This is a genomic window from Burkholderia glumae LMG 2196 = ATCC 33617, assembly GCF_000960995.1.
Classification (GTDB): Bacteria; Pseudomonadota; Gammaproteobacteria; order Burkholderiales; family Burkholderiaceae; genus Burkholderia; species Burkholderia glumae.
Genome location: NZ_CP009434.1, coordinates 1,312,536 through 2,235,281 on the forward strand (window position 1 = coordinate 1,312,536; position 922,746 = coordinate 2,235,281).

General features: G+C 69.3%; 671 protein-coding genes, 1 tRNA gene, 26 pseudogenes and 2 riboswitches (3 of these 700 only partly in view). Of the genes and pseudogenes, 352 read left to right on the top strand and 346 right to left on the bottom strand.

Annotated elements, in window-relative coordinates:
* On the bottom strand, positions 1-7 hold the 5' portion of the coding sequence (locus tag KS03_RS06910; protein WP_015877539.1) for an amino acid ABC transporter ATP-binding protein. It extends 716 nt beyond the left edge of the window; the window shows 7 of its 723 coding nt (coding positions 1-7); the start codon lies at positions 5-7; the stop codon falls past the left edge of the window.
* Positions 1-644, bottom strand: partial view of an amino acid ABC transporter permease gene (locus tag KS03_RS06915; RefSeq protein ID WP_015877538.1) — the 5' portion only. It extends 7 nt beyond the left edge of the window; the window shows 644 of its 651 coding nt (coding positions 1-644); it begins with the start codon at positions 642-644; the stop codon falls past the left edge of the window. Before KS03_RS06915 ends, KS03_RS06910 begins: the two co-directional genes overlap by 14 nt.
* Positions 641-1,327 carry an amino acid ABC transporter permease gene (locus KS03_RS06920; RefSeq protein WP_015877537.1) on the bottom strand — a complete coding sequence of 229 codons (687 nt, stop codon included), beginning with the start codon at positions 1,325-1,327 and terminating at the stop codon, positions 641-643. The genes KS03_RS06915 and KS03_RS06920 overlap by 4 nt, the downstream gene beginning before the upstream one ends.
* Before the next feature lie 43 nt (positions 1,328-1,370).
* Positions 1,371-2,180: a transporter substrate-binding domain-containing protein gene (locus KS03_RS06925; RefSeq protein WP_015877536.1), complete on the bottom strand. Its 810-nt coding sequence runs from the start codon at positions 2,178-2,180 to the stop codon at positions 1,371-1,373.
* A 602-nt stretch (positions 2,181-2,782) separates the two neighbouring features.
* On the opposite strand from KS03_RS06925, the gene KS03_RS06930 reads away from it, so the two are divergent.
* Positions 2,783-3,271, top strand: a complete 489-nt coding sequence (locus KS03_RS06930) for a hypothetical protein (RefSeq protein ID WP_035979638.1) — start codon at positions 2,783-2,785, stop codon at positions 3,269-3,271.
* A gap of 208 nt (positions 3,272-3,479) precedes the next feature.
* On the opposite strand, the gene KS03_RS06935 is transcribed toward KS03_RS06930, so the two are convergent.
* Positions 3,480-4,664 (bottom strand): iron-containing alcohol dehydrogenase, encoded by a 1,185-nt coding sequence (locus tag KS03_RS06935; RefSeq protein WP_015877535.1) that lies wholly within the window; start codon positions 4,662-4,664, stop codon positions 3,480-3,482.
* A 254-nt stretch (positions 4,665-4,918) separates the two neighbouring features.
* Here KS03_RS06935 and KS03_RS06940 point away from each other — a divergent pair, with 254 nt between their 5' ends.
* The 3 genes from KS03_RS06940 to KS03_RS06950 all read left to right on the top strand — a co-directional run bounded on the left by KS03_RS06940 (position 4,919) and on the right by KS03_RS06950 (position 6,399).
* Entirely contained in the window at positions 4,919-5,419 is a 501-nt protein-coding gene (locus KS03_RS06940) for an aggregation-promoting factor C-terminal-like domain-containing protein (protein ID WP_230674569.1), read from the top strand.
* A 5-nt stretch (positions 5,420-5,424) separates the two neighbouring features.
* Positions 5,425-5,928: a hypothetical protein gene (locus KS03_RS06945; RefSeq protein ID WP_015877533.1), complete on the top strand. Its 504-nt coding sequence runs from the start codon at positions 5,425-5,427 to the stop codon at positions 5,926-5,928.
* A 126-nt stretch (positions 5,929-6,054) separates the two neighbouring features.
* Complete coding sequence (locus tag KS03_RS06950; RefSeq protein WP_015877532.1) at positions 6,055-6,399, top strand: hypothetical protein; 345 nt, start codon at positions 6,055-6,057, stop codon at positions 6,397-6,399.
* 183 nt (positions 6,400-6,582) lie between these two features.
* Here the strand turns inward: KS03_RS06950 and KS03_RS06955 are convergent, their stop codons facing one another.
* The gene (locus KS03_RS06955; protein WP_015877531.1) at positions 6,583-8,664 is read right to left on the bottom strand and encodes a putative bifunctional diguanylate cyclase/phosphodiesterase; all 2,082 of its coding nucleotides are present in this window, start codon (positions 8,662-8,664) and stop codon (positions 6,583-6,585) included.
* Positions 8,665-9,391: 727 nt separating this feature from the next.
* Between KS03_RS06955 and KS03_RS06960 the strand changes: the two genes are divergently transcribed.
* The 9 genes from KS03_RS06960 to KS03_RS07000 all read left to right on the top strand — a co-directional run bounded on the left by KS03_RS06960 (position 9,392) and on the right by KS03_RS07000 (position 21,333).
* Entirely contained in the window at positions 9,392-11,719 is a 2,328-nt protein-coding gene (locus tag KS03_RS06960; protein WP_373419895.1) for a TonB-dependent receptor, read from the top strand.
* Between the two features lie 10 nt (positions 11,720-11,729).
* Entirely contained in the window at positions 11,730-12,515 is a 786-nt protein-coding gene (locus tag KS03_RS06965; protein WP_015877529.1) for an ABC transporter ATP-binding protein, read from the top strand.
* A 4-nt stretch (positions 12,516-12,519) separates the two neighbouring features.
* Positions 12,520-13,530 (top strand): ABC transporter substrate-binding protein, encoded by a 1,011-nt coding sequence (locus KS03_RS06970; RefSeq protein WP_015877528.1) that lies wholly within the window; start codon positions 12,520-12,522, stop codon positions 13,528-13,530.
* A 114-nt stretch (positions 13,531-13,644) separates the two neighbouring features.
* On the top strand, positions 13,645-14,595 hold the full coding sequence (locus tag KS03_RS06975; protein ID WP_230674478.1) for a FecCD family ABC transporter permease: 951 nt from the start codon (positions 13,645-13,647) through the stop codon (positions 14,593-14,595).
* A 214-nt stretch (positions 14,596-14,809) separates the two neighbouring features.
* Positions 14,810-15,556: an SIR2 family NAD-dependent protein deacylase gene (locus tag KS03_RS06980; protein ID WP_015877526.1), complete on the top strand. Its 747-nt coding sequence runs from the start codon at positions 14,810-14,812 to the stop codon at positions 15,554-15,556.
* Positions 15,557-15,678: 122 nt separating this feature from the next.
* Complete coding sequence (locus KS03_RS06985; RefSeq protein ID WP_015877525.1) at positions 15,679-17,397, top strand: cation:proton antiporter domain-containing protein; 1,719 nt, start codon at positions 15,679-15,681, stop codon at positions 17,395-17,397.
* A gap of 631 nt (positions 17,398-18,028) precedes the next feature.
* Positions 18,029-20,614 (top strand): bifunctional aconitate hydratase 2/2-methylisocitrate dehydratase, encoded by a 2,586-nt coding sequence (gene acnB / locus KS03_RS06990; protein WP_015877524.1) that lies wholly within the window; start codon positions 18,029-18,031, stop codon positions 20,612-20,614.
* Positions 20,615-20,782: 168 nt separating this feature from the next.
* Complete coding sequence (locus KS03_RS06995) at positions 20,783-21,097, top strand: hypothetical protein (RefSeq protein WP_015877523.1); 315 nt, start codon at positions 20,783-20,785, stop codon at positions 21,095-21,097.
* Positions 21,098-21,117: 20 nt separating this feature from the next.
* Positions 21,118-21,333, top strand: coding sequence for a DUF3820 family protein (locus KS03_RS07000; protein WP_015877522.1), 216 nt, complete (start codon positions 21,118-21,120; stop codon positions 21,331-21,333).
* Positions 21,334-21,444: 111 nt separating this feature from the next.
* On the opposite strand, the gene KS03_RS07005 is transcribed toward KS03_RS07000, so the two are convergent.
* The 3 genes from KS03_RS07005 to KS03_RS07010 all read right to left on the bottom strand — a co-directional run bounded on the left by KS03_RS07005 (position 21,445) and on the right by KS03_RS07010 (position 25,207).
* Positions 21,445-23,346 carry a peptidoglycan D,D-transpeptidase FtsI family protein gene (locus KS03_RS07005; protein ID WP_015877521.1) on the bottom strand — a complete coding sequence of 634 codons (1,902 nt, stop codon included), beginning with the start codon at positions 23,344-23,346 and terminating at the stop codon, positions 21,445-21,447.
* Between the two features lie 262 nt (positions 23,347-23,608).
* On the bottom strand, positions 23,609-23,755 hold the full coding sequence (locus KS03_RS32245; RefSeq protein WP_015877520.1) for a hypothetical protein: 147 nt from the start codon (positions 23,753-23,755) through the stop codon (positions 23,609-23,611).
* Between the two features lie 159 nt (positions 23,756-23,914).
* Positions 23,915-25,207 carry an aspartate carbamoyltransferase gene (locus KS03_RS07010; RefSeq protein ID WP_015877519.1) on the bottom strand — a complete coding sequence of 431 codons (1,293 nt, stop codon included), beginning with the start codon at positions 25,205-25,207 and terminating at the stop codon, positions 23,915-23,917.
* A 239-nt stretch (positions 25,208-25,446) separates the two neighbouring features.
* Here KS03_RS07010 and KS03_RS07015 point away from each other — a divergent pair, with 239 nt between their 5' ends.
* Positions 25,447-25,581, top strand: a complete 135-nt coding sequence (locus tag KS03_RS07015) for an entericidin A/B family lipoprotein (protein WP_015877518.1) — start codon at positions 25,447-25,449, stop codon at positions 25,579-25,581.
* Positions 25,582-25,698: 117 nt separating this feature from the next.
* On the opposite strand, the gene KS03_RS07020 is transcribed toward KS03_RS07015, so the two are convergent.
* Positions 25,699-26,667 carry a LysR family transcriptional regulator gene (locus KS03_RS07020; RefSeq protein WP_015877517.1) on the bottom strand — a complete coding sequence of 323 codons (969 nt, stop codon included), beginning with the start codon at positions 26,665-26,667 and terminating at the stop codon, positions 25,699-25,701.
* A 137-nt stretch (positions 26,668-26,804) separates the two neighbouring features.
* Between KS03_RS07020 and KS03_RS07025 the strand changes: the two genes are divergently transcribed.
* Positions 26,805-29,090, top strand: coding sequence for an NADP-dependent malic enzyme (locus KS03_RS07025; RefSeq protein WP_015877516.1), 2,286 nt, complete (start codon positions 26,805-26,807; stop codon positions 29,088-29,090).
* Between the two features lie 204 nt (positions 29,091-29,294).
* On the opposite strand, the pseudogene KS03_RS32685 reads toward KS03_RS07025, so the two are convergent.
* The 3 genes and pseudogenes from KS03_RS32685 to KS03_RS07035 all read right to left on the bottom strand — a co-directional run.
* Positions 29,295-29,721: pseudogene (locus KS03_RS32685) on the bottom strand (carotenoid oxygenase family protein); the annotation flags it as partial.
* Between the two features lie 184 nt (positions 29,722-29,905).
* The gene (locus KS03_RS07030) at positions 29,906-30,967 is read right to left on the bottom strand and encodes an alkene reductase (protein WP_015877515.1); all 1,062 of its coding nucleotides are present in this window, start codon (positions 30,965-30,967) and stop codon (positions 29,906-29,908) included.
* A gap of 76 nt (positions 30,968-31,043) precedes the next feature.
* Positions 31,044-31,349 (bottom strand): ArsR/SmtB family transcription factor, encoded by a 306-nt coding sequence (locus KS03_RS07035; RefSeq protein WP_015877514.1) that lies wholly within the window; start codon positions 31,347-31,349, stop codon positions 31,044-31,046.
* A 1,137-nt stretch (positions 31,350-32,486) separates the two neighbouring features.
* Between KS03_RS07035 and KS03_RS07040 the strand changes: the two genes are divergently transcribed.
* The 3 genes from KS03_RS07040 to KS03_RS07045 all read left to right on the top strand — a co-directional run bounded on the left by KS03_RS07040 (position 32,487) and on the right by KS03_RS07045 (position 34,330).
* Entirely contained in the window at positions 32,487-33,572 is a 1,086-nt protein-coding gene (locus KS03_RS07040; protein WP_015877513.1) for a porin, read from the top strand.
* Between the two features lie 2 nt (positions 33,573-33,574).
* Complete coding sequence (locus tag KS03_RS31995) at positions 33,575-33,751, top strand: hypothetical protein (RefSeq protein ID WP_155296950.1); 177 nt, start codon at positions 33,575-33,577, stop codon at positions 33,749-33,751.
* A 249-nt stretch (positions 33,752-34,000) separates the two neighbouring features.
* Positions 34,001-34,330 (top strand): DUF4148 domain-containing protein, encoded by a 330-nt coding sequence (locus tag KS03_RS07045; protein ID WP_015877512.1) that lies wholly within the window; start codon positions 34,001-34,003, stop codon positions 34,328-34,330.
* Between the two features lie 303 nt (positions 34,331-34,633).
* Here KS03_RS07045 and KS03_RS07050 read toward each other — a convergent pair whose 3' ends face one another.
* Positions 34,634-35,098 (bottom strand): CBS domain-containing protein, encoded by a 465-nt coding sequence (locus KS03_RS07050; protein ID WP_015877511.1) that lies wholly within the window; start codon positions 35,096-35,098, stop codon positions 34,634-34,636.
* 148 nt (positions 35,099-35,246) lie between these two features.
* Between KS03_RS07050 and ribA the strand changes: the two genes are divergently transcribed.
* Together ribA and KS03_RS33170 are read left to right on the top strand one after the other, a co-directional pair.
* On the top strand, positions 35,247-35,906 hold the full coding sequence (gene ribA, locus KS03_RS07055; RefSeq protein WP_015877510.1) for a GTP cyclohydrolase II: 660 nt from the start codon (positions 35,247-35,249) through the stop codon (positions 35,904-35,906).
* Between the two features lie 314 nt (positions 35,907-36,220).
* A complete protein-coding gene (locus KS03_RS33170; RefSeq protein WP_279610234.1) occupies positions 36,221-36,532 on the top strand; it encodes a dihydrofolate reductase in 312 nt (103 codons plus the stop codon).
* A 6-nt stretch (positions 36,533-36,538) separates the two neighbouring features.
* Here KS03_RS33170 and KS03_RS07060 read toward each other — a convergent pair whose 3' ends face one another.
* Positions 36,539-37,015 carry a MarR family winged helix-turn-helix transcriptional regulator gene (locus KS03_RS07060; RefSeq protein ID WP_015877508.1) on the bottom strand — a complete coding sequence of 159 codons (477 nt, stop codon included), beginning with the start codon at positions 37,013-37,015 and terminating at the stop codon, positions 36,539-36,541.
* A 186-nt stretch (positions 37,016-37,201) separates the two neighbouring features.
* Here KS03_RS07060 and KS03_RS07065 point away from each other — a divergent pair, with 186 nt between their 5' ends.
* Together KS03_RS07065 and KS03_RS07070 are read left to right on the top strand one after the other, a co-directional pair.
* The gene (locus KS03_RS07065; protein ID WP_015877507.1) at positions 37,202-38,281 is read left to right on the top strand and encodes an aromatic ring-hydroxylating oxygenase subunit alpha; all 1,080 of its coding nucleotides are present in this window, start codon (positions 37,202-37,204) and stop codon (positions 38,279-38,281) included.
* Positions 38,278-39,243, top strand: a complete 966-nt coding sequence (locus KS03_RS07070; RefSeq protein ID WP_015877506.1) for a PDR/VanB family oxidoreductase — start codon at positions 38,278-38,280, stop codon at positions 39,241-39,243. Before KS03_RS07065 ends, KS03_RS07070 begins: the two co-directional genes overlap by 4 nt.
* An 85-nt stretch (positions 39,244-39,328) precedes the next feature.
* On the opposite strand, the gene KS03_RS07075 is transcribed toward KS03_RS07070, so the two are convergent.
* Entirely contained in the window at positions 39,329-39,796 is a 468-nt protein-coding gene (locus KS03_RS07075; RefSeq protein WP_015877505.1) for an Lrp/AsnC family transcriptional regulator, read from the bottom strand.
* Between the two features lie 140 nt (positions 39,797-39,936).
* Between KS03_RS07075 and KS03_RS07080 the strand changes: the two genes are divergently transcribed.
* Entirely contained in the window at positions 39,937-40,977 is a 1,041-nt protein-coding gene (locus tag KS03_RS07080) for a zinc-dependent alcohol dehydrogenase family protein (protein ID WP_015877504.1), read from the top strand.
* A 207-nt stretch (positions 40,978-41,184) separates the two neighbouring features.
* On the opposite strand, the gene KS03_RS07085 is transcribed toward KS03_RS07080, so the two are convergent.
* Complete coding sequence (locus KS03_RS07085) at positions 41,185-42,069, bottom strand: LysR family transcriptional regulator (protein WP_015877503.1); 885 nt, start codon at positions 42,067-42,069, stop codon at positions 41,185-41,187.
* 131 nt (positions 42,070-42,200) lie between these two features.
* Here KS03_RS07085 and argC point away from each other — a divergent pair, with 131 nt between their 5' ends.
* Entirely contained in the window at positions 42,201-43,130 is a 930-nt protein-coding gene (gene argC / locus KS03_RS07090) for an N-acetyl-gamma-glutamyl-phosphate reductase (RefSeq protein ID WP_015877502.1), read from the top strand.
* Between the two features lie 49 nt (positions 43,131-43,179).
* Here the strand turns inward: argC and KS03_RS07095 are convergent, their stop codons facing one another.
* Complete coding sequence (locus KS03_RS07095; RefSeq protein WP_015877501.1) at positions 43,180-43,791, bottom strand: acyl-homoserine-lactone synthase; 612 nt, start codon at positions 43,789-43,791, stop codon at positions 43,180-43,182.
* A 271-nt stretch (positions 43,792-44,062) separates the two neighbouring features.
* On the bottom strand, positions 44,063-44,515 hold the full coding sequence (locus KS03_RS07100; protein ID WP_015877500.1) for a DUF4902 domain-containing protein: 453 nt from the start codon (positions 44,513-44,515) through the stop codon (positions 44,063-44,065).
* A 75-nt stretch (positions 44,516-44,590) separates the two neighbouring features.
* Between KS03_RS07100 and KS03_RS29675 the strand changes: the two are divergent.
* Positions 44,591-45,314 (top strand): annotated as a pseudogene (locus KS03_RS29675) (autoinducer binding domain-containing protein).
* Positions 45,315-45,402: 88 nt separating this feature from the next.
* Here the strand turns inward: KS03_RS29675 and KS03_RS07105 are convergent.
* From KS03_RS07105 to KS03_RS07115, 3 genes are all read right to left on the bottom strand, one after another.
* Entirely contained in the window at positions 45,403-46,116 is a 714-nt protein-coding gene (locus tag KS03_RS07105; RefSeq protein WP_015877498.1) for an MgtC/SapB family protein, read from the bottom strand.
* 537 nt (positions 46,117-46,653) lie between these two features.
* Complete coding sequence (locus KS03_RS07110; protein ID WP_015877497.1) at positions 46,654-47,820, bottom strand: metallophosphoesterase; 1,167 nt, start codon at positions 47,818-47,820, stop codon at positions 46,654-46,656.
* A 270-nt stretch (positions 47,821-48,090) separates the two neighbouring features.
* On the bottom strand, positions 48,091-48,675 hold the full coding sequence (locus tag KS03_RS07115) for a malonic semialdehyde reductase (RefSeq protein ID WP_015877496.1): 585 nt from the start codon (positions 48,673-48,675) through the stop codon (positions 48,091-48,093).
* Between the two features lie 150 nt (positions 48,676-48,825).
* Between KS03_RS07115 and KS03_RS07120 the strand changes: the two genes are divergently transcribed.
* Both KS03_RS07120 and KS03_RS07125 read left to right on the top strand, forming a co-directional pair.
* Complete coding sequence (locus KS03_RS07120) at positions 48,826-49,422, top strand: alpha-ketoglutarate-dependent dioxygenase AlkB family protein (RefSeq protein ID WP_015877495.1); 597 nt, start codon at positions 48,826-48,828, stop codon at positions 49,420-49,422.
* 262 nt (positions 49,423-49,684) lie between these two features.
* On the top strand, positions 49,685-50,296 hold the full coding sequence (locus tag KS03_RS07125) for a thioredoxin fold domain-containing protein (RefSeq protein ID WP_230674469.1): 612 nt from the start codon (positions 49,685-49,687) through the stop codon (positions 50,294-50,296).
* A gap of 135 nt (positions 50,297-50,431) precedes the next feature.
* On the opposite strand, the gene KS03_RS07130 is transcribed toward KS03_RS07125, so the two are convergent.
* Positions 50,432-50,866: a universal stress protein gene (locus KS03_RS07130; RefSeq protein WP_015877493.1), complete on the bottom strand. Its 435-nt coding sequence runs from the start codon at positions 50,864-50,866 to the stop codon at positions 50,432-50,434.
* 380 nt (positions 50,867-51,246) lie between these two features.
* Between KS03_RS07130 and KS03_RS07135 the strand changes: the two genes are divergently transcribed.
* The 3 genes from KS03_RS07135 to KS03_RS07145 all read left to right on the top strand — a co-directional run bounded on the left by KS03_RS07135 (position 51,247) and on the right by KS03_RS07145 (position 54,789).
* Entirely contained in the window at positions 51,247-52,734 is a 1,488-nt protein-coding gene (locus tag KS03_RS07135; RefSeq protein ID WP_015877492.1) for an amidase, read from the top strand.
* 134 nt (positions 52,735-52,868) lie between these two features.
* Positions 52,869-53,624: a hypothetical protein gene (locus KS03_RS07140; RefSeq protein ID WP_015877491.1), complete on the top strand. Its 756-nt coding sequence runs from the start codon at positions 52,869-52,871 to the stop codon at positions 53,622-53,624.
* 292 nt (positions 53,625-53,916) lie between these two features.
* Positions 53,917-54,789: an arylamine N-acetyltransferase family protein gene (locus tag KS03_RS07145; RefSeq protein ID WP_015877490.1), complete on the top strand. Its 873-nt coding sequence runs from the start codon at positions 53,917-53,919 to the stop codon at positions 54,787-54,789.
* A 43-nt stretch (positions 54,790-54,832) separates the two neighbouring features.
* Here KS03_RS07145 and KS03_RS07150 read toward each other — a convergent pair whose 3' ends face one another.
* The 6 genes from KS03_RS07150 to KS03_RS07180 form a co-directional block, all read right to left on the bottom strand.
* Positions 54,833-55,315, bottom strand: a complete 483-nt coding sequence (locus KS03_RS07150; RefSeq protein ID WP_015877489.1) for an Lrp/AsnC family transcriptional regulator — start codon at positions 55,313-55,315, stop codon at positions 54,833-54,835.
* A 328-nt stretch (positions 55,316-55,643) separates the two neighbouring features.
* Positions 55,644-56,441: a hypothetical protein gene (locus KS03_RS07155; protein WP_015877488.1), complete on the bottom strand. Its 798-nt coding sequence runs from the start codon at positions 56,439-56,441 to the stop codon at positions 55,644-55,646.
* A gap of 179 nt (positions 56,442-56,620) precedes the next feature.
* Positions 56,621-57,565, bottom strand: a complete 945-nt coding sequence (locus tag KS03_RS07165) for an alpha/beta fold hydrolase (protein WP_015877487.1) — start codon at positions 57,563-57,565, stop codon at positions 56,621-56,623.
* Positions 57,566-57,585: 20 nt separating this feature from the next.
* Entirely contained in the window at positions 57,586-58,482 is an 897-nt protein-coding gene (locus KS03_RS07170) for a metal-dependent hydrolase (protein WP_015877486.1), read from the bottom strand.
* Positions 58,479-59,405 (bottom strand): SDR family NAD(P)-dependent oxidoreductase, encoded by a 927-nt coding sequence (locus KS03_RS07175; RefSeq protein WP_015877485.1) that lies wholly within the window; start codon positions 59,403-59,405, stop codon positions 58,479-58,481. The genes KS03_RS07170 and KS03_RS07175 overlap by 4 nt, the downstream gene beginning before the upstream one ends.
* An 18-nt stretch (positions 59,406-59,423) precedes the next feature.
* Entirely contained in the window at positions 59,424-61,016 is a 1,593-nt protein-coding gene (locus KS03_RS07180; RefSeq protein ID WP_015877484.1) for a flavin-containing monooxygenase, read from the bottom strand.
* A 261-nt stretch (positions 61,017-61,277) separates the two neighbouring features.
* Here KS03_RS07180 and KS03_RS07185 point away from each other — a divergent pair, with 261 nt between their 5' ends.
* From KS03_RS07185 to KS03_RS07195, 3 genes are all read left to right on the top strand, one after another.
* The gene (locus tag KS03_RS07185) at positions 61,278-62,240 is read left to right on the top strand and encodes a LysR family transcriptional regulator (protein WP_035979183.1); all 963 of its coding nucleotides are present in this window, start codon (positions 61,278-61,280) and stop codon (positions 62,238-62,240) included.
* 160 nt (positions 62,241-62,400) lie between these two features.
* Positions 62,401-62,595 carry a YqaE/Pmp3 family membrane protein gene (locus tag KS03_RS07190; protein ID WP_015877482.1) on the top strand — a complete coding sequence of 65 codons (195 nt, stop codon included), beginning with the start codon at positions 62,401-62,403 and terminating at the stop codon, positions 62,593-62,595.
* 185 nt (positions 62,596-62,780) lie between these two features.
* The gene (locus tag KS03_RS07195) at positions 62,781-64,118 is read left to right on the top strand and encodes an MFS transporter (protein ID WP_015877481.1); all 1,338 of its coding nucleotides are present in this window, start codon (positions 62,781-62,783) and stop codon (positions 64,116-64,118) included.
* 260 nt (positions 64,119-64,378) lie between these two features.
* On the opposite strand, the gene KS03_RS07200 is transcribed toward KS03_RS07195, so the two are convergent.
* Positions 64,379-65,086, bottom strand: coding sequence for a hypothetical protein (locus KS03_RS07200; RefSeq protein WP_015877480.1), 708 nt, complete (start codon positions 65,084-65,086; stop codon positions 64,379-64,381).
* A gap of 674 nt (positions 65,087-65,760) precedes the next feature.
* Here KS03_RS07200 and KS03_RS07205 point away from each other — a divergent pair.
* A complete protein-coding gene (locus tag KS03_RS07205) occupies positions 65,761-66,324 on the top strand; it encodes a GNAT family N-acetyltransferase (RefSeq protein WP_015877479.1) in 564 nt (187 codons plus the stop codon).
* A gap of 373 nt (positions 66,325-66,697) precedes the next feature.
* Here KS03_RS07205 and KS03_RS07210 read toward each other — a convergent pair whose 3' ends face one another.
* Entirely contained in the window at positions 66,698-67,864 is a 1,167-nt protein-coding gene (locus KS03_RS07210; RefSeq protein WP_015877478.1) for a porin, read from the bottom strand.
* Between the two features lie 21 nt (positions 67,865-67,885).
* On the opposite strand from KS03_RS07210, the gene KS03_RS31085 reads away from it, so the two are divergent.
* The 3 genes from KS03_RS31085 (at position 67,886) to KS03_RS07220 (ending at position 70,947) form a co-directional block, all read left to right on the top strand.
* Entirely contained in the window at positions 67,886-68,074 is a 189-nt protein-coding gene (locus KS03_RS31085) for a hypothetical protein (protein ID WP_127913896.1), read from the top strand.
* 319 nt (positions 68,075-68,393) lie between these two features.
* Positions 68,394-69,008 carry a hypothetical protein gene (locus tag KS03_RS07215; RefSeq protein WP_017433426.1) on the top strand — a complete coding sequence of 205 codons (615 nt, stop codon included), beginning with the start codon at positions 68,394-68,396 and terminating at the stop codon, positions 69,006-69,008.
* A 454-nt stretch (positions 69,009-69,462) separates the two neighbouring features.
* A complete protein-coding gene (locus tag KS03_RS07220) occupies positions 69,463-70,947 on the top strand; it encodes a SulP family inorganic anion transporter (RefSeq protein WP_015877477.1) in 1,485 nt (494 codons plus the stop codon).
* Between the two features lie 25 nt (positions 70,948-70,972).
* On the opposite strand, the gene KS03_RS07225 is transcribed toward KS03_RS07220, so the two are convergent.
* A complete protein-coding gene (locus tag KS03_RS07225; RefSeq protein WP_015877476.1) occupies positions 70,973-72,067 on the bottom strand; it encodes a sulfonate ABC transporter substrate-binding protein in 1,095 nt (364 codons plus the stop codon).
* Positions 72,068-72,218: 151 nt separating this feature from the next.
* Positions 72,219-73,082 (bottom strand): MerR family transcriptional regulator, encoded by an 864-nt coding sequence (locus KS03_RS07230; RefSeq protein WP_015877475.1) that lies wholly within the window; start codon positions 73,080-73,082, stop codon positions 72,219-72,221.
* 216 nt (positions 73,083-73,298) lie between these two features.
* Here KS03_RS07230 and KS03_RS07235 point away from each other — a divergent pair, with 216 nt between their 5' ends.
* Entirely contained in the window at positions 73,299-74,852 is a 1,554-nt protein-coding gene (locus KS03_RS07235; protein ID WP_015877474.1) for a methyl-accepting chemotaxis protein, read from the top strand.
* Positions 74,853-74,994: 142 nt separating this feature from the next.
* Here KS03_RS07235 and KS03_RS07240 read toward each other — a convergent pair whose 3' ends face one another.
* Both KS03_RS07240 and KS03_RS07245 read right to left on the bottom strand, forming a co-directional pair.
* The gene (locus tag KS03_RS07240) at positions 74,995-76,653 is read right to left on the bottom strand and encodes an ATP-binding domain-containing protein (RefSeq protein ID WP_015877473.1); all 1,659 of its coding nucleotides are present in this window, start codon (positions 76,651-76,653) and stop codon (positions 74,995-74,997) included.
* A 155-nt stretch (positions 76,654-76,808) separates the two neighbouring features.
* Positions 76,809-77,663 (bottom strand): helix-turn-helix domain-containing protein, encoded by an 855-nt coding sequence (locus KS03_RS07245; RefSeq protein WP_015877472.1) that lies wholly within the window; start codon positions 77,661-77,663, stop codon positions 76,809-76,811.
* Positions 77,664-78,134: 471 nt separating this feature from the next.
* Here KS03_RS07245 and KS03_RS07250 point away from each other — a divergent pair, with 471 nt between their 5' ends.
* The 7 genes from KS03_RS07250 to KS03_RS07280 all read left to right on the top strand — a co-directional run bounded on the left by KS03_RS07250 (position 78,135) and on the right by KS03_RS07280 (position 85,863).
* Entirely contained in the window at positions 78,135-79,463 is a 1,329-nt protein-coding gene (locus KS03_RS07250; RefSeq protein ID WP_015877471.1) for an NAD(P)/FAD-dependent oxidoreductase, read from the top strand.
* Between the two features lie 286 nt (positions 79,464-79,749).
* Positions 79,750-80,517, top strand: coding sequence for a hypothetical protein (locus KS03_RS07255; protein WP_045678739.1), 768 nt, complete (start codon positions 79,750-79,752; stop codon positions 80,515-80,517).
* 548 nt (positions 80,518-81,065) lie between these two features.
* A complete protein-coding gene (locus tag KS03_RS07260) occupies positions 81,066-81,857 on the top strand; it encodes a DUF4118 domain-containing protein (RefSeq protein WP_015877470.1) in 792 nt (263 codons plus the stop codon).
* Between the two features lies 1 nt (position 81,858).
* A complete protein-coding gene (locus KS03_RS07265; RefSeq protein WP_015877469.1) occupies positions 81,859-82,797 on the top strand; it encodes an alpha/beta hydrolase in 939 nt (312 codons plus the stop codon).
* Position 82,798: 1 nt separating this feature from the next.
* Positions 82,799-83,599: a MipA/OmpV family protein gene (locus tag KS03_RS07270; RefSeq protein WP_015877468.1), complete on the top strand. Its 801-nt coding sequence runs from the start codon at positions 82,799-82,801 to the stop codon at positions 83,597-83,599.
* Positions 83,600-83,737: 138 nt separating this feature from the next.
* Positions 83,738-84,499 (top strand): 2-keto-4-pentenoate hydratase, encoded by a 762-nt coding sequence (locus KS03_RS07275; RefSeq protein ID WP_015877467.1) that lies wholly within the window; start codon positions 83,738-83,740, stop codon positions 84,497-84,499.
* A gap of 338 nt (positions 84,500-84,837) precedes the next feature.
* Entirely contained in the window at positions 84,838-85,863 is a 1,026-nt protein-coding gene (locus KS03_RS07280) for a sulfonate ABC transporter substrate-binding protein (RefSeq protein WP_015877466.1), read from the top strand.
* A 63-nt stretch (positions 85,864-85,926) separates the two neighbouring features.
* On the opposite strand, the gene KS03_RS07285 is transcribed toward KS03_RS07280, so the two are convergent.
* Both KS03_RS07285 and panE read right to left on the bottom strand, forming a co-directional pair.
* The gene (locus KS03_RS07285) at positions 85,927-87,252 is read right to left on the bottom strand and encodes an Nramp family divalent metal transporter (protein ID WP_045678803.1); all 1,326 of its coding nucleotides are present in this window, start codon (positions 87,250-87,252) and stop codon (positions 85,927-85,929) included.
* A gap of 401 nt (positions 87,253-87,653) precedes the next feature.
* Entirely contained in the window at positions 87,654-88,589 is a 936-nt protein-coding gene (panE, locus tag KS03_RS07290; protein WP_015877464.1) for a 2-dehydropantoate 2-reductase, read from the bottom strand.
* Between the two features lie 248 nt (positions 88,590-88,837).
* Between panE and KS03_RS07295 the strand changes: the two genes are divergently transcribed.
* Complete coding sequence (locus tag KS03_RS07295) at positions 88,838-89,602, top strand: metallophosphoesterase family protein (RefSeq protein ID WP_015877463.1); 765 nt, start codon at positions 88,838-88,840, stop codon at positions 89,600-89,602.
* A 152-nt stretch (positions 89,603-89,754) separates the two neighbouring features.
* Here the strand turns inward: KS03_RS07295 and KS03_RS07300 are convergent, their stop codons facing one another.
* From KS03_RS07300 to KS03_RS07310, 3 genes are all read right to left on the bottom strand, one after another.
* Positions 89,755-90,990 (bottom strand): mechanosensitive ion channel family protein, encoded by a 1,236-nt coding sequence (locus tag KS03_RS07300; RefSeq protein WP_015877462.1) that lies wholly within the window; start codon positions 90,988-90,990, stop codon positions 89,755-89,757.
* A gap of 165 nt (positions 90,991-91,155) precedes the next feature.
* Positions 91,156-92,067: an alpha/beta hydrolase gene (locus KS03_RS07305; protein WP_045678804.1), complete on the bottom strand. Its 912-nt coding sequence runs from the start codon at positions 92,065-92,067 to the stop codon at positions 91,156-91,158.
* Positions 92,068-92,336: 269 nt separating this feature from the next.
* Positions 92,337-93,443: an OpgC domain-containing protein gene (locus KS03_RS07310; RefSeq protein ID WP_015877460.1), complete on the bottom strand. Its 1,107-nt coding sequence runs from the start codon at positions 93,441-93,443 to the stop codon at positions 92,337-92,339.
* Between the two features lie 435 nt (positions 93,444-93,878).
* Between KS03_RS07310 and KS03_RS07315 the strand changes: the two genes are divergently transcribed.
* The gene (locus KS03_RS07315; protein WP_015877459.1) at positions 93,879-95,033 is read left to right on the top strand and encodes a porin; all 1,155 of its coding nucleotides are present in this window, start codon (positions 93,879-93,881) and stop codon (positions 95,031-95,033) included.
* Positions 95,034-95,342: 309 nt separating this feature from the next.
* Positions 95,343-96,092, top strand: a complete 750-nt coding sequence (locus tag KS03_RS07320; RefSeq protein ID WP_015877458.1) for a sulfite exporter TauE/SafE family protein — start codon at positions 95,343-95,345, stop codon at positions 96,090-96,092.
* Positions 96,093-96,197: 105 nt separating this feature from the next.
* Here KS03_RS07320 and KS03_RS07325 read toward each other — a convergent pair whose 3' ends face one another.
* Positions 96,198-97,097 carry a LysR substrate-binding domain-containing protein gene (locus tag KS03_RS07325; protein WP_015877457.1) on the bottom strand — a complete coding sequence of 300 codons (900 nt, stop codon included), beginning with the start codon at positions 97,095-97,097 and terminating at the stop codon, positions 96,198-96,200.
* A gap of 388 nt (positions 97,098-97,485) precedes the next feature.
* Positions 97,486-97,749 carry a cupin domain-containing protein gene (locus tag KS03_RS07330; protein WP_015877455.1) on the bottom strand — a complete coding sequence of 88 codons (264 nt, stop codon included), beginning with the start codon at positions 97,747-97,749 and terminating at the stop codon, positions 97,486-97,488.
* Between the two features lie 198 nt (positions 97,750-97,947).
* On the opposite strand from KS03_RS07330, the gene KS03_RS07335 reads away from it, so the two are divergent.
* The 3 genes from KS03_RS07335 to KS03_RS07345 all read left to right on the top strand — a co-directional run bounded on the left by KS03_RS07335 (position 97,948) and on the right by KS03_RS07345 (position 100,749).
* A complete protein-coding gene (locus KS03_RS07335) occupies positions 97,948-98,559 on the top strand; it encodes a murein hydrolase activator EnvC family protein (RefSeq protein WP_015877454.1) in 612 nt (203 codons plus the stop codon).
* 223 nt (positions 98,560-98,782) lie between these two features.
* Positions 98,783-99,673: a class A beta-lactamase gene (gene bla, locus KS03_RS07340; protein WP_015877453.1), complete on the top strand. Its 891-nt coding sequence runs from the start codon at positions 98,783-98,785 to the stop codon at positions 99,671-99,673.
* Positions 99,674-99,876: 203 nt separating this feature from the next.
* The gene (locus KS03_RS07345) at positions 99,877-100,749 is read left to right on the top strand and encodes a LysR substrate-binding domain-containing protein (protein WP_015877452.1); all 873 of its coding nucleotides are present in this window, start codon (positions 99,877-99,879) and stop codon (positions 100,747-100,749) included.
* Between the two features lie 20 nt (positions 100,750-100,769).
* Here KS03_RS07345 and KS03_RS07350 read toward each other — a convergent pair whose 3' ends face one another.
* The 6 genes from KS03_RS07350 to KS03_RS07375 form a co-directional block, all read right to left on the bottom strand.
* Entirely contained in the window at positions 100,770-101,024 is a 255-nt protein-coding gene (locus tag KS03_RS07350) for a GlsB/YeaQ/YmgE family stress response membrane protein (protein ID WP_015877451.1), read from the bottom strand.
* Positions 101,025-101,169: 145 nt separating this feature from the next.
* On the bottom strand, positions 101,170-101,955 hold the full coding sequence (locus tag KS03_RS07355; RefSeq protein WP_039202232.1) for an ABC transporter ATP-binding protein: 786 nt from the start codon (positions 101,953-101,955) through the stop codon (positions 101,170-101,172).
* 38 nt (positions 101,956-101,993) lie between these two features.
* Complete coding sequence (locus KS03_RS07360; RefSeq protein WP_015877449.1) at positions 101,994-102,881, bottom strand: ABC transporter ATP-binding protein; 888 nt, start codon at positions 102,879-102,881, stop codon at positions 101,994-101,996.
* A gap of 1 nt (position 102,882) precedes the next feature.
* Positions 102,883-103,812, bottom strand: a complete 930-nt coding sequence (locus KS03_RS07365) for an ABC transporter permease (protein ID WP_015877448.1) — start codon at positions 103,810-103,812, stop codon at positions 102,883-102,885.
* A gap of 64 nt (positions 103,813-103,876) precedes the next feature.
* Entirely contained in the window at positions 103,877-104,989 is a 1,113-nt protein-coding gene (locus tag KS03_RS07370; RefSeq protein WP_015877447.1) for an ABC transporter permease, read from the bottom strand.
* Between the two features lie 81 nt (positions 104,990-105,070).
* On the bottom strand, positions 105,071-106,690 hold the full coding sequence (locus KS03_RS07375; protein ID WP_035982889.1) for an ABC transporter substrate-binding protein: 1,620 nt from the start codon (positions 106,688-106,690) through the stop codon (positions 105,071-105,073).
* 192 nt (positions 106,691-106,882) lie between these two features.
* On the opposite strand from KS03_RS07375, the gene KS03_RS07380 reads away from it, so the two are divergent.
* Positions 106,883-107,422 (top strand): hypothetical protein, encoded by a 540-nt coding sequence (locus KS03_RS07380; protein ID WP_015877445.1) that lies wholly within the window; start codon positions 106,883-106,885, stop codon positions 107,420-107,422.
* Between the two features lie 70 nt (positions 107,423-107,492).
* Here the strand turns inward: KS03_RS07380 and KS03_RS07385 are convergent, their stop codons facing one another.
* From KS03_RS07385 to KS03_RS07405, 5 genes are all read right to left on the bottom strand, one after another.
* Complete coding sequence (locus tag KS03_RS07385; RefSeq protein WP_015877444.1) at positions 107,493-109,082, bottom strand: ABC transporter substrate-binding protein; 1,590 nt, start codon at positions 109,080-109,082, stop codon at positions 107,493-107,495.
* A gap of 124 nt (positions 109,083-109,206) precedes the next feature.
* A complete protein-coding gene (locus KS03_RS32690) occupies positions 109,207-109,506 on the bottom strand; it encodes a hypothetical protein (protein WP_232252144.1) in 300 nt (99 codons plus the stop codon).
* 630 nt (positions 109,507-110,136) lie between these two features.
* Complete coding sequence (locus KS03_RS07395) at positions 110,137-110,508, bottom strand: hypothetical protein (RefSeq protein ID WP_017924615.1); 372 nt, start codon at positions 110,506-110,508, stop codon at positions 110,137-110,139.
* Positions 110,509-110,687: 179 nt separating this feature from the next.
* On the bottom strand, positions 110,688-111,596 hold the full coding sequence (locus KS03_RS07400; RefSeq protein ID WP_015877443.1) for a bestrophin family protein: 909 nt from the start codon (positions 111,594-111,596) through the stop codon (positions 110,688-110,690).
* 228 nt (positions 111,597-111,824) lie between these two features.
* Positions 111,825-114,155: an FdhF/YdeP family oxidoreductase gene (locus KS03_RS07405; RefSeq protein ID WP_015877442.1), complete on the bottom strand. Its 2,331-nt coding sequence runs from the start codon at positions 114,153-114,155 to the stop codon at positions 111,825-111,827.
* A gap of 166 nt (positions 114,156-114,321) precedes the next feature.
* On the opposite strand from KS03_RS07405, the gene KS03_RS07410 reads away from it, so the two are divergent.
* Complete coding sequence (locus KS03_RS07410; protein WP_015877441.1) at positions 114,322-115,824, top strand: aminotransferase-like domain-containing protein; 1,503 nt, start codon at positions 114,322-114,324, stop codon at positions 115,822-115,824.
* Positions 115,821-116,159 carry a hypothetical protein gene (locus KS03_RS07415; protein WP_015877440.1) on the top strand — a complete coding sequence of 113 codons (339 nt, stop codon included), beginning with the start codon at positions 115,821-115,823 and terminating at the stop codon, positions 116,157-116,159. The genes KS03_RS07410 and KS03_RS07415 overlap by 4 nt, the downstream gene beginning before the upstream one ends.
* Before the next feature lie 192 nt (positions 116,160-116,351).
* Here KS03_RS07415 and KS03_RS07420 read toward each other — a convergent pair whose 3' ends face one another.
* On the bottom strand, positions 116,352-117,281 hold the full coding sequence (locus KS03_RS07420) for a LysR family transcriptional regulator (RefSeq protein ID WP_015877439.1): 930 nt from the start codon (positions 117,279-117,281) through the stop codon (positions 116,352-116,354).
* 181 nt (positions 117,282-117,462) lie between these two features.
* Here KS03_RS07420 and KS03_RS31090 point away from each other — a divergent pair, with 181 nt between their 5' ends.
* The 5 genes from KS03_RS31090 to KS03_RS07440 are packed head-to-tail and all read left to right on the top strand — an operon-like array spanning position 117,463 to position 121,472.
* Positions 117,463-117,657, top strand: a complete 195-nt coding sequence (locus tag KS03_RS31090) for a hypothetical protein (protein ID WP_127913897.1) — start codon at positions 117,463-117,465, stop codon at positions 117,655-117,657.
* Between the two features lie 25 nt (positions 117,658-117,682).
* Positions 117,683-118,807, top strand: coding sequence for a hypothetical protein (locus KS03_RS07425; RefSeq protein WP_015877438.1), 1,125 nt, complete (start codon positions 117,683-117,685; stop codon positions 118,805-118,807).
* A complete protein-coding gene (locus KS03_RS07430; RefSeq protein WP_015877437.1) occupies positions 118,804-120,174 on the top strand; it encodes an MFS transporter in 1,371 nt (456 codons plus the stop codon). The genes KS03_RS07425 and KS03_RS07430 overlap by 4 nt, the downstream gene beginning before the upstream one ends.
* Positions 120,175-120,179: 5 nt before the next feature.
* The gene (locus KS03_RS07435) at positions 120,180-121,193 is read left to right on the top strand and encodes an alpha/beta fold hydrolase (RefSeq protein WP_015877436.1); all 1,014 of its coding nucleotides are present in this window, start codon (positions 120,180-120,182) and stop codon (positions 121,191-121,193) included.
* 54 nt (positions 121,194-121,247) lie between these two features.
* A complete protein-coding gene (locus KS03_RS07440; protein ID WP_015877435.1) occupies positions 121,248-121,472 on the top strand; it encodes an oxidoreductase-like domain-containing protein in 225 nt (74 codons plus the stop codon).
* Positions 121,473-121,562: 90 nt separating this feature from the next.
* On the opposite strand, the gene KS03_RS07445 is transcribed toward KS03_RS07440, so the two are convergent.
* Complete coding sequence (locus KS03_RS07445) at positions 121,563-122,231, bottom strand: cation diffusion facilitator family transporter (RefSeq protein ID WP_015877434.1); 669 nt, start codon at positions 122,229-122,231, stop codon at positions 121,563-121,565.
* 299 nt (positions 122,232-122,530) lie between these two features.
* The gene (locus KS03_RS07450) at positions 122,531-124,264 is read right to left on the bottom strand and encodes a S8 family peptidase (RefSeq protein WP_015877433.1); all 1,734 of its coding nucleotides are present in this window, start codon (positions 124,262-124,264) and stop codon (positions 122,531-122,533) included.
* On the opposite strand from KS03_RS07450, the gene KS03_RS32250 reads away from it, so the two are divergent.
* From KS03_RS32250 to KS03_RS07470, 7 genes are all read left to right on the top strand, one after another.
* Positions 124,263-124,400, top strand: coding sequence for a hypothetical protein (locus KS03_RS32250; protein ID WP_017423395.1), 138 nt, complete (start codon positions 124,263-124,265; stop codon positions 124,398-124,400). The genes KS03_RS07450 and KS03_RS32250 overlap by 2 nt on opposite strands.
* 460 nt (positions 124,401-124,860) lie before the next feature.
* Positions 124,861-125,655 (top strand): 4-hydroxy-2-oxoheptanedioate aldolase, encoded by a 795-nt coding sequence (hpaI, locus tag KS03_RS07455; RefSeq protein WP_015877432.1) that lies wholly within the window; start codon positions 124,861-124,863, stop codon positions 125,653-125,655.
* A gap of 339 nt (positions 125,656-125,994) precedes the next feature.
* Positions 125,995-126,132, top strand: a complete 138-nt coding sequence (locus KS03_RS32255; protein ID WP_017423397.1) for a hypothetical protein — start codon at positions 125,995-125,997, stop codon at positions 126,130-126,132.
* A gap of 928 nt (positions 126,133-127,060) precedes the next feature.
* On the top strand, positions 127,061-127,204 hold the full coding sequence (locus tag KS03_RS32260) for a hypothetical protein (protein WP_017423398.1): 144 nt from the start codon (positions 127,061-127,063) through the stop codon (positions 127,202-127,204).
* 60 nt (positions 127,205-127,264) lie between these two features.
* The gene (locus KS03_RS07460; RefSeq protein WP_015877431.1) at positions 127,265-128,257 is read left to right on the top strand and encodes a TRAP transporter substrate-binding protein; all 993 of its coding nucleotides are present in this window, start codon (positions 127,265-127,267) and stop codon (positions 128,255-128,257) included.
* A gap of 85 nt (positions 128,258-128,342) precedes the next feature.
* Positions 128,343-128,837, top strand: a complete 495-nt coding sequence (locus KS03_RS07465; RefSeq protein WP_015877430.1) for a TRAP transporter small permease — start codon at positions 128,343-128,345, stop codon at positions 128,835-128,837.
* A gap of 6 nt (positions 128,838-128,843) precedes the next feature.
* Complete coding sequence (locus KS03_RS07470) at positions 128,844-130,196, top strand: TRAP transporter large permease (protein WP_015877429.1); 1,353 nt, start codon at positions 128,844-128,846, stop codon at positions 130,194-130,196.
* A gap of 228 nt (positions 130,197-130,424) precedes the next feature.
* On the opposite strand, the gene KS03_RS07475 is transcribed toward KS03_RS07470, so the two are convergent.
* Positions 130,425-130,940: an Lrp/AsnC family transcriptional regulator gene (locus KS03_RS07475; protein WP_015877428.1), complete on the bottom strand. Its 516-nt coding sequence runs from the start codon at positions 130,938-130,940 to the stop codon at positions 130,425-130,427.
* Between the two features lie 193 nt (positions 130,941-131,133).
* Here KS03_RS07475 and KS03_RS07480 point away from each other — a divergent pair, with 193 nt between their 5' ends.
* The 4 genes from KS03_RS07480 to KS03_RS07495 all read left to right on the top strand — a co-directional run bounded on the left by KS03_RS07480 (position 131,134) and on the right by KS03_RS07495 (position 134,756).
* Positions 131,134-132,150, top strand: coding sequence for a 1-aminocyclopropane-1-carboxylate deaminase (locus tag KS03_RS07480; protein ID WP_026051386.1), 1,017 nt, complete (start codon positions 131,134-131,136; stop codon positions 132,148-132,150).
* 156 nt (positions 132,151-132,306) lie between these two features.
* The gene (locus KS03_RS07485; RefSeq protein ID WP_015877426.1) at positions 132,307-133,080 is read left to right on the top strand and encodes an SDR family oxidoreductase; all 774 of its coding nucleotides are present in this window, start codon (positions 132,307-132,309) and stop codon (positions 133,078-133,080) included.
* A gap of 57 nt (positions 133,081-133,137) precedes the next feature.
* Positions 133,138-134,208, top strand: a complete 1,071-nt coding sequence (locus KS03_RS07490; RefSeq protein ID WP_015877425.1) for an L-idonate 5-dehydrogenase — start codon at positions 133,138-133,140, stop codon at positions 134,206-134,208.
* Between the two features lie 176 nt (positions 134,209-134,384).
* Positions 134,385-134,756, top strand: a complete 372-nt coding sequence (locus KS03_RS07495; RefSeq protein ID WP_015877424.1) for an MAPEG family protein — start codon at positions 134,385-134,387, stop codon at positions 134,754-134,756.
* A gap of 34 nt (positions 134,757-134,790) precedes the next feature.
* On the opposite strand, the gene KS03_RS07500 is transcribed toward KS03_RS07495, so the two are convergent.
* The 3 genes from KS03_RS07500 to ahpC form a co-directional block, all read right to left on the bottom strand.
* Positions 134,791-135,696, bottom strand: coding sequence for a LysR family transcriptional regulator (locus tag KS03_RS07500; RefSeq protein ID WP_015877423.1), 906 nt, complete (start codon positions 135,694-135,696; stop codon positions 134,791-134,793).
* A 490-nt stretch (positions 135,697-136,186) separates the two neighbouring features.
* A complete protein-coding gene (gene ahpF / locus KS03_RS07505) occupies positions 136,187-137,779 on the bottom strand; it encodes an alkyl hydroperoxide reductase subunit F (RefSeq protein WP_017432776.1) in 1,593 nt (530 codons plus the stop codon).
* A gap of 118 nt (positions 137,780-137,897) precedes the next feature.
* Positions 137,898-138,461, bottom strand: a complete 564-nt coding sequence (ahpC, locus tag KS03_RS07510; protein WP_015877421.1) for an alkyl hydroperoxide reductase subunit C — start codon at positions 138,459-138,461, stop codon at positions 137,898-137,900.
* A gap of 609 nt (positions 138,462-139,070) precedes the next feature.
* Here ahpC and KS03_RS07515 point away from each other — a divergent pair.
* The gene (locus tag KS03_RS07515) at positions 139,071-139,790 is read left to right on the top strand and encodes a YecA/YgfB family protein (protein ID WP_015877420.1); all 720 of its coding nucleotides are present in this window, start codon (positions 139,071-139,073) and stop codon (positions 139,788-139,790) included.
* Positions 139,791-139,817: 27 nt separating this feature from the next.
* Here KS03_RS07515 and KS03_RS07520 read toward each other — a convergent pair whose 3' ends face one another.
* Complete coding sequence (locus KS03_RS07520) at positions 139,818-140,312, bottom strand: hypothetical protein (protein WP_015877419.1); 495 nt, start codon at positions 140,310-140,312, stop codon at positions 139,818-139,820.
* A gap of 407 nt (positions 140,313-140,719) precedes the next feature.
* Between KS03_RS07520 and KS03_RS31095 the strand changes: the two genes are divergently transcribed.
* The 8 genes from KS03_RS31095 (at position 140,720) to KS03_RS07555 (ending at position 153,392) form a co-directional block, all read left to right on the top strand.
* Positions 140,720-140,977, top strand: coding sequence for a hypothetical protein (locus KS03_RS31095; RefSeq protein WP_124837111.1), 258 nt, complete (start codon positions 140,720-140,722; stop codon positions 140,975-140,977).
* The gene (locus tag KS03_RS07525; protein WP_015877418.1) at positions 140,974-142,389 is read left to right on the top strand and encodes a circularly permuted type 2 ATP-grasp protein; all 1,416 of its coding nucleotides are present in this window, start codon (positions 140,974-140,976) and stop codon (positions 142,387-142,389) included. The genes KS03_RS31095 and KS03_RS07525 overlap by 4 nt, the downstream gene beginning before the upstream one ends.
* Before the next feature lie 94 nt (positions 142,390-142,483).
* A complete protein-coding gene (locus tag KS03_RS07530; RefSeq protein ID WP_015877417.1) occupies positions 142,484-143,425 on the top strand; it encodes an alpha-E domain-containing protein in 942 nt (313 codons plus the stop codon).
* A gap of 10 nt (positions 143,426-143,435) precedes the next feature.
* Entirely contained in the window at positions 143,436-144,380 is a 945-nt protein-coding gene (locus KS03_RS07535) for a transglutaminase family protein (RefSeq protein ID WP_017423406.1), read from the top strand.
* Positions 144,381-144,666: 286 nt separating this feature from the next.
* Positions 144,667-148,134 (top strand): transglutaminase family protein, encoded by a 3,468-nt coding sequence (locus tag KS03_RS07540; protein WP_015877415.1) that lies wholly within the window; start codon positions 144,667-144,669, stop codon positions 148,132-148,134.
* Positions 148,135-148,325: 191 nt separating this feature from the next.
* Positions 148,326-150,941: a circularly permuted type 2 ATP-grasp protein gene (locus KS03_RS07545; protein WP_035984398.1), complete on the top strand. Its 2,616-nt coding sequence runs from the start codon at positions 148,326-148,328 to the stop codon at positions 150,939-150,941.
* Complete coding sequence (locus tag KS03_RS07550) at positions 150,932-152,116, top strand: transglutaminase family protein (RefSeq protein WP_015877413.1); 1,185 nt, start codon at positions 150,932-150,934, stop codon at positions 152,114-152,116. The genes KS03_RS07545 and KS03_RS07550 overlap by 10 nt, the downstream gene beginning before the upstream one ends.
* Before the next feature lie 394 nt (positions 152,117-152,510).
* Positions 152,511-153,392 (top strand): PhzF family phenazine biosynthesis protein, encoded by an 882-nt coding sequence (locus KS03_RS07555; protein WP_015877411.1) that lies wholly within the window; start codon positions 152,511-152,513, stop codon positions 153,390-153,392.
* A gap of 93 nt (positions 153,393-153,485) precedes the next feature.
* Here KS03_RS07555 and KS03_RS07560 read toward each other — a convergent pair whose 3' ends face one another.
* The 3 genes from KS03_RS07560 to KS03_RS07570 form a co-directional block, all read right to left on the bottom strand.
* The gene (locus KS03_RS07560; protein ID WP_035980123.1) at positions 153,486-153,857 is read right to left on the bottom strand and encodes a hypothetical protein; all 372 of its coding nucleotides are present in this window, start codon (positions 153,855-153,857) and stop codon (positions 153,486-153,488) included.
* Positions 153,858-153,900: 43 nt separating this feature from the next.
* A riboswitch (SAM-I-IV-variant riboswitch) is annotated at positions 153,901-154,009 on the bottom strand.
* A 50-nt stretch (positions 154,010-154,059) separates the two neighbouring features.
* Complete coding sequence (locus KS03_RS07565; RefSeq protein WP_015877409.1) at positions 154,060-155,235, bottom strand: DNA topoisomerase IB; 1,176 nt, start codon at positions 155,233-155,235, stop codon at positions 154,060-154,062.
* Positions 155,235-155,825, bottom strand: coding sequence for a type 1 glutamine amidotransferase domain-containing protein (locus KS03_RS07570; protein WP_015877408.1), 591 nt, complete (start codon positions 155,823-155,825; stop codon positions 155,235-155,237). Before KS03_RS07570 ends, KS03_RS07565 begins: the two co-directional genes overlap by 1 nt.
* Before the next feature lie 292 nt (positions 155,826-156,117).
* Here KS03_RS07570 and KS03_RS07575 point away from each other — a divergent pair, with 292 nt between their 5' ends.
* Positions 156,118-156,633: a BON domain-containing protein gene (locus KS03_RS07575; RefSeq protein ID WP_230674385.1), complete on the top strand. Its 516-nt coding sequence runs from the start codon at positions 156,118-156,120 to the stop codon at positions 156,631-156,633.
* 112 nt (positions 156,634-156,745) lie between these two features.
* Here KS03_RS07575 and trhA read toward each other — a convergent pair whose 3' ends face one another.
* Together trhA and pip are read right to left on the bottom strand one after the other, a co-directional pair.
* The gene (gene trhA, locus KS03_RS07580; RefSeq protein ID WP_015877406.1) at positions 156,746-157,366 is read right to left on the bottom strand and encodes a PAQR family membrane homeostasis protein TrhA; all 621 of its coding nucleotides are present in this window, start codon (positions 157,364-157,366) and stop codon (positions 156,746-156,748) included.
* Positions 157,367-157,480: 114 nt separating this feature from the next.
* Complete coding sequence (pip, locus tag KS03_RS07585) at positions 157,481-158,416, bottom strand: prolyl aminopeptidase (RefSeq protein ID WP_015877405.1); 936 nt, start codon at positions 158,414-158,416, stop codon at positions 157,481-157,483.
* A 374-nt stretch (positions 158,417-158,790) separates the two neighbouring features.
* On the opposite strand from pip, the gene KS03_RS07590 reads away from it, so the two are divergent.
* A complete protein-coding gene (locus KS03_RS07590; RefSeq protein ID WP_015877404.1) occupies positions 158,791-159,546 on the top strand; it encodes a hypothetical protein in 756 nt (251 codons plus the stop codon).
* 175 nt (positions 159,547-159,721) lie between these two features.
* Here KS03_RS07590 and KS03_RS07595 read toward each other — a convergent pair whose 3' ends face one another.
* The 8 genes from KS03_RS07595 to KS03_RS07630 form a co-directional block, all read right to left on the bottom strand.
* Positions 159,722-160,792: an FUSC family protein gene (locus KS03_RS07595; RefSeq protein ID WP_015877403.1), complete on the bottom strand. Its 1,071-nt coding sequence runs from the start codon at positions 160,790-160,792 to the stop codon at positions 159,722-159,724.
* A gap of 243 nt (positions 160,793-161,035) precedes the next feature.
* Positions 161,036-162,103, bottom strand: a complete 1,068-nt coding sequence (locus KS03_RS07600; protein WP_015877402.1) for a 2-aminoethylphosphonate aminotransferase — start codon at positions 162,101-162,103, stop codon at positions 161,036-161,038.
* Entirely contained in the window at positions 162,103-163,254 is a 1,152-nt protein-coding gene (gene aepY / locus KS03_RS07605; protein WP_015877401.1) for a phosphonopyruvate decarboxylase, read from the bottom strand. Before aepY ends, KS03_RS07600 begins: the two co-directional genes overlap by 1 nt.
* Positions 163,251-164,936, bottom strand: coding sequence for a phosphoenolpyruvate mutase (aepX, locus tag KS03_RS07610; RefSeq protein ID WP_015877400.1), 1,686 nt, complete (start codon positions 164,934-164,936; stop codon positions 163,251-163,253). The genes aepY and aepX overlap by 4 nt, the downstream gene beginning before the upstream one ends.
* Entirely contained in the window at positions 164,933-165,700 is a 768-nt protein-coding gene (locus KS03_RS07615; protein ID WP_015877399.1) for a phosphocholine cytidylyltransferase family protein, read from the bottom strand. The genes aepX and KS03_RS07615 overlap by 4 nt, the downstream gene beginning before the upstream one ends.
* A 47-nt stretch (positions 165,701-165,747) precedes the next feature.
* Positions 165,748-166,746, bottom strand: coding sequence for an HpnL family protein (locus tag KS03_RS07620; RefSeq protein WP_015877398.1), 999 nt, complete (start codon positions 166,744-166,746; stop codon positions 165,748-165,750).
* A complete protein-coding gene (locus KS03_RS07625; protein ID WP_015877397.1) occupies positions 166,743-167,552 on the bottom strand; it encodes a 2OG-Fe(II) oxygenase in 810 nt (269 codons plus the stop codon). The genes KS03_RS07620 and KS03_RS07625 overlap by 4 nt, the downstream gene beginning before the upstream one ends.
* Positions 167,549-168,229 carry a CDP-alcohol phosphatidyltransferase family protein gene (locus KS03_RS07630; protein ID WP_015877396.1) on the bottom strand — a complete coding sequence of 227 codons (681 nt, stop codon included), beginning with the start codon at positions 168,227-168,229 and terminating at the stop codon, positions 167,549-167,551. The genes KS03_RS07625 and KS03_RS07630 overlap by 4 nt, the downstream gene beginning before the upstream one ends.
* 861 nt (positions 168,230-169,090) lie before the next feature.
* On the opposite strand from KS03_RS07630, the gene KS03_RS07635 reads away from it, so the two are divergent.
* Entirely contained in the window at positions 169,091-170,230 is a 1,140-nt protein-coding gene (locus KS03_RS07635) for a branched-chain amino acid ABC transporter substrate-binding protein (RefSeq protein WP_039205372.1), read from the top strand.
* Positions 170,231-170,247: 17 nt separating this feature from the next.
* Here the strand turns inward: KS03_RS07635 and KS03_RS07640 are convergent, their stop codons facing one another.
* Positions 170,248-170,985 carry a class I SAM-dependent methyltransferase gene (locus KS03_RS07640; protein WP_015877394.1) on the bottom strand — a complete coding sequence of 246 codons (738 nt, stop codon included), beginning with the start codon at positions 170,983-170,985 and terminating at the stop codon, positions 170,248-170,250.
* Positions 170,986-171,249: 264 nt separating this feature from the next.
* Between KS03_RS07640 and KS03_RS07645 the strand changes: the two genes are divergently transcribed.
* Complete coding sequence (locus KS03_RS07645; RefSeq protein WP_017432596.1) at positions 171,250-172,203, top strand: LysR family transcriptional regulator; 954 nt, start codon at positions 171,250-171,252, stop codon at positions 172,201-172,203.
* A 132-nt stretch (positions 172,204-172,335) separates the two neighbouring features.
* Positions 172,336-174,234, top strand: coding sequence for a S9 family peptidase (locus tag KS03_RS07650; protein WP_015877392.1), 1,899 nt, complete (start codon positions 172,336-172,338; stop codon positions 174,232-174,234).
* Between the two features lie 56 nt (positions 174,235-174,290).
* Here KS03_RS07650 and KS03_RS07655 read toward each other — a convergent pair whose 3' ends face one another.
* Positions 174,291-175,337, bottom strand: a complete 1,047-nt coding sequence (locus KS03_RS07655; protein ID WP_015877391.1) for a LysR family transcriptional regulator — start codon at positions 175,335-175,337, stop codon at positions 174,291-174,293.
* 103 nt (positions 175,338-175,440) lie between these two features.
* Between KS03_RS07655 and aptA the strand changes: the two genes are divergently transcribed.
* Entirely contained in the window at positions 175,441-176,793 is a 1,353-nt protein-coding gene (aptA, locus tag KS03_RS07660) for an omega-aminotransferase AptA (protein WP_026051440.1), read from the top strand.
* Between the two features lie 171 nt (positions 176,794-176,964).
* On the opposite strand, the gene KS03_RS33335 is transcribed toward aptA, so the two are convergent.
* Entirely contained in the window at positions 176,965-177,354 is a 390-nt protein-coding gene (locus tag KS03_RS33335; protein ID WP_080569399.1) for a thermostable hemolysin, read from the bottom strand.
* 174 nt (positions 177,355-177,528) lie between these two features.
* On the opposite strand from KS03_RS33335, the gene KS03_RS33050 reads away from it, so the two are divergent.
* The 4 genes from KS03_RS33050 to KS03_RS07675 all read left to right on the top strand — a co-directional run bounded on the left by KS03_RS33050 (position 177,529) and on the right by KS03_RS07675 (position 181,190).
* Positions 177,529-177,657, top strand: coding sequence for a hypothetical protein (locus tag KS03_RS33050; protein WP_260849257.1), 129 nt, complete (start codon positions 177,529-177,531; stop codon positions 177,655-177,657).
* A 276-nt stretch (positions 177,658-177,933) separates the two neighbouring features.
* On the top strand, positions 177,934-178,098 hold the full coding sequence (locus KS03_RS32265; protein ID WP_017432593.1) for a hypothetical protein: 165 nt from the start codon (positions 177,934-177,936) through the stop codon (positions 178,096-178,098).
* A 64-nt stretch (positions 178,099-178,162) separates the two neighbouring features.
* Positions 178,163-179,389 (top strand): cyanate transporter, encoded by a 1,227-nt coding sequence (locus tag KS03_RS07670; RefSeq protein ID WP_015877389.1) that lies wholly within the window; start codon positions 178,163-178,165, stop codon positions 179,387-179,389.
* A gap of 391 nt (positions 179,390-179,780) precedes the next feature.
* Positions 179,781-181,190, top strand: coding sequence for an LLM class flavin-dependent oxidoreductase (locus KS03_RS07675; RefSeq protein WP_015877388.1), 1,410 nt, complete (start codon positions 179,781-179,783; stop codon positions 181,188-181,190).
* An 861-nt stretch (positions 181,191-182,051) separates the two neighbouring features.
* Here KS03_RS07675 and KS03_RS07685 read toward each other — a convergent pair.
* From KS03_RS07685 to KS03_RS29685, 3 genes are all read right to left on the bottom strand, one after another.
* Positions 182,052-182,249 (bottom strand): hypothetical protein, encoded by a 198-nt coding sequence (locus KS03_RS07685; RefSeq protein ID WP_015877387.1) that lies wholly within the window; start codon positions 182,247-182,249, stop codon positions 182,052-182,054.
* A 71-nt stretch (positions 182,250-182,320) separates the two neighbouring features.
* On the bottom strand, positions 182,321-182,617 hold the full coding sequence (locus KS03_RS07690) for a hypothetical protein (protein WP_017423687.1): 297 nt from the start codon (positions 182,615-182,617) through the stop codon (positions 182,321-182,323).
* A gap of 148 nt (positions 182,618-182,765) precedes the next feature.
* A protein-coding gene (locus KS03_RS29685) for an IS5-like element ISBugl2 family transposase (protein ID WP_085962362.1) occupies positions 182,766-183,583 on the bottom strand; the annotation gives its coding sequence in 2 pieces (ribosomal slippage) (positions 182,766-183,235 and positions 183,235-183,583; 819 coding nt in all).
* A gap of 408 nt (positions 183,584-183,991) precedes the next feature.
* Here KS03_RS29685 and KS03_RS07695 point away from each other — a divergent pair.
* The 14 genes and pseudogenes from KS03_RS07695 to KS03_RS31115 all read left to right on the top strand — a co-directional run bounded on the left by KS03_RS07695 (position 183,992) and on the right by KS03_RS31115 (position 200,047).
* Positions 183,992-184,765 carry a hypothetical protein gene (locus tag KS03_RS07695; protein ID WP_039202873.1) on the top strand — a complete coding sequence of 258 codons (774 nt, stop codon included), beginning with the start codon at positions 183,992-183,994 and terminating at the stop codon, positions 184,763-184,765.
* Complete coding sequence (locus KS03_RS07700; protein WP_015877386.1) at positions 184,762-186,006, top strand: hypothetical protein; 1,245 nt, start codon at positions 184,762-184,764, stop codon at positions 186,004-186,006. Before KS03_RS07695 ends, KS03_RS07700 begins: the two co-directional genes overlap by 4 nt.
* Before the next feature lie 17 nt (positions 186,007-186,023).
* Entirely contained in the window at positions 186,024-186,593 is a 570-nt protein-coding gene (locus tag KS03_RS07705) for a hypothetical protein (RefSeq protein ID WP_015877385.1), read from the top strand.
* Between the two features lie 517 nt (positions 186,594-187,110).
* Positions 187,111-188,958, top strand: a complete 1,848-nt coding sequence (locus KS03_RS29690) for a clostripain-related cysteine peptidase (RefSeq protein ID WP_015877384.1) — start codon at positions 187,111-187,113, stop codon at positions 188,956-188,958.
* Between the two features lie 152 nt (positions 188,959-189,110).
* Positions 189,111-189,826: pseudogene (locus KS03_RS29695) on the top strand (IS3 family transposase); the annotation flags it as partial.
* Positions 189,827-189,941: 115 nt separating this feature from the next.
* Positions 189,942-190,988, top strand: a complete 1,047-nt coding sequence (locus KS03_RS07710; RefSeq protein ID WP_015877383.1) for an IS481 family transposase — start codon at positions 189,942-189,944, stop codon at positions 190,986-190,988.
* A gap of 470 nt (positions 190,989-191,458) precedes the next feature.
* Positions 191,459-196,141, top strand: coding sequence for an RHS repeat-associated core domain-containing protein (locus tag KS03_RS07715; protein WP_045678740.1), 4,683 nt, complete (start codon positions 191,459-191,461; stop codon positions 196,139-196,141).
* An 8-nt stretch (positions 196,142-196,149) separates the two neighbouring features.
* Entirely contained in the window at positions 196,150-196,512 is a 363-nt protein-coding gene (locus tag KS03_RS07720; RefSeq protein WP_017432434.1) for a hypothetical protein, read from the top strand.
* Between the two features lie 82 nt (positions 196,513-196,594).
* Positions 196,595-196,972: a hypothetical protein gene (locus KS03_RS31105; protein ID WP_173941242.1), complete on the top strand. Its 378-nt coding sequence runs from the start codon at positions 196,595-196,597 to the stop codon at positions 196,970-196,972.
* Positions 196,969-197,250: a type II toxin-antitoxin system TacA family antitoxin gene (locus KS03_RS07725; RefSeq protein WP_015877381.1), complete on the top strand. Its 282-nt coding sequence runs from the start codon at positions 196,969-196,971 to the stop codon at positions 197,248-197,250. Before KS03_RS31105 ends, KS03_RS07725 begins: the two co-directional genes overlap by 4 nt.
* Complete coding sequence (locus tag KS03_RS07730) at positions 197,247-197,744, top strand: GNAT family N-acetyltransferase (RefSeq protein ID WP_015877380.1); 498 nt, start codon at positions 197,247-197,249, stop codon at positions 197,742-197,744. The genes KS03_RS07725 and KS03_RS07730 overlap by 4 nt, the downstream gene beginning before the upstream one ends.
* An 80-nt stretch (positions 197,745-197,824) precedes the next feature.
* Positions 197,825-198,322 carry a ProQ/FINO family protein gene (locus KS03_RS29700; protein WP_015877379.1) on the top strand — a complete coding sequence of 166 codons (498 nt, stop codon included), beginning with the start codon at positions 197,825-197,827 and terminating at the stop codon, positions 198,320-198,322.
* A gap of 413 nt (positions 198,323-198,735) precedes the next feature.
* Positions 198,736-199,347: pseudogene (locus tag KS03_RS31110) on the top strand (RHS repeat-associated core domain-containing protein); the annotation flags it as partial.
* A gap of 388 nt (positions 199,348-199,735) precedes the next feature.
* Positions 199,736-200,047, top strand: coding sequence for a hypothetical protein (locus KS03_RS31115; RefSeq protein WP_015877377.1), 312 nt, complete (start codon positions 199,736-199,738; stop codon positions 200,045-200,047).
* Here the strand turns inward: KS03_RS31115 and KS03_RS29705 are convergent.
* Positions 200,013-200,818, bottom strand: a pseudogene (locus KS03_RS29705) (IS5 family transposase). The gene KS03_RS31115 and the pseudogene KS03_RS29705 overlap by 35 nt on opposite strands.
* 135 nt (positions 200,819-200,953) lie before the next feature.
* Here KS03_RS29705 and KS03_RS07740 point away from each other — a divergent pair.
* Positions 200,954-201,556, top strand: a pseudogene (locus KS03_RS07740) (IS3 family transposase); the annotation flags it as partial.
* A gap of 71 nt (positions 201,557-201,627) precedes the next feature.
* Positions 201,628-201,723: pseudogene (locus tag KS03_RS32705) on the top strand (IS5/IS1182 family transposase); the annotation flags it as partial.
* A gap of 85 nt (positions 201,724-201,808) precedes the next feature.
* Here the strand turns inward: KS03_RS32705 and KS03_RS07745 are convergent.
* The 6 genes from KS03_RS07745 to KS03_RS07770 form a co-directional block, all read right to left on the bottom strand.
* Positions 201,809-203,158, bottom strand: coding sequence for a purine-cytosine permease family protein (locus KS03_RS07745; RefSeq protein WP_015877376.1), 1,350 nt, complete (start codon positions 203,156-203,158; stop codon positions 201,809-201,811).
* A gap of 221 nt (positions 203,159-203,379) precedes the next feature.
* Positions 203,380-204,375, bottom strand: coding sequence for a 5-oxoprolinase subunit C family protein (locus KS03_RS07750; RefSeq protein WP_015877375.1), 996 nt, complete (start codon positions 204,373-204,375; stop codon positions 203,380-203,382).
* Positions 204,365-205,240, bottom strand: a complete 876-nt coding sequence (locus tag KS03_RS07755) for a 5-oxoprolinase subunit B family protein (protein WP_015877374.1) — start codon at positions 205,238-205,240, stop codon at positions 204,365-204,367. Before KS03_RS07755 ends, KS03_RS07750 begins: the two co-directional genes overlap by 11 nt.
* Entirely contained in the window at positions 205,237-206,694 is a 1,458-nt protein-coding gene (locus KS03_RS07760) for an acetyl-CoA carboxylase biotin carboxylase subunit (protein ID WP_015877373.1), read from the bottom strand. Before KS03_RS07760 ends, KS03_RS07755 begins: the two co-directional genes overlap by 4 nt.
* A 4-nt stretch (positions 206,695-206,698) precedes the next feature.
* Entirely contained in the window at positions 206,699-206,941 is a 243-nt protein-coding gene (locus KS03_RS07765) for an acetyl-CoA carboxylase (protein ID WP_015877372.1), read from the bottom strand.
* 22 nt (positions 206,942-206,963) lie between these two features.
* On the bottom strand, positions 206,964-207,746 hold the full coding sequence (locus KS03_RS07770; RefSeq protein ID WP_015877371.1) for a 5-oxoprolinase subunit PxpA: 783 nt from the start codon (positions 207,744-207,746) through the stop codon (positions 206,964-206,966).
* A 258-nt stretch (positions 207,747-208,004) separates the two neighbouring features.
* Here KS03_RS07770 and KS03_RS07775 point away from each other — a divergent pair, with 258 nt between their 5' ends.
* The 3 genes from KS03_RS07775 (at position 208,005) to KS03_RS07785 (ending at position 210,971) form a co-directional block, all read left to right on the top strand.
* Positions 208,005-208,922, top strand: a complete 918-nt coding sequence (locus KS03_RS07775) for a LysR family transcriptional regulator (protein ID WP_015877370.1) — start codon at positions 208,005-208,007, stop codon at positions 208,920-208,922.
* 60 nt (positions 208,923-208,982) lie between these two features.
* Positions 208,983-209,231: a hypothetical protein gene (locus KS03_RS07780; RefSeq protein WP_230674535.1), complete on the top strand. Its 249-nt coding sequence runs from the start codon at positions 208,983-208,985 to the stop codon at positions 209,229-209,231.
* Between the two features lie 585 nt (positions 209,232-209,816).
* On the top strand, positions 209,817-210,971 hold the full coding sequence (locus KS03_RS07785; RefSeq protein WP_015877368.1) for a flagellin: 1,155 nt from the start codon (positions 209,817-209,819) through the stop codon (positions 210,969-210,971).
* A gap of 9 nt (positions 210,972-210,980) precedes the next feature.
* On the opposite strand, the pseudogene KS03_RS31125 reads toward KS03_RS07785, so the two are convergent.
* Positions 210,981-211,079 (bottom strand): annotated as a pseudogene (locus tag KS03_RS31125) (IS5/IS1182 family transposase); the annotation flags it as partial.
* Between the two features lie 93 nt (positions 211,080-211,172).
* On the opposite strand from KS03_RS31125, the gene KS03_RS29710 reads away from it, so the two are divergent.
* Both KS03_RS29710 and KS03_RS29715 read left to right on the top strand, forming a co-directional pair.
* Positions 211,173-211,978 (top strand): IS5 family transposase gene (locus KS03_RS29710; protein WP_085962370.1). Its coding sequence is split into 2 segments (ribosomal slippage): positions 211,173-211,503 and positions 211,503-211,978, totalling 807 coding nucleotides; the frame shifts between segments, so codons are not numbered across the junction.
* A gap of 231 nt (positions 211,979-212,209) precedes the next feature.
* A protein-coding gene (locus KS03_RS29715) for an IS5-like element ISBugl2 family transposase (RefSeq protein WP_088499487.1) occupies positions 212,210-213,027 on the top strand; the annotation gives its coding sequence in 2 pieces (ribosomal slippage) (positions 212,210-212,558 and positions 212,558-213,027; 819 coding nt in all).
* Positions 213,028-213,172: 145 nt separating this feature from the next.
* On the opposite strand, the gene KS03_RS07790 is transcribed toward KS03_RS29715, so the two are convergent.
* The 13 genes from KS03_RS07790 to KS03_RS07850 form a co-directional block, all read right to left on the bottom strand.
* A complete protein-coding gene (locus KS03_RS07790; protein WP_015877366.1) occupies positions 213,173-215,287 on the bottom strand; it encodes an NAD(+) synthase in 2,115 nt (704 codons plus the stop codon).
* Complete coding sequence (locus KS03_RS07795) at positions 215,284-217,776, bottom strand: penicillin acylase family protein (RefSeq protein WP_015877365.1); 2,493 nt, start codon at positions 217,774-217,776, stop codon at positions 215,284-215,286. The genes KS03_RS07790 and KS03_RS07795 overlap by 4 nt, the downstream gene beginning before the upstream one ends.
* Positions 217,777-217,805: 29 nt before the next feature.
* Positions 217,806-219,104, bottom strand: a complete 1,299-nt coding sequence (locus KS03_RS07800; protein ID WP_017424821.1) for a hypothetical protein — start codon at positions 219,102-219,104, stop codon at positions 217,806-217,808.
* Between the two features lie 73 nt (positions 219,105-219,177).
* Entirely contained in the window at positions 219,178-220,347 is a 1,170-nt protein-coding gene (locus KS03_RS07805; protein ID WP_015877363.1) for a MupA/Atu3671 family FMN-dependent luciferase-like monooxygenase, read from the bottom strand.
* 61 nt (positions 220,348-220,408) lie between these two features.
* The gene (locus KS03_RS07810; protein WP_015877362.1) at positions 220,409-223,567 is read right to left on the bottom strand and encodes a type I polyketide synthase; all 3,159 of its coding nucleotides are present in this window, start codon (positions 223,565-223,567) and stop codon (positions 220,409-220,411) included.
* Positions 223,557-230,372 carry a non-ribosomal peptide synthetase gene (locus KS03_RS07815; RefSeq protein WP_045678741.1) on the bottom strand — a complete coding sequence of 2,272 codons (6,816 nt, stop codon included), beginning with the start codon at positions 230,370-230,372 and terminating at the stop codon, positions 223,557-223,559. The genes KS03_RS07810 and KS03_RS07815 overlap by 11 nt, the downstream gene beginning before the upstream one ends.
* On the bottom strand, positions 230,369-235,681 hold the full coding sequence (locus tag KS03_RS07820) for a non-ribosomal peptide synthetase (protein WP_043308192.1): 5,313 nt from the start codon (positions 235,679-235,681) through the stop codon (positions 230,369-230,371). Before KS03_RS07820 ends, KS03_RS07815 begins: the two co-directional genes overlap by 4 nt.
* Before the next feature lie 143 nt (positions 235,682-235,824).
* Complete coding sequence (locus KS03_RS07825; RefSeq protein WP_015877359.1) at positions 235,825-237,060, bottom strand: MFS transporter; 1,236 nt, start codon at positions 237,058-237,060, stop codon at positions 235,825-235,827.
* A 22-nt stretch (positions 237,061-237,082) separates the two neighbouring features.
* On the bottom strand, positions 237,083-239,143 hold the full coding sequence (locus tag KS03_RS07830) for a hypothetical protein (RefSeq protein ID WP_127913898.1): 2,061 nt from the start codon (positions 239,141-239,143) through the stop codon (positions 237,083-237,085).
* Positions 239,144-239,182: 39 nt separating this feature from the next.
* Positions 239,183-240,946: a carbamoyltransferase family protein gene (locus KS03_RS07835; protein ID WP_015877358.1), complete on the bottom strand. Its 1,764-nt coding sequence runs from the start codon at positions 240,944-240,946 to the stop codon at positions 239,183-239,185.
* Positions 240,947-240,981: 35 nt separating this feature from the next.
* Positions 240,982-241,395, bottom strand: coding sequence for a carboxymuconolactone decarboxylase family protein (locus KS03_RS07840; protein ID WP_015877357.1), 414 nt, complete (start codon positions 241,393-241,395; stop codon positions 240,982-240,984).
* Between the two features lie 44 nt (positions 241,396-241,439).
* Entirely contained in the window at positions 241,440-241,799 is a 360-nt protein-coding gene (locus KS03_RS07845; RefSeq protein ID WP_017423364.1) for a hypothetical protein, read from the bottom strand.
* A gap of 659 nt (positions 241,800-242,458) precedes the next feature.
* Positions 242,459-242,923 (bottom strand): GNAT family N-acetyltransferase, encoded by a 465-nt coding sequence (locus tag KS03_RS07850; RefSeq protein ID WP_015877356.1) that lies wholly within the window; start codon positions 242,921-242,923, stop codon positions 242,459-242,461.
* A gap of 489 nt (positions 242,924-243,412) precedes the next feature.
* Here KS03_RS07850 and KS03_RS29720 point away from each other — a divergent pair.
* Positions 243,413-244,734, top strand: a pseudogene (locus KS03_RS29720) (IS701 family transposase).
* Positions 244,735-244,745: 11 nt separating this feature from the next.
* On the opposite strand, the gene KS03_RS29725 reads toward KS03_RS29720, so the two are convergent.
* Positions 244,746-245,550, bottom strand: a protein-coding gene (locus tag KS03_RS29725; protein ID WP_088499511.1) for an IS5 family transposase whose coding sequence is annotated in 2 segments (ribosomal slippage) — positions 244,746-245,217 and positions 245,216-245,550 — 807 coding nt in all. Because the reading frame shifts where the segments join, the coding sequence is not laid out codon by codon here.
* A gap of 841 nt (positions 245,551-246,391) precedes the next feature.
* On the opposite strand from KS03_RS29725, the gene KS03_RS07860 reads away from it, so the two are divergent.
* Entirely contained in the window at positions 246,392-247,105 is a 714-nt protein-coding gene (locus KS03_RS07860; RefSeq protein WP_127913899.1) for a hypothetical protein, read from the top strand.
* A gap of 435 nt (positions 247,106-247,540) precedes the next feature.
* Positions 247,541-248,566 (top strand): LysR family transcriptional regulator, encoded by a 1,026-nt coding sequence (locus KS03_RS07865; RefSeq protein ID WP_015877355.1) that lies wholly within the window; start codon positions 247,541-247,543, stop codon positions 248,564-248,566.
* A 10-nt stretch (positions 248,567-248,576) separates the two neighbouring features.
* Here the strand turns inward: KS03_RS07865 and KS03_RS07870 are convergent, their stop codons facing one another.
* Entirely contained in the window at positions 248,577-248,876 is a 300-nt protein-coding gene (locus KS03_RS07870; RefSeq protein WP_015877354.1) for a DUF4148 domain-containing protein, read from the bottom strand.
* A gap of 243 nt (positions 248,877-249,119) precedes the next feature.
* On the opposite strand from KS03_RS07870, the gene codA reads away from it, so the two are divergent.
* Entirely contained in the window at positions 249,120-250,397 is a 1,278-nt protein-coding gene (gene codA / locus KS03_RS07875; RefSeq protein ID WP_015877353.1) for a cytosine deaminase, read from the top strand.
* Here the strand turns inward: codA and KS03_RS31140 are convergent.
* Positions 250,389-250,562: pseudogene (locus tag KS03_RS31140) on the bottom strand (IS5/IS1182 family transposase); the annotation flags it as partial. The gene codA and the pseudogene KS03_RS31140 sit on opposite strands and share 9 nt — an antisense overlap.
* A 404-nt stretch (positions 250,563-250,966) precedes the next feature.
* Between KS03_RS31140 and KS03_RS07880 the strand changes: the two are divergent.
* Positions 250,967-252,289, top strand: coding sequence for a chloride channel protein (locus KS03_RS07880; RefSeq protein ID WP_169511665.1), 1,323 nt, complete (start codon positions 250,967-250,969; stop codon positions 252,287-252,289).
* Between the two features lie 37 nt (positions 252,290-252,326).
* On the opposite strand, the gene KS03_RS07885 is transcribed toward KS03_RS07880, so the two are convergent.
* Positions 252,327-253,169 (bottom strand): M48 family metallopeptidase, encoded by an 843-nt coding sequence (locus tag KS03_RS07885; protein WP_015877351.1) that lies wholly within the window; start codon positions 253,167-253,169, stop codon positions 252,327-252,329.
* A gap of 639 nt (positions 253,170-253,808) precedes the next feature.
* Between KS03_RS07885 and KS03_RS07890 the strand changes: the two genes are divergently transcribed.
* The 4 genes from KS03_RS07890 (at position 253,809) to KS03_RS07905 (ending at position 260,661) form a co-directional block, all read left to right on the top strand.
* Positions 253,809-255,206 carry a cytochrome ubiquinol oxidase subunit I gene (locus KS03_RS07890; protein WP_015877350.1) on the top strand — a complete coding sequence of 466 codons (1,398 nt, stop codon included), beginning with the start codon at positions 253,809-253,811 and terminating at the stop codon, positions 255,204-255,206.
* Between the two features lie 4 nt (positions 255,207-255,210).
* Positions 255,211-256,218, top strand: a complete 1,008-nt coding sequence (cydB, locus tag KS03_RS07895; RefSeq protein WP_012734033.1) for a cytochrome d ubiquinol oxidase subunit II — start codon at positions 255,211-255,213, stop codon at positions 256,216-256,218.
* Between the two features lie 627 nt (positions 256,219-256,845).
* Positions 256,846-259,359 (top strand): glucose/quinate/shikimate family membrane-bound PQQ-dependent dehydrogenase, encoded by a 2,514-nt coding sequence (locus KS03_RS07900; protein ID WP_012734032.1) that lies wholly within the window; start codon positions 256,846-256,848, stop codon positions 259,357-259,359.
* Positions 259,360-259,623: 264 nt separating this feature from the next.
* Positions 259,624-260,661, top strand: a complete 1,038-nt coding sequence (locus tag KS03_RS07905; RefSeq protein WP_012734031.1) for a porin — start codon at positions 259,624-259,626, stop codon at positions 260,659-260,661.
* A gap of 93 nt (positions 260,662-260,754) precedes the next feature.
* On the opposite strand, the gene KS03_RS07910 is transcribed toward KS03_RS07905, so the two are convergent.
* From KS03_RS07910 to KS03_RS32710, 11 genes are all read right to left on the bottom strand, one after another.
* Entirely contained in the window at positions 260,755-262,869 is a 2,115-nt protein-coding gene (locus KS03_RS07910; protein WP_012734030.1) for an HlyD family efflux transporter periplasmic adaptor subunit, read from the bottom strand.
* Between the two features lie 16 nt (positions 262,870-262,885).
* Entirely contained in the window at positions 262,886-264,340 is a 1,455-nt protein-coding gene (locus tag KS03_RS07915; RefSeq protein ID WP_012734029.1) for an efflux RND transporter periplasmic adaptor subunit, read from the bottom strand.
* A 4-nt stretch (positions 264,341-264,344) separates the two neighbouring features.
* Positions 264,345-265,178 (bottom strand): efflux RND transporter periplasmic adaptor subunit, encoded by an 834-nt coding sequence (locus tag KS03_RS07920; protein ID WP_012734028.1) that lies wholly within the window; start codon positions 265,176-265,178, stop codon positions 264,345-264,347.
* Complete coding sequence (locus KS03_RS07925) at positions 265,175-266,821, bottom strand: TolC family protein (RefSeq protein ID WP_012734027.1); 1,647 nt, start codon at positions 266,819-266,821, stop codon at positions 265,175-265,177. Before KS03_RS07925 ends, KS03_RS07920 begins: the two co-directional genes overlap by 4 nt.
* Positions 266,818-275,394 carry a DUF4347 domain-containing protein gene (locus KS03_RS07930; protein WP_045678811.1) on the bottom strand — a complete coding sequence of 2,859 codons (8,577 nt, stop codon included), beginning with the start codon at positions 275,392-275,394 and terminating at the stop codon, positions 266,818-266,820. Before KS03_RS07930 ends, KS03_RS07925 begins: the two co-directional genes overlap by 4 nt.
* A gap of 104 nt (positions 275,395-275,498) precedes the next feature.
* Positions 275,499-276,116, bottom strand: coding sequence for a phage tail protein (locus KS03_RS07935; protein ID WP_012734025.1), 618 nt, complete (start codon positions 276,114-276,116; stop codon positions 275,499-275,501).
* Between the two features lie 65 nt (positions 276,117-276,181).
* Positions 276,182-276,541, bottom strand: a complete 360-nt coding sequence (locus KS03_RS07940; protein WP_012734024.1) for a DUF6916 family protein — start codon at positions 276,539-276,541, stop codon at positions 276,182-276,184.
* A gap of 284 nt (positions 276,542-276,825) precedes the next feature.
* A complete protein-coding gene (locus KS03_RS07945; protein WP_012734023.1) occupies positions 276,826-277,431 on the bottom strand; it encodes a GNAT family N-acetyltransferase in 606 nt (201 codons plus the stop codon).
* Positions 277,432-277,760: 329 nt separating this feature from the next.
* On the bottom strand, positions 277,761-279,185 hold the full coding sequence (locus KS03_RS07950) for a cytochrome-c peroxidase (RefSeq protein WP_012734022.1): 1,425 nt from the start codon (positions 279,183-279,185) through the stop codon (positions 277,761-277,763).
* Positions 279,186-279,283: 98 nt separating this feature from the next.
* Positions 279,284-281,011 carry a phospholipase C gene (locus tag KS03_RS07955; protein ID WP_012734021.1) on the bottom strand — a complete coding sequence of 576 codons (1,728 nt, stop codon included), beginning with the start codon at positions 281,009-281,011 and terminating at the stop codon, positions 279,284-279,286.
* A 196-nt stretch (positions 281,012-281,207) separates the two neighbouring features.
* Entirely contained in the window at positions 281,208-281,480 is a 273-nt protein-coding gene (locus KS03_RS32710; protein ID WP_127913900.1) for a hypothetical protein, read from the bottom strand.
* A gap of 369 nt (positions 281,481-281,849) precedes the next feature.
* Between KS03_RS32710 and KS03_RS07960 the strand changes: the two genes are divergently transcribed.
* The 4 genes from KS03_RS07960 (at position 281,850) to KS03_RS07975 (ending at position 285,513) form a co-directional block, all read left to right on the top strand.
* Complete coding sequence (locus KS03_RS07960) at positions 281,850-283,238, top strand: amino acid permease (RefSeq protein ID WP_012734020.1); 1,389 nt, start codon at positions 281,850-281,852, stop codon at positions 283,236-283,238.
* Between the two features lie 39 nt (positions 283,239-283,277).
* Positions 283,278-284,480, top strand: coding sequence for an amino acid aminotransferase (locus KS03_RS07965; protein ID WP_012734019.1), 1,203 nt, complete (start codon positions 283,278-283,280; stop codon positions 284,478-284,480).
* A 107-nt stretch (positions 284,481-284,587) separates the two neighbouring features.
* Complete coding sequence (locus KS03_RS07970) at positions 284,588-284,977, top strand: DUF488 domain-containing protein (RefSeq protein WP_012734018.1); 390 nt, start codon at positions 284,588-284,590, stop codon at positions 284,975-284,977.
* 260 nt (positions 284,978-285,237) lie between these two features.
* Positions 285,238-285,513 (top strand): DUF1488 family protein, encoded by a 276-nt coding sequence (locus KS03_RS07975; RefSeq protein ID WP_012734017.1) that lies wholly within the window; start codon positions 285,238-285,240, stop codon positions 285,511-285,513.
* Between the two features lie 100 nt (positions 285,514-285,613).
* On the opposite strand, the gene KS03_RS07980 is transcribed toward KS03_RS07975, so the two are convergent.
* Positions 285,614-286,258: a response regulator gene (locus tag KS03_RS07980; RefSeq protein ID WP_012734016.1), complete on the bottom strand. Its 645-nt coding sequence runs from the start codon at positions 286,256-286,258 to the stop codon at positions 285,614-285,616.
* Positions 286,255-288,564, bottom strand: a complete 2,310-nt coding sequence (locus KS03_RS07985; RefSeq protein WP_045678742.1) for a PAS domain S-box protein — start codon at positions 288,562-288,564, stop codon at positions 286,255-286,257. Before KS03_RS07985 ends, KS03_RS07980 begins: the two co-directional genes overlap by 4 nt.
* 608 nt (positions 288,565-289,172) lie before the next feature.
* Between KS03_RS07985 and KS03_RS07990 the strand changes: the two genes are divergently transcribed.
* Both KS03_RS07990 and poxB read left to right on the top strand, forming a co-directional pair.
* Positions 289,173-290,195, top strand: a complete 1,023-nt coding sequence (locus KS03_RS07990) for a VTT domain-containing protein (RefSeq protein WP_012734014.1) — start codon at positions 289,173-289,175, stop codon at positions 290,193-290,195.
* Between the two features lie 258 nt (positions 290,196-290,453).
* Entirely contained in the window at positions 290,454-292,175 is a 1,722-nt protein-coding gene (gene poxB / locus KS03_RS07995) for a ubiquinone-dependent pyruvate dehydrogenase (protein WP_012734013.1), read from the top strand.
* 89 nt (positions 292,176-292,264) lie between these two features.
* Here the strand turns inward: poxB and KS03_RS08000 are convergent, their stop codons facing one another.
* Positions 292,265-293,083, bottom strand: a complete 819-nt coding sequence (locus KS03_RS08000) for a ProQ/FinO family protein (protein WP_012734012.1) — start codon at positions 293,081-293,083, stop codon at positions 292,265-292,267.
* A gap of 287 nt (positions 293,084-293,370) precedes the next feature.
* Here KS03_RS08000 and KS03_RS08005 point away from each other — a divergent pair, with 287 nt between their 5' ends.
* The 4 genes from KS03_RS08005 to KS03_RS32000 all read left to right on the top strand — a co-directional run bounded on the left by KS03_RS08005 (position 293,371) and on the right by KS03_RS32000 (position 299,645).
* Complete coding sequence (locus KS03_RS08005; protein WP_012734011.1) at positions 293,371-295,170, top strand: methyl-accepting chemotaxis protein; 1,800 nt, start codon at positions 293,371-293,373, stop codon at positions 295,168-295,170.
* Between the two features lie 541 nt (positions 295,171-295,711).
* Positions 295,712-296,002, top strand: a complete 291-nt coding sequence (locus KS03_RS08010) for an H-NS histone family protein (protein ID WP_012734010.1) — start codon at positions 295,712-295,714, stop codon at positions 296,000-296,002.
* Between the two features lie 1,022 nt (positions 296,003-297,024).
* Positions 297,025-299,196 carry a hypothetical protein gene (locus KS03_RS08015; RefSeq protein WP_012734009.1) on the top strand — a complete coding sequence of 724 codons (2,172 nt, stop codon included), beginning with the start codon at positions 297,025-297,027 and terminating at the stop codon, positions 299,194-299,196.
* A gap of 275 nt (positions 299,197-299,471) precedes the next feature.
* On the top strand, positions 299,472-299,645 hold the full coding sequence (locus KS03_RS32000) for a hypothetical protein (RefSeq protein WP_153478898.1): 174 nt from the start codon (positions 299,472-299,474) through the stop codon (positions 299,643-299,645).
* Positions 299,646-299,830: 185 nt separating this feature from the next.
* Here the strand turns inward: KS03_RS32000 and pbpC are convergent, their stop codons facing one another.
* Both pbpC and KS03_RS08025 read right to left on the bottom strand, forming a co-directional pair.
* Positions 299,831-302,161 (bottom strand): penicillin-binding protein 1C, encoded by a 2,331-nt coding sequence (gene pbpC, locus KS03_RS08020; protein ID WP_080569421.1) that lies wholly within the window; start codon positions 302,159-302,161, stop codon positions 299,831-299,833.
* A 53-nt stretch (positions 302,162-302,214) separates the two neighbouring features.
* Positions 302,215-308,310 carry an alpha-2-macroglobulin family protein gene (locus tag KS03_RS08025; protein ID WP_012734007.1) on the bottom strand — a complete coding sequence of 2,032 codons (6,096 nt, stop codon included), beginning with the start codon at positions 308,308-308,310 and terminating at the stop codon, positions 302,215-302,217.
* Between the two features lie 469 nt (positions 308,311-308,779).
* Here KS03_RS08025 and KS03_RS08030 point away from each other — a divergent pair, with 469 nt between their 5' ends.
* Positions 308,780-309,889 (top strand): porin, encoded by a 1,110-nt coding sequence (locus tag KS03_RS08030; protein ID WP_012734006.1) that lies wholly within the window; start codon positions 308,780-308,782, stop codon positions 309,887-309,889.
* A 111-nt stretch (positions 309,890-310,000) separates the two neighbouring features.
* On the opposite strand, the gene KS03_RS08035 is transcribed toward KS03_RS08030, so the two are convergent.
* The 5 genes from KS03_RS08035 to KS03_RS08055 all read right to left on the bottom strand — a co-directional run bounded on the left by KS03_RS08035 (position 310,001) and on the right by KS03_RS08055 (position 316,128).
* Positions 310,001-311,299 carry a UDP-N-acetylglucosamine 1-carboxyvinyltransferase gene (locus tag KS03_RS08035; RefSeq protein ID WP_012734005.1) on the bottom strand — a complete coding sequence of 433 codons (1,299 nt, stop codon included), beginning with the start codon at positions 311,297-311,299 and terminating at the stop codon, positions 310,001-310,003.
* Positions 311,300-311,726: 427 nt separating this feature from the next.
* Entirely contained in the window at positions 311,727-312,080 is a 354-nt protein-coding gene (locus KS03_RS08040) for a hypothetical protein (RefSeq protein ID WP_012734004.1), read from the bottom strand.
* A gap of 529 nt (positions 312,081-312,609) precedes the next feature.
* The gene (locus KS03_RS08045) at positions 312,610-314,406 is read right to left on the bottom strand and encodes a chloride channel protein (protein WP_012734003.1); all 1,797 of its coding nucleotides are present in this window, start codon (positions 314,404-314,406) and stop codon (positions 312,610-312,612) included.
* A 32-nt stretch (positions 314,407-314,438) separates the two neighbouring features.
* On the bottom strand, positions 314,439-314,852 hold the full coding sequence (locus KS03_RS08050; protein ID WP_026051790.1) for a MarR family winged helix-turn-helix transcriptional regulator: 414 nt from the start codon (positions 314,850-314,852) through the stop codon (positions 314,439-314,441).
* A 103-nt stretch (positions 314,853-314,955) separates the two neighbouring features.
* Positions 314,956-316,128, bottom strand: coding sequence for an HPP family protein (locus KS03_RS08055; protein WP_012734001.1), 1,173 nt, complete (start codon positions 316,126-316,128; stop codon positions 314,956-314,958).
* Between the two features lie 299 nt (positions 316,129-316,427).
* Here KS03_RS08055 and KS03_RS08060 point away from each other — a divergent pair, with 299 nt between their 5' ends.
* Positions 316,428-317,384 (top strand): LysR family transcriptional regulator, encoded by a 957-nt coding sequence (locus KS03_RS08060; RefSeq protein WP_012734000.1) that lies wholly within the window; start codon positions 316,428-316,430, stop codon positions 317,382-317,384.
* A gap of 66 nt (positions 317,385-317,450) precedes the next feature.
* Here KS03_RS08060 and KS03_RS08065 read toward each other — a convergent pair whose 3' ends face one another.
* The gene (locus tag KS03_RS08065) at positions 317,451-318,536 is read right to left on the bottom strand and encodes a calcium:cation antiporter (protein ID WP_012733999.1); all 1,086 of its coding nucleotides are present in this window, start codon (positions 318,534-318,536) and stop codon (positions 317,451-317,453) included.
* A 290-nt stretch (positions 318,537-318,826) separates the two neighbouring features.
* Between KS03_RS08065 and KS03_RS08070 the strand changes: the two genes are divergently transcribed.
* Entirely contained in the window at positions 318,827-319,495 is a 669-nt protein-coding gene (locus tag KS03_RS08070) for a MarC family protein (RefSeq protein ID WP_012733998.1), read from the top strand.
* A 27-nt stretch (positions 319,496-319,522) separates the two neighbouring features.
* Here KS03_RS08070 and KS03_RS08075 read toward each other — a convergent pair whose 3' ends face one another.
* From KS03_RS08075 to KS03_RS08085, 3 genes are all read right to left on the bottom strand, one after another.
* Positions 319,523-320,386 carry a CPBP family intramembrane glutamic endopeptidase gene (locus KS03_RS08075; protein WP_012733997.1) on the bottom strand — a complete coding sequence of 288 codons (864 nt, stop codon included), beginning with the start codon at positions 320,384-320,386 and terminating at the stop codon, positions 319,523-319,525.
* A gap of 185 nt (positions 320,387-320,571) precedes the next feature.
* Positions 320,572-321,285 carry a fumarylacetoacetate hydrolase family protein gene (locus tag KS03_RS08080; RefSeq protein ID WP_012733996.1) on the bottom strand — a complete coding sequence of 238 codons (714 nt, stop codon included), beginning with the start codon at positions 321,283-321,285 and terminating at the stop codon, positions 320,572-320,574.
* A gap of 207 nt (positions 321,286-321,492) precedes the next feature.
* Complete coding sequence (locus KS03_RS08085; protein ID WP_012733995.1) at positions 321,493-322,446, bottom strand: helix-turn-helix transcriptional regulator; 954 nt, start codon at positions 322,444-322,446, stop codon at positions 321,493-321,495.
* Positions 322,447-322,608: 162 nt separating this feature from the next.
* Here KS03_RS08085 and KS03_RS08090 point away from each other — a divergent pair, with 162 nt between their 5' ends.
* The 3 genes from KS03_RS08090 (at position 322,609) to KS03_RS08100 (ending at position 326,773) form a co-directional block, all read left to right on the top strand.
* Positions 322,609-323,118 carry a sigma-70 family RNA polymerase sigma factor gene (locus KS03_RS08090; RefSeq protein WP_012733994.1) on the top strand — a complete coding sequence of 170 codons (510 nt, stop codon included), beginning with the start codon at positions 322,609-322,611 and terminating at the stop codon, positions 323,116-323,118.
* A 4-nt stretch (positions 323,119-323,122) separates the two neighbouring features.
* On the top strand, positions 323,123-324,112 hold the full coding sequence (locus KS03_RS08095) for a FecR domain-containing protein (RefSeq protein ID WP_012733993.1): 990 nt from the start codon (positions 323,123-323,125) through the stop codon (positions 324,110-324,112).
* Between the two features lie 168 nt (positions 324,113-324,280).
* Complete coding sequence (locus KS03_RS08100) at positions 324,281-326,773, top strand: TonB-dependent siderophore receptor (protein ID WP_045678743.1); 2,493 nt, start codon at positions 324,281-324,283, stop codon at positions 326,771-326,773.
* A 110-nt stretch (positions 326,774-326,883) separates the two neighbouring features.
* Here KS03_RS08100 and KS03_RS08105 read toward each other — a convergent pair whose 3' ends face one another.
* The 5 genes from KS03_RS08105 to KS03_RS08125 are packed head-to-tail and all read right to left on the bottom strand — an operon-like array spanning position 326,884 to position 332,315.
* Positions 326,884-328,434 (bottom strand): efflux transporter outer membrane subunit, encoded by a 1,551-nt coding sequence (locus KS03_RS08105; RefSeq protein ID WP_373429763.1) that lies wholly within the window; start codon positions 328,432-328,434, stop codon positions 326,884-326,886.
* Positions 328,431-329,480, bottom strand: a complete 1,050-nt coding sequence (locus KS03_RS08110) for an efflux RND transporter periplasmic adaptor subunit (RefSeq protein ID WP_012733990.1) — start codon at positions 329,478-329,480, stop codon at positions 328,431-328,433. The genes KS03_RS08105 and KS03_RS08110 overlap by 4 nt, the downstream gene beginning before the upstream one ends.
* The gene (locus KS03_RS08115) at positions 329,477-329,695 is read right to left on the bottom strand and encodes a DUF1656 domain-containing protein (RefSeq protein ID WP_012733989.1); all 219 of its coding nucleotides are present in this window, start codon (positions 329,693-329,695) and stop codon (positions 329,477-329,479) included. Before KS03_RS08115 ends, KS03_RS08110 begins: the two co-directional genes overlap by 4 nt.
* A gap of 32 nt (positions 329,696-329,727) precedes the next feature.
* A complete protein-coding gene (locus KS03_RS08120) occupies positions 329,728-331,866 on the bottom strand; it encodes an FUSC family protein (RefSeq protein WP_012733988.1) in 2,139 nt (712 codons plus the stop codon).
* A complete protein-coding gene (locus KS03_RS08125) occupies positions 331,863-332,315 on the bottom strand; it encodes a MarR family winged helix-turn-helix transcriptional regulator (protein WP_012733987.1) in 453 nt (150 codons plus the stop codon). The genes KS03_RS08120 and KS03_RS08125 overlap by 4 nt, the downstream gene beginning before the upstream one ends.
* A gap of 478 nt (positions 332,316-332,793) precedes the next feature.
* On the opposite strand from KS03_RS08125, the gene KS03_RS08130 reads away from it, so the two are divergent.
* Together KS03_RS08130 and KS03_RS08135 are read left to right on the top strand one after the other, a co-directional pair.
* Positions 332,794-334,017 (top strand): DUF2252 family protein, encoded by a 1,224-nt coding sequence (locus KS03_RS08130; RefSeq protein ID WP_012733986.1) that lies wholly within the window; start codon positions 332,794-332,796, stop codon positions 334,015-334,017.
* Positions 334,018-334,080: 63 nt separating this feature from the next.
* A complete protein-coding gene (locus KS03_RS08135; protein WP_012733985.1) occupies positions 334,081-335,193 on the top strand; it encodes a zinc-binding metallopeptidase family protein in 1,113 nt (370 codons plus the stop codon).
* Between the two features lie 48 nt (positions 335,194-335,241).
* Here KS03_RS08135 and KS03_RS08140 read toward each other — a convergent pair whose 3' ends face one another.
* On the bottom strand, positions 335,242-336,858 hold the full coding sequence (locus tag KS03_RS08140) for an NYN domain-containing protein (RefSeq protein WP_045678744.1): 1,617 nt from the start codon (positions 336,856-336,858) through the stop codon (positions 335,242-335,244).
* Between the two features lie 149 nt (positions 336,859-337,007).
* Entirely contained in the window at positions 337,008-337,337 is a 330-nt protein-coding gene (locus KS03_RS08145) for a hypothetical protein (protein WP_012733983.1), read from the bottom strand.
* A 215-nt stretch (positions 337,338-337,552) separates the two neighbouring features.
* Here KS03_RS08145 and KS03_RS08150 point away from each other — a divergent pair, with 215 nt between their 5' ends.
* Positions 337,553-338,719 carry a serine hydrolase domain-containing protein gene (locus tag KS03_RS08150; protein ID WP_012733982.1) on the top strand — a complete coding sequence of 389 codons (1,167 nt, stop codon included), beginning with the start codon at positions 337,553-337,555 and terminating at the stop codon, positions 338,717-338,719.
* 66 nt (positions 338,720-338,785) lie between these two features.
* On the opposite strand, the pseudogene KS03_RS29730 reads toward KS03_RS08150, so the two are convergent.
* Together KS03_RS29730 and KS03_RS33470 are read right to left on the bottom strand one after the other, a co-directional pair.
* Positions 338,786-338,899: pseudogene (locus tag KS03_RS29730) on the bottom strand (IS6 family transposase); the annotation flags it as partial.
* 38 nt (positions 338,900-338,937) lie between these two features.
* Positions 338,938-339,059: pseudogene (locus tag KS03_RS33470) on the bottom strand (IS6 family transposase); the annotation flags it as partial.
* 549 nt (positions 339,060-339,608) lie between these two features.
* Between KS03_RS33470 and KS03_RS32270 the strand changes: the two are divergent.
* From KS03_RS32270 to KS03_RS08160, 4 genes and pseudogenes are all read left to right on the top strand, one after another.
* Positions 339,609-339,864 (top strand): annotated as a pseudogene (locus KS03_RS32270) (IS6 family transposase); the annotation flags it as partial.
* A gap of 334 nt (positions 339,865-340,198) precedes the next feature.
* Positions 340,199-340,576 carry a carboxymuconolactone decarboxylase family protein gene (locus tag KS03_RS29740; RefSeq protein ID WP_012733981.1) on the top strand — a complete coding sequence of 126 codons (378 nt, stop codon included), beginning with the start codon at positions 340,199-340,201 and terminating at the stop codon, positions 340,574-340,576.
* 2 nt (positions 340,577-340,578) lie between these two features.
* Positions 340,579-341,874 carry an MFS transporter gene (locus KS03_RS08155; RefSeq protein ID WP_012733980.1) on the top strand — a complete coding sequence of 432 codons (1,296 nt, stop codon included), beginning with the start codon at positions 340,579-340,581 and terminating at the stop codon, positions 341,872-341,874.
* Between the two features lie 8 nt (positions 341,875-341,882).
* Positions 341,883-342,866 carry an aKG-HExxH-type peptide beta-hydroxylase gene (locus KS03_RS08160; protein WP_012733979.1) on the top strand — a complete coding sequence of 328 codons (984 nt, stop codon included), beginning with the start codon at positions 341,883-341,885 and terminating at the stop codon, positions 342,864-342,866.
* A gap of 204 nt (positions 342,867-343,070) precedes the next feature.
* On the opposite strand, the pseudogene KS03_RS29745 reads toward KS03_RS08160, so the two are convergent.
* The 3 genes and pseudogenes from KS03_RS29745 to pcaH form a co-directional block, all read right to left on the bottom strand.
* Positions 343,071-343,211: pseudogene (locus KS03_RS29745) on the bottom strand (DDE-type integrase/transposase/recombinase); the annotation flags it as partial.
* Between the two features lie 116 nt (positions 343,212-343,327).
* Positions 343,328-343,918, bottom strand: coding sequence for a protocatechuate 3,4-dioxygenase subunit alpha (pcaG, locus tag KS03_RS08170; RefSeq protein ID WP_012733978.1), 591 nt, complete (start codon positions 343,916-343,918; stop codon positions 343,328-343,330).
* A gap of 2 nt (positions 343,919-343,920) precedes the next feature.
* On the bottom strand, positions 343,921-344,625 hold the full coding sequence (pcaH, locus tag KS03_RS08175) for a protocatechuate 3,4-dioxygenase subunit beta (RefSeq protein ID WP_012733977.1): 705 nt from the start codon (positions 344,623-344,625) through the stop codon (positions 343,921-343,923).
* Positions 344,626-344,727: 102 nt separating this feature from the next.
* Between pcaH and pcaQ the strand changes: the two genes are divergently transcribed.
* The 3 genes from pcaQ (at position 344,728) to KS03_RS08190 (ending at position 349,509) form a co-directional block, all read left to right on the top strand.
* Entirely contained in the window at positions 344,728-345,717 is a 990-nt protein-coding gene (gene pcaQ / locus KS03_RS08180) for a pca operon transcription factor PcaQ (RefSeq protein WP_012733976.1), read from the top strand.
* A gap of 109 nt (positions 345,718-345,826) precedes the next feature.
* Complete coding sequence (locus KS03_RS08185; RefSeq protein WP_169511544.1) at positions 345,827-347,296, top strand: GGDEF domain-containing protein; 1,470 nt, start codon at positions 345,827-345,829, stop codon at positions 347,294-347,296.
* Positions 347,297-347,835: 539 nt separating this feature from the next.
* Entirely contained in the window at positions 347,836-349,509 is a 1,674-nt protein-coding gene (locus tag KS03_RS08190) for an acyl-CoA synthetase (RefSeq protein ID WP_012733974.1), read from the top strand.
* A 109-nt stretch (positions 349,510-349,618) separates the two neighbouring features.
* On the opposite strand, the gene KS03_RS08195 is transcribed toward KS03_RS08190, so the two are convergent.
* On the bottom strand, positions 349,619-350,110 hold the full coding sequence (locus KS03_RS08195) for a 2,4'-dihydroxyacetophenone dioxygenase family protein (protein ID WP_012733973.1): 492 nt from the start codon (positions 350,108-350,110) through the stop codon (positions 349,619-349,621).
* A 149-nt stretch (positions 350,111-350,259) separates the two neighbouring features.
* Here KS03_RS08195 and KS03_RS08200 point away from each other — a divergent pair, with 149 nt between their 5' ends.
* The 5 genes from KS03_RS08200 to cobF all read left to right on the top strand — a co-directional run bounded on the left by KS03_RS08200 (position 350,260) and on the right by cobF (position 356,635).
* Complete coding sequence (locus KS03_RS08200; RefSeq protein WP_012733972.1) at positions 350,260-352,158, top strand: DUF3857 domain-containing protein; 1,899 nt, start codon at positions 350,260-350,262, stop codon at positions 352,156-352,158.
* A 266-nt stretch (positions 352,159-352,424) separates the two neighbouring features.
* Positions 352,425-352,979: a hypothetical protein gene (locus KS03_RS08205; RefSeq protein ID WP_050811450.1), complete on the top strand. Its 555-nt coding sequence runs from the start codon at positions 352,425-352,427 to the stop codon at positions 352,977-352,979.
* Between the two features lie 161 nt (positions 352,980-353,140).
* Positions 353,141-354,838 carry a glucose-6-phosphate dehydrogenase gene (gene zwf, locus KS03_RS08210; protein WP_012733970.1) on the top strand — a complete coding sequence of 566 codons (1,698 nt, stop codon included), beginning with the start codon at positions 353,141-353,143 and terminating at the stop codon, positions 354,836-354,838.
* Positions 354,839-354,924: 86 nt separating this feature from the next.
* Positions 354,925-355,725 carry an ROK family protein gene (locus tag KS03_RS08215; protein WP_012733969.1) on the top strand — a complete coding sequence of 267 codons (801 nt, stop codon included), beginning with the start codon at positions 354,925-354,927 and terminating at the stop codon, positions 355,723-355,725.
* A 136-nt stretch (positions 355,726-355,861) separates the two neighbouring features.
* A complete protein-coding gene (gene cobF / locus KS03_RS08220) occupies positions 355,862-356,635 on the top strand; it encodes a precorrin-6A synthase (deacetylating) (RefSeq protein ID WP_012733968.1) in 774 nt (257 codons plus the stop codon).
* A gap of 15 nt (positions 356,636-356,650) precedes the next feature.
* Here the strand turns inward: cobF and KS03_RS08225 are convergent, their stop codons facing one another.
* Positions 356,651-357,631 carry an alpha/beta hydrolase gene (locus KS03_RS08225; protein ID WP_012733967.1) on the bottom strand — a complete coding sequence of 327 codons (981 nt, stop codon included), beginning with the start codon at positions 357,629-357,631 and terminating at the stop codon, positions 356,651-356,653.
* A 234-nt stretch (positions 357,632-357,865) separates the two neighbouring features.
* Here KS03_RS08225 and KS03_RS08230 point away from each other — a divergent pair, with 234 nt between their 5' ends.
* Positions 357,866-359,575 (top strand): VRR-NUC domain-containing protein, encoded by a 1,710-nt coding sequence (locus KS03_RS08230; protein WP_039204324.1) that lies wholly within the window; start codon positions 357,866-357,868, stop codon positions 359,573-359,575.
* Positions 359,572-361,899: an ATP-dependent DNA helicase gene (locus KS03_RS08235; protein WP_012733965.1), complete on the top strand. Its 2,328-nt coding sequence runs from the start codon at positions 359,572-359,574 to the stop codon at positions 361,897-361,899. Before KS03_RS08230 ends, KS03_RS08235 begins: the two co-directional genes overlap by 4 nt.
* 106 nt (positions 361,900-362,005) lie before the next feature.
* On the opposite strand, the gene KS03_RS08240 is transcribed toward KS03_RS08235, so the two are convergent.
* Positions 362,006-363,283 carry an acyl-CoA dehydrogenase family protein gene (locus KS03_RS08240; RefSeq protein ID WP_012733964.1) on the bottom strand — a complete coding sequence of 426 codons (1,278 nt, stop codon included), beginning with the start codon at positions 363,281-363,283 and terminating at the stop codon, positions 362,006-362,008.
* A gap of 357 nt (positions 363,284-363,640) precedes the next feature.
* Here KS03_RS08240 and KS03_RS28925 point away from each other — a divergent pair, with 357 nt between their 5' ends.
* The 10 genes and pseudogenes from KS03_RS28925 to KS03_RS08290 all read left to right on the top strand — a co-directional run bounded on the left by KS03_RS28925 (position 363,641) and on the right by KS03_RS08290 (position 380,645).
* Positions 363,641-367,966 (top strand): ATP-binding protein, encoded by a 4,326-nt coding sequence (locus KS03_RS28925; protein WP_050811449.1) that lies wholly within the window; start codon positions 363,641-363,643, stop codon positions 367,964-367,966.
* A 404-nt stretch (positions 367,967-368,370) separates the two neighbouring features.
* Complete coding sequence (locus tag KS03_RS08250; RefSeq protein ID WP_012733962.1) at positions 368,371-370,092, top strand: methyl-accepting chemotaxis protein; 1,722 nt, start codon at positions 368,371-368,373, stop codon at positions 370,090-370,092.
* A 447-nt stretch (positions 370,093-370,539) separates the two neighbouring features.
* Positions 370,540-371,028 carry a hypothetical protein gene (locus KS03_RS08255; protein WP_026051410.1) on the top strand — a complete coding sequence of 163 codons (489 nt, stop codon included), beginning with the start codon at positions 370,540-370,542 and terminating at the stop codon, positions 371,026-371,028.
* 240 nt (positions 371,029-371,268) lie between these two features.
* Positions 371,269-373,254: a hypothetical protein gene (locus KS03_RS08260; RefSeq protein ID WP_012733961.1), complete on the top strand. Its 1,986-nt coding sequence runs from the start codon at positions 371,269-371,271 to the stop codon at positions 373,252-373,254.
* A 102-nt stretch (positions 373,255-373,356) separates the two neighbouring features.
* Complete coding sequence (locus KS03_RS08265) at positions 373,357-373,563, top strand: hypothetical protein (protein WP_017423524.1); 207 nt, start codon at positions 373,357-373,359, stop codon at positions 373,561-373,563.
* A 764-nt stretch (positions 373,564-374,327) separates the two neighbouring features.
* Positions 374,328-375,887 carry a methyl-accepting chemotaxis protein gene (locus tag KS03_RS08270; protein WP_012733960.1) on the top strand — a complete coding sequence of 520 codons (1,560 nt, stop codon included), beginning with the start codon at positions 374,328-374,330 and terminating at the stop codon, positions 375,885-375,887.
* 589 nt (positions 375,888-376,476) lie between these two features.
* Positions 376,477-378,042, top strand: coding sequence for a methyl-accepting chemotaxis protein (locus KS03_RS08275; protein WP_042967724.1), 1,566 nt, complete (start codon positions 376,477-376,479; stop codon positions 378,040-378,042).
* Positions 378,041-378,456, top strand: a pseudogene (locus KS03_RS08280) (fumarylacetoacetate hydrolase family protein); the annotation flags it as partial. The gene KS03_RS08275 and the pseudogene KS03_RS08280, both read left to right, overlap by 2 nt.
* A gap of 278 nt (positions 378,457-378,734) precedes the next feature.
* Entirely contained in the window at positions 378,735-379,490 is a 756-nt protein-coding gene (locus KS03_RS08285; protein WP_230674479.1) for a VOC family protein, read from the top strand.
* 246 nt (positions 379,491-379,736) lie between these two features.
* Positions 379,737-380,645 (top strand): SphA family protein, encoded by a 909-nt coding sequence (locus KS03_RS08290; protein ID WP_012733957.1) that lies wholly within the window; start codon positions 379,737-379,739, stop codon positions 380,643-380,645.
* Between the two features lie 239 nt (positions 380,646-380,884).
* Here the strand turns inward: KS03_RS08290 and KS03_RS31150 are convergent, their stop codons facing one another.
* Positions 380,885-381,169: a hypothetical protein gene (locus tag KS03_RS31150; RefSeq protein ID WP_124837690.1), complete on the bottom strand. Its 285-nt coding sequence runs from the start codon at positions 381,167-381,169 to the stop codon at positions 380,885-380,887.
* 55 nt (positions 381,170-381,224) lie between these two features.
* Here KS03_RS31150 and KS03_RS08295 point away from each other — a divergent pair, with 55 nt between their 5' ends.
* A complete protein-coding gene (locus KS03_RS08295; protein WP_012733956.1) occupies positions 381,225-382,763 on the top strand; it encodes a methyl-accepting chemotaxis protein in 1,539 nt (512 codons plus the stop codon).
* A gap of 104 nt (positions 382,764-382,867) precedes the next feature.
* Here the strand turns inward: KS03_RS08295 and KS03_RS08300 are convergent, their stop codons facing one another.
* Positions 382,868-383,635 (bottom strand): GH12 family glycosyl hydrolase domain-containing protein, encoded by a 768-nt coding sequence (locus KS03_RS08300; RefSeq protein WP_012733955.1) that lies wholly within the window; start codon positions 383,633-383,635, stop codon positions 382,868-382,870.
* Positions 383,636-384,409: 774 nt separating this feature from the next.
* On the opposite strand from KS03_RS08300, the gene KS03_RS08305 reads away from it, so the two are divergent.
* From KS03_RS08305 to KS03_RS08315, 3 genes are all read left to right on the top strand, one after another.
* Positions 384,410-384,688 (top strand): hypothetical protein, encoded by a 279-nt coding sequence (locus KS03_RS08305; RefSeq protein ID WP_017425513.1) that lies wholly within the window; start codon positions 384,410-384,412, stop codon positions 384,686-384,688.
* 256 nt (positions 384,689-384,944) lie between these two features.
* Positions 384,945-385,514 (top strand): GNAT family N-acetyltransferase, encoded by a 570-nt coding sequence (locus tag KS03_RS08310; RefSeq protein WP_012733954.1) that lies wholly within the window; start codon positions 384,945-384,947, stop codon positions 385,512-385,514.
* A gap of 405 nt (positions 385,515-385,919) precedes the next feature.
* Positions 385,920-387,503 carry a methyl-accepting chemotaxis protein gene (locus tag KS03_RS08315; RefSeq protein WP_012733953.1) on the top strand — a complete coding sequence of 528 codons (1,584 nt, stop codon included), beginning with the start codon at positions 385,920-385,922 and terminating at the stop codon, positions 387,501-387,503.
* Positions 387,504-387,689: 186 nt separating this feature from the next.
* Here KS03_RS08315 and KS03_RS32715 read toward each other — a convergent pair.
* Positions 387,690-388,289: pseudogene (locus KS03_RS32715) on the bottom strand (porin); the annotation flags it as partial.
* On the opposite strand from KS03_RS32715, the gene KS03_RS08320 reads away from it, so the two are divergent.
* The 3 genes from KS03_RS08320 (at position 388,257) to KS03_RS08330 (ending at position 391,378) form a co-directional block, all read left to right on the top strand.
* Entirely contained in the window at positions 388,257-388,934 is a 678-nt protein-coding gene (locus KS03_RS08320; RefSeq protein WP_257819747.1) for an MFS transporter, read from the top strand. The pseudogene KS03_RS32715 and the gene KS03_RS08320 sit on opposite strands and share 33 nt — an antisense overlap.
* Before the next feature lie 34 nt (positions 388,935-388,968).
* Positions 388,969-390,114 (top strand): aminotransferase class V-fold PLP-dependent enzyme, encoded by a 1,146-nt coding sequence (locus KS03_RS08325; RefSeq protein WP_012733952.1) that lies wholly within the window; start codon positions 388,969-388,971, stop codon positions 390,112-390,114.
* A gap of 136 nt (positions 390,115-390,250) precedes the next feature.
* On the top strand, positions 390,251-391,378 hold the full coding sequence (locus KS03_RS08330; protein ID WP_012733951.1) for a cupin domain-containing protein: 1,128 nt from the start codon (positions 390,251-390,253) through the stop codon (positions 391,376-391,378).
* Between the two features lie 110 nt (positions 391,379-391,488).
* Here KS03_RS08330 and KS03_RS08335 read toward each other — a convergent pair whose 3' ends face one another.
* A complete protein-coding gene (locus KS03_RS08335; protein ID WP_012733950.1) occupies positions 391,489-392,490 on the bottom strand; it encodes a hypothetical protein in 1,002 nt (333 codons plus the stop codon).
* 531 nt (positions 392,491-393,021) lie between these two features.
* On the opposite strand from KS03_RS08335, the gene KS03_RS08340 reads away from it, so the two are divergent.
* From KS03_RS08340 to pelG, 11 genes are all read left to right on the top strand, one after another.
* Positions 393,022-393,894 (top strand): response regulator, encoded by an 873-nt coding sequence (locus KS03_RS08340; RefSeq protein WP_012733949.1) that lies wholly within the window; start codon positions 393,022-393,024, stop codon positions 393,892-393,894.
* A gap of 44 nt (positions 393,895-393,938) precedes the next feature.
* Positions 393,939-394,439 carry a putative pterin-binding protein gene (locus KS03_RS08345; protein ID WP_012733948.1) on the top strand — a complete coding sequence of 167 codons (501 nt, stop codon included), beginning with the start codon at positions 393,939-393,941 and terminating at the stop codon, positions 394,437-394,439.
* Position 394,440: 1 nt separating this feature from the next.
* Positions 394,441-396,255: a hybrid sensor histidine kinase/response regulator AtsR gene (atsR, locus tag KS03_RS08350; RefSeq protein WP_012733947.1), complete on the top strand. Its 1,815-nt coding sequence runs from the start codon at positions 394,441-394,443 to the stop codon at positions 396,253-396,255.
* Positions 396,256-396,457: 202 nt separating this feature from the next.
* The gene (locus KS03_RS08355; protein ID WP_012733946.1) at positions 396,458-397,405 is read left to right on the top strand and encodes an aldo/keto reductase; all 948 of its coding nucleotides are present in this window, start codon (positions 396,458-396,460) and stop codon (positions 397,403-397,405) included.
* A gap of 603 nt (positions 397,406-398,008) precedes the next feature.
* A complete protein-coding gene (locus tag KS03_RS08360) occupies positions 398,009-400,969 on the top strand; it encodes a bifunctional glycoside hydrolase/polysaccharide deacetylase family protein (protein ID WP_012733945.1) in 2,961 nt (986 codons plus the stop codon).
* Positions 400,944-405,158, top strand: coding sequence for a tetratricopeptide repeat protein (locus tag KS03_RS08365; protein WP_012733944.1), 4,215 nt, complete (start codon positions 400,944-400,946; stop codon positions 405,156-405,158). The genes KS03_RS08360 and KS03_RS08365 overlap by 26 nt, the downstream gene beginning before the upstream one ends.
* Before the next feature lie 50 nt (positions 405,159-405,208).
* Positions 405,209-405,760 carry a hypothetical protein gene (locus tag KS03_RS08370; protein WP_012733943.1) on the top strand — a complete coding sequence of 184 codons (552 nt, stop codon included), beginning with the start codon at positions 405,209-405,211 and terminating at the stop codon, positions 405,758-405,760.
* Positions 405,761-405,859: 99 nt separating this feature from the next.
* On the top strand, positions 405,860-407,335 hold the full coding sequence (locus tag KS03_RS08375; RefSeq protein WP_012733942.1) for a PelD GGDEF domain-containing protein: 1,476 nt from the start codon (positions 405,860-405,862) through the stop codon (positions 407,333-407,335).
* Complete coding sequence (locus tag KS03_RS08380) at positions 407,322-408,527, top strand: hypothetical protein (RefSeq protein WP_039201027.1); 1,206 nt, start codon at positions 407,322-407,324, stop codon at positions 408,525-408,527. The genes KS03_RS08375 and KS03_RS08380 overlap by 14 nt, the downstream gene beginning before the upstream one ends.
* A gap of 4 nt (positions 408,528-408,531) precedes the next feature.
* Positions 408,532-410,106, top strand: coding sequence for a GT4 family glycosyltransferase PelF (gene pelF, locus KS03_RS08385; RefSeq protein WP_012733940.1), 1,575 nt, complete (start codon positions 408,532-408,534; stop codon positions 410,104-410,106).
* Positions 410,107-410,121: 15 nt separating this feature from the next.
* Positions 410,122-411,492, top strand: a complete 1,371-nt coding sequence (gene pelG, locus KS03_RS08390) for an exopolysaccharide Pel transporter PelG (protein ID WP_012733939.1) — start codon at positions 410,122-410,124, stop codon at positions 411,490-411,492.
* Positions 411,493-411,577: 85 nt separating this feature from the next.
* Here pelG and KS03_RS08395 read toward each other — a convergent pair whose 3' ends face one another.
* Together KS03_RS08395 and shiA are read right to left on the bottom strand one after the other, a co-directional pair.
* The gene (locus KS03_RS08395) at positions 411,578-412,348 is read right to left on the bottom strand and encodes an IclR family transcriptional regulator domain-containing protein (RefSeq protein ID WP_012733938.1); all 771 of its coding nucleotides are present in this window, start codon (positions 412,346-412,348) and stop codon (positions 411,578-411,580) included.
* 42 nt (positions 412,349-412,390) lie between these two features.
* Complete coding sequence (gene shiA, locus KS03_RS08400; protein ID WP_012733937.1) at positions 412,391-413,695, bottom strand: shikimate transporter; 1,305 nt, start codon at positions 413,693-413,695, stop codon at positions 412,391-412,393.
* A gap of 429 nt (positions 413,696-414,124) precedes the next feature.
* Between shiA and KS03_RS08405 the strand changes: the two genes are divergently transcribed.
* Together KS03_RS08405 and KS03_RS08410 are read left to right on the top strand one after the other, a co-directional pair.
* Positions 414,125-415,252 (top strand): 4-hydroxyphenylpyruvate dioxygenase family protein, encoded by a 1,128-nt coding sequence (locus KS03_RS08405; RefSeq protein WP_012733936.1) that lies wholly within the window; start codon positions 414,125-414,127, stop codon positions 415,250-415,252.
* A 210-nt stretch (positions 415,253-415,462) separates the two neighbouring features.
* On the top strand, positions 415,463-416,107 hold the full coding sequence (locus tag KS03_RS08410) for a DUF2239 family protein (RefSeq protein WP_012733935.1): 645 nt from the start codon (positions 415,463-415,465) through the stop codon (positions 416,105-416,107).
* Positions 416,108-416,165: 58 nt separating this feature from the next.
* Here the strand turns inward: KS03_RS08410 and KS03_RS08415 are convergent, their stop codons facing one another.
* A complete protein-coding gene (locus KS03_RS08415; RefSeq protein ID WP_012733934.1) occupies positions 416,166-417,200 on the bottom strand; it encodes a nucleoside hydrolase in 1,035 nt (344 codons plus the stop codon).
* A 632-nt stretch (positions 417,201-417,832) separates the two neighbouring features.
* Positions 417,833-419,254, bottom strand: coding sequence for a MocR-like pyridoxine biosynthesis transcription factor PdxR (gene pdxR / locus KS03_RS08420; protein ID WP_012733933.1), 1,422 nt, complete (start codon positions 419,252-419,254; stop codon positions 417,833-417,835).
* Positions 419,255-420,261: 1,007 nt separating this feature from the next.
* On the opposite strand from pdxR, the gene KS03_RS08425 reads away from it, so the two are divergent.
* From KS03_RS08425 to KS03_RS08520, 20 genes are all read left to right on the top strand, one after another.
* A complete protein-coding gene (locus KS03_RS08425) occupies positions 420,262-420,696 on the top strand; it encodes a carboxymuconolactone decarboxylase family protein (protein ID WP_012733932.1) in 435 nt (144 codons plus the stop codon).
* Between the two features lie 170 nt (positions 420,697-420,866).
* Positions 420,867-422,612, top strand: coding sequence for a class I adenylate-forming enzyme family protein (locus tag KS03_RS08430; protein ID WP_012733931.1), 1,746 nt, complete (start codon positions 420,867-420,869; stop codon positions 422,610-422,612).
* A 9-nt stretch (positions 422,613-422,621) separates the two neighbouring features.
* Positions 422,622-423,578 carry a 1,2-phenylacetyl-CoA epoxidase subunit PaaA gene (paaA, locus tag KS03_RS08435; RefSeq protein WP_012733930.1) on the top strand — a complete coding sequence of 319 codons (957 nt, stop codon included), beginning with the start codon at positions 422,622-422,624 and terminating at the stop codon, positions 423,576-423,578.
* Positions 423,571-423,852, top strand: coding sequence for a 1,2-phenylacetyl-CoA epoxidase subunit PaaB (paaB, locus tag KS03_RS08440; protein WP_012733929.1), 282 nt, complete (start codon positions 423,571-423,573; stop codon positions 423,850-423,852). Before paaA ends, paaB begins: the two co-directional genes overlap by 8 nt.
* Complete coding sequence (gene paaC, locus KS03_RS08445) at positions 423,849-424,619, top strand: 1,2-phenylacetyl-CoA epoxidase subunit PaaC (protein WP_012733928.1); 771 nt, start codon at positions 423,849-423,851, stop codon at positions 424,617-424,619. The genes paaB and paaC overlap by 4 nt, the downstream gene beginning before the upstream one ends.
* The gene (gene paaD / locus KS03_RS08450) at positions 424,613-425,128 is read left to right on the top strand and encodes a 1,2-phenylacetyl-CoA epoxidase subunit PaaD (protein WP_012733927.1); all 516 of its coding nucleotides are present in this window, start codon (positions 424,613-424,615) and stop codon (positions 425,126-425,128) included. Before paaC ends, paaD begins: the two co-directional genes overlap by 7 nt.
* Positions 425,129-425,153: 25 nt before the next feature.
* A complete protein-coding gene (locus KS03_RS08455) occupies positions 425,154-426,215 on the top strand; it encodes a 2Fe-2S iron-sulfur cluster-binding protein (protein ID WP_012733926.1) in 1,062 nt (353 codons plus the stop codon).
* Between the two features lie 90 nt (positions 426,216-426,305).
* On the top strand, positions 426,306-427,481 hold the full coding sequence (locus tag KS03_RS08460) for an MFS transporter (RefSeq protein ID WP_012733925.1): 1,176 nt from the start codon (positions 426,306-426,308) through the stop codon (positions 427,479-427,481).
* A gap of 110 nt (positions 427,482-427,591) precedes the next feature.
* On the top strand, positions 427,592-428,347 hold the full coding sequence (locus KS03_RS08465; RefSeq protein WP_012733924.1) for an iron-containing redox enzyme family protein: 756 nt from the start codon (positions 427,592-427,594) through the stop codon (positions 428,345-428,347).
* 87 nt (positions 428,348-428,434) lie between these two features.
* Positions 428,435-429,739 (top strand): 3-deoxy-7-phosphoheptulonate synthase, encoded by a 1,305-nt coding sequence (locus KS03_RS08470; protein WP_012733923.1) that lies wholly within the window; start codon positions 428,435-428,437, stop codon positions 429,737-429,739.
* Positions 429,736-431,364 (top strand): AMP-binding protein, encoded by a 1,629-nt coding sequence (locus tag KS03_RS08475; RefSeq protein ID WP_012733922.1) that lies wholly within the window; start codon positions 429,736-429,738, stop codon positions 431,362-431,364. Before KS03_RS08470 ends, KS03_RS08475 begins: the two co-directional genes overlap by 4 nt.
* Positions 431,358-432,902 carry an anthranilate synthase component I gene (locus KS03_RS08480; RefSeq protein ID WP_012733921.1) on the top strand — a complete coding sequence of 515 codons (1,545 nt, stop codon included), beginning with the start codon at positions 431,358-431,360 and terminating at the stop codon, positions 432,900-432,902. The genes KS03_RS08475 and KS03_RS08480 overlap by 7 nt, the downstream gene beginning before the upstream one ends.
* Positions 432,893-433,501 carry an anthranilate synthase component II gene (locus tag KS03_RS08485; protein WP_012733920.1) on the top strand — a complete coding sequence of 203 codons (609 nt, stop codon included), beginning with the start codon at positions 432,893-432,895 and terminating at the stop codon, positions 433,499-433,501. The genes KS03_RS08480 and KS03_RS08485 overlap by 10 nt, the downstream gene beginning before the upstream one ends.
* A 24-nt stretch (positions 433,502-433,525) precedes the next feature.
* Positions 433,526-433,960 (top strand): acyl-CoA thioesterase, encoded by a 435-nt coding sequence (locus tag KS03_RS08490; RefSeq protein WP_012733919.1) that lies wholly within the window; start codon positions 433,526-433,528, stop codon positions 433,958-433,960.
* The gene (locus KS03_RS08495; protein ID WP_012733918.1) at positions 433,957-434,349 is read left to right on the top strand and encodes a RidA family protein; all 393 of its coding nucleotides are present in this window, start codon (positions 433,957-433,959) and stop codon (positions 434,347-434,349) included. Before KS03_RS08490 ends, KS03_RS08495 begins: the two co-directional genes overlap by 4 nt.
* A 158-nt stretch (positions 434,350-434,507) precedes the next feature.
* On the top strand, positions 434,508-435,410 hold the full coding sequence (locus KS03_RS08500; RefSeq protein WP_232252208.1) for a TauD/TfdA dioxygenase family protein: 903 nt from the start codon (positions 434,508-434,510) through the stop codon (positions 435,408-435,410).
* 146 nt (positions 435,411-435,556) lie between these two features.
* Positions 435,557-436,612 carry an ABC transporter substrate-binding protein gene (locus KS03_RS08505; RefSeq protein ID WP_012733916.1) on the top strand — a complete coding sequence of 352 codons (1,056 nt, stop codon included), beginning with the start codon at positions 435,557-435,559 and terminating at the stop codon, positions 436,610-436,612.
* Positions 436,613-436,720: 108 nt separating this feature from the next.
* Positions 436,721-437,647: an ABC transporter ATP-binding protein gene (locus KS03_RS08510; protein ID WP_012733915.1), complete on the top strand. Its 927-nt coding sequence runs from the start codon at positions 436,721-436,723 to the stop codon at positions 437,645-437,647.
* On the top strand, positions 437,644-438,519 hold the full coding sequence (locus KS03_RS08515; protein WP_012733914.1) for an ABC transporter permease: 876 nt from the start codon (positions 437,644-437,646) through the stop codon (positions 438,517-438,519). Before KS03_RS08510 ends, KS03_RS08515 begins: the two co-directional genes overlap by 4 nt.
* 97 nt (positions 438,520-438,616) lie before the next feature.
* Positions 438,617-438,774, top strand: a riboswitch (FMN riboswitch).
* A gap of 70 nt (positions 438,775-438,844) precedes the next feature.
* Positions 438,845-439,366, top strand: coding sequence for a 6,7-dimethyl-8-ribityllumazine synthase (locus KS03_RS08520; protein ID WP_012733912.1), 522 nt, complete (start codon positions 438,845-438,847; stop codon positions 439,364-439,366).
* Between the two features lie 66 nt (positions 439,367-439,432).
* Here the strand turns inward: KS03_RS08520 and KS03_RS08525 are convergent, their stop codons facing one another.
* Positions 439,433-440,809, bottom strand: coding sequence for an amino acid permease (locus KS03_RS08525; protein WP_012733911.1), 1,377 nt, complete (start codon positions 440,807-440,809; stop codon positions 439,433-439,435).
* Positions 440,810-441,495: 686 nt separating this feature from the next.
* Here KS03_RS08525 and KS03_RS32430 point away from each other — a divergent pair.
* From KS03_RS32430 to KS03_RS08540, 3 genes are read left to right on the top strand one after another with little or no spacing between them, the layout of a single operon-like run.
* A complete protein-coding gene (locus tag KS03_RS32430) occupies positions 441,496-441,921 on the top strand; it encodes a hypothetical protein (RefSeq protein WP_012733910.1) in 426 nt (141 codons plus the stop codon).
* A gap of 1 nt (position 441,922) precedes the next feature.
* Positions 441,923-442,183: a hypothetical protein gene (locus tag KS03_RS08535; RefSeq protein WP_012733909.1), complete on the top strand. Its 261-nt coding sequence runs from the start codon at positions 441,923-441,925 to the stop codon at positions 442,181-442,183.
* Positions 442,180-442,563, top strand: coding sequence for a hypothetical protein (locus KS03_RS08540; RefSeq protein ID WP_012733908.1), 384 nt, complete (start codon positions 442,180-442,182; stop codon positions 442,561-442,563). The genes KS03_RS08535 and KS03_RS08540 overlap by 4 nt, the downstream gene beginning before the upstream one ends.
* Positions 442,564-442,593: 30 nt before the next feature.
* Here the strand turns inward: KS03_RS08540 and KS03_RS08545 are convergent, their stop codons facing one another.
* Positions 442,594-443,319: a TetR/AcrR family transcriptional regulator gene (locus KS03_RS08545; protein WP_017425154.1), complete on the bottom strand. Its 726-nt coding sequence runs from the start codon at positions 443,317-443,319 to the stop codon at positions 442,594-442,596.
* Positions 443,320-443,550: 231 nt separating this feature from the next.
* On the opposite strand from KS03_RS08545, the gene KS03_RS08550 reads away from it, so the two are divergent.
* The 10 genes from KS03_RS08550 (at position 443,551) to KS03_RS08595 (ending at position 457,095) form a co-directional block, all read left to right on the top strand.
* Positions 443,551-444,729: an isovaleryl-CoA dehydrogenase gene (locus KS03_RS08550; protein ID WP_012733906.1), complete on the top strand. Its 1,179-nt coding sequence runs from the start codon at positions 443,551-443,553 to the stop codon at positions 444,727-444,729.
* Positions 444,730-444,750: 21 nt separating this feature from the next.
* On the top strand, positions 444,751-446,358 hold the full coding sequence (locus KS03_RS08555) for a carboxyl transferase domain-containing protein (protein ID WP_012733905.1): 1,608 nt from the start codon (positions 444,751-444,753) through the stop codon (positions 446,356-446,358).
* 10 nt (positions 446,359-446,368) lie between these two features.
* Entirely contained in the window at positions 446,369-447,166 is a 798-nt protein-coding gene (locus KS03_RS08560; RefSeq protein ID WP_012733904.1) for an enoyl-CoA hydratase/isomerase family protein, read from the top strand.
* Between the two features lie 105 nt (positions 447,167-447,271).
* Positions 447,272-449,299 (top strand): acetyl-CoA carboxylase biotin carboxylase subunit, encoded by a 2,028-nt coding sequence (locus KS03_RS08565; protein ID WP_012733903.1) that lies wholly within the window; start codon positions 447,272-447,274, stop codon positions 449,297-449,299.
* Positions 449,300-449,782: 483 nt separating this feature from the next.
* A complete protein-coding gene (locus KS03_RS08570; RefSeq protein ID WP_012733902.1) occupies positions 449,783-451,081 on the top strand; it encodes an MASE1 domain-containing protein in 1,299 nt (432 codons plus the stop codon).
* Between the two features lie 16 nt (positions 451,082-451,097).
* Entirely contained in the window at positions 451,098-451,949 is an 852-nt protein-coding gene (locus KS03_RS08575) for an alpha/beta hydrolase (RefSeq protein WP_012733901.1), read from the top strand.
* Positions 451,950-452,165: 216 nt separating this feature from the next.
* Positions 452,166-454,433 carry a TonB-dependent siderophore receptor gene (locus KS03_RS08580; protein WP_012733900.1) on the top strand — a complete coding sequence of 756 codons (2,268 nt, stop codon included), beginning with the start codon at positions 452,166-452,168 and terminating at the stop codon, positions 454,431-454,433.
* A gap of 34 nt (positions 454,434-454,467) precedes the next feature.
* Entirely contained in the window at positions 454,468-455,079 is a 612-nt protein-coding gene (pnuC, locus tag KS03_RS08585) for a nicotinamide riboside transporter PnuC (protein ID WP_012733899.1), read from the top strand.
* Positions 455,080-455,105: 26 nt separating this feature from the next.
* Positions 455,106-456,332: a phosphotransferase enzyme family protein gene (locus KS03_RS08590; protein WP_012733898.1), complete on the top strand. Its 1,227-nt coding sequence runs from the start codon at positions 455,106-455,108 to the stop codon at positions 456,330-456,332.
* Positions 456,333-456,636: 304 nt separating this feature from the next.
* Positions 456,637-457,095, top strand: coding sequence for a cache domain-containing protein (locus tag KS03_RS08595; RefSeq protein WP_043308184.1), 459 nt, complete (start codon positions 456,637-456,639; stop codon positions 457,093-457,095).
* Here KS03_RS08595 and KS03_RS29755 read toward each other — a convergent pair.
* Positions 457,092-457,897 (bottom strand): annotated as a pseudogene (locus KS03_RS29755) (IS5 family transposase). The gene KS03_RS08595 and the pseudogene KS03_RS29755 sit on opposite strands and share 4 nt — an antisense overlap.
* Positions 457,898-457,951: 54 nt before the next feature.
* Between KS03_RS29755 and KS03_RS08600 the strand changes: the two are divergent.
* Positions 457,952-459,064 (top strand): annotated as a pseudogene (locus KS03_RS08600) (methyl-accepting chemotaxis protein); the annotation flags it as partial.
* 92 nt (positions 459,065-459,156) lie between these two features.
* On the opposite strand, the gene KS03_RS08605 reads toward KS03_RS08600, so the two are convergent.
* The 4 genes from KS03_RS08605 to KS03_RS31155 form a co-directional block, all read right to left on the bottom strand.
* Positions 459,157-460,044 (bottom strand): HvfC/BufC N-terminal domain-containing protein, encoded by an 888-nt coding sequence (locus KS03_RS08605; RefSeq protein ID WP_017433876.1) that lies wholly within the window; start codon positions 460,042-460,044, stop codon positions 459,157-459,159.
* On the bottom strand, positions 460,037-461,056 hold the full coding sequence (gene bufB / locus KS03_RS08610) for an MNIO family bufferin maturase (protein WP_012733896.1): 1,020 nt from the start codon (positions 461,054-461,056) through the stop codon (positions 460,037-460,039). Before bufB ends, KS03_RS08605 begins: the two co-directional genes overlap by 8 nt.
* 11 nt (positions 461,057-461,067) lie before the next feature.
* The gene (locus KS03_RS08615; protein ID WP_012733895.1) at positions 461,068-463,191 is read right to left on the bottom strand and encodes a ferritin-like domain-containing protein; all 2,124 of its coding nucleotides are present in this window, start codon (positions 463,189-463,191) and stop codon (positions 461,068-461,070) included.
* A gap of 152 nt (positions 463,192-463,343) precedes the next feature.
* Positions 463,344-463,829 carry a hypothetical protein gene (locus tag KS03_RS31155; protein ID WP_127913901.1) on the bottom strand — a complete coding sequence of 162 codons (486 nt, stop codon included), beginning with the start codon at positions 463,827-463,829 and terminating at the stop codon, positions 463,344-463,346.
* A gap of 14 nt (positions 463,830-463,843) precedes the next feature.
* On the opposite strand from KS03_RS31155, the gene KS03_RS08620 reads away from it, so the two are divergent.
* Positions 463,844-465,208: a DUF2252 domain-containing protein gene (locus tag KS03_RS08620; protein ID WP_232252147.1), complete on the top strand. Its 1,365-nt coding sequence runs from the start codon at positions 463,844-463,846 to the stop codon at positions 465,206-465,208.
* Between the two features lie 77 nt (positions 465,209-465,285).
* Here the strand turns inward: KS03_RS08620 and KS03_RS08625 are convergent, their stop codons facing one another.
* From KS03_RS08625 to tssK, 7 genes are all read right to left on the bottom strand, one after another.
* A complete protein-coding gene (locus tag KS03_RS08625; RefSeq protein ID WP_012733893.1) occupies positions 465,286-465,792 on the bottom strand; it encodes a hypothetical protein in 507 nt (168 codons plus the stop codon).
* Positions 465,793-466,035: 243 nt separating this feature from the next.
* Entirely contained in the window at positions 466,036-466,464 is a 429-nt protein-coding gene (gene tssE, locus KS03_RS08630) for a type VI secretion system baseplate subunit TssE (RefSeq protein ID WP_012733892.1), read from the bottom strand.
* A gap of 13 nt (positions 466,465-466,477) precedes the next feature.
* A complete protein-coding gene (tssH, locus tag KS03_RS08635; protein ID WP_012733891.1) occupies positions 466,478-469,186 on the bottom strand; it encodes a type VI secretion system ATPase TssH in 2,709 nt (902 codons plus the stop codon).
* A 137-nt stretch (positions 469,187-469,323) separates the two neighbouring features.
* Positions 469,324-469,809: an Hcp family type VI secretion system effector gene (locus KS03_RS08640; RefSeq protein ID WP_012733890.1), complete on the bottom strand. Its 486-nt coding sequence runs from the start codon at positions 469,807-469,809 to the stop codon at positions 469,324-469,326.
* Between the two features lie 97 nt (positions 469,810-469,906).
* Positions 469,907-471,715: an OmpA family protein gene (locus KS03_RS08645; RefSeq protein WP_012733889.1), complete on the bottom strand. Its 1,809-nt coding sequence runs from the start codon at positions 471,713-471,715 to the stop codon at positions 469,907-469,909.
* On the bottom strand, positions 471,712-472,443 hold the full coding sequence (locus KS03_RS08650) for a DotU family type IV/VI secretion system protein (RefSeq protein WP_012733888.1): 732 nt from the start codon (positions 472,441-472,443) through the stop codon (positions 471,712-471,714). Before KS03_RS08650 ends, KS03_RS08645 begins: the two co-directional genes overlap by 4 nt.
* Positions 472,440-473,792, bottom strand: a complete 1,353-nt coding sequence (tssK, locus tag KS03_RS08655) for a type VI secretion system baseplate subunit TssK (protein ID WP_012733887.1) — start codon at positions 473,790-473,792, stop codon at positions 472,440-472,442. The genes KS03_RS08650 and tssK overlap by 4 nt, the downstream gene beginning before the upstream one ends.
* 495 nt (positions 473,793-474,287) lie before the next feature.
* Between tssK and tssB the strand changes: the two genes are divergently transcribed.
* The 14 genes and pseudogenes from tssB (at position 474,288) to tssJ (ending at position 495,089) form a co-directional block, all read left to right on the top strand.
* Positions 474,288-474,800 carry a type VI secretion system contractile sheath small subunit gene (gene tssB / locus KS03_RS08660; RefSeq protein ID WP_012733886.1) on the top strand — a complete coding sequence of 171 codons (513 nt, stop codon included), beginning with the start codon at positions 474,288-474,290 and terminating at the stop codon, positions 474,798-474,800.
* A gap of 42 nt (positions 474,801-474,842) precedes the next feature.
* Positions 474,843-476,375 carry a type VI secretion system contractile sheath large subunit gene (gene tssC / locus KS03_RS08665; RefSeq protein ID WP_012733082.1) on the top strand — a complete coding sequence of 511 codons (1,533 nt, stop codon included), beginning with the start codon at positions 474,843-474,845 and terminating at the stop codon, positions 476,373-476,375.
* Positions 476,376-476,472: 97 nt separating this feature from the next.
* On the top strand, positions 476,473-478,833 hold the full coding sequence (locus KS03_RS08670; protein WP_045678747.1) for a type VI secretion system Vgr family protein: 2,361 nt from the start codon (positions 476,473-476,475) through the stop codon (positions 478,831-478,833).
* A gap of 7 nt (positions 478,834-478,840) precedes the next feature.
* On the top strand, positions 478,841-479,794 hold the full coding sequence (locus tag KS03_RS08675) for a DUF4123 domain-containing protein (protein WP_017432307.1): 954 nt from the start codon (positions 478,841-478,843) through the stop codon (positions 479,792-479,794).
* 51 nt (positions 479,795-479,845) lie between these two features.
* Positions 479,846-482,695, top strand: a complete 2,850-nt coding sequence (locus KS03_RS08680) for a T6SS effector BTH_I2691 family protein (RefSeq protein ID WP_012733882.1) — start codon at positions 479,846-479,848, stop codon at positions 482,693-482,695.
* Positions 482,692-483,437, top strand: a pseudogene (locus tag KS03_RS29760) (putative type VI secretion system effector). The gene KS03_RS08680 and the pseudogene KS03_RS29760 overlap by 4 nt, the downstream one beginning before the upstream one ends.
* 51 nt (positions 483,438-483,488) lie before the next feature.
* Positions 483,489-483,740: a PAAR domain-containing protein gene (locus KS03_RS29765; protein ID WP_012733880.1), complete on the top strand. Its 252-nt coding sequence runs from the start codon at positions 483,489-483,491 to the stop codon at positions 483,738-483,740.
* A gap of 286 nt (positions 483,741-484,026) precedes the next feature.
* A protein-coding gene (locus tag KS03_RS08690) for an IS3-like element ISBugl1 family transposase (protein ID WP_085962364.1) occupies positions 484,027-485,231 on the top strand; the annotation gives its coding sequence in 2 pieces (ribosomal slippage) (positions 484,027-484,342 and positions 484,342-485,231; 1,206 coding nt in all).
* A gap of 47 nt (positions 485,232-485,278) precedes the next feature.
* Positions 485,279-486,334: a hypothetical protein gene (locus tag KS03_RS08695; protein ID WP_050811447.1), complete on the top strand. Its 1,056-nt coding sequence runs from the start codon at positions 485,279-485,281 to the stop codon at positions 486,332-486,334.
* Positions 486,331-489,855, top strand: coding sequence for an ImcF-related family protein (locus tag KS03_RS08700; protein ID WP_012733879.1), 3,525 nt, complete (start codon positions 486,331-486,333; stop codon positions 489,853-489,855). Before KS03_RS08695 ends, KS03_RS08700 begins: the two co-directional genes overlap by 4 nt.
* On the top strand, positions 489,852-491,438 hold the full coding sequence (tssA, locus tag KS03_RS08705) for a type VI secretion system protein TssA (protein WP_012733878.1): 1,587 nt from the start codon (positions 489,852-489,854) through the stop codon (positions 491,436-491,438). The genes KS03_RS08700 and tssA overlap by 4 nt, the downstream gene beginning before the upstream one ends.
* 12 nt (positions 491,439-491,450) lie before the next feature.
* Complete coding sequence (tssF, locus tag KS03_RS08710; RefSeq protein WP_012733877.1) at positions 491,451-493,265, top strand: type VI secretion system baseplate subunit TssF; 1,815 nt, start codon at positions 491,451-491,453, stop codon at positions 493,263-493,265.
* Entirely contained in the window at positions 493,262-494,383 is a 1,122-nt protein-coding gene (gene tssG / locus KS03_RS08715; RefSeq protein ID WP_012733876.1) for a type VI secretion system baseplate subunit TssG, read from the top strand. The genes tssF and tssG overlap by 4 nt, the downstream gene beginning before the upstream one ends.
* Before the next feature lie 169 nt (positions 494,384-494,552).
* Complete coding sequence (gene tssJ / locus KS03_RS08720) at positions 494,553-495,089, top strand: type VI secretion system lipoprotein TssJ (RefSeq protein ID WP_275990888.1); 537 nt, start codon at positions 494,553-494,555, stop codon at positions 495,087-495,089.
* Between the two features lie 125 nt (positions 495,090-495,214).
* On the opposite strand, the gene KS03_RS33055 is transcribed toward tssJ, so the two are convergent.
* Entirely contained in the window at positions 495,215-495,349 is a 135-nt protein-coding gene (locus KS03_RS33055) for a hypothetical protein (RefSeq protein WP_254984546.1), read from the bottom strand.
* Between the two features lie 130 nt (positions 495,350-495,479).
* Positions 495,480-496,328 (bottom strand): hypothetical protein, encoded by an 849-nt coding sequence (locus KS03_RS08725; RefSeq protein WP_127913902.1) that lies wholly within the window; start codon positions 496,326-496,328, stop codon positions 495,480-495,482.
* A gap of 459 nt (positions 496,329-496,787) precedes the next feature.
* On the opposite strand from KS03_RS08725, the gene KS03_RS08730 reads away from it, so the two are divergent.
* The 3 genes from KS03_RS08730 (at position 496,788) to KS03_RS08740 (ending at position 499,866) form a co-directional block, all read left to right on the top strand.
* Positions 496,788-497,945, top strand: coding sequence for a zinc-binding dehydrogenase (locus KS03_RS08730; protein ID WP_012733874.1), 1,158 nt, complete (start codon positions 496,788-496,790; stop codon positions 497,943-497,945).
* Positions 497,946-498,337: 392 nt separating this feature from the next.
* Positions 498,338-498,973 (top strand): HAD hydrolase-like protein, encoded by a 636-nt coding sequence (locus KS03_RS08735; protein WP_012733873.1) that lies wholly within the window; start codon positions 498,338-498,340, stop codon positions 498,971-498,973.
* A gap of 107 nt (positions 498,974-499,080) precedes the next feature.
* Positions 499,081-499,866, top strand: a complete 786-nt coding sequence (locus tag KS03_RS08740; RefSeq protein ID WP_012733872.1) for an aldolase — start codon at positions 499,081-499,083, stop codon at positions 499,864-499,866.
* Between the two features lie 50 nt (positions 499,867-499,916).
* On the opposite strand, the gene KS03_RS08745 is transcribed toward KS03_RS08740, so the two are convergent.
* The 5 genes from KS03_RS08745 to KS03_RS08765 form a co-directional block, all read right to left on the bottom strand.
* Complete coding sequence (locus tag KS03_RS08745; RefSeq protein ID WP_012733871.1) at positions 499,917-500,255, bottom strand: VF_A0006 family four-cysteine protein; 339 nt, start codon at positions 500,253-500,255, stop codon at positions 499,917-499,919.
* Positions 500,256-500,417: 162 nt separating this feature from the next.
* A complete protein-coding gene (locus KS03_RS08750; RefSeq protein WP_012733870.1) occupies positions 500,418-500,948 on the bottom strand; it encodes a hypothetical protein in 531 nt (176 codons plus the stop codon).
* Positions 500,935-502,746, bottom strand: coding sequence for a TIGR02594 family protein (locus tag KS03_RS08755; RefSeq protein WP_012733869.1), 1,812 nt, complete (start codon positions 502,744-502,746; stop codon positions 500,935-500,937). Before KS03_RS08755 ends, KS03_RS08750 begins: the two co-directional genes overlap by 14 nt.
* A 37-nt stretch (positions 502,747-502,783) precedes the next feature.
* Entirely contained in the window at positions 502,784-503,335 is a 552-nt protein-coding gene (locus tag KS03_RS08760; RefSeq protein ID WP_017424560.1) for a hypothetical protein, read from the bottom strand.
* A gap of 3 nt (positions 503,336-503,338) precedes the next feature.
* The gene (locus KS03_RS08765; protein ID WP_012733868.1) at positions 503,339-506,392 is read right to left on the bottom strand and encodes a type VI secretion system Vgr family protein; all 3,054 of its coding nucleotides are present in this window, start codon (positions 506,390-506,392) and stop codon (positions 503,339-503,341) included.
* Between the two features lie 121 nt (positions 506,393-506,513).
* On the opposite strand from KS03_RS08765, the gene KS03_RS31160 reads away from it, so the two are divergent.
* A complete protein-coding gene (locus tag KS03_RS31160) occupies positions 506,514-507,074 on the top strand; it encodes a hypothetical protein (protein WP_127913903.1) in 561 nt (186 codons plus the stop codon).
* 11 nt (positions 507,075-507,085) lie between these two features.
* Here the strand turns inward: KS03_RS31160 and KS03_RS08770 are convergent, their stop codons facing one another.
* The 4 genes from KS03_RS08770 to KS03_RS08785 form a co-directional block, all read right to left on the bottom strand.
* Entirely contained in the window at positions 507,086-508,111 is a 1,026-nt protein-coding gene (locus KS03_RS08770) for an aldo/keto reductase (RefSeq protein WP_012733867.1), read from the bottom strand.
* A gap of 548 nt (positions 508,112-508,659) precedes the next feature.
* Positions 508,660-510,084, bottom strand: coding sequence for a glycosyl hydrolase family 28-related protein (locus KS03_RS08775; RefSeq protein WP_012733866.1), 1,425 nt, complete (start codon positions 510,082-510,084; stop codon positions 508,660-508,662).
* A gap of 371 nt (positions 510,085-510,455) precedes the next feature.
* A complete protein-coding gene (locus KS03_RS08780; protein ID WP_017432528.1) occupies positions 510,456-511,274 on the bottom strand; it encodes an FkbM family methyltransferase in 819 nt (272 codons plus the stop codon).
* 107 nt (positions 511,275-511,381) lie between these two features.
* Positions 511,382-512,365: an aldo/keto reductase gene (locus tag KS03_RS08785; protein ID WP_012733865.1), complete on the bottom strand. Its 984-nt coding sequence runs from the start codon at positions 512,363-512,365 to the stop codon at positions 511,382-511,384.
* A 275-nt stretch (positions 512,366-512,640) separates the two neighbouring features.
* Between KS03_RS08785 and KS03_RS08790 the strand changes: the two genes are divergently transcribed.
* Positions 512,641-512,994, top strand: coding sequence for a DUF1304 domain-containing protein (locus KS03_RS08790; protein WP_012733864.1), 354 nt, complete (start codon positions 512,641-512,643; stop codon positions 512,992-512,994).
* Positions 512,995-513,180: 186 nt separating this feature from the next.
* On the opposite strand, the gene KS03_RS08795 is transcribed toward KS03_RS08790, so the two are convergent.
* Positions 513,181-514,506 (bottom strand): leucine-rich repeat-containing protein kinase family protein, encoded by a 1,326-nt coding sequence (locus tag KS03_RS08795; RefSeq protein WP_012733863.1) that lies wholly within the window; start codon positions 514,504-514,506, stop codon positions 513,181-513,183.
* A gap of 284 nt (positions 514,507-514,790) precedes the next feature.
* Here KS03_RS08795 and tkt point away from each other — a divergent pair, with 284 nt between their 5' ends.
* The 5 genes from tkt to KS03_RS08820 all read left to right on the top strand — a co-directional run bounded on the left by tkt (position 514,791) and on the right by KS03_RS08820 (position 521,392).
* Positions 514,791-516,827 (top strand): transketolase, encoded by a 2,037-nt coding sequence (gene tkt, locus KS03_RS08800; protein WP_012733862.1) that lies wholly within the window; start codon positions 514,791-514,793, stop codon positions 516,825-516,827.
* Between the two features lie 591 nt (positions 516,828-517,418).
* Positions 517,419-517,808 carry a DUF1924 domain-containing protein gene (locus KS03_RS08805; protein WP_045678819.1) on the top strand — a complete coding sequence of 130 codons (390 nt, stop codon included), beginning with the start codon at positions 517,419-517,421 and terminating at the stop codon, positions 517,806-517,808.
* 46 nt (positions 517,809-517,854) lie between these two features.
* Positions 517,855-518,340: a diheme cytochrome c gene (locus tag KS03_RS08810; protein ID WP_012733860.1), complete on the top strand. Its 486-nt coding sequence runs from the start codon at positions 517,855-517,857 to the stop codon at positions 518,338-518,340.
* The gene (locus tag KS03_RS08815; RefSeq protein WP_035980290.1) at positions 518,312-519,043 is read left to right on the top strand and encodes a cytochrome b/b6 domain-containing protein; all 732 of its coding nucleotides are present in this window, start codon (positions 518,312-518,314) and stop codon (positions 519,041-519,043) included. Before KS03_RS08810 ends, KS03_RS08815 begins: the two co-directional genes overlap by 29 nt.
* A gap of 57 nt (positions 519,044-519,100) precedes the next feature.
* Complete coding sequence (locus tag KS03_RS08820) at positions 519,101-521,392, top strand: heavy metal translocating P-type ATPase (protein WP_042967715.1); 2,292 nt, start codon at positions 519,101-519,103, stop codon at positions 521,390-521,392.
* A 169-nt stretch (positions 521,393-521,561) separates the two neighbouring features.
* On the opposite strand, the gene KS03_RS08825 is transcribed toward KS03_RS08820, so the two are convergent.
* The 15 genes from KS03_RS08825 to KS03_RS08895 form a co-directional block, all read right to left on the bottom strand.
* Positions 521,562-522,674 (bottom strand): glycerophosphodiester phosphodiesterase family protein, encoded by a 1,113-nt coding sequence (locus KS03_RS08825; RefSeq protein WP_157808652.1) that lies wholly within the window; start codon positions 522,672-522,674, stop codon positions 521,562-521,564.
* An 81-nt stretch (positions 522,675-522,755) separates the two neighbouring features.
* The gene (locus KS03_RS08830; protein WP_102952628.1) at positions 522,756-523,586 is read right to left on the bottom strand and encodes a peptidylprolyl isomerase; all 831 of its coding nucleotides are present in this window, start codon (positions 523,584-523,586) and stop codon (positions 522,756-522,758) included.
* 478 nt (positions 523,587-524,064) lie between these two features.
* Entirely contained in the window at positions 524,065-525,087 is a 1,023-nt protein-coding gene (locus KS03_RS08835) for a DUF2891 domain-containing protein (RefSeq protein WP_012733856.1), read from the bottom strand.
* 16 nt (positions 525,088-525,103) lie between these two features.
* Positions 525,104-525,568, bottom strand: coding sequence for a hypothetical protein (locus tag KS03_RS08840; RefSeq protein WP_012733855.1), 465 nt, complete (start codon positions 525,566-525,568; stop codon positions 525,104-525,106).
* 2 nt (positions 525,569-525,570) lie between these two features.
* Positions 525,571-527,055 (bottom strand): metallopeptidase TldD-related protein, encoded by a 1,485-nt coding sequence (locus tag KS03_RS08845; RefSeq protein ID WP_012733854.1) that lies wholly within the window; start codon positions 527,053-527,055, stop codon positions 525,571-525,573.
* Between the two features lie 3 nt (positions 527,056-527,058).
* Positions 527,059-528,402, bottom strand: coding sequence for a metallopeptidase TldD-related protein (locus KS03_RS08850; RefSeq protein WP_230674448.1), 1,344 nt, complete (start codon positions 528,400-528,402; stop codon positions 527,059-527,061).
* Between the two features lie 59 nt (positions 528,403-528,461).
* Entirely contained in the window at positions 528,462-529,745 is a 1,284-nt protein-coding gene (gene trxA, locus KS03_RS08855; protein ID WP_230674449.1) for a thioredoxin, read from the bottom strand.
* 21 nt (positions 529,746-529,766) lie between these two features.
* Entirely contained in the window at positions 529,767-531,539 is a 1,773-nt protein-coding gene (locus tag KS03_RS08860) for an ABC transporter ATP-binding protein/permease (protein WP_012733851.1), read from the bottom strand.
* Positions 531,536-531,958: an ExbD/TolR family protein gene (locus KS03_RS08865; protein ID WP_012733850.1), complete on the bottom strand. Its 423-nt coding sequence runs from the start codon at positions 531,956-531,958 to the stop codon at positions 531,536-531,538. Before KS03_RS08865 ends, KS03_RS08860 begins: the two co-directional genes overlap by 4 nt.
* A gap of 14 nt (positions 531,959-531,972) precedes the next feature.
* Positions 531,973-532,707, bottom strand: a complete 735-nt coding sequence (locus tag KS03_RS08870) for a MotA/TolQ/ExbB proton channel family protein (RefSeq protein ID WP_012733849.1) — start codon at positions 532,705-532,707, stop codon at positions 531,973-531,975.
* 23 nt (positions 532,708-532,730) lie between these two features.
* A complete protein-coding gene (locus KS03_RS08875) occupies positions 532,731-533,519 on the bottom strand; it encodes an energy transducer TonB (RefSeq protein WP_017432389.1) in 789 nt (262 codons plus the stop codon).
* On the bottom strand, positions 533,509-535,899 hold the full coding sequence (locus KS03_RS08880) for a TonB-dependent siderophore receptor (protein WP_045678748.1): 2,391 nt from the start codon (positions 535,897-535,899) through the stop codon (positions 533,509-533,511). Before KS03_RS08880 ends, KS03_RS08875 begins: the two co-directional genes overlap by 11 nt.
* 301 nt (positions 535,900-536,200) lie before the next feature.
* Positions 536,201-536,665, bottom strand: a complete 465-nt coding sequence (locus KS03_RS08885) for an Lrp/AsnC family transcriptional regulator (RefSeq protein ID WP_012733846.1) — start codon at positions 536,663-536,665, stop codon at positions 536,201-536,203.
* Positions 536,666-536,811: 146 nt separating this feature from the next.
* Positions 536,812-537,786: a DUF4880 domain-containing protein gene (locus KS03_RS08890; RefSeq protein WP_012733845.1), complete on the bottom strand. Its 975-nt coding sequence runs from the start codon at positions 537,784-537,786 to the stop codon at positions 536,812-536,814.
* Positions 537,768-538,319, bottom strand: coding sequence for a sigma-70 family RNA polymerase sigma factor (locus KS03_RS08895; protein ID WP_012733844.1), 552 nt, complete (start codon positions 538,317-538,319; stop codon positions 537,768-537,770). The genes KS03_RS08890 and KS03_RS08895 overlap by 19 nt, the downstream gene beginning before the upstream one ends.
* Before the next feature lie 789 nt (positions 538,320-539,108).
* On the opposite strand from KS03_RS08895, the gene mhpT reads away from it, so the two are divergent.
* The 3 genes from mhpT (at position 539,109) to KS03_RS08910 (ending at position 543,335) form a co-directional block, all read left to right on the top strand.
* Positions 539,109-540,356, top strand: a complete 1,248-nt coding sequence (gene mhpT / locus KS03_RS08900) for a 3-(3-hydroxy-phenyl)propionate transporter MhpT (RefSeq protein WP_017432391.1) — start codon at positions 539,109-539,111, stop codon at positions 540,354-540,356.
* Between the two features lie 83 nt (positions 540,357-540,439).
* On the top strand, positions 540,440-541,582 hold the full coding sequence (locus tag KS03_RS08905; RefSeq protein ID WP_012733842.1) for a porin: 1,143 nt from the start codon (positions 540,440-540,442) through the stop codon (positions 541,580-541,582).
* A gap of 19 nt (positions 541,583-541,601) precedes the next feature.
* The gene (locus tag KS03_RS08910; RefSeq protein WP_012733841.1) at positions 541,602-543,335 is read left to right on the top strand and encodes a tannase/feruloyl esterase family alpha/beta hydrolase; all 1,734 of its coding nucleotides are present in this window, start codon (positions 541,602-541,604) and stop codon (positions 543,333-543,335) included.
* Between the two features lie 49 nt (positions 543,336-543,384).
* On the opposite strand, the gene KS03_RS08915 is transcribed toward KS03_RS08910, so the two are convergent.
* Complete coding sequence (locus KS03_RS08915) at positions 543,385-543,912, bottom strand: MarR family winged helix-turn-helix transcriptional regulator (protein WP_012733840.1); 528 nt, start codon at positions 543,910-543,912, stop codon at positions 543,385-543,387.
* Between the two features lie 241 nt (positions 543,913-544,153).
* Between KS03_RS08915 and KS03_RS08920 the strand changes: the two genes are divergently transcribed.
* The 6 genes from KS03_RS08920 to KS03_RS08945 all read left to right on the top strand — a co-directional run bounded on the left by KS03_RS08920 (position 544,154) and on the right by KS03_RS08945 (position 551,867).
* The gene (locus KS03_RS08920; protein WP_012733839.1) at positions 544,154-544,981 is read left to right on the top strand and encodes a p-hydroxycinnamoyl CoA hydratase/lyase; all 828 of its coding nucleotides are present in this window, start codon (positions 544,154-544,156) and stop codon (positions 544,979-544,981) included.
* A gap of 39 nt (positions 544,982-545,020) precedes the next feature.
* Positions 545,021-546,472 carry an aldehyde dehydrogenase gene (locus tag KS03_RS08925; protein ID WP_012733838.1) on the top strand — a complete coding sequence of 484 codons (1,452 nt, stop codon included), beginning with the start codon at positions 545,021-545,023 and terminating at the stop codon, positions 546,470-546,472.
* Between the two features lie 108 nt (positions 546,473-546,580).
* Positions 546,581-548,464 carry a feruloyl-CoA synthase gene (locus KS03_RS08930; RefSeq protein ID WP_012733837.1) on the top strand — a complete coding sequence of 628 codons (1,884 nt, stop codon included), beginning with the start codon at positions 546,581-546,583 and terminating at the stop codon, positions 548,462-548,464.
* 264 nt (positions 548,465-548,728) lie between these two features.
* The gene (locus tag KS03_RS08935; protein ID WP_012733836.1) at positions 548,729-549,859 is read left to right on the top strand and encodes a DSD1 family PLP-dependent enzyme; all 1,131 of its coding nucleotides are present in this window, start codon (positions 548,729-548,731) and stop codon (positions 549,857-549,859) included.
* Positions 549,860-550,006: 147 nt separating this feature from the next.
* Positions 550,007-550,927 (top strand): LysR substrate-binding domain-containing protein, encoded by a 921-nt coding sequence (locus KS03_RS08940; protein ID WP_012733835.1) that lies wholly within the window; start codon positions 550,007-550,009, stop codon positions 550,925-550,927.
* A gap of 262 nt (positions 550,928-551,189) precedes the next feature.
* Positions 551,190-551,867 (top strand): beta/alpha barrel domain-containing protein, encoded by a 678-nt coding sequence (locus tag KS03_RS08945; protein ID WP_012733834.1) that lies wholly within the window; start codon positions 551,190-551,192, stop codon positions 551,865-551,867.
* Positions 551,868-551,943: 76 nt separating this feature from the next.
* Here the strand turns inward: KS03_RS08945 and KS03_RS08950 are convergent, their stop codons facing one another.
* The 12 genes from KS03_RS08950 to KS03_RS09010 all read right to left on the bottom strand — a co-directional run bounded on the left by KS03_RS08950 (position 551,944) and on the right by KS03_RS09010 (position 566,682).
* Positions 551,944-553,131 (bottom strand): M20 aminoacylase family protein, encoded by a 1,188-nt coding sequence (locus KS03_RS08950; protein ID WP_035980719.1) that lies wholly within the window; start codon positions 553,129-553,131, stop codon positions 551,944-551,946.
* A gap of 69 nt (positions 553,132-553,200) precedes the next feature.
* Positions 553,201-554,658 (bottom strand): aldehyde dehydrogenase family protein, encoded by a 1,458-nt coding sequence (locus KS03_RS08955; RefSeq protein ID WP_012733832.1) that lies wholly within the window; start codon positions 554,656-554,658, stop codon positions 553,201-553,203.
* Positions 554,655-555,932 (bottom strand): NAD(P)/FAD-dependent oxidoreductase, encoded by a 1,278-nt coding sequence (locus KS03_RS08960; protein WP_012733831.1) that lies wholly within the window; start codon positions 555,930-555,932, stop codon positions 554,655-554,657. The genes KS03_RS08955 and KS03_RS08960 overlap by 4 nt, the downstream gene beginning before the upstream one ends.
* 112 nt (positions 555,933-556,044) lie before the next feature.
* The gene (locus tag KS03_RS08965) at positions 556,045-557,370 is read right to left on the bottom strand and encodes an NAD(P)/FAD-dependent oxidoreductase (RefSeq protein ID WP_012733830.1); all 1,326 of its coding nucleotides are present in this window, start codon (positions 557,368-557,370) and stop codon (positions 556,045-556,047) included.
* 3 nt (positions 557,371-557,373) lie between these two features.
* Positions 557,374-558,108, bottom strand: coding sequence for a cupin domain-containing protein (locus tag KS03_RS08970; RefSeq protein ID WP_035979406.1), 735 nt, complete (start codon positions 558,106-558,108; stop codon positions 557,374-557,376).
* Positions 558,109-558,227: 119 nt separating this feature from the next.
* Positions 558,228-558,659 carry a helix-turn-helix domain-containing protein gene (locus KS03_RS08975; RefSeq protein ID WP_012733828.1) on the bottom strand — a complete coding sequence of 144 codons (432 nt, stop codon included), beginning with the start codon at positions 558,657-558,659 and terminating at the stop codon, positions 558,228-558,230.
* 24 nt (positions 558,660-558,683) lie between these two features.
* Positions 558,684-559,961 (bottom strand): NAD(P)/FAD-dependent oxidoreductase, encoded by a 1,278-nt coding sequence (locus KS03_RS08980; protein ID WP_035979552.1) that lies wholly within the window; start codon positions 559,959-559,961, stop codon positions 558,684-558,686.
* A 132-nt stretch (positions 559,962-560,093) separates the two neighbouring features.
* Positions 560,094-561,941 (bottom strand): ABC transporter ATP-binding protein, encoded by a 1,848-nt coding sequence (locus tag KS03_RS08985; RefSeq protein WP_012733826.1) that lies wholly within the window; start codon positions 561,939-561,941, stop codon positions 560,094-560,096.
* Positions 561,941-562,894 carry an ABC transporter permease gene (locus tag KS03_RS08990; RefSeq protein WP_012733825.1) on the bottom strand — a complete coding sequence of 318 codons (954 nt, stop codon included), beginning with the start codon at positions 562,892-562,894 and terminating at the stop codon, positions 561,941-561,943. Before KS03_RS08990 ends, KS03_RS08985 begins: the two co-directional genes overlap by 1 nt.
* Positions 562,895-562,924: 30 nt before the next feature.
* Positions 562,925-563,878, bottom strand: a complete 954-nt coding sequence (locus KS03_RS08995; RefSeq protein WP_012733824.1) for an ABC transporter permease — start codon at positions 563,876-563,878, stop codon at positions 562,925-562,927.
* A 49-nt stretch (positions 563,879-563,927) separates the two neighbouring features.
* Complete coding sequence (locus KS03_RS09000; RefSeq protein WP_012733823.1) at positions 563,928-565,514, bottom strand: ABC transporter substrate-binding protein; 1,587 nt, start codon at positions 565,512-565,514, stop codon at positions 563,928-563,930.
* A 499-nt stretch (positions 565,515-566,013) separates the two neighbouring features.
* Entirely contained in the window at positions 566,014-566,682 is a 669-nt protein-coding gene (locus KS03_RS09010; RefSeq protein WP_012733821.1) for a haloacid dehalogenase type II, read from the bottom strand.
* Between the two features lie 332 nt (positions 566,683-567,014).
* On the opposite strand from KS03_RS09010, the gene KS03_RS09015 reads away from it, so the two are divergent.
* From KS03_RS09015 to KS03_RS09050, 9 genes and pseudogenes are all read left to right on the top strand, one after another.
* Positions 567,015-567,875 carry a GNAT family N-acetyltransferase gene (locus KS03_RS09015; RefSeq protein WP_012733819.1) on the top strand — a complete coding sequence of 287 codons (861 nt, stop codon included), beginning with the start codon at positions 567,015-567,017 and terminating at the stop codon, positions 567,873-567,875.
* Positions 567,876-567,886: 11 nt separating this feature from the next.
* Positions 567,887-568,813, top strand: coding sequence for a 2-hydroxyacid dehydrogenase (locus KS03_RS09020; RefSeq protein WP_012733818.1), 927 nt, complete (start codon positions 567,887-567,889; stop codon positions 568,811-568,813).
* A gap of 162 nt (positions 568,814-568,975) precedes the next feature.
* Positions 568,976-570,367, top strand: a complete 1,392-nt coding sequence (locus KS03_RS09025; RefSeq protein ID WP_012733817.1) for an aspartate aminotransferase family protein — start codon at positions 568,976-568,978, stop codon at positions 570,365-570,367.
* A gap of 94 nt (positions 570,368-570,461) precedes the next feature.
* On the top strand, positions 570,462-570,953 hold the full coding sequence (locus KS03_RS09030) for an Lrp/AsnC family transcriptional regulator (RefSeq protein ID WP_012733816.1): 492 nt from the start codon (positions 570,462-570,464) through the stop codon (positions 570,951-570,953).
* 97 nt (positions 570,954-571,050) lie between these two features.
* Positions 571,051-572,523 carry an NAD-dependent succinate-semialdehyde dehydrogenase gene (locus KS03_RS09035; RefSeq protein WP_012733815.1) on the top strand — a complete coding sequence of 491 codons (1,473 nt, stop codon included), beginning with the start codon at positions 571,051-571,053 and terminating at the stop codon, positions 572,521-572,523.
* A 280-nt stretch (positions 572,524-572,803) separates the two neighbouring features.
* The gene (locus tag KS03_RS09040; RefSeq protein WP_012733814.1) at positions 572,804-574,192 is read left to right on the top strand and encodes an LLM class flavin-dependent oxidoreductase; all 1,389 of its coding nucleotides are present in this window, start codon (positions 572,804-572,806) and stop codon (positions 574,190-574,192) included.
* 575 nt (positions 574,193-574,767) lie between these two features.
* Positions 574,768-575,259, top strand: coding sequence for a Tar ligand binding domain-containing protein (locus KS03_RS09045; RefSeq protein WP_012733813.1), 492 nt, complete (start codon positions 574,768-574,770; stop codon positions 575,257-575,259).
* 38 nt (positions 575,260-575,297) lie between these two features.
* A protein-coding gene (locus KS03_RS29780) for an IS5 family transposase (protein ID WP_085962370.1) occupies positions 575,298-576,103 on the top strand; the annotation gives its coding sequence in 2 pieces (ribosomal slippage) (positions 575,298-575,628 and positions 575,628-576,103; 807 coding nt in all).
* 18 nt (positions 576,104-576,121) lie between these two features.
* Positions 576,122-577,189, top strand: a pseudogene (locus tag KS03_RS09050) (methyl-accepting chemotaxis protein); the annotation flags it as partial.
* Between the two features lie 185 nt (positions 577,190-577,374).
* On the opposite strand, the gene KS03_RS09055 reads toward KS03_RS09050, so the two are convergent.
* The 4 genes from KS03_RS09055 to KS03_RS09070 all read right to left on the bottom strand — a co-directional run bounded on the left by KS03_RS09055 (position 577,375) and on the right by KS03_RS09070 (position 585,577).
* Positions 577,375-579,444, bottom strand: a complete 2,070-nt coding sequence (locus tag KS03_RS09055) for a phosphocholine-specific phospholipase C (RefSeq protein ID WP_012733812.1) — start codon at positions 579,442-579,444, stop codon at positions 577,375-577,377.
* A gap of 340 nt (positions 579,445-579,784) precedes the next feature.
* The gene (locus KS03_RS09060) at positions 579,785-581,248 is read right to left on the bottom strand and encodes an efflux transporter outer membrane subunit (RefSeq protein WP_012733811.1); all 1,464 of its coding nucleotides are present in this window, start codon (positions 581,246-581,248) and stop codon (positions 579,785-579,787) included.
* A gap of 4 nt (positions 581,249-581,252) precedes the next feature.
* Positions 581,253-584,396, bottom strand: a complete 3,144-nt coding sequence (locus KS03_RS09065; RefSeq protein WP_017432753.1) for a multidrug efflux RND transporter permease subunit — start codon at positions 584,394-584,396, stop codon at positions 581,253-581,255.
* 20 nt (positions 584,397-584,416) lie between these two features.
* Complete coding sequence (locus tag KS03_RS09070) at positions 584,417-585,577, bottom strand: efflux RND transporter periplasmic adaptor subunit (protein ID WP_012733810.1); 1,161 nt, start codon at positions 585,575-585,577, stop codon at positions 584,417-584,419.
* 124 nt (positions 585,578-585,701) lie between these two features.
* On the opposite strand from KS03_RS09070, the gene KS03_RS09075 reads away from it, so the two are divergent.
* Together KS03_RS09075 and KS03_RS09080 are read left to right on the top strand one after the other, a co-directional pair.
* On the top strand, positions 585,702-586,439 hold the full coding sequence (locus KS03_RS09075) for a response regulator (RefSeq protein ID WP_026051802.1): 738 nt from the start codon (positions 585,702-585,704) through the stop codon (positions 586,437-586,439).
* Complete coding sequence (locus KS03_RS09080) at positions 586,436-587,521, top strand: ATP-binding protein (RefSeq protein WP_012733808.1); 1,086 nt, start codon at positions 586,436-586,438, stop codon at positions 587,519-587,521. The genes KS03_RS09075 and KS03_RS09080 overlap by 4 nt, the downstream gene beginning before the upstream one ends.
* 83 nt (positions 587,522-587,604) lie before the next feature.
* Here the strand turns inward: KS03_RS09080 and leuA are convergent, their stop codons facing one another.
* From leuA to KS03_RS09105, 5 genes are all read right to left on the bottom strand, one after another.
* The gene (gene leuA / locus KS03_RS09085; protein ID WP_193373180.1) at positions 587,605-589,314 is read right to left on the bottom strand and encodes a 2-isopropylmalate synthase; all 1,710 of its coding nucleotides are present in this window, start codon (positions 589,312-589,314) and stop codon (positions 587,605-587,607) included.
* 536 nt (positions 589,315-589,850) lie between these two features.
* Positions 589,851-593,348, bottom strand: coding sequence for an ATP-binding protein (locus tag KS03_RS09090; RefSeq protein WP_012733806.1), 3,498 nt, complete (start codon positions 593,346-593,348; stop codon positions 589,851-589,853).
* Between the two features lie 3 nt (positions 593,349-593,351).
* Entirely contained in the window at positions 593,352-594,620 is a 1,269-nt protein-coding gene (locus KS03_RS09095; protein WP_012733805.1) for a metallophosphoesterase family protein, read from the bottom strand.
* A 187-nt stretch (positions 594,621-594,807) separates the two neighbouring features.
* Entirely contained in the window at positions 594,808-597,576 is a 2,769-nt protein-coding gene (locus tag KS03_RS09100) for a penicillin acylase family protein (RefSeq protein WP_045678749.1), read from the bottom strand.
* Positions 597,577-597,798: 222 nt separating this feature from the next.
* Positions 597,799-598,248, bottom strand: coding sequence for a Fur family transcriptional regulator (locus KS03_RS09105; protein ID WP_017424038.1), 450 nt, complete (start codon positions 598,246-598,248; stop codon positions 597,799-597,801).
* Between the two features lie 275 nt (positions 598,249-598,523).
* Between KS03_RS09105 and KS03_RS09110 the strand changes: the two genes are divergently transcribed.
* Positions 598,524-599,171, top strand: a complete 648-nt coding sequence (locus tag KS03_RS09110) for a nitroreductase family protein (protein ID WP_012733802.1) — start codon at positions 598,524-598,526, stop codon at positions 599,169-599,171.
* 91 nt (positions 599,172-599,262) lie between these two features.
* On the opposite strand, the gene KS03_RS09115 is transcribed toward KS03_RS09110, so the two are convergent.
* Positions 599,263-601,017 (bottom strand): cyclic peptide export ABC transporter, encoded by a 1,755-nt coding sequence (locus tag KS03_RS09115; protein ID WP_012733801.1) that lies wholly within the window; start codon positions 601,015-601,017, stop codon positions 599,263-599,265.
* 334 nt (positions 601,018-601,351) lie between these two features.
* Between KS03_RS09115 and KS03_RS09120 the strand changes: the two genes are divergently transcribed.
* Positions 601,352-601,621 carry a CppA family protein gene (locus tag KS03_RS09120; RefSeq protein ID WP_012733800.1) on the top strand — a complete coding sequence of 90 codons (270 nt, stop codon included), beginning with the start codon at positions 601,352-601,354 and terminating at the stop codon, positions 601,619-601,621.
* A gap of 445 nt (positions 601,622-602,066) precedes the next feature.
* Here KS03_RS09120 and KS03_RS09130 read toward each other — a convergent pair whose 3' ends face one another.
* Positions 602,067-603,161, bottom strand: a complete 1,095-nt coding sequence (locus KS03_RS09130) for a hypothetical protein (protein ID WP_012733799.1) — start codon at positions 603,159-603,161, stop codon at positions 602,067-602,069.
* Positions 603,162-603,663: 502 nt separating this feature from the next.
* On the opposite strand from KS03_RS09130, the gene KS03_RS09140 reads away from it, so the two are divergent.
* From KS03_RS09140 to KS03_RS09150, 3 genes are all read left to right on the top strand, one after another.
* The gene (locus KS03_RS09140) at positions 603,664-604,341 is read left to right on the top strand and encodes a response regulator transcription factor (protein ID WP_236577900.1); all 678 of its coding nucleotides are present in this window, start codon (positions 603,664-603,666) and stop codon (positions 604,339-604,341) included.
* The gene (locus KS03_RS09145; protein WP_012733797.1) at positions 604,338-605,411 is read left to right on the top strand and encodes an extracellular catalytic domain type 2 short-chain-length polyhydroxyalkanoate depolymerase; all 1,074 of its coding nucleotides are present in this window, start codon (positions 604,338-604,340) and stop codon (positions 605,409-605,411) included. Before KS03_RS09140 ends, KS03_RS09145 begins: the two co-directional genes overlap by 4 nt.
* Positions 605,412-605,518: 107 nt before the next feature.
* The gene (locus tag KS03_RS09150) at positions 605,519-606,052 is read left to right on the top strand and encodes a hypothetical protein (protein WP_230674486.1); all 534 of its coding nucleotides are present in this window, start codon (positions 605,519-605,521) and stop codon (positions 606,050-606,052) included.
* A gap of 86 nt (positions 606,053-606,138) precedes the next feature.
* Here KS03_RS09150 and KS03_RS09155 read toward each other — a convergent pair whose 3' ends face one another.
* From KS03_RS09155 to KS03_RS09175, 5 genes are all read right to left on the bottom strand, one after another.
* Positions 606,139-607,653 (bottom strand): acetyl-CoA hydrolase/transferase family protein, encoded by a 1,515-nt coding sequence (locus KS03_RS09155; protein WP_012733795.1) that lies wholly within the window; start codon positions 607,651-607,653, stop codon positions 606,139-606,141.
* Between the two features lie 496 nt (positions 607,654-608,149).
* Complete coding sequence (locus KS03_RS09160; RefSeq protein ID WP_045678750.1) at positions 608,150-612,361, bottom strand: bifunctional nitrate reductase/sulfite reductase flavoprotein subunit alpha; 4,212 nt, start codon at positions 612,359-612,361, stop codon at positions 608,150-608,152.
* Between the two features lie 84 nt (positions 612,362-612,445).
* Positions 612,446-612,811 carry a nitrite reductase small subunit NirD gene (gene nirD, locus KS03_RS32435; protein ID WP_012733793.1) on the bottom strand — a complete coding sequence of 122 codons (366 nt, stop codon included), beginning with the start codon at positions 612,809-612,811 and terminating at the stop codon, positions 612,446-612,448.
* Positions 612,812-612,850: 39 nt separating this feature from the next.
* The gene (gene nirB / locus KS03_RS09170) at positions 612,851-615,385 is read right to left on the bottom strand and encodes a nitrite reductase large subunit NirB (RefSeq protein WP_012733792.1); all 2,535 of its coding nucleotides are present in this window, start codon (positions 615,383-615,385) and stop codon (positions 612,851-612,853) included.
* A gap of 41 nt (positions 615,386-615,426) precedes the next feature.
* Positions 615,427-616,752, bottom strand: a complete 1,326-nt coding sequence (locus KS03_RS09175) for an MFS transporter (protein ID WP_012733791.1) — start codon at positions 616,750-616,752, stop codon at positions 615,427-615,429.
* Between the two features lie 652 nt (positions 616,753-617,404).
* On the opposite strand from KS03_RS09175, the gene cobA reads away from it, so the two are divergent.
* The 3 genes from cobA to KS03_RS09190 all read left to right on the top strand — a co-directional run bounded on the left by cobA (position 617,405) and on the right by KS03_RS09190 (position 620,007).
* Positions 617,405-618,217 carry a uroporphyrinogen-III C-methyltransferase gene (gene cobA, locus KS03_RS09180; RefSeq protein ID WP_012733790.1) on the top strand — a complete coding sequence of 271 codons (813 nt, stop codon included), beginning with the start codon at positions 617,405-617,407 and terminating at the stop codon, positions 618,215-618,217.
* A gap of 135 nt (positions 618,218-618,352) precedes the next feature.
* Positions 618,353-618,961 carry an ANTAR domain-containing response regulator gene (locus KS03_RS09185; RefSeq protein ID WP_012733789.1) on the top strand — a complete coding sequence of 203 codons (609 nt, stop codon included), beginning with the start codon at positions 618,353-618,355 and terminating at the stop codon, positions 618,959-618,961.
* The gene (locus tag KS03_RS09190) at positions 618,958-620,007 is read left to right on the top strand and encodes a CmpA/NrtA family ABC transporter substrate-binding protein (RefSeq protein WP_012733788.1); all 1,050 of its coding nucleotides are present in this window, start codon (positions 618,958-618,960) and stop codon (positions 620,005-620,007) included. Before KS03_RS09185 ends, KS03_RS09190 begins: the two co-directional genes overlap by 4 nt.
* A gap of 547 nt (positions 620,008-620,554) precedes the next feature.
* On the opposite strand, the gene KS03_RS31175 is transcribed toward KS03_RS09190, so the two are convergent.
* A complete protein-coding gene (locus KS03_RS31175; protein ID WP_127913904.1) occupies positions 620,555-620,776 on the bottom strand; it encodes a hypothetical protein in 222 nt (73 codons plus the stop codon).
* 262 nt (positions 620,777-621,038) lie between these two features.
* Between KS03_RS31175 and KS03_RS09195 the strand changes: the two genes are divergently transcribed.
* The 6 genes from KS03_RS09195 (at position 621,039) to KS03_RS09220 (ending at position 631,737) form a co-directional block, all read left to right on the top strand.
* Positions 621,039-621,257 (top strand): MbtH family protein, encoded by a 219-nt coding sequence (locus KS03_RS09195; protein ID WP_012733787.1) that lies wholly within the window; start codon positions 621,039-621,041, stop codon positions 621,255-621,257.
* Positions 621,258-621,395: 138 nt separating this feature from the next.
* Complete coding sequence (locus tag KS03_RS09200; RefSeq protein WP_012733786.1) at positions 621,396-622,877, top strand: MBL fold metallo-hydrolase; 1,482 nt, start codon at positions 621,396-621,398, stop codon at positions 622,875-622,877.
* Positions 622,874-623,764, top strand: a complete 891-nt coding sequence (locus tag KS03_RS09205) for a cupin-like domain-containing protein (protein ID WP_012733785.1) — start codon at positions 622,874-622,876, stop codon at positions 623,762-623,764. The genes KS03_RS09200 and KS03_RS09205 overlap by 4 nt, the downstream gene beginning before the upstream one ends.
* 29 nt (positions 623,765-623,793) lie before the next feature.
* Positions 623,794-625,209, top strand: a complete 1,416-nt coding sequence (locus KS03_RS09210) for a hypothetical protein (RefSeq protein ID WP_012733784.1) — start codon at positions 623,794-623,796, stop codon at positions 625,207-625,209.
* A gap of 61 nt (positions 625,210-625,270) precedes the next feature.
* A complete protein-coding gene (locus tag KS03_RS09215; RefSeq protein ID WP_012733783.1) occupies positions 625,271-628,528 on the top strand; it encodes a non-ribosomal peptide synthetase in 3,258 nt (1,085 codons plus the stop codon).
* Positions 628,528-631,737, top strand: a complete 3,210-nt coding sequence (locus KS03_RS09220) for a non-ribosomal peptide synthetase (protein ID WP_045678751.1) — start codon at positions 628,528-628,530, stop codon at positions 631,735-631,737. The genes KS03_RS09215 and KS03_RS09220 overlap by 1 nt, the downstream gene beginning before the upstream one ends.
* Here the strand turns inward: KS03_RS09220 and KS03_RS31180 are convergent.
* Complete coding sequence (locus KS03_RS31180; RefSeq protein ID WP_127913905.1) at positions 631,681-631,950, bottom strand: hypothetical protein; 270 nt, start codon at positions 631,948-631,950, stop codon at positions 631,681-631,683. The two genes, KS03_RS09220 and KS03_RS31180, sit on opposite strands and share 57 nt — an antisense overlap.
* Here KS03_RS31180 and KS03_RS09225 point away from each other — a divergent pair.
* The 6 genes from KS03_RS09225 to KS03_RS09250 are packed head-to-tail and all read left to right on the top strand — an operon-like array spanning position 631,927 to position 648,256.
* Positions 631,927-642,621 carry a hybrid non-ribosomal peptide synthetase/type I polyketide synthase gene (locus KS03_RS09225; RefSeq protein ID WP_045678752.1) on the top strand — a complete coding sequence of 3,565 codons (10,695 nt, stop codon included), beginning with the start codon at positions 631,927-631,929 and terminating at the stop codon, positions 642,619-642,621. The two genes, KS03_RS31180 and KS03_RS09225, sit on opposite strands and share 24 nt — an antisense overlap.
* The gene (locus KS03_RS09230) at positions 642,614-644,209 is read left to right on the top strand and encodes an MBL fold metallo-hydrolase (RefSeq protein ID WP_012733781.1); all 1,596 of its coding nucleotides are present in this window, start codon (positions 642,614-642,616) and stop codon (positions 644,207-644,209) included. The genes KS03_RS09225 and KS03_RS09230 overlap by 8 nt, the downstream gene beginning before the upstream one ends.
* A gap of 50 nt (positions 644,210-644,259) precedes the next feature.
* Positions 644,260-645,672 (top strand): serine hydrolase domain-containing protein, encoded by a 1,413-nt coding sequence (locus KS03_RS09235; protein WP_012733780.1) that lies wholly within the window; start codon positions 644,260-644,262, stop codon positions 645,670-645,672.
* 6 nt (positions 645,673-645,678) lie between these two features.
* The gene (locus KS03_RS09240) at positions 645,679-646,125 is read left to right on the top strand and encodes a GNAT family N-acetyltransferase (RefSeq protein ID WP_012733779.1); all 447 of its coding nucleotides are present in this window, start codon (positions 645,679-645,681) and stop codon (positions 646,123-646,125) included.
* Positions 646,122-647,432 (top strand): MFS transporter, encoded by a 1,311-nt coding sequence (locus tag KS03_RS09245; RefSeq protein ID WP_012733778.1) that lies wholly within the window; start codon positions 646,122-646,124, stop codon positions 647,430-647,432. Before KS03_RS09240 ends, KS03_RS09245 begins: the two co-directional genes overlap by 4 nt.
* Positions 647,429-648,256 (top strand): aspartyl/asparaginyl beta-hydroxylase domain-containing protein, encoded by an 828-nt coding sequence (locus KS03_RS09250; protein ID WP_012733777.1) that lies wholly within the window; start codon positions 647,429-647,431, stop codon positions 648,254-648,256. The genes KS03_RS09245 and KS03_RS09250 overlap by 4 nt, the downstream gene beginning before the upstream one ends.
* On the opposite strand, the gene KS03_RS31185 is transcribed toward KS03_RS09250, so the two are convergent.
* A complete protein-coding gene (locus tag KS03_RS31185) occupies positions 648,253-648,702 on the bottom strand; it encodes a hypothetical protein (protein ID WP_127913906.1) in 450 nt (149 codons plus the stop codon). The genes KS03_RS09250 and KS03_RS31185 overlap by 4 nt on opposite strands.
* A 508-nt stretch (positions 648,703-649,210) precedes the next feature.
* Here KS03_RS31185 and KS03_RS09255 point away from each other — a divergent pair.
* Positions 649,211-649,630 carry a DUF1842 domain-containing protein gene (locus KS03_RS09255; RefSeq protein ID WP_232252154.1) on the top strand — a complete coding sequence of 140 codons (420 nt, stop codon included), beginning with the start codon at positions 649,211-649,213 and terminating at the stop codon, positions 649,628-649,630.
* A 125-nt stretch (positions 649,631-649,755) separates the two neighbouring features.
* Here the strand turns inward: KS03_RS09255 and KS03_RS09260 are convergent, their stop codons facing one another.
* The 13 genes from KS03_RS09260 to KS03_RS09320 form a co-directional block, all read right to left on the bottom strand.
* A complete protein-coding gene (locus KS03_RS09260) occupies positions 649,756-657,729 on the bottom strand; it encodes a non-ribosomal peptide synthetase (protein ID WP_045678753.1) in 7,974 nt (2,657 codons plus the stop codon).
* 8 nt (positions 657,730-657,737) lie between these two features.
* Entirely contained in the window at positions 657,738-666,221 is an 8,484-nt protein-coding gene (locus tag KS03_RS09265; RefSeq protein WP_045678754.1) for a non-ribosomal peptide synthetase, read from the bottom strand.
* 87 nt (positions 666,222-666,308) lie between these two features.
* Complete coding sequence (locus tag KS03_RS09270; RefSeq protein ID WP_012733773.1) at positions 666,309-667,367, bottom strand: YqcI/YcgG family protein; 1,059 nt, start codon at positions 667,365-667,367, stop codon at positions 666,309-666,311.
* 94 nt (positions 667,368-667,461) lie between these two features.
* Positions 667,462-668,898 carry a cupin domain-containing protein gene (locus KS03_RS09275; RefSeq protein ID WP_012733772.1) on the bottom strand — a complete coding sequence of 479 codons (1,437 nt, stop codon included), beginning with the start codon at positions 668,896-668,898 and terminating at the stop codon, positions 667,462-667,464.
* Positions 668,899-669,469: 571 nt separating this feature from the next.
* Complete coding sequence (locus KS03_RS09280) at positions 669,470-671,644, bottom strand: TonB-dependent siderophore receptor (protein WP_012733771.1); 2,175 nt, start codon at positions 671,642-671,644, stop codon at positions 669,470-669,472.
* Between the two features lie 508 nt (positions 671,645-672,152).
* On the bottom strand, positions 672,153-674,165 hold the full coding sequence (fhuB, locus tag KS03_RS09285) for a Fe(3+)-hydroxamate ABC transporter permease FhuB (protein WP_012733770.1): 2,013 nt from the start codon (positions 674,163-674,165) through the stop codon (positions 672,153-672,155).
* 4 nt (positions 674,166-674,169) lie between these two features.
* Positions 674,170-675,138, bottom strand: coding sequence for an iron-siderophore ABC transporter substrate-binding protein (locus KS03_RS09290; RefSeq protein ID WP_012733769.1), 969 nt, complete (start codon positions 675,136-675,138; stop codon positions 674,170-674,172).
* Between the two features lie 32 nt (positions 675,139-675,170).
* Positions 675,171-675,965 (bottom strand): ABC transporter ATP-binding protein, encoded by a 795-nt coding sequence (locus KS03_RS09295; RefSeq protein WP_012733768.1) that lies wholly within the window; start codon positions 675,963-675,965, stop codon positions 675,171-675,173.
* A gap of 79 nt (positions 675,966-676,044) precedes the next feature.
* Positions 676,045-681,669, bottom strand: coding sequence for a non-ribosomal peptide synthetase (locus KS03_RS09300; protein WP_045678755.1), 5,625 nt, complete (start codon positions 681,667-681,669; stop codon positions 676,045-676,047).
* A 97-nt stretch (positions 681,670-681,766) separates the two neighbouring features.
* Complete coding sequence (locus tag KS03_RS09305) at positions 681,767-692,833, bottom strand: non-ribosomal peptide synthetase (protein WP_045678756.1); 11,067 nt, start codon at positions 692,831-692,833, stop codon at positions 681,767-681,769.
* Positions 692,834-692,953: 120 nt separating this feature from the next.
* Complete coding sequence (locus tag KS03_RS09310) at positions 692,954-693,946, bottom strand: TauD/TfdA family dioxygenase (RefSeq protein ID WP_035978666.1); 993 nt, start codon at positions 693,944-693,946, stop codon at positions 692,954-692,956.
* Positions 693,934-694,740, bottom strand: coding sequence for a thioesterase II family protein (locus KS03_RS09315; protein WP_012733764.1), 807 nt, complete (start codon positions 694,738-694,740; stop codon positions 693,934-693,936). The genes KS03_RS09310 and KS03_RS09315 overlap by 13 nt, the downstream gene beginning before the upstream one ends.
* 3 nt (positions 694,741-694,743) lie before the next feature.
* The gene (locus KS03_RS09320) at positions 694,744-694,971 is read right to left on the bottom strand and encodes an MbtH family protein (RefSeq protein ID WP_012733763.1); all 228 of its coding nucleotides are present in this window, start codon (positions 694,969-694,971) and stop codon (positions 694,744-694,746) included.
* A 580-nt stretch (positions 694,972-695,551) separates the two neighbouring features.
* On the opposite strand from KS03_RS09320, the gene KS03_RS09330 reads away from it, so the two are divergent.
* The 3 genes from KS03_RS09330 to KS03_RS09340 all read left to right on the top strand — a co-directional run bounded on the left by KS03_RS09330 (position 695,552) and on the right by KS03_RS09340 (position 697,977).
* Complete coding sequence (locus KS03_RS09330) at positions 695,552-696,400, top strand: hypothetical protein (protein WP_012733762.1); 849 nt, start codon at positions 695,552-695,554, stop codon at positions 696,398-696,400.
* Between the two features lie 232 nt (positions 696,401-696,632).
* Complete coding sequence (locus tag KS03_RS09335) at positions 696,633-697,382, top strand: hypothetical protein (protein ID WP_012733761.1); 750 nt, start codon at positions 696,633-696,635, stop codon at positions 697,380-697,382.
* A gap of 103 nt (positions 697,383-697,485) precedes the next feature.
* Positions 697,486-697,977 carry a GNAT family N-acetyltransferase gene (locus KS03_RS09340; protein ID WP_012733760.1) on the top strand — a complete coding sequence of 164 codons (492 nt, stop codon included), beginning with the start codon at positions 697,486-697,488 and terminating at the stop codon, positions 697,975-697,977.
* 50 nt (positions 697,978-698,027) lie between these two features.
* Here KS03_RS09340 and cynR read toward each other — a convergent pair whose 3' ends face one another.
* The gene (gene cynR, locus KS03_RS09345; protein WP_012733759.1) at positions 698,028-698,927 is read right to left on the bottom strand and encodes a transcriptional regulator CynR; all 900 of its coding nucleotides are present in this window, start codon (positions 698,925-698,927) and stop codon (positions 698,028-698,030) included.
* A 279-nt stretch (positions 698,928-699,206) separates the two neighbouring features.
* On the opposite strand from cynR, the gene cynS reads away from it, so the two are divergent.
* The 4 genes from cynS to KS03_RS09365 all read left to right on the top strand — a co-directional run bounded on the left by cynS (position 699,207) and on the right by KS03_RS09365 (position 705,874).
* Positions 699,207-699,677, top strand: a complete 471-nt coding sequence (gene cynS, locus KS03_RS09350; RefSeq protein ID WP_012733758.1) for a cyanase — start codon at positions 699,207-699,209, stop codon at positions 699,675-699,677.
* A 398-nt stretch (positions 699,678-700,075) separates the two neighbouring features.
* The gene (locus KS03_RS09355; protein WP_012733757.1) at positions 700,076-700,396 is read left to right on the top strand and encodes a hypothetical protein; all 321 of its coding nucleotides are present in this window, start codon (positions 700,076-700,078) and stop codon (positions 700,394-700,396) included.
* Positions 700,397-701,396: 1,000 nt separating this feature from the next.
* On the top strand, positions 701,397-703,664 hold the full coding sequence (locus KS03_RS09360; RefSeq protein WP_012733756.1) for a phosphocholine-specific phospholipase C: 2,268 nt from the start codon (positions 701,397-701,399) through the stop codon (positions 703,662-703,664).
* Between the two features lie 662 nt (positions 703,665-704,326).
* Positions 704,327-705,874 (top strand): alpha-L-arabinofuranosidase B, encoded by a 1,548-nt coding sequence (locus tag KS03_RS09365; protein ID WP_232252162.1) that lies wholly within the window; start codon positions 704,327-704,329, stop codon positions 705,872-705,874.
* 103 nt (positions 705,875-705,977) lie between these two features.
* Here KS03_RS09365 and KS03_RS09370 read toward each other — a convergent pair whose 3' ends face one another.
* Together KS03_RS09370 and KS03_RS09375 are read right to left on the bottom strand one after the other, a co-directional pair.
* Positions 705,978-706,226, bottom strand: coding sequence for a hypothetical protein (locus KS03_RS09370; RefSeq protein WP_017432648.1), 249 nt, complete (start codon positions 706,224-706,226; stop codon positions 705,978-705,980).
* Positions 706,227-706,386: 160 nt separating this feature from the next.
* Positions 706,387-708,108, bottom strand: coding sequence for a methyl-accepting chemotaxis protein (locus tag KS03_RS09375; RefSeq protein ID WP_012733754.1), 1,722 nt, complete (start codon positions 708,106-708,108; stop codon positions 706,387-706,389).
* Between the two features lie 159 nt (positions 708,109-708,267).
* Here KS03_RS09375 and KS03_RS09380 point away from each other — a divergent pair, with 159 nt between their 5' ends.
* The 3 genes from KS03_RS09380 to KS03_RS09390 are packed head-to-tail and all read left to right on the top strand — an operon-like array spanning position 708,268 to position 709,458.
* Positions 708,268-708,603, top strand: a complete 336-nt coding sequence (locus KS03_RS09380; protein ID WP_012733753.1) for an ArsR/SmtB family transcription factor — start codon at positions 708,268-708,270, stop codon at positions 708,601-708,603.
* Positions 708,600-709,031, top strand: coding sequence for a YeeE/YedE family protein (locus KS03_RS09385; RefSeq protein ID WP_012733752.1), 432 nt, complete (start codon positions 708,600-708,602; stop codon positions 709,029-709,031). The genes KS03_RS09380 and KS03_RS09385 overlap by 4 nt, the downstream gene beginning before the upstream one ends.
* A 1-nt stretch (position 709,032) precedes the next feature.
* Positions 709,033-709,458 carry a YeeE/YedE family protein gene (locus KS03_RS09390; protein ID WP_012733751.1) on the top strand — a complete coding sequence of 142 codons (426 nt, stop codon included), beginning with the start codon at positions 709,033-709,035 and terminating at the stop codon, positions 709,456-709,458.
* 180 nt (positions 709,459-709,638) lie between these two features.
* Here the strand turns inward: KS03_RS09390 and KS03_RS09395 are convergent, their stop codons facing one another.
* The 6 genes from KS03_RS09395 to KS03_RS09420 all read right to left on the bottom strand — a co-directional run bounded on the left by KS03_RS09395 (position 709,639) and on the right by KS03_RS09420 (position 714,676).
* Positions 709,639-710,562, bottom strand: a complete 924-nt coding sequence (locus KS03_RS09395) for a cation diffusion facilitator family transporter (protein ID WP_459208523.1) — start codon at positions 710,560-710,562, stop codon at positions 709,639-709,641.
* A 259-nt stretch (positions 710,563-710,821) separates the two neighbouring features.
* Positions 710,822-711,655 carry a shikimate dehydrogenase gene (gene aroE, locus KS03_RS09400; protein ID WP_012733749.1) on the bottom strand — a complete coding sequence of 278 codons (834 nt, stop codon included), beginning with the start codon at positions 711,653-711,655 and terminating at the stop codon, positions 710,822-710,824.
* A gap of 7 nt (positions 711,656-711,662) precedes the next feature.
* Positions 711,663-712,877, bottom strand: a complete 1,215-nt coding sequence (locus tag KS03_RS09405; RefSeq protein ID WP_012733748.1) for a CaiB/BaiF CoA transferase family protein — start codon at positions 712,875-712,877, stop codon at positions 711,663-711,665.
* A complete protein-coding gene (locus KS03_RS09410; RefSeq protein ID WP_012733747.1) occupies positions 712,874-713,335 on the bottom strand; it encodes a MaoC family dehydratase in 462 nt (153 codons plus the stop codon). The genes KS03_RS09405 and KS03_RS09410 overlap by 4 nt, the downstream gene beginning before the upstream one ends.
* Position 713,336: 1 nt before the next feature.
* Entirely contained in the window at positions 713,337-713,729 is a 393-nt protein-coding gene (locus KS03_RS09415) for a VOC family protein (protein WP_012733746.1), read from the bottom strand.
* A complete protein-coding gene (locus KS03_RS09420; protein ID WP_012733745.1) occupies positions 713,726-714,676 on the bottom strand; it encodes a ketopantoate reductase family protein in 951 nt (316 codons plus the stop codon). The genes KS03_RS09415 and KS03_RS09420 overlap by 4 nt, the downstream gene beginning before the upstream one ends.
* Before the next feature lie 105 nt (positions 714,677-714,781).
* On the opposite strand from KS03_RS09420, the gene KS03_RS09425 reads away from it, so the two are divergent.
* Positions 714,782-715,702: a LysR family transcriptional regulator gene (locus tag KS03_RS09425; protein WP_012733744.1), complete on the top strand. Its 921-nt coding sequence runs from the start codon at positions 714,782-714,784 to the stop codon at positions 715,700-715,702.
* A 135-nt stretch (positions 715,703-715,837) separates the two neighbouring features.
* Here KS03_RS09425 and cysQ read toward each other — a convergent pair whose 3' ends face one another.
* A complete protein-coding gene (cysQ, locus tag KS03_RS09430; RefSeq protein ID WP_012733743.1) occupies positions 715,838-716,644 on the bottom strand; it encodes a 3'(2'),5'-bisphosphate nucleotidase CysQ in 807 nt (268 codons plus the stop codon).
* 102 nt (positions 716,645-716,746) lie between these two features.
* A complete protein-coding gene (locus KS03_RS31190; RefSeq protein ID WP_127913907.1) occupies positions 716,747-717,082 on the bottom strand; it encodes a hypothetical protein in 336 nt (111 codons plus the stop codon).
* On the opposite strand from KS03_RS31190, the gene KS03_RS09435 reads away from it, so the two are divergent.
* Entirely contained in the window at positions 717,072-717,536 is a 465-nt protein-coding gene (locus tag KS03_RS09435; RefSeq protein ID WP_012733742.1) for a GNAT family N-acetyltransferase, read from the top strand. The two genes, KS03_RS31190 and KS03_RS09435, sit on opposite strands and share 11 nt — an antisense overlap.
* Before the next feature lie 107 nt (positions 717,537-717,643).
* Here KS03_RS09435 and KS03_RS33340 read toward each other — a convergent pair.
* The 7 genes and pseudogenes from KS03_RS33340 to KS03_RS09465 form a co-directional block, all read right to left on the bottom strand.
* Positions 717,644-717,826 (bottom strand): annotated as a pseudogene (locus tag KS03_RS33340) (IS5/IS1182 family transposase); the annotation flags it as partial.
* Between the two features lie 31 nt (positions 717,827-717,857).
* On the bottom strand, positions 717,858-719,186 hold the full coding sequence (locus tag KS03_RS09440) for an NAD(P)/FAD-dependent oxidoreductase (protein WP_012733741.1): 1,329 nt from the start codon (positions 719,184-719,186) through the stop codon (positions 717,858-717,860).
* Between the two features lie 36 nt (positions 719,187-719,222).
* Positions 719,223-719,999, bottom strand: a complete 777-nt coding sequence (locus KS03_RS09445; RefSeq protein ID WP_012733740.1) for an amino acid ABC transporter ATP-binding protein — start codon at positions 719,997-719,999, stop codon at positions 719,223-719,225.
* A gap of 8 nt (positions 720,000-720,007) precedes the next feature.
* Positions 720,008-720,664: an amino acid ABC transporter permease gene (locus KS03_RS09450; protein ID WP_012733739.1), complete on the bottom strand. Its 657-nt coding sequence runs from the start codon at positions 720,662-720,664 to the stop codon at positions 720,008-720,010.
* A 231-nt stretch (positions 720,665-720,895) separates the two neighbouring features.
* Positions 720,896-721,702: an ABC transporter substrate-binding protein gene (locus tag KS03_RS09455; protein WP_012733738.1), complete on the bottom strand. Its 807-nt coding sequence runs from the start codon at positions 721,700-721,702 to the stop codon at positions 720,896-720,898.
* Positions 721,703-721,821: 119 nt separating this feature from the next.
* Positions 721,822-723,315, bottom strand: a complete 1,494-nt coding sequence (locus tag KS03_RS09460; protein WP_012733737.1) for an aldehyde dehydrogenase family protein — start codon at positions 723,313-723,315, stop codon at positions 721,822-721,824.
* 344 nt (positions 723,316-723,659) lie between these two features.
* The gene (locus KS03_RS09465; protein WP_012733736.1) at positions 723,660-724,274 is read right to left on the bottom strand and encodes a cupin domain-containing protein; all 615 of its coding nucleotides are present in this window, start codon (positions 724,272-724,274) and stop codon (positions 723,660-723,662) included.
* 263 nt (positions 724,275-724,537) lie between these two features.
* Here KS03_RS09465 and KS03_RS09470 point away from each other — a divergent pair, with 263 nt between their 5' ends.
* The 3 genes from KS03_RS09470 (at position 724,538) to KS03_RS09480 (ending at position 728,123) form a co-directional block, all read left to right on the top strand.
* A complete protein-coding gene (locus tag KS03_RS09470; protein WP_012733735.1) occupies positions 724,538-725,422 on the top strand; it encodes a GNAT family N-acetyltransferase in 885 nt (294 codons plus the stop codon).
* Between the two features lie 227 nt (positions 725,423-725,649).
* On the top strand, positions 725,650-727,128 hold the full coding sequence (locus KS03_RS09475; RefSeq protein ID WP_012733734.1) for an NAD-dependent succinate-semialdehyde dehydrogenase: 1,479 nt from the start codon (positions 725,650-725,652) through the stop codon (positions 727,126-727,128).
* Entirely contained in the window at positions 727,125-728,123 is a 999-nt protein-coding gene (locus KS03_RS09480) for a M14 family metallopeptidase (protein WP_012733733.1), read from the top strand. The genes KS03_RS09475 and KS03_RS09480 overlap by 4 nt, the downstream gene beginning before the upstream one ends.
* Here the strand turns inward: KS03_RS09480 and KS03_RS32725 are convergent.
* Complete coding sequence (locus KS03_RS32725) at positions 728,090-728,422, bottom strand: hypothetical protein (protein ID WP_017432239.1); 333 nt, start codon at positions 728,420-728,422, stop codon at positions 728,090-728,092. The two genes, KS03_RS09480 and KS03_RS32725, sit on opposite strands and share 34 nt — an antisense overlap.
* Positions 728,423-728,522: 100 nt before the next feature.
* Here KS03_RS32725 and KS03_RS32730 point away from each other — a divergent pair, with 100 nt between their 5' ends.
* On the top strand, positions 728,523-728,912 hold the full coding sequence (locus KS03_RS32730) for a cupin domain-containing protein (protein WP_017432238.1): 390 nt from the start codon (positions 728,523-728,525) through the stop codon (positions 728,910-728,912).
* A 135-nt stretch (positions 728,913-729,047) separates the two neighbouring features.
* Positions 729,048-730,841, top strand: coding sequence for a methyl-accepting chemotaxis protein (locus KS03_RS09490; RefSeq protein WP_012733732.1), 1,794 nt, complete (start codon positions 729,048-729,050; stop codon positions 730,839-730,841).
* A 184-nt stretch (positions 730,842-731,025) separates the two neighbouring features.
* Here KS03_RS09490 and KS03_RS09495 read toward each other — a convergent pair whose 3' ends face one another.
* A complete protein-coding gene (locus KS03_RS09495) occupies positions 731,026-731,922 on the bottom strand; it encodes a hypothetical protein (protein WP_045678757.1) in 897 nt (298 codons plus the stop codon).
* Between the two features lie 442 nt (positions 731,923-732,364).
* Here KS03_RS09495 and KS03_RS09500 point away from each other — a divergent pair.
* Both KS03_RS09500 and KS03_RS09505 read left to right on the top strand, forming a co-directional pair.
* A pseudogene (locus KS03_RS09500) lies at positions 732,365-732,766 on the top strand (MFS transporter); the annotation flags it as partial.
* Positions 732,767-733,020: 254 nt separating this feature from the next.
* The gene (locus KS03_RS09505) at positions 733,021-733,521 is read left to right on the top strand and encodes an alkaline phosphatase D family protein (RefSeq protein WP_230674371.1); all 501 of its coding nucleotides are present in this window, start codon (positions 733,021-733,023) and stop codon (positions 733,519-733,521) included.
* Between the two features lie 133 nt (positions 733,522-733,654).
* On the opposite strand, the gene KS03_RS09510 is transcribed toward KS03_RS09505, so the two are convergent.
* Complete coding sequence (locus KS03_RS09510) at positions 733,655-733,888, bottom strand: hypothetical protein (protein WP_012733730.1); 234 nt, start codon at positions 733,886-733,888, stop codon at positions 733,655-733,657.
* Positions 733,889-734,486: 598 nt separating this feature from the next.
* On the opposite strand from KS03_RS09510, the pseudogene KS03_RS29785 reads away from it, so the two are divergent.
* Together KS03_RS29785 and KS03_RS09515 are read left to right on the top strand one after the other, a co-directional pair.
* Positions 734,487-734,981 (top strand): annotated as a pseudogene (locus tag KS03_RS29785) (IS5 family transposase); the annotation flags it as partial.
* 23 nt (positions 734,982-735,004) lie between these two features.
* Complete coding sequence (locus KS03_RS09515) at positions 735,005-735,742, top strand: IS6 family transposase (RefSeq protein WP_012733728.1); 738 nt, start codon at positions 735,005-735,007, stop codon at positions 735,740-735,742.
* Positions 735,743-735,854: 112 nt separating this feature from the next.
* On the opposite strand, the gene KS03_RS09520 is transcribed toward KS03_RS09515, so the two are convergent.
* The 9 genes from KS03_RS09520 to KS03_RS09560 all read right to left on the bottom strand — a co-directional run bounded on the left by KS03_RS09520 (position 735,855) and on the right by KS03_RS09560 (position 745,546).
* On the bottom strand, positions 735,855-737,264 hold the full coding sequence (locus tag KS03_RS09520) for a class II 3-deoxy-7-phosphoheptulonate synthase (protein WP_012733727.1): 1,410 nt from the start codon (positions 737,262-737,264) through the stop codon (positions 735,855-735,857).
* 81 nt (positions 737,265-737,345) lie between these two features.
* Entirely contained in the window at positions 737,346-738,389 is a 1,044-nt protein-coding gene (locus KS03_RS09525; protein ID WP_012733726.1) for an MDR family NADP-dependent oxidoreductase, read from the bottom strand.
* Positions 738,386-739,279, bottom strand: a complete 894-nt coding sequence (locus KS03_RS09530) for a class I SAM-dependent methyltransferase (protein ID WP_232252163.1) — start codon at positions 739,277-739,279, stop codon at positions 738,386-738,388. Before KS03_RS09530 ends, KS03_RS09525 begins: the two co-directional genes overlap by 4 nt.
* Positions 739,252-739,962: a phenazine biosynthesis FMN-dependent oxidase PhzG gene (gene phzG / locus KS03_RS09535; protein ID WP_230674373.1), complete on the bottom strand. Its 711-nt coding sequence runs from the start codon at positions 739,960-739,962 to the stop codon at positions 739,252-739,254. The genes KS03_RS09530 and phzG overlap by 28 nt, the downstream gene beginning before the upstream one ends.
* Positions 739,928-741,136, bottom strand: a complete 1,209-nt coding sequence (locus KS03_RS09540; RefSeq protein WP_012733723.1) for a PhzF family phenazine biosynthesis protein — start codon at positions 741,134-741,136, stop codon at positions 739,928-739,930. The genes phzG and KS03_RS09540 overlap by 35 nt, the downstream gene beginning before the upstream one ends.
* A gap of 43 nt (positions 741,137-741,179) precedes the next feature.
* Positions 741,180-743,111 (bottom strand): phenazine-specific anthranilate synthase component I, encoded by a 1,932-nt coding sequence (locus KS03_RS09545; protein WP_012733722.1) that lies wholly within the window; start codon positions 743,109-743,111, stop codon positions 741,180-741,182.
* Positions 743,108-743,731 (bottom strand): isochorismatase family protein, encoded by a 624-nt coding sequence (locus tag KS03_RS09550; protein WP_012733721.1) that lies wholly within the window; start codon positions 743,729-743,731, stop codon positions 743,108-743,110. The genes KS03_RS09545 and KS03_RS09550 overlap by 4 nt, the downstream gene beginning before the upstream one ends.
* Positions 743,732-743,754: 23 nt before the next feature.
* On the bottom strand, positions 743,755-744,252 hold the full coding sequence (locus KS03_RS09555; protein ID WP_012733720.1) for a PhzA/PhzB family protein: 498 nt from the start codon (positions 744,250-744,252) through the stop codon (positions 743,755-743,757).
* A 49-nt stretch (positions 744,253-744,301) separates the two neighbouring features.
* On the bottom strand, positions 744,302-745,546 hold the full coding sequence (locus KS03_RS09560) for an acyl-CoA dehydrogenase family protein (protein WP_230674374.1): 1,245 nt from the start codon (positions 745,544-745,546) through the stop codon (positions 744,302-744,304).
* 496 nt (positions 745,547-746,042) lie between these two features.
* On the opposite strand from KS03_RS09560, the gene KS03_RS29790 reads away from it, so the two are divergent.
* From KS03_RS29790 to KS03_RS09580, 5 genes are all read left to right on the top strand, one after another.
* Positions 746,043-746,848, top strand: a protein-coding gene (locus tag KS03_RS29790; RefSeq protein WP_085962370.1) for an IS5 family transposase whose coding sequence is annotated in 2 segments (ribosomal slippage) — positions 746,043-746,373 and positions 746,373-746,848 — 807 coding nt in all. Because the reading frame shifts where the segments join, the coding sequence is not laid out codon by codon here.
* A 446-nt stretch (positions 746,849-747,294) separates the two neighbouring features.
* A protein-coding gene (locus KS03_RS29795; RefSeq protein ID WP_085962425.1) for an IS5 family transposase occupies positions 747,295-748,109 on the top strand; the annotation gives its coding sequence in 2 pieces (ribosomal slippage) (positions 747,295-747,628 and positions 747,628-748,109; 816 coding nt in all).
* Positions 748,110-748,285: 176 nt separating this feature from the next.
* Entirely contained in the window at positions 748,286-748,498 is a 213-nt protein-coding gene (locus KS03_RS09570; RefSeq protein WP_012733717.1) for a DUF3311 domain-containing protein, read from the top strand.
* A complete protein-coding gene (gene mctP, locus KS03_RS09575) occupies positions 748,495-749,988 on the top strand; it encodes a monocarboxylate uptake permease MctP (protein ID WP_012733716.1) in 1,494 nt (497 codons plus the stop codon). The genes KS03_RS09570 and mctP overlap by 4 nt, the downstream gene beginning before the upstream one ends.
* Before the next feature lie 359 nt (positions 749,989-750,347).
* Positions 750,348-751,289, top strand: coding sequence for an alpha/beta hydrolase (locus KS03_RS09580; RefSeq protein WP_012733715.1), 942 nt, complete (start codon positions 750,348-750,350; stop codon positions 751,287-751,289).
* A gap of 21 nt (positions 751,290-751,310) precedes the next feature.
* Here the strand turns inward: KS03_RS09580 and KS03_RS09585 are convergent, their stop codons facing one another.
* Positions 751,311-752,279 (bottom strand): MerR family transcriptional regulator, encoded by a 969-nt coding sequence (locus KS03_RS09585; protein ID WP_012733714.1) that lies wholly within the window; start codon positions 752,277-752,279, stop codon positions 751,311-751,313.
* A 211-nt stretch (positions 752,280-752,490) separates the two neighbouring features.
* On the opposite strand from KS03_RS09585, the gene KS03_RS09590 reads away from it, so the two are divergent.
* Complete coding sequence (locus KS03_RS09590) at positions 752,491-754,020, top strand: cryptochrome/photolyase family protein (RefSeq protein ID WP_012733713.1); 1,530 nt, start codon at positions 752,491-752,493, stop codon at positions 754,018-754,020.
* Between the two features lie 54 nt (positions 754,021-754,074).
* Here KS03_RS09590 and folE read toward each other — a convergent pair whose 3' ends face one another.
* The 8 genes from folE to KS03_RS09630 all read right to left on the bottom strand — a co-directional run bounded on the left by folE (position 754,075) and on the right by KS03_RS09630 (position 761,532).
* Positions 754,075-754,809: a GTP cyclohydrolase I gene (gene folE, locus KS03_RS09595; RefSeq protein WP_012733712.1), complete on the bottom strand. Its 735-nt coding sequence runs from the start codon at positions 754,807-754,809 to the stop codon at positions 754,075-754,077.
* 453 nt (positions 754,810-755,262) lie between these two features.
* On the bottom strand, positions 755,263-755,829 hold the full coding sequence (locus tag KS03_RS09600) for a DUF2878 domain-containing protein (protein ID WP_012733711.1): 567 nt from the start codon (positions 755,827-755,829) through the stop codon (positions 755,263-755,265).
* A gap of 1 nt (position 755,830) precedes the next feature.
* A complete protein-coding gene (locus tag KS03_RS09605) occupies positions 755,831-756,373 on the bottom strand; it encodes a chalcone isomerase family protein (protein WP_012733710.1) in 543 nt (180 codons plus the stop codon).
* A gap of 1 nt (position 756,374) precedes the next feature.
* A complete protein-coding gene (locus KS03_RS09610; RefSeq protein WP_012733709.1) occupies positions 756,375-757,589 on the bottom strand; it encodes an SAM-dependent methyltransferase in 1,215 nt (404 codons plus the stop codon).
* Positions 757,586-758,431 (bottom strand): DUF1365 domain-containing protein, encoded by an 846-nt coding sequence (locus KS03_RS09615; RefSeq protein WP_012733708.1) that lies wholly within the window; start codon positions 758,429-758,431, stop codon positions 757,586-757,588. Before KS03_RS09615 ends, KS03_RS09610 begins: the two co-directional genes overlap by 4 nt.
* A complete protein-coding gene (locus KS03_RS09620) occupies positions 758,428-759,735 on the bottom strand; it encodes an NAD(P)/FAD-dependent oxidoreductase (protein WP_012733707.1) in 1,308 nt (435 codons plus the stop codon). The genes KS03_RS09615 and KS03_RS09620 overlap by 4 nt, the downstream gene beginning before the upstream one ends.
* Positions 759,736-759,828: 93 nt before the next feature.
* Positions 759,829-760,440 carry a lipocalin family protein gene (locus KS03_RS09625; protein ID WP_012733706.1) on the bottom strand — a complete coding sequence of 204 codons (612 nt, stop codon included), beginning with the start codon at positions 760,438-760,440 and terminating at the stop codon, positions 759,829-759,831.
* Positions 760,441-761,055: 615 nt separating this feature from the next.
* Positions 761,056-761,532 carry a MarR family winged helix-turn-helix transcriptional regulator gene (locus KS03_RS09630; protein ID WP_012733705.1) on the bottom strand — a complete coding sequence of 159 codons (477 nt, stop codon included), beginning with the start codon at positions 761,530-761,532 and terminating at the stop codon, positions 761,056-761,058.
* 469 nt (positions 761,533-762,001) lie between these two features.
* On the opposite strand from KS03_RS09630, the gene KS03_RS09635 reads away from it, so the two are divergent.
* From KS03_RS09635 to KS03_RS09655, 5 genes and pseudogenes are all read left to right on the top strand, one after another.
* Entirely contained in the window at positions 762,002-762,898 is an 897-nt protein-coding gene (locus tag KS03_RS09635) for a DUF3348 family protein (protein WP_045678758.1), read from the top strand.
* Between the two features lie 10 nt (positions 762,899-762,908).
* On the top strand, positions 762,909-765,290 hold the full coding sequence (locus KS03_RS09640) for a DUF802 domain-containing protein (RefSeq protein WP_039202095.1): 2,382 nt from the start codon (positions 762,909-762,911) through the stop codon (positions 765,288-765,290).
* The gene (locus tag KS03_RS09645) at positions 765,287-765,997 is read left to right on the top strand and encodes an OmpA family protein (RefSeq protein ID WP_012733702.1); all 711 of its coding nucleotides are present in this window, start codon (positions 765,287-765,289) and stop codon (positions 765,995-765,997) included. The genes KS03_RS09640 and KS03_RS09645 overlap by 4 nt, the downstream gene beginning before the upstream one ends.
* Positions 765,990-766,661 carry a DUF2894 domain-containing protein gene (locus KS03_RS09650; protein WP_080763613.1) on the top strand — a complete coding sequence of 224 codons (672 nt, stop codon included), beginning with the start codon at positions 765,990-765,992 and terminating at the stop codon, positions 766,659-766,661. Before KS03_RS09645 ends, KS03_RS09650 begins: the two co-directional genes overlap by 8 nt.
* A gap of 353 nt (positions 766,662-767,014) precedes the next feature.
* A pseudogene (locus KS03_RS09655) lies at positions 767,015-768,747 on the top strand (methyl-accepting chemotaxis protein); the annotation flags it as partial.
* Here the strand turns inward: KS03_RS09655 and KS03_RS09660 are convergent.
* Entirely contained in the window at positions 768,692-770,008 is a 1,317-nt protein-coding gene (locus KS03_RS09660; protein ID WP_012733699.1) for a tetratricopeptide repeat protein, read from the bottom strand. The pseudogene KS03_RS09655 and the gene KS03_RS09660 sit on opposite strands and share 56 nt — an antisense overlap.
* Before the next feature lie 272 nt (positions 770,009-770,280).
* Positions 770,281-793,701 (bottom strand): non-ribosomal peptide synthase/polyketide synthase, encoded by a 23,421-nt coding sequence (locus KS03_RS09665; protein WP_045678759.1) that lies wholly within the window; start codon positions 793,699-793,701, stop codon positions 770,281-770,283.
* A gap of 1,552 nt (positions 793,702-795,253) precedes the next feature.
* On the opposite strand from KS03_RS09665, the gene KS03_RS09670 reads away from it, so the two are divergent.
* Together KS03_RS09670 and KS03_RS09675 are read left to right on the top strand one after the other, a co-directional pair.
* Positions 795,254-796,444 carry a porin gene (locus KS03_RS09670; protein ID WP_012733697.1) on the top strand — a complete coding sequence of 397 codons (1,191 nt, stop codon included), beginning with the start codon at positions 795,254-795,256 and terminating at the stop codon, positions 796,442-796,444.
* 299 nt (positions 796,445-796,743) lie between these two features.
* Entirely contained in the window at positions 796,744-798,636 is a 1,893-nt protein-coding gene (locus KS03_RS09675) for a methyl-accepting chemotaxis protein (protein ID WP_012733696.1), read from the top strand.
* Between the two features lie 94 nt (positions 798,637-798,730).
* Here KS03_RS09675 and KS03_RS09680 read toward each other — a convergent pair whose 3' ends face one another.
* Positions 798,731-799,885 carry a hypothetical protein gene (locus tag KS03_RS09680; protein WP_012733695.1) on the bottom strand — a complete coding sequence of 385 codons (1,155 nt, stop codon included), beginning with the start codon at positions 799,883-799,885 and terminating at the stop codon, positions 798,731-798,733.
* Between the two features lie 962 nt (positions 799,886-800,847).
* On the opposite strand from KS03_RS09680, the gene KS03_RS09685 reads away from it, so the two are divergent.
* Positions 800,848-802,239, top strand: coding sequence for an MFS transporter (locus KS03_RS09685; RefSeq protein ID WP_012733694.1), 1,392 nt, complete (start codon positions 800,848-800,850; stop codon positions 802,237-802,239).
* Positions 802,240-802,669: 430 nt separating this feature from the next.
* Here KS03_RS09685 and KS03_RS31195 read toward each other — a convergent pair whose 3' ends face one another.
* Complete coding sequence (locus KS03_RS31195; RefSeq protein WP_127913908.1) at positions 802,670-802,867, bottom strand: hypothetical protein; 198 nt, start codon at positions 802,865-802,867, stop codon at positions 802,670-802,672.
* Between KS03_RS31195 and KS03_RS09690 the strand changes: the two genes are divergently transcribed.
* Together KS03_RS09690 and KS03_RS09695 are read left to right on the top strand one after the other, a co-directional pair.
* The gene (locus KS03_RS09690) at positions 802,853-803,713 is read left to right on the top strand and encodes a phytanoyl-CoA dioxygenase family protein (protein ID WP_012733693.1); all 861 of its coding nucleotides are present in this window, start codon (positions 802,853-802,855) and stop codon (positions 803,711-803,713) included. The genes KS03_RS31195 and KS03_RS09690 overlap by 15 nt on opposite strands.
* Before the next feature lie 47 nt (positions 803,714-803,760).
* Positions 803,761-805,116 carry a 3-phosphoshikimate 1-carboxyvinyltransferase gene (locus KS03_RS09695; RefSeq protein ID WP_012733692.1) on the top strand — a complete coding sequence of 452 codons (1,356 nt, stop codon included), beginning with the start codon at positions 803,761-803,763 and terminating at the stop codon, positions 805,114-805,116.
* A 64-nt stretch (positions 805,117-805,180) separates the two neighbouring features.
* Here the strand turns inward: KS03_RS09695 and KS03_RS09700 are convergent, their stop codons facing one another.
* The 3 genes from KS03_RS09700 to KS03_RS32005 all read right to left on the bottom strand — a co-directional run bounded on the left by KS03_RS09700 (position 805,181) and on the right by KS03_RS32005 (position 808,593).
* Positions 805,181-806,086 (bottom strand): LysR family transcriptional regulator, encoded by a 906-nt coding sequence (locus tag KS03_RS09700; protein WP_012733691.1) that lies wholly within the window; start codon positions 806,084-806,086, stop codon positions 805,181-805,183.
* A 751-nt stretch (positions 806,087-806,837) separates the two neighbouring features.
* Positions 806,838-807,992, bottom strand: coding sequence for a flagellin (locus tag KS03_RS09705; RefSeq protein ID WP_012733690.1), 1,155 nt, complete (start codon positions 807,990-807,992; stop codon positions 806,838-806,840).
* A gap of 457 nt (positions 807,993-808,449) precedes the next feature.
* Positions 808,450-808,593: a hypothetical protein gene (locus KS03_RS32005; protein WP_153478734.1), complete on the bottom strand. Its 144-nt coding sequence runs from the start codon at positions 808,591-808,593 to the stop codon at positions 808,450-808,452.
* Positions 808,594-808,860: 267 nt separating this feature from the next.
* On the opposite strand from KS03_RS32005, the gene KS03_RS09710 reads away from it, so the two are divergent.
* From KS03_RS09710 to istB, 10 genes are all read left to right on the top strand, one after another.
* Positions 808,861-809,424: a hypothetical protein gene (locus tag KS03_RS09710; protein WP_017432960.1), complete on the top strand. Its 564-nt coding sequence runs from the start codon at positions 808,861-808,863 to the stop codon at positions 809,422-809,424.
* 44 nt (positions 809,425-809,468) lie between these two features.
* Positions 809,469-810,287 (top strand): hypothetical protein, encoded by an 819-nt coding sequence (locus KS03_RS09715; RefSeq protein WP_012733689.1) that lies wholly within the window; start codon positions 809,469-809,471, stop codon positions 810,285-810,287.
* A gap of 221 nt (positions 810,288-810,508) precedes the next feature.
* The gene (gene rbsK, locus KS03_RS09720; RefSeq protein ID WP_012733688.1) at positions 810,509-811,438 is read left to right on the top strand and encodes a ribokinase; all 930 of its coding nucleotides are present in this window, start codon (positions 810,509-810,511) and stop codon (positions 811,436-811,438) included.
* A gap of 59 nt (positions 811,439-811,497) precedes the next feature.
* Positions 811,498-812,817: an MFS transporter gene (locus KS03_RS09725; protein ID WP_026051453.1), complete on the top strand. Its 1,320-nt coding sequence runs from the start codon at positions 811,498-811,500 to the stop codon at positions 812,815-812,817.
* A 39-nt stretch (positions 812,818-812,856) separates the two neighbouring features.
* Positions 812,857-813,816 (top strand): dihydrodipicolinate synthase family protein, encoded by a 960-nt coding sequence (locus KS03_RS09730; protein WP_012733686.1) that lies wholly within the window; start codon positions 812,857-812,859, stop codon positions 813,814-813,816.
* 63 nt (positions 813,817-813,879) lie between these two features.
* Positions 813,880-814,992, top strand: a complete 1,113-nt coding sequence (locus tag KS03_RS09735) for a LacI family DNA-binding transcriptional regulator (RefSeq protein ID WP_230674454.1) — start codon at positions 813,880-813,882, stop codon at positions 814,990-814,992.
* A 485-nt stretch (positions 814,993-815,477) separates the two neighbouring features.
* Positions 815,478-816,728 carry an MFS transporter gene (locus KS03_RS09745; RefSeq protein WP_012733684.1) on the top strand — a complete coding sequence of 417 codons (1,251 nt, stop codon included), beginning with the start codon at positions 815,478-815,480 and terminating at the stop codon, positions 816,726-816,728.
* Positions 816,725-817,387, top strand: a complete 663-nt coding sequence (locus KS03_RS09750) for an HAD family hydrolase (RefSeq protein WP_012733683.1) — start codon at positions 816,725-816,727, stop codon at positions 817,385-817,387. The genes KS03_RS09745 and KS03_RS09750 overlap by 4 nt, the downstream gene beginning before the upstream one ends.
* 502 nt (positions 817,388-817,889) lie before the next feature.
* Positions 817,890-819,305 (top strand): IS21 family transposase, encoded by a 1,416-nt coding sequence (gene istA / locus KS03_RS09755; RefSeq protein WP_390886158.1) that lies wholly within the window; start codon positions 817,890-817,892, stop codon positions 819,303-819,305.
* Positions 819,298-820,095 carry an IS21-like element helper ATPase IstB gene (istB, locus tag KS03_RS09760; protein WP_012732720.1) on the top strand — a complete coding sequence of 266 codons (798 nt, stop codon included), beginning with the start codon at positions 819,298-819,300 and terminating at the stop codon, positions 820,093-820,095. The genes istA and istB overlap by 8 nt, the downstream gene beginning before the upstream one ends.
* A gap of 66 nt (positions 820,096-820,161) precedes the next feature.
* Here the strand turns inward: istB and KS03_RS31200 are convergent, their stop codons facing one another.
* From KS03_RS31200 to KS03_RS09765, 3 genes are read right to left on the bottom strand one after another with little or no spacing between them, the layout of a single operon-like run.
* Positions 820,162-820,560, bottom strand: a complete 399-nt coding sequence (locus KS03_RS31200) for a hypothetical protein (protein ID WP_127913909.1) — start codon at positions 820,558-820,560, stop codon at positions 820,162-820,164.
* A 49-nt stretch (positions 820,561-820,609) separates the two neighbouring features.
* A complete protein-coding gene (locus KS03_RS29800; RefSeq protein ID WP_080942747.1) occupies positions 820,610-820,879 on the bottom strand; it encodes a hypothetical protein in 270 nt (89 codons plus the stop codon).
* A 3-nt stretch (positions 820,880-820,882) separates the two neighbouring features.
* Positions 820,883-821,107 (bottom strand): hypothetical protein, encoded by a 225-nt coding sequence (locus KS03_RS09765; RefSeq protein ID WP_017432955.1) that lies wholly within the window; start codon positions 821,105-821,107, stop codon positions 820,883-820,885.
* Between the two features lie 48 nt (positions 821,108-821,155).
* Here KS03_RS09765 and KS03_RS09770 point away from each other — a divergent pair, with 48 nt between their 5' ends.
* The gene (locus tag KS03_RS09770) at positions 821,156-821,410 is read left to right on the top strand and encodes a hypothetical protein (protein WP_017432954.1); all 255 of its coding nucleotides are present in this window, start codon (positions 821,156-821,158) and stop codon (positions 821,408-821,410) included.
* Between the two features lie 38 nt (positions 821,411-821,448).
* On the opposite strand, the gene KS03_RS09775 is transcribed toward KS03_RS09770, so the two are convergent.
* Positions 821,449-821,628 (bottom strand): hypothetical protein, encoded by a 180-nt coding sequence (locus KS03_RS09775; protein WP_017432953.1) that lies wholly within the window; start codon positions 821,626-821,628, stop codon positions 821,449-821,451.
* The gene (locus tag KS03_RS09780) at positions 821,625-821,885 is read right to left on the bottom strand and encodes a transcriptional regulator (RefSeq protein ID WP_230674559.1); all 261 of its coding nucleotides are present in this window, start codon (positions 821,883-821,885) and stop codon (positions 821,625-821,627) included. Before KS03_RS09780 ends, KS03_RS09775 begins: the two co-directional genes overlap by 4 nt.
* A gap of 46 nt (positions 821,886-821,931) precedes the next feature.
* On the opposite strand from KS03_RS09780, the gene KS03_RS31205 reads away from it, so the two are divergent.
* From KS03_RS31205 to KS03_RS09795, 4 genes and pseudogenes are all read left to right on the top strand, one after another.
* Positions 821,932-822,402, top strand: a complete 471-nt coding sequence (locus KS03_RS31205) for a hypothetical protein (RefSeq protein WP_017432951.1) — start codon at positions 821,932-821,934, stop codon at positions 822,400-822,402.
* Between the two features lie 446 nt (positions 822,403-822,848).
* Positions 822,849-823,268: pseudogene (locus tag KS03_RS29805) on the top strand (IS5-like element ISBugl2 family transposase); the annotation flags it as partial.
* A gap of 134 nt (positions 823,269-823,402) precedes the next feature.
* A complete protein-coding gene (locus KS03_RS09790; RefSeq protein WP_012733678.1) occupies positions 823,403-824,449 on the top strand; it encodes an IS481 family transposase in 1,047 nt (348 codons plus the stop codon).
* A gap of 119 nt (positions 824,450-824,568) precedes the next feature.
* Entirely contained in the window at positions 824,569-824,925 is a 357-nt protein-coding gene (locus KS03_RS09795) for a hypothetical protein (RefSeq protein ID WP_012733677.1), read from the top strand.
* A 48-nt stretch (positions 824,926-824,973) separates the two neighbouring features.
* On the opposite strand, the gene KS03_RS09800 is transcribed toward KS03_RS09795, so the two are convergent.
* Positions 824,974-826,020 (bottom strand): IS481 family transposase, encoded by a 1,047-nt coding sequence (locus tag KS03_RS09800; protein ID WP_012733676.1) that lies wholly within the window; start codon positions 826,018-826,020, stop codon positions 824,974-824,976.
* Positions 826,021-826,144: 124 nt separating this feature from the next.
* Here KS03_RS09800 and KS03_RS09805 point away from each other — a divergent pair, with 124 nt between their 5' ends.
* Positions 826,145-826,597 (top strand): tyrosine-type recombinase/integrase, encoded by a 453-nt coding sequence (locus KS03_RS09805; RefSeq protein ID WP_012733675.1) that lies wholly within the window; start codon positions 826,145-826,147, stop codon positions 826,595-826,597.
* Between the two features lie 79 nt (positions 826,598-826,676).
* On the opposite strand, the gene KS03_RS09810 is transcribed toward KS03_RS09805, so the two are convergent.
* The 8 genes from KS03_RS09810 to KS03_RS09850 form a co-directional block, all read right to left on the bottom strand.
* Positions 826,677-826,772 (bottom strand) — tRNA-Sec (locus tag KS03_RS09810).
* Positions 826,773-826,800: 28 nt separating this feature from the next.
* Positions 826,801-828,711: a selenocysteine-specific translation elongation factor gene (gene selB / locus KS03_RS09815; RefSeq protein WP_012733674.1), complete on the bottom strand. Its 1,911-nt coding sequence runs from the start codon at positions 828,709-828,711 to the stop codon at positions 826,801-826,803.
* Entirely contained in the window at positions 828,708-830,171 is a 1,464-nt protein-coding gene (selA, locus tag KS03_RS09820; RefSeq protein WP_012733673.1) for an L-seryl-tRNA(Sec) selenium transferase, read from the bottom strand. Before selA ends, selB begins: the two co-directional genes overlap by 4 nt.
* Before the next feature lie 13 nt (positions 830,172-830,184).
* Positions 830,185-831,120, bottom strand: a complete 936-nt coding sequence (fdhE, locus tag KS03_RS09825) for a formate dehydrogenase accessory protein FdhE (RefSeq protein WP_012733672.1) — start codon at positions 831,118-831,120, stop codon at positions 830,185-830,187.
* Between the two features lie 365 nt (positions 831,121-831,485).
* Positions 831,486-832,130: a formate dehydrogenase subunit gamma gene (locus KS03_RS09830; protein ID WP_017433007.1), complete on the bottom strand. Its 645-nt coding sequence runs from the start codon at positions 832,128-832,130 to the stop codon at positions 831,486-831,488.
* A complete protein-coding gene (fdxH, locus tag KS03_RS09835; protein ID WP_012733670.1) occupies positions 832,127-833,041 on the bottom strand; it encodes a formate dehydrogenase subunit beta in 915 nt (304 codons plus the stop codon). Before fdxH ends, KS03_RS09830 begins: the two co-directional genes overlap by 4 nt.
* A gap of 12 nt (positions 833,042-833,053) precedes the next feature.
* Positions 833,054-836,122 (bottom strand): formate dehydrogenase-N subunit alpha, encoded by a 3,069-nt coding sequence (fdnG, locus tag KS03_RS09840; RefSeq protein ID WP_080942748.1) that lies wholly within the window; start codon positions 836,120-836,122, stop codon positions 833,054-833,056.
* 274 nt (positions 836,123-836,396) lie between these two features.
* Complete coding sequence (locus tag KS03_RS09850; protein WP_012733667.1) at positions 836,397-837,422, bottom strand: succinylglutamate desuccinylase/aspartoacylase family protein; 1,026 nt, start codon at positions 837,420-837,422, stop codon at positions 836,397-836,399.
* 362 nt (positions 837,423-837,784) lie between these two features.
* On the opposite strand from KS03_RS09850, the gene KS03_RS09855 reads away from it, so the two are divergent.
* Both KS03_RS09855 and KS03_RS09860 read left to right on the top strand, forming a co-directional pair.
* Complete coding sequence (locus KS03_RS09855) at positions 837,785-838,690, top strand: YihY/virulence factor BrkB family protein (protein WP_012733666.1); 906 nt, start codon at positions 837,785-837,787, stop codon at positions 838,688-838,690.
* A gap of 370 nt (positions 838,691-839,060) precedes the next feature.
* On the top strand, positions 839,061-840,221 hold the full coding sequence (locus KS03_RS09860; protein WP_012733665.1) for a porin: 1,161 nt from the start codon (positions 839,061-839,063) through the stop codon (positions 840,219-840,221).
* A gap of 230 nt (positions 840,222-840,451) precedes the next feature.
* On the opposite strand, the gene KS03_RS09865 is transcribed toward KS03_RS09860, so the two are convergent.
* The 3 genes from KS03_RS09865 to KS03_RS31215 form a co-directional block, all read right to left on the bottom strand.
* Entirely contained in the window at positions 840,452-840,895 is a 444-nt protein-coding gene (locus KS03_RS09865; RefSeq protein ID WP_012733664.1) for an HU family DNA-binding protein, read from the bottom strand.
* A gap of 479 nt (positions 840,896-841,374) precedes the next feature.
* On the bottom strand, positions 841,375-842,262 hold the full coding sequence (galU, locus tag KS03_RS09875) for a UTP--glucose-1-phosphate uridylyltransferase GalU (protein ID WP_012733663.1): 888 nt from the start codon (positions 842,260-842,262) through the stop codon (positions 841,375-841,377).
* 85 nt (positions 842,263-842,347) lie between these two features.
* A complete protein-coding gene (locus tag KS03_RS31215) occupies positions 842,348-842,659 on the bottom strand; it encodes a hypothetical protein (RefSeq protein WP_124837426.1) in 312 nt (103 codons plus the stop codon).
* A 76-nt stretch (positions 842,660-842,735) separates the two neighbouring features.
* Here KS03_RS31215 and KS03_RS09880 point away from each other — a divergent pair, with 76 nt between their 5' ends.
* A complete protein-coding gene (locus KS03_RS09880; RefSeq protein ID WP_012733661.1) occupies positions 842,736-843,902 on the top strand; it encodes an acyltransferase family protein in 1,167 nt (388 codons plus the stop codon).
* 365 nt (positions 843,903-844,267) lie between these two features.
* Here KS03_RS09880 and KS03_RS09885 read toward each other — a convergent pair whose 3' ends face one another.
* From KS03_RS09885 to KS03_RS09895, 3 genes are read right to left on the bottom strand one after another with little or no spacing between them, the layout of a single operon-like run.
* Positions 844,268-846,688, bottom strand: coding sequence for a glycosyltransferase family 4 protein (locus tag KS03_RS09885; protein WP_162486898.1), 2,421 nt, complete (start codon positions 846,686-846,688; stop codon positions 844,268-844,270).
* Positions 846,685-848,151, bottom strand: a complete 1,467-nt coding sequence (locus tag KS03_RS09890) for an oligosaccharide flippase family protein (protein ID WP_012733659.1) — start codon at positions 848,149-848,151, stop codon at positions 846,685-846,687. Before KS03_RS09890 ends, KS03_RS09885 begins: the two co-directional genes overlap by 4 nt.
* Positions 848,152-848,199: 48 nt before the next feature.
* Positions 848,200-850,413, bottom strand: a complete 2,214-nt coding sequence (locus KS03_RS09895; protein ID WP_012733658.1) for an NHL repeat-containing protein — start codon at positions 850,411-850,413, stop codon at positions 848,200-848,202.
* Positions 850,414-850,943: 530 nt separating this feature from the next.
* Here KS03_RS09895 and KS03_RS09900 point away from each other — a divergent pair.
* Both KS03_RS09900 and gmd read left to right on the top strand, forming a co-directional pair.
* Positions 850,944-852,026, top strand: a complete 1,083-nt coding sequence (locus KS03_RS09900; protein ID WP_017424390.1) for an acyltransferase family protein — start codon at positions 850,944-850,946, stop codon at positions 852,024-852,026.
* Positions 852,023-853,066 carry a GDP-mannose 4,6-dehydratase gene (gmd, locus tag KS03_RS09905; protein WP_012733656.1) on the top strand — a complete coding sequence of 348 codons (1,044 nt, stop codon included), beginning with the start codon at positions 852,023-852,025 and terminating at the stop codon, positions 853,064-853,066. Before KS03_RS09900 ends, gmd begins: the two co-directional genes overlap by 4 nt.
* Positions 853,067-853,362: 296 nt before the next feature.
* On the opposite strand, the gene KS03_RS09910 is transcribed toward gmd, so the two are convergent.
* The 12 genes from KS03_RS09910 to KS03_RS32735 all read right to left on the bottom strand — a co-directional run bounded on the left by KS03_RS09910 (position 853,363) and on the right by KS03_RS32735 (position 865,757).
* Positions 853,363-854,553 (bottom strand): O-succinylhomoserine sulfhydrylase, encoded by a 1,191-nt coding sequence (locus tag KS03_RS09910; RefSeq protein ID WP_012733655.1) that lies wholly within the window; start codon positions 854,551-854,553, stop codon positions 853,363-853,365.
* Positions 854,554-854,799: 246 nt separating this feature from the next.
* The gene (gene purF / locus KS03_RS09915) at positions 854,800-856,332 is read right to left on the bottom strand and encodes an amidophosphoribosyltransferase (protein ID WP_017425014.1); all 1,533 of its coding nucleotides are present in this window, start codon (positions 856,330-856,332) and stop codon (positions 854,800-854,802) included.
* A gap of 46 nt (positions 856,333-856,378) precedes the next feature.
* Complete coding sequence (locus KS03_RS09920) at positions 856,379-856,873, bottom strand: CvpA family protein (RefSeq protein ID WP_012733653.1); 495 nt, start codon at positions 856,871-856,873, stop codon at positions 856,379-856,381.
* A gap of 6 nt (positions 856,874-856,879) precedes the next feature.
* Entirely contained in the window at positions 856,880-857,728 is an 849-nt protein-coding gene (locus KS03_RS09925; RefSeq protein WP_012733652.1) for an SPOR domain-containing protein, read from the bottom strand.
* Between the two features lie 23 nt (positions 857,729-857,751).
* A complete protein-coding gene (gene folC, locus KS03_RS09930) occupies positions 857,752-859,062 on the bottom strand; it encodes a bifunctional tetrahydrofolate synthase/dihydrofolate synthase (RefSeq protein WP_017433356.1) in 1,311 nt (436 codons plus the stop codon).
* Between the two features lie 113 nt (positions 859,063-859,175).
* Positions 859,176-860,048, bottom strand: a complete 873-nt coding sequence (gene accD / locus KS03_RS09935; protein WP_012733650.1) for an acetyl-CoA carboxylase, carboxyltransferase subunit beta — start codon at positions 860,046-860,048, stop codon at positions 859,176-859,178.
* A 95-nt stretch (positions 860,049-860,143) separates the two neighbouring features.
* The gene (gene trpA, locus KS03_RS09940) at positions 860,144-860,956 is read right to left on the bottom strand and encodes a tryptophan synthase subunit alpha (RefSeq protein ID WP_012733649.1); all 813 of its coding nucleotides are present in this window, start codon (positions 860,954-860,956) and stop codon (positions 860,144-860,146) included.
* A 60-nt stretch (positions 860,957-861,016) separates the two neighbouring features.
* Complete coding sequence (locus KS03_RS09945; protein ID WP_012733648.1) at positions 861,017-861,865, bottom strand: DNA-methyltransferase; 849 nt, start codon at positions 861,863-861,865, stop codon at positions 861,017-861,019.
* A gap of 7 nt (positions 861,866-861,872) precedes the next feature.
* The gene (trpB, locus tag KS03_RS09950) at positions 861,873-863,066 is read right to left on the bottom strand and encodes a tryptophan synthase subunit beta (protein ID WP_012733647.1); all 1,194 of its coding nucleotides are present in this window, start codon (positions 863,064-863,066) and stop codon (positions 861,873-861,875) included.
* A 56-nt stretch (positions 863,067-863,122) separates the two neighbouring features.
* On the bottom strand, positions 863,123-863,812 hold the full coding sequence (locus KS03_RS09955; RefSeq protein ID WP_012733646.1) for a phosphoribosylanthranilate isomerase: 690 nt from the start codon (positions 863,810-863,812) through the stop codon (positions 863,123-863,125).
* Positions 863,813-863,856: 44 nt separating this feature from the next.
* Positions 863,857-864,687 (bottom strand): tRNA pseudouridine(38-40) synthase TruA, encoded by an 831-nt coding sequence (gene truA / locus KS03_RS09960; protein WP_012733645.1) that lies wholly within the window; start codon positions 864,685-864,687, stop codon positions 863,857-863,859.
* Positions 864,687-865,757 (bottom strand): FimV C-terminal domain-containing protein, encoded by a 1,071-nt coding sequence (locus KS03_RS32735; RefSeq protein ID WP_232252165.1) that lies wholly within the window; start codon positions 865,755-865,757, stop codon positions 864,687-864,689. Before KS03_RS32735 ends, truA begins: the two co-directional genes overlap by 1 nt.
* Positions 865,758-866,007: 250 nt before the next feature.
* On the opposite strand from KS03_RS32735, the gene KS03_RS32740 reads away from it, so the two are divergent.
* A complete protein-coding gene (locus KS03_RS32740) occupies positions 866,008-867,099 on the top strand; it encodes a hypothetical protein (RefSeq protein WP_232252168.1) in 1,092 nt (363 codons plus the stop codon).
* 447 nt (positions 867,100-867,546) lie between these two features.
* Here KS03_RS32740 and asd read toward each other — a convergent pair whose 3' ends face one another.
* From asd to KS03_RS09995, 7 genes are all read right to left on the bottom strand, one after another.
* The gene (gene asd, locus KS03_RS09970; RefSeq protein WP_012733643.1) at positions 867,547-868,668 is read right to left on the bottom strand and encodes an aspartate-semialdehyde dehydrogenase; all 1,122 of its coding nucleotides are present in this window, start codon (positions 868,666-868,668) and stop codon (positions 867,547-867,549) included.
* A gap of 88 nt (positions 868,669-868,756) precedes the next feature.
* On the bottom strand, positions 868,757-868,873 hold the full coding sequence (locus KS03_RS33345; protein ID WP_017425075.1) for a hypothetical protein: 117 nt from the start codon (positions 868,871-868,873) through the stop codon (positions 868,757-868,759).
* Positions 868,874-868,982: 109 nt separating this feature from the next.
* Positions 868,983-870,050, bottom strand: a complete 1,068-nt coding sequence (gene leuB, locus KS03_RS09975) for a 3-isopropylmalate dehydrogenase (RefSeq protein WP_012733642.1) — start codon at positions 870,048-870,050, stop codon at positions 868,983-868,985.
* An 86-nt stretch (positions 870,051-870,136) separates the two neighbouring features.
* Positions 870,137-870,787, bottom strand: coding sequence for a 3-isopropylmalate dehydratase small subunit (leuD, locus tag KS03_RS09980; protein ID WP_012733641.1), 651 nt, complete (start codon positions 870,785-870,787; stop codon positions 870,137-870,139).
* A gap of 73 nt (positions 870,788-870,860) precedes the next feature.
* Complete coding sequence (locus KS03_RS09985; protein ID WP_012733640.1) at positions 870,861-871,004, bottom strand: entericidin A/B family lipoprotein; 144 nt, start codon at positions 871,002-871,004, stop codon at positions 870,861-870,863.
* A 5-nt stretch (positions 871,005-871,009) separates the two neighbouring features.
* Positions 871,010-872,419, bottom strand: a complete 1,410-nt coding sequence (gene leuC / locus KS03_RS09990) for a 3-isopropylmalate dehydratase large subunit (protein WP_012733639.1) — start codon at positions 872,417-872,419, stop codon at positions 871,010-871,012.
* Between the two features lie 241 nt (positions 872,420-872,660).
* On the bottom strand, positions 872,661-873,290 hold the full coding sequence (locus tag KS03_RS09995) for an alanyl-tRNA editing protein (RefSeq protein ID WP_012733638.1): 630 nt from the start codon (positions 873,288-873,290) through the stop codon (positions 872,661-872,663).
* A 162-nt stretch (positions 873,291-873,452) separates the two neighbouring features.
* Between KS03_RS09995 and KS03_RS10000 the strand changes: the two genes are divergently transcribed.
* Positions 873,453-874,550 (top strand): threonine aldolase family protein, encoded by a 1,098-nt coding sequence (locus KS03_RS10000; RefSeq protein WP_012733637.1) that lies wholly within the window; start codon positions 873,453-873,455, stop codon positions 874,548-874,550.
* Positions 874,551-874,625: 75 nt separating this feature from the next.
* Here KS03_RS10000 and KS03_RS10005 read toward each other — a convergent pair whose 3' ends face one another.
* The 10 genes from KS03_RS10005 to KS03_RS10050 form a co-directional block, all read right to left on the bottom strand.
* Positions 874,626-875,435: a helix-turn-helix transcriptional regulator gene (locus tag KS03_RS10005; protein WP_012733636.1), complete on the bottom strand. Its 810-nt coding sequence runs from the start codon at positions 875,433-875,435 to the stop codon at positions 874,626-874,628.
* 192 nt (positions 875,436-875,627) lie between these two features.
* On the bottom strand, positions 875,628-876,008 hold the full coding sequence (locus KS03_RS10010) for a hypothetical protein (RefSeq protein ID WP_017432813.1): 381 nt from the start codon (positions 876,006-876,008) through the stop codon (positions 875,628-875,630).
* 109 nt (positions 876,009-876,117) lie between these two features.
* Positions 876,118-876,507 carry a VOC family protein gene (locus tag KS03_RS10015; protein WP_012733635.1) on the bottom strand — a complete coding sequence of 130 codons (390 nt, stop codon included), beginning with the start codon at positions 876,505-876,507 and terminating at the stop codon, positions 876,118-876,120.
* A gap of 155 nt (positions 876,508-876,662) precedes the next feature.
* Complete coding sequence (gene gltA / locus KS03_RS10020) at positions 876,663-877,967, bottom strand: citrate synthase (RefSeq protein ID WP_012733634.1); 1,305 nt, start codon at positions 877,965-877,967, stop codon at positions 876,663-876,665.
* 53 nt (positions 877,968-878,020) lie between these two features.
* Positions 878,021-878,293, bottom strand: coding sequence for an FAD assembly factor SdhE (locus KS03_RS10025; RefSeq protein WP_012733633.1), 273 nt, complete (start codon positions 878,291-878,293; stop codon positions 878,021-878,023).
* A gap of 11 nt (positions 878,294-878,304) precedes the next feature.
* Positions 878,305-879,006, bottom strand: a complete 702-nt coding sequence (locus KS03_RS10030; RefSeq protein WP_012733632.1) for a succinate dehydrogenase iron-sulfur subunit — start codon at positions 879,004-879,006, stop codon at positions 878,305-878,307.
* A 21-nt stretch (positions 879,007-879,027) separates the two neighbouring features.
* A complete protein-coding gene (gene sdhA / locus KS03_RS10035; protein ID WP_012733631.1) occupies positions 879,028-880,803 on the bottom strand; it encodes a succinate dehydrogenase flavoprotein subunit in 1,776 nt (591 codons plus the stop codon).
* Positions 880,804-880,807: 4 nt separating this feature from the next.
* Positions 880,808-881,176, bottom strand: coding sequence for a succinate dehydrogenase, hydrophobic membrane anchor protein (gene sdhD, locus KS03_RS10040; RefSeq protein ID WP_012733630.1), 369 nt, complete (start codon positions 881,174-881,176; stop codon positions 880,808-880,810).
* 4 nt (positions 881,177-881,180) lie between these two features.
* Positions 881,181-881,597: a succinate dehydrogenase, cytochrome b556 subunit gene (sdhC, locus tag KS03_RS10045; protein WP_012733629.1), complete on the bottom strand. Its 417-nt coding sequence runs from the start codon at positions 881,595-881,597 to the stop codon at positions 881,181-881,183.
* 190 nt (positions 881,598-881,787) lie between these two features.
* Positions 881,788-882,618: a GntR family transcriptional regulator gene (locus KS03_RS10050; RefSeq protein ID WP_012733628.1), complete on the bottom strand. Its 831-nt coding sequence runs from the start codon at positions 882,616-882,618 to the stop codon at positions 881,788-881,790.
* 286 nt (positions 882,619-882,904) lie between these two features.
* Here KS03_RS10050 and KS03_RS10055 point away from each other — a divergent pair, with 286 nt between their 5' ends.
* The 6 genes and pseudogenes from KS03_RS10055 to KS03_RS10080 all read left to right on the top strand — a co-directional run.
* Complete coding sequence (locus tag KS03_RS10055) at positions 882,905-883,888, top strand: malate dehydrogenase (RefSeq protein WP_012733627.1); 984 nt, start codon at positions 882,905-882,907, stop codon at positions 883,886-883,888.
* Between the two features lie 173 nt (positions 883,889-884,061).
* Entirely contained in the window at positions 884,062-885,084 is a 1,023-nt protein-coding gene (locus tag KS03_RS10060) for an HpcH/HpaI aldolase/citrate lyase family protein (RefSeq protein WP_045678762.1), read from the top strand.
* Positions 885,085-885,331: 247 nt separating this feature from the next.
* Positions 885,332-885,853: a hypothetical protein gene (locus KS03_RS10065; protein WP_012733625.1), complete on the top strand. Its 522-nt coding sequence runs from the start codon at positions 885,332-885,334 to the stop codon at positions 885,851-885,853.
* Positions 885,854-885,923: 70 nt separating this feature from the next.
* Positions 885,924-887,375 (top strand): bifunctional 2-methylcitrate dehydratase/aconitate hydratase, encoded by a 1,452-nt coding sequence (locus KS03_RS10070; RefSeq protein ID WP_012733624.1) that lies wholly within the window; start codon positions 885,924-885,926, stop codon positions 887,373-887,375.
* A 48-nt stretch (positions 887,376-887,423) separates the two neighbouring features.
* Positions 887,424-890,141 (top strand): aconitate hydratase AcnA, encoded by a 2,718-nt coding sequence (gene acnA / locus KS03_RS10075; RefSeq protein WP_012733623.1) that lies wholly within the window; start codon positions 887,424-887,426, stop codon positions 890,139-890,141.
* Positions 890,142-890,336: 195 nt separating this feature from the next.
* Positions 890,337-890,678: pseudogene (locus KS03_RS10080) on the top strand (transposase); the annotation flags it as partial.
* A gap of 698 nt (positions 890,679-891,376) precedes the next feature.
* Here KS03_RS10080 and KS03_RS10085 read toward each other — a convergent pair.
* A complete protein-coding gene (locus KS03_RS10085; RefSeq protein WP_232252170.1) occupies positions 891,377-892,852 on the bottom strand; it encodes a DUF637 domain-containing protein in 1,476 nt (491 codons plus the stop codon).
* Positions 892,853-893,009: 157 nt separating this feature from the next.
* Here KS03_RS10085 and tnpA point away from each other — a divergent pair, with 157 nt between their 5' ends.
* The 4 genes from tnpA (at position 893,010) to tnpC (ending at position 896,726) form a co-directional block, all read left to right on the top strand.
* Positions 893,010-893,465 carry an IS66-like element accessory protein TnpA gene (tnpA, locus tag KS03_RS10090; protein WP_012732735.1) on the top strand — a complete coding sequence of 152 codons (456 nt, stop codon included), beginning with the start codon at positions 893,010-893,012 and terminating at the stop codon, positions 893,463-893,465.
* A gap of 117 nt (positions 893,466-893,582) precedes the next feature.
* Positions 893,583-894,629 (top strand): IS481 family transposase, encoded by a 1,047-nt coding sequence (locus tag KS03_RS10095; protein ID WP_015877383.1) that lies wholly within the window; start codon positions 893,583-893,585, stop codon positions 894,627-894,629.
* Between the two features lie 57 nt (positions 894,630-894,686).
* Positions 894,687-895,040 carry an IS66 family insertion sequence element accessory protein TnpB gene (gene tnpB, locus KS03_RS10100; RefSeq protein WP_012732734.1) on the top strand — a complete coding sequence of 118 codons (354 nt, stop codon included), beginning with the start codon at positions 894,687-894,689 and terminating at the stop codon, positions 895,038-895,040.
* A gap of 99 nt (positions 895,041-895,139) precedes the next feature.
* Positions 895,140-896,726, top strand: a complete 1,587-nt coding sequence (tnpC, locus tag KS03_RS10105; RefSeq protein WP_012732733.1) for an IS66 family transposase — start codon at positions 895,140-895,142, stop codon at positions 896,724-896,726.
* Here the strand turns inward: tnpC and KS03_RS10110 are convergent.
* The 11 genes from KS03_RS10110 to KS03_RS10160 all read right to left on the bottom strand — a co-directional run.
* Positions 896,707-909,705, bottom strand: coding sequence for a two-partner secretion domain-containing protein (locus KS03_RS10110; protein WP_052690856.1), 12,999 nt, complete (start codon positions 909,703-909,705; stop codon positions 896,707-896,709). The two genes, tnpC and KS03_RS10110, sit on opposite strands and share 20 nt — an antisense overlap.
* A gap of 135 nt (positions 909,706-909,840) precedes the next feature.
* Positions 909,841-910,800 (bottom strand): peptidylprolyl isomerase, encoded by a 960-nt coding sequence (locus KS03_RS10115; protein ID WP_012733614.1) that lies wholly within the window; start codon positions 910,798-910,800, stop codon positions 909,841-909,843.
* Positions 910,801-910,816: 16 nt separating this feature from the next.
* Entirely contained in the window at positions 910,817-912,583 is a 1,767-nt protein-coding gene (locus tag KS03_RS10120) for a ShlB/FhaC/HecB family hemolysin secretion/activation protein (protein ID WP_012733613.1), read from the bottom strand.
* The gene (locus tag KS03_RS10125) at positions 912,580-914,739 is read right to left on the bottom strand and encodes a filamentous hemagglutinin N-terminal domain-containing protein (RefSeq protein WP_012733612.1); all 2,160 of its coding nucleotides are present in this window, start codon (positions 914,737-914,739) and stop codon (positions 912,580-912,582) included. Before KS03_RS10125 ends, KS03_RS10120 begins: the two co-directional genes overlap by 4 nt.
* Before the next feature lie 846 nt (positions 914,740-915,585).
* A complete protein-coding gene (locus tag KS03_RS10130) occupies positions 915,586-916,191 on the bottom strand; it encodes a GNAT family N-acetyltransferase (protein WP_012733610.1) in 606 nt (201 codons plus the stop codon).
* Positions 916,192-916,200: 9 nt separating this feature from the next.
* Positions 916,201-917,070, bottom strand: a complete 870-nt coding sequence (locus KS03_RS10135) for a class I SAM-dependent methyltransferase (protein ID WP_017432265.1) — start codon at positions 917,068-917,070, stop codon at positions 916,201-916,203.
* A 49-nt stretch (positions 917,071-917,119) separates the two neighbouring features.
* Positions 917,120-918,295 carry a citrate/2-methylcitrate synthase gene (locus KS03_RS10140; protein WP_012733609.1) on the bottom strand — a complete coding sequence of 392 codons (1,176 nt, stop codon included), beginning with the start codon at positions 918,293-918,295 and terminating at the stop codon, positions 917,120-917,122.
* A gap of 14 nt (positions 918,296-918,309) precedes the next feature.
* Positions 918,310-918,981, bottom strand: a complete 672-nt coding sequence (locus KS03_RS10145; RefSeq protein WP_012733608.1) for a class I SAM-dependent methyltransferase — start codon at positions 918,979-918,981, stop codon at positions 918,310-918,312.
* A gap of 44 nt (positions 918,982-919,025) precedes the next feature.
* Positions 919,026-920,453 carry an MATE family efflux transporter gene (locus KS03_RS10150; protein ID WP_012733607.1) on the bottom strand — a complete coding sequence of 476 codons (1,428 nt, stop codon included), beginning with the start codon at positions 920,451-920,453 and terminating at the stop codon, positions 919,026-919,028.
* Positions 920,446-921,681 (bottom strand): phenylacetate--CoA ligase family protein, encoded by a 1,236-nt coding sequence (locus KS03_RS10155; protein ID WP_012733606.1) that lies wholly within the window; start codon positions 921,679-921,681, stop codon positions 920,446-920,448. The genes KS03_RS10150 and KS03_RS10155 overlap by 8 nt, the downstream gene beginning before the upstream one ends.
* Positions 921,682-921,706: 25 nt before the next feature.
* Positions 921,707-922,746, bottom strand: partial view of a class I adenylate-forming enzyme family protein gene (locus KS03_RS10160; protein WP_012733605.1) — the 3' portion only. Its footprint extends 427 nt past the window's final position; 1,040 of the gene's 1,467 nt are visible here — the last part of the coding sequence; the start codon falls outside the window, past its right edge; it ends in the stop codon at positions 921,707-921,709.

Here is a 922,746-nt window from a genome sequence, read left to right on the forward strand (position 1 = left end):
GCGGCATGCCATTTCCTTTGCAGCGAGCGCGCCCAGCGGGTCAGCGGGTAGCAGAGCGCGAAATAGATGAGGGCGACCAGGCCGTAGACCAGGAATGGCCGGAACGTGGCATTCGAGATCATGGTGCCGGCCTTCGTCAACTCGGTGAAGCCGATGATCGAGACCAGCGCGGTGTCCTTGATCGCCTGCACGCCGAAGCCGACCGTCGGCCCGACGGCGATGCGCGCGGCCTGCGGCAGGATCACGTGGCGCAGCTGCTCGAGATAGCTCATCGCGAGGCTGGCCGACGCTTCCCACTGGCCGCGCGGCACCGCCTCGACGCAGCCGCGCCAGATCTCCGCCAGGTAGGCGCTGGTGAAGAACGTGAGGCCGAGCGTGGCGGCCAGCCACGGCGGCACGTCGAGGCCGACGAGCGGCAGCCCGAAGAACACCACGAACAGCTGCATCAGCAGCGGCGTGCCCTGGAACACCTCGATGTAGCACTTCACGAGGCCGCGCAGCGCGACGTGCCTCGATACCCGCAGCGCCAGCAGCAGCAGCGCGAGCGTGCCGCCGAGCGCGAACGAGACGAGCGAGAGCTGCACCGTCCAGCGCGCCGCGAGCAGCAGGTTGGCGAGGATCTGCCCGAACGTGAACTCGATCATCGCGCGCCTCCCGCGCCGCGCGCGAACAGCCGGCGGCCCGCCGTGTTGAGCGCCGCGCGCAGCAGCAGCGCCATCGCGAGATAGGCGAGCGTGATCACGAAGTACGTCTCGAACGCGCGGAAGTTGCGCGACTGGATATAGCCGGCCGCGTAGGTCAGGTCGGCCACCGAAATTTGCGAGACCACCGCCGAGCCGAGCAGCGTGATCACGATCTGGCTGACGAGCGCCGGGAACACCTTGGCGAGCGCCTGCGGCAGCACCACGTGGCACCACGCCTGGGCGCGCGACAGCGCGAGCGCGGCGGCCGCCTCGTGGTGGCCGCGCGGCACCGCGGCCACGCCGGCGCGCACGATCTCGACCGAATAGGCGCCCAGGTTCAGCGTCATCGCCAGAATCGCGGCCGTCACCTCGCCGATGTGGATGCCGAGCGCGGGCAGGCCGAAGAACACGAAGAACAGCTGCACCAGGAACGGGGTGTTGCGGACCGCCTCGACGTAGGCCCCGATCAGGCCGCGCAGCGGCGCGAGGCGCGGCGCGCGCGTGTCCTGCGCGGCCGCGCCGAGCACGCCGATGCCGATGCCGAGCACGGTGGACACGGCCGTCAGCGCGAGCGTGGTGGCCGCGCCGCTCGCGAACAGGCCGGCATAGTCGGCGAGTTCGCCGAACTGGAGCTGGTAGGTCATCTCGGAAGCCGGTGGAAGGACTGTTTCGGGGACGAGCGCGGCATCACAGGCCGGCCGGCAGCGGCTGGCCCAGCCACTTCTTCGAGATCGCGTCGAGCGTGCCGTTCTGCTTGGCCTGTGCGATCGCCGCGTTGACCTTCGCGAGCAGGCGGGGCTCGTTCTTGTTCAGGCCCACGAAGCAGGGCGAGTTCTTGATCACGAACTTCGTCTCGGGGCGGCGCGGCGGGTTCTTGGCGAGGATCGCGGCCGCCACGATGTTGCCGGCCGCGATCAGTTGCACCTGGCCGGACAGGAACGCCTGGATCGTCGCGTTGTTGTCCTCGAAGCGCTTGATGGTGGCGTTCGGCGCCATCTGCGAGAGCGCGATTTCCTCCAGCGCGCCGCGCGTGGCGCCCACGGTCTTGCCGGTCAGGTCGGCCGGGCCGCTCACCTTGAGATCGGCGGGGCCGAACACGCCCTGGAAGTAGGGGCCGTAGGCGGCCGAGAAATCGATCACCTTCTCGCGCTCGGGCGTCTTGCCGAGCGACGAGATCACCAGGTCGACCTTGTTGGTGGTCAGGTAGGGAATCCGGTTCGCGCTGTTGACCGGCACCAGTTGCAGCTTCGCGCCGAGTGCCTTGGCGAGCAGGCCGGCCGTGTCGATGTCGTAGCCCTGGGGCTGCATGTCGGCGCCCACCGAGCCGAACGGCGGATAGTCCTCGGGCACCGCGACGCGCAGCACGCCGCTTTTGGTGATGCTGTCGAGCGCGTCGGCATGCGCGGCGGAGACGCCGGCCAGCAGCAGGGCCGGGGCGGCGAGCAGCGCGGCGAGCCAGGCGCGGCGGGAGGAGGTGCGGTTCGGTCGGAAATCCATCGCGGGGGTTCTCTGGTGATCGGTCTGGTATGGGCGGGCGCGCGTCGGGCGCCCCCGGTTACTTAGCAAAAGCCGGGCCATGCGCCGACTGGCCGGTCTGGCCACCGCATCGGCCGCCGGGCCGGCGCGAGGCGCCGGGATGCACCGTTTTCGCGCGTGGCGGCTGCGTCGTCCGGGTGCATCGGCGCGCGGATGCTTCCGCAGCGGGCGTGAAGCGGCCGGTTAGGGGGCGTGGGAAGCGGCGGCCCGGTGGCGGGGGGCTGCGTCGAATGGCGGGGTCTTTTGTTCATACTGGTCAGACCGGCAAGCTCGGGCGGCCCGGCCGGGCCGCCTGCCCTCGGGAGCGGAGTGCGTGCGGGAGCGGTCGTGGCGGCCTGGGGCGCGGGCATCGGCGCGGCGCGCGCGGCCCGACCAGGGCGCGGCCGGCCTCGTGCGAGCTTGCCGGGCGCCGCCGGGGCGCATGCGCACGAGGCCGCTGTCCATGCGAAGATCGATGCCGGGCCGCCCCGGCCATGCGTCGCGCTGCGGCGCGGCTGGCCGGAGCGGCATCACTCGCGGTGCCATGCCGGCCCGTTTCCGCGCCGGCCACGACAGGAATCGACATGATGCGAATCTTCGAAGCACGAAGCCGGGCGGCGGCGCGGCTGGCCGGCCTGGTACTGGCGGCGGGCGCGGCGCTGGCCGCGGTTCCGGCCGCCCATGCGGCGGCGGGCGCCGGCGCGATCACGCTGCGCGCGGGCGGCACGTCGGCCACCACCACGCTCACGCTGCGCGACGCGGGGCTCGATCCGGGCGGCCGGCGCCGCTTCGCCTACACCTTGCGCGTCGCTCGCGGCGCGTGCCACGCGAGCCTGGCCGGCGTCGCGCATCTCGCGGCGCAGGCCGATGCGGCCGGCGGCGATGCGGCGTCGCTGCGCAACGGCGCCGGCGTGAACACGCGCCGGTTTCACGACGCCGCCGAAGGCCGCGACGTCACGCTGACGATCGACGTCGGCTCGGCGCGGCCGCAATACGCCGGCGTGCAGATCGGACGGGCGCCGGCCGGCTGCGTCGACTGGCAGCGCCTCGACGGTGATTTCTATGCGCGCTAGGCAGCGCGAGCCGCGCGCCGGGACGGGCGACGCCTCTGCCGCCCGGCGCGGGGCCGGTTAGATCCGGCCCCGCCGGTCGGCCTGGCGCCGCACTCGGCATCTCCAGCCTCCGGCCTGCGGGCGAGCGCATGAGGCCGCATCTCGTTTCGGCGCCGCGCGACGCCCAGGCCCGGACGCCCGCGGCCGTGCCGCCGCCGTCCTGCCGGCCTTACGCGAGCTCGTCGTAGGTATGCTCGAAGGCCTGCCGGTAGATCTCGAGCGCGCTCGGCTCGTCGATCTCGCAGGGATTGTTGATCAGCAGCCGCTCCTGCTTCATCGCGTCGGCCGCGAGGCCGCCCAGATCGGCCACGCCGATGCCCACGGCCTGCAGGTTCGACGGCAGCCCGGCGTCGCGCGCGAGCCGCACCAGATGGGCGATGAAGGCCTCGGCCTGCTCGTCGAACGAGCCTGCCGGCTGGAGCCCGATGAGCTGGCCCAGTTCGGCATAGGCCTGCGCGGCGGCGGGCACGCGCGCATTGAAGCGCAGCACGTGCGGCAGCACCAGCGCGTTCGACAGCCCGTGCGGCACATGGAACACCCCGCCGATCGGATAGGCGAGCGCGTGGACGCCGGCCACCGGCGCGTTCGCGAACGCCTGCCCGGCCAGCATCGCGCCGAGCAGCATGGCCGAGCGCGCCGCGAGATCGCCGCCGTCGCGGCAGGCCGGCAGCAGGTTCGCGCTCAGCAGCTGGAGCGCCTTGCCGGCGAGATGATCGGACAGCGGATTCTTCAGCCGCTTGCTGGTGTAGGCCTCGATCGCGTGGACCATCGCGTCGATGCCGGTGGCGGCCGTCGCGGCGGGCGGCAGCCCGACGGTCAGCTCGGGATCGAGGTAGGCGGCGTCGGCATAGAGCTGCGGCGCCACCACGCCGCTCTTGGTGGTCTTGCCGGTGGTCACGATCGCGATCGGCGTGACCTCGGAGCCGGTGCCGGCCGTGGTGGGAATCTGCACCAGCGGCAGGCGGGTGCCCTGCACGCGGTTCACGCCGTACATCTGCTCGAGCGGCTGCGCGCTCGCGCCGAGCACGGCCACCAGCTTCGCGACGTCCATCGACGAGCCGCCGCCCAGCCCGATCACGAGTTCGGCGCCGAACTCGCGCGCGCGGCGGGCGGCGTCGCGCACCACCTCGTCGGGCGGATCGGCCACCACCTCGTCGATCACCAGCACTTCCCAGCCCGCCGCGCCGAGGCTCGCGAGCGCCGGCGCCAGCGTGCCGCCGCGATGGAGGAATGCGTCGGTGACGACGCAGGCGCGGCGGCCCGCATGGCGCTCGCGCAGCGCCTGGCCGAGACGTTTGGCGATGCCGGCCTCGAGCACGATGTGCGCGACGGTCTGAAACGAAAACGCTTGCATGATGTCTGCCCCCGGCAGGTTTCGTTAGGCGGCGCGGGCCTGGCCCCCGCCGGCGCCAGGCCATGATACCGGCGGCCCGGCGATTGCGCAGTTCCGGCGCGCGAACCGGCCGCGAACCGCGTCGTGAGTCGCGGCCGCGGTGCTGGCGAGGGCCGCCGCGAAAATTACCGATCGCCGATATCGTAATTAATTTGGCGGAAATTTTTCCCCGATATATTACCCGGCTAATCCATCGAGAAAATCGATTGCGCACCGTGCATTTACGCGCGCGGGCGCAGCGTTTTATAGTCGCCGTCGGCTCACCCGGCGGCGCCGGCAAGGCAATGCCGGCCGGCCATTATCTGTCAGGGAAAATCACGATGACCGAATCCCGCAATCCCCGATCCGCACAACATTATCCGCGTCCGGCGCCCCTGCAGGGCTGGGTCGCGATCGACCCTGCGGTGGTGCCGCCCGCGTCGCAGAAGGCGCTGCGCGATGCGATCGCGCTCGAGAAGCAGCCGGCCACCGATTACAACGACCTGCTGTGGATCATGGCCCAGCAGTCGAGCGGGGTGGTGAACGCACAGCGTCCGGATTCGACCGCGCGCGGCCTGTTTCAACTGCTGCGTGCGCAATACGGATTGAATCCGAACGGCGAGAAATCATTCGGCATTGCGGTGGAGGAGGCGCAAGGCGGCTTGCGCTATATTTACGGCCGCTATCATTCGGCTTACCAGGCCAGGAAGTTCTGGGAAAGAAACCGCTGGTATTGAACGCGATGATTTCCATTCGCTCCACGGTCGTGGCGGGCGTGGTATCGATCGTGCTGGCAGCCGGGTTCGGCGACGCGGCGCGCGCCGCGAAGCCGGTGCCGGAATTCGGCAACTTTCCGGTGGCGCGGGCCTGGCACGGCAAGGTGGCGCCCACCGTGCTGCAGTCGGAGCAGGATCACCGGTTCGCGACGCGCCTGCGCGAACTGAGCGGCAAGCGGCCGAACTTCGCCGGGCACTACGCGTTCAGTTCGTGGGGCTGCGGCGCCGCCTGCACCATGGCGGTGGCGGTCGACGTGGAGACCGGCGACACGGTCTGGCTGCCGTTTACTGTCTGCTGCTGGAACGCGGAGGTGCGCGAGCCGGTCGAATACCGGCCCGACAGCAAGCTCGTGATCGTGCGCGGCAGCCGCAACGAAACCGGCAACGGCACCTACTATTACCTGTTCGACCAGCACCGCTTCACGCTGCTGCGCGGCGAGGAGCAGGCGCTGCAGAAGCCGGGCCGCTGAACCCGGCGCGGCGGAGCAGGGCCGGGCTGGCCGGGCCGGTGGGGTGCCCACCTGTTGCGGGTTGTTTTTCCGGCGTTCGTTCATACTTACTGTCGACGTTTCGTACCACTCCGAAGGCGACCCGCAATGACGAAACCCGAATTCAGCGATACCGCCAGCGCACGGCCGGACCTGCTGTGCTATCTGGTTGCGATTGCCGCCGCCTCGTATGCGCTGACCGAGGAGTGGCGGGTCGACCATGTGGTCGAATGCTGCCGCCGCTGGCTCGACAAGCAGCGCGTGACGATGGAGTGGCTCGATCGCGTGCGCATCGGCCAGCTTGCATTGAGGATCGCGCGGCGCGACCTGCTGGGCGCCGGCATCGCCGTGCGACTGTCGAGCGTGGCCGCGCTGTTTACGAGCGAGATGGAACTGAACGAGGCGTCGACGATGGTGCAGCGGATGATGGCGCTGTGTCAGGAAGCGCTCTGAGCGCCGCCGGTCGCGCTTGCCCCTCTCGCGCCAGCCTCCCGTCGCCTCGTCGAGCGAGGCTTGGGCGTGCTCGAAGCGCGAGGCGCCGCGCGGCGGCGCGCCCTTGTCACCGCCAGCGGCGGCTGCGTTCGCGGCCGGCAGGAGCGGGGCTTGCCGAGCCTGCGGCTGGTGCGCGCCGCCGGCTCAGGCCAGCGCCTCGTTCGAGCCCGAAAGATCGCGCACGAGCTGCGCGAACGCGTCGGCAGCGAGCGGCCGGCCGAGCAGGAAGCCCTGCATCTCGTCGCAGCGCAGCGTCTCCAGCTTGTCGCGCTGCGTGACGGTCTCCACGCCCTCGGCCACCACATCCATGCCGAGCGAATGCGCGAGCGCGATGATCGCCGAGACGATCGCCGCGCCTTCCTTGCCGTGGCGGTCGAGCCCGCTCGTGAAGAAGCGGTCGATCTTCAGCTGCTTGACGCGAAAGCGCTGCAGGTAGGCGAGGCTCGAATAGCCGGTGCCGAAATCGTCGATCGCGATCTCGAAGCCGCCCTGCTGGAAATCGCGGATCGCGACGATGGTGCGCTCGGCGTCCTGCATCGCCATCGTCTCGGTGATCTCGAAGATGATCTGCTGCGGCGCGACCTGCTCCTGCCGGACGATCTGGAGCATCGCTGCGGCCAGCTCCGGCTGCGCGAGCTGGCGCGTGGAGAGATTGACGGCCACCTTCATCGGCGGCAGCCCGGCCTGCCTCCATTCGCGGATGTGCCGGCAGGTCTCGCGCACCACCCAGTAGCCGATCGCCACGATCTGCCCCGAGCGCTCGGCGATCGGGATGAAGTCGAGCGGCGCGAGCGTGCCGAGCTTCGGATGGCGCAGCCGGATCAGCGCCTCGGCGCCCGTCAGCGCGCGCGTATCGCTGCGGAATTTCGGCTGGAAGTGCAGCGAGAAATAGCCGCTGGCGAGCGCCTCGTGCACCGCCTTCTGGATCTGCAGCGTGCGCAGCGCGGCGTCGTTCATGCCCACCTCGAAGAAGCGGTAGGCGCCGCGCCCGCCGCGCTTGGCCTCGTACATCGCCGCGTCGGCATGCTTGAGCAACGCGTCGACGGTCTCGCCGTCGCGCGGGTAGAGCGCGATGCCGATGCTCGGGGTGACCTGCAGCGGCTCGTCCAGGCTCCAGGCGCCGTCGCGCGTGCGCTCCAGCACGGTCTCGGCGATCACGCGCGCCTCCGACGCCGAGCCGATCCGCTCGGCCAGCACCACGAACTCGTCGCCGCCGAGCCGTGCCACCGTATCGAACGAGCGCACGCAGCCGCGCAGCCGCTGCGAGAACGTCACGAGCACCCGGTCGCCGATCGAATGGCCGAGCGAGTCGTTGATCGCCTTGAAGCCGTCGAGATCCATGAACAGCACCGCGAAACCGCTGTGGCGGCGCCGTGCGGTGTCGATCGCCTCGGCGATGCGGTGGGTGAGCGTGCTGCGGTTGGGCAGCCCGGTCAGCGTGTCGAGCGTGGCGAGCCGCACGATCTCGCCGTTCAGGTTGGTCACCGTGCTGGCGAGCCGGCTGTTGCGTGCATCGATGCGCGAGAGCAGCAGCGTGGCGATCAGGATCACGAACGTGAACAGCGAGACGGTGGTGGCGAGCCACGCCGAATTGATGCCGGCCGCCGCGCCGCAGATGCTGCCCGGCAGGAACGTCGCCGCGGCCATGCCCGCATAGTGCATGCCGCTGATGCCCGCGGCCATCACCAGCGCCGCGCCCGCGCGTGCGCGTACGACCGCGCGCCGCCTCACGCTGCGCAGCCGCCGGGCGATCGCGAGCGCCGCCATCGAGGCCACGATCGCGATCAGGACCGATGCCGCGAACCAGCCCGGCTGGTAGTCGATGTCGGGCCTCATGCGCATTGCCGCCATGCCGGTGTAGTGCATGCCGGCCACGCCGAGCCCCATCAGCGTGCCGCTCGCCGCCAGATGCACGAAGCTGGCGCGCCGGCGCGTGGTGACGAACAGCGCGAGGTACGACGCCACGATCGCGAGCGCGAGCGAATAGCCGGTCTCGACGAGATCGTAGCCGAGCGGGATCGGCAGCGTGAACGCGAGCATCGCGATGAAGTGCATCGACCAGATGCCGGTGCCCATCGCGACGGCGCCGCCGACGAGCCAGGCGTGGCGCAGCGGCGAACGGCCGAGCAGCGCGATGCGGCCCGTCAGGTCGAGCGCGGTATACGACGCGAGCGTCGCCACCATGAACGACACCGCCACCAGGAGGAAATTGTACGAGCCGTGCATGTCGAGACGTCGAAAACAGGGATGTGCGCAAGCTGGCGGCACGCGGCCGCCTCATCCGCAACGAAGCACGGCGGGCGATGCGAAATAGACCGGGTGGAAACGACAGCCGAGGCGTGTTGCCCCAGGGGTTCCGCATCATAGCGCCGACCGGCGCCGATGCGGTTGCCAATCGGGCCGCGATCGGGCCGCGATCGGCCGCCGTGGCGCGCCGATGCGACAGTGTCGGCGCGCCACGGCCGACGGCAATGGTTGCGGGACTTGACGATTTTCGCGATAGAATTGCGGCCGCCAAGCTCGGAAGCGGGTGAAAATCCCGCGCGGTCGCGCCACTGTGACCGGTTTCGCCGTCGTCCGACGGCGGTGCCGGAAGTCAGACCTGGGCTCGGTGCCTGCATTCGCCAAACGGGGCGCGAAACCCCAGGAGATCCCGCGTGACTGATTCCGTCCGATTCCGTGACGCCGGCCGCCCGCGCGCGCGCCGTGCCGTCGCCTGTTCCGCATTGATCGCCGGGCGCGCTTGCCGCGCCGTCGTGGAGCGCATCGACCGCCTGGCGGGTTCGACCGCGCCGCCGGCGCATCCTGCCTGCTCCGGCCCAGCCGCCTGAGCCGAGCGCGCCGGCGCGCTCGGACCGCTGCCGATGGCATGGCGGGACGGCCCGCATCCGAGCGTCGGGCGCGGGCCGTCCGACCGATTGCCGACCGATTGTCGACCGATTTCCGGCGGCATATGCCGGCCCGATGTGCGTCCGGGCCCTTGCCGGCACGGAGCGGCCCGACAGGCCGTGCGCGCCGCCGCGCGCGAGATCGCCCGCCGCTCTTGGCCGCCCACCCTGGCAACCCGCATTCGACCCACGACATGACATACCGCCCGACAGCCTTCCGCCCGCCTTCCGCGCGCCGCCGCGCCTGCGCGGGCATGGTCGCCGTCGCCTCGCTGCTCGGCGCGCCGCGCGTCGTGCCGGCTGCCGCCGCGCCGGAGCCGGGCGAGGGCGGCACGGCCACGGCGCTGCCGGCCATCGCGGTCGGCGCCAGGCGCCCGGGCGGCGCGGCCGGCGCTGCCGACCTGAGCACGCCGGTCGCCGCCGGCAGCCGGCTCGGGCTGGCGAGCCTCGACACGCCGGCCAGCGTCGAGACGCTCGACGGCGCGCGCCTGCGCGAGCGCGGCGACACCACCGTCACGCAGGCCGTCACGCGCGCGGCCGGCTTCGCGGCCGAGGCGGCCCCCGGCAACGGCGGCACGGCCGTCTCGGTGCGCGGCTTCGGCGGCCCCGAGTCGGTCACCACGCTCTACGACGGCACGCGCATGCTGGTGGGCGCGGGCACCGTGACGTTTCCGGCCGACACCTGGTCGGTCGAGCGCATCGAGGTGCTGCGCGGGCCGGCCTCGGTGCTGTACGGCGAGGGTGGACTGGGCGGCGTGATCAACGTGGTGCCGAAAGTGCCGCGGCGCGAGCGCTCGACCACGCTGCTGGCCGGCGCCGGCGCCTATGGGGAGCGGCGCGTGGCGCTCGACGCCACCGGCGCGCTCGCTCCGATGCTGTCGTACCGCTTCTACGTGAACGATGACCGCCAGCACGGCTGGCTGCCGCGCGGCGGGTCGCACATGACCTCGGTGGGCGGCGCGCTCAAGCTCGACCCGAGCCCGTCGCTGTCGTTCACGCTCGACTACGACTTCGCGCGCCACAAGCCGATGGCCAACTTCGGCGTGCCGGTCGCGCATGGCGTGCTCGACACCGCGCTCGCGCGGCAGAACTACAACGTCGGCAACGCGTCGATCGCCTATTACGACCGCTGGGCGCGCCTGAACACGACCTGGCGCGCGAGGCCGGGCATCACGCTGCGCAACCGGCTCTACGCGATGCTGACCGACCGTCACTGGCGCGACTCGGAAAGCTACGCGCTGCAGGCCGACGGCAGCGTGCTGCGCAGCGACTACATCGAGATCCTGCACCACCAGCGGCAGTTGGGCGACCGGCTCGACGCGAGCTTCGACGGCCGCCTGCTGGGCCGCCAGAACCGGCTCGTGGTGGGCGCCGAGTTCAACGACGTGAGCTTCGCGGACAGCAGCAACTCGCCGTTCGGCGGCCAGTCGGTGGTGCCCGCGCTCGGCTTCGACCCGGGCCTGTTCTCGAGCCCCGATCCCACCGTGCCGGCGTTTCGCACGCATACGCACCAGGCCGGCGTGTTCGCCGAGGACCGCCTCGAGCTGACCCGGCGGCTCGCGTGGATCGCGGGCCTGCGCTACGACCATATCGACTATCGGCGCGACAGCTTCGCGACGCGGGCCGCCGGCGCCGCCTCGTTCGACAAGACCTTCGCGCACACCAGCTGGCGCACCGGCCTCGTGTTCTCGCTCACGCCCGAGCTCGCGCTGTATGGCCAGTACACCACCGGCACCGACGGGGTGGGCTCGCTGATCACGCTGTCGAAGTCGAGCAGCGCGTTCACGCTGTCGACCGGCGACCAATGGGAGGCCGGCATGAAACAGGCGTTCGCCGGCGGACGCGGTTCGTGGACGCTCGCGTTCTACCAGATCGTCAAGCGCAACCTGCTCACCGCCGATCCGCAGCACCCGGACCAGACCATCCAGGTCGGCCGGCAATCGTCGCGCGGCGTGGAGTGGACGGGCGCGCTGCGGCTCGGCGGCGGCTGGTCGATCGATGCCAACGCCGCGTTCCTGCGCGCGCGCTACGATGCGTTCGACGAGTCGGTGGGCGGCGCGAGCGTCTCGCGCAGCGGCAAGGTGCCGATCAACATTCCCCGGCAGACCGCCAACCTCTGGGTGGACTGGGCCTTCGCGCCGGGCTGGCGCGCGGGCGCGGGGCTGCGCTACGTGGGCTCGAGCTACGGCGACACCGCCAACACGGTGCGGATTGCGTCGTATACGCTGCTCGACGCGTCCGCCTCGTGGCGCGCCTGGAGGAACCTGACCTTGTCGCTCTACCTGCACAACCTGAGCAACCGCATCTACACGGAAACCAGCCAGAACGACGGCGGCGAGTGGCTGCTCGGCGCGCCGCGCTCGGGCGGCGTGACCGCCACCGTCACGTTCTGAGCCGCCCGCGATGAGCCGCCTGCAGATCACCGAACTCGACTGGACCCCTGCCGCGCGCCGTGCCCGCGCGCTGTTGCGGCGCGTGACGCTCGACGCGCGGCCGGGCGAACTGGTCGGCCTGATCGGGCCGAACGGCAGCGGTAAGACCAGCGTGCTGCGCTGCGCGTTTCGCTACGAGCGCCCGCATGGCGGCACGGTCGGTATCGGCGGCGACGACCTCTGGCGGCTCTCGCCGCGCCTTGCCGCGCGGCGCGTGGCGGTGGTGCTGCAGGACCCGCCCGACGCGTTCGGGCTGACGGTCGCGCAGGTGGTGGCGATGGGACATACGCCGCACAAGCGCATGCTCGACGGCGACACCGCCGACGACCTCGCGCGGGTGGCGCGCTCGCTCGCCGAGGTCGGACTGGCCGCGCTCGGCGAGCGGCCGTTCGCGACCCTGTCCGGCGGCGAGCGGCAGCGCGCGCTGCTGGCGCGCGCGCTGGTGCAGCGGCCCGAAGTATTGATGCTCGACGAGCCCACCAACCATCTCGACCCGCGCCATCAGCTCGCGCTGCTCGCGCTGGTCCGGCGCCTGCGCATCACCACGCTCGCGACGCTGCACGACCTGAACCTCGCCGCCGCGTTCTGCGCGCGGCTGTTCGTGCTGGCCGACGGCGAGATCGTGGCGAGCGGCACGCCCCACGAGGTGCTGACCGCGCCGCTCCTGAAATCCGTCTACGGCGTGGAGGCGATCGTCGACCGGCATCCGGCCGGCGGCTATCCGCGCGTGACGCTGCTCGTCGACGAGGACACTTGAACGCATGAAGCCACGCATTGCGCCGCGACTCCGGCTGGGCCTGCCGGCAGCCTGGTTCGGCCTTGCCATCAGCATGGCCGTGCCGGCCTGCGCGGCCGGCCACTACCCGGTCACCGTCCACAGCTGCAACCGCGCCGTGCGGTTCGACCGCGCGCCGGCGCACGCGGTCAGCAACGACGTGAACCTGACCGAGATGATGCTCGCGCTCGGCCTGCGCGAGCGGATGGCCGGCTACACCGGCGTCGGCGGCTGGAAGACCGCCACGCCCGCGTTGCGCGCGCAACTGGCCGGGCTGCCCGAGCTGGCGCGCCAGTATCCCGCGCTCGAGACGCTGGTGGCGGCGGGTGCCGATTTTTACCTGGCCGGCTGGAACTACGGCATGCGCGTGGGCGGCCCCGTCACGCCCGAGTCGCTGGCGCGCTTCGGCATCGCGTCCTACGAGCTGACGGAATCGTGTTCGCAGGTGATGCCGCGCCCGGCCGCGTCGTTCGACGTTGTCTACGCCGATCTGCGCAACCTCGGCGCGATCTTCGACGTGGCGCCGCGTGCCGAACGTCAGATCGCGTTGATGCGCGCGCGCCTCGACGCGGTGGCGCGCGCGCTCGGGCCGCGCGTCGCGCCGATGCGGACCTTCGTCTACGACAGCGGCGGCGACAAGCCTTTCACCGCCGGCCGGCTCGCGATGCCGACCGCGCTGATCCGCGCGGCGGGCGGCGTCAACGTGATGGACGACCTGGCGCAGAGCTGGGCCGCGGTGAGCTGGGAGAGCGTGGTGGCGCGCAATCCGCAGGTGATCGTGATCGTCGATTACGGCGCCGAGACGGCCGAGCAGAAGATCCGCTACCTGACCGGCAACCCGGCGCTGGCCACCATCGACGCGATCCGCGCGCGGCGCTTCGTGGTGATTCCCTACGACGAGGCCACGCCCGGCGTGCGCAACGCCGAGGCGGTCGAGGCCCTCGCGCGCGCGCTGCATCCGGCCGCGTTCGCGGCGCGGCCGGACCGGGCGCGCTAGATGCGGCGCGCGCGACGTGCCGAAGGCGGCGGGTGGCAGCACCGGCCGGCCGCGCCGTGGGCGGCGCGGCCGTGGCGTGCCGCGACGATCGGCCTGCTGCTGCTGGCCGGCTCGATGCTGGTCGCCACCGGCCTCGGCCCGGTGGCGATCGCGCCCGCCACCGTGGCGCGCGTGCTGGCCGCGCATCTGGGCGGCCACGCGGCGGCCGGCGTCGCACCCGGGCTCGATACGATCGTCTGGCTGATCCGCCTGCCGCGCGTGCTGCTCGGCGCGCTGGTGGGCGCGGCGCTGGCGATGGTCGGCGTCGCGCTGCAGGCGGCCACCGGCAACCGGATGGTCGATCCGCACCTGCTCGGCGTCAGCTCGGGCGCCTCGCTCGGCGCGGTGGCGGCCACCGTCTGGTGCGGTGCCGCGTTCGGCTGGCTCACGCTGTCGGCGTTCGCGTTCGGCGGCGCGCTCGGCGCCACCGCGCTCGTGATCGCGCTGGGGGCGCGCGCCGGGCGGCTCGATTCGTCGCGGCTGCTGCTCTCGGGCGTGGCCGTGTCGTTCGCGCTGATGGCACTCGCGAACCTGCTGATCTATCTCGGCGATCCGCGCGCCGCGCAGTCGGTGCTGTTCTGGATGCTGGGCGGCCTCGGGCTCGCGCGCTGGAGCCTGCTCGGCGCGCCGGCGGCCTGCCTCGTCGCGGGCGGCCTGCTGCTGTTCGGCCGGCGCCGCGAGCTGAACGCGCTGACGGGCGGCGACGTGGCCGCGGCGGCGCTCGGCGTGGACGTCTCGGCGCGGCGCCGCGAGCTGTTCGTGGTCGGCTCGCTGCTGACGGCCGCCTGCGTCGCCGTGAGCGGCGCGATCGGCTTCGTCGGCCTGGTCGTGCCGCATGTGTGCCGGCGCCTGTTCGGCGCCGAGCACGGCCGGCTGATGCCGTTCGCGGCGCTCGGCGGCGCGCTCGCGCTGGTCTGGGCCGACGTGCTCGCGCGCACGCTGATCGCGCCCGACGATCTGCCGATCGGCGTGATCACCGCGCTGATCGGCGGCGCGCTGCTGGTGTGGCTGGTGCGCCGCGGGTAGGGGCAGGGCGGGGCGCGCGATCGCGGCGTTACGGCCGGGCGCCGCGCTTGGCTGGCCGCCATGGTGCCGGGCGATTTTGGCCGGCCTGCGGCCCGGCGCCGACGGTGCGAATCGCGCGCGCCGCAACGTCGGCGTTCGCACCCATCCTACAATGTCGGCGCCGGGACGCGCGCCGCTGCCCGGCGCCCGACCGCTTTTTTTCACCGGAGAATGGATGATGTCGTCCGTATCGCATGGCCGGCCGCCGCGGCTCTACGTGTTCTCGGGGGCGGGGCTGTCCGCCGAGAGCGGGATTCCCACCTTCCGCACCGGCGACGGGATCTGGTCCAGCGCCAATCTCGACAAGGTCTGCAACTTCCTCACCTGGCGCCGCAACCGCGAGGCCGTGTTCGCGTTCTACAACGCGCGGATCGCCGAAAAGCGCGAGGCCCGCCCGAACGACGCGCACCGCATGCTGGCCGCCTGGCAGGAGGCCTGGGGCACCGAACGGGTGCGGCTCGTCACGCAGAATATCGACGATCTGCTGGAGCGGGCGGGCGCGCGGCAGGTCGTGCATCTGCACGGCGACGTGCATTCGCTGCTCTGCACCGCCTGCGATTGCCGCTTCCCGAAGGACGGCGAGCATTACCGGCTCGACACCGCCTGCCCGGCATGCGGCGATGTCGAGTCGGTCAAGCCGGGCGTGGTGTTCTTCAACGAGGCCGCGCCCGAATACGTGACGCTGCACCGGATGCAGCTCGAGATGACCGAGCGCGACCTGTTCGTGGCGATCGGCACCGCGTTCCAGGTGGTCGGGCCGGAGAGCCTGCTGCCGCGTGAGCGGCGCCTTCGCCACGCGCGCAACTTCCTGGTCGATCCGCAGCCGAGCCGCCCGGAATGCTTCGGCCACGTCGAGGCGGTCTCGGCCAGCGTCGGGCTGCGGAATTTGCAGGCGCGCATCGAGGCCTTGATGGCCGAGTGATCCGGGGCGGCGCCGCGCCGGCCCGCGCGGCCTGGCATTTTTTCCTTTTCCCGCGCGCCGCTTCCGGCGAGTTTCCCTTATCCTGAAACCTTTCCGATGGTTTACAAGAAAGTGGGGGGCGGATGCCGCATGACGTCAGTCTGATTGCATTGCTCGCGGCCGGCTTCGGGCTCGCGATGATCTTCGGTTACCTCGCTTCGCTGCTGAAGATGCCGCCGCTCGTCGGCTACCTGCTGGCCGGCATCGTGATCGGCCCGGGCACGCCCGGCTTCGTTGGCGATCTCGCGCTCGCGCAGCAACTGGCCGAGATCGGCGTGATGCTGCTGATGTTCGGCGTGGGCCTGCATTTCTCGCTCGGCGATCTGCTCGCGGTGCGCAAGATCGCGCTGCCCGGCGCGATCGTGCAGATCGCCGTGGCCACCGTGCTTGGCGGTGCGCTGGCGCTGGCCTGGGGCTGGAGCCTCGGCGCGGCGCTGGTGTTCGGGCTCGCGCTGTCGGTGGCCAGCACGGTGGTGCTGCTGCGCGCGCTGGAGGGGCGCGGGCTGGTGGAATCGGTGAACGGGCGCATCGCGGTGGGCTGGCTCGTCGTCGAGGATCTCGTGATGGTGCTGGTGCTGGTGTTGCTGCCGCCGCTTGCCGGGCTGCTCGGCGGCGCGCCGGAGGGCCTGGCGGGCGGCGCGCACACGGCGGCGCCGGGCGGCGCCCTGTGGGGCACGCTCGGGCTCACGTTCCTGAAGGTGGCCGCGTTCATCGCGCTGATGCTGGTGGTGGGCAAACGCGTGTTTCCGCGCATTCTCTGGCTGGTGGCGCGCACCGGCTCGCGCGAGCTGTTCACGCTCTGCATGATCGCGGCGGCGGTGGGCGTCGCGTTCGGCGCCGCGAAGCTGTTCGACGTGTCGTTCGCGCTCGGCGCGTTCTTCGCCGGGATGATGATGCGCGAGTCCGAGTTCAGCCGGCGCGCCGCCGACGAGACGCTGCCGCTGCGCGATGCGTTCTCGGTGCTGTTCTTCATCTCGGTCGGCATGCTGTTCGATCCGGCGATCCTCGTCGAGCAGCCGCTGCACGTGCTGGAGGTGGCGCTGGTGGTGGTGGTCGGCAAGACGCTCGCGGCCGTGGCGCTGGTGCTGGCGTTCCGCTATCCGCTCAACACCGCGCTGACGGTGGGCGCCGGGCTCGCGCAGATCGGCGAGTTCTCGTTCATCCTGGCCGGGCTCGGGCGCTCGCTCGGGCTGCTCTCGGCCGAGGGGCAGAGCCTGATCCTGGCCGTCGCGCTGATCTCGATCTCCACCAACACGCTGCTGTTCGCGGCGATCGAGCCGGCGCTGGGGTGGATTCGCCGCCATTCCGCATTCGCGCGACGGCTCGAGGCGCGCGACGATCCGCTTGCCGCGCTGCCGATGTCCACGCCGCAGACGCACCTGACCGGGCAGGTGGTGATCGTCGGCTACGGCCGCGTGGGCGCGCGCATCGTGCAGGCGCTGGACGAACGCGGCATCGCCTGCGTGGTGGTCGAGCAGAACCGCGAGACGGTGGAGAAACTGCGCGCGGAGGGAGCGGCCGCCGTGTCCGGCGACGCGATCGAGCCGGTGGTGCTGGTGCAGGCGCACATCGCGCGCGCCGGGATGCTGGTGGTGACGCTGCCCGACACCTTCGACGTGCGGCAGATCGTCGAAATCGCGCGGACCCTGAATCCGACGATCGAGATCGCGCTCTGCACCAACAGCGGCGACGAGGCCGCACTGCTGACGAGCGAGGGCGTGGGCACGGTGTTCATCAGCGAGACGGAACTGGCGCGCGGCATGACGGAGCACGTGCTGGCGCGGATGGGAAGTCCACGTTAGGCATGCTGGGCCGATCCCAAACGGGCCGGCAAGTCTCCCTCTGGGTCTGAAGGCGGCCTGCCGAAGCGGCAGCGCGTTTCGATCGAACTGCCGACGGGCGGCTTGCGGCCGGCGCGGATCGACGATGTCACTTGCGCGGGGCGAATGCCAGGCGCTCGCGGGTTGCGCAACCGAAATCCTCGTGCGGTGGCGTACCTGCGGATTCCATTGCGGATACGGCCGCGCCACGCGCTGGCGCTTCAAGAGCATGCCCGACTCCGGCAATTTCAGATCAGTCAGCCACTGTCGTAGCAACGGGGCTACCGCGCCAAGGCGACGATCTGCCCCCGCCAGCTTTCGTGGCTTTCAACGCCGGCGCACGCGCTTTCCGTAATAACGAGGCAGCGAGTGCGGCCGGCGCGACGAATGTCCGGCAGCGCCCCGCGCGAGGCGGGAGTGCCGCAGACCCGGAGCCCTGCGCGCCTGCCAAAACCATGCGGCAGGTAGCATCTCGTCTCTCAACTCTTATATAAGATATAAGATGTTTGATGTTTTGATCCAATCCGATTAGAATCGTGGCCGAAGCAGCGCCCGTACGCATTCCGGAGCGTCTGACGCGCCATCCCCTGAACGCCATACCAGCAGGTTCCCCATGCTTGAAAACTTTCGTGCTCACGTGGCCGCCCGCGCCGCGCTTGGTATCCCGCCCCTGCCGTTGACGGCCCAACAGACCGCCGAGTTGGTGGAGCTGCTGGTGAATCCGCCCGCCGGCGAAGAGCAGACGCTGCTCGACCTGATCACCCACCGCGTGCCCGCCGGCGTCGACGAAGCCGCGCGCGTGAAGGCCGGCTTCCTGGCCGCCGTGGCCAAGGGCGAGACCGCCTGCGCGCTGATCTCGCGCGAGCGCGCGACCGAGCTGCTCGGCACCATGCTGGGCGGCTACAACATCCAGCCGCTGATCGAACTGCTGTCCGACGAGGCGGTGGCCGCCGTGGCCGCCGACGCGCTCAAGAAGACGCTGCTGATGTTCGACCAGTTCCACGACGTCAAGGAACTGGCCGAGCAGGGCAACGCGCACGCCAAGGCCGTGCTGCAGAGCTGGGCCGACGCCGAGTGGTTCACGAGCCGCCCGGAAGTGCCGCAGAGCCTGACCGTCACCGTCTTCAAGGTGCCGGGCGAAACCAATACCGACGATCTCTCGCCGGCCCCGGACGCCACCACGCGCCCCGACATCCCGCTGCACGCGCTGGCGATGCTGAAGAACGCGCGCCCCGGCATCACCCCGGAAGAGGACGGCAAGCGCGGCCCGGTGAAGTTCATCGAGTCGCTGAAGGAGAAGGGCCATCTGGTCGCCTACGTGGGCGACGTGGTCGGCACCGGCTCCTCGCGCAAGTCGGCCACCAATTCGGTGCTTTGGTTCACGGGCGAGGACATCCCGTTCGTGCCGAACAAGCGCTTCGGCGGCGTGTGCCTGGGCGGCAAGATCGCGCCGATCTTCTACAACACGATGGAAGATGCCGGCGCGCTGCCGATCGAACTCGACGTCTCGCAGATGGAAATGGGCGACGTGATCGAACTGCGTCCCTATGAAGGCAAGGCACTCAAGAACGGCGAGGTGATCGCCGAGTTCCAGGTGAAGTCCGACGTGCTGTTCGACGAAGTGCGCGCCGGCGGCCGGATCCCGCTCATCATCGGCCGCGGCTTGACCGCCAAGGCGCGCGAGGCGCTGGGGCTGGCCCCGTCGACGCTGTTCCGTCTGCCGCATCAGCCGGCCGACAGCGGCCGCGGCTTCTCGCTCGCGCAGAAGATGGTCGGCCGCGCCTGCGGCCTGCCGGAAGGCCAGGGCGTGCGCCCGGGCACCTACTGCGAGCCGAAGATGACCTCGGTGGGTTCGCAGGACACCACCGGCCCGATGACGCGCGACGAGCTGAAGGATCTGGCCTGCCTCGGCTTTTCTGCCGACCTCGTGATGCAGTCGTTCTGCCACACGGCGGCCTATCCGAAGCCGGTGGACGTGAAAACGCACCAGACGCTGCCGAACTTCATCAGCACGCGCGGCGGCATCGCGCTGCGCCCCGGCGACGGCGTGATCCACTCCTGGCTGAACCGCATGCTGCTGCCCGACACGGTCGGCACCGGCGGCGATTCGCACACGCGTTTCCCGATCGGCATCAGCTTCCCGGCCGGCTCGGGCCTGGTCGCGTTCGCCGCCGCCACCGGCACGATGCCGCTCGACATGCCGGAATCGGTGCTGGTCCGCTTCAAGGGCAAGATGCAGCCGGGCGTCACGCTGCGCGACCTCGTCAACGCGATTCCGCTCTATGCGATCAAGCAGGGCATGCTGACGGTGGCCAAGCAGGGCAAGAAAAACATCTTCTCGGGCCGCATCCTCGAGATCGAGGGCCTGCCGGACCTGAAGGTCGAGCAGGCGTTCGAGCTGTCGGACGCGTCGGCCGAGCGTTCGGCCGCCGGCTGCACGGTGCGGCTGAACAAGGAGCCGATCATCGAGTACCTCAACAGCAACGTCACGCTGCTGAAGTGGATGATCGCCGAGGGCTACCAGGACCCGCGCAGCCTGCAGCGCCGCATCGCGGCGATGGAGCAGTGGCTGGCCGACCCGCAGTTGCTGGAGCCGGATGCCGACGCCGACTACGCCGCCGTGATCGAGATCGATCTGGCCGACATCCACGAGCCGATCGTGGCCTGCCCGAACGATCCGGACGACGTGAAGACGCTGTCGGACGTGGCCGGCGCCAAGATCGACGAAGTGTTCATCGGCTCGTGCATGACCAACATCGGCCACTTCCGCGCCGCCTCGAAGCTGCTGGAAGGCAAGCGCGACATTCCCGTCAAGCTGTGGGTCGCGCCGCCGACCAAGATGGACCAGAAGCAGCTGACCGAGGAAGGCCATTACGGCGTGTTCGGCACGGCCGGCGCGCGCACCGAAATGCCGGGCTGCTCGCTGTGCATGGGCAACCAGGCACAGGTGCGCGAAGGCGCGACGGTGATGTCGACCTCCACGCGCAACTTCCCGAACCGTCTCGGCAAGAACACCAACGTGTATCTCGGCTCGGCGGAACTGGCGGCGATCTGCTCGCGTCTGGGCAAGATCCCGACCAGGGAAGAGTACATGGCCGACATGGGCGTGCTGACCGCCAATGGCGACAAGATCTACCAGTACATGAACTTCGACCAGATCGCGGATTTCAAGGAAGTGGCGGATACGGTCAAGGCGTAAGCAGCCTGAGGATCGGGCCACGCGCGAGGGATGCGGCGTGGCCTCCGAGAAGCGCCGCGGGGGAATACCCGCGGCGCTTTTTTTGTCGGTGCGGGCGCGGCGCCGGCGCCGCGTTTCGGCGGGTGCCCGCGCGGCGTTAGAATGACCACCTTTTTCAGGGAGAAGCCGATGTCCTGGTTCATCTACGAAGTACCCGAATACCACGAGGACGGGGCGCGCATCGAACCCTTCAGCGATCTGCGCGATCGCGTGCTCAAGCTCAGCGGCCAGTCGATGGTCGACGAGCTGGAAAGTATCCGCGAGAACGCCGTGACGACGGCGGCTACCCCCGCGCACGCGCTGCTCGGCGTGGAGAACCCGCAGGTGTTTCCGATTCCCTACGCCGATTCGATGATCCTGGTCGGGTTCATCTTCGAGATGAAGCGCGACGGGCGGCAGCTGGTGGTGTCGCCGGTGGAGATGCCCTGGCTGAAGGACGCCTGAACGGCGGGAGCGCGGACCTCATGCAGACGCCCGATCTCGAACGCCTGGTCACGCTGGAGATGCCGTTCGGCAAATACAAGGGGCGGCTCATCGCCGACCTGCCCGGCCCTTATCTGAACTGGATGGCGCGCGAGGGATTCCCGCGCGGCGAGATCGGGCGGCTGCTCGCGCTGATGCACGAGCTGGACCATAACGGCCTGAGGGCGTTGCTGGAGCCCTTGCGCAAGCGCCGGTGAGGCAATCGCACGGCGCGGTCTGCCGGCGGCGTACCCGCGGGACGCGCCGACGCGGCAGGCCGGACGGCGCCCGCCGGAGGCGCTCGCTCGCGCCGGTATCACGTCACGTCGTCAGGAGCGCGCCGCGCTCGGGCTGCCCGCGTCGGCCGGTGCATTGGGCTTTGCATTGGCCTGCATCTGGACCATCGCGCGCGGCCGTGCCGGCCTGGTTGCCGGTGCAGTCGGGGCGGCGCGCGCGGCCGTTTGCGCCGGCACCCCGGCGGCCGCGGCCGACGCCGGCTTCACTGCATCGGGCTTGACCGGCGCATCGGGCGGCACCGCCAGCAACTGCAGCGTGCCGCCCATCACCGACGAAAACACCGGGCCAGCCACCGTGCCGCCGTAGTAGCCGCGCCCGCCCGGCTCGTCGATCATCACGGCGACGATCACGCGCGGGTCGCTCATCGGCGCCATGCCGGCGAACAGGGCGCGGTACTTGCCCTTGGCGTAGCCGCCGCCTTCCTGCTTGCGCGCGGTGCCGGTCTTGCCGCCGATCCGGTAGCCGTCCACGCGCGCCGCGCGCCCGGTGCCGCCCTCGCTGACGGCCATCTCCAGCATCGAGCGGATCGCGGCGGCGGTCTCGGGCCGTGTCACGCGATGGCCCTGGCGGCCGGCATCGCTGCCGTCGCGCAGCAGCGAGACCGGGTGGAGCGTGCCGTCGCCGGCATAGGCGGTGTACATCTGCGCGATCTGCAGCAGCGACATCGACAGCCCATAGCCGTAAGCCATGGTGGCCTGCTCGATCGGCCGCCAGCGCTGGTAGGGGCGCAGCCGGCCCGAGGCGACGCCGGGAAACGTCAGATCCGGCGCGTGGCCGATGCCGTATTCCTGATACTTGTCCCAGATCGTCTGCGCGGGCAGGTTCAGCGCCAGCTTCGCGAGCGCGACGTTGCTCGACTTCTGCAGCGCCTGCGCGACCGTCATCACGCCGTGGTTCGAGGTGTCGTGGATCACCGCCGGCCCGATCTTCCAGGTGCCGGGCGAGGTGTTGACGAGCGTCTGCGGCCCGACCTTGCCCTCGTCGATCGACAGCGCCACGACGAGCGGCTTGACGGTCGAGCCGGGCTCGAACGTGTCGATCACGGCGCGGTTGCGCAATTGCGCGCCGGTCAGGCGGCTGCGGTCGTTCGGGTCGAAGGTCGGGTAATTGGCGAGCGCGAGGATCTCGCCCGAGCGCGCCTCGAGCACCACCACGCTGCCCGCCTTCGCATGGTTGGCCAGCACGGCGGCCTTCAGTTGCGCGTAGGCGAGCTGCTGCACGCGGCGGTCGATCGTCAGCTCGACGGTGGCGCCGTGCTGCGCGGGCACCAGCGGGCGCGTGTCGGAGATGATGCGGCCGAGCCGGTCGCGGATCACCTCGCGCTGCCCGGCGGTGCCGAGCAGCCGGCCGTCGGCGGCCAGCTCGACGCCTTCCTGGCCGCGGTCCTCGATGTTGGTGAAGCCCACCACGTGCGCGGCCGATTCGCCTTCGGGATAGAAGCGCTTCGAATCGGCGATCTGCGTGATGCCTTCGAGGTCGAGCTTGCCGATCTTCGCGGCAGTGTCGGGATCGATCTGCCGCTTCAGCAGCACGAAGCTCTTGTCTGCCGTCAGGCGCCGCGCGAGTTCGGCGTGCGGCATGTCGAGCAGCTTCGCGAGCGGGCCGTAGGCGGCCGGATCGACCTGCTTCGGATTGGCCCAGATTTCGTAGGTGGCGAGGCTCACGGCCAGCATCGCGCCGTTGCGATCGACGATGCGCCCGCGCGTCGCGTCCAGTTCGATGGTGCGCTGATAGCGTTTCTCGCCCTGTCCGAGATAGAAATCCTGATTGGCGACCTGCACCCAGAACGCGCGCCCGATCAGCGCGGCGAACGCGAGAAACATGACGATCACGACGAATTTCGAACGCCACATCGGCAGGCTCGACCCGAGCATCGGGCTGCGCGCGACGGCGACGTAAGGATCGGCGGATTTCGGCTTGTTTCGGTGCGGCATGAGGGCGGCGGGAAGGCGCTGGTTTATTTGAAAGAAATATTAAGGCGATTTGCAATGATTGTCGATGCGAATCTGGCCCGCGCCGGTGCCGGCGCAGGGCGGCCGGCGAGGCGGCGGGGGGGCGTGCGCGGCGGCCAGCCGGCGGGCTGCCAGCCAGTCCGTTCGCCCGGACGGTTCGCCCGCATCCTCAGGGATGCGAACGACCGCCGGCGCGGGCCGGCCGTGCGCCACTGCGGCCCAGCCTGCAGTGGTGTGCAGCCGGTCAGACGGGGTCCTTGTCGGGCGGCGCGTCGTGTGGCTGCTGCGGGCTGTCGCGATGCCCGGGCGGCGCGGGCTCGCCGGTGTCGGGCGCCGGATCGCGGGTCGGATCGGCAGGCAGGTCGGGAATCGGCGTGGTGTGATCGGTCATGGCGTGAGCGTGGTGCGAGAGGGCGAGGGGCCGCGCGCGGCGGCGGAGCAAGTCGGCGACAGCCGCGCGCTTCCGTTATAGACGATCGCAGCGCGGCCGGTGTGCGTCTTGCCGCCAGCGCACGCGCGGCGGCGTCCCCGGCCGTGCCGCGCCCTTCAGTCAGTCGATCCCGTGGAATACCGCGTCCTCGGGGCCAAGGTGCACGGGCGACCGCCAGGTCGCGTCGCGCATCGAGTGCTGCACCAGATGATCGACGCCGAGCAGCACGGCGAACACCGCCATGCGCACCGGAATGCCGTTGTCGGTCTGGCGGAAGATCGCCAGCCGCGGGTCGCGGTTCAGGTCGGTGGCGAGATCGTTGGCGCCGGGCCGGCTGTCGCGCGGCAGCGGGTGCATGATCAGCGTGTCGCGCTGGCACACGGCGTCGACGAGCGCCTGGTTGATCTGGAAGTCGGGCGTGTAGCCCTCGAACGATTCGTCGGTGAAGCGCTCCTTCTGGATCCGCGTGGCGTAGACCACGTCCGCGCCGGCCAGCCCGCGTGACAGATCGGTGGTTTCCTCGATCACGTGGCCGTTCTTCGAGATCTGCTCGACGATGTAGCGCGGCATCTCCAGCGAGGCCGGCGCGACCAGCGTGAAGCGGATGCCGCGATAGAGCGCCAGCAGCTTGGCCAGCGAGTGGACGGTGCGGCCGTATTTCAGGTCGCCGACGAACGCGATGTGCGAGCCGTCGACGATCTTGCCGAGCCGCGAGAACTCGCGCTGGATCGTGTAGAGATCGAGCAGCGCCTGGCTCGGGTGCTCGCCGGGGCCGTCGCCGCCGTTGATCACCGGCAGGTTGGTCGCGCGCGCGAACTCGGCCACCGAGCCCTGTTCGGGATGGCGGATCACGAGCGCATCGACATAGCCGGCCATCACGCGGCCGGTGTCGTGGATCGATTCGCCCTTGGCCATCGACGAGAACGTGAAGCCGGTGGTGTCGCAGACCGAGCCGCCGAGCCGGCAGAACGCGGCGCCGAACGACACGCGGGTGCGCGTGCTGGCCTCGAAGAACAGGTTGCCGAGCACGGCGCCCTCCAGCACGCGCGAGATCTTGCGGCGGCGCGCGATCGGCTGCATCACGTCGGCCACGCGGAACAGCGCTTCGACCGAGTCGCGCGAGAACTGATCGACGGACAGCAGCTGCGGGCGCCCCTCGAACTGGATCTGACTCGCAAGCGATGAGATATCTACGCTTTGCGTATATTTTGCTTCTTCCGAAGTGCGCGCGACGATTTCCGTCACATAGCGTTCGACGATCTCGGGCATCGAGCGCGATTCCTGGGAGTCGTCGGGCAGCAGCCAGGTATCGAGTGCCCTGCGGCTCACGCCGATGCGGTTCGCGAACGCTTCGCGGGTCAGGTTGAGGCGACGCATCGCATCGCGCAGGAAGGCTTGCTGGGGCGTGGTCATGGCAGGTTCGGTATCAAAATATACGCAAGGCGTATATTAAGCGGCGCCGGGCCGAAGTCAAGCCGCGGCGCTCGCCAGCCTTGGATGTACCTTCGCCGCCACGCACTACAATCAGTTACTGGCGGCGGCGAGCCGCATTTGTATAATCGGGACCGGTCCCCGCGCTGGCGGGGGCGCAGGCCGTTCGACAAGGCACGATGCGCTCGCTTCGCGCGGGCAAATTTCCAAGGAGAATCACGATGACTCGTTCGATTGCCGCTGTTCTGCTGGTTTTGACCGCCGCGCTCGCAGGCTGCAACACCATCGCCGGCGCCGGCCAGGATATTTCGAACGGCGGCAACGCCATCTCGAATACGGCCGAAAAGGCCAAGTAAGCGTGTCGCGCCGGCTCGCCCGGCGCGAACCGCGACCTTCGACGGGCCGCCTCGGGCGGCCCGTTTTCATTGGTGGAGGGGCGGCGGACAACGGGGCGGGCGGCCCGCGCCGGCCGCCTAGGCCGGGCGCCGCGCCTCGGCTTCCTGGTACTGCGCCCGCAGCGCGCGCGCGAGCAGCGTGTCCACTTCGCGCGGCGGCCCGCCGCGCGTGAGGATCGCCACCGGCGGCAGCGTCCAGTCGAGCGAATACGGCACGATCGCCACGCCGGCGACATGCACGAGCTCCTCGGCGATGTCGGCCGGCACGATCGACACGGCGTTCTCGTTCGAGGCGAGGATCTCGCCGATCAGGCGCGACGAATAGCTCTCGACGATCGGCACCGGCGGCGAGGCGCCGGCGCGCAGGAACAGGTCGGAGATCTGCTCGCGGATCGGCGTGTGCGGCGCGCCGAGAATCCAGTCGAGTTCGACGAGCTTCTGCCAGTCGAGCGCGTTGCGCGCGAGCCGTGCGGCGAGGCGCCGGCTCGCGATCAGCCGCGGCCGCTGCTGGTAGACCACCTCGAAGCGCAGGTCGGCCAGATCGACGGTGGAGGTGGCGCGCGCGATCACCACGTCGAGCTGGTGCTCGCGCAACTGCGCGATCAGCGTCTCGCTGGTGCCTTCGTGGATCGTCATGGTGAGCCGCTGCGGCACGTCGGCCTGGGTCCGGCGGATCGCGGCGGCGAGCGTCTTGCCCGAGATGAACGGGATCACGCCGATGTGGATGCGCGTGGCGTGGCCCGCCACCACCGCCTCGATGTCGCGCGTGAGGTGCTCGAGGTCGTGCAGCATGGCCTGCGCGCGCGCCAGCACCACCTTGCCGAGCGCGGTGGGCGTCATGCCGCGTGGCGTGCGGTCGAACAGCGGGCCGCCGAACATGGCTTCGAGTTCGGCCAGCGCGTTCGTGACGGCCGGCTGGCTGCTTGCCATCTGCTCGGCCACGCGCGTGAGCGAGCCGAACTGGCGGATCTGCAGCAGCAGGATCAGGTGGCGAATCTTCAGACGAGTGCTGAGGCGCCGGATCACTTCGTCCGTATCGAAAGCCACTGTGGCGAAACCCTGGTCATCATGAAAAGGTGATGCGCCCATACTAATTCAAAATGGCGCACCCTTAGCGGCTGCCTAGAATCGCTTCCTCAGATCGCCGCCGGGACGGGCCCGGCGCGGCCAACCCGAGTGAGACGATGAACAAGACCGACCGCCAGGCCGCCCTGGAATACCACCAGTACCCCACGCCGGGGAAGATTTCCGTGACCGCCAGCAAGCCGCTCGTCACGCAGCGCGACCTCGCGCTCGCCTATACGCCGGGCGTGGCGGTGGCCTGCGAGGAAATCGTCGAGAACCCGGCCAACGCGTTCAACTACACGAGCCGCGGCAACCTGGTGGGCGTGATCACCAACGGCAGCGCGGTGCTCGGCCTCGGCAATATCGGCGCGCTGGCCTCCAAGCCGGTGATGGAGGGCAAGGCGGTGCTGTTCAAGAAGTTCGCCGGCATCGACGTGTTCGACATCGAGATCACCGAGTCCGACCCGGACAAGCTGGTCGACATCATCGCGAGCCTGGAGGCTACCTTCGGCGGCATCAACCTCGAGGACATCAAGGCGCCCGAGTGCTTCACGGTCGAGCGCAAGCTGCGCGAGCGCATGAAGATCCCGGTCTTCCACGACGACCAGCACGGCACCGCGATCACCGTCAGTGCCGCCTTCATCAACGGCCTGAAGGTGGTCGGCAAGGACATCAAGCAGGTGAAGGTGGTGACCTCCGGCGCGGGCGCGGCCGCGCTCGCCTGCCTCGACCTGATGGTCGATCTCGGCCTGCCGATCGAGAACATCTGGGCCACCGACATCGACGGCGTGGTCTACCGGGGCCGTACCACGCTGATGGACCCGGACAAGGCGCGCTTCGCGCAGGACACCGCGGCGCGCACGCTTGACGAGGTGATCGAGGGGGCCGACGTGTTCCTCGGCCTGTCGGCGGGCGGCGTGCTGAAGGCGCCGATGCTCGCGAAGATGGCGAAGAACCCGCTGATCCTCGCGCTCGCGAATCCGACGCCGGAAATCTTCCCCGAACTCGCGCATGCCACGCGCGACGACGTGGTGATCGCCACCGGCCGCTCGGACTTCCCGAACCAGGTCAACAACGTGCTGTGCTTCCCGTACATCTTCCGCGGCGCGCTCGACGTGGGCGCCACCACCATCACGCGGCGCATGGAGATCGCGGCGGTCCACGCGATCGCGGGGCTGGCCGAGGAGGAGCCGAACGACTCGGTGGCCGCCGCCTACGGCGCCTACGATCTGTCGTTCGGGCCGAAGTACCTGATCCCGAAGCCGTTCGACTCGCGGCTGCTGCTGCGCATCGCGCCGGCGGTGGCCAAGGCCGCCATCGAGGAAGGCGTGGCCACGCGTCCGATCGACGATTTCGCCGCCTATGCCGACCAGCTGCAGCAGTTCGTCTACCACTCGGGCGCGTTCATGAAGCCGTTGTTCTCGGCGGCCAAGCAGTTCGTGCGCGACGGCGCGAAGACGCGCATCGTGTTCGCCGAGGGCGAGGAGGAGCGCGTGCTGCGCGCGGTGCAGGTGATCGTCGACGAGAAGCTGGCGCGGCCGATCCTGATCGGCCGCCCCGAGGTGCTGCTCGCGCGGATCGAGAAGTTCGGGCTGCGCCTGAAGCTCGGCGAGGACGTGGAGGTGACCAACCCCGAGTACGACGAGCGCTTCCATCAGTACTGGACGACCTACTGGGAGCTGCGCTGCCGTGACGGCATCACCAAGGAGATGGCGCGCGTGGAAATGCGCCGGCGCCTGACGCTGATCGGCGCGATGATGGTGAGGCTCGGCGATGCGGACGGCATGATCTGCGGCACGGTGGGCGCCTATCACGACCATCTGCGCTTCGTCGACGAGGTTATCGGCAAGGCGCGCGGCGCGCGCACCTACGGCGCGATGAACATCCTGCTGCTGGACAAGCGCACCGTCGCGCTGGTGGACACGCACATCAACGACAATCCGAACGCGGACCAGATCGCCGAGTTCACGATTGCGGCGGCCTCGCAGATGGCGTGGCTGAACCTCTCGCCGAAGGTCGCGCTGCTGTCGCGCTCGAACTTCGGCTCGGGCAGCTCGGCCTCGGGCGCGAAGATGCGCGAGGTGCTGGAGCTCGTGAAGGAGCGCGCGCCGGACCTCGAGATCGAGGGCGAAATGCACGGCGACTGCGCGCTCGACGAGACGCTGCGCCAGCGCTTCCTGCCGCATTCGCGGCTCAAGGGCGCGGCCAACCTGCTGGTCTGCCCGAACGTCGATGCTGGCAACATCGCCTACAACCTGCTGAAGACGAGCGCGGGCAGCAACGTCGCGGTGGGCCCGTTCCTGCTCGGCGTGAACGCGCCCGTCAACATCATGACGGCCAGCTCGACGGTGCGCCGCATCGTCAACATGACTGCGCTGACCGTGCTGCAGGCCAATCGCGACTGAGCGGCATCGATTCGCAGGCCCTTGCCCCCGGCGCTTGCATGGCCGCAGATCGAGCGCGGCGCCGCCGCGCTGCCGGATCTGCCGGGCATCGGTTTCGAGGGCAGGCCGGGCCTGCATCGGACGCGGCGCGAACTGTCGTCGAACCGCGGGGCGCGGCGCCGACGCCGCCAGCTTCGAGGCCCGGCCGATGGCCCGGGCCGTCGCTCATTCCGCGTGCGGCAGCCAAGCGCCGTGAAAGCCGGCCGGAATCCGCACCGGCAGATGGACCGTGGCCAGCGGCGCGGCATCGATCGCGGCGGACATCGACACGGACGATGCCGCGCATTTCGTCGATACGCGGCAGCTCCAGCGAGGCTTCCAGCAGCGGCGCCTCTTGCACGGTGCCGCGCACCAGATCGAACGTATAACGCCACGGCTGGCCGGGCGGATTCGCGTCGAACGCGTCGCCGCCCGGCGCGAGCCGCAGGAACCACGGATAGCGGATCGCATCGAGCACGATCCGCGACGGCGCTGCGCCCGTGCCGTCGTCCACGTTGCGGGCGTTGATCACGTGCTGGATGAAGCACGGCGCCACCTCGAACCAGTGCACCGCGCCGCCGTGGTGCGGCGGCACGCTTCGGCGTAGCCGTCGCGGCTTGGCGCCGGGGCGAGGTAGGGCGGGTATCGAGGGAAAACCGGCGCGGCACGATGGATAGGCTGGCCGCGCCGACGGATGCCGCACGAGATTCAACAGGGCAAGCGCGGCCATGCCGGCAACGGTACGGCCATGCGCCCGGGGGGCCTGAGGCATCGGGCGCGGTGGGAGCGGTATGGCGTCAGGCGATGTTTTCGAGTGACGGGTAGTCGGTGTAGCCAGTCGCGCCCTCGGCGTAGAACGTCGCCGGCACCGGCGTGTTCAGCGTCGTGTCGAGTTCGAAACGGCGGGGCAGGTCCGGGTTCGCGATGAACAGCCTGCCCCAGGCCACCGCGTCGGCCTCGCCGGCGGCGACGACGGCGAGGCCGGTGTCGAGCGTGAAGCCGTCGTTGGCGATCACCGGGCCGCCGAACTCGGCCTTCAGGCGCGGCGCGAGTCGGTCGTCGCCCAGCGACTCGCGCACGAACAGGAACGCGACCCCGCGGCGGCCCAGTTCGCGCGCGACATAACCGAAGGTCGCGACCGGGTCCGAATCGCTGATCGTATGCGCGGTGCCGAGCGGCGACAGGTGGACGCCCACCCGCTTGGCACCCCATACCTCGATCGCGGCGTCGGTGGCCTCGAGCAGGAAGCGCGCGCGGTTCTCGATCGAGCCGCCGTAGGCGTCGGTGCGATGGTTGGTGCCGTCCTGCAGGAACTGGTCGGGCAGGTAGCCGTTCGCGCCGTGGATTTCCACGCCGTCGAAGCCGGCCAGCTTGGCGTTCTCGGCGCCCTTGCGATAGGCGGCGATGATGCCGGGGATTTCGTCGAGTTCGAGCGCACGCGGCGTGACGAACGGACGTTCCGGGCGCAGCAGGCTCACGTGGCCGCCCGCGGCGATCGCGCTCGGCGCCACCGGCAGGTCGCCGTCCAGGAACACCGGGTCCGAGATCCGGCCGACATGCCACAGCTGCATGAAGATCTTGCCGCCCGCGTCGTGGACCGCCTTCGTCACGAGCTTCCAGCCCTCGACCTGCTCGTCCGACCAGATGCCGGGCGTGTTCGCATAGCCGACGCCCTGCGGCGTGACGGCCGTGGCCTCGGTGAGGATCAGGCCCGCGGAGGCGCGCTCCGCATAGTAATGCGCCATCAGCGCGTTCGGCACGCGGGCCTGGTTGGCGCGGGCGCGCGTGAGCGGGGCCATCACGACGCGGTTGCGCAGCGTCAGGTCGCCGATGACTAGCGGATCAAAGAGGGTAGGCATGAAGGATTCCTTATCTATCGAAATCGAAGACGCCGAACGAGCCGTTGTGCGGACACCGGTCGGCTTGGCAACGCCGTCAAAGTTTGGTGTGCAACTGATCGAGAAACGCCCGGATCACCGTCTCGTTGCGCCGGAAAAACACCCACTGGCCCAACCGCGATGACTGCACCAACCCCGCGCGCTGCAGCGTCGCGAGGTGGGCCGACACGGTCGATTGAGACAGGCCGCAGCGCGCGTCGATCTGGCCCGCGCAGACGCCTTCCTGCAGCGGCAGGTGGGCCTGCTCCGGAAAATGCCGGTGGGGCTCCTTGAGCCAGAGCAGGATGTCGCGGCGGACCGGATTCGCGAGCGCCTTGTGGATCGCGTCGATGTCGAGCGTCATGGATGAAAGGCGAGGGCGCAATGCGCTCCGCTTGTATCGTCGTGGAACGAAGTATATATCGTGATATCGCGATATATAAAAATAACCCTGGTGCATGGCGGGGATTGGCGTAGCGCGGCCCCGCATCGGCTGCCCGTCCGGCACGCGAGGTTGGTCCGTGAAGCCCGCCGTTGTTCAGCGGCATCGAGGCGGCGCGGAGTCCGAGGCGGGTACCGATCTCACGGCTGCGGCTCGCCGATTGCAGGAAATGCCCGGTAATCCGTAAGTAAGCTGCAGCCTGGATGAACGGCAACCGCCACGGTTGCCCCGCCCCGCGCCGGAAAGCTTTGGAACCCAGGGGAGGGCGCGCTTCGACAGCCCAACTCAGCATCGGTTCCAACACACTATATATATAGTGTGTTGCACGGCCAGCATCGATTCTTGAACGAGCCGGCATTCGATACTCACGCGCATTGGCTGCCACGCCGGTTCTCGCCGGTGTGGGCCGGAGCGATGCCCGCGTTGCGGCGGCTGGCGATGGGTGCAAACTCCAGCCGGCGAGAAAGGCGGCCGGGGGGGCACACTGCGCGTGCGTGGCGAGCGGCAGACCACTGGCGCAGATGTCCCGTGCCACGGCATTGGCTAGAGCGAGATCGCGGCGATACGTCGACAGACTGCGAAAGGGGGCTCCAGGTAAGGAGCCGCCCCCGATACGGGTGGCCGGGGCGCGTACGGAAGCCTTATCTCGACGGCTCGGGGCCCGGATTGCACCAAACTGGGGATAAAAACGTACTTTTTACTGAATTCGTATTTTTTGCCGATGACCTTTTGTTGTTTCTTTGCAACCGTCAAGCCGGTGACACAAAGGAATGCCTGCCGCGAGCGTGCCAAAAAAACGCCGTCAAGTATCCAAAAAAACAAGTCAAAACAAAGGCTTATCGAAGACTACCCGTTTCATTGTTTCTGGTTTAGGAAAAAGTTATTTCTTTATTTGCGCGTGGCGACCCTAGGGTCCACCCCTAAACTCACGATTCCCAGAACGGCCAACCATCCGGGCGCGCCACGAAAGCAGTGACATGGCGCTCCCGGGCGGTTGCAGACCGTTTATGAAACAAGGTCGCAAGGCCTGCCTCTTTTTAGATGAAGGGAGCTCCACGAATGAAAAAGACTCTGATCGTTGCCGCCGCTGCAGCATCGTTCGCAACCGTCGCCCACGCGCAAAGCAGCGTCACGCTGTACGGCGTGCTCGACGCAGGCATCACGTACCAAAGCAACGTTGCCGGCAAGTCGCGCTGGTCGGAAGGCACGGGCATCGACCAAAGCCTGTTCGGCCTGCGTGGTTCGGAAGATCTCGGTGGTGGCCTGAAGGCAATCTTCACGTTGGAAAGCGGCTTCAACCTCGGTAACGGCCGCTTCCAGAACAACGGCGGCATGTTCAACCGTCAAGCGTTCGTCGGCCTGTCGAGCCAGTACGGCACCGTCACGCTGGGTCGCCAGTACGACGCAGTCCAGGACTACCTGGCTCCGCTGACGGCAACCGGCTCGTGGGGCGGCACGTACTTCGCCCACGTCGGTAACCTCGACAACCTGAGCACGAACGGCGGCTACGCTACCAACAACACGATCAAGTTCACGAGCGCGAACTACTCCGGCCTGCAATTCGGCGGCACGTATGCGTTCTCGAACAACACGAACTTCGGCAACAACCGTGCATACAGCGGCGGCGTGTCGTACCAGTTCCAAGGCCTGAAGCTGGCGGGTGCCTACTCGCAGCTGAACAACCCGGCAGCGGCCAACAACGCGGCAGGCGCGGTTGACACCAACGTGTTCGGCAACCAAGGCCGTGTCCGCACGTACGGCGCAGCAGCAGGCTATGCGTTCGGCCCGGCACAAGTTGGCGCCGCATGGACGCAAGCGCGTCTGGACAACACCCTCTCGGGTGCCAACGTTCGCATCGACAACTACGAAGTCAACGGCAAGTACAACCTGACGCCGGCTCTGGGTCTGGGCGTTGCCTACACGTACTCGAACGGCCGTCTGGGTTCGAACGACGTGCATTGGAACCAAGTTGGCCTGCAAGCCGACTACTCGCTGTCGAAGCGCACCGACGTCTACGCTCAAGCCGTGTACCAGCGCGCAAGCGGCACGACGGCGTCGATCTACAATGGCGACGTGTTCGCGACGAACGGTTCGTCGGGCATCAACCAGACGGCCGCCACGGTCGGCCTGCGTCACCGCTTCTAAGCATGATGGCTGCCCTCGCGGCAGTCAGCAAAAAGGCGCCTTCGGGCGCTTTTTTCGTTTACGCCACGTTATCGGGTATCGGCATCCCGGGTATCGGCCGCCGGAGAATTCGTGGCCCGGGCGCCGGCGGCGCGATCCTCGCTGGCGCGCCCGAGCGGCGTGAGGTGGGCATGGCCTGATCGCCGGGAAGCGGGGGGCCTCCGTTGCGATCGTGGGCCGGTCAGCCATTTGCCGGTATTGTTGCCTGTATGAAGAGACTGAAGCGTGATTTCCCCGGACCGAGCCGAAGCCGTTGCTTTCCATGCAACGGTGTATGTCTAAACCAAGGGTTTTCCCTGCGACAAACCGAGCCTAGACTTTAGCCATTCGCTTCAGACGGACATTGATGCCTGAGGTGGACGAAACCAACACATCTCGGAGGTAACGTCATGAAATCGCTCGTTTACGCCGCAGTTGCCGCTTCGATCCTCGCGGCTCCGGTTGCCTCGTTCGCCCAATCGAACTCGCAGCCGCTGACTCGCGCGGATGTGCGTGCCGATCTGATCCAACTGGAACAGCACGGCTACAACCCGGTGGCCAGCGACGCGCGATACCCGCACGATATCCAGGCTGCGCAAGCGCGCGTGCAGCAATCGCAGCAGACGCTGACTCACGCCGACACCAGCGGTTACGGAGTGCAGCCGGTGGCCGGCTCGCAAGCTGGCCGCCGCGCCGTGACGGCGCCTAACCCGATCGACAGCGTTTATTTCGGTCACTGAGCCGACGGCTGGGCGACAGGGCTCGTTCGCTGACTGCGGGGCTGCCCTGGCGCCATCGAGACAATGCGACGACACGGACGGCGCGATCAGGTCCTGCCTCGTCGCGTATTCGCAGATTGGATGTGAAGTCCGCCGGGTGATAACGCTCGGGCGGGCCTTGCCCTCACCACATCTCCGCCGCCGCGCCACGGCGGCTTTGCCCGGACGCGTCGCGGCCGGGCGTTTTTGCGGCTGCTTCAGGACCTGCAAGAAGGACGGGGCCGTGATGTCACCGTCCTGGCCGGCCTGCGCGGGATAGGCGGCCTATTCGGCGCCCGAGTCGATCGGCGTGCCGTGGATGTAGTGTTCGAGCTGGCTGATCATGTATTGCTGATCGGCGATCACGCTCTTCACCAAGTCCCCGATCGAGATCACGCCCACCAGCTTGCCGCCGTCGAGCACTGGCAGATGGCGTACGCGGTGCTCGGTCATCAGCGCCATGCACTGGTCGCTGGTCTGCGAGGGTTCCACGTAGCGCACCTTCATGGTCATGATTTCCTCGATGCGCGTTGCCTTCGACGAGCGCTCGAGCAGCACGACCTTGCGCGCATAGTCGCGCTCCGTGACGATGCCGACGATGTCGTTGCCTTCCGTCACGACGAGCGCGCCGACGCTCTTGATAGCCATCAGTTTCAGCGCGTCGTAGACGGATTCGTCCTTGCCGATCGTGTACACCGTTCGGCCGGCCTCGGGCTTTGATTTGAGAATATTCGCGACGGTTGTGCTCATACGATCTCCGGAAACCGGGCGTCAGACAGGCCCGAAGGAACCAGTATAGAGACGTTCGCGCCCCATGGACGGGGTGCAGAACGCATAACGTAGATTAGCGGTAAACTCCGCCTGCGCGCTACTCCAAACATCCCTTAACTCCGAATTCCTGATGTTTTCCATGCCTTCGCATCCCGTATTGCCCCCGGCCAACGAGCATCCGGCCGACGAGCCCGTGACGCTCGTCGCGTCGGCATCTTTGCCGACGCGCTATGGCGTATTCACGTCTCATGCATTTCGCGTCGACGGTAGCCAGGCCGAACATCTGGCACTCGTGGTGGGCGACGTCGCCGGGCGGCAACCGGTGCTGACGCGGCTGCATTCGGAGTGCCTGACGGGCGACGTGTTCGGCTCGTATCGCTGCGATTGCGGCGAGCAACTCGATCTTGCACTGCGCAATATCGTCGCCGAAGGTCGCGGCGTCCTGCTGTACCTGCGCGGCCACGAAGGTCGCGGCATTGGCCTGAGCAACAAGATTCGCGCATACGCGCTGCAGGAGCAGGGGCGCGATACGGTCGAGGCGAATCGCGACCTCGGGCTGCCCGACGACGCGCGCGAGTACGACTCGGCCGCGGCGATCCTGCGGATTCTCGGCGTCACCTCGGTGCGGCTGATGAGCAACAACCCTAAGAAGTTCGACACGCTGGTGGCGCACGGCATTCCCGTTTGCGAACGCGTGGCGCTGCCGGTGCCGATGCGCGACGAGAACGAGCGGTATATCCGGACCAAACAGGCCAAGTTCGGGCATTACTTCGACGAGAACGAATAACCGTTTCCGGGCCCCCAGCGGGGCCCTTGTCGTATCTGGGCAGAGGCGCCGGCGTGCCTGACTGGCAAGGCATCGATGTATCGTCCGATGAAGACCTGCTCAGCCCGTAACGGATGAAATGACGATGAGCGCGAAGTGGACGAAGTCATCAAGCGACGTTCACGACGATATCTGAACGAGAACTGATGCACGTGGCCTGTCATCTAACACGCATAGCTAACCCTATGCCTCAGGCCGCGATGCAATCCGGTGACGGCAGCTCGTGTTGGCCGCGCTGATTTCCTGGGGAGCCTAGGCTGGCGGGTCAGCGAGCCGTGCTTGTCGCGGCGATGGCAGCAAATCGCGTCGCCGGACTTGGAAGCGATATTCCATGGAGGATTCCCCGCGAACAGAAGCGCTTTCGAGAGCTGACAATGAACCAACTCGTCATGCCCTGCGAGGTTGAACGGCAGAACATCGGTGATGGCCGTGTCCGATGCCCCCGGCCGAGCGTCAGCGTTTCGCCGATCGTCGGCAGTGCGACTCGCTCATCACTCGTGCCCCGGTCGAGCACACGGGCCGCTGCCCGAACGCCGCGGAAAGGTACGTCGTTGCCTCGCACGGCCCTCCGCCATATCACGGCATGAAGCACCTCACGGTTTGAGCGGGGCTCGGCTTTGTTCGTTGTTCAAATGAACGAACTTGCTCAGCAGACGCATCAGATCGCGCGCGTCCTCTTCCTCCATCTCTTCGAAGAGCGTGTTCTTCAGGTCGCGCACCAACGGCATGAGCGTGGCAATCAAGGCCTTGCCCTCAGGGGTGAGCAGAAGGCGACGCTGCCGCCTCGGCAGCAGCTCACGCACGATCCACCCCTTGCTCTCCAGGCGTGCGGCGATGTCGGCGGTGGTCGAGGTGTCGAGCGCCACCTTTTGCGCGAGCGTGACCTGATCCAGGCCGGGGCACTCGTCGAGCATGCGCAGGACGGCGTACTGCACCGGTGTAACGTCGCGCCCCAGCTTTTCGTAGAACATGGCAACCGCGATCTGATGGGCGCGGCGGATCAAATGACCAGGCTCCTCGTAGAGATCCGGTGGCAGCGGCGACTCATTCGGAGCGTTCCGTTTTTTCATGGCAAGGACGAGTAGTGCCTGTTTGGCCGGGTTGCTTGCAATAGGCTCTGCGTTGAGGGAAAACCAGTATACCGCGCTCCTTGTTGATCCCTCTGGCGATGAGTACACTGAATCATATTCAGTGTACTGAATTTAATGATCGCATGGCAGGCGTGCAGGACCGACTAGCACGGACAGGAGACGGAGATGTTTTTGAAGAATGCGTGGTACGTGGCGTGCACGCCCGATGAGATTGAAACCGGGCCGCTCGGTCGCAAGATCTGCGGCGAATCGATCGTGTTTTTCCGAGGCGAGCGCGGCGAGGTGGTTGCGCTCGAGGATTTCTGTCCCCACCGTGGCGCGCCGCTTTCACTCGGCTTTGTCCGTGACGGACGGCTCGTGTGCGGCTATCACGGGCTCGAGATGGGTTGCGACGGGAAGGTGGCAGGGATGCCCGGTCAGCGGGTGGGAGGCTTTCCGGCAGCCCGGCGTTATGCTGCGGTCGAACGCAGCGGATTCATCTGGGTATGGCCCGGCGACGCATCGCATGCGGACCCCGCCCGGCTCCATCACTTGCCATGGGCCGAAGATCCGGCGTGGGCATACGGTGGCGGGCTGTACCACATTCACTGCGACTACCGGCTGATGATCGACAATCTGATGGACCTGACGCACGAAACGTATGTCCATGCGAGCAGTATCGGCCAGAAAGAGATCGACGAGGCGCCGCCCAAAACCGTCAGCCGGGGCGACGAGGTCATCACCAGCCGTTTCATGCACAACATCGGCGCACCACCTTTCTGGAAGATGGCGCTGCGCGGCAATGGCCTTGCGGACGACGTGCCCGTCGATCGCTGGCAAATCTGCCGCTTCACGCCGCCGAGCCACGTCATGATCGAGGTCGGCGTCGCGCACGCCGGCAATGGCGGCTACGATGCGCCGGCCGAACTCAAGGCGTCGTCAATCGTCGTCGATTTCATTACACCCGAGACGGAAACCTCGATCTGGTATTTCTGGGGCATGGCGCGTAATTTCCGGCCGGACGACGCCGAACTGACCGCGCAGATCCGGGAGGGCCAGGGCAAGATCTTCGCCGAGGATCTCGAGATGCTGGAGCGCCAGCAGCAGAACCTGCTGGCCTGGCCGGATCGTCAATTGCTGAAGCTCAATATCGATGCGGGCGGCGTTCTCTCCCGCAAGGTCATCGACCGCCTGCTGGCAGAGGAGCGTGCATTGCCCGCCGGACGTCCGGTGGTGCCGATCGTGCCGACCAGGGAGGCATCGTGAGCGAGGCGACGTTGATCGTCGAGGTCGTGCGCAAATGGGACGAGGCACGCGGCATCTGCGGTTTCGAACTGAGGCGCCCGGACCGTGCGCCGCTGCCCGGCTTCAGCGCAGGTGCGCATATCGACGTCCATCTGCCCGGCGGAATCGTGCGTCAATATTCGCTATGCAGCAGCCCGGCACGCAACGACCGCTATGAAATTGCGGTGCTGCGTGACGAGCGCGGTCGCGGAGGATCGATGGCGATCCACGACCACGTGCACGAAGGCGACCAGATCCGAATCGGTGCTCCCCGCAACCATTTTCCGCTCGAACTTCGCGCGGCCCGGCATCTGCTGCTGGCCGGGGGGATCGGCGTCACGCCGCTCCTGTCGATGGCCGAGCATCTGCACGCGCTCGGGGCGTCGTTCGAGATGCACTACTGTACGCGCTCACGTGATCGGACCGCGTTCGCGCAACGGCTGGCCGGATCGGCGTATCACGATCATGTGCAGATCCATTTCGATGACGCGGGCGAGCATCAGGCGTTCGAACTCGACCAGGTGCTCGCGGCAGCGGCAGCCGATACCCATCTCTATGTTTGCGGTCCGCGCGGCTTCATGGAGGCGGCGCTCGCCGCGGCGCGTGCGCATGGCTGGCCAGACGAGCGGCTGCATTACGAGTTTTTTTCCGGTGCGGTGGCGGATTCGGCCGAGGATGGAGCGTTCCAGGTCCGGGTGGCGAGCAGCGGGGCCGTGATCGACGTGCCGGCGGGATGCTCGATCGTCGATGCGCTCGCAAAGCACGGCGTCGAAGTGCTGACCTCGTGCGAGCAGGGCGTTTGCGGCACGTGCATGACGCGTGTGCTCGAAGGGCAGCCCGATCATCGGGACAGCTATCTGACCGATGAGGAGAAGGCGGCGGGCGAGTACCTCATGCCGTGCTGCTCACGAGCGAAATCCGCCCTGCTGGTGCTCGATCTGTAGATTCTTGCCGTCCCGGGCTGCAACGGCGCCCACCGCGCCGTGCCGACGCCCGGGAGCGCGCCGGGTTGTGTCGCGTCGTGAGGAATTAGCTCGAGACCGGCAGCAGATTCGAGGATTTCAGCTCTCGCAGCGACAGGTTCGAACGGATGCTGGCGACGCCGGGCAGGTGTCTCAGGACTTTTTCGACGAAGCGGCTGTAGTCGTCGAGGTCGCGGGCAACGACCATCAGCAGGAAGTCGGCTTCGCCGGTCGTGTTGTGGCAGGACAGGACGTTCGGGCTGCTTTGCACGGCCAGTTGGAACGCCTGCGTGACCTTCTCGTCGTGCTGCGTGCAGACCAGCTGAACGAAGGCCATGACCCCTAGCCCGAGTTTTCGGCGATTCAACACGGCCTGATAGCCTTCGATGATCCCGCAGTCCTCCAGGCGCTTGAGGCGGCGCCAGCACGGCGTTTCGCTCATCGAAAGCTGGGCGGCGAGCTTGGCATTGGACAAGCGCCCATCCTTTTGCAGCCGATTCAGGATCTCGGCGTCTACACTATCAATTTCCGGCATGGAGAGGGTCTCTTTCTAAATATCGACGATATCTGAAAGACAATATCAAAAATTGGCCTGATGCGAGAGGATTCGGCAAGACAATTTTTTTCTGCCGGTCGATAATGAGCGGACCCAAGCCCGCCACGTCAGGAGCACCCATGAAAGCCGTCATGTTCGAATCCTTCGGTGAACGCCCCAAGCTCGTCAGCCTGCGTGATCCTTCACCGGAAACGCATGGGGTCGTCATCAAGGTGCAGGCGACCGGCGTTTGCCGCAGCGACTGGCATGGCTGGGTCGGCCACGATACCGACATCGAGCTGCCCCACGTTCCCGGCCATGAACTGGCCGGCACCATTGAAGCCGTCGGCAAGGATGTCAGCCAATGGCAGGTCGGCGACCGCGTGACCGTTCCTTTCGTCGGCGGCTGCGGTTCATGTCCCGAGTGCCATGCCGGCCATCAGCAGGTCTGCCACTCCCAGTTTCAGCCAGGCTTCACGCATTGGGGCTCCTTCGCGGAATACGTGTCGATCCACCGGGCGGACCTCAATCTCGTGGCGCTGCCCGAGTCCATCACCTTCGCCACGGCGGCCTCGCTCGGCTGCCGGTTCGTGACGTCCTTCCGCGCCGTCGTCGATCAGGGCAAGGTGACTGCTGGCCAATGGGTGGCCGTGCACGGCTGCGGCGGGGTGGGCCTCTCGGCGATCATGATCGCGAATGCGCTGGGCGCCAACGTCGTGGCGGTAGACATTGCCGAAGACAAGCTCGCGCTGGCCAAGCGCCTGGGCGCCGCAGCCACCATCGATGCCAAATCCGTGGCCGATGTGCCCGAGGCCGTGATGGAGGTCACGGGAGGCGGCGCGCACGTCTCGCTCGATGCGCTCGGCTCACCCGTGACCTGTTTCAATTCGATTCAGAACCTGCGTCGCCGCGGCAAGCACGTACAGGTGGGCTTGATGCTGGGTGAGCACAGCACGCCCTCGGTGCCGATGAGCAAGATCGTGGGGTGGGAGCTGGAGGTGCTCGGCAGCCACGGCATGCAGGCTCATCGTTACGATGCGATGATGCCGATGATCCTCGCGGGCAAGCTGAAGCCGGAGCTGTTGGTCGGCAAGGAGATCAGCCTTGAGGAGTCGATCGATGCGCTGATGTCCATGGACAAGTTCCAAGGCACCGGCACTACCGTTGTCACCCGGTTTTAGCCCCCGCATCCGCAGGAGCCAAGGTCTGCGGCCGATTGCCGACGCGCACTGGCAGCGCGCCATGCACGTACCCGGCGATCACGCGCTCGATGTGCGCACGGGCTGCCAGCGTCGCGATGAAGCGCTCGATGTCGCGTAACCCGTGGACGTGGAGACAGGACGCGCCCGTGTCGCGAACGGCGGAACGCCGGTCCGGCCTCGCCGCGTTCAGTCCACCCGCAGCGCCCACAGCGCGTCGAGCACGTGCCGTGTCGCCAGCTCCGCCGCGCCGGCGCGATGGGCGATGCCGAGTTCGCGCCACAGCGCGGGGCGCAGCGGGCGCATCGCGATGCGCGCGTCCGGTGGCGGCGAGCCGGCCTCGTGCGGCAGCAGCGTGGCCCCGTAGCCGGCTGCCACCAGGCTCTTGATCGCGTCGTTGTAGTTCAGCTCGATGCGCGGCGCCGGCTGATGGCCGCCGGCGGCGAACCATTCGGCAGTCTGCCGCGACAGGCGCGTGGTGGCGTCGTTGAGGATCAGCGGCTGCGCGGCGAGCCAGGCCGGCGTCACACTGGGCGGCAGGCCCCAGTCGGCGGGCAGGAATGCCACCACCGGGTCGCGACGCCACGGCGCGATCGTCAGCCCCGCCACGGCGGCCTGCGGTAGCGCCACCAGCCCGATGTCCAGCGCGCCGTGCGTGAGCCGTTCGAGCGTGTCGCGCGAGGTCAGCACGGCGATCTGCACGTCGATGTCGGGATGGTCGCGCCGCAGTCGCGCGAGCACCTGCGGCAGCAGGTGCGCGAACGCGCCGGTGGATGCGCCTAGCCGCACCCGTCCGGCCAGTCCCTGCACTTGCCGCTCCACGTCGTCGAGCGTCGCCTCGACATCGGCGAGCAGCCGCCGCGCGCGCTCGATCAGCACCTCGCCGATCGCCGACGGCCGCACGTTGCCGCGCGTGCGGGACAGCAGCGGCGCGCCGATCCTGGCCTCGAGCTCCGAAACGTGCAGGCTGATGGTGGGCGGCGCCAGGTGCAGCGATTGTGCGGCCGCCGCGAACGATCCGAGGTCCGCGATCGCGATTAGCGTGCGCAGGCGATCAAGACTGATTTCGCGCATCGAAAAATTTTTTCGTTCAGAAAAAATGAAGCTCATGTTGATGAAATTCAACTTTTACAAGTCTAGCGTGCAGGCGATGATCGCGCTTCCCGTCGATCGGACGGCGGGCGACACCTCGGAGCGAGACGAACATGAGCGAACCCATCGTATTCATCGACGGCGACCAGGGCACGACCGGCTTGCAGATCCACGAGCGGCTGCGGGGCCGGGCCGATCTGCGGCTCGCGACACTGGCGGCCGACGCACGCAAGGACCCCGCGCGGCGTGCAGAGGCGATCAACGCCTGTGACGTCGCGATCCTCTGTCTGCCCGATGCGGCCGCGCGCGAGGCGGTCGGCTTCATCCGCAATCCCGCGGTGCGCGTCATCGACGCCAGCTCGGCACATCGTACCGATCCGGCCTGGGTCTACGGCTTTCCGGAAATGACGCCGGGGCAGGCGGCGCGGATCGCCGGGGCGCGGCGCGTGACCAATCCGGGCTGCTACCCGACCGGCGCGATCGGCCTGTTGCGCCCGTTGATCGAACACCGGTTGCTGCCGGCCGACTATCCGGTTGCGATCCATGCGGTGTCCGGGTATTCGGGGGGCGGCCGCGCGGCGGTGGAGGCGCACCAGGCGCCCGGCGGCGCGGCGCCGGCCTTTTGCCTTTACGGGCTCGGCCTGGCGCACAAGCATCCGCCCGAGATCCGCGAGCATGCCGGGCTCGCGCACCGGCCGCTGTTCGTGCCGGCCTATGCCGCCTATCGGCAGGGCATCGTGCTGAGCGTGCCGCTCGAGAGGCGCCTGCTGCCGGCCGGCGTGGACGGCGCGCGGCTGCAGGGCTGCCTTGCGCGGCACTACGCAGGGGCGCCTCATGTGCGCGTGCTGCCGCTCGCGGCGAGCCGCGAGATCGCGCAGCTGGACCCGCAGGCGCTGAACGGCACCGACGACATCGAGTTCGGCGTGTTCGTCAACGACGACTACGGCCACCTGCTGCTGACCGCGGTGTTCGACAACCTCGGCAAGGGCGCGGCCGGCGCGGCCGTGCAGAATCTCGAGCTGATGCTGCCGGCGCTGCGCTGACTGGCCCCACGCGCGCGGCGGGCGGCAACGCCGTGCGGCTCGGGCAGCTTCAGGCCGCTTCGGGTTGCGACGCGCAAAGCGCCGGGTCGAGGTCGAGCGCGGCCAGCGTCTGCGCGTCGATGTCGATCCAGCATGCCACCACCATGCGCCCGTCGATCGACACCGGTGCGCCGGCCCGGTGGGCATGCACGCCGATCCGGCGGAACAGCCGCTCGATGCTGCAGAACGTGACCCCGATCAACTGGCGCGCGCCGCGCCGTGCCGCGCACTCCACGGCGGCGGCGAGCATCGGCCGCACCGACCAGGCCAGGCTGCCGGCATCGGCCCCTTCCTCGGGGGTCGCCGCGAAGCGCGACAGCTCCCAGACGTGGGCGGAGCGCGGCGCCGGATGCTCGTCGGCCAGCAGGTGCGGGAACACTTCCTGCAACAGGTAGGGGCGGGTGGTCGGCAGCAGCCGCGCGCAACCGCATATCTCCCCATTCGCATCGCGTCCCAATACGTAGACGGTATCGTCGCGATCGTACTGATCGCGCTCGAATTTTTCGTCTTCGGACGGCAGCTGCCAGCCGAGCTGCTCGACGAACACGCGATAACGGTACGAACCCAGCTCGGCGGCGATATGGGCGGGAAGGCGGCCTGCCTCGTGAACGAAAGTTTGCATGGTGTCCTCGTGGTAATTCCGTTTGGAATGGGCGCATTACAGCGTGCGCCCCGAGGACAGGTAACTGTTATTCCTGACAGGGATTCGGTGCCGATTCCTGGCATCCTTGACAGGGAAAAAATGGCACGCGAGGGTCGGCGCGATATCTCGGATTTAATTACGAGATTGCAATTTCATGCCAGTTGAACCGACAATGCCGAAGTCATGGGCTGCTTAAACGCAGAAGCTATTTAATGAATAGGGGTCGGATTAAAGTCGAGGCGTCGCGAAGTCAGTGCGACCAGCGTTTGTCGGCCACGATCGGCTGCGACGGTAGGCCGCCGGCCAGCGCCCGGCTTACGGCGATCGCCCAGTCGAGCGTGGCGAGCCGGCAGGCGAGCGCGCTGGCCGTGGCATGCATGCCGATGTCGGTGCCGAAGCGGTCGACGCCCATCAGATTGCTGCGCACGTCGTCCCAGGCGATCCGTAGGCGGCCGGAGTCGGGTTCGAGGTACCAGTCCCAGCCGACCGTCAGGTGTGCATAGCCGGGCGAGGCGGGGCGCTGCCATTCGGTGAAACCGGCGAGGTCGGGGACGAGGCCTTCGTCGCGCAGTTCGTGGGCAAGTCCGGGGTCGAGCCCCGAGGCGATATGCACGAGTTCGAGCCCTGCGAACGCGTGCAGCGGCAGGCGCACGTAACCGTCCGCGGACGGCGAGCAGTAGGGATGAAGCAGGGGCGGAGTCATGCGCGGGAATGTATCAAGCCCGTGTGCTTGATGTAACCTAGCAAGAATGACAGCGTGGAAGCTGTTGGAGAGATGATGGAACTACGCTGGCAGGATGCCTACCACCAGTTCAATACGGCGGAAAACGAGCAGCAGCTCTTTCACCAGGTTTCCGCATACTCGAAGCGTCTCGGCTTCGAGTACTGCTGCTATGGAATCCGCGTGCCGCAGCCGGGATCGCAGCCCTTGGTCGAGATCTTCGACACCTATCCGCCGGGCTGGATGGCGCACTATCAGGCGCGCAACTACATCGAGATCGATCCGACCGTGCGCGACGGGGCGGCGAGCCCGAACATGATCATCTGGCCCGACGCCGATGCGGCGGAGCAACCGTCGCTCTGGCGCGACGCGCGCGACTTCGGCATGTCGGTCGGCGTCGCGCAGTCGAGCTGGGCCGCGCGCGGCGTGTTCGGACTGTTGACCATCGCGCGGCGCTCGGACCGCCTCACGCCGGCCGAGATCAACAGCCTGACGCTGCAGGCCAACTGGCTCGCCAATCTCTCGCATTCGCTGATGGGCCGGTTCCTCGTGCCGAAGCTGTCGCCGGCCGCGAGCATCTCGCTCACCAAGCGCGAACGCGAGGTGCTGAGCTGGACCAGCGAAGGCCGCACCGCCAGCGAGATCGGCGAACAGCTCAACATCTCCGAGCGCACCGTCACGTTCCACATCAACAACATCCTCGCCAAGCTCGGCGCGGCCAACAAGGTGCAGGCGGTCGGTCGTCAAGGCGATCGGCATGGGGCTGATCCAGGCGCCGTAGGCGGCCCGGTACGGTCGGGTTCGACCAAGCGGCGGCGACGCGCCGGCGCGGGCTTCACGGCCCGGCCGGCGCGTTTCTCATGGGCGCGTCATTCCATCAGCGGTTCTGCTTCCCTGGCGGTCCAACTGACGCTGGAAATGCTCTTTTCCATGCTCATGCGGCTCGCGATCTGCTCGAGCTTTTGCTGGTCCTTCGGATGCAGCTTCAGCGTGGCCGTCACCTTGATGCGCTCGGGCGGCGCGTCGCTCTCGACGTCCTCGCTCGTCAGGCTCTGGAACGACAGTGGTTTCGCATACATCGAATTCGACAGCAGCGTGCGCACGTGAACTTCCTCCGAGGCCAGGCAGATCACGGTGATCTGGTATTCGCGCACCAGGTCCGCGTTCGACACCGGCGTGGCGTTGATCGCGTGGCTCAGCGAGCGCAGCAGCGTGTTGACGAGCAGCACGACCACGGTGCCGGCCAGCGCCGGCAAGTAGTGGCCGCTGCCCGACAGGACGCCCACGGCGGCCGAGCACCAGAGCGTGGCCGCCGTGTTGATGCCCTGGATCGCGCCTTTCTCGCGCATGATCACGCCGCCGCCGAGGAAGCCCACGCCCGACACCACGTAGGCGGCGATCTGCGTGACGCCGGTCACGCCGTTGCCGGTCAGCACGCCGAGCGTGACGAACAGGCACGCGCCGCAGGTGACGAGCGTGATGGTGCGCAGGCCGGCGGTGCGCTGGCGCATCTGGCGCTCGATGCCGATCGCGACGCCGCAGCAGAGCGCGGCCAGGAGGCGGAGGAGGAATTCGACGGTCATGGATGGCGTGCTGGCAAGGGGGCGCCGCGTGGCGCGCGATCGAGGCCGCATAGCCGGTGCGCGTGCGGCGCGCGATCCGCTACGATAGCGCGTGCCCGGCGACCGGAAGATGAAAACCGGGACGGCGCACGTCGCCTGAACGAGCGCGGCGGCGGGCGTGGCGCGCGCACGGCGCGGACCGGCCTCGGCAGGCTGCGAACGTTCAGGCGCTGCGGTATGCGAGCCTGTCGCGACAAGGTCCCGCGGAGCAGCCTTGCGGGAAATGGGTCGCCGCGATTCTAGCAGGCCAGGCGGCGTTGCGGCACGCGCGGGCGGGCCACCGCCGCCGCGCGGGCCGCCCTGGGGTGCGGCGTTGCCCGATGGCGAACCGCGGGGCCGTACCGCGCGGGCGCGCGGCGGTTACGGCGGTTAACGCCGCAAGTCCCTGTCGCGCATCGCCGACGAAGGCCCCGCATGGCTTGCGCGGGGCGGCTGCTTCGCCCGGCGCACCACGCTGCGTGTGGAGCGTTCGCCCGTCGCGCCGGGCCGAGCCGCTCGTCAGGCGCCGGGCAGTCCCGCCACGAGCCGCACGCGGGTGATTTCCGACGGCGCGCCGAAGCGCTTCGGCGGCCCCCAGTAGCCGGTGCCGCGGCTCGTGTAGATCCACAGCCCGCGCAGGCGCGCGAGCCCGGCCACGAACGGCTGCTGCAGCGGCACGAAGAAATTCCACGGGAAGAACTGGCCGCCGTGCGTATGGCCCGACAACTGCAGCGTGAAGCCGGCCTCCGCGGCGGCGTTCGCGCTGCGCGGCTGGTGGGCCAGCAGCAGGCGCAGCGGCACGTCGGCCGGCGCGCCGGCCAGCGCCGCGTGCGGGTCGCTGCGGTGGGCGGGATCGAAGCCGCCGGCCGAGTAGTCGGTCACGCCGGCCAGCACCAGGCGGGCACCGTCATGCACGAGCGTGCGGTGCTCGTTCATCAGCACGGTCAGGCCGAGGCGGCGGAATTCGGCGACCCAGGCGTCGGCGCCCGAGTAGTACTCGTGGTTGCCGGTCACCATGAACGCGCCGTGCCGCGCGCGCAGGCGGCCCAGCGGCGCGGCGTGGCCCGCGAGCCGCGCCACGCTGCCGTCCACCACGTCGCCCGTCACGGCGACCAGGTCCGCATCGAGCCGGTTCACCGCGTCGACGATCGCCGCCACATAGTCGCGCTTGATGGTCGGGCCGACATGCACGTCGCTGATCTGCACGATCGTGAAGCCCTCGAGCGCGGCGGGCAGCCCGTCGATCGGCACGCTCACGTCCACCACGCGCGCGAGCCGCCGCGCGTTGACGAAGCCGATCGCGCTGGCCGCGAACGCGAGCAGCGGCACCGCCACGGCGCTGGCCGTGCGCCAGCCGGCGATCGGCACGGCGTGCGGCGCGAGCGCGTCGAGGATCAGCAGCGCCACCAGCAGTACGTCGCGGGCGAGCGTGAGCACCAGCAGCGACGAGAAGAAGCCCATTTCCAGCAGGCCGATCCAGGCCAGGCGGTCGCCGAGCGGCTGCCGCTCGATGCTGCGCGAGAGCATGCCGAGCGGAATCACGAGGCACGACGCGACGAGCCACAGCACGGCGGCGGCGCGCACGGCGGGCGAGGTGAATTCGGGAATCAGGCGCAGGCCGACGTAGACATGGAACAGCACGCCGAACGTGATCAGCCGCAGCAGGAAGGCGGAAATGCGTCGCATGGTTGGGGCAGCGAAAGCGAAAGCAAAACGGGGAAGGGCGCGGCGCCGGCGCGCCAGACATGGCGGCGCCGCGAGGACGGCGGCGGCATGGAGCGGGCACCGCGCCTTTGAGCCGGAGCCCGGGCGCCGCCAGCACGGCGTGGCGCGGGCCGTGCCCGGTGCGCGTCGGCAGCCGGGACGGCCAGCCTGGCCGGCGGCGCTTGCCTGGCCGGTGCCATCCGGCCGCGCTTCGCGCGCCTTCGCACCGTGCCGCGCACGCCTTCGCGCCGCTTACTCGATGCGCGCGGCTTCGTCGAACGCAAAACGCGGGCTGCGCGGGAACAGGCCGGACTCGTCGCCGTAGCCGAGGTTGACGAGGAAGTTCGCCTTGATCCGCGTCCCGGCGAAGAACTCGGCCTCCACCTTGGCCTCGTCGAAGCCCGACATCGGGCCCGCGTCGAGGCCGAGCGCGCGCGCGGCAAGGATCAGATAGGCGCCCTGCAGCGAGCTGTTGCGGAACGCCGTCGCCTCGATCAGCGCGTCGTTGCCGGCGAACCAGCTGCGCGCGTCGGCATGCGGGAACAGCTTCGGCAGGTGGTCGTGGAACGCCAGGTCCATGCCGATGATCACGGTCACGGGCGCGCTCATGGTCTTTTCGAGATTACCTTCGGGGAGTGCCGGCTTGAGCCGCGCCTTCGCCTCCGGCGATTTGACGAACACGAAGCGCGCGGGGCTCGCGTTCGCCGAGGTCGGCCCCCAGAGGGTCAGCTCGACGAGCTGGCGCAGCAGCGCGTCGTCCACCGGCTTGGGCTGCCAGGCGTTGTGCGTGCGTGCGGTGCGGAACAGTTGGTCGAGGGCGGAATCGGAAAGCGTCATTGGCATATCGGGTCTCGGATGTCGCGGGGCGCGCGGGCTGGCGCCCCGGGTTGCGGGAAAACAGGATCGGGTGCGCTGCGCCGGCGCGGCGGCCTTGCGGCTAGGGCACCATCCCGCGATGATAGCCGGATGTGACGATTTCTTCCGATCATGGACGATTTGTTCGATTCCCGGCCCGAGCCCGATCTCGACTGGTATCCCGACTGGCTGCCGCCCGCCGACGCCGATGCGCTGCTCGCGCGCCTGATCGCGGAAGTCGCCTGGCGGCAGGACGCGATCCGCACGCCGCGCGGCATGATCCCGCTGCCGCGCCTGACGGCCTGGCAGGGCGAGCCCGATGCCGTCTACGTCTATTCGGGCATCCGCAACGAACCGGCGCCGTGGTCCCCCGCCGTGGCCGAGTTGCGCGCGCGCGCCCAGGCCGCCTGCCGCGCGCGCTTCAACAGCGTGCTGCTGAACCGCTATCGCACGGGCACCGACGGCATGGGCTGGCACGCCGACGACGAGCCCGAACTCGGCGCGGCGCCCGTGATCGCCTCGGTCAGCCTCGGCGCGACGCGCGTGTTCCATCTGCGGCACGAGGCAACGCGCGTCGTGCGGGCCTACCGGCTCACGCACGGCAGCCTGCTCGTGATGCGCGGCGCGACGCAGCGCGACTGGGTCCACCGCCTGGCCAAGGCGCCGGCCGTGCAGGGCGAGCGCGTCAACCTGACGTTCCGCCTCGTGATGCCGCGCCGCAAGCCATGACCGGCCCCCGCACCGTCGCCGCGCGCCGCGGCGCCGCCCGCCTGCCCGGGCCGGGCCATCTGACAGTTTCGACGAATCTGGCGCCGCCGTCGCCGAATCGTCAGCCGGCCGATCCGTGCGGGCCGGTATCGTCGCCCGAACGGGCCGGGCCGCCGCCCCGCGCGCGCCGGCTCCGCCCGCATGCGCGAGAATGCACCCGCGCCGCCGCGCGCGGCCCATGTCGGACCTGCGCGGCTTTCCATTGCACCACGACGAGGATTTCATGAAGACACGGATCCGCATCGCCCTGGCCGCCGCGGCCTTGACGGTCGGACTGACGAGCCGGGCGGCCGAGCCGCCGCCCGCCCTGACCGACGCGCAAATGCTGCGCGTGCAGGCGGCGCCGGCCATCGTCGAAGGCGCGAGCGGGGCACGGGTCAAGTCCACGCTCTACGTGTTCATGGACCCGAACTGCATCTACTGCCACCTGATGTGGAAGGCGCTGCGGCCCTACGAGGCGGCCGGCCTGCAGGTCCACTGGATTCCGCTCGCGTTCCTCAAGCCCGATTCGGCCGGCAAGGCTGCCGCGCTGCTGAAGGCGCCCGACGGCGGTGCGGCGCTGCTCGACACGCTCGAGACGAAGTATTCGGAGAAGGACGAGTCGGGCGGCATTGCGCCGTTGACGGTGGTGCCGGCCGACGCGAAGGCGAAGCTCGACGCGAACGCGGCGATGTTCAAGGCGCTCGGCTTCGACGGCACGCCCACCGTGCTGTTCCGCAGCCACGACGGCAAATGGCTCGGGCTCGACGGCCTGCCGCGCCTGAGCATGCTGCCCGGCATGCTGAACATGGTCGAGCAGCCCATCACCGACCCGGAGCTGCAGCGCTACCGTTGAGCGCGGCGAACGCCGGCGCGTGAGTCGCGACATCGTTTCCAGCGCGCCGCGATCGGTATCGATCCCGCGCGCGGCTTCACGCGCCGCGCCGCGCGTTCGCGCGGCCTGTCGGCGCGGTGTGCGGCCCGGCCGCGCTTAGCGAACCATCGTCACCGGCAGCCTGGTCAGGCGCATCAGCCGGTCGTTCAGCCCGAGGCCGAGCAGGCGTGCGAGCCCGTGCAGCGGATCGCGGCGCGGCGCCGTGACGACGATCTCGTCGCAGCCGTGTTCGAGCGCGCAGGCTGCGATCACGTCGGCGGTCGCGCCGAACTTCATCGTGATCGAATGCGTCACGCCCGCGTCGCGCAGAATCCTGATCGCCGCCGCGAGATCGTGCTCGGCGGCGGCATGGCCGATCTCGTCGAGTTCGCCGTGGGTATGGAACGCATCGACGCGCGAGCCGCCAAGCGGCGGCTGCACGTTGACCAGCACGACTTCGGAGGCGCAGCGCTCGCGATAGAGGAAGGCGGCGTGGCGCACGGCTTCCAGCGCGCGAGGTGAATGGCCGACGGGGACGAGCAGTTTCAGCATGGCGGCTTGGACTGAGGACGCGATGCCCGTAGCGTAGGCGGAGCGCGATCTCGGCCCCGTAAAGACTGCGGCACCCGGCATCAAAATCGCGTCAAAATCGACGGTGGCTCGTCTTGCATAACGCGTAAAAGAAATTAAAAAAATATACGTTTATGCGCATAAACGGTGCAATCCCGGAGCGCGAGGCCGCTGCAGCGCCCGGCAGGCGCGGCGAGGGGGTGATTCAGCGAGAATCGCAATGAATCACGCGAAATTACTGATGAAATGGCGGCGATTCAACGCATTTTTGCAGGAAACCCGTTTCTATAATCGCCCATGCGACGTCGGGGATGGCCTTGGCCCGACGCCCGTCTCCTCTCTATCCATTTCCGGAATTTCGCATGAACGTCAACGATTCCTCGTGTTCGTCTTCGTCCCAGGCCGCCGCGCGCCTCGATCCGATTGTCGCGATGCCGGCCCACGCGCTGTCGGCCGCGATTCGCAGCAGGGCCGTGTCGTGCGTCGAGACGATGCGCGCCTATCTCGACCGGATCGAACAGGTGAATGGCCGCGTGAACGCGATCGTCGCGCTGCGCGAGCGCGCCGTGCTGCTCGCCGAGGCCGCGCGGAAGGACGCGGCGCTCGCGCGCGGCGAATGGCAGGGCTGGCTGCACGGCATGCCGCAGGCGCCCAAGGATCTCGCGATGACGAAGGACATCGTCACCACCCTGGGCTCGCCGATCTTCCGTGATTTCCGTCCCGCCGAGGACACGCTCGGCGTCGCGCGGATGCGCGCGGCCGGCGCGATCTTCGTCGGCAAGACCAATACGCCCGAGTTCGGGCTCGGCTCGCACACGTTCAACGCGGTGTACGGCGCGACGCGCAATCCCTACGACCTGGCGAAGAGCGCCGGCGGCAGCAGCGGCGGCGCGGCCGCTGCGCTGGCCGCGCGCATGCTGCCGGTGGCCGACGGCAGCGACTTCGGCGGCTCGCTGCGCAATCCCGCCGCGTTCTGCAACGTGTTCGGCTTGCGCCCGTCGGCCGGGCGCGTGCCGCGCTGGCCGGTGCCGGACGTGTTCTACCAGCAGTTCGGCGTGGAGGGGCCGATGGGGCGCACGGTCGCCGATGTCGCGCAGTTGCTCGCGATCCAGGCCGGCCACGATCCGCGCGATCCGCTCTCGTTCGACGACGATCCGGCCCGCTTCACGCAGCCGCTCGACGCGGACCCGCGCGGCAAGCGCATCGCATGGGTCGGCGACTGGCGCGGCCATCTGGCCATCGAGCCCGGCGTGCTCGCGCTCGGCGAGCGGGCGCTCGACACGCTGCGCACGCTTGGTTGCGAGGTCGATGCGGCCTTGCCCGACTTCGAGCCGGCGCGGATCTGGCAAATCTGGCTCGCGCATCGCCACCTGATGTCGGGCGGCAGCCTGCTCGCGCTCTATCGCGACCCGGCGCGGCGCGCGCTGCTCAAGCCGGAGGCCGTGTTCGAGGTCGAGGGGCTGCTGGCGATGACGGCCGATCAGGTATACGAAGCGAGCGTCGCGCGTAGCGCGTGGTATCAGGCCGCGCTGGCGATGTTCGAGCGCTACGATTTCCTCGCCGCGCCCACGGCGCAGGTGTTTCCGTTCGATGTCGAGGCGCGTTGGCCGGCCTCGATCGCGGGCCGCGCGATGGACAGCTACCACCGCTGGATGGAAACCGTCACGCCGTGGACGCTGGCCGGCTTGCCGGTGATCAACGTCCCGGCCGGCTTCAACGAGGCGGGACTGCCGACCGGCATCCAGCTGATCGGCCGGCCGCGCGACGATTTCGGCCTGCTGCAGCTCGCGCATGCGTACCAGCAGGCGAGCGACTGGGTGGCCGGGCGGCCGCCCGTGATCGGGGGCTGAGCGCACGGCGGGCGGGAGCGCGGTGTTGCCGCGATGCCTGGCTCTGCCACCTTGCAAAACCTGGCCGGCCGCCGATACGTTTCGAGATGTATCGACAGTTGCTTCCGGCGCGTCGGCGCGGAAAATTTCGCATCATGTGCACCCAAACGAAACGCCACAAGATCGCGCGGGTCGCGAAAGCCCATGCACGCGCGGCCTTCATGGCTGCCGCCGGGCTCGTCGCGAGCGCGGCCGCGCACGCCCAGCACGCGGCGGCGCGGCAGGCTCCTGCCTCGCAGCAGGCGCCGCTGCAGACCGTGCGGCCCGGCACGCCCGCTACGCCCGCTGAGTTGGCCGCCGCGCCGGCATCGGACTCGCCGCCCGTCACGCGCAGGTCCTCGTCACCGGTACCTGCCGGGCCACCGGATTGGCACGCCTACCTCGAAGCGAACCGCCGCGTGCTGGCGGGCCAGGCCGATTTGGCGGCCGCGATGGGACTCACCGGCGCGGCCGGGCAGGCCGCCGATGCGGCCGGCACGCTTGGCGGCGATGGCGCGGCCGCCTCGCCCGTCTCGGACACCACGCTCTCGCAGATCGGCGGCGCGCAGCAGTCGATCGCGCTCGCGCTGTCGCAGGCGTTCGCGTCCGCGCCGGGTGCGCCGCTCGATCGCGAGGCGTTCCGTACCGGCCTCGCCGCGCTAGGCGAGGGCCTTCAGCGCTTCGAGGGACTGCAGCAGGGCGAGCCCGCTTCCGCTTCGCTCGACGCCGCCTCGTCGAGCATCGCCGGACATGCGCCGGACCAGATCGACGCCGCCGCCTCGACGCTCAGCGACGCCGTGCGTTATGCGTCGCTGCACGGCATCGACGTGCCGCCGGTGGCAGCCTCCGCGCTGCGCCGCATCGCGCGCTGACGCGGCCGGCGCGAAGCGGCGCCTGTTCGCGGTGGATTCGAGCCGTGCCTTTCGAGGTGGCTGCGGAATCGATCGTGGCACGACCGGGCCGCGCGGGGCGCCGTAAGCGGCCGCCACCCGGCGGGCGAGCGGCTGGCGGCGCGAAACGACGGCGTCGTTGCGCCATGCCCGCGAAACAATACCCCCGATGGCGCGCCCAATGCCGCCGTCGCACTTCTGCGCCGGTCGCCGCGTGGTGCTAAGGTAGGGGCGGCCGTCGGGCCGGCTCCTTCTTCCACAGGCACGCACACGCATGTACGACGATCTGGATCTTCCGCACTACCTCGAACGCATCGGCTATCGCGGCAAGCCGGAGCCGACGCTCGAGGTGCTGCGGCAACTGCATCGCCTGCATCCGCAGGCAATCGCCTTCGAGAATCTCGATTCGCTGAGCGGCTCGCCGGTGAAGCTCGACCTGCTGTCGATCACCGCCAAGATGGTCGCGCGGCGGCGCGGCGGCTACTGCTTCGAGCACAATCGGCTGTTCCATGCCGCGCTCACCCGGATCGGTTTTGAGGTCACGCCGCTGCTCGCGCGCGTGCGCTGGCAGCAGGCGCCCGATGCCGTCACGCCGCAGACGCACAAGCTGTTGTGCGTCGAGATCGGCGGCGAGAGCTGGTACGTGGACGTCGGGTTCGGCGCGGTCACGCAGACGGCGCCGCTCGCGGCCACGCCCGGCCTCGCGCAGGCCACCACGCACGGCGAGTACCGGATCGTCGCCGCGCCGGCGCCCGCGGCTGGCGAATTCGACCTCGAATGCCGGACGGCGAAGGGCTGGCAGGCCGTCTATCGGTTCGGCACCAGGCGCGCCGAGCGCGTCGATTACGACGTGGCGAACTGGTACGCCTCCACGCACCCCGATTCGAAGTTCGTCAACGACTTGATCGTGAGCCGCGTGCTACCGGATGGGCGCGCCTCGCTGCTCAACGACGCACTGACGCTGCGCGACGCGAATGGCGCGGCCACTCACCACGAACGGTTCGCCGGTGCCACCGCGTGGGCCGCCTGCCTGACCGAGCGTTTCGGTCTCGAGCTGGGCGGCTTCGATATCGGCGGCCTGTTCGCGCGCGTGCAGGCGCGCAGCGCGGCGCTCGACGCGCTGGCGCAGGCGCAATCGCCGCGCTGACGGCGCGGGCCGGCGTGGTTCGCCAGCAGGGGCCGGCGCCGGGTCACACCTGCATCGACGGCACGTCCTTCATGCAGCGCAGCGCGAACATCGAGCGGCTGTGGCGGATGCTCGAGATTCGGTAGAGCTTCTCGCGCAGGAAGCGTTCGTAGCCGGCGGTGCCGTCCACGGCCACCTTGATCCAGTAGTCGTATTCGCCCGACACGAGGTAGGCCTCGAGCACCTCGGGCAGCGCGGCCAGTTCGGCGCCGAAGCGCGCGAGCGCGTCGTCCTCGTGGCGGTCGAGCGTGACCTCGAGGATCACGATATCGGCGAAACCGAGCATGCGCTGGTTGACGAGCGCGACATAGCCGTCGATGTAGCCGTCGGCCTCCAGCTGGCGCGTGCGGTTCCAGCAGGCGGTGGCCGACATGCCGACCTGTTCGGCCAGTTCGGCGTTCGACAGGCGGGCATTGCCCTGCAGCGCGCGCAGGATCTTGCGGTCCTGGCTGTCGAGCTGGCGGGGAGCGCGTTCGCGGCTTGACATGGTGATCGGAATCTTATTCAGGGAATGGCGATTTTATCCGAAGAAGCTTCCGGTTTTCCGCGGAATTTACCGGAGAATGCAAAGCCTTTTCCGCCCTGCGGCGAGTATATTTTTTCCATGCCTCGAAGCCCGGCACGAACGATGCGAGCACCCTTCGCATCGCGTCGCCACCGCGATCACGAGTCGCGGCGCCGGGCGGCACGGGCATCCGTCCCATTCCTGCCCGAACGGAACGCCGGCACCGCGCCGGCCGTCGCCTTTTTCGGTTCGTCCTTCCTCGCCATGTCGTTCCAGCGCTAGCTGTCGTCCGTTGCCGGCGCGCGCCGGATCAATCCCGCTCGATGGCGTCCGACATCAGCCCGATCAGCAGATAGGCATCGCGCGGCCCGAGCTTGTCGCGGAACAGGCGGTCGAGTTCGGCGTCGCCGGTGGACGGCAGTTCGCCGTACAGCTCGTCGACCATCGTATAGGCGTTGCGCAGGACCAGGCTGTCCGGTTCGAGCAGCTCCGCCTGTCCGAGCCAGGCCGCGAGCCGCCGGCCGCATTCGAGGAACGCGGCCGGCGCACTGGCGCCGACCTGCGGGTGCAACTGGCTGCCGCCCAGCACCTTCCTGAGCAGCTTGTAGAAGATCGGGCTCTCGCTGCGTGCGGCGGCGAACAACTGCGTCGTGCCGGCCTTCAGCTCGGCATGGGCGAGGCGCAGCCGCGCGCGCAGCAACTGACGCATCACGCCGCCCGACTGGCGCGACGGCACCATGCCGGTCGAGTCGATGTAGAGCGTGACGCACGTATCCGCGCGAATCACCGAGTAGCCGGTCCATCCCACCATCTGTCCGGCCGCATCCTCGATGACGGTAAACTCCCGCAGCCGGGAGAAATAGCCCTGTTCCTGGCGCAAGCGCCAGTAGGGCGTCATGTCCGCGCCGAAGGCGCGCGTGGTCACGGGCACCAGCGCACCGTAGATCGCGGCACGGGTGGCCGCGGAAAAGCGCTCGCCGGGATCGCGGCAGGTATGCGCCACCAGTGCGCCGGGCAGCGAAAGCGTTTCCGCGCTACGGATCGCCTCGCCGAAGATCTCGCTCACGAGGGGATAGGCGAACGCATCGGCCGGATGGTTCACAGGCATGTCGGTTTTCTCCGCGCAGGGGGAGGTGGCTGGGGCGGGCTGGAGCGCAGACGCGGGCGGCGCCGTCCGCTTGCGTGAGGCCAGCCACACGAGCGCTCACGCGTTCGCATGCGGGGGCGAAACGCACCCGCCGAGCATACCGTCAATCCGGCGCCCCGTGGCGCTCAGGCCCGCTGCACTCAGGCGCGCGCGCGCGGCGTGAGCGGCGGCCCGCCGGCATCGTTGGCGGCCGCCGACCGGCTCGCGAACGAGGGCTCGTGCCGCGAGGCGAAGCGGTCGATGCGCCCGGCGATCAGCGCCGCCTCGCGCAGCACGGTCCAGTGCGACGCTTCGAACAGCTCGCGCTCGTGCACGCCGAGCCAGCGCTCGAGGTTCTCGCTCAGCGCGGGCGTGACGTAGCGATCGCGCAGCGGCACCAGGATTTGCACCGGTGCCTGCGCGTAGCGTTCGCGTGGCTGTCGCGCACGCGCGATGAAATTGGCGCGGTAGAGCCGGATGCCGTTGACGCCGTTGCGCACTTGCTGCGGGTCGGCTGCGGCGCGAATCCGCTCGGTGCGGCGCAGCCACCAGGGCCACAGCGCGGCGCCGCCAAGGCGCCAGAACAGCGCCGGCAGCAGCGGCAGATGGAAGAACGCGATGTACCACGACTTCAGCGATTGGCCGAGGCTCATCGGCGCGCGGAACACGTGGTCGAGGCAGGGGCCGGAGATCGACGTGTACGACAGGATGCGCCCGCGCATCGCCGGGTCGGTCACGGCCTCCCAACTCTGGATCGAGCCCCAGTCGTGGCCGACCAGATGGAACGGCCGCCGCCCGCAGGTCGCCCGGGCCACGGCATCGAGGTCGCGTTCGAGCTGCGCGAGGCGATAGGCCGAGGTCGATGCCGGCGCGTCGGACGCGCCGGCGCCGCGCACATCGTAGGCGATCACGCGGTAGCGCGTCTCGAGCGTCTCGCGCACGCGCTTCCAGACCCGCGCGGAGTCGGGGTAGCCGTGCACGAGGATCACGGGCGGCGCCTCGCGCGGCCCGCTCAGGTACACGGCGAGCCGCACGCCGTCCGAGTTCACCGTGATCGTCTCCAGCCCGGCCGCAGCCGGCGCGACCGCCGTCGCGGCTGACGTCACGGCTGACGTCACGGCTGACGTCACGGCTGCGCGACGGGGGTCGCGTGCAGCGGCACGCGCCGCGGTGCTGCCTGGGCCGCGTAGCGCGCGTTGGTTTCGTCGATCCGGGCCAGCAGGCTGTCGAGTTCGCCGAGGTAGCGGCGGTTGTCGTAGTCCCACGGATGGAAGCCCGGGCGGAAGAAGCCGAACCATTCGCGCGCGATGCCGGGGAACACGCCGCCGCGCGGCGAGTACAGATACTTGACGAGCGCCCACATGCCCGAGAAGCGGCCGTGGCGGCGACGGTGCGCGAGCATCAGGCGCACGTGATAATCGAACACGATGGTCCAGAAGATCACCGTGGTCAGCAGCATCGTGCTGGTGCGCAGCAGGTAGCGGCCGAGGCCGGGGCGGATCACGCGCAGCCATACGTCGTAGGACACCGACTTGTGCTCGGTCTCCTCCATCGCGTGCCACATCCACATCTGCGTGTAGCCGTCCACCGAGCCGTCGATGCGGGTCTCGTGCCCTTCGAGCAGCAGGTTGGCGAGCATCGCCGTGTAGTGCTCGAGCGCGATCGTGATGGCGAGCTGCATCGCGGGCGGCAGGATCTTGCGGAACAGGCCGAGGATCTTCCACAGGCGCTTGTCGAGCTTGTGTGCGGGCAGGCCCGCGGCCTGCAGCAGATCGTTGTACTCGATGTGCTCGCGCGTGTGCATCGCCTCCTGGCCGATGAAGCCGGCCACCTGCTTTTTCAGTTCGGGGTCGTCGATCTGGTCCCGATAGTGGCGTACCGAGTCCATGAAGAAGCGCTCACCGGCCGGGAACAGCAGCGACAGCGCGTTCATGAAGTGGGTGACGGGCACCCCCTTCACGTGCCAGTCGCACGCGCGGTCGGGGGGCATGGCGAAACGGATGTCGCGACGGACGGGCATCATGACGGTTCTCCCTGCTTGCCTGCGTTGTGATAGGTCGACGGGGCGGGCGCGCGTTCACCGCGCGCGGCGCGGCGGCGCGCCTTGGCCCGCTCGCGCCGGGTGGCGAGCACCACCAGCGCCTGATAGGCGGCCGGCAGCGTGCGCGCGAGCCAGTCGGCGCCGCGCGCGTCGCGCCCGATCAGCACGCGGCGCCGGTTCTTGCGCACGCCGTGCAGGATCACGCGCGCTGCCTCGTCCGCGCTGGTGATGAAAAACTTCTCGAAATCGTCCTTGCCCTGCTGCTCGCTGTCCACCATGAAGCCGAGCATGCTCTGCGAGATGCGGCTCGACTGCGCGATGTTGGTCTTGATGCCGCCCGGGTGGACGCAGGTGGCCGACACGCCGCATTTCATCATGTCGAGCTCCTGACGCAGCGACTCGGTGAAGCCGCGCACCGCGTACTTGGTTGCATTGTAGGCGCTCATGCCCGGCTGCGCGAAGATCCCGAAGATGCTCGAGGTGTTGATCACATGGCCGTCGCCGGAGGCCTTCAGATGCGGCAGGAACGCCTTGGTGCCGTGCACCACGCCCCAGAAGTTGATGTTCATGATCCATTCGAGGTCGGCGTATTCCATGCCCTCGATGGTGCTCGACAGCGCGACGCCGGCATTGTTGAACACCAGGTTCACGCGGCCGAACGCGCGTGCGGTCTCGTCGGCCCAGCGATGCATGGCCGCGCGGTCGCCCACGTCGAGCACGCAGGTGCTCACGCGTACCGCCGGCGCGAGCGCGCGCACGATCCGCTCGGTCTCCGCGAGGCCCACGCCGTTGCGGTCGGCCAGCGCGAGGTGGCAGCCCTCCTGCGCGAGTTGCAGCGCGAGCGAGCGGCCCATGCCCGAACCGGCGCCGGTGATGGCCGCGACCTTGTCTCGAAACGATTTCATGGGATGTTCTCCTGGTGGTCAGACGGCCGTCGCGCGTCGCTCGGGCGTGTCGGTGGCGGGGCCGGCCGGCGACGCCGCGCTCACGGCGGCAGCCGGCTTGGCGTCGTGGCGGGTGGCCACGTAGGCCTGGTAGTCGGCGATCGAGAAATGCGCGGTGGCCTGCCGGAAGCGCCAGGTGAAGCCGGGCCACAGCGTGGTGTTCTTGCCGGTGCGCGGGTCGAGATACCAGCTCTTGCAGCCGCCGGTGGACCAGATCGCGCGTCCGAGCCGCTGCTGCAGCCACCGGTTGTAGTCGGCTTCGACGAGCGGGCGCACCTCGACCGCCTCGGCACGCTCGCGCTCCATTGCGTTGAGCGCGCCGAGAATGTATTCGATCTGCGACTCGATCATGAACACCATCGAGTTGTGGCCGAGCCCGGTGTTCGGGCCGACGATCATGAAGAAGTTCGGGTAGCCGGGCAGCGTCGTGCCGAGATAGGCATGCGCGCCGTCGCGCCAGGTATCGACGATATCGACGCCGCCGCGCCCGCGGATCACGCCGCGCGGGAACGGGTCGGCCACCTGGAAGCCGGTGCCGTAGATCAGGCAGTCCACGGCGTGGCGGCGGCCGTCGGCGGTCACCACGGCATCGGGCTCGATGCGCGCGATCGGGTTCGTGACCACCTCGACGTTCGCGCGCGTGAGTGCCGGGTAATAGTCGTTCGAGATCAGCACGCGCTTGCAGCCGAGCGTGTAGTTCGGCGTGACGGTCGCGCGCAGGGCCGGATCGGCGATCTGCCGGCGGATGTGACGCTCGGCCAGCCGCTGCACGTTCTTCATCAGCGCCGGATGGATCGCGAAGCCGAGCACGCGTGATTCGAGCAGCCAGTAGCGGCTCGCGCGCGCGAGCTTCTGCGTAAACGGCAGCGTGCGGAACAGCCACTGCTCGAAGCGGCTCAGCGGCCGGTCGGGCTTGGGCATGATCCACGGCGGGGTGCGCTGGAACAGCGTCAGGTTCGCGACGCGCGGCGCGATCTGCGGCACGAACTGGATCGCGCTCGCGCCGGTGCCGATCACGGCCACGCGCTTGCCGTCGAGGTCGTAATCGTGGTCCCAGTGCTGCGAGTGGAACGCGTGGCCGGCGAACGATTCGATGCCGTCTATCTGCGGCAGCGCGGCCCGCGACAGGCCGCCCATGCCCGACACCAGCACGCGCGCCGAGACGCGCCGGCCGTTGGCGAAGCGCAACTGCCAGCGGTGGGCGAATTCGTCGTATTCGGCGCTGATGAGTTCGTGGCCGAAGCGCAGGTAGCGCGCGATGCCGAAACGCTCGACGCAGTGTTCCAGGTAAGCGCGGATTTCCGGCTGCGGCGCGAACATGCGCGTCCAGTGCGGGTTCGGCGCGAACGAGAACGAATAGACGTGGGACTGCACATCGCAGGCGCATCCTGGATAGTGATTGTCGCGCCAGGTTCCGCCGACCGTGGCGGCCTTTTCGAATACCGCGAAATCCGCGCGGCCGGTCTGCTGCAGCCGGATCGCCATGCCGAGGCCGGCGAAGCCGGTGCCGATGATGGCGACGTCGACGGCTTCGATGTGCCCGTCGGCATCGGGCGGGGTGCGCGCTGTCATACCTTGTCTCCGTTCTGGTCCATTTTTTAATGTGACATTGATTGATGTAACAATAGTCGGTGACGGGAGAAATCGCAACTGCCTAGACGATCGCCTCTAACTGCCCCGGCGGCGCGAGCCGCGAGGCCCGGTACGTGCCGGCCCGCGCCGTACCGCGATTGATCGCGCGGCGCGAATAATCGCGGCCGCCCTTGAGCCGCGACGCCGTGCGGCTCTATCCTGCTCCGTTGCTCGTTCGAAAGCAGAAACAGGGGGTAAGTCATGGACCGTTTACAGGCAATGCAGGTGTTTACGCGCGTGGTCGATGCCAACAGCTTCACGCGGGCCGCGGAGACGCTGTCGATGCCGCGCGCGTCGGTCACCACCATCATTCAGAACCTCGAGGCCCTGCTCGGCGTGCGGCTGTTGCACCGCACCACGCGCCGCCTCTCGCTGACACCCGAGGGCGCGGGGTATTACGAGCATTGCATTCGGATCATGACGGAGATCTCGGAGGCCGATGCGAGTTTCCAGGCCGGCAATCGCAAGCCGCACGGCACGCTGCGCGTGCATCTGCCGTCGCTGCTCGGCCGGCGCGTGCTGTTGCCGGCGCTGGCGCTGTTCCATCAGCGCTATCCGGACATCGAACTGCACTTCGGGCTCTCGGACCGGCCCGTCGATCTGGTGCGCGACGGCTTCGACTGCGAGATCCGGGTCGGGCCGCTCGCGGACTCGTCGATGGTGGCGCGGCGGGTGGGCGTGATCAAGCGCATCAGCTGCGCCTCGCCCGACTACCTCGAGCGCTACGGCCGGCCGGCATCGATCGAGGCGCTGGAGCAGCACCGCGCCGTGAATTTCGCCTATACGAGCGGCGGCCGGCCGATGCCTTGGACCTTCCTGATCGACGGCAAGCTGCACGAGGTGCGGATGAACTCGGTGGTCACCGTCAATGATTCGGATGCCTACGTGACCTGCGCGCTGGAAGGCTTCGGCATGATCCAGCCAATGCTGTTCTCGGTGATTCCACATCTGCTCGACGGCTCGCTGGTGGAGGTGCTGCCGGGCGTCTACCCGAAGCCCAAGCCGATCTCGATCGTCTATCCGCACAGCCGCCATCTGTCGATGACGGTGCGCGTGTTCGCGGACTGGGTGGCCGAATTGTTCGCGTCGGTGCCGGCGCTCGAGAGCATGCCCGGCAAGGGCGCGTCGGCGGCCAGCAAGGAGCGCGGCGCGGTGGCGGCCTGAGGCCGTCGCCGGAAAAGGCTGCGGCGGGCGGCCCTGCTGCTTCCTCCTCGCCGCGCCGCCTGCTTGCGGGGATCGCGCTGCACTACAATCTGGCGCGACGGCCCGTGCGCTGGCCGGCCCGAGCGCTATCATGCCATTTCCACCCGCGAGGCTTCCGACCATGCGTCTCATTCTTGCCATCATCCTGCCCTGGCTCCAGTTCTTCACCATCGGCCGTCCGTTCGCGGGCATTATCTGCCTGCTGCTGCAGGTCACGTTGATCGGCTGGATTCCGGCCGCGATCTGGTCTGTCTACGCGCTGAGCCAGTACAAGACCGACCAGAAGATCGCCCGCGCGATGGGCGGGCGCGGCTGACGGCAGTCGCGCCGCGCATGCCGGCCGCTTCGGCGGCCGGCGGCGCGCTGCCGGGCAGCACGCGTGCTGCGGCCCGACGTGCCGGGCCCTGACACGCGAGCGCTGCCGGTTGCTTTGCGGTTCGCAAGGTTACGCCCGGCCCAGCGGGCGGCCATCAGCTGAACGAGACTGCCAGGAGACACCCGATGAAGCCTTCCGCTCGTGCCGCGCTACCGGCCGATGCCGCGCTCGAGCCCGCCGGCGATGCCGCCTCGCCGCGCATCCGGCGCATCCAGCGCACGGCGCTCACGTTGCTGCTGATGAGCGGCGTGGTCAACTACCTCGATCGCGCCACCCTGTCGATCGCCACGCCGCTGATCCGCCACGACCTCGGTTTCTCGGTGCCGCAGATGGGGCTGCTGCTGTCGGCGTTCCTGTGGGCCTACGCGTTCGCGCAGCTGCCGGCCGGCATCCTGATCGACCGGCTCGGCGCGCGCCTGACGCTGGCCGCGAGCCTCGGGCTCTGGTCGATCGCACAGACCTTCGGCGGCCTCGTCAACGGCTTCTCGACGTTTTTCGCCGCGCGCATGGTGCTCGGCGTCGGCGAGGCACCGCAGTTCCCCACCAGCGCGCGGATCGTGCGCGACTGGTTCGCCGGACATGAGCGCGGCACGGCCACCGGCATCTGGAACAGTTCCTCGACGCTGGGCACGGCGATCTCCGCGCCGCTCCTGACGCTGCTGATGCTCAACGTGGGCTGGCGCTGGATGTTCGTGGTGATGGGGGCGGCCGGGCTGCTGCTGGCGGTGGCGTTCTATCTGCTGCACCGCGATCCGCGCCACGTCACGCTGACCCACCGCGAGCGCGCCTATCTCGACGACGCCGGCGGCCTCACCGGCACGCGTCCGAGCTGGGCCGACTGGCGCCATCTGCTGCGCTATCGCAGCACCTGGGGCATGCTGCTCGGCTTCTTCGGCACGATCTACGTGCTCTGGCTCTACAACGCCTGGTTGCCCACCTATCTGCAGATGGAGCACCACCTGACGATCGCACGCACCGGCTGGGTGGCGGCCGTGCCCTACGTGTTCGGCGTGATCGGCAGCCTGTCGGGCGGGCGGATCTGCGACGTGCTCGCGCGTCACGGCGTATCGACCATGAACAGCCGCAAGTATCCGATGGTCGCCTCGCTGCTCGGCATCGCGGTGTTCACGACGCTGACCGCGCTGACCGACAGCACCACGCTCGCGGTGGTGTTCATCTCGGTGTCGATGCTGCTGATGTACATTTCGTCGAGCGCGGCCTGGGCGATGGCCTCGGTGGCCGCGCCGGCCAACTCCACGGCCTCGATCGGCGCGATGCAGAATTTCGGCGGCTATTTCGGCGGCGCGCTGGCGCCGGTCGTGACGGGCTTCATCGTGGCCGCCACCCACTCGTTCAAGCCGGCACTCTACGTCGGGGCCGCGGTGGTGGTGGTCGCGATGGTCGGCTACTGGACGTTGGTGGGCGAGCCGGTGCCGCCGCGCGAGACGCAGGCGCCGCGCTGACGGCGATCCAGGCGGCGTGGCACGCCGCGCCGTGACTGCGCGCTTGCGCGCGCGCCTTCGGTCGCCCTGCATCCGCACCTGGCCGAAGCCGTCGCGCGGCGGGCTGCGGTGGCACGCCTCGGCGATCCGGCCGGTCTGACGCTCGGCGCGGCCGGGGCCGGCCGCCGGGCACCATCAGGAGGCCGCCGCCGGCGGCGTGCGCTCGAGCCGGCGGCAGGGCCGGCGGCGTCGCGTGCGGGGCGCCGCCATGCCGGCCCCGCTCAGGATGCGTTCGCGCTGCAGCTCGGGTACGGCGCCTTTTCGCCGGCCACGATCGGGCAGACCTTCAGCGGCATCAGGTTGCGGATGCGCTGCAGCCACATCTGGGCGTCGATGGCCGCGGGCTTGCTGGACTGCGGGCCGCGCTGCGCCCATTGCAGCGTGTACAGGTCCTTGGCACCCTTCACGACGGTGATCGCCGTGGTCTCGCTGTGGCCCGCGCTGGCGGCCGCGTTGCCGCAACTGACGACCATCGAGAACGCATCGCTGCCGTTGAGCTTGCCCTCGAAGATGCCCTTGGCCGCGAAGCTTTGCGGGCAGGCGCGCTGGAAGCCGGCCGCGATGCTGGTCGCATAGCTCTTCGCATCCGCTTCCGGGTGCTTGGCGACGACGTTCTGCGCACCCGTGAGCGTGATCATCTGGGTCCAGTTCGAAATGGTTTCGCCGGGCAGCACCCATTCGTGCGCATAGTCGTCGGCATGCGTGCCCTCGTAGATCGACACGAAGCGCGTGGGCAGACGGAAATAGACGAGCTGGCTGAAGATCGGCGCGATCGTGGCGATCACGGGCAACGCGGGCTGCGTTGCCTGCGCGCCGGCCGGCGCTGCGGGTGCGCTGCCTTGCGCGTGGGCGCCGATGGCGAGCGTCAGGGTCAGCAGCGAGCCGGCGGCGAGTGCCGCGGGGCGCGCATGGAGTCGGATAACACGCATGATTTCCTCGCGATGGTGGGCCTTGGTTTTCGGTGGCGATGTGCCTCAGCTTGCGAATGTAGCGCAAACGCGCCGCGCCGGTCGATGGTTTTACGCTCTGCAACATCTGGCGAGTGCTCCGCCGCAGCGCGGCACGACACGGTGCGGACACAATCTTTCAAGCGGCCGCGAGCCTCTGCGCCAACGGCAGCCGTTCGGGCGGGCGATGCGCCCGGCGCCGCCGCAGCCGCCGCCAAATGGTTGTGCGCGCATCGATCTCGCCGGATCGGTTCGATTCGCATGGCTGAACGATCGTCATGATCGTTGCCAGGCATGGTCAATCACATCGCTCGCCCGGAGGGAATCCGGATAAAGCAGGAGGTAGGGCGCTTGCCCGCGAAATTTGCCTGGCTGACGACAGCCGAAACAAGCCAGAGCTAGTCTGATGAATCGGCGACGCGCCCCGCGCGTGCCGGCCGCGGCGATTTCCCTGGCCGCGAGGCCGGCCATGGCCCCGGCCCGCCTCGCCGCGCCCGGCGGGGCGGCGCGTGCGGCCGGCGCCGTAGGCCGACGCGCAGGCGCGACGGTCGTCGAGGTTCGGCGCGATCGGGGCTGGCGCTGCCTGCGGCGGCCGTGCGACGATCTCGGCTCCAGCCGATCCCTCCTGCACGCCGTTCGCGGCACCCCGACCCACGATGACTTCGCTCGAATCCTTTCCCTGCCTGCAGACCCGGCGGCTCGTATTGCGCGAGCTGGCGCCGGCCGATGCGGCGGCGCTCTATGCGATCCACGGCGACGCGGACGCGATGCGCTGGTATGGCGCGGAGTCGATGACGGCGCCGGCGCAGGCCGCGCGGCTGATCGACACCTTCATGGCCTGGCGCATCGCCGGCACCGGCGTGCGCTGGGGGATCGAGCGCCGCGCCGACGGCGCGCTGATCGGCACCTGCGGGCTGTTTCGCTGGAGCCGCGCCTGGCATAGCTGCACGATCGGCTATGAACTCGCGCGCGGCGCGCGCGGGCAGGGCGTCATGCACGAGGCGCTGGGCGCCGTGCTCGATCACGGCTTCGGCGCGATGGACCTGAACCGCGTCGAGGCGCGCGTGCATCCCGAGAACGAGGCCTCGCTGCGTGTGCTGGCCGCGCTCGGGTTCGTGCGCGAGGGCTACCAGCGCCAAGCCGGCTACTGGAACGGCGCGTTTCGCGATCTGGTCCAGTATGCCCTGCTGCGCGACGAATACCGCGCGCCGGCCGGCTGATTCATCGCGCCTGCGTCGGGCATCTGCATTGGGCGGCGGGCCTGGTCCGCACCGCGCGGCTCGACGCGCAGCGCGCGCATCGAAGCGCGCCGTTGCGCGAGGCCGCGAGCGAAATGTGCCTGTCACCGGTGCTCTGTTTGCGCTGCGAGGCAGACCCGATGCGAACCCGGATGCGCATGGCCTGGCCCGTCACGCCGGCGCCGGCCGTCGACGACGCGATCGTCTTCCCGCTGCCCGGCGCGGCCGGCTGGGCCGCCGCCTGCGCGCTTCGAGGCGGCCGGCTTCGCGCGCGGCGGCGTTCAACCCGCACCGGACGCGCAGGGATGCACCTGCGTCGATCCCGAAGGCTCTTGCACCGTGCCGCCGCGCCGGCTTAGAACGCGTGGCGCAGGCCCACCGTGACGGCCAGTTGCGAGTCGGTGGATGACGGCGAGAGCGTGTTGATCATCGCGTGCGAGAGCACCGAGCCGGCCGGTGCGCCGTGCACGTTCTGATAGACACCTTCCAGATAGACGTCGGTGCGCTTGCTGAGCGCGTAATCGGTCTGCAGCATCGCGGTGTTCCAGCCCGGCGAGGCGCCGTCGTAGGCGCCGCGCGTGTAGGTGTAGGCGCCCGACAGGCTGAGCGCGCTGGTCAGCGCGTACTTCGCGTTGAGCTCGTAGTTGTCGAGCCGCAGCGTGCCGTTCAGGCCGCCCGCCGAGCTGTCGGCGGCGCCGAGATAGGTGCCCGTGCCGAACGAGAACACGCCGGTGGCGTCGTCGATCTGCGTGTGGCTCCAGACCAGCCCGACGGTGGCCGCGCCGAACGTGTAGTTGCCGCCGAGCGACCAGATCCGCTGGCGCCGCGCGATGAAATTCGCGCTGGTGTCGCCGGTGGTGATCGCGCCCGCACCGCTGCCGGCGCCATTGAACTGCAGGTAGCCGGCCGCGAGGTTGGCGGGGCCTTGCGCATACGACAGCGCGAAGCCGTAGGCGCGGTTGTCGGCGAAGCTGCCGGCCTGGTTGCTGAAGCCGTACATGGTTTCGAAGCTCAGGCCGCGCCAGGTCGGGCTCGCGTACTTGACGGTGTTGTTCACCACCACCGAGTTCGCGGCCAGGTTGTCGTTCTCGAACGGATGCGCGGCGATGCTGCCGCCCCAGGTGTTCAGCTCGGCCGTGAGCGGGCCGACCAGATCGTTCAGCACGTCGAACTGGCGGCCGAACGTGAGCGTGCCGGCCGCCTCGCTCTGCAGCCCGAGCCAGGCCTGCGAGCCGAAGCCGTCGCCCGAGAACGCCTGCGCGCCGTTGTTGAGCAGGAAACCCTGTTCCAGCTTGAACACCGCGTGCAGCCCGCCGCCCAGGTCCTCGCCGCCCTTCAGGCCGAACGCGGTGTTCTGCATGGCGCTGCTGCTCGCCTGCCAGTTGCTGTGGCCGAGCTGGTTGTTGGTGTAGGCGAGGCCGGTATCGATCAGCCCGTAGAGCGTGACGCTGCTTTGCGCATGCGCGGATGTCGAGGCGGCGAGCGCGCCGACGAGCGCGGCGCGGATCAGGGCGGGTTTCATCGAAAGGGCTCCAGGTGGACGATGACGATGCTCGAATCGAGCCGGCCGCCGCGCCATGCCGATTGCGCGAGCAAAGGCCCCGGCATTCGGAAAATGGGCGAAGGTGCAACGCGTCGGCAATCCGTCGGCCAATCGGCAAAGTGTTTTGCCAATTGCCGCGAGCAGGCGCGCCCAGGCTGGCTGGCGGGGCGATCCGGCGTGATCCGGTGAATTGGCAACGGGTCGCATCTTAGAACGCCGAAAATAAAAATGGCATGCGAGGGAGCCGATCGTGGTATCAAAAAAACAGAGCGATTCTTTATATTTTTTATTCGCTGCCGCCTGATTTTGGCGGGCCTGTCTCGTGCCGGAACGAGGGCGGCCGGGGTGGCCGCATGGCACGGCTTTCATGAGGGTTGGGATTCGATTGCGCGAGGCTTTCGTGATTGCCGGCGCGGCACGCCGATGCGATGATGACTGACACCGCGTGCGGCGTGAGCCGCGACGCCGCCATCGTTTCCGTTTTCGATCGTCCCGAAGGAGCGCACGCTTGCATTCCGTTCCGCCTTCCGCCCCGCGCCGGCTTTCGGGCCGCCTGCTGCTGCCGGCGCTGGCCGCCGCCGTGCTGCTGTCGGCCTGTGCCGGCGGCGCGCCGCGCGAGCTGCCGCCGCCGCCTTCGCCGCCGATCCCGGCCGGCATGACGGGCGCGCAGCTGCTGCCGCGCGGCTACGTCTGCCAGGATTGCGCGATCGATTTCCTGCTCGGCGCGATCACGCCGCCGGCCCACGGGCTGATGCTGGTGCGCGGCGGATTCATGACGCCGCAGGCGATCTGGATCGTGGTCGATTACGACGCGCGGCGCGTCTCGCGCATCGTCACGGCCGCGTCGCAGGACGCGCAGGGCCGCTTCGCGCTGCGCGCGCTCGCCCGCAACGACGCGCCGCTGAGCGCGGGCGATGTCTCCGAGATCCGCTCGGACGCCGATGCGATCTGGATCTCGACGCACACGCTGCGTTCCAAATCGGCCACCGATACGACCTGGAGCCTCTATCTGATCGACGGCGGGGCGGTGCGCCACGAGTTCGGCATCGGCCAGCCGGGCGAGGGCGCGGCGCGGCTCGCCGACGATCTCGACCGCATCGTGCGGCACGGCATCGGCGGCTGAGGCCGCCCGGCCGCTCACCGCGGCCCGCTTCGACGCCGACCGCGCCGCCCGGGTTTGCCGGCGCCCGGACGATGCGGTTAGAATGCCGCAGCGCAGCAGCCATTGCGGCCGCGCGCATGCCGGCGCGCCGTGGCGCGTGCCGTGCCGTCCGTCCGAATCGACCCCGCTACCCATGTAATCGCTCGCGAACGCCCCTCCGTCGTCTGTCCATTCGCCCGACCGAGCGGGGGTTCGCGGACCGATGCCGCCCGTGCCGTGCGCCTCGCGCGGCAGGCCCGGGCGCCGTCCCGTCTATCCGTGTCCTCACACCAACGCCTGCCGGCGTCGCCGGCACCCGCGAGCCGGGTGCCGCGTGCCGGCGGCACCGGATGCCGTCCGCACCCGCAGGCCGGGCCGGCCGCGCGACCCCGCTGCCGCGCGGCACCGTCCCCAACGCTCCAACCAGGAACCCGTCATGCATGCCCGTACCCTACGCGACGCGTGGTTTGGCAACCTTCGCGGCGATCTGCTCGCCGGCATCGTCGTCGCCCTCGCGCTGATTCCCGAGGCGCTCGCCTTCTCGATCATCGCCGGCGTCGACCCGAAGGTCGGCCTCTACGCCGCCTCCGTGATCGCCATCGTCAGCGCGATCGCGGGCGGCCGGCCCGGCATGATCTCGGCCGCCACCGGCGCGGTCGCGCTCCTGCTCACCTCGCTGGTGCGCGACCACGGCGTGCAGTACGTGCTCGCCGCCGGCATGCTGGCCGGCGTGCTGCAGATCGGCGCCGGGCTGCTGCGGCTCGGCGAGCTGATGCGCTTCGTATCGCGCTCGGTGATGACGGGCTTCGTCAACGCGCTCGCGATCCTGATCTTCCTGGCCCAGCTGCCGCAGCTGCGCGGCGTGCCGGCATCCGTCTACGGCCTGCTCGCGCTCGGCCTCGCGATCATTTACCTGCTGCCGCGCGTGACGCGCGCGGTGCCGTCGCCGCTCGTGTGCATCGTCGTGCTGACCGCGCTGGCGCTGGCCTGCCACCTGCCGCTGCGCACCGTCGGCGAGATGGGCGCGTTCCCCGACGCGCTGCCCGCGTTCGCGCTACCGCACGTGCCGCTCACGTTCGACACGCTGCGCATCGTGCTGCCGTATTCGATCGGCATCGCGGCAGTGGGGCTGCTCGAATCGCTGATGACGGCCGCCATCGTCGACGACTACACCGACACGCCGAGCGACAAGAACCGCGAATGCCGCGGCCAGGGCTGCGCCAACATCGCGGCGGGGCTGCTGGGCGGCATGCCGGGCTGCGCGATGATCGGCCAGACGGTGATCAACATGAAGTCGGGCGGGCGCGGGCGCCTGTCGACCTTGACGGCCGGCGTGGGCCTGCTGGTGCTGGTGGTGTTTCTGGGGCCGTGGGTGCGGCAGATCCCGATGGTGGCGCTGGTGGCCGTGATGGTGATGGTGTCGATCAGCACCTTCAGCTGGAAGTCGATCTTGAACCTGCGCACCCATCCGGCCAGTTCGTCGGTGGTGATGCTGGCCACCGTGGCGATCGTGGTCGCCACCGGCAACCTGGCGATCGGCGTGTTCGCCGGCGTGCTGCTCTCGGCGCTGTTTTTCGCCTCGAAGGTGCGGCGCGTGCTGGCGGTCGACAGCACGCTCGACGCGGCCACCGGCGAGCGGCGCTACACGGTGCGCGGGCAGGTGTTCTTCGCCTCGTCGGAGGCGTTCGTCGCGCAGTTCGATTTCCACGAGCCGGTCGCGCGCGTGCGGCTCGACGTGTCGCACGCGCACTTCTGGGACATTACCGCGATCGACGCGCTCGACCGCATCGTCAACAAGTTCCGCCGCCATGGCGTGGCCGTCGAGCTGAGCGGGCTCAATCGCGCGAGCGCGACCATGATCGACCGGTACGCGACCCACGACAAGGCCGCTGCGGCCGGCGAGGCCGGGCTGTCGCATTGACGCGCGCCGCCACCGGCGGCGGGCCTCACTTCGACGCGAGCGCGGCCTGCACGGCCGGATCGCGCCAGACCGCGGCGGCCACGTCGATCCTGGCCGGAATCAGCTTCACGCCGTAGAACGCATCGGCCACCGCCTGCTGCGAGGCGACGATGCGGTCGTCCACCGGCACCGCGCCGAACGGCACGCGTTTGAACCACGCTTCGACCAGGGCCGTGTCGAGGCCCACCTTCGGCGCGATGATCGCGGCCGTGTCGGCCGGGTGCGCGTTGACCCAGCGGCCCGTCTCGCGGAGCTGGCGCAGCACGGCGGCGACGATGTCGGCATGCGCGCCGGCGAACTCGCGCGTTGCCTCATAGAAGTTGTAAGGCGCCGTGAGCCCGGTGTAGTCGGACAGCGTGCGCACCTTGAGCGCGCTCTGCGCGGCCGCGTAATACGGGTCCCACACCACCCAGGCGTCCACGTCGCCGTTCTCGAACGCGGCGCGCGCGTCGGCGGGGGCCAGGTAGACGGGCCGGATGTCGCCGTAGCGTAGCCCGGCCCGGTTCAGCGCGGCCAGCAGCAGGTAGTTCGAGCTGGAGCCCTTCTGCAGCGCCACCTTCCTGCCGCGCAGGTCGGCCAGGTCGCGAACCGGCGAGCCCGGCTTCACGAAGATCGCCTCGGCGTGCGGCGCGGGCGGCTCGGCGCCCACGTAGACGAAGCGCACGCCGCCCGCCTGCGCGAACACGGGCGGCGGCGCGCCGGTGTAGCCGAAGTCGATGCTGTCGGCGTTCAGCGCCTCGAGCAGCTGCGGGCCGGCCGGGAATTCGAACCATTTCACCGTGTAGCCGAGCGCCGCGAGCCGCGCCTCGAGCGTGCCTTGCGCCTTCACCACCGCGAGCAGGCCGGCCTTCTGGTAGCCGATCCGCAGCACGTGGCCGCTGCCCGCCTGCGCGGCCGCGCTGCCGGCCGACAGCGCGGCGACGAGAAGCGCGCCAAGCCGGACGGCAAGCCCGGGCGCATGGCGGCGGGCCGTGCGCGCGGCGCCGGCGCGACGCCGGCAAGGCAGGCGGCGCGCGAGCGCGCCCAAGCGCAGGGCGGGGATGAGGCGCAGGGCGGGGATGAAGCGGGCAAGGCGAAACATCGGGCGGGTCTCCGGAGCGGTCGCCGGCATGCGGCGAGATTCGACGGGGACGGCGGCATGCCGAACCATGCCGCCGCAGTCGAAAAATCGTCGCATGGGCGTCCGCCCGGCCCAACCAAGCATTGCCGAAATCAATATGACGGCGGCCTGACTATGGTTTCTCGCGCGCGCCGCCGGGCGCCTCGCCGCCGGCCTTGCCGGCCTTGCCGGCTTCGTCGCGGGCGGCGCCGCTCAGCTGCTTGTCGAGGATGGTCGCCACGCGTCCGCCGAGGTAGTCGCCCGAGGCCGCCTCGAGCGCGCGGTTCATCTCGCCCTCGACGAAGGTGGCCGACAGCGGCCGCACCCGCCAGATCGCCTCGACCAGCGCCGGCACCTCGGTGACGGGCGGCAGCGAGCCTTCGTCGTAGCGGTCGAGGCGGCGCACCACGAGGTCCACCAGCACCCGCGCGATCGCGTCGAAGTGCGGCCGCGCGATCATGATCGCGTCCACCAGCTCGCGCACCGGAATGCCCTCGCGCACCAGCGCGGCGGCCGCTTCGATCAGCCCCGGCGTCTTCGCCACGAACGACAGCCCGCGCCGCTCCAGCAGCCCGAGTTCGGTCACGCGCGCGAGCGAGGCCGGCGTCTGCGGGCCGAACATGCCCACCAGGTCGGCCAGCGAATAGGTCTTCGGACGCTCGTGCGACCAGCGCCCGCCGATCGCGTTCTCGAGGCCGAGGATCGAGCGCAGGTCGTGGCCCTCGTCGATCGCCTTGATCAGATCCTGAATGTTGGCGAGCGTGTAGCCGCGTGCCAGCAGGTGGTTGATCACCTTGAGCCGGGCCACGTGCGTGTCGTCGTAGATGCCCACGCGGCCGCGCTTGCGCGGCGGCGCGAGCAAGCCGCGGTCCTGGTAGGCGCGGACGTTGCGCACGGTCGTGTCGGTCACGCGCGCGAGCTCGTCGACGGTGTACTCGTTGGGGGCTGCGCCGTCGGGCGACGCATCGGCGGATGAGGGCGGAGTCGGTGTCGGCATGTGCGGATTTTAGCGTGTGTGCGCGGGATCGTCGCGCGCGACAGCCGGCTGTCGATTTCGGCCATGAGTCTGCGCAAGATCAAGTATTTTGGCGATACGGCCCGAATCGGACGATTCCCCGATCGCGGCGACTCAAGTTTTTCAGCCCCGGACCGTAAATGTCGTCAGCAAATGATTTGCGCGCAAGTGCCATTCAATCCTGTCGACCGGTCTGCCATGAACGCCCTGTTTTCCCGCTTTTCGATCCGTACCCGCCTCTATTCGACGCTGGCCCTGGCCGCCGCGCTGCTCTGCGTGACCGGCCTGATCGGTCTGTTCGGCATGCAGGGCTCGAACGACGCGCTGAAGAACGCCTATCTCTACGAACTCGCCGGCAAGACGGCCCTGGGCTCGGCGAACCTGAACCTGACGATCGCGCGCACCACCATCGACCGCGCCATCCTGCATCCGGACAACCCGGACCTGCAGTCGGTGCTCGACAAGGCCGAATCGTATCTGGCGACTTCCGACAAGGCCTGGAACGACTACATCTCGCTGCCGCACCAGGACGGCGAGCAGCCGCTTGCGGACGCGGTCGGCAGCGCGCGCGGCGCATTCATCTCGCAGGCGATCCGGCCGATGCTGGACGCGGTACGCGGCGGCCGTGCCGACGAGGCCGACCGCCTGGTGATGAAGGTCGCGCCGCCGCTGGCGGTGGCGCTTTCCAAGGCCACCGCCGATCTCGACGCGTTCGACATGCAGCGCGGGCGCCAGGAGTACGAGGGCGCGCAGCAGCGCTTCTCGACGCTGCGCCTGATTGCGCTGGCAACCATCGTGATCGGGCTCGGCGCCTGCCTGGGCTGCGCGATCGGGCTCCACTACGCGATCACGCGCCCGCTCGCGCACCTGCTCGATCATTTCCGCCGGCTCTCCGACGGCGATCTGACGCGCGAGCTGCAATGGAGCTCGCGCGACGAGATGGCCGAACTCGTGAGCGGCGTCACGCGCATGCAGCGCAACCTGGCGGAGACGGTCCGGCGCGTGATGCACGGCTCGGAGTCGATCGCCACCGCCACGCGCCAGATCTCGGCCGGCAACACCGATCTCTCGCAGCGCACCGAGGAGCAGGCCGCCACGCTCGAACAGACCGCGGCCAGCATGGCGCAGCTGACCACCACCGTGCGCCAGAACGCCGACCATGCGCGCGACGCCCGCGAATCGGCCGACGACGCCACCCGCATCGCCTCGCAGGGCGCCTCGGTGGTGAGCGAGGTGGTCGGCACCATGAACGACATCGATCGCAGCTCGCAGCGCGTGGCCGACATCATCGGCACGATCGAGGGCATCGCGTTCCAGACCAACATCCTGGCGCTGAACGCGGCGGTGGAGGCGGCGCGGGCCGGCGAGCAGGGCCGCGGCTTCGCGGTGGTGGCGGGCGAGGTGCGCACGCTCGCGCAGCGTTCGGCCAGCGCCGCCAAGGAGATCCGCGCGCTGATCGGCGAATCGGTGGAGCGCGTCGCGGCCGGCTCGCGGCTGGTCGGCACGGCCGGCAACACCATGAACGAGATCCGCGACGCCATCACGCGCGTCAACGACAGCATGGCCGCGATCGCGGCCGCCTCCGACGAGCAGCGCGACGGCATCGAGCAGGTCAGCCGCGCGGTCTCGCAGATGGACGAGGTCTCGCAGCAGAACGCGGCGCTCGTCGAGCAGGCTGCGGCCGCGGCCTCCGCGCTCGAGGAGCAGGCCAACGGACTGCGCGAGGCGGTGCGCGCGTTCCGCGTGGCCTGAGCCGGCGCGCCGCGGCCGGGGCGACGCAAGGGGCGCGATCCGCCGCGTCCCGCGTCCCGCGTCGCCGGCGTGACCGGCGCGCCGGAAGGGATGCCCGGCGCGCCCGGTGCCGCCGGGCGCCGCCCCGGCGGTCGCCGCCGCGTCAGTTCGCGGGTGCGAGGCGCGCGGCGGCGCGCTGCGAGGCCACCACGATCAGCTTCATGGTCGCGCGCGTGGCGCCGACGAACAGCTTGCGCGCCGCGCGCGCGTCGAACGTCTCGAAATCGACCTCGGTCAGGATCACGCAGGGCGCGGCCTGGCCCTTGAAGCGATAGATCGAATCGAGCAGCACCTCGCCTTCCTGATACTCCGGTGTGCCGAACAGATCGTACTTGCCGGTGAAGCGGCGCACGCGATGCGGGCCGAGCTGGTCGAGCGGCGTGAACACCGAACTTTCACGGCCGCGATAGGACAGCACCGCGATGTCCTGCTTGCGAAAGCCCAGCGACAGCGCCTGCGTGATCGCGCGCTTGGTGGCGTCGATGCAGGCCTCGCCCGTGGCGTCGCCGTCGTCGTAGACGTTGAAGCTCAGCTCCGAGCCGTCGAGCGGGCTGCCCGATTTCAGTTCGGCCGCGAGTGGCTCCAGCTCGCCCACCACGTGGCGCAGGTAGTGCAGCACGTCGCGAGGGCTGCGGTAGTTGGTCAGTTCGCGCAGCGTGACCCAGCCGTCGAACGGCACGTCGTCGCGCGCGTAGAGCGCCTGCAGCGGGTCTTCCAGCCACCACCAGGCGCCGTGCGGCGCCAGCAGGCGTTCGAGCGCGGCGGCCCAGTCGGGCTGGAAATCCTGTCCCTCGTCGACGATCAGCACGTCGAAGTGCCAGCGTTCGGGCACCGGCGTGGCCGCGAAACGCGCCGCGAGCCGCGTGAACGCGTCCGGTTCGGCAAAGTCGGGCGTGTGGCCGGTATCGCGCAGCACGGTGTCGCAGAACTGGTGGTAGTTGGCGATGGTCGCGCCTTCCGGGGCCAGCCGCTTGATCGAGTCGGCCAGCGGGCGGTTGAAGCAGACGTAGAGCACGCGGCGGCCGGCGGCCACGGCGTCGCGCATCACGCGCACCGCGAGCTGGGTCTTGCCCGAGCCGGCGGTGGCGATCACCCGCAGCCGGAACGGCGTGAACTCGAGCCGGCGCGCCCAGGTGGCGAGGCCGGCCGACAGCCGCGTGACGAGCGTGTCGGCCTGGCCGACCAGCGCGCTCGTGTCCGGCGCGAGCGAGAGCTCGTCGGCGAGGAAGTGGTGGATCTTCGCGGCGCTCGCGAACGGCGGCTCGTCGGCCGGCAGCGCGGCCTCGATCACGGCGGCCAGCTGGCCGCGGCGCGTCGCGTCGACGATGCGCTCGGGCGGCAGCCCCGCGATCGCCGGATTCGTGACCGTGTGGTCGGGGCAGTAGAGCAGCGCGTCCACGCCGTACTCGCCGGCGCCGAACGCGGCCGTCAGGCGCCGGTGCAGCGTCTCCTGCATCTGCGCGAGCTGGATCGCGACGTTGCGCTCGGTCTTCATGTAGACCTTGGCGAGCCCCTTCGGCGTCTCGCGCAGGAAGCCCGCCTTCTGCTCCACCAGCAGCACGCGCCCCGAGGGGCTCACCACCACGAAATCGGCCTCGCCGAACACCGAGAAATGATGGTCGGGACGCGTCCAGTGCACGCCGTGGTAGATCGTGTAGGCGTCGGGCAGCGCGCCTTCGAGCATCGTCAGCGTGTCGCGCTCGCGCTGCGCCGCGCCGGTGGCGGCGACGCTCTTCCAGTCGTCGGGGATGATGCGGGCCATGAAGGGACTCGGGGGTGGGGGCGTCGGCTATTGTACGCACGCCACCGCGGCCGCGGCACGCAATGCCGCGGGCACGCGCGGGCCGCGCCGCAACCGGCCTCGCGCGCCATGGCGGCGCCCGCGCCGACGGGGCGCCGCGCCCGCCCGCGGCCGGCTCAGTGCCGCGCGAGCCGCTTGGCCAGATCGGCGCAGAGCAAGGCCAGACGCGCCGGTTTCTCGTAGCAGGCCACGTCGAAGGTGCGCATCACGTCGCTGATCTCGGCCTCGCTGACCTGGCCCGCGAGCAGCGCGCCCGTCAGCACGAAGATCGGCGCGCCGGGGTTGTCGGAGGCCCGCACGGCGCGGATCACCGGCGTGGCCGGCTGGCCGTCGAACAGCCATTCGGTCAGCACCGCGTCGAACGCCTGGTTTTGCAGCGCGTCGATGAACGGCGTCAGCGTATCGAAATGCACCGTCGCGAAGCCCTGCTCGTCGAGGTAGCGGCAGACCTGCCCGGCGGTGGCCAGGTCGCTGTCGATCACCGCCACCTGCAGCCGGTCGTTCTCGACTCGGCGCGGATAGATCTCGATCTTGTGGACGTCGTAGGCGTTCTGGTAGAGCACGCCGTTCTGGCGCAGCACGCGCCAGCGGCCCTGGTTCTCGTAGGCGACGAATTCCGGGCGCGCGCCCGGTTCGAGCTGCGCGCCGACCCAGACCGTGCAGGGGATCTCGGCGACGCCGGCGAACAGGATCGCGTCGTGCGCGCTCGCGCCCACCATGCCGGGGTCGAGCGACTGCGCGCCGAACAGCTGCGCGGCCGGCTCGCCGTAGGCTTCGGCGACCTTGCGGATCTGCGAGAGGGTCCAGGGGCTGCTGCCGCGCAGCTTGCGGTGGCCCTGGGAAAAGCTCAGATCGAGAATCCGGCACAGTTCGGTGGTCTGTTGCCGTTTCCCGATGCCATTGCGGCTCATCAGCTCGCGCACGCGTTCGGCGACGGCTAGGGAGTCCGTGGTCACTGCTTCGTTGGTCATGCTTGGCGGATGCGATCGGATCGAGAGGGTGTCGCTTTACAACGGCGGATTCATGGCGGACAAAGCCGCTGGGGAGTACGGCGAGCCGACCGGCCACGCATGCAGCCGTTAACTCTACCGCAATTCAGAAACCGCTCTGTCGACATTTACACCGGCTGATGGGAAAGCTGTTACGAAACATTGCGAAATGTTCGTCCCCGTCAAGGCCCGGGCCGCGGCACGCGCTCGTCGAGCCGCGCGCGTGCCGGCCAAGCCGCGCTGCCGTGGGCCCGGGGCGCCGTCTCCGTAACATAGGCGAGCGGTGGTATCGGCGCCAGTCGGGCCGGCAGCCCCCGCATGCGACTGGTTGGTGTTTTTTTGTGTTCGCGCCGGCCGCCGGCCGCTCGCGGCCGGCCGGTAGAATGGCACGACCGCCGAGGCGGCATCCCGCCGCCCCGCCATCATCGCCTTGCCGACCGCCCGACGCCCCGCATGACCACCACCTATCCGCTGTACCGCGCGTTTTCCCGCGCGGACGAACCGTTTCCGACGCAAGCCGAGGTCGTGATCGCCGGCGCCGGCATCATGGGCTGCGCGGCGGCCTACTATCTCGCCCGGCGCGGCATCCGGGCGGTGGTGTTCGACAAGTCGCGCGTGGCGGGCCAGCAGTCCACGCGCGCCTGGGGCTTCGTGCGCCAGCAGGGGCGCGAGGCCGCCGAGGTGCCGCTGATGATGGCCGGCATGCGGATCTGGGAGGGGCTCGAGGCCGAACTCGGCGCCGATCTCGAATGGCGCCAGGGCGGCTGCCTCTATCTGGCCGACCAGGACGAGGACTGGGCCGCGTTCCAGGACTGGCTCGGCGTGGCGCGCGAGCATGGGCTCGATACCCGTGCACTCGCGCCCGCCGAGGTCGGGCGCCATGTGACGGGGCTCGCCGCGCCGGTACTCGGCGGCCTGTACACCGCCTCCGACGGGCAGGCCGAGCCGCGCCGCGTGGCGCCCGCGTTCGCCGCGCGCGCCATCGAGCGCGGCGCGCGCTTCTTCGACGGCTGCGGCGTGAGCGCGATCGAGACGGCGGGCGGCGCGGTGACGGGCGTGGTGACCGAGCGCGGCCTCGTGAAGACCTCGCGCGTGATCTGCGCGGCCGGCGCGGCCAGCTTCCGGCTGCTCGACGGGGTGGGCATCCGCCTGCCGCAGCAGACCGTGCGCGGCACCTGCATCCGCACCAACGCGCTGCCGGCCGTGTCGGCGGCGACCCTCTGGGGCCACGGGCTCGGCATACGCCAGCGCGCCGACGGCGCCATCAACCTGGCCGACGACATGAGCGTCGACGTCGACCTGACGCTCGGCCATCTGCGCGGGCTGTCGCTGTTCATGCCTGAACTCTGGAAGCATCGCCGGAAATTCCGGCTTCATCTGAACGGCGCGCTGCTCGGCGACCTCGCGCGGCGCATCGGCGGCGGCCCCGGCGCGATCGAGCCGCGCGAGCCGCAGCCGCGCCCCAATCCCGCGCAGGGGCCGCGCGCGCTGGCGCGGCTCAGGCGGATCTTCCCGGCGCTCGCGGCGGCGCAGGCCGTCGAGAGCTGGGCCGGGCTGATCGACGTGCTGCCCGACGGGATTCCGGTGATCGACGCGCCCGACGCGGTGCGCGGGCTCGCCATCGCGACCGGCTTCTGCGGGCACGGCTTCGCGATGGGGCCGATCGTCGGGCGGCTGCTCGCGGAGCTGATCGATGGCGGCGCGCCGTCGCTCGAACTGGGCGCGTTTCGGGCGCGCCGCTTCGTCGACGGCACCATGCAGCGGCCGCGCAGCATGCTGTGAAGGACGACGGGCGGGCGGCCGGGGCCGGGCGCCCGCGACCGTCCGATGCGCCGCCGCGGGCGGGCGTGCCGGGCACGCGCTGCCCGAGACGCGTCGGCGGGGCGGCCGCGGCGGGAGCCCGGGCGCGCTGCCCGGCGCGCGGCCGGAAGCACGCCGGGCCGAGTTCTGCGATGCTTGGCAAGCCCCACGCTTGTCGGCATGATTCAAGGCCACGCATTTGCGCCGCTCCCGTCGACGGGCGGTGCCCACCGAAGGAGCGCAGCGCCATGCTGCAAGGATGAAGTCCATGCGCTGTTGGTTCCCTTTTCACGCCGCCCGGCGGGCCGCCTGGCCGGCGCCGGCCCGGGCGCGCCGTGCCGCGTGGGTGCCGGCGCTCGCCGCCGCGGTGGCGCTGGCCGCTGCCGGCGGCCCGGCGGCAGGCGCCGGTGCCAACGGCGCGGAGCTGGCCGCGGCGCGCTTCCAGGCGCTGCTGAGCTGCGCGCCCGGCGCGCAGGTGCCGGGGCCGGCCGAGCGCGCGGCGTGGCGCGCGGCGGGCCTGTCGTTTACCGGCTATGCGCACGACGGCGCCGTGCTGCTCGACGACCAGCACGACGCGCCGTCCGATGCGTGGGAGGAACTGCGCGTGCGGTTTCCGCGCCCCGTGACGATCGAGGGCAGCCCGGTGACGCTGATCCATCTGGCCAGGCAGCAGAGCGGGGACACGGCTGCCGATACCGACCTCACCGTCTACGCCGAGACGAGCGGCGAGATCGGCACCTTCGCGGCCGCGCGCCGGCTCGCGCCGCTGCCCTCGGCGGTGCCGGCGGGGCTCGACATCGAGGGCAATGCCGAGGACGGGCACGCGGCCCTGTTCCATGCCGGCTATCTGCGCTGGGCGACGCCGCTGTCCAAGCTTCAGGCCGATGCGCTGAGCGAGCCGGGCAGCCTGTATCTGCCGGGCGCGCACCGGCTGCCGTCGGCCCGCTTCGCCGGCGCGCTGGCGGGCGAGCCGGGCCGCTTCGCGTTCGGCTGCGTGGTGTTCGGGCCGGACGTGACGCCGGTGGACGGCATGTGAGCGCCGGGCGCCGCGGGGGCGGCCGCCGGCCTGTCACGGCCCGGCGAGCCCGCCGCGCGGCGTGGCCGCGTGCGGCCCGCGCCGCTGGCCGCCGGCGGAAAGCGGCCGGCCGCGTCCCGGCGGGCTGCGGGGCGCGCTCCGCAGCCCGATGCCACGGCGAGCCGGATGGCGCCCGTCCGTATCGGCGCGGTCGGCGACGGTTCCCGTCGCGATGCCGGGTGCTTCATCGAGGTTTGGGATGCCGCGTGTGCCGGCCCGCCTCGCCCCTCTAGTCCCGCCCCAATTCTCTCCGGCGCCGTGCCGGGCCGCCGGCGCGGCACGTTCCGTGCTGGCGCGATGCGCCGAGGCGGGCCCGGCGGCGGCCGCCGCGAGCCGTTGCTGCCCCGGCGCCCCGGACCGCGCTACCGGCGCCCGCCCTGGCCGGCCGGCGCGGCCAGGGCCGCCCGCGGCCTGCGCCGGCCCCCCAGGTTGAAAAACATCATGTCGCGCTTGCCACGCCGCGTTCGAAACTCGGTACTATTCAGCGTTTTTTGAAATATCCGGTAAACATGAAAGTTCGAAATGCGAGCCTTTGGGCGCCGGCGGGCATGCGGCGCTGGGTCTATGCCGCCGGGGCGCTGGTGCTCGCGATCGCCGTGCGGCTCGCGTTGCATCCGCTGCTCGGTCCGGTCATGCCCGGCACCGCCTTCGCGATCATGGCGGTGCTGGTCGAATACTATCTGGGGCTCGCGCCGGCCCTGGTGGTCATGTTCTCCGCGCTGCCGATCGCCGACTTTCTGTTCGTGCCGCCTTATGCCTCGCTCGACGAGTTCCTGACGTTCGACCGCGGCGACATCGTGCTGCTGGTCTCCTATCCGCTCGTCACGCTGCTCGTCATCTCGCTGGTGGAGCGGCTGCGCCGTGCCCAGTTTCGCGCGCGGCTGATCACCTCGGTCGCGCAGTCGCGCTACGAGATGCTGCTGCGCCAGGACAACGATCGCCTGCTCGCGCGCCGCGCCGTGGACGAAACGCACCGCCTGCTGCGCCATCTCGCCCAGCACCAGTCGCAGCTGATTCTGATCAAGGCGCTCGAACGCAACGCCGCGCAGCGCGCGCAGGTCGGCCAGAGCGTCGACGCGCCGCTGCCGTTCGGCGGCGAGGTCGCCCCCGGCCCGCGCTACGCGCAGGTCCATCCCGACGACATCCAGCGCATCACGCACACGCTGTCGGCGGGCAGCCAGCGGGTGCGCGCGCGCTCGGACGACAGCGGCGGCGAGTTCCGCCTCACGCAGTGCCAATGCGAACGATTCACGACGCACGCGGGCGATTTCCTCGTGCTGCGCGTGGAGGAGCAAGGCTGAGATGGCGAGCCTCGAGACGACCCGCGCCGACACCGCGAGCCGCCCGGCCCGCGCCTCGGCCGCCGCGCCGATCTTCGGCGAAGGCGATGGCCATGCCGTGCTGCTGCTGCACGGCCTGTCCAGTTCGCCGCTCGAATTGCGCTACCTGGCGCGCTACCTGCACGAGGAAGGCTTCACGGTTTGCGCGCCGGTGCTCGACGGCTACAGCGCGGGCTCGTCCGAGCAGCCGATGGAGCGCTGGATCGAGGGCGCGGTGCGCGAGTTCGATGCGCTCGCGGCGCGCTACGAGCGCGTCTCGGTGTGCGGGCTGTCGATCGGCGGGGCGCTCGCGCTGCGGCTGATCCAGGAGCGCCCGCAGGCGCAGGCGCTGGCGCTGCTGTCGCTGACGCTGGCCTACAACGGCTGGGCGATCCCGTGGTATCGCTTCATCCTCGACCTGGCCTACTACACGCCGCTGCGGCACCGCTACCGCTACCGCGAGGCCGAGCCGTTCGGCCTGCGCAACGAGGCGCTGCGCGCCAAGATCGCGCGAGCGATGGAGCGCGACGCGTTCAGCGAGGTCGGCCCGGCGGAAATCTCGCTGCCGGCGCTGCACCAGGCCAACCGGCTTGCGCGCCTGGCGCGCCAGGGGCTCGAGCGGATCGAGAACGACACGCTGGTGATCCACGCGATCGACGACGAGACCTCGAGCCCGCGCAATCCGAACTACGTCATCGAGCGGATCGGTGCAAGCTTTCTGCGCACCATCTGGCTCGACGATTCCTATCACATGATCACCTCGGACAACGAACGGGAAATCGTTGCGCGCGAGACCGCGCTGTTCCTCCGCGAGAGCGAGATCACGCACGGCGCCGGCAGCGGAGCGAATCCGCCGGTGGTGTCGAAGGCGCTCGCGCGGCGGCTGCGCCAGCTCGCGGCGGTGGCCCGCAAGAGCAAATGAAATGAAGACCCTGTTCCTCTGGAAGACGGCGGCGCCGCTCGCCGCGATGCTGCTCGCCTCGGCCGCGCACGCCGGCCCCGACGGCGCGGCCGACGGCAGCGCCGGCGCCACGGCGTCGCCGTGGAAGATCACGGTCGGCCCGGGCGTCTACGTCGCCCCGCAGTATCCGGGCTCGCGGCATCTGAAGGCCTATCCGTTCCCGGCGCTCGACATCTCCTACCGCGACACGTTCTTCTCGCAAGGCCCGGACGTGCTCGGCTGGAACGTGCTGCACAGCGACACCTACCACCTCGGCGCGGCGATCAGCTTCGATTTCCAGTCGCGCGACGCGAACGACGACGGCCGGCTGCGCGGCCTGCCCGACGTCCACGACGGCCCGAAGCTGAAGCTGTTCGCCGACTACACGGTGTGGGCGTTCACCGGGGCGCTGGCCGTCTATCGCGACGTGGTCGGCTACGGGCAGGGCACCACGGCCAGCGCCGATCTCTACGCCTCGCTGCCGCTCAAGGGCTGGCTGTTCTCGGTCGGCCCGGGCCTGACCTGGGCCAACGGCGCCTACACGCGCACGCTGTTCGGCATCTCGCCGTCGGAAAGCGCCGCGTCCGGGCTGCCGCAATACGGCACCGGCGCCGGCATCCGCGACATCCACCTGAACTTCTACATGACGCACGACTTCTCGCGCCACTGGGTCGGCACCGTCAATTCGACGCTCGGGCGGCTGCAGCGCTTCGCGGCGAACAGCCCGATCACGCAGCGCCGCACCGAATGGACCACGTTCGCCTCGCTCGGCTACCGGTTCTGACCGGCGCGCGCGCCGCCCGCGAACCGGCGCGCGGGGCGATTCGCCGGTAGCATGTGGTTCGGGCGGCGGCGGGCGGGGCGCACGCGCCGCTCGCCGCTGCGGCCCGTTGCGCCCTCGATTGCCGATCCACCGAACGCGATGAACCCATCCCTCTCCCTTGGCCGTCTGCTCGCGCAGGCCTTCACGAGCCACACCCAGATCGACACGCCGCCCGAGGCGGTCCTGCCGCGCGAGGCGCGCGCCGCCTACGACGCGCAGCACGAGTTGGTGGCGGCGCTCGGCGACACGATCGGCGGCTGGAAGGTCGGCGCGAAGACGCCCGACGGCCCGCGCCAGGGCGCGCCGCTGCCCAGGCACGGCGTCTGGCTCGACGACACGGGCGTCTACACGGCCGACGCGCGCCGGCCGTGCGGGCTCGAACTCGAGTTCGCGTTCCGCTTCGGCCGCCGCTTCGAGCCGGCCGAGCGCCCCTATCCGGACGCCGAGGTCGAGGCGGCGATCGCCGAGGTCGGTGCCACCATCGAGGTGGTGGCGAGCCGCTTCGCCGCGTTTCCGGCCGTCGATCGCCTGCTGCAGCTTGCCGACCTGCAGAACCACGGCGCGCTCGCGGCCGGCGAGTTCGTGCCGTATCGTGCCGATCTGCCGTTCGTCTCGCCCGCGCTGTCGTTCACGTTCAACGGCCAGCCGCTGTTCCAGGGTGTCCCGGCGAACCCGGCCGGCGACCCGCGCCGCCTGCTGAGCTGGCTCGTCAATCACGCGACGGTCGAGCGCGGCGTCGCGATCACGCCCGACCAGCTCGTCACCTGCGGCAGCTACGTCGGCCTCGTGAACGTGGCGGGCAGCGGCGTGGCCGTCGGGCAGATCGGCGGCTTGCCGCCGGTCACGCTCACGGTGGCCTGAAGGCAGGCCGCGCGCCGGGGCACGCGCGCCGGCGGCGGGCGCCGCACCACGCTTGGTCTTGATCGGCTGCCTCGTCCCCAGCGCTGGCCGGGCGCGGCCGCGCTGCTCGGGCCGCGGCGCGCGCCACGGCCGCTGTCGCATCGAAGCGCGCCGCGCCGATAAGCATTGCAGCAATCGCGATTTGGCCGGCGCGCGGGTTTGATTACCATCGGCGCTCCGGGCGGGCGATCGTGATCGCCCGCCGGCGTCCGTGACCGGCGCAGGGCACGGCACGGACCTTCCGACCAACCGAACACGGACACCAGGCAACGATGCGACGCGGGCTCCCGATCTCCCCCATGATTTCCACCACCGGCCAGCCGGGCGCCACGGCCGGCGGCACCACCCGGCGCGACTGGCTGAGGGCGGCGGGCACCGCCGCGGCGCTCGCGCTGGCGCGGCCGGCAGGGCTCGCCGGGCTCGGTGCGCTCGCGAGCGGCACCGCGTGCGCGGCGGGCGACGCGGCCACGCTGCGGATCGGCTATCAGAAATACGGCAACTTCGTCGTGCTGAAGGCGCGCGGCACGCTGGAAAAGCGGCTCGCGCCGCTCGGCGTGGGCGTGCGCTGGATCGAATTCCCGGGCGGCCCGCAACTGCTCGAGGGGCTCGCGGCCGGCGCCCTGGACATCGGCACCGTCGGCGAGACCCCGCCGATCTTCGCGCAGGCCGGCAAGGTCGATTTCGTCTATATCGGCGCCGAGCCGCCCGCGCCGAAGGGCGAGGCGATCGTGGTGCCGCGCGACTCGCCGATTCGCGGCGTGGCGGGCCTGCGCGGCAAGAAGGTCGCGCTCAATCGCGGCTCCAACGTCCACTACCTGCTGGTGAAGGCGCTGCAGGCGGCGAAGCTCGACTATCGCGACATCGAGCCCGTCTATCTGGCGCCGGCCGACGGGCGCGCCGCGTTCGAGCAGCGTGGGGTCGACGCCTGGGTGATCTGGGACCCGTACCTGGCGGCGGTCGAGCGCCAGACCGGCGCGCGCACGCTGGCCAACGGCGAGGGGCTGGTCCGCAACACGCAGTATTACCTCGCGAGCCGGCCGTTCGCGACGGCGCGGCCCGAGATCGTGCGCGCCGTGCTGGCCGAGATCGATGCCACCGATGCCTGGGCGCGCGATCACGTGCCCGAGGTCGCCGCACAACTCGCGCCGCTGGTCGGGCTCGACGCGCCGACGCTGGAGCTGGCGCTCGGCCGCGCCGCCTACCGGGTGGAGCCGATCAGCGACGCGACGCTCGCCTATCAGCAGCAGGTCGCCGATGCGTTCACCGCGCTGAAGCTGATCCCGGGCAGGCTCGACGTGACGCAGGCGCGCTGGACGGCGCGCTGAGACGCGCGCCCCCGGCGGCGTCGCGCAGCCAGGCGGCGCCGGCGAGCGCGGCACCTGCCGGGCTCAGTCGGCCCAGAGCTGCCAGAGCAGCGCGAGGTTGAGCACCAGAATCAAGGCGGTGGCCGCCCAGGCCGCCGCGTGCACCCAGCCGCGGATGCGCCAGCGGCCCATCAGCGCCGGGTCGGCGGCGAAGCGCACCAGCGGGATCACGGCCAGCGGCAGTTGCAGGCTCAGCACGACCTGGCTCGCCACCAGCAGTTGCGCGGAACCGTGATTGCCGAACGCGGCCACGGCCACCAGCGCCGGCCCGATCGCGAGCGCGCGCGTGAGGATCGCGCGCCGCGTGGGCGAGATGCGCAGCTTCAGGAAACCCTCCATCACGATCTGCCCGGCGAGCGTGCCGGTCACGGTGGCGTTGAGCCCGCAGGCGAGCAGCGCGGCGGCGAACAGCAGGCTCGCCCAGTGGCTGCCGACCAGCGGCGCGAGCAGCCGGTGGGCGTCGGCGAGGTCGTCCACGCCGGTGTGGCCGCTCGCGTGGAACACCGCCGCGGCCACGATCAGCAGCGCCGCGTTGACGACGAACGCGAAGCCGAGCGAGAAGAAGGTGTCGAAGCCCACGCCGCGCATCGTGCCGGCGATCTCGGCGTCGCGCTCGCGGCGCGCCGCGGCGCCGTGGTGCCCGCGCCGGCCGCCGCGGGCGCTGCCGGCGGGCGGCGCGTGGCGCTTGACGAGCGCCGAGTGCAGATAGAGGTTGTGCGGCATCACCGTGGCGCCGACGATGCCGGCCGCGAGCCAGACCATGCCGGCGTTGCGGACCAGCTCGGCGGACGGCGCGAAGCCGCCGAGCGCCGCGGCCCAGTCGGGCTGCGCGAGCGCGACCTCGGCCACGAAGCAGAGCGCGACGAACAGGATCAGCGCGGCCACGCAGGCCTCGAGCGTGCGATGGCCGCGCCGCTGCAGCGCGAGCATCGCGAAGGTGCCGACCGCCGAGATCAGCACGCCGGCCAGCAGCGGCACGTGCAGCAGCATCTGCAACGCCACCGCGCAGCCCACCACCTCGGCCACGTCGCAGGCGATGATGGCGGCCTCGGTGGCGAGCCAGAGGGCCAGCGCGGCGCGCGGCGAGAGCCGTGCCCTGCACAGCTCGGCCAGATCGCGCCCGGTCACCACGCCCAGCCGCGCCGCCACCCATTGCAGCAGCACGGCGATCAGGCTTGCCAGCGCCACCACGCCGAGCAGGCGGTAGCCGAACTGCGCGCCGCCCGCCAGCGCGGTGGCCCAGTTGCCCGGGTCCATGTAGCCGACCGCCACCAGCGCGCCGGCGCCGGCGTAGCGGGTCCACGCAGTGGGCGGGCGCAGGCGGCGCACGGGCGAGGGCAGGGTGGGCATCGTCGGGTTGGGCATCGGTCGTGATCCGGCGGTGATCTGAAGAATAGCGAGACGCCATGGCATCTTTTATAAATGATAATTATTCTCGTTTGCATTTGACAATGAAAAAAACCGAATCGCTCGATAGTGGCGCAGGCGGCGCAACAGGGGCGCGGCCGCCGAGGCCGGCGGCCGGCCGGCGACGATCGCGCGGGCGCCGCGGCGCACGGCGCAAGGCCCGCGCCTGCCAGGGGCCCCTGGTTGGTCAGGAAAGCGGCAGGAAAGCGCGCGGCGGACGGCGGCGAATCAGGCGTGACCGCGCTGCGCAGGAGGCGGCGCGCAGCCGGTCGGGCGGGTCGGGCGCGAGGGGCGCCGGGCGCATGCCGGGGGGCCGGATCTGCCCGCCCGGCCGGGCGGGCGCGTCAGGCTTGCGCGCGCCGCGCCTCGTAGGCGCCGAGGTTCGCGTAGGCCACGCGCAGCAGCGACAGGGTGGTGGCGTCGTGCTGTTCGAGCCCGCCGCGCGAGATCAGGTCGCCCACCACATGCGCGGCCTCGATCGGCGCGCCGTTGAGCATGTCGCGCAGCATCGAGGCCGTCATCGGCGAGCCGGGCGCGTAGAGCATCGCGGTGGCGCGCTCGATGGTGGCCGCGTCGGCCGCGAAGCCGTTGTGGCGCGCGATCGCCAGGCATTCGTCGAAGATCGAGCCGATCAGCCGCTTGCCGTCCGGCGCCGCGAGGATCTCGCCCAGCGAGGCGCGGCACAGCGTGGTGCTGCAGGCGAGCGTGGCCAGGAACACCCACTTGTCCCACATCCGCTGGCGGATCGCCTCGTCGGCCCGCACCTCGAAGCCGGCGCCCGACAGCTCGCCGAGGATTGCCGTCACGCGCGCGTCGGGACCGCCCGCGAGCGCGCCGAAGGTGATCGCGTGCAGCTCGTTCAGGTGCGCGATCTCGTGACCTTCGTTCAGCGTCGCCGCGATCACGCACTGGCCGCCCAGCACGCGTGTCTCGCCGAACTGGCGGGTCAGCACGTCGATGTGGCGCATGCCGTTGAGGAGCGGCAGGATGCGCGTGGCCGGGCCCACCGCCGGCGCGAACGAGGCGATCGCGCCGTCGAGGCTGTAGGCCTTGCAGCTCAGCACGATCAGGTCGTAGTGGCCGTCGATCGCGGCCGCGTCCACGGTCTTCACCTCGGCCAGCGTCAGGTCGCCGTGCGGGCTGCGGATCACCAGCCCGTCGGCGTGCAACTGCGCGGCGCGGGCCGGGCGTACCAGAAACGAGACGTCGCGGCCCGCGTTCGCGAGCCGTCCGCCGAAATACCCGCCGACGGCGCCGGCGCCTACTATCAGAATTCGCATCGTCACTCCTGGGGAATCGGTGGCGCCGGGCAGGGCCGGCACCGTCGCGGATTGTCTCAGACCCGGGCGGCGCGTGCCGCGCGCGCACGCGTTCGGCGGCGCCGTGATACCGTCTCGGCGGACGCGGCGCCAAGGCCGGCCGGCAAGCCGCTCACGGCAGGCGGCCGCCGCGATCGTGGGCGAATCGTGAGCGCATGCGCACGGCCGCATGGCGGCGGGCGTGCGGAGCAGCGGAGGATGGTGGCTTGATGCGGATCTTTGCCTTATCGGACATCCACGTCGATTTCGACGACAACGCGGCGTGGGTCGCGTCGCTGTCGAGCGACGACTATCGTGACGACGTGCTGATCCTGGCCGGCGACGTGTCCGACTCGGTCGAGCGGCTCGAGCAATGCCTCGGCGCGTTCGCGAGCCGGTTCCGCCGGGTATTCTTCGTGCCGGGCAACCACGACCTCTGGGTGATCCGCGACGCGCCGGCCATCGATTCGCTCGACAAGTTCGAGCAGGTCGCGCGCATCGTCGAGGGCTGCGGCGCGACGATGCGTGCCGGGGTGGTGGGCGGCGTCTCGATCGTGCCGCTGCTCGGCTGGTACGACGGGTCGTTCGGCCTGCCCGGCCCCGAGCTGAGCGAGGCCTGGATGGATTTCCACGCCTGCCGCTGGCCGGCCGGCTGGACCGCCTCGCGCATCACCGAGCACTTCATCGGCAGCAACGCGCCGGCCGCGCCGCCCGCCGGCGCGCTCACCATCACGTTCTCGCACTTCCTGCCGCGCATCGACCTGATGCCCGACTACATCCCGCCGGCGCGCCGCATGCTCTATCCGGTGCTCGGCAGCAGCCAGATCGAGACGCTGATCCGCCGCGTCGGCCCCGACATCCACGTGTACGGCCACAGCCACGTCAATCGCGACGTCTCGATCGACGGCATCCGCTACGTCAACAACGCGTTCGGCTATCCGCACGAGACCCGGATCACGCAGAAGGCCTTGAAGTGCATTCACGAGGCCGGTTGAGGGCCTGCGCCGACAGGCCCGGGGCGCGGCCGCCGCGCCGCCGCCCGCAGCGCGCGGCCACGGGCGCCCGCTGAACGCGGGCCGATGCGCCGGAGACGGCGGCCAGCGGCGCGGACGGGTGCCCAACCGGTTGCGGGGACAACCGTCGACGCTCAGGCCGGCAGGGCGGGCTCGGCGCCGCGCGCGGCGCCGGCCTCGACCATGCCGCGCAGGTCGAACCCGGACGGATGCTGGTAGACGCGCAGCCCGAACTCCGGCAGCACGGCCAGCAGGTGGTCGAAGATGTCGCCCTGAATCGTCTCGTAGTCGAGCCAGGTGGTGGTGTCGGTGAAGCAGTAGAGTTCCAGCGGGATGCCCTCGGCGGTGGGCGGCAGCTGGCGCGCCATGCAGGTCATGCCGCGGTGGATGCGCGGGTGCTGCTGCAGGTAGTTGTCGCAATAGGCGCGGAACGTGCCGAGGTTGGTGAGCTGCCGGCGGTTGCCCATCCATTCGCCGTCGGCGCCGAGCGAGCCGTTCCATTCGGCCAGCGTGTCGAGCTTGCTCGCCAGGTACGCCTTCAGCAGCCGGAAGCGCTCGAGCCGCTCGATCTCGTCGTGGGCGAGGAAGCGCACGCTGGTGGCGTCGATGAACAGCGAGCGCTTGATGCGCCGCCCGCCCGACTCGGTCATGCCGCGCCAGTTCTGGTAGCTCTCGGTGATCAGCTTCCAGGTGGGAATCGTGATGATGGTGCGGTCGAAGTTCGACACCTTCACGGTGTTGAGCGTGATGTCGATCACGTCGCCGTCGGCGCCCGCGCTCGGCATCGTGATCCAGTCGCCGATCCGCAGCATGTCGTTCGAGGAGAGCTGCACGCCGGCCACCAGGCCGAGGATGGTGTCCTTGAAGATCAGCATCAGCACCGCCGACATCGCGCCGATGCCCGACAGCAGCAGCCCGATCTGCTTGCCGGTGACGGTGCCGATCACCACCAGCGTGGCGGTGATGAACATCGCGAGCTTGACGAGCTGCACGGCGCCCTTGAGCGAGAGCGCCGGCCGTGTGCGGGTGGTGCGGTGCAGATGCTCGACGGCCGACAGCACCGCGCTGACCAGCAGCGTGACGAGCAGCACCACGATCGCGAACAGCACCTTGTCGACCAGCTGCGCGGCCGGTTCGGGGATGTTCGGCACGGCGCGGAAACCGAGCTGGAACACCACGAACGGCACCAGCCGCGACAGCCACTTGAACGCGCCGAACTGGAACAGCACGTCGTCCAAGCGCGTCGGCGAGCGCTGCGCGAACTTCGCGACCACGCGGAACAGCAGGTAGCGCACGGCCGCGCCGATCGCGCACGACACGGCCAGCAGGATCAGACAGCCGACGAGCGGCGAAAACCAGGATGCATTCATTGGCTTGCTATCGAAACGAAGGAAACGGAGGGGACCGACGCGGCGAACCGGGCCGGGGCGCGCGGCGCGGCAACGAAGGCCATCCGTAATCGACTGCGCGGGCGCCGGCAAGGTTCCTGAGCGCGCGCGGCGCGGCGGCCGGCCGCTTGCCGCGTCGCGCGCGCCTTACTTCACGCAGTCCAGCGCGTAGCCGAGCGCCGGCGCCAGCAACTGGCGCCAGACGTCCCAGGTGTGGCCGCCGTCGACGATGCGCAGCTCGGCCGGACTGCGCGCACGCCGCAGGCTGGTGTAGAGCACGCTCGCTTCGGCCTGGATCGACAGATCGTCGTCGCCGGCCGCGATGAACACCGGCACGCGCCAGGGCTGCGCGAGGTAGTCGCGCAGCAGCGGCGGGTAGTTCAGCGCGTGCCAGACCTGCGGATCGAACCGGCGCTCGCCGAACACGCCCACGTAGCGCGCGGCCGAGCCCGGCGGCGGCTGGTCGGCGTAGATCGCCGGGCTCAGCAGCAGCGCGCCGCAGAACCGGTCCGGCGCCATCAGCGCGAAGCGCAGCGCGCCGTAGCCGCCCATCGAGACGCCGCCGATCGCGCGGCCGGCGCGCTGGCTCGATACCGCGTAATGCGCCTCGACGTCGGAAAGCAGATCCTCGAGGAACGCCGTCTGCATCGGCTCCTTGCGATCGACGTACCAGTCGGTGCCGGCCTGCGGCATGACGATCACCACCGGCGGGATTGCGTGCCGCGCGATCAGTTCGTCGGCCGTCAGCTGCAGGCGGCCCTGCGTGATCCAGTCGTTCGCGTTGGCCGCGTTGCCGTGCAGCAGGTACAGCACCGGATGGCGCATCCCGTCGTCGCGATAGCCGGGCGGCAGATAGACCGTGTACGACCAGTCGCGCTGCAGCGTGGCCGAGCGGAACGTGCGCACGACCACGCGGCTGGCGGCGGGCGCGCGCCCGCCTGGGGGGCGCGTGGCCGCGCGCGGCGCCGGTTGGGCGGCGGCGCCGGCGGCGGTGTCGACGGTGTTGACGACCTTGGCGTGGGCGGGCGCGGCGCGCAGGGCGGCGAGCGCGGTCAGCACGACGAGCGCGCATGCGGCGGCAGCCGGCGCGGCCCGGCCGCCGAGCCACGCGCCGGCTCGCGCGCGCCGAACCGCGCGGCGCGCGGCAGGCGCGATCGGCGCGCCCCGCGCCCGGGCGGCACGGCGCGCGACGGCGGGCCCGCCGGCCTGCGGCGAGCCGCCTCCGGCCGCGGGCAGTGCCTGCGGCGCACGCGCGGGCTCGGGCGGGCGGGGTGCCGTGCCGTGACGGGGCGCGGGCATGCGCACGATGGCCATCGCCGCCGCCCCGCTCAGCGCCGCGAGCGGCGCAACGGCAGCCGCGCGGCGAGCGGACCATACAGCTTCGCGACCAGATAGAGCAGGCCGATCGCGACGGCATCGGCGCTCAGGCCGAGCGGCACGTCGAGATAGCCGTCGGTTTCCCAGTAGAGCACCGAGTCCACCGACAGCGAGATCGCCGTGCCTGCCACGAAGCAGAGCAGCCCCTGGCGGCCGATCGTGCCGATCCACGGCAGCATGCGCGCCACCTTGTGCATCCAGCCGAGGTGGACCAGCTTGGCTGCGAGCCAGGCGATCGCGAGAAAATTGGCGAGCCGCAGCGGGCCGAGGTTCTGCTTGATCGCCGGATCGGTCGGGAACGGCTCGATGCGCAGCCGGTAATAGGCGCCCGCCGCCACCACGGCCACCGCCAGCGCCGTCACCGCCACCCCGCGCGGCTGCCGCGACAGCGACGCATAGACCGGCTGGCAGCGCGACAGCGCGCCGAGCACGAACAGGAACTGCCAGGCGAACGGATTGAAATCCCATGGCACGCCGTCCGCCGTCGGCAGGTAGCCGGCGATGCGCCGCGCCGACAGCCAGATCAGCAGGCTGACGGCGAGCAGCAGCCAGGGCTTGTCGCGAGCGAGCGGCAGGGCCAGCGGCACCAGCGCCGCGAAGAACGCGTACATCGGCAGCACCGAGGCCAGATAGGGCTGGCGTCGCAACAGCAGGATGTCGCGCAGCGCCGCGAACGGGCGGTGCATGAGCCCGTCGAGATCGTTGGTCGGCATGTTCGGGCCGTCGATCGCGAGCGCGCCGAGCACCGCCGTGATCAGCAGCATCAGTCCGGCCGTGATCAGGAACGCCCGGTAGATTTCGAACGCGCGGCGGATGAAGCGCTGCCGCGCGACCGCCTCGGTCTGCCGTTCGGCCAGCGAGTTGTAGGCGATCGCGGTGGCGAAGCCGCCGAGGAAGACGAACACCTCGGCCGCGTCGCAGAGCGCGTAGGCGTGCAGCGTCACGCGCGACAGCACGCTGCCGCCGATATGGTCGACCACGATCACGAGCAGCACCAGCCCGCGAAAGAAGTCGAGCTCGGCGAACCGGCCGGACCGGCTGGCCGGCGGCGGGCTCATGCGAGGCGGCGCCGGGCGGCGCGCGATGGACGAGCGAAGCGAAGCGCAGCGGCGGCGCGGCGCGGCGAAAGAATCGACATGAAGCGGGCGGCGGGGAGCGGAAACGGACGTGATTGTGCCATCGTCGGGCGCAGCTCTGCAGATATCGGGCGGCGCCGGCCGCGACGGGCCGCCGGCTCGACGCGGCCTGGTTGGCGGCATCACGAGTTGGCAATACGCAACGACGCCCACCGGCCGTTCGAACGACATGGACGGCGCCCCCGCAGCGTGACACACTTTGCCATCATCGATGGCGCCGCCCTGTCGCCGATCGCCTTTGGCCGATCGCGCCGTGGCCGGCTGCCCGATTTCCCGATTTTCGAGGTCCGACGGACGGAGCCCGCGCCGCGCGGCCCGCCGCGCGGTGCCGGTTTTCCGGTTCGGAGACTGTCGACGATGAACAAGCCCCTGCTGCTCGCCGCCGTCACCGTGGCGCTGGCGGCGCCCGCCTTCGCACAGACCAGCGTCGCGCTGTACGGCGTGATCGACGAGGGCCTCGACTACACCAACCATGCCGGCGTCGACGGCGTCAACCACGGCGTCTACGCGCTCGCGAGCGGCTATGCGCAGCGCAGCAGCTGGGGCCTGCGCGGCGCCGAGGACCTGGGCGGCGGCCTGAAGGCGATCTTCACGCTGGAAAGCGGCTTCGACCTCAACCGCGGCGGCCTCTCCAACGGCGGCCGGCTGTTCGGGCGCCAGGCGTTCGTCGGGCTCACGCACGCCCAGTACGGCGCGCTGACGCTGGGCCGGCAATACGATTCGGTGGTGGACTACCTCGCGCCGCTGACGGCTGCCGGCAGCTGGGGCGGCATGCTGATGTCGCATCCGTTCGACAACGACAATGCCGACAACACGGCGCGTGCGAACAACAGCGTCAAGTACGCGAGCCCCGGCTTCGGCGGCCTCACGTTCGGCGGCGCTTACAGCTTCGGCAACGGCACCGGCTTCGCGACCAACCGCGAATACAGCGCCGGCGCGCACTACGGGTTCGGCGGCCTGCAGGTGGGCGCGGCCTACCTGCAGGCCGACAAGCCGGGGCGCACCGCCGATGGCGCGGCCGCCGCCGGCGACACCAATTTCGTCGCCGACCGGGTGCGGATCTTCGGCGGCGGCGTGAATTACACGTTCGGCGAGGCGACCGTCGGCCTCGTCTATACGAAGACGGACCTGCAGCATCCGGTGGCCACCGTCTATCTGCCGGCGGGCACGCTGTCGGGGCTCGGGCTGACGGCCACCCGGTTCGACAACTTCGAGGTCAACGGCAAGTACCAGCTCACGCCGGCGTTCTTCCTGGGCGCCCAATACGCCTACACGAGCGGGATCTTCGACACCGCCGACGGCGCGGCGAAGCCCCATTACCACACGCTCGGGCTGATGGCCGACTACAGCCTGTCCAAGCAGACCGACGTCTACCTGCAGGGCGCCTGGCAGCGCGTGGGCGGCGACCGCACCGGCACCGCGGCCGACGGCGGCTACCTGATCGGCACCGACGGGCCGTCCGCCTCGTCGAGCCAGTTCTCGGTGCGCGCCGCGATCCGGCACAAGTTCTGACTCCAGACGGCGGCAGCCACCCGGCCCGCGCGGCCGGGGCGCGCAGGCCGGCCGCGTGCTCCCGTATTGGTTTCGCCCGAAGGCGCATGCGCCAGCGGCCAAATCGTGATTTTCCTCGTGACACGCAACTAACGGTCTGCCCGCCAGGCGCCCGCCAGCACCGCTTCGCGTTGAGAACCAGCTCGGCAGGCGCGAGGCCCGGCCCGCTCGCGCCGAGGCGGACTCAGGCAAAGCCAGAGGGTGCCGGGCTGCGCGGGCTGGCATCCTCGTCGCGGTTGCCGTTTCCATTTCTTTCATCGGAATCTCGCCATGGATTCATCGGGTTCGACGGCGGCCATGGTGGTCGCCGCATTCGCGCTGGCCGGCCTCGTGAAGGGCATGATCGGGCTCGGTCTGCCCACCGTCGCGATGGCGCTGCTCACGCTGGCGATGCCGCCGGCCGCCGCGGCGAGCCTGCTGGTGGTGCCCTCGCTCGTCACCAACGTCTGGCAGCTCGCGCACGGCCCCGCGTTCGGCGCGCTGGCGCGGCGCCTGTGGCCGCTGCTGGCCGGGATCGTCGCCGGCACGTTCGCGGGCGGCCTGCCGCCGCTGGCCCACGCGGCCCCGTGGACGCGCGTCGCGCTGGGAGCCGTGGTCGCGCTGTACGGCGCGTGGGGGCTGGCCGCGCCGCGCCTGCCGGCGCCGGGGCACCGCGAGCGCTGGCTGGCGCCGCTGGCCGGCTACCTGACGGGCGCCATCACGGCCGCCACCGGCGTGTTCGTGATGCCGGCCGTACCGTATCTGCAGGCGCTGCGCCTCGACAAGGCGCAACTCGTGCAGGCGCTCGGTCTGTCGTTTACGGTCTCGACGCTCGCGCTTGCCGTGCAACTCGCCTTCACCTCGGGATGGCAGCCGGTCGATCTCGGCATGTCGGCGCTCGCGCTCGTGCCGGCGCTCGCCGGCATGGCGGGCGGGACGATCCTTCGCAACAGGGTGGGCGAAGCCACCTTCCGGCATGCCTGGTTCGCCGGATTCGTCGCGCTCGGGCTGTACATGGCGGTGGGGCCGGCGCGCGGCTGAGCGCCGGCTTGCGTGGGTGCCGGCCTGGCCCGGCGGCCGTGGGTCCGCTTGCCGGGCGACGCGGGTTCGTTGCGCGCCCAACGGCGATTTGTCGACCCGGCCAGATCAGGCGTTGCGCGGCGCGCCCTCGGTCAGGAAGGCGACGAAGTCGCGCGTGTAGTTCGGCAGCGCGGAAAAATCGCGCGCGCACAGCACGAGCCGGCGGTGCGCCCAGGCGTCGGTCAGCTCCACGGTGGCGAGCTGCAGGGTGGCCAGCGCGCGATGCGCCGCGTGCCGCGACACCACGCCGATGCCCACGCCGCTCTCGATCACGCGGCAGATCGCATCGAAGCTGCGCAGCTGCGCGCGATAGGCGAGGCGCTTGCCCAGCGCCTTCGCCTGCTCGGCCAGATGCGCGTGCAGCGCGCTGCCGTCGGTCAGGCCCACGAAGGCGGCGTCCACGATCTCGCTGAACGATACCGAGGCGCGCGCGGCCAGCGGATCGGCCGCCGCGGCGACCACCAGCAGCCAGTCCTCGCGGAACGGCAGCTGTTCGAGGCCGTCGAGCCCGACCGAATCGGCGACGATGCCCACCTCGGCGCTGCGGGCGCGGAGCGCGTGGACGATCTCCTCGCTCGAGCGTTCCTCGACGCTGATCGAGATGCCCGGATGCCGCGGCAGGTAGCCGGCCAGCGCGTCGGGCAGGTATTCGCTGAGCGAGGCGGTGTTGCAGAGCAGGCGGATGCGCGCGCGCAGCCCGTCGCCGAACTGCTGCAGCTCGCCGTGCATCTGCTCGATCTGCTGCAGCACGACCCGCGCGTGATGTTCGAGCGAACGGCCCGCGTCGGTGGGCTGCGTGCCGCGCTGCGTGCGGTGCAGCAGCGGCACGCCGAGCGTGTCCTCCATGCCGCGGATTCGCTCGCTCGCCGACTGCAGCGTGAGGCAGGTGCGTTCGGCGCCGCCCGTGATGCTGCCGGCATGGCAGACGTTCAGGAAGAGACGCAGGTCGGTCAGGTCGAATCGCATGGTCGCCTCCGTGGCGGCATGAAGAGGGCGTGGGCGGTGACGCGGGCGCGAGCCCACGCCGGGGGCGGGCGCGGTCCTGCCGGCCAAGCGCGGCCGGCGATACGATAGCAGGCGCCGCGCGCGGCGCGCCTCAGGCATTGGCTGAGGCAGGATGCGCCGGTTCCGCATGGTGGCCGCGCGCGCGGCCGTGCAAGATGGCGGGCAGGGCCGATGGCTCGCCAGGCAGGCGCGGCGCACGGCATTCATCCCGCACCCAGGAGGCGGCAATGCGCGACGATCCCGGCTGGTCCCTGTCGTTCAGGCTCGCGCTGCACATCGTGTTTCTCGGCATCGGCCTCGCGCTGGCCTGGACGGCGCTGCTCGAACGGCTCGGCTGAACGCGCCGCGCCTATTTGCGGCCGGCCAGATAGTCGACGCCCGCCGGCCCGTAGAACTCGGCGTGCGGCGTCTGCGCCGGCAGGTGGAACACGTCGCCGGGGCGGTAGACGGTGTCGACGCCGGCGATGCGCAGCGTGATCTCGCCGGCGACGATCAGCGCCTTCGCCTCGAACGGGTGCGCGTGCTCGGCCATCGAGCCGGGCTCGCGCCTGACGGCGACGGGCGCGGCGAAGCCTTCGCGGGCGAGCGCGGCGACGAACGTGTCGTGGTCCATGGTGGCTCCTGGATGGCCGATGAGGGAGACCGGCCCGCCGTCACGATACCGCTTGCCGGCTGCGGCGTCATGCGCGCTGCGGGCACGTTACGCCGCGCGCCGATGCGGATTTTTTGTCATCGTTGCTTGCATCCGGTTACAGGTGCGCGCGGCCAATTTTGAGAAGCTTGGCGGCCCCTGCGCACCCCCGAATTGGACATGAACGACCATCACACCATCGCATCACGAGGATCGCGCGGCGCCGCCTGGTGCGCCGCGCTGGCGGCTGCCTGCCTGGCGGCTGGCTGCGCCGCCGGCGGCCCGCCGCTGCCGGGCGACACCCTGGCGGGCGCCCCGGCCGCCGTGCCGCCCGGCGGCCCGCTGGCGCAGCCGAAGGCAGGGCCGGACGCCGGCGACGCGCGGCGCATCGTGCGCGCCACGCGCCGCCATGCGCAGCGCGTGGCGCTCGCGTGGCCCGCCGACGGCCCGGTGGTCGCCGGGTTCCAGCCCGGCCGCAACCGCGGCATCGAGATCGCGGTGCGCTCGGGCGAGCCGGTGCGTGCGGCCGCCGACGGCCGCGTGATGTATGCCGGCACCGGCCTCAACGATTACGGTTCGCTCGTGATCGTCCAGCACAGCGCCGATATCCTCACCGCCTATGCACGCAGCGGCCGCCTGCTCGTGAAGACCGGCGACATCGTCCGGCAGGGCGAACCGATCGCCCAGGCGGGCGCGCCGGACCGGGCGCGCGACGCGGCCGTCTGCTTCGAGGTGCGCCGCGACGGCAAGCCTGTCGATCCGGTCGCTTACCTGCCGCCGCGGCAGGGCTGAGGCGCGCACCTGGGCGCGGGCCGGCGGGCGGGCTCGCGCGTGAGCTGGCCGCTTGGCGGGCCGGCGTCATGGCGGCTCGCCGCGCCGGTTCGTCGGCTCGGTGCCGAATTCGGGCGCGGTTCGAGCGGCAGCCGCGGCTTGCCCACCTCGCGGCTTGACACGGGCCGCCCGGCGCCGCGATGCTGTCTGCCGATGCCGCGACCTTCCTTCCTGCCGACCCGCCATGACCCATTCCCCGCTGCGCCGCTCCCTGTTGCTTGCCGCCGCGTCGGCCCCCGTGCTGGCTGCCTGCGCGTCGCCGCGCGGCGGCCCGCCCGCCGTCGAGGCGGCGCGGCGGCAGCTCGCGGCGCTCGACGCGTCGTTTTCCGGCGGACGGATCGGCGTGGCCGCGCTCGATAGCGGCAGCGGCGCACGCCTGCTGCATCGCGCCGACGAGCGCTTCGCGTTCTGCAGCACCTTCAAGACGGTCCTCGTTGCCGCCGTGCTGACGCGTGCGGCCGGCGATCCGCGCCTGCTGTCGAGCGTGATCCGCTACCGCCGGCAGGACCTGGTGCGCTATTCGCCGGTCAGCGAAAGGCATGTGGAGACCGGCATGAGCGTGGCGGGGCTCTGTGCGGCCGCGCTGCAATACAGCGACAATTCAGCCGCGAACCTGCTGATCCGGATGCTGGGCGGGCCGGCCGCGGTGACCGCCTACGCGCGCTCGATCGGCGACCGCTGGTTCCGGCTCGACCGCCTCGAAACCGACCTGAACGACGCGGTGCCCGGCGACGAGCGCGACACCACCACGCCCGCCGCGATGCTCGAAACCCTGCGGCGCGTCACGCTCGGCGACGCGCTCGACGCAGCGGGCCGGGCTCGGCTGGTCGGCTGGATGCTCGGCAATACCACCGGCGACGCACGAATTCGCGCGGGCGTGCCGGCCGGCTGGCGGGTGGCCGACAAGACCGGCAGCGGCGACTACGGCAGCGCGAACGACGTCGCCGTGATCTATCCGCCGCGGCGCGCGCCGATCGTGCTGGCGGTGTACACCACGCGCGATCGCAAGGACGCCGGATACGACAACGCCGCGATCGCCTCGGCCGCGCGGATCGTGACGGCAGCGTTCGGCTGAGGCCGCGGGGCCGCCGGCGCCGGCGGGGCTGCCCCGGCAAGGCGCGCGCGCGCACGGCGCGCGCCCGGAGCCGGCCGCGGCTCGCCTGATGTTTTCGAATCGCTTATCGTGATGCCTGACGCGCCGGCATTCGCATCCGCCATCGCCGGCGCGGCCGCTTGCCGTTCGTCAACCCGCTCGCCCGCGCGTCGCGCGCCTTCGCCATGCAACGTCCGCCGCCTCTCAATGCCCTGCACGTGTTCGTCACGGCCGCGCGCCACCTGAGCTTCACGCGCGCGGCCGCCGCGCTGTGCCTGACGCAGGGCGCGGTCAGCCGGCAAATCCAGTCGCTCGAGGCGCACTACGGCTTTTTGCTGTTCGTGCGGCGCGCGAAGGGGCTCGCGCTGACGCCGGAGGGCGAGCAACTGCTGCCCGTGGTGGCCGACAGCCTCGCGCGCATCGACGAGGTGTCGCGGCGCCTCACGCGCGAGCGCAGCGATCTCGCGCTGAAGGTGCCCACCTGCGTGATGCGCTGGATCCTGCCGAAAGTCATGCAGTTCCAGGCCGAGCACCCCGACCTGCACGTGCAGTTGACCACCGCCTGGCGGCACGACGTCGATTTCGCGACCGAGCCGTTCGACGCGGCGATCGTCTACGGCGACGCGGGCGGCCCGGGCATCCACGCGGTGCCCTTGTTCGACGAGCGGCTCACGCCCGTGTGCGCGCCAGAGCTGCTGGCGGCCCGGCCGCTCGCCGCGGGCGCCGATCTGGCGCGCCACACGCTGCTGCACCCCACGCGCGACCATCGCGACTGGCGGCAGTGGCTCGCCCACGCCGGCATCGACGGCATCGATGCGGCGCGCGGGCCGAGCTTCGACACGCTCGACCTGGCGACCAACGCGGCCATGCAGGGCTTCGGCGTGGCCATCGGCGACCTCACGCTGGTGGCCGAGGACGTGGCAGCACGGCGCCTGGCACGGCCGTTCGACGCGGTGCTGGCCACCGGCGCGCGCTATGCGTTGGTCTGCCCGGCGCGCAACGCCGCGCAGCCCAAGCTCGGCCTGTTCGGCGCCTGGCTCGCCGCGCATCGCGATTGAGCGGCCCGGCCGGCCCGGGCTCAGGTGCTGCGCTTGCGCACCGCGCCGACGACCACCAGCAGCACGATCGCGCCGATGATCGAGGCGATCCAGCCCGCCCCCTCGCCCGGCCGGTACCAGCCCGCCATGCGGCCCACGTAGCCGGCCACCACCGAGCCGGCGATGCCCAGCACGATCGTCATCACGATGCCCATGCCGTCGTCGCCGGGCTTGAGCGCGCGCGCGAGCAGGCCGACCACGAGGCCGACCACCAGGGTTTCCAGCAGGTGAATCATGAGGGCTCCTTGCGGGTTGATCGAAACGGATGAAGCGCATTCGCATGGACCGGCCGCCGCGCGCAGAGTTCGGCAGCAGCGTTCGTGCCCGCCGCGGCCGCGCGGCCGGACCTGCGGCCGGCGGCCGGCCCGTGCCTGGCCGCGCTCAGCCCGCGGCCGGGCCGCCGCCGTCGCCGGCCGGCCCGCGGCGGCGGTAGCCGTCGGTGGCGGCCAGCAGCGTGCGCGTATAGTCGCTTGCCACGCGCGCGGCGCGCAGGTCCTCAATGGCGAGCTGCTCGACGATCGCACCGTGCCGCATCACGGCGAGCCGCTCGCAGAGGAAGCCGACCACGGCCAGATTATGGCTGACCAGCAGCATCGTCAGCCCGCGCTCGCGGTGCAGGCGCCGCAGCAGGTTCAGGATGCCGGCCTGCACCGAGACGTCGAGTGCCGAGCTCGGCTCGTCGAGCAGCAGCACGCGCGGCTCCACGATCAGCGCGCGCGCGATCGCCACGCGCTGCCGCTGGCCGCCCGAGAGCTGGTGCGGGTAGCGGAACCGGAACGCGGCGTCGAGCCCGACCTCGGCCAGCGCGCGCGGGATGCGCGTGTCGGCGCCGGCGATGCCGTGGATCGCGAGCGGCTCGCGCAGCGTCTCGTCCACGGTGAAGCGCGGGTGCAGCGACGCGTAGGGGTCCTGGAACACCATCTGCACGTCGCGGCGGAACCCGCGCCCGAGCTTGCCCTGCACGGGCCGGCCGTCGATCGCGAGGGTGCCGGCCGCGGCCGGCACCAGGCCGGTGAGCGCGCGCAGCAGCGTCGATTTGCCGGAACCCGATTCGCCGACGAGCCCGAACGCGGCGCCGCGCGCCACCGCGAAGCTGGCCTCGCGCACCGCATCCACGTGGCCCGCGCGCGTCGCGAAGCGCACCGACACGGCACGCACGTCGATCATCGGCCGGGCGGCCTCGCGGGCCGCATCGGGGCGGGCCGTCATGGCGCCTCCTCCAGCCAGGCCGGATCGAAAGCGGCCACCGGCAGTTCCTCGGGCGGCGCCGTCAGCGACGGGCTCGCGCCGAGCAGCGCGCGCGTATAGGGGTGCCGCGCGTGCGCCAGCTCGCGCGCGGCGCAGGTTTCCACCACGCGGCCCGCCACCATCACGGCCACGCGGTCGCAGAACGACATCACGAGCGGCAGGTCGTGGCTGATCAGGATCAGCCCGGTGCCGTGACGCGCGATCATCGCGTCGAGCACGGCCAGCACCTGCAGCGACACCGCCACGTCGAGCGCCGAGGTGGGTTCGTCGGCGATCAGCAGGCGCGGCCCGGTGGACACCATCATCGCGATCATCACGCGCTGGCCCATGCCGCCCGACAGCTCGTGCGGATAGGCGTCGGCCACGCGCGCGGGCGCGTCGATGCCGACCGCCGCGAGCGCCGCGACGATCCGCTCGCGCAGCGCGCGGCCGCGCAGGCCCGGCTCGCGCAGCCGGAACGCCTCGGCCATCTGGCGCGCCACCGTCATCACCGGGTTCAGCGAATACTTCGGGTCCTGCAGGATCATCGCGATCTCGGCGCCGCACAGGCGCCGCCGCTCGCCGGCGCGCATCGTCAGCAGGTCGCGGCCGGCGAAGCGCAAGCCGCGCGCGCTCCATTGCGCGGCCGGCGGCAGCAGCCCCAGCAGCGCGCGGCCGGTCAGCGACTTGCCCGAGCCCGATTCGCCGACGATGCCGAGCCGCTCGCCCGGCGCGAGCGTGAGCGAGAGGTCGCGCACGGCGTCGGTGAGCGTGCCGTCGTGGCCGCGAAAGCCGATCCGCAGGCCGTCGATCTCGACCAGCGGGGCCGGCTCGCCCGGCGGGGTGTTGGGTGGCGGCACGTTCATCTCAGGCTCCGTGGCGCGGGTCGAGCACGTCGCGCAGCCCGTCGCCGAGCAGGTTGAAGGCGAGGCTCACGAGCAGGATCGCGATGCCGGGCAGCGTCGCCACCCACCAGGCGTCGAGCAGCACGCCGCGGCCCGAGGCCACCATGAAGCCCCACTCGGGGCTCGGCGGCTGGGCGCCGAGGCCCAGGAAGCCGAGCCCGGCCACGGTCAGGATGATGCCGGCCATGTCGAGCGTGGCGCGCACGATCACCGACGACAGGCAGAGCGGCACGATGTAGCGGCGCAGGATGCGCCAGCCCGAGGCGCCCTGCAGCCGCGCGGCGTGGATGAAATCGGCCTGCGCGATGCGGATCGTCTCGGCCCGCGCCAGGCGCGCGTAGGCCGGCCACGCGGTGATCGAGATCGCCACCACGGCATTCACCACCCCTGGGCCGAGCGCGGCCGCGAAGGCCAGTGCCAGCACGATCTTCGGGAACGCCAGCGCGATGTCGGTCAGCCGCATCAGCACGCTGTCGACGAAGCCGCCCGCGAAGCCGGCGGTGGTGCCGATCAGCACGCCGAGCGGCACCACGATCGCCACCACCAGGATCGCGATGCCGAGCGTGATGCGCGCGCCGCCGATCAGGCGCGAGCCGATGTCGCGGCCGAGCTGGTCGGTGCCGAGCCAGTGCGAGGGCGTGCCGGGCGGCAGCAGGCGCTCGGCGAGCACCTGCGCGAGCGGGTCGTGCGGCATCAGCAGCGGCGCGGCCAGCGCCACCAGGATCAGCACGGCGAGGATCGCGAGGCCGAGCAGGTTCAGCGGATTGCGCGCGAAGCGGCGCCAGCGGCGGTAGGCCAGGCCGAGCGAGGCCTGCAGGCGCGAGGCGGGCGTGTCGGTCAGCAGCCACGCGCGCCGCGTGGTGGCGCCGGGGGAAGCGGGAGGCTGGGTCATCGGCGGTTCGGGCAGGGCATGGGCGGCATGAGCGGCATGAGCGGCGGTACGGCGCGCGGGCCGTTCATCGCGCGCGCGGATCGAACACGCGATAGAGCGCGTCGGTCAGCAGGTTGAGCGTGATGAACATCGCGCCGATCACCAGCGTGGCGCCGAGCACCGCGTTCATGTCGGCGTTGAGCAGCCCGCCCGTCAGGTACGAGCCGATGCCGGGCCACGCGAACACGATCTCGGTCAGCACCGAGCCCTCGAGCAGGTTGCTGTAGGTGAGCGCGATCACCGTCGAGAGCGGCACGGCGATGTTGCCGAACGCGTGGCGCCAGATCACGCGGCGCTCCGGCACGCCCTTGGCGCGCGCGGTCACGATGTATTCCTGGCTCAGCTGGTCGAGCATGAACGAGCGCGTCATGCGGCTCAGGTAGGCCACCGAGTAGTAGCCGAGGATCGCGGCCGGCAGCGCGATGTGCGAGAGCGCGTTGCGGAACACCTCCCATTCGCCCGCCAGCGCCGCGTCGATCAGCAGGCTGCCGGTGCGCGCCTCCACCATGCCGTCGTAGGCCGCGTCGATGCGGCCCGGGCCGCCCACCCAGTGCAGCTTCGCGTAGAACAGCAGCAGCCCCATCAGGCCGAGCCAGAATACCGGCACCGAGCTGCCGATCAGGCCGACGAAGCGGGCGAGGTGGTCGACCGGCCGGTTGTGGCGCACCGCGGCGGCCACGCCGAGCGGCACGCCCACGCCGATGCCGATCAGGGTGGCGAGCGTGGCCAGCTCGAGCGTGGCGGGGAACACGCGCAGGATGTCGTCGCGCACCGGATTGGCGGTCAGCAGCGAGATGCCGAGGTCGCCGTGCAGCACGGCGCGCAGGTAGATCAGGAATTGCTCGGCGAGCGGCCGGTCGAGGCCCAGCGCCGTGCGTTCGGCTGCGTAGGCGGCGGCCGAGGCGCGGTCGCCGAGCACCGCCAGCACCGGGTCGATCGGCACCTTGCGGCCGATCACGAAGGTCAGCGCGAGCAGCCCGGCGAACGTGACGGCGAGCGTCAGCAGCCAGCGCGCGAGGCGCAGCAGCCGGCGCACGAGCGGCCGGCGCGCCGGCAGCGTGCGCAGCGCCGCGAGCCTCGAAACGGGCGCGGGCCGGGAATCTGGCCGTGCGTCGGGCGATGAAGCGGGGGACGGCATCGGGGCGTCGGTCTCCTGGTCGGGACGGGGTCGAACGGGCGCGGCGGCGCTCGGGCCGGTGGCGGCCGGCTCGCCGCAGGCTCACTTCCGCAGCTTGCGGTACGACACGAGATCGTTGATCGGGCCGATTGCGAGGCCGCTCACGCCGGGCGCGGTCGCCACCTGCGCGACCTTCTCGAACAGGATCACGAACGGCGAATTCGCCAGCAGCGCCTTCTGCATCGCCTGGTAGCGCTTCGCGCGCTCGGCCGTGGACGGCTCCACCAGGGCCGCGTCGGTCTGCTGCGTGAGCGCCGGGATGTTCCAGGCATTGCGCCACGCGAGCATCCGGTAGCTGGAGCCGTCCGAGTTGTCCGGGTTCCAGGCGAAGCCCTGCGCGTTGCTGTGCGGATCGATGTAGTCCGCCGACCATTCGCCGATGTAGATGTCGTGCTGCCGCGCGCGGTACTTCGCGAGCGTCTGCTTGTTGTCGCCGGGGATCAGCGTGAGCTTCACGCCGGCCAGCGCGAAATTCGCCTGGATCGCCTGCGCGATGTCGGTGTACGGATAATCGTTGCGCACGTCCATCGTCACGGCGAAGCCGTTCGGCACGCCGGCCTTCGCGAGCAGCGCCTTCGCCCGGGCCACGTCGAGATGGTACGGGTTCGCGTTCAGCGTGCCAAGGAATCCTTCGGGCAGGAAGGTCTGATGGACGGCGTAGGTGGTCTTCACCACGTGCTGCTGGATGCCCGCGTAATCGACCAGCCACTTCAGCGCTTCCTGCACCTCGGGCCTGGCGAGCGTCGGGTTCTTCGTATTCAGGCCGAGATAGAGCAGCGTGGCCTGCGGCGAGGCCGTGACCTTCGCCTTGCCGCTCTTGGCCACGGCGGCCAGGTCGTCGGGGCTCAGGTCGCGTGCGGCGTCGATGTCGCCGTTCTCCAGCATCAGCCGCTGGGTGGCGGCCTCGGGGACGTGGCGCAGCACGATCCGCCGCATCGCGAGCGGCAGCCGGTAGCCGTCGTCGCGCTGCAGCACGAGGCTCTCGCCGGCGGTCCACTTGACGAGCCGGTAGCCGCCCGAGCCCGCCTCGTGGGTCTTGAGCCAGCCGTTGCCGTAGTCGTCGCCCTGCTGGTGCGCAAGCAGCAGCTTGCGGTCGACGATCGAGGCGGGCCAGGCGCCGAGCACGTTCAGCACGAAGGTGCTGGCATAGCGGCGGTCGGTGCGGATCGTGACCTCGTGCTCGCCGGCCTTCATCACGTTCTGCGCGACGTTGGCCCTGGTCAGGCCGATGCCGGCCAGCACCGCGGCCGGCCCCTTGTCGAGCAGCACCGCGCGCCGGATCGACCAGACCACGTCGTCGGCCGTGAGCGGGTTGCCGGAGTGGAAGGTCAGGCCGTCGCGCAGGCGGAACGTGAAGCTCGTGCCGTCGGCGCTGACGCGCCACGACTGCGCCACGTCGCCGTCGAATTGCGACGGATCGGCGAGGTTTACGCGCACCAGCCGGTCGTAGACGTTGGCCACGTATTCCTCGGGCACCAGCTCGTAGACCTCGGCCGGGTCGAGCGTCGCGAACTCGTCGAGCAGCGTGGCCATCACGAAGACGTCCTTCGGCGTCGCCGCCAGCGCGCGGCCGGCGGGCAGCGCGGCCAGCGCGGCCAGCGTGAGGCAGGCGGTGGCCGCGAGGCGCGCGAGGGCGGCGAGCGGGGGGCTCCAGGGCTTCATGCGCACTCCATCGGTTGCGAGTCGGCGGGGCGGGCGAGCGTCCTTGCCCGGCGACGCCCGTCACGGGCGTGCCGTATTAAAGCAGACAATCTGCCGGCTATCTAAGCCCGTCAAAATTCGGCATGCTTACGCGGCCCGGCATCGCGAGGCACAGCCGGGCGCACCGACATCAACGAGCGAGGAGCGGATACGATGGACAGAAAGCAAGCAAAGGCGAAGGTGCACGAGATGCTGGCGGCCGGAACGAGCAAGAGCGAGGTGTTTCGCGCGCTGTCGGGGCAGGGCGTCAAGGATCGCACGCTGGCGTTCCTGATCGCCTCGCATCTCGATGCGCGCCGCTACGCGGACAACCGGGTCCACGTCAGGATCGTGATCGCGATCGCCTGCCTGCAACTGATCCTGGGCCTGCTGATCGGCGCCTACCTGGGCCTGACTCAGTCGGCGGTGGCGGGGCTCATCGTCGGCGGCGTGGTGGCAGTGGTGGCCGGCCTGTTCCTGTGGGGTTTCGCGACCCACAACGCGGGCGTCTACAACGCGTTCCTGATCCTCACGATCGTGCAGTGGACGCGCCAGCTGCGCGATTTCGCCGGCGACCCGGGCGGCACGGCCGTGGCGCTCGGCATCTCGATCGCGATCTTCGCCTACGTCTGGTTCGTGCGCGGCCGGCTGTTTCCCGATTTCGCCTTCATCAGCCCGCGCAAGGCGGGCGGCCAGTACGTGTTCACCGAGTGAGCGCCGGGCGCGCGTCGCGCGGCCGGCGAGCGCGAGGCCGGCCCGCGGTGGCGCGCCCGCGCCGCCGATCTCACTTCTTCAGGCTGCGATACGAGGTCAGGTCGTTGATCGGGCCGATTTCCGGCCCCGTCACGCCGGGCCGCGTGGCGACCTGCGCGACCTTCTCGAACATGATCACGAACGGCGAGTGGTCGAGCACCGCCTGCTGCAGCGCCTGGTACAGCTTCGCGCGCCTGGCCGGCGACGGCTCGACGAGCGCCGCGTCGGTCTGCTTCGTCAGATCGGGAATGTTCCAGGCGTTGCGCCAGGCCAGCATCCTGGTGGGCGAGGCGTCGGAGTTGTCGGGGTTCCAGGCGAAGCCGCGCGCATTGCTGTTCGGGTCCATGTAGTCGGGCGACCACTCGCCGATGAAGATGTCGTGCTGCCGCGCGCGATACTTGCCGATCGCCTGCTTCGCGTCGCCGGGCAGCAGCTTCACGCGGATGCCGGCCTGCGCGAAGTTCGCCTGCAGCGCCTGCGCGATCTCCCCATACGGGTAATCGTTCGGCATGTCCATCGTCACCTCGAAGCCGTTCGCGAGGCCGGCCTTGGCGAGCAGCGCGCGGGCCTTCGCGACGTCGCGGTGATAGGGATTGCGGTCGAGCGCGCCGAGGAAGCGGTCGGGCAGGAAGGTCTGATGCACCTTGTAGGTGGCCGAGACGATGTTGCGCTGGATGCCGTCGTAGTCCACCAGCCACTTCAGCGCCTGCTGCACCTCGGGCCGGGCGAGATTCGGGTTCTTGGTGTTGAGGCTCAGGTACATCAGCGCCGCCACCGGCGTGGTGCTGACCTGGATCTTGCCGGCCTTGGCCAGCGCGGCGAGGCTGTCGGGGCTCAGGTTGCGCGCCGCGTCGGCGTCGCCGTTCTCCAGCAGCAGCCGCTGCGCGGACGCCTCGGGCACGTGGCGCAGCACCACGCGCTTCATCGGATAGGGCGTGGGGTAGCCGTCGAAGCGCTGCAGCACGAGGCTTTCGTTCGGCGTCCACTTGACGAGCTGGTACGGGCCGCTGCCGGCGTCGTGGGTCTTCAGCCAGGCATTGCCGAAGTCGCCGTCGCGCGCGTGGCCGTCGAGCAGCTTGCGATCGGCGATCGAGGCGGGGCCGGTGCTCAGCACGTTCAGCACGAAGCTCGGCGCGGTCTTGCGGTCGGTCTGCAGCGTCACGGTGTCGGCATTCACGGCGCGCACCTTCTGCCGGACGTTGTCCCTGGTGAGGCCGAGATCGGCCAGCACGCCGGCCGGCCCCTTGCCGAGCAGCACCGTGCGCTGCAGCGACCAGGCCACGTCGTCGGCGGTGACCGGGTTGCCGGAGTGGAACGTGAGGCCGGGCTTGAGCTTGAACGTGTAGGTGAGGCCGTCGGCGGCAACGCTCCACGACTGCGCGATCCGGCCTTCGAACCGGGTCGGGTCGTGCAGGTCGACGCGCACCAGCCGCTCGTAGGTGTTCCCGACGTACTCGGACGGCACCTGCTCGTAGATCTCGGCCGGGTCGAGCGTCGAGAATTCGCCGATCTGCGTGGCGATCACGAAGATGCCGGCCGGCGTCGCGGCGGCGGCGGGAGCGGCGGGCGCCAGCGCCGCGAGCGCGGCGCTGATGGCGAGCGTGGACAGCAGGCGCTTCATGCGAACTCCGTCGAATCGGTGAAGTCGCGATTCTCTCATCCCGGCGCGCGCGGCGCGGAAAAACGACGGGCGCGGTCGCGCTGAGCGGGCCCGCCGGCGGCCCCGGGGCGTGCTACCGGTAGCGCTACCAGTAGAGCACGAACGCGCCGTCCTCGCGCCGCACGCCGTGGCCCTGCAGCGTGATGCGCGCGATCGCGCCGCGGCAGGCCAGCACGGCCTGGTGCGTGACGAGCCCGTCATGCACCACCAGCGCGCCGTCGCGATAGGCCAGGAACTCGGGGCGTCCGGCGTCGCCGCTCCACTGGTTGAGCCCGCTGCCGGGCGGCGTGGACAGCGACAGCGTGAAGCTCACGAGGTCGCCCGGCCCGGGGTCGAGCCCGGGATAGACGTCGCGGAACTGCAGGTCGCGGTGGACCTGCGCCACCGGTGCGCCGAACGCCGGATGCGGCAGGTAGGAACGCCGGATGCGGCAGGTAGATGTGAAAGCCGGGCAGCGCGGCATCCTCGGCCAGCACGGCCGGGGCGCCGAGGCAGCCGGCGAGCGCGGCGGCGACGGTGTCGAGCAGCGGCCGGAACGTGCCGGCCAGCAGCGCGTTGCTGGCATGGCGCGCGCCGGCGTCGCGATAGAGCCCGGTGCCGCCCGCGCTGCAGTCGAGATAGGCGGCCAGCCCCAGCGTGTAGAACGGCACGAGCGGGTGGCGCTGCCGCCAGTGCGCGCGCATCCGCATCACCTGGCCGATCCAGCCGGCACGGGCGGCGGCGTCGAGCACGTGGTCCAGATGGATCGGCGCGTGCAGCGGGCGGACGGGCGCGGGGCAGGGCATGCCGTTCATGGCCGGGGCTCCTTCGGATTCGGTCCGGCGCGCGGGCGCGAGCCGGCCGTGAGCGACGATTATCGGCGCGGTGCCGCGGCGGGGCCGCCGACGCGATCCGGCGTAGTGCGAATGCGAAGCGGGCCAGATCGAAGCCGAAGGCACGAGGCGGCCCGCCCGGCGCGCCGCGGCGCGAACCGCCATGCCCGCGTCCGGCGCGCGCGAGGCCCGCTCGGGGCGGCTCAGGCCGGATCGTCCCGCGGCCCCGCCGCGGACTGCCGGCGGCGCTCGTCGAGCAGTTCCTTCAGCACCGCGATCGCGCCTTCGATGCGCGTCATCGTGTTGACGATCTCCTGCCGGCTCGTTGCGAGCCTGCGCAGCTGTTCCTCGTCGCGCGGCAGATCTTGCTCGAAGACGCGGATCCGCTCGGCCACCGCCGTCAGGTCGGCCTCGCCCTCCTTGAGCCCCCTCAGCACCTCGAGCGCGCCCTGGATGCGCAGCAGCCTGCGCTTCAGTTCGTCCTGCTTCTGCTGGTTCTCGTGCAGCGCGCGTTCGCCCTGGCTCAGGTTGTCTTCGAACTGCCGGAGGCGTTCGAGGATCATGGCTTCGTTCATGTCGATTCGGACCGTGGAAAGTGAAAACCCGGCCGCGACGGCGCGCGATTGCCTGCGCCGTGGCGGCCGGGTGCAGCGAGGCCGCCAGACGATAGCCGGTATCGAGGCGGCGGGCAATGCGTTGTTGACCCGGGGCGCCGCTGGCACGGGGCCGGCAGGCGATGCGTGGCGGGCTGGTGTCAGGAGGCGTGATAGCGCGCGTCGGCCGCGATTTCCCCGGGCAGCGGCTCGCCCGCCAGCTCGCAGAGCGAGCGCTCGATCTGGCGCGTGAGCGTGTCGAGCGCGAGGTGGTGCGGGCCGTTGCCGAACGGCTCGGCGATGTAGCCGGCGATGGCGTCGAGTGCGATCAGCGTATAGGACACGAACACCGACACGAACGGCGTGGCGAAGCCGATCGAATCGACGAGGCCGAACGGCAGCATCACGCAGTAGCAGTAGATGGTCCGGTGCAGCAGCACGTGGTACGGGAACGGGATCGGCGTGGCGGCGATCCGCTCGCAGCCGGCCAGCTTGGCACCGAGTTCGTTCAGCTGCGCGTCGAGCATCCAGAGCTGCGTGTCGCCGAGCGCGCCGTCGCGGTGGCGCGCGGCGAGGCGCTCGCGCAGCAGGTGCAGGATCGCCACCGGCGTGAAACGCGCGGCGGCGCAGCGTGCCAGGGACGCCGCGTCGAGCTGGCGGGCGAGATCCTGGCCCGGATCGCTGCCGCGCAACTGGTGCTTCATCGCATAGACGAAGCCGATGGCCAGGCGCGCGCAGTCGCGGCCGGCCGGCGTGCCGTCGTAGGCGCGCGCCTGCGAGACCAGCGCGCGCGCGGCGGTCAGCACGCCGCCCCAGAGCTTGCGCGCCTCCCAGTAGCGGTCGTAGCTGGCGTTGTTGCGAAACGCCGCGAAGATCGCGAGCGCGAGGCCGGCCAGCGTAAACGGCGTGGGATTCAGCGGCACCTTGGTGCCGAGGATGCGCCCGTCGGTCAGCAGGGCCAGCAGGCTGATCGCCGTCATCACCGCGAGCTGCGGCAGGATCGATTGCAGCACCGAGCCGTTCCAGACGAACAGCATCCGGAACCAGTGTTCGCGCGGACGGACGATCATGACGGCAGCTCCAAGACGACGGGGGGAGTAGGGCAGCGCCCTGGCGGCGCCCGAAACCGGCGGCCACGGCAGGCGCGCCGGCACCGGGGCGAGGCCGCGCCGCGCCGGGCGGCGCGGTGCGAAGGATCGGGCCGTTTGCATCGGCCCGTTTGCATCGGGCCGTTCGCGGCCATGCTGGCGGCGCGGCCGCGATGCCCGGCGGCGCTTCCGGGCGCCGCCGCCTCGGGTTCAGGCCGCCGCGCGCGCGGCACCGGCCGCCGAGCGGTGCAGCAGCACCGGGATCGACTTCGAGGTGGGCGTGTTGGCGATGTCGGCCGTGCTGTCGAGCGGCACCAGCGGATTCGTTTCCGGGTAATAGGCGCCGAGGCAGCCGCGCGGGATGTCGTACTCGACCAGCAGGAAGCCCTCGGCGCGGCGCTCGATGCCGTCGTGCCAGACCGTCTCCAGGTCCACCCGTTCGCCGGCCCGCAGGCCGAGCATCGCCAGGTCGTCGCGGTTCGCGAACACCACGCGGCGCTGGCCGAACACGCCGCGGTAGCGGTCGTCGAGCGCGTAGATGGTGGTGTTGTACTGGTCGTGCGAGCGCGTCGTCATCAGCGTCAGCAGCTTCTCGCCGTGGCGCGCGCGGGCGCGGTGGATCGGCGAGTCGGTCGGCAGCGCGTGGGCGATGAAGTTGGCCTTGCCGTTCGGCGTGAGCCATTCGCGCTCGCGCGAGGCGACCCGCAGGTGGAAGCCACCCGGCTGCGCGATCCGCGCGTTGTAGTTCTCGAAGCCGGGCAGGGTGGCCTCGATCGCGTCGCGCACGCGCGCATAGTCGTTCAGGTAGCCGCGCCAGTCCACCGTATCGTCGGGGCCGAACAGCGCCATCGCCATGCGCGCGACGATCGCGGTCTCCGACAGCAGGTTCGGCGAGGCCGGCTGGTTCATCCCGTACGAGACGTGGACCATGCTCATCGAATCCTCCACCGTCACGCCCTGCGCGACGCCGTTCTGCAGGTCGATCTCGGTGCGCCCGAGGGTGGGCAGGATCAGCGCGTCGCTGCCGTGGATCAGGTGGCTGCGGTTCAGCTTGGTGGTGATGTGCACCGTCAGCGCGCAGCGGCGCAGGCCCTCCCAGGTGCGCGGCGTGTCGGGCGTGGCCATCGCGAAGTTGCCGCCCAGGCCGATGAACACGTTGACGCGGCCGTCCAGCAGCGCCTCGATGGTTTCCACCACGTCGTAGCCGTGGCGGCGCGGCGGCGCGAAGCCGTAGACCTGGCCGAGCCGGTCGAGGAACGCCGCGCCCGGCTTTTCCTCGATGCCCACCGTGCGGTTGCCCTGCACGTTCGAGTGGCCGCGCACGGGGCAGAGGCCGGCGCCCCGGCGGCCGATGTTGCCGCGCATCAGCATCAGGTTCGACAGCATGTGGATGGTCTGCACCGAATGCTTGTGCTGCGTGATGCCCATGCCCCAGGTGGCGATCACGCGCTCGCTCGAGGCGTAGAGCCGCGCGAGCGAATCGATCTGCTGGTAGGACACGCCGCTCTCGGCGCTCAGCGCGGCCCAGCTTTCGGCACGCAGATCGGCGGCGAACGCGTCGAAGCCGGCGCCGTGCGCGTCGATGAAGGCCACGTCGAGCACGCGCGGCTCGCCGGCCAGCACGGCCGCGTCGTCGAGCTCGAGCACGCGCTTGGCAATGCCCTTGATCAGCGCGAAGTCGCCGCCGATGGTGGGCTGCACGAAGCTGGTGGCGATCCTGGTGCTGCCCATGGTCAGCATCTCGAGCGGGCTCTGCGGGTCGGAAAAGCGCTCGAGGCCGCGCTCCCTGAGCGGGTTGATCGAGACGATCTTCGCGCCGCGCTTGGCGCACTCGCGCAGCTCGCCGAGCATGCGCGGGTGGTTGGTGGCCGGATTCTGGCCGAAGATCAGCAGCAGGTCGGCGTGCTCGAAATCGTCGAGCGTCACCGTGCCCTTGCCGACCCCGACGCTGGCCGGCAGCCCGCGGCTGGTGGCCTCGTGGCACATGTTCGAGCAGTCGGGGAAGTTGTTGGTGCCGAAGCGGCGCACCATCAGCTGGTAGAGGAACGCGGCCTCGTTGCTGGCGCGGCCCGAGGTGTAGAAGGCGGCGCGGTTCGGATCGTCGAGCGCCTTCAGGTGGCGCGCGATCAGCGTGAACGCGTCGTCCCAGGCGATCGGCACGTAGCGGTCGCTGGCCGCGTCGTAGACCATCGGGTCGGTCAGCCGGCCGTGCTGCTCCAGCTCGTAGTCGGACTGGTCGAGCAGCGCGGTGACGGTGTGCGCGGCGAAGAACGCCGGCGTCGCGCGCTTCGAGGTGGCCTCGGCGGCCACCGCCTTCACGCCGTTCTCGCAGAACTCGAAGGTGGAGGCGTGCTGGCGGTCCGGCCAGGCGCAGCCCGGGCAGTCGAAGCCGTCCGGCTGGTTCTGCTTGAACAGCGTGCGGTAGTTGCCGCCCGCCACGCGTTCCTTGATCAGGTTGATGGCCACCTGCTTGACCGCGCCCCAACCGGCGGCGGCGTGATGATAGGGTTCGATGCGCGGAATCGGAGCTTTCTTCTTCATGGCTCAAGCCGTTACATGGGCCGCCTCTGGCGGCGATGGTCAGAGCGTACTTGCGGCGTCATGTCTCATGGGTACACACCTGATCCATCGCAAAAAGAGTACAGTTTCGTTTTCAGAACGCTTGATGGCTGTCAACTGTGCTCCCTATCTTGCTGAAAGGCGCTGTATGACGCGCTATGAGAAGCTGGCCGACGAGATCGACGGGATGATCCGGCGCGGCGTGTACCGGCCCGGCGATCGCGTGCCCTCGGTGCGGCAGGCGGCGCGCCAGCACGACCTCAGCATCACCACCGTGGTGCGCGCCTACCTCGTGCTGGAGAGCCGCGGCGCGATCGAGAGCCGGCCGCAGTCGGGCTACTTCGTGCGCGCGCGCGGGGCCGCCGGCGAGCCGATGCTCGACGCGAGCACGCCGATCGCGGTGTCGTCCACGGTGGACGTGAGCCGGCTGGTGCTGTCCACGCTGCGCAGCATCGCGCGCGACGACGCGGTGCCGCTGGGCTCGCCGTATCCCGATTCGGCGCTGTTCCCCTCGCAGCGGATCGCGCGCCACATGCACGCGATCGCGCGCGGGCGCACGCGCTGGGGCGTGGTGGACGACCTGCCGCCCGGCAACCCCGAGCTGATCCGGCAGATCGCGCGGCGCTACGGCGAGCGCGGCGTCGCCGTCGATCCGAACGAGATCGTCGTGACGATCGGCGCGACCGAGGCGATCAACCTGTGCCTGCAGGCAGTGGCGCGGCCCGGCGACACGATCGCGGTCGAATCGCCGACCTTCTACGCGATGCTGCACGCCATCGAGCGGCTCGGCATGCGTGCGATCGAGGTGGCCACGCATCCGGTGGACGGCATCGACCTCGATGCGCTGGCGCGGATCCTCGAACGCGAGCCGATCGCCGCCTGCATGGTGATGCCGAACTTCCAGAACCCGCTCGGCTTTTGCATGAGCGACGCGCGCAAGGCCGCGCTCGTCGCGCTGCTCGAACGCCACGACGTGCCGGCCATCGAGAACGACGTCTACCACGAACTGCACCACGGCGAGGTGCGCCCGAGCGCGCTGAAGTCGTTCGACCGGCGCGGGCTGGTGCTGCACTGCGCGTCGTTCTCGAAAAGCCTGTCGCCGGCCTTCCGGATCGGCTGGGCGATGCCGGGCCGCTACCGCGATCAGGTCGAGAAGCTCAAGTTCCTGAACACGCTCGGCACGCCCGCGCTCGACCAGCTCGCGATCGCGGAATACCTCGGCCACGACGGCTACGACCATCACCTGCGGCGCATCCGCAAGACCTTCGCGCAGCAGGCCAGCCTGATGGCCGCGATGGTGCGGCGCTTCTTTCCCGAGGGCACGCGCCTGTCGCAGCCCGCGGGCGGCTACGTGCTGTGGGTGGAACTGCCGCCCGCCTGCGATGCGATCGCGCTGTACCGGCTCGCGCTGGCCGAGCGGATCACCATCGGGCCGGGGCACATGTTCTCGACCACCGGCAACTACCAGCACTGCATCCGGCTCAACTACAGTTATCCGTGGTCGCCGCAGATCGAGGACGCGCTGCGCCGGCTCGGACGGCTGGTGGCCCGCGTCGCGCACGGCGGCGGGCATGACGGGCATGGCAAGGACGAGGGCAAGGGCGGCACCAAGCCGCGCAAGCGAGTGACGAACCGGCAGGAGACGCGATGACGAACCGACCGCATGACGCGAGGCCCGATGCGCCGCGCGACCACGACGCCGACGACGCCGACGACGCCGACGACGAGGGCGGGCTCGATCCGACCGTCGCCGCGGTGCTGCAACAGTTGCGCGAGGCGCTGGCCGAGACGCCGGGGCGCGCCTGGTCGCTCGCGAAGCTCGGCAAGCGCTCGCAGGTGCCGATGAGCACGCTGCGGCGCACGCTCACGCAGCTCGACGCGGCCGGCCTCACGGCCACCGAACTCGGCGAGGACGGCAGCGGGCACGCGGTGCTGACGCAGGAGGGCGTGGCGCTCTGCGAGGTGCTGTTCGGCGCCAACGACTGAGGGCGCCAGCGCGGCACCGCGCGGGCGCGATGCCGGCGCCGGAGGCTGCCTCGCAGGTCGCCTCGCGCATCGCCCGCGCGGCCTCCGGCGCGCCCGGGCAGGGTGTGCCGCGAGCGCGCCGCGGCTGACCGGTGCCTGCCGCCGCAAGCCCCGAGGCCGGCCGTCGGCCCAAAGGCTCGGCCCGCGCTCGCCTCAGGCGGGTGCCGGCCTGTCCGGCGCGTCGCGCTGGGCAAGCACGAACGCCACGAAACGGGCCGCCGCCGGATCGCGCAGCTCGGCCGGATAAGCGAGATGCAGCGGCGCCGAGAGGCCGGCGTCGGCCGTGAGCGGGCAGAACACCGTGCTGCGGTTGTCGTAGCGCCGCATTGAGGCCGGCACGAGCGTGACGCCGAGGCCGGCCGCCACCATGTGGATGCCGGTCAGCATGCGCGGCACCTCATGCGCGACCTGCGGTACGAAGCCGTGGCGCCGGCACGCGGCGAGCAGGTCGGCATACATGCCGGGGGCGCCGGGCCGGCGCACCAGGATGAATGCCTCGGGTTCGAGCGCCTTCAGCGGGATCGCCGGCGGCGCATCGCCGATTGCCGCCAGCAGCCGGTGCCCGACCGGCAGCACCGCCACCATCGGCTCGTCGAGCATCTGCTCGAACGCCACGCCCGACGGCGCATCCACCGGCTTTCTCAAGAACGCCACCTGCAGCTGGCCGTGCGACAGGCCCTCGATCAGCTCGGCCGCGTTGCGCTCCGACAGCGCGATCTCGATGCCGGGGTTGGCCGCCCTAAACGCGCGGATCGCGTCGGTCGTCAGCGGATGGAAGCCGGCCGAGCTGGTGAGCCCGACCGCGATCGCGCCGAGTTCGCCGCGCGCGATCCGCCGCGCGTGGGCGACGCCCTGCTGCAGCGTGTCGAGCACGAGCCCGGCGTTTTGCGCGAAGGCACGGCCGGCCGGCGTCAGCGCCACGCCGCGCGGCAGGCGCACGAACAGGTCGAAGCCGATTTCCTCCTCCAGCAGCCGGATCTGCTGCGACAGCGGCGGCTGCTGCATCGCCAGCCGCTCGGCGGCGCGCGTGAACTGGCCTTCCTCGGCGACGGCGAGGAAGTACCGCAGATGTCGCAATTCCATGCTGGCAGGCTCCGGCAGGGGGCGAAATTTTTTGCCATATTTTTTACATATGGCACTAGCAGAGAATGAATATTTTACATCTGGCTCGCCGTTCCCTAGGATGGCATCTGACCCACGGGTGGCAAGCGTTCCCAGGCAGGCGCACGCGGCGCCGCGGGGCCACCCTGTCAGGAGATGCGCAGTGAAGAAGCTCCATGCCGCGGCCGCCGTGCCGCCTGCCCGCTGCGCGTGCGCTCACGCGCAGCAGCATGTCGTGGCCGAAGCGCCGCCACTGGGAACGGCCAGCGCAGGGGGCGGCAACGCGCTGAACGGCGCGGCGGTGGCCGGCACGTTCCAGCCTTGCCGAGCGCTTCGTCCGTTTGCCTTGCCCGTTTGACGCCGGCCCACCAGGAGCAGTCCGCATGCCTTTCGACACGTCCTTGCCGCGCAGGCTGCGCGGCGTCGGCCCCGCCTGCGCGCTGGGGCTCGCGCTGGCGGGCGGCCCTGCGGCCGCCGCCCAGGCCGCCGGCCCCGCCAGCGCACCGCACGCCTACCAGCCGCATCTGCGGCCGGTGGCGCGGATCGCCGCCACGCGCATGCGGATCGACACGCCGGCCGGCAGCGCGCAGTTTCCGCTCTACCTGTCGCGCGACTGGAGCCAGCCGTTGCCCGGCGTGACGCGCGCGGTGATCGTGATTCACGGCAAGTTGCGCAATGCGGACCGCTATTTCAGGCTTGCGGAGGCTGCCCGCGCCGCGGCGCGCGAGCAGGGCGCCGCGGCGGCCGACCAGGCCGGCACGCTGCTGGTCGCGCCGCAGTTTCTCGCCACGCTCGATCTGGCCGGCCGTGACGCGCCGGCCGCGCTGCTGCGCTGGGATGCCAACGGCTGGATGGCGGGCGACGACGCGGTCAGCCCCGTGCCCCTCAGCTCCTATGCGGTGCTCGATGCGATCGTGGCGCGGCTGGCCGATCGCCGGCGCTTTCCGAACCTGAAGACGGTGGTGCTCGCCGGCCATTCGGGCGGCGGCCAGGTGGTGCAGCGCTACGCGGTGGCCGCGCGCGAGACGGGGGCGCTGTCCCGCGAGGGCATCGCGCTGCGCTACGTGGTGTCGAGCCCGTCGTCGTATGCGTATTTCGACGCCGAGCGCCCCGGCGCGCACGGCAAGCCGGCCGCGTTCGACGCCGCCGCCTGCCCCGGCTTCGACGACTGGAAATACGGCATGGCCAAACGCCCGCCGTATCTGGCCGACCGCTCGGCCGCGCAGCTCGAGGCCGCCTACGCGGCGCGCCGCGTGACCTATCTGGTCGGCGGCAATGACGACGACCCGCGGCAGCGGGCGCTCGACCGCAGCTGCCCGGCCGAGGCCCAGGGCCCGCAGCGGCTCGCGCGCGCCGAGGCCTATTTCGGCTACCTGCGCGCCCGCCACCCCGAGGGGCTGAATCAGCGCCTGCAGGTGGTGCCCGGCGTCGGCCACGACGGCGCGAAGATGCTGGGATCGGCCTGCGCGCTCGCGGCGATCTACGATACCGCGGCGTGCGGATCATGAGCCGCGCCACGCCCGCCCCGGCACACCAGGCAGCGCGGCCGGACGCGGCCGCGGCGCGTCTGTCGCCGGCGATGGTGCGCCGCGCGATCTTCGCCTCGGTGCTCGGCAACGGCCTGGAATGGTTCGATTTCCTGATCTACGGCTATTTCTCGAAGATCATCGCGCAGGTGTTCTTCCCGGCCGGCAACGCGCTCGTCTCGCTGCTGCTGACGCTCGCGACCTTCGCGATCGGCTTCGTGGTGCGGCCTATCGGCGGCATCCTGCTCGGCGTCTACGCCGACCGCGCGGGACGCAGCCGCGCGCTGTCGCTGCTGATCATCTCGATGGCGGCCAGCACGCTGCTGATGGGCCTCACGCCCGGCTACGCGCAGATCGGCTACGCGGCGCCCGCGCTGGTGATCCTCGCGCGCGTGCTGCAGGGGCTCTCGGTGGGCGGCCAGTTCGCGACCGCATCGGCGATGCTGGTCGAGTACGCGCCGCCCGGCCGCAGGATGTTCTACGGCAGCTTCAACATGACGGCGCAGTCGTTCGCGCTGCTGCTCTCGTCGGGCGCCGGCTACCTGCTCACCACGCGGCTCTCGCACGACTCGCTGGCGGCATGGGGCTGGCGCGTGCCGTTCCTGTGCGGCGCGCTGGCCGGCCCGCTCGGCTTCTACATCCGCCACCGGGTGGCCGAGTCGCCCGAGTTCCAGCAATTGCGCCGCGCGCAGCCGGACCCGCGCGCGACGGTGCCGCTTGCCGCGTTCTTCCGCGACAACGGCCGCGCCGCGCTCTGCGCGATGGGCGTGATCGCGGTGGGGGCGGCCACCAACTACGTCTGGCACTCGTACCTCGCCGTCTACGTCGAGCGCCAGCTGCACCTGCCGCTGCAGGTCGCGCTGCGCGGCGCGTTCCTCTCGGGCCTGCTGAACCTGTTCCTGTTCCCGCTGGCGGGGCGCCTGGCGGACCGCTTCGGCGCGTACCGGCTGTTCTACGCGGTCACCATCGCCTGGATGATCTGCGCGTATCCGCTCTACCTGTTCGTGGTCGCGGAGCCGTCGGCCTCGCGCCTGCTCGTCGCGCAACTCGTCGCGACGGTGTTTCTCGCGGCGATGTCGGGCGCGCACCCCGGCATGCTCGCGACGCTGTTCCCGGTGCGGAGCCGCTCGGCCGGCGTCGCGCTCTCGTACAACCTCTCGGTCACGCTGTTCGGCGGCCTGGCGCCGTTTACCGTCACCTGGCTGATCTCGCTGACGGGCAGCAGCCTGACACCCGCCTTCTATCTGATCTTTGCCGGTTTCGTCTCGCTGGCGCTGGTCGGGTCGTGCCGTCGCGGGCACCCCGGGCTCGGCGTCGAGGCACCCGTCACGCCGAGGACGCCCGCTTGAGCACCATGCCCCCCGACCTCGAGGGCAGCCACGACGAACGCGCGCCGAACGAACGGCCCGTCGACGTGATCGCCCCGCAGCATCTGAGCGTCGCCACGCCGGCCGGCGCCGGCACCGTGCCGCTGTACACCAGCGGCGAGTGGAACGCACCGCAACCGGGCGTGCGCAGTGCCGTGATCCTGCTGCACGGCCGGCTGCGCAACGCCGACGCGTATTTTCGGCTCGCCCGGCGCGCACGCGCCGCGGCCGGCCGCCATGCCGAGCACGCGGTGCTGCTGGTGCCGCAGTTCCTCGCGCGGGCCGACGCCGAGGCGCATCGTCTGCCGGCCTCGACGCTGGTCTGGGACTGGACCGGCTGGATGGGCGGCGGCGAGGCGCTCGCGCCCGCGCCGGTCAGCTCGTTCGAGGTGATCGACGCGCTGCTGGCCGCGCTGGCCGACGCGCGCGGGTTTCCCGCGCTGCGCGAGGTGGTGGTGGCCGGCCACTCGGGCGGCGGCCAGGTCGCGCAGCGCTACGCCGTGCTGGCACGCGGCGAGGCGGCGCTGACCGAACGCGGCGTGGCGCTGCGCTACGTGATCGCGAATCCATCCTCCTACGTGTATTTCGACGCGCTGCGCCCCGATGCCGGCGCTGGCTTCTCGGCCTACGACGCGGCGCGCTGCGCCGGCTTCAACGCCTGGAAGTACGGGCTCGAGGCGCTGCCGCCCTATGCCAGCGGGCAGGCCGCCGCGGCCGAGCCGGGTGCCTTCGAGCGCGCCTACCTGAAGCGCGACGTGACGATGCTGCTCGGCGAGCGCGACTGCGACCCGCAGCATCCGGCGCTCGACCGCTCGTGCGCGGCGATGGCGCAGGGCGCGCACCGGCTCGAGCGCGGGCTCGCCTACGCGCGCTACATCGCGGCGCGCGCGCCGGCCGGCTGCACGCATGCGACGCACCGGATTCCCGGCGCGGGCCATGACGCCGACGCGGTGTTCGGCTCGCCGGCCGGCATCGCGGCATTGTTCGGCGAGCCGGCGTAACGGTGCGCGCGCCGTATACTGGCGGCCCTCAAGCGACGTCCCTCGAACCCAGCCGTGCCCCATACACCCGACACGCCATCCGCCGCCGGCCCCGTCCCGGCTTCGTCGTCCGGCCGCGACGACCCGCGCCCGCTGCCGCCCGTGCCGCCCGAACTCGAGGACTGCTGCCAATCCGGCTGCGCGCCCTGTGTGTTCGATCTCTACGACGATGCGCTGCAACGCTACCGGGCCGAACTCGCCGCGTGGCGCGAACGCTATCCGGATGCCGGGCCTTCCTAGGCCGGTGGCCCATGCCGCAGTGTTCCTGCGCGAGGCGCCGCGGCGACTGCCGGGCGTGCCGGCCTGGCGACCAGGCCCGCTCGCGCGCGCTCAGCGCGGGGGCGTCGCGCGGTTGGCCCAGCCGCCGTGGTCGGCGCGCAGCTGATGGCCGCGCTTCGCGAACGTGTAGCCGGTGCGCAGGATCATCACGCCGATCAGCGTGGCCGCGAGCGGGTCGAGGCGCGGCAGGCCGAGGCGCGCGCCGGCCAGCGCCAGCGTGGCCAGCAGCAGCGTCAGCGCGTCGACGCGGATATGCCAGGCGCTCGCCTCGATCAGCGCGGCGCCGCCGATCGCACGCGCGCGGCCCAGCATCCAGCGCGACAGCGATTCCTTGCCGGCCAGCGTCATGCCCAGCACCGCCAACGAGATCGCGTCGGGCGAGATGTCGGGCGGTGCCGACAGGCCGGTGGCGGCCTGCCAGATCATCTGCGCGCCGGCGGCGAGCAGCAGCATGCCCAGGCCGGTCAGCGCGAGCGGCTCGTAGGTCGGCCGCTGTTCGGGCGGCAGCTTCGCGTCGAGCCGGCAGGCGAGCAGCAGCAGCGCGTCGGCGATCAGGTCGATCGCCGCGTGGATGGTATCGGCGAACAGCCCCGACGAATGGGTGGCGCAGGCGGCACCGGCCTGCGCGGTCATCAGCAGCAGGTTGACGACCAGGCTGGTCGTCAGCACCCGGCTGGTGATCGCATGGACGGATTGCGACGCGCGCGCTGAGCTCGGCATGGGGCGTGGGGGTGGTCTGTTCTGCAGGTCGAAGCCGGACTGTATCGGCGGCAAATGGCAGACCGATGACAAGCCGGGTACGGGGCCGGCGCGCAGCCAACGGGCGCGGCCGGCGCGGCGACGTCAGGGGCCGTCGTCAACGGGGCGGCCGGATCGGCATGCACGCTGCGGCCTGCGCAGGGGCGCGCGGCGCGCGGCAGGCGCAAGCGTGGGGCGGAATGCAGGACGGCTCGCCCGCCGCAACCGCAGCGACGGGCGAGCCGTGGTGAGGCCCGAGGGGAGCGGGCCGGGGGGAAAGCTCAGCGTGTCGCGGAGGCGACCGCCGCGCCGGCATCCATCAGGCCGGCGCCCGGCGCCATCGCCGTGCACGACGAGGGGTTGGACGCCGTGATCTGCGACGGGCGTGCCGTGGCGGCCAGCTTCTGCGCGATCTGCGCGGGCGTCAGGTTGGGGTTCAGCGACAGCATCAGCGCGGCCACGCCGGCCACCTGCGGCGCGGCGAGGCTGGTGCCGCTGTTGTATGCGTAGGTGTCGCTGCCCGGCGTGGTGGTGCCGGTGTTGCTCGTCGAGAGGATGCTCGAACCCGGCGCGCTCAGCGTGATCTCGCTGCTGAAGTTGCTGTACCAGGCACGCTTGCCGGTGGAGTCGGTGGCGCCCACCGCGATCACGCCGGTGCAGTTCGCCGGGCGGTCCTGCGCGTTGGCGAGGCCGTCGTTGCCGGCCGCCACCACCACCGTCACGCCGCGTGCGATCACGTCGTTGATTGCCGACTGGAACGTGCTGCCGCACGGGCCGCTGCCGCCGAGGCTCAGGTTGATGATCTTGGCCGGCGTGGTGTTGTTGGGCACGCCCGCCACCGGGATGCCGGCCGCCCAGCGCATCGCGTCGGCGATGTCGCTGGTGGTGCCGCCGCACTTGCCGAGCGCGCGCACCGGCAGGATCTTGCCGAACCAGCTCACGCCGGCGATGCCGATGCCGTTGTTGGCGGACGCGCCGATCAGGCCGGCCACTTCCGTGCCGTGCCAGGTGCTGTTGCTGGGCGCGCTCGCGCAGTGGTAGAACGGGCCCGACGAATCATTGAGCTCGGCCTGCGTGACCCAGTCGCCCGGGTCGGTGGCGTCCGAGCTGCGGCCGTGGCCGTTGTTGCCGGTGTTCACGTCGGAGATGAAGTCGTAGCCGGGCAGCAGATTGCCGGAGATGTCGGCGTGCGGGCGGTAGCCGGTGTCGATCACCGCGGTGACCACGCTCGACGAGCCGGTGCTGAGGTTCCAGGCAGCGGGCATGTTCACGCCCGCGGTCGGATCGAAGTCGTTCCACTGCTGCGAGTAATTCGGGTCGGTCGGCACGGTGCTGACGAACAGGCGCCGGTCCGGCTCGGCGTAGGCCACCTCGCTGTCGGCCGCGAAGGCCTGCGCGAGCGTGACCGCGTCGGCCGGGGTCACGCGCTTGCCGAGCGACACTACCGCCGCGCCGTCCGACATGGTGCGTTCCAGCTGCACGTTGTCGAAGCTCGGCAGCGCCGGGGCGGCGGCCGTCGAGGCCAGCACGCGGGCCTGCAGGCGCTGCGCGTTCCATTGCGTGAGCACGCGGCTGATCACGTCGCCCACGCGCGCGGCGTCGGAGCTGGCGGCCAGGGCGCGGGCGCCGTTCGCGAGGCTGGTGGATGAGGCGGAGGTGAGCTTCACGATCAGGTGATCGACGGGCGCATCGGGCGTGCCGACCGTGGCCGGGCTCGGCGTGCCGTTGGTATTGCCGCTCGAGGACGCGGTGGAGGTGCTGCTGGCGTTGCCCTGCGCGGTGGCGAGGGCGGTGGTGCAGAGCTGGCTGGAACTGGTGGAGGTGCCCGAGGTGCCGGAGGCCGTGCCCGAGGTCGAGGTGCCGGTGCCGGCTGCGGTGCTCGCCGGGGAGCCCGAGTCGCCGCCGCCGCCGCAACCGGCTATGACGGAGGCGACCAGCGTCATCGAAACGACGGAGGCCAGGGTACGAAGCTGGCCCGCACGCAGGTTGGCGGGGTGGAAACGCTCGATTTTCATGTTCTCGATCCTGACGATGCGACCGCAAGCCCGCGGTCTGGGCGGCCGGTTTCCGACGAGGCGGCGCGACACCCCGGTCGCGTGCGCCGCCATCGTCCTGATGGAAATCGGTCCGTTCTTGTTCGTGTCGCGTTGATGCGCGCGACAGTGGCTGCTATTCCGGGTAACGGCGTCCCTTAATATTTCTTAAACGTTAAATATCGAGTTTCTCGAGGGGTTTTCTCCGGACATTCGAGGGGCCGGAACGCGGATGCCGGCCGGTACTGGAGAGGCTTTTCGAATCGTTTGAATAGAGCCGGAAAAGCATGGCTGATCGAGGGATTCGGTGCGACGCCGAACCCCGCCCGGCGGCCTTCGCGGCGGCCGGAATCGGCCGAGATTCGGCAGACGAATAAAACGTTTCGGGAATTGGCATTGTTAATACCAAGGGCAAAAAACCCCCGGCGGAACGGGCGCGGCGCGGTGCATGCGAACGCCGCCGGTGGGTCGCACCCGCGGCCGGCCGCCGCGTCCGGCGCGCGGATGCGATCATGGCGGCGTGCGCCGAGCGCCCCGGCGCCGGCACTTCAGACCGACTCCACGACGAGGACCGACCGATGACTGCAAGCTCTCCCCATGGACTGAACCGCTTCAAGGCCGCGCTCACGGCGCGCCGGCGCCAGATCGGCTTCTGGGTGTCGATGGCCGAGCCCTACCTGGCCGAGGTGACCGCCACGGGCGGCTTCGACTGGCTGCTGATCGACGGCGAGCACGCGCCAAACGACGTGCGCAGCATCGTCGCGCAACTGCAGGCGGTGGCGCCGTACCGCGCCGAGGCCGTGGTGCGCCCGGTCGAGGGCGACACCGCGCTGATCAAGCAGCTGCTCGACGCCGGCGCGCGCACGCTGCTGGTGCCGATGGTCGAGACGGCCGAGCAGGCGCGCGGGCTCGTCTCGGCGGTCCGTTATCCGCCGCGCGGCGTGCGCGGCGTGGGCAGCGCGGTGGCGCGCGCCTCGCGCTGGAACCTGCGCGCCGATTACCTCGACATCGCGGACGAGGAGGTCTGCCTGCTGGTGCAGGCCGAAAGCGCGGCCGCGCTCGGCAATCTCGAGGCGATCTGCGCGGTGGACGGCGTGGACGGCGTGTTCATCGGGCCGGCGGACCTGGCCGCCTCGATGGGGCATCGCGGCGACCCCGGCCATGCGGACGTGCAGTTCGCGATCGAGGACGCGATCGCGCGCGTCGTGCGCTCGGGCAAGGCGGCCGGCACGCTGACGGGCGACGCGGCGCTCGCGCGCCATTACCTCGCGCTCGGCTGCACCTTCGTGGCCGTCGGCGTGGACGTGCTGCTCTATGCGAACGCCGTGCGTGCGGCGGCGGAGGCGTTCGGGGTGGGGCCGGCCACCGCCTGAGCGCGCGCGGCCGGTTGCCGGCGGCGGCGAGCGCCGCCCGCCTGTTACCGCCGTAACGGCGCGGATGCGGTGCCCGGCAAGGCTCGCGCCGCGCCGGCGGCGGCGCCGGAAAGATCCGGTAAGACACCGAAATTGCATCCGCTCGCGCAAATTCATACAGTGGTGCGCACTCTTTCCCCAAGGAGTGTTATCGAAACGCGGTTTGCCTCGGCTCCGGACCCCTCCGGGCCGAGGCATTTTTTTTCGCTGCCGCCCGGGCGGAGCGCGCGATTCGGGCCCGCCCGCCGCGCCGTGCGAAGATGGCGATCCGGCCCGCCGCGGGCGCATGACGGAGAACCGATGAACGGATGGTGGACGGACACGATGTCCGGGGCCTGGCGGGCCGGCCTGTGGGATCTGCTCGAACGCCTGTGGGAACTGCTCGTGACGGTGTTCCATTTCCTGCTGTGGCTGCTGCGCTTGCTCGGCGGCGGCTGAGGCGGCCGGCAGGGCGGCGCGCAGGGCGGCCAGGCATGCGTGCCTGGTCAGCGGCACCGCGCGGCGCACCGGCTCGCGGCGGGGGCTTCGTCGATAAAAAAAATGCCGGTGGATCGAGGGGCGATCCACCGGCAAACACCTGGAGGTGTGAGGCACGAGGTTCAAAGCGGTCCCCCGTGATACGTATCCTAACGACATGGCCGCCGACAATGTGACGCGATCGTCAGCAATGTGACGGAAGTGTGTGGCCGGCCATCCGGCCGCGGACGCGCACGGGGCAGCCCTCGTCGGCGCCGGCCGGCCGTCGCCCCCGTCGTCTCCGTTTGCCTTCCTTCGCCTTCCTTCACTCGCATTCCAGCCTGGCCGCCTTGTCCTGCCGCGGCGCCGCCCGCGCGGGCGCCGTCCCGCGGCTTTCCGGTCGGCCGCCGCGCGCGGCTTGCCCTGTCCGGTGGCGGCGCGTGCATGGTTGCGTCGATATCAATGAAGGCTGATGGAAATGCATTCGACGGCTGTCGGAAAGCTGGAAATCGGACGTCATCCGCCGTGCGGCGGCCACGGCACGCCCCAGGGCCGGCCGTCCGGACAGCGAACGCCGCTCGGGACCGAAAAAACGAACGAGGTTAACCCTCAAAGATCAGTCGTCTTATAACATTCTCGTTCAACACGCAAACGACAAAAGAATTTGTCGCCAAGCGCCCGTCTGGCCCCTTTCGCCGAATCTCGAAAACGTGAATAACCAATTGAATTTAAACGAAATTGTGACTTTTTTAAGAAATGCTGCCGAACCCCGTCTGCGGGTATGCACCAAGTGTACAAGCGTGGTTCCGCCCCGATAGACTCGCTCCCTAGTTGTACGACGTGAGACAGCGGGTGTGCTGTCTGATGGTGATCTGACGACAACGACGACGGATGGCCCAACGAAAGGGGGATGGCAGTGATCGGATATGACGACACGCGGCGCAAGCCGGGCGACAGCCTGCCGGCGGGGGCCACCGCATCCGTGCCGGCCGTCGCGAAGTCCGCCGGGGCGACCGCCGCCACGCTCGACACTGCGCGTCCGGCCTCGCGCTGACGCCGTACCGGGGGCGGCGTGCGCCACCCAACACTCGATATTCCCAGAGGAGACTTGACCATGAAAACGATCTTCACTCGCACCCGTGTCGCGGTTGCGATCGTGGCCGCGCTGGCCGCGGCCACCACGATGTCGGCGCAGGCCCGCACGTTCCGCTCGGCCGACGTCCATAGCGACAGCTTCCCGACCAACATGGCCGTCAAGTTCATGAGCGACGAGATCAGCAAGGCCACGGGCGGCAAGGATTCGATCAAGGTGTACGGCAACAGCGCGCTCGGCTCGGAAAACGAGACGATCGACCAGGTGCGGATCGGCGCGATCGACATGGTTCGCGCCAACGGCGCCGCGTTCAACGAGATCGTGCCGGAATCGCTGATCCCGTCGTTCCCGTTCCTGTTCCGTGACATCGAGCACTTCCGCAACGTGATGTACGGCCCGGAAGGCCAGAAGATCCTCGACGCGTTCCAGGCCAAGGGCCTGGTCGCGCTGACCTTCTACGAAAGCGGCGCGCGTTCGATCTACGCGAAGCGTCCGGTCAAGTCGCCGGCCGACATGAAGGGCCTCAAGGTGCGCGTGCAGCCCTCGGACCTGATGGTCGACGAGATCAAGGCGATGGGCGGCGTGCCCACCCCGATGCCGTTCTCGGAAGTCTATACCGGCCTGAAGACGGGCCTGGTGGACGCGGCCGAGAACAACCTGCCGTCGTATGACGAAACCAAGCACTACGAAGTGGCGAACGTGTACTCGGAAACGCAGCACGCCATGACCCCGGAAGTGCTGGTGTTCTCGAAGAAGATCTGGGACACGCTCTCCCCGCAGGAGCAGACCATCATCAAGAAGGCGGCGGCCGATTCGGTGCCGTACTACGTGAAGCTCTGGACGGCGCGTGAAAGCGATGCGCGCAAGGCGGTGCTGAAGGGCGGCGCCACCATCGTGCCGGCCGCGCAGATCGATCGTGCCGCGTTCGTGAAGGCGATGCAGCCGCTCTGGGCCAAGTACGAGAAGACGCCGAAGATGAAGCAGATCGTCGACGAAATCCAGGCGATCAAGTAAGGCCCGGCATGCGGCCCGGCGATGCCGGCCCGCATGCGCGAACCGGCGGCCGCGCGCGACTGCGCCCGGCCGCCTTTCCTGTCCGATGAGGATTGAAGCAATGAGGTTCATCAAGCACACGAACGACGTGTTGTTCATGGCGCTGGCGGCGATCGCGTCCGCGAGTCTCGTCGCGCTGACGGCACTCGTGTTCTATGCCGTCGTGAAGCGCTACGTGTTCAACGACGCGCCCGATTTCGTCGAGCCGATCGCGCTGCTGCTGGTGGTCGTGATCGCCATGTTCGGCGCCGCGATGAAGGTGCGCGACGGCGGCCACATCGGCCTCGATTCGTTCGTGCGCCGGCTTTCGCCGAAGGGCCAGGCGGTGGTTCACGGGTTCCAGCATCTGTGCCTGATGGCGTTCGCGGTCGCGATCATCGCCGGCTGCGTCGAGATGGCCCAGACCACCGCCGACGACCGGATTCCGATCATCGGCCTGCCCGAGGCGGTCCGCTACCTGATCCCGATGCCGGCGGGTCTCGCCATCATCCTGTTCTCGCTCGAGCATCTGCTTGCGCTGCGCAAACGCAACCGAACCTGATCCACCATGGAACTCGCAATCCTTTCCATCAGCTTTCTGCTGCTGCTGTTTCTCGGGGTGCCCGTGTCGTTCGCGCTCGGGCTGTCGTGCGTCGCGACCTATCTCGCCGAGGGGCTGCCGGTGGCCACCGCGATGCAGTCCGTGATTTCGGGGATGAACGCGTTCTCGTTCCTCGCCGTGCCGTTCTTCATCTTCTCCGGCGAACTGATGCTGCACGGCGGCATTGCCGACCGGATCCTGAAATTCGCGCAGTCGGCCGTCGGGCACTTCCGCGGCGGGCTCGGCATGGCCAACGTGGTGGCCTGCACGCTGTTCGGCGGCGTGTCCGGTTCGCCGACCGCCGACACCTCGGCGATGGGCGGCGTGGTGATCCCGCTGATGAAGCGCGAAGGCTACAGTGCCGCCTACGCGGTGAACGTGACCACCCACGCCTCGCTGGCCGGCGCGCTGATGCCGACCTCGACCAACATGATCATCTACGCGTTCGCCGCGCAGGGGATCACCGGCATGCTGAACGGGCACATGGTGAGCGGCGTGTCGATCGGCGACCTGCTGTTCTCGGGCCTGCTGCCGGTGCTGTGGGTGATGGGCTTCGTGCTGATCGCCGCCTACTGGCAGGCACGCCGCTACGGCTACCCGCGCCGCCCCGACGGCTCCACCGCGCTGCTGAAGTTCCCCGGCTGGTACGCGGTGGCGCGTTCGTTCGTGGGCGCGCTGCCGGGCCTGGGCGTGATCGCCATCATCCTGGTGTGCGTGGCCAAGGGGATCGCCACGGCGACCGAGGCCGCCGCGATCGCCGTGGTGTACTCGCTGGTGCTCACGCTGTTCGTCTATCGCACGCTGACGATGAAGAAGCTGTGGCGCGCGCTGTCGCACGCGGCGCGCACCACCGGCGTGGTGCTGCTGCTGATCGCCGTGTCGAACATGCTGCGCTTCCAGATGTCGTATCTGGAGATTCCGGATGCGATCGAGCATCTGCTGCAGCAGTCGAATGCCGCGCCGTGGCTGATGCTGCTGTACATCAACATCCTGCAGGTGTTCCTCGGCACGTTCGTGGACATGGCCGCGCACATCCTGATCACCACGCCGCTGTTCCTGCCGCTGGCCATGGCCTGCGGCGTGGGCCCGGTGCAGTTCGGGATCATGCTGCTGCTGAACTGCTCGCTCGGCCTGGTGCATCCGCCGATCGGCTCGGTGCAGTTCGTGGGCTGCGCGATCGGCGAGGTGTCGATCGGCGAGACCACCAAGACCGCCTGGCCGTACTACCTGGCGATCTTCAGCGCGATCAACATCGTGACGTACATGCCGTTCTTTTCGACCTGGCTGCCCAGCATCATCAGCGGGCATCCGGTGTTCTGACGCGGTGAAGGTTTGACGTAGCGCGGACGGGTGTTTGGCCAGTCGGTCGCGTGAGCTTCGACGGCGGCGTGGGATGCCACGGCCGCCGTTTTTTTATTGGCTTGGTTGGCGCGCCCCGCCGGGGCCGGGAGCATCCGGAAACGGCCGCTGCCGGTGCGGCGCACGGCCTTGCTTCGCGGCCCGCATCGCCTGGGCCGCCATCCTCGCCACGCCCGGCGGCTGCGCCGTTCAAACCGGAAATTGCGTCGTCGAGAGGATTTCCTTCAACACCACGAAGGTGCGGATCTGCCGAACCCCCGGCAGGTAGAGCAGCTGTTCCGCGTGCAGCCGGTTGAAGGTCTCGCTGTCGCGTGTGCGCACCAGCATGAAGGCGTCGAATTCGCCTGTCACCACGTGGCATTCCATGCAGCCGGACACCTTCTGTGCGGCCTTCTCGAACGCGGCGAACGACTCGGGCGTCGAGCGGTCCAGCACCACGCCGATCATCACCAGCATGCCCGCGTTCAACGCCTTCGGCTCGAGCAGCGCGACGATGCCGCGTATCAGTCCGGCCTCCCTGAGCTTCTCCACGCGGCGCAGGCAGGCGGGCGGGCTCAGGTTCACGCGCGCGGCCAGCGCCACGTTGGAGATCGACGCGTCGCGCTGCAGCGCGCGCAGGATCGCGCGATCGACGCGGTCGAGCTCCGCCCCGGCGGCTGCGGCTGCGGCGGTGGCCCGGCTGGTGGTTTTTTTTATTGCGCACATCGGCCAAGAATCCTTTCGAAATTAATCCATCCGTGAACCGAGCCTTCGAATCACCGAAAAACAGCCATCGATTTGCAACCCTGATTCGTACAGTCGTTTCTAACATAGTCGCATCGTTTCGGCGATGGGCGCGGGCAGCGGCGCCACCGGCGTCGTGCGGAACGTATCCATCCATCCGTTCAAGGAGCGAGACATGAATCTCCAGAAGTTCCCGCGTTATCCGCTGACGTTCGGGCCGACGCCGATCCAGCCGCTGCGGCGGCTCAGCGCCCATCTGGGCGGCAAGGTGGAGCTGTATGCGAAGCGCGAGGATTGCAACAGCGGGCTCGCGTTCGGCGGCAACAAGACCCGCAAGCTCGAATACCTGATCCCGGACGCGATCGCGCAGGGCGCCGACACGCTGGTGTCGATCGGCGGCGTGCAGTCGAACCAGACGCGCCAAGTGGCGGCGGTGGCGGCGCATCTCGGCATGAAGTGCGTGCTGGTGCAGGAGAACTGGGTCAACTATTCGGACGCGGTCTACGACCGGGTCGGCAACATCCAGATGTCGCGCATGATGGGCGCCGACGTGCGGCTGGTGCCGGACGGCTTCGACATCGGCATCCGCAAGAGCTGGGAGGACGCGCTGGCCGAAGTACGCGCGGCCGGCGGCAAGCCGTATCCGATTCCGGCCGGCTGCTCGGAGCATCCGCTCGGCGGCCTGGGCTTCGTCGCCTTCGCCGAGGAAGTGCGCGCGCAGGAGGTGGAACTCGGAATTCGCTTCGACTACATCGTGGTGTGCTCGGTCACGGGCAGCACGCAGGCCGGCATGGTGGTGGGTTTCGCGGCGGACGGGCGCGCCGACCGGGTGATCGGCATCGACGCCTCGGCCAAGCCGGCGCAAACGCGCGAGCAGATCCTGCGCATCGCGCGCGGCACGGCCGATCGCGTCGAGCTGGGCCGCGACATCGGCGAGGCGGACGTGGTGCTCGACGAGCGCTTCGGCGGCCCCGAATACGGCCTGCCCAGCGACGGCACGCTCGAGGCGATCCGCCTGAGCGCCAGGCTCGAAGGCATGCTGACCGACCCGGTCTACGAAGGCAAGTCGATGCACGGCATGATCGAGAAGGTGCGGCTCGGCGAGTTCCCGGCCGGCGCCAAGGTGCTCTACGCGCATCTGGGCGGCGTGCCGGCGCTGAGCGCCTACAGCTATCTGTTCCGCGACGGCTGAGGCCGGTGCCGGCCGAGGCCGCCGGCGTGTGATCAGGCTTCGTGATCACCCGATCAGCAATCACCATTGGCAAGGCCCGGCCGCCTGCGGTCTACTGGGCGTCCGTCGCAGCGCGCCGATTTCCGGCGCGCGCGGCTCGGGGATTCGGAGGCAGGCATGGCAGACGTGAGCACCCTGTTCCGGCTGGACGGGCGCCGTGCGCTGGTGACCCGCTCGGGACGCGGCATCGGCCTCGCACTGGCGCGCGGACTCGCGCAAGCCGGCGCGAGCGTCGTGATCAACGATCGCAATCCCGGGAAGGCCGCCGCGCTCGCGGCCGGCTTGCGCGACGCGGGCTTCGACGCCTCGCACGCGGTGTTCGACGTGACCGACTCGGCGCAGGCCACCGCCGCGATCGACGCGTTCGAGGCCGAGGCCGGCGCCATCGAGATTCTCGTCAACAACGCGGGCATCCAGCGCCGCGCGCCGCTCGACCAGTTCGAGGACGCCGACTGGCACGCGCTGATGCGCGTCAACCTGGACGGCGCATTCATCGTCTCGCGCGCGCTGGCGCGCCACATGATCCCGCGCGGGCGCGGCAAGATCATCAACATCTGCTCGGTGCAGAGCGAAATCGCGCGGCCCTCGATCGCGCCGTATGCGGCCTCGAAGGGCGCGCTGCGGATGCTGACCAAGGGCATGTGCGCGGACTGGGCGCGCCACGGCATCCAGGCCAACGGCCTCGCGCCGGGCTACTTCGAGACCGAGCTGAACCAGGCGCTGGTCGCCGATCCGGCGTTCAACGACTGGATCTGCAAGCGCACGCCGGCCGGCCGCTGGGGCCGCGTCGAGGAGCTGTGCGGCGCGGCCGTGTTCCTCGCCTCGCCGGCGGCCGATTTCATCAACGGCCAGACGCTGTTCGTCGACGGCGGCCTGACGAGCGTGGTCTGAGCGCCGCGCGTTCCGGCATGGCTGCGTTCCCGCATTGAGAATCAGGAGGAAACATCCATGAGACTGCGCTGCATGTGTCTCGTCATTCACGCGCCGAACGATCTGCGCTACGAGCCGGCCGAGGTCGAGGCGCCCGGCCCGGGGCAGGTGCGCGTGCAGGTCGCGATGGGCGGCATCTGCGGCTCGGACCTGCATTACTTCCGCCACGGCGGGTTCGGCGCGATCCGCTTGCAGCAGCCGATGATTCTCGGCCACGAGGTGGCGGGCACGGTGGTCGAGACCGGCGAGGGCGTGAGCGGCGTGCGGGTGGGCGAGCGCGTGGCGGTCAACCCGAGCCGGCCCTGCGGCGCGTGCCGATACTGCCTCGAAGGGCTGCCGAACCAGTGTCTCGACATGCGCTTCTACGGTAGCGCGATGCGCATGCCGCACATCCAGGGCGCGTTTCGCGGCGTGCTGGTCTGCGATGCGGCGCAGTGCGCGAAGCTGGCCGACCAGGTGCCGTTCTCGATCGCCGCGCTGGCCGAGCCGTTCGCGGTCGGCCTGCACGCCGTGTCGCGCGCCGGCGCGCTGCTCGGGCGGCGCGTGCTGGTGTCCGGCTGCGGGCCGATCGGCGCGCTGGTGGCGGCGGCGGCCCGTGTCCACGGCGCGCGCGAGGTGGTGGCCACCGACGTGGTGGACGAGCCGCTCGCGGTGGCCAAGGCGCTCGGCGCGGATCGCGCGATCAACGTCGCGGCCGATCCCGACTGGACGAAGTCGTTCGCGGCCGACAAGGGCAGCTTCGACGTGGTGATCGAGTGCTCGGGCAGCGAGCGCGCGCTGCGCGACGGGCTCGAGGTGCTGCGTCCGCGCGGCGTGGTGGTGCAGCTCGGCCTCGGCGGCGACGTGGCGATCCCGCAGAACGTGGTGGTGGCCAAGGAGCTGACGATCTGCGGCTCGTTCCGCTTCCATGCCGAGTTCGCGCTGGCCGTGCAACTGATCAACGAGGGGCGCGTGGATCTGGCGCCGGCCATCACGCGCGTGTTCCCGGCGCGCGAGGCGGGCGACGCGTTCGCGCTGGCGGGCGACCGGCGCCGCGCGATGAAGGTGCTGATCGATTTCCAGGACGCGCCGGCCGATGCCGGCGCCTGATGCCTGCAGCGTGCGGCGGCCCGGCCCCTGACAGCGACGGCGGGGCCGCGGCGGGCGCCTCGGTCGTGCGCTGCGGCAGAGGAAGCCGTCTAGTTTTCCTGCATGGCGCCGGTGCCGGCCGATGCTAAGCTGCGAACCACCTTGTCATCGTTCAATGTCAACAATGGAGACTGGAAATGATTCGTTCGCAACTCTGCCTGGTCATCGTCGCGCTGCTGCCGTTCGTCTGGACCGCCTGCGCGAAGGCCCGCGCGGGCTACGACAATCGCGCGCCGCGTGACTACCTGGCCAAGCTCGAAGGCTGGCGACGCCGCGCGGCGGCCGCCCATCAGAACGCCTGGGAGGCGCTCGCGCTGTTCACCGCGGCGCTGGTGGTGGCCTGGCACGACGGCGCGAACGCGGCGCGCGTCGATCAGCTGGCCACCGCGTTCGTTGCGCTGCGCGTGCTGCATGGGGTCGTCTACATCGCGAACTGGGCGGCGCTGCGCACGCTGGTCTGGTGTGCCGGGATGGTCTGCGTCGTCTGGCTGTTCTTCGTCGCGCCCTGAAGGCGGCCGTCGCGGACGGCGCGCGGCGGCGCGCTCAACGCACGCCGCCGGCCACCCAGTCGCGCACCGCCTGCGTGAACAGGCGTAGCGGCGCGGGCGGATGGCGGTTGGCCGGGTAATAGAGCGCGAGCCCCGGCAGCGGCACGCTCCAGGCGTCGAGCAGCGCGATCAGCCGCCCGCTCGCCAGGTGTTCCTCGATCTGGCTCTCGGGCACCCAGGCCACGCCGATGCCGGCCAGGGCGGCCTCGATCATCGCGTTCGGGTTGCCGAGCGTCAGCGGCCCGTTCACGTCGAGGCTGCAGGTCTTGCCGTCGAGCTGGAAATCCCAGCGCAACAGCGCGCCGCTTTCGAAGCGGTGGCGGATGCAGCGGTGCTGCATCAGGTCGGCGGGCCGCTCGGGGGCCGGATGGCGCGCCAGATAGGCGGGCGAGGCCACGGCGATGAAGCGCATGTCCGGGCCGAAGCGCACCGCGATCATGTCGCGCGGCACGTCGTCGAGCGCGCGGATGCCGGCATCGAAACCTTCCGCGACGATGTCGATGAGCCGCGTATCGGTGACGAACTCGACATGGATGTCCGGATAGCGCAGCAGGAAGTCGGGCAGCACGTGGCGGATCAGGAGGCGCGCGGAAGTCTCCGGCGCGTTGATCCTGACCGAGCCGCTCGGCCGGTTCTGCGCGGTGGAGACTTCGTCCACGGCGCTCTCGAGGTCGCTCAGCGCCGGGCCCACGCGGTGCAGCAGGCGCTCGCCCGCCTCGGTCAGCGCGACCGAGCGCGTGGTGCGGTTGAACAGGCGCACGCCGAGGCGCGCCTCCAGGCTGCGCATCGCGTGGCTCAGCGCCGACGGCGAGACCGCCAGCGCGCGCGCCGCCGCGCGAAAGCTGCGCTGCTCGGCGATCGCGACGAACGCCGTCAGTTCGGACAGGCCGGCTCGTAACATGGATGAAGATTTCTCGATTGTGCCCGTCAAGTCGACCGGATTGTCGCGTGCAGCGTAGCACCGCGGCCGCCTGCTGTCTTGCACGACGGCGGCATCGCGCGGCCGCGCGCCGCGCTGAGCGCCGCATCATTTGGTCGGCCGGGCGGACGCCTGCGCCGTCCGTGAAGCATCGCTTGCGCGGCCCGCTGCCGTGTGCCGCGAGCCCTTGCCCTGGCACCGCGTCGCTCCGGCCGAAGCCGCCGGGCAGCGGCTGGGCAGTGGCCGGGCGCGCTTCGCGCGTTACGAGCCCCTGAAAACGGCAAGGCCCCGTTCGTTGCCGACGGGGCCTTGCCGCTTCCGGCGCGCGCGGCGCCGCGCGATGCGCGGGGCCGAAACGCCTGCGCCCGCCTGGTGCGGGTCGGGAAAAAGCACCCTCGCCGCCACGGGGGCATGACAGGCGAGGGTCAAGGGTAGAGCGTTACGATTGCAATGCTTGGCTGGCCGCCTCGCCTCAGGCGGCGACGGCTTCGCCGGCCTGCGCGGCGGCGGGCGCCTCGACGTCCTGGCGGATCAGGTGGTCGAAGGCCGACAGCGAGGCCTTCGCGCCTTCGCCGACCGCGATCACGATCTGCTTGTACGGCACCGTGGTCACGTCGCCGGCGGCGAACACGCCCGGCAGCGAGGTGGCGCCGCGCGCATCCACCACGATCTCGCCATGCTTCGACAGCTCGATCGTGCCCTTCAGCCACTCCGTGTTCGGCACCAGGCCGATCTGCACGAACACGCCTTCGAGTTCGATGCGCTTCGTTTCGCCGGTCGTGCGCTCCAGGTAGACGAGGCCGTTCAGCTTCTGGCCGTCGCCGAGCAGTTCCTTGGTCTGCGCGCTGGTGATGATCGTCACGTTCTTGAGGCTGCGCAGCTTGCGTTGCAGCACTTCGTCGGCGCGCAGCGCCTCGCCGAATTCGATCAGCGTCACTTCACGGACGATGCCGGCCAGGTCGATCGCGGCTTCCACGCCCGAGTTGCCGCCGCCCACCACGGCCACCCGCTTGCCCTTGAACAGCGGGCCGTCGCAGTGCGGGCAGTAGGCCACGCCCTTGTTGCGGTACTCGCGCTCGCCCGGCACGTTCAGCTCGCGCCAGCGGGCACCCGTCGAGAGGATCACCGACTTGGCCTTCAGCGTCGCGCCGTTTTCGAGGCGGATCTCGTTGATCGCGCCCGGCACGAGCGCGGTGGCGCGCTGCACGTCCATGATGTCGACGTCATATTGCTTCACGTGCTGCTCCAGCGCGACCGCGAACTTCGGCCCTTCGGTTTCCTGCACGGAGATGAAGTTCTCGATCGCCATCGTGTCGAGCACCTGGCCGCCGAAGCGCTCGGCCACCACGCCGGTGCGGATGCCCTTGCGCGCCGCGTAGATCGCCGCCGCCGCGCCGGCCGGGCCGCCGCCGACGATCAGCACGTCGAACACGTCCTTCTTGTCCAGTTCCTTCGCGGCCCGGGCGCTGGCGCCGGTATCGAGCTTCGCGAGGATTTCCTTGACGCTGCTGCGGCCCTGGCCGAAGTGCTGGCCGTTCACGAACATGGTCGGCACGGCCATGATCTGGCGTTCGTCCACTTCGTTCTGGAACAGCGCGCCGTCGATCGCCACGTGGCGGATGCGCGGGTTCAGCAGCGCCATCACGTTCAGCGCCTGCACCACTTCCGGGCAGTTCTGGCAGCTCAGCGAGAAATACGTCTCGAAGGAGAAATCGCCTTCGAGGTTGCGGATCTGCTCGATCGTCGCGTCGTCGAGCTTGAGCGGATGGCCGCCCACCTGCAGCAGCGCGAGCACGAGCGAGGTGAATTCATGCCCCATCGGGATACCCGCGAAGCGGATGCCGGTGGGCTTGCCGGGCTCGCCGATCGAGAACGACGGCTTGCGTTCGGCGTCGTCGCGGCGCTCCACGACGCTCACGCGCGGCGACAGCGAGCCGATCTCGTTGAGCAGCTCGATCAGCTCCTTCGACTTGGCGCCGTCGTCGAGCGAGGCGACGAGTTCGATCGGGCGGGTGATCTTGTCGAGGTACGACTTCAACTGGTTCTTGAGATTGGCGTCGAGCATGATGATTCGGATTCCGTAATGTTTTTGGCACCTCGCCGGCGGGCGAGGGGGCGTGCGGCGCGAGGGCCGCACGGCGGAGCGCCTCGCGGCGCCCCGGTCCGTCTGATGCGAACGACGCTTAGATCTTGCCGACCAGGTCGAGCGACGGGGTCAGCGTTTCGGCGCCCGGCGTCCACTTCGCGGGGCAGACTTCACCCGGGTGCGAGGCGACGTATTGAGCGGCCTGCACCTTGCGCAGCAGTTCGCCTGCGTCGCGGCCGATGCCGTTGTCGTGGATTTCAGCGATCTTGATCTCGCCTTCCGGGTTGATCACGAACGTGCCGCGCAGCGCCAGGCCTTCTTCCTCGATCAGCACGTCGAACGCGCGTGCCAGCGTGGCCGTCGGGTCGCCGACCAGCGGGTACTTGATCTTCGCGATCGTGTCCGAGGTGTCGTGCCATGCCTTGTGCGTGAAGTGCGTATCGGTCGACACGCCGTAGATCTCGACGCCCAGCTTCTGGAATTCTTCGTAACGATCGGCCAGGTCGCCCAGCTCCGTCGGGCACACGAACGTGAAGTCCGCCGGATAGAACACGACGACCGACCACTTGCCCTTCAGCGATTCGTCGCTGACGGGAACGAAGTCGCCGTTGTGATATGCGGTTGCCTTGAACGGTTTGATCTGGCTGTTGATGATCGGCATTTGGGTCTTCCTTTGGTCAGTGAGTGATCAGGAGCGGCCAGTATGACGATTGGGGGAGCGAATGTGAAATTGCTTGTTTCAATGACGGGGATCGAGATTTTCTATCTATCTCGAATTTTGGATAGCGTGAGGCTCGGGCCGGGTCGGGAGACCGGGCGCCGGCGCACGCGAAGCGGCGGGGGCAGGGCGCAGCGCCTTGCCGCGTCAGCTTCGGATGCCTCGCCGGGGGCGCGGGGCGGATGGCGCCGAGAGGTTCGGCGCGAGATGCGATGCCGCGTCGAAGTAACGCGAACACCGGATTTTCGCCGATTCGCGGATGGCCGTCCAGTGCCAATCGGAGGCGCCGCGATCGCGCTTCGAGGGATGTGACGCGGGCGTGACGAAGCTCGAAGCGCCGTCGTTGTGCTGCCGCCCGTTTCCGGGGTGGGGGGCGGCCAGGCAAGCCGCGGCGACGGCGAACCGGACGACAACGAAACGACGCGGCGCCGACGGGCAGGCGGCGCGCGCCGGGGGCCGGGGCGGGCGGCGGTAGAAGGTAGAATGCCGGTTTTCCCAAATTCCTCCGCGCCGCCGCGAGCCGGCTCGCGCGCGGAGCGACTTTCAAGCGCGATGACCCACACAGACGATAAAACACTCGACGAGCTCGACCGGTTCCTGATGTCCGACATCATGTCGGAGAACACCATGACGATCGAAATGCTCGACGGCTACCTGACCGCGATCGCGATCGGCCCGACCACCATCCAGCCGACCGCATGGCTTGCCGACGTCTGGGGGCCGACCGAGGACGATGCGCCCGATTTCGAGTCCTACGAGCAGGCCGAGTACGTGTTCGGCCTGATGATGCGCCACTACAACGCGATCCTGCAGACCTTCGAGGCCGATCCGGCGTCGATCGCGCCGCTGTTCAGCGTCAACGAGGTGGACCACGAAGACGAGCCGCACGAGTACATCGACGCCGAAGCCTGGGCGAACGGTTTCTTCCAGGGCATGGGGCTGTGCTGGGACGACTGGAAGCCGCTGCTGGATCACCCCGATGCCGAGTCGTGGCTCAGGCCGCTGCGCCTGCTCGGCAGCGACGATCTCGACGACGCCGAGCGCGAGCTCGTCAGCCAGCCCGCCGAGCGCGAGGCGCTGTCGGAGCAGGTGCCGCTCGCGGTCGCGCGAATCTACGAATTCTGGCTGCCGCATCGCGGCTCGACGCAGGAGCGGCTGCTCGCGCAGACGATCCAGCGCGACGCGCCGAAGGTCGGCCGCAACGATTCCTGCCCGTGCGGCAGCGGCAAGAAGTTCAAGAAGTGCCACGGCACGGACGACGCGCAGGCCTGAGGGGGCGTGCGGTCCCCCGCCTGCGGCTCAGTGCAGGTAGGTGACGCGGCGCTCGCGCGTGCGGATCTCGAGCCCGGCGTCGAGCAGCGAGATCGCGAACCAGCGCGTGAGCTTGAGCACGCCGCTCACCGAGAACGCGGGCAGCCAGTCGTTCAGCACGCGCATCGCCGCCTCGCCGCGCGTGGCCTGCAGATGCGCGATGGCCTGCAGCAGCGAGGCTTCGTCGTGGGCGAGCTCGCGCGCGCAGCGGCAGCGCATGTCGAGCGGGCGTGCCGCCGAACCGGCGAGCGCGCACATCATCATGTCGAAGTGGTCCAGGCCGTCGGCATGGACGCCGGCCTCGGCCAGCACGTCGCGCCAGGTAGGGGGCCGCCGCGCGCTCGCGGGGTTGGCGCAGGCGGCATCGGGATGCAGCCAGATCCGCACGGCGGTCAGGATGATGCGTTCGGCGGTATCGGGATCGCCCGCGAGCGGGTCGTCGATCGGCGAAGCATGGTGTGCGGCGAGTCGCGTGTCGTCCATGGCACCTCCAGGAATTCGATGATGGGTAGGGGCGGGGCCGGCGCGTGCCGCTCCGCGGAAAGGATGCGGGCCGCGCGCCAGCACGACGGCTGACGACGGGTGGCGGCCCGCTCGGCGCAAGCCGGCTCGCGAGCCGGGCCGCCGCTCAGGCCGCCATTCGCGTCCCCGGGCGCCGGCCGCCAGCCGTTGCCCGCTTTGCTGCGCCCTGCGATGCGGCACGACGGCCGCGCCGCCTGCGATCAGCTCGGATCGGCACGGGCGATGGGCCAATGATCGGCCAGTTTGCCCTTAAATGCAAATGATTCTCATTTATTGAATGAACAAGGCGGCACTGGCCGGTGCGCTGGCCGGCGCTTTCCCGCCCTGCTTCGGGCCCGCGCCAGTGGGCAAGCGGCGCCAACTGGCGCATGATCGACGCAGGCGGCGTGCCGGGCGCTGCACCGGCTGCCGCGCGCCGCCGCCTTGCCGCCTGCTTCGTCGCGGCGCATGCCGAGGCGCGCGGCGCGGCGGCACGCACCGTCACGGTGCGCGAAGTCGGCAAACGGTGCCATATCGGTGAAAGTCTCAGTCTGGCGCAAGGCACGGACCTTGCTGGATACTGTTTCACGCCGGTCCGGCATGGTGGATGCCGAACAGAAGAAGAGAGAGGGAGAGACCCTGAATGAAGCCATTCGATGAAATGCTGCAATCCGGCGACTCGGTACGCGCCCCTTACGAGCGCCTCAAGCAATGGCTCGATACGCAGGACCCTGCGAGCCTGGCACAAAAGGCCCACGACGCCGAAGGCGTGTTCCGGCGCACCGGCATCACGTTCGCCGTCTACGGCGACGCGGAGGCCGCCGAGCGGCTGATCCCGTTCGACATCGTGCCGCGCATCATTTCCGGGCAGGAATGGACCCGCCTGTCCCAGGGCATCGAACAGCGCGTGATGGCGCTCAATGCGTTCCTCGACGACATCTACCACCGCCAGGAAATCGTGCGCGCCGGCATCGTGCCGAAGCACCTGATCGCGCACAACGAGGCGTTCCTGCCCGAGATGATCGGCTTCCGGCCGCCCGGCAACGTCTATACGCACATCATCGGCGTGGACATCGTGCGTACCGCCGAGCACCAGTTCTACGTGCTGGAGGACAACGCGCGCACGCCGTCGGGCGTGTCGTACATGCTGGAAAACCGCGAAACCATGATGCAACTGTTTCCCGAGCTGTTCCAGCGCGTCAAGGTGCGGCCCGTCGAGACCTACCCGCAGCTGCTGCGCCAGTCGCTGGCGGCGGTCTGTCCGCCGGGCGGCAACGCCGACAACCCGACGGTGGCCGTGCTCACGCCCGGCATCCACAACTCCGCCTACTACGAGCACGCGTTCCTGGCCGACCAGATGGGCGTGCATCTGGTGGAGGGCAGCGACCTGCAGGTGATCGACGGGCGCGTGGCGATGCGCACCACCGAGGGCTTCCGGCCGATCGACGTGCTGTACCGGCGCCTCGACGACGCATTCCTCGATCCGCTCACGTTCCGTCCCGATTCGGTGCTCGGCGTGGCCGGCATCATGGACGTCTATCGCGCCGGCAACATCACGATCGCCAACGCGCCCGGCACCGGCATCGCCGACGACAAGGCGATCTATTCCTACATGCCCGAGATCGTCGAGTTCTACACCGGCCGCAAGGCGCTGCTCGAGAACGTGCCGACCTGGCGCTGCGGCGAGGCCGACAGCCTCAAGTACGTGCTCGACCACCTGGAGGAGCTGGTGGTGAAGGAGGTGCACGGCTCGGGCGGCTACGGCATGCTGGTCGGCCCGGCCTCCACGCGCGCGGAGCGCGAGACCTTCTCGGCCAAGCTGCGCGCGCGGCCGGCCAACTACATCGCGCAGCCCACGCTCGCGCTATCCACCACGCCGATCCTGACCGAGAAGGGACTCGCGCCGCGCCACGTCGACCTGCGCCCGTTCGTGCTGGTCTCGGACCGGATCCGCATCACGCCGGGCGGGCTCACGCGCGTGGCGCTCAAGGAGGGCTCGCTCGTCGTCAATTCGAGCCAGGGCGGCGGAACCAAGGACACCTGGGTGCTGGCCGACTGAGCCGTCCGGCTCACGCGGCGCACCTCACCCGGCGTGCGCGGCGGCCCTGCGGGGCGCCGCGCGCGAAAGCAACAACGATCGGAGTCAACGGGAAATGCTTCTTGGACGCACTGCAAGCGGTCTCTACTGGATGTACCGCTACATCGAGCGCGCGGAGAACACCGCGCGCATCGTCGACGCGGGCCTGCGCATGGCGCTGACGCGCACCGCCGACGCGCCGGCCGAATGGTCCTCGGTGCTGGTCAGCTCGGGCGCCGACGACGGCTTCCGGCAGAAATACGACGAATATACGGTGGACAACGTCGCCGACTATCTGCTGCGCGACCGCGATAACCCGTCGAGCGTGCTGTCGTGCATCGAATACGCGCGGATGAACGCGCGCATGGTGCGCATCGCGCTCACGCGCGAGCTGTGGGAGACCGTCAACGACGCCTGGCAGTCGGTCAAGCGCCTGCTCTCGCGGCCGTTCACGTCGAGCCAGCTGCCGGCGATCCTCGACCACATCAAGCGCGAGACCGCGCTGATGCTCGGCAGCTTCTACAGCACCATGCTGCGCAACGAGATCTTCGATTTCGCCGAGATCGGCGCGTTCATCGAGCGCGCCGACAACACCGCGCGGATTCTCGACGTGAAATATCACCTGCTGCTGCCGTCGGTGTCGCACGTCGGCACCATGATCGACAACTACCAGTGGGAGTCGATCCTGCGCTCGGTGGCCGCGCACCGCTCGTACCGCTGGGTCTACGACGTGCAGTACAAGCCGATCAACATCGCCGACTACCTGATCCTGAACGGCCGCATGCCGCGCTCGCTGCGCTACTGCGCGGGGCGCGTGATGTCGAGCCTGAACCGCCTCGGGAAAGATTACGGCGTGACGCACGAATGTCACGACACCGCCGCGAAAATCCTGCAGACGCTGTCCGACAATTCGGTCGAACGGATCTTCAAGAGCGGGCTGCACGAGTTCCTGACCGACTTCATCGGCCGGAACAACAGCCTCGGCATCGAAATCGCCCAAGCCTACAACTTCGACTGAGAGAGCTGCCATGCGACTTGCGATTCGTCATATCTCACGCTTTCGGTTCGACGACAACGCCACCCACGCCCTGCAGCGCCTGCGCCTGCGCCCGCCGGGCGGCCCCGGCCAGACGGTGCGGGCCTGGCAGGTGACGATCGACGGCGTGGAGCCCACCGTCGGCTACGCGGACGGCCTGGGCAACCGCATCGACCTGGTGCGCCACGATCGCGGCGAGCGGCCCGAGGTGGTGGTGATCGCCGCCGGCGTGGTCGAGACGCAGGACCGCGCCGGCATCGTCGGCAGCGCCGACGACTACGCCGTGCCGTGGATCTTCGAGCGCACCACCGGCTTCACCCAGGCCGGCGAGCGCGTGCTCTCGATCGCCGCCGCGCTGCCGCTCGAACACCGCAGCCTCGACGCGCTGCACTGGCTGATGTCGGAGGTCCACGCGCGGATTCGCTACGCGCCCGAGCTGGCCGACGCCGACACCGATGCCGAGCACGCGCTCGAAGCCGGCGAGGGCACCAGCCGCGACCACGCGCATGCGTTCATCGCGGTGGCGCGCGCGCTGAAGATTCCGGCGCGCTACGTGGCCGGCTATCTGCTGACGGACGGCCCGCTGCAGCGGATCGCCGAGACCATGCAGCAGGCAGGCGGCGCGCAGCAGTCGCAGCGCATGCCGCTCGAGGCCGACGGCATCCGCCACCTCGCCGCGGACGCGCCCGAGGCGGTGGCCCGCCAGCAGCAGACGAGCGTCACGACCTACCCGCCGTCGGGCCACGCCTGGGCCGAGGCCTATGTCGAGGGGCTCGGCTGGGTGGGCTTCGATCCGTTCATGAACCGTTGCCCCGACGAGCGCTACGTGCGCGTGGCCGCCGGGCTCGACCATACCGACGCGCGGCCCGTGACGGGAATCGGCGCCTCGCCGGTGGCCGTCGAGATCAGCGTGATCCAGTCGCCCGAACTCGTCTGAGCCGGTGCGGCGGGCATGGCGTCGGCGGCGGGCGGCCCACGGTGCGCCGCGCTGCGCGCACCGGACCCGGCGGCTCGCGCATGCCGCCGCATGCCGGCGGTCGTGCAACGCGGCGAGCGCAAACCGGAACCCCGGCCCGCTCCATATTGCCCGCCGCCGCCTGCGGAACCGCCGAACCGTTTGCCCGGAGCCGCCTGAGGCCGAACCCGACTGCCCGAACCGAGCCACCCCGAACCGAATCCGCCGCATCGCCGCCCCGGCCTGAACCGAACCCATCGATCCCGACATGTCCATCCACGTCGCGCTTCACCACACCACCCGCTACCGCTATGACCGGCTGGTCGGCCTCGGGCCGCAGATCGTGCGGCTGCGTCCGGCACCGCATTGCCGCACGCCGATCCTGTCCTACTCGATGAAGGTCGAGCCGGCGCAGCACTTCGTGAACTGGCAGCAGGACCCGTTCGCCAACTACCTGGCGCGGCTCGTGTTTCCCGAGCGCACGCGCGAGTTCGAGATCACCATCGATCTGGTGGCCGAGATGGCGGTCTACAATCCGTTCGACTTCTTCCTGGAGGAATCGGCCGGCCAGTTCCCGTTCGACTACGACGCGGCGCTGCGCGAGGAGCTGGCGCCGTATCTGGCCTGCGACGCGGCCACCAGCGCCTCGCCGGTATTGCGCGACTACCTCGCGAGCATCGATCGCGCGCCGGCGGCCACCATCGACTTCCTGGTCGCGCTGAATCAGCGGCTGCAGAAGGACATCCGCTACCTGGTGCGGATGGAGCCCGGGGTGCAGACGCCCGACCAGACGCTGCGCCGCGCCTCGGGCTCGTGCCGCGACAGCGGCTGGCTGCTGGTGCAGCTGTGCCGGCACCTGGGACTCGCCGCGCGCTTCGTGTCGGGCTACCTGATCCAGCTCGCGCCCGACGTGAAGGCGCTCGACGGCCCGAGCGGCACCGAGGTCGATTTCACCGACCTGCACGCGTGGTGCGAGGTCTACCTGCCCGGCGCCGGCTGGATCGGCTTCGACCCGACCTCGGGCCTGCTGGCGGGCGAGGGGCACATTCCGCTCGCCTGCACGCCGCAGCCCACCAGTGCCGCGCCCGTCGAGGGGCTGATCGACGACTGCGAGGTGGCGTTCGAGCACCACATGGCGGTCACGCGCATCTACGAATCGCCGCGCGTGACCAAGCCCTATACCGACCACCAGTGGGCGGCCGTGCTGGAGCTGGGCACGGCGGTGGACGCGCGGCTCGCGGCCGGCGACGTGCGGCTCACGCAGGGCGGCGAGCCGACCTTCGTGTCGATCGACGACCGCGACGGCGCCGAATGGAACACCGACGCGCTCGGGCCGACCAAGCGCGGCTATGCCACCTCGCTGGTGCAGAAGCTGCGCGCCGAATACGGCACGGGCGGCTTCCTGCATTTCGGCCAGGGCAAGTGGTATCCCGGCGAGCAGCTGCCGCGCTGGGCGCTGTCGGTGTGCTGGCGCAAGGACGGCGAGCCGGTCTGGCAGGACCCGTCGCGGTTCGCCGACGAGCGCGAGCCGTCGGCCTATACCAGCGCCGACGCCGAGCGCTTCATCCGCGCGCTGGCCGAGCGGCTCGGCCTGTCGGGCGAGCACATCCGGCCTGGCTTCGAGGATGTCTGGTACTACCTGTGGCGCGAACGCCGCCTGCCGGTCAACGTCGATCCCTTCGATTCGCGCCTCGACGACGAACTCGAACGCGCGCGCCTGCGCAAGGTGTTCGACCAGAAGCTCGACACCGTGATCGGCTACGTGCTGCCGCTCAAGGCGCTGCCGGCGTCGCCGGAGCTGGCCGGCCCGCGCTGGCAGACCGGCCCGTGGTTCTTCCGCGACGAGCGCATGTACCTGATTCCCGGCGATTCGCCGATGGGCTACCGGCTGCCGCTCGATTCGCTGCCGTGGGTGAGCGCGACGGACTATCCCTATCTGGTCGATCGCGATCCGTTCGCACCGCACGAGCCGCTGCCGGGCGCCGAGGCGCTGCGCGCGCGCTATCTGGCCGCCGCCGACGCGCCGCGCTATCTGGCCGGGCAGCCCGATCCCTGGCTGGCCGGCACGCCGCGCACCACGCTGCAGTCGCGGCTCGATGCGCAGGGGCACGCGTTCGGCGGCCCCGACCTCGATCGCGCGCCGCCTGGGTTCGACGCGCCGCCGGCGGGTGAGGACGCCGGCTCGCGCGAGCCCGGGCGCTTCGAATCGGCGGCCTGGATCACGCGCACCGCGATGTGCTCGCAGGTGCGCGACGGCGTGCTCTATCTGTTCATGCCGCCGCTGGCCGCGCTCGAGGACTATTTGGACCTGCTCGGCGCGATCGAGCTGACCGCGTGCGCGCTCGACATGAAGCTGGTGCTGGAGGGCTACCCGCCGCCGCGCGACGCGCGCCTGGCGATGCTGCAGGTCACGCCCGATCCCGGCGTGATCGAGGTGAACATTCATCCCGCGCACGACTTCCCGCAACTGGTGCAGCAGACCGAATTCCTCTACGACGCGGCCTGGCGCACGCGGCTGTCGTCGGAGAAATTCATGATCGACGGCCGCCACGTGGGCACCGGCGGCGGCAACCACTTCGTGCTGGGCGGCGCGACGCCGGCCGACAGCCCGTTCCTGCGCCGCCCGGACCTGCTCGCGAGCCTGATCGCGTACTGGCACAATCATCCGTCGCTGTCGTACCTGTTCTCGGGCCTGTTCATCGGGCCGACCAGCCAGGCGCCGCGCGTGGACGAGGCGCGCAACGACCAGCTCTACGAGCTCGACATCGCGTTCGGCGAGATCGCGCGCAACAAGCTGCTGTACGGCCAGGACATGCCGCCCTGGCTGGTCGATCGCGTGCTGCGCAACCTGCTGGTGGACGTGACCGGCAACACGCACCGCAGCGAGTTCTGCATCGACAAGCTCTATTCGCCCGATTCGTCCACCGGCCGGCTCGGGCTGCTGGAGCTGCGCGCCTTCGAGATGCCGCCGCACGCGCGCATGAGCCTGGTGCAGCAGCTGCTGCTGCGCGCGCTGGTGGCGCGCTTCTGGGAGACCCCGTACACCACGCCGCTCACGCGCTGGGGCACCGCGCTGCACGATCGCTTCATGCTGCCCGCGTTCGTGAAGATGGATTTCGACGACGTGCTGACCGAGATGGGCGAAGCCGGCTTCGGCTTCGACGCGGCCTGGTTCGCTCCGCATTTCGAGTTCCGCTTCCCGCTGTTCGGGCAGATCGCCGTGCGCGGCATCGAGCTGAGCCTGCGCGGCGCGCTGGAGCCGTGGCACGTGATGGGCGAGGAGGGCGCGGCGGGCGGCACGGTGCGCTACGTCGATTCCTCGCTGGAGCGGCTCGAGGTGCGCGTGAGCGGGCTCAACGACAACCGCCACGTGGTGACCGTCAACGGCCGCGCGCTGCCGCTGCAGCCCACCGGCACGGCCGGCGAGTACGTGGCCGGGGTGCGCTACAAGGCCTGGGCGCCGCCCTCGGCGCTGCATCCGACGATCGGCGTCCACGCGCCGCTCACCTTCGACATCGTCGATACCTGGATGCGGCGCTCGCTGGGCGGCTGCTGCTATCACGTCGCGCATCCGGGCGGGCGCAACTACGCGACCTTCCCGGTCAACGCCTACGAGGCGGAAAGCCGGCGGCTCGCGCGCTTCGTCTCGATCGGCCACACGCCGGGGCGCATGGACGTGGCGCCGGCCGCGCCGAGCCGCGAGTTTCCGTTCACGCTCGACCTGCGGCGCGAATGAGGCGCGGCGCGCGCGGCCAGGCCGGCATCCTGCGAGGCGGCGGGAACGTCGCGGCGGGAATGATAGGATGCGGGCTCGACGGGCGGCGCGCGTCGCGGCCCCGGAGGCCGCGGCCGCGCCGGCATGCCGCCCGAGACTGACGAAACGACATCGTGCATCCCCACATTACCGACGATCTGGCCGCCGCCGCCATGCATACGCTGTTCGACACCGGATCGATACAGGACGCAGCCGAGCTCGGCGCAGCGCTCGCCGCCCCGGCGGTGACGGGCCGCTACGACGAGCTGCGCGGCGGCGCTGCCGCGTTGCAGACGGCCGCGCTCGCGCCTGTCTGGCGCGAATTCTTCACGCAGCTCGGCAGCGTCGGCTTCGCCGACCTGGACCGCCGCGCCGAGGCGCTCGAGCGGCGCATGCGCGAGAACGGCCTGGCCTACCAGCTGCACGATCAGCACACGGCCGGCGCCGCCGCGCGGCCCTGGTCGCTCGACCTGCTGCCGATGATCGTCGCGCCGGCCGACTGGGCCGTCATCGAGCGCGGCGTGCTGCAGCGCGTCAGGCTCGCCAACGCGATCCTTGCCGACATCTACGGCGCGCAGACCATCCTGAAGGCGGGGCTGCTGCCGCCCGCGCTCGTCACCGGCCATCCCGGCTATCTGCGGCCGATGTGCGGCGCGGCGATTCCCGGCGGCACCTGGCTGCATCTGGCCGCCTTCGACCTGATGCGCACGCCCGACGGCCAGTGGCGGCTCGCCGCGCAGCACACGCAGGGGCCGACCGGGCTCGGCTACCTGCTGGAGAACCGGCTGATCGTCTCGCGGCTGTTCCCGCGCGCGTTCCGCGGGCTGCGCGTGCAGCGGCTCGCGGCCAGCTATCGCGCGCTGCTGCGCAGCATGCAGGACCTGAGCCCGGCCGGAAAGAACTCGCGGATCGTGCTGCTGACCCCGGGCCGCCACGCGCCCACCTATTTCGAGCACGCCTACCTGGCCCGCTATCTCGGGCTCACGCTGGTCGAGGGCGGCGACCTGACCGCGCGTGACAACCATGTCTATCTGAAAACGCTGAGCGGGCTGGAGCCGGTGCACGGCATCCTGCGCCGCGTCGACGACGAGTGGCTCGATCCGCTCGAGCTGCGCCCCGAATCGATGCTCGGCGTGCCGGGCCTGCTGCAGGCGGTGCGTGCCGGCAACGTGCTGATCGCCAACGCGCCGGGCTCGGCGTTCCTCGAATCGCCGGGCGTGCTCGGCTTCATGCCGAAGCTGGCCGAGCGCATCCTCGGCGAGACCCTGGCGCTGCCGGCGCTGCCGACCTGGTGGTGCGGCGAGGCGGCGGCCTGCGCCGAGGCGCTGCCGCAGCTCGCGCGCGCCATCATCAAGCCGGCCTACCCGCCGGGCGCGCAGGCGGGCGGGCGTTTCGATCCGGTGATCGGCGCGCGGCTCACCGCGCAGCAGCTCGCCGACTGGCGCGCGCGGATCGCCGCGCATCCGGCGCACTACGTGATCCAGTCGGACCTGCCCCCGTCGCAGGCGCCGACCTGGCCGAGCGCGAGCGGCGCGCGGTCCTACCAGGGCGGCGCGCGGATCGTGCCGAAGCCGCTGCTGCTGCGCGTGTTCGCGCTGGCCGACGGCGCGGGCTCGTGGCGCGTGCTGCCGGGCGGCCTGTCGCGCGTGGGCACGCGCGACGAGCTGCTCAACGCGCCGATGCCGCGCGGCGGCAGCAGCGTCGACACCTGGGTGATCACCGAGGGCGCGATCGATCCGACCACGCTGCTGCAGACGCATCTCGGCCCCGACGACCTGATCGCGCGGCCGCGCACCATTTCGAGCCGTGCCGCCGAGAACCTGTTCTGGCTCGGCCGCTACACCGAGCGTGCGGCGAATCTCACGCGCCTCGCGCGCGCCGCGTTCGAGCGGCTGCGCGGCGAGGACGATCTCGACAGCCCCGCGCATCTCGAACTGCTCGACGCGCTGTGCCGCGAGCACGGCCTGATTCCGTCCGGGACGCGCTCGGCCGCCACCTCGCCGCGCGAGTTCCAGCAGACGCTGGCGCGTGCGCTGTCGCGGCGCGCCGACCCGGGCTCCGGCATCGCCGCCTGCGTGTTCGGCATGCGCGGGGCCGCCGCCGCGATCCGCGAGCGCCTTTCGCGCGACCAGTGGCGGCTGATCGACGACGCGACGCAATTGTTCGGCGAAGGCGCCGGCCCCGAGGAGGAGCCCGAGGAGCAGCTCGGCAACGCCGCGCTGCAGTTGCTCGACCGCCTGAACCTGCTGCTCTCGGCGATCACCGGTGCGCAGACCGACAACATGACGCGCGACGACGGCTGGCGCCTGCTGTCGATCGGGCGCCAGATCGACCGGATCGATTTTTTGTCGGGCGTGCTGCGCTTTGCCTTCGAGGACGGCGCGGTGACCAAGCAGGACGGCTTCGAGCTCGTGCTGGAGCTGTTCGACAGCACCATCACGTTCCGCTCGCAGTTCCAGCGCTGCTTCGATGTCGCGCCGCTCATCTCGCTGGTGGTGCTCGACGGCGACAACCCGCGCTCGCTCGCCTGGGTCGTGCAGAAGATGCAGGGCCGGCTGACCAAGGTCGAGCACGGCGAGGGATACGCGCTGTCGGAACTGTCGCAGACGCTGCCGGTGCTCGGCCAATGGTCGCTGCACGCGCTTTGCGAAACCGACGGCGACGGCCGCCACGCGGCGCTGCTCGAGCATCTGCAGACGCTTGGCCGGGCCGCCTGGGATCTGTCGAATCGGATCGGCGAACGTTATTTCAGTCATGTGCGGGAAGCGGGCAGGTCGTTATGGGGATGAGCGCGAACGGCGCGGACGGGGCCCGGCAGGGCCAGCGCGAGGGTCCGGACGGCGCGGAGCAGCGGGAGCGCGGGGCGGGGGCGTCGCCGGCCGCCGCGCGCCGGCCCGATGCGGTCGCGGGCGGCCCGGGGCGGCCGGCGGCCGGCGCCGCGGCAGCTTCGGCGGCAGCTTCGGCGGCAAGTTCGGCGGCGGGCGCGCCATCGGCCGCCTCGGCGGCGGAGCCGCGCACGCTGCGCGTCACTCACGACACGCACTATCGCTACGCGGCGCGCGTCGAATCGGCCCAGCATCAGGCGCGGCTCAGGCCGCTCGACCTGCCGCGCCAGCAGCTGCTCGATTTCGCGATCGAGATCGAGCCGCGTCCGGAGGGCGTGAGCGCCGAGATCGACGCGTTCGGCAACCAGCGCACCTCGTTCGCGCTGAACCAGCCGCACGAGGAGCTGTTCGTGCGCAGCCGCAGCCTGGTGCGCGTGAGCCCGCCGGCGCTGACGGCCGGCAAGCGCGGCGAGCCGCCGCCCGCCATCGCGAGCCCGGCACCCGGCACCGCGAGCGCCTGGGAGACGGTGCGCGAGACGCTGACGTTTCGCGCCGGACAAGCCTACGAAGCCGCCAGCGAGTTCGTGTTTCCGTCCACCCAGGTGGCCTGCCACGCCGATCTGGCCGCCTACGCGGCGCGCAGCTTCACGCCGGGGCGGCCGCTCGCGCAGGCCGCTTGGGACCTGATGCGGCGCATCCACGCCGAGTTCGCCTACCTGCCGAACAGCACCGACGTCGACACCACGGCGCTCGACGCGCTCGCGCTGCGGCGCGGCGTCTGCCAGGACTTCGCGCACGTGATGATCGGCGCGATGCGCTCGCTCGGGCTCGCCGCGCGCTACGTCAGCGGCTATCTGCTGACCCAGCCGCCGCCGGGCCAGCCACGCCTGATCGGCGCCGACGCCTCGCATGCCTGGGTCGAGGTGTACGACCCGGCGTGGCCCGAGGACGGCGGCTGGCTGCAGCTCGATCCGACCAACGATCGCGCGCCCGGCAACGACTACGTGATGCTGTCGGTCGGCCGCGATTACGCCGACGTCACGCCCTTGCGCGGCGTGATCCGCGGCGGCGGCGCCGATCAGGTGCTGGCGGTGGGCGTCACGGTCGAGCCGCTCGACGAATCGCCCGCGGCCGGCTGAGCGCCGGCGTGGCCGTCTCTCGTTGGCACCGGCATGGCGAAGGCGCGACGCGTCGCGCGCGAGCCCACGGCGAAGGCACGGCTCGCCGTTCCGGCGCGCGGCTGCCGCGGCCCGAGCGCGCGTTTTGCCGAGCGTGCCGCGTGGTGCGATACTGGCGCCTGCCGGAGCCCGCGGTCGGTTTGGAAGGCGCGCCCGGCGTGCGATCCGATCGAGGAAAGCCTGCCGTGCCGCCTCGCTCGCGCAGTGCTGCCACCCGCTGCGCCGCCGTGCGGGCCGGCTCGCGCCCGCGCGGCAGATCCGGACGTATCACGAGCGCGCCGCGTCATGGCGCGCGCTCCCGGTCGCGTCGTCGCTGCTGGCCGGGCAGCATCACAGGCACAGGAGTCATAGGCGCATGAACAGGCATGGGGCGGGAGTCCAGGCATTCACGGTGAACGGCGAGCGCGGCAATGCCGCCTTCGTGTTCGCCACGCAGGCACACGAGCGCGTCGACATCGATGCCTGCATCGCACTATCGGCGCAGTTGCAAAGCGAGGTGGCGTGGCTGCGGCGCGATGCGGGCGTGCCCGGCCTCGGCCTGCGCTTCTTCACGCCGGGCGGCGAGATCGCGTTCTGCGGCCATGGCGTGCTGGCGTCGGCCGCCTGGCTCGATGCATTCGACGGCGAGCAGGCGAGCCACGTGTTCGAGGTCAGCGGTGCGTTGGTGTCGGTCGAGCGCGATAGCGCGGGGCGCTGGTTCTATCTGCAGGAGGAAGGCGGCTCGGAGCCGGTCGATCTGTGGCTGCTCGACGACGCGTTGCGTGCGCTCGGCCTGACTCACACCGACGCGTTGCGCACCGGCGGCGCGAAGCTCGCGCGTACCGTGGGCGCGCCGCGCGAGAAGCTGCTGCTCGAATTGCCCGACCCGCTGCTGCTGGGCCGGATCGAGCTCGATCCGGCGCGTCGCGACGCGCTGTGCGAGCGGCTCGGGACGACCGGCATCTATGCGTTCGCCGTGAAAGACCGTGAGCAGCCGCGCCTGGCCGCGCGGCATTTCGCGATCCGGGTCGGCACCCAGGAGGACATGGCCACCGGCAGCGTCGCGCCGACCGTGGTGCGCCATGCGGGGCTGTCGGGCGAGAGCGGCGACGTCGTCATCGACCAGGGCGGCCCCGGGTGCAACAACGCGCGGCTGTTCGTGTCCGCCGCGATGTTCGGCACCGCGCGGCGCGTGGCCGGGGAATGCGTGATCGGACCGCAGGCGCCGCTGGTCGGCATCGTCAGCACGGCGCCCTGAGGCGGCGCGCGGCACGCCGCGCCGCCCCCCCGGTGGCGGCGCGAAGGCGGTGCGCGCCGGAGCGTGCGCGCAATCCGCGAATCCCGTTGGCCGTTATTCGACCGTGCAGCGTGCCGGCGCCGCCGGCGCCGGCAGCTCGTCGGCGGCGGCGCGCACGAAATGATGTTCGAGGCGAATCCGCAGCACGCCGTCGAGCTCCAGCAACTGTTCGCGCAGCGCCCGGGCGCGCCGTTCGCCGATGCCTTCCAGCACGATCCGATGGGCGTCGACGTGCCGGCAGCGCACCACCACGATGTCGCCGACCTGCGCATCCTGATCGCGCAGATGGCCCCGCACGCGCGCGGTGACCTGCCGGTCGGCCAGGCAGACGAGATGGAGAACGTGGGTGAGCCTGACACCCGGCAGATAGAACGACGAATCCGCGATGAGCTCCGCGACGGGTTGCGAGCAGGGCGTCTGATGCATGAGGGCTCCGGGGGTAAGAGGTGTTCGAACCGGTGCCAGCCATGCCGTCCCGTTTCGTTGCCGACTATCGGCCGCATCGCCTGATGGCTTCCACCTTGCCCGGGGAGGCAGGTTGGCGTCGGAAAACGGACTCCCGACTCTTGATGCATGCGACATGATAGGAAAAAACCGCGCGCCTGCCAACTGGGCCAGGCGGCGGCTTTCAGCCTTGCAAGGCGGCCGGCACGGCGCGCGAGGCAGGCGCCGTGGCCCGGGCGCCGCGCGGCGCCCGGCGCGCCGTGGCGCCCGCCTTCGCGCGGCGCGCCGTCTGCAGCAGCAGCGCGGCGAACCGCGCTTCGTCGCTGCGCAGGCCGCGCGGCACCGGGCACGGGCCGAGCAGGCAGAGTTCGCCGGCCTCGAAGCTGTCGAGCACCACCGGATGGATATAGCAGCGCCGGCAGACGGCCGGCGTGTTGCGCAGCAGCGTCGCCACCGCGCGCACCGTCTCGACGATCTGCTTGCGCGCGCTGCTGGCGTCGCGCCACGCCAGGCGCCGCAGCGCCGTCAGCGCGAGCACGCTGCCGGCCCAGGTCCGGTAGTCCTTGGCGGTGAAATCGGCGCCGCTCGCCTCGCGCAGGTAATCGTTGATGTCGGCCGAGCCGACCGCGTGGCGCGTGCCGTCGTCGTCGACGTACTGGAACAGGTCGTGGCCGGGCAGCTCGGCGCAGCGCAGCAGGATGCGCTTCACGCGCGGGTCTTCGATGTTGACGTCGTGCTCGATGCCGCTCTTGCCGGTGAAGCAGAGCCGCATGCTGGAGGCGCGCACTTTCAGATGGCGCTTGCGCAGCGTGGTGAGGCCATACGAGTCGTTGTCGCGCGCGTATTCGGGGCTGCCGATCCGCACCAGCGTGGTGTCGAGCAGGCGCACCACGGTGGCCGTGACCTTGTCGCGCGACATGCCCGGCTTCGCGAGATCGCGCGTGACGCGTGCGCGGATTTTCGATAGCGCGCGGCCGAACGCGGCCATCCGGGCGTACTTGTTCGCGTCGCGGATCTCGCGCCACTGCGGGTGATAGCGATACTGCTTGCGACCGCGCGCGTCGCGCCCGGTGGCCTGCAGGTGGCCGCGCGGGTCGGGGCAGATCCAGACGTCGGTATAGGCGGGCGGGATCGCCAGCGCGTTGATGCGCGCGATCTCGGCGGCATCGCGGATCCGCGCGCCGTCGCGGTCGTAGTAGGCGAAGCCGGCGCGGGTGCGCCGCCGTGTGTAGCCGGGGCGCCGGTCGTCGACGTGCCGCAGCGCGGCACCGGCCGCCACCGCGGGCGTCGGCGCAGCCCGCGGCGCGCGCGGTCCGCGCGGCGCGCGCGCGCCCGGCTTCTTGCGCCGCCGCGTGGCCATCAGGCGTGCTTGTCCGCGCTGCCGCGCTCGCCGTCCTTGCCGGCCGCGGGCCGTGCGGCGAGGCTCTCGATCAGCGTCGAGACGAATGCATCGAGATCGTCCGGCTTGCGGCTCGTGATCAGGTTGCCGTCCTTCACCACGCGCTCGTCCACCCACTGGCCGCCTGCATTGCGGATGTCGTCCTGCAGGCTGGGCCAGCTCGTCATGCGGCGGCCCTCGACGATGCCGGCCGATACCGGCAGCCAGCCGCCGTGGCAGATCACGGCGATCGGCTTGTCGGCCTGATGTGCCGCGACCACGAATTCGCGCGCGGCCGGGATCATCCGGATCGCGTCGCCGTTCACCACGCCGCCGGGCAGCACGACGGCATCGTAGTCGCCGGCCTTCGCCTGCTCGAAGGTCAAATCCACCCTGGTACGGTCGCCCTTGTCCACGTGCTTGAATCCCTGGATCTCGCCGGGCTTCTGCGAGATCACCTCGACCTTCGCGCCCTCGGCCTGCAGTGCGCGCTGCGGCTCGGTCAGCTCGACCTGCTCGAAGCCGTCTACGGCCAGAATCGCGATCCTGCAATCGTTCAGCTTGCCACTCATGGAAACCTCCTTCGTCGATGGGGCGGCATCGGTCGTGCCGGGATGACGAGAACACCAGCAAGCGCCGTGCCGCGCGGGCCGGCCGCCGCCGCGCGCCCGAGCGCCGTGGCCGCGAGGCCGCCTGGCGCGGTAGTTTTTTCAAGCGGCTGTCATTTGTGGCGCAAACGGCGCGGCCACGCGCGCTGACGGGCGGTGCCGCGCGGCGCGGCACGCGCGATGCTGCTGCCGCGGAGGGTCCGGATGGTCCGGACCGCCGCTTACGGTGCTGACCGACATGGAGCCGACCAACCTCATGAAACCCTTGCTGAATATCGCGGCGGCGGCCGCCTGCGGCGCGGCCGCGATGTACTTTCTCGATCCGAAGGCGGGCCGCCGGCGCCGCGCCTACGTGCGCGACAAGGCGGTGGAGGCCCGCCACGGCGTGAGCGAATACGCGAGCGCGGGGGCCAGGCGGGTGGCCGAGCAGGCCCGCGGCGTGGCCGCCGACCTGCGGGCCGAATGGCGCAACGCGGGCCGCGGGCCGGGCCATGAAGGCGGTGACGCGAACGCGCTCGACGACGCACGAATCGTCGAGCGGATCCGTGCCGCGCTCGCACTGATGGCCAGCCATCCGCGCGACATCGAGGTGGGCGTCGAGCATGGCCGGGCGTGGCTGGCCGGCCGCATCGCCGACGACGAGCGCCGCCTCGTGCTCGATGGCGTCGCCGACGTCAACGGCGTGCGCTCGGTGGAGGATCGTTTCGAGCGGCGCGAGCCGGCTGCCGGCGACGACTTGCTGCCGGGCGGCGGCATCGGCTCGGCGCCGTGACCGGCAGGGCCGGCCGGCGCCGTCGCGTATCGGCCGGCGCGGCGGCCGGGGCCGGGCGCCGCCCTCACCACGGATGCGCCGCCGCTGCCCTGGCGGCGCATCCTGCCGTGATTCAGATGACGTAGCAGGCGATGCCGACGAACTGGCACAGGCTGCCGCCGAGCACGAACAGATGCCAGATGCCGTGCCCGTGGCGGATCCGTTCGTCGTTGACGAAGAAGTAGATGCCGGCGCTGTAGATGATGCCGCCCGCCACGACCCATGCCGTGCCGCCGAGCGGCAGCGCCGCCAGCAGCGGCCGGGCCGCGACGAGGGCGAGCCAGCCCATCAGCACGTACAGCACCATCGAGACGGTCCGCGTGCGGCGCCCGAGCGTGAGCTCCTGAACGATGCCGAACACCGCCAGCCCCCAGATCACGCCGAACAGCGACCAGCCCCACGGGCCGCGCAGCGTGATCAGCGTAAACGGCGTGTAGCTGCCGGCGATCAGCAGGTAGATCGCCGAATGATCGCACTTCTGCAGGATCGCCTTCAGGCGCGGCCGATGCACGCTGTGATAGAGCGTGGAGACCGCGTAGAGCACCAGCAGCGCGGCGCCGTAGATGGCGGCGCTGACCACCTTGTAGGCATCGCCCGCGAGCGCGCCCAGCGTGACGAGCGTTGCGAGCCCCGCCACCGACATCAGCGCGCCGACCAGATGCGTGATGCTATTGAAACGTTCACCGACCACCACGACTCGAACCTCTTTGTTGCCTGACAGTTGTTGAAAAATCGCCGGCGGCCCGGCGCCAGGCCGGGGCCGGCGCAGCTGCCGCGGCGCTTGGCGGGCGCGCCGCGCCGGGCTCGCTCACGTCGCCGCGAAGCGGTCCGTGGCCGCCAGCAACGCGCGCAGGATGCCGGGCTCGTCGAACGCGTGGCCGGCATCGGCGACGATTTCGAGGCTCGCGCCCGGCCAGGCCTTGGCGAGATCCCATGCGCTCCTGGCCGGCGTCGCGACGTCATAGCGGCCCTGCACGATCACGCCGGGGATCGACGCGAGCCGGTGGGCATCGCGCAGCAGCTGTCCTTCCTCGATGAAACCACGATTGACGAAATAGTGGTTTTCGATCCGCGCGAACGCCAGCGCGTAGTGGGCCTCGCCGTACTGGGCGGCCAGCTGCGGGTTCGGCAGCAGGGTGATGGTGCGGCTTTCCCAAACGCTCCAGGCGATCGCGGCCTCGAGTTTCGCCGCCTCGTCGTCGCCCGTCAGGCGGCGGTGGTAGGCGCTGATCAGGTCGCCGCGCTCGGCTTGCGGGATCGGCGCGAGAAACGACTCCCACAGGTCCGGAAACAGCCACGAGGCGCCTTCCTGGTAATACCAGAGCAGCTCGGCATGCCGTAGCGTGAAGATACCGCGCACGACCAGCTCGCTGACGCGCGCCGGATGCGTTTCGGCATAGGCGAGCGCGAGGGCGCTGCCCCACGATCCGCCGAACACGAGCCAGCGCTCGGCTCCCACCATGTTGCGCAGCCGCTCGATATCATCGACCAGATGCCAGGTGGTATTGTTCCGCAGGCTCGCGTGCGGCGTTGATCTACCGCAGCCGCGCTGGTCGAACAGCAGGACGTCGTAGCGCGCCGGGTCGAACAACTGCCGATGGCGCGGCGCGCAACCCGCCCCGGGGCCGCCGTGCAGGAACACCGCCGGCTTCGCGCCGGGCGTGCCGCAGCGCTCCCAGTAGAGGCGGTGGCCGTCGCCGGTATCGAGATGGCCGTGGGCGTAGGGTTCGAGAGGTGGATACATGCTGCGAACTCCGCAGGGAGGGCCGGTTACGAGGACGAGGGCGACGCGGCTGCCGTGCCGGCAGGCCGCCCGGGTGCCGCGGCGGAATCATCGCTGCGCGCACCACGCCGGCTCGCCGTGATGGCGTGCCGGGCGTCCCCACATTATGCCGAAGCGCGCGCGGTGGTGGCCGGCCCGTTGCAACGGACCTTACAGATGCTTACCCGAAGCCATGCACGGGCACGGGCGAGCGTTGCTTATACTGGTGTGATCGCCATGCGGTTTGGCGCTGGCCCGGCGGTCGCTGTTGGTGGTCTTGCCGTGTTTCCGCTGCCTCTCGGCCTGGCCGCTCAGCCTTGCTTACCGCGCCCATTCCTCCGCTTCCCGCCACGACGATGCCCACGCCCATCCCCGCCCGTTTCCTGTTTCGCCTGGTGCTTGCCCGGGCCGTCCGGTTGGTTCCGCTGGCCGCCGGCGTCGCGCTGCCGATCACGGCCTGCCTGGCGGCCGGCCCGTATGGACAGGCGGGAGACGGCATGGCGCCGTGGTATGCGCAACCGGGCGCGCAGCCGGCCTATCCGTCGATGTCGGGCCCGCCGGCGAACGCGGTGCCTGGCTACGGCGGCGGCGGAGCGTGGCCGGCTGGCGGCCAGATCGGCTACGGGCCGCAGCAGCCCGACGACGAGGCGGCGCCGCCCGAGGCGGGCGGGCAGCCGGCATATCAAGGGCAGCCGGTATATCAAGGGCGGCGGGGATATCCAGGTCTGCCGGGCTATCGACACCAACCCGGCTCGCCGGGCCGGCCCATCTATCTCAACCCGTCCGAGGACAACGACAGCCCATATCCGCCGCCAGGCAACGGCCAGCCGCAGCCCGGCTATGGCCAGCCCGCGCCCTATGCGCCCCAGTTCGGCATGGTTCTCGGCGTTCGTCCGATCGGCGGCCCGACGAGGCCGGCGGGCGTGCTGGGAACGATGCTCGGCGAGCCCGACGACCCGGCCGGTCAGCCATTGAGCGCGCTCGCCCGTTATCGCCTCGACCTGAGGCTCGACGATGGCGCGCTGCGCTCGTTCGACTTGCTGGATGCCGACGACTGGCGGCCGGGAGACCGCGTGCGGATCGACGCGGGCAACCGCCTCTCGCACGACTGATGCCGAGTGCGGCCGACGCGGCCGGCCGCGCGTCGCGCCGCGTTCAAGCCCATCGGCCGGCGGCCGCCAGACTTCGAACCGAAGCGCGGGCCGCGTTCGCCGCCGCGCCGCGCGCTCGGGCCAGCGGCCCGGGTTTGGCCGCTGCCTGTCGCGCGGGGCAAGCCACGCGTCGCCGCTAGATGTTCCATTGCGGCGACACGTCCTGCAGCCGCTGCCGCATCAGATCGCATTCGCGCTCGATCTTCTCGTTGATCGACACGTAGCCGGACAGTTGTGCCGGCACCTCGGCATGATGCGGCCCGCTCACCGCCGGCAGCGGCTGCAGCCGCGCGAGCGTGCCGAACTTCAGCGCGCGGCTCGGCCCGATCAGCAGCCCGTGGATGCGGCGGTTCAGGCCGCGCAGCGCGGTCTGCACATAGCGCCGGCCCGTCACGTCGCCGTCGGCCGGCTGCACGCTCGCGAGCATTTCGAGCGAACTGATCACGAGCCGCAGCGAGCGCTGGATCGCGTCGAGCTGCGCCATCGTGATGTCGGTTTCCTTCGACACCCACGGCATCAGCGAGCGCATCTGCACCAGCAGCGCGTTCAGCGCGGCCATCTCCTTCAGGTGCGCGGTGTCGCTGACGGTCTGGTCGCTGACGATGCGTGCGTGGACCATGGCGCAGGCGCGCAGCGCGTCGGCGAGCTTGTAGCGCCACGAATAGGTGGCGTAGAGCGGCAGCGCGAACGAGAACGCCAGCGCGATGCCGATGCCGACTAGCACGTTGACCGCGCGCCAGAGCCCGTCGACGATCTCGTTGTCGCCGTGGCCGGCCACGATCAGGATCGTGATTGCCGAGAGCAGCGCGATGTAGCCGGCCTTGCCGATCGCGTGATAGGCGCAGATCCCGCACAGCACGCTCATCAGCAGATAGGTGACGATCGATACGTGCAGCGTGGATTGCAGCACGATCAGCGCGAGCCCGGCGAGCGCGCCGATGGTGGTGCCGAGCGCGCGTTCGGCGGCCTTCTTGCGGATGTTGCCGTGATGCTGGAGCCCGCCGATCACGATCAGCACCGTGATCGACGACCATTCGCCGTGCGGGATGTCGAGCCCGGTCGACAGTGCGATCGACGCCAGCACGCTGAGCGCGACGCGCGCGGCATGGATCAGCTTCGCATGCCGGTAGCGGCGATAGGGGTCGAGCAGCGGGCGAAACAGCGCGCGCAGCGCGGCGGGCAGGCGGGGCGACGGGGCAGCGGTCATGGCGGGCAGTGGCAGAACGGAGCGCTCGCGCGGCGGCGCTTCGGCGCGGGCCGGCCGCCCAAGCGGCGCGGCCGATACGTTCCGCGATTCTAATGGATCGCCCGTGTGCCGAGAGCCCGGACAAACGCGAGCGCGGCGCACCGCCACGGCGCGAGCCGCGCCGGCCGGCACGAAAAACGGCCGGCGGGCGCTTGCCCGTCGACCGTTTTCGATGGCGGCGCGGTGCGCCGCCGGTGCGCCCGGTCAGCGCGCGAGCGCGCTGAAGCCGTCGAGCAGCCGCTCGATGTCGGCCGGCGTGATGGCGCCCATCGTCGAGACGCGGAACAGCGAGGCCGACAGGCCGCCCTGGCCGGCGTAGATCACGAAGCCGCGCGCCTTCAGGCCGTCGTGCAGCGTCTGGTAGCCGACGCCGGCCGGTAGCGTGTAGGCGCGCAGTACCACCGACGATGCGCCGTCGGGCAGCACCGGCGACATGCCGCGCGCGGCGAGCCCGTCGCGCACCTGGCCGGCGAGCGCGCGATAGCGCGCGTGGCGAGCCTGCCAGCCGCCTTCGTCCTCGAACTCGCGCAGCGCCTCGACGAGCGCGTAATAGGCATGCACCGACGGCGTGAACGGCGTGTTGCGCTGCGCCTGCAGCTTGGCCAGACGCGCCAGATCGAGGTAGTAGGCGCGGCTCGCGGCTCGCGCCAGCGCCGCGCCGCGCACGATCACGAATGCCGCGCCCGGCACGCCGTGCAGGCACTTGTTGGCGGTGGCGGCCACCGCGTCGAGCACCTCGTCGCCGAACTCGATGGCCTCGGCGCCGAAGCTGCTCACGCCGTCCACCAGCAGCCGCGCGCCGTGCTCGCGGCACAGCGCGGCGATCGGGCCGAGCGCGTTCAGGCGCCCGGTGGTGGTCTCGTGATGGATCACGGCGACGTGCGTGATGGCGCGGTCGCCGGCCAGCGCGGCCTCGACGCGGGCCAGATCCGGCGCCTCCATCCATTCGTGCTTCAGCACCTCGTGCGCGATCCGGTACTGCTTCGCGATCTGCGCGATGCGATCGCCGTAGACGCCGTTCTCGATCACCAGCAGCTTGCCGTCCTCGGGCACCAGCGCGGCGATCATGCTTTCGACGGCGGCAGTGCCCGAGCCCGTCATCAGCACCGCCTGCCATTCGGCCGGATCGAGCGCGTAGGCGGCCACCAGCCGCGCGCGCGCCTCGTCCTGGAGGTCGAAGAACTCGCTTTCGCGGTGGCAGAGGTCGGTTTGCAGCAGGCTTTGGCGGACGCGCTCGGTCAGCGTGACCGGGCCGGGATTCAGCAGCAGCATCATTGGGCTCCCGCGCCGATGTGGCGCATCAGACGAGTCTTCACCTCGACCGGGGTGACGCTCGGGCGCGGCAGGCCTTCGGGCACGCCGGTGCGGATCGCCACGCCGGCGAAGCGCACGCCGTCGGCGGGCTCGGCGAACACGGCGTCGAGCACGCCGAGATCGCCGCCCTCGCGCGCGAACGCGTAGCCGCAGGCTGCCGCCACGCCCGCGAACGACACGCACGGCGAGACGGTGGACTGGCCCCCCGTCGATTCGTGCGCACCGTTGTCGAGCAGCACGTGGACCAGATTCTTCGGCCCGTAGGCGCCGAGCGTCGCAAACGCGCCCATGCGCATCAGCGCGGCGCCGTCGCCGTCCACGGCCACCACGGTCAGGTCGGGGCGTGCCAGCGCGAGACCGAGCGCGAGCGGCGTCACGCAGCCCATCGAGCCGACCATGTAGAGCTGGTTGGCGCGATCGTCGAGCGCGTACAGCTCACGTCCGCAAAAACCGGTGGAGGCCAGCACCACGGTCGAATCGAGCGGGGTGCGCGCGATCACGGCGGCCAGCGCGGCGTGGCGCGTCGGCAGCTCGGCCGCGGCGGCGCGCGTCGAGAGCGGCGCTGCCTGCGGGCGCGGCGCGGGCATCGGCGCGTCCTTCAGCGGATATGGCGCGACGCTGCCTTTCTGCATCACCAGCGCGTAGGGGCGGCCGGTCTCGTCCATGTGGCGGATCGCGCGGTCCAGCGCCGGGGCGATCTGCTCGGCCTCGGTCGGGAACTGCTCCCACGGGATCTCCATGGTGTCGAGCATCTGCGGCGTGATCGGCCCCATCAGCGCGTGCTGCGGCTCGTCGTGCTCACCGGGCTTGCCGCGCCAGGTGACGATCAGCAACTGCGGCAGCCGGAACGTCCAGGTCAGCGAGGTGAGCGGGCTGACCGCGTTGCCGAGCCCGGAGTTCTGCATCATCGCGATGCCGCGCTTGCCGCCGAGCGTCGCGCCCGCCACGATGGCGACCGCGTCGCCCTCGTTGGCGGCCGACACGTAGTGCAGCGCCGGGTCCTGCAGCACGTAGTTGATGAACGGCGTCAGGTACGAGCAGGGCACGCCCGCATACCAGTCGAAGCCGCGCTCGCGCGCGGCCTCGACGAACTGTGCCGCCTCGATCATTGCGCGTCCCCGTCGGCCGTGCCGCTCGCGAGCGGCGTCTGGCCGTGCGCGAAGTCGCCTGCGCGGCGGAATTCGTCGAGGTCGTTCACGCCGCGCCAGTGGCCGTGCACGTATTGCACCGCGATCTGCTCGCCGGCCTCCACCAGCGCGTTGAGCAGCGCCGGAATGTCGAGCTGGTCGAAGTCGGGGCGTGACTGCAGCGTCGCGATCGTCGCCTTCAGGCGCTCCACGCCCGCGCCGCGCACGTTCAGGAGGCCGATCCAGCGGCCGTGCGGCGCGCCGTTGCCGGCGTCGCTCGCCACGCGCTGCAGCGTGATCTTCTGGCCGAACAGGCCGCGGTCGTCGGCGGCCGAGCACAGCGCGAAGTCGCGCACGCTCTGGTTCGGCGAATCGGTCAGCGACGAATCCACCACCACCGTGAACTCGGCGTCGCTCTCGGCCAGGTCGCGCAGGATGTAGCTGCGGAACAGCAGGTCGCCGTAGGAAATCACGGTGTCGCCGTTGATCCGGTCGACCGCGCAGGCCAGCGAGGCGAGCTCGCCCGTTTCGGCATGGCGCTCGTTGACCACCAGCTTCACGCCCGACTTGTCGATCGCGTCGGCGCGGTAGCCGCCCACCACCGTGATGTCGTTTACGCCTTCCTTCTTGAAGCCGTCCACCAGCCAGCGCAGCAGCGGCTTGCCGGCGATCGGCAGCATCACCTTCGGCTTGTCCTCGGTGACGGCCTCGAGGCCCGAGCCGCGGCTCGCCGCGAGCACCAGCGCCGAGTTCGACGCGCGCGACGACGACGACAGGTAGAGGCGCTCGGCGGCCGAGTATTCGTCGGCGTCCTGCAGGCGGAAGATCTCGTTGACGGTGGCCACGCGATCCTCGACGTTGACGAGCGTCTCGCTCTCGAAGATCTCGCGCGCGGTGGCCTGCATCGCGGCGGCCGACGAGCGCACCAGGTGGTTGGCCCAGATCACGGTGCTGATGCCGGCCTGGCGGAACACGTCGGTGGGCGTGCTGTAGTACTTGGTCGGCACGATCACGAGCGGCGCGCGGTTGCCCCACTCGCGCGCGAACTGGAGGATCTCGTCCGGGCGCGACAGCTTGCTGTGGATCAGGATCGCGTCGGCGCCGGCGTCGGCGTAGGCATGCGCGCGGCGCAGCGCCTCGTCCATGCCCCAGCCCGCGATCAGCGCCTCGACGCGCGCCACGATCGAGAAGTCCGGATCGTGCTGCGAATCCTTGCCGGCCTTGATCTTGCCCGCGAACTCGTCGATCTCGGCGAGCGGCTGGCGTTCGCCGTCGATGAAGCTGTTGGTCTTCGGGAACTGCTTGTCCTCGATGCAGACGCCGGCGATGCCGCGCTGCTCGAGCTTGCGCACCAGGCGGCGCATGTTGTTGAAGTTGCCGTAGCCGGTGTCGCCGTCGAGCAGGATCGGCAGATCGCTCGCGTCGGCCATGAATTCGAGCACGTCCACCACCTGGGTCCAGCTCGCCTCGTTGTTGTCGCGCACGCCGAGCGCGGCGGAGATCGACAGGCCCGAGCCCCAGATCGCCTTGAAGCCGGCCTCGCGCACGATCTTCGCGGACAGGCCGTTGTGCGCTTCCATCAGGAATTCGAGCTCGTGGCTCGTCAGCATGCGCCGCAGCCGCGCGGCGCGGGATTCGGTGAAATTGGGTTCGCGTGCATTCATCGTGCGGCTCCTACGGTATTGCGCTGAATCAGCGGCAGAACTTCGTCGCGGGCACGCGCGACGTCGTTGGGGAAATCGATTTCGATCCACGGGGCGCCGGTCACGTCGGCGATCTCGAAGGCGCGGCCGCCTTCGAGCAGCAGGTCGCGCACGGCTTCCTCGTGGGGCAGGTTGGCGCGGCCGGAGTCGACGTAGCCGGCGACGATCTCGGCGAGGCGCTTCGCGGTGGCTTCGCTGAAGCGGAAGAAGCCCACCGATTCGCCGATGGTGTCGTACTGCAGGTCCACCGCGAGCTGCTTGCGCAGCTCCACGGGCACGCCGTCCTTCACGCACAGCTTGACGGGCTCGTCGCCGGCCTCGAAGTCGCGGTCGATCAGCAGGCGGTCCACCGCTTGGTCCGGGTTCGCGACCAGCGCCTGCATGATGCTGTCGTCATAGAGCACGTCGGCGTCCATCAGCAGCACGTCGCCGCCGCGCGTGAGCGCGTCGGCCGCGGTATGCACCGTCAGCACGCTGCCGAGGTCGAAACGCGGGTTCAGGACGATCTCGGCACGGCGGCCGAGGCGCGCGAGTTCGGCCTCGACCTTGGCGGACTGGAAGCCGAGCGCGAGCACGATCTCGGTCACGCCGAGCGACTCGAGCAGGCGCAGGTGCCGTTCCAGCAGGCTGACCTCGTCGAAGCGCAGCAGGCACTTCGGGTATTGCGCCTCGGGAGGCAGTTGCAGACGCAGGCCGAGGCCCGCGGCGAGGATGATGGCTCGCATTGAATACTCCACGCAAGGTTGGTTGCGACGTGGCCCGGAGCGGGCCTTTAGTCCGCGAGCTGCGGCGCACGGCGCCGCTGCCAGTTTCGTTCAATGAAATGCAGGTACAGGATGCCGGGCAGGCCGAACGCGAGCTCGCGCGCGCGCTTGGCGAGCGACAGCGCGAGCGCCGCGTCCGGCGGCAGCCCGACGAGCGGGGCGAGCAGCAGATAGCCGCCTTCCTGCGCGCCGAGCGAGCCGGGAATCATGAAGGCGGCGCCGCGAATCGCCTGGCCGACGCTCTCCAGCAGCAGCGCGTCGACGAGCCCGACCGGGTGGCCGAGGAAGTGCAGCGCGAGCCACACCTCGCCGGTGCCGAGCACCCAGCCGGCGAAGCTGAACCAGAAGGTGCGCACGACGCGGTCGCGCTTGCCGTACAGCTCGCCGACTGCCGAGTCGATCGCGTCGGCACGGGTGGCGAGCGAGGGCCAGTCGCGCGGGCCGAGCGCCTTCGAGACCATGCGCAGCCCGCGGCCGAACAGGCCGCGCCGCTGCGCGAGATAGAAGCCCGCCGCGCAGATGCCGAGCAGCGCCGTGGCGATCAGCGCCGGGGTGCGCAGGTGCGCGGCCGCCTCGCTGTGGGTGCCGACGCTGAAGGTGGCGATCCCGGCCAGCGCGAACAGGATCTGCGCGAGCGCCTGCATGGTGGTGCTGACCGTGACGGCCGCGGCCGCGCGCGGCATCGGCACGCCCTTTTGCGAGAGATAGCGCGCCATCAGCACCGGGCCGCCGATCTGGCCGGCCGGCAGCAGGCTGTTGACCGACTCGAGCACCCAGCGCGCGCGCAGCGAATCGCGCAGCGACGCGCCCGGCGTGCCGCGCGGAAACATCACGGCGATCGCGCGCGCGTCGAACACGAGCGGCACCAGATGGAACAGGGCGACGAGGGCGAGGCCCCAGCCGGCCGTGGCGAGCGTCGACACCACGGCGCCGAAGCCCTGCCACGACAGCAACGCGATGAACAATACCGTCCCGACGGACAGCAGGATCAGGCCGGCGCGCGTCATGAGCGGGTCGGGCGGCGCGTCGCGAGCTGCTTGAACACCTGCCGGAAGCCGAAGTAGGCGATCGCGTCCTTCATGTTCGAGATGAAGCGCTTCCACGGCCGCATGCCCGGGTCGGTCACGTACTCGAAGGTCAGCGAGACGCGGATCTCGTTCTCGCGCGCGGGCGTCACGCGGTGGCGCAGCTTGTCGCCGTCGAACAGCACGATGCCGCCGTCGGCGATCCGCACCGCGCCCGGCTCATCGGGCCGGGCCGGGTTGCGCGTGTGCAGTTCGTACTCGAGCTGGCACGAGGATTCGTCGATCACGCCGATCAGGAGCGTGTAGCGGCGGCCGTCGTAGTACGAGGTGTCGTAGTGCCAGCCGATGTGGTCGCCCGGCTTCGTGTAGTAGTAGAGCGCGTAGGCATGCGGATCGTCGGCGGGCGAGACCTGCAGCGTGTCGCCGGTGAGCGTCTCGAGCAGGCCGAGCAGCGCCTTCGAGCGGTACAGCTCGGCGATGTAGGGCGCCTTCTCGTCGATCGTGTGGCGGCTCACGCTGCCGCCCTGCTTGTGGCCCGGCAGATAGTTCCGGTTCAGCTCGGGCAGCAGCGCGCGCGCAAGCCCGGCCAGCTGCGCGGCGGCCTCCTTCGGCAGGAACCGCTCGAGGTAGAGGAACGCGCCCTGGCGGTCGAAGTCCTGCCGCAGGCGGTCGGTGTCGAGCGTCGCCACGGCGGCGGCGACGATCCGGTCGGCGCTCACGGGCGCACTCGCGCCGGCAGCCGCGCCGGCGGCGCGCGGCTCGATTCCGGCTTCGATGGGGGTGCTCATTTCGTCGGCTGGATTTCGGTGGGATTGCTGGCGGCGGCACGGGCGGTGCCGCGGCGCACGATGCGCCAGTAGTCGATCACGACCCAGGCCGCGAACAGCGGGGCGCCGATCGCGGCCGCGAACACGAAGCGCTCGACGCCGTCGAACAGCGTCACCAGCGGCAGCAGATAGAGCACGTCCTCGGTCTCGAAGCCGCCGATCGACGCCTGCCTGGTGCCGGCCTTGCCGGCGAACGATTCGATCCGCATGCGCAGGAAGAAGATCAGCGCCACGGCCGCGCCGGCCACGGTGCCGAGCAGCACCGGCGGCGCGAACATCCGGCCGCCCTGGGCGACGATGCCCGCCCCCATGCAGACGAACAGCGCCACGGTGATCACCGCGTCGCTCGCGAGGTCGTAGAAATGCCCGATCTTGCTGGTCTTGCCGCTGATGCGCGCCAGTTCGCCGTCGGTATGGTCGACGAAATTGGACAGCACGATCAGGAAAGCCCCCGCGTTGCTCCAGCCGAAACCGCCCTGCGCGAGGCAGACCGCGCCGGCCAGGCCGATCAGCAGCCGCAGCGTGGTCAGGTGGTTCGGGGTGACGGGCGTATCGACGAGCGGCGTGACGAGCCGGCGCGCGAGCCGCGCGTCCCAGGTGCGAGGGGGCGGCGGCGCGATGAATTTTCTTTGGTCCATCGGCGGAATATATACGGATTTGTAACGATTTGCTTTTTGGCAGGGCTCGATTTTGACATGACGATGTCTCGCCGGGGTTTGAGCAAAAAGGGATCGATGTCCGCCGTGGTGGATGCGCAGACGGATTTTGGGGCGTTTAGCCGCGATTCGTGGCGCCGGCGCGCCCGGCGGCGTGCCGCGGCCGGGCGCTGCGAGCTTGCCGGACGGGCGAGAGCGCCGATGGGGGGCGGCGCGAGGACCGAGGCCGGGCCGTTGGCGAGCGGCGAAATGGGCTGGGCGGTGTTGCGTGCCGCGCCGTGGCGGGCGCCGCTGCGCGAGCCGGCTTCGGCGTGCCGGCCGGCATGTCGCGCGGCACCGGCGGGGCGGGCCGCCCGTGCCTCGATGATGCCTCGATGCCTCGATGCCTCGTGCCGGAAAATTGAAACAATCGGCCGTCACCGCACCGATCACGCAACGCGCTCGCGCCGCGCACCGTCTTGCGGCTCGGATGCGCGCCCTCCGGTTCCAAGCGCGGCGCGCGGCGCATTTCACATGCCCTCTATTGCCCGCCGGCCTGAGAGCGCGACCAACGGTGCGGATCTGCCCGCGGCGGCGAGCGTCCCCGCGTTCGCGGCGCCGCCCGGCTGCGGCGCCGATGCCACCGCCCGTACCGCCGGCAGTGCCGCGCGATCCACGCCGTCGCCGCCCGGGCCGGCGTGTCGCCGAGTCATAAAAAAATGCGGCGGCCATGGGGTTTTCCTTTCGATTTCAGTACACTGTCCGACCTCGCGGTCCGACCCCGCCGCGGTCCGACCCCGCCTTTGCCACCCCGCCTTTCCCACCATGCAACCGGAGGAACCCTTTCGCATGAAGCAGACATCCATGGCCGGCGCGCGCGCCGCCATCTGGCTCGGCGTCGCCGCGCTGTTTTCGCTGACGGCCGCGAGCGGCGCGCTGGCGGACCAGGTCGTGAAGATCGGCAGCGTCGAACCGCTGACGGGCGGTGCCTCGCATCTGGGCAAGGACAACGAGAACGGCGCGCGCCTCGCCGTCGAGGAGATCAACGCGCAGGGCCTGACGATCGGCGGCCGCAAGATCACGCTGCAGCTCGACGGCCAGGACGACGCGGGCGACCCGCGCACGGCCACGCAGGTCGCGCAGAAGCTCGTCGACGAGAAGGTCGCGGCGGTGGTCGGCCACCTGAATTCGGGCACCTCGATCCCGGCCTCGAAGATCTACAGCGATGCCGGCATCGTGCAGATCTCGCCGTCCGCGACCAACCCGGTCTACACCCGGCAGGGTTTCAAGACCACCTACCGGATGGTCGCGACCGACGCGCAGCAGGGCCCGGCACTCGCGAGCTACGCGCATGCCAAGTCGATCAGGACCGTCGCCGTGATCGACGACTCCACCGCCTACGGCCAGGGGCTCGCCAACGAGTTCGAGAAGAAGGCCAAGGCGCTCGGCATCAAGGTGCTCTCGCACGACGCGACCAACGACAAGGCGGTCGATTTCCGCGCGATCCTCACCCGGATCAAGGGCGAGAACCCGGACGCGATCATGTACGGCGGCATGGATGCCACGGGCGGCCCGCTCGCCAAGCAGGCGCGCCAGCTCGGCCTGCGCGCGAAGCTGTTCTCCGGCGACGGCGTCTGCACCGAGCAGCTGTCGGAGCTCGCCGGCCCGGCCGCCGACAACGTGATCTGCTCGCAGCCGGGCGCCGCGCTCGAGACGATGCCGGGCGGCGCGGCGTTCCAGGCCAAGTACCAGAAGCGCTTCGGCCAGATCATCAAGTTCGACGCGCCGTTTTCGTACGACGCGGTGTACATCATCGTCGACGCGATGAAGCGCGCGAACTCGACCGATCCGGCGAAGATCCTCGCGGCGATGCCGGCCACCGACCACCAGGGCGTGATCGGCCAGACCGTGTTCGACGCGAAGGGCGACCTGAAGCACGGCGTGATCTCGCTGTACGGCTACAAGGCCGGCAAGAAGACCTTCGTCGACCAGGTGAAGATGTAATCGGCCCGCGGCCGTCTTCAGCGGGCGCGCCGGCGCGCGGCCACCAGCATCATCATCGGCCGCTCGCGTTCCTTCTCCAGTTCGGGCTGCGCCGCCACCTGCGCCGGCGTCGGCCCCCATTCGGTCAGATGTTCGAACACGAACCCCGACTCCACCAGCAGATTCAGCAGCGTGCCGAGCGTGCGATGCTGCTTGATCACGCCCTCGGTCAGCCAGTTCACCTCGCGCCGCCCCTCGCGCTGATAGCCCTCCAGCGGCCAGAAGCGGCCGCCGTCGGCGTCGCTGCGAAAGCCGGGATGCGCCGGCGCGGTCAGCACCGGATGCTCCATCGAGAACACCAGCCGGCCGTCGGGCACCAGCGCGTGGTGGATCGCCTGCATCAGCCCGGGCAGGTTCTCGATGTAGTGGAACACCAGCGAGCTGTAGACGAGATCGAATGCGGCGGCCGGCAGGTCGAGCCGTTCGAGATCGGTGCGGCGGTAGGCGACGCGCGTGTCGCTGGTGGAGGCGGCGGCGCGTTCGAGCATGCGCTCCGAGACGTCGATGCCGAGCACGCTGGCCGCGCCGTGCTCGGCCGCCCAGCGGCAGAACCAGCCGTAGCCGCAGCCGAGATCAACGATGCGCAGCTCGCGCGGGTCGGGCAGCAGCGCGCGCAGCGCCGGCCATTCCGGGGCGCCGTCGAGCCCGTGAATCGAGCGGTTCAGCTGGGCGTAGCTGGCGAAGAAAGCCGGATCGTCGTAGATGTTCTGTGTCACCGCTGGGGCTCCCGAGATCGATTCGCAGCCGTCCGCGCCCGGCTGTCCGGCGGGCACGCCCGGCGAGCCGCGCGGCGGCGAGGTGATGAATGCTCGGGGATCGTAGCGCGTAACGCAAGCACTGGCGAGCCGGGGCTTGAGGCAGGTCTTTTTGTGCGCGATGGGGCGCGCTCGGCGCTGCGGCCGGCCGGCTCGCGGCCGGTGCCGGGCGGCCGCGCCCGGCTGCTACACTGAATCGCTCCGACTCTCCACCCGCTCCCGATCATGACCACCGCGTCGTCCGGCTTCGTCGCCGGCAACACGCTGCTGAACCCGCAGTGGCTGCGCACTTTCGAAACCCTCGTCGATACCGGCAATTTCACGCGCGCGGCGGAGCGGCTCGGCCTCACGCAGGCCGCCGTCAGCCAGCATCTGCGCCACCTGGAACAGCAGCTCGGGCTGCTCGTGATCCGGCGTCCGCGCGGTATCGACGTGACGCCCACCGGCCGCGTGGTGCTCGACTACTGCGCCGAGCTCGCGCGCGCCGACCGGCGCCTGCGCAGCCGGCTCGCCGAGGCCGACGCCGAGTGCGGCGAGATCAGCCTCATCACGCCCGGCAGCATCGGCCTGGCGATGGCGCCCTGGCTGCTCGACATGCAGCTCGAAACGCCGGGCCTGGTGGTGCGGCACCGCTTCGCGCCCGATCGCGAGGTGCTCGAAGCGGTGCTGTCGAACCGCTACGAAGTCGGGATCGTCACGCTGAAGCCGGACGACGAGCGGCTCGCCGCCCGCCGCTTCGCCGAGGAGCCGCTCGAACTCGTGGTGCCGGCGGGCGAGCGCGCGCACGACTGGGGCGACCTCCAACGGCTCGGCTTCATCGACTATCCGGACGGCATCGCGATGGCCAGCCGCCTGCTGAGCCGGCGCTTCCCCGACCACCCCGGGGTGTGCGGCCTGCCGCGCCGTGCCTTCACGAACCAGGTCGGCCTGATCCTCGAGCCGGTCGCGCGCGGGCTGGGCTTCACGGTGATTCCGCGCTACGCGCGGCAGGCGTTCGCGCGCCAGGACGCGATCGAGGTGGTGGAGTGCGGCGCCGCGGTGATGGACACGCTCTGGTTGATCCATCGCGCCGAATGGGGGCTGTCGAGCCGCATGGCGCGCGCCGTCGAGACGCTGCGCGAGCGGCTCGGCGCGGCCGTGCCCTGCGCGCGCGATGCCGCGCCGGGTTCCGTGCGCTAAGGCGCGGTGGCCGGCGCCGGACAACGCTTTCGACCGCGCGGCGGCGCTAGAATGGCGGGTCCGCCCGAGCCTTCAGCCGGGCGAGCCGGCTCTGGCCGGCGCGCCCTGGACACCAACCGAACAGGTGAGCCCATGGAACCCATCCCGCAGCGCGCCGCCGGTGCGGCGCCCGTCAAACGCCACGATGTCCGCGACTTCTTTCGCCGCCCCGCACGCACCGGCTTCCAGCTTTCGCCGGACGGCCGCCACCTGTCGTTCCTCGCGCGCCATGCCGGCCGCCTCAATCTGTTCGTGCAGGCCATCGACGGCCAGGGCCGCGTCCATGGCGAGCCGCGCGTGCTCAGCCACGAATCGGCGCGCGACGTGTCCGGCTACGTCTGGAAGGGCAATGACCGCGTGCTGTACGTGAAGGACTTCGGCGGCGACGAGAACTACCACGTGCTGTCGGTGCCGATCGACGGCGGCCCGGCCGTGGACCTGACGCCTTACGACGGCGTGCGCGCCTCGATCGTCGACCGGCTGATCGACGACGACCGCCACGTCCTGCTGTCGCACAACCGCCGCGACGCCACCGTGTTCGACGTGCTGCGGGTGGACGTGATCACCGGCGAGGCGAGCCTGGTCGCCGAGAACCCCGGCAACGTCCTCGGCTGGATGACCGACCACGCGGGGCGGCTGCGCGTGGCCGTCTCGTCGGACGGCGTGAACCGGACGCTGCTCTATCGCGACGAGGAGAGCGAGCCGTTTCGCGCGCTCGTCACCACCAACTTCCGCGAGGCGCTCGCGCCGCTCTTCTTCACGTTCGACGACCGCCGGCTCTACGTGCTGTCCAACCGCGGGCGCGACCGCGTCGCGATCTTCGAGTTCGATCCGCAGACCGGGCTGGAAGGCACGCTGCTGTTCGAGCACGCCGAGGTGGACGTGAAGGGCATGAGCTTCTCGCGCGAGCGGCGCGTGCTGACCACCGCCTGGTACGAGGACGACCGGGTCCGCGCGCATCATTTCGACGCGCGGGTGGCCGACATCTACGCCGATCTCGACGCGCGCCTGCCGGGCGGCGAATCGAGCATCGCGAGTCTCACGCGCGACGAATCGCGGATGCTGGTGCGCAACGCGCGCGACCTGTCGCCGGGCGCGGTCTGGTTCTACCACGCCGGCTCGCGCCAACTCACGCAGATCGAGGATCTCGCGCCGTGGCTCGATCCGGCCGACATGGCGCCGATGCGGCCGATCGCATACACCTCGCGCGACGGGCTGCGCATTCACGGCTACCTGACGCTGCCGGCCGGCGTCGAGCCCGACGCGCCCGGCGCCGCGAAGCTGCCGCTGGTGGTGAACCCGCATGGCGGGCCGTGGGCGCGCGACCACTGGGGCTTCGATCCCGAGGTGCAGCTGCTCGCCAATCGCGGCTATGCGGTGCTGCAGATGAACTTCCGCGGCTCGGTGGGCTATGGCCGCGCGTTCTGGGAGGCGAGCTTCGGCCAGTGGGGCCGGGCGATGCAGAACGACATCGACGACGGCGTCGACTGGCTGGTGGGGCAGGGGCTCGTCGATCCGGCGCGCGTCGCGATCTACGGCGCGAGCTACGGCGGCTACGCGGCGCTGGCCGGCGTCGCGTTCACGCCCGAGCGCTATGCGGCCGCCGTCGACTACGTCGGCGTCTCCAACCTGTTCACGCTGCTCGAATCGATGCCGCCTTACTGGAAGCCGCTGCGCGAGATGATGTACGAGCAGATCGGCAACCCGAACACCGAGGCCGGGCGGCAGGCGCTGCACGACGCCTCGCCGCTGTTCTTCGCCGATCGCATCGTCACGCCGCTGTTCGTCGCGCAGGGGGCCAACGATCCGCGCGTCAAGCAGGCCGAGAGCGACCAGATCGTGGCCGCGCTGCGCGAGCGCGGGGTGGACGTCAAGTACATGCTGAAGGCCGACGAGGGGCACGGCTTCGCCAACGAGGAGAACCAGTACGAGTTCTACGAGGCGATGATCGCGTTTCTCGACACGCATCTCGGCACCGCGCGCGAGGGCTGAGGGCGGCGCTGCCTGCCGGCGGGCGGCGCGCCGGCCCTGCGCGAAAGGCGCGCCGCTCAGGCCGTGCCGGTCTTGCGTGCGGCGCGGCGTGCCGCCGGTGCGCCGTTCGCCCGCGGTGCCGCATTCCCGTCCTTCTCTCTCGTGCCCGCCGCCGGCTGCCCGGGCGCACCGCCCGCATGCGCGGCGCCCAGGCATTCCTGGAACAGCAGCGCGGCCCGCGACGGCTGCGGCGAGCGCCGGTGCAGGCTGACGAACCGGCAGCGGTACTGGAAGCGGTGCGGCGCGACCGCCTGCATGCGGCCGGCGCGCTCGAAACTCTCGGCGTAGTGGTCGGGCAGGAAGCCGAGGAAGCAGCCCGAGAGGATCAGCGTGGCGATCGACTCCTGGTCCGAGGCCGTGGCGCTGCGCGTGAGCCTGGCGCGATGGGTGAGCTGCAGGTTCGGCGAATGGAAGCCGAGTCCGGCGAAGGCATGCTCGCGAATCCGCTCCCAGCCCAGCCGCCGGTGCGCGGCGCCGAACAGCGGGTGGCCGGCGCCGCAATAGAGCAGCATCCGCTCGTCGAACAGCGCGGTGTAGACGAGGCTGCCCGAGCTGCGGTGCTCGGGGATGATGCCGATCTGGTAGCTGCCGTCGATCACGCCGCGCTCGATCTCCTGGATCGAACCCACATGCAGGTTCAACCCCACGTCGGGGGCGGCCTGCGTGAAGCGGCGGATCGCGTCGGCGACGCGCGCGGCCGGATTGGTGGCGGTCTTGTCGAACATGGCGATCTGCAGCTCGCCGCCCATCCGGTCGTGAATGCCGTCCACGCGGCTGCGGAACGCCTCCAGCGACGCGAGCAGCCGCAGGGTTTCCTCGTAGACGGTCTGCCCCTCCGGCGTCAGCGTGAAGCCGGCGCGCCCGCGCCGGCACAGCACCAGGCCCAGCCGCGTTTCGAGGTCCTTCACGTGGCGGCTGATGGTCGAGATCCCGATATTGAGTTCCAGTTCGGCCGCGGCCATCCCGCCGCACTGCACGACCACCTTGAACACGCGCAGCAGGCGCAGGTCCATGTCGCTGAGCTGGCCGAGCAGCGCGCGATGCTTGGAAGTTCTTACTTGCATGAATGCTCAAGTAAACATTGATATTGCGATATTCAAAAGACTATCCGGCGCCCCAACAATGCGCAACACACCGAACCACGAGGAGCGCGCCGCGCCTGCCGACATGACCGAACTGACCGCCCCCCCGCAAGCGGACGCGATCCGCACCGACGCCGCCTGGCTCGACGCCCACTGGATGCCGTTTACCGGCAATCGCCAGTTCAAGCAGGACCCGCGCATCATCGTGGAGGGCAAGGGCGCCTATTACACCGATGCGGCCGGCCGCAAGATCTTCGACGGCCTGTCGGGCCTCTGGTGCTGCGGCCTCGGCCACGGCCGCAGCGAGATCACCGAGGCGGTCAGCCGCCAGATCGCGAAGCTCGACTACGCGCCGGGCTTCCAGTTCGGCCATCCGCAGTCGTTCGAGCTGGCGAACCGGATCAAGGCGCTGACGCCGGCCGGCCTCGACCACGTGTTCTTCACGAGTTCGGGCTCGGAGGCCGCCGATACCTCGCTGAAGATGGCCCGCGCCTATTGGCGCGCCAAGGGCAAGGGCACCAAGACGCGCCTGATCGGCCGCGAGAAGGGCTACCACGGCGTGAACTTCGGCGGCATCTCGGTGGGCGGGATCGGCGCGAACCGCAAGCTGTTCGGCCAGGGCGTGGACGCCGATTTCCTGCCGCACACGCAGCTCGCGCAGAACCGCTTCTCGCGCGGCCTGCCCGAGCACGGCGTCGAGCTGGCCGACCGGCTGCTCGACCTGATCGCGCTGCACGACGCGTCGAACATCGCCGCGGTGATCGTCGAGCCGTTCTCGGGCTCGGCCGGCGTGGTGGTGCCGCCCAAGGGCTACCTGAAGCGGCTGCGCGAGATCTGCACCGCGCACGACATCCTGCTGATCTTCGACGAGGTGATCACGGGCTTCGGCCGTGCCGGCGCGCTGACGGGCGCCGACGCGTTCGGCGTGATGCCGGACCTGCTCAACTTCGCCAAGCAGGTCACCAACGGCACGCAGCCGCTCGGCGGCGTGGTGGCGACGCGGGAGATCCACGACACGTTCATGGCCGCGGGCGGCCCGGAATATCTGGTCGAGTTCCCGCACGGCTATACCTACTCGGCGCATCCGGTGGCCTGCGCGGCCGGCAACGCGGCGCTGGAACTGCTGCGCCGCGAGGACGGGGTGGGCCGCGTGCGTGCGCTCGCGCCGCATTTCGAGAACGCCGTCCACGGCCTGAAAGGCTTGCGCCACGTGGCCGACATCCGCAACTTCGGCCTCGCCGCCGGCATCTCGATCGATCCGCTGCCGGGCGAGCCGGCGCGGCGTCCGTTCGAGATCGCGATGCGCTGCTGGGAGAAGGGCTTCTATGTGCGCTACGGCGGCGACACGATCCAGCTCGCGCCGCCGTTCATCGCCGAGCCGCGCGAGATCGACAGCCTGGTGGGCGCGCTGGCCGAGGCGCTGAACGCCACGGCCTGAGCGAGCGCCGACGCTGATTGCCTGGCCCGGCGCTCCGCTCGAGCCGGGGCGCGATGGGCGGCGAGAACGCCGGCTTGCCGATCCGCTCGCACAAGCAGCCGCCGGCGGCCGTCGCCGCCGAGGATGCGCCGCTTCCCCAGCACCTTGCCAGCCTCGGCTCGAGGCTGGCGTTCAGGCGTTGATCGCGCTCGGCGATGCGCGCCAGCGGGCGCTCGGCGCGCGTGCGGCTTCGGGTTCGGCCCGCGTGCCGATGCACCGGGCCAGCCGCGGCACCAGCTTGATGACGCTGGCCGCGGCGCCGATGTCGTTCGAGAGCGGATTGCCGGTTTCCGCAATTTCGCTCGGAAAATATTCGATGCGCCGGACGTCGTGAATGCCCGACTCAATCGGCTGCTCCAGATAGTATTCGGAAAATAATGCATTCGCCCCGGCAAAGATGATGCCGGGGCACGCGAGAATACGCTGCGCAGCGTCGATCCATGCGACGAAATATTCAGCATCGGCTGCAATCCGCGCTGCGTAGGCGGTACGGGATTTCCTCTTTGCCGCGTCAGCCGCAATCGTCCAAAACGCCTTGCCTTTTTGTCACTCGGATCTTGATCGCCTCTCCCGGGCGGTTGCTGAAAATCGGCGGGCATGATGAGCCGGTGGCTGAATTCCGGCGGCTCGCCGATTCGATTGAATATTCGAGCTTGATGAGCTTTGTGTGCTTCTGCGCAATTCGCTGCCGAATAAATGAATAGGATTGTCCGGGTGGATAAATCCAACAATAGCGAGGTGATCGAATCGCCGGATATCGAGGCGAAGGCGCCGATTGGCTCGCGGGGCGGCGGCAGGGCCGGCCGGATCGGCGGTTCCTGGTGAATCGCGTCTGTCGATCCGGTCGGTTCCGGTGGCTCGGGGAATGCGAAACATTCGATATCGGCGAGCATCCCGATTCACGGGCTCCGCGCTTTCCGGCGCATCTCGATCGAATCATTTTTCACACGTGGTTTCAATCGTGTCAATGATTTGAGGGATTGATGCGAATGCCGCTGCCGTCACGAAACAGCGAAGCTTGATAAAATCGGCCCGCGATCCGGGCATGCCGCCTCGGCAGGGCCGCTGCGGATCGGGCTGCCCGCATGAGCGGGGCAAGCGATGCAATGGCGCGATAATGGCTCGAGCCAAGGCATCGAATCGATAAATCGCTTCAATTCGGCGGGTCAGGTGCCGATCAGCGTGCCGCGCCAGGCGAAAGGCGCACCGGTGCCGATTCCGCATTTCGACAATTTTAAAAATTCGATGACGCATATGAAATTTTAAATTGCCTTTCAGAGTCCGGGCACGATCTAATGCGCAATCACTACTCCTTGTAAAGAGCGAAAGCATGACGCAATTATCCCGCACGCCCAGCCGCGTGCCCCTGATCCTGACACTGGTGCTGGTCGGTCTGAACCTGCGGCCCTCGATGGCCGCCATCGGCCCGCTGCTGACCCCGATCCGCCACTCCATCCCGCTCAGCTACACCGTGGTATCGCTGCTGACCATGCTGCCGGTGCTGGCGATGGGCATCGCGATGTTCCGTGGCGCGCGGCTGGCCGCGCGCTGGGGCGAGCATCGCGTCATCTCGATCGCGCTGCTCGTGATCGGCCTGGCGAGCCTGGCGCGGCTGCATGCGTCCACGGCGCTCGACCTGATCCTGACCGCCGTGGTGGCAGGCATGGGCATCGCCGTGATCCAATCGGTGATGCCGGGCATCATCAAGAGCCGCTTCCCGAACGCGGTCGCGCTGCTGATGGGCGTATACGTCACCGCGATCATGGGCGGCGCGGCGCTGGCCGCCTCCACCTCGCCGTTCATCGGTGTCTGGCTGGGCGGCTGGCAGCGCGCGCTGGCGGCCTGGGCGGCACTGGCCGCCGTGGCGCTGGCGGCGTGGTACGCCATCCGCGGCGACATCGTTGCGTTCGCCGCGGCCGAAACCGGCACGGCGGGCGCGGCGGTTCAGGACGAGCCGCTGGTGGCGCGACCGCGGGCCTGGCTGCTCGGCATCTTCTTCGGGCTCGGCACGGCGTCCTATACCTGCGTGCTGGCCTGGCTGCCGCCGTTCTACGTCGAGCAGGGCTGGCCCGACACGCATGCCGGGCTGCTGCTCGCCTACCTGACCGGCATGGAAGTGGTGTCCGGGCTGGTGATGCCGGCGCTGGCGAGCCGTCACACCGACCGCCGTCCGGTGCTGCTGCTGGTGCTGGCCTCGGTGATCGCCGGTTTCGTCGGCCTGATCCTCGCGCCCGTCGCCTATCCCGTGGTCTGGGCCGGGTTGCTCGGCATCGGCATCGGCGGCCTGTTCCCGCTCAGCCTGATTGTGGCGATGGACCACATGGATGCGCCGCGCCGCGCGGGCCAGCTGGCCGCGTTCGTGCAGGGCGTGGGATACCTGATCGCGGCGATGTCGCCGCTGATCGCCGGCTTCATCAAGGATGTCTCGTCGAGCTTCACCGAGGCCTGGCTGCTGCTGGCCGTCGTGACGGTCGCCATGATGCTGATGGTGCAGCGCTTCCGGCCGGCCGACTATCCACGGCATTTCGCGGTCCGACCGGCCGCGGCCGAGCGCTAGACGCAGGCGCGGACCAGCTGCTGGCGCAGCCAGGCGTTGACGGGGTTGGCCCGCCCGCGCCGCGCGCCAGACCAGCTCAGGCGTGAAAGCGGGCATGCCTTCGGGCACGGGCGGCGCGCCTGATGCGGCACGGCATGCGGCGGCATCCACGCGCGGCCCCGCCGCGGTTGGCGACACCCGACCGGCCAAGCCTGGGCAGGGCGTCGCGCGAGGGTATCCGCGTTTGCCGATAAGCATTCGCGCGACGCAGTCATGACCTTTGCGGGAATCGTTATTGGAGACGTGGCGGCCGGTTCGATAGATTCGGCGGATGGTCCGGCTTACGGCGGGCAGCGGCCCCCATGAGCCGGTTGCGCATCGCGCGGCCCTTTTTCGACCGGAGATATCGAGCATGAGCCACCCCATCCGCTTCAATGCGTTCGAGATGAATTGCGTCGGACATCAGTCGCCGGGGCTCTGGTCGCATCCGCGCGATCGCTCGTGGCAGTACAAGGACCTCGAATACTGGACCGATCTCGCGAAGACGCTCGAGAAGGGAATCTTCGACGGCATCTTCATCGCCGACGTGATCGGCTACTACGACGTCTATCACGGCAGCAGCCACCATGCCCTGCATCAGGGCGTGCAGATTCCCGTCAACGATCCGCTGCAGCTCGCCGCGCCGATCGCGCTCGCCACCGAGCACCTCGGCATCGGCATCACCGCCTCCACCTCCTTCGAGCATCCGTACACGTTCGCGCGCCGGCTTTCCACCGCCGATCACCACACGAAGGGCCGGGTCGGCTGGAACATCGTCACGTCGTATCTGGAGAGCGGCGCGCGCAATGTCGGCCAGGCCGGGCTCGCGGATCACACCAACCGCTATGAGATCGCCGCCGAGTATCTGGAGGTGCTGTACAAGCTGTTCGAGGGGAGCTGGGAGGACGGCGCCGTGCTGCGCGACCGCGAGCGCAGGATCTTCGCCGATCCTGCGAAAATCCACGAGATCCGCCACCACGGCAGGCACTTCGAGGTGCCCGGCTACCACCTCTGCGAGCCGTCGCCGCAGCGCACGCCGGTGCTGTATCAGGCCGGTGCCTCCGGGGCCGGCAAGGCGTTCGCGGCGCAGCACGCGGAGTGCGTGTTCGTCGCCGCGCCCACGCGCGCCACGCTGCGCGACTACGTGGCCGACATCCGCCGGCGCGCGGCAGAGGCCGGGCGCGACGCGCACAAGCTGCTGATCTACACGCTGGTGACGATCGTGGTCGATGAAACCGACCAGAAAGCGCAGGCCAAGTTCGACGACTACCTGCGGCACGTGTCCTACGATGGCTCGCTGGTGCTGATGTCGGGCTGGACCGGCATCGACTTCGGCCAGTACGCACCGACCGATCTGGTGCGCCATGTCGAGACCAACGCGATCGTGTCGGCCGTCGAGCACCTGGCCGGCGGCGACCGGCGCTGGACCATCGACGAGCTGGCGCGTTTCGGCGGCGTGGGCGGCCTGGGTCCGGTGTTCGTCGGCTCGCCCGCGACGGTCGCGGACATTCTGCAGGAATGGCGCGAACACACCGGCGTGGACGGCTTCAATCTCGCCTACGCGCTCGCGCACGAGACCTTCGAGGACGTCGTCGAATATCTGGTGCCCGAATTGCAGCGGCGCGGCGCCTATCCGACCGCCTACCGGCCCGGCACGCTGCGCGAAAAGCTGTTCGGCGAGGGACCGCGCCTGGGCGGGACCCATCCCGGCGCCGCGTATCGCGACTTGTCGCGCTTCACGCGCGGCGCGCCGACCCCGGCGGCGGAAGCCACGCCCGCCTGACCCGCATCGGGCCGCTGCCCGCGCCGCGCGGGTAACTGCACGGCGATGAAAAACCCGGCCCACGACGACATGCCATGGGCCGGGCGGGATGGTGCCGGCAGGGCTTCAGCTACGGCGATCGCGGCGCGCGGCGGCTTGCACCGGGCCGCGTGCGTAGCTCGTCGCCGCCTTCAGTTGCAGCTGCGACTGGAGTTCGAACAGGGCCCACACGTTGCGCATGACGGCGCCGATTTTCGACAGTAACGAGGGCGAGGATTGACGCGAGGCGGCTTGGGTTTGGCGAAGGTTCGACATGGTCGTGTACGGAAGTGAACTAGGGTTGTTTCCTAAGTGTTAACCCTAATCTAGACCTCGACCTGCCGAATGTCAAAAGATTTCTCCTGAAGCCGCGAGGCGGCCGCCGAACCGTTGCGAAAACGCCGCGCCCGATGTCCGTGCCCCATGCCTGCTCCCGATACCCGCGCCGTTCGGTGTTCCGTGCCGGCCCCGGCGGGCGCGTATTCGGTCCGCTCCGTTCCGGCCGTTGCGCAACCCGTCCCATCGCAGGCTGGCGGCCACCGGCGAGACGCGGCTGCCGCGCCGCAGATTCGTAGCCCAGCCGCAAAGGCGTGCGGCCGGCTCGGGCACCCACGCGCCGCCCGGGTTCGGCAGCGACGCGAGCGTCATGATCTTCCAGTCGTGCGTGAAGCGCCGCTTGGCCGCCGAGTGGACCCTGTCTTGCGCGAGCCCATCGAGCCGCGTGAAACAGGTGTCGAGCCGGATCGTCGCCGTGCCATAGGATGAGCGGATTCGCCTCGCGCGGGCCGGGGCCGTTGCGATAGAAGTCTGGTGGTCCCGCCTCGGCGGCCGGCGCGGCGACGCTCAGCTGCCGAAATAGATGTTGCAAAAGCTGGCCGGGCCGACGCAGGCGTCGGGATTCCGGGCCGCCGCCGGACGCGGCGATTGCGAGGCGTGGGCCTTCGGTGCCGGCTGGTCGGCGCCGCCGGTGGCGGCCTGGGCCTGGGCGAGGCCGGCGGTGGAAACGAGCAGGGCGGCCAGCGCGAGTTGCAGCGATTTCATGTCGAATTTCCTCAGTGAGTGCCGTTGTCGTTGCAGCGGTGTCGTCACTCTAGGAGCGCGGCCTCGATCGATTAAGCCGTTGCGATGGTTAGCATCTTTCCATTTTCGCGAGGGATCGGCGTGGCGCCCTTGCGGTCAGCCAGGGCGGCGCCGTGCGCGAACGAACGGGCGTCGTGCTCGAGCAACGCGCTGCGCACGAAATGCAGGCCGGCCAGCACGCGCCGCATCGGCAGGCGCTGTTCGGGCGCCGCTTCCCAGGCGGTCCTCGTGCGCTGGATCGCACGGGTCGCCAATTCGACAGACCGTTGCGCGCGCAACAGCCTGGCCAGCGCGGGTGCCTCGAACAGCCCGGCCAGCAGGCGCAGCATGGCGCGCAGCGGAACCCGCCAGCGCGCCTCGCCCGCCGCCGGCGAGCGGCTGGAGTTCGCCGCGCAGGTCGGTCACGGCGTGGCCGATCCGGCAACTCGGCCGGCTCGGCTTTCGGCCTGCCAGGCATATGTTCTCTTAGAGGCCAGTTCAAAAACCCTGCTCAGCTCGTCTGAAGATGTTCCAACAGATGATCGAGCAGCCAAGTTTGAGGAATGCTTCGTGAATGTAGGCACTTCGCTCGAAGCGAGTGCGTAGGCGCCGGAAATTGTGGAGCCAGGAATGCGTACGTTCGACCACCCAACGATACTTGCCCAGACCACTGCCATGCTCGGTCCGGCGCTTGGCGATCACGGGCTTGATACCGCGTTCGCGCAACGCGCGACGATGTCGGGTGGAATCGTAGCCGCGATCGGCGTAGACGACGCCGGGCTTCTGAAGCGGTCGGCCACGAACGCCGCGAATGGGTGGAATCGCATCAACGAGCGGCAGCAACTGCGTGACGTCGTTGGTGTTCGCGCCAGTCAGGATCGCAACGAGAGGAACGCCGTTGGCGTCTACGAGGACGTGGTGCTTGGAACCGGGTCGCGCGCGATCGGTGGGGTTCGGGCCAGTTTTTCGCCCGCCCCAACGGCGCGCACGGACGACGAATCGACCGCAGCGTATGACAGATCGATTTGGCCGGCCGCACGCAACTTGTCGAGTAGCAACTCGTGCAGTTGGTCCCATACACCAGCCTTTTGCCAGTCGCTCAATCGCCGCCAGCATGTGGCGCCCGAGCCAAAGCCCAGACGAGTCGGCAAGTGGTTCCAACGAATTCCCGTTTTGAACACGAACAGGATGCCGTTGAGAGCCGCACGGTCGGACACGCGCGGGCGACCAGGATCGCTCTTCGCTCGAAGCTTCGCAGGTGGCAGCAATGGTTCGATCAGTATCCACAGTTCGTCGTCAATGATTGGCGCTTCCATCCTTGGACTTCCGTTGTTCTGATGCCCAAGGTTAACAGCTTGCCGAGGAAGTAAACAGCCCCTCTCGGGAGTTTTTGAACTGGCCTCTTAGGAACCAGCATCTGCCTCGACCACGAAATTGCGGACGAGCCCTCGGTTTCATCACCTTGTCTACTCGGTCATACCCGCCAACGTGACAGCGCCCCGTCGGGTTCTCTTCCTCATCTTCCGGGTTCCTTTGCCGGCATTGTCACTGGCCCAGGCCCCGGTTGCGCCGCTTATCCGACTGTCCGAATTCGCGCAACCACCTCTGAGGTCGCCACTGAAAAAAACTTTTCGATGACTTAAGTTTTTGCTCGACCGTCCGTTAGTAAAGACGTAACGCCGACGCCTTGTGTCAGCTCAATCGGAAAAAGATTCAGGATTATCATGAAAAAGGCAGTATTCGCCGACGCTGTCGGCGGCGTCGTACTTACCGTGTTCGTCACGGCTGTGCTGACCATGCTGCACGCGCAGGTGGGCGGTAACCACGGAATCGTGAACTTTCTGGGCAGCGCAGAGTTGCCCATCGTCGCGTCCGTGCTGATGCTTGACTCGTTGCGCGAAGCGATTGGCTCCATCTACGAAGGCGAGCATCGGCAAAACATCTTTGTAGCCGGCATCATTCTGTTCGTCGTGGCGCTGCTTCTTGCGTCCAAGGGCGTTGATATCGAAGTCGCGCGTCATCATGCGCTCGAAAGCGCGGTGTCCTCCGCGAGCAGCTTGCAGGGCGCGACCGTCTCCCCCAACTGGTTGCACGGCGCGGTAGCGGCGTTGCCGCTACCCGCCTGGCTCGTGCCCGCCAATGTGCTCGTGTGGGTCGCGGCGATCGTGGTGTCGGTCTGGAACCGCGCGCTTGCGATCGGTGAGAAGGCGCGCTCGATATCCACTGAAAACGTTCATGCCTTCATCCGTCTGCTCGACGAAAGCCGTAGCGGCGATGCGGTCGTCGCATCGCTGTTGGAAGACGAGCGCTGCATCCGCGCGCAACTGGAAAGCGCGGCCGCCGCGAACGATCCAAAGTACCTGCGCGCCGCGCGCCTCCGCCATGTCCGCGCCATCGAGGCGCTAAAGATGTGTCTGCGTCGCACGATGCTCGATGATACGTCCGACGAGCAGGGCGTTCCGCCTCATGCTTTAGCCGATAGCGTTACAAGAAAATGATCCAGCTTCTCCTCCATTTGCTCGGCGCGCGCTATCTTGGCCGTCATGTTACGAAACTGCTGATTCTCGGCGCGATCTGGCTTGGCGTCGGAGCATTCGTGGTAGTCGATGCGCTGGACGGCGCACTGTGGTTTCCGCTGCAAACCTTCGGCGTGCTGCTGGCAACGGAAGGCGCCGCTGCGATCGTGCTGGCGAAGAGCGGCTTGTCTATACAGACCCGCTTTCGCGTTATAAAAGGTCTGATCGGCGTGCTGATTGGCATACTCATCATCATCCGCCACCGCTATTCCGACTTTCTCCTCGCCATGACTTTCGGTGCGGGCTTCGCGCTAGAGGGGGCTCTCCTTATCGCGGCGGCATGGGTGGTGCGGTACCGCCATTGGCGCTCCACCATGGCGCTCGGCGCGATGAGCCTGGCGCTGGCGATCTTTTTCTTCCAACCGTACCCGACGCACTATCGCGGCACGGTGCCGTACTGCATCGGCCTGTGGATGGCCGTCAGCGGCTGCCGCATGATCTGGCTGTATCTCCGTGTGCGCAAGGGGGTGCTGGCGGAAGTCGCGGACACGCCATTGAACGTGACTTCCAATGCGGTGCCGATGATCGTGCACGTATGGACACCTGTAGGTTCGGCAAAGAGTAAGGCGCTCAACCGCCCGGTGATGGATCGCTATATCGCCGCAGTCGACGCCGACGGTGTGATTTCCACCGGTCATGCGGCGCTGGAGGCTGGCGATCTTTACTTGAGCCTCTACCCCGCAGTGGAGATCGACCGTTCTCCTGAAGAGTTCGCACGTTTGCTGCGGGCCGATGCCTTCAACAACGTGGCTGGACGTTATCTGCCGAGCTATCCGGAAGAAGCGGCCAACTGGTGCGAATCGACCGCGCGCATTACTTTCCGCCGTTTCGATTTTGCCCGTCTTCGCGACTTCGTGCGTGGCTATCAATCAACCGCGATCTACAACCTTACCAATCGAAACTGTTCGAGCACCGTCGCGGAAGGCCTCGAAGCCGCGCTCGCGGGCACGGCGTATCGCGACGGTGGCTGGGCGGATGCGCTGCGCCCGATCGCGACGCCCGAATTGTGGATCGCCGCGCAGTTGCGCCATCGCGCCCGCACCATGGCATGGACGCCGGGACTGGTGCTCGATTACGCACGCGCGCTACGCGTGGTGACCGATCCACCAGCGCTCGGTTGGCTTGCACTGGCGACGCGGGTTTTCAGACATGCGCGCCGCTAGCCGCGCCGGATCGCCTCATGGAAAAGTTCACGCACGTGCGCATTGTCATGGGCATGATCGTCAGCCTTGGGCTGACACATATGCTCAAGGGACTGAGTTTGACGGTCCAGCATCCGTCGCACAAGAATATCTATCCGATCCATATGGCGTGGGTCGCGTCGTTGATTCTGAATATCCTGCAGTTCTGGTGGTGGGAATTCTCGCTGAAAGAGATCCCGGTGTGGACCTTCGGTATTTACCTGTACCTGATCTTCTATGCGTTCATCATCTATCTGATGAGCGCGATGCTTTTTCCCGACTCGTTGCGTGACTACAAGGACTATCGCGACTATTTCATGTCGCGGCGCGTGTGGTTTTTCGGCCTCGCACTTGCAGAAAACATCGTCGATATCGGCGATTCATTGATCAAGGGCGAGTTGCACGTAGCGGAACTCGGAGATTTTTACTGGATAAAGGCCGCCGCGTTTAGCGTCTGCTGCATTGTGGCCATGCGCACGCGCAATCAGGTCTACCATGCGAGCTTCGTCGCGCTGAATCTCATTGCGCAGGTCATGCTCGTCGCGAATATGTCATGGAACCATGTGTGAAGTTCGATGCGCCGTTGGTTGAGGAATAGTGACGTGCTGCTCCGGCCCTATACGATCCGCTACTCAACGCCCGTGTTCCACGTGAATGCGGTAAATGGCGACGATTCCCTTGGCCCGGCTCCGAGTGGACGAAACAATGCGATTCGCTTGAAAGCCGGAGAATCCATATGGCTGGCTATTGCCGCGGGCAACTATGAGACTCCGATTCGTTTGGCGTGGTATGACTCGTCTGCCTGGTTGGATTATCGCATCAATAGAAAAGAGGGATTAATAACAGAAGCGGGAGATTTGTCCCGCCTGGGCGGTTCAGCGCCGTACCGGGTACGCTCGGCTACGTCACGATTAAGACGAGCCCTCGCGCTGCAGCGGGCTCGATGCGAAACCAAGATGTTGTGGCACCAGTTCACGTGATTCAATAAGTCATCCGGCTTTTAAGATTGGATGCAGAGTGTTGATGAGAATTGGAAATTTTTCTGACAGTGGTTGTCTATTCTTTTGAATGAAGTGGGGTTGGTTCATGAAAAATAAATTTTCCCGATCAGTGATGTTTTCGGCTGTGGTGTTTTTGTCGGCATGCGGTGGTGGTGATGATGCACCTTTGCCTCCCAATCCCCAGCCGCAAGCATCGACAACCGTGATGGTTTATATGGTTGGGTCTAATTTGGAAAGCATCCATAAAAGTGCGGATGAGAATATAATCGAAATGCTTAAGGCGTCGCTCCCTCCCAATACCAATGTTGTAATTGAAACCGGAGGGGCCGACGTCAGTAACGATGCGTCTCGGCAGATTCCGGATTGGATTGGTGTGAGGCGGCACGTACTATCGAGCGGAAAAATCCAGCAGGTCTCTGAGCTCGGGCGGCTAGACATGGGTGCGCCCAAGACATTGTCTGATTTTATCTATTGGGCGCAAAAACAGTATCCGGCAGGCAGTTATAAACTGCTGATGTGGGATCACGGTGGAGGTTGGACGGGTTTTGGTGGGGATGAAAATACTAAGGCTGCAGATGGCTCCAATTCGATGCTGTCTCTGAATGCCTTGGCTCAAGGCATTCGCGACGGGGTCCAGGCATCGAATATTCATTTCGATGTTATTGGGTTCGATGCCTGCTTGATGGCTACAGTTGAGGTGTCGACTGCACTGAGCCCATATGCCAACTATCTTTTGGCTTCCGAAGAAATTGAGCCGGGATCGGGCTGGAATTGGACGTCGGTTATTTCGTCGGCGGCTCAAGAGGCACGAACCTTTGGAAAGGTCGTTGCGGATTCTTATATCTTGAAACAAGAATCTGAGAAAAAAGACGGGACACTGTCTCTCATCGATCTACAAAAAATTGGTGCGGTCCAAAGTGCTCTCGAATCATGGTCGGATTCGGTTATGGCCAAGGCGAGTGCGAATGATAGTAGCTGGTCCAACATAGTTTGGAAGCGCGCCACTTCGCTCGGTTTCGGCGGAACCGGCGACGGCACTAACGGAGATGGATACCTTGATTTGGTGGATTTAAAGCTTTTCTCGAGAAGCATCTCGGACATCGTGCAAGGCTCGGAGAAACTATCTGATTCGATCAGTCAGGCGGTGGTTTATAATAACACCACTTATAACTATGGCAATGCTTCCGGGCTGACGGCATATTTTCCTTCTCGTTCATTGAGTAGTGCTGCCGGCTCTTTGCGTTATCAAGCTATCAATTTTTCTCAAAAATATCAGGATTTTTCAAAAAACTATCTTTCCGTGATTTCGGCAAAGCCGCGTATTCATGAAATTGATGCTGCAGTCAAAAATGGAGCGATTGCGGCTGATATCAGGGGTGATGCTGGCGTTCTTGATGTTGATAGTTTGTTGTTCTCTTCAGTGAATTCTGATGGTACGGCAACGTTGGTGGGCAGCATGCCGATCTATTCTGGCGCGCAAAACTTCAGGGCAACGGTATCGGTGACGGCTCCGCTCTACGGTGCTTGGCTGACCTTGAATGGTTATCCGCTGATTTTGGGTTATCTGAATCAACAGGGTGACGACCAGCTCTGGGGGGCGCCAATTGAATTGAATGGTGAATTTACCTATTTGTTGTACACCAAGGAAAATGATGGAAGTTGGGTTGCAGTGGGGACTGCTTCTTCCATAAAAGACCCTGTCTATCGGGTGATGCCTTTGCCTTCTGCTGATGACAAGATTCAAATCTTGGGTGCGAAATTTGATGTGGGGGCTGCAAAAGCAGTAACCTTGATGCCTGTTACTCCGGAATTTAGCACCGGCAACTTCAATCTACAATTTACGTCAGTTCCGGCCGGTATGAGTCAAGCCGTTTTGGATACGGACGCCACGTTTGACGCCAAGCTTTCCGACATTTATCCCCGCTCAAACTAGGGACCGGCCTTGCGATTTTCGGGCCAGTTGAAGCTCGAGGGAATGGCTTCCCACGGAGAAAGGAAGTCATGAAGAAGAGCCGGTTTACGGAATAGCACATGGTCACGATCCTGCGCGAGGCGGCCAGGGCGCTGGTCGAGCAGGTCGCCTAGGCGAAGGCGCGTGGCCTGTCGGAACGGCGAGCGTGCGCGCTGATGTCGGTGGCGAGGTCGACGCTGCGTTAGGAGTCGAGGCTCGCCAAGCGCGATACGCCGGTGCTGGCAGCAATGTGTATGCTGTCGGCGCAATACCCGCGCTACGGTTACCGTCGGATCCAGATTTTTCTGGATCGGCAAGGCCATCCGATGAGCGCCGACCGGGCTTGGCGCCGGTGGTGGCTCGCGGGCTTGCCGGTGGCTCGCAAACGCCCACGCCGGCGAGTATTGGTGCATCGCCCTTGGCCTCAACCAGCCAAGGCGGCCCGGCACGTCTGGGCCTATGACTTCGTGTTCGATGCCTGCGCCAACGCTCAGCAGCTGAAGTGCCTGACGGTGATCGACGAATACACGCGCGAATGCCTGGCCGTCGATATGGCAGGGGCGATTCGCTCGGGGCGGGTGATCGAAGGGCTGTCACGGCTGGTCAGCCTGCACGGTGCGCCACGTTACCTGGGTTCGGACAATGGCCCGGAGTTCGTGTCACGCGCCATTCGAAATGGGCGGCTCGGAACGGCATGGAGATGGCGTCGAGCGATCCCGGCAAGCCATGGCGGAACGGTACGGATGAAAGCTTCAACGGCAAGTTCAGGGACGAATGTCTGAGCCTGGAGTGGTTTCGGACACGGCTCGAGGCCAAGGTCGTCATTGAGCAATGGCGGCGTCGCTACAATTGTAGAAGTTCAGACTTGATCTGACAGTAAGGCCTTGCCAAGAGGCGGGGTTACCCGTTTTGATAGAGGTGCGAATCTTCATCAAAACAGCGCGCAAGCGCCAAGGAGTAACCCCGTGAGTAGTCTCAACCAAAATGTCATCCGCCACAAGATCGGTCTGCTGAATCTGGCCGCCGAGCTGGGCAACGTGTCGAAAGCCTGCAAGGTGATGGGGCTGTCGCGCGATACGTTCTACCGCTATCAGAACGCCGTGGCCGAGGGCGGCGTCGATGCCCTGTTCGACAGCAATCGGCGCAAGCCGAATCCCAAGAATCGAGTCGATGAAGCGACGGAAATCGCCGTGCTGGCCTATGCCATCGAGCAGCCCGCCCACGGGCAGGTTCGGGTCAGCAACGAATTACGCCGGCGCGGCATTTTCGTGTCTGCATCCGGCGTTCGTTCGATCTGGCTGCGTCACGCGTTGTCGTCCTTCAAGCTGAGGCTCGTGGCGCTGGAGAAGCAGGTCGCTGAAAAAGGCATCGTGCTGAGCGAGGACCAGGTGGCCGCGCTGGAAAGAAAGCAGGACGACGATGTGGCTCATGGCGAAATCGAAACCGCTCATCCCGGCTATCTGGGCTCGCAGGACACGTTCTACGTGGGCACGATCAAGGGCGTAGGCCGGATTTACCAGCAGACCTTCGTCGACACCTACAGCAAAGTGGCGATGGCCAAGCTGTACACGACCAAGACGCCGATCACGGCGGCCGATCTGCTCAATGACCGGGTGTTGCCGTTCTTCGAGGAGCACGGCATGGGTGTGATCCGCATGCTGACCGATCGAGGCACGGAGTATTGCGGCAAGCCGGAATCGCACGATTATCAGCTGTACCTGGCGCTGAACGACATCGAGCACACCAAAACCAAGGCGCGACATCCGCAGACCAATGGCATCTGCGAGCGGTTCCATAAAACCATCCTGCAGGAGTTTTATCAGGTCGCGTTCCGCCACAAGCTCTATCTGACGCTGGCGGAACTGCAGGTCGATCTCGATACTTGGCTGATGTACTACAACGGCGAGCGAACGCATCAAGGTAAGATGTGTTGTGGTCGCACGCCTTTGCAGACGCTCATCGCGGGCAAGGAGGTGTGGAAGGAGAAAGTGAGCCACCTGAATCTGATCTGACAGTCACGCACCGTCGGAACGGGTAACTGTCAGATCGGGTCGCGACTTCTACACTACAATGGCATTCGGCCGTATTCGAGTCTGGCCTACCCGACACCCAACCAGTTCAAGCAGCGATACTGTTCAACTGAAGCAATCGAGGCCGTTCCCCGAGATCGAATCGGTCCGAAGAAGTCAGGCAGGTCATACGTCACAGCGAGACCCCGGCAGTCAGGGTTGGCTGTCCACGCAACATAGCTTGGTGCCCCGAGTTATGTAAAAATAGCCTCCTTTAAAGCATATCTCTTCGCATTTTGAAACGGGCCGCCGAGGATGTGCATCGGTATGGTTCGACCTGGTGGTGATTGTCTTAGCGGCTCCTAGGCAAACGCTGCACCTGCTGGCCTTGGCTTTATTTTCGGCAAGCCACGGCAGCGGAACGCTGCGTTTGATTCGGGTGCCGATTAACCGAGAGCAAAAGTCATCTCACCATGACCGCATCGACTCAGATTCAACCGAAGCCTACCGACGTCTTCGTCTCGCCCCTCGACGATCTTCATCCCGCTGACATCGATGCCAATCTCAAGGCGCTCGATCGCTGGCTCGTGGATGTCAGCGGGGGCGTGCTGACCTTGGATCGTGTCGAAACCATCGCGCGCAATGCGCCCGTGCTTGCGAATATCTTCGCGGCCGTCGACCTGATCGCAGACATCCGCGCGATGATCGACCACGGCGACCGGCCGATCGACCTGTTCGATTGGGTGAATCTCGGCCTGGACCTGATCGGCGTGATCCCCATTCCGATGGGAACCGCCCAGATTCGCATGGGGGCGCGGCCCATGCTCAAGCTGCTTCGCGAGGAAATCGCGAAGAACGGCAAGGCGATGGGCGAGGCCGCGATGCAGATGGTGCGTGACGGCATCATCACCGCGATCGTCGCCAGCCTGCAGGCGCGCTACGCCGGCGAAATCGAGACCTTCCTCACCGCGCTGCGTGCCGAGTTGGCTGCCGTGCTGAGTGCCGCTGCCGACTATGTCGGCAAGGTGATGAACGGCTTGGCCGACCTGTTCGCACACGCGGCGGGCGAACCCCTGGACTACGGCAAGGATCTCGACCAGGCCGGCCAGCACCTGAGCGCGGCCACGCGCAACATCCTCTACGAGCCGGGCGAAGCGTTCGACAACATCGGCGCGCTGTTTTACGACGCGGTCAGGGTGGTCGGGAAGGAAACGATCAACACCGCGACGTCCGTCGCGAAGTACATCGACTCGGATGCCAGCGCGAAGCTCATGAGCGTGGCCAATTCGCTACGGCGGAAGGTGCCGGCCGTGCAACAGGCGGTGCGGGGACTCGATGGCAACGAGGTGGGCAAGATCGGCTGGCTGATCCTCGTGTGCGAGGAAGGCGTGATGCGCTGGCGCAAGACGCATCCCAAGCCGCAGGCGGTGGGCATCCCGTCGAAGGGCGCCTCGAAGGCCGAGGAGCGGCGCGGGCAGGGGCCGACCGAGACGCTCGGCGCCACGGCGCCGGCGAAGCACCCCGGGCCGAATTGCTGCAACTCGACCGGGCCGGTGCCCACGCCGGCCGCCAGTTCGCCCGGCTCGATCGGCTATGCCCTGGGCGACGAGTGGATCGACCATGACGATTTCGTGATCGACGGCCCGCTGCCGATTGCCTGGACGCGAACCTATCGATCGTTTTTCGACGGCAACGACGAGCAGGGCGAGCTCGGGCCGCGGTGGATCACGCCGTACACCGTGCGCTTCGACGTGCAGGCGACGAAACTCGTCTATCACGATGCGGAAGGCCGCAGTCTCGATTACCCCCTGCTGGAAGTGGGCGGCGCCCACGACGACCGCGCCGAAAACCTGACACTGCTGCGGGTCGACGAGCGGTGGATCGCACTGACGCGTGGCCACGACATGCTCGAGGCATACGAACGCCACGGCGATCGGTATCGCCTGGCGTTCGTCAAGGACCGCGCCGGCAATCAGCTGACGGCCGACTATGACGAGGCGGGGCGCCTCTATCGCCTGCTCGTGCCGCATCGGCAAGTCGCGTTCAAGCACGACGCGCGCGGGCGAATCGTCGAAGTCTTCGAGCACGACGCGGACGGCGAGCGCGTGGGGCGCCTCGCTGCCTACGAGTATGACGCGCAAGGCGATCTGGTTGCGGCCAGCGACCGATACGGCAACCGACGTGAGTATCGATATCGTCACCACCTGCTGACGCGCTACACCGACCGCACCGGGCGCGGCATGAACCTGGAATGGGACGGGACAGATCCGAAAGCGCGCTGCGTGCGCGAGTACCGGGACGACGGCAGCGACGAGGTTCGGCTCGCGTGGCATCCGAGTTTCCGGATGGTCGCGATCACCGACGCACTCGGGCAGGTCACCCGGCACTACTACACCATCAAGGGCTATTCGTTCCGGGTCATTCACCCGGACGGCAGCGAGGAATGGCTCTACCGCGACCGCAACGACAAGCTGGTGCAGTACATCCACCGCGACGGCGGCACCGAGTTCTTCGACTACGACGCTCGCGGCAACCTGACCCGTCATCAGCGCGTGGACGGCTCGGTGATCGAGATGGTCTACGATCAACAGGACCAGCTGGTCAAGACTATCGATCCGCACGGCCACGCCTGGATTCAGGAGTACGACGCCGCCGGCAACGTCGTCCTGGCGAGAGACCCGCTTGGGCACGAGACGAAGTACCAGTACAACGCCCAGGGGCTACCGACGGCGGTGGTCGACGCGAAGGGTGGGAAGAAGTCGCTCGAGTACGACGAGAGCGGCCGCCTCCTGTCGTTCAGGGACTGCTCGGGGAAGACGACGCACTGGACGTACGATGCGGCCGGCCGGCTCGTGGAGATGCGAGACCCGGCCGGCACCCCGACAAGCTACCGGTACGGCGCAAACGGGCAGTTGGAGGAGATCGTGTCGCCGGCCGGCACCGAGCACATCCAGCACGACGCGGAGGGCCGGCTTCTCGCCGCGACCGACCCCTTGCAGCGCACGACCTGCTACACCTACGACGCGGGCGGGCGTGTCATTACGCGCATCGACGCGCTCGGCCAGCGCCTCGCCTACGGCTACGACCGCCTGGGCCGGCTGGTGCGGCTGACCGATGCGAACGATGCCGCCTACACGTTCCGGTACGATCCGGCCGGCCAGCTGGCCGAGGAGACGGAATTCGACGGGAAGACCCGGCGATATCGGTATGACGAGGCGAGCGGCCGCCTGGCGTCGATCGAGGAAGCGGGACGGACCACGGAACTCGGTCAGGACCGCGCCGGGCGGATCTCGCGACGCAGCTGCGGCGATGAAGCCGAACAGTACGGCTACGACGCGAGCGGCCGCTTGGTCGAGGCCAGCAACCGGTACAGCCGAATCCAGCGCTTCTTCGACCCGGTCGGCAACCTCGTTCGCGAGCATCACGCCTACGACGTGTTCGGCGTCAAGCGCAGCTTCGTGTGGCACCACGGCTACGACGAGCTGGGCAACCGGATCAGAACGGTTCGGCCCGATGGCCACGTGGTGGACTGGCTCCGCTACGGTTCCGGCCACGTCCACGGGCTGCTCGTCGACGGCGAGGAACAACTGCAGCTCGAGCGCGATGAGTTGCACCGGGAGGTGAAGCGCACGCTGTCGAGCCGAATCCAGCAGCTCACGGCCTACGATCCGGCCGGCCGCTTGGCGCGTCAGACGGTTCAGCGTCACCAAGCGCCCGGGGCGCTGAGCGCGCGCCGGTACCATTACGACGCTGCAGGCCAGCTCACGCAGATCGAGGACAATCGGCGGGGCGCGTTGGACTACCGCTACGACCCGGTGGGGCGGCTGATCGAGGCGATTGGCCCCGGCCGGCGGGAGCGCTTCGCGTTCGACCCGGCGAGCAACATCGTCGATCCCGGCCGGCCCGAGACTGCGCGCACGCCGGGCGGCAGCGCCGGCCGCCGCGAGACCACGCTGCCGGATTCGGTGCCCCGGGTGCTGGGCAACCTGCTGCGGGAGTATGCCGGGACGCATTTCGAGTACGACGTGCAGGGCAACCTGATCGAGAAGCGCTCGCCGGCGGGCGTGCAGCGGTTCGAATGGGACGGGTTCGACCGGATGCGAGCCGCCCACGTGGCTGAACAGTCGCGGCAGGCGGCGGCGACGTATTTCTATGACGCCTTCGGCCGACGCATCGCGAAGGAAGTGAACGGCGCGCGAACCGTCTACGGATGGGATGGGGATACGCTGGCCTACGAGTCGGCCGACGAGCACAGCACGCATTACCTGTACGAGCCCGAGACGTTTGTGCCGATGGCGCAGTACGCTGGCGCGCCGGTGAACGGCATCGAGACGCCGGCGGCCTCGAGCGCTGACCGCTACACGCCGGAGGACGATCCGCTGCAGCGCGTGCCGGCGGCGGCTGCGGCTGCGCACCTGGTGTTCTATCACTGCGATCAGATCGGCACGCCGCTGATGATGACGGATGAGGCGGGCGAACTGGTGTGGGAGGCGAGCTACCGTGCGTGGGGCGAGGCGCAGGAGGTGATAGAGCGGGCGTCGGCCGCGGCCGGCATCGATGTCGTGCGGAATCCGCTGCGGTTTCAGGGGCAGCACGTTGATGACGAGACCGGCCTTCACTACAACCGGTATCGGTACTACGATCCGCAGGTCGGTCGTTTCATTAACAAAGATCCGATCGGCCTGGCCGGAGGGCCGAACAATTATCAATATGCCCCCAATCCGCTGGGATGGATTGATCCTCTTGGCTTGGCGCGTTGTCGGTGCAACTGTGAGCAGGTGCTCGCAGACATGCGAGCAAATGGCCGAGCGTATGGCCCAAAGTCAGAGACACCTGCGGACGGACATCACATCATCCAGCATGCTTCGGTGCCGGAGGGGACGGTCGGGTACTCGTATGGTGGGGCTCCAGCAGTTCAACTGGAAGGGCCCTCTACTCGCGTCGGATCGGAGCATTACGCAGCTACAACGGTACAACGACAGGCAGGCGGCGGAACTTACGCCGCTGAGCGCAGAATCGGTTACAAGGCGATTCGGCGAGCTGGCCTCTCCTCTCAGGAGGCGAGATGTCTAATCACCAAGCATGTTGACCCATATTTCGAAAAACTTGGGTTCACCGGGGATTCACCGATGCGAACCGTAAAGAATCGGCGATAGGAGGAAGTATGGAACGCAAGTTGATGGATTATCCGATTTATGTGCCGCTGGTAAAGCATATCTGCGGCGAGATGAGCCAAGGCCATTTTGATGAACTAGTACGTCAAGGTCTCGCTGGGCCGAGCACCGCGTCAGAGTATAGAGTTGCGCTGGACGCCTGTTTGGGTAATGAGGCGATGGCGCCGATTCCGGATCAAGCCCTGTTGGAGGGGTATGTATTTGAGATCGGTGGGAATGCACCAGACCAGTTATCTATCGAGGTGCCGCTCTTTACGAATAACGGACGATCGGATGCTTTTGCGGTTTTCCGGGTGAAGAGAGACGAGTCTGCGCAGTCAACACTGTACCTATACGACATATTGATGCCGTGAGAAGTCGCGCTGACCTGCCGTTGGGAAAACTCGAGTCGGCGAGGAGCAACTGCAGCTCGAGCGCGATGAGTTGCACCGGGAGGTGAAGCGCACGCTGTCGAGCCGAATCCAGCAACTCACGGCCTACGATCCGGCTGGCCGCATGGAGCGTCAGATGGTTCAGCGCCATCACGCCCCCGAGGCCTTGAGTGCGCGCCGTTACCACCACGACACCGCTGGCCAGTTCACCCAAATCGAGGACAATCGGCCGGGCGCGGTGGACTACCGCTACGACCCGATTAGCCGGTTGATCGAGGCGATTGGCCCCGGCCGGCCCGAACGCCGGGCGGCAGCGTCGGCCGCCGCGAGACCACGTGCCCAGGGTGCTGCTCCAGCGTCGGGGCGGATTACACGCTGTTTTGTACTGACATTGTCAGTACAATTACCCTATACTGGTGTCTTCACCGGGAGCAGCCCATGACCTCGACCACCCCACGCGACACTCTGAACCTACGCATTCGTCCTGACGATCGCAGCTTGATTGACCGCGCCGCAGCGGCCGCCCACAAAACGCGTACCGACTTCGTTCTGGACGCAGCGCGGGCCGCCGCCGAACAGACCTTGCTCGACCAGGTTGTTCTGAGCGCCGAGCCGCAGGCCTACGCGGCCTTCCTGGCGCGTTTGGACGAGCCCGTCCAACCGAACGAGGCATTGCGCCAGACCATGCAGACACGCGCGCCCTGGGACCCCGCTGCGTGACGGGCTGGCGCGCGCCCGAACCGCTCAGCGACGCGCACGGGCTCGACGATTTCGATTCCGGCGTCGCGAGCCTCGACACGTGGCTCAAACGCCGTGCACTGGCCAATCAGCGTAGCGGTGCGTCGCGGACCTTTGTGGCGACGCGAGACGGTCGAGTGGGGGCGTACTACGCACTCGCGTCCGGCGCGGTTACGCTCGAGGTCGCACCGGGCCGCTTCCGGCGCAACATGCCCGATCCGATACCGGTGGTTGTGCTCGGGCGTCTCGCCGTCGATCGCGCCCATCAGGGCATTGGGGTTGGGCGTGCGCTGGTACGCGATGCCGGCTTGCGTGTGTTGCACGCCGCAGCGGCCATCGGGATTCGCGGCCTGATCGTGCATGCACTCTCGGACTCGGCCAAGGCGTTCTATGAGCGGGTCGGCTTTGAGGCGTCGCCGCTCGATCCGATGCTGCTCCTGATCACGCTGGCCGACCTCGAGCACGCCTTGTCATGACATCGGGCCTATGAGGCAACTGGCGAGAACCGGGCCAAACTGCTGTTGGCTGGCCCCGCACGCCATTTGAACCCCTGAAGATGGCACCGACGAAACCCGAACCACCGCATTCGCCACGCAGCCTACTCACGCTCAAACGCTCGCGTCCTGCGCCGGCGCCAGCGGGTGCCGCCGAGCGGCCTGAACCCGGGCCGCGAAAAGGGCCGCCCCCGAAACGGGTTCCCTATTTCGCCAATCGCCCGCCGCTCCCGGTCGAGGCTACCCTGGCTAAGCTCCAGAGGCACTTCGCAGTGGCGTTTCCGCCAGAGCCGGCCGCCCCCTTGCCTTTGTGCGTGCGTGTTCAGCGCAAGTTTTGGCGTTACCTGGCGCAATATGACATTGGCGAGGACGAACTGGACGCGGCGCTGGCTGTTTGGTGCTCGGCACCGCGGTACCTGCGAACCATTGTCGAGGGCGCAACGCGTGTCGACCCCGAGGGCCGACCGGCAGGACGGGTGCCGGCCGCCAATGCGGCCGATGCGAGCGATTGCGCCACGCCTTGTCGGGCCAATCGAAGTGACTTGGTCACGATCGCTTGACATGACCATCGCGTCGCACGTGCCGCACTCGTGACGACCGGTTCGAGCAGTCGGCGCTGCCCGAGCCGCGCACCTATAGCCGCACTGAATTCACGGCGCTGCGCCCGCGTCTCAAAGCCCCGCCAACGGCGACGCGCTCCATATGGCAGGGCGCAGCCCTGCACCCGCAAGAATTGTCACGCCGGGACGCCCGGCTAACAGCCGCCCGCGGGCAACCCGGGCTCAATCTAGATCGAACTGAGTCTGCTGTTGCACCTGCTGTTGCCGCCGAGGCTGCGGCGCTGCGTTGGCCGGCTGCGGTTGCAGCGAGAAGTTAGCCAACTGAGCCTCCTTGTGCTCGCGAAGCGTCTGCGGAGCGCTTGGCTGACGGCCCAGCAGGCCGTCGCGGCGCCTGTCGTGTAAACCGCAAGGTATATGACGCGTTCGGCCGACGCATCGCGAAGGAGGTGAACGGCGCGCGAACCGTCTACGGATGGGATGGGGATACGCTGGCCTACGAGTCAGCCGACGAGCACAGCACGCATTACCTGTACGAGCTCGAGACGTTTGTGCCGATGGCGCAATACGCTGGCGCACCGGTGAACGGCATCGAGACGCCGGCGGCCGCGAGCACCGACCGCTACACGCCGGAGGACGATCCGCTGCAGCGGGTGCCGGCTGCGGCTGCGGCGGCGCACCTGGTGTTCTATCACTGCGATCAGATCGGCACGCCGCTGATGATGACGGATGAGGCGGGCGAACTGGTGTGGGAGGCGAGCTACCGTGCGTGGGGCGAGGCGCAGGAGGTGATCGAGCGGGCGTCGGCCGCGGCCGGCATCGACGTCGTGCGGAATCCGCTGCGGTTTCAGGGGCAGCAGTTCGATGACGAGACGGGGCAGCACTACAATCGGTATCGGTATTACGATCCGGGCAGCAGTCGGTTCGTTAATAAGGACCCGATTGGGCTGACAGGCGGCATCAACATCTATCAATACGCGCCGAATCCGATAAGCTGGATTGACCCGCTAGGGTTGCAGCGCACGCTTACTGGTACGACGAAGGGCGGGATGTCTCGGTGTAGCAGTGGCTGGCGTGACCGCTATGGTCCGGCCTCCATGCGCGAGCATCATTTGATCCCTCAGGCCATGATGAACAACGATAACTTCATGGCCCAAATGAAAAACGCAGGTGTCAGTGATCCTGAGGACTATATCCATCGGCAAATCGCTCAAATATCGAACGCGCAACATATCGATGTGCACGAAGGTGGTTGGAACAAGGACTGGCAAAGCTGGTACCAAAACAACCCGAACTTTACGCGTAAGGATTTGGAGGCACAGACCAAGAGCATGATGAAGGACTACAACATCCCGCGTTCATCAAGGAACTTTGCAGAGCGATATGGTTCAGGCTGCTAACCCAAAGGAGGCCAAAATGGCAGCTCGTCAACAATTTCAGAAGGCTTTGATGCTTCTCGACCGAGGAGCTATAGAGCGCGGCGAAGCCGTGTTGCACCAAGTGATCGAAGATGCCGGACGTGAAAACGATCAAATTGCCTTGGTCCAAGGGTTGGTGTGCCTTGGTGACTTATTGCACGAAACAAACCGGCCTTCGGAGGCTCGTCCGTATTTAGAACGCGCGGTGAAAGAGACTCGCGATGACGATCTGTTGGCGCAGGAGTTTGCGAGAGCGTGGGAGCTTCTTAGAGTCGCTAACACAAGTCATCCACGAATCTGGAGCAGATGACGGCGGCAGCCAGGACAAGCAGAGCGGTATGAATATCGAGGCGTCGTTCGAAGCGAATTCGAAGCTTGCCGAATCCGGCGAACCAGGCATGCGTACGCTCGACGACCCAACGATGCCTGCCCAGCCGTTCGCTGCTTTCGATACCGCGGCGTGCAATACGAGCCTTGATGCCGCGCTGTCTCAGATAACGTCGACAACGCCCGAAGTCATACCCTTTGTCAGCGTGCAGTTTGCTCGGGCGCTTGCGTGGCGGACCGTTCAGCCCGGGTACCGCAGGAATGGCATCGAGCGTGGACTCGAATGCCATCGAATCGTGGCGGTTGGCTCCCGTGATCGTGACGGCCAGAGGAATGCCGCGTGCATCTACGACGATGTGTCGCTTCGATCCGAGCTTGCCGCGGTCGGTCGGGTTGGGGCCGGTTTCCTGGCCCCCCGGGGGCTGGAGACGCTGGCTCCATCGAGGCTGGCGCGTTCCCAATCGATCTGGTCGTGCTCACGCAGCCGACGCAGCATCGCCAGATGCAGCCGGCGCCATACACCGGCCGCTTGCCAGTCTCGCAGACGTCGCCAACACGTCATGCCACTGCCGAAGCCCAGTTCTTGCGGGAGGTCTTCCCACGGGATACCGGTTTGCAGCACATATAGGATGCCGTTGAGCGCAGCTCGGTCATCGACCGTGCGCCGCCGTCCGCCCTTGGGCGATGGGGTGAATTCCGGAATCAGCGGTTCCAGCTCCACCCACAACTCGTTGCTGATTTTGCGTCTTGCCATATCGCAGACGATACGACTTCTGCTACGTCATGTCTAGGTTATGTTAGCGGCTCTTAGCCAGCCTGACTAGTGCAGAAGCCAGAGTAAACGACAAGGGCCGCGTAAGCGGCCCTTGTCGTTTCTGGGCTAGGTGTTCGAACGTGGTCCGACGATCGGGCTCTCTTCAAAATCGAGCAACGCGCGGTTACGGCGATTGGCCGCTTCAAGGTCAGCCGCTTGATGGAAGAGCTGGGGTTGATTTGCAAACAGCGCGGCAGTCACGCGTACAAACAGGCGACGGTTGAACGGATCGATATTCCGAACCATCTCAACCGCCAGTTTGAGGTTGGTGCGCCGAATCAGGTCTGGTGCGGCGACATCACGTATGTCTGGGCACAAGGCCGTTGGCATTATCTGGCGGTCGTGCTCGACCTGTTCAGGCGGCGAGTTGTCGGTTGGGCTTTCTCGACACGCCCGGACGCCGATTGGGTCGTGCGGGCGTTGGAAATGGCCTACGAGCAACGAGGCCGACCGCAAGGGTTGTTGTTTCACTCGGACCAGGGCGGCCAATACGCAAGCCGGAAGTTCCATCAGCGTCTGTGGCGCTACCGGGTAAAGCAGAGCATGAGCCGTCGTGGAAATTGCTGGGACAATTCCCCGATGGAGCGGCTGCTCCGCAGCTTCAAGACGGAATGGCTGCCGTCAGTGGGTTACATGTCGACGCAGGAAGCACACCGGAATATCAGTCATTACCTGATGTGTAGAAGTCGAGCCCGGATCTGACAGTTACCCATTCCGACGGCGCGTAACTGTCAGATCAAGTCTGAACTTCTACAGATTACGAGCGTCTGCCTGAAACGCTGGCCGGCTTGCACTTCGTCGTCTTTGTCTCCTTGATGCTCGCGCGCGCGGCTCAGTACATTTGAAAGTGCATAACACGCTCTCAGGTTTGATCGCCGTGGCCCTCGAATCGGCATTCCAGTTTCGTGTCCCCTCAGACAACGGATCTATTTATATGCCCCGAGCAAACATCTTCACACGAGCTAGCAAGCCAATGTAAATCATGCAGGATAGGACGAACGTCATCGGTGCTGACAGCGACGCGGCAAATCCAGTTGCCTGATTCAGCGCGAGTCCCGCGAAAGCGCCCGCGAACCACGCGATCAAACCATTTGGATTGAACACCGGCACATGCGCGTCGAGGCATTCGACGTCGTCGCCGACGGGCTGCCCGTAGCGCGCCGACAGGATGTGCGCGAGCGCGACGCCGACCCAGGCTACGACGAAGATGCCCTGGTACGCGAGCGCTTGCAGGATCCGCGAGAAGATGTCGGCCATCATCAGTGCATAGACCACCGCGCCGACCACGACGGCCCACACGAACTTCGGTGCGCGCAGCCCGGTGACCCTCTGGAAGAACGCCTGCATGTTGACGGTTGCGAGGTAGTAGTTCGCGGTATTGATGCGCGACTGCGTGACCCACACGAACAGCAGCCCCCATACGCCCATCAGCTTCAGCAGCGCGAGCACGACTGATACTTCCGACAGCGTGCCGAGCCCGGGAATCGTGCTGACGAGATAGATGCCGGCCGCGCCGTTGACGAGGAATGTGATGAGGTAGAACGGCATCCCGAAGTTGAAGCTGCCGTGATAGCGGGCGTCGGCCTTGCGGCCGAAGCGCGCGTAGTCGAACGTAAACATCATCAGGACCCACACGCCCATGTAGTAGACGAAGCATTGCCACCAGCCGCCGGCCGGGGCGCCGCCAGCCGGCCCGAAGTCGAGCCACGCGGCGTGATAGCCGTACTCGGCCGTCGCCAGCCCGACCGACGCGAGCAACCCGAACAGGTAGAACGGCAGCAGTACGCCGTTGAACTTGTCGAGCCAGTGCTGCACGCTGCCGAACACGAGTGGCACGCTGTAGCAGACGACGATCAGCGCGGCCCACTTGTAGTCGAGCGCCGGAAACTGGTGATGCGCGGCGACCGCGATCACGGAGCCCTCGAACACCGCGTAGTAGATCGCGGTCGCGAAGAAGATCAGCGTCGCGAGCGCCGCGCCCGCGCTGCCGAACAGCACGCGCGAGAACAGCGCGACCGACAGACCGGTACGGATCGCGTAGCGGCTGATGATCGAATTGACGATGCCGTACGAGACAACCGACAGCGCCATCCCGATCAGCGCGTTGCGCGCGCCGTAGGTGAGCGCCAGCGTAGCGCCGACGACGATGTAGAACACCGCGCTGCAGACGGCCCACCACGCCATCGTCAGCGCGAAGGGCGGCATGCGTGCGTGATCGGGAATGGCGAGTGTCGACAGGTCGAGATCCTCGTCGGTGCGGGCCTGAGCCAGGTTGGCCATGAGCGTGCTCCTCGATGAGCAGAACAGCGGACGACGTCTCGGCCGCGGCCCATGCGGGCCGCGGGGTTGCCCCGACGTCGGGGCGGGCAACCGGTTCGGCGAAAACGGTGTGCAGGCGTTCCCGCCGCGCCGCGCGCGGCCGTCCGGACGGAAAACGGAAGCGAAGGATGAAAGCGGAGGGCGACGAACGGCGCCCGGCGCAACGACCGCGCGCGTGACGCTCAGTCCTTCAGTACGGCGCGCAGCAGCGCGAGGCGTCGCTGGTACTCGCGCCGCGCGGCGATCGCGTCGGCCATCGTCACGCGCACGAAGCGCGCGCGATGGTTCGGCTGCATCTGGCCGATCAGGTCCATGTCGGCGCTGATGACCGTGCCGATCGTCGCGTAGCCGCCGCCCGACACCGCATCGCGGTGCAGGATAATCGGCTCGACGCCGGCTGGCACCTGGATCGAGCCGATCGGATAGCACGCGTCGACGATGTTCGACGGATCGGCCCCGGCGCCGAACGGCTGCTCGCGCGGCCGGAACTGCAGCTGCCGGCCGTTCTTGAAGCGATAGCCAATGCGGTCCGCTTCCGGTGCGACCGTCCATTCGTCATCGAAGAACGTGTGCGCCGACGCGTCGGTGAGCCGGTAGTGGTATAGCCCCGGCAGCACGCGCAGTTCAACCTGGCCGTCGAGTGGCCGGCTGACCGACGCCGGCAGTTCGCGTCCTTCGCGAAGCGTGCCGTGCGCCGTGCCGATCGGCAGACAGTCGCCCTTCTGCAGGCGCCGGCCCGCGTGGCCGCCGATCGAACCGAGCGTATAGGTCGAGCGGCTGCCGAGCACGACCGGCACGTCAATGCCGCCCGCCACGGCTAGGTACGCACGGGCACCGCCCTTCACGTAGGCGAACGACAGCACGCTGCCCGCGCGGATCCACAGCGCGACGTTGCAGCACTGCCCAACGCCGTCGATCTTCGGGGTCATCTCGGCACCCGTGACGGCGACGAGCGCATCCGCATGGAACAGCAGCTCCGGGCCGAGCAGCGTGCATTCGAGCACGGCCGCCTGTTCCGGATTGCCAACCAGCAGGTTCGCCGCGCGCGACGCGTACTGGTCAAGCGAGCCCGACGGCGGGATGCCGACGTGGTAGTAGCCTTGCCGACCCGTATCCTGGACCGACGTCGCGAGGCCGGGTTTCACGACCTCCATTAGGTTGTGCGCGTCAGCTTGCATGCAGCACCTCGACGAGAGAACGGTTGTACGCATCGGGATCACGCAGGAACGCGTCGAGCGAGAATTTCACGGGGCGCACGCGCAGCGAGAACGTGCCCGCTTCGACCGCCGCTACGGCCGCGTCGTAGGCATCGCGATCGATCGGCTGGAACTTCACGATGTCGCCGGGCCGGAAGAACACCATGAAGTCGCGCAGGTAGTCGAGCCGTTGTGCGGGATCGAAGATCGGTGCCGGCGTCACGCCGAACATCTGGTAGCCGCCCGCGCCGCGCACCGAATAGATACAGCCGAAGCAGCCGCCGTGGCCGACCGTCAGCTTCGGCGTATCGGTACGCGGTCGCAAGTATTTCGGCACTTCGAGCTGGCGAGCGCGCTCGACCATCTGATACATGAACGGCAGGCCGGCGACGAAGCCGACCATCGACACGAACCACGGCGAGCCCGAGTGTGCGGCGATGAAATCGTCGACGTCGCGCTTGTCGTTGACCCGCGCCGCATATTCGAGATCGGTCGACGACGGGTCCTGGTGACGCTCGCGAAACCGCATCAACGTCTCGTGCGTCCACGGGTCGTTGTACAGCACCGGCACCTCGACGATGCGCGTGTCGAGTTCGAGCGGCGCGTCGCCGACCTCGGCCTCGATCGCTTTGAGCAGCGCGATGAGCGTGTCGGGCTCGATCACGTCCGGGTCGTAGCGCACCTGGTAGGACGCGTTCGCCGGGCAGATCTCGGTGATGCCCGGCACTGAACGCCGCTGCAATTCGCGCGTGATCGCCGCGCCCTCGAAGAAGGCATCGAGCGACATCGCCTCGCTGATCTCGGCGAACACGAACTCGTCGCCGCCGAACGTATAACGGATCGTCACAGTGCCTCCCCGACGCGCGCGGCGTCCGCGGTTTCATGCTGCCGGGCGGCGGCCGTTGCGGCCTCGCGCCATCGCAGCATCCAAGCTTCGAGAAAATTCGTGTGATAACGGCCCGCGCGGACGTCGTCGTCCGCGAGCAGCGCGACGTGCAGCGGCGCGGTGGTCTTCAGGCCGCCGACGTGCAACTCGCCGAGCGCGCGAGCGAGACGCCGCAGCGCGGCCCCGCGGCTCTCGTCGTGCACGATTAGCTTCGCGAGCAGCGAATCGTAGAACGGCGGCACGACGTAGCCCGGGTAGAGCAGCGAATCGATGCGTACGCCGGGGCCGGTCGGCCATACGAGTGCGTCGATCCGGCCTGGATTCGGGCGGAAATCCTGCAGCGGATCTTCCGCATTGATCCGGCATTCGAGCGCCGCGCCCCGTATCGCGATGTCCGTTTGCTCGAACCGCAGCGGCTCGCCGTCGGCGATGCGCAGCGTCTCGCGCACGAGGTCGATGCCGGTGATCGCCTCGGTTACTGGATGCTCAACCTGGATGCGCGTGTTCATCTCGATGAAGTAGAATTCGCCGCGCGCGTCGTCGAACAGGTATTCGAGCGTGCCCGCACTGCGATAGCCGACTTCGCGCGCGAGGCGCGTGGCCGACGTGCACAGAGCGTCGCGCTGCTCCGGCGTGAGCGACGGCGACGGCGCTTCCTCGAGAATCTTCTGGCGGCGTCGCTGCAGCGAGCATTCGCGCTCGAACAGATGGACGACGTCGTGGCCGTCGCCGAGCACCTGCACCTCGATGTGCCGGGCGCACGCGATGAAGCGTTCGAGATAGACGCCGCCGTCGCCGAACGCGGCCTGCGCCTCGCGCTGCGCGAGCGGCAGCTCGGCGTCGAGCTGTGCGGCGTCGTGCGCAACGCGAATGCCGCGCCCGCCGCCGCCCGCGGCCGCCTTGATCATAATTGGATAACCGATTCGCCCGGCGACTGCGCGGGCCTCGTCGAGCGACTGCACGACGCCGTCGCTGCCGGGCACCGTTGGCACGTTCGCGCGCCGCGCGGTGTCACGGGCGCGCGCCTTGTCGCCCATCGTCGCAATGACCTGCGAATCCGGCCCGACGAAGATCAGCCCTGCCGCCTCGACCTGCGCGGCGAACGCGGCATTTTCGGACAGGAAGCCGTAGCCGGGATGGATCGCGTCCGCACCGCATTGCCGCGCAGCGTCGAGGATCACGGCGGGATTTAGATAGCTTTTCGCGGCATGCGATGCGCCGATGCGGATCGCCTCGTCGGCCATGCGCGCGGCGAGGCTGTCGCGGTCGGCGTCGCTGACCACGGCGACCGCGCGCATGCCGAGTTCGCGCGCCGCGCGGATCACGCGCACCGCGATCTCGCCGCGATTCGCGACCAGCACGGTCGTGATCCGCGACGGACGATAGAACGCGTCGGGGGAGGTTGCCGGCTTCATCGCGTCACCCCTCGATCCGCATCAGTACCTGGCCCGCGTCGACCGGTTCGCCGTCGTCGACGAGCAGCTCGACGACGCGGCCGGCCGCGTCCGCTTCGATCTCGGTGAACTGCTTCATCACTTCGACGAGGCCGACCACGGAGCCCGCCGCGACCGTCGCATCGAGCGCGACGTAGTAGGCTGCATCGGGCGACGGGCGCCGGTAGAACGTGCCTGGCAACGGGCTGACGATATCGTGCAATGCCATCGGGCGTCTCCTTGAATGGGGTTCAGTGATGAGCGGCTAGCGGTCGCGGGCCGGCGGTCCGGATGCCTTCGCGGACCAGCGCGTCACGCGTTTCGCGCACGAGGTCGAGCGCACCGGGCGTGTCGCTGTGAATGCAGACCGAATCGAAATCGATGTCGATGTCGTCGCCGTCGATCGTGCGCACCTTGCCGTCGATGCACGCGCGCAGCACCTTGTCGGCCACCCGCTGCGGGTCGATGCGCCCAACGCGGCGCGTGAACACGATTGAGCCGCTGCGGTCGTAGTCGCGATCGGCGTAGAACTCGCGGATCACTGGCTGCGCGTATTCCATCGCCACGCGATAGGTGACCGACGCTTCCATGCAGTACAGCCACAAGCCGGGATCGATGCGCTGCAGCGTCTCGATCAACAGCCGCGAAAACGCCTCGTTGGCCGCCGCATGCATGTAGAGCGCGCCGTGCGGCTTGATGTGCTGCAGGCTCACGCCGTTGAGCCGCGCGAACTCGCGCAGCGCGCCGATCTGATACAGGATGTCGTGGACGAGCGCCTGCGGCGTTTCGGTGATCGTGCGGCGACCGAAGCCCACCAGATCGCGAAAGCCCGGATGAGCGCCGATCCCCACGCCGGCATCTCGCGCGAGCTGCACCGTGCGCGCCATGATGTTCGGGTCGCCGGCATGAAAACCGGTCGCGATGTTCGCCGAGCTGATGAGTGGCATGATCTGCTCGTCGACGCCGTCGCCGATCGTCCACAGGCCGAAACCTTCGCCCAGGTCCGAATTCAGGTCGACACTGTGTTTCCTCATACGGTTCGTTCCTCCAGGTTCTCCGGTTTCGCGTGCGCAGCAGCGCGTGTCGACACCGTGTTGAACGCAGGTTAGCCGTGTGGGGGGCGTCAAAATAGTTCTATTTTTATATGCGATCGTATCGATTTTTTAGATATCGTGGAAATCGGTCGCCCGGCGTTGCGACTGGCGGATGTGCGCGGGTCGGGCGGCCCCGGATCGCCGCGAAACGGGCGGTTGATATGATGTTTACCGTTCCCCATCAGTTTTCCACCGCCCATGGCCCTGACGCTCAGACAGCTCAAGTACTTCGTCGCGACCGCCGAGCTCGGACAGATCTCGCAGGCCGCGATCCAGCTCACTATCTCGCAGTCGGCCGTGACGAGCGCGATCAAGGAGCTGGAGGACAGGCTTGGCACGCAACTGTTCGTGCGCACGTCGGCGGGCGTGACGCTGACCGATACCGGGCGGCGTTTTCTCAATCACGCGTACACAATTCTGTCGTCGGTCGACGAGGCGATGCGGATCCCGAATCTCGAGAGCACGCTGACCGGCACGCTCGCGATCGCCGCAAGCTACACGGTGCTCGGCTACTTCCTGCCGCATCACGTGCTGCGGCTCAATACGCTCTATCCACGCCTGACGATTAACCTGCACGAACTGAACCGCGAGTCGATCGAGGAAGGGCTGATCGCGGGCCGCTACGACATGGCCGTGCTGCTCACGTCGAACGTGTCGAATCCGGAGCTCGTGCTGGAGCCGGTGATTCATTCGGTGCGCAGGCTGTGGGTCGGTGCGCATCATCCGCTGCTGCGGCGCGAGAGCGTCACGTTCGCGGAGGTCGCGCACGAGCCGTTCGTGATGCTGACGGTGGACGAGGCAGGGCAGACCGCGCTGCGTTACTGGAACGAGACGCCGTATCGGCCGAACGTGATCCTACGCACCTCGTCGGTCGAGGCGGTGCGCAGCATGGTCGCGAACGGCAGCGGTGTCGCCATCCTGTCCGACATGGTGTATCGCCCGTGGTCGCTCGAAGGGCGGCGCATCGAGACGATCGTGTTGCGCGACCCGGTGCCGCCGATGAGCGTCGGCCTCGCGTGGCGCAAGAACATCGAGTTGGGTCCCGCGATGCACGCGGTGCGCGACTATTTTCGGCACACTTTCATGGAGCCCCGGGCGCTGGGTGGCGGCCCCTGAGAGCCATTTTTGCGGACGACTTGGCTTTGTAGTTGGCGGTTGAAGCCGAGCCGCATCGTGATGGCGCTGTCCGCGGTGTCGATCGCACGGTTTCGGCAGGCCAAAACAGCGTTGGGCGCGTGCTTTGAGGAGCTCGGCGATGGCGGCGGTGTCATGATGGACGCCAACGACCGTAAGGCGATCGAGCAGATCCTGGCCCTACACGACCAACAACTGCTCGCTGTTCCGAGCCATCGATATTTGGACCCGCAGGAGCGCGCGAAACAACTCGCGCAGGCTGGACGATCAGCGATCCCGGATCAAGTGTGACGCGGCGGCCGGACCCGCTCGCGACAGAAGTTTCGAATGCGAGTGGCAACCAGAAAAATGTCGGCCTGGTAAAAGCCTCTTCGTGGATGCTTGTTCGTTCTCAGGGTAGCGTTTATAGTGCTTTACGAGCATGAGTTTTTTTAGCCAACTTCCCATTGTGCTGCAGGGCCACCAACGGTGGCCCTTTTTTTTGGCTTTCAAGGTCTGACATGTCACTCCTGCAGTAGTGGAATGCAGACTCTTGCGTGAACGTGTGTGAAGTATGGCCGTGAGATGTTGCGGTGTTGGCATCTAGTCGAAGCACCGGCCACGCTGCCTTGATAGGGCCTCTCAAGTTTTGGCGAACCGTGCCGAAAAAATGCTTGCTGGCTCTGCATTAGAGACGTGCCTTTCAGAATCGACTAACAGTTTCTTTACAAATTCTATTCGGACTTTGTAAAGAAACTGCGAGATTGGCTTCGTTGGCGCGATTGCTGTTGTGCAGTGTAGCCACATGAAGTGGAAGATTTCTATTGTCACGGGAGGCTTAAGATAACTGTCACCCAACAAATAGATTAATTATTTTTTACATATTAGGAGAGCAACATGCTCGGTATTAATACTAATGTCAACTCACTGGTTGCTCAGCAGAACCTGAACGGCTCGCAGAGTGCCCTGTCGCAAGCCATCACGCGCCTGTCTTCGGGCAACCGCATCAACAGCGCCGCTGACGATGCAGCCGGTCTGGCGATCGCCACGCGTATGCAAACGCAGATCAACGGCCTGAACCAGGGCGTGCAGAACACCAACGACGCCGTCTCGCTGATCCAGACGACGTCGAGCCAACTGTCGTCGCTGACGAGCAGCCTGCAGCGTATCAGCACGCTGGCGACCGAAGCGGCCACCGGCACGCTGTCGTCGAGCGACCAGGCCGCTGCCGAGCAGGAAGTGGCTCAGCAGATCCAGGAAGTGAACCGGATTGCTTCGCAAACGAACTTCAACGGCAAGAACCTGCTCGACGGTTCGGCCGGGATCGTCACCTTCCAGATCGGCGCGAACGTCGGCCAGACGGTCAGCCTGGACCTGAGCCAAAGCCTGTCGGCGGCGAAGATCGGCGGCGGCCTGGTGCAATCGGGCACCAACGTCGGCACGATTCAAAATCTGAGCCTTGATGCGAACGGCGCGGCCACCACGGCGGCACAACCGGCCATCACCTCGGTCAACGTGCTGTCGGACGGCAAGGGCGGCTTCACGTTCACGGACCAGAACGGCCAGGCGCTGAGCGCGTCGGCAGTCGGCGCGATCTTCACGACGGGCACGGCAGCCGGCACGGGTACGGCGGTCACGAACCTGACGCTGTCGACCGGCGCCACCAGCGGCATGACGACGGCCCAGGCCAGCGCGGCGGCCAACATGATCTCGCAGATCAACTCGGTGAACGCACCGCCGACCGTGTCGAACGTGAACATCAGCAACACGACGAGCGCCAACCAGGCCATCGTGTCGATCGCCAACGCGCTGTCCACCATCAACAACCTGCAGGCCACGCTCGGCGCGACCCAGAACCGTCTGCAAGGCATCGCGCAGACGCAGCAGGCCAACTCGACGAACCTGTCGTCGGCGCAATCGCAGATCCAGAGCGCGGACTTCGCGCAGGAAACGGCGGCGCTGAGCAAGGCGCAGGTGCTGCAACAGGCCGGCATCTCGGTGCTGGCGCAAGCCAACTCGCTGCCGCAGCAGGTTCTGAAGCTGCTGCAGTAAGAGGCCAGTTCAAAAACCCTGCTCAGCTCGTCTGAAGATGTTCCAACAGATGAGCGAGCAGCCAAGTTTGAGGAATGCTTCGTGAATGTAGGCACGTCGCTCGAAGCGAGTGAACCGCACCGGGAATCGAGGAGGCTGGTTGGTTTAAGAGCCGCTAACATAACCTAGACATGACGTAGCAGAAGTCGTATCGTCTGCGATATGGCAAGACGCAAAATCAGCAACGAGTTGTGGGTGGAGCTGGAACCGCTGATTCCGGAATTCACCCCATCGCCCAAGGGCGGACGGCGGCGCACGGTCGATGACCGAGCTGCGCTCAACGGCATCCTATATGTGCTGCAAACCGGTATCCCGTGGGAAGACCTCCCGCAAGAACTGGGCTTCGGCAGTGGCATGACGTGTTGGCGACGTCTGCGAGACTGGCAAGCGGCCGGTGTATGGCGCCGGCTGCATCTGGCGATGCTGCGTCGGCTGCGTGAGCACGACCAGATCGATTGGGAACGCGCCAGCCTCGATGGAGCCAGCGTCTCCAGCCCCCGGGGGGCCAGGAAACCGGCCCCAACCCGACCGACCGCGGCAAGCTCGGATCGAAGCGACACATCGTCGTAGATGCACGCGGCATTCCTCTGGCCGTCACGATCACGGGAGCCAACCGCCACGATTCGATGGCATTCGAGTCCACGCTCGATGCCATTCCTGCGGTACCCGGGCTGAACGGTCCGCCACGCAAGCGCCCGAGCAAACTGCACGCTGACAAAGGGTATGACTTCGGGCGTTGTCGACGTTATCTGAGACAGCGCGGCATCAAGGCTCGTATTGCACGCCGCGGTATCGAAAGCAGCGAACGGCTGGGCAGGCATCGTTGGGTCGTCGAGCGTACGCATGCCTGGTTCGCCGGATTCGGCAAGCTTCGAATTCGCTTCGAACGACGCCTCGATATTCATACCGCTCTGCTTGTCCTGGCTGCCGCCGTCATCTGCTCCAGATTCGTGGATGACTTGTGTTAGCGACTCTAAGAGCCGCTAACACAAGTCATCCACAAATTTCGGAAAGCTCTGGATTCGCTTCGAGTGTCGCCTCGATATTCATGCCGCCTTGCTCATTCTGGCAGCCGCCATCATCTGCTCAAGATTCGTGGATGACTTGTGTTAGAGGCCAGTTCAAAAACTCCCGAGAGGGGCTGTTTACTTCCTCGGCAAGCTGTTAACCTTGGGCATCAGAACAACGGAAGTCCAAGGATGGAAGCGCCAATCATTGACGACGAACTGTGGATACTGATCGAACCATTGCTGCCACCTGCGAAGCTTCGAGCGAAGAGCGATCCTGGTCGCCCGCGCGTGTCCGACCGTGCGGCTCTCAACGGCATCCTGTTCGTGTTCAAAACGGGAATTCGTTGGAACCACTTGCCGACTCGTCTGGGCTTTGGCTCGGGCGCCACATGCTGGCGGCGATTGAGCGACTGGCAAAAGGCTGGTGTATGGGACCAACTGCACGAGTTGCTACTCGACAAGTTGCGTGCGGCCGGCCAAATCGATCTGTCATACGCTGCGGTCGATTCGTCGTCCGTGCGCGCCGTTGGGGCGGGCGAAAAACTGGCCCGAACCCCACCGATCGCGCGCGACCCGGTTCCAAGCACCACGTCCTCGTAGACGCCAACGGCGTTCCTCTCGTTGCGATCCTGACTGGCGCGAACACCAACGACGTCACGCAGTTGCTGCCGCTCGTTGATGCGATTCCACCCATTCGCGGCGTTCGTGGCCGACCGCTTCAGAAGCCCGGCGTCGTCTACGCCGATCGCGGCTACGATTCCACCCGACATCGTCGCGCGTTGCGCGAACGCGGTATCAAGCCCGTGATCGCCAAGCGCCGGACCGAGCATGGCCGTGGTCTGGGCAAGTATCGTTGGGTAGTCGAACGTACGCATTCCTGGCTCCACAATTTCCGGCGCCTACGCACTCGCTTCGAGCGAAGTGCCTACATTCACGAAGCATTCCTCAAACTTGGCTGCTCGATCATCTGTTGGAACATCTTCAGACGAGCTGAGCAGGGTTTTTGAACTGGCCTCTTAGCGGTTCTTAGATGGTCGAGAACGACCAACTGAGATCGAACGGGTTCGAGCCGCAGCGTTCCTTCACGCTGACGGTATATCGCGTCGCGGCCTTCAGCGGCGCTATCGGCGTGCCGATCGCCGAAGACTACAATCATCGCGCGTTTCCGTCGGCAGGCTCGCCGTCGAGCGGTCGGCCAGCAAGCAGAGCACGTTCGCGCCGGTCTTCATCGCCGGCAGGCTGATCGGACACCGCGCGCGTCAGTTCGTCGAGCCACGCCTGCGCTACCGAGTCGCTCGGCGCGCGCCAGTCGCCACGCGGCGACAGCGAGCTGCCGGCGGCCACCTTCGGGCCGTTGGGCAGCGCGGAGCGCTTGAACTGACTACCCTCAAAGAAACGCTTCACGAACACGACGAGCCAGCGTTTGATGGCGGCCAGATCGTAGGCAGGACGCGAGTCCATCAGCGGTGGCCAGTCGCCGGCCTCGGCGTCGTGCCACGCATGCCATGCGAGGAATGCGATCTTCGCCGGGCCGAAGCCATAGCGCGTCACGTGGTAGAGGTTGAAATCCTGCAACGCGTAGGGGCCGATCGCCTGCTCGGTCGACTGGCTCGCGTTGCCTGGCACCAGCTCAGGCGAGATCTCGGTCTCGACGATACGCCGCAGGATACCCGCAGCATCGGCGCCAAAGCGCTGCCGGTCCGCCAGCCAGCGAACCATCTGCTGGATCAGCGTTTTCGGCACCGAGCCGTTCACGTTGTAATGCGACATCTGATCGCCGACGCCATAGGTACACCAGCCGAGCGCCAGCTCGGACAGGTCGCCGGTGCCTATCACGATGGCGCGATTCGCGTTCGCGAGCCGAAACAGGTAGGCGCTGCGTGCGCCGGCCTGGACGTTCTCGTAGGTCACGTCATAGCGTGCCTCACCCTGTGCGGCCGGATGGCCGATGTCTGCCAACGTGCGGTCCGATACCGGCTTGATGTCGATCTCGCGCGCGCTCACGCCTAGCACATGCATCAGCGCCCAGGCATTGTCGAGCGTGTGCCGGCTGGTGGCGTAGCCGGGCAGCGTGTAGGCGAGGATGTTGCGGCGGTCCAGGCCGAGCCGGTCCATGGTCAGCGCGCAGACCAGCAGCGCATAGGTGGAGTCGAGCCCGCCCGACACGCCGATCACGACCTGCTCGAGCCCGGTCGCGCGCAGCCGCTTGGCGAGCCCGTGACTCTGGATCATGAAGGTTTCCTCGCAGTTCGCATCGAGCATCGCCACGTCCGCCGGCACGAACGGAAAGCGGTCGAGGCGGCGTTGCAGCGGCCCGCTCGGGCCGCGCGGCGGAGCGAGCGCGAAGCCGACGTTGCGGAACGCGCTGCCGCCGAGCGCGCGCGCGCAATCGTCGAAGGTCTGCACGCGCAGGCGCTCCTGCATGATGCGCTGCAGGTCGAGATCGGCCACCAGCAGTTGGGCGGTGTCGGCAAAGCGCTCGGTTTCGGCCAGTATCTCGCCGCTTTCGCAGACGAGTGCGTGGCCGTCCCAGGCCAGGTCGGTGGTGGATTCGCCGCAACCGGCCGCCGAATAGAGATAGGCGGCCTGGCAGCGCGCGCTGTGGGAGCGCACGTGAAGCCGGCGATACTCGGACTTGCCGACGGTGATGTTGCTGGCCGACAGGTTCGCGATCACGGTCGCGCCCGCATGTGCCGCATAGGTGGACGGCGGCACCGGCGCCCAGAGGTCCTCGCAGATCTCCACGCCGAGCACGAGCTCCGGATAGTCGTCGGCGCGAAACAGCAGGTCGGTGCCGAACGGCACCTCGGCGCCGTCCAGGCGCAGCGTGCCGCCCGTCACGCCGAGCCCGGAAGCGAAGTAGCGCTTCTCATAAAACTCCCCATAGTTCGGCAGGTAGCTTTTCGGTACCACGCCCAGGATCCGGCCGCGGTGCAGCACCACCGCGGCGTTGTAGAGGCGGCCACTCCATTCGAGCGGCGCGCCCGCCACGATCAGTCCGGGCAGCTCGGCCGAGGCGGCGCGCAGCTTGCCGATCGCCCGCTTCACGCCGTCGAGCAGCGCGCGCTGGAAGAACAGCTCGTCGTTGGTGTAGGCCGACAGGCCGAGTTCGGGCAGGATCGTCACGAGGGCGCCGCGCCCGGCTGCGTCGCGCGCGAGGCGCAGCGTCGCCTGGAGGTTGGCGGCCGGATCGGCGACCACCACGGGGGGAATGGCGACGGCCACCCGCAGGAAGCCGTGGCGGTACATCGAGAAGAAATCGTTCATGGGCGAGGGCGGACGGGGTGGGCGAGCGGGGTATGACGGGAGGCGTCGGCCGCGCTGGCGGCGAAGGTAACCGATGCGGCACTTGCGCGTAATTCGCATCGCGTGACCGTGGCGGCCTGCACCTGCGCAGCCTCGAACGCGAAGTGGCTGGCCGGCGTGCCGAGCGGCGGCGGCGGCCGGCCGTCGCTCCACGCGGTGCCGGGCCGGCTGCGCTGCGCCTGCGGCAGCACGCTATGCACGAGCGGGCGGCCACCGTCGAACACGATGCTGGCGAGCCAGGTGGTGCCGAAGTTCACGGCATAGCCGTGCGGCGCGAGGCCGGTGGGCAGCGGCACGCGCCCGCGCACGAGCTGGGCGAGCCGCTCGGGCGGTGTGAGTGCGCCGACCTGGCTGACGTTGAGCGCGCCGGTCAGGTTCGGGCCGCCGTCCAACGGTGCGCGCGTGCCGTCGGCGCGCAGCCGGAACTGGAGGTCGCGCAGCGTGGCGCTGGGCGGAAAGCCAGCCGCCGCGAGCTGCTCGACGGCCGTGGCTAGCGCGACGAGCGCCGGCGCCGGGCCGCTGCCCTGCCAGTGCGGCAGGCCGCGCGGCGTGTCGAGTGGCGCGGCGGGATCGAAGGCGTGCGCGTAGCCATGCGCGCCCGCGAGCCACGCCTGCGCGAATTCGCGAAACAGCGGCGCGCCCGGCGCGTCGAGCGCGTCCTCGCGACGCCACGCGCGCAGGATCGCGAGCGCGGGCGCGAGATCGACCCGTGTGCCGTCGCGCGCGGCCACCGGCTCGCGACAGGCCGCACCGAGCGCGAGCAGGTCGTCGAGCAGCAGGTCGCTCATCGGCACGTGGTTGTCGAGCGTCAGGCGCGCGAGCGCGGTGGCCCCGATCGGCCGCGCGAGTTCGCGCGTGAGCCGCAGGCCGTGCCGCGCGCGCGGCGTGAGCGGCGCGTCGAACGCGCCGAACAGCGGATGGTGCGCGGGCAGCGCGGCGTCGAGATCGACGTGCTGGTACGGGTTGTTGAAGTTGGCGAGCACGCCGCGCGTGCGGCGCGCCGGGCGCTGCGCGACGGCACGCGGGCGGCGCGGCGCGAGCGCGTGGCGTGGGTCGTCGCCGGGCAGCACGACGAGGCCGCGGCGTCTGCGTTCGAGCGCGAGCGGATGGTCGGTGTCCGCCAGTGCCGCGAGCGTCGCCGCGCCAAGTTCGGGCACGTTGCTGCCGTCGACGTAGCAGGCCTGCCCGGCGGCGTCGATCGCGAGCAGATTCACCCAGCTCGTTCCCGCCCAGCGCGCGAAGCTCTGCTCCAACTCGTCGAGCGAGCGCGCGGCGCCGATCGCGAGCCAGTGGTCGAGCACGTCGGCGTTGCCGGCGTTCGCGTTGCCGAGGCAGAACACCCATTCGGGATTCCATTCGGCGAGGCCCGGCACGCTGAGCGGCGGGCCGTGGCGCGTCTGCCAGAGGTCGCGCTCGTGGGGCCGTGCCTCGCCGCGGATCTCGATCGCGACGCGGCGCCGTTGCATCGGCTCGGGCCGGCCGTCCCAGAAGTAGGCGGTCGGGTCGTTCGGCACGAGCTGCAGCCGCTGCAGCACGAATCGCTCGGCCGACGACACCGTGTGGGTCCAGGCCAGCGACGCGTTGAAGCCGAGATTGACGGTCGGGCAGCCGAGGATCGACACGCCGGCCACGTCGAACGCGCCGGGGATCGTCAGATGCACTTGGTAGAGGCGCAAGCCGTCGTTGAAGCTGAAGTGCGGATTGGCGATCAGCACGCTCGCACCGCCGGCCGCCGCCTCGCCGCCGATTGCCCAGGCGTTGCTGCCGAGCGGCAGATCGGCGTGGGCCGACCATGGCGGGTCGGCGCGGCGGGCGTCGTCGGCGCGAGCCGCGTGGTCGGCGCCCGCCGCGACCTCGCCATGCGCGTCGGGCGCCGCGGTCGGCACCGGTGGCCGCGCCAGCGCAAGGGCCTGCACGAAGCGCCGGCCGCTCGCCTCGTCGGCCAGCGCGAGCAGCAGCGCGGCGACGTCGTTGCGCTGCAGCACGCGCGGCGTGCCGCCAGGCATCGACGCGAACGGCTCGCCGGCCTCGACGAGCTCGCTCACGCGACGGTTGAAGCCGGCCGCGAAGCCGTCGATCAGCGCGTTGGCGTGGCGTGACATCCTCGCCAGCGCGCCGGCGGCCTGGCCGCCGTAGTCGAGCGCGCGGTAGCCGAGGTCGCTGTCGAGGTTGGCGTCGTCGCCGGGCGCTTCGTCGCGGCCATAGTGGCGGCTGCGCTCGCCCAGCAGCGTGACGAGGTGCGCGAGCAGCACGGCCGCGTGATCGTCGGCCACCACGTAGCCGTGGCCGTAGCCGAGTGACTCGAAGTCGTGCGCGCGGATATGCGGCGTGCCGTCGGCGCTACGCGCGATCTCCACCACGATTTCCACCGGCGCGTAGGCCGGCACGGCGGCAAACGACGGATGCTCGGGCAGGTGTGCTGGCGGCGGCGCGGCGTGCGAGGGCGGCATGGACGGGATCGACGGCATGGGCGGCGGCGTCAGGCTAGCTTCAGCGCGTGCGCGCTGTGGTTGGCGACGAACGCGTCCACGCGTTCCTGCGCGATCGCGTAGTGGCCGCAATGCAGCGGCGCGGCGTCGAAGCCTTCGTCGCAGAGTCCGCGGTAGTGTGCGAGCGCGTCTGCCAGTTTCACGTCGCCGCGCGTGGACGGATAATGGCGCGCCGCCGACAGCAGGCTCGACAGCACGCAGCCGGTGATGCGCCGCTCGGTGCCCGGCGTGGTATCGACCGGCAGTTGCTGCGCGAACTCGGTCGGGATGTAGGCGAGGTGCTCGAACGGTGCCGGCGCGGCCAGCGCGCCGCCTTCCGAGAACAGGATGTCGCCATGCGCCTCGAGCCGCGCGATCGCCTGCTCGGGGTTGAAGCAGTGCGGGTCCGAATCGTCGACGATCAGCGTGCCGGGCCGCAGCCGGCTCACCTCGACGACGTCGGGCGCGTTGGTCGCGCCGACGATCAGCGTGGCCTCGTAGGCCTGCGGCGCCACGCCCCGGCTTTCGTGGTGGAACGACAGCTCGCCGCGAAAGCCCAGCTCGTCGCGCACTTCCTGCATCAGCCGCTCGACGTATTCGCGCTTCTGGTAGATGTCGCAGAGGATCAGCCGGCGCGGATGCGGCAGCACGCTCAGCAGCAGGCGCAGCGTCGACGAGCCGATCGAGCCCAGGCCGATGAAGGCCAGCGTCTCGTCCTCGAGGCGGCGGCCGGCAGTGGCCAGCAGCCGCCGCACCGATAGCACCACGGCCGAGGTGGTGGTGGCATGGCCGGTGGTGACGGGCGGCAGCGCGTCGTCCTCGGGCACCGCGCGGCCGTAGTCGGTGGCCGACGGTATCAGCCCGGTCAGCGATACCATGCGCGCGCCGAGCACCTTCGCGAGCGACTGGCACTGGCGAACCAGCCGGACGATGTCGGACTGGTCGAGATAGATCTGCGAATAGAAGCGCGGCAGGATCACCGAGGCGATGCGCCCGGCCGCGAGCGTGCGCACGTTCGCGAAGATCGGCAGGTCGTGGCAGAGCGCGTGCGTGAAGTGGCGCGTGTCGAGCTGCGGATTCTGCCGCAGTAGACGGTCCGACAGGCAGCCGACGGCCACCGCGTCCACCGGTTCGAGTTCGCCCGCCGCGTAGAGCGACAGCAGTGGGCGGCGGTCGACCGACAGGTGGGGCGTGACGGCCTCGCGCAGCGCGGCCGGGGTGGCGGCCGTCTCGCGTTTCATGGCGGTCAGGCGTTGCAGCAGCAGGGCTTTCTTCTCGGCGGATAAATCGGCGAATCGGTCAGTGTTCATGTTCGGGGGCGAGTACGGGTTGACGGGGGCGCGCTGGGCGGCTGCGGCTTCGATGGCGCGGCTCGGGGCGCGCTCAGGCGACCGGCGCGGCGGCCGGCGATGCCTGCGCCTGCGCGTCGGCGAATTCGCGGCGCAGCGCGGCAAGCTTGCGCAAGCCGGCCATCACGGTGTCGGCGGGCAGGCCGAAGTCGACCAGACAGGCCACCTCGTCCACGCCGGCCTCGGTGAGCTGGTTCAGCATCTCGATGCACTTGGTGCGGTCGCCGAGCAGCGAGCTGAAATTGAAGTAGCGCTCGAACGCGAAATCGAGGATCGACTCCTTTGCGCCCTCCAGCCGCGCGACTTCCTCGGCAGGCATCAGGCTGCGGAACTGGCGCACATAGTCTTCGAGATAGTCGGTCAGCGGCGCGCGCACCTGCCGCTTGACCGCGGCCAGGTCGTCGTCGATGAAGGTGTGCAGCGTGACGGTGATCTTGCCTCCGGCCGGGTCGAGCCCGGCCGCGAGCCGTTCCTCGCGGTACAGCGCGATCTTCTCGCGCAGGTCGGCCAGCGATGGCCCCATCAGGCACAGCACGTTGGCGTCGAGCCGCGCGGCGCGGCTCCAGGTCTCGCGCGAGGCGCCCGTGAGCCAGAACGAGAAGGCCGGCTGGACCGGGCGCGGGAAGGTGCGGATTTCGGTGGGCTTGCCGCCCACGCCGGCCAGCGTGACGGGCTCGCCGGCCCACAGCCGGCGGATGGTGTCGATCGCGGGCTCCAGCGTCTCGCGCCGCGTCTCGAACGCGTAGGGGCGGAAGGCGAAATCGTCGCGGTGCCAGCCGCTCGCGAACGACAGCGCCACGCGCCCGCCCGACAGGTTGTCGACGATCGCCCATTCCTCGGCCACGCGTACCGGATCGTGCAGCGGCACCACCACGCTGCCGGCGCGCAACTGGATGCGGCGCGTGACCATGGCGAGCGCGGCGGCCAGCACGGCCGGGTTGGGATAGAGCCCGCCGAAGGTCTGGAAATGGCGCTCGGGCGTCCAGATCGCGCTGAAGCCCTCGGCGTCGGCGAGCCGCGCCGCGTCCATCAGCAGGTCGTATTTGCCGGCAGTCTGGCCGGAGCCGTCGGACGAAAAGAACAGCAGGCCGAAGTCGAGCGGCCGGCCGGCCGGCCGGATCGTCCGCTTCTGTTCGAGCCGCGCCTGCAGCGCGGCTTTCTGCGCATCGCTCAACTGATTGATGCGTTCGTGCAGGTTGGTCATGGCAGGGTTCCTCGCTCGGGCCTCGGGTCGCGCGGCCTTCGGTTCGCGGTCATGGGGCCGGTCAGGTCTGCTTCAGCAGTTCGCGCACGTCGTCGTCCGACAGTTGCGACATCTCGTTGAGCAGCGCGTCCAGATCGGCGTCGTCGGTCTTGCCGAGCAGCTTGCCGGTGATCACGTCGGACAACTCCGCGACGGTGGGGCGCTTGAGCATGTCGGACGGGTTGATCGCCACGCCGAACGCCTGATTGATGCGGCCGACGACCTGCAGCGCCAGCAGCGAGTTGCCGCCGAGGTCGAAGAAGCTGTCGTCGGGGCCGATCGGGCGATCGCCGAGCGCGTCGCGCCAGATCGCGGTCAGCTGTTCGTGCAGCGTGGCGGTGCCGTCTTCTTCGGGAGAGGCCATGGGCAGTCCTTCATCGGTGGGTTGAACGGAAGTGGAAACGGCAAGGGGCTCGGCCGCGTCGGCCGGGGCCGTCGCCGCGGCGGCGGCCGGGGTGAGCGGGCCGGACGGCGCGAGCGGTGCCGCCGGCACGAAGCGCTCGATCCAGGCGCGCCGGCGCGTGAACGGCATGGTCGGCAGCGCCGCGAGCGGGGCGTCGGCGGCGGCGTCGAGCACGCGCCAGTCGAGCCGGACGTCGAGGCACCAGAGTTGCCCGAACGCCTGCAGCAGGGCGCGCGCCTCGTCGTCGGGCACGCCGCCGAGGCTCGGCAGCACCGCATGGCGCGCCTCGACGAAGCCGCGCGCGGCGCTCGTCAGGGTGCGGCCGGGGCCGAGTTCGAGCACCACGGCGGCCGCGCCGGCCAGATCCGCGAGCGCGGCCTGCAGCGCCTGCTGGTAGCGCACCGGCGCGCGCAGCTGGCCGACCCAGTAGGCCGGGTCGATCGCCTCGGCGTCGGTCAGCCGGCGGCCGGTGACGGTCGAGTGGATCGGCAGCGTCGGCGCGCGCAGCGCGATGCCGTCGAACGCGGCGCGAAAGTCTTCGAGCACCGGTTCCATCAGCGGCGAATGGAACGCGTGCGAGGTGTCGAGCCGCTTGTGGACGATGCGTTGCGCGCTCAGCTGCGCCTCGAGCGCGGCAATGCCGGCGAGGCTGCCCGACACCGCGCAGGCGGCCGGGCCGTTGACGGCGGAGATCACGCAGGTCCCCGCCTCGGCGGGGCTGGCGGCCAGCAGCGCGGCGAGCGCGGCCTCGCCGCGCGGCACGGCCAGCATCGCGCCGGCCGGCGCCTGCTGCATCGCGGCCCCGCGCGCCACCACGAGCCGCAGCGCGTCGCGCAGGCTCATCACGTCGGCGAGCGTGGCGGCCACCAGCTCGCCGAGGCTGTGGCCCACCAGCGCGGCCGGCACGATGCCGGCGTCGAGCCAGAAGCGGCCGAGCGCCCATTCGAGAGCGAATAGCGCGGGCTGGGCGCCGGCGGTGGCGTCCAGGCTCAGGCCCGATCGCGGGTCGTGGCCGTCGGCGACGAGCGCCGCCAGCTCGATGCCGTGGTCCTCGTGCAGCCAGCGCGCGGCCTCGTTGAGCCGGGCCGCGAGGTGCGGCTGCCGGCTTGCCGCCAGCGTGCCCATGCCGCGTTTCTGCGCGCCCTGGCCGGTGAATTGCAGCACCACCGGCGGCGTGCCGGACGCGGGCCGGTGGGCGCCCTCGGCCGGCACCGCCGGCGCGGCGCGGGCGGCCAGCCGCTCGAACTCGCGCACCGCCTCGGCGGCGTCGGCGGCCACCACGAAGCCGCGATGGCGCCGCGCGCGGCGCTGGTGCTGCAGCGTGCGCGCGGCGGCGTCGAGCGAGGGCGGCGCCGCCGCGCGCCAGACCTCGGCCAGGCGCCGCGCATAGTCGGCGAGGCCCGCCTCCGAGGTCGCGCTGAACGGCAGCAGGCGGGCGCGCGGCGTGCCGGCGTCGGCCTGCGGTGCCGCGGCGGCGTCGGGTGCCTGTTCGAGGATCAGGTGCGCGTTGGTGCCACCGATGCCGAACGAGCTGACGCTGGCGCGGCGCGGCAGCCGGTCCGCGGGCCACGGGCGCGCGTCGCGGATCACGTAGAACGGGCTGTCGGCGAGCCGCAGCTCCGGGTTGGGTGCCTCGAAGTTCAGGCTCGGCGGCAGCACGCCGTGGCGCACCGCCTGCACGGCCTTGATGAGCCCGGCGATGCCGGCGGCTGCGCCGAGATGGCCGATGTTGCTCTTCAGCGAGGAGATGCCGCAGAAGCCGATGCGATCGGTGTCGAGCCGGAACGCCCGGGTCAGCGCGGCGATCTCGATCGGGTCGCCGAGCGGCGTGGCGGTGCCGTGCGTCTCGACGTAGCCGATCGTCTCGGCGCCGACGCCGGCGGTGGCCATCGCCTCGGCAATCACGCGCGCTTGGCCGTCCACGCTCGGCGCCGTGTAGCCGATCTTGATCGCGCCGTCGTTGTTCACCGAGGTGCCGCGGATCACGGCCAGTACCGGCACGCCGCGCTCGACGGCATCCTCGAGCCGCATCAGCGCGACTACGCCTACCCCGGCGCCGTCGAGCGTGCCCTTCGCGGCCTGGTCGAACGGCCGGCAGTGGCCGTCCGGCGAGAGGATGCCGCCCGGCGTGTGCAGGTAGCCCTCCGGATCGAACGCGGGTATCGCCGCCGAGCCGGCCAGCACCATGTCGCATTCGTGATTCAGCAGCGCGCCGCAGCCGAGATGCACGGCCACCAGCCCGGTCGAGCAGGCCGTGTTGAGACTGATGCTCGGGCCGGTCAGGTCGAGCCGGTACGACAGCAGCGTGGCGGCCGAATCCTTGCGGTTGATCATCTGCAGCGACTCGATGCCCACCGAGCGGACCACGTCGGGGTTCGGCAGCAGGTGCTCCTCCAGGTAGCGGCTCAGCCGCACGCCGGCGTAGACGCCCACCGTGAGGTCGTCGCCGGGCACGTGGCCGGCCTGTTCGAGCGCCTCGTGCGCGCACTCCATCAGCAGGCGCAGCTGCGGGTCGGTGATCTCGGCCTCGCGCGTCGTCATCCCGAAGCACTCGGCGTCGAAGCCCTTTACGTCGTCGATCAGCGGCCGTGCCTTCACGTAGCGCGGCGCGTCGATCGACTCGCGCGGCACGCCGGCCGCCGCGAGTTCCTCGTCGGAGAAGCGCCGGATCGATTCGCGCCCCGCCACCACGTTGTGCCAGAGCGCGTCCGCGTCGGCCGCGCCGGGAAAGCGCCCGGCGATGCCGACCACCGCGATGCCCTCGAGTTCATGATTCATGTTCGTTTCTCCCCTGTCGGCGCGCGGTGGCACCGGTGTTGCGGTGTTTGCGCTGTTCGATTCGGCGGCGCGCGGCGGCCGACAGCAACGGCTCGCGTGCGTCGTGATCGGCGCCGCCTGGCTGGCCACCGGGCGGGGCGATGCCGCCGCCCGCGTCGAGGAAGGCTGCCAGCAGCTCGACGGTCGGATGGCGGAACAGGTCGACGATCGGCAGCTCGCGGCCGAAGCGTGCGAGCAGTGCCGCTTGCACCGAGATCAACTGCATCGAGTTGCCGCCCAGATCGAAGAAGCTGGTCCGGGTATCGACGTCGTGATGGCCGAGCGCATGTGCCCAGATCTGCGCGATAGCCGCCTCGGTGGCGCTGGCCGGCAGGTGCCGGACCTCGCGGGAGCCGGTCCGCACCACGGGCTCGGGCAGCCGGCGGCGGTCGATCTTGCCGGTGATGGTGGTTGGCATCGCGTCGATCACCTGCAGCGAGACCGGCACCATGTAGGACGGCAGCTCGCGTTCGAGATGGCGGCGCAGTGCGCGCTCCGGGTCGTCCGGCGCCGTGCCCAGCACCACGTAGGCGGCCAGTTGCGACTGGCCGTCGGCGTCCTCGAACACCTTGACGGCCGCGTGCTCGACGCCGCTCATGCGCCCCAGCGCGGCCTCGACCTCGCCGGGCTCGACGCGGTTGCCGCGGATCTTCACCTGCGCGTCGGTGCGGCCCATCAGGTCGATGCTGCCGTCGTCGAGCCGGCGGCCGATGTCGCCGGTGCGGTAGAGGATCGGGCCGTGAGCATCGGCGCGCGCCGCGAACGGGTTCGGGATGAACGCCTCGGCGGTGCGCCCGGTGTCGTTCGCATAGCCGCGCGTGATGCCGATGCCGTCGATATGGACCTCGCCGAACGTGCCGACTGGCACCTCGCGCCGGTGCGCGTCGAGAACCCGCACCTGCGTGTTGGGGTTCGGCAGCCCGACCGGCAGGCGCGGCAGCCGCAGGTCGTCGCGGGTCACGAGGTGGTTGGCCGAGGTCATGGTGGCCTCGGTCGGCCCGTACTGATTGACGATGCGCAGGCTGTCGCCGAACACGGCCCAGGCGCGCATGCAGTCTTCGGCGCTCAGCCGCTCGCCGCACGGCATCAGGGTGTCGAGCCGCAGCTCGCCGGGCGCGCCGCGCGTCTCGGCGACCGTCAGGATCGAGCGCAGCAGGGTGGGCGTGATGCTGAACACCTTGCTGATGCGCTCGCGCGCGAGCCGCGTCAGCAACGCGGCCGGATCGCGCGCGACCTCGGGCGGCAGCAGCACGGCGGCGGCGCCGGCGCTCCAGGCGCCGAACAGGTCGCGCACCGACGGATCGAAGTTGAAGTTCGTGATTTGCAGCACGCGATCCTCGGGCCGCACCTCGCGCGACTCGACCAGGAACACGAGGTCGTGGGCGACGCCGCGGTGCGGCACCATCACGCTCTTGGGCGTGCCGGTCGAGCCCGAGGTGGTAATCACGTAGGCCAGATCGGCGGGAGCCGGATCGCGGCGCGCGCCCACTGCACCCACCGCAGGCCGCGAGGCCGCGCACGGGTCGATCACGGTGCCGGCGAAGCCGAGCGCCGCCGCGCGCTGGCCGGCCTCGGTCAGCAGCACCGCGATGCCGACCGAGTGCAGGATCTGTCGAATCCGCTCGTCGGGCCATTCGGGATCGAGCGGCACGTAGGCGCAGCCGGCCACGAGCGTGCCGAGCAGCGCCACTGCGCGCGTCGTCGAGCGTCCCATCAGCACGCCGACCGGCGCCTCGCGCGGGACGCGCTCGGCCAGCAGCGCGCCGGCCACGCGTTCGGCCGCCTCGAGCAGGCCGGCGTAGGATAGCGAGGCGTCGCCGTCGATCACGGCGGCGCGGTCCGGCCAGCGCGCCGCGCTGGCCCGCACCAGCTCGACGATGGTGGCTTCGCGCGGCGCGCGCGAGACGCGCGCCGGCAGGGCGGCGAGTTCGTCGGCGAGCGCCGGCGAGAGCAGCGAAAGCTCGTGCAGCGGGCGCTGCGGGGCGGCCGTGACCTGCTCCAGCACGAAGCGGTACATCTCGATCAGGCGCCGGATGGTCGCCGGCGCGAACAGCGCCGTGTCGTATTCGACATAGCCGGACAACCGGCCGTCGCGCTCCAGCAGATGCATGTTCAGGTCGTACTTGGCCGAGCCGGGCAGCGCGTCGATTCGCTCGACGGCGAGCTCGGGCATCTCGAGCCCGTCGAGCGCGCCGGTGTCCATCACGAACAGGATCTGGAACAGCGGTGCGTAGGCCAGGTGGCGAGCCGGCTTCAGCTGCTCGACGAGCCGCTCGAACGGCATGTCCTGGTGTGCGTAGGCGTCGAGCAGCGTGCGCCGTGTGGCATCGAGCAACACGTTGAACGGCTGCGTCTCGTCGACCTGCTGCCGAATCACCAGCGTGTTGACGAACAGCCCCACCAGCCCCTCGAGTTCGGGGCGAAGCCGGTTCGCCACCGGCGTGCCCACCACCACCTCGGCGCGATGCGTGAGCCGCGCGACGAGCGCCTGGAACGCGGCCAGCGCGAGCATGAAGCGCGACGCGCCGTGCTCGCGCGCGACCTCGGCGAGCCTGGCCGAGAGCGCGTCGGGCAGCACGAACGGCTCGGTGCGCCCGGCGTGCAGCGCGACCTCGGGGCGCCGGTAGTCGGTGGGCAGCGTCGAGAGTTCGGGCAGCCCGGCGAGCTGGCCGGTCCAGTAGGCATCGAGCCGCGCGAGACGCTCGGTGGACAGCCAGTCGCGGTGCCATTGCGCGTAGTCGAAGTAGCTGACGGGCAGCGCCGGCAGCGCGGCGTCCGTGCCGGCGCGTGCCGCCGCGTAGAGCGGGCCCAGCTCGTCGCGCACGATTCCGGCCGACCAGCCGTCGCAGACGATGTGATGCATCGACAGCACCAGCACGTGCTGGTCCGCGCCCGTGGCGAGCAGATGGGCGCGCAGCGTGGTGTCGCGCGCCAGGTCGAACGGCCGGTTCGCCAGTTCGCGAACCGCGTCGGCGAGCGCGTCCGGCGCCACCGGCACCGCGGCCAGCGCGGCGAACCCGGGTGCGCACGGTGTCTGGACGGTGCTCTCGCCGTCCGCCGAGAACGCGACCGACAGCACCGGGTGGCGCGTGACCAGCGCGTCGAGCGCGCGCCCGAGCGCGGCCACGTCGAGCGGCCCCACGAGCTTCAGCGCGATCGACATGTTGTAGGTCGAGGCGCTGCCCTCGACGCGCGCGAGGAACGCCATGCGCTGCTGCGCGGGCGAGAGCGGATACGGGGCCACCGCGTCGCGGCGCGCGATCGGCGCGCCATCGAATCGGCCGGTGGCTTCCGCGGCCACCTCGCGGCCGGCATCCGGCACCGCGACGCCGCGCGCCGCGAGCCGTTCGGCCAGCTCGCGCACGGTCGGTGCCTCGAATACGTCGCCGATGTCGAGCGTGAGGCCGTGATGGTTCACGAGCCGGGTCACGGCCCGCGTGGCGAGCAGCGAGTGGCCGCCGAGCGCGAAGAAGCTGTCGTGACGGCCCACGCGCGCGAGGCCGAGCAGCTCGCACCAGACCTCGGCGATGCAGGTCTCCAGCGCGCCCTGCGGCGCCTCGTGGGGCGGCGCGTCGGCCGTGGGCATGGCGCCGGCGTCGAGCGCGGCCAGCGCGCGCCGGTCGAGCTTGCCGCTCGGAGTGAGCGGCAGCGCCGCGAGCGGCACGATCGCCTGCGGCACTGCGAAGGCCGGCAGCCGGCCGCGCACGGCGCCGAGCAGGCGCGCGGCGTCCAGGCCGGCCGCGGCGCCCGCCTCAGCGACGACGAACGCGAGCAGCCGCTCGTCGCCGGCCTCGCCGCGCCTCACGCTGGCGGCGGCGCGTGCCACGCCCGGCTGTGCCTCGAGCACGGCCTCGATCTCGCCCAGCTCGATGCGAAAGCCGCGCAGCTTGGTCTGCAGGTCGCGGCGGCCGAGGAACACGAAATCGCCGTCGGGGCGTCGCCGCACCCGGTCGCCGGTGCGATAGAAGCGCTCGCCGGGCGCGGCGAACGCGGGCACGAAGAAGCGCTCGGCGTTCAGCTCGGGGCGGCCCACGTAGCCGTCGCCGACGCCGATCCCGCCCACCAGCAGCTCGCCCGCCATGCCGTCGGGCACCGGCCGGTCGTGCTCGTCGACGGCCACCAGCTTGAAGCCGGGCAGGGCCGCGCCGATCGGCACCACGGCCGGCCAGTGGTCGAGCGACGTGGGCAGGCGCTTGTAGGCGCAGACGTCCGAGCATTCCGTCGGCCCGTAGGTGTTGACGATCTCGGTGCGCTGCGGCGCCTCGCGCAGCCAGTCGGCGAGCGGCCCGAGCGAGATCGGCTCGCCGCCGAGGAACGCGTGGCGCAGGGTCTCGATGCCGCGCCAGCCGTTGGCCGCGTCCGCCTCGACGATCGCGTAGAACATGCTCGGCGTGCAGTTGACCACGCTCACGCGCTGCCGCGCGATGTCCGCCACCACGCTCGGCGCATCGAAATCGGCGCGGCTCTTGATGACGAGCGTGCCGCCGTGCAGCAGCGGCGCGAACAGGTTCTTCTGGGTCAGGTCGAAGCTGAGCGCGCTCAGCAGCAGCACGCGGGTGTATGCGTGGAATCCGAAGGTATCGGCGTACCAATGCAGCAGATTGACGAAGTTGCGCTGCGTGACGACGGCGCCCTTGGGGCGGCCGGTCGAGCCCGAGGTGAAGATCACGTAGAGCGGCAGCGTCATTGGATCGGCACCGGGCGCGAGCGCGAGGTCGGGGGCATACGCTGGCTGCGCGGCCGCGTCCGCGTGCAGTTGCTCGAGCGCGAGCGTGGTGGTGCCGCCGATCACCGGTGCGGGCGGCTCGACGATCGTGAGCGTCGGCCGCGCATCGTCGACCATCGCCTGCAGGCGCTCGGCCGGGTAGGCTGGGTCCATCGGGATGTAGGCGGCGCCTGCCATGCCGATCGCTAGCACCACGGCGACGAGGCGTGCCGAGGGCGGCAGGCAGACGCCCACACGGTCGCCCGGCGCCACGCCGGCGGCGATCAGCGCATGCGCGTAGCGGTTCGCGAGCGCGTCGAGTTCGCCGTAGCACAGGTTGCCGCCGGGCGCGACGATCGCCAGCGCCTGCGGCGTGCGCGCGGCGGCGGCCGCGACGAGCGCGTGGACCGGCACGGGCGGCCGCTCGACCGCGTTGTCGCTCCATTCGCGCGAGAGGCGCGCGAAGTCGGCAGCCTCGATCAGATCGAGCTGGCCGAGCGGCTGTTCGGGCGATGCCGAGGCGTTGGCCACGAGCCGTTCTAGCAGCAGCAGGTAGCGGCGCGCGAGGTCGGCGATCCAGCCGCGGTCGAAGCGGTCGGCACGGTATTCGAAGGCCAGCTCGGCGTCGTCGCCGTTTTCCTCCACCAGCAGCGTCAGGTCGAACTTGGTCTGCGACGGCGCGAGCGGCAGCGCGGTGACCGACAGCGCGTCGAGCGAGAACGAAGCGGCCGAGGCCGGCTGCATCGCGAACATTGCCTGGAACAGCGGCGCGCCGGCCGGCCGGTCGATCGCGCGCAGCACCTGTTCGAACGGCAGATCGGCGTGGACCAGCGCGTCACGCACGGTGCTCGACGCCGCCTCCAGGAACTGCCCGATTGACCGGTCGGCCGCGCAGTCGAAGCGCAGCGCCACGGTGTTGGCGACGAAGCCGACCAGGGCCTGCCATTCGGCGTGGGTGCGGTTCGCGACCGGCGTGCCGATCACCACGTCCTCCTCGCCGGCATAGCGGCCGAGCAATGCGGCGAAGCCCGCCACCAGCAGTGTGAAGCGCGTGAGCCGGTGTTGCCGCGCATGCGCGTCGAGCGTCTCGCGCAGCGCGGCCGGCAGCGCCAGGCGTAGCGTGGCGGCCGGCTGTTCGGCCGAGCCGGGCCGGTCGGCCGGCAACGCGAGCGCGGGCGCGGGCCGCGCGAAGCGCTCGCGCCAGTAGTCGCGCGCGGCGCGCTGCTCGCGCGAGCCGAGGCGCCGCTGCTGCCAGCGCACGAAATCGGCGAAGCGGCGGGCCGGCGCCGAGCCCCGGCCCGTGCCGTCGCCGTGGTCACCGGTTCGAGCGGACAGGCCGGAGGCCTCGGACGTCACGGACTTCGCGCGGGCCGCCGCGTAACCGGCGGCGATCTCCTGCATCAGCAGGCCCACCGAGACGCCGTCGCAGCAGACGTGATGCAGCACGATCACCAGCAGATGGCGCGCGTGGCCGGTGCGCAGCAGGCGCACCCGGCACGGCCATTCGGCGGCCAGATCGAAGCGGCGGTCGGCCTCGCCGCGCGCGAGGGCGAGCGCGGCCGGCTCGCTCATGCGCGTCACAGGCAGCGAGAACGCGTCCGCCGCGTCGACGCGCGCCAGCCATAGCCCATCCACCTCGACGAAGCGCGTGCGCAGCGTCTCGTGGCGCCGCAGCACGGCCGCGAAGGCGTGCGCGAGCGCCTCCGTGTCGAGCGCGCCGTTGATCGCGAACAGGGCCGGCAGGTGGTAGGCCGCGTGGTGGGCGAGCCGGCTGGCCAGCACCATCTGCTGCTGGCCGTCCGACAGCTGGCCATCGCCGGCGGCGTCGCCGCCATTACCAGCATCGGCCGCCGCCTCTGGCGGGGCAGCGTCGCGCGCGCGGGCCGCCTGCGCCTCGAGCGAGTCGAGCAGGTCGAGGATCTCGGCCTTGCGGTCGCGGATCTGCTCGATCAGGCCCGCCGTCAGCATGCCGGGCGCGGCGTCGGCCGCCAGCTGGCCGGCCTTCGCGTAGAGGCGGATGCCGCGCCGCTGCAGATCGGCCATGAAGCTCACGGTACTCACAACAGCACCTCCTCCCGGGCGCCGCCGGGCTCGTCGGCGGCGCCGGAGCGCGCCGCCAGTAACGTGATGTAGGCGGCCAGGTCGGCCACCGTGGTGCGCTCCAGCACCTCGCGCACGGGAATCTCGACGCCGAAGTGCTCGCGGCAGCGCGTGAGGATCCGGATCACTTGCAGCGAATGGCCACCGAGCTCGAACAGGTCGGCATGAATGCTGAAGCCGTGTAAGCCGAGCACCTCCTCCCAGATCGCCAGCACCGCGCGCTGCGCGTCGCTGGCCGGCGCGGCGGCGGCGTCATGCGCGAACGGGTCGAAGCGCGGTAGCGCGGCGCGGTCCACCTTGCCGCTCCCGTTGCGCGGCAGCGCCTCGAGCAGCACATAGCCGGCGGGACGCATGTAGCTCGGCAACGAGGCGGCCGCGAACTCGCGCACCGCGTCGATGCCGCCGGCCTCGCCCGGCACGTCGCCGCTGGCCAGGTAGGCGACCAGCAGCGCGTCCTGGCCGTCGCCGCCGTCACCGGCCGGCGCGGTGTGACGCGTCTGCACCACCACGGCATCGCGCACCGCCGGGTGCCGCAGCAGCACGGCCTCGATCTCGCCGAGTTCGACGCGGTGGCCGCGGATCTTCACCTGGTGGTCACGCCGGCCCGACAGCACGATGCGGCCGTCTGCCAACTGGCGGCCGATGTCGCCGGTGCGGTAGAGCCGTGGCTCGAGGTCGACCAGCGCCGGCACCGAGACGAACGCATGCTCGGTCAGGTCGGGCCGGTGGCGGTAGCCGCGCGCCTGGCCGTCGCCGGCCAGGTATAGCTCGCCCGCCACGCCCACCGGCACCGGCTCGCCCTGCGCGTCGAGCAGGTAGACGCGCTTGCCCGGCAGCGGCGTGCCGATGGTGTCGAAGCCGCCTGGCTCGCGCAGCACCGCGGTCGAGTAGACGGTGTCCTCGGTCGGCCCGTAGAGGTCGTAGACCTTGCCGATCGTGCCGCGCGCATACAGCGCGTCCACCAGCGACTGGCGCAGCGGTTCGCCGGCAAGGTTGACGGTCACCACGCCGGCCGGCAGCCTGCCCGTCTCCAGCAGTGCCGCCGCCGCCGACGGCACGGTGTTGATCAGCGACACCGGGGTGGCGGGCGGTGTGGCCGGGTTCTCGCCGATCACCACGCAGCCGCCGTGCGCGAGCGGGCCGAACAGCTCGAACACCGAGATGTCGAACGCGATCGAGGTGCCCGCGAACACGGCGGCCAGCTCGTCGGCCGTGTAGCAGGCGCCGATCCACGCGAGCAGCGACAGCACGTTGCGATGCTCGATTTCCACGCCCTTCGGGCGCCCGGTCGAGCCGGACGTGAACAGCACGTAGGCAAGGCTTTCGCGGCCGGCGCGAGCGTCGGGCGCGACCGGCGAGGCGGCCGCCGGCGCATCCGCCGCGAGCGCCTCGGGCGTGACCCAGGTGCGGCCGTCGTCGCCGAGCGCGCTCTGCAGCGCGGCGGGCGCGACGATCAGCGTGGCCTGCGCGTCGTCCAGCATCTGGCGCACGCGTTCGGCCGGCACGCCGAGGTCGATCGGCAGATAGGCGGCACCGGCCTTCCAGATCGCCAGCAGCATCACCGGCAGGCGCACGTCGCGCGGCAGGCCCACACCCACCACGTCGCCGTGGCGCACGCCGCGCGCGTGCAGCGCGGCTGCCAGCGCGTCGGAGTCGTGCCGCAGCCGCGCATAGTCCAGGTGCTCGGTGTCGGTGCGCACGGCGATGCGCTCGGGCACGCGGCACGCCATCGCGTCGATCATCGCGTGGACCGTGGCGTGCTCCGCCGCCACGTTCGCGCCGGCCGGCACGGCCGGCAGTGGCCGGTGGTTCCATGTCACGAGCTGCCGCTCGCGCTCCGCCGCCTCCAGCAGCGCGGCCCGCGCGACCGGTTGGTCGGGTCGGGCGATCAGCGCGCCGAGCAGCGTGCGGAAATGCGCGGCCATGCGCTCGACCGCGGCGCGCGAGGCGAGCGTGGCGTCGTACTCGAAACGCAGCACGAGCCGCTCGCCGGCCTGGATCGCGACCAGCGCGAGGTCGGTTTGCGCGGCCGGGGTGGGCACCGGGAAGCTTTCGAGCGCGAGCGTGCCGACCGTGAGCGGCTGGCCCGCCGCGCCCGCCAGCAGGTCGGCGGCCTGCGGCAGGCGGTTCAGGTTGTGATAGGCGAACAGGATGCGTGAGAACGGATGGCGCACGTCGGCGTCACGCCGCGCGAAGCGCCGCGCCAGGTCGATGAACGGCGTCGTGCGGTGGGCGAGCGCGCCGGCCACGGTCTGCTTCATCGCGGCGAGCAGCGCGGTGAACGGCAGCTCGCCGTCCACCGCCTCGCGGATCACCAGCAGGTTCACGCCGTAGCCGACCCAATCGTCGAACTCGCCGCCGGGCCGCACGGCCGCCGGCGTGACCACCGCCAAGTCGCGCTGTGCCGTGTAGCGATGCAGGAACGCGAAGAACGCCGCCAGCAGCGCCATGTTGCGCGTCACGCGCTGGCCGGCGCAGAGCGTGTCGAGCGCGCCCGTCAGCGCGGCGTCGAGGTCGATGTCCACGCTCATACCCGCGCCGGCCACGCGGCCCGCCGGGGCCTCGCCGGGCAGTGCCAGTGGCAGCGCCAGCGGTTCGATCGGGGTGGCGAGGCGCGCGGCCCAGTATTGCCGGTCGGCCTCGGCCTGCGGTTCGTGCAGCAGCGCGGCGAGCCGGGCGCGATAGTCGGGCGCGGTGGCCCGCGCCGGCAGCGGACGGCCCTCGGCGAGGCACGCGTGGAATTCGGCGAAGTCGGCCAGCACCGTCTGCAGCGAGCCGAGATCGGCAACCAGGTGATGGGCGATCAGCACCAGTACGTGATCGTCGGGCGCGCGGCTCAGCAGTTCGGCGCGGAACACGGGGCCGGCGGACAGGTCGAGCGGCACGCCGGTGGCGGCGACGATGCGCGCGCGCAGCGCGTCGTCGGACTGCCCCGCGCAGTTGATCACGTCGAGCAGCCCGGCCGACGCCGTTGCCGGCTGCTGCCGCAGCTGGCCGTCGCCGTCCTGGACGAAGCGGCTCGCGAGGTTAGGATGGGCGACTGTCAGCGCCGCGAGCGCCTCCCGCACCTGCGTGGCCGAGAGCGGCGCCCGGATTCGCAGCGGCAGCACCAGGTTGAAGCAGGGCGAGGACGGGTCCCACAGCTGCGCCGTCCAGATCGCCTCCTGGTAGGGCGTCAGGGCGGTGGGGTCGACGGCGGGCGGCGGGGGCGCGGTCGCCTCGCCGCCGGTTGCGCCATCGATCGCGCCGCCGTCGAGCGCACGTGCGGCCAGCTCATGCGCGAGCTCCGCCACGGGCCGGTCGTCCATCAGTTCGTCGAGCGCCACCCCGATGCCGAACTCGCGCGCAAGGCGCGTCTGCAGATCGACGAGCGCGAGGGAATCGAGGCCGAGCGCGAGCGTGGAGGTGGCCCGCGCCTCGGGGCGCGCCGCGCCTGTCGCGCCGAGCATCGCGGCGATCACGCGCTCGCGCAGTGCGTCGACGCCGTCGCCCGGCGCGGCCGGCAACGCCGGCGCGGCGGCCTCGGCGCCCGCTCCCGGCCGCACGCGCGCGAGCACCGGCAGCTCGCCGTTCAGGTAATGCTGGCGCACCAGCGTGCGCTGGTTCTTGCCGCTTGACGTTTTCGGCACCACGCCGGCCTGCACCAGTACCAGCTCGTGAAGCGGGATGCCGTGCGCGGCGGCCACTGCGGCGGCGGCGCGCCGCCCGGCCTCCTCGGCGTCGAGCGATTTGCGCACGGCGCGCTGGATCTCCTGCACGACCACCAGGCGCTCGCCGTCCTCGCCGTCGATCGCGAAGGCCGCGCCGCAACCGGCGCGGAAGTCGGCGCTGCTCTGCTCGACGGTCTGCTCGATGTCGGTCGGGTAGTGGTTGCGCCCGCGGATGATGATCAGCTCCTTGAGCCGGCCCGTCACGTAGAGTTCGCCGCCGTCGAGCAGGCCGAGATCTCCGGTGCGCAGGAACGGCGGCGAGTCCTCCCCGGCGATGCGGGCGTCGAACTGGGCGCGCGTGTCGTCCTCGCGGTTCCAGTAGCCGTCGGCGACGCTGCCGCCGCGCACCCAGATCTCGCCGATCTCGCCGGGGCCCCTCGCGCGCAGGCTGTGCGGATCGACGATGCGCACCTGCTGGTCGCCGCCCACGCGCCCCGAACTCACCAGCTCGGCGGCAGGCTGCCCGTCGGCCGCGTCGACGCAGCGCCCGGCCTGCAGCGCGAGCGCGTCGACGCGGCGCGTGAGCGCGCCGGCACCGGGCACGGCGCCCGACACGAACAGCGTGGTCTCGGCCATCCCGTAGCACGGGAACATCGCGCCCGCGTCGAAGCCGTAGTCGGCGAACGCCGCCGCGAACTTGTCGAGCGTCGAGGCGCGGATCGGTTCGGCGCCGTTGAACGCGACGCGCCACGAGGACAGATCGAGCCCGGCCTTGTCGGCCTCGGCGATGCGCGTCGCGCAGAGTTCGTAGGCGAAGTTCGGGCCGCCGCTGGTGGTGGCGCCGTAGGTCGAGATCGCGCGCAGCCACTTGAGCGGCTGCTGCAGGAACTCGAACGGCGACATCAGCACCGACGGGATGCCGAGATAGACGGGCTGCAGCACGTTGCCGATCAGGCCCATGTCGTGATAAAGCGGGCACCAGCCGACGAACACCGTGTCCGGACCGTGGCCGAAGCCCTCGCGGATCGCCCGCTCGTTGGCGAGCAGGTTGCGGTGCGTGACGCGCACGCCCTTGGGGCGGCCGGTGGAGCCCGAGGTGTATTGCAGGAACGCCAGATGGCTGGCGGGCAGCGCGGCCCCGTCCGCGTCGGACGCCTCGCCCGGCGCGGCCAGCAGCGCGTCGGTGCCGATCACGCCCGCGCGCGACGGCACGTCGGCCTGCGCGATCTCCTCGCGGATCGCCTCGACCAGCTCGTCGCTGGTCAGGATCGCGCCGGCGCCGCAGTCGGCGATGATCGCGGCGAGCCGATTGCGACGCGTGGCGCGGCCCGACGGCGGATAAGCCGGCACCGCCGCGCAGCCCGCGTAGAGGCAGCCGAAAAACGCGGCGATGAAGTCGAGCCCGGGCCGATAGAGCAGCAACACGGGCTCGCCGCGCGGGCATTCGCGCGCGAGGCGGGCGGCGATCGCGGTGGCGCGTCGGTCGAGTTCGGCGAAGCTCAGTCGCGGCGCCTCGACGACACCGTCGGTCAGGAACCGGAACGCGGTGTCGTGCGGTTTGACCGCTGCCCAGTGACGCAGGCATTGGCCAAAATTGTGCAGATGATCGAACCGACTCATTGTGGCTTCAAAGGCATTCATCGTCGCGCTCCGGTACGGCATCGAGGTAATACGCTTGAGAAGGGAAGGGCGTTCGCGGGCCGCTTGCGCGGACCCGATGTCAGGGCGTGTCGGACGGGAGTCAGGATCGGCGCGCGCTCTCCTCAGACGGCGCGATCGGACTGCCGCGAGAAGGCAGGATGCCGGCGCCGCGCGGCCCAGCCGAGCACCACGCAGGCGGCCAGCGAGAGTGCCGCGTAGCCGCCCCAGTAGAGCGACTTGCTCGCGAGCCGCGCGTAGTATTCGCCGCCGAGCGTGCCACCCAGCAGCGAGCCGAGCAGCGCGGTCAGACCGAGCATGCCAAACACGGTGCCGGCGTAGGCGCGCGGGATCGAGCGGTTGGCCGCCGCGTCGATGGTCGGATCGATGATCATCTCGCCGATCGTGTAGACGGCGATCATCAGGCCGAACCACAGCGGCCCGGGCAGGCCCGCGAAGCCGGCGAAGCTCGCGGCCACGATCGCGAAGCCCGCCGCCAGCATGGCGTGCTCGGACAAGCGCCGCGCGAGCCACTGGGTGAGCGGCAACTGCAGCGCGATGATGACCACCGCGTTGATCGTGAAGATCAGCCCCGAGGCGGCCGTCCCGTACTGCTGGTTCGCGTGCAGCGGCAGCGTCAGCTCCAGTTGCATGTAGATCGCGTAGAACACTACGTTGACCAGCGACATCGCGAGAAAGGCGCGGCTGCGCAGGATCTCGCGCAGCGCCGCGCCGAACGAATACGCCGGCGCGGCCGGCCGCGGTCGGGCCGCTTCCGGCCGCGAACGCGTCGCGCCGCGCGCCGCGACGACGAAGAACGCCAGCACCATCGCCTGGATCGCCGCCGCCGCGAGGAAGATCATCGTCGGCGAGAGGCGCATCAGCACGCCACCAAGAATCCCGCCGGCGGCCACGCCGAGATTGTTGAAGACGTTGCGCGTAGCGTAGGCGAAGTGGAGCTGGTCGTCGCTCACGACCTTGGCCAGCACCGATTTCGAGGCCGGGATGAAGAGCGCGGCGCTGCCGCCCAGCAGCGCCGCGCTGACCAGTAGCCCGGCGTCTTGCGTGAACATCGCGAGCCCGAGATAGGACGCGATCCGCAGCAGGTTGCCAAGCACGATCGCGACGAATTCGCCGTGGCGGTCGGCCAGATAGCCGCCGTAGAGGATCAGCCCGCGCTGGCAGGCCGATTTCACGGTCAGCACGATGCCGGCGAACGCGACGCTCAGGCCGATGTCCTTGACGACGTAGACGGCCAGGTACGGGATCACCATGAAGCTGCCGGCATTGATCAGCAGCTGGAATACCAGGATCAGCCGGGCGACGGGCGGCAGCGCGAGGATGCGAGACAGCGTGGACATGAAGGACTCCGGGACTTGCGGGCTAGGCGGTCGGGCTCGCGCCCGTCAGCGTCAGGCGGTGGATCTGCCCGCGCACGTGAAACACCTCCGGGCCGCGCTGCATCGACAGGCTGCGTGCCGCGCGCTCGACCAGCGTGTCGTCGACGCGCTCGGGCGCGGGCCAGTGCAGCACCAGGCGATTCACGCCGGGCACCAGCGCATCGGCAGGAATCGCCGTTTCGGCGCGGCTCCAGCTGGCGCCGACGGCGAGCGTGCCGAGCGTGCGCCCGTTGACGCTGACCGTGCAGCGGGCCGGCCCGGACAGGCCGCGCGGCACCCGGATCACGGAGCGCAGCACGGCGCCGGCACGGCCGTCCGAGATCACGGCAAAGTCCGATTCGCCGCCGATGGCCTGGTAGTAGCCCGGGTTCTCGTGAAACGGGCGCAGCGCCGCGTGGTGGCGCGCCGCGTGCTGCGGCTGCAACAGGTCCTGCGGGGTGCCGGGCCGCAGATAGGCGTCGAACAACTGCGCGTGCCAGGCCTCGCGCACGCCGGTCTCGCCATGGCGCGCCAGCGCCCGAACCATCGCCGTCTTCAGCTCGTGGTCGGCCAGGTGCGGGTTGAGCTTGAAGCCCATGTATCGCTCCACCTGCGCGATGTCGAGATCGTCGAACGCCTGGTGCGTCCAGCGCGGCTGCAGGCAGGTCTCGAAGGCGAGGAACGAGCGGTACCAGAGCCTGACGTCGTCGGGCGCCGTGTCGATCGCCGAGTCGACCCAGTGTGCGATGATCTCGCCAGATTGCCCCCAGTTTGCGTTGTGGATCGCCGCGAGAAACATGGCGCTGGCCCGGGCCCGCGCCGACAGTGCATACGCCGGCTTGTCGTCGGCCTTGCCGGGGTCGGGCCTGCCGCAGCCGAGCGCGGTCACCACGGCCGCCGCCACATGCCGTGCGAGCGTATCGATGCCGAGTTCGCTCAGGTGACAGTAATCGAGGAAGTGCTCGCGGCCCGGCAGCGACCCTGCCTCGGCGAAGCGCTGCGGCAGGTCCACGACGGCGATACCGGCCGCGGCGGCGTGCCGGCGCAGCGCGTCGATCGAGCGCGTATGCATGCCGGGCGCCTGCGGCACCGGCAGAATCGCCGCCATGTCGCGGGCCTTTTCGAGCCAGGGCCGCGCGGCCGGCGCGCCCTGTGCGTGCAGCAGCGCCTGGGCCTTCAGCCACAGGCTGTGCGAGGCGTAGCCGCCGTCGAGCGCGAGCATCGCGTCGGCCGCGCGTTCGAGGCGCGTAGCGTCGCCGGCCCCGCGGGCCGCCTCGGCCTCGGCGCGCAGTGCCTCCCATTGGGCGAGTGCCGGCCCCGACAGTAGGGGCGGCGCCTGCGTGAAGCCGGGCTTCCAGTCGCGCAGGTTGAATTCGGGGATCGCCAGCACCAGCTTCGCGCCGGTGCTCGCGCCGATCCGCGAGAGCGTGTCGACGAGCCGGGCGGCGAAGCCTTCCAGCGCCTGCTCGAGCGTCGCGACGAGGCCCGCGATCCCGTCGGCGCGCAGCGCCGACGACAGGCCCACCAGATCAACGTAGCCGAAGATGTCGCCGGCCGACAGCCAGTTGTTGCCGGCGAACAGCACCAGCGCGTCGGGCTGCAGCAGCTCGGCGGCGCGCGTCGAGATCTCGACGCTTTCGGTGAAGCTCATGTTGGTGCGCGCCAGGTCGAGCACCTGCACCGGCGATGCCGAGAGCCGCTCCAGGTGCTTGTGCAGCACGCCGGCGGGCGTCAGGTAGGGGTCGTAGAGGAAGCCGCGTCCGGCCGATTCGCCGACGAACACCACGCGCCGCGCCGTGCCGTCCAACTCGAAATGATCCAGGTCCGCCCAGGTGCGCCAGTTGCCCTGCGCGTCCTGGACGCGCTCGAAACGCTGCGGATGATCGGCGCCGCGCCGCCAGCAGCCGATCGTGTCGCCGGCCCCGGCCGGCTTCGATGCGGCAGGCCCGGCGGGCGGGCGCGTCGCGGTGGCGGCCTGAATGGCGGCGGCTTCACCGAGCACCAGTGACTTGACGAGATCTATGATCTCGGGTGCGTCTCGATTCTCACCAATTAGTTGTGCCAAGCGAATTAGAGTGGGAGATGTCATCGCGGTATTCGCTTCCTAGATGAAACTGTAGACGTTGTGGGCAATGCCCGACGAGACCAGCGGGGCGGTGTCGCCGAACCGCTTCAACCAGGTTTCGGGCACGTCGTCGCGATCGATCAGCGCATCTTCTACTACCAGGCAGTCGATCGCCGAGCGCAGGAAGCAGATCAGCGCGTCCTCGAAGGTGCGCACGATCGGCTCGTCCTTCAGGTTGAACGAGGTGTTGAGCAGCAACGGGCAGCCCGTGCGATGGTGGAACGCCTCGATCAGCCGCGCGTAGCGCGGGCTGACCGCCTCGTCCACGGTCTGCACGCGTGCCGAGCCGTCCACGTGCGTGATCGAGGGCAGCTCGAGCGGCGAACGCGTCTGGCAGGTCTCCAACATGAACGGCGACGGATAGGCCAGATCGAAGTGGCTCGACGCGTGCGCCTTCAGCACCGACGGCGCGAACGGGCGGAAGCCCTCGCGCTTCTTGACGGCACGGTTGATTCGCTCGCGCATGTCGGGCACGCGCGGATCGGCGAGGATCGAGCGCGCACCGAGCGCGCGCGGGCCGAACTCCATTGCGCCCTGCACCCACCCGATTACCTTGCCCGCGGAGAGCCGTTCGGCGACGGCATCGACCAGCGCGGCCTCGTCACCCGCGAACGACTGCCAGCTTGCCGGCGAGTTTTCCAGCAGACGGCTCACCTCAGTGCCCGCGTTGGCGCTGCCGAGATAGACGTGGCGCAGCTCTCCCAGGCCCGGCGCCTCGCCCGTCAGCAGAACGTGCCCGAGCGCGGCCGCGCCGAATGCGCAGCCAGAATCGTTGGAGGCCGGCTGCACGAACAGGTTGCGGAACGGCCCCTCGCGGTGGATTCGCCCGTTGGCGACGCAGTTGAGCGCCACGCCGCCCGCCATGCAGAGGTTCTCGGACGGCACCAGCATGTGCAGGTAGCGGACCTTCTCGAGCAGCAGTTCCTCCAGCACCAACTGCAGGCTGCGCGCCACGTCGTAGTGGAACCCGTCGAGCGCCGCCCCGCGCTGGCGCGCCGGGTGGTCGAACAGCGCCTCCAGCGCGGGGCTGTACATCACGTCCTCGCCAATGAAGGCGAAATATTGCAGGTCGAGCTCGAAGCTACCGCCCTCGCTGCGCTTGACCAACTGCCGCATCGGTTCGACCAGCGTCGGCTTGCCGTAGGGAGCGAGCCCCATCACCTTGTATTCGCCCTCGTTGACCTCGAAGCCGAGATAGGCGGTGATGGTACTGTAGAGCAGGCCGATCGAATGCGGAAAATCGACGTGTCCCAGCAGGTCGAGGCGGCTGCCTCGACCGTGCGCGAACGACATCGTGTTCCACTCGCCGACGCCGTCGACGGTCAGCACCGCCGCGTCGTCGAAGCCGGCGTAGTAATAACTGCTGGCCGCGTGCGAGCGGTGGTGCTCGAAGCACTCGACGCGGCCCTCGTAGCCGAGCACGTCGCGAATGTCGCGCATCACGATGGCAGGATCGACCTGACGGCGAAACGACAGGTTCGGCCGCGCGTGCAGATGCGGCAGGCTCATTGCCAGCTGCCGTTCGAGCTTGCGGTGCGGGTTCTCGTAATAGGCGATGCAATCGATGTCGACGATGTCGAGGCCGGCGGCATTGAGGCAGTGGCGCAGCGCGTGCCGCGGGATCGACGGATCGTGCTTGAGTCGCGTGAAGCGCTCTTCCTCGGCTGCGGCGACGAGCTTGCCGTTGACGAGCAGACAGCAGGCCGCGTCGTGATAGTGAGCCGATATGCCGACAATGTTCATCTAGCGTTCCTGGTGAAGGCGGGTGGGGGCGCGGCTCATTCCGCGCGCGGCTCGGTGGCGAGCACGCCGAGCTGGATGAACAGCTCACGTACCGTGTAGATGGAACTGATCGCGTAGGGGTAGCCGGCGAACAGTGAATTCTGTTCGAGCGCTGCGAAGATCTCGTCGGGCGTCCAACCCACCTCGAGCGCGGCCTTCGCGTGGAACTGGATCAGCCCCGGATACGCGTTGATCGCCGCCAGCGTGGTCAACGTGATCAGCGTGCGCAGCTTGATCGACAGCCGCTCGTCGCCGAAGTAGTCGCCGTAGGACTCGACGTTGATGTCGTGATAACGCGGCGACACCTCGCGCAGCTTGTTCAGCACGAGATCGCCATTGTCGGGCTCCAGGGTCTTGATGGCAGCCAACCCCAACTTGTACCGCTCACTCCACGCTGATCTGTCGATCATGGACCACTCCCATTGGTTGTCGGTTGAAACTCGATTTCACGGTGTCACGAATAGCCGGATTCGATGTTCGGCACCTGCGTTCCGAAGGCCGTCAGGGTTCTCGCCACTTCCTTGCGCAGCACGTTGAGCAAGGTCAGCTTCGAGATCTGGACGGCGAGCCAGAGCACGATCACGCCGAGCAGATAGCTGAGCGGAATCGACACGAACGGGTTCGGGAAGCGTTCGCGCACGCTGAGCGCGACAATCGCGATCAGCGGCGTGGCCAGCAGCACGATCAGCAGCAGCTGGTAGAACAGGATCTTGCCGTGCATCGCCTTCTTCATCGAGTAATGCCAGACCCGATGCTTCTCGTCGGCGGTGCACGCGCATAATTCAGGTATCGAACGGTAGTTGAAGTAAATCATGCTCGCACCTCGAATTTCGTCGAAAAATAAATAGAGGGGATTGAATCAAATTTTTCCCCAGTTGGGGATAATAATTGCATTTCTTAAATGCCGAGGTGACGATGAAAGCAATCGATTGCTTACGAATCAATTAAATCGGCTCAGTATCGCAAAATGCGAACTGGCCGCGATCATGGCACAGCGTGGACCAGTAGCGGCTTCGTAAGCGACGCTACCCGCGAGTCCCGCTGGTGGCGGACTGCAGCTGTCCAGACGCCGAATTCCCGGAGACCCTCCGGCGATCTCGGCAGACATGCGACGCGAAGACGGCTGATCTCCCGCGCTGTCGTCGGTAATCAGCACCAACTGCACTGGAATGGTGCGTCGGATACTTAATCAGGTAGTACTGAACTGCATATTTGCTTTCATTCGCTTTTCAAAAATATATTCACCAAAGTTGTGCATTAATTGAATGAAATTAGTTTAGCAGCAAATTTAGATGGGCGTAAATAAAAAATTAAACGTTTGGTCCAAACTTATGGAATTAAGCCGGTGCTGGTAAATATCAAAATGAAACGCCACACCGGCACGCAAGAACCAGCGTAGCGCCGAAGCGAAGGGAGCGGGAGGTTCGGCGGAGGGGCACACGCCGCGAGACTGCAGCGTGCGCATGAAGACGTTCAGTTCGCGGCCAGATCGAGATGGAAAAAACGGTTGAAGCCCGTGGAGGTGTAGTCGCCGAAGCGTTCGCCTTTGATGAAGCCGTGGCGCTGGTACAACGTCACGGCGGCCTCGAACGCATCGCCTGAACCGGTTTCCAGGCTCACACGCGTATAGCCGCGCTCGCGTGCAAGGTCGAGTAGATGGGTGAGCAGTCGGGAGGCCACACCGCGGCGCAGGTGCGCCGGATGGGTGCGCATAGACTTGATTTCACCGCGGGTGGGCGAGAGTTCGCGCAGCGCGCCGCAGCCGAGCAAGGTGTCGTCCTCCCAGGCGGTGAAGAACGCGATCTCCGGCCGCTTGAGGCCGGATAGGTCGAGCGCAAATACGCTGTCCGGCGGAGAGTTCGCATGCATGCCCTGCAGGTGCAGACGCAGAAGGTCCTTGACCTGCGGATGTTGGAAGTCGCCTGGTTTGATGATCATGGGAAGAGTCCTGTCGTCTTTCGGCGGTGGAGGGGCGCCGCGCAGAGGGTGCCGCGCGGCGGGCAGATGTACGGTGCGTATCGGAGGTCGGGCGCGACGGGCGGAGCGTCGCCACGCGTCGCGCGGCGTGAGTATCGCATTCGCCACAATGGCTGAGCAGCCATGTTCATTCTGTTTTCGCGCCGGCCATTGCGCGTCGGTTCGATTCATTTTCCTCGATAAGGACGCCTGCGGCGCTGTCACGTTAGCGGAGTGTGTTCACAAGGGGCGTGAGCGCGACCTGCATGTTTCATGCAGCAGATTGATTCTGGGGAACCTCGGTCAATTCACGCCACGTCGAGAAGCTATACGCCATGCGCTTGCCGCACCGCGCGCCTACGCCGCCCGACCACCCGCGGGCCCAGCAGCGCTTCACCCACCAGCATGCCTAATACTACAGCCGTGGTTTTTACTATAAAAAAATAATTAGGATAACGGTGAAAATGGTCGATACCTTCAAATGAAAAAGCGTGGGAGCATGAACTGGAGTCTTTGCATCGCCGGCTCGGCGACCTGTTCAAGCGTCCGGAGCCACGGCAACGGTCACTCGCGTACCTGAAAGGCTTGATGAGCACGGTCGAACGTAAAAACGGCTGACAACTCGCCGAATGGATCGGCGAGTCGACACCCGATGGCGTGCAGCACCTGTTAGAGCGGGCGCAGTGGGATGTCCATGCCGCGCGCGATTTATTGCGGGAGTATGTGGTTGAGCAGGTGGGTGAACGTGACGCGGTGCTGGTCGTAGATGAGACAGGTTTTGTCAAGAAGGGGCAGCACTCGGCCAGTGTGCAACGCCAGTACAGTGGCACCGCTGGTCGTATCGAGAACAGCCAGATTGGCGTGTTCCTCTGCTATGCCGGCCGTGGGGGTAGCGCGTTTATTGACCGCGAGCTGTATGTGCCCAAGGCGTGGACCGATGACCGTATGCGCTGCAAGGCAGCGGGCATTGCCGAGTCGGTGGAGTTTGCAACGAGCCCGCAACTCGCGCGCAGCATGCTTGAACGGGCGCTGGATGCTGGCGTGCCGTGTGGCTGGGTTACGGGTGATGAAGTTTACGGCGGTGACCGTCATCTAAGGTTGTGGCTCGAATCACGAGGCCAGTCTTTCGTGCTGGCCGTCGCGAAGAACGAACCTCTGTGGTGGCAGGGTCCCGACTACGTAAGTGCCGAGCAGAACGCCAAATGCCTGCCGGCACGGGCGTGGCTACGCCTGTCATCGGGTGCGGGTGCCAAGGGGGAGCGGCTGTATGACTGGGCACTGACACCGCTGTGGCGTTTGCAGATCACCGCCGGAGAGCGTCGCTTTGGACATTATCTGTTGGTGCGCGCAGCCTTGATGAGAAACGCGAACACGCGTATTACGTCGTGTTCGCGCCGCGCAGCAAGGCGACACGGCAAACCTTGGTCAACGTCGCGGGTCGGCGCTGGGAAATCGAAACGGGCTTCGAGGCAACCAAAGGCGAATGTGGGCTTGATCACTACGAGGTGCGCCGGTGGCATGGCTGGTATCGCCACATCACGCTATCCCTACTGGCGCATGCCGTGCTCGTAGCCCTGAGGGCACGTGGCAAAAAAACACCTGAAGGTTCGGTGCCGCTTAGCGTACAAGAGATACGTAGGCTGCTGTGCCGGCTGCTATGGCGAGGCACATACTCCGTCGAGTACGTGCTGGCATGGTCCACATGGCGCCGAAGACACCAGTATCGCGCACAGCAATGCCACTACCGGCGACGGGGTTGCGTACCTCGTTCTTCGTTCTATCTACGGCTGTAGTATTAGAGTCGCTAACACAAGTCATCCACGAATCTGGAGCAGATGACGGCGGCAGCCAGGACAAGCAGAGCGGTATGAATATCGAGGCGTCGTTCGAAGCGAATTCGAAGCTTGCCGAATCCGGCAAACCAGGCATGCGTACGCTCGACGACCCAACGATGCCTGCCCAGCCGTTCGCTGCTTTCGATACCGCGGCGTGCAATACGAGCCTTGATGCCGCGCTGTCTCGGATAACGTCGGCAACGCCCGAAGTCATACCCTTTGTCAGCGTGCAGTTTGCTCGGGCGCTTGCGTGGCGGACCGTTCAGCCCGGGTACCGCAGGAATGGCATCGAGCGTCGACTCGAATGCCATCGAATCGTGGCGGTTGGCTCCCATGATCGTGACGGCCAGAGGAATGCCGCGTGCATCTACGACGATGTGTCGCTTCGATCCGAGCTTGCCGCGGTCGGTCGGGTTGGGGCCGGTTTCCTGGCCCTCCGGGGCTGGAGACGCTGGCTCCACCGAGGCTGGCGCGTTCCCAATCGATCTGGTCGTGCTCACGCAGCCGACGCAGCATCGCCAGATGCTGCCGATGCCATACACCGGCCGCTTGCCAGTCTCGCAGACGTCGCCAACACGTCATGCCACTGCCGAAGCCCAGTTCTTGCGGGAGGTCTTCCCACGGGATGCCGGTTTGCAGCACATACAGGATGCCGTTGAGCGCAGCTCGGTCATCGACCGTGCGCCGCCGTCCGCCCTTGGGCGATGGGGTGAATTCCGGAATCAGAGGTTCCAGTGCCACCCAAAATTCATTGCTGATTTTGCGTCTTGCCATATCGCAGACGATACGATTTCTGCTACGTCATGTCTAGGTTATGTTAGCGGCTCTAAAGCCTCGCGCTACTCAAGAGCGGGGGCGGGGGGAACGTCGGCGTCACTCTACTGGACGCCGAGAAACGCAATATGGCATGACCGTGCTCGTCATGGTTCGAACTGCAAAGCATACGGAGACGTGGCTCATACGCTACTTTCAACGACAGACCGGTCGGTCCACCGTCTCGGTAAAGCTGCGAGCCACGCTTCGCCGGGGTGGCGCCTCCTTCGCGCGCGATGAACCGGGAAAATCCCAAAACGAAGAACATTGCAGGCTCCATCAACCGCATCGACACATCAATATGGATCCTCGCTTCAACGCTGCTCTTTACGACCCTGCTGCATACGCGGATTTGCAACGCAGGATGAACGAAATGCAGGTTGGACAAAGTCCTCAGCATCACAACCAATCGCCGCAGCCGGGCAGCGAACCGCCACGCGCCCGGCAGTCGCTTCCGCGGCCCGATGGAATGCCGGAAGCGCGGCGCGCGCGTCGAAGCGCCAATGCCGATGGGCGAACCAGGTACCGAGCGGATTTGCCTGCGAGTTCTCAGTCGGGCGCGGCAAGGGGGCGGCCAAGGGGCCCAGGTGAGGCTTCGTCGTCTGCACAATTCGCACCGCCATCTCCCGTGTTGACCAACAGGACTCACCGACCCCTACTCCCAACGTCGGATTTCAGAGGTTTTGAAGGCTTTTCGAATATCGTCGGCGCAATGTATGAGAAGCCCTCCGCAGCTTATGGCCTCCCTCGGGACGTAAAGTATGGTCAGCTCGCCGAACCGATGGTCCGCTGCAGCGATGGCATGGTTCGTCGCTACCCGCGCTCCGACGATGTTAGCCACAACTACATATCGCAGGTCGAGAGTGGCCTCATTTACGACGTTCCGGCCGATCGAGTGACCAATCGCATCGGCGGATTCAGCCTATCGGGAGATGGATCGCAGGTAGCGTTCGAGGTCGATGGATATCCAGTGAGTCCGATCAAGGTCGGATCGCAATTCCAGGCATACCCGCTGCCCAATGGAAAGGTGCTCGTCCCTCAGCCCGGTTTCCGCGATTGTACGAACGCTTGCGAACTCATGATGATGTTCGATCATGGGCATGTGGGGTTCCACAACGCTGACCGCTACCAGGCCGAGAATCTAGGTAGCCGGCGCGAGCTTTCCCACATCATGGCCTCGTTGCAGCGCAAGACGGGATGTACCCCTGTGCTGGTGGAACACGACATTAGCTACAAGAAAGGCACATTCGGTGCCTCCCACCCGAGCCGCAAGCAAGCGTGGCGGGATCTGGCAAAGAAGATCAACGAGATGGGACCATGCATCTTGTCAAAAGGCGGCCACGTGGTGATGCTGGACGGTATTCGGGAGGCGGGCGGCAAGTTTCATCTGACCATTCGGGAGCCTTTCCACGCAACATGTTTGGAATTCCGCGACACTGAAAAATTCTTCACTGATCAGTTCCGCACGCCTGAGCGAGTCCACCTCGAAGCTATCTTTTTAAAGCGCCCAGCGTGATCATTTGATCGTCGTTCTTCCGGAGGCCGGGCGAGTCCCCGCTCGGCCTCTTTGCTTCAGCCCATGGTGCGTCGCGCTGCTCATGGTTGGCGAGGCGATGGCGCCGGCCGGAATGATGGATCTGCTGCGCGCGCAGTTACGCGCGCGCAGCAGCCGCTCGTGATTGAGGCGGCCTCGCCCGACACGCCGAGCTACCCCGGCGCCGCGGCGGATCTACAGCGCGCGAGCACGCACCGGCCGCACCGGACCCGATCGAGTCGAGCGGCATCGCTACCGACGAGAACCTCGCGCCCGATGCGGCGCCGATTGTAGGGGCGCGGCGCGCATTCATTAACGGCCACGCGGGTAAGCCAGAATTGCCGGACAGGTAACAATCGTGCGGTTGATGCGACGGACAATGGCGTCCTTCTTTCGTACCGAAGTCGTTCCCGATCCATGGACACGTTGCAGAACATGCGGGTATTCGCCCGTGTGGTGGAAGCCGGCAGCTTCACGGCCGCCGCGCTGTCGCTGAACTCGACCACCGGCGCCACCTCGCGCGCCGTCACCGAACTCGAAGCGCGGTTGCGCACCCGGCTGCTGAACCGCTCGACGCGCCGGCTGTCGCTGACGCCTGCCGGCGAGCGCTACCTGCTGCGCTGTCGGCAGATCCTCGCCGACGTCGGCGCCGCGGAGGAAGAGGCGAGCCGCGCGCACGAGCGCCCGTCCGGCGTGTTGCGGCTGCACAGCTTCGCGAGCATCGGCCAGCATTACGTGATGCCGGCGCTGACCCGCTACCGCGAGCGGCACCACGGCGTGTCGGTCGAGCTGACGCTGTCGCAGCGCATGCCCGACCTGTTCGACGGCAGCAGCGACATGGCGGTGGTCACCGCCTCGTCGCTGCCCGACTCGGAACTCGTCTCGCATTGCCTCGGCGAAACCTTCAGCATCCTCTGCGCGTCGCCGTCCTACCTGCGCGAGCGCGGCGCGCCGTCCAGCCCGTCCGAGCTCGTCGATCACGACTGCCTGATGCTGCAGACGCCGGCCTTTGCGACCCACGACTGGCTGCTGGAGAGCCGCACCGGCCAGGTCGAGCAAATCCGCGTGCGCGGCCCGGTCCAGACCAACACCGCCGAGTCGCTGGCCATCGCGATCCGCGACGGGATCGGCATCGGCATGCTGCCGCTGTACGCCGCGATCGGACTGCTGCGCGACGGCTCGCTGATGCGCGTGCTGCCCGCCCATACGCTGCAGCGCATGCGCATCTACGCGCTGTATCCGTCGCGCCGCTTCGTCGATGCGAAAGTGCGCACCTGGGTGGCGTTCCTGCGCGCCGACCTGCCCGACCGGATCGCGCGCGACGAGGCGATGCTGGCCTCGCTCGACGCGCGGATGCGGGCCGCGCTGGCTTCGACGCGGCGCCCTGGTGTGGCCGATGCGGCCGACGAGGTTGACGAGTCCGGGGCCGCCGCCGCGCACTGATCGCCGGGGTTCACGGCGCGCGCTTGCCGGCTGCGGCACCGGCCGCGGCGTTCTGGCCGTAGGCGTTGCGCCCCGCCTCGTCGGCGGCCCGCTTCCTGGCCGCCAGCCGTTGCTCGGCCGCGAGGATGTCGTTCGGATAGGACGCGTCGTTGCCGTGCGAAGGCTGGTAGCCCACCGATTCGAGATCGACCAGATCCTGCACGACCTGCGCGCGGGTCAGGCCGTGCTTGGCAGCCTGGGCACGGGACAGGGCCGGCACGGCGATCAGCAGCGCGACGGTGGTCGAAACGACGAGCGATTTGGCATTCATGGCGTGACTCCGGGTAGTGATCGGGATCGGTGCGTGGGCAACGATCGAAGCGATGAGGGCAGTGTAGGGAGCCGACGGTGCGCAAAACATCGGCCCGGCCGGCAGGCAGCTCTGCGGATCACGCAATAGTCGGCGCGGCATGCCTGGCCTCGGGCACCGGCAATGTCGGCGGGCCCGGGGTTTGATTAGAATGAAGGTCGGCCGGCGCGTCCGGCTCCGATTGCCGTCACGACAGGAACCATCATGAAGATCGTCAACGCGACGCTGCGCCGGCGCAGCGGACTGCATACCCTCGAGATCGACGGCGCGCTCATCGCCCGCATCGATGCGCAGGCCGGGCGCGTCGCGCCGGCCTCGCCCGACGACATCGATGCCGGCGGACGGCTCGTGATCGCGCCGCTGGTCGAGCCGCACATCCATCTCGACGCCGTGCTGACCGCCGGCGACCCGGAATGGAACCGCAGCGGCACGCTGTTCGAGGGCATCGAGCGCTGGGGCCAGCGCAAGGCCACCATCACGCATGCCGACACCAAGGCGCGCGCCCACGCGGCCATCGCGATGCTGCGCGACCACGGCATCCAGCATGTGCGCACGCATGTGGACGTGACCGACCCGACGCTGGCCGCGCTGGCCGCGATGCTGGAGGTGAAGGACGAGGCGCGCGCGCTGATCGACCTGCAGATCGTGGCGTTTCCCCAGGAGGGGATCGAATCGTTCGACGGCGGCCGCGCGCTGATGGCCCGCGCCATCGAAATGGGCGCCGACGTGGTGGGCGGGATTCCGCATTTCGAGAACACGCGCGAGCAGGGCGTGAGTTCGGTGAAATTCCTGATGGATCTGGCCGAGCGGCACGGCTGCCTGGTCGACGTCCATTGCGACGAGACCGACGATCCGCATTCGCGCTTCCTGGAGGTGCTGGCCGAGGAGGCGCGCGTGCGCGGCATCGGCTCGCGCGTGACGGCCAGCCATACCACCGCGATGGGGTCCTATGACAACGCCTATTGCTCGAAGCTGTTCCGGCTGCTCAAGCGCTCGGGCATCCACTTCGTCTCGTGTCCGACCGAGAGCATCCACCTGCAGGGCCGCTTCGACACCTTTCCGAAGCGGCGCGGCGTGACGCGGGTGGGCGAACTCGATCGCGCCGGCATCAATGTCTGCTTCGGACAGGATTCGATTCAGGACCCCTGGTATCCGCTCGGCAACGGCAACCTCCTGCGCGTGCTCGATGCGGGTCTGCACATCTGCCACATGATGGGCTACGACGACCTGCAGCGCTGCCTCGACTTCGTTACCGACCACAGCGCCGCCGCGCTCTCGCTCGGCGAGCGTTACGGGCTCGCGGCGGGGCGGCCCGCGAACCTGGTGGTGCTCGACGCGAGCGGCGACTACGACGCGCTGCGCCGGCAGGTGAAACCGCTCCTGTCGGTGCGCGCCGGGCGCGTGATCCTGCGTCGCGAGCCCGAGCGAATCAGCTATCCGACGCTCGACGCCGGGCATGGATCGGCCCCGCAGTCTGCCTGAGAGGCGAGTGCGCTGACGACGGAAATCGTGAAGCCGGCAGGGCGTGCGTTCGACCACCCAACGATAGTTGCCGAGTCCGCTGCCGGGTTCGGTCCGGCGCTTGGCGATCGCTGGCCGGAGGCCGCGATCGCGCAGGGCTCGCCGACGCCGTTCGTCAGCGCCTCGCGCGGTTGCCGATGGGCCTGGTCGGCCAGCCTGTCGGCTGCGATGACCGGCGGGCCGGTTGCCTGGAGGCCCGGACATCAAGGCGTGGGGCGCCAGGAAAACGCGAGCGCGCCGCGTGCGGCCCGCCGGGCGGTGCAGGGGCGGCGTGGCGCGGAACGCGAGATCGCGTTCGGTTCATGCGAAAAATAAATGAATCAAGAAGAAAAATCCATTTGTTTCATGAGTTGGTGCTGGCTACGATGTCGTAATTGCGGCGGCTCGACCCACGCGAGACGCCTCGTGCCCGTGCCTGGGGCATCATGCGCGCCTGCCCGGCCGCCGCTCCGATTCACCGCCATGCCGCGCTCACCATGTCCTCGTCAGCCACTTCGACTGCTTCCACCGCCCCGGCATCCGCGCCGGGCCTGACCGCGCCGTTCGCGGCATCGGCGCCAGCGGCTGCCGTGCGCGACGGGGGCGCTGCCGCGGACACCGGCGCCGCCGCGATTCGTCCGCTCGTGCGTTTCGTGATCGTGACGCTGCTGACGGGCGTGGGCGCCGGGCTCGGCGGCATGCTGCTGGCGCAGTTGCTGCACGCGATCCAGCACCTCGCCTATGGCTACAGCCTGGCGCACGTGATCAGCGGCGAAACCTTTCTCGACGGCGTCTCGCATGCGGCGCCGCCGCGCCGCGTGGCGGTGCTGGCGGCCTGCGGCCTGGTGGCCGGATTCGGCTGGTGGGCCGTGTATCGCTACGGCAAGCCGCTCGTCAGCATCAAGCGTGCCGTGCAGGCCGCCGACCCGCGCATGCCGGTGGCGAGCACGCTGGCGCATGCGCTGCTGCAGATCGTGACGGTGGCGCTGGGCTCGCCGCTCGGCCGCGAGGTGGCGCCGCGCGAGATCGGCGCGCTGTGGGCCGGCTGGATCGCGCATCGCGTCGGGCTGCCGGCCGCGGACCAGCGGCTGATGGTGGCCTGCGGGGCCGGCGCGGGGCTCGCCGCGGTCTACAACGTACCGCTCGGCGGTGCCGTGTTCGTGCTCGAGGTGCTGCTCGGCACGTTCGGCTGGCGCGCCGCGGCGCCGGCGCTGGTGACGTCGTCGATCGCCGCCGTGGTGGCCTGGATCGGGCTCGGCAACGAGCACCAGTACACGCTCGCGCCGCTTGCGATCGATGCCTCGCTGGTGGTGTGGGCCGCCGTCTGCGGGCCGCTGTTCGGTCTCGCGGCCTACGGCTTCACACGCCTTACCAGCGCCGCGCGCGTGCGCGCGCCGAGGGACTGGCGGCTGCCGGTGCTGGCGGTGCTGAACTTCACCATCATCGGCGGCCTGTCGATCGCGCTGCCGGCGCTGCTCGGCAACGGCAAGGGAACGGCCTCGCTCGGCTTCGACGGCGCGCTCACGGTGGGCATGGCCGCCGTGCTGCTGGTGTTGAAGGTGGCCATCGAGTGGGGCAGCCTGCGGGCCGGCGCCGAGGGCGGACTGCTGACGCCGGGCCTGGCCAACGGCGCGCTGCTGGCGATCGTGCTCGGCGGCGCGTGGCAGTTGGTCTGGCCGGGGGCGGCGCCCGGCGCGTTCGCCGTCGTCGGCGCGGCGGCGTTCCTCGCCGCGTCGATGCAGATGCCGCTGACGGCGATCGTGCTGATCGCCGAGTTCACGCGCATCGGCCACGACTTCCTGATCCCGATGCTGCTCGCGGTGGGCGGATCGATCGCCGCATACCGGCTGGTATCGCGGCGCGCGAGCCGCTGAGCGCCCGGGCGCCGGGCGCCGGGCGCGGCGGCAGCCGTCAGGCCAGGCTGCCGGTCGGCAGTTGCGGCTCGCGCGCCTCGGCCGCGCCGGCGTGCGTCGTGCCGCGGTGGATCGCGGCGACGCGGCGCGTCAGGCGCGGGTGGGAGCGGTTGATCTCGGTGAGGAAGCCGAAGATCGGCGGCACCTGCTGCTCCTGGGCCACGAAGGCCTCGCAGTTCATCGAGCCGTTCAGGCGGCGGCATCCGCAGCCCAGCATCTGCAGCGCGCCGCGCGAGGCGGCCGCGTCCTTCGCCAGGTAGGCGCCGATGCTGTCGCACGTGTATTCGCGCGAGCGGGAATAGGCCTTGCCGAGGAAGGGGACGAGATGGGCGGGCAGCCGGAGCGCGTTGAGCCACGGATTCAGGTGGCCCGCCGCGTGATGGCCGAGCTCGTGGCCGATCACGAAGCGCACCTGCGCGTCGTTGTTGGCTTCCACCAGCGCGGCGGTCAGGAACACGTAGCGGCCGCCGAACAGCCGCCGCGCGAACGCGTTGAACACGCCGTTCGCGTTGTGGATGAAGGTTCGCGGCGGCTCGCTCAGACCGATTTCCCGCGACGCCTCCACCACCATCGCATGCAGCGCCGGAAACTGGCTCGGGCCGACCAGCACCATATTGCCGAACGCCGTCGCCCGATAGGCGCCGCCCGCCAGCCAGCGCCCGACCGCTAGCACCATCGCGTAGCCTGCGTAGAGCCGGATCACGTGCCCGAACTTCGGCTGATACCAGTGCGAGCGGAGCCATTGAGCGATCGCGATCCACAACAGGACGCCGATCACGATCATCGCCCATTGATACGGTTTTTCGCGCTTGTTGCGAAACGGATGGATGGAAGCCGACATGGAATTTCCCCGATGGATAAATGCTTGTTGGATGATGGGTGCTGCGTGGCGCGCTCGAAGCCGGCCCTGCCGCTTGCGCCGATGCGCGGCAGGGCCTGGAAGGTGGAAGGATCAGGTGGGCGTGCCGAACGAGGCCGGGACCGGTATGTGCGTCAGCGCGGCGGCATGCCTCGGCATGGGCGATGCGGGCGGCGTCTGGTCCGTGGCAAGAAGGCCGGGCGCGCGGCCTTGGCGGGCGGCGGCGGGCGCTGGGTTCGACGCGGCGCTTCGCGGCAAGGGGTGGGGGTTCGTCGAACTATGGCTCATTGCTTTGCGATGGCGACGGCCATGCGCCCCGGTCGTATCGAATCTAGCATTACAGCGTAACCGAGGTAGGCGGGCAAGCGTTCCGGCAGAGTGCAAGCGGCCTGAAAGCGGCGCGTGACGCGCGCATGACATCAGCGTAGCGTCACTGCGCTGCCGGCAGCCGATGCGATGCGCGGCGCGACCTCGAACCGGGCCAGCGCCGCGCGCTTTGCCTGTCAGCAGAAAGAAGGATTGTCCAGGCGTGCCGGCGTGATCGCCGCGGCAGCCGCTGGCGGGCCGGATCGATGCGTGGGCAACGATCGCCGCCGCGCGCGAATCCCCGATGGAGGCGGTATGGAAATCTTCGACGCATTGCATCTGGCGCGCCTGCAGTTCGCGTTCACGGTGTCGTTTCACATCGTGTTCCCCGCGATCAGCATCGGCATGGCCAGTTTTCTGGCGGTGCTCGAGGGCATGTGGCTGAGGACGGGCGATGCGTCGTACAAGGACATGTTCCTGTTCTGGTCGAAGATCTTCGCGGTCGGCTTCGGCATGGGGGTGATCTCGGGCGTGGTGATGGCCTACGAGATCGGCACCAACTGGGGCGGCTTCTCGCGCATCGCGGGCAGCGTCACCGGCCCGCTGCTGACCTACGAAGTGCTGACGGCCTTCTTTCTGGAGGCCGGCTTTCTCGGCGTGATGCTGTTCGGCTGGCAGCGCGTGAGCGCGCGCGCGCATTATTTCGCCACGCTGATGGTGGCGCTCGGCACGCTGATCTCGACCTTCTGGATCCTCGCCTCGAACAGCTTCATGCAGACGCCGCAGGGCTTCGGCATCGAGGACGGCCGGATCGTGCCGGTGGACTGGTGGAAGATCGTTTTCAACCCGTCGTTTCCGTATCGGCTGCTGCACATGACCACGGCCGCGTTCATCGTCGCGGGCTTCCTCGTGGCGGCCTGCGGCGCATGGCACCTGCTGAAGGGGCGGCGCGATGCGGCCGTCAAGCGCAGCTTCTCGATGGCGCTGTGGCTGCTGCTGCCGCTGGTGCCGATCCAGATCGCGATCGGCGACGCGCACGGCCTGAACACGCGCGAATACCAGCCGGCCAAGATCGCGGCGATCGAGGGCGTGTGGGAAACCGAGCCGGGCGGCACCGCGCTGAACCTGGTCGGGCTGCCCGACATGCAGGCCGAGCTCACGCGCTACGCGATCCGCGTGCCGCATCTGGGCAGCCTGATCCTCACCCACAGCTGGAACGGCGAGATCCGCGGCCTGAAGACCTTCCCGCCCGAGGACAGGCCCTACTCGCCGATCCTGTTCTGGACCTTCCGCGTGATGGCGGGGCTCGGCTTCCTGATGCTGTTCGCGGTGCTGCTCGGCTGGTGGCTGCGGCGCGGCGGCCGGCTCTACGAGTCGCGCGTGTTCCAGCGCTTCATGCTGTGGATGGGGCCGTCGGGCATCGTGGCGCTGCTGGCCGGCTGGATCACCACCGAGGTGGGGCGCCAGCCGTGGACCGTCTACGGCGTGCTGCGCACCGAGCAGTCGGTATCGCCGCTCACCGGCCAGCAGGTCGGCGTCACGCTGCTGCTGTTCGTGATCGTCTACTTTCTCGTCTTCGGCACCGGCGTCTACTACATGCTGAAGCTGATGAAAAAAGGCCCCTCGGCCGGCCACGACGCGTCGCAGGCCGCCCATCCCGCGCTGCATGCCCGGGCGCTGTCGCGCCCGCTCGATTCGATCGACGGAGAGTGACACGATGGTTCTCGACCTTGCCGTGCTGTGGGCGCTGATCGTCGGGCTCGGCGTATTCCTCTACGTGATGCTCGACGGCTTCGATCTCGGCATCGGCCTGCTGTTTCCGTTCTTCGACGCCGAGCGCGAGCGCCAGGTGATGCTCAACACGGTCGCGCCGGTGTGGGACGGCAACGAGACGTTCCTGGTGCTGGGCGGCGCGGTGCTGTACGGCGCGTTCCCGGTGGCCTACGCCACGCTGCTGCCGGCCAACTACCTGCCGCTGATCCTGATGGTGATCGGGCTGATTTTCCGCGGCGCCGCGTTCGAGCTGCGTGCCAAGGCGGTGCGCACGCAGAACCTGTGGGATCTCGCGTTCATCGGCGGCTCGACGCTCGCCACCTTCTGCCAGGGCGTCGTGCTCGGCTCGCTGCTGCAGGGCACGAGGATCGTCGACGGCAGCTTCGCCGGCGATCCGTTCGGCTGGCTCTCGCCGTTCAGCGTGTTCTGCGGCTTCTGCCTGCTGATCACCTACGCCACGCTCGGCTGCGGCTGGATCATCTGGAAGACCGACGGCGCGCTGCAGGCGAAGGCCTATTTCCTGATGAAGCCGCTCTGTTTGCTGCTGCTCGGCGCGATCTTCCTGGTCAGCGCCTGGACCGTGATCGGGCTGCCGGCCGTGGCCGACCGCTGGTTCGGCGGCGGCCGCCTGCTGATGTTCTCGCCGGTGCCGATCCTGGTGCTCGCCTGTGCGGCGGGCATCGTGCGCGCGGTGCACCGGCGCCGCGACACGCATCCGTTCGTGCTCACGCTGGCGATCCTGTTCCTCGGCTACACGGGCCTCGTGATCAGCATCTGGCCGAATCTCGTGCCGCCTTCGCTGAGCATCTGGCAGGCGTCCTCGCCGGCCAAGAGCCAGTGGTTCATCCTGGTCGGCACGGTGATCGTGCTGCCGGTCATCCTCGTCTACAACTTCATGCAGTACCGCGTGTTCCGCGGCAAGGTGCGCGAGGGCGACGCCGGCTATCACTGAGCGGCGGCGCGCCCGTGCGCTCACGCAAGCGGCCCGCCGCCGCGGCGAGGCTGCCTGCCGGCGCCGGATTTGCCGCCGCGCGAACGTGCAGGCTCGTGCAAAAGGCGATATATTTGCGACCCTGTTGAAAGGAGCCGAAAGTTTCAGCGTCCGTCACGCCGAGACGGCCGGCATGCCGCGGCGCCGCAGCCGACCTGCATGCCCAGCGTTCAGACGGTGAGACGGGCGTGACAGGCAGGCAAGCCGGGTGGGCGTTCCGGATGTTTGCTCGGGGGGCGCGTGTCATGGCGCCTGTCGTGCCGCCTCGCCGCGCGCGGGAGGCGAGGGCCGCTGTCGGGCACGCGCGGCCGCGCATCGCCTTGCCGCGCTCGGCGCCGGCGAAGTCGCCCGGCGCCTCGCAGGCCGCGCGGCCCGGTCCCCGTTCCCCCCTTGCGTTCGCGCCCGCGCGGGCGCGTGCCGCCGCCGGCATTGCGCGTAGCGGCCGCGGCGGCCGCCATGGGCGCGCGTCATGCACCGGCCATTGCGTGGCTCGCGGCTTCGTGGCCGATATAAAAAAATGATGGAGGATGACCTGCGCGCCTCGGTTGCGCAGTTTTGTGGATTAACCATCTTAAAAAGGTTGGGATCATGTCAAGACAATCCTCGTCGCTCGGTGTCGTCCGCGGGCTGACGCTGCTGTTCGCCGTGCTTGCCGGGCTGTACCTGCTGGTCGGCGGCGTCTGGCTCGCCGCGATCGGCGGCTCGGCATACTACGTGGTAGCCGGCCTCGTGCTGCTGGTATTCGCCTGGCTGATCCGAGGCCGCCGCGCCATCGCGCTCTCGGTCTATGCGCTGCTGCTGGTGGGCACGGCGATCTGGGCGGTGGGCGAATCCGGCTTCGACTTCTGGGCGCTCGCGCCGCGCTCGGGCGTGCTGGTGGTGTTCGGCGTCTGGCTGCTGCTGCTCGTCACGCGCAAGCTCGACGGCGCGCGCGCCGCGAACGGCTGGGCCCTGGCCGCCTCGCTGGTGGTCTGGGCGGGCGTGCTGGGGTACGCGAACTTCAACGATCCGCAGGAGCTGAACGGCACGCTCGCGGCCGCCGCGCCCGCGAAAACCTCGCCCGTGCCCGGCATCGCCGACGCCGACTGGCCCGCCTACGGCCGCACCCAGGACGGCACCCGCTATTCGCCGCTCAAGCAGATCACGCCCGATAACGTGAAGAACCTGCAGGTGGCGTGGACCTTCCGCACCGGCGACATGAAAGGCCCCAACGACCCGGGCGAGATCACGGCCGAGGTCACGCCGATCAAGGTCGGCAATCTGCTCTACCTCTGCTCGCCGCACCAGATCCTGTTCGCGCTCGACGCGACTACCGGCAAGCTCGCCTGGAAGTTCGACCCGCGCCTGAAGAACGACCCGTCGTTCCAGCACGTGACCTGCCGCGGCGTGTCGTATCACGACCTGTCGGCGGGGGGGCAGGCGGCTGCCGCGCCGCCGGCCGCCCCGGCCATGACGGCCGCCGCCGCGCCCGCTTCGGGCACGGCGGTTGCTGGCGACGCCAGCGCGGCCGATGCCGCGGCCAGCGCGCCGGCCGCTCCGGCCCCGGCCGCGACCACCGCGCAAGCCTCGCCGGCCGCCTGCACGCGCCGCATCTATCTGCCCGTCAACGACGGCCACCTCTATGCGCTCGACGCGCTGACGGGCCAGCGCTGCGCCGATTTCGGCAACAACGGCGATCTCGACCTGCAGCACGCCCAGCCGGTGACCACGCCGGGCATGTACGAGCCGACCTCGCCGCCCGTCGTCACGAACAGCGTGATCGTGGTCGCCGGCGCGGTCGAGGACAATTTCTCGACGCGCGAACCGTCCGGCGTGATCCGCGGCTTCGACGTGCGCACCGGCAAGCTGGTCTGGGCGTTCGATCCGGGCGCGAAGGATCCCAACCACATTCCCGGCCCGGGCCAGCACTACACCTGGAACTCGCCGAACTCGTGGGCACCGTCGGCCTACGATGCCAAGCTCGACATCGTCTATCTGCCGATGGGCGTGACCACCCCCGACATCTGGGGCGGCAACCGCACGCCGGAGCAGGAGCGCTACGCGAGCGGCGTGCTCGCGCTGCATGCGTCCACCGGCAAGCTGGCCTGGTTCTACCAGACCTCGCATCACGATCTCTGGGACATGGACCAGCCGGCGCAGCCCACGCTCGCCGACATCACCGACAAGAACGGCAAGACGGTGCCCGTGGTGTACGCGCCGGCCAAGACCGGCAACATCTTCGTGCTGGACCGCCGTACCGGCACGCCGGTGGTGCCGGCCCCCGAGCTGCCGGTGCCGCAGGGCCCCGCCAAGGGTGACCGGCTCTCGCCGACCCAGCCGTTCTCCGATCTCACCTTCCGTCCGAAGCAGAAGCTCACCGACGCGGACATGTGGGGCGCGACGATGTTCGACCAGCTCGTGTGCCGCGTGATGTTCCATCAGCTGCGCTACGAAGGCACCTTCACGCCGCCGTCGGAGCAGGGCACGCTGGTGTTTCCGGGCAACCTCGGGATGTTCGAGTGGGGCGGCATCGCCGTCGACACCGACCGCCAGATCGCGATCGCCAACCCGATCGCGCTGCCGTTCGTCTCGCGCCTGATCCCGCGCGGCCCGGGCAACCCGATGGAGCCGGAGCCGGGCGCCAAGGGCAGCGGCACCGAATCGGGCATCCAGCCGCAATACGGCGTGCCCTACGGCGTGACGCTGAACCCGTTCCTCTCGCCGCTCGGCCTGCCTTGCAAGCAGCCGGCCTGGGGCTATGTGTCGGCGATCGACCTGAAGACCAACCAGATCGTCTGGAAGCGCCGCATCGGCACGGTGCGCGACAGCTCGCCGGTGCCGCTGCCGTTCCGGATGGGCATGCCGATGCTGGGCGGCCCGGCCACCACCGCGGGCGGCGTGTTCTTCATCGGCGCGACCGCGGACAACTACATCCGCGCCTACGACACCGACAACGGCAAGCTGCTGTGGCAGCAGCGCCTGCCGGCCGGCGGCCAGGCCACGCCGATGACTTACGAGGCCAACGGCCGCCAGTACGTGGTGATCTCCGCGGGCGGCCACGGCTCGTTCGGCACCAAGCTCGGCGACTACATCATCGCCTACGCGCTGCCCGACACGAAGTAAGCCGGCCGCGAGGCCGCGATCGGCCATGGCGGGGTACGGTGCGGCGGATGCGCGCCGTGCCTGGCCGGTGCCGCCCATGCCGGTGCGAACGGCCTGCCGTCGCACCGGCTTTTTACTGTGAGTTTGTCTTTGCCGTTCGTTTCGGCCCGACAGGCGCGCGCGATGCCGGTGCCCGCATGGGCGCGCGGTGCGCCGGCCGCCGCGGGCCGCCGGAGCCGTTCATCGATGCTTGCCGATTTCGTTGCAAACACAACTTCCCCGCCGATGGCCGCGTCGCGCACCGGCCGGCGCGCGGCCGCCGCATCGGCGTGGCTCGCGCTCGGGCTGCATGCGGGCGCCTGCGCCGCGCAGGGCTCGGTCACGCTGTACGGCCTGCTCGACACCAGTGTGGAGGTGACCAACCCGGGCTCGGGCTGGGTGCCGCGGCTCGACTCGGGCGCCTATCGCGGCTCGCGCATCGGCGTGCGCGGCAGCGAGCCGATCGGCGGCGGGCTGCGCGTGCTGTTCGCGCTTGAGAGCGGCTTCGGCTCCAACGACGGCATGCTTTCCACGGCCGGCACGCTGTTCAACCGGCAGGCCTGGGTCGGGCTGGGCGCGCCGTGGGGCGAGCTGCGCGTGGGCCGCCAGTATTCGCCGATCTACATCCCGTTCAAAGGCCAGATCGACGCGTTCGGCGCGGGCACGATCGCCTCGGGCCTCGACAATCTGTCGAAGATCACGCCTTACGATAGCAATGCGGTCAGCTACCTGTCGCCCGATTTCCACGGCTTCACCACCACGCTGATGGTGTCGCTGCGCGATCCGTCGGGCGGCGGCGCGAACGGACTGGGCGGCAGCATCGCCACCGTCGCGTACCGGCACGGGCCGCTGCGAATCGCGTTCGCCCATCAGCAGACCAACGGCGCCGGGGCGCTGCGTGCGAATCTCGGCGGCGTGTCCTGGGCGCTCGGGCGGCTCACGGCGTTCGTCTCGATGTTCAACGGCGACGGCGGCACGCCGCGCTATCACGACGACGGCATGGCCGTGTCGATGCGCTACGCGATGAGCTCGCGGCTCGGTGCCTCGCTCGGCTATACCTTCCTGCGCGACTGCTCGGGCGGCGGCAACGACGCGGACCAGTTCAGCGCCGCGGCCGAATACGATCTCTCGCCGCGCGTGCTGCTCTATGCGAGCGCCGGCTGGCTGCGCAATCGCGGCGCTGCCAGCTTCACGCTGCGCGGCGTGAACGTGACGGGGCTCACGCCCGCGTATCCGGGCGCGACCGTGAAGGGCGTGCAACTGGGGATGATCGAGCGGTTCTGAGCGTGGCCCGGCCCGCGCCCGGCGGCGCGGCCGCCCGCGGCCCCGGAGCTCGCGGCCGCGCCGGCGGCAAGGCCAGCGGGCGCCGCCGCGCCCTCAAAACCCCGCTTCGCGCTGCAGCACCGCCGCCACGAACCGAATGCCCTGGCCGAGGTAGCTCTCGCGCCCCGCGCCGAGCTGCACCGTACCCGGCACCTCGCGCCCCAGTCCGTCGCCGCCGCTGCATTCACCGAAACGCACCTGCCAGGTGGCGGCGAGCGGCACCAGCTGATGCGTCCTCGCGTCCTGCTCGGCCGGGATCGGGCCGCCGTAGGTGCTGGCCACCGACGGCGCGTCGAGCGTGGCCAGGTTGACCTTGTCGATCGCGTCGATCCGGCAGCGGCGCGCCGCGAGTTCGGGCAGGCTCGCCACGAAGCTGGCCGACTGCCCGGCCTTCAGGCGTGCCACGTCGTTCTCGCCCACGTAGGCGTCGCCCTTCACGGCGCCGGGCGCGATCAGGTCGTAGATCCGTTCGCCGCGCGGCAGCCAGGTGCCGGGCGCCTGCGCGTCGTCGTTGGCCTGCACGGTGCCGTCGAATGGCGCGCGGATCGTCAGCTGCGCGATCTGCGCCTGCAGCCCGGCCACGGTCTGGCGCGCCGAGGCCCAGCGATGCGAGAGCGCGGTGCCCTGCTTTTGCAGCCGCTCGTCGAACGGCTGCTGGTCCACTTCCCAATGCAGCATCGCCTCGTCGGCGCTGGCGGCGGCCAGCTTCGCGTCGAGTTCGGGCGACACCAGCACGGCGAGCGTGTCGCCGGCGCGCACCCGCTGGCCGTCGCGCGCCGGCGTCGGGGTGGCGGCGAGATAGCCGGGCGCGACGGTGTAGAGGCCCTGCGCGCGTTGCGGCGCGAGCACGGCCGGTGCGCTCACGCCGGCATGCCACGGCAGCACCAGCAAGCCCAGCAGCGCGGCGCCGAGCAGCGCGCTGCGGCGTGTCTCGCGGCACCAGCGCAGCGCATCGCGGCGCCGCCAGGTGAGCGTCGCCTCGCGCCAGACCGGGCGCACGATGAACCAGCCGAACTCGACGCAGAACAGCAGCATGCCGAGCAGCTTGAAGAACGCGTGATAGACCACCAGCGCGATCGACATGAACACCACCAGCCGGTAGAGCCAGGTGGCGAACGAGAACGCGATCAGGAAGCGCCGCCGCGAGGCGCGGCACGGCTCGGGCTGCGGGTCGCCGAAGCCGAACAGCCACTCGCGCAGCCACCAGCGGCCGAGCGCGAACGCGCGGTCGTGCAGGTTCGGCATGTCGAGCCAGTCCGACAGCAGGAAATAGCCGTCGAAGCGCATGAACGGGCTGGCGTTGATGGCGAGCGTGGCCACCCAGGTGGTGGTGGCGAGCATGAACGCGCCGCCGCGCAGCGGCCCGTCGGGCAGCAGGCTCCAGGCCAGCGTCGCGAACGCGGCCAGCGCGATCTCGCTCAACATGCCGGCCGCGCCGATCCAGAGCCGGTCGCGCCGCGCCGGCACCTTCCAGGCCTCGGTGGTGTCGGTGTAGAGCACCGGCAGCATCACCAGCAGCGCCACCCCCATGGTGGGCACGCGGCAGCCGTGGCGCTGCGCCGTGTAGGCGTGCGCGAACTCGTGCAGGATCTTCGCGAAGCCGAGCGCGATGCCCACGCCGACCAGGCCGCGCCAGTCGGCGTAGCCGTGGAAGGTGTGAACGAACTCGTCCCAGTGGCGCGAGGCGAGGATCAGCCCGATCAGCGCGACGGCGGCCACCACGATCCACGACACCGGCCGGAACGCGAAGCGCACGTAGCGTTCGGTGGCGCGCAGCAGCGGCATCGGATGCCAGAGCGGAATCCGGATCATCAGGTAATGCTTGAGCAGCCACATCGCGTGCGAGGTGCGCTGCGCGGCGTCGTGCTGTTCGAGCCGCGCGGTGTCGGCGGCGCTCGCGGATACCAGCAGGTTCTGCTGGCGCAGCATGCGCGCGAGCGCCTCGAGCTCGTCGAGCGTCACGTGCAGCGTGGTTTCGCGATTGACGGCCTCGACGATCGCCTGCGCGTCGTCGAGCGGCCAGCGCGAGAGCATCTCGAAGGCCGGCCAGCCGATCTGGAAGAAACGGTTGGCGGCGGGGTCGTGCAGCATCCAGGTCGGTGCGCCGTCGGGCGTGGCCGCGCCGGGCGAGAGCGTCAGCTCCTGGCGAAGTTGCGGAAGTCTTGGCATGGCGGCAAGCGTGGCGTCACCAGCCGAGCCATTGACGCGCGAGCGTCAGCGGGCGGCGCAGCACGTAATAGATCGCCGGCACCCACGGGCCGCGGATGCGCGCGGTGCCCATCGCGCCGAGCGGCGCCTGCCGGGCTCCCGGGTCGCCGGCGTCGAAGCTGGCGCGCACCCGGTAGGCGAGCACGCCCTCGGGGGTGGGCTCGGCACGCCAGGCGATCGAATCGATGCGCGCGTCGTAGCTGGTGAGCGGCGAGCTCTTCGGATAGAGCGTGAGCGCCGTGCCGGGCTGCACGTCGATGTTGTCGGCCACCGGCAGCCAGGCGGTCACCTCGACGTGGGCCGGGTCGGCCAGCACCAGGATCTTCTCGCCGACGGCCACCGCCTTGCCGGTCCATTCGTTCGGATCGCTGAACACGGCCACCCCCGAGCGCGCGGCATTCACGCTCACGCGCGCGAGCTGGCGCGCCGTGTAGTCGAGCTCGACGCGGCTCTGGTCGAGCTTGCCGCGCCGCTCGGCCATGTCCAGGCGCGTGCGGTCGTCGGTGACGGCGAGCTGCTCGGTCTGGCGGAATTCCTCCTGCGCGGTGTCGTAGTCCTTGCGGGCCACCGCGTAGCGCGACTGCAGCGTGGTGGCGTCGAGGCCGAGCAGCGGCGTGCCGGCCTGCACCACCTGGTTCGGCTTCACGTAGAGCCGGTCGATCACGCCGTCGAGCGGCGAGCGCACCACGAACGGGTCTTTCGGCGTGACCTCGGCCGGCGCGAGCACGGTCAGCCGTATCGGGATCACGCAGGCCACGGCCACCCCGATCAGCACGCGGCGCTGCTGGCGGCCGGGCCTCAGCACGGCGCGCGCGCGTTCGAGCCAGCTCGCGCGCGGCGAGAACGCCTCGAACGCATGCGCCCAGACCTGGCCGAGCTCGGTCAAGAGCGCGGTGTCGGTGGCGCTCCAGGCGGTGTCGCGCGCGAACACGACGCCGCCCACCGGGCGGCCGGCGCGGTCGGTCAAGGGTAGCCACGCGCCGTGCGCGGGCCACCAGGCCTCCCATTCGGCGGCCACGTGGGGCGCTTCGGCCTCGAGGTCGGCGGCGGTGAAGGTCTGCACCTTCGGCCGCGCCGGCAGCACCGGTGCGCCGTGGCCTTCCACGTGGGCCGCCGCGTCCTTCGGCGGCGTGCCGCGCAGGCCTTGCGCGAGCGCCTTGCAGAGCGCGGCGAGCCACTGCACGTAGGGGGCGTTGGGGTCGCTCTGCGGCAGGCCGGAGACGGCCGCGACGTGGCCCGGCGTGTCGCCGCGCCACCAGGCAGCCTGCCGGTAGGGCACCAGCGCGAGCGTCTCGTTGACGATCGTGAAGCCGAGCGTGGCCTCGCTCGCGGCGGCCCGCGCACGCGTCGAGAGCTGCCAGAGCACCGCGAGCTGCTGGCCGTCGATGCGGACCTGCTGCGCCGCGTCGTCGGCCCGTTGCGTTTGCGTCATCGCATCACCGCGCGAAGGTCGCCCAGCCGCTCATGCCCGGCAGCAGCTCCGGGGCACCGCCGTTCAGTGCTGCCGTCACGTCCACGGTCTGCGTGACCGGATCGACGCGCGCGCCGATCCGCGCGACCTTGGCCGGATAGGTCTTGCCGACCTCGTCCACCTGCACGCTGAGCGGATGGCCGGGCTTGAGCCAGGCGAGCCACTTCGACGGCACGATCATCTTCAGTTCGAGATGACTGGTGTCGATGATGGTCAAAAGCGGCTTGCCGGGCTCCGCGAACTGCTGGGGCGAGGCGCTGCGCTTGGAGACGCGGCCGTCGAACGGTGCGGTGATCGCGCACTTGCGCACGGTGGCCTGCATGTAGGCGACGTCGGCGGCGCTGGCCTTCTGCTTGGCCTGGGCCTGCTGCACTTCCAGCTCGCCGATCGAATGCAGCGCCTGCAGCTTGCGGTTCGTGTCGAGCAGCTCGCGCGCGCCTTCCGCGTCGGCCTGGGCCTTGCGCAGCTGGGCGCTGAACAGCGAGCAGTCGAGCGTGACGAGGGTCTGTCCGGCGCGGAACGTGTCGCCGTCGCGAAACGGCAGCGACGCGATCTTCGCCGCGATCTCGCTCGACACGTCCACCTGGTCGCGCGAGACGAGCTGGATGCGAATCCGCGAATCGTTGCCGTCCGGGCCCGCCGGCGCGGCGGCCGGCGCCGCGGGGGCGGCCACCGGCGCCGGGGCGGGCGCCGGCCGCGCGGCAGGCGTGGCGGGCGCCGCCGTGGCGGCCCGCGCGAACTGTGCTGCGACGAGCAGCGCGACTGCGGCCGCTGCCCGGTAGGTCATGTACTGCGTCATTTCTGCGAGACTCCCGCCGGCAATGCCGCTGCCGCGGCGATCGTCGGACCCGGTTGCGCGAGGGCGGCGGCCTGGACGCCGTGCCGGGCAATGTCGTCCCAGCGCTTCTGCTCCTCGCCGATCGATTGCGTCAGTGAAGCGATGTCGTTGCCGTTGAGCTTGGCGGGCACCGGATCGAGGCCGAGCGTGGCCAGCATCTGGCCGTAGGCGCTTTCGAGCTCGCCGTAGCTCTGGTACAGGCGCAGCTCGGACATCATCGCGGCGGTGGCCACGCGGATTTCCTCGAGCCGGCCCTGGGCGTTGGCCACGGTGGCGTTGTGGGTGTGCTCGAGGATCTGCTGATCGATGTCGTTCAACTGCTTGAGCAGGTCGAACTGGCGCGTCTTGGCGCCGAGTTCGCTGCGCGCGACGTGGACCTGCGTGAGCACGGCCATGCTGAGCGCCATGCGCTGCATCTTCGCCACCTCGAGCTGGGCCTGCGCGGTGCCGCGGATGTTGCGCGCGTTGAGCAGGTTCAGCAGGTTCCAGCTCACGCTGATGCCGGCCGAGCGCCACGTGTTGTAGACCAGGAAGCTGTTGCTGTCGTAGTGCGCGCCGAGGCTGAACTCGATGCCGGGCAGCAGCTTGGCGATCGCCTTGTGCGTTTCATTGACGCTGATGCGCTCGTTGTAGCTGGCCTCGACGAGTTCCGGACGGCGCTGCAGCGCCATGTCCTCCATCTGCGGCATCGCCATGTCGAAATTCGGCACGCGGAAGTCGTCGCTCGCGGCGAGCGTGAAGTCCTTGCCCGGTTCGAGGTTCATCAGCGAGGCCAGGCGCGGCTTGGCTTGCTCGAGCTGGTCGCGCACGGCTTCGAGCTGGCGCATCAGGTCGAGCAGCGAGCGCTGGTAGTTGAGCGTTTCCACCGGGGAGCGCAGGCCCTGCTGCTGGGCCGCGCGCGAATCGTCGAGCGCGCCCTTCGCCTGTTCGAGCAGCGGCCCGATGCGGTCGTGCAGACGCTGCGCGCCCACCGCCTGCCAGTACGCCTCGCGCACCTGCTGCATCATCAGCTGCACGACCTTGCGGCGGCGCTGCTCGAGCACCAGCACGTGGTCGGCCTGTTCCTTGGCCTCGAAGTAGCTCACGCCGAAGTCGAGGATGTTCCATGACAGGTTCAGGTCGGCGGTGCGGCTGTTCTTGTCGGTCGAGTACGAGGGAATCAGCGATTCCTCGCGCGTAAAGAGGCCTTCGGAGGACGACGCCAGTTCGTGATTGCGGTTCGTGTAGCCGGCCGCGGCGGTCAGCTTCGGCAGCAGGTCGAAGTTCGACAGGTCGAGCTGACGCTGCGCGAGCGCCTCTTCCATCATCTTCAGGCGATGATCGAGGTTGTAGCGAATCGCGCGCGCCATCGCCTCGTCGAGCGTGATCGGCCCGCTCACCGGCTGCTGATTCGTGAACATCGTCATGCGATCGGTGCGGGCCGTCTCGGCGCGCTCGGCATCGGAGAACGGGGCGGGCTTGACGGCGCAGCCGGACAGCCACACGACGGCGAGCGCTACCGCGAGCAGGGCGGGACGCGGTGCGCGTCCCCGGAGCGACAGGGTTTTCACTTCGGCGGATCTCTGGTTGGATTGGGCGAGTTGGGTAAGGAAACCGGGATTCATGAGCGGCGCTCCGTGGTGGCCTGCCGGGGTTCGGACGGCACCGCGTCGGAGCGGGCCACATGCAAGACGGCATGCGCGCTGGCGAACTGCGCGGCCAGCGATGCCTTCGAGGCGGGCAGCGCGGCGTGCGGCTGGTCCGTCACGGCGGGGCGGTTGGCCGGGCGCGAGGACGGCTGCGCCGCGTCACGGGCGTGGCCGCTCGCGCGCTGGGCGGCCGGCGCGTCGAAGCGCACCACCACGTCGCGGCGCGTCGCGTTGCCGGCCGCGTCGCGCACCAGCAGCGTCACGTGGACCGACCGGACGCCGGCGGGCGGCGTGCCGCTCAGCACCCCGCGTGCCGCGTCGTAGTGCAGCCAGGTGGGCAGCGGCGCGCCGCCGGCCAGCGTCACGGCCACCTCGTTGGCTGCGCCCGGCACGCTTTCCCGGCCGGCCGGTGCGCCCACCAGCGGCGCGACCGGCAGTGCGAAGCGGCTGCCGGCCTGCTGCAGCGGATGCACGTCGGCGGTGGGCAGCGTGCGCGTGGCGGCCGGCGGCGCTTCCGTGCTGGCCGGCACGATCGAGTCGAGCGCGCTCACGTGCGTGTCGCCGAGCGAGGCGTCGCGATGGCCGTGCGCCGCGAACGTGAAGGTGGTGCGCGGCGTGATCGCGCCGAAGCCGTTCGGTGCCTGGAGTTCGGTGAGCACGATCACCGGGTTCGAGACGCCGTCGCTATGGCCGTTGATGTCGGTGACGAGCAGCGGATTGCCGCGGCTCGACGACGGCGGCGCCGCGCCCACCGGCGGCTCCAGGCCGATGGCCGGCGTGCCCGGCAGGATCGGCGTGCCGACCGGGTCCTGGCTGGCCTGGATCTGCAGCGTGCGCGTGAGCGGCTGGCTGGTGCTGGTGCCGTCGCTGAGCGTGAAGATCAGCGTGCGCGAGCCGGCCTTGTTCTCGAGCTGCGTGTCGCGATAGGTGACGGCCGTGATGGCCGCCTGCCACTGCGCGAGCGTGGCGGTGCCGCTGGCCGAGGTCAGCTTGAGCGTGCCGGTGCCGGCGTCGTAGCTGGCCGCGATGTCGCCCGTCGCGGCGCTGGCGTTGAAGGCCAGCAGGTCGTGCTTCGGGTCGAAGCCGGCGCCGATCGCCACCGTGGCCGAGACGGGCGGCGTGCCGTTGCGGTCGGTCAGCGTGATGCCGACGCCCACCCGTGCCACCGTGGCGGCCTTGCCGTCGGCGGTGTAGGTAAGGGGCGTGTCGCTCGCGCTGACCACGAGCGTCTGGTGCGTGGCCGTGACCGCCACGTTGCGCGAGAGCGTGGTGCTGCTCTTCACGCCGTCGTTGATGGTAAAGCCGATGCTGCGGGTGGCCGTGTCGGGCGTGACCGCCGTGTCGGTATAGGTGACCGAGCGCAGTGCGGCCTGCCATTGCGCGAGGGTGGCGCTGGCGCCGGCCGAGCTCAGCGTCATCGTGCCGGTGGCGGCGTTGTAGGTGGCCGTGATGTTGCCCATCGTGGCGCCGTCGTTGACGAAGCCGAGCACGTCCTCGCCGGCGTGGAAACCCGCGCCGATCCGCACCGTGGCCGAGGCCAGCGTGGGATTGTCGGCATCGGCCAGCGTGATGCCGGCGTCGACCGCCACCGGCGTGGACGGCGCGTTGTCGCCGGACACGAACGCGACGCTGCCGCTGCTGCCGGTCGAGATCAGCGGCGTCTGGTCGGTGGCCGTGACCGTCACGTTGCGCGAGTACACGGCGCTCGTCTTCGCATTGTCGTTGACTGTGAAGTCGATGCTGCGGGTGGCCGTATTAGGCGTGACCGCCGTGTCGGTGTAGGTGACGGCGCGCAGCGCGGCCTGCCATTGCGCGAGGGTGGCGCTGGCGCCGGCCGAGCTCAGCGTCATCGTGCCGGTGGCGGCGTTGTAGGTGGCCGTGATGTTGCCCATCGTGGCGCCGTCGTTGGTGAAGCCGAGCACGTCCTCGCCGGCATGGAAGCCCGTGCCGATCCGCACCGTGGCCGAGGCCAGCGTGGCGTTGTCGAGGTCGGCCAGCGTGATGCCGGCGTCGATCGCGACCGGCGTCGAGGCGGCGTTGTCGGCCGACACGAAGGCGGCCGTGCCGCTGCTGGTGGACGTGACGATCGGCGTCTGGTCGGTAGCGGCCACGCTGACGGCGCGCGTGAGCGGCATGCTGGTCTTGACGCCGTCGCTGACGGTAAAGCTGATGGTGCGTGATGCCGTGTCGGGCGTGACCGCCGTGTCGGTATAGGTGACCGAGCGCAGCGCGGCCTGCCATTGCGCGAGGGTGGCGCTGGCGCCGGCCGAGCTCAGCGTCATCGTGCCGGTGGCGGCATTGTAGGCGGCCGTGATGTTGCCCATCGTGGCGCCGTCGTTGACGAAGCCGAGCACGTCCTCGCCGGCATGGAAGCCCGCGCCGATCTGCACCGTGGCCGAGGCCAGCGTGGGATTGTCGAGATCGACGAGCGCAATGTTGCTGTCGATCGCGATCGGCGTGGACGGCGCGTTGTCGCCGGCCACGAACGCGGCCGGGCCGGTGCTGGTGGTGCTGGCGATCGGCGTCTGGTCGGTATCGGCCACCGTCACGTTGCGTGAGAGCGTGGTGCTGCTCTTCACGCCGTCGTTGACGGTGAAGCCGATGCTGCGGGTGGCCGTATTGGGCGTGACCGCCGTGTCGGTGTAAGTGACGGCGCGCAGTGCGGCCTGCCATTGCGCGAGGGTGGCGCTGGCGCCGGCCGAGCTCAGCGTCATCGTGCCGGTGGCGGCATTGTAGGTGGCCGTGATGTTGCCCATCGTGGCGCCGTCGTTGACGAAGCCGAGCACGTCCTCGCCGGCGTGGAAGCCCGCGCCGATCCGCACCGTGGCCGAGGCCAGCGTGGCGTTGTCGAGGTCGGCCAGCGTGATGCCGTTGTCGATCGTCACCGGCGTCGAGGGCGCGTTGTCGGCCGCCACGAACGCGACGCTGCCGCTGCTGCCGGTCGAGATCAGCGGCGTCTGGTCGGTGGCCGTGACCGTCACGTTGCGCGAGTACACGGCGCTCGTCTTCGCATTGTCGTTGACTGTGAAGTCGATGCTGCGGGTGGCCGTATTGGGCGAGGCGGCCGTGTCGGTGTAGGTGACGGCGCGCAGCGCGGCCTGCCATTGCGCGAGGGTGGCGCTGGCGCCGGCCGAGCTCAGCGTCATCGTGCCGGTGGCGGCATTGTAGGTGGCCGTGATGTTGCCCATCGTGGCGCCGTCGTTGACGAAGCCGAGTACGTCCTCGCCGGCATGGAAGCCCGTGCCGATCCGCACCGTGGCCGAGGCCAGCGTGGCGTTGTCGAGGTCGGAGACGACGATGCCGCTATCGATCGCCACCGGCGCGGACGCCGCGTTGTCGCCGGCCAGGAACGACGCAGGGCCGCTGCTGCCGGTCGAGAGGACCGGGGTCTGGTCGGTGTCGGTGAGGGTGACGTTGCGCGAATATGCGGCGCTGGTCTTGGTGCCGTCGTTGACGGTGAAGCCGATGCTGCGGGTGGCCGTACTGGGCGTGACCGCCGTGTCGGTGTAGGTGACCGAGCGCAGTGCGGCCTGCCATTGCGCGAGGGTGGCGCTGGCGCCGGCCGAGCTCAGCGTGAGCGTGCCGGTGGCGGCGTTGTAGGTGGCCGTGATGTTGCCCATCGTGGCGCCGTCGTTGACGAAGCCGAGCACGTCCTCGCCGGCGTGGAAGCCCGCGCCGATCTGCACCGTGGCCGAGGCCAGCGTGGCGTTGTCGAGGTCGGCCAGGTTGATGCCGTTGTCGATCGCCACCGGCGTCGAGGGCGCGTTGTCGGCCGCCACGAACGCGACGCTGCCGCTGCTGCCGGTCGAGATCAACGGCGTCTGGTCGGTACGCGCAACGGTGACCGTGCGCTGCAGCACGTTGCTGTCCTGCGTGCCGGTGCCGATCGAGATGTCGATGAGGCGAGTGGCGGTGTTCGGCGTGATGCCCACGTCGGTGTAGGTGACCGAGCGCAGCGCGGCCTGCCATTGCGCGAGGGTGGCGCTGGCGCCGGCCGAGCTCAGCGTCATCGTGCCGGTGGCGGCATTGTAGATGGCCGTGATGTTGCCCATCGTGACGCCGTCGTTGACGAAGCCGAGTACGTCTTCGCCGGAATGCAGGTTGCCGACGATCGCGACGGTCGCGGAGGTCACCACGTCGCCGAGCGGGTCCGAGACCGTCAGGTTCGGATCGATCGCCACCGGCGTCGAGGCGACGTTGTCGCCTGCCACGAAGCCGACGCTGCCGGTGCTGGTGGTGGCCAGCGCCGGCGCCGAGCTGATCACGTCGAGCGTGTAGGTGCGCGGCTGGCTGGTGCGCACGCTGTCGCTGACCGTCACGGTGATGCTGCGCGCGCCCAGCGGGGCGTTGCTGCCGGTCACGAACTCGACGTTGTCGAGCAACTGCTGCCACTGCGCGAGCGTGCCGCCGCTGCCGCTGCTGTTGATCGTCAGCGTGCCGGTGCTGTTGTCGTAGCTGAGGTTGTAGACGGGCGGCGAACTCATGTTGCCGACCGTGAGATGGTCGCCGGGCTGGAAGCCCGAGCCGATCTGCACCGTGATGCTGAGCGCGATCTGCGCCGCCGGGTTGGACACGTTGCGGTCGGTCAGCGTCATGCCGCTGTCGAGCGGTATGGCGGCCTGGCCGGGCAGGTAGCTCACGCTGCTGGCGGTGCCGCCCAGCAGCGGCGTCTGGGGCGTGGCCGTCACCGTGACGAGCTTGGACGAGGCGTTGCTCGGCTTGGTGCCGTCGTTGACGCTGAACGTGATGGTGCGGCTGTTCGTTTGCGGCACGGCGGCCGTGTCGGTGTAGGTGACCGAGCGCAGCGCGGCCTGCCACTGCGCGATCGTCGAGGCGCCGGCCGAGGTCAGCGTCAGCGTGCCGGTGGACGAATTGAAGGTCGCCGTGATGTCGCCGAACGAGCCGCTGCCGAGCGCCAGTACGTCCTCGCCCGCATGATAGTTGCCGGTGATCGACACGGTGGCCGAGGCCATCGTCGCGCTGTCGAGGTCGGACAGGGTCAGGGCGCTGTCCACCGCCACCGGCGTGGAGGTGGTGTTGTCGGCCGAGGTGAAGCTGGTGGCGCCGCCGCTGTCGGTGAGGATCGGCGACTGGTCGGTCCGCACCACGTTGACGACGCGCTGCCAGGCGGTGCTGGTCTTGGTGCCGTCGCTGATGGTGAAGCTGATGGTGCGCGCCGCGCCGCTCGGCGTCAGCGCGAAATCGTCGAACTGGATCGAGCGCAGCGCCGACTGCCATTGCGCGAGCGTGGCCGAGCCGCCGGCCGAGCTCAGCGTCAGCGTGCCGGCCAGGTACTGGGCGGTGATGTTGCCCATCGTCGCGCCGTCGTTCGAGAACAGCAGCACGTCGCCGTTGGCATCGAAATTGCCTATCGTGACGGTGGCGCTGGTGAACGAGCCGTTGTCGCGATCGGACAGCGTGATGCCGGCGTCCACCGCCACCGCCGTGGATACCGCGTTGTCGCCCTGCGTGAACGTCACCGCGCCGGCCGTGCCGGTGATGACCGGCGTCTGGTCGGTGTCGGCCACCGTGACCGTCGAGCTGGCCGCCGCGCTCGACTTGATGCCGTCGCTGACGACGAAGCTGATGGTGCGCGCGCCGGTGCCCGGCGTGACGGCCGTTGACGTGTAGCTGACGGCTTGCAGCGCGGCCTGCCACTGCGCGAGCGTGGCCTGGCTGCCGCTCGAGGTCAGCGTCAGCACGCCGTTCGTGTAGGTGCCGGCGATGTTGCCGTAGAGCGCCGAGCTGGTGTTGTGGAACGCCAGCAGGTCGGTCGACTCGTAGTTGCCGGTGATGGTCACGGTGGCCGACTGCAGCGGGCCGCCGTCGGCATCGGTCACGGTGATCGCGGGGTTGATCGCCACCGGCGTCGAGCTGGTGTTGTCGCCGGCCACGAACGCGGCGGCGTTGCCGCCGTGGCCGAGGAGCGGGGTCTGGTCGGTGGCGGTCACCGTGACCGTGCGCGAGGCGAGCGGGCTGCTCAGCGCGCCGTCGTTGACCTGGTAGCTGATGGTGCGGGTGGCGCTGGACGGTACGACCAGGTCGCTCGTAAACCGGATCGAGCTCAGCGCGGCCTGCCATTGCGCGAGGGACGCGCTGCTGGCCGAGCTCAGCGTCAGCAGGCCCGAACTGGCGTCGTACACGCCGGCGATGTCGCCCATCGTGGCCGGGTTCGAGGTGAACAGCAACTGGTCGTGGGCGGCCTGGAAGTTGCCGGTGATCGCCACGGTGGCGCTGACGAGCGTTGCACGGTTGCCGTCCGTGACGGTCAGGCCGGGATCGATCGCCACCGGCGTCGAGGTGGTGTTGTCGCCGGTCACGAACGCCGCCGAGCCCGAATCGGTGATCACGTTCGGGCCGGCCGTCACGACCACGCTGTGGTGCAGCAGCGCGCTGGTCTTGGTGCCGTCGCTGACCGAGAACGTGATGTCGCGCGTGCCGCCCGTGGTCGATATCGAGCTGGCGAACGTGACGGCGTCGAACGCGTGCTGCCATTGCAGCGCGGTGGCCGTGCCGCTCGCCGAGACCAGCGTCAGCTGGTGGGTCGACGAGTTGTAGCTGCCGGTGATGTCGCCGTAGAGCGTCGAATTGGTGTTGCTGAAGGCCAGTGTGTCGTCGGAGCCGAAGCCGCTGCTGATCGCCACGGTGCCCGACGCCAGGCCGGGGCTGTCCGCATCGCTGACCTGCAGGCCGCTGTCGATCGCCGTGGCGGCGTTGCCGGCCAGATAGCCGGTGCTGGTCGAGCCGCCCTCGGTGAGCACCGGCGTCTGGTCGGTGGCGACGATGTGCACGCTGTGGGTTGCCGCCGTACTCGAATAGGTACCGTCGGTAAACGAGAACGAGACCGTGCGCATGGTGGTCACGAGATTGGGCGAGGTCAGCGAGCTCGAGTACGTCACCGATTCGAGCGCGGCCTGCCATTGCGCGAGCAGCGGCGTGCCGGTGGCCGTCAGCGTCAGCGTGCCGGTGGAGGCGTTGTAGCTGCTGGTGATGCCGTTTTGCGGCGTGAAGGACAGCAGGTCGCCGGACTGGAAATTGACGATCTTCACGGTTGCCGACGTGGCCGTGGACGAGACGCCGTCACTGAGCGTCAGGCCCGGGTCGACGGCCACCGCGGTGCCGCCCGTGCCGGCGCCGTGGTCGGCCGAGGACCAGGTGGTGGTGCTGCCGCTGGTGGTGACGGTGGGTCCGTTGTCGATATAGCTCAGGTTGTCGAGCGAGGTCAGGAAGCTGCCGCTGTCGTTTCGGTCGATCAGCGAGAACGAGATGACGTTCGTGAAGGCGCTGCCCAGCTGGCTCGACACCGTGCCGAGGAAGCCGCCCACGGAGGCCGTCGCGAGCTGGATCAGCGCGCTGCTGGTGCCGTTGGCGTAGTTGGCCTGGATGTAGAGGTCGCCGTTGAACGAACTCAGATCGAAGCTCTGCAGCGAGAACGTATGACCGTTGGCGAGCGAGATGGTCAGGTTGCGCATCGAGGAGGCGCCGTCGGCGTTGATCTCGAGCACGCCGTCGGTCGGGCCGTTGGTCAGGTCGCTCGGCGGATTGACCGGCGCGTTGGCATCGTTGTAGGCGTAGTTGTTCGCGGCCTGGTCCATCGTATAGACGACGCCGTCCAGCGTGAACTGCGACTGGCCGATGGACTGGAAGTTGTTGTTGGCCGCGGCATCGTAGGTTTCGGTCGTCACGCCCAGCAGTTCGTTGAACTGCGCCACCGCGCTGGCCGATTCGTTCAGCGCGGTATGGACGTTGCCAACCTGGTATTCGAGCGTCCAGTTGCCGCCGAGCGCGGCGGCGCCGGTCGCGTCGATCGAGGCCGCGACGTTCAGGTGGGTGATGCTGGCGATCTGCTGCACCAGTGCCTGGCCGTCGGCGTGCTGGGCCACGTCGCAGCCGTAGATCAGGAAATCGCCGCCGGCATTCATCGCCGCGCCGATCCGTGCGAGCTCGGTGCTGTAGGCGGACAGGTCGGAACTCGTCAACCAGGTCGAGCCGACCTGGATCATGCCGTCGCTGCCGTGCGAGATCAGGCTGATCGATTCGACGCCGTGGTGGGCCTGCAGATAGTGCGCCATCTGCGCGAGGCCGTCGGTGTTCGCGTCGAGCACGACGTACTGGGTGCCGGCCGGCAGTCCGGCGATCAGCGTCTGGTAGTTCGCCACGCTCGCGTCGATGAACACCACCTGGGTCTGCGCGGCCGGCATCGCGACGCTGATGTCGTTCCCGGCATTGGCATGCTGCTGGTTCTGTGCGGCTGCGGCGCCGGAGGTCGGGTCGCTCGCCGCGCGCGAGGCGCTGCGTACCGGCTTGTCGACGGCCGGCGGGTTCGCGGAGGCCGCCGGCGCGGCGGTATCGGTATGCGTTTCGACGGGACGGTGGGCCACCTCGTGCGCGTGCTCGCCTGCATGCGGCTGAGCCGCGACGGCGGCCACCGACGCGTCGTAGACGACGCGCGGTTCGAGAGCGAGCAGCAATGGAGAGGCCGCGACGCGCGGCCCGGGCCGGTCCGCGTTCTGTTGGCGGCTTGCGAACCAGTGCTTGATGAACTTCATGATGGTGCTCTCCATACGGCTTTGGCCCGATGCCGCGCCCGCGTTGCCGGAGGCATGCCGCGCACCCTCCGGGACGATGATTGATACCGACTACCCCGCGGCGCTCACGGGCGCGTCGGGTACACGCCTTCCATGGCGATGATGAAATTCACGCCCAGATACGGGTTGCGGATCGGAAACGGCGTCCCCATGCCGGTCTGCGAGTTCGTGACGGTGGGGGGGGCGGTCGTCACGCTGGCGTTGAACGGCAGCAGGTTCGTGTTGGCGGCGGCCGTGCTGTAGATCGTCGCGGAGTGGCCCGATGAAGAGGCCGGGCCGAGCACCATGTTGTTCGCCGGCGCGGATTGCGGTGCCGAGGTGTTGGTGGTGGCCGGGATCGAAATCGAGATGGTGCTGGTGCCGCCTCCGCCCGCCACGGTCGCGACGTGGGTGTGGGTCGGCAGCTGGTTGGTCGTCAGCGTGACCGTTTCGGTGCCGCCCTGCTGGCCGCGCGTGACCGGCGTCAGGCCGGGGGCGCCGGTGCCGACGCCGACCGGCGAACGGCTGCGAAAGTCAGGCAGGTTGAAGGTCGTCACGCCGGTGCCGCCGTAGGCGGTGCCGAGCAAGGCGAACAGCGCGTTGTTCTGTGCAATCGTGACGCTCTGGCCCAGACAGAGCGCCCAGCCCGCGGGCGCGAAGTCGAACGCGACCATGCGGATTTCACCAAGGTATTGATCGGACATCTTGACTCCTGAAGGAGATCGGTGGGGAAAGGGGCAGGGTTGGCGCCGACGGCGCACCACTGCCGTTATGCGTCCGACGACGAGGCACCGGCGGTGGCGGCCCGCGGATCGTCGGCCAGGCGCCGGTGAATGACGATGCCGAGGGTGCCAGCCCCGGTTTCGAGCGGGCGCATCGGCGAGGCGAACAGCAGCCAGGCGCGGCCGTCCGGCGCACAGAAGCGGTAGGTGTCCTGCGGCAGCCTCACGTTGACGGGCAGCTCGAAATTCGCCTTGTAGCAGGTATGGTCTTCATCCATCGCCAGGCCCGGCGGCGCGCTCAGCAGGCGGGCCTGGGTCAGCGGCTCGGCCGCGTCGTCGGCCGTCGCGATGATCAGGACCTGGCCGAGCAGTTGCTCGAGCTCGTCATGGGTGGGTAGTGCTGACACGTTTCATTTCCTTGGCGTTTGGTCCATACGCCCGCCCGTCACGCGCCCCGTGGCGGCGCGAAAGGGCGATCCTTTCGTTATACTTTCGCTCGGTTACGGTGATGCTGCCTGGCACCGTTTCCGATCGCTGCCACGCGCCGCCCGACACGCAATCCGGTCGGTGCTACTCATGGCTTTAAAATGCCCGGGTTTTTACCAATCATCCCGTTTGTCGGGTTTACGACGCTGCCGCGTTTTTCTGAAGTGGCGGGACGTGCATTCGCTCGGCTATATCAAGAATTTACTTAAACGGCCATGGCAGGGTTGGTCGTTGCTTGGCGCAGCCGCGATAGCGCAGTGGCCGGTAAATCGAACGGCACCGCTTCGCGGCGCATCGTGTCGTACACGCCGCCGCTGGCCACCTTGACGAAACCGAGTCGCCTATACAAGCGCTGCACCGGATTATCGGCCTCCACGTTGAGGCTGACCGGCAGCCCCTGTTGCACCGCCTCGGCAATCACCGCATGCATCAGCCGCGTGCCGATGCCCCGTCCGCGCCATGCCGGCAGCAAGGCGATGTCGATCACCCGCACCTCGTCGCCCAGTTGCCGGGGACGCCAGGCATGATAGAGGCGGCCGACCGCCGTGCCGCGGAACGAGACGACGTCGAAGCAGCCTTGCCGGTAATGATCGTGGTAATACTGGTGCTGAAGCTGGAACTGCTCGCGCAGGAACGCCTCGACGCGCTCGGGCTCCCAGCCAGTGCGCATGAATTCCTCGCGGCGGGTGCTCGTGAACACTTCGCAAAGCCATGACAGATCGGCCTGCGTGGCGGCCCGCAGGGTCAATTCGGCATCGGCGCGCAGGGCTGCGGCAGGCGGCTGCGGAACGGGGACCGATTCGAATGTCATGGAACCAAATATTTGAAATGACTGGCGAAAAAAATGCCAGTCGAGATGCTAACCAAATGTCAGGTGAGCGGCAACCGGATTTTATTCAGGGGAATACGGTAATTGCCCGGATACGTTTGCGCGCGCATTCTTCTAATTCTTTTGCCCGTTTTTTTCTGGTGAATTAGGTAGTGCCGGAATTGTGAAAATCTGTGTCTGCTTAGAAGGCAAAGTGAAAGAATTGAAAAGCTCGGCGGCGCCCGGCCGCGCGCCCAGGAAAAACGCCCCTGCGGGCAGGGGCGTCGGGCGTGCCGGGCTCGGCGCGGCGCCGGGCGGCGCCGTCGGTGTGCTTATCTCGGCTTGGGATCGTCGTCGAGCGTGTGCAGGAAGGCGATGATGTCCTGGATGTCCGCCTGCGTCATGGCGGGCGTGTCGCCGAACTTGCGGTCGAACGGGGCGTCGGTCACGTCGACGTTGGCCCGGTATCGGGCCGGAATGTCGTCGTACTTCTCGATCTTGCCGTCCGGGCCGCGCGGGTAGAACTTGCCGGGGTCGGTGTTGCGCGCGTTGTAGAAGTCCATCACGTGCTGCAGGTCGTGGTAGATCCCGTTGTGGAAGAACACGTGGCGCGTGGCGGCGTTGCGCAGCGTCGGCGTGAGGAACATCGAGCAGTACTGCGACTGGTCCTTCAGGTCGGTGCGGAACGGGCCGCACACGCCGATATCGTAGAACGACGGGTCCTTGTTTTGCGGAAGCGCGCGGTTGCGCGGCACGCCGAGCGCCTCGTACTGGTAGTCGGTAAACATCGGCGGCAGGCCTTCCGGGCTCGGCTGGGAGAGGTGGCAGCCCGCGCAGTTCGCCTTGTTCGGGTCGTTGAACAGCCGCAGCCCGTTCAGCTCCGCATGGCTCAGGCGCGCCTTGCCTTCCAGCCAGCGGTCGTACTTGCTGTTGTACGGATGGAACGAGGGGTCCTCGTACTGGTAGCGCGCGATCGCGAAGACGATCTCGGAGGCCGCCAGCCGCTTGTCCTTGAAGATGTTGTCGCCGAACATCTGCTTGAGCGGTGCCGCGTATTTGCTGTTGGCCACGCGCGCGACCACGTCCTCGACATTCGGATTGGCCATCTCGACCGAATTGAGCAGCGGCCCCAATGCCTGCTGCTGCAGCGTGTCGGCGCGGCCGTCCCAGAACAGGCCGCCCTGCGGCACCATCTGCACCGCGGCCGGGCCGCCGGCCGTCTTCTGCGCCTTCACCACGCCGGCGTTCTGCGTGGCCAGCTGCTGCACGCTGGGCGCGGCGTCGTTCTCGCCCGCGTCCGGGCCGATGCTGAAGTTCGGCTGGCGGTTCAGGTACATCAGCGAGGGCGGCGGGCGGTAGCCCGGCAGGTCCAGGTTCTTGCCGCCGAGCTGCACGTCGAGGTCGTTCGGCGGGCCGTAGGCGTGCGCCGGGCTGTGGCACGACGCGCACGACATCTTGCCCGAGGCCGACAGCATCGGGTCGAAGAACAGCGCCTTGCCGAGCAGCGCGACGGCGGAAAGCGGCTGGTCGACCGGGCGTTTCAGCACGACCGGATGCGGATTCGCGCCCGTCAGGTTCTCGACGATCTCGCCCACCGCGTCGGGCACGTCGGCCGGGAACGCGATTGCGTAGCCGGCATAGCCCACCGCGGCCAGCGCGGCGGCGCCGACGAGCGTCAGCACGATGGTGCGCAACGGATGGCGGCGGGGCGCCGGGGAGGAGGGAGGGACGGCGGGCGTGGCGGAAAGCTCGTTCATGCTGGTGTGGTCGAGTCGGGGTGGCCGCCCGAGACGGCGGCCGCACAGGCAAAAGGCCGGCGCTCGCGCGCCGGCCGGTTTCGTTACATCGTGGCGGATCAGTTGGCCGGTGCCGCGCTCAGCGGCGTACCCACCGACGGATCGAGGAACAGCGCCGTCGTGTTGGCCGAGCCGGTCAGGTTCAGCAGGTCGCTCATGTCGCCGGCCGTCGCATCGAACGAACCGCCGCCCAGGCGCGTGCCGCCGAGCCAGTTGTCTTCGATGAAGCGCGCCACCGACGCCTGCGTGATCGGCACGTGGCTGACGTAGTTCGTCTTGGCCCACGGCGAGATCAGCAGGAACGGAATGCGCGTGCCCGGACCGCAGCGGCCGTTCACCGGCTTGCCCGTGACGCCGAGCGGCACCGAGGCCGAGCCCGTGCCGCAGACGCCGTCGCCGTTCAGCTGATCGACCGCGTCGAACGAAGCGTGCGTCGGCGTGACGTACTTGTGGTCGTACCAGCCGTCCGAGTCGTCATAGGTGACGACCACGGCGGTGTTCTTCCAGTCCGGCTGCTGCATCAGGAAGTTCACGACCTTCGTGACGAACAGCTGCTCGTCGAGCGGGTCCGAGTAGCCGGCGTGCGCGTCCTGGGCGGCCGGGGCCTTCAGGAACGATACCGACGGGAAGTTGCCGGCCTGGACCGCCGCGAAGAAGTCGTCCGAATCGTACTGGTGGTTGGCCGGCTCGGCCGTCTTGCCGTCGGTTTCCAGGCTCGAGCCGATCGCCGCGATCGAGCTCGGACGCGTGTGGTTCGGGTTCGCCGTCGAAGCGAAGTACTGGAACCAGTTGTGGTGGGGGATGTAGTCGTTGGTCGCGGCGCCGACGGCCGTGGCCATCGTCTTGCGCGCGCAGCCCGTCGAGCCGTCGGCATTCTTGGTCGACAGGTTGAAGCCGCCCATGAAGCCGCCCCAGGTGATCTTCTGCGCGTTCAGCAGGTCGCCGATGTTCTTGCCCTGCATCATCGCCTGGTCCGTCGTGCTCGAGCAGACGTCATAGCCCGGGTCCACGTCGTTGATCATCGTGTAGCCGCTCTGGCCGTCGTTGACGTAGTACGAGGTGGCCAGCTTGGTCGAGGAGGCCTTCGAGGTCTTCACGATCTGCATGCCGTTGGTGTTGCCCGACACCAGCTCGAGCGCGCCCGGCGTCGACGGGCCATAGGTGTCGGAGAACGCGTTGTCGCTCATCGCGTAATGCGATGCGTAGTTCCACAGGGCCGTGACGGTGTTGCCGTCGTAATAGCCCATCACCTGGCCCTTCGTGCCGAAGCCGCCCACGCCGCCCGGCGTGGCCCTGCCGGTGTAGAGCGGGAACAGGTCGGCCGCGCCGTTGTCGTAGGCCTGCTGTTCGGCAGTGTAGGCGTGGTTCTGATCGGCCGATGCGGCCTGCGTGCGGTCCAGGCGGAACGGGCCCGAGGCGTCCGAGCCGTTGGCCGGGTTCGTCTGGTTGCCGTTCGCGGTGCGCAGCGCGCTGGTGGCCGGGCCGAGGTTGTCGATGTCGGTCTGCGTGTTCGCGGCCGGCGTGAAGGCCGGTTCGCCGGCCAGATTGGCGGCGTTGGGATACGTACCGAAATAGTGGTCGAACGAGACGTTCTCGCCGTAGATCACGACCAGATGCTTGATCGGCGTCTTGGTCTGCAGAGCGTCCTGAGCCGAGACCGTCGAGCTCGGCGAGGACGAAGGCGTGGTCGAGTTGGACGCGGAACTATCATCATTGCCGCCGCAGGCGTACAGCGTGATCGCAGACGCGACGCAGGCAGTGGCAATCAAGGTTCGACGAAGCAGCATTGTGTGAGACTCCATTGGAAGGCCGTCTGTTGTTTCATTCCCCGTGCGGGACGGCGCGGACCATTTTTGGTAGCGGGCGGGGCCTTCGAAGCGGGATACCCCCCCCAGGCCTCGAAGTGCGAGCATTGGAACAGGTCGGTATGAAGCTGGCGGGAAGAGTGACTTTCGTGGTGATTACGCATATCTATCCAGGTCATTACCCGAAAATCACCGAAGCAAGCATCATGAAGGCACGGCAAGGGCGGCCGTGGCGAGCCGGCTCGCGGGGGCCGCGCAGCGGCTTGCCGCACCGGAGCGCGAGGCCGGCGAGCAGATGACGTGCCGGTGAAGAAACGCTTTCGATTTCATTTTTTCGCGCGGCGCGAATCATGCCGGTGACGGCGGCCGGCCTGCGAAGGCGGCGGCGGCGCCCGGCGCGCGTTCCTGGCGGTTCACCAGCCGGGCGGCGAACGGCGGGCGACGCGATCACGCACCGCCTGTCGGTAACAAAATGAAGGCGAGGCACAAGCCCGGAGAAAGCCGCGGCCAGACGCAAGCCGTGGTGCGCGACGACTCACGATCCGGGCCCAACCCGGGCCGGCGCGAACCCGCGCGGCCGCTTTCGTCGTGCCGACGCCACGGCGCCGCGCCGGATGCGTCGGCAGTTTCCTGCGCGTGTCGGTGCAAACCGCGAAGCCGCCGTGCCGCAAACCGTTACAATCGCGGATTGCCGACGCGCCGGCGCTGCGCCAGCCCCGAGGGGCGGGGGTGGCCGCCAACCGGCGGCGTCGATGAGGCAGAGACAGGTGCGGCCGATCCCGCCAGCCACGCAAGCGGGGCCGCATGCTACGGAGACGACATGGTTGAACCAACAGAGAACGACAACGGCGGCCTGAAACGCGGGCTCAAGAATCGCCACATCCAACTGATCGCGCTGGGCGGCGCGATCGGCACGGGACTTTTCCTCGGCATCGCGCAGACCATCCAGACGGCCGGGCCGGCCGTGCTGCTCGGCTACGCGCTGGGCGGCATCATCGCGTTCTTCATCATGCGGCAACTGGGCGAGATGGTGGTCGACGAGCCCGTCGCCGGCTCGTTCAGCTACTTCGCCGACAAATACTGCGGACACTTCACGGGCTTCCTGTCCGGCTGGAACTACTGGGTGCTGTACATCCTGGTCAGCATGGCCGAGCTGTCGGCGGTCGGCATCTACGTGCAGTACTGGTGGCCGGGCGTGCCCACCTGGGTGTCGGCGCTGGTGTTCTTCGCGCTGATCAACCTGCTCAACGTGGTCAGCGTGAAGTCCTACGGCGAGACCGAGTTCTGGTTCGCGATCGTCAAGGTGGCCGCCGTGGTCGGCATGATCGGCTTCGGCGCGTGGCTGCTGCTGTCGGGCGGCGCGGGGCCGCAGGCGGGCGTGGCCAACCTCTGGCGCAACGGCGGCTTCTTCCCGAACGGCGTGGGCGGCCTCGTCAGCTCGATGGCGGTCATCATGTTCTCGTTCGGCGGGCTCGAACTGGTGGGCATCACGGCCGCCGAGGCCGACGATCCCACCCGCAGCATTCCGCGCGCGACCAACCAGGTGATCTACCGCATCCTGATTTTCTACATCGGCGCGCTGGGCGTGCTGCTCTCGCTGTTTCCGTGGCAGAAGGTGGTCACGGGCGGCAGCCCGTTCGTGCTGATCTTCCGTGCGCTCGGCAGCGACCTGGTGGCGGACGTGCTGAACGTGGTGGTGCTGACGGCCGCGCTGTCGGTCTACAACAGCGGCGTGTACTGCAACAGCCGCATGCTGTTCGGCCTCGCGCAGCAGGGCAACGCGCCGCGTGCGCTGCTGTCGGTGAGCCGGCGCGGCATCCCGCTCGCGGCGCTGGGCGTGTCGGCGGTGGCCACCGGGATCTGCGTGCTGATCAACTACCTGATGCCGGGCAAGGCGTTCGGCTTCCTGATGGGGCTGGTGGTCTCGGCGCTGATCATCAACTGGGGGATGATCAGCTACATCCACCTGCGCTTTCGCCAGGCCAAGCGCGCGGCCGGCCAGACCACGCTGTTCCGCAGCCTCGGCTATCCGTTCACGAACTGGCTCTGCCTCGCGTTCCTGGCGGCGATCCTGGTGGTGATGTACCTGGACCCGGATCTGCGTCTGTCGGTTTACCTGATTCCGGCCTGGCTGGCCGTGCTCGGAATCGGGTATCGTCTGCGGGGGCGGCGTGCGAACGACGCTGCATCCGGCGCTTCCGTGCAATAGCTCAGTTTCCCCGCTTCCTCCGCTTGATCAGGACTCACCATGTTCGAACACATCGATGCCTTTCCGGGCGACCCGATTCTTTCGCTGAACGAGAATTTCCAACACGATCCGCGCGAGCGGAAAGTCAACCTGAGCATCGGCATCTATTTCGACGAGGCCGGCAAGATTCCCGTGATGGGCGCCGTGCGCGAGGCCGAGCGGCAACTCGCGGCCGCGGTCGGCCCGAAGCCGTACCTGCCGATGGCCGGCATCGCCGGCTATCGCGATGCGGTGCAGACGCTCGTGTTCGGCAAGGACTGCGCGGCGCGCGATGCGGGCCGCATCGCCACGGTGCAGACGGTGGGGGGCTCGGGCGCGCTGAAGGTCGGCGCCGATTTCATCAAGCGTTATTTTCCCGACACGCCGATCTGGGTCAGCGACCCGAGCTGGGAAAACCACCGCTTCGTATTCGAGCGCGCGGGCCTGACGGTCGACACCTATCCGTATTACGACGATGCCACGGGCGGCCTTCGCTTCGAGGCGATGCTCGCCGCGCTCGACGCGCTGCCGGCGCGCAGCGCGGTGCTGCTGCATGCCTGCTGCCACAACCCGACGGGCGTGGACCTCGACGACGCGCAGTGGCTCAAGGTGATCGACGTGCTGCAGGCGCGCGAGCTGCTGCCGTTCATCGACATGGCCTACCAGGGCTTCGGCGCGGGCCTCGACGCCGACGCGTTCGCGGTGCGCGAGCTGGCGCGGCGCGGGATTCCGGCGCTCGTCGCCACCTCGTTCTCGAAGAACTTCTCGATCTACGGCGAGCGCTGCGGCAGCCTGTCGGTGATCTGCGAGGACGCGGCCACCGCCCAGCGCGTGCTGGGCCAGCTGGCCAGCAACGTGCGCGCGATCTACAGCAATCCGCCCACGCAGGGCGCGAAGATCGTCACGACCGTGCTGGACTCGCCGGAACTGCGCGCGCAGTGGGAGGAGGAACTGGCCTCGATGTGCCGGCGCATCGCCCGGATGCGCACCGCGATCCACGACGGCCTGCGCGAGCACGTGCCGGCCGAGGCGCTGTCGCGCTACGTCAAGCAGCGCGGCATGTTCACCTACAGCGGCCTGACCGGCACCCAGGTGGACGTGCTGCGCGAGAAGCACGGCGTCTACATCCTGCGCTCGGGCCGCATGTGCGTGGCCGGGCTCAACGAGTCGAACGTCGCGATCGTGGCCGAGGCGATCGGCGAGGTGATCGCAAGCGGCGTGTAAGCGAGCGGGGCGCGACGGCCTCTTTTCACGGGGCTGCTCGTGCTTGCTTTCACGCCGTTTTCCATGCCGGCGCCGCCGCGCGCCCGGCAGTCCGTCTGGAGGTCAGGATGAGCATCCGTGTGGTTCGGCTCGGCGCGCCGCGCGCGCCCGACGAGGGCGTGCGCATCGGCACGGTGCGGCGGCCGCCGCGCGGCGTGCCGAAGGCCGAATTCGCGACGCGCGACTACTACGACGTCTGGCTGCCGGTGCTCGCGCCGAGCGAGGCGCTGGTCAAGGCCATCCACGCCGTCAGCACCGACGCCCAATGGCGCGCCTGCGAGCGCAGCTTTCGCGCCGAGATGGCCAAGGGCGACGCCGGCAAGGTGCTCGACCTGCTCGCCGCGCTGTCGCACACGAACGACTTCTCGGTCGGCTGCTATTGCGAGAACGAGGCCCGCTGCCATCGCAGCGTGCTGCGGCGGCTGCTCGAATCGCGCGGCGCGGCGGTGCTGCCCTGAGCCGGGCCGCACCGCCTGGTCGAAACCCGGGGCGGTACGGAGTTTGCGAGCCGCGCGGTGAGAGGGCCATAAGACGGCCACAAGACGGCAGCAAGAGGGCCTCGAGTGGGCGCGATGAGCGGGCCTGGGGTGGGCCTTGGGTGGGCGGTGCGAGGCCGTGGTCTCGGGCGAGGTGCCTTGATCACGCGCAAGCGGCGGCGCAGCGCGCCGGCTATTCTGAGACAACGATGCGTGTCGCATCGCCAGATCAGGAGGCTGCCATGCATATCTCGTTTCCCCAGGATGCCCCGCAATACATCCCGGCCGATCCGGCCATCGCGTTCCCGGTGCTGATCGATACCACGCGCCTGCGTTGCGAAATCAGCGCCGAGGCGCTCGAAAGCCATTTCGGCGCGGCGTCGGCCGGCGAGGGCGACCTGCGCCATGCGTTCGACGCGCACCGTGATGAAATCGAGGAAGCCGCGCGGCGCATGATCGAGGCGGCGGGCGGCAAGCCCGTGAAGCTGACGAGCGGCTATTTCCGCTTCTGCGGCTGAGCTTCGCCGCCTTCGCCGCGCCGGCCGCGCCGGCGGCCCCGCGCCGTTTCCGCCCGCTCGCCGTTTCGTGCTGCCGGCCCCGGCTGCACGAAACGACGCGTCAATCGTCCGGATCGTCGATCAGCCGGTGCCGCAGCGCGTAGCGCACCAGCGCCGCTTCGTGCGGCATCTGCATCTTTTCCAGGATCCGCGTCTTGTAGGTGCTGACCGTCTTCGCGCTCACGCACAGCGCGTTGGCGATCTCGGTCAGCGTCTGGCCCGCCGCGATGCGCCGAAACACGTCGAATTCGCGGTCCGACAGCCGCTGGTGCGGCAGCGTGTCGGCCGGCTCGTTGAGGCTCTGGGCGAAGCGCTCGGCCATCGACAGGCTCACGTAGACGCCGCCCGAGGCCACCTTCGCGACCGCGCCCACCAGTTCGGCGCTCGCGCTTTCCTTGGTCAGGTAGCCGGACGCGCCGGCGCGAAACGCGCGTAGCGCATATTGCTGTTCGGCATGCATGGTCAGCACGAGGATTCGCAGCGTCGGTTTCTCGTCCTTGATCTGGCGGATCAGCTCGACGCCGTTGCGGCCCGGCATCGATAGATCGAGCACCAGCACCTGGGCCGGCGTGGCGCGGATCAGGGCGATCGTGGAGGCGCTGTCGTAGGCTTCGCCGGCGACTTCGAAGCCGGTGGCGTCCCGCAGGATGTGGCGCAGCCCGTCGCGCACGAGCGCGTGATCGTCGGCAATCAGCACATGGATCATGGCAGGTTCGGGTCCGGTGTCGAAGGCAGGGGGATCGTGATCGTGAGCGCGTAGCCCTGGTTGCGCGCCGTCTCCATGCGCACGGTGCCGCCCAGCATGTGCGCGCGCTCGCGGATGCCGAGCAGGCCGAAGGACTTGTCGTCGGGCGCGCGGCGGCCGTCCGCTTGATCGGCGCCCACGCCGTCGTCGACGATGCGCAGCACGCACTGGCGGTCCTCGATGCCGAGCGTGAGCGCCACGTGCGAGGCTTCCGCGTGGCGCGCCACGTTGGTCAGCGCCTCCTGCACGATGCGGAACAGGGCGGTCGCGGTGGCGTTCGGGAACCGCACGTCGCCGGGATCGATGCGGCGCTCGACCTCGATGCCGTAGCGGTTCGTGAAATCGTTCGCGAGCCATTCGATGGCCGGCACGAGGCCGAGATCGTCGAGCATCACGGGCCGCAGGTCGGCCGCGATGCGGCGCACCGAGGCCACCGTCGCGTCGATCAGGCGCCGCATCTCGCGCAGCGGCTCCACCACGCTCGCATGGGCCTCGCCGGTGCCGTCGCGCAGCAGCCGGTGCTCGACGGCCGAGAGGTCCATCTTCAGTGCCGTCAGCTGCTGGCCGAGGTCGTCGTGCAGCTCGCGCGCGATGCGGGTCTTTTCCTCCTCGCGCACCCGCTGCAGGTTCGCGGACAGCTCGCGCAATTCCTCGCGCGAGGCCTTCAAGGCGTTTTCGGCCTGCACGCGCTCGGTCACGTCGCGCATCATCACCGTATAGAGCTTGCCGTCGCCGTCGTGGATCTGCGAGATCGACGCCTCGATCGGGAATTCGTCGCCGTTCGCGCGCAGCCCGTACAGCAGCCGCTGGCTGCCCAGATGCCGCTCGGACTGGCCGGTCACGCCGAAGCGCGCGATGTGGCTGGCATGCGCGTGACGAAAGCGCTGCGGGATGAAGCGCGTGAGCGGCGCGCCGATCGCGTCCATCGCCGACACGCCGAACACCTTTTCGGCCATCGGATTGAAGATGACGATCTTCTGCTCCTCGTCGACCGTGATGATCGCCTCCATCGACGAGCGGATGATGCCCATCATGCGCGCCTCGTTGAGCCGGCTGCCGCTCGGCGCGGTGCGGGCCGCCGCGCGGGCGCGAGACCAGCCGGCCAGCGCGGCGGCCAGCGACAGCGAGGCGACCAGGCCCGCCGCCAGCACGACCGAGGCGAGCGTGCGGGCGCCGGAGGTGGCGTCCACCGCGGTGTAGGCGAGCGTCAGCGTAGCGCCGCCGAACGCGAGCGTGTCGGTGCGCACGAAGTTCGCGCGCGCGAGCGGCGAATCGTCGGCGGGCGGTGTCTCGGTGGCATAGAGCGGCGCGCTGCCGGGCTCGGCGAAGGCCTGCAGGCCGAGGTTGCGATCGTCGGCGCCGGCGAGCTCGAACAGCCGCGTGAGGTCGAGCGGCGCGAACAGGTAGCCGGCCGGCGCGCGCCGCGGCGCGCCGTTGGCGGCCGGGGACGACGCCAAGGGCGCGGCGTCGAAGGCCTCCACCGGCAGGTAGAGCGTGAGCGCGGCGGGGGCGCCGCCTTGCGCGGGGCGCACGGCGAGCACGAGCCGGCCTGTCTCGGCCGCGCGTCGCAGGGCGCTTGCGTCGGCAGCCGGCGGCGTCGGCTGGGTGCCGCGCACGATCGGCGCGAACAGCGTGATCGAGGCGAGCGAAGGGGACCTGGCTGACGCGGGCGGCGCGAGCGCGCCCGGCGAAGCGAGCGCGCCGGACGCCGCCGCCGATGCCGCCGATGCCGCCGATGCCGCCGATGCCGAGCCGGCGGCTGCCTGCGCGTCGCTCGCCGGTAGCACGGAGCGTACCCGGGCGGTGCGCTCGCCATTGGCCGGTGCCGCGTCCGGCCCGGTCTTCGGGCCGCCACGGCGCTCACTGGCAGAGCCCGACGCCTCGGCGCCCGCCGTGGCATAGCCGAGCGCGGCGAGCGGCGCGCGCATGCCGTCCGGGTCGAGCGTGGCCACGTAGTCGCGCCACGCCGCCGGGGTGAGGCCCGGCGCCAGCCGCAGCACGCCGCGCGCGCCGCTCAGCATGGCGCCGCCCGCCTGAAGCTCGCGCCGCAGGTTGGCCGTGACGCGGCTCGCGCGGCGCTCGAAGCGTGCCGTCATCGAGTCCTGCCAGGCCTGGCCGACGAACCACGCGACACCGACGGACAGCACCGCGCCCACCGCGAACGCGGCGAAGCCGGCGCTTGCCGGGCGGGCCAGCGCGGCGGCCAGCCGGGAGCGGGGCGCGCGCGGCTGGCCGGAAGGGAAGCGGGAAGAGCCGCTAGCATTCATGGCGAGTTGTCGGTGGTGCCGCGTGCCGGGTCGTATCCGCGTGCGGGAAACGCGCACACGTGCATCGGACGGTCCGTGGCGGGGATGAATGTTCGTTCTTATCGAGATGGAATTCTGATGGGTTTCCCTACTTTTTGCTAATGGGAGCAGGCAATCGCGCGCAGCGTATTATGGCGGCAAGTTTATCTGGATGCAGTGGACGCCGCGCGGGCCGCGCATCGGGGCAAGCGCGCCCGGCGTGACGTGCGGCGCTGCGGCAGCGATCCCGGCAAGGTGCCGGGGCTCGATCGAGTGCGGCCGCAACGAGGACGGAATGGGGCCGCCGGCCCGGCAGCCCGGCGGGGAGGCGGGGCCTGGACGAACGCCGGCGCCGCACCGGGCCCGAGCGCCGGATCGTGCGGCCTTCGGCCGAGCCGGGGAGGCCGCAGGCATGCCGAGCGCACGCGATCCGCTTGGAATCGGCAATGCTCCTTTGCTCACGTTCTGTAACCGAAACCGTCTAAAATGCGGCCATCCCGGTCGTGCGGTCGGGCGTCGCAGCCGGCACGCCGCCGCCGGGCGGCTTAGACCTGCGCAGCCCGGCTCGGTCGTGATCCAGGAGCGGCGCCGTGTGGCACTTTCCCGTTGCAATCCCTTCGTCGCTCGGCCCGTGGGCCGTCTTTCTCAGCGTGCTGGTCACGCAGCTCGGCCTGCCCGTGCCCGCCGCGCCGATGCTGATCCTGGGCGGCACGATGGCGGCGATGGGGCAGGCCTCGTACACCAGCATGTTCGTCGCGGCGATCAGCGCGACGCTGCTCGCCGATTCGCTCTGGTTCAGCGCCGGGCGCCTGCGCGGGCGCCGGCTGCTCAACGGGCTGGTGCGCTATTCGCTGTCGCTCGACACCACGCTGCGCATCGCGCGCAACGTGTTCGAGCGCTACGGCGCGCCGATCCTGATCGTTGCGAAGTTCGTGCCGGGCCTCGGCCTGATGTCGGCGCCGCTGCTCGGCACCACCTCGATCGCGGTTCCCGTGTTCCTGCTCTGGGATGTCGCCGGCGCGTCGCTGTGGGCCAGCGCCTGGCTGCTCGGCGGCGCCGCGCTCGACCATGAGATCGTGCGCATCGTGCTGTGGGTGCGCAGCAGCGGCGGCACGATCTTCGACGCGTTCGCGGCGATCTTCGTCACCTTCCTGCTCTATCGCTGGCTACGGCGCATCCAGTTCCGCCGCTGGCTCGCCAAGGTGCGCATCGAGCCGGCCCAGCTCGACGCGATGATGAAATCGGCCGAACCGCCGCTGATCTTCGATGCGCGGCCGCGCGCGATCCGCCAGCAGGACGCGTACCGGATCGCCGGCGCCTATCCGCTCGATCTCGACTCGTCCGAGCAACTCGATCCGGCGCTGCTGAACCGGCCGCTCGTGGTGTACTGCGTGTGCCCGAACGAGGCGACGGCCAAGCGGATCATCCAGCAGTTGCAGCGCAAGAACATCCACCACGTGCGGGCGCTGAAGGGCGGGCTCGATGCCTGGGAGAAGCACGGCTATCCGGTCGAGCCGCTGCCGGCCGATTTCGACGCGTCGCGGTACACGGTGAAGCCGGAGCGCGAGATGGACGGGGAATACACGGTGCGGGCGCGCTTGTCCGATACGTGACGACGGGTTGCGGCGGGCTCCGGCCCGGCCGTGCCAGCCGGTGTCCGCGGCGGGCCGGCGCGGGCCGCCGTCGCGCCGGTCTGCGCCCCGGCGTCGTCCCCGCCCGAGCACAGGTTTTTTCACAACCGGGCACAATCCTCCACGCTGTCCCATCCGAACGCGCGACCGCGCGGCTGCGCGCCGTCGCGTACCCCGACGTTCGCGCGGGCGCCTCACGAGGGCGGCGCGCGAACTGCCTTCACTTCGAACGGAGCGCCCATGGCAAGCAAAACGATCGCAGATTATCTGGCCCACACCCTGGCGGAAGCCGGAGTCGAACGCATCTGGGGGGTGACGGGCGACAGCCTGAACGGCCTGTCGGACAGCCTGCGGCGGCTCGGCAAGATCGAATGGGCGCATACGCGTCACGAGGAGACCGCGGCGTTCGCGGCCGGCGCGGAAGCGGCCGTCACGGGGCGCCTGGCCGTGTGCGCGGGCAGCTGCGGCCCCGGCAACCTGCACCTGATCAACGGCCTGTTCGATTGCCATCGCAACCACGTGCCGGTGGTGGCGATCGCCGCGCACATCCCGTCCTCGGAGATCGGGCTCGGCTATTTCCAGGAGACGCATCCGCAGGAGCTGTTCCGCGAGTGTAGCCATTACGTCGAGCTGGTGTCGAACCCGAAGCAGTTCCCGCGCGTGCTCGACCGCGCGATTCGCGCCGCGGTCGAGGAGCGCGGCGTGGCCGTGATCGTGCTGCCCGGCGACGTCGCGCTCGAGGCGGTGCCCGATGCGGTGCCCGGCCATGTCAGCTACGAGGCCGGCGCGGTGGTGCCGCCCGAGCCGCAGCTCGACCGGCTCGCGAAGCTGCTCGACGCGTCGCGCAAGGTCGCGCTGCTGTGCGGCAGCGGCTGCGCGGGCGCGCATGACGAGATCGTGGCGCTGGCCGACACGCTCGGTGCTCCGATCGTCCACGCGCTGCGCGGCAAGGAGCACGTGGAATGGGACAACCCGTTCGACGTCGGCATGACCGGGCTGATCGGCTTCAGCTCCGGCTATCACGCGCTGAAATCATGCGACACGCTGCTGATGCTCGGCACCGATTTCCCCTACCGCAACTTCTATCCGACCGACGCGAAGGTGATCCAGATCGACCGGCGCGGCGCGGCGATCGGCAAGCGCGTGGCCGTGGACCTGGGGCTCGTCGGCGACGTGAAGGCGACGCTCGCCGCGCTGCACGGGCGCCTCGCGCGCAAGACCGAGCGCCATTTCCTCGATGCCGCGCTGCGCCACTACGCCGAGGCGCGCGAGGGGCTCGACAGCCTGGCGCGGCCGTCGCCGGTCGGCAAGCCGATCCATCCGCAATACCTGACGAAGCTGGTCAGCGAGCTGGCTGCCGACGACGCGATCTTCAGCGTGGACGTGGGCACGCCCACGCTGTGGGCCGCGCGCTACCTGAAGATGAACGGCAAGCGGCGCCTGCTCGGCTCGTTCAACCATGGCTCGATGGCCAACGCGTTGCCGCAGGCGCTCGGCGCGCAGGCCGCGCAGCCGGACCGCCAGGTGGTGGCGCTGTGCGGCGACGGCGGGCTGTCGATGCTGATGGGCGAGCTGCTCACGGCGCGCCAGCAGCAGCTGCCGCTCACCCTGGTGGTGTTCAACAACAGCTCGCTCGGCTTCGTGTCGATGGAGATGAAGGCGGGCGGCTATCTCGACGACGACACGCGGCTGGCCGATACCGATTACGCCGCGATCGCGCGCGGCGCGGGGATCGAGGCGATACGCGTCGAACGGTCGGAGGAACTGGAGGCCGCGTTGCGAAAGGCGTTCGCGCTGCGCAAGCCGGTGCTGGTCGACGTGGTGACGGCGCGGCAGGAGATTGCGCTGCCGCCGAAGATCGAATGGGCGCAGGCCAAGGGTTTCAGCCTCTACATGCTGAAGGCCGTGCTCAATGCGAAGGGCAACGAGGTGGTGGAACTGGCGACGACGATGTTCCGTTGAGGCGCGTTCGGCTGGAGAGGGCGGCCGGCGGCGCAGGCCGCCGGCGCGGGACACGGCCGCGCACGCGAGGCGCGGCGGCCGGTTGCGGCTTACTTCGGGTCGACGTCGTGCCGGGCCTGATCCGCGTCGTGCCCGGGGGCGGCCGCCTCGGCGGCTTGGGCGGCTTCGGCATCGGCTGCCTCCGCCGCCGGCGCGGCCGGGGTGGCGGCGGGCATCACCGCCGGCGCTTCGGCGGCGTCGGTCGCCGCCAGCTCGGTTGCCGGCGCTTCGGGCTGCGCCGCGGCCGCTGCGTCCTGCGGACCGCTCGCGGCGTTCGCAGGCGAGGCGCCCTTGGCGCCGTCGCCGCGCTTCGCGTCGCCGCTCTTGCCCTTGCCGGCCGAGCGCGACCGGCGGGCCGCGTCGAGGCGGACCGCGCCGGCCGCCTGCTGGGCCGTCACGGTGCCGGCTTCGGCGCCCGTCAGGTCGACGCGCGCCGCGCCATCGACGAGGCAGGCCCAGTAGCGGCTGCCGCGGCACCATTCCTTGATGGCGTCGCGCAGCTGCGCTTCGTCCAGGCCGAGTTCGGCCGCGTGGCCGACCAGATCCTTGAAGATGCCGATCTTGAGCGGCACCTTCGGTGCAGGGCTCTTCGGGAACGCCGCCGGGAAGCGGCGCTGCAGCTTGCCGATCGTCAGCACGGTCGGATTGACCGGCTTCGCGTCGGCGGCCGGGGCCGGGCGGCGCGCAGGCTGCTGCGGCTTGCCTGCGGGTTGCTGATGCGCCGGCTTCGACGATTTCGCCGGCGAATGGCCGCCGGACGGTTTCGCGGCAGGCTGGCCGGACGGCTTGCCCTGCCGGCCCTGCGGCTTGGCATCGGCTCGCTGCTTCGCGAGTTGCTTCTTCAATTCTGCGAGTTGTTCGAAACCCATGTGCACGATCATTCAGGTTGGACTGCGATTGTAACAGCCTGGCATCGGGTTTCGCCGGTCGCCGTGGAAAGAACTTCACGGCAGGCGAGATCGCTGCGCGAAAACACCGTGACGGCGCGTCATGGTCCCGCCATACAGACGGATGCCCGCGCGGCGCTGCCGGCCCGACCGCGGCCGTCTCGAACCACCCTCAAGTTTTCCGCGGGCATGCCGTTAACCGCTCCGGTCCCTGATCCAGGGCTGAAAAACCGCGGGCCACAAGCCCCCCGTTCGAGCGAGCTTTCACCATGCTTTCGTCCCTTCGCGCCCGCATCGTCGTCGCCAGCGTCGCCATCGTGGCGTTCGCGCTCTGCGCCAGCACGATCATCGGCTACGTCGTCACGCGTGCCTCGAATCTGGCCAATCTCAACGTCAACCTGTCGGCGGCCGCCGCCGACAACGGCAGCGGCGTGCGCGACTGGGTCGCCTCGAAGCGGCGCATGATCGAATCGCTGAGCGAGGTGGCGCTCTCGCCGGACCCGGTGCCGATGTTCCGGCAGATCGCGGCGGCGGGCGGCTTCCTGAACGTCTACGCGGGCTACCCGGACAAGAGCTCGAAGTTCTCGGACCCCGCCGGCGTCCCCGCCGACTACGATCCCACCAGCCGCCCCTGGTACCGGCAGGCGGCCGAGGCCGGGCACACCGTGGTCACCACGCCCTACGTGGATGCGCGCACCGCCAAGGTGGTGGTGACGGTGGCCGTGCCGGTGCTGCGCGACGGCCAGCTGAAGGCGGTGGTCGGCGGCGACGTGACGATGGACGACGTGGTGGCGAACGTGAAATCGATCCATCCCACGCCCGGCAGCTTCGCGATGCTGGTGGACGGCACCGGCCACCTCGTCGCGCACCCCGACGCGTCGCTGGCGGGCAAGCCGCTCGCGGATCTCTCGCCCGATCTCGCGAACCTGCCGCTCGCCGCGCTCGACGACGCGAGCCGGCCGTTCGTGGCCCGCATCGGCGGGCGCGACGAATGGTTGCGTGCGCAACCGATCGCCGGCACCGACTGGCGGCTCGTGGTGGCCTTCGACGAGGAGGAGGCGACTGCCGCCACGCGCGCGCTGCTCGCCACCTTCGCGATCGTGTTCGTGGTGATCGTGCTGCTCGCCTCGGCGATCGTGGTGGCGATCACGCGCACGGCGTTCCGGCGGCTCTCGCAGGTGCGCGACGCGATGGCGGCGATCGGCTCCGGCTCGGGCGATCTCACGCAGCGGCTGCCCGCCGACGGCCGCGACGAGGTGGCCGACATCGCGCGCTCGTTCAATGCGTTCGTGGGCAAGCTGCACGAGGTGATGCGCGAGGTGCGCGACGCGGCCGAATCGGTGCGCACGGCAGCCGACGAGATCGCGGCCGGCAACGTCGACCTGTCGTCGCGGACCGAATCGGCCGCCGCGAGCCTGGAGCAGACCGCCGCCTCGATGGAGCAGATCACGGCCACCGTCGGCCAGTCGGCGAGCGCCGCGCAGCAGGCCGACGAGCGCGCCGGCGCCGCGCAGCAGATCGCCTCGCACGGCGGCGAGGTGGTCTCGAAGGTGGTCTCGACCATGGAGAAGATCGAGGGTGCCTCGAGCCGGATCGGCGACATCATCGGCGTGATCGACGGCATCGCGTTCCAGACCAACATCCTGGCGCTGAATGCCGCCGTGGAAGCGGCGCGCGCCGGCGAGCAGGGGCGCGGCTTCGCGGTGGTCGCGCAGGAAGTGCGCAGCCTCGCGCAGCGCAGCGCGCAGGCCGCGCGCGAAGTGAAGACGCTGGTGGAGACGACCGTCGAGCGGGTCGGCGAGGGGGCCTCGCAGGTCCGCACCGCCGGCGCGACGATGGACGAGATCGTGGGCAACGTCGCCGGCGTGACGGCCATTATCTCCGAGATCCGCCACGCGTCGGGCGAGCAGACGCGCGGCATCCAGGAGGTCAACCGCGCCGTCGCGCAGCTCGACGAGATGGTCCAGCAGAACGCGGCGCTGGTCGAGCAGTCCACCGCCGCGACGGCCGCGCTGCAAACGCAGGCGAAGCTGCTGACGGCCGCCGTCGGGCGCTTCCGGGTTGCCTGAGGGCATGGCGGCCGGCCGACGCGCACCGGAGGGGGCTGGCCCGGCGGGGTGTGCGATGGCCGCCCGATAGGAGCGGCCCGATGACCGGCCGGGCGATAGGATTGGGCTGCCGATTGGGCCGCCGGTTGGGCTGCCGATTGGGCGCCGATTGGGCGCCGGTTGGCCGGCCCGGGCGACAGGGGCCTGGCCCGCAGGCGCCGTTTCATCCCGCAATTTCGAAAATGATTGAAGCGGCACGCTTCAGGCCGCGCCGGGTCTGCCGTTTACCTAGAGAGTTCGGTACGCTTGCAGGCGCGCTTGCACGTCTGCTGCGATCGCAGTTCGTGCGACGCAGCGCGCCGCGCCCGCGCCGCCGGTCAGGCGAAGGTCGGGAACGGGAGTATGTAAAAAAGCGCGTCACTATCTCAAAATAGTGGGTTGAGTGAGACCTGTTTGAGCGTTATAAACCGTTGCCACGCGTGGATCGAGCGTTGCGCCCTCAAACGGCGCGACGTCGCCGATCGATCGCGCGGAGACTCCGGTGTCCTACGAGGAAGCTGTCATGTCGAATTACCACGAGTTGCTCGCTCAATTGAACGAGTTGACCCGCCAGGCCAGCGAGGCCCGCGAAACGGAACTCAAGGCCGTGATTGCCGACATTCGTCGTGCGATCGCCGAGTACGGTCTGACCGAGCGCGACCTGTTTCCGCCGCGGCTCGGCCGTCCGCGCAAGCAGGACCAGAAGCCGAAGCCGCGCTACCGCGACCCGGAGACGGGCGCCACGTGGACGGGCCGCGGCCGGGTGCCGGGCTGGATCGCCGGACAGGATCGCGAGCGTTTCCTGATCTCGTGAGCGAGATCGCCGACGGGGCGGATCCAGCGCGCCGTGCCGGCCCGAGCCGATATGCCGGGCCTGGCCGCGCGCGTTGAACCGGATGCGACCGGCGCCGTGCCAGACGGCGGTCACGATACCGGCGCCACGGGCGGTGCCCGGGCTGCCGCGGCAGCCTGAAAAAATGTGATCGACCGATCACGGGAATGATGTTTTTGGCGTGAATTCGCCTATGCCGCCGTTTGAAGCGCAGTCAAACGTTTGCGCACTCCACTTTGCCCGAATAACGAAAAAAGCGCGGCCCGCGCCGGCGACGCCGCTCGCCGGCCTGCGCGACTCCCAACTCGCCCGCCCGTCGGCCGGCAGCTTACCCACGCCGCCGTGTCCCGCTCGGCCGTGATGCGCACGCCGTCCCGGCGCACTGCCTGAGCGCGGCGCCGGCCCTGCCTCCACTTTCGCCTGCCGGGCCCTCAGCGCTTGGCCTCGTCATAACGCCCAGGCCCGCCAACGGCGGGAGCGGCGCGCTGCGCGTCGTTCCGCTGGCGCCGGCCCCTGCCGCCTCGCCGGGTCCCGCCGTACCGCGTTCACTCGCGGTCGCCGGCCCGGTCCCGCTTGCGCCGGATTGGCGCCCACGCCGGGCAGCGGTGTCGGCGCGACCATGCGGAACAAAGATTGCTACGCCGGTGCTTCGCTGCAATGCCGCAGACGGCACCGCCGCGCCGGCGCTCATGATTGCCGGCGTCCCGCCGGCCGGCTTCGACGGCGCCGCGCCGCGCCATGTGCGGTGCCGCATGCCAGGCGGCCGCGAAGCTTACGGCCGCCGTTCTTTCCCTTTACACCGCCTTGCCCGAGGGCCGCCCGTCGCCGCCGTTTGCTCTACGCTCCTGACGCGATCCGATTCGGGTCATATCGCGGACCGCCCGGCACGCCAGCTCGCCGGGGCCGCGCATTTCCAGCCAGCGGGACGCCCGCTTGCGCGCGGCATGGCCGTCGCCGCCGCGCGTGCGGCGTTGCGCTCGATCACACCAAGTACAGGAGGGGGCATGGCAGCACGCCGTTTCGTGAAATCGCTGATCGCGTCTTGCATCTGCGCCGGCCTGCTGGCCGCCTGCCACGACGACGGCACGCCGTCGGGCGGCACGCCGGCAAGCGGTTCGGCGCTCGCGTTCCGGATGGACGCGGGCGGGCAGGTGAACGCGTTCCTGCGGCAGGACAAGGTGGCCGCGCATCTGCTGATGCGTTCGTCAACCAAGCCGCGCCTGCTGGTGGTGTTTCCCGCCGGCAACAGCGGCACCGGCCTCTGGTTCGACGACACCGCGCGCGCCGTGAACTGGAGCATCGACACGCCGCCCGCGCCGATCGCGCAGCAGGACCATCTGGGGCGGCCGCTCTACGGCATCGCGTCCGACGTGTCGGTGGACACCGGCACGCTGACGATCCGCCAGGGGCTGGCCAGCAGCGTGCGCTTCCTGCGCGACTACAACGGCGGCGCGACGGTGCCGCAGCAGATCCTGACGACACCCGTGGTGAGCGACGCCGGCGCGCAATGGCAGCGCGACCGCGTGGACGGCGCGCCCGGCTACGCGCTGCGGATCTCGCTGCGCCAGGACGGCACCGTCACCGCCACGCCCGACGGCAAGATCGTGCTGCAGGCGGCGTCCGGGGCCGGCACGCTGAAGCTGCACGTCGAGGCGCTGACCGGCGAGACCCCGCTCTCGCCGATCGCGCACGACGCGCTGTTCGACGCGCAGGTGGGCGCCGATCCGGTGAGCCAGAACGTGGTCGAATTCCTCAGCTTCGACGACAAGCTGCTGGCCGGCTCGTGGCAGTACGACACCTACTTCGGGCGCGACACGCTGATCTCCGTGCAGATGCTGATGCCGGTGCTGCAGCCGCCCGCGATCGAGGCCGGCCTGCGTTCGGTGCTGGGCCGCCTGTCGCCGGACGGCAAGGTCGCGCACGAGGAGGGCATCGGCGAGTTCGCGCTGATCGACAACGCGAAGAAGGGCCGCCCCAACGATCCCACGCCGACCTACGACTACAAGATGATCGATGGCGACTATCTGCTCGCGCCCGTGATGGCCGCCTGGCTGCTCGACGACGCGCGCGGCCAGGCGCGCGCCGCCGCCTTCCTGGCGCAGGCCGCCGGCGGCGGCGCGACCAACGGCAGCCTGTTCGTGACCAACCTGCTGCACGTGGTGAACACCGCCCAGCCGTTCGTGCAGCAGCCGTCCGCCGCGAACCTGATCCATCTGCGGCCGGGCGAGATCGTCGGCAACTGGCGCGACAGCACCGATGGACTCGCGGGCGGGGTGGTGCCCTACGACGTCAATGCCGTGCTGGTGCCGGCCGCGCTGCGCGCCGCGGGCAACTTCCTCGCGCGCGGGCTGCTCGATCCGTACCTGAGCGCGGACCAGCGCGCCGTGTTGCAGAACGCGGCCGCCGAGGCCGCGGCCTGGGAGCAGCAGGCGCCGCCGCTGTTCCGGGTGAGCGTGCCGGCCGCGCAGGCCGCCGCCGCCGCGTCCGCCTACGCCGCATCCGCAGGCGTGCCGGCCGGCAGCGCGCCCGGCGCGCCGCTCGATTTCTATGCGCTGTCGCTCGACGCGAACGGTGCGCCGATCCCGGTGATGAATTCCGACGGCGGGTTTGCGCTGCTGTTCGACACGCCGTCCGAGGACGTGCTGCAGCGGATCGTGACCGACGCGACGCGCCCGTTTCCGAACGGGCTGATCACCGACGTGGGCATGCTGATCGCGAACCCCGCCTATGCCGATTCGTCGCTGTGGCCCAAGTTCACGAGTTCGGCCTATCACGGCACCGTGGTGTGGTCGTGGCAGCAGGCGATGTGGGTGGCCGGGCTGGACCGGCAGCTCGCGCGGCAGGATCTGTCGGACGCCACCCGCACGCTGCTCGCGCAGGCGCGGCAGCAGATCTGGCAGGTGATCTCGAACGCGCGCGAGATGCGCACGCAGGAGATGTGGACCTGGTCCTGGCTGAACGGCCGCTATCAGGCCGACGCGTTCGGCACGCGCAGCGCCGACGCGACCGAGGCGAATGCCGCGCAGCTCTGGAGCACGACCTATCTGGCGATCCGGGACCCGGGGCTGCGGGCCGGGAAGTTCTGGTGGCAGGCGTCGGGCGGCGCGGGCGGCGAGGCGAGGGCGCGCGCGGGGGCGTCGCGCGGCGTCGCGCTGGCCGCGGCGCGCGGGTCGTGACGGGCGGCGGCGCTGCCGGTGCGCCGCGTGGGCGGTGCGACGCCAGCGGGGCCGCGATCGGTCCGGCGACACGGGCCTTGGCGCGCGTTGACGGGCGGCCGACGCGCCACGGCTTGGCCGCGATGCGCGGCAAGCGGCGGTGCGCGGGCGGCGCGAATGGTCGTGACGCGACAGCCGCTTGGCGAGGCGCGACCGACGCGGTGTTTTCCCGGTAGGCACGGCGCGCCACGAGCCGTTATAACGTCGGGAGCGTGGTTCGGACGGGGAGGCCCGCGATGAAGTGGCTGGTGATCTTGCTGATCGGCTTGATCGGCACGGCGGCGGTGGCCGCGCACGGTGCGGGAGACGATGTGAGCGTCGTGCTCGCGGCCGGTTATGCGGCGACGGTGGTGGCCGGGGTGATCGCGGGCCGGATGCTGTGGCTGCGCGCGGGGCGGGGCCGGCGCTAGGCAGGCGGTGCCGTGCGGTGCCGTTCGATACGGGCGCCGCTCTCGCGAGCCGCGAGAGCCGGTGGCGCGGCGGCCGAATGCGTCGATCAGTCGATCAGTCGATCCGTCGATGCAGCCGGCGACGAGGCTTGCCCGCCGCATCGAGGGGCGTCTGCGGCGCGCCGGCGTGCCCGCCCGCGGCCCGCTCAGCGAGCCCGCGCCGCCGCCCCCGCCGCAGCGCCGGGCTTGGCCACGGCGCCACGCACCTCGAATGCCACATGGTCGGCCACCTTGCCGTCGGCATCGAGCAGTTCCAGCGTGTGACGTCCCGGCCACGGCAGCCATGCCACGCGTTCGCCGTGTCCGATCACGCGGCCGTCCAGCCGCCAGCTGCCGCGCCCGCTGTTGCCGGCCACGCGCTCGAACCAGACGCGCTGGTTGCGCGGCGGGATGTCCGGATCGACGGCGAAGATCGTGCCGTCGGTGGGGGCGGCGATCGCCAGCGGCGCGCGCGGCGCCAGGCCGGCCGTGCCGGCGGACACGGTGCGCACGTGTCCGGCCGGCCTCGCGCGGCTCGCGGCCGGCGCAGCCGGCTCGCCGCCCGCGCCGGCCGCGAGCCGCACCTCGGTGGTCTCGGTGCCGCGCAGGAACCACTCGTCGCGGGTGGGCTCGATCGCGCGCTCGAAGCTCACGCGCTCGCGCACCACGCCGGGCGGCGCGGTGGGCGCGACGCTGCCGCCGTCGCGATGCAGCCGCGCGACGATCGCGGCCCATACCGGTGCGGCGCCCGTCACGCCCGATACGTTGCGCATCGGCGCGCCGTCGGCGTTGCCCACCCACACGCCCACCGTATAGCGCGACGTGAAGCCGACCGCCCAGTTGTCGCGCATGTCCTTGCTGGTGCCGGTCTTGACGGCCGAGAACGCGTGCGTGGCGAGCGGGCTGTCGAAGCCGAAGGTGCGCGTGCGCGCGTTGTTGTCGGCGAGCATGTCGGTGACGATGAAGCTCGCGTCGGCGCTGAACACGCGCCGGCCCGCCGGCGCCGGCCTTGGCGCGGCGCCCGGCGCGGTGCTGCGCGGCAGGTCGAAGGTGGGCCGCGCGACGCCGCCGTTGGCGAGCGCGCGGTAGGCGTTGGCGAGCGTGAGCAGCGAGACGTCGGCGCTGCCGAGCGCGAGGCTGTAGCCGTAGTAGTCGCCCTGTTCGGTCAGCGGCAGGCCGAGCGCGGTCAGCGTCTTCGAGAAGCGGTGCGGCGTGACCAGCACCAGCGTGCGCACGGCCGGCACGTTCAGCGAGGAGCCGAGCGCGCTGCGCACGCTGACCCAGCCCTTGAAATCGTGATCGTAGTTCTGCGGCACGTAGAGGCCGCCGCCGGCGGCGAGATCGACGGGCGAATCGTCGAGCAGCGTGGCACCCGTCACGCGCCGTTCGTCGATCGCCTGCGCGTAGAGGAACGGCTTGAGCGTGGAGCCGGCCTGGCGCAGCGCCAGCACGGCGTCCACCTCGCGCGCGGCCGACAGCGCGCCCGACGAGCCGACCCAGGCGAGGATCTCGCCGCTGCGGTTGTCGATCACCACCGCCGCGCCGTCCTGCACGTCGCGCGACTGCGGCGGGGCGTTCAGCTCGATCAGCGTGCGCGTGAGGGTGTCGCGCGTGAAGCGCTGCAGGCCGGCATCGAGCGTCGAGCGCACGCGCGCGCCGGCCTGCGGCCGCACCTGCGCCGCCACGCGCCGCGCGAAATGCGGCGCGAGCGCCTCGCCATCGAGGAACGCCGACGACGGCGTGGCCGGCCGCGCGAACGCGAGCTGCACGAAGCCGTCGAGGCCGGCGCAGCGCGGCGCGGCCTGCATGTCGCGCAGGATCCGGCAGGCGCGCTCGGCCACTTTGGGGTACGGTGCGTTCGGCGCGCGGATCAGCGCGGCGGCCACCGCCGATTCGCGCTCGTCGAGGCCGGACGGCGCCTTGCCGAACAGCGTGTACGACAGCGCCGACAGGCCCACGGCCTCGCCGCGGAACGGCACCAGGTTCAGGTAGGCCTCGAGGATCTGATCCTTGCGCCAGGTGCGTTCCAGCCACAGCGCGTCGAGCGCCTGGCCGGCCTTCTGCGGCAGCGAGCGCTGGCCCGAGCGGCGCGCGTCGTCGCCGAGCAGGCCGGCCAGTTGCATGGTGACGGTGGAGGCGCCGCGGGTGCGCGCGTTCCAGAGGTTCGCCCAGGCGGCGCCGGCGATGCCGCGCCAGTCCACGCCGCTGTGCGCGTAGAAGCGCTTGTCCTCGGATACCACGATGGCCTCGCGCAGCGCGGGCGAGACGTCGGCCAGCGCGACCCAGTCGCCGCGCCGCTCGCCGTTGTCGATCCGCGTGCGCTGCAACGGCGTGCCGTCGCGCGCGAGCAGGATCCAGTCGGAGCTGCGCCAGTCGCGGCGCACCGCGTCGTAGCTCGGCACGGCGCAGGCGAGCGTGGCCGTGCCGAGGCACAGCGCGCCCGCCAGCACGCGCAGCAGGCGCAGGCGGGGCGCCCCGCCAAGCGGCCGCCCGGGCAGGCCGCCGGGCGGCTTCGCGGCGCGCCGCCCCCAGGCGCGCGAACGCGCCCCGCTCACGGCCGGGCGTCCGCGGCCGGCCGCACCACCACCGGCGCGTTCGGCGTCAGGCCGTATGCCGACGGCGCGTAGAGCGCCTCCACGCGCGTCGGCGGCAGGCCGAAGGTGCCGACCGCGTTGAGCCGTATCGTGTACTCGAGCGTCGTGTGGCCCTTGGGCAGGTAGTCGTAGTAGGCGCGATAGCCGTCGAAATCGCGCTCGACGAACACCGGCCAGCTGCCCTTCGGCGCGTTCTCGTCCTGCGTGGCCGCGGCCGAGTCGCGGCCGAGGCCCGAGCCGAGGATGGTGGCGCCGGCCGGTATCGGATCGTTGACGGCCACCCAGGTCATGTCGGCCTGCGCGTCGATCTCGAGCTTCACGCGCAGTACGTCGCCGCGCGTGAGCACGCCCTTGACGGCCGGATCGACCGGCGTGACCGTCTTGGCCACGCGGTAGCCGGCCGCGAACGGCGCCTTCAGCGCGACCGCCGCGAGGCTCTGGATCGTCGCCCAGGGCTTGCCGGTGCCTTCCTGCGTCAGCGCCAGCGTGACCGGGGCCTGCTGCGCGGCGGGCCAGGGCAGCAGCGCCTGGCGCGCGCCGGCCGCGCGCGTGGCGGCGGCCGAGGAGGCCGCGTTCGACGGCGCGGCGGCGGCCTGGGCCGCGCCGGCCGAGGCCGGCGTGCCGGCCGCCGCGCTGCCGCCCCAGCCGATGCGGCGCTGCGTGGAGCCGAACTGCAGCAGCGTCTGGCCCGTCACCGGCGTGCTTTCGTAGGTCTTCGAGAAGCGTTCGACGGCGAGCTGGCCGAGCGCGTTCGAGGTGGTGGTCTGCCAGGCGCCGTTGCGCTGCAGCGCGAGCAGGCCGGCCAGGATTCTCGGCATCTCGTCCTTCCAGGCCGGGTCGCCGTTGAACTCGAGCGCGAGCCGCGCGGCGTTGGTCTCGGTGCCGCTCATCAGCCACCAGAGGTCGTCGTCGCGCGCGGTCGAGAACACCAGCTGGGTGCCCTGGTAGGTGATGCGCGCGCGCAGCAGCTGCTCGACCTGCGCGCGCTTCTCGTCGCGCTGCGGGATGTCGGCCACGCGCGAGAGGATCGCGTGATAGTCGAGCAGCGCCGAGGTCGGCCAGCGTTCCGGCGCGATCGTCAGCGAGCCGAGCATGCGGGCCTGCGCCGCGCCGTGGCGCGACAGCGCCTCAATCGCGGCCAGCTTGCGCAGTTCCAGATCCTGGCGCGGCGCCCAGCTCTCGCGCGTGATGCGGCCGTCGACGAAGCTCGCGAGCCCGGCCTCGAGCTGCGAGCGCAGCGCGTCGGGAAGCGCGAAGCGCGGGTCGAGCTTGGCCGCCTCGTCGGTGACCGACAGCAGATAGGCGGTCAGCGCGGTGCTGCCGGTCGGGCCGCTGTCGGCGTCGGCCGGGAAGTAGTTCGCCAGGCCGTCGCGGTCGAGGTAGGCGGGCATCTGCGCCACCACGGCCTGCCACATCGCCGGATCGTGCAGCCCGATCGCACGCGAGGTCTGCTGTTCGATGCAGCGGTACGGGTAGCGCTCGAACCAGCGCGTGACGCCGGGCAGGCCGTCGGCGAGCCGGGACTGCAAGGCCACCGAGATGCCGCCGCGCGGCACGCCGTTGCGATCGGCGGCGGCGCCGGCCGGCGGCGCGACCGGCAGCGAGAAGCTGCCGTCCACCTGCGTGAGGGTGGCCTGCTGCACGGTGACGGGCAGCGCCGGCACGATCCGCTGCGTGATCTTCAGCGCATCGGCCGCGTGCGCGCCGCCCTGTTCGGCGGCCGCGACGCTCCATGGCAGCGCGCCGCCCGCGTCGGCGACGCCGTCCGGGATCGCCACGCGCCACGACACCTCGCGCGAGGCGCCGGCCGCGAGCTCGACCGTCTGCGCTGCGAGCGCGAGCCCCGGCACGTTCGGCGTGACCACCACCTTCATCGCGCGCGAGGTGGTGTTGCGCAGCGTGAACGGCGCGACCAGCGCGTCGCCCTCGCGCGCGAGGGGCGGCAGCCCCGAGATCAGCTGCAGGTCCTGCGTGCTGCGCACGCTGGCGCGGCCGGTGCCGAAGCGGTCGGCGCCCACCGCGGCGATCGCGACGATCGAGAAGCGCGTGAGCGCGTCGTTGAGCTTGACGTCGAGCGTGGCCTCGCCGCGCGCGTCGAGCGTCACGCGCGGGTTCCACAGCAGCAGCGTGTCGAACAGCTCGCGGGTGGGCGCGGTACCGCCGCCGCCGCCGGCCGGCACGGCCTTGCGGCCGAAGTGGCGGCGCCCGACGATCTCCATCTGCGCGGTGGCGGTTTCCACGCCGTAGCCGCGCCGCTGCAGCATGGCGCCGAGCAGGTCCCAGCTGTCGTTCGGCATCAGTTCGAGCAGGGCCTCGTCGACCGCGGCCACGGCCACCTGGGTGCCGGCCGGCGCGGGCCTGCCGTCGGGCAGCTTGACGGCCACCTTGACGTGTGCGGTGCCGCGTACCGGATAGCTGGCCGCGTCGGGCGTGACCGTCACGCCGAGCCGGTGCGGGGCGACGCCCACCTTGATCTCGGCCACGCCGTAGCGGAATGCGGGCTTCGACAGATCGACGAGCGGGGTGGGCGGCACGTAGTGGCGGCCTTCGTTCCAGAACGCATGCACCCATTCGACCGGCGTCTTCCAGCCCCAGGTGAAGAACGAGTACCAGGGCACCTCGCGCAGCCGCCCGCGCAGCGCGAGCACCGACACGTAGACGTTCGGCCCCCAGTCGGGTTCCACCTTCAGCTCGACGCTCGGATCGCGCCCGTTCAACTGCACCACGTGCGTTTCCATCACGCCCGAGCGCTCCACGGCCACCAGCGCGGTGGCGAAGCGGAACGGCATGCGCACCTGGAAGCGCGCGGTTTCGCCGGGCTCGTAGGCGGGCTTCTCGGGGATCAGGTCGATGCGATCGGTGTTGTTGCCGCCGAACCAGAGCTCGTCCTCGCGCACCACCCACACCGAGGTGCTGCCGGTGGCGGTGCGTCCGGCGCCGTCCTTGACCACGGCCACCAGCGAGATCTCGCCGGCGGTCTTGAGCTTCGCGTCGCAGGCGAGGCGCCCGTGGTCGTCGGTCTTGCCGCTGCAGAGCGTGCCGAGGTCGCTCGTCTCGCTGCGATCGTCGTAGGCGTAGAAGCCGCCCACCATGCGCTTGCGCGACGAGGTGGTGACGCGCGCGTAGCCGTGGATCTCCATCTCGGCGCCGGGGTGCGGCTTGCCGTCGAGGTCGATCGCGAGCGCGGTGACGGGCACCGTGTCGCCCACCGCCACCCAGTGGCCGGCCTTGATGCCGGCGGCGAGCGCGGCGGGCCACAGCGTGGTGTCGCCGCGGATCGTCTGGATCTCGCCGTTCGGATCGGCGAAGCTGGCCTCGAGCGAGAGCTGCCGCGGGGTGTCCACCTTCGGCAGCGATTTCAGCGCGAGGTTGCCGGCGCCGTTGCGGTCGAGCGTGACAGGCAGCTTGTCGGCCACCAGCTTCGGTGCGTCGGGGTCCGGCGCGGACGCGGTGTCGGCGCTGTCGGCGTCGCCATCGTCGTCGCTCGCGCCGGCGTCGGAGCCCGGCTGCTGCGCGCGGTACGGGTTGAACGAGAAGTCGGGATAGCGTTCCAGGAAGGCCGGCGTGGCGGGGCGCACCAGCGCCGACACGCGCACCGGCAGGTTCGATGCCGGGCCGCCCGAGACGTAGTCGAGCTGCACCGTGACGGGCGCCTCGCTCGCGCCGACGAGCGGGCTCGTCTTCGCGTCGCGCACGCCCACGGTGCCCTTGAACACGGGCAGGCGGAACGCCTCGACGCGGAACGAGCCGCTGTCGTAGCTGGCGCGCGAGGCGTCGTCGTCGCTGCCGCCGTCGCCGTCCTTGTCGTCGGCATCGGCGCTGCCGCTGTCGAGCGTGACCGCGTATTCGCCGAGCTTCGCGCCGGGCGGCAGCGTGAACGCCGAATCGGCGGTGTGGTCGGCGGCCCAGACGAGCGGTTGGTGATAGGTGTCGCCGCTGCCGAGGTGGCGGATCGTGACGCGGTTCGGATACTGCTTCGGGAAGCCGAGCGAGGCGAGCTGCTCGACGCGCAGGTAGTGCTTCATCGATACCGTCTCGCCGGCGCGCACCAGCGTGCGGTCGAACACGGTATGGGCGATCGCGCGCGGGCCGCTGCCGTACTCGGTCGGCACGTCGAAGCGCCAGCGTTCGATGCCGCGGTTCCAGTCGTCGAGCACGAAGGCCATGTCCGGGCCGGTGACCGGATCGTTGACGCGGGCCGACACGAAGGTGTTGCGATAGCCGTGTTCGTAATCGCACGAGCGCCGCGCGGCGAGCGTGCCGCCGATGGCGAGCAGCCCCTGCGCGTCGGTGCGGCCCGAGGCGATCGTCTCGCCGTTGCAGTCGGACACCCGGATCTCCGCGTTCGGCACCGGCTTGCCCTTGTCGAGCGTGGTCACCCACACCAGGCTGTTGTCGCGGCCCTGCTTGAAATGCACGCCGAGATTGGTGACCAGCACGGTGGTGCGCACGTACATCGGCGCGGGCTTGGCCATCAGCGAGCGGCCGAGCGCGGGCGAGGCCAGTTCGAGCACGTAGAAGCCGGGCTTGGCGATCGGCACGCCCACCACCTCGAACGGCCGCAGCGTGGCCGGATCGGCCTTCGGCAGCACCAGCCGCTGCAGGTTCGGCTGGCCGGCCAGCACCGACAGCGAGCGCAGGTCGACCAGGCGGCGCGCGCCGGTGAGCGGCTTCTCGCCCGCGGCGGGCGGCACGAATACCGGGTGCGCGGTGCGCTGCAGCAGGCCGGGGCTCACCGCGTCCAGCTCGTGCACCGACATCGCGATGCCGTCGAGCCGCTCGACGGTGCGCATCCAGTCGCGGATCGCGCTGTCGTCCTCGACGCGGATGTTCGCGAACTCGGCGCGGCCGGCCTCGAGCCCGGCGATCTTCAGGTCGGCCTCGACGTTGCGCAGCGTGACGGGCACCAGCGCCGGCGAGTCGGGTTCCGCGTAGCGCTCGATGATGCCGAACGTCGACGACGAGAACTTCGCGAGCGGCGGCATCGCGGCGGTGCGGGTCTTGAGCGGGAACAGGTCGGCGTTGCCGAGCGGCCGGCCGCTGTCGTCGGTCAGGCCGGCGGGCAGCGTGACGGTCAGCTCGGCGCTGGCGGGCAGCGGCGCGGCGAACTCCACGGTGCGCGTCTGGGCGGACTTGTCGTCGGGCTTGAAGGTGGGCGCGATCGCGCCGCCGGGGCCCTGCAGGCGCAGCTTTTCCGCGTCGGCGCGCGCGATCGGCGCGTTGAACTCGACGCGCATCGGCCGCAGCGGCGTGCAGGGCGCCTTCGCGTTCTCGCGCTCGCAGCTGAACGACGCGGCGAACGGCTCGCGCACCTCGTAGTCGTAACGCGCCTCGTTGTCGTTGGCGATGCCGCTCGGGCTCGCCACGCCCTTGCCGAACACCAGCTGCATCTTCACGCCGGGCGGCAGCGCCTGCGCGCAGCCGAGCACCAGCACGCGGGCCGCGTCGGCCTTCCAATTGAAATGATCGAGCAGCTTGCCGCGCGTGTCGGCATCGGCGAGCGTGACCGGAATGCGGTTGCCGATTCCGGTGGCCTCGCACCAGACGTGGTCGCGTACCGAGGCCTCGGTGGCCGGGCCGGTCAGCTTCAGCACGAACAGCTGGCGCTCCTCGATGCGCCCGCCGCCGGGGCGCACCGCGGCCGGATAGGGGCCGCCGGTCTGGAACGTGAAGCGGCGCGGGCCGCTGACGGCGTGGCCGGCCACCGAGCGCAGCCCCTCGTTCAGTTCGAGGGTGCAGGACACGCCGGGCGGCAGATCATGGCGGAAATTGACGAGCCAGGTGCGCGCGTCGCTCCAGCTCGCGTCGTATTTCGCAGCGGCCGCGTCGTTGCAGCTCAGGTGCGCCGGGTCGGGCTGCGCGGCCGAGCCGAACGCCACCATCGGCTCGTCGAACTTCACCACCGCCTGGCTGACCAGGGGCGAGGTGCCCTGCGGCGAGACGCTGACCGTCCTGGCGGCATCGGCACGCCAGCCGAAGCCGGCGCCGAGGCCCGCCGCGAGTGCCGCGAGGGCGCCCCAACGCACGATTTTTCTTGATGTGGTTTGCTTCATCGCTGGCCGTTCCTGGAAAGGGACGCATTTCGGGATGCCTGCGATTCTAACCGAGCCCTTTCAAGATCTGACGGGAATTTGCGGTGCGGCAAGACAGCCGGGCGGCGCCGGGGGGGGGGCCGCCGCACCGATTCCACGTGCCGCGTTCGGCGCGGGATTATCACGGATCGGCGAATGGCTTGTGCACGATAAAGAGATTGTTCATCGGGCCGCGAACGCGTACATTGCCGGTCCGCGCAAACGGTCGACCGTCCGAACGGGTCCGGCCATCCCACCGCATCACGCCCGGGCGAGACCCGCGCGCGCGGCACCCCGGCGATGCGCGCGCCGAGCAGACGAGAACACCGTGTCCGCGGGCGGCGTCGCCGCGCCGGCGGCACGGGCCCGAGACGCTTCACGGCCGCCTCCAGCAGCGCGGCGGCGCGCCGGAAGTGCCAGTCAATCTGAGAGAGAGATACAGGCAGGGGATATGAAACTTCGCATCGGAACCATCGCGGCGCTGAGCCTCGCCATGCCGGCGGCCGCGTTCGCGCAGTCGAGCGTCACGCTGTACGGCCGGATCGACGGCGGCGTGCAGTACATCAACCACGTCGCCAACGCGACGCGTACCGGCGCCCGCAGCCTCTGGAGCGCGGAGGGCGGCGACTGGGGCACCAGCATGTTCGGCCTGAAGGGCGTGGAGGATCTGGGCGGCGGGACGTCGACGATCTTCGACCTCGAAACCGCGTTCCAGGTGATGAACGGCAGCACGGGCGGCGGCCGCATGTTCTCGCGGCGCGCTTACGTGGGCCTGAAGAACGACGCCTGGGGCACGCTGCAGGCCGGGCGCAACCTGTTCATCGACAGCGACGGCGTCTGGGAATTCGATCCGTTCGTGCAGCAGGCGTTCTCGTCGGCCTCGCTGGTGCGCGGCCGCAACTGGCAGCAGACCAACAACAATATCGAATACCACAGCCCGGTGTGGAATGGCTTCGACGTGCAGGGGCAGTTCGCGTTCGGCAACCAGGCCCGCTTCAACACCGGTCCCGCCAACGATTTCGGCCGCTCCGACGGCATCATGCTGTCGTACCATTCGCCGCTGTTCGACGTGCGCGGCATCTATGACGAGCTGCGCAACGGCAACGGCAGGATGGACAACGTGTTTACGGCCTCGCGCGAGTATTTCGTCGGCACCAACGTCTATCTGCAGAAGTTCAAGATCCAGGCCGCCTACACGCACTACTCGGCGCCCGACACGCCCGCCGGCCTCGCCGATCGCGCCGATCACGTCTGGCTCGGCGCGACCTACACGGCCACCCCGGCCTGGGCCGTCACGGCCGGCGGCTTCTACGTGCGGGTGGGCAGCGGCGGCGGCGATGCCACGCACGATCCGGCGGGCCACGCGATCATGTACGTGCTCGGCACCACCTACAACCTGTCGAAGCGCACGTTCCTGTACGGTACGGTCGCCTACATGCGCAATGGCGGCAACTCGGATTTCTCGCTGATCGCCGCGTCGCGCGACTCGACCACCGGCACCAACCCGATGACGGGCGAATCGCAGACGGGCGCCTACGTCGGCATCATGCACAACTTCTGATGCGCACGCCGGCGGTGCGCCGCCGGCAGCCGGGCAGCGAACCCGGGCAGCAAACCCGGGCCGGCAGCGGCGCGCGCCGTGGCGCGCGGTGCCGGGTTCAGCGCCGGCGCATCAGTCGCCGGCCGTCCACTCGACGTTCGCGCCGACCGAGCGCAGGTTCTCGACGAAGTGCGGATGGGCGCGGCGGATCGGCTGCGCGTTGAGAATCTCGGAGCGGCCCTCGATGCTGGCGGCCACCATCAGCAGCGCGATCGCCACGCGGATGATGTAGGGGCTCTCGACGCGCGCCGGCGAGAGCGGCAGCCCGCCGAACGTGATCAGCCGGTGCGGATCGGACTGGAACACGTGCGCGCCGAACTTCGACAGCTCGCCCGTCCAGCCCATCGCACCGTCGTACACCTTGTTCCAGAACATCACGCTGCCCTCGGCCTTGACGCCCAGCGCGATGAAGATCGGCAGCAGATCGACGGGCAGGTAGGGCCACGGCGCGGCCTCGATCTTGGTCAGGATGTTCTGCGTGAACGGCTTCTTCACCTTCATCGCGCCGTCGCGCGTGGCGTGCGACCAGCCGTTGGCGTGCGTGACCTGCACGCCGAGCTTGGCAAACGTGCGGTCGATCAGCGGAAACTGCTCGGGGCCGCTGTTGCGCACCGCGATGTCGCCGCCCGTGATCGCGCCGAGCGCGAGGAACGTGGCGATCTCGTGGAAATCCTCGGCGAAGCGGTGCTCGCCGCCCGCCAGCTTCACGCCGCCCTGCACGCGCAGGTGCGAGGTGCCGATGCCTTCGATCGGCACGCCGAGCATCGCGAGGAAGCGGCAGAACTCCTGCACGTGCGGCTCCGAGGCCGCATTCACCAGCGTCGACACGCCGCCCGCGGCGGCCGCGCAGAGCACGAAGTTCTCGGTGGTGGTGACCGACGCGTAGTCGAGCCAGTGGTCGTTCGGGGTGAGCTTGGTGGCACGCACGATCAGCGAATCGCTGGTGCGCTCGATGCTCGCGCCGAAGCGCTCGAACACTTCCACGTGCGGATCGATCTCGCGCACGCCGAGCGTGCAGCCCTTCACGTCGTTCTCGAGCCGCGCCACGCCGAAGCGGGCCAGGAGCGGCGGCACCAGCATGATCGACGAGCGCATTTCCTCGGGCAGCCGGTGCACGGCCGAATCGAACTGCGTCGCGTGGTGATGGAGATCGAGCACGCCGGTGGCGAAATCGATCGAGACCTCGCTGCCGAGCGTGCGGAAGATGTCGAGGATCTTGCGCACGTCGGTGATGTCCGGCACGCCGACCAGCCTGAGCGGCTGGTCGGACAGCAGGGTGGCGCAGAGAATCGGGAGGACGGCGTTCTTGTTGGCGGACGGCGTGATTTCCCCGCGTAGCGGGTTGCCGCCGTAGACGATCAGGTTCGACATGGTTCGGCGCGATAGCGATGAAGGTGGCGCAAGGCCGTATCATGCCATCGTTTGCGGCAGAGGCGCGAGTCGGGCCGTCCGTCAGCGGCGCCTGCCATGCTGCCCAGCGCGTCTCGCCGGGCAGCGCGCGGGCGATGCCGCATGCGGATGCGCCCGGCGCCGCCTGGCTGACGAGCACCGGAGAGCCCTGGCCGTGCCCGGCCACCGGCCCTGCGCGAGCTTTGCGTCGAGGTGGCGGTGCGCGAGACGATGCCCGAACTCGCCGCGCAGATCGTGCCGCGCCGCAACAGCCCGCCCACGCGGGCCGTCGATAAGAAAACACCCCGCCGGGGCGGGGTGCGTGGGAGGCCGATGCAAGGGGCCGATACGGGCCGATACGGGCCGAAGCCTGCCGCGGCGGCGGGGCGCCGGGCAGCGGCCGCTCGGCTTACAGGCAGCTGCTGAGGTCCGCGGCGGCCGGGTTGGCGGCGTCGCCGACCGAGCGGAAGCCCACCCAGGTGGCAGCGCCTGCCGAGCGCGCCGGGCGCACCATCGCGGCCGCGCCGTTGGGCGGCTGCTGGCCCGGCACGTAGACGTCCATCGCCATGTCGTTGGCGAGCACGGCCTGCGAGATCACCTGTTGCTGGGACTTGTCGGCCCAGCTCTTGGCGATGCAGGCGGCCACCTGCGGAGCGGGCTTCTGGCTTTGACCGATGTTCTGGATCGTCCACTGCGGTTGTTGCTGTTGCGCGAAAGCGGAAGCAGCGACGGTCAGTGCGATAAGCGGCAGCAGTTTCTTCACGTTTATCTCCTTTTCGGTCTTCAGTAAAAACACATGCCGGGCAACTGGGATGCCGATGCCGGCGAGAGCAGCGCACATCTACGAACGTGTCGGACGACGGGTTTCACGCCGGGTTCCGGCGCTGGCGCAGCCGCGTGTCCGGCTGCCTTGCGAAACCTGTCTAGACGATTCCCGGTGGGCTGGGCGGCGTCCGGCGAAACGGTTGCCCTGATCGCTGGTCTTGCGACGTGGCATGGACAGCCGGTTCGCGACGAGGTCGCGGCGCGGCGGGTGACGGGATCGGCGCCGGCTGGCCGGCACGATCGGACTGCTGAAGCGAAGCGGCCGCCAGCCTACGCCGCGGTTCTATGACCGCTGGCGTAGCGTGCATGCTGAGCGGTGGCCCCATCGCATTGGCGTTCATGATGACGCAAAACGCGGCCGAAGTCTGTTAAGCAGATTTAAATTCGTGACGGTTTGTGACAACGGCGGCGCGCGATCCGTGCCGCTCGGCTAGCGCGGCCGCGGCCCTCGCGAGGCCGTGGCGCCGTCAGCCGGTGCGCGCGATGCGCCGCCGCGCGCGCGCGGCGCGCGGCAGCCGCATGCCGTGGAAGCGCTCGCGCTTGTGCTCCTCGTCGAAGTGGCGCAGTGCGGGCTTGACCAGATCGCTGCGCGCGACCACGCCCACCAGCTGCGGCGAGGCATCGCCGGCGATCACCGGCAGCCGTTCGAGCCCATGCACGGCGAGCCGCGTCGCGACCAGCCGGCAGGTTTCGTGCGGCAGCGCCCAGGCGCCGCGCGAGGCACCGTGCAGCGCATCGGCGAGGCGCGCGTGCGGGCCGTGCGCGGCCTCGAGCCCTTCGAGCGCGGCGCGGTCGAGCATCGTCACGAGCGCGCCGTCGCGCACCACCGGGTACGCGCGATGCTTCTGGTCCGCGCCGAAGTAGGCACGCCGTACCTCGGCAAGCGGCGTGGCCGCGTCGATCGTGATCGCCTCGCGCGTCATCACCTCGGCCACCTCGTGCCGTTCGAGCGGATCGACACCGTACTCGCGATAGATGTGATAGCCGCGCCGCGCGATCTTCTCGGTCATGATCGAGCGCCGCATCACCACCGACGAGAAGCCGTGCGCGACCAGCGTGGCCGCGAGCAGCGGCAGCAGGGCGGTGGCGTCGTGGGTCAGGCCGAACGCGAACACCACCGCCGTGAGCGGCGCGCCGAGCGTGGCGCCGAGCGTGGCGGCCATGCAGACGAGCGGCCACAGCGCGGGATCGCTGCCCGGCAGCGCGGCGCCCAGCAGCGTGCCGAGTCCGGCGCCCAGCATCAGCAGCGGTGCCAGCACGCCGCCCGAGGTGCCGGAGCCGAGCGCCACCACCCAGATCACCGCCTTGACCGCGAGCAGCGCGAGCACGGCGTGCAGCGCGAGCTGCCCATGCAGCAGATCGCCGATCACGTCGTAGCCGACCCCGAACGCGCGCGGTTCGAGCCAGCCGCCGATGCCCACCACGACGCCGCCGAGCGCCGGCCACCACATCCAGTGCAGCGGCAGCCTGCCGAACGCATCCTCGGTGCGGTAGAGCGCGGCCGACAGGCCGCTGGCGAGCGCGCCCGAGAGCAGCCCGGCCAGCAGGCAGACCCACAGCGCGGACGTGGAGGGCGCGGCCGTCGTCAACGGAAACAGCGGCGCGCTGCCGAAGCAGAGCGCGCGCGCGAAGCCGGCCACCGCGCAGGCCAGCGCCACCGGCAGGAAGCTGCGTGGGCGCCATTCGAACAGCAGCAGCTCGACGGCCAGCAGCACCGCGGCGACCGGCGTGCCGAACACGGCGGTCATGCCGGCCGTGGCGCCCGCCACCAGCAGCGTCTTGCGCTCGGCGGCCGTGACCTTGAAGCATTGCGCGAGCAGCGAGCCGAGCGCCCCGCCCGTCATGATGATCGGCCCCTCGGCGCCGAACGGTCCGCCGCTGCCGATCACGATGCCCGACGAGAGCGGCTTGAGCACCGCCACCTTCGGCGACATGCGGCTCTTGCCGAACAGGATCGCCTCGATCGCCTCGGGAATGCCGTGGCCGCGAATCTTCTCCGAGCCGAAGCGCGCGATCAGCCCCACGATCAGGCCACCGATCACCGGCACCGCGATCACCCAGGCGCCGAGCGCGTGGCCGGCCGGGGAGCGGCCGACCAGCGACCAGCGCCCGAAGAAGAACAGGTTCGTGAACAGGTGGATCAGGTTCAGCAGCGCGACTGCCGCGAGCGTGCTGGTCACGCCGATCGCGGCGGCGAGCATGGCGATGCGGGGCAGGCGGAGGTTCGGCGCGAAATCGCGCTGGTGCGGCGCAGTGGCATGCATGATGGTGGGGAACGGGGAGCGGGAAAATGGGGCTAGTAGTCGATTTGCGGCACCTGGAACGCGCCGCGCAGCGATTTGAGTTCGGCGCGATGCAGCGCGGCGAGCCGCACCAGCACCGCCTCGCCTGCCTTCAGCAGATGGACTTCCACCTGGCGCCGGTCGCTCGCGCTGGGCCGGCGCTTGACGAGCCCGGCCGCCTCGCAGCGCGAGACCAGCGCGACCACGCCGTGATGCTGCGCCTGCAGCCGCTCGGCCAGCTCGCCGATGGTGGCCCATTCGCGCGCCGGGTAGCCCTTGATGTGCAGCAGCATCAGGTATTGCAGCGGCGTCACGCCCTCGTTGTGCGCCGCGCGCTCGGAGAAGCGCTCGAAGCGCCGCATCTGGTAGCGGAACTCGGACAGCTGTTCGAAATCGGCTTTCTGCAGAAGGTGAGTGGATTCGGTCATCATGATTCCAGGTCGGGCGGAATCGATGAATATATCATATCGTGATATATATGGCCGTCTGACAGCGGGATTGTTGAGGTTGCTCATTGTTTTCGGGGGTCGCTCAGGCCGCCTCGCGCTCCCGCGTGCCCCGGTACAGTCCGGTGATCAGGTCGGACTGCGTGACGAGTCCGACCACCTGCTCGGCTGCGTCGACCACGGCGATCACCGGCTCGCCCGCCTCGGCGAACAGCGGCACGAGATCGATGATCGGTTCGGTGGACAGGATACGCGGTACGTCCGCCACGAGCGCTCCGGCGATTGGCGGATCGTGTCGCGCATCAACGATCGTCGCGGTATGCCGGGCGCCGTGGGCTTGCGCCGCGTTGGCCGGGGCCAGCGGCGCGAGTCGCGCGCGCGTGACGACGCCGAGCATATGCCGCGCCGTGTCCACCACCGGCAGCGCGTCGGTGCCCAGCCGGTCGAGCAGCGCGAGCGCGGCCGAGACGCGCGTGCCGGCCTCCAGCGTCACGCGCGGATGCGCGACCAGATCGGCGCAGCTCAGCGCGCCGAACGAGCGCGCATAGGCGTGCAGTTCGGTTTCCCGCAGCAGCGCGTCGAGATCGTCGGTCGAGACGTCGAGCCATTCGGTCCGGCGTCCCAGCACCGCTTCCAGATCCTCGCGCGAGAAGCCGCGTGCGGGCGGCCGGTCGGCCTCGCGCCGCGCCGTGCCGCGGTGCGGATAACGGTGGCCGGTCAGCGCGTGATAGCCGAGCGCGGTGGCCAGCAGCGCCGCCGATTGCAGCGCGATCGGCTCGAACACGAAGCCGAAGCCGAGCGCATGGACGGACGGCCCGCCCACCACGGCGGTCAGCGCCACCGCGCCCGACGGCGGGTGGACGCAGCGCAGCGCCAGCATCGCGCCGATCGAGCCGGCGATCGCGAGCGAGGCGGCCGCCACCGGCGACGGTATCCACCGCGCGCAGGCCACCCCCAGCACCGCCGACACCAAGTTGCCGCCGATCAGCGACCAGGGCTGCGCGAGCGGGCTGGCCGGCACCGCGAACAGCAGCACCGCCGACGCACCCATCGGCGCGACCAGCATCGGCACTGCGGCGGGGATGCCCGGCAGCACGCTGGTCGCGAGGCCCACGCAGGCGATGCCGAGCAGCGCGCCGAGGCACGAGCGCAGCCGCTCGCGCGAACTGAGCACGACCGGCACCGGCGCGAAGCCGAGCAGCCAGGCGCGCAGGCGGATAGTGAACGACGGGGGCGGATGTGACGGCAAAGGCGACATGGGCGGATCTGGAGTGCGGCGATCGGACGGCCGCGAATTATATCGCAACATGATATTTATCATGGTGAGCGCTTGTCTGGCCTCGCCAAGTGTGTGATCGCGAACAAGCGTTCGTCCTATCATGGGCGTACAATTCGCCGCAGCCCCAATTGCTTCAAATCAAACTCGAATCCAACAAAATGCCGCGTGCGATGCCGTTTCCCAGCCCCTTGTCCGGCCGAGCCCGCGCGCGTGCCGCCGGGGCCGCCGGGCCCCGAGGGGCGGCGGCTTCGCCGGCTCCCCCGTTTCCCTGATTCCCCATGGACATGCTCGAAAACATGCGGCTGTTCGTGCGCGTCGTCGAGGCCGGCAGCTTCACCGCCGTTGCCAAGGAAATCGCCGCCACGACCGCGCAGGTGTCGCGTGCCGTCTCGAATCTCGAGGCCCACGTGCAGACGCGCCTGCTGCACCGCACCACCCGCCACCTCGGCCTGACGGAAAGCGGGCAGCGCTATTTCGAACGATCGAAGTCGATCCTGGCCGAGATCGACCACGCCAACGCCGAGGCGCGCAACGCCCTGCTCAAGCCGAGCGGCCGGATGCGCATCCACGCCATGACGGGGCTCGGGCAGAGCCATGTGGTGCCGGCCGTGGCGCGCTATCAGGAGGACAACCCCGAGGTGTCGATCGAGCTGACGCTGGCGCAGCGCATGCCGAACCTGGTGGAGGAGGGCTACGACGTGTCGATCGTCACGGCCTCGCAGCTGCCCGATTCGGGCTACGTCGCGCAGACCTGCGGCGAGAGCTGCAGCGTGCTGGTGGCCTCGCGCGAGTATCTGGCGCGCCACGGCGTGCCGAAGACGCCCGACGATCTGCCCAGGCACGTCTGCCTGCGGCTGGACACGCCGTCGTCGCCGGGCGGCGAATGGCGCCTCGAGAGCGACGAAGGCGACGAGTGGCGCTTCGAGCTGCCGTCCTCGCCGTTCCAGGTCAACGTGCCCGACGCGCTCGCAGTGGCGCTGCGCCTGGGCCGCGGCATCGGCTCGATCGCGCTCTATACGGCGCTCGACGACCTGCGCTCCGGGCGGCTCGTGCGGGTGCTGCCGAACTACCGGCTGCACACGATCCACGTCTATGCCGTGTATGCCACGCGCCGCTATCTCGACGCGAAGACGCGCACCTTCCTCGATCATCTGCGCACCACGCTCACCCCGGCGCTCGCCAACGACCTGGTCGAGCTCGAGCGGCTGGCCGGCACCGTGCCGGCCGGCGCCTGAGCGCCGCGCAGGCCGCGGGGCGGCCGGCGCATCGCCTGCCGGCCCGAGGCGCGGCCGGCACCGGCGTCAGTGCGTGACCGACAGGAACAGGTAGGCGGCGAACAGCGAGAGGTGGACCACGCCCTGCAGCACCGTGGTGCGGCCCGCGCTCAGCGTCAGCGTGCTGACCAGCAGCGTGAGCGCGAGCAGCACCGTTTCCATCGGGCCGATGCCGAGCGTGAGCGGCTGGCCGGTCCAGATGAACACGGCGGCCACGGTGGGAATGGTCAGCCCGATGCTGGCCAGCGCCGAGCCGAGCGCGAGGTTCAGGCTCGTCTGCAGGCGGTTCGCGCGCGCCGCGCCGACCGCCGCAAGCCCTTCGGGCAGCAGCACCAGCGCCGCGATCACGATGCCGACCGCCGCCTCCGGCGCGCCCAGGCGCAGCACGCCGCGCTCGACGGCCGGCGACAGCAGCTTCGCGAGCAGCACCACCGCCACCAGCGCGATCAGCAGGAACACCACGCTGGTCAGCGCGACGCGCGCCGTGGGCGGTGCCGCGTGGATCGACTCGTCGGCGCTTTCGGCGACCAGGAAATAATCGCGGTGGCGCACCGTCTGCACGAACACGAACACGCCGTAGAGCACCAGCGAGGAGACCCCCGCGAAGGCCAGCTGCGAGGTGGAGAACTGCGGACCCGGCGCCGCGTTCAGGTAGTTCGGCATCACCAGCGAGAGCACCGACAGCGAGGCCAGCACCGCGAGCGACTTGCTCGCGCCGCGTCCCTGGAAGTCCTGCTCGCCGTGCTGCCAGCCGCCCACCAGCAGGCAGAGCCCGACGATGCCGTTGCAGACGATCATCACCGCCGCGAACACCGTGTCGCGCGCGAGGCCCGATTTCTCGGGGCCGGCCGACAGCATCACCGAGACGATCAGCGCCACCTCGATGACCGTCACCGCGATCGCCAGCACCAGCGTGCCGAACGGCTCCCCGACGCGATGCGCGACCACCTCGGCGTGATGGACCGCGGCGAACACCGAGCCGGCCAGCGCCGCCGCGATCAGCGTGATCGCCAGCCAGGCGAACGGAATGAAGCCCGCCAGCGCGAGTACCAGCCAGGCCGCGATCGGGGCGGCGAGCGTCCAGCGGGGCAAGGCGTGCGAAGAGTTCGGCATCGGCGGTCCTGGGTGGCTTGGTTGATCGGGGGCGGCCTCGGCGTCCCTGGGCGGGTTCACCCGTGCCCGATTCTAGCAGGCGGCCGCGGCGTTCCGGCCCTTTCGAGGCTTGGGGCGCGGCCCGGCGGCGGCCCTGCCGCGGCACCCGAGCCGGCGCGGCGGCGCACGGCATACCTGCCTCGTCATCAAATCGTTCGCGCCGCCGCCGCATGCCCGAAGCGCTGCACTACAATGGCGCCGGCCTGATTCCGTCCGCCTGGCCGGACGCCGTCGTCTTTCCTTCTCGACCGATGATTTTCCACCGCCTGATTTCCGAAACCCTGTTCGGCTTCACCGGCCTGATGGGCATCCTCAATCCGTTCGGGATCGCCTTCCTGTTTCTCGAGCGCACCGATTCGCTCAACGAGCACCAGCGCGCCGCGCTCGCGCGCAAGGTGGCGATCAACGCGTTCATCGTGCTGATGGTGGCGTTTTTCCTCGGCACGCCGGTGCTGCACTTCTTCGGCATTTCGATGGAGGCGCTGCGCATCGGCGGCGGCTTCGCGGTGGCCGTGTCCGGCTGGCAGATGCTGAACGCGCCGGACGTGCCCGGCGGCGAGGCCGAGGTCAAGCCGCTCAACCCGCACAACGTGATGGCGCGCGCCTTCTTCCCGCTGACCATTCCGCTGACGGTCGGGCCGGGCTCGGTCGCCACCGCGATCGCGCTGAACGCGAACCGCACCCACAAGCTCTCCGAGTTCCTGATGTCGAGCATCGTCTCGGTGGCCGTGTCGGCGCTGGCCGCGCTCGTGATCTGGCAGACCTACAGCCGCGCCGAGGTGCTCGCGCGCTACCTCGGCGCCGAGGGCACCAAGGTCGCGCAGCGCGTGTCGGCATTCCTGCTGTTGTGCGTGGGGGTGCAGATCATGCTGACCGGGTTCTCGGCGTTCCTGCAGCCGCTGGCCGATCAGGCCAAGTGAGGCGGCGGCGCGGCCCTCGCCGGGCGCTCAGGCGCCCGTCGCCGCGCGCAGCGGGTAGGTGAACAGCGCGAAGTGCACGACGTTGAGGCCGGCGTGGGCGAGCCAGGCCGCGCGCAGGCCGCCGAAGCGGTAGGCGAGGCCATAGCCGAGCCCCGACAGCGTGGCCAGCGCGACGAACGCGACGCCGCCCGAGGCATGGGCCGCACCGAACACGAGCGAGGCCGCGAGCAGGGCCAGCCACTGGCCGCCCGGGGCGCGCGCGAGGCCGAGCTCGAGGCCGCGCTGGAGCCAGCCGCGAAACAGCGCCTCCTCGGCGAGCGCGACGATCAGCAGGTTGTTGGCAAGCCAGAGCCAGCCGGCCGCCGGCCATTTCGGCGCCCAACCCACCGCGCCGAGCGCGGCCGCCAGGGCCAGGCAGACCAGCGCCGTGCCGAGCGCGGCGGCCGCGCCGAGCGGCAGCGACTTGCTCCAGCGCACCGGCCGCACGGCCGACGGCAGCACCCACAGCAGCCAGAAGCCGACCAGCGCCTTGTCGGCATTCAGGTACATCGTGAACGGCACCGCGTCCGGCGTGAAGCGGACCGCGGTGATCACGCGCGGGTTGTGGAAGCCGGGCAGCAGATGCAGCGAGAGCGCCGCCGCCAGGATCGTGAACAGCATGCCGCCCGCGAGGCGCAGCGGCCAGGCGCGGCCCGCGCGGATCGCCCAGGCCGCCAGCGCGAGGCCCGCGAGCGGCGCGAGTGCGAGCGCGGTGAGCTGGCCGGCCGCGAACGCGGCGGCGTAGCCGACGGCCGCCAGCACGAGGCTGGCGGCGCGCAGGCGCGGGCACCAGGCGAGCAGCGCGGCGGCGAAGATGGCTGCCCAGGGCAGCAGGGGGGAGAGGTGGGACATATAGGGGACCGATGAGACTGACGGGCGCACATCATAGCCCAGGCACTGCGGCGTTTTGCTGATGTAGCTCCGGTGAAAGGCCGGTCCAGGCCTGGCGCCGGGCGCACCGGCGCCCTCGGGCCGATGGCGCGCGGGCGGCGGGTGCGGAACGGCGCACGCGGCCGCCTGCCGCCGCGATGCCTGCCTTACTGCGGCTTGGCTCCGACCGTGAACGCGAACGACGCGATGCCGTCCACGCCGCCTTCCACGCGATCGCCCGGCTGCAGCGCCGCCACGCCGGCCGGCGTGCCCGTGAAGATCAGGTCGCCCGGCCGCAGTTCGATCGAGCGCGACACATAGGCGATGATGTCCGGCACCGGCCAGATCATGTCGGCCAGGTCGCCTTGCTGGCGCGTCGTGCCGTTCACCGACAGCCAGATCCGGCCGCTCCGCGGGTGCCCGACCTCGGCGGCCGGGCGCAGCGGCGTGACCGGTCCGGACGCGTCGAAGCCCTTGGCCCAGTCCCACGGGCGGCCGAGCTTCTTCGCCTCGGCCTGCAGGTCGCGGCGCGTGAGGTCGACGCCCACCGCATAGCCCCAGACGTGCTCGAGCGCGCGAGCCGGGTCGATACGGGTGCCGCCGGTGCCCACCGCGATCACGAGTTCGATCTCGTGGTGCAGGTCCGAGGTCAGCGGCGGATAGGGGACGATGCCTTCGGCCGGCACCACGGCGTCGGCCGGCTTCGAGAAGAAGAAGGGCGGCTCGCGGCTCGGATCGGCGCCCATTTCGCGCGCATGCTCGGCGTAGTTGCGGCCGACGCAGAACACGCGGCGCAGCGCAAAGCGCGCCGGCGAACCGGCGATCGCCACGCTGGCGACGGCGGGCGGCTGGATGGCATAGGAAGCGGAATGATCGGTCATGTCGAAACTCGCATCGAAGACGGAAAAGGCGCAAGCAGGCGGCCGTGCCGGCACGGCCCGACGACACGATAACAAGCGCGGCCGCGCCGCGATGCGACACGGCTGTCGACATTCTGGACAAATCTACGCTAGCTGGCTATCGGCGGCGGCCTGCCCGCCCGCTTGGCGGCGAAGCTCCGTCGCGTTCCACTGTTGCGCGCCGCCGTCCTACGGCTGGCCGCCGGCCGCGCTCGCGGCTTCGCCGCGCAGCACGCCGGCCGCGCCGTTCGCCTCGCGATAATCCTTCGGCGAGATCCCCACGCAGGCCCGGAAGCGCCGCGAGAAATAGCCTTCGTCGCGAAACCCGACCTCGTGTGCGATGTCGGCGATGCGCCGCGTGGTGTGCGCGAGCAGCGATTGCGCGAGCGCGATGCGGCGCGCGGTGACGAGTTCGGTGAAGGTGCTGCCGGTCTCCTTGCGGACCAGGTGCGCGAGATAGTTCGGCGACAGGAACGCCGCCTGGGCGGTGCCGGCCAGCGTGAGTTCGCCGCTCGTCAGGTTCGCGCGGACGTGGCGCATCACGCGCGCGAGCGCATCGCGCCGTCCGGCCTGCTGCGCGCCGTGGCTCTTCGCGAGCCGGCCGAGCGCGCCCGCGTATTGCGTGCTGACCAGGCCGATCAGTTGCAGCAGGTAGCCGCGCAGCAGCGTGGCCGAGCCGAAGCCGCGCTCGCGGTCGGCGTCGAGCATGCGCTGGGCGAGGCGGCGCGCGTCGTCGAACGCGTCGCCCGTCAGGATGTAGTCGAGCCGCTCCTGGAAGCGGAACGGCGCGAGTTCCGGCGCGCGCTGCACGGGCACCTCGTCCAGGTCGAGCGGATCGACGTCGAGATCGGCGCGCAGGAACGCCTGCGAGAAGTTGATGACGATGAAGTGCGCGCCGGGCGGATGCGGGATCAGGTGCTCGCGAAACGGCAGGATGAACGCCAGCGCGCCGCGCGGGAACGGCCGCGTCACGCCGCCGATGCGCTGCTCGGTGTCGCCGCCCAGGTTGAACTGGATCTGGAAATACGCGTGCCGGTGCGGCTCGGTGATCGGCTGCCGGCTGGTCTGGTCGCGAATGTAGAAGTCGAGGCGGTCGCTGCGCTCGGGCATCGCGTAGGTGCGCGGCTGCGGATTGGCTGGCATGGCGGTGAAGCGGGGTGGTGCGGGTCGAGCGGGGATGGTACAGCGGTTGGGGCAGGGGTGGCGCGGATCACACAGGATGGCATGAAATGTTTTTGTTATTGTATATAATAATCATTCTCATTTAAGTCAAAAAAACCGTCGCGACGGTCGGGGAAGGGTTCGATGTCGGCCAACACACTGCTTCAACATCGCGAAATCGATGCACTCTACAGCGGCCACCATGCCTGGCTGCAGCGCTGGCTCTGCCGCCGGCTCGGCTGCGCGCATCGCGCGGCCGATCTGGCCCACGACACGTTCATGCGCCTGCTGGCCCGCGAGGAGCCGATCGGCGCCGACGCGCCGCGCGCGTTCCTGACCACCGTCGCGCAGCGCGTGCTCTACAACCACTGGCGGCGCGAGCGCGTCGAACAGGCCTATCTCGACGCGCTGGCCGCGCAGCCCGAGCGCCAGGCGCCGTCGCCCGAGGCTCGCGCGCTGCTGCTCGAGGCGCTGATCGAGATCGACCGGCTGCTCGACGGCCTGCCGGCGGCAGCCAGGCGCGCCTTCCTGCTCGCCCAGCTCGACGGGCTCTCGCAGGCCGAGATCGCCGCCGAGCTGGGCGTGTCGCTGTCCACGGTCAAGCGCCATCTGGCGCGCGCCGCCGCCCAATGCTTCTTCGCGATGGCGTTCTGAGCCGATGGCGGCCGAACCGAAACCGGCGATTCCGCCGGCAGTCGCGCAGCGCGCCGTGCAATGGTGGGTCGAAACGCAGGGCGCCGATGCCGACGCCGCGGCGCGTGCGGGCCTGGCCCGCTGGCGCGCCGAGCATCCGCTGCACGACGCCGCGTGGCGTCACATCGAGGCCGTGCAGGGGCGCTTCACGCAGCTTGCCGCCGGGCTGGACGCCGAGGTCGCGCGTGCCGCGCTGCTGCCGGCGCGCGCGCCGGGGCGCCGTGCCGCGATCAAGGCGCTGGCGCTGCTGGTGTTCGCGCTCGGCGGCGTGCGCGCGCTCGATCCGGCGCGGCAGTGGGCCGTCTGGACCGCGGACGCACGCACCGCGGTGGGCGCGCGGCGCCGCATGACGCTGGCCGACGGCACGCAGGTGGTGCTCGACACCGACAGCGCGATCGACGTGCGCTTCGACGCCGCCACGCGCCGGATCGTGCTGCTGCGCGGCGGGATCATGGTGACGAGCGGCCACGAGCGGCGCCGGCCGGTGCGCCCGCTGGTGGTGGCCGCCGCGCCGGGCGAGCTGGCGCCGCTCGGCACGCGCTTCGCCGCGCGGCTCGACGGCGCCCTGCTGCGGGTGGGCGTGTTCGAGGGCGCCGTGCGCGCGCGGCCCGGCGAACCCGGCGCGGCGCCGCGCGTGATCGCGGCCGGCCAGCGCGCGGCCGTCACGCCCACGGCGGTGAGCGAGCCGCAGCCGCTCGGGCCCGGCGCCGGCGCCTGGGCCGACGGCATGCTGGTGGCCTCGAAGCTGCGCCTGGGCGAGCTGGCCGCCGAGCTGGCCCGCTACCGGCACGGCTACGTGCAGTGCGATCCGGCCGTGGCCGGATTGCGCGTGTCGGGCAGCTATCCGCTCGACGACACCGTCCGCGTGTTCGAGACGCTGCGCGCGACGCTGCCGATCGAGATCGAATACTTCACGCGCTACTGGGTGCGGATCGTGCCGTCGCGCAGCGGCTGAGCGGCCCGCCGCTTGGGCCGCTTGGGCCGCTTGGGCCGGCCCCGAGCGGTCAGGCCGTCCGCCGCCTTTCACAAACTATTTTCAGAAAATCTGAGCTGTTTTGCCTGGTTCGCGTGACAGGGAACAGGAAAGCCACTCTTTTTGCCCTCGTTTCCCGATTCTCCGATCATGCAACCGACCCGTACCAGCCGTTCCTCCGTCTTCTGCGCGTGCCGCGCGACCGATTCCGCCGCGCTCGTGCCGCGGCGCCTGGCCGGCCGGCTCGCGGCCGCCGCGCTGCTGACGGCGCTGGTGCCGCCCGCCGCGCTGGCCGCCGAGGCCGGCGAGGCGGCCGCGGTGGCGGCGCGCCGCTACGCGATCCCGGCCGGCCCGCTGGAGGGCGCGCTGAACCGCTTCGGCCACGAGGCCGGCATCCTGCTCGCGTTTCCGGCCGAGCAGGTGGCCGGCCTGCGCAGCCCGGGGCTGCATGGCCGGTTCGACGTGCCGCAGGCGCTCGACCAGCTGCTGTCGGGCAGCGGCCTGAGCGCGCTGCGCCAGCCGAGCGGCGGCTACACGCTGGTGCATGCCGCGGCGGCGGCCGGCACGGCGCCGCTGCCGGCCACCGCGCTCGCCACCATCGTGGTCGAGCGGCGCGCGGCGAAGGCCGACAGCTACCGCCCGCCGCGCGAGGCAAACGTCACGCGCTCGAACGCGCCGGTGCTCGACACGGCGCAGGCGGTCAACATCGTGCCGGCGCAGGTGCTGCGCGACCAGAAACCGCGCAACCTCGACGACGCGCTCGCCAACGTCAGCGGCATCACCCAGGGCAACACGCTGGCCGGCACGCAGGACGCGATCATGAAGCGCGGCTTCGGCGACAACCGCGACGGCTCGATCATGCGCAACGGCATGCCGGTGGTGCAGGGCCGGGCGCTGGACGCCACCGCCGACAGCGTCGAGGTGCTGAAGGGGCCGGCCTCGCTGCTGTACGGGATCATGGACCCGGGCGGCGTGGTCAACGTGCTCAGCAAGGTGCCGCAACTGGTGCGCTCGAACACCGTGGCGGTGACGGGCGAGACCTACGGGCACGGCAAGAACGGCGGCGACGTGATGCTCGACCTGACAGGCCCGATCGGCGACACGAAGCTGGCCTACCGGCTGGTGGCCGATCACGCCGACACGCCCTACTGGCGCAACTTCGGCACCAGCCGCGAGACGCTGGTGGCGCCGTCGCTGGCCTGGTATGGCCGCGACACGCAGGTGGTGCTGTCCTACGAGCATCGCGATTTTCTCTATCCGTTCGATCGCGGCACGGCGCTCGACCCGCGCACCGGCAGGCCGCTCGCGATCCCCGCGCGCGAGCGGCTGGACGAGCCCTGGAACAACCTGGTCGGCGCCTCCAACCTGTTCCAGCTGTCGGCCGACCAGCAGTTCAGCCCGGACTGGAGCGCCCACCTGGGCTACAGCTACGACCGCGAGACCTATGACGCGAACCAAGTGCGCATCACCGGCCTGAACCCCGCCAGGGGCACGCTCACGCGCAGCAACGATGCCACCCACGGCGCGCTCAGCACCGACAGTTACGGCGTGGCCTACGTGAACGGCAAGCTGCGGCTGGCCGGCATGCAGCACGACCTGCAGTTCGGCGTGGACAGCGAATACCGCCGCATCTACCGGGCCGACCTGCTGCGTCAGGCGGTGTCGGTGCCGTTCAACTACCTGAACCCGGTCTATGGCCTGATCGCGCCGTCCTCCACGGTGTCGCCGCCCGACAGCGACCAGACCGACAAGCTGCACAGCCTCGGCCTGTTCGCGCAGGATGCCGTGCATCTGACCGACAAGTGGATCGTGAGCGGCGGCGTGCGCTTCATGCGCTTCAGCGAGCTGGCCGGCAAGGGCCGCCCGTTCGTCGCCAACACCAACCTGGACGGTACGCGGTGGCTGCCGCGCGCCGGCATCGTCTACCAGGCCAGCCGGACGTTCTCGCTGTACGGCAGCTATTCGAAATCGCTGAAGCCGAGCTCGTCGATCGCCACGCTCGCCTCGGGCTACATCATCGACGGCGCCACGCCGCCCGAGCAGTCCACCGCCTACGAGGTGGGCGCGAAGCTCGACATGCCGGGCGGCATGACGGGCACGCTCGCGCTGTTCGACATCGACAAGAAGAACGTGCTGGTCTCGCAGTTCAACGACGTGACCAAGCTGACCGACTGGCGCACCTCGGGCCGCGCGCGCTCGCGCGGCGTGGAGCTCGACGTGTCGGGCCGGATCGGCGCGCACCTGGACCTGATCGCGAGCTACGCCTACCTCGACGCGAAGACCACCGAGGACCCGCTCTACACCGGCAACCGGCTCTGGAACGTGGCGCGCAATACGGCATCGCTGTCGGCCGTCTACGACCTCGGCACGCTGTTCGGCGGTGACGACCTGCGCATCGGCGGCGCGACGCACTACGTGGGCTCGCGGCCCGGCGATTCGGCCAACAGCTTCACGCTGCCGTCCTACCTGCTGTTCGACACGTTCGCCACCTACGACACGCGCATCGGCAGGCAGCGCCTGTCGTTCCAGCTGAACGTGAAGAACCTGTTCAACCGCACCTATTACCCGTCGAGCGCGAACCGCTATTTCGTATCGATCGGCGACGCACGGCAGGTGCTGCTGACCACCACGCTGCAATTCTGAGCCGGCCGGGCGAGGCGGGCGTGCGAGCCCGCGGCGCGGGTTGGCGGCATCGCGCGGCGCGGCCCGGCGCGGCCCGGCGCGGCGGCACGGTTCGACGCCGTGCCGCCGGTTCAGCGCGCGCCGGTCCCGGCCGGTGCAGGCCCCGCCGCCGGCGGCATCGCGCCGGCCGGCTCCGCCGCGGCGGCGGCCGGCTCCTCCCAGCCCCCGCCCAGCGCAAGGAACAGGCGCACCTGATCGGCCGCGACCTGGGCTTGCACGGCGGCGACCCGCGCCTGCACGCTCGTCAGCGTGCGCGTCGCATCGAGATCCGAGATGAACGATTCGCGGCCCGCCGCGTAGAGCCGGTGCGTTTCCTCGGCCGCATCGCGCGCCGACTGGTAGGCGGTGCGCAGCGCGTCGGCGCGCTGCGTGTCGGCCGCGTAGGTCGCCAGGCTCGTCTGCGTCTCGCGCAGCGCGTTCAGCACCACGCCGTCGAAGTGCGCGAGCGCGCCGCCCGTCGCGGCCTCGGCCTCGCGCACGCGGGCCCGCTGGCCGTTGGCCGGGAAGGTCCAGCTGATCAGCGGGCCGAGCGCCCAGCGGTTGGTCCGCGACGAGAGCAGATCGCCGAAGATGCCGGTGGTGCCCGCCGAGGCGCCGAGACTCACGGTCGGATACATCGCGCCGATCGCCACGCCGATCCGCGCGGTGGCCGCCGCCAGCTGGCGCTCGGCCTCGCGCACGTCGGGGCGCCGCCGCAGCAGCGCGGCGCCGTCGCCCACCGGGATCGCCTGCTTCAGGCTCGGCAACTGCCTGCAGCCGTGCGCGGCGGCCGGCAGCTCGGCCGGCGAGCGCGCCAGCAGCGCGGCCAGCTGGTATTGCGCGACGCGGCGACGGCCCTCGAAGCGCGGGATGTCGGCGGCCAGCGTCTGCACCTGCGCCACGCCGCGCGTGACCTCGGGCTGGCTGCCCCGGCCGGCGTCGCGCAGCCGCCGCGAGAGCGCCACGCGCTGGCGCTGCAGGTCCAGCGACCGCTTCGCGATCGCGAGTTCCTCGCCCGCCGAGCAGGCCTCCACGTAGGCGCGCACGACCTCGGCCACCACCGTGATGCGCGCGAGATCGCCGGCCGCCTTCACGGCTTCGCGGTCGGCGCGCGCGGCCTCGACGCCGCGCCGCAGCTTGCCGAACAGGTCGAACTCGTAGGACACGTTGAAGTTGAACGCGCCTTCGTTGACCACCGGCAGCTTGTCCGTCAGCAGGTATTGCTCGGCCGACTCCTGGGCGCGCTGCGCACCGCCCTCGAGATTGCCGGTCAAGCCGCCCTGCGCGCTCTCGACCTCGAGCGCGGCGCGCGCGCGCGCCAGGTTCGCCGCGGCCACGCGCAGATCGGTGTTGGAGTCGAGCGCCTGCTGCACCAGCGCGTCGAGCACGGGATCGTCGTAGAGCCGCCACCAGCGGGCCGGGACCGCCTCGTGCGAGACGAGCGCGCGGCCGTCGTCGGCGCCGTCTAGCGGGGCGCCGGCGAGCGGCGCGTTGACGAGTGCCTGCTTCGGCAGCCGGTAGTCGGGGCCGACGGTGGTGCAGGCCGCGAGCACCAGCGCCGCCGCGAGTGCCGCCATGGCGGCGGCGCGGCGCGATGGCGATGCCGGCGGGCGGCCGGCCGCGGGCGCGAAGCGGCGCGTCATGGCGCGGCGCCGGCCGTGGCCGCCTGCGATGCCGGTGGCGAGGCGCCGGTCGGCCGGGCGGCGCTGGCCGTGCCTGCGACGCGCGCCGGGCCGGAGGCGCCCGTCGCATGCGCCGGGCTCGGCAGCCCCGACGCCGTGCCGGCCGCCGCGGCGCCGAGCCGGCGCGGCGCGGCGGGCGAGCCGGGCGCGCGCATCGCCACGGTCGCGGTGCGTCCCGCGATCAGGCGGAAATCGTCGGGCACCTCGTCGAGCGAGACGCGCACCGGAATCCGCTGCGCGAGCCGCACCCAGCTGAAAGCCGGATTCACGTTCGGCAGCAGGTTCGCGCCCTGCGAGCGATCGCGGTCCTCGATCGCCGCGACGATGCTCTGCACGTGGCCGCGCAGCACGCGCGGCTCGCCCATCACGGTGATGTCCACCGGCTGGCCGATATGGATGCCGCTCAGCTTGGTTTCCTCGAAGTAGCCGTCCACCCGGAACGAATGCTGGTCGACCACCGACAGCACCGCGCGGCCGGCCGGCACGTATTCGCCCACGCGCGGCGCGCGATCGTTCAGGTAGCCGTCCACCGGGCTCACGACGGTGGTGCGCCGCAGGTTGAGCCGCGCGGTATCGACGTTGACCTGGGCGTCGGCCAGCGCCGCCTCGCCTTGTTCGACGCGCGTGCGGCTTTCCTCCAACTGCTCGCTGGCCACCAGGTTGCCGAGCTTCAGGTTGCGCGCGTATTCGCGGCGCGCCTGCGCGAGCGTGGCGCGGCGCTGCGCGAGCGCGGCCTCGGCCAGCCGCAGCGCGAGCGTGTAGCGGGCCTGGTCGATCACGAACAGCACCTGGCCCTGCCGCACCGCCTGGTTGTCCACCACGGGCACCGCGGTGACGAGGCCCGACACGTCGGGCGCCACCTGGATCACGTCGGCGCGCACGTGGCCGTCGCGGGTCCAGGGCGAGAACATGTAGTAGTTGACGATGCGCCACAGCACGAGGGCCGCGACGACGGCGACGATCAGGGTCAGCAGGATCTGTCCTGCCGAGAACCAGGTTCTTTTCACGTTGGGGTAGCCACGAAATGGTGGGAGATGAGCACGACGCCGGCCAGCAGGAACACGTAGATGCCGAGGTCGAAGATCGACCGGTGCCAGACGAAACGGTAGAGGCCGACGCGCGTGAAGATCGCGCGCACGACGATGTTGAGCAGATAGGCGATCAGCATCAGCACCAGCGGTGCGGGTACGTAGACGCCGAAGATGTCGAGTTCGCCGATCATGGTTGCCTGGGGTTGGACGGGGAGGCGCCGGCTCAGGCCCGCGCGGCGTCGGCTGCGGGCGGCTTGGGCTGCATCAGCAGGGGATTGAGCGACAGCCGCAGGCCCACCAGCGCATGCAGCGCGTCGCGCAGCCCGCGCTGCAGCGCGGCGGCCGGGCGCGCCTCGCGCGGCGCGGTGCCGGATTCGGTGCCGGCCGAGGCGCCGTCCTGGCCCGGCTGGCGCAGCGCCAGGCGCTCGAGCGCCGCCTCGATCGAGGCCAGCAGCGCGGGCGGCACCGGCTGGCGCGCGTTCGCGTCGGCGCAGGCGGTGAAATGCGCGTTGACGCCGTCGAGCACGCGGTCGATCGCGGCCGGCAGCTCGCCGCCGAGCCGGCGCCGCGTGCGCTGCAGATCGAGCGCGTTGAGCGCCACGCGCAGGTCGCGGAACGATTCGATCGACGGATGGCGGTGATCGTCGGAGGCGGCCAGCCGCGGCAGCAGCTGGGTGACGCGGTCGAGCATCCGCGAGGCGTGGTTGCGCTGGTCGCGCACCGGCTGCGCCGAGGCCGATTTCGCCACGTCCTGCCAGCTCGAGCGCAGCAGCCGCCGCACCGCGAGTTCGGCGCCGAACGGGCGCGTCGCGCGGGTCCAGACGAACGCGAACAGCAACCCCGCCACGCCGGCGATGTTGCTGTTCAGGAAGATCAGGAAGTCGGCCTGGTAGGCGTCCTGGATGCTGATGAAGGTGGCGGTGTTGACGGCCACCAGCATCGTCACGAGATTGAACTGCGGGCGCGGGATCAGCGTGCCGATCAGGATGAACGGCCCGGCGAACATCACCACCAGCATCGCGAAGTCGTGCACGTGCGGCAGCACCAGGAACAGGTAGAGGCCGGCCAGCACCACGCTCGCGCAGGTGGCGGTGAAGAAGCGGAACACCATCGGCGCCGGTTCGTCGAGCGCGGCGAAGAAGCAGCAGGCCACCGCCGCCAGCGTGACCGCGCCCGCGCCGTCGGCCCAGCCCGACGAGATCCACAGCCAGCACGCGAACACGATGGCGCCGCCCGCGCTCAGCGTGGAGAACAGCATCATGCCGCGATCGAAATAGCGCTCGGTGCCGCCGATCCGCCAGTGCCGGTAGCGCGGCTGCCAGACCCCCGATTCGTTGGCGATCAGCGCGCGCAGCGCGCGGCAGTCCTGCCACACGTCGATCACCTGGCGCAGCCGCCACAGCGCGTTCGACAGCAGCGCGCCGTCCCAGCGCGTGAGCGCCGCGCCGCGCGGCTGCAGCGCCGCGATCCGCGCGCGCAGCCGGTCGGCCTCCGGTTCGTGGACGCCGCCGCTGGCCTCCGAGGCGCTCGGCAGCGGCGCGTCGAACCAGCGGGCCGCGTCGGCCAGCAGTGCCTCGAGCTCGGCCGGCAACTGCTCGAGCTCCCGCATCAGCGCGACGAGCGGATCGGCCAGCGCCGACATCAGCGGCAGGAACAGCTGCATGCGCCCGCGCAGCGCCTCGGCGCGCGCGAGCACGCGCGGCGACGAATGATCGTAGCCGAGCTGGCTCAGCAGGAATTCCAGCGCGGAGACGGTGGAGGCGAGCCGCTGCCGGCAGGCGGACAGCGCCTTGCCGGCCAGATGGCCCGACAGCGTTTCGCGGCCGTAGAACGCCGCGTCGCGAAACCAGGCGTCGGTGCGCTCGATCAGCGTCGGCGCGAGCCGGTTCGGCAGGATCGCGCTGCCCACCACGCTCGCGCAGACGATGCCGAGCGTGATCTCCTCGGTGCGCGCGATCGCGACGTCGAACACCGTGGCGGGATCGGTCACGGTGGGCAGCGCGATCAGCGGCATCGTATAGCCGGCCAGCATGAACACGTAGCTGCGCGCGGTGCGATCGGAGATCGCCAGATAGAGGAGGGTGCCGGTCCAGAGCGCGACGATCACGCTGAACAGGAACGGCGTCTCGACGAAGGGCGGCACCAGCAGGATCGCCGCGGCCGCGCCGAGCGCGGTGCCCAGCACGCGGTACAGCGCCTTCGAGCGCGTGGCGCCGACGAACGGGTTCGAGACGATATAGACGCTGGCCATCGCCCAGTAGGGGCGCGGCAGCTGGAAATAGAGGCCGAGATAGAGCGCGAGCATCGACGCCGCGAAGGTCTTGGTCGAGAACAGCCAGTCGCGGATCGACGGATAGCTCATGAGGCGGCGTGATCGCGGTTTCCCGCCTCGTTGAAGGCGGCCAGCACGCGCAGCGTGGCTTCCAGGTCGGCGCGGCTGACCGATTTCAGCACCCTGGCGCGCAGCGCGCGCAGGTCCGCCTCCATCCGCTCCGTGACCGCGCGGCCGGCGTCGGTCAGCGTGATGGTCTTCGCGCGGCGATCGTCGGGATCCTCGTCGCGGCGCACGAGGCCCGCCGCGCAGAGCTGGTCGAGCAGCCGCACCAGCGACGGCCCCTCGATGCCGACGTATTCGGCCAGCGTGACCTGGCGCACCGCCTCGCCGAGCCGGCCCACGATCAACAGCGGCGTGGCGCAGGCCTCGGACACGTGGTAGGCGGTCAGCACCGAGTCGCTGGTGCGCCGCCACTTGCGCGCGGCAATGGTCAGCGTGCTGCTCACGGCGAGGCGCAGATCATGCAGATTCATCATGGCCGGCATGATAGCGGAAATCCATTCGATAGCAAGCTAACTGATTCGCGGGCGCACGGCGCGGCGCGCGGGCCGGCGGCCTCCTGCCGGCAGGAGGCTGGAGCGGGGGCCGGACGATGTGGTTTTCATGCCACGCCCGAGCAACGGCCCGGCCGGGCCGAGGCCCGCGCGCGTGGGCCGGGCCGGCCTGCCGCGCCGCGTCATGCGGGCCGGGCCGCGTCGCGCCTGGCGGTGCGGGCACGATCGCTGCTCGGCGCTGCTGCAGCGCATCGGGCACGCGCTGCATCACCGGGGCGGCGGCCTCGGCGCCGCCGCGCGCCGCGCCGGGGCGCATGGGGGCCGGCGGGCCGCGCCGCCCGGCGCCGGTGCGGCGGCGGGCTGTCGAATCGGGTCGGATGTGCTTATATTGCCGGATGTCCCGCGCCGCTGGCGCGCGGGCGCCGGTCCTCCCCATCAAGTCCTGCATCGAGGCAACGCAATGAAGAAGAAATCGCTTGCGATGTTCGTTCGCCCGCGGCGCCGTGCCGGTGAACTGGCCGCCCGGCGCAACCGAAAGATGGCGCGTTCGGTGCACGCCTACGTGCGCGGCAACACGGCCCGCTATTACGAGTGGCTCGAGAACGCCAAGGTGGGCACGCTGCCGGAGGGGCCGGCCATCTGGATCTGCGGCGACTGCCACACCGGCAATCTCGGCCCGGTGGCGAACGACGCCGGCGAGATCGAGATCCAGATCCGCGATCTCGACCAGACCGTGATCGGCAACCCGGTCCACGACCTGATCCGGCTCAGCCTGTCGCTGGCCACCGCCGCGCGCAGCTCGGATCTGCCCGGCATCGTCACCGCCCGCATCATCGAGGAAGTGCACGAGGGCTACACGCGTGCGCTGGCGGGCGGCAAGCGCCGCGCCGCGGCGATCCCGAAGCCCGACGTGGTGCGGATCGTGATGCGCGACGCGCTCGAGCGCACCTGGAAGCACCTCGCGCGCGAGCGGCTGATGGGCGTGAAGCCCGAGCTGCCGCTCGGCAAGCGGTTCTGGCCGCTGTCGGCGGCCGAGGCGCGCGGGATCGCGGCGCTGGCCGCCTCGCCCGAGATCGCCGAACTCGCGACCGGGCTGCGCGGCCACCGTCCCGGCGAGCAGGTCGAACTGCTCGACGCGGCCTACTGGGTGAAAGGCTGCAGTTCGCTCGGGCGGCTGCGCTACGCCGTGCTGCTCGACGTGGACGGCGCGGCCTCCGACGGCGACGATCTCTGCCTCATCGACATCAAGGAAGGCACCACCGCGCTCGCGCCGCGCTATCGCGACAGCGAGATGCCGCGCGACAACGGCCGGCGCGTGGTGGAGGGCGCGCGCCACCTGTCGCCGCATCTGGGCAACCGCATGTGCGCGGCCACGCTCGCCGACCGCTCGGTGATCGTGCGCGAGCTGCTGCCGGCCGATCTGAAGCTCGAGATCGGCAGCGTCGACGAGGTCGAGGCGCGCCGCATCGCGCGTTATCTGGCCTACGTGGTGGGCGTCGCGCACGCCCGGCAGATGGATGCGGCCACGCGCAAGCGCTGGCTCGCCGAACTGAAGCGGGTACGCTCGAAGACGATCGACGCGCCGTTCTGGCTCTGGCGCAGCGTGATCGAGCTGATGGGCAGCCACGAGGTGGGCTACCTCGAACACTGCCGGCGCGTGGCCGCGCAGCACGGCCAGGCGTGAGGCGGGCGCGGCGCCGGGAAGGCCGGCACGCGACCACGGGAACCGGGCGGGAGCGATCGGACCATGAAGACCTTTCATTGCGGTAACTGCACGCAGCTGGTGTTCTTCGAGAACGTCCGCTGCGAGCGCTGCGAGGCGCCGCTCGGCTACCTGCCCGAGATCGGCGAGGTCGGCGCCTTCGAGCCCGACGCGTCGGGCAACTGGCGCAGCCTGCATCCCGCCGCGCACGGGCGGCGCTACCGGCCGTGCCACAACTACGCGGTGGAGAACGTCTGCAACTGGATGATTCCGGCCGAGTCCGACGCCACCTATTGCGAAGCCTGCGCGCTGACCGAGACGATTCCCGATCTGTCGAATCCCGACAACCGCCCGCTCTGGTATCGCACCGAGGTGGCCAAGCGGCGGCTGCTCTACACGCTCGCCATGCTGGGGCTGCCGATCGAGCCGCGCAGCGTGTTTCCCGAGCGCGGCATGAGCTTCGCGTTCAAGGCCGCCACCGAGACCGAGCCGGTGCTGACGGGCCACGCCAACGGGCTCGTCACGCTGAACCTCGCCGAGGCCGACGACGCCGAGCGCGAGCGCGTGCGGGCCGCGATGCGCGAGCCGTACCGCACGCTGCTCGGGCATTTCCGGCACGAGATCGGCCATTACTATTTCGATCGCCTGATCGCGGGCACGCCGTGGCTCGAGCCGTTTCGCGAGCGCTTCGGCGACGAGCGCGCCGACTATCAGGCCGCGCTCGACGCGCACTATCAGCATGGCGCTCCGGCGGGCTGGCATGACGCCTACGTCAGCGAGTACGCCACCATGCACCCGTGGGAGGACTGGGCCGAGACCTGGGCGCATTACCTGCACATCGTCGATACGCTCGACACCGCCAATGCCTGCGGCCTCGTGCTCGATCCCGACGACGAGAGCCTGCCGCGCCTGGACGACCAGACCTCCGTGGACGAGGCCTCGTTCGGCAACCTGATGCGGCGCTGGTTTCCGCTCACCTACGCGTTGAACAGCCTGAACCGCAGCATGGGCGTGGCCGACGCCTATCCGTTCGCGCTCTCGCCGGCGGTGGTGGCGAAGCTGCGGTTCGTGCATCGCGTGGTGACGGCCACGCGCGAGGCGGCGCCCGCCGACGGCGCCGGCGCGCGGGCCGTGGGCAGCGAGGGCGAGGCGGGTTGAGCGCCTGAGCGCTGGGTGGGCGCGCCGCCGCAGCGGCGCGCCGCGACCTCAGGATTCGTCGGCGCTGCCGGCGGTGCCGCGCGGGCGGCGCGCACGCGCCGCACCGCTGCGGGGCGAGCGCGCGCGTTTCGCGGCGGCGGGCGCCGGCGCGTCGTCGGCCGGCAGCAGGCCGGCGGGCGCATCGCCGGCGGGAGCCGATGCCGGCGCGGCCTCGTGGGCCGCATCGTCGGCCGCCGCGGCGCCTGCCTTCCTGGCCGCCGCCTTGCGGGTGCGGGCCGGCGTCTTCCGCGCCTTGGCCGACTTCGCCGCCGGCCGCGCGGCGGACTCCGCCTCGGCGTCCACCACTTCCCATTGCGCGGCCTCGGGCGCCGCGATCGGTGCGGACTCTTCCGGCTCGGCCGCGCGGGCCGGTGCGGCGGTATCGGCCGCGGCCGGCGTGTCGTCGATCAGCGGCATCTGCTCGGGCTTGCGCGAGCCGCGCCCCTTGCCGTGCCTCGCGTCGTCGCGCTTGGCGTGGCGGCGCTCGTCGGCGTGGCGCGGCTGGCGGCCGTCGCGATGCGGCTTCGCGGTGGCCGGCGCCTCGGCCTGCGCGGGCGCGGCGGCTTCGATCGCATCGACGGCATCGATGGCATCGGCAGGCTCGGCCGCTTCCTCGGGCTTGCCGGCCTGGTCGGCCGGGCGCGCGTCGTCGCCGCCGCGCGCTGCGTCGCGATCGCGGCGCCGCGTGCCGCCGTGCCGCCCTTCGCCATGGCGCGAGGCGCGCGCCGGTTCGGCCGGCGCGTCGGCCGTGACGCCTTCCTCGGCGGCCTTGGCCAGCTCGGCCGTCAGGACCGGCTCGACGGCCACGCCGCCGCGCGATACGTAGGTGCCCGACTTCTCGTCGCGGCCGATCTCGAGCAGGCCGCGTGCCTGCGCTTCTTCGAGCAGGTTGCCGAACGCACGGAAGCCGTAATAGCTCTCGTTGAAGCCCGGCTTGCGCCGCTTGATGGCGCTCTTCAGCACCGAGGCCCAGATCTTGCCGCTGTCGCTGCGCTCCGAGGCGAGCGCGTCGAACGTTTCCACCGCGATCGTGATTGCCTCGAGCTTGCGTGCGTCGCCGTCCTGCTTGCGCTGGCGCTCGTCGTCGGCGCGCTTGCCCGAGGCCGCGGCGGCGGTGCGCGCATCGCGCTTGGCGAGCGCGCGCTGCTGCTCGCGGGCGAGATCGTCGTAGAAAATAAACTCGTCGCAGTTCGCCACGAGCAGGTCCGAGGTCGAGTTCTTCACGCCCACGCCGATCACGCGCTTCGCGTTCTCGCGCAGCTTCGACACCAGCGGGGAGAAATCGGAATCGCCGCTGATGATCACGAAGGTGTCCACGTGCGATTTCGTATAGCAGAGGTCGAGCGCGTCCACCACCAGGCGGATGTCGGCCGAGTTCTTGCCCGACTGGCGCACGTGCGGAATCTCGATCAGCTCGAAGCTCGCTTCATGCATGGCGCCCTTGAACGTCTTGTAGCGATCCCAGTCGCAATACGCCTTCTTCACCACGATGCTGCCCTTGAGCAGCAGTTTCTCGAGCACCGGCTTGATGTCGAATTTTTCGAATTTCGTATCGCGCACGCCGAGCGCGATGTTTTCGAAGTCGCAAAAAAGCGCCATGTTGACGCTGTCCTGAGGCAAGGCCATGAGTTCTCCAACCGAAGGCTCGCCAAGGCGGCGAGCGCTGAAATTGCGGACATGATAGCGGTTGTGCGGCGCGCCAACCGAAAAAGCGGCGCGGGCGGCCAAGGGTTGGCGCAACCGGAGGCGTGCGTGGCAACCGGCTGGGGCGGCGCTCAGCGACGCGGGTCGCGCAGCTTGCCGAGCGCCTGCCGCGCGCAGCCGGCGGCGGTGGCGGCGAGGCCGGCGAGCGCCACCAGCAGGCCGAGCGCGAACCCGCCGGGCATCGCGCCGCTGTCGGGCGTGGCGGGGCGCGCGATCGCCATCGCCAGTGCGCCGGCCACGAGCAGCGCCACGCAGATCACCCAGTGGAGCCGGCCGCGCCTCGCGCGCAGCGACTGCCAGCCGGCCCAGCCTAGGGCGCAGACGTAGAGCAGCGCGAGCACGCCGAGCGCGATCAGATCGGTGACGGGGCAGGCCTGGGCGAGGACGGCGGAAGCGGGCATGGCGGCAAGGCTTGGCTGGAACGGGCGCCGGCCGGCGACGCGCCGGCGGGACAGCCATGACTGTATCGGTGGCGATGCCGGGAAGGCAAGCCGGGGCGCGGGCGCACCGGCGGCAGGCAGGCGCGCGGGCGCGAGCGATCCATCAAAATCGGACCGTGGCGGGCATGGGGCTGATCTGTTTAGAATCGAGACTTTCCCGTTGCGAGACCCTTGCCATGACGCAGACTTCGCCCGCCTCGATCGATCCCGTTGCCCTGTCGGCCCGCCTCGACGCCGTAGTCGAGCGCGCGCTGCGCGAGCGCCGCGTGGTGGGCGCGGTGGGCATCGTCGCGCAGCACGGCAAGCTGCTGTACCGGCGCGCGCACGGCCTGGCCGACCGCGAGGCGCACCGGCCGATGCGCGAGGACACGCTGTTCCGCCTGGCCTCGGTGACCAAGCCGATCGTCGCGCTCGCGGCGCTGCGGCTCGTGGCGAGCAAGGCGCTGGCGCTCGACGCGCCCGTCACGCGCTGGCTGCCCGGGTTCCGGCCGAAGCTCGAGAACGGCGAGGCGCCCGAGATGACGATCCACCATCTGCTCACGCATACGGCCGGCCTCGGCTACTGGCTGCTCGACGGGCCGGGCTCGCTATACGACCGGCTCGGTATTTCCGACGGGCTCGATCTTTGCGACTTCGGCCTCGACGAGAATCTGCGGCGGCTGGCCGAGGCGCCGCTGGCGTTCGCGCCGGGCACCGGCTGGCAGTATTCGCTCGCGCTCGACGTGCTCGGCGCGGTGATCGAGCGTGCTACCGGAACGACGCTGGCGCAGGCGGTGGCGACGCTGGTGGGCGAGCCGCTCGGGCTGCGTGACAGCGGGTTCGTGTCGAACCAGCCCGAGCGGTTCGCGACGCCGTACTACGGCGGCAGCCCGGAGCCGGTGCGGATGGCCGACGGCGTGGACGTGCCGATGCCCGAAGGGCAGGGCGCGGCGGTGCGCTTCGCGCCGTCGCGCGTGTTCGAGCCGGGCGCGTATCCGTCCGGCGGCGCGGGGATGTACGGCTGCGCCGACGACGTGCTGCGGGTGCTGGAGGCGATTCGCGACGGCGGGCGCTTTCTGCCCGACGCGCTTGCCGAGGCGGCGCGGCGCGATCAGGTGGGCGCCGCGGCCGAGACGCGCGGGCCGGGCTGGGGCTTTGGCTATCTCGGGGCGGTGCTGAGCGATCCCGCGCTGGCGCAGACGCGGATGGCGGCCGGCACGCTGGCCTGGGGCGGGGTGTACGGCCACTCGTGGTTCGTCGATCCGGCGTGGGGGCTGAGCGTGCTGCTGCTGACCAATACCGCCTATGAGGGGATGTCGGGGGCATTGAAGATCGAGTTCGGCGAGGCCGTTTATGCGGGGTGAGCGGGGCAGGGCGCTGTCGCGTTGGCGGAGTATGTCCGCAAGCGGTGCGAGCGCAACCTGCATGTTTCATGCCGCAGACGGATTCTGGGTGGCCTCGGGCAATTCACGCCACCTCGAGAAGCGTACCGCGAGGTGTTTGCGATAAAGCGAAGCACGTGGCAGATGCCGCGTCAGGGCGAAATCCCCACATGCATCGCTCGCGTTCGCGGGGCGGCTGATCGCTCGAAAAGCAGCACCTCAATGTCGCGTAGGCTCAGCTGGGAGCGGAAATGCCAGCGCACCGTTTGGCTGAGTATCGCTGCGGGAATCGATGGCCGTGGTCGAGCGCTGTGGGTTTCATCGACCCATCTTACGCGACCACACTCGCCAACGTGACAGCGCCCGAGAATCTGCTCAGCTCGCTTCCTGAGGCTGTCGTCAACGTGACTGACCAGCAAATCGCCATGGACTGAAAGCAGCCGTTGTTCCAGACGTATTTATTCCAGTACTCGTGTCGTTCGAGGCGGAGGTTCGGGCCGGCAATCTTTCTATCGTCACCGACCATATCGAATCGCTCATCGCACGCCTTCCGAAACGACTCGCCGCCTATCTGAACGGGGCCAAGTCCAGCTACTCAGTCCGAACATCTTTCTGCGTCATGTAGAAAGAAGCCTGGGCGGTCAGATCATCGGTCTCAGCAAGCGAGACGATAAACGGACTGTTGTGCCTCGAAAGCCGCCGCAGAGGTCGAGCCGGCCCGTCGGACCGCAGCGGGGGCGCCCAGAGTCGTTCGCGGCGCGCCAGAACCGCCATTCGCTACCCCAGGCACGTGCTATCGCCGGAAACTGCTCGCGACGGCGAGATACTCATGACATGTTGCTGGCCAACATCGGGCCACGGCGGCCGACGCCGGCCGCGCCAAGCCGCCAAGGCTGGCACCCCGGAGCTTGCCGACTTCAAGCACGTGTTCGTGAAGGCCGCTGCCCGCGTAAACAACCGCGCCGAGAACAGCCGTCGGCTGACCCGAGAGCGCGAGCGATGCATGTGGGGATTTCGCCCTGAAGCGGCATCTGCCGCGTGCTTCGCTTTATCGCAAACACCTCGCGGTACGCTTCTCGAGGTGGCGTGAACTGCCCGAGGCCACCCAGAATCCGCCTGCGGCATGAAACATGCGGGTTGCGCTCGCACCGCTTGCGAACGTACTCCGTTAACGTGCCAGCGCCTTCTTAACGATCGATCAAAAATTTTTGCTTTACCAAAATTTTTTTTCCTGAAAATATCGACCTGCAGTTCGCGCGAGATGCAAAAGCTCAAAACTTTCTTTCAAGTTTGTTTAATTTTCAATACAGGAAATCAAGATGAAGATCGAGAACAAAATGATCATGAAAGGTGCGCAAAGCAAAATCGTTCACGCGATCACCGCCGCCATGAAGTGATGGTGGTCTAGTCGACCTGGATAGCGGATCTCGCGATCCGCTATCTAATAAAAATACTCAAAAAATGAACCCCATCGAAAAAAACGCCGATCTGCTTGGGTTGTTTAATCCAGACGGGGTGCGGCTAGCCAACGAAACGGTTCGTCCGATATTTCCCGACCTCGTGGATAAACTGGCTTCGGACATCTATGGGTACGCGTATCGTCGCCAGGGAATTGATCTAAAGACGCGGCATCTCATCACACTTGGGATAATCAGTGCCATGGGAGGGTGCGAGAATCAGTTGCGTTTTCAGCTCGGCGCCGCCCTGAATCTTGGTATCTCGATTGAAGAGGTTCGTGAAGTATTCATCCAAGTACAAGTTTTTGCCGGGAACGCAAGGGCGTTCAATGCAGCAGCTATTTTCAAGTCTGTCACTGACGAGTTGCCCGATAGCGAATAGCGATGAAATCATTGACCCCGTGGCGACTGATCGTGATGTACGTTTGCGCTGACGCGGCCGTCACCGTTTCGTCACGAATCTTACAATTCTACGCCACTTGGCTTTTGCTAAAGGGAATCGCGAATCCATCGGCTTTGGCGCTCACGCTGACTGCAACGTGGGTGACGACGTTGCTAACCCTTCCGTTCGCCGGCATCATTTCCGAGCGTATCCCCAAGAGTTCGGTGTTGCTGGGGGCCTCGCTGATTGTTCTTGGGTCGGTGATACCCGTCGCCGTGGTCGCATTTGCACATTATCGCACCACCACGGATTGGCTTATCGTAGTCATCGTCTTGGCAAGTGTGACTTCCAGCGTCGCCATGGCGGCCCTTATGCCGCTGAGCACGCCGCTCATACCGGAGATCTCACCTGACGCGGACGAGATTCGCAAAGGTCTGCGTTTGAAGGCGTCGGGTTTCATCCTGAATATCCTGTTCGGCCCGACCTTGGCGGGTTTCATGATCGGCGCGTTCGGCGGTGAGTCGGCGCTATGGGCCAGTGTCGTCAGCAGCTGTCTCGGCGTCATAGCGTCACTTGCCTTTCACGCGTCGTTCGGCAGGCGGCAAGCGGTGCATGCAGGTGCCGATGACGCTCCACCTTTTTTCCAAGAGCTCCGCCGCGGGATGCTGCGGGTGCTTGGTATTCGAGCCGAGCGCGCGATCGCGGCTGCGTCGCTGCTTGCGAACATGCTGTTCGTTCCATTCGTTTTCTTTTTATTGCCGGCCAAGGTGCTCGCAGAAGGGGGCACTATGCTGAACGTCGCCGCCATCGAGCTTTCATTGGGCGCAGGGGTATTGGTGGCCGCCATGCTGCTAATCCAGCAAGCGAGGCGCATCGCTTCTGATCACGCGATTTCGGTATTCGGTATCTTTTTGATCGGTGGTTCTATATTTGTATTTGGTTGCATCCATAATTTACCTGTTTGCTGTATGCTCGGGTTCACATTGGGCATTGGATTGACGATGTTCAATGTCACCGTTAATTCGAAGCGGGCAATGGCAATCCCGGCAGGGCATCGCGCCTGTATGGAGTCGAGTCTGATGTTTTTATGTACCGCTGCCGCTCCGCTGGGTATCTGGATGTCAGGCGTGGCGCTAAAGACGTTATCGCCAAATTCAGTCATCGTTTACGGAAGCGAGCTTTTCTTGCTCGCGCTCTTCTGCATAGCGTTCTCGCGGCCGTTGAGGTTGATGCTCAATTCCGAAGATGGTGGCTCGCCCCATTATCTCAGGACCAACCGAGAATTGTTCGATCGCTAATAGTCCTCATGAGCTATCCATTTCTTCCAGTACTGAGCGTTGCTTCGTCGCTCTCAAAAGGGTTCAAGTCCCAGCTGAAGTCTGCATATGACGATTTGCTTGAGCAACTCGTGGGGTATGCGCCAGATCTGTTCTCAGGTGGTATTCAAGGATATTTTTCTGCCTTGGACCCCATCCAGTTCAATGGATTTCACAGCTTTGCCTATCATTATGTGATTCGGCTGGCGGAGCAGAACAAGCTGACGGAAGCGTCGCGCCTGCTGACTGTCATCGCGCGAGATCGATACGAAACGCTGCCTCGATTTGCGCCGGCATCCCGTATCGATCGTGATCTTCTGCGCGAAGTGTTAGCCGAAATCTCGGGCGGTACGTCTTACTCTGAGATTGTCTTGCAGCCACTGTCTAGGGAAAGGGAGCAACTGGCTGAAAGGGCGATGCGCCACGGCATGAAAATTCTGGAGTCCGCATACGCAGATCTCGCCGCGGAAATCGAAATCCTCGTCGGCTCGATAGTCTTTTTCGAATCTGCCGGCGCCACGAGTGAGCGGGCATTGTCGCTAACGGGCGACAAGCTTCAATCGATGGTTCTGGTGAACGGGGAGATAGATGTGAGCTGGATCTTCCTGCTCGACAAGCTAGTTCATGAAGCAGCACATACGTACTTATACGGTATCAACCTGAGAGAGGAACTCGTTCACAACGGCCCAGACCTGAAGTATGCATCTCCGCTGCGTCGTGACGATCGCGATATGCTTGCGATCTATCACGCGACGTTTGTCATACAGCGCCTAATAGTCGCGTTTTCTCAGATTCTTGACCGCGCGGAGCTGTCGAATGAGGACCGATCCACGATCAGGGAACTACTCGCGCTGTACGGCAGCCGTTTGGACGCGGGCTTCTTGACGATCGAGCGCCATGGCGCTTTGTCCGACGTAGCCTGGGACTTGATTCGCGAAGGGCAGGAGCATGCGAAATCGTTGGCATCCTGCTGACTTTCTGCTCCTTCGATAGACTCGGGACCCGAGGTTCGCTTGACGGTACGTTCCTCGGATGCCTTTGTGCATAAGCCGCTGCCGTGGCTCGCCAAGCGGGGCGCTGTCACGTTGGCGAAGTATGTTTACAAGAGGTGTGAGCGCGACCTGCACGTCTCACGCGGCAGGCGGATTCTGGATGGCCTCGGTCAATTCACGCCATGGCGGGATGCCAGCCTTGGCAGCCGGGTAGCTGCGTAACGGGTCGGTGACGATCTTGCGCGGCGCCGCAAAGGAACGCGGCACACGCTGGAAAAAGCGCTTCGCTGCGGTCTTGTCGCGCTGCTTCTGCAGAAGCACCGTGAGGGGGCGGCGCAAGCCCGCCGCCTGCGATCGCGCGAGGCCCATCAAAAACGGCCGGAGAGCCTTCCGGCCGTTTTCGTCGGCGGCACGCGCACCGGCGGGGCGCGCCCGGCGCTCGCTCACAGATCGAAGAACACCGTCTCCCGATCGCCCTGCATGCGGATGTCGAAGCGATACACCACCACGCCGTTCTCGCCCGCCTCGCGCCGCGCCATCAAGGTCCCGCGCCGCGCCGCCGGCACGCTTGCCAGCACCGCATCGGCCGCGTTCGCCTCGGTCTCGTCCTCGAAGTAGAGCCGCGTGAACGCATGGGTGAGCACGCCGCGCATCATCACCGTCACGTCCACGTGCGGCGCGCCCGCGTCGGTGGCGGCCGGCTTCACCGTGCGCACGATGAAGCGGTGCTGCGGGTCCGTGCCGGTCCCGACGCGGGCGAAGCCCGTGAAGCCGCTTTCGGCGATCTGCGCGCGCGAGGCGGGAAACCGCCCGGCCGCGTCCACCTGCGTGAACTCGAGCACCGCGTCGAGGATCGGCTGCCCGTCGCCGTCGAACACCTGGCCGATCAGCAGGATCGGCTGGCCCGGCGTGTGCGGCGCAGCGATCTCCGGCGAGAACAGGCTCTTCATGTCGAAGTTGTACTGCTGCGGACACAGCCCGTAGGCGAAGTACGGGCCGACGGTCTGCGAAGGGGTCTGTTTCAGGGTCGTCATGATCAGCGCTCCATCGGGGTGGCGTCGCGGCCGCGCAGCACGATATCGAATTCGTAGCCGAGCGCGTAGCTCTCCTCGGTCACCTCGAGCGAAAAGCGCGACACCAGCCGCTCGCGCGCCGCCTCGGGCGTGCCCTGGAAGATCGGATCGTATTGCAGCAGCGGGTCGCCGGGGAAATACATCTGCGTGACCAGGCGCGAGCCGAAATAATCGCCGAACAGCGAGAAATGAATATGGTTCGGGCGCCACGCGTTGGTATGGTTGCCCCACGGATAGGCGCCCGGCTTGATGGTCAGGAAGCGGTAGCGGCCCTGGTCGTCGGTCAGGCAGCGCCCGGCACCGAGGAAGTTCGGGTCGAGCGGCGCGTCGTGGCGGTCGGCCTTGTGGACGTAGCGCCCCGCGGCATTCGCCTGCCACACCTCCACCAGCGTGTTGCGCACCGGCTTGCCGCCTTCGTCGAGCACGCGGCCGGTCACGATGATGCGCTCGCCGAGCGGCTCGCCGTTCTTCATCGCGTTGCGGGTCAGGTCGTGGTCGAGCGCGCCCAGGTCGTCGCTGCCGTACACCGGCACGCGCTGGTCGCGCAGCCGCTCCCTGAGCGGCACGAGCGGCTGGGTGGGGCCGCGCTTGACCGACGAGCGGTAGTCGGGATGAACATAGGCCGGATGCGAGGGCCAGTCGCGCGGGCTGAGGATGGAATCGTCCATCGCGGTGTCTCCTGTTTCGTATTGGAGGAAATGGCAAGACTTTAGCCAAACCGGAAAGTTATGCAAAATGACGTTTCTTCCCATCTCGTATAACCGTTCGTTATGTCCAACCGAATCGCCGACGGCCGCGTCAAGTTCCGGCACCTGCAGTGTTTCCTCGCGGTGGCGCAGCTGGGCGGCGTGCAGAAGGCGGCCGAGAGCCTGTCGATCACGCAGCCGGCGGTGTCGAAGACGATCGCGGAACTCGAATCGATCCTCGGCGTGAAGCTGTTCGAGCGCGGCCGGCAGGGCGCGCAGCCCACCCGCGAGGCGCGCCTGTTCCTGCCGCATGCCAGCGCGAGCGTGCTGGCGCTGCGGCAGGGCGTGGGGCTGCTGGCGGGCGAGAGCAGCGGCGCGGCGGCCACGCTGGAACTCGGCATGCTGCCCACGGTGGCGGCCTCGCTCGCGCCGGCGGTGCTCCGGGCGCTCACGGCGCGGCTGCCGCGCGTGATCGTGCGGATCGCGACCGACGCGAACGCGCGGCTGCTGGAACGGCTCAAGTCGGGCGAGATCGAATGCGCGATCGGCCGGCTCTCGGAGCCGGAGCGCATGGTGGGGCTGTCGTTCGAGCAGCTCTACAACGAGCCGCTGGTCGCGCTGGTGCGCGCGGGCCATCCGCTCGCGGCGCTCGCCGCGCCGGCGGGCGAGCTGGGCCGCTTTCCGGTGGTGCTGCCGCCCTACGGCACGCTGATCCGCCAGTCGGCCGAGCAACTGCTGGCGGCCTGCGGGGCGCCGCCGCTCGATTCGTTCGTGGAGGTGCTGTCGGTATCGGTCGGCCGCGCGCTGGCACTGGAGAACGACGCGGTGTGGTTCGTGCCGCGCTACGCGGCCGAGTACGATCTGGCCGCGCGCACGCTGGTGCGGCTCGCGCTGCCGGTGGAGGGCGCCGACGAACTGGTGGGGCTGCTGCTGCGCACCGACACGCGGCCGTCGCCGGCCGCGCAGGCCCTGATCGACGCGGTGCGCAACGTCGCGCGCGATCGTTTCGCGAGTTTCGCGGCACGCCGCCCGGCGGCGCGTAAACGGCGTGGTTCCGCCGCGCCGCATCGGTGATAATGGCCGCTCGGCACACTTCACGGAACCGGCTCGCAGCACGGTCCGCATGACAACGATGAACGAGAGCACTGCCGGACGGCGCGGGTGGAGAGACCCGCCGCCCCGGATGCCGCTGGGTTACCTCGTGATCGCCGCCGGCGTGGCGATCGCGCTGGTGATGATGACGATCTGCGCGGCGATCCTGCGGGACAGCCGCGTGGATGCGTTCGAGCGCGCGCAGGACAGCGCGCGCAACACGCTGCTGATGATCGAGCGCGACGTGGCGCGCAGCCTGCACATCGACGATCTCGCGCTGCAGGGCGTGATCGCGGGCCTGCGTGATCCATCGCTGGATGGCTTGCCGGCGGCGCTGCGGCGCCGCTTGCTGTTCGACCGCGCGGCGGTGGCCAACGACATCGGCGGGATCTACGTGCTCGACGCCGAGGGCCGCCTGGTCCTGTCCTCCACCGACCTCGACACCGGCGACGAGCGCTTCGACGACCGCGATTTCTTCGCGGCGCAGCGCGACGATCCCGACACCGGCCTGTTCGTCAGCAGCCCGTACACGTCGGTGCTGACCGGCGACGATCCGAGCATCGCGCTGTCGCGGCGGCTCAACGGCCCGGACGGGCGGTTCGCCGGGGTGGTGGTGCTGGCGGTGCGGCTCCACTATTTCCGCCGGCTGTTCGCGGGGCTCACGCTCGGCCCGCACGGCTCGATCGCGCTGATCCACGCCAACGGGCGGCTGATCATGCGCGCGCCGAGCGACGCGACGCTGATCGGGCGCGACCTGCGCGGCACCGGCCCCTACACGCGCATGCTGGCGGGCGGCAGCGGCTCGTTCGTCGACGTCGCCTCGATCGACGGCGTGCGCCGCAGCTACCTGTTCCAGCGCCTGCCGCGGCTGCCCGTGATCGTCCAGGTCGCGGTGGCCGAGCAGGACGTCTACGCCGAGTGGCGCCGGCGCGCATGGCGCTTCGGGATTCTCACCGGCGCGTTCGGCATCGCGTTCGTGGTGCTGAGCGCCTGCCTCGCGCATTCGCTGTGGCGCCAGTCGGAGGCCGAGGCCGCGCTTGCGCGGCTGGCCGGCACCGACAGCCTGACCGGCCTGCCGAACCGCCGCTCGCTGGACGCCTCGCTCGAACGCGAATGGCGCCGCGCGGTGCGGTCGCGGCGGCCGCTCGCGATCCTGTTCGTCGATATCGACCACTTCAAGCGCTACAACGACGAATACGGCCACACGGTGGGCGACGAGGTGCTGGCCTGCGTGTCGGCCAGCATCGCGCGGCAGGCGCTGCGCTCGCACGACGTGGTGGCGCGCTACGGCGGCGAGGAATTCGTGGTGGTGCTGCCCGATACCGACAGCGCCGGCGCGCGCGCCATCGGCGAGCGGATTCGCGACGCGGTGCGCGAGCTGGCGATCGCCCATGCCGGCTCGGAGTCGGGCTACGTGACGGTCAGCGTGGGGGTCGCGACCTGGCGGCCCGAGGCCGGCTTCGCCGCGGACGTGGCGGTGGTGGTGGACGCGGCCGACCAGGCGCTCTATCGCGCGAAGGAGGGCGGGCGCGACCGCGTGTTCGAGGCCGAACTGGCCTGAGCGCGGCGCACCGGTTCGCGGCCGGAAGGCCCGCCGCCGCGCAGCCCAACGTGCTTTAGCCCTCGTCGCCGGCCACCAACAGCGAGCCGTCCTGCCCAGGTTCCGCCCGCCGCGCAGCGTGACGAACTGCGGGCGCGGGAAGGTCGGCGCGATGCCGGCCGGCGAGCCGCCCGAGCTGCATCCTGTAGCTCCTGATCGCGCTTGATCGCCGCCACGTCGAGCGAGGGCGGCGCGCCGGCGGGCGTCCTGGCCAGCGCGGGCGGGATCGTGAGGGCCATCACGATGAACGTATGGGGCGGCGCAGCGCGAGATCGACGATCCGGACGGAGGCGGGCGGCGCGGGAGGCGGGGCCAGGCGGCGCTGCACGGGGCAGGGTTTGCGAGCAGGAGCAGGGGTCTGTCGTTTCGATGACGAACGCCTCACAATGCCGGCGGGAGCCTGTCGCAATTCGGGCGGCCTCGCCATCGCGAACAACGAGCGGGCGCGGCCTGCGCGAGCGGCCCGCGCCCGACGCCAACGAGCAACACGGAGACACGACATGACGCAGCTGTTCGAGACCGGGCTGGGCCGGCGCGAGGCGAACCACGTAGCGCTCACGCCGATCGACTTCATCGCGCGCGCGGCCGAGGTGTACGGCAGCCGGCTCGCGGTGGTGCATGGCGCGCAGCGCTACACCTGGAGCGAGGCCTACGAGCGCGCGCGGCGGCTGGCCGGGGCGCTCGCGCAGGCCGGCATCGGCCGCGGCGACACGGTGGCGGTCGTGCTGCCCAACATCCCGCCGATGATCGACGCGCACTTCGGCGTGCCGATGGCAGGCGCCGTGCTCAACGCCATCAACACGCGGCTCGATGCGGCCTCGATCCTGTTCATGCTGCGCCATGGCGAGGCCAAGCTGCTGATCGTCGATACCGAGTACGCCGAACTCGCGCGCCGCGTGGCGCAGGCGCTGCCCGGGCTGCGCATCGTCTGCGTGGCCGACGCGCTGCCGGCCGACCCCGCCAGCTTCGGCGGCGCGACCGACTACGAGGCGTTCCTCGCCAGCGGCGACCCCGCCTACGCCTGGGCGCCGCCCGCCGACGAGTGGGACGCGATCGCGCTCAACTACACCTCGGGCACCACCGGCGAGCCGAAGGGCGTGGTCTACCACCATCGCGGCGCCTATCTCGCGGCGCTCTCCAACCTGCTCGAATGGGACATGCCCAAGCATGCCGTCTACCTCTGGACGCTGCCGATGTTCCATTGCAACGGCTGGTGCTTCCCGTGGGCGGTGGCGGCGCGCGCGGGCGTGAACGTCTGCCTGCGCAAATTCGATCCGCGCAGCGTGTTCGAGCTGATCCGCCGCGAGCGCGTCACCCACTACAGCGGCGCGCCGATCGTGCACGGCGCGCTGGCCGACGCGCCGGCCGAGTGGCGCGCCGGCATCGACCACCTGGTGCATGCCCAGGTGGCGGGCGCCGCGCCCGCGCCGGCCGTGATCGCGAAAATGAAGGCGATCGGCTTCGAGCTGCTGCACGTGTACGGCCTGACCGAGATCTACGGGCCGGCCACCGTCTGCGCCGAGCAGCAGCACTGGGCCGCGCTGCCCGACGACGAGGCGGCGGGCTTGAAGGCGCGCCAGGGCGTGCGCTACCACCTGCAGGCGGGCGCCACCGTGCTCGATCCCGACACCATGCGGAGCGTGCCGGCCGATGGCGAGACGCTCGGCGAGATCATGTTCCGCGGCAACCTCTGCATGAAGGGCTACCTGAAGAATCCGGCCGCCACCGACGAGGCGTTCGCGGGCGGCTGGTTCCATACCGGCGATCTCGGCGTGCTGACGCCGGACGGCTACATCCGCATCAAGGACCGTCGCAAGGACATCATCATCTCGGGCGGCGAGAACATCTCGAGCATCGAGCTGGAGGACGCGCTGTACCGGCATCCGGCCGTGGCGGTGGCGGCGGTGGTGGCGCTGCCGGACCCGAAGTGGGGCGAGGTGCCGTGCGCGTTCGTCGAGTTGCGCGAGGGCATGGCGGCCAGCGAGGCCGAGATCCTCGCCCATTGCCGCACGCTGCTGGCCGGCTACAAGATGCCCAAGGCGGTCCGCTTCGGCGAGCTGCCGAAGACGTCCACCGGCAAGATCCAGAAATTCCAGCTGCGCAGCCGGGTACGCGCCGAGCGTGAGGCCGGCGCGGGCGCGCAGGCGGGGGCGGCCGCGGACCGGACGGGGTGAGGCGCGCCAGCGCCGGGCGCCATTCAGCCCGGGTTCCGGTGCGGACGAGGCCGAGTGCCGCCCGGGTTCAGGCGGCCGGCCGGGCGGTGGCGAGCCGGCCGCCGCCCGGTCAACGCGTGACGAACGGCGTGCCGGCCCCCGGCGCGCCGCGCGCGAACCGGCGCTGCCGCAGCAGCGCCACGCGGCAGTTCTCGCGCGCCACGTCGCGGCCGTCGTCGTCGAGCAGCACGAGGTCGCCGCGCATCACGTTGAGGGTGACCACCCGGCCGCTCGGCGAGGCCAGCGTCTCGGGCGTGTGGACCGAGCCGGCCGGCTCCAGCACGGTGCTGCCGGCGCGCGCGACCCAGTCGTATTCGCGATAGCGCCACTCGCCTTCCAGCGTATAGACGAACACCGCGCCTTCGTGCCGATGGCGCGGCAGCGCCATGCCCACCGGCATGCTCAGCAGCACGGTCAATTCGTCGCGGGCGGCGTCGATGTGCAGATACCGGATCGCGAGCCCCGGCAGCGCGTCCGCCATCGGCAGCCAGGGCAGATCGTCGGGTTGCAGGCAGTGGATCGGCGGCAGCGCGGCAGCAGCTGAAATCATGACGGGGATCATCGGGCGATGGCTCGAAGCGGCCACGGGGCGGCTATTATGGCAGACCGTCGTGCGCCGCCGGCTGTGCCCGGCCGGTCCGATCCATCGGCCCGACGCCTCGTCGTGCCGATTGACGGGCGCCGGACCCGCTGCCGTCAACCAGGATCACCATGAACCGAATCCTCCGCTGCCCGAGGGCAGCCGCCGTGCCGCGTGCGTCGTTCCTCGCGTTGGTCCTGGCGCCGTGGTGCGTGGCCGCGCATGCGGCCGCCTACCAGCCGGACATCACCATGCTGACGCAGGACATCGCCTACGACGTCCATGCCGACGGCACCTATACGAAGGACCTGGCCGAAAGCTGGCGGATCGACACCGAGAAGGGCGTGCGCGAGGACGGCGAGGGGCGGCTTTCCTACAGCACCGCGCTGCAGGCGCTCGAGGTGACCGAGGCCTACACGCTCACGAAGGACGGCCGGCGCATCGCCGTCGAGGCCGGACAGATCCGCGAGCAGCAGAGCCCGGAGAGCGCGCGGGCGCCGATGTTCGACGATCACAAGGTGAAGGTCGTGGTGTTTCCGGCCGTCGAGGTGGGCGCGACGCTGGTGCTGCATTCGCGGCTCACGCAGAAGCTGCCGATCTTCCCGGGCCAGTTCTCGGCGATGCACGATTTCACCGACGACGTGCGCCGCGAATCGATGCACCTGACGGTGCGCGCGCCGGCCGCGATGCCGCTGCAGGCCGACGCCGTCGATCTGCCGGGCGGTCGCGCCGGCTCCGACGCGCCCGACACGCAGCTGTGGCGCTGGTCGCTGTCCGGGCGGCCGGCGCGCATGCCGGAGCTGTCGGCGACGGCCAAGCTCGATCACAGCCCGCGCGTGGCGATCACGAGCTTCGCCGACTACGCGCAGATCGGCGCCGCCTACCAGCAGCGCGCGCTCGCCCGGGCGGCGGTGACGCCGCGCGTGCGCGCGCTTGCCGAGCAGCTCACGCGGGGCGTGAGCGATCGCCGCAGGCAGGCCGAGATCCTCTACGACTGGGTCAGCACGCAGATCCGCTACGTGGCGATCCATCTCGGCTTCGGCGGCGTGGTGCCGCATGATGCCGACGCGATCCTGGCCGCCGGCTACGGCGACTGCAAGGACCACGTCACGCTGCTGGAGGCGCTGCTCGCCGCCAGGTCGATCCGCGGCGAGCCGGTGCTGATCCACCTCGGCAGCGCCTACTGGGTGCCGAAGGTGGCGCTGCCGCTCGGCGTGTTCGACCACGTCATCAGCTGGCTGCCCGAGTTCGGCCTGTACCTCGATTCCACCGCCGGCTTCGCGCGCTTCGGCGTGCTGCCGCCGGGCGAGCTCGGCAAGACGGCGCTCGTGGCGGGCGGCGAGGGCAGCCCGGGCGGGCTGCGCACGCTGCCGCTCGCGAATCCCGAGGCGGCGCGCGTGAGCGTGACCACGCGCCTGAGCGTGGACCGCGAGGGCACCGTCACCGGCCATGCCCGCATCGAGAACGGCGGCTATTTCGATCTGGCCGCGCGGCAGCTGATGGCGTCCGTGCCGCCGGGCATGGAGGAGCAGCTCGCCGAGCGCGTGCTGTTCGTCACCGGGCAGGACGGCTCGGGCACCTATCACCACGGCGACGTGCGCGACCTGACGGTGCCGTTCGACTACGGCACCGAGTTCCGGCTGCCCGACTATGCGCTGTTGCCCGGGCCGGGCGCGTTCAAGGTGCCGCCGGGACTCGGCAGCCTCGAGGGCATCAGCGGCACCTTCATGGCGGCCGGGCCCAGCACGCGGCAGTTTCCGATCGTCGTGCCGGCGCGCCACCTGACCGAGATCTCGATCATCACGCTGCCCGCCTCGATCCGCGTGCCGCGCCTGCCGCAGCCGGTGTCGGTGTCGTCGCCGCTCGGCACCTACACGGCCAGCTACCGCGCGAAGGGCGCGACCGTGACCGTCAGGCGCGAGCTGTGGCTGGCGCCGCCCGGGCCGGTGATCACGCCGGCCGACTATCCGGCGTTCCGCAAACTGGCGCTGGCCGTGAAGCGGGACCTGCGCACCCAGCTCGTCTATTGAACGGATGGCCGCGCCGGACGGCCCGAGGCGCGCGCCCGCCGACTGCCGGCGGGGTTGCCCGCCGGGGCGGCGGACCGCGCCGGCCCGCCCGACGGCGCCATGCCCTTGCGCCGCCGGGCCGACGGCCCCGCTTCGCCCCACGCGCCCGGCGTTCGGGTGTGCCGCGCCAGGCCGCCGGGTTCGGGCGTATACCAACGCGCAACGGCAGGGCGCGCGCGGCATCGCCGCGACGAGCGCGCCTGCCGGCCCACTGCGACCCGACGCGTATGACCCGAATCCCGCCCTCGAACCTGCCGCTCGCCCAGGCGCCGCCGGCCGCCGACGCTTCCGCGCCGGGCCCGGCACCGGACGCGCCCGGCCCGGCGAGCGCGCCGGGCGGCTCGCTCGCCGGGCTGCGGAGCATCACGGCGGACGGAACACGCGCGCGCGGCGCGCTGGCCGCCCTGCGCAGCGAGGCCACCCGCGAGCGGCTCGGCCGCCTGCGCCGCGAACTCGCGCGCATCAGCCCGCCGCCCGCCACCGCCGAGGCGGCGCACGCGGCGGTGCTTGCCGCCCTGGCGCGCGCGAATCTGGCCGGCTGGACCATGCCGGCGCTCGACGAGGCCGAGGTGCTGGCCTATCCGGACGGCTCGCGCCGCATCATGCTGATCGCGCACGCGATCATCTTCAATCCGTCGGGCGCGTTCCGGATCGTCGATCTGCGCGCGAACGCGCCGGTCTATTTCGAGGCGGCGGGCGAGGGCGCGTGCCGCTTCGTGATGCCGCGCGATCGGCGCGGCGCGGGCGTGGCGAACGGCCGGCGGCGCAGCGGGGCGCGCTAGCGCGGCGGCGCGGCCCGCGTCGTTTCGCCGGCCTCGCACGGTCCGGTCCCGGGCCGGGACCGGGCCGGAACCAGGCGCGTGGCTCGGCCGCCGCGATGGCGCGCCCCGCGCGGGCATCGCGCTTGCTGCCTCGTTGTGTTTCAGCCGATACGGACGAGATCATGCCGCTCAACGATGCCACCCGCGCCCCCTCCGACCAAGCGCGCCAGCCGGCCGGCGCGAAGGTGCCCGCGCCGTCGCGCGGCGCGCCCGCGGCGCCGGCCGGCCGGCACCCCGCGCCGCCCTGCACGCTGGTGATCTTCGGCGCCGGCGGTGACCTGACGAGCCGGCTGCTGATGCCCGCGCTCTACAACCTCGCGGCGGACGGCCTGCTCGACGAGGGCACGAAGATCATCGGCGTCAATCACGGCGAGCGCGAGACCGAGGCCTGGCGCGACGATTTACACAGCGCATTGCAAAAGCTCGCCGCCGACAAGGCCAGCACCTTTCACGCCGGCAAGCTCGACGAGCACGCCTGGCGCTGGGTCGCGCAGCGCCTGCAATACCTGGCCGGCGACTTCGAGGACGAGGGCACCTACCGGCGTCTCGCGCAGCAGCTCGGCGCAGGCGGGCCCGGCGCCGCGCACGGCAGCGTGGCGTTCTACCTCGCGGTGAGCGGGCGCTTCTTCAAGCCGATCGTCGAGCGCCTGGGCAAGGCCGGCCTGCTCGAGCAAGCCGGCGACGGCGGGCCGTTCCGCCGCGTGGTGATCGAAAAGCCGTTCGGCACCGATCTGGCCTCGGCACGCGACCTGAACCGGCACCTGCTCGGCTTCATGAAGGAATCGCAGATCTACCGGATCGACCACTTCCTCGGCAAGGAGACGGTGCAGAGCATCCTGGCCGTGCGCTTCGCCAACGCGCTGTTCGAGCCGATCTGGCGGCGCGAGTACATCGACAGCGTGCAGATCGCGGCTTCCGAGGTGATCGGCGTCGAGCGCCGCGGCAGCTTCTACGAGCAGACCGGCGCGTTCCGCGACATGGTGCCGAACCATCTGTTCCAACTGCTCGGCATGGTCGCGATGGAGCCGCCGAACTCGTTCGACGCGCGGGCCGTGCGCGACAAGAAGGCCGAGGTCTTCGACGCGCTGAAGCCGCTCGCGCCGCGCGACGTGGTGTTCGGCCAGTACGCGGCGGGGCCGGGCGGTGCGGCCTATCGCGACGAGCCCGACGTGGCGCCCGACAGCACGACCGAGACCTACGCGGCGGCGCGCGTGCAGATCGACAACTGGCGCTGGGCCGGCGTGCCGTTCTACCTGCGCACCGGCAAGCGGCTGGCCGAGCGGCGCACCGAAATCGCCGTGCAGCTGAAACCGGTGCCGTTCCGGCTGTTCCGCGACACGCCCACCGACGCCCTGACGCCGAACGTGCTGACGCTGCGCATCGACCCCTCGCACGGCACCAGCTTCGATTTCAACGTGAAGACGCCGGGGCCGGTCATGCGGGTCGGCGCGGTGCGCTCGTCGTTCGATTACGATGCGTTTTTCCCCGAGCGCGCCAACGTCGGCTACGAGACGCTGCTCTACGATTGCCTGCTCGGCGACGAGACGCTGTTCCAGCGCGCCGACAGCATCGAATCGACTTGGCAGGCCGCCGAGGGCGTGCTGCACCCGCGTGACGGCGCCGCGATCCCGGTGCAGGCTTACCCGGCCGGCAGCGAGGGGCCGGCCGAGGCCGCCGCGCTGATCGAGCGCGACGGGCGCGCGTGGCGGCCGCTCGCGGCGCGGCAGGCAGGGGCCGAAGCGCAGGCGAAGGCGGCGTCGCATTCCGCTTCGAAGCCGAAGCCGAAGCCGAAGCCGCAGGCGGACGCCGGCAAGCCGTGACGCCCGGCCGATCACGCCGATCACGAGTGGCCGGCGGCGTGTCGCGAGGCCGGCACAACCAGAACCCGCACCACGAGACGAACTTCATGAAACCGAGCCAGAAACCGAGCACGAAACCCCATGACACGCACCACGCGGCCGATGCGGCGGGCAGCGCCGAGCGCATCCTCTCGATCGACATCGGCGGCAGCGGGCTGAAGGCGGCCGTGGTCGACACCGGCGCCAACATGCTCGGCGAGCGCGTGCGCGTGCCGACGCCGCACCCGTGTCCGCCGGCGCTACTGGTCGAGACGCTGCATACGCTGGTCGCGCCGCTGATCGCGAGCCAGGCGCCGTCGCGCGTGTCGATCGGCTTTCCCGGCTTCGTGCGCGACAACCGCGTGCTGACGGCGCCGCATATCGGCCCGGACGGCTGGCGCGACGTGCCGCTCGCGGCGCTGCTGGGCGAGCGGCTCGGCATCGCCGCGGTGCGCATGATCAACGACGCCGAGATGCAGGGTCTGGCCGCGATCGAGGGGCGCGGCCTGGAGTTCGTGCTGACGCTCGGCACCGGCGCCGGCACGGCGCTGTACCGCGACGGCGAACTGATGCCCCATCTCGAACTCGCGCATCATCCGGTCAGCCGGAAGCACGCCTATGACGAATACATCGGCGACGCGGCGCGCCGCAAGGCCGGCAACCGGCGCTGGAGCCGGCGCGTGGCGAAGGTGATCGGCATCCTCGAATCGCTCGTGCATTACGACCGGCTCTGGATCGGCGGCGGCAATGCCGCCCGGTTGAAGCTGGAACTGCCGCCGAACGTGGCGACGGTGCCCAATGATCGCGGCATCGAGGGCGGGGCGCTGCTGTGGCATCCGCGCTCGGTGCGCGAGACGCGGCAGGGCTGACGGCGAGGGGCGCGCGCCGGGGCGGGCGGCGGGCGGCACGGCGGGGCGGGCGGCACGGGCCGCGGCGGGTCCGTGCGGGCGGCCGGCGAAAGCGGGTAGACTCCGCAGCTTCGTCGTCCGCGATAGGGAGCAACTCGTGAAACGCATTCTCGTGATCGGCATCGGTGCCGGCAATCCCGACTACCTGACCGTGCAGGCCATCAAGGCGCTGAATCGCGCCGACGTGTTCTTCGTGATGGACAAGGGCGCGGCCAAGAGCAAGCTGATCGCGCTGCGCCGCGAGATCGTCGAGCGCTACGCCACCGAGCGCCCCTACCGCATGGTCGAGGCCACCAGCCCCGAGCGCGGCCCCGACGGCGCCAGCTACGTGGGCGCGGTCGAGACGCTCAACCGCGACAAGCAGGCCGTGTTCGAGCGGCTGATCGCCGAGGAACTGCGCGACGGCGAATGCGGCGCGTTCCTGGTGTGGGGCGATCCCGCGCTCTACGACAGCACGCTGCGCATCCTCGACGCGATCCTCGCCGACGGCCGGCTTCGCTTCGACTACGAGGTGATCCCGGGCATCAGCAGCGTGCAGGCGCTCGCCGCGCGGCATCGCGTGCCGCTCAACGCGATCGGCCGCGCGTTCGAGGTCACCAACGGCCGCGGGCTCGCCGAGGCCGGTTTCCCGCCGCGGGCGGACAGCGTGGTGGTGATGCTCGACGCGCAGAACGCGTTCACGCGCCTGGACGGCGAGGCCCTCGAGATCTTCTGGGGCGCCTACGTCGGCACGCCCGACGAGATCCTCGTGTCCGGCCCGCTGGGCGAGGTGCGCGACGAGATCGTGCGGGTCCGCGCCGAGGCGCGCGAGCGGCACGGCTGGATCATGGATACCTATCTGCTCAGGAAGCGCGCGCGCAGCGGCGAGTGAGCCGCCGCCCGGCCCTCAAGCGAACCAGCGGTTGGTGCGCGCCCAGCGCGCGAACAGCTTCGGCCACGAGGCCGGCTCGCTGTCCGGCACGCCGAGCGACCAGCCGTGCCCGCCCGACTGGTAGACGTGCAGCGCGGCCGGCACGCGCGCGCTGCGCAGCGCGGCGTGCGCGAGCAGCACGTTGTCCACCGGCACGATCGGATCGTCGAGCGCCTGCGCGAGGAACGTGCGCGGCGCGTTGGCGTCGATCCGCAGCACCGGCGAGAGCGCCTCGGCGGCGCCCGCCGGCGGCGCCTCGCCGAGCAGGTGGCGGTGCGAGCGGGTGTGCTCGAACGGCGGCAACAGCGTGAGCACCGGATAGATCAGCGCGGCCAGGTTCGGGCGCGCCGAGAGCCGGTCGGCGCCGTCGGTCTCGGGATAGCGCCGCGCGTTCGGATCGAACGCGGTCATGCCGGCCAGGTGGCCGCCCGCCGAGAAGCCCATGATCGCGATGCGCGCCGGATCGATGCCGTCGCGCTGCGCGCGCGCGCGGATCACGCGCATCGCGCGCTGGCCGTCCTGCAGCGGCGCGCCGCGCTGCCAGCCCTGCTCGGGCAGGCGGTAGACGAGCTCGTAGGCGGTCACGCCGAGCGAGGCCAGCCAGCGGCAGACCGGGCCGCTTTCATGGGCCAGCTCCACGCATTCGTAGCCGCCGCCCGCGATCACCAACGCGGCCGCGCCGTTCGGCGCGACCGGCCGGTACACGTGCAGGCGCGGCGCGACCACGCCGGTCACGGCGCCGCGCCGGATCACGCGCTCGCCGTCGAGGTTCATGTCGGGCAGCGGATCGGGCGGCAGCTCGCGCCACAGCCGGATCGCCTCGTCGGGCAGCAGGCGCGGCGGCGCGGCCGTGGCCGGCTCCTTCGGCGGCTGCTGGGCGCGCGCGGCGGCCGGCAGCAGCGCGCCCAGCGTGCCGCCCACGGCGGCGCCGATCAGGTTGCGGCGGGTGTCATCCATATCTGGGAGGGGGCATGAAGCCATCACGTCAGGCTTGCATTTAACCGCATCGAGGCACTTCGGGTTGTGACGTAATGTATAAATCCGGGGCCGGAACCATGGCGCCGAGCCGCCCGCCGGCCTGACGGCCCTGCGCCACGCCGGCAGCGGCAGCGGCGGGTTTCGCTTGCGGTCCCCCGCGCTCCATGCGCTATCATTCACCCCTGTACAAACGTACAGGCTTCGACAATTCCCGTGCCGCCCGCCGTTCCCGCCCCCCACGCCTTCTATTACCTCGACAACTTCGAGCGCGCGCTCGCCTGGATCGCCGAGCGTTACGACGATCTGCTCGACACGGCCGAGCAGGCCTTCCTGCGCGGGTTCGCCGGCCTGCCGCGCGCCTCGCGCGCGCTGCTGGTGCGCATGCTGATGCGCAGCGGGCCGTGGTTCCGGCGCAGCAAGCTCGTCTACCACGAGATCGGCGACGCCGCCGCGGCCGCCGCGCCGCTGGTGGCGCTCGGCTGGGTCGACGCGGCGCCGGCGCTGGCGCTCGACGCCGTATTCGCGCTGGCCACCCGCCCGGAGCTGGCGCGGCGCTTCGCGGCGCCGAAGGGCGCGCGCAAGGCCGACTGGCTCGACGCGCTGCGCGCCGAGGCCGGGCCTGCGCTCGAACAGCCGTTCGAGGCCTGGCTGCCGGCCACCGGCGACAGCGTGTTCGAGGTCCGCATCGGCGCGCTGTGCGACCGGCTGCGGCTGATGTTCTTCGGCAACCTGCATCAGGACTGGTCGGAGTTCGTGCTGGCCGAGCTGGGCGTGCTCCAGTACGAGCGCGTGGCCTTCGAGCCGTCCTCGCGCGCGTTCCAGCAGCGTGCCGACCTGGACGCGTACCTGGCGCTGTTCGCCTGCCGCGAGGCGCTGGCCGCCTGGCCCGGGGACGCGCCGCTCGACGCGCTGACGGCCGAGGTGGCCGCCGTGGCCTGCGCGCAGGGCTGGCTGGAGACGCGCCGCGCCAAGCTGCTGCACGGCATCGGCACGGCCTGCGAGCGGCGCGCCGACTGGCCCGGCGCGCTCGCCGCCTATGCGGCGAGCGGCTGGCCCGGCAGCCGGCACCGCCGCATCCGCGTGCTGGAGCGCGCCGGGCGCGACGCCGAGGCGCTCGCGCTGGCCGAGGCGGCCGCCGCGCAGCCGGAGAGCGAGGCGGAGCGTCAGCGCGTCGCGCGCCTGCTGCCGCGCCTGCTCAGGCGCGCCGGCCGGCCCGTCAGGCGGGCCGCGGGCGCCGCGCCGGTGGCGCGCGAGACGCTGGTGCTGGCGGCGCCGCGCGTGCCGGATTCGGTCGAGACGGCGGTGGCCCTGCACCTGTCGGGCGACGGCGCGATCGTCTACTACGTCGAGAACACGCTGATCAATTCGCTGTTCGGCCTGCTGTGCTGGGACGCCGTGTTCGCGGCCGTGCCCGGCGCGTTCTTCCATCCGTTCCAGCGCGGCCCGGCCGACCTGCATGCGCCCGACTTCCGGGCGCGCCGCGCGGCGCGTTTCGAGGCCTGCCTCGCGCAGCTCGATTCGGGGGCCTGGCGCGACACGGTGCTGCGCCGCTACGCGCAGAAGGCGGGCATCCAGTCGCCGTTCGTGTTCTGGGGCGCGCTCGACGATGCGCTGCTCGCGCTGGCGCTCGACTGCATCGATCCCGCGCACCTGCGGCGCTGCTTCGAGCGCCTGCTCGACGATCCGCGCGACAACCGCTCGGGGCTGCCGGACCTGATCCGCTTCTGGCCGGCCGAGCGCCGCTACGAGCTGATCGAGGTGAAAGGGCCGGGCGACCGCCTGCAGGACAACCAGATCCGCTGGCTCGACTACTGCGTCGGGCACGGCATGCCGGTGCGCGTGATCGACGTGGCGTGGGCGCCGCCGGCCGCGCAGGCCGGCACGCCGCGCGAGGCGGCCGCGATGGCGGAGCCGGGCGCATGAACTACACCGTGGCGGTGCGCGCCATGTGCGAGTTCACCGCGAAGCGCGGCGACCTCGACCTGCGCTTCACGCCCGCGCCGTCGGCGCAGGAGGGCATCGTCGGCCACGGCATCGTCACCTCGCGGCGCGACGACGGCTACGAGCGCGAGATCGCGCTGGCCGGCGAGCACGGCAATGTGACGGTGCGGGGCCGCGCCGACGGCTACGATCCGGCGCTCAACCGCATCGAGGAAATCAAGACCTACCGCGGCGACCTGAACCGCATGCCCGCCAACCATCGCGCGCTGCACTGGGCGCAGGCGCGCGTGTACGGGCACCTGCTCTGCAAGCTGCGCGACCTCGCCAGCCTGACGGTGGCGATCGTCTATTTCGACGTCGATTCGCAGCAGGAATCGGTGCTGACCGAGACGCACAGCGCCGCATCGCTGCGCGACTGGTTCGAATCGCAATGCGAGCGCTTCGCCGCGTTCGCGGCCAGCGAGACCGCGCACCGCGCGGCGCGCGACGCGGCGCTGCGCGTGCTGCCGTTTCCGCACGGCACGTTCCGCAGCGGGCAGCGCAGGCTGGCCGCCGACGTCTATCGCGCCGCGCGCGACGGCCGCGCGCTGCTCGCGCAGGCGCCGACCGGGATCGGCAAGACCGTCGGCACGCTGTTTCCGATGCTGCGCGCCTGCGGCGACGGCCATCTCGACCGCGTGCTGTTCCTGACCGCGAAGACGCCGGGCCGTGCGCTCGCGCTCGAGGCGCTCGACCTGCTGCGCCGCGCGCACCAGGCCGCGGCGCCGGCGGCCGGCGCCGAGCCCGCCGCCGGCGCCGCCGTGCTGCCCCTGCGCACGCTCGAACTGGTCGCGCGCGACAAGGCCTGCGAGCATCCGGACCGCGCCTGTCACGGCGAATCGTGCCCGCTCGCGCGCGGCTTCTACGACCGGCTCGACGCCGCGCGCGGTGCCGCGCTGGCGCGCCTGACGCTCGACCGGGCCACGGTGCGCGAGACCGCGCTCGCGCACCAGGTCTGCCCGTACTATCTCGCGCAGGAGCTGGCGCGCTGGGCCGACGTGATCGTCGGCGACTACAACTACTATTACGACGGCAGCGCGCTGCTGCATTCGCTCGCGGTGCAGAACCAGTGGCGGATCGGCGTGCTCGTCGACGAGGCGCACAACCTGCTCGACCGCGCGCGCGGCATGTACAGCGCGACGCTCGACCAGTTCGTGCTGGCCGACGCGAAGCGGCGCGCCTCGCCCGCGCTCGCCGCGCCGCTGGAGCGGCTCAACCGCGAATGGAACGCGCTGAACCGCGCGCTGGAGCAGGACTACGTGGTGCAGGCCACGGTGCCGCCGGCGCTGCTGCTGGCCGCGCAGCGCTTCATCGGCCGCGTCAGCGAGCTGCTGGCCGAGCTGCCGCTGTCGATCGAGCCGCAGGTGCTGCAGTTCGCGTTCGACGCGATGCATTTCGTGAACCTGGCCGAGCAGTTCGACACGCACTCGATCTTCGACATCACGCGCGTGGCGGGCGAGGCGGCGCGCGTGCGCGGCTCGCGCGGCGGGCGCGCGAAATCGGTGCTGTGCGTGCGCAACGTGATTCCGGCCGATTTCCTCGCGCCGCGCCATGCGTGCGCGCGCGCCACCGTGCTGTTCTCCGGCACGCTGAGCCCGTTCCAGTTCTATCGCGACACGCTCGGCCTGCCGGACGGCACGCCCGCGCTCGAGGTGGACGGGCCGTTTCGCGCCTCGCAGCTGGAGGTACGGGTGGCCGGCCACGTCTCGACGCGCTGGCGCGACCGCGAGGGCTCGCTGGCGCCCATCGTCGAGCTGATCGCGGCGCAGTACGCGCGGCGGCCCGGCAACTATCTCGGCTTCCTGAGCAGCTTCGACTACCTGCGGCGCATCGTGGCGCTGATGCGCGAGCGGCATCCCGAGGTGCCCGTCTGGGCGCAGGAGCGCGGCATGGACGAGGCCGCGCGCGACGCGTTCCTCGCGCGCTTTCGCGACGGCGGCCGGGGCGTGGGCTTCGCGGTGCTCGGCGGCGCGTTCGCCGAGGGCATCGATCTGGCCGGCGAGCGGCTGATCGGCGCGTTCATCGCCACGCTCGGGCTGCCGCAGATCAACGACGTCAACGAGCAGATGCGCCGCGCGCTCGACGCGCGCTTCGGCAGCGGCTACGACTACATGTACCTGTTTCCGGGCATGCAGAAGGTGGTGCAGGCCGCCGGGCGCGTGATCCGCACCGAGCACGACGAGGGCGTCGTGCATCTGATCGACGACCGCTACCGGCGCCGCGAGGTGCAGCGGCTGCTGCCGAAGTGGTGGCGGATCGACGGCTAGCGGCTGCCGCGCGGCGCATCGAAGCGGCCGGCCGGAACGGTTCCGGTGAGCGGCCGTGCCGAGCGCGCCGCGGCGCGGACGAGCCGGCCGCTTCGCGCCGCCGGGCTCAGGCCGCGGCGCGCTTGGCCGGGGTGCCGGCGCCGGCCTGCGCCGCGCCCTCGGGCGCCACGCCGACCTTCCAGACGGTCGGCGGCTCGGTGCCGTCGACCGAGTGGGCGCCGACGATCCGCGCCTTGTACACCACCGGATTGTGCGAGGCCACGGTGCGCGCGTTGCGCCAGTGGCGGTCGAGCGCCGCCGCGCCGCGCGTGGCCGACGCGCCGAGCGCGTCGAACAGATGGGTGGCCGCGCGCAGCACGAGGTCGGTCACCACCACCTGCGCCTGTGCCGATTCGAGTTCGGCGGCCACGTTGGCCGCGTGCTCGGCCGGCGTGCCGGCGCCGTCGTGCAGTTCGTAGGCGCGCTGCGCGGGCTCGGCCGCGCGCAGCGTGATCGCCTCGGCCGCGTAGGCCCAGGACGCCACTTCGCCCACCACCTGCAGGATCTGCGGATCGTCGCCGGCGCGCGCGGCGTTGCCGTGGCTGTAGATCCGCTTGCGCTCGCGCACCAGGCGGCCGGCGTCGCGTTCGGCCGCGCGCGCGATGCCGGCCAGCGTCGCCAGATGGAACAGCTGATAGAACGCGGTCTGGTAGCGAAAGCGCCGCGAGAAGTCGATCAAGCCGTGCGGATCGACGCGGGCCTCGGTGAAGCGCGTCGTGCCGCTGCCGGTGGTGCGCTGGCCGAAGCCGTCCCAGTCGTCGACCAGCGTGACGCCGGGCTGGGCCGTGGCGACGGCCGCGATCACCGGCGCGCCGTCGGCCTCGCGCTGCGCGTACACGTCGATCCAGTCCGCGAACAGGCTGCCGGTGGTGTAGAACTTCTCGCCGTTGACGACCCAGCCTTGGTCACGGCGCGAGACGCGGGTGCGCGCCTCGCCGAGCGCCGCCTCGCCGGTTTCGCTCCAGGCGTTGCCGACCAGCTGCCCGGCCGCGAAGCGGGCGAGCCAGGTGTCGCGCGCGGCGCCGGGCGGCGCGTTGAGCCAGTCCTCGACGAATGCGAAATGGCCGCGCAGCGCCTGCGGCAGGTTCGAATCGGCGGCGGCGAGCTCGATCAGCAGGCGCAACAGCTGCGGGATCGAGGCGCCGAGGCCGCCCGAGGCCGTCGGCACGCGCAGCGCGCCGAAGCCGGCCTGCCTGAGCCAGCCGATCGCCTCGACGGGCAGCGTGCGGTGGCGGTCGCGCTCCACGGCGCCGCTGGCGATGCGCGCGAAGACGGGCCGGAAACGCGCGGCGAGCGCGTCGTAGTCGGCGCCGGCCGAGCGCAGGGGGACGGAGGGGGACGACATGGCGGTAGCTCCTGACGGATCGGACAAGCCCGATTTATACGGAGCGGCGCGCGCAACTGACAACCAAGCAGTTCGGGGAACCATATTCCGATCGGCGCAAAGCCGCGGAAAACGCGCCGCCAGGGCGGCTGCGGTTTCGGGCGGCGGGCACGGCTGGCGCGGGCGCAGCGTCGGGCCCGCCCCGCTCGAGCTGCTGCGCGTGCGCGGCGCGGCGGCCCGTCGAGCGCCGCCAGGTTCCCACCGGATGAGACGTCCAGGCCGCCGCGCCGCGCGCATCCGCGAGGGGGGTTCAAAAACCGCAAAAAAGAACCTTACCAAGCAGATAGAATCAGCCTTTTGCGCCGGAACGGAGCCTTCGTGAGCAAGCAGAACACGCATGACCCTGACGTCGAGGAAGCCGGCGCACCCGACTTTCTCCGTGGCGGCGGCGCATTGGGGCGGCTGATGCGCGCGCACGATTGGGCGGCGACCTCACTCGGCGTTCCGGATACCTGGCCGCAGAGCCTGCGCTCCGCGGTCGGCATCTGCCTGGGCGCCAACTTTCCGATCGCCATCTACTGGGGCCCGGACCTGGTCCTGCTTTACAACGACGCCTGGAGCCCGATCCTCGGCGCCAAGCACCCTTGGGCGCTGGGGCGCCCCGGCATGGAAGTCTGGCCCGAGATATGGGCCGAGATCGGACCGTTGTTCGGGCAGGTCCTGGACACCGGCATCGGCGTCTGGCAACACGACCAGCTGCTGCCGATGCGCCGGCATGGCTACACGGAAGAGTGCTACTTCAATTTCACCTTCAGCCCGATCCGCGGTGACACGGGCGCGGTGGAGGGCATTTTCAACGCGGTCCTGGAAACCACCTCGGCGGTCATCTCGAAGCGGCGCGAACGCATCTTGCGCGAACTCGCCGAGACGCTGGCCGATGCCCGCAACGAGCAGGAGGTGTTTTCCGCGGCGGTCGACCTGCTGGCCGGGCAACGTGCCGACCTGCCGTTCTGCCTGCTCTACCAGTCGGACGATACGCGGCCGGTGGCGCAGCTGCGCGCGGCCGCCGGCGTCGAGCCTGGCGGCCCGGCCGCTGCCGAGGCCATCGCGCTGGACGCCGACGACGGCGCGCCCTGGCCGCTCGCCGCCGTGTTTCAGACCGGGCGGGCCACCCCCGTCAACGGTCTCGAGCGGCGCCTGGCCTCGGCCCTGAAGGCCGGCCCGTGGCCGGAGCCGTGTACCCAGGCGCTGATCCTGCCGGTGATGACGGCGGCCCATCCCATGACGGTCGACGCGTTTCTGGTGGCCGGCGCGAGCCCGCGCCGCGCGCTCGACGACGACTACCACAGCTTCCTGCAGCGCATCGCGGCGCACCTCGCCGCCGCGCTCGCCAGCGCCCGCGCATACGAGCAGGAGCGGCGCCGGGCCGACGCCCTGGCGGAAATCGACCGCGCCAAGACGGCATTCTTCACCAACGTGAGCCATGAATTCCGCACGCCGCTCACGCTCATGCTCGGACCGATCGAGGAACTGCTGGCGGCGCCGGACCCCGTCCGGCCGGAAGCGAGCCAGGCGCTGCAGGTGGCGCATCGAAACGGTTTGCGGCTGCTCAGGCTGGTCAACTCGCTGCTCGATTTCTCGCGGCTCGAGGCGGGCCGGCTGCAGGCCAGGTTCGTGCAGACCGATCTGGCGAAGCTGACGACCGACCTGGCCAGCAACTTCCGCTCGCTGATGGAGCGCGCCAACCTGAGCTTCACGGTCGATTGCGAGCCGATCTCCGCACCGGTCGCGATCGACCGCGAGATGTGGGAAAAGATCGTGCTCAACCTGCTCTCGAACGCGTTCAAGTTCACGATGGAAGGCGGCGTCTCGGTTGCGCTTCGCCAGCGCGATCGTGTCGAGCTGGTGGTCAGCGACACCGGAATCGGCATCGCCGCGCAAGAGCTGCCGCGCGTCTTCGAACGCTTTCATCGGATCGAGGGCGCGCGCGGCCGCTCGTTCGAGGGAAGCGGCATCGGCCTCGCGCTGGTCGACGAACTGGTGCGCATGCACGGCGGCAAGGTCGAAGTGGCCAGCGAGCTGGGCAAGGGCACCACCTTCACGGTGGCGATACCGTTTGGCCGCCCGAACCTTCCGAGCCTGCCCGGCGCCGCGCCCGATGCCGAGTCCGGCGCGCCCGCCCGCGATGCCGCACAGGCTTTCCTGGAGGAGGCCGCGCGCTGGCTGCCCGACGAGCCGCAGGCGACCCTCGACGGGGTGGCCGCCCGGCCCGGCCCGGACGCGCTGCTGCCGGATCGCGAGAGCGCGGAGAGCAAGCGGGAGAGCACGCGGATTCTGGTCGCTGACGACAACGCGGACATGCGCGCCTACGTGCAGCGCCTGCTCGGCGAGCAGTACGAGGTGAGCTGCGCGGTGGACGGGTACGACGCCTTGCGGGCCGCCAAACGCAGCCGGCCCGATCTGATCCTCTCGGACATCATGATGCCGGGGCTCGACGGCATCGGCCTGCTGCAGACCGTGCGCGGCGACGAGGAGCTGCGCGACGTGCCGGTCATCCTGCTGTCCGCGCGCGCCGGCGAGGAGGCGCGCGTCCACGGCCTGCGGGCCGGCGCGGACGACTATCTGGTCAAGCCGTTCTCGGCACGCGAACTCGTGGTGCGGGTGGGCGCGCTGCTGAAGATCACGGCGCAGCGGCGCAAAAGCGAGGGGCGGTTTCGCGCGCTGGTGAGCGCCTCCTCGAGCGCCGTCTATTCGATGAATGCCGACTGGACCGAGATGCGCTTCCTGGAGGGCCGTGACTTCATCGCCGACACGCCGGCCCCCAGCTCGACCTGGCTCGAACGCTATCTCGATCCCGAGGACCGGCCGACGTTTCTGGCCCACCTCAACGAGGCGATCCGCACGAAAAGCAAGTTCGAGCTCGAGCATCGCGTCCGGCGCGCCGACGGCTCGCTGGGCTGGACGCTGTCCCGCGCGATTCCGGTGCTGGACAAGGCGGGCGAGCTGGTCGAATGGTTCGGCATGGCGATCGACACCTCCGAGCGCAAGCGCGTGGAAATCGTGCTGCGCGACAACGCGGCCTGGCTGGAGGCCCAGAAGGAGGCGTTCCAGGCCGCGGTGGACAACGCGCCGCTGCCGGTGTCGCTCGACATCCTGGCGCGCGCCGCCGTCGCGCAGATGGGCGGCCAGGCGCGCTGCGCGTTCTATCTGGCCAACGCCGAGCAGACCGAGCTGACGCGCGTGGCGGGCATGTCCGAGGACTTCGCGGACAACCTCGACCGCTTTCCCATTTCAGGCGACTCCTTCGCATGCGGGCTGGCCGGCTACACGCGGCAGCCCGTCATCACGCCCGACGTCGAGCGCGAGCCTCGCTGGAAGGACTGGCTGTGGCTCGCGCGGCGGCACGCGTATCGGGCCTGCTGGGTGTTCCCGGTCGAGACCTCGTCGGGCAAGGTGGTCGGCACCTTCGCCATGTACCATCCGGCGCCGCGCAATCCCACGGAGCGCGACCACGAACTGGCGCTGCGGCTGACCTTCTGCGCGGCCATCATCATTTCACGGCATCAGGAAGCCGAGGAGCGGGCGCGCGGCGTCGAGGCGCTGCGCGTCGCGGACCGCCAGAAGGACGAGTTCCTGGCGATGCTCGCCCACGAGCTGCGCAACCCGCTGGCGCCCATCGCCAACGCGAGCGAGGTGCTCCTGCGCATACCGCTCAGCGACCCGAAGCTCAGCTTCGCCACCGACATCATCCGGCGCCAGATCACGCAGCTCAGCCGGCTGGTGGACGACCTGCTCGACGTGTCGCGAATCACGCAGGGCCGCATCGTCCTGCAGCGCCAGCCGGTCGAGCTGGCGAGCGTGATTTCACAGGCGGTCGAAACCATCGCGCCGCGGCTGCACGAGCGGCGGCATCGGCTGTCGATCGACACCGCCGGCGAGCCGCGGCATCTGTGGGTGCAGGGCGACATGGCCCGGCTCGTGCAATGCGTCGGCAACATCCTGGCGAACGCCGTGAAATACACCGACCCGGAGGGCGCCATCCGGGTCTGGACGCGTTCGGAGGGGGAGCTTGCCGTGATCGGGGTGTCCGACAACGGCACCGGCATCAGCGCCGAACTGCTGCCGCACGTCTTCGACCTGTTCGTGCAGAGCGAGAGAACGCTCGATCGCGCGCTGGGCGGGCTCGGCGTCGGGCTGGCGATCGTGAAGCGCCTGGTCGCCATGCATGGCGGCACGATCAGTGCGCAGAGCGGCGGACTGGGATGCGGCTCCACGTTCGAAATCCGGCTGCCGCGTATTTCGCAACCGGCGCCGCCGCAGGCGCAGCACGCGCCGCTGCCGACGAACGCGTGGCGCGTGCTGATCGTGGACGACAACGTCGACGCGGCGGATTCCTTATCGGCCTTGCTCAGGCTGCAGGGCCATACGGTGGAGGTGGCCTACAGCGCCGAGGATGCGATTCGTTGCGCCGAAGCGTTTTGTCCCCAAGTGGCGCTGCTCGACATCGGATTGCCCGGCATGAGCGGCTACGAACTGGCCCGCACGCTTCGGGCCAAGCCGCGGCTCGCCGGCATGCGCCTCGTGGCCGTAACCGGCTACGGGCAGACCAACGACGTGCACACGGCTCATGAGGCCGGCTTCGACGAACACCTCGTGAAGCCGGTCGAGCCGTCGGCGCTGGTACGAAGCCTGTCGCCGTCGTGACGGGCGCTGCCGAGCGGCGCGCGGCGCAAGCGCGGCGCCGCGCGCCGGTCGCGGCCGATCGCGCCGGCCGCGATCCGGCACCGTGTGCAGCTTGACGATCCCCAGGCGCCGGCCCGGCCATGCCGTCCGCCGTCCTCAGGTATGCGCGCCAGACTGGCAGGCCGCAACCGGACGCCTTCGTATGCGACGCTGGCCGTCCTGATCCGCATCCCCCATCTCCGGCATCCCGTAGCGGCCAGGCCCCGGCCGCGCCTCTCGTCACGCCGCCCGAAATTCGGGACGGGTGCGGAGCGCCGTGGACGCTCATCGAGGACTTAATTACAGGGTCTTCCCAGCCCTAAGTCTTTTCGCAGGACAGTCGTAAACAAGGTGGAAGAATAACTTGAGACGGTCTGGGAGCCGCAATGAAAAACATGACTGTATCCACCCGCCTGATCGCCGGCTTCGGGTTGTTGACCGCCTTGTTGCTGGCAGTGGCGGCGATCGGTTTTTATGGCCTGTCGCAATTGAATGGGAGGCTGGACGATATCGCGCGCGTGAACAATACCGAGGCGCAGCTGGCTAACCAGTTGCGCGCCTCGATACAGGATCGGGCAGTCGCGGTGCGGAACCTGGCCTTGCTCAGCGACGCGCAGGATATGGCCAAGGAGGCCGAGCGCATCAGCAAGCAGGAGCAGATCTATGCCGACGCGTACCAGAAGCTGTCGCAGATGTTTGCGAACGGACCCGGCACCACCGAGCGGGAGAAGACACTGATCGCGCAGCTCAAGCAGGACGAGGCGATGACGCTGCCTGCATTGCGCCAGGCGATCCAACTGGGCTTGTCCAACGACATGGCCGGCGCGACCCGGGAACTGCTGCGCAGTGTCAGGCCGCTGCAACAGACGTGGCTGGCACGCTCGGTCGAGCTGGCTGACTTCGAGGACCAGCTCAATGGCCAGGCGCAACGGGGCGCCGCGAGCCTGTACTCGAGCGTGCGGGAGCTGATCGGGGCCATCGTCACGGCCTCGCTGCTGGTGGCGGCCGTGACCGCGATCCTCATTACGCGCAGCATCCTGAGGCAGCTTGGCGGCGAACCCGTTTTCGCGCAGTCGGTGGCGGCGGAGATCGCCAATGGCAACCTGATGGTGGACCTGCATCTGAAGCCCGGCGATTCGACCAGCCTGATGGCCTCGCTGGAATCGATGCGCGCCAGGCTGACCTCGATCGTGCACGGCATCAAGACCTCGGCCGAATCGATCTCGGTTGCCGCCAACGAGGTTGCCCAGGGCAATGTGGATCTCTCCCAGCGCACCGAGGAACAGGCGGCATCGCTCGAAGAGACGGCGGCCAGCATGGAGGAACTGACCTCGACGGTGAAGCACAACACCGACAATGCCCGGCAGGGCAGCACGCTCGCGGTCACGGCTTCGCGGACCGCTACGTCGGGCGGTGACGTGGTTCAGCAGGTGATGGGCACCATGGATGACATCACGTCGAGCTCGCGCAAGGTTGCCGAGATCATTTCCGTGATCGAGGGCATTGCCTTCCAGACCAATATCCTGGCGCTCAACGCGGCGGTCGAGTCGGCGCGCGCGGGCGAACAGGGGCGCGGCTTCGCGGTGGTCGCCGGGGAGGTGCGCACGCTGGCACAGCGCAGCGCGGTGGCGGCCAAGGAAATCAAGGAACTGATCGAGACGTCGGTATCGCATGTGGCAGCCGGCTCGCAATTGGTGGCCGGTGCCGGCACGACCATGGACGAGATCGTGCGCTCGGTGAAGCGGGTCAGCGACATCATGGGCGAGATCGCGTCGGCGTCGGCGGAGCAGAGCACGGGAATCGAGCAGGTCAACGTGGCGGTGGCGCAGATGGACGAGGTCACCCAGCAGAACGCGGCGCTGGTGGAGCAGGCCACGGCCGCGGCGCAGTCGATGGCGGATCAGGCGGAAAATCTGCGGGCCACGGTGTCGATCTTCCGGGTCGATGCGAGGGTGCAGACGGAGCCCGCCGCCGCCGTGAAGCGGCAGGTGAGCGTCGCGCCGAAGCAGGCCAAGCGCCGTCCCGAGCCGGCACGGCTGCCGGCGCGGGCGCTCGCGCCGACGGCCGCCGCGGCCGGGGTGGGAAACGGCGAGTGGGCCACGTTCTGACGCGCAGGCAGGAGCGCGGTCGGCATGGGCGACCCGGCTGGCCAGCGTAACGCGCCGCGGCCGTTCGCTTCCGGCTTGGGCCGGGAGCAGGGAAGTGCCATGCCTGTTACCCGGCGTTGCCGGTGAAGCGGGCTTGCTTAGGGATGCAGACCTTGTGCGCTTCGTTGCATCGCGGCTTCGTGGCACCCCGCTTGGAATCGGATGCCACGCCGTGTGCGTACCAAACGCGAGGATCGGCTCACCCCGTCGCGAGCATGAAGGCGTGACGACGGCCAGGCCCGAGCGGTGTGCCGCGATGTCACGCTTGGCGAGTCACGGTATCGCTGGCTCAGGTCCCGAGCGGGCGCAGACCAGCCAGATGCGCGTCGACCTCGTGAAGGTATGAGCTTTTCGCGCAACGGCATCGAAGGTGATAAAGCGATGACCAGGAGTTCTTGAGGCACAAAAATGACCGATGCCAATTTTCCACACCACCACGGCGCAGAATGGAAATCCGTGCAGATCGCTCACATCGGTAATTTGTCGAGACTGCATGCCATAGCGATGGCTGCTGTCGACAGGAAGCGTGACGAGATCGCCGCCTTGCGGCGGGCGGTATTCGAGTCGATACGCGTATCGGGGCGAAAGCTGCCGCAGATGACGGATGTCATCACCTACCTGGAAGCCATTTTTTCGTTGACGGCTCCGTGTCACCTCGATGCCGCCAGGCAGGCGGCAGCGCTGATGCAATCCGCCTTGGAGCAGGCCAGCTCGAGCCTGCGCGATTTCCCCGATCGAGACATCGAGAACGAAGTGTCGATCCGTACCTTGGACGAAGCGATGGCACATCTATTCCAGAGCTGCGAACAAAATGCCCGCAGGATGACGGTGTTGCTCGCAAACGCCGAGCGGGAAATTTTCTCCCTACAGGAGATGCTCGTGAAATTTGCGCCGTGACGGGCGATGCGCTTGCTACCGCTCATCAGGCGCAGCGGAGCGTGCTCGCGCAGTGCCGCAGAAAACCGGCTCCCTTCATTTCCTGACCATCGCCTTGTTGTTTGAAACCAGCCTAAATTCGCTCTGCGCAAGCTCATGACGAAACCAGCCCAACTGACCGCCGCCACCAGCGCGGCGCTTGCCCTTTTCCTGTCCGCCTGCGGCGGAAGCAGCCTGCCATCGACGTCAGGCGCGGTATACATGGGGCCGGTCGCCGACGCGTCGGTGAGCGCCTACGCAATCGCACCGGACGGCACCGTGGCCGACACGGCGCTCGCAACGGGGAGCACGCGCGCCGACGGCACGTTTTCCCTGCCTGGCAGCCTGCGCTACCCCGTGCTGATTCGGGCGACGGGGGGCGTCTATGAAGAGGAAGCGACGGGGCAAAAGGCAGCCATGCAGGGCGAGATCGACGCCGTCTATCTTAGCGCGCCGTCGCAGATGGTCGTGTCGGTCTATTCGAATGCGGTGGTCGCGGGCGCGCGAGCCGCGGGCGGCCTCACTTCCAGCAACGTCGCCGCTGCGATATCGCGCGTGAACGCCTTCGCTGGCGACATCGATGTTCAGCAAACGGCGCCGGCCTTCGTCACGGCGAATACCGCCAATGCGGCGAGCGGATCGACTGCCGTGTCGAACGGCGCGAAGATGGCGCTCGCGCTCGGCGCCGAATCGCAGAGCCGGACCTCGATGGGGGGTTCCATTGCCGACAGCACGCAAGCGATCGTTAGCCAGTCCGCGAACGGCGACACGCTTGCCGAATGCAACACGGGCGCGGGCAATCCGTCGGACGACGGCACGCTCGCGGCACCGGCCGGCTCCACCTGTGCGATCAGCACCGGCGCGGCGGGATTCGTCGGCAATCCCCGCAATCGCTCGGGCATCACGTCGCTCGCAGCGCTCGCGCCGATCATTCCGGGCAAGCCGGCCAATATCACGCTCAGCAGCGAGGCGTGCCGCGACCGCATCGCGCTGTACAGAGAGCAATATTCGCTGTTCACGAGCCGCCGTGACGATGTCCAGGCACGACTGGGCGGCAAGCTGACGGCCGCCAACTGGGCGAGCTTCCCTGACGCGGGCTCGTGGGGGCCGCGCGCCGCGCAGTACGGCGCCATCGCCGCCGCTTCATGCGCGGCCGACGGCGCCACCTTCCAGCGTGAGCTGTTGATGGCCGTCGAGAACTACTGGATCGACCAGAACCTGAACTATTGCCACCATCACATCCCTGCCTGGTTGCCACCCGCCACCCGGCCCTCGTACTTCAACTCGACCCTCGGCTCGTCGAAGCTGACCTGCGCGCCGAATCGCCAGCGCAACGGTGCCCAGACGTCCACGCCACTCGCCGATGCCGATATCAAATGGCAGGGCGTCGACTGCTCGGACTTCACCTCGTGGGCCTACAACTTCGCGGGCGTTACGCACGCGAGCGGCAATCTGCAGACGGGCATCGGCACGCAGGCATGTTCGATCGGCGCCGATCCGCTGGTGTCCGTCACCGATCAGGCGGGCGTCTTGCTCGACATCAACCAGGACAACATCGCACAACTGGTCGATCGCTTGCGGCCCGGCGACCTGTTGTACATCACGGAATCCGCGCAGCCGCAATCTTCGCCGGCGAACGTGGCCTCCGGCTTCGTGGTTTCGCACGTGGTGACATGGACGGGGATGCGCTTCAGCGATCTGCGCAACGGGCCGGAAGGCCAGTACTACGATCCCGCGACGGCCGGCCAGCTGGGCTCGCGGCTCGGCGGCGATTTCGCGAAGTTCTTCACGCGGGCCGACGGTTCGAAGACGAAGGTCGATCTATCGCAACTGGGTACCGCGGACATGGATCCCTGGATGATCATCGACAGCCACTTCGCCGGGCCTGCGTATCGCCCGTTTATCCTGAAGACGTCGAAGCTGGGTGCGGACTGGTATGTAAAGAGCCTGTCGAACGTACGCCGTATCATCGACGCCGACTCGGCCCGCAGCGATCCAGACCTCGCGCCGCTCATCATCACGAAAGAAGCAACGTCGCAAGGGCAATTCGGCACCATGGTCACCTTGAGCTCGCAGCAGTCGCGTAACTCGTCAGCGGGCCACAAGCTCGTCTATCAGATCTCCGGCGCAAGCGGTACGCCGACATGCTATCGCGTCGCGGCGAAGGCCTTCGACGCCTCGAACGTTTCGACAGGGTTGGCCAAGTAAGGCGCTGCCGCCGCGCCCTGCGGTGCCGCCTCGCAGCGGCCCGGCGTGGCGGGCGGCAGAGGGACGGCATCGCTAATTCAACGGCATTTCCATGATTCACCTATGACTTATTTCCTTTCGCGCCAAAGCGCGGTCACCAAGATTCTCAATCGCCTGCGCTCGCTTACCCTGGACAGCGAGAACATTCCCTCGGGAACACGCATCCATATTGCCGAACTGGAGCAGTTGCTGCGCGACGTGCGCCTGGGCCGACAGGAGGATTTCGTCCTGTCGGGTGACCCGCCGATGCGGATCGTCGTCGTCAATTGAGGAACGCGTCACGACAGTTTCTTGCGTCTGCGGCGGGGACGCAATTTCGCCTCGGCGCGGCCGGCGACAGCGACATCCTGCGAAATCGCGTAGCGTGACGCTCTGTCGGGCGATGAGCGCGATTGCCATAGGCACGGCGGGATATGCCGATCATTGGGCTTATCGCCGCGACCCGCCGCGACCCGCCGCGACTCGCCGCGACTGGCCGAGTCATTCGGCGGCCGGTCGACCGCCGCCAAAACAGCACGCCGGTTTCGCTGCGCCAATTCCCGGCGCTCCGTTCGGCGGTTCCGCTCGTTTCACTCCTTGCTCCACCGGCGCGCCGTGTAATTGCGCACGACCCGCTGGGCCGGGATCGGGACAAATACGTAGAAGGCTTAAGCGGGCTGCGCCAGCGTCGTAATCATCCTTACCGAAGTCTCGAGCCTTCATGTGGAGCAGGCGATCTCCGTTCTCGCCGCCTTGCGGACCGGCGGCCGGCTCCCAATCAGGCTGGCCGTTTCAGTCGGGCTCGTCAGTGACCGGTGCGATGGAGGCAGGGTGGGACGGCAAGCGGTATCAAAAAGCAGATGCAATCACTGGTGCGATTCTGTCAACGATCGAGGCGCCGTTGGTCCCGATGGCGCTCGAATGGCGGTTTTCTTCCCGGCGGCGAGCGAAACAGTGCGGGAAGACATCGCGACGATTTTGTCGAATCGCGAATGCGTGGCAACGAGAGAGCATGGCTGATCTGACCGGCGGCTCGAATAACGAATGAGGACAGGATGCGAAACAATCTCCCGGTGACAGGTGTCGAATTCGATTATCCCGAAACCAGCATGCTGGTTTCGGCTACCGATCTCTCCAGTCGAATCGAATACTGCAATCCGGCTTTCGTCGAGGTTTCGGGGTTTTCCCGCGAGGAACTCATCGGCCAGCCACACAATCTCATCCGCCACCCCAGCATGCCGCCCCAGGCGTTTGAAGACATGTGGGCAACCATCAAGGCCGGGCGCTCATGGACGGCGCTGGTGAAGAATCGCCGCAAAAACGGCGACCACTATTGGGTCCGCGCCAATGTCACGCCGATCATGCGGCGCGGAAAGACAGTGGGCTATCTGAGCGTTCGCACCAAACCGCGCCGCGACGAGATCCGCGAAGCGGAGGCGCTCTACGCTCGGCTGAACAGCGGAGCTCATCACGGCGTGCGCCTGCGCCGCGGGCAGGTCGTGCGCCCAGGCCTGTTGCATGTGTTCGACCTCTGGCGCGGGGCCGGGCTGCCCGCGCATATCGCGGCAGCCGGTGCGGCCGGTATGGCGGCCATTGCGTCGCTTCTCGCGGTCGCGGACCGGCTCTCGGGTTCGGCATTGTTATCGCTGGCGCTCGCGGCGTCCGCCGTCGGCACGGGGCTGCCGGCATTGCTGGTGGCCAGGCGCGCCCAGCAGCGGATTGCCGAATTGGAGCAGATCGGCGGCCGGATCGCCGCCGGCGATCTGACCGTCGACGTGCCGGTTGCGGCGGGGGCCTGCACGAGCGGGACCTTGCGGGCCTTGGCGCAGTTGCGCGTGAGCCTCGTCGCGATCGTGTCCGACGTGCGGATGCAGATCGATCAGATGAAGTCGGTCTCACAGGAAGTGGCCAGAGGCAATATCGACCTGTCACGGCGGACCGAAGTGCAGGCCGCATCGCTGCAGGAAACGGCGGCGTCGCTCGAGCAATTGACCGCCACGGTGAAGAGCAACTCGCAGGCGGCCACGCAGGCCAACACCATGGTCGGAGGCGCGCAAGCCGCGACGCGCGGTGGCTGCGAGGCCATCCAACGCACCGAGTCGACGATGCGCGGTATTTCCGATTCGTCGGACCAGATTCGGGCCATCGTGACGACCATCGACAGCATCGCGTTCCAGACCAACATACTCGCGCTGAACGCCGCCGTGGAAGCCGCCCGCGCGGGCGAAGCGGGCAAGGGCTTCGCCGTGGTGGCGAGCGAGGTGCGGAATCTGGCGCAGCGCTGTGCCACGGCCGCGCGGGAAATCAAGGGAATCGCCGATACCAACGCCACGGCGGCGATTGCCGCGTGCGATAGCGTTTCCGGCACCGCGGGCCGTATGGTGGAAATCGAATCGAACATGCAGCAGGTGTTTTCGATCGTGCAATCGATCGTTACCGCCAGCGTCGAGCAGTCTCAAGGCATCGATAGCATCAACAACTCGGTGACGCAGCTTGATAGCGCGACGCAGCAGAACGCCGCGCTCGTTGAAGAAGGCGCGACGACGGCGGGAAGCCTTGCGAGCCAGGCCAACGTGCTCGATGAAGCGGTGCGCCTGTTCACGCTACCGGATTGAGCACGCCGGCGCTGTCCATCCGATTGGGGCCTGTCGCGTCGGGCCGCCATATTCAGGTGGCGGCATCAGCGCCGGGCTTGCGCCACTTCACGACGCCGCGCGCCATCCGGGCTCGATGAAAGAGGACGCGCCGCGCCGGCAATAGGACCTGCATGCGCCGCACAACGCGCCGCGTTGGCCGGCCCGAGCCGCGCGCCGTGGCGGCGGCCGCCCATCCACGTGCCGCCGTGTAAGACGGTGTATCGGCAAATACCGCGCGGGTTTCGCACCGCCTGCCTTGGCGCGGTGAACGAGAGCGCCTGGCTTCGATCAGCGCGCGCGCCAGCAGGGTGGGGCCGCCGGCCAAGCTTCGTGCAGCCGATCGCATCGGCCAGTCGCACGTGCTCAGCGTTTCTGTTCGCTATCCTGAGTTTCTGATTGCCGGGGAAACCCCAGCCCGACAGAGACCGATCCGGCCGTGATGTCTCTTCAGTTGGCACAGCGAGTGACCGTAATACAAAGAAGCGTTTGGCTCGGTCGCTTGCATGCGGCGCAAGCCAGCGCAAGTGGCGGTCCGGCCGTTCATGATGCACACTCTCGCGAAAACATGATGCGCACACTCAGCTTCAAGCAGAAACTCTGGCTGCCCCTCATGGCAAGTCTCGCGGCACTGCTCGTCATTTCCACGTCCGCTGCCTACCTGTCGTACGAGACGCGCCTGAAAGAGCGCAAAATCGACCTCGTCAACAGCGCGCAGATCGGCTTGAGCATCGTGAAGGAATATGCTGAGCTCGCACGTAACGGCAAGCTCAGCGAAGACGACGCTCGCAAACAGGCGCTCGAGCGGCTGCGCGGCGTGCGCTACGGCAGCGACGGCTACTTCCTGGTACTCGACGGGAACGCGCGGATGGTCATGCATCCCATGAAGCCGAAAACCGAAGGCACCGATCTGTCCGCCGTGGCGGACGTAGACGGCCGGCACCACTACGCCACGTTCGTGCAGGTCGCAACGGGGCCGCAGGGCGCAGGCTTCGTCGACTACGTGTTTCCGCGCCCCGGCGTGACGCCTGCCAAGGCCGTGCCGAAGCTCGGGTACGTGCTGCGCTACGCGCCGTGGAACTGGATTCTTTCCACGGGCGCGTACCTGGACGACATCAAGGACGCCTTCTATCTCTCGCTCTACGTGACGGTCGGGCTGTTCGTCTCCGTCGCCGCGATGCTCGGACTGCTGGTGGCGCTCATCAATCGCAGCATCGAACGCACCATAGGCGGCGATCCGGTTCATGCCATGCACGTGACGCACGAGATCGCCGCCGGCAACCTGGCGGTGACAGTCGTCACGCGTAGCGGCGACAAGGCGAGCCTCATGCAAGGCATTCACGTCATGCGCGAGGCGCTGGACGGCATGGTGAAGCACATTCGGCGCACAGCGGGCGCGATCACCACGGCTACCAGCGAAATTGCGAGCGGCAACCTGGACCTTTCCGCGCGCACGGAGGAACAGGCGGCATCGCTCCAGGAGACGGCGGCGAGTCTCACGCAACTGACGCAGACCGTGAAGCAAAACGCCGACAACGCACGCGAGGCGAACCAGCTGGCGGCGCGCGCCACGCACATCACTGGCGAGGGCAACTCCGCGGTGCACCACATGGTCGACACGATCGAGCGGATCAACAGCAGTTCGGCGAAGATCTCCGAGATCACTAACGTGATCGAGGGAATCCCGTTTCAGACCAACATACTGGCGCTCAATGCGGCGGTGGAAGCCGCGCGCGCGGGCGAGGACGGGCGCGGCTTCGCGGTGGTGGCAGGGGAGGTGCGCAGCCTCGCCCAGCGATCGGCCTCGGCCGCCAAGGAGATCAAGGAACTGATCGGTTCGTCGGTGGCGATGATTCGCGACGGCGCGACCCAGGCCACCGAAGTGGGCGCGACCATGGACGAGATCAAGTCTTCCATCAAGCGGGTTTCGGATATCGTCGGAGAAATCGCCGCGGCATCCGAAGAACAAAGCCGCGGCATCGAGCAGGTGAGTCTTGCCGTTACGCAGATGGACGAGGTCACGCAGCGCAATGCTGCCCTCGTCGAACAGGCCGCGGCCGCGGCGCAGTCGCTCGAAGAGCAGGCCACGTCGCTGAAGGACGCAGTCGCGGTGTTCCATGTGGAAGACAGGGGCTGAGGGCGTGGCGACGCATGTGGCGGGCTATTGCCTGGCTAACGACGTGTCGGAGCGCGGCTGGCAGACGAAGCGCAACGGCCAGTGGGGAAGGGGAAGAGCTTCGACGGCTTCGGCCCGCTGGGCCCCTGGCTCGTCACCGCCGACGAGCTGCCCGACCCGCAGGCGATTCCGCTCGAACTGAGAGTCAACGACGAGTTGCGCCAGGCAAGCAGCACGGCCGACATGATTTTCCCGGTGGCGCAAATCGTCTCGTACCTGAGCCAATTCATGACGCTGCTGCCGGGCGATGTGGTGATCACCGGCACGCCGCAGGGGGTGGGCCTCGGCATGAAGCCGCCCGCCTTTCTCCGGCGCGGCGACGTGATGAGCCTGTCAGCCGGCCCGCTGGGGACGCAGCGGCAACGCGTTCGCTAGGCGCCGCTGGCCGTGCCACGAAACTGCATAGAGAAGCTGCGCCATGCAGCTTCGGATCGCAAGCATATGTCGAGGTCGTCACGCATTCTGACGAAGCAGTCCCCGCCCGCTCACTGGCCGTCCATTCGGTCGACGAGTTTGTCTTCAGCGTTCCCGATCTGCGGTCAGCCCGCGGCTTCTACGAGTGCTTCGGCCTCGATGTGATCGAAGAGGGCGGCGCCTTGGGCCTGTACACCCGAGGCAATCCCCATCGCTGGGGGCGTGTCGTCGAGGGGCCGGTGAAGCGTCTGCTCTGGGTCGTCTACGGCATCCACGCCGACGATGCCGCGGCCTTTGAACGGCACCTGCCGGGGCGCGCGGAGCGCATCGCGGCACCGCCGGGCGCGCCGGCCGACGGCTTGTGGTTGCGCGCGCCGGACGGCTTGCCTATCCAGCTCAAGGTTGCAGGCAAGTCGTCGCCCAACCATCCGGCTCCTCGGCAAGCCCCGCTCGCCTGCACGAATTCGGGACGGTCTCCCGCGAGCAGCAAGGTGGGCCAAGTGCGGCCGCTGTATCTGTCTCACATCCTCCTGTTCACGGCGGACGTCTCGCGCAGCCTCCAATTCTACGAAGACGTGCTGGGACTTCGTTTGTCCGACCGGTCCGGAGAGGTGATCGCTTTCATGCATACGCCGCATGGCAGCGACCATCACCTGATCGCGCTGGCGAAGTCGGATGGCTGCGGCCTGCACCACAGCAGTTGGTGCGTTGGCAGCCTGGACGAGGTCGGCATGGGCATGAGGCAGATGGAACGTGCCGGCTACCGAGGCGGGTGGGGCGTCGGGCGCCATGTTCTCGGTTCCAACTATTTTGCGTATATCCGTGACCCGTGGAACAGCTACGCCGAGTATTCCTACGACATCGACTATGTCGAGCCGGGCGCCAGCTGGCCGGCAGCGGATCATCCGATCGAAGACTCGCTCTATGTTTGGGGGCCCGACGTCCCCGAGGACTTCGTCTTCAATTACGAGGCCCAGCCCGCCTCGCCTCGATGATCCGCCCAAGGCGGCGTCAAGCCTTGTCCTGAGGGAAGCGGCAAAACCTCGGCGGCATATCGTGCTAGAGAAACAGACCGCAGGTGGCGAGCTGTCCCGGCAGGTGACGTGAGTCGGGGCACCAACCGATCGATCCAATCGCTGTCGTGATGGGTCGTTCGGCCAGGTTCCACGACGGTAACCGATGCCATGGCCGACCATGCCGGTAGATAACAATGAATGAGTCAGTATTCCTAAGGAGACGAAATGAAAGAAAGAATCAGCCTGGCGGCGGTCTTGGCGTCGCTCGCGACGGTCGGCATCGGTTCCGCCCAGGCGACGGAGAATGGGCTTGTCAACTATCCGATTGGCGTGAACACCGTCCTCGACGGTGTGCTTCCCGCGCCGGGCGACACTCGTTTCTACAATTACACGCAGTACTATGTCGCGAACAAGTTCGCCGGCGGGAAGGGCGATAGCGCCGTTCCCGGGTTCCGCAGCAGCGCCTTTGTCGACGCGCCTCGGGTCGTTCACACCTGGAACACGACGCTAGGTCCGTTCACCCTGTCCAGTGGGCTGATTGCCACCATATTCCACCTCAAACTCGATACCCCGGGCGGAAATGGAACGCGTAGCGCATTCGGCGACACGATCGTGCAGCCCCTGATGCTCGGCTACGTGAACCGGTCGCATTCGTTCTTCGCCTTTCTTACCAACGATGTCGCTCTACCCACCGGCGCGTACCAGGCCGATCGCGTCGCGAACACCGGGCTGAATACCTATGCCTGGATGCCTAGCCTGAACGTGACATGGTTTCCGGCCCCTGCTTGGGAACTGTCGGGCATGGCCCTGGTAGAACTCAACTCGCCGAACCACGCTACGAACTATCACTCGGGCGCTGTCGCCGCGTTCGACTGGCTCGTGGGATACGCCGTGACAAAACAGGTGCAACTCGGCGTGCAAGGCTTCTATCTCAAACAATTCACGGACGACACGGTCAACGGGCAGTCCGTCAACGAGAACGGCTTCAGAGGACAAGCCGTCGGCATCGGGCCGCAGGTTCGCTGGGAGTGGCGCCCCGGCTCGTCTGTCGTGCTGAAATACCAGCACGAGCTGGCCGTGCGCAATCGCCCGCAGGGCGAGCGAATCTGGCTCGAAGTCAGCGTACCTCTCTAGCGCCTGCTATGCGCGCTGCGCCATAGCGCTCGACGAACACCTTGTCGCGCCGCGCGCCTTGGCCGTGCCGTCCGTCGACGGCCGAATGCCTCGGCCCTGAGCCGGGTTCGCGATCCCCGGCACCGCGTAGCGCGGCAAACGCGGGTTCCAACGCCTCCTCGGCGTGTATCGCGTCGAACCTGACGGCCACGCGGCGGCGGCCAGGCCCGTCCCGCCTCGGTGAGCGCGCCGCCTCAAAATCATTCCCCCGGAGCAAGCGGGCCGATCCTGGCAGGCAGCCCGATGCCCACCGGCGGCTCGCGCGAAGCGGTGCCCGCCGTGCCGAACATGTCGGCCGCACGCTGCTGCAAGCGGCGCTTCATCCGTGTCGAGGATTCGGTTCCCTCGCCGGCATGATCGCTGGCTCGGCCCCGGCCGTTCCACTGGTCGCGCTGTCCGAATCGGCGGCACTCCCGCACCTCGGCGTGCCGCCTTGTGCGATCAGCGCACGAATCGAGGGTAATCACCGACGTCGAGCGGTTCAAGGCGGGGGCGCGTCACGCCGATATTGTGCCAACCGGTTAATGTCTGGAGCGACACATGAAGCTGTCCGCGAAGTTGATGATGATGGTTGCCGCCGCGCTGCTGGGGGTCGTCCTGCTTGCGGCAGTGTCGCTGCAAACCTTGCGCAACGCGCTGATCGACAGCCGCCGCGACGAGGTCGTCATCCTGTTGACCAAAGCCGAGCATCTCGTGGCTTCGTATCGCGCGATGCAGGCGAGCGGCGCCCTCACGCAGGAGCAGGCGCAGCAGCAGGCCAAGGCCGCGCTGTCGGCGCTCAATGCAAATTCCAAAAGCTACTACTGGGTGACCACGGCCGACGGCATCAATCTCGTGCATCCCAATGCCAAGTTCATCGGCACCCGCGCCAAGGGCAACCGCACGACCAGCGGCCTGACCGACAGCGAGGCATACCGGGCCGGGATGGCGCGCGATCACTTCGCGCTGGTGGACGTGCTGGTCAAGCGCAGCCCCGACGCCCAGCCGGAGCCGAAGCTCCAGGGCGTGGTCGCCATTCCCGGCTGGGACTGGTGGATCGGCACCGGATTCTTCTATGACGACATCGACGCGGCGTTCAGCAAGTTCGCGTTTCAGCTCGGTGCCATCACGCTGGTCATTGCCGCCGCGCTGGCCGCGATCGCCTTCGGCGTGCTGCGCAGCGTCAAGCGCACGCTGGGGGGCGAGCCCGCCCATGCCACGCACGTCGCCGCGCGCATTGCCGCCGGCGAGCTCGACGTGCAGTTCGATACGGCCAAAGCCGCGCCGGGCAGCCTGCTCGTCGCGCTCGGCGAGATGAAGGCGCGCTTGGCCGAGACCATCGCCGACATACAGACCGCGGCGCATTCGATCGCGCTCGGCACCCGCGAGATCTCGCAGGGCAATCAGAACCTGTCCGAACGAACGGAGCAGCAGGCGGCATCGCTGCAGGAAACCGCCGCCAGCATGGAGCAGATCACCTCCACGGTCAAACAGAATGCGGACAATGCGCGCCAGGCGAACACGCTGGTCGGCCATGCGAAGGAGGCGACCGAACTGGGCGGCGCGGCCGTGCGGGAAGTCGTTGAAACGATGCGTTTGATTTCGGAAGGGTCGGCGCGGATTTCCGATATCACCGTCGTCATCGAAAGCATCGCGTTCCAGACCAATATCCTCGCGCTCAACGCCGCCGTCGAAGCGGCTCGGGCAGGCGAGGAGGGGCGAGGGTTCGCCGTGGTGGCCTCGGAAGTCCGCTCGCTGGCGCAACGCAGCGCCGCGGCCGCGAAAGACATCAAGGGCTTGATCGCGACCTCGGCCGAGCGGGTGGACCAGGGCAGCCGGCTCGTCGAGACGGCGGGAGCACGCATGACGGAGATCGTGCGGTCGATCGACCATGTCGCCCACATCATGGGCGAGATATCGGTGGCCTCGGCCGAACAGAGCACCGGGGTCGAGCAGGTGGGCCTGGCGGTGGCGCAAATGGACGAAGTCACTCAGCAGAATGCCGCGCTGGTCGAGCAGTCGGCCGCGGCCGCGGCCTCGCTCGACGAGCAGGCGGCACGCTTGAGGACCGCCGTCTCGGCCTTCAGGCTGAGCGCCTGAGGGCAGGCGCGGCGGCCGAGGCCGCACCGGCACGGGCGGGCCGCCGGCCTTCGGGCCGAACCGATGACGCCTCGCGCACGGCGCCGGCCGCGCCGTCGCCTCGACTAGCGTGCCGAGGCACTGAAGCTGCTGACGTTGACCGAGCCGTTCGCGCCGTTGCTCTGAATCACCTCCACGCCGAACTGGGTGTTCAGCGTGTACCAGCTCGGATTCAGCCAGCCCTTGGTGTAGGCCAGGTAATAGACGAAGGGCTGGAGGTTGCCGCTGAAGCTGGTGGTCTGCGCAGTGCGCACGAAGCTCCATACCGGCCAGCCGTTGCTGCCCTGGTAGACGTCCCAGCTGCCGTCTATGCCGCCCAGCTTCACGCCCGACGCCACCCGGTTGCCGGCCGGCTGGGTGCCCGAGTAAGCAAGCCAGACCATCATCTCGCCCGAGGGCGAGCCGGGGTTGTTCGAGGGCGAGAAGAACAGGTCGTAGGCGGCGTCGTACTGGTTGTTGCCGCTCATGCTGTAGCTGACATGGGTGGGCAGCGGCGCCTGGGCCGACACCTGCACCGGGAAGCCGCCCGGGTCGGGCGACCAGGCCCCCATCTGCCAGCCGCGGTAGATGCTCGGGTAGGACTTGATCCCGCCGCTGCCGGTGGCCCACCACCAGGTGGACGACCAACTGTTGTTCGCGGCGCTGCCGGTGCAGACCTGCTGCCAGCCGCCGGGGTTATTGGCCAGGCCCCATTCGTCGTTCTGGATCGTGTAGCTGCCTTGCGCGAGTGAACCGTATTGCGTCGAGATGCAGCTTTGCGCCGAGGCGGTGCCGCCGAACAGGATCGACAGGGGCAGCAGCCAGCGGGCGCGGTGCAACGGATTCGATAGCATGGACGATCTCCACAAGGAAGGATTGCGGCGGATTCGATCGGCTGGCCGGCAGGCGGACGTCTCTGGAAATATATTCGATGGCCCCGGCCGCATTCGAGACAATGCGTGAGCGAGCATACATTATCTTCCTGCCTCGGTTCAAAATCAGCCTGCTATTGTTTTCGATATAAAGATTTTGCTTTGCATTGCAGCATCGCTGGAAATGAAATCCATGAGCAATCGTTGAATTTCCGGCACGCGTCGAATTTGTCATGGAGGCGGTTTCGCACATTGCGGCGGCGGGATGATTCGAGACGCTGCGGCAGCGAGGCCGGATAGCGCGTCGCGGCGCCGAAAGCAGCCCGCGGCGCAGGCGGCATCGGCCTGGCCCGGATTCGACAGGCGTATCCGTTTCGAGCGCCGCCGCGATATTCGCGCCGCTTGCTCGTAACGGCGGCCCGGTTATTGGCCCTGCTCGAGCAGGCTTTCGCCGGCCCGGACGGCATGCCGGGCCGGGATAGCGCTGCATGCATCGCGGCCCGGCATCAGCGTTGTCCAGATTGCCCGGCGTCCCATCCTGATTGATCGAAACGGTCGGCATATCGGCGTCATGCTCGATCATTTTTTCTGGTTATTGAATTAACGAATTGACTGGCGACGAAATGTTCGCATTGCTTTCCTGATACCGTTAATGCCGATCATCGGCATTGCGTGCAGGGCGCGGACATGCTTATAGTAGCGGTCACACCTTGCCCAGCATGCTGCGCCTCACCCCTCGCATCACCGGAACCGACCATGACCGACCAGCCCCGCCTCAGCTACGCGACCCTGCTGCGCAACGCCGAAGGGCTCTTGCAGGACATGACGGCCGGCCGCGCCGGCCTCGAGCTGGACGCCGAGACCCGGGCAATGGGCCGCGGCGTCATCGCGCTGTTCGAGGCGATGGGCGACGAGGTCAGCATGGCGCTCGACCCGGTCGCGAGCGCGACCTTCCGCGAGAATCTCGCCCGCCTGCGTGAACTGGTTCGCGATCCGGCCGACGAGGGGGCCGATGGAGACGGGCCGCGCGCTTGACGCGTCGCGGGCCGCTCTCTTGCAGCCCGCCGCGCGGCGCCGAGGCGATCTCCGCCTCGCCGGCGCGGCGCCGCACCCACGCCAGCGGCGGCGGCGCCGTCGGCGAGCAACCCTGCCTCGGCTGCGCCGCGCTCCGGCGCCATGCTGAAGGGCGCCGACAGGCACGAAGCCATCCAGATCCGTCCTCATGAACGTCGCCGCGGCGTAACCGTCCGTTCCGCGCATCGATCCAGGAAGCGCCTTGCCGAGACTCCGTATGCCCCACATCGACGTGCAGCCCATCGCCGCGCCCTACGACGCAGCCCTCGCCGACACGATCGCCGCGATCCAGACCCTGAGCTGGCAGCACGCCTACGCCGGCCTGTTGCCGGCCGACTACCTGATGCATCGGGCCTTGGCCGAGCGCGGCGCCACCTGGCGCGCCCGCTTGCTCGAAGGCGCCGAGGCTCCGCTGGAAATCTCGCTGGCGCGCGGCGACGGCGTGCCGGTGGGCTTCAGTTGCCTCATGCCGGAGCGGGAGCCGGAATACGGCGTCTACCTCGATAACCTGCACGTGCTCCCCGCCTTTCAGGGCTACGGCCTCGGCAAGCGACTGCTGGCAAGCTGCGCGGCCAGGCTTGCCGAAGTCTGGCCAGGGCGTCCGCTGTTCCTTTACGTGCTCGATGGCAATACGATGGCGCGCGAGTTCTACCAGCGCATCGGCGGCAAGGAGTCGGCCCCGTTCAACCACACCTTGACTGGCGCGAACGTCGTCTTGCCGGTGCGGCGCGTGACGTGGACCGAGGTGCCGGCGCTCATGGCACGACTGGCGCCGCGCCGGACATAGCCGGCGCCGGTGGCCGCCGGACCCGGCCGCTTTTCGGAGGCTGGCCGCCTTAAGCGGCAAGTCCGCCTGCTCGGCAAGGGCCGCGTCGAGGAGCGGCGCGCCGCGCGGCGCGTCAGGCGGGCATGTGAGTTTCAAGCGGTCCGCAAAGCGCCGGGCAGGCCAGCCTGGGGAGCCTGCCGCGCACGGCCCGCCTTCGTCCGGCATCAAGCATCGAAGCGGCTGCCCGGCTGCGGGCCGGCCGCGATTTTCGGATAAATTGAAACTTGAGAGAATGGCTACTCGGCGGGAAACCGCGCGAAGCAGGGCGGGAAGACGCCTATCCCCTGAAGAATGGATGGCAGCGAGGCCGGGCGGCGCGGATGGGACGTTGTAACGGTATTGCAACACCGACAGGGTGGTAACGGCATGGACTGGAAAAATTGGAAGATTGGAGTGCGCCTGGGCACCGGCTTTTTTATGGTGCTGGCACTCATGGTCACGCTGATTGCCGTGGTGGAAATACGCTTGGCGGGGATCGAGCAGATAAACGATGGAATCATCAAGCGGGATTGGATTAAGGCAAAGGCGGCGCATAACATCAATGCGCTGACGCGCGCCAATGCGGCGCTGACGATGCAGCTGTTCATTACCACCGACCCGGCCAGGCTCACCGGGATTCGCCAGGGCATCAACGCCAACAAGGCCGCCATCACCGCCTTTCTCGATACGCTCGACCGGCAGTCCGACAATACCGACAGCCAGGGCTTGCTCGCGAGAGTGAGAGCGACGCGCGAGGCCTACGTGCGCTCGTTCAGTCAGGTGTCGAATCTGCTGGCAGCCGGCCGGCATGACGAGGCAGTGGCCCTGATGAACGGCGAAACCCTAGGAGCCCTGAATGAACTGCAGCAGTCGGTGGCCGCGCTGACTGAGCTACAGGACGCCCGGGTCGCTCAGGCGGGCGCCCGATCCCGGGAGAATATCTCCGAGGTGCACGTCCTGATGCTCACGCTCGGCGCGGTCGCGCTGTTGATCGGGATCGGCTTCGCATACATGATCCTGCGCTCGATCACCCGCCCGCTGCACGAGGCGCTACGGATCGCCCAGACGATCGCGGCCGGAGATCTGACCGCTCATATTGATCCGCGATACCGTGACGAGACGGGCGAGCTGCTGCTTGCGTTGCGCGACATGAACCACAACCTGAAGAACGTGGTCGGAGAAGTGCGGGCCAGCGCGGACACCATTGCCATCGCGTCGAGCCAGATTGCGTCGGGCAACGAGGATTTGTCCGCGCGCACCGAGGAGCAGGCCGCTTCGCTCGAGGAAACTGCCGCGAGCATGGAGGAGCTGACCTCCATCGTCAAGCAGAACGCGGAGCATGCGAGGCAGGCAAGCGAGTTGGCGGTGCGTGCGTCCGAGATCGCGCATCGCGGCAATGAGGTGGTGGGGCAGGTGGTGGGGGCCATGACCGAGATCAGCGAGAGGTCGTCGAAGATCGCCGACATCATCAGCATCATCGAAGGCATTGCCTTCCAGACCAATATCCTTGCGCTAAACGCCGCCGTGGAGGCGGCCCGCGCCGGCGAGCAGGGGCGCAGCTTCGCGGTGGTTGCCGGCGAGGTGCGCTCTCTTGCGCAGCGCTCGTCCGATGCTGCGCGGGAAATCAAGGCGCTCATCTCGACCTCCGTGCAGAAAATCGAAGACGGCTCGGAACGAGCCGGCGACGCGGGCCGCACGATGGCCGAAGTGACGCAGGCGGTGAGGCGCGTGACCGACATCATGGGCGAGATCGCGGCCGCCTCTGGCGAGCAGAGCCGCGGTATCGAGCAGGTCAACCGGGCGGTCGAGCAGATGGACGAGGTGACCCAGCAAAACGCGGCGCTGGTCGAACAGGCGGCCGCTGCCTCGAAGTCGCTCGAGAACGAGGGCCGCTTGCTCACGGCGGCAATGACCTTCTTCCGTCTCGACGAGGCGCCGCACCGAGGATTGCCGGCGCTGCGCGAAAGCTGAGCGGCGCGCTTGATGGTGCCGGGCCGTCCTGGACCCGCCGCCAGGCAGTGCACGGCTCAGCGGCGCCTTGCAAGCCGGCAAGCCGGCAAGCCGGCGACCGCGTCGCAGACTGCACTCAGCATAGGCCTTCATATAGTCGTAAGCGATGCCAAGCGTCAGCGCCGGCGTGAGCAGATACCGGAAGTTCGCTTCGACGTTGTGGAACGCGGCCGTGCCCGGATAATGCAGCGAGTCGAGCGACGAGAACGAGCCCAGGCCGCGGAACTGCGTATTGGTGTATATCGCGCCGACCGTCGCCTTGCCGATCCGGTACGCGCCCCCGGCCGCGATGATCTGCTGCGTGCTCGCCGACGCGTAGTCCGCATAGACCGTGCTGGCCGTCAGGTTCGACGCGGTGGGGCTGGACGTGCGGTGGTTGCCGAAGAACGAGAAGTTCGGACGGCGCACGTTGAGGTAGCCGGCGCCCAGCGACAGCGGCCCTTGCTCGTACCCCGCGCCGAGCGACCAGATCTGGTTCGTGCCGAGGCCGCCGGCCGTGCCGCCCAGGCTGCACGCGGCGCCGAACCGGAAGCCCGCGCGGTCGACGCGCTTGAACTTGAGCGCGTCGTTCATACGGTTCGTGTTCTGCAGGTTATCGAGGTCGCCGGGGTGCGCGCCGTAGCCGGTCGCCCATTGCGCGGCGGATTCGAAGCGCGCGGCGAAATCCAGATCGAGTCGTGGGGCTGGCGCGTGCCGTTCGTGTTCGGCCTGCTGGTGGCGCCGGTCGGCCTCTATATCCGCCGGCATATCGGCGACACGCTGCCGCCATCGCAGGCGCAGCACGCCGCGCCGGTGCGCGATCTGCTCGCGCGCCACCTCGGACGCGTCGCGCTCGCGGCCGGCATCATGGCCGTGTCGACCGCGGCGAGCTATCTGATGATCCTCTACATGCCGACCTACGCGGTCAGGCAGTTGCATCTGCCCGCGTCGACCGGATTCGCCGCGACCGTGCTGACCGGCGCGATCCTGATGGTATTCACGCCGCTGATGGGCCATCTCGCGGACCGCCATGGCCGCAGCCGGTTGATGACGCTTTCCGCGCTCGTCACGCTGCTGACGATCTACCCATGCTTCCGCTGGTTGATCGGCGCCCCGTCGTTCGGGGTGCTGATGGCGATCATGGTGCTGGCGGGCCTGTTGAAGGCGATCTACTTCGGCCCGCTCGCCGCCGTGCTGTCGTCGCTGTTTCCCACCAACGTGCGCAGCACCGGCTTGGGCTTCAGCTACAACATCGGCGTGATGGCATTCGGCGGCTTCACGCCGTGGCTCGTGACGGCCATGATCGGCTGGACTCATGACCCGGTCTCTCCGGCCTTCTACCTGATGGGCTGCGCCGCGCTCAGCCTCGCATGCATTGGCGTCTACCAGCGCTGCGTCGACAAGCATCTGTGAGGTCCGAACCTCACGCTCCCACGGGACCACGGTCATGGCCGACTCTTCTCTCTCGAACGGCGACGATGTCAGCGGCTGGCTGATGTATCACTCGGTCGGCGTCTATCCGGGCCAGCGGGCAGCCGTGGCCGAGGCGCTCGCGCGCTTCACCGCCGACTGGTACGCGCCCGACGATCGCCGCTGGCGCATCGGGCTCGCCGCGCGCGACGCGCTGCTGTCGAACTGGGCGACGCTGATCGGCGCGGACCCCGCGCAGGTGTTCGGCGCGCAGAACGTGACCGACGTGTTCGCGCGCTTCCTCGACGGCCTGGACGTCGCCGCGCTCGCCGGACGCACCGTGCTGGTCGCCGCGGACTGCTTTCCGAGCCTGCATTTCCTGCTACGCGGCGTGGCCGCGCGCTACGGCTTCGCGCTGAAGACCGTGCCCGTGCGGGCGGGCGACGCCTACGTGCGCGACGAAGACTTCATCGCCGCCTGGAGTCCCGACGTCGGCCTCGCACTGATCACCTGGGTGTCGTCGCTGACTTCGAAGCGTGCGGACCTTGCCGCGCTGACGGCCCATGCGCGCAGCCGCGACAGCCTGGTGGCCGTCGACATCACGCAAGGCGCCGGCATCCTGCCGTTCGATCTGGGGCAGACGCCGGTCGACTTCGTCTGCGGCTCCACCCTCAAGTGGCTGTGCGGCGCACCCGGCACCGGGCTCGGCTATCTCGCGCCGCACCGGCTCGCCGCCGGGATGCAGCCGCCGGTGCGCGGTTGGTTCAGCCAGCCCGATCCGTTCAACTGGGACCTCGATGCCTTCGCCTATGCGCCGGACGCGCGTCGCTTCGACACCGGCACGCCGTCGTTGCTGCCGTTCGTCGCCTCGAAACCCGGTTTCGACTGGCTGCTCGCACAGCCGCCCGGCACGCTGCGCGCGCACAATCTCGCGCTGGGCCGCCAGTTGATCGAGATCCCCGAGGGGCGCGGTTACCGGCTGCTGTCGCCGCGCGACGACGCTGCGCGCGGCGGCAGCATCATGGTGCAGACGCCCGCGCATCTCGATCCGCAACAGGTGGTCGGCATACTGGCCGCCCAGCGCGTCCTGATCGATTCGCGCGGCCGCACGCTGCGCCTGTCTCCGGGCGCCGGCACCACCATCGCCGGTATCGAGCGCGTCGCCGCGCATCTGCCGCGATGAGGGCGCGCGGCGCCAGGCGTTCGCGCCTTGCCGGCAAGGCATGCCGTGTGGGGCGAGCGGGCCGCCTCGGGCCGCCTGGTGAACCCCACGCCTCCTGCCTGTTCCATCACGATCGCAACCCCGGGATACCTTGTCCATGACGACCTCGCTTTCCTTCCAGCCGCTCACCGGCGTGCGCGGTTTTCTCGTGCCGATGTCGTGCTCCGATCTTTCCGCGACGACGCAGTTCTTCATCGAGCGGCTCGGTTTTCGCATCGATGCGATTTTCCCCGCCGACAGCCCTCGCACCGCGATCCTGTTCGGCTGCAACCTGGCGCTGCGCATCACGCTCGGCGCGCCCGACGGGGTGACCAAGCTCGACGTGCTGTGCGACGACGAACGGCAACTCGGCGAAACGCAGCGCACGCTGATCGCGCCGAACGGTGTCGAGATCAGGCTCGTCGCGGCCGAGCCGCGTATGAAGGAACCCGTCAACCGCCAGGAACTCGTGCTGTCGCGCGCGCAGGAGGGCGCCGAATGGAGCGTCGGACGCGCGGGGCTGCGCTACCGCGATCTGCTGCCGAAGCGCCAGGGCGGCGCGTTCATCGCGTCGCACATCCGCATTCTGGAAGGCGGCCCGGTGCCCGACTACGTGCACTTCCACAAGATTCGCTTCCAGATGATCTTCTGCCGCAAGGGCTGGGTGCGCGTCGTCTACGAAGGCCAGGGCGAGCCGTTCGTGCTCGATGCCGGCGATTGCGTGCTGCAGCCGCCGTGCATCCGGCACCGCGTCCTCGAGAGTTCGGCGGGCGCGGAGGTGGTCGAGATCGGCACGCCGGCCGAGCACATCACGATTGCCGATCACGACATGACGCTGCCGACGCCGACGCTGCAAGCGGGCCGAGAATTTGACGGACAGCGCTTCGTGCGCTATGAAAAGCGGGGCGCGGACTGGGCGCCGTGGCGGATGCCCGGCTTCATCGCCTCCGATACCGGCATCGGCCAGGCAACCGGCGGCCTGGCCGGCGTGCGCCTCGTGCGCCCTGCGCAAGGCGAGAGGGCGGCGCCGCTCGCGCAGCAGCGGCACGCGTCGGAATTCTGCTTCTTCTTCGTGCTGTCGGGACGGTTGACGGTGTGGCAAGGCGCGCGCGCCTATCCGCTGGCGGCGGACGACAGCATGGCGATTCCCGGCGAAACGCCGTATGGCTTCGCGCAATGCAGCGCCGATCTCGAACTGCTCGAAGTGACGCTGCCGGCCGATCTGACGGTTTCGACCAGCCAATGAGCGGGGCGAGACGGCGGACGCCGGGCCTGGCTTGCCGCTGCGACCGGCAGCAAAAAGGCGCGACCCGCGCCGCGCCTTTTCGTGTGGTTCCCGACGGCAGGCCGGTATCCTCAGTTCTGCAGCAGCGGGTTCAGTGTGGTGCAGATGAAGCCGGTGCAGTTTTTCGCGCTCAGATAAACCGACGCGGTAGTGGGCGTGCCGGCGCTGAACCCGAGATCGCCAAAATAGGCATTGCCCTGTGCGCCGAGCGTGTTCGCCTGCGTGAGGAAGGCTGCGCTGGTGGTCTGCGTCGTGGCGGACTGGAACGTGAAGGTGGGCGACTGCGTCTGATCCTTGAAGTAGATCTCCACGTCGTCCGAGCCGATCATGGCTTCGCCCTTCGCGCGATAGCCGCGTGCGCCCTCGGCATTGGCCTGGGTGATGAAATCGCTCGCCGTGTTGGCCGCGGCCGGTGCCTCATAGGCATAGGTCGCGTTCGATGCGGCATTTTTCATGTACATGTTCTGCGTCGCGCCGCCGAACGCAAACGGTCCCACATACCAGTAACCCGACTGCCCCTGCGCATTGGCCTGTGTCAGGAAGGCGGAGGCGCTCGTGGTGCCCGGCAGGAACTGATAGCTGTAGGTGGCCGACGAGCCGTCGTTGCGATACAGCGTGCCGTAGTTGAGGCCGCCGTCGAAGCGGAAGCCGCGCGCGCCTTGCGCGTTGAGTTGCGTGAGTCTGTCGCTCTGCGTACTCGGCGGGGCCAACAGTTCGTAGGTATAGGTGCTGGCCGATCCGTCGTTGACGAACACCGAGCGGATGGCGTTGTCGCTCGAATAGAATTGGTCGCCCAGGTAGCGGAAGCCCTTCGCGCCTTCTGCGTTGACCAGCGTGAGGAAGCTCGCCGCGTCGGCCGCCGGCGCGAGCGCCTCGAAGCGCGAGGTCAGCGTGCTGCCGCTGTTGGTGGAGCCGCTGCCCGATCCGTTACCGGTGCTGCCGGTGCTGCCGGACGTGGAAGTCGAGCCCGACGGCGTGGACGACGATGCGGTGGGCGAGCTGCCGCCGTCGTCCCCTCCGCATGCGGACAGGACGAAACAGGCGAACACGGCCAATGCGGCTGTTTTTTTCATGGCGACCTCTAGTAGTGAATTGTGATGGCGCGCAAGAACGATGCAAGACTCACCGCTTGCGCGTCGTGACCGCTGGGCGGCGGGTGAGTGTTCGGCGGCGGCAAGCCCGCCGTGCGTCGGGACCAGGCTGCGGCGGCTGGCGAGGCGGCGAGTCCGCGGCCTCGAGCGCGTTGGCTCGGCCCAGCCTGCCGCGCAGGTTCTGCGCTCGGTAGCCGCGCGGCGCTGCGGGGGCGCACCGGATCGCGTGCGGCCGGGGTGGATAGGATTGCGTCCACCCGAGCCGACACGCATCTCGAGGTGCTCTCAGGCTCTGCTTTTGTCTCGCTCAAGGCTGCTTGCCCGCCAGCCGTTTCTCGCTGCCCGAGCGCGGCCGGCATCGATATCCAAACATGACGCGATAGGCAATGATGACGCGATTAGCAATGATAATGGAGAAAAATGGCCTGTCAAGGCCATTTTGATCTTAAAACTTGCGCAATGCGTCAGTTTTGGTATGCTTTTCCCTTCCCGCCTTTCTGAGACCCCATCGAGATGCCCACTCCCGAGCAGGCCAACGTCGATCTCGTGACCGCCAACAAGGTGCGCGATCTGCTGAGCCGGCATGGCATTCCGCCACGAAGCCAAAACACGACGATCGCGAACGTGCTGGGCCTGAGCTTTTCGGTCGTCACGCGCAAGATGAAAGGCCTGATCCCGTGGAATCTGTCGCAGTTGCAGGATATTGCGACGCACTTCGGCGTGCCGCCTGCGATCCTGCTCGACGACAAGGGCACCCAGCCGGCCGCGGCCGACATGATCGACGCGACCTTCGTGGTGGAATCGCGGCGCTTTCGCTGCCGCGCCGCGATCTCGACGAAGGCCAGCAGCCAGGTCGAAACGGATTTCGTCGCGTCGCAGTGGCAGGGCGCCTGGATCGTCACCGAGCGGGCCCACGCGCACCAGGGCCGCACCTATCCGGTCGAACTGATCGAACTGCGCTCGGCCCAGCCGACCGCCTATGCCGCGCGGATCGCCGTGGTCGACGATGCGCCGGATGTCGCCGAGACGGTGTGCGAGTATTTCATCGAGAAAGGGGTGAACGCGATTCCGTATTTCGACGGCGCGAGCTTCCGCAAGGCGCTGGCGAGCGAGGATTTCGACGCCTACATCCTCGACTGGATGCTCGGCGACCAGACGGCCGCCGAACTCGTGCGGGGCATCCGCTCGAGCGAGAACAGCGGCGCGCCGATCTTCCTGCTGACGGGCAAGATCTCGACCGGCGAGGCGAGCGAGGAGGAGATCGCGCACATCGTGTCGCACTACAATGCGCGCTGCGAAGAAAAACCGGTGCGCCTGCCGATCCTGTTTGCCGAAGTCGCACGCGAACTGAAGATCACGTCGCCGGCCGCGGCCGGCTCGAGCTGAGCCCGCCGCGACGCGCCATCGCATCAAGCACACGGGAGAAAGTCATGCGCAAGTCAAGCATCTGGACCAGAAGCCTTCTGGCGGCCTGCCTGCTCGGAATGGCAGCGGCCACCTGGGCGGCGGCGTTTACCTTCACCGTCGATGGCAAGATCGGCAAGAGCAATCAGCCCGGCAAGACCAGCTACGTCTTTTCCGAGCGCGCGTTGATGGCCTTGCCGCAGCATACGATCGTCACCTCGACGAGCTGGACCCCGAAAGCCACCTTCACCGGCCCGCGCCTGTCCGACGTGCTGAAGATGGTCGGCGCGCATGGCACGCAGATCGAATTGCACTGCATCGACGAATACACGTTTACGATTCCCGCCTCCGATGCCGACCGGTACGGCGTGATCCTCGCGCGGACGATGAACGGCAAGGTGCTCGGCAACGACAACTACGGCCCGCTGTGGCTCATGTATCCGCGCGACGAGTATCCCGATGAGCTGATGACGCCGCTTGGCGAGGCCAAGTTCGCGTGGCAGGTCGTCGGTCTGACCGTGAAGTGAGATGACGCGGCAGCAGTGGAGAAACAAGAAGATCATCCTGATCCTGGGCTGGCTCTGGATCATGGGCTTCGCGGCATGGGCGTTCCTGCTCTGGGATCTGCTCGCCACCTCGGTCAACGAAGGCGTGCGCGAAGGGCCGCGCGAGGGGGTGTTCTGGACCGCCGCGCAATATCGCAACGTCTATGCGCGCTTCGACCGGCAGCTGATTCTCTACGCGACGCATCGCGACGACGACTTCGATCACGTGCAGATGCAGCTCGACAGCCTGTCGGTGTCGTTCGGCTTCCTGCAGCGGCCCTCCGAAGTGTCGACGTACTGGCTGCGCATCCCGCGCGCGCGCAAGGAGATCGACGCGCTCGGCGAATTCATGGCGCACCTGAAGCGCGAGGTGCCGCGCCTGCGCGATGCGCCGCAGAACGCGCAGCAGATGGTCGACGAAGTCGGCGCGCGCTGGCCCGAGGTCAACGGCCTCGCCAACTACTTCCGCGCGATCGAAATCGAGCAGCGTGACTTCATGTTTCATCAGCTGAAGAACCGGCAGCGCGCGATCCTGATCCTCGGCATCGTGCTCGGCGTGATCTTGTGCGCGCTGTTCCTGCTGCTGTTCTATACGATGCGCACGCGCGACGACCTGCTCGAACGGCAAAACGCGGCGCTCGACGCGGAGCGCCAGGCCTCGGACCGTGCATTCGAGATGATCGAGGCGAAGAACGCATTCCTCGGGATGGTCAGCCACGAACTGCGCACGCCGCTGCAGGCGATCAGCGGATCGATCGAGATCCTGCTCGCCCGGGCGCAGTCCGAAGCGAACCTGAAGACCATCCGGCGGCTGCAGAACTCCGCGTTGTCGCTGGAGGCGCTCGTCAAGGAGCTCACCGACTACATCAAGCTGCGTTCGACCAAGCGCATCGTCAAGCTGGATACCGTCGGCATCGCGCCGCTGCTCGCCGAAGTGCTCGAACCGCTGCGCGGCAAGGTTGCGGCCAAGCGGATCACGATCACGCGACGCATCGAGCCGGCGGGTCTTGCGATCCGCTCCGATCGCACGCTGCTGCGGCAGGTGCTGTCGAACCTGATCGAGAACGCGGTCAAGTACACGCTCGGCGGCTCGATCGAGGTGGCGGTCACCCTCGAGGACGCGCGCGGCCAGCAGGCGAGGATCGCCGTGCGCGATACCGGGGCCGGCATCGCGAAGCAGCATCTGCCGAAGATATTCGAGCCGTTCTATCGTGCGAACGACCCGGGCGGGCCGAGCGTGGACGGGATCGGCATGGGGCTCGCGGTGGTGCGCGAAATCGTGACCACGCTGCGCGGCCGGGTGGAGGTTCGCAGCGTGGTGGGCGAAGGCAGCGAGTTCGTCGTGACGCTGCCGGTCGAGGTGCCGGGCGCCGATCCGGCCGGCAACGCGGCGGCCGAGGTGCCGGCGCCGCCGCTCGCGCTCGCTCGCCGCGGCTGGCGCGCGCTGGTGATCGACGACAACGACAACGCGCGTGAAACGCTCGGCGCGATGCTGTCGGCGCTCGGCATCGACGTCGATCTGTGCGACACCGGGCAGGACGGCATCGCGCGCGCCGGCACGCGCCGCTACCACCTCGTGATGCTCGATCTCGAACTGCCGGACCTGAGCGGATTCGAGGTGGCGCGGCGCATTCGCGCGCTGGCGGAGCCAGACGGCGGCGCGCGGCCGGCGCTCCTCGGGGTGAGCGCCTACGAGTCGGCCGCGCTGGACGAGCAGCGGCACGTGTTCGACGCGTTCCTGCCGAAGCCCGTCCATCTCAGCGAGCTGCGCTCCGTGGTCGAGCGCCTGCTCGCCTGAGGCCCCGGCAGCAGGCGCCTCGGGCCAGCGCGGGCCAGCACGGAGCAGCACGGAGCAGCACGGAGCAGCACGGGCGGGGCCGGCTCGGCTCACGCGCAAGCGGGCGCCTCGCTGCCGCGATCGGCGTTCTGCGGTAGATTCTCCGGGCTGGCCGCGCGCATCCGCGCCGCGGCCGTCCCGCATCGTCATGGAGGATTCGCAGATGGCAGATCGTTCGTTGGGCAATTCGGATATCCGGGTCTCGCCGCTCGTGTTCGGCGGCAACGTGTTCGGCTGGACGGCCGACGAGGCCACCTCGTTTTCGCTGCTCGACGCGCTGGAGGACACCGGCATCAATTTCATCGACACGGCCGACGTCTATTCGGCCTGGGTGCCGGGCAACCGGGGCGGCGAATCGGAGACCATTCTCGGCAAGTGGCTCAAGCGCTCGGGCAAGCGCGAGCGCGTGGTGATCGCCACCAAGGTGGGCATGCTCGAGACGCGCCCGGGCCTGTCGCGCGAGAACATCCTGAAGGCGGTGGACGATTCGCTGCGCCGCCTGCAAACCGATTACATCGATCTCTACTTCTCGCACCGCGACTTTGCCGATTCGGCGCCGCTCGAAGAGACGCTGGCCGCGTACCACACGCTGATCGAGGCGGGCAAGGTGCGCCTCATCGGCGCGTCGAACTATAGCGGCGCACGGCTGCGCGAGGCGGCCGAGCTCAGCCGGCGCAACGCGCTGCCCGCCTATCAGGTGATTCAGCCGGAGTACAACCTGTACGACCGCGCCGACTACGAGCAGGATCTGGAGCCGGTGGTGCGCGACCTGAAGCTCGGCGTGGTCACCTATTTCGCGCTCGCGAGCGGCTTCCTGAGCGGCAAGTACCGTTCGCGCGACGACCTCGCCAAGAGCCGGCGCGGCTCGCATGTGGAAAAGTATCTGAACGCGCGGGGCTGGCGCATCCTCGACGCGCTCGACAAGGTGGCGGACAAGCACGCGGCCACCCCGGCCTCGGTCGCGCTGGCCTGGCAGATCGCCCGGCCGAGCGTGACCGCGCCGATCGCGAGCGCCACCTCGCTGGAACAGCTGAAGACGCTCGGCACCGCGCTGCAACTGAAGCTCGACGCCGAGGACGTGCGCGCGCTGGACAGCGCCAGCGCGGCCTGATTCGGCCTGGCGCCTGCCAGCCGCGCTCGCGGCGGCCGGCGCGTGGGCGGCGCGGCAGGTTCGCGGCGCGCCGCGCATCGGCCCGGCGCGGGCGGGGCGGTTGCGCCATCGCCGGCGGTCGCGCCGGGCCGGAATAACGGCGCCGGCTTTCCCGCCGGGCCGGCATGGATGCGCCCGCAACGGCCGCCCGGGCATGAAACCTGCTGCATGGATTCCGGCCGGCCGCGCGGCCGCTCGACGCTGCTGCGCCGCCGCACTATCGGCCGATATAGCTTCAGCATGCGTTTCGCCAGGCTTTTGATAATTTGTTAAATCGATTCGATACGGTGCATTGAAACGACAAAGCAAATTTCAGTGCGCAAATGCAATGCCGGCGGCCTTGCGCAGACCCGGGTCGTCGCGCCGTGGTCCGCGCCCGGCGTGCCTTTGCACGTTTTTTCACGGTTGGCAACCGCCGCGCGCGATTGTGTCCCGACTGTAACGTTTGCCGGACGGTGGATATCCGCGCCGGAGTTCTTTGGCTAGAATCGCCGTATCCAAAAAAGACAGTCGGATCGCGTGATCCATGACTTCGTCGTTTTCCCATCGCTGCCATGAAAATCGATGACAACACGCCGACGCCTTGCCGATTCCCGCGACCCGTTACGCACCGCCGCGGCACTTGATGCCGCCTCGCGGGCAGCGGCCGCGATCGGGCGCCGCCTCGGCGCCGCGGCGAGGGCGATCGGCACGCTGATGGCGGCGGCGGCCTTGGGGCTCGCGGCGGCGCCGGCCGCGCTGGCCGCCGACGCGGCCGATGCCGCGGCGGTGCCGGCACCGCAGGCCGCGGCGCCGGCCGGCAATGCCGCTCAGCCTTCGTTCGCCCTCTACTACGGCGCGCATCCTCCCGTCGAACTGCTGTCCGCCTACGACGCGGCCGTGGTCGAGCCCGACAGCGGCTTCGATCCGCTCGCGCATCCGCTGCCGCACACCACCTGGTTCGCCTATGCCAGCGTGGGCGAGGTGCTGCCCTCGCGTGCCTACTACCCGGCGATCCCGAAGTCCTGGTTCGCCGGCAGCAACGCGACGTGGGCCTCCCGCGTGATCGACCAGAGCCAGCCGCAGTGGCCGGCCTTCTTCGTCGATCAGGTGATCCGCCCGCTGTGGGAGAAGGGCTACCGCGGCTTCTTTCTCGACACGCTCGATTCCTACCAGCTGGCCGCCACCACCGACGAGGCGCGCGCGCGCCAGCAGGCCGGGCTGGTGGCCGTGATCCGCGCGATCCGCGCGCGCTACCCGCAGGCCAAGCTGATCCTGAACCGCGGCTTCGAGATCATGCCGCAGGTGCACGACCAGATCTACGCGGTCGCGTTCGAGTCGCTCTACCACGGCTGGAACCAGGCGCAGCGGCGCTACGTGGCGGTGCCGCAGGCCGATCGCGACTGGCTGCTGGGGCAGGCGCGCACGATCCGCGCGCAATACGGGCTGCCGGTGATCTCGATCGACTATTGCGCACCGGGCGACAGCGCCTGCTCGCGCGATGCGATCGAGCGGATTCGCGCCGACGGGCTGGTGCCGTTCGTGACCGACGGCGCACTCGCGACGATGGGCGTGGGCGCCGTCGAGCCGATGCGCCGCCGCATCCTGGTGCTGCAGGACCCGCCGCCGCGCACCGACCTGAACGTCTCGCCGGGCGTGCGTTATCTGGCGATGCCGCTCAACTATCTCGGCTATCGGATCGACTACGTGGACGCGCGCGGCCCGCTGCCCGACGGCCCGCTCGCCGACCGTTACGCGGGCATCGTGCTGTGGCTCAACAACGACGTGCCGCGCGGCGCGGCCTATCGGGCCTGGTTCGAGGCGCAGGTGGACGCGCACATCCCGATCGCGGTGTTCGCCTCGTTCGGCACGCCGCTCGACGTGCAACTCGCGCGCAAGCTGGATCTGACCATGGTGGACGGCGCGCCCGCCGACGGCCGGCTCGACGTGGCGTCCTACGATCGCGCGATGATGGGCTTCGAGATGAAGCCGGTGGCCGACCCGCGCGACTACACGGCGGTGCGCGCCGGCGCCCATAGCCGCTCGCTGCTGCGGCTGCGCTCGGGCGCCTTCGAGATCGACGGCGCGGCGCTCACGCCGTGGGGCGGCTATGTGATGCGGCCGTTCGGCGTCTATTCGCTGGGCGCCGTCAACCAGGCGCGCTGGGTCACGCAGCCGCTCGAATTCCTGCGCGCGGCGCTGCGCCTGCCCACCGACATGCCGGTGCCCGACACCACCACCGGCAACGGCCGCCGCCTGCTGATGTCGCACATCGACGGCGACGGCTTCGCGTCGCGCGCCGAATATTCCACGCCGTCGCTGAAGAACGACGCGAACTCGCCGCTCTATTCGGGCGACACGCTGTACCGGCTGCTGCGCGACTCGGGCATGCCGACCACGGTGTCGCTGATCGAGGGCGAGGTCAGCGACCAGGGGCCGTTTCGCGCGTTCGCCGCGCACCTGCGCGCGATCGGCCACAAGCTCTTCGAGCTGCCCAACGTGGAGGTCGCCACCCACACCTATACGCACCCGCTGCAATGGATGCGCGTGACGGGGCTGGGCGTGTCCAGCAACGACGCGCCGGCCGAGGGCGACGGCGGCAACAGCACCAGCGGCCTGTCGATCAACATCCCCGGCTATACGTTCAGCATCGACCGCGAGGTGGGCGGCTCGATCGCCTATCTCGACCGCAACGTCGCGCCGGCCGCCAAGCCGGTGAAGATGGTGCTCTGGAGCGGCGACTGCCAGGTGCCGGCGCCGGTGCTGAAGGCCGCCTATCAGGCCGGCGTGCTGAACATGAACGGCGGCGACACGGTGATCACCAAAAGCTACCCGAGCTGGACCGCCATCGCGCCGCTCGGCGTGATGAAGGACGGCTACTACCAGGTGTTTGCGCCGAACCAGAACGAGGAGCTCTACACCGATCTCTGGCACGGCCCGTTCTTCGGCTTCACGCGCGTGCTCGAAACCTTCGCGATGACCGACGCGCCGATCCGCTTCAAGCCGATGGACATCTACTACCACATGTTCTCGGGCACCAAGCTCGCATCGATGAAGGCGCTCGAGACGGTCTTCAAGACCGTGCTGGCGCAGCCGGTCACGCCGGTGTTCTCGTCGGACTACGCGCGCAAGGTGCTCGACTGGCTCGACGTGAGCGTGGCGCGCGACGGCGCCGCCTGGGTGGTGCGCGACGCCGGACGGCTGCGCACCGTGCGGCTGCCGCCGGGCAGGGTGCCCGACCTGCGCACCGCCACCGGCGTGGCCGGCTACGCGCCCGGCCCGGGCGGCACCTACGTGCATCTGGCCGGCAGCGAGGCACGCTTCGTCGTGATCGACGCCGCGCGCGCGCCGCGCGTGCCGTATCTGGCCGATGCCAACGGCGAGCTCGACGGTTTCGAGCGCGACGCGCGCGGTTTCTCGTTCGACCTGCATTCGCTGGTCGCGCCGCAGTTCCGCCTCGCGAACGCCGGTGCGTGCCGCGTGACCCGCCATCCCGTGGCTTCCCACCCTTCGAGCCTGCATGTCGACGTCGCCTGCGACCTCTGAGCGCCAGCGCTTCTTTCCGCTGCCCGCCGTTCTCGTCCTCGGCTCGCTGGTCGGCGCCTTGCTGGTGCTGGCGTATCCGCGCGGCAAGCTCGAGGCGCGCATGCTGGCCGGCACCGACAGCCTGACGATCGCCTATCTCGAGGCATGGCTGCGCGTCGAGCCCGACGACGCACACGTACAGGCCGAGCTGACCCGCGCCTATTTGACGGGCGGCCGCAGCGCCGACGTCACGCGCATGCTGGCGCGGCTCGACGCCTCGCGCGATCCGGCGGCGCGGCAGAACGCGCTGGCGATCCGCATCTCGCTCGCGCAGCGCGCGCTGTACGGCCTGAAGCCGGGCGACCCGGCGCGCGCCGCGCGCATCCGCGAGCTCGACGCGCTGCTGCACGACGCCGTGGACCGGCCATGGGACGTCGAGGCGCTGACGGCGCTGGCGCGCCAGGCGCGCGGGCTCGGCGACAACGCGCTGGCGGGCCGCTACTACGCGCTGCTGGCGCAGCGCGACACGGCCCATGCCGATGCGTGGCTGGCCGAGCTGGCGGCCACGCGGCTGGGCGGCCACGACTATCGGCAGGCGGCCGATGCCTGGTTCGCGGTGCAGGCCCGTGCCACCACGCGCGCGGCGCGCCGCGACGCGTTCATCGCCGGCGTGAAGGCGCTGCAGTCGGGCAACGACATGGCGGGTGCGATGGCGGCCGCGCAGGCCCACCTCGGCGAGCTCGGCGACGATCCCGACACGCTGCGCTTCCTGTCGAGCGTCGCGCTCGCGGCGGGGCGGCCCGATCTGGCCGCGCAATACGTGAAGCGGCTGCTGCAGGTGCTCGGCGACGCGGGGCGCAGCGGCGCCGCGCCCCGCCTCGGGCTCGCGGCCTGGCACGGCGCCGCCGGCGAGGGGCTCGACCCACGCGCGGCGCCGGCCGGGGCGGCACGGCTCGGCGCCGGCCGGCCCGTCGTGCAGCGCGATGCGCGGGGCGTCTGGCTGCGCGCCGCCTGGCTGCCGGCCGCGGCGCGGCGCGGGCCGGCGCTGCCCGGCGCGGCGCTGCGCGATGCGGCCGTGCGGGCCAGCGACGCGGCGCGGCTGGTGCGGGTGGTGCGGATCGCCGCGAGCGGCGACGCCGTGGTCGCGCCGCCATCGCCGATCTCGCCGGCCGCGGCGATCTCGTCGGCGCCGCGCGCCGGCACGCCCGCCGCCGCGCGCGACGCGGCGCGGCTGATCCGTGTGCCGGTGCCGTCCAGCACCACGATCGCGATGGGCGCGATCTCGGGCAGCGACGCCGCAGCGGCGGCGCCCGGCGCGCCCGGCGCGCCCGGTGCCGCCGCGTCGGCGGCCCGTGCCCCGGCCGCCGACGCGCCGGCGCAGAAGGCCGGCGCCGCCGATTTCGAGCTGGCCTACCGCGTGTTCCTCGCGGCCGGCGACGTGGCGAGCGCCGAGCGCGTCGCACAGCAGGCGCTCGCGCGCGACCCGGGCTCGGATGCCTGGCGCGAGCGGCTCGCGCAGGTGGCCGAGTGGAACCATCATCCCGACGTCGCGCTCGCCAACTACCTCGCGCTCGCGCGCTCGCGCGGCGACGCGCGCGCGTGGCAGCAGGTGGCGCGGCTCGCGCCGGGCCTGAACGACCAGCGCGCGCTGCTGGCGCTGACGCTGCACCAGGCCGACGCGAACCCCGGCGACCTCAAGCGCCTGGACGCGGCCGTCGCCGCCTACGAATCGAATGCCGATCCGGACGGCGCGCTGCGCTTCCTGCAGACGCGCTTTTCCGGCCCGCTCGGCCGGCAGGCGCGCGAGCGCTATGCGACCGAGGCCGAGCGCAAGGGCGACGACGAGCTCGCGCTTGCCACCTGGCGCGGCCTCGAACGCGACTACGGCCCGAACCCGGCCTACGCGCTGAAGATCGCGACGATGCTCTACACGCGCACGCAGTTCGCCGCCGCGCTGGCCGCGATGAACGACGCCAAGCGCGGCGCGACGCCGGCCGACGAGGACTTCTGGCGCTTCTACGCGCTGCTTGGCGCGACCACCCAGCAGCAGCGCGACACCGGCGCCGGCTATCGCGAGCTGCTGGCGAGCGGCAAGGCCACGCGCGACGATCTCGAATCGATGATCGGCTTCTACGACGCCTCGCCGCTGGACGCGGCGCGGCTGGCCGAATACGGCTACCGCCAGTCCGGCAACGTGCGCCTGCTCACGCAGGCGATCTACTACTACGAGCGCGCCCATGCGCGCGGCCGGATCGCGCCGCTGCTGGCCTCGCTCACGCCCGAGCAGACCGCGGCGGCCGAGCAGTCCGCGCCGTTCCTGCTGGCGCGCGCGCAGTTCGAGCGCGACGCCGGCCGCCAGGACGAGGTCGCGCGCGACGTGCAGCGCGCGCTCGCGCTCGCGCCGGACAACACCGAGGCGCAGGTCACCTGGCTCTGGTATCTGAACGATCGCGGCACCGAGGCCCAATTGCGCGAGACGATGCGCCGCGACGCGGCCCGCGCCGAAACCGATGCGCCGCTCTGGCCGCCGATGATCGCCGCCGCGCTGCGGCTCGGCGACGGCCGCCAGGCCCTGCACTACCTGCGCAAGCAGGCCGACGCGAACCGTCAGGACCCGCTCTGGCGCCTGACCTTCGCCGACGCGCTCGAACTCGACGGCCGCGCCGCCGCTGCGTGGCAGCTGCGCAGGTCGGTCTGGACCGAACTCGCGCGGCGCCGCCGCGATCCGAACGCGGCGCCGCTGCCCAAGGCCGAGCGCGAGGATCTGGCCGGCCGCTACGTCTCGCTCGTCACGCTGTTCGGCACCGGGGACCAGTCGCGCGCGGTGCTGATCCAGCTGCTGCGCGCCGACGCGACCGGCGCGCAGCAGGGCGCCGCCGCCTATCCGTCGCAGCTCGGCGACTTCGCGATGCTGCCGCCCGTCAAGCAGGAGGCGATCCGGCGCGAGCAGCGCGTGGTCTCGGCGATCGCGCGCGAGGCGGCGGTATCGTGGGCGCAGGCCCAGCAGGAGCCCGATCTCGAACACGCTTGGCTCACCAAGCTGTTCATCGACCGCAGCAGCCGCCCGGTGTACGCCGAGGCGCAGCTGGCGATCGACGAGGGCGACCTCAACACGCTGAACCGGCTGCTCGACACGCTGCCGGACCTGATTCCGCGCCAGAACCGCGTGGACGCGCAGGTGCTGACGGGCCGCCTGACCGATGCGCAGTCGAGCGCCTACCAGTCGCTGATCGCCACGCCGCGCGACGACGTGATGCAGCAGCAGCTGCGCGACGCGGCGCTGAAGAACGCGCAGTCGGTGAACGTCGGCACGCGCTACAGCAACCAGGGCGCGCTGCGCTACAACGAGCAGAGCGCCTCGGTGGGCGCGCGCATCACGCCGTCGCAGAGCGTGCGGCTCGGCTACCGCCAGCGCGAGCAGTCGGGCGACGCCGCCACGCTGCCGCACATCCCGACGCAGGATCGCGTGCTGGAAGCGATGTACAAGCATCAGGGCCAGTACGACGAGGAAACCGTGACGGTGGGCCGCCGCGAGGCGCTGCGCGACATCACCACGGCGCGCGTGGAAGGCAAGGCGCGCGTGAATTCGCGGCTGACGCTGAGCTACGCGGCCGGCTACAACCAGACCGCCACCGAGACCACGCAGCTGAGCGTGGGCGGGGTGAAGGATCTGGCCTCGGTGGGGCTGTCCTACCAGTTCGATCCGCACTGGTTCGGCAGCGGGCGCTACGAGTACTCGCGCTTCCTCGGCCAGGACCGCGTCTATCTCGGCGACGGCCACCTGATCGAGGTGAGCGCCGGCTACAAGATCAAGGCCGACTACCCCGACTACACGATCCGCGCCGTGTTCACCCACGGCCAGTACGCCAGCGGCAACGGCACGCCGGGCGCGCGGCTCGCGGCGCTGCTGCCGGCGGGCACGCCGCTCACGGCCGCCTCGTTCATGCCGCAGACGTTCACGCAGGGCGCGCTGCTGTTCTCGTTCGGCGACGACCTGCCCGACACCTACAGCAAGGGCTGGCGCCCGATGTTCTCGGCCGGCCCGGTGCGCGATTCGCGTGCGGGCTGGACCGGCCAGGTGGAGATGGGGCTGGCCGGCAGCGTGTTCGGCGGCGACCAGGCACTGCTCTACGGGCTGTACCAGGGGGCCTCGTCGAACAGCTCCACGTCCGTGAAGGAAGTCGGCGCGCGGTATCGCTGGCTGTACTGACGCGCCATGACAGGCTCATTCGGCATCACACGCAATCTGAGGAGAAACGCATGAATACGAACCACGCATCGCGGCGCTCCCGGGCGGCCGCGCTGGTCTGCGCGGCGACGCTCGCCGCGATGGCGCTCGGCGGCTGCGCGGTGGTCGACCGCAGCGCGGCGGTGCCCGTCTCGAAGGGCGAGGCCTGGACCGTCCTGCCGATCGCGAACCACACCGAGACGCCGCAGGCCGGCCAGCGCGCCAGCTCGATCGCGCAGAGCCTGCTGCGCACCTACGGCTACCAGAACGTGGTGCCCTATCCGGGCGGCGGCGACGACGAGACGCTGTTCGATCCGGCCAAGCCCGACGCCCAGCAGAACGCGCTGAACTGGGCGCGCCAGCAGAACATCCGCTACGCGTTGAGCGGCGCCGTCAACGAGTGGCGCTACAAGGTGGGCGTGGACGGCGAGCCGGCCGTGGGCCTCACCTTCGAGGTGATCGACGTGCAGACCGGCAAGATCGTCTGGACCGGCACCGGCAGCCGCACCGGCTGGAGCCGCGACGCGGTGTCGGGGGTGGCCCAGAAGCTCGAGCGCGAGCTGCTCGCGCCGCTGAACCGTTGAGCGGTGCCGGCCAGGCGGGGCGCGCGATGAAGCGGACTTCGACATCGATCAGGCGGTGCGCATGATGAAGCGGACTTCGACATCGATCAGGCGGTGCGCATGAATACGCAGGCAACGGGGCCGGGCGAGCCCGGCAAGCGCGGGGCGCCGGCGCGCACCGTGCGCGCCACCGGCGCGGCCGCATGGTGGAGCGCGCTGATCGCGCCGCCCGACCGCTCGCCGCGGCGGCGCGCGATCGCGCTGGCCGAGACGCTGGTCTTCACGCTGGTGGTGATCGCGCTGTGCCGCGTGTTCGCGGCCGACGATCCGCTGCTGATCCACGCCGGCTTCGGCTGGATCTGGCTCGCGCCGGTGCTGATCGCGCTGCGCGCCGGCTCGGCCGCGGGCCTCGTGTCGGGCTTCATGGTGCTGGCCGCCTGGTATCTGCTGTATCCGGCCGTGCCGGTGCCGGCCGCCGCGGCTGGCTTCGCGGGCGAGACCACCCTGGTGCGGCCGTTCCCGACCGGATTCTTCTTCGGCGGCTTCCTGCTCACGCTGCTGACCGGCCAGTTCGGCGACATCTGGATCGCGCGGCTGCGCCAGAACCGCATCGCCAACGATTACCTGTCCGAGCGCCTGTCGATCCTGACGCGCAACCAGTTCATGCTGCGGCTCTCGCACGAGCGGCTCGAGCAGGACCTGCTGAGCCGCCCGGCCACGCTGCGCGATTCGCTCGCGCGGCTGCGCGCGGTGGTGTTCGACGCCACGCCGTCGGCGGCCGAGCAGGGCGAGGTCGCGCTGCGCGGCGCGCAGGCGTTCCTCGACGCGGCCGCGCAGGCGGTACAGCTCGAAGTGGCGAGCGTGCACGCCTGGCGGCACGGCGCACCGGCCGCCGAGGCGGCCGCCGCGATCGGCGGCGCCGCGCCGCTCGACGCCGGCGATCCGCTGGTGCGCGAGGCGCTCGACACGCGCAAGCTGGTCCACGTCGAGGCGCGCGGCGACGCGGCCGCCTCGATCGGCAGCCGCTATCTGGCCTGCGTGCCGCTGCTGGACGTGAAGGGCGCGCCGGTGGGGGTGATGGCGATCGAGCGCATGCCGTTCCTCGCGCTCACGCGCGACAACCTGCAGTTCCTGCTGGTGCTCTGCAACTTCTACGCGGACGGCGTGCGCCATGCCGAGGTCACGCGCGAGATGCTGGCGGCGTTCCCCGACTGTCCGCACCGCTTCGCGCTCGACTACGCGCGGCTCGTCCACCTGCGTCGCGACTCCGGCGTGCTGTCGGCCGTCGTCACGCTGGTGTTCGACAGCGACGAACGCGGCGCCGCGCTCTGCGAGCACGTGGTGCGCACGCGCCGCGCGCTCGACTCGCAATGGGAGATCGTCGGCGCGCGCCGCCGTGCCGTGCTGACGCTGATGCCGCTGTCCGGCACGAGCGGCGTGGACGGCTACCTGATGCGCATCGAGGACAGCCTGCGCGCGCAGTTCGGCATCGATTTCGAGGGCGCGCACGTGGCCGTCTATTCGATGCACGTGCCGGCCGAGGAGCCGATGCGTCCGCTCGTCAAGCTGATGGAGCACTGCGGTGTCGCCGGCTGATCCGCACCGCGCCGAGGCAGCCGGCGAGCGGGGCGGCGCCGCCGCGCCCGCGCGCGGCCGCGGCGCGGCGGGCGCCATGCTGGCCGCGCTGCTGGTTGCGCTCGGTCTCGTGCTGCAGGGGTATGTGTGGCTGCTGAGCGCGCGCAGCCTGCCGGACCCCTCGGTGCAGTGGCTCTCGGGCCTGCCGGTGGCGGCCGAGGCCTCGGCCGCGGCGGCCGCCGTCAACACGCGGCTGGTGGCGGTCTGCCTGGCGCTGCTGGCGCTGGCCGCGCTGCTGGCCACGGCCGGCAGCGCGCGGCTGCTGCCGCGCGCGCTGCGGCCCGCCACCGCGCGCGGCCTGGTGCTGCTCGGCTTCCTGAATTTCGCGGTGCCGTTCGGCGGCGTGATCTGCACGCTCGGCGCGTTCGCGCTCTCGCGCGTGCTGCCGGCCAACCGCGCGCGCCTCGCGGTGAGCACGGTGGAGGAGCCCGAGTTCGCCGAATACCTGATCGGCGCGGTCTCGTATGGCCGCGGCGCGCGCCTGAAGGCCGAGCTGCGCAACGCCGAGGCCAGCGTCGATTTCCGCATGACGGCGCTGCTCGCCATGCAGTCGCTGCCGGTGCGCACCGTCTCGCCGATCCTGCAGGAGATGCTGGCCGATCCGCTCGACGACATCCGCCTGCTCGCCTACGGCAGCCTGGAAAGCAAGGAGAAGGCGCTGACCCAGCGCATCACCGCCGAGCGCGCGGCGCTGGAGGCGCTGCAGGCGCCCGGCGCCGGCGCGCGGCCGGCGGAAGAGCGCGCCCGCGCCAACAAGGTGCTCGCCGAGCTGTATGGCGAGCTGATCTACCAGCAGCTGGTGACGGGTGACGTCTACGACAACGCGATCGCCCAGGCCGACCGCTTCGCCGAGGCCGCGCTCGCGCTGATGCCCGACGATGCCGCGCTGTGGCGCCTGCGCGGCCGGCTCGCGCTGCTGCGGCGCGATCTGGACGCGGCCGATGCGCTGCTGCAGCGCGCGATCGACAGCGGCTTCCCGCGCGACCGGCTGCTGCCGTACCTGGCCGAGTCCGCCTACTGGCGGCGCGATTTCGCGCGCGTCGCCAGCCTGCTCGGCGCGATGGAGGCGAGCGGCGTGCCGCCCGCGCTGCGCGCCGCGCTCGAATTCTGGCAGCCGGCCGCGGCCGCGCCGGCGCCGCATGCCGATGAGTGAGCCGATGTCCACACCCCCCTCCTGCGCGCTGCCGCGCGCCGCCTCCGCCGACGTGCTGCTGCTGCTCGAGGGCACGTTTCCATACGTGAGCGGCGGCGTGTCGAGCTGGGTCAACCAGATGATCCGCGCGTTTCCCGAGCAGAGCTTCGCGCTGTGCTTCCTCGGCAGCCGGCCGCAGGACTACACGAAGCAGCACTATGCGCTGCCCGACAACGTGGTGCATCTGGAGACCCACTATCTCTACGATTTCGCGCCGCCGCCGCTGGTCAAGAAGATGGGCGGCGACGCCGACGCCTTCGCGCGCTCGGCGCAGCTGCACGAGACGATGCGCAACCCGGCGCTGCGCACGGTGGGCGCGCAGCTGCTCAAGCAGATGCTGGCCGACCTGAAGCCGGGCGGCGCGCTCGCCGAGGACGCCTTCCTCTACTCGAAGCAAGCCTGGGATTACCTGACCGAGCAATACCGGGCGCGCTGCACCGATCCCTCGTTCGTCGACTACTTCTGGACCGTGCGCATCATGCACAAGCCGCTCTGGCAGCTCGCGCGCGTGGCCGAGGGGCTGCCGGCGGGCCGCGTGCTGCACACCGTCTCCACCGGTTACGCGGGCTTCCTGGGGGCGCTCGCGCATTACCGCACCGGGCGCCCGCTGCTGGTGTCCGAGCACGGCATCTACACGAAGGAACGCAAGATCGACCTGTTCCAGAGCGAGTGGATTCGCGACAATCGCAGCATCTTCGAGCGCGACGTCTCGCAGGTCGGCTACTTCCGCGACCTGTGGGTGCGCTTCTTCCAGGCGCTCGGGCGTGCCTGCTACGACGCGGCCGACGACATCATCGCGCTCTACGAGGGCAACCGGCAGCGCCAGATTCTCGACGGCGCGCCGGCGCCGCGCACCGGCACGATTCCGAACGGCGTGAATCTGGCGCGCCTCGCGCCGCTGCGCGAGCGGCGCGCGGCCGAGGTGCCCAAGACGCTGTGCCTGATCGGCCGCGTGGTGCCGATCAAGGACATCAAGACCTTCATCCGCGCGATGCTGACCGTGCTGCGCCGGATGCCCGAGGCCGAGGCCTGGATCGCCGGCCCCGAGGACGAGGATCTGGCCTACGCGCAGGAGTGCCGCGCGCTGGTGGACAGCCTCGGCCTGAAGGACAAGGTGAAGTTCCTCGGCTTCCAGAAGATCGACGAGCTGCTGCCCAAGTGCGGGCTGCTGGTGCTCAGCTCGATCTCCGAGGCGCTGCCGCTGGTGGTGCTGGAAGGGTTCGCGGCCGGCGTGCCGTCGGTGACCACCGACGTCGGCTCGTGCCGCCAGCTGATCGAGGGGCTGCCCGGCGAGGACGCCGCGCTCGGCGCGGCCGGGCGCGTGGTGCAGATCGCCGATCCGCGCGCGCTCGCCGAGGCCGCCATCGACCTGTTCGACGACGCCAACTGGCATGCGGCGCAGGCCGCCGGCGTGGCGCGCGTCGAGCGCTACTACACGCAGGACCAGATGGTCGATTCGTACCGCACGCTGTACCGGCGCCTGATGGACGCGCCGACGCGGCCGGCCGGGGACGGCGCGGCCCTTGCCACGTCGGGTTGAGGGGAGCGGGCAATCATGGCCGGAATCGGTTTCGAACTGCGCAAGATGCTCCGTCGCAACACGCTGACGGGGCTGATGCAGGCCTATACCTACGCGGGGCTGATCGGCGCCGGGCCGTGGGTGCTGTCGATCGTCGGGATTTTGCTGATCGGCGTGCTGAGCGTGCCGTTCGCGCAGCCCAACGGCGCCGTCACCCAGTTCCAGGTGTCGGTCACCTACCTGATCGCGGTGTCGCTGGTGCTGACCGGGCCGCTGCAGCTCTGGTACACGCGTTTCACCTCGGACCGCCTGTTCGAGAAGCGCCGCGACCTGGTGCTGCCGAACTTCCATGCCGTGATGGCGGTGGTGACGGTGGTGTCGGCCGTGGCGGGTGCGCTGCTGGTGCTGTTCGCGTTCGGCGGACAGACCGCCGCCTACCGGCTGCTGATGCTGGCCGGCTTCGTGGTGATGGGCAACATCTGGATCGCCACCATCTTCCTGTCGGGCATGAAGCGCTACGTGGCGATCATCGTGGTGTTCTTCGTCGGCTACGCGGTTACCACGGCGGCCGCGCTGGCGCTCGCCGGCTTCGGCCTGGCGGGCCTGCTGGCCGGCTTCGTGGCGGGCCAGACGCTGCTGCTGTGCGGCCTGCTCGGGCTGATCTACCGCGACTTCGAGAGCGACCGCTTCATCTCGTTCGAGATCTTCGAGAAGCGCTACCGCTATCCGTCGCTGATGCTGATCGGCTTCCTCTACAACCTCGGCATCTGGATCGACAAGTTCATGTTCTGGTACACCACCGGCACCGGGCAGCCGGTGATCGGGCCGCTGCGCGCGTCGATCATCTACGACATCCCGGTGTTCCTCGCCTATCTCGCCATCATCCCGGGCATGGCGGTGTTCCTGCTGCGCATCGAGACCGATTTCGTCGAATACTACGACGCGTTCTACGACGCGGTGCGCGGCGGCGCCTCGCTGCAGCACATCGAGCGCATGCAGGGCGCGATGGTGGAGGCGCTGCGCGACGGCGTGTGGGAGATCCTCAAGATCCAGGCGATGGCCGCGCTGCTGCTGTTCGCGGCCGCGCCCACGCTGCTGCAATGGCTGCACATTCCCACCCTGTACCTGCCGCTGCTCTACATCGACGTGATCGCCGCGAGCATGCAGGTGGTGTTCATGGGCGTGATCAACGTGTTCTTCTATCTCGACAAGCGGCGCATCGTGCTGTGGCTGGTGGGCGGCTTCGTGCTGCTGAACGTGGCGCTGACGGCGCTGACGCTGGCCTCGAGCCCGGCCGCCTACGGCTACGGCTTCGCCGGCGCGCTGTTCGTGGTGATGCTGGCGAGCCTCTACTGGCTCGACCGCAAGCTCGAGACGCTCGAATACGAGACCTTCATGCTGCAGTGAGCGCGGCGGCGCGCGCGGCCCGACGCGATGCGCGCCGCCGCCTGCCTGCCGGCAAGGCAAGCCGGGCGGCACGCGCCGGCGCCTGCTACAGCACGTTCAGCATCGCCAGCGCCGTTTCCTGCAGCGGCGGCAGCACGCGCGCCAGCGCGGCGGCCGGCGCTTCGCCGCCGATCGGCATGTTGGTGCTGAGCGCGGCCACCACCTCGCCCTGGCGGTTCTTCAGCGGCACCGCGATGCCGCGCACGCCCACCTGCAGCTGCTGCTCGATCAGCGCGTAGCCGTTCTCGCGCGCCTGCGCGATGGTCTGCTGCAGCCGCGTCTTGTTGGTCAGCGTGTGCGGCGTGTAGGGCGGCAGCTCGGTGGTGTCGAGCCAGGCGGCCACTTCGGCGGCGGCGTGGCGGTGCGCCAGCAGCACCACGCCGGCCGAGGCGAGCGGCGCCGGCACGCGCGCGCCGAGCACGAAGCCGGTGGTCATCACGCGCGACACGCCGTTGCGTGCGATCACCACCAGCTCCCAGTCGTCGAGCACGCTGACGTAGGCCGATGCGTTCAGCGTGGCGCTGAGCTGCTGCAGGTAGGGCTGCACCATGCGCGGCAGCCGCGCCGAGTCGAAGTAGGACCAGCCCACCCGCAGCACGCGCGGCGTGAGGCCGTAGAGCTTGCCGTCGGTGTGCACGTAGCCGAGCGACTCGAGCGTGAGCAGGTAGCGGCGCGCGGCGGTGCGCGTGAGGCCGGTGCGCGCGGCCGCCTGGGTCGGCGTCATGCGCGCGTGTTCGCTGTCGAACGCCTCGAGGATCATCAGGCCTTTTTCCAGGCCGGCGATCCAGTCGCGCTTGTCGAGAGGGGCTTTTTTCATCGGAACCAGCGGCCGGCCGCCGTCGTTCGCTGCCGGCCGCGCTCAGGCCGCGCGCATGCGCGCGGCGACCAGCACCGAGATCAGGCAGCCGAGCGCGAGATAGGCGGCCACCAGGTGCCACGAGCCGCCGCCGACGCTGACCAGCGCCACCGCGATGAACGGCGTGAAGCCGCCGCCGACCACGCTCGCGAACTGGTAGCCGACGCCCGCGCCGCTGTAGCGATACTCGGCGCCGAACAGCTCGGTGAAGAGCGGCTGCTGCACGCTCACCACCATGTCGTGCGCGACGTTGGCCAGCATCACCGCGAAGATCACGATCCAGACCGTGGAGCGCGCTTCCAGCGCGACGAAGAACGGCACCGCCGAGGCGAGCCCGATCAGCGCGCCGGTGATGTAGACGCGGCGCAGGCCGAAGCGGTCGGCGAGCCAGGCGAAGCAGGGGATCGTCACGCAGCTGATCGCGCCCACCAGCAGGCCGATGTTCAGGAACAGCTCGCGCGGCATGCCGAGATTGGCGGTGGAGTAGCTGAGCGCGAACGCGGTGACGATGTACATCGAGAACAGCTCGGCGAGCCGCAGCGCGACGATGTAGAGGAACGCGCGCGGATGGCGCGAGAGCGCCTCGAGCACCGGCATCCGCAGCTTGCGGCGGGCGTGCTCGACCTTTTCCACGAACTCCTGCGATTCGTCCATGCTCGAACGCACCCACAGGCCGATCAGCACCAGCACCGCGCTGGCGAGGAACGGGATGCGCCAGGCCCAGGCGCGAAACGCGTCGTCGCCGAGCGTGCTGCTCAGCAGCGAGACGATGCCGGTGGCCAGCACGAGGCCCACGCCGTAGCCCACCTGCACGCCGCTGCTGTAGAACGCCTTGCGCTTGGCCGGGGCGCTTTCCACCGCCATCAGCGCCGCGCCGCCCCATTCGCCGCCCACCGCGAAGCCCTGCAGCGCGCGCAGCAGCACCAGCAGCACCGGCGCCCACCAGCCGATGCTGGCGAAGCTCGGCAGCAGGCCGATCGCCACCGTCGACACGCCCATCATCATCACCGTCAGCACCAGCATGCGCTTGCGGCCGAGCCGGTCGCCGTAGTGGCCGAACACCACGCCGCCGAGCGGGCGGAACAGGAAGCCGACGCCGAACGTGGCGAACGCGGCGAGCGTGCCCATGGTGGGGCTGACCTTCGGGAAGAACGCGGCGTTGAATACCAGCGCGGCGACGATCCCGTACAGCAGGAAGTCGTACCAGTCGACCACGGCGCCGACGAAACTGCCGAGCGCCGCCTTGCGGGCCTGGCTGCGCGCGCGTTGCGCGCCGGCCTGATCGAGTGAATCGTAAGCGGGGGTCATGGGTGTCTCCTGGTATCCCGGGCCGGCACGAGGCGCCGCCGGCCGATGCGTGCCGCCGCGCCTGGCTGTCGTCGCGACGGAAATTGCACGCAGCATAGGGGCGCCGCCGCATTGTCACAATGCGCGGTTGCACGCCGGAGCGCGATTATCGTTCAATTCCGTGCGATCATCGATCGTTTTCGGGGTTAGCACTAGGCGCGCGGCCCGGCGAGCGGCCCGATTCAATGCCGGATGCAATGCCCGATGGATGCCCGACTGCCGGGCCGGCCGGAATCGATCCGGGCCGGCCGCGGCGCCGGGCGTGCGCCCCGCGTGCCGCGGGGCTTGGGCCATCGTGAACGATCTGGTTAAAATCGCGGCTGAGGCGGCACCGGCGGCGCCCGGCCGGCCGCTTCGCCACGAAACTTCGTCTGCTTCTGGAGACTACGGATGTCCAGCCACTTTTCCGCGTCGTCGGCGACGACGTACCCGATCTCGCCGGACGCGAACCCGCTCGGCATCGCGGGGCTCGAATTCGTCGAATTCGCGGCACCCGCGCCCGACGAACTGGCGCGCCGCTTCGTCCAGCTCGGCTTCAAGGCGATCGCGCGGCACGTCAGCAAGGCAGTCACGCTGTACCGGCAAGGCCAGATGCATTTCCTGCTCAACGCCGAGCCCGATTCGTTCGCCTCGCGCTACGCGGAGGAATACGGCATGGGCGTGTGCGCGATCGGGATTCGCGTGGACAGCGCGCCGCGCGCGTTCGACCTCGCGCTCGAACTGGGCGCCTGGGCGTTCGAGGGCGAGCGGATCGGCCAGGGCGAGCTGGCGATCCCGGCGATCCAGGGCATCGGCGATTCGCACCTCTATTTCGTCGACCGCTGGCGCGGGCGCGGCGGGCTGTCGGGCGGCACCGGCGACATCTCGATCTTCGACATCGATTTCCGGCCGATCGACCCGGCCACCGCCCAGGCCGACCTGCAGCACGTCGGCACCGGGCTGCGGCGCGTCGATCACATGACGCAGACGGTGGGCGCCGGGCGCATGCCGGAATGGCTCGAGTTCTATCGCGACCTGCTGCACTTCCGCGAGATCCACGAGCTGAACGCGAACTGGCACCTGTCGGACGAATCGCGCGTGATGGTGTCGCCGTGCGGCGAGATCCGCATTCCGCTCTACGAGGAAGGCACCTCGCGCACGCAGCTGATGCACGACTACCTGCCCGATCATCCGGGCGAGGGCGTGCAGCACGTCGCGCTCGCCACCGACGACATCGTCGCCTGCGTGGACGCGCTCGCCGCGAACGGCGTCGAATTCGTCGAACCGCCGGCCGCCTATTACGATTCGATCGACGCGCGGCTGCCGGAGCACCGGCTCGACGTCGAGGCGCTGCGCCGGCGCGGCATCCTGGTGGACGGCGAGATTGTCGACGGCGTGCCGAAGCTGTTCTTCCAGACCTTCGTCAAGCGCCGGCCCGGCGAAATCTTCTTCGAGATCGTCCAGCGCAGCGGCCATCACGGCTTCGGCGAGGGCAACCTGGGCGTGCTGGCACGGGCGCGCGAGCAGGCGCCGCGCTGAGCGCCGGCCTTGCTGCGGGGCCGCCGGCGACGGCGCGAAACGCGGCGCTCTCCGACGAACTGCTGCGCGAGACGCTCGCCTTGATCGACGAGCACCTGCCGCGCCGCGCGGCGGCCGTGTGGTGAGCGCCGGCCGCGGCCCGGCCGGCCGGTGCGGCTCCCGGATGCCGGCCTGGCCTTCTTTCCTCATCGTTTGAGCGACGCCGCAACCATGTCCGATACCGTTTCCCTGCCGCGCTACAGCGGCTTCGAGGGCGTCACGCACCTGGCGTCCGGCGATCTCGCGACGGTTGCGCTCGCGATTCGCCAGGCGGCGCGGGCGGCCGACGCGCGCACGGTGCTGCTGTTCGACAATGCGACGGGCCGTGCCATCGACGTCGACCTGCGCGGCAGCGACGACGAGATCCTTGCCCGCCTGGCCGCCGCGGCCGGCACCGGGGCCGCCGCCCCCGACCCCGACGCCGGCGGCGAGGCGGCCGCCGAGGGGCCGCCTGCCGGCGGGGCGCCGCGTGGCCGGGGCCGGCCCAGGCTCGGCGTGGTCGCGCGCGAGGTCACGCTGCTGCCGCGCCACTGGGACTGGCTGGCCAGCCAGCCGGGCGGCGCCTCGGTGGCGCTGCGCAAGCTGGTGGACGAGGCGCGCCGCGTGTCCGGCGAGCGCGACCGGCGGCGCGCCGCGCACGCGCGCGCCTGTCACTTCATGTCGGCGCTGGCGGGCGACCTGCCGGGCTTCGAGGAAGCCGCGCGCGCGCTGCTCGCCGACGACGCGGCCGGCCTCCGGCAGCGCATCGCCGGCTGGCCCGCCGACGTCCAGGCCCATCTGCTGCGGCTCGCGCAGCCCGGGCCGGCCGAAGCCTGAGCGGCCGAGCTTCGGGCGTCCGGGCGTGTGGAGCGCCACGCGCGGGCCGCGTCCCCCATCACGGCAGGCTGGCGATGCGCCGGTGGAGCGCCGCGTAGAAGCCGTCCGCGTCGACCTCGGTGATCCAGGTCGCATTCGGCTTGCGCCCGGTGCGCCCGGTCCAGTCGATCACCGTTTCGCCGAGCGTCAGCGCGCTGCCGGTCTCGACCTCGACGTTGACGGCGCGGCCCTTGAACAGCGACGGCTCGATCAGGTAGCCGGTCGCGCTCGGGTCGTACATCGGCGCCCAGTCGACGCCGGCCGTGGCCCGCTGGTACGCGACCTCGGCCGTCATGATGTCGGCGACGATCTTTCCGCAGCGGTTGCCGAGCGCGCGGAACGGCGCGATGCGCGCCGGCGTGATCGCGGCCTTCACGGCCACGTCGCGCGGTACCACGGTGATCGGCACGCCGCTTGCCAGCACCGCCCGCGTCGCCTCGGGATCGACGTAGACGTTGAACTCGGCCACCGGCGTGATGTTGCCGCGCTCGAAGAAGGCGCCGCCCATCATCACGATCTCGCGCAGCGCCTCGCCGATCTCCGGCGCCTCGGCCAGCGCGGCGGCGAGGTTGGTCTGCGGGCCGAGCGTGCAGAGCGTGATGCTCCGCTTGGGCGCCGCGCGCAGCGTCTCGATCAGGTATTGCACGGCGTGCTGCGGGGCGAGCGGGGCGAGCGGCTCGGGCAGCTCGACGCCCTCGATGCCGGTTTTGCCGTGCACGTTGGCCGCCGTCACGAGTTCGCGCGCGAGCGGGCGCGCACAGCCGGCGTAGACGGGCAGCGTCTGCGTGCGGCCGGCCCAGTCGCGGATGATGCGCGCGTTGCGCGAGGTCAGTTCGAGCGGCACGTTGCCGGCCACCGCCGTCAGCGCGCGCACGTCGAGCCGGTCGCGCGCGGCCAGTGCGAACAGGATCGCGATGGTGTCGTCCTGGCCCGGATCGGTGTCGATGATCACATCGCGCCGCTCGCCGGCCGCGAAACTGGTGAGCGGGAACAGCGTGCCCGCCGCGAGTGCGGTGGTCGTCATGAGAAAGCTCCGCCTGGTTGTCTTGGACATGGTTGTTCGGAAGACGTGACGCATGCCGAGGGTGCCGCCGTCCGTCGCTCGCCGGCCGCCCGTTGCCCGCGCGTCGTCGAGGCGAGGGCGATCGGCTTCGGCGCTCAACCATCGGCCTGCAGGTTCACCTGGTGCCGCTTCGGCCGACGCTCGATCACGTCGCCGCCGCCGCGCGCCTCCAGGCACGATGCCGGCGGCGTCGTGGCGACGACGGCGGCGCCCCTATTCTGCAGAGGTGGGCGGGAATTATCCAGACTATTGTCGCGCCCGTCCTTGATGCGCCCCCTGGACCGCGCGTGGCCGATCCCGAAGCCCGCAGCGGGCTGGCCGGCACAGCCGCCGGATCGTCGCCTCGATGCGCGCGACGGCCGCGATCACGCCGGGCACGCGAATCGCGCCGCGCCGCGCCGACTGGGCACGAGCGATGAAACCGCACAGCGATGGTTCTACCCCACCGTTGGACGCTGACCGGCGCGGTCAAGCCCGCGCCCGACGACGGTTTCAACGCGCCGTGCATCAAGGGGCTGGAGGTCCGCGTGGTGTCGCGCAAAGCGCCGCGAGGCCCGGCAAGCCTCGAGCTTCGGCAACAAGCCGTAGCGCCGGCCGTATCGGTGCCGTCCCGCCGGCCCGGCTCACTGCGCCTCGATCGCCGCCTTCAGCTCGCGCGCGAGCGCGAGCGCCTTCTCCTGCGACTTCACGTTCGCGAAGCCGAGCAGCAGTCCCTTCTTCGGCGGCGCCTCGATATACCGGCCCGATAGCGGCTCCACCGCGAGGTTGCGGCTCTTGGCGCGCTGGGCGAGCAGGCGGTCGTCCTCGGCGTCGTCGAGGCTCGCGAGCAGGTTCAGGCCGCAGGGCAGGTCCTCGTACTGCATGCGGCCGCCGAACGTGGCGCGCATGCTTTCGATCACCATCTCGCGACGCTGCGAGTAGGCGGCCCGCATCTTCTTCAGGTGCCGCGCGAAATAGCCTTCGTTGATGAAGTCGGCGGTCACGCCCTGGATCAGCATCGGGCAGCCGTCGTGCAGGCGCGCGCAGGCCTCGTTGAAGCGCGCCACGAGCGGCTTGGGAACGACCAGGTAGGCGAGCCGCAGCGCCGGGCTCAGCGCCTTGCTGAAGGTGCCCACGTAGAGCACGTTGCCGGTTGTCACGAGGCTGGCGAGCGCGGGCAGCGAGCGGCCATCGTAGCGGAACTCGCTGTCGTAGTCGTCCTCGATGATGAACGCGTTGTTCTGCTGCGCCCAGGCGATCAGCTCGAGCCGCCGCGCGAGCGACAGCGGCACGCCGAGCGGGCTCTGGTGCGCGGGCGTGACGAGCGCGAAGCGCGCATGCGGAGCGAGCTCCCTGCCCTTGGCGACGCTGATCCCGTCCTTGTCCACCGGCACCGGCACGATCCGCGCGCCCATTTCCGCAAACAGGTAGCGGCTCGGGGGGAAGCACGGGTCCTCCAGCCAGAGCTCGTCGAGCGGGCGCAGCAGCGTGTGCGAGAGCAGGCCGATCACGCCGCGGTAGCCGGGCAGCACGAACACCTGCTCGGGCGAGCAGTCGAGCCCGCGCGAGATGTGCAGATAGGCCGAGATCGCCTCGCGCAGCGGCTGGTAGCCGGCCGGGTTCGGATAGGCGAACAGCCGGCTCTGCACGCGCGCCTGACGCGTGACGAGCGTGGCCCAGAGCTTGTGCGGGAACAGGTCGAGCGCCGGCAGTCCGAGTTGGAACGGCGGCGGACTCGATTCCATCGCGGCATCGTACGGGCGTGCCACGGGGCGTGCGGTGTCGGCGCGCTGCAGCGAATCGCGCACCTGCTGCGGCGCGAGCGACGGCGACACGATGGTGCCGGCCTGGCCGCGCGCCACCAGGTAGCCCTCGCCGATCAGCAGATCGTAGGCGAGTTCGACGGTGCCGCGCGAGATCTGCAGTTCGCTCGCCAAGTTGCGCACCGACGGCACGCGCGCGCCGGGCGCATAGGTGCCGTTCGCGATCGCGCGGCGAAAGCGTTCATAGATCTGCCGATACAAGGGGTCTTCGCTGCCGTATTGCAAATGCTCATGTCCCGCCAATTTAATGCTCCAGAACTCCTGACACGCGCGAGTCGAATGGGGACTGCCAAGGCTCGCCGCCACCACGCGATCCCTGAGTCCGATCGGACCCGCCGTGCGAGGTCAAACAGATAGGAAACAATCACCAGTCAGTATTTTAATCTCGGTGTCAGTGTCAAACCTATCACAAAATGCCGATCTCCCGATTTTCGGCATGCGCGTGCGGTGCATTGACGAAACGGAAATGGATATTTGCATTGCCTGAGATGAATGGGGCTCGCCCGCATGCACCGCGCTTGATCTGCTGCGCGTATGGCCCCGATATTTTCATGATCGCCGGTGCCGGCCAATTCCTGAATGCGGCAAATAAAACGAATTGCCTATTTGAGTAAGGCGCAGGCGTGTGTCCCGCGTCGGCGCCGCGGCGCACCATCGGGCCGAACCTTGCGCGAGCAGCGAGTCGCGGTCTCGGCCGGCATCGCGGCTCGCCTCGCCGGGACTGGTCGTCCGCCGGAAAGTCTCGACCCGCAAAGGTTTCCGGGAAAGACGCAGGCGGCTGCCGCGAGGCCGGCGCGGCCCATCTGACCGGCAGGCCTCGTCGCGGCGAGGCGCAAACCGCGGTCGACATCGTCGTTTCACACGGCCGTGATTGCGGTGTCCGCGTGCCGACACAACGTAGTTTTTATCAGAGGCTTAAGCACGACATGGTAAAAAATACGCGATACCCAATGCCGATCTTGTCATGCTCGATAAGTGCCATCTTGTCCGTGAAACGATCTCGATCGGTAATGTATATTGCCCCCGGTCGTGAAATGAAACGATGAAACGCAATCAGGCAGCATGATGTTACGGATCGTTTAATCTTTCAAACTGAAAGATATTGGCCGTGAGTGGGCTGATGAAAAACGGGAAAGCTATTCACGAAACCCGTATTGCGTAATTGGTTCTCGTCTTTAGCATCGCCGCGCTTGGCGCGGCGATGCTCGGACCGATTCGAACGGATTTGAACGGATTTGAACGGACAGGATATGAACGGTTTGCGCCTCGAATACTGGAATTTGTCGCCGCGGCTGCTGCAGGGTCTGCGCGACGTCAAGGACGGCCTCGAACACAGCACGCTGGGGCTGCCGCTGATCGAGCTCGTCTACCTGCGCATCGCGCAGATCAATGGCTGCTCGTTCTGCCTCAACAAGCACACCAAGAGCCTGCGCGAGCGCAACGAGACCGACCGCCGCCTGGCCGAGCTGGCCGGCTGGCGCGTCAGCTCGCAGTTCACGGCGCGGGAGAAGGCCGCGCTCGAATGGACGGAGTCGCTCACGCACGTGGCCGTGACGCATGCCGACGACGCGTCGTACCGGCCGCTCGAAGGCCATTTCAGCGCGGTGGAGATCTCGGACCTGACGTTCGCGATCGCGCTGATGAACGCCATGACGCGGCTCGCGGTGGGCATGCGTCGCGACTGAGGGCGCGGCGGGCAGGCCAACGGCCGCCGCCCGCCGGCCGATTATCCGCTGGCAATCGACAGGAGGGCATGGTGCGCATCGCGCGCCGTGCGGGCTTCGTTCGTCCGGACGAATGCCGATCGCAGTATCAGTTCGCTGATTCGTACATCTCAAGAACCACGAGGGAAAAAATGGAAGTTCAGGCGAAAAAGGAAGTATGGGCCAAGCTGTTCGACGACAAGGCGCTCGGCGCCGGCAATTTCCTCACCAAGGCGCACGAGGCCTATCCGAAGCGGGACGAGATATTCCTGTTTCTGGAAAAGCCCTACGTCTCGCCGTCCGGCCAAGCGCATTCGTCCTTTTCGCTCGACACGCTGTATGCGGTGGTGGCCGAGCTGGCCGCCTGGTACACGCATCACGACGTGCAGCAGGGCGCCCATGTCTGCCTCTACCTCGGCGACGGCATCGCCTCGTTCCTGCACTTCCTCGCGCTCAACAGCCTCGGCGCCGTGCCGGTGCTGGTGAACGGCAACCTGCGCGTCGACATCGCCGTCGCCTATGCGCAGATCAACCGCTTCACGGTGTTCGCCTACGACCGCGAGACGGCCGCGCGCTGGCGGCTGCCGGCGCCGCTGGACGGCTTGCGCGCGCTCGACGCCGGCTTCGTCGAGGGCAGCACCGCCCCGCAGGCGGCGCTGCCGGCCGGCGGCTGGCCGGTGGCGCGCCGCGGCGAGGACACCATCATGATCTGCCATAGCTCGGGCACCACGGGCATCCCGAAGGCGGTGCTGTTCGGCCACGACCAGTTCTTCGCCGGCAAGCGCGAGCGCCTGCAGGGCTTCGTCGAGCGCGACGACGACCGCCTCGCCACCGCGATGCCGACCACCCATGCCGCGGGCATCAGCTATTTGATGACGGGCACGCTGCTGCAACTGCCCACGCTCTCGCTGAACACTCAGCTGGGCGCCCCGGTGGCGGAAGCGATCGTCGCGTTTCGCGCGACCATCGTCACGGCGTTCTCGCAGACCTACGCCTCGCTCGCCGAGCAGAACCTGCCGGACAACTTCCTCGGCACCGTGCAGCGCTTCTACAACACCGGCGACACGGCGCACGAATCGCACATCCGCGAGCTGCTGCGGATTGCCCCGGACGCGCGCTTCACCGACATGTTCGGCGCCTCCGAACTCGGCATGTCGCAGTTCTACAAGGTTTCGCGCGCCAACGACGTGACCACCATTCGCACCGTCGGCTCGCCCGCGCCGTATGCGCATTGCGTGATCCTCTCGCCGGACGGCCGCGAACTCGACGACGGCGAGCCCGGCTACTTCGGCGTGCGCTCGCCCACCGTCACGCCCGGCTACCACGGCCAGCCGCACCTGACCGCGCTCACGCGCCTGAACGGCTACTGGCTCACGGGCGATGTGGGCCTGCGCAAGCCCAACGGCGAGTTCGTCCACCTCGACCGCATCGTCGACGTGGTCGACACCACGCTCGGCACGCCCGGCTACACGCTGCTGCTGGAGGAACACCTGCTGCGGCTCGACTCGGTGTTCGACGTGTCGGTGACGGGCGTCGCGCGCGGTCCGGTGCGCGAGGAGGCGGTGCTGGTGCTGGTGCGGCTCGCGGCCGGCGCGACGCTCGAGGCCGATCAGCTGCTGCACCACGCGCTGGCCTGCCATCCGTTCCAGGGCAAGCCGAGCCTGCCCGACTACACGCTCTGCGTGGGCGTGATCGCGCCGCAGTTCACGCTGCCGTTGGGCTCCACCGGCAAGGTGCTCAAGCGCGTCGTGCGCGACAGCTTCTGGTCGTGGCAGCGCGACTTCGACGGCGGCGACCGCAGCCGCTTCGTCGAGCTGCGCTGGAACCACCAGGCCGATCTGTCCGCGCTGCCGCGCGAAGCCGAGCGCAGCCTGCTCGAACACGTGTTCGCGGCTTGAGGAGGCGAGATGGACATCCTGGACACTGAACAGGTCGACGAAGCCGCATTCCAGCAGCGCATCGACGACGGCCGCAAGATCGAGCCGCAGGACCCCATGCCGGCCGCCTACCGCCGCACGCTGATGCGCCAGATGGCCCAGCACGCGCACTCGGAATACGTCGGCATGCTGCCCGAGGGCGGCTGGATCGCACGCGCCCCCACGCTGCACCGCAAGTGCATCCTGCTCGCCAAGGTGCAGGACGAGGCCGGCCACGCCCAGTACCTCTACAGCGCGATGGAGACGCTCGGCATCTCGCGCGCGCAGGCTTACCAGCAGCTGCTCGAGGGCCGGGCGAAGTACCTGAACATCTTCAACTATCCGGCGCTGAGCTGGGCCGACGTGGGCATGATCGGCTGGCTGACCGACGGTGCGGCGATCGTCAACCAGGTGCCGCTGTCGCGCTGCTCCTACGGGCCGTATGCGCGCGCCATGGTGCGGATCTGCCAGGAGGAGAGCTTTCACCACCGGCAGGGCTTCGACCTGGTGATGAAGCTCGCGCAGGGCACGCCGGCGCAGCGCCAGATGGCGCAGGACGCGCTGAACCGCTGGTGGTGGCCGACGCTGATGGTGTTCGGCCCGCCCGATGCCGATTCGCCGCACTCGGCGCGCTCGATGAAGTGGGGCATCAAGCTCTATTCCAACGACGCGCTGCGCCAGAAATTCATCGATCAGACCGTGCCGCAGGTGCATTACCTCGGCCTGGAAGTGCCGGACGATCAGTTGCGCTTCAACGAGGAGACCGGCCACTACGAGACCGGGCCGATCGACTGGGACGAGTTCGAGCGCGTGATCAACGGCGGCGGGCTTTGCAACCGTGCCCGCATCGAGGCGCGCAACAAGGCCTGGGACGACGGCGCCTGGGTGCGCGAGGCGGCTGCCGCCTATGCCGCCCGTCAGGAAATTGCGGAGGCCGCGCATGGCTGACTGGAAACTCTGGGAAGTGTTCGCGCGCAGCCAGAACGGCCTGGCGCACCGCCATGTGGGCAGCGTGCAGGCTGCCGACGCGCAGATGGCGCTGCAACACGCGCGCGACGTCTACACGCGCCGCGGCGAGGGCGTGAGCCTGTGGCTGGTGGCCTCGGAGCATCTCGTGACGAGCGATCCGGACGACAAGGCCGCCTGGTTCGCCTCGTCCCAGGACAAGGCGTACCGCCACGCCACGTTCTTTCAGGTACCGGAAGGAGTGCAGAACCTGTGAAGACCCACAACGGATTCGACATGGGGCTGGCCGACTACGTGCTGCGCCTCGGCGACAACTGCCTGATCCTGTCGCAGCGACTGTGCGCCTGGTGCGGCCACGGCCCGACGCTCGAGGAGGACCTCGCGCTGTCCAACGTCGCGCTCGACTATCTGGGCCAGGCGCGGCTCTGGCTCGGCTATGCCGGCAGCCTGCACCCGGTGGCGTGCGGCGAGGACGAGCTGGCCTTCCTGCGCGAGGCGCACGAGTTCCGCAACGTGCTGCTGGTGGAGCAGCCGAACCAGGACTTCGCCGACCTGCAGATGCGGCTGTTCCTGTTCGACAGCTGGTACGCGCTGGTGCTGGCCGCACTCGCGCATTCGCAGGACGCGCAGATCGCGGCTATCGCGGCGAAGTCGGCCAAGGAGAACGCCTATCACCTGCGGCGCAGCAGCCACTGGATCGTGCGGCTGGCGGGCGGCACCGAGCTGAGCCGCGCCAAGCTGCTGCGCGCGCTCGACGGGTGCTGGGAATTCACCGGCGAGCTGTTCGAGATGGACGAACTCGACCGGGCGATGCTCGAGTGCGGCATCGGCTGCAATCTTACGGATCTGCAAATCAAGTGGCAGTCCTACGTGAAGGAGGTGTTCGGCGAGGCCGGCATCTCGCTGCCCGCGGGTGCGTTGCGCAAGCAGTCGGGCAAGCGCGGCGAGCACTCCGAGCACCTGGTCTGGCTGCTGATGGAGATGCAGTACCTGCAACGCGCGCATCCGGGGGCGCAATGGTGAGCGTGCTCGACGCAGGCCAAGTCCGTCCCGACGTCGAACGGATCTGGGAATGGATCGCACGCGTGCCGGACCCGGAGATGCCGTTCATCTCGGTGGTCGATCTCGGCATCGTGCGCGAGGTGGGCTGGGTGGCCGACGTGCTGCGCGTGGTGGTGACGCCCACCTACAGCGGCTGCCCGGCGAAGCTGCCGATCGAGGAGGCGATCCGTTGCGCGCTCAACGATCAAGGCATCGATCGCGTGACGATCGAGAACCGCCTCGCGCCGCCCTGGACCACCGAGTGGATCACGCCCGCCGGCAAGGCCAAGCTCGCCGCCGCCGGCATCGCGCCGCCGCTGCCGGTGGGCGAGGGCTGGCAGCCGCTGCGCTTCGTGCCGCCCGCGCCGCCGTGTCCGCACTGCGGCTCGTGCGCGACGCGCATGACGAGCGAGTTCGGCGGCACGCTCTGCAAGTCGATGTATGTCTGTGACGATTGTTTGAATCCGTTCGAGCACTTCAAGTGCATCTGACGCGCAAGGCAAAAAGGAGCCATTCATGTCGCAGTTCTTTCCGCTGACGATCTCGGCCGTGTATCCCGAGACGCGCGATGCCACCGTGCTGGAGTTCGCCGTGCCGGAAACCCTGGCCTCGCGCTTCTCGCACCGCCAGGGCCAGCACCTGACGCTGCGCGCGACGATCGGCGGCCAGGACGTGCGCCGCGCCTATTCGCTCTGCAATGCGGTGGGCGCGCCGCTGCGGGTGGCCATCAAGAAGGTGGAGGGCGGGGTGTTCTCGGGCTGGGCCCAGGCCAACCTGCGTGCCGGCCAGCAGATCGAGGTGATGCCGCCGTCGGGCAATTTCTACGTGCCGCTCGCGGCCGACCGTGCGTGCCATTACGCGGGCTTCGCAAGCGGCAGCGGCATCACGCCGATGCTGTCGATCCTCAAGACCACGCTGCAGGAGGAGCCGGCGAGCCGCTTCACGCTCGTCTACGGCAACCGCAACGTCGGCTCGACGATGTTCCGCGAGGAACTGGCGGACCTGAAGGACCGCCACGCGTCGCGGCTGTCGCTGATCTACGTGTTCAGCGGCGAGGCGCAGGAAGTCGAGCTGTGCAACGGGCGCCTCACCCACGAGCGCGTGCAGGGGCTGCTGCGCAGCTGGCTGCCGGCGGCCTCGATCGATTACGCGTTCGTCTGCGGCCCGGCCCAGATGATGGACGAGGTCTGCTGCGCGCTGGAGGACAGCGGCGTGCCGACGCCGCGCATCAAGCGCGAATACTTCCAGCCGGCCGGCGCGCCGGCCGCGGTCGTGCAGCGGCCGGCCGGCGCGGCCGAGGCCGGCAAGCGCATGACGCTGATCGTGGACGGCGCCACGCGCCAGGTGGAATGGACCGGCTCGGCCGCCACGATCCTCGACGAGGCGCTCGCCGCCGGCATCGACCTGCGCTACTCGTGCAAGGGCGGGGTGTGCGCGACCTGCCGTTGTCGCGTGGTCGAGGGCGCGGTGGAGATGGACGCGCAATACGCGCTCGACGCCGACGAACTGGCCCAGGGCTACGTGCTCGGCTGCCGCGCGCGCCCGAGCACGCCGAACCTCGTGCTCGAGTTCGACTGAGCTGGAACGAGCGGGCTGCGCCGTCTGCCCGCATTGCCGCGCGCCGCGTTGGCGCGCCTCCCGGACCCGAATCCCACTACACGGACAAGCATGCAAGCCAGCAAAACCCTGTCGCGAACCGAGCAGTGGCTGTTCTGCCTCGCCACCGGCTTCTCAGTAGCCGCGGTGGTCTACCAGCAATCGATGACGGAGGCGATCGCCGCCGGCTTCCAGGTGCCGGCCGGCCTGTTGTCACGGCTGTCGGTGGCCACCCAGCTCGGCTACGGCCTCGGCCTCGTGCTCGGCCTGCCGCTCGGCGACCTGGTCGCCCCGCGGCGGCTCGTGCCCGGCGTGGTCGGCGCGCTCGGCCTGGTGGTGGCGGCCGAAGCGGCGGCGCCCTCGCTCGAGGTGCTGACCGTGCTGTGCCTGCTCGCCGGCATGCTGTCGATCGGCGGCCAGTTGCTGATCGCCTACTGCGCGAAGGCGTTCGCGCCCGAGCAGCGCAACCGCGTGGTGGGCGGCATGATGTCCGCGCTGTTCGGCGGCCTGCTCTGCGCGCGCGTGCTGTCCGGCTGGGGCGCGGAGCACATCGGCTGGCGCCACGTGTATCTGCTCGCGGGCGGCCTCACGCTGTCGTGGGCGGCGGGCCTCGCGCGCGTGCTCGGCCCGGTGCCGATGGGCACGCCGCCGCGCTACGGCCAGATGCTGCGCCGCCAGCTCGGGCTGTGGCGCGGCTACCCCGAGCTGCGCCGGCTCGCGCTGGTGGCCGCCTGCTTCTTCGCCGCTTCCAACGGCATCTGGGCCAACGTGGTCTCGCTCGCGCACGCCACGCTCAACTGGAGTGCGGGCCAGACCGGGCTGCTGGCCTGCACCTCGATCGTCGCGCTGCGCGCGCCGCAGCTCGCGCGCCGGCTGCAGCGCCACCTGCACTGGACCGGCGTGATCGCGCTGTTCGGTGTGGTGCTAGCCGCCGTCTCGCTGGCCGGCTTCGCGATCGGCACGCACGTGGCGATGATCGTCGTCTTCTTCATCGGCTGCGACCTTTGCATCCGTTCGGTCCACGTGATCTCGCAGGGCCGTGTGCTGAGCCTCGATCCCGGCGCGGCTTCGCGCCTGAGCAGCCTGTTCATGACCGTCTTCTTCACCGGCGCCGCGCTCGGCTCGTGGCTCGGCGGCATCGTCGCGCGCCACTACGGCTGGCCGGGAATGTTCCTGTTCCCGCTGCTGTGCGCCGGCACCGGCGTCGCGCTGCTGCGCAGCGGCGAGGTGAGGTTCAGTCCGGCCTGAGGCGGCAGCCGGATTTTCATTGGGGCGCGGCCTCGTGCGGATTCGCGCGGCGTCTCGCCGGCAACGATGCAGTGTTTATTTCTTCAACAGAGGCAGATATGGAAATTTTGATGGAAGTCGATCGCAGCAAATCCGCGCAGCAAAAGCCCCACGGTCTCGTCAGCGAGATCTGGGCAGGCTGGCTGCAGGAGCAGGATTTGCAGCGACTGGTGGAGCACCCGCTGCTGATCGCGCTCGCGAGCGGCGAGGCGAGTCCCGAGACGCTGAAAACGTTCCTGGCCCAGCACAGCCACTACTCGCGCCATTTCACGCGCTACCTCTGCGCGCTGATCGGCCAGCTCGGCGACAGCGAGAGCATCCGCGCGCTGCTCGAGAACCTGCAGGAGGAAATGGGCGTGGACGGCGATGGCCAGATGACGCATGCCGAGATGTTCCAGCGCACGCTGCGCGTGGTGGGCGTGGTGCCGGCCGACCACGAGCCGCTGCCGGCCACGCTGCAGCTCAGGAACACCATGATGGCCCACTGCAAGTCGAGCGATCCGCTGGCGGGCCTCGCCGCGATGTGCCTCGGCGCCGAGGCGATCGTGCCGGTGATCTATCAGCCCGTGCTGCTCGCGCTGCAAAAGTCCGGCCACACCGAGGAGGCCACCGAATTCTTCCGCTTGCACATCGAGGAAGACGAGGACCACGCGCTGACCATGCTGGCCCTCATGCGCCAGCTGACCAACCACGAGCCGGAGCGTTTCGAGTTCGCGGTGCGCGTGGGGCGCGAGCTGATCGCACGCCGCGTCGAGATGTTCGACGCGGTCTGGCAGGCCTGCCAGCAATACGAGGCGGCCACGCAAGAGGACGGCGCTGCGGCCTGAGCCGGGCAGCGCATGAGTCAGCGGCCGGCCGTTCCCCGCGAAGGCCCGCCCAGTGATCAGCGGAACAGGTTTAAGAACGGGACTGAGATGTCAACTTTACGCGAACCCTGGCATCCGACGACTTGGCAGTCGATGCCGCAACAGCAGTTGCCTCACTACGTGAACGGCGCCGCGCTCGGGGCCACGCTCTCGCGCATCAGCAGCTACCCGCCGCTCGTCGCGATCGGCGAGATCCGCCGGCTGCGCTCCTGGCTGGCCAACGTCGCGCACGGCCGCGGCTTCGTGCTGCAGGGCGGCGACTGCGCAGAAACGTTTGCCGATTTCCGGCAAGACGTGATCCGGCGCCACTACCGCCTGCTCGAACGCATGGCGCAGACCATCGGCGAAGCGTCGAGGCTGCCCGTCGTGCGCATCGGCCGGATCGCCGGCCAGTACGCGAAGCCGCGCAGCAAGCCGGAAGAAGAACGCGGCGGCCGGTCGCTGCCGAGCTATCGCGGCGACATCATCAACGACGCCGCGTTCGACGCCGGGGCACGCGAGCACGACCCGGACCGCATGGAAGCCGCGTATTTCCGCGCCGCCGGCAGCCTCAATTATCTGCGCGGTCTCGACGACACCGGCATGTTCGGCACCGGCGGCAGCTACTTTTCCAGCCACGAGGCGCTGCTGCTGCCCTACGAGCAGAGCATGGTGGAGTGCGACGAGCTCGGCAACTGGTATTGCTGCTCGGGCCACTTCCTCTGGATCGGCGAGCGCACGCGCCAGATCGACGGCGCGCACGTGGAATTCCTGCGCGGCGTGCGCAACCCGATCGGCCTGAAGCTCGGCGCCGGCATCGGCCACGACGATCTGCTGCGGCTGATCGACGTGCTGAACCCGCTCAACGAGGCCGGGCGCCTGACGCTGATTCCGCGCATGGGCGCGGGCAAGATCGACCGGCTCGCCGCGCTGCTCGAGACGGTGCGCCGCGAGGGCCGCGAGGTGGGCTGGATGTCCGATCCGATGCACGGCAACGGCACCCAGACCCGCACCGGCATCAAGACGCGCCACTATGCCGACATCGTCGCCGAGCTCGACGGCTTCTTCGCGGCGCATCGCGCGGCCGGCACGCATCCGTCCGGCGTGCATCTGGAGCTGACGGGGCTGGACGTGACCGAGTGCATCGGCGGGGCCAGCGTGCCGGGCGAGTCCGACCTCGAACGCGCCTATCTCAGCAGCTGCGATCCGCGCCTGAACGCGGACCAGGCGCTGTCGCTGGCCGGGCATCTGGCCGGCCTGCTGGCCGCGCATCGCCTGTCGCGCAGCCACGGCGAGCGCGCCGAAGCCGGTGCCGGCGCGGCCGAGGCGGCCGACGAGGAAGCCGACCGCTACGACCTGGAGCGCAGCGTATGAGCGACGTCAATCTCGCTGCCGCGCTGCTGTTCAACAAGCGCCACCTCGACAAGCCGGCCTACATCGGCCCCGACTTCGCGCTCAGCTATGCCGAACTCGATCGCGCGGTACGGCGCCAGGCCGCCTGGATGACGATGCAGGAAGTCGCGCCCGGCGAGCGCATCGTGATCGCGCTCGACGACGGCCCGGACCTCGCGGTGATCTTCTTCGCCTCGCTCGCGGTGGGCGCGCTGCCCGTGGTGGTGAGTTCGAAGCTCGACACGGCGCCGCTGCGTCACATCCTCGGCGATGCCGAGCCGCTGATGGTGTATGGCAAGGCGGTGCAGGCCGACACGATTCGCGCCGCGATCGACGGCCTGGCCACGCGCCCGCAGGCGTTTCTGCTGGAGGCCGGCTGGTATCGCACGCTGCTCGCACGGCGCGTCGGGGCGCCGCGTGCGCCGGCCGCGGCCCTCGCCGGCGACGCGTTCGACGAGTCGTCCGACGAGGCATTGGAGGAGGCCGCGGAGCAGGAATGGGACGCCGCGGTCCTGCGTGATCGCCACGCGCCGGCGCTGATCCAGTACACCTCGGGCACCACCGGGCTCGCGAAGGGCGTGACGCACAGTGCCGCGTCGGTGCTGGCCTGCTGCGCCGCCGTGACGGGCCAGCTGGGCCTGAGCGCCGACGACGTGCTCTATTCGGTGCCGAAGTCGTTCTTCGGCTTCGGCATGGGCAACAGCCTGTTCTTCCCGCTCCATCTCGGCGCGAGCGCCGTGCTCGACGCGGCCTGGCCGAACGCCGCGCAGGTGGAGGCGAACCTGCGACGCTTCCGGCCCACGGTGCTGTTCGCCGTGCCGACCCTGTACCGGATGCTGCTCGACAACGGCTTCGGCCCCGACGATTCCCCGCTGCGGCTGGCGTTCTCGGCCGGCGCGCCGCTTGCCGGCAACACCGGCGCGCGCTGGCGCGAGCGCTTCGGTTTCGATCTGCACGACGGCATCGGTGCGACCGAACTCTGCCACGTGTTCGCGACCAGCTACCCGGATTCGCTGCGCCGGGGCAGCCTCGGCCGGCTGCTGGCGGGCTGCGAGGCGCGCATCGTCGACGAGGCCGGGCACGAGGTCCGGCCCGGCGAGACCGGCGTGCTGGTGGTGAAGTCGCCGGCCGTCTCGCCCGGCTACTGGCGACGCCCGCAGGACGACGCGGCGCGCTTTCACGGCGGCTGGTACCGCACCGGCGACCTGTTCAGCCGCGACGCGGACGGCTTCCTCTATTTCCACGGCCGCGAGGACGATCGCTTCAAGGTGTTCGGGCGCTGGGTGGTGCCGGCCGAGATCGAGGCGCTGCTGGTGGCGCATGCGCCGCAACTCGGCGACTGCTTCGTGGTGCCGGGCCGCGAGCCGAATGGCGAGGACCGCCCGGTGCTGTGCCTGCATGGTCAACACGGCGGGCACGCGGCACGGCAGGTGCTGGCCGTGCTGCACCGGCTCGACGGCTACAAGCGGCCGGTCAGGCTGCTGCCGGTCGACGAACTGCCGCTCACGCCGAACGGCAAGCCCAACCGCCGCGCGCTCGCCCAGCTGGCGAGCCGCGCGCTGCAAGACGGGACGGGCATCAATCTAGTGGAGGAATCAACATGTTGAGCCAGGATGAGTTTACGCGGTACGGCGAGGCGGGGTTCAACCTCGTGCCGCTCTGGAAGGTGCTGCCGCTGCCCGAGCGGCTCGATCCGCTGGACGTCTATCGCGCGCTCGCGAACCGGCGCGACGACTACCTGTTCGAGACCGGCGAGTGGGAGAACGCGGCGTTTACGCGCCACTACTCGACCATCGGCCTGCCCTGCGGCGAGCGCATCGAGCTGGACGAGGATGCGATCCGCCATCTGCGCCACGGCCGCGTGCAGAGCGAGCAGCGCACCGACGATCCGCTCGCCGCGCTGCGCCGCCTGCAGGAAGGCTTTCGCGTGCCGCACTTCGACAGCCTGCCGCCGTTCTCGGGCGGCCTGTTCGGCTACTTCGGCTTCGAGACCACGCGTCTGATCGAGCCGCGCCTGCGCCGCACGGCGCGCAAGCCCTCGGGCCTGCAGGTCCCCGACGTGGTGCAGCTGGTGAGCCGCGAGCTGGTGGTGATCGACCATCGCCGCCGCCAGCTGTTCTGCATCGTTCACGAGGATCCGTCCGAGGCCGGCAGCCACGCGCGCGGCCTGGCACGGCTGGAGGCGATGGCCGCGCAGTTGGGCGCGATCGCCCCGGCGCGCGCGCGCGAGCCCGGCACCACCCGGGGCCTCGCCGTCGACGCGAGCCGGCTGTCGTTCGGCTTCGCGCGCGAAGCCTACGAAGGCGCCGTCGACCGCATCAAGGACTACATCGCCGCCGGCGAAGTGATGCAGGTGGTGCTCGCGCAGCGCATGAGCCGCCCGCTCGCCTGCGATGCCATCGCGCTCTACCGCGCGCTCGGCGATCTCGCGCAGACGCCGTACCGCTACCTGGTCAACCTCGGCGAATGCGCGATCGTGGGCGCCTCGCCCGAGATGCTGGTGCAGCAGCGCGGCGACATCGTCACGAGCCGTCCGATGGCCGGCACGCGCCGCCGCACCCAGGACGATGCCGAGGACGCGCGCCTGAAGCAGGAACTGCTGGCCGATCCGAAGGAGATCGCCGAGCACATGATGCTGGTCGATCTCGCGCGCAACGACGTGGGCCGTCTGGCCGTGCCCGGCGGCGTGCAGGTGGACGAGCTGCTGACGGTCGAATATTTCTCGCACGTCATGCACATCGTCTCGACCGTCACCGGCAAGCTGCCCGGGCAGGTCCACGGGATCGACGTGCTGCGCAGCACGTTCCCGGCCGGCACGCTGAGCGGCGCCTCGAAGGTGCGTGCGCTGGAAGTGATCGCCGAGCTCGAGCCGCACTCGCGCGGCATCTACGGCGGCGCGGTCGGCTATCTCGACTGGCGCGGCCAGGCCGAGCTGGCCATCACGATTCGCACCGGCGTGCTGCAGGGCGGGCTGCTGCACGTGCAGTCGGGCGCCGGCGTGGTGAAGGACTCGGTGGCCGAGCGCGAGTGGCAGGAAACCATGGACAAGAGCCGCATGATGCTGCTGGCGGCCGAGCTGGCGGAACGCCAGAGCGAAACGGCGCGCTCCGGCGCGGCGCAACAGGAGGCAACGGCATGCATCTGATGATCGACAACTACGACTCGTTCACCTACAACGTGGTCCAGTATCTCTGCACGCTCGGCGCGCAGGTCGAGGTGAGGCGCAACGACCAGATCACGGTGGAGGAGATCGAGGCACTCGCGCCGCAATCGGTGATCGTCTCCCCCGGGCCGTGCTCGCCCGCCGAGGCCGGCGTCTCGATCGCCGCGCTGCGCCATTTCGCCGGCCGCCTGCCGCTGCTCGGCATCTGCCTGGGCCACCAGTGCATCGCCGCCGCGTTCGGCGGCAAGGTGCGCCGTGCCGAGGTGTTCCACGGCAAGGCCTCGCCGATGCGCCACGACGGCTCCGAGCTGTTCGCGGGCCTGCCGGAGACGTTCAAGGTCGGCCGCTACCACTCGCTGGTGGTGGACGATCTCCCGCCCGAACTGGTGGTGACCGCGCGCATCGCGCACGAGGACGGCACGGCCGGCGAGATCATGGCGATGCAGCACCGCGAGCTGCCGATCTACGGCCTGCAGTTCCACCCCGAATCGGTGCTGACCGAACATGGCTTCAGCATGCTGGCCAACTACCTGCGCGTCGTCGAGCAGCATGCCGCGAGTGCGGCTGCCGCCGTCGCCTGACCCGTACCACGCAAGGACTTCGCAATGAGCGCGGCAAGCTTCGAAAAAGACTATCTGATTCGTTTTTCCCACTGCGATCCGGCCGGCATCGTCTATTTCCCGCAGTACCTGGTGCTGACCAACTGGGCGCTCGAGGACTTCTTCAACGAAGGGCTGAAGGTGGACTTCGCGGGCCTGATCGAGCGGCGCCTGGGCATTCCGATCGTGAAGCTGCAGACCGAGTTCGTCCGGGCCTCGCGGCAGGGCGAGGTGCTGACGCTGCGCATCGAGGTGACGCGGCTCGGCGAGCGCTCGCTCACGGCCACCTTCACGGGCCGCGTCGGCGACGAGGTGCGCCTGCGCAGCGAGCAGGTGTTCGTGATGATCTCGCTCGACAAGGTGGCCTCGATGCCGTTTCCGGACGACATCCGCGCGGCGCTGCGGCGCTACCTGCCGGCGGCCGAGGAGGTGACGGCATGATCCAGCTCTTGCAACCGCCGCAGTGGGTGCGCCCGCGCGGCTACGCGAACGGCGTGGCCGCGAAGGGGCGCCTGGTGTTCACCTCGGGCCAGCTCGGCTGGGACGCGCAGGAGAAGCTGGCCGGCGAGCGTTACGCCGACCAGGCGATCCAGGCGCTGAAGAACATCGTGGCGGTGCTGGCCGAGGCCGGCGCGAAGCCCGAGCATCTGGTGCGTCTGACCTGGTACGTAGCGGACCGCGAGGCCTATTTCGCCGAAGCGAAGGAGGTGGGCCGCGCGTACCGCGAGCTGATCGGGCATTTCCCGCCGATGAGCGCGTTCCAGGTGGCCGCGCTGATGGTGGAGGGCGCCAAGGTGCAGATCGAGGCCACCGCGGTGATTCCCGACTGACGCGGCGCGCGCGGCCGAGATCGCGGCCGGCGCGGCCTTGCCCGCGTTATGACCACGGCTGATATCCGTATCGCTTTTGCTTCGTTGTCATGCGCCGGGCGCGGCCGTAAATTGGCGTTTTCGTTTCGCCGGAATCGTAGAACGTGAGCGTGTCGGCCCTGCTAGCCTGTTCTCCTTGCGTGCCGCCCGCGGCCGCCCAGCCGCCCGAGCGCGGGTTCGACATCGTGCCGTTCGACGGCCCGCTCGGCGCCGAAGTGGTCGGGCTCGATCTCTCGCAGCCGCTCGGCGAGGCGGCGTTCGCGCGCATCCATCGCGCCCATCTCGATCACCACTTGCTGGTGTTTCGCGAGCAGCGCATCACGCCCGAGCAGCAGGTGGCCTTCAGCCGCCGCTTCGGCCCGCTGCAGACCCACGTGCTGCACCAGTTCGCGCTGCCCGGGCATCCCGAGGTGCTGATCGTGTCGAACATCGTCGAGAACGGCAAGCCGATCGGCCTCGGCGACGCGGGCCACTTCTGGCATTCGGACCTGTCCTACAAGGAGAAGCCGAGCCTCGGCTCGCTGCTGCACGCGCAGGAACTGCCCACCGAGGGCGGCGACACGCTGTTCGCCAACATGCACCTGGCCTGGGAGACGCTGCCCGAGGCGCTCAAGCAAGCCGTGCGCGGGCGCCGCGCCGAGCACACCTATCTGGCGCGCTATGCCGAGCTGCAGGCACGCAGCCCGTGGCGGCCGAACCTGAGTGCGGAGCAGCTCGCGCAGGTGAAGGCGGTGCAGCAGCCGATCGTGCGCACCCATCCGGAAACGGGCCGCCGCGCCCTGTTCGTCAGCGAGCATTTCACGACGCGCATCGTCGGCCTGCCCGAGGACGAGAGCCGCGCGCTGCTCGACGAGCTGTTCGCGCACAGCGTGCGCGACGAGTTCGTCTATCGCCACCGGTGGCGCGAGCACGACCTGGTGTTCTGGGACAACCGCTCGCTGATGCATCTGGCGGCCGGCACGCCCGACCATCTGCGCCGCAAGCTGTATCGCACCACGATCGAGGGCGACGTGCCCGTCTGAGGCGGCCGCCGGCGGCGCCGCTCGCCGCCGGCGGTTCGCGCTCGGCAGCCGGCGCGCCGCTGCCGCACGCGCGGCTGCCGCCGTTGCCGTCCCGCCGTTTTCCGCGCGCTCCGTTTGCGCTTCCTTCAGCCGTCGAGAGGTTGCCGATGCCGTTTCCGTTCCGCGCCTTGCTCGCGCGCACCACGCTTCACGCGCGCCGCGCCGGCGCCGCGCTCGTCGCCGCTACGGCGGCCGCCGGCGGCCTCGGCGCTGCGGCGCCCGCCCATGCCGAGGGCAGGATCCGGATCGCCGAGCAGTTCGGCGTCGTCTACCTGATGCTGAACGTGGCGCGCGACCAGCACCTGATCGAGCAGGAAGGCAAGAAGGCAGGCATCGGCATCCAGGTGGACTGGGTCAAGCTGTCGGGCGGCGCGGCCGTCAACGATGCGCTGCTGTCGGGCGCGATCGACGTCGCCGGTGCCGGCACCGGCCCGCTGCTGACGGTCTGGGACCGCACGCGCGGACACCAGGACGTGAAGGGCGTGGCCTCGCTCGGCAACCTGCCGTACCAGCTCGTGAGCAACGATCCGGCCGTGAAGACGATCGCCGATTTCAGCGCGAGGGACCGCATCGCGGTGCCGGCGGTGGGCGTGTCGGTGCAGTCGCGCCTGCTGCAGTACGCCGCCGCGAAGCAGTGGGGCGACAAGTCGTTCGACCGGCTCGACAAGCTCACGCAGGCGATTCCGCACCCCGACGCGGCCGCCGCGATCCTCGCCAACAGCAGCGTGATCACCGCCCACTTCGGCAATCCGCCGTTCCAGCAGCAGGAGCTGGCCGGCAACCCGAAGGCGCACGTCGTGCTGAATTCCTACGACGTGCTCGGCGGCCCGAGTTCGGCCACGGTGCTGTACGCGACCTCGAAGTTCCGCGACGCGAACCCGAAGACCTATCGCGCCTTCGTGGCGGCGCTGGCCGACGCGGCGAAACTGATCGCGGCCGATCCCGAGCGCGCGGCCGACATCTACCTTCGCGTGAACCAGTCGAAGATCGATCGCGCGCTGCTGCTGAAGATCCTGCGCGACCCGCAGGTGCAGTTCAAGACGGCGCCGCAGAACACGCTCGGCCTCGCGCAGTTCATGTATCGCGTGGGCGCGATTCGCCACCAGCCGAAATCGGTCCACGACTATTTCTTCGACGATCCGGCCACGCAGGGCGGCAGCTGAGCGCCGCGCTTATCGGCGCGCCGCATTTGGATAGCGGCAATGATTGGTTGGGATCGCCCCTGCGCGCCGGTATGTTGATGTTTTGTCCGTCGCATCGTCGAGGTGAGCATGAATCTGTCGAATGCCTGGCCGGCGCCGCGCGCCGCGCGTACCGCCAACGGCGCCGAACCGGCGGCAGCTGCGCTCGGCCGCCCTCGCGCCGGTGCGCAGCCGGCGGCGGCGTGCGTGCCGGCGGTGCCGCTTTTGGCCGTCGATCGCGTCACGCTCGAATACCGCAGCGGCGAGCGTATCGTGCGCGCCACGCAGCGCGTGAGCTTCGAGGTCGATCAAGGCGACCGCTTCGTGCTGCTCGGGCCGTCCGGTTGCGGGAAATCGACCTTGCTGAAGGCGGTGGCCGGCTTCGTCGAACCGGCAGCGGGCGAGATCGCGCTGGACGGCCGGCGCATCGCCGGGCCGGGCCCGGACCGCGTGGCCGTGTTCCAGGAGTTCGACCAGCTGCCGCCGTGGAAGACGGTGCTCGAGAACGTCGCGTTTCCGCTGCGTGTGGCGCGCCGGCTGCCGCGGGCCGAAGCCGGCGAGCGCGCGCGGCACTACCTCGACAAGGTCGGGCTCGCGGCCTTCGCAAGCGCCTATCCGCATACGCTGTCGGGCGGCATGAAGCAGCGCGTCGCGCTCGCGCGCGCGCTCGCCATGCAGCCGCGCGTGCTGCTGATGGACGAGCCGTTCGCCGCGCTCGACGCGCTCACGCGCCGCAAGATGCAGGAGGAGCTGCTGCGGCTCTGGGACGACGCGCGCTTCACGCTGCTGTTCGTCACGCATTCGATCGAGGAGGCGCTGGTGGTCGGCAATCGCATCCTGCTGCTGTCGCCGCATCCGGGCCGCGTGCGGGCCGAACTGGACAGCGCGCGTTTCGCGCTCGACAGCATCGGCAGCGACGATTTCCAGCACAGCGTCGCGCGCATCCACCGCCTGTTGTTCGACCCGCCCGAGGCGGCCGGCGCCGTCACCGCATCTGCCCCGGGGGGCCGCGCATGAGCACGCTTCACCCGCCGGCCGTGGCCGCGCCGCGCGCCGAATACGAACGCGCGCTCGAACCGGCCGAGGCCGGCCGCGAGGCCGCGCGCGCCTCGCTGGCCTCGCGCGTGGCCGGCTCGGGCGCGGTTCGCCGTGCGCTGATCGCGCTGCTGCTGATCGCGGCCTGGGAGGGCGTCGCACGGCTGGTCGACAATGACCTGCTGGTGCCGACCTTCGTCGCCACGCTGCGCGCGTTCGCGGGCGGCATCGCCAGCGGCGAGCTGCTGGTCAAGACCGGCATCTCGCTGTCGGTGCTGCTGCGCGGCTACGCGATCGGCGCCGTGCTCGCGTTCGCGCTGACCTCGGTGGCCGTCTCGACGCGCGTCGGCCGCGACCTGCTGGCGATGCTGACCGCGATGTTCAACCCGCTGCCCTCGATCGCGCTGCTGCCGATCGCGCTGCTCTGGTTCGGGCTCGGCACCGGCAGCCTGCTGTTCGTGCTGGTTCATTCGGTGCTGTGGCCGCTCGCGCTGAACATGTACACCGGCTTCCTGGGCGTGCCGGCCACGCTGCGCATGGCCGGCCGCAACTATGGCCTGCGCGGGTTGCGCTTGGTCTGGCTGATCCTGGTGCCGGCCGCGCTGCCGTCGATCCTGTCGGGGCTGCGGGTGGGCTGGGCCTTCGCCTGGCGCACGCTGATCGCGGCCGAACTCGTGTTCGGCGCGAGCGCGGGGCAGGGCGGCCTCGGCTGGTACATCTTCCAGAACCGCAACGAGCTCTACACCGACCGCGTGTTCGCGGGCCTCGCCGCGGTGATCGTGATCGGGCTGCTGGTGGAGCACCTGGTATTCGACACGCTCGAACGCCTGACGGTGCGCCGCTGGCACGCCTAGGCCGCCGGCGCGCGGCCGGCCCCGCCGGATCGGGACGGGCATGCGCGGTCGCGCCGGCTGTGATAGATTTTCGCCGCGACGCGCCTCGGCGCGTCGCGAACGTTCTCAGGGCGGGGCGAAATTCCCCACCGGCGGTAATCATGCTCCGCGCATGTAGCCCGCGAACAGCTCGCCTCGGGTGCGCCCGACGCGATGCCTGCCGACCCGGTGCGATTCCGGGGCCGACGGTCATAGTCCGGATGAGAGAGAGCGGGGTTTTTCCGCACGCGCAAGGCGTGCGGCGCGGCCCTGTGCGCCCATTCAACTCGTACACAGGACCTTGTCGATGACTCAGATTTCCCCAGCCTCCCCGGCATTCCCGCGCCGTATCGCGTTCGTCCAGTCGTGCTGGCACAAGGACATCGTGGATCAGTGCAAGACCGCGTTCATGGCCGCGCTTGCCGAGGCCGGCATCGCCGGCACCGAGATCGACTGCTTCGAGGTGGCGGGCGCGTTCGAGATTCCGCTGCATGCGAAGCTGCTGGCCAAGACCGGCCGGTACGCCGCGGTGGCCTGCGCGGGGCTGGTGGTGGACGGCGGCATCTACCGGCACGAGTTCGTCGCGCAGGCGGTGATCTCGGGGCTGATGCAGGTGCAGCTCGAAACCGGCACCGTGGTGCTGAGCGCCGTGCTCACGCCGCATCATTTCCATCACGGCTCGCACGAGCACGCCAGATTCTTCCACGAGCATTTCGTCGTGAAGGGCGCCGAACTCGCGCATGCCTGCGCCGACACGATCGCGAAGGTGGCGAAGCTGCATGCCAGCGCAGGCGGCGCGACCGGCGCCGGGGTGCTGCAGGCGGCCTGAGGTTCGAGCGGCGCCGCCCGTGCCGCCCGCATCGCGTTCCGGGCGCGGGCGGCGGGGTGCCCGCGCTCAGCGCTCCGGGCGGCTCGGTTGCAGCGGCGCCGAGCGCTGGCGCAGCAGCCAGGCCACGCCGAGCGCGGCGAGCCAGGCCAGGCCCACGTACAGCGCGACGCGGGTCTCGGCGAACCAGCCGATCACCGTCACCACGAACAGCATGAACGCGATCGCGAGCGCCGGCCCCACCGGCCAGAGCGGGACGCGAAACCTCAGCGCCGCGACCTCGTCGCGCGTGAGGCGCCGGCGCATGGCCATCTGCGAGAGCAGGATCATCAGCCAGACCCAGACCGTCGCGAAGGTGGCGATCGCGGCCACGGTCTGGAACACGTCCTTCGGCATCAGGTAGTTCAGCAGCACGCCCACCAGCAGCGCGGCCGTCATCACGAGCACCGTCACGTAGGGCACGCCGTGCCGCGAGGTGGCCGCGAAGCTGGGCGAGGCCTGGCCCTGGCGCGCCATGCCGTACATCATGCGGCCCGCGCCGAAGATGTCGCTGTTGATCGCCGAGATCGCGGCGCTGATCACCACCAGGTTCAGGATCGTGGCGGCCGAGCGCACGCCGAGCGCCGAGAAGATCGTCACGAACGGGCTGCCGCTCGTGCCGATGCCGGTCCACGGGAAGATCGACATCAGCACCACCATGGTCAGCACGTAGAACAGCAGGATGCGCATCGGCACGGTGTTGATCGCGCGCGGCAGCACGCGCTCGGGATGCTTGGCCTCGCCCGCGCTCATGCCGATCACCTCGATGCCGCCGTAGGCGAAGATCACCACCGCCAGCGATTCGATCAGGCCGCTCACCCCGTGGGGCAGGAAGCCGCCGTGCGACCAGAGGTTCGACAGCGCCGGCGCGTCATGCTGCGCGCTCAGCCGCATGCCGGCCAGCAGGATCACGACGCCGCCCGCGATCATCGCGCCGATCGCCACGACCTTGACGATCGAGAGCCAGAATTCGAGCTCGCCGAACACCTTCACGTGGCAGAGGTTGAGCCCGCAGAGGATCGTGACGATCGCGAGCACCCAGATCCACTGCGGCACGCCGGGAAACCAGAAGCCCATGTAGATGCCGAACGCCGTGACGTCGGCGATCGCGACGATCACCATCTCCAGCGTGTAGGTCCAGCCGGTGATGAAGCCCGCGAACGGGCCGAGATTGTCGGTGGCGTACTGGCCGAACGAACCGGACACGGGATCGCGCACGGCCATTTCGCCGAGCGCGCGCATGACCATGTAGACGGCCGCGCCGCCGATCATGTAAGCGAGGATCACGGCGGGGCCGGCGAGCTGTATCGCCGAGGCCGAGCCGTAGAAGAGGCCGGTGCCGATTGCCGAGCCGAGGGCGAGAAAACGGATGTGACGCGCGCCGAGGTGGCGCTGCAGATGCTTCATCAAGACTCCGGAGTGGGTGTCGCGGGGAGGCCTCGGGGCGAGCGCGCCCGAGCTTGTCTAGACAGGTTCGGACGGCCACCCATCTTACCAACGCAGGCGGTGCCGTGTGCGCTCAAAATGACGCGTCACGGAGAGGGCGAGCCCCGTTCCGCGATCGCGCACGGCCCGGCGAAACGACCCTGCGCTGCGCTGGATCAACGAGCCGGTCGCGGATTTGCGCGCATCGGGACGCGCACGCGTGAGCCGCCTGTCCGAACAGCCTGCGATACGGCCCATCGTCGAACCATTCCGGCACCAACCGGGCGGGCCGTCCACGGCTGCGCGCAAAGGCACGGCGTGTCCGGGTCGCGCCTGCGGCGCCGGCCATCGCGGTTTTTCGGCGTTCCCGCCACGCGCGGCCGGCTTGCCCCGCCGGTTCGCCCGATTTTCCGGGTCATTGCGGTTGAGAATCGTTCGCAATCACGTATCATCGCGACTTCGTCGTGCGCGAGTGCGCGATGCGGTGCCGGTGCCGGCCCGCTCGGCCGCGCGCGGCCGGTAGCCCGATTGAGAGGGAGAAAGCAGTGAAAGCCCGTTTCACCCCGTTCGCCGCGCGCGCGGCGCTTGCGGCATGAGCGCCCTGTCGGACCGCTGGCGGCGCCTCGGGCCGCTGCTGTCACAGATCGTCTGCGCGATCCTGGGCGGCTATGCGCTATGCGCTAGGCGCGCTGGCCAGCGTCGGCGCGATCGCGCTGCCGATCGAGCGCTCGCAGGCGGTGCTCACCGGCATGCTGGTCAGCTTCCTGTTCTACGCGGGCGCGGTGATCTGGGTGTTCCTCGCGCGCACCGCGCGGCGCGCCTGGATCGAGCTGCTGTGGATCGCGGCGGGCTTGCTGGCGCTGCTGCCGGTGCTCAACGCGCTGACCACCGACCGGCCGCTCTGGCGCAGCGTGGCCGACGGCGACTGGGTGTACGCGGGCTTCGATCTGATGATGTGGGCGTTCGCGGCGCTGCACGCGCTGCTGGCGATCGGCACCGGCCGCCATCGGGCGCGGCCGCGTCGGGCCGGCCGGGCCGGCGGCGCGGCGCACGTGCCGCCGGCGCTGCCTGGCCGGGGCGAGGGGCGGCGCTGAGATGGGCCTGCTGAGCTTGACGGTATGCGTGGCCGCGTTCGCCTGCCTCGCGCTGGCGATGGAGCGGCATCAGCGGGCCGTGGCCGCGCGTGGCTGGGCGCTCGGGCTGGTGGCCTACGGCGGCATGACGAGCCTCGCGGCCGGCATCGTGATGGCCGCGCTGATCGTGCGCGAGCGCTGCGCTGAATCGCGGCGAGGCGCGGCACCGGCCCGGCGCCAACCATGCGATGATGTGCGCCGATTCCCCCGAGACAGGCCATGACGACTGCATTCGACGAGACAACGAGGGCGGCGATCGCCGCGTTCGCCCAGCTGGACTATCCTACCGCCGCCCAGGCGATGCGCGCCGAGGCCGACTACGACAGCGAACGGGACCGGTGGATCTCGCGCTACATCGACGAGCACGGCGGCGGCGCGGACGATGCCGAATACGACGCCTTGCACGCGGAAGCGCAGACCACGCCGGAATACGCGCAGTTCCTCGATGGCGTGCGCCGGGAAATCCTCGACTACTTCGGCGTGACCGACGACCAGCTGGACTGGGTGATGGTGCTGCGCGAAGACGACAGCGAGGCGCTCTGGGCCGAGGTCAACCGGCAGCGCAGCGCGCTCGGCACCGGCGAGGTGCGCGGCGACCTGTGAGCGTGGCCCGCGCCCGGCGGGCAGCGCCGTTCAGCGCGCCCCGGCCGCGCCGGCCACCCGCCCCAGCGCTTCCCTGACGTCGCGCTCGAACTGAGCCAGCGCCGCCACGTCCGGCGCCGGCGGCTGCAACGCCGCCCACAGCACGCCGATCAGCTGCTCGGCCGTGCGCTCCGCATCGAGCTCGCGCCGGCCCAGGATCGCGTCCCACAGCACGTGCTCGATCGGCCCGAACACCAGCGAGCGCAGCAGGCTCAGGGGCAGGTCGGCCCGCACCTGCCCCTGAGCCTGCCCGCGCGCGAGCACCTTCATCAGCGGCGCGGTATAGCGCCGCTGCAGCGCGCTCAGCTCGTCGCCGAGCATCTCCTGCCTGGCGCGCCCCTCCGACAGCACCAGCGCGCACAGCCCGGTGCCGTTTACCAGCATCAGCCGCAAATGGGTGCGCACGATGAAGGCGAACTGCTCCCGCACCGGGGCGAGCGCCGGCAAGCCTGCCTCGAAGGTCGCGATGTTCTCGTCGTACCAGTCCGCGATCACGCGCGCGCACAGCTCGCGCTTGCCGCGAAAGTAGCTGAACACGGTGGCCTCGGACACCCCCACGCGCTGCGCGATCTCGGCTGCGGTGGCGTGCTCGTAGCCTTTCTCCGCGAACACCTCGCGCCCGGCGCGCAGGATCTCCTGCACGCGCTGCTGCGACTTGCGTCCGGCGGGCGCGCGGCTGCCGTCGGCGCGCTCGGACTTGACGGGGCTGCTCGTCATGATGGATTTCCGTTCCGCTCGATCGATGGGGCCGATGATAGCCGAGTCCGGCCAATATTTTGAGTGTCACTCAAAAAAAACAATTGACGCATGATTGGGCTAGGCGCGACACTAGCCGCCATCAAATGGCATCGTTCATTCGACCGGCGCCCGGGCAATTCTGAGCAAAACTCAGATCGATGTGCCGCACCGGCTCGGCCGACCGCACTTTCTGGAATCGGAGGAGGAGACATGAGCAACCTGCCCGGCGTGCAATTCATGCTCGGTGAGGACATCGAGATGCTGCGCGACGCGATCGCCACGTTCGCCGCGAAGGAGATCGCGCCGCGCGCGGCCGAGATCGATCGCACCGACCAGTTCCCGATGGACCTGTGGCGCAAGTTCGGCGAACTCGGCGTGCTCGGCATGACGGTGGGCGAGGAGTACGGCGGCGCGAACCTCGGCTACACGGCGCACATGGTGGCGATGGAGGAAATCTCGCGCGCCTCGGCATCGGTCGGCCTGTCCTACGGCGCCCATTCGAATCTCTGCGTCAACCAGATCCATCGCAACGGCAGCGAGGCGCAGAAGCGCCGCTACCTGCCGAAGCTGATCTCGGGCGAGCACGTGGGGGCGCTGGCGATGAGCGAGCCGAACGCGGGCTCGGACGTGGTCAGCATGAAGCTGCGCGCCGACCGGCGCGGCAGCCACTACGTGCTGAACGGCACCAAGATGTGGATCACCAACGGCCCGGACTGCGACACGCTGGTGGTCTACGCGAAGACCGATCCGGAGGCGGGTGCGCGCGGCATGACGGCGTTCATCGTCGAGAAGGGCATGAAGGGCTTCTCGGTGGCGCAGAAGCTCGACAAGCTCGGCATGCGCGGCTCGCACACGGGCGAGCTGGTGTTCCAGGACGTGGAGGTGCCCGAGGAGAACGTGCTGGGCGAGGTGGGCAGCGGCGTGAAGGTGCTGATGAGCGGGCTCGACTACGAGCGCGCGGTGCTGGCGGGCGGCCCGACCGGCATCATGGCGGCCTGCCTCGACGCGGTGGTGCCGTACATCCACGACCGCAAGCAGTTCGGCCAGTCGATCGGCGAGTTCCAGCTGATCCAGGGCAAGGTGGCCGACATGTACACGAACTTCCAGGCCTGCCGCGCCTACCTCTACGCGGTGGGCCGCCATCTGGACGCGGCCGGCAGCCACGTGCGCCAGGCGCGCAAGGACTGCGCCGGCGTGATCCTCTACACGGCCGAGCGCGCCACCTGGATGGCGGGCGAGGCGATCCAGATCCTCGGCGGCAACGGCTACATCAACGAATATCCGGTGGGCCGGCTCTGGCGCGATGCCAAGCTCTACGAGATCGGCGCGGGCACGAGCGAAATCCGCCGCATGCTGATCGGCCGCGAACTGTTCGCCGAGACGGCGTAAGCGCCGCGCGGAGCCGACACGATGCCGATCCTCGAATCGAAACTGAACCCCCGCTCCGACGAATTCCGCGCCAACGCGGCCGCGCTCGACGCGCTGGTGGCCGACCTGCGCGAGAAGATCGAGCGGCTCGCGCAGGGCGGCGGGCAGGCCGCGCGCGACAAGCACGTGGCGCGCGGCAAGCTGCTGCCGCGCGAGCGCATCGCGCTGCTGCTGGACCCGGGCTCGCCGTTCCTCGAACTCTCGCAGCTCGCCGCGTTCGGCATGTACAACGACGACGCTCCTGGCGCCGGCATCATCACCGGCATCGGCCGGATCGCCGGGCGCGAGTGCATGATCGTCTGCAACGACGCCACCGTGAAGGGCGGCACCTATTACCCCGTCACCGTCAAGAAGCACGTGCGCGCGCAGGAGATCGCGGCCGAGAACCGGCTGCCCTGCGTCTACCTGGTCGATTCGGGCGGCGCGAACCTGCCGAACCAGGACGAGGTGTTCCCCGACCGCGACCACTTCGGCCGCATCTTCTACAACCAGGCCAACCTGTCGGCCGCCGGCATCGCGCAGATCGCGGTGGTGATGGGCTCGTGCACGGCCGGCGGCGCCTACGTGCCGGCGATGAGCGACGAATCGATCATCGTCAGGGAGCAGGGCACGATCTTCCTGGGCGGCCCGCCGCTGGTGAAGGCGGCCATCGGCGAGGAGGTCAGCGCCGAGGACCTGGGCGGCGGCGATGTCCACACCCGGCTGTCGGGCGTGGCCGACCATCTCGCCCGGAACGACGCGCACGCGCTCGCGATCGCGCGCTCGATCGTCGCCCACCTCGGCGCGAAGGCCGCGCCGCCGCTGCCGCTCAGCGAGCCGCTGCCGCCGCGCTACGATCCGGCCGAGCTGGCCGGCGTGATCCCGGCCGATACGCGCAAGCCGTTCGACGTGCGCGAGGTGATCGCGCGCATCGTCGACGATTCGGCCTTCGACGAATTCAAGGCGCGCTTCGGCACCACGCTCGTCACCGGCTTCGCGCGGATCTGGGGTCATCCGGTCGGGATCGTCGCCAACAACGGCATCCTGTTCTCCGAATCGGCCGTGAAGGGCGCGCATTTCATCGAGCTGTGCTGCCAGCGCAAGATCCCGCTGGTGTTCCTGCAGAACATCACGGGCTTCATGGTGGGCCGCAAATACGAGAACGAGGGCATCGCGCGGCACGGCGCGAAGATGGTCACCGCGGTGGCCACGGCGAAGGTGCCGAAGTTCACGGTGATCATCGGCGGCTCGTTCGGCGCCGGCAACTACGGCATGTGCGGCCGGGCCTACTCGCCGCGCTTCCTCTGGATGTGGCCGAACGCGCGCATCTCGGTGATGGGCGGCGACCAGGCCGCCTCGGTGCTGGCCACGGTGCGCCGCGACGGCATCGAGGCCAAGGGCGGCAGCTGGTCGGCCGACGAGGAGGCCGCGTTCAAGGCGCCGATCCGCGAGCAGTACGAGCGGCAGGGCCATCCGTACTACGCGAGCGCGCGGCTGTGGGACGACGGCGTGATCGAGCCGGCGCGCACGCGCGACGTGCTCGGGCTGGGCCTGGCCGCCGCCATGAACGCGCCGATCGAGCAGACGCGCTTCGGCGTGTTCCGGATGTAAGGAGGCAGGCATGCGGTACGAGACCAGATACGAGACGATCCGCGTCACCGAGGAGCAGCGCATCGCCACGGTCACGCTCGCGCGGCCCGAGGTGCGCAACGCGTTCAACGAGACCATGATCGCGGAGCTGACGGCCGCGTTCGGCGAGCTCGACGCGCACGACGGCATCCGCGCGGTGGTGCTGGCCGCCGAGGGGCCGGCGTTCTGCGCCGGCGCGGACCTGAGCTGGATGCGCCGCATGGCCGGCTATAGCGACGACGAGAACCGCGCCGACGCGCGCCGGCTCGCGCGCATGCTGGAGGCGGTGTACCGCTGCGGCAAGCCGGTGATCGCGCGCGTGCACGGCGACGCCTACGCGGGCGGGGTCGGCCTGGTGGCGGCCTGCGACGTCGCGATCGGCGCCGAGCCGGCGCGCTTCTGCCTCTCGGAGGCGCGGCTCGGGCTGATTCCGGCCACCATCGCGCCCTACGTGGTGCGTGCGCTCGGCGAGCGCGCCGCGCGCCGCTACTTCACCACCGCCGAGGTGTTCGGCAGCGCGCGCGCCGCCCAGCTCGGGCTGATCCACGAGGCGGTGCCGGCCGAGGTGCTCGACGCGGCCGTCGCGCAGCTGGGCGACGCGCTGCGCGCCAACGGGCCGGGCGCCGTGCGGGCCGCCAAGCGGCTGGTGGCCGAGGTGGCCGGCCGCGCGCTCGACGACGCGCTGATCGAGCAGACCGCCGACTGGATCGCGGCGACGCGCGCGGGCGCCGAGGCGCGCGAGGGCATCGCCGCGTTCCTCGACAAGCGCACGCCGTCATGGCGCGAATGAGGCCGCTGCGCTGGCGGCCCGCCGGCGCGGGGCGCTAGCCCGCATCGCGTCCCTGATTCGCCGTCCCGGCCTTTCCGAACCCCGCTTACCGAATCCCGACCGACCATGTTCGACAAGATCCTGATCGCCAATCGCGGCGAAATCGCCTGCCGGGTGGCGGCCACCTGCCGCCGTCTCGGCATCGCGAGCGTCGCCGTCTACTCGGACGCCGACGCGAACGCGAAACACCTTGCCGCCTGCGACGAGGCGGTGCCGATCGGCGGCGCGGCCGCCGCGGACAGCTATCTGCGCGGCGACCGCGTGATCGCCGCCGCGCTGGCCACGGGCGCGCAGGCGGTCCACCCCGGCTACGGCTTCCTGTCCGAGAACGAGACCTTCGCCGAGGCCTGCGCGGCCGCCGGCCTGGTCTTCATCGGGCCGCCGGTGCAGGCGATCGCGGCGATGGGCTCGAAGGCCGCCGCCAAGGCGCTGATGCAGCAGGCCGGCGTGCCGCTCGTGCCCGGCTACCACGGCGCCGACCAGGACCCCGCGCTGCTGCATCGCGAGGCCGACGCGATCGGCTACCCGGTGCTGCTCAAGGCGAGCGCGGGCGGCGGCGGCAAGGGCATGCGCGTGGTCGAACGCTCGGCCGATTTCCCGGCCGCGCTCGCCTCGTGCCAGCGCGAGGCGGCCAGCAGCTTCGGCAACGATCGCGTGCTGATCGAGAAATACCTGCTGCGCCCGCGCCACGTGGAGGTGCAGGTGTTCGGCGACACGCTCGGCAACACCGTCTACCTGTTCGACCGCGACTGCTCGGTGCAGCGGCGCCACCAGAAGGTGCTGGAGGAGGCGCCCGCGCCGGGCCTGTCCGACGCGCAGCGCCGCGCGATGGGCGACGCCGCGGTGGCGGCCGCGCGCGCGGTCGGCTACGTGGGCGCCGGCACCGTCGAATTCATCGTGACGGGCGAGCAGTTCTACTTCATGGAGATGAACACGCGCCTGCAGGTCGAGCATCCCGTCACCGAGATGGTGAGCGGGCTCGACCTCGTGGAGTGGCAGTTGCGCGCCGCCTCCGGCGAGCCGCTGCCGCTGCGCCAGGAGGCGCTGCGCGTGACCGGCCACGCGATCGAGGCGCGGCTCTATGCCGAGAGCCCGGCGCGCGGCTTCCTGCCTTCCACCGGCACGCTCACGCACCTGCGGCTGCCCGAGGGCGTGGAGTTCGCGACCGGCGCGCCGGTGCGGGTGGACAGCGGCGTGCGCGAGGGCGACGCGATCACGCCGTTCTACGATCCGATGATCGCCAAGCTGATCGTGCACGGCGCCGATCGCGCCGAGGCGCTCAAGCGCATGGCGCGCGCGCTGCGCGAGTGCGAGGCGGTGGGGCTCGCCACCAACGCCGCGTTCCTGCAGCGGATCGTCGAGAGCGCGCCGTTCGCGAGCGGCGACCTCGACACCGGGCTGATCGAGCGCCATCACGACACGCTGTTCGCGCCGCGCGCGCTGGCCCCGGCGGCGGTCGCGCTGGCCTGCGCCGCGCTGCTCGCGCGCGAGCGCGACGCGGCCCAAAGCGGCGGGGCCGGCGCCGCGATCGCGCCCGGTGCCTCGCCGTGGCAGGCGCTGCCGGACTGGCGGCTCAACGGCGCTTACACGCGCACGCTGGCCTGGCGGCCGGCCGATCAGGAGGCGGCGGTGACGGTCCGCTACGAGCGCGGCGCGCACGGCGAGCGGCTTGCGATCGGCGATGCGGCGGCGGCGCCGTTCAGCTGGCAGCGCGGCGCCAGCGCGCGCGAGTTCGTGGTGACGCTGGGCGGCGAGCGCGGCGCCGGCCGCGTGGTGGCCGAGGGCGACACGTTCCACGTGTTCGTGCAGGGCGCGGCCGACACCCTCGAATGGCTGAGCCCGCTCGCGCATGCCGGCGACGCCGAGCACGGCGGCGGCCGGCTCACCGCGCCGATGCCGGGCAAGGTGATCGCGGTGCTGGTCGAGCCGGGGCAGGCGGTGGAGGCGGGCGCGCCGCTGATCGTGATGGAGGCGATGAAGATGGAGCACACGATCGGCGCGCCGAGCGCGGGCGTGGTGGCCGAGGTGCTGTACGCGGTCGGCGATCAGGTGGCGGACGGCGCGCAGCTGATCACGCTGGAAACGGCGGCTTGACCGGGCGCGGCATGAAGGTGCCGCCGCGGGCGGCCGCTTGCCCGCGCCGCGCCAGCCGATCCGGACGCGGCCCGAGCCCGCTGCCGCGCCGATCGCCGGGCCGGCCCGAGCGGGTCCGTGCCCGCAGAACCGGTATCCGGCCTGCCGGCTGCCTTGCTGCGACGACGCGTGCGACGGGTTGGAGGCGGTGTCGTAGCGCAGCGAGACGTGCAGGCGCCCGGGCCATACTGGAGCGCCGCGGTGCCGGCCGCACCGCGCTGCCGCTCAGCTTCAGCTGCGACGCCAGGGCCGGGGCTGACCTCGATCGCCAGCGCGGCGCCGCCGGCCTGCGTTGGCCCCGGAGCGCTTGCCGCGCCGCGCGCGGATCGGCCCGATTCGAGGCGAAATTCGCGAAACATGCCGCCCGTGGCTGATAAATTGCGCTCCTGGCCCCGGAAACGCGCGAGAATTCGCCTCTCGTGTCTAGCAGGTGCGGAGGAATCCATGGAAATGTCTCGCCCGAGGCCGGGCGCCGTCGCCGTCGTGCTCTGGGCGGTGCTGTATCTGGTGAGCGGTCAGCTGTCGCGTCAACTGAACGGGCCGGTCGGTCTGCCCGGCTATATCTGGCTGCCGGCCGGCGTCACGGTGGGCGCCTTCATGCTGCGCCCGCCCGGTGAATGGCCGGTGCTGGCCGCCGCGTTTCTGGTCGCCCAGCTCGCGCTGGCCGCGGTCGAGCACGGCAGCTACCCCGACACGCTGGTCTACGCGCTGATCGCGATCGGCTCGGCCGCGCTCGCGGTCTGGCTGGTGCGGCGCGTGCGGCTCTCGCTGGAGGGCCTGTATTTCCTGCGCTCGATGATCTCGGCCGCGCTGCTCACCAGCCTGTTCGGCGCGCTGGCGAGCGGGGCCTGGCGCGCGTTCATGCAGGGCTCGGCGTTGCCCGACGTCGCGTTCGTCTGGGCGGCCTCGGACTTCGTCGGCATCCTGCTGGTCGCGCCCGTGCTGGCGTCGTGGTCACGCTTTCGCGCGCACCGCTCGGGTGACCACGAGCGCTTCGACATCGGGCTCGGCATCGTATCGTTCGCGCTGCTGGCGGCCAGCGCCTGGGCGATCTTCGACAGCGCCGGCGCCGGCACGCCCGCCGGCGCGATCGGCTTCGCCGCAACCTACATTCCGCTGTTCCTGACGGTGGCGGTGACGGTGCTGCTGGGCGGCCGAGCCGGCTCGCTGTCGGTGCTGGTGCTCGCCGTGATCGTGATCCTGCAGACCGCGGACGGGGACGGGCCGTTCTCGCTGCTGGAAACCTCGCGCGGGCGCTCGCTGCTGGAGGCGCAGCTCTATCTGGCGGTGGCCTCGCTGCTGGTGCTGACGGTCAGCACGCTGAAAACCGGCAACGAACGCGCCAGCGCGCGCGCCGACACGCTCGCCAGCAACATCGCGCTGGCGCTCGCGAGCGCGGACCAGGTGGCCTACGTGCTCGATCCGGCCACCGATACGCTCGAATGGAGCGGCGACCTGCAGCGCGCGTTCGGGCCGGGCGCCGAGGCCGCGCAACTCGCCAGCGTGGCGCGCGTGCTCGAACGGCTGGCGCCGCCCGATCGCGACACGCTGCGCCGCCACTGGCGCGCCGGCGCGGCCGGCCAGCCGGGCGAGCCGGTGAGCTTCGGCATCGTGCAGCCGGACGGCGCGATCCTGCGCGTGACCGACCGCGGCGCGCCGCTCAGCTACGCGAACCTGGACGTGACGGTGGTGGCGGGCGTCTGGCAGATCGCGCGCGGGCCGGCCGGCGCGGCCGGCGCCTGAGCGGACGGTCCGCATCATGTCCGGTCGCACCGGCGTCCTGCTGATCCACGGGCTGGGCGGCACCGAGTACGATCTCGGCTCGCTGCACAAGGCAATCCGTCGGGCCGGCGGCGACGCGCACATCATCACGCTGCCGGGCCACGGCACGCGGCCCGAGGATCTGGTCGGGGTCCGTGCCGAGGCCTGGCTCGACGCCGTCACCGCGCAGTATCGCGTGCTCGAGGCCGAGTACGACACGCTGCACGTGGCGGGCATGTGCATGGGCGCGCTGGTCGCGCTGCTGCTGTGCCACCGCGTGCGTCACGCGAAGGGGCGCCTCGCGCTGCTGGCCGCGCCGGTCTACATCGACGGCTGGTCCACGCCCTGGTATCGCACGCTGCGCCACCTGCTGTATCGCGTGCCGGGCCTGACCGAGCGCATGCGCGTGGAGGAGGGCGAGCCGTTCGGCATCAAGAACCCGGTGATCCGCGCGCTCGTGAAGAAGAAGTTCGCACGCCAGGACCGCTTCCATTACCCGTGGGTGCCGCTCGCGACGATCCGCCAGGTCGACCGGATGCGCGCCTGGGTGCGCGCGGCGGCGCCCGACACGCCGTGCCCCACGCTGATCCTGCACGCGCGCGAGGACGAACTGACGAGCCTGCGCTCGGCGCGCTTCCTGGAGGCGGCGATGCCCGATGCGCGCTGCATCGTGCTCGAGAACAGCTATCACATGATTTGCGCCGATAACGACCGCGACGCCGTCGCGCGGCATGTGCTCGCGTTCTTCGGCTTCGATCCGGCCCACGCGCAGAGCCCGGCGATGGCGCGCCGGCTGGCGCGCGGGGGCGGCTCGGACGAGGCGGCGCATGCGCTGGGCGACGCGCCATGAGCGCGGGCGCCGCCACGCACCGCTTGCGCCGCTTGCGCCGCTTGCGCCGCGACGGCGCCAGGCAGGCGATGCGCACTCCGCCCGCGCCAGCCGTGCTCGGCGTTGTCCGCGCGCATCGCCGCGCGCCGCGCGCTGGCGGCCGTGCCGCGCCGCTGCGCTATGATCACGCCTTTTGAGCGCGCCGCCCGCCGGCGCGAGCGCATTTCCGACTTCCCGATGACACGACGATTGCCCGCGGCCGCGCTGCGACAACTCCCGCGCACGACCGCGCTGCCCCGCCGGCTGCGCCTCGGCCTGACCGTGATGGCCGCGCACGCGGCGGCGGTGGCGGCCGCGCCGGCCGACCTTGCCGCGCCGGCCGCGGCGGCATCCCCGGCCCCGGCCGGCACGGCGCCCGCCGCCCAGACGCTGCCCGTCATCGACGTGTCGGCCGCCGCCGGCTCGGCATGGCGCGCGCGCACCGCCTCGGTGACCGGCCGCGACGACGCGCCGATCCTCGACACGCCGGCCTCGATCACGGTGGTGAGCGCCGAGCGCATCGCCGACCGGCAGGCCAGGACGCTCGCCGAGCTACTGCGCGAGGACGCCTCGGTCAACGCCGACTACACGCCGGTCGGCTATTACGGCAACTTCACGATCCGCGGCTTCCCGCTCGATCCGGCCAGCGCGCTGCGCGAGGACGGCCTGACGCTGTCGGGCGAGCAGAACGTGCCGCTCGAGAACAAGGCGCGCGTCGAGATCCTGAAGGGGCTCGCCGCGCTCGACAGCGGCGTGCTCTCGCCGGGCGGCGTGGTGAACTTCGTCAGCAAGCGGCCCGAGAACGTATCGAGCGTGACGGCCGGCACGGACAGCCGCGGCTCCAGCTCGGCCTCGGTCGATCTCGGCCGCCGCTTCGGCCCGGACAACCAGTTCGGCTTGCGCGTCGAGGCCGCGCGCGAAAACATCCATTCCTATGTGGACGGCGCGAACGGCCACCGCACGTTCGGCTCGCTCGCGGCCGACTGGAACGTCACGCCGCGTGCCAGCCTGCAGGTGAATGCCGAGTTCCAGAACTGGATCCAGCGCTCGGTGTCGGGCTATCAGCTGCTGGGCGGCACGGTGGTGCCGCCGGCCGCCTCGGCCTCGAAGCTGCTCGGCCTGCAGCCCTGGGCGAAGCCGGTGACCACCGACGCGCTGAACCTGAACGCGCGCTTCGACTATGCGCTCGACGACGCCTGGCGCCTCTACGTCACGGCCGGCCGCAGCCGCACCATGATCGACGACGACGTGGCGTTCGCCTACGGCTGCGCCCATGTGCCGAGCTGCGGCGCGGGCGGCAGCTCGCCGTTCTTCTTCGCCTCGAACGGCGATTTCGACGTCTACGACTACCGCAGCCCCGGTGAATACCGGCGCAACGACGAGCTGCGCGCGGCGGTGGACGGCAAGTTCCGCACCGGCGCGCTGCGTCACGACCTGCTGTTCGGCGTGGGCGCGCTGCACCGCGTGGTACGGCTGTCGAATTCGGTCTACGACTACGTGGGCAGCGAGAACATCGACGGGCCCGATCTCGGTTTCGATCCGTCGCCGAACCAGCCGAGCGTGTCGTTCCCGCAGCTCGACGCGTGGCAGGTGTCGCTGTTCGGCACCGACCGCATCAGCTTCGGCGAGCACTGGCAACTGCTGGCGGGCGGCCGCCAGGTGCTGCTGCGCCAGCGCGCCTGGACCAGCCAGGACGGCCCGGCCGGCCGCACCGACCGCAGCAAGTTCCTGCCGCAGCTCGCGCTGGTCTACAAGCCGGTCGCGCCGCTGACGTTCTACGGCTCGTACAGCCGGGATCTCTCGCTCGGCGACCAGGCGCCGGTGCGCGCGAGCAACGCCTACGCGTTCCTGCCGCCGCTCGAATCGAGCGCCTATGAGCTCGGCGCGAAATACGACTGGGCCAATCGCGTGACGCTGACGGCCGCCGCGTTCTCGATCAGCCGCCCGTTCCAGTTCGCGCAGCCCGACGATTCCGCCGCCGGCTATACGTTCGTGCAGCGCGGCCGGGAGCGCCACGACGGCATCGAGCTGGGCGCCGCGGGCCGCCTGACCGAGCGGCTGGCGCTGAACGCGAGCCTCGCGGCGATCCGCGCGCGCGCCTACGACTCGGGCTCGCCCGCCTACGAAGGCCACCAGGTGATCAACCTGCCGGCGCTGCGCGCGACGCTGAACGCCGACTACGCGGTGCCGGGGCTGCCCGGCTTGCACCTGCTCGGCGGGATCGAATACAGCGCGAGCCGCAACGCGAACGAAGAGGGCACCACGCGCGTGCCGGGCTGGCTCGTGTTCAACGCCGGCGCGCGCTATACGACGAAGCTTGGCGGCCACCGCGTCACGGCCCGGCTGTGGGTCGACAACCTGTTCAACCGCTATTACTGGCGCGATGCCGGCGAGCAGCAGGGCGACGCCTACCTGTTCCTCGGCGCGCCGCGCACGGCCCGGCTCTCGGTCACCTGCGACTTCTGATCCGGCCCGCCACGTTCTCCGGAGACGTCAACCCATGTCCCCCCTCGAAATCACCGGCGTGATCGTGAGCGCGCTGGCGATCTGGCTGGCCGCGCGGCGCAGCATGCTGTGCTGGCCGGTCGGGCTCGCCTCGGTCGCGCTCTACGCGTGGATCTTCTTCGATGCGCGGCTCTACTCGGACATGCTGCTGCAGGGCGCGTTCGCGCTGCTGCAGCTGTACGGCTGGTACGGCTGGCTGATGCAGCGGCGCGAGCGCGCCGGCGAGCCGGTGGCGCCGCAGCGCGGGGTGGGGCTGCGCCGGCTCGCGCCGGGGCTGGCCGCGGCCGTGGTGCTGAGCGCGCTGCTGGGCGGCGCGATGGCGCGCTGGACCGACGCCTCGCTGCCCTACGTCGACGCCACGCTGACCGCGTTCAGCCTGGTCGCGCAGTACTGGACCGCGCGGCGCTATATTGCGTCATGGCAGCTCTGGTGCGTGGTCGATACGGTCTATGTCGGCATGTTCGTGTTCAAGGCGCTCTACCTGACGGCCGGGCTCTACGCGCTGTTCGTGGTGCTCGCCGGGATCGGCTGGCGCGACTGGGCGCGCGCGCTGGCCCGCGCCGATGCCGCGGGCGCAGCCGCGCTGCGGCCCGACGGCAGGCCATGAGCGCCCCGTTTTCCGGAGACCCGCTGGTGACGTCCGATTCCCGCTCCGATGCCGATTGCGCGGCCGATCGCCGTGGCTCGCCCGCGCCGCGCGCCGCGCGCCGCGACGACGCGGCGCTCGTGCCGCCGCAGTTCACCGTGGACGGCGAGACGAACGAACGCGACTGGCCGCTGATCACGCGCGCCGAGCTGGACCGTGTGCTGGCCGCCTATCCGCGGGTGGGCGCGCTGGCCTCGCTGTCGTGGCACAGCCCGCGGCCGTTCTCGGCGGCCGTGCTGGCCACCACCGAGTCCGGCGCGGGCGTGTTCGTGAAGCGCCACCACCGCAGCCTGCGCGACGTGGCCGGGCTCGAGGAGGAGCACCGCTTCATGGCCCACCTGCGCGACCACGGCGTGCCGGTGGCCGAGGTGCTGGCCGACCGGCACGGCCGCACCGCCAGCACGCATGGCGACTGGACCTACGAGGTGCATGCCGCTTCGCCCGGGGTGGACGCCTATCGCGGCGTGATGTCCTGGAAGCCGTTCTTCCATGCCTCGCACGCGGCCGCGGCCGGGCGCATGCTCGCCACGCTGCATCGCGCGGCGGCCGGCTTCGACGCGCCGGCGCGCGCGCTGCGGCCGCTCCTGACCAGCTTCCGGGTGCTGTCCTCGCCCGATCTGGGCGGCGCGCTCGAGGCCTGGGTGGCCGCCCAGCCGCGCCTGGCGCGCGCGCTCGAGGCACGCGCCTGGCGCGACGACGTGGAGCGCGTGATCGGGCCGTTCCACCGCGCGCTGGTGCCGTGGCTCGACACGCTGGCGCCGCTGTGGACGCATGGCGACTGGCATGCCTCGAACCTCTTGTGGACGAGCGGCGAGGCGGGCGCGCAGGTGGCGACCGTGCTCGACTTCGGGCTGGCCGACCGCAGCTGCGCGGTGCTCGACATTGCCACCGCCATCGAGCGCAACATGGTGGACTGGCTCGCGCCGGCCGGCGCGCGGCGCATCGAATTCGAGCACCTGAGCGCGCTGCTGGACGGCTATGAATCGATCCTGCCGCTGTCCGGCGACGCGTATCGGGCACTCGCGGCGCTGCTGCCGATCGCGCATACCGAATTCGCGCTGTCCGAAGTCGAGTATTTCAACGGCATCCTGTCGTCGCCGGCCGGCACCGAGGCCGCCTACGACACCTATCTGGTCGGCCACGCGCAGTGGTTCGCCGGCGCGGACGGGCAGCGGCTGCTCGACGCGATCCGGGCGCGTCGGCCGGGGCGGTGAGCGCGCGGCCTGCCGGCGAGCGAGGCCGCTTTTTGAGCGGGCCGTGCCGTGCGGCACGGGCCCGCCCGACACGCGCAGAGGCGAACGGCGAGGCGAACGGCAAGGGGCGGCCGGACTCGGCGTGCCGCCGCCCGCACTCAATATCCGGACCGCCCGGAGCATGCCGCCGCGCCGCCGCGGCCCCGATTCGCACCCGGCACCGAAAAACCAGGGATAACCCTGCTACGGCGCGGGGCCGATGCTGCCGTTATTACAGACGCCGGCTCAACCCAGTCTCGTAACCCGTCGATAGACGATTGCTCCCATGCCCAACATGACCCTGAACCGGAAACTGACGTCGATGATCGCGATCCTCTGGATCGGCCTGCTGCTGATCGCCGGGTTCGGCGCGTGGCACGCCCGCTCGTCGATGATCGACCAGCGCCGCGCGGCGCTATCGGCGCTCGTCAGCGAGGCCTACGGCGTCGCCGATCATTACTATCAGCTCGCCCAGCAGCACACGCTGTCCGAGGACGAGGCGAAGAAGCGCGCGCTGGAGGCGATCTCGGCGATGCGCTACGGCAGCGACGGCTACGTGTACGTCAACGATTCGCAGCCGGTGATGATCATGCATCCGATCAAGCCCCAGCTGAACGGCACCAATCTCGCGAATCTGACCGACCCGAACGGCATCCACGTGTTCCTCGAGACCGTCAAGGCCGGCAACCAGGCGGGGCCGGGCGAGGTCGGCTACGTCTCCTACCAGTGGCCTAAGAGTCGCTAACACAAGTCATCCACGAATCTGGAGCAGATGACGGCGGCAGCCAGGACAAGCAGAGCGGTATGAATATCGAGGCGTCGTTCGAAGCGAATTCGAAGCTTGCCGAATCCGGCGAACCAGGCATGCGTACGCTCGACGACCCAACGATGCCTGCCCAGCCGTTCGCTGCTTTCGATACCGCGGCGTGCAATACGAGCCTTGATGCCGCGCTGTCTCAGATAACGTCGACAACGCCCGAAGTCATACCCTTTGTCAGCGTGCAGTTTGCTCGGGCGCTTGCGTGGCGGACCGTTCAGCCCGGGTACCGCAGGAATGGCATCGAGCGTGGACTCGAATGCCATCGAATCGTGGCGGTTGGCTCCCGTGATCGTGACGGCCAGAGGAATGCCGCGTGCATCTACGACGATGTGTCGCTTCGATCCGAGCTTGCCGCGGTCGGTCGGGTTGGGGCCGGTTTCCTGGCCCCCCGGGGGCTGGAGACGCTGGCTCCATCGAGGCTGGCGCGTTCCCAATCGATCTGGTCGTGCTCACGCAGCCGACGCAGCATCGCCAGATGCAGCCGGCGCCATACACCGGCCGCTTGCCAGTCTCGCAGACGTCGCCAACACGTCATGCCACTGCCGAAGCCCAGTTCTTGCGGGAGGTCTTCCCACGGGATACCGGTTTGCAGCACATATAGGATGCCGTTGAGCGCAGCTCGGTCATCGACCGTGCGCCGCCGTCCGCCCTTGGGCGATGGGGTGAATTCCGGAATCAGCGGTTCCAGCTCCACCCACAACTCGTTGCTGATTTTGCGTCTTGCCATATCGCAGACGATACGACTTCTGCTACGTCATGTCTAGGTTATGTTAGCGGCTCTAAGCCGGGCGCCGACGCGCCGGTGGACAAGTCCAGCGCGGTGCGCCGCTTCGCGCCGTGGGATTGGTACATCGCCACCGGTATGTACATGGACGACGTGCGCGCCGCGCTCTACGCGGACATCCTGGTCTGGCTCGGCGTGTCGGGCGCGCTCGGCGCGGTCTCGACCGTCCTGATGCTGATGGTGCTGCGCAGCGTGCGGCACAGCCTCGGGGGCGACCTGGAGGAGGCCGTCGATACCGCGCGCCGCATCGCGCGCGGCGACCTGACCGCGCGCGTCGCGCTGCGCGGCGGGGACCACGGCAGCCTGCTGCATGCGCTGCATGCGATGCAGACCGGGCTCATCGAGATGGTCTCGCGGGTGCGACTCGGCACCGACAACATCAACGTCGGCGCCAACGAGATCGCGGCCGGCAACACCGACCTGTCGCAACGGACCGAGCAGCAGGCCGCGGCGCTCGTGCAGACCGCCTCGAGCATGGACGAAATGACCACGCACGTGCGGCAGAGCGCCGACAGCGCCTCGCAGGCCGCGCAGCTGGCCGGGCAGGCCGCCGGCGTCGCCACGCGCGGCAGCGACGTGGTGGACGACGTGGTGCGCACCATGGACGCGATCACCGACAGCTCGCGCAAGATTGGCGACATCATCGGCGTGATCGACGGCATCGCGTTCCAGACCAACATCCTCGCGCTGAACGCGGCGGTGGAGGCGGCGCGCGCGGGCGAGCAGGGGCGCGGCTTCGCGGTGGTGGCCAGCGAGGTGCGCTCGCTCGCGCAGCGCTCGGCGAGCGCGGCCAAGGAGATCAAGTCGCTGATCGAGACCTCGACGGCCACCGTCGAGCAGGGCGCCTCGCTCGTCACGCACGCCGGCTCGACGATGCAGGAGATCGTGCAGTCGGTGAAGCGCGTCAACGAGATTCTCGGCGAAATCAGTCAGGCGGCCGGCGAGCAGCGCACCGGCATTGAGCAGGTGAACCGCGCGGTGGGCGAGATGGATCAGGTGACCCAGCAGAACGCCGCGCTCGTCGAGCAGGCCGCTGCGGCCGCCCATTCGCTGAAGGATCAGGCAGAGAACCTGCGTGAGGCGGTGACGCGCTTCGCGCTGCCGGCGTGAGGACGAGATGAGGACGATCAGAACGGTGAGGACGGTGGGGCGCGCGCCGCGCGCGATGGCCGGGCCGCGCCAGCCGCGCCCGCGCGGCGCGCTCAGCTCGGTGTCAGCACGACGAGGCCGGCGAGCTGCGCCGTGGGCAGCCAGAGCGCCAGCTCGGCCCGGAGCTCGTCCACGGGGCGTCGCGTGCGGCGCGCCGTGGCACGCGTGCAATCGCTGAGCGTGGCCGCGCCCCGCGCGGCGTGGCGCAGCGCGAAGAACTGCCAGTCGGCGAGCCGCTCCATCGACACGCGAAACTGCAGGCGGCGGATCGCGACGTAATCGCGCCGCGACTCGGCCGGCTGGTGCGATTCCTGGCCGCGCAGCCAGGGCCGGAAGCTGTCGGCCGGATGGCGCAGCGCGAGCAGCCGCGTGGTGTCGGGCAGGCTCACCGAATAGGCGTCGCCGGCCAGCATCGCCAGGCCCCATAGCGCGTCGGGCGGCGCCGCGGCGGGCGCGCGGCCTTCCTGTCCGGCCGCGCGGCCGGATTCGGCGATGGCGCGCTCCAGCCGCGCCAGATCGAGCGCGAAGGTCTGCGTCGGCGGCCGGCGCGCACCGTGCGCCGCGCGTCGCTGCGAATCCAGCAGAAACGCCGGAAACCGCGCGCCGAGCGTGTGCAGCGACGGCGAGCACGACGGATGCCGGCTCAGGTAAGCACGCGCGAAGAAGCCGAACAACTGTGGGCCGAGCATGCGCCGCAGCGCCGCAAACTCGGTTTCTAGGCACGAGATCAGCCGCAGCCAGTAGCCGTCGGCGTAGATCGCCAGGCGCCGGTGTGCATCGACGCCGGCCGGCGTCTCGACCACGGCCGCAATGTCGAGACCATGGCGCGCGCCGGCCAGCGCGAGCCCGGGGCCGAGCCCGGCCGGGTGCGTGGTGGCGGCCTGCATCCAACCCTGCACGGCCGCCAGCGAGCCTTCACCGCGGTGCATGGCGTCATCCATCGATGCTCTCCGGCAGGGGCAAATGCAGCGGCGTGGAGGCAGCCATCGCCACGGCGGCGCCGGCCGCGCTGCCGCCCTCGGCCGCCGGCAGCGCTTCGCCGCGCGTCACGCGGCGCGCCTTGTCGAGTTCGGCGAGCAGCCCGTCGTAGCCGGGCAGGTTCGCATCCCATTCGAGCAGCGTGGCCACGCCGCCCGTGAGCTGCTGCGCGAGCGCGTAGAGCGCCCACACGCCGGGCGGCACCGGCTGGTCGTGAGTGTCGATCAGCGTGTCGCCCCATGCCGTGTGGCCGGCCAGATGGATCTGCACCACCTGGTCGTGCGGCAGCGCGCGCAGGTAGGCCTGCGCGTCGAAGCGATGGTTGAATGCGCTGACGTAGACGTTGTTGACGTCGAGCAGCAGGCCGCAGCCGGTGCGCTCGGCGAGCCGCGCGAGGAATTCGCATTCGCTCATGGTCGAGCTGCGGAACTGGATGTAGCTCGACGGATTCTCGAGCACCAGCGGCCGGCCGAGAAACTGCTGAACCGCGTCCACGCGCGCGGCGACGTGCTCGAGCGAGGCCGCGTGGAACGGCAGCGGCAGCAGGTCGTGCGAATGGTGCGACCCGAGCCCGGTCCAGCACAGGTGATCGGATACCCAGACGGCGCCTACCTCGTCCATCAACTGCCGCAGCTTGCGCAGATAGTCGAGATCGAGCGGCGAGTCGGAGCCGATCGACAGCGATACGCCGTGCATCACGATCGGCACGTCGGCGGCCAGCTTATCGAGCATCGCGCGCTGGTAGCCGGCGTCCTCGAAGTAGTTTTCCGAAACGATTTCGAACCAGTCGACGCGCGCGCCGCCGGCGAGGATGGCCGGCAGGTGCTGCGGGCGCAGCCCCACGCCGAAGCCGAGATTCGGCAGGCCCAGGCGCGGCGCGCGCGCCGGCCCCGGCCCCGGCCCGGCGTGGACCGGGCCGGGGCCGGCGGGCGGGGCCGCCGGGCCGGGCGCGTCAGGCTTGACGGTAACGGACATGCGGGCCTGGATCAGGTCGACGGCGGCAGGGCGATGCGCAGATCCGTGGCAGGCGGCGGCGTGTCCTGCGGCTTGTAGCTCGGGTCCTGATGAGCCCGCACCGTTTCCACGGCCTTCCATGCCGTCTCGTAGACCGAGTCGCCGTAATGGACCTGCTGGACCACCAACTGGCCGTCGGCATCCGTGAGTTCGGTCGGATGGCCGTCGGCGTCGAACTTGTAGAGCTGCATGGCCAGCGTCTCGCGCTTGGGATACAGCTGCGAGGCCGAGATCGGCACCGCGCAGCCGCCGAAGCCGCCGCACTTGTTGTCGGCCGGCGCGCTGTAAAACGTCGGTGCGCCGCAACCGCCGCCGACTTCGGCACCGGTGAGCTGCACGTTCGACGACGAGCAGTTGCCGCCGCCCTGGGTCGACTGGACGAAGCCGCAGCCGCCTTGCGTCGCGCAGAGATTGGAGCCCTTGCAGCTGTGATAGGTGGCCTGCGCCGCGCAGTCGGCGCCGCCCGAGCCGTCCAGCGACAGCGACTGGCAGGCGTGGTTCAGGACGCGCGCCGCGCCGTCCTGCCCGCCCGCGGAGGCTTCGGTCGCCGCGCGCAGGGTGGGCGTCTCGCCGTAGACCGCCCAGAACAGCGCGATGCGATCGCCCGAGCCGACCATCGACGGGAACGGGAATTCGACCGAGGGATCGGACCAGGACTTCGACAGCACCGTGGTGATGCCGGCGAGCGCGCCCTGGGCGACGTTGTCCAGCACGGTGGCCGGGGTGTTGCGCTTCAGCGCGTTCAGCGCGTCGGCCACCTGCTGCGGCTTCGGAATGTTGGCGGGCGCCTTGGACGCGTCGTAGTCGGCGGTCGTCAGCATCTCGGCCGTCCATTGCTTGCCCGCGGCATGCCATTGCCGCCAGGTCGTCAGGTTGCCGATCCATTGCTCGGCAATCCGGGCGAAGCGGTCGTAGTGCGGAATCTTGCCGTTGTCCACGCGGGCGATCGCGTCGTCGCTGTCGGGCAGCTTCGCGCCCACATCGTCATAGGACGGATAGTCCGTGGCGAGTGCGGTCGCATCGGGCTGGAACTGATCGAGCACCACGTTGGCCGCGAGCAGCGCAAGCGGGCGGGCCAGCGCCACGCCGCGCTGGCGCGCGGTCTCGTGGACCATGGCGAGATACGCCTTGATCGTGACCTCGCTGATGCCGCCTTCGCCCTGGTCGCAGATCGCCAGGACCATCTCGATGGCCTGCAGCTGAGCCTGCAGCGCGGAGGCCGCGCCGATCTGCGACGGCATCTTCGGATACTCGGCCATCGGGTGCGTACCCGCCTTGCTGTTGAAGAGGTCGCGCTGGCCGGCGAACATCTTTTCCCAGAGCGTCGAGCCGTCGGTGTACTGGATGGTCGTGTACTGGAGCAGGCAGTAGTACATCCAGCTGATCGTGCCGAACATCGGCAGGTCGGTTTCGGTATTGCCCGCCTTCCAGCCGTCGAACGGCGCCTCGGGGAAGTACGGGTACTTGCGCGTGCCCGCCGGCTTGAGCTGAGCCCGCGCGAGCTCGTCGTTCTGCTCGATGATCATGAACAGCTGGAGCTGGCTCGGCGTCAGGTCCGCGAGCGTGATGCCCGTCTCCGGCAGCGGCATATCCAGGTCCGTCAGGTCGATGATGTGCGGAATGACGGTCTGGCCCGGGCCGTAGCAGGTCCAGTTGTAGAGCTTGTCCTGCAGCGCCGGGCTGTTGAAGTCGGGTGCCAGGCCGAGCGTGGCGCACAGGTTCGACGCCATCTGCAGATGCAGCATTTCGTCGATGAACACCGAGAAGACCGTGTTGTAGGCCGACTGGTTGGCGATCGCGACGTCGTTGTCCTTGTCGCTCTGCTTCGGGTCCCGGTCCGGCACGCGCGCGATCGAGCGGCCCGGCCAGACGCGTCCCTTGTAGTAGTCGACATCCTGCGCGTTGATGGCGTGCGTGCCCTGGATCGACTTCATCGCGCTCATGTAGAGCGGAATGGTGAACAGTTCGACGTTCACCGCCGCCTGCAACAAGGCGCGTACCGCGGAGGCATCGGACAGGAAGTACTTGGGATCGCGAGCAGGGATCCGGGACGGATTCTCGGGAATCTTGCCGAGCATCGCTGAAGACGTGGTCATAAATACCTCGGTAGGGATTTTCCACCTCTACCCGGGCGGGCATGGTGGTTTGATTTTTTTGCATTCCCAAGGCGCGTGAGCCAGAGCGCCATGGCGGATATCGGCAATTCGTGCGGCCCCGCGAATTGAAACACCCGGACATTACTGGTGTGTTACTGCGATTGGCGGCCGCGGATTGCGATCATGCCAATGGCGGCCATCAGCCTACCGCAGAAAATATCCCGCGTGAATAAATTTTCTCGCAAGCGTTTGCGAAAGCGATTGGGTAATAATTGACCCGGCCCGTTATTTTTTATTTGATGCACTGCCGCGTGATTTGCAGTCTGCTTCCAGGCCGCCAGCCGCCGCGGCCCGGTTTCGGGATTTTCCCGATACCCGTTGCGAAAAACGAATGGCAGGTCGCGCTGCTTGATTCCGCTGCTTGATTCCATTGACCAGGCATTGCGCCCGAAATAAGCGCACGCATGCCATTCGACCCGCCAATATGCATGTCGGAGATAAATGCCGTCGATGAAACGGCAGCCGCTCGCAATCGGATCGTATTGCCGCTCGGCGCGATTCACGAGATTGTCATCCGGCACTGCTTGAATGAGCGCGCATCGACGAGGAGCGACCGAGGTCGCTCCTTTTTTCTTCATTCCGAGGAACGCCCATGAAAACACCCTGGATGGCCGTGGCCGCCGCCTGCCTGATCGCCGTCGCCCCGGTGCGGGCGCAAAGCTCGCGCACCAGCTGGGTGGTGAGCCAGATCTACGACTACAACCATCCGTTCGCGGCCACCGACAGCACCGATCTGGCGACCAAGATGTCGGCCATGGCGGCCGATTCGTTCGCGTTTTTCCGCGGCACCGCGCATCTGTTCTATCAGGACATGCGCACGCTGCCGGCCTCGAACTACACCACCTCGCAGACCGGCCACACCTGGATCGGCGGCGACGCTCACCTCGGCAACTTCGGCGCCTGGCAAGACAGCAGCGGCAACACGGTGTTCGGCGTCGACGACTTCGACGAGGGCTACCTCGGCCAGTACGTCTGGGATCTGCGGCGCCTGGCGACCAGCATGGTGCTGGCCGGCCGCGCCAACGGCATCGCCGACAGCGACATCGCCGCCGCCATCAAGACCATGGTCGGCGCCTATGTCGGTGAGATGGGGGACTTCAAGGGCAGCAGCGGCGAACTGAGCTTCCAGCTCAAGAGCGGCAATACCTCGGGCGTGGTGCAGTCGACGATCGGCGACGCCAAGGGCGACAGCCGCTCGAGCCTGCTTGCCAAGTACACGCAGGTGAGCGGCGGCGCGCGCAGCTTCCGGACCATCGCCGGTAGCCTGGTGCCGGTGGACGGCACGACCTACGCCAATCTCTCGGCGGCGATGAGCAGCTACCTCAGCAGCATCGGCTCGTCGAAGCAGTATCCGGCCAGCTACTACAAGGTGAAGGACATCCGCCAGAAGCTCGGCTCGGGCGTGGGCAGCCTCGGCAGGCTGCGCTACTACCTGCTGATCGAGGGGCCGTCCTCGTCCAGCTCCGACGACGTGATCCTCGAGGCGAAGCAGGAGACGGCGAGCGCGGTGGCCGTGGCCAGCGGCAACGGGCAGGCGCTCGTCTCCGCCGACGCCGGCAACGATGCCGCGCGCGCGGCGCTGACCAACAAGGCGCAGACGCTGAACGCCGACGTGCTGGCGGGCTATGCCACGGTCAACGGCGTGAATTACTACCTCCACGAGAAGTCCCCGTACCAGGAGGACTTCGACTACACGAAGCTGACCAGCGCGGGCAAGCTCAACACGGCGGCCGCCTATCTCGGGCAGGCGCTGGCCTCGGCGCACGCGATCTCCGATCAGGACTACGACAGCGCGATCGTGAGCTACAGCATCGACAAGCAGGTGAGCGAGGCCGTCACGAGCACGAGCGGGTTGCAGACCGAGATCTCGAACTTCGCGTTCCGCTATGCGGCGCAGGTGAACCTGGACTGGCAATCGTTCGTCGGCGCCTATCGGGCCGGCACGCCGCTGTATTGAAGCCGCGCTTGAAGCGGCAGCGGCGGGCTCGGGCGACTTGCACGCGGGGGGCGGCGCGGGCCGCTATCGCGCCATCGTCACGATGGGGTCGGCACCGTGGCAAGGGGCGTCGAATAGGTCACGATGGTCGGCGCGGGCAGCATCCAGACCGGCACGTACGACGTCACCGGCTCGAGTGCGACCGGCATGGCGGGGGCATAGCCGTCACCCGCCAGCGAGGCCGGCGCAAGACTGCCCAGCTGCAGCATCTGGCGCTGCACCGACGCCATCTGGGCCTGCCAATTCTGCAGGTCGGCGTCCGCTGCCGAGATTTGCTTGAGTGCGGCGGAGGGCGTTTCATGCCATCCGCTCGTCTGAATCTCGAAACTGGCACCATCTTTCGGGTCGTTCCAGGCCCAGGTGCGGACCTTCACCGGTCCGGCCGCCGTATAGTCAACCGTGGTGGTGGCTTTGACCGGCACCGTCCGTCCGTCAAAGCTCACGCGAAGGGGTTGCATGTCGGGCTTTGCCGTTTGCTCGCCGGCAAGTGCAAGCATCGGAACAAGTGCGAGCGCACCGGCCGCCACGTATGTCATCGCTTTCATGATCGATCTCCGACAAAAATGGCTGCTGGGAACCGTTCCAGCAGACGGGCTCGTGAGGAGCCGGTCCCAATATCGACGAGCTTGCTTAACCGTGTCTTAAAGCGCCGCGGCCGGCATCATGCGCGGACCAGCGCGCGGTCATCGTCATGGACAATCAACGTGCCGCGCCGGCCGCGTCTCGGGCGAGCGGCGTGACAGGCGGGCAAACGCGCCGGTCCGGCCGCGGGCGCCCGGACCGCTTGCTCAGCCGCCGGATTTCGTCTGTTGCCGTTTCACGCGCATGCGCCCGGGCGGCTCGAAGTACGTGCCGAACCGGACCAATCCGGCCTTCTTCAGGTGACAGCTCATCTCGAAGCTCACGAGCACGCCGGGATCGTCGTTGTCGAGGATCTCGACGTCGATTGACCGGATGCGTGGCTCGTACCTGAGCAGCGTGGCCTCCATCTGCTCCTTGAGCAGGTGGGCGGAGGCGGGCAAGGCCTTGTAGATGTTCGTCAGGTCCGGCAGCCCGTAGTCGGGCAGGTGCTTCAACGTGCCGGCGCGCGTGTTCAGGATGCGCTGGACGTTCTGCTGCACGCTCATGCATTCGAGCGTCCGGTCGTCATACGCGGCCAGCGGTTCCCCCCCGATCTGGCCGAGCAGCATGTCGTAGAGAGAGGGGCCCGCCGGCATGGCTTCGCTCCTGTCAGGCGCCGGACGGCTCGCTGGCTGCGGCGTCCACCGGTTCGCCGCGATCGACGAAGTCGATCGTGAGGTTGCCCTCGGCCGAACTCGACAGCGCGATCTTCGCCGGCGCGAGGCCGCTGGCCATGCGAGTCAGCAACTCGCGCGACACCGTAGGCAGGATGCGCTGGTCGAGGAAGGCGTCGACGCTGCGTGCGCCGGATTCGCGAGCGAGACACAGCTCGGCCATCGCGCCGATCAGCGACTCGTCGCACCTCAGTTCGACATCGTGCTGACGGCGCAGGCGGCCTGCAAGCTTGGCGAGCTTCAGGCGCATGATGGAGGCGAGCGCGGATGCGTCCAGCGGCCGGTACACGAGCGTCTGGAAGCGGGCGAGCAGGGCGGGCTGGAAGTGCGCGACGAGTTGCGGATGAATGGCATCGAGCAGCGCGGCCTGCGCAATCCCGGGATTGTCGGTGATCGCCTCGTCGATCTGCGCGCTGCCGAGATTGGACGTCATCAGGATCACGCAGTTGCGGAAGTCGATCTCGCGCCCCTCGCCGTCGCGCATCGTGCCGCGATCGAACACCTGGTAAAAGATGTCCAGCACGTCGCGGTGGGCCTTCTCGACCTCGTCGAGCAGCACGACGCTATATGGGCGCTGGCGCACCGCCTCGGTCAGAATCCCGCCACGGCCATATCCGACGTAGCCCGGCGGCGAGCCTTTCAACTGTGACACCGTATGCGATTCCTGGTACTCCGACATATTGATCGTCGTGAGCGCGGCCTCGCCCCCGAACAGGAGGTCGGCCAGGGCCAGGGCGGTTTCGGTCTTGCCCACGCCAGAGGGGCCGGCAAGCAGGAACACGCCGAGCGGCGCATGCTCGTTCCTGAGCCCCGCCTTCGCGGTGCGCAGGCTCTCGGCGAGCGCGGCGAGGGCATCGTCCTGGGCGACCACACGCCTTGCGAGCTGTGCCTCGAGCGCAAGCAGGCCTTGCAGCTCGTCCTCGACGAGGTTGCCGACGGGCACGCCCGTCCACTCGGCGACGACGCGCGCGATCGCCTGCGCATCCACATCGGCGAAGATCAGCGGCGTTTTTCCCTGGGCGCCGGCGAGCGCCTGTCGCGCCTGTGCGAACGAGGCGCCGTCGCGGGCGCACGGCTCGACCTCACGCTGCTCGTGCAATGCCTGAACGAGCCGGAGCTCCGTGTCATAACGCTGCTGCAGATCGGCCAGGGCAGACTTTGCGCTCGCGAGCGCTGCCTCGAGCGAGGCGCGGCGCGCCTGCGCGTTATCGATGCCTGCGCGTGCATCGTCTTCCAGCGTCGCATACTCCAGCTCGAGCGCCGACACGGCGGCCCGCGCCCGCTGCAGTTCCGCTGGCGGCGACTCCAGACCCATGCGTACGCGCGCGGCCGCCGTGTCGATCAGGTCGACTGCCTTGTCGGGTAGCTGCCGTGCGGGAATATAGCGACGCGACAGCCTCACCGCGGCGACGAGCGCCTCGTCGCGGATGTGGACGCGGTGATGTTGCGCGTAGCGGCTCCTGAGGCCTCGCAGCATCAGGCATGCCGCTTCATCGTCGGGCTCGTCGACCTTGATGATCTGGAAACGGCGCTCGAGCGCGGCGTCACGCTCGAAGAATTCCTTGTATTCGGACCACGTGGTGGCCGCGATCGTGCGCAGCTCGCCGCGCGCAAGCGCCGGCTTGAGCAGGTTCGCGGCATCCGCGCCGCCGGCGGCATTGCCCGCGCCGATCAGCGTGTGCGCTTCGTCGATGAAGAGCATGATCGGCACGGGCGAGGCCTGCACTTCGTCAATGACGTTCTTCAGGCGCTGCTCGAACTCCCCCTTCACGCCGGCGCCGGCCTGCAGCAGGCCCAGGTCGAGCGTCAGGATACGCACCTCGCGGATCACGTTCGGGACGTTGGCTTGCGCCACGCGCAACGCGAGACCTTCGACGAGCGCGGTTTTGCCCACGCCCGGTTCGCCGACGAGAATCGGATTGTTCTTGCGCCGGCGCGCGAGCACGTCGACCATCTGCTGGATCTCGCGATCGCGGCCGAAGACGGGATCGATGTCGCCGCGGCGCGCCTTGTCGGTCAGATCGATCGCGAAGCGCGCAAGCGCGTCGCCCTCGACGGTCCGCCGAGGCGCGGGCGTTCGAGCGCCGTCGCTCGCGGCGGCTGCCGGCCGGACTTCACCAGCCGCGGCGAGCGCCTCGGCATCCGCTCCAGCTTCCACGCGCTCCGGCTGGCTTTCGCACGACCGATGACCGAGACGCGGTAGCAGCCGCTGGATCTGCGTGCTGCTGATCGACAGCAGCGGCCAGGCATGCTGCGCGCGCAGCACGTGCGGCGCGTCGGCGATGGCCTGCAGCAAGTGGCCAGACCGGATGGCCTGCTCGTCGATCTCCGACGTGGCGTGAAGCCACGCGTCGTGAAGCACGGCCGCCAGCTGCGGCGAGAGCGCCGGCTTGCCCCGCAGGAGGCGGGGCTGGCGTTCGATCGCGGCAATCAACGCGTCCCAGACGGCATCGATGCCGATCCGGTAATGCAGCAGGATCGCCGGAATATCGCCGTCGCCGGCCTCGATCAGTTTCAACAGCCAGTGCTCAACCGTAATTTCGTCCGAGAGCCTCCCCTGGCAAAGACTGGCGGCCGCCTCGAGCGCCTTCGCGCAGTGCGGGTTGAGTCGGCGCAGCAGATGGGTCGTATCGCGCAGGGTCATGACGGAAGCCGGGTCGCAAAAGAGAGCGGGCGACAGTCTGGGCGCCCGCTTCGAGGTGGAAAAAGACTAGCCCGGACCACGGGCTGGTAAAGGGACCGGCCGCCGCAGCGCGCCGGTCCCACCACACGGTGCCGCTATCAGGAACGCTCGTTCCAGGTGTCCTTGTGGATGATGTTGCCGTCCTTGTACGACCAGGTGATCGTCTCGTAGCGCAGTTCGACGTTTTCGAGGTGGTTGTGTTTCTCGTAGTCCGGGTTCTTGATGTCGTACATCACCGGGTTGACGGCCACGATCTTGACGTTGTCGAGCTTCGTGTTGAAGTACTCCTTCTCCTTGCCCGCGTCGTCGATCTTGTACCACTTGATTTCGACCGACTTCAACGTCTGGCCGCTCGTCACGGCCTTGTACAGGTATGGCGTCGACGCGTCCGTTTCCTTCGTGAGCGTAATCGGCTTGTGTACACGCGTACCGGTGAGCTTGCCCGTGTTGCCGTCGGTCGGGATGTGCACGCCGTGATTGAACGCGACGAGCTCGACGCTGCCTTCTCGGCCCTGAACCGTCACCGAACCCTTGATGTCGGCACCGCCATCGTCCTTGAGCCACATATAGGCCGGAATTGCCATTGCTTCACTCCTTTTCATGTACTGCGACAACCGCCCGGAGCCAGCCCCCGAGCTTCGGAATCCCGAAGCGCGCGCTTCGGGGCTAAAGCCTGTTCCTTCATTTCCCGGCGCCGTCCTTCGGAATCTCCGGGACCAGCGTGATTTCCACGCGCCGGTTCCTGGCGCGTCCTTCCGGCGTGTCGTTGCTCGCGATCGGTCGCGTGTCGCCGTAGCCCTGGATGGCAAACTGCGTGGTCGGGATGCCCGAGGCCTCGATCAGCCAGTCGCGCACCGCCCGCGCGCGTGCCGTCGACAGCTTCAGGTTGCGGTTCGGATTGCCCGAGTTGTCGGTGTATCCGGCCACGAGAATCCGTTTATCCGGATGCGCCTTGATCATTTCGAGCGCACCGACCATCGCTCGTGTCGAACCCGGTTTCAGTTGCGAGCGGCCGCTGTCGAACAGCGACATGCTGTCGAGCGTGACGACCGCGGGCGGCGGAGGCGGGGGCACGTAGGAGGCGATCGCATCGTTGAGCGCCGGCATCAGCCGGGCGCCCCGGTACATGCCGAACGACAGGCGAAGCGGTACGCCGGTGCGTGCATATCGGTCGAGTTGATCCCGATCCGCGATCAGCGCCTCCAACGCGTCGCGCTTCGCGGCGTCGTGCGCGGGCGGGACCGTTGAATAGCGTCCGAGGTCGGCGCCGATACGGTTTAGTAACGCCTCGTTGTTTTTCGCCGACGCCCAGAACGCCACGGCGGCCGCACACGCGGCAAGCGCGAGCGCATGGGCGAAGGCCGTCATGCGCGGCGACACCCACAGCCGGCGTGGCATCGCCGCGAGCAAGGGCTGCGGGAATGGCCATGGCAGCGCCGAAGCCTCGGCATCGGCGGGCTCGACCCGGGTCTGCATCTCGACGTCGCGTTGCCATGGATTCCCCGTGCCCCGATCGACCGACATGCCCACGGCGTTCGCGGGTCCGCAGTCAATCCAGCCGGCACCGAACAGTGCCCAGGGCGCGGCCGGCTGCTGCCGGTCCGTCAGCGCACCGATCACGACGCGCTGCGTCCATCCAACGATTGACGCCAGGGCGGCTGCGCGGGTAGCGGCTAGCCGGTCGCCCGACGCGTGCTGGACCGCCTCTTCGGCGGCACGGATCACCGGCTCGAAGCGCTCGGCGTCGACCAGGCGCGTCGCCGAGGAAACGCCATACCATTGCGATGCCGCGCGATTCGCGCTGGCCGCGGCCGCCAAACCGGGGATCGCATGCGGAACGTCGGAACCTTCTCCAGCCGTCAGCCGCTGATAGACAGCGACGTAGCCGGGCAGACGCGCGCCCAGCGTTCGCGCCGCGTCGGCGACCGCCTGACGGACCAATCGCAGTTTCTGCGTCAGGACGTCCGGCCCCGCGTGCAGAGCCGGCGCCACACAAAGCACGACGCCATCGGGCACGCGACCGTCGCGCCACTGCCGGACCGCGACGGCGAGGCGCGGCAGATCCTGAGGACGATCGACGCGCAGCCAGATCGCCCCATCGCCGACATGCGCGAAGCGTTCCGCTTCGGTGAGGTTGAACAAGGCAGGCAAGCCATCGCCGGTGATCAGGACAAGCGGCATGCGTATGCGCAGCCTGACGGGAATATCCGCAGTCGCTGCGCCGAGCGCGGCAAGCACGTGCGCGCTCTGCTCGCGTGCGCGCGACAGCCGGCGGGTGAACCACCCCGTCAGCGCGAGCACGACGATGCCGATGACCGCGGTGAGCGCCCAGATCGCGCCACGGCCGAGCGGCAGCACGAGCCAGACCACCGCGAGCGCGAGCGCAGCGGCGAACACGATCATCATCCGAAACGGATAACCGAGCCCTTCGTGTCCGTCATCAGGATCGCGCGCCGGCGTGGCGGGCAGAACCGGCAGGTCGGGCTTCACGGCTGGCCACCCTTTACCGGCAGCAGATGCGCGATCTGCACATCGAGCGCCGCTGCCCAGACCATCCAGACGATTAGCGCGACGACGCAGGCCAGACCTGCTATTGCCCACGGCGAAAGCCAGTAGAACCAGTCGGAGAGCCGTCTTCCCGCGCGGTCGGTCATGAAGGGCCGCGCCGACGAAGGCCGAAGCGTCTCCAACTGGGTGTTCAGTGATGTGACCAGCGCCGTGCGCTTCGCTTCGCCTTCGCGGGCATAGCGTCCCACGAATCCCATGCCGAGGATCGCCGAGTAACACTCGAGCAGGTCGAGGTTGGGTGAGGCTTCGCGCATACGCGCTTCCAGACGTTCGATTACGCGTTCGCCTGCATCATGCAGGTTGAACTGTTCGACCTGTAAAGGCTTCAATTGCCAGGCCGCGCGGCTTTCGGCCGGCAAATAGCGCAGTGCGGTCTCGTCTAGCAGGCCACACTGTGCGATAAGTGCATCCTGTCGGACGTCGTCCGGATAGCCGCGTCGCGCCAACGCGTCCGAAAAATTCGTGATGAGCTGCCGGCAACGTTCCCGGAGCCCGGCAGCGTCCTGAACCCGGCCTCCAGGCGCAAGTGTCGTCACGAGAAGGCCCGTATCGCGCAGCAAGTCACGCATACCTGCGCCAGACACACGGCTGGAGCCAGGCAGATCGTCCATCGGGGTGACGTCGTTATGATCTGGCGTCAGGGTGTTCATGAGCGCAGCACCGCGTAAAGTTCAAGCGAGGCGTCGGGTACGGACGCGGGAAGATAGATCTGGCAGGCCCGCGCGGCGAGCATCTCCGCGTGCGCAGCGCTGGTCGAATCCAGTGCGAAATACTGGTTGTCAAGGCGCACGGGAATCGCGGCCGGCACGCGCTGCACCGCCTTCAGCGGAATTCCCAGCAGCGCCGAGTTGATGATGCGCTCGACGTCGTCTGGCGCGCCGATCTTGCACAGCCGCGGGAACTGCTCGACCAGCTCGAACACAGGCATCGGTGCGTTGACGGACAGATACCAGTCGGCTGCATCGCCGACGATGCGTTCGTCGAGGAACTGGCCGCTCCACGTCGTAGGGCTCTTGCGGGTCAGGCCGATCGACACCACTCGTGAAGGGATGATCGCGTCGAGCAGATCACGAATCATCGATTCGAGCTGTGCGAACACCTCGTCGGCACGTGCGTGGTCGTACGCGGGAATGTCGGTCAGCTGGGCACCCGTCGAGAATGTCATCAACGCACTGGCGAGCTGTGCCAGCGTGACATACAGATGCTCCGGCGGCCGGTTCGGATGAGTGGCAAATAGCCTCAGTTGCGGCCATGCTGCATGAATGCAATGCAGCAGCCAAAAGAGCTGGACGTCAGCCACGCCATATTCGGCCACCTGTTCGATGCGCTCGCTGCGGCGCGCGCCGAGCGCAAGACTTTTCGCCTGCAGGATGTCGGCGAGGCGATTGACGCGCTCCAGGTGAAGCCGATGGCTGCCGAGCGTCAGGCATGGCGGCACGAACCGATGATCGACCTGGAACAGGCCGCTCGTGCTGCGGGTAAGCCGTGCGACCGCGCAGACAGTATCGTCGGCATGGGACTCGAAGTCGAACAGGAGCCGCACGGCGTGCCGCTCGGCGGCGATCTCCGACTCACCCGTCCCGTTCAGGTCCGTCACCTTGACGAACTCGCGGTACGAGCGACGCGGACGCGCAAGCGTGGTTTCATCGAAGCGGCAGTTGTTGCCGTTCGCATCCGGTAGCGCGAGCGCGGCGAGCACCACGACGCTTTGACAATCGGCAGGCATGCCTTGTGTCAGTTCGCGTGCTGGCGGAACCTCATCGGCCATCGTCGTGTCGACCGGCGTCCCGTCCGGGAAGCGCAGCTTGAGCCGCGTGAGCTTGAGGCGCCCCGTTGCCAGGGCCTCCTCGTCGACCTCGACGCCTAGGGTGCCCCATGGTTCGGCGAGCGCAGCGGCCGCGACCTGCTGCATCGCGAATCCCGCCCATCGGTCCTGCTGCTGAAAGTGCTGCTGCGTGAGGACCAAGCCCTCATGCCAGAGCGGTTTGTCGATCCGCATAGCTGTGGTGTGCGACTTCTCGTTGACTATCTAGGCCCGGCGATCCTATATGAAGGAATCGCCATTTGGATAATTTTCTTGCTTTCTCATGCGAATTATCATGAATTTAAATATAAGAATTCAATAGCCAAATATCGAGATTCATAGGGTGATGCAAGGCATTGATCTGCATGGTGTTTGGTGTGAATGGGATGGCCTATTACATCACCTAATGATCGCCGTGCAATAGAAAAATTACTAAATTTATCTATTTGATGATTCTTGAAGCTGTGCCGTCTATTTTTCGCTCGAAGGGCCTTTGACGTTGCGTCAGTAAACCTGTTTAATACGCCGTGTCATAAAAAACGCACGAATAGAGGCCGCGCTATGGGGTGCTGTCAGTGTTCCTTGGTGAATCGCGTGTACGCGTTCACGCGCATGCGCACGACGGAGCTCACCGCATCGCAACGGGCAAGTTCTGCGGGTGTCGTGAACCTGAAATAGATGAGGAATCCTATGGACAGCTTCCAGCGAGAAATTCCGAAAAGCCGCGTCTCGATTACGTTGGATCTGCATACGGGCGGAGCCCGGAAGAAGGTCGAGCTGCCGCTCAAGCTGCTCGTCGCCGGCGACTTCAGCGCGGGTCGGGAACAGGCGCCGCTGGCCGAACGCAAGAAGATCAATATCGACAAGAATAATTTCGATGCCGTGCTTGCCGACTATGCCCCCGACCTGAAGATCTCCGCCGAGAACACGCTCGCGGGCGATGGTTCGGCGTTGCCGGTGAACCTCTCGTTCCGGTCGATGAAAGACTTCGAGCCGGAGCAGGTGGCCCGGCAGATTCCGGAACTGCAGGCGATGCTGGCAATGCGCAATCTGCTGCGGGATCTGAAAAGCAACCTGCTCGACAACGGCACCTTCAGGCGCGAGTTCGAGAAGATCCTGAAGGATAAGCATCTGTCTGACAAGCTGCGCAGCGAGCTCGCGCAGGTCGCCACCGCAGCCACCCAACCGGAAGGTCAGGCCTGAACGTGGTCCCAGGTATCCATACGAACGCAGACAGGACAAGCAATGAAGCAGAATGAATCCCGTCAGGGTGTGAACGAAACCGTCGTGCTGGAAAACGACAGCGTGTATGCCTCGCTCTGCAGCAAGATCAACCTCACGCCGGTCGCCGAGGCGCGTCCGCTCGAGGCCTTCCGCGACAACGACATGCTCTCCGAAGCGTCAGCCGACGAGCGTATCGCGCGCGGCATGAGCGCCTTCCTGGATCTGATCGCGCAGTCGAGCCAGCCGGTCGAGCGCCTCGACAAATCGCTGCTGGACTTCCATATCGGCCAGCTCGACCGCCAGATCAGCCGCCAGCTCGACGCCGTGATGCACACGCCGGCGTTCCAGGCGCTCGAGGGGCGCTGGCGCGGTCTCAAGTTGCTCGTCGCGCGCACGGACTTTCGCAAGAACGCGAAGATCGAGGTGCTCGACGTGTCGAAGGAGGCGCTGCAGCGCGACTTCGAGGACACGCCGGAACTGATCCAGAGCGGCCTGTATCGCCTCACCTACATCGAGGAGTACGACACGCCGGGCGGCCAGCCGATCAGCGCGATGATCAGCGACTTCGAGTTCACGAACTCGCCGATGGACGTGGCGCTGCTGCGTAACATCTCGAAGGTGGCGGCGGCGGCCCACATGCCGTTCATCGGCTCGGTGGGCGCAGCATTCTTCGGCAAGCAGTCGATGGAAGAGGTGGCGGCCATTCAGGACATCGGCAACTACTTCGACCGCGCCGAGTACATCAAATGGAAGAGCTTCCGTGAAACCGATGACGCCCGTTATGTCGGCCTGACGATGCCGCGCGTGCTCGGCCGCCTGCCGTATGGCAAGGACACCACGCCGGTGCGTGCCTTCAATTACGAGGAGGCGGTGAAGGGCCCGGACCACGACCGGTACCTGTGGGTCAACGCGTCGTTCGCGTTCGCGGCCAATATGGTGCGCAGCTTCGTGAACAACGGCTGGTGCGTGCAGATTCGCGGCCCGCAGGCGGGCGGCAAGGTGGAGGACCTGCCGGTGCATCTGTATGACCTGGGCACCGGCGTGCAGCCGAAGATCCCGACCGAGGTGCTGATTCCCGAGACACGCGAGTTCGAGTTCGCGAATCTCGGCTTCATCCCGCTGTCGTTCTACAAGAACCACGACTTCGCGTGCTTCTTCTCGGCCAGCTCGACGCAGAAGCCCGCGCTGTACGAGACCAAGGAGGCGACGGCCAACAGCCGCATCAACGCGCGCCTGCCTTACATCTTCCTGCTGTCGCGCATCGCGCATTACCTGAAGCTGATCCAGCGCGAGAACATCGGCACGACCAAGGACCGGCGTCTGCTCGAGCTCGAGCTGAACAACTGGATCAAGGGGCTCGTGACCGAGATGAAGGATCCGGACGACGAACTGCAGGCCTCGCATCCGCTGCGCGACGCGAAGGTCACGGTCGAGGACATCGATGACAACCCGGGCTTCTTCCGCATCAAGCTCTTCATCATTCCGCACTTCCAGGTGGAGGGGATGGACATCGGCCTGTCGCTGGTTTCGCAGATGCCCAAGGCCAAGAGTTAAGCCGCGCTGATCCGCCCAGTTCAGTGCATCAGCCGCCGGGGCCATGAAGGCTCCGGCGGTGCGGTTCGTATTTGTGCCTGCTCAACGGAGTTTCCGCATGTCGTCGATCCTGCCTACCCAGGCCTACGAGTTGAAGCTCGCACCGCATCCGGCGCCGTTCTCGGTGCTCGAGTTCAGCGGCCGGGACGCCGTGAGCGAGCTGTATCACTACGACATCGAGTTCACCAGCCCGGCAGCGGGCATCCCGATGGAGCAGGTGGTCGGCCGGCCCGCGAGATTCACCATCGCTCCGATTGACCCGAACATGGGCTACCTGCGCAAGATGTTCGGTGAGAACGCGGAGCAGTTCAGCAAGATGCCGCCCGCGCACACCATCCACGGCATCATCACGGAATTCGATGAATTCGCCACGACGGCCGACCAGACGCACTACCGGGTGCGGCTCGAGCCGGTGCTCGCCGACCTGCACCGGGGCGTGACGAGCCGGCTGTTCCAGAAGCAGTCGGTCGAGGAAATCGTGACCGACACGCTGCGCCATTACGGCTACCGCGCCGGCGTCGACTTCGTGTTCCAACTGCGCCACCAGTACAAGCGGCACGAATACGTGACGCAGTACCACGAGACCACGTTTGCCTTCATCCAGCGCCTCTGTGCGCAGGAGGGCATCTGGTTCCGCTGGGAGCAGAAGAAGGATCACGCCGTGATCGTGTTCGGCGACGATCTCGATGCCTATGCACGCAAACAGCGCACGGTGCCTTACCTGCGAGACGCCGGACTCGAGAGCTCCGGCGCGGACACGATCAAGACGCTAGAAAAGCGGACCCGGCGCGTACCCGAAGCCGTGCGGTTGCACGACTACAACCATCGCGAGGCGGGCGTATCGCTGCTCGTCGAGGAAAACGCCGCGCGTGCCGACAAGTCGACGAACGGTGTCGACTACCGCTGGGGCGAGCATTACGAAACGCCGGAGGAGGGCAGGCAGATCGCCCGCCGGCGCCATGAGGCGTATCTGGCGAACCAGATCACCTTCAAGGGCACCGGCAATCCGTTCTGGCTGGAGGCGGGCGAAGTCATGCGTGTCGAGCCGGTCCAGGCCGACGCGAAGCACGGGATCTTCATCACCGCGGTGGAATCGAGCGGCGGCCGTAGCCAATCGTACTGGGTGAGCTTCGAGGGGATTCCGTCCGATCGCGCGTATCGAACGCCGATCGCCTCGATCAAGCGACCGGCCATTGACGGCATCCTGCCGGCGCGCATTACATCGCCGGGCAACTACAAATACGCGTACCTGACCGAGCAGGGCTGGTACGTGATCAAGCTGCCGTTCGACCTCGACGAGTGGAGTCCGGGCGGTACGAGCCGGCCGGTGCGGTTTGCCAAGCCGTACAGCGGGGACAGCTACGGGCACCACTTCCCGCTGATCGACGGTGCGGAAGTCGCCATCGTCTTTACCGATGGCAATCCGGACCGGCCCGTGATCATCGGGGCCATGCACGACAGCCTGCATCCGGATCTTGTCAATAACCTCAATCACACCCGCAACATCGTTCGCACCGCGGCGCAGAACGAGCTGCGGATGGAGGATAAGGAAAACGTCGAGCACATCCACCTGACGACGCCGTTCCAGACCAGTGAGCTCAATCTCGGGCACATGGTCGATGGGGACCGCAAGGAACGCGGACAAGGCGCGGAATTGCGGACTGACGAGCGTGTGGCGGTGCGTGGCGCGAAGGGTGTTTTTATTTCGGTGGATGCCCAGTACGCCGCGCGCGGCAAGCAGCTCGACATGGAGCCGGCCCAAGGACTCCTCGAACAGGCGCTACAGCAGATGCAATCGCTGGCCGGCGCGGCGAAAGCTTCTCAGGCGATCGCTGCCGATTACGAGAAGCAGAAGGCATTATTCGACAAGACCCTGAACGAACTCAGGAAGGCAGGCATCCTCGTCAGCGCACCGGCGGGTGTTGGTCTCGTATCGGGGGACCACATGCAGTTCAGTGCCGACCAGAATCTCATTGCCACGGCGGGAGGCAACGCTGATTTTGGGATCATCAAGCGCTTTACCGTCGCTGCCGGGGAAGCGGTTTCCGTGTTCGCCCAGAAGCTCGGCCTGAAATTCGTTGCGGCGAAGGGGAAGGTCGAAATTCACGCCCAGACGGACGAAATCGACATGGCTGCCATGAAGGACATCACGATTTCGAGCGCCGAGGGGCGGCTCGTAATTTCGGCAGCCAAGGAGGTCTGGATCGGGGCGGGTGGCTCGTACATCAAGATCAACGCAAATCGCATCGAGAACGGTACGCCAGGCGATATTCTCGAAAAGTGCGCATCGTGGGACAAGCCGGGCGCATCTTCAATGCGTTTGCCTGCACCGGACCTGCAGTCCGGAGATATCAAGGGGTGTTCATGGCGATCGGCAGCCGCGGCGGCCGATAGTGCAGCAACCGTGGTGCTGGAGTAAGGTGGCCATGAACTCGGCACACGAAACGGTCACACCGGTAGCCGGTACCCAGAGCGGTGACCAGCTGATCGAGACCCTGCGCAACGCAGTCAAGACGCACGGAGACAAGTGTTACCTGGTCGTCGATCCGTCGTTGCGCTCGCTTGAGGACATTCCGGCCGGAGGAGTCCTCTTCAGCCAGGCGAAGCGCGCTTCGGTCCCAATTGGACACAACGCCTTTGCGCCGGAACATTGGCCTTGCCTGATCGAATTGGATCTCTCGACGGCGACCGGTCCAGCGCTTCTCGCGGAAAGCGTGCGAGCAGCCCTTGCGGACCGTCTGCCGGAATCCATTGCTCGCGGACAAGGGCAGCGGGTTGGAGGCTGGCTTGTCGGCGCAGATTCATTGCAAGAGGCGGTCGATCATTGGTCGACCAGTCTCCTACACTTTGACAACCTGGGACGTCAGTGCCTGCTGCGTTTCTACGACACACGCGTGCTGGCGCTGATGTGGCCAGCTCTCTCATCCACGCAGCGTCGGCGTCTGCTCGGTCCGGTCCAGACTTGGTATGCCCTCGACGCATGCGCCGAACTCGTAGCCTACACCGCGCCAGACGGCTCGCAGTTCGATCTGGAGATTGACGACGCACAATGGATCGAATTTCATCGGCACGGAATCATCAACCGAGCACTGGCATTGTTCATGAATGATGCGGGGCGCCAGCCGATGCGACAGGAAGTTCAGGCAGCAGTGGATAGTGCTGGCCGCGCCGAACAACACGGTCTGAGAGACCACGAGGACAAGATCGCGTTCGTGGGCCATGCCCTGGCCTGGCACCCCTGCTTCGACGCGCATCCCGCGATGGTGCCCATCTTAGAAAAGGTTTCCCGGGGAGCCACTTACGGCGCAGCAGTGAGTGAACTGGATTCCCGTGCGGTGGATGAGATCCGGCGCGGGACTTGGTTCAAGTCGCATCAATAACCGGGCATCGTGCAACACAGCCCACTCCGACACACCTGTACGCATACAGATATGGCAACGAACTCTAACCCTCCCTGCAAGAACTGCGAAAAGGGTGGTCTGCCGATCCTGCCGGTTCGCTACACGGTCCTGCCGAAGACTGTTTCCGCGAAATTTCCTGCCGGCATCACGGGGGAGGGTATCACTGGCGTTACGCTGACCCAGCACAACTATGGCTTGCGTACCCTACGCGAAGGCTGGCTGTATCTCTTCTATTCCCAGGGGCCGCGTGGGAAAAACTACTGGGAGGCCTATCGGATTACCGCGGACGGCCGCCTCTGGAAGCAATCGATCCCGCTGCCTGTCGTTCCGGTTAAGCATCCGGCCTGTGCGAAGTCTGGTCACGCTGTACCAATGGATATCATTGCCATCGAGCAACCGGAGCTGTGCACGGAAGTCTATATCGCGTTCTCCGAACATAGCTGGCACACGAAGATCTTTGATCTTTACGCTCAGAACGCAACACTGCGCAAGGAGCGGATGCAGTGTATCGAACCAGCGAAATGGATTGCTGGTGGTACCAACAAACATGCGGCGATCGCAACCGAGCAGAGCGTCGATGCCATCGTCGAGTATATGCCTGGCTTCAACCCCGCGTTGCTGAAGCCTTCGATGACGCAGACGCTCAGTGACGAAACAGGGCGCTACAACCCGCAGCTCGTTAAACGTGAGGCCACTCGCTATGCGCTTCACATCCGTCAGGCGACACCTGATTCGGCAAGTAAAGCGCTGGTCGATATGATGCACGACGTCGGCAAGATCTCCGCGGCCCGGCACTATCCCCCGATGGTGCTCGCGTTGTGGGATGCGATTGGAAACGTGCATGAACTGAATGGATTCCGAAACGATGCCGGCAGTATGCTCGGCATTTACGTGCGCGAGCGCGCAGTGCAGATCGATGCCATGCAGTCGATCGACGCGGCCGAAGTCGCGGTACGCAACGGGGCGGTAGCTTTCAAGAGCAAACTGCGCTCCGCCATGCAGGCGGGCATTGAAGGTCTGATGCAGTCGGGCGGTGGGGATCTTCCAGTGTTGCAGACGCCGGAACAGATGGAAGCGTCCCAGCGTCGTATTGAGCAGGCCGGTGTCGTCAGCCCCTCGGAAGCCAAGGCGATCGGCGAAGCGGAGTGGCCGAAGTACCTGAAGAAGCTGAATCCATCCAAACTCGCATCGTTCCGGCCGTGGTTCGCATCTGTGCAAACGGCCGTCGCCGCGATACAGGCGAACCGTAGCGCGGACGTGGGCGCATGGTTGAAGGCCCCGTTGCTGTTGACGACACTGCACGATTACTACGAGGAGGACGTTCGGGACGGTAAGGCGTTCGAGACCGTCGTGAGCGAGGCGATCTCGGGCTTGCCGTCGGAAGCAAAGGGCGAAAAGCTGGTGTCCGATCTCGTCGACAACATGGATCCCACTCATCCTGCGAGCCTGGTGTGGCGCGCGTTCGCTGGCAATCAGAAGCAGCCCAAGATCGAAATCAAGCAACTGTTGGCCGACGTGTCGAAGTATAAGGCCACGCCCATGGAGGTGACCGCCGAATGGGCCGAAAAAATCGCAAAGTCACTTGAGAAGGTCAAGACGTTCTGGGAATTCTGGGAAAAGATGAAGGAGGTGAAGGAGCATGAGAATCCGATTTCCAAGACTGAAGCCGGACTCAAGGCCCTTCACATCGACAAGCTGATGACCGCCATCGCCCCGTCGCTGTTCAAGTGGACCGGATTCGGGCTGGTGGGCAATTGTGCAGGTACCTACCTGCTTCGCGGGGCGATGTTGATGCGCGTCGGCATTAGTCACGCCGACGCAATCGAGCTCGTGAAAGCGGCGGTCAGGACCGAGTTGCCGATGTTCAACAAGCTGAAGGCGGATTTTCTCGCGCTGCGTCTGCGTGGTATTCCTGCCGCTAACGCGTATGCTCAGGCGCTGGATAATCTGGCCTCCGATGAACGTGGCCAGTTGCTTCGTGCGAAGTGGAATGCCGTTAGGGTAACGTCGGAAGGAGCAGAAGCAGCCGGTGCGGTTCGGCTTGCGGGCACACTCGCATTCATTGAGGTGGTGTCCTTCGCTGCTGCACTCTCAAAGACTGACAAGTCCGACGAGGACTACGCATCGCTGGTTGCGAGCGGATTTTCTGCGACATCGGCATGTCTCGATGTTTCTACGAGAGCGGTGACGGCGCTTGCAGAGGACGCAGCGCGAACGCTGGCCAATCTCAAGGCAGTAACGGGATATCTCAGCGGTGCATCTTCGTTGATCGGTGCGGTGTTGGATGTGCGATCAGGCAACAAAGAGGCGGATAATGGGCGCATGGCATTAGAATCCATGTATTATATAAAGAGCTTATTGGGATTCGTGGCATTTGGTACGAATTTATTGACCGCCATGACTTCGTCGGCACCTTTAATTGCGCGAATCACTGGTGGACGCGGGATCGTCTGGGTTGGCAAGGCCGGAGCAGGAATTTCAGGAGCCACTGCATATACGAACGAAGTCGCCAAACCAATCATTGAAAGTGTTACGGCAAGAGAAAGAGACGCGGCAGTTAAGAAGGCGGCGAATATTGCATTTGATTCCGCACTGAAAAATGTAGCAACAGATGTTGCAGTAGCCACGGGTGAAAGAGCTTTCTTGATAAGCGCTGGTCGTGTCGTGCTTTTCCTGGCAGGTTGGGAAGTTGCTGCCGCCGCTACGCTGATTCAGTTTTTAATCTGGTACCTCTCGGACAACGGCCTGCAAACGTGGATGGAGAAGTGCTGGTTTGGGCGATCACCGAACTCCCCAGTGTGGTCGGCAGGAAAACAACACGAGGAGTTTCAGAAGGCGTTGAGCTCGAGTGAGCTTCAAGTAAATGAGGGTTTGGAATGAACGCGATCACGACCGATATATCCACGACGCATCTATTGCACGGGCGTATCCAAAATCTGAGGAAAACACGCCTGAATCATGATTTCTTTTTCGATGCTGCTGATCGAGCCAAGATGGGTGCGACTGCAATCGCTGCTGGGCTCGCTGGCCTCGGTGGAATTGCAACTGGCCTTAGTGGTATGGCTATGTACACGACTGAGGAAGCGGACTTGTTGGAATTTGATCTCGATGGGAAATCCGTTCGGGCATGGGTATGGCAGTCTGTCTTTGACGAAGGGGACGATGTCGAAGTGGTTGCAGAGCGAATCGGCGATATTTGGCAAGGATATGGCGTGCGCCGCACAAGTGACAACATTGTGGCTCTACACCCGCACTGTAGTCGAGGAAGGCGAGCGCACTACAAGGCTGCAGTGTCTTGGGGGCTGAAAATTGGACTAGGTTTAATAATAATCGTGAATTTAATAAGCGCGATTATGGCCGTATTTCAATCCATAAACAATTGGCACGCAATTTTTCTTATGTGGATTTTGGGGGGGCGGGGGGGTTGCTAATTGCGGTTCTTATTTCTTTACGCATTGCTGCGAGGATGATGGGGTTTGTGAGATTGGCGGAGGCCATCTTCGATGGCTTCGGATGGACGGATATTAAGAATATTGACCTTCCGGCCATCACAAAAAAGAATAAGAGGCCAGGTGATCCAGCAGCGTTAGGCGTATTGTATTTCCGCTATTTGTCCGACTAGGTTTATCAAGCAGGGCGTGGCCATGCCACATCGGAATTATGAGGTAGGTCTATGATTGATCTTATTCGACTAGGCGATTCCACCGACCACGATGGCAAAGTCATCAGCGCATCCAAGACCATGCGCTTTGACGGCCGCTGGGTTGCCCGTAAGGGCGACGAGGTGTCCTGTCCGAAGCATCCCGACATCAAACCCAATCTCATCATCGATGGTGATGAGTCAATGGCGGACGATGGCGTGCCGATTGCACGGCACGGCTATCGGGCAATGTGCGGTTGCCGTGTGATTTCGAGTCTCATCTGACGGAACCGCATGCCAGTCGTTCTTCCGCCTGAGCCCGGGGCTGATTCAGACCCGCCACGTCCACCAGGTGCGATTGCCTGGATTGCACTCTTTGCAGTGTTCATGGTGGGAGGAGTTGTCATTGCGCTCTTGACATGGCCCAAGTCCGAGCCCACCAACACTCCCTGGTTCTGGGTTCGGCTGCTCGTTTTGTGGAGCAGCCCCCTGAAACACCGGACACAGTCACCCACTTACAATAACGGGTAGGTATAAGACCGTGTTTTTGACTCACACCAGGCAGGAAGTGATGGACGTGTTGACGGGCCCGGAGCGTCGGCGGCGCTGGACGGCAGAGCAAAAGCTGGCGATGGTTCGCGAGAGTTTCGAGCCGGGGAAATCGGTTTCGATGGTAGCGCGCCAGCACGGCGTGAATCCGAACCAGCTCTTTCACTGGCGCAAGCTGTACCAGGATGGAAGCCTGTCGGCGGTCAAGGCTGGCGAGGAAGTGGTTCCGGCCTCGGAGTTGGCCGACGCGCTCAAACAGATTCGCGAGCTGCAGCGCATGCTCGGCAAGAAGACGATGGAGAACGAGATTCTTCGCGAGGCTGTCGAATACGGCCGGGCAAAAAAATGGATAGCGCACTCGCCATCGTTGCCGGAGGACAGCCAGTGAAACTGGTCTGCGAAGTCCTCGGCGTGTCGCGCTCGAACGTATCGGCACGCAGGTCGCGCGAGGCGACTTGGCGCGACGGGCGGCAGCCCAGATCGACCCACGATGCACCGGTGGTCGAGGCTATTGAGCGGGTTATCAGCGACTTGCCCAGCTACGGATATCGACGCGTATGGGGGACGTTGCGCCGCGAGCGTATCGCGGCGGGACAGGCACCGCTGAACGCCAAGCGCATTTACCGCGTAATGCGCACGCATGGCCTGCTGATGCAACGCAGAGCGGCACCGGTTCGGCCGCAGCGCCGTCACGATGGCAAGGTTGCGGTGGAGCGCAGCAATCAGCGCTGGTGTTCCGACGGCTTCGAGTTTCGCTGCGACAACGGCGAGCCGTTGCGCGTGACGTTCGCGCTCGACTGCTGCGACCGCGAAGCGATGAGCTGGGCGGCCACGACGGCCGGCCATAGCGGCGACATCGTGCGCGACGTGATGCTGGCTGCGGTGGAAAGCCGATTTGGGGATGTGCTGCATACCGAGTCCGAAATCGAGTGGCTGAGCGACAACGGCTCGGGCTATACGGCCGAGGAGACGCGTCAGTTTGCGGCGCTGCTCGGCCTGAAGCCGTTGACCACGCCGGTGTGCAGCCCGCAGAGCAACGGCATGGCGGAAAGCTTCGTGAAGACCATGAAGCGCGATTACGTCGCTATCATGCCGAAGCCGGACGCAGCGACCGCGGCCAGGAATCTGGCCATCGCATTCGAGCACTACAACGAAAAGCATCCCCATAGCGCGTTGAAGTACCGCTCGCCTCGCGAGTTTCGACGTTCGACGGATTCAGCAACCTAAGTGGGTGCCGTGTCCTGAGTTACGGGGGCAACTCCATTTTGCCCTCAGTGTCATTCGCCCTGACGTTCGGGTTGCGGCTGCTCTATTACGAACAGGAGTTGGAGCGGTTGCAGGCCGAGGACGAAGCACGCTTGAGGGACAGGGAGAAAGCCATTCGGTTTGCAAGCGAACCGCTGGCCGTGCTGGGATACGCGTACCTGAGTGGCGTGGGCAATGCCAATCTGGCGGGCAAGATTGTGCAGGGCGACACCGCGCTCGAAGCGCAGACGGCAGCAAGCGGAGCCGAAGGTGTGCGCCATACCGCGCTCGAATCGATCCACGGTGAAACGCTGGTGAAGCGCTATCGAGCCTGCTTTGACGAGTTGGTCGCCATGATAAGACCGACGATCGAAGCGTTGCCCCATGATGTCCGTCTGGACGTACGACTACACATGCCGGAGGGACCCGAGCATGAAGCACAACTCGAAGCGTGGCGTGAAGCCTGGCGGCAAGCGGCGCTCCGACGTGCCGAATTAACGTCATTGCCGGCGGAGCAAGGCCTCATGGCGGTCGACGAATGGCTCGATGTCAAAGGGGGGCATTCGCTCGAAAAATTCACTTTGTTCGTTTCGGCGCAACTCCACGACATGCCTATAGCAGGTACCGGGGAAACTGCGGTTGCGATCCTGCTGGGCTGGGCTCCTCTCGCGGCACGACGTGGGCTGAACATGATCGCGATGCTGCACAGGCCGGTTGAAGCGGTGATCGACGGCCTGCCCGAGGCGATATCGAAAGCCGTGTTGTGGGGCAATGCCGCTCCGCAGAATGTGAAGGATCTGTGGAAGGCAGGACTGGACAGCGAGGACGGATCCACTTTGCTCGACGCAGCATCCGAAGCGAAACTGGGTGTGACTGGGAGTACTGGATTCGATGGGCTGCACGATATTGACGCCGCCGTAGGACATCCTGGTGTGTGCGCGGGGTGGCTCGCGGTTGTCGCCGCAATCGAGCACGGCGCGCAGGCGGGCAGCCCGCAAGGCATTGCCTGGCGCGAAGGCACTCTGCGGCTCGCAGTCATCCAGAACACCGCACGAGCAAAAAAAAATGTGGAAACAAACACATGAAGGTAAGCAAAATCTCCGGCTACTGGGTTGTCGTGATCGCTGCGACGATCGGCGCGGCGGTCATTGCCTGGTTCAAAGGCTCGGCTTTTGATCCGTCTCCGGTTCATCGGATCGTCGCAGTAGTGTTCATCGGCGTGCTCGCGCTGGCGCTACGCGGACAGTTGGCAGGTGGGTGGCAGGCCGTAGCCCGACACTCGCCCGGAAGATTGGGCACCCGGTACGACCGCGATCCGATCGTCCGAGTTGGCGTCACGCAAAAGGAGGAAGGGGAAAACCTCAATGCGTACCGCGGCGCGAATCTCTGCGACGCGCTGCGCGACCGCCACGGCTGGCGCTGGCGCTATCGCGAACGGTGGGTACTCGTCGCCGGTGACCTGCCGCTGGTGAAACGCCTGGCGCCGGGACTCGTCGAGGCCGGGTATCTGATTACCGGCGACGCGGTCTTGCTGTACGCGCAGCAAACCCGCGACACACTCGAAACGGACTGGCTCGATCAAATCCGCCGCCTGCGCCGCCGTCGTCCGGTCGACGCGATCGTGGTCGTGACGTGCAATCGCAGTTCAGCCAATGCTCCGTTCGACACCGACGCGCTTGCCCAACAGCTCGCGCGCCATGCCCGCGCGCTGCGCTGGGCCGCGCCCGCGTATCTGCTCAACGTCACCGATTTCGGCAGCGAAACGTCGAGTCCCGACGAGGCGATCGGGTTCACGTGGGCGAACGCGCGCATCAGCGCGGATCAGATCGACGCATCGTTGCAAGACCTCGCTTACAACCTGGCCGATGCCGGCGTCGTGCGGCTGGCGAAGGATGCCGCCGACCGCTATCCCGCCGAGCTCTCGCAGCATATTTCGACGCTGCACGGCCCACTGTCCGGGTTGGTGCTGCAGACTGCCCAATCCCGCATCTGGCGGCAGGCGATTCACGGGCTGCTTTTCGCACCGCTCGTCGAGGAACGGGAGCGGGCACCGTTGTTGCCCACCGACGCAAACGACGACGAGCCGGCGGGTGAACCTCGACATCGCACGATCTGGCAGACCGTCGCCGAACACAGCCGCAGAATCCACGGCCGCCGCGTCGGCTTCTCGCCGTCGACGACAGCGGCCTGGATCACGACCGGCCTGGTCGGCTGCTGGATCGCCGGCACGATGCTGTCGGGATTCGTCAACCGTGCAACGATCCGGAACGTGGCCGATACCATTGCGCGGCTGTCGACCGTTCAGGATCGCACGCAGGCCTTGCAAGCGCTCAACGGCCTCGACCGGCAGATCGATACGCTCGAAGTCCATCAGCGCGACGGCGCGCCGTGGAGCACGCGCTTCGGCCTGAACCGCGACGGCGCGCTGCTCGATGCGCTATGGCCGGGCTATGCCAATGCGGCGAGCCGCATCCTCGTGGCGCCGATCCGCCAGAAGCTCGAGGCGCGCCTGCGCAAGCTTGCCTCCCTGTCGGATGCCCAGATCGCCAGCGGCGGCAATGCGCAGGTGCAGGCCGTCTACGACACGCTGAAGGCTTACCTGATGCTCGCCAGGCCAGAACGGGCGGTCGCCGCATTCCTGACTCCGCAACTCGTCGCGACGGCCGCGCCCGTGCGCCCCGCGAACTCGCCGCTGTCGTCGGGGGCGTGGGAAGACCTGCGCCAGCACACGATCGCGTTCCTGGCGAATCATCTGGGCCGCGGAAGGTGGCAGGCGATGGCGCCGGATCTGGGGCTGGTGGCCTCGACGCGCCAGACGGTGATCGGCGTGCGCGGCATCCAGAACTCGACCGATGCGGTCTATCAGCAGATCCTCGACGACGCGAAGGCCAAGTATCCGCCTGTCTCGCTCGCGACGCTGCTGGGCGACACGACCAGCCGGGGCCTATTCGATACGACGGCGGCCGTGCCGGGTGTGTTCACACGCGCCGCCTGGGACGAGCGGATTTCGAAAGCGATCGACAAAGCGAGCGAGCAGCAAAACGTGGCGGGCGACTGGGTGCTCTCCGACGTCAAGGCGACGCAGTCCGCACCGTCAAGGCTGAAGGCCCAGCTGCGCCAGCGCTACTTCGACGATTATGGACGGGCCTGGGCGCTGTTCCTCAACAGCCTGCGCTGGCAAGCGGCGCCGACGCTGTCCGCCACGGCCGACCAGCTCACGCTGCTGGGCGACCCGCAACGCTCGCCGCTCGTCGCGCTGATGAACGCGATCGTCTACCAGGCGGGTGCCGGCGCGAATGCGCAGTCGCTCGCCGACAATCTGATCAGCAAGGCGCAGCAGCTCGTCGGCGGCGCCGAGAAGGATCCGTCGAAGCAGACCCAGCCGCCGCTCGCGCCGCTTGCCAAGGCGTTCGGGCCGATCCTGCGCCTGACCGGCAGCGATCTGGTGCTAGGCGCAGCTGCGAGCGGCAAGGCCGCCGCACCGCTTGCCGCGACCGGCGACTTGAGCCTCGCACGATACCTGGAGCGCGTTACCGCCATGCGCCTGAAGGCCTCGCAGATCGTCTCCGGTGCCGATCCGGACGCGATGGCGCGTCAGGCGGCGCAGGCGGTCCTGCAAGGCAGGACGTCCGACATCGCCGAGAGCCGCGACTACGCCAGCCGCCTCGCCGCGAGCCTGGGCGAGCAGTGGTCCGGGTTTGGCGAGCTGTTCCGCGCGCCGTTCGACCAGGCCTGGCAAGTTGTCGTGCAGCCGGCGGCGTCGAGCCTGAACGACATGTGGCGCACCGCAATCGTGGCGGACTGGACCAGGACCTTCGGCGGCCGCTATCCGTTCGCCGACTCCGACAATGACGCGTCGCTGCCCGAAATGGCGCGCTTCATGCGGCCCGATAACGGCGTGATCGCGCAGTTCGTCACCACTCAGCTTGCCGGCGTGGTCGAGCGGCAGGGTGACCGATGGGTGGCGGTGCAGGGGGCCGACCACGGTGCGCTGACGATCGATCCCGGCTTCCTCGCCAGCCTGAACCAGCTCACCCGTGTCTCGACCATGCTGTTCCCGTCCGGGGACGCGCACCTGCGATACGAGTTGCGGCCGGAGCCGACGCCGGGCATCACGGACATGAAGTTCGTGCTGTCCGGGCGCGAGCTGCGCTACTTCAACCAGAAGCAGGAGTGGACGCCGTTCGAGTGGCCCGGGCAGTCGCTGGAGAACCTGTCGCACATCGAATGGCAGACCGAGCAGGGCGGGCTGCGCACGGCGCTCGATTCGCAGGGCCGGTTCGGCCTGATCCGGCTGCTGGAACGTGCGAAAGTCTCGCAGCAGGACAGCGCGCGCTATCTGCTGACCTGGACGCCGGACACGAGCCTCGGGCTGCCGCTGCGCGTGCAACTGCGCAGCGAGGTCGGCTCGGGGCCGCTGGAGGTGCTGGAACTGCGGCACTACACGCTGCCCGCCCGGATCTTCGTCACGGGCGCGACGAAGGCGGAGCCGACGCCGTCGGCCATCGGTCCGCCACCATTGCCGCCGGCCGCGATCTCGGCGGCCAAACATGCCGCGGTGCCGCTGCCTGATGGCGCATCGGGTCCATTGCCGGAGGTCGAATGATGCTGGGCGGACTGTTCAAACGCCTTTTTCCGACCCGCGACGACGCCGAGCAGCTCGCGCGGACGCGGCTCGACGCGTGGCATGCGTGGCTGCTGCCGCTCGCGGGTGACACGGGCGTGGGGCGCGACCCGGGCTACGAGGATACGTTCTTCGCGCTTCGGGAGGAGACGCAAAAGCTCTCCGGCATCGACGACGGCCTCATCGTGAGTGGCTGTGAGCAGTTGCTCAAGGAGACCGGCAAGGATCTGCGTCTGGCCGGTTACTACGCGTTCGCGCGGCTGCGGCAGGACGGACCTTCCGGCTTTGCCGACGGGCTCGAGCTGGCCGCGGCGCTCGTCGACCGCTACGGCGAGACCGTGTTGCCCGCACGCGCCGAGGCAAAAAGGGGCGCGCTCGAGATGCTGGCGACCACGCGCATGATCGAGATGCTGGAAAGCCGTGGCGCGTTCGCACCGGCTGACCTCGAGCGCGCACTGGCCGCGCTCGACGTGCTGGTGGCCTGCACGCAGACCTGGTCCGACGCCGCGCGCCCGAACCTGCAAGCGCTCATCTCTCGCTTCGAGCGAAACAATGAGCCCGCTCTCACGGCCGAGCAGGGCGCCGCCGTGCCTTCACCGCTTTCCGCGGCGACGGCTGCCTTCGGCACGATCACGTCGGCGCGGGACCTGCTCGATCAGGCGCGCACGATGGCGGTGTGGCTGCGCGATCAGGAAAACGGCTATCTGCCGTCGGTGCGGCTCGTGCGCAGTGTGCGCTGGGATACGCTGCACGAAGTGCCGCCGGCCGATGCCGCCTCGCATACGCGCCTCGTCGCGCCTCGCGGCGAACTTCGCCAGCAGATGAAACGGCTCGTGCTGCAGAAGCAGTGGCACGAACTGCTCGAACGCGTCGAAGGCGCGTTCATGGAGGGCGTCAACCATCTGTGGTTCGACCTGCAGTATTTCCAGCACGTCGCGCTCGACCATATCGGTGCGCCGTATAGCGGATGGCGCGCACAGCTGCGCGCAGACTTTGCGCTCTTCCTCGAACGACTGCCCGGCATCGAACGGCTGGCGTTCGCCGACGGCACGCCGTTCGCCGACGATGCAACGCTCGAGTGGATCGCGCGGCACGCGGTAGTGCGCGATCTGGAAGCGGGCGAGTCTGTCGCTCCGCTGCCGGTCTCGGCCGAGAGCGTCGGCGATGCCGCCGGCGACTGGCCGGAAATCGAGGCGCAGGCGCGGGAACTGGCCGGGCGCGAGGGTGTGGAAGCCGCCTTCGCTTGGCTTGAGGCACTGCCAGGCATGAAGACGGACCGCCATCGCTATCTGCAGCGGCTGGTGATGGCGCGCCTGGCCGATCAGGCCAGCCGCCCGGATACGGCACTGGCGCTGCTGGCCGAGCTCGACGCCTCGTCCCGGACACTGCCGCTCACGCGCTGGGAGCCGGCGCTGGTGTTCGAGGTCAAGCAGCAGCTGGTCCGCGCATTGAAGGCGATGAGCAACCGCAAGGATGCCGACAAGCCGGCGCTGGCCCGCCGCATCGGTGAACTGCAGGCGGAACTGACCGTGCTCGATCCGGCGCGTGCCCTGACTCTCTCATAAGAACGAAGATCAATGGAAAACGACGACCCGATTCTGCGCTACTACGAGGCGGAAATGCGCTATTTGCGCGAGTCCGGCAGGGAGTTCGCGAAAGCGCATCCCGATCGCGCGCGCCTGCTCAACCTCGATCGCGTGGGCGACCGCGATCCGTATGTCGAGCGGCTGTTCGAGGGCTTTGCATTCCTGACCGGCCGGCTTCGACAGAAACTCGACGATGAACTGCCGGAGCTCACCGAGGGACTCGTGAGCCTCCTATGGCCGCACTATCTGCGGATGATCCCGTCGCTGTCGGTGGTCCAGCTGATCCCGCTCGCGGACAAGCTGCAAAAAACCGAGATCGTGCCGGCAGGCGTGCCGGTTCGCTCCGCGCCGATTGCGATACCGCCGCCGGCCGGCGCCGATGGCTCGGTGCCGAAGACGGTTCAGTGTCTATACCGAACCACGCAGGCCGTGACGCTGCAGCCGCTTTCGATCACGCATGCCGGCCCGAGTGTGCGCCATGACGGCCGTTCGGTGATCCGGATCGGGTTCGCGCTCGACGGGTCGGCGCGCCGCAACGAAACGGACCTGACGCGACTGCGCGTGCATCTGAATGCGGATCTGCCGACTGCGTTCGCAATGCATCTCGCGCTTACGCGCCAGGTCGATGCAATCACCTGGCGCATTCCGGAAATCCGCGACGGCGAAGCGGTGCCGCTCTCCGGCGTCACGATCGAGCCGGCCGGTTTTTCGACCGAAGAACGGCTGTGGCCGAAGGCCGAGGCGGCTTTCTCGGGCTACCAGCTGCTGCTCGAGTATTTTACGTTCCGCGAGAAATTCCTGTTCGTCGACCTACGCGGAGTCGACATCACGAAGCTGCCCGCGAGCGCGACCCGCTTCGAGCTGGAAATCGTATTGAAGCAGGCCTATCCGTCGGACCAGCGCTTCAGCGCCGAGAACCTGCGCCTCTTCTGCAGCCCGGTGATCAATCTGTTCGAACTGGATGCCGAACCGATCGTGATCGATCATCACGAAACCGAATATCGCGTGGTGCCGGCAGGTCATCAGGGCGGGCATGTCGAAACCTACTCGGTCGACGCCATTGCGACATTCGACCATGACACGGCCGAGCGATACGAATACGTGCCGTTCGCTACCTTCCGGCACCGCGGCGGCATGTTGCGGCACGAGGCGCCGGAGCGCTATTTCCATACGCGCGTGCGACCGGGTGTGTCCGGGCTGCACGAAACCTGGGTGATTCTCGGCGGTCATGCCTGGGAGACCATGGACACGCTGCCCGAGGAAAGCCTGTCGCTGCGTGTGACGGGCACGAACGGACTGTTGCCGCGCAAGGGGCTGCGTGAAGCCAGCCTCGACGAGCTGGCGGCCAGCCCCCCGAACGTCGCGGGCGTACGCAACCTCGTGTCGCCGACCTTGCCGCTGTATCCGCCGACCGAAGACCGTTTCCAGTGGCGCGTGTTATCGCATCTGGCGCCGAACTTCCTGTCGATGATGAATGCGGAAGTGCTGCGCGGTGCACTCGCACTGTACGACTGGACCGACGACGAGCTGAATCGCCGCCGGCTGGCCGGCATCCGGTGGGTCTCGCAGGAGCTCATCGAGGAGGTGACGGGCGGCTCGGTCGAGCGTGGCGTGCTGATCGAGGTGACGCTCGATTCGCATGCGTTTTCGGGCGAGGGCGACGTGATGCTGTTCGGCGAGCTGCTGCACCGGTTCTTCGCGCAGTACGCGGAAATCAACCTGTTCACCAAGCTGTCGATCGTGAGCCTGCCGTCGCAGACCCGCACGATCTGGCCGCGCAGCAAAGCGCAGCGGGCTCCGCTATGAGCGCGCGCGAACCGAAGGAAGTCTCCTTGGGGGACGAACTGCCGAATCTCGAGCCACTCGTCGCGTCGCTGCTCGCTCGCGCGCCCCGCATGAATTTCATGCAGCTGTGTCGGCTGCTCGAGGCGCAGGTGCCGGATGCCCCCGGTTTCGGCACGCGCGACTCGCTCGAGCATGAGCGGGTGCGTTTTCGGCCGCGGCCCCGCCTGGGCTTTCCGGCCGGAGAAATGGCGTCGGTCGAGCTTGACGACGCACGGCCTGACGCGCCGCCCACCATACGGACGACGTTCATGGGTCTGTACGGCGTCGACGCGGCGGTGCCGGCGCACATGATCGACGAGATCGTGCGGCGGGAGGAGGGGCATGAGGCGGTTGAAGCGTTTCTCGACCAGTTCAACCACCGGTACGTCACGCTGCTATACCGCGCTTGGAAGAAGTACCGCTATCCGGAAAGCTTCCGCGCAGGCGGCGCCGACGCGCATTCCCGCAATCTGCTGTGCCTGGCCGGGTTCGGCTGGGGCGACAAGCCGCGGCGCGCCGGTCTGCCGGATTCGCGGATGCTCGCGCTACTGGGGCTGCTGATCCAGCATACGCGCACGCCCGAGGGCCTCGCCGGCGTGATCGCGCTGGCCGTGCCCGGCGTCGGCGTACGCGTCGACGAATTCTTTCCGGCGCTCACGCGTGCCGGACAGCCGCGGCCGCTGACATCCACGGGCGAAGCCGCTGCGGCGGAAGACGGGGCGCGCCGGGGGCTGGGGGGCAGCTACGTGCTCGGCCGGCGCATCGCCTACCGCAGCCGCGCGGTGCGAGTCACGCTGCGCCCGGCTGATGCCCGGCAGGCCCACGACCTCCTGCCTGGCGCGTGGCTGCATCGCGAGCTGATGGCGTTCGTGCAACTGTACGTGGGGGTGAAAGCCGACGTGCACCTGCGCATGGAGATTTCCTCCCGGCTTGCGCCCGAGCCTGCCATCGGCCCGGCCTCAACCGGTCCGGCGCCGCGCCTTGGCTGGACGACCGTGCTGCGCGCCGCCGAGGCACGCCTCGTCAACATCGCACTCGGCGTCTACGAGGCATTTCCCACGCCCGCGCCCAATCCATATTTGGCTGCACGACATGGCTGACCGGGACAAGCTCATGAAACGTTCGGGCGCCCGCCCAGACCGAACTTCAGCGTGGCGAACCAGGCCGCCATGTCGAAGGCGCCCGTCGTCGATTTCTCTTCATGCGGTCCGGGCCAGTCATGCCGGGGCTGCCGAATCTCAACGCATCATGCCGGATCGAGGAGTTCCGATGCCTATTCGTGTCACTCTTTCAATTCTTGCGTCCACCTTGCTGCTGTCGGCCTGCGGCGCATGGCAGGCTGTCTCGGACGCCTCGTCGAGCACGTATCACGCCGTGTTCTTCAAGCAGACGAAGGTGCTCAACGTCGATCTTTCCGCCCGCGAAGCCTTGAATCCGGACGACGCCGGCCGCCCGACGTCGGTTGCCGTGCGCATATACCAGCTCAAGGACCGGAAGATATTCGACCAGGCATCTTACGAGGACCTACTGAGGAACGACCGGACCGTGCTTTCTCAGGATCTGCTAACGAGCATGGCATCCGTGATCAACCCGGGCGCGTCCGCAAGCTTTACACAGCGGATGCAGGCCGATACGAAGTACGTGGCCATCGTTGCGTTCTATCGAAATCCGGGCAACGGCGACGGCTGGAAATACGTGATCGAGAAAAAGAAGCTCGACGCTGACAAGCCGCTTAAACTGGAACTGGTTGACCAGTTGCTCATTGACGCTCGCGGAACCCAAAGCCCGGCGTCATACATCCCGTGACCAGGCCGGGCTTGTGCATGGCAGGCTCCACCGTGTTGCGCCTCGACAGCATGCGCCCGTAGTGGCTCCGAACCAGACATTACTAAATAGCCGTAACATTCAAAAAGTCGATAATTTACCTTATGTCAAATTGCATGATGGCTATCAACCAGCTGACCTCCGCCTGTTACGCCCGTCACCAGCATGGTGTGCAGCGCAGCCAAACGGCGTAGATTCCGATTCAGAAACGCCAGCGCCTTCAGGTCATTGATGGCGCGCATTTCCTCGATTGGATCCGCGATCGGCTGCGCTGCCTACGTCGGCTAAGCCTTCCTCAGATCCTCGGCGGCCTGCTCGATCATCTCGCGCATCTTCTCGAGTTCGGCCTGCCTGCCGGAATGCGGCGTGCCGTCAGGCCCGGCCGGCCACCTCTGCCTGCCGAACGACTCGCCGATAAACGGTGGCATGCCCATCGGCGCGAAATCGTCCAATGAGACCGTCTCTTCGCTGGCACCCGGTGTGCGGCGACGGCGGCGCCGAGAACGCGCTCATCGACGTGGCCGACGATGCCGCCGGCGACCGGCTCGAAGGCGACGCCGCAGAGCTGCCCGACGCACTCGCCGACGACAGCCGCCGCACGGGGGCCTCCAGCGGCGGCAGGCGCTGGCGCCCGGCACCGGCCGTCGCCGCCGGCAACGGCCGGGCCGGTGATCGCGAGGCCGCCGGCGCTGGCCCATAGGCACGCTCTAGCGCCTGCTGGCTGACCTTCACGCCCGCATCGAGCGCGCTGTCCACGCGCGCCCGGAACGCGGCCTGCTCGCTCGCGCCGCCGGACCCGGCGGGCCGGAGGCTTTCGGCGATCGCCGCCTGCAGTTCGGGATCGTAGGCGCGCTCGAGCGCCTGCTGGCTGACCCTAGCGCCCGCGTCGAGCGCGCTGTCCACGCGTGACTGGAGGCTGGCCTGAGGTTCGGCCGGCTGGCCGCGGCCGTCTTCGGGCATCGCGGCCAGGCTCGCCGCGATACCGGCCGCGAGTGCCTCGTCGTCGGCTTGTTGCAGCCCTTGCTGGCTGACGCGGCGGCCGGCCTGCAGGGCGCTCGCGAAGCGGGCCTGCTGCGGCGTCAGCATGGCGGCATGGCGCACGCCGGGCTCGCCGCCGCGCGCCATGCCCGCGAGTCCGGACAGCCTTGAATCGGGCCGGCCCTGGCGCGAGGGCTGCGGTGGCGCTTTCGACTCGGCCGGCTGCCGGTCGGTGGGCGACAACGGGCGGCTGAGGTCGGTACTCGATAGGCGTGTCGGTTTCATTGCAGTTTCGGCTAGGTTCCGCGGTAGGCCGCGATGGCGGCGGCGGTGCCGGCGCATTTGCGATGCGCGCCCCGCCCGCTGCGACACCGCCAGATATAACAGCCGCCGCGGCCCGACGCGGCGAGCGCCCGAAGCCGCGAGCCGCACGGCGAACTTCCGGTGCGACGCGCGGCCTGCTTCGCCCCGGCAGCTGCGAGCCGCGCCGCCGTCCGCGCAACCGCCGGCGCCGGCCTTGCTGCGCCGCGCCTGGGGCCGCGCGCGACCGCGGCGTTCATTTTGTCGGTTGTGATTCGCGCGCGGCGGGCCGACACTGCGAGGTATGCCGGCCGGGTGTCCTGCCCGCCTACCGCTTGCCACGCATCGGGCGCCGCCGCCCGCCGCCTTCGCTCGTCGATCTCCACGGAGCCGCTCACCGACATGTCCACCGATCTCTCCCGCGTTCCCTCCCACGGCCTAGAACTGCGTTCGCTGATCACCGCACGAGGCGAATTGCGGCTCTGGCTCGAACGCGTGCCCGTCCCGCCTCCTTCCGCCGGCGAGATCGTCGTGCGCATCGAGGCCGCGCCCGTCAATCCGTCCGACATCCTGGCGATGCTCGCGCCTGCCGACCTTGCGACGCTGGCCCGCGAGGCCAGCGCCGACGGCGCCACGCCGGTCACCACGGCCGCCGTTCCCGCGGATCGGCTGCCCACGGTGAGCGCGCGCCTCGGCATGCCGCTCGCGATCGGCAACGAGGGCGCCGGCACCGTGGTCGCGGCTGGCGAGCAGGCGCGCCATCTGCTCGGGCGCCGCGTCGCGCTGCGCAGCGCCCAAGGCACCTACGCGCAGTACCGGCTGGCCGCGGCGGCCGAGGTGATGGTCCTGCCCGACGGCACCGCGGCCGAAGCCGGTGCGTCCGCATTCATCAATCCGCTGACGGCGCTGGCGATGCTCGAGACGATGCGCACCGAGGGCCACACGGCGATCGTCCACACGGCGGCGGCCTCCAATCTCGGGCAGATGCTGGTGAGGCTCTGCGCGGCCGACGGCGTGCCGCTCGTCAACGTGGTGCGCAGCCCCGCGCAGGCGGCACTGCTGAGCGGGCTCGGCGCGCAATGGGTGCTGGACAGTTCGGCGCCCGATTTCGACGAAGCCCTGGTGGCGGCGCTCGACGCCACCGGCGCCACGCTCGCGTTCGACGCGATCGGCGGTGGCCAGACGGCGCAACGGCTGCTGGTCGCGATGAGCGAGGTGGCCACGCGCCGCATGACGCGCTACGACCGCTATGGCTCGCCGACGCACCGGCAGGTCTACCTGTACGGCACGCTGGACCCGAGCCCGACCGTGCTCGACCGGCGTTTCGGGATGGCCTGGGGCGTCGGCGGCTGGCTCGTGACGTGGCGCCTGCAGCAGTTCGGCCCGGCGGTGGTGCAGCGCATGCGCAGGCGCATCGCGTCCGAACTCGGCAGCACGTTCGCGAGCCGCTACCACGAGCGGATCACGCTCGAGCAATTGATCGATCCCGATACGATCCGCCGCTTCGCGAAGCGTGCCACGGGCGAGAAATACCTGGTCGTGCCGGCGTCCGGCGCCTGAGCCCCACCGCGAATCGCCGCGGCGGCCCGGCCTGGCGAGCGGAATTCGCGAGCGGCCGGGTCGGCGCTGGCAAACCAGCCCCGAGCGGCGCGTGTCCGGCCCGCTGCCGCGCCGCCCTCGCCGCACGCTCGGCGCGGCTGACCGAGGCACGCCAGCCGGCCCGCCGATGGCACGGCTTGGCGCTGGTCCGGCGCGGGCTGGCGCTTGACGCCAGGCCGGCGGCCCGGGAAGATGGGGGCTCCCTGAGCGGGCATGCCGCATGCGGCGGCCCGGCCGCTGGACCTGGCCCTTCGTTGGCGGCAGTGGTTCGCCGACGGCTGCGGCCGCCCCGCCCCACCGTGCTCGTGCTTCCACCCTTGCCTTCCCGGCAGCGCCCCGCGCCGCCTTCGCCGATGACCCTACGCCTCGCCCTGTTCGATTTCGACGGCACCCTCGCCGACTCCTACCCCGTGTTCGCCGACGCGCTGAACGGCCTCGCGGCCCGCCACGGCTTTCGCCAGACCGCCGGCGAGGACCGGCGCAGGCTGCGCGGCCTGAGCGCGAGCGAGGTGCTGCGCGAGCTGGCGCTGCCGATCTGGAAAGTGCCGGCCGTGCTGTCCGACGCGCGTCGCGTCATGAGCCAACGAATTCACGAGGTACGGCCGTTCCCGGGCATCGTGGCCGCACTGCAGGCACTGATCGACCGGCGGATCGCGGTGGCCGTGGCCACCTCGAACTCGCGGGACAACGTGCGAGCCGTGCTCGGCGACGCGCTCGTCGAACGCTTCGCGGCCGTCGAATGCAGCGCGTCGCTGTTCGGCAAGTCGCACCGGCTGCGCACGATCCTGAAGACCACCGGCACCGACGCCGCGCACGCGATCTATGTCGGGGACGAAATTCGCGACGCCGAGGCGGCCGACGGCGTCGGCCTGCGCTACGGCGCGGTCGGCTGGGGCTATACCGACCTCGACGCGCTGCTCGCCAGGCGGCCGCATCAGGTGTTTCGCGAGCCGGCGGACCTGCTCGCGCTGGGCGCGGGCGTGGCCTGAGACGGCCCGGCCCGCACCGACGAGGGCACGATCACGCCCGCACGATTTGCGTCGCCGGGTTGGTAAGCTTATGCCTTTGCGTTTCCAGTTCCGCGGAGGACAGGCAGATGGCCCATCAGCTCACTAGCGGCGCCGCGCCGGACGGCCGGCGCACCGGGCTCGACTCGGACGCGGTGCGGACCGCGCGCATCGAACTCGCGGCCTGCTTTCGGCTCGCCGCGCAACACGGCTTCGAGGAAGGCATCTGCAACCATTTCTCGGCGGTGGTGCCGGGCCATGACGACCTGTTTCTCGTGAATCCTTACGGCTACGCGTTTTCGGAGATCACCGCGTCGCGACTGCTGATCTGCGATTACGACGGCAACGTGATCGAGGGCGAGGGCCAGCCCGAGGCCACGGCCTTATCGATCCATGCGCGGCTGCATCGCGCGCTGCCGCGCGTGAAGGCGGCCTTCCACACCCACATGCCGAACGCGACGGCGCTGTGCCTGCTCGAAGGGCCGCCGCTGCTGTGGCTCGGGCAAAGCGCGCTGAAATTCCATGGGCGCACCGCCGTGGACGAGCAGTACAACGGGCTCGCGCTCGACGCCGCGGAGGGCGACCGGATCGCGGCCGCGCTCGGCGAGGCCGACGTGCTGTTCCTGAAGAACCACGGCGTGATCGTCGCGGGCGCGAGCATCGCCGAGGCCTGGGACGATCTCTATTACCTCGAGCGGGCGGCCGAGGTGCAGCTCAAGGCGATGCAGACCGGCCGCCCGCTGCAGACGGTGCCGCGCCATATCGCGCAGCGCGCCCATGAACAGATACGGCTTGGCGATCCGGCCAGCGCGCGGGCCCACCTGGACAGCGCGCTGCGCCGGCTGCGCGCGGCCGGCAGCGATTTCGAGCAGTGAGCGATGGATGGGGGCCGGCTGCCGGGCCGGCTGGCGGCGGCAGGCTCGGTTCAGTCGAAATGGTCAGAATCGGTGCTCTGCCGGCGGCACGCCTGCACCACCGGGCCGATCGCGGCGTTGCTCTGCACGCCAGGCAGATGCGCGAGCAGGCAGCGATGAAACGAAACGTCGGTGGGCGTGAGCATGGCCCAGCGCCGATAGAGGCGATCGCACGAGGCGCGGATCATCTCCACCACGTTGCGGTTCCAGGTGTTCGACACCGTATTGAGAATGCATTCGTTGTAGTTGGCCTCCTCGTTGAATGCGAAGGCCGCGCTGGGCGCAGCGGCCAGTGCGGCCAGCAGCACGATGCGGGTCGCTGCCCGAGGGACCGGATGGATCGATTTCATGAGCGCTCCGCCGGAGCAAGCGTGATGTCGGACGGCGATGATAGCGTTGCGTCAGCGCTTTGACAGCTTGCAGCGCAGCAAGCCGCGGCGAGCCGTGCCCGGGTCCGGCCGCGCGCGTTCATGCCCTCGTGCCGGGCGGGCTCGGCGGACCACCCCGGCGCGTCACGGCTGGCACGCCTCCATGCCCACTTCGATGCCCTGCAACTGCACGCGCCCGTTCTCCTTCACGAACGAGAAGCTCATCGCGCGCGTGCGCGCGCCGGCGATGCAGGTATGGCGCTCGTCGTCGAAGCTGAACATCGACACGCAGCGGTTCGCGGGAAACACGCTGGCTTGCTTGACGGCATCCGGATGGCGATCGCGCCCCGGGTAATAGAGGTAGTGCGAGCTGTGCTCGGTGCGGAACGGCGCGAAGTATTCCGGATGCTGGCTCGCGTACACGGCGAAGCTGCGCGCGCGCGTGGGGCCGTCGGCCTTCGCCAGCTCGGGGCGCATCAGGTCGACGATGTTGGTGTCGAGCCGCATGTCGGGTGCCGCATAGGCGGCGAACCCGTCGGGCGACGGGAATTTGGCCCAGAAATCGGTATCGAGCTTCGTCACCTCGGCCTGGGTCAGGCAATCGGCGCCGGCCGCGTGCGCAAGCGGCACGGCGCCGCCGAGCAGCGCCGCACACAGCAGCTCAGCGATCCGCATTGGCCTTCTTCTTGGAGAATGCAATGTGAAATTCCTCGTTCAGTTTTTCGGGCGTCGACACTTCGAGTTTGGCGCCTTTCGCGAGTTCCTCCTTCGCGAACTTCAGGTAGGTGGCGGGCACGTAGAAGCCCTTCAGCTCAGCGGCCTTCTGCTTGCCGAAGTTGATCGCATCGCTCTGGTTGCCGCCCAGCAGGATCGGCGAGCCGGCGCTGGTCTGCGCATAGACGAACGCTGCATGGCCACCCTTCCTGTGCTTGTAGACCGCGATGGCGCCGAACACCGGCTTGTCGATCTTGACGAAGTTCTTGCTGTAGCGAAACGACTGCGAATCCATCGGCGCGGCCGTCTTCGGATACTTCGCGCTCTGCAGGCACCAGTTGACGAACGACGCGCACCACGGGTTGCTGTCGCCGACCAGCGACTTCAGCGAACCGCCCACTTCCTTGTGGTAGTTGATCGTCTTGGTGATCACGTTCTCCTTCTGGCCGTGCCAGAACTTGGCCTGCTGCAGCGCGAACTCCATCCACGGCGCCTGCGGCGAGCTGGCCGGCACGAACGCCACCGGATGCCCCTGGCCGAGCTTGCTGCGGTCGAGCACCACCGAGCTGTCGGCCGTCGGGGCGGATGCCGCCGGATGGGCGGACGCCGCGGCGGCCGGCGCGGCCTTGGCTGCGGCCGGGGCCGGGGTGGCGCCGCCGGCGGGCTTCGCGAAGTCGTCGATGCTGACGGCGTGGCCCTGCGTGCCCGCCGACGAGGACGCCGGCGCCGGGCTGCTCGCGGTGGACGCGGCGCTCGCGGACGCGGCGTGATGCTTGGCAGCCGACTTCACCGCGCTCGGGTTCGGCGGCGCGGCCGGGGCATCGTGCGGCTTCTTCGCGTTGATCATCAGATAGTCGCCGGCGAAGATCCGCGTCGACTTCAGATGGTTGTCGGCCTGCAACTGCGCGACGCTGACCTTGAACTTGTGCGCGATCTTGCCGAGCGTGTCGCCCGACACGATCCGGTAGCGAAAGCCGGGAATCGCCTCGTGCCGGACCGTGTCCTTCGCGTAGTGCGTGCTGGTGGGCGCGGTGGTCTGGAACAGGTCGTGGAAGAACACGTAGGCGGACGAAACGTTCTGCGTCGTGATCTGCCCGATCTGCTTCATGCCCTCCTTCGCGTGATCGACGAGAAACTGGATCTGCTGCCCGGCCGACTCGATCGGCAGCAGCGGCAGCTGGCCGAACGCGTTGGTGGTCAGCTCGGTCTTCTTCGCGCCGGCCTGCACCGTCACCTTCTGGTTCGCGATCGGCTTGGCGCCGTCGGACAGCGTGACCGACGCGGTGCGAATCCAGCGTTCGTGGCGCGTCTTGATCCGCGCGTTGTAGCCCTCGTGCTTCTCCATCACGGTCATCATCGACTCGAGATCGGCGTCGCTCATGGTATTGAGCACGCGCGTGCGGGCAAAGCCGGTGCCGCTGCAGATCGCCTGGATGTACGCCTCGGTGTTGTTCTCGCTGGGCGGCGCGTACACCTGCAGCGCCTCCGAGATCGACATGTCGTTGTACTTGCGGCGCAGCAGCGCCTTCTTCTCCGCGCGGCCGGTTTCGTAGTCGGGGAAGATGAAGAAATTGCCGCTCGCGGTACTGCCCACGCCGATCGAGGTCTTCACGTATTTCGACTTCGGCCGCAGGTTGCCGGGATTGTTGAAGCGCCAGGCGATGGTGCCGCCGCTGCGCAGCAGGATGTCGCCGTTGTCGGCGACGTACTGCACGGTCAGCGTGGCCTTGTCGTGGGTCGCGGAGATGAACTTGGTCATGTTCGTCGGGAAGCGGATGGACGCAACGCGTTCGGGATCAGTGCAGCGCCTTCGCGGTCTCGGCCAGCGCGCGCTCGACGGTGTAGTTCTGCTGCTCGCTATAGGCGCCCTGCGCGATCGGCGCGAAGTACCAGCGCCATTGCGCCTCGTCGCCCTCGGTCAGCCGGTAGGTCCGGGTGGTCACCGCGGCGGGCCGGTTGTAGCCGTGCACGGCGTCCTTGTGAGCGGTCACGAGATAGGTGTTGGCGCCCTTCACCGCCACCACCGCGTCGGTCAGGATCTCGCCGCCGCCGTTGAAGGTGCTGAAGTTGAGGCGATAGTCGTTCAGCTTCTTCGGATCGTCCACGATCGGCGCGAGGTACAGCGTGTTGTCGCCGGCCTGCACGTAGAACGCATAGTTCAGGTAATGCAGGCGCGAATTGTCGTCGAGCACGCCGGCCACCATCATCAGCTTGCCGCCCTTGATGTCCCAGCGCGTCGCGCCGCTCTGATACTGCTCGGCGTGGGCCGCGCCCTGCCCCAGCATGCCCAGCGCGGCGGCCGCGAGCACCACGGCCGTCAGGCGCGAGCCGGACTTCGTCTTCGTCATGGCTTACTGCTCTCCTTCACTAACCTTCTCCAGCACGGTCTGCGTCAGCAGGGCCGCCAGATGCTGGGTATCGATGAACTGGCCTTCCTGCTCCTCTGCCGGAAGGAAATACGGATCGTCCTGCGGGCTCAGCGTGGCGTCGCTGTTGATGCGCACGGCGTCGTCGGCATCATCGGCGTGCTCGCTGCTGCCCGGCAGCGACTCGCCCGCGCCGCCAAGCGTGCTGCCGGCCGCCATGCCCGGCGGCGGAACCACGGCCCCCGCTGCCGACGGCGCCGCGGCGATACCGGCGGGGTCTGCGCTCGGGCCGTCGGCCGGCTCCGAACCGGGCGTCTCGGCCACCACTTCGTGGGTCTCCCATTTGCCGGTGCCCACCTTCAGCACCAGCGTCTGCGCGGCGTCGACGAGCGTGCGCGGCAGCCGGCCGTCGGCCGCGATCTGCCCGGCCGCCAGCACCTCGCTCGCGGTGTTGACGATCTGGAACGGCTTGTTGGTCCAGCCGATGTCGTCGGCAAGCTGGTCGGCGCCGAAGGTCGCGAAGCGCAGGCTGTGCTTGCCGATCAGTTCGCCCTGCGGCAGCGGCGGCAGCGGGTAGTGGGTTCCCTGCGGACCGGCGAACAGGTGCTCGGCGCCCTTCACGTCGACCTTGCCCGGCGCATGGATCTCGATGTTGCCGTCCTTGATGCGAATGTAGGCGTTGCCCGAGGTCAGCAGAATTCCGTCCTTCGCGGCCACCTCGACGCCCGCGCCGGAGGACAGCACCTTCACGGTCTGCTGCGCGGTCACCTCGACGTTGTCGGAATGGGCCTGGATCTCGACCTTGCCCTTGCCGGCGAACAGCTTCATCCCGGCGCTCTGCACGAACAGGCTCAGCTTCTGCGCGACGCTCGCGATCAGCGACTTGCCGGCCGCGAGATGCAGGCTCTCGCCGCTGACCAGGTTGATCTGCTGGTCCGCATGGATCTGCGCGGCCTGCTGCGTGGACAGGCCGATCCCGGCCGGACTGCCGAACATCATCACCGGCTCGGCGAAGGCATTCGCCTTGCCGGTGCCGCCGCCGGCGGTGCGCCCGCCCAGCACAGCGCCCGCGGCATCGAGCCGGGTCGCGTCGAGCAGCGACTTCAGCGCCGCGCGCCCGCTGTCGAGCCCCTCGGCGTGATGCTCGACGCCGGCCTGCGAGAGCGTATCCATCAGGCTGCCGGCGCTCTCGAGCTGCCGCTGCGTCTCGCCCGCGTCGAGCGGCTGGCTCGCCGCGCCCTTCGCGTGGGTGGTCACGTACAGGCCGCGGTTGGCGCGCACCGCGCCGTAATGATCGGTGCGCAGGTCGAAGCCGCTGCCGAGATAGTTGCCGCGCAGGTTGCCCTGCTGGTCGATCAGGTAGCCCAGGTGCAGCGCCGTGCTGCCGACGCTGCTCGCGAGCTTGGCGCGGTTCTGGCCGGTGGCGTCGTCCATCACCAGCTCGTTGAAGCCGCTGCCCGCGTATTCCTTGGTGCGAAAGCCCGACAGAATGCCGTTGCTGTGCCACTGCGGCCGGGTCTTGCCGTTGAACACGCGAAACAGCACGATCGGCCGGTCGCAGTCGCCGCCGAAATAGCCGACCCCCACCTCCTCGCCCACCCGCGGCAGGTGCACGCCGCCGTAGCCGCTGCCGGAATCGGACTGCGCCACGCGCAGCCAGCACGAGGCGCGCTCGTCGCCGTCGTTCTGGCGGTCCCAGTGGAACCGCACCTTGACCCGGTTCAGCTCGTCGGTATACACCTCCTCGCCGCTCGGGCCGACCACGGTGGCGGTCTCCAGATGCATCTCGGGCTTCTCGTGCTCGAGCGGGCTGCGATACGGAACGGTCGTGCGCTGCGCCTCGATGTCCACGTGATAGAAGCCGGTCGAGCCGTCGGCGTGCATGACCGTCTGCGCCTGGCCGCCGCTTGCCGCGCGCGCGAACTCGGGCGCTTCGGCGAGACTGTGCGGAAAACGGAAATCGGGGATCGCCACGTTGTTCTGGATCGTCCACTGCACGTCGATCGCCACGAACTCGCGCTGCTGGGCGCGGTCGCGATCGTGCTCGGGGTGGCCGTGCAGCACGAAGCGGCGGCCCGCATCGATCGCGCGCACGCCGCCGCTGCCGTGGAAGCGCTTGGCGCGCGATTCCCATTCCTCGACCTGGATCTGCGACAGCGATTCCCCGCGCTCGTGCTCGGCGTAGGCATAGGCGCCGGTGTATTCGTACACCTCGAGCTGTTGCGGCAGCTCGCCCTGATCGGCGCGCGTGGGCAGCGTGGTGCCCTTCGGGTTGTACGGCGTGGAAGGATTCTTGTAGTCGAACGTGCGCGTGGTGTGGTGGGCGCTCTGCAGCACGCGCGAGCTGGCCCAGTGGCCCAGCGCGTCGGCCTCGACATGGGTGCCCTGGCGCTGGAACCAGACGTCGAACGGCGCCGGCGTCGCGTACAGCGCGTCGACGATCACCATCGTCTGCGAGCTGCCGTCCGACGCATATTCCCAGTAGCAATAGAGCCCTTCGGACTCCATCAGCCGGTGCACGAAGTTCCAGTCGGTCTCGTGCTGGCGGCAATACGAGCGCGTCGGCAGCTTGCGCGACAGATCGAAGCGAAAGCGGCCCTGCAGCTGCGGATGCCGGTTCAGCACGTCGGCGATGATCGCGTCGGCGGCCTGGTCCTGCCAGTAGCGCTCGTCGCGCCGGTAGCGCAGGAAGTGCAGGGCCGAGGTAAAGCGCAACTGGTAGAGCGTCATCGCGCCGTCCGAGCCGAGCCGGCGCACCACCAGCACGTAGCCGTGCACCGGCCGATAGCCGCCGTCGCCCTGCTGGATCCACAGCGTGACTGGCTGCGCGATCAGCGCCTTCAGCTCGAGGTTGCTGACCGTCGAGACGACGTCGAGCGTCCACTCGACGTCGCGGCCGAGCCGGGCATGGCCGACGGCACGCGAAACGATCAACGTGTCGGCCGGCAATGGCGTATCGAGTTTGAGCAACCGGTCCTGTTGAAGCAGACCGCCGCGTAGCGCGGACATTATCGATTGAATATCCACCTGCAATCCCATTCTTATTCGCGTTGTGGCGTGCCCCCCCGGGCCACGCGATTCTACGCACCCCGGAAACAAAATGCCAGACTGTTGCAAGCAGATTTGAATAATTCCTTTAAATCCGACCGCTCGGCATGGCGTGCTGCCGGAGATTCGACCGGATCGCCGTCGCGGCACTCTAAAAACGGGAATAAATTGCCGACTCTCGAGCGCGATTAAGTATTTATTTCCTATCTGTATTGCGGCCGCGATGCAGCCGCAATCGGGCGCCAGCGCGCCGTCAGCGGTGATTCGTCAGATTTTTGGAAAATCGTCGGCCATGCCGGCGCGATTGCCGGGCAGCCCATCAGGATCGATGCATTTCCCGTTTCGTTTTCGGAATCATCGAATTCGAAATGAATCGGCATTCATTGAATCGATGGTGAATCGATCATTTTCGATTTATTTGCCAATTTATTTCGTTTCAAACCGGGAAAATGGCGAATTCGCCCAAGCCGAGCCGACGGGAAAGGCGCGCCGCCGCATGCGGCCAGGGCGGCGGCGCTGCCTTCCATTAGGGTTAATCCGAGCGAATTGGATCGGGCCGGCGGCCATCGCGGCCGCCGTGATCAAGCCGGCGAGCAGAACAGGCATATGCGCCGCGCCAAACCGGCAGCCGAAAAACGCCCGACAAATGCCTGAAATGCCGCCCGAAACATGATGCCGGCCGCCTCACACCGGTGCAGGATTGCGCTCCGCGAACCCGGCCTGATGCCAGTACGGGTAGGCGGGCTCGACCCGGCTCGCCGCGTCGAGCCTCGCGACCTGCTCCGGCGTCAGGTTCCAGCCGATCGCGCCAAGGTTCTGCCGCAGCTGTTCCTCGTTGCGCGCGCCGATCAGCACGGTGGCCACCGTGGGCCGCTGCAGCAGCCAGTTCAGTGCGATCTGCGGAATCGTCTTGCCGGTCTCGGCGGCCACTTCGTCGAGCGCGTCGATCACGCGGTACAGGTAATCCTCCGGCACCTGAGGCCCCTTGTCGGCGGTCTTGTGCAGCCGGCTGGTGGCCGGCAGCGGCTGGCCGCGGCGGATCTTGCCGGTCAGGCGGCCCCAGCCGAGCGGGCTCCACACCACGGCGCCCACGCCCTGGTCGAGGCCGAGCGGCATCAGTTCCCATTCGTAGTCGCGCCCCACCAGCGAGTAGTAGGTCTGGTTCGCGACGTAGCGCGGATAGCCGTAGCGATCGGCCAGGTCGAGCGACTTCATCAGGTGCCAGCCCGAGAAGTTGGATACGCCGACGTAGCGGATCTTGCCGGCACGCACCAGGTCGTCGAGCGTCGAGAGCACTTCCTGCACCGGCGTCTTCGCATCGAAGCCGTGCAGTTGGAACAGGTCGATGTAGTCGGTCTGCAGGCGCTTGAGCGCCGCATCGACCGAGTTGATCAGGTGAAAGCGCGACGAGCCGACGTTGTTCGGGCCGTCGTCGAAGCGGAAGGTCGCCTTGGTCGAGATCAGCGCCTTGTCGCGGCGGCCCTTCAGCGCCTCGCCCAGCACCTGCTCGGAGGCGCCGCCCGAATAGATGTCGGCGCTGTCGAACATGGTCAGGCCCGCATCGAGGCAGATGTCGACGAGGCGGCGCGCCTCGTCCACGCCGGTCTCGCCCCACGCCTGGAAGAATTCGCCCTTGCCGCCGAACGTGCCGGTGCCGAAGCTCAGTACCGGAACCTTGAAGCCTGATGCGCCGAGATGTCGATATTCCATGTCCGCTCCCGAAAGTAGGTTGTCGCGCGCGCGGCGGCCGGGCCCGCCTCGACTGGCGGGCGCCGCGCAGCGCCGGAGTGTTAACCTACTGCAACTTCGCGATGCGTGCAGTCCCGCGCGACTGCCCCGGCGCACGATGCCGGTCGCGATATCGGCCTCGCGCGGCAAACGCGCCGCCCACGGCGCGAAAGCGGCGGCCACCCGGGCCAGCGGCAACAGCTTGGTGCCCGACCATTCGCGCGACAGCGGCGCCGGCCGCCGAGCGTGAACCGCAGCCCGGTGCCACCGGTGCCGCGGCTGCGCCAGGCGTCGATCCGCATGAACGGCTCGAACACGGGCTCGAACACGCTGTCGAGCGAGGCCTCGGGAATCCTCGGGCCGCGGTCGAGCACGGCGACCAAGGCCTCGCCGCGCGGCGACAGGGTGAGGATCTCATCGCGTAGCGGCGCCAATCGCACGGCTCGGAGCAAGCCCCGGTCGAAACAACCAATCGTCCTAGATGCAAGGGCGATGGCATGCCGTGCTTGGCGTTTCCGAGCGATACGGAATCAGTCGATGTCCCAGGCGCCGACGAAGCCGAGATTCACGACATTCGTCATGGCCTTGAGTACCTGCACCGTGCCGTCCAGATTGACACGTCCCGGCGCGATCCCGTCGCCATCGCTGCCGCCCGAATAAACCACCACGATCGGCGTCGACAATGCCGGCACGTAACCTTGCGAGATCGTCGCGACCACGGCGCCGTAGGCAACGGCACCGGCTGGCTGGCTGATCGAGCCGTTGATGATACAGCGCTTCGCTTTCTTGCTCAGAACGGCGTTGGACGTCCACCCGCTCGACACCAGCAATTGAACGGGCGCGCGATAAGTCAATGGAGACCAGTCCCCGGCCCTATTCGCGCTCAAATACGGATTGCCGTGAATTTCCGTATTCAGTGCCACCGTTGCATGGATGCCGTAACCGCCGTTGTTGCGGATGATGGTGTTGTCGGCCACCGTCAGCAGCACGGTCGGATCGTCCACCCGGATCGCGTCGCCTTGGCAATTGAAAATCTCCGGACTGCCAATCGAGACGACGCCCGCGTTCCATCTCTTGATATAAATCGCATTCTCGACGGCGGAGCCCATGAAGCAGTCGATGAGAATTTGTCCATTTCCGGCATTCTCGCAATCCACGATGATGTCATACGTCGTATGGTCTCCTAGACCATCGAAGGTTGCACCATCGGAAATAATGATTTCCCGATTTTGCTGATTGTTGAGCGTGTTGTCGATCGCCAGCCCTGCATAACTATTGCCGAGAATTTCCACGTTGCTGCCGATGAACAGGCCGCCGAACCCACCGCCACACCGGATACCGGCCGCACCGCAGTAATTCAGATAACCATTCGACAAATACAGATCCGCGTTGGAGGAGCGGTCGTTTCCTGTTACGGATAACCCGTTGTATTGGCACTCAACGCCGAAATCGTTGAGCCAAACCTCGTGGCAGCCGTCAAAAAAATAGCCGTTCCATAGCGTGCGGCCTCCGTCCATGCCGTCGGCAATCACCTGGTCGACGAACGAATCCGAAAAACGCTGCATGCGCAGCGCGTAGCCCTGTGTCATGGTCGTGCCGGACGTTACGCGAAACCCTGAGAGCAGCCAGTTGTTCTGGTTGTTGGTGCCGTCTCCCAACACGATCAGGTCGTCGGCGGTAGCGGCGCCGACGTATTTCAGGACTGACGCATAGGCATCGCCGCGGATAGTGATACCGCTGCCCGACTTCTGCAATTGCTGATCGAACAGATAAGTGCCGGCCGGGATGTAGCCCGATTTCGTGTCGGACAACGCGTCGAGCCAGGCCACGAGCGCGGCCGTGTCGATCGTGACGCCATCGCCCTTTGCTCCGAAATCCTGAGGCGTGACGGGTAGATCGCCCGTCTGAGCGCTGCCGGCGGCCGCGGCCCGCTGCTTGATTGCTTCGATATCCATTTGACTCCTCGCTGTATTTCGTTAACTCAACATGCCTGGCACATATCGAAATGTCCGACACCAGCGACAATATCGTTCGACCGGGAATGGCCCTCTTGATGACTCGAAATCAGACTGCAAATAAAACCCAATCCGGCATTGATCGTAAAAAATGAAATTCCCGCGTGAGCCAAGAGTCATGCGATCACACTCGACGATCGATGCCCTTGATTTTATTTTTTTACGCAAAGATTGACATTTTCACCCATCCTCAGATGGTGCCCGGCGCCGCAAAGCACCGCGGGAATTGCATCGTCCGGCCCGCCCTTGAGCCAGTCGCGAACGGGCGTGCCGTCGGCCCGCATCGGTGCCGGCGCACGACGCGGGCCGCCTCACACGGCCGGCTCGCGGCAGAACACGAACATCGGGCTGGTGTGATGATGCGTGTCGCCCGGCTCGGTATCGATATCCACCAGTTCCAGCGCGTAATCGGACTTGCGCAGGAACACGCGATAGCCGTAAGGGTGGGTCGCCTGCACGCCGGCCTGGAACGGGTGCCGCAGATCGCCGTACAGCTCGGCGATGATCGCCCGCGGCGGCGCCTCGGCCAGCGTGAGGCGCGCGCCGGCGAGCGCGTCCACCTCGGCGCCCTCGATATCGAGCTTCCAGACGTCGAACCCGCCGTGGGCCGCGCGCAGCGCGTCGATCGTGGTGGTGCCCACCTCGATGCGCTGATGCTGGTCGCCGAAGATGGACGGGAACAGCGCCAGCACCTCGTCCTTCAGGCTCGATCCCTGGTTGTGCGCGAGCGAAACCGTCATCGCGGCGCGGCCGGTCTCGCCCGAAATCGCCTGGTCGACGGCCACCACGCGCCCGGCCGGCAGCGTCGCGAGCCGCGCGAACAGCGCCGGAATCGGCTCGGCGGCGATCACGCGGCGCGCGCCGGTTTCGAGCAGTTCGAGCGCCGTCACGCCGATGTTGGCGCCGCCATCGAGCACCTGGTCGCCGGGCTGGACGAAGCGGCGGAACAGCGCGCGATCCACGTCGCCCTGCGGATAGCGCAGCTCGAGCAGCAGCGACGCCGCGTAATAGCGCTCGTGTCGGTTCGACAGGTCGAGCGTGATGGGAATCGCGCCGATTTCGAAGCTCACCTTGCCGCTGTCGCGGATGTTGGCCTCGATGTCCGTGTACAGAATCTCCCGCTTCGACATGGCGCGCCCTTCGGTTGGATGAAGGCGCACATTATGCCGTACCTGCCGCGTTGCTCGGCGCGCCAGCGCATCCGCCCGGTGCCGATCCGCCGCCGCTGCCTCCCGCTTCAGGCGGTGAAGCCGGCCACCGCATGCGGCACGTACGGGGCCTCGAGCGCCTCGATCTCGTCGTCGTCGAGCTTGAGCGCCAGCGCGGCGAGCGCATCGCTCAGATGATGCGGCTTCGAGATGCCGACGATCGGCGCCGTCACCGCGCTCTTCTGCGCGACCCAGGCCAGCGCGACCTGCGCGCGCGGCACCTTGCGCGCGGCGGCGACCGACGCCACCGCCTCCACCACGGCCTTGTCCGCCTCGACGGTGGCTGCGTAGAGGCGCGTGCCGACGTTGTCGGTTTGCTGGCGCTCCGAGGTCTCGTCCCAGTTGCGGGTCAGGCGGCCGCGCGCGAGCGGGCTCCACGGAATCACGGCCACGCCCTGCTCGGCGCAAAGCGGCAGCATCTCGCGCTCTTCCTCGCGATACAGCAGGTTCAGGTGGTTCTGCATGCTGACGAACTCGGTCCAGCCGTTCAGGCGCGAGGTGTAGAGCGCTTTCGAGAACTGCCATGCGGCCATCGACGAGGCGCCGATGTAGCGTGCCTTGCCGGCCTTCACCACGTCGTGCAGCGCCTCGAGCGTTTCCTCGATCGGCGTGGTCGGATCCCAGCGATGGATCTGGTACAGATCGACGTAGTCGGTGCCGAGCCGCTTCAGGCTGTGGTCGATCTCGGTGAAGATCGCCTTGCGCGACAGGCCCGCGCCGTTCGGGCCGGGCCGCATGCGGTTGAACACCTTGGTGGCGATCACCACGTCGTCGCGCTTCGCGTATTCGCGCAGCGCGCGCCCGACGATCTCCTCTGAGGTGCCGTCCGAATAGGTGTTCGCGGTATCGAAGAAGTTGATGCCGGCCTCGATCGCGGCGCGGATGATCAGGCGGCTCGGCGCCTCGGGCATCGTCCACGCATGGTTGCCGCGCGCCGGATCGCCGAACGTCATGCAGCCGAGCACGAGCTTCGACACTTCCAGGCCCGTCGCTCCGAATTTCACGTATTCCATGTCCCACTCATCCACCAGGTTGACCCGCCGGCCGGCATGCACCCGCGGGGCGCTCGGCACCGGGCCGGCGAGGCAGGATTGTCGCCCATCTCGGCGCAGGCTGCCGCGAGGCCGCAGCGCGGTGGCGACGTGCCTGCACGAAGCGCCGCGCTACCCCGGCGGGCCCGCCGCCGACCGGCACGGCCCGGCGGCCCGGCGTGTTACGCTGCATGGCGCGCCGCGCGAGCGGCCGCGTCGATCCCGATACCCATCAGAACAACACGAAACCGTCAACCATGATCGCCAACTTCCTGACCGGCCTCGTCGCCGCCATCCATGTCTATATCGTCGTACTCGAAATGTTCCTCTGGACCACGCCGGCCGGCCGCCGCGCGTTCGGCCTGACGGCGGACTTCGCGCAGCAGACGCGCGTGCTGGCCGCCAACCAGGGCCTCTACAACGGCTTCCTCGCGGCGGGGCTGATCGCCGGGCTGGTGTCGGCCGAGCACGGCCATGCGTTCAAGCTGTTCTTTTTGATCTGCGTGGTGGTGGCCGGCGTGTTCGGCGCGGCCACCGCGAGCCGGCGCATTCTGTTCGTGCAGGCGCTGCCGGCCGCGCTCGCGCTGGCCGCGCTGTTCGCGAAGGTCTGAAGCCCGGCAGGCAGGCGCGGCGCGCCATGCGCCACGCCCGGCGGCAGGCGCCGTGGCGCGCGCCGCCGGCCGTCCCCCTGCCCCCTCCACGGCCGCGGCGTTGCGACGAGCCGCCCGCCTGAGCGGCCAGGCCGCCCCCAGGCCGCACACCGCCGCCGTCAGCGCTGCGGTCCGAGCCGCGCGCCGCTATCGCGTCAGATGCGTGCGCAAGCGCTCGACGATCGCCTCGAAGCCGGGGCGGCTGCCCACCTCGGGGCTCAGGCACGCCGCCGTCAACGAGGCCAGTTCGTCGAGCGCGGCCGAGCGGCGCGCCTCGGTGCGCTCGAGCAACTCTTCCAACAGGCAGCCGAAGGCACGCACCTCGATGCGCTGCAGCGCGAAGCGCCGCGCCGCGTCGTGCGGGTCGTACAGCGAGGCGGCGCCGAAATCGCCGAGCAGGGCATGGCCGGCGCCGTCGTGCAGGATGTTGTGCGCGTAGAGATCGCCATGCACGATGCCGCGCCGATGCAGGTGCGCGGCCGCCGAGGCGATGCCGTGCGCGATGCGCAGTGTCGCGCCCAGGTCGAAGCGCCGGTCGTCCGGATAGACGTCGCGCGTGCAGCTGTCGAAGCTCGGCGGCGCCGCGAGCACCTCGAAGTCGTGTTCGATCAGCGGCATCACCAGCCCCTGCTCGCCGATCGGATGGTCCCTCAGCTTGCCGAGCGCGCCGATCAGGTTCGGATGCGTGCCGGCATGCAGGCAGGCCGCCATCTCGCGATCGGGCAGGCCGTCGCTGGTTACCGCGCCCTTGAACAGCTTCACGGCCACCGCCTGCTGCGGATGATGGTCGGCCGACAGCCGGATCGCGCGATGGATCACGCCGGAAGCCCCCTCGCCGAGCTTCTGGCCGAGCGCGAGCGTGGCCCAGCCGATCTCGCCGACCGCGCTGTCGGCCGCGGCTTCGGCCTCGGCCGCGCACGGATTGCCCGCGTAGGCCAGCCAGGCCAGGCGCGGCAGCCGCAACAGCCACTCGGGCAGCGCCGCGAACCGGTTCGCGGCCAGCCGCACCAGTTCGAGCCGCGTGCAGGCCGCCATCTCGTCGGGCAGCGCGCTCAGGCGGTTGCCCGCCAGCATCAGCTTTTGCAGCTCGGCGCAGCGGCCCAGCTCGGGCGGCAGCGCCGCGATCTGGTTGTCGGTCAGGATCAGCCAGCGCAGCCGCGGCGGCAGCGCGGCGCCCGGCACCTGACGAATCCGGTTCGCCTTGAAGCCCACCATGCTCAGCTGCGCGCATTCGCCGAGCACCGCCGGCAATTCGGTAAACGGATTGTTCGAGGCGAACAGCACGCGCAGCCTCGCGAGCCTCGGCAGGTCGTCCGGCAGCGCGCGCAGCGCGTTGCCGGACAGGTCGAGCACTTCCAGCGTGTCGGCCAGCTCGAAGATCTCGCGCGGAAATTCGGTCAGGCCGCAGGCGAGCTTCAGGTGCCGGGCGCCCGCCAGCTCGCCGGATTGCAGTTGTTCAAGTGTGGTCGTCACGAGCGGAACCGGCGGCGGCCGGCATGGAGGGAGGACGTTCCGATTCTACCGGGATCGCCCGCGCGGCGAGCGCGAAAAGACCCGGATGCGGCTCGCGCGCCAGGCATGACGCTTGCGCCTCGCCCGCTGCGGCGCTCGGCGCTGCGCCGCGTGCGCCGAGCGGCGCACGCCACCCATCGTGCCGCGACCGGATCGACCGCAAACCGCCACCGCACCGCGCGTGGTAGCGTGCATCGACCTCAGGCCGCCGCGCCCACCGCCACCCATCCCATGAGGGCCATCGCATGAGCATGACTTCCCCCCCGAAAAGCGTCCCCGCCCCGCGCGATCCGCAGCTGCGCGAGATGGCGAACTGCATCCGTTTCCTGTCGATGGACGCGGTCCAGCAAGCCAACAGCGGCCATCCCGGCGCGCCGATGGGCATGGCCGACATCGCCACCGTGCTGCTCCGCGACTTCATGCGCTTCGACGCAGCCGATCCGCACTGGCTCGACCGCGACCGCTTCGTGCTGTCGAACGGCCATGCCTCGATGCTGCTCTACAGCCTGCTCTACCTGACCGGCTATGCCGACATGCCGCTCGAGCAGCTCGAGCGGTTCCGCCAGGTGGGCAGCAGGACGCCGGGCCATCCCGAGTACCGCCACGCGGACGGCATCGAGCTGACCACCGGGCCGCTCGGCCAGGGCATCGCCGAATCGGTCGGCATGGCGCTGGCCGAACGGGTCCTGAACGCGCGCTTCGGCGACGAGCTGGTCGATCACTACACCTACGTGTTCCTCGGCGACGGCTGCCTGATGGAAGGCGTCAGCCAGGAGGCAATCTCGCTGGCCGGCCACCTGAAGCTCGACAGGCTGATCGCGTTCTGGGACAACAATTCGATCTCGATCGACGGCCCGACCACGCTGGCCGTCTCCGACAACGAGGTCGAGCGCTTTCGTGCCTCGGGCTGGCGCGTGCTCGAGATCGACGGCCACGACACCGACGCGATCCACGGCGCGATCGCCACCGCGCGCGAGCCGAGCGGCCAGCCGACGCTGATCGCCTGCCGCACCATCATCGGCTTCGGCTTCCCGACCCGCGCCGGCACTCAGAAGGCGCACAGCGACGCGCCCGGCGCCGAGGAGATCGCCGGCGCGCGCCAGCTGCTGGGCTGGCATTCGCCGCCGTTCGAGATCCCCGCGCCGCTGCTGAAGGCATGGCGCGAGATCGGCGCGAAGGGGCGCGAGGCAAGGCTCGCCTGGGCCGACCGCGTGAAGCAGGCGCCCGATGCACTGCGCGAGGAATTCGAGCGGCGCAACGAAGGCCGGCTGCCGCCCGACTGGAAGGCCGCGATCGCCGCCGCGCGCGACGCCTTCACGGCGAGCGGCGACGAGATGGCCACCCGCAAGGCCAGCGGCACGGTGCTCGACCACCTGTTCGACGCGATTCCCGAACTGCTCGGCGGCTCGGCCGACCTGACGCCGTCGAACAACACCAGGGCGAAGCACCAGACCGAGATCGGCCCGGGCCGCTATGACGGCGCCTACGTCCACTACGGCGTGCGCGAGCACGGCATGGCCGCCGCCATGAACGGCATTGCGCTGCACGGCGGCCTGATCCCGTATGGCGGCACCTTCCTCTGCTTTTCCGACTATTGCCGCCCGGCCATCCGGCTCGCCGCGATGATGCAGGTGCGCACCATCTTCGTCATGACGCACGACTCGATCGGGCTCGGCGAGGACGGCCCGACGCACCAGCCGGTCGAGCATCTGGCCGCGCTGCGCGCGATCCCGCACCTGGGCGTCTATCGCCCCGCCGACCCGGTGGAGACGGCCGAGTGCTGGGAGCTGATCCTCGATCAGCCGCGCCGCGCCGCGCTGATCGCGCTGTCGCGCCAGCCGGTGCCGCTGCTGCGCAAGGAAGGCGGCACGGAGAACCGCTCTGCGCGCGGCGCCTACGTGCTGCACGAGGCCGAGGGCGGCCCGCGCCGGCTCACGCTGCTGGCCACCGGCTCGGAGCTGCAGCTGGCCGTGCAGGCGCGCGAGCGCCTGCAGCGCGAAGGCGTGCCGACCGCCGTGGTGTCGATGCCGTGCCGGCTGCTGTTCGAGGAACAGGACGCGTCCTACCGGCGCGCGGTGCTCGGCGACACGCCGGCGCGCGTGGCCGTGGAGGCCGCCGTCGAACTGGGCTGGGAACGCTATCTCGGGCCGCAGGGGCGCTTCGTCGGCATGCACGGCTTCGGCGAGTCGGGCAAGATGCAGGACCTGTACGAGAAGTTCGGCATCACCGTGGAGGCGGTCGTGAAGGCCGCGCGCGAGGTGATCCGCGACGTCGAGGGCTGAGGCGCGGGCGACCGGCGGCGCGAGGCGCCGCCACGCCGGCCACGCGCCACCCACCGCCCTTGCGCGACCTGCGCGAGGACCCGTTCGAACCATTCGAATCGCTCGACATCGGGCGTCGCGAAGCAGCGCCCACGGCGCCCGCCGGCAAGACACCACGCGACGACCTCACAATCGCTTGCAAGGCTTGTGCCCCGGAAATAGCCTGCGCTTGATCTTGGTCAATCGCGGCGATCGATCCGCGTTCAGTCTGCGTCGTAGGCCTCCCCCTCGACCGAGACAGCGATGACGATCCATGCAATCGATTCCGGCGCGCCAGCGCCTCTTTCGTGTAGCCGTTTCGCGTCGTCGCAATCGCCGCCCGGGCGCGCCCCTTCCCCCTGTCCGCCCCCGCGCGGCCAAGCCGTCGAGTCCGCGCCCGTTCGACCGGCCAGTGCCCGCCCCCGATCGATCGATTGCGGCCCGCCAAGCAGCAGCGCCGCCGCCGGGAATGGACTTGCTACCGGCGTCGAGAAGCCGCTCAGGCAGCCGCCTGAACATGAAACACATCTGGTGGAAGGATTCGCGCTGCTCGGGGCCGGGCGCCGCGGCGCACTGGGTTCGCTCTACCTCTGCGGCTTGGTCGCCGCCGCCGGTGTCTCAGCCGCTTACGGAGCATCTCCCGCGCAAATCCTGAACGGCTACGCCGCCCAGTCGGGGAGCGAGCCCATTGCGTCGCGAGGCCAACAGTTCTTCACCGCCCGGCATGGCCGTGAATGGGCTTGTGCGACTTGCCATGGCGCGATGCCGACCGGCAAGGGACAACACGCAGCCACCGGCAAAACGATTGCGCCGCTTGCGCCGGCGTTCAATCCGGAGCGCTTCACGGACGCGGCAAAGACGGAAAAGTGGTTCCGCCGCAATTGCGGGGATGTGGTCGGGCGCGAGTGCACGGCGTCGGAGAAGGCCGACATCCTGAGCTGGCTGATGACGCTCAGGCCATAGCGGCGCCTGCGCGATCCACATCGACGACTTCGCTGGTGACAGCACCATGAGAATCCGACTCGCCACGGTGATTACCGCATCCACGACACTGGCCGCGGCCATGCTTTCGGCCCCCGGTTTCGCGGACGAGCAACGGCTGCAGGCAAGAGCCGTCGCGCCACTGCCGACATACCAGCAGGAGTGCGCCGCCTGCCACCTCGCGTATCCGCCGGCCATGCTGCCCGCGGATTCGTGGCGACGCATCCTGGGCAAGCTCGATCACCACTTCGGCACCAACGCGTCGCTGGACCCCGCTTCCGTGAAGCAGCTCGACAGCTGGCTGACGACTCATGCCGCCCAAGCGGAGCGGACGACGAACGCGCCGCCCGAGGATCGCATCACCCGCTCCAGATGGTTCATGGCCGCGCACGACGAAATTCCCGCGTCGACGTGGCGGCGTCCGGCGATCAAAAGCGCATCGAACTGCGCCGCCTGTCATACGCGGGCCGATCAAGGAAATTTCGATGAACGATACCTTCGCATCCCGCGCTGACGACGGCACGCGCGCATCCGGCCCAACGCGGATTCTGGTATGGGACGCGCCCGTGCGCGTGTTCCACTGGCTGATGGTGGCCTCGTTCGTCGGCGCCTGGCTGACCGCGGAGAGCGAGCGCTGGCGCCTGCTGCACGCCACGCTGGGCTATACGATGGTCGGCCTGGTGGCATTTCGCATCGTCTGGGGGCTGACGGGAACGCGATACGCCCGCTTCTCCGCCTTCGTGCGCTCGCCGGCGGCGGTCATCCGCTACCTGGCGGGCCTCCTCAACGGACGTCCGGAACGGCACGTTGGCCACAATCCGGCGGGCGCCATCGCGATCATGGCAATACTGCTGATGACAGGGGCCGTCGGCCTGACCGGCTGGGCCGTCTATGACGGCGCCGGCGGCGAATGGCTCGGCGAGCTGCACGAGGGCATCGCCAGCGCCATGCTCGCGCTGATCGTCGTGCACGTCGTCGCGGTGCTGGTGAGCAGCCTGCTGCATCGCGAAAACCTGATCGGCGCGATGCTGACCGGATATAAAACGGGACGCGCCGACGAGAGCATTCGAACCGCGCGCTGGGGCTTGGCCGGGTTGCTGCTGGCGGCCGTCATCGCCTGGTGGTGGACCCAATGGCAGGCAGCACCGCCAACCCCGGCGGCGAACCAGGCCACCGGGGCCGCTGCGCATCTGCGGGCGGCCGACCAGGGCGACTGAGCCCGATCGAACGATCGGCATGGGATGCCTGCCTCGCTCGAACTCGATGCTTTCGCCATGCGACGCCTGTTGCGCTCCATCGACTTCGTCCTGCTGCTCGTCACGGCCCTGAGCCTGATGGCCGGGCTCGGCTTGGCCGCATTCGGCCGCAGCGCGCTGGCTCACGCCTCATGGGCCGCCGGCGCAGTGCCGGTCCTCGCGGCCCTGTCGGTTTCGATTGCCCAGGCGCTGCGGCGGCACCAGGCCGGCGTCGATGTTCTCGCCCTGCTCGCCACGGGTTTCGCGCTGGCCCTCGGCGAATATCTCACCGCCGCGGTGATCTCGCTGATGCTGGCGAGCGGGCGCGCACTGGAAACCTATGCGCAGGAACGCGCACGACGCGAAATGACGGCGCTCCTGGCTCACGCGCCGCGCTACGCCAATCGCTTCGAGGCAGGCCAGTGGTGCCGCGTGGAGCTGGACGCGGTCGGTGCGGGCGATCGCCTGCTGGTGCGCAGCGGCGAGTGGGTGCCGGTCGATGGCACGCTCGCCGGCCACGCCCAGTTGGACGAGTCGGCACTCACCGGCGAATCCGTGCTCCGGTCGCGCCGGCCCGGCGAGGCGGTGCTCAGCGGCGTCGTCAATGCGGGGGCCGCGTTCGAGATCGTGGCCGCGGCGGCCGCGCGCGACAGCACGTTTGCCGGAATCGTCCGCATGGTGCAGTCCGCGCAGCAGGAGCGCGGCCCCGCTGCGCGTCTCGCGGACCGCTATGCACTGCTTTTCATCCCCGCCGCCATGCTCCTTGCCGGCGGCAGCTGGCTGATAACCGGCGACGCCGTGCGGGCCCTGGCAGTGCTCGTCACTGCCACGCCATGCCCATTGATCCTGGCGGTGCCGGTGGCGATCGTCTCGGGGATGTCGCGTTGCGCGAAACGTGGCGTGCTCGTCAAAGGCGGCGGCGCGCTGGAACGGCTCGCGCGGGCAAGCATCATGTTCTTCGACAAAACCGGCACGCTTACCGGCGGCCGTGCCCGGCTGGTCGCTGTCGAAAGCGATCCCGGCACGACGCCGGAGCGCGTGTTGCGGTTCGCCGCCTCGCTTGCGCAAGCTTCGGGCCATGTGATTTCCGAGGCGCTGACCACGGCGGCACGCGAACGCCATCTCGCGCTTGCCGTGCCCGCCCGCGTTGTCGAGCGGCCGGGGGCGGGACTGACCGGCGAGGTTGAGGGGCGGGCCGTCGCGATCGGCTCGTTTGCCTATGTCGCGACGGTCGCGGCGCCCGCGCAATGGAGCAAGGCATTCCTGCGGCGGGTGGCCAGCGAAGGCGCCACGGCCGTGTTCGTGAGCGTCGACGGTGTGATGGCGGGCGCCATCCTGATGGCCGATCGGATTCGCCTGGAGACGCCACGGGCGCTAAGGCTGCTGCGGCGCGAAGGAATCCGGCGCCTCGTCATGCTCACCGGCGACAGGCGCGACGTGGCCGAGACCATCGGTGCGGCGCTCGGAGTCAGCGAAGTGCGCGCGGAACAAACGCCGGCAGACAAGCTCGCCGCGATCCGGGCCGCCCGAGCGGAAGGCACCGTCATCATGGTGGGCGATGGCATCAACGACGCCCCTGCGCTCGCCGCCGCCGACGTCGGCATCGCGATGGGCGCGCGGGGCGCGGCGGCCTCGTCGCAGGCGGCAGACATCGTCCTGCTCGTGGACCGCTTGGACCGCCTCGTGGAGGCCTTACGAGTGGCTCGCCGCACCCGACGGATCGCGCTCCAGAGCGTGGTGGCCGGCATGGCGCTTTCGTTCGCGGCCATGGCGGTCGCGGCCTTCGGCTACCTGCCCCCCTTGGTGGGTGCGATGCTTCAGGAACTCATCGACGTGGCCGTCATCATGAATGCACTGCGCGCGCTGCGGGTCCCCCCCACCATGACGGCCGGCGGTCTCTCGCGCGCCGAAGCGGACCGGCTGAAAGCCGGCCACGTGCAGCTCGGCCCGATGATCGAGCAGATCCGGGCCCTGGCCGACGCGTTGCCGCGATTACCTCGAACCGCAATCGCAGGCGCGCTCGCCAGCGTGAACGAGTCGCTGGCCCGGGAACTGATCCCGCACGAGCAACGCGACGATACGGAGGTCTATCCGGACCTCGCGCGCCTGCTCGGCGGCGAGGACCCCATGGCGGCAATGAGCGGCATGCACCATGAGATATTTCAGATCACCCGCCGGCTCAGGCAGATGACAGCGGAGGTGCCGAGCGAGGGGCCCGACGCGGACAGCGTTCGGGAATTCCAGAGGCTCCTATATGGGCTCGATGCGATCGTGCGCTTGCACTGCGCGCAGGAGGACGAACTGGTCCACGCGCTGGGCGACGAGGTCTGAAAGCGAAGCAAGCCGCCGCGCCTGGTGGAGCATGGCGCCGGCAGAGCAAACACGCACCTCTGCTCTGCCGGCACGCCGTGCCTGGCCTGACTGCTGCCATCATTCGAGCATCGGCGAACGGGCAATCACCAGGCGCCCGCTCGACAGCACGCCGAATGAGGCCGCCGGATCAGGAATGCAGGCCCTTCGACCTGAGATAAACCGTAAGCCGGTAGCTATCGTCACTGGTGATGGTCTTGAAGCCCTGATCGATCAGATAGTTCCAATCGCCACGGAGATCCTGGGTATCCTTCAAGGTCGGGCTGACCACCAGCAGCGAATCAAGCGTATAGCAGCACTGCCCCGTATTCTTGAAGAACTCGCCCTTCGACGGGTTCGCATCGGGAAGCGCATTGAATACGCCGACGTTGTAGTAATCGCGCCTGACCTGATTCATATAGTTTTGAAGCAGTCCGCCGCGATTCTTCACGTCGATTTCAAAGACCTGGCCCGAATACCAGTTCTTAATGACGCTGCCCACATCGATCTTGGTGAGCATGTTGGGCGTAAACACCGGAATCGCGGTGCTCAGGCCAGGGCCGCCGACGGCGTTCAGGAAGCTCTGATACGACGGGAAGGTGGTGGCGTTCACCTTCATCGCAAAGTAATCGGATTTCTGATAGATACTGCCCTTGCCCGGATCCGTAACATTGCCCTCGGCCTTGATAATCTTGCCGATGGCCGTAACCGCGGAGGCGGTTTTCGTATCGAAAACGAGAATCGAGCGATACTTGAACTTGATCCACCCGTCGATGACCTTTTGAATCGTGGGAATGCTCTCACGGGTGATTTTCGATCGGTCCGGCGACAAGAGCCTCGCGTAGCTCAAGGTGAAGGAGCTGATCGAATCGACGCTCGGATTGTATCCGGTGTTTTTATAGGGATCGTACTTTTGCTGCCTGGCTCCCTGCCAGATGCTGGTGGTGCGGCCAAGGTTGAAATCATGCATGGCGACCGGCACGCCATCGCGCGTCATCTTGACGTCGATTTCGATGCCGTCCATGCATCGCGAATCGGCTTGCGCAAAAGCCGTGTACGAATTCTCGGGAGCGTTGTTCCCGGCCAGATAGCCGCCCCACAGCCCTCGATGCGCCAGCACGGTTACGTTGGAGCCGTCATACAGATCGGCCATGGTCTTCGACGGCGATTGCACGCAGTCCGTATCTGCGTTCGCGTATAAGGGAAACAAAAAAATTGAACCAACCATAAGCGCGGTGCAAGCGCCAAGTTTTCTGATGTTCATAGTCGTCGCGGCCTGTACTGGATTAATTTGATTGACTTGCCAAACACTACCCATCTGATTCAAATTTTTAAAGCAATCCTTTTATTTTGATGAAGTTAATGAAATTTGCTTTTCTGCCAGTTTGCCCTCCCTTATGTCGTTGATGACATCTGCGCGATTTCGAGCCATATCGCTCGGCACCACCCCTTCGACCATGATGATGTGATACCCGAAAGAGCTCTTGAGAGGAGGCGTGATGTCGCCCTGCTTGGCCGCCAGGATTTCGGGTTTGAAGGCAGGCGCCAGGAATCTGGCCATCGTTTCCGGAACGCGTCCGCCGTCGATTCGGCTGTTGGCATCGTCGGACAGCTGGGCGGCCAGTTCGTGGAAATCCGCTCCCGCCTTGAGGCGCGCCTCGATCGCCTGAGCCTTGTTGAAGGCTTGGGCCTCGATTTTTTTGGCTTGTTCGGCAGGCAAATTCGACGGATCCTTTTCGAATTTCACCAGAATGTGGGATAGTGAATAGAGGTTGTAGTCGCTTTTATGCTTGTTGTAATAAGCGCTTATTTCGGCCTCGCTCGGCGTTATCTGCCGCATGAAATAATCTTTGTAGGCGTCCGCCAGAATTTTATCCGTGAACATCGCGATCGCCTGCTTGACTCGCGGGTCCTTGTCAAGCCCCTTGGCACGCGCCAGGGCGGCAAACTTTCCGGTCAGCTTGACTTCGTCCTGCGCAGACACACTTTCATCGGAGTTGTTATTCTCGTCTGCCGGCTGCTGGGCTGCGTGAGACACACTGACTGCCGGCGCGGCAGCCGCGGCAGCAGCCGGGCCCTGGCCAGGATTTTGCTGCCCGGCAGTTGCCGTGGCGGCGCAGAACAACGCCGCTGCGAGCGCCGCGAAATTCGCCGACGCTTTCGGATATCTAATCATTATCATTACGCCCCAATGTAAGTTGGCGCTCGCGCCACGCCAGCGCCATCTTTAAGTTATCGATTTCTTTGAGTCAGCACTCTTTTGCCGTATTGATTCTAATAAATTTAAATTAAATTTAAATGACAGGGGCCGCTCTATTTCGTTGATTTTTACTAAATGCCGACGAAAATATTTATATTGTTAGTTGTCTTGACGGGACCTGCACGACGCTCCCCTCCCACCGGACGTCGGGCGTTCCGAACTGGCCCCGTTGCCAAGGTCGTGAGCGTGAGCAGCGGCCTGGGCGTTGCGCCCAGGAATCGTCCGGGTCGGCTGGGACGCATCCGCGTGAGCTGCGGGGCGTCGGAATCAGCGTGCCGTCCACGCTGAAATGCTCGTTCGGCAGGCGCGCACGCGAGCTGCCCGATTCCCTTGCGCCGTTCCCGTCTGCGGGGCAGGCGGCGGCCGGCACGCGCCGGTGGCGCGCATGCTGCCGTCAGGCGCCGGCTGCCCCATCGACGGTAAGCATCAGCACCGCGTAGGTGGCGAGCCAATGCTCCGCCATGTAGTTGCCGCCGATATGCGGCAAGGCGGCGACCCCATGCCGGTGCGCCGCCTCGCGCATCAGCCGCGCGCGCGCGTCGTCCTGCGGCAGCGAGCTCGCGAGCGAGCGAAAGCACCAGGCCCGGCTCAGGTTCAGCCCATTGAGATGGGTGATGCGGCCATCGGCGTGATCGCTCACGAGAGCCGGAGTGAACAGGCGCGACGGCTGACTCGCGGTCAGCCGCGGCAGGAAGCGCGCGAACCAGGCGGCGAATTCGTCGGCCTCCAAGGCGCGCCGCATGCACTCGGCCTCCATCAGGCAGGCAGAGAGAAAATCGTCGAGGCTCGGCTCCCCCCAGGCCGGACAGTCTGCATCGTCGCCATACCAGCGCTTGGCCGCCGCGGCCAGTTGTGCCCTGAACGCGGCATCGCCGACGGCGTCCGCGTAATCGAGCGCGAGGCGAACGGCGAATGCCGTGTTGTGGTGCGTGCCGTCCCGATTCGGATAGGTCGCCTTGGCCAGGAACCCCTCGAAGCGCTCCCGGATCAGCCGCGCCAACGGCGCCAGCGCCTGCGCCCAGCCGGCGTCGCGGTGAGCGCCGAGCTCCGCGCCCAGCTTGAGCAGCCACGCCCAGCCATAAGGCCTTTCGAAGTTCTGCCTCAGCGGATCGCCGAAGTACTCGCATTCCTGCGCGACCTTCGGGGCTGTCAGCGAGGCGTCGAACAGCGCGCGAATCCGCGGCCCGGCATCGAGGCCGGGAAACTCGCGCAGCAGCCGGGCGAGCAGCCAATAGCCGTGCACGCACGAGTGCCAGTCGAAGCTGCCGAAGAACACCGGGTGAAGCTGCCGCGGCGTACCGCCGTCGTCCGGCCCCGACCAGACGTGGCCCGGGCTGTAAGGGTACTCGCGCGTGACATGGCCAAGCGTCAGGCGGCAGAAGCGATCGGCGAGCTCAAGTGTCAAACTGGAAGACATGGTAGTTCCGATCGGATCAGGCGGATCTGCAGTACTGCTCCAGACGCTTCGCGACTTCGTCGACCACCCTGACGGGGGCGACTTCCAGCTGCAAGTCGTGGGTCGTCAGCACCTTCGAGAACAGGCGGACCGCATCGTGATTGAAATGAAAACGCCCAGGGTCGCCCGAGGAAAACGCCTGGTTCGCGATCGCCTCCAGGTCCTTGTACGAGGCGTCCTCGATATCGCCGTACCCGAACTCGCACAGGATGCCCGTGGCGATCACCACGCGCATCAGGATCTGGAGCGCGACCAGCGACCCGACGCCGGCATGCAGCGCCTCGAGCTGGAGGTGGTACTCCAACGACAAGGCGTCGCGTATCGGCCTCGGCAAGGGCAGCAGTTCCGTCTTCGCCTCCCGCTGCCGGCGGCTGGACTGGTGCAGACGATAGGCCCACGGGTTCGCCTGCGCGCCCGCCGCCGTCGCACGCCTCGAGACCATGACTACGCGGTCCCGCCGACGATCATCTCGTCGACCCTCACGGTCGGCTGGCCGACGCCCACCGGAATCCATTGTCCCGCCTTGCTGCAGGACGCCCTGCCGGGATCGCAGGCGAGATCGTTGCCGACCATGCTGATCTGCCGGATGGTGTCCGGGCCGCGTCCGGTGATGGTCGCGCCTTTGAGCGGCGCGGCGATCCTGCCGTTCTCGATCAGATAGGCTTCCGATGCCTCGAAGACGAACTGGCCGCTGGTAATGTCGACCTGGCCGCCCTCCAGGCCCGAGACGTAGATGCCGTGGCGCACCGACTCGACGATCTCGCCCGGATCGTGATCGCCATTGAGCATGAACGTGTTCGTCATGCGCGGCATGGGCGAGGCCGCATAGCCCTCGCGGCGGCCGTTCCCGGTGGGCGCGGCGCGCATCAGCCGCGCGCTGAGCCCGTCGTGCATGTACCCGCACAACACGCCGTTCTCGATCAGGGTCGTGCGCCGCGTCTCGCACCCTTCGTCGTCGATATGCAAGGAGCCGCGCCCGCCTTGCAGCGTGCCGTCGTCGACGATGGTCACGTGCGGCGAGGCGACCTGCTCTCCCAGGCGTCCCGCGAAGGCCGAGGTCCCGCGCCGCACGCCGTCGGCCTCCAGCCCGTGGCCGACCGCTTCGTGCAGCAGCACGCCGTTCCAGCCCGGGCCGACCACCACCGTCATTTTTCCGGCCGGCGCCGGCTGCGACCGCAGTTTGGTGAGCGCGGCCGACACCCGCTCGCGCACGAACGCGCGCAGTTCGTCGTCGGACCAGGTCCTGACGCCGTAGCGCCCGCCCATGCCGCCGCTCGCACTCTCCTCGCGCGCGCCGGACCTGACGCGAACGTTGATCCAGAGCGACAGCAGCGGGCGCACGTCGCCCGTGCTCAGGCCGTCGCAACGCGCCACCCAGACCGCCTCGTGCACGGCGCTCAGCACGGCATGCACCTCGATCACGCGCGAGTCGGCGGCCCGCGCGGCCTCGTCGAGCCGCTTCAGCAGCGCGATCTTGTCCGCCGCGCCCATCGCCTCCAGCGGATGGCTGGCCTCGTAGAGCGGCCGCGCCAAGGGCAGCTGCGCGCGGGGCGCGGCCGTCGCGCCGTGCCGCGGGGCGCCGTCGGCGGTGCCGCGCAGCCGGGCCGCGACATGCCGAAGTGCCGCCGCGTCGATCCGTTGCGAGCTCGCCAGCGTGGCCTCCTCGCCCTTCAAGACGCGCAGGCCGAAGCCGGCGTCGCGTCGATACGAGCTGCCGCGCACGGCGCCGCCCTCCAGCGACCACGATTCCGCGGTCGTCTCCTTCAGGAAGAGGTCGGCGAAATCGCCTCGCTGGCCGAGGGCCGATCCCATTGCGGAAAACAGCGCGGTCTCGTCGATGCCATGCTGTTCCAGCAGGATGCCGTGCGCCAGCGCACTCACCCCGTCGCGCGCGGCAAGCCGCGCGCCCGATTGCTTTGCCTCACTCATGCCTCAAGCCCCCCCGACCATCATTGCATCGATCAGCCACGATCCCGACGTCGCCCATCCCCGGGTGATCGCGTCGCTGCCGATCGCCTGCAGCCCGCCGAACATCCGCCCGAGATTGGAGGCTATCGTGATGCCGCTCACCGAAAACTGGATCTCGCCGTTCTCCACCCAGAACCCCTTGGCGCCCCGCGAGACATCCCCCGTCGACGGGTTCACTCCGCCGCCGACCATCTCCGTGACCAGCAGCCCGCGATGCAGCCTGCCCAGCATCGCGGCGAAGTCGTCGGCCGCCTGGGTGTGCGTGCTGCGCATCTCGAGGTTGTGCGGCCCGTAGCCGTTGCCGGTGGGCGCCAGGTTCAGGCGGCGCGCCGCGTAGAGCCCGAGGAAAAAGCCGCGCAGGCAGCCCTCCTCCACCACGCTGCGCGACTGCCCCGCGATGCCGTCGCAGTCGAAGCAGCGGCTGGCCATGCCGCGCTTCAGGAACGGCTCCTCGCGCAGCTGCACGTGCGAGGGAAACAGGGGGGCGTCGATGCCATTCCTCAGGAACGAGCCGCTGCGGTAGAGCGCATCGCCCGAGGCCGCCGACACCAAATCGCCCAACAGCCCGAGGGCCGCCGAGGGCTCGAACAGCACCGGGCACTGCTGCGTGGCAACCTGCCTGGCGCCGAGCGCGCCCACCGCGCGCCGGGCGGCCGCCGCCCCGACCGCCTCCGGCGGCGCGAGATCGTCGAACGCACGCCTGGCATCGCCCCAGAAGCCGATCTGCCGTTCGCCGGCGCGCAACGCGACCGGGGCGCAGGCGATCGAATGGACGGACCAGGGCGCGGTCGCGAGAAATCCCGCGGAGGTCGCCAGCAGCGAAGTGCCCGACGCCGTGCGCACCGTCACGCCCTTGGAGGTGCTGATCGACGGATCGTGCGCGCGTGCCGCGTCCTCGGCACGTTGCGCATGGGCGCCGAGCTCGTCGAGCGACCAATCCAGCGGGTGGTACAGATCCAGGTCCGGAAACTCGCGGGCCAGGAGCCCGGGATCGGCCAGGCCGGCCGCGGGGTCCGCCTCGGTGGCGGCGGTGCCCTCGATGGCCGCGAGGACCGCTTGCTTGAGCCCCTCGTCCGACAGGTCCGACGATTTGGCGAGCGCGCGTTTGCCGTCACGCAGTACCGTGACCGTCATCTCGCGCGTGCCGCAAAAGCTGCGCTCCGTGCTCACCCCGTTCGTCACGGTCACGGCGCTCGACTCGGCGGCCTCGATCTCGACCCGGGCGCCCTGCGCGCCGGCCCGCCGCGCGAGCTCGATCACGCGCTCGGCCGAAGTCTCCAGCTCCGCGGCAAGCTCCTGCCACTGCATACGGCTCGATTGCATCAGCCTGCTCCTCCTTCGCCATCCGGCATCGTGCATCGCATGTCTCAGGCACACCGGCGGGTCAGCGAAATCAGCATGTCGCCGATCGCGCCGCCCCGTTCGCGCGAGGCACGGTCGCCTTCTTCGTACTGGAACAGGAATCGCTCGGCCAGCCGGGGATCGATCTCCGCGACATGTTTCATCATTGCGGGGCCTCTCGGCGGCTCGGCGCCGGTGTCGAGCGCATGCTTGAAGATGCCGTCCATCAATTTGAACAGACGCGATTCATCCTCGGCGCCCCAGTGGCACTTGGCCTTCAGGCATTCCTGGACGAATCGGCAAAGCACGCTGACGAAGTCCTTCAGCATGTCCGGGTTGCGGGCCAGCGACGACGACGCGGCGACCAGCACCGCGGCGGCCCTCGTCCGGTTTCCTTCGGCGGGCGCGGCGACCACCTCGCGGGCCGCTTGCGCGACGGCCGCCCACTTCTCCTCCGGCAGCTGGGCACCGCCCGCCTCCGCGGCATGCAGCGCGGCAAGTTCGTCGCGAATCGCGAGCAACGCCGCGTCGCCGTCCAAGGTGTCCGAGACGAGCGGACTCGCCAGAATCTCGTTGAGCAGCCGGCCCGGCAACGCCGAGAGGTCGGCGCCCACCGGGACGCTCTCCAGCCAGTCGGCGACGAACCGCGCGCCGTTCAAATGCGTGCTCCGGTAGGTCGAGAGCGACGCCACGGTATCGAGCACGTCGGTCGGCATGCCCAGCGCGACCGCGCACTCGTCCGGATCGGAGGTGCCGGCCACGTAGGCGAGCGCGCCGGTGACCTTTTCCGGCCACATGGGCGTATTCGGATCGGCCTGCTTGAGTTCGAGATAGTCGCGCAATCGAGCGATCCGCTCGGCTTTCAGCTGCGCATCGCCGCCGAACGCGGACAGCGTGACGGCGGGCTTGGCCAGTTGCGTGGCGGTTCCCAGGTGCGCATCCAGGTAGCTCGCGAGCTGCGTGGCGGTGCGGTTGCCCACGATGCGGCCCGCCTCGTCGGCGCCGTTCATCAGCACCAGCGCGGGAATGCCGCGCACGCCAAAGCGCTCGCGCAGGCCAGGATGCTCATCGACGTTGACCTTGACGATGTCGACCTTGCCTTCGAAGTTCCGCGCCACTTTCTCGAGCGTCGGCGCCAGCGCCTTGCACGGCCCGCACCATTCCGCCCAGAAGTCGATCAGCACCGGACGGCTGTTCAGCGTCACATCGGCCTCGAAGCTCGCTTCGGTCACACTTTTCAAGCTGCTCATTTCAGATTCCTGTTTACAAGTTCTATCTCGTCGGGCCTTGCCCGACCGACCCACCGGCATCGTCGCGACGCCATCGCGGGGTCATGCCGGATACGCGGACGGCGCCGGGCCGGCCGGCCCTCCCCATGCCGCCGCTTGCGGCTTGGGCGAGAAATCGATGGTCTGCTGATGAAAGGCCAGCAGTTCCTTGCGATGCGCGACGCTGAGGACGGTGGCATGAGGCAGCCGGTCGATCAGCAGCTGGTAGAGATGGTGCTCGCTCTGCGGATCGAGGGCCGACGTGCATTCGTCGAGGAAGATCGTCGACGGGCGGGCCAGCAGCACGCGCGCGAACGCCACGCGCTGCTGCTCGCCGCCGGAAAGCCGGTCGCTCCAGCGGTCGGCATCGAGCAACGATCCGGCATAGGCGCCCAGGCCGCAGGCGCGCAGCACTTCCGCGCATTCGCTGTCGCTGTAGACCGAGGCCTCGCGCGGGTAGGCGATCGCTGCCTTCAAGGTGCCGGCGGGGATGTAGCTGCGCTGCGGCACGAACACGGCGCGCTCGGCGCAGCGGGCGACTGCGCCCTCGCCATACGGCCAGAGGCCGGCCAGGGCCCTGAGCAGCGTGCTCTTTCCGCTGCCGGACGGCCCCCGCACCAGGCAGCGCGAACCCGGCGCGAGCGAGAAATCGGGCACGCGGGTAATCTCCACGCCGCTCGCATCGCGCAGCACCAGGCCGGTGGCCGCCACGGCGCCTTCCTGCGCGGCGCTCAACGCGACGCCGGCCTGCGGCTCGTGCGCGTAGACGTAGAGAAATTCGCGAAGCCGGTTTGCCTCGGCGCGCCAGGCGGTGAACCCCAGATAGGCTTGAGGGAAAAACGCCAGCGAACTCGACACGGAACCGAACGCCGCGTTGGAACGCATCAGCCCGCCCAGCGTCATCCCGCCCGTCATCAACTGCGGCAAGACCAGCAAGGTCGGCACCACCGAGCCGACTTGCCCGACGAGATTGGTGAACAACGAGACCCGCGTATTGACCCAGAGCAGCGCATAGAGATTCGAGACCACCTGGCGGAACGCCCCGTTCAGCCGGGTGCTTTCCGCGCCGTTCCCATCGAAGAAGGCGATCTGCTCGGCGAACTCGCGCACCCGCACCATCAGCACGCGAAAATCGCCTTCCACGCGGTTCTGCTTGGCGTTGAGCGTGATCAGGCGCCGGCCCAGCAGATGGGTGGCTAGGAAAAACAGGCCCTGGTAGATGAACACTGCGTAGACCAGGTAGCCATGGATGCTGTATTGATGGCCGCCGACATGCAGATCCAGGGAATGGCCGATCGACCACAGCACCACGCTGAAGCTCACGATGCTCACGGGCACCTGGAGCACGCCCATCGACAACAGCAAGGTGTCCTTGACGAACAGCTTCGCATCCTCCGCGATACGCTGATCGATGTTCTCGAGCGCACGGTCGCGCTCGATGCGATAGTAGGTATGGCGCGACAGCCATTGCTCGGCCAGCCAGGTCGTCAGCCAGCGGCGCCAGCGAATCTCGACGATCGACTGCAGCACCACCGTGGACACCGTCAACGCGGCGGCCGCCATCGACACCAGCAGGAATTGCAGCAGCAGCACCGGCAGCACCTGAAACCTGCGGCCCCCCACGGCATCGTAGAACGTGCCGGTCCAGTGATTGAGCCAGAGGCCGATATAGGTGTGGCCCCAGCCCGCGCCGATCACGCAGGCGAGCATCAGCGCCGACAACACGCCCTCCCTGGTGACCCAATACGGCCGGATCAGCTTCCAGACGGTGGGAAAGTGGCGCCTGGCTTCCCGATCCTCCGCGCGGTCGGCCGGGAATGCCCGATTCATGGTCATTGCGAGTCCTTCGCCGGTTGCATGACAAAGTTGATCTTGTTCAGACCGCCGCCCTGCAGCGCCGCGAGGACCGCGGCCACCTTGCCGTACTCCACGTGCTGATCCGCATTGATGTTGACGGCGGGCGGCTCGCCCTGCCTCGCGGCCGCCTCGACACGCAGCTTCAGTGCCGCGTCGTCGACCACCGTCTTGTTCCACAGCACGGTCTTGTCGGCCGTGATCGAGAGATCGATATCCTGGCTTTTCGACTCGGCCGGCTGCGCTGCCGCCTTCGGCAGATCGACCTTCACCGCCTTGTTGATGACCGGCAGTGTCACGATGAAAATGATCAGCAATACCAACATGACGTCGATCAGCGGCGTCATGTTGATGTCGTTCATCACGCCTTCGTCGTTGTTGCCATCCATGAGAATCGACACGATGAACTCCCCGCTCAGGCAGTGGCGCTGACGCGCTTGCTCGCCACCGGTGCCGCAGGTGCCTGGCGAACGTCGCAGTGGGCCTTGGCGCCCGTCACGAAATACACGTGCAGTTCATGCACGAACCGGTTCAGGCGATGGCTGACCCGCTTGTTGCCGCGATTGACGTAGTTGAAGCCGAGCACGGCGGGAATCGCCACGAACAAGCCGATCGCCGTCATGATCAGCGACTCGCCCACCGGGCCGGCGACGTGGTCGAGGCTGGCCTGGCCCGATGCGCCGATCGCCATCAGCGCGTGATAGATGCCCCACACCGTGCCGAACAGGCCGACAAACGGCGCGGTGCTGCCGATCGAGCCGAGCACGGCCAGGCCGTTCTGCAGGCGGGCGACCTCGTCGTCGAAGGCATTGCGCAGGCCGCGGGCCACCCATTCGCTGGCACTCAGGCTGCCTTGCAGCGAGGCGCCGCCTCCCGCCTGCTGCTCGTTGGCCTCGCGGCCCGCCAGCGCCATGGCGCGATAGGGATTGTCGGCGCCGTCGCCGAGCGCCTTGATGCCTTCGTCGAACGACGGGGTGGACCAGAAGCGCGTCTGCGCGCGCTTGCCCATGGTCTCGAGGCGTCGATTCGCCAGTCCCTTGGTCACGATGACGAACCAGGACACGACCGACATGCCGAGAAGAAAGACGAAGATGAAGCGGGTGATGAAATCACCCTGCTGCCAGACATTGGCGATGCCGTACTGTTCCATTGTTTGCTCCGTTGAATTCCAGGTCAGTCATTCAGATTGAAGGCGATCCGCTGCTCGGCCTCGACGGCGCGGGCAATGCCGGCGGTCGTATAGGGATGGCAACGGCCGGCCTGGGTCGCCGCCAGCGCCGCCGCATCCAGCAGCGGATAGCCGCTGCTTTGCGCGACTCGCGCCTTTGCTACCGCGCCGTCCACGCCGATCGACAGCTTCACCACCACCGTGCCTTCCTGCTCGAGCCGCCGCGCCTTCGGGGGATAGTCCGGGCTCGGGATCTGGCAGCCGAGTTGCTTGAGTTCCGCGCTGCTGATCTGCTTCGGGGTGTCGAGCAGATTGGGGCCGGGTGCGGGTGCAGGCGGCGTCGGAGCAGGCGGCGCGGCGACGCTGGGGGCGGCCACGGGCGGCGCCGGGGCCGGCTGGACCGGCTTGACGGGCTCGCTCTTGGCGGGCGCGACGGTCCGGGCAGCCGGGGCCTGCGACGAAAGCACGGGCGCCGTCTTGCGCACCACCGGCTTTTCGACCGGCCTGGGTTTCGGCTCAGGCGGCCGCTCGGGCTTGGGCTCGGGCTTCACCACGGGCTGCGGCGTCGGCGCGGCAACCAGCCTGACCTGAACCGAAGTACCGGAGGCCCGGTCGGCCTCCAGCCGGATCAGGTGCACGCTGTGATGAACGATCAGGTACAGGCCCAGCCCATGCGCCAGCAGCACGGCAAGCCCCACCACCGTGCGCCTGAAGCGCGATCGCAGCTTCGCCAGGCGCTCGGGTTCGGACACGCGGCCGCTCCAGCGCCGGGCCTCGATGGAATCAGAAATCATAGGTGCCGGTGAGCATGACGGTTCGCTCCGGTCCCATCGGAATGAAGGAGGACGTCGTGCTGCTGTAGTAGAGCTTGCGATTGAATACGTTCTTGACCGAAAGATTCAGGCCATAGCCCTTCTTCCGGTAGAACACCCCGAGATCCGTCTCCACCTGGCTGGGAATGCGATACGCCGATCCCGTGTCGACGTACTGCCCGCTGGCGAAGAACAGCCCCGCGCCGACCCCGAAACCCTGCAGCTTTTCCGAACGGAAGTTGTAGGTGGCCCACAGACTGGCGCTGTTCTTGGGCAGATTCACCGCGATCTTGGTGCCCGCGGGCTGCACGAAGTCGTTGTACGTGTAGCTGCCGATCAGGTTGACGCCGGGCAGCGGCTGGCCGCTGATCTCCGCCTCGAATCCGCGGCTGACGGCGCCGCCGGCGGGAAGATAGAAGCCGCGATGGAGCGGATCGGCGACGTTGTAGTTGCTGAACGAGGTGCGGTAGGCCGAGGTCGTGATCGCCAGCTTGTCGTCCAGCAGGTTGAACTTCATGCCCACTTCGACTTGCTGGCTGATCTGCGGGGCCAGGATTCCGCCGCCGAACTTCGGTGCCGTTCCCGGTTGGAAGCCGCGGTTGTAGCTGGCATAGGCCGAGACCTCGGTGGTCAGTTCGTAGAGCAGGCCGAGGCTCGGACTATAGGCGTTCTGATGCGTTCCCCGCCCTGCCACGCCGCTGCCAGAGACCGAGCTCGTCAGATAGGTATCGCGGCGCACCGAGGCGAGTGCATGAAAATTCCGGTAGGAAAACTGATCTTGCAGATACACGCCAGTCTGCGTGTAGCTGCTCGCGAACGTCGGCGCCAGGTTGCCGGCATCGGCAGGAGGCAGCGAGAACGGCCCGAAGATGTTCGGGACGGAAATGAGTCTGAAGAGTGTCGTATCGGCCTGATACTGGTTGTAGTGCAGCAGATCCCAGCCCGCGATCACGGTATTCTTCACCGCGCCGATATCGAACTTGGCTCGCAGGTAGTTCTGGAAGCTCCAATTGTAGTAATCCGCGATCGAATCGAAGGCGTAGAACGAGGCGCCATTGGTCGCCGAGAGCGGCGTGGCCACGGCCCAGGCCTGCTGGGTCTGCTGGGTCCGCGAGTAGGACGCCTTGCTCACGAAGGTGAGCGACTTCGAGAGCTTCTGCTCGAGATGGAGGAAGGCAGTGTCGGTTTGCGCGCCGAAATGGTCGGACGGCTGGCCGAGCGGCCGGTCCATATAATTCCGGTAAATATCGCCCGCGACATAGCCGACCGTGAACTGCGGAACCGGCTCGCGATTGACCGTGCGCTCATAGCCGACCGTCAAATCCGTGGTCGAATCCTTCCATTGCAGGGTCGGGGCAAAGTAGAAATTTCTCTCGCCGTCATATCCCATCGGGGTCTGGCCCACGCGCTCGCCCGAGATGATGAAGCGATACCGGAGCTTCTTGTCCTTGGTGATCGCGCCCGTGCTGTCCAGCGCGATCTGGTCGTCGCCGTAGGAGCCGTAGCCCACCTGGATTTCGTGGAACGGATCGGCCTGCGGCGTCTTCTTGACGAGGTTGATGACGCCCCCCGGCGGGCTGCTGCCGTTCATGATCGCCGACGGTCCCTTGACCACTTCCACGCGCGAGATGGCGATCGTCGGCGTGACGTTGGGTGCGGTCCCGACCGTCGCGAGCCCGTCCGAGGTCAGGTTGGTGGCCGTAAACCCGCGAATCGTGTACTGCGGCACGCCAAGCGGCCCCGGGCGCGTGACCACACCGGAAGCATTCCTCAGCACATCGGAGAGCGACTGGTCGGCCTGGCTCTGGATCACCGCCGCGTTGATGACGCTGACCGATTTCGGCGTCTCGCTGAGCGGCACGTCCGAGCGCGCATAGCTGGACGACGATTCCGCGACGAAGCCGGTGCCGCTGGAATCGCGGCTGGCCGCCACGCTGATGAGCGGCAGGGTGGTGTCGACCTGGCTGCCTGCCGGGCCGGCCGCGGCCGGCGGCGCCGCCCGCTTCGCATCGGCCTTGGCACGCGTGAGCGTGTAGCCGCCGTTGGCCGTGGGAACCATGTCGAGGCCGGTGCCCCGCAAGGCCGCGCGGATCGCGTCCATGGCCGAGTATTGGCCGTCCACCGGCGCCGACTGCAGCGAGCGCACCAGCGCCGCGTCATAGTTCAACGGCAGCTGCGCGGTCTTCGCGATCTCCACCAAGGTCCGGTCCAGCGGGCCGCTCGGTATGTGGTAGGTGTGTTGCGCCGCCTGCTGCGCACTGGCGGCGGACGCCGCGAACGTCTGTGCCACGGCGATTGCCACTGCCGCGAGATTGCGGGCCATCCCCTTGTTGTCGAACTTGATCCCCACGATACACCCCATCCACATATCGGTTGTTTTCGGCAAAACGCCTGACTACACCCAGCTGAGCGAGCCGGTCCGGCCTCGCCTCCCATCGACGCGGCCGTGACGGAAGCCCTCCCGGTTTTCCGCGGCCGGCACGCTCGACGTCACTGATTCGAGACATTCACCTGCGTCTCCTCCACACAAAAAGTCTAGCTGTCCTGTCCGGAATGCTTTTTTGAAAGAATTCCTATTTGCGGCCATTTCTGGAATTTCATTCCCGGCGAACGGGACGTCGCTGAAAATTCCGTTCGACACGCCAAGTCCTCAGACCACCGGGTCACGAAATGTAGGCGAGCGGCAGGCTCGTGGTGGACTTGATGGTCTCCATCGAAAAGCTGGAACTGACGTCGAAGATTTCCAGCTCGCTGATCAAGCGCTTGTAGACACCGTCATAGGCGGCGATGTGCGGTACCACGACCTTGAGGAGATAGTCGACGTGGCCGCTCATGCGGTACACCTCGACGACTTCCGGAATATCGGCCACCGCCTCGCAAAAGCGCTTGAGCCACGCGGCCGTGTGCTGGGCGGTTCGGATCTCGACGAAGACGGTGACGCCCACATTGAGCTTCTCGGCGTCCAGCAGGGCCACGCGGCGGGCGATGACGCCGTCCTGCTCGAGCTTCTGTATGCGGCGCCAGCAAGGCGTGGTCGACAGATGCACGCGATCGGCAAGCTCCGCCACGGGAAGCGTGCAGTCGTCTTGCAGAACGGTCAGGATGGCTTTGTCGATATGGTCGATCACGGTTCTCCCCTCGGGACAAGGTAGGCGTCGTGAACATGGGACGCCTTCACTCACCTTGTGCAACGAGGGGGGAAAAGTGACACCGGGAAACGAAAATATTTTTGAAGCGGAGCGTGAAACGGTCCGGGGCCGGGTCCGGCGCCGGGTCAGGCCTCGGAGGCGACCGCCAGGACCTTTCCGTAGGTGACGAGGGACAGCCCCAGGCCGCTGGCGAGCTGGCGCAGCGCCGCCTCGGCGTCATTGAGCGCGAACACGCCGCTGACCCGGCGCGAGAGCGCTTCCTGCGGAAACCGGATGTAGCCGCTGTAGTAGCGGCCCAGCGTCTCGATGATGTCGGGCACGGGGCGGTCGAGCACCACCAGCATGCCGCGCTTCCATGCGAAGATATCCTCGGCGGTCTCGGGCATGCGGGCGATGCGCCGTGCGGTGATCGACCAGGCCGAACCGCCGTCGACACGCAGGCTGCCGCCGTCCGGCGTGGCCAGGGTGGCCTCGCCGCCCTGCACCGCCACCACGGTGTGATAGCGCAGCGCGTCGACGCTGAGCCGTGCGCTGGCCGTCGCCGCGCTGCCGTCGCGGGTGCGCACCACCAGCGGGATGCGGCTCGTCGTGACCGGATTGGTGAGGATCTGGCCGGACGCGAGGTAGACGTCATGGCCCGCGGCGGCGTCCGTCGCATAGACGCGAGCCGAGGCCCCGAGCGTCATCGGCGCGCCGTCGTTCAGCGCGACCACCTGGGGCGCCAGGCCCGCGTTGTGGTAATCGGCGTCCAGGGCGTAGCGGCCCACCAGCTCGCGCGTGCCGACCGCGGCCAAGGCCAGCGCGCTGAGCGCGCCCCCCGCCTTGAGCAGGCGGCGTCTCGCATGGGAGGGTTCGCTCAACGCGCTGCGCACCGCGGCGCCGGAGGCTGCCTGCAGCGGGGAAAACCGCGCCAGCCCTTGCTGAAGCCGCGTCCACGCCTGGTCGTGAGCGGGATCGGCACGGCGCCACGCCTCGAATCGATCGCGTTCCTCGCGCGTGACATCCCCGGCCCGCAGCCGGACCTCCCATTGCACGGCCTCGCGCATGGCGGAATCGGGCGCGCGGGCGCCGCGTGAGGCGTTCAAGGGTTCAGAAAGCATTGGGTGAGCGCTTGGGTGATGTATTTGCGGACCATGCTGCTCGACACGCCGAGCCGCTCCGCGATCTCGGCATACGTGAGGCCGTCGATCTGGCTGTAGATAAAAGCACTTTTCGCCTTCGGCGGCAAGCCATCGAGCGCCTGATCGATCAGGAACAGGGCCTGGGAAATCTCGACGATCGATTCGGCGGACGGCGCGAGCGGCGCCTCGGCGTTGAGGAGCGCGTTCTGATAGGCGCGCTCCAGATCCCGGCGGCGCCACATCTCGAAGGTCAGGCGCTGGGCGATCACGGTCAGCCATGCCCGCGGTTCGCGAATGCCCGGCGGATCGTCCACGCCGGCCAGCGCCTCGAACGACGACGCGGCGAGATCCTCGGCATCGGCCGGCGAGCCGACACGCCGCTGCAGCTTCGCCTTCAGCCATCCGTAGCTGACCCGGAACTCGTTGGCAAGCCAGGCCGAGCGGGAGCGGGCCGAGTCCTCGTCGCGCCTTTCCATGGTCTCGATCGGCTGTACTGTCGGGCCAGTGCTCATATGACATATCCCAAAGCGATGACACGATAGGCATGCGCTGCAAGCTGCCAACCTCTGCCTAAATGCAACGTCATGCCCCGCTAGGTCGATGCCGTAGTATGCCATTTCAAAACTGCCGCGTGAGGGCGCGATACCAATCCAAAACCCGCAGCCATCGGCCGTTTTGCCCGATTTCTCGGGCGCCGGCCCATGCCAGCCTCGAGCCGCCCGGACAAGCACGTGATCGGCACGCCGAACGAAAACTTGAGCCCGACCGCGGCGGCGGCCGTGAAGATGTTCGCAGGCATTGCGGTTCGCCGGCCCCCGCTTGCGCGGCGCAGGCGACTCCCCGCATCGGCCGCCCGGGACGCGCGGCTGGTCCGGATGCCGGTGCTGGCGGAGGCTGCGCCGGTTCCACCCGCTGGCCGGGCCGATCCCTCCACCGATCCCTCCACCGATCCCCATGGCGGGCCGCGGCACCGCCCGCGCCCCGGCGCGCGCCTGGCCAGTCGCGCCAAGGCGGCCCGGCGTGCCGCGCCGATCATGTCGCGCGAGGCAATGATCGGCGGCTTGTTTTCCGGCGCGAGTAGGTGTTTTCACCGAACCGCATTTGCTTGTGTTATCAGCCTGCCTGATATTAAATCGAGCCACTGCGAACGCCGGCATGCGCGTCCGGCCACCGTGTGTTCGCAGCGCCTCGCGGCCTCCGCGCTGCATGCCTGCGCCGCAAGAACACCTCGCATTGACAGACGAGGCGAGCTCATTTGGGCCCGGCTGCTTCAATCGTCACAAAATAATCAGGATTACTACGTGAAAAGAGCTGAATCATCCACTTCGTTCGGCAGCGGGAACGATAGCGCGACGACCGTTCGCGCAAGTGCCGCCGTCACCCTGGGCCTGTGTTTCGCGGTCGCGTTGCTCGAGGGACTCGATCTGCAGTCGGTCGGCGTCGCGGCACCGCGCATGGCGCGCGAGTTCGGCCTGTCGGTCGCACAGATGGGCGTGGTGTTCAGCGCCGGCACCTTCGGCCTGCTGCCCGGCGCGATGCTCGGCGGCCGGCTGGCCGATCTGCTTGGCCGCAAGCGCGTGCTGGTGATTTCCGTCTGCCTGTTCGGCCTGCTGTCGATCATGACCGCGCTGGTCCGCGATCTTCAGATGCTGGCGCTGGTGCGGATCCTCACCGGGATCGGGCTGGGCGGCGCACTGCCGAACCTGATCGCCCTGTCCTCGGAGGCGGTCGAGCCGCGCTCGCGCGGCACGGCCGTCAGCGTGATGTATTGCGGCATCCCGTTCGGCGGACTGATCGCGTCGGTGATCGGCATGCTGAGCGCCGGCGACACCGAATGGCGGCATATCTTCTACGTCGGCGGCGCGGGCCCGCTGCTGCTGGTGCCGCTGCTGCTCGCCTTGCTGGGGAATTCGCGGGCCTTCGCGCAGGCGTCCGACTACGGCCGCGCGAAGCCGGCGCCGGTCGGCCGGATTCTGTTCGACGAGGCGCGCGGGCCGTCCACCGTGCAGATCTGGGTCAGCTTCTTCTGCACGCTGATCGTCCTCTACTTCCTGCTCAACTGGCTGCCCTCGCTGATGGCGGCCAGCGGCCTGTCGCGCGTGCAGGTGGGCTACGTGCAGATCCTCTTCAACATCGGCGGCGGGCTCGGCGCGCTGTTCATCGGCACGTTGATGGATCGCGTGCGCCCCAGCCTGGTGGTGTCGGGCATGTATGCCGGCATCATCGCATCGCTCGCGGCGCTGGCAACGGCGCCCGGGTTCGGCACCTTCGCCGCGGCGGCCTTTTTCGCCGGCATGTTCGTGGTCGGCGGCCAATCGGTGCTCTATGCGCTGTCGGCGCAGTTCTACCCGACGGCGATGCGCGGCACCGGGGTCGGCGCGGCGGTGGCGGTCGGGCGCCTCGGCTCGGTGGTCGGGCCGCTCGCGGCCGGCCAATTGCTGGCGATGGGCCGCAGCTCGTCGACGGTGATCGGCGCGTCCATCCCCGTCACGCTGATCGCCGCCGCCGCCGCGCTGCTGCTGGTGCGTCGCCCGCGAGCCGCCGACTGAACGCGCGCCCCCGCACCAGACACCCATAACCACCAACGACATTGCGAATCCGGCAGTTCCTCAACGGTTTGGAGACACCACTCATGCAAGCATCCGCCAATCTGGCACTTTGCGGCGCCCTGTGCGCGATCAGCGGCGCGGCCGCGGCGCAATCGAGCGTCACGATGTACGGCATCATCGATACCGGGATCGAATACGTCTCGCACGCCAACGCGGCGGGCAAGAGCCTGTTGCGCATGCCCGGCGTCACGGGAGAGCTGCCGTCGCGCTGGGGCCTGCGCGGCAGCGAGGATCTGGGCGGAGGCTACAGCGCGGTGTTCACGCTGGAAAGCGGCTTCAACGTCCGTGCCGGCGATTCGGGCCAGGGCGGCCGGCTGTTCGGACGGCAGGCGTTCGTCGGCATCAAGAGCCCGTATGGCACGCTGAGCTTCGGCCGCCAGTACACGATGACCTATCTCGCCCTGATGGGCGCGGACCTGATCGGCCCGGACATCTACGGGCTCGGCTCGTTCGATGCCTATGTGCCGAACGCGCGCGCCGACAACTCGGTGACCTACCTGGGCAATTACGCCGGGGTCACGCTGGGCGCGAACTACTCGTTCGGCCGCGATTCGACCGGCACCGGCAATTCGCCCGGGCAAGGCACCTGCACGGGATCGGTGGCGGGACGCCCGACCGAGTGCCGCGAATGGTCGCTGATGCTGAAGTACGACACGCCGCTGTTCGGCGTCGCGGCCTCCTACGAGGAACAGCGCGGCGGCAGCAACGCGGCGGCGAATTTCTTCGACGGCGTGGCGCCGACGCCGCTGGCCGATGCCGCCGACAAGGACATCCGCACCCACGTGAGCGCATACGCGAACCTCGGCAGCAAGGCGAAACTCGGCCTCGGCTGGCTGAACCGGCGCGTGCAGCCGCTCGCGGCGTCGCTCGCCGGCGTGCGCACCAACCTGTTCTTCGTCGGCGCGTCCTACTTCGTCACGCCCGCCTTCATCGTCGACGGCGAGGTCTATCACATCGACAACCCGCAGCACGACACGCGCGCGACGATGGGCACGCTGCGCGGCACCTATCTGCTGTCGAAGCGCACGGCCGTCTATGCCCAGGCCTCCTATCTCGGCAACAGCGCGAAGGCCCGCTATTCGGTCAGCGGCGGCGGCGGCGGCACGACGCCCGCGGCCGGTGTGGGCCAGACCGGCGTGATGCTCGGCATGCGCCACTCGTTCTAGACCTTCCGGAGTTCCTGCCATGCACCCTACCTCGATCGTCACCGCCGTGGCGGCCTTGCTCACGCTCTCGCTCGCCGCTTGCGGCGGCAGCGGCAGCGCCCCGAATGCTTCCGGCGGCAGCAGCACGCTGCCGCAACTGAGCGCCGCCACGCCCGGCACGCTCGCCGGCACGTGCGCGGCGCTGGGCGCGAGGCTCGCGTTCGCCAACACGGTATTCAGTTCCGTGACCGACGTGGCCGCCGGCACGCTGACGGTGGCGGGCAAGCCGATCGCCGAGCACTGCCTGATCCAGGGCAGCATGAATCAGCGCGTCAGCACCGTGGACGGCCAGACCTACGCGATCGGCTTCGAGATGCGCCTGCCGCTCGCCTGGAACGGGCGCTTCTTCTACCAGGCCAACGGCGGGCTCGACGGCATCGTGGTCACCGCCACCGGCGAAATCGGCGGCGGCGGCCCGAGCAACGACGCGCTGAACATGGGCTTCGCCGTGATCAGCTCGGACTCGGGGCATAGCGCGTCGCAAAATCCGCTGTTCGGGCTCGACCCGCAGGCGCGCCGCGACTACGGCTACGCGGCCGTCGACACGCTGACCCCGATGGCCAAGCAAGTGATCAAGCTCGCCTACGGCAAGGCGCCGGACCGCAGCTATTTCGGCGGCTGCTCGAACGGCGGCCGCCATGCCATGGTCACGGCCGCGCGTTCGTCGGGCGAGTACGACGGCATCATCGCCGGCGATCCGGGCTTTCACCTGCCGAAGGCGGCGATCGGCGAGATGTGGGGCGCGCAGCAGTTGGCGAAAGTGGCGACCGCGACCGGCGCGAACGGCTTGCCCGACATCACCACCGGTTTCACCGCGGCCGAACGCCAGATGGTGGCGTCGAGAATCCTCGCAAAATGCGACGCGCTCGACGGCGTCGCCGACGGCCTGATCCAGGACATCAAGGCATGCCAGGCGAACTTCAGTCTCGCCGACGACGTGCCCACCTGCGCGGGGAACCTGCGCGACGGCAGTTGCCTGACCAGCGCGCAGAAGGATGCGATCGGCAAGCTGTTTGCCGGCGCCCGCGACAGCGCGGGCAACGCGCTTTATGCGAGCTTTCCCTACGACGCCGGGCTCGGCGCCGGCTGGTCGGCCTGGAAGCAGGGCAATTCGATCACGCTCGATCCGGCCGCCGCGGCCTTCGTGTTCTCGTCGCCGCCGCACAGCGCGTCGCTGCTGAGCCAGCTCTCGTCGTATGCGCTGAACTTCAGCATGGACCGCGACGCGCCGGCGATCTTCGCGACCAGCGGCGTCTACGCCGAATCGGCGTGGTCGTTCATGACGCCGCCGGACGAAACCAACCTGAGCGCCTTCAAGCAGCGCGGCGCGAAGCTGATGGTCTATCACGGCACGAGCGACCCGGTGTTTTCGTCCAACGACACGACCGACTGGTATCAGCGGCTCGCCAGCGCGAACGGCGGCGACGCGTCGAATTTCGCGCGGCTCTACACGATTGCCGGCATGGATCATTGCAGCGGCGGACCGAGCACCGACCAGTTCGACATGCTGACGCCCCTGGTCGCCTGGGTCGAGCAGGGCAAGGCCCCGGACCGCGTGACGGCCACCGCGCGCGACGCCAGCAGTGCCACGCCGAATCCGGACGTGCCGGCCAACTGGGGCCGCGGGCGCACCCGGCCGTTGTGCGCCTACCCGAAGGTAGCGCGCTATACGGGCGGCGATGTGAACAGCGCGAGCAGCTTCGTCTGCAGTTGAGCGGCCTTGCGGTGCGCCGCGCCGGCGGCGGCGCGGCGCACCGCTGCGCTCAGCGCTCCCTGAGATTCTTCACGCAGCCGTGCAGCAGCGCGCGCAGCACCGGCTCGTCGGCGCTCATCTCGCCGAGCATCGACCGTTCGATCTGATCGACGCTTTCATTGCAGCGCTTCAAGAGCGCCTTGCCCGCGGGCGTCAGAAGCAGCAGCACGATCCGGCGATTGGCCGGGTCCGGCTCACGCGTGACCCACCCGTTCGATTCCATGGTCTTGACGACTTCGTTGGCCGACTGCGGCGTGATGAACGAGCGCTCGGCCAGCTGCGCATTCGAGGATCGCCCGCGGCCGTTCAACACCGACAAGGCGGTGAACTGCGGCAGCGTGAGGCCGTGGGCGGCGAGCACCTCGGTCAGACGGCGCGATACGATCCGGTCGAGCTGCCCGATCAGGTAGGTGAGCCGCATCGGCGCATGAGCGGCGGGCGCGGCGCCGCCCGGCGCGACGACATCGGCTGCGGCGGCAACAGCGGGCGCGGCGGCGGGGCTGGTCTTTTTCGTGGATGCCCGGGGCTTCGTGGTCATCGGTTAGCGTGGGTTCGAGGGCTTGGACAGCAGCCATCATAATCCACGCCGAAGCCGGCGCCGCGTGCCGCGAGCCGGCGCTCCCCTGCCCCGCGGCAGCCGTTGCGGCGCCGCCCGTACCGCGCTGCCGGCGCGCTTCGGGGTTTTTACCAGCACGGCGATATTCCGCTTTACTTATCAGGCAGCCTGATATTAAATTGTCGTCAGGCCGCAGTCGCGGCACCATTCACGGAGAAATTCAATGAGCTACGAAGGTCGCTGGACAACGGTCAAGGTCACGGTCGAGGCGGGCATCGGCTGGGTGGTGCTGAATCGCCCCGAGAAGCGCAACGCGATGAGCCCGACGCTGAACAAGGAAATGATCGACGTGCTCGAAACGCTCGAGCTCGACGACGAGGCGCAGGTGCTGGTACTGACCGGCGAAGGCGATGCGTGGACCGCCGGCATGGACCTGAAGGAATATTTCCGCGAGGTGGACGCGGCCTCGGACGTGGTGCAGGAGCGCATTCGCCGCGACGCGAGCCGCTGGCAATGGCAACTGCTGCGCATGTATTCGAAGCCGACCATCGCGATGGTCAACGGCTGGTGTTTCGGCGGCGGGTTTTCGCCGCTCGTCGCCTGCGATCTCGCCATCGCCGCCGACGAGGCCACCTTCGGCCTGTCCGAAATCAACTGGGGCATTCCCCCCGGCAACCTGGTGAGCAAGGCCATGGCGGACACCGTCGGCCATCGCCAGGCGCTCTACTACATCATGACCGGCGACACCTTCACCGGCAAGCAGGCCGCGCAGATGGGCCTGGTCAACCAGAGCGTGCCGCGCGCGGCCTTGCGCGAGGCGACCGTCGCGCTCGCGGCCAAGCTGCTCGACAAGAACCCGGTGGTGCTGCGCAACGCGAAGCACGGCTTCAAGCGCAGCCGCGAACTGACCTGGGAGCAGAACGAGGACTACCTGTACGCCAAGCTCGACCAGGCCAATTATCGCGACAAGGAAGGCGGCCGCGAAAAGGGCCTCAAGCAGTTTCTCGACGACAAGAGCATCAAGCCGGGCCTGCAAGCCTACAAGCGCTGATACGGCCGGCTCGAGCGGGCACACGGAGGAGACAACACCATGAACGAGATCGGTCTGTTGATCGACGGTCAGGCACGGCCGGCGTCGAACGGCGGCACCTTCGAGCGTATCAACCCGGCCACCGGCGCGGTGGCCACGCGCGCGGCGGCGGCCACGCCGGAGGATGCCGACGCGGCCGTGGCGGCGGCGGCCCGCGCGTTTCCCGGCTGGGCCGCGCTGTCGCCGACCGAGCGCCGCAAGCGGCTGCTCGCGGCGGCCGACCGGATGGACGAGCGCACCCCGGAGTTCATCGCGACGGGTGCCGCCGAGACCGGCGCGATGGCGAACTGGTACGGCTTCAACGTCATGCTCGCCGCCAACATGCTGCGCGAGGCGGCGGCCATGACCACCCAGATCGACGGCGCGGTGATCCCGTCCGACGTGCCCGGCAGCCTGTCGATGGCGGTGCGGCAGCCATGCGGCGTGGTGCTCGGCATGGCGCCCTGGAACGCGCCGGTGATACTCGCCACGCGCGCACTCGCGATGCCGCTCGCCTGCGGCAATACCGTGGTGCTGAAGGCCTCGGAGGGCTGCCCGGGCGTGCATCGGCTGATCGGCCAGGTGCTGCACGAGGCGGGGCTCGGCGACGGCGTCGTCAACGTGCTCTCGCACGCGCCGCATGATGCGCCCGCGATCGTCGAGCGGCTGATCGCGAATCCGCTCGTCAGGCGCGTGAACTTCACGGGCTCGACGCGCGTCGGGCGCATCGTCGCGGAGCTGTCCGCACGGCACCTGAAGCCCGCGCTGCTGGAACTGGGCGGCAAGGCTCCGGTGCTGGTGCTCGACGATGCCGATCTCGACGCGGCGGTGGACGGCATCGCGTTCGGCGCGTTCTTCAACCAGGGGCAAATCTGCATGTCCACCGAGCGCGTGATCGTCGATCGCAAGCTTGGCGATGCGCTGGTCGACAAGCTGGTGGCCAAGGCGCGCACGCTGAAGGCCGGCGACCCGTCGCAGCCGGGCTCGATTCTCGGCACGCTCGAGAGCGAGGCGTCGGCGCGGCGCATCCAGGCGCTCGTCGAAGACGCGCGCGAGAAAGGCGCGCGGCTGCCGCTCGGCTGCGAGGTGCGCGGCGCGATCATGCAGCCGGTGATCGTCGAGAACGTCACGCGCGAGATGAAGCTGTATGCGGACGAATCGTTCGGCCCGGTGGTGACCGTGCAGCGCGTGGACGGCGACGAGGAGGCGCTGCGGGTGGCCAACGACAGCGAGTACGGGCTCTCGGCCGCCCTGTTCAGCCGCGATCTCGGGCGGGCGATGAACCTCGCCAGGCGCATCGAATCCGGCATCTGCCACATCAACGGCCCGACCGTGCACGACGAGGCGCAGATCCCGTTCGGCGGCGTGAAGGCGAGCGGTTACGGACGCTTCGGCAGCAAGGCGTCGATCGCGGAATTCACCGAACTGCGCTGGATCACGGTGCAGACCACGCCGCGCCACTATCCGATCTGAAGCCGGCTGCGGCGCCCGCGCCGCGAGCGAGCATGCCATGCCGCGCGCCCCGCCGCGATCGCAGCGACGCGACGGGGCAAACGCCGCGGCCCAACCAGGAGACAGGCCTTGGAAACGGACCACCGCCTTGGATTGGCGAACCCAGCCGGATACCGGCATGTCGCCATCCAGGCCAGCGCACCGCATGTCGAGCGTCGCGGCGAGTGCTGGTACCTGCGCGCGAGCGCGCCGCTCGGCGCTTATCCGTCGCGCTTCACGGACCGGCTCGTCAGTGGCGCGCAAGCGCACCCCGACCGGCTGCTGGTGGCGCAGCGCGACGCGCAAGGCGCCTGGCGCGGCGTGAGCTACGCGCAGATGCTCGAGAATGCACGCGCGATCGGCGAGGCCCTGCTCGGCCGCGGCCTGAGCGCCGAGCGGCCGCTCGCGATCCTGTCCGGCAACAGCATCGAGCACCTGCAAATGGCACTGGGCGCGATGTGGGCGGGCATCCCCTATGCGCCGGTCTCGCCCGCCTATTCGCTGATCTCGGGCGATTTCGGCAAGCTGCGCCACGTGTTCGAGCTGCTCACGCCGGGCCTGGTGTTCGCCGACGACCTCGCGGCCTATGCGGCCGGCCTCGACGCGGCCTTGCCGCGCGACGTCGAGCGGGTCGGCGTGGCGCCCGGCGCGGGCGGCGCCACGCCGTTTGCGGCGCTGCTCGACACGCTCCCGCGCGACGTCGATGCGGCGCACGCACGGGTGGATGGCGACACGATCGCGAAATTTCTGTTCACCTCCGGCTCGACGCGTCTGCCGAAAGCGGTGCCGACCACGCACCGGATGCTGTGCGCCAATCAGCAGATGCTGCTCGAAACCTTTCCGCAGTTCGGTATCGAGCCGCCGGTGCTGGTCGACTGGCTGCCGTGGAACCACACGTTCGGCGGCAGCCATAACGTCGGCATCGTGCTGTACAACGGCGGCACGCTGTATATCGACGGCGGCAAGCCGGTGGCGGGCAAGTTCGACGAGACGGTGCGCAATCTGCACGAGATCGCGCCCACCGTGTTCTTCAACGTGCCCAAGGGCTGGGAGGAACTGACGGCCGCGCTGGAAGCCGATGCGGCGCTGCGCGAGCGCTTTTTCTCGCGCGTGAAGCTGTACTTCTTTGCCGGCGCGGGCTTGTCCCAGGCCGCCTGGGACCGGCTCGAGCGCGTGACGCTGGCGCATTGCGGCGAGCGCATCCGCATCATGGCGGGGCTCGGCATGACGGAGACCGCCCCCTCGTGCCTGTTCACCACCGGCCCGGTATCGGGCGCGGGGTACATCGGCCTGCCCGCGCCGGGCTGCGAGGCGAAGATCGCGCCGGTCGACGGCAAGTTCGAGGTGCGTTTCCGCGGGCCGAACGTGATGCGCGGCTACTGGCGCATGCCCACCGCCAACGCGGAGATCTTCGACGACGAAGGCTACTACCGCAGCGGCGACGCCGTGCGTTTCGTCGACAGCGAGCGGCCGGAACTGGGGCTCGCCTTCGACGGGCGCATCGCCGAGGACTTCAAGCTCGGCTCGGGCACCTTCGTGAGCGTCGGGCCGATGCGCGCGCGCATCATCTCGGAGGGCGCGCCCTATGTGCAGGACGCGGTCATCACCGGCATGAATCGCGACGAAGTGGGCGCCATGGTGTTTCCCCGTGTCGACGCCTGCCGCTCGCTCGCGGGCCTGGGCCGGGACGCGGGCGTGGCGGACGTGCTCAACGCGCCGGCGGTGCGGGCGTTCTTCGCGGCGCTGCTCGACAAGCTCAACCAGCACGCCACCGGCAGCGCGACGTTGATTGCCAGGCTGCGGCTGCTGGCGGTGCCGCCCTCGCTCGATCTCGGCGAGGTGACCGACAAAGGCTCGATCAACCAGCGCGCGGTGCTCCAGCATCGCGCCGCGCTGGTCGACGCCATGCATGACGGCGGCGATCCGGAGGTCATCGAGGCGCGCGAGCGCCGCGGCCAGGCGGCACGACCATGACGGCTTCGGCGCGGCGCGGTTCGGCGCCGGCGCCTTGCCGGCCGCGGCCTGCTCGCGCCCGGCGGTAGCGCGGGGCGCTGGCGCCCCGCCCCGGCCGGCAGCCGGGCCGACATGCGCCGCGCGCCGCCGGCCGAGCCTTCAGCCGGGCTTAACGAGCGCTTTATCGGCCGTTAAGCACAAAGCCTCGATCCGCTCGTATAGTGGCCGATCCGAACGCGCGAGGCCGGTGCCGCGCCGCGTGTGCCGCATGATCCGGAGCGAGAGATGAATCTGGAGTCGTTGAATACCCCCGCCGCGCTGATCGACGTCGCGCGCATGAACCGCAACATCGAACGGATGCAGCAGCGCATGAACGCGCTCGGCGTGAATTTCCGGCCGCACATCAAGACGAGCAAGTGCGCGCCGGTCGTCACGGCGCAGCTCGAGGCCGGCGCGCGAGGCATCACGGTGTCCACGCTCAAGGAGGCCGAACAGTTCTTCGCGCTCGGCGTTCGCGACATCGTCTACGCGGTCGGCATCGCGCCGGCGAAGCTCGCGCAGGCGCTGGCCCTGCGCCGGCGCGGCTGCGACCTGAAGATCGTCGCCGACAGCGTCGCCTGCGCCCAAGCCATCGTCGCGTTCGGCCGCCAGCACGGGGAAAGCTTCGAGGTCTGGATCGAGGTCGATGTCGACGGCCACCGCTCGGGCCTCGATCCCGAGGACGAGGCGCTGCTCGCGGTCGCGGCGACGCTGGTGGGCGGCGGCATGCACCTGGGCGGCGTGATGGCGCACGCCGGCTCCAGCTACGAGCACGATACCCACGACGCCCTGGTTCGCCTGGCTGAGCAGGAGCGTTCGCGCAGCGTGCGGGCCGCCGAACGCATCCGCTCGGCCGGCCTGTCGTGCCAGGCCGTCAGCATCGGCTCGACGCCGACCGCGCTGGCCGCCGAGCGGCTGGACGGCGTGACCGAGGTGCGCGCGGGCGTCTACGTGCTGTTCGATCTCGTCATGCACAACGTGGGCGTGAGCCGGCTGTCCGAGCTGGCGCTGAGCGTCCTGACCACGGTGATCGGCCACCAGCGCGAAAAAGGCTGGGCCATCGTCGACGCCGGCTGGATGGCGATGAGCCGGGACCGCGGCACCCAGCGCCAGAAGCGCGACTTCGGCTACGGACTGGTTTGCCTCGAGAACGGCGAGGTGCTGGACGGCTACCTGATGAGCGGCGCGAACCAGGAGCACGGCATCGTGTCGCGCTCCGGCGCGCCGGACCACGCAATCGAGCAGCGCTTGCCGATCGGCACGCGCTTGCGCATCCTCCCCAACCACGCTTGCGCCACCGGCGCGCAGCATCCCGCCTACCAGGCCGTCAAGCCGGACGGAAGCATCGAGACCTGGCCGCGATTCTATGGCTGGTGACTCGCGGCGCCGTTCGGCGCCCGGCGGCAAACCGCGCCCGCCTCGCGGCCGAACGGCCAGCGCCGGCGCGGCCGGCCCGGCGCCAATCCAGGAAAAGATATTTTGGCCTGTCTACTATGGGATGAGCGAATCATCGATGGGGGGTGAATGCTTCAACTCGAAGACATGCAACTGCTGCGCGCGCTGGGCGCCTCGCCGTCGCTCGCGGCCGCGGCACGGCTGCTGGACCTGACGCCGCCCGCCGTCACGGTACGGCTCCGGCGCATCGAGCAACGGGTGGGCGTGAGCCTCGCGACGCGGGCGGCGAGGGGCATTTCCTTGACCGACGAGGGACAGCGCCTGATCCAGGAGGCCATCGACATCCTCGAGCGGATCGAGTCGCTTCCGTCCCGCCTCTCGGACCAAGCCAACGGCGTGAGCGGCCACCTGCGCGTGGTGGCGCCGTTCGGGTTCGGGCGCGCCTACGTGGCGCCGCTGATCCGCAGCCTGCACCGCTCGCATCCCCGGCTCGCGGTCTCGCTGATCCTGGTGGAAAGTCCGCTGGCCGCGGCATCGGGTGCCGATGTGGTGATCTCCATCGGCCCCATCAAGGGCTCCTCGTGGGTCGGACATTGGCTGGCGCCGAACGAGCGCCTGCTGTGCGCCGGCCCCGCCCTGGCGCGCAGCCTGTCCGAACTCGGGCATCCGTCCGAACTCGGCCGTTACCCGTACCTCGCGCTGCGCGAGAACGACGAGGAAGTCACCCGGCTGCGCTTCACACAGCACGACGCCGCGGGCAGGCGCGCGGGCAAGGCCGTGACGGTCAGGCTGACGAGCGTCCTGTCGTCGAACGACGGCACCGTGGTGAGGGACTGGGCGGCGGACGGGCTCGGCGTCGTCGCCCGCTCCGAATGGGACTGCGTGCGGCTGCTCGCCGAAGGCAGGCTGGTGCGCGTCCTGCCGGCATGGCGGCTCGATCCGGCGCCCGTGATCGCGCTCACGCCCACCCGCCAGGGGCTGACGATTCGTCAGCGGGTATTCCTCGATGCGGCGAAGCGCGCCTTCGACCCCGTGCCGTGGCGGGCTTGACCCGGCCGGCCGCCGAGGCCCGCCTCGCGAAGCCGCGAACCTCGCGGCACCCGGCGCCGCTCGCGCGGTGCGCCGCGCCGTAGGCGACGCGCATGCCGATCCGGCTCCCCCCGCCGTGAGCCGGCCCTCGGCCCGCCTCTGCACCGGCCACGGCACCTGGCTGGGCTGGCTCGGCGTCGGGCGCGGCCCGCCCGTCGGATAATGATGCGGCATCTCGTGGATCAGCAGCCACGCGGCCCTTCACCCGTCACCGGAGCCTGACGTGTCCCACTTCATTTTGATGTTGACCGAGAACGACGCAACCGTCGGCGACGCCCTGGCCGTCTACGACAGCCTGCGCGACAGCCCGCTGCGATTCGTCGGCTTCAAGGACGTTGGCCTGCCGGTGGCGATGCTCGTGCAACTGGCGCGGCGCATCCGTGCCGACGGCCGCGAAGTCGTGCTGGAAGTGGTCGCCACCAGCCGCGAGGCGGAGCTGGCATCGATCGGCGCGGCGCTCGAGATCGGCGTGGACTACCTGCTCGGCGGCCGCCATGTCGAAGACGCGCTGCCGCTGCTGCGCGGCGCGCCGATCCGGTATTTTCCGTTCGCGGGGCGCACCGTCGGCCATCCGACCGTGCTGGAGGGGAGCATCGACGAGATCGTCGACGACGCGCGCCGGCTCGCCTCGCTGCCCGGCGTCCACGGTCTCGACCTGCTGGCCTATCGGCTGGCCGGCAGCGGCGCGCCCGCGGAGCTGGCGCGGCGCGTCGTCGAAGCGGTCGAGCTGCCGGTGATCGCGGCCGGCAGCATCGACCGGCCGGCGCGCGTGAGGGCGATGCGCGATGCGGCGGCATGGGGCTTCACGGTCGGCAGCGCGCTGTTCCGGCATGCCTTCGGCGCTCGGCCGCTGGCCGCGCAGATCGATGCGATCCTCGGCATCGAGGGCGTGACGGCCTGAGGCGGCCGCCAAGGCACCGCCGCCGCCGGCCGTCACCCCATGCGGCCTGGCCGGCCGGTCGCGGCGCCCCGGCGCCTCAGGCCGCGCGGCCGAAGTAACGCTGCGCCAGGGCCACCCAGTACCGGACGCCGGCCGGAATGATGGCGTCGTTGAAATCGTATTTCGGGTGATGCAGCGCCGCCGCGGCCGCGCCGTCCGGCGCATTGCCGATCAGCACGTAGGCGCCCGGCCGCGCCTCCAGCATGAAGCCGAAGTCCTCGGACGTCATGTTCGGCGGCACCTCGCGGTGCAGGCGTGCCTCGCCGAACGTGTCGCGGATCACCGCTTCGCACAGCGCCGTCTCGGCCGGCGTGTTGACCGTCGCCGGATAGTATTGAAAGAACTCCACCTCGACCTGCGCGCCCTGCGCCGCGGCCAGCCCCTCGCAGGCCTGCCGGACGTCGCGCTGCAGCCTCTGCTGCAGCTCGGACGACAGGGTGCGAATCGTGCCGCGCAGCTCGGCCGTGTCTGGAATGACGTTGTCGGTCGTGCCCGCCTGGAACATGCAGACGGAAATCACGGCGGGTTGGACGGGGTCCTTGTGCCGTGCGGCGATGGTCTGGCACTGCAGCACCATCAGGCAGGCGAGCGGCACCGGATCGATGCCCAGATGCGGCTGCGCCGCGTGCGCGCCCTTGCCCCGCACCGTGATCCGGAAGCGCGAGCCCGCGGCCATGATGGGCCCGGTGCGCAGCCCGAACTGCCCGGCCGGCAAGCCGGGCCAGTTGTGCATGCCGAACACCGCTTCGGTGGGATATTGCTCGAACAGCCCGTCGTCGATCATCTTGCGCGCGCCCGCGCCGCCCTCCTCGCCCGGCTGAAACACGAAATGCACGCTGCCCGGCAGCGGCGGCAGCGACTTCAGCATGCGCGCGGCGCCCAGCAGCATGACCGTATGGCCGTCATGGCCGCAGGCATGCATGATCCCGTGCGCGCACGAGGCATGCGCGAAATCGTTGGCCTCGTGGATCGGCAGCGCGTCCAGATCGGCGCGCAGCACGATGCCGCGTGCCGGGTCGGTGCCGGCCAGGCTGGCCACCACACCGGTGCCGCCCAGCCCGCGCGCCACCGAATAGCCGAGCGACTCCAGTTCGCGGGCGACGACGTCGGCGGTGCGGTGCTCCTCGAACCGCAGCTCGGGATGCGCGTGCAGATCGCGGCGCAATCCGGCCCAGTGTGCCTGATGCGTGCTCAGCGACGTGTCGGAAATGACGGCGTGTTCCAATTTCGGCACCTTCGAAAAATAAACGGCTTGCCTGCTGCCCTGCCGGCGCATCGGCGCGCCGCGGCCGCGTCAGTCGTAGTAGCCCAGCACCGACTTGAGCTCCAGGTACTCCTCCATCCCTTCGATCCCGTACTCGCGGCCGTTGCCCGACTGCTTGTAGCCGCCGAACGGCGCCTGCGGGTCCCATGCCGGATAGTTCAGGTGCACCTGCCCGGCCCGGATGCGCGCGGCCACCGCGCGCACGCGCGCCATGTCGGTGCCCTGCACGTGCGCGCCGAGCCCGTAGACGGTGTCGTTGGCGATCGCGACCGCTTCGTCCACGGTATCGTAAGGCAGGATCGCGAGCACCGGGCCGAAGATCTCCTGCTGCGCGATCGTCATGTCCGTGCGCACCTCGGAGAAAATCGTCGGCCGCACGTAGAACCCCTTGTCGAGGCCGGCGGGGCGCCCCGGCCCGCCGGCGATCAGCTTGGCGCGCTCCGCGCAGCCGGCCTCGATCATCTGCGCGACCCGCCCGAACTGCGCGCGGTTGGCGAGCGGCCCGTGCGTGGTCGCCTCGGCGAACGGATCGCCGACGACCAGCGCCTGCGCCGCCGCGACGGCACGCGCCTCGATGGCGCCGAGCAGGTGGCGCGGCACGATCATGCGGGTCGGCGCGCTGCACGACTGCCCGAGGTTGCGGAACGCGGCGGCCACGCCCGGCGCGATGGCCCGCTCCAGGTCCGCATCCGGCAGCACGAGGTTCGGCGACTTGCCGCCGAGCTCCTGCGCCACGCGCTTGACGGTCGGCGCGGCCGCCTGCGCCACCAGCACGCCCGCGCGCGTCGATCCGGTGATCGACACCATGTCGACCTGCGGGTGCGCCGACAGCGCGGCGCCCACCTGCGCACCGCTGCCGCTGACCAGGTTGAACACGCCGGGGGGCACGCCCGCGTCGTCGATCACCTCGGCGAACAGCAGCGCGCTGAGCGGCGACAGCTCGCTCGGCTTGAGCACCACCGTGCAGCCGGCGGCCAGCGCCGGGCCGACCTTCGCGGTGATCTGATAGATCGGCCAGTTCCACGGCGTGATCAGCGCGCACACGCCGATCGGCTCGCGCATGAGGGCGGTGGTGCCGCGCCGCGTGACGAACGGATAGCTCGCGAGATTGTCGCGCGCGACCCGGATATGCTCGGCGGCGAGCGGCACGTGCGCGGCACGCGCATAGCCGATCGGCGCGCCCATTTCCATCGCCAGCGCGGTGGCGAAGCGCTCCGCGCGCTCGAGGATCAGGGCATGGATGCGGTCGAGCACCGCGGCGCGCGCTTGCGGCGGGGTGGCCGCCCAGGGCTCGAAGGCGCGCCGCGCGGCGCGCACCGCGCGCTCGACGTCGGGCGCGCCGCCGAGCGGGATCTCGCAGAGCGTGGCTTCGGTGGATGGGCACACCACGGCGAACCGGTCGCCGCCCTCGGGCAGCACCCAGCTGCCGTCGATGAAGAAACGATCCAGCCTGCCGGCTTGCCGCAGGAGGTCAACGGGGGAGTTCATTGCAGGGTGTCCTTGAGTCGATACCAGGCGCCGACGAGCGGCAGGAACCAGGGCTTGCCGAAATGCCCGGGAATCGCCGGCCAGTCGAAATCCTTCCAGGGGTTGAGATCGGCACGCCCGTCCATGATCTCGGCCATCAGCGTGCCCATCAGCGTGGCCATCTGCGTGCCGTGGCCGCTATAGCCCATCGAGTAATACACGCCGTCGCGCTCGCCGGCGCGCGGCAGCCGGTTGGCCGTCATGTCCACCATGCCGCCCCAGCAATAGTCGATGCGCACGTCGGCCAGATCCGGAAACACGGCGGCCATCTGCCGCCGCAGGATCAGCCCGCTCTTCTGGTCCGAGCGCGGGTTCGAGGTGGCGAAGCGCGCCCGCCCGCCGAACAGCATGCGCTGGTCCGGCGTGACGCGGAAGAAGTTGACGAACTGCTTGGTGTCGGTGACCATCCGGCGCGTCGGCAGCAAGCGGTCGAGCCGTTCGCTCGACAACGGCTCGGAGACGATGATGAACGCGCCGACCGGCACCACCCGGCGGCGAATCCAGCCGAACGGGCCGAGCTGCGAAATACCGCTGGCAAGCAGCACCTGGGACGCCCGGATCTCGCCGAGCGGCGTCAGCGCCAGGTAGCCGCCGTCCGCCCGGCGCTCGAGGCCGAGCACCGGCGCGTGCTCGAGAATCTGCGCACCGCGGGCCTGCGCGGCGCTCGCCAGGCCGCGCACGTAGCGGCCGACATGCATCCCCGCGCTCTTGCCGAACAGCAGGCCGCCATGATACCGGTCCGAGCCGATCTCGTCGCGCAGCGCCGCCTTGCTCAGCATGCGGGTGTCGGGGTCCACGCTCGCCGCGAGCAGCGCCTGGCTGCGCACGAGCTTGTCGTAGTGCTCGGGCTTCGCGGCGAGCTTGAGCTTGCCGCTGCGCACGAAGTCGCAATCGATCGACTCCTCCCTGACCAGCCGCTCGACCAGGTCGACGCCCGCATCGAACGCGAGATAGAGCCGGTTGGCCAGTTCCGGGCCGATGCGCTGCGCCAGCGACGCGTAATCCTGCGCGAAGCCGTTGTTGCACATGCCGCCGTTGCGCCCCGAGGCCGCCTGCCCGACGGTGCCCGCCTCGCAGACGGTCACGCGCGCGCCTTTCTTGGCCAGCGCCAGGGCCGCCGCCGAGCCGGTGATACCGCCGCCCACCACCAACACGTCGCAGTGCCGCTCACGCAATTCGGCCGAGCCGCTCGCGAACGGCTTCGACGTATCGAGCCAGTAGGAACTGAAATGCATCAGGCACTCCCAATCTGTCAGAACCGGCTGCCGCGCCGGCGCGAGGCGGATCGATCCGCCCCGCGCCAGGGGCCGCCGCCCGCCTGCGCGCGATCGCCTCGCGCCGGGCCGGCTAGAAATCGGCGACCTTGCCCCAGGCGGCATCGTTGAACCGGCCGGGCCGATACGGCAGCGGGTCGACCAGCAGCGGCGCCCCCGTGGCGAGATCGGCGATCAGGTGGCCGGCGCCTGGCCCGATCCCGAAGCCGTGGCCGGAAAAGCCGGCCGCCAGGATTAGCCCCGGCACGCCCGCCACCTCGCCGATGCCGGGCACGCCGTCCGGCGTGCTGTCCACGAAGCCGGCCCAGGCATGCGTGATCTTCGCGTCGCCCAATTCGGGCAGCAGCTCGGCGGCGCGGCGGTAGGTTTCCCTGACCGTCGGCATGTCGGGCTTCGGGTCCAGGATGCGGACCGCCTCCATCGGCGTGGGCGCGTCGAGCCGCCAGCGCTTGAGCGTTTCGTGGCCGCCGCGCACCCCTTCCAGGCCGCCCGGCAGCAGATTGCGCCAGCGCTTGGCGAACATCGGCACGAATTGCGGCGCGAAGCGCAGGAACTGCGGCGTCGGGTCCACCCGCGCGCGGCCGCTGATCGCCAGTGCGTAGCGTCCGTCGCTGCGGCGCGTCGCCGACACGCCGGAGGTGTACATCGCCTCCGGCAGCGGCCGCGCGACCGGCGCCACGCTCAGGATCGACTGACGGATCGACGCCTGCGGAAAGCGGATGCCGAGCTGGCGGCAGAACGAGGACGCCCAGGCGCCGCCGGCCATCACGACGGTCCGGGTCCTGATCACGCCGGCTTCGGTCACGACGCTGGCCACCCGCCCGCCCTCGAGTTCGATGCCGCGCGCCGCGCAGGACTGGTGGACGCTGCCGCCCAGCTTCATCAGCGCGGCGGCCACCGCCGGCGCGGCCTTGCCCGGGTCGGCCGTGCCGTCGCTCGGCGAGAACACGCCGCCCTTCCAGGGCCGCCCGGTGGCGTGCCCGCGCTCGGTGGCCTGCTTGCCGTCGAGCATGTAGGTGGTCACGCCGGCGGTTTTCGCGAACTCGCCCCAGCTGGCCCAGCGCGACAGCTCGGCCTCGTCGTTGCTCAGATACAGCAGCCCGCAGCGGCGAAAGCCGGTGTCCTCGCCCGTTTCGGCGGCGAAGCGCTCCCATAGGTCGATGCTCTTGCTCGCCATCGGCAATTCGCGCTCGTCGCGGTTCTGCTGGCGGCACCAGCCCCAGTTGCGGCTCGACTGCTCCGCGCCGATCCGGCCTTTCTCGACGAGCGCGACCGATACGCCGCGCCGCGCGAGGTAGTAGGCGGTGAACACGCCGACGATGCCGCCGCCGATCACGACGACATCCGCCGAGGCCGGCAGCGTTGCGAGGGTTTCGATATGGCGAAGCGGAGGGGACATGGTTCAGTCTCGGGCGGTAGAGGCGGCGACGTTCTGCACGACATAAAACTTGGACACGCGTTCGCTGCTTTCCCAGCCGACCGGGGTGCCGCGCGGCAGGAACAGCGCGTCGCCGGCCGTGAGCGACAGCACGCTGCCGTCGGGCGCGGCGAGCCGCACGCCGCCCGCCAGCAGGAACATGAACTCGTTGACGCGATGGGGGCGCACGATCCGGTGATAGGGCGTGGAATCCCAGATGCCGGCGCAGTACGCGGCCGCGTCGTCGTCGAACACGTTGTCGCTGCGGCACTGCGGGGCCGGGCCGAGCAGCACTTCCGGCGGCAGCGTCGCCGAGGGCTTGAAGTCGGCCTCCGCGCGCAGCGCAAGCACGCCGCGCCGGGTCGGCGCCGCGCAGGCGGCCGCGCAGAACACCAGCCGCACCGGGGCGCGCGCGGCGAGGCGCAGCGCGCTGCCGGCGCCGATCACGGCGCCCTCTCGCGGGCCCAGCACGCGAGGCGCGGCGCCGTGCGCCGTGAGCGTCAGCTCGCCGTCGACGACCACGATCGTCTCGATGTGCGGAAAGCCCGCCAGCTCGAACTCGCCGACCAGGCTCAGGCGTCCGGCGGCCATCGCGTCGGGCCCTTGCCACGCGATCTCGCGATGTGACGCGAACGGATCGTGCGCGCCGAACGCCTGCCTGCGGAACTCGGTCGAAGGGGCCGTGCCGTCGGCACGATGCAATACGAACGCTGCGGTCATTTCTGCTCCTGTGCGGTGCGCGGCGGCTTGGCTGAGCGCCGCCGCGCGATATCGTCGATCGTCGTTCACCGGCTCGCCGGCCGGCGACGCCGGGGCGGCCGTGCCCCCCATGCCGCGCCTCATGCCGCGTGGCAGGCCGCGGCGCGGCGCCCGGCAGGCGGGCGCGCCAGCGGCCTGCGCGCCGCCGCGCCGCCCGCCCGGGCGGCCATGTAGTCGCGCGGCGTGATGCCGAGCACGCGCCGGAAATGCCGGCACAAGTGGCTCTGGTCGAAGAAGCCGACGTCGGTCGCGACCACCGACGGCGCGAGCCCCGCGCGCAGCAGGTCCTGCGCGCGCCGGACCCGCACGAGGCACAGGTAGCGGTGCGGCGACAGCCCGGTTTCGCTGCGAAAGCGCGCGGTGAAGCGCGACACGCTCAGGCCCGCCACCGCGGCGAGCGTGTCGAGGTTCAGCGGCTGCGCGAACGAGGCTTCGATGGTGCGCAGCACGTCGCCGATCGCCGGCGACATGGGCTGCGCGACGCGAGGCGGCCCGCCGGATTGCACTGTCATGTCGAATTCTCCCCGGCGCCCGCCTCAGTGCAGGAAATCCTGCACCCGGTAGTAGGCGCCGACCAAGGGCAGGAACCACGCGCGCCCGAAATGACCCGGGATCGCCGGCCAGTCGAGCTCGCGCCACGGATTCGACGCGGTCGCGCCGTACAGCACGTCGGCCATCACGCGGCCCATGTGCACCGACATCTGCACGCCGTGGCCGCTATAGCCCATCGAGTAGTGCAGCCCGTCGTGCTGGCCCGCGCGCGGCAGGCGGTCGGCGGTGATGTCCACCAGCCCGCCCCAGCAGTAGTCGAGCTTCAGGTCGGCCAGCTCGGGAAAATAGCCCAGCATCCCGGCGCGCAGGACCTCCCCGCTTTTCGCGTCCGAGCGCGGGCTCGACATCGCGAAGCGCGCGCGCCCGCCGAACAGCAGCCGGTTGTCGGGCGTCACGCGGAAATAGTTGCCGATCTGGCGCGAGGTCACGTAGGCGCGGCGCTGCGGCAGCAGCCGGTCCAGCCGGGCCTGGGCCAGCGGCTCGGTGACCACGATGAAGCTGCCCACCGGCGCGATGCGGCGCCGGAACCATGCGAGCGGCCCCTGTTGCGATGCGCCGGTGGCCACCAGCACCCGGTCGGCGCGGATCGTGCCGCGCGTGCTGGTGACCGCGTGGCGCTCGCCGCCGAGCCGCTCCAGCTTCGTGACGGCCGCGTGCTCGTAGAGCCGCGCGCCGGCCCGCGCCGCGGCATGGGCGAGCCCGACGCCGAACTTGCCCATGTGCATCTGCACGCCGTTTCGCTGCAGCAGCCCGCCGTGAAAGCCGTCGGAGGCCACTTCGTCGCGAATCCGCGCCGGCTCGATCAGCTCGATATCGGGATCGACGCCGTGCCGCAGCACCTCGAAGCTGCGGGCAAGCCCGGCGAAATGCTGCGGCTTCGCGGCCAGCTTCAGCTTGCCCGCGCGCCGCAGATCGCAGTCGATCGCCTGCTCGGCGACGAGCGTCTCGACGCTCTTGACCGCGCTTTCGTAGGCGAGATAGAAGCGCTTGGCGGGCTCGATGCCGATGCGCGCGGCGAGCGAGGCGAAATCCTGCGCGACGCCGGTGTTGCACTGGCCGCCGTTGCGGCCCGACGCCTCGCCCGCGACCTGCGCGGCCTCCAGCACGGTCACCGCCACCCCGCGCTGCGCGAGCGCGAGCGCCGCCGACAGCCCGGTGAAGCCGCCGCCGATCACCACCACGTCCGCGTGCCCTTCGACGGGGCCCTCGCTGCCGGCGCGAAACGCGGGACGGGTATCCAGCCAGTACGATTCCAGTTTCATCGAATCCTTCGTTTGCATGCCGGTGACGGCGATTCGTCGAGAATCATTTAATCACCGATAAAAAGCGCGGTTGCTGCGTATTCGCAGGCGGCACACGCCCGATGCGCTGTTTTGCGCGGCCGCGGCAGCAGACTATGCCTGACCGGCCGGCTCGGCCTGGAACCGCATCAGGTCCGCCTGGCTGCGATGGCAGAGCACCTGCGCGCCGTTATCGAGGGTGCGCAGCGCCGGCGCGGTGCGGTTGCACACGCCGTCCACCCGCATCGCGCAGCGCGCCAGGAACGCGCACAGCTCGGCATCGTCGGCGCGCTCGCCGATCGGCACCAGCGGGCGATGGCAGCGCTCGGACGCCGCGTCGAGCCAGCCCGCGCGCAGCTCCGGCGCGGACGACACCAGCAGGTGCGAATACGGGTGATAAGGCGGCGCGCACAGCGCATCGCGGCTGCCCGTCTCCACGCGGCGTCCCGCATACAGCACGACGATGTCGTCGCTGATCGCGCGCACCTTGGCGATGTCGTGCGTGATGAACACGTAAGACACGCCGAGCTTCGCCTGCAGGTCGCGCAGCAGATCCATGATCGCCGCGCCGACCACCGTGTCGAGCGCCGAGGTGACCTCGTCGCAGAGGATCAGGTCGGGCTCGGCGGCCAGCGCGCGCGCCAGGTTCACGCGCTGCTTCTGCCCGCCCGAGAGCTCGCCGGTGCGCCGCGCGGCCAGCGCCTGCGGCAGCCGCACGAGTTCCAGCAGCTGCGCCACCCGCTGCCGCGCGTGCGCGCCCCGGATGCCGTGATAGAACGCGAGCGGCCGGGCCAGCGTGCGCTCGACCGTGTGCACCGGATTGAGCGCGGTGTCGGCGTTCTGGAACACGATCTGCACGCGCCGGTGCTGCTCCTTGCTGCGCTTGCCGACATCGAGCGCGAGCGGTTCGCCGTCGAGCAGGATCTGGCCGCCCGTGCCCGGCACCAGCCCGGCGATCATCTTCGCGAGCGTCGTCTTGCCGGACCCGGATTCGCCGATCACGCCCACCGTCTGGCCGCGCCCGATGCGCAGGTCCACCTCGTGCAGGATCGTCTTCGCGGGCCGCCCTTGCCGGTCGCGGCCGCCGTAGCCGGCCACCGCGCCGCGCACCTCGAGCAGCGGCGCGGGCGCCGCGGGCGCCGGTCGCGACGCGCGCGGCCCGCCGCCGGGCGTGACCGCCGCGATCAGGCTTTGCGTATAGGGATGCGCCGGCGCGTGCAGGATCTGCGCGGTCTCGCCCACCTCGCGAATCGCGCCCTCGCTCAGCACGACGATGCGGTCGGCCATCTGCGCGACCACCGCCAGGTCGTGCGAGACATAGACGGCGCTGGTGCCGCTGCGCTGCAGCACGCGCTTGAACGCCTGCAGCACGTCGATCTGCGTGGTCACGTCGAGCGCGGTGGTCGGCTCGTCGAGGATCACCAGGTCGGGATCGGTGATCAGCGCCATCGCCGCCATCAGCCGCTGCAGCTGGCCGCCCGACACCTGGTGCGGATAGCGCCTGCCGATCGTCTCCGGCTCGGGCAGCGCGAGCGCGCGGAACAGCTCGACGGCCTTCGCCTGCGCTGCGCGCCGGCTCGCGGTCCGGTGGATCAGCGCGCTCTCGATCACCTGGTCCAGAATCGTGCGCGACGGGTTGAACGCGGCCGCCGCGCTCTGCGCGATGTAGGCGATCCGGCGGCCGCGCAGCGCGGCAAGCGCGGGCGCGGCGAGCGTGCGGACGTCCGTGCCGGCGAACTTCACCGAGCCGCCGGCGATCCGGCAGCCGGCGCGCGCATGGCCCATCAGCGACAGCGCGACGGTGGTCTTGCCGGAGCCGGATTCGCCGATCAGCGCGAGCACTTCCCCGCGTCCGATCTCGAAGTCCAGGTCGTGGACGATGGTGGTTTCGGCGCCGCCGGGGCGGCCGCCGACCACGCGCAGGCCGCGCACCTCGACGAGCGGAGTCGATTGATCGCGCATCAGTGTTCTCCCGTGACCGCGCCGCGGCGGCGGCCGCGATGCGGCAAGCCGTCGATCAGCAGGTTGACGCCCACCGTCAGGATCGCGATCGCGACCGCGGGCACGATCGCGACGGCCGAGCCGTCGCCCAGGCTCGCGATGTTCTCGCGCACCAGCGAGCCGAGGTCCGCATACGGCGGCTGCACGCCGAGCCCGAGGAAGCTCAGGCCGCTCAGCAGCAGCACGACGAAGGTGAAGCGCAGCCCCGTGTCGGCCAGCATGGGGTGGATCATGTTCGGCAGCATCTCGACGCAGGCGATGTACAGCGCGCTCTCGCCGCGCGCCCGCGCGACCTGCACGAACTCGAGCGTGCTGAGGTTCACCGCCAGCGCGCGGGCGATCCGGTAGGAGCCCGGCATGTAGCTGACCGCGGCGGTCAGCACCAGCAGCGGCAGCGACGAGCCGAACGCCGCGACGAACATCAGCGCGAACATCTTCGACGGGATCGAGGTGAGCGCGTCGAGCAGCCGGCTCATGGTTTCGTCGAGCGCGCGGCCCGACACGGTGGCGAGCAGCCCGAGCGTGGTGCCGGTCAGCGCGGCGAGCAGCACCGCGGCCAGCGCCAGCAGCACCGTCAGCCGCGTGCCGTACAGGATGCGGCTCAGCATGTCGCGGCCGAGGTAGTCGGAGCCGAACGGCAGCTTCGCGCTGAACGGCGCGAACACGTCGCTCGTGACGAGCGTGCCGATGTCGTGCGGCGCGAGCAGCGGCCCGAACACCGCCACGGCCAGCATCAGGCCCACCATCGCCAGGCCGACGCGGCCGCCCGCCGTCAGGCCGAGGCGCATCACGCGGCGCCTGCGCGGCTGGTCGGGGGAACTCGCGGCGGGCGGCGTCGCGCCGCGCCACGGCGGGCGCCGGTCGCCGGAAGGCGGCAGCGCCTTGTCGCGTCGAGTGGGTTCGAACGGTTGCATAGGAGGCGTCTCGGAGGAAAAACGAAGCACTCAGGTGCGCAGTCGCGGGTTCGACACGATCGAGCAGAGATCGGCGAACAGCACGAGCATCAGGTAGGCCACGCAGAAGATCAGCGTGCAGGCCTGGATCAGCGGAAAGTCGCGATTGCCGACGGCATCGACCATCAGGCTCGCGAGGCCCGGATAGTTGAAGATCGTCTCCACGACGACCACGCCGCCGAGCAGGTACGACAGGCTCAACGCGATCGCGTTGGCGATCGGCCCGATCGCGTTCGGCAGCGCATGGCGCAGCACCACGCGGCTGGGGCTCGCTCCCTTGAGCACGGCCATCTCGACGTAGGACGCGCTCAACTGCTCGATCACCGCGGCCCGCGTCATGCGCGCCATCTGCGCGATCACCACCGCGCACAGCGTCATGACCGGCATCGCATAGGCACGCAGGAAGTCGTGCAGGCCGTCGATCGGGCCGCTGTACGACAGCGCGGACAGCCAGTGCAGCTTGACCGCCAGCAGCAGCACGGCGATCGTCGCGATCAGGAACTCCGGCGTGGCGACGAGCGACAGCGTGCCCAGGCTGATCACGCGATCGACCAGCGACTCGCGCTTGACCGCGGCGGCGATGCCGAGCAGCAGCGCGGCCGGCACCGACACGGCGGTGGTGATCGCCGCGAGCGTGAGCGACTTCGAGAGCCGCCCGCCGATCATCTCCGACACCGGCAGGTCGCCCGACAGCGAACGGCCGAAATCGCCGTGCAGCAGCCCCGCGAGCCAGTGCAGGTAACGCACGTGCGCCGGCAGGTCGAGGCCGAACTGCAGGCGCAGCGCGGCGACCGTCTCCGGCGTGGCCGACTGGCCGAGCGCGGCCTGCGCGGCATCACCCGGCAGCAGGTTGGTGATCGTGAAGATGATCACGGAGACGATCAGCAGGGTCAGCGCGGTCACCGCGATGCGCCGGCCGATCAGGCCGATGAGGGTCCGGTTCATGAAGCAAGACTCCCGAGAAGGTCGAGCGTGGCGGCGGCGGGCGACGGCCTCAGGCATTCCACCAGACGTATTCGGCGAACATGCTGCCCATCATCGGGCCGGTGGGGATCGAGCCCAGGCCGCCGATGCGCTTGTCGTACCCGTCGAGGAAGCTGATGAAGGCGGGAATCCCGACCCGGCCCTGCTGCGACACGATCACCTGCATCTCGCCGTACATCTGCTTGCGTTTGGCGTCGTCGGTTTCGGAGCGGGCGGCCAGCAGCAACTGGTCGAAGCGCGCGTTCTTCCAGCCCGACTCGTTCCACGGCGCGTCCGACTTGAAGAACTGCGTAAACAGCACGTCGGCGCTCGAGCGCGGGTTGACGTTGCCGAAGCCGAGCGGATGCTTCATCCAGTGGTTCGACCAGTAGCCGTCCGACGAGACGCGATTGACCTGCAGGTTCAGCCCGATCTTCTGCCCGGCCTGCTGCAGCAGCACCGCCATCTCGATCGACCCGTTCGCATCCGAGGTCGCATAGATCGGCGGCAGCGTGGTGCCGAGCGCGCCGGCCTTCTGGAACAGGAACTTCGCCTTGTCCGGGTCGTATGGGCGCTGCGGCAGCGACGCGTTGAAATAGCGGTGCTCCGGCGGAATCGGCTGGTCGTTGCCGACCACCGCGTAGCCGCGGAACACCGCCGAGCGGATCTGATTGCGATCGAACAGGTACTTCATCCCTTCGACGAACTCGGGCTTCGCGGTGATCGGGTTTTCGCTGCGCATGATCAGGTCGGTGTAGAGGCCCGACTTGGTTTCCTTCAGCGCATAGCCGGGCGTGGCATCCACCCGCTGGGTCGAGCGCGGATCGACCGCGTTGATCAGATGCACGTCGCCCGACAGCAGCGCGTTCAGGCGCGCCGCGCTGTCGCTGATGCCGATCAGCTCGATCTCGTCGAGGTAGGGCATCCCCGCCTTGAAATAGCTGTCGTTGCGCACCCCGACGGTCGACACGCCGGGCTGGAACGACTTCAGCTTGTACGGGCCGCAGCCGATGCCGGCGCTGAAATCCGTCGTGCCGTCCTTGACGATCACCAGCTGCGGCGTGGCGAGGATCACCGGCAGGTCGGCGTTGGCGCTCGCGAGCGTCAGCGTGACCTCGCCGGGGCCACTCGCCTTCGCCTCGGCGAACTGGTCGGCGAGCGTCTTGACCTTCGAGGCGGTGGCCGCGTTCTTGTGGCGCATCAGGGAATACAGCACGTCGGCCGGCCCGACCGGCTTGCCGTCGTGGAACGTGACGCCCTTGCGCAGCTTGATGACCCAGGTCTTCGCGTCGGTCGTGTGCAGCGACTCGGCGAGATTCATCTGCGGCGTCAGGCTCTGATCGAGCTGCGTGAGGCCGCTGTAGAACATGAAGAAGCGGATGTAGTCCGCGCTGTTCGACCCCTTGGCCGGGTCCAGCGTATCGGCCGTCGAACTGGATTCGTTGGCAACCCGTATCTTCCCGCCGCGCTTCGGCGCGCTCGCGGCGTGGGCCGCCCGGGGCGCCACCAGCAGTCCGCCGGCGCCGGCGGACATCACGCAGCCCGCCGCCATGATCCGCATCATGTCGCGGCGCGTGAAGCCGGCCTTGCCGCCGCCATTGTCGATATCGTCGCTCATCCGTACTGCTCCTGACTGTGGTAAGTGGGTCCTGGGGTCCAGCGTGGCGCTTCGCTGCCGGCGCGCCCGGCTGCTGGTGGCGGGCGCAACGTCATGCCGACGCGAAATCATTTAAGCATCGCAAAAATGCGGTTTGTCGCGATTCGGGCCGCCCGCACCATCCGAATCGACCGTTTTGAGCCGCCCGCGCAGCATGATTTGCTGCGTGCCCGCGGCGCGCCGCCGGCCGGCCGCGAGCCGCGAGCCGCGAGCCGCGGCGCCCGGTGCCTGCCGGCGCGGCGCGAGAGACATTGGCAAGGCGCGAGGTGGGCGCGACGCCGAGCGCCGGCGCGAGGCCGGCGCGAGGCCGGCCGCGATCGCGAGGCGCCGGCGGCCGCTTCGGCAGGCACGGCATGGCGCCGGCCGGCGGCTTCGGCCGGCAGGTGCACCAGACCGGTCTGTCCCATTTCCGCGCGACCCGCCGGCGCGGGCGCCGCCTGTAGGCGGCCTGTAGGCCGACCTACAGGCCGAGCTGCGTGGCGAGTTGGCCGATGTCGGACACTTCGTAATAGTTGTAGAACGGCGTGCCCGGCTCGTGGCCGCGATTGACGAACGCCTTGTGGCGGATGCCGAGATCGTCGGCCGTCATCAGGTCGTAGCGCAGGCTCGACGATACGTGCAGCACGTCCTCCGGCTTGCAGCCGAGCTGGTCGAACATGTATTCGAAGCCGGGCATGCGCGGCTTGTAGGACTGCGCCTGCTGGGCGGTGAAGACCGCATGGAACGGCGCGCCGAGCTTGTCGACGTTGCTCATGATCTGGTCGTCCGAGGCATTCGACAGGATCACCAGCTTGTACTTGGTCGCGAGCCGCGACAGGCCCGCCGGCACGTCCGGGTGCGGGCCCCAGGTCGGCACCGCCAGATAGAAGCGCTCGGCTTCGGCCTCGTCGAACTTCACGCCGATCCGCTGGCAGGTGCGCCGAATTGCATTGACGACGACCTCGCGAAACGGCTTCCAGGCGCCGAGCACCTCGTCGAGCCGGTAGGCGGCGAACGCGCGCACGAACTGCTCGAGCGCGACCGGCGAGAGCCGGTCGGCATAGACCTCGCGCGCCATCTCGGCCATTCGGAAGTGAATCAGCGTGCCGTAGCAGTCGAACGTGATGTACTTCGGCTCAAATTGAATCATGGTGACGTCCTGTCGGTATGAAGCCCCGGCAGGGCCGGGGACGGGCTGGGTTCAACGAGATTGGAACAGGGCAAAAAGCCGTTCGCACATCGTTTGCCGCCGCGCGAAACGCAGATTCGCCGCGAGTTGCCGAGCGCGGACAGCACGATCTGCGGCGCGGCCCGGCCGCGCGCCGGCGCAGCCGGCCAGCGGCCGTCGCGAGCGCGCCGCGGCCTGCCCGTGAACGCCGCGGCGGTGCCGGCACGGCGCCGGCAAAACAGGCGAATCGTCCTATCCGGGCCGCAGCGGGGCTGGCAGAGTGACAGGTCATTCCTACCGTCCTGGAGTTCCGCGTGGCCGACCTCGATCCTTCCCACACGCTTACCTATCGCCCGTTCGCCGAAACCGATCTGGCCGCCGCGCATCAGCTGTCGACGGCAGTCAAGTGGCCGCACCGGCTCGACGACTGGCGCTTCGTGCATCGGCTCGGCAGCGGCTTCGTCGCCGAGGACGAAACCGGCGTGATCGGCACCGCGCTCGGCTGGCCGTTCGGCCAGGCGCACGCCTCGCTCGGCATGGTGATCGTGTCGCCCGAGCACCAGGGCCGCGGCATCGGCCGCGAGCTGTTCTCGCGCGTGGTCGACAGCCTCGGCACGCGCACCGTGTTCCTGCATGCCACGCCGGCCGGCGAGCCGCTCTATGCGAAGTTCGGTTTCCGCGCGATCGGCGCGGTCGATCAGCACCAGGGCGCGGCGTTCCGGCCGCCGCTCGTCTCGCTGCCGCCGGGCGAGCGCCTGCGCCCGCTCGGCATCAACGATGGCCCGCGCCTGGCCGCGCTCGCGTCACGCGCGGCCGGCTACGAGCGCGGCGCGGTGATCGAGGCGCTGCTCGAGCACGCCAACGGCATCGCGCTCGATCGCGACGGCGAGCTGCTCGGCTTCGCGCTGTTCCGCCGCTTCGGCCGCGGCCATGTGATCGGCCCGGTGATCGCGCCGGACACGCTGCGCGCGCAGGCGCTCATCAGCCACTGGCTCGCGCTGCACGAGGAGAAGTTCCTGCGCCTGGACGTGCCCGCCGACAGCGGCCTGTCGGCCTGGCTGCAGGGGCTCGGCCTGCCGCGCGTCGATACGGTGGTGGCGATGGCGCGCGGCGAGGTGCCCGCGCGCGACGCGCGGATGCGCGTGTTCGGCGTCGTCAACCAGGCACTCGGCTGAAGCCGCGCGCGATGAGCTTCCTTTACAAGGCGGACCCGGTCCGCGGCGCGCAATGGGCACAGCGCTTCGCGCAGCGAGCGCCCGACCTCGCGTTCCGGATCTGGCCCGACATCGGCGACCCCGAGGCGGTCCGCTATCTCGCGGCCTGGCAGCCGCCGGACGATCCGGTCGCGCTGCTGCCGAACCTCGAGGTGGTGTTCTCGGTGGGCGCCGGCATCGACCAGTTCGACCTGTCGCGCGTGCCGGCGCATCTGCCCGTGGTGCGGATGATCGAGCCCGGCATCGTCGAGGGCATGGTCGAGTACGTGACGCAGGCGGTGCTGACCGTGCACCGCGACCTGTTCGACTACGCGGCGCAGCAGCGCGCGCAGGCCTGGCAGCCCAAGGCCGTGCGCGCGGCCGCGTCGCGCCGGGTCGGCGTGCTCGGGCTCGGCACGCTCGGGCAGGCCGTGCTCGACATGCTGCGCCGCTTCGGCTTCCCCTGCGCCGGCTGGAGCCGCACGCCGCGCACGCTCGACGGCGTCGCTTGCCATGCGGGCGAGGCGGCACTCGACGCGTTCCTCGCCCGCACCGACATCCTGGTCTGCCTGCTGCCGCTCACCGACAGCACGCGCGGGCTGCTCGGCGCGCGCGTGTTCGACGCGCTGCCGGCGGGCGCCTCGCTCGTGCAGGTCGGCCGCGGCCCGCAGCTCGACGCGGCAGCGCTGCTCGCGGCACTCGACAGCGGCCGGCTCGACAGTGCCATCCTGGATGTGACCGATCCGGAGCCGCTGCCGGCGGGCCATCCGTTCTGGCACCATCCGCGCATCCGGATCACGCCGCACATCGCCAGCGCGACGCGGCCCGACACGGCGGTGGACGCCGTGCTCGCGAACCTGGCGCGCCACCGCGCGGGACAGCCGATGCTCGGCGTGGTCGACCGCGCGCGCGGCTACTGACGCCGGCGCCCGGCCGGGCGGCGCGCGCAGCAGAAAATGCCGCGCCGCGCCGTGCAAACGCCGCGTCCATACGTTCCGCACGGCAAATTGAAGACGCAGGCGGAATTCTCGCCCGTTAGCATGTCCTCACCGCTGACCACCGACGAGCCCCTCGCCCCCGCCATGAACCCAGCCGCGCTGATCGAAGCCGATCGTCAACACCTGATCCACCCCGTCATCAACTACCACGCGCACGAGGCGCGCGGCGTCACCGTGCTCGATTCCGCACAAGGCGTATTCCTGCGCGACGCCCACGGCCATACGCTGCTCGACGCGTTCTCGGGCCTGTGGTGCGTCAACGTCGGCTACGGCCGCGACAGCATCGTGAAGGCCGCCGCCGAGCAGATGGCGAAGCTGCCCTACGCCACCGGCTATTTCCATTTCGGCTCGCAGCCGGCCATCGAGCTGGCCGAGCGGCTCGCGTCGCTCGCGCCGCCGTCGCTGAACCGCGTCTACTTCACGCTCGGCGGCTCGGATGCGGTCGACTCCGCGGTGCGTTTCATCACGCACTATTTCAACGCGACCGGCCGCCCGTCGAAAAAGCAGATGATCGCGCTCGAACGCGGGTATCACGGTTCGTCGTCGGTCGGCGCCGGCCTCACCGCGCTGCCGGCCTTTCACCGCCATTTCGACCTGCCGCGCCCGGAGCAGCACCATATTGCCTCGCCCTACCCCTACCGCCATCCGCTCGGCGACGATCCGCAGGCGCTGATCGCCGCGTCGGTCGCCGCGCTGGAGGACAAGGTCGCCGAGCTCGGCGCGGATACGGTGGCGGCGTTCTTCTGCGAGCCCGTGCAGGGCTCGGGCGGCGTGATCGTGCCGCCGGCCGGCTGGCTGCGCGCCATGCGCGACGCGTGCCGGCGCCTGGGCATCCTGTTCGTCGCCGACGAGGTGATCACCGGCTTCGGCCGCACCGGCCCGCTGTTCGCGTGCGAGGCCGAACAGGTCGAGCCGGACCTGATGACGGTCGCGAAGGGGCTGACCGCCGGCTACGCGCCGATGGGCGCGGTGCTGATGTCCGACGAAATCTACCAAGGCATCGCCGGCAGCCGGTCGGAGACGGCCGTGGTCGGGCACGGCTACACGTATTCGGCCCATCCGGTCAGCGCCGCGATCGGCCTGGAGGTGCTGAGGCTCTATCACGAGGGCGGCCTGCTCGCGAACGGCCAGGCGATGGCGCCGCGCTTCGCCGCCGGGCTCGACGCGCTGCGCGCGCACCCGCTGGTCGGCGACGCGCGCTCGATCGGCCTGCTCGGCGCGCTCGAACTGGTGGCCGACAAGGCGCGCAAGACCCGGTTCGACCCGGCGCTGGGCCTGCCCGAGCGGATCGCCCAGGCCGCCTACGCGAACGGCGTGACGTTCCGCGCGTTCGGCGACGGCGTGCTCGGTTTCGCGCCGGCGCTGAGCTTCACCGCGGGCGAATTCGACCTGCTGTTCGAACGCGTGCGCAAGACCCTCGACGACGTGCTGGCCGAGCCGGCCGTGCTGCGCGCGCTGGACCTCGCGCACGCTTGAGCCCGGCGGCCCGGCAAGGGAAAGCCGGGCTTGTGGCGCTCATCGATCGACTCTAAAGTAACCGGACATTCCATTTACGCCTTCTCACGTGAACATGACGGACAGCAAGCTGGATCGCATCGACCTGCGCATCCTCTCCCAGTTGCAAAAGCGCGGCCGCATGACCAATGTCGAGCTTGCCGAGGCGGTCGGACTCTCGCCGAGCCCCTGCCTGATTCGCGTGAAGCGGCTCGAGAAGGCCGGCTACATCGGCGGCTACGGCGCGCACATCCAGCTCGAGAAGCTCGGCGACGTGCAGGTGGTGTTCACCGAGGTCACGCTCGCCGACCACCGGCGCGAGGATTTCGACCGCTTCGTCGCGGCGATCCGCCTGGTCGACGAGATCGTCGAGTGCCACCTCGCGAGCGGCGGCTACGACTATCTGCTCAAGTTCATCACGCGCAGCGTGAGCCATTACCAGACGATCGTCGAAGGGCTGCTCGAGCAGAACATCGGCATCGAGAAGTATTTCAGCTACGTGATCATCAAGTCGCCGTTCGTCAAACGGCATTACCCGCTCGAATCGCTGTTCGGCGACCGTCACTGACGACGCTCGGCCGGCACCTCGAACGCGGCGCCGCGCTGCCCGCGTGGGGTTGCCGCGCCGCGCGCTGCCGCCGCAGCGCCTCATCCAAGGATTTGCCATGCCGCTCACGCTGCACCGAACCGAACTGCTGCGCTGCGCCAACCTGATCGACGGCAGGTGGCAAGACGCGCTCGACGGCGCGTGCTTCGAGGTCGTCGATCCGGCGACGCTCGAGACCGTCGCCCAGGCCCCCGACAGCGGCGCGGCCGACGCGCGCGCCGCGACCGACGCCGCCGCGCGCGCGCTGCCCGCGTGGCGCGCGAGGCCCGCTCGCGAGCGCGCCGCGATCCTGCGCGCCTGGCACGCGGCGCTCGTCGCGCACACCGACGATCTGGCCAGGCTGATGTCGCGCGAGCAGGGCAAGCCGCTCGCCGAGGCGCGCGGCGAAGTCGCCTACGGCGCATCGTATGTGCTGTGGTTCGCGGAGGAAGCCACGCGCAGCTACGGCGACCTGATTCCGCAGCAGCAGCACGGCAAGCGGCTCAGCGCGGTCAAGGAGCCGATCGGCATCGTCGCGGCGATCACGCCGTGGAATTTCCCGCTGGCGATGATCGCGCGCAAGATCGCTCCTGCGCTCGCCGCCGGCTGCACGGTGGTGGCGAAGCCGGCGGAGGATACGCCGCTCACCGCGCTGGCGCTCGCGCTGCTCGCGCAGGAGGCCGGCGTCCCGCCCGGCGTGCTGAACATGATCGCCGCCTCGCGCGAGCGCGGCGTGGCCGCCGTGGCGGACTGGCTCGCGGACGGCCGTGTGCGCAAGATCACGTTCACCGGCTCGACGCCGGTCGGCAAGCTGCTCGCCCGCGAGTCGGCCGCCACCCTCAAGAAGCTGTCGCTGGAACTCGGCGGCAACGCGCCCTTCATCGTGTTCGACGACGCCGAGCTGGACGCGGCCGTCGACGGGCTGATGGCCGCCAAGTTCCGCAACGGCGGCCAGACCTGCGTGTCGCCGAACCGCGTCTACGTGCAGGCCGGCCTCTACGAAGCCTTCGCCGCGAAGCTGACCGAGCGCGTGGCCGCGCTGAAGGTGGCGCCGGCCACCGACCCGGCCGCGCAAATCGGCCCGATGATCAACGCGCGCGCGGTCGACAAGATCGCGCGCCATGTGGGCGACGCCATCGAGCACGGCGCCCGCGTGCTGACGGGCGGCAAGCGCCTGCCCGAGCTGGGGCCGAACTTCTACGCGCCGACCGTGCTCGCCGACGCCACCACCGCGATGCAGCTGAACTGCGAGGAAACCTTCGGCCCGATCGCCGCGCTGTTTCGGTTCGATACCGAGGACGAGGCGATCGCCGCCGCCAACGACACGCCGTTCGGGCTCGCCGCCTATTGCTACACGCAGGACGTGCGGCGCATCGCGCGCGTGTCGGCACGGCTCGAAACCGGCATCGTCGGGATCAACGAAGGCGCGCTCGCGAGCGAGGCCGCGCCGTTCGGCGGCGTGAAGGAATCGGGCTACGGCCGCGAAGGCTCGCGCTACGGCCTCGACGACTATCTGTCGATCAAATACCTGTGTCAGGGCGGGCTGGACTGAGCCGCGCGACGCCCCGGGCGCCCCGCGTCCGCGCACGGCCGGCCCGGGCGGCGGCACGCGCCGCCGCGCCGCGTCACGAACCGCAGGCGCCGCCGGGCCGGCGCGGCAGGCGCGGGTGGCCGGCGCCGCCTTCGGCCCTCGCGCCGCCATGCCGGCGCCTGCCGCCGGACGCCTTCGTGGCGGCACGGCAAAGCTAATCACCAATCCTTGGTTGCCGCGCCCCCGCCCGCATGCCATGCTCGCCGGTTTCGATCACCCGCTCCGGCGCGCCGCCCCGACGATGACGACCCGCAAGCCGATCCGCCTGAACGCATTCGACATGAACTGCGTGGGCCACATCAACCACGGCCTCTGGACGCACCCGCGCGACCGCTCGGCCGAATACCATACGCTCGCCTACTGGACCGACCTGGCGCGCCTGCTCGAACGCGGGCTGTTCGACGGCCTGTTCATCGCCGACATCGTCGGCGTCTACGACGTGTACGGCGGCTCGCTCGACCTCACGCTGCGCGAATCGATCCAGCTGCCCGTCAACGATCCGATGCTGCTGGTCTCGGCGATGGCCGCCGCCACGCGCCATCTCGGCTTCGGCATCACCGTCAACCTGAGCTGCGAGGCGCCCTACCTGCTCGCGCGCCGCTTCTCGACGCTCGACCACCTGAGCGGCGGGCGCATCGGCTGGAATATCGTGACCGGCTACCTCGACAGCGCCGCGCGCGCGACGGGCCTGACCGGCCAGATCGCGCACGACGAGCGCTATGCGCGCGCCGATGAATATCTCGAGGTGCTCTACCAGCTCTGGGAAGGCAGCTGGGAAGACGGCGCGGTGCGGCGCGACCGGGCCGCGCGCGTGTTCGCCGACCCGGCGAAGGTGCATCGCATCACGCATCGCGGCCGCTTCTACGAGGTGGACGGCTACCATCTCGCCGAGCCTTCGCCGCAGCGCACGCCGGTGCTGTTCCAGGCCGGCTCGTCGCGGCGCGGCCAGGCGTTCGCGGCGCGCCACGCCGAATGCGTGTTCATTTCGAGCGGCAGCCGCGAAGGCACGCGCCAGCTGGTGGCCGCGCTGCGGCGGCAGGCGGCCGAGGCGGGACGCGACCCGGGCGCCCTGAAGATCTTCATGGGCGTGACGGTGGTCGTGGGCCGCAGCGAGGCCGAGGCACGCGACAAGTACGCCGACTACGCGCGCCACGCGAGCCCCGAGGCCGGCCTCGCGCATTTCGCGGCCGGCACCGGGGTGGACTACGCGGCCTTCGCGCTCGACGACGAGATCACGCCGGCCGACGGCAGCAAGCCGCGCGGCATCGAATCGTCGCTGCAGCGCGCGACCGACGGCCGGCGCGGCACGACCGTGCGCGACCTGCTCGGCCAGATGACGCTCGGCGGCCGCTACGCGACCATCGTCGGCGACCCGGTGCAGGTGGCCGACGCCCTGACCGGCTGGATCGACGACACCGACATCGACGGCTTCAACCTCACCCGCACCGTCACGCCGGAAAGCTACGAGGACTTCATCGACCTGGTGGTCCCCGAGCTGCAAGCGCGCGGCCGCTACAAGCGTGCCTACGCCGACGGCACGCTGCGCGAGAAGCTGTTCGGCGCCGGCCCGACGCTGCCCGCCACGCACGCGGGCGCCGGCTACCGGCGGGCCCCCTCCGATCCGGCGTAGCGCGGCGCCGGGCGGCCCGCTCGCGCAATCCAGCCTGTCACGCCCGAGCCGGCCAGCAGACCGCTCGCCTCGGGTGCCGCCTTCGCCCCCGGCCGAGCGCGGCCCGGCCGGCTCGCTTGGCAAGCGCCGGCCTGACGCCCGACGCACGACTGGGCCCGCGCCGCCGCAGAAACGCCGGGGCGCACCGGCATCGACAACGGCTGGGGCATGAAAGAATCCGCTCGCCCCCAGATTTATCATTTCGGGATTTTGCCGGATCAGCCGCGAAAATAAAATTTTATCCTACTAAAAAAAGAAACAATAGAATTTAAATTCTCTTATTATTTTAATTTAGAATATAAAATCCTTCTTTTTAGCCAGAAAAGCTTTCAATCAGTAATTTGAATTGATAAATTTGATAGCCCTGGTGACAGATTCCCGATGGGTTGCCGTTATCCCGACAGCGCTATCAAGGAAGGCGCCAAACGCCCGGCGACGTTTACCGCACCTCACGCCAATGCCCCGGCGCAACGCAACGAGGCGGGCAGCGTCGCCTGGCTGGTCTGCCACAGAACGTCAACGAGAAAGGAAGGGATATGAATAATTTTATGCAATCCATAAAATTCAAGATCCTGGCATCAATGGTTTTTTGTTTTTTCCTCATGCTGGTCATCAGTATTTTCGGAATCTCCGCCATCTTTGAAATGAGGAAAAACGTCAGGGAATCCTATACTGAAGTGACCGTCCCGATCCAGGATCTGGCGGAAATTCGGGCAACGCAACTCGATATCCGGCTTCAATTCAGAAGAATACAGGCATTCCGCGAGCCGCAGAAAACACAAACGGCCGTGGATGCCGTCAAGCTGGATCTGGCGACCATGAAAAAAGCCTGGGCGGACTACTATCCGCTGCACGTCAGCAGCCCGCAGGAAAAATCGGTGGCGGACGCGATCGACGCCGGCCTGCCCGATTTTCAGAAGCTCACGGAACACATCACGGATCTTTTCGCCAGCGGCAACTATGATGGCGCGGCGGAAATGGTCGATCAGCACGCGAACGCCTCCACCGAATTAGAGCCGCTAACATAACCTAGACATGACGTAGCAGAAGTCGTATCGTCTGCGATATGGCAAGACGCAAAATCAGCAACGAGTTGTGGGTGGAGCTGGAACCGCTGATTCCGGAATTCACCCCATCGCCCAAGGGCGGACGGCGGCGCACGGTCGATGACCGAGCTGCGCTCAACGGCATCCTATATGTGCTGCAAACCGGTATCCCGTGGGAAGACCTCCCGCAAGAACTGGGCTTCGGCAGTGGCATGACGTGTTGGCGACGTCTGCGAGACTGGCAAGCGGCCGGTGTATGGCGCCGGCTGCATCTGGCGATGCTGCGTCGGCTGCGTGAGCACGACCAGATCGATTGGGAACGCGCCAGCCTCGATGGAGCCAGCGTCTCCAGCCCCCGGGGGGCCAGGAAACCGGCCCCAACCCGACCGACCGCGGCAAGCTCGGATCGAAGCGACACATCGTCGTAGATGCACGCGGCATTCCTCTGGCCGTCACGATCACGGGAGCCAACCGCCACGATTCGATGGCATTCGAGTCCACGCTCGATGCCATTCCTGCGGTACCCGGGCTGAACGGTCCGCCACGCAAGCGCCCGAGCAAACTGCACGCTGACAAAGGGTATGACTTCGGGCGTTGTCGACGTTATCTGAGACAGCGCGGCATCAAGGCTCGTATTGCACGCCGCGGTATCGAAAGCAGCGAACGGCTGGGCAGGCATCGTTGGGTCGTCGAGCGTACGCATGCCTGGTTCGCCGGATTCGGCAAGCTTCGAATTCGCTTCGAACGACGCCTCGATATTCATACCGCTCTGCTTGTCCTGGCTGCCGCCGTCATCTGCTCCAGATTCGTGGATGACTTGTGTTAGCGACTCTTACTCAAAATCATCGCCCAGGACATCCTGATCAATGACGATCAGGCAAAGGACTATGCCCGGACCAGCGACGAAGAGGCGAATTTCGTGGCCCGGGTGGCGATCGCGCTGCTGGCGGCAGGGGTACTCGTCATCATCGCCGCCTGCGTCTATCTTTTTCGCGCCATCGGCCGGCCGCTGGACGAGGCCATCCATTTGGCGAACCATATTGCAGGGGGGCAGCTCGAGAATACGATTCGCGCCGACGCCAGTGGGGAATTTGGCGATTTATTGCGTGCCCTGTCGGCGATGGATGCCAATCTGACGAAGATGGTGCGCGGAATACAAAGCTCCGCGAACTCGGTCACGCTCGCCGCGAGCGAAATCGCGAGCGGCAACATCGACCTGTCGGCAAGAACCGAGCAGCAGGCGGCCTCGCTGGAGGAAACCGCGGCCAGCATGACGCAGATTACGCAAACCGTGAAGCAGAATGCGGAAAACGCGAAGCAGGCGAACGCCTTGGCGGCCAGCGCGACCGGGCTGGCCGATAGCGGCGATGCCTCCGTGCATGCGATGATCGGCGAGATATCGCGCATCAGCGATAGCTCGGCCAAGATCTCGGAAATCACCGGCATGATCGAGTCGATCGCCTTCCAGACCAACATCCTGGCGCTGAACGCGGCCGTGGAAGCTGCCCGCGCCGGCGAGGAAGGCCGCGGCTTCGCCGTGGTCGCGAGCGAGGTGCGAAACCTCGCGCAGCGTTCGGCTGCGGCGGCCAAGGAGATCAAGGCCCTGATCTCGTCTTCCGTGGAGATGATCCATCAAGGTTCGAAACAAGCCGGGGAAGTCGGCACGACGATGGCGGAGGTCCGAATCGCGATCAAACGAGTGTCGGACATCGTCAACGAGATGGCAGCGGCCTCCGAAGAGCAAAGCCGCGGCATCGAACAAGTCAATCAAGCGGTCTCCCAGATGGACGCCGTCACCCAACAAAACGCCGCGTTGGTCGAAGAGGCCGCCGCATCCGCCCAGTCTTTGGATCAGCAGGCGGCCAGCCTCAGGCAAGCCGCCTCGGAATTTCATTTGGCCTCGTCCCGATAGAAACGCGGCAGGTTGGCGAATCGCGGCCGTCTCGGCGGCTCGCTCGGGCTGCCGCGGCGGCCCGGCGGGATCTGCGGATGCGCCTGCCGGCCGCGTCGGCCGTGGGACACGCCAGCGAGCACGGCATGCAGCCGCGCCGCCGCGAGGCGCTACCGGCACGGCCGCGCGGCGAGGCGCATTGGAAACTAGGCCATCGAAGGATCGGTGACCCCCGGCGCACCGATTTCGACGTGTCCCGCGAACTGGCGCAGGAAGCGCGCGTCGGCATCGCAAGTGATGCCGAGGTCGTACCACCTCTTGCTGGCAGCCAGCGACCATGGCACCTGGACCGTTTGGCCGGCCGCCACGCTCACCGATTGCGCAGCGACACCGTAGCGATTGTCCGTGATCCGGAACGTCACGCCGGCTTTGCCGGTGTTGACCAGGTTGACGGCAAGGTCGCCGGCGGTGACTTCATAACAGACGGTCGCTTCTTGGCTGCTCGCGCTCGTGCCCGACGAAACAAAGCGGCGGACGAAGCCGTTCGGCGCGATCACCGTCAAGTCATAGGCCGAGGCCACCGCTGCCCCGCCGGCAAAGCGCCAACTGTCGGACAACTTGCTGTTTGCGTCCACCGTATAGCGTTTGACCGATGTCGGCGTGCCTGCCGAATACACGGCAAAGCCGGCCGCGACACTGCCCGTGTTGATGAAGCTCAGCGTGATGGTCGACGCGCTCAGGTCTTGAGCCGCATCGACAAACAGCTCATAGGGAAGCGCACGCGCGTTCCGGCTGCCCCGCTCCTGTTGCGACGGCACCTGGGTGACGGGCACGGTGGGTGGCGCAAGCGTGCTCTGGGCTGCCGCGGCGGCACTCAATCCCGCCACGGAAGGCACCGACACGGCGCTCGCATCAGGGCTCGTGAAGTCGAAGGCGGACGTCAGATCGCCACAAATCGCGCGGCGCCAGGCGCTGATGTTGGGCTCCACGACGCCGAAGCGCTTCTCGATGAATTTGATGATGGAGGTGTGATCGAATACCTCGGAGCAGGTCCAGGCTCCCTTGGACCACGGGGAGACGACGAACATCGGCACCCGCGCGCCCAGCCCGACCGGGCCGGATGGATTGGTGCTGCTGCCCGCATAGAACTCGTTGGCGGTGGCAACATTCGACAAGCCCTCACGGCTCGACATCGGCGGCGACGGCGGAACGACGTGGTCGAAGAAACCGTCGTTTTCATCGTAGGTAATGAACAGCGCGGTTTTGCTCCAGGTATCCGGATTCGACGTCAAGGCATCCAGCACGGCGGCGATGTATGTCGCACCGTCCGCCGGCGAGCGGGCCGGATGCTCCGAACAGAGGTAGGGAGGCAAGAGCCAGGAGACCTGGGGGAGCGTGCCGGCTTTGACGTCGTTCGTCAGCTCGGCCAGGGTTCGCTTCGTCGTGGCATTCGCGACGAGCGCCGGATCGGCATCGGCGGCGGTATAGGCTTGGAAGAAATTCAGTACGTTGTACGGATTCGGGTAGTCGAGGTTCGTCGAACCCGCGGGGTTGGGCGTCAGCGAGGTCCTGAACGGCTCGCTACCGTCCGAGCCTTGGTACACGCGCCAGCTGACTCCGGCCTTTTGCAGCCGCTCCGGGTACGTCGTCCACGTGAAGACATGGGCCGGCGTGTTGTCGATCAGTGGTCCGCCGCCGGTGCCGGCGACGTCGATCATGCCGGTCATCAGATGAAGACGATTGGTGTTGGTCGGCCCCAGGCAGGATGCAAAATACGCGTCGCATACCGTAAACGCGTCGGCCAACGCGTAGTGAAAGGGAATGTCGTTGCGCGCGAAATGCCCCATGGTGAGCCCCCCTTTAGCGGGCACCCAATTATCCCAGCGGCCGTCGTTCCAGGCCGCATGGCCGTCCGACCAGCCGTGCGGCAGCGAGCTGATGGTTTGCGCGCGCGTGGCATTACTATCGAGATGGAAAGTCGTTACGTAGCCACCCTGTCCGTCGGGCTGATTGAAGATCGAGGCTTGGGCATCGACGGGAAGCGTCGATCTGTCGTTGAATCCGCGAAATCCCGCGTGATGCCCAAGATAGTGATCGAACGAGCGATTTTCCTGCATGAGCACGACCACGTGCTCGACATCATTGATCGTGCCTGTCTTCGACGAGGCAGGGATGGCGAGGGCGCGCCGGATGCTGGCCGGCAAGAGAGATATCGCGCCCGCTGCCCCAAGCACCTTTGCCGATTTTTTTATAAAGTCCCGGCGATTCGATTTCATGGCTTTATCTTGTCGGCTCGTCAATTGCCGCAGTGATACACTTTCTTCACGGCCGGCGCTGGATTGCCGGCGCTATCGTCACTGCCGCCGCACCCCGCAAGACTCGCACCAATCAAGAGCAACAAGAAACACCCGGCGACGCGAGTTCTCTTCATCCTCATCCGGCAACGGCCTCGTTTCATTTAAACCGAGGCATGCTCCGTCATTTCCATGGCCTCAGTATGACTGGCCGCTTTCTATGCCATTTCACCAATCCGTGGGAGGCCAAGCGGAAAGCGCGCAGCGAGGGCCTGCCGTCACGCATGTCCGGCGCGATCGCCGGTGGCGCGCCCCTGCCGCGTCATCCCCGCGCGTCGACGGTCGCGTCGACGGGCCCTTGCAGCGCCGTGCCGTCGGCCGGGCTCGCGTCCCGGTCCGTCAATCCGCCGCCGAGCGCCTTGTAGAGCGAGACGGCGTTGCCGAGCGCGCTGCGGCGAAGTTCCAGCAGTGCCTGCCGTGCCGCGTAGAGCTGCCGCTGCGAATCGAGCAGCTCCAGCCGCCCCTCCACGCCTGCGAGGTAGCGCAGCTTGGACAGTTCCATGCGGCGCTCGGCGCTCGATACCACGCGCGCCTGCGCCTCGATCTGCCGTCCATAGGTTTCTTGACCGGCGAGGCCATCGGCCACTTCGCGGAACGCGGCCTGGATGGCCTTTTCGTACTCGGCAACGGCACTGGACTTACGCAGTTGCGCCAGCCGCAGTTCGGCACGCAGCCTTCCTGCCTGGAAGATCGGCACGGTGATCTGCGGCGCAAAGCTCCAGGCCCGGCTGCCGCCGTCGAACAGCCCGTGCATGGCCGGACTCGCATAACCGAGCGCGGCGGTCAGCGACAGGCGCGGGAAGAACGCGGCGCGCGCGGCGCCGATCTCGGCATTGGCGGCAACCAGGCTTTGCTCGGCTTGCAGAATGTCGGGACGGCGAAGCAACAGATCGGACGGCAGCCCCGCCGGCAACCGGGTCACCACCGGTTGCGCGTCCAAGGGAATCGATGCCGGCAGATTCGCCGGAAGGTCGGTGCCGATCAGCAGCCGCAGCGCGTTGCGCGACTGTGCCACGGCGCGCCCGCGCGCTTCCAGGTCGGCTTGGGCGCTGGCGACCTGAGCTTCGGCCTGGGCCACATCCAGGCCGCTGCTCTGGTTGGCCGCTTTCAATTTGCGCGCCAGGTCCAGCGATTGGCGCCAGTCCGCCAGCGTGCGCTCGGCCAGGCGGTGCTGCGCTTGCGCCAGACGCTCGGCGAAATAGGCATCGGCGATCGCGCCGACCAAGGCGATCTGCGTCGCTCGGCGCCCTTGCTCGCTGGCAAGGTAGCGGGCGAAGGCGGCCTCGGACAAGGAGCGCACGCGGCCGAACAGATCGACCTCGAAGGCATTGAGGCCGAGACTGAGGACGTACTGCTCCTGGACTGCCGCGGGCACGGCCGGGCCGAGCTCGCTGCCGGCCACCGTGCGCTGGCGAGTGGCGCTGGCGGTCGCCTCGATCGACGGCAGCCGGGCCGCGCGCTGAATGCCGTATTGGGCACGGACGGCCTCGACGTTCAGAACCGCCAGGCGCAGGTCGCGGTTGTGGCCCAGCCCCAGTTCGATCAGGCGTTGCAGGCGCGGGTCGCGGAACATCGTGCGCCAGCCGAGATCGGCGGCATGCGCCTGGGTGGCGCGGCCGGCCTCGGTCGGGAAGGTGGCGGGCACCGGCGGCTCGGGTTTGACCAGCGCGGGGTCCAGCGAGCATGCCGACACCGTCAGCAACAGTAGAACCATGAGTGCGCGCATGACATCAATCCTGTTGCTGGTGGTGGGACGGGCGGGCCGCCCGGCGGTTTGCCCGCCAGGTCACGAAGCGTTCCTGGAACCCCATCACGAACACGAAGAACACCGGTACGAAGAAGATCGCCAGCACGGTCGCCGAGACGATGCCGCCCAGCACGCCGGTGCCGATCGCCTGCTGCGTCTCGGCGCTGGCGCCGCTGGCGATCACCAGCGGCACCACGCCCAGGCCGAAGGCCAGCGAGGTCATCACGATCGGACGCAGGCGCAGCCGCGCCGCCTCCACCGCCGCCTCGATCAAGCCCTTGCCCTGCTCGCGCAGTTGCTTGGCGAACTCGACGATCAGGATCGCGTTCTTGGCCGACAAGCCGATCACGGTAATCAAGCCGACCTTGAAGAACACGTCGTTGGGCATGCCGCGCAGCAGCACCGCCCCCACCGCGCCGAGCAGGCCCAACGGCACCACCAGCAGCACCGACAACGGAATCGACCAGCTCTCGTAGAGCGCGGCCAGCACCAGGAACACCACCAGCATCGACAGCGCCATCAGCAACGGCGCCTGCGAGGCGGACTGGCGCTCCTGCAACGACTGCCCGGTCCAGGCCACCGCGAATCCCGGCGGCAGTTGCGCGGCCAGACGCTCCATCTCGGCCATTGCCGCGCCGCTGGAGACGCCGGGTGCGGCGCTGCCGGAAATGCGCGCCGCCGGAAATCCCTGGAAGCGCACCATTTGCAGCGGCGTCTCGCTCCACTCCGGCCTGACCACTTCGGCCAGCGGCACCATGCCGCCGCTGGCGTTGCGCAGGTACAGCTTGAGCACATCGTCGATCTGCATGCGCGCGGGCGCATCGGCCTGGATGATGACCTGCTGCATGCGGCCGGCATGCGGGAAGTCGTTGACATAGGTCGATCCGATCGCGGCGGAGAGCGCGTCGCTGATGCTGGTGAAGGAAAGGCCCAGCGCCTCGGCCTTCTGCCGGTCGATATGCAGGCGAATACTCGTGCCGGCGGGCAGGCCGTCGGGATAGACGCCGCTGACCACCTTGCTGCGCGCGGCCAGCGCCAGCAACTTGGCCTCGGCCGCCTTGAGGGCGGCATAGCCTTGATTGGCGCGATCCTGCAGGCGCATCGTGAAGCCGGAGCTGGTGCCCAGTTCGTCGATCGCCGGCGGCAGCAAGCTCATCACCGTGCCTTCGGTGCTGCCGGACATGGCTTGCTGGGCCAGCGCCGCCTCGCCTTGCGAGGTGGCGCCGCCGCGCTGCTTCCAGTCCTTGAGCACCGTGAAGGCCATGGCGGCGTTCGGGCCGGAGCCCGAGAAGCCGAAGCCGAGGATCGACAGATTGGACTGGATGGCGGGACGCGAAGCGATGTGCTTCTCGAAAAGCTTCACCACGTCGAGCGTGCGTTCGGCGGTCGCGTCGGCCGGCAACTGAATGCTGGTCATGAAGTAGCCCTGATCCTCGTCCGGCAGAAACGACGAAGGCAGCTGCCGGAAGGCCAGCACCAGTACCGCGGCGATCGCGAGGAAGGCCAGCATGACCCGTCCGGCGCGGGTGACGAGCTTGCCCACGCGGGTTTCATAGCCCGCGCTCAGGCGATCGACACGGCGGTTGAACCAGCCGAAAAAGCCCGGCCTATAATGGCGGCCGGGATCGACCGGCTCGAGCAGCGTGGCGCACAGGGCGGGGGTCAGCGTCAGCGCGAGGAAAGCCGAGAACAGGATCGACACCGCCATCGACAGCGTGAACTGCCGGTAGATCACGCCCACCGAGCCGCCGGCCAGTGCCATCGGGATGAGAACGGCGGTCAGCACGAGGGTGATGCCGACCACCGCGCCGGTGATCTCCTTCATCGCCTTGAGCGTGGCATCCTTCGGCTCCAGCCCCTCCTCGGCCATGATGCGCTCGACGTTTTCCACCACCACGATGGCGTCGTCGACGATGATGCCGATCGCCAGGACCAGGCCAAACATGGTCAGAACGTTGATCGAGAAGCCGCAGGCCAGCATCACCGCGAAGGTGCCCAGCACGGCGATCGGCGCGACGATGGCGGGGATCAGCGTATAGCGGATGTTTTGCAGGAACAGGAACATCACCAGGAACACCAGCACCATCGCCTCGAGCAGCGTCTGGATCACCTTCTCGATCGAAATCTTGACGAACGGCGCGGTGTTGAACGGGATCGAGTAATGCATGCCGGCCGGCATCGTACGGCTCAGCTCCGCCATGCGCGCCTGCACGCCTTGGGCGGTGCGCACCGCATTGGCGCCGGGCGCGAGCTGGATGGCTGCGGCGGTGGCGATCTTGCCGTTCTCGCGGTTGGAGAAGCCATACGATTGCGCGCCCAGCTCGACACGGGCAACGTCGCCGAGAACGACCTTCGAGCCGTCGGCATTGGCACGCAGCACCACCGCGGCGAACTCCTCCGGCGTGCTCAATTGCCCCTGCACATTCAGCGGCACGGTCACCCGCTGCCCCGGCACGGCCGGCGAGGCGCCGACGCTGCCGGGTGCGATCTGGGCGTTCTGCTGTGCAATGGCCGCGGTCAGATCGCTCATCGTCAGGCCGTATGAAATCAGCTTGGCCGGATCGACCCAGATCCGCATGGCCTGCTCGGTACCGAACAACTGCACCTTGCCCACGCCTTCGATACGGCGCAGTTCCTCGACCAGGTTGCGCGCCATGTAGTCGCTGAGCGCGGTCTCGTCGAAACGGCCGTCTTCGGATGTCAGGCCGACGAGCATCAGGAAGCCGGACGCCGCGGACTCCACGGTCAGCCCGTTCTGACGGACCACCTGCGGCAAGCGTGCCTCGATCGACTTGAGCCGGTTCTGCACGTCGACCTGCGCCAGCTCCGGGTCGGTGCCGGGCTTGAAGGTGGCGGTAATCTCCGCGGAGCCCGACGTATCGGCCGAGGACTCGAAATACAGCAGGTTCTTCACGCCCGACAGCTCGCGCTCGATCAGGCTGAGCACGGCGTCGTTCATGGTCTGCGGCGTGGCGCCCGGATAGCTGGCGATGATGCTGACCGACGGCGGCGCGACGGACGGGTAGCGGGCGATGGGCAGCTTCGGAATGGCGATGACGCCCGCCAGAACGATGAACAGGGCGACCACCCAGGCGAAGACCGGGCGCTGGATGAAGAATTTGGACATGGCGATTCGTGTTTCGTTGCTCAGCTAGCGGAGGCCGCAGGGGTGGAATCGGGCGACTTCCACTCATGCGAACTCACCTTGGTGCCGTCGGAGAGCCGCTCCATGCCCTCGACCACGATCCGCTGCCCGGCGTGCAACCCGGCGCGGACGCGATAGCGCCTGCCCGCCCGCTCGCCCAACGCCACGGCGACGAGCTTGGCGCGGTGGCTCGCATCGAGAACCCAGACCCGCGGCTGCCCGCTCACCCGCACCACGGCCTGCTGCGGCACCGTCAGCGCGGCGTCGTAGCTGGCGCCGGGCACGCGCGCGCGCACGAACATGCCCGGCAGCAGCTGCCGCTGCGGGTTGTCCACCAGCACGCGCAGCAGGACCTCGCCGGTGCCGGCATCGACATTGATGCCCGAGAACAGGATGCGTGCCTTGAGGCCATAGGATTTCCCATCGCTTCGCAGCAAGGTCACCGGCAAGCCGTGCCCGGCGCTCGCGCCGGGTGCGGCCAGGGCTTCGCGCAGTGCGTCGAGCGAGGAAGCGGGACGACGCACGTCCACATACACCTGATCGATCTGCTGAATGCGCGCCATCGGATTGCTGTCGCCGCTGCTCACCAGCGCCCCTTCGCTGACCAATGCCTGGTCGACGCGGCCCGAAATCGGCGCCTCCACGGTGGCGAACTTCAGGTCCAGCTGGCGGCGTGCCAGGATGGCCCGCGCCTGCGCCACGTCCGCCGCGGCCTGCTCACGCTGGGACACCGCGTCGTCATAGGCTTGGCGGCTGATCGCGTCGGCCTCGACGAGAGGCTGCAGCCGGGCCGCCTGCAGGCGGGCACGCGCCAGCACGGCGGCGGCCCGCTGCAGGGCGGCGGCGGCGGTGTCCGCGTCGGCCCGGAACGGCGCGGGATTGATCTGGAATAAGGGCTGGCCGGCGCGCACTTCGCTACCTTGCTCGAACAGCCGGCGCTGCACGATGCCGCTGACTTGCGGCCGAATCTCGGCGACGCGCAAGGCGGCGACGCGCCCGGGCAGCTCGTCGCTCAGTTCCAGCCGAGCAGGCACCAAGGTCGTCGCCGAGACCTGGGGCGCGGGCGGAGCGCTTTCCTGCGGCTCGGATTGCCCGCAAGCCGTCAGCATGACCGTCAACAGCACAGAGAGGCCTGCGCGGCGGCACGGTGATTCGATCTTCATGGAACTCCTTCGGAAACAGGCCGTCGATGGCCGGCGAGACGGTCGGGAGTCTGAATCTGGACGATGGTGTTTCGTCCGAGCTATGATGGAGATTCGATGGAGAACGAAAAAATACCCGGCCGCCATGCTTGATTCGACGCTGCCAGCCAATGCTGAGCCAAGCACTCAGGCCTTGATCCTGATTGCCGAGGACGAGCCCGAAATCGCCGACATCGTGGCGGCCTACCTGACGCGTTCGGGCCTGCGCAGCGTGCAGGCGACTGATGGCCGGCAGGCGCTCGAGCTTCACGAGCGCCTGAAGCCCGACCTGGTCCTGCTGGACGTGCAGATGCCCTGCCTGGACGGCTGGCAGGTGCTCACCGAAATCCGCCGCCGCGGCGACACGCCCGTCATCATGCTGACGGCGATGGACCAGGACATCGACAAGCTGATGGGGCTGCGCATCGGAGCCGACGACTACGTCGTCAAGCCTTTCAACCCGGCGGAGGTGGTGGCGCGCACGCAGGCGGTGCTGCGCCGTTCGATGGCGCGGGGCGAGCGCGAAGAGCAGCGCGTGCTGCGCGCGGCGCCGTTCGAAATCGACCTGGACCACCATGAGGCGACCGTCGAGGTCGGCAAGCAGCGCCACGCGCTGAGCTTGACGCTGACCGAGTTCAAGCTGCTGGTGCAACTGGCGCGTGCGCCCAAGCGCGTGTTCAGCCGCGCGGAACTGCTGGCGACCTGCCTGCCGGAAGGCGATACCCTGGAGCGCACGGTGGACAGCCACATCAGCAAGCTGCGCAAGAAGCTGGAGGACCGGGGGGTCACCGGCATCCCGGTCGGCATTCGCGGGGTGGGCTACCGGCTCTGGAGCACCGAATGAAACTGGTTGGATTGAGCCGCCAGATCGCGCTGACGATGATGGCGATGGCGTTTGGCGTCACCCTGCTGTTCCTGCTGACCTCCTATGCCTTCTATTTCTTCCTGAAAACCTATTGGCCGGAGGCGTCTTCGAGCGAAAGCTTGATGCCGACGGGGCCGGAGTGGGGGTGGATGATCGGCACCACCCTGGCTGCGTTGGCGCTGTCCGCCGTCGTGGCGATCAATTTGTCGCGCCGCATCCTGGTTCCGTTGAACTCGGTCACCGACAGCATTCGCCGCGTCGCCCAGGGCGAGCTGGGTGTCAGGGCCGATGCCAGTGACCGCTCGCTGGGCGAAGCGGCGCTGTTGGCCGATGACTTCAATGCCCTGGCGGACAAGCTGCAGCGCATGACCGAGGAGCAAACCTTCTGGAATGCCGCGATTTCCCACGAATTGCGCACGCCGGTGACCATCCTGCGCGGACGACTGCAAGGCCTGGTCGATGGCGTGTTCACGCCGGACGCCTCCCAGTTCCGCAACCTGCTCGGCCAGGTCGAGGGGCTGTCCCGCCTGATCGAGGACTTGCGCGTCGTCAGCCTGGTGGAAAGCGGCCACCTGGATCTCCAGTGGCAGGCAACGGACCTCGTCGCGGAAATCACGTCGGTGGTGGAATTCTGCTCCGATGCGCTGCGCTCGGCCGGCCAGCATCCGGTCCTGAACCTGGACGGCAGCCGCCGCATGCTTTGCGACCCGGGACGGATTCAGCAAGCCCTGCTGGCCCTGCTCGACAATGCCCGGCAGCATGCCGTTCCAGGGGAAATCCGCATTCGCACGTGGCTGGAAAATGGACAGTGCAGCTTGAGCGTGGAGGATGACGGCCCGGGCATTCCGGCGGACGTCGTCCCCTATGTTTTCCAGGCGTTCCGCCGCGCCGATGCCACCCGCGCCAAGACGGGCGGCAGCGGCCTGGGGCTCGCCATCGTCGCGGCCATCGCTCAGGCGCACGGCGGACAAACCAGTTGCCGCGCAACGGCCAAAGGCGGCACGCAATTCATAGTGAGCTGGCCCAATAAGGCCCCCCTGCCGGATACCGCGCGAAATTAGCCTCGCCGTGACCTGCCGTTCGACGGCGGCCGGCGAGGCGGCGGCCGTCATCGCGCGCCGCATCGGGCACGCCGGCGGCGCGCTCAGGCCACCTCGCTCGCGGCCGGCTGCACGGCGAAGAAGCCGGCCTGCGCGGCCTGGCCGGCACGCGCGTAGGCGCGGTTGATGCCGCTGATCACGGCGCGGATCGACGCGGTGGTCAGGTTCGCGTCGATGCCGACACCGAACGCGCTGCCCGGCACGCCCTCGCCTGCCAGCTCGGCGATCGCCACCGCCTTCGCGTCGGCGCCCTGCGACAGCGCCCGCTCCTCGTAGTGCTGGATGCGCAGCGGCGTGCGCAGCGCGTTCATCAGCGCGTCGAGCGGGCCGTTGCCCTCGCCGCGCAATTCGCGCCGCTCGCCGTGGATCTCGGCGCTCAGCACGATCGTCTCGCGGCCGCCGCGCTCGCTCAGCTCGTGGCCGAGGTAGCGCAGCGGCGCATGGTTGGCGACGTACTCGGATTCGAACAGCGCCCAGATCTGCGCGGCCGAGACCTCCTGCCCGCTCTGGTCGGTCAGGCGCTGCACGGCCGCGCTGAAATCCACCTGCAGGCGGCGCGGCAGCGCCACGCCATAGCCCTGTTCGAGCAGATAGGCGATGCCGCCCTTGCCCGACTGGCTGTTGACGCGAATGATCGAATCGTAGGTGCGGCCCAGATCGCTCGGGTCGATCGGCAGGTACGGCACCTCCCAGCGCGCGTCGGCGCGCTGCGCCGCGAGGCCCTTCTTGATCGCGTCCTGGTGCGAGCCGGAGAACGCCGTGAACACCAGATCGCCGACGTAGGGATGACGCGGATGCACGGGCAGCTGCGTGCATTCCTCGGCGGTGCGCGCGACGCTGTTGATCTGCGAGAAATCGAGGCCCGGATCGACGCCCTGCGTGTAGAGGTTCAGCGCGAGCGTGACCAGATCGACGTTGCCGGTGCGCTCGCCGTTGCCGAACAGGCAGCCCTCGATGCGATCGGCGCCGGCCATCACCGCCAGCTCGGCCGCCGCCACCGCGGTGCCGCGGTCGTTGTGCGGATGCACCGAGAGGATCAGCGAATCGCGCCGCGCGAGATTGCGGTGCATCCACTCGATCTGGTCGGCGTAGTAGTTCGGCGTACCCACCTCGACGGTGGCCGGCAGGTTCACGATCGACTTGCGCTCGGGCGTCGGCTGCCAGACGTCGAACACGGCATCGCAGACTTCCTTGGCGAAGTCGAGCTCGGTGGCGGTGAAGGTTTCCGGGCTGTATTGCAGCGTGAACTGCGTGTCGGCGGCCGCGTCGGCCAGCCGCTTGATGGTGCGCGCCGCGCTGACCGCCAGCTGCTTCACGCCCTCGCGCTCGAGGCCGAACACGATGCGGCGGAATTCGGGCGCGGTCGCGTTGTAGAGGTGGACGATCGCGCGCTTGGCGCCGCGCAGCGACGCGAAGGTGCGCTCGATCAGGTCGTCGCGCGCCTGCGTCAGCACTTCGATCGTCACGTCGTCGGGAATGTGGCCGCCCTCGATCAGCTCGCGCACGAAATTGAAGTCGGTCTCGGAGGCCGACGGAAACGCCACCTCGATTTCCTTGAAACCGATCGCCACCAGCATCTTGAACATGCGCATCTTGCGCGCCGCGTCCATCGGCTCGAACAGCGCCTGGTTGCCGTCGCGCAGGTCGGTGCTCATCCAGATCGGCGCGCGCGTGATGGTGCGCGACGGCCACTGGCGATCGGTCAGGTTGACGGGCGTGAACGGGCGGTACTTGGCGGCGGGGTTCTTGAGCATCATGATCGGTTCTCGGTCAGGTTTTCATAAGCGGCAGCGCGGATCGGCAATCCGGATCGGCATCGCGATCACGCGCGCAGCGGTGAGACGGCACAACGGCAAAGCGGCGAATACAGGCTGGCCTTGGGGGGTCGTGCGACGGGAACCTGGAGGGAGAATCAACGCGGGCGCCGGTCGACAACCGGGGCCAGGAGTGATGCGGGGAAACGCTGGCGCTTCAGGAACGAAGCAGGGGGAACGCGCGCAGCCGCAGACCTAGCCCGGATAGCGGGGCTAGTAGTCGTAGCGAGAAGAAGGACTGGGCGGCTTGCATGGCGGCAATCAAACCACGCGCAGCCCCCCGCTGTCAACCGGATTCTTGGCCGGCGCGCGGCACCCTCGCCGGCCGCGGCGGCGAGGGCCACGCCAAGGCGGGCGCGGCAGCCGGCCGTGCCGGCGCATTCGGGCCGGCCCGCCGCCGTGCCGCCGTGCCGCCGTGCCGCCTGCCGCCGCGCGCCGGACCCGCGGCCGGCCGCCGACGCGGGCGCGGCGCCGGCTCAGGCCGAGGTCTCGCGCTGCAGCTCGACCACGTTCACCTGCGCGCCGAACACCTCCTCCACCAGCGGCAGCAGATGCGCGTGGTGCGTGAGGAACAGCACCTGCGTGCGGGTGGACAGTTCGCGCAGCGCGGCCAGGCCGGCCTTCGAGCGCGCGTCGTCGAAGTTGATGAAGAGGTCGTCGGCCACGAACGGCAGCGCGGCCTTGTTGCCGAGCTGCAATTCCAGCGCGGCGATGCGCAGCGCGAGGAACAGCTGGTCGCGCGTGCCTTCGCTGAGGCCGCCCACCGCCACCGGCCTGCCGTTCGCGCGCCGCGCGGACAGCTCGGGCGGCTGGCGCTCGGTATCGACCACGAGCCGCGAGAAATCGCCGAGCGTGAGCCCCGCGAAGATCTCGCTCGCGCGGCTCAGCATCGGCCCCTGCCGCTGCTCGCGATAGCGCTCGATGGCCCAGCGCAGCAGGCGGCTCGCGGTGGCCGCCTCCAGGTACTGCTCAGCCGTGTCGCCCATCGCGGCGAGCGCCTCCTGGCGTTTCGCCTCGGCAATCGCGGCGCTCGACTGGCCGGCGATCGCGTCGAGCGCCTGCTGCGCCACCACCTCCTCCTGCGCGAGCCGGCTCAGCGCCGCGCCGCACGCCTCGCCGTCGTGCCGCGCCGCTTCGAGCAGGGCCGGCACCTCGGCGAGATCCTGGGCGGCGATCTCGGCCGCGATCGCCTCGGGCGTGAGCCCGTCGCCGTCGCGGATCAGCGTGGCACGCGCCGCCGCGATCTCCTCGCGAAGCCGGCGCGCCGTGTCCGAACGCGCCGCCAGCGGCAGCGCCGCGTCGATCGAGTCGACCCGCGCGCTCGCCAGCAGCGGCGCGACGCGCGCCTGCTCGGCGGCGAGGCCCGCGTTCGCCTCGTCGAGCTGGCGCCGCGCCTGATCGAGCGCCTCGTCGGCGCGCGCGATCGCGGCCGCGCTCTCGCGCGCCGCCGCCAGCCGCGCGGCCAGCGCGCGCGCGATCGCGGCGCCGTCGTGGGTGGCCGGCAGGCGCGGATCGAGCGCCTCGGCCAGCGCGGCGGCCTGCCGTGCGAGCGCGGCCAGGTCGGCCCGCATCGCCTCGAGCCGGCGTGCCGGCGCGTCGGCCGCCGCCAGATGCGCGGCCACTTCGTTGGCCAGATCGACGGCGCCCTGCGCGGCCGCCGCCGAATTCGCGCGCTCGGCGAGCCGCGCCTCGGCCAGCGCAGCGCGCCACTGCTCGTCCCATTTGTCGTGCTCGCGCTGCGCGCGCTCGACGCGGGCCGCCGCCGTGGCGCGCGCCTGTTCGGCTTCGCTCACGCGCGCGTCGAGGTTGCCGCGCTGCGCGACGGCACGCTCGGCCGCCTGCACGAAGGCCTCGGCCGCGCCGAGCCACTGGCTCAGCCGCCCGGTGTCGAGGTCGGCATCGACGCCGGGCGCCACCGCGAGCAGCGCGGCGGCCAGCGCCTGTTGCGCGCCTGCGCGCTCGGCGCGCAGGCGGTCCAGCTCGCGCGTCTGCTGGTCGACCGTGCGCTGCGCGGCGAGCGCCGTCTCGCGTCGCGCGAGCCAGTCGCCGATGTCGGCCAGCGCCATGCCGGGCAGGCCGGCGGCCTCGGCCGCCTCGCTCCAGGCGCGCCGCGTGGCCGCGAGCGCCTGCTCGGCCTCGGCGAATTCGGCTTCCCTGCGCGCCAGCCGGGCGCGCTCGAGCTCGAGCTGCTGGCGCAGCGACTGCAGCTCGGCGGCGGCCTGCACCGTGCCGAGCTGCGCGTCCACCAGCTGGTCGGCACGCAGGATCGCGTCGTCCAGCGCCGGCGCGCCGGCCTCGAGCGCGACGGCGCCGCATTTCAGGTCGCGCCAGAGGCCGTCGCGGCGCACGCGCTGCGCGTGCACCTCGGCCTGCGTCACGATCTGCCGGCCCTGCGCCGCGTGCTGCTCCTGCAGCGCGAGCTTCTCGAACGCGGCGCGTGCCTCGGCCAGCGCGCCGCGTGCGGCGCTCACGGCGCTCATGCCGTCGCTGTCGGCCTTCTGGTGCGCGGCGAGCCGCGCGGCCGAAGGCAGGTCCATCGTCTTCAGCGCGGCCACCGGCGCGCGCCAGCGGCCGAGCTGATCGAGCGCGTCGGCCAGCGCGTGGCCGCTCTCGGCCAGCGCCTGCGCCAGTGCGCGCTCCTTCGCCTCGCTCTGCCGGAAGCCCTGCGCGTCGGCCAGCGCGGCGCGCAGGGCTTCCGGCACCTCGTCGGCGACGATCGCCGCGCGCTGCGCGCTCAGTTGCGCCAGCTCCCGCTCGCGTTCGGCGAGCGCGTCGCGCGCGCCGTCCAGCGCCTGCTCCAGCGCGCCGCGCCGGTGCAGCAGGTTGGTCACCGTCTTCAAGGCGAGCTCGGACGGCAGCGCCGCGCGCAGGGCCGCCTCGTCGCGCGGCCAGCCGAGCTGCGCGGCCGCCGCGAACGCGGCCTCGAGTTCGCGCGCGATGTCCGCCTCCACCAGCGGACGTGCCTGCTCGTGACGCGCGCATTCGACGCGCAGCGCGTCGAGCGCCTCGATGTCGGCGGCGAACGCGATCGCCTCGGGATCGGCGCGAAGCGCGTCACGCTCGGCCTGCCGCCTCGCGAGTTCCTCCCGATAGGTGTCGAGCTTCGCGCGCACCGCCGAGAGCGTGGCGCGCGCCTCGAGCAGATCGGCCGTCGCGCTCGGCGGCAGCTCCAGCACCGGGCCGAGCGCCGCGAGTTCGGCCGCCTTCGCGGCTTCGGCGTTCAGATAGGGAGCGAGGCGCCGCACGCGCTCGAGCTTGGAGCGCATGGCGTCGAGCCGCCGCTGCGCGGCGCGGGCCTGCTCGATCTCGCCGCGAACCTTGTCGAGCGCCGCCTGGCGCTCGACCCAGTCGCGCGTGCGAACCTGGAGCGCACGCAGCTCGGCGGTGGCCTCGGCGAAGGCGGCCTCGGCGGCGGCGAAGGCGGTCTTGCCGCTGCGCGGCGCCCATAGCGCCGCGCGCAACGCTTCCAGCTCCTCGCGCACCGGCCCGAGGCTGCCGATGCCGGCCGCCGATTCGAACAGCACCTGCCCGAGCTTGTCGGACGCGTCGAGCAGGCTGCGCCCGCCCGCCACCAGCCGCTCGTGGTCGAGGCAGAACATCTGCTCGAAGAACTCGCGGGTCGCGCCGTCGAGCGCCGCCTCGAGGAAATCGTCGGGCAGCTTGCCGTCGTCCTCGGGCTTGCGCAGCGATTTGGCGCCGCGCGCGCGGTGGAACGCCAGCGTGGCGCCGCCCGCGCCGCCGCGCCCGACGTCGAGCAGGCCGCCCAGGCGCAGGTCCGAGACGTCGTGGACGAAGTTGAGCGGCGTCTTCAGCTTCATGCCGAACAGCAGCTCCGACACGGCGGTGCGCACCGTCGACTTGCCGGCCTCGTTGGGCCCGACGATCACATGAAAGTCATGGGCCGCCGGCGGGAACCGCAGCGTGGCGTCGGTGAACTTGCCGTACCTGAACAGCTCGAGCTGGCGAATCCGCATCGCTCACTCCCCCCGCGCCAGGCGCGCGACGAGCGCCGTGCCCACCTGCTCGACCAGCGCCGGCAGCTCGCCGGCGCGCGCGGCGCCGAGCAGCGGCACGTCCTCGCCGCGCACCTCGCTGCGGACCTTGCCGACGAACGGCTTCAGCTCCCGGTCGAGGCTCGCGAGAAACTCGCGATCGTGGATCGCCTCGGCCAGGATGCGCCGCAGGTCGTCGAGCGCCTCGAGCGGCTCGCCGTGCGCGGCCGGCTCGGCAGGCGGCGCGGTGCGCAGCTTGACCTTCTCGAGCCAGAGCCGCTGGTTGCCGAGCATGCCGATCTGGTTCAGCACCTCGGCGCGCAGCTCGGCCGCGCGGCCGAACAGCTGGCCATGCAGCGGCGTCGCGCCGGTGACGGTCACGCGCACCGCGCGCGGCACCTCGCCGTCGCTGGCGAGCAGCGCCTCCAGCGCCGCGCCGATCTTGTGCGACAGCGCCTCGATCGTCTCGCAGTCGCCCGCCCCGACCTCGAGCGCCTCCCAGCGCAGCACGTCGATGAACAGCCGCTCGACCTCGGTGCGCCCGCCCTCCACCGTCACCAGCACCGCGCCGCGCCGGCCCGTCTCGCGAATGTGGCGCCCCTGCAGGTTGCCGGGAAACACGATCGTCGAGGCCTCGTTCCATTGCTGGAACTCGTGGACATGGCCGAGCGCCCAGTAGTCGTAGCCCTTGGCGTGCAGCTCGGCGCGCGAGCACGGCGCGTAGTTCGCGTGCAGCGTGCCGCCTTCCAGCGCCGTGTGCAGCACGCCGATGTTGTAGGCGCCCGGCACCGGGTCGGGATAGCCGATGGCGAGGTTGTCGACCACCGCCTTGTCCTTGAAGCTCTGCCCGTGCAGCGCGACGCGCGTGCCGTCGGCGTCGCCGGAATCGAGCCGGAAGGTGGCCGGCTTGCGCGACGGGAACACCGTGACATTGGGCGGCAGCGCGAGCTTCCTGCTCATCTCGCTCTCGGCGTCGTGATTGCCCCACAGCACGAACACGGGGATCTGCGCGTCGCGCAGGCGGGCCATCTGCCGGCCGAAGAAGATGCCGGTGTTGTGATCCTTCCAGTCGCCGTCGTACAGATCGCCGGCGATCACGACGAACGCCACGGCTTCGTCGATCGCGCGATCGACCAGCAGTTGCAGCGCGTCGCGCGAGGCCTGGCGCAATTGCGCGGCGGGCGCGTCGGGATAGGCGCTGAGCCCGTGCAGGGGGCTGTCCAGATGGATGTCGGCCGCGTGGATGAACTTCACGACGAGTCCTCTCGTTCGAATCGGGAAAGGGCCGCCGGGCGCACGCGAGGCGCGCGCCCGGCGGCTCGGTCCGCAGATTGTAGAGGGCAATCGCCCGCGCTGCGGAAAGATCGGCGCGCGGGCTTGTCGGCCGCCCAGGCTCACGCTTGGCGCTTCGGCACGCCGCTGCCCCGCGGCCGGCCGGCGCCTAGGGCCGTGCCGCGCCAGCCGTGCTAGCCGCGTCGGCCGCGTCGGGCGGGTGCGGGCCTTCGGCGAGCGCCGCCGGCAGCGTCAGGCGCGTGACGTCGAGCCCCGGGTCGGCCGCGATGGCCCGCGCCTCGAACGGCGTGCGCAGCCAGCGCCGCGCCGCGTAGCGACGCGTGCCGTCGGCGTAATGCGGCGAGGCCGGATCGTCGGATTCCGAATGCGCGAGCAGCGTATGGGCCTCGGGGCCGCGTGCATCGAAGGTGACCACCTGCAGGTAGCTGTTGCCCGCCAGCGTGTCGGCCGTGATCGGCTGGCGCGCGCGGGGCTTGCCGTAGTCGCAGACGGCGGTGAAGTAGCCGAGATTGGCGCAGCCGCCGTAGAGCGGGATCGACTCGCCGTTGCGCGTCAGGTAGAGCGTCTCGCCGCGCCTGGCATCGAGCGCGAAGCCGGCGTCGGTCACGGCCAGGATCGCCGCGCCGAACGCCTCGGCGATCGCGGGATCGTCGGCGCGCAAGCCCGCCGGCGTATGCAGCGGATCGGCCGCGTCGAACGGCTGCGTGTAGAGCCGCGCCGGCGCGAGCTTCGCGACGCGCGCCCAGAACTGGTCCCACAGCAGGACGCCGCGCGCCTCGGGATCGGCCGCGCCGTGCCAGGCACGCAGCGTCGCGCAGGCCGCCGCGGTCGGCGCGCGGCGCGCGGGCCGGTAAGCGGCACCGCTCAGCAGGTCGTGCCCGACCATGATGACCGGGTTCGTGCAGACGCGATCGAGCAGCGCCGGCCGGTAGCGTGTCGCCGACAGCGTCTCGCCCGCCAGCGAGAAGCGCTCGACCTCGGCCGTCGTCACCGCCGCCGGGTTCGCCGGGTTCCCAGCATGCGGCGCAGCGGCCGCTGCGGCCGCCCGCATCGCGAACCGCAGGCCGAGCTGCGCGCGCAGGTCGAGCGGCGCGGCACCGACGCCCGTCACGCGCGCGAAGCCCGTCAGCGGCGCGGCCGGATTCGCGAGCCAGTAGCTGTTGTTCATGTTGGCGACGAAATCGCGCCGCAGCAGGCCCGGCATCGCGCTCGCGGGCAAGGAGCTGGGCCGCGCGGCGCTGCTGTCGCGGCGCCAGTCGCAGGCGGCGCGCGCGCCGTCGAGGAACGGCACGCCGGGCACCCTGGCGTCGAACGCGCGGCCGAGCGGCGGCGTGCAGCGGTCGGCCAGCGCATCGGGCACGTCCGGCACGTTGCCGATGTCGGCGTACCAGACGCGCGGGTCGCCGCGCCCGATCGCCAGCGTGTTGACCCACGGCATCGCGGTCGCGGCCCGCTGCGCCGCGATGAACGCGTCGAGCGAACGCGCGCGGCCGAAGGCGAGGAAGGTGGCGAAGATCGCGTCGTTGTCGGCGTTCACGTCGCGCAGGGCGAACGCCTGCCTGCGGGTCCAGGCCAGCGCGGGCGACCACGACGACAGGTCGACGAGCGGGCCGTAACGGCTGCGGTACAGCGTGCGCGTGACGCTGGCGAGCGTGCCGTCGGGCCGCCGCACCGGCACCGTCAGCACCACCGGCGTCATCGCGATGCGCCGGCCGTCCACCCGATAGACGGTGGGGTCGTCCGCGGCCAGCGTCAGCTGGAACAGGCCGAAGCGGCGCGCGCCGGACACCGTGTGGGTCCACGCCACCGCGTCGTTGTAGCCGATCATGATGACCGGCACGCCGAGAAACGATGCGCCGCTCACGTTCAGCCGGCCGGGAATCGTCAGTTGCGCCTGGTAGAAACGGTCGGGGCCGCTCCAGAACCAGTGCGGATTGCCGAGCAGGATCGGCTCGCCGTGCGTGGCGTCGCGGCCGAACGCGATGCCGTTGCTGCCGATGCCGTAGTGGCCGCCGACCTGCATCGCCTCGGCGTCGAGCCCGGCCAGCCCGCCGGCCGCCGTCAGGCCCGAGGCCGCGGCCGCCGCGGCCCCGCGCGCCGCGAGGCCGGCGTGCCGGGCCGCCTCGGCGGGCGGCCGCGCGTTCGCGAGCGCCGCGACGAACCGCGCCGCGCCGCCGGCCAGGTTCGCCGCGTACAGGCGCCGAACCACGTCGTCGGCGGTGATGGCCGCAAGCCACGGCGCCGCGCGGCAGGCGGCATGCCGGCCCGGCGCGCCGCCCGCGCGCAGTTCGGCGAGATAGCGGTCGTAGCCGGCCGCGAAGCCGCTGATCAGTTGCCGTAGCTCGGGCGGCTGGCTGCGGCGGTAGCGAGCGAGCGTGGCCGGCGGCGCGACGAGCCGGAAAAAGAAATCGGAATCGAGATTGGTCGGCGTGCCGAACGTCGAGCGCGCGGCCGGCTTGCCGCCGGCACCGAAAAAGCGCGCGCGCTCGCCGCGATAGGTGACGAACGCCTCGGCCATCGTGCAGAGGTTGTCGCTCGCCTGCGCGTAGCCGTAGCCGTAGCCGAGCGCCTGCCAGTTCGCGGCCTCGATGTGCGGGATGCCGTCGGTGGTGCGGCGGATCACGACCGTGGCAGCCAGGCCCGAAGCGGCGGCCGCGATGTCGGCCGCGCCGGCCGGCGCAGCAACGCCCGCTGCGACCTCCGAAGCGGCAGCCGGCTTGGCCGGCCCGCCGGCCGCCGGCCTGGCTGCCGCCTGGGTTGCCGCATCGGCGCCCGTCTCGCGCGGGGCGCTGCAACCGGCGCTGCCGGCCGCGCCCGCGACGCTCGCGACGAGCGCGAGCCTGCCTGCCCATGCCGAGCATCGCCGGCCGATCCGGCCGGCCGTGCCATACCCCTTCCTCCATGCTGCGAAAACCATGTGCCTCCCATGCGTGACTGACGGATGGCCGAAGCCGGTTCCGACCGGTCGCGCCGGCGCGCAATGCGCGGCCGGTGCCGGTCGGTCATGGCCTCTCTCGATCCCGTGACGCGCGCGGGCGGATCGTTATTGGAATGGGATGGCGGCGCTGCCGAAGGCCCCGCGTTCGGCAGCGCGCCGCGCCCGGGGCGAGCCGGGCGGATTCGGACGGACTCGGAAGAATCAGGCGCCGTCGGGGTCGGCCCCGCGCGGCTTCGGCCGGCATTCGGCGCAGTAGCCATGCAGCACCAGATGGTGGCCCGTCAGCAGATAGCCGAGCGCATCGGCGGCCGCCTTCTCACGGCCGTCGATCAGCGGATCGGAGAACTCGTCCACCTTGCCGCAAGCCAGGCAGATGATGTGATCGTGCCGCTTGCCGTCGTTGAGCTCGTAGACGTGGCGGTTCGAATCGAGCGTGCCGCTCGTCAGGATTCCCGCCTCGACGAACTGCGAGAGCACCCGGTAGACCGTGGCGAGACCGATGTCGATCTTCTCGGCCAGCAGATGGCGAAACACGTCCTCGGCACTGACGTGCCGCGGACGCGCCGCCGCGAAGAACTCCAGCACCTTCACGCGCGGCAACGTCGCGCGCAATCCCGCACCCTGCAACTGCTCATGGACTGGCATCAGCATAGACGAGTCGACAATGGACGGGCCGGCCCGGGCGGCCCGCCGCGACCGATCTCGCCGCCCCGCCGCCGCGCGCCTCGGCCCGAGTACCCGGCCGATCGACAGCGACCGTCGGGACAGGTAATCGCGGCCGGCGCGGCGCACCCGATGCCCCGGCGCCACGCCGCGCCGGCCGCGCGCGTAAGCGCTACCATACCTCATAACAATACGAATGAGAATCATTTGCACAAATGAAAAGGCATGCGCATCATGACGGGAATCAGTCGAACGGAGCCACCATGACGCAAGCCAAGCTCACCACCCCGGCCCCCGCCGCCCATCCACCGGCCGGCCGCGTCGCGCCAGAGGCGGGCCGCGCGCTCGTCGAGGTCCTGCTGTCGCGCCAGTCGCACCGGCAGTTGACCGAGCCGGCGCCGCGCGACCACGAACTCGGCCTGATCCTCGACGCCGCGCTGCGCGCGCCCGATCACGGGCGACTGCGGCCGTGGCGCTTCGCGCTGATTCGCGACGAGGCGCGCGCGGAGCTGGCCGAGCTGCTGACGGAACTGGCCGTCGCGCGCGAGCCGGGCCTGTCGCCCGACCAACGCGAGGCGCGCGGCCGGGCCGCCTGGGCAGCGCCGCTGATCATCGCGGTGGCCGCCGCGATCCGCCACCTGCACGGGGTTCCCGAGATCGAGCAGATGCTCTCGACGGGTGCCGCGGCGATGAACATGCTCAACGCGATCCACGCGCTCGGCTACGGCGGCTTCTGGATCACCGGTGCCGACAGCTACGATCCGAACCTGGCCGCCGCGCTCGATTTCGAGCCGCAGGACCGGCTGCTCGGCTTCCTGATGGTCGGCACGCCGGTATCGGCGGCCGCGCCGCCGGCCCGGCCGCCGCGCGCGCATCACGTGCGCGAATGGCTCGGCCGCACCGCGATCTGAGCGACGATCGAGCCCGCCAGCCCGTCAGCCGCGCTCGGGCCCAAACCGCGCCGGTGCCCGGGCCGGCAGCCGGCACCGGCCGGCCGCCGCCTCAATGCAGCTTCGCGCCGTTCGCGGCGGCGAGTCCGGCAATCTGCGCGGTGCCGCGATCCTCGTAGGTGAATTCCGCGCCCTTCGCGGTCTGGATGATCTGGCCGCGCTCGATCCGGATCACGCGATCGGCGACGTGGAAATAGCGGTCGTCGTGCGAGACGACGATGAGCGTCTTGCCCTGGCGCTTCAGCTCCGGCAGGAACACCGTGTAGAACACGCGGCGGAAGGTCGGGTCCTGGTCGGCCGCCCATTCGTCGAACATCATCACGGGCCGCTGCTCCAGCATCGCGTGGATCAGCGCGAGCCGCTTGCGCTGCCCCGTCGAGAGATCGATCGTCGAGAACACGCCGTCCTCGATCTTCACCTTGTGCGCGATCTCGAGCTGCTCCAGATAGGCCTGCGCGCGCGCGATCAGCGCCGGGTCGCGCACCACCAGATCGTCGAACAGGTGATAGTCGGCGAACACGGCCGAATAGAGCTGCCGGTACGCATCCATCTGCCCGGCCTCGACCGGCTCGCCGTTCAGCAGCAGTTCGCCGTGGCCCGCCTCGTAGAGCCCGAGCAGCAGCTTGATCAGGGTGGTCTTGCCGCTGCCGTTCTCGCCGATCACGAACAGCATTTCGCCGCGCTCGATCTTCAGGTCGATCGGGCCGAGCTTGAACGGCGGCTGGTCGCCGACGGGCGGAAAGGCCCACGAGGCCCGGCGCAATTCGATCTCGCGCAGTTCCACGGCATCGGCCGCGGGCGCGCCGTCGAGCAGCCGCGCCTCGCGGTTGGCGAACTGCGCGGTCAGCTCGGCGATGCGCTGAAACGAGATGCGTGCCTGGATCAGCGCCGGCAGGCCGCTGGCGAGCGTCTCCACCGGCCCGCGCACGTAGAGCAGCACGATCACGAAGCCGCTGACCACTTCCGGCGAGACGCCGAGCCGCTGCTGCAGCAGCAGGATCGCGCCGATCACGACGAAGAACAGCGTCGTGCCCGACGCGCTCGCGCCGTAGTAGAGGCGCATCGCCTTGATCTTGAGGTTCGAGATGTCGTCGGCCGCCCCCGACAGGCGTAGGCCGAACACGCGCTGGCGGCGCTCGCGGTTGATCCGCAGCTCCTTCGCTCCCTCGGTGATCGCGCGGTACTGCTTCTGCAGTTCGTCCTGCGCGCCGCGCACGCCCTTGTAGTAATGGCTCCACTTGAGGCTCGCGTACTGGTTGATCGCCACGCCCACCACGATCGCGACCAGCGCGATCAGGAACAGCGACGGCGACAGCACCAGCATGTAGGCCACGCAGCCGAGCGTGATGGCGGCCGCGACCGCGAAGTTCGGGAAGCTGAAGGTGAACGCGCTGACCGTTTCCACGTCGCTGTTCAGCGTCGAGAGCAGCCGGTGCGTCTTGTAGCGTTCGAGCGCCGCGACCGGCGCGCAGACGATGCGCGCCGAAATGTCCTTGCGCAGCGCCGCGATGATGCGCTGGCCGGTGACGCTGTTGCCGATCCCGGCGATGCCGTTGCAAAGCAGCGTGACGATGCACAGCGCGATGAAGGTCATGGCCGTGTTCATGCCGATGCCGCCCGGCGCGTGCAGGCTGGCGTTGATCACCGACAGCAGCCAGGCGGTGCAAAGGCCGCCGGCGATGCCGAGCAGCGTCGCGGCCAGCGTGATCGGAAGGAATGGCCTCAGCAGTTGCAGCAAGGTGCCGCCGTAGTTCGCGCGGTTCATGGCGCCCTCATCGCGAGTCATCCGATAGTTCCTCGAGTTCATGGGTGTGTTCGTCGATCGCGCCGGGCCGGCAGCGGCCCTCGCGCCATTCGCGAGCGACGGCCTGCAGAGCCGCTTTCCCTGACCGCTCGCGCCGCCGCCCGATACGGCCCGTCCCGGGGCACGTCACTCGATAATGATTCTTATTTTCAACTCGCGAATGATATTAGCTGGCCATGGAAATGGCAACCGCACCCCCGGCATCGGTGCGACGCGGCCCGCTCCCTCCCCTGGCCGATTGGCCGGTTCGATTTGCCCCCGATTGTTGTCGATTGTCTTCCTCCAAAATACTGGATATATTCACAGCACTGTATTCATAAACAGTACGAGGTGAGCAATGGAACACCGGGTTCGACTTGTCAACGACACCGACCGCCAGATCCTCGCCTGGCTGCGCAGCCAGGTCGGCGACGAGCGCGTCGCGCGCGCCATTCACCAGCTCGGGCGGATACGCAAGCCCTACGTCTCGGCGATCTGCCGTTATCTCGGGATGCGGCCGCCGTTCTCGATCCAGCGGCCGGTGCGGCGTGCCGCGACCGATCACTCGGTCGGCGATCATTATCTATCGCTGATCCGCCAGCATCTGGCCGGCCATGCGGCGCGCTGAGGTCCGCCGCGGCGCGCGGCGGCCGGGGCCGCGCCCCGGAAGCGCCCAGGCTTGCCGGTCGGGTCCGGCGGCGGCATCGGCGGCGGCGCTGCCTTTTCCGTTTTCACGCGCCTGGCTGCTCACGGTCCTGCACCCTGCCTGCCCGAGGCCGAACCTCACGGCAAGGCGCGTCACGACGCTGTCGTCCGCGCCGGCACGGCGGCGGACACGCGGCGCGCGCTCGTCCGGCTGAGCCCTTGGCTGACGGGGCTGCTGGGCCTGTTCGGGCCGCGCGCGAGGCGCGGTGTGCGCCCGGCGGCGTCCGCGAAAGCGACGGGGCATGACGGCCGCGCCGGCACGCGCTTGCCTGCCGTCGGGACGAGGGCGAGCGCCGGCGGCGCTCACGGCCCCGTCATCGCGCCCGGCCGGTGGTAGCGGAACCGCACGGGGCGGTGTTCCCGCCGGCTTATCGAGGCGTGGCGGCAGAGGCCGATATCGCGTCGGACGAGGCCGGCGCCGCCGCGCTATCGGCCGGCGCCGCGCCCTCGTCGAGATAGGCGCCGCCGTCGCCGCTCAAGGCCGTCCGGGTCAGCATCGCGAGCTGCTGGCGCACGGTATCGATCGATGCGCCGGCATCGAGCGTGCGTTGCAAGGTCAGCAGCCGTTGCGTGTGCTCGTTCTGCACCTGCATGCGCTCCGAGCTTGCGTAGGCGCGCTGGCTTTCGAGCGCGGCGTGGACCTGCGCCGAGGGGTCGCCGCGCACGACGGTTTCGAGCGAATCGACCACGCGCTGCAGCAGGCGATGCACGGCGCTCGCCGAGAAGCCGCCCAGCATCGCCATCGCCGGCTTGCCGAAGCCGCTTGCACTGCTGCCCGCGAACAGATGCGCGGGCAGGATTTCGACGAGGATCAGCCCGGCGATGAGCCCGAGGATCAGCCGCGCGCCATACGAGGCGTCGAACTTCGGGTCGTAGGTCGAATTGGCGATGTAGCGATGCGCCTGGAACAGCGTCGCGAACGAGGCACCGAGCCCGGCGCAGCACATCAGGAACAGCATGTTGACGAGCAGCGCCGTGCCCGAGGACGCCAGCATGCCGCGTTCGAGATTCTCCTCGCTGACCTCCGCGGACAGTCCGCTCAGGATCACGGCGCAGAGAAAGCCGATCGCCGCCAGCGTCAGCGCGCGAATCAGCGGTACCGGGCCGAGCAGCCCGATCACGTGCGGCGTGTGACGATGCCGGTCGAGCAGCGCGATGCCCTGCGGCGTCGCCGGCGCGACCACTTGCGACAGCCTGGCGTGGATCATCGCGAAATCGCGCATGCGCGCGGCCACGCTGGCGCCGTCGGTGCCGGCCCGCTCGTCGCTGGACAGCAGCGCCACCAGGCGCGCGACCGTGTCCGGCGCAACGTGCAGCCCGTGCTGCAGCGCGTGGCGCGCCATCGCCTCGCACTCGTGGCGCAGTTGCGCGGCGAGCGTGGGCGCGCCGGGGGCCGCCACCTCGGGCGCCGTATCGGGACGCACGGCCTTGGCAAGCGCGAGCAGCGCCGGATTCGCTTTCATGGATGGCATCTCGTGCGCCGGTGCGGCCCGCAGGTGAGCCTGCAAGGCTCGCGCCGCCGCAGCGCCGCCGGCAAGGCGGGCCGCGGCGGCTTCTTCGCGAGCGGAATCGGAAGCATCGACAGGTTGGCCATGGCGCTGAATTCAGGAAAGCGAAGCGATGAACGTGCACGACGCCAGCCCGTGCCGCCCGCGCCCTAACCGGCCGCGTCGACACCATCCGGACGGCAGGCCCATTCTCGGCGCCGGGCCGATTCCCCTCCATACGGCAAATGCGGTATGCACCGCGCTCTGCCTCGAAGCACCGGATCATTCGAATCACCTGCCATCCCGTCGATTCGATATTGCACGGCCCTCCGAATCGTCAAATCCCCACCAACACCATCGAGCCGGCATGGTTTTCCGTTTCCTTTGCCATGGCCGCCCGGTTTGCCGATTCATAAGATGAGCCGATCGGGTTGCACGCCGACCTCGGCGTGATACCCGCGGCCCCGCCAGGCAGTGGATGCCCACTGCTTTCGTCAATCAGCAAGGCCGCCCGTGCCGGGTTTCGATGCATCGCGCGCCATTCGCACCAACCCGCATCGCATCGCTCGCGACCAGCCGGTTGGGCGGCGCGCGCACGCCTTGCGTTTTCGACATGGAAACCGGAATGTCCCTCACCTTGCGGGAAAGCGCCGTGCTCGAGCTGATCGCGCTCGGCAACACCGATCGCGAAATCGCCGCGCGGCTCGGCATCGCCACCTCGACCGCGAGAAAACATCGCGAAAATCTGTTGCTCAAATTTCAAGCCAAGAAATCAGCGGAGCTGGTGATGATCTGGTTCAGATTGGCGGCCGATGCGCCGAAGGGCGGGCTCGCGGCGGCCATGGCGCCGCTCACGCCACGCCAGATCGAGATTCTCTCGCTGCTTGCGCACGGCTTCGGCGACAAGCAAATCGCGCGGCGCCTGAAAATCAGCGACCAGACCGCGCGCACGCATCGCCCTCAGATGCTGCGGCGCGCCCAGGCCAGAAACGTCTGCGAATTGATTTTCAAGGCACTCGATTCCGGCTGGATCGCCGTTTCCGATCGATCGGCCGCGCCTACCGCATTTGACGAATGGTCCGAAGCGACGAATCGTCAAAGAATAGGCTTAGCCGCTGCGGATTTTCCGCCGGCATCGACCAGGAGAAAACAATGAAGGGATGGCGATTGACATGGCGGCGCACGGCCGCGCGCCTCGCGCTCACGGCGCTGATCGGCACCGGCATGGGGGCCGCGGGCCCGCTGCATGCAGCACCGTTGCAGGGCTATGGCGCCGATCCGGCACAGACGTCGGTATCGGGACTCTCGTCGGGGGCGTTCATGGCGGCGCAATTCGACGTCGCGTGGTCCACCCATCTGATCGGCGCCGGCATCGTCGCGGGCGGTCCGTTCTATTGCGCGGGCCTGTTTCCGCTGGTGAGCCCGGCCACCGCCGCGCAGACCCATTGCATGAACCCGCTCGGCGATACCGGCCCGCGTGCGCAGGACGCGCTGCGCGCCGCCCAGCGGTTCGCCGACGAGAAACGCATCGACGACTTGCGCGGCCTCGCGGCGCAACGGGTGTACGTGTTCAGCGGCAGCAGCGACCGCACGGTCACGACGCGCGTGGTCGCGCAGGTGCCGCGCTTCTACCAGCTCGCCGGCACCCCGGACAGCCAGATCCGCTATGTCGACAACGTCGCCGCCGGCCATGCGCTGATCACCGACAACAAGGCCGATACCGCCTGCGGACTCTCGCAGCCGCCGTTCATCAACAACTGCGGCTTCGAGCAGTCGCGCGACATCCTGCGCTGGATCTACGGGGACCTGAAGGCGCCCGCGGCCACCGCGCCGCCCGACCATCTGCTCAGCTTCGACCAGCGCGCCTTCGACCCCGACGGCAGCGCCTCGCTCGGGTCGACCGGCTTCGTCTACGTGCCGGCCGCCTGCACCCAGGCCGGCGCCGCCTGCCGCATCCACGTGGCGTTTCACGGCTGCCTGCAAAGCGCCGAGAAAATCGGCGAACGGTATGCCAGCAGCACCGGCTACAACGAACTGGCCGAAACCAACCGGATCATCGTGCTCTATCCGCAGGCCGGCGCCTCCGCGAAGAATCCGCTCGGCTGCTGGGATTTCTGGGGCTACACGAGCAAGGACCCGATGAAGCCGGACTTCTACAGCCGCCAGGCCCCGCAGATCGCCGCCGTGATGCGGATGGTCAAGCGTCTTTCCGACCCGCGCCAGTGAGCTCCCGGGGCCGCGCCGTTCGCGGTCCCGTTTCCGTCACCCGGCGGGCGCGCTCGACGACAGGCGCGCCGCCACCCTCGAGATAACCGAACATGAACACCGCCCCGATGCAAACCCCTCTGATCCTGATGCGCGCCGCCGCCCAGATCGGCGCCGGCATGGCCGCTTACGGAACCCAGGCCTTCGCCGCCGCCGTCTCGCCGGACACCGGCGCCAGCTGGCCGGCTGCGCTCGCGCGCACGCTCGACTTCGCGAACCAGTGCTCGAAGACGGGCACCGCGGCCTTCAACGCCGTCTGGCAGGCCCAGCGCGACACGCTCGGCCTCGACGCGGCGGCGCGTGCGCTGCGCGCGCTCAACAGCGTGCAGACCGACACCGCGTCCACCTGGAACGAGCTGAGCACGCGCGCCACCGCCGACGGCGCCACCGGCCTCAGGGAATGGCTGCTGGCGGCCTCGAAGGCGCGCGACGCCGACGATCTGACGCTCGGCACCTTCCTGTTCCTGCAGCAATGGCAGGACATGATGAAAACGGCCGGCACGGGCGTCGCGGGACTCGCGTCGCGCGCGGCCGGCGCCAGCCTGGAGGCGCTGCGCGGCAGCCTGCAGGATTCGGCGCCGGACGCGGCCAGCGCTTCCTGAAGTGGCCGGCGGCCGCCGTGGTCTCGTGCATATCGGGCTACGGGGCTACGGGGCAGCCGGGCAGCGCAGGCGCCCCGGCCGCCGCGTCACGGCTTCATCGTGCCGGTGCGCACGTAGCGGTCGTGCCACGACAGCGCCTCGCCGAGCAGATGCGGCGTCTGCTTGCCGAAGCTCTCGTGGCTGGCGCGCTCGAAGTAGTCGGCCAGCATCGGCCGGTAGTCCGGGTGCGCGCAGGTGTCGATGATCTTGCGCGCGCGCTGGCGCGGCGACAGCCCGCGCAGGTCCGCGAGGCCCTGCTCGGTCACCACCACGCCCACGTCGTGCTCGGTGTGATCGACATGGCTCGCCATCGGCACGATCCGCGAGATCGTGCCGCCCTTCGCGGTGCTCGCCGACATGAAGCACGACAGGTAGCCGTTGCGCGCGAAGTCGCCCGAGCCGCCGATGCCGTTCTGGATCTTCGTGCCCATCACGTGCGTGGAATTCACGTTGCCGTAGATGTCGGCCTCGATCATGCCGTTCATCGCGATGCAGCCGAGCCGGCGCACCAGCTCCGGATGATTGCTGATCTCCTGCGGGCGCAGCAGGATCTTCTTGCGGAACAGCGCGATGTCGTCGGCGAAGCGCTTGACGGCGTCGGGGCTCAGCGACAGCGCGGTGGCCGAGGCGAAGCTCAGCGTGCCGTTCACGAGCAGGTCGAGCATGCCGTCCTGGATCACCTCGGTATAGGCGGTCAGGTTCGTGAAGCCGCCCTCGCCGAGCCCGGCCAGCACCGCGTTGGTGATGTTGCCGACGCCCGATTGCAGCGGCAGCAGGTTGGCGGGCAGCCGGCCGCGGCCGATCTCGTGGCGCAGGAACTCGATCAGGTGCCCGGCGATCTGCTTCGAGGTGGCGTCGGGAGCCGAGAACGCGTTGCTGCGATCGGGCGCGTCGGTCTCGACGATCGCGATGATCTTGTCGGCCGGGCAGCGCAGGTACGGCTCGCCGATGCGGTCGTCGGCAGACACCAGCGGAATCGGCTTGCGATGCGGCGGCAGCGCCGTGCCGTAATAGATGTCGTGCATGCCGTCGAGGCCGAGCGGCTGCCGCGAGTTGACCTCGAGGATCACCTTCTTCGCCAGGTCCAGCCAGGTCTTGTTGTTGCCGACCGAGGCCGACGGAATCAGCAGCCCGTCCTCGCGAATGCCGGCCACTTCCACCACGGCCACGTCGAGTTCGCCGAACAGGCCGAACCAGGCGTATTGCGCGACGTGGCTCAGGTGGATGTCCTGGTAGTCGAGCTTGCCCGCATTGATCTTGTCGCGCAGGACCGGATCGGACTGGTACGGCAGGCGCATCGAGATGCCGTCGGCCTTGGCGAGCGCGCCGTCGAGCTCGGGCGCCGTGGAGGCGCCCGTCAGCACGTTGATCCGGAAGTCCTCGCCGCGCGCGTGGGCGGCCGAGATACGCGCGGCCAGCGCGGCCGGCACCGCCTTCGGATAGCCGGAGCCGGTAAAGCCGCTCATGGCGACGGTCATGCTCGGCACGATCAGGGCCGCCGCTTCTTCGGCGGTACGGACGAGGGAACGCAGGGATTCGGCGAGGATTCGGGAAGTGGGCATGGCGAGAGCTCGAACGGGTCGTGATAGGTCGTCGTGGGCGCCGCGGCAGGTGTCTCGGAAGCGGCGCGTGACCCGACGGTTCGCAACCGCGGACCGGGTCGGGGACAGCGCGCGCAGTATCGCAGAGGCTGCCGTTGGCATAGATCGGCAACGCTGCAAAACTTTTTTTCCGAAATTGTTCGATATTCGGACAAAATGAGAGCGATTCGGCCTGCCGGAGCCGGGGTCCGGCGGGTTGTTCCGCTTTCGCCGCGCTCACCGCCGTCCTCACCGCCTTCCACCACCGCTTTCGTCGCGTTTGCCAGCCTCATCGATCGGCCGGCGCTATCGGCGGGCGCCCAGTCTGGCGAGCATAGCGCGCTTGCCTTCGTTCACCCCGGGCCGTCTTCACGGCCCGGGGAGCCAGATCAAACTTCCGATCCATAGCGCGGCCGCGGCCGGCCTCCAAGCCGCGCTGCCCGGCCCGCGGCGAGGCGTTCGCAGCCGGCACGGCGGCTCAATAGACGTCGCGCAGGTAGCGCCGCTGCCTGGCCATGCGCGCGACGTACTCGGCGGCGCTTGCCTCGTCCATCCCGCCGTGCTCGGCCACCACCGCCTTCAGCGCCGCGTCGACGTCGCGCGCCATGCGCGCGGCATCCCCGCACACGTAGAAATGCGCGCCGTCCTCGAGCCACGACCAGAGCTGCGCGCCGCGCTCGCGCATGCGGTCCTGCACATAGACCTTGGCGTCCTGGTCGCGCGAGAAGGCGAGATCGAGATGCGTGAGGAAACCGTCGTCGTGCATCGCGCTCAGTTCGTCGCGATAGTAGAAATCGGTGGCCGCGTGCTGCTCGCCGAAGAACAGCCAGTTGCGCCCGCGCGCGCCGCGCGCGCGCCGCTCGTGCAGGAAGCCGCGGAACGGCGCGATCCCGGTGCCCGGCCCGACCATCACGATCGGCGTGTCGCCGCTCGCGGGCGGGCGGAAATGCGCCGACTTCTGCACGAACACGGGCACCGGCACGCCGCCCTCGCCCATCTGCGCGCGATCGGCGAGGAAGGTCGAGGCGACGCCCTTGCGCTCGCGCCGGCCGTTGCTGTAGCGCACCGCCGAGACGGTCAGATGCACCTCGCCGCGATGCGCGGCCGGGCTCGACGCGATCGAGTAGAGGCGCGGCTGGAGGCGCTTGAGCATCGCGACGAGTTCCGCCGCCGACAGCTCGACCGGAAACTCGTGCAGCACGTCGGCCAGCTGCTGCCCCCAGAGCCAGTTCTTCAGATCGGCCCTGCGATCCGAGGCGAGCAGCGCCTTCAGCGCGCCGTTGCGGCTGCGCCCGGCGATCAGCGCCAGCGCGTCCGGATGCGGCCGCGTGATGTCGAGATGACGGCCGAGCGCCTCGCCGAGCCGCAGCTCGCCCACGCCGGGCACGCTCACCGGCGTATCGGCCGACAGCCGGGTGAGCGTCAGCAGCTCGTCGACCACGGCCGGGCAATTGGTCGGCCAGATGCCGAGCGCGTCGCCGGCCTCGTATTCGAGCGCGGTGCCTTCGGTGGACAGCGCCAGGTAGCGCGTGTCCTTCGCGGCGCCGGGCCGGTTCAGCCTCAGGTTCGCGACCAGCCGCGAGGCGGCCGGCCGTGCCTTGCTGGGCAGCAGCGACGGGATCGCGCCGCCGTCGGGCACCGCGTGCAGCGCGGCGTCCACGGCCTTGATGCGCGCGATGGCGCGCTCGAGCCAGCTGTCGGCGGCCGGCTGGAACTCGACGTCGCAATCGACGCGCTCGGTCAGCCGCTCGGCGCCGAGCTCGGCGAGCCGGGCGTCGAGCCGGCGGCCATGGCCGCAGAACGCGTCGTAGTTGCGGTCGCCGAACGCGAGCACGGCGTAGCGCAGGCCGTCCAGGCGCGGCGCCGCGGCACCGGCCAGCGCCGCCGAGAACGCGGCGCCGTTGTCGGGTGCGTCGCCGTCGCCGAAGGTGCTCGTCATCAGCAGCGCGTATTGCGCGTTCGCGAACACGGCCGGCGTCGCGTCGGCCATGCAGGCCACGCGGATCTCGAAGCCGGCATTCATCAGCATGGTCGCGTAGAGCTCGGTCAGCGATTCGATGTTGCCGGTCTGCGATGCCCACAGCAGCAGCACCTTCGGCCGCGCATGCACGATCCGCACGCCGGCCGCGGCCGGCAGCGCCTCGCCCGGGCCGGCGCCCGGCGCCGCGCCGGCCGGCCCGGGCAGCGCCGGCGCCTCGCCCAGCGGCGCGCGGCTGTAGAGCCCGGCCAGCATGCCGTCGAGCCAGAGCCGCGTGGCCGGCGCGCACGGCGCGCTGGCCGGCAGCACCGGCACGCCGCCCGCGGGCGCGCCGCGCAGGCCGCTGAGGAAGCCGGCGAGATAGGCGCGCTCGGCATCGGAAAGGGGCGGCGCGGCGAGATCCTGCAGGCCGAGCGCGGCCGCGAACGTATCGAGAGCAGCGGACATGGGGGATTCCTGAGGCGGGGCCGCGCCGGCTTCGGCGGGCGCGGCCGGCGGGTTCGACGGCTGGCGCGCGCCGCCGGCGCCAGCGGCGCTGACGGGGTCGGCGGCGGCGCGCGCCACGCGCGTCAGCGCGACGGCGCAGAATTTGAGTTCGGGCTGCAGCGAGACCGGATCGACGGCGTCGTGGGTCAGCGCGTTGATGCAGAGCTCGTCGCCGTATACGTCGTTCCAGTGCATCGGCGCGAACGCGGCGCCGGGCTGCACGCGATCGCTGATGGCGGCCGGCAGCACCGCGCGGCCGCGCCGCGAGCGCAGCTCGACGCTGTCCTGCGGGCCGATGCCGAGCGCCGCGGCGTCCTGCGGATGCAGCTCGACGAACGGCTTCGGGTTCAGCTTGTTCAGCATCGCCACCTTGCCGGTCTTGGTCATGGTGTGCCACTGGTGCTGCAGGCGGCCGGTGTTCAGCACGATCGGATATTCGGCGCACGGCAGCTCGGCCGCCTCGGCGTGCGGCCGCGCGAAGAAGCGCGCGCGCCCGCTGGGAGTCGGGAACGCGAGCGCCGGCACGCTGCCGTCGCCGGCGATGCGGCGGGTCTGGCTCACGCCGTCGTTGAGGTAGCGCAGCGGGTGCCGGTCCTGCCCGTCGCCGGGAGGACAGGGCCATTGCAGCGGCGTCGCGCGCAGCGCGCGGTGGCTCGCGCCGCGCAGGTCGTAGCCGGTGGCCGGGTTCGAGAACCGCACGATCTCGGCGAACACCTCGTCCGCGCTCGCGTAGTCGAACGCCTCGCCGTAGCCCATCTCGCGCGCCACGGCCGCGACGATCGCCCAGTCGGCGCGCGCCTCGCCGGGCGGCTCGATGGCCTGCTGCATCAGCGTCAGGTTGCGCTCCGAGTTGATCATCACGCCCTCGGCCTCGGCCCATAGCGCGCCGGGCAGCAGGATATCGGCATAGCGGTTGGTCTCGGTGTCGAGGAACGCGTCCTGCGCGATCACGAGTTCGGCGGCCTGCAGGCCGGCGATCGCGTTGGCGCGGTTCGCGACGGTGGCCGCCGGATTCGTGCAGATGATCCAGCAGGCCTTGATCTCGCCCGATGCCATCCGCTCGAACATGTCGATCGTGCCGGCGCCGCCGCCGTCGGCGCGCAGCGTGCCGGGCGGCAGCTGCCAGACCGCCTCGACGAAGGCGCGGTCGGCGGCGTCGAGCAGGCTGCGCTGGCCCGGCAGCCCCGGCCCCATGTAGCCCATCTCGCGTCCGCCCATCGCGTTCGGCTGGCCGGTCAGCGAGAACGGCCCGCTGCCGGGCCGGCAGATCGCGCCGGTGGCCAGATGCAGGTTGCAGATCGCGTTGGTGTGCCAGGTGCCGCGCGTGCTCTGGTTCAGGCCCATGGTCCAGCAGCTCGTCCAGTCGCGCGCCTCGCCGATCATCTGCGCGGCGCGGCGGATCTGGTCCTCGGCCAGCCCCGTGAGCTCGGCCACCCGGGCCGGCGGGTAGTCGGCGAGGAAGGCCGGCATCGCCTCCCAGCCCTCGGTGTAGGCCTCGATGAACGCCGCGTCGGTGTGGCCGTTCTCGTGCAGCAGGTGCAGCAGCCCGTTGAGCAGCGCGAGATCGGTGCCGGGCCGGATCTGCAGGAACAGCGAGGCCTTGTCGGCGGTGGTGGTGCGGCGCGGATCGACCACGATCAGCTGCGCGCCGGCCTTCACGCGGTCCATCATGCGCAGGAACAGGATCGGATGACAGTCGGCCATGTTCGAGCCGATCACGAGGAACAGGTTCGCGTGGTCGAAGTCCTGGTACGAGCCGGGCGGCCCGTCGGCGCCGAGCGAGAGCTTGTAGCCGCTGCCCGCGCTCGCCATGCAGAGGCGCGAGTTCGATTCGACGTGGGCGGTGCGCAGGTAGCCCTTGGCGAGCTTGTTGACGAGATACTGCGCCTCGATCGACATCTGGCCCGACACGTAGAACGCCACGGCGTCGGGGCCGTGCGCGTCGCGAATCGCGGCCAGCCGCCGCGCCGTCTCGCGGATCGCGTCGTCCACCGGCAGCGGCACCGCATCGCGGTCGCGCGCCTCGCGCAGGTAGGCGCTTTCGAGCCGCCCGGCGTGGCGCAGCGCGACGTGCGCGGACGAGCCCTTGGTGCAGAGCCGGCCGAAGTTGGCCGGATGCTCGGGGTCGCCCGAGACCTTGACCACCTCGCCGTCATCGACGTGCAGCACCATCCCGCAGCCGACGCCGCAATACGGGCACACCGTTTTCACGCTCGCGTTCGTCATTGCCGCTCCGTTGCGATCAATCGGCGAGCCGCCGCGGCATCGCGCGCGGCCCGGCCCCACCTGTCCCGCCCGTGATGGCGGGCGTCATGCCGCCTCGACCCAGACCAAGCCGCCCTCGACGCGCGAGGCGTAGACCCCGACCGATTTCTCCGGCGCCTCGACGCACTCGCCGGTGCGCAGGTCGAAGTGCTGCTTGAAGAGCGGCGAGGCCACCACCACGCGCTCGCCGAGGCTGCCCACCAGCCCGCGCGAGAGCACCGCCGCGCGCGACAGCGGATCGATGTTGTCGATCGCGTAGATATTGGTGCGGCCGTCGCCGGCCTCGACGCGGAACACGGCCACCTGGCCGCCGTTGACGAGCGCGCACACGCCCGTGTTCGGCACGATGTCGTTGAGCTGGCAGACGGGCGTCCAGCGCGCGGCGGCAGCCAGTTTCGGTTCGCGATGCATGAGCTTCTCCTCGATCGGATGGTTGAACGCCGGCCGCCCTCAGGCGGTCACCGGCTCTGAGGCGTCGGCCGGCTCGGCCGCCTCGCCGGGCAGCGCGGGACGGATCTGGCCGCGCGCCTCGACGAACGCGATGGTGGCATCGGGCGCGTCGCTGTTGACGAAATGGCGGAACCGGCGGCGCGTGGCGGGGTCGTTTACGGCCTTCTTCCACTCGCACTCGTAGGTGTCGACAACGTGCGCCATCTGCGCTTCGAGGTCCGCGCCGATGCCGAGCCTGTCATGCACCACCACGTCGATCAGGTAGTCGAGCCCGCCCTCCAGGTTGTCGCGCCAGGTGCTGGTGCGCTGCAGCCGGTCGGCGGTGCGGATGTAGAACATCAGTACGCGGTCGATGTAGCGGATCAGCGTCTCGCGGTCGAGGTCGGCCGCCAGCAGCTCGGCGTGGCGCGGCTTCATGCCGCCGTTGCCGCATACGTAGAGGTTCCAGCCCTTCTCGGTGGCGATCACGCCGATGTCCTTGCCCTGCGCCTCCGCGCATTCGCGGGTGCAGCCGGACACCCCGAACTTGATCTTGTGCGGCGCGCGCAGGCCCTTGTAGCGGTTCTCCAGGTCGATCGCGAGGCCCACCGAATCGCCCACGCCGTAGCGGCACCAGGTCGAGCCGACGCACGACTTCACGGTGCGCAGCGACTTGCCGTAGGCATGGCCCGACTCGAAGCCGGCCGCGATCAGCTCCTCCCAGATCAGCGGCAGCTGCTCGACGCGCGCGCCGAACAGGTCGACGCGCTGGCCGCCGGTGAGCTTGGTGTAGAGGCCGTACTTCTTCGCCACCTGGCCGACCGCGATCAGCCCCTCGGGCGTGACCTCGCCGCCCGGCATGCGCGGCACCACCGAATAGGTGCCGTCGCGCTGGATGTTGGCGAGGTAATAGTCGTTCGAATCCTGCAGGCCCGCGTGTTCGCGCTTGAGCACGAACTCGTTCCAGCACGAGGCGAGGATCGAGGCCACGGTGGGCTTGCAGACATCGCAGCCGAGCCCCTTGCCGTGCTTGCGCAGCAGCTCGTCGAAGGTGCGGATGCCCTCGACGCGGATCAGGTGGTACAGCTCCTGGCGCGAATGCGCGAAGTGCTCGCAGAGGTGGTTGTTGACGGCCAGGCCCTGCTTCTTCATCTCGGCCTTCATGATCTGCGTGACGAGCGGCACGCAGCCGCCGCACGAGGTGCCTGCGCCGGTGCAGGTCTTCAGCGCGCCGATCGAGGTCGCGCCGCCCGCCACCGCCTCGCAGATCTGCGCCTTCGAGACGTTGTTGCAGGAGCAGATCTGCGCCGCGGCCGGCAGCGCCTCGACGCCGATGCCCGGCTTCGCGGCGCCGTCGGCCTGCGGCAGGATCAGCATCTCCGGCTCGGGCGGCAGCTCGATGCCGTTCAGCCGCATCTGCAGCAGCGTGCCGTATTCGGCCGCGTCGCCCACCAGCACCGCGCCGAGCAGGCGCTTGCCGCATTCGGACACCACCAGCTTCTTGTAGACCTCGCGGCGCTGGTCGACGTACTGCACCACGCGGCAGCCCGGCGTCGTGCCGTGCGCGTCGCCGATGCTCGCCACGTCCACGCCCATCAGCTTGAGCTTGGTGCTCAGGTCCGCGCCGCCGAACGCGGCCTCGCCGCCCGCCAGCTGCTGCGCGACCACGCGCGCCATCTCGTAGCCGGGCGCCACGAGCCCGAAGGTCTGGCCGCGCCAGGCCGCGCATTCGCCGATCGCGTAGACGGCCGCGTCGCCGGTGCGGCAGCGATCGTCGATCACGATGCCGCCGCGCGGCCCGATCTCGAGCCCGCAGTCGCGCGCGAGCTGGTCGCGCGGGCGGATGCCGGCCGAGAACACGATCATGTCGGCCTCGAGGTGCGTGCCGTCGGCGAAGTGCATGCGATGCGTGGCGGTCTCGCCGTCGCCGATCTCGAGCGTGTTCTTGCCGGTATGCACCTGCACGCCGAGCGCCTCGATGCGGCCGCGCAGCATGCTGCCGCCGCCGTCGTCGACCTGCACGGCCATCAGGCGCGGCGCGAATTCGACCACGTGCGTGTCGAGCCCCAGATCGCGCAGCGCCTTCGCGCACTCGAGGCCGAGCAGCCCGCCGCCCACCACCACGCCCGAGCGCGAGCGCGCGCCGCAGGCCCGCATCGCGACCAGGTCCTCGATGGTGCGGTAGACGAAGCAGTCGGCCCGGTCGCGCCCCGGCACCGGCGGCACGAACGGCGCCGAGCCGGTCGCGAACACCAGCCGGTCGTAGCCGAGCGTCTCGCCGTTGGCCAGCGTGACGGTGCGCGCGGCGCGATCGACCGAGGCGGCGGCCGTGCCGAGGCGCAGCCGGAAGTTCGGATGCGCCTCGAAGAAGCCGGGCGCGACGAGCGAGAGATCCTCGGCCGTCTTGCCGCTGAAGAACTCCGACAGGTGAACGCGATCGTAGGCCGCGCGCGGCTCCTCGCAGAGCACGGTGACCTGGGGCGCGCACGGGTGGCCGGCGAGGCTCTCGAGCAGCTTGTGGCCGACCATTCCGTGACCGATGACGACGATGTTCATGTTGCCTTCCTCTCTGTGTTTGCCCGATATCTGGCCGCGGCTCAGTGAGCGACGGGCAGGTTGGCCAGCGCGCTGGCACGCAACGCGGCCTCGCGGGCCATGTGCTCGGCGCTGAAGCGCACCGCGATCGCGCAGAGCGAGGTGACCAGCACGAAGCCGCCCAGCAGCGTCAGCGTGGCTTGCACGTCGCCCACGCCCTTCATCAGGAAGCCGGCCGCGACGGCGCCCACGTTGCCGCCCGCGCCGACGATGCCGGCCACGCCGCCCAGCGCCTTGCGGTCGATGAACGGCACCAGCGCGTAGGTCGCGCCGCAAGCCATGTGCGTGAACATCCCGAACGCGACCATCGCCACGATCGCCATGCCCACCTGCCCGGCATGAGCGAACGCCAGCAGGCCGAGCCCCTCGCCGGCGATCAGCACGGCCAGCAGCATCGAGCGCACGGCGAGCCCGCGGCGCGCGGCGAGGCGGTCCGACAGCCAGCCGCCGAGCGCGCGCGCGAACAGCGCCAGCAGGCCGAAGATGCCGGCCGCGAGGCCCGCGTCCTTCAGCGACAGCTGGAAGTGGTTCACGTAGTAAAGCGAGGCGATGTTATGGATGAACACCTCCACGCCGAAGCAGGCGCCGTAGGTGATGGCCAGCATCCAGACCCGGTAGTTGCGGCATGCGAGGAAGAAGCTTGCCCAGCCGCCCTTCTTGCCGCTTTCCACCGTCTCGCCGCGGGCGCGCAGCGTGATGAAGTCGCCTTGCGGGCAGTCCTGCGTGTAGCGCCAGTAGAGCACCGCCATCACCAGCATCGCCACGCCGGGCACCACCAGCGCGACGCGCCAGGCCGACGCGTCGCCCACGCCGAGCATCAGCACCGCGGCCAGGATCAGCGGCACCAGCGCCTGCGCCGCGCCGGCGCCCGCGTTGCCCCAGCCCGCCGTGGTGGCGTTCGCGGTGCCCACCACGTTCGGCGCGAACATCACCGAGGTGTGGTACTGCGTGATCACGAAGCTCGCGCCCACCGCGCCGATGCCGAGCCGGCACAGCAGGAAGCTCGAGTAATCGTGGCTGAAGGCCACCGCGATCACCGGCAGCGCGCCCGCGGCCAGCAGCCCGGCGTAGACGCGGCGCGGGCCGAAGCGGTCGCACAGCGGGCCGACCACCAGCCGCACCAGGATGGTGGCCGCGACGGCCGCGATGTTGATGTCGGCCACCTGGCCGGCGCTGAGATGGAACTGCTTGGCGATCAGCGGCATCAGCGGCGCGCAGGCGAACCACGCGAAGAAGCAGACGAAGAACGCCATCCAGGTGAGATGAAATGCGCGCATCGGCACGGTGCGCAGGCTGAACAGATCGATACGGGTGGCTTTGTTCGACATGAGGATCTACCAAAACAAAACGGCGTCCTGAGAACCCGGTAGAAACACCGGATGCACAGGACGCCGTTGCCCAGAAAGCCCGTTGCCGGGCCGCTCAGTATTCGGTATTGCAAACGAATCGCCGTTGACTCGTTCGCCTAACGCTTTGCAAGCGCCGTGCCAGACGTTGCGAAACGCCGTGCGGCGCGGGTTTGCGGCACGGCCCCGCGATCCCGCGCGGCGCGCGGCACCGAGGCGCGGCATAGGACGGCGCATCGCCGCCCAATTGTGGTGCGGCGCAGCACTAAGCGCGTGCGGCGGCCGGCGCCCCCGAACGCGGCCGTGCCGGACGCAGGCGCGCGCGGGCGCGGCGCGCCCCGGCGCCAGCGCGGCGCGACCGGCAATCGCCGGCGGGACGGCCCGGCGGCCGGCCGGGCACCGCGCCTGCGGATCGCTTGGCGAAGCTGGCGCGCTTATTGCGTGACGGGCCTGGCGCCGGCAACGAAGTCGGCGCAGGCAATCCGATGCAGCAGATCCCGACGATTCGGGCCGCGCCAGGCGCGGCCCGCCCGGACAACGGCGTCCCCAACGCCCGGCCTCGCGGCCGGCGCGCGGCGCCGTGCGGTTCCGGCGGCGCGCGCCGCGTCGCGCGCCACACTGGAACTGAACGAGAATGACGACCCCTACCGAAACGACCGGCAAGGTCACCCTGCTCGGCGCCGGCCCGGGCGCCGCCGACCTGCTGACGCTGCGCGCCGCGAAAGTGCTGGCGAGCGCCGACGTCGTGCTGCTCGACGATCTGGTCGACCCGGCGATCGCCGCGCTCGCGCCGCGCGCGCGCATCGTCCGCGTCGGCAAGCGCGGCGGCTGCCGCTCCACCCCGCAGGCCTTCATCGAGAAGCTGATGTGCCGCTACGCCGCGCGCGGCCAGCACGTGGTGCGCGTGAAGGGCGGCGACGCGCTGCTGTTCGGCCGCGCCGGCGAGGAGCTGGCCGCGCTGCACGCGGCCGGCGTGCCGGTGACGATCGTGAGCGGGATCTCGTCGGGCTTCGCGGCCGCGGCCGAGCTGGGCGTCTCGCTCACCCACCGCCGCCACTGCCAGGGCGTCACGTTCGTCACCGCGCACCTGCAGGATCATGGCGAGCCCGACTGGGCCGCGCTCGGCGCGACCGGCACCACGCTCGTCGTCTACATGGGCATGAACCGCATCGAGCGCGTGGCCGCCGGCCTGCTCGCGACGCTCGACGCGGCCACCCCGGCCGCCGTGGTGCAATGGGCCGGCACGCCGCGCGCGCGGCGCTGGACCGGCACGCTCGCCGCGCTGGCTGCCGAGCCCGCCGCGGCCGGCCTCGGCAGCCCGGCCGTGATCCTGGTCGGCACGGCGATCGGCGAGGCGCTCGCGATGCTGCCGCCCGCGGCCTCCGCTGCCGCCGGGATCGAGGCCGGCGCCGCGCCGGATCGGGAGCCGCTGTCCGATGCCGCGTAAGCCTCACGCCGCCCCGCGCGCGCCGTTGCTCGCCCCGCGCGCGCCGTTCCTCGCCCTGGCCCGGGCCGGCGGCCGCGCCGCGCCGCGCGCCCGGCCCGCGCGCGCCTCGTCATCGCCTTGCGCCCCGCTCGCCCCATGGGACTGACCGAACCCGCCCGCCCGCTGCGCGTGCTGCTCGTCACCGATACGGACAAGCCGATCGGCGAGCTGCGCGACACGCTCGCGCGGCTGCACTATGAAATGCTCGACGAAGTGGCCACGCCGGCGCGCCTGCCGGCCGTGGTCGAGAAGGAGCGCCCCGACGTGGTGATCATCGATACCGAATCGCCGTCGCGCGACACGCTCGAACAGCTCGCGGTGATGCATGCGCGCGCGCCGCGCCCGGTGCTGATGTTCAGCCCCGATGCCGACCAGCAGCTGATCCGCGCCGCGGTGGGCGCCGGGGTCAGCGCCTATCTCGTCGAGGGCCTGTCGGCCGAGCGGCTCGCGCCGATCCTCGAAGTCGCGCTGGCGCGCTTCTCGCACGACGCGGCGCTGCGCCGGCGGCTCGCCGAGGTGGAGAGCGAGCTGGCCGACCGCAAGCTGATCGACCGCGCGAAACGGCTGCTGATGGACGCGCGCCGGCTATCGGAGCAGGATGCCTACGCGGCCCTGCGCCGCCGCGCCATGAACCAGGGCATCCGGATCGTCGAAGCCGCGCGCCAGATCCTCGCCGCGTCCCGAATTCCCGATGGTGAAGCATGAACACTCCGATCCTCCCGCCACCAGAACGCCGCGAACTGCGGCTCGGCTTCGTCGCGCTCAGCGACGCCGCGCCGCTCGTGGTCGCCGAGCGCCTGCAGCTGGGCGCGCGGCACGGCCTCGCGCTCACGCTCGAACGGCAGCCGTCGTGGGCCAGCATCCGCGACAAGCTGCTGACGGGCGAGATCGACGCCGCGCACGCGCTGTACGGGCTCGTCTACGGCGTGCAGCTCGGCATCGGCGGGCCGCGCGCCGATCTGGCCGTGCTCTCGGTGCTGAACCGCAACGGCCAGGCGATCACCTTCTCGAACCGGCTCGCCGACGCGTGGCAGGCGGGCGGCGAGCTGCGCGCCGCGCTCGCCACGCTCGGGCGCAAGCCGGTATTCGCGCAGACCTTTCCGACCGGCACCCACGCGATGTGGCTCTACGCGTGGCTGGCCGCGCACGGCGTCGATCCGCTGCGCGACGTGCGCAGCATCGTGATCCCGCCGCCGGGCATGGCCGACGCGCTCGCCTGCGGCGAGCTGGACGGCTTCTGCGTCGGCGAGCCGTGGAACGCGGTGGCCGAGGCGCAGGGCGCGGGCCGCACCGTGGCCGCCACCAGCGAGGTCTGGTACGACCATCCGGAAAAGGCGCTGGCCTGCCGGCGCGAATTCGCGGCGCTCTATCCGAATACCGCGCGCGCGCTGATCCGCACCCTGCTGGACGCCTGCGCGTGGCTCGACCGGCCCGCCAACCGCGCGCGCGCGGCCGGCTGGCTCGCCGCGCCCGAAGCGCTCGACGTGCCGGCCGAGCGGATCCTGCCGCGGCTCGCGGGCGACTACGGCCGCGGCCCGTTCGCGCGGCCGCCGGCGCCGGTGCGCTTCCACGGCGGCGGCGAGGTGAACCGACCGCGCGCCGCCGACGGCCGCTGGTTCATCGAGCAGTACCGGCGCTGGGGCATGCTCACGGGCGAGCACGACGACGCGGCGATCGCGGCGGCCGTCACGCAGGCCGCGCTGTACGACGAGGCGGTGGCCGGTTACGAGGCGGCGAGCGGCGTGGCTTGAGCCCGGCGGCGCCTGCGCGGCGCCCGGCCTGACCACCGGCGTCGCCGCGGCACTTGCGATGCCGCGCTACCTCCATGCCGGACGGCATGTTTGCGTTTATCCCGCCGTGCATCGACAGCACGAGCGGCCATCTCGCCGGGCTGATCGCCGCTGGCTCCCGCGAGCTGGCGCTCCTGCGGGGCCGGGACGCGCTGGCTCGGCGCGCCCGCCGACTCGGGCGACGTCACCCGAGCCGTTCGCAGCCTTCGGCGCCGCGAAGCGCCATACGGGCCTTGATGCCAGGCCATGCCGACTCGCAACCGAGATCCTGGCTGCCGGAGCAACCCGGCGTCCCGCTACGAGGATGTGTCGTCGCGATCCGGTGGCGCTCGCGCAACCGCCGCCTCACCAGATGCGGCCGCTGCCATACGCCAGCGCGTCGATCTCGCAGCGTCACCAGCACGTCACGCCGCTACCGAAGCCCAACGCCGCGGGACGGGCCGGCTGACGCACGGCGCGAAAATGAATTATTTAAATACTTGAAATTAAAAATCCAATTGAAACCCCGTCATTTTGATATTGGAATTCTCACAAAAAAAACACCTTTCCAGTTGCTTTCCGTGATAAAGTTTATTGGAAATTCATACCGCCAAGCATGGCGCAGATGACGACTCATCGATGCAGTGCATTGCTTTTCAAATAAATCTCCACGTTTGATCACGAGGACATTGAGAGTTGTCCCGGCGCGCAGCGTCTGGTGCTTGGTTTTGGCGCATCGATCGAGCGTCATCTGTTTGGCAAGCTTCGAGCACCATCCCACGCCTTCCTCACGGTTAGGCCCTCTCGGATATGCCGGCCGCATATCGGGGAATCCTGCAGCTAAGGTCTAGCGGCTCGCAGACACACCGCCGCCGAATCAATAATAACCATTGATTCGCCGGCACCGAGCCAGATAATGAAACGCAATCACGCCACTGGAAATATTAATTAAATATTCTCCATTCCATTCTTATCTTATTTTCAGGAATTACAGCAAGGAACACTTCGTTTTCATGAAAATAGAAACTCACCCCAACGCAAAGCTCGAGCAATTCTTCCAGGTCGTCGTGAATGCCGAGCAGCAATACGCTCTCTGGCCCGACAGTCTGCCCAGGCCGGCAGGCTGGCAATTCACCGGCCAGGCCGGGCCTCGCGAAGCCTGCCTGGAATGGGTGCGCACGGCGTGGACCGACATGCGGCCGTTGAGCGTGAGGCAGGTCTCGAACGGCTAGCCGCCCGACCCGACGCAACACGACGAACACCACCGACGGACGACGCGACTACACGGTAGTCGCGTCGACGGATCGCAGGCGAGGCAGCGATGCCCGGCCTGCGCGCGCCGTTGCGCGAATTTCATCCGAGGGCAAAACATGACAGTCGACGATCGCCTGGGGGTATTCCTCAATACGGGCATTCTGGCTTCGCACGCGCAGGACCTGGGTGCGATGGTCGCCCTGCAGGACGGCATCCTGCAGGATTTCATCGCGGCGGGCTTCGATCCCACCGCCTGCGCCGCGGTATTGCGCCAAGCCATTGCGCGCCATCCATTCATCGCTGAGCTGTTCGATCCCGAATCGGTCGCCGCAGGCGGCTGTATAGCGAGCGACGCACTGCTCTACCAACTCCATCGCCAGCGCGATCGCTGGCGCTTCGAGATCACGCCGCCGCGTGGCGAACCGATCGTACTGCAAACCAGTGCGGATCGCCTGCCGGCCCTGGGCAACGCGCTGCGCGACGCGCTGCAGCGCCAGCACTGGGAGCCGCTGGCCGCGCTGTTCGACGAACCGCGCCTGCTGGCGTCGCACGCCCCGGCGGCTGCCGCGCCACCGCTCGCGTGGCCGGGATTCCACGGGCCGGGCATCCAGCGCCTAGAACACGCCTCGCTGCTGATCGCCTCTGAAACGACGCGCCTGCTGACCGACCCGATCAGCCTGGCGGTCGGCGGCAACGTCGGCCTGCCCGACCTGGAGCGGGCGCCGTCGAACCTTGCCGGCTCGATCGACGGCATGCTGGTGACTCACGGCCACCTCGATCACTGGCACCTGCCCACCCTGTTGCGTCATGGCGGCGACGGCTCGGTGCCGGTGATAGTGCCTGATATTCCGGTGCCCTCGCTGCTGTCCCAGGACGACATGCGTCGCTCGCTGCAGGAGCTCGGCCAGAACGCGATCGCGCCGAAATGGGGCGACACGGTGCAAATCGGCGACATCGAGATCGACATCCTGCCGTTCTACGGCGAACAGCCGACCATCGGAGCAGCCACGCCGCCCGAGCACGTGCGCAACTGGGGCAACTGCTACAGGGTCACGACGCCGCAATTCTCGGTGATCCTGCTGGTCGACAGCGGCGAGGACGCGATGGGGTCGGTGATGCAAGTGATCGAGAGCTCGGTGGCGCGGCGCGGGCCGCCGGACCTGATCCTGAGCTGTTGCCGCGAGATGCGCAAGGCGCCGTTCTGGCAGGGATTGTTCACGTTCTGGATGGTGCTGCCGATGCACGAGCTCAAGCGCCTGACGCGCGCTGAGCAGGCCGGCGAGGGACCGTCGATCACGCTCGGCCCGGAGCGCCTGGCCGAGGCCTGCGTGCGGGCCGGCGTCGATGCCTTTGCCCCCTATGCGAACGGCTTTGGCGGCATCGGCGAGCCGATCCGCGATATCGGCTGGATCAACGACGAACCCAGCGAGGCCGACATGCTCGAGCGCATCGAGGCGCGTCTCGCCACACTCGACGGCACCACCCGCGTGATCCGCTGGCTGCCCGGCGACGTCTTGCGGCCGGGGCGGTGTGCGGCGCTCGCGATGCCGGCCGATGCCGGCCATGCCACCCACGCCGTCCCGGAGAACGCATCATGAGCGACCGCACCATTGTTCCGATCGCGCGCATCCGCCATGACGGCAAGCGATCGCTGCGTGAAGTGATGAAGGGCCTCGACCGGCCCGCGGTACTGCAAGGCTTCATCGACGACTGGCCGGCACTGGCGCGCTGGACGCCGGAATTCTTCGTCGCGCAGCACGGCGGCCACGACATCACGGTCGAGACCTCGAGCCTCTGCCCGACGCCGACCCGTCCTGACCTTTACCTGGCCTCGCGACGCTACGAGAAAGCGCCGCTAGGCAAGACCATCCGCGAGATGCAGAGCCAGGGGGCAGCACGCACGGCCTACATCACCTACGCCGAGATCTACGAGGCGATTCCGTCGCTGCGCGAAGACATCACGTTGCTGCACGAGCGATACGGCTTCCCGCGCTGGCTGCCGGACGGCCTGCGGCGCAGACTGATACTGCGGCCCGGTTTCTGGCTCGGCCCCGAGGGCATTTCCTCGCCGCTGCATTTCGACCGTCACGAGAACCTCAACGTGCAGGTATACGGCCGCAAGCGCTGGGTGCTGTTCGGGCCGGGGCAATCGCACCAGGTCTATTACCGCCAGCGCCGTGACCTACCGGTGATTTTCAGCCCGGTCGACATGACGCGGCCCGACCTCGACGCCTTCCCCAGGCTAGGCGACGCGCAGCGTCACGACTTCGTGCTCGAGGCCGGCGAGGTGCTCTACCTGCCGCCCGGCTGGTGGCACTTCGTGACCTCGCTGAGCGACTCGATCAACGTCAACTACTGGTGGTGGTCGCCGCGCGCCCTGCGAACCTGGGCGCGCGTCGAACTGGCGAGCCTCGCCCAAGCGCTGGCGCGCCGCTTCGACCGCGGCACCGACGCAACGGGCAAACCCACTTCGATGCCGCGCTGAGGCGCCGCCCCCCCACATTCGAGCCCCCCATGCAAAACGAATTCGATTTCACCGTCATCGATGCGCTCTACGCATCCGGCTATCACGGGCCGCGCGCGCTGGACCAACCGGAGTTCTACTGGCGCTCGATGCTGGGCGCGCTGGTCGCCTATCGCGACGACTTCTTCCGGCCACTCGGAGAGGAGATCGCACCGGCCGAATCGCGCGAGGGTGTCGAGATCGAGGCGATGCGCTGCGAATACGAAGGCAGCCGCTTCCATCACGAACTGCCGATGAATATCTCCTCGCTGCGCCAGTTCGGCAAGCACTGGCACCTGGTGCTGCCCACCATCGCCACCCTGCGCGAAGAATATTGCCGCCGTCGCGGCCAGAGCGGCGCAGCCCGCGCGGTCTCGATGACCGACCTCTGGATCATCAGCAAGCTCTGCCAATTGCTGCCCGCCTACCTGATCAGGCGGCGCGAGAAGCGGATCGATCCCGACGAAATTCCGGTGGTGCCGTCGATCATCTACCGGATTTCGCTCGGCATGCACCGCATCGTGCACATCTCGCTGATCAAGTGCATGGCCGCCGGCAGCGACCCGGATGCGCCCTGCCTGCCGGCCGAGGCCTATTACAAGATCGCCGAAGGTGCCGGGCTGCTGGTCGGCCGCAATTCGGTATGTGCCGGGCCGGAAATCATGGTCGGCCAAGCCTACCGCGCGATGATCGAGCCGCAACCGACAGCGGGCGCCGACGCCAACGCCGCCGAATCCGGTTTCTATGGCTACGCGGCGGTCTTCCTCAAACTCGAGGTCGAGAAATATCTGTTCGCGGTGCAGGCCGCCTGCCAGCTGCGTAACCTGATCGCGGCGCTGAGCGGCCGCACCGATCCCGCCGCGCGCGCGCTGCACGAGGCACTGGCGCGCTTCGAAAACTGGTCCAACGAGCACACCAGCCCGCTCGCGCACGAAATCGCGCGCGAGGACCTGCCGATGTTGCTGCAGGGCGACCAGGACGAGATAGAGCGAGCGCGCCAACTGCCGGGCGGCACCGTGCTCGCAAGAATGCAGCGCGGGCTCGACGCGCTGGTGCGTGCCGTCGACGCGCTGTGCCGCTCGTCGCTCGGCCAGTCGAGCGAGGGCTTGCTGGCCAGGATCGACGCGCTGCGCGGCGCCGACGATGGCGAACCGGCTCCGTCGGCCGACGAGTTCATCGACCAGGGCATCGATGCGGAAACGGCCGCGGTGGTCGCGGCGGCGCTCGGCGACTATCTGCGCGGCGAGCGCGCCGCGACGCAAATATTCACGCTGCTGCAGCGCGAGATTGATCGCACGCTCGGGCTCGACGAGGCGTCGCCAGGGTTCTCCGAGCAGGATATCGCCGCCGTGTTCGGCCCGCGTCTGCGGCATGCACTGGCCGATCACTTCGCCACGGCGAAGCCATCGGCCGCCTCCATGCAATGACGCCAGCGGCACCGCGGCCCGATCCGCCGCCCGCCATTCCCGAATCCCGATTGCGCCAATCATGTCCACGACTCCGCTCTCCGCATATCAGTACCGCTTCTGGCTCGAATGGCGACTCGCACCGCATTCGGCCGCCTACACCACCGCGCTCGTCTACCGCCTGATCGGGCCGCTCCGTCGCGACGCCCTGCAGCAGGCGCTCGAGGCCTTCGTTCACGAGCACGACGAAGGCTGCCGCAGCGTGTTCCGCGACGACGGCGGCGATCCCGTGCGGATCGTCCATCCGCGTATCGAGGTCGATCTCGAGTATCGCGACGCGCGTGGTGACGGTCCCGCCCAGCCGGCGCTCGACGCGGCCGCACGCGACGCATGGATTGCCGAGCGCGCCGCCACCGTGTTCGCGCTCGACCGCGCGCCGCTGTTCCGTTTCTCGCTGCTGCGCGAGGACGACGCCACGCATCGTCTGGTGCTGGCCTTCCCTCACATCATTTCCGACGCGTTCTCGGCGCGCTACATCAATGCGCGCCTGAGCGCGCTGTACAACCACGCGCTCGGCGCGGGCCCGGCGCCGGATCGCACGCATCGGGATCTCGACGGCTTTCTCGCGCTCGAGGCCGAGTATCGCGCCTCGGGCGCCCGGCAGGCCGATCTCGACTACTGGCTCGCGCTGCTGGGCGAGGCGCCGCTCGGCGTCGATCTGCCTGCCCCGGAAACGGCCGAGGCTGGCGCCCGCGATTGCATTCATCGGATGCATTTCGATGCCACCGTCGCGCAGGCCCTGAAGGCGTGTGCCAAGGCCAACCGCTCGACGCCGTTCCTGCTGCTCTCGAGCCTGTTCGCGATCGCGCTGGCGCGCTGGCTGGACCTGCCGGAGCTGGTGCTGTCCTACCCCGTCAACCTGCGCTCGCCGGGCTTCGAGCAAACCAGCGGCTGCTTCGTCAACAACCTGCCGATGCCTATCGCGCTGCGGGACGACGACAGCTTCCGCGACGTGTTCGCGCGCACAACCGCCCAGCGCGCCGCGAGCCGGCGCCGCCAACGCCTTGCGCTGACCGACCTGGTCGCGGCGCTGCGCCGCCGCCGCACGCTCGCCGACGAGCCGATATTCAACGTCGGCATCACCGAGGCGTTCTTCACCCAGTCCTCACCGCTCGATTTCCGGCAAGTAGCCTCCGAATTGCTGCCGGCGGCGGCAACCGAGCGACCGCTCGATCTGAACTTCGCTTATCAGCTCACGCCCGACGGACTCCACGTCAACCTCGAGCACGACACGCGCCATCTGTCGCCGGCACGCATCGCGGCCTTTGCGGCCCGCTTCGAACGCCTGTTGGCAGCCTGCCTCGCCGATGACACGCAGGCCGTGCATGCCGTGGCGCTGCTCGGTGCGGAGGAACGCGAGCGGCTCTCGCGTTTCTGGCACGGCCCGGCGCGCGCGCTCGACGACAGCCATTGGTACGCCCGCTTCGCCGCGCAATGCGCCGCCAGCCCCGACGCGATCGCCGTCGAGGCCGGCGAGACCCGGCTGAGCTACCGCGAGCTGGACGCGTCGAGCGCACGGCTGGCCGGCGCGCTGGCCGCGCGCGGCGTCGTGGCGGGCAGCCGCGTGGGCCTCTGCTGCGAGCGCTCGCCGGAGATGGTGCTCGCCATCGTCGCCGTGCTGCGCTGCGGCGCCGCCTACATCCCGCTCGATCCGGAAGCGCCGCCCGAGCGCGTATCGCGCATCGTCGCCGACGCCAGCCCCGTGCTGCTACTGACGCAGCGCCGGCTCGCCCCACGCTTGCCTGCGGCCACCGTACCGCAGCTGTTGCTCGACGACGCGGCCTGGCGCGAGGCCGCACCGCTGCCGCCGCAAGCGATCCCGCCCGAGGCGATCGCCTACGTGATCTATACCTCCGGCTCGACCGGCATGCCCAAGGGCGTCGCCAACACGCATCGCGCACTGCTCAACCGGCTCGACTGGCAGAACACGCTGCTGCGCGGCGGCATCACCGCGCGCACGTTGCAGAAGACCCCCTATACGTTCGACGTGTCGGTCTGGGAACTGCTCTGGCCCCTGCTAAACGGCGCCGCGCTGGTGGTCGCGCCGCCGGGCCTGCACCGCGATCCGACCGGGCTCGCCAGCCTGATGCGCGAGGCCGGGGTGGCAGTCGCGCACTTCGTGCCCTCGATGCTGAACGCCTTTCTCGACGTCATGCCGGGCCGGCAGTTGCCCGATCTCGCGCTGGTCATCTGCAGCGGCGAGGCCCTGCTCGCAGAGCAGGCCGAGCGCTTCCGGCGCCTGCTGCCCGGCACGCGGCTGGTCAACCTGTACGGACCGACCGAGGCCGCCATTGACGTCAGTGCCTGGCCCTGCGAGAGCGCCACGCCGGCAGGACGCGCCGGCATACCGATCGGCCGGCCGATCGACAACGTCTCGCTGTACGTGCTGGACTCGCGGCTCTCGCCCTGCCCGCCCGGCCAGCGCGGCGAACTGTACATCGGCGGCGCGGCGCTGGCGGCGGGCTATCTGGGCCGTCCCGACCTAACCGCCGCCAGTTTCGTGCCGGACCCGCTCAGCGACCGCCCCGGCGCCCGCATGTACCGCACCGGCGACATCGCCATGTTCGGAGAGCACGGCGAACTGCACTATCTCGGCCGCCGCGACGAGCAGGTCAAACTCAACGGCAACCGCATCGAGCTGCGCGAGATCGAGGCTTGCCTGCTCGCGCTGCCAGGCGTCGCGCAGTGTGCCGTGGTGCCGGTTGCCGTCAACGGCCGCATCAGGCATCTGCACGGCTTCGTCGAACCGGCCGCCGGCGGGCAGCGCTGGGCCGAGGGCGAACTCGAGGACTGGCTCGCGAGCCGCCTGCCCGAGGTCATGCGGCCCGCGCGCATCGAGGTGGTGGAGCGCATCGCGCTGCTAACGGCCGGCAAGATCGACCGCAAGCGGCTGCGCCAGCAAGCCCAGGCCGCACTCGAGCGCACCGCGTCGACCTCGCTCGCACGCCCCAAGACTGCATTCCAGCGCGATATCGCCACCGAGTGGTCGGCCGTGCTGGAAACCGGCGAGATCGGCGCGGACGAAAACTTCTTCATGCTGGGCGGCAGCTCGGTGCAGGCGATCCAACTGATTGGCCGGCTCAACCGCCGCTTCGGCCTGCTTCTGACGCCGGCCATGCTGTTCAACGCGCCGCAGCTCGACCGATTCAGTGCTCAGGTGCTGGCCGAACTGGGGCGGCATGCACAGCGCGAGGGAACGCTCGCCGCACTGCTCGACGGCCTCGGCCCCGAGGACATGGACGAATTACTCAAATTGTTTGAAGCGAGGGAGCTGGCTTGATGTCTAACAAGGAATCCATCGAAAACAAGCGCCGCAAGCTGCTCGAGGCGTTCAGCAAGCAAGACGGCGGCGCGGCGCGCGAAGCGATCACGCGCCGGCCCCGGCCGGCCGACGTGCCGGCCTCGGCGGAACAGCAGCGGCTGTGGGTGCAGATGGCCATCAACGGCGGCAGCGGCCAGTTCCACGTGCCGCACGTGCTCGAGATCGTCGGGCAGCTCGACCAAGACCTGCTGGCCGCTGCGCTCGGCGACGTGATCGAACGCCACGAGGCGCTGCGCACGCGCTTCGAGGATCGCGACGGCCGCCTGTTCCAGGTGGTGCTTGCGCCGCAGACGCCGTCGATCCCGGTGCGGCTGCATCTGGCCGACATCGACGACGAGTCGCTGTCCAAGGCGATCGCGGCCGAGATTGCCGAGCCGTTCGATACGCTGCGCGGGCCGCTGCTGCGCGTCACGCTGCATCGTTGCGGCGATGCGCGGCAGATCCTGGTACTGACAGCGCATCACCTGATCATCGACGGCTGGTCGCTCGACATCGTGATGGCGGATTGGTGGGCGGCCTATGCCGCACGACGCGCGGGCCATGCGCCCGCCGCCGCGGGCGACTCGCAGGCGCCGCAATACGCGGACTACGCACGGTGGCAGCAGGCGCGGGCCGAGGCCGGTCACGACGACGACCGGGCCGCGCTGGACCATTGGAAGACGGCCCTGACGGGCGCCGCCACGCTCGACCTACCGTTCGCGCTGCCGCGCCCCGCGCGGCGCGGCTACCAGGGCGAGCTGAACTTCGTCGCGATCCCGGCCGAGGTACGCAGCGCCGCCGAGGGACTGGCGCGCCGTGCCGGAACCACGCTGTTTACGGTGATGCTGGCCGCCTGGCGGCGCCTGCTGGCCGACTGCGCGGATCAAGACGATTTTTGCATCGGCACCACGGCCGCGAACCGTGTGCAACCCGGCAGCGAGCGCATCGTCGGCTTCTTCGCCAACCTGCTCGCGCTGCGCACGCCCTGCCACGGTGCCTCGAGCTTCGCGGCGCTGGTGGCCAGGGAGCACGAGACGGTCGCCTGCGCGCTGCGCCATCAGGCGGTCTCGTTCGATCGCGTGGCCGAGCATGTCGGCGCCCCACGCGACGCCGCGCGCAGCCCCCTGTTCCAAATCAATTTCGTTTTGCAGAACGGCCCGGACGCAGACGCGCCGCCCGGGCCTTGCGGGCTCTCGACGACACTGCGGGAGGATCTCTATCCTTATGCCCAGTTCGATCTGACGCTGTTCGCCAGGTGCGAGGGCAATGCCGTGAACTGCTGCCTGGTATCGCGCGCCGATCTGTTCGAGGCCGCCGATGCCGCCAGGCTCGCCGACGCCTATGTGCGCTATCTCACGGTGCTGTGCGCGCAGCCCGACGACGCGATGGGCGAGCTGCCGCGTCATGACCCGCTGCTCGAACGCTGGCAGCATCACCCGCTGGCAGCGGCGCTGCCGGCCTCGATCGGCGCGCAGATCGACGCGCTGGCGCGCCAGGACCCGCAGCGCGTCGCGCTGCGCCAGGGCGGCCAGCAGCTCGACTACGCCACGCTCAACGCGCGCGCCAACCGCCTGGCCGCCCATCTGCGTGAGCTCGGCATAGCGCCGGGATCGAACCTCGGCCTCTGCCTCGAACCCGGCATCGAGATGATCGTCGCCATGCTGGCAACGCTCAACGCCGGCTGCGCTTACGTGCCCCTCGACAGCCGCTATCCGGCCGAGCGCCTGCAATTGCTGATCGAGGACTGCCAGGCAAGCGTCATCCTCACGCGCGAGGCCGTGCTCGATCGCACCGACGTGCTGCGCGACGGCTACCTGAACCTGGTCGTGCTCGACGAGCACGAGGACGACATCGCCGCCTGCGATGCGGGCTTCGTGCCCGTCGACGTGGCTGCGCAGCGCCCCGCCTACCTGATGTACACGTCGGGCACCACCGACCGCCCCAAAGGCGTGATCGTGCCGCAGCAGGCGATTCTGCGACTCGCCTTTCAGCCCGCCTATCTCGAGGTTCGGCCGGACGACGTGTTTCTGCAGTTCGCCCCCACCGCCTTCGATGCCTCCACCTTCGAGATCTGGACCGCCCTGCTCAACGGCGCCTGCCTGGTGGTGCCCGCCACGCGCGACGGCTCGCTGGACCAGCTCGGGCCGCTTTTGCTAGAAGCCGGCGTGACGATCCTGTGGCTGACCAGCGGCCTGTTCTCGGCGATGGTCGACCATGCGCCCGACGCGCTGCGCGGGCTGCGCTACCTGGTCTGCGGCGGCGACGTGCTGTCGCTGCCGCACGTGGAGCGCGCGCGCGCCCTGCTAGCGAACGGCCGGGTCGTCAACGGCTATGGCCCGACCGAAACCACCACCTTCGCGACCACCTGGACCATTCCGGATGCTCCGGCGCGGGGCCGCCCCGTGCCGATCGGCCGGCCGATCCAGGGCACCTCGGTCTACGTGCTCGGCCGCTCCCTCGAGCAGCTGCCGGTCGGCGCGGCCGGCAACCTCTACATCGCCGGCCCGGGGCTCGCGCACGGATACGCGAACCGCCCGGACCTGACGGCCGCCGCCTTCATACCGGACCCCTACGGACCGCCCGGCTCGCGCATGTATGACAGCGGCGACATCGCCCGCTGGGGCCACGACGGCGCGCTGCACTACCTGGGGCGCCGCGACCGCCAGATCAAGCTGCGCGGCTACCGCATCGAGCCGGCCGAAATCGAGGCCGCGCTCGCGGCCTGCAGCGGCGTCCAGGCCGCCGTGGTCACGGCCGAGACCAGCGAGCAGGGCGACCGGCAGCTGGTAGGCTGGTGGACCGCCGAGCCGAGCGGCGCGGCGCCGGACGAGGCGAGCCTGCGCCGCCAGTTGAAGACCGTCCTGCCCGACCACATGGTGCCGGCGCGCCTGCACTGCGTGCCGCACATTCCGCTGACCGCGAACGGCAAGGTCGACCGCGTCGCGCTCGCCGCCCTGCAGCCGATCGAGCCGGCGTCGGCCGCGGCAGCCGGGCCGACCCGCCTCGGGATGAACGAGGTCGAGCGCAAGCTGCACGCGCTGTGGCGCGACATCCTCGGCCGCGACGATCTCGGCCTCGACGACAGCTTCTTCGACCTGGGCGGCGACTCCCTGCTGGCAATCCGGCTGAAGTCATTGGCCCAGCGCGCAGGGCTGGAATTCGACGTGCAGGATCTGTTCGCGCACTAAACGCTGCGCGCCCTCGCCGAACACATCGGCGCCGCGGCCGGCAAGGCGGGCAAACAATCCACCGGGGACGCCCCGGCCGCGATCGGTGCCGCGGCACCGTCCGGCCGGCCGCTGCTCGGCGAGGCCGATCGCGCCAGACTGCCGGAAGGCGTCGACTATGCCTATCCGCTGAGCCGGCTGCAGCTCGGCATGCTCTATCAAAGCGCTCGCCACGCCCGCTCCAGCGTCTACCACGACGTGATCGGCTACGAGATCGCCTATCCCTGCCATACCGGCCATCTCGAACGGGTACTCGAATCCCTGGCGCTGCGCCACCCGTCTCTGCGCACCGTGTTGCGCTTGGACGGCTTCAGCGTGCCGCTGCAACTGGTGATGCGAGATGCGCGGATCCCCTTGTCGGTCACCGACCTCGGCACGCTGGACGGCGAACGACAGGCGCGGCAGATCGCGGCCTTCATGGACGAGGAGCGCTTCGCGGCCTTCGATCCGGCGGACGCGCCGCTGTTCCGCTGCTTCGTGTTCCGGCTCTCGGACACGCGGTTCAAGCTGGTCTGGAGCTTCCATCACGCCATCATCGACGGCTGGAGCGAGGCCGCGCTGACCACCGAGTTCCTGAGCCTCTACGTTTGCCTGCTGGCCGGCGGCACGCTCGTCGAGGCCCCGATGGAAACCGGCCATCGCGAATTCGTCGCGCTCGAGCGCGACGCGCTCGACGACCCGGCCCAGCGCGAGTTCTGGCGCAGCTCGCTGGCAGGCGCGCGCACCCTGTCGCTGCGGCGCGCCCCGCTTGACACCGAGCAGTCCGCCGGTGCCGGGGAGCAGGTGAGCTACGAGGCGGTGCCGGTATCGGCAGAACTGGAAGCGGCGCTGCGCGCGCTGGCGCACGACGCCAACGTGCCGCTCAAGAGCGTGCTGCTCGCCGCGCATCTGCGCGCGTTGCAGGCGCTGACCGGGCGGCGCGACGTGCTCAGCGCGATGGTCACCCACGTGCGCCCCGAAAACGGTTGCGCCGAGCAGGCGGTCGGGCTGTTCCTGAATTCGGTCCCGGTGCGCGCCGCGCTCGACGCCGATGCGCCGGCGGCGGCGCAGGCGCGCGAGGTGTTCGCGATCGAGTCGGAGATCTTCCGGCATCGCTTCTACCCCTCGCAGCAGATCGGTCAGGACAACGACTGGCTCAGCTTCGGCGAAGTCCTGTTCAACTTCACCAGTTTCCACGTCTTGCGTGAACTCGGCGAGGCCGACGTGGCGATGCTGATGAACCGCGACGGCCATGCCGTCAACAGCTTCCCGGTGCAGATCGACTTTTCCATTTCACCGAGCGACCAGCGGCTGCGCTGCATCGTCGGCTATCGCGCCGACCTGCTACGCCAGCAAGACGCGCTCGACATCGCCCATGCCCACGGCGTGGCGCTGGCGCGCCTGGCAGGCTTGCCCGCCGGCGGCTGGCTGCTGCCATCGACCGAGGCCCTGCTGGACGAGTGGGCGCGGCCGAAGCCGGGCCTGGCGGTACGCGGCAGCGTCGGCGAGCGGCTGCTCGCGCGCGCCCAGGCAAGGCCCGAGGCGATCGCCCTGATCGACGATGCCGGCGTCACGCTCACCTATGCCGCGCTGCGGGAGCGCTGCGAGACGCGCGCGGCCGCGCTCGCCTCGCTTGGCGTCAGCCACGGCGCGGTGGTCGCCGTCTGCGCGGAGCGCTCGGCCGCCATGCTCGAGACCGTGCTCGCGGTGTTGCGGCTCGGCGCCGTGTACTTGCCGCTCGACCCCGCGCTGCCCGAGGCCCGCCACCGCTTCATGATCGACGATGCGCGACCGGTGGCGATCCTCGGCGATGCGGCCGCGCCGGCTTGGCTGCAGGCCGGCGGCACACGCTTCGCGGCACTCTCCGGGTTGGCGTCGGCACCGACTGGCATCGCCCTGCCGGACCCGGCCACGGTACGCCCCGAGGATGCCGGCTACATCCTCTATACCTCCGGCTCGACCGGCACGCCCAAGGGCGTGCTGTGCCGGCAGGAGGGCGTCCTGGCGCTGTTCGAGGACCTCGCGCGCAGTTGGCCGCTCGGCCCGGGCGATCGCGTGCTGTGGAAGACCGCTCAGTCCTTCGACGTGTCGCTGACCGAAATGCTGTGGCCGCTGATGGCCGGCGCGGCGATCGTGATCGCGCGGCCCGGCGGCCAATACGACCCGCGTTACCTGCAGGACCTGATCGTGCGGGAACGCGTGACGGTGGTGAATTTCGTGCCCTCGATGCTGCATCTGTTCCTGCAGACCCTCGACGGCAGCCGGCCGACCCCGCTGCGCGCCATCTACGCGGCCGGCGAACCGCTGCTGCCGGCCAGCGTCGAGCTGGCCGCGCGCGTGCTGCCCGACACCCTGCTCTTCAATGCCTACGGCCCGACCGAAGCCAGCATTTATGCAACGATCTGGCCATGCGCGCCCGGCACGGTGCGCATCGGCCGTGCCGTCGGCGAGATCGGCACGCATATCCTCGGCGAGGGCCTGGCGCGCCTGCCGATCGGTGCGACCGGCGAACTCTGCCTGGCGGGTCGCGCGCTCGCCACCGGCTACCTGAATCGCCCCGAGCTGAACGCGGAACGCTTCGTGCCCAACCCTTACGCGAGCGGCGAGACCGACCGCCTGCTCTACCGTACCGGCGACCTGGCGCGCTTCGACCGGCACGGCGACATCGAATTCGTCGGCCGCGACGATACGCAGTTGAAGGTTCGCGGCTTTCGCATCGAGACCGGCGAGGTGGAATCGGTGCTCGGCAGCCATCCTGCCGTGGCCCGCGTGGCGGTGCTGGCCCGCAGCACCGCTAGCGGCACGATCCTGTGCGCGTTCGTCGAAACCACGCGCGAGCTGGCCGAGCGCGAACTGAAGGCGCACGCGCAGGCCACCCTGGCGCCGTACATGGTTCCCGACCGGATACTGATGCTGGACACCATGCCGATGATGGCCAGCGGCAAAATCGACCGGCGCAGCCTGGAAGCCATGCCGCTCGACGACGCGCGGGCGGCGACTCGTGCGGACGACAGCGCGGCGCCGCCGCCGCGCCGGCTCGACAGCGTACAGGCCGGCATCGCCGCGATCTGGCGCGACGTACTCGGCCTCGAGCAGATCGATCCCGATGCCAACTTCTTCGAGATCGGCGGCCATTCGCTTGCGCTGATCCAGTGCCAGGCGCGGCTGCGCAGCGAATTCGGGCGCGAGGTCGAGATCGGCCAGCTATTCCGCCACACCACGGTGCGCTCACTGGCGGCCTGGCTGCATGGCCCTGCCGCCCCCGCCGCCGATGCCGCCGATGCCGCCGATGCCGCGGCCGAGGCGGCAGCGGCCGATCGCGAACCTGCCGCGCCGCGACGGGATGGACACGATGTTGCGATCATCGGCATGAGCGCAACCGTCTCGGGGGCCGAGGATATCGAGGCGTTCTGGCGCATGCTGATGGCCGGCGAAGACGGCATCACGCGGCTCGACGACGCGCGGCTGCGCGCGCTCGGCGCACCTGCCGACCTGCTGGAGAACCCACGCTTCGTCGCCGCGCGTGGCCTGATCGCCGACCATGAGGGCTTCGACGCCGCCTTCTTCGGCTATACGCCGCGCGAGGCCGAAGTGCTCGATCCGCAGCAGCGCAAGCTGATGGAGGAAAGCCATCGCGCCCTCGAGGACGCCGGCTACGGCGATGCCTCGCGGCCGCGCGAGGTGGGAGTCTACGTCGGCCGCGGCGCAAGCCAGTATCTGGCCAACCACGTGCTCGGCAATCGCGCCGCGCTGGCCGCGCTCGGCCTCTACCAGATCAACGCCCTGAACCAGCCGGCCACGCAGATCGCCTACCGGCTCAACCTGACGGGTCCGGCGATCACGCTCGACACCGCCTGCTCGACCTCGCTGGTGGCCTTGCACATGGCCGCGCGCGCGGTCGCCTCGGGCGAGTGCGAGATGGCGCTCGCGGGCGCCGCGTCGTTCAGCGTCGACGGGCTGCCCGGCTATCTGCACAGTAGCGGCGGCATCTTCTCGGCGGACGGTCATTGCCGCGCCTTCGACGCCGCCGCCAGCGGCACCGTCGAGGGAAGCGGCGCCGGCGCCGTGGTGCTGAAGCGTCTCGACCACGCCTTGCGCGACGGCGATCACGTCCATGCCGTGCTCAAGGGCTCGGCGCTCAACAACGACGGGCGCGACAAGGCCGGCTATACCGCGCCGAGCCCGGCAGGCCAGGCCAGAGTGATCCGCGCCGCGCTCGCCGACGCCCAGGTCGCGCCGGCCACGGTCGCCTACATCGAGACGCACGGCACCGGCACCGTGCTCGGCGACCCCATCGAGATGGCCGCGCTGCGCGAGACCTACGGTGCCCATCCCGCCCCGGCTCCGCGCGTACTGGGCGCGGTCAAGACCAGCATCGGCCATCTCGACAGCGCGGCCGGTCTGGCCGGCGTCGTCAAGGCCGCGCTGGCACTGCAGCACGGCACGATCCCTGGCACCCTCCATTTCGAGACGCCGAATCCGCTGCTCGAACTCGACGAGTCGGCCTTCCGCCTGCAGGCCGAGCCGCTCGACTGGCCGGCCGGCGCGGGCGGTCCGCGGCGCGCGGCGGTCAGCGCGTTCGGCATCGGCGGCACCAACGCGCACGTGATTCTCGAGGCGCCGCCGCCGGCGCGGGCGGCCAGCGCGTCGGCCCTGCCCGCCCATTGCCTGCGCTTGTCGGCCGCCACGCCCGAGGCGCTGCGGGCCGCCGCCGGACGGCTTTCGCGAGCGCTGCGCCGCCATCCCGAGTGGCCCCTGGCCGATGTGGCATACACGCTGCAAATCGGGCGTCAGGATCATGCGCACCGTGCTTTCGTGGCGGCCGCTTCGCACGACGAGGCCTGCGCGGCGCTCGACGATCCGTCGATGCGCATCCTGGCGAGCGGCGCGCGCGACCGCCCGGTGGTGTTCCTGTTCAGCGGACAGGGCGCGCAGTTCCAGGGCATGGCGCGCCAGCTCCATCGCGAACTGCCCGTGTTCCGCGCCGCGCTCGACGACGTGTGCGCGGGCTTCGCGCGGCATGCCGGTCTCGCGCTCGCGCCCGCCCTGCTGGGCGAGGACGGCGGCGAGATACGCGATACCGCGCTGGTGCAGCCGCTGATGTTCGCGTTCGAGTACGCGCTGTTCCGCGCCTGGGAGGCCCTGGGCGTGACGCCCGACTATCTGCTTGGCCATAGTCTCGGCGAGCTGGTCGCGGCCTGCGTGGCCGGCGTGTTCTCGGTCGACGATGCCATCCGGCTGGTCGCCGGACGCGCTGCCGCGATGCAGGCGCAGGCGCCGGGCGCGATGCTTGCCGTCTCGCTGACGGAATCCGAGCTTCTGGCGCGCCTGCCGGCCACGCTCGCGTTGGCCGCCGTGAATGGGCCGATGCAAGCCGTGGTGTCGGGTCCGCTCGAGGACATCGAGGCGTTCTCGGCGCGCTTGCGGGCCGACGGCGTGGCCAACGCGCGGCTCGCCGCCTCGCACGCCTTCCACTCGCCGATGATGGCACCGGCCGCCGAGACGGTACGCGAGCTGGCGGCTTCGATGACGCTCGCCGCGCCAGCCGTGCCGCTGGTCTCGAACCTCAGCGGCGAGCTGCTGGACGCAGCGCGGGCCACGGACCCGGGCTACTGGGCCGCGCAAGTGCTCGGCACGGTGCGCTTCTCGGCCGGGGTACGCACGCTCGCCGCGCTGGGCGACGCAGTCTGGGTCGAGATCGGCCCACGCGACGTGCTGGCCGCCCTGGTGCGCGCGCATCGCTGCGCCGGCGCCGATGCGGTGCTGGCCGGCAGCAGCGGCCGCCGCCCCCTCACGGCCGCGGCGCTCGCCGAGCTGCACGGCCGGCTGTGGATGGCGGGCGCGCGGCTCGCGCGGCGCGACGCCTATGCAGGCGAGCGGCGCCAGCGCCTGCCGCTGCCCGGCTACGCGTTCGCCCGCACGCGCCACTGGCTGCCGGCGCAATCCGCGGCGGGCGACGCGGGCGAGACCGCGCCGCCGGCGCGCACGGACCGCGTCGAAACCGTCGCCGCGACGCCGGCAGCATCAGGCACGGCCTTGCTGGCCGAAGCGCCGGGCGCCGCGAGCGACTCCCTGGGCGACACCGTCACGCGCATCTGGACCGAGTGCTTCGGCTACCAACAGATCGCGCCGAACGCCAATTTCTTCGAGCTCGGCGGTGATTCGCTGCTGGCCACCCGCGTGCTGTCGCGGGTCCACGAACGCACCGGGCGCGAGGTGTCGATCGCCGCCTTCTTCAACGCGCCGACCATCGCGGGGCTGGTGGCCGCACTGGAAACGCCGACGCCGCCGGTTGGCGACGAGCCGGCGCCGGAGCGTGCAGCGGCCGACGCCGCCGCGCCGGTTGCCGATGCGCCTGCCGCGCTGCCGCGCCGCGCGACCATGTCGTTCCAGCAACGCAGGCTGTGGACCCTGGAGCAGCTGGGCTTCGGCGGCGTGGTGTTCCATCTGCCGCAATGCCTGCATCTGCGCGGCCCGCTCGACCGGGCGGCGCTGCAACGCGCGCTCGAGGCGCTGGTGGCAAGGCACCCGGCGCTGCGCACGTCCTTCCATGCCGCAGACGACGGCGTGCAGCAGGTTCATCCGAAGGTCGAATTCACGCTGCAGCGGCTGGCATTCAGCGGCGGCCCGGCTAAGGAAGCACGCGCCTTCGTGTCCCGCCAGCTCGCCGACCTGCTCGACGAGCCGTTCGACCTGGCGCGGCCGCCGTTGATGCGCGCTCGCCTGCTCGAACTCGCGCCGAACCATGCCTGCCTGCTGCTGGTGTTCCATCACATCGTGGTCGACGGCTGGTCGTTCCGGCTGATCGCCGAGGATCTCGCGATGCTGTATCGCGAGCTGAGCGAAGGTCGCGAGCCGGCGCTGGCTGCGCCCGCCCGGGACTACGCGGACTACAGCATCGAGCAGGCCGCTCGCCATGCCGCCGGCAAGATGGCAGGGCACGAGGCCTATTGGGCGCACTTGGCAGGCGCGCCCGTCCTCGAGCTCGGCGACATGCCGCGCCTGCCCGGCACGAGCGGCGAGTGCGAGATGCGCGCGGTAGCGGTGGACGCCAGGCGTTCGCAGGACGTGGAGGCGCTGGCGCGGCGACTCAACACCACCTCCTACGTGGTGCTGCTGTCCGCGTTCCTGCTCACGCTGGCGCGCCGCACCGGGCAGCACGACCTGGTGGTCGGCACGCCGGTGGCGAACCGCGGCGACAGCCGCACCGAGCGGCTGGTCGGCTTCTTCGTCAACATGCTAGCGCTGCGCGTGGAGGTTGCCGAGCCGCTGAGCGCGCTGGCCTGGATCGGCCGGGTGCGCGACTGCGTGATGAATGCGCAGGCCCACCAGGATTATCCGTTCGAGAAACTGGTCGAACGTCACGCGGGCGCCCGCGATGCGTCTCTCACGCCGCTATTCCAGGTGGTGTTCTCGATGCAGGAGCCGCCGACGCGCGCGATCCGCATCGGCGAGCTGGAGGTGGCGCATGAAAGCACCCCCGAAACGCATACCGAGTACGACCTGACGATGAATCTCCATCGCGACGGCGACGCCTATGCCGGCATGCTGCTGGCACGCGAGGGCGTATTCGCGGCGGGCGCGCTCGACGATCTGCGCGAGCGCTTCGAGGAGGCGCTCGATGCGCTGCTCGGCGGCACCCACGATACGCCACTGGCCCGTCACGACGTGCTGTCGCCGGCTCGCACCGAAGCCTGGCTCGCCGCCGCCGGCGATGCCGCCGAACCGGCCGGCGCGGCCGTCGACCTGCGCAGCATGCTGCAGAGCACGCTGCACGCGGCGCACGAGGCCCCGGCCGTGATCTGCGCGGCGGGCACGCTCAGTTATGCGCAGTTGCATGCCCGCGTCGAACGGATCGCCGCCGCCCTCCACGCGCGCGGCATCGGCCAAGGCCGGCGCGTGGCCTTGCGCCTGCCGTCCGGACTGAGCGCGCTGCTCGCCCTGCTGGGCGTGATACGCGCCGGAGCCGCCAGCCTGCCGCTCGATCCGGCCGCGCCGGCCGCGCGCCAGCAGGCGATCCTCGCGCAGGCGCGACCAGGGCTGCTGATCCACGATGGCTCGGGGCCGTCCGACTGGGACGGCTGCCCTGCGCTCGGTCTCGACGCATTGCTCGACGAGGGCGCCGCGCTCGAGGCCGCGCCGCGCGAGCCGATCGCCCCCGGGCAGCTCGCCTATACGCTGTTTACTTCGGGATCGACCGGCCAGCCGAAAGGCGTCGACGTCGGCCATCGGGCGATCGCGCTCCGGATCCAGGCCCTGCGTCAAGCCTATGGCCTGCACGCGGGCGACCGCGTCCTGCAGTTCGCCTCGCCCGTCTTCGACGTGTCGCTCGAGGAAATGCTCACGACCCTGCATGCCGGCGCCTGCCTGCTGCTGATCGACCGCAAGGCCTGGCCGACCTTCGCGGCCTTCGGCACGCTGCTGGAAGCGCAGCGCGCGACCGTGCTGAATCTACCCGCCTCCTTCTGGCGCGAGTGGGTGCGCGCGCTGCGCGACGGCGAAGCGCGCCTGCCCGCGCACTTGCGGCTGGTCGTGACCGGCAGCGAGTCGGTGCCGCTGGAGGCCGTGCGCGACTGGCGCGCGCTCGTGCACGGCCGCGTGGCCCTGCTGAACGCCTACGGCCTGACCGAGAGCGTTATCACGTCGGTGGTCTACGCGATCCCCGCCGCAGCCACGGACGGCGAGCGCGAGGTGCCGATCGGCAAGCCGCTGCCCGGCGCGCGCGCCTATGTCCTCGACGAGGCGCTGCGGCCGGTTCCGCCGTTCGGCCGCGGCCAGCTCTGGCTCGGCGGCGACTCGCTGGCCGACGGATACCCGGGCCGCCCCGATCTGACCGCCGAGGCGTTCTTGCCCGACCCGTTCTCGGCCCGGCCGGGTGCACGCATGTACCGCACCGGCGACCTGGTACGCCGCGACGCCCAGGGCTCGCTCGTCTACCTGGGCCGCGCCGATCGGCAGATCAAGCTGCGCGGCATACGCATCGACCTGACCGAGATCGAGGCACTCCTGAATGCGCAGGCCGGTATCCGCGAAGCGGCGGTACGCGTCGCGACGGCTGGCGATCCGGTACGCATCGAGGCCTTCGTCGTGGTCGACGCGGCGGCCGGCGCCGAGCCCAGTCCCCAGGCAATCCAGCGCCGGCTGCGCGCGAGCATGCCGGCCCATCTGGTGCCGCAGGCGATCGCGGTGGTGCCGGCCCTGCCGAAGACTGCCGGCGACAAGCTCGACCGGCAGCGGCTGGCGAGCATGCCGAGCCCGGCGGACGGGGGCGCGCCCGGCTGCGCCGCCGTCGACGCGGGAGCGGCGCACGCGCTGCTCGCGGCGCTGCGCGAGGTGCTCGACACCGGCCCGATCGGCCTCGACGACAATTACTTCTCGTTGGGCGGCGATTCGATCCTGGTGCTGCGGGTGGTCGCGCGCCTGAATCGGGCTGGCTGGCAAGTCGATCCGCAGGCCTTCTTCTCCTGCCCCACGCTCGCCGAACTGGCCGCCTGCTTGGTGCCGCTCGCCGCCGGCAGCCGCGACGAGGCGCCCGCCTCCTTTCCGCTGACGCCTTATCAGCGACGTGTGCTGCAACGCGAGACGCCCCAGCACTGGAACCGCGCCCTGCTGGTGCAAACACCGCAGGCACTCGATCCGGAAGCGCTGCGCGACGCCTTGCGCGCGCTGCTCGAGCTCCATCCCGGCCTGCGCTGCCGCATCGACCCCGACACGCGCAGCGCCCACGTGACAGCCCTGGAGGACTGCGACCTGGCGCGCTGCTTCGGCAGCCATGACCTGCAGCAGCTGGACGCCAGCGCCGCGGCAAGCTTCATCGCCGAGCACAGCACCGCGCTGCAGGCCGGGTTCCGCTTCGAACAAGGCCCCTTGCTGCGCATCGCCCACTACCGGCTCGCCGAGCGCGGCGACCGGCTGCTGCTGCTGGCGCACGGGCTGATCGCCGACAGCCACGCCTGGAGCGTGCTGCTCGACGACTACACACGGGCCTATGGGCAGCGCGCGGCCGGCAGCCGGATCACGCTGGCCGCCACGCCGTGCACGGCGCTCGCAGCGAGCCTGCGCGAACTCGACGCAAAGCTGGAAGCGGCGCGGCGCGACGGCGCGGTGGACGCCTATTTCGCCACGCTCTCCTCCAACCTCCCGCTGCCGCGCGAGCGCCACGGCCTCAATCTCGAGTCGAGCCAGCGGGTGGTGCGCGAGCGCCTGAGCGGCGCTGCCGCGCGCCTGCTGCTTCGGGCCGTACCGCGGCAGCTGGGGGTGAAGGCCGCTACCGTGGTGCTGGCCAGCGCGGCCCGGGCGCTGACCGGCTGGGCCGGCGGCGCGGTATGCGCCGACGTGGGCCACCACGGCCGCGACTGGTTCGGGGCCGACCTGCCGCTGGAGCGTTGCATCGGCTGCTTCGTCTGCGACCTGCCGGTGCGGCTGCCGCACCAGTCCGGCACGCTCGACGAGGCGGCCCTGCGGGTCTGGCAAACGCGTTTCGACGCGATTCCGCTGGCCGCGCTAGGCGGCGACGGGCTGACCATGCCGGCGCACGCGAAGGCCGATGCCTGGCAACGCACCATTCGGCCCGAGGTCAGCCTCGACTTCGTCTCCGCCACCGCTGGCCGAGCCACCTCGCAATTCTCGGCCGCGCCGGAGGCGATCGGTCCCGAACGCTGCGCCACGGACACGCGCTCACACCTGCTGAACCTGGTCTGCGTCGTCGGCGAGGCAGAGATCACCTTCGAGTGCCGCTACAGCAATGCGATCCATACCCCCGAGACCGCCGCGCGGCTGCTGCGCGCCTGGCACGACCAGGTCGGCGAGGTGCTGGCACGCGTGGCCAACGACTCCCCCAGCCTTATCGAACACGATCATGACTGACACCAGCCCGATCTATCTGAAACCGAACGTCGTCTTCGAACCGCTGATCAACCAGTGGTACGCCTGGACCTTCTTGCTGCAGCCGGCCACCTGCGCGCTGGTCACGAAGCAGGTCCATCTGCGCATCATGGAGTCCTTTGTGCGCGCCCCCGAGGTGCACCGCCGCTCCGCGAAGAAAATGGCAGGCGGCCGCTTCCTCGACGCCGGCAAGGAGCAGGTGCCGGCCGTCGAAGCCCTGATCCGCGCCACGCGCGACGGCGCGGCACCTCTGCTGGCGCTCGCCGACGCCCTGCAGGAACTGGACGAACTCGTCGCCGCCGACGCAGCGGGCGACACGCTCACGCCGCTTTACGAGCGCGTGCCGGCTGCGCTCAAGGGCATGGTCGAGCTCGGCTACGACCTGCGCGGACGCGCCTCCTACCGCCTGTTCGAGCGCCTGCTCTACGACAGCGTCGACTATCTGGAGCCCTTGCAGAGCATGAACGGCTTTCTCGCCACCAGCGGCGAGCGCAGCTTCATGCTCAGCACACCGCGCCTGCCCGGTGAGGGCATGGTGCAGATCCGCCTGCCGTTCCGCGATCCGCTCTACGACGAGCTGTTCGCCGCGCGCCGCCATGGCGCCGACCCGCACCTCATCGATCGGCTGCTCGCCCACACCGATGGCGGCGAGCCGTGCCGGGCGACGCTGGCCTCCTGGTTCACCGACACGGCGCCGGCCAGCCGTGCACCGTCGGCCCCGAACGCGCTGCGCGTGCGCTACTTCAACCACGCCACGGTGCTGGTGGAGACCGGCGAATTCACGTTGATGACCGATCCGATCGTCGGCTATCCGCTCGGCGAGAGCGCCGATCCCTTCACCTTCGCGGACCTGCCCGAGCACATCGACTACGTGCTGCTGACGCACAATCACCAGGATCACATCGTGCTCGAGAGCCTGCTGCAGCTGCGCCACAAGATCGGCACGCTGATCGTGCCGCGCAGCCACGGCGGATTCCTGCAGGATCCCTCGATCAAGCTCGCGCTCGAGTCCTGCGGCTTCGAGCGCGTGATCGAAGTGGGCGAGATGGACAGCGTGGCGGTGCCGGGCGGCGAAATCGTGGCGCTGCCCTTCCTCGGCGAGCACGGCGACCTGCATATCGCCGCGAAGGCCGCGTTCGCCTTGAAGCTCGGCGAGCGCAGCATGTTGTTCGCAGCCGATTCGAACAATCTGCAGCCGGAGATGTACCAGCGCATCGCACGCCGCATCGGCCGCATCGACACGCTGTTCATCGGCATGGAGTGCGCCGGCGCGCCGATGTCCTGGCTCTACGGTGCGCTGCTGAACCAGCCGCTGGCCTATCGCTTCGACCAGAACCGGCGGCTCAACGGCTCGGACTGCGAGCGCGCCTGGCCGCTGGTCGAGCACTTCGCGCCGCGCCAGGTGTTCGTCTACGCCATGGGCGCCGAGCCCTGGCTGAAGTTCATCTCGAGTATCGAGTACGACGCCGATGCGCTGCCGATCGTCGAATCGGACAAGCTGATCGCGCGCTGTCGCGAGCGCGACATCGAGTCGGAACGCCTTTATCTGAAAAAAGACATCATCCTCTGAGCCCGCATCGCCACCCGGCGAATCCGTATTTGCGACACAGGAAACCTCCCTTGAGATCAGATCACCCTCCTCCTCGCGCCGCCCGTTCCGGGCGCTACCTGCTTGCCGCACTGGCGCTGCTCCTGCTCGCGGCGGGCGGCGTGCTGTATTGGCTGCTGCCCGCCGCAACCGGCTACGCCTCGCACTACCTCTGCGTGCGCGTGCTCGCCGGCGGCGAGGCCGACCCGCAGACGGTGTTCGAACGCGAAGTCAAGCCGATCAACCCGCTGTTCCGCTTGGTCACCTACCGCATCGACCGCGACACCGCGACGGCCAGCGCGGCCGGCCTCGGCCTGCTGCGCAAGACCGTGGCCCTCTACCGCCCCGGCCTGGGCTGCACCGTGAGCCCCGCCACCGATCTCGACGCCTTGCGCGCGCAAGGCCAGGGCCTCGGCCTGCCCGCTGCAAGCGATCCCGAAACGCCTGGCGCGGCCGAACCGCCTGCCCTGGCAAAGGTGCTGGACCGGGCGCTCGCCGAACCGGGGCCGAAGTCCTTACGCAACACCTTGGCCGTGGTGGTGCGCCAGCACGGGGCGATCGTCGGAGAGCGCTACGCGCCGGGCGTCGGCACCGAAACCCCGCTGCTCGGCTGGTCCATGACGAAGACCGTGACCGGCCTGCTGGCCGGCACGCTGGTGGCGGACGGCAAGCTCTCGCTGGACCAAACGGACCTGATGCCGGAATGGTCGGCCCCCGACGATCCGCGCCGCTCGATCCAGCTACGCAACCTGCTGCAATGGAACAGCGGCCTGGATTATCACGAGGGTTATCTGCCCGGCTCGGACACCACGACGATGCTCTACCAGAGCGCCGACATGGCGCACTTCGTGGCCAGCCGCCCGCTCGCGCAACCGCCGGGGCACCAAGTCGACTACCAAAGTGGCGGCAGCGTGCTGGTGGCGAACATCGCCGCGCGCGCCCTATCATCGCGGCCGCTAGCCATCGTGCCGTTCGCGCGCGCGCGCTTGTTCGCGCCGCTCGGGATTCATACCGCGATGCTCGAGCCCGATGCGGCCGGCACCCTGGTCGGCGGCAGCTACATGCTCGCGTCGGCCCGCGACTGGTCGAAGATCGGCCAGCTGATTCTTCAGCATGGCGAATGGCGGGGCCGGCGCATCGTCGACGCGGACTGGATCCGCTTTATGTCCACGCCACAGACCGCGCTCGGCGACAGCCAGCACGGCGCGCATCTGTGGCTCAATGCGGGCCTCGCCGGAGAACGTCGCTTCCCTTCGCTGCCCGAGGACCTGACGATGCTCGACGGCTTCAATTATCAACTGGTGGTGATCGTGCCGTCATGCCAAGCGGTGATCACCAGGCTCGGCGCGACGGTCGATCGAAGCTGGAATACCGAGACCTTCGTCCACGACGTGATGGCGAGCCTGCCCGGGTGCACGCCGCCGCTCAAAACGGCCATGAGGTAAGTAGCGATGCGATCCTTGCAAATACGTGCCGCCAACCCGGCCGACCTGCCCGCCCTGCGCGAGCTGTTCCTGCACACTCGCCGCGAGACCTTCGTCTGGCAAGCCGCCGAGGCCTTCGCGCTGGACGACTTCGACGCCCAGACCCGCGACGAACTTCTGCTGCTGGCCGAGGACGAAACCGGCAGGCTGCTGGGCTTCGTCTCGGTCTGGGAGCCCACCGACTTCATCCACCACCTGTTCGTCGCCGCCGGCCACCTGCGTAACGGCGTCGGCCGTGCCCTGCTCAATGCGCTGCCAGGCTGGCCGGGCAGGCGCTATCAGCTCAAGTGCCTGAGCCGCAACCACGCCGCGCTGGCCTTTTATCGCGCCTGCGGATTCAGCGAGGCGGGCTCGGGCAGCGGCCCGGAGGGCGATTACTTGCTGCTCGAATCCGGCGGCAAGGTAACGCCATGAACGTGCACCTGCGCTACTGCCTCCAGCAGGCCATGCTGTGGGGCGCCTTTGGCCTGGTGTTGCCGGTCGTCACGCTGTTCCTGCTGCGCAGCCGGTTCAGCCTGTTCGAAATCGGGCTGTACGCCGCGCTGTTCAGCCTCTCGACCATCGCTTGCGAGCTGCCGTTCGGCGCGCTTGCCGACCGCGTGGGGCGGATCCGCACCTACCGCGCCTCGCTGATGATGAACTGCGTGGGCTGCCTGCTGATGCTGGCCTTCAGCCAAAAGCCGATGCTGTATCTGGCCGCCGCGAGCTTCGGCGTTGCTCGCGCGATGAGCTCGGGCACCATCGACGCGTGGTATGTCGAACTGCTGCGCAACAGCGGCGACACGCGCGGCGTGCCCTACCGCCTCGGCTTCGCCGAACTGGCGGGCGCGCTGGGCCTGGCCGGCATGTCCCTGATCGGCGGCATGCTGCCGGACTGGATCGGCGTGCTGCTGTTCGACAACCCGTATCGCGTGGGCCTGGCCTTCGCGGGCACGCTGTTCCTGGCGCTGGTCGCCGTCACGCCCCGCTTCTTTCCCGAGCCGGAGCATCGACCGCTCTCGGTCGAGCCGCCTTCGGCCCGGCCGCGACGGCTGCTCGCCGATCTGCGCGAGCTGGTCGTGTTCGCCGCGAAGCGGGGCGCGGTGCGGCCGCTGATCCTGCTCTGCATGCTGTTGGGCGGGGTCGTTTCGGTGCTGGAGAGCTACTGGCCGGTGGTGCTGAAAACACTGGTGCCCGAGCACGGCACGACCTGGGCCTTCGGCCTGTTCCTGACCTTGATGCTGGTGATCAAGGGCGCGGGAGGCTGGGCCGCCTATCGCGTGATGCAGTGGTGCGAGCGAAGGCCTGGGCTGGCTATCACCCTGCCGTTCGCGGGGCTGGCGGCCAGCCTCGTGCTGACGCGCTGGATCGGCCATGTCGCCACGCTCGGCCTCCTGCTCGCGGCGGCCTCTCTGTGCCTGGGCATCGCGGGCGTGGTGGTCAATGCGGTGATGCACCATCGCACCCCCGACAGCCTGCGCTCGCGCGCGCTGTCCTTCTTCTCGCTGGTGTTTCAACTGGGCAGCATGATCGCCTCGATCCTGCTCGGCTATCTGATCGGGCAGTGGGGCGTCCTGCCGGTCTGGAGCGCCGTGGGCCTGGTCATTGCACTGGCCACCGCCTACAGCCTTTCGATCGGCAACTGGTCGACCGAGCCCGCCAGCGATATCGCCGCGCAAAGGCTATTGACCGCCGCGCCGTCCCCATCCTTTCACCAGTCACATCCAGGAGAACCGGAGTGAATCAGGAAATCGAAATTCCCATTCGCGATACGCTCGACGCACTCGAGGCCGAATACGGCAAGCCGGCGCTGGCGCGCGTGTTCGAATTCGTGGGAATCAACACCGGACAGCTTGCGCTGCCCGAACTGCCGCCCTACCAGCGGCCCCAACTGTTCTATTTCCCCGGCCTCGACGGTAAGCCCTGGTACGAGGCGAGCGATTACGAAGAACTGCGGGCCTTCACCTCGATCCTCGAGGCCGAGATCGACATGCTGCGCGACGAGTATCTCGCCCAGGTGAGGCCCTCGATGCTGCTTCCATACGAGGAGCAGGTTGCCGGCCGATTCGATCATATCGGCCGGGCCGATTGGGGGACCTTCGATTTCCGGCGCAAGAGCCAACGCGAGGTCGAGGAAAACTGCCGGCGCTGCCCAGGCACCGCCGCCCTCATGCATCGGGTGGAGACCTACCTCAATCCGGGTGGTGCGTTCATCTTCTCGGTGATCCAGGGCGGCACGAAAATCCCGCCGCATTCCGATTCAACCAACATCAAGCTGACCTGCCAGCTTCCGCTGCTGGTACCGCCTGGCTCGCGGCTCCGAGTCGGTGCCGAGACCCGCGGCTGGCCCGAAGGGCGCGCGATCCTGTTCGACGATACCTTCGAGCACGAGAGCTGGAACGACAGCGATCAGCCGCGCGTCTGCCTGCTCGTCGATATCTGGCACCCCGGGCTGACGCAGGCCGAGCGGGCCGCCATCACACGCCTGCATGCGGTAATCGCGCAACACGCCGGCCCGGCGTTCACGCCGCCCTGGGCAACGGGCGTCGCACCCGCGCGAAGCTAGTCGGCGCGAGCGGGAACGCCTGCCGCGCGAGCGCCGCGGCAGGCGGCGCGCTGGCCGCCCGCCACTTCGGCGTGGGCGATTTCTCGGCCTCGAACGGCGCGCACAAGGTCGGATCGGCTGCCCGCATCGGGCCAGGCGCCGATGCTGGAGCCCCCTCCGGTACTGACGCGCGCATCGGTCTGGCAGGCCGCCGCGACGGGCAGGCACGGCGCGGGCAGCCGGCTCGCGGCCGTGTCGCCGGGCCGCAAGCGCATCGATTCCGGCAAGCTCTGGGCACGGTCGAGCGGAAACCGATGCCGGCGGCCACGTGAAATACTCAGTCGGAGCATGGGCCGCGATTGCGCGAGTGCCGCTGCGGCGGCATGAAAACCGCGGCGCTCGCCAATCGAGCAATCAAGCCGGCGCCCCACCAGAAACCATTCCGTCATTTCGTTACCGAATTCCAAATCCGCGAATCACGCCGCTTCACCGGAACCGCTTTCCATTGCCTTGCAACCGTGATGCGTTGCATCAAAAACCACCGCCACCGGCCATCGTCCTGCCCATGCGGTCCCGCCGCGATCGGTCGTCCCAGCCGCTAAATCGCCGCGCTCCCGTCGCTGCGGCCAACCCTTTCCCGGCGCCGCCTTGCCAGGCAAGGCCGGCGCCGCCGCGTGCCGTGGCCGCCGTCCGACGCGGCGCCTGGCTGTCGAACGTCATTTCATTTACTTAATATCAAAACATCGCATTGAGGCAGCATGAGATGCATAGCCTGATATGCATCGAAACATATTCGGCCAGCACCAATCCAAAGCATTATTTCCGATATCCTTTGTTTTAATAAAAAATATCGAACCCTTAAATTATCGATGGATTTTATAAAATCCCCATGCTATTTTTTTCACCATCCTCAATAACAAGAGGATGCCGAAACAAAATGATAGCCATTTCTAACCACTTAATATGGGGCACATCATGTCGGAATTCCACCCGTTCAATCACGCCGGCACCTTCTCGATCGGCACGCCGAATCTGGCCGGCGGCCGGCGGCTGCAAGTGTTTCTCTCGGTGCCGCAAGGGACCAACAGCGTGTCCGGCTACGGCACGCTGACGCAGGCGACCAATCCGCCGCTGCACATCGAATCCGCATTCCATGGCTCCGTATATTCGCTGGGCCTGGCCAGCGGCCAGCAGGTCTACGCATTGCAGGGCACGGCCGTGCCGGCGATCCCGGGCGCGCCGCACGTGACGGAACTGGTGATCACGCTCGACAGCACCTGGAGCAAGACCGGCAAGGCTGCCTACAAGTACGTGGTCGGCAGCCAGTTCGAGGAAGCCACGGACCAGCCCGTCACGGTCCAGTGGCTGCTGCAGAACGGCGAGCGCGCGGCCTGAGGCAGCGTCGTCACGCCGGCGTGACGGCCGGCTGATTGGGCCGTCGCGGCATGAGGAAACACTCGCCCGATCCCTCGGATCGGGCGAGTGTCGTCGATTGCCGGCGCCGGCCGGGCGCCGACAGGTTACAGGTCCGCGAGGAGGTCGTTCAGCTCGGTGGCCAGCGACGCGTCGCCGGCGGCCGGCACGCGCAGCGCCTCGACCGCCTCCGCCAGCGCCTCCAGCGACGGATTGCGCATCAGCTCGACGAGCGCGACGTCCACGCCGAGGCTGGCGCGAATCGACGATTGGACCTGCATCGCGGCGAGCGAATGGCCGCCGAGTTCGAAGAAGCGATCGCTGCGCCGCACCGGCCCGACGCCGAGCACGCGCGACCAGATACCGGCCAGCGCGATCTCGGTGTCGCCGCGCGGCGGCGCCCCCGCCGCGCCGCCGGCCTCGTCGCTCGCCTGCCCCGCCGGCTCCGGCAGCGCGGCGCGATCGATCTTGCCGTTCGGGTTCAGCGGCAGCGCGTCGAGCACCACCACCGCGGCCGGCACCATGTAGTCGGGCAGCCGCGCGGCCAGCGCGGCACGCAGCGCCGCGCCCTCCACCTGCACGCCCGCGGCCCGCGCCACATAGGCCAGCACGCGCAGCCCGCTCGGGCCGTGGCGCGTGATCACGGCCGCCTCGCGCACCCGCGCGTCCTCCAGCAGCACCGCCTCGATCTCGCCGAGTTCGATCCGGAAGCCGCGGATCTTCACCTGGTGATCGGCGCGGCCCAGGTAGGCGAGCGTGCCGTCCTCATGCCAGCGGACCATGTCGCCGGTGCGATAGAGCCGCGCGCCGGGCAGCGCCGAGAACGGATCGGCCACGAAGCGCTCGGCCGTCAGCGCGGGGCGATCGTGGTAGCCGCGCGCGAGCAGCGGCCCGCCGATGCCGAGCTCGCCGGCCGCGCCGAGCGGCGCGAGATTGCCCTGGGCGTCGAGCACCACGAGCGTGCGGCCCGGCAGCGGCCCGCCGAGCGGAATCTGCGCCGGCACGTCCGCGTCCGAGGCCGTCAGCGCGCCGCAATCGAACAGCGTGGCCGTGACGGTCGCCTCGCTCGGCCCGTAGGTATTGGCCAGCGCCACGCCGTCCAGCCCCGCCGCGCGCCAGGCGCGCACCCCGTCGGCCGGCATCGCCTCGCCGCCCGCGTGGACGCGGCGCAGCGTGGCCAGCGCGGCGCGCGTCTCGGGCCGCGCCGCGAAATCCTGCGCCAGCGCGTTCCAGTAGGCCGTGGTCAGGTCGGCCACGGTGATCCGTTCGCGTTGCACCTCGGCCGCGAAGCGCTCGGTGCTCCACAGCTCGGGGCCGCGCACGATCAGCGTGGCGCCGGCGGCGAGCGTCGGGAAGACCTGCTCGACGAAACCGTCGAAGTTGAAGGTCGAGAACTGCAGCACGCGGTCCGTCTCGCCCAGGCCGAACATCGCGATCGACACCTCGGTGTGGCGCGCCAGCGCGTCGTGCGTGATGCCGACGCCCTTCGGCCGCCCGGTGGAGCCCGAGGTGTAGATCAGGTAGGCGAGATGGCCCGCCTCCACCGCGTCGGGCGGTGCCGTGTCGGCATAGCCCCCGGCTTCGGCAAGCAGCTCGGCGATGTCGAGGGTGGCCACCGGCATCCGCTCGCGGTCGGCGGCGCGCGCCGCTTCGGTCAGCGCGAGCACGATGCCGCTGTCCTCGATCATCATCGTCAGGCGCTCGGCCGGATACGACGGATCGAGCGGCACGTAGGCGCCGCCCGCCTTCAGCACGCCGAGGATCGCGACGATCATGCCGAGCGAACGCTCGATCGCGATGCCCACGCGCAGGTCGGGCCCCACGCCGGCCGCGCGCAGCGCCTGGGCGACGCGGTTGGCGCGCGCCTCGAGCGTGCCGTAGTCGAGCCAGACGCCGTCGTGGACGAGCGCGACCGCCTCGGGCCGGCGCGCGGCCTGCGCGGCGATCCGGCGATGCACGGGCGGCAGCGCGCCGGCCTCGGCGCCGCGCCCCCATTGCGCGAGTTGCGCGCGCTCGGCGGCCGGCAGCGGATCGAGCGCGCCGAGCCGTGCCTGCGGATCGGCCGCGAACGCGTCGAGCAGCGCGCCCAGCTGTGCGGCCAGCCGCTCGACCTGCGCCTGCGCGAACCGCTCGCTCGCGAAGGCGAACTCGATGTCGAGCAGGTCGGCCTGGCCGGCGGCGGCCGCGCGTGACGGCCGGCCCTGCGTGACCGACAGCGTCAGCGCATAGCTGGTGCGGTCCTCGTTGCGCAGCCCCGAGAAGCGCAGGCCGTGCGGCGCGGCGTCGGCGAGGATCGCGTCGACCGGGTAGTTCTCGAACACCACCAGCGTGTCGAACAGCGGCTGGCCGCCGTCGATGCCGGCGTGCCGCTGGATTTCCACGAGCGGCAGGTGCGCGTGCTCGCGTGCGGCCACGCCGTCGCGCTGCACGGCGGCGAGCCAGTCGCTCACGCGCATCGACGGCGAGGGGGCGCCGATCACCGGAATCGTGTTGATGAACAGGCCCAGCATCTGCTCGGCGCCCGGCAGCGCCTCGGGACGGCCCGCCACGGTCGCGCCGCAGCTCACGCTGCGCTGGCCGGTGTAGCGCTGCAGCAGCAGCAGCCAGGCGGCCTGCACCAGCGTGCTGGGCGTGACGCGCTGCGCCTTCGCGAATGCAGCGAGCCGCGCGCTGCGCGCGGCGTCGCAAACCAGCCGCACGATGCCGTGGGACGCCGCCGCGCTGCCGGCGGCCGGCACCGGCAGCGCGGCGGCCAGCAGCGTGGGGCCGTCGAGGCGCGCGGCCTGCTCGCGCCACCAGGCCTCGCTCGGCTCGCGCGGCTGCGCGGCGAGCCAGCCGATGAAGCGGCGATAGCGCGGCGGCGTGCCGGCGGGCGGCGTGCCGCCGTAGGTCGCCAGCACCTCGGCCAGCAGTTGCGCGGCGCTCCAGCCGTCGAGCAGCGCGTGATGGAAGGTCCAGACCACGTGATGGCGGGCCGGTCCGGTACGCAGCAGCGCCACGCGCCAGAGCGGCGGGCACGCCAGGTCGAAGCCGCGCGCCAGATCCTCGGCCGCGAAGCGGTCGAGGCGCGCGTCCAGGCCGTCGGGCCCGCCGTCGCGCCAGTCGGCCAGCAGCAACGGCGTGGCGACGCCGCGCTTCACCCACTGGCGCGGCATGTCGTCGAACGACAGGAAGCCGGTGCGCAGGATCTCGTGGCGGGCCGCGGCGGCCGCCCAGGCGGCTTCGAAACGCGCCGCGTCGAGCCCGTCCACGTCCACGCGCAGCTGGTTGACGTAGGCGCCCGGCTGCGCGCCGAGCAGGCTGTGGAAGACGATGCCGGCCTGCATCGGCGCGAGCGGATAGAGATCGACCAGTTCGGCCGGCGCCACCGGCAGCGCGTCGAGGCGGCCCTGATCGATCGCCGCGAGCGGCACATCGGACGGCGTGAGGCCGGCCGCGCCGCTGGTGCAGTGCTCGAGCAGCGCGGCCAGCTCGGCGCGCAGGCCGGCCGCCAGCGCCTCGAGCGTGGCCGCGTCGTAGCGGTCGCCGCGCGGATGGCGGAACGTGACCAGCAGTTCGCCGTCGCGAATCTGCGCGGCGATGTCGAGTGCATGGGTGGGCGCGTTGACCGCGGCCACCGGCCGCCCGCCCGGCTCGGCCGCGAGCCGCCAGGCGCCGCCGCGCGCGTGGCCGTCGCCGGCCGCGCCGAGCGAGGCGTCGAGCTGGCCGAGATAGTTGAACAGCACGTCCGCGTCGCCGATCGACGCGAGCGCCGCGCGCTGCGCCGCGTCGCCCGCATGGCGCAGCATGCCGAAGCTGGTGCCGCCGTGCGGCGCCTGGCGGCGCGCTTCCTTCACGCGCTTGATCGCCGCGCCGAGTTCGCCGGTGGGCGCGAGCGCCATCGGATAGAGGCTGGTGAACCAGCCCACCGTGCGGCTCAGGTCGGCCTCGCCGATGGGCGCGTCGCGGCCGTGGCCCTCGACGTCGATGCGCAGCGTCTCGCGGCCCGCGAACCGGCACAGCACGCGGCCCGTGGCCACCAGCAGCAGGTCCGCGAGCGTGGTGCGGTACGCCGCGCAGGCCGGCTGCAGCAGACGGCGGGTGGTCTCGGCATCGAGCCTGACCGACGCCGGGCCGGCGCCTGCCCGCGCGGGCGCCGCCGGGTTCGCGGCGGGCGCCGGCAGCCGGCCGTCGATCTCGGCGAGCGCGCGCCAGTAGCCGAGGCTCGCGACGATCTCGGGGCGTCGTGCCGCTTCGTGCAGGCGGCGCGCGAACAGCGGATACGACAGCGTGGGCGCCGGCAGCGCCACCGCCTCGCCCGCCTCCAGCTGGCGGTAGGCGCGCTGCAGGTCGTCGAGCAGGATGCGCCACGACACGGTATCGACGGCCAGATGGTGGATCGCGATCGCGAGGCGCCAGCTGCCGTCCGCCACGCCGATCAGGAGCGCGCGCAGCAGCGGTCCCGCGCCGATGTCGAGCGCGCCCTGAATCGTGTCGCAGGCCGCATCGATGCCGGCGGCCGGCACCTCCGTCACGGTCGCGACCAGGGCCGCCTGCCCCCGCTGCGGCGCGGCGAGGAACTGGCGCCAGCCGGTGGCTGCGTCGTGCGCGAAGCGCAGGCGCAGCGCCGGATGCGCGGCCACCACGGCGCGCAGCGCCTGCTCCAGGCGCCCGGCCTCGGGTGCCGCGTCGAGATGCAGCAGCACCGACTGGTTCCAGTGATTGCGGTTCGCGAGCGGCTTGGACAGGAACCACGCCTGCACCGGCACGAGCGGCACCGCGGCGCCGTCGGCGAGCGCGGCGGCTTCCGCAGCGGCCGTGTCGGCGGCGCCGGCGTCGGCAGAGGCGAGCGGCTCGGCCGCCGCCGCGAGCTCGGCGATCGTCGCATGCTCGAAGACCTGCCGTGCCTGCAGCCGATAACCGGCCTGCCGCGCCCGCGCGACGATCTGCAAGGCCAGGATCGAATCGCCGCCGAGGTCGAAGAAATCGTCATGGCGGCTCACGCGCGGCACGCGCAGCAGCGTGGCCCAGATCGCGGCGAGGTCGGCTTCGACGCCCTCGCGCGGGGCCTCGTGCTGCGCGTCCTCGGCGGCTGCCGGCTCCGGCGCCGGCAGCGCACGCCGGTCCACCTTGCCGTTCGGACTCAGCGGCAGCGCGGCCAGCACCACGATGCGCCACGGCACCATGTAGTCCGGCAGGCGTGCCGCCAGCGCCGCGCGCAGCCGCCCCGGGTCCAGCCCCTCGCCCGCCTCGCCCGTCACATAGCCGACCAGCCGCCCGTCCCGCGCCACCACCACCGCCTCGCGCACCGCCGCCAGCGCCGTCAGCGCCGACTCGATCTCGCCCAACTCGATGCGCAGCCCGCGGATCTTCACCTGGTGATCGACGCGCCCCAGATAGTCGAGCACGCCGTCCGCACGCCAGCGTGCGAGGTCGCCCGTGCGGTAGAGCCGCGCGCCCGGCGCCGTCGCGAACGGGTCCGGCACGAAGCGCTCGGCCGTCAGGTCCGCACGCCCCAGATAACCGCGCGCCAGGCCCGCCCCGCCCAGGTACAGCTCGCCCGGCACGCCCGGCGGCACCGGATTGAGCCGCGCATCGAGCACCCAGGTCTGCGTCGCCGCGATCGGCCGGCCGATCGGCACCGCCCGTCCCGCCTCGTCCACGCAGCGCCACGCGCTCACGTCGATCGCCGCCTCGGTCGGTCCGTACAGGTTGAACAGGTCCACGCCCGGCAGCACGTTCGCCACCCGTTCGCGCAGGTCCGCCGGCAGCGCCTCGCCGCTGCACACGATCCGCTTCAGCGTCGCGCCGCACGCGCCCGCCTGCGCCTCGCTCGCCACGAACGCCTGCAGCATCGACGGCACGAAGTGCAGCGTCGTCACCCGATGCGCCACGATCGTCTGCGCCAGCTCCGCCGGATCGCGATGCGCGCCCGGCGCCGCGATCGCCAGCCGCGCGCCCACCATCAGCGGCCAGAAAAACTCCCACACCGATACGTCGAAGCTGAACGGCGTCTTCTGCAGCACCGTCTCGCCGCGCCGCAGGCCGTATTCGCGCTGCATCCAGACGAGCCGGTTCGACAGGCCGTCGTGGCGGTTGCCGACGCCCTTCGGGCGCCCCGTCGAGCCCGAGGTGAAGATCACGTAGGCCAGATTCGCGCCGTCGAGCGCCACGCCGGGATTGTCCGCCGGCAGCGCCGAGCCGTCCGACAGATCGAGCGTGTCGAGATCGACCCGCTCGACGCCCTCGCGCGCCGGCAGGCCGATATCGCGCTGCGCCAGCAGCAGCCCGAGGCCGCTGTCGTCGATCATCGCCGCCAGGCGCTCGGCCGGGTACGACGGATCGAGCGGCACGTAGGCCGCCCCCGCCTTCATGATCGCGTACAGCGCGATCACGAGTTCCAGCGAGCGCTCGGCCGACACGCCGACGCGCGACTCCACGCCGATGCCGCGGGCGCGCAGCCAATGCGCGAGGCGATTCGCCCGCGCGTTCAGTTCGCCATAGCGCAAGGCCGCATCGCCGAACACCAGCGCTTCGTCGCCGGGATGCGCCGCCGCATGACGCTCGAATGCCCGGAACACCGGCTCGAGCTCGCCGTAGCAGGTGGGATTGCGGCTCCAGGCGTCCAGCGTCGCGCGCTCGGCCTCGTCGGCCAGCGCGAGATCGGCGATGCGCGCATGCGCATCGCCCTGCGCGATCGCCTCGACGCAGCGCTGGTAGTGTGCGGCCAGACGCGCGATGGTCGCCGGCGCGAACAGTTCGCGCGCGTAGCTGAATTCGAGCGTCAGCGTGCCGTCCGCCTCCTCCTGCGTGTTCAGCATCAGCTCGAACTGCGCCATCGTGGCCGGCAGCCGATGCGGTTCGATCGTCAGCCCGGGCAGGCCGTCGAGCACGCGCCAGTCGCGCCGCTGGTGGTTGAACATCACCTGGAACAGCGGTGCGTGGCTGAGGCTGCGCTCGGGGCGCAGCGCCTCGACCAGCAGGTCGAAGGGCAGATCCTGATGCGCCTGCGCGCCGAGCGTCGCCTCGCGCAGCCGTTCGAGCAGCGTGTGCGGCGTGTCGCTGCCGTCGAAGCAGGCGCGCATCACCTGCGTATTGACGAAGAAGCCGATCAGCCGCTCGGTCTCCACGCGATGGCGGTTCGCCACCGGCACGCCGACGCGGATGTCGTCCTGCCCCGTATAGCGATGCAGCAGCGCCTGGAACGCCGCGAGCAGCACCATGAACGGCGTGGCCGAGCGGCGCTGCGCGCAGGCCCTGACCGCCTGCGCCAGCGAGGCCGGCAAGGCCAGCCGATGACGTGCCGCCGTGTATTCGCCATGGGCATGGCGCGTACCGTCCATCGGCAGCGCCAGCACCGGATGCGCCTCGCCGAGCGCGGCCTTCCAGTAGCCGAGCTGGCGCTCGCGCTCGCCGGCCTCGAGCCAGTCGCGCTGCCAAGCCGCGTAATCGGCGTATTGAATCGGCAGCTCGGCCAGCGCCGCCGCTTCGCCGAGCACGCGCGCGCGGTAGAACGCGACCAGTTCCTCCAGCAGCACCTGCACCGACCAGCCGTCCGAGACGATGTGATGCATCGAGACGGCCAGCAGCTGGCGGCCCGTGTCCGCCGCCTCGCGATACAGCGCGGCGCGCAGCAGCGGCCCGGTGCCGAGATCGAAGGGCTCGTCGGCCAGCGCGCGCGCCGCCGCCTCCAGGCCGCCGTGCGCCACCGTCTCGTCGCGCCAGTCGATCGACGCCGCGGCATCGACCCAGGCCTCGACCTCGCCGGCCTCGTTGGCCGCGAAGCGCGTGCGCAGCGCGTCGTGGCGCGCGACGATCGCCGCGAACGCGTCGCGCAGCGCCGCCGCGTCGACCTCGCCCGTCAGCCACAGGCCGCCCGAGACGTGATAGGCGCGATTGCCCGGCGACAGTTGCGCCAGCACCCATTGGCGGCGCTGCGCGTACGAAACCGTCACCGGCCCCGCCTGACGCGCGCGCGGCAGGATCGGGAACTGTGCGGGGCTCACGCCGTCCGCCTGCATCTTTTCCCAGAACAGGCGCCGCTTGTCGGGCGTCAGCTCGATGAAGCGCGCGGCAATGCGGGTGGCCGTGGTCTTGTCCATGAGTGCGTTCAAAGCGAATCCATAAAGAGATCGAGGTCGCGCAGCGTGTCGCCGCCGGGCTGCGCGGCGCGCACGCGCTCGATGGCCTCGGCCTGCGCGGCCAGCGTGCGTGCGTCGAACAGCGTGGCAAGCGGCAGGCTGGCGTTCAGGTCCAGGCCGATCCGTGCGTTCAGGCGCACGGCGAGCAGCGAATGGCCGCCCAGGTCGAAGAAGCTGTCGTGGCGGCCGATGCGCGTCGTGCCGAGCAGTTCGGCCCAGATCGCGGCAAGGTCGGCTTCGACGCCCTCGCGCGGGGCCTCGTGCTGCGCGTCCTCGGCGGCTGCCGGCTCCGGCGCCGGCAGCGCACGCCGGTCCACCTTGCCGTTCGGACTCAGCGGCAGCGCGGCCAGCACCACGATGCGCCACGGCACCATGTAGTCCGGCAGGCGTGCCGCCAGCGCCGCGCGCAGCCGCCCCGGGTCCAGCCCCTCGCCCGCCTCGCCCGTCACATAGCCGACCAGCCGCCCGTCCCGCGCCACCACCACCGCCTCGCGCACCGCCGCCAGCGCCGTCAGCGCCGACTCGATCTCGCCCAACTCGATGCGCAGCCCGCGGATCTTCACCTGGTGATCGACGCGCCCCAGATAGTCGAGCACGCCGTCCGCACGCCAGCGTGCGAGGTCGCCCGTGCGGTAGAGCCGCGCGCCCGGCGCCGTCGCGAACGGGTCCGGCACGAAGCGCTCGGCCGTCAGGTCCGCACGCCCCAGATAACCGCGCGCCAGGCCCGCCCCGCCCAGGTACAGCTCGCCCGGCACGCCCGGCGGCACCGGATTGAGCCGCGCATCGAGCACCCAGGTCTGCGTCGCCGCGATCGGCCGGCCGATCGGCACCGCCCGTCCCGCCTCGTCCACGCAGCGCCACGCGCTCACGTCGATCGCCGCCTCGGTCGGTCCGTACAGGTTGAACAGGTCCACGCCCGGCAGCACGTTCGCCACCCGTTCGCGCAGGTCCGCCGGCAGCGCCTCGCCGCTGCACACGATCCGCTTCAGCGTCGCGCCGCACGCGCCCGCCTGCGCCTCGCTCGCCACGAACGCCTGCAGCATCGACGGCACGAAGTGCAGCGTCGTCACCCGATGCGCCACGATCGTCTGCGCCAGCTCCGCCGGATCGCGATGCGCGCCCGGCGCCGCGATCGCCAGCCGCGCGCCCACCATCAGCGGCCAGAAAAACTCCCACACCGATACGTCGAAGCTGAACGGCGTCTTCTGCAGCACCGTCTCGCCGCGCCGCAGGCCGTATTCGCGCTGCATCCAGACGAGCCGGTTCGACAGGCCGTCGTGGCGGTTGCCGACGCCCTTCGGGCGCCCCGTCGAGCCCGAGGTGAAGATCACGTAGGCCAGATTCGCGCCGTCGAGCGCCACGCCGGGATTGTCCGCCGGCAGCGCCGAGCCGTCCGACAGATCGAGCGTGTCGAGATCGACCCGCTCGACGCCCTCGCGCGCCGGCAGGCCGATATCGCGCTGCGCCAGCAGCAGCCCGAGGCCGCTGTCGTCGATCATCGCCGCCAGGCGCTCGGCCGGGTACGACGGATCGAGCGGCACGTAGGCCGCCCCCGCCTTCATGATCGCGTACAGCGCGATCACGAGTTCCAGCGAGCGCTCGGCCGACACGCCGACGCGCGACTCCACGCCGATGCCGCGGGCGCGCAGCCAATGCGCGAGGCGATTCGCCCGCGCGTTCAGTTCGCCATAGCGCAAGGCCGCATCGCCGAACACCAGCGCTTCGTCGCCGGGATGCGCCGCCGCATGACGCTCGAATGCCCGGAACACCGGCTCGAGCTCGCCGTAGCAGGTGGGATTGCGGCTCCAGGCGTCCAGCGTCGCGCGCTCGGCCTCGTCGGCCAGCGCGAGATCGGCGATGCGCGCATGCGCATCGCCCTGCGCGATCGCCGCGACGCAGCGCTGGTAGTGCGCGGCCAGTCGCACGATGCTCGCCGGCGCGAACAGTTCGCGCGCATAGCTGAATTCGAGCGTCAGCGTGCCGTCCGCCTCCTCCTGCGTGTTCAGCATCAGCTCGAACTGCGCCATCGTGGCCGGCAGCCGATGCGGTTCGATCGTCAGCCCGGGCAGGCCGTCGAGCACGCGCCAGTCGCGCCGCTGGTGGTTGAACATCACCTGGAACAGCGGTGCGTGGCTGAGGCTGCGCTCGGGGCGCAGCGCCTCGACCAGCAGGTCGAAGGGCAGATCCTGATGCGCCTGCGCGCCGAGCGTCGCCTCGCGCAGCCGTTCGAGCAGCGTGTGCGGCGTGTCGCTGCCGTCGAAGCAGGCGCGCATCACCTGCGTATTGACGAAGAAGCCGATCAGCCGCTCGGTCTCCACGCGATGGCGGTTCGCCACCGGCACGCCGACGCGGATGTCGTCCTGCCCCGTATAGCGATGCAGCAGCGCCTGGAACGCCGCGAGCAGCACCATGAACGGCGTGGCCGAGCGGCGCTGCGCGCAGGCCCTGACCGCCTGCGCCAGCGAGGCCGGCAAGGCCAGCCGATGACGTGCCGCCGTGTATTCGCCATGGGCATGGCGCGTACCGTCCATCGGCAGCGCCAGCACCGGATGCGCCTCGCCGAGCGCGGCCTTCCAGTAGCCGAGCTGGCGCTCGCGCTCGCCGGCCTCGAGCCAGTCGCGCTGCCAGGCCGCGTAATCGGCGTATTGAATCGGCAGCTCGGCCAGCGCCGCCGCTTCGCCGAGCACGCGCGCGCGGTAGAACGCGACCAGTTCCTCCAGCAGCACCTGCACCGACCAGCCGTCCGAGACGATGTGGTGCATCGAGACGGCCAGCAGCTGGCGGCCCGTGTCCGCCGCCTCGCGATACAGCGCGGCGCGCAGCAGCGGCCCGGTGCCGAGATCGAAGGGCTCGTCGGCCAGCGCGCGCGCCGCCGCCTCCAGGCCGCCGTGCGCCACCGTCTCGTCGCGCCAGTCGATCGACGCCGCGGCATCGACCCAGGCCTCGACCTCGCCGGCCTCGTTGGCCGCGAAGCGCGTGCGCAGCGCGTCGTGACGCGCGACGATCGCCGCGAACGCATCGCGCAGCGCCGCCGCGTCGACCTCGCCCGTCAGCCACAGGCCGCCCGAGACGTGATAGGCGCGGCTCGCGGGCGCCAGCTGCCACAGGAACCAGAGCCGCTGCTGCGCGTAGGACGCCGGCCCCCGCAGGCGAGCGGCGGCCGGCAAGCGCGGAATCGCCGAGCCTTCGGACGCGCCGGCCGGCGCCGCGCCGCTCGAAGCCGCCGCGCCGTTGTTCACGCCGCCGCTCACCGCGCTGCTCACGTTACCGGCCGCCTTCGCCGCGCCCGCCGCCGTCGCCTTCTCGGCCAGCTGCGCCAGCGTGAGCCGCTCGAACAGCTGCTTCGGCGTGATCGTGATGCCGGCCTTGCGCGCGCGCGCCACGACTTTCAGCCCGAGCAGCGAATCGCCGCCCACTTCGAAGAAATTCCTGCCGCGGCCGATGCGGCCCGCCTCGATCTCGATCACGTCGGCCCAGATCGCCGCGATGGTCCGTTCGATCTCGCCCTGCGGCGCGTCGGGCGCCGGGGCCGACGCGTCCGCCAGGGCCGCGCCGGCCTGCGCCGCCTGCGCGAGATGCGCCTCCAGCCGCGCGCGCAACGCCGCGCGATCGAGCTTGCCGTTCGCATTCAGCGGCAGCGCCTCGAGCGCGATCGCCTCGGCCGGCACCATGTAATCGGGCAGCACGCGCGCGGCCGCCGCCCGCAGCGCCTCGCCGCGCGGGCCGCCCACCACGAACGCGGCGAGCCGCGTGCCGCCCGGCGCCGCGTGCGCGATCACGGCCGCGCCGCTCACGCCGTCGATACCGGCCAGCGCGCGCTCGACCTCGGCCGGCTCGACGCGATAACCGCGCACCTTGACCTGGTCGTCGGCGCGGCCGCGATATTCGAGCAGGCCGTCGGCGCCGATCCGGCCGAGGTCGCCGGTGCGGTAGAGCCGCTCGCCCGCGACGAACGGGTCGGGCACGAAGCGCTCGGCGGTCAGCCCGGCGCGCCCGTGATAGCCGCGCGCCACGCCCGGGCCGCCGATGTACAGCTCGCCGTCCTCGCCGTCGGCAACCGGCGCCAGCTTCGCGTCGAGCAGATGAATCCGCATGCCGGGCAGCGCGCGGCCGAGCGGCAGGTCGCGCACCGGGGCGGCCTCGGCCGGCCACGCGTGCATCGCGACGCCGACCGTGGTCTCGGTCGGACCGTAGTGGTTGAACACGCGGCAGGCCGGCGCGAGCGCGCCGATCCGCGCGAGCAGCGCGGCCGGCGTGCGCTCGCCGCCGAGGATCAGCGCCTCGGCCGGCAGCACCCGTGCCGGCTGCGCGGCCGACAGCAGCGCCGCCAGATGGCTCGGCACGATCTTCAGCACGCCGACCCGATGCTCGGCCATGTAGCGCGCGAACGCATCGGGCTGGAACACCAGGTCGGGCGCGAGCAGATGCAGCGTGCGGCCCGACACGAGCGCGCCGAACAGCGTCGTGTGGCCGAGATCGGCGGCCGGCGTCGAAACCATCGCGAACGAGGCGTCGGCCGGCGCGTCGAGCGTGGCGAGCATGCCGCGCAGATAGTTCACGAGCGCGCGATGCGTGACCACCACGCCCTTCGGCTCGCCGGTCGAGCCCGAGGTGTAGATCAGGTAGGCGGCGCGCTCGGCGTGGCGCAGCGCCGGCGCCACGCGCGGCGCGCGCGCGGCGGGCGGCGCCTGGTGGCGCAACGCGAGCGGCACGGCGGCGGCCGTCGCCAGCCCCTGCGGCAGCGGCACCGCGTGCAGCAGCACGGCCGCGCCGCTGTCGGCGAGCTGCGCCGACAGGCGCGCGGCGGGCGCGCGCGGATCGAGCGGCAGCCAGGTCGCGCCGGCCTTCAGCGCGGCCAGCATCGCCAGCACATGCTCGATCGAGCGTTCGGCCAGCACGGCCACGCGCGCCTCGGTGCCGGCGCCGAGCGCGACGAGCCGCGCGGCCAGCGCGTCGGCAGCCGCGTCGAGCTCGGCATAGGACAGGCCGCGGCCGCCGTCGCGCAGCGCGAGCCGGGCGCCGGCGCGCGCCACGCTGGCATCCCACAGGCTCAGCAGGTCGTCGGCCTCGCTCGCGCCCGCGGCAGCCGCGCGGCCGGCGTCGGCCGCCGCCGCGGCGTCGGTCACCGCGCGGCCGAGCGGCAGCGCCGGCGCCTCGACGAGGCGCGCCGCGAAGGTCGTGAAACGTGCCACGAAGCGCGCCGCGAACGCGGCGTCGAACACCGCATCGTCGTAGGCGAGCAGGCAGTCGATCGACGTGCCGCGGTCGGTGAAATCGAGCGCGAGATCGAAATGCGGCGTCTCGTTGAGCAGCACGCGCAGCTGCGCGTCGAGCGGTGCGAAGCCGCGCGTCTCGAACGGCCGCTGCTCGGTCAGCTTGACCTGGAACAGCGTCTCGTCGCCGTTCGCGCGGTTGGGCAGCAAGGCGCTCACCAGCCGGTCGAACGGCACGTCCTGATGCTCGTGCGCGGCCAGCACGGTGTCGCGCACCGCCTCGAGCAGCGTGGCGAAGCCGCGCTGCGGGTCCAGGCGCGTGCGCAGCACCTGCACGTTGATGAAATAGCCGATCAGCGCCTGGGCCTCGGGCCGCTTGCGCAGCGAGACCGGCGCGCCCACGCGGATCTCGTCGCGCCCGCTCAGCTCGTGCAGCACCGCGTTCAGCACGGCCAGCATCGCCATGAACGGCGTGGCGCGCCGCTCGGCCGCGAAGCGCCGCAGCTTCGCGGCCGCCTCGCGCGGCAGCGAGAATTCGACGCCGCGCTGCCTGCCGCCCGCGCCGTTCGCGGGCCGCGCGAACAGGCGCGCGGCGGCGGCCGGATCGCCGTCGCCGGCGAGCTGGGTGCGCCAGTAATCGAGCTGCCGCCGCAGCGCGGCCTCGCCGAGCGAGGCACGCTCCCAGGCCACGTAGTCGGTGTATTGCCATGCCGGCGCGCTGGCCGGCGCCGCGCCGCCCGTGCGGGCCGCATAGGCGCGGCCCAGCGCGTCGAGCAGCAGGTTCACGGACCAGCCGTCGGCCACGATGTGATGCAGCGCGATCAGCAGCCGGTGCGAGTCCGGCGCGGTGCGCACCAGCTGCGCGCGCAGCAGCGGCCCGGTCTCGAGGTCGAACGGCGCCTGCGCGACCGCGCGCGTGACGCGCTCGAGCTCGGCGGCCGTCTCGCAGACGGTCAGCGGCAGCGCGATCGCCAGCTCGGGCTCGACGATCTGCAGCGCCTCGCCCTCGTCGCCGAGTTCGAAGCGCGCGCGCAGCACGTCGTGGGCACGCACCACGTCGTCGAGCGCGAGCCGCAGCGCCTCGGCGTCGAGCGCGCCGTCGAGCCGCAGCTCGCCGCTCATGTTGTAGGCCGCGCTGGACGGCTCGCGCAGCCAGGTCAGCCACAGGCTGCGCTGCGCGTCGGCGGCGACCGCGACGCGCCGCGCCTCGGCGTCGAGCGGCGCGAACGCGACGGCCGGCGCCGCCGCGCCGCGCGCGAGGCGCTCGCCGATCCGCGCGGCCGCCTCGCGCAAGCCCGGCGCGGCGAACACGTCGCGCGCCGTGTAGTCGATCGCCCAGCGCGCCTGCACCGCCGCGGCCACCTGCACGGCGGCCAGCGAGCTGCCGCCGAGCGCGAAGAAGCTGGCCGAGGCGGACGGCCGGGGCGGGACGGCCGGCAGCAGCTCGCGCCAGATCGCGGCCAGCGCGAGTTCGATATCGGTGGCGGCGGCGGCCTCGCCCGCGCCGTCGCCGGCCGGGGCCGCCGCCGCGTCGCGGCGCGCGCCCTGCACCAGCGTCGCCCAGGCATCGAGCGAGCCATCGCGCCAGCCGCGCCCGCAGGCGGCCCGCTGCACCTTGCCGCTCGAGGTCTTCGGCAGGCCGCCCGGGTTCAGCAGCACGACCACGGCGACCGGCTCGCCGCAGGCGAGCGCGACGGCCTCGGTCAGCGCGGCGCCGATCGCCTCCGGCGTGGCGAGCTTCTGCACGTTGCGCGACACCTCGGCCGCGATGCCGATGCCCTCCTGGCCCTGCAGCTCGACGGCGAACGCGGCCACGCGGCCGCGCCGCACCAGATCGACCTCGCGCTCGATGGCCAGCTCGAGGTCCTGCGGATAGAGGTTGCGGCCGCGCACGATCAGCAGATCCTTGATGCGGCCGGCCACGAACAGCTCGCCCTGGTGGACGAAGCCGAGGTCGCCGGTGCGCAGCCAGACCGCGCCGTCGCGCTCGACGAAGCTGGCGGCCGTCGCGTCGGCGCGCCGCCAGTAGCCGGCCGCGACGCTCGGGCCGCGCACCAGGATCTCGCCGATCGCGCCGTCGGCCAGCGCCGCGCCGCTCTCGCGCTCGACGATCGCAAGCTGGTGGCCGCTCGGCGGCCGGCCGCACGACACCAGCTCGGTGCCGGCCGCGTCGGCCAGCGCGCGCCCCCGCTCCAGCGCCGCCGGATCGAAGCCGGGCGCGCGCGCGCCGCGCCCTCGCCCGGCCCCGGACACGTAGAGCGTGGCCTCGGCGAGCCCGTAGCACGGAAACAGCGCGGCCGGATCGAAGCGCTGCGGGGCGAAGCGCGCCACGAACGCATCGAGCGTCGCCTTGCGCACCGGCTCGGAACCGGAGAACGCGAGCCGCCAGCTCGACAGGTCGAGCGCGGCGCACGCCTCGTCGCCGATGCGCTCGGCGCAGAGCCGGTAGGCGAAATCGGGGCCGCCGGAAATCGTGCCGCGGTGGCGCGCGATCGCCTCGAGCCAGCGCACCGGCCGCTCGAGGAAGAACTGCGGCGACATCAGCACCAGCGCGATCCCGCTGAACACCGGCTGCGAGAGCGTGCCGATCAGGCCCATGTCGTGATAGAGCGGCAGCCAGCTGACGAACACGTCGTCGGCCGTCACGCCGAGCCCCTCGCGGATCGCGATCTCGTTGGCCCACAGGCTGCCGTGCGTGACCATCACGCCCTTGGGCGTCGAGGTCGAGCCCGAGGTGTACTGCAGGAACGCGATGTCGGCGGGCGCGGCCGCATAGGGGACGAATGCGCGCGCCTCGACGCCGGCATGATCGAGCCCGTCCATCTCGATGCAGGCCGCGCCCGGCGCGATCCGTTCGAACGCCTCGCCGAGCTTGGCGGCCAGCGCGCGCGTGGTCACCACCACCGCGGCGTCGGCATCGGCCGCGATCGCGGCGAGCCGCGCGAGGTGCTGGCCGCGCAGCGATTCGGGCGGATAGACCGGCACCGCGATCGCGCCCGCGTAGAGGCAGCCGAAAAACGCCGCGACATAGTCGATGCCGCTGTCCATCGCGAGCAGCACGCGCGCCGCCTGGCCGCCGGCGCCGCGCTCGCGCAGCCGCGCGGCCAGCGCGATCGCGCGGCGTTCGAGCGCCGCATAGTCGTAGCGGGTATCGCCGTGCGCATCCACGGTCACCAGCGCGGTATCGGTGCCGCGCCGCTCGGCCAGCGAGCGCAAGCGCTCGATCATGTTGTCTGCCATTTCGTCCCTCGTCCTGCCTCTCGCCCTGCTTCTTTACCGCGCCGCGTCAGGCGCGGCGATCCGGGCCCGACGCGCGCCCGGCCCTCGTCATTCCTCGCCGAACTCGTGGCGCTCGCGCGCCTGCGGTCCGTGGCGATGGTCCTGGCCGCGCCAGGCCGGCGCCGCGCCGTATGGGTCCTGCTGCGCCACGATGCGGTGCTGCTGCCAGTGCCGCGCGCCGGCCTGGTCGGCCGCGGCGGGCCGTGCCCGCACCACGCCCGGGTGCGGGGGCGCGAAGTCGGCGGCGATCACCACCTCCGCGGCGCCGGCCTGGCCGAACGCGGCGCGGGCCGCCTCCACGTTCTGCCTCTGGCGCTTGAGGAACGGGCAGCGGTCGTCGGCCGGCTGGTTCGCGTCGTCGAGGAAATACTGCTTCCATTCGAGGTTGCCCGGATCGCCGTAGAAGCCCAGGTCCGGGTGGGCCGCCACCTCGTCCCAGGTTTCCAGGCGCTTGCGCACCTGGTTGCGCGCCTCGCGGCCGATCACCTTGTTGGTGATGGTGTCGACGAACACGCTGCGCGGCTGGAACAGCAGCACCATGCCCGGCCCGAGGTTGCGGCTGTGGCGCGCGCGGAACGACGGGCAGGCGCAGACCACGAAGGTCTCCACGCCCGCGAACGAGAACTCCCAGTCGCCGTCGGACGGATCGGGCTGCGCGTCGGCCTGCGGATCGGGATCGACGTCGTGCAGGTATTGCAGGATCTGCCAGAAGTGCTGCTGATAGGCCTCGTGCGAGAGCGGCTCCGGGTCCGGCTCGAAGAACACCGCGATGTTGTTCTTGCGGTACTCGGGCCGCAGCGCCAGTTCCGCGAAGGTCTGCATGGTGGCGGGCAGCTGCGAGATGTCCTTGCCGTTCACGTAGGCGTAGAACATCTCGCCGCGCTTCTCGGCCATGGTGCCGAAGAAGCACGGATAGTCGGGATGCATCACCTGCTTGCGCAGCGTCTGGTACGACGCGTCGAGCCAGGCCGGCGGGTTGGCGGCGGCGCCGAGCGCGCGTCCGGCGATGATGCGGCTCTTCCAGTCGCCCGGATCGAAGCCTTCGCCGCCGGGTGTCGCCATGTCGGATTGCGGCATCACGTTGACCTTGTCCTCGGTTGATCGCATTTCATATCCTCGTTCGTCGCCTGCGCGGGCGAGCGTGCCGGGCCGCGCGGAATGCACGGCCCACCATTCAAAGCGGATGCTTGCCGGAGGCGGCTCAGGCGGGCGCGTTCGAGCCGGCCTCGAGTTCGGCGACGAGCGCCTTGACCCAGTCGTCCGGGATGATCGGCTGGTGGTAGGTGCATTCGCCGGAGAGCACCGTGGAGCCGTGCAGGCGGCCGTCGGGGATCAGCACCTTGTCGCCGACGTCCATCTTCAGCTGCATGCCGACGTTGCCCCAGAACAGCATCTGGCCTTGCTCGATCGTCACGAGGCGGTGATCGTTGTGGACGTGGGTGGTCGAGCACATCTCGAAGGGCTCGACGAAGGTCTCGCGGTCGATGCCGGGACACTCGGCCTCGATGCGGTCGCTGATGCGATGCGCGAAGCGCACGTAATGGCGGATCGACGACAGCCACAGCAGCTGCTCGCCCAGATCCCAGCGGCCGCGCTCGCAGAGGCGCTCGTGCGCGGCCGCGCCCTGCACGGCCTGCGCGTAGGCGGGCTGGCCGAAGCGCTCGGCGATCGTCCGCAGGGCCTGCTCGAAGCGCTCGGCCAGCGCGGCGACGCGGCGCTCAACCTCGCCGGGCCGGCGGCCGGCCGGCGCGAGATGGGCGCAGGCACGCTCGAGCGCGGCGCCGAACGCGAGCCATTCGGCTTCGGCCGCGAACGCGGCGCCGGCGAACGCGAAGGCGCGATCGGGACGGCGGCCGAGCGCGTAGAGCAGGTTGCACTTCGCGGTGCTGGTGGGCAGATAGAACTGCCAGTAGGCGTGCTGCCGGCCCGTCACGCCGACCGAGGCGGCGACCTTCTCGAGCAGCGCGTCGTCGGGCAGGTCGCCGTGCAGCGCCGGACGCAGCGCCTCGGGCAGCATGTCGAGCAAGCCGCTGGCCGTGGCGCGCGCGAGCGCGCGGCGCTTGGAGGGTGCCTGCGCCCAGCGCTGCACCATGATGAAACGCAGCCCTTCCTGCAGGTAGTCGTTGCGCATCAGGCGCGCGAAGGTCTCGCTCCAGAACGCCGTCTCGTCGTCGACGATGCGCCTCAGGCGCGCCGCCGCGGCGCGCGGCTCGGCCTCGAGGGTCTGCTCGCGCGCCAGGTACTCGAACGCATAGGCTTCGAGGAACGGCACGATCTGCGCGCCCAACACCTGCACGTCGTCGCCGTAGAAGCCGCTGAAGTGCTGCCATTCGTCGGCGCTCGCGCTGCGCGGCAGGCGCGCGATGGCCAGCTCGTAGATCGACAGCAGCGTGCGGCCCGAGGCCAGCGCCGGCAGGCGGCTCACGTTGTGCATGCGCACCGGCTTCCGGAACTTCAGGAACTCGAAATCCTCGGGGCGCAGCGGCCGGCGGTGGAAATCGTCGTCGAGCAGCAGTTCGCTGACCTGGGCGCTGCGAAACGCGTGCGCGGCGGAAAACTGCTTGATCAGCTCGACATGGCGTTCGCTTTGTCCGACGAACGGCGAGAAGTCAAATAGCAAAGGCATGGCTTGCGTCATGGCGAAGGTTCCTCGGGAGAAATCAGGAGAGCGCGCGCAGCGGCCGCGGAGCCGGCGAGCGCGGGAAAAGGCGGCCGCAGCGGCCCCGGCGGCCGGACGCGCCGGCTACCGGGGCCGCGCGCGGGCATGCACGGCATCGGGCGCGGCGCAGCGAGCGGCGGGCCGGCCGGCCCGCCCCGGAGGGCCGGCGCGGCATGGCAGGCCGAACCGCTCGGGCGGCGTTCGACCTCGTCAGGCACAGGTCAGCGAGATTCATCGTTCCCTCCATCGCCCGTCGGTGGCATGCCCAGGCAGCCGGGCATCGCCATGCGGGTCAGTGGCACGACCCGGCTTCGGCCCGAAGCGTGTCGTGTCCGGTTCGTTATGGACTAGCAATGCAAATTGGAATGATTCGCATTCTATATTTAAGTTTCACGACCACCAGGTGACCGCCGCTGTCACATGCGCCCCTGCTGCCGGCACATGCTCCCGGCCAAGCCGGGCCAAGCGGCCCGGACCCGCGGAAGGTCCGGGCCTGCGAGGCGGCGGGACCGGCCCGCCGCCCCTGCCTCGATGCATCGATCGCGCCGGATCAGAAGTCGGACCGCACCGTCAGCATCACGTTGCGGCGGTCGCCGAACACGCTGTAGAAGCTGCCGGGCGGACGCAGGTAGTAGCCGCGGTTGAAGATGTTGTTCAGCGAGACGCCGGCCTCGACGTGCCGGTTGAAGCGGTACGAGACCTCGGCGTTGAAGATCGCGTAGCCGCCCTGCACCACGCCGCGCGTGATCTGCGTCTGGGCCAGCATGCCGCCGCCGATCGACAGGCCGCGCAGTTGGCCGCGCGAGAACGCGTACTTGGTCCACAGCTTGAACAGGTGCTTCGGATCGCTGCCGTCGGTCAGGTTCACCGTGGTGTTGTCATACGCGGCGTTCAGGTAGGTGTAGCCGGCGTAGACGTTCCAGTCCTCGGTCGGCTGCCCGGTCACCTCGAACTCGAAGCCCTGGTCGCGCACCTTGCCGGCCGGGACCGAGAAGCCCGGATTGTTCGGGTCCGCCACCGCGCGGTCGTTGTCGTTGATGCGGAACAGCGCCGCGGTGGTGTTCAGGCGTCCGCCGAGGAAGCTGTTCTTCACGCCGATCTCATACTGCTCGCCGGTACGCGGCGGCACCACCCCGCCGCCCGCCTGGTTCGCCACCTGCGCGGCGAGGAACCGCGAATAGCTGGCATAGGCCGTGGTCGACTTCGTGATGTCCCAGACCAGCCCGACCGACGGCAGGAAGCGGTGGTTCAGGTTCACGTTGGTCTTCCAGTCGGCCAGCGCCGGCAGCGTCGCCTGGGTGCGCTGCTCGTAGAAGGCCTCGCGCCCGCCCAGCACCAGCGTGAGCGGATCGAGCAGCTTGACACGCGCCTGCGCGTAGAAGCCGTACTGCACGAGCCGCGTGTTGGTGCCGAACTTGAACGGCACGTTGACCTTGCCGATCAGGTTCGGATCGTAGAGGCTGAACGAGCCGAGCGGGCCGGGGCCGACCAGCGCCTGGCTGCCGCTCAGCGCCGTTTCCGACATCAGCGAGTAGTTCGCGCCGACCGTCAGCGTATGGGTACGGCCGAACGCCTCGATCGGGCCGGTCACGTTGGTGTCGGCGCCGAACCAGTCGTAGGTGTTCTGCTGGCGGCGCTGCGTGTACCTGGCGACCCCCGGGGCGAGCGCGCCCGGGCCCGGATCGGCCTCGTCCGAGCTGACGTACTCGTGGCGGTAGAACAGCGTCGTCTGCGACTTCCAGCCGTTCGAGAAACGGTGCACCAGGTTGCCGTTCACTTCCTGCAGCGAGTTGTAGCCGTAGTTCCAGTCCGGCGAGAAATTCTGCGAGTACGAACTGTTCACGCGCGCGTAAGGCGCCGCCGCCGTCGGCCTCGCGAACAGGCCGGGCGCGCCGTAGTCGTAGCCCTGGTTGGTGTTGACCTGATAGCCGGCCGACAGCGACAGCGTGGTGCGCGGCGTGATATCCCAATCGATCGCGCCATAGGCCGTCACTTCCTTCTTGCGCGCGCGGTCGATCGACTGGTGCTGGTCGCTGCCGATCAGCACGGCGCGGCCGCGCACCGTGCCGTCCTTGTTCAGCGCGCCCGTCACGTCCACCATCTGGCGCACGCCGCCGAACGAGCTGACCTGGGTTTCGGTGCCGAGATGAAATTCCTTCTGCGCACGCTTGCGCACCAGGTTCACGGTGCCGCCCGGCTCGCCGTTGCCGTCGAACACCGCGTTCGGGCCGCGCACCAGCTCGACGCGGTCGTAGATGCCGAGGTCGAACTGCTGCAGGTATTCGAGGCCGCTCACGATCGACACGCCGTCGAACTCGATGCCCAGCTGGGTGCCGCGCGAGTGGAAGTACGCGGTGCCGTCGCCGTATTCGATCGCGCTCACGCCGGTCATGAAGCGCAGCGCGTCCTGGATCGTCGTCATGTTCTGGTCGTCCATGCGCTCGCGCGTGAGCACCGACACCGAAGCGGGAATCTCCTTGACGGCCATCGGCGTGCGTCCGCCGATGGTGGCGTGGCGCGTGGTGTACGAGCCGCTGTCCTCGGTGGTCGCGTCCGCCTCGGACGTGACGTTGACGGTCGGCAGCGCGGTGACCGCCTGCTGCGCGTGGGCCGCGCCCGCCCAGGCCGCGCACAGTGCCAGCGCGATCGGCGTGAGCCGCACCGCGCCCGCCGGTCGATACGAAACGCGCTTACCGCGTCGCCACAAGTCCATCGAGATACCCATTTTCTTCGTTGCGCTCCGTGTGTGGTCTTTCGCCGTGTGGTCTTTCGGCCGCCGCAGCCGGATCGACAGCTTCCGGCGGTCGCTTGTAAGAGTGAGAATCACCGCCGGGGCTCGGCGCGTGCTCGAGACCGGCACGGCGAGCGATCGGCGATCGCATTTGGCCGGCCTTGATGCACCCCCTGGCCAAACTGCGAGTGGGAATATTACCGATAACGATTCTCATTTGCAATTTATTTACGAGACGAAATGCGCCGCGAAATGCGCCGGCTTCATGGCCCTGTCCGCGGCCCTGTCCGCGGCTCTGTCCGCGGCCCTGTCGAACGCGCGCGCCGGGCGCGCCCGCGGCGATCGCGAGCGCCGGCGCCGCGGGCGCGTGCATGCCGTTTGCTCAAGTATCCTAACTAGATGACGCGCGGCGGGCCGCGCCGGAAGCGGCCGCGCCGACCGGCGGCGCCGCGCGCCCCGCCCCGCCGCGCGCGGACGCGGCGGCGGCGCGGCGGCGGGCCGCTCAGGTGGAGGTGAGCGTCTTGCGCAGCATCAGCGCGATCAGATACGGGCCGCCGATCAGCGTGGCGACGAGCCCCGAGGCGACCTCCTCCGGGAACACCAGCTGGCGGCCGAGCCACTCGGCGAAGGTCATCAGCAAGGCGCCGATCACGGCCGCGACGAGGATCTGCGAAGCCGGCCGGCGCGCGCCGGAGAAGCGCGCGATATGCGGCGCGATCAGGCCGACGAACGACAGCGGGCCGACCAGCATGGTCGAGGCGGCCGTCAGCACCGAGGCGAGCAGCAGGATCGTCACGCGGGCGCGGGCGACCGGCACGCCGAGGCCGCCCGCCACGCCGGCACCGAGCCCGAGCGCCTCGACCCAGCGGCTCAGCAGCGGCGCGCCAGCCAGGCCGAGCAGCGCGATCACGGTGGCGCCATAGGCGATCGGCGCCTGCACGTAGTAGGTCGAGCCGACGATGAAGTTCAGCACCATTCCGACGCGCGAGTCGCCGCTCGACATCATCGCGCTGACGATCGCCTGCAGCAGCGCGCTGATCGCCACGCCGATCAGCAGCAGCCGCTCCGGCGCGAACGCGGCCCGCGAGCCGAGCCACATCAGCAGCGCGAGCGTGACGATCACGCCGCCCAGGCAGCTCGCGAACAGCACGCCCGGGCTCGGCAGCACGCCGGCGAACAGCACCGCCACGATGCCGAGCATGCCGCCCGAGCTGACGCCGAGCAGGTCCGGGCTCGCCATCGGGTTGGCGGTGATGCGCTGGATCAGCGTGCCGCCGATCGCCAGCAGCACGCCGGCCGCGGCCGCCGCGATGGTGTGCGGCGCGCGCCAGAACAGGATCGCGCGCATCTGCTCGAGATCGCCGATGCGCCAGCCGTCGAGCGTGCGCGTGACGCCGAAGCTCAGCCCCATCACCAGCACCAGCGCGACGAGCGCGACCGGCAGCCGGCGCGCGAGCCGCGCGGGCGGGCCGGCGGCGATGCCGGCCGCGTGCAGGTCCGGCTGCGCGCGCAGCTTGGGCAGCAGCAGCAGCAACAGCGGCACGCCCACCAGCGAGGTGACGGTGCCGGTGGGAATCAGGTGCGCCGAGAACAGTTCGGCCGACGAGGCCACGCGCACCAGCTCGTCGGTCAGCCACAGCAGCGCGGCGCCGAGGCACGGCGCCCAGATCAGGCGCTGGCCGATGCGGCGCGCGCCGGCGAGCCGCGCGAGCGTGGGCGCGGCCAGCCCGACGAAGCCGATCACGCCGACCGTGGAGACCACCGCCGCGGTCAGCACCACCGAGACCAGCAGCGCCGCGACGCGCGTGCGATGCAGGCCCACGCCGAGGCTGCGCACCGTCGCGTCGCCGGCGTCGAACACGCCGAGCGGACGCCGCAGCAGCGCGGTGACGAGCGCGCAGCCGAGCACCGCCAGCGCGAGCATCCGGCTCTCGTGCCAGCCGGTCTGGTCGAGCGCGCCGCCGCCCCAGATCATCAGGCCGCGCAGCAGCTCGAAGTGCGCCATCGACAGCGCGAGGCAGATCGCCCCGCAGTAGAGGTTGACGATCATGCCCGACAGCACCACCGCGAGCGGCGCCATCTTCTGCCGCGCGGACAGCGCGAACACGATCAGCATCGCGACGGTGCCGCCCGCCAGCGCGACCGCGGGGCGGCCCAGCGCGAGCCACGACGGCGCCCACAGATCGGCGAGCACCAGCGCGAGATAGGCGCCGGGAAACACGCCGAGCGTCATCGGCTCGGCGAGCGGATTGCGCAGCACCTGCTGCGCGAGCGTGCCGGCCAGCGCGAGCGCGCCGCCGCAGAGCAGCGTCATCGCGATGCGCGGCAGCATGCTGTCGCGCACCAGGATCTGGTGCAGGTCGCGCGGATCGGGCGCCAACAGCGCCTGCCAGAACGGCGCGCCGTCGAGCTCGGCGCGGATGCCGAGCGCCGCGAGCAGCAGCGAGACGGCCAGCAGCGCGCCCACCAGCCACCAGCGGAACTCGCGCGGCGCGGCGTGACGGGGCAAGGCCATGGGATTACGCAACACCGCCCCCTCCCGCGTCGATCGCCGTCAGCGCCGCCTCGATCGCCCCGGCGAAGCGTTGCATCGATACCAGTCCTCCGTAAGGCGCGATCACCGGCAGCGTCGCGACGCGCCGCTCGCGCACCGCCGGCAGCGCCTGCCAGATCGCGTTGTCGTCGAGCCCGCGGCGCGCGTCGGGCCTGACCGGGCCGACCAGCAGCAGGCTCGCCGCGGGCACCTCGGCGAGCCGCTGCAGCGGCACCAGCGCATAGCCCGCCTGGGTGGGCCATGCCGCGCCGCCGTCGCGCGGATGCGCGGCATTGGCCGCGCCGAGCCTGGCGAGCATCTCGTCGAACAGGCTGCCGCGGCCGTAGACGCGCAGATGGCGATCGTCCACCAGCTCGGCCACGATCAGCGGATGGCGCAGCAGCGCCGGCCGGGCCGCGAGCCGCGCGCGCACCGCCTCGGTGGTGCGCGCCGCCTCGGCCACCAGCTGCTGCGCGCGCGCGGTGCGCCCGAGCCGCGCGCCGAGCGTGACCGTCTCGCCGCAGAGATCGCGGTACGGCTGCGCGCTCGTCATGTACTGGCTCAGGGTGATGGTGGGCGCCACGCGCTGCAGCGTGCGCAGGGCCGGCAGGTGGCCCGGCGTGATCACCAGCAGGTCCGGCCGCAGCGCCAGCAGCACCTCGAAGTTGGGCTGGTACAGCAGGCCGATGTCGGCCACCCCCGGCGGCAGCGGCGGCTCGACGATCGAGCTGCGATACCAGTCGGGCAGCGAAACGCCGACCGGCACCACGCCGAGCGCGAGCAGCGTCTCGGTCAGCTCCCAGTTCATCGAGACGACGCGCGTGGGGAACCTGGCGGGCGCGGCGGCGGCCGGCGCCGCCGCGCGCAGCGGCGCGCACCAGGCCAGCGCGCCGAGCAGGCCGAACGCGCCGCCGCGCGCGAGCCAGCGGCGGCGCTGCGGATCGGGGCGCGGCATGGCGCGCGCGCGCCGAACGGAACGCGGCCGGCTCATCGCGGATAACCGATGCGGTGGCCGCCGACCGGGTCGGTCATCACGCCCATCGGCACGCCGTAGATCGCCTCGAGGCTGTCCTCGCGCATGATCTCCTCGGGGCCGGCCTGCATCAGCACGCGCCCGCCGCGCAGCGAGACCAGCTGCGTGCAGAAGCGCGTCGCCATGTTCACGTCGTGCAGCACCACCACCGCCGTCATGCCGCGCGCGTCGCACAGCGTGCGGATCAGCTGCAGCACCTCGAGCTGGTGGCCGATGTCGAGTGCCGAGGTGGGCTCGTCGAGCAGCACGCAGCGGCTGTTCTGCGCGATCAGCATGGCCAGCCAGACACGCTGCCGCTCGCCGCCCGACAGGCTGTCCACCGGCCGCTCGGCATAGTGCGCCACGTCGGTGGAGGCCATCGCGTCCTCGACGTGGGCATGGTCCTCGCGCGTGAAGCGGCCGAGCGCGCCGTGCCACGGGTAGCGGCCGAGCGCCACCAGCTCGCGCACCAGCAGCCCGTCGGTCTGCGGCGTGTATTGCGGCAGGTGCGCGACCTGCTGCGCGAAGCGGCGATGCGGCCAGCTTTCGAGCGGCGCGCCGTCGAACGCGATGGTGCCGCGCGTGGGCGCGTGCAGGCGCGCCAGCAGGCGCATCAGCGAGGTCTTGCCGGAGCCGTTGTGGCCGATCAGGCCGACCACCTGCCCGGCCGGCACGTCGAGCGAAATGTCCTGCAGCAGGGTCTTGTCGCCGATCGAGAAATCGACGCCAGACAGGCGGTAGAGCGGCGTAGCGCCGGCGGATGTGGTCACGGCTTCGGTTCCATCCTCATCAGCATCGTCTTGCGGGAGCGGCGGGCGCGGCCCGCCGGGGTTGGCATTATCCGACAGTTCAGCCCTGCCGCGCGTCGTCGCGAACGATTTGCGCCGCGGCGGCCGCCTCCCGGTGCGATCGCGCGGCGCTCGCGGCACGGTCCGCCGGCGCCGCGAGCGCGCGCAGGCGGCGCGCCAGCTCGTCGTGCACGGCCGGATGCAGCACGATTCCGCTGTGCGTCGCGTCGGCCTCCAACAGCGTCACGCCCGCGCTCGTGTAGGGCCGCCAGTCGCGGTCGCGGCCGGCCACGGCGTCGCGCGAGGCCTGCCAGAAGGTGACCGGCACGTCGAGGCGCGGCAGCGCGTGGTCGAGCCGCAGCCGGTAATGCAGCGCGTCGATCTCGGCGGCGCGGGCGAACAGGGGCCGCAGCAGCGCGCCGTCGGGCTGGGCGTCGAGCCAGCCCGGCAGCGCGTCGCGCGCGCCGGCCGGGCCGGCGTCGGCAGCGGGCCCGGCCTCGTGCGCGTCGGCGGTGCGCACCGCGGTGTCGAGCAGGCCGACGAAGTCGACCTCGTGACCGAGCGCGCGCAGCCGGGCCGCCACCGTGAACGCGAGCCGGCCGCCGAACGACCAGCCGAGCAGCCGGTAGGGGCCGCGCGGCTGCGCGTCGAGCACGCTGCGCGTAGCGGCATCGGCGAGCGCGTCGAACGAGGCGGGCCAGTCGGCCGGCGTCGAGTCGGGCAGCGCGAAGCCGGGCGCGCGCAGCGCGACCACCGAGGCGACGCCCTGCAGCGCGGCCGCGAGGAAGCGGTATTCGCCGGTCAGGCCGAAGCCGGGATAGCAGCAGAACAGCGTGACGGCCGCATGCGCCGCGTTGAGCGGCTGGCGCAGCGGATCGGGCGACGGCGCGAGCCGCGCCTCGGTGTAGAAGCGCTCGCGCCAGACCGCGAACGCGGCCTCGGCCGCCGGGTTCGCGCCCGCCACGGCGGCCGGCATGGCGCCGGCGGGCAGCCCGCCGAAGCCGCGCGGCGCGGCCGGCGCCGCCTCCCCGCCCGGCGCGCTGCGCGCGGCCGCGTCGGCCAGCGCGCGCACCTGCGCGTCGAACGCGGCGATCAGGCGCGCGAGCCGGGCCTCGTCCACCGCACGCTCGGCCGCGCTCCAGTCCACCTTGAGGCGGCCGTCGGCGATCAGGCCGTTCAGGTCGAGCCAGTGGCGCGGCCCGCGCGCGGCGCGGCCGAGCGTGCCGTCGCCGCTGTCCTCGGCGGCGAAGCCGAAGCGGCCCGCGCCGAGCCGCTCGTCGAAGCGGCCCAGGTAGTTGAAGCCGACCGTGGTGGCCGGCAGCGCGGCCAGCGCCGCGCGCGACGAGGCCAGGCCCGCGTAGCGCAGCAGGTTGTAGTGCAGCCCGTCGGCCGGCAGCTCGGCGCGGGCCGCGGCGATCGCGCGCCGCGTCGCGCCGGCGGTCTCGCGCGCCTCGATGCGCAGCGGGTACTGCGTCGTGAACCAGCCCACCGTGCGGCTCAGGTCGACGCCGGGCACCCGCTCGCCGCGGCCATGGCCCTCCAGCTCGACGATCACCGGCAGCTCGGGCAGCACCTGCGCGCAGGCATGCGCGAGCGCCGCGAGCAGCACGTCGTCGATGCGCCAGCCGGCATCGGTCAGGCACGCGGTGGCGGCGGCGTCGAGCGCCCAGGCGCGATGCCGCTGGCCGCCCTCGGCGCGCGGCGCGGCCGCGGGCGCGGTGCCCAGGCGCGCCTGCCACCAGGCCAGCTCGCTCAGCAGCTCCGGCTGCCTCGCGTAGGCCGCGAGCCGCCGCGACCAGTCGGCCCAGCCCGTGGCCGGGCGCGGCAGCGCGGGCGGCGCCCCGGCCGGCGCGGCGCGCGCGGCATCGTAGGCGCTCAGCAGATCGTCGAGCAGGATCCGCCACGACACGCCGTCCATCACCAGGTGATGGGCCACGATCAGCAGTCGCGCGCCGTCGGGCGTCGCCATGGCCGCCGCGCGGATCAGCGGCCCGGCGGCCAGATCGAGGCTGCCGTGCAGGCGCTCGGCCTGGCGCGCGAGCGCGGCGCGCCACGCGCCGGCATCGCTGCCGGCTGCGCGCAGGTCGATCGATTCGAACGCGGCCTCGGCCAGCGCGGCCGAGGCCGAGGGGGGAGCGATCGTCTGGGTCCAGGCCGCGCCGGCCGGATCGCGGACGAAGCGCACGCGCAGCGCGTCGTGGGTGGCGAGCAGCGCCGCGAACGCGCCGCGCAGCGCGGCCGCCTCGAGCGGCTCGGCGCTCGTCAGCAGCACCGACTGGTTCCAGCGCGAGGGCGCGTCGGGAAATTGCTCGAAGAACCACTGCTGCATCGGCACGAGCGGCGCGTCCTGCGGGCCGTCCTGCGGGTCATCGGGCGGGCCGTCCTGCGGGCCGGCCGCGGCGCCCTCGCCCGGCGCCGCATCGGCGCGCTGCGCGACGCGTGCGAGCGCGCGCACGCTCGGATGCTCGAACACCTGCCGCGCACTGACGATCCAGCCGGCCGCGCGAGCCTGCGCGATCACCCGCAGGCTCGAGATCGAATCGCCGCCGAGCGCGAAGAACGCATCGGTCACGCCGAAATCGCGGCGCCCCAGCACGGTCTGCCAGATCGCCAGCAAGGTGGTTTCGAGCGGGCCGTCGGGCGGCACCGCACGGCCGGCGACGGTGTCGTCGGGCTCGGGCAGCGCGCGGCGGTCGAGCTTGCCGTTGGGCAGCGTGGGCAGCGCGGCCAGCGCGACGCAGAGCGACGGCACGTGCGAGGCCGGCAGGGTGGCCGCGAGCGCCTCGCGCACCGCCTCGGGCGCGGCCGTGCCGGTGAAGTAGGCCACCAGCCGCTTGCGCTCGCCGGCGCCGCGCAGATCCACCACGCCCTCGCGCACGCCGGCCGCGCGCCGCAGCGCCGTCTCGATCTCGCCGAGCTCGATGCGGTGGCCGCGCAGCTTGATCTGCTGGTCGAGCCGGCCGAGAAAGTCGATGGTGCCGTCCGGACGCGCGCGGCACAGGTCGCCGCTGCGATAGACGCGCGAGCCGGGCGCGCCGGTCGGATCGGGCACGAAACGCTCGGCGGTCAGCTCGGGGCGGCCCAGGTAGCCGTGCGCGAGCGTCGCGCCGCCGATGCAGAGCTCGCCGAGCGCGCCGTCGGGCGCGCGGTTGCCGTCCAGATCGGCCACGTAGGCGTGCCGCGACGGGTAGCAGCGGCCGATCGCGACGATCGCGCTGGCCGCGTCGGCCGGCCCCACCGGGTGATGCAGCGCGGCCACGGTGGTCTCGGTCGGCCCGTAGAGATTGTCGATCGCGACCCGCGCGAGCGGGCCGTCGAGCCATTTCGCGAGTGCGTCGCCGGGCAGCCCCTCGCCGCCCACCGTGATCTGCCGCAGCGCCAGCGCCTCGGGCGCCGGCAGCGCGATGCGCCACTGCTGCCACAGAGCGGTGGGAATCCGCGCGAACGTCACGCGCTCGTCGATCAGCGTGCGGTTCAGCGTGTCGAGCTCCCAGGCCAGCGGGCCGCGCATCACCACGCGGGCGCCCGCGATCAGCGCGGGCAGCAGCTCGTGCAGCGCCACGTCGAAATTGATGGTGGACGATTGCAGCACCACGTCGGTCTCGGTGATGCGGTGGTCGTGCAGGAAATCGTCGAGATGCAGCGCGAGCGCGCCGTGCGAGATCGCCACGCCCTTCGGCGTGCCGGTCGAGCCGGAGGTGTAGATCACGTAGGCCAGCGCCTCGGGATGGAGCGGCGCGGCCGGGCCGCCGGAGGCGCCGGGCCAGTGCGCGGCGGGCTCGGCGCGCGGCTGCCACGCATCGATCGCGCGCAGCGGCGCGAGCAGGTCGGGCCAGCGCGCGCGCGTGCCGTCGTCGACGATCACGCGCCTCACGCCCGCGTCGGCGATCATCGCACGCAGCCGTGCCGGCGGATACTCGGGATCGAGCGGCACGAACGCGCCGCCCGCGTGCCAGACGCCGAGCAGCGCGGCCGGCAGCGCGAGCGAGCGGTTCAGCAGCAGGCCGACGCGCTCGCCGGGCGCCAGGCCGTCGCCGCGCAGCGCCGCGCCGATCCGGGCGGCCCAGCCGTCGAGCTCGCCGTAGCCGAGTTCGGCGCCCTCGCAGCGCAGCGCGACGCGGGCCGGGCAGCGCGCCGCGCGCTCGGCGATGCGCCGGTGCGCGGGCTGGAACGGCGCGCGCGCGATCTCGCGGCGGGCCGCCTCGCGCGCGCGCGGCGCGGCCAGATCGGCCACGCGCCGCGCCGGGTCGGCCGCGATCTGCGCGAGCAAGGCCGTGTAGTCGTCGAGCAAGCGCGCCACGCTGGCCTCGACGAAGCGGTCGCGCGCATAGGTCAGCGCCAGCTCGACGCCGCCGCCCGCGCCGCGGTCGCGCCCGTTCAGGGCGAGGTCGAAGCGCGCGGTCACGGCGGCGTCGCCGAGCGGCTCGGCCAGCAGCCCGTCGGGCAGCGCCAGCGGCCCGCGCGCCTGATCGACGGCCAGATCGAACATCACCTGGAACAGCGGCGAGCTGTCGAGGTCGCGCTCCACCGCGAGCGCCTCGACGAGCCGCGCGAACGGCACCTCGCGGTGCGCCTGCGCGTCGAGCACGCGCGCATGCAGCGCGCGCAGCAGCGCGTCGAAGCGCTGCGCGCCGTCCAGGTCGGCGCGCACGATCAGCGTGTTGACGAAGAAGCCGACCAGCGCCTCGGTCTCGCGGCGCTCGCGCCCGGCCGACGGCACGCCGATCAGCACCGTGCGCTGCGCGGCGTAGCGGCCGAGCAGCACGCCATAGGCGGCCAGCAGCAGCGTAAACGGCGTGGTGCCCTGCTCGCGCGCGATCGCGCGCAGCCGCCCGGCGAGCGGCGCGTCCAGCGTGCGGCGCACCGTGCCGCCGTCATGCGAGCGCTGCGGGCGCGGCGGCAGATCGCGCGGCAGCGTGATCGCCCCCGGCGCGCCGTCGAGCACCGCGCGCCAGTGCGCCAGCTGGGCGTCGAGTTCGTCGGCGGCCAGCCACTCGCGGCGCCACATCGCGACGTCGGCGAACTGCAGCGGCAGCGGCGCCGGCGTCTGGCCGCGATAGAACGCGAGCAGATCGCGCAGCAGCAGCTCCATCGACCACGCGTCGGCGACGATGTGATGGACCACGATCTGCAGCACGCGCTGGTCCGGCGCCACCTCGAACACGCCGACGCGGATCGGCAGGCCGCCGCTCAGATCGAACGGCGCGCAGGCGAAGCCGTGCAGCGCCGCCGCGAGCGCGGCGGGATCGCGGCCGACCTGGCGCAGCGTGAAGGCGCCGCCGGCCGCGCCGTCGGCTTCGGCCGGGACCGGCCCGGGAACCTGCATCGGCACGCCGTCGCCGGCCTCGAAGCGCAGCCGCAGCGCTTCGTGGCGCGCCAGCAGCGCGCCGAACGCGCGCCGCAGCGCCGCCGCGTCGAACCGGCCGCTCAGGCGCAGGGTCTGCGTCAGGTGATAGCCGGCATGGTTCGGATCGAGGCACCACAGGAACCATAGCCGCTCCTGCGCCGGCAGCAGCGGAAAGCGCGCCGGGCGCGGCGCGAGCGGCACGGCCGGCAGCGCCGAGGTGTCGATGCCCTGGCTGCGCGCGCGGGCGCGAAACAGCGCGCGCTTGTCTTCGGGCAGCGCCGCGTATTGGGTCGCGAGCCGCAGCGCGTCGGGGCGCGCGGTAGGTGTGTTGTCGGTCACGTGGTTCGTTTCCAGTCTGTCGTTGCGTGGCCCCCGCGCGCGCGGCGCGGGCCGGGCGCCGGCGGGCCTGCCGCGCGGCGCCCGGCGCGGGCGCGGATTACAGCGAGTCCAGCAGGCCCTGCATCGCGTCGAGCGAGCCGCCGCCCTCGCCGGCCCCGGCGGCCTCGCCGTCGAGCCGCGCGGCGAGATCGGCCGCGCGCGGGTGCGAGAACAGCAGCGCCAGCTCGACCCTGCGGCCGAGCCGCTCGCCGAGCCGCGCGGCCACGCGCACCGCGGCCAGCGAATGGCCGCCGAGCACGAAGAAGTCGTCGTCGAGGCCGGCCCGCGCGATGCCGAGCACCTCGGCCCAGGTCTCGCAGACGTGGCGCTCGGTCGGCGTTTGCGGCGCGACGTAGCGTTCGTCGTCCTGCACGGCGACCTCGGGCAGCGCGTTGCGGTTCAGCTTGCCGTTCGAGGTCAGCGGCAGCGCCTCGAGCCGCACCACCTGCGCGGGCACCTGCTGCATCGGCAGTTGCTCGGCGAGCCGCGCGCGCAGGCCGGCCGGATCGGCCTCGCCCGTCACGTAGGCCACCAGCCGCCGCGCGCTGCCCTCGCCGACGATCCGGCAGGCCGCGTGGCGGACCCCGTCGAGCGCGCGCAGCGCCGCCTCGGTCGCGCCCAGCTCGATGCGGAAGCCGCGCAGCTTGACCTGCTGGTCGGCACGGCCCAGGTAGTCGAGCCGGCCGTCGCGCCGCACGCGGCACAGGTCACCGGTGCGATAGAGCCGCGCGCCGGGCGCGCCGTGCGGGTCGGGCACGAAGCGCTCGGCGGTCTGCCCGGCGCGGCCCAGATAGCCGCGCGCGAGGTTCGCGCCGCCGATGCAGAGCTCGCCGACGCCGTTGTCGGGCACCGGCTGGCCGCTTTCGTCGAGCACCTGCAGGGTGGTGTGCTCGAGCGGCGCGCCGAGCGTGATGGGCGCGCCCGGCTCGAGCCGCGCCGCGCTCGACCAGATGGTGGTCTCGGTCGGGCCGTAGAGATTCCAGAGCGCCACGCCGCGCGCCAGCAGCGCGTCGGCCAGGTCGGGCGGCAGCGCCTCGCCGCCGCACAGCGCCGTGAAGCGCCCGCGCCGGCCCTGCCAGCCGCCGTCGAGCAGCAGCCGCCAGCCCATCGGGGTGGCCTGCATCAGCGTCGCGCCGGACGCCTCGGCCAGCGCGGCCAGCTTCGTGCCGTCCACCACCGTCTCGCGCGTGGCCAGCTCGATCGTCGCGCCGGCCGCGAGCGGCAGGTACAGCTCCAGCGCGGCGATGTCGAACGACAGCGTGGTGACGGCGAGCCAGACGTCGTCGGGGGTCGGCGCGAGCCGCGCGCGCAGGCTGTCGAGGAAGCGCGCGAGCGCGCCATGGGTGACGCCGACGCCCTTCGGCCGCCCGGTCGAGCCCGAGGTATAGATCACGTAGGCGAGCTGGGCCGGATCGACGGCGGGCAGCTCGGCCTCGCCCGCCTCGCCTGCCTCGCACGCCGCCGCGGCGGCGTGCGGCGCGCCGGCCTCGTCCAGATCGACCAGGCGGTGCGCGCCTGCGGGGGCGCCGAGCGCGCCGAGGCGCGCGCGCCCGGCCACGTCCGCCAGCGTGCAGGCCAGCCCGGCGTCCTCGATCATGCCGGCCAGATGCGCGTCCGGATAGGCCGGATCGAGCGGCACGTAGGCGGCGCCCGCCTTCAGCGCGGCCAGCACGGCCACCAGCATCGCCCCGGAGCGCGCGGTGCAGACGCCCACCCGTGCCTCGGCGCCGATCCCGCTGGCCAGCAGCTGCCGCGCCAGGCGCGCGGCGCGCGCGTCGAGTTCGCGATAGCTGTGCACCACGCCGTCGCAACGTACCGCGACCGCGTCGGGGCTGCGGCGCGCCTGCGCCGCGATGCGCTCGTGCACGGCGACGAACGGCTGGCTGCCGAACCCGCCGCGCCCGGCCACGGCACGCGCCGCGAGCCGCAACTCGCGCAGCCGCGGCGCCGGCCCGGCGTCGGCCGCGCCGCCGGCGATCTGCGCGAGCAGCCCGCGATAGTCGTCGAGCAGGCGCTCCACGGTGTCGCGCTCGAACAGGTCGGTCGCATAGCCGAACGACAGCCCGATCCGCTCGCCCACCGTCACGCCCAGCGTCAGGTCGAACTGCGCGGCCGTGCGCGCGGCGCCGAACGGGCGCAGCCGCAGCGCCTCGCCGATGCGCCGCTCGCTCGCGCCCTGCCGCACGTCGTAGTTGAACATCGCCTGGAACAGCGGCGTGTGGCTCGCCGCGCGCACCGGCTGCAGGGCATCGACCAGGCGCGCGAACGGCACGTCCTGGTTGGCCTGCGCGTCGAGCACGCGCTGCCGGACCTGGGCGAGCAGCGCCTCGAACGGCAGCGCGCCGGACAGCTCCGCGCGGATCACGGCGGTGTTGACGAAGAAGCCGATCAGCGGCTCGATCTCGATGCGCTCGCGCCCGCCGAGCGCAATCCCGATCCGCACGTCGCGCTGGCCGCCGTAGCGGTGCAGCAGCGCGTGGAAGGCGGCCAGCAGCGTCATGAACAGCGTCGCGTCGTGGCGGCGCGCATAGGTCTGCAGCGCATCGGCCAGCGCGCGGTCCAGCTCCAGGCCGACCTGCGCGCCGCGGCCGTCGCGCACCGCCGGCCGCGGCCGGTCGGCGGGCAGCTCCAGCACCGGCTGCTCGTCGCCGAGCGTGGCGCGCCAGTAGTCGAGCTGCGCGTCGAGCGCGGCCGCGTCGAGCGAGGCGTGCTGCCAGAGCGCGTAATCGACGTACTGCACCGGCAGCGCCGGCGCATAGGCCGACGCGTCGCCGGCCAGCGCCGCCTCGTAGGCGGCGGCCAGCTCGTCGATCAGCAGGCTCATCGACCAGCCGTCGGTGGCGATGTGATGCAGCGTGAGCTGGAACAGATGGGCTTGCGGGCCGACCTGCGCGAGCCGCGCGCGCAGCAGCGGGCCGCGCAGCAGGTCGAACGGCTGCGCGCCGCCCTCGCGCAGCCATGCCAGGCAGGCCGCGTCGTCGGCCGACGCGAACCCGGCCGCGTCCCAGCCGGCGCGCAGGCTGTCGTCGACCACCAGCCAGGGCGCGCCGTCGCGCTCGTCGAAGCGCGAATGCAGCATCTGGTGGCGCGCCACCACGGCGTCCAGCGCCGCGCGCAGCCGCGCCGCGTCGAGCGGGCCGTCGATGCGCACCGCCAGCGACAGGTGATAGGCCGGATTGTCGGGCGCGAGGCGCCAGAGGAACCAGAGGCGGGTCTGGCCGTGCGTGGGCGGCGCCTCGCGGCGGCCGCTGGCGCGCACCGGCGGCAGCACGCGTGCGCCGGGCGCGGCACCGGCTTCGAGCCAGGCGGCCAGCGCGGCCAGCTGCGGATGATCGAACAGCGCGCGCAGCGGCACCTCGCGGCCGAGCGCGCGCTGCAGGCGCGCGGCCACTTGCAGCGCCAGCAGCGAATGGCCGCCGAGCGCGAAGAAGTCGTCGCGCGCGCCGATCCGCTCGACGCCGAGCACCGCCTGCCAGATCTCCGCGACGGTGGTCTCGAGCGGCGTGGCGGGCGCCACGTAGCCGGCCGCGGGGTCGGCCTCGAGCCTGGGCAGCGCGCGGCGGTCGAGCTTGCCGTTGGGCAGCGTGGGCAGCGCGTCGAGCACGCCGATCGCGGCCGGCACCAGGTAGGCCGGCAGCCGTTCGGCCAGCGCGGCGCGCAGCACCGCGGCGTCGGGCGCGGCGCCGGCCGCGGCGACCACATGGGCCACCACGCGGCGCGCATCGCCGTCGCCCTGCACCACCGCCACCGCCTCGGCCACCTCGGGCCGCGCCAGCAGCGCGGCCTCGATCTCGCCGGGCTCGATCCGGAAGCCGCGCACCTTGACCTGCTCGTCGAGGCGCCCGAGGAAGGCCACGCCGCCGTCCGGCAGCCAGCGGCACCGGTCGCCGGTGCGGTAGAGCCGCGCGCCCGGCGCGCCGCACGGATCGGGCACGAAGCGCTCGGCGCTCAGCGCCGGCTGGCCGGCGTAACCGTGCGCGAGCGTGGTGCCGCCGATGCAGAGCTCGCCCACGCCGTGGGCCGGCACCGGCTGCCCGTCGCGATCGAGAATCCGGTACACGCGCGAGACCGAGGGCCGCCCGATCGGCGCGGCGAGGCAGCCCGCCTGCGCGGGCTCGACGCGCTGCACCGAGGAGGTGACGGCGATCTCGGTCGGCCCGTAGGTGTTGAACAGCGGCACCTCGCGCAGCGGCGAGTCGAACCATTGGGCGACCGCCGTGCCCGGCAGCGCCTCGCCGCCGATCAGCATGCGCCGCAGCGCGAGGCCGGGGCGCGCACGGGCCTGGCGCACCCATTGCCTCCAGTAGCCGGTGGGCAGATAGGCGAAGGTGACGGCGCGCTCGGCCAGCACGCGGTCGAGCTCGTCGGCGCTCCAGAGCGCGGGGCCGCGCATCTCGAGCGACGCGCCGAGCGCGAGCGGCGCGAAGATCTGCTCGACCGAGGCGTCGAAGTTGACGGTCGAGAACTGCAGCACGTGATCGTCGGCACGCAGGCCGTGGTCGGCGATGAAGTCGTCGAGATGGCGGCTCAGCGCGCCGTGCGAGATCGCGACGCCCTTCGGCCGGCCGGTCGAGCCGGAGGTGTAGATCAGATAGGCGGGCTGCTCGGGATGCGGCTCGGCGCAGGCGGGGCGGGCGGCCACGGCGCCGGCAGCGCCCGCCTCGATCGCCTCGGCGGCGTCGAGCGCGCTGCGGCCGGCCGCGGCGATCCAGTCGGCATGGCCGGCCGCCGTCGCGGCATCGGTCAGCACGATCGCGATGCCGGCGTCGTCGCACATGTCGCGCAGGCGCTCGCGCGGATAGGCCGGATCGAGCGGCACGTAGGCCCCGCCCGCCTGCAGCACGCCGAACAGCGCGGCGATCAGGGCCGGCGAGCGTTCGAGGCAGACGCCCACCGGCGCGCCGGGGCGCACGCCGGCGTCGGCCAGCCGCCGCGCGATGCGGTTCGCGGCGCGATCGAGCGCGGCGTAGCCGAGCCGGGCATCGCCGCAGCGCAGCGCGAGCGCGTCGCCGCGCATGCGCACGGCGGCCTCGAAGCGCGCCGTCACCGGACGATACGGATGCGGCACGGCCACGGCGGCGCCGGCCAGGCCCGCCGGGCCGTCGGCCGGCACCGCGGCCCGCAGCGCGGCCAGCGTGGTGAGCTCGGGCCGCGCGAGCTGCGCGAGCATCGCCTCGTAGGCGGCGGCGAGCGCGTCGAGCGCGGCCGCGTCCAGACGCGACGCGTCCCAGCTCCATTCCAGGCCGATCCGCTCGCCGGGCAGCACGCCGAGCGTGAGCGGATAGTGGGTGCGCTCGAACGACACCGAGGCCTCGACGGTCAGGCCGAGCGAGCCGTCCTTCAGCGCCGGGTCGATCGGGTAGTTCTCGAACACCAGCAGCGAATCGAACAGCGTGCCGGCCTGCGCGCCGGCCCATTGCTGGATCGAGGTGAGCGGCGTGTGCTCCACCTGCCGCAGCTCGACGTTGCGGTGCTGCAAGGCCAGCAGCCAGTCCTGCAGCGGCGCGTCGGCGGGCACGTCGACCCACAGCGGCAGGCTGTTGATGAACACGCCCTGGATCTGGGCGGCGCCGGCCAGCTCGGCCGGACGGCCCGCCACCGTCACGCCGAACGCGGCCTGGCGGCGGTCGCCGTGGCGCGCGAGCACCAGCGCCCAGGCGGCCTGGATCAGCGTGTTGAGGGTCACGCCGCGGCGCCGGGCGCTGTCGGCCAGCGCGGCCGACAGCGCGGCGCCGAGCGACGCGGCGCGGTGGCGGTAGGTGTCGCCGCCGCGGCCGGCGGGCCGCGCCGCGGCCGGGGCGGCCGGCGCCGCCACCGCGTCGAGCAGCAGCGCCGGCTGATCGACGCGCGCGAGCTGCGCGCGCCACCAGTCGCCAGTATCGGGCTGCGCGGCCAGCCAGTCGGTGTAGCGCGAGAACGGCACGACCGCATCGAGCGCGGCCTCGCGGCCCGCGCGCGCCGCCAGGTAGGCGCGCGTCAGCTCGCCGAGCAGCTGCGACTGGCTCCAGCCGTCGGACAGCGCGTGATGGTTGATCCAGGCCAGGTCGTGCGCGCCGTCGGGGCGGCGGAACAGCGAGACGTGCATCAGCGGCGCGGCGTCGAGATCGATGCGCTTGGGCGCCTCCGCCTCGAACCAGCTCGCGAACGCCGCCTCGTAATCGGCGCGATCGCGCCAGTCGTGAAGCTCGAACGGCAGCGGCACGGCGGCCTGCACGGCCTGCAGCATGGTGCCGCCATGCGCGCGCACGAAGCGCGTGCGCAGCACCGGATGACGCGCGATCACGGTCTGCCAGGCCCGGCGCATCGCGTCGACATCCACCTCGCCGCGCAGCGTCAGCCGCTTGCGGTTCAGATAGGCGCCGGGTTCGAGCAGGCTGTGGAACAGCAGCCCCTGCTGCAGCGGAGTGGCCGGGTAGAGATCCTCGAGCGCGACCCCGGCGAGGCCGAGCGCGTCGAAGCCGGCCTCGTCGAGCGCGGCGCGCGGGAAATCGGCGGCGGTCGCACGCGGCACGGCCTGCTCGCAATGCGCGACGAAGCGCGCGAGCTCGCGGCCGAACCCGGCGACCAGCGCGTGCTGGCGCTCGGGCGAGACGCGCGCCGGATCGAAGCGCCACGACAACGACAGCCGGCCGTCGACGATCATGCCGTTGACGTCCACCGCATAGACGAGCGCCTCGTCGGCCGGCTGCTGGGCGCCCGAGGCCTCGGTCGCGAAGCCGAACGGGCCGTCGTCGGCGAGGCTGCCGTCGAACTGGCCGAGATAGTTGAAGCTGATGCGCGGCGCGGGCAGCGCGGCCAGCGCCGCCTGCGCGGCCGGGTCGCCGTAGGCTTGCAGCCAGCCCCACGAGGCGCCGCCGTCGGGCAGCGCGCGCAGCCGCGCCTTGGCCTCGATCAGCGCGGCCGCGTCGTCGGCCGGCGCCGGCAGCCAGGCCGGATAGCGCGTGGTGAACCAGCCGACCGTGCGGCTCGGGTCGAGCTCGTGGCGCTCGTGAATGTCCCGGCCGTGGCCTTCCAGCGCGACCAGCGCGCCGTCGCCGCCGAAGGTCGCGGCCGCCGCGCGCGCGAGCGCGGCCAGCAGCAGTTCGTCGACGCCGAGCCGGTAGGCGCGCGGCGCGGCGCGGCGCAGCGCGTCAGTCGCCTCGGGTTCGAGCTTCCAGTCCACGACGTCGCTGGTCGCGACGCTGCCGGCCGGCGCCTCGAGCGGCACCGCCGCGCCGGCCAGCGCGGCCCGCCACGCGGGCAAGGCCGCCGCGAGCCGGGCCGGCGTGGCGGCCTCGCGCTGCGCGGCGGCCCACACGCTCCACGGCAGCGCCGCCTCGAGCGCGATCGCGCGGCCCGCGCTGGCCGCCGCATAGGCGCTGGCCAGATCGGCGAGCAGGATTCGCCACGACACGCCGTCCACGGCGAGGTGATGGATCACCAGCAGCAGCCGGCCGTCGGGGGAGCCGTCGGCCAGATCGGGGGTGCGCCACGCCACGGCATGCACCAGCCGGCCCGCGGCCGGGTCGAGCGCGCACTGGGCGCGCTCGGCGCCGTCCGCGAGGGCGGCCGGCCAGCGCGCGCCGGCCTCGCGCAGATCGACCGACACCAGGCGCAGCGGGGGCGCCTCGGCCAGCACGCGTTGCCGCCATGCGCCGTCGGCCGGGTCGCGCTCGAAGCAGAGCCGCAAGGCGTCGTGGCGCGCGATCACGGCGCCGAGCGCGCGCTCGAACGCGGCAGCGTCGAGCCGGCCGCGCACGCGCAGCAGCACCGACTGGTTCCAGTGCGGCTGGCCGTCCGGATAGCGCGCATGGAACCACGCCTGGATCGGCGTGAGCGGCAGCGGGCCGTGCAGCTCGGCGGCCGTCTCGGCCGTCTCCAGCGGCCGCATCACGGCCGCGAGCCGCGCCACGGTGGGCTGCTCGAACACCTGGCGCGGCGTGATCAGCCAGCCCTGCGCGCGCGCCTTCGCGATCAGTTGCAGGCTCAGGATCGAATCGCCGCCCGCCGCGAAGAAATCGTCGTCGATGCCCAGATCGTCGCGGTTCAGCACCGCGCCCCACCAGGCCAGCAGCGCGCGCTCGGCCTCGTTGCGCGGCGCGGCGCGCGGGCCGTCGGCCGGCGCGGCCTCGACGGCCGGCAGCGCCGCGCGGTCGACCTTGCCGTTGTGCATCAGCGGCATGCGGTCGAGCACCGCGAGCGCGGCCGGCACCATGTGGGCCGGCAACTGCTGCGCGAGCACGCGCTGCAGCTGCGCGCCGTCGAGCGTGGTGCCGGCCGCGCCCACCACGTAGCCGACCAGCCGCGCCGCGCCGCGCTCGGTGGCGAGCACCACCACCGCCTCGGCCACGCCGGGCTGGCGCCGCAGCGCGGCCTCGATCTCGCCCGGCTCGATGCGAAAGCCGCGCAGCTTGATCTGCTGGTCGAGGCGGCCGAGGAAGTCGATCGCGCCGTCGGCGCGGCGCCGGCACAGATCGCCCGTGCGATAGAGGCGCGCGCCCGGTGCGCCGAACGGATCGGGCACGAAGCGCTCGGCGGTCTGCGCGGGGCGGTCCAGATAGCCGCGCGCGAGCGTGTGGCCGCCGATGCAGAGCTCGCCGAGCGCGCCGACGGGCGCCTCGTTGCCGTCGCGGTCGAGCACCCGCGCGGTACGCGACGCATAGGGCACGCCGATCGAGACGATCGGCTGCGCGGCGTCCTCGGGCGTGGTCGCGCGATACAGGCAGGCCACCGTGGTCTCGGTCGGCCCGTACAGGTTCGCGAGGCCGATCCGGCCGAGCGGGCCGCGCTGCCATTGCGCGAGCGCGTCGCCGGGCAGCCCCTCGCCGCCCACCGTGATCTGCCGCAGCGCGGCCAGCGCCTGCGGCGGCGGCGGCGTGCGCAGCCACTGCTGCCAGTAGGCGGTCGGCAGCCGCGAGAACGTCACGCGCGCCTCGATCAGGTGGCGGCTGGTGGTGTCGATGTCCCACGGCTCGGCGCCGCGCATCTCGATGCTGCCGCCCTGCAGCAGCGCGGGCAGCAGCTCGTGCAGCGCCACGTCGAAATTGATGGTCGACGATTGCAGCTGCGTATCGTCGGCGCCGATGCCGTGCGCGGTGATGAAATCGTCGAGATGCGCGGCGAGCGCGCCGTGCGAGATCGCCACGCCCTTCGGGCGGCCCGTGGAGCCCGACGTGTAGATCACGTAGGCGAGCTGGTCCGGATGCGGTTCGTGCCGGCCGGCGCCGGCGGCCGGGCGCGCGTCGGCCCCGCCGTGCTCCAGCGCGTCCACGTCGATCGCGCTGCGTCCGGCGAACAGCGCGCCGCACTGCCGCCGCGCCGCCGCGTCGGTCAGCACGACCTCGACGCCGGCGTCGTCCATCATCATCGCGAGCCGTTCGGCCGGATAGGCCGGATCGAGCGGCACGAAGGCGCCGGGCGAGCGCAGCGTGCCGAGCAGCGCGGCCACCATGCCGAGCGAGCGCGTCATGCAGATGCCCACGCGTGCGTCGGGGCGCACGCCCGCCGCGGCGAGCGCCTGCGCCACCCGTTCGGCATGGCGATCGAGCTGCGCATAGGTGGCGCGCTGCCCTTCGCAATGCACGGCGAGCGAGGCCGCGTGGCGCGCGGCGCTGGCCGCGAAGCGCGCCGGCACCGAGCGATACGGCTTGACGCTCGCCGGCGCCGGCGCGGGGGCGGCGCCGGCGAGCGCGGCCAGCGGGCGCTGCGGCGCGTCCAGCGCCGCGTCGAGCAGGGCCACGAAGTAGTCGAGCATCGCGCCGAGGGTGGCCGCGTCGAACAGGTCCTCGGCGTAGGTGAACGCCAGCTCGAAGCCGTTCGCGCGCTCGCGCGCGTCGAGCACGAGATCGAAGCGCGCCGTCTGGACGGGGATCTCGTAATGCGTGGCGTCGAGCCCCGGCAGCCGGATCGTGTCGTCGTCGCGGCCGAGATAGTTGAACATCGCCTGGAACAGCGGGGTGTTGCCGAAGCTGCGCTGCGGCTGCAGGGCTTCCACCAGCTTCGTGAACGGCAGGTCCGCATGCGCCTGCGCCTCGAGCACGCGCTCGCGGACCTGGGCGAGCAGCGCGGCGAAGGTGGGCGCGGCGTCCAGTTCGCTGCGGATCACCAGCGTGTTGACGAAGAAGCCGATGGTGCGCGCGACCTCCGGCCGGTCGCGGCCGGCCGCCGGCACGCCGACGCGGATGTCGCGCTGGCCGCTGTAGCGCGCGAGCAGCAGCACGTAGGCGGCGAGCAGCGTCATGAACGGCGTGGCGTCGGCGGCGTTCGACACGCGCAGCAGCGCGGCATGCAGCGCCGGCGGCAGCACGCGCGCCACGCGGCCGCCCGCGCCGCTGCGCAGGCCGGCGCGGGTGCGGGTCCTGGGCAGCTCGAGCACCGGATGATCGGTGCCGAGCCGGCCGCGCCAGTAGTCGAGCTGGCGCGCCAGCGCGCCGTCGTCGAGCCATTCACGCTGCCATTGCGCGTAGTCGCCGTACTGCACGCCGGCCGGCGCGGCGCGCCCGCCGCCGGCCGGCACCTCGGCCGCGGCGCCGGTACAGGCCGCATAGGCGGCGCCGAGGTCGTTGACGAGCACACCGATCGACAGGCCGTCCGACACGATGTGATGCAGCGCGACGTGCAGCACGTGATGGTCGGGCGCGAGCGCGATCAGCGCGACGCGCAGCAGCGGCCCGCGCTCCAGGTCGAACGGCGCGGCCGAGCGCTCGGCCAGCAGCGCGTCGAGCGCGCCCGCGGCGGCGTCGGCCTGCGCCAGCGTCAGCGTCTGCCAGCCGTAATCGAGCGGTCCGGCGCTCTGGTATGGCACGCCGTCGACTTCCTCGAAACGCTGCCGCAGGCTTTCGTGCGCCTGCACCACGCGATCGAGCGCGGCGCGCAGCGCCGCCACGTCGAGCGGGCCGCGCAGGCGCACCGCGCCCGTCACGTTGTAGGCGGCGCTGGCGGGATCGAGCCGCCACAGGAACCACAGCCGCTCCTGCGCATGCGAGAGCGGGAAACGCCGCTCGGCGCCGGGAAACGGCACGATCGGCAGGCGCGCGGCGTCGATGCCGCGCTCGCGCAGACGGCCGCGGAACACGGCGCGCTTCTCGGGCGGCAGGGCGACATAGGCCGTCGAAATCGACAGCAGATCGTTCGACACTTCGCTCACAGGTTCACTCTTCGAGGTTCGGTTTCGGAACGGCAAGCGGCCGCCCGGCGCACGGGCCGGCGGCCGCGCCGGCATGCGCCGCGCCCGGGCGGGGCGCGGCGCCGGCTGGCGGCACGCACGTCAGCGCGTCATCGCCACCAGCACGCGGCGCTGGCCCGCGAACGGCGCGCGGCCGTGCGACATCAGCAGGTTGTCGAGCAGCAGGAGGTCGGCTGCCCGCCATGGGAACGACAGCATCGTGTCGCGATAGACGGCGCGGATCTCGTCGAGCATCGCGGCGTCGATCGGCGTGCCGTCGCCGAAATAGGTGTTGCGCGGCAGGCGCTCCGGCTCGACGACTTCGAGCATCGCCTCGCGCACGCCTTCCGGCAGGTTGGTGACGTGGAACAGATGGGCCTGGTTGAACCAGACCGTCTCGCCGGTCTGCGGATGGCGCAGCTCCGACTGGCAGACCTGGCGCGTGCGCAGCGCCTGGCCGTCGTCGAGCCATTCCCAGGCGATCCGGTTCGCCGCGCAGTAACGCTCGACCTCGGCGCGCTGCTCGGTGCCGAACACCTGCTCCCAGGACAGGTCGAGACCGTTGCCGTAGTTGCGCACGTACATCACGCCGTGCTCGGCGAAACGCCGCCGCAGCGCCGGATCGAGGCGTGCGTATACCAGCCGGCTGTCGGCCACCGGCGTGGCGCCGCCCGCCTCGGCCGCGATCTCGCAGTAAAAGCCGATCGAGCCCGGCCACTTCAGCGTGTACGACTGCTCGTTGTGCTGGTCGATCCACTGGTTCGCCGGATACTCGGTGGACGAGAACACGCCGTTGTCCACGCGGCTGCGCGGCGTCGAGCCGAATTCGTACTCGCGGATCGGCTCGCCGAAGCGCGCCGCGCAGCGCTCGAAGCCGGCCGGACCGACCGGCGCGAAGCCGCGCAGCAGCACGCCGCCGTGGCGCGTCTTCTCGCGCGCGACGAACGCGGCGAGCTCGCCGCCCAGCGCGGCCTCGAGCGGCGGCGCGGCGGCCTCGCCCGCTGCCGGGCTCACCACCACCAAGCGCGTGCCGTTCTGTTCGAGCTCGCCGAACTCGAGCGCCACGGCCGCGTGTGCCGTCGTCAATGCGTCCATCCTGCCTCCGTCGGCAACGCGGCCGGCGCCGGCCCGGCGAGCGCGCGCGCCAGCGACGAGGCCACGCGCGCGAGTACCGGTTCGGGTTCGGTGTCGAGATAGAAGTGGCCGCCGGCGAATGCGTGGAACGCGCATTCGCCGCGGGTGGTGTCGCGCCAGGCCGCGACCTGCTCGGCGCGCGCGGTGGCCGGATCGTCGCGGCCGGTAAACACGCTCAGCGGGCAATCGAGCGGCTCGCGCGGCGCTTCGGCCGGAAATACCGACGGGTAGATGCCGCACAGATGGAAGTCCGCGCGCAAGGTGGGCATCAGCAGCTCGATGAAGTCGCGGTCGCCGAGCAGCGCCTCGGGCGTGCCGCCCAGCGCGCGCAGCTTGTCGACCATTTCCGCGCGCGTGCAGCCGAGCCAGTGCGTCTCGCTGGCGCGCCGCGACGGCGCGGCCGATGCCGACGCGCCGAACCAGACCGGCGCCGCCTCGCCGCGCGCGCGCAGCGCATGGAGCAGCTCATGGGCGACCAGCGAGCCCATGCTGTGGCCGAACACCGCGAACGGCAGCGACGGGTCGCGCCGCGCGCGCCAGTCGGCGCAAACCGCCCCGATCAGCGACGGCCAGTCGGTATGCGGCGGCAGCGCGCGGCGCAGGCCGTGGCCGGGCAGGTCGAGCGCGACCACGGCGACGCCGCGCGGCAGCGCCTGCTGCCAGCGCCGGTACAGCGAGGCGGCGCCGCCCGCGTGCGCGAAACAGAACAGTTGCACGGGCGGCAGCGCCGCCGGTGCGCGATCGCTCGCCGACATCGCTCAGTGCGCCGAACGCTTGGCTTCCTGCTCCGCCATGGCCTTGCGCAGGCTGAGCGGACGCATGTCGGTCCAGACCTCCTTGATCCACTCGAGACAGGCCTCCTTGGTGCCCGACTTGCCGGCGGCGGTCCAGCCCGGCGGCAGTTCCTTGAAGTCCGGCCAGATCGAATACTGTTCCTCGTGATTGACCACCACCAGATACGTCGTGTTTTCGTCGCCCCAGCTCATCGCTTGCTCCGTTCGACCGGCTTGCCGGCCAGTGAAAGTTGAATAAACGAAACTCATTTACACATCGCGGCCTGATGCGGCCCGGTGCGTCGTGCGGTTCGGGTCCGGCCATCGCCTCGATGCCGATGCCGCCCGGCATGCCTCGCGTCGCTCCGCAAATGAGAATCATTGGCATTTGGTGCGTACTCTGACGGGCGCGCTTTGTGTTGTCAAGTCACTTCACCACGCGACCGGCGGTTTGCGGCCGGCCGGCAGCCAGCGGCGGCCGGCGCAGGTGCTGCTTTCGCCCGACTTTCGCCCGACTTTCGCCCGACTTTTGCCAGCCGTGCCTGCCGTGCCTGCGCGACGCGGCAAGCGCGCCGGGATGCGCGGCGCCGCGCGTGGCCCGCCGGTTCGCCGGCATTCTCACCATGCGAATGAGAACCATTTGCATTGGTTATCGAATTGTCGGATTATGGCGGCACTTCCAATCAGATGAGAGAGCCCGATCGACCATGCATGCCGAGAGCCGAACGCATGCCGCCGTGCAATCGTCCATCCCCGGCATGGCGCCCGGCCGTCGCCTGCCGGCGCCCCGCGCATGAGGGCGGCCGGCCACGGCGCCCTGCCCGGCGGCCCGCGCGAAGCGGCGGCACCGCTGCCCGAGACGCTGCCCGAGCGGTCGGTGCGCCTCGCGCCCGACGTGACGTTCAGCACCCACGCGCTCGCCGAGCGGCCGCCCTATTGCGCACGGCCGCTGCGCGACGGCGAGCTGCGGCTGTGGCTGCTGCGGCCCGAGTGGCAGCTGCTGTCGAAGGAGGACGCGCTCGCGCGGCTCTCGCGCTACGAGCGCAAGCGCGCGAAATGCTTTCCGCAGCCCGCCATCGGCAAGCGCTTCGCGGTCGGCCGCGCCGTGCTGCGCGGCATTCTCGGCGGCATCGTGGGCGCCCGGCCCGATGCGCTCGAGCTCGTCGATCACGAAAGCGGCCGCATCACGCTCGCCGGGCCGCACGCGGCAGGCGCGCTCGACGTCGCGGTGGCCTACGCCGGCATCTGGATCCTGATCGGCGTGAGCGCGCAGCCGATCGGGCTCGCCACCGCGTTCTCGGTGGGCGACGTGGTGGACCATGACGAGCAGCAGCGCGTGCGGCTCGCGAGCGTGGCCGGCGCCGCGCGCGGCGCGGTGCATGCCGAGGCCGGCCCGGCCCCGGACAGTCGCGTGCACGCGCACCGGGTTCACACGCACGATGCCGGCATCTGGCGCGTGATCGACCTGCCGATGCCGGGACGCCAGTGCGTGGCCGCGGTGGCCGCACGCGAGATTCGCGAGGTGCGGGCGAGCGGCTGGAGCAGCGCGGTCAAGCTGCCGCTGCCGGCCGAGGACGCGTCGCGCGAACGGCGCGCGGCGAGCCCGGCGGCCGGCATCCGGCGCACCGCGCCGCGCGGCTGACGCCCGCGGCGGCCGGCGGCGCGCGGCGTGCCTCGCGAGCCCGCGCGGCCGGCTCTACCGGCCGGCGGCGCGCGGCGCGCCGCCTGGCCCGGCGCCGCTTCGCGGCATCGTTGCCACCTCCCGGCGGCATCGATATATTACGGACCGCCGGGCGCGCCGCACGCCGTGTCTGGCGTAAGATGCGGCGGGCCGGCCGCATCGCGGCCCTCCAATCCGACACCACGGTGGACCGATGACATCACGCAAGATTCGCTTACTGGTGTATCTGCTCGCGGCGCTGCTCGGCGTGATCGCGGTGCGCGTGGTGCAGCACATCCGCGGCGAGCCGGACGGCTCGACCGCCGTCACCGCCACGGCCGGCGAGGACGAGCAGGAGGACGACAATCCGTTCCCCGAGCAGGTGCCCGCGCATGGCGCGTTCGAAGCCTTCATGGAAAAGCTCGACGCCGATCCGAGGTTCACGGCGCTCGCCGACGGCACGCCGGCCGACAGCGCCTACGACAAGGGCGTCGGGCTCGCCCAGGCCGGCTTGCCGAGACTGCCCGACGCGCGGCTCGCGCAACGCCTGGTGCTGATGTCGAAGCTGGTGGCGTCGATGCCCGACGCGGACTGCCGGACCACCTCGCGGCCCGCGGCCGACGCTGCCGACAGGCAGCGCATCCTGAACGACGCGATCGGCCGGCTGAACCGGCAGGACGCGGCCCAGTGGTTCGATATCTCGTTGGCGGCCGCGCGCGCCATGCTCGACAAGTCTCCGGTGATTCCGGCCGATCACGGCGCCGCCACGGCCGCGCTGGAGCGGATCGCGCAGCAGTTGCCGCCGCAGGACCGGCCGCGCTTCCTGACCGCGATCCGCACGCCGGCCGCGGCCGCGCCCGCCGATACCTGCTGGGCCACGCGCGCGCTCTACCAGCAGGCGCTGAAGCTCGACGCCCCGTACCGGGCGGCGCTGGCGCGCGAGCTCGCGGCAACGGCCCGCTGAGGATGGCCGGCGGCCGAGGCGGCCCAGGCGGAAGACGGCGCTGCAGCTATCGCGAAACGCCTTTATGCTATCGCCCTTTGCCTGCCCTCGCCCGCTTTCGCCGATGCCCATGCCCACGTTTCGCCAAGCCGTTGCCGCCGACGTCGATCGTTGCTTCGCGATCGAAACCGCCGCCTATGAAGGCGACGAAGCCGCCACGCGCGAGAAGATCGCGACGCGCATCGCGCGGTATCCCGCAGGATTTCTGGTGATGGAGCTGGACGGGCAGATCATCGGCTTCATCAACGGCGGCTGCGCCCATCAGGTGGTGATGGCCGACGAGGCGTTCAAGGAACTGGTCGGACATGACGACGACGCGCCGAACGTGGTGATCATGTCGGTGGCGATCGATCCGGCGCATCAGGGCAAGGGCTACGCGTCCGCCATGATGGCGCGCTTCGTGTCGGGCATGAGGGCGCTCGGCAAGTCCAGCATCCATCTGATGTGCAAGGAGCGGCATGTCGCGCTCTACGAGCGCCTCGGCTATCGCTACGTGAAGCCGTCCAGTTCCGCGCATGGCGGCATGGCGTGGCACGAGATGCAGATGGCACTCTGAGGCCCCCCGAGGCGCCGCGCAAACGCCCCGCGGGCGCGGCCGCACGGCGCTCAGGCCGGCGCCTGCGCGCACCGCGCGCCTTGCTCCTGCGCCATCGTCACGAATGCCGCCAACGCCGCGCTGCGATACGCATCGCGGCGCATCAGCAGCGCCACGGTGCGGCGCGGCAGCGCGGGCTTCAGGCCCACCAGGCGCAGCCCGGCCTGCTCGCGCGCGATCGCGGCCGGCAGCAGCGTGGCCAGCGCCCCGCGCCGCACCACCTCGACGGCCGCGCTGATCGAATTGACCTCCATCGCGATGCGCGGCGCCACGCCGTGCCGCCGGCAATAGCGGTCCAGGTGATGACGCGTGGCGAACTCGCCGTTCAGCAGCACCAGCGCCGCGCCGGCGAACTCGCGCAGCGTCAGCGCCGTGCGCCTGCCCGCATACGGATGCGACTTGCCCACCACCACCGCCAGCGCCTCGACGAACAGCGCCTGCACCTCGAGATCGGGCGAACCGGTCTCGCTGAAGGCGATCCCGACGTCGAGCGCATCCTGGGCCAGCAACGGCTCCATGCGCTCCTGCGGCATCTCCAGCACGCTCAGCGCGATGCTCGGATAGCGGCGGTGATAGCGGTCCAGCAGCGGTCCGATCAGGTAGGGGGCGAAGGTCGGCGTGATGCCGATCCGCAGCGAGCCGCGGCTCAGTTCGCCGACGTCGTGGATCGCGCGCCGGCCCGCCTCCAGATCCTGCAGCGCGCGCCGCGCGTAGCAGGCATACGCCGCGCCGGCGTCGGTCAGCCGGATCGAGCGGCCCGAGCGGTCGAAGAGCGGCACGCCGAGCGTGCCCTCCAGCTGCCGGACCTGCTGCGACAGCGTCGGCTGCGAGACGTGCAGCGCCTCGGCCGCGCGCGTGAAGTTGCCGTGGTCGGCGACCGCCAGGAAATAACGAATGTGCCGGAGCAGCACCGCGCCTCCCGAATACTATTGGCCATGCCTATGGCCGCGATAATAAACCGGTCTTTGACGCTATCGGCATGCCGGCGCATTCTCTGTCCAGCGCGGCTCGGCCCATTGAGCAGGCGCACGCCAGGCAAGACCTGCTCGACGGCGTGCCGAGGTGTCGGGTACGACGCGCTCGCGCGGCGCGCCGTGCCGTGCGAGCGCGCGGCCGCCCGCCGCCGCGCGGGCGGTTCCTTGCATGCCGGGACCGCCGGCTGGTCCCCGCCCTTTCCCGAGGAGTTCCCCATGACGCAATCGCAGCACAGCCAGACCGCCCGCCAAGCCCTGACCGACGCGATCATCGACGCGAAGCTCCGCCACGACCTGACCTTCGAGCAGCTCAGCGAAGGCACCGGCCTGAGCGTGGCCTTCGTCACCGCCGCGCTGCTGGGCCAGCACCCGCTGCCGGCCGAGGCTGCCCGGCTGGTGGCCGGCAGGCTCGACCTCGGCGAGGATGCCGTGCGCCTGCTGCAGACGATCCCCGTGCGCGGCAGCATCCCCGGCGGCGTGCCGACCGATCCCACCATCTACCGCTTCTACGAGATCGTGCAGGTATACGGCTCGACGCTGAAGGCGCTGATCCACGAGCAGTTCGGCGACGGCATCATCAGCGCGATCGACTTCAGGCTCGATGTGAAGAAGGTGGATGATCCCGAGGGCGGCTCGCGCGCGGTGATCACGCTGGACGGCAAGTACCTGCCCGCCAGGCCGTTCTGAGCGGCCGGCGAGCGCCGTGCCGCGCGCCGCCGCGGGCGCGAAAGATGCGAGGGCCGCGCCCCGGCCGACTGCGGCGGCACCGCGAACGGCGGCCGTGCATGGCCATGCGCGGCCGGGAAGCGAACCACACCCGAACGGGACTGCGCAACGGGCAGCCCGGCCGCGATCGCGGCACGCGGGCCGCCGCCGAGCCAACGGCATCGCGTCCGCCTGGCGTCACGCCGCGCGCCTGCCCGGCCGCGCGGCCCGCTCGCGGATCGCTAGCGGATCGCACGAGGTGGACGCGGCACCATCGTCATCGACCTGCTACATTGCCCGAAGCCGTCGGCCGAGATGCCCGCGGCTGCGCACGATCGTCGTGCGCTCCACCCCATGGCAACTTTCAGGAGAAACTCGATATGCGTCCTCTTCGCAAGCTGTCTCTCGCCGCTCTCACGCTGTCCCTGACGCTCGGCCTGTCCGGCGTGGCACTGGCCCAGACCCCCGCCTCCGATCCGGCGGCCGCCGCCCCGGCCAGCGCCCCGAGCAAGGCCGAGAAGCGCAAGCAGGCCCGCGCGCAGCACAGGGCCGAACGCAAGGCTGCCCGCGCGAAGAACAGCGCCGAGCTGAAGAAGCTGGAAGACAACGGCTACAAGCCGGCGGCGAACGATCCGAACTATCCGCAGGATCTGCAGAACGCCGAGAAGCGTGCCGCCGGCGCGGCGTCGTCCGGGCAGTAAGCGGCGCGGCAGCGCGGGCCCGACCTGAAACCGGCGGCGGCTCGGGCCGCCGGTTTTGCGTCCAGGCACGGCGGCCCGGCTCTTGCGCCGCTTTCGGTGTGCGTCGCCGCCGGCGGAAAATGGCCGGCGCCGCGCATGAATGTCGGCACTTCCCCCGTGCAGAATTGATTCAACGAAATCGATCACCGGATAACGAGCCGACGTGCCGTCAATCAGAATCACCCATTGATGCAGTTCACAAGCCGATATCGCCTATGGCATATCGGCTCGCCATGCCTTCTCGGCACGGCCTCGCCGGCAATATCGGCCAAGCGGTCCGATATCGGATACCGGTCGACGCGGCTGGTTTGACTCTCCTGCCCGCCGCTTGGCGGATCGACTGATTCGCCCGGCAAAGCGGGGCGACGATCCATTCACTACGCGATGCCGCCACGTTCGGCGGCCGGCAACCGCGCGGCACGCCTGCCGCTTTCGGCAAGGCCCGGCTCGGGATCGGCTCGTGTTCAATCGTGTTCCATCGCAGGTCGACCGACACGCCGGAAGCACTGCCCCCGGTGCAACGGGCTGCCGCCCGAGCGGCCAGACGCCGTTGCGCTGGCCAGGCCCGCGCGATGCGCGCCGAGCGACGCATGACTGTATCGCTTCGCCCGGCCGGCATTCCGAACCATTCACATTCCTGCAAACAAGACAGTGCATGCTGCCCGGGATCGGTAGCCAAGCTTGCCACAACGGGGCTGGCGGGGGCTGGCGACCTTGTTTCACTGATCTCCTCTTTCTCCGCACTCCTACATGACCACACTAGCGCGTCGCCTTTTCATTCCGGATATTTCATGGCGCAGCACGGCGCTTCTTTGCGCGAGCCTGCTGCTTGCCGCCTGCGGCGGCGGCGATGACCCGCCCCAAGCGACGTCGGCGACCACCCCGGCCCCGGCCGCCTGCTCGACGCGCCACTGCGCCCCGGCTCCCTGAGCCGCGCCTTCTTTATCCGGACGCTTCTCCAATGACATTCAGCTCTTCCAAACGCCGGTTCCTGAAGACCTCGCTCGGCGGCGCGGCGGCCGCCGCCACGCTGTCGGCGTTTCCGCCGGCGATCCGGCGCGCGCTCGCGATCGACGCCAACAACGCCACCGGCACCATCCAGGACGTGCAGCACGTGGTGCTGCTGATGCTCGAGAACCGCTCGTTCGACAGCTACTTCGGCACCTTCCGCGGCGTGCGCGGCTACGGCGACCGCTTCGCGATTCCGTCGCCGGGCGCCGCCAACATCTTCCACCAGAGCTATACGAAGGCCGGCGTGACCAGCACGCTCACGCCGTATCACCTCGACGAGACGCAGGGCAACGCGCTGCGCGCCGGGGGCACGCCGCACACCTGGAACGATGCGCAGGCGGCCTGGGACAACGGCCGCATGTCGGCCTGGCCCACCGCCAAGACCCCGCTCTCGCTCGGCTACTACGAGAACGCCGAGGTGCCGTTCCATCGCGCGCTGGCCGACGCGTTCACGCTGTGCGACGCCTACCACTGCGGCATGCACACCGGCACGATCGCCAACCGCCTGTTCTACTGGAGCGGCACCAACGGCCCGAGCGGGATCAGCCCGGCCGACGGCAGCGCGGTGCGCGTGGCGGCGCTCAACAACGAGTTCAACGGCGGCAACGACATCGGCCCCTCCACCTCGGGCTGGACCTGGACCACCTATGCGGACCGCTTGCAGGCGGCAGGCGTGGGCTGGAAGGTGTACCAGAGCCTGGTCGACAACTTCGGCTGCAACGAGATGATGGGCTTCCGCCACTGGCGGGCGGCGATCGAGCAGATGCCGGCCGCGCGGCGGCCGGTGTACGTCTCGACCGTGGACATCAACCAGGCCGTGACCGCGGCCGGCCCGTTCTACGATCCCGCCATCGACGACGCGCTGAGCCCGCTCGCCAAGGGCTTCGGCAATACCATGCCGCAGGGCTTCCTCGAAACCTTCCGCGACGACATCCAGAACGGCACGCTGCCTTCCGTGTCGTGGATCATTCCGCCCTCGTACTACAGCGAGCATCCGGGGCCGTCGAGCCCCACGCAGGGCGGCTGGTACATTCAGGAGGTGCTCGACGCGCTGACCGCGAATCCGGACGTGTGGAGCAAGACCGTGCTGATCGTGAACTACGACGAGAACGACGGCTTCTTCGACCACTTGCCGCCGCCGAGCGCCCCCTCGCACAACCCCGACGGCACGCTGGCGGGCGGCAGCACGCTGGCCGATGCCGAGATGGCGCCGGAGTACCACAACTACACGCCGGCCACCGCCAACCAGCCCGCCATCGACGGCCGCCCTTACGGCCCCGGCCCGCGCGTGCCGATGTGGGTGATCTCGCCGTGGAGCCGCGGCGGCTTCGTCAATTCACAGGTATTCGACCACACCTCCACGCTGCGCTTCCTCGAGCAGCGTTTCGGCGTGGCCGAGCCGCAGATCAGCCGCTACCGCCGCACCGTCTGCGGCGATCTCACCTCGTGCTTCAACTTCGTGTCGCCCAACGACGGCGCGCTGCCGACGCTGTCGGGCCGCACCACCAAGGTCGGCGCCGATTCGCTGGCCGCCTCGCAGGCCGCCGCGCACGCGATTCCCGTGCCGAGCGCCTCCGCCACTTCGGCGCTGCCCGCGCAGGCCACCGGCACGCGGCCGTCGCGCGCGCTGCCTTACGAATTGCATACCACCGCGCATCCGTCGAGCGCCGTCATCACGCTCGAATTCATGAACGCGAGCCTCGCGCAGACGGGGGCGGTGTTCCACGTCTACGATCGCCTTCACCTGGACCGGATTCCGCGCCGCTACGTGGTGGAGGCGGGCAAATCGCTGAGCGGCAGCTGGACGCCGGCTGCCGCCGACCAAGGCAGCTACGATCTGTGGGTGCTCGGGCCGAACGGCTATCACCGCGAATACGTCGGCAACCTGGGGGATATCGCGGCCGGCGCGGACCCCGAAGTGCAGATCTGCTACCAGCCTTGCGATGCCTCGGCGCTGAGCGTGAAGCTGTTCAATCGCGGCAGCACGCCGACCACCTTCACGGTGACGGCGAACGCCTATCGCAGCGACGGCCCCTGGACGCTCGCGGTCGCCGCCAACGGCTCGGGCGAGTTGAGCTGGAGCGTCGCCGAACATGGCAACTGGTATGACTTCACGGTCAGCAGCAGCAATGCGCCGAGCTTCAAGCGGCGCTTCGCGGGACGCATCGAGACCGGTCGGGACTCGGTATCCGACCCGGCGATGGGCCTGAGCAGCTGAGTCGGCGGCGGGTCGAGCGCTCGTTCGCGCCACGCGCGTCGGGCCGGCCCGCCAGGTCTTCCGGTTTCGGCGCCAGCCGGCGCGCCGCGTGCCGGCCTGCCTCGCCGCCGAACCCATGTCCCGTCGAGCCGCCCCACGGCGGCTCGAATGAGCGACGCGCGCAGCGAGTGGCCGGACCGATCCGGCATGCCGGACGTTGATTGCTGCGCCCATTGCCCCCGCTGCACAAGCGCATCGCGCGGCCGCAACCACACCGCTGCCGCGAGCGCCGCTGCCCGCTGCCCGCTGCCTGGCGGCGCCCTGCTCCCTCATGCCGCCGCGCCGGCGCCACCCGTTGCGGCCGGCGTCTCATCGCGCGTTGTCGCTACGCCGCGACTAGTGTTTGTACCAATGATAAGACGTGTATCGGAACGGTCCGATACTTCATTGGTTGTTCACCGCCCTCGCCAATACACTACGTGCACACTGCGGGCCACAAAAAAGACGGCAGGCCGGGACACGATCCGGAACTGCCGCGCAGAGAACAGTTTGGCACCGGCATAAAAGCGTCTCAGTCGAGAGATGTCTGGAGTAAGGCTTCGATATCGCACTCCAAATCCCTTACAGATCGATGTAGTGAACAATTCATCACGAGAGGGCATTCCACTATGTTGCGCATATCTTTGACTCGCACCCTTCGGGGAGCGCTGTTTTTCTGGTTGGCTTTTCTTTTGATCGGCCCGGGCCTGTCGATGGCCGCGAGTCTCGATAGTCCGAATCTGTTGCCATGCGACATCTATGCAAATGCTGGAACCGCTTGCGTGGCGGCCCACAGCACGACGCGGGCACTCTTCAAGTCGTTCAACGGTTCGCTTTATCAGGTCAAGCGGGCGTCCGACGGTCAAACCATGGATATTCCCTTGCTAGCCAAAGGCGGCTACGCCAACGCGGCGGCGCAGGACAAGTTCTGCGCCGGGACGACTTGCATGATTACCATCATCTACGACCAGACCTCCTACCACAACGATCTGACGATCGAAGGCAGAGGCGGCAATGGCGGACCCGATACCGGGGTGCCTGCCGATGCGCTTCCCACTACTGCCGGCGGGGTCAAGGTGTATGGAGCCTCGTTTTCCGGCGGCATGGGTTACCGCAACGAGTCGGCCTCCGGCGTGGCTCGAGGCGGCAACCCCGAAGGGCTCTACATGGTGACGTCCGGCACGCACTACAACAGTGGTTGCTGCTTCGACTACGGCAACGCCGAGACCTCGAACAACGACACCGGCAACGGCCACATGGATTCAATCAACTTCGGCAACGAATGTTGGTTCGCGCCCTGCAGCGGCAGCGGGCCCTGGGTGCAGGCGGATCTCGAGAATGGCTTGTTCCAATCCGGCGCCGGCCCCAGCCAGAATCCGGCCAATACCGGTGATACCGAGCCCTTCGTGACCGCGATGTTGAAAAACAATGGTCGAACCACGTTCACGCTGAAACATGGCAACGCGCAGAGCGGGGCGCTCGCGACCAGTTATTCGGGCAGCCTGCCGACCAATGGCTATCAGCCGATGTCTCTGGAAGGCTCCATCGTGCTTGGCACGGGTGGCGACAACAGCAATGGCTCGATCGGCTCGTTCTTCGAAGGCGTGATGACCCAGGGCGTGCCTAGCGACGCGACCGACGACGCCGTCCAAAACAACATCATTGCCGTGGGTTATGGCGGCCCGACGGCCAAATCGGGCGAGCTGACGGCGGACTCGACTATTTCGCTGAATGCCACCACGCCTTGCTGCACGACTCGCTACATCAGCCTTCAGGCAGGCGGCAACGCGCAAAGCAAGGTGGTGGACACCGAAGCGGTGGCGGCAAACAGCGGAGCGGCCGCGAAACAGGACGGCTCCTGGATCGTGCGGGCCGGCCTTGCCGATCCGAGCTGCTATTCGTTCGAATCGCGTGACAATCCGGGTGCGTTCATGCGCCACTACAATTATCACGTGTATCTTCAGCCGATGGACGGTACGCAACAGTACCGTGAGGACGCGACGTTCTGCGCCGAGCCCGCCAAGAACGGCAAGGGAACGTCGTTCCACTCCTACAACTACCCTACGCGATACCTGCGCCATTTCGCCAACGTGCTCTACGTGAGCAGTGACGGCGGCCCCAACGATTTCGACAACGCGAATTCGTGGGCCGATGACGTTAGCTGGGTCATCGCCGCCCCGTGGGCGCCTTGAGGCCGGGGCAAGCGCGAAGCGCTGCGCGCCTGGATAGGCGGGCAGCCGCAACACCGCGCATCGGCTCGCACTGCGTCGATGCATCCAGATCGGCGGCGGCCGCCTAGTCGGCCGGATCTCGAACCAGCTCGCGCAAGCGGGCGAGATTGTCGCGAAAGGCCGCGCACGCGGCCGCATCGAGAGCCATGCCGACTTCGTCGCTCATCGCCTCGAACAGCGCGATGACGCCGCGCCCCATCGCCCGGGTCTCGGCGTCCAGTTCGAGAGCGGAGCGGCCGCACGTCATGTCCTGCAGGAGCCCTTCGGCATTGCGCAGGACGGTGGCGTAGCTGAGGCGGGGTTGGTCGGTCATGGTCGGCTCCGGCGGAAAAAGGTGCCCGGCGCGGCCCGCCGGGCATGAGGTAATGAGCACCAGAAGCCGATCGGCGGCAGGCGCCGCCACGGCATCACCTCGTGCCTGCGCATGCGCAAGCGCCGCTGCCGGTCAGGCCGAACGGCCGCCTGCCTGCGCGTCAGAACGTGGCCCACTCGCCGCTTCCCGCCCCGGCCGCAGCGGCCGCCGGCGCGGCCACCCGTGCCGGCAGCCGTGCCGGTTCGGGACGGCGCTTGGCCTGCTTCGGCGCGACGCTCACCTGCCGCTTCACGGCGGCGGCGGGCTCCGTCTGCACCCTCGCATCGACCCGGAAGATCGACACCGTGGCCCGCAGATTTTCCGCCTGATCCGCCATCGACTGCGCCGCGGCCGTGGCCTGCTCCACCAGCGCCGCGTTCTGCTGGGTGACCTCGTCCATCTGCGCCACCGCCACGTTGACCTGCTCGATTCCCGTGCTCTGCTCCGCCGACGCCGACGCGATCTCGCCCATGATGTCGCTGACCCGCTTCACCGAGCGCACGATCTCGTCCATGGTCGTGCCGGCATCGCCCACCAATTGCGAGCCCGCTGCCACATGCGATACCGACGTCTCGATCAGTTCCTTGATTTCCTTGGCCGCCACCGCGCTGCGCTGCGCCAGCGTGCGTACCTCCCCGGCGACCACCGCGAAGCCGCGCCCCTGCTCGCCTGCGCGCGCCGCCTCGACCGCCGCGTTGAGCGCCAGGATATTGGTCTGGAAGGCAATGCCCTCGATCACGGAAATGATCTCGGCAACCTTGCGCGAGCTCGACGTGATGTCATCCATGGTGCCCATCACCTGCCGGACCACGTCACCGCCCGACGTAGCGGTCTGCGAAGCCGTGACCGCGAGCGTGCTGCCCTGCCGGGCATTGTCGGTGTTGTGCTTCACCGTCGAGGTCAGTTCCTCCATGCTGGCCGCCGTCTCTTCGAGCGATGCCGCCTGTTCCTCGGTGCGCTGGGAGAGATCCACATTGCCCTGCGCAACCTGGTTGGCGGCAACCGAGATGGATTCGGCCGAGGTCTTGATGCCGTGCACGATCGAGGTCAGCCTGGCGCGCATCGCTTCCAGCGAGGCCATCAGGCTGGTCGAATCGCCGGGCTTCAGATGCAGGTCCACCATCAGGTTGCCATTGGCGATCTCCGCCGCCACCGACTGCGCGAGGCCGGGTTCGCCGCCAAGCTGCCTCAGGATGCTGCGCGTAATGAGGACCGCGGCCACGGCCGCCACCAGCAGCGAGGCCGCGACGATGGCCGCGATCAGTACCCGCACGCTCGAGTACAGGCTCACGGCGTCCCGTTGCGCCTGGTCGTTGAGCTGGTCCTCGAAATCAGCCAGCTCGACCGCGCGTGCCAGCCAGGTTCGTTGGGGCGTTCTGGCGTTCTGCAGCAACTCGCGGGTAGCGCCCTCCCTGTCGTTCGCCAGGCTCAGTTGGGCCGCCTTGCGCAGCGGCGGCAGTGCCGCCGCCTCGTCTCGCCTGATCTGAGCGAGGAGCGCTTTCTCGCGCTCCGTCGTACCGGGTTCGTCGGTAAACAGCTGCGACAGCTTCTGGTACGCGTCGGCATAGATCTGCTCCTGCTTGCTGATGCGCTCGGCCTCCTTGGCCATGTCCTGCGCGTCGCTGAGCAGCGCCAAATTTCGCACGGCGATCGCCCGATCCTGTATCGAGGTGCGCAACTGGTTAGCCAGCTTGGTTTCGGCGTTGTTCACGCGTGCGATATCGTCCAGCCTCCCATTCAATTGCGACAGGCCATAAAAGCCAATTGCCGCTACTGCCAGCAACAAGGCGGTCAACAACCCGAACCCGGCGATCAGGCGGGTGGATACAGTCACGTTTTTCATTGCGGCTCCCGACCATGTTGAACACTCTTCCAGATTGTTTACGACATCCATACAAACTACTGAAGGTCGGGAAAACCTTATCCTGATCAATATATTGAAAAACAATATGTTTTAAATTATATTGACTCGACCTGATCCTCTGCCGGAAGGAGCCGATCGATGCAAACCCCGTTGTCTCACGCCGCACTCGACTCGCTGCGGCAATCCGCGACGAAGTGCTGTGCCCTTCTCAAGGTCATGGCGCACGAGGACCGCTTGCTGCTGTTGTGCCAATTGAGCGAAGGCGAATACAACGTCGGCGAACTGGAGGCGGCGGTCGGCCTTCGCCAGCCGAACCTTTCGCAACAGCTCGGCGTGCTGCGCGACGAGGGTCTGGTCGTGACGCGGCGCGAGGGAAAGTACATGTACTACCGCCTCGCGAGCGCCGAAGTCGTGAGCATCATGGAGACCTTGTCGAAACTGTATTGCGGTGACGCCAAGGGGCGGCCGGCATGAGCCTCGACCTCGCCCACTTCACGCCCTTGCCCGCGCTCGCCGGCGGCCTGCTGATCGGCCTCGCGGCGACGCTGCTGGTGCTCGGCAACGGCCGTATCGCCGGCATCAGCGGCATGCTCGGGGGTCTGCTCGACGCCGGCCGGGATCGTTCCTGGCGCGCCGCGTTCGTGATCGGACTGCTTGGCGCGCCCTGGTTGGCCAGGCTTTTCACGACACTGCCGGCGGTCTCGATCACGTCATCGCCTGCGGTGCTGGTGGCGGCCGGCCTGCTGGTCGGCATCGGCACCCGTTACGCGTCCGGCTGCACCAGCGGCCATGGCGTGTGCGGCCTGTCACGCGGTTCGCTGCGCTCGCTGGCCGCCACGGCAAGCTTCATGGCCACGGGTTTTGCGACTGTCTACGTGATCCGCCATCTGATCGGGCTTTGACATGCTGCTTCTCAACGCGCTGCTATGCGGCCTGCTGTTCGCGGCAGGACTGCTCGTCTCCGGCATGGCCAACCCGGCCAAGGTGCTGGGTTTCCTCGATATCGCGGGCAACTGGGACCCGTCGCTGGCCTTGGTCATGGCCGGCGCGATCGCGGCCGGCAGCGTCGGCTTCGCGATCGCGCGCCGGCTCAAGCGCAGCCTGCTCGGCGCACCGCTGTCGATGCCGACCGCCACGCGCATCGACCGCCGCCTGCTCGCGGGCAGCGCCATGTTCGGTGCCGGCTGGGGCCTGGCGGGGTTCTGCCCGGGCCCGGCTCTGGTGAGCGCGGGCGGCGGCGAGATCAAGGCGATCTGGTTCGTCGTCGCGATGCTGGCCGGCATGAAGATTTTCTCGTTGCGCGAACAACGCGCGACTCGTGCCGATTGACCGCAACCCTGCAGGCGCGTTCGTGCCGGCGGCCGTGCCCGGCCTGCCTCCCGGGATCGTTCGAGGTGGGAAACCGCCATCGCGGCCAGGCTCGAATGCCGCGCTGCGGGAACGCACCGGGCGCGGACGCAACGCGGGCCGGCGCTTGCGCCAGGACGCGCTCGCGACGGCCGCCGGCCCTCAGGCGTGCCGCGGGCGCCCCACGCGCGGCCCGCTCGGCGCCACCGGATCGACGTGCGTCATGACGCCGAGCACACGGTGCCGCGTCATCAGATTGTTCTCGACCGCGGTGGCGATCTCGTGCCCCTCGACGATCGACAGGCTCGCCTCGACCTCAAGATGCACGTCGACCAGGATCATGTCGCCCATTTTCCGGGTCCGCAGCGCATGAAAGCCCGCCACGCCCGGCGTGGCGCCCACCGTCTCGCCGATGCGCGCCACCTCCTCGTCGTCCACGGCGCGATCCATCAGGTCGTTGATCGCCGTCCAGGCGAACTGGCCGCCCATGCGGATGACCATCAACCCGACGACCAGCGCGGCCACCGGGTCGAGAATCGGATAGCCGAGCAGGTTGCCGGCGATGCCGACCAGGGCCACCAGCGACGAGGCGGCATCGGAGCGGGCATGCCAGGCATTGGCGGCCAGCATGCTCGAGCGCAGCCGTTTCGCCACGCGCAGCATGTAGCGAAACAACAGTTCCTTCGCCACCAAGGCGGCCATCGCCACCCATAGCGCGACGGCATGCACGCTGGCGATCGAGGACGGCTCGGCGAACTTGCGCGTTGCCGCCCACAGCATGCCGCCGCCCACCGCCAGCAGCAGCATCCCGAGGATCAGGCTGGCGGCGGTCTCGTAGCGCTGATGCCCATAGGGATGGTCGCGATCCGGGCCCTTGCGGCTCTGCGAGCCCGCGATCAGCACGACGAAATCGGATACGAGATCGGACAGCGAATGTATGCCGTCCGACACCAAGGCCTGCGAGTGCGCCGCCAGGCCGATCGTGACTTGGGCCAGCGACAGCACCACGTTCACGACCGCGCTGATCAGCGTGCTGCGCCGGCCGGCGTCGAGCTGCTGCGACTCGGGCGAGGCGGCATTGGTCATGGCGGGTCCCCCGGAGAAGGCGTAATGGAATTCGGCGGTGTGTCCAGGGTTGGATTGTCGCATTCCACTTGCCGAAACGCCGCTATAACCCCTTGTTTTTGCTTTGAAAATAAATAGGAATGCGTCTCGGTTTTCTTCAGGCCCGGCATTCCGGAAGCGGCCGGCACGGCCAGGCGAAGCCCGGCGCGTGACGGCCTGCGCCGCGGCGCCGGGCTCCGGCGCGACCGTGGCCCGGACCGGAACCGGAGGCAGCGCGGCGCTAATCGAGCGGCACGGCCAGCTGGTCGATCACCGCCTGCGTGTCCGGGCGCACGCCGCGCCACCAAGCGAAGGCTTCGGCGGCCTGCTCGACCAGCATGCCGACGCCGTCCGCGATACCGGCGACGCCGGCATTGCGGGCCAGCCGCAGGAACGGCGTCAGACGCTTGCCATAGGCCAGTTCATAGGCGGTGCCGTGCGGGCTGAAGACGCCGGGCGGCACCGGCGGCAAATCTCCCGTGAGGCTGGCGGAGGTCGCGTTGACGACCAGCTCGAAGCGCCCCATCCGCTCCAGCTCGGCGTAAGCGCAGGCGCGCGCCGGCCCGAGCGCGGCGCCCTGCGAAACCAGCGCCTGCGCCTTCTCGACATGACGGTTGGCAATCACCAGTTCCGCGGGGCCCGCGCCGAGAAACGGCAGCAGCGCGCCGCGCGCCGCGCCGCCGGCACCGAGCAGCAGCACGCGCCGGCCCGCGAGCGGCGCGTGCAGATTCACCTCGATGTCGCGCAGCAGGCCGATGCCGTCGAAGTTCTCGGCCAGAATCCGGCCGCCGTCGAACTTGAATGCGTTCGCCGCGCCCGCCAGGCTCGCCCGCTCGCTGCGCGCGTCGGCCAGCTCGAACGCGGCCAGCTTGAACGGCGCGGTGATGTTCATGCCCTTGCCGCCCGCCGCGATGAACTCGCGCACCGTGGCCGCGAACGCGCCGGCGGGTTCACGCGGGCCCTCGATCGCCGTGTAGTCCATCGCCTGCCGGGTCGCATCGGCGAACATCCGATGAATCATCGGCGATTTGGTATGGCCAATGGGGTTGCCGATCACGGCATAGGTATCGCGCATCGTCGCCTCACTTGTCGTACAGCACGCCATCGGCCTGCATCGCCTCGATCTCGGCCGCCGTGAAACCCAGCGCTCGCGCGATTTCGGCGTTGTGCTGGCCCAGATCGGGCGCGACCTCGCGAATCGTGGTGTCGCACCCGGAAAAGCGGAACGGCAAGTTGGGCAGGCGCAGCGTGCCGTAACGCGGGTGCTCCTGCTCGACGATCATGCCGCGCGCCTGGATCTGCGGATCGGCAATCACTTCGTCGATACGCTGCACCTTTGCGCACGGCACGTCGATGGCGTCGAGCAGCTCGAGAATCCGCGCGACCGTGCGTGCGCCGACCCACGGCTCGACCACCGCGAGAATCTCGCGCCGATGGGCGTTGCGCCCCACGCTGTCGTGAAACCGCGGATCGGCGCCGAAGCCTGGCGGGCCGCCGTTCGCCTCGATCAGCGCGGCGAAGCGCTTCCATGCCTCGTCCACCTGCGCCGCGATCACCAGATCGCCGTCGGTCGCGCGGAACACGCCGTACAGCGTGGAGCCGGGCATGTCGTGTCCGGTCTGCTCGGGCAGGACATCGGCAAGCGTGTAGCACTGGACCGCGTACTCGTGCATCGACACCAGCGTGTCGTAGAGCGCCATGTCGATATGCTGCCCGCGCCCGCTTTTCACGCGGCCGAGCAGGGCCGCATTGATCGCCGCGACCGCATGGATTCCCGTGTACATGTCGCCGAGCGAAATGCGCAGCAGCGGCGGACGCTCGCCCGGCGAACCGACCATCTGCATGATGCCGCTCTTGGCCTCGGCAATCAGGCCGAAGCCGGCGCGATGCGCGTCCGGTCCGGTGTGCCCATATGCCGAAATCGAGCAGTAGACCAACCCGGGATTGCGCGCCGACAGTGCTTCGTAGCCGAGCCCGAGCTTGTCGAGCGCGCCGGGACGATAGTTCTCCACGAACACGTCCGCCGAGTCGCACAGCCGTTCCATGAAAGCCCTGCCGCGCGGCTCCTTCATGTTCACGCTGACGCCGCGCTTGCCCATGTTCAGCTGCAGGAAATAGCCGCTCGAACGCGCGTCGAGCACGGTGGCGTGCTGGCGGCCCGCGTCGCCGCCGCCGGGTCGTTCGACCTTGATCACGTCCGCGCCCAGCGCGGCGAGGCAGCGCCCCACGTAAGGCCCCGCGAGAAAGTGGCTGTAGTCGACCACGCGCATCCCTTCGAGTGGACGAGCCTGCTTCATCGCGCGGCTCCCGGCCGACGCGGCACCATCAGGCGATGTTCGCCGCGTTGCACGACCTCGCCCTGCTGGTTGATCAGCTCCGACGGCAGTATCACGATGCCCCAGTCCGGACGGCTCTTGCTCGGCCTCATCGAGCCGACGCGAAACTTCACGTGCAGCACGTCGCCGACCTTGATCGGCAGCACGAAATCCCAGCTCCAGCCCAGCGACATGCCCGGCAGGAAGCGATAAGCACTCTGCGTCTTCAGGCCGTCCGCGATGGACAGACCGAACAGCCCGTGCGCGACCAGGCAGCCGAAGTGGCTCGCGTTCGCATAGGCCTCGTCGACGTGCACGGGCGTATGGTCGCCCGTGAGGGTCGCGTAGGCCAGAATGCGTTCCTTCGTGACGGTGTAAGGCGGACTCACGCACTCGTCGCCTTCGCGCGCGTCGTCCCAGTATTTTTCGACGATGGTCATCTCATGCCTCCGAGCGCGGATCGATAGCGAGCGCCTGCGCGACGCAGCGCGCCGGCTTCGCCTGAATCAACTCGATGGCGAGGCCGTCGGGCAGGCGCAGCCAGTTCGGACCTTGCGGCATCGGCTGCACCTCGTAGCGGCGCGCCGCGGCCAGCGCCGCTTCGAGGTCCTCGCACATGATGCCGAGATGGGCGAGCCGTCCTTCCGGCTGCGCGAAATCCGGCATGCCGATGAACTGCATGCCGCCGAGCGTCCAGTACTGGCGCGGCGCTTCGGCCGTGCCGTCGACCTCGCGCATCGTCATGCCGAACACGTCCTCGAAAAAGCGGATGTGCCAGTGGATGTCGCGCACGAAAACGGCGACGTGTTCGAGATAGGCTCGCGGCGCGCTCATGCCTGGGCTCCCGCTTTCCGGCGATCCGCCATCGCGCGCTCGATTCCCTTGATGCAGGCCACGAGCGTGGCGTTGACGGGCGTCGGCACGCCGTGGCGCTCGCCCCAGCGCACGACCGAACCGTTGATGAAGTCGATTTCGGTCACCGAGCCCTTTTCCAGGCTCTGCAGCATCGAGGTCTTGAACGTCGCGGGCAGGCCTTGCGCGGCCAGCGTCCAGGCCTGCTCGGGATCGGTCATCGACAGCGTGACGCCGGCGGCTTGCGCGGCCGCGATCGCTTCGGCGACGGCCGCGAGCGACGCGGCCTTGAGCAGCGGCTCGTCGTAGAGCTGGCCATAGGTGAGCGACGTGATGCCGGTCAGCGCGCCCGTCGCGACGTTCACCAGCAGCTTGTCCCACATCGCGCCGACGATGTTGTCGCTGACCTGGGTGGCGAGTCCCGCGCTGCTGAATGCCGCGGCGAGGCGTTGCACGCGCGGGCTCACGCGCCCGTCCAGTTCGCCGATGATGGTGTGCTTGCCGACCACCCCCGACTCGATATGGCCGGCGCCGCGCAGCACGCCGCCCACGTAGGTCTTGCCCGCGAGCACCCGTTCGCGGCCCACGGCATCGGCGAGGATGTCTTCATGGCCGAGCCCGTTCTGCAGCGACAGGACCAGCGTGTCGGGTCCAACCAGCGCCTGGGCACCGCGAATCGCCGCGTCGGTCTGGAACGATTTGACGAGCACGATCACCACGTCGGCCATGCCCGCCTCGCTGGCATCGGTGGTCGCGAGAACCCGCACCTGGCGCGAGCCGCGCGCGTCGTCGACGCGCAGGCCATGGGTGCGCATCGCCTCGACATGGGCCGGCGAGCGGTCGATCAGCCAGGTCTCGTGACCGCCTTCGGTGAGCGTCGCGCCGATCGCGCAGCCCAGCGCACCGGCTCCCAGCATCGCAATTTTCAAGAGCGTCTCCTTAACGTGTGAGGTCACGATAAGCGGCGCTGCACGATGTCGCAATGCAATGGAGAAAATGGCATCATTGCATTATTCAATATTGCTGATGCCGCGATGACGCCGACCGACCTGCCCGAACTGAAGCTGCTGCAGCTGTTCGACCTGCTCTACGACGCGCGCAGCGTCACGCGCGCGGCCGAGCAACTCGGCCAGAGCCAGCCGACCGTCAGCATCTGGCTGGCGCGTTTGCGCGAGCATCTGCACGACCCGCTGTTCGTTCGCACCGCGGCCGGCATGGTGCCGACCCCGCAAGCGGACGCGCTGATCGGCCCGTGCCGGGAGATACTCGAATCATTGCGGCGCCTCTCGACCTGGGAGGTCGCGTTCGACCCGGCGACCGCGCAGCGGCGCTTTCGCATCTGCATGAGCGACGCGAGCCACGTGACCTTGCTGCCGCGCTTGCTCGCGCACGTGCGGGCGCAGGCGCCCGGCGTAAGGCTGCAGGCCGCGCGCATCGACGGCAACACCGAGCGCGCGCTCGAATCGGGCGAGGCCGATCTCGCGATCGGCTACGTGCCCTGGCTCAGCGGCGGCATCTATCAGCAGCAGCTTTACGAGCAGGATTGGGTGTGTCTCGCGAACCGCCATCATCCGCGCCTTAAAAAACGCCTGAGCGCCAACGCCTATCGCACCGAAGGACATGTGGCGATCACGGCGGGCACCGGCACCGCCCTGCTCGAACAGGCGCTGCTGCGCGAGCGCATCGAACGGCAGGTCGTGCTCGAACTGCCCGGCTTTCTCGGGCTCGGCGCGATCGTTCGAAACACGGATCTGATCACGACGTTGCCGCGCCACATCGGCGAGACGCTGGCCCAGGCGAGCGATCTGGCGGTCCATGGGTGCCCGATTCCGGTCGAGGGCTTCGCGGTGCGGCAGCACTGGCACGCGCGCTATCACCACGAGGCGGGTAATCAATGGCTGCGCGCTCTGGTTGCCCGCTTGTTCGGCCACTCGAGCAACGCACCGGAAGGCTGAGCCGGCCTGTATGCGCCTGCTCTCAGCTTGGTCACCGGCGTCGATGCGCCCGTTTCGTTGACGGTGTCGTTGACGAAAGGACGGCGCTGGCGTGATGGCAGCCGGCGTCATCGGCCTGGATTGGCGTCGAGCGGCTTATCGGCGCGGCGTCACCGACGCGCCATCCGCCCAGGCGATGAAGTGCGGATTGGCGAAATCGCTGTCGCCCTGCTGGCGGGTCTTGCCGTAGTCGAGCCGGGCGCCGTCCGCGCGCACCACCGTTCCGCCGGCCGCGCTCAGCACCGCGTGGCCGGCCGCCGTGTCCCACTCCATGGTGCGGCCGAAGCGCGGGTAGACATCCGCGCGGCCTTCCGCAAGCAGGCAGAACTTCAGCGACGAGCCGGCGCTCGCCTGGTCGGTCACGCCATGATCGGCGAGAAACGCTTCGGTTTCGCGGCTGTGGTGGGAGCGGCTGACCACGGCCGTCAGGCTCGCCCCGCGCGGGCGCGTGCGGATCGGCCGGCGCGCCTCGACCCTCAGATCCGCGCCGAGCACGAGCTTCTCGGCGCGGCCCTCGACCGCCACGTAGGCGCAGCGCAGCGCCGGCGCGAGCACGATGCCGGCCACCGGCACGCCCTGCTCGATCAGCGCGATATTGACGGTGAAATCGTCGCGCCGGGCGATGAACTCCCGGGTTCCGTCCAGCGGATCGACGAGGAAGAACCGGCCGCCGCCGATCTCGGACACGCGCCCGGCGGCGACCGCTTCCTCGGCCACCACCGGGACGCCGGGAAACGCGGCGGCCAGCCCGGACAGGATGATCGCCTCGGCACGCTGGTCGGCGTCGGTCACGGGCGAATGATCGTTCTTGTAAGCCACGTCGGGGCCGGCGCGGTACACCTCGAGGATCGCCGCGCCGGCGTCGATGGCAATGCGTTCCAGCGAATCGCGAAGGGCAGTCATGGTCGATTCAAGCTTCCAGGCGAGGCGCACCGCGATGCAGGCGGACGGGCCGGCACGTCGTGGCCGGGCGTGTCCGGTCGCCGCCGCGGCGCTTCGCGCGCCTCACGGGTCAGGACGGTTGTCGTGCGGCGCGGTGAGCTCGCGCTCGCGCCGCCGACACGCATTGTGCCCGTTGCCGCTGCAGATTTCCCGACTTTGTTGACGACGGCGGCGTGCACCGGCACGGCGCGGCAGTTCGAGGCTGGTGTCGGCGATCTCGCGGGCGATCGGCGCAAGCGCGCCGGTGCCGCGCCTGACGCGCCGCCGGGGCGAAAACAGAACGAGCGTGGCTGCGCAACCAGCGGGGCCGGTGCGATACTGATGCTGCCGCCGCGCGGCATTCACCGCGTGGCGCCCTCCTCTGACGAGACATGACGGGACGCGCTTCATGATCATCAAACCAGGCGACTTCGAACATCCGCAGGTCCAGGATCTGCTGAGTCTGCACTTGCAGGGCATGCATGCGAACTCTCCGCCGGACAGCGTGTCCGCGCTCGACCTGTCCGGCCTCAGGCGGCCGGACATCGCGTTCTTCACCGCCTGGGAAGACGACAGCCTGCTCGGTTGCGGCGCACTGCGCCAACTCTCGCCAACCCGCGGTGAAATCAAGTCGATGCGCACCTATCCGGCGCATCTGCGCCGCGGCGTGGCCTCACGATTGCTCACGCACCTGCTCGGCCTCGCGCGCGAGCGCGGCTATACGCGCGTGAGCCTGGAAACCGGTTCGGGCGATGCCTTCGAGGCCGCCGTGGCGATGTACCGGCGCCACGGCTTCATCAAGGGCGAACGCTTCGGCGACTACACCGCCACGGGCTTCAACCAGTTCTTCCATCTCGATCTGGCCGCGAGCTGAACGCCTTCAGGCGCACGCCTCGGCCTCGCGGCGCGTGTCCCACCGCTCCCCCCGCCTCGCGCCTTCCCGCCTTCTGCGCCGCGCCGGCGCCCGCTGCCGGCGCGCCGGCCGAATGCGAGGAACGCTTCGTGACTGTCCACGAGGCTCGAAGCAAACGCGGCGTCGACGAAAACCGCGCAGCCTGGCCTGCATGCGTTCGACCATCCGGCGAAAGCTGCCCAGCCCCTGCCATGCGCGATGCGCGGCCTAGCGATCACGGGCTCGATGCCGCGTTCGCGCAACCGCTGACGAGGCGAAGCGCAGTGCCGCTGACATGCGCCCTCACATCATTTCCGGGGTCTTGATGAACGTGCCGTCAGTGAAACGGCTCAATCGGTACGGCGAGGTATCTATCAGCGGTTTCGCCCCCATCACCATATCGGCGACCAGTTCTCCGGCCGCCGGGCCCAAGGCGAACCCATGGCCGCTGAATCCGGTCGCCACATAAAATCCCGGCAAGGCCGCGATGTCGGAGACGATGGGAATCAGGTCGGGCGTGGTGTCGATTGCCCCGGCCCAAGCGTGCACCACCCTCAGTTCGGACAACTGGGGAATCGCGCGCCTGACGTTGTCCAACGCGATTTTCACGAACTCGAGATCGGGCTTCGGGTCGAGCACGCGGCAGCGTTCGAACGGAGAGACCTGATCGAATTGCCAGCTCGCCGATGCCTCGGGACCGTCGAACCACGGTTTGGCAAGCCGGTATTTGAGCTTCTTGCCAATCTCGTTGCGGTAATTGCGGCGATACCGTAGCGCGTTTCGCAGGCCGAGCGGTGCCAGGTCGATGCGCCCGTAACCGGGAACAGCCAGCGTATATCCGCCGTCCAGCCGGCGACGGATCGCAAACCCGGGGCCGCTGAAACAACCGTTGATCACGCTTGCCGCCGCGGACGTGCGCATCGTCGTGCCAATCACGTTGACAACCGGCAGGTCGATCTCGTGACGCTTGCAAAAGCGGGAACTCCACGCACCGCCGGCACATACCACCGCGCCTGCCTTGATCAGGCCGCGCTCCGTCCACACGCCGCCGACACGCCCGGCGCTGAGCTCCAGGCCGCGTGCCGCGCAATTCTGATAAAGCACGGCCCCCCGTCGCTTCGCACCCTCGGCAAGGGCCGAGGCCGCGCGCGAAGGTTCCGCGCGGCCGTCGTCGGGCGACCAGACTCCCCCGGCGTAGCGGGGGCCGCCTTGTGGAGCACGGCTGTTGATTTCGTGAGCGCTGAGCAGATGACTGACAAAACCGATTTCGCGCGCCTGCCTGCACCAAGCCTCCCATCGAGCGATGGCCTTCGCGTCGTTGCTGGCGTAAAGAATACCTTCGCGCCGAAAACCCAGGTCGATCTGGATTTCATCGCGCAACTCGCTCCAGCGGCGCAGGCTGCGCATGGCAAGCGGCAGCTCGAAGAGGTCGCGATTCTGCTGGCGAACCCAGCCCCAGTTGCGCCCCGATTGCTCCCCGCCCACCATGCCCTTGTCGATCAGGGCGACTGACACACCGCGTCGCGCCAATTCGTAGGCGGTAGCGGTCCCGACGATCCCCGCGCCGATTACGACCACGTCGACGGCGCCTGAAAATTCGGGCGTGTCGTACACTTCTTCGACCAGCAGCATTTCAGACTTCCCTCATTCGATTGACGCAGCCGCCGGTCATGCCGCGGCTCCGGTGCTGCCGTCGTTCGCGTGCGGACCCTCGGCGCGCTGCGTCAACACATGACGCAGAAACTCCCGAGTCCGGGCTTCGCGCGGCGAACCCAGTACCTCCTTGGCGCTGCCCTCCTCGATGATGAGGCCCGCATGCAGGAAGCACACGCGATCGGCCACTTCCCGGGCAAAGCCCATTTCATGCGTGACGACCAGCATCGTCATCCCTTCGCGCGCCAGCGTGCGCATCACGCCCAGCACCTCGCCCACGAGTTCCGGGTCCAATGCCGACGTGGGCTCGTCGAACAGCATGGCCTTCGGCTTCATCGCCAGCGACCGCGCGATCGCCACGCGTTGCTGCTGGCCGCCCGACAGCTGATGCGGATAAGCGTCGACTTTATGGGCCAGGCCGACCTTGTGCAGCAATTCGATCGCCTCGCGCCGGGCTTGCGCAACCGGCTCGCGCTTGACATGCACCGGCCCTTCCATCACGTTTTCGACGGCGGTACGGTGCGGAAACAGGTTGAACCGCTGGAACACCATGCCGACCTGGGTGCGGAGTTGATGGATATGACGCGAGCGCTGATCGACGAGTTGATCCAGTAGCTTGATCTCGCCCGAATCGTACGATTCCAGCGCATTGATGCATCGGAGCAGGGTCGACTTGCCGGAACCCGACGCGCCGATCAGACACACGACCTCGCCCTCCCTGACGCCCAAGGTAATGCCCTTGAGCACGGGCACGTCGCCAAAGCTCTTGTGTATGTTCTTGATCTCGATCATTTGCAGCCTCACTTCACCTTGTGCTTGCCGAAGCGCCGTTCGAGTGCCTTCGTCAAGCTCATCAACGGCAGGCTCATGGCGAGATATCCGATCGCGACGAGCGTGTAGACCTCGAGATTCTGGAAAGTCGCGGCCGCGATCAGCGAGCCTTGACGCGTCATCTCCGAAACGGTGATCGTCGATGCCAGCGACGAATCCTTGAGCATCGATACCAGCGTGTTGCTGTAAGGAGGCAACGCGACCTTGATGGCTTGAGGAAGAATCACGCGCGTCATCGTCTTGACGCGCCCCATGCCGATGGATTGCGCTGCCTCGTATTGGCCCGGATCGACGGATTCGATGCCGGACCGAATGATTTCGGCCACGTAGGTGGAATACCCGAAGGCCAAGCCCACGATGCTCGCCTGCAGGGCGCTCATCTGCAGCCCGATCGAGGGCAGTACGAAGTAGATATAAAACAGCAGCACGATCATGGGCAGCCCACGCACCACGTTGATCAGCGTGGCTGCCGCGCGCCGGACCGGCGCGTGCCGCGACATCTTCAGAAGCGCCCAGACGAGACCCAGCATCGTACTGAGAACCAGACAACTGATCGTGATAAAAACGGTCAGCCCGGCCCCTTGCAACAGGATGGGGACGAATTCGACGATATCGCTCCAACGCATGCTTTGCTTTCCTAATAATTTTCCGCACTTCGAGAACGGCGCCGTCTGCGCTGCCGCCATCGAGAGCAGATGACCTCGATAGCGGCACTCGGAGTATGCGGCAAACCGGCCGTCTCCTGACGAACCGTTGGTACCCCGGTGCATCCGGCGAGTCGGAGCGCGTCCCGCTCGACCCGGCAAAAGACCCGCGCCGCTATGCCCTCGCACCAGGCCCGCTTGACATCCGGCACGTCAATCGACGTAATTCCATTTCTTCAGGATCTTGTCCAACGTCCCGTCCGCCTTGATCTTTGCCAAGCCATCGTTGATTTTCGACAGCAAGGCCGTATTGCCTTTCTTCACGCCGAATGCAATCGGGACCTGCCGGAGCGGTTTGAATCCGTCCACCACACGGCAGCCCTGCAGCGTACCGGCCGCCTCCTGCGCCTTCCAGATCGGATAATCATTGAATGCTGCCGTAATCCGGCCAAGCGTGACATCGCGGGCCATATCGGCGGCATTGTTGTACAACTTCACTTCCTTGAAGATGCCGAGCTTCGCGAGTTCCTCCGAGGTTTCCTCGCCGGCGCCGGCGCCGACCACCGTGCCCTTCAGGTCGTCAATCGTCCGGTAAGCATGCTTGTCGTTGGCGCTGACGATGATGCCCTTTCCAAAGAAAGCCACGGGCTGAGAAAAATCGATCACCTCTTCCCGCCTCGACGTCGGCGTCATTCCGGCCACGATCAGGTCGATCTTGTCGGAGACGACCGACTGGATCAAGGCGGAGTAGGGAATGACGTTGAATGAAACGCCGAACCCCTCACGCTGCCCGATTGCGCGGATGACGTCCGGCATGACGCCTTCGATCTGATTGGTCTTGATGTTCAAGAAGGCGTTGGGAATGCTGGACGGCGTGGTTCCGGCGGAAACCGTCAGTTGCGCTGCCCATGCCGGGCTGGCTCCCAACGCGGCGGCGACCGCCAAGGCAGCGGTGACGAGAATGCGCTGGAAGAAACTGGCGTGCTTGCCCGAAGCACGGTGCGGCGTAGGTTGGAACATGGTCTATCCTTGAGGAAGTTTCTTTATCCACGTGCTGCAAAAGCATGCCGACAAGAGGTTCGCCTGCCTTTACATGCCGAAACGCATTCAATGCGGTGCCGTTCAACGGCTGCTCACCGTCACATTCGGTCGAAGTCGATCAGCACGCTCTTGTATCGTAGGCTGGCTTCCAGCGCCTGGCGCCCCAGATCTTTCCCGATACCCGACTGCTTAAATCCTCCGGTGGGAATGATCAGGTCTGCGCTGCGGCCATAGCGATTGATCCAGACGGTGCCGGCAGCAATCCGGCGCATCGCGCGCATCGCCTGCCCGATGTCGCGCGTGTGGACGCCCGCACACAGCCCGTATGTCGGGTGGCCCGCCAAGGCGATGCCTTCCTCTTCGTCCTCGAAGGTCTGAACGGTCAGCACCGGTCCGAACAATTCCTGCTGCACCGCAGGCGTCGATTCGGTCACATTTGCCAACAGGGTCGGCCGATAGAAGCAGCCGCCGTCGGTATCGTCGAAGTAGCCGCCGCCGAAGACGAGCTCGGCACCGCCCGCCAGGCTCTCGTCAATGAGCGCGTCTATCCGCTCGGCTTGGCTGCGGTTGATGATGGGCGAATAGCCTGTCGTGCTTCGCCATAGCGCTCCCGGGGCGAGATGCGCCAAGCTGCGCTGCACCGCGTCGAGCAGCGGCTCGACGATGCGCCGGTGCGCGATCAGGCGCGTACCAGCGACGCATGCCTGACCGCCATTGGCGGTGAACCCTCGCGCGATGCAGCGCGCGGCATGCGCCATGTCCGGTACGTGCTCGAACACCAGCTGGGGGCTCTTGCCCCCCAGTTCGAGCGTGACGGGCTTCGTGCCATGCAAGGCCGCGTCGCTCATGATCGCGGCACCGGTTCGCGTAGAGCCGGTAAAGCTGATCTTGGCGATATCGGGGTGGCGGGTCATCGCGGCGCCGGTCGTCGTGCCGCGGCCGTTCACGACATTGAAGATGCCGGGCGGGACACCCGCTTCGATTGCCAGTTCGGCCAACCTGAGCGTCGAGAACGGCGTCAGTTCCGACGGCTTCAGTACCACCGCGTTGCCGGCGGCGAGCGCCGGCCCGCACTTCCACGAGCACATCGACAGCGGGAAATTCCATGGTGTGATCGCACCGACCACGCCATAGGGTTCCGAGACCACGAATCCCGCACTGTCACGGCGCGTTGCCGCGAACTCGCCGCCGAGCTTGTCGGCGAGTTCGGCGAAAAAACGTATCGCTTCCGCCGTGAACGGCACATCGGACGCATAGGCCTCGGCAACCGGGCGCGTCGAACCCACCGCCTCCAACTGCGCAAGGCTCACCGCGTGCCGATCGATCAGCTCCGCCCAGCGAGACAGCACCTTGGCCCGCTCGCGTGGCGCGCGCGTCGCCCAGTCGCTCGCCTTCCATGCCTGCAACGCGTTGCTGACCGCATGGTCGACCGTGTCGGCGGAGGCATCGGGGATATGGCCGAGCAGCCGGCCATCGGAAGGCCGGTAAACAGGGATCAGCGTCTCATCGGTTGAATAATGCCTTCCGCCAATGAAGTGCCCCTGTGGCAACGACACGGTAGCCGGATCAAAATCGAGTGGCGGGATGGACATGCTCTAGCTAGCCTCAAAATCGGGAGCGGCGCTGACGCCTGGCTTCGCTCCCCACGTCACCGCAAGTTACACGGCTTGTCGATCGCGGGACATGCAATGAACAGGCCTCAGGCGAGTTTCAGTATAATGAACCAACCATGAATTGCCAGCGGTCAAAAAAGAAAAGCGGAAGTTTTCGTTGTGCGGCGCGGAAGATTTCGTTCCCCGCCAGGCTGCCTGAGCGCCGCTCACGCAGCCAGCACAACCGTTCGCCGAGACGGCCGGGCCCGCGCCGCATCGCACGAACCGGCGATGCAACAGGTCATGGCGCCCCGCCCTGGCGCGCGGCGCGCCGGGCGGGCGACTCACAGATGCAGGACCGGTGGCTGCGTGTTCATGACCCACAGCACGCGCGCCGTCTCGGCGCCCTCGTTGCGCACGCTGTGCGGCACGGTGCTCTTGAACTGGAAGCTATCGCCTGCGCGCAGCACGGCGCGGCGATCGCCGACATTCAGGACGATGGCGCCATCGAGCACGAGCCCGGCTTTCTCCCCCACGCCCACCAGCACTTCATCGGAGCCGGCGCCTGCGGGCAGCAGGATGATCATCATCTTGAGGTCGTGATCTCCGGGCGGCGATAGCAGCTCTTTCTGCATGCCTTGCTTGCCGACATCGAACAGCGGCCGCTCGTCGGCCTTGCGCACGAAGTCGCCCACCACCGGGTCCGAGGCGGCGCCCTCGTCTTCCAGCAGCGCGGAAAGCGGCACCGACAACGCCTGCCTCAGGCGCTCGAGAATGCGCACCGACGGGTTCGCCTTGTTGCGCTCGACCTGACTCACCGTCCCGACCGACACCCCGGCGCGCATGGCAAGTTCGTTGACCGACAAGCCTTGCTCGACGCGCAGGGCCCGCAGGCGGCCTCCGACGTCGGAATGACGGAGTTCCGTTACGTCCTTCTTCTTAACCTGTGCTGGCTTCATGCAAACCCCTGTTGAACTGTTCAATACCCTCGGCCCCGCGCAGTCGCGCTTCATTCGCTCATCCGCTCGTGCCCGCCTTCGACCCGAGCCGGCCTGCCCGTTCGTCGGCAGCGCTGGGCGGCAGGAATTTCTTGATCATTATATTGAATAATGCCATATTCCGTTGAACGCTCGGCGGTGGCTCACTCAGGTGGCAGCGATGCACTGGCCCGCTTCGCGGCGATGGTGCATGTCGAGCCCGGCATGCCGCTATAGGAGTTCCCGTGTCTGCACCACCCGTCCAGAAGGCACCGGCCTTCCGTGCTTTCGAAGCCGCCGACCTCGGCGCGGCCCATGCGCTGTCGCTCGCCGCCGGCTGGCCGCATCGCGCGGAAGATTGGCAATGGATGTTCGCGGCCGGCGGTGGATTCGTGGCGTTGGACGAGGGCGTGGTGATCGGCACCGCACTCTACTGGAAATACGGCAGCGATCGCGCCACGCTCGGCCTCGTGATCGTGTCTGCCGAAGCACAGGGGCGCGGCATCGGCCGGCAATTGATGGAGCGGGTGCTCGGCGCACTCGGCAAGCGCGTCACGTTCCTGCATGCCACGCCCGCCGGCAAGCCGCTCTATGAAAAACTCGATTTCAAGGTCTGCGGCACGCTCGATCAGCATCAAGGCACGGTCAACCGTGTGGCGCGAGTCGAACCGCCCTCGGCAGAGCGATTGCGTGCGCTGAGCTGCGATGACGTCCCACGGGTCATCGAACTGGCGTCACGCGCGAGCGGGCTGGACCGCAGCGAGATCATCCCCATGCTGCTCGACGTTGCGCAGGGCGTCGTGCTGGAGCGCGACGGGGAACTGCTGGGTTTTTCGCTCGCTCGCGGCTTCGGTCGCGGTTACGCCATCGGCCCGGTCGTGGCGGCACGGTCGCCAGACGATGCGCGCGCCAAGGCGCTGATCTCCCACTGGCTCGCGATCTACTCCGGTGAATTCGTGCGCATCGACGTGCCAGGCGAGGCCGGCCTCGGCGCTTGGCTGGATGCGCTTGGCTTGAAGCGCGTCGACACGGTGGTGAAGATGGTGCGCAACGCGCCGGCCGAGCCACACCGCGGCGCACCGGACGCGAGATACGGCGTATTCGGAATCCTCAACCAGGCGATGGGGTAAGCGGCGATGGCCGTGCCGGGCGAGTCCGATCCGCAGCGCGCGGCAGTATCGGCCGAGCGCTGCGCTCAGCGCGCGCCAGCGCCTGCGTTTCGCGCCTGGCCAGCCACCGGCGAGCCGTCCGCGATCCGTCTCATTGCCTGGTCATCGAGCACGCCGAATGATTCGCCGGCGACGCCGAACGCGATGCGTTGCTCGCCCGCACCGACTCACGCACAGGAAGCGATCTCATGAGCCTCGATCTAGAAAAGCAAGCGCGCGCACTGATCCGCGCCGAGAATTTCATCAATGGGAGCTGGGTCGCCGCGGCGAGCGGACGCCGCTTCGCGGTCACCGATCCCGCCACGGGAAAACTGATCGCCGAGGTGGCCGATAGCGGCCCCGCCGATGCGCGTGCGGCAGCCGACGCCGCCGCCGCGGCGCTGCCCGCGTGGCGCGCAATGCTGCCCAAGGAACGCGCGGCGATACTGCGCCGCTGGCATGCTCTCATCCTCGAGCAACAAGAAGCGCTTGCCGCCCTCATCTCGCTCGAGCAAGGCAAGCCGCTCGCCGAGGGCCGCGGCGAGGTAGCCTACGGCGCGTCCTATGTGGCATGGTTTGCGGAGGAGGCCACGCGCATTTACGGCGACCTCATCGCTGAGCAGCAGCGCGGCAAGCGCATGAGCGCAATCAAGGAGCCCATCGGTGTGGTGGCGGCGATTACGCCGTGGAATTTCCCGTTGGCGATGATCGCACGCAAGATCGCGCCGGCGCTGGCCGCCGGCTGCACGGTCGTCGCGAAGCCTGCCGAGGACACGCCCCTCACCGCGATTGCGCTGGTGATGCTCGCGCATCAAGCGGGCGTGCCCGAGGGCGTGCTCAATTTGATCTCGGCCTCGCGCGAGTCGGCCGTCGAGGCGGTCGGCGCATGGCTCGCGGATGGGCGGGTTCGCAAGATCACCTTTACGGGCTCGACGCCGGTTGGCAAGTATCTCGCCCGCGAATCGGCCAGCACGCTGAAGAAGGTTTCCCTGGAGTTGGGCGGCAACGCGCCGTTTATCGTATTCGAGGACGCAGACCTGGAGGCGGCCGTGACGGGCCTGCTTGCCGCCAAATTCCGAAACGGCGGCCAGACCTGCGTCAGCCCCAACCGCGTGTACGTCCAGCGCAGCGTCTACCCGCGCTTTTCCACCATGTTGAGCGCCAGGGTAGCCGAGTTGCGCGTCGGCCCCGCCAGCGATTCGGCTTCGCAGGTCGGCCCGATGATCAACTTGCGTGCGATCGAGAAAATCGAGCGCCACGTGGATGATGCCGTCGCAAATGGTGCGTCCGTGTTGGCGGGAGGCAGGGTGCTCACCGAGCTGGGAGTTCGGTACTACGCCCCAACGGTGCTCGCCGATGCAACATCCGATATGTTGCTGTTCGAAGAGGAAACGTTCGGTCCCGTCGTGCCGCTCTTTGCATTCGATACCGAACAGCAGGCCGTGCAGGCCGCCAACGATACGCCATTCGGCCTGGCGTCGTACTTCTACAGCCAGGATCTGCGGCGCATCGATCGCGTCTCACGCGCACTCGAGGCCGGCATCGTCGGTATCAACGAAGGGGTGCTGGCGTCGGAAGCGGCACCGTTCGGCGGCGTGAAGGAATCGGGCTATGGCCGCGAAGGCTCGAAGTACGGGCTGGACGACTATCTGTCGATCAAATACCTGTGTCAGGGAGGCCTGGCATGACGATCGCGGCCTATCCGATCGAAATCGACTTTCCCGATATCTCCGTCCATGCCGCGGGCAATCGGGGCGTCCCCTACGTCTATACGTTCGATTCCGGCGTGGCTGGCCCACACGTGATGATCAACGCTCTCACGCACGGCAATGAGGTATGCGGAGCGATCGTCGTCGACGAACTGCTGCGCGCGCGGCTGCGCCCGCGTCGCGGCAGCCTCACGCTGTCGTTCGCGAACGTGGCCGCCTATGCGCGCTTCGATCCCGCGGTGCCGGACCAGGCCCGTTTCGTCGACCAGGACTTCAATCGGGTATGGGCTGCCGCGACGCTCGACGATCTCGCGATGCGCTCGTCCGAACTCGATCGCGCCCGAGCGATGCGGCCCGTGCTCGACACGGTCGATTGGCTGCTCGATCTGCATTCGATGCACGAAAAGAGCGCGCCGCTGATCGTGGCTGGCCCGCTGCCAAAGGGCACCGAGTTGGCGATAGCCTTGGGCACGCCGGGCACGGTCATCTGTGACGAAGGCCACCCCGAAGGACGGAGGATGCGCGACTACGGAGGCTTCGGCGATCAAGCCAGCGCGAAAAACGCCCTCCTCGTCGAATGCGGGCAGCACTGGGAGAGCAGCGCGGTCACGGTGGCCCGCGACTGCGCCGCCCGCTTTCTGCTGCTGGCCGGTGTCGCCGACAGCAGCGACCTGCCGGCCGGATGGATCTCCCCCCTTCCAGGCGAGATGCGCGTCGTGCGCGTCACGGAACCCGTGGTCGCGCGGAGCATGGATTTTCGTTTCGCGGGGCCGTACACGGGCCTCGAGGTGCTGCCGAGCGCCGGCACCGTGATCGGCTGGTCAGACGGACAGGCCGTTACCACGCCCTACGACGACTGCGTCCTCGTCATGCCGTCCCTGCGCCAACTGCGGCCCGGCGTGACCGTCGTCAGATTCGGCAAAACCCTGCAGTGCATCGATCATTCGGCACGCCGACAGGAGCCAGCAAGGTGAAAGGCGAGCGAGACCCATCCGACGATGACCTCACCGATCCGCCGCGACCGGCCGATCTGCAAGGCCGCCATCGCTCGTTCATCGATATGCGGGAATTCGCGTCGCAGGCAAGCCAGGGCAGCGCGTCTCGCGACTTGCATGGGGACGACCGCTTTCTTGCCAGCCGCCGCTTCCTCGATTTGCCGCCTGGGCCGGTAAGCGCCGGCGCCATCACGCTCGCGCAAGGCAGCGGCACCGTATCGCTCCAACCCGCGGACGAATTCGTCGTCGTCGCCGACGGAACGATAAGCTTCACCCAAGGCGGCCAGACGCTCACGCTGCGGCCCGGCGAAAGCGCGGTGCTACGTCAAGGGCGCGGCGTACTCCTGGGCGGCGCCAGGGCCTGTCTCCATACCGTTCATGCGCTACCAGGGCAGCGATGGCGCCGGCGCCGGCCCCGCCATCGTGCCGATCGACCGGGCGCCGCAGTTGGCGCCATCGGGCGCGCCTCTCGCGGAACTGCTACTCACGCCGACTCCGCGCTGCCGCAATCAGACCGACTACCGTTCGGCCGACGGGCAATTCAGCTGCGGGACCTGGGATTCGACTCCCTATCATCGCGCCGCCATGCTTTATCACCATTATGAGCTCATGCACCTGCTCGAGGGCAGCGTGACGTTTGTCGACGCAAGCGGCCGCCGTGCAAGCTTTCATCGCGGCGACATTTTTCTTGTCGAGCAAGGTGCAAGCTGCAGTTGGGAAAGTCTCGAGCCGGTCGCGAAGGTGTACGCGATTTTTCGTCCGACCTAACGGCGCATCGCGCGCAGACCACGTCTCTGATGCAGTTTTTCCGCCGGCAGTCTCTGTCTGCGGTTCGCTTTTTCGCGCCTGACGGGGGGCGCACCTGGGTACGCAAATCACGTGATGAAATTCGGAGGCCATAAGATGCTGTCGTCTATTCGTGCCCGCGTCGTTCTCGCGTGCGTCGCGCTGGTCGTCTTTTCAGTCCTCACAAGCACCGCGACGGACTATTCGATAGCGAGGTCGAGCATGGAGGCTTCGATCGCCCATGAATTGACTTCGTCCTCCAACGATCACGCCGCCGAGATCGGCGAGTGGATCGCGGGGAAAACCCAGATGATCGCGTCGCTACAAGACGTCGTTCTCACGAACGACCCTCTCCCCATGCTTCAGCAGATCGCCGTCGCGGGGGGATTCTTCGACGTCGGCGTTGGTTACCCCGACAAAACCGCGAAGTTCAACGATTGGCCGCACCCGCCTTCCAGCTATGACCCGACAGCCCGCCCCTGGTATCAGGCCGCCGCGCAAAGCGGCAAGCCCGTTGCGATCCCCTATGTCAGCACCAGTGGCGCGCTGCTGGTGGGGCTGGGCATCCCGGTGATACGCGACGGCGTGGTGAAGGCCGTGCTGGATGGCAATATTGCCTTGGACAGCGTGGTTGGAAACGTGAAATCGATCCATCCGACACCGTCGAGTTTCGGCATGCTCGTCGATCGCAGCGGCCGCATCATCGCGCATCCCGATCCGAAGCTAAGGCTCAAGCCGGTCACCGACGTTGCCGCCGATTTCATGAGCGTCATCACCGGATCGGCGGGCCCGGGAACCGCGCCGATGAAGATTGTGGTCGACGGGAGGACGAAGCTGGTGCGTGCGCAAAGCGTGCCGGGAACCGACTGGGACGTCATCGTCGCGCTCGACGAGTCCGAGGCCACGGCTGGCATGCGCTCGCTACTGAGTGCCTCGGTGGTGGCCCTCCTCGTTATCGTCGGCGTGGCCTCCGTCATCGGCACGGCGATTACCGCGACCGCGTTCCGCCGCCTTGGCAACGTCTGCCAAGCGATGGCGAAAATCGGCGCGGGCACCGGCGACCTGACCCAGCGCCTGAGGGACGAGGGCCGCGACGAAGTCGCCAACATCGCGCGCTCTTTCAACCAGTTCGTGGCCAAGCTTCAAGGCGTGATGCTGGAGATTCGTGGCGCGAGCGAATCGGTGGGCGCCGCGGCGAATGAAATTGCCTCGGCAAGTCGAGACCTGTCGACGCGCACCGAATCGGCCGCAGCCAGCCTGCAGCAGACCGCCGCCTCGATGGACCAGATCTCGGGAACCGTCGACCAGTCGGCCGCCGCGGCCACCGAGGCCGACGAGCGATCGAATCTCGCCACGCAAATTGCCTCGCGTGGCGGCGAGATCGTCTCCGACGCGGTCGGCACCATGAGCGAGATCGAGCATGCGTCCAGCCAGATCGGCACGATCATCCGCGTGATCGACGGCATCGCGTTTCAGACCAATATTCTCGCGCTCAACGCGGCGGTGGAAGCCGCGCGAGCAGGCGAACAGGGCCGAGGCTTCGCAGTCGTCGCCCACGAGGTTCGCACCCTTGCGCAGCGCAGTGCGCAGGCCGCCCGCGAGGTGAAGCAACTGGTGGAGGCGACCGTCTCGCGCGTCGCCGCGGGATCCTCGCAGGTGCGTCGAGCCGGCGAGACGATGAGCGAGATCGTCAGTAATTCCCAAAATGTTCAGTCGATCATCTCCAGCATTGCCCGCGCCTCGACCGAGCAGACGCGCGGGGTTCAGGAGGTCAATCACGCGGTCATGCAACTCGACGCGATGGTCCAGCAGAACGCGGCGCTGGTGGAGGAAACGGCAGCCGCATCGACCGCTTTGCAGACGCAAGCCAATGCTCTGGCATCGGCAATCGGCAGATTTAAAATCGATTGAAAATCCCTGCGAGACATCTCGCAGCCGGGCATCGGCCCGACTGACGTTCGGCGCTGGATCGCGGGCGCGCGCGCGAGGCGAGTCACGCGCGCGCCCGTGAAAGCGATTGAGCTCGATGTCGGCCGATTGCGCCTTGCTCGCAGCGGTGCGCCACGCATCGGCCGTCCATCTCAGCGGCGCCGGCTCACTTGCACCACAACACCACGACGCCCCCGATTCCCGTCGTGTCCGGCAGCGTGGCGGAATAGCCGACGGCGATCAGCGGCTGCGCGGCGTCATGACCGACCACCACCGACTGGACCGACAACTGCCCGCTCGTCGCGGCGCCGTTCAGCGGCGTCTGCGTGCTGCTGAACGTGTAGGGCGTGCCATTGAGGCTCATCGACAGATTCAGGTTGTCGAGCGTGCCCGCCGCGAGATCGAGCGTGGCCGAACTCGTATTGAGCGTGCCGCTCGGGCCGCCCACGGCGTTCGCCACCTTGTCGGCGATCAGCTGCGTGCAGGCGAGCGTGCCGCTTTTCGCGGCCAAGGCCAGCGGCGTCCCGACGGCGTAGTGGACGCCCTGCTCCATGGTGTAGGTATTGCCGTCCGTGTCCATCGCCTGATTCCACCGGCCGATCGCCACGTCGGTGCCGACGCTCTGGATCTCGGACACCACCCCGCCGTCGTCGATCCCAAGGCAATCCGACGCGGCGGCCGACGAGGCGAGCGTCGTGAACGCGCCGCTCGCCTGCTGGATCTGGCTCGAGGCGGGCGCGTTCGGCGCCGTCATGTTGCGGCCCTTCGAATTGGCTTTCGGCAGGGTCGGCACGACCACCACCGCGAGTTGGCCGTTGCTCGCCGCGACCTGCGAGGCGGACCCCGAGTAAGTGAAGCTGCCGCTGGGCCGGCATGCCACCTGGGCGGCGGGCGGTGTCGAGGCCGACGGCGTGGACGCCGCCGGCACGGGCGCGGCGGGAGTGGAAGCCGCAGGGGCGGACGCGGCCGGCGTAGCGGCATCGTCACCGCCGCCGCATGCCGAAAGCGCCACTATGGCGAGCACGGTGTAAACAAACTGGAAGGCGCGTATGGTCTTTTTCATTGAATCGCTCTGCGTGTTTTCTCGGTGTCCCCGAGACATGGTTTTTAGAAGTGATGTTGACAACCCTAGCGCTGGCCTCTCGCTAGAGGCGCGTTGATAGCATGCGCGGGCTTGCCCGGTCAAGGCGGCTCGCCTCCGTCGCGGGCAGGCCGGCAAACCGGAGCCGTCGGCGCCGGTCGCGGGGCTTGCGCGGCCCGATGCAACTGGGGATGGCGCGTGCGCTCCCTATCGATCCAGCGGCGCCCGACGGCCCATCCGCACCCGCCGGCTTCACGCGCCGCGGCCACCACGCCGCCCCCTTCCGATCCGTCGCCACGCCTGATTCGCGCCGCCGGTGTACTCGGCGCTCGACATCGCGACGTCACCGCCGCCCGTCACCGCCGCCCGTCACGTCGCGGGCCGCCAGGTCAGCCTCATCGCCGCTCCCCTTCGGCACGCCGCCATGCGCCTCACGCTCGGCCGCCGTACCGCCACCGCGCTGCTCGTCGCCGCCGTGTTCTTCCTGGAGAGCCTCGACGCCAACGTGATCGCGACGGCGCTGCCGGACATGGCGCGCGACTTCGGCACGGCGGCCGCGCATTTGTCGATCGGCGTGTCGGCCTATCCGGTGGCGCTCACGGTGTTCATTCCGATCAGCGGCTGGCTGGCCGACCGGTTCGGCGCGCGCCGCGTGTTCGCGACGGCGATCGTGACGTTCACGCTGGCCTCGCTGCTGTGCGCGGCCAGCGGCAACCTGGCCGCGTTCACGGCGGCGCGCACGCTGCAGGGCCTGGGCGGCGCGATGATGGTGCCGGTCGGCCGGCTGGTGGTGTTGCGCGACGCCGGCGAGCGCCTGCTCGCGCGCGGCCGTTGAGGCCGGCGTAGACGGGGCGAGCCGCACGCAACCCGCCTCGCGACGGACATGAAGCCCGCCGGTGGCGCGCGAGCGCGCGGCACACCCGCTTGTTCCGAGGCGCGACCGGGCATGCCGGCGGTCACGCTGACGTAATACGTTCTCTTTGCTGTCGTTGCGCTGACAACAACGCGAAATCAACCATGGACCGCCGCCACCGGCACGCTCGCCGCCTGCTCCGACGACGACGTGATGAACTGCGATTCGTGGGACGGCTACCCGACCCACAAGGCCGCCGTGCTCGCTTCCTGAAGCAGGCCAAGGTGTCGAACGTGGTGGCCATCACGGGCAACCTGCACGCGTTCCAGGCCGGCGTGGTGCGCAACCAGCCGGACCCGGCCGCCGGCACGCCGGTGCTGATCGATTTCGTCACCGTCGGCATCAGCAGCGCGTCGTTCTACAGCTATATCGTGCCGCAGACCGCTGGCACGCCGTATCAGGCGCTGCTGCCGCTGCTCGGCGTCACCGAGGGGGCGAGCTTCGACGCCGCGCTGCGGGCCTTCAACCCTGACCTGGCGTTCGCCGATCACGACGCGCAGGGCTACGCGTCGGCCATGGTCACGGCCGACGCGTTCTCGGTGGTCTACACCAAGGTCAAGCCGCTCATCGCCGACGGCAGCGCGCCCGCCCACCCGGTGCTCAAGCGCGCGCGACTGAGCGTGGCCTCGGGCAGCCACGCGATCCAGGTCACGCCGCTCGCCGGCTGAGCCGCGGCGGGCCGCTGGACACGCATCGGACCGCTACGGCTAGGTCGGCTTACCCCGGCTCGAGCGCGCGCGTCGCGCCGTGCCTCGCCGCCGCGGTGGCGCTCGTGCGCGACGCGCCGCCGTCCGAGCGCGATCACGAGCGCGGCGCGGCGCCCGCCTCGCTCGCGGCCCGCGCCTCCTTGGCCTTCTTGGCCGCCTGATGATGGCCGATCGCGCAGCCCGCGGCCGCGCCCAGCACGGCGTGGTGACCGGCGACATGACCGGCCACGCCGCCCACGGCGGCTCCCTTCAGGCAACCCGCCGCGTCGGCGACATTGGCCACGGCCAGCAGGCCCACACACGAGACAGCAATCCACAGACGTTTCATCATCGATCTCCTGGTTTTGAATCCACGCGCCAGGCAGCGGCTGGTGCCGGCCGGATCGGCCTGCCGCACACGCCGCGCTCCCTGCGCGAGTCGAGCCATTGTGCGCGGAGGGGCGACGCCCGGTCCACGGGCGATGCCGTTCGTTACCGAAGCGACAGAGCTGTTACATCCGCCGCTCGAACCGGAAGGCAATCGAAAGCCGCGGCCGTTCCGCAGCCGAGACGCGCCGCGCCCGCCCAGGGCACGAGGCGCGTGAACCGGTAGCCGTGGGGCCCGGCGAGCACCCGCAGGCAGGCCAAGCCGATCCCGTGCGGCGCCGGGTCCGCTGGGATGCCGTACACGAAGCAGCCGAAGCCCCAGCCGCCCGACCAGCGATCAATCAGGCTTCAGGATGCCTGAATAATAGCGTCCGCCGACGGCACGACACGGAACGAAGCGGATCGGCGCGGTTTCGCGGCATGGGGAGACGGGAAACGGGCCTCGCGCGCCGCTCATGAAGGTGTTTTTCTTCGAGACAGTTTCAAAAAGGCTCTGTGGGGCTGTTAACTTTCGCGGCTACCTATTACCCTCAGGCATCGGAGCAACCGAGATCGAGGAGATGGGCAAGCCGATCATCGACGACGAACTGTGGAGCTTGGTCGAACCATTACTGCCGCCACCCAAGCCGCGGCGCAAGAAGAACCCAGGCCGCTTGCCTGTTTCGAATCGCACCGCGCTGAGCGGCATCCTGTTCGTTCTCGAGACGAAACTGCGCCGGCGCGACCTGCCCGCCGAGATGGGCTGCGCTTCGGGCCTGACATGCTGGCGACGGCTGCGCGATTGGCAGACTGCGGGTGTATGGGATCGCCTGCACGGGTTGTGGCTCGCGAAGCTGCGAGCAGTAGACCAAATCGACTTCTCGCGAGCCGCTGTCGATTCATCATCGATTCGCGCCATTGGAGCGGGACAAAAACTGGGCCAAAACCTACCGATCGAGCGTGCCCCGGTTCCAAGCACCACATCGTCACCGGCGTCAACGGCACGCCGCTCGCCGCTCGCCGCGATCCTGACCCGCGCGAATGTCAACGACGCCACGGGTATTGTCAGGTTGTTGTGCGAAGGCTTGTGTAGTAGGGCATGAAGAAATCGACCGATGCCGTCCAGCCGTGCGTTGATTCGCCGATCTCGTTCAAAGGCTACCGCTTCCCACCTGACGTGATCAGCTACGCGGTGTGGCTGAACTACCGATTTCCGCTGAGCCTGCGCATGGTTGAGGAAATGCTGGCGGCACGGGGCATCGAGCTGACCCATGAGACGGTGCGATGCGGGGCCATGAAGTTGGGTCTGGCGATCGCCCGGCACATCCGTTCCACGGCCTCGAGCCGCAGTGACAAATGGCACCTCGACGAGATCGCGATGACCATTCGCGGCGTGAAGCATTGGCTCTGGCGAGCCGTAGATCAATACGGCGCGGTGCTCGATGTCCTGGTTCAGCGCCAGCGCGACACCGCGGCGGCCAAGCGACTGATGCGCAAGCTGCTCAAGCGCCACGGCCGCCCGCGCGTCATCGTGACGGACAAATTGCGCAGCGACGCGGCGGCCAACACCGCACTCGGCCTGAGTGCCGAGCACCGGCAGCACAAGGGGCTGAATAACCGCGCCGAGAATTCGCACCAACCGACTCGCGTGCGCGAGAAGGGGAAGCGCCGTTTCAAATCAGCGTGTCAACTGCAGCGATTCGCGTCCATGCACGGCCAGGTTTCCAATCTGTTCATGGGCGGCCGCTATCATCGGGATGCGAAACGCAAGCGCGTGGCCCGTTCCCAGGCGAAGGCGGCCTGGGAACGGGCATCGTGCACCCGCTCGGTCACGTAAGCGAATCGCTGGCGGGCTCACCTTGCCCCTTCCGCGCACGGCTATCGAACAACTTGGCAGTACCTGTAGCAACGCTCGCCGTCATCCGACCGAATTGCTGCATACCGCCTCGCTATGCATACGCCGTGTGCCGCTCGGCGCCAATTTCGGCAACCGGCGTCGTACCCAACTTGCGCACAATCAGCATCGCGATCTCCAGCGACTGCTCATAGTTCAACCTCGGATCGACGGTCGACTTGTAAGCGCGGGCCAAATCGGCCTCAGTCAGATTGCGCGCGCCGCCCAGGCATTCGGTCACGTCTTCCCCGGTCAGTTCCAGATGCACGCCGCCCAGATGCGTGCCGCAGGCGGCATGAATGTCGAAGGCAGCCTCGAGCTCAGCGTTAATGTTCTCGAAACGCCGTGTCTTCACGCCGCCCGGGGTCGTTTCGCCGTTGCCGTGCATCGGATCGCAGCACCACAAGACACGCCGGCCCTCGGTCTTGACGGCATGCAGATGCTTCGGCAACTCCGCTTCGATCTTAGCCGCGCCCATGCGCGTGATTAGCGTCAAACGACCGGCCTCGTTCGTGGGGTTCAGCGCGTCGATCGTGCGCAGCAACTGGTCGGTGCTCAACCCGGGCCCGATTTTCAGGCCGATCGGGTTGCGGATACCGGAGCAATATTCGACATGCGCGCCGTCCAGTTGCGCGGTGCGCATGCCGATCCACGGAAAATGCGTCGACAGGTTGAACCAGCCCCAATGCCGATGCGCTTGCCGCGCCATCGCCTCTTCGTAGTTCAACAGCAGGACCTCATGTGACGTGAAGAAATCGACTCTCGCATCGCTGTCGGAGGGCTCGCCCGCGAGCGCCTCCATGAAGCGCAGCGATTCGCCGATCGAGTGCGTCATCTTGCGATATTCGCCATAAAGCGGCGAATGCGATGCCCAGGCCAGATCCCAATGTTCGGGGTGGTGCAGATCGGCAAAACCGGCATCGCTCAGCGCGCGCACGAAATTCATCGTCAGCGCCGATCTGGAATGAGCCTCGAGCAGGCGCTGCGGGTCGGGCTCGCGCGCGTCTTTCGTAAAAGCGCGGGCGTTGACGATGTCGCCGCGGTAGCAAGGCAGCGTCACGCCGTCGCGCGTTTCGGTATCCGCCGAGCGCGGCTTGGCGTACTGGCCGGCAAAGCGGCCGACCCGAACCACTGGCAGCATCAAGCCATGCACGAGCACCAGGCTCATCTGCATCAGCACTTTGAGCCGATTGGCGATGATCGGCGCCGTGCAATCGGCGAAGCTTTCCGCGCAGTCGCCACCCTGCAGCAAGAAGCATCGTCCCTCTGCAGCGTCTACGAGCTTGCGTTTGAGCGTCAGCACTTCCCATGCGGCGACGAGCGGCGGCAGTGCTTGTAGCTGGGTCAAGGCGCGGTCGAGCGCCGCCGCATCGCGATAAACCGGTTGTTGCAACGCCGGCTTCGTCTTCCAGGAAGCCGGCGTCCAATTCTCGGCCACACGCGCCGAAGAGAGATTGCATTCCACAGTTCCACTCCCAAAATGAAATGCTGCCGATCGAACGGGTGTCGTCGCCTGGCATGCACGCGACGCCCACGCGCCGTAGCGCTACAGCTTGACGAGTACCGTGCCCAGATAACGTCCGCCGGCCGTTTCGCACAACGCCCTCGGCGCGTCATTGAGGCCGTCGATCACCGTATGCGGGAACACGATCTCGCCGGCGCGCAGCCACTGCGCGAAACGCTCGAACCATTCGCCCTTCGCCTCCGGATTGGCGTCGGCGCTGTAGCCCACCATCGTGATCCGCTTGAGGAGAAATTGAACGGTATCGATTTCGGCAGGCGCGGTCCGCCCCGTTCCCGTCGCGGCAAGCTGGCCCGACAGCGCGCCGAGGATCAGGAAGCGCGCCCCTTCGCGGGCGGCCGTGACGGCCGCCTGCAATTGTTCGCCGCCGACCGAATCGATCAGGACGTCGATGCCGCCCTGCGCCGCTTCGAGCAACTGCTCTGCGAACGGCGTGCTGCCGCCACGCATGACGGCGGCGTCATACCCAAGCTCGGAAACCAGCCGTCGTGCCTTTTCGCGCGAACTCGTGCTGCCGATCACGCGCCACGCTCCCAGCCGCCGCGCGATCTGTCCGGCCATCGCGCCGATCGCACCGGCCGCGCTCGTGACGAACACCGTGTCGCCCGGACGGATCGTCACGCCGCGCGTCAGCGCCGCGTAGGCGGTCCAGCCGTGCCCCAGGTAGCCGAGATAGCCTGCGGGCTCGGGCAGCGCCTCACCGACGCGCTGACAGCCCCATGCGGGCACCACCGCGTAGTCTCGCCACCCGTGGAAGTGCGTGACGATGTCGCCGGACGACAACCCGCTGTCGGCAGGCGCGCTCACCACCTCTCCGAGCGCTTCGCCCATCAGCGCGTCACCCGCCGACAAACACGGAAACGGCACACCGGGCACGTCTTCCGCGCCTTCGCTGATCATCGCGCGCAAGGAAGCCGAGACCAGGAAATAGCGATTGCGCACCAGCACGTCGCCGGGGCCCGCCGCCGGCGCGGCGGCGGTGACGATTTCGAAATCGTCCGGTGTCGGCAGGCCTTTGAGCCTCGCCTTCAAGCGCACGTCGCGCCGCATGGGAATCGACAGATTCATGATCCGCTCCCGCCGGGCGCCGTGCGCGTCGATGAGGCGAACCAGCCCGCCGGGATGCGCGCGACGCTGCGGCCGTAGGCTATCGTCGGATCGTCCGAGGCATGCACGGTCGCCGTCCAGCCGTATCGGCCGAGCCAGTCGCGCACATCGTCGCGGGACGAGAGCCAACGAGCGCCCTGCGATTCGACGCGCGCACGGGCTTCCTTGCCCTCGTCGCTCATCATGCGCGCGGCGAGATGCTCGAGCATGAGCGCGCTGCCCGGCGCCGACAGGTCGGCCACCTGACGGATCAGCGCATCGCAGTCCGTGTCGCGCAGGTACATCAGCAGCCCTTCGATGAGCCAGATCGTGGGCTTGGCGGGATCGAAGCCGGCCACGCGCAACGGGTTCGCCCAATCCGAGGTCAGATCGGCGACGATAGGCCGCCAATCGCACTGCAGCGGCAATCCGGCCTGTTTCATGAGCTCGCGCTTGAAAGTGATGATGTCGTCGAGATCGAGCTCGAACCAGCGCGTACCGGACGGACAGGCCAGACGCGCCACGCGGCCGTCCATGCCAGCGGCCAGCGTGACGACCTGCTGTATTCCGCGGCTCAGGTTCGCGCGAATGGCATCGTCGAAGTAGCGCGTGCGGACAACGAAATATTGCGGAAAGTTCGCGCGCCGCGCGACTTCGCTGACGTGCTCATGCGTCGGCGTGCCGGCCAGGTGCTCGATCAGCGCCGCAGCGAACGGATCGTGAAACAAGGCATCCGGGCGCAGGCTTTCGGCATGACGTTGCCAGGCAATGAACAGTGCGGTTTGGCCGACGCCAACCGGAATATCGAAAGTAGACACAGACAGGTTCCTTATCCGCAAGAGAATCAAGGTTGGAGTTGCATGGTTTTCCAAGCGTCGCCATTGCGTTCGTATCTGAGGCGCCGGTGAAGCCGGTCGGAGCTGGCGGCCCAGAATTCCATCTCGTGAGGCTCGAGCCGATAACCGACGAAGCGCGGCGGCCGCGGCAACGCGACGCCAAGCGCGAGCAGCTCGGCGGCGTGCGCGAGCAGCGCTTCGCGGTCGACGAGTTCGTCGCTCTGGTGCGAGGCGCTCGACATCGCGTGCATCGGCACCGCGCGTCCGAACCAGAGCTTGTCGTTCTCGCTTTCCTCGAGCGGAACCGCCCGGCCGGAAATCATGATCTGCTGCCCGGTTTCACGCCAATACAGCAAGCCCGAGGCCCAGCCTGTCTCCGTGAGTTCGCGTCCTTTGCGGCTCGTCGAATGCGTGCAGAAAATCACGCCGCGGTCGTCGATCGAGGAGAACGCGATGATGCGCGAAGACATGCGCCCGTCGGACGTGGCGGTCGCGAGCGCGAGCGCCTTGGGCTCGCGGACGCCCGCGACGTCGGCCGCAGCGAGCCAACGCTTGAGCAGCGTGATCGGCTCGGACGGCGGGTCGTCATATTCGGGGAACAGGACATCGACGCGTCCCGTGAGGCTTTCGAATCGACTGGTGTTCATGGCAGTGTTTTCTTGATGGCAAAAGGCGGGGGCGACGCTAGACGCCCAGGCGGCCGCGCGCGACGACGACACCGTGACCGCTGACCTCGACCGCCTCGATGTGGTGCTCCGAGCCGCTCACCCGCGCATGCATGTGCGAGGGGCGCTTGATCTCGACGCCTTGGAGAAGATGCAGCGGCTCGCCCCACGAAATCAGTCCGTGGCGGGCAAGGTGAATGGCGATGGGGCCGGCGGCGGAGCCCGTCGCCGCATCCTCGACGACGCCGTAGGCCGGCGAGAACATCCGGCAGCGCCAGTGGTCGCCCGCCGGTGCTAGGCACATGGCCGACATATCCTCGAACTCAGCCAACGCGCGATGGTCCGGATGCACGTCGGAAAGTGCGGAGGCGTCGGGCAACGTGACGAACACGTGACGCGGTCCGTTTCGATAGGCCTCCACGGGCAACACGGACGCTTCGACGCCGAGCGCTTCGAGCAGACGCCCGGCGCGATCAAAGCGCGTCCACGCCGGGATCGGCTGCTGCATGGTGACGTAAGCCTCGCCGGGCGCATCGGATCGCACTTCGAACGGCACGAGCCCCATGCCCGTCTCGAACACGAAGCGATCCTGCGCCTTGACGTGCCTGAGGGCCACGGCCGTGCCCAGCAGCGGATGGCCCGCGAACGGCAACTCGTTGACCGGCGTAAAGATGCGCACGTGCACGTCGCCACCCTGCTTCGGCGGCATCACGAACACCACTTCCGACAGATTCATTTCGCGGGCGATCCGCTGCATGCGCTCCGCCGGCAGCGGAACGTCGACCAGGAAGACGGCAACCGGGTTGCCTTCGAGCGGCGTGCGCGTGAAGGCATCAACGACGATGTAGTCGATGGGATGCGAAGCATGGATCGGCGCCGCCGCGTGTGTATTCGCGTGCGATGCCGCCGGTTCGAGCGCGCGCATGCGCGCCGCGATCTCACCGCTCGCGGCGCTTGCCTGCACCGAAAAACGCAGCCGCTCGGCAACCGGCAAGCCGATCAGCGTCTGCGCGTCGTTCGGCGGCAGTAGATGCGCGGGCGGACGCTCGCCGTCCCAGAGCATGATCGCGCCCCAACGATTCCTGTCTTCGTCGGCGATCCAATGCTTCTCGCGCAAGCCCGGCACGTTCGACCAGCGCGCGAGGGTGCTGTCGTCCACACGCGCCTTCAGCGATTCGATGCTCTGTCCGGAACCGTCGAGGTTCCACCAAACGATGTCGACAATCATGAAACGCGTGTCCTGTAGGGTTCTATAAAAGCGTGAAGAATCGTCAGGCCGTCACCGATGTCATGCGTTTTTCGCGGCGTATCGCGTGTGTGATGGCTTCGCCGAGAATGCGCGGCCCGTCGACGGTCAAGACCGATTCGGCGTGGAATTGCATCGAGCTGAACGTCGGACCGCGCAAGGCATGCACTTCACCCGTGCGCGGATCGCGGCTGATGGCCAGCGTGCCGACGCCGTCGATTTCCATTTCGTCCCGGACGGTTCGTGCGACATACGTGTTGTAAAAGCCCACGCGCTCGCGCTGGCCGAACAGATCGATCTCGACCTGGATGCCCTGATTGGGCACCTCGCGCCGCACGAGCGGAATGCCGAGGATGGCGTTCAGGATCTGATGGCTCAGGCAGACGGCCATGAACGGCTTGCCCTCGTCGATGAGATGCCGCAGCCACGTGTAGAGGCGGGCGATGCGCGGATCGCCGGCGTCGCTCGGGTCTCCCGGGCCCGGCCCCATGACGACGACGTCGTAACGCGCGAGATCTACCGCGTCGTGAACGCCGCACACTTCGGTGGTGAGGCCGAGCGACGACAATTGCTGGGCGATCATCGCCGTGAAGTGATCTTCGGCGTCGACGATGAGCGCGCGGCAACCGCTCAACTCAGCCAACTCATCGACCATCTCGCGTTGTCGCCCGCCATATGGCCGAAACCAGAACTCCGCGATGCCTTCGTTGCGCTCGTGCAGCGCCGCCTGCACCGATGGATGCTGTCCGAGCGCAGGGCCGGATTCCGGCGGATCGAATGCGTTCGATAGCGCGGCCACCTTGGCATGCGTCTCCATGACTTCCGATACCGCGTCTGAATGCCGGACGAGCGTCGAGCCGACGCCGATGCGAACGTGGCCGGCGCGATCGATTTCCGCGGTGCGGATCAGGATGGCGGAGTCGAGCGTGCGCTCGCCGCGCGCATCGCGGCCGATCAGCGCTGCAATGCCGCTGTAGTAGCCTCGGCCGGCCCGCTCGTGCCGCGCGATCACGCGGGTCGCGCTTTCGATCGGACTGCCGGTGACCGTCGGCGCAAACATCGTTTCGCGCAGCAAGTCGCGGACGTCGGCCTCCGTATGCCCGACGATGAAATATTCGGTGTGGGCGAGCCGCGCCATCTCGCGCAAGTGCGGACCCGTGACCTGCCCGCCGGTCGGGCAGATGCGCGCCATCATCTTGAGCTCTTCGTCGAGCACCATGTACAGCTCGTCGGATTCCTTGCGATCGCCGAGAAAAGCGTTGATCCCGTCGATGGTCGGTCCGCTTTGCGGATATCGATAAGTCCCGCTGATCGGGTTCATCGTCGCGCAGCCTTCATGCAGCGTCAGGTGGCGCTCCGGCGTGGCGCCGACGAACGTACGTTCCCCGGTATGAATCACGAAGATCCAGTACGCGCCGACCTCCCGGCGCATCAGACGCTTGAACACCGCCAGCGCCTTCGCGGGCGAATAGTCGTCGAGATTGCCCTCGAGCGTGCGCTTGATGACGAAGTTCGAGCCCGCGCCGGTGCCGATCTCGTCGGTGATGACGCGCTCGACGATCTCGGTGTAGGCCTCGTCGTCGATATCGAAGTGACGCTCACCGAGCGCGGTATCGGCATCGGGAATGGCGGCGAGCGCAAGCTGCGCGGATATTGTTTCGTGCTCGTCGCAGGTGATGGCGACGAGCGGCGCGCCGTCGTCGTGTGTTGTGAAGCCGCGCTCGTGCAGTTGCCTGTATGGCACGAGCACAAGCAACTCGTGACGGTTCGCACCCGCTGCCGTCGGCGCGGCCAATGGAAGCTCGGCCAGGGAGGACGGATAGGAAACCGCGCCGGCGAAGACGTCGATCGTCGCGCGCTCCCCGGCGCTACCCGTCGAACGTGCGATCAACGCAAAGCACGGCGCTTGTCCGTCGAGGATGCGGTTGAAAAGGTTGCGATTCGGATCAGCGTTCATGCCAGCGCCTCCTCGGTGCTCACCACCTTGCCGCAACGCGTGGCTACGTATTCCAGGGCCTGGTGATGGTGGTCTTCGGAAAAATCCGCCACGCCATCGGCGACGAAGAACGGTTGAATGTCGTTCGTGAACGCATCGACGGCCGACATCATTACGCCGATGTGCGCGTAGACGCCACACAACATCAGCTGATCGCGACCGTTCTCCCGCATGCGCTCGCGCAGGTCGGTGCGGAAAAATGCGCTGTAGCGCCACTTCGTGAGCATCCAGTCGTCCGGAGACGGGCCGACAGCCTCCGCGACGTCCCGATCGGCCGGCGTCGTCTCCATGCCCGGGCCCCAAAAATCGCGTAACAAACCGCGTTCCTTCTCGGTCATGCGTCCGGGATGGGCCGTGTACGCGACGGGAATACCGGCCTGCTTGCACCGTTTGCGCAGCGACGCGACATTGGTCGTCAGCGTCTCGCGCAGCGTCGGCGGCAACGGCGAAAGGAAATAGTTCTGCATGTCATGGATGAGCAGCAGCGCGCGCGACGGGTCGACACGCCATGACACGACATTCTCGGGCAGGCTGCTCGAATCGGGCAGCGCGTACGGTTGAATCGACGGGATACCAGCCATTTGTCTCCTCCGTTGAGTATGCGTCAGCTCGGTAGGCCATCCCGGCGCACTTCGGGAACCTCGATACCCAACGAACGGAATTGCTCGCAAGGGTTCATGAATTCGCGCTGCTCCTTGATCAGTCCGTTTTCGAAGCGGAACGAGTGAAGGAAGTGATTGCGGTAATGGCCTTGAGGGTAGCCGGGGAAAATAATCGCGCCTTCGCCGCGGCACTCGACCCAGAACCAGTTCGGGTCTTGCGTTTCGAAGATCTGGATGTCGGTCCAGACCCAGTCGGGGAAGCATTGCAGCGACCACACGGCGTGCTCGCCGAGCTTCTCGCGTCCGCGAATCGCGATTGGCTGGCCGCTGTCGGTCGTCCACAGGCCGCCGACGCCATCTTCCGTGAACAATAGGTGGCGCTTGAGCCTTGCTTCGCCACGCGTGTGCATGTACTGCTCGACGATCTTCCGGTTGTGCTGCCGGACCGCGGCGTGCGCGTGATTTTCCGGTCGGTTTTCGAGGGATTCGACGTCTGACATGCAAGCTCCTGAAGTCAAAGAGGGCCACCCGCCGGGAGGCCGCGTGGGATTAAACGAGGTAGCTGATTTCGCGCGGATCGAGGCCGACGAGCGCGCGGCCGTAGACAAGTTGCGGAATGCCCATCCCGAAGCCCGCGTGGCGGCTCGCCACGTTCAGATCGCGCCAGATCAACTGCAGCGGATTGGATTCCATGAAGGCGGCGCTGCCGTAGGCCGTCATGAGGCGATCGATGGCCTCGCGGCACAGGCGCGTGACGCGCGTCGATTCCATCCGAAAACGCGAACGCGTCACTTCGTCGGGCAGGACGCCGGCCAGTGCGTGGTGCTCGACCGTTTCGACGATGCGGCGGGCGTGCAGCTGCGCGCCGTCGATCATCATCGAAGCTTCGGCGAGATCGGTCTGGAACGCCGGCGAAACAGCCTGGCTCTTGAACGTGGACGAGGCGACACGGCGCTCGTGGGCCTGATCGCGCACGAGTTCCAGCGCGGTGACGAGCGCCCCGAGTTGCGGTCCGAGCAGACCGATCGACAGCAAGCCCGAGAACGCGCCGCTATATAAACGGTGCCGTTCCGACGGCAGGCGCGACCGGCCCTGCACGATGGGCGCGTAAGGCGTCACGCGATGGCGCGGAATGAACAGCCGGTTCGCCACGACCGTGTTGCTGCCGGTGCCGCGCATGCCCGTGATATGCCAGGAGTCGCGGACTTCGAGCTCGTTCATCGGCATGAGGACCAAGTTGATCGTCTCGTCGTCGGCATCGACGCCTTTCGGGATCAGCGCGCCGATCCATTCGGCATGCAGGCTGCCCGATGCATAAGCCCACTCTCCCGTCACCACCACACCGCCGTCGACGCGTTCGACCTGGGCGCGCGAAGGCGCAATGATGAGCGCGGTGCGCGTGTCGCGGTTGCCGCCCCACACGTCGTCCTGCGTCCTCTCGGGGAAGTGGGCGATCATGTAGTTGCCCATGTTGAGCACGCTCGTGACCCACGCCGCCGAGCAGCAACCGCGCCCCAGTTCGTAGCAGACGTCGAACAGCGTGGCGGGACCCGCTTCGTAACCGCCGAGCCGGCGCGGCGTGAAAAGCCGCATCAGCCCGGCATCGGTCAGCGCGGTGACGGCACGCTCGGTCAGGCGGCGCCCGGCATCGGCAGCGCGCGATTCTTCCGCGAGCACGCTGGCGACTTCTGCCGCCTTCGCGATCAATGCCTCATGCTCGACCACCGATTCATCGAGCACAATGGCGTCATGTCCAGCCGAATTCCCTTCCTGCAAGATGCGTTCATCTGTCATTTCACGAGTCGTGCACTGCGAGTTCTGTATCGTGCTCAAGGCGTCTCCAGAAGAAACTTACAATCTTTATTGTTTAAAAATTCAAAACAATAATGTTTGTGAGAAATTTGACCATCAATCAACCAGGAAATCGAAGCAAACGAGATCCGTCAGCCTTATTTGCTGCACCCTTAACTGGGAAAATATCACGCAACATCAGCCATTAGTTCCATACCCAGCTTTGCCTTGTCACTTCAAAAAGGCATTTTTATTTCAATGTTATTAACCGATGCTTACGTTTTTATTTTAAGAGACCGGGGATGTCAGCCCTTCGCGAGCCACGCTGCCGCATCGAATTCCAGCTCAAAGCCTGAGTGATGGGACCGCTCGGGGCCTCTGCACGCAACGGAGCGCCGCAAAAGCTTTTCAGCTTCACCGGCACTGCCGACTCTCGGCACTATTTAGAGCCGCTAACATAACCTAGACATGACGTAGCAGAAGTCGTATCGTCTGCGATATGGCAAGACGCAAAATCAGCAACGAGTTGTGGGTGGAGCTGGAACCGCTGATTCCGGAATTCACCCCATCGCCCAAGGGCGGACGGCGGCGCACGGTCGATGACCGAGCTGCGCTCAACGGCATCCTATATGTGCTGCAAACCGGTATCCCGTGGGAAGACCTCCCGCAAGAACTGGGCTTCGGCAGTGGCATGACGTGTTGGCGACGTCTGCGAGACTGGCAAGCGGCCGGTGTATGGCGCCGGCTGCATCTGGCGATGCTGCGTCGGCTGCGTGAGCACGACCAGATCGATTGGGAACGCGCCAGCCTCGATGGAGCCAGCGTCTCCAGCCCCCGGGGGGCCAGGAAACCGGCCCCAACCCGACCGACCGCGGCAAGCTCGGATCGAAGCGACACATCGTCGTAGATGCACGCGGCATTCCTCTGGCCGTCACGATCACGGGAGCCAACCGCCACGATTCGATGGCATTCGAGTCCACGCTCGATGCCATTCCTGCGGTACCCGGGCTGAACGGTCCGCCACGCAAGCGCCCGAGCAAACTGCACGCTGACAAAGGGTATGACTTCGGGCGTTGTCGACGTTATCTGAGACAGCGCGGCATCAAGGCTCGTATTGCACGCCGCGGTATCGAAAGCAGCGAACGGCTGGGCAGGCATCGTTGGGTCGTCGAGCGTACGCATGCCTGGTTCGCCGGATTCGGCAAGCTTCGAATTCGCTTCGAACGACGCCTCGATATTCATACCGCTCTGCTTGTCCTGGCTGCCGCCGTCATCTGCTCCAGATTCGTGGATGACTTGTGTTAGCGACTCTTAATGGGCGCCGAGCAACATCCAGCCAATCAAGCCGGACCGTCGGCATAAATCGGAGCCATAAGATGGCACACCCCATTTAATGTCGAAAATATAAATTCCGCCCCATTATTTTTCGTATTCCTATGCACCTCCCGTAAACGATGGCTAAGCATAGGTTAAATTCGAAAAAATATCACCTGTCAAACTTGACGGGTGATATCCCGCCGCACTGAATGAGACTGCCGACCCGCGAAGTAAAAGTGGGAAACGATAGGCCGCTCGCGTAGACCGTAATAAAAGCTTCACTATCCAGATCTCGAATCAACGGTATATTTCGTCATCGGAGTGACATTTTTCTTTCACTCGGAAAGAAATGAAAGGGGAAATTCACATATGCCCGTATTTAGCATCGCCAACATAACCTAGACGTGACTCGCAGACGTTGCATCGTCTGCGGGATGGCAAGACGCAAAATCAGCAACGAGTTGTGGGTGGAGCTGGAACCGCTGATTCCGGAATTCGCCCCATCGCCCAAGGGCGGACGGCGGCGCACGGTCGACGACCGAGCTGCGCTCAACGGCATCCTGTATGTGCTGCAAGCCGGCATCCCGCAGGAAGACCTCCCGCAAGAACTGGGCTTCGGCAGTGGCATGACGTGTTGGCGACGTCTGCGAGACTGGCAAGCGGCCGGTGTATGGCATCGGCTGCATCTGGCGATGCTGCGTCGGCTGCGCGAGCACGACCAGATCGATTGGGAGCGTGCGAGCCTCGATGGAGCCAGCGTCTCCAGCCCCCCGGGGGCCAAAAAACCGGCCCCAACCCGACCGACCGCGGCGAGCTTGGATCGAAGCGACACATCGTCACCGACGCCAACAGCCCGCCGCTCGCCGCGATCCTGACTGGCGCGAATGTCAGCGACATCACGCAATGGCTGCCGCTGATCGACGCGATTGCACCGATTCGCGGATTGCGCGGCCATCCACTGAGAAGACCGCGTGTGGTGTACGCCGATCGTGGTTACGACTCCGAGCCGCATCGACGCGCGTTGCGCGATCGTGGTATCGAGCCGGTGATCGCCAGACGCCGTACCGAACATGGCAGCGGCCTGGGCAAGTATCGCTGGGTCGTTGAACGTACCCATGCCTGGCGCCATCACTTCCGTCGCCTCCGTATTCGTTTCGAGCGCCGTGCCGACATTCACGGCGCGTTCCTCAAACTCGGCTGCTGCTCGATCTGCTGGAACACTTTGCAGCGAACGCAGCCGTCTTTATGAAACCGTCTCTTACGAATCACCGACGTTTGACGCATGCAACGGCGGCGTCGAACGGCTGCAATCTGCGACGGAATGCATCACAATCGATGCGCTCCGGCCCGGGGCGCCCGAACCGGCACGGCCGGACTCAAAAAAACGACATCCACCTGATCTTGCAACCACCCTGGAGGAGACCCATGGCTGACAGCCCGGACAACGAACCCCGCAAGAACAAGCCGCTCTGGATCTGGATCGTGCTGCTGATGCCCTACGTGGCCCTGCTCTGGCTGCCGTTCTACAACTACCGCGAGCCAAGCTTCGGCGGCCTGCCGATGTTCTACTGGTACCAGCTGCTGTGGGTGCCGATCACCTCGGTGCTGCTCTATCTGGTCTATCGGGGGGAGAAATGAACGGCACCATCGCAATCGAACCGGTGGCACTGACCATCTTCGTGGCCTTCTTCGTGCTGGTCACGGTGATCGGCTTCTTCGCGGCGCGCTGGAAGCGCGGCGACCTCACGCAGCTGCATGAGTGGGGGCTGGGCGGGCGCCAGTTCGGCGTCGTGATCTCGTGGTTCCTGGTGGGCGGCGACTTCTACACGGCCTACACCGTGATCGCGGTGCCGGCGCTGGTGTACGCGGTGGGCGGCTACGGCTTCTTCGCGCTGCCGTACACGATCATCGTCTATCCGTTCGTGTACGCGGTGATGCCGCGGCTCTGGAAGATCGCCCACGCGAAAGGCCACATCACGGCGGCCGACTACGTGCATGGCGAATTCGGCGGCAAGTGGCTGCCCGCCGCGGTCGCGCTCACCGGCATCGTCGCGACGATGCCCTACATCGCGCTGCAACTGGTGGGCATGCAGGTGGTGATCAAGGGGCTCGGCGTGACGGGCGAGCTGCCGCTCGTGATCGCGTTCCTGATCCTCGCGCTCTACACCTACACGAGCGGCCTGCGCGCGCCGGCGATGATCGCGTTCGTGAAGGACATCATGATCTACATCGTGGTGATCGCGGCCGTCTGCCTGATTCCGGTGAAGCTCGGCGGCTATGCCCACGTGTTCCAGGCGGCCGACAGCTACTTCGCCGCCAAGGGCGGCGCGACCGGCATCCTGCTCAAGCCGACCCAGTTCACGGCCTACGCGACGCTGGCGCTCGGCTCGGCGCTGGCCGGGTTCATGTATCCGCACACCATGACGGCGGTGCTCTCGTCGGCCTCGGCCAACACGGTGCGCAAGAACGCGATCTTCCTGCCGATCTACACGCTGCTGCTCGGCCTGATCGCGCTGCTCGGCTACATGGCGATCGCCGCCGGGGTGCACGTGAGCTCGCCGAGCGACGTGGTGCCGACGCTGTTCCGCACGCTGTTCCCGTCGTGGTTCGTCGGTTTCGCCGCGGCCGCGATCGCGATCAGCGCGCTGGTGCCGGCCGCCATCATGTCGATCGGCGCCGCGAACCTGTTCACGCGCAATCTGTGGCGCCCGCTGGTGGCGCCGAACCAGTCGTCGGCGGGCGAGGCATCCACGGCGAAGATCGTCTCGCTGGTGGTGAAGTTCGGCGCGCTGGTGTTCATCGTCGTGCTGCCCACCCAGTACGCGATCGACCTGCAGCTGCTGGGCGGAGCCTGGATCCTGCAGATCCTGCCGGCCGTGGTGCTGTCGCTGTACACGCGCCGCCTGAGCGCGACGGGCCTGCTGGCCGGCTGGTTCGTCGGAATCGTGGTGGGCACCGGCCTCGCCACCTCGACCGGGCTCAAGCCGGTGTACACGCTGCATGCCGGCGCCGCGTCCTACACGCTCTACATCGGCCTGATCGCGCTCGTGCTCAACATCGCGACGAGCTTCGTCGTCTCGGCGCTGACGCCCGCGAGCCGCTCGCAGGCAGGCCGCGCCGCGGCCTGACGCCGGCGCCGGGCCGGCGGCCTTGCCGGCCCGGCGGGCTCGGCTTGCCGCGTTGCCGGCGGTCGCGCCGGCCCGGCTCGCCGCGTCACTGCCATCGGCAACGCCGCGCATCGCCTGCGCCCGAGGCCTGCCTCGCGAGCCAGCCATGCTTGCCGCTCGAGGCGGCGCTTCGCGGGTCGCGCTCGGCAGGCGCGGCCCGCCGTTCCCGCCGTTCCCGCCGTTCCCGCCGTTCCCGCCGTTCCCGCCGTTCCCGCCGTTCCCGCCGTCCGCCGCGCCAGCGCATCCGTTTACGGCCGTGCCACGTACCTGCACGGTATCGAATGCGAAACATGACCCACCCAGTCGAAACGGAGAGGCTGATGAACTTCAAGCTAGGGTTGGCGCTGGTCACGGTCTTGCTCGTGGCCGGCCTGCTCGCCGCGCGCCATCCGGTGTGGCTGTTGAACGCGCTCACGCCGGGCCGGGCCTTCACGGTGTCGGCAGGCATCCCGTATGGGCCGGGCGAGCGGCAGCGGCTCGACGTCTATGTGCCGGCGCGGGCCGCCGCCGGTTCGCCGGGCGGCGCGAATCCGGGCCTGCCGATCGTGGTGTTTTTCTACGGAGGCAGCTGGCAGTCGGGCGAGCGCGGCGATTATCGGTTCGTCGGCGCCGCGCTCGCGGCGCGCGGCTTCGTCGCCGTGGTGCCCGATTACCGGACCTACCCGGCCACCGTGTTCCCCGGCTTCATGGAGGACGCGGCGCAAGCGGTGGCCTGGGCCCGCGAGCACGCCGCGCAGTACGGCGCGGACCCGCACCGGCTCGTGCTGATGGGGCACTCCGCCGGCGCGCAGATCGCCGCGCTGCTCGCCACCGACGGCCGTTATCTCGCGGCGCGACAGCTGCGCCGCAACGATATCGCGGGCGTGGTCGGCCTGGCCGGCCCCTACGATTTCCTGCCGCTGCGCGACGCCACGCTGGAGCAAGTCTTCCCCGCGCAGGCGCGCGCCGCGAGCCAGCCGATTCGCTTCGTGAAAGGCGGCGAAGCGCCGATGTGGCTGGCCGTGGCAGAGCAGGACACGGTGGTGGAACCCGGCAATACCGAGCGCTTCGCGCGGGCGCTGCGGGACGCGGGCGACCAGGTGAGCGTGATGCGGTATCGGCGCCTGAGCCACGCGACGCTGGTGGGCGTGCTGGCGCTGCCGCTGCGGCCGCTGGCGCCGGTGCTCGACGACCTGGCGGCCTTTGTCGATCGCATCGCGGCGGTGCCGGGCCAAGCCGCACCGCGCGCCGCCGCGCCGGCCGCTTCGGAAGCGGGGCGCTAGCCGGCCAGCGCCGCCCTTCGATCACGCCGGCCGGGTGCCGCCCGGCGCGGCCAGTCCCTCCTTGCGCAGAATCACGTCGAGCGCCATCTCGAGCAGGCTTGCCGCACGATTCGCGGCATCGCCGAGATGGCGGTGCAAGAGCGCATCGGCCGGCGAGCGCGACAGGCATTCGTCGCTGTACTGCTCGAAGGCACTCAGTTGCAGGATCAGTTCCGACAGGTGGCGCGGGCACTCGCATTGGACGGTCGACGACAGGCTGCCCAGCGAGGCGAGCGTCGCCTCGTCGAAGCGGCGGCGCCTGCGCAGCCACAGCCCCTGGTCGGCCTCGCTCGCGTGGCGCGAGGCGACCACGGCGTGCGCCAGCTTCGCCACCAGCGTGAGCGGGTTGGCCCGGCTTTCGATCGACCGGAACAATTCGAAGCCTGACAGCCGCGCCAGTTCGACCGCCTCGGCCGTGCCGAAACCGTACACCACGCTCACCGCCCGCGCCTGGCGCGCCTGCGCGAGCCGCGCCAGCCCGGCGACGGCGTCCGCATGGAGCGACGGGACCATGGCGATCAGCGCATCGATCCGTGACTGCGCCGACTCGCCCGCCTGCTCGATCGAATCGAACCGCTCCGCGATCTCGATGCCGACGCGCGCGGCGGCCGATGCCGTCACGGCCAGCGGGCCGATTACCGTCAGCCGCACCACCTCGTCGGCCGGGATCGCGCCATGCGAGCGGCGCACCGACAGCGCCTCCAGCTCCTCGCGCCCCAGCTGGGCAATCGAGCCGATCGCATGCCCGGCGCTCACCAGCGCCTTCAACAGGCGTATGCGCTGTACGTCGTCGTCGGAATACATGCGCTGGCCCGACGGCGTCTTGGGCGGCGCGACCACCCCGTAACGCCGCTCCCAGATTCTCAACGTCGCGGCCGGCATGCCCGCCAGCCGCGCCGCTTCCCCGCTGCGATAACGGTACGGCGCGTTGCGGTCCTTGCGGGTGGGCATGAGGGTTCTCCTGAAATCGAGGCGACATTGAAACAGGATTCTACGCAGACTCGAGCGAGCATGAATCAGAAAAATGACTCACTTTGCCGGTTTGCGCAGAAAAAGATGGCTCACCTCGGGTCTGCGGCCTACACTTCGCCCATGTCCTGCCGGCGGACGGCGAGCCGCGTCGCGATCGTGCCGGCGGCACTTGGCGAAGGCGAGGAGCGGCATGACGACATTGCGACTGATCCTGGGCGACCAGTTGGACCCGAACCACCCGTGGTTCGCCGAGGTCCACGCCGACACGTCCTACGTGCTCATGGAAGTGCGGCAGGAAACCGACTACACGCTTCATCACGCACAAAAGATCCTGGCGATCTTCGCGGCGATGCGCCGCTTTGGCGAGCGGCTGCGCGACGCCGGCCATCGGGTGCATTACCTGGAAATCGACGATCCCCGCAATCGCCAGGCGATTCCCGCCAACCTCGACCTGCTCGCCGAGTCGCTCGGCGCGCGGCGCATCGAATACCTGCTGCCGGACGAGTGGCGCCTCGATCAGCAACTGCGCGCCTACGCGGCGGCCTCGGCGATTCCGGTCGCGGCGGTGGACACCGGCCACTTTTACACCACGCGCGACGCGCTGCGCGAAGCGATGGGCGCCGGCCGCCCGTGGGTCATGGATCGCTTCTATCGCGCGATGCGGGTGCGCCACCGCATCCTGCTGGATGCCGACGGCGCTCCGGCGGGCGGGCGCTGGAACTACGACGCCGACAATCGTCAGGCCTGGTCCGGCCAGCCTCCCGAGCCCGCCGACTGGCGCCCGCGCCACGACCATCGCGAGCTGTGGGCACGCATCGAGGCCGCGGGCGTGCACAGCTTCGGCAAGCCGTCGGCGGACGATCTGCGCTGGCCGGTCGATCGCGACGAAGCGCTGGCGTGCCTCGACCGCTTCATCCGCGATGCGCTGCCGTGGTTCGGCCAGTTCCAGGATGCGATGCATACGTCCGCGCCGCGGCTGTTCCATTCGATGCTGTCGTTCGCCCTCAACGTGAAGATGCTCGATCCTCGCGAGGTCGTCGCGCGCGCGGAGGCGGCCTACCGCGCCGGCGCGGTGCCGCTTGCCGCCGCCGAAGGCTTCATCCGGCAGATCCTGGGATGGCGCGAATTCGTGCGCGGCGTCTACTGGGCGCGGATGCCGGACTATGCGCGCAGCAACGGATTCGGCCATCGGCGCGCGCTGCCGGACTGGTTCTGGAACGGCAACACCCGCATGGCCTGCATGTCGCACGCGCTGCAGCAGTCGCTCGACCACGCGCACGCTCACCACATTCAGCGGCTGATGGTGATCGGCAACTTCGCGCTGCTGGCCGGGCTGGACCCGCAGGCCGTCCACGCCTGGTATCTCGGGGTCTACATCGATGCGTTCGAGTGGGTCGAGATGCCGAACACGCTCGGCATGAGCCAGTACGCCGACGGCGGCGCGATGGCGACCAAGCCCTACGTGTCGAGTGCCGCCTACCTCCATCGCATGAGCGATTACTGCCGCGGCTGCGCCTACGATCATCGCGCCCGCACGGGCGACGGCGCCTGCCCGTTCAACGCGCTCTATTGGGATTTCTTCGATCGCCACCGCGACGCCCTGCGGCACAACCATCGGCTGGCGATGGTGTACCGGCAGCTGGCCCGTTTCGACGAGGAGGCGCTCCAGGCCCTGCGCGCGCAGGCGGCCCGGCTGCGCGACGGGCTGGCGTCGCTGTAGCGCGCCGCCGGCGCGCTCGCCGGCTCGTTCAACGCGCGGCCGGCCGCGCCCGACTCACGCCCCGCCCTTTTCCGGCAGCAGCGAGAGAAACTCGCGGCGCAGCGCGGGATCGGCCAGGAATTTCCCGCGCATGACGCTATTGGTCATCTTCGCCTGATCGTCCTTGGTGCCGCGCCAGTGCATGCAGAAATGCTCGGCCTCGAGCACCACCGCAAGCCCGTCGGGCGCGATGCGCGACTCCAGGAGGTCGGCGATCTGCTTGATCGCTTCCTCCTGGATCTGCGGGCGCGTCATGACCCAGTTCACCAGGCGCCCGTACTTGGACAGGCCGATCAGGTTCGAGGTGGCGCTGGGCAGCACGCCGATCCAGATCCGGCCCATGATCGGACACAAGTGATGCGAGCATGCGCTGCGCACGCGCAGCGGGCCGACGATCAGCAGCTCGTCGAGGCGCTCGACGTTCGGAAACTCGGTGACGGCGGGCGCCGCCTCGTAACGGCCGGCGAACACCTCGCGCACGAACATCTTGGCCACGCGCGCGGCGGTTTCGCGCGTGTTGTGGTCGTGGTCGACGTCGATCACGAGCGAGCGCAGCACGCCTTCCAGGCCTTGCGCGACCTCGCTCTGCAAGGCCTCCAGCTCGCCGTCGCGCAGGTAGGCCGCGATATTGTCGTTCGCGTGAAAGCGCGCGCCGGCGCGCTCGATGCGGCCACGAATGATTCGCGACAGCGGCACGCCCTCGTCCACGGCGGTCCGCGTGAGCTCGGGAGCGTCGATCAGATTACCCATTTCGGTTCGTTTCCCCGGTTAGATGGCGTGGCGCGCGACGCCGGGCATCCGCCTTTCCAGGCGCGGCCCGCCGGCGCGGCGTGAGACGCCGCACGGCCCGGCCCGCGACCTGGCCCGGCTTCGCCCCGATTGTATGCAAATTTTCGAGCTTGTGAAGCAGAAATTTGATTCATTATTACAATTGCATCACGAATCCCGCTTCATTCATTCTGGAAGCATGTCGGCAGCCGGCCGCCGCGGCCGATCCCGGGCCGCCATCCCGGCACGCGCGGCTGCCCTGGCCGCCGCGCCATGAAACGGGATCGATGAAACGGGATTTGAAGTCACGGCGCGCGGAAAGCCTCGGCGGCACGGCCCCGAGCCGCGAGCGGCGGCCAGCGAGCGGCTGCCGTGTCAGGTGCCGTGTCAGGTGCCGTGTCAGGTGCCGTGTCAGGTGCCGTGTCAGGTGCCGTGTCAACTGGCGTGACGCGTGCCGTCCAGCCGGGCACCGAGCCAGACCGCCGCGGGCAGCAGCGCCGCCCAGCCGCATCCGAGCAGCAGCCAGGCGGCCGGGCCGCTGAACTGCACGGCGCCGAGCGCGGCGCCGGCGCGAAACGACAGCGGGCCGGCGGCGGCGCCGATCAGGGCCGCCGTCAGCCAGCGGCCGCGCAGCCAGCGAAACAGCGTGTTCAGCTGCGCGGCGAACAGCATCCAGAGGCCCGCCATCCAATACGGCGCGGTGCCGCCCAGCACGATCCCGTTCGGATATCGCAGCACGCCCGTGGCGGCCGGCACGGCCTCCCAGCCCCAGCCCAGCACCGCGACGATCGCGATCAAGGCGGCCTCGCGGGCGCGCGCGCGGGCATGCAGCAGATGGGCGCCGGCGAGCAGCGCCGCGCACAGCATGCCGAGCCATCCGTAGCCGTGCGCGGCGCTCGAGACGCAGACCAGCCAGCCGCCTTGCGAGAGTCCCGCGTACACGGCCGTCTCGGCGCCCGTGCCGGCCCTGCCGGCCCGGCTCACGCGCGATTCGGCCGGCATCTCAGCGCGCCTCGCCGCCGAGCAGATGGCGGCGCAGCGACGCCGCGCGCGTGCGCGGGTCGAACCAGATGCCGAAGAACGCGCGGGCGAATTGCGGATCGGCCACCTCGGCCGTCAGCTGCCCGTTGGTGTAGAAGCGCGCGCCCTGTCCCGGCAGATAGACCCCGCACAGCACGTCGCCGCGCGACACGTCGGAAAACGCGCGCGCCATGTCGGCACGCCATGCGGCACGGGTCGCCTCCGGCAGCGGGCCTGGCGCCAGACGCTCGATTTCGTCCATGCCGGTCGAGACGAGCCGCGCGCCCTTCACGTCGTGGCGGTAGGTGAGCGAGAGCGCGAACGGCGTGTCGAGCGCGCCCGGCGACAGCGCCGCCCACAGCTGGGCGTCGTAAAGGCAAATGCCGAGGATGCAGAACTGGCCGGCGCCGATCAGCCGGGCCGACGGCACGTCGTCGACGCAGTTCGCCGCGCCCGCGGGCGGCGCGGCGGCAAGCGGCGCGGCGGCAAGCAGCGCCGCAGCAAGCAGGGCGAGCCGCAGCGCCATGTCAGCCTCCGCTCGAGAGCACGAAGTGCATCACGTCCGTGCGCCGCTGGGCGAAGCCCGCTTCGCAATAGGCCAGATAGAGCCGCCAGGTGCGCACGAAGGTCTCGTCGAAACCTTGCGCGCGCACCGCGTCGAGCTTCGCCTCGAACGCCGCGCGCCACGCGTTCAGCGTGCGCGCGTAGTCGAGCCCGAAGGCCCACACCGGCTCGGCGCTCAGGCCCGCCCGGCGCGCCGCACCCACGAAGCGCGAGGGGCTCGGCAGCATGCCGCCCGGAAAGATGAACTCGCGGATGAAGTCGCTCGAGGTCCGGTAGGCCTCGAATTGCGATTCGAGGATGGTGATGGTCTGAATCAGCGCGCGCGCGCCGGCCTTCAGGCGCTGCCCGACGACCTCGAAATAGGTCGGCCAGAACGCCTCGCCGACGGCCTCGAACATTTCGATCGACACCACGGCGTCGTAGCGGCCGTCCACGTCGCGGTAGTCGCGCAATTCGATCGTCACCCGATCCGCCAGCCCCGCCCGCGCAATCCGCTCGAGCGCCCACGCGTGCTGCGCCTGCGAGATCGTCAGCGCATGCACCTGGATGCCCTGCCGCGCGGCATGTTCCGCGAAGCCGCCCCAGCCGCAGCCGATCTCGAGCACGCGCATGCCGGGCCGCAGGCCCAGCGTGTCGATGATGCGCTGATACTTCGCGGCCTGCGCGGCGGCCAGCGGACGGTGCGGGTCGCCGTCGAAGCAGGCGGCGGAATAGGTCCAGGTGTCGTCCAGCCACAGCCCGTAGAAACGGTTGCCGAGGTCGTAATGCGCGTGAATGTTGCGCCGGCTGCCGGTGCGCGTGTTCTTGCGCAGCAGGTGGCGCAGCCGGTACCAGGCCCGCGAAAGGCGCCCGCCCGTGACGGGACGCGAGGCCACCGGTTCGTTCTGGATCGCGAGGCTCAGCAGCGCGACCGGATCGGGCGTGTCGACCCAGCCGGCGCGATACGCCTCGGCAAAGCCGATGTCGCCGGCCCGCAGGATCCGGCGGCAGGCGCGCCAGTCATGAATCCGCAGCGTCGCGGCCGGCACCCGGTGCGGATCGCCGAACACGTACTGCGCGCCGTCGGGCGTGAGCAGGATCAGATGGCCGTGCTCGATCCGCCGCAGCAGCGCCATGAACAGCCGGGCCGCGAGGGGAACGGACGGTTGCGATGCGGAGAACAGCAGATTCAGCGTCATGGACGGACCTCGTGATCGGATCTCGGGGACGGGCCGGCTTGCGGCGCCGGGGACGCGGCAGGCGCGGCCGGAAGCCGTAGCGCGGGCGGCGTCTTGCCGTGGAACGGCACGCGCCTGAGCCACAGCCGCAGCGCCTGCCAGTGGATGCGCACGACGACGTTGATGGCGTTCAGCGGCTGCCGCGCCAGCGCGCCCAACGCGCGCGGCACGCTCAGCGGCCCGGCCCGCATCGCGATCGCCGTGCGCAGCAGCAGGCCGCGCTCGTCGCGATAGTCGATGGCGACGGCCAGGTGATCGCCGCGCTGGCGCACGCGGAACGCGTAATCGCCGGCCACGTCGCAAAACGGCGAGACGTGAAACGTCTTGCGGCAGCGCAGTTCCGTGGCGTCGCGAATCGGCGCGTGGTGCGGCGCGCTGAGCAGATAGCCGTGATGGGCGCCGAAGGTGTTGCGCACGTCCGCGTAGAGCGCGCGCAGCCGTCCCTGGCGGTCGTAGCAATACCAGAAGCTCACCGGGTTGAACGCATAGCCGAAGATGCGCGGGATCGTCTGCAGCCAGATCGGCCCGTCGGCCGGGATGCCGGCTTCGGCCAGGCGGGCGCGCAGCCAGGGCCCGAGCGGCTGGCCGTCGCGCGGGCCGTAATCGCGCGTGGCCAGCCCGAGCGGCCGCCAGCGATCGATGCCGAACCAGGCGCCGTGCAGTTCGTCCAGCCGCTCGACATCGCAGCAGACCTGGAACAGCGCATAGCGGAACGCGTGGCGCACCGGGCGCAGGCGCTCGTGCATCACGTGCCCCACCAGGAGCCGGGCGGCGCTGCCGTCGCGGGCGAACGGCGCGCTCATCGCGTGGCCCAGGCCGGCTCGACGCCGAAGTCGGCCGCCACGCGCAGCGCGGACTTCAGGCCGTCTTCGTGAAAGCCGTAGCCCGTCCATGCCCCGGCGAACCAGGTTCGCCCCCGCCCCTGCAGCATCGGCAGGCGCTGCTGCGCATCCACCGCGGCCAGATCGAGCAGCGGGTGCTCGTAGCGGTAGCGCCCGAGCTCGGTGCCGGGCGCCGGGTCCGCCACCGGGTTCAGCGTGACGATCACCGGCGTGCTGAACGGCAGCGGCTGCAACTGGTTGATGAGATAGCTGACGCAGACGGGCGACTCGCCCTCGGCTGCGTCGGCCGTGCGGCGGCTCAGGTAGTTCCAGGCCGACCAGACGCGCCGGCGGCGCGGCAGCAGCGCCGTATCGGTATGCAGCACCGCCACGTTCGGCTGATAGCGCACCGCGCCCAGCACGTCGCGCTCGGCGTCGCTGGCGTCGGCCAGCAATTGCAGGCTGGTCGGCGCGTGGCAGGCGAGCACCACCGCGTCGAAGCGCTCTTCGCCCGCCGCGTCGGTGGCAACCGAGACGGCGCCCGCCTCGCGCCGGATCGCACGGACCGGGGTGGCGACGCGCACGTCGTCGAGCGTCGCGGCGATGCGCTCGACGTAGCGCCGCGCGCCGCCCGCCACCGTGCGCCAGGGCGGGCGGTCGTTGACCTGCAGCAGCGCGTGGTTCAGGCAGAAGCGCAGGAAGGTGGCGGCCGGGAAGCGCAGGATGTCGTTGGCCGCGCTCGACCAGATCGCGGCGGCCATCGGCAACAGGTAGTGGCGCTGGAACGGCGTGCCGTAGCCTTGCGCGCTCAGCAGCTCGCCCACGCAGAGGCGTTGCCGCTGCGCCGCCTCCAGGTGGGCATGCGCGCGGGCATTGAAGCGCAGAATATCGCGCAGCATGCCGAGAAACGACGGCGAAAACAGGTTGCGGCGCTGCGCGAACACCGTATTCAGGTTGCTGCCCGCCCATTCGAGCCGGCCGCCGTCGACCGAGACGGAGAACGACATCGCGCTCGTGTGGGCCGGCACGCCCAGCTCGTCGAACAGGGCGATCAGGTTCGGGTAGGTGCGGTCGTTGAAGACCAGAAAACCGGTATCGACCGGGTGGCGCATGCCCTCCAGCTCGACATCGACGGAGTGGGTGTGTCCGCCGAGATAGTCGGCCGCTTCGAACAGCGTCACGCGATGGCGGCGGGCCAGCAGGTAGGCGCTCGCCAGGCCGGCGATGCCGGCGCCGACCACGGCGATCCGCTGGCCGGGCTCAACCACGGGGGATTGCGCAATCATCGGCAAGGCGCTCCGTCAGACGGGACACAGAAGAATGAAAATCGCATGTTCGAACTATACGGGTCAGAAGCCGGTTTGGCTGCACCGGCGCGTTCAACCATGGTCGCCGGGCGACGTGAAGCCCGGCTTGCCGATCTGATCGGGCGTTTGCGGCACGCGCCGGAAGCGCGAGGTGTCGTAGCCCATCGCGTCCAGCCGGGCCAGCAGCGCCTGATAGGTGGCCTCGTCCATGTTCGGCTCGCGCGAGAAGATCCAGCCGAGCTTCTTGCCGGGATAGCCGAGGATGGTGTACCGATAGTCGGGATCCACGTAGAGCGTCAATTGCCAGACGTAGATCGGCCAGAACAGCCGCACGCGCCAGGCGCCGCCGTCGCTGCCCGGCTTCACCGTGTCGAGGAACCGATAGCGCGTTTCCGGCCGGTCGAAGCCTCCCTTGCGCCCCACGAACACGTCGTCGATGCGGCCGTCCGCGCGCAGCGTCCACTGCGCGCGGCTGCCGACGAAGCCGCGCTCCGCGAAGTAGGGAATATGGGCGATCACGTACCAGCGGCCCATGTAGCGCGGCAGATCGACCGGCACGGTCGACAGCGGCACGGCCGCGCGCGGGTTCGGGTTCGGCGGATCGCTCGTGCAGCCGGCCGTGAGGGCGAGGCCGAAACCGATCACCAGCGTTCCGACGATGCAGCGCAGCAAAAAGCGTCTCATAGCGAACCTCGCAGGCGGGTGGGGGGCTTCTCGAACGGGGCGCGGGCAGCGCCGCCGCGTGGTCCGCGGCCCTGGCCGGACGGCCCGGCCAGGGCGGTCCGGCCGATGCGCGAGCTGCCGGCCGCGCGGCCGGCAGCAGCCGTGCCGGCCGGGCGAGCGCGCGGCGGGATGGCCCGGGCCGCCGCGCACGACGGCGGCGGACCGATCAGGACCAGCGGAACAACGGCGGCAGCAGACATGCGCGCTCCAGGATGGCGATGACGACCATATACGGAGCCGGGCGGCCGGCGGATGCATGCGGGCGCGGCGGACCCTGCGGACGGGGCGGGCGGGCCGCCGCCGCGGGCTCGCGACGCGCCGCGGCGGCGGGCCTCACCGATGCGCGCGCGCCGGGCGCTCACCACCGGCCGGTCGGCCCGCCTCGGCCGCCGGCTTCGCCGCCGCGAGCGGAACCCGGGCACGCCGCCGTGCGGCGGCGGGGCGCCCCGGCGTCACCAATGCCGGGGCCGGTCCGGACATCGCCGGGCGGCATCGGGCGATGCCGCCCGGCACATGCCTGACAAATACCTGACAAACACCCAATAAATGCCCGATGCGTGCCCGATGCACGCGCGGTCATTGCCGGCCGCCCCCGCGCACCGCCGTGACAAGCTTGTCGCGCAGCACGAGCACGGCCTGCCGGGTCCGCTCGACCTGGTCCGGGCTCAGCCCGCAGGCCCCGGCGAGGTCCACCTGTGCCAGTTCCTCGCGCAGTTGCCAGCCCTGCTGCGTCAGGCTGATCAACACCTGACGCTCGTCGCGCGCGGCGCGCTGCCGCTGCAGATAGCCGAGCGCCTCGAGCTTCTTCAGGATCGGCGTGAGCGTGTTCGATTCGAGGAACAGCTTCTCGCCGAGCCGGCCGACGGTGGGCGCCTGTTCCTCGGACACCGCCACCAGCGTGAGGTACTGCGTGTAGGTCAGGCCCAGTTCGTCGAGCAGGGGCTTGTAGGCCTTGCCGAAGGCCAGATTCGCCGAATAGACGGCGAAGCAGAGGAAATCGCCGAGCCTCGCGGTGGCCGGATCGGCCTGGGCAGTCTTGTCCTTGCGGTTCATATGCGTCCCTGTCGATGCGCGGAAGGTTGCGATTCGCGCCTCATCATATATCGGACCCGATCGGCTCGCCTCACGAGCCGATCGGAAGCGACCGAATGCGGCATTGGCGGCGGCGCCGGCCCGGCCGCCCGGCGCGCGGCGTCACGCGCCCGTGCCTGGCAACGATGGCCCGCCGCGCAGGCACGGCGCCTCGCCGACCTCGGGCCTAGGGCGGAACCACGGCAGCGGGACGGGTCCCCGCCCGGCGCGCGGATCGACGGGCCGCCGCGCGCGCCGGCGATCGCGTCCGCCAAGCCCTCAGCGCCCCGCCCCGGCCGTCCCCGCGAAGCGGCCCGGGCATCGCCGCGAAGCCGCGCCGGACGGGCCGCGCCGGGCGTCGCGACCGCCTCGCGACGGCGCGCGCTGCGGCAAAACCGCAAGCTCACGCGCGCCGACGTGTAAACTGCTGCCTTTTTTCGTTTCCCGCCGCATGCCGCCTTCCCCGCCGCGCACGCTTTCCGCTGCGCCCGCCCTCGTCCGCCTGCTGGCCAGCCTCGGCGGCACCGAGCGGCCGCTCCAGGCCCAGGCCGCCCAGCCGCCGCTCGCCGACCGGCTCAGCCAGTGGCTGAGCTGGACCGACGCGGTCACGCTGGCGTCGGTGCTCGGCGCGCCGGCCCCGGCCGCGGCCGGCGGCGCGCGCATGCGCGACGACGAGGCGGCCCAGCGCTGCCGGACACTGCGCGCCGCACTGTCGGCGGCGATCGCCGCCGACCCCGTGCTCGCGCCCGCGCGGCCGGCACCGCGCGGCGCGCCGGCCGGGGCCCGGCACCCGCACCGGCCGGCGCCGGAACCCCGCGCCACGGACGCCGATTTCGCGGTCTATCGCCAGAGCTACCTCGCCCTGCAACAGCTGATGGACAGCGATATCGGCGACCTGCGCACCTTCCTGCGCGCGCGGCTGGCCGCCAGCTCGCCGGCACAGGCCCGGCTCGCGGTGCTCGACGCCGCGCTGGAGCGCTCGCTCGCGGCGCGCGAGCGCAGCCTGTTCGGCGCCGTGCCGGGCCGGCTCGCGGCGCGCTTCGAGCAGCTGCGCCGCGCGGCGCTGGCCGCCGAGGCGGACCACGCCGCCCAGGCCGGCGATCGCGCCACCCCAGCCGACCCAGCCGACCCAGCCGACCCAGCCGACCCGGCCGACCCGGCCGACCCGGCCGGCCAGGCTGCGGCCCCGGCCGGCGCAGACGCCGGCGCTGCGCACCGCGGCGACGCAGCCGCGCCGCTCGCCTGGCTCGACACCTTCCGCAAGGATCTGCAGAGCGTCCTGCTCGCGGAACTGGAGGTTCGGTTCCAACCGGTGGAGGGGCTGCTGTCGGCCCTTCACGCCCGCTAACGCAAACCTTATGTCCCGACTTCGTATCGATCTCCTCGTGTTCCTCGCCGGCCTCGCCGTGGTGTGCTGGATCGGCGCCGGCTACCTCGCCACCAATCCGCTGGCGCTGGCCGTCACGGCCCTGATCGCGGCCTGCTACGCGGGCGGCGCGTTCGAGCTGCACCGCTACCGGCAGGCCACCGCGAACCTCGCGCGCGCGCTCGCCCTGCCGGCCGCGCCGGCATCGGCCGGCGCCTGGCTCGACACGCTGCATCCCAGCCTGCGCGGCGCCGTGCGCGCGCGCCTGGACGGCGAGCGCGCCGCGCTGCCCGGCCCCGCGCTTACGCCCTATCTGGTCGGCCTACTGGTGCTGCTCGGCATGCTCGGCACGCTGCTCGGCATGGTGGCGACGCTGCGCGGCACCAGCGCCGCGCTCGACGGCGCCACCGGCCTCGACGCGATCCGTGTCGCGCTCTACGCGCCGATCCGCGGGCTCGGCTTCGCGTTCGGCACCTCGATCGCCGGCGTGGCGAGTTCCGCCATGCTCGGGCTGCTCTCCGCGCTGTGCCGCCGCGAGCGGCTGCAGGTGGCGCAGCGGCTGGACGCGCAGCTCGCCACCACGCTGCGCCCGTTCACGCAGGCGCAGCAGCGCGAGGCCGGCTTGGTGCTGATGCAGCGGCAGGCCGAGGCGCTGCCCACGCTGGTCGCGCGCCTGGAAACCCTGATCGCCGGCATCGAGCGCCAGAGCACCACGCTCGGCGAGCAGCAGATGGCCGGCCAGCAGGCGTTTCTCGCCAATGCCGAGGCAAGCTACACGCGGCTGGCCGCCACGCTCGGCGCGGCCTTGACGGCGAGCGCTGAGCACAGCGCGCGCGCGGCCGGCTCCGCCATCGCGCCGGCAGTGGAGGCGGCCATGGCCGGCCTCGCGCGCGAGAGCGCCGCACTGCACGGCACGCTCACGCAGGCCGTGCAGCGCCAGCTCGACGGCCTCAGCGCCGGCTTCGAGGCCAATGCCACGCGCGTGGCCGGCATCTGGACCGAGGCGCTCGACGCCCAGCGCCGCTGGGGCGACACGCTCGCGCACGACCTGCGCGGCGCCCTGGACGGCTTCAACAGCAGCTTCGAGGCCCGCTCGGCGGCCCTGCTGCGCGAGCTAGGCGCGCAGCAGGCGAAGGCCGCCGAGGGCGTCTCGCAGGCCTGGCAAGCCGCGCTCGCGCGCCAGGAGCAAAGCGGCGAGAAGCTGGCCGGCGACCAGCGGCAGGCGCTCGCGGCCGCGGCGGACGCCTTCGGGCGGCAGGCGGCGCAGCTGCTGCACGAGCTGGGCACGGCGCAGGCCGAGTGGCAGGCGCGGCTCGCCGAGCGCGACGACACGCGGCTCGCGGCCTGGACGGCCGAACTCGCCGCGCTCGGCGCGGCGCTGCGCGGCGAATGGCATACCCTCAACGCGCAGGCGGTGCAGCAGCAGCAGGCCGTCTGCGCCACGCTCGAGCGCACCGCCGGCACGCTCGTCGCGCAGGCCGAGACGCAGACCAGCCGCACGCTCGCCGAGCTCACGCGCGCGGCCGACACCGCGTCGGCCGCGTGGCTCGCCGCGAGCACGCAGGCCGCGCAGCGCCAGGAAGCCGTGTGCGACGCGCTCGCCAGGAACGCCGGCGAGATCGCCGCGCATACCGAAGCGCAGGCGCACGGCACCCTCGCCGGGATCACGCGCGCGGCCGAGGCCAACGCCTCGGCATGGAAGGCGGCGTCGGCCGAGGCCGCCGAACGCCAGCAGGCCATCTGCGACGCGCTGGCGAAGACCGCCGCCGAGATCGCCGCCCACACCGAGACCCATGCCAACGGCACCCTCGCCGAGATCGCGCGGCTCGCCGAGGCGGCCGCCGAGGCGCCGCGCGCGGCCGCGGAGGTCGTCGCCGAGCTGCGCCGCAAGCTCTCCGAGAGCATGGTGCAGGACACGGCGATGCTCGAGGAGCGCGCGCGCCTGCTCTCGACCGTCGCCACGCTGCTCGACGCCGTCAGCCACGCGAGCACCGAGCAGCGCGGCGCCATCGACGCGCTGGTGCAGACCTCCGCCGGCCTGATGGAGCGCGTGGGCGCGCGCTTCGACGAGCAGGTCGCGGCCGGCGCGCAGGCGCTCGACGGGGTGGCCGCGCAGGTCACCGGCAGCGCGGTCGAGATGGCCAGCCTGGCCGAGGCGTTCGGCCAGGCCGTGCAGCAGTTCGGCGCGACCAACGATCAGCTGATGGCGCAGCTGCAGCGCATCGAGGCGGCGCTCGACCAGTCGCTCGCGCGCAGCGACGAGCAGCTCGCGTACTACGTCGCGCAGGCCAAGGACGTGATCGACCTGAGCCTGCTCTCGCAGAAGCAGATCGTCGACAACCTGCAGCGCATCGGCGGGGCCAACGCGGCATGAACGAGGAAATCGAAGGCGGCGCGGAGCCGACCGCCCCCGTCTGGGCCGCGTTCGGCGACCTGATGGCGGCCCTGCTCGGCGCGTTCGTGCTGATCCTGGTCGGCGTGATCGGGATGCAGCTCGAGGCCTCGTCGCGGCTCGCCGACGAGATCAAGCAGCGGCAGCTCGAGACGCAGCGGCGCAAGACGCTCGAGCAGGCGCTGGCCGGCCCGCTCGCGGCCGGCCGCGTGACGCTGGTGGACGGCCGCATCGGCATCAGCGGCAACGTGCTGTTCGCGGTCAATTCCGACCAGCTGCAGCCGCAGGGGCGCGCGCTGCTGCGCAGCCTGGCCGGGCCGCTGAGCGCCTATCTGCGCGACCGCGACCAGATCCTGATGGTCAGCGGTTTCGCCGACGACCAGCAGGTCCACGCCGGCAATGCCCGCTTCGCCGACAACTGGGAGCTCTCGGCCGAGCGCGCGCTGACGGTCACGCGCGCCTTCATCGAGGCCGGCGTGCCCGCCGGGTCGGTGTTCGCGGCGGCCTTCGGCTCCGAGCAGCCGGTCAGCTCGAACGCCGACGAGGCGGGCCGCGCGAAAAACCGCCGCGTGGAGATCGCCGCGGTGCCGCGTCCGGCGGGCCCGGCCGCCCATGCCAAGGCGGCCGCGGGGGCCGCGACGGGAGCGTCGGGGGGCCCGGCCGGCGCGGCGGGCAAGGCACATGAATGAGGGCTTCGCGCCCGCGCGCGGCCAGGCCCCGGCATCGGCCGGCGCGGCCCACGGCGAGGCCAGCGCCGGCGCCGCCGCGGTCGAGGCCCGGCTCGCCGCGTGGCGCGCGCAAGGCGCCGACCGGCTCGCGCCGGTGCGTTTCGCCGCGCTCGTCGCGCTGGCCCGGCGTGCCGGCGCGCACGCCGGCACGGCGCGGCGCGTGCTGGACGCGCGCCTGGCCGCCCTGCTCGCCGACTACGCGGCCATCATCGAGCGCGCGGCGGCGCGCGAGCCCGCCGCCGCGCGGGCCGCGGCGCGGCCGGCCGGCCGCGCATTCGCGATGCTGGCCGGCGACATGGCGCGCGGCGCGCGCCGTGAGCCGCCCGTCGAGCTGCTCGATTATTTCCGCGAAGCCTGGTCGAGGCTCAGCGCCGACCAGCAGGTGCAGCGCTCGCTCGATCGCGTGCCGAAAAACGCCGGGCCGCTCAATTCGAGCAGCCTCGTGCATCGCGCGCTGCTGCTGATGCGCGAGCTGTCGCCCGAGTATCTGCGCCAGTTCCTCGTCTATGCCGACGCGCTGTCGTGGCTCGAGGACCTGCATGGCGAGGCGGCCACGGCGCACCGGGAAGCGCCGCGCGCCAAGGCCGGCGCGCCGAAGCAGGCCCGCCGCACGAAGGTGCGTTAGCCGCGCGGCGCGGCCGCGTGCTGCAAGGTGTTGCCGCATCGGGAGGCCACGCTCGCATGCCGCCCCGACCCGCCCGCCCCACCCCACCACCCCAGTCGCGACGGACCGCTGCCGCCGCGCGGCCCCCGCACGATCGTGCTCAGCGGTGTCGCCGCGGCCGCGCACCCGGCGCCCGGCCGGGAAACTGTTAAATAAAGACAAATCCAAAAGCAAACCTTTGCGCAACTCAACCTGCGTCGCCGCGCGCCGTTATCCAATTCAGATGGCTTTCATCGCCACGACCGACAGCCCGAGCACGTCGGCATTGAGAGAACTTCTTTCATGTCTCGGGAAAACTTTCGGAAGCGATGGGTATGAGCAAGCAGAACATGTCGGTCAAGACAAAACTCTATGGTGCGTTCGCCGTGCTGGCGGCGGTGGTCGCGATGGTCTCGGTGATCTCGCTGACGATGCTCGGCAGCGCCAACGATCGCTTCGTGCAGTTCGTGTCGGGCGTCGACGCGCGCGCCACGACGGCGCAGCAGGTGCGCAACGCCGTGAACCGGCGCGCCATCGCGGCGCGCAACATGGCGATCGCCGTGCGCCCCGCCGATTTCGAGCTGGAAAAGGGCGTGGAGGCGCAGGCGCAGCAGGACGTCGAAGCCAGCCTCGCGAAGCTCAACACGATGATCGCGAACAGCCGGGACGCCAGCGAGAAGGTGCGCACGCTGGTCGGCGAGATCAACCGGATCGAGGCCGCCTACAGCCCGGTGGCCAAGGGCATCGTCGATCTCGCCGTGGCCGGCAAGCGCGACGACGCGATCACCAAGATCAACGACGAGTGCCGGCCGCTGCTGGCCGCGCTGGTCAAGGCCACCGACGCCTTTCAGGCCGCCACGCACGAGCGCGCCGACGAACTGGTGCGCGAGTCCGAGCAGCACTATGGGCTGCAGCGCAACCTGCTGGTGGCGATCTGCCTCGCGGCGATCGCGATGGCGATGATCGCGGGCCTGCTGATCACGCGCGGCCTGCTGCGCTCGCTCGGCGCCGAGCCGGACGATCTGAACGCGGTGGCGCGCCGCGTGGCCGGTGGCGACCTGAGCCGCGTGGCGGGCGGCGAACAGGCACCGGAGGGCAGCGTGCTCGCCTCGATGGCGCAGATGCAGGCCAGCCTCGTGCAGCTGATCGGCCAGGTCCGCGCGGCCGCCGACGGCATCGCCACCGGGTCGAGCCAGATCGCCTCGGGCAACGTCGACCTCTCGGCGCGCACCGAGCAGCAGGCCGCCTCGCTGCAGGAAACCGCCTCCAGCATGGAGCAGCTGACTTCCACCGTGCGCCAGAACGCCGAGAACTCGAAGCAGGCCAGCCTGCTCTCGACCAATGCCTCCGAGGTGGCCGTGAAGGGCAGCCAGGTGGTGGGCCAGGTGGTCAGCACGATGGGCGACATCAGCGCCAGCTCCTCGCGCATCGCCGACATCACCGGCATCATCGAGAGCATCGCGTTCCAGACCAACATCCTCGCGCTGAACGCGGCGGTGGAAGCGGCGCGCGCCGGCGAACAGGGGCGCGGCTTCGCGGTGGTGGCCAGCGAAGTGCGCTCGCTCGCCCAGCGCTCGTCGGTGGCGGCCAAGGAGATCAAGGAACTGATCGGCGAATCGGTGCGCAAGGTCGCGGAAGGCTCGTCGCTCGCGACCGCGGCCGGCTCGACCATGACCGAGGTCACGCAGGCGGTGGCGCGCGTGACCGACATCATGGGCGAGATCGCCTCGGCCTCGCAGGAACAGAGCCGCGGCATCGAGCAGGTCAACCTCGCCATCACGCAGATGGACTCCGTCACGCAGCAGAACGCGGCGCTGGTCGAGGAAGCGGCGGCGGCATCGAAGTCGCTCGAAGGCCAGGGCCGCCATCTGACCGAGGCGGTGGCGTTCTTCCGCATGGGCCAGATGGCGTAGCCGCCACCCCCGCCATACCCGCGGCGGCGAAGCCCGGCACGGCTCGGCCGCGCCGCGGGCGGCGGCGCGCCACGGCAAGGCCGCCGCCGGCCTCGCGCCTCAGCGGCGCGCCGCCGGCGCCTTCGCCCACGCCTGCAGCGCCCGCGCGAGCCGCGCCACGACGCGCGCCCAAGCTTCGTCGCCCCACTGCCGGAACAGGCGCACGCAGCCCGGATACCACGGCGAATCCTCGCGCGCCTGCATCCAGCGCCAGTCCAGGTCGCGCGCGGGCAGCAGCACCCAGCACGGCACGCCGAGCGAGGCGGCCAGATGCACGACGGCCGTATCGACGCCGATCAGCAGATCGAGCTGCGCGATCACGGCCGCGCTGTCGGCCAGGTCGGCCACCCTTGCGCCGAGCGGCAGCAGCGGCTGGCCGGCGGGCGGCCGCTCGGCCTCCTGCTCGCCCGCGCCTTTCTGCAGGCTGATGAAATCGATGCCGGGCACGGCCCACAGCGGCGCGAGCGCGTCGAGCGCCGGCAGCGAGCGGTTGGCGTCGTTGTGATGGTGCGGATTGCCCTTCCAGACGAGGCCGACCTTCCGGCCGGCAGCCAGCCCCGCGAGCGGCGCCCGCCAGCGCGCGAGGCTGGCGGCGTCCACGCGCGGCGCCAGCGGCGCGGGGATCGTATCGACGCTGGTGCCGAAGTGCGCGGGCGCGCTCATCAGGCTCGTCCAGCAATCGTAACGCGCCGCCCCGGCCTGCGCGGCGTCGTGATCGAGCACGGCGTCGACTCCGTCCATGCCGGCGAGCAGGCGGTGCAGCGCGCGCATGCAGGCCACCGTCACCTGCCGCGCGCCGGCCGCCTTCAGCATCGGCAGATAACGGGCGAACTGGATCATGTCGCCGAGGCCGTCCTCCTGCCACACCAGCACGGCGCGCCCCGCGAGCGGCTCGCCCAGCCAGCGCGGGCAGGCCAGCCGCCGCGCCGTCTCGGCATGCACGAAGCGCGGGTGCGCGTAGCGCGATTCGTAGCGCCGCCAGCCTTCCTCGTAGCGGCCAGCGGCCAGCAGCAGCGTGGCCAGGCCGAACTGCGCGTCCGGATAGTCGGGACGCAGCGCGAGCGCGCGCCGGTAGGCGGCCTCGGCTTCGTCGAGGCGGCCGGACTGGCGGGTGATGCTGCCGAGGTTGTAGTGCGCCTCGGGCAGGCCCGGATCGAGCATCGCGGCCAGGCGCACGTGGGTCTCGGCTTCCGGCAGGCGGCCCAGCACTTCCAGCACGTTGCCGAGATTGCTGTGCGCCGCGGCCGCGTTCGGCAGCAGGTCCAGCACGCGGCGATATTCGAGCTCGGCTTCGGCGTAGCGATCCGCGCGCACCAGCAACCGGGCGCGGTCGAAATGCAGCTGGGCCGGATCGGGATCGGCAGGCGGAACGGACATCGGGGCGGGCGGCGGCGTGTTGCGAAGCGCACACCTTACCGCAAGCCGGACCGCTGCGGCGGCGTGACGTGCGGGCCGCTGGCCGCGCCCCGCGCGAGCCCGGCACGGACCGCGCGCGCCGCTTGCCCGGCCGTGCCGATCCGTGCCGATCCATGCCGATCCGCGCCGACCGGCGGCACGGCGGGGCGCACCGCGCCGGCCCGCCCGCGCAGGCGGCATCCGGCAGGCGCGGCGGCCCCGCCTGCCTGCCCCACCGTCCTCGCGCGCCGCGCTCACGGCGCGTCCGGCGCGTCCCCCAGCATCGCGTCGAGCCACACCGCCACCTCCGCCAGGTAGCGCGGCGTGCCGATCTCGTCGTGGGAGCAGGCAATCGGCGTGGAGCGGATCTCGCCGTCCACGTGGGCGCGCCAGTGCGTCAGCGGCGACTCCATCCGCACGGCTTCCTCGGTGGCCGTGAAATGCGTCAGGGTGCCCTTGAACACGCTGCCGGGCAGATAACGCTGCGAGATCCGCAGGTTGTTGCGCCGCACGGCCACCAGGCCGTGAATATGCGCCTCGCTCAGCTCGGCGAACACCTGGCCGTCGCGGCGCACGATCGCGGCCACCTCCTGCACCGTCAGCGGATGGCCCGCCTCGATCGCCTCCACCGGATGGCCGGCCGTGCGCAGCACGTTGGCGAGCGTGTACTGGTCGTCGACGGGCACCTCCTCGGTGGTGTAGAGCAGATAGCTGTCGAGCATGCCGAGGAAATCGACGCGCTCGCCCTGCGCCTGCAGCTGGCAGGCGATCTCGAAGGCCACCAGCCCGCCCATCGACCAGCCCAGCACGCGGTACGGCCCGCGCGGCTGCACGCGGCGCATCGCCTCGATGTATTGACGGCTCATCGCCGCCACCGATTCCGCCGGCCGCGTGTCCGGCTCGATGCCGGCGGCCTGCAGGCCGTACACCTGGAAGCGCCCCCGCGGGTAGCGCGCGAGGCCCACGTAGGACCAGCTCAGCCCGCTGGCCGGATGCACGCAGAACAGCACCGGGCCGCCCTCGTCGCGCAGCTTCAGGGGCAGCGTCATCGCCACCGGCGAGGCCACCGCGAGCGGCACATCGATCTGCCGGGCCTGCCGCGCCAGCTCCGGATAGGCGAACAGCGTGCTGATCGACAGCCGCACCGCGAACGTCTTCTCGATCCGGTCGAGCAGCGTCATCGCCAGCAGCGAATGGCCGCCGAGCGCGAAGAAGCTGTCGTGCCGGCCGATCGTCTCGCGCTGCAGCAGCTCGGCCCACAGCGCGGCCAGCGCCTGCTCGGTCTCGCCCTGCGGCGCCTGGTAGGCGCGGCTCGGATAGGCGCTCGGCTGCGGCGCCGGCAGCGCGCGGCGGTCGAGCTTGCCGTTCGGCGTGAGCGGCAGCGCCGCCAGCCGCACGTAGGCGGACGGCACCATGTGCTCGGGCAGGCTCGCCTGCAGCTCGGCGCGCAAGTCCTCCGCGCCGCGCGCCGCGCCGCTCCAGTACGCCACCAGGCGCCGCTCGCCGGGCGCCGTGCCGGCCTCGAGCGCGACCACCGCCGCCTCGCGCACGCCGGCGCAGCGCGCGAGCCGCGCCGCGATCTCGCCCGGCTCGACGCGAAAGCCGCGGATCTTCACCTGGTCGTCGTTGCGGCCGAGGTAGTCGAGCGTGCCGTCGGCACGCCAGCGGCCGAGGTCGCCGCTGCGGTACAGGCGGGCGCCCGGCCGGCCGGCGAACGGATCGGCCACGAAGCGCGCCCGGCTCAGAGCCTCGTGATGGCGATAGCCGAGCGCCACCTGCGCCCCGCCGATGTGGATTTCGCCCGCCACGCCCTCGGGCACCGGCTCACCGTGCGCGTCGAGCAGGTAGATGCGCGCGTTGCCGACCGGCCGCCCGATCGGCGGCAGCGCCGGCCAGGCGGCCGGATCGTCGGGCAGCGTGTGGGCGACGCAGACGTGCGATTCGGTCGGCCCGTAATGGTTGTGCAGCCGGCAGCCGCGATGGCGCGTGAAGAAGGCGCCGAGCTGCGGCGTGATGCGCAGCTGCTCGCCGGCCGTGATCACCTCGCGCAGCGCCGGCGCGCAGCCGGCGCCCTCGGCGAGGGCGGCCTCGGCCAGCGCCTGCAGCGCGATGTACGGCAGATACAGGCGCGCCACGCCGCGCGCGCGGATGTGCGCCCAGAGCCGCCTGAAATCGAGCCGCAGCTCGGCGTCGATCAGCTCCAGCGTGGCGCCGGCGGCCAGCGTGCCGAAGATCTCCTGGAACGCCACGTCGAAACCGAGCGCCGCGAACTGCAGCGTGCGCCCGGCCGCCACCACGCCGGCCTGCCATTGCAGCAGGTTGACGAGCGGGCCATGCGCCATCGCCACGCCCTTGGGCTGGCCGGTGGAGCCCGAGGTGTAGATCAGGTAGGCCAGCTGGGCCGGGCCCTGGCCCGCCACCGCCGGGCGATCGCGCGGCGCGCGCGGCCAGCCGTCGGCGGCGTCCAGCAGGATCGCCGGCACCGCGCCGGGCTCGAGCAGCGGCGCTGTGGCGCGCTTCAGCAGCAGCGCGGCCGGCGCGCTGTCGGCCAGCATATAGGCGAGCCGCGCGGGCGGATAGGACGGATCGAGCGGCACGTAGCCGGCGCCGGCCTTGAGGATCGCCAGCAGCCCCACCACCATCTCCGGGCAGCGCTGCACGCAGATCGCCACGCGATCGCCGGGCCGCACGCCGCGCGCGATCAGGTGATGGGCGAGCGCGTTGGCCTGCTGGTCGAGCTGCGCGTAGCTCAGCACCCGCTCGGCGCCGTCCTCGGGCGAGCACTGTGCCACCGCCGGCGCGTCGGGCGTGCGCCGCACCTGTGCCTCCACCAGCGCGGCCACGCTCGGCACGAACGGATAGGCCGCCCCGGTGCGGTTGTGCGCCTCCAGCAGGCGCCGCCGCTCGGCGTCGCCGAGCATCGGCAAGGCGGCGACCGGCTCCTGCTCGCGCGCCGTCATTTCGCGCAGCACGCGTTCGAGGTAGCCGACGTGGCGCGCCGCCGTGGCGCGGTCGAACAGCGCCGTGGCGTATTCGAGCGTGCCGACGATGGCCCCGTCGGCCTCGCCCAGCTCCAGCGTCAGGTCGAACTTCGCGCTGGCGCGCACCGGCGCGAGCGGTTCGAGCCTGAGCCCCGGCAGCGCGAGCGCGGGCAGCTCGACGTTCTGCCACGCGAACATGACCTGGAACAGCGGGCTGTGCGAGAGGCTGCGCAGCGGCTTCACCAGCTCGACCACCTGCTCGAACGGCAGGTCCTGGCGCGCCTGCGCCTCCAGCGTGCGCGCCCGCACGCGGCGCAGCAGCTCCGCCACGCTGGGCTCGCCCGACAGATCGAGCGGCAGCGCCAGGGTGTTGACGAAGAAGCCGATCAGGCCCTCGGTCTCGGCGCGCAGGCGGTTGGCGGCGGGCGAGCCGATCACGACCTCGTCCTGCCCCGACAGGCGCGCCAGCACCACGGCCCAGCCCGCCAGCAGCGTCATGTAGAGCGTCGCGCCGTGGCGCAGGCTCAGCGCCTTGAGCGCCGTGCCCAGCGCGGCGTCGAGGCGCACCGGCACCGTCGCGCCGGCGAAGTCCTGGCGCGCCGGACGCGGCCGGTCGGTGGGCAGGCTCAGCAGCGCCGGCGCATTGGACAGCGCATCGCGCCAGTAGGCCGCCTGCTCCTGCAGCGCCTCGCCGTCCAGCAGGCGCCGCTGCCAGGCCGCGTAATCGGCGTACTGCAACGGCAGCGGCGGCAGCGGCGCCGGCGCGGCGCGCCGGCCCGCCTCGTAGAACGCGGCCAGCTCGCGCGTGAGCACGCCCATCGACCAGCCGTCGGCGGCGATGTGGTGCAGGGTCAGCAACAGCGCGTGATCGTCGGGGCCGAGCCGGACCAGCTGCCCGCGGATCGGCGGCCCGCGCTCGAGATCGAAGGGCGCGCACGCCTGCGCCTCGAGCCGCTCGGCGAGCGCGGCCTCGCGCGACTCGGCCGGCAGGCCGGACAGGTCGTGCAGGTCGAGCGCGAAGCCGCGCCCGGCCTCGTCGATGCGCTGCACCGCCTGCCCCCGCACGCGTTCGAAGCGGGTGCGCAGCACCTCGTGGCGCGCCACGATGCCGTCGAGCGCGCCGCGCAGCGCGTGGTCGTCGAGCCGGCCGCGCAGCCGCAGCGCGCCGGGGATGTGATAGGCCGCGCTCGCGCCCTCCACCTGCGCGAGAAACCAGAGCCGCTGCTGCGCGAACGACAGCGGCAGCGGGCCGGCTCGATCGGCCGGCTCGATCGCGGGCAGCCGGCTGCGCGCGGCGCGCGCCACGGCCTCGGCCAGCGCCGCCAGCACCGGATGCGCGAACAGCTCGCCCAGCGTCAGCTCCACGCCGAGGCGCTGCCGCACCTGCGAGATCAGCCGCACCGCCAGCAGCGAGTGGCCGCCCAGCGCGAAGAAATGATCGTGGCGCCCCACGCGCTCCACGCCCAGCAGCGCCTGCCAGACGTTGGCCAGCATGGCCTCGGTCGCGCCCTGCGGCGCGGCATAGGCGCGGCTCGCATAGGCCTGCGCGCCGGGCTGCGGCAGCGCGCGCCGATCGAGCTTGCCGTTGTGGGTGAGCGGCAGCGCCTCGAGCCAGACGAACGCGGCCGGCACCATGTAGGCCGGCAGGCTCGCCTGCAGGCGCTCGCGCAGCCGCGAGGCGTCGATCGGGGTGCCGGTGCAATAGGCGACGAGGCGCGTCTCGGCCCGCCCATCGTCGCCGCCGCCATCGTCGCGCGCGATCACCACCGCGTCGTCGGCGCCGGCCCGCACCAGTTGCGCGCCGATCTCCTCCAGCTCGACGCGCAGACCGCGAATCTTCACCTGGAAATCGTTGCGGCCGAGATAGTCGAGCGTGCCGTCGGGGCGCCAGCGGCCCAGGTCGCCCGACGCATAGAGGCGCCCGCCGGGCCGGAACGGATCCTCGCGGAAACGTTGCGCGGTCAGCGCCGCGCGGTTCAGGTAGCCGCGCGCCACGCCCACCCCGCCGATGTGGATCTCGCCCGTCGCGCCGAGCGGCACCGGGCGGCCGCGCGTGTCGAGCAGGTAGATCGCGAAGTTGTCGATCGGCCGGCCGATCGGCGGCGCGCCCGCCTGCTCGGGCCGGCAGACCTGCCAGGTCGCCCAGATGCTGGCCTCGGTCGGGCCGTAGGCGTTCACGAGGCACCGCCCGCCGGCCCAGCGCCGCACGAGCCGCTCGCCGAGCGCCTCGCCCGCCACCACCAGGGTGCGCACGCTCGGCAAGGTCAGCGCGTCGGGCAGCGCCGCGAGCACGGCCGGCGGCAGCGTGGCATGGGTCACGCCGCCTTGCGCGATCGCCTCGCTCAGCGCGTGGCCGGCCAGCAGCTGGCCGGCCGGCGGCACGACCAGCGCCGCGCCCTGGCACAGCGCCATCACGATCTCGAACACGCAGGCGTCGAAACTGAACGACGCGAACTGCAGCACGCGGCTGCCCGCGTCCACCGCCAAGTGGCGGGCCTGCATCGCGGCCAGATTGGCCAGCCCGCGATGCTCGACCATCACGCCCTTCGGCTGCCCCGTCGAGCCGGAGGTATAGATCACGTAGGCGAGCGGCGAAGCGTCCGGGCCGGCGGGCTCGGCCGGCTGCGGATCACTCGCGGCCGCCTCGCGCCAGGCCTCGGGCCGGTCGAGCCGGATTCGGCGCACGCCCTGCGGCGCCAGCCGCCCGGCGGTGGCGGCCTGCACCAGCAGCGCGGCCGGCGCGCTGTCCTCCAGCATGTAGGCGAGCCGCGCGGGCGGATAGGCCGGATCGAGCGGCACGTAGGCGGCGCCCGCCTTCCACACCGCCAGCACGCCGACGATCATCTCGACGCCGCGCTCGACGCAGATCGCCACGCGGTCCGCGGGCCTCACCCCCAGCTCGCGCAGATGATGGGCGAGCCGGTTGGCCTGCCGGTTCAGCTCGCGGTAGGACAGGCTGCGTTCGCCCTGCACCAGCGCGAGCGCGTCCGGCGCGCGGCGCGCCTGCGCCTCGAACAGCGCGTGGGCGGTGGCCTCGGCTTCGAACCCGGCCTCGGTAGCGTTGAAGTCGACCAGCAGCTCTCGCCGGGCGGCCGGCGACAACACTTCAAGCTCGCGCACCGGCGTGTCGGGCGCAGCGTCGAGCGCCTGCGCGAGGCTCTCCAGCGCGACCCGCATCAGCTCGCAGAGCCGCGCCGCGCCCACCGCGGCGACGGTTTGCGCGCTCAGCGAGAAGCCCTCGCCGAGATCGTCGACCGACAGGCTCAGCGGATAATTGGTGCGCTCGCGGCTGTCGAGCGCCGTGATGCCGTGCCACGACGCGGCGCCCGCGGCCGGCGCCGGCGCGCTGTGCCGGTAGTTCAGCAGCGCGCTGAACAGCGGCGCCGGCGCGGCCACGCCGCTGCAGCGCTGGGCCAGCGCCAGCGGCGCGTGCTCGTGGCCGAGCAGGGCCGTGAGCCGCGCGTGGGTGGCCCGCACGGCGTCGCGCACCGGCTGATCGCCCAGCGTCACGCGCAGCGGCAGCGTGTTGATGAACATGCCGAGCGCGCGCTCGGCGCCGGCGCCGCCCTGCAGCCGGCCCAGCAGCACGGTGCCGAACACCACGTCCTCGCGGTCGGCGCTGCGGCCGAGCAGCTGCGCCCAGGCGAGATGGTGCAGGCTCGCCGCGCTCACGCCCAGCCGCCGCGCCTGCGCGCGCAGCCGGCGCGACAGCGCGGCGTCGAGCGCGAGCCGCGCCTCCTCGATCGCCGCGTCCGGCTGGTTCACGTCCGCCAGCCCGAACGGCAGCGTGGGCTCGTGGACGTCGTGCAGCATCGCGCGGAAGAACGCCTCGTGTGCCTCGCGGCTCACGCCGAACATGGCCTGCGCGACGTGGTTGCGATACGGCACCGGCGCCGGCAGCCGAGCGGCGCGGCCGTCGAAGTGGGCCTGGATCTCCTGCTCGACGATCTCGAGCGCGGCGTGATCCAGCACCATGTGATGGAATGCCAGCATCGCCACCCAGCGCCCGTGCGCCGCGTCGTGCGCGAGCACCATCCGCATCAGCGGCGCCTGCGCCAGGTCCAGCCGCGCGTGACGCGCGCGCAGCTGCTCGGCGATATCGCCGCCGGCCGGATCGGGCTCGATCGTCTCGACCGGCAGCGGCGCGCGGCGCCAGACCACCTGCATCGGCTCGTCCAGGCCGGCCCAGACGATCGCGGTGCGCAGGATGTCGTGCCGGTCGATCACGCCCTGCAGCGCCGCGGCGAACGCGTCGGCGCGCGCGCGGCCGTCCACGGCGAACAGCGCGCGCAGCACGTAGGGGTCGCGGGCGCCGGCCGCCAGATGGTGATAGAGGATGCCCTCCTGCAGCGGCGCGAGCGGATAGATGTCCTGCAGGTTGGCGAGGCCGCCCGGCACGCTCGCCACGATGCGGTCGATGCCCGCCTGCGTGAGGCGCGGGGCGAGCGGCAGCAGCTCGGGCGTGAGCCGCGTGCAATCGGCCTCGATGCGGTTCTCCGGCACGCCGGGCGCGGCGCCGTCACCCGCCGCGGCGTCGAGCGCGGCGGCCAGCGCCGCCAGCGTCGGCTGGCCGAACAGCACCCGCACGTCGGCGTCCAGCCCCGCCTCGCGCATCCGCGCGAGCAGGCCGAGCGCGAGCAGCGAATGGCCGCCCAGCTCGAAGAAATGATCGTGGCGGCCCACCCGCTGCACGCCCAGCAGCTCGGCCCACAGCCGCGCCAGGGTCGCCTCGGTCTCGCCCTGCGGCGCCTCGTAGGGGCGGCTCGCATAGGCTCCGGCATCGGGCGCGGGCAGCGCACGGCGGTCGAGCTTGCCGTTCGGCGTGAGCGGCAGCGCGGCGAGCGTGACGAACGCGCCCGGCACCATGTAGTCGGCCAGCGCCGCCGCTAGGTGCTCGCGCAGCGCGGCGGCCGGCAGCTCGGCGCCGTCCTGCGGCACCACGTAGGCCACCAGGCGCTTCTCGCCGGCCGGCCCGGGCGCGTCCTGGAGCGCGACCACGGCCGCGTCGCGCACGCCCGGGTATTGCCCGAGCTTCGCCTCGATCTCGCCCGGCTCCACGCGAAAACCGCGGATCTTGACCTGCTGGTCGTTGCGGCCGAGGAATTCCAGCCGGCCGTCGGGCAGGTAGCGCGCGAGGTCGCCGGTGCGGTACAGGCGGGCGCCGGGCGTGGGGTCGAACGGATCGGCCAGGAAGCGCTCGGCGCTCAGGTCCGGCCGGCCCAGATAGCCGAGCGCCGCGCCGTCGCCGCCCAGGTGCAGCTCGCCGGCCGCGCCGAGCGGCACCGGCTGGCCGTGGGCGTCGAGCAGGTAGACGCGCGTGTTCGCGATCGGCCGGCCGATCGGCAGGCGCGGCAGGCGCGCGTCGTCCGCCGTGATCTCGCAGGTGGTCGAGAACGTGGTGTTCTCGGTCGGCCCATAGCAGTGCAGCAGGCGGCGCGGCGGCGCGGGCTGCGCGAGTACGCGCGCGGCCACCGCGGGATCGACCGCGTCGCCGCCCACCAGCAGCAGGCGCAGGCCGCCCAGCGCGTCGCCGAGCGGCGCGGCGATCCGGCTGAAGAGGCCCGCGGTCAGGTGCAGCACCGTGATGCGCCGCGCCTGCAGCAGCGCGCGCAGCCGCGGCGGCTCCAGCACGCAGGCATGCGGCACCACCACCACGCTGCCGCCGTGCAGCAGCGGCGCCCAGACCTCCAGCGTGCTGATGTCGAAGGCCGGATTGCCGACCCAGGCCACCCGATCGTCGGCGCCGAAGCTGGCATAGCCGTTGTCGAGCACCAGCCGGCTGATGCCGCGATGCGGCACCAGCACGCCCTTCGGGGTTCCGGTCGAGCCCGAGGTGTACATCACGTAGGCAACGGCGTCGCCTCCCTGGGCGGACTCGTCGCCGGGCACACCAGCGCCGCCGGAGATGCCGGAGATGCCGGGGACGCCGGAGATGCCGTCGTCGGCATCGACGCGCAGCGCGTGCGCGGCGATCGCCTCGGGCAGGCCCGCGCTGGCGCGCGTGACCAGCGCGAGCGGCGCGCCGCAATCGCGCATGATCCACGCCTGGCGCGCGGCCGGCGCCTGCGGATCGATCGGCACGTAGGCCGCGCCGGCCTTCAGGATCGCCAGCTGCGCGGCCACCAGCGCGGCGCCGCGCTCGAGCACGGTGGCCACGCGCGCGCCCGGCCGCACGCCGGCCGCGAAGAGCCGCTGCGCGAGCCGGCCGGCCCAGGCATCGAGTCCGGCATAGTCGAGCGTGGTGTCGCCGTCGATCACGGCGACGGCCCCGGGCGTGCGGCGCGCCTGTGCCTCGAACAGCCGGTGCACGGGCTGGCGTGCCGGATAGGGCGTGCGCGTGCGGTTCCAGCTGTCGAGCAGCAGCGTGCGCTCGGCCGCGCCGAGCAGCGGCGCGCGCAGCACCGGTTGCGCCGGCTCGGCCACCATCGCGCGCAGCACGCTGACGAGGTAGCCGGCGTGGCGCTCGATCGTGGCGCGCTCGAACAGCGCGCTCGCATATTCGAGCTCGCCCTCGATGCGGCCGTCGCGCTCGTCGAGCACCAGCGCGACGTCGAACTTCGCGCTGCGATGCGCGGCGGCGAGCGGCTCGAGCGCGAGGCCGTCCAGCGCCAGCCCGCTGGTATCGACGTTGCGCCAGGCCAGCAGGGCCTGGAACACCGGGCTGTATGCGAGGCTGCGCGCCGGGCGCAGCGCCTCGATCACCTGCTCGAAGGGCAGGTCCTGATGCGCCTGCGCGTCGAGCACGCGGGCCTTGACGCGCTGCAGCAGCGCATCGGCCGACACCGCGCCGGACAGGTCCACGCGCAGCGCGAGCGTGTTGACGAACAGGCCGATCAGTTCCTGCAGCTCGGCGCGCCGGCGGTTGGCCACGGGCGCGCCGATCACCACCTCGTGCTGGCCGGCCAGGCGGCCGAGCACGCTGGCCCAGCCCGCCAGCAGCACCATGAACGGCGTGGCGCCGTGGCGCTGCGCCAGCGCCTTCAGGCCGGCCGTCAGCGCCGCATCGAGCACCACCGGCACCGCCGCGCCCGCGTAATCCTGCACCGCGGGCCGCGGCCGGTCGGTCGGCAGGCTCAGCAGCGCGGGCGCGCCCAGCAGCGCGTCGCGCCACCAGGCGCCCTGCCGCTGCAGCAGCGCATCGTCCGCCAGGCGCCGCTGCCAGGCCGCATAGTCGGCATATTGCACGGGCAGCGGCGGCAGCGCGGGCGCTGCCGATGCCTGGCCGGCAGCGCGACCGCCGCGGTACAGCGCGGCCAGCTCGCGCGTGAAGACGCCCATCGACCAGCCGTCGGAGACGATATGGTGCATCGTCACCAGCAGCGCATGCTCGTGCGTGCCGAGCCGCACCAGCTGGCCGCGCACGAGCGGGCCCGCGGCCAGATCGAACGGCGCGCGCGCCTCCTCGTCGGCGAGCCGCGCGAGCGCCGCCTCGCGCTCGTGCGCACACGGCAGCGCCGACAGGTCCGGCGTGCGCAGTGCGAACCCCGCGTCGGCGGCGGCGATGCACGGCCTGGCCTGCCCCGCCTCGGCCACGAAGCTGGTGCGCAGCGCCTCGTGGCGCGCGACGATCGCGTCGAGCGCGCGCCGCAGCGCCGCCGCGTCGAGCGCCCCGCGCAGGCGCAGGCCGCCGGCGATGTGATAGGCCTCGCTGCCGCCCGCCAGCTGGGCCAGGAACCACAGCCGCTGCTGCGCGAACGACAGCGGCAGCGCCACGCCCGGCTCGCGCGCGAGCGGCTCGATGGGCGGCAGGCTGCTGCGCGCGGCACGCGCGAGCGCGCCGGCCAGCGCGCTCAGCGACGGATGCGCGAACAGCTCGGCCAGCGGCAGCTCCACGCCCAGCTGCTCGCGCACCTGCGAGATCAGCCGGATCGCGAGCAGCGAATGCCCGCCCAGCTCGAAGAAGTGGTCGTGGCGGCCCACCCGCTCGACGCCGAGCAGCGCCTGCCAGATCCGCGCGAGCACCTGCTCGGCCTCGGTGGCGGGCGCCTCGTAGGCGTGGCCCGCGAAGGCCTCGAGGCCCGGCGCCGGCAGCGCGCGGCGATCGAGCTTGCCGTTCGGCGTGAGCGGCAGCGCATCGAGGAACACGAACCCGGCGGGCACCATGTGGTCGGGCAGCGTCTCGCGCAGCGCGTCGCGCAGCGCCTGCGGGTCGCGCCGCGCGCCCACGCAATAGGCCACCAGACGCTTGCCGTTCGACGCGCCCGGCGCGTCCTCGCGCGCCAGCACCGCCGCCGCCTTCACGCCGGGCAAGCCGCCAAGCCGCGCCTCGATCTCGCCGGGCTCGATGCGCATGCCGCGGATCTTCACCTGATGGTCGTTGCGCCCGAGGTATTCGAGGTTGCCGTCGGCACGCCAGCGCCCGAGGTCGCCGGTACGGTACAGGCGGGCTTGCGGATCGTCGCTGAAGGGGTCCGTCACGAAGCGTTCGGCCGTCAGCTCGGCACGGTTCAGGTAGCCGCGCGCCACGCCGTCGCCGCCGATGTGGATCTCGCCCGCCACGCCGAGCGGCACCGGCTCGCCGTGGGCATCGAGCAGGTAGATCTGCGTGTTCGACACCGGGCGGCCGATGTGCGCGGCAAAGCCCTGCTCGCGCGGCATCGACACCCAGCTCGAGTAGGTGGTGGTCTCCGACGGCCCGTACAGGTTGCAGAGCCGCCGCACGCCGGTGCGCGCGAACAGCGTCTCCACCAGCTCGCGCCGCAGCGCCTCGCCGGCCACGTTGACGGTGTGCAGCGCCGTGCCCAGCGCGCCGGCGTCGAGCAGCGCGGCCAGCGCCGACGGCACGGTATTGACGAGGCCCGCGTCGCTGGCGTGCTCGCGCAGCGCCAGCACGTCGCGGACCACCTCGATGCAGCCGCCGCGCGTGAGCGGCGCGAAGCATTCGTAGACGGCCAGATCGAAGTTCAGCGAGGTCGAGAACAGCGTGCGGGCCTGCTCGTGCGCCTCGAACGCGCGATGCGCCCAGCACAGGAAGTTCACCGTGTTGCGGTGTTCGATCATCACGCCCTTCGGCCGGCCGGTGGAGCCCGAGGTGTAGATCACATAGGCCAGATGCCGCGCGCCCAGGCCGGGCACCGCCGGGTTGCCGGCGGCCGCGTGGTTCGCCTCGGCTGCCGGCGGCGCGTCCGGCAGCTCGAGCACCGGCGCGCGCGGCGCGGCGCCGAGCACGGCACGCGTGGCCGCCTGCGCGAGCACCGCCACCGGCGCGCTGTCCTCCAGCATGTCGTGCAGGCGCTGCGCCGGATAGGCCGGGTCCAGCGGCACGTAGGCGGCGCCCGACTTGAGGATCGCCAGCAGCCCCACCACCATCGCGATGCCGCGTTCGACGCAGATCGCCACGCGATCGTCGGGCCGCACGCCCTGCGCGATCAGGCGATGCGCGAGCCGGTTCGCGTGCGCGTTCAGTTCGGCGTAGGTCAACTGCCGGCCGTCATGGAGCAGCGCCGGCGCCTGCGGCGTGCGGGCCGCCTGCGCCTCGAACAGGCCGTGAATGGTCTGCTCGCGCGGGTAGTCGGCCCGCGTCGCGTTCAGCGTGCGCAGCAGGTAGGTGCGCTCGTCCGGCGGCAGGATCGCGATCGCGCGCAGCGGCCGGTCCGGCTGGCGCGCCAGCGCGTCGGTCAGCCCCGCCAGCGCCGTGAGCAGGTAGGCGCAGAGGCGCCGCGCGCCGATGCGCTCGGCCACCTGGGCGGTCAGCATGAAGCCGTCGCCGAGATCGTCGACCGACATCAGCAGCGGATAATTGGTGCGCTCCTCGCCGCCCAGCACGGCGACGCCGTCGGCGATCGGCCGGGCCGCCGTCTCGGCGCCGGCCGTGCCGTGCCGGTAATTCAAGAGCGCGCTGAACAGCGGCGCCGGCGCGGCCACGCCGCTGCAGCGCTGCGCCAGCACCAGCGACGCGTGCTCGTGCGCGAGCAGCGCGCTCAACCGCTCGTGCGTCGCCCTCACGCCGGCCCGCGCGCCCTGCTCGCCCAGCGCCACGCGCAGCGGCAGCGTGTTGATGAACATCCCCAGCGCGCGGTCCGCGCCCGCCCCGCCCTGCATGCGCCCCAGCAGCACCGTGCCGAACACCACGTCCTCGCGCCCCGACGCCTTGCCCAGCACCAGCGCCCACGCCAGGTGATACAGGCTCGCCGAGCTCACGCCCAGCTGCCGTGCCTGCGCGCGCACCCGCTTGGCCAGCGCCGGATCCACCTCCTGCTGCGCTTGCTCGATGCCGCGCCCGTCGCCCTGCACGTCCACCAGCCCGAACGGCAGCGTCGGCTCGTCCACGTCGTGCAGCATCTCGCGGAAGAACGCCTCGTGCGCCTCGCGGCTCGTGCCCAGGCGCGTCTGCGCCACGTAGTGGCGATACGGCTGCGCCGGCTGCAGGCGGCCTGCGTCGCCTTCCAGATAGGCCAGCACTTCCTGCTGCATCACCTCGAGCGCCGTGTGGTCGAGCGCCATATGATGGAACAGCAGCACGAGCAGCCAGCGGTCCTGGGCCGCGTCATGCGCGTAGGCCACCCGCAACAGCGGCGCCTGCCGCACGTCGAGCCGGTAGTGGCGCGGATCGAATCGCGCTCGCAGCTGGGTGGCGACGTCGCCCTGCGCCGCGTCCAGTTCGAGTTCCTCCACGGGCAGCGGCGCCTCGCGCCATACCACCTGCACCGGCTCGTCCAGCCCCTCCCACCTCACCCCCGTGCGCAGAATGTCGTGGCGCTCGATCACGCCCTGCAGCGCCGCCACGAACGCGTCCAGGCGCGCCCGGTCACGCAGGCTGAACAGCGCCTGCAACACATACGGGTCGCCCTTCGAGGCCGACAGATGGTGGTACAGAATCCCTTCCTGCAAGGGCGCGAGCGGGTAAATGTCCTGCACGTTGCGCATCCCGCCCGCCACCCCCGCCGCGATCCGGTCGATCTGCGCCTGCCTCAGGCTCACCAGCGGCAGCAGCGCCGGCGTGATCCGCTCGCAGCCGGCCGGAATCCGGTTGGCCGGCACCGCCGGCTCCGCACCCCGATCCGCCGACGCCGCCGCGGCCAGCGCCGACAGCGTCGGCTGTCCGAACAGCACCCGCACGTCCGCGCTCAGGCCCGCCTGGCGCATCCGCTCGATCAGCTTCACCGCCAGCAGCGAATGCCCGCCCAGCTCGAAGAAATGATCGTGGCGCCCCACCCGCTCCACCCCCAGCAGTGCCTGCCAGAGCCGCGCCAGCGTGCGCTCGGTCTCGTCGGCCGGCGCCTCGTAGGCACGGCTCGCGAACGCCCCGGCCTCCGGCGCCGGCAGCGCGCGGCGGTCCAGCTTGCCGTTCGCCGTCAGCGGCAGCGCCTCCAGATGCACGAACGCGGCCGGCACCATGTACTCCGGCAGGCTCGCCTGCAATGCCGCGCGCAGCGCTTCCGCGTCCTGCGCCTCGCCCGTGTAATAGCCCACCAGCCGCCTGTCATCCGACAGGCCCGGCCCATCCCCGCGTGCCAGCACGGCCGCCGCCTGCACGCCGGGCAAGCCGCCTAGCCGCGCCTCGATCTCGCCCAGCTCGATGCGGAAGCCGCGAAGCTTCACCTGGTCGTCGTTGCGGCCCAGGTAGTCGAGCGTGCCGTCGGTCTGCCAGCGGCCCAGGTCGCCGGTGCGGTACATCCGCGCCTGCGGCGCGCCGGCGAACGGATCGTGCACGAAGCGCTCCGCCGTCAGCGCCTCGCGGTTCAGGTAGCCGCGCGCCACCTGCACGCCGCCGATATGAATCTCGCCCACCGCGCCGAGCGGCACCGGCTGCCCCCGCGCGTCCAGCACGTAAATGCGCGTGTTCGCGATCGGCCTGCCGATCGGCGTGCTGGCGCGATCCTCGTCGCAGGTCCAGGCGGTCACGTCCACCGCGGCCTCGGTCGGGCCGTACAAGTTGTCGAGCCGGACCGCGGGCAGCTGCGCCTTGAAGCGCCGCACCAGCGCCGCCGGCAGCGCCTCGCCGCTGCACACCACGCGCCTGAGGCTGGTGCAGCGCCCGGCGTCGCCGTCGGCCAGGAACGCCTCGAGCATCGACGGCACGAAGTGCAGCGTCGTCACACCGTGCTGCCGGATCAGCGCCTTCAGATAGGCGGGCTCGCGCTGGCCGCCGGGCTTGGCCATCACCAGCGTCGCGCCGGTACTCAGCGTCCAGAAGAACTCCCAGACCGACACGTCGAAGCTGAACGAGGTCTTCTGCAGCACCGCCTCGCCCGGCTGCAGCGCATAGGCGTCCTGCATCCACAGCAGGCGGTTGACCACCGCGCGGTGCTCGTTCATCACGCCTTTCGGCCGGCCCGTGGAACCCGAGGTGTAGATCACGTAGGCCAGCTGCCGCGCGCCGAGCCCGTCCACCACCGGATTGTGCGCGGCCTGGCCGTGCCACGCCCGGGCGTCGAGCCCGATCACCGGCACCGGCGAATCCGCCAGCAGGGCACGCGTGCCCGCCTGCGCGAGCACCGCCTGCGGCGCGCTGTCCGCGAGCAGATAGGCGAGCCGCTGCGGCGGATAGCCGGGATCGAGCGGGACGTAGCCGGCGCCGGACTTCAGGATGGCCAGCAGCCCCACCACCATCTCGAGGCTGCGCTCGGCGCAGATCGCCACGCGGCCGTCGGGCCGGATGCCCTGCGCGATCAGCTGATGCGCGAGCCGGTTGGCCTGCGCGTTCAGCTCGGCATAGCTGAGCTGCCGGCCGTCATGGACCACTGCCACCGCATCGGGCGTGCGGGCCGCCTGCGCCTCGAACAGCGCATGGATGGTCTGCTCGCACGGATACGCCGCGTGCGTGGCATTGAAGGCGTCCAGCAGCTGCGTGCGCTCCTCGGGCGGCACGACGGCGAGGCTGTGCAGCGGCGCGTCCGGCCGCTGCTCCAGCGCCTCGACCAACTGGGCGAGCGCCATGACCAGATAGCCGCCCACGCGCCGCGCGCCGATGCCGGCCGCGACCTGCACCGTCAGGCCGAAGCCGTCGCCCAGGTCGTCCACCGACAGCGTCAGCGGATAGTTGGTGCGTTCCTCGATGTGCAGGATCTCCACGCCGGCCCAGGCCGGGTGGGCAGCGCCATCGCTGGTGGGGGCCGCGCTGTGCCGGTAATTCAAGAGCGCGCTGAACAGCGGCGCCGGCGCGGCCACGCCGCTGCAGCGCTGCGCCAGCACCAGCGACGCGTGCTCGTGCGCGAGCAGCGCGCTCAACCGCTCGTGCGTCGCCCTCACGCCGGCCCGCACGCCCTGCTCGCCCAGCGCCACGCGCAGCGGCAGCGTGTTGATGAACATCCCCAGCGCGCGGTCCGCGCCCGCCCCGCCCTGCATGCGCCCCAGCAGCACCGTGCCGAACACCACGTCCTCGCGCCCCGACGCCTTGCCCAGCACCAGCGCCCACGCCAGGTGATACAGGCTCGCCGCGCTCACGCCTAGCTGCCGCGCCTGCGCGCGCACCCGCCTGGCCAGCGCCGGATCCACCTCCTGCCGCGCTTGCTCGATGCCGCGCCCGTCGCCCTGCACGTCCACCAGCCCGAATGGCAGCGTCGGCTCGTCCACGTCGTGCAGCATCTCGCGGAAGAACGCCTCGTGCGCCTCGCGGCTCGTGCCCAGGCGCGTCTGCGCCACGTAGTGGCGATACGGCTGCGCCGGCTGCAGGCGGCCTGCGTCGCCTTCCAGATAGGTCAGCACTTCCTGCTGCATCACCTCGAGCGCCGTGTGGTCGAGCGCCATATGATGGAACAGCAGCACGAGCAGCCAGCGGTCCTGGGCCGCGTCAGGCGCATAGGCCACCCGCAACAGCGGCGCCTGCCGCACGTCGAGCCGGTAGTGGCGCGGATCGAATCGCGCGTTCAGCTGCTGCGCGACCTCGCCATGGGCCGCCTCGACGACCACCTGCTCCACCGCCAGCGGCGCCGTGCGGCACACCACCTGCACCGGCTCGTCGAGCCCTTCCCACACCACGCGCGTGCGCAGGATGTCGTGACGATCGATCACGCGCTGCAACGCGGCGATGAACGCCGCGACCCGCTCGCGATCGGGCAGGCTGAACAGCGCCTGCAGCAGATACGGATCGCCCTCGGCACTCGACAGATGGTGGTACAGGATCCCTTCCTGCAAGGGCGCGAGCGGATAGATGTCCTGCACGTTGCGCATCCCGCCCGGCACGCCGGCCACCGCCGCGTCGATCTGCGCCTGCGTCAGGCTCACCAGCGGCAGCAGCGCCGGCGTGATCCGTTCGCAGCCGGCCGGAATCCGGTTCGCCGGCACCGCCAGCTCGCGGTGCGTGCCCACCGCGGCGGCCAGCGCGCTCAACGCGGGCTGGCCGAACAGCACGCGGATGTCGGCGCTCAGGCCCGCCTGACGCATCCGCTCGATCAGCTTCATCGCCAGCAGCGAATGCCCGCCCAGCTCGAAGAAGTGATCGTGGCGGCCCACCCGCTCCACGCCCAGCAGTTCCTGCCAGAGCCGCGCCAGGGTCCGCTCGGTGTCGCCGACCGGCGCCTCGTAGCGGCGGCTCACCACGGCAGCGGCGCCCGGCTCCGGCAGCGCGCGGCGGTCCAGCTTGCCGTTCGGCGTGAGCGGCAGCGCCTCCAGATGCACGAACGCGGCCGGCACCATGTAGTCCGGCAGCACCGCCTGCAGCGCGGCATGCAATGCCTCGGGCGGCTGCGCGGCGCCGGTGTGATAGGCCACCAGCCGCCGGCTGCCGGCCGCGTCGCCGCGCGCCACCACCACGGCGTCCTTCACGCCCTCCAGCGCCTCGAGCCTGGCCTCGATCTCGCCCAGCTCGACGCGGAAGCCGCGCAGCTTGACCTGCTGGTCGTTGCGGCCCAGGTATTCGAGGCTGCCGTCCTCGCGCCAGCGCCCGAGGTCGCCGGTGCGGTAGAGACGGGCGTGCGGATCGCCGGCGAACGGATCGCGCACGAAGCGCTCGGCCGTCAGTTCGGCGCGATTCAGGTAGCCACGCGCCACCTGCACGCCGCCGAGATGGATCTCCGCGGCCACGCCGTGCGGCACGGGCTGCCCGCGCGCGTCCAGCAGATAGACCTGCGTGTTGGCGATCGGGCGGCCGATCGGCGGCAGCGTGGCCCAGGCCTCGACGTCCTCGGGCAGCGTGAACGCGATCGTCACGTGCGTTTCCGAGGGGCCGTAATGGTTGTGCAGGCGCGCGCGCAGGCGCCGGAACAGCTGGCGGATCTCGTCGGTGATGCGCAGCTGCTCGCCCGCCGTGATCACCTCGCGCAGCACGCAGTCCGACAGGTCCAGCCCGCGCCCGACTATCGTCTCGGCCAGGCCCTGCAGCGCGACATAGGGCAGATGGAGCCGCTCGATGCGCCGCGCCACGATATGCCTGAAGAGCGGCTCGAAATCGAAGCGCAGCGCCTCCGGGATCAGCTCCAGCGTGGCGCCCTCGCAGAGCGTGCCGAAGGTCTCCTGAAACGCCACGTCGAAGCCGAGTGCCGCGAACTGCAGCGTGCGGCCGCCGCGGTGGCCCTGCTGCCGGCCGCCGGTGGCCTGCCAGTGCAGCAGGTTCACGAGCGCGCGATGCGGCATCGCCACGCCCTTGGGCTGGCCCGTCGAGCCCGAGGTGTAGATCACGTAGGCCAGCGACGCCGCCTCCGCATCCGCGCCCGCCTCGCGGGCCGGCGCCTCGGCTGCGGGCGCGGCGGCACCGCCGAGGGCCGCGTCGATGTCGATTTCCGGGGTGCCGGTGGCGCCGGCCACGCCGGCCGTGTCGGCCTGCACGAGCACCGCCAGCGGCGTGCTGTCGGTCAGCATGTAGGCGAGGCGCTCGGCGGGATAGGTCGGATCGAGCGGCACGTAGGCCGCGCCCGACTTCAGGATGCCCAGCAGGCCCACCACCATTGCCGGGCTGCGCGCGACGCAGATCGCCACGCGCGCGTCGCGCCGCGCGCCGCGCTGCCTGAGCAGCCGGGCCAGCCGCTCGGCCTGCTGGTCCAGTTCGCGGTAGCTGAGCCGGACCTCGCCGAACGCCACGGCCACCGCGTCGGGCGTGCGCCGGGCCTGCGCCTCGAAACGCGCGTGGACGGTCGGCTCGGGGGGCGCATCGGTGCGCGTCATGTTCGGCGCCGTGAGCAGGCGGGCGCGCTCGTCGGCGGGCAGGATCGACAGGCCGTGCAGCGGCGCGTCCGGCCGCCGTTCCAGCGCCTCGACGAGCGACGCCAGCGCCGCCTCCATGTAGCCGCCGATGCGCGCCGCGCCGATCGCCGCGACCGCCTGCACCGCGAGGCCGAACGCATCGCCGCGATCGTCCACCGACAGCATCAGCGGATAGTTGCTGCGCTCCTCGCCGCCCAGCACCGTCAGCTCGGCCCACGCGCCGGCGCCCGGCTGCGCCTCGCCGGCCTGCACCGCGTCGTGCCGGTAATTCAAGAGCGCGCTGAACAGCGGCGCCGGCGCGGCCACGCCGCTGCAGCGCTGCGCCAGCGACAGCGACGCGTGCTCGTGCGCGAGCAGCGCGCTCAGGCGTTCGTGCATGCGCGCCACGGCCGCCCGCGCGCCGGTCGCGCCCAGCTCGGCACGCAGCGGCAGCGTGTTGATGAACATGCCGAGCGAGCGCTCGGCCCCGGCGCCGCCCTGCATGCGCCCCAGCAATACCGTGCCGAACACCACGTCCTCGCGCCCCGACAGGCGCCCGACCACCTGCGCCCAGGCCAGGTGATGCAGGCTGGCCGCGCTCACGCCGAGCCGCCGCGCCTGCTCGCGAATCCGCCGCGACAGCGCCGGCGCCACGCTCCGCCGCGCCTCCTCCAGCTCGGCATCGCAGCTCAGCACGTCCACCAGCCCGAACGGCAGCGTCGGCTCGTCCACGTCGTGCAGCATCTCGCGGAAGAAGCGCGCCTGCGCCTCGAGGTCCACGCCAAGCCGCGTCTGCGCCACGTAGTTGCGATACGGCACCGGCGCGGGCAGCGCGGCGGCCTGCCCGCGCAGATGCGCGTCGACCTCGATGCCCAGGTAGCGCAGCGAGGTGGCATCGTCGATCAGGTGATGGAACAGCAGCAGCGCGACATGGCGCTGCTGCACCGGGTCGTGCGCATGGACGAGCCGCATCATCGGCGCACGCGTGATGTCGAGCCGCCTCGTGCGGAAATCGAATCGCGCCCGCAGCTGGGTGGCGACGTCGCCCTGCGCCGCATCCAGTTCGAGTTCCTCCACGGGCAGCGGCGCCTCGCGCCATACCACCTGCACCGGCTCGTCCAGCCCCTCCCACATCACCCCCGTGCGCAGAATGTCGTGGCGCTCGATCACGCCCTGCAGCGCCGCCACGAACGCGTCCAGGCGCGCCCGGTCACGCAGGCTGAACAGCGCCTGCAGCACATACGGGTCGCCCTTCGAGGCCGACAGATGGTGGTACAGAATCCCTTCCTGCAGCGGCGCGAGCGGGTAAATGTCCTGCACGTTGCGCATCCCGCCCGCCACCCCCGCCGCGATCCGGTCGATCTGCGCCTGCCTCAGGCTCACCAGCGGCAGCAGCGCCGGCGTGATCCGCTCGCAGCCGGCCGGAATCCGGTTCGCCGGCACCGCCGGCTCCGCACCCCGATCCGCCGACGCCGCCGCGGCCAGCGCCGACAGCGTCGGCTGTCCGAACAGCACCCGCACGTCCGCGCTCAGGCCCGCCTGGCGCATCCGCTCGATCAGCTTCACCGCCAGCAGCGAATGCCCGCCCAGCTCGAAGAAATGATCGTGGCGCCCCACCCGCTCCACCCCCAGCAGTGCCTGCCAGAGCCGCGCCAGCGTGCGCTCGGTCTCGTCGGCCGGCGCCTCGTAGGCACGGCTCGCGAACGCCCCGGCCTCCGGCGCCGGCAGCGCGCGGCGGTCCAGCTTGCCGTTCGCCGTCAGCGGCAGCGCCTCCAGATGCACGAACGCGGCCGGCACCATGTAGTCCGGCAGGCTCGCCTGCAATGCCGCGCGCAGCGCTTCCGCGTCCTGCGCCTCGCCCGTGTAATAGCCCACCAGCCGCCTGTCACCGGACAGGCCCGGCCCATCCCCGCGTGCCAGCACGGCCGCCGCCTGCACGCCGGGCAAGCCGCCTAGCCGCGCCTCGATCTCGCCCAGCTCGATGCGGAAGCCGCGAAGCTTCACCTGGTCGTCGTTGCGGCCCAGGTAGTCGAGCGTGCCGTCGGCCTGCCAGCGGCCCAGGTCGCCGGTGCGGTACATCCGCGCCTGCGGCGCGCCGGCGAACGGATCGTGCACGAAGCGCTCCGCCGTCAGCGCCTCGCGGTTCAGGTAGCCGCGCGCCACGCCGGCGCCGCCGACGTATATCTCGCCCGCCACCCCCACCGGCACCGGCTCGCCGTGCCGATCGAGCAGGTAGAGGCGCAGGTCCGGAATCGGCACGCCGATCGGACTGCGCCCGGGGTGCCGCGCGTCGTCGGCGTGCAGCGCGCGGTAGGTGACGTGCACCGTCGTCTCGGTGATCCCGTACATGTTCACGAGCTGCGTGCCGGCGTTGCATTCGCGCGCGAACCACGGCTGCAGCATGCCCGGCTCCAGCGCCTCGCCGCCGAACACCACCTGCCGCAGCCGGTGCGCGAGCCCGCTGTCGCCCTGCGCCGCGATCAGCGGCTGGAACGCGCTCGGCGTCTGGTTCAGGACCGTCACGCCCTGGTCGCACAGCAGCCGGTAGAACGCCTGCGGCGAGCGGGCGACCTGCGCCGGCACCACCACCAGCCGGCCGCCGTGCAGCAGCGCGCCCCACATCTCCCACACCGAGAAGTCGAACGCGAACGAATGAAACAGGGTCCACACGTCCTGCGCGCCGAAGCCGAACCACGGCGCGGTGGCCGCGAACAGCCGCGGCACGTTGCGATGCTCGACCATCACGCCCTTCGGCTGGCCGGTGGAGCCCGAGGTGTAGATCACGTAGGCCAGGTGGCGCGCTCCCAGCTCGGGCAGCCGCGGATTGTCGGCCGGCCCGGCCCAGTGTGCCGCCTCGTCGAGGTCGAGCGTCGCGAACGCATGCGTGCCCAGCGCGGCGCGGCTCGATGCCTGCACCAGCACCGCCACCGGCGCGCTGTCGGCGAGCATGTAGCTCAGCCGCGCGGCCGGATAGGCCGGGTCCATCGGCACGTAGCCGGCACCGGCCTTCAGCACGGCCAGCACGCCGACCACCAGCGCCAGCCCGCGCTCGACGCAGATCGCCACCCGATCGTCGGGCCGCACGCCGCGCGCGATCAGTTGATGCGCGAGCCGGTTGGCGCGCGCGTTCAGTTCACCGTAGCTCAGGCGCTGGCCCTCGTGCACCACCGCGATCGCCTCGGGCGCGCGCTCGACCTGGGCCTCGAAGCGCGCGTGTATGGTCGCATCCTCTGCCGCGTCACAAGGCAGCCCGGCCCGCGCCGCGCCCCAGCCCGCGATGCGCGCCCATTCCTCGGGCGTGACCACGGCGAGCCGGTCGAGCGGCGTGTCCACCGCGGCCAGAACCTGCTCCAGCAGGTGCCGGAAGCGCAGCGCCAGCGCCTCGATCTCGTCGTGCTCGAAATAGGCCTGGTTGTAGATGAAATGCATCCAGACCTGATCGTCGAACCGGTTCTCGCGCAGGTAGACGGCCAGCGGCGTCTGTTCATGGTTGTTCGAGCTCTTGACGGCGCTCGCCACCGCGTCGCCGAAACGCAGGTCGTGGTCGTTGCGTTCGTAGGACAGCGAGACGTCGAACACCTGCGAACGCTGCGCGCGCCACAGCCCCAGCTCGCGATTGAGTTCGCTGACCGGGAAGCGCTGGTAGCGATAGTCCTGCTTCAGCTGCGAGCCGAGCGCCGCCATCAGCTCGCGAAACGACAGCGCGTGATCGAAGCGCAGGCGCACGGCACTGACGCCGGCGAACATGCCGAGCGTGGCCTTCAGCTCGGCGTTGGCGCGGTTCAGGATCGGCAGGCCGAAGCTCAGGTCGGCGCGCCCGGCGGTCCTGGCGAAGTAGACGTAGAGCACCGCCAGGACCAGATGAAACGAGGTGGCGCCGCAGGCCTGCGCCAGCGCCGCGAGGCGCTCGTAATCGGCGCGCGGCAGGCTGAAGCGGTGCTCGCGGCTCGGCACCACGCCGCCGCGCGCCGCGGGCTGGAAACGCCGCGCGAACAGCGGCTCCGGCACGTCGCTGAACTTGTCGAGCCAGTAGGCACGGTGCTGCTCGAACTTCGGCGACTCGCGATATTGCCGGTCCTGCTCGATGAACTTCACATAGGACGGCGCCGACCGCGCCGGCGTGAGGCCGGCCTCCAGCTCGCCGTAGATCGCGCCGAGCGAGTCGAGCATCAGGCCGATGGCCCAGCCGTCGACGATCAGATGATGCTGCACCAGCACCAGCTGGAAATCCGCCTCGCCGAGCCTGAGCAGTTCGAAGCGGAACAGCCGGCCGCCAGCCAGGACGAACGGCGTTTCCAGTTGGCGGTCCACGCGCAGGCGGGCCGCCGCGTGCGGATCGTCGAGCGCCGAGAGGTCGGCATACGGCAGCACGAACGGCATCTCGCGCTCGATCAGTTGCAGCGGCACGCCGTCCTCGTCCTGCACCGGCGACAGCACGATGCGCAGCGCGTCGTGCCTGGCGATCAGCAGCTTGATCGCCTGCTCCATGCGCGCGGGGTCCACCCGGCCGGCGATCCTCACGTAGCCGCCGATGTTGTAGACGGGTGCCTCGCCATGCACCGCCTGATCGAACCAGATTTCCCGTTGCGAACTCGTCAATCGATAGTACGTCTCGTTCGGCACATTGTTATTCATGAAATTCGACCAGGAAATGGGTTGAATGGCATTGCGCGCTCTCAATTCGCAATCCATGCTCGGCGGGATACGGCCCGATGCGGCGCGGCATCGAATCGCCGGCTTGGCGAGGGGGCCAGCGCGGCACACACGCAGCGGCCGCCGATTCGCAGCGGCTTCACCGGGTGAAGCGGTGCGCCTTGCCGCGATGCGTCGACACGCCAGAGAGTACGGCCTCGCGCCTGGGCGTGTACCGAGCGCCGCGAACCTTGCAGCGCCGAAACGAACGAAGCCGGCGCGATGCGCACCGCACGCAACGGCTCGCGCGATGCGCGCCTGGCGGCGTGACGGGCGGGCGAGCACTATGCGCTCGTATCGAGGTGTTCGCGCTGCTTCGGCTCGATTGGGCGCCGTTCGGGCAATCGCACGCGCGATGGGCGGCCGCCGGCAGCAGCGCGGGGCGCAACGCCTTGCACCGGCGGTGCGAGCGGGCGGCCGCCAGGCACGCGCCGCGGGCCGCCGCTCGCATCGGACCGGCGAGCCGGCAAGCCCGGCCGGCCCTGATGGCAGCGGGCACGCGGCCGGCGCCGGGCAGCCAGAAGCATGCCCGCCGCGGCTTCGTCGGACCGGCGCCACCGCAGCGCAAGACGGCCGGAACAATGGCATGAGCGCCGGCAAACGCGCGGCACGGCCCAGTGCGGGGCCGACCAGAACGCGAGCGATGGTTCGCGCGCCGCTCCGATGACGCGAATCGCGGGCTGGCGGCAGCCGGCTGCCGGTTTGCCCTGCCCCGGGCCCGGCCATCGGTGCATCAGCGATCGGCCGCGTCACCGTATCGACGCTAGCGTGCGATATCGATTGTCACGGCGGAGGACGGGAGAGGGAGGCTTGAACGACGCCGGCCGTTCGTCGAGACCGGCCGGTGGGCGGGCGTGTCGGCGGCCATGCCGACCGTCGGCAACGGGGCCGCCGTGGCATTCGGCCAACGGGCCGGCCCCTGACGCCCGCCTTGCCGCAACGGCACATGTCGGGCCGCATCGGCGGCGCTTCGCGCCGTGCGTGCCCGGTCGGTCCATCCGGCGCCGCGGCATGGACCACACAGGAGCACGCTGCCGGCCCGGCCGGGCCGCGCGTCGCACCGCGCCGAAGCTTGCGCGGCGCAAAACGGCGGCGCGACGGGAGGCGCGACGCCCGCCTCGGCGCTGAGCTTAACAGAGCTATCGCGCCGCGCGATAGGACATCCCGCTTCGAATTTACCCTGATTCAATTGCATATCGACTGATGGCATGGTTCGAAGCTGCTGCGCCGTCAGGCACAAAATCTGCATTACGAAGTGCTTGACACGCAGCACGAACGCTTCACGCCGCATCGGTCGTTTCCGGACGCACGTTCGAGGCCTGCCATCGAATCAAGGCAGACCAGCGAGCCGATATCGACGGCGGCGGCAGCGGGTTTAACTGGATGGTTAATGCTCGGCTTCGGCCAGGCCTGGCGCCGACAGCGGAGACAAGAACAACAGCCCGACGTTGCTCCGATCGGGGTTACGAGACACCTCAACGACAACTACCCACCCATGAAAAAAACAATCCTCGCGTGCGTCGCGCTCGGCACCCTGGCCGGCACCGCTCATGCGCAAAGCAGTGTGACCTTGTTCGGCATCATCGACGAAGGGATCGACATGGTCAGCAACAACAAGGGCGGCCATGTCTACCAGGCCGCGGGCAGCGTGATGCAGGGCAACCGCTTCGGGCTGACCGGCAGCGAAAACCTCGGCGGCGGGCTGAAGGCGGTGTTCATGCTCGAGAACGGTTTCAACGGCAACACCGGCGGGCTGAGCCAGAACGGCCTGATGTTCGGCCGTCAGGCATGGGTCGGTCTGGCGTCGCCCTACGGGACGGTCAGCTTCGGCCGCCAGTACGATTCGGTGTTCGACTACGCGGCACCGTTCGCGGCCGGCCAGCTCGGCGGCGGCGTGTATGGCGCGCACCCGGGCGACCTCGACAATTCCAACATCGACTACCACGCGAACAACTCCATCAAGTACGCGAGCCCCACCATCGGCGGCTTCCGCTTCGGCGGCCTGTACAGCCTTGGCGGCACGCCCGGCAATGTCACCAACAACGAAATCGTGTCGTTCGGCGCGGCCTTCAATCATGGGCCGGTCGCGCTCGGCGCCGCCTACCTGAACGCGCGCAACCCGGGCACCGGCATGTTCAGCACGGCGGCCTCGAGCCTGCCCGAGACGCTGATGACGCCGATCTACTCGGGCTTCATGAGCGCCAACACGTACCAGCTGATCGACGTGGGCGGCTCCTACGCGTTCGGTCCGGCCACGCTCGGCGCCACCTACAGCAATGCCAAGTTCATGAACCTCGGCAGCAATCCGATGCCGACCGGCGCCAAGGGACCGGCGGCCGGCTTCTCGCGCGGCAGCACGGCGACCTTCAACGACGTGCAGGTCAACTTTCAGTTCCAGTTCTCGCCCACGCTGCGCACGCTCGCGGCGGCCGATTACGTGACCCGCAACGCGCTCGCGCAGGCGAACGGCACGCCGGTCGATCGCGCCAAGTACCTGCAATACGAGCTGGCGCTCGACTATTCGCTGTCCAAGCGCACCGACGTGTACGTGCTCGGCGTCTACCAGCGCGCACTCGGCCAGGACTCGACGGGCGGCCCGGCCGTGGCGGCCATCACCGACACCATCGCGGTTTCGTCGAACGGCAAGCAGTTCGTCGCGCGCGTGGGGCTGCGGCACAAGTTCTGAGGTTCGGGACCCAGGATGGACCGGCGGTGCTCGCACGCATCGCCGGGTTCGAGACAGGCGCGGCGGACCGCCGTGCCTGCAGCGCATTTGATTAGGCTTCCTGCCGAATACCAGCCGCGCTCACCGGCGATCCACCGCTCTCCCCGCTTCGGCCTGCGCCCTGAGATTTCCGCGTCTTTGCCTTGATAGGGGTTTTCCCACCCCTCAAGAAAAGCTCCTGCGATGACGAGAACAAGTCTGCCGGCTGGGCTATCGAAGCCGCTTCCGGGCACGTCCCAACCATACTCGGAAGAATCGCCATGAAAGTCTCGAGTTCGATCGGCTTCAAGATCAACCTTGCCTTCGGTACGGCGCTGGTTCTCAGCGTTGCCATCCTGACCACCGTCGGCACGCTGAACGTGCGCCACCAGGCCATCAATGAGTTCGAGCAATCTAGCCGGGCGCGCATCACGCAGGCCGACGGCTCGCTCGACGGCACCTTCAGCGAAGTCGAGCAGAATCTGACGTATCTCGCGCAAACCCCCGAGCTGATGTCGGCCGACGCCACCATCACCAACTACCTGACGCACACCGGCAAGATGACGCCCGACAGCAACGGCGGCGTCGAGCAGCGCATTTTCACGGTGCTCAGGCAGTTCGGCGATGCGCACCCCGACATGCGCTACCTCGACATCGGCACGCACTGGGGCGGCTACGTGCAGTGGCCGATGGAGACCATGAACGGCGATCACTACGATCCGCGTCAGCGGCCGTGGTACATCGCTGCCATGGAGAGCCCGGGGCGCGTGGCGCGGCCCGCGCCGTACCTGAGTGCGGCCGGCTCCGGCGGCGCGATCATCCCGTTCGCAAGGGTGATCAGGAACGCCGGCGGCGAGGTGCTGGGCGCCCTCGAGGGCGACCTCTCCCTCGAAGGCTTCGCCAAGCTCACGAGCGACATCCACTTCGGCCAGAGCGGCTACCTGATCGTGACCGACAACAACGGCCGGGTGCTGATCGATCCGCGCGACAAGCGCCACGAATTCAAGGAGTTCAAGTCGCTCGGCGACGGCTACGCCCAGCTCGCGTCGGCCGCCGACGGCCGCACCGCCGTGACGATCGATTCGACCCCCTACCAGGCCTATGCCTACACCTCGCCCAAGAACGGCTGGCGCTATTACGCGCTCGAGCCGGAGGCGGAAATGATGGCCGCCGCGAACCGGCTGACCTTTCAGCTGGTGGGCACGGGCGCGCTGGTGATCGTGGTCGCGCTGCTCGCGATGGTCGTGCTGAGCCGGCAGATCGCGGTGCCGCTGCGCACGCTCGCGGGCTCGATGCACGAGATCGCGGTGGGCGACGGCGACCTGACCCGGCGCCTGCCGATCGTCAACAACGACGAGGTCGGGCTGCTGGCGGGCCGCTTCAATGCGTTCGTCGAGAAGCTGCACGGCGTGCTCGTCAAGGTGTCGTCGAGCATCTCGCACCTCGAAACCGCCTCGCGCGAAGTCTCGGCCGGCAACAACGACCTGTCGGCCCGCACCGAACAGCAGGCCGCCTCGATCCAGCAGACCGCGGCCAGCATGGAGCAGCTCGCCGGCACGGTGCGCGAGGCCGCCGACCGCGCCAAGCACGCCAATGCGATCGCATCCGGCGCCGTGGCCACCGCCCGCCGCGGTGACGAGGCGGTGGCCGACGCCGCGAAGACCATGCAGGCGGCCGTGAGCGAATCGGAACGCATCATCGGCATCGTCGGGATCATCGAGGGCATCGCGTTCCAGACCAACATCCTCGCGCTCAACGCGGCGGTGGAATCCGCGCGCGCCGGCGAGAGCGGCCGCGGTTTCGCGGTGGTGGCCTCCGAGGTGCGCAACCTCGCGCAGCGCTCGACCGATGCCGCCAAGGAGATCAAGTCGCTGCTCGAGACCTCGGTCGGCAACGTGCGCGAGGGTGCGAGCCGGATCGGGCTGGCCGGCCGGACCATCGCGGAGCTGAACGCGGCGGTGGGCAACGTCGCGCAGATCACCACCGAGATCGCCGCCGCGGCCAACGAACAGAGCCGCGCCATCGACGAGGTCAACCAGGCCGTCGCGTCGATGGACCAGAGCACCCAGCAGAACGCGGCGCTCGTCGAGGAAATCGCGGCGGCCTCCGAATCGCTGAGCGCGCAGGGGCGCGACCTGCACGCCACGGTCAGCTTCTTCAGGCTGCAGGCTTGAAGCCCGGAGCGGCGCGCGTGCCGCTGCGCCGAGGCGGCGCGGCCGCCTCGGCGTGGCTTCAGGCAGGCCTCAGGCGCGAAGCGCGATCATCGCGTCAGTTCGATTCGGTGAACTGGATCGACGGCGAGGTCGAGCCCGAGCCGGCGGATGCCGTGCATTTGCCGAGCGTGAGATTGTTGGTCTCGCCGGTGGTGCCGCCGCTGCTCGGCCCGACGCAACTCGGCGCGGCCGTCGAGCCGTCGTTCACCGCGACCTTGACGGTCAGCGAGGACCCTGAGTTGAAGTCCGCGCGCGAGCCGCCGGCGTTGCCCACGACATTGAATTCCGCCTGGGTCCAGCCGTTCGCGATATCCGACACGTTGTCCTTCACCGACGAACTGTAGGCCTGCGTGCCATAGGTGACGGTGGCCGTGTCGGTGCCGTTCGTGGTGGCGCTGCCCGACAGCTTCAGGCTCGCCAGCGCGGTAATCGGCAGCTGCTTGGCGACCACCACCGACGGGCTGTTGCGGTAGCAGTCGTCGCCGTCCTGGTCCTGGCCGGCGTCCGTATAGCCGCTGGGGCAGATGTTGGTGTTGCCGCCGTCCACGTCCTGGCCGTAATTGATGAGCCAGGTCTGGATGAACACGTCGGAGGTGCCGGTCAGCGCCGTGCCGGACGAATTCACGTCGTCCGACACCAGGATGTACTGCTGCCAGGCGAAGCATCCCGAATAGCCGTTGCACGCCGCCGAGCCCTGGAACAGGTTGGTGTTCAGCTGCAGCGTGTATTGATTCGCGCCCGTGATGCCGTTGCTCTGGCCGGAGCCGAACGGCGCGTTGACCCCCTTCTCCGAGCGCACGCCGCTGACCGACGGGAAGCTCCCCACCGCAGCGCTGATCAGCGCGCCGGCCGGCGCCTGGATCGAGTAATCGGTGCCGTTGCCGACCACCTGCTGCGAGGCGGCGCGAAACGCCCGCGTGGCGTTCAGCCGGGCGAGATTGGGGCGGGCGGATCGATAGCCCGATACCGGGCCGCACGCCACCTTGTTCCATTTCAGGTTCGGATAGCTGGCGTGATAGCAGCCCTCCGCCTGCGGCGCGAACTGCCGAACGTTCTCGCGCCAGTCGGCCTGCGCCGCGGCTTCGGCCTGCAGCTGCGCCTGGTCGACCAGCGCACCGGCCGTCGGTGCGGCATGGGCGGCCGGCAGCGCGGCCATTCCGATGCCAAGCCCCGCACCCAGGACCACCGCGGCGCGAGCAATGTCATGCATGTCAAGCAAGGTCCTCGATCGCATCTGTTTTCTCCAATGGAAGCAATGCTGTTTGGTGTCCGGCGTTCGGGGATTCGAAAGCCTGGACGTTCCGAACGACGATCCGCGGCAGACCCGGCGGCGCTACCGCCGGCCGGCCATGGACCACTTGCCAGCAAGGTGGCCAGTTCCTTGGGTGATGGCTTCACAAGGATGCAACGAGATCCCCCCTCGTCGGACGACAGCCGCCCGGCGCCGCGAGCGCCATCAGGCATTCGTCATGTCATCGACCCGGTATTCAAATTACGATCTGCAATCCGAACTATTCTTCTAGAAGCACGACCCATCCATGCTGCATGCGAACCGCACCCGCATCAGCGGCTCTCGCACCAAAGCAATGCAGGACTGCCAATCATATTGATATGATCGCGTCCAGCGAAAATCCGTCGCGGCGCTTATCCGAAACCGCGCGCTCTTTTCGTGAAATTGAATTTAAATATATCGTCGGGTTTCTGTAGGATTATGGGCAATCGAACCGACCGCTTTCGATTGGCAGGCAGAATGCAACCAAATATATTGTCCGTCAAACTTTTTTTGATGAAGCCGACAGCATTGTCATGATCGGCACGAAGCGGGCCGGCGATTGATGCGAGGAAGTAAAAGGTACTCGCAAATTCCAAAGAAAACGCACTCAATATCGACCGTCGGGCCGCTTGCAGCACGCCTACCGACCCGCTTGCCGGCCGCCCGCCATGGCCGCTTGCGGTGCCGTGGTCTCGCGGCGCCACCGGCAATCGTCGGCATGCAGGAATGAAAATGAAAGCATTGCCATCGATGCCGTGCCGCGGCCCGGCAAGGGCCGGCCGGCGGGCCGGGTCACCCCGCTTCACCATTCATTCAGCGGATATCTCCATTTCAAACATCCATTGGATTCATTCGCGAGGCGATGCGAGAGTATCCGCTCTCCCATTTCTCTCCTCGCCATGTCCGCCAACCACCTGCAGTCGCTGCGCGTCCCGCATCAGGACGGCCTGCCGACGAACCAACGGATCGCGGCGCTGATCGCCATTTCACTGGCCGTCGCAATGGCCACCCTCGACACCGCGATTACCAACACCGCCCTGCCCACCATCGCGGCCAGTATCGGTGCCGACCACGCCTCCGTGATCTGGGTGGTCAACGCCTATCAGCTGGCGATGGTCGCGACGCTGCTGCCGTTCGCGTCGCTGGGCGAGATCGCGGGACACCGGCGCGTCTACATCGCGGGGCTGGCGCTCTTCAGCGCCAGTTCGCTGGCCTGCGGCCTCGCGTGGTCGCTGCCCACGCTCGCCACGGCGCGCGCGCTGCAAGGCGTGGGAGCGGCCGCCATCATGAGCGTCAATACCGCGCTGGTCCGCTTCTCCTATCCGGCACGGCTGCTCGGGCGCGGCGTGGGACTGAACGCGCTGGTGGTGGCCGTGTCGTTCACGGTGGGCCCGACCGTGGCGTCGGCGATCCTGTCCGTGACGACCTGGCACTGGCTGTTCCTCGTCAACGTGCCGGTGGGCCTGGCCGCCATCGCGATGGCGGCCGGCACACTGCCGGTCACGCAACGCGCCCGGCACGGCTTCGACATGGCCGCCGCGCTGCTTTGCGCGATTTTCTTTGCATTCCTGATCCTTGGCCTGGGCACCATCGCGCACGATGGCATGACGCACACCGTCATCGCCGAATGGGTCATCGCAGCGCTGGGCGGCTACGCGCTGCTGCGGCGCCAGGCCAGCCATCCGGCGCCGATGCTGGCCGTGGACCTGTTCCGGCGCCCGGTGTTCTCGCTGTCCGCGCTCACCTCGGTCTGCTCGTTCGCCACGCAGGGCTGCGCGTTCGTCTCGCTGCCGTTCTTCCTGCAGATCGGGCTCGGCAACAGCCAGGTCGCCACGGGTTTCCTGATGACGCCCTGGCCCGCCGTGGTGGCGGTCATGGCGCCCATCGCCGGGCGCCTTTCGGATCGCTACCCGGCCGGCGTGCTCGGCAGCGTCGGGCTCCTGGCGCTGGCGATCGGCATGGCCTCGCTGGCCACGCTGCCGCCCGCGCCCTCGTCGTTCGCGCTCGTCTGGCGCATGGCGCTGTGCGGTGCCGGTTTCGGCTTCTTCCAGGCGCCGAACCTGAAGGCGCTGATGGGCAGCGCGCCGCCTCGGCGCAGCGGGGCGGCCAGCGGCATCGTCGCCACGGCACGCCTGCTCGGGCAGACGCTCGGCGCCGCGCTGGTGGCGCTGTGCTTTCACGCGGCGGGCACGCACGGCCCGATCGTCGCGCTCTGGACCGGCAGCGGGTTCGCGCTGATGGGCACCGTGGTCAGTTGCTTCCGCTTGCTGCCGTACCGGCGGCAAGCCTGAGCGCGCAACGTCCGGCCCGGCTCGCGGTGCGCATCACGCTCCGCGTCACGGCCGGCGATCGAATCATCCAGTGCCGGCAGCGATATTTTCGATTGCCATTTTTTTCGATTGACAGGCGAATTTAAAACTGCCCGGCCCCGCTCCCCGATCACGCTCTCCTACTCACGCCCATTATTCAAAAATCAGGCATGCCGCAGCGGATCGACTCATCCGAATTTTCATTCATCAAATAAATAACGGCATTTTAATTATCAACTTCAAATCCGCCAACCCGCTGCTTATGCTTGGTTCGCGCGGCGCTGCACACGACTTTCAGCGCGGGCCGAAACGCCGGCCGGCCTTGTTTCCGCACCACCGTAGCTGAGCGGCGCATCTCTTCCCTTTTTAGAAAGGCCTGGCAACTCTGTTGATCAACAGTTTGGCATGCTGATTATCCGGCCGCGCAACCTTGCAGCATCGCATCATCGGTAATTCTTTGCAGATTCGCTTCATCCAGCCCGGCACTCGTTTCAAAACCGACCAGCACGCGTCGGGATGGCAGCCACTCGCCATTCGAAACCGGCGCCAGCCCGCCTTGCGGCATTCGCTTTCTTTTTTCGATGAAGGAGAAGTGATGATTTCTGCTCAACAAGCCAGGTTCTACGCCCATCATGGTTTCGTGGTGGTCGACAATCTCTTCGATGCGGCCAAGGTCGGCGAGGCCATCCGCGCGATCGACGAACTGCTCGATCCGGCCAACCTCGGCAAGGCCTTCGAGATGGAGCCGCAGGACGGCGCAACGGTCCGGCGCATCTGGTCGCCCACGCAGAAGCACGAGGTGTTCGAGCGGCTGGCCGCCGATTCCGCGCTGCTCGACTGCATTCAGCAATTGATCGGCGACGACGTGATGTTCCATTACAGCAAGATCAACATGAAAGGGCCGAAGGTGGGCAGCATCGTGAAGTGGCACCAGGATTTTTCCTACTACCCTCACACCAACTCGGATCTGGTCACGGCGCTGATCTTCCTCGACGACGCGACCCGCGAAAACGGCTGCCTTCGCGTGATTCCCGGCTCGCACCGCCGCGGCCTCCGCTCCCATGAGATCGACGGCTATTTCCGCGGCACCGTGCGGGACGTGGCCGAGGCCGAGGCAGTGGAAGTCGAGGTCCAGTCCGGCGGCGTGCTGTTCCTGCATTGCCTGACCCTGCATGCGTCCGCGCGCAACACCTCGAACCTGCCGCGCCGCACCTTCCTGCCGGCCTACCGCGCCGCCGATTCGTTCCCGATCTACTTCGGGCCCCACGCGGCCCACAACGAGCCGGGCGTGCGGCTGCTGCGCGGGCAAGCGTCCCGCGTGGCGCGCGTGGAAGCCGGCCTGCATCACCTGCCGATCGCCGAGCGCGATTTCGGTTCGCTCTATGAAGTGCAAGAGGGCTCGCATCTGAACAAGCAGATGTCGGACATGAAGTCAGCCGGCTACGCGGTCGCGTGATGCGCCGCCTGCCGATCTCCCCGCCCCATCAGACAACCGAGGTCATCATGTACCTGAGAGTGAATCCCGCATCGCACCTGAAACCCGTGATGTCCGTGCCGGCCTCCAAGCCGGAGACCCAGCGCGCCATCGTCACCGCAAGCCTGGCCACCGGCCGCTCGCGCATCCACAACGACCTGCGCTGCCTCGAAACCGACACGATGAAAGCAGCCTGCCGCCAGCTCGGCGCGCGAATCAGCGAGCACGACGGCTTCCTTGAAGTCGACGGCGTGGGCGGCCAGTTCACGCACGACACCCTCGTGATCGACGCGAAGGGCTCGGGACTGGTGTTCCGCACGCTGTCGGCCATCACCTGCATGCGCCGCTCGCCCACCATCCTGACCGGCGATCACACGCTGCGCCGCCGGGTCATGAAGCCGCTGTTCGACGCGCTCGGCTCGCTCGGCGCGAACCTCCAGCACCTCGGCGATGCCGGCAAGGCGCCCGTGATCAACTGGGGGCAGCGGATCTCGCGCACGCATGCCGAGCTGCCCGGCGACGTCAGCTCGCAGTTCGTCACCGCGCTGCTGTTGCTCGCGCCGCTGTCGGACCAGCCCATCACGCTCCGTCAGCGCGAGCCGGTGCTGTCGAAATCGTACATCGCGCAGACCGTCGATTTCCTGCGCCGCGCGTCGATCGATATCGAGGTGGACGAGCGGTTCAGCCACTTCGCCGTGCGCCCGGGCGAGTACGTCGCGTTCGACTCGCGGATCAATGCCGACTACACCTCGCTGTCCTACCTGCTGTTCGCCTGCGCGGTGTTCCCCGGCGAGTACGTGATTCGCGGCATCACCAGCGACACGCTGCAGGGCGAGCAGATCTTCATCGACGTGGTGCAGGCGCTCGGCGTGAAGGTGATGCACGACGATGCCGCGCAGGAGCTGCTGGTGTCCAGCGTTCACGCCCGGCTGTCCGGCAGCCACGAGGTGGATGTCAGCGACGGCCCGAACATCATCCCGACGCTGGTCGCGCTGAGCCTGTTCGTTGAAGGTGAATTCCGCGTGGTGGGCGGCTCGGTCACGCGCCTGCACAAGTCCTCGCGCATCGAGTCGATGGTCACCGAGGCGGCCAAGCTCGGTGCCGACATCAAGCTGCTCTGGAACCGGCAGGGCGATATCGACGGCTTCGTCACGCGCGGCAGGAGCGACTACGAGGGCGGCGAGATCCTCACCAGCTGCGGCGACCATCGCAACTTCATGTCGCTGTTCGTCGCCTCGCTGAAGTTCCGGCGCCCGTGCCACATCGACGGCTTCCAGGACGTGATCTGCTCGTTTCCCGAGTTCCTCACGCAGTTCGAGGCGCTCGGCGCGTCGTTCTCGCCGGTGCCAAGCGTCGTCTCCGGCCCGGCCGTGATCGACGAGTAGGGCCGCAGCCGCGCTTGCCCTCGCCCCCGCGCCGCACGGCACGGGCGGCGGGCGCGCGCGGGCGCTAGGTCAGGCCGCCGGCCGCCGTGCGAATCCGCTCGCGCATCCACGCCTGCGCGGGCACGCTGTCGTGGCGCCGGTGCCAGTACATCGACCAATGAAACCGCGTCGATTCGAACGGCAGCGCCTTGATCACGAGACCGTCCTGCGCGAAGCGCCGCGCCAGCCGCTCGGACATCACCGCGATCATCGAGGAGTGGCGCAACAAGTGCGGAACCACGAGCCAGTGCGGCACGTTCAGCGCCACGCTCCTGACCCGCTGCATCCGCGCCAGCGCGGCGTCCACGTAGCGGCCGTCGGTTGCGCTGATCGACACCTTGAGATGCGGCAGCGCGAGAAACAGCTCCATCGTCATTTCGTCCCCGGCGTGCCGGTGCTCGCGCGCCAGCACGCACACCATGCGATCCTCGAACAGCGGCGTCGCGCGCACCGCGCCCGTATGCTCCAGGCCCATGCTCACCGCAAGATCGATATCGTCCACGTCGAGCGCCGCCACGGTCTGGCGCGGCGGCAGGTGCACCACGTCGATCGTCACCCGCGGCGCCAGCTGCCCGAGCTGTTCGAGCAGGGCCGGCATCAGCAGATGCTCGAGCACGTCCGACATGCGAAGCCGGTAATGCTGGGCGCTCGTGGCGGGATCGAACGAACTGCTCGATTTGATCAGCCGCTCGGCCTGGCGCAGCAGTTGCCGCAGCGGCTCCTCCAGCTCCAGCGCGCGCGGCGTCGGCTCCATGCCCGAGGCGTTGCGGATCAGCAGATCGTCCTGCAGCAGCGTTCGCAGGCGCCCGAGCGCACTGCTCATCGCCGACTGGCTCAGCCCGATCTTGGTGGCCGCCCGCGTCACGTGCTTTTCGCTCAGCAGCGCATCGAGCACCACCAGCAGGTTCAGATCAACGCTGCGTAGATTCATAGGGACTGGCGCTCTGGTGGGTTGAGACGAGGCTCGGGACACGCGCCGGCATGGCGCGACACGACGGGCCGCGCACCGGATCGAAGCCGGCGGCGGAGGATCCTGGCGCCTTGGCGACGGCCTCGCGGCGGCGCCTGCCTTGCCGGACGCGGCAAGCGGGTCGCGCAAAGCCGGCGCGCCGCGGCTTGTCGTGCCCGCGGCGAGCCGCCGGCGGCCCCCATCGGCCATAGTTTATGCCCCGGCCGCGAGCTTGCGGACGGGCGGCTTTTTTTATTCGTCGTCGTGTCGAATTTGCCCCGGTATCTCCGGACAGACCGCGAGCCGGGCCGTGGCGGCCGCGAGCGAGCGGGCGGCAGCTTCAGCCACGACATCGCATAGTGGCCGGCATTGTTGCGCGGAATGTCGATACAAGGGCATTGCAGAGGACTACCCAATATCCACTGCGGCTTGCCGCGTCGGTTCCGGTTCAGCCAGGCGTGGCCACGGAGGCGAGGCGCGGGGAATTGGTGTTGCGAGCCGTATGGGCTTGCCCCCACCGCTTTGCCGCGACCTGGTGCAACCGACGCTTCGGGGAAACGTCCGCGTGACGGCGCCAAGCCGGGCCGCCAGCATGGCTTGCCTGGATTGCCCTGGACCGGGCCCGCAAGGCATCAAATGCGACGGACCGGCATCGTTACCGATTGCCGGTCCGTATCCTGGCCGAGAAAACGCCTTACCGCCAGCGGCTAGCCTTGCTCGGCCCGCCTGTCGCTTACTGCAGCAGCTTCAGAACCTGCTGCGGCAGCGAGTTGGCTTGTGCCAGCACCGAGATGCCGGCCTGTTGCAGCACCTGCGCCTTGCTCAGCGCCGCCGTTTCCTGCGCGAAGTCCGCGCTCTGGATCTGCGATTGCGCCGACGACAGGTTCGTCGAGTTGGCCTGCTGCGTCTGCGCGATGCCTTGCAGACGGTTCTGGGTCGCGCCGAGCGTGGCCTGCAGGTTGTTGATGGTGGACAGCGCGTTGGCGACCGACACGATGGCCTGGTTGGCGCTCGTCGCGTTGTTGATGTTCAGGCTCGACACGGTCGGCGGTGCGTTCACCGAGTTGATCTGCGAGATCATGTTGGCCGCCGCGCTGGCTTGGGCCGTCGTCATGCCGCTGGTGGCGCCGGTGGCGAGCGTCAGGTTCGTGACCGCCGTACCCGTGCCGGCTGCCGTGCCCGTCGTGAAGATCGCGCCGACTGCCGTCGTGCTCAGTGCCTGGCCGTTCTGATCCGTGAACGTGAAGCCGCCCTTGCCGTCCGACAGCACGTTGACCGAGGTGATGGCCGGTTGTGCCGCCGTGGTGGCCGCGCCGTTCGCGTCGAGGCTCATGTTCTGGATCGTGCCGACGTTGGTGCCCGATTGCACCAGGCCGCCGCCGATCTTCGCCGCCGACAGGCTTTGGCTCAGGTCCAGGCTGACCGTCTGGCCGACGTTCGCGCCGATCTGGAACGTCACGATCCCGGCCGAACCGTCGAGCAGGTTCTTGCCGTTGAAGTTCGTTTGGGCAGCAATCCGGTTCACTTCCTGGATCTGCTGGGCCACTTCCTTCTCGGCCGCGGCCTGGTCGCTCGACGACAGCGTGCCGGTGGCCGCTTGCGTCGCCAGCGTGCTGATACGCTGCAGGCTGCTCGTCAGCGACGAGAGCTGGCTCGACGTCGTTTGGATCAGCGAGACGGCGTCGTTGGTGTTCTGCACGCCCTGGTTCAGGCCGTTGATCTGCGTTTGCATACGCGTGGCGATCGCCAGACCGGCGGCATCGTCAGCGGCGCTGTTGATGCGGTTGCCCGACGACAGGCGCGTGATGGCTTGCGACAGGGCGCTCTGCGAGCCGTTCAGGTTTTGCTGAGCGACCAGCGAGTTGACGTTAGTATTGATTCCGAGCATGTTGCCTTCCCAATGTGTAAATCGAAACAAAAATTATTGCGGGGCGGTTATCTCCAAAAACCCCTAATAATAGAAATTTCATCCCTCCTCCGCCGCACGCAGCGAAACAGCAACCGTGCCGACAACGCCTACTACGCAAATTCTTTGCAGAACTCGAATGACGTGTTTCAATCCTGTGTCAGTCGATGCCGGGAGCCGCGATGATGGTGCGGTGCCTGCAAGCATTTTTACGGCACGGCCCGTCAAAACTTGAGCGATCCTTTCCAGGGCGCGCGGAGCGTCCATCGTGGCCGGCAACCGGCCCGGTCCGACCTTGCTACGCGACGACGCGAGCGCGGGCATGCCGCGCCTGCACAACGCTATCCGGGCCGATAAGGTCGTGCCGCCGGCCGGCATCGAATTGCCTGGCAGCCGGCCGCTTCCAGTCGCACCGGAATCCGTCCATTGCTGCAAATATTCACGGACTCGCCGGTGGGCCGAGCACCGGAAGACACACCGCCTCGTTCGAGCCGATGCCGGGCGCCCATGCCTCGACCCAGCGCTGCGGTGCCGGCGTGGCGCCCTCTACCAGGCCGTTGCCATACTGTTTCCCGGATGTCATGCGCAAAGTTCGGCGGGAAAGTTCGGCGTCTCAGGACGGCACATATGCCGCTCGCGTCGCCTCGACAAGGGGTAGGACACCCCTGAAGACCTCGCTTGCCTGGTTACGGTCAAGATATTTCAACAGCCTGCTCTAGCCGATTATCCGGATATGTGCTGTCATGCCATCTTCAATCTTGCTTGGCATGCTTAACGAATATTTTGTTCGTCAAAAAGTGATGAACAGCCAAGCAAATTCAGAATAAACAAGAAACAATCGAGGACAACGATGCGCTGGAAATATTTCGTCGCCGCGGGACTCGCGGCGGGCGTGCTCGTGTGGTTTTTTTCAGGCATGGCGCGGGACGCGTCCACTTCGGCAGGCCAGGCCGCGCCTGCTGCCCGGCCCGCCGCCGCGCCGATGGCAAGCCGGTTCTCCGGCACCTCGTCGGCTTCGGCGCCGCGCCGCGCACCGCCCCCCCTGCCTTCCCGCGTCATCGAGCACATCGCGTCCGACTATGCGAATTCCGCCGTCACCCGCGAAGCCCTCACGCAGATCGCCTACGGCTGGAGCCAGGCCATTCATGACGTGCACAACCCTGCCGAGGCGAAGGATGCCGGCAACGCCATCGCCAAGGGCATTGCATGCGCGCTGAGCCAGGCCGTGCTCGCCAAGTCCGGCGTCGACCAGCAGGCCATGCTGGGCCGCATCAAGGAGACGCGCGCGGTGATGCTCGATACCGAGGCCGACACGCAGGCCTACATCCGTTTTCAATCGCTTGCCGGTGGCCAGTACTTCGACGATCCCGGTCCCCGCTCCTGCGGCTTCGACCCGGGCTCGCTACAGAACTGAGCATGCGGTGCCGTGCCCTCCCCTCACTCAAGGATCCCTGCCCGATGAAAAAACTCGCCAGCCTGATGATGTGCGGCTCGCTGCTCGCGCTGCCCTATTCGCTGCCATTGAATGCGGCGCCGGCCGTGGCCGCCGCCGCGCCCTCGAACGCGGCGATCGTGTTCGTCAACGGCATCAACAACACCTTCGACGATGCGATCGCGAACCTGCAGGTGCTCAAGACCCAGCTGAACGCGCGCAATGCGAACAATGCCTATGTGTATGGCAACGCCTACAACGCGACGCAGGGCGCCTTCAGCGATCTTTACCAGGTGTTCAAGCAAAAGGCGGTCGAGGGATCGAGTCCGGCCGATTTCTGGCGCGCGGTCGACGGCGACAGCCTGCCGGCGAGCGGCATGGACGCCGCGCTCGAACAGAAATACATCGATATCCTGACCAAGAACGAGGTGCCGGAACTGCCGGACCATCTGAACCAGTATCGCGCGTATCTGAAGCAGAAGCGCGGAATCGTGCTGGTCGGCCACTCCCAGGGTTCCTTGTATGCCAACTTCGAGACGAACGTGCTGATCACCGGCCCCGAGCACGCACAAGGCAGGATCAGCACGGTCAATGTCGGCAACGCGGCGCGCTATCTGCTGCCGGGCTCCAGTTACCTGACCTCGAGCTCGGACGCCGTGATCGGAAGCCTCGGCCTCGTGCAGACGGTATTGCCCGCGAACTTCTCGATGGGCGTGCATCTCCTGACCGATCCCGCGGGTCATTCGTTCTCGAAGATCTACATGAACCCGTCGTTCGGCTCGGCCAGCCAGATCCTGACGCAGGTGTCGCAGCAGGCGAACAGCGCGTCCGCCGCCGCGCGCTGAGCACGTACGCGTCGCCCACAGGGGAACCCGAAGCCCGGCTTAAGGAGTTCCCCTACTGCCGGCCCTCGCTGCTTGCCTGCTATGCTCCGGCATCGTCCATGTAAGCGCTAACATTTCACGTCCTCATTCCCGTCACCGCCGATTTGCCCATGCAAAATTCCTGCACGCCCCAAAATGTAAGCGCTAACATCACGCCGACGAATCCGCGGGCGCCAGCCTCGGTGCTGGTGGTCGGCAGCGCGAACATGGATCTCACGGTGCAGGCCAAGCGCCTGCCCGCACGCGGGGAAACCTTGCTGGGCGGGGATCTGGCGACGTTCGGCGGCGGCAAGGGCGCCAATCAGGCGGTGGCCGCGGCGCGCCTGGGCGCGTCGGTGGCGATGCTCGGCTGCGTCGGTGCCGACGATTTCGGCGCGCAGCTTCGGGACGGCCTGCAGGCCGAACGGATCGACACTGCCCATCTGCACACGATCGCCGGCGCCACGAGCGGCACCGCCGTCATCACGGTGGCCGAGGACGGCGCGAACACGATCGTGGTCTCGCCGGGCGCCAACGCCCGCCTCGCGCCCGATCATGTCGAGGCGGCACGCGAGGCCATCGGCGCGGCCGGCCTGCTGATCTGCCAGCTCGAGGTGCCGCTCGATACGGTGCTGCACGCCGTGGCGCTCGCCGCACGGGCCGGCACGCCGGTGCTGCTGAACCCCGCGCCGGCGCAGCCGCTCCCGGACGCGCTGTACCGGCAGATCGACTTCCTGATCCTCAACGAGACCGAAGCGCAACTGCTGAGCGGCCTGCCCGTCGACGGCCCTGCCTCGGCCCGCGAAGCCGCGGCCTGGCTGCTCGCGAAAGGCGTGCAGACGGTGATCGTCACGCTCGGCGCGCAGGGCGTCTGGTATGCACACGGCGGCGAGGCCGGCCATCTGCCCGCGCCGCGTGTCGAGGCGGTCGATACCACGGCCGCCGGCGACACCTTCGTCGGCGGTTTCGCCGCCGAGCACGTGCGCGGCGCGAGCCTGCGCGAGGCGATCGAATTCGGCCAGCAGGCCGCCGCGCTCAGCGTTCAGCGTCAGGGCGCGCAGGCATCCATCCCGACGCAGGCCGAGGCCCGGGCGCGAACCGCGTCCGGGCCCGCCGCCCTCGCCGCCCGATAGACCCGCCTGCGCGCAGCCGCTGCCGCAGCCCCACAAGAAGACGCATGGAGACGACCAGCATGAAACCAAGCCTCACGCCCGAGCAGACCCCACCCCGCGTGCGCCGCGCCCAGATCGTGGCCCTCACGCTGCTGATGGTGAGCGGCATCGTCAACTACCTGGACCGCGGCACGCTCGCGGTCGCCAATCCGCTGATCCGCAACGATCTCGGCCTCTCGCTCGGCGAAATGGGGCTGCTGCTGTCGGCCTTCTCGTGGAGCTACGCCCTGTTCCAACTGCCGGTCGGCGGTCTCGTCGATCGCATCGGGCCGCGCCGGCTGCTCGGCATCGGCCTGATCGTCTGGTCGCTCGCGCAGGCCGCGGGCGGCATGGTCTCGACCTTCGGCTGGTTCATCGTCGCGCGCATCGTGCTCGGCATCGGCGAGTCGCCGCAGTTTCCGTCCGCCGCGCGCGTGGTGAGCAACTGGTTTCCGCTGCGCTCGCGCGGCAAGCCGACCGGGATCTTCAATGCCGCCTCGCCGCTCGGCACCGCGCTCGCCCCGCTCTGCCTGTCGCTGCTCGTCGCCGAATTCCACTGGCGCTGGGCCTTCATCGTCACCGGCGCGCTCGGCCTCGTCGTCGCGGTGATCTGGCTTGCCGTCTATCGCGACCCGAACCCGTCGGTGCTGACGGCCGAGGAAGCCCGTTATCTGCAGGGCGGCGCGGCCGAGACGCCGGCCGCCGAACGCCTGAGCTTCGCCGACTGGCGTGCCCTGTTCTCGAACCTGACCACCTGGGGCATGCTGATCGGCTTCTTCGGCTCGGTCTACCTGAACTGGGTCTACCTGACCTGGCTGCCCGGCTATCTGACGATGCAGCGCCACATGACGCTGCTCCATACCGGCATGGCCGCCTCGCTGCCCTTCTTCTGCGGCTTCCTCGGCGCGCTGGGCGCGGGCTGGTTCTCCGACCTCATCACGAAGCACAGCACCTCGCCGGTGGCGAGCCGGCGCAACGCGGTGGTGATCGCGATGCTCGGCATGGTGGCCTTCACGGTGCCGGCCGCGCTGGTGGAAAGCAATACGGTGGCCATCGTCTGCATCTCGGTGGTGATCTTCCTGGCCAATGCCGCCTCGGCCTGCTCCTGGGCGCTCGCGACGGCCGCGGCACCGCCCAATCGCGTCGGCTCGCTCGGCGCGATCCAGAATTTCGGCGGCTTTCTCGGCGGCGCGCTGGCGCCCATCCTCACCGGCTACATCGCGCAGGCCTGGTCCTTCGTGCCGGCCCTGCTGACTGCCGCCGCGATCGCCTTCGTCGGTGCGATGAGCTACCTGTTCCTGGTGCGCAAGCCGATCGAAGGCGAGGCGCAACCCGCCAGCACGGTGCGTGCGCCGGCTTGAGCCGCCCCTACCCCACTCCCCACACGGCAGGACATCGACATGACATCCCCCCTCTCACCGGCACGCGCGCCGCAACCGATCGAAGGCATCGTTCCCGTCATGCTGACGCCGTTCGACCAGGACGGCGCGATCGACTACGCCGGGCTCGAACGGCTGATCGAGTGGTATCTCGCGCACGGCAGCGACGCGCTGTTCGCGGTCGCCCAGTCCAGCGAAATGCAGTTCCTGAGTCTGGCCGAGCGCGGCGCGCTGGGCCGCTTCGTGGTCGAGCGCGTGGCCGGCCGGGTGCCGGTGGTGGTGTCTGGCCACATCAGCGACGACCCCGACGCGCAGGCCGAGGAGTTGAACGTTGCGGCCGCAACGGGTGCGGACGGCATCGTGCTGGTGACGAACCGGCTCGATCCGCGCCGCGAGGGCAGCGAGGCGTTCGCGGCGAACCTGCACCGCTTGCTCAAGCGCCTGCCGTCCGACATCGCGTTGGGTCTGTACGAATGCCCGGCGCCTTACCGGCGCCTGCTGTCCGACGACGAGCTCAAGCTCTGCATCGACACGGGCCGCTTCGTGATGCTCAAGGACGTCAGCTGCGAGCTCGACACGGTCAAGCGCCGCGTCGCACTGGCCCAGGGCTCGCCGATGACGATCCTCAACGCGAATGCCGCGATCGCCTGGGATGCGATGAAGGCCGGCTCGGGCGGATTCAACGGCGTGTTTACGAATTTCCATCCGGATCTGTACCACTGGCTGCGCAATCGTGCCGACGAGCACCCCGCGCTGGCCCAGGAGCTCTCGACCTTCCTGGTGCTGTCGGCGGTGTCCGAGGCGCTTGGTTATCCGGCTCTCGCGAAGCTCTATCACCAGCGCATCGGCACCTTCCAGTCGATCCGCTGCCGCGCGATCGACTACGACGTGCGCGAGCGCTTCTGGGCGCTCGATGCCGTGCTCGACAAGATCGTCGAGGGCACCGAGCATTTCCGCGCGCGCATCGCCGCCGGAGCCTGAGCGGGGCGCCGCCCGGTCCGCAGCGGGTAAGATGGCGAACCGCCTGCACGAAACCGACTGTCGATGCCCCGCTCCTCCGATTCCGCCGCCGCCCCGGCCCCTGAAGACGGCGAACCGTTGCCGGCCCAGCGCTCGACCGGCGCACGCGCGCGCCGCGGCAGCGGGCGGGCGGTCCTGTCCGACGTGGCGAAGCGCGCCGGGGTGTCGACCGCCACGGTCTCGCGCGTCTACAACGAGCCCGGCAAGGTGTCGGAGCGCGTGCGCGCGCGCGTCGAGCAGGCCGCGCTGGAACTGAACTGGTTCCCCAATGCGGCCGGGCGAGCGCTGGCCTCCACCCGCAGCCATATCGCCGGCATCGTCATCCCCACGCTCGACGATCAGGTGTTCGCCTCGCTGGTCAGCGGCATGCAGGCCAGCTTCGCCGCGCGCGGCATCACGCTGTTTCTCGGCTGCTCGAACTACGACCCGAACGAGGCGCTGTCGCAGGTTCATGCGATGCTCGCGCGCGGCGTGGAAGCGATCGCGGTGGTGGGCGAGGCGCATCCGCCGGCGCTGTTCGATGCGCTGCGCGTCTGGCGGGTGCCCTATGTGGTGCTGTACGCGTGGCGCGAGGGCAGCCCGCACGACTGCATCGGCTTCGACAACCACGCCGCCTACGGCGAGATCACCGAGCACCTGGTCGGGCTGGGCCATCGCGCTTTCGCGGTCTGCCTCCAGTCGACCCACGGCAACGACCGCGTGCAGGCCCGGCTGGCGGGCATCGGCGCGGCGCTTGCGCGCCATGGCCTGACGGTGCGGCCGGAGCATCGGTTCGAGGGAGACGCCACGCTCGATTTCGGCCGGCGCGCCCTGCGCTCGATCTGGCAGCAAGCCGGACCGCGGCCGAGCGCGATCATCTGCGGCAACGACCATATCGCGCTGGGGGTGCTGCGGGAAGCGGAAGAGCTGGGGATTGCCGTGCCCGGGCAGTTGTCCGTGACCGGCTTCGACGATTTGGCGATCGCGCGCGAGGCGCGGCCGTCGCTGACCACGATGCATGTGGATACGCGCGAGATCGGCGTGGTAGCGGCGCGGCATCTGCTGGATGCGCTGGACGGCAAGCCGCGGCGGCACGGGCATGTGGTGCCGGCGGTCTTGAAGATGCGCGGGTCGACGGGGCCTTGCAGCGGCAGCTAGTGCCGTGTTCAGGGCCCGCCCCGGGCATCCCCGCATCGCGAGCCGATGACGTCGCGTTGCGCAGCCGGAAACGGCCCCGTTCGAGCCTGGCGGCTCAGCGGCCCGATGAGGCATGCTCCGCGACGCTGCCCGCGCCCCGAGCGGCGGCATGATCGCCTAGGATGTTCCGCTTGAAAGGCGCAGGACCGTCCGAGCGAGCAAGGCCACGGCGCTACGAGTTCGAGGTGTACGGCTCCTCGCATTGCCTGCCCGCGCAGCGCGCGCCCGGCTCGATGCCATCGCCCGAAGCCGCCACGATCAGCCGGCACTATGGCACAGTGGAGCCTGTCGCGACGCGGGCGCGGGCCGCCGCTGTCGCGCACCAGCCGAGACCGGCGTCGCCAACGATCTCGATGTCACGCCCGAACCGGCGCCGCTCGATCTGCCCGGGCCGCCGCCGCGTGTGCCGCACGCCGGCGCCCTCTCCACGACCACCCTGCTCCGACATGACCGATTCCGTTTCCCCCGAGGCCGGCCGCGCGCCGGCCACCCGCCTCGATGCCGGCCGCCCGTGGATGCTCTATCTGATGTTCGGCCTGTACGGCGTACAGCAGGGCATGCTCGGCCCGGCCATGCCGTTCGTGCGCGCCGAACTCGGCCTCGACCTGCGTGCCGTCGGCCTGCACTTCGCCGCCTATGCGCTTGGCCTGGTGGCGATCGGCCTGCCCTATCGCTGGCTCACGCGCCGCCGCCTGCCCACCGGCCTCGGCCAGATCGCGATCCTCTCGATCGTGGTGTCGAGCGGCCTGTTCTCGCTCGCGCGCGCGCTGCCCGTCACGCTGCTGGCGGCCGTCGCGATGGGCCTGTCGGGCGGCCTCGTGCTCGCCATCGGTCAGGCCAAGCTCGGCGCGCGCTATCGCGAGCAGGCTGCCGCGCGGCTGGTGGAGGCACACGTGGTGGCCGGGCTGTGCGTGCTGGGCGGCGCGCTGCTGATCGGCGCCGCGACCTCGGCCGGCGCATCGTGGCGCGTCGCGCCGGTGCTGGTGGCGCTGATCGCGGTGGCGCTGGCCGCGTGGCCGGTGCCGGCCTATCGTCGCGACGAGGCCGCGCTGCACGCCGGCCCCGGCGCGCCCGGGCAACCGGCAGCCGGTGCCGCGGCGCGGGCGCCGCGCGCACTGCTGGTGAGCCTGTGGGCGCTGGTGATCCTCGGCATCTCGGGTGAATGGGGCGTCGGCTTCTGGGGTGCCGAGTTCCTGAAGGACACCGTGGCCGGCAACGCCTCGGCCGCCGCCACGCTGATGAGCGTCTATTTCGGCGGCACCGTGGCCGGCCGCCTCGCCAGCAGCGCGCTGCTGCGCCGACTGCACCCGCTCACGCTGCTGGCCGCGGTCGCGCTCGGCGCGATCGCGGTGTTCTGCGCGCTGCACGCCACCCGCGACCTGGCCGTCACCACCGCGCTCACCGCGCTGCTCGGCGCCTGTCTCGGCAACTTCTTCCCGCTGATCCTCGGCGCGGCGATGCGCGCCGCGCCCGACGCCGGGCCGACCCTGAGCGCGCGCGCCTCGCAGGCGGTGGGCGTCGCGCTGCTGGTCGCGCCGTTCCTGCTCGGCATGCTGTCGGAGCACATCGGCATGCGCGCCGCGTTCTCGCTGTTGGTGGCGTGCCCGCTCCTGATGCTGCCGTTCCTGCCCGGGCTGCGCGAGCCAAGACCGCGCACCGCCCATTACCAAGCCTCAGAAGGAGTCTCCCCGAAGTGAGCGACATCACGTTCCTGTTCGACCTCGACGGTACGCTCGTCGATACCGACGCCCTGCACCTGAACGCCTACAACACGCTGCTCGCGCGCTGGCAGCGCGCGATCGATCTCGACTACTACAAGACGCACGTGATGGGCTTTCCCGACCACATGATCTTCGGCGGCCTGTTTCCCGGCATGCCGGCGGCCGAGTTCACGGCGCTGGCGGCCGAGAAGGAGCAACTGTTTCGCGATCAGCTCGGCGCGCGCCTCACGCCGACGGCCGGCACCGAGGCGCTGCTGCGCCGCATCGAGCGCGCCGGCGCGCGCAGCGCCGTGGTCACCAACGCGCCGCGCGAGAATGCCCGGATGATGCTGGAGGCGCTCGGTCTCGCCGCCCGCTTCGAGACGCTCGTGATCGGCGGCGAACTCGCGCACGGCAAGCCGCATCCGCTGCCCTACCTCACCGCGCTCGAGGCGCTCGGCGGCGATGCCGCGCGCGCGGTGGCGTTCGAGGATTCGGCCTCGGGCGTGCGCTCGGCCAGCGCGGCCGGCATCCATACCTTCGGCATGCGCACCGCGCTCGGCGACACGCAGTTGCGCGAGGCCGGCGCGCACCAGACGATCCGCGATTTCGAGGACCCCGCGCTCGCGCAGTGGCTGGCGCACCTGGGCGTTTGAACCGCGCTGAACCGCGCTGAACCGCGCGCCGTGGGCGCGCGGGGGCGACGGCCGGACTTGTCCGGATCTTTCCGGCCTCGGAAGACAACCGTGACGATCCGCTCGAATTCGCCGGAGCCGGTCCGGACGCGCCGCTGGTGGCTCGCTCAGCACCGGGTGAGCGCTTGCCGGTGACCGTGCTCAGCCACGGATGTCGTGCCTCAACCCAGAGGCGCTTGGGGCTGTCTGGCCATCGGCCGGCAGCCACGGCATCGCCACGACAACGCGCCGGCTGGAACGATCCAAGGCCACTCGGACGTGCCGCTGACGGTCCTGCTCAACTTACGCCAACCGGCCTCCACGCTCCGCGGAACGGCTCAGTTGTTGATGTCCGCACAGAACTGACCCACTAGAGCTGAAAATTTTCATCGAATTTTGACCCACGTGATTGAATGCCCTGCTCAATCTTTGAGCAGGGGATACAAAGGTGATCACGGTGGGCATATTGGCCAAGATCAGGCGGATGTATTTCCGCGAGAAGGTCCCGCTGCGCGAGATTGCGCGGCGTACGGGCCTGTCCCGAAACACGGTGCGCCGCTGGCTGCGGCAGACTGATGCCGTCGAGCCGAAGTATCCGAAGCGCGTCAGCCCGAGCGTCATCGACGACTGGGCCGCACAGCTGACAGGTTGGCTGCGTGCCGACAGTCATCGCCCAAAGCGTGACCGGCGCACCGCCCGGTTCATGTTCGAGGCGATCCGCGCCGAGGGTTACGCCGGCAGTTATGGCCGCGTGAGCGCATTCGTGAGGCGTTGGCACGAGGAGCAGGCTGAGGCGCCTCGCAGGAAGGCCTTCGTGCCGCTCGCCTTCGAACCCGGCGAAGCCTTCCAGTTTGACTGGAGCTGCGAATATGCGTTTGTTGGCGGGCTGCGGCGACGCTTGGAGGTCGCCCACGTCAAACTTAACTCCAGCCGGGCGTTCTGGCTGGTCGCCTATCCCACCCAGAGTCACGAGATGCTGTTCGACGCACACGCGCGCGCATTCGCCGCGTTCGGCGGCGTGCCCCGGCGCGGCATCTACGACAACATGAAGACCGCCGTGGACAAGGTCGGCCGCGGCAAGGAGCGCGCGGTCAACGCGCGCTTCGAAGCAATGTGCAGTCACTACCTGTTCGAGCCAGAGTTCTGCAACCGTGCCGCCGGCTGGGAGAAAGGCATCGTCGAGAAGAACGTTCAGGACCGGCGACGTCAGATCTGGCACGAAGCAGCGCTACGGCGCTGGGAAACGCTGGAGATCCTAAACGAATGGGTCGCTGGTCAGTGTCGTGAGGCCTGGCAGATGCGGCACCCGCAGTGGCCCGAGCTGACAGTCGAGGACGTGCTGCAGGACGAGCGCATCAGGCTGATGCCCAATCCACGGCCGTTCGACGGCTACATCGAGCAGACCCTGCGAGTCTCGTCGACCAGTCTGATTCACTTCCAGCGCAACCGCTACAGCGTGCCCACCGAGTACACGAACCAGTTGGTGAGCGTGCGCTGCTATCCGGCATATCTCAGCGTCGTCGCCAACGCCCAGGAGATCGCACGCCACGAACGCAGCTTCGAGCGGCACATGACCTTCTACGATTGGCGCCACTACGTCACGCTGGTCGAACGCAAACCCGGCGCACTGCGCAACGGCGCACCGTTCATCACGATGCCGCAGGTGCTCGCTGCGGTGCGCGAACACGGGCTCGATGCGGTGCTGCTCGCCGTACAGGCTGCGCTGGATTCAGGACGCCCCAGCGCAGAGCACGTTCTGAACGTGCTGAGCCGGTTGAAGGCACCCACCACGAGCACCAACCTCGCGACGACGAAACTCCAGCTTACCGAAGAGCCGGCCGCCGACGTGAGCCGCTACGAAACCCTGCGTGCCAACCCACCGGAGGACCGTCATGTCTAACGACATCGCCGCCCAGCTCAAGGGGCTCAAACTGCATGGCATGGCGAGCACGTGGCCGGAGCTGCTGGCGCAGTCGCGTCACACGGAGTTCAACCCGGAGCGCTTCATGAAGCAGCTGCTGATGGCTGAAACCGCCGAACGGCAGGTGCGCTCGATCGCCTACCAGATGACCGCCGCTCGCTTCCCGGCACACCGCGACCTGAAGGGCTTCGACTTCGCGCAGGCACACGTCGACGAAGCGCTGGTGCGCGAACTGAGCGAGCTGTCGTTCCTCGCAAGCGCGCACAACGTCGTGTTCATCGGTGGTCCGGGCACCGGCAAGACGCACCTCGCCTCAGCGATCGGAATCGAAGCCGTACAGCGCCACGGCAAGCGCGTGCGCTACTTCTCGACTGTCGAGCTGACCAACGCCTTGGAGCAGGAGAAGTCCATCGGAAAACAAGGCCAGATCGCCCACAAGCTGATGTACGTCGACCTGGTGATCCTCGACGAACTGGGCTATCTGCCGTTCAGCCAGACCGGCGGTGCATTGCTGTTCCATCTGCTCTCAAAGCTATACGAGCACACGAGCGTCGCGATCACGACCAATCTCAGCTTCGGCGAGTGGGCGAGCGTGTTCGGGGACGCAAAGATGACGACGGCGCTGCTGGACCGCGTCACCCATCACTGCCACATCGTCGAAACGGGCAATGAATCGTGGCGCTTCAGGACCAGTTCTGCCAAGGCAAAGACAACAAGAAAAAGAGCGGCAAAACCAGCGGGTAACGAAGAGTTATCCACACCGGAATAGATGTACTACGCTGTCTCGGGGTGGGTCAGATTTAGATGAAATCGGTGGGTTAAGACTCGGTGGAAATCAACAATCCTGTGTTCGATAGGGTTCCAAAACCGTTTCGATAGGGTTCAATTTCGCAGCAGGGAAACGCTTCTCGTACTTTCCGATAAACCTCGCCAGTAAAGGCTTGAGGCCGCAGTCATCGGGAATTTGATCGAACAACTTGACCGCTGCCTTGACAACATTCGGGTTCTCAAGCTGGTTCCACTTAAGGAACGTGTGGATAACTACCCAATTTGACCCTTCCGAGAAGGTTGCGAAACCCTTCTGAAACAGTTCAGCAAACCCTTCCCTAACCCTTTCGATACTCCACTTCAGGTCTTCGGCAACGTATCCCGCTGGCATATAAAAACAGCCAAGCATGTTCGCGTGGTTGGTCGTCAGAAGATATGCGGCAAGAATTCGACCGTCGTCAGTCAACGACCGGATAGTGCGGCTAGTCCAAAAGCGACCGTGTATCTTTCCATACTCACGCATCGCATACCCCGCGCTCTATTCGGTTAGTATTACTATTTGTAAAGATTAAAAAAATCACTTTTCTTCCGTCCCGTTCTGTCCCAAAAACGTCCCGTGCCTCGAAGCGAGCCACGATCGGGTGCAAAGCACCGTAAGCACTACGCAGGACGTGGATTCCCAAATATTCGGGCGTCGATACGCCGTTCGCGGCCGCACGCGTCGCCAGATCGGCTGCTTCCGCCAAAGGCAGTTCCACGGCCTGCTCTACCTTGTCTTTAGCCATCAATCACCCCGGGGCACTTTGGGAAACTTCGACAATGACGCCCACCAACTGAGCGGGCAAAGTGCCAACTGCACCAAGCAAGAAAAGGTCGGCCATACGGCAGATGGCAGCACTGTCGCTATCGATGCCAACCAGGGCCTTCCATGCAAGCCACGCCTCGTAAGTCCGCTCGGGCATCGTCGCCTTCACTTCCTTGCGGAACTCGGCACGGCGCTTCAACTGCTTCATGCGGCCGCCCGAAGATTGATATCGATCCAGCACATGAGAGAAAGTCCTATGAAAGATGAAACCAGCGAGCAGATCGAAGACCTCACCGCTGCCCTGCTCGCAACCAGCGCGGACTCAAACGCCACGAAGGTTCTGCTGCACTACTTGCAGGCCTTCATGCAGAGCCGAGACGGTTCGTTCCTCGCATGTTTCGTTGCGTACTGCGAGGCAACGATCGCGTTCACCAAAGCATCTACGTCGGTTGAGCCCTCGAGTTCGCTACGCGCGATGCTCGATCGGCTGGCCATCGCTGCGAGGCAGTGACCTATGCGATCCGCCCCGGATTCCGAGGCTCGGCGCGATCACAATGCGCGGGCTGGGGTCATCAGCGCGGCACCGATCGATGCAGATTTCGACAGTTCTTCCCGCAGCATCGGCGCCAGCTCGGGATGTTCGGAAATCGAGCAGAGCAGCTTGTCGAGCGCAGTCAGAAGCGGCGCGGCGTCGACAGGGATCTCGATTTCGATGGCAGAAGTGGTCACGCAACCTCCTTCGGCTGCACAAGCTCGGGCCAGATGTCTTGCCAGTCGTCGGGGCGAAGGTCGCGGCGGGTGACCGCGCCATCAGTAGCGCGCTCAATGGCGACGCAACGGTCGGCAGCGACCGGACGGCGCTTTTTGATCCACTGGCACACGAGACCCTGGGAGACGCCCAAGGCTTTTGCAAAATCAGCCTGAGACGTGTTGCGAGCCATGAGGTAGGTAAGGATGTCCATGGCGCAAATGTAGCAGCGCTTCATCAACAAATCAAGCCACGCTTCATTGAAAGTTACATAGCATCGCTACATGAGAATCTGGACACTTTCCGAAGAAGCGGAGCATTTGGCTGAAAGGTTTCGCGGCGTTCCGAACCGTAAAGAGTTCGCTACTGACAACTCCATACCGGGCGGCGACGCCATGGTCTATCAGCACATCACGGCCAAACGTCCCATCGGGCGAGAGGCAGCTATCGCTTACGCCAAGGCGTTCGGGTGTGGGCTTGAGGAGATTAGCCCCCGCATCGCTCTTGAAGTCATGGCGGCGGCGGCGTTGGTGGGAAACAGCAAGGTGGTCAATGATGTGGCTCACGAATCTACATCAGAAAAATCGCAGAAGTTAAGCCCAGAAAGCCGCGCCCTGATAACCGCGATCATTGACGCAGACAACAATGGCCTCGGGGCTGAGGCCTTCAAAGTTCTTCGCCAGACACTCAGGCTTTTTCGTGGAGACGATCAGCAGCGCCTTGTTCGGGGCGGCATTGAAGATGCTGACCATTAATAGGGGTCAGATTCCAATCATGGACAAGCGCTTCTTTGCACAGGCCGCGCAACCCTGTTCGAATGTCTCTGCCGGGATAGCCTGGACCTTGTACTTCGGTGAGCCAATCGTAGCCTGAGTCAGTGCAACGCTCGACGACGCGCACGATCAGCCCGATCCGCTCCGGCACCCCACACTTTGTCACGATCGCCAGATCCCCCGGCCTGCACCGTAACCCGCTCCGCTTCCCTCCGTTCCCGCTCATCATCTCTCCCGTCCAACCCGGCCCTGATACTGTATGTTTGTACAGTAGTTTGCCAAGATTTTGGCAGTAGGGTCAACAGGAATCAGTACCTGTTACACGGGACGCAATTTGTCCCGACCGGGTGGCAGGGCGACCCAACTTTTCGCTTCTCAGGTGTTCCATCGACACATTGTCTATCCGACGTCCCCCCGTTTTCAGTAACCACGTCCTCGTAGACGCCAACGGCGTTCCTCTCGTTGCGATCCTGACTGGCGCGAACACCAACGACGTCACGCAGTTGCTGCCGCTCGTTGATGCGATTCCACCCATTCGCGGCGTTCGTGGCCGACCGCTTCAGAAGCCCGGCGTCGTCTACGCCGATCGCGGCTACGATTCCACCCGACATCGTCGCGCGTTGCGCGAACGCGGTATTAAGCCCGTGATCGCCAAGCGCCGGACCGAGCATGGCAGTGGTCTGGGCAAGTATCGTTGGGTAGTCGAACGTACGCATTCCTGGCTCCACAATTTCCGGCGCCTACGCACTCGCTTCGAGCGACGTGCCTACATTCACGAAGCATTCCTCAAACTTGGCTGCTCGATCATCTGTTGGAACATCTTCAGACGAGCTGAGCAGGGTTTTTGAACTGGCCTCTTAGATCATATGTAGAAGTTCAGACTTGATCTGACAGTAAGGCCTTGCCAAGAGGCGGGGTTACCCGTTTTGATAGAGGTGCGAATCTTCATCAAAACAGCGCGCAAGCGCCAAGGAGTAACCCCGTGAGTAGTCTCAACCAAAACGTTATCCGCCACAAGATCGGTCTGCTGAATCTGGCCGCCGAGCTCGGTAACGTGTCGAAAGCCTGCAAGGTGATGGGGCTGTCGCGCGATACGTTCTACCGCTATCAGAATGCCGTGACCGAGGGCGGCGTCGATGCCCTGTTCGACAGCAATCGGCGCAAGCCGAATCCCAAGAATCGCGTCGAAGAGTCAACGGAAATCGCCGTTCTGGCCTATGCCATGGAGCAGCCGGCCCACGGACAGGTTCGGGTCAGCAACGAATTACGCCGGCGCGGCATTTTCGTGTCTGCATCCGGCGTTCGTTCGATCTGGCTGCGTCACGAATTGTCGTCCTTCAAGCTGAGGCTCGTGGCGCTGGAGAATCAGGTCGCTGAAAAAGGCATCGTGCTGAGCGACGATCAGGTGGCCGCGCTGGAAAGAAAGCAGGACGACGATGTGGCTCATGGCGAAATCGAAACCGCTCACCCCGGCTATCTGGGCTCGCAGGACACGTTCTACGTGGGCACGATCAAGGGCGTAGGCCGGATTTACCAGCAGACCTTCGTCGACACCTACAGCAAAGTGGCGATGGCCAAGCTGTACACGACCAAGACACCGATCACGGCGGCCGATCTGCTCAATGACCGGGTGCTGCCGTTCTTCGAGGAGCACGGCATGGGTGTGATCCGCATGCTGACCGATCAAGGCACGGAGTATTGCGGCAAGCCGGAATCGCACGATTATCAGCTGTACCTGGCGCTGAACGACATCGAGCACACCAAAACCAAGGCGCGACATCCGCAGACCAATGGCATCTGCGAGCGGTTCCATAAAACCATCCTGCAGGAGTTTTATCAGGTCGCGTTCCGCCACAAGCTCTATCTGACGCTGGTGGAACTGCAGGTCGATCTCGATACTTGGCTGATGTACTACAACGGCGAGCGAACGCATCAAGGTAAGATGTGTTGTGGTCGCACGCCTTTGCAAACGCTCATCGCGGGCAAGGAGGTGTGGAAGGAGAAAGTGAGCCACCTGAATCTGATCTGACAGTCACGCACCGTCGGAACGGGTAACTGTCAGATCGGGTCGCGACTTCTACATTTTTGATTCGGCCGCTCGATTCGCCTACATGGCGGCCGACTCGATACTCAAGGCTCGAGGCTGACATGCGCCCGCTCACTCACACCGAAAGCGCGGCCCAGTTCTGGACAGATCGCCAGCACGCGCAGTTCAACGATGCCCAGGAGGCGCTGGCCGACGAACTCGACGCCAAACGCCGAGAAGTCACGCTCGATGACGCGCTCGAAAAGCTCGCGAATCTGTGCAAGTCAGACCGCGAGCAACTGATGCGCGCGTTCCACTCGGACCGCAAGCACTTTCTCTGGCAGATCGACAACCTGTTCGATGACGCGGTAAACGCTTGCGCACGCGGCAAGAAATTCATGCGCACCTACTGCTCGCAGTGTGGTCGCAGCTTTCCTGCCGGCGACAGCGGCTACAGCCACTGCTCGGATCATTTGTAGAAGTCGCGACCCGATCTGACAGTTACCCGTTCCGACGGTGCGTGACTGTCAGATCAGATTCAGGTGGCTCACTTTCTCCTTCCACACCTCCTTGCCCGCGATGAGCGTTTGCAAAGGCGTGCGACCACAACACATCTTACCTTGATGCGTTCGCTCGCCGTTGTAGTACATCAGCCAAGTATCGAGATCGACCTGCAGTTCCACCAGCGTCAGATAGAGCTTGTGGCGGAACGCGACCTGATAAAACTCCTGCAGGATGGTTTTATGGAACCGCTCGCAGATGCCATTGGTCTGCGGATGTCGCGCCTTGGTTTTGGTGTGCTCGATGTCGTTCAGCGCCAGGTACAGCTGATAATCGTGCGATTCCGGCTTGCCGCAATACTCCGTGCCTCGATCGGTCAGCATGCGGATCACACCCATGCCGTGCTCCTCGAAGAACGGCAGCACCCGGTCATTGAGCAGATCGGCCGCCGTGATCGGTGTCTTGGTCGTGTACAGCTTGGCCATCGCCACTTTGCTGTAGGTGTCGACGAAGGTCTGCTGGTAAATCCGGCCTACGCCCTTGATCGTGCCCACGTAGAACGTGTCCTGCGAGCCCAGATAGCCGGGATGAGCGGTTTCGATTTCGCCATGAGCCACATCGTCGTCCTGCTTTCTTTCCAGCGCGGCCACCTGGACCTCGCTCAGCACGATGCCTTTTTCAGCGACCTGCTTCTCCAGCGCCACGAGCCTCAGCTTGAAGGACGACAACGCGTGACGCAGCCAGATCGAACGAACGCCGGATGCAGACACGAAAATGCCGCGCCGGCGTAATTCGTTGCTGACCCGAACCTGCCCGTGGGCGGGCTGCTCGATGGCATAGGCCAGCACGGCGATTTCCGTCGCTTCATCGACTCGATTCTTGGGATTCGGCTTGCGCCGATTGCTGTCGAACAGGGCATCGACGCCGCCCTCGGCCACGGCGTTCTGATAGCGGTAGAACGTATCGCGCGACAGCCCCATCACCTTGCAGGCCTTCGACACGTTCCCGAGCTCGGTGGCCAGATTCAGCAGACCGATCTTGTGGCGGATGACATTTTGGTTGAGACTACTCACGGGGTTACTCCTTGGCGCTTGCGCGCTGTTTTGATGAAGATTCGCACCTCTATCAAAACGGGTAACCCCGCCTCTTGGTAAGGCATTACTGTCAGATCAAGTCTGAACTTCTACACGTGATGCAATGGACCTCGCCTATCTGACCGGCCAGCGTCCCCAGGACACGCTATCGCACGATGAACGAGATATCCGCGACAACTTTCTCCATATCGACCAAGGCAAAACCGGGAAGAAACTGCGAATGGAGATCTCTGGCGAGTTGAAGGCGCTCATCGATCGAATTCGCGCCAGGAAAGCCGGCTACAAGGTGGTGAGCACGGTGTTGATCGTGAACGAGCGCGGGGAGCGCATGACGCTAGATACACTTCAGCGCCGTTTTCGGGAAGCTCGCCGCCGTGCAGGAATCGGCGACTCGGAGTTCCAATTTCGCGATTTGCGGGCCAAGGCCGGCACCGACAAGACCGACAGCACTGGCGACATCCGGCAGGCTCAAAAGCAGCTCGGACACACCACAATCGGCATGACCGAACACTACGTTCGCAACCGCCGGGGCGACAAGGTCAAGCCTACGCGATGACCGATTTTGCGGAACAGCACCGTTTTTGCGGAACTGGAACAGGAGGATTTCAGGCTCGGCAGAATCGCGCCAAGCCAAGTGGCGGAAGGCAGCTGGAGTCGAACCAACCCGGGAACGATTGACGTCCCCAACCAGGTTTGAAGCCTGGCCGCACCACCGGATACGAATGCCTTCCGCGAGCGTGCCGCGCGCCACCACCGCCGCTACGCGAGATCGCGTAGTGCGCTTTCCGCGCGCAACAGGTGGCGGTCGCGATGAAAACGAGTATACCCAACCCGGTCGAAGAATTCGAGAATCTGGATCGCGCGCTTGCGGCCCAGGCCGGTCGCGTCGCGAAAGGTCGCCGCGTCCACCGAGCCGCCGCCTTGCGCCGCCAGCGCGGCGATGATCCGCGCGAGTTCGGCCACCGCCTCGCGTCCATAGAACAGGTCGCGCACCACCTGATGCACCTCGCCGCGCCGCGCGAGCTTGCGCAGCAGCGTGCGTACCGCCTCCTCGCCGGCACCCGTCGCCGCCGCCAGATCGCGTACCCACGGCGCCTCGAAGCGCCCCGCCGCCAGCAACGGCAGCAGGCGCTGCGCGAGCGCCTCGTCGGCGGGCTCGAGGCTTGCCGTATGAGTCGGCAGGTGGACCCACTGCCCCTGCCGCACCACGCTGCCTTCACCAGCCATCGCGTCGATCAGCGCCCGCCACAGCGGCTCGTCGGCGAGCGGCAGCGCGATGCGACGCAGCCGCCCGAGCTCCGGCCCCGGCTCGTCGGGCGTGCGCGCATGGAACACGGCCAGCGCCTCCAGCACGCGCCGGCGCAGCGCCTCGCGATAACGCGGCGCGATCGCGCGCGGCCCGCCCGCGCCGGGCATCACCGCCGCGTTCTCGGGCAGCGGCAGCGCCTCGGCGGCCAGCCCGGTCAGATGCACCAGCGTGGCGACCGGCACGCCAAGCGGCGCCTCGTCGAGCAGCGGCCCCAGTTGCCCCGCATCGAGCCACACGGCCAGCGCGTCGAGCCAAGCGCGGCGCGCGAGGGTCCGGCGCTTGTGCGCGGGACCGAACGGATCGAGCACGCGCCCCCCGCCCACGGTGCGCGTAGCCTGCGCGTTGCGCACGATGAAGCGGTCGCCGGGCATCGCGAACACGGGCGCATCGAACACCAGCTGCACGCGGCCGCGCTGTCCGGCCGCGAGCGCGTCGACGTCGATCGGCACGACGTGCGCCACCTGATGCTGCGTGCCGAGATGCACGTGCAGCGGCGCCCAGTGCCTGAGCGTGAGGCTCGCCTCGGCCAGCAAGCTCAGCTCGACGTCGATGCGCGGCGACACGCTCGCCAGACGCGCGTCGGCCACCACGTCGCCGCGCGCGAGCGCGGCCTTGTCGATGCCGGCCAGGTTCAGCGCACAGCGCTCGCCGGCACGGCCAAGCTCGGCGGCACGGTTCTGCGCGTGCAGCCCGCGCACGCGCACGACCTCGCCCGAGCGCACGACCGTCAGCGTCTCGCCGGCACGCACGCGCCCGGCGAGCGCGGTCCCGGTCACCACGGTCCCCTGCCCGCTCAGCGTGAATACGCGGTCCACGGCGAGCCGGAACAGCCCGTCGTCGCGCCGCGCGCGCCATTGCGCGGCCAGCGCGCGCAGCGCGGCGCCGAGCGCGGCCACGCCGGCATCGCCGGCCCGCGTGGCACAGGTCTCGAAGATCGGCGCCGCGGCCAGCGCGGTGCCCGCCAGCTCGGCGCGAATCTCGTCGCGCGCGTGCGCGACGCGCGCGGCATCCACGCGATCGCATTTGGTCAGCGCGACCAGGCCATGCGTGACGCCCAGCAGTTGGAGGATCGCGAGATGCTCGCGCGTTTGCGGCATCACGCCGTCGTCGGCGGCGATCACGAGCAGCGCGACGTCGATCCCGCAGGCGCCGGCGGCCATGGTATGAACGAGCCGCTCGTGGCCGGGCACGTCGATCATGCCGAGCACCTCGCCGTTGTCGAGCGGCGTGTAGGCGTAACCGAGCTCGATCGAGATGCCGCGCGCCTTCTCCTCCTTCAGCCGGTCGGTGTCCACGCCGGTCAGCGCGCGCACCAGCGTGGTCTTGCCGTGATCGATGTGGCCCGCGGTGCCGACGATCATGCGCGCGCGCCTCCCGGCTCGCCCAGCGCCGCGGCACCAGCGGCCATGCACTGCGCGATCAGCGCGGCCTCGTCGGCGGCCTCGAGGCAGCGCAGGTCGAGCCGCAGCGCATCGTCGGCGATGCGGCCGATCACCGGCCGCGGCCAGTCGCGCAGCCGCGCCTCCAGCTGGCCGAGCGCGCGGCCGCTGCGCTTGGTGCCCACGGTGCGCACCACCAGCCCGTGGCTCGGCAGCAGGTCCACCGGCAGCGCGCCGCTGCCGATCTGGCTGAACATCGGCTCGGCGCCGACCGCGAACGCCTGGCCCACGGCGCGCTGGAACGCCGGCAGCAGACGTTCGGCCGCGGCCGCGATCTCGGCGTGAGGGCGCGTGAGCAGACGCAGCGTGGTGAGGCGCTCGCGCAGGAATTCGGGCGCGCGGTAGAGCCGCAGCACGGGTTCGAGCGCGGCCAGCGTGAGCTTGCCGACGCGCAGCGCGCGCTTGAGCGGATGCTTCTTGATCCTCGCGACGAGTTCGCGCGAGCCGACGATCAGGCCGGCCTGCGGGCCGCCCAGCAGCTTGTCGCCGCTGAACGTGACGAGATCGGCGCCGGCCGCGATGGTGTCGCGCACGGTGGGCTCGCGCGGCAGCCCCCATTGCGAGAGGTCGACCAGCGTGCCGCTGCCGAGATCGACGGCCACCGGCACGCCGCGCTCGCGGCCGAGCGGCGCGAGCGCCTCGATCGGCACCTCCTTCGTGAAGCCGCTGATCGCGTAGTTGCTGCAGTGCACCTTCATCAGCAGGGCGGTGCGCGGGCCGATCGCCTCGGCGTAGTCGCGCGCATGGGTGCGGTTGGTGGTGCCCACCTCGCGCAGCCGCGCGCCGGCCCGGCTCATGATGTCGGGAATCCGGAACGCGCCGCCGATCTCCACGAGTTCCCCGCGCGAGACGATCACCTCTTGCTTCGCGGCGAGCGCGGACAGCGTCAGCAGCACGGCGGCGGCGTTGTTGTTGACGACGGTGGCGGCCTCGGCGCCGGTCAGCTCGCAGACCAGGTCGTCGATCAGGTCGTCGCGGTCGCCGCGCTTGCCGGTGGCGAGATCGAATTCGAGATTCATCGGCCGCGTCAGCGCGGCCACCACGTCGCGCACGGCCTCGTCGGGCAGCAGCGCCCGCCCGAGGTTGGTGTGCAGCACGGTGCCGGTCAGGTTGAAGACGGGCTTCAGCGCGCTCGTGTCGACCGCCGCGAGCCGCGCGCGGACCTCGGCCGCAATGCCGGCGTCGTCGGGCGGGCTCACGCCGGCCGGATCGCGCCGCGCGCGCTCGCGCCACGCGTCGAGCGCGGCGCGCACGGCAGCGAGCACGCGCGTGCGTCCATGGTCGCCAATGAGCGGGCGTAACGCGTCGGACGACACGATCCGCTCCACGGACGGCACGCGCGCGAGCAGCGCCTTCAGTTCGGTCGGGCCGTGATCGCTCAAGTCGGTGCTCCGCTCAAGCGTCGGAGGCCGGCAGCTCGGGCCACAGCAGCGGATTCGGCGACGCGCGCCGATAGCCGGCTTCGTTCATCAGCAGGTCGAGTGTGAGGCTGGCGAGATCGTCGGCGAGCGGCTCGAACCCGTAGTCCTTCTCCTGGTAGCCGATCTTGCGGTAGGTATGGCATTCGTCGCAGGACTCGGCCTTGAGCGCCTCGCTGCCGCCCTCCACGCCGTGATACGCGATGCCCTTGGTCGAATCGCAGGACGAGCACTTGGTGCGCACCATGTGCCATTCGCTCGTGCAGAGCGAGCATTGCAGGAAGCGATAGCCGTTGTAGGGGCCGCCCACGCGGATCACGCTCGCGACCGGGTGCGAGCCGCACACGGGGCACAGCCCCGGCTGGTCGAGATACGGCACGTCGGCAGGCGCCACGCGCGAGGCGAGATCGGTCCACACCACCTGCAGCGCGGCCGCGATGAACGGCGCCGAGGCCGGCTCGATCTCGGCGAGCCGCAGCGCGACGAGCGCGTCGGCCTGGGCCTCGAGTTCGGCCGCGCTTTTCAGGCGCAGCGTGTCGATCAGCTTCGCGAGCGGCGGCGTGGCGAGCCCGGCCTGCTCGATGCCGTCGAGCAGGCGCTGCAGCACCGCGCGCCATTGCGGGTCGCGCGCGCCCGTCATCGCCGGCAGCACCGGCATCGAATGCGCCTGCGCCCGGCGGATCGCCTCGGCACTCGGCGGCGCGGCCTCGAGCGTGTCGAGCACGGCCTGCTGCGTGTCGGCGAGTGCCGCCATCAGGCGCAGATAGCCGGAAATCGGATTGAGATCGGCGAGCTTGCGCAGCCGCGCGGCGCGCTCGGCGAACGCGGTGGCGCGCTCGGGCAGCCGGAAGCGCGGAATCGCCGAATGATCGAGCGCCGCGATGTCGTTCGGATCGAGTATGCGTTGTGTCACGTGGATCACCCAGTACAGTCTGTGCCGACGCCGCCGGAGCGCCGGATGATTCGCCGCGACCGGCACGCGCGCGGTGCGCTCGCCGCCGCGAGGATCGATGCCGATCGGGAATGAAGGCCGGCTCGCGGGGCCGGCCAGGGTAGCCGACGGCAGGCAAGGCGCCGCCGTGAAGCATACCGCTTCCGTGCCGCGGGCGCCACGAGCCCCGGCGCGGCGCGGAACCGGCCGTGCCCGGTCGCTGCGCGTTCTGAAACCATCGCCGCGCCCGCGGCCGGCCGCGCGCCAAACGACAAGGGCCATCCCATGGATGGCCCCGAAGCGCGCCGGGCGGCCGGCGCGCGATGGCGCGTGATGCGCGGCGCGCCCTAGCGCGCGCGCCCCGGCTGCTTCACCGCCTGGCGGAACCACTTCGGATGGTGCTTGCGCGCCCAGCCGAACGACACCGTGCCGCGCACCATCGCGCCGATCGAGCCCTTCACCCACAGCGCCGCGTAGATGTGGACGATGATGCCGGCGATCAGCACGAATGCGGCGGCCGCATGCACCACGGCCGCGAGCCGGATGGCCTCGATCGGGAAATACAGCGAGAAATACCGGCGCCAGATCACGATGCCCGACAGCAGCAGCAGCAGCAGGCAGATGACGAGCGTGAAGAACAGCAGCTTCTGCCCCGCGTTGTAGCGGCCGACGGGCGGCAGGTTTTCCTCGCGATTGCCCAGCACGTCGCCGATCTGTGCGAGCCAGCGGCGGTCGTCCGCGTCGAGCAGATTGTGATGCCAGTAGCGCACCACCATGATCGCGAACGACACGAACATCACGACGCCGACGAACGGATGCAGGATGCGCGTCCATTGCCCGCCGCCGAACAGCGCGGTGAGCCAGAACATCGACGGATGGAACAGCGCGAGGCCGGACAGCGCGAGCAGCACGAACGAGATCGCGGTGATCCAGTGATTCGAGCGTTCATTCGCGGAGTAACGGACGATCAGGTTCGGGTCCTGGTGGCTCATTTGGTGTCCTCCTCGATCCGGCGGGCTTCCTCACGGGCGGCGGCGTCCTCTTGCTCGCTCACCTCGTTGGGGCCGACCCGCGTGTAGTGGAAGAACCCGGCCAGCGCGGTCAGCGCGAGACCGGCCACCGCCAGCGGCTTGGCGATGCCCTTCCAGAGCTTCACGAACGGGCTGATCGACGGATTGTCGGGCAGGCCGTGGTACAGCGACGGCTTGTCCGCATGGTGCAGCACGTACATCACGTGCGTGCCGCCCACGCCCTGCGGGTCGTACAGCCCCGCCTGGGCGAAGCCGCGATCCTTCAGGTCCGCGATCCGTTCGGCCGCCTGGTGCTTCATGTCCTCCTTGGTGCCGAACATGATGGCGCCCGTCGGGCAGGTCTTCACGCAGGCGGGCTCCTGGCCGACGGCCACGCGATCCGAGCACAGCGTGCATTTGTAGGCACGGTTGTCCTGCTTCGAGATCCGCGGGATATTGAACGGGCAGCCGGTCACGCAATAGCCGCAACCGATGCAGTTCTCCTCGTGGAAATCGACGATGCCGTTGTTGTACTGCACGATCGCGCCCGGCGACGGGCAGGCCTTCAGGCAGCCCGGGTCCTCGCAGTGCATGCAGCCGTCCTTGCGGATCAGCCATTCGAGGTCGCCGGCCGGGTTCTCGTATTCGGAGAACCGCATCACCGTCCACGAATGCTCGCTGAGGTCGGCCGGATTGTCGTAGACGCCGACGTTGGTGCCGATCTCGTCGCGCAGGTCGTTCCACTCCATGCAGGCGGTCTGGCATGCCTTGCAGCCGATGCACTTCGACACGTCGATCAGCTTCGCGACGGTGCCCGTGACCGGATCGCGCGCGGTGGGCGGCGGGGTGGTGGTGGCGGACACCCGTTTGATGTCCAGCGATTGCAATGCCATCTCGGGTTCCCCTTATGCCTTTTCCACTTTCACCAGGAACGACTTGAATTCCGGTGTCTGCGAGTTGCCGTCGCCGACCGACGGCGTCAGGGTGTTCGCGAGATAGCCGGGCTTGGTCAGCCCCTTGAAGCCCCAGTGCAGCGGAATGCCCACCGTCTGCACCTTGCGCCCCTCCACCATCAGCGGCTTGATGCGCTTGGTCACGAGCGCCACCGCCACGATGTAGCCGCGGTTCGACGACACCCTGACCTTGTCGCCGTGCACCACCCCCACCTCCCTGGCGAGATCCTCGCCGATCTCCACGAATTGCTGGGGCTGCACGATCGCGTTGAGGCGCGCATGCTTGGTCCAGTAGTGGAAGTGCTCGGTGAGCCGGTAGGTGGTGGCCGTGTGCGGGAACTTGTCGGGCGTGCCGAAGGCGGCCCGGTCGTCCGGGAACACGCGCGCGGCCGGGTTGTTCAGCGCGCGCGGATTGCCCGGATTGAGCGGGTTGGCCGCAAGCGGCGTCTCGAACGGCTCGTAGTGCTCGGGGAACGGGCCTTCGTTCATGCCGTCGCGGGCGAAGAAGCGCGCCACGCCTTCCGGGTTCATGATGAACGGCCCCATGCCGGTCTCGGGCGCCTCGTCGGCCTTGTAGTCAGGCACGTCCGCACCGCTCCAGGCGCGACCGTTCCAGCCGATCAGCTTGCGGGTCGGATCGAACGGCTTGCCGGCCGTGTCGCACGAGGCGCGGTTGTAGAGGATCCGCCGGTTCGCGGGCCAGGCCCAGGCCCAGTTCAACGTCTGGCCGATGCCGGTCGGGTCCGAGTTGTCGCGCCGCCCCATCTGGTTGCCGGCCGCCGTCCAGGCGCCGCAGAAGATCCAGCAGCCGCTCGCGGTGGTGCCGTCGTCCTTCAGCTGCGCGAAGCCGGCCAGTTGCTCGCCGCGCTTGACCAGTACCTTGGCGGGGTCCTTCGGGTCGGGCAGGTCGGCCAGCGCACGGCCGTTGAACTCCATGGCCAGTTCCTCGGGCGTCGGGCTTTCCGGGTTCGCATACGGCCAGGTCAGGTTCAGGATCGGGTCCGGATACTTGCCGCCGTCCTTCCGATAGGCGGCCCGCAGGCGCAGGAAGATCCCCGACATGATCTCGAGGTCGCTGCGCGCCTCGCCCGGCGCATCGGCGCCCTGCCAGTGCCATTGCAGCACGCGGCCCGAATTGACGAGCGAGCCGCGCTCCTCGGCGAAGCAGGTGGTGGGCAGCCGGAACACCTCGGTCTGCACGGCCGCGGGGTCGACCACGTTGTAGTCGTCGTGCGGCTTCCAGAACTCGGAGGTTTCGGTGGCGAGCGGGTCCATGACCACGAGCCACTTCAGCCGGGCCAGTGCGGCCGCGGTCTTGGCCTTCGAGGGCGCGGCCGCGAGCGGGTTGAAGCCCTGGCAGATGTAGCCGTTCATCTTGCCCTGCGCCATCAGCTCGATGGTCTGCAGCAGGTCGTAGGGCTTGTCGAGCTTCGGCAGGTAGTCGTAGGCGAAGTTGTTCTCGGCGGTGGCCGCGTCGCCCCACCACGACTTCATGAAGCTCACGAAGAATGCGCGGTAGTTCTTCCAGTAGCTGAGCTGGTTGGGCCGCAGCGGCTGCGTCGCGCGCTTGCCGATGTAGGCCTCGTAGTCCTGCTCGGCCTGCGACGGCAGCGTCATGTAGCCGGGCAGCAGGTTCGACATCAGGCCGAGATCGGTCAGCCCCTGGATGTTCGAGTGGCCGCGCAGCGCGTTCATGCCGCCGCCGGCGATGCCGATGTTGCCCAGCAGCAGCTGCACCATCGCGCCGGTGCGAATCATCTGCGCGCCGACCGAGTGGTGGGTCCAGCCGAGCGCGTAGAGGATCGTGCCGGCGCGGCCGGGCACCGCCGTGGACGCGAGCATCTCGCACACCTTCAGGAACTTGTCCTTGGGCGTGCCGCAGGTCTTCTCGACCATCTCGGGCGTGTAGCGCGCGTAGTGCTGCTTCATCAGGTTGTAGACGCAGCGCGGATGCGAGAGCGTCGGATCGAGCTTCACGAAGCCGTCGTCGCCCCGCTCGTAGTCCCAGGTGCCCTTGTCGTAGGCGTGCTTGTCCGGGTTGTAGCCGGAATAGATGCCGTCGTTGAAGGCGAAATCCTCACGGACGATGAACGGAAAGTCCGTGTAGTTCTTGACGTACTCGTGCTGGATCTTGTCGTTCGCGAGCAGGTAATGGATCACCCCGCCGAGGAAGGCGATGTCCGTGCCGGTGCGAATCGGCGCGTAGTAGTCCGCTACCGATGCGGTGCGCGTGAAACGCGGGTCGACCACGATCAGCCGCGCCTTGCGATGCGCCTTGGCTTCCGTCACCCACTTGAATCCGCACGGATGTGCTTCGGCGGCATTGCCGCCCATCACCAGGATAATGTCTGCGTTCTTGATGTCGACCCAATGGTTCGTCATCGCGCCGCGGCCAAACGTCGGGGCAAGACCTGCCACCGTCGGGCCGTGTCAGACACGTGCCTGGTTGTCGAAGGCGAGCATCCCGAGACTGCGAATCGTCTTGTGGGTCAGATAGCCCACTTCGTTGCTGCCCGCCGACGCGGCCAGCATGCCGGTGGTCAGCCAGCGGTTGACCTTCTGGCCGTCCGGCGTGGTCTCGACGAAGTTGGCGTCGCGGTCTTCCTTCATCAGCTTCGCGATGCGGTCGAGCGCCGCCTCCCACGAGATCGGCTCCCACTTGTCAGAGCCGGGCGCGCGGTATTCGGGCTGCGTGAGCCGGCTCGGGCTGTGGATGAAGTCGATCAGGCTCGCGCCCTTCGGGCACAGCGTGCCGCGGTTCACCGGATGATCGGGATCGCCTTCGATGTGGATGATGCTCGACTTGGCGTTCTTCGCGCCGTCACCGAGGGAGTACATCAGGATGCCGCAGCCCACCGAACAGTACGGGCAGGTGTTGCGGGTTTCGACGCTGCGCGCCAGCTTGTATTGGCGAACCTCCGCGAGCGCGTCGGCGGGCGAGAATCCCAGCAGGGCGAGACTCGAGCCGGCGAGCGTGGAGGCGGTCACCTTCAAGAACTGGCGCCGGGACAGGTGGAGCATGGTGGTCTCGGCGGTGAGGTAGGGGGGACGTAGGTGTTTCATATGACACTGAGTCGCGAGGCGATTTTACGCGTTCCGTCTCATTTCGTTTATAGGAAACTGTTCTTCCGATAGCTAGTCGGGTCCGCCCGGATTCGACGATTTCATCGATCCCCCCAGCGCCGCCCCGCCCCGCTTTGCCGCCCCGCTCGCCTTGCTTTGCCGCCTTGCCGCCACCTCCTCGCGGCCGGCGGCGCGATACCGACACGCTTCGCGGAACGGCGCAGCCCGTGCGTCAGAGCGTGTCGTGCGGTTCGGCGAGCTGGAACAGGCAGTCGCCGCGCCGCGTCTGCGCGGGCACGCGGCGGCACACCACCTCGCCGCACGCCTCGAAGCGGTGAACCACCGGCTCGCGCAGCGGCGTCTCGGGGAAATGGATGCGCGCCGCGGGCTGCCCGGCCTGCACGATCTCGCCGAGTTCGACGAGCGGCTCGTAGACGCCGTGCTCGTAGGCATACACGAAATGCTGCGGTCCGCTCGCGCGCATGAAGCGCGTGACGGCGGGCGGGCCGTCCGGCACGAGCGGCCCGTGCACCACGCCGATGAAGCCGAGGAAGTGCAGCAGCCCCTGCCAGCCCTGGCGCAGCAGCTTCGCATCGGTCATGCCGGCGCCGCCCAGTTCGGTGAGGATCGAGATCGCGCCCTGGCGGCGCGCGGCGGCCGACGCATAGGTGGGGTTCGGCGCGTGCAGGAACGCGCGCGGCATGCCGAACGCGCCGAGCAGCGCCTTCACGCGGAGTTCCTCGTCGGCATCGCGCGGATCGAGCGCGATCAGGTTGCCGCCGTCGTAGATCAGCGAGCTGCCGCCCGAATGCAGGTCCACCAGATAGTCGGCGCGCGCGAGCAGCGTGTGCTCGATGTAGTGGGCGATCATCTGCGTGGGCGTGCCGGACGGGTCGCCCGGAAACGTGCGGTTCAGGTTGCCGCCGTCGAGCGGCGAGGTGCGCATGCCGGCCTCGGCGGCCGGAAAATTCGCCATCGGCAGCACGATCACCTGCCCGCGCACCGCCTCCGGCGTCAGTTCGCGCATCAGCCGCGAGCTCAGCACCTGGCCTTCGTATTCGTCGCCGTGATTGCCCGACATCACCAGCACCACCGGCCCCTCGCCATTGCGAATCGAGGCGATCGGCACCGGCAGCCAGCCATAGGCGGAGCGATGCACCGAGTGCGGCAGGCGCAGGTAGCCGGCCTGCTTGCCGTCGGCGTCGAGATCGATTTCACAGCGGATCGGGTTCGGAAGTCGCGGGGATACGTCGGTCATGATCAGGGTTGACGGGCTCGAAAACGATACCGCGAGCTTACCGGCATTCGCGCCAATCCGGGTGCGCCGCGCTCGCCGCCCGTTCCCACCCGGCCGTTCGGGCCCGCGGCGCCGGCCCGTGCCGGGCATGCCGCTTGCTGGGCAGGGCCGGCGCCTGCGCGCGCGGGAAGCGCGTTCCGGCCCCCGGTGGGTCCGCGGCGGGCGCGGGCGCGGCGGCGGCCGCGGCCGGCGCGGGCGAACGCGGGCGGGTGGCGCCGCGCGCCCGATCGAATACACTCGTCGGCAGGTCATGCCTCCGATCCGAAAACAACCATGAACGGCGCAACCATGAACGGCGCGCCGCGCGTCCGACGTCACCGCCTATGAAGCCCTTGCTCTCGCAACCGCATGAAAAGCTCGTCAAGACCAACGTGAACTGGGCGCTCGACGCGTTCCGGCGTTTCTCGGAGGACCACTGCACGACGATGGCCGCCGCCATCGCGTTCTACTCGGCGTTCTCGCTCGCGCCGATGCTGGTGATGGTGATCGCCGTGGCAGGCTGGTTCTTCGGCGCCGACGCGGCGCGCGGCGAGGTGTTCAGCCAGGTCCACAGCCTGATCGGCAACGAGGCCGCGGCCGGCGTGCAGACCATCGTCGAGAACGCGCACCGCAAGGGCAACGCCGGCGGCTTCGCGGCGGCCGTCTCGGTACTGCTGCTGGTGGTGGGCGCGTCGGCCACGTTCTCGTCGCTGAACACCGCGCTCGGCGTGGTCTGGCCGGCCGCCGAGAAGCGCTGGTCATCGATGTTCGGGCTGGTGCGGGTGCGGCTGATCTCGTTCGGCCTGGTGCTCGGCGTGGCGTTCCTGCTGATCGTCTCGCTGATGCTCGACACGGCCATCACGTTCGTGGGCCGCTGGCTCTGGGGCAACACGCCGTTCGTGGTGATCGGCAACCTGCTGCAGTTCACGGCCGGCATCGCGATCCTGGCCGCCGCGTTCGCCGCGCTGCTGAAGTTCCTGCCCGACGCCCATGTGACGCGCCGCGACGCGCTCACGGGCGGGATCGTCTCGGCCGTGCTGTTCTCGGCCGGCAAGAAGCTGTTCGCGCTGTACCTGGCGCACGCGGGCACCGCCAGCGCGTTCGGCGCCGCCGGCTCGCTCGCGGTGCTGCTGATGTGGCTGTACTTCTCGGCGGCCGTGCTGCTGCTGGGTGCCGAATTCGCGGCCGCGCGCGGCCGCGCCGAGCAGGCGCACGCCTCAAACCGCGACACCGCGACGCACAATTCCTGACACGCGGGCGGGCTTCGCCGCAAGCGCCCCCACCGGCGGACCCGGTACGTTCGGCCTCGCCGGCACCGGGAACAAAATGACGCAACCGTTGCGCGCAAACGTTGAAATTCCCGCGTTTTCGGTGAAAAACCGCCCCCTCGAGCACCACGTCGCCATGGCCCTCAATTCTCGCAACAACGTCCGCGCCACACAAAACAGTTCGTTCAGATTTCGCAACAATCAACTATCCTCTTGATATTGCAAGATTTTTACCGCTGTGACGTTTTGGAGACACTTTATTTTTTCCGGGTTTCTTGCGGGTTCCGCACTGCGCTATTCTCCTTTCCGCAACAAATAAATAACGAATCACCTTGCGTGGAGAACGTTTCCTATGAAAAAAATCGCTCTGTCTACCCTCTCCCTGGCACTGCTCGGCGCAGCAGGCGCCGCTCACGCCCAATCGAGCGTGACGCTGTACGGCGTCATCGACACGGCCATCACCTACGTCCATGGCAGCAACGGCCAAGGTAACAACACCTGGGCCATGAACAGCGGCAACCTGCAAGGCAGCCGCTGGGGCCTGAAGGGCGCGGAAGACCTGGGCGGTGGCCTGAAGGCGGTGTTCCAATTGGAAAACGGCTTTGATTCGAGCAACGGCCGCCTCGGCCAAAGCTCGCGCATGTTCGGCCGTCAAGCCTACGTCGGCCTGCAAAGCGACCACTACGGCACGCTGACGCTCGGCCGCCAGTACGATCCGCTGGTCGACATGGTCCAGGCCGTCACGGCCGACAACTACTTCGGCAGCGTGTTCGCCACGCCGGGCGACGTCGACAACAACGACAACAGCCTGCGCGTGAACAACGCCATCAAGTACACCTCGCCGGTGTTCGCGGGCCTGCAGTTCGAAGGCATGTACGCGCTGGGCGGCGTCGCGGGCTCGAACGGCTCGGGTCAGACGTGGTCGGCCGCGGTGGCCTACAACAACGGCCCGATCGGCCTGGCAGGCGGCTACTTCTACGCCTCGAACCTGTACGGCGCAGCACGCAGCGGCTGGACCGGTGCCTCGTCGGACGCGATCTTCGAAGGCCCGATCAACACCGGCTACACCAGTGCCAAGTCGATCGGCATCGGCCAGGTTGCCGGCCAGTACACGTTCGGCCCGTTCACGGCCGGCCTCGGCTACAGCAACGCGCAATACAAGCGCGACGGTTCCTCCTTGTTCGCGAGGACCGAGAAGTTCAACACCGGCCGCGCGTTCGCGACGTACCAGGCCACGCCGGCGATCCTGCTCGGCCTCGGCTACTCGTACACGAAGGCAAGCGGCGACACCGACGCGAAGTACCACCAGGTTTCGCTGGGTGGCGACTACTCGCTGTCCAAGCGCACCGACATCTACCTGGTCGGCGCGTACCAGCACGCGAGCGGCACGCAACGTGTGAGCAACGGCACCACCCTCGTGACGCAAGCGGCGCAAGCCTCGATCGGTTCGTACGGCATCGCCGGCACCAGCTCGCAGGAAATCGTCGCACTCGGCCTGCGCCACAAGTTCTAAGCAAGCATCACCCGCGGCCCGCCGCGGTGCCTGCCGGCACCGCACGGGGCGCTCTGGAAAACCAGCCCGAGGCTTGTCGCCGACGGCTGGTTTTTTTTCGCCCGCACGGGCAGCGGGCTGCCCCGCTTGCCACCGCCGGCGAATAAAAAAATCCCCGCGCGCTTGCCGCACGCGGGGATCTTTTTGGGCTGCCGTGACGGCCGGTTGCTCCGGGCGCCTCAGCAATTCCCTCAGGCTGCTGCGTCCTTCAGCTTCTTCAGCGCACGTGCCTTCACGCGCACGCTCGCGGGCTTCGCCGGGAACCAGCGCTCCTCGCCCGTGAACGGATCCTTGCCGAAGCGCTTCTTCTTCGCCGCGACTGCCTGCGCCGAGATCTTCAGCAGACCCGGCAGCGTGAATTCGCCCGCACCCTTCTTGTGGATCGAGCCGAGGATCACGTTTTCCAAGGTCGCGAGCACGGCCTTGACCGTCTTCAGCTCGACTTCGGCGCGCTCGGCGATATGCGTGGCGAGCGATGCCTTCGTGAAGCTCTCCTTGATCGGCGTCGGAGCGGCCGGCACCTTCGCGGCAGCCTTCTTGGCCACTACTTTCTTCGCGGGCGCTGCTTTTTTGGCAGCCACTTTCTTGGCCGGTGCGGCAGCCTTATTGGCCACCTTTTTTGCGGAAGTCGCCATGTTTCTCCTACCAGGTGTGGTCGTTGGATGCGAAGCACACGACGTGCATGCTTCAAGGCCGGATTCTACAAGCGGCGCGCCGCTTTGTGCTGCACTTTTGTGCGCGTTATGCGGGTTTTCGGCAGGTTTTGTTGCTCGGTGCAGACTGTCGTGCGCGCCGACACGGTGGGGAAGGCGCCTGGCGAGCGCGCGATGGCTCGAATTATCTGCAGCCCGCGCCCCGGCCGCCCCGTCGAAATGGCCTGCGAGATGGCCTGCGATAAGGACTGCAATACGGGCTGCAATATGTGCTGCGATAGGGTCGGCGCCGCGGCCTCGGGCGAGGCCTTCGGCCATGTCTGCGGCAAGGCATCCGGCGCGGCATCGCGCGCGCCGCGCCTCCGTAAAAAAGCCCCGGCGTGGCGCCGGGGCGAAGGGAACAACCACCACATGGACGACATGAAACGGAGCGTCGCGGCGTATTTCCGCCGCCCCTCGCCTCAGGCGACGGCGGCCAGCGCCGGCAGGCAGGTGCGCAGATAGGCCTCGAATTCGCGGCCTACCTCGGGATGCTCGAGCGCGAGCTCGACGGTCGCCTTCAGGTAGCCGAGCTTGCTGCCGCAGTCGAAGCGCGTCCCGTAATAGCGGTAGGCGAGCACCTGCTCCTCGGTCAGCAGCGACTGCACAGCGTCGGTCAGCTGCAGTTCGCCGCCGGCGCCGGGGCGAATCCGCCGCAGGTGATCGAAGACGCTCGGCATCAGCACATAGCGCCCGACCACGCCGAGATTGGACGGCGCGTGTTCCGGCGCCGGCTTCTCGACGATGCCCGACAGCTTGATCACGTCCTCCTCCCACTCGCGCCCCTCGACCACGCCATACGAGCGGCTGTGCTCGCGCGCGATCGTTTCGACGCCGATCACCGAGCTGTGATAGTGGTTGAACACGTCCACCAGCTGCTTGAGCACGGGCTGCTCGCCGTGCAGCAGATCATCGGCGAGGATCACCGCGAACGGCTCGCCGTGCACCAGCTTCTCGGCGCACAGCACCGCGTGGCCGAGTCCGAGCGCCTCGGGCTGGCGCACGTAGTAGCAGTCCACGTGGCTCGGCTTGATGCCGCGCACCAGCTCGAGCAGCTTGTCCTTGCCGCGCGCCTCGAGTTCCGCCTCGATCTCGTAGGACTTGTCGAAATGATCCTCGATCGCGCGCTTGCTGCGCCCGGTCACGAAGATCATCTCGGTGATGCCGGCGTTGATCGCCTCCTCCACCGCGTACTGGATCAGCGGCTTGTCCACCACGGGCAGCATTTCCTTCGGGCTGGCCTTGGTCGCCGGCAGGAACCGCGTGCCCAGCCCGGCAACGGGAAACACGGCCTTCTTGACTTTGAGCATGATTACGTTCCGGTGAAAGTGATGGCCGCGCGCAGCGGGCGGCCGGCGACGCACGCAGCACGCCGGCCGCGGCGTGGGTTCGCGCTCACTCGCGCTCCTCGGTCAGCGTGTTGCCGCTATCGAAGCCGAAACGGCTGATCGGTTCGTTTTTCAGCGCGTCGCGATAGGCTGACAACACGACCATCACGAGCAGCACGGCACCGCTTGCAATCCAGTTGATGTCCATTCTGAACTCCTCGTCTGTTTCGACCCGGGCCCAAACTATCAAAAAAAAATCGAGAAATAATTGGCCGCGTTTCATCACCTGGAAAAGGCCCGATGTCGAAACGTCTTGTTGCAATTTCGGGCCGTGTTTTTTTTGTTCATCGTTCGATTTCTCACGCTCTAGGATGGGCATGCGCGCGCGGCGTCCGGCGGCAGATTGGCCGGTACGCGGCGCGCTTCCCGCACTTCCAAGGCAAGGACACCGACGCATGAATTTCCCCAGCGGGCCGGCATTGGCGCGGCCGGCCGCCCTCGAGCACAAGGACGCCCTGATCGACGCGCTGCGCGGCTTCGCGGCGCTGCTGGTGGCGTATTTCCATTGCCGGCAGGTGGTCTGGATCGGCATGCAGGCGTTCCACCAGACGCACGGCCACGCGCTCGACGCCGGCGCGCTGGCCGCCTACCTGACCTTCCCGTTCGCCTGGGGCTCGGCCGGCGTGCCGGTGTTCTTCGTGATCAGCGGCTACTGCATCCATCGCGGCGCGGCGCTGAAGCTGGCCGCCGCCCCTCACTACCGCCTCGATGCGCTGAACTTCTGGGCACGCCGTTTCGCGCGCATCTATCCGGTGCTGCTCGCCGCGCTGCTCGTCACGCTCGCACTCGACCTGATCAGCCTGCAGGTCACGCCGGTGAGCCACAAGATCCGCGAGATCGGCTGGCGCGCGTTCATGGTGAACCTGCTGTCGCTGCAGGGCATCGCGGGCCCGACCTACGGCTCGAACGGCGCGCTCTGGACGCTGTCGCTCGAGGTGCAGTTCTACGCCGTCTATCCGCTCTGGCTCGCGCTGCGCAAGCGGATCGGCATCGTGCCGGTGGTGCTGGCGGTGGCGTTCGTCAACGCGGGCTCGGCCTGGCTGTTCGAGCGGCACGACCTCCAGGTCTTCACCTCGTACTGGCTGTCGTGGACGCTCGGCGCGCTGATCGCCGAGCTGCGCGTGCGGCGCGCGGCCGGCCCGGCGCCGTCGCGCCGCTGGTATCTGGCCGGCGCGGCCGGCATCGCGCTCGGCTGCGCGGCGTTCCGCATCGGCCAGTACGGGGCCTTCCAGCTCTGGTCGCTCGGCTTTGCCTGCTGCCTGCACGCCGCCATCGCGCGGCCGGCGCCGTCCGGCGCGATCGTGCGGCTGTTCGCGTGGTTCGGCGATTTCAGCTATTCGCTGTACCTGATCCACCTGCCGCTGTTCGTCTGTCTCGCCTCGCTGCTGTATCGCTCGCAGCTGCAGGTGTCGATCTGGCCGTCGTTCGCGTTCGTCGCCGTCGCGATTGCGCTCGCCTGGCTGTTCCACCTGGCCGTCGAGCGGCCCGCCATGCGCTGGTCGGCAAGCCTCAAGCCGTCGGGCGGCAAGCAGCGGCCGGCCGCGCCGACGCTGACGGCATGAGGCACGCAGGACAGTCCAGGTCGGGGTGGCCGCCGGGCGACGCGCGCGGGCGCCCCGCCGGCGGCATGCCGAGCCCGAACGGTGGACGACATCGGCTGCAGGCGGCGACCGCCCGGAAATACGCGGGAATCGGTGAGGATCGGCGCCGGCCGGCGCGATCAGGCCCTGCAGCGGCGCGACGGATGCCGCGCGCGGGCCGGCATGCTCGGTTCACGCGCGCGCGGCCCATGGCCGCCTGACGGTATCGGAACGCCGGCGGGGTCGCGCACGCGAAGGGATCGACGCGCCGGCGCCCGGCGCGTGCCGCCATCACTGCGGTGGCGTGACGCGCGATCGCGCGCTGCCACGCCGGCCAGCGCGTGGCGTCAGCGCGCGGCGCGCGCGACCTCCACCAGGATCCGCTCGACGGCCTCGACATAGGTATGCGTGCCGAAGCGGCGCGTGGCCGTCTCGAAGCCGTTCGCGACGAGCCGTTCGCGGCGCGCCGGATCGCGGCGCAGCGCGGCGAGCGCCGCGCTCAGCGAAGCGGCGTCGCCGGGCTCGCAGAGCAGCCCGTTTACGCCGTCGTCGATGATCTCGACCACCCCGCCCGCGCGCGCGGCCACCACCGGCCGCCTCGCGAGCATGCCCTCGACGATCACGCGGCCGAACGGCTCCGGCGTGATCGAGGTGTGCGCGACCACGTCCACCGCCTTCATCCACGACGCCACGTCGCGCTGAAACCCGGCGAAGATCACGCGGTCGCCGAGCCCGCGCTGCGCGACGAGGTCCTGCAGCTCGGCCGCGTACTCGTCCTCGCCGAACAGCGGCGCGCCGACCAGCACCACGTGCAGGTCCGGATCGCGCGTGGCCGCCTCGAGCAGCAGGTGCTGGCCCTTCCAGCGCGCGAGGCGGCTGAACGAGCCGACCAGCCAGGCATGCTCGGGCAGCCCGAGGCGCGCGCGCAGCGTCGCGCGCGGCACGGCCTCCAGCGCCTCGAAGGGCGCCGCGTCGATGCCGTTGAAGACCACGTCCACCGACTCCTGCGCGCCGCCCGTCAGCGCCAGATAGGCCTGCGCGGACGCGTTCGAATTGGCGATCACGCGCGTCACGCCGAGCTTCGCGCAGCGCCGGATCGCGAACAGCTGCTTCGCGCCGAAATGCGCGTCGCTGACGATGTCGCGCAAATGCCAGACCACCGGCTTGCGCGCGAGGCGCCCGGCGAGCGCGCCCACCACCATCGCGCGCTGCGTGTTCGCGTAGATCACGTCGACGTCGCGCGCGCGCCGCACCGCCTCGCGCACCAGCGAGACCAGCCCGCCCGCCGCGCGCAACGAGACGCCGCCTTGCTTGCGCACGCCGTCGAGGCCGCGCGAGCGCAGCACCGTCACGTCCACGCCCGCCTCGGCGAGCGCCGCATGGAACGGGCCGTCGTCGAACAGCAGCACGTTGGCGCTGCCGCGCCAGTGCGTGAGGAATTCGAGCAGCGACAGCTCGGCACCGCCGAGCACGCCGCTCTGGTCGAGCACCAGCGCGCGAACCTTGGCGGCCGCCACCGTGCCGGCATCGCGCGCGCCGGCGCGGGCGCGCGCCTGCGCGTCGGGCAGCAGGCTTTCGATCTGCTCGACCAGCCGGCGCCGGAAATGCCGGGTCGCGAAACGCTCGGCGTTGGCGCGGCAGGCCTCGGGCGTGAAGCGCCCGGGGGCCTGCTCGAACGCATCGACGGCCGCCACGATCGCCGGCACGCTCTGTTCCTCGAAGAACAGCCCGGTGGGCGCCGCGTCGGCGCTGCCGTCGCGCAGGGTTTCGAGCGCGCCGCCCTTGCCGAACGCGATCACCGGCGTACCGCAGGCCTGCGCCTCCACCACCGAGATGCCGAAATCCTCCTCGGCCGCGAACACGAACGCACGGGCGCGGCGCATGTGGTCCTGCAGCACCTCGAACGGCTGGTAGCCGAGAATCTCCACGTTCGGGCCGGCCTTGGCGCGCACCTTGTTCATCTCGGGGCCGTCGCCGATCACCACCAGCCGGCGCTCCGGCATGCGCGCGAAGGCCTCGACGATCAGGTCGATCTTCTTGTACGGCACCATCCGCGAGGCGGTGAGGTAGAAATCCTCCTTCTCGGTGGCAAGCGAGAACGCCTCGACGTCCACCGGCGGGAACACCACGGCCGCGTCTCGCTGGTAGACCTTGCGGATGCGCCGGGCGATGAACGCCGAATTGGCGATGAAGCCGTCCACCGAATTGGACGTGCGGCTGTCCCAGTTGCGGATGTAATGCAGGATCAGCCGTGCCGCATACGATTTCGGGCCGCGCGTGAGCCGCGACTGCTCCAGGTACTGGTGCTGCAGGTCCCAGGCGTAGCGGATCGGCGAATGCACGTAGCTGATGTGGATCTGGTCCGGCCCGGTCAGCACGCCCTTGGCCACCGCGTGGCTGCTGGAGATCACCAGATCGTAGCCCGACACGTCGAGCTGCTCGATCGCGAGCGGCATCAGCGGCAGGTAGGCGCGATATTTCCGGCGCGCGAACGGCAGCTTCTGGATGAACGAGGTGGTCACCGGGCGGTCGTGCAGGAAGCCGCGATCGTCGAGGAAATCGACGAGGCTGAACAGGTCCGCGTCGGGAAAGCACGCGATGATCTGTTCGAGCACGCGCTCGGCGCCGGCGTAGGTGACGAGCCAGTCGTGCACGATCGCCACGCGCAGCGGCTTGCCCGACGGCTTGCCGGCCGCGCGCGCGGTGCCGGCCGTCTGGTGCTGCCGTGCGAACGACGGCACGGAGCGTTCTACGAGTTCGCCTTTCATATGCTTTTCCCGGGAATCAGGCGGCCCAGCACGCCGCGCGCGAGCGCGCGCAGGCCGGGCGTCATCACGAAGGACCACGCGATGTTGAGCGCGGCGACGAGTGCGCAGAGCGCGACGGCCTGCGCCAGGGCCGGCGTCGTCCAGGCCAGCGCGAGACTGCCGAACAAGAAGGCCAGGTGGGCGGCCATGTCGGCCACGATCGGCCGGCGCTTCACCGACGCCAGCACCAGCAATACGCCGTAGTCGATGAGCGCGCGCGCGACCACCACCACCGCCGCGCCGATCAGGCCGAAGTGCGTGATGCCGAACCAGAGCCCGCCGACGAAGAACGGCAGCTCGACGAGCCCCGCCAGGGCGGCGCGGGCCGGATTGACCTGCGACTGGATCAGGATTCGCATCACGCCGGCCTGCCCCACCAGCCAGATGCCGATCACGAGCACGCGGCCGACCGGCGAGGACTGGGTGGCGAGATCGTGGCCGACCCAGAGTTCGAGGAACGGCTGCAGCGCGAAGATCGCGACGATCGCCACCGGCGTGAACACGCCGTTGAGGAATTCGAGCGACTGCCGCACGAGGTGGTCGGCATGGTCGCGATCGACCGCCGACAGCCGCGGGAACAGCGTGCGCACCACCGCGTTCGGCAGCATGTTGAGCCGCGTGACGAGGTTCTGCGGCACCGTGTAGTAGGTCACGTAGCGCGCGCCCAGATGCGCGCCGAGGATCACGCGGTCGAGCGAATCGGCCACCATGGTCGCCGTGCTGGCGATCAGCATCCAGCCGCCGAACGTGAACAGCTCCCTGGCGGTGCGCCAGCGCGGCGGCGCGACGCGCCGGATGTTCAGCACGCGCAGGCTCGCGCGGCCGAGCAGGACCGCCGCGATCAGCCGCGCCAGCACCGCGGCGGCCAGCACCGCGGGCAGCGTCGGCGCGATCAGCCAGGCCGCGAACAGCGGCAGCAGCTGGAACAGGAAGGTGCCGAACGTCTGGTTCGCGTTGTAGACGCCGAAGCGTTCGGCGCCGTTGATCGCGCCGGAGAACACCCACGACACGTTCGCGATCGGAATCGCGCAGGCGAGCCACGGCAGCGCGCGATAAACCTCGTGCTGCAGTTCGGCCGAGACCTTGGTGAAGTACGAGGTGTAGATGAACGCGCCGAAGTAGATCAGCAGGCCGCCCGCGATGCCGGTGGCAAGGTTCAGCCAGCAGGCGCTCCAGAACACGCGCTCGCACTGCTGGGGGTCGCCGCTCGCGAGCGCCTTCGAGATCTGGTTCTGTGCGGCCATGCTCATGCCGAGATCGAGGATGCCGAAGTAGCCGATCAGCGTCCACACCAGGCTCACCACGCCGTAGCGGTCCACCCCGAGCGTGTGGATGTAGGCCGGCACCGTCACCAGCGACACGAAGGTCGGCAGGATCAGGCCGACGAAATTCACCGCGACGTTCTTCAGGATTCGCTTATCCATGGCGCCGCCTTGCGCCGCGCCGCGCGTTCACCGCCGTCATCTCGATCGTCATGGCTGGGTCGCCTCCGTCGAGCGCGGCGTCCACCGGTACATCATCACCTTGCCGCGCGCGTCTTCCTCCACGAAGATCAGGTACTCGCCGTTCTCGCGCCGGTGCGCGCTGATGCCGAACGGCACGTCCACCCAGCCCGAGGCATGTCCGACCTCGGCGCCCGGCTTGATCACGCCGAGTTCGTGACCGTTCTGCTTGTCGTAGACGTGGACGATGCCGGCCGGCTCCACGCCGAACAGGTAGCGCCCCTCGACGGTGAGCCCGATCAGGTCGAAGATCGGCTTGGCGTCGAGCCGCCACGGCAGCGCCAGCTGGTAGCGCTGCACCGGCTCGCCGCTCGACCACTTGTCGTAGCGCACCAGCACCGGGCCGACCTCCTTGTTGATGCCGCCCTTCGGCGGCATGTCGGCCGTGTAGCCCGTCACGTAGAGCGTGTCGGTGTCCGGTTCGTAGATGGCGCGGCGCAGCTCGGTGAACGGCGCCGGGGTCGGATAGTCGGTCAGCTTGTCGAACGAATAGATCGGGTTGCCGGCCTTGTCGAGGCCGCCGTAGCGGAAGCGGTGGATGCCGCGCGTGTCGCTGGCGCGCCAGATGTCGCCGCGGGCGTCGATCCACCAGCCCCAGCCGCCCGCCGCCTTCGGCTTGCCGGTGGTGTTCAGCGAGAATTCGCCGTCCTCGAAGCGGCCGTTGCCGTTCTGGTCGCGCCAGATCCAGTCGCCGCCCGACGGCCGGTTCGGCACCCGGTCCACGGGCCGTGCGCGCCCGGCGATCAGGCCGGACGGGATCGCGGTCTCGCCGTCGCGCTTCGGATCGAAGCGGTAGATCTTCAGGTGATCGGCATACATGTCGGTCAGATACAGGAACGTGTGGCCGTCGAGCCGGCGCGCGGTGGGCATGCCGGGCCACTGGTCGGTGGTGAACACGGGGTCCTGCGGATACTTGAAGCGGTTCGTCAGGAAGCCCGCGTAGCGCCACTCGCGGCCGGCCGGCTTCGAGAAATCGAGCTCGAAGCGCTTGTTGCCGGTGTAGACGCTGTTCGGCCGCGCCGGATCGATCCAGGCGCCGTCCACGAACAGCAGGCCATCCACCTGCCAGCGCAGCTTGCCGTCGGGCGCGTAGCTCGCGAGCGTCGCGCCGAGCCCCGCGCCGAGCGAGCCCTGCTTCACGCCGATGCCGTTCATCGCCACGTAGATGTTGCCGTCGCGATCGGCACCCACGCCGGTCAGGCCGTTGAAGCGCTGCGGGCCGGGGCGGCCCGCCACCCCCGAGAAGATGCCGCCGCGCTCGCCGAGCGTGCCGCTCGGCGCATAGCCGTGGTCCGATTTCGCGTAGATCAGGATCTGCTGGCGCGGGCCGTTGTCGGCGATCAGCAGGCGGCCCTTGGCATCGACCGCCACGTCCACCGCGTCGGTGTCGGCCGGCAGCGCCGGCGCGTCGTCGATCGCGCGGCCGTCGGCTCGCAGGTGGGCGAGCTTCGCGGGGCCGTGCACCGAATCGGTCAGCAGCCACAGCGTGCCGTCGGCGGCCAGCGCGATGCGGCCCGGCTCGTGCGCCGTGAACGAGGCGAGCTTGTCCATCGACCCGGCATCGTAGACGTCCACGCTGTCGTGCTGCGGATCGGTGGCGTAGAGACGCTGGTTCGAGGCGGCCAGGCCGGCGATCTCGGCGCGCGTGTCGACCGGCACGTCGTTGACCTTCAGGAAGCTCGCGGCCAGCTTGCCGCGCGCGTCGCCGGCGGCCGCCGCGCGGAACGGCGCGGGCCGCTTCAGGTCACCGATCGCGCGCCGCGAGATGCCGTACCACTGGCGGCCCTTCTCCGGCCAGATGCCGGGGTTCACGAGCCGGCCCTTCTCGTTGCCGACGCCGATCGCGACATACGCGTAGTGGTCGTTGACGGCGATCGCGTTGCCGCCGGCATTGCCCCAGCCGTGCGTGCCGCCCGCGAAGCCGAGCATCCGGCCGTCCTGATAGACGCTCGCCTCGGCGCCGCTCTCGTCCCAGGGCGCATTCGTGTAGACCTTGCCGTCGGGCGTGACGGCAATCGCGCGGATATCGATCTGGGTCCAGCTGCCGTCGCCGTAGCCGTAGGTGTTGCCGATCCACGAATTGCTGGCCTCGAGCGTGGCCGCGCCCCGCGCGTGCAGCGGCAGGCAGGCGGCGAGGATCAGGATGATCAGGGCAGTGAGGGCGATCGGGGGCGAACGTCGCAATGGGGCTCTCCGAAGTGGACGGATGGGCAAAACGGTCCGTGCCGCGCCGGCGGCGGCCCTCGCGTGTGCCCGCAGCAAGCGCGTTCGCATCGGGCCGCGCCGCCAGGCACGGTGCGAGGCAGGTTACAAGCGAAAATAATCACAAGAAATTGCGAATAATTTCCCGCAACGCAGCAAGGCGGCCTCCACCGGCATGAGCGCACCGTTTTGCCGGCCATTCGGCAATTTCGGCTTGCCCGATCAGAAAATATGCGTAAGTTGTACCGGCAGCCGCGCGCGGATCGCCCCGTCGCAAACGATTGCGCCATCCCCGGCAGCACGCTTCGCGTCGATCCACATCGTTATTTTTTGCCGATTTCTTTTCCCTAGAATCCCACTCGCACCGGATTCGAATGTCGCCCCGATAATCCTCGGGCCGTCGGCCGGCGCAGGAGCGCCCGCCTGCCGCGCGGCAGGCGTCATATGCAGGGCTACGCACCCGGCTCATTCACGAACCAGGCCTGACGGCCTCTCCTCCTGGCTGAACGGACATGATGACGACCGACACACTTCCTCCGCCGACGCCGCACGCAGGCCGCATCGTCCAGCTCGACGGCCTGCGTGCGATCGCCGTGATGGCCGTGTTCCTGCAGCACGCCGTGAAGGCGCCGCTGTGGATGGGCGTGGATCTGTTCTTCGTGCTGAGCGGGCTGCTGATCACCGGCATCCTGCTCGACCGCAAGGCGCGCGGCCTGCCGCTGTTCCGCCATTTCTACCTGCGGCGCGCGCGGCGCATCCTGCCCTCGTATGCGCTGCTGCTGCTGGTCTCCACGCTGCTGTTCGGCGCCGGCTGGCTCGCGCATTGGCCCTGGTACGCGTTGTTCTCGACCAACATCGGGCTGTCGCTCGGCAGCATCGGCCACGAGAGCCTGAACGTGCTCTGGTCGCTCGCGGTGGAGGAGCAGTTCTACATTTTCTGGCCGTTCGTGGTGCTGCTCTGCCCCGAGCGCCGGCTCGCCTGGGTGGCCGCTGCGCTGGTGATCGCCGCGCCCGTGCTGCGCGCGATCGCGACGCCGTGGTTCGGCTCGTTCTGGCCGATCTACTACCTCACCCCGTTCCGCATGGATCTGCTCGCGGCCGGCGCGCTGCTCGCCGTGGTGCTGCGCCGCGACCGCCGCGCGCTCGAACCGTATACCGGCGTGGCGGTGGCGGCGGCCTGCCTCGCGCTCGCGCTGCTCGCCTGGCTGCATCTGTCGAATCCGCGCTTTCGCGCCGCCAACACGCCGCTGTCGAACGCGGCGCTCTACAGCATCTCGCTCGTGCTCTGCACCTCGATCGTGGTGATCGCGCTGCGCGGGCGCGGCCTCGTGCAGCGCGTGCTGACGCATCCGGTGCTGGTCTACGTCGGCACCATCAGCTACACGGTCTATCTCATCCACCTGAGCGTGCTGTACGCGCTCTGGTCATGGCATCTGAGCCGCTACGAGAGCGCCGCGCTCGCGCTCGTCATCACGCTCGGCTACGCGACGCTCACCTGGTTCGGCTTCGAACGGCGCCTCACGCGCTCTGCGCCCGCGCCGTCGCGGCCGGCCGTGCCCCGGCCTTCCACTCGCTCCATCAGGAACCCGTTATGAACTCTGCACGCAAGGCGATCATCACCGGCATCTCCGGGCAGGACGGCGCCTATCTGGCCAAGCTGCTGCTCGACGGCGGCTATCAGGTTACCGGCACCTACCGGCGCACCAGCTCGGTCAACTTCTGGCGCATCGCCGAGCTCGGCGTGGCCGATCATCCGAACCTGACGCTGGTCGAGCACGACCTGACCGATCCCGGGTCGAGCCTGCGGCTGATCGAGCGCGTCCAGCCCGACGAGTTGTACAATCTGGCGGCGCAGAGCTTCGTCGGCGTCTCGTTCGACCAGCCGATGACGACCGCCGGCGTGACCGGGCTCGGCACGCTGAACCTGCTCGAGGCGATCCGCGCCGTGAGCCCGCGCACGCGCTTCTATCAGGCCTCGACCTCGGAGATGTTCGGCAAGGTGCAGGCCATTCCGCAGATCGAATCGACGCCGTTCTACCCGCGCAGCCCGTATGGCGTCGCCAAGCTGTTCGCCCACTGGATGACCGTCAACTATCGCGAGTCCTACGGCATCTTCGCGGCCAGCGGGATCCTGTTCAACCACGAATCACCGCTGCGCGGGCGCGAGTTCGTCACGCGCAAGATCACCGACACGGTCGCCAAGATCAAGCTCGGCAAGGCCACCCGGCTCGAGCTCGGCAACCTCGACGCGAAACGCGACTGGGGCTTCGCGCTCGAATACGTGGACGGCATGCGGCGCATGCTGCAGGTGGACGAGCCCGACACCTTCGTGCTCGCCACCAACCGCACCGAGACGGTCCGCGACTTCGCGCAGATGGCGTTCGCCGCGGCCGGCTACCAGCTCGAATGGCGCGGCAAGGAAGAGCACGAGCGCGGCATCGACACGGCTACCGGCCGCGTCCTGGTGGAGGTGAACCCGCGCTTCTACCGGCCGGCCGAGGTCGATCTGCTGATCGGCTGCGCCGACAAGGCAAGGGAAAAGCTGGACTGGCAGCCCCGCACGACACTCGAACAGCTCTGCCAGATGATGGTCGAGGCCGATCTCACGCGGAACCTCCATCACGAAACCTGCTGATTCGAACCGGGTCCGCCGCGCGCTCGTGACGGGCCTGGCCGGCTTCCCGGGCCGCTTGTCGCGACGAGCCTCGCGGCGGCCGGCTGTGCAGTGCGGAGGCCGCGGCGCCGCTCGGCGACACGCTGCGCTGGATGGTCGAGGCGGCGCAGGCACGCCTTTCGTCGGACGAAAGCGGCAGCTACGCGGCCGCCCGGCAGTATCTGGCGGCGCGCCGAGCGGCACGCCGCGCCGCGTCCCGGTCGGACGCCACACCGGCCCGGCGGCGCACCAGACCGGCGCCGGGCCCGACCCGCGCGTCAGCCCGCCAGCCCGCGCGCGAGATCGTCGCGGATGTCGCCGGCGTTCTCCAGCCCCACCGCGAGCCGGATCAGCCCTTCGCTGATGCCCGCCGCGGCGCGCGCCTCGGGCGTGATGCGCGAGTGCGTGGTGGTGGCCGGATGCGTGATCGTGGTGCGCGTGTCGCCGAGGTTCGCGGTGATCGACACGATCTTGGTGCTGTCGATCACGCGCCACGCATTCGCGCGCTGCGCCTCCGGCGTGTCGCCCTTCAGCTCGAACGACACCACCGCGCCGCCCGCCTTCTGCTGGCGCCTGGCGATCTGGTACTGCGGATGCGATTCGAGCCCGGGATAGAACACGCGCTTGACGGCCGGATGGCTGTCGAGCCAGCGCGCGATCTCCAGCGCGTTGGCCGACTGCTTCTCGACGCGCAGCGACAGCGTTTCCATGCCCTTGAGCAGCACCCACGCGTTGAAGGCCGACAGCGTGGGCCCCGCGCTGCGCACGAACGGGAACACCTTGCCGGTGATGAACGCCTTCGAGCCCACCAGCGCGCCGCCCAGCACGCGGCCCTGGCCGTCGAGAAACTTGGTGGCCGAGTGCATCACCACGTCGGCGCCGAGCTTGAGCGGCTGCTGAAGCGCCGGGCTGCAGAAGCAGTTGTCGACCACGAACAGCGCATTGGCGGCCTTCGCGACCTTCGAGATGGCCTCGATGTCGGCCAGCTCGGTGAGCGGGTTCGACGGCGTCTCGAGGAAGAACATCTTCGTCTCGGGACGCACCGCGGCGCGCCACGCCTCCAGGTCGGTGGGATCGACGAAGGTGGTGGTGATGCCGAACTTGCTGAAGATCTGCGAGAACATGCCGAGCGTCGAGCCGAACAGGCTGCGCGAGCTGACCAGATGGTCGCCCGACTGCAGCGCCGCCATCACCACCGACATGATGGCCGCCATCCCCGAGGCGGTCGCGATGCAGGCCTCGCCGCCCTCCAGCGCCGCGAGCCGGTCCTGGAACATCGTGACGGTCGGGTTCGTGAAGCGCGAATACGTGTAGTTGTCCTCGGAATTCGCGAAGCGCTCGGCGGCATCGGCGGCGCTCGTGAAGCAGAAGCTCGAGGTCAGGAAGATCGCTTCCGAGTGCTCGTTGTATTCGCTGCGCAGCGTGCCCGAGCGAATCGCGAGCGTGTCGAAATTGAAAGAGTCGTCCATGTCTGGTTCATCCGGTTTCATTCGGGCGCGCCGCGCCGCGGGCGCGCCACGCCAGGCCGCGAGGGCCAACGAAAAAGCCCGCGATGCGTCGGCATCGGCGGGCTTCAGGTGCGGCAGCTTTCGACTCGGGCCGGCATTCGGGCCGGCCTTCGCTTTAGCTGTTTCGGGTGACTGCCCCGCGTCCGCAAGCTGAGATCAAATCGACGCAGCGCCCATCCTAACATGTGTCACGACGGGCGCGGCGTTTCATTCGACCGACAGTTGCAGGTTCATCTGCGAGCGGCCCGACTCGCCGTTCTGGTCGCGATCGAGCTGCGAGGCCGGCGCGAGGCGCGCGCGCTCGAGCGAATCGAGGTATTCGGGCGTGACGTGGCCGGTGATGTAGCGGCCGTCGAAGCACGAGGCCTCGAAGTCCTGGAGCGCCGGGTTGATGTCGCGCACCGCGCGGCGCAGATCGTCCACATCCTGGTAGATCAGGTAATCGGCGCCGATCATCTTCGCCACTTCCTCGTCGGTGCGGCCGTGCGCGACGAGCTCGTTGCGGGTCGGCATGTCGATCCCGTAGACGTTGGGGAACTTCACGGGCGGCGCGGCCGAGGCGAAGATCACCGACTTCGCGCCGGCATCGCGCGCCATCTGCACGATCTCGTGCGAGGTCGTGCCGCGCACGATCGAGTCGTCGACGATCAGCACGTGCTTGTCCTTGAACTCGATGCTCATCGCGTTGAGCTTCTGGCGCACCGACTTCTTGCGCACCGCCTGGCCCGGCATGATGAAGGTGCGGCCCACGTAGCGGTTCTTGAAGAAGCCCTCGCGATACTCGACGCCGAGCTTGGCGGCCACCTGCATCGCGGCCGGCCGCGACGAATCGGGGATCGGCATCACCACGTCGATCGGCACGTCCTTGAGCTCGCGCTTGATCTTCTCGGCGAGGTAGTCGCCCATGCGCAGGCGCACGTTGTAGACGGGCACGCCGTCGAGGCACGAATCGGGACGCGCGAGGTAGACCCACTCGAACATGCACGGGTTCAGGCTCGGGTTCTCGGCGCACTGCTGGGTGTAGAAACTGCCGTCGAGCGTGACGAACACCGCCTCGCCCGGCTCGACGTCGCGCACGAACTCGAAGCCGATGCCCTCCACGGCCACCGATTCCGAGGCGACCATCCATTCCGTGCCCTGCTCGGTCTCGAGCTTGCCGATGCAAAGCGGGCGGATGCCGAACGGGTCGCGGAACGCGAGCATGCCGTAGCCGGCGATCTGCGAGACGATCGCATACGAACCCTGCGCGCGGCGATGCACGCCCGCCACCGCCTTGAACACCGCGGCCGGATCGAGCTCGAGGCCGGTGGTGGCCAGTTGCAGCTCGTGTGCGAACACGTTCAGTAGCACTTCGCTGTCGGAGTTCGTGTTGATGTGGCGCCGGTCGATGCGGAACATCTCGTCCTTGAGCTGCTCCATGTTCGTCAGGTTGCCGTTGTGGGCGAGCACGACGCCGAACGGCGCGTTGACGTAGAACGGCTGCGCCTCGGCCTCGCTCGACGCCGAACCCGCCGTCGGATAGCGGACCTGGCCGATCCCCGAGGTACCCGGCAGGCTGCGCATGTTGCGCGTGCGGAACACGTCTCGCACCATGCCGTTGGCCTTGTACATGTGGAAGTTGCTGCCGTCCGCCGTCACGATGCCCGCCGCGTCCTGACCGCGATGCTGCAGCAGCAGCAGGCTGTCATAAATGAGCTGGTTGACCGGCGAATGAGAGATAAAGCCTACGATGCCGCACATGGCATGGGTCCTTCAAGGATACAAAAACGGTTTGGCCGCCGCGTACTCAGATGTGGATGTACGCAGCCAGCCCGTCGGGCAAGAACGGCTTCAGTTCGCGCACGCCTTGCTCGGCGAAGGGACGCAACAACGCGTTGCGCCAGAAATCCTGTTTCGGCAGCTCGGTCAGCCCCGCCGCCGCCACCAGCAGCAACACCATCAGCACCCCGCGCACCAGGCCGAACAGCAAGCCGAGCGAGCGGTCCACGCCGCCCAGCCCCGTCACCTGCGCGAGCCTCGACAGCAGCGCGTTGGCCACGCCCGCCACCAGCACCACGCCGATCACGATCACGCCGAACGCGATCATCCACTGGGTCAGCGCGCCGCCCGGCCAGGTGGACGGGATGAAGGGCAGCACCACGCCGACATAGCGGCACGCGACGATGAACGCCGCGACCCAGCCGATCAGCCCGAAGATCTCCGACACGAAGCCGCGCCACGCACCGCGCAGCGCCGACAGGGCGATCACCGCCAGCACGGCGTAGTCGAACGCGGTCAGCATCGGCGCTTACTGGGTCAGGCCCGCATCGCGCACCTTCGCGATGGCGGCCGACGCGGCCGCGCGATCGGCGAACGGGCCGGCACGGAGCAGTGTAGCCGTGCTGCCATCCGCCTGCTTGCGATGCTCGACATATGCAGGTACGCCCGCCGCTTTCAATTTGTCCGCCCAGGCGCGCGCGGTTGCGTCGTCCTTGAACGAGCCGAGCTGCACCGCGAAGCGCGCGCCGGGCGGCGACGCCGGCGACGCGCCGCCCTGCCCGGCGGCGGCCGGTGCGGGCGACGGCTTCGACTGGGCGACGGACGGCTTCGGCGTGGCGGGCTTCGGCGTGGCGGGCGGTACGGCAGGTTTCGCGGCGGCGGCCGGCGGCGACGGCGTCCGCGGCGCCTGCGCAGCCGACGGGCCGGCAGTGCCGGGAGGGTTCGAGCCCGAGGCGGGCGCCGCTTCGGCGTCCGCCTCGGCCGCGCCGGACGCGGGCGGTGCGTCGTGCGCGACGCCGGCCTGCGTGTCGATGGCCTCGTCGTCGCGCGCGGGCGCAGCGTGCGTCGGGCGGTTCGGGATGTCGATCGCGATGTCGTCGGTGACGGGCTTCGGGTGCGAGTCGAGCACCATCGGCAGCACGATCACGGCGGCCACCACCAGCGCGATCGCGCCGACCAGGCGGCGGCGCGCACGTTGCTTCTCGGGGAGGGTCGGGTCGAGCAGCAGCGCGTCCGCGTCGGGGCGCTCGGCCCGGCGCGTGCGCCGCTCGGCACGCTCACCGCGACTGGCCCGGGAGTCGGGGCGAGACCCGGACCGTGACCCGCGCCGGGGCGGCGCGTCGTCGTCTTTCTTCTTGCCGAACGAGAAGATTCCCATGTATGGCTGATCCGGACTGCCCGTCAGTGTTGCTGCGATTTACGATAGGCCATCACGCCGGCTACCGTATAAAAGCTACCAAAGACCACCATTCTATCATTCTCCGAGGCCCGCTTCAGCGTATCTCGAAATGCCTCGGCAGGCGACGCGTAGCGCGTCACGCTGCTGTCGGGGCCGTCCTCGACGCCGGCCTCGCGCAAGGCGGCCTCGAGCGTCTCGGCCGAAGCGGCGCGCGGCAGCGGCAGATCGGTCACGCACCAGTGATCGATCTCGCCCTTCAGCTGCCGCAGCACGCCCGCGATGTCCTTGTCGCGCATCGCGCCGAACACCGCGTAAGTGTACGGAAAGAAGCCCATGTTGCCGAGATTTTGCGCGAGCACCGCCGACGCGTGCGGGTTGTGCGCGACATCGAGCACGATCGCGGGCTTGCCGGGCAGCACCTGGAAGCGCCCGGGCAGCTCGACGTTGGCAAGGCCGAGCCGGATGTCCTGGGCCGACACCGGCAGCCGGGCGCGCAGCGATTCGAGCGCGGCCAGCGCGGCCGACGCGTTGATCAGCTGGTTCGCGCCGCGCAGCGCCGGATAGGCGAGCGCCGGATAGCGCTTGTCGCGGCCCAGGTAGCTCCACTGCTGGCGCTCGTTGCCGGGCTGCGTCTCGTAGCGGAAGTCGCGTCCGACCAGCCAGAGGTCCGCGCCGATCGCGTTCGCGTGATCGATCAGCGTCTGCGGCGGCGCGGGATCGCCGCACACGGCCGGCTTGCCGGGGCGGAAGATGCCGGCCTTCTCGAAGCCGATCTGCTCGCGCGTGTCGCCGAGGTATTCGGTGTGGTCGATGTCGATGCTGGTGACGACCGCGCAGTCGGCGTCGAGCATGTTCATCGCGTCGAGCCGCCCGCCCAGCCCCACCTCGAGGATCACCGCGTCGAGTTGGCTGGCCGCGAACAGGCGCAGGATCACCAGCGTCGTGAATTCGAAATAGGTCAGCGTGACCGGCTCGGCCAGGCTCAGGCGGGCCGCCTCCACCGCCTCGAAATGCGGCAGCAGCGCCGCGTCGTCGACGTTCGCGCCGCCGATCCGCGCGCGCTCGTTGAACGCCAGCAGGTGCGGCGAGGTATGGCAGCCGACGCGATAGCCAGCCTTCAGCAGGATCGTCTCGAGCAACGCGCAGGTCGAGCCCTTGCCGTTGGTGCCGCCCACCGTGATGACCGGGCAGGCGAACTCGAGCCCGAGCGCCTCCTTGACCTTGGTGACGCGGGCGAGGCCCATGTCGATGCCGACCGGATGCGCGGTTTCGAGGTGCGAAAGCCAGGCATCGAGAGTGGGAAATGTGCTCATCTGTACCACTGCGAAGCGGCAGGCCCGCGCACGGGCCTGCCCGGAAAAACGAAAACGCGCCGCCCGGCCGGGCCGGACGACGCGTCGGCGGATGCCGCGCGGCGCGCGCCGCGCTAGGCGAGCGCGTCGGCCGGCTGGCGCTGCAGCAGCGCGAGCAGTTGCGCGATCTCGTCGCGCATCTTTCGGCGATCGACGATCATGTCGATCGCGCCCGATTTCAGCAGGAACTCGGAGCGCTGGAAGCCTTCCGGCAGCTTCTCGCGCACCGTCTGCTCGATCACGCGCGGGCCGGCGAAGCCGATCAGCGCCTTCGGCTCGGCGATCACCACGTCGCCGAGGAACGCGAAGCTGGCCGACACGCCGCCCATGGTCGGATCGGTCAGCACCGAGATGAACGGCAGCTTGGCCTCGGACAGCCTGGTCAGCATCGCCGTGGTCTTGGCCATCTGCATCAGCGAGAGCAGGCTTTCCTGCATCCGCGCGCCGCCCGAGGCGGTCACGCAGATGAACGGCACGTGCTGTTCGAGCGCGTTCTGGGCGCCGCGCGCGAAGCGCTCGCCCACCACCGAGCCCATCGAGCCGCCCATGAACGAGAACTCGAAGCAGGCGGCCACCACCGGCAGCGTGCGGATCGCGCCGCCCATCACCACCATCGCGTCGGTCTCGCCGGTATCCTCCATCGCCTCCTTCAGGCGATCGGGATACTTGCGGCTGTCCTTGAACTTCAGCGTGTCCACCGGCACGATTTCCTGGCCGATCTCGTAGCGGCCTTCCGCGTCGAGCAGCGCGTCGAGGCGCTCGCGCGCGCCGATCCGCATGTGGTGGTCGCACTTCGGGCAGACGTGCAGGTTCGCCTCGACATCGGAGCGATACAGCACGGCCTCGCACGACGGGCACTTGACCCACAGCCCCTCGGGGATGCCCTTGCGGCTCTTCGGGTCGGTCTGCTTGATCTTCGGCGGCAACAGCTTGTCGAGCCAGCTCATCGTTTGGTTTCCTTCTTCATGGCGGGCCGGTGGCGGCCCGCGTTCGGTGTTTCTGGACGGTGCGCGTGCGGGGCAGCGACGGCAACCGGCGGCCGTCAGGCCGCCTTCGCCTCGCCGTCGAGCGCGGCGCGGATGCCGGCGACGAACGCCTGCAGCGCGCCTGCGGCCGCCTCCGGCGCCGACTCCTCGAGCAGTTGCACGAGGCGGCTGCCGATCACCACGGCATCGGCAACCTCGGCCACGGCGCGCGCGGTGGCGGCGTCGCGGATCCCGAAGCCGACGCCGACCGGAACCGGCACGCGCGACTTGATGGCCGGGATTTTACCCGCAATGCTGGAAACATCCAGATTTCCGGCGCCGGTCACCCCCTTCAGCGACACATAATAAACATATCCGCTCGCGATCCGGCCCACTTCGGCCATCCGTTGCTCGGTCGAGGTCGGCGCGAGCAGGAAAATCGGGTCGACCCCGGCGGCCCGCATCGTGGCGGCGAACCCGGCCGCCTCCTCGGGCGGATAGTCCACCACCAGCACGCCGTCGACGCCGGCCGCGCTGGCCGCGGCGGCGAAGGCCTCGGTGCCCATCCGCTCGATCGGGTTGGCATAGCCCATCAGCACCACGGGGGTGCGGTCGTCGCGCTCGCGAAAGCGCCTGACGTCGTCGAGCACGTGCCGCAGCGTGACGCCGCGCGCCAGCGCGCGCTCGGAGGAGCGCTGGATCACCGGGCCGTCGGCCATCGGGTCCGAGAACGGCACGCCGAGCTCGATCACGTCGGCGCCGCCCGCCGCGAGCGCATGCATGAAATCGACGGTCTTCGCCGGGTCCGGGTCGCCCGCCGTGATGAACGGGATCAGCCCTTTACGGCCCTGGGCGGCCAGTGCTGCGAAGGTATTCTGGATTCGGGACATGGTGTGGCTTTCCTTGATTCGATGACGATGGGCGGCGCTCAGGCGGGCATCCGGCCCGCCTCACGCATCCGCCGGCGCGGCGAGCGCGGCCACGCGTTCGCGCGCGATCGCGCAATAACTTTCGTTGATCTCGTAGCCGACGAAGCCGCGCCCGTGCCGGGCACACGCCACGGCGGTGGTGCCGCTGCCCATGAACGGGTCCAGCACCACGCCGCCCGGCGGGCAGCTCGACAGTACCATCCGCTCGACGAGTTCGAGCGGCTTCTGGGTCGGATGGTCGACGCGCTCCGCGTGCTGGCGGTGCAGCCGCGAAATCGACCAGACGTCCTTCGGGTTGTAGCCCAGTTCGAGCCACTTGCTGCCTTCGAACAATTTGCGCGAACGGGCCTTCTTCGTTTCGGCGTCGTAGGGAATGCGGACCGGATCGAGGTCGAAGTAATAGCTCTTCGATACCGCGAAAAACCCGATGTTGTCGTGGACCGACGTGTAGCGCCGCGTGGTGCCGCCCATGCTCGGCACGCGCCGGTCCCAGATGATCTCGTTGACCATCGTGAGGCGCGTCTTCAGGAAGCTGAAGATCTCGGGCGCGTATTGCCAGGTGCAGAACACGTACAGCGAACCGCTCGCCTTGAGCTTCGGAATCGCCAGCTCGAGCCACTGGCGGGTCCATGCCAGATGGGCGTCGCCCTGCAGCTTGTCCGAGTCGTTGCCGTAGTCCTTGCCGAGCCCATAAGGAGGATCGGCGACGATCAGGTCGATCGAGGCGTCCGGCAGGCTCGCCGCATCGGTCAGGAAATCGCGGTGGCGCAGGTCGATGTCGCCGGGCAGCGCGCGCGCGCGCGCCGCGTCCGGAGCCGCGCCGGTCTCGCGCGCCGCAGCGCCGGCGGACTCTTCGATCAGGTCGCGCATCCGGGCGTCAGAGCGTGATGCCGCCGCGCTCGGCGACGGTATGCATGTCCTTGTCGCCGCGGCCCGACAGGTTGACGAGCAGGATCTTGTCCTTCGGCAGGCTCGGGGCGAGCTTCGCGCCGTAGGCGATCGCATGGCTCGACTCGAGGGCCGGGATGATGCCCTCGATCCGGCAGCACTCGTGGAACGCCTTCAGCGCCTCCTCGTCGGTGATCGGCACGTACTGCGCGCGGCCGCTGTCCTTGAGCCAGGCGTGTTCGGGGCCGACGCCCGGATAGTCGAGGCCCGCCGAGACCGAATGCGTCTCGATGATCTGGCCGTCGGCATCCTGCAGCAGATAGGTGCGGTTGCCGTGCAGCACGCCGGGGCTGCCGCCCGTCAGCGAGGCCGCGTGGCGCCCCGTGTCGAGGCCGTCGCCGGCCGCCTCGACGCCGATCAGCTGCACGTCGGTGTCGTCGATGTACGGATAGAAGATCCCCATCGCGTTCGAGCCGCCGCCGACGCAGGCGATCACCGCGTCGGGCTGGCGCCCCGCCAGCTCGGGCATCTGCACCTTGCACTCGTCGCCGATCACGCGCTGGAAGTCGCGCACCAGCATCGGATAGGGGTGCGGGCCGGCCACCGTGCCGATGATGTAGAAGGTCGACTCGATGTGGGTGACCCAGTCGCGCATCGCCTCGTTGAGCGCGTCCTTCAGCGTGCGCGAACCCGACTCCACCGGCACCACGGTCGCGCCGAGCAGCTTCATGCGGTAGACGTTGGCCGCCTGACGGCGCACGTCCTCGGCACCCATGTAGACCACGCACTCCATGCCGAAGCGCGCGCAGATGGTGGCCGTGGCCACGCCGTGCTGGCCGGCGCCCGTCTCGGCGATCACGCGCCGCTTGCCCATCCGGCGCGCGAGCAGCGCCTGGCCGATCACGTTGTTGATCTTGTGGGCGCCGGTGTGGTTCAGGTCCTCGCGCTTCAGGTAGAGCTGCGCGCCGCCGAGCATCTCGCTCCAGCGCTGCGCGTGATAGATCGGCGAAGGGCGGCCGACGAAGTGCTTCAGCTCGCGCTGGTATTCGGCGACGAATTCGGGATCGTCGCGAAAACGCTCGTAGGCGCCGCGCAGTTCGTCGAGCGCGTGGATCAGCGTTTCGGCGACGAACACGCCGCCATAGGGGCCGAAATGGCCGTGCTCATCAGGAAAGTTGTACATGCCGTGACTCTCGATTGGACGGCGCGGCCCGGAGGGGGGTCGCGCCGGCTTGTGGCTCACCGGGCGTCCGCGTCGCGCACCGCGCTCACGAACGCCGTCATCCGGGCGTGATCCTTCACGCCCTTCTCGCCCGCTACCTCGATGCCACTGGAGACATCGACCGCGTAGGGGCGGACCTGGCGAATCGCCTCACCGACGTTTCGAGCGTTCAAGCCACCACTCAAAACGGCCCGATGCACGAGCTCTGCGGGAATAAGTGACCAATCGAAGACCTTGCCGCTGCCGCCGTAGTCCGGCACGTGTGTGTCGAACAACCAGCCGGCGGCTGTCGAATAGTGAAGTGCCGATTCTACCAAATCGGCGCGCCGCGTCGAGTCGCCCACGCGCAACGCGCGCAGCCAGGGCAGGCGCGCCGCGCGCGCGAGCGTCAGGCAGTGCTCGGGCGTCTCGTCGCCGTGGAACTGCAGCGTGGTGAGCGGCACCGCGTCGAGCACGCGCGCGAGCTCGTCGGCGCTCGCGTTGACGAACAGGCCGACCGCCGAGACGAACGGCGGCAGCCGGCGCGCGAGCTCGGCCGCCTGCTGCGGCGTGACCGCGCGCGGGCTCTTGGGGTAGAACACGAAACCGACCGCGTCGACACCGAGCGCGACCGCGTGCTCGACGTCGGCGGGACGGGACAGCCCGCACAGCTTGATGCGGGTGCGAAGGCGCGGCGCGGCGCCGGGGGAAGTCAGAGTATCGCTCATCGTCAACAAGGGATCGGCTCGGGGCGCGGGCGTGGCCGCCCGCATCAGGGGTTCGCTGGCGGGGCCGGCGGCGCGTCGAGGTCGGCCCAGACCGTGCTCCACGGCACGCTGCCGAGCTGCGCGGGCGGCACGGCAAAGCTGTCAGGATAGCCGACATGGGCCAGATAGAGGCCGTCGGGCGCGAAGGTCGGCGCGGCCCGGTCGCGATTGCGCGCGGCCAGCACCTCGTCGAGCCAGTCGGCCGGATAGCGGCCGCGCCCCACCGCGATCAGGCAGCCCATCAGGTTGCGCACCATGTGATGCAGGAACGCGTTGGCGCGAAAACGGAAATGGATGAAGCTGCCCGACGGCCGGATGTCGATCTGGTACAGATGCTTGACGGGCGTCTTCGACTGGCACTCGGAGGAGCGGAACGACGAGAAATCGTGTTCGCCGATCAGATGCGCCGCGGCGGCGCGCATCGCCTCCACGTCGAGCGGCGTGTGCACCCAGCCCGCGCGCGCGGCCAGCATCGGCGAGCGCACCGGATGCACGTAGAGCGCGTAGTAGTAGGTGCGCTCGAACGCGGCGAAGCGGGCATGGAACGCCTCGGGCATCGGCTTGGCCCACTGCACCGCGACGCTCGGCGGCAGGAACGCATTGGTGCCGCGCACCCAGGAGAATGCGGTGCGGTCGAGTTCGGTGTCGAAATGGACCACCTGGCCGAGCCCGTGGACGCCGGTGTCGGTGCGCCCCGCCACGACGGTCTGCAGCGGCACCCGCGCGAACGCCTTCAGGGCCCGCTCCAGCGTGTCCTGCACGGTGTTGCCGTGCGGCTGCGACTGCCAGCCGTGGAACGCCGCGCCGTCGTACTGGATGCCGAGCGCGATGCGCATCACGTCGCGTCGGCGAGTTTCGCGAGCAGCGTGCGCGCGGCGTCGCGGGTGCCGGCGCGGCCCGCGTCGATCACCTCGTTCAGCAGCATGCGGGCGCCGTGCAGGTCGCCGAGTTCGACGTATTCGGCCGCCAGTTCGAGCTTGTTCTGCGCGATCCGGTCGAGCGCGTCGTCGGTGGGCGGCGGCGGCGTCGCGCTCGGGCCGACCGGCAGATCGAGGTCGAAGTCGAGATTGAGTGCGCCGAACTGCGCGCCGCCGAGCGCGCCGAAGCCCGCGGCGGAACGGTTTTCGGGGAGCGACCCGGCGGGAGGCGGATCGGCCGGTTCGTCATCGTCCCATTGTTCCGGCCCCGAAACCGTTGCCGGGGGCTCGCCGTGCTCGCCGTGCTCGCTGGCCTGCTGACCGGATGGCGTTGCCGGTGCGTCGCCGGCCGGCGTTTGCGGGGTGTCGGCGGGCAGACCGTTAGTTGCTTTTTGCGCTGCAAAATCAAGCGGTGACGGCAGGCCTGGCTCCGGCTCCGGCTCGCCGACGCGCGGCGGCAAGGGCATGTCGAGGCTGTCGAGCGCGGACACCGCGTCGGCCGGGAATTCGTGCGCGTCGGCCGCGGCGGTCTGGCTCGATTCGCTCGCGTCCGTCGCGCTCGCGGGCAGGACGGGCGGCGCCCCCGCGGTGTCCTCGCGCTGCGCGGGAGGCTCCCCGCTTTCGGGTTGAACGGGCGGCGGCACGGCGGCGCCCGGCGGCTCGTCTTCGGGTAGGCTCGGCGCGGGCGGCACGGCTCGCGCCTCGGGTTCGGCCGGCGCCACGGGCTGATCCGGCTCAGCCGGTGCGAGCGGCCCGGCAGCGGGCGACGCCAGCGGCTCGGTCAGCATCGGCGGCTCGGCCGTTTTCGGCGGCTCGGCGGTCTTGGCAACGGCCGGTTCGGCGTGTTCGGCGTGTTCGGCGTGTTCGGCGTGTTCGGCGTGTTCGGCCGGTTCGGCCGGTTCGGCGTGTTCGATCGCGGGCGGCAGCGGCTCGGTCATGGCCGTGGCTCGCGGGACGGGTTCGGGTTCCGGCTCGCGCGGCGTCGGCATCACGGCCGGCGGTTCGATCGGCTCGGCCTCGCCGGCCGGCTCCGCTTCGCGCGAAGCCGCATCGGCAGCCGCGACAGCCGCCGCAGCGCCGGCCGCGGCGGGCACCACGTCATCGGCGGCGGGCGCCGGCGGCGCGCCGCCTTCGCCCGCCGGGGCTTGCGGAGCCGGAGCCGGCGGCGCTTCGTCAGGCGCTGCGCGCCGGCGGCGGCGGAACAGGAAACCGAGCACCAGTGCGGCCGCAGCGACGCCGATGGCGATCACCGCGGTGCGGTCGAGCGGCACGGCAGACGATGCCGGCCGGGCGGCGGCCGGCCGTGGCGGGGCCACCGCGGCCGGCGCCGGGGCCGACGCGGCTGCCGAGCCTGCCTCGGCGGCACTCGCGGCCGAGGCGGCACCCGGTGCGCTGGCCGGGGCCGGCATCGATGCGGCATCCGGTGCCGGCGTGGCCGCCTTCGGCGTCGGCGCCGCGTTTTCGGCAGCCGGCTTGCCGACGCCATGCTGCTGCAGCTCCATCAGCACGCGGTTTTTCAAGGCGAGCAATTGCTGGAGGCTCGACGGGCGCGCCTGCGCGGCCGACGATGCCTGCGCGGCGCTGCTGCCGGCCGCGGCGCCGGGTGCGAGCAGCGCGGCTTCCGCCGCACTCGAACCGACCGGCGGCGCGGTATGGATCGAGCCGCTCCAGCTGTGCGGACCGCCCGCGCCGACCGCGGCCGAGCCGGCATCGGCCGGACGCGCCACGGCGGCCGGTGCCGCGCTCGCGGCCGACGACGGCGCAGCAGCGGCGCCTGCCGACGCCCCACCAGCCGCCGACGAACCTCCCGTCGCGGCGGCCGCGGCCGTGGCATCGGCCGCATGCGACGCGCCGTTCGCGGCACCAGGCCCCGTCGCGACGGGGCTGGCGGCCGGCGCCGCGGCGGGCGCGCTGGCCGAGGCGCCGGGTGCCGGTGCCGCCGTCACGCCCGCGTGCGTCCCGGCCGCGGCGCTCACGGCACGCGGCGCGGCGGCACCTGCTCCTGCCCCTGCCGCGCTTGCCGCCGAGGCGCCGGCGGCGCGTGCGGTACCCGCCGCGCCCGCTGCCGGTCCCGCTGATGCGGCTGATGCCGCCAGCGCTGCCCCGCTCGCATCGAGCGGCGGCACGGTCAGCGTCGCGCCAAGCCGCAGCCGGCTCGGATCGCGTTTCATGAACGCCTGCGGATTCGCGTCGAACAGCGCGTGGCTCGCACGGCCCAGCACCGCGGGATCATGCGATTGCGTGACGGCCACCGCGATATCGGTCAGCGACTGGCCCGGCCGCACGGTGATCGCGAGCGGCGCGGCGGCGGCCTCCGAAGGCGCCGCGTGAGCGGGCGGCGCGGCGGCCGACAGCAGCGCGGCGGCCGCGGCAGCGATCGAGTGCGTCACGAACGCACGGCGCGCGGCGGGCGGACGGATTCGTGCAAGAAAGGAAATACCGGGGATAAATCGCAGCGTCATCGGCACATTCGCCGCGGCAGCGCGCGGCCCTGGTTCGCGTTGGAAGAGGACAGGATTCGGACACGGACGCGCCGGCGGCCCGAGGCGCCGCGCGCGTGCGACGCCGGATTGCGTCGTAGCCGCGTAGTTTACTTTACCCGCCACGCATTTCGCGCATTTCGCGCATTTCATCGCGCCCGCCACGCGCGAGCGGCGCAACCATGGCGCGGCGCGGGGCGGCGCACGCCCCAAAACGAAGCGGCGTTCGCCGCCCCCGGCCGGATGCCGGGCACCGCGAACGCCGCCGTCGTCCCTGCGGACGCGGACCGCGCCGGTCTTATCGGTCCAGCAGGATGCGCAGCATCCGGCGCAGCGGCTCGGCCGCGCCCCACAGCAGCTGGTCGCCGACCGTGAACGCCGACAGGTATTCACCGCCCATCGCCAGCTTGCGCAGGCGGCCGACCGGCACCGACAGCGTGCCCGTGACGACCGCCGTCGACAGTTCGCGGATCGACGCTTCGCGCTCGTTCGGCACGACCTTCACCCAGTCGTTGCCCGAGGCGATGATCGCGTTGACTTCGTCGAGCGGCACGTCCCTGGTCAGCTTGATGGTGAGCGCCTGCGAGTGGCAGCGCATCGCGCCGACCCGCACGCACAGGCCGTCGACGGGGATCGAACCCGGCTCGCCCATGCCCGGCTTGCCGAGGATCTTGTTGGCTTCGGCGCCGCCCTTCCATTCTTCCTTCGACATGCCGTTGCCGAGATCCTTGTCGATCCACGGAATCAGCGAGCCCGCGAGCGGCACGCCGAACTGGCTGCTCGGCATGTCGGCGCCGTTCATGGCGGCCGACACGCGGCGGTCGATGTCGAGGATCGCCGAGGCCGGATCGGCCAGCTGCTCGGCCACCGCGCCGTGCAGCACGCCCATCTGCGCGATCAGCTCGCGCATGTTCTGCGCGCCGGCGCCCGAGGCGGCTTGATAGGTCATGGCCGTCATCCAGTCCACCAGGTTCTCGCGGAACAGGCCGCCCAGCGCCATCAGCATCAGGCTCACGGTGCAGTTGCCGCCGATGAAGTTGCGGGCGCCCTTCACGAGCGCGTCCTTGATCACGTCGAGGTTGACCGGGTCGAGAACGATGACGGCGTCGTCCTTCATCCGCAGCGACGAGGCCGCGTCGATCCAGTAGCCCTTCCAGCCGGCTTCGCGCAGCTTCGGGAACACCTCGTTGGTGTAATCGCCGCCCTGGCAGGTGATGATCGCGTCGCAGCCCTTCAACTCGTCGATGCTCGCCGCGTCCTTCAGCGTGGTCTCGTTTTTCGCATAGGCCGGCGCCTTGCCGCCAGCATTGCTGGTGCTGAAAAACACCGGCTCGATCAGATCGAAATCGCCCTCTTCCTGCATGCGCTGCATCAGCACGCTGCCGACCATGCCACGCCAACCTACGAGACCTACCTTCATGACTCAACCTTTGCTTGAGAATTTTCCCCGCCTTCTCCGCCCCCCGCGTAACCGCGCGGGGAAATCAGGCGGGCACGACGGACGACGATCAGCTTTTCGTGATCGTTTTCGTGATGATGATTTTCGTGGAGACGATGGCGAGCACATCCACACGGGCTTCGCCGTGCGGATTCAGGACCGGGGAGATCAAGAGATTCAGCGCCATGCGTTGGAGTCTACACAAACCTGCAGGGCCGGACAACGGCCCCATGAAACAATCGCGACCGGCGCGCCGCAGCCCTCCTTTGCGGGCCGCCAGGCGCGCCGGGGCGGCGTTACAGCGCGGCGACCACCGCGTCGCCCATCTGCTCGGTGCCGACCTGCCGGCAGCCCGGCGTGGCGATGTCGCCGGTGCGGTAGCCCTGTTCGAGCACCTTCTGCACCGCGCGCTCGATGCGCTCGGCCTGCTCGGCGCGATTCAGCGAATAGCGCAGCAGCATCGCGGCCGACAGGATGGTGGCGAGCGGATTGGCCACCCCCTTGCCCGCGATGTCCGGTGCCGAGCCGTGCGAGGGCTCGTACAGGCCCTTGTTGTTCTTGTCGAGCGAGGCCGACGGCAGCATGCCGATCGAGCCGGTCAGCATCGCGGCCTCGTCGGAAAGGATGTCGCCGAACATGTTGCCGGTGACGATCACGTCGAACTGCTTCGGCGCCTTGGCGAGCTGCATCGCCGCGTTGTCGACGTACATGTGCGAAAGCTCGACGTCGGCGTATTGCTTGGACACGTCGATCATCACGTCGCGCCAGAACTGCGAGGTTTCGAGCACGTTGGCCTTGTCGACCGACAGCAGCTTCCTGCCGCGCTTTTGCGCCGCCTGGAACGCCACGTGCGCGATGCGGCGCACTTCGGGCTCCGAGTAGCGCATCGTGTCGAAGCCTTCGCGGGCCCCGGCGAACGGGCCGTCCGGCGCCTCGCGCGTGCCGCGCGGCTGGCCGAAGTAGATGTCGCCGTTCAGCTCCCGCACGATCAGGATGTCGAGCCCGGCAATCAGTTGAGGCTTGAGCGGCGAGGCGTCGACGAGCTGCGCGTAGCAGATCGCCGGGCGGAAGTTCGCGAACAGCTCCAGATGCTTGCGCAGGCCGAGGATCGCCTGCTCCGGACGCAGCGCGCGTTCGAGCGTATCGTACTTCCAGTCGCCGACCGCGCCGAACAGGATCGCGTCCGCCTGCTTCGCGAGCGCCAGCGTCGCCTCCGGCAGCGGATGGCCGGCCGCCTCGTAGCCGGCGCCGCCCACCGGCGCCTGCTCCAGTTCGAAGGTCTCGTCGAGCGCGTTGAGCACCTTCACCGCTTCCTTGACGATCTCGGGGCCGATGCCGTCGCCCGGCAGCACTGCAATCTTCATGCGATTTTTCCTCGGTAGGTTGGGAATTCGGGCGCGCCCGCGCAGGCGGCCGGGGCCGGCCTCGCGCGCGGCGCCGCGGCCATCGGTCAGCCGATCAGGCGGTTGTTCAACCAGGGCTGGCGCGCGATCCGCTCGGCCTCGAACTGGCGGATCTTGTCGGCGTGGCGCAGCGTCAGGCCGATGTCGTCGAAGCCGTTCAGCAGGCAGTACTTGCGAAACGCGCTGACCTCGAACGGGTACTCGCGATTGTCGCCCGTGCGCACCACCTGCGCGTCGAGATCGATCGTCAACTGGTAGCCGTTGAACGCATAGGTCTCGTCGAACAGGCGCGCGACCTCGCGCTCGCCCAGCACGATCGGCAGCAGGCCGTTCTTGAAGCAGTTGTTGAAGAAGATGTCGGCGAAGCTCGGCGCGATGATCGCGCGGAAGCCGTACTGCTGCAGCGCCCACGGCGCATGCTCGCGCGAGCTGCCGCAGCCGAAGTTCTCGCGCGCGAGCAGCACCGAGGCGCCCTGGTAACGCGGCTGGTTCAGCACGAAATCGGGGTTCAGCGGCCGCTTCGAGTTGTCCTGGCCCGGCTCGCCGTGATCGAGGTAGCGCCATTCGTCGAACGCGTTCGGGCCGAAGCCGGTGCGCTTGATCGACTTCAGGAATTGCTTCGGGATGATCGCGTCCGTGTCCACGTTGGCGCGATCGAGCGGCGCCACGACGCCGGTGTGTACAGTGAATTTTTCCATGATCCGTGACCAGATTGGATGCCGGCCCGCGGGCCGGCGAAATCGTTTGTCCGTCGGGCGGGTCGCGCCGCGCCTAGTCCGCCGCGCGCGTGATCGCGCGGCCGGCGGCGTTGATGTCCTCGCCCATGCCGGCGACCGTGTTGCAGGCCGCGAGACCGAGCACCATGCCCGCGAGGGCGACGAGCGCCGCGAGGCGGCGCAGCTGCGTGCGTGACATGAGGCTCACCCGAGACGGCGGATGTCGACGAAATGGCCTTCGATGGCCGCGGCCGCGGCCATCGCGGGGCTCACCAGATGGGTGCGGCCGCCCGCGCCCTGACGCCCCTCGAAGTTGCGGTTCGAGGTGGACGCGCAGCGCTCGCCCGGATCGAGCCGGTCGGCATTCATCGCGAGGCACATCGAGCAGCCCGGCTCGCGCCATTCGAAGCCGGCCTCGAGGAACACCTTGTCGAGCCCCTCGCGCTCGGCCTGCGCCTTCACGAGGCCCGAGCCCGGCACCACCATCGCCAGCCGCACGTTGGCGGCCACGCGCCGGTTCAGCTTCTTCACGACATAGGCGGCGGCGCGGATGTCCTCGATGCGGGCGTTGGTACAGGAGCCGATGAAGATCTTGTCGACCTGGATCGATTCGATCGGCGTGTTCGGTTCGAGCGCCATGTAGGCAAGCGCGCGCTCCATCGCGTTGCGCTTGACCGGATCCTTCTCGCGCTCGGGATCGGGCACGCGGCCGTCCACCGCCGTGACCATCTCCGGCGAGGTGCCCCAGGTGACCTGCGGCACGATGTCGGCGGCCGTCAGCTCGACCACGCGGTCGAACTGCGCGCCGGGGTCCGAAACGAACGTGCGCCAGTACTGCACGGCCTGATCCCATTCGGCCCCGGTCGGCGAGAACGGCCGGCCCTTCAGGTAGTCGATGGTGGTGTCGTCCACGGCCACCATGCCGGCGCGCGCGCCGGCCTCGATCGCCATGTTGCAGACCGTCATGCGGCCTTCCATCGACAGCGAGCGGATCATCGAGCCGCCGAATTCGATCGCGTAGCCGGTGCCGCCCGCCGTGCCGATCCTGCCGATGATCGCGAGCACGATGTCCTTGGCGGTGCAGCCGCGCGGCAGCTGGCCTTCCACTTTCACCAGCAGGTTCTTGCTCTTTTTCTGCAGCAGCGTCTGGGTGGCCAGCACGTGCTCGACCTCCGAGGTGCCGATGCCATGCGCGAGCGCGCCGAACGCGCCGTGCGTGGAGGTGTGCGAATCCCCGCAGACGATCGTCATGCCCGGCAGCGTCGCGCCCTGCTCCGGCCCGATGATGTGGACGATGCCCTGGCGCAGGTCGTTCATCTTGAACTGGGTGATGCCGTAGCTGTCGCAGTTCGCGTCGAGCGTGTCGACCTGCAGCTTCGAGACCGGATCGGCGATGCCGTGCGTGCGGTCGGTGGTCGGCACGTTGTGGTCCGACACCGCGAGGTTCGCGCTGATCCGCCAGACCGGACGCTCGGCGAGCTTCAGGCCCTCGAACGCCTGCGGACTCGTCACTTCGTGCAGCAGGTGACGGTCGATGTAGAGCAACGCGGTGCCGTCCTCCTCGGTGTGGACGACGTGAGAATTCCACAATTTATCGTAGAGAGTCTGTGCCATGGGGTATGCGGGGTTAGGGTGACAACGGGCGCTTCCTGGCTAGCAATTATGCCATCAACCCCGCCGCGCGGCACCCCTAAATTCCAAAAAAACCCAATGAAAACAGTGGCTTGTCTGGTATTTTCAGTACCCGGATAAGGGCTACCCGGTAGCCCGGCCGAAAGCGAGGCCAGCGCTGTCGGGCACGCCGCGCCCCGGCCGGCGGCAGCGCGAGCCGGGCACGGCGCGCGGGCCGCCTCGCTCAGGCCACCTCGTACTGCACCGTCAGTTGCCCCTTCTTCTCCTTGACCTTGACGATCACGATCCGTCCGACCTGCGCGCTTGACGCCACGTGCGTGCCGCCGCAGCCCTGGGCCTCGAAGTCGCCAAACCCGATCACCCGCATGCCGTCGCGCATGCGCGTCGTGCGCGGCAGCGCGGCCGCCACCACGGCATTCACCTCGCGCGCGAGCGTCTCGGCATCGATCGGCCGCGCGCCCTCGCCCGGCTCGAACACGACCCGCGCCTCGCCGGGCCAGTGGTGCCCCTTCACCGCGCGCCAGCCCGACGCCGCAGCCGCATAGCCGATCAGATGGCCGGCCGAATGCAGCCGCGCATGCAGCGCGCGCGGCGCCGCGTCGACCTCCACGGCCGCCGCGCCGGGCGCCACCGCGCGATCGGTGCGATGCACGACCGCCTCGCCCTCGGCGGCCACGTGCAGCACGCGCGCCGCGCCGATCCGGCCGGTGTCGGACGGCTGGCCGCCGCCCTGCGGGTGGAACGGCGTCTCGGCCAGCCTCACGCGAAAATGGCCGTCGCCGTCGGGCTCGCAGGCCAGCACCTCGGTATCGAGCGCGAGCGCATCGCTGTCGTAATAGCGTCGAATCGTCATCAAAGCTCCTGGGCGAATGTCATCGCGATGCCATCGAGGCCCCGACTATGCGGGCGCCGGCGCCGCCGCTCAAGGGGGCGGGCCATTCAATTTTTTACAATCGAGGCGGCCCGCGCCGCGTTAGGGTCGCGGTCAACGCCTTCTTCTTCGACAGGATTCACGATGGAACACGCCGCCTCCCCCGCCGCTCCGAACCGGGCCGACGCGCCGCTCGACTTCAGCAGCGACAACGCCGCCGGTGCCTCGCCGGCCGTGCTCGACGCGCTGGTCGCCTGCGCCAGCGGCCGCGCGCCGGCCTACGGCGCCGACCCGTGGACGGCCAGCGTCGAGCGGCGCCTGGCCGAATTGTTCGAGCACGAGGTGGCGGTCTCGATCGTGCCGACCGGCACCGCCGCGAACTCGCTCGCGCTGGCCGCGCTGACGCCGCCCTGGGGCAGCGTGCTCTGCCATCCCGACAGCCATATCAACAACGACGAATGCGGCGCGCCCGCGTTCTTCGCCGGCGGCGCGAAGCTCGTCACGGTGGCGGGGCCGGACGCCAGGATCGATCCGGCGCGGCTCGCGGCGGCCGCCCGCGCCAAGCGCGGCGACGTCCACACCACGCAGCCGTCGGCCGTCAGCATCACGCAGGCCACCGAGGTGGGCAGCGTCTACACGCTCGACGAAATCGGCGCGATCGGCGAGATCTGCCGCGCCGAATCGCTGTCGCTGCACATGGACGGGGCGCGTTTCGCCAACGCGCTGGCCGCGCTGGGCTGCACGCCGGCCGAGATGACCTGGCGCGCCGGCGTGGACGCGCTCTCGTTCGGCGCGACCAAGAACGGCGTGCCGGGCGCGGAGGCCGTGGTGCTGTTCGATACGCGCCGTGCGGCCGAACTCGCGTTTCGCCGCAAGCGCGCCGGCCATCTGAGCTCGAAGATGCGTTTCCTGTCCGCGCCGCTCGACGCGTATCTGGCCGACGCGCTGTGGCTGCGCAACGCGCGCCATGCCAACGCGATGGCCAAGCGCCTCGCCGACGGGCTGCAGGCGCTGCCGGGCGTCGCGCTGGTGGGCGGCAACGCCGCCAATATTCTGTTCTGCCGACTGCCGCAGGCGCTGACCGCGGGGCTGCTGGCGGCCGGCGTGCGCTTCTATCACGACCGCTGGGCGCCGGGCGTGGTGCGCTTCGTCACCTCGTTCGCGACCACCGAGGACGAGGTCGACCGGCTGCTCGCGCTCGCACGCGGGCTGAACCCGGCCGACCAGGCGCCGGCTGCCTGAGCGGCGCCGGCCACCACCCGGGGAACGCGTGAACAGCGCACCACGGTTGCCCCCGGATGGCGTGTCAATAGCGTATCAATAGCGCGACGGTGCGCAGCCGAACGCGCGCCGGAACGCGCGGTTGAAATGGCTCTGGTCATAGAAGCCGACCGCCTGCGCCACCTCGGCGATCGACTGCGTGCCGCGATGCAGCATCAGGCACGCGCGTTCGAGGCGCAGCCGCACCAGCCATGCGTGCGGGGTCATCGCGGTGGTGCGCTTGAACAGCTTCAGGAATACAAAGCGATCGACGCCGCAGAGCGCGGCCAGTTCGTCGAGCGTGATCTTCTCGGCCAGATGCGCCTCGCAGTAGTCGCGCACGCGTGCCCATTGCGCCGCCGGCAGCGCGCCGCCCACCTCGCGCGGCGTCAGCGCTGCCGAGGCGGCGAACAGGCGTTCGAGCAGCATGAGCCAGGCCGATTGCACGCCGAGCACCGCCTCGGCCTGCTCGACGCGCAGCGCCGCGTGCAGGCCGCCGAGCCGCTGCGCGAGCGAGGCGTCGTGGAGCGCCGCGCCGCGCAGCGCCGGCTCGCCGGGGCGGCCCGACAGTTCCTCGACCACGCCCGCCATCAGTTCGGTCGGCAGCCGGAACGTCTTCAGCGTGTAGGCATCGTCGCCGGCACGCGTGCCGTCGTGGACCTCGCCCGGCGGCATGATCGAGACGCTGCCCGGACCGAGCAGGACGGTGCGGCCGGCGAACTGCTGGCGCTGCACGCCCTCGGTGACCACGCCGACGTGGAAATCGAGGTGGTAATGGCGATCGAACCGGAATTCGCTGAAACGCGCGTCGCCCAGCACGAGTCCGGGGACGTCGCGGCTGCGGGTGTATTCGACACGGTCTTTCATGGAAGCGGCTGCGGGACGGGAAACGGAAACCAGGCGCGCGGCACCGCGCCGCCGCGATTGGCCGGGCGGGCCGCGGCGCCAGGTGCATCGAGCTTAGCATGCCCGGCCCGCGCGCGTGAGCGCGCACGAGGCGCCGCGCCTGCCATCCTGCCGCCGCGATGCGCGCGCCCGAAGCCCGGCGGCGCGCTCGCCCTATTGCGCCGCCGCGGGCGGCGCGGCGGGCGAGGAAGGCGGCACGAACGGATAGCCGCCGGGCGACGTCCCCGCGATCCGCCTGGGGTCGCACGGCGGCGCGAACAGCAGGCCGCGCGGGTTGCCCGACGGCGCGAACATCGACGCGCCCGCCGCCAGCACCGCCAGCGAGGCGAGCCCCATGCCGGTGCCGAACAGGCTGTTGCCGTCCGCGCGCAGCAGCGGCGCCGGCCGGCAGCGGGCCGGCGCGTCGGTTCGGCTCTTGGTGCTGCCGGCCGCGGCATCGCGCATGCCCTGGTCGATCACGTCGGCGCGCGCACCGGGCGCGGTACCCAGCAGCGCCCCGATCAGCAGCGCGGGCAAGGCGGAACGACGATTCATGGGCAGCCTCGTGAACGGATGGATTCGATGGTGGCCCGCAGTGTAGCGGCGATCCGGCGCCTGTCCTGTCGAATTTTGTCAGCGCGCCGCCGGCCGCCGCCGGGCGGCGTCACGCCGGCGCGTGGCAGCAGACGCAGAGCTTGTTGCCGTCCGGGTCGCGAAAATACGCACCGTAATAATCGGCATGGTATTGCGGGCGCAGCCCCGGCGCCCCTTCGCAACGCCCGCCCGCCTGCAGCGCGAGCGCATGGCAGCGATCGACGGTGGCGCGGTCGCGCGCGAGCAGCGCCACCATCTGGCCGTTGCCGGGCGCCGCCGCGCCGCCGTCGAACGGCCGGCAGATCACGAACAGCGGCCGCGCCGCATCGGCCGGCATCCAGCCCGCCATGGCGGGCGGCGCATGGAATTTCAGCGGCAGGCCCAACGCCGCCATCAGCGGCGCGTAGAACGCATGGGCGCGCTCGACGTCCTGGACACCTACGCAGACGTGGGACAGCATTGACGGCTCCGGGTCGGGTCAAAACACCGATCATGCCACGGCGGCGGGCGGCACCGCCCGAGCGCGCCCTTACCAAGCAAAACACCCCGGCGGCCGAAGCCGCCGGGGTGTTTCTCATGCGCGGCGCGCGGCCGTTCGGAGACGGCCGGACGCGATTAGGAACGCTGCGCGATCGGCACCGCTTCGCGCGGCGTCTGGCCGACGAACAGCTGGCGCGGACGGCCGATCTTCTGCTCGGGATCGGCGATCATCTCGTTCCATTGGCCGATCCAGCCGACGGTACGCGCCATCGAGAAGATGCAGGTGAACATCGAGGTCGGGATGCCCAGCGCGCGCTGGACGATGCCCGAGTAGAAATCGACGTTCGGGTACAGCTTGCGCGACACGAAGTATTCGTCCTCGAGGGCGATCTTCTCGAGCTGCATCGCGAGCTTGAACAGCGGATCGTCGTGCAGGCCGAGCTCTTCGAGCACTTCGTGGCAGGTTTCGCGCATCAGCTTCGCACGCGGATCGTAGTTCTTGTACACGCGGTGGCCGAAGCCCATCAGCTTCACGCCCGAGTTCTTGTCCTTCACCTGCTTGATGAATTCGGGGATGTTGTCCGACGAGCCGATCTGCTCGAGCATGTTCAGCGCGGCTTCGTTCGCGCCGCCGTGAGCCGGGCCCCAGAGGCAAGCGATCCCGGCCGCGATGCAGGCGAACGGGTTCGCACCCGACGAACCGGCCAGACGCACCGTCGAGGTCGAGGCGTTCTGCTCGTGGTCGGCGTGCAGGATCAGGATGCGGTCGAGCGCGCGCACCAGCACGTCGTTGACCTTGTACTCCTCGCACGGGTTCGAGAACATCATGTGCATGAAGTTCGCGCTGTACGACAGCTCGTTCTTCGGATAGACGAACGGCTGGCCGATGCTGTACTTGTAGGCCATCGCGACCAGCGTCGGCAGCTTGGCGATCATGCGGATCGCCGAGACTTCACGGTGGCGCGGGTCGTTGATGTCGAGCGAGTCGTGGTAGAACGCCGACAGCGCGCCCACCGCGGCGACCAGGATCGCCATCGGATGCGCGTCGCGACGGAAGCCGCGGAAGAAGAAGTGCATCTGCTCGTGCACCATCGTGTGCTTCGTGACGGTATCGACGAATTCCGCCTTCTGGGCGGCGTTCGGCAGCTCGCCCTTCAGCAGCAGGTAGCACGTTTCGAGGAAGTCCGCGTTTTGCGCGAGGTTGTCGATGGGGTAACCGCGATACAGCAGTTCGCCCTTGTCCCCGTCAATGTACGTGATCTGCGAGTTGCACGAGGCCGTGGACATGAAGCCCGGGTCGTACGTGAACTTGCCGGTCTGGCCGTACAGCTTGCGGATGTCGATCACGTCCGGGCCCATCGTGCCCTTGTAGATCGGCAGTTCGACGCTCGGCGAATTGTCGCTGAACGATAGCGTGGCTTTAACATCAGACGGAGTCATGGCACATCCTCAATCGAAAATGAAAACGGAATTCGATAACGGACGCAGCGCTCTCATGCACTGCGCAGCATCTCCAGCAGCCGGGAAACGTCCGGGCCGGCAAGGTCGCCCTCCGGTTCTTTGCGGGCAAGCAGCAAGTCCATCAGGTCGTTGTCGGATAGTTCGAGCAGGCGGGTCAGCGCGCCCACGTCGGCATCGGTGAGGTCATGCTCGTATCGGCTGAAGAAACGCTCGAAAATCAGGTCGTTCTCCAGCAGACCGCGCCGCGCGCGCCAGCGAAGGCGCGCGCGGCGGTGCGGGTCGGACTGGTGCGACTGTTCAGTCATGTCGAATCAGCTCAGACCGCGCGGCGAACCATCAATTCCTTGATCTTGCCGATCGCCTTGGTCGGGTTCAGCCCCTTCGGGCAAACGTCGACGCAGTTCATGATCGTGTGGCAACGGAACAGACGGTACGGGTCCTCGAGGTTGTCGAGGCGTTCGGCGGTGGCCTCGTCGCGGCTGTCGGCGATGAAGCGGTAAGCCTGGAGCAGGCCGGCCGGGCCGACGAACTTGTCCGGATTCCACCAGAAGCTCGGGCACGAGGTCGAGCAGCTCGCGCACAGGATGCACTCGTACACGCCGTCCAGCTCCTCGCGCTCTTCCGGCGACTGCAGGCGCTCCTTCTCGGGCGGCGGCGTGCCGTTGATCAGGAACGGCTTGATCGAGTGGTACTGGTTGAAGAACTGCGTCATGTCGACGATCAGGTCGCGCACCACCGGCAGGCCCGGCAGCGGACGCAGCACGATCCTCTCGGGCAGGTCGTTCAGGTTCGTGAGGCACGCCAGACCGTTCTTGCCGTTGATGTTCATCGCGTCCGAGCCGCACACGCCCTCGCGGCACGAGCGACGGAACGACAGCGTCTCGTCGATTTCCTTCAGCTTGACCAGCGCGTCGAGCAGCATGCGTTCATGCTTGAGCTCGACTTCGTACGTCTGCATGCGCGGCGCCGCGTCCTTGTCCGGATCGTAACGATAGAGTTCGAAAATGCGTTTTGCCATGTCAGATTCCTCGAATTCGGCTTAGAACGTACGCGCCTTGGGCGGCACGGATTCGACCGTCAGCGGCTGCATGTGCACCGGCTTGTAGTCGAGACGATCGCCTTCGCTGAACCACAGCGTATGACGCATCCAGTTTTCGTCGTCGCGTTGCGGGTAGTCGTCCTGCGCGTGCGCGCCGCGGCTTTCCTTGCGGGCTTCGGCCGACACCATGGTGGCGCGCGCCGCTTCGACCAGGTTCGCCACTTCGAGCGCTTCGACGCGCGCGGTGTTGAACACCTTCGACTTGTCCTTCAGGTGGATGTGCTGGGCACGTTCCGCGAGCTTCTTGATGTCCTGCACGCCTTCGGCCAGCAGCGCCGAGGTGCGGAACACGCCGGCATGCTTCTGCATCGAGCCGCGAATCTCGTTGGCGACGCTTTGCGCGTACTCGCCCGAACTCGAGCTGTCGAGCTTGGCCAGACGCGCAAGCGAGAAGTCGGCCGCGTCCTTCGGCAGCGGCTTGTGCTCGCGCTGCTGCTTGACGTGTTCGACGATGTGGTTGCCGGCTGCGCGGCCGAACACCACCAGGTCGAGCAGCGAGTTCGTGCCCAGGCGGTTGGCGCCGTGCACCGACACGCACGAGCACTCGCCCACGGCATAGAAGCCGTTGACGGGCTCTTCGTGGCCGCGCGGCGTGCCGACGACCTGGCCGTGGATGTTGGTCGGGATGCCGCCCATCTGGTAGTGGATGGTCGGCACGACCGGGATCGGCTCCTTGATGCAGTCGACGTTCGCGAACTTCAGCGCGATTTCGCGGATCGACGGCAGACGCTTCATGATCGTCTCGGCACCGATGTGCGACAGGTCGAGCAGCACGTGGTCCTTGTTCGGACCGACCCCGCGGCCTTCCTTGATTTCCTGGTCCATCGAGCGCGAGACGAAGTCGCGCGGCGCCAGATCCTTCAGCGTCGGCGCATAGCGCTCCATGAAGCGCTCGCCGTCCGAGTTGCGCAGGATGCCGCCTTCGCCGCGCACGCCCTCGGTGATCAGCACGCCCGCGCCGGCCACGCCGGTCGGGTGGAACTGCCAGAACTCCATGTCCTGCAGCGCGATGCCGGCGCGCGCGGCCATCCCGAGGCCGTCGCCGGTGTTGATGAACGCATTGGTCGAGGCCGCGAAGATGCGGCCGGCGCCGCCCGTGGCGAACAGCGTGGTCTTGCCTTCGAGGATGTAGACGTCGCCCGTTTCCATTTCGAGGGCGGTCACGCCGAGCACGTCGCCGTCCGCGTCGCGGATCAGGTCGAGCGCCATCCATTCGACGAAGAACTGCGTCTTGGCCGCGACGTTCTGCTGATACAGCGTGTGCAGCAGCGCGTGGCCGGTACGGTCGGCCGCCGCGCAGGCGCGCTGCACCGGCTTCTCGCCGTAGTTCGCGGTATGGCCGCCGAACGGGCGCTGGTAGATGGTGCCGTCCGCGTTGCGGTCGAACGGCATGCCGAAGTGCTCGAGCTCGTAGACGGCGTTGGGTGCTTCACGGCACATGAATTCGATCGCGTCCTGGTCGCCGAGCCAGTCGGAGCCCTTGATCGTGTCGTAGAAGTGGTAGTGCCAGTTGTCTTCGCTCATGTTGCCGAGCGAGGCGCCGATCCCGCCCTGGGCGGCAACCGTGTGCGAACGCGTCGGAAACACTTTCGAGAGCACGCAGACCGACAGGCCCGCGCGCGCGAGTTGCAGCGATGCGCGCATCCCCGAGCCGCCCGCGCCGACGATGACCACGTCGAACTTGCGACGCGGCAGGGAAGTGTTGATTGCAGCCATGCTTTTAAACTCTCCAGAGAATCTGCGCAGCGTAGCCCGCGCACGCGAGCAGCCAGACGATGGTCAGCGATTGCAGCACCAGCCGCACGCCGACAGGCTTCACGTAATCCATCCAGATGTCGCGAATGCCGACCCAGGCGTGGTAGAACAGCGCGAGCAGCGTGACGAAGGTCGCCAGCTTCATCCACTGGGTCGAGAAGATCGACGCCCAGCCGTCGTAGGAGAAATCGCGGGCGCTGAAGAACCAGGCCAGCAGGATCACGGTGTAGACCGCCATGATGACCGCGGTGATCCGTTGCGCGAGCCAGTCGCGCAGGCCGTAATGGGCGCCGACGACGAGGCGCTTCGAGCCGATTCGGTTATTGCCTGCCATTTTCTTAGAATGCTCCGAACAGTTTGAGCGCGACGACCAGCGTCAAGGCCAGCGACACCACGAACACGACGGCGGCGGTGCGCTTGCCGCCTTCCTTGGTAACGGCGTCATGGTTGACGTCCATCAGCAAGTGGCGAATGCCGGCACAGAAATGATGGAGAAATGCCCACGACAATACGAGGACGATCAGCTTGACGACGATATTGGAGAAAAAGGCCTTGAAGACATCGAAGCTCAGTTCGGACGTCAGGCTCTGATCAAAGAGGTAAAGCAGGAACGGAAGGGACAGAAATAACAGCGCACCGCTGACACGGTGAAAGATCGATAGTTGCCCGGCGAGCGGCAGACGATACTTGAGCGTGATGTCTCCGATGCCGATGTTCCGATACTCCGGTCTCGGTTTTCTTACTGCTTCAGTCATGCTAGACCCCTACGATGTAGTCACACTAATCCGCGATTTTAGCGCCTTTTCATGTCGCGCTGCAGCGAAAACCTGCTCAAGACAGTTACGCTGCAGCGAACAATGACGGCCCTGAACGTGCCTCGCGTGTGGGCGCGAGCTCGTTCCCCATTTCCTCGACGCACCGCCGGATCGATACCGCGGCGGCCCGTCAACTCAATTCGTTCTGATAGTAATACCCGGTTGTGACATACCAACCGCGCCGCACCTCGACGGGGCGGTCCCCATAGGTATAGGACACGCGCTCGACCGACAGCAACGGAAATCCGTCGGCCACGCCCAGCAGCACCGCCACGGCGGGCTCCGCGGCGATCGCGCGGACCTTCTCGGTGGCGCGGATCATGCGCGTGCCGAACTCCGACTCGAACATCGCGTAGAGCGGGCCCTTGTACTCGCTGAGGCGCTCGAACGTGAGCCCGCGGAACATCGCGCCCGGCAGCCAGATCTCGTCGAGCACCGTGGCGACGCCGTCGAACTCCAGCAGCCGGCGCACCTGGACCACCGGGTCGGCCGGCTTCAGGTCCAGCTGCCGCGCGATCTCGGCCGGCGCCCGGGTGCGGCGGCATTCCAGCAGCCGGCTCACGTGCGGGTGCTCCACGCCGTCCTCGGCCAGCAGGCGCAGGAAGCGGAACTGGGCACGCTCCTCGCTGTGGGTGGCCACGAAGGTGCCCTTGCCCTGCCGGCGCACCAGCAGGTTGTCGGCCGCCAACTCGTCGATCGCCTTGCGCACCGTGCCCTGGCTCACCTTGTAGCGCGCCGCGAGCTCGACCTCGCTCGGGATGATTTCACCCGGCTTCCATTCACCCGACTCCAGGCCCTGCGTGATCAATGCCTTGATCTGCTGATATAAAGGGCTGAAGGTGGGAGACGGCGATGGCGACGGCAACGGCGCTGCCGCAGGCGCTACTTCGCCGCCGGCCGGGCCTTGGCCGGGGGCGTTGGGATTCGCCGCGTTCGCCTGGTTGGATGTCATGGCGCGCATTTCAACACAAAGCTGACTTTTACGTCCAGATTTTTCCGCAATACATCTGTCTTATATAAGACATATGATACCGTTTGACTTTGCCCGATCGCACTCCTACACTCCGGGGCGAGCAAGGGTTCGCGGCCGCCGGGCGCGCCCGGCCCGGTGTCGGGGCCGGCTTCGCGGCCACGGCGGGCATGCCCCGCGAGTCCTGCGCCCCGCTTCAACGCATCGCTACGCGTAACGCGCATAGAATGGCGTTTTCCCTAGCGTCCTACGCTCATCGTCCTGGAGATTTCTCAACATGGCTAAGCCCGCAAAGCGTGTTGCCGTTACCGGCGCCGCAGGTCAAATCGCATACTCGCTGCTGTTCCGCATCGCGAACGGCGACCTGCTCGGCAAGGACCAGCCGGTCATCCTGCAACTGCTCGACCTCCCGCAAGCACAAGGCGCCGTCAAGGGCGTCGTGATGGAACTCGACGACTGCGCGTTCCCGCTGCTGGCCGGCGTGGTGATCACGGACGACCCGAAGGTCGCGTTCAAGGATGCCGACGTGGCGCTGCTGGTCGGGGCGCGTCCGCGCTCGAAGGGCATGGAGCGCAAGGACCTGCTGTCGGCCAACGCCGAGATCTTCACGGTGCAGGGTGCCGCGCTGAACGAAGTCGCGAGCCGCGACGTGAAGGTGCTGGTGGTCGGCAACCCGGCCAACACCAACGCCTACATCGCGATGAAGTCGGCGCCGGACCTGCCGAAGAAGAACTTCACGGCGATGCTGCGCCTGGACCACAACCGCGCGCTGTCGCAACTGGCCGCCAAGGCCGGCAAGCCCGTGGCCTCGATCGAGAAGCTCGCCGTGTGGGGCAACCACTCGCCGACGATGTACCCCGACTTCCGCTTCGCGACCGCCGAAGGCGAATCGCTGCTCAAGCTGATCAACGACGACGCCTGGAACCGCGACACCTTCATCCCGACCGTCGGCAAGCGCGGCGCGGCGATCATCGAGGCGCGCGGCCTGTCGTCGGCGGCCTCGGCGGCCAACGCGGCGATCGATCACGTGCGTGACTGGGTGCTCGGCACGAACGGCAAGTGGGTCACCATGGGCATCCCGTCGGACGGCTCGTACGGCATCCCCGAGGACATCATCTACGGCGTGCCGGTGACTTGCGAAAACGGCGAGTACAAGCGCGTGGAAGGCCTGGAAATCGACGCGTTCTCGCGCGAGAAGATGGACGGCACGCTGGCCGAGCTGCTCGAGGAACGTGACGGCGTGGCCCACCTGCTGAAGTAAGTTCCGCGCTTCAGTGCCGCCGCCGGCCCGCGCGGCGGCCCGGCCGCCCGGCTCCCGCCGGCGGCCGGCCAGGCCCCGCATTCGATCCGCACGCGCGTTGCCCGCGCCCGCCGCCGCAGCGCCCGTCCGAATCCGATGCCCTTTCGATCACGCCGCCCCGACGCGTAACGACGATGCCCGCGCTCTCTCCTGCTGAAGTGCTGTACGACGGCGCCGCGCCCCCCGCGCTCCTGCCCTGCTGCGATCACTACGCCGGCAGCGAGAAACTGATGCGCAAGTCGCTGGCGCTGCAGGCCGAACTGGGCCCGGTGTTCGACGTGACGCTCGACTGCGAGGACGGCGCCGCCGTCGGCCGCGAGGCCGCGCACGCCGAACTGGTGGCCGCGATGCTCGGCAACGCGGCCAACCGCTTCGGCCGTGCCGGCGTGCGGATCCACGACTTCTCCCACCCGCACTGGCGCGACGACCTGCGCATCGTGTTGCGCGCCGCCCGGCCGCCTGCTTACATTACGCTTCCAAAAACCACCGACGCGGCCGACGTGGCCGAGGTCTGCGCGTTCATCGAGGGCACGCGCCGCGAGCTCGGCATCGCCCGGCCGATCCCGGCCGACGTGCTGATCGAGACGCACGGCGCGCTCGCCCAGGTCGCTCGCATCGCCGCCCTGCCGGCCGTCTCGACGCTGAGCTTCGGGCTGATGGATTTCGTCTCCGCCCATCACGGCGCGATCCCCGACGCCGCCATGCGCGCGCCAGGCCAGTTCGACCATCCGCTGGTGCGCCGCGCCAAGCTCGAGATCGCCGCCGCCTGCCACGCCCACGGCAAGACGCCGTCCCACAATGTGACCACCGAGATCCGCGAGATGGCCATGGTGGCGAGCGACGCCGCCCGCGCGCGCGACGAATTCGGCTACACGCGGATGTGGAGCATCCATCCCGCGCAGATCCGCGAGATCGTGGCCGCGTTCGCGCCGCGCGAGGCAGAAGTGGCGCTGGCCGCGGAAATCCTGCTTGCCGCGCAGGCCGCCGACTGGGGGCCGACGCGCCACCGCGACACGCTGCACGACCGCGCCAGCTACCGCTATTACTGGTCGGTGCTGCGCCGCGCGCACGCCGCCGGCGCCGCGCTGCCGGCCGAGGTGGCGCGCTGGCTGCCGGCCGAGGCCGCCGGTGCGGCCGGCAGCCAGGCCTGCGCGTGAAGGGTGCCGGTGCGCCCGGCCCCGCGCCGAGCGTGCCGCGTACCGGCGCCCCGGCCCGCCCGCTGGTCACGGCCTTTGCCGCCACTATCGCGAAATCACGACAGACGCTTCGAATTCCTTTAAAAATATCGCGCGAATTAGGAGAAAATAGCGGCCGCTGCGCACCCGGGAGACACGTGCCGCCGCGGTCGAGCGGGCCAGCCGCGTTTCCTGTTCACCCCCGACATTGATAAAAGGTTTTGAGCACATGAATAAACTGTTGATCGCCACCGCCATCGGCGCCCTGTCCGCGACGCTGCTGACCATGGCTCCGGCCGCCTCGGCCCAGACCGCCACGGCCAACACGACGACGAAAAAGGCCGTCGCCAAGCGCCCGGCGCCGAAGCGCCACCTGCTCCCGCGCAGCAAGCGCGCCCATGCGGCGGCGGCGGCCAAGGTCGATCCGGTGCCCGAAGGCTCGGTCAAGTGGTCGTGCAAGGACGGGCTGTCGTACATGCTCGCCGGCGACATGAAGCGTGACCAGATCGTCACCGTCCACTGGGCGAACAAGAACTACAAGCTGCCGCGCCAGGCCACCACCACCGGCGCCGACGTGTTCTACGATCCGGCCAGCGGCCTGAAGCTCGTCGTGATTCCGACCAAGGGCATGCTGTTCAGCGACAAGGAAGACACGCGCCTGGCCGACGAATGCGTCACCGCGGAAATGGCCGCGAACGGCACGCCGGCGCCGACCCAGTCGAACGAACTCGCCCCCAACACCGGCAAGTAAGCGCACCCGGCGCCACCGCCACCCAGCCAGCCATTCAGGAAGCAATCGGACCGCCACGACAGGAAACCCGATGTCCGCTCCGCAAACGAACGTCCGGCCCGCGCCGGACCCGGTACTGGTCGAGATCGCCGACTACGTGCTGGATGTCGAGATCGGCAGTGCGCTCGCGCTCGACACGGCGCGCTACTGCCTGCTCGATACGCTCGGTTGCGGACTCGAGGCCCTGTCGTATCCGGCCTGCACCAAGCTGCTGGGGCCGCTGGTGCCGGGCACGCAGGTGCCGCATGGCGCCCGGGTGCCCGGCACCTCGCTCGAACTCGACCCGGTCAAGGCCGCGTTCGACATCGGCACCACGATCCGCTGGCTCGACTTCAACGACACCTGGCTCGCGGCCGAATGGGGCCATCCGTCCGACAACCTGGGCGGCATCCTGGCCACCGCCGACTGGCTCTCGCGCACCGCGGTGGCGGCCGGCAAGCCGCCGCTCACGATGCGCGAGGTGCTGGTGGCGATGGTCAAGGCCCACGAGATCCAGGGCTGCCTCGCGCTCGAGAACGCGTTCAACCGCGTCGGGCTCGACCACGTGCTGCTGGTCAAGGTCGCCTCCACCGCGGTGGTCGGCAAGCTGCTGGGCCTCACGCGCGACGAGCTCGTCAACGCGCTGTCGCTCGCCTTCGTCGACGGCCAGGCGCTTCGCACCTACCGGCACGCGCCCAACACCGGCTCGCGCAAGTCGTGGGCGGCCGGCGACGCCACCTCGCGCGCCGTGCGCCTCGCGCTGATCGCCCGGACCGGCGAGATGGGCTACCCCACGGCGCTCAGCGCGCCCGTCTGGGGCTTCTACGACGTGCTGTTCGAGGGCAAGCCGTTCCGCTTTCAACGCCCCTACGGCAGCTACGTGATGGAGAACGTGCTGTTCAAGATCGCGTTCCCCGCCGAATTCCACGCACAGACCGCCGCCGAGGCGGCGCTCGTGCTGCATCGCCGGCTCGCCGAGGCGGGCCGCGGCGCCGCGTCGATCCGGCGCGTCACGATCCGCACGCACGAGGCCGCGCTCCGGATCATCGACAAGGCCGGGCCGCTCGCGAACCCCGCCGACCGCGACCACTGCATCCAGTACATGGTTGCCGTGCCGCTGCTGTTCGGGCGCCTCACCGCCGCCGACTACGAGGACGACGTCGCGGCCGATCCGCGCATCGACGCGCTGCGCGCCAAGATCGCCTGCGTCGAGGACCCGCAGTTCACGCGCGATTATCACGACCCGGACAAGCGCGCGATCGCCAACGGATTGACCGTCGAGCTCGACGACGGCACCGTGTTGGACGAGGTGGTGGTCGAATATCCGCTCGGCCACCGGCGCCGCCGCGCGCAGGGCATCCCGCTGCTGCTCGACAAATTCCGCAGCCACCTCGCGCGGCGCCTGCCGGCGAAACAGCAACAAGCGATTCTCGACGTGTCGCTGGACCAGGCAAGGCTCGAGGCCATGCCGGTCAATGAATACGTCGACTTGTATGTGATCTAGCCGTCAGATACAGGACTTCTTTCCTCGCCTTAACCCAGGAAAAACACCATGGCCCACAATCTCCACAAGACACTGCAAGAATTCGACAGCGGCTCCGGCAAAGGCAAGTTCTATTCGCTGCCGCAGCTCGGCAAGGGACTGAAGACGAAGATCGAACGCCTGCCGGTGTCGATCCGCCTAGTGCTCGAATCGGTGCTGCGCAATTACGACGGCAAGAAGATCACCGAAGAGCATATCGAGCAACTGGCCAACTGGAAGCCCAACGCCAAGCGCGTCGATGAAATCCCGTTCGTGGTCGCGCGCGTCGTGCTGCAGGATTTCACCGGCGTGCCGCTGCTCGCCGACATCGCGGCCATGCGCGGTGTCGCCCAGCGGGCCGGCCAGGACCCGAAGAAGATCGAGCCGCTGGTGCCGGTGGACCTGGTGGTCGACCACTCGGTGCAGATCGACTACTTCCGCCAGAAGGACGCGCTCGACCTGAACATGAAGCTGGAATTCCAGCGCAACAACGAGCGCTACCAGTTCATGAAGTGGGGCATGCAGGCGTTCGACACGTTCGGCGTGGTGCCCCCCGGCATCGGCATCGTCCACCAGGTGAACCTCGAGTACCTGGCGCGCGGCGTCCACAAGAAATCCGACGGCGCGGACACGGTGTACTACCCCGACACGCTGGTGGGCACCGACAGCCACACCACCATGATCAACGGCATCGGCGTGGTGGGCTGGGGCGTGGGGGGCATCGAGGCGGAAGCCGGCATGCTCGGCCAGCCGGTGTATTTCCTCACCCCGGACGTGGTGGGCGTGGAGCTGAAGGGCAAGCTGCGCGAAGGCGTGACCGCCACCGACCTGGTGCTGACCATCACCGAAATGCTGCGCAAGGAGAAGGTGGTCGGCAAGTTCGTCGAGTTCTTCGGTGAAGGCACCGCCTCGCTGTCGCTGCCGGACCGCGCGACCATCGGCAACATGGCGCCCGAATATGGCGCGACCATGGGCTTCTTCCCGGTCGACGAGAAGACCATCGAGTACTTCGAGGGCACCGGCCGCACCAAGGCCGAAATCGCCGCGTTCGAAAACTACTTCAAGGCGCAAAAGCTGTTCGGCGTGCCGAAGGCCGGCGAGATCGACTACACCAAGACGCTCACGCTCGACCTGGGCACCGTCGCGCCGTCGCTGGCCGGCCCGAAGCGCCCGCAGGACCGCATCGAGATCACCCACGTGAAGTCGACCTTCACCGACCTGTTCTCGAAGCCGGTTGCGGAGAACGGCTTCAACAAGAAGGCCGAGGACCTCGCTGTCCAGTACACCACCAGCAACGGCGTGAAAGTGAAGAACGGCGACATCCTGATCGCCGCCATCACGTCCTGCACCAACACCTCGAACCCGAGCGTGCTGCTGGCCGCCGGCCTGCTTGCCAAGAAGGCCGTGGAAGCGGGCCTGACCGTGGCGCCGCACATCAAGACGTCGCTGGCGCCGGGATCGCGCATCGTCACCGAGTACCTGACCAAGACGGGCCTGATGCCCTATCTGTCGAAGCTCGGCTTCGAGCTGGCCGCCTACGGCTGCACGACCTGCATCGGCAACGCCGGCGACCTCACGCCCGAGCTGAACGAAGCGATCGTGAAGAACGACATCGTCGCGGCGGCCGTGCTGTCCGGCAATCGCAACTTCGAGGCGCGGATTCACCCGAACATCCGCGCCAACTTCCTGGCCTCGCCGCCGCTGGTGGTGGCCTACGCGATCGCCGGCACCATCACGCGCGACCTGATGACCGAGCCGGTCGGCAAGGGCAAGGGCGGCCGTGACGTGTACCTGGGCGACATCTGGCCGTCGAGCGAGGAAATCCATGCGCTGCTGAAGTACGCGCTGGATCCGGAGGCGTTCGTCGACAACTACGCGAAGCTGACCAAGAAGGGCGACCTCTGGAGCAAGATCGAGGGCGAGACGGGCCAGGTGTACGACTGGCCGAAGTCGACCTACATCGCCGAGCCGCCGTTCTTCGGCAAGGATTTCCCGATGCAGCCGTCGGACTCGATCGCCCCGGTCAAGGGCGCGCGCGCGCTCGGCGTGTTCGGCGACTCGGTGACCACCGACCACATCAGCCCGGCCGGCTCGATCAAGGAGGACTCGCCGGCCGGCAAGTGGCTGAAGGAGAACGGCGTGCAGAAGGCCGACTTCAACAGCTACGGCTCGCGCCGCGGCAACCACGACGTGATGATGCGCGGCACCTTCGCCAACGTGCGGATCAAGAACCTGATGATCCCGGCCAAGGCCGACGGCTCGCGCGTGGAAGGCGGCCTGACGATCCACCAGCCGGACGGCGAACAGATGGCGATCTACGACGCGGCGATGAAGTACATCGACGCCGGCACGCCGACCGTGATCTTCGCCGGCGAGGAGTACGGCACCGGCTCGTCGCGCGACTGGGCCGCCAAGGGCACGCAACTGCTCGGCGTGAAGGCCGTGATCGCCCGCAGCTTCGAGCGGATCCACCGCTCGAACCTGGTGGGCATGGGCGTGCTGCCGCTGCAGTTCAAGGGCTCGGACAGCGTGCAGTCGCTCGGCATCACCGGCGAGGAAACCTATGACGTGGAAGACCTCGGCAACGACTTCAAGCCGCAGCAGGACGTGACGCTGGTGATTCACTACAAGAACGGCGAGACGAAGCGCGTGCCGGTGCTGCTGCGCGTGGATACGCCGATTGAGGTGGACTACTACAAGCACGGCGGGATTCTGCCGTTCGTGCTGCGCTCGCTGCTGGCGGCGTAAGCGGTCGGTTTATTTTTGCAGGTGCCGCGTGTTGGGGGTGTGGTTGCTCCCGGTGCGCGGACATTCGAGCCCGGCCTTGGCCGGGCTTTTTTTGGGTTCATCGCGGGTTTTCGGAGAGCGCGGCGCGGATTTTGAGGAGGCAGGGCCCGTCCGTAATTTCGTGTTCGAGGCATATTCTTGTTCCAAGGAGAACATATGTCTCGCAAACCGAAAGCCGAGCCGGCCGAATTGCCGGCGAGTCCCGCTGAGCGGCTGGAGCAGTTCGGCAATGGCGCGATGACGGCCGAAATCATCGGTGCCGCCACGCTGGCACTCAGGAAAGCGCTGATCGAGCGCGCGCTGGGCGGCGAGATGAACCATCACCGCGGCTACTCGCCCGGCGCTGCCAAGCCACCCGAGGCGAGTCCCCAACGCAACGGCAAGGGCACCCAAACGGTCCTGGCCGAAAACGGCCCGATCCATATCGAGGTGCCTCGCGATCGCGACGGCAGCTTCCAGCCACGGCTCATCCTAAAGCACCAACGCCGCTTCCCCGGCCGCTGCCAGCGTCCCCGCGGCAGCATGAGCGCCTCGGACGCTCCACTTAAAAAAAACTAGGATAAGTGTCCGAATGAGCGAGGCCACCTCTTCCGGCAAATGCACCTCAACGAGGATGCGCGCCGCGAGGTGGCGAAGGGGATTTTCTAGCGACACACTCCGAGCTCGCGACCTGCGACGAACGCGGCCAATCGAACCGCAGCGCCGTCACGTTCTCCGACGCCATGGAGCACAAACCCGGCGCACGGCCGGGTTCGTTTCACTGCTGCTGTCCGGCCAATAACCGGCGCACGCCGATCCTGCCGTACTAACCACAAGTTATGGATCTTCGCTCAGAATGAGATCACGCTCCCTCTCGAAGATTGGGTATACGGCAGGATCTCGGTCATAAAAAGCCTCCAGGAAACCTGGCTCCTGCCAAGCCCCCGGTGCAATGCTCATCGCACCATTTTCCCGGATCTTCAGACGCCAATTCGACGGCACCGTCGTGCTAACGATCTCGAAGCATTCCGCCGAAGGGCAAACCATAGCCGCAAACCCTGGATCGCGGTCGTTGGTAATGATTTGGTAGCTCCGTCGCCCGTCCGGGTCTACAAAGATTCCAAACACAGGGTACACACGCTCAAGCGTCAACCAAGGCGAATCATCCACCTCTCGCCCACACGCGTCTAACAGCTTTACGCATTTAACTTTCATGGCTACTTGGGCACGCCCGAAACATTGTTGAAGATCGCCTTGTAGTCTAGTCCGTAATACACCTGTCCAGTCGTCGGATTCATATAGAAGTGAACCTGGAAATTGCCTGCCGGACTCTGATACGTACTCGTCGTATATTTACCGAAGCCTTCCGGTATCGCCGGATTGCCCATGCTGCCGGGAGGAAATATCTGTGTTGAACTGTCGATGGCTCCTTGCGTCAGCGTACCACTTACCGTGAACGGCGAATTAGCCGACTCAAGCTGCAACTGTTGCGCCAACTGACTAGCAGTTGCGACATTCTGCGCTGAAACTGCACCTACTGTCCCACTGTTTGTGGCGGCACCACTACCCAGCCCTCCGACGAGTGGCCCTGCGCCTACAACAAAGTTGTCATTCTCTTCGTCTTGGACCGAGGACATGCCTTGTGGGACGATCGGGACAGCATCTTTCTCGATCTCGCTGGACAAACTTTCAGTGCCATCTGGATTGAAATGAAGATGAACGCCTCCCTGATGCCCGGGTGCGCCTGAATTGTTCAGCGCTTCGTTCTGCGCCGCCGTCGCCGCACCTTGCACGTTCGCACCAGCCAGTCCGGCCAGGCCCCCGCCCAGCAGCGTCGCGAACCCAGCCAACGCTGCCTGCTGCCCCGAATCGAGCACTGCAGCTGTCGGGTCAATCGCCTTGATGAAATCTGGCGAGAACGCTGCACTGGCGGCCCCGCCAATCGCCCCACCCGCGCACCCGGTTCCGAGCGCTGCCGAGCTGGCACATCCCAGCGCCGCATGCGCGAGCCAATACGCTGGTGACCCGGCCTCGATCGGCGAGCCCTTCACATTCGCCTCATCGCCGATCGCATTGGCCCCCACCGCCGCCACTTCGCTGACCAGCGAACCCTTCAGCGCGCTGAGGAAGCTCCCGCCCTCGATCGCCGTCCCCACGCCGGCGTTGATCACGCCACTGGCCAGCATGGCCAGCCCGCGCTCTTCGATGAGCGTGGCCGTCGAACTGGCAGCCTGATTCACCGAGGTACCCATCACCGGCTGCACGCCGGCCAGGCTCCCAAGGCTTTGCACGCCAGATCCGCTCGCGATCGGCGAAGTCGTAAACCCGAGCCCCGACTGATTGCTGTAGGTAATGCCGTTCATCAGCCCGGCCGTGATCGCGGCCACTGCGCCCGCCTCGAACGCGCTGCCAAGATCCAGCTTGCCCGTACCGACCAACTGGCTAGCGCTGCTCGACACCACGCCAGCGATCGCCGCGGATAGCACGGCGTTGCCGAGCCCCGCGCTGACCCCGGCAGCCGTGCTGGCGGTGGCGAACGTGCCGCCTGCTGCGCCCAGCGCCGTCCCGATCGCGGCGCTCGCGGCGCCGTATGTCGCGAGCGACGCGGCCACCGCCACCACCAGCATGCCGAGCTGGTCGAGTCCGAACGCCCCGCCTTCCTTCACGAAATCCTGATGCAGGTCGTCGCTCACCGACTTCTGCGTGAAGTTCCCGCCAAGCGTCGACTGCAACTGCGCCAGCAGCGCCTGCGTCCCCGCCTGATCGTAAGCGCGAATTTAAGCGCACCTAGAATTCCCGGATGAATGCGCGCAGGCTTGCGTCCGCAACCACAACTTGCGGACGCAACCTATGACAGAGAACGAAGTTGATTTCTTTCCGCTGCGGGTGACGGGCGTGACCGCCACCGGCAAGCGACGCTTTGATCCAGAGGGTAAGCGCAAGCTGATCGAGGCCTGTATGCAGCCAGGTGCGTCGATTGCCGGACTTGCGCTGAAGGCCGGCGTCAACGCGAACCAACTGCATAAATGGATTCACTTGCGCGAGCGTACGAGCGGGACTGCGCTGACGACAACTCGTAAGCCGGCGCCATCGGCATTCGTACCGGTCGTGACCGTCAACGACGTGATGTCCGTGGCGCAGCGCGCACCCGCGCCTGAATCGCCGAAGAAGAACCACTCGATAAGCTCCGCCGTGCAGGCTCGACTTTCGGCGCAGTTGCCCAATGGCGTGACGCTGCGACTCGAATGCGCAGCGCACGATGCCGCCCTCGTGCGAGCGATGATCGAAGCATTGGGAGTGCGCTAATGTGTAGAAGTTCAGACTTGATCTGACAGTAAGGCCTTGCCAAGAGGCGGGGTTACCCGTTTTGATAGAGGTGCGAATCTTCATCAAAACAGCGCGCAAGCGCCAAGGAGTAACCCCGTGAGTAGTCTCAACCAAAATGTCATCCGCCACAAGATCGGTCTGCTGAATCTGGCCGCCGAGCTGGGCAACGTGTCGAAAGCCTGCAAGGTGATGGGGCTGTCGCGCGATACGTTCTACCGCTATCAGAACGCCGTGGCCGAGGGCGGCGTCGATGCCCTGTTCGACAGCAATCGGCGCAAGCCGAATCCCAAGAATCGAGTCGATGAAGCGACGGAAATCGCCGTGCTGGCCTATGCCATCGAGCAGCCCGCCCACGGGCAGGTTCGGGTCAGCAACGAATTACGCCGGCGCGGCATTTTCGTGTCTGCATCCGGCGTTCGTTCGATCTGGCTGCGTCACGCGTTGTCGTCCTTCAAGCTGAGGCTCGTGGCGCTGGAGAAGCAGGTCGCTGAAAAAGGCATCGTGCTGAGCGAGGACCAGGTGGCCGCGCTGGAAAGAAAGCAGGACGACGATGTGGCTCATGGCGAAATCGAAACCGCTCATCCCGGCTATCTGGGCTCGCAGGACACGTTCTACGTGGGCACGATCAAGGGCGTAGGCCGGATTTACCAGCAGACCTTCGTCGACACCTACAGCAAAGTGGCGATGGCCAAGCTGTACACGACCAAGACGCCGATCACGGCGGCCGATCTGCTCAATGACCGGGTGTTGCCGTTCTTCGAGGAGCACGGCATGGGTGTGATCCGCATGCTGACCGATCGAGGCACGGAGTATTGCGGCAAGCCGGAATCGCACGATTATCAGCTGTACCTGGCGCTGAACGACATCGAGCACACCAAAACCAAGGCGCGACATCCGCAGACCAATGGCATCTGCGAGCGGTTCCATAAAACCATCCTGCAGGAGTTTTATCAGGTCGCGTTCCGCCACAAGCTCTATCTGACGCTGGCGGAACTGCAGGTCGATCTCGATACTTGGCTGATGTACTACAACGGCGAGCGAACGCATCAAGGTAAGATGTGTTGTGGTCGCACGCCTTTGCAGACGCTCATCGCGGGCAAGGAGGTGTGGAAGGAGAAAGTGAGCCACCTGAATCTGATCTGACAGTCACGCACCGTCGGAACGGGTAACTGTCAGATCGGGTCGCGACTTCTACAGCTAATGTTTCGGCTCGACGCCGAATTGCGGGTCTACTTGCACCGCGATGCGATTGATTTCCGAGCCGGCATCAACAGCCTCGTGATGCTGGTCGAGCAGTCGTTACAGCTCGATCCGTTCGCGCGAGCGATATTCGCGTTCCGCAATCGCAAGCGCAATCGGGTCAAGCTGCTGCTGTATGAGCGCACCGGCTTCTGGCTCATGTTAAAGCGTCTTGAAGCGGACCACTTCGTCTGGCCCCACCGAGAGCAAGCGGTGATCGAGTTGACGACCGAGCAGCTTCACTGGCTGCTCGACGGCATCGATATCGACGCCATGCAGCGACACCCGGCGCGCCGGTATCGTCATGCGAGTTGAAGGCGGCGCCAACTGATGTTGTCGGTAAACAACGCGCGCGACGGTTGTTGCCCATTTCCGTAAACCCACTGGGCGCGCCGCTCCGGTATGGTGAGCGGCATGGACGAACATGACTTCTCGCAATTGCCGTCGGCCGCTCAGGCCTATATCCGAGAACTGGAGGCGCGCAACCGACAACTAGGCGAACGCATCGCCCAGTTGGAGGAGCAGTTCCGCTTGGCGCAGAGCAAACGCTTCGCACCGAGCAGCGAGAAGCTGAAGGACCGCGTATTCGACGAGGCCGAGCAGATGGCTGCGGCAGCGCCATCGGAGGACCCCGACGACGACGCGTTCGCGTTGCCGGACACAGGGCTGCCCGCACCCGATGAGCCAGAGCGGGGCAAGCGAGGCCGCAAACCGTTGCCGGCCGAGCTGCCGCGCCAGCGCATTGAATACGATCTACCCGACGATGAGAAGGTCTGCCCCTGCTGCCGCAGCGCGATGCATCGCATGGGCGAAGAAGTCAGCGAGCAACTGCACTTCGAAGTGAAAGCCTCTGTGCTGCAGCACGTTCGCTTCAAGTACGCATGTCGCCACTGCGAGCGCAATGCCGAGAGCACGCCGATCGTGACCGCCCCGATGCCGGCGCAGCCGCTGCCGGGCAGCAATGCGAGCGCAGCGCTCATCGCCACCGTGACGGCGGGCAAATATGTCGATGGCACGCCGCTATACCGCATGGAGGATGCGCTCTCGCGCGCGAACATCGCGGTGGGCCGCGGCACGCTGGCCAACTGGATCATCCGGCCCGCTCAACTGCACTACAGCCGACTGTACGAGGCCTTGCGCCAAACGCTGCTATCGCAACAGTTGATTCACGGCGACGAGACGACGGTGCAGGTTCTCAAAGAACCGGGCAAGACCGCGCAAAGCACCTCGTATATGTGGGTCTATCGCAGTGCCGAGCAATGCGAGCAGCCGGTGGTGCTGTTCGACTACCAGCCAGGGCGCGGCCAAGAGTATCCGCAAGCGTTCCTGGCCGGATACACGGGCATGCTGATGAGTGACGGCTACGCTGCGTGGCGCACGCTCGACGCAGCGACGCACTTGGGCTGCCTTGCCCACGCCCGTAGGGCGTTCGTCGATGCGCTCAAAGGTCAGAAGAAGCCCGGTGGGCGTGCGGCACAGGCTCTTGAGTACTTCAAGGCGTTGTATCAGGTCGAGACGCTCGCCAAGGGCGGTCTGCCCGAAGGAGAAACCCGCGACGATTACACGTACCGATTACGCCAGGAACATAGCGTGCCGTTGCTCACTGCATTCAAGACCTGGCTGGACGAGCAGGCGCCACACGTGTTGCCCGAAAGTCTGCTGGGCAAGGCGATCAGCTATACGCGCAATCAATGGGAGTATCTGAGCCGCTACGTCATCGACGGCCGCGCCCCAATCGACAATAACGTTATCGAACGCGACATCAGGCCCTTCTGCACAGGCCGCAAATCTTGGCTGTTCAGCGACACGGTCGCTGGCGCGAAGGCGAGCGCAATGGTCTACAGTCTCATGCTCACGTGCCGCGCATGCAACGTCGAGCCGTATGCCTACCTGCTTCATGTGCTCACCGAACTGCCTCAGCGAGCCCCGGATGCCGACATCACGGACTTGCTGCCGTTCAACTTCGCGAAACGGCAAACGGCTACACCGCCGCCGCCTTGATCGATCGAGCGCATAGCTTCGGCCCGACCGTCAACGTGTGGCGAATTGAGCGCTTACGATCCTCTTCCTGCGGGTTGTAGTAGAACAGCGCCGCACTCGGCTGCAGCGTCGCCGGCAGATTGCTGAGCAGATTCTGCGGGCCGAGGTTGCCGATCCCCGAGCTGCCGAGCGAGCCGTCGACGTACGATGCGGTGCCGGCCACCGGCGTGGGGATGCTGCCCGTGCCGATGGTACGCGGAATCGACAGGTTCAGCCCCGGCAGCGTGGCCGGGCTCAGCGTGATCACGCGCTGCGGCGCGCTGACGGTCGGCGTATAAGTGTTCGGCCGCGTGATGCCGTTGATCAGCTTCTGCCCGGTCAGCGACACGGCCGTGCCGATCACGTTGCCGACGTTCTGGATCTGGCCGCCGGACGTGATCGACAGGTTCGGCGCCTGGATCGTGGCCGCGATGTTGCCGACCGGCGTGGGCGGATCGATCTGTCCGCCGCTATTCGTGTAGGCACGGCCGTACAGCGCCGTGCATTCGGCCACCGAACCGCAGGCCCAGATGTCGTGGCGCTTGTCGGAACTGAACATGCCGGTTTCCTGCACCCAGTGCGAGTGCCAGTAGGCATTGAGCGTCTGCGCCTCGTTCACGACCGGCCCGGCCACGGCGATGGTCGCGTCGTTGCCGGCCGCGATCAGGCTGCCGATGTTGGCCAGCGAACCGGCGTTGATGCCGAGCTTGTTGCCGGCGCTGATCACCGACGAACTGCCGGACTGCTGATCGACGTAACCCTCGCAGTAGCTTTCCTTGTAGCCGCCGGCGGTCATGCAGCCGGCGTATTGCTCCTGCGTGCCGTAGTTTTCGTGCACGGGCACGGGCGGCGGCAAGGTGTTGGTGATCGCGCCCGATACGTTCAGCGTGATGTTGTTGCCGGCGATGATGTTGCCCGACGTGTTGGTCAGGCTCGCGGCCGGCGTGGTGGAACTGGCGGTGGAGCCCACGCCGCCCATCACGATGTCATGCCCCGCCAGCAGGTTGCCGTAGGTGTTGTCGATACTGCCGGCGGCCACCACCAGGTCATGGCCGGCGTAGATCGTGGCGTCGCTCTGGCTGTAGCCGAAGCTCGTGGTGTTCGGGTTGTTGCCGCGCGGCTGGCCGGCGTTGCCGCAAGCCGAGTTCGGCACGCCCGAGGCGCAGCCCACCTGCGACGAATAGTTTTGCTGATTGCCGCCCTGGTTGGAGAAACTCTGCGCGCCGATCAGCACGTTGTTGCCGGCGTACAGCAGGCCGGCGTTGACGAGATTGCCGCCGAGCAGCGTCAGGTTGCCACCCGCCGCGATCATGCCGGTGGGCGTCGAGGACGACACGCTTCCGTAGGAAACCGGTGCCGCGCTCGAGGTGTTGATGTTGAAAAGCTGCGTCGCGACAGCATTCGTCGGACAGTTGTCCGAGTTCATGCAGAACCGCGACGTCGAATTGGTCGCGTTCCCGGTGGCGAGAATCATCCCCATCGACTTCAGTTGCGAAAGGAACGCCGCATATTGACCAGCGTCGTACGCCGTGACGGTCTGGTTTGTCAATGTCGGAGCAACCGCGCCATTGCCGAGATTCTGCACGTTCAACGTGACATTGCCTGCCGCAGAAATCTTGCCACCTCGATTCGACAAGGTACCCGCCGTCAACGCAACGGAACCGCCCGCCGAAATCACCCCTGAAGTCCCGGCCTGCTGCGTCGTCGTGGTAACCGTGGCAGTCGGCAAGGCCAGCGTGACGGTCGGAGCGCCGACAGGGACAGCGCCACTGTCGAGGATCCAGACAGGCTGCATTACGGTGTGGCTATGATCGCCGCCGACCGTTGTAAAGACCTGCTCTTGATAAAACGTTACGGTTCCGGAACCCGTGATCGGCTGCGACGTCTCCATCGAGCAACCACCGAAGCATGACCTGTAGCCGAAGACGTTACTGACTTGCGATGTATTGACTGTCGACGGCGTCACTCCCGTCGGCGCAAGCAACTGTCCGACCGTGGCTGCCTGTTGCGCTGTGTAGAAGGCACCATCGGCTTTGAAGTGATCACCTCCATAAAAATAGGCCCATTTGACTTCCGACGTCCCGATCGATCCCGACCACAGCAGGTTCGGATCCACCGTGGCATACGACGTGGTGACCGCCCCCCCCGGCGCGGTCTGATCATTCACCACCGTCCCGGCATTGACCGTGAGGTTGTTCCCCACGTAAATCTGCCCGCCGGTGTTCTGCAGCACCCCGCCACCGAGATTGAAATTCGCGTCGCCTCGCGACTGTGTGAGGCCGCCCTGATTGTCATACGTGCCGCCGTTCACGTTCAGCGTGCCGCCGGCTTCCACCGTGCCGCGGTTGTACGTATCGCCGTTCAGCGTCAAGGTGCCGTCGGCATGCACGATGGCGTTCGCGTAATTCGCCAGCGAGGTGTTCAGCGTGACGTTCGAGCCCAGCACCTGTCCGTAATTCGAAACTCCCCCGCCCGCGTACATCGTCAACGCCGCGGTGCCGGACATGACCCCCACGTTGGTGATGCCGTTGAGCCCGTTCAGCGTCACGCTCTGGCCGCCGTAATTCCAGTTGCTGCCCACGTTGATCGTGCCGGCCGTGATGTACAGTCCCCCGCCCTGGTTGATGGTGCCTTGCGTGGGATCGAACGCCATGTTCGATAGATTGAGGCTGAGGTTGTGCTGCGCGAGCAACTTTCCGTCTGCGTTATTCAGCGAGCCGTTGCCGCCGCGGATCGTCAGCGACAGATCGCCCGTCTGGCTGGCCGGGTCGCTCGCGTTACCGGCGAACAGCACGCCGTTGCGGTTGTCGAACAGGGTCGTGGAGAGGGTGAGCGCATTGACGCCCATCAGCGCCCCACCGCCGTTGCCGACCCAGTTCGCGGCATTGACGGTGGTGGTACCGCCGTTGACGAGCCCCGCGTTCGAGAAGTTGGTCACGGTGATGGTGGTGGCACCCGTCGAGGCGAGCGAGGCGCCGGCCTGGTTGATGAGTTGCGGCGCGGACACGGTCAATGCGCCCCCGGACAGCACGTTGGCGGCATTGGTCATGCCGTTGCCGCCCGTCAGCGAGGCGGCCCCAACCACGCCGACGGTACCCGCCGCAAGCGTGAGCTGATCGCCGGCCTGGGCGTCGAGCGCGCCGCCGGCCAGCGTGTTGCCGAGCTTCACCTCCTGCCCGCTCAGATGCACGTCGTGCGAGGCGACCAGCCGCGCGCCGCTGCCGTCGAGCGTGTGCGTCGCGCCGATGGTCAGGCTGCCGGAGGTGGTCACGCTGCCCGACACGCTCACGCCGTCGCCCGTCAGCGAGAGATCGCCGACGGTCTGGCTGGTGCCGCTCAGCGTGAGCTGCTGGGCGGCCTGCACGGTGGCGCCGGCGTTCGAGGTCAGGCCGCCGAGCGACACGTTGCCGGTGTCGGCCTTGATGGCGATCGTGCCCGACGACGACACGCCGCCGCTCACGGCCACGTTGCCGTTCGCCTCCACGTGCGTGGCGCCGCCGGAGGTGAGCGAGCCGCTCGCGCCCACGTTGCCGCCATTCGACGTGACGGAAAGGTCGCCCACCGCGGTGACCGACGTCAGCGCCACGTCGCCGGCCGCGCTCGCGCTCACCTTGCCGGCGCTCTGGATCGCGCCGGCGCCGAGCGTGGTGCCGGCCTGCAAGCCGACGTCCTTGCCGAACGTCAGCGCACCGGCGCCGATCGCGCCGCCCGCCTGGAGCTGCGCCGAACCGAGGCCGAACAGCGCGCCGCCGAGCGTAAGTGCACCGCCCGCGTTCAGGACGGTGTTGCCGTTGACGAGTGTGCCCTGCGAGAACGCGATCGCGCCCGCCGAGTTCACCGTCAGGTCGCCGCCCGATGTCAGCGCGCGATCGGCCGCGATCGCGCCATGGGTGGAGGTGAGCGTGAAGTTGCCGTTCGATTGCGCGAGCCCGTGCAGCACGAGGTTGCGCGCGGCGCTCATGTCGAACGCGGCGCCGGCGGCCACGGCGCCGCCGATCGTCGCGTCGCGCGCGGCCGTGATCTGCGTGGCGCCGCCCGACGTGAGTCCACCGCCCACTGTTACGTCGCCGTTGCCGCTGGCGCCCTGGCCATGCAGCGTCACCGTGCCGCCGGCCTGCACATTGCCACCGACCACGACGTCGCCGCCGGCGCTGGCCTGCAGGTTGCGGCCCGAGATCAGCGTGCCCGTCACGCTCAGCCCATTGCCGGCGCTCGCGGTCACGTCGCCGTTCGACGCGAGCGTGCCCGCCACGTTCAACGCACCGCCTGCCGCGAGGCTGGCCGACTGGCCGAACGCCACCGACGCGGCGTTCAGCGCGCCGCCGCTGTTCAGCGTGCCCGCATGCTGCGCGGCGATGTCGCCGCTAAGCGTCAGGTCGCCGCCGGCCGTCAGGGTGGCGTTGCCGCCGGCCTGCGTCTTGCCGGCCACGCTCGTCGCCCCGCCCGACGTGGCGTTCAGATCGTGCTGGGTGGTCAGGTTGCCGGCCTGCAGCGTGCCGCTGGTGGCCGTGAGCGAGAGATTGCCGGCCGCATTGAGGTCTCCCGCTTTCAAATTGCGTGCGGCGCTCAGCGTGGCCGCATCGCCCGCGTTGAGCGTGCCGGCCAGTGTCGCATCGCGCCCGGCCTGCACGTTGGTCGTACCAAGCGCGGTGGTCGCGCCGTTCAGCGTCGCGTCGCGCGCGGCCTGCACGTTCAGCGCGCCGGTCGCAATGGCCGGCCCGTTCACGGTCACGTCGCCGCCGCCGGCGCTGCCGTTGGCGGTCACCGCCAGTGTGCCGGTGGTCGACTGCACGCCGGCCAGCGTCACATCGTTCGCGCCGGTCACGGCCAGGCTGCCGCCCTGCAGCGAACCGCTCAGGTTCACGTCGTGGCCCGCGCCGAGCGTCGCGCCCTGCGCGAACGCAGTGGTGCCGGCGCCGACGATGTCATGCGCGGCATTCAGCGTGCCGCCCTGCTGCCCGACAAGCGTACCGCCCAGCGTCAGATCCTGCCCGGCCGACACGGCCATCGCGTTGGCCGCCGACACCGTGCCGCCGAGCGTGGCATCGAGCCCCGACCTCAGGCCGAGCGCGCCGCCCGAGGCCGCGCTGCCGGTCACGCCGAGATTGCCGTGGGTCGCCGTGACGCTCATGTCGCCGGCCGACTGCGTGCTGCCGGAAATGCTCACGTCGCGCTGCGCCGTGAGGGTCTGCGCCGCACCGTTCGCAAGCGCGCCGCTCAACAGCACGTCGCGCGCGGCGTCGATCGATACCGCGCCTTTCGCGCCGACCTTGCCGGTGATCGAGGCGTCGCCGCCGCCGGCATTGCCCTGCGTCTTCACCGTGAGCGTGGTGCCGGCCACCACGTTCCTGAGCGTGGCGCTGTCGCCGGCCTGCACGTTCAGCGAGGCGGCCTGCGCGCTGCCGCCGAGCGACACGTCGCGCTGCGCATTGGCGCCGAGCGCGCCGTCGATGAACGACTGCGTGCCGGTGCCGACGAGGTCGCGGCCCGCGTTCAGCGAGCCTGCGGCATCGCCGATCAGCAGGCCGCCGCCGAGCAGCGCGTCGCGCCCGGCGTTCAAAGTCAGGTCGCCGACGGCGCTGGTGGTGGCGCCCAGCGACAGATCGAGCCCGGTGGTCACGCCGAGCGTGCCGCCGCTGTTGATGCCGCCGGTGGCGTTCAGGCTGCCCTGCTGCGCCGCGATCGTCATCGCGCCGCCGGACTGTACGGCACCCGCGATCGACACGTCGCTGCCGGCGCCCAGGGCCACGCCCGCGCCGCCCTGCAACCGGCCCGGCACCGACAGGTCGTGCTGCGCATCGGCCATCACCTGCCCGCCCGCGGCGGCGGTGCCGGCCACGGTCAGGTCGCCGCCGCCGTTGGTGCCGGCCGCCTTCAGCGTCAGCGCGCCCTTGGCCTGCACGTTGGTGACGCCGAGATTGCCGGCGGCCGTCACGCCGACGGTATCGCCCTGGATCAGGCCGCCCTGCGCGACGTCGTGGCCGGCGACGAGGGACGCTGCCCGGGCAAACGAGACGGTGCCGGCACCGGTGATGTCGCGGCCGGCGCTCAGCGTGCCGCGCCCGTCGCCGCCGACGCGGCCGGTCACGGCCAGGTTGCCGTTCGCGGCAAACGTGGCATCGCCGGCCGAGGCCGCGAGGCCCGCTACGCTGAGATCCGTGCCCGCGCTCGCCTCGAGCGTGTCATGGCCGGTCAATGCGCCGGTCACGCTCAGGGCGCGCCCGGCCGCGAGCGTGGCGGCACCGCCCGCCGTGGCGGTGCCGCCCAGCGCGATGTCGGTGCCGGCCTGCAGGCTCAGCGCGGCATTGCCGCCGAGCGTGCCGGTGGAGGCGAGGCTGCCGCGCGCGGCGCTCAGCTGCATGTCGCCCTGCGACTGCAGCGTGCCCTCGTTGAGCAGGTCCTGCCCGGCTTGCAGGTTCAGCGTGCCGTTGCTGACCAGCGTGCCGGTGGTGTGCAGGTCCTGCGCGGCGTGGACGGCCAGCGAGGTGGCAGCCGTCATGTCGTGCAGCATGGCGCTGCCGCCCGCGGTGGCCGCGACGCTCGCAGCCTGCACCGCGCCCGCCAGTTGCATGTCGCCGCCCGATTGCAGCGTGCCCGCGCCGCCGAACGCCAGGCTCGCCTTGCCGCCGAGCTTGCCGCCCGCGCTCAGCGTGCCGGCCTGCCCGGCGATCACGGTGCCGTTCGCGGCCAGATCCTGTCCGGCCTTGACCGTCAGCGCGCCGAGCGTGGTGGTGCGGCCGGTGCCGAGATCGACATCGCGCGCCGCGTCGATCGACAGGTTGCCGCCCGCCTGCAGGGTGCCGCTGCTCGTGAACGCGCCGGCGGCATTGTGGGTCGTCAGGTCGCCACGCGACACGAGCGCACCGCCGACCGTGGTGTCGGCACCGCTCGTCACGGCGAGCGGGCCGCTGGCCTGCAGCGTGCCGGTGACGCCGACCGCGCCGACCGCGTCGAGCGCGGCGTCGGCCGCGCTCGTCACGGCGCCGGCGATGGTGGTGCCGGCGCCGCTGCGCAGGTCGAGCGAGTTGCCGGTGGCAAGCTTGCCGCCGATCGCGAGCGCCTGCCCCGCGTACAGCGTGCCGGCGGCGCCGGCCACGAGGCTGCCGCCGAGCGTCAGGCCGCCGCCCGCGCCAAGCGTGGCGGCACCGCCCGTCTCGATCGTCCCGGCCACGGCCAGATCGCCGCCGGCCTGCATCGTGGTGCCGGCGCCGCCCTTCACGGCGCCGGCGATGCGCGTGTCGCCCTGGCTCGCCAGGCTCAGGCCTCCCTTGCCCTGCAGCAGCCCGGTGATCGACAGATCGGTGGCGGCCTGCAGCTGCGTGGTGCCGAGCGCGGCAACCGTGCCGCCGAGCGTGAGCGCACCGCCCCTGGCGTCGGCGTTCAGCGTCGAGGCCGCCTGTACGTCGTTCAGCGACACGTTGCCGGCCGCCGCCAGCGCGAGAGCGTTGCCCTGCAGCGCGCCCGTTACGGCCAGATCGCGGCCGGCCTGCGCTGCCACGTCGCCGGCGAAGCCGCTGGTGCCGCCGAGCGTCAGGTCGCGCGCGGCGCCGAGCGTGGCGGTGCCGTTGCCCACCAGCGTGCCGCCGACGCCCAGATCGCGACCGGCCGTCAGCGTGGTGTCGCCCTTGATGCCGGTGGTCCCGGCAAGCATCACATCCTGCGTCGCGCTGGCGCTCAGGCTGCCGTCGCTCGACAGCGTGCCAGCCGACGTGAGACTGCCGCCGGCGGCAGCCAGCGCCATGTCGGCCGTCGATTGCAACCGGCCGTGCGTGCCCACGGTGATGTCGCGCGCGGCGCCCACCTCGAGCCGATCGCCGCTGCCGAGGATGCCGTTGACGAGCACGTCGCGGCCGGCCTGCAGCTGCGTCGGTGCGTGGTTCGCCGCGGTGCCGTCGCCGCCGCCCGCCAGCGCGCCGTTGACGATCACGTCGCGCGCGGCAGACACGACCGTCTCGCCGACCACGGCCGTGGTGCCGTTGAAGCTCGCGTCGCCGCCGCCCGCCTGCCCGTTCGCGGCCAGGTGGAACGTGCCGGCCGCCTGCACGGCGGCCAGGCTCGCGCTGTTGCCGGCCGTGATCGTCAGGTCGTTGGCGAGCACCGTCAGCGCGCCGCTCGCGGCCACGTCACGCGCGGCGTTCAACGTCATGCCGGCTGCCGCGCCGGTCGCGCCGGACAGCACGATGTCGGTGCCCGCCGCGATCGCGAGCACGCCGTTGCTGGCGATCGGGCCGCTCGAATTCACCGCGCCCGAGGTGGCGGTCAGCGTGGTGTCGCCAACGGCCTGCAGATCGCCGCTCTGGCTCAGTGCGCCGCCCGCCTTCAGGGCCACCGTCGCGCCGCCGCGCAACGCGCCGGTGGTGGCCAGGTCGTGCGCGGCCGCCAGCGACATCGTCGAGGCGGCGAGCACGTCGTGCAGCGAGCCCTTGCCGGCTGACTGCACCTGCACGGTGTCGCCGCGCAGCGAGCCGGCCAGCGCGAGGTCGCCGCCCGAGGTCACGCTGGCGGCCTGGCCGAACGCGATCGAGGCCGCGCCGCCCAGCGTGCCGCCCGAACTCAGCGTGCCCTTGCCCTCGGCGATCAGCGTGCCGTCCGCCTTCAGGTTGCCGCCCGCCTGCACCGTCATGTCCTGCAGGGCGGTGGTGGATTGCCTGCCCAGATCGATGTCGTGGGCCGCGTCGATGCGCAGGCTGCCGTCGGTGGCGAGATTGCCGGTGCTCGCAAGCGAGCCGGCCGCGTTGTGCAGCGCGAGATCGCCGGTGGCGGCGAGCGTGCCGCCGATCGAGGTGTCCGCGCCGCTCGTCAGCGTGAGCGTGCCGCCGCTGCGCACCTGCCCGGTGACGGACATCGCGCTCGCCGAGTCGAGCGTGGTGGCCGCCTGCGCGCGCACGGTGCCGGCCACGGCCAGCGCGCCGCCGCTGGCGGTCAGCGCCAGCGGGCCGTTCGACTGCACCTCGTTCAGCGTCATCGTGCCCGCGCTGCTCAGCGTTACCGCGTTGCCGAGCGCCGAGCCCGTCACCGCCAGGTTGCCGCCGCTGGCCACCGTCAGGTCCTTCAGGTAGCCGGTGCTGCCGCCCAGCGTCGCGTCACGGCCCGCTTTCAGCAGCGCCGCGCCCTGGCCCGCCAGCGTGCCGCCGATGGTCAGGTCGCGCCCCGCAGTCAGCTGCGTGTCGCCCACCGCGCCGGTCGCGCCGGTCAGTGCCACGTCCTGGCCGGCCGATACCGTCAGCTTCGTCGCCCCGGTCAGCGTGCCTTGCGAACTGACGCTGCCCGCGTGCGCGACGATCGACTGGTCCCCGCCGGACTGCACCGTGCCCGTGCCGCTCACGTTCACGTCGCGTTGCGCGTCGAGCGCGAGCGTCGCGCCGCCAGCCAGCGTGCCGCTCACGTTGGCGTCGCGTTGGGCATCAAGCGCGAGTGCCTTGCCGCTGGCGAGCGTGCCCGTCACGTTCACGTCGCGCGCCGCCGCTAGCGTGGTCGTGCCGGCTACCTGCGTCTTGCCGTCGAACCTCAGATCGCCACCGCCCGCCCTGCCTTGCGCCAGCGCGTCGAGCGCGCCGCCCACCTGCGCGTCGCCGATGCGCGCGCCGTCGCCCGCCTGGAGGTGCAGGTCATGCTGGGTCTGCAGGGCGCCGGTCGAATCGATCCCGCCGCCCGCGGCAAGCGTCAGGCTGTCGGTGGCGGCGATCGTGCCGCGCACGGCCAGATCGCCGCCCGCCTGCAGCGCGGCGGTGGCATTGCCCGTCAGGGCGCCGGTGGTGGTCAGGTTGCCGGCCGCCGCAAGCGACATCGTCGAGGCCGCCAGCACGTCGTGCAGCGAGGCGTTGCCGGCCGATTGCACCTGCACGGTGTTGCCGTGCAGCGAGCCCGTCAGCGCCGTGTCGCCGCCCGAATTCAGCGCGGCCGCCTGGCCGAACGCGATCGCGGCCGCCCCGCCGAGCGTGCCGCCCGAACTCAGCGTGCCCTTGCCGCCGGCGCCCAGCGTGCCGTCGGCCGTCAGATGGCCGCCGGCCTGCACCGTCATGTCGTGCTGGGCCGTGGTGGCTCCCGCGCCGAGGTCGACGTCGCGCGCCGCGTCGATCCGCAGGTCGCCGCCCGAAGCCATGGTGCCGGTGCTCGCAAGCGAGCCGGCCGCGTTGTGCAGCGCGAGATCGCCGGTGGCGGCGAGCGTGCCGCCGATCGAGGTGTCCGCGCCGCTCGTCAGTGCGAGCGTGCCGCCGCCCTGCACCAGGCCGGTGACGCTGGCCGCGCCGCCCGCGTCGAGCGTGGCCGACGACAGCGCATTGAGCGTGCCGGCCACCGACAGGTTGCGGCCGCTCGTGATCGCGAGCGCGTCGGAGGCCTGCAAGGTGCCGCTCACCGACATATCGTGCGCCGCGCTCACGGTGCCCGCGGCAAGCGTGTTGAGCTTGCCGGCCACGGCCAGATCCGCACCGCTGTTCGCGCTCAGGCGGCCGGTGCTCTGCAGGGTGCCGTTCACGTCGAGGTCGCCGCCGGCCTTGGCGCTCGCCTCCGACATCGAGGTGACCGTGCCGTTCACGTTCAGCGCGCCGCCGCTGGCGGTCAGCGCCAGCGGGCCGTTCGACTGCACCTCGTTCAGCGTCATCGTGCCCGCGCTGCTCAGCGTCACCGCGTTGCCGAGCGCCGAGCCCGTCACCGCCAGGTTGCCGCCGCTGGCCACCGTCAGGTCCTTCAGGTAGCCGGTGCTGCCGCCCAGCGTCGCGTCACGGCCCGCTTTCAGCAGCGCTGCGCCCTGGCCCGCCAGCGTGCCGCCGATGGTCAGGTCGCGCCCCGCAGTCAGCTGCGTGTCGCCCACCGCACCGGTCGCGCCGGTCAGTGCCACGTCCTGGCCGGCCGATACCGTCAGCTTCGTCGCCCCGGTCAGCGTGCCTTGCGAACTGACGCTGCCCGCGTGCGCGACGATCGACTGGTCCCCGCCGGACTGCACCGCGCCCGTGCCGCTCACGTTCACGTCGCGTTGCGCGTCGAGCGCGAGCGTCGCGCCGCCGGCCAGCGTGCCCGTGACGTTCACGTCGCGCGCGGCCGTCAGCGTGGCGGCACCCACCACCTGCGTCTTGCCGTCGAACGTCAGGTCGCCGCTGCCCGCCGCGCCCTGCGCCTGCGCGTTCAGCACGCCGTTCACCCGCGCGTCGCCGATGCGCGCGCCGTTGCCGGCCTGCAGTTGCAGATCGCGTCCAACCTGCAGGCTGCCCGTCGACACGATGTCGTGGCCAGCCGAGATCGCGAGCGTGTCGCCGCTCGCCACCGTGCCGCCGATCGAGGCATCGCCGCCTGCCGCCTGCAGCGTCGCCGTGCCCGAGGTCTGTACCGTGCCGCTCACGCCGATGTCGTGCCGCGCGCCGGCCTGCAAGGTGCTGGTGCCGATCTGGCCGGCCACGGCGATGTCGTGGCCGGCCTGCAGCGTCACGCCGTTCGCGCTCAGCAGCGTGCCGTCGATCGCGACGTCGCCGTCCGCATGACTCGCGATCGCGCTCACCGTGGTGCCGCCCTGCACGTCGCCGAGCCTCACGCCGCCGTCGCCGGAGATGGCGATGTCGCCGTTCGCCTGCGTGTTGGCGAGCGATACCTTGCCCCCCGCCGTCACGCCGAGCCGGCCGCCGGCCTGGATGGTTCCCTGCGAGCTCACGTCGCCGCCGGCCTGCAGGGTGTAGTCGGTCACGCCCAGATGCGCGCCCGTCATGGCCACGTCGCCGTTGGCATGGATCGTCACCTGCTGCTGCGCGGCGGTGCCAGCCACGGCGAGATCGCCGTTCGACGACAGCGTCAGGTCGCCCGCGTTGGCCGCGAGCTGCGCGTCGGCGCGCACGCCCATGCCGGCCGCCGTGCTGATCACCTGGATCTGCCCGGCCGTCATCGCACCGAACGCGGTGGCGTCGATCGCCTGGCTGTTCGCGGTGGCGATGGCGGCCAGCGTGTTGGCGGCGCCGTTCGCCGAGGTGGCATAGGAGGTGCCCTGCGCGCTCACGGCGCTGGGCAGCACGAACTGACGGCCCGCGATCGCATTGATGCGCGTGCCGGCGTAAAGCGGCGCGTTCACGCCGATCGTCTCGCCGATCAGGTCGATGGTGCCGACGGTGCCCTCGATGCCGGCGCCGGGGCCGTTCACGCCCGCGTTGCCCTCGATCTGGATATGGCCGCCCGTCACGCTGTAGCCGACGGCCGTGGCATTGTCGAAGCCCGCGCGCGTACCGTTCAGGTCGCTCAGGAACTGCGGCGTGCCGGTGGACAGCGTCACGCCGATGGTGTTGGTGAAGCCGGTGCCGACCGTGGTGATGCCGTTCGGATTCACGATCACCACGGCGGCGGGCGCGCCGAACACTTCGAGCGGGCCGTTCAGCAGGCTCGCGAACGCGCTGCCGGTGGAGGTGACCTGGTTGATGATCACGCTGGCCGCTCGCCCCGACAGATTCGGGTTCGCGCGCACGTCGCCACCCGTCAGCGAGGTGCCGGACATCAGGCTGTTGTTGAGGATCAGCCCGACCGGATCGATGTTGAACGACCGGTACTGGTTCAGCGAAATGCCGGCCGCATTCGGCGCGGTGATGTTGACCACGGGCACGCCGCCGCCCAGCCCGGTGCTCTGCGTGACGGTGGGCTGGAAGCGGATCGGCGCGGTGGGATCGGTGATCGGCGCGGCCTGGGCTTCGCTGATCGCAAGCCGGATTCGCAGCGCGGCCAGCTCGGCCAGCACGCGCGGGCTGCCCGCGGCGAGCATGCCGGCCGCCGCGCGGCCCTGTTCGATGGTGATGCTCAACGGCCCGAGGTACATGACCATCGCCACGATCGCGGCCACCGCGCGTTGCCAGGCGCGATAGCGGCGCGCCGGCGCGGCGGCCTCACCGAACCAGCGCGGCCGCGCCAGCGGGTGAAAGTCGGCCGCGCGGCGCAGGGCCGTGCGCCGTGCGAGATCGAGCAGGGCGGATCGGGTCGAGGCGTTCTTCATACTTGTCGCTATGTCGTGCGTGCTGCGCGTTCGCTGCGACGCCGGCGGCTCGCCGGCATCGTTCGGCGGCGGCCGTTCCCTGGAATGCCGCCGCGCCATCGGGCCGTGACCGCATCGCGGCCGGGCGGCCAGCCCTTACTGCTGGATCTGCGCCTGCTTGAGCAGCCCGACCATCGTCTCGATCGTGGCCTTCTGCAGCGCGGCCTGTTCCAGGCCCCGACGCAGCACGTCCTTCGCATCGGCGTAGGCCGGGATGCGGGTGGCACGCTTCTCGTCCACGCGCAGGATCCAGAAGCGGCCGTCGGCCTCGACCGGTGCGCTGGTCACGCCGCCCACCGGCAGCTTCAGCAGCGCCTCGGCGAGCGGCTGCGGCCAGCCCTGCTGACCGCCCGGCGGCACCGGCTGGCGAAACGACACCCAGTTCAGCGCGCCGCCCTGCGCGGCGTTCGGGCCGTCGGCCGCCTGCCGCGCGAGCTGCGCGAAATCGGCGCCCTGCTTCAACTGAGCGAGCGCCGCGTCGGCGCTCGCGCGATCCTTCAGCACGATCACGCGCGGCTTCAGCTCGGTCTGGCCGAGCCCCGCCACCACCTCGTCGTACTTCGCCTTCACCTCGGCATCGGTGACGGGCTCGGGCTTGATGTGATCGCGCAGCCAGGCCTGCGTCATCGCCAGCGACTTCGCCTGCTCGACGGCGGCCAGCACCTGCGGGTACGTGTCGTAGTGCGCGCTCGCGGCAGCCTGGCGCAGCAATTCGCGCGTGATCAGCTGGTTCTTCAGCGCGGCGCGCACGCTCGCCGTATCCGGCTGGTTGGCGGCGACGCGCGCCTGTTCGAGCTGATCGCGCGTGATCGCCACGCCGTTCACGCGCGCCACCACGCCTTCGGGCAGCGGCGCGGCGGCCGGCGCGGAAGCGCCGATGGCGGCCGCGCTCGTGGCGGCCCGCGGCGTCGAGTCGATCGCCGCCAGCGCGGCGTGCGCGCCGCCGAACTGGCCCGCGATCGCCAGCGCCACGGCACCGGCCACACGCCTTGCGCGGCCCGGTCGTTCGCGGTACTCCAGCTTGGTCGCATCCTGCTTCGTCATTCCGATCATCATTGCCCCGCCGTCTCCGTCACTCCGTCCAGTTCAGTGTGGCCAGCACCACCGTCGCCTTGCGTCCCAGCAAGGCGGGCTGCAGCAGTGCCTGGCCGAGCAGCAGCTCGCCCGTCACGCTCTGCTGCCTGACATTCCATACCGCGCGCGCGCCGACGCCCGCCCCCGCCAGCGTGGGCCAGCCGCCCTGCGCCACCAGGTGCGCCTTGCCGGCGTCGATGAACACATACGGCTCGACACGCGCGCCATGCCAGGCCGGCACGTTCTGCCATGCGGCCTCGTTGCGCGCGAACACGCCGCTGTCGCCGCTGATGCCGCCTTCGGTGAAGCCGCGCACCGAATCCATCCCGCCCAGGAAGATCTGTTGGTTGCCGAACAGCGCGACGCGGCTGTACTGGCCGCGCAGCGTGCCGCGATAGGCCCAGCGCGTGGCGCCCAGCGAGCCGAGCGCGAACTGCACCGTGGCCGTCGCGTCGAGCCGGGTGAACTGGCTGTGCGCGTCGGCCACGCCGCTGTCCGGCGCGTCGTGCGAGGCGCCGAGCCACGGCAGCCCCTGCGAGACGCCGACGTCCCAGGTGGCCGCGGCCTGCTGGTCGTGGGCGACGAAGCGCACCAGGCCGTTCAGCGCGACGCGCAACACGCTCAGGTCCTGCTCGGCGAGGTCGATGCCGTTTACGCTGCGCTGGGTGCGCGTCTTGCTGAAGGTCAGGTCCAGGCTGGTCCGCCCGGCACGCGAGCGGCTCAGCACGTCGTTCCAGCCGAAGATCTGGCTGAACGAGCGGCCCGTGAGCAGCGCGACGTTGCCGATGGTCTGCTGGTATTCGGACAGCGAGGTGGTATAGCTGAAGGTCTGATAGCCGTAGGGCACCGCGGCCGACGCCACGAGCGCGTTGCTGTCGGTGGTGCCGACGTAGTTGAACGCCAGCGACTCCTGCAGGCCCAGCAGGTTGTCGGCCTCGACGCCGCCGCGATAGCGCATCGTGCCCGTCTGCGAGCTGCCGTAGTTGTCGATGCCGAGGTTGTAGTAGAGGCGGTCGCCCACGCGATTGCTCAGGGCCACCACCGAATCGCCAGGCGTCTCGCCGGGCATGATCTGCAACTCGGCCTGGTTGCGCCGCAGCCGGTTGATCTGCTCCACGCCCTGCTCGAGATCGGGCAGGCGCAGCACGTCGCCCGGGGACGCCGCGAACGCCCCGGCCGTGCCGGCGTCGGTCAGCAGGCCGCCGCCATCGTGCCGCCACCACGGCTGCGCCGGGTCGCGCGGGCGCAGCGGCTTGCCGTTCAGCGTGAACGCGGCCACCCTGCCGGCCACGATGCGGATCGTGAGCGTGCCAGCCGCGAGGTTCTGCGCGCCCAGGTAGGCGCGCGTGGTGATGTAGCCGTGCGCGATGAAGGCCTCGGTCAGGCGGCGCAGCAGCAGGTTGATGCGGTTGCGGCCCAGCTGGTGGTAGAGGAACGGCCGCGCGATGCGCGCGAGCTCGCGCTCGGACAGCACCGTGTCGCCGCTGAATTCGATATGGCGGATCATGAAGGTCGGCGCGACCTCGGGCAGCGTGCCCACGTCCGCGTCGGCCGGCAGGTCCGGCAAGGCGGGCGCCGGCACCGCGATCTGCGCGGGCGCCTGCTGCACCTCGTTGCGCTGCTGGCGATCGCGTTGCTCCTGCAGCAGCCGCTGCGCCGGATCCTGCTCGACGCGCGCCGCCGGCAGGCCCGCGAACTGCGCGAACGCGCAGGGCGACAGCATGCCGAGGCAAACAGCCAGCGAAACTGCGTGACGCACGCTCATAGCCCGAACCAGGACACCAGGCCGAGATGGTTGCCCGCGCCGATCGTGACCGGATCGCGGCGCGGCGCGCGCAGCGTGACGATGCCGCCCGCCGCCGTGACGCCGCCCGGCGCGTTGAACGCGCCCCCGTCGATGCGCCCTTCGCCGGTCAACGCCACCTGGCCCAACTCGCTGTCGAAGATGCCGCCCGTGTCGGTCGCGTAGATCGCGGCCCAGCTGTTGCCGAACCAGGCCTTCAGATCGCTCGTGCGATTGATCGTGCTGTAGCCGAGCACCGCCTGAGCCAGCGTCACCGGCGCGTCGAGGCGCAGATTGTGGATCGCGTACACCATGCCGCCGATGTTGGTGATCTGCTTGCCGGCCTTCAGCGTGATGTCCGTGCCGGCCTCGATCACGCCGCCGAGCGCCTGCACTGTGCTGGACGCGCGCGAATGGCAGAAGACGAAGCAGGAGCGCTCGAGCTGCGCCCGGCCCGTGAACACCGCCTGCGTCGTCAGCGAGCCGAGTGCCGCGATGTCGATCGCCCCGTCGTTCGACACGATCGAGCCGCCCGTGTTGACCACGTTGGCCCCGCGGATCGTCACGTTGCCCGCTTCTGCGGTGATGTAGGCGAGCTTGGCCGGATCGACGATCTCGCCGTAATCCACCGTGAAGCCGCTGGTGCGATGCGTGAGGAACAGGAAGCTGCTGCCGCGCGACGAATAGGGGATCTGCGCGCCGTCGTCCGCGCCCGGGGTGTGATCGACCACGTTGAGCACGTCGCCGCCCGCGGCAATCGACACGTTCTGATTCGACAGGATCCGCGCATTTCGGTTGGTCACGCCGCCGCCGGCGCTCAGCCACACGTCGCCCGCCACGCCGAACAGGATGCCGAGCTGGGTGCTCGGCAGCGATTGATTGACGATCGAGCCAGCCGCCGTGAGCGTGACGGCGCCGCGCGAATCCGTATCGCCGGCGATCGCCTTCTGTCCCTGCACGAGCGTGCCGGTGCTGGCGATGTCGCCGCCGCTCTTCAGCACCACGCCGCCCGACGCCGACGCGATGGTGGAGCCGGCCGCCGCCACGCTCGGCCCGAACAGCATGCCGTTGGCCGCCAGCTTGATGTCGTCGTTGGCGAGGATGCCGCTGCCGAGCAGCGTGAGCGGCCCGCTGGCCGTGAGCGCCACGTGGCCCGCGCGGGCCTTCAGCTGCGTGTCGGCCATCGAGAACGCGTCGCGCACGTCGAATTCGGCGTTGCCGGCCGCCGCAAGCGAGGTCTCGGAGAATTGCACGCTGCCGTTCGACGACAGCGTGAAGTCGCCGAGCGAGGCGTTCAGCGGCCCCGCGCTGCGCACGCCGGGCCCGCGGTCGTTCACGATCAGCTGCACGCGGCCGCTCGTCAGGCTGCCGGCCGCCGTGATGTCGATCGCGAATGATGTCGCGGTGTCGGTGCTGGACGGCGTGAAGCGGGTCAGCCAGTCGTTGGCATTGTCGGTCGGCGAAATGCTGGTGTCGAGCTGCACGCGGCTCGTGCCGGCCAGCAGGCGCAGCCCGGCCGTGCTGGAGCTGAAGGTGTTGTTGACCGGGCCTTCGATCAGCAGGTTCTTGGCGATCAGGTCGAGCGAGATCAGCGCGCTGGTCAGCCCGTTCGGGCCCACCACGATGGTGCCGGTATGGGTGTCGAGCACCACGTCGCGGCGAATCACGCCGGGGGCAATGGCGATGTCGTCGAACGACACGTTGCCGGTCGACAGCACCACGTGGCCGGTGTTCGTGAACGAGCCGCCATTGACCGTGATGCCGTTCGGATTGGCGAGGATCACGTTGGCGCGCGTGCTGCCGAGCACGTCGATGTTGCCTTCGATCAGGCTGCGGTCGGTGCCCGTCACCTGGTTGACGATGGTGCGCGCGTTGATGCCGACGTTGTTGAGCGAGGCGCCCGCCGTCGACACGTTGAAGCTGCTGTAGGTGTTTTGCGACACGCCTGCCACCGCGGGCGCGATGTTGACGATCTGTCGGCCGCCGGCTCCGGCCGACACGCTAGTCTGCGTACCACCGTCCGGCACGATGCCGGCAGCGGCCGCCGCCAGCGGCGCGAGCATCGACGCGACGATCACCATTTTCCCCAGCACGCGCAAGCCCCCGCCCGCGTGTCCGGCCCACTCTCTTGTCTTCATTTTTCACGGTCTAGCACGCGCCGTTCGGCGTTCGTGCGCATCTATTGATTTTTTCTTGACGGAGAAACGCTGGCCTCGCCGTCGCCCGGATCTTAACGGACCGATAGGAGACTGTCATTAGGGTTGGCATGAAATATTTGTTACGGTCGGCGAAGGGGCGCCAACGCAATGGACCGACTCAGCCGCGCCGGACGGCCGTTTCACCGGAGACGGCTGGCGCTTGGCTTTCACTCGCTGGCGCAACCGCGTTTAGTTCAGACGATACCGCGCCAACCCGGCGGCCTCCTCACCCCGTGATGCAAACACCAGACTTCCGACCGCAAGGTTCCTTTCGGTATGTCCTGCGCCTGGAGGAGTGTCATAGGCACTGCCGAGCAGCTCCGAGGCGGCAGCAGTTCGGCTCGGATAGATGGGCCGCTTGATGCGCCCGTTGTTCAGGAGCGCCGAAGTAAACGTTCGCCACGGCGGGATCGTGGCAATTGCCCTGCCGGCTCATGCTTGAAATATTTCTGCAAGCTTCCGGAGAAGACTGCCAATCGTCGCTGGCGAATGGACTGCCCTGATCGGAATGTCGGAATACGCATGACGCAGAGGCAAGGCTGTGATATCCGTCACCGGGACCCGGTTCGGTGTGTCCGCCGCGAACCTGCGCTTCGACGCGTTGGCGACTACGCCGACCGGCCCGCCCCGATCCGCCCCGCTAGCAGCGCTTGCGGCCATGACCGAATCCGGCCCGCCGGCCGTCGCCGTTCCTGAGTCGACGAACGCCGCGGCGGCACGCCTGATCGGACCGGGCAGTCGATCGGCCTCGCGCTTGGGCGCGCCCATCAATTTGGCGTGGGAATATCACCGCGGCCGCGCTCGACACGCGTCCGCTTTCGCCCCCTGCTTCGAATCAGCCATTCGGTGCCGGAAATATTGTTTATCGATCCATTCGACGCCAAGACGCCCGTCGACCAGCATGTCGTTCGGAACCCGCACCGAACCGAACGGCTCGAACCCGAGCCGCAGGTAAAGCCGGTGTGCGGCAAGCGCGTTGGCGTTGCTGCGCACGATGACATTCCGGCAGCCGGCGTTCGCCTCGCCAAGACAATGCCCCACCAGCGCCTCGCCAAGCCCGCGTGAACGCCAGCCCGGCGCGACCGCCAGCTCGGCGATCGACGTGGCCGGCTCCTCGCCGAGCTGCGCGCGCAGCGACGCCGGCAACTTCCGGTCGTAGCCCGAATCAGCGGACAACAGGAAACCGGCCAGCGCGTCGCCGGACACCCACAGGTGGCAACGCGCGGCGTGCTCGGTGAACAACCCGTATATCCAGCCTCGCTCCGCCGCCTCGTCCAGGTAGTGGCCGGCATACGGGCCGGTCGTAAAGGCGTCCATGTAAAGCGCGAGCACCTGCCGCTCCCACGCGTGAAACAGGCCGACGCCGCCGGATCGAATCTCGCCGCTCATCATCGCCCGCTCCTACCAGTCGAGCTGATAAGCCGTACTCAGCAGCAGCGACGAGCACATCGTTGCAAGCTTCACGAGCGGCAGCCCGGCCGGATCGAACCCGTAGTTGGGATAGAAATACTGCCCGAGCCCCTGCACCTGTCGCTCGATCACGATCACGCGACGCTCACGCGGCGCCGTCTCGATGATCCGTTCGACGATCTCCAGCTTGTTCTCGATATGAATCGACAGAATGATGATGTCGCACGCACCATAGTCGTATGCCGCGCCATCCGCATGCACCATCTCGATCGAGGCACGGTGATAGCGCGCGGGGTTCGAGGCGCACAGGTGATCGACGAAGCGCTCGCCGGTCCTGAGCGACTCCTCGCTGATATCCAGCCCGACGATGCGGGCACCGCTGAACGACTGCATGAACAGCAGCGAAAGCGGCATCCCGCCGGAACCTACCATCGCGACCGTCGAATCGGCGCACATGTTCGAAAGGAACATCTCGGTCCGCGCGAGCAATCGGTAAATCTCCGCGTAATACTCCTTGATGATCAGCAGCAGCCCTTCACTCGACGGACCGGCGCGCAGCACCTCGCTCATCTGCCGCTCGAAGCGAACCTCGTTGTCGAGCGACAGCGCCTGAAAGCGCGCCATGTACTGACGCACCGTCGCGTCGCGCAGGAAACGCTCGGTCTCGTACGCATCGAGCAACGGCGACAGCAGGTAGTTGCGGATCAGCAGCGTCTTCGCGAAACACGCGCGCAAATCATGCGGGTCGGGGGAGGACAGCATCTCGTCGATCCAGCGATGAATCTGGGTCTTCACGAAGTCGATGCGATGCTGGGTATCGGAGGCGGCACAATGCGGCGCCAGCGGCAGGTTGGTCAGCATGTCGGTGTCGGTTCCATGTCGGGTTGAGGGGTGCGCCGGCGGCGCGGCGTCAGATCCACGCCTTCGGCAGTGCAGCAAGGCGTTCGCGCGCCACGGGGCGGGCCTGGCCGAACGGCGGGTGGGCCTTCTTCTGCAACGCATGCGCGAGCATGGTCGGCATCCGCGCGAGCAAAAACACCGGCGTGGCCAACGCGTCGGGCACGCCAAGCTCCAGCAGGATCGCCGCGGCAACCGAATCGATGTTCGGGGGCAGCCCCCGCATGTCGTGCATCGCATTGCATACCGCCCGATAAGCGTCGAACGCTGCGCCGCCAACACCGAGCCTCACGGCGTGGCGCTCGAGCGCCGCCGGCCGCGGATCGCGCTCGAGCAACGGATGGCCGAAACCGGGAATCCGGTCGCCCGCCTGCAGGCGCTGCGCGACGCGATCGCGAATCTCGGCAGCCGATTTGCCGACCAGGCTTGCAAAAAAGCGAGTCGCGTCGCTGCAGGCGCCGACGTGCGCTGGCCCGCTGCCGGTCAGGCCGGCGACCAGGTTAAGGTCGACGGTTGCATAGGTGCTCGCCGAGAAGCGCGGCAGCGCGATGGTCGGCGCGACGAGGCCAAAGCCGCCATGCAGCGCCACCAGCAGGACGTCGAACAGGCGCGCCGGTGCGTCGTGCGCTGCGTCGCCGCCCAGGCAGCCCAGCATCGCCGCGCTGAAGCCGCGCGCGGCGTGCGCCGACCGCGCTCGCCGCGCGACCGGCACCTGGCCGTTCGCGTCGCACCACACCGCCAGCAGCCGAGGTAACGCGGCAATGATGGCGAGGCCGGTGGCAAGCTCGTCGCCCTGCCCGCCGTAGGACAGCGTGACGGGCCACGCGCGAGGCCGTGGCGACGGCCCAGCCAGTCCGGCCGAGATCGCGGCGACCAGGAAGGCCTCGGGCCGAGGCTGGCGGCGGGCCAGTTGCGCGGCGAGCAGGCCGTCCTCGGCCGGCCCGTCGTCGGCGAGCGTCGACGCCAGCGCGCCATCCAGGGCGCGCGCGTCGTCGGCGTCCGGCATCCGGCCCGTGAGCACGTGCAGGATCGCGGCAGCGAAGTCGACGGAATCGATCAGTTGCAGCAGATCGATCCCGCGCACGGCAAGCCGGTCCGGCGAAATCGAAACCGCATCGATCTCGCCTTGGTCGCGGACGGCGCGCGCTCGGACGGCGTCCGGGGACGGCAGATCGTGGTCGGTCGGCATCGGCGCGGCCCCGCTCACTGCTGCATCGGTTTCGCGATCAGCACCTCGAAGCCGATCGCGAGCATCCCGCTCCCCTTCGACACGCCGGCATGCTCGCCGATCCCGGCTTCCTGCAGGTGCGCGATCGATTCCGCAACCGTGAATTTGCCGTCGAGATGGACCGGATGAACGCCCGCGGCCGCGCGCCGATCGTTGAAGAAGGCAAGCGCCTCCGGCGCCGGATCGCTGCAGGGTTCGTGAATCAGCGCGAAACCGCCGGGCACGAGCGTGCGGAAGATCTCCCGGTACGCGCCGACCGGATCGGCCCAGTGGTGAACCACTGAACGGCCGATGACCGCGACGAAGGTCCCGTCGTCGAAGGGCAGCGCATGGACGTCGCCAGCGCGGATGTCGATGCGCGCTTCAAGCCCTTCGGCGCGCACGTTCTGCCGGGCGCGCTGCACCATCTCGTCGTAGTAGTCGACGCCGACGAAGCCAAGCGGCGTGAGCGACGGGACGCGGGCCAGCTCGATCAGCGTGCGCGCGGTCCCGGTGCCCACATCGAGCAACCGCCCCGACGCAATGCGCCGCTGCGCCAGCTCGTGCTCAACGCGCTGTACGAGATTGCGGTTCCATTCGAGCGTGAACGCGTCGACGTAGTAGTCATAGGTGTCGGCGCTGACTTCGGCGGGGGTATTGGTACGCATGCAGGTCTCCAGTCGTGAGGGCTAGGGGTACAACGGTCGTGGAATCATCCGGCGGCGGCGGGCGCGCCGGCCGGGCGCGCGGCCGGCGCGTTGCCAAGCCTGCGCATGAGCCGCAGGAACAGTCTCAGGTACACGGCCTGGCGCACCACGCTCACGCCCGCGAGCAGCGCGAACAATTGCGTGAGCGCGAGATGGTGCATGACGCCCAGGTAGATCGCGCCCGGCGTGACGACCCAGGAAAAGAACAGCCCGAGCGCCATCGCGGGCGCCGGGCGCTCGAGAACCTGGAAGCAGCCTGTCACGAGGTTCGTCAGCAGATAGCTGAAGACGAAGAGCGGGACGTAGTCGAGCAGCGCAGTCGCGACCGCGATCACGCCGGCGTCGGACGCGAGAAAGTGCAGCGCGAGCGAACGCAGCAGGAAGAACACGGCACTGATCGCCGCGGTGAACAGCACGCCGAGCAGCATCACCGACTGCAGTGCGGCACGGGACGGTGCCCGGCTGCGCACGAGGTGACCGATCCGGATCATGAACACCATGCTCAAACCTTTGATGAGGATGAATCCGATCGTCATCAGCTCGAAGCCGATTCCGTACCCGCCGATGGCGCGCACGCCGTAGCGGGCGATCAGCGAGTAGACCGCCGTATTCGCAAGAAAGGTCAGCGCCTCGAGCGCAGCCGAAGGCAGGAAGATGCGCAGCAGCCGTCCTTGTGTCGGCCACTCCACGCCGGGACGCGGCAGCACGACCTGCTCGCGGCGCAGCCGCGGACGGATGCACCGGACGCACCAGCCCAGATACAGGCTCTTGGTGATCCACGAGGTCAGCGCGAGGCCGAACAACTGCAGCGACGGATGCTGGCCGAACAGCCCGAACACGAGCAGCGGATCGAGGACGTTGTTGACCACGCCGCATGTAATGCTGATGCGCGCGGGTGACTTGGTGTCGCCGTAGGTGCGCATCGCGGCGGAAAGCGCCGTGCTGAGCAGCGTGAGCGGAAAGCTGCCTATCACCAGCGCGTAGTAGCCGAACATGCGCTCGCCATGGAACTGGCCGCCGGAAATGAACGTCATCAAGGGTGCCCGCGTACCGATCAGCACCAGCACCACCAGCACGCCGGTCCCGCCCGCGAATATCAGGCTCTGCACGAACAGCCGGCCCTGCTCCTCGCGCGGCGCCTTGGCGAATATCGCCACGAACGACTCCTCGAAGCTCTTGCCGAGCAGGAACAGGAAGATCGCCACGCTGCCGTTGACGAGCGCCAGCAGCGCCATGTCCTCCGCCGGCAGATCGCGAATCCAGCGATAATCGAACAGCGTCATGCAGTAGCCGAAAATCGACGACAGCACCATCGGATAGAGCATCACCCATGTCGCGCGCACCTCGGCCGCGAACTGTCGCATCCGGTCGGCCCGCGACGCAGGTGTCGAAGCCGGCGCGCCCGGCGCGGCCGTGGCGCGATCGTCAGACATGGGCGTGCCTCTCGTCGATCAGGCGCGGCAGCTTCTGGCGCGCCGAAAAGCGCAATGCATCGCGGCCGAGCACCATGAGACGCCCCTCACCCTTGTCGACGCATTCGCGCAGATCCTCGATCTCGAGCAGCGCAGCGGCCAGCCGTGACGCGAGCGGCGCGAGTTCGTCCTCGTCGAGGTCCAGCGCGACGGTAAGGCAGTCGCGCCCGAGCGCGTCGGCATGCAGCTGAAACTGACAATCGAGCGGCCGGCCGGCGCACGCCGCCAGCCGCTGCGCGAGCAGTTCGGCGCTGACCAGGTTGCCCGCGAACTTGAAGCGCTGATCCGCCCGGCCCTGCAGCACGACCACCGAGCCGCCCTCGCCGCACGTGCAGCACACCGACGGCCCGATGCGCACGCGATCGCCGATCCGGTAGCGCAGCATCGCGAGGCCAGGATTCGCACGGCTGGTCACGAGCAGTTGCCCGTCTTCCTCCTCGAGGAAAAACCACTCGTCGAACACGTGGTAATGTCCCTGCGCGCAGCGCGGCGTGTGATAGCCGAGGAAGCCCGTTTCGGTGGTGCCGTACAGCCCGAAGAAGGCGGCATCGCGCCAGCGCTGCCGCACGATCGCGCGCTTGCGCTCGGAGAATGCCTCGCCGGTGTAGAGAATCTTCGCGACATCGAGATCGATGCCGTGCGCGTCGAGCAGCCGAAGGCACTGCAGCACGCTCGTCGGCGTGCCGACCAGAACGTTGGGGCGGGCGCGGCCGATAAGGTCCAGCATCGCGGGCAAATCGGCGCCGTAGGCGTCGAGCCGCCCGATCGGCAGGACATTCGCGCCGATCGCTTCGAGCAGGCGGTTCACGCCGTCGTACAGCGTGGAAAAGCCGCCGGCGGTAAACAGGTTCGCGACGCGGTCGGTCGGCGCGATCGCGGTTCCCGCCAGCGCATTCGCGAGCGAACGGCCATAGGTGGTGTCGGGCCGCTTGCGCGAGGGCGCGTTGAGCAGCAGCTTGACCTCGCCGCTCGTGCCCGACGTGGTGTAGAACGTCGCGCCGGCAAGGCCCGCGTGATCGAGACGGTCCAGCACGCGCCGCTTCAGGTCGTCGGCGGTCTCGATCGCCACCAGCTCGCGGAACGCCGCATAGCTGGCCACGCCGGTCGGCAGCTCATGCGCGTAGCGGGCATCGTACGAAAGCGCTTCGCTCACGGTGGATGCATCGAAGCGAGTCGTGCGGTCGGACATCATAGGCTCCAGGTTCGGGCTTCGGTCACGCGCTTTCGCGCAACAGACGCAATGAGATCTTTCCGGTGCTGGTGACCGGAAGATCGTCGACAAACAGCACGTCGGCGATGCGCGGATACAGCGGGAACGCGGCCCGGTAGCGGCTCAGGATGCGCGACTTGAAATCCACTTCGGTACCAGCCGGCACCCGGCCCGGCACGACGAACACCGTCAGCGCGCCGGTCTGCGGATCGGCGAGGAAATAGCTTTTCGCGATGTCGTCGAACGCATCGAAATGCTGGTGCAGCAGGCTGACGTTGATTAGCCGGCCGTTGCACTTGACCGTCTCGTCGCGCCGGCCGACCCAGAACACGACGCCGTCGTCGCGTCGGAACACGAGATCGCCGGATTCCAGCGGCGTGAACTGCCGCAGGCTGCCGTCCGGCTGCAGATAGCCTTGCATCGCGTAAGGCGTGCGGTAAAGCAGATGACCGGGTTCGCCGGGTGCGCACGGCCGGCCCTGCGCATCGACGATCGACAGGCAGATGCTCGGGTCGATCGGGCGGCCCGGCGCGAGCACTCCCTCGAAGCAGTACGACGCGACATGCGGCAGATCGGCTGGCGTGAGCGGCAGCGCGAAGATCCGCGGCCCCGACTCGGTCTGGCCGAAGTTGTTCCACAGGCAGGCGCCGAGCGCGAGCAGGCGGCGCACCTGTGCCGCATAGATGCGATCGGATGCGTTGAGCACGACGATTCCGTCGAACCTCATGCCCGGCGTCGCCTCGGCCAGATCACACACGCGCTCGGCAATGCTGCGGATCAAAGGCACGAAGCGGATCCGGCCGCCGCCCAGGTAGCCGAGCACCTCGTGCGCGGTCAGCGACGCCCGTTCGAGCCAGACGGTCGCGCCGGCCAGCAGGCCGCTCATGATCGTCGAGAAGCCGTACATGTAGTGGGTGGGGAACATGCAGAGCACGCCGTCGCCGGGCCGCACCTCCAGATAGCGGCCTACCGCCAGCGCATTCTCGACGAGCTGCGCTTCGTCGTAGACGACCAGCTTCGGCGCACTCGTGGTGCCCGACGTCA

Excerpts from the sequence above, each read along its gene's own strand:
- KS03_RS07295 (WP_015877463.1), top strand. The coding sequence starts at position 88,838 with ATGCGGATCTTTGCCTTATCGGACATCCACGTCGATTTCGACGACAAC.
- KS03_RS07810 (WP_015877362.1), bottom strand. The coding sequence starts at position 223,567 with ATGAATCATGAACTCGAGGGCATCGCGGTGGTCGGCATCGCCGGGCGC.
- KS03_RS09020 (WP_012733818.1), top strand. The coding sequence starts at position 567,887 with ATGAGCTTCCTTTACAAGGCGGACCCGGTCCGCGGCGCGCAATGGGCA.
- KS03_RS10135 (WP_017432265.1), bottom strand. The coding sequence starts at position 917,070 with ATGCTGACCAACCTGCCGCTGGCGCCGCATTGTGCCGCCTCCGATACC.
- KS03_RS08910 (WP_012733841.1), top strand. The coding sequence starts at position 541,602 with ATGCACCCTACCTCGATCGTCACCGCCGTGGCGGCCTTGCTCACGCTC.
- KS03_RS09145 (WP_012733797.1), top strand. The coding sequence starts at position 604,338 with ATGAAGGGATGGCGATTGACATGGCGGCGCACGGCCGCGCGCCTCGCG.
- KS03_RS31155 (WP_127913901.1), bottom strand. The coding sequence starts at position 463,829 with ATGAAGAAAAAAGGAGCGACCTCGGTCGCTCCTCGTCGATGCGCGCTC.
- KS03_RS07000 (WP_015877522.1), top strand. The coding sequence starts at position 21,118 with ATGCAGACGCCCGATCTCGAACGCCTGGTCACGCTGGAGATGCCGTTC.
- KS03_RS06995 (WP_015877523.1), top strand. The coding sequence starts at position 20,783 with ATGTCCTGGTTCATCTACGAAGTACCCGAATACCACGAGGACGGGGCG.
- tssJ (WP_275990888.1), top strand. The coding sequence starts at position 494,553 with ATGCCTATTCGTGTCACTCTTTCAATTCTTGCGTCCACCTTGCTGCTG.
- leuD (WP_012733641.1), bottom strand. The coding sequence starts at position 870,787 with ATGGAAAAATTCACTGTACACACCGGCGTCGTGGCGCCGCTCGATCGC.
- KS03_RS08675 (WP_017432307.1), top strand. The coding sequence starts at position 478,841 with ATGAACTCGGCACACGAAACGGTCACACCGGTAGCCGGTACCCAGAGC.
- KS03_RS08340 (WP_012733949.1), top strand. The coding sequence starts at position 393,022 with ATGCCCACTCCCGAGCAGGCCAACGTCGATCTCGTGACCGCCAACAAG.
- KS03_RS09130 (WP_012733799.1), bottom strand. The coding sequence starts at position 603,161 with ATGAAAGCGAATCCGGCGCTGCTCGCGCTTGCCAAGGCCGTGCGTCCC.
- KS03_RS08975 (WP_012733828.1), bottom strand. The coding sequence starts at position 558,659 with ATGACAGTGCAATCCGGCGGGCCGCCTCGCGTCGCGCAGCCCATGTCG.
- KS03_RS08570 (WP_012733902.1), top strand. The coding sequence starts at position 449,783 with ATGGAAATGTCTCGCCCGAGGCCGGGCGCCGTCGCCGTCGTGCTCTGG.
- KS03_RS08995 (WP_012733824.1), bottom strand. The coding sequence starts at position 563,878 with ATGAACCGGACCCTCATCGGCCTGATCGGCCGGCGCATCGCGGTGACC.
- KS03_RS07110 (WP_015877497.1), bottom strand. The coding sequence starts at position 47,820 with ATGCGACGCATTTCCGCCTTCCTGCTGCGGCTGATCACGTTCGGCGTG.
- KS03_RS09665 (WP_045678759.1), bottom strand. The coding sequence starts at position 793,701 with ATGAATAACAATGTGCCGAACGAGACGTACTATCGATTGACGAGTTCG.
- KS03_RS09995 (WP_012733638.1), bottom strand. The coding sequence starts at position 873,290 with ATGACGATTCGACGCTATTACGACAGCGATGCGCTCGCGCTCGATACC.
- KS03_RS08485 (WP_012733920.1), top strand. The coding sequence starts at position 432,893 with ATGCATCTGATGATCGACAACTACGACTCGTTCACCTACAACGTGGTC.
- KS03_RS09685 (WP_012733694.1), top strand. The coding sequence starts at position 800,848 with ATGTCCGCCAACCACCTGCAGTCGCTGCGCGTCCCGCATCAGGACGGC.
- KS03_RS29740 (WP_012733981.1), top strand. The coding sequence starts at position 340,199 with ATGAACCCCATCGAAAAAAACGCCGATCTGCTTGGGTTGTTTAATCCA.
- KS03_RS32250 (WP_017423395.1), top strand. The coding sequence starts at position 124,263 with ATGTTCTCGATCCTGACGATGCGACCGCAAGCCCGCGGTCTGGGCGGC.
- KS03_RS07790 (WP_015877366.1), bottom strand. The coding sequence starts at position 215,287 with ATGAACGATTTCTTCTCGATGTACCGCCACGGCTTCCTGCGGGTGGCC.
- paaB (WP_012733929.1), top strand. The coding sequence starts at position 423,571 with ATGGCTGACTGGAAACTCTGGGAAGTGTTCGCGCGCAGCCAGAACGGC.
- KS03_RS08185 (WP_169511544.1), top strand. The coding sequence starts at position 345,827 with ATGCCGCTGGGTTACCTCGTGATCGCCGCCGGCGTGGCGATCGCGCTG.
- KS03_RS07310 (WP_015877460.1), bottom strand. The coding sequence starts at position 93,443 with ATGAGCCCGCCGCCGGCCAGCCGGTCCGGCCGGTTCGCCGAGCTCGAC.
- KS03_RS07945 (WP_012734023.1), bottom strand. The coding sequence starts at position 277,431 with ATGACATTCGAATCGGTCCCCGTTCCGCAGCCGCCTGCCGCAGCCCTG.
- KS03_RS09115 (WP_012733801.1), bottom strand. The coding sequence starts at position 601,017 with ATGAACTCGAGGAACTATCGGATGACTCGCGATGAGGGCGCCATGAAC.
- KS03_RS07420 (WP_015877439.1), bottom strand. The coding sequence starts at position 117,281 with ATGGAATTGCGACATCTGCGGTACTTCCTCGCCGTCGCCGAGGAAGGC.
- tssG (WP_012733876.1), top strand. The coding sequence starts at position 493,262 with ATGAGCGCGCGCGAACCGAAGGAAGTCTCCTTGGGGGACGAACTGCCG.
- KS03_RS07930 (WP_045678811.1), bottom strand. The coding sequence starts at position 275,394 with ATGAAGTTCATCAAGCACTGGTTCGCAAGCCGCCAACAGAACGCGGAC.
- argC (WP_015877502.1), top strand. The coding sequence starts at position 42,201 with ATGAGCGAACCCATCGTATTCATCGACGGCGACCAGGGCACGACCGGC.
- KS03_RS07320 (WP_015877458.1), top strand. The coding sequence starts at position 95,343 with ATGGATTCATCGGGTTCGACGGCGGCCATGGTGGTCGCCGCATTCGCG.
- KS03_RS07445 (WP_015877434.1), bottom strand. The coding sequence starts at position 122,231 with ATGCCGAGCTCAGCGCGCGCGTCGCAATCCGTCCATGCGATCACCAGC.
- KS03_RS09725 (WP_026051453.1), top strand. The coding sequence starts at position 811,498 with ATGAAACCAAGCCTCACGCCCGAGCAGACCCCACCCCGCGTGCGCCGC.
- KS03_RS07250 (WP_015877471.1), top strand. The coding sequence starts at position 78,135 with ATGACCACCACCTATCCGCTGTACCGCGCGTTTTCCCGCGCGGACGAA.
- KS03_RS09765 (WP_017432955.1), bottom strand. The coding sequence starts at position 821,107 with ATGAAGCAGTTGAAGCGCCGTGCCGAGTTCCGCAAGGAAGTGAAGGCG.
- KS03_RS08740 (WP_012733872.1), top strand. The coding sequence starts at position 499,081 with ATGGCCCATCAGCTCACTAGCGGCGCCGCGCCGGACGGCCGGCGCACC.
- zwf (WP_012733970.1), top strand. The coding sequence starts at position 353,141 with ATGCCGCTCAACGATGCCACCCGCGCCCCCTCCGACCAAGCGCGCCAG.
- KS03_RS09510 (WP_012733730.1), bottom strand. The coding sequence starts at position 733,888 with ATGAAACGTCTGTGGATTGCTGTCTCGTGTGTGGGCCTGCTGGCCGTG.
- KS03_RS08490 (WP_012733919.1), top strand. The coding sequence starts at position 433,526 with ATGAGCGCGGCAAGCTTCGAAAAAGACTATCTGATTCGTTTTTCCCAC.
- KS03_RS08315 (WP_012733953.1), top strand. The coding sequence starts at position 385,920 with ATGGACTGGAAAAATTGGAAGATTGGAGTGCGCCTGGGCACCGGCTTT.
- KS03_RS09600 (WP_012733711.1), bottom strand. The coding sequence starts at position 755,829 with ATGCCGGCCGAATCGCGCGTGAGCCGGGCCGGCAGGGCCGGCACGGGC.
- KS03_RS08825 (WP_157808652.1), bottom strand. The coding sequence starts at position 522,674 with ATGAACATCAGAAAACTTGGCGCTTGCACCGCGCTTATGGTTGGTTCA.
- KS03_RS08595 (WP_043308184.1), top strand. The coding sequence starts at position 456,637 with ATGCCCAACATGACCCTGAACCGGAAACTGACGTCGATGATCGCGATC.
- KS03_RS10115 (WP_012733614.1), bottom strand. The coding sequence starts at position 910,800 with ATGATGATCGGAATGACGAAGCAGGATGCGACCAAGCTGGAGTACCGC.
- KS03_RS07820 (WP_043308192.1), bottom strand. The coding sequence starts at position 235,681 with ATGAGTCGGTTCGATCATCTGCACAATTTTGGCCAATGCCTGCGTCAC.
- aepY (WP_015877401.1), bottom strand. The coding sequence starts at position 163,254 with ATGATCGAGGCGGCACAGTTCGTCGAGGCCGCGCGCGAGCGCGGCTTC.
- KS03_RS07655 (WP_015877391.1), bottom strand. The coding sequence starts at position 175,337 with ATGCAAGTAAGAACTTCCAAGCATCGCGCGCTGCTCGGCCAGCTCAGC.
- KS03_RS08460 (WP_012733925.1), top strand. The coding sequence starts at position 426,306 with ATGCAAGCCAGCAAAACCCTGTCGCGAACCGAGCAGTGGCTGTTCTGC.
- KS03_RS09265 (WP_045678754.1), bottom strand. The coding sequence starts at position 666,221 with ATGGCAGACAACATGATCGAGCGCTTGCGCTCGCTGGCCGAGCGGCGC.
- istB (WP_012732720.1), top strand. The coding sequence starts at position 819,298 with ATGTCTAACGACATCGCCGCCCAGCTCAAGGGGCTCAAACTGCATGGC.
- KS03_RS08035 (WP_012734005.1), bottom strand. The coding sequence starts at position 311,299 with ATGTCGAACCTGATCGTCTACGGCGGCAACCCGCTACGCGGGGAAATC.
- KS03_RS07255 (WP_045678739.1), top strand. The coding sequence starts at position 79,750 with ATGCGCTGTTGGTTCCCTTTTCACGCCGCCCGGCGGGCCGCCTGGCCG.
- KS03_RS10060 (WP_045678762.1), top strand. The coding sequence starts at position 884,062 with ATGCCCGCGCTCTCTCCTGCTGAAGTGCTGTACGACGGCGCCGCGCCC.
- KS03_RS08465 (WP_012733924.1), top strand. The coding sequence starts at position 427,592 with ATGGAAGTCGATCGCAGCAAATCCGCGCAGCAAAAGCCCCACGGTCTC.
- KS03_RS07795 (WP_015877365.1), bottom strand. The coding sequence starts at position 217,776 with ATGCCGCCCTCGCACGCCGCGCCGCCGCCAGCACACCTGCCCGAGCAT.
- KS03_RS08370 (WP_012733943.1), top strand. The coding sequence starts at position 405,209 with ATGAATACGAACCACGCATCGCGGCGCTCCCGGGCGGCCGCGCTGGTC.
- gltA (WP_012733634.1), bottom strand. The coding sequence starts at position 877,967 with ATGACTCCGTCTGATGTTAAAGCCACGCTATCGTTCAGCGACAATTCG.
- gmd (WP_012733656.1), top strand. The coding sequence starts at position 852,023 with ATGAACTCTGCACGCAAGGCGATCATCACCGGCATCTCCGGGCAGGAC.
- KS03_RS10055 (WP_012733627.1), top strand. The coding sequence starts at position 882,905 with ATGGCTAAGCCCGCAAAGCGTGTTGCCGTTACCGGCGCCGCAGGTCAA.
- KS03_RS08920 (WP_012733839.1), top strand. The coding sequence starts at position 544,154 with ATGAGCTACGAAGGTCGCTGGACAACGGTCAAGGTCACGGTCGAGGCG.
- KS03_RS09370 (WP_017432648.1), bottom strand. The coding sequence starts at position 706,226 with ATGACCGACCAACCCCGCCTCAGCTACGCCACCGTCCTGCGCAATGCC.
- KS03_RS07075 (WP_015877505.1), bottom strand. The coding sequence starts at position 39,796 with ATGCCGGAAATTGATAGTGTAGACGCCGAGATCCTGAATCGGCTGCAA.
- KS03_RS10125 (WP_012733612.1), bottom strand. The coding sequence starts at position 914,739 with ATGAAGACAAGAGAGTGGGCCGGACACGCGGGCGGGGGCTTGCGCGTG.
- KS03_RS08550 (WP_012733906.1), top strand. The coding sequence starts at position 443,551 with ATGAGCAACCTGCCCGGCGTGCAATTCATGCTCGGTGAGGACATCGAG.
- KS03_RS09225 (WP_045678752.1), top strand. The coding sequence starts at position 631,927 with ATGCTCTATCAAAGCGCTCGCCACGCCCGCTCCAGCGTCTACCACGAC.
- KS03_RS07085 (WP_015877503.1), bottom strand. The coding sequence starts at position 42,069 with ATGCGCGAAATCAGTCTTGATCGCCTGCGCACGCTAATCGCGATCGCG.
- KS03_RS09150 (WP_230674486.1), top strand. The coding sequence starts at position 605,519 with ATGCAAACCCCTCTGATCCTGATGCGCGCCGCCGCCCAGATCGGCGCC.
- KS03_RS09335 (WP_012733761.1), top strand. The coding sequence starts at position 696,633 with ATGACATCACGCAAGATTCGCTTACTGGTGTATCTGCTCGCGGCGCTG.
- KS03_RS07040 (WP_015877513.1), top strand. The coding sequence starts at position 32,487 with ATGAAAAAGACTCTGATCGTTGCCGCCGCTGCAGCATCGTTCGCAACC.
- KS03_RS08815 (WP_035980290.1), top strand. The coding sequence starts at position 518,312 with ATGAACGATACCTTCGCATCCCGCGCTGACGACGGCACGCGCGCATCC.
- KS03_RS10065 (WP_012733625.1), top strand. The coding sequence starts at position 885,332 with ATGAATAAACTGTTGATCGCCACCGCCATCGGCGCCCTGTCCGCGACG.
- KS03_RS08820 (WP_042967715.1), top strand. The coding sequence starts at position 519,101 with ATGCGACGCCTGTTGCGCTCCATCGACTTCGTCCTGCTGCTCGTCACG.
- istA (WP_390886158.1), top strand. The coding sequence starts at position 817,890 with ATGTATTTCCGCGAGAAGGTCCCGCTGCGCGAGATTGCGCGGCGTACG.
- KS03_RS08360 (WP_012733945.1), top strand. The coding sequence starts at position 398,009 with ATGACAACACGCCGACGCCTTGCCGATTCCCGCGACCCGTTACGCACC.
- KS03_RS32740 (WP_232252168.1), top strand. The coding sequence starts at position 866,008 with ATGGCGATCACCGCGGTGCGGTCGAGCGGCACGGCAGACGATGCCGGC.
- KS03_RS07970 (WP_012734018.1), top strand. The coding sequence starts at position 284,588 with ATGAGCATCCGTGTGGTTCGGCTCGGCGCGCCGCGCGCGCCCGACGAG.
- KS03_RS08505 (WP_012733916.1), top strand. The coding sequence starts at position 435,557 with ATGCCGTTTCCGTTCCGCGCCTTGCTCGCGCGCACCACGCTTCACGCG.
- KS03_RS09100 (WP_045678749.1), bottom strand. The coding sequence starts at position 597,576 with ATGGTTTTCGCAGCATGGAGGAAGGGGTATGGCACGGCCGGCCGGATC.
- KS03_RS08430 (WP_012733931.1), top strand. The coding sequence starts at position 420,867 with ATGGAAGTTCAGGCGAAAAAGGAAGTATGGGCCAAGCTGTTCGACGAC.
- KS03_RS08925 (WP_012733838.1), top strand. The coding sequence starts at position 545,021 with ATGAACGAGATCGGTCTGTTGATCGACGGTCAGGCACGGCCGGCGTCG.
- KS03_RS07475 (WP_015877428.1), bottom strand. The coding sequence starts at position 130,940 with ATGTGCGCAATAAAAAAAACCACCAGCCGGGCCACCGCCGCAGCCGCA.
- KS03_RS07550 (WP_015877413.1), top strand. The coding sequence starts at position 150,932 with ATGGGGATGAGCGCGAACGGCGCGGACGGGGCCCGGCAGGGCCAGCGC.
- KS03_RS09855 (WP_012733666.1), top strand. The coding sequence starts at position 837,785 with ATGAAGCCCTTGCTCTCGCAACCGCATGAAAAGCTCGTCAAGACCAAC.
- KS03_RS08955 (WP_012733832.1), bottom strand. The coding sequence starts at position 554,658 with ATGAACTCCCCCGTTGACCTCCTGCGGCAAGCCGGCAGGCTGGATCGT.
- KS03_RS29700 (WP_015877379.1), top strand. The coding sequence starts at position 197,825 with ATGGCACCGACGAAACCCGAACCACCGCATTCGCCACGCAGCCTACTC.
- KS03_RS07535 (WP_017423406.1), top strand. The coding sequence starts at position 143,436 with ATGCGACTTGCGATTCGTCATATCTCACGCTTTCGGTTCGACGACAAC.
- KS03_RS09640 (WP_039202095.1), top strand. The coding sequence starts at position 762,909 with ATGTCCCGACTTCGTATCGATCTCCTCGTGTTCCTCGCCGGCCTCGCC.
- KS03_RS10000 (WP_012733637.1), top strand. The coding sequence starts at position 873,453 with ATGGAACACGCCGCCTCCCCCGCCGCTCCGAACCGGGCCGACGCGCCG.
- KS03_RS09625 (WP_012733706.1), bottom strand. The coding sequence starts at position 760,440 with ATGAGACGCTTTTTGCTGCGCTGCATCGTCGGAACGCTGGTGATCGGT.
- KS03_RS09410 (WP_012733747.1), bottom strand. The coding sequence starts at position 713,335 with ATGACCATCGTCGAAAAATACTGGGACGACGCGCGCGAAGGCGACGAG.
- KS03_RS32245 (WP_015877520.1), bottom strand. The coding sequence starts at position 23,755 with ATGACCGATCACACCACGCCGATTCCCGACCTGCCTGCCGATCCGACC.
- KS03_RS07115 (WP_015877496.1), bottom strand. The coding sequence starts at position 48,675 with ATGACGCTTTCCGATTCCGCCCTCGACCAACTGTTCCGCACCGCACGC.
- KS03_RS09570 (WP_012733717.1), top strand. The coding sequence starts at position 748,286 with ATGGCTGACAGCCCGGACAACGAACCCCGCAAGAACAAGCCGCTCTGG.
- KS03_RS09925 (WP_012733652.1), bottom strand. The coding sequence starts at position 857,728 with ATGGGAATCTTCTCGTTCGGCAAGAAGAAAGACGACGACGCGCCGCCC.
- KS03_RS09025 (WP_012733817.1), top strand. The coding sequence starts at position 568,976 with ATGAACCCAGCCGCGCTGATCGAAGCCGATCGTCAACACCTGATCCAC.
- KS03_RS08940 (WP_012733835.1), top strand. The coding sequence starts at position 550,007 with ATGCTTCAACTCGAAGACATGCAACTGCTGCGCGCGCTGGGCGCCTCG.
- KS03_RS09560 (WP_230674374.1), bottom strand. The coding sequence starts at position 745,546 with ATGACAGATGAACGCATCTTGCAGGAAGGGAATTCGGCTGGACATGAC.
- KS03_RS31215 (WP_124837426.1), bottom strand. The coding sequence starts at position 842,659 with ATGCCCATCCTAGAGCGTGAGAAATCGAACGATGAACAAAAAAAACAC.
- KS03_RS09705 (WP_012733690.1), bottom strand. The coding sequence starts at position 807,992 with ATGCTCGGAATCAATACTAACGTCAACTCGCTGGTCGCTCAGCAAAAC.
- KS03_RS09045 (WP_012733813.1), top strand. The coding sequence starts at position 574,768 with ATGAATAATTTTATGCAATCCATAAAATTCAAGATCCTGGCATCAATG.
- leuA (WP_193373180.1), bottom strand. The coding sequence starts at position 589,314 with ATGCTCAAGAACCCCGCCGCCAAGTACCGCCCGTTCACGCCCGTCAAC.
- KS03_RS08050 (WP_026051790.1), bottom strand. The coding sequence starts at position 314,852 with ATGACCGAATCCACTCACCTTCTGCAGAAAGCCGATTTCGAACAGCTG.
- KS03_RS07600 (WP_015877402.1), bottom strand. The coding sequence starts at position 162,103 with ATGCTGCTGCTGAATCCCGGCCCGGTCACGCTGACCGAGCGCGTCCGC.
- KS03_RS08080 (WP_012733996.1), bottom strand. The coding sequence starts at position 321,285 with ATGACCGATCATTCCGCTTCCTATGCCATCCAGCCGCCCGCCGTCGCC.
- cobA (WP_012733790.1), top strand. The coding sequence starts at position 617,405 with ATGACGACCCCTACCGAAACGACCGGCAAGGTCACCCTGCTCGGCGCC.
- KS03_RS07805 (WP_015877363.1), bottom strand. The coding sequence starts at position 220,347 with ATGACCAACCTGCACGAACGCATCAATCAGTTGAGCGATGCGCAGAAA.
- KS03_RS08275 (WP_042967724.1), top strand. The coding sequence starts at position 376,477 with ATGCGCACACTCAGCTTCAAGCAGAAACTCTGGCTGCCCCTCATGGCA.
- KS03_RS10015 (WP_012733635.1), bottom strand. The coding sequence starts at position 876,507 with ATGCTGTCCCACGTCTGCGTAGGTGTCCAGGACGTCGAGCGCGCCCAT.
- pelG (WP_012733939.1), top strand. The coding sequence starts at position 410,122 with ATGGCCGGAATCGGTTTCGAACTGCGCAAGATGCTCCGTCGCAACACG.
- KS03_RS07910 (WP_012734030.1), bottom strand. The coding sequence starts at position 262,869 with ATGCCAAGACTTCCGCAACTTCGCCAGGAGCTGACGCTCTCGCCCGGC.
- KS03_RS07975 (WP_012734017.1), top strand. The coding sequence starts at position 285,238 with ATGCATATCTCGTTTCCCCAGGATGCCCCGCAATACATCCCGGCCGAT.
- KS03_RS08540 (WP_012733908.1), top strand. The coding sequence starts at position 442,180 with ATGACGACTGCATTCGACGAGACAACGAGGGCGGCGATCGCCGCGTTC.
- KS03_RS09450 (WP_012733739.1), bottom strand. The coding sequence starts at position 720,664 with ATGCGTTGGAGCGATATCGTCGAATTCGTCCCCATCCTGTTGCAAGGG.
- KS03_RS09435 (WP_012733742.1), top strand. The coding sequence starts at position 717,072 with ATGATCATCAAACCAGGCGACTTCGAACATCCGCAGGTCCAGGATCTG.
- KS03_RS09890 (WP_012733659.1), bottom strand. The coding sequence starts at position 848,151 with ATGGATAAGCGAATCCTGAAGAACGTCGCGGTGAATTTCGTCGGCCTG.
- KS03_RS08120 (WP_012733988.1), bottom strand. The coding sequence starts at position 331,866 with ATGAGCTATCCGTCGATCCGCGACTGGCTGTTCTCGACCAAGACCTTC.
- KS03_RS08065 (WP_012733999.1), bottom strand. The coding sequence starts at position 318,536 with ATGCCGAACTCTTCGCACGCCTTGCCCCGCTGGACGCTCGCCGCCCCG.
- KS03_RS07380 (WP_015877445.1), top strand. The coding sequence starts at position 106,883 with ATGGACAGAAAGCAAGCAAAGGCGAAGGTGCACGAGATGCTGGCGGCC.
- KS03_RS07780 (WP_230674535.1), top strand. The coding sequence starts at position 208,983 with ATGGCGCTGTCCGCGGTGTCGATCGCACGGTTTCGGCAGGCCAAAACA.
- KS03_RS08860 (WP_012733851.1), bottom strand. The coding sequence starts at position 531,539 with ATGACCATGAATCGGGCATTCCCGGCCGACCGCGCGGAGGATCGGGAA.
- KS03_RS09415 (WP_012733746.1), bottom strand. The coding sequence starts at position 713,729 with ATGAGCGCGCCGCGAGCCTATCTCGAACACGTCGCCGTTTTCGTGCGC.
- KS03_RS08905 (WP_012733842.1), top strand. The coding sequence starts at position 540,440 with ATGCAAGCATCCGCCAATCTGGCACTTTGCGGCGCCCTGTGCGCGATC.
- KS03_RS07405 (WP_015877442.1), bottom strand. The coding sequence starts at position 114,155 with ATGAAGAAGAAAGCTCCGATTCCGCGCATCGAACCCTATCATCACGCC.
- KS03_RS07620 (WP_015877398.1), bottom strand. The coding sequence starts at position 166,746 with ATGACGCGCGCCGGCCTGATCCTGCTGTCCGTCGGGACGGTATTGTTC.
- KS03_RS32260 (WP_017423398.1), top strand. The coding sequence starts at position 127,061 with ATGGCAGTGATCGGATATGACGACACGCGGCGCAAGCCGGGCGACAGC.
- KS03_RS07450 (WP_015877433.1), bottom strand. The coding sequence starts at position 124,264 with ATGAAAATCGAGCGTTTCCACCCCGCCAACCTGCGTGCGGGCCAGCTT.
- tnpA (WP_012732735.1), top strand. The coding sequence starts at position 893,010 with ATGACAGAGAACGAAGTTGATTTCTTTCCGCTGCGGGTGACGGGCGTG.
- KS03_RS07800 (WP_017424821.1), bottom strand. The coding sequence starts at position 219,104 with ATGAACACTGACCGATTCGCCGATTTATCCGCCGAGAAGAAAGCCCTG.
- KS03_RS07330 (WP_015877455.1), bottom strand. The coding sequence starts at position 97,749 with ATGGACCACGACACGTTCGTCGCCGCGCTCGCCCGCGAAGGCTTCGCC.
- KS03_RS07285 (WP_045678803.1), bottom strand. The coding sequence starts at position 87,252 with ATGCCCACCCTGCCCTCGCCCGTGCGCCGCCTGCGCCCGCCCACTGCG.
- tssE (WP_012733892.1), bottom strand. The coding sequence starts at position 466,464 with ATGCCGGCGGGCCCCTCTCTCTACGACATGCTGCTCGGCCAGATCGGG.
- KS03_RS09480 (WP_012733733.1), top strand. The coding sequence starts at position 727,125 with ATGACGATCGCGGCCTATCCGATCGAAATCGACTTTCCCGATATCTCC.
- KS03_RS09255 (WP_232252154.1), top strand. The coding sequence starts at position 649,211 with ATGTCGGAATTCCACCCGTTCAATCACGCCGGCACCTTCTCGATCGGC.
- KS03_RS09885 (WP_162486898.1), bottom strand. The coding sequence starts at position 846,688 with ATGAAAGGCGAACTCGTAGAACGCTCCGTGCCGTCGTTCGCACGGCAG.
- KS03_RS09315 (WP_012733764.1), bottom strand. The coding sequence starts at position 694,740 with ATGTCGGCGAGCGATCGCGCACCGGCGGCGCTGCCGCCCGTGCAACTG.
- KS03_RS07170 (WP_015877486.1), bottom strand. The coding sequence starts at position 58,482 with ATGATGCCCGTCCGTCGCGACATCCGTTTCGCCATGCCCCCCGACCGC.
- KS03_RS08985 (WP_012733826.1), bottom strand. The coding sequence starts at position 561,941 with ATGCGCGATCAATCGACTCCGCTCGTCGAGGTGCGCGGCCTGCGCGTG.
- KS03_RS07480 (WP_026051386.1), top strand. The coding sequence starts at position 131,134 with ATGAATCTCCAGAAGTTCCCGCGTTATCCGCTGACGTTCGGGCCGACG.
- KS03_RS09355 (WP_012733757.1), top strand. The coding sequence starts at position 700,076 with ATGCGTCCTCTTCGCAAGCTGTCTCTCGCCGCTCTCACGCTGTCCCTG.
- KS03_RS07950 (WP_012734022.1), bottom strand. The coding sequence starts at position 279,185 with ATGAACGAGCTTTCCGCCACGCCCGCCGTCCCTCCCTCCTCCCCGGCG.
- KS03_RS07685 (WP_015877387.1), bottom strand. The coding sequence starts at position 182,249 with ATGAAATCGCTGCAACTCGCGCTGGCCGCCCTGCTCGTTTCCACCGCC.
- KS03_RS07335 (WP_015877454.1), top strand. The coding sequence starts at position 97,948 with ATGAACGACCATCACACCATCGCATCACGAGGATCGCGCGGCGCCGCC.
- KS03_RS09850 (WP_012733667.1), bottom strand. The coding sequence starts at position 837,422 with ATGACCGACGTATCCCCGCGACTTCCGAACCCGATCCGCTGTGAAATC.
- cydB (WP_012734033.1), top strand. The coding sequence starts at position 255,211 with ATGGTTCTCGACCTTGCCGTGCTGTGGGCGCTGATCGTCGGGCTCGGC.
- KS03_RS09320 (WP_012733763.1), bottom strand. The coding sequence starts at position 694,971 with ATGAGCTGGGGCGACGAAAACACGACGTATCTGGTGGTGGTCAATCAC.
- KS03_RS08620 (WP_232252147.1), top strand. The coding sequence starts at position 463,844 with ATGAAAACACCCTGGATGGCCGTGGCCGCCGCCTGCCTGATCGCCGTC.
- KS03_RS08295 (WP_012733956.1), top strand. The coding sequence starts at position 381,225 with ATGAAGCTGTCCGCGAAGTTGATGATGATGGTTGCCGCCGCGCTGCTG.
- KS03_RS07840 (WP_015877357.1), bottom strand. The coding sequence starts at position 241,395 with ATGATCGACAGATCAGCGTGGAGTGAGCGGTACAAGTTGGGGTTGGCT.
- KS03_RS07860 (WP_127913899.1), top strand. The coding sequence starts at position 246,392 with ATGGTTCGTCGCTACCCGCGCTCCGACGATGTTAGCCACAACTACATA.
- KS03_RS07570 (WP_015877408.1), bottom strand. The coding sequence starts at position 155,825 with ATGAGTGGCAAGCTGAACGATTGCAGGATCGCGATTCTGGCCGTAGAC.
- bla (WP_015877453.1), top strand. The coding sequence starts at position 98,783 with ATGACCCATTCCCCGCTGCGCCGCTCCCTGTTGCTTGCCGCCGCGTCG.
- KS03_RS07635 (WP_039205372.1), top strand. The coding sequence starts at position 169,091 with ATGGCCGGCGCGCGCGCCGCCATCTGGCTCGGCGTCGCCGCGCTGTTT.
- KS03_RS08235 (WP_012733965.1), top strand. The coding sequence starts at position 359,572 with ATGAACTACACCGTGGCGGTGCGCGCCATGTGCGAGTTCACCGCGAAG.
- KS03_RS10145 (WP_012733608.1), bottom strand. The coding sequence starts at position 918,981 with ATGCGTACCAATACCCCCGCCGAAGTCAGCGCCGACACCTATGACTAC.
- KS03_RS07240 (WP_015877473.1), bottom strand. The coding sequence starts at position 76,653 with ATGGCCCGCATCATCCCCGACGACTGGAAGAGCGTCGCCGCCACCGGC.
- KS03_RS07845 (WP_017423364.1), bottom strand. The coding sequence starts at position 241,799 with ATGATTTACTTCAACTACCGTTCGATACCTGAATTATGCGCGTGCACC.
- KS03_RS08960 (WP_012733831.1), bottom strand. The coding sequence starts at position 555,932 with ATGCATTTCAGTTCCTACTGGCTCGATACGTCGAAGCCGTTCGCGAGC.
- KS03_RS07245 (WP_015877472.1), bottom strand. The coding sequence starts at position 77,663 with ATGACCAACGAAGCAGTGACCACGGACTCCCTAGCCGTCGCCGAACGC.
- KS03_RS09075 (WP_026051802.1), top strand. The coding sequence starts at position 585,702 with ATGCTTGATTCGACGCTGCCAGCCAATGCTGAGCCAAGCACTCAGGCC.
- KS03_RS08575 (WP_012733901.1), top strand. The coding sequence starts at position 451,098 with ATGTCCGGTCGCACCGGCGTCCTGCTGATCCACGGGCTGGGCGGCACC.
- KS03_RS07865 (WP_015877355.1), top strand. The coding sequence starts at position 247,541 with ATGGACACGTTGCAGAACATGCGGGTATTCGCCCGTGTGGTGGAAGCC.
- KS03_RS07725 (WP_015877381.1), top strand. The coding sequence starts at position 196,969 with ATGACCTCGACCACCCCACGCGACACTCTGAACCTACGCATTCGTCCT.
- KS03_RS08870 (WP_012733849.1), bottom strand. The coding sequence starts at position 532,707 with ATGGAACAGTACGGCATCGCCAATGTCTGGCAGCAGGGTGATTTCATC.
- KS03_RS08560 (WP_012733904.1), top strand. The coding sequence starts at position 446,369 with ATGCGGTACGAGACCAGATACGAGACGATCCGCGTCACCGAGGAGCAG.
- KS03_RS08480 (WP_012733921.1), top strand. The coding sequence starts at position 431,358 with ATGTTGAGCCAGGATGAGTTTACGCGGTACGGCGAGGCGGGGTTCAAC.
- KS03_RS09070 (WP_012733810.1), bottom strand. The coding sequence starts at position 585,577 with ATGAAGATCGAATCACCGTGCCGCCGCGCAGGCCTCTCTGTGCTGTTG.
- KS03_RS10005 (WP_012733636.1), bottom strand. The coding sequence starts at position 875,435 with ATGAAAGACCGTGTCGAATACACCCGCAGCCGCGACGTCCCCGGACTC.
- KS03_RS09615 (WP_012733708.1), bottom strand. The coding sequence starts at position 758,431 with ATGAGCGCGCCGTTCGCCCGCGACGGCAGCGCCGCCCGGCTCCTGGTG.
- KS03_RS07785 (WP_015877368.1), top strand. The coding sequence starts at position 209,817 with ATGCTCGGTATTAATACTAATGTCAACTCACTGGTTGCTCAGCAGAAC.
- KS03_RS07190 (WP_015877482.1), top strand. The coding sequence starts at position 62,401 with ATGCGTCTCATTCTTGCCATCATCCTGCCCTGGCTCCAGTTCTTCACC.
- hpaI (WP_015877432.1), top strand. The coding sequence starts at position 124,861 with ATGACTGCAAGCTCTCCCCATGGACTGAACCGCTTCAAGGCCGCGCTC.
- KS03_RS07355 (WP_039202232.1), bottom strand. The coding sequence starts at position 101,955 with ATGATCGACGTGCGTGCCGTGTCGGTGCGCTTCGCGACGCGCGCGGGC.
- paaA (WP_012733930.1), top strand. The coding sequence starts at position 422,622 with ATGGACATCCTGGACACTGAACAGGTCGACGAAGCCGCATTCCAGCAG.
- tnpB (WP_012732734.1), top strand. The coding sequence starts at position 894,687 with ATGTTTCGGCTCGACGCCGAATTGCGGGTCTACTTGCACCGCGATGCG.
- aepX (WP_015877400.1), bottom strand. The coding sequence starts at position 164,936 with ATGAATGCACGCGAACCCAATTTCACCGAATCCCGCGCCGCGCGGCTG.
- KS03_RS31085 (WP_127913896.1), top strand. The coding sequence starts at position 67,886 with ATGACGATGCTCGAATCGAGCCGGCCGCCGCGCCATGCCGATTGCGCG.
- KS03_RS09360 (WP_012733756.1), top strand. The coding sequence starts at position 701,397 with ATGACATTCAGCTCTTCCAAACGCCGGTTCCTGAAGACCTCGCTCGGC.
- KS03_RS08055 (WP_012734001.1), bottom strand. The coding sequence starts at position 316,128 with ATGTCGCCTTTGCCGTCACATCCGCCCCCGTCGTTCACTATCCGCCTG.
- KS03_RS08935 (WP_012733836.1), top strand. The coding sequence starts at position 548,729 with ATGAATCTGGAGTCGTTGAATACCCCCGCCGCGCTGATCGACGTCGCG.
- KS03_RS08290 (WP_012733957.1), top strand. The coding sequence starts at position 379,737 with ATGAAAGAAAGAATCAGCCTGGCGGCGGTCTTGGCGTCGCTCGCGACG.
- KS03_RS08470 (WP_012733923.1), top strand. The coding sequence starts at position 428,435 with ATGTCAACTTTACGCGAACCCTGGCATCCGACGACTTGGCAGTCGATG.
- KS03_RS09650 (WP_080763613.1), top strand. The coding sequence starts at position 765,990 with ATGAATGAGGGCTTCGCGCCCGCGCGCGGCCAGGCCCCGGCATCGGCC.
- cynS (WP_012733758.1), top strand. The coding sequence starts at position 699,207 with ATGACGCAATCGCAGCACAGCCAGACCGCCCGCCAAGCCCTGACCGAC.
- KS03_RS09210 (WP_012733784.1), top strand. The coding sequence starts at position 623,794 with ATGCAAAACGAATTCGATTTCACCGTCATCGATGCGCTCTACGCATCC.
- folE (WP_012733712.1), bottom strand. The coding sequence starts at position 754,809 with ATGGGTAATCTGATCGACGCTCCCGAGCTCACGCGGACCGCCGTGGAC.
- KS03_RS08240 (WP_012733964.1), bottom strand. The coding sequence starts at position 363,283 with ATGTCGTCCCCCTCCGTCCCCCTGCGCTCGGCCGGCGCCGACTACGAC.
- KS03_RS07275 (WP_015877467.1), top strand. The coding sequence starts at position 83,738 with ATGAACCCATCCCTCTCCCTTGGCCGTCTGCTCGCGCAGGCCTTCACG.
- paaD (WP_012733927.1), top strand. The coding sequence starts at position 424,613 with ATGGTGAGCGTGCTCGACGCAGGCCAAGTCCGTCCCGACGTCGAACGG.
- KS03_RS08605 (WP_017433876.1), bottom strand. The coding sequence starts at position 460,044 with ATGGATGACGCCATGCACCGCGGTGAAGGCTCGCTGGCGGCCGTGCAG.
- KS03_RS07650 (WP_015877392.1), top strand. The coding sequence starts at position 172,336 with ATGGAACCCATCCCGCAGCGCGCCGCCGGTGCGGCGCCCGTCAAACGC.
- KS03_RS08205 (WP_050811450.1), top strand. The coding sequence starts at position 352,425 with ATGACCCGAATCCCGCCCTCGAACCTGCCGCTCGCCCAGGCGCCGCCG.
- KS03_RS09425 (WP_012733744.1), top strand. The coding sequence starts at position 714,782 with ATGACGCCGACCGACCTGCCCGAACTGAAGCTGCTGCAGCTGTTCGAC.
- KS03_RS08965 (WP_012733830.1), bottom strand. The coding sequence starts at position 557,370 with ATGTCCCCTCCGCTTCGCCATATCGAAACCCTCGCAACGCTGCCGGCC.
- KS03_RS07325 (WP_015877457.1), bottom strand. The coding sequence starts at position 97,097 with ATGCGATTCGACCTGACCGACCTGCGTCTCTTCCTGAACGTCTGCCAT.
- KS03_RS07415 (WP_015877440.1), top strand. The coding sequence starts at position 115,821 with ATGACGAACCGACCGCATGACGCGAGGCCCGATGCGCCGCGCGACCAC.
- KS03_RS07625 (WP_015877397.1), bottom strand. The coding sequence starts at position 167,552 with ATGAGCACCCCCATCGAAGCCGGAATCGAGCCGCGCGCCGCCGGCGCG.
- KS03_RS06945 (WP_015877533.1), top strand. The coding sequence starts at position 5,425 with ATGATTTCCATTCGCTCCACGGTCGTGGCGGGCGTGGTATCGATCGTG.
- KS03_RS08875 (WP_017432389.1), bottom strand. The coding sequence starts at position 533,519 with ATGATTTCTGATTCCATCGAGGCCCGGCGCTGGAGCGGCCGCGTGTCC.
- bufB (WP_012733896.1), bottom strand. The coding sequence starts at position 461,056 with ATGTCCGTTACCGTCAAGCCTGACGCGCCCGGCCCGGCGGCCCCGCCC.
- KS03_RS08735 (WP_012733873.1), top strand. The coding sequence starts at position 498,338 with ATGACCCTACGCCTCGCCCTGTTCGATTTCGACGGCACCCTCGCCGAC.
- KS03_RS08970 (WP_035979406.1), bottom strand. The coding sequence starts at position 558,108 with ATGACCGCAGCGTTCGTATTGCATCGTGCCGACGGCACGGCCCCTTCG.
- KS03_RS09240 (WP_012733779.1), top strand. The coding sequence starts at position 645,679 with ATGCGATCCTTGCAAATACGTGCCGCCAACCCGGCCGACCTGCCCGCC.
- accD (WP_012733650.1), bottom strand. The coding sequence starts at position 860,048 with ATGAGCTGGCTCGACAAGCTGTTGCCGCCGAAGATCAAGCAGACCGAC.
- KS03_RS31205 (WP_017432951.1), top strand. The coding sequence starts at position 821,932 with ATGAGAATCTGGACACTTTCCGAAGAAGCGGAGCATTTGGCTGAAAGG.
- tkt (WP_012733862.1), top strand. The coding sequence starts at position 514,791 with ATGAGCATGACTTCCCCCCCGAAAAGCGTCCCCGCCCCGCGCGATCCG.
- KS03_RS10010 (WP_017432813.1), bottom strand. The coding sequence starts at position 876,008 with ATGAATCGTCGTTCCGCCTTGCCCGCGCTGCTGATCGGGGCGCTGCTG.
- KS03_RS08580 (WP_012733900.1), top strand. The coding sequence starts at position 452,166 with ATGACACGACGATTGCCCGCGGCCGCGCTGCGACAACTCCCGCGCACG.
- KS03_RS09460 (WP_012733737.1), bottom strand. The coding sequence starts at position 723,315 with ATGTCCATCCCGCCACTCGATTTTGATCCGGCTACCGTGTCGTTGCCA.
- KS03_RS06930 (WP_035979638.1), top strand. The coding sequence starts at position 2,783 with ATGATGCGAATCTTCGAAGCACGAAGCCGGGCGGCGGCGCGGCTGGCC.
- panE (WP_015877464.1), bottom strand. The coding sequence starts at position 88,589 with ATGCGAATTCTGATAGTAGGCGCCGGCGCCGTCGGCGGGTATTTCGGC.
- KS03_RS07145 (WP_015877490.1), top strand. The coding sequence starts at position 53,917 with ATGTACGACGATCTGGATCTTCCGCACTACCTCGAACGCATCGGCTAT.
- nirB (WP_012733792.1), bottom strand. The coding sequence starts at position 615,385 with ATGAACATCGTCGTCATCGGTCACGGAATGGTCGGCCACAAGCTGCTC.
- KS03_RS09090 (WP_012733806.1), bottom strand. The coding sequence starts at position 593,348 with ATGCGGATTCGCCAGCTCGAGCTGTTCAGGTACGGCAAGTTCACCGAC.
- KS03_RS09880 (WP_012733661.1), top strand. The coding sequence starts at position 842,736 with ATGAATTTCCCCAGCGGGCCGGCATTGGCGCGGCCGGCCGCCCTCGAG.
- KS03_RS07350 (WP_015877451.1), bottom strand. The coding sequence starts at position 101,024 with ATGATTCACCTGCTGGAAACCCTGGTGGTCGGCCTCGTGGTCGGCCTG.
- KS03_RS08335 (WP_012733950.1), bottom strand. The coding sequence starts at position 392,490 with ATGAAAAAAACAGCCGCATTGGCCGTGTTCGCCTGTTTCGTCCTGTCC.
- KS03_RS09475 (WP_012733734.1), top strand. The coding sequence starts at position 725,650 with ATGAGCCTCGATCTAGAAAAGCAAGCGCGCGCACTGATCCGCGCCGAG.
- KS03_RS08090 (WP_012733994.1), top strand. The coding sequence starts at position 322,609 with ATGTCGGCCAACACACTGCTTCAACATCGCGAAATCGATGCACTCTAC.
- KS03_RS07030 (WP_015877515.1), bottom strand. The coding sequence starts at position 30,967 with ATGCCTACCCTCTTTGATCCGCTAGTCATCGGCGACCTGACGCTGCGC.
- KS03_RS07375 (WP_035982889.1), bottom strand. The coding sequence starts at position 106,690 with ATGAAGCCCTGGAGCCCCCCGCTCGCCGCCCTCGCGCGCCTCGCGGCC.
- KS03_RS33055 (WP_254984546.1), bottom strand. The coding sequence starts at position 495,349 with ATGCGCGCCATCAATGACCTGAAGGCGCTGGCGTTTCTGAATCGGAAT.
- KS03_RS09000 (WP_012733823.1), bottom strand. The coding sequence starts at position 565,514 with ATGAGCGACGATATCGACAATGGCGGCGGCAAGGCCGGCTTCACGCGC.
- KS03_RS07485 (WP_015877426.1), top strand. The coding sequence starts at position 132,307 with ATGGCAGACGTGAGCACCCTGTTCCGGCTGGACGGGCGCCGTGCGCTG.
- KS03_RS07185 (WP_035979183.1), top strand. The coding sequence starts at position 61,278 with ATGGACCGTTTACAGGCAATGCAGGTGTTTACGCGCGTGGTCGATGCC.
- KS03_RS08250 (WP_012733962.1), top strand. The coding sequence starts at position 368,371 with ATGAAAAACATGACTGTATCCACCCGCCTGATCGCCGGCTTCGGGTTG.
- trpB (WP_012733647.1), bottom strand. The coding sequence starts at position 863,066 with ATGTACAACTTTCCTGATGAGCACGGCCATTTCGGCCCCTATGGCGGC.
- KS03_RS07270 (WP_015877468.1), top strand. The coding sequence starts at position 82,799 with ATGAAGACCCTGTTCCTCTGGAAGACGGCGGCGCCGCTCGCCGCGATG.
- KS03_RS07280 (WP_015877466.1), top strand. The coding sequence starts at position 84,838 with ATGATTTCCACCACCGGCCAGCCGGGCGCCACGGCCGGCGGCACCACC.
- ahpF (WP_017432776.1), bottom strand. The coding sequence starts at position 137,779 with ATGCTCGACGCCAATCTCAAGAACCAGTTGAAGTCGTACCTCGACAAG.
- KS03_RS08990 (WP_012733825.1), bottom strand. The coding sequence starts at position 562,894 with ATGCAACCGTTCGAACCCACTCGACGCGACAAGGCGCTGCCGCCTTCC.
- KS03_RS07555 (WP_015877411.1), top strand. The coding sequence starts at position 152,511 with ATGAACAGGCATGGGGCGGGAGTCCAGGCATTCACGGTGAACGGCGAG.
- KS03_RS06965 (WP_015877529.1), top strand. The coding sequence starts at position 11,730 with ATGAGCCGCCTGCAGATCACCGAACTCGACTGGACCCCTGCCGCGCGC.
- KS03_RS07140 (WP_015877491.1), top strand. The coding sequence starts at position 52,869 with ATGTGCACCCAAACGAAACGCCACAAGATCGCGCGGGTCGCGAAAGCC.
- selB (WP_012733674.1), bottom strand. The coding sequence starts at position 828,711 with ATGATCGTCGGCACCGCGGGCCACATCGATCACGGCAAGACCACGCTG.
- KS03_RS08525 (WP_012733911.1), bottom strand. The coding sequence starts at position 440,809 with ATGAAGCATCTGCAGCGCCACCTCGGCGCGCGTCACATCCGTTTTCTC.
- KS03_RS06975 (WP_230674478.1), top strand. The coding sequence starts at position 13,645 with ATGCTGGTCGCCACCGGCCTCGGCCCGGTGGCGATCGCGCCCGCCACC.
- KS03_RS09830 (WP_017433007.1), bottom strand. The coding sequence starts at position 832,130 with ATGAGCCACCAGGACCCGAACCTGATCGTCCGTTACTCCGCGAATGAA.
- KS03_RS09710 (WP_017432960.1), top strand. The coding sequence starts at position 808,861 with ATGCGCTGGAAATATTTCGTCGCCGCGGGACTCGCGGCGGGCGTGCTC.
- KS03_RS09540 (WP_012733723.1), bottom strand. The coding sequence starts at position 741,136 with ATGATTGTCGACATCGTTTGGTGGAACCTCGACGGTTCCGGACAGAGC.
- KS03_RS09060 (WP_012733811.1), bottom strand. The coding sequence starts at position 581,248 with ATGCGCGCACTCATGGTTCTACTGTTGCTGACGGTGTCGGCATGCTCG.
- ahpC (WP_015877421.1), bottom strand. The coding sequence starts at position 138,461 with ATGCCGATCATCAACAGCCAGATCAAACCGTTCAAGGCAACCGCATAT.
- KS03_RS09380 (WP_012733753.1), top strand. The coding sequence starts at position 708,268 with ATGCAAACCCCGTTGTCTCACGCCGCACTCGACTCGCTGCGGCAATCC.
- KS03_RS07005 (WP_015877521.1), bottom strand. The coding sequence starts at position 23,346 with ATGCCGCACCGAAACAAGCCGAAATCCGCCGATCCTTACGTCGCCGTC.
- KS03_RS31095 (WP_124837111.1), top strand. The coding sequence starts at position 140,720 with ATGATCGACGCAGGCGGCGTGCCGGGCGCTGCACCGGCTGCCGCGCGC.
- pip (WP_015877405.1), bottom strand. The coding sequence starts at position 158,416 with ATGTATCCACCTCTCGAACCCTACGCCCACGGCCATCTCGATACCGGC.
- KS03_RS07100 (WP_015877500.1), bottom strand. The coding sequence starts at position 44,515 with ATGACTCCGCCCCTGCTTCATCCCTACTGCTCGCCGTCCGCGGACGGT.
- KS03_RS07370 (WP_015877447.1), bottom strand. The coding sequence starts at position 104,989 with ATGCCGTCCCCCGCTTCATCGCCCGACGCACGGCCAGATTCCCGGCCC.
- KS03_RS06925 (WP_015877536.1), bottom strand. The coding sequence starts at position 2,180 with ATGGATTTCCGACCGAACCGCACCTCCTCCCGCCGCGCCTGGCTCGCC.
- KS03_RS07615 (WP_015877399.1), bottom strand. The coding sequence starts at position 165,700 with ATGCGAGCCATCATCCTCGCCGCGGGCCTCGGCCTGCGTCTGCAACTG.
- KS03_RS29690 (WP_015877384.1), top strand. The coding sequence starts at position 187,111 with ATGAAAAATAAATTTTCCCGATCAGTGATGTTTTCGGCTGTGGTGTTT.
- shiA (WP_012733937.1), bottom strand. The coding sequence starts at position 413,695 with ATGACCCCCGCTTACGATTCACTCGATCAGGCCGGCGCGCAACGCGCG.
- tssB (WP_012733886.1), top strand. The coding sequence starts at position 474,288 with ATGGACAGCTTCCAGCGAGAAATTCCGAAAAGCCGCGTCTCGATTACG.
- KS03_RS07125 (WP_230674469.1), top strand. The coding sequence starts at position 49,685 with ATGAAGACACGGATCCGCATCGCCCTGGCCGCCGCGGCCTTGACGGTC.
- KS03_RS09405 (WP_012733748.1), bottom strand. The coding sequence starts at position 712,877 with ATGAAGCAGGCTCGTCCACTCGAAGGGATGCGCGTGGTCGACTACAGC.
- KS03_RS07935 (WP_012734025.1), bottom strand. The coding sequence starts at position 276,116 with ATGTCCGATCAATACCTTGGTGAAATCCGCATGGTCGCGTTCGACTTC.
- KS03_RS07345 (WP_015877452.1), top strand. The coding sequence starts at position 99,877 with ATGCAACGTCCGCCGCCTCTCAATGCCCTGCACGTGTTCGTCACGGCC.
- KS03_RS09690 (WP_012733693.1), top strand. The coding sequence starts at position 802,853 with ATGATTTCTGCTCAACAAGCCAGGTTCTACGCCCATCATGGTTTCGTG.
- KS03_RS07495 (WP_015877424.1), top strand. The coding sequence starts at position 134,385 with ATGATTCGTTCGCAACTCTGCCTGGTCATCGTCGCGCTGCTGCCGTTC.
- leuB (WP_012733642.1), bottom strand. The coding sequence starts at position 870,050 with ATGAAGATTGCAGTGCTGCCGGGCGACGGCATCGGCCCCGAGATCGTC.
- purF (WP_017425014.1), bottom strand. The coding sequence starts at position 856,332 with ATGTGCGGCATCGTAGGCTTTATCTCTCATTCGCCGGTCAACCAGCTC.
- KS03_RS07915 (WP_012734029.1), bottom strand. The coding sequence starts at position 264,340 with ATGACGCAAACGCAACGGGCCGACGACGCGGCGCAGCAGGTCCGCATC.
- KS03_RS09155 (WP_012733795.1), bottom strand. The coding sequence starts at position 607,653 with ATGCCCACTTCCCGAATCCTCGCCGAATCCCTGCGTTCCCTCGTCCGT.
- KS03_RS08255 (WP_026051410.1), top strand. The coding sequence starts at position 370,540 with ATGACCGATGCCAATTTTCCACACCACCACGGCGCAGAATGGAAATCC.
- KS03_RS09525 (WP_012733726.1), bottom strand. The coding sequence starts at position 738,389 with ATGAATCTGTCGATTCCCATGCGGCGCGACGTGCGCTTGAAGGCGAGG.
- KS03_RS07095 (WP_015877501.1), bottom strand. The coding sequence starts at position 43,791 with ATGCAAACTTTCGTTCACGAGGCAGGCCGCCTTCCCGCCCATATCGCC.
- KS03_RS07775 (WP_015877370.1), top strand. The coding sequence starts at position 208,005 with ATGGCCCTGACGCTCAGACAGCTCAAGTACTTCGTCGCGACCGCCGAG.
- KS03_RS09660 (WP_012733699.1), bottom strand. The coding sequence starts at position 770,008 with ATGTCCGTTCCGCCTGCCGATCCCGATCCGGCCCAGCTGCATTTCGAC.
- KS03_RS09030 (WP_012733816.1), top strand. The coding sequence starts at position 570,462 with ATGACGGACAGCAAGCTGGATCGCATCGACCTGCGCATCCTCTCCCAG.
- KS03_RS07720 (WP_017432434.1), top strand. The coding sequence starts at position 196,150 with ATGGAACGCAAGTTGATGGATTATCCGATTTATGTGCCGCTGGTAAAG.
- KS03_RS08760 (WP_017424560.1), bottom strand. The coding sequence starts at position 503,335 with ATGACGAAGACGAAGTCCGGCTCGCGCCTGACGGCCGTGGTGCTCGCG.
- KS03_RS31175 (WP_127913904.1), bottom strand. The coding sequence starts at position 620,776 with ATGACGCTCGATCGATGCGCCAAAACCAAGCACCAGACGCTGCGCGCC.
- KS03_RS10030 (WP_012733632.1), bottom strand. The coding sequence starts at position 879,006 with ATGGCAAAACGCATTTTCGAACTCTATCGTTACGATCCGGACAAGGAC.
- KS03_RS07985 (WP_045678742.1), bottom strand. The coding sequence starts at position 288,564 with ATGAATGCTAGCGGCTCTTCCCGCTTCCCTTCCGGCCAGCCGCGCGCG.
- codA (WP_015877353.1), top strand. The coding sequence starts at position 249,120 with ATGAAGATCGTCAACGCGACGCTGCGCCGGCGCAGCGGACTGCATACC.
- KS03_RS08565 (WP_012733903.1), top strand. The coding sequence starts at position 447,272 with ATGTTCGACAAGATCCTGATCGCCAATCGCGGCGAAATCGCCTGCCGG.
- KS03_RS08895 (WP_012733844.1), bottom strand. The coding sequence starts at position 538,319 with ATGAGCACTGGCCCGACAGTACAGCCGATCGAGACCATGGAAAGGCGC.
- KS03_RS08160 (WP_012733979.1), top strand. The coding sequence starts at position 341,883 with ATGAGCTATCCATTTCTTCCAGTACTGAGCGTTGCTTCGTCGCTCTCA.
- KS03_RS08495 (WP_012733918.1), top strand. The coding sequence starts at position 433,957 with ATGATCCAGCTCTTGCAACCGCCGCAGTGGGTGCGCCCGCGCGGCTAC.
- KS03_RS09770 (WP_017432954.1), top strand. The coding sequence starts at position 821,156 with ATGAAAGATGAAACCAGCGAGCAGATCGAAGACCTCACCGCTGCCCTG.
- KS03_RS07385 (WP_015877444.1), bottom strand. The coding sequence starts at position 109,082 with ATGAAGCGCCTGCTGTCCACGCTCGCCATCAGCGCCGCGCTCGCGGCG.
- KS03_RS08700 (WP_012733879.1), top strand. The coding sequence starts at position 486,331 with ATGAAGGTAAGCAAAATCTCCGGCTACTGGGTTGTCGTGATCGCTGCG.
- KS03_RS09910 (WP_012733655.1), bottom strand. The coding sequence starts at position 854,553 with ATGGACGACTCTTTCAATTTCGACACGCTCGCGATTCGCTCGGGCACG.
- KS03_RS06955 (WP_015877531.1), bottom strand. The coding sequence starts at position 8,664 with ATGCACGGCTCGTACAATTTCCTCCTGGTGGCGGTGTCGTTCATGGTG.
- KS03_RS07130 (WP_015877493.1), bottom strand. The coding sequence starts at position 50,866 with ATGCTGAAACTGCTCGTCCCCGTCGGCCATTCACCTCGCGCGCTGGAA.
- KS03_RS07700 (WP_015877386.1), top strand. The coding sequence starts at position 184,762 with ATGATCCAGCTTCTCCTCCATTTGCTCGGCGCGCGCTATCTTGGCCGT.
- KS03_RS08105 (WP_373429763.1), bottom strand. The coding sequence starts at position 328,434 with ATGACGCGCCGCTTCGCGCCCGCGGCCGGCCGCCCGCCGGCATCGCCA.
- KS03_RS07490 (WP_015877425.1), top strand. The coding sequence starts at position 133,138 with ATGAGACTGCGCTGCATGTGTCTCGTCATTCACGCGCCGAACGATCTG.
- KS03_RS10130 (WP_012733610.1), bottom strand. The coding sequence starts at position 916,191 with ATGATGAGCGGCGAGATTCGATCCGGCGGCGTCGGCCTGTTTCACGCG.
- KS03_RS07235 (WP_015877474.1), top strand. The coding sequence starts at position 73,299 with ATGAACGCCCTGTTTTCCCGCTTTTCGATCCGTACCCGCCTCTATTCG.
- KS03_RS08190 (WP_012733974.1), top strand. The coding sequence starts at position 347,836 with ATGACGCAGCTGTTCGAGACCGGGCTGGGCCGGCGCGAGGCGAACCAC.
- KS03_RS07870 (WP_015877354.1), bottom strand. The coding sequence starts at position 248,876 with ATGAATGCCAAATCGCTCGTCGTTTCGACCACCGTCGCGCTGCTGATC.
- KS03_RS08025 (WP_012734007.1), bottom strand. The coding sequence starts at position 308,310 with ATGAAGCAAACCACATCAAGAAAAATCGTGCGTTGGGGCGCCCTCGCG.
- pelF (WP_012733940.1), top strand. The coding sequence starts at position 408,532 with ATGTCCACACCCCCCTCCTGCGCGCTGCCGCGCGCCGCCTCCGCCGAC.
- KS03_RS08305 (WP_017425513.1), top strand. The coding sequence starts at position 384,410 with ATGACCGACCAGCCCCGCCTCAGCTACGCGACCCTGCTGCGCAACGCC.
- KS03_RS32265 (WP_017432593.1), top strand. The coding sequence starts at position 177,934 with ATGCAATGGCGCGATAATGGCTCGAGCCAAGGCATCGAATCGATAAAT.
- KS03_RS07575 (WP_230674385.1), top strand. The coding sequence starts at position 156,118 with ATGAAACCCTTGCTGAATATCGCGGCGGCGGCCGCCTGCGGCGCGGCC.
- KS03_RS09185 (WP_012733789.1), top strand. The coding sequence starts at position 618,353 with ATGGGACTGACCGAACCCGCCCGCCCGCTGCGCGTGCTGCTCGTCACC.
- KS03_RS10070 (WP_012733624.1), top strand. The coding sequence starts at position 885,924 with ATGTCCGCTCCGCAAACGAACGTCCGGCCCGCGCCGGACCCGGTACTG.
- KS03_RS09160 (WP_045678750.1), bottom strand. The coding sequence starts at position 612,361 with ATGACGAACGCGAGCGTGAAAACGGTGTGCCCGTATTGCGGCGTCGGC.
- KS03_RS08265 (WP_017423524.1), top strand. The coding sequence starts at position 373,357 with ATGACTTATTTCCTTTCGCGCCAAAGCGCGGTCACCAAGATTCTCAAT.
- KS03_RS08520 (WP_012733912.1), top strand. The coding sequence starts at position 438,845 with ATGACTCAGATTTCCCCAGCCTCCCCGGCATTCCCGCGCCGTATCGCG.
- KS03_RS08840 (WP_012733855.1), bottom strand. The coding sequence starts at position 525,568 with ATGGTCTCGAGGCGTGCGACGGCGGCGGGCGCGCAGGCGAACCCGTGG.
- KS03_RS07530 (WP_015877417.1), top strand. The coding sequence starts at position 142,484 with ATGCTTCTTGGACGCACTGCAAGCGGTCTCTACTGGATGTACCGCTAC.
- KS03_RS06970 (WP_015877528.1), top strand. The coding sequence starts at position 12,520 with ATGAAGCCACGCATTGCGCCGCGACTCCGGCTGGGCCTGCCGGCAGCC.
- KS03_RS07905 (WP_012734031.1), top strand. The coding sequence starts at position 259,624 with ATGGCCGCGTCGCGCACCGGCCGGCGCGCGGCCGCCGCATCGGCGTGG.
- KS03_RS31115 (WP_015877377.1), top strand. The coding sequence starts at position 199,736 with ATGGCAGCTCGTCAACAATTTCAGAAGGCTTTGATGCTTCTCGACCGA.
- KS03_RS08770 (WP_012733867.1), bottom strand. The coding sequence starts at position 508,111 with ATGGAATATCGACATCTCGGCGCATCAGGCTTCAAGGTTCCGGTACTG.
- KS03_RS08395 (WP_012733938.1), bottom strand. The coding sequence starts at position 412,348 with ATGAAAAAAGCCCCTCTCGACAAGCGCGACTGGATCGCCGGCCTGGAA.
- KS03_RS09620 (WP_012733707.1), bottom strand. The coding sequence starts at position 759,735 with ATGATTGCGCAATCCCCCGTGGTTGAGCCCGGCCAGCGGATCGCCGTG.
- pnuC (WP_012733899.1), top strand. The coding sequence starts at position 454,468 with ATGTCCCCCCTCGAAATCACCGGCGTGATCGTGAGCGCGCTGGCGATC.
- KS03_RS09735 (WP_230674454.1), top strand. The coding sequence starts at position 813,880 with ATGCCCCGCTCCTCCGATTCCGCCGCCGCCCCGGCCCCTGAAGACGGC.
- KS03_RS07195 (WP_015877481.1), top strand. The coding sequence starts at position 62,781 with ATGAAGCCTTCCGCTCGTGCCGCGCTACCGGCCGATGCCGCGCTCGAG.
- KS03_RS07220 (WP_015877477.1), top strand. The coding sequence starts at position 69,463 with ATGCATGCCCGTACCCTACGCGACGCGTGGTTTGGCAACCTTCGCGGC.
- KS03_RS07425 (WP_015877438.1), top strand. The coding sequence starts at position 117,683 with ATGCCTTTCGACACGTCCTTGCCGCGCAGGCTGCGCGGCGTCGGCCCC.
- KS03_RS09580 (WP_012733715.1), top strand. The coding sequence starts at position 750,348 with ATGAACTTCAAGCTAGGGTTGGCGCTGGTCACGGTCTTGCTCGTGGCC.
- KS03_RS09515 (WP_012733728.1), top strand. The coding sequence starts at position 735,005 with ATGAAGAAATCGACCGATGCCGTCCAGCCGTGCGTTGATTCGCCGATC.
- KS03_RS07565 (WP_015877409.1), bottom strand. The coding sequence starts at position 155,235 with ATGGCCACGCGGCGGCGCAAGAAGCCGGGCGCGCGCGCGCCGCGCGGA.
- KS03_RS07230 (WP_015877475.1), bottom strand. The coding sequence starts at position 73,082 with ATGCCGACACCGACTCCGCCCTCATCCGCCGATGCGTCGCCCGACGGC.
- KS03_RS08015 (WP_012734009.1), top strand. The coding sequence starts at position 297,025 with ATGGCAGCACGCCGTTTCGTGAAATCGCTGATCGCGTCTTGCATCTGC.
- KS03_RS07400 (WP_015877443.1), bottom strand. The coding sequence starts at position 111,596 with ATGATCGTCCGTCCGCGCGAACACTGGTTCCGGATGCTGTTCGTCTGG.
- KS03_RS09680 (WP_012733695.1), bottom strand. The coding sequence starts at position 799,885 with ATGCATGACATTGCTCGCGCCGCGGTGGTCCTGGGTGCGGGGCTTGGC.
- KS03_RS07065 (WP_015877507.1), top strand. The coding sequence starts at position 37,202 with ATGTTTTTGAAGAATGCGTGGTACGTGGCGTGCACGCCCGATGAGATT.
- KS03_RS09795 (WP_012733677.1), top strand. The coding sequence starts at position 824,569 with ATGCGCCCGCTCACTCACACCGAAAGCGCGGCCCAGTTCTGGACAGAT.
- tnpC (WP_012732733.1), top strand. The coding sequence starts at position 895,140 with ATGGACGAACATGACTTCTCGCAATTGCCGTCGGCCGCTCAGGCCTAT.
- KS03_RS07540 (WP_015877415.1), top strand. The coding sequence starts at position 144,667 with ATGTCCATCCACGTCGCGCTTCACCACACCACCCGCTACCGCTATGAC.
- KS03_RS09745 (WP_012733684.1), top strand. The coding sequence starts at position 815,478 with ATGACCGATTCCGTTTCCCCCGAGGCCGGCCGCGCGCCGGCCACCCGC.
- KS03_RS08060 (WP_012734000.1), top strand. The coding sequence starts at position 316,428 with ATGGACATGCTCGAAAACATGCGGCTGTTCGTGCGCGTCGTCGAGGCC.
- KS03_RS08135 (WP_012733985.1), top strand. The coding sequence starts at position 334,081 with ATGAAGACCTTTCATTGCGGTAACTGCACGCAGCTGGTGTTCTTCGAG.
- KS03_RS08405 (WP_012733936.1), top strand. The coding sequence starts at position 414,125 with ATGTCCAGCCACTTTTCCGCGTCGTCGGCGACGACGTACCCGATCTCG.
- KS03_RS07925 (WP_012734027.1), bottom strand. The coding sequence starts at position 266,821 with ATGAATCCCGGTTTCCTTACCCAACTCGCCCAATCCAACCAGAGATCC.
- KS03_RS08785 (WP_012733865.1), bottom strand. The coding sequence starts at position 512,365 with ATGGAATACGTGAAATTCGGAGCGACGGGCCTGGAAGTGTCGAAGCTC.
- KS03_RS07955 (WP_012734021.1), bottom strand. The coding sequence starts at position 281,011 with ATGCTGCTTCGTCGAACCTTGATTGCCACTGCCTGCGTCGCGTCTGCG.
- KS03_RS32005 (WP_153478734.1), bottom strand. The coding sequence starts at position 808,593 with ATGACATCCGGGAAACAGTATGGCAACGGCCTGGTAGAGGGCGCCACG.
- KS03_RS09730 (WP_012733686.1), top strand. The coding sequence starts at position 812,857 with ATGACATCCCCCCTCTCACCGGCACGCGCGCCGCAACCGATCGAAGGC.
- KS03_RS09260 (WP_045678753.1), bottom strand. The coding sequence starts at position 657,729 with ATGGACAAGACCACGGCCACCCGCATTGCCGCGCGCTTCATCGAGCTG.
- KS03_RS07315 (WP_015877459.1), top strand. The coding sequence starts at position 93,879 with ATGAACAAGCCCCTGCTGCTCGCCGCCGTCACCGTGGCGCTGGCGGCG.
- KS03_RS09055 (WP_012733812.1), bottom strand. The coding sequence starts at position 579,444 with ATGAAATCGAATCGCCGGGACTTTATAAAAAAATCGGCAAAGGTGCTT.
- KS03_RS07010 (WP_015877519.1), bottom strand. The coding sequence starts at position 25,207 with ATGACCACGCCCCAGCAAGCCTTCCTGCGCGATGCGATGCGTCGCCTC.
- KS03_RS09205 (WP_012733785.1), top strand. The coding sequence starts at position 622,874 with ATGAGCGACCGCACCATTGTTCCGATCGCGCGCATCCGCCATGACGGC.
- KS03_RS07630 (WP_015877396.1), bottom strand. The coding sequence starts at position 168,229 with ATGGACCAAAGAAAATTCATCGCGCCGCCGCCCCCTCGCACCTGGGAC.
- KS03_RS33050 (WP_260849257.1), top strand. The coding sequence starts at position 177,529 with ATGAATAGGATTGTCCGGGTGGATAAATCCAACAATAGCGAGGTGATC.
- KS03_RS10150 (WP_012733607.1), bottom strand. The coding sequence starts at position 920,453 with ATGTCTGACGATCGCGCCACGGCCGCGCCGGGCGCGCCGGCTTCGACA.
- KS03_RS09495 (WP_045678757.1), bottom strand. The coding sequence starts at position 731,922 with ATGAAAAAGACCATACGCGCCTTCCAGTTTGTTTACACCGTGCTCGCC.
- KS03_RS09780 (WP_230674559.1), bottom strand. The coding sequence starts at position 821,885 with ATGAAGCGCTGCTACATTTGCGCCATGGACATCCTTACCTACCTCATG.
- KS03_RS10155 (WP_012733606.1), bottom strand. The coding sequence starts at position 921,681 with ATGTCCGACCGCACGACTCGCTTCGATGCATCCACCGTGAGCGAAGCG.
- KS03_RS07120 (WP_015877495.1), top strand. The coding sequence starts at position 48,826 with ATGGACGATTTGTTCGATTCCCGGCCCGAGCCCGATCTCGACTGGTAT.
- KS03_RS09635 (WP_045678758.1), top strand. The coding sequence starts at position 762,002 with ATGCCGCCTTCCCCGCCGCGCACGCTTTCCGCTGCGCCCGCCCTCGTC.
- KS03_RS09120 (WP_012733800.1), top strand. The coding sequence starts at position 601,352 with ATGGAACACCGGGTTCGACTTGTCAACGACACCGACCGCCAGATCCTC.
- KS03_RS09035 (WP_012733815.1), top strand. The coding sequence starts at position 571,051 with ATGCCGCTCACGCTGCACCGAACCGAACTGCTGCGCTGCGCCAACCTG.
- KS03_RS08765 (WP_012733868.1), bottom strand. The coding sequence starts at position 506,392 with ATGGGATTGCAGGTGGATATTCAATCGATAATGTCCGCGCTACGCGGC.
- KS03_RS06980 (WP_015877526.1), top strand. The coding sequence starts at position 14,810 with ATGATGTCGTCCGTATCGCATGGCCGGCCGCCGCGGCTCTACGTGTTC.
- KS03_RS07155 (WP_015877488.1), bottom strand. The coding sequence starts at position 56,441 with ATGCCTGTGAACCATCCGGCCGATGCGTTCGCCTATCCCCTCGTGAGC.
- KS03_RS08140 (WP_045678744.1), bottom strand. The coding sequence starts at position 336,858 with ATGGCCTTGCCTCAGGACAGCGTCAACATGGCGCTTTTTTGCGACTTC.
- KS03_RS08810 (WP_012733860.1), top strand. The coding sequence starts at position 517,855 with ATGAGAATCCGACTCGCCACGGTGATTACCGCATCCACGACACTGGCC.
- KS03_RS09700 (WP_012733691.1), bottom strand. The coding sequence starts at position 806,086 with ATGAATCTACGCAGCGTTGATCTGAACCTGCTGGTGGTGCTCGATGCG.
- KS03_RS09080 (WP_012733808.1), top strand. The coding sequence starts at position 586,436 with ATGAAACTGGTTGGATTGAGCCGCCAGATCGCGCTGACGATGATGGCG.
- leuC (WP_012733639.1), bottom strand. The coding sequence starts at position 872,419 with ATGGCACAGACTCTCTACGATAAATTGTGGAATTCTCACGTCGTCCAC.
- KS03_RS09140 (WP_236577900.1), top strand. The coding sequence starts at position 603,664 with ATGCCCACTGCTTTCGTCAATCAGCAAGGCCGCCCGTGCCGGGTTTCG.
- KS03_RS09105 (WP_017424038.1), bottom strand. The coding sequence starts at position 598,248 with ATGCTGATGCCAGTCCATGAGCAGTTGCAGGGTGCGGGATTGCGCGCG.
- KS03_RS07520 (WP_015877419.1), bottom strand. The coding sequence starts at position 140,312 with ATGGACGACACGCGACTCGCCGCACACCATGCTTCGCCGATCGACGAC.
- KS03_RS08195 (WP_012733973.1), bottom strand. The coding sequence starts at position 350,110 with ATGATCCCCGTCATGATTTCAGCTGCTGCCGCGCTGCCGCCGATCCAC.
- KS03_RS07260 (WP_015877470.1), top strand. The coding sequence starts at position 81,066 with ATGAAAGTTCGAAATGCGAGCCTTTGGGCGCCGGCGGGCATGCGGCGC.
- KS03_RS09455 (WP_012733738.1), bottom strand. The coding sequence starts at position 721,702 with ATGTTCCAACCTACGCCGCACCGTGCTTCGGGCAAGCACGCCAGTTTC.
- KS03_RS09695 (WP_012733692.1), top strand. The coding sequence starts at position 803,761 with ATGTACCTGAGAGTGAATCCCGCATCGCACCTGAAACCCGTGATGTCC.
- KS03_RS08365 (WP_012733944.1), top strand. The coding sequence starts at position 400,944 with ATGTCGACGTCGCCTGCGACCTCTGAGCGCCAGCGCTTCTTTCCGCTG.
- KS03_RS08375 (WP_012733942.1), top strand. The coding sequence starts at position 405,860 with ATGAATACGCAGGCAACGGGGCCGGGCGAGCCCGGCAAGCGCGGGGCG.
- KS03_RS07590 (WP_015877404.1), top strand. The coding sequence starts at position 158,791 with ATGCCCACGCCCATCCCCGCCCGTTTCCTGTTTCGCCTGGTGCTTGCC.
- KS03_RS08130 (WP_012733986.1), top strand. The coding sequence starts at position 332,794 with ATGAAGAAGAAATCGCTTGCGATGTTCGTTCGCCCGCGGCGCCGTGCC.
- KS03_RS07595 (WP_015877403.1), bottom strand. The coding sequence starts at position 160,792 with ATGACCGCTGCCCCGTCGCCCCGCCTGCCCGCCGCGCTGCGCGCGCTG.
- KS03_RS09385 (WP_012733752.1), top strand. The coding sequence starts at position 708,600 with ATGAGCCTCGACCTCGCCCACTTCACGCCCTTGCCCGCGCTCGCCGGC.
- KS03_RS09310 (WP_035978666.1), bottom strand. The coding sequence starts at position 693,946 with ATGGACGCATTGACGACGGCACACGCGGCCGTGGCGCTCGAGTTCGGC.
- KS03_RS08745 (WP_012733871.1), bottom strand. The coding sequence starts at position 500,255 with ATGAAATCGATCCATCCGGTCCCTCGGGCAGCGACCCGCATCGTGCTG.
- KS03_RS09175 (WP_012733791.1), bottom strand. The coding sequence starts at position 616,752 with ATGTCGAACAAAGCCACCCGTATCGATCTGTTCAGCCTGCGCACCGTG.
- KS03_RS06935 (WP_015877535.1), bottom strand. The coding sequence starts at position 4,664 with ATGCAAGCGTTTTCGTTTCAGACCGTCGCGCACATCGTGCTCGAGGCC.
- KS03_RS08455 (WP_012733926.1), top strand. The coding sequence starts at position 425,154 with ATGTCGCAGTTCTTTCCGCTGACGATCTCGGCCGTGTATCCCGAGACG.
- KS03_RS08775 (WP_012733866.1), bottom strand. The coding sequence starts at position 510,084 with ATGGATATCGAAGCAATCAAGCAGCGGGCCGCGGCCGCCGGCAGCGCT.
- KS03_RS09390 (WP_012733751.1), top strand. The coding sequence starts at position 709,033 with ATGCTGCTTCTCAACGCGCTGCTATGCGGCCTGCTGTTCGCGGCAGGA.
- KS03_RS32730 (WP_017432238.1), top strand. The coding sequence starts at position 728,523 with ATGCGCTACCAGGGCAGCGATGGCGCCGGCGCCGGCCCCGCCATCGTG.
- KS03_RS08030 (WP_012734006.1), top strand. The coding sequence starts at position 308,780 with ATGAAACTTCGCATCGGAACCATCGCGGCGCTGAGCCTCGCCATGCCG.
- KS03_RS07430 (WP_015877437.1), top strand. The coding sequence starts at position 118,804 with ATGAGCCGCGCCACGCCCGCCCCGGCACACCAGGCAGCGCGGCCGGAC.
- KS03_RS32735 (WP_232252165.1), bottom strand. The coding sequence starts at position 865,757 with ATGCCGACGCCGCGCGAGCCGGAACCCGAACCCGTCCCGCGAGCCACG.
- KS03_RS09290 (WP_012733769.1), bottom strand. The coding sequence starts at position 675,138 with ATGCCGCGCCCCGATCCGCAGCGCCGCCGCTGGCTCGCGCGCGGCGGC.
- KS03_RS08790 (WP_012733864.1), top strand. The coding sequence starts at position 512,641 with ATGATCGCCAACTTCCTGACCGGCCTCGTCGCCGCCATCCATGTCTAT.
- KS03_RS32000 (WP_153478898.1), top strand. The coding sequence starts at position 299,472 with ATGAAGTGGCTGGTGATCTTGCTGATCGGCTTGATCGGCACGGCGGCG.
- KS03_RS09010 (WP_012733821.1), bottom strand. The coding sequence starts at position 566,682 with ATGATTCAATTTGAGCCGAAGTACATCACGTTCGACTGCTACGGCACG.
- KS03_RS08075 (WP_012733997.1), bottom strand. The coding sequence starts at position 320,386 with ATGTCCCACCTCTCCCCCCTGCTGCCCTGGGCAGCCATCTTCGCCGCC.
- KS03_RS06950 (WP_015877532.1), top strand. The coding sequence starts at position 6,055 with ATGACGAAACCCGAATTCAGCGATACCGCCAGCGCACGGCCGGACCTG.
- KS03_RS08215 (WP_012733969.1), top strand. The coding sequence starts at position 354,925 with ATGAAACCGAGCCAGAAACCGAGCACGAAACCCCATGACACGCACCAC.
- KS03_RS08830 (WP_102952628.1), bottom strand. The coding sequence starts at position 523,586 with ATGATTAGATATCCGAAAGCGTCGGCGAATTTCGCGGCGCTCGCAGCG.
- KS03_RS08545 (WP_017425154.1), bottom strand. The coding sequence starts at position 443,319 with ATGACGAGCAGCCCCGTCAAGTCCGAGCGCGCCGACGGCAGCCGCGCG.
- KS03_RS07560 (WP_035980123.1), bottom strand. The coding sequence starts at position 153,857 with ATGCATCAGACGCCCTGCTCGCAACCCGTCGCGGAGCTCATCGCGGAT.
- KS03_RS07900 (WP_012734032.1), top strand. The coding sequence starts at position 256,846 with ATGTCAAGACAATCCTCGTCGCTCGGTGTCGTCCGCGGGCTGACGCTG.
- KS03_RS07035 (WP_015877514.1), bottom strand. The coding sequence starts at position 31,349 with ATGACGCTCGACATCGACGCGATCCACAAGGCGCTCGCGAATCCGGTC.
- KS03_RS09590 (WP_012733713.1), top strand. The coding sequence starts at position 752,491 with ATGACGACATTGCGACTGATCCTGGGCGACCAGTTGGACCCGAACCAC.
- KS03_RS07515 (WP_015877420.1), top strand. The coding sequence starts at position 139,071 with ATGACCCACACAGACGATAAAACACTCGACGAGCTCGACCGGTTCCTG.
- KS03_RS08475 (WP_012733922.1), top strand. The coding sequence starts at position 429,736 with ATGAGCGACGTCAATCTCGCTGCCGCGCTGCTGTTCAACAAGCGCCAC.
- KS03_RS09805 (WP_012733675.1), top strand. The coding sequence starts at position 826,145 with ATGGACCTCGCCTATCTGACCGGCCAGCGTCCCCAGGACACGCTATCG.
- KS03_RS07025 (WP_015877516.1), top strand. The coding sequence starts at position 26,805 with ATGAACAAGACCGACCGCCAGGCCGCCCTGGAATACCACCAGTACCCC.
- KS03_RS08260 (WP_012733961.1), top strand. The coding sequence starts at position 371,269 with ATGGGGCCGGTCGCCGACGCGTCGGTGAGCGCCTACGCAATCGCACCG.
- KS03_RS08415 (WP_012733934.1), bottom strand. The coding sequence starts at position 417,200 with ATGTCCAAGACAACCAGGCGGAGCTTTCTCATGACGACCACCGCACTC.
- KS03_RS09220 (WP_045678751.1), top strand. The coding sequence starts at position 628,528 with ATGTCTAACAAGGAATCCATCGAAAACAAGCGCCGCAAGCTGCTCGAG.
- trxA (WP_230674449.1), bottom strand. The coding sequence starts at position 529,745 with ATGCCGGTGGGTCGGTCGGGCAAGGCCCGACGAGATAGAACTTGTAAA.
- asd (WP_012733643.1), bottom strand. The coding sequence starts at position 868,668 with ATGAAGGTAGGTCTCGTAGGTTGGCGTGGCATGGTCGGCAGCGTGCTG.
- KS03_RS09955 (WP_012733646.1), bottom strand. The coding sequence starts at position 863,812 with ATGAGCGATACTCTGACTTCCCCCGGCGCCGCGCCGCGCCTTCGCACC.
- KS03_RS07980 (WP_012734016.1), bottom strand. The coding sequence starts at position 286,258 with ATGATCCATGTGCTGATTGCCGACGATCACGCGCTCGTGCGCGACGGG.
- KS03_RS07920 (WP_012734028.1), bottom strand. The coding sequence starts at position 265,178 with ATGACGCAGTACATGACCTACCGGGCAGCGGCCGCAGTCGCGCTGCTC.
- nirD (WP_012733793.1), bottom strand. The coding sequence starts at position 612,811 with ATGCATCGCGAACCGAAACTGGCTGCCGCCGCGCGCTGGACGCCCGTC.
- KS03_RS09375 (WP_012733754.1), bottom strand. The coding sequence starts at position 708,108 with ATGAAAAACGTGACTGTATCCACCCGCCTGATCGCCGGGTTCGGGTTG.
- cysQ (WP_012733743.1), bottom strand. The coding sequence starts at position 716,644 with ATGACTGCCCTTCGCGATTCGCTGGAACGCATTGCCATCGACGCCGGC.
- KS03_RS08650 (WP_012733888.1), bottom strand. The coding sequence starts at position 472,443 with ATGAACACCCTGACGCCAGATCATAACGACGTCACCCCGATGGACGAT.
- KS03_RS08310 (WP_012733954.1), top strand. The coding sequence starts at position 384,945 with ATGCCCCACATCGACGTGCAGCCCATCGCCGCGCCCTACGACGCAGCC.
- tssF (WP_012733877.1), top strand. The coding sequence starts at position 491,451 with ATGGAAAACGACGACCCGATTCTGCGCTACTACGAGGCGGAAATGCGC.
- KS03_RS10120 (WP_012733613.1), bottom strand. The coding sequence starts at position 912,583 with ATGAGCGTGCGTCACGCAGTTTCGCTGGCTGTTTGCCTCGGCATGCTG.
- atsR (WP_012733947.1), top strand. The coding sequence starts at position 394,441 with ATGACGCGGCAGCAGTGGAGAAACAAGAAGATCATCCTGATCCTGGGC.
- KS03_RS07500 (WP_015877423.1), bottom strand. The coding sequence starts at position 135,696 with ATGTTACGAGCCGGCCTGTCCGAACTGACGGCGTTCGTCGCGATCGCC.
- KS03_RS07210 (WP_015877478.1), bottom strand. The coding sequence starts at position 67,864 with ATGAAACCCGCCCTGATCCGCGCCGCGCTCGTCGGCGCGCTCGCCGCC.
- KS03_RS08555 (WP_012733905.1), top strand. The coding sequence starts at position 444,751 with ATGCCGATCCTCGAATCGAAACTGAACCCCCGCTCCGACGAATTCCGC.
- KS03_RS07395 (WP_017924615.1), bottom strand. The coding sequence starts at position 110,508 with ATGAACGAAGCCATGATCCTCGAACGCCTCCGGCAGTTCGAAGACAAC.
- KS03_RS09270 (WP_012733773.1), bottom strand. The coding sequence starts at position 667,367 with ATGCGATCAACCGAGGACAAGGTCAACGTGATGCCGCAATCCGACATG.
- KS03_RS07360 (WP_015877449.1), bottom strand. The coding sequence starts at position 102,881 with ATGAACGTGCCGCCACCCAACACCCCGCCGGGCGAGCCGGCCCCGCTG.
- KS03_RS07200 (WP_015877480.1), bottom strand. The coding sequence starts at position 65,086 with ATGCGTGTTATCCGACTCCATGCGCGCCCCGCGGCACTCGCCGCCGGC.
- KS03_RS09445 (WP_012733740.1), bottom strand. The coding sequence starts at position 719,999 with ATGATCGAGATCAAGAACATACACAAGAGCTTTGGCGACGTGCCCGTG.
- KS03_RS09610 (WP_012733709.1), bottom strand. The coding sequence starts at position 757,589 with ATGACGCTGAATCTGCTGTTCTCCGCATCGCAACCGTCCGTTCCCCTC.
- KS03_RS09555 (WP_012733720.1), bottom strand. The coding sequence starts at position 744,252 with ATGTCAGACGTCGAATCCCTCGAAAACCGACCGGAAAATCACGCGCAC.
- KS03_RS08835 (WP_012733856.1), bottom strand. The coding sequence starts at position 525,087 with ATGTCTTCCAGTTTGACACTTGAGCTCGCCGATCGCTTCTGCCGCCTG.
- KS03_RS08045 (WP_012734003.1), bottom strand. The coding sequence starts at position 314,406 with ATGCATGCCACTGCGCCGCACCAGCGCGATTTCGCGCCGAACCTCCGC.
- KS03_RS08850 (WP_230674448.1), bottom strand. The coding sequence starts at position 528,402 with ATGCAGTGGCAGGAGCTTGCCGCGGAGCTGGAGACTTCGGCCGAGCGC.
- KS03_RS09645 (WP_012733702.1), top strand. The coding sequence starts at position 765,287 with ATGAACGAGGAAATCGAAGGCGGCGCGGAGCCGACCGCCCCCGTCTGG.
- KS03_RS08915 (WP_012733840.1), bottom strand. The coding sequence starts at position 543,912 with ATGACCACGAAGCCCCGGGCATCCACGAAAAAGACCAGCCCCGCCGCC.
- KS03_RS10140 (WP_012733609.1), bottom strand. The coding sequence starts at position 918,295 with ATGCCGACCGACCACGATCTGCCGTCCCCGGACGCCGTCCGAGCGCGC.
- KS03_RS09545 (WP_012733722.1), bottom strand. The coding sequence starts at position 743,111 with ATGAACGCTGATCCGAATCGCAACCTTTTCAACCGCATCCTCGACGGA.
- KS03_RS08755 (WP_012733869.1), bottom strand. The coding sequence starts at position 502,746 with ATGACCAAGTTCATCTCCGCGACCCACGACAAGGCCACGCTGACCGTG.
- KS03_RS07890 (WP_015877350.1), top strand. The coding sequence starts at position 253,809 with ATGGAAATCTTCGACGCATTGCATCTGGCGCGCCTGCAGTTCGCGTTC.
- KS03_RS07060 (WP_015877508.1), bottom strand. The coding sequence starts at position 37,015 with ATGAAAAAACGGAACGCTCCGAATGAGTCGCCGCTGCCACCGGATCTC.
- tssK (WP_012733887.1), bottom strand. The coding sequence starts at position 473,792 with ATGCGGATCGACAAACCGCTCTGGCATGAGGGCTTGGTCCTCACGCAG.
- KS03_RS07045 (WP_015877512.1), top strand. The coding sequence starts at position 34,001 with ATGAAATCGCTCGTTTACGCCGCAGTTGCCGCTTCGATCCTCGCGGCT.
- KS03_RS07105 (WP_015877498.1), bottom strand. The coding sequence starts at position 46,116 with ATGACCGTCGAATTCCTCCTCCGCCTCCTGGCCGCGCTCTGCTGCGGC.
- KS03_RS08680 (WP_012733882.1), top strand. The coding sequence starts at position 479,846 with ATGGCAACGAACTCTAACCCTCCCTGCAAGAACTGCGAAAAGGGTGGT.
- pcaG (WP_012733978.1), bottom strand. The coding sequence starts at position 343,918 with ATGACGACCCTGAAACAGACCCCTTCGCAGACCGTCGGCCCGTACTTC.
- KS03_RS07525 (WP_015877418.1), top strand. The coding sequence starts at position 140,974 with ATGAAGCCATTCGATGAAATGCTGCAATCCGGCGACTCGGTACGCGCC.
- KS03_RS07205 (WP_015877479.1), top strand. The coding sequence starts at position 65,761 with ATGACTTCGCTCGAATCCTTTCCCTGCCTGCAGACCCGGCGGCTCGTA.
- KS03_RS08615 (WP_012733895.1), bottom strand. The coding sequence starts at position 463,191 with ATGACCACGTCTTCAGCGATGCTCGGCAAGATTCCCGAGAATCCGTCC.
- KS03_RS08145 (WP_012733983.1), bottom strand. The coding sequence starts at position 337,337 with ATGCCCGCTTCCGCCGTCCTCGCCCAGGCCTGCCCCGTCACCGATCTG.
- KS03_RS08085 (WP_012733995.1), bottom strand. The coding sequence starts at position 322,446 with ATGCCAGCCAATCCGCAGCCGCGCACCTACGCGATGCCCGAGCGCAGC.
- KS03_RS09065 (WP_017432753.1), bottom strand. The coding sequence starts at position 584,396 with ATGTCCAAATTCTTCATCCAGCGCCCGGTCTTCGCCTGGGTGGTCGCC.
- KS03_RS09245 (WP_012733778.1), top strand. The coding sequence starts at position 646,122 with ATGAACGTGCACCTGCGCTACTGCCTCCAGCAGGCCATGCTGTGGGGC.
- KS03_RS08330 (WP_012733951.1), top strand. The coding sequence starts at position 390,251 with ATGACGACCTCGCTTTCCTTCCAGCCGCTCACCGGCGTGCGCGGTTTT.
- KS03_RS07760 (WP_015877373.1), bottom strand. The coding sequence starts at position 206,694 with ATGAAGCCGGCAACCTCCCCCGACGCGTTCTATCGTCCGTCGCGGATC.
- mctP (WP_012733716.1), top strand. The coding sequence starts at position 748,495 with ATGAACGGCACCATCGCAATCGAACCGGTGGCACTGACCATCTTCGTG.
- KS03_RS09550 (WP_012733721.1), bottom strand. The coding sequence starts at position 743,731 with ATGGCTGGTATCCCGTCGATTCAACCGTACGCGCTGCCCGATTCGAGC.
- tssC (WP_012733082.1), top strand. The coding sequence starts at position 474,843 with ATGAAGCAGAATGAATCCCGTCAGGGTGTGAACGAAACCGTCGTGCTG.
- KS03_RS07825 (WP_015877359.1), bottom strand. The coding sequence starts at position 237,060 with ATGTCCACGCTGTCTCGCATCCTCGCGCTGCCGCCCGTCGCCCGGCTG.
- tssH (WP_012733891.1), bottom strand. The coding sequence starts at position 469,186 with ATGACCCTGCGCGATACGACCCATCTGCTGCGCCGACTCAACCCGCAC.
- KS03_RS09670 (WP_012733697.1), top strand. The coding sequence starts at position 795,254 with ATGAAAAAAACAATCCTCGCGTGCGTCGCGCTCGGCACCCTGGCCGGC.
- KS03_RS07410 (WP_015877441.1), top strand. The coding sequence starts at position 114,322 with ATGACGCGCTATGAGAAGCTGGCCGACGAGATCGACGGGATGATCCGG.
- KS03_RS08670 (WP_045678747.1), top strand. The coding sequence starts at position 476,473 with ATGTCGTCGATCCTGCCTACCCAGGCCTACGAGTTGAAGCTCGCACCG.
- KS03_RS08515 (WP_012733914.1), top strand. The coding sequence starts at position 437,644 with ATGAGCACGCTTCACCCGCCGGCCGTGGCCGCGCCGCGCGCCGAATAC.
- KS03_RS09945 (WP_012733648.1), bottom strand. The coding sequence starts at position 861,865 with ATGCGCGACCTGATCGAAGAGTCCGCCGGCGCTGCGGCGCGCGAGACC.
- KS03_RS09330 (WP_012733762.1), top strand. The coding sequence starts at position 695,552 with ATGAGGGCGGCCGGCCACGGCGCCCTGCCCGGCGGCCCGCGCGAAGCG.
- KS03_RS10110 (WP_052690856.1), bottom strand. The coding sequence starts at position 909,705 with ATGAAGAACGCCTCGACCCGATCCGCCCTGCTCGATCTCGCACGGCGC.
- KS03_RS08535 (WP_012733909.1), top strand. The coding sequence starts at position 441,923 with ATGGGCCTGCTGAGCTTGACGGTATGCGTGGCCGCGTTCGCCTGCCTC.
- KS03_RS08845 (WP_012733854.1), bottom strand. The coding sequence starts at position 527,055 with ATGAGTGAGGCAAAGCAATCGGGCGCGCGGCTTGCCGCGCGCGACGGG.
- KS03_RS08750 (WP_012733870.1), bottom strand. The coding sequence starts at position 500,948 with ATGCGGATCGCTGAGCTGCTGTGTGCGGCGCTGCTCGGCGGCGCCGTG.
- KS03_RS06985 (WP_015877525.1), top strand. The coding sequence starts at position 15,679 with ATGCCGCATGACGTCAGTCTGATTGCATTGCTCGCGGCCGGCTTCGGG.
- KS03_RS09230 (WP_012733781.1), top strand. The coding sequence starts at position 642,614 with ATGACTGACACCAGCCCGATCTATCTGAAACCGAACGTCGTCTTCGAA.
- KS03_RS09490 (WP_012733732.1), top strand. The coding sequence starts at position 729,048 with ATGCTGTCGTCTATTCGTGCCCGCGTCGTTCTCGCGTGCGTCGCGCTG.
- KS03_RS08625 (WP_012733893.1), bottom strand. The coding sequence starts at position 465,792 with ATGAAAGCGATGACATACGTGGCGGCCGGTGCGCTCGCACTTGTTCCG.
- KS03_RS08355 (WP_012733946.1), top strand. The coding sequence starts at position 396,458 with ATGGCAGATCGTTCGTTGGGCAATTCGGATATCCGGGTCTCGCCGCTC.
- KS03_RS06960 (WP_373419895.1), top strand. The coding sequence starts at position 9,392 with ATGCCGGCCCGATGTGCGTCCGGGCCCTTGCCGGCACGGAGCGGCCCG.
- KS03_RS08225 (WP_012733967.1), bottom strand. The coding sequence starts at position 357,631 with ATGGATGACACCCGCCGCAACCTGATCGGCGCCGCCGTGGGCGGCACG.
- KS03_RS09985 (WP_012733640.1), bottom strand. The coding sequence starts at position 871,004 with ATGTCACGCACGCAGCTGCGCCGCCTCGCGGCGCTCGTCGCCCTCGCG.
- KS03_RS09200 (WP_012733786.1), top strand. The coding sequence starts at position 621,396 with ATGACAGTCGACGATCGCCTGGGGGTATTCCTCAATACGGGCATTCTG.
- KS03_RS07670 (WP_015877389.1), top strand. The coding sequence starts at position 178,163 with ATGACGCAATTATCCCGCACGCCCAGCCGCGTGCCCCTGATCCTGACA.
- KS03_RS07715 (WP_045678740.1), top strand. The coding sequence starts at position 191,459 with ATGACCGCATCGACTCAGATTCAACCGAAGCCTACCGACGTCTTCGTC.
- KS03_RS07750 (WP_015877375.1), bottom strand. The coding sequence starts at position 204,375 with ATGCAAGCTGACGCGCACAACCTAATGGAGGTCGTGAAACCCGGCCTC.
- KS03_RS09195 (WP_012733787.1), top strand. The coding sequence starts at position 621,039 with ATGAAAATAGAAACTCACCCCAACGCAAAGCTCGAGCAATTCTTCCAG.
- KS03_RS07470 (WP_015877429.1), top strand. The coding sequence starts at position 128,844 with ATGGAACTCGCAATCCTTTCCATCAGCTTTCTGCTGCTGCTGTTTCTC.
- pcaH (WP_012733977.1), bottom strand. The coding sequence starts at position 344,625 with ATGGACGATTCCATCCTCAGCCCGCGCGACTGGCCCTCGCATCCGGCC.
- KS03_RS07135 (WP_015877492.1), top strand. The coding sequence starts at position 51,247 with ATGAACGTCAACGATTCCTCGTGTTCGTCTTCGTCCCAGGCCGCCGCG.
- KS03_RS07365 (WP_015877448.1), bottom strand. The coding sequence starts at position 103,812 with ATGACCCAGCCTCCCGCTTCCCCCGGCGCCACCACGCGGCGCGCGTGG.
- KS03_RS08270 (WP_012733960.1), top strand. The coding sequence starts at position 374,328 with ATGCGAAACAATCTCCCGGTGACAGGTGTCGAATTCGATTATCCCGAA.
- KS03_RS29800 (WP_080942747.1), bottom strand. The coding sequence starts at position 820,879 with ATGGCTAAAGACAAGGTAGAGCAGGCCGTGGAACTGCCTTTGGCGGAA.
- KS03_RS07460 (WP_015877431.1), top strand. The coding sequence starts at position 127,265 with ATGAAAACGATCTTCACTCGCACCCGTGTCGCGGTTGCGATCGTGGCC.
- KS03_RS29765 (WP_012733880.1), top strand. The coding sequence starts at position 483,489 with ATGATTGATCTTATTCGACTAGGCGATTCCACCGACCACGATGGCAAA.
- KS03_RS07545 (WP_035984398.1), top strand. The coding sequence starts at position 148,326 with ATGCATACGCTGTTCGACACCGGATCGATACAGGACGCAGCCGAGCTC.
- KS03_RS07695 (WP_039202873.1), top strand. The coding sequence starts at position 183,992 with ATGAAAAAGGCAGTATTCGCCGACGCTGTCGGCGGCGTCGTACTTACC.
- KS03_RS08000 (WP_012734012.1), bottom strand. The coding sequence starts at position 293,083 with ATGGGTTTCGAACAACTCGCAGAATTGAAGAAGCAACTCGCGAAGCAG.
- KS03_RS07960 (WP_012734020.1), top strand. The coding sequence starts at position 281,850 with ATGGTTGAACCAACAGAGAACGACAACGGCGGCCTGAAACGCGGGCTC.
- sdhA (WP_012733631.1), bottom strand. The coding sequence starts at position 880,803 with ATGGCTGCAATCAACACTTCCCTGCCGCGTCGCAAGTTCGACGTGGTC.
- tssA (WP_012733878.1), top strand. The coding sequence starts at position 489,852 with ATGATGCTGGGCGGACTGTTCAAACGCCTTTTTCCGACCCGCGACGAC.
- KS03_RS09110 (WP_012733802.1), top strand. The coding sequence starts at position 598,524 with ATGACGCAAGCCAAGCTCACCACCCCGGCCCCCGCCGCCCATCCACCG.
- KS03_RS09040 (WP_012733814.1), top strand. The coding sequence starts at position 572,804 with ATGACGACCCGCAAGCCGATCCGCCTGAACGCATTCGACATGAACTGC.
- KS03_RS07675 (WP_015877388.1), top strand. The coding sequence starts at position 179,781 with ATGAGCCACCCCATCCGCTTCAATGCGTTCGAGATGAATTGCGTCGGA.
- KS03_RS08070 (WP_012733998.1), top strand. The coding sequence starts at position 318,827 with ATGATTTTCCACCGCCTGATTTCCGAAACCCTGTTCGGCTTCACCGGC.
- KS03_RS08510 (WP_012733915.1), top strand. The coding sequence starts at position 436,721 with ATGAATCTGTCGAATGCCTGGCCGGCGCCGCGCGCCGCGCGTACCGCC.
- KS03_RS09280 (WP_012733771.1), bottom strand. The coding sequence starts at position 671,644 with ATGGGTATCTCGATGGACTTGTGGCGACGCGGTAAGCGCGTTTCGTAT.
- trpA (WP_012733649.1), bottom strand. The coding sequence starts at position 860,956 with ATGTCCCGAATCCAGAATACCTTCGCAGCACTGGCCGCCCAGGGCCGT.
- KS03_RS08300 (WP_012733955.1), bottom strand. The coding sequence starts at position 383,635 with ATGCTATCGAATCCGTTGCACCGCGCCCGCTGGCTGCTGCCCCTGTCG.
- KS03_RS09715 (WP_012733689.1), top strand. The coding sequence starts at position 809,469 with ATGAAAAAACTCGCCAGCCTGATGATGTGCGGCTCGCTGCTCGCGCTG.
- KS03_RS33345 (WP_017425075.1), bottom strand. The coding sequence starts at position 868,873 with ATGGCGCTGAATCTCTTGATCTCCCCGGTCCTGAATCCGCACGGCGAA.
- KS03_RS06920 (WP_015877537.1), bottom strand. The coding sequence starts at position 1,327 with ATGACCTACCAGCTCCAGTTCGGCGAACTCGCCGACTATGCCGGCCTG.
- pcaQ (WP_012733976.1), top strand. The coding sequence starts at position 344,728 with ATGTCCAACCGAATCGCCGACGGCCGCGTCAAGTTCCGGCACCTGCAG.
- KS03_RS08345 (WP_012733948.1), top strand. The coding sequence starts at position 393,939 with ATGCGCAAGTCAAGCATCTGGACCAGAAGCCTTCTGGCGGCCTGCCTG.
- KS03_RS09585 (WP_012733714.1), bottom strand. The coding sequence starts at position 752,279 with ATGCCCACCCGCAAGGACCGCAACGCGCCGTACCGTTATCGCAGCGGG.
- KS03_RS09605 (WP_012733710.1), bottom strand. The coding sequence starts at position 756,373 with ATGGCGCTGCGGCTCGCCCTGCTTGCTGCGGCGCTGCTTGCCGCCGCG.
- truA (WP_012733645.1), bottom strand. The coding sequence starts at position 864,687 with ATGCGCATCGCGCTCGGCATCCAGTACGACGGCGCGGCGTTCCACGGC.
- KS03_RS09630 (WP_012733705.1), bottom strand. The coding sequence starts at position 761,532 with ATGAACCGCAAGGACAAGACTGCCCAGGCCGATCCGGCCACCGCGAGG.
- KS03_RS08780 (WP_017432528.1), bottom strand. The coding sequence starts at position 511,274 with ATGTCGAAGCGGGAGATTCTGTACACGGACATCGAGGCCAACATCCGC.
- KS03_RS10025 (WP_012733633.1), bottom strand. The coding sequence starts at position 878,293 with ATGACTGAACAGTCGCACCAGTCCGACCCGCACCGCCGCGCGCGCCTT.
- KS03_RS07705 (WP_015877385.1), top strand. The coding sequence starts at position 186,024 with ATGGAAAAGTTCACGCACGTGCGCATTGTCATGGGCATGATCGTCAGC.
- KS03_RS08410 (WP_012733935.1), top strand. The coding sequence starts at position 415,463 with ATGTCCGATACCGTTTCCCTGCCGCGCTACAGCGGCTTCGAGGGCGTC.
- KS03_RS07765 (WP_015877372.1), bottom strand. The coding sequence starts at position 206,941 with ATGGCATTGCACGATATCGTCAGCCCGTTGCCAGGCACGTTCTACCGG.
- KS03_RS07885 (WP_015877351.1), bottom strand. The coding sequence starts at position 253,169 with ATGTCGGCTTCCATCCATCCGTTTCGCAACAAGCGCGAAAAACCGTAT.
- KS03_RS08010 (WP_012734010.1), top strand. The coding sequence starts at position 295,712 with ATGTCGAATTACCACGAGTTGCTCGCTCAATTGAACGAGTTGACCCGC.
- sdhD (WP_012733630.1), bottom strand. The coding sequence starts at position 881,176 with ATGGCAGGCAATAACCGAATCGGCTCGAAGCGCCTCGTCGTCGGCGCC.
- KS03_RS09340 (WP_012733760.1), top strand. The coding sequence starts at position 697,486 with ATGCCCATGCCCACGTTTCGCCAAGCCGTTGCCGCCGACGTCGATCGT.
- KS03_RS08325 (WP_012733952.1), top strand. The coding sequence starts at position 388,969 with ATGGCCGACTCTTCTCTCTCGAACGGCGACGATGTCAGCGGCTGGCTG.
- KS03_RS31995 (WP_155296950.1), top strand. The coding sequence starts at position 33,575 with ATGATGGCTGCCCTCGCGGCAGTCAGCAAAAAGGCGCCTTCGGGCGCT.
- KS03_RS07965 (WP_012734019.1), top strand. The coding sequence starts at position 283,278 with ATGTTCGAACACATCGATGCCTTTCCGGGCGACCCGATTCTTTCGCTG.
- KS03_RS07180 (WP_015877484.1), bottom strand. The coding sequence starts at position 61,016 with ATGACAGCGCGCACCCCGCCCGATGCCGACGGGCACATCGAAGCCGTC.
- KS03_RS08980 (WP_035979552.1), bottom strand. The coding sequence starts at position 559,961 with ATGAAACTGGAATCGTACTGGCTGGATACCCGTCCCGCGTTTCGCGCC.
- KS03_RS08150 (WP_012733982.1), top strand. The coding sequence starts at position 337,553 with ATGACGCAGACTTCGCCCGCCTCGATCGATCCCGTTGCCCTGTCGGCC.
- KS03_RS08425 (WP_012733932.1), top strand. The coding sequence starts at position 420,262 with ATGAACGGTTTGCGCCTCGAATACTGGAATTTGTCGCCGCGGCTGCTG.
- KS03_RS32430 (WP_012733910.1), top strand. The coding sequence starts at position 441,496 with ATGCGCTATGCGCTAGGCGCGCTGGCCAGCGTCGGCGCGATCGCGCTG.
- KS03_RS07690 (WP_017423687.1), bottom strand. The coding sequence starts at position 182,617 with ATGCTGCGCCTGCTGGCCGGGCTGTTCGAGGCACCCGCGCTGGCCAGG.
- KS03_RS08155 (WP_012733980.1), top strand. The coding sequence starts at position 340,579 with ATGAAATCATTGACCCCGTGGCGACTGATCGTGATGTACGTTTGCGCT.
- KS03_RS08730 (WP_012733874.1), top strand. The coding sequence starts at position 496,788 with ATGTCCACCGATCTCTCCCGCGTTCCCTCCCACGGCCTAGAACTGCGT.
- KS03_RS07465 (WP_015877430.1), top strand. The coding sequence starts at position 128,343 with ATGAGGATTGAAGCAATGAGGTTCATCAAGCACACGAACGACGTGTTG.
- KS03_RS07835 (WP_015877358.1), bottom strand. The coding sequence starts at position 240,946 with ATGAACATTGTCGGCATATCGGCTCACTATCACGACGCGGCCTGCTGT.
- KS03_RS07770 (WP_015877371.1), bottom strand. The coding sequence starts at position 207,746 with ATGAGGAAACACAGTGTCGACCTGAATTCGGACCTGGGCGAAGGTTTC.
- KS03_RS07645 (WP_017432596.1), top strand. The coding sequence starts at position 171,250 with ATGACCACCGCGTCGTCCGGCTTCGTCGCCGGCAACACGCTGCTGAAC.
- KS03_RS09215 (WP_012733783.1), top strand. The coding sequence starts at position 625,271 with ATGTCCACGACTCCGCTCTCCGCATATCAGTACCGCTTCTGGCTCGAA.
- KS03_RS32255 (WP_017423397.1), top strand. The coding sequence starts at position 125,995 with ATGAACGGATGGTGGACGGACACGATGTCCGGGGCCTGGCGGGCCGGC.
- KS03_RS08640 (WP_012733890.1), bottom strand. The coding sequence starts at position 469,809 with ATGGCAATTCCGGCCTATATGTGGCTCAAGGACGATGGCGGTGCCGAC.
- KS03_RS09465 (WP_012733736.1), bottom strand. The coding sequence starts at position 724,274 with ATGAAGCCAGCACAGGTTAAGAAGAAGGACGTAACGGAACTCCGTCAT.
- KS03_RS09865 (WP_012733664.1), bottom strand. The coding sequence starts at position 840,895 with ATGGCGACTTCCGCAAAAAAGGTGGCCAATAAGGCTGCCGCACCGGCC.
- poxB (WP_012734013.1), top strand. The coding sequence starts at position 290,454 with ATGGCAAGCAAAACGATCGCAGATTATCTGGCCCACACCCTGGCGGAA.
- galU (WP_012733663.1), bottom strand. The coding sequence starts at position 842,262 with ATGCTCAAAGTCAAGAAGGCCGTGTTTCCCGTTGCCGGGCTGGGCACG.
- KS03_RS09440 (WP_012733741.1), bottom strand. The coding sequence starts at position 719,186 with ATGCTGCTGGTCGAAGAAGTGTACGACACGCCCGAATTTTCAGGCGCC.
- KS03_RS09275 (WP_012733772.1), bottom strand. The coding sequence starts at position 668,898 with ATGACGCAAGCCATGCCTTTGCTATTTGACTTCTCGCCGTTCGTCGGA.
- KS03_RS07080 (WP_015877504.1), top strand. The coding sequence starts at position 39,937 with ATGAAAGCCGTCATGTTCGAATCCTTCGGTGAACGCCCCAAGCTCGTC.
- KS03_RS07050 (WP_015877511.1), bottom strand. The coding sequence starts at position 35,098 with ATGAGCACAACCGTCGCGAATATTCTCAAATCAAAGCCCGAGGCCGGC.
- folC (WP_017433356.1), bottom strand. The coding sequence starts at position 859,062 with ATGAGCACATTTCCCACTCTCGATGCCTGGCTTTCGCACCTCGAAACC.
- acnA (WP_012733623.1), top strand. The coding sequence starts at position 887,424 with ATGGCCCACAATCTCCACAAGACACTGCAAGAATTCGACAGCGGCTCC.
- KS03_RS08880 (WP_045678748.1), bottom strand. The coding sequence starts at position 535,899 with ATGGGGTGTATCGTGGGGATCAAGTTCGACAACAAGGGGATGGCCCGC.
- sdhC (WP_012733629.1), bottom strand. The coding sequence starts at position 881,597 with ATGACTGAAGCAGTAAGAAAACCGAGACCGGAGTATCGGAACATCGGC.
- KS03_RS08005 (WP_012734011.1), top strand. The coding sequence starts at position 293,371 with ATGCTTTCGTCCCTTCGCGCCCGCATCGTCGTCGCCAGCGTCGCCATC.
- KS03_RS07850 (WP_015877356.1), bottom strand. The coding sequence starts at position 242,923 with ATGATCATCAAACCAGGCGACTTCCAACATCCGCAGGTCAAGGACCTT.
- KS03_RS08125 (WP_012733987.1), bottom strand. The coding sequence starts at position 332,315 with ATGATGAATCTGCATGATCTGCGCCTCGCCGTGAGCAGCACGCTGACC.
- KS03_RS09860 (WP_012733665.1), top strand. The coding sequence starts at position 839,061 with ATGAAAAAAATCGCTCTGTCTACCCTCTCCCTGGCACTGCTCGGCGCA.
- KS03_RS09395 (WP_459208523.1), bottom strand. The coding sequence starts at position 710,562 with ATGACCAATGCCGCCTCGCCCGAGTCGCAGCAGCTCGACGCCGGCCGG.
- KS03_RS09190 (WP_012733788.1), top strand. The coding sequence starts at position 618,958 with ATGAACACTCCGATCCTCCCGCCACCAGAACGCCGCGAACTGCGGCTC.
- KS03_RS07745 (WP_015877376.1), bottom strand. The coding sequence starts at position 203,158 with ATGGCCAACCTGGCTCAGGCCCGCACCGACGAGGATCTCGACCTGTCG.
- KS03_RS09920 (WP_012733653.1), bottom strand. The coding sequence starts at position 856,873 with ATGCTGACCGCGTTCGACTACGCCGTGCTGGCGGTGATCGCCCTGTCG.
- acnB (WP_015877524.1), top strand. The coding sequence starts at position 18,029 with ATGCTTGAAAACTTTCGTGCTCACGTGGCCGCCCGCGCCGCGCTTGGT.
- KS03_RS07175 (WP_015877485.1), bottom strand. The coding sequence starts at position 59,405 with ATGAAATCGTTTCGAGACAAGGTCGCGGCCATCACCGGCGCCGGTTCG.
- KS03_RS07265 (WP_015877469.1), top strand. The coding sequence starts at position 81,859 with ATGGCGAGCCTCGAGACGACCCGCGCCGACACCGCGAGCCGCCCGGCC.
- aroE (WP_012733749.1), bottom strand. The coding sequence starts at position 711,655 with ATGCGCGATACCTATGCCGTGATCGGCAACCCCATTGGCCATACCAAA.
- KS03_RS08115 (WP_012733989.1), bottom strand. The coding sequence starts at position 329,695 with ATGATCGGCGAACTCGACATCTTCGGCGTCTACGTACCCGCACCGCTG.
- aptA (WP_026051440.1), top strand. The coding sequence starts at position 175,441 with ATGACCGAACTGACCGCCCCCCCGCAAGCGGACGCGATCCGCACCGAC.
- KS03_RS07150 (WP_015877489.1), bottom strand. The coding sequence starts at position 55,315 with ATGTCAAGCCGCGAACGCGCTCCCCGCCAGCTCGACAGCCAGGACCGC.
- KS03_RS08100 (WP_045678743.1), top strand. The coding sequence starts at position 324,281 with ATGCAACCGACCCGTACCAGCCGTTCCTCCGTCTTCTGCGCGTGCCGC.
- KS03_RS09900 (WP_017424390.1), top strand. The coding sequence starts at position 850,944 with ATGATGACGACCGACACACTTCCTCCGCCGACGCCGCACGCAGGCCGC.
- KS03_RS09675 (WP_012733696.1), top strand. The coding sequence starts at position 796,744 with ATGAAAGTCTCGAGTTCGATCGGCTTCAAGATCAACCTTGCCTTCGGT.
- fhuB (WP_012733770.1), bottom strand. The coding sequence starts at position 674,165 with ATGGCCTTGCCCCGTCACGCCGCGCCGCGCGAGTTCCGCTGGTGGCTG.
- KS03_RS08200 (WP_012733972.1), top strand. The coding sequence starts at position 350,260 with ATGAACCGAATCCTCCGCTGCCCGAGGGCAGCCGCCGTGCCGCGTGCG.
- fdxH (WP_012733670.1), bottom strand. The coding sequence starts at position 833,041 with ATGGCATTGCAATCGCTGGACATCAAACGGGTGTCCGCCACCACCACC.
- KS03_RS07225 (WP_015877476.1), bottom strand. The coding sequence starts at position 72,067 with ATGTTTCGCCTTGCCCGCTTCATCCCCGCCCTGCGCCTCATCCCCGCC.
- KS03_RS07300 (WP_015877462.1), bottom strand. The coding sequence starts at position 90,990 with ATGAATGCATCCTGGTTTTCGCCGCTCGTCGGCTGTCTGATCCTGCTG.
- KS03_RS08890 (WP_012733845.1), bottom strand. The coding sequence starts at position 537,786 with ATGCTTTCTGAACCCTTGAACGCCTCACGCGGCGCCCGCGCGCCCGAT.
- KS03_RS10050 (WP_012733628.1), bottom strand. The coding sequence starts at position 882,618 with ATGCGCGCCATGACATCCAACCAGGCGAACGCGGCGAATCCCAACGCC.
- KS03_RS07435 (WP_015877436.1), top strand. The coding sequence starts at position 120,180 with ATGCCCCCCGACCTCGAGGGCAGCCACGACGAACGCGCGCCGAACGAA.
- KS03_RS07015 (WP_015877518.1), top strand. The coding sequence starts at position 25,447 with ATGACTCGTTCGATTGCCGCTGTTCTGCTGGTTTTGACCGCCGCGCTC.
- KS03_RS08095 (WP_012733993.1), top strand. The coding sequence starts at position 323,123 with ATGGCGGCCGAACCGAAACCGGCGATTCCGCCGGCAGTCGCGCAGCGC.